Here is a 922,746-nt window from a genome sequence, read left to right as displayed (position 1 = left end):
GCCATCTCGGCGATCCCGCCGGGAGAAAAGGCGAGAACAGATGTAATCATGGAGATGCCCGTTAATTTAGAAACCGCAACCGCGCTCAGAATCATGGCGGCGATTAATCCGACGGAAGAAATAAACCCGACGGTCAGCACTCTCGTCACGCCGGTGAACATGCTTTTGTACATTTTTGATCCGATTGTGGCGCCGAGAAAAATTTGTGACAGCTGGTTCGCTTCCGGCGGCCACCAGGCCAGCATGTCTTTGCCCGCCAAGGCGGACACGCCGATTTCCGCAGCAGCAACGCCGATCATGCTGCCGAGCAGCCAAGGGGCGGGAAATTTCAGCCGTTTTGCGCCTTTGCTTGCAAGCCAGGCAGCCAAAATAAATCCGGCCGTTAACAAGACGGGAATAAGGCCCGGATGTGAAGCTCCTGCTGAAACGGCTCCGGCTGATGTCTGAGCCGCACCGTTTTGTTTGGTAAATAAGAAAATAACGAGAAACGGTATTGTCATGACGACCAAAAGGACGCGCGTCAGCTGAATAAGGCTTACAATCGCGGTGTTTGCGCCGACTTCCTGGGCGATACCGGGCATGGCGGATAAACCGCCCGGCGCCGTGCCTACAAAGCTTGTCATCATGTCCGTCCGGCTGAACCGAAAGAGCACATATCCGGAAACAAGCGCCATCACGATAGAGAAAATCAGCATGAAGCCTACCGGAAGCCAATGCTCCCGTAAAACCGACAGAACGGACAGGTTCAGTTTCTGGCCGAGTTCGATGCCGAGGATCATTTGTCCCGCCGCAAGCCATCTGCGGTGAATCCCTCTTCTGTCAGGCGCCATGAACAGCCAGCGGGGCCTCGTCATGGATAGGATGCAGCCGGCGGCAAGCGTTCCGAGCATCCAGGCGATCGACATCCCTGTAAGCGAAAGAAGAAACCCCCCTGCCGCACTGATGAGAATAAACCAGATATCTGTAAGGAGATGTTTGTCTTTCTTCAATGAAAACCCTTCTTCCTGAAACATTCATATTAAATTGTTAAGCTCGTTAACCTTACTATTACTATAGTATAGATTTTGAGATAAATAAATAATGAATTATTTCTCATAATCCATTCATTTTTCTTATCGAAAACACAAAAAAAGCTCCGGAGATGGGTGAGTGCACCCTACTCCGAAACCTCGCCCGCTTTTCCTTTCCACACAAGCGTCAATCCCAGACCGAGAAATAAAACCACACCTGCGAACAGAAATGGGAAGTGAATATTCATATCAAATAAAATACCGCCCAGAGCCGGGCCGAAAATGGTGCCCAAACTCGTGTATGTTGAGTTCATACCGGCAACAAACCCCTGCTGATTTCCTGCGATCTTCGATAGATAAGTAGTCAGTGCCGGGCGCAGTAAATCAAACGCAAGGAAAATGATGCAGGTGACAGCGAGCACGGGCAAAAACCCTGACATCACCGTAGAAACGAAAGCCAGCACAGCGCCGATGATCAGACAAAGCTGAATGACTTTTTTCTCCCCGAGGAAGTTGACAAGTCTGCCGAACGCGAGCACTTGAATGAGGACTGCCACAATGGAGCTGAACGTAATAATAATGGCGATATCCTTTGGCGTGAAGCCGAATTTATGGTTTGTAAATAAGCTGAATACCGTTTCGTACGCCGACAGCCCGAATGCCAAAACAAAAACGATGATAAAGGCGATCAAGTAGCTTGGATGAATCGACTTTTTCAAATCTTTTAAGAAGGTTGATTCTTTGGCGCTTTCCATCTGCTTTGCGCGTTCTTCTTTAGTTAACGGCTCTTTCAGCATAAAGACAGAGGAAATCACTGCGATAAATGCAATTCCCGCCGCAAAGAAAAACGGCATACGAACGCCGTGATCGGCAATAAATCCTCCTATGCCGGGCCCGATGATAAACCCTGTGCTGATGGCGGCAGATACATAGCCCATCGCCTTCGATCTTTCCTGCACTGTCGTAATATCTGCGACATACGCTGTAACGGCGGGCATGATAAAAGCGGCACTGATGCCCCCCAGCACCCTTGCGAAATATAAAATGGAGACATGTGTGCCCAACCCGAAGGTCAGTTCGGATAATGCGAATAAAAACAGTCCGGCGAGAATCATGATTTTTCTGCCGAAGCGGTCAACCCATCTTCCCGCAATGGGGGATGCAATTAATTGCGCGACGGCGAAGGCAGCGACAAGGTATCCCATTGTGCTGCCCGTCAAGTGCATCACATTCATAAACAGCGGCATAACGGGAATGATCAATCCGATGCCTAAAAACGCAATAAATATGTTGCTTAATAAGATGATGAGTACAGCCTTTTGTTCTCTGATCGGTTTTTGCATGTTGTTTCTCCTTTGTCAGCTGTCATTCTGTTTATCAGCGTTGATCGACCCGTGAATAAACACGGAGATGGCTTCTTTTTGCAATTCGATTCTTTGCTGAATGGTATCGTTTTTATATAACACATCTAAACCGTAGAAGACGGATAGCAGGATTTTTACTTTTGATTCGACATGAGGAATGGACCAGCTGCCGTCTTGATTTCCCTCTTCTAAGATCTCTCTCATCACATCGTCATATTCAATATCAATTTTGTTGAGCCGCTTTACGACCTCCTCTGACGTAAACGCACTCGCATAAAACTCTTCACTTGCTCTCATAAGCGGGTAATTGATGCTCATCCGGCTCAGCAGCTCCGCAAAGCCCGTCAGCTTTTCGGCAGCATCTTTCAGATCGGCTTCCATTTCCCTCCACGTCTCGATCATCACGCGGTGATCCTCTTCCATGATATGAAGAAACAGAAACTCTTTTCCTTTAAAATGGTGATATAGATTGCCTTTGCTGATCTCGGCCGCCTCTAAAATATCCCGAATCGATGTTTCTGAATATCCTTTTTTTGCAAATAAGTCACGCGAAGCGGATACGAGCCTGTTCTTCGTCTTTTCGCTCTTTCCGGCACCGCCTTTTGTATTTGTCACTTCACACAGATCCTTTCCGCCAAATGAGGTTCGGCTCCTTAGAAACCGACCGGTTGGTTTATTTTATTATAAAGGGTTTTTGCTGATTATACAATGAAGAAGTTATCCATTGTTTAGAGGGAGTATATAAACGGCTCGAAAAGTAAACCCCATTCTCTCATGTTGAAAGAACGGGGTTTGTCTGCGGTCTGAAGACTCCCGGCGGGGGAGCGTGATCTGCCTGAACGTTTATTTTCCGGTATTTACCTCGGTGTAGCTTGTGTTCGGCGCGTTTGATACCGTTCCCCCTGTATGGTGGAAAGGAGAGTGGGCCATATCGTATAAAAACCAGACGGCATGACGCTGCTCGTCAAATGCCGTGCGGGCAAATAACCGCTTCGCTTCCGGATGCACCGCTCTATCGGATGCCTGCAAATAAAAATCATTCGTTTTCTGCTCATCATAAAACGCCGCCCTCAGTCCTTCTCTGTATGTGTGCGGACAATGCTCCGTCTGTTTCGGCGTCAACTGTTTTCCGGTAATTGACGTATACAGTGAAGAGAAAGCGTGCATGTGGCGCACTTCTTCCTCTCTGATATGTTCGATTCGTCTTCTGATTTCTGCGGTCGGCGCTTTTTCGGCTAATATTGAGTAGCAAATCACAGCGCTGTATTCACCGTTTATGGATTTTACCAGATCCTTTATAAGCACAGAATCGTCACTGCAGATGGCTGTATAATGAAAAAAATTCTCGTGCATTGGACTCACCCCCGGATGTTTATAGGGTATTATACGGCGGCAGCCCGTGACATGTGCGGATGTCATTTTTATTCTTGATCCAGCGGCGATGTAATATGGTCGTCGTATGTGTCGACAAAAAGCCGGCCGTTGCTTCCGCGCACAGCGTATACGACGTCTTCCGGTTTGAGGTTTCTCTTATCCAATTCTTCTCTCAGCCATTTTTCCGATACGTGATTTTCTTCCAGATTTTTCATCACCAGCCGACCGTCCATAATCAGCTCAACGGCAAAGTTCTTTTCATGTCCGGCAAAGATGCCGAGATCCTGTCTTGTAACGGGCGCAAATTCCGGTTTGACCTCCACTGACATGCTGCCGTTTGTTTCAATGATGGCAGTCTGAACCTGAGAAATGTCAAATACATCATTTTCACGAAGCTGCTGGTTCAAGTAGTCGAGGGTATAACGCATCTTTTTCATATTATGCTCAAGTATTTTTCCGTTTTGAATGATAATGGTCGGTTTGCCCGCAAAGAAACCCCTGGCAGTTCTGTTTTTCATAGAAAGATATGCGACAAGATAAATGATAACCACAAAAATCGTGTAAGCACTGACAGTAAAATGAATCGGCAGTTTTGTATTAAACGACAGATTGGCTGTGATGGCGCCGAGCGAGATGGCCGCAATGAAATCAAAAAGCGTCATCTGTGAAATGGTTTGTTTTCCGAGTATACGGGCGCCGATAAACAGAATGCTGAACGACAGAGCCGTCCGTACAATTACTTCGGGATATTCTGACATCATCATTAGTCCTTTTTTCTTTATTTTGGTCAAAAACGAAATTTTTTAAAACAGTCATCCCGTTTTTACCAGCAGATGAGATTGGTCATTTTCGTCAACTTTCGATAAAATGTAGAAAGATAAAAAGAGAGGGGTCTTTTAATTTGGGTGTTGAGTTTTTAGTAGGCAGATCGGGGAGTGGGAAAACGAGGCTGATTATCGACAGCATTCAAGATGAACTGCGCCGGGAGCCGTTCGGGAAACCGATCATTTTTCTAGTCCCGGATCAAATGACGTTTTTAATGGAATATGAGCTTGCTAAAACGCCGGATATCGGCGGCATGATACGCGCTCAAGTGTTCAGTTTTTCGCGTTTGGCGTGGCGCGTGCTTCAGCATACCGGGGGCATGAACCGCCCGTTTGTGACGACGACGGGTGTGCAGATGCTTTTAAGGAAACTGATTGAAGAATATAAGCACGAGTTTAAAGTGTATCAAAAAGCGAGTGACAAAACCGGGTTCACTGAGCAGGTGGAACGGATGCTGACAGAGTTTAAGCGGTACTGTATTGAGCCTGAAGACGTCCGCCGCATGGCGGAAAGCGGAACGGCGTCAGAATATCGCGGAGAGCGGATGCTGTCTGAAAAACTTCATGATTTAGGCATTTTATATCAGCAGATGGAAAGAAGCCTCGCCGGACACTATTTGCATTCAGAGGACTATTTGACGCTGCTCGCTCAGCAGATTCCTTTGGCGGACGTTGTAAAAGGCGCCCGTGTTTACGTCGACGGATTCTATCAATTTACGCCGCAGGAATTAAGGGTGCTGGAGCAGCTGATCATGCATGCTGAACATGTCACATTCTCGCTGACGGCGGACAGCCCTTCGGCGGAACAGGCACCTGATGAGCTCGATCTGTTCAGAATGACGGGAAGCACATACTATAAGCTTTATCAGACGGCAAAGGAATTGAATGCTGATATTTCCTGCAAGGAACTGCATGGCACGAAGCGGCATCAGCATGCACCGGAGCTTGCCTGTATAGAGTCACAGTACGATGTGCGTCCCGCCGCGGCGTATACCGGCGGACAGGAAGCTTTTACCGTCATGCAGGCGCAAAACAGAAGAGCTGAGCTTGAAGGTATTGCCCGGGAAATTCAATCGCTTGTCCGGGACGGAGGATACCGGTACAAAGATATGGCGATTCTCATCCGTCAGCCGGAAGATTATAAAGATTTGCTGAAGGAAGTGTTTGCCGATTACGGGCTTCCTTATTTTATTGACGGAAAAGCTTCTATGCAGCATCACCCGCTTATTGAATTCATCCGTTCAAGCCTCGATGTCGTGAAGGGGAACTGGAGATATGAAGCAGTGTTCCGCTGTGCGAAAACCGAACTGTTATTCCCGCTTGATCAGCCGGAGCAGAAAATAAGAGAGCAGGTTGATCAGCTTGAAAATTACTGTATTGCCTACGGCATTAAAGGGGAGCGCTGGACAAGCGGCGAGCGGTTTGTATACAGGCGCTTCGTATCGCTTGATGAGGATTTCGCGCAGACGGATCAGGAAATAGAGATGGAACACATGCTGAATGAGACGAGAGAGTGGATAGCCGCGCCCCTCGTCCGGCTTCAAAACCGGATGAAAAAAGCGAAAACGGTTCAAAGCATGGCGGAGGCTCTTTATCTCTTTTTGGAAGATACCGATGTTCCACTGAAGCTGGACCGGAAAAGGCAGCGGGCCGAAGAGGCCGGAAACATGATCGAAGCGCAGCAGCACGGCCAGGCGTGGGATGCCGTTATCCAGCTTCTCGAGGAGTTTGCCGGCATGATGGGTGAAGATGAAATATCATTGGCGCTGTTCCAGCAAATGCTTGAAACGGGAACGGAATCGCTTCATTTTTCTTTAATTCCGCCTGCTCTTGACCAAGTATTTGTAGGGAATATGGATCTCTCAAGAATGTACGGCACGTCCTGCACATTCGTCATCGGGGCTAATGACGGCGTTCTTCCGGCGCGCCCGGATGAGAACGGCGTGCTGTCTGATGATGACCGGGAGTGGCTGAAAGCGGTCGGAGTGGAGCTGTCTTCCGCGGGGCGTGAGCGGCTGCTTGATGAGCATTTTCTCATCTATATGGCGCTGTCGAGTCCGTCTGACCGTCTTTATGTGTCATACCCGATTGCCGATGCGGAAGGAAAAACGCTCCTGCCGTCAATCGTTGTAAACAGGCTTGGCGAGCTGTTTCCCGATCATCAGGAAAAGCTGTCAGCGGCTGATCCCGAGCAGGTAAGCGAAGAAGAGCAGCTTCAGTATCTCGTCAATAAACAGGTGGCTCAGACATATACGGCAAGTCAGCTCAGGCTGTGGACAAGAGAGTACGAGATCAGTGACGTATGGTGGAGCGCATACAATGTGCTGATGAAAGAGTCTGATCACCGGCGTGCGAAAAAGCTGTTTTCAAGCCTGTTTTTCCGCAATGAGGCGAAGCGTCTTGAACGGCCTGTTTCGCGCCAGCTTTACGGCGAGCATATTAAAGGAAGCGTCTCACGGATGGAGGCGTTTAATGCCTGCCAGTTCTCTCATTTTGCATCTCACGGGCTTCAATTAAAAGAGCGGCAGTTTTTCAAGCTGGACGCGCCGGATATCGGCCAGCTGTTTCACTCCAGCCTGAAGCTGATTTCAGACCGGCTTCGTGAGCAGAAGCTGGAATGGCGAGATCTGACGAAAGATCAGTGCCGGAATTTCTCCTATGAAGCGGTGGAACGGCTTGCGCCAAAGCTGCAAAAAGAGATTCTGCTCAGCTCAAACAGACACTTTTATGTGAAGGAAAAACTGCAGAAGATCGTCACGCGTGTTTCAGGCATATTAAGCGAGCATGCGAAGGCGAGCGGTTTCGTCCCGGTCGGTCTTGAACTCGGTTTCGGCGGAAGCGGGCCGCTGCCCCCGCTCACTTTCACGCTGAAAAACGGCTGTACAATGGAACTCGTCGGACGGATCGACCGCGTGGATAAAGCGGAAAGCTCAAAAGGCCTGCTGCTGAGAATCGTTGATTATAAATCAAGCGACAGAGGGCTTGATCTGGCTGAGGTGTATTACGGGCTCGCTCTGCAAATGCTCACATACCTTGACTTATCGATTACACATTCCGAAGATTGGCTCGGTATGAAAGCGACACCGGCAGGCGTTTTGTATTTCCATATCCATGATCCGATGATTCAGGCCAGTCTGCCGATGGGGCTTGATGAAATCGAGCAGGAAATTTTTAAGAAATTTAAAATGAAAGGCCTTCTCCTCGGTGACCGGGAGGCGATCAGTCTGATGGACACGACTTTGGAGGAAGGGCGTTCAAATATCGTCAATGCCGGTTTGAAAAAGGACGGGTCTTTAAGATCCGACTCAGCCGCGGTCAGCGAACAGGACTTTCATCTGCTGACAGACCATGTGCGGCGGACATTTGAACAGGCTGGCGAAGCGATAACGGACGGGCTTGTGTCCATTACCCCGTATAAGCTGAAAGATAAGACGCCTTGTACGTACTGTGCGTTTAAGTCGGTATGCCAGTTTGATGAGTCGCTTAAGGAAAATGAATACCGCAGCCTGAAAGCGGAAAAAGACGGCACCATACTGGATTGGCTGAAAAAGGAGGCGGATGATGATGCAAATTCCTAAACCGAAAGACAGCATATGGACGGATGACCAATGGAGCGCCATCGTTTCTTCCGGCCGCGATATTCTGGTCGCTGCCGCAGCCGGATCAGGTAAAACGGCCGTGCTTGTGGAACGGATGATCAGAAAGATAACTGCGGAAGAAGATCCGGTTGATGTTGACAGGCTCCTTGTGGTGACCTTTACAAACGCCTCAGCAGCGGAGATGAAGCATCGGATCGCGGAAGCATTAGAAAAAGAGCTCGCCAAAAATCCGGGATCTCTGCATATCAGACGGCAGCTCTCTCTATTAAATCGGGCGAGCATTTCGACGCTTCACTCTTTCTGTCTGCAAGTGCTTAAAAAATATTATTATATGATTGATCTTGACCCCGGTTTTCGGATGGCTGACCAGACGGAAGGCGAATTGCTCGGAGACGAAGTGCTTGATGAGCTGTTTGAAGATGAATACGCAAAAGGGAATCAGGCGTTTTTTGAGCTTGCGGACAGATATACGACAGACAGGCATGATCTGGATCTTCAAGACCTTGTCAAACGGGTGTACGAGTATTCCCGGTCGCATCCTGACCCGGAAGCGTGGCTGCAAAGCTTTGTCCGCCTGTATGACGTGACGGAAGAAAGCAAAATGGAAGAGCTTGCGTTTTACCAATATGTGAGAGAAGATGCTGAAATGGCGCTCTTCGGGGCAAAACAAAAGCTTGAAAAGGCGCTTGAACTGACAAAAGCGCCCGGCGGGCCGGCCCCGCGCGCTGATAATTTTCTGGATGACCTTCAGCAGATAGAAGAGCTGATCAGCTGCCGGCATGACTTCGATGCGCTGTATGAACGGGTTCCCGCAGTCTCATTTAAGCGGGCGAAGGCGGTAAAGGGTGATGAATTTGACAAAGCGCTTTTGGACGAAGCGACCGATTTGCGAAACGGCGCGAAGAAACTGATCGAAAAGGTAAAGACAGATTACTTTACAAGAAGTCCGCAAGATCACTTAAAGAGTTTAGCAGATATGAAGCCTGTCATCGAAACGCTCGTTCAGCTCGTGATATCGTACGGAAAACGATTTGAAGCGGCGAAACAAGAAAAATCAATTATTGATTTCTCAGATTTGGAACATTACTGCCTGGCGATTTTAACTGCGGTTGATGAAGAAGGCCGGCGGGTGCCGAGCGAAGCGGCCGTTTATTATCAAGACCAGTTCCATGAAGTTCTGGTTGATGAATATCAAGATACGAACCTTGTGCAGGAGTCTATCCTGCAGCTTGTTAAAAGCGGGAATGAAGAGACGGGAAATCTGTTTATGGTAGGCGACGTCAAACAATCGATCTACCGTTTCAGACTTGCTGAGCCGCTGCTGTTTCTCGGGAAATATAAAAGGTTTACAGAGAGCGGGGAAGGCGCGGGGCAGAAAATTGATCTGAACCAAAATTTCCGCAGCCGCTCCGATATTTTGGACAGTACGAATTTCTTGTTTAAGCAGCTGATGGGCGGAAAAATCGGCGAAGTGGACTACGATGAACAGGCGGCATTGAAGCTCGGCGCATCGTATCCGCCGAATGAAGCGGCAAAAACGGAACTGCTGCTGATTGACAGCGCTGATGGCGCAGACAGCTCCGAGGATGCCGAAGACTTTGAAACCGTGCACTGGGAAGCGAAAGCGATAGCCGGGGAGATCCGAAAGCTTGTCTCATCTCCGTTTAAGGTCTATGACGGCAAAACAAAAACACACCGGAATATCCAGTACCGGGATATCGTAATTTTGCTGCGCTCCATGCCGTGGGCGCCGCAATTAATGGAAGAGCTGAAAAACCAGGGCATTCCGGTTTACGCCAATTTGACGTCGGGTTACTTTGAAGCCGTGGAGGTGGCTGCGGCGCTTTCAGTCTTGAAGGTGATTGATAATCCGTATCAGGATATTCCGCTTGCTTCCGTGCTGCGCTCGCCCATCGTCGGATGTGACGAAAATGAACTTGCGCTGATACGCCTTGAAAAGAAAAAAGCGCCGTTTTATGAAGCGCTGAAAGCATATATAGCGAACGCTGACAGGCATGATGAACTGTATCAAAAACTGAGAACCTTTTATGACAGTCTGCAAAAGTGGCGGTCATTTTCGACGAATCATTCGGTGTCTGAGCTGATTTGGGAAGTATACCGCGATACCGGATATTTTGACTATGCAGGCGGCATGCCTGGCGGAAAGCAGCGCCAGGCCAATCTGCGCGTCTTGTATGACCGGGCGCGCTCGTACGAAGCGACGGCGTTCCGCGGGTTATTCCGCTTTTTGCGGTTCATTGAACGGATGCAGGAGCGCGGCGATGATCTGGGGACGGCCCGGGCGCTCAGCGAGCAGGAGGATGTCGTTCGGCTGATGACGATCCACAGCAGCAAAGGACTTGAATTTCCCGTCGTTTTCACCGCCGGACTCGGCAGAAGTTTTAATATGATGGATCTCAACAAATCATACCTGCTTGATAAAGAGCTCGGTTTCGGCACGAAGTACATTCATCCGGAACTCAGAATCAGCTATCCGACTCTTCCGCTTGTGGCGATGAAGAAAAAGATGCGCAGAGAGCTCTTATCCGAAGAATTGCGTGTATTGTATGTGGCGCTGACCAGAGCGAAGGAAAAGCTGTTTCTCGTCGGCTCCTGCAAAAACCGGGAAAAACAGCTGGCCAAATGGCAGGCGCAAGCAGACCGGGCTGATTGGCTTCTTTCTGAATTCGACCGCTATCAGGCGTCATCTTATTTGGACTTTATCGGGCCGGCGCTCATCCGTCACCGTGACATGGAAGCGCACAGGACGCCGGGGCTTTCATCGCCTGAGGATATCGCGCGCGATCCGTCGCGTTTTCACATCCGGATGCTGCAGCAAAGTGAATTGCTGGAAGAGAATCCAAAAGAACGTGCTGAAGAAAAGAGCAAACGTCTCAAAGCGATTCAGCAGGGCGAGCCGATTCCTGATTCGTTTTCATTTGATGATCAGGCGCGCCGTCTGCTTGAATGGGAATATCCGTACCGAGAGCTGACGGCTATCAGAACGAAGCAGTCAGTTTCTGAGCTGAAGAGAAAGCAAGAATACGAGGATGAATACAGCGGCCGCTCTCTCATCAAACCATCAGGAGACACGCTTTTATACAGGCGTCCCGGTTTTATGATGAAAAAAGGGCTGACAGCCGCCGAAAAAGGAACGGCGATGCATACGGTGATGCAGCACATACCGCTGACGCACGTTCCGACTGCCGAAGAAGCGGAGCGGACGGTCCGGATGCTTTACGAAAAAGAGCTGCTGACAGAAGAGCAGCAGGAAGCCATTGATATAGAAGAAATTGTTCAGTTTTTCGAAACTGAAATCGGGAAAGACCTTCTCGGGGCGCTGCGGATTGATCGGGAAGTGCCGTTCAGTATGGCGCTTCCGGCGGGTGAGGTGTACAAGGATGCCGAAACGGCCGGTGAACCGCTGCTCGTGCAAGGGATTATTGACTGCCTCTACGAAACTGCGGACGGTCTCTATTTGCTGGACTATAAAACAGATCGGATAGAGGGGAAATTCCGGAACGGATTTGAAGGCGCGGCTCCGATTCTGCAAAAAAGGTATGAAACACAAATCGAATTGTATACAAAAGCGGTTGAACAAATTACAAAAACGAAAGTGAAAGGGCGTGCGCTCTATTTCTTCGATGGAGGTCACGTTCTTACACTGTAACAAGATCCGAAGCTCCTTTTTGGAGCGGATCTTTTTTTCTATCAAAAAGTGAGGTGAATGCGGTATGCGCATTTTACATACAGCTGACTGGCACCTCGGCAAAACGCTGGAAGGCAGAAGCCGGCTGAGCGAGCAGGCCGAGGTATTGGAAGAGCTGAATACCATTGTCAAGGAAGAAAATATTGATGCGGTCATTATGGCGGGGGATGTATTTGATACGGTCAACCCGCCTGCGCTCGCTGAACAATTGTATTACGAAAGTCTTTCCGCGCTTTCTGACGGCGGAAAGCGGCCGGTTGTCGTCATTGCCGGAAACCATGACAATCCCGACAGGCTGGCGGCGGCTTCTCCGTTAACAAATGAGCGCGGCATTCATTTAATCGGCTATCCGCGGACAGAACCCGTGCATATCGAGGTGCCGTCGGCGGACGAGCTGTTAGCCGTAGCTGCGCTTGCCTATCCGTCAGAAGCGAGATTAAACGAAGTGCTGTCTGATACGTTTGAGGAAAAGCTTCTTCGCGATCATTACGATGTGAAAATCAGAGAGGCGTTTGCCCGCATGTGCGGACTGTGCCGGGATGATGCCGTGAAAGTCGCGGCGAGCCATATTTATGTCGCAGGAGGAAATCAAACCGATTCAGAGCGTCCGATTGAAGTCGGGGGCGCTTACACGGTCGCCGCTGACAGCCTGCCGGCTGATGCGGCTTACGTGGCTCTCGGCCATCTCCACCGTCCGCAAACGATCAAGCGCGCCAAGACGGCTGCCCGTTATTCAGGCTCTCCGCTCGCATACAGCTTTTCAGAAGCCGGTTATGCCAAATCGGTGACGGTGGTAGAAGCGAAGCCCGGCGGAGAAGCGAAGTGGGAAGAGATTTTCCTGTCTTCCGGTAAACCGCTCGTCAAATGGAAAGCGCAGGGGCTGAGCGAAGTTCACGGCTGGCTCGATGAAGGGCGTGACCGGAATGCCTGGATCGATCTTGATATCCATTTGACGGATCAGCTTTCTCTCGAGGAAATTCATCGGCTGAGAAAGGCGCATCCCGGCTTTATCCATATCAGGCCGGTTTTTGAAGAAAAAGAGACCGGAAATGACCGGATTGAAGTGAAACACACATCAATTGAGGATCGATTTAAGAAGTTTTATGAAAAACAAACGGGCGGCGGCGTGCCGGATGAGGAGATGGTCAAGCTGTTTTTAGAGCTTGCGTCAGCAGATGATGAGGAGGATGCGACATGAAGCCGATTCTGTTAACGATAAAAGGGCTCCACAGCTTCAGGGAGGAACAGACCATTGATTTTGCCGGACTGTCAGGAGCCGGGGTGTTCGGGATTTTCGGGCCGACCGGAAGCGGAAAATCGTCGATCCTTGATGCCATGACACTCGCTTTATACGGAAAAGTGGAGCGCGCCGCAAATAATACGCACGGCATCCTGAATCATGCCGAAGATCAGCTCGCCGTCTCATTTACATTCGCGCTTCAATCCGGCCACCGGGTTTCCTACAAGGTCGAGCGCGTTTTTAAGAGAACGGATGAAACGAAAGTAAAAACCGCCCTCTGCCGCCTGATTGAAATCAAAGATGAACAAACGGTGCTGGCCGATAAAGCGAATGAAGTGAACAAAAAGGTAGAGGAGCTTCTTGGCCTGACCATTGACGACTTTACAAGAGCCGTCGTGCTGCCGCAAGGAAAGTTTGCCGAGTTTCTGTCGCTTAAAGGCGCGGAAAGAAGACATATGCTCCAGCGCCTGTTTAATCTGGAACAGTACGGGGACAGGCTTGTCAAAAAATTGCGGCGGCGGGCGCAGGAAGCGGCAGCGAAAAAAAATGAAATGCTGGCCGAACAATCCGGCCTCGGAGACGCAGGAGAAGATGCGCTGAAGCAGGCTGAACAGCAGTTTCACGAAGCGAACGAACGGCTTGAAGCAGCTGAGAAGAAACGGGTCCGGGCAAAAGAGCGTTTTGAGAATCACCAGGAAATTTGGAACCTGCAGACAGAAAGAGATGAATATGAGCGCCGGGAGAAAAAGCTTGAGGAAAGACGCCCGTACATCACGGATTTGACTGAGCGTCTTAAAGAGGCTGAAACAGCTCTCGCCCTTGAGCCGTACGCAGACCGCTACACAGAAGCCGTCCGCCGGAAGCAGCGCGCCGAACAGGAACACGAACTGGCCAAACGGAAATCAGAGGCGGAAACCGTTTCATTTACCCGGCAAAATGAAGCCTATGAAGCATGGCGGGCCCATAAGGCCGAACGGGAGCCGAAGCTTGTCAAGGAAGAAGAGCTGTATCAAAGACTTTCAGCCATTGAACAAAAACTGCTTGAAGCGAAAAAAGAAGCGGAAAAAACAAATGCGGAACACAGCAAAAAAGAGGAAGAATACGAAGCCGCCTCGAAACAGCTGGCCGCAGTGAAAGACCGCCTGACCCGCGGCCAAAACAGGCAGAATGAGCTGAAAGAAGAGCTGAAAGCAGTTCAAGTGACCGCCGATGAACGGAAAAAATGCCAGACCGCAGCACAGCTGGCGGCGGGCTTTCAGCAGACACAGGAACAAATCACGAAAGAACGGGCCAATCTGACAACGCAGCTGAAAAACATGGAGAAGCTGAACGGAGAAAGCGAGTCGCTCACAGCGAAAGCGAAAACGGAAGAGGAAGACATTACGCGCGCTTATCAAACGCTTCAAACCGTTTACCATATGGTCTGTGAAACGGAGCGTTCACTGAAAGCCGCAGCCGAACGGGCTGACAAAACGCAAGCCGATCTCCGCAGGCGCTCAGAGGAAGCGAGAACGGCTGCATTAACAAAAGAATTATCGGAAAAACTGATCGAAGGAAAGCCTTGTCCTGTATGCGGCTCGACGCAGCATGACCGCCCGCGTTCCGCTCATGAAACATTCTCGCCTGATACAGCTGTACAGGAACAGTTGCAGCAGGTTGAAGCGCTGCTTTCTGAGGCGGCGGCTCTTTCTCAGGAAGTGCTGACAGCCAAGGTTGCATTAGAAGAACAGTCGGGGCGTTTTACCGAAGAATGCCCGTTTCTGCAAAGCGCCCGGGTTCCGGAGCTGGAAGCCGCTTCCTCCATCAGCGGACGCCCGCTTGATGAAGCGTTCAGCGCCGTCCGCTTGGAATGGAAACAAATGAAACAGGATATGCTGTCGGTAAAAGAGAAGGTCACAAGACTGATCAGCGCGCATCAGCAGACGGTGAGACAAGCTGAGCAGCTTGCCGAACGAATCCGCTACGAGGAAAAAGAAGCCGACCGTCTCAGACATTCATTAGAAGAGCTTGAATCGCTGTCAGAAAGCCGATTGAATCAGTACAACGAAGTCTGCGGTGATATTCCGCCAAACCGGATTGACGCCTGGCAGGCTTCGATAGATGAGAAGGACAGGCAGGCAGAAGAATGTGAGAAGCGCATTGAAACAAGCATCGCATTCCTCAAGGAACATGAAGAGGAGAAAGAACGCCTGCAGGAGATGAAGCATCGGCTTGAACGGGAACGGCTCGAGCTTCACTATGCGTCTGAGCGCCTGCAGCAGGTGATTGACGGATATGAACAAGAGCTCGGAACAGCAGCTGAAGAAACATCAATTTCCGCAAAGCTTGAAGCGGTGCGGCAGGAATTACAGCTGTTAAAATCGAAAGAACAGTCCCTATTCGACGCGCTGAAGCAGGCGCAGCAATCACTGAATGACGCAAAAGGCCGGGAATCAGGGAGTCTCATGTCACTCAGGGATGCTGAGACCTCCCTTGAGAAAGCGCAAAACGACTGGCGCGTGAGGTCAAAAGACACCGGGTTTACCGACCCGGACCAAGTCAAAAAAAGTCTGCTTCCGCAAGGGCGTGCAGAGGAAATGAAAAAAGAAATTGATGAGTTCCTGGACACTTCAAAACAGCTATCGGCAAATATCAGCCGTGTTACTGATAAATTAGCCGAGCGCCGGATATCGGAGGAAGAATGGACAGCATCCGTTTCTCTGCTGAAGCAGGCAGAGGCTGAGTCAGGCGCCGCCATGGAGGAAAAAGGAGCACAGGCAAAAGCCTTCGCGGTTATGCAAAAACAGCATAAGCGCTTTAAAGAGATTGAAGCCGAACTGAAAAGCTGGCAGACACAGATTGACAGGCTTGATAAGCTCCAGTCTGTATGTAAAGGCAATACATTCGTCGAATTTTTAGCGGAAGAACAGCTGGAAAGCGTAGCTCGGGACGCCTCTGCCCGTCTCGGAGCGCTGACAAGGCAGCGGTATGCCATATTAGTCGATTCAGAAGGCGGTTTCGTCATGCGTGATGACGCGAACGGAGGCGTCAAACGGCCCGTATCAAGCCTTTCCGGCGGGGAGACGTTTCTGACATCGCTGTCGCTTGCGCTTGCCTTGTCCGCCCAGATTCAGCTGCGGGGGCAATACCCGCTGCAATTCTTTTTCTTAGATGAAGGATTCGGGACTCTTGACCAAGGGCTCTTAGACACCGTTGTCACAGCGCTCGAAAAGCTGCAATCGGACAACTTATCCGTCGGAGTGATCAGCCATGTGCAGGAGCTGAGAGCGCGTCTGCCGAAAAAATTAATCGTTCATCCGTCCGAACCGGGCGGGAAAGGCACCCGGGTCACATTGGAGATCATGTAGAAAGGAGAAGGAATTATGGCCGATTCTGCCGAGGGCACATGTGAATTATGCGGCCGCCATCATGTGCGGCTGACGGAGCACCACTTAACGCCTAAGGAAGAAGGCGGGACATTCCTTCCGACCGCAATGCTCTGCATCCCTTGTCATAAACAGGTTCACGCGCTCTATACGAATCAGGAGCTTGCGGCGAGGCTCGCGGGAATAGAAGAGCTGCGGCGTGACCCGAAACTCGTGCGGTTTGTAAAATGGATCAGAAAACAGCCGCCGGAAAAGCTTTTAAAAACAAAAAAAGCAAATGAACGAACATAACGCTGAACCAAAAGCAGCCCTCTTCTGAAAGAGCGGCTGCTTTTTAGGCGTTTCCGACCACATTTTGATCGCTGACATCGGGGTCTATATAGTTTGTCGCATTGACAACGTTGTTTAATAACAGGAAATCTCCGGTATTGCCTGCTCCCGAACCGAGCGCAGATTTAGAAGAGCTTTTTGGAGAAAGGTAAAAGGAATCACCAAAGTTTACGACTCCGCCCGATATGGAATTGATAGCTATAGGTCCGGTAATTGCTGGCATAAACGACACCCTTTATAGAAGTCTCACCGTCATTATATGTCAGGGCTGCTGTGATTGTGAGCTTGACGTGAAGATCTGCCTAATATGTTTCAGCCGCGAATCTCCCAGAACGATCGACGTCGATCCGATTTGAACCACGGACGCTGACGATACCCCTTGAACTTTCACATTCCTTACCCGAATTGAAGGGTTTTCATGGCAGAATGCGCTTTGGACTCCCGTTTCCGGTAACGGCATGACGGCCGGCTGCCGAAAGATCTGGTATTCTTTTTTGTTAAATGAGCCTTCATCATCTCTGTATACAGCAAGACTACGCTGATCGGCCAATACTTTGACCCGCATATTGATTTCATTCGTATCGCCTGCTTGAAAGACACTCGCAATCCCGACTGAATTGATTTTGGCGTTCCGGAGGCGTGAAATACGCTTTAACATTATTCCGGCGCCAGCGGCACATAAGGCCCGATAATAAGAGATTCCGGAGGCGTGTCAAAGATGGAAGACAGATAGACGGAATCGGTGTCGCCGATTAATAATAAGGAAGAACTGGACACACCGGTAGACCGGATGTCGCCGACTTCAATATTCCGGTTAATCACTGTAAAAATCATGACGGATCATCACCTTTCATTTCACCAGGTATGTGCTTAATAAAGTGCTCGACGGCCCTGACAATATCACGCTTTACATGTTCGGCAATCTGCTCGGCATATTGCGCGGGCGCCGTATTTTCTTCTTTCGGGACATGGGACAGATAATACTGAATCCGGCTGTCCATCTGCTTTCTGATATCTTCAATAATATGATATTTGTTCGTTTCGTCCAGCCTGCTCTCATACTGAGTTTCGAGCTGTTCTAAAAGCGCGGGGATTTCTTCATTCAGGTACATATCGACGTTTTGGCGGATTTGCTGCATTTGCTGGCCCGCCTGTTCCTGCTGCATCATTCCGACCTGCGGAGATGTCTGGCCGACTTCGAAGTTTTGCACGGCATTCGGATCAGTCGGATTCAATCCGATATTCAGCGTTCCTTCCAGCCGTTCAATTTTCAGCTGATCAAATTTATACTCGAGCCGATCGATTCTTGTAGAAGGCTGCTGTTTCAGCGTTGAAATTTCATTTTGGAATTCTTTCAGCTGCCGTTCGAGCTCCTGAATCTGCTGCGCCTGCTGCTGGACGAAAGAATTTAAATTCTGCAGGTAGGATGAAACGGATTGATCATACATGACATTCACCTCGCGTCTCGTTTCCTTCATTAAAACTACCGGCTTGGCGGCTGGAGCGGTACAAATGATGAGGTGCCGGGACCTCCCCCTGTTGTTACAGTCTGCTGCCCCGCGGTGACAGGCGGCGCCGGCTCAACATAACTCCCTGTATTGTACAGATTGGAAAGAGATTTAATTGAACCGGCGCTTCCGATTTGCAGTATGGAGGAATTGCTGACAGATTCTACACGCATGTAATTGATATGGATCGACTGATTGACGTAAAAATTCATACGGCGCCTCCTTTATGCGTTTCCTGCCATCGGCTGATCGATTACATCATTATCGTACACATTCGTTGAATTCCTGTAATTCGTCAGTGTGAGATTGTCTCCGGTATTGAAGCTGCCCGCTCCGGCAAATGTCTTAACCTCTGCTTTTGGAGAAATGGTGATGCAGTCGCCTATATGAACGACTCCGCTCGTACCGACGGCATTAATTTTAAACGCTCCGACAATTGCGGGCATACGAGCACATCCTTTTCGTGAAGATTTTCATGACTGCACTCCAGGAGCTTATCTGGGCTGCCTGCCTAAAATAGCTTATGACAAATGCACATTTTTGTGAGCGGAAAAAACTTTAGACGTAAAAACACCGGCGCTTTACGCATGCCGGGTCGTATACATAAATGATACAGATTTATATACATATCACGTTTATGAGAAAACCTCTTTTTTTCCTGCGGTGCGGCCGTGCTCAATTTGTGCGGCCGGGTTCAGCCCGCTGTCTTTCGTTTGTTGGATGAGCCCGCCCCGGCACCCGTTTAAAAGGCTGTCCAGCTCCTGGCTGCACCTGATGGTCTCCGTCGCATTGATTCCGAATTTTTGCGCTGTCTCGAATAAAGTTAATCTTTTTTCTTCAATTTTGTTCATCGTGTGATCTCCAATTCTCGATTATTTTGGAAAACATAGGATGATAATAGTATAACCCATTTTGTGCAAGAAGGTTTTATTTCGTCAATATGACTAAAAAAGTGACAATTTTTGATACTCTTTTACACTTATTTTCAGCCTGTTTAAAAGAGGAATTTCCCGCCCGGAGGAAGAATACATAAAGGAATGCCAGATTTAAAAATGATGGGGGATTAACATGAAATTTGCGACAGGGGAACTGAACAGCCGAACATTTGTCGGTCTGATCATTGATGATGACAAAATCTTAGATCTGCAAAAGGCTGAAAAAAAATTGTTTGAACTTGAGACGATTCCGGGTTCGCTGATCGAGTGCATTCAAAAAGGAGATAAGTTTGTCGCGCATGCCGGACAGCTTGCGGAATGGGCGAAAAAACCGAATGACGAGTCGGGTTCATTTATGTATGCGCTGTCTGACGTAAAGCTTTGCGCGCCTATTCCGAGACCTTCAAAGAACGTGATCTGCATCGGGAAAAATTATCGTGATCATGCCGTTGAAATGGGGAGTGAGGCGGATATACCGGAGCATCCCATGGTTTTTACGAAAGCCCCCGCTGCCGTTACAGGACACGGAGAAACAGTGGACAGCCACTTGGACGTAACGGAGCAGCTTGATTATGAAGGGGAGCTTGCGGTAATCATATCAAAAAGCGGATCGCACATCTCCAAAGAACATGCGCTTGATCATATATTCGGCTATACAATTGTAAATGATATAACAGCGCGCGATCTGCAGAAAAAACATAAACAGTTTTTTATCGGCAAAAGCCTCGATACGACATGCCCGATGGGCCCGGTCATTGTACATAAGTCGGCCGTCAGTGATCCGCAAAGCCTGAAAGTTGAAACGCGGGTGAACGGAGAACTGCGCCAATCAGGATCAACGGGTGACATGATTTTTCCGATAGCTGAATTAATCGAGACGCTGTCAAAAGGGATGACACTTGAAGCCGGTGACATTATAGCGACGGGAACGCCGTCCGGTGTCGGAAAAGGGTTTAAGCCGCCGAAATTTTTAAAGCCGGGGGACCGCATTGACATTACAATTGAACCGATCGGCACGCTGTCGAACCAAATCGGATAATTGTGTGTCTTTCGCACGATTGATAATGCTCCGAGCGGCTTGTTGTGGTACCATAAGTGAGGCAGATTGATCTGATAGGGGGAATTGAACATAATGACACATTGGCATATTACTTCATGGGTCGTTGCGCTTATCCTGGTGTTTGTCAGCTACGGGCTGTACGGTTCCGGAAAAGCGAAGGGCGCAAAAATTACGCATATGATTCTGCGCTTATTCTACATTATTATTATTCTGACCGGAGCTGAGCTTTTCGTCCGTTTTGCGAATTGGAACGGAGAGTACGCCGGAAAAATGCTGCTCGGCATCATTACCATCGGACTGATGGAAATGCTCGTCATCCGCAAGAAAAAAGGCAAATCAACCGGCGGACTGTGGATCGGTTTTATTATCGTACTCGTCCTGACGGTGCTGCTCGGCCTTCACTTGCCGATCGGCTTTCACGTATTTTAATCAATCGCTTGAAAAACCCGGATGCATCCGGGTTTTTTTAGTTGCGCATACATTTTGCGCAACTGTGCCGCTGAATGAGAAATACCGTGACAGGGGGATGTTGATGAGGCGAAGGAGATTTGCAGGATGCCAAAAGCGTCAATCACTCTCGTTACCGAAAAAGCTACGGCAAAAGCAAACGCCGGGCGTCAATCAGCGTGAAAAACAAAGCTAAATACATCAGGCGGCACCTATTTAAAAGGTGCGGCCTGTTTGTTACGCGGTGCCGTCTTGTCTTGCCGCTGAATACATAATAGAGCGCCGCCCGTCAGATGCCGTCCATTCAAATCTGTCGTGTTTACCCGAGCTGCCGCGGTGATGCTGCAGGGCGCATTGTGCGTCATCCGCCGAGAAGTGATAAAACGAAACGCCTTCACCGGAAAACTGCGCCTGATTGTAGGAAAATACGCAATCATATACAGACAGGCCGAACCCGTGAAGATGGCTGAGAAACAGCAGAAACGTTTCATCGTCCAGCGAATCGAGCAAGGTTAACAGCGGCCGTTTGACCGCCTTTTCATAACGGATTTCTTCCCCGCCGAGCAGGGGGATGGTGTCTGCGCCGATTTCGGCCGCGCCGCCGCAAATCCGTGCCGGCTGCCATCTGCCGCCGCGTTTCATCAATACGCCTGCGTTTCCTAGACTGTCTGCAAGCAGGATATCGCCTTCATCGTTTTCGACGAGGCAGATGCCGTCCTCTATCATCAGAGTGCCGCGCCCCCATTTGTTTTTTTCTGAGAAAAGCTGTTTTCGTTTCATAACCGTGCCGGTCTCCTTTGTTTGTTTCTTCTCTTCCGTTCTTTCCAAATCGGGCTTGTCTCATACAACTCTTAGTGGGACAAATCAACTATCTGCGTTTCTTTGCATAAACTGGGTAAAGTGCTGATAGAAACGAATTTGATACCGACAGAAACGGGATTGGAGCTGATATCACATGTGTGGAATTGCGGGTTGGGTCGATTTTCAAAAGCAGCTCGTCCAAGAGAAACATATTATGAACAATATGATAGACACTCTTTCAAAACGAGGGCCTGATGATTCAAACGTCTGGGGAGAGCCCCATGTTTTATTCGGACATAAAAGACTTTCGGTCGTTGACATTGAAGGCGGCCGCCAGCCGATGGCCTGCACGCATCAAGAGGAAACGTACACCATCATTTATAATGGCGAGCTGTATAACACGGAGGAATTGCGGAAGGAGCTTCAGGCGAGGGGCCACCGTTTTGAGAGGACCTCTGATACAGAAGTGCTGCTGCACAGCTATATTGAGTGGCGGGAGGAGTGCGTGGACCGCTTGAACGGTATTTTCGCTTTTGCCATCTGGGATGAAAAGCGCAAGCGGCTGTTCGGGGCAAGAGACCGGCTCGGCGTCAAACCGTTTTTTTATAAAGAACACGGCTCTTCCTTTCTGTTCGGGTCGGAATTGAAAGCCATCCTTGCTCATCCTGATGTGAAAGCCCGCACAGACAGCGGCGGACTTGCGGAAGTATTCGGACTCGGGCCGTCCAGAACTCCGGGCTGCGGGGTGTTTAAAGGAATTCACGAGGTGCGTCCCGCCCATGCGTTCACTTTCTCAAAGGACGGTTTGTCCATATGGCGTTATTGGAATGTAAAGAGCGAAAAGCATACAGACAGCCTCGATGAAACCGCGGCTCACATTCGGTACTTATTTCAGGATGCGGTGACACGCCAGCTCGTATCTGACGTGCCGGTTTGCACGTTTTTATCAGGGGGGCTTGATTCGAGCGCGATAACCGCGATAGCCGCCGCTCATTTTGAGAAACAAGGCAGAGATCCCCTTCATACTTATTCAATTGATTATGAGGAGAACAGCAAATTTTTTAAAGCGAGCGCCTTTCAGCCGAATGATGACGGCCCGTGGATCGATAAAATGACAAATGCATTCGGCACACAGCATCATAAGTGCGTGATTACGCAGGATCAGCTGGTTGAACATCTGGAGGAATCCGTTCTCGTCAGAGACCTGCCGGGCATGGCTGATGTTGATTCCTCGCTGTTATGGTTCTGCCGGGAAATTAAAAAAGATTTTGTCGTGAGCCTTTCCGGAGAATGTGCGGACGAAATTTTCGGCGGATATCCGTGGTTTCACACCGCGGCAGAAGAAGACGGATTTCCTTGGATGAGGTCGACTGAGGAGAGAATCACGCTCTTGGATGAAAAGTGGCAAAAACGGCTGAATCTTAGAGAATACGTGAATGCGAGATATGAAGAAACCATTGCGGAAACGCCGCTGTTAGACGGTGAGACAGGAACAGATAAAGCGAGACGGCAGCTGTTCTACTTAAATATGCTTTGGTTTATGACAAATCTGCTCGACCGCAAAGACCGCATGAGCATGGGCGCAAGTCTTGAAGTACGGGTGCCGTTCGCCGACCACAGACTTGTGGAATACGTTTGGAATATTCCTTGGGAAATGAAAATGCATGGCAGCCGGGAAAAAGGCATCTTGCGGAAAGCGCTTGAAGGACTGCTTCCTGAAGATATTTTGTACCGCAAAAAAAGCCCTTATCCGAAAACACATCACCCGAAATACACGCAGGGGGTCACAGAATGGCTGAAAACGATTTTACAACAGAAAGATTCCGTGCTTCACACCCTGCTTGACAGAAAGAAGCTGGAAATGCTGCTGGAGACAGAAGGTTCATCTTTTCAGGTTCCGTGGTTCGGCCAGCTGATGAAAGGCCCGCAGCTGATCGCCCATCTTGCCCAGATCCATACATGGTTTGAGGCGTACCGTATCGATATAGAAGAATAACAGTGCCGCGACCGGTTTCCGCTGAAGGATATCGGTCTTTTTATTGTGAAACATATGGTACACTAAAAAACAGAGGAGTGATACCATGACCGAATACGAAACATGCGCCCAGCTTGCCGAGGCGCACTTTCCTTTATATAAACGGACTTTCTCATCCCTGCCGCCAAAAAACAGGCGGGCCGCATGGGCGGTGCTTGCTTTGTTTCACGTAGCTGATCGGCTTGATGTGCAGGAACTTGGAGGATTTGAACAGGCGGCACAAGACTTTCTGAACGGGACACGCGCCGACGGCTTTTTGTGGGAGGCGCTCACCGATGTGCGGCAGCAATTTGCGCTTGAAGAAGAGCCGTTACGTGAGTTTATCGCCGGCCAAATCTCTGACAGAGAAAAAGTAACTTATCAAGAGTTTGATGACCTGCTGATGTACGCGGGCCAAACAGGCGGAGCCCTCGGCCTGCTGCTGCTGCCGGTTTGTGCGCGCCGGAACCAAGAGAAACTCCGCCATGCAGCCGTTTCATTAGGAGCAGCCATTCAGCTGACCCGGGTGCTTCTGGGGGTCCATACGGATGAGCGGGCGAAAAAGCGCCTACCGCGCCAGGTGATGATGCAATTCGGCTATACGGAAGAAGAGCTGGAGAGCCATACCGTCAACAAAGCTTTTATGAATGTATGGGAGTACATCGCATTCGAGGCCGAGGCGTATTTCGAGGAGGCGTCTGAAGAGCTGGAGCTGTTTCCGTTATACTCAAGGCCCGCCGTTACCGGTTTGCTGGCACATTACCGGTCAGAGCTCGGTGACATGAGAAAACAGCTTTCGCAAGCATAAAAAAACGCCCGGCTTCATAACGAAGCTTCGGGCGTTTATGCAATCCCTTTTTGAATCCAAATCCGTGACCGCCATCTTCTGTACATAAGAATGCCTCTGACCCATTCATCCGCGATAAATGAAATCCAGATGCCCATAAGCCCTAATCCGAAATGGATGCCGAACAGATAAGCGAGAGGCAGTCCGATACCCCACATGGAAATCATCGCCATGTAGACGGGGAATTTTGCATCTCCGGCAGCCCGCAGTGAGTTGATGATAATGACATTAAATGAACGGCCGGGCTCAAGAATGATCGTCATGGCGATCAGCATGCTCGCCGTCGCAATAATGTCAGGACTGCTTGTGAAAATTCCGATCAGCTGCTTTGAAAACAAGGTCATGATCACGGATGTCAAAGCGGCAATGCCAAGCGCCCAGTACAGACTTTTCATGCAGCGGTCATAAGCGTCGTCAAACCGTTTGGCGCCGATATATCTGCCGATCAAAATCTGTGTGCCCTGGCTGATCGCCGTTCCGAACAGCAGGATAAACATGGTGATGTTTTGTGTATAAACCTTTGTTGTAAGTGCCTGAGCGCCCATAATGGCGATAAAATAAGTGACAACCATTTGTGAAATGTTGTAAGACAGCTGTTCGCCGGCAGACGGAATCCCGATTTTCAGGAGTTTCCGCAAGTGCTCTTTATGGACGTGAAAAATCTTTTGCCATGTCAGACCGAGTCCGATGCGTTTTTTGACGATCACAATCATCGCGATCAGCCCGATGAACCGCGCAAAGGACGTTGACATCGCAACACCGGCGACGCCTAACACCGGAAGGCCGAGCGGCCCGAAAATGACAAGAAAGTTTCCAGCAATATTTAAAATATTCATCCCGATCGTAACGAACATCGTATCCTTCGTATGACCGTAGCTTTTTAAAATGGCGCTGAACGTCATAATCAAAGCCTGAATGAAGGACAGCCCGCCGACCACCTGCAAAAAGACTTTGGCATCCGGCATCAATTCATTGGAAAGACCCATCACATGAAGCAGCGGAACGGCCGCAAAAAATATGGCGGCGCTGATGGCGAGACTGATGACAAAGTTCGCTCCTATTGATACATAAGCCACTTCCTGCGCCTCTTTTTTCTGTTTAGATCCTAAAAACTGTGAAATCACAATTGTCGTACCCGTTGCGATAAAGCTGAACATCACGATAATTAAATTTAAAATCTGATTACTGACACCCACGGCCGCCACACTGTTGTCAGAGTATTGGCTAAGCATAAGAGTGTCGGCGTTTCCCATAAACATATATAATGAAACCTCAATAAATATCGGCCAAGTCAGCGCGTATAATGAGAGTTTGTGATCAGAGGATTGTTTGAATGCAGCCCGTTTTAAAATCGCTTGTTTCATTTCTTTTAACCCCTTTCCTGAAAAAATCAACGTTTAAAAGTGTACCTCCATTTTCTTATAATAAAAAGGGAGAGAAACGAAACTTCTTGCAAAAATCCGACTTAAAAAGGAGGGCCGAAAATATGTCCTTTCTCGAGTTCACAGTTCCTCCGTTCCCGGTCTTTATCGCTGCGGGAGAAGGAGTGTTCAAAAAAGGCGAAACCCATGTGAGGCGGGTCTTCCCGGTGTTTGATCTGCTGTATGTGAAAGAAGGCGTCCTCTACATTACAGAAGACGAAAACGCCTTTTCCGTTGAAGCCGGAGAATATATTCTGCTTTCTCCCGGCCTTGAACATTACGGGACAAAAGGCAGTGAAGAAACGACATCCTATTCGTGGCTTCATTTTGAAGGAGCGGATTATGAGGTGACGGAAACAACCGGGAACAACTGGTCAGAGTTGAGGCGAAAAAAAGGGAGCTTTGAAGAGCCGTCCCGCTACCGCCTGTCCCTGCCGCAAAAAGGGAAGGTGAGACGTCCGCAGTTTATGGCCGGGCAATTCAGTGTGCTGACAGATGACAGCGCCGAGAATTCCGATCTGCCGCTCAGAAAGCAGATTCTGTTTGAAGAGCTGCTGCTCCATCTTCAGAAGGAAGCGTTCCAAATCCCGTCCGCAAAGGAAAGAGTCGCATGGGAGGCCGCCCGGTACCTGCAGGAGCACTATCAGGAGAAAACAACCATCAAAGCGCTTTCATCGGCTCTTCATTACAACCAAGACTACGTGACCCGCTGCATGCAGCAGGTGCTCGGCGTCACGCCCGGCCAGTATACGAATAAAGTCAGAATGACGGAGGCGAAACGTCTTTTGTCCGCAACCAATGACAAAATGGGGACAATCGCGGATGCCATCGGTATGGAAGACCCGACCTATTTTTCCAAACTGTTTAAACAGATTGAAGGCATTTCGCCGCTTGAATACCGCAAATTCGTAAGCCGGAAAACGGACTGACCTAATACCAGAGAACAAAAAGTAGGAGGCAGTTTATCCGCGCCGAAGTGATCGGGACGGCGGGAAGCATCTTGGTCGGTACGCTGCGGAAAAGCCATGTCACCATTTTAACGGAGTCAGGCAGCAGCTGCGAAATTATTCCGGATTTTCAAGCACGTTTTAAAGACGCTTACCGTCTGGAGCTTGAGCACTTTGCCGAATGTGTGAAAAAAGGGGAAACGCCGATTGTGACAGACATCGATGCCGCGATTAACTTAGAAATCGGGATCGCCGCGACGGAATCTTTTAAAACCGGAAGGCTTGTAAAGCTCACCCCGGGCGCCTCCAGCTATGCCGGATTATGATAGATTCGAAGTAAAAAAGCAAAGGCCCGGGAGGCCTTTGCTTTTTTATGATTCGTATGAGAAAAAAATGTAGTCAGTCGGCACGCCTTTATAGCCCATTTGGTGAAGCATCGCGGTGATATTGCCGCGATGGTATGTGCCGTGATTCACAACATGCCGGATCACATCGGCATATGTCGTCTGAAGCGTTCCCATGCGCGGATGAGAAATAGAGATCGGACCTTCCGGGTTCTCCATTTCTTTTAAAAATTCGCTGTATTCTTTGTCCAGTTCAGTCATTCTATGTTCAATCGCCTCAAAATCTCCGTCAAGCTTTTCAAATTGATCAAACTGCGAGACGATTTGTTCGAAAGTTTCTCCGTAAAGCACGTGAAGCCAAATGTAATCAGCCCGGTATATATGCACAAGCACGGCGTTCACAGTCGGAAAAACACTATCCAGTTTCTGCTGTAAGCTTGCCGCGGGCAGGGTCTTCAGATGCTGAATAACTTGCTCATTTGCCCATCTGTGGTAGTGATACAGCTTTAAAATGTCTGACATTCCAATTCCCCCTCTTCCTTTCGGTACATTCAACATGGTCTGGCCGAATTCCTTTTATCGAAACAAAAGGGCCGCAAAATAAAAAGCAGCACCCCACATCACCAATGCCGAGCATTTATTCAGGATGCCGAGGAGCCGGCCTCCTGTATCCGCCGTTTGAACGAGCCGTCCCGCGAATGCCAGTCCGGCGAACCATACCCAGGAAACCGCGATACAAGCACCGGCAAACAGCCATTTATCAATTCCCGGATAGGCGGCGGAGCTTGTGCCGATGACACTGACGGTATCCAAAATCGCATGCGGGTTTAAAAAGGATACCATGGCGGCCGTGACCGCCTGTTTTTTTGCCGAGAAAACCGTTTTTTTCACCTGTTCGGCCTGCGGTTTGCTTCTCCAAGTCTGCCAGCCTAAAAAACTGAGAAACAAAAAGCCGCCTATAAGCATGACGGTCTGAAAAACGGGAATCTCTGCAATAATCATGGACACGCCTGCGACGGCCGCGCTGATGAGAATCGTATCGCATACCGCGGCGGCAATCACTGCGGGAAACGCCTGCCACACATGTTTTTGCCAGGCTCCCTGCTGAAAAATAAACACGTTTTGCGCGCCCAATGGCAAAATAAGGCCGAAAGCGAGCATCACTCCGTGAAGAATGGCATTCATTTCGTAAAACCCTCCAATCGTCAACTAAATCTCATTGTAGCCGCACTGTGTGCTGATGTCTCCGGCCATTTGGCTGGTACTTGAACCAGCCAAATGTATAATAAATAAAGAAGGAGGGATGACGTATGAACCGCTGGCGTCCGGATCGGGAGTCGCACATACCGCTTTATCTCCAGATCGAACAGCATATAAAAGAAAAAATACTTCATGGCGAATGGACCATCGGCACGAAAATTCCCTCACGAAGAAAGCTCGCCGAGGAGCTTCAGGTCAACCGAAGCACAGTGACGGCAGCAGTTGATGAGTTAATCGCCCAAGGTCTTCTGGAAGGAAAAAGAGGGGGAGGCACAAAGGTCGTCAACAATACGTGGAGCATCATGGCAGCGGCTAAGCCCCTTGATTGGAGCACGTACGTTACATCGGGGAGTCATCAGCCGAATTCATCCTTGATTCAGGCCATTAATCAAAACGAGCCGTGTCTGGATCTGATCAGGCTGGGGACGGGTGAGCTGAGTCAAGAGCTGCTGCCTGAGCAGGAGATGGCCGAACTGTTCCGTGAAGCGGGAACTAATATTTTTGCGCTCGGCTATGAAGAACCGAAGGGCAGCCCGCAGCTTCGGCAAAGCGTCGCGAAACATTTGAAAACAAAGGGGGTTCACGCGTCCCCGGCATCCATCGTAATCGTCTCAGGCGCGCTGCAGGCGCTTCAGCTTATTTCAATCGGGCTGCTAAAACCAAACTCCGTCATGCTGACTGAAAACCCGTCGTATCTCCATTCCCTGCGTGTGTTTCAATCAGCGGGCGTCAGGCTTAAGGGAGTGCCGATGGATGGGAGCGGAATCAAAACGGATCATCTTCCCGCTTACCGTCGGCAATACGAAGCAGGGCTCCTGTACACCATTCCGTCATTCCATAATCCGACCGGAACGGTAATGTCACTTAAGCGGCGGCAGGAACTCATCGCGCTCGCAAGAAATCACCGTCTGCCTGTCATTGAAGATGACGCATACGGTGATTTATGGATCGATAAAGAACCGCCGCCTCCGTTAAAATCGATGGACGGTGAGGGGAATGTACTGTATATCGGCACGCTGTCAAAAACCGTAAGCCCGGGTCTGCGCATCGGATGGGTCGTCGCCCCTGAGCCGGTTGCAGACAGGCTCGCCGATATTAAAATGCAGACGGATTACGGCTCCAGTGGTTTATCTCAATGGGCGGCATGTCAATGGCTGTCAAGCGGCCGCTATGAAGCGCGCCTTTTGCGTCTCAGAAAGGAACTCAAAATCAGGAGAGATGCGGCATTGCGTTTTCTTGAAAGATACGCGGGAGATATTGCGGAGTGGCATGTGCCGGAGGGGGGCTTTTATATTTGGGTCACCTTCCATAAAGCATTCGCCGTTCAGACGCTTTTCACCCGTGCTTTGGAGGCCGGTGTGCTGATCAATCCGGGAGCTCTCTATCTTCCCGAAGACCGGCAAAGCCTGCGTCTTTCCTATTCGTACGCATCCTTGCCGGACTTGGAAAAAGGCATTCAAACGATAGCGGACATCGCCCGCCGTTTCATTTAATAAAAGATCACGTCACAATGGCTCCGAGCGCTTCTGCGAATGTCACGGCATGAGACGGAGAGATGCGGCATCCTTTCAGCTTCTCAAGTGAGACGTGCAGGTGATCAAATGTGCACGTGCTGATATCTATATTAAAAAGAGACGTGCCGATAAAATTTGAGCCGTTCAAATCACAGGCGTCAAGATCTGTGTATTCAAGAACGGCATCATTCCACTCACTTTCTGAAAGGCCGCACGAGTCAAACCGGACATGCTTCATATTGGAATAGCTGAAGGAGCTGTAAGGTGCGAGGCAGTCTTCAAACCGTACATGACGCATGGCGGAATCCGCCAGATTCAAGCCGAGAAGTTTTGAATGCTGAAACGCCGTTCTATGGATGATGCTTCCGCTGAAATCAGCGTTTGAGACATCACATTTGTCAAACAGGACATCCGTACATTCCATATGTCTGAAAGAGACATCCGTAAAAACGGTGTTTCTGAAAATGACTTTTTCGGCGCGCAGGCCGTCCAGTTTGCCGCTTATCACGGCGTTTTCTATGACGACTTCTTTGATGAGGTCGTCCTGAAGCGCTTCTGTGAAAGAAAGCACCGGCAATTCTTTCGGGATTTTCGGTTTTTGGATCGTATTCATCTCATACTTCCTTTTCTGAATTAATAGCTGAAAACGGCAATTGACAGATATTGTTTTCTGCCTGCCATCCTTGCTGTTGTGTAATGTACAAAGGGTATTAAAAAAGCGGGAGGGCGTCAATAGTGTCGCATATAAAAGCGGACGTGACCTTCAAGGTAATGCCCTTAGAGACATGTCCCCAAAGGCTTTAGTCTGTTTCAGGCGAGTTTTTTATACATGATCACATGAGGGCCGATGCCGGGGATGTCAAAGGGGCCGCCCGTGCTTTTCCAGCCGAGCTTTTCGTAATATCCCTTTACGTGACATCTGGCGTTGCACCAGACAAGCGCCGCCCCCATATCTGCCAGTTTCCGTTCTGCATAGGCGATTAACGTGCTTCCCGCTTTTTGCGTCCGGTATTCCTCAAGCGTCGCCATGCCGCGCAGCTGGTAGGCGGGCGCTGCCTGTAAAGCCTGCTGGTTCTGCGGGTAGAAAGAAGCGATGCTGATCAATGTCCCGTCGTAAAAACCTCCGAGATGAAAGGCTCCTTTGACGCTGTCCTGATCATATTTACAATCCTCAATCGTCTGATGGGGGCGCAGCACACTGTGTCTGATCGCGTATGTGTCTTCTGCGGTGATGGGTTTTACTTCAACCATGAAAAAATCCTCCTTTGCTTGATTCTTTTTCTGTATCGTACCATGAAAAAGCCGCCTGTCATATCAGGCGGCCTCTTCCGCGTCAATGCAAATATACATCAGCCCGCTTTTCATCCTTTTGCTTAATATAAGCTGCAAGCTCTGACGTCAAATCAGAACGGAGAAACGGGGTGATTAAATAAATTCCGTTAAACAGTTCGCACGCCGTGTCGAGAAGCGATTTGGCGATGGCGAGGCCTTCGGCTTTCTGCTTTCGCTTGTCTTCGCCGGCGAGCGCCATTTTTTCGCGGATGCTGTCTGACAGCTTAATGCCCGGGATTTCATGATGAATGAACTCTGCGTTGCGGCTGCTCGTTAACGGCATGATTCCGATATACACCGGTGTTTTGAGATGCTTCGTTTCATGATGAATGTCAATGAGCTGCTGCTCCGAGTAGACAGGCTGGGACACGAAGTAGTCAGCTCCGCACTCGATTTTTTTCTCCAGCCGTTTTACTGCTTTATCAAGATGGCGGACATTCGGATTAAATGCTCCGGCTACGGAAAAGTTCGTTTTCTTGCCGAGCGGTTTCCCAGATAAAGAAATACCCTCGTTGAATTGTTTAATCAGCCTGATCAAGTCAAAGGACGTTAAATCATAGACGGAAGTAGCCCCCGGAAAGTCGCCGATTTTTGAAGGATCGCCCGTGATGGCTAAAATGTCGGTGAGCCCGAGCGTATCCAGCCCCATTAAATGTGACTGAAGGCCGATGATGTTGCGGTCTCTGCATGTAATGTGAACGAGAGAACGGATATCAAGGCGCTCTTTCAGCAATGAACCGCAGGCGGCATTGCTGATCCGCGGTGTCGCCAATGAATTGTCGGCGAGAGTCAGCGCTTCTATGCCGGTTTCTTTTAATTCAGCCGCTGCTTGCAGAAATTTTTCAAAATTCAATTTTTTCGGCGGATCGAGCTCCACGATAATTGACCGTTTTTTAGCGGCGATTTCGTTTAAACCCGGCTCGGTCCGTTCGCTGCTGACTGAGATGATTTCTTCTTCCCGTCTGATTTTCACTTCTTTATCAGTGACGGGGGAAAGTCCGCGGACCGCTTCAGCCATGGCTCTGATATGGTTGGGTGTCGTACCGCAGCAGCCGCCGATAATGCGCGCGCCCTGAGTGCGGAACTGTACGGCGCTCTCCCGGAAATAGGCATCGTCCGTATCATAAACAAGCCGGCCTTCTTCTAAAGACGGAAGGCTGCTGTTCGGATAGACCGATAAATAAGCGTCACGGAAAATCGGCACTTCGGTGAGCGCTTCAATCATGTGGTACGGGCCGAGCCGGCAATTGATTCCCGTTATGTCAGCGCCGAGATCGGCAATGGACCTGAGGGCTTCCCGAAGCGGCGTTCCGTCCTGCAGCACGCCCTGTTCGTGCATGGATACGTTCAGCATAATCGGAAGTTCCGTTTCTTTTCTCGCTATCTTCAGCACTTCGCGGGCCTCTTCTAAATCATAGTATGTTTCCAGAAGCAGGCCGTCCGGCTCTTCATGCAGCAATAAATAAAGCTGCTCCCGAAAGCTGCGTTTAATCTCCTCCAGGCTGTAGGCGTTTTTGTTAAAGGTGCGGATGCCGCCCATCGTTCCCAATACATAAGCGCCGTCTGAGGAAGCGCGCGCGATTCTGACCGCCTCCTGATTGATTTTTTTCGTTTCATCCTCAAGTCCGTATCTTGAGAGCTTAATAAAATTCGCGCCGTACGTATTTGTCTGGATGATGTCTGCCCCGGCTTCCACGTAAGCCTTATGTATCCGCTTGATTTCTTCGGGCTTTGATACGTTCAGTTCCTCAAAACATCTGTCAATGCCGTAGGAATAGAGGAGAGTGCCCATCGCGCCGTCACCGATTAAAATCCGTTCTTTTAAGTCTTGTAATAGTCCCATTGTTTGCCTCCTTCGTCACATTCAGCAAGGAAAAAAGAGAAATAAAAAAAGTCTTCTTAAGAAGAAGACTTTGTAATCATTTGTCTCTCTTCTTATCTTCCAAGCTGTTTTTAGCTTGCTGGATTTAGCACCTTGGTCATGGTTTGGGTAAACCACTACACCGGTTGCTGAAGCGTCGTCGGGCCAGTCCCTCGGCTTCTCTTGATAAGAACGTTCATGTAATTGTCATGGGTTTCCAAAACTTAACTGTGAAAATCCCTTTCTCCAAATTTACCGAAAATAGAGACAATAATCAATAGGAATCACATAATTTATCTAAAATTAATAAATTGAACGTCAATCGGCAGGTCTGCTCCGCGGACGGCTGCGATAATCTGCTGCAGATCATCTTTATTTTTTCCGGTGACGCGCACTTGGTCGTCCTGAATCTGCGACTTGACCTTCAAGCCGGAGTTTTTGATCACCGCGTTGATTTTTTTGGCGCTGTCTTTATCAATGCCCTGTACAAGCTTCGCGCGCTGGCGCACCGTGCCCCCTGAGGCATTTTCGATTTTGCCGTATTCAATGTTTTTCGTCGGCACGTCCCGTTTGATCAGCTTGCCGCTCAGCACATCTTTGAGCTGATTCAGTTTAAACTCGTCATCAGAAATCAGGACAAGTTCTTCCTTTTCTAAAGTTACATCGCTTTTCGATCCTTTAAAGTCATAGCGCGTGCCGATTTCTTTCAGCGTCATCTGAATCGCATTCTGCACTTCGGGAAATTCAACTTTCGATACAATATCAAAAGAACTTTCTTTTGCCATGAGAAAACCTCCTATAACATTTCACTTATGAGTTGATTATAGTAGAATAAAGAGAAATGTCCAACAGCATAAGGCATGAATTTATGCATATTGGAAAAAATGAGAAAAACATCAGCCTCATACGGGCGAATCAGGAAGGACGATAACATGAGACCAGGGCAGCAGCTCACGCTTAGTATAGATCACCAAACCGATTTCGGTTATTTTTTAACCGACGGCGAGGATACGGTTCTTTTACATAACAGTGAAATCACAGAGGATATCGAAGACAAAGATGAAGTGGACGTATTTATTTACGTCGATCATCAGGAAAGACTCGCGGCGACGATGAAAAAGCCGCTCATCAGCTTTTATGACTACGGATGGGTGGAAGTGACGGACGCTGTGGAAGATATGGGCGTATTCGTCGACGTCGGTCTGTCAAAAGACGCGCTCGTCGCAACGGAGCACCTGCCTCCGTACAAATCCGTCTGGCCGCAAAAAGGAGACAGACTGTATTGCATGCTGAAGGTGACAAGCCGCGGGCGCATGTTTGCCAAGCCGGCGCCTGAAGATATCATCAGTGAATTATTTACGGATGCAGGGGAAGACGTCATGAATAAAGACCTGACGGGTACGGTGTACAGACTGATCGCATCAGGCTCTTTTCTGATTACCGATGAAGGCATCCGCGCGTTTATTCACCCTTCAGAAAGAAAAGAAGAGCCGAGACTCGGCAGCCGCGTGACAGGGCGTGTCATCGAGGTGAAGGAAGACGGCTCGGTCAACATGTCTCTGCTGCCGAGAAAGCAGGATGCGCTTTCGGTTGACGCGGAAGAAATTCTGACCTATCTGAGATCAAGAAACGGCGCGATGCCATACGGAGACAAAAGCCATCCTGACGATATCCGCGAACGGTTTCATTTAAGCAAAGCCGCCTTTAAGCGGGCGCTCGGGCACCTGATGAAAAACGGCAAAGTGTATCAGGAAGACGGCTGGACATACGAAAAACAATAAATTTTCTGCAAAAACATCGGTGAACCAAAACCGATGTTTTTTATTTTCTCAAAAGCTCCTATGGCCCTCATTTGTTTATCACCCTGCCGAACATACATATTTTATTGAAATAAAATATTCTGACATCCGAACCGATATATAACTATAGAAAAAAACAAAAGGAGAGTTTCAATGAGAAAAATGGCGATATTTGCGGCTGTACTGCTGATTGCGCTCAGCACGGCGGGATGTGCCGGCAAATCTGAGGAACCGGCGGCCGACAAAACGAAAACAATCGGCATCATGCTGACAGACAACGGTCTCGGCGACCAATCATTTAATGATTCAGGCTTTCAAGGTTTGATGAAAGCGAGAGACGAGCTCGGCATCACATTTGACTATCGGGAAATAAAAGATACCGGTACATACGAAAAAGGACTGACCCAGCTTGTCCGGGAAGGCAATGATCTTGTTGTGGGGCTCGGTTACAGCATGCAGGCGGATTTAGAAAAGGTCGCCAAAAAATATCCGAAGCAGCGGTTTGTGCTGATTGATTCCGTATCAGACCTGGATAATGTCACCTCCGTCACGTTTAAAGAGGATGAAGGAAGCTACTTAGCCGGAGCGCTGGCGGCCATGACGAGCAAAACCGGCACGATCGGATTTATCGGCGGTTCAGATGCCGACGTCATTAAACGGTTTAAGAAAGGCTATCTGAAAGGGGCGAAATCAGTCAAACCGAATATCCGCGTGCTGTCGGACATCAGCGGTACGTTTGATGATGATAAGCTCGGGAAGCGCATCGCCCAAAACATGATCCGAAAAAAAGCCGATGTCCTGTTTACGGCGGCCGGCTTCACGGGTGTCGGCGCTCTGAAAGAAGCGGAGGCGCAAAAAGTATATGCCATCGGTGTTGACAGCGATCAATATTACACCGCCGAGCACGCCGTTATCTCTTCTTTAGTGAAAAACGTCGACCAAGTCATCTATGAATTGGCGAAAGATTTAAAAGACAACAAGGAGATCAAAAGCGGAGAGATCGTTTACGGACTGAAGGAAAACGGCATGGACTTAGCTAAGATCAGAGTTGTCAAAAACGCAGGCGGGCTGACGAAAAAGATCACGGATATGAAAAACAGCCTGATTGAAAAAGGAGGCGATCTGAAGTGACATTACGGACAAGGCTGCTCGTTAACGCAGCCGTTACGATGATTTGCTTCGCCGCCGTCATCGGCTTTACCATTGTAAACATGATGAAGATTCAGGCTTCAAATGAAGATGAAGTGGACGCGCTGTTAAACGTCCAGGAAGCAAAAGCTGACCTTAATACGTTAAAAGAAAGCATCACCGGCTATTCCTATACGCTCGCAGACGCCCAGAAAGAAGATGTACGAAGCTATATGAAAAGCAGCTCATACAAACTGGCGGCCCTCAAAAAAACGATGACGGACGATGCGGACAAAGCCGCTTATGACAAACTCGCCAAAAAATACGAAACATGGCAGGCGGAGGCGGACGCTGCTCTTGATTCGAAAAGCCCGGCTGAAGCGACAAGGACGGCGGCCCGCATCAACGGTCTTCTGAATGATATTTATATGCTGAATCTGAAAAGCCGGGATCACTATGAAGACATGCAGAAGCAGACGGCTGACCAGATTCAGTTTATCGTTTACAGCGCAGCCGTGCTGACCATCGTGATACTTACTGTTACCGTCATATCTTCCATCAGGCTGACGAAGAGAATCGCAGGGCCGATCCGCCGTATGGCTGAAAATGCCCGTCGTATTGCAGGAGGGAACCTTGCTGTTGAAATGCTTGATTATAAAGGGAAGGACGAACTGAAAGAGCTGAATGACTCATTCGGAATGATGGCTGAACAGCTTCGCACCTTAATTCAGGCGATCGGAGAGGTCGGCCGTGAAGTCGAGACTTTCGCGGAAGGTTTGACGAAGGAAAACCAGACGCTGAAGGACATGACCGAGCAGGTGTCCGTGTCGACGGAAGAAATGGCGCAAGGCTCCCAAACCATTTCAGAAGATCTGCAGCATGCGGTGCAATTCATTGAACAAATGGATGAACATTCAAAGGCGAACGCCGAACGTTCAAAACAAACGACGAGAAGCAGCGAAGAGACGATTGCGGCGGTGGCTGCGGGGCGCGGTGCTTTAGCCGAGACCAAGCAAGCCATTGATAAAAGCAATGAGACATCAAAAGAGATTTCCGAAGCCGCCGGTCTCTTCATAGAGCATGCGGCAGGAATCAGTATGATGGCGCAGACCGTTTCTGACATTGCGGGCCAGACCAATCTGCTGTCATTAAACGCCGCAATCGAGGCGGCCAGAGCAGGCGAGGCCGGAAAAGGATTTGCCGTCGTTGCCGAGGAGATACGGAAGCTCGCAGACGGATCAGCCAAAGCGACCGCGCAGATTTTCGATATGGTAAAGCAAATTGAAGACGGCATCACATCTATTACCGGAGCTGTCACGACCGGCGTCGCTTTAGCGGACAGACAGCAGGAACTGATGGAGAAAACGTCAGAATCATTCGCCCATATTGAACAAAAAGCCGCCCATATTAAAGCGGAGCTTACACAATTGGACGGACGGATCATCGAATCGAAACAGCTTGGTGAGCAAGTGCTGCATCATGCCGAAAGCATCAGCGCCGTCGTTCAGGAAACGGCTGCGGGAAGCGAAGAGATTTCTGCCTCCGCGCTTGAGCAGCTGTCTTCTTTTCATAAAATGGCGGAAAGCGTCAATAATCTGGTGAGCCTGACAGAGCGGTTAAACGATCAGGTCCGCCGGTTTACTTTGTAACGGGTTTTTGCCCCGCCCCTGATTTTTGCAGCCTGACATGAGTAACTTCTGAATGAAACACAAATACTGAATATACATGTGTTTATATTTATTCTTTTTCGTGAAAGGTGAAAAAAGAAGGGAGGAATCGGGATGGATGAACAAATTCCGCAGGAAAAGGGTCTTGATAATAGTCTGGCTTTATTACGCGATGGTTATGTATTTGTGAAAAACCGAGCGGAGAATTATCGCTCAGATGTGTTTCGCGCCCGTTTATTAGGGAAGACATTCATTTGTATGAGCGGAGCGGAAGCCGCAAAGCTTTTTTATGACACAGAACGATTTCAGCGGCAGCAGGCCCTCCCCAAACGGGTGCAGAAAACGTTATTCGGAACAGGGGCAATCCAGGCAATGGACGGTGAACGGCATAAGCACAGGAAGCTTCTATTTATGTCACTGATGACGCCGCCCCGGCAAAAACGGCTTGCGGAAGCGGTGGAAAAACAGTGGAAAGCATCTGCGGAAATGTGGAAGGGTTCAAACCGAATTGTCCTTTTTGATGAAGCGAAGAAAGTGCTGTGCCGGGCTGCCTGTGAGTGGGCCGGCGTCCCGCTGAAAGACTCAGAAGTGAAAGAGCGGGCGGAGGATTTCACCGATATGGTAGACGCATTCGGCGCTGTCGGACCGCGTCATTGGAAAGGCAGAAGGGCGAGGCTGAAAACGGAGAAATGGATAGAGGAGGTCATTGAGGATGTGCGGTCCGGCAAGCTGCAAACGCCGGAGGGCTCAGCCTTGTATGAAATGGCTTTTCATACAGAACTTGACGGGAACAGACTTAATTCTCATATGGCTGCTGTTGAGCTTATTAATGTTCTGCGCCCGATTGCCGCCATTTCTTACTTTATTACGTTTTCAGCTCTTGCATTGCATGATTACCCTGAATATCGGGGCAAACTGAGATCGAGAGATGATCAGGAGGCCGAAAGATTTGCACATGAAGTTCGGCGGTATTACCCGTTTGCCCCGTTTTTAGGAGCCGTTGTGAAAAAAGATTTCGTATGGAAGAACTGTGAGTTTAAAAAGGGTGCCTCCGTCATGCTTGACCTATATGGGACAAACCATGATTCCCGGCTTTGGGAGAATCCGAATGAATTTCGCCCGGAACGTTTTCAGGGGCGGGAGGAAAATAAATTTGATTTCATTCCCCAGGGCGGAGGTGATCCGGCTAACGGCCACCGCTGTCCGGGTGAGGGAATGACCGTGGAAGTCATGAAAACTTCCCTTGCGTTTCTTGCCAATGAAATAGAGTACGATGTTCCGTCCCAAGATTTGAGCTTCAGCCTGTCCAGAATGCCGGCATTGCCTGAAAGCGGATTCGTGATAAGTGATGTTAGACGCATATAGAACAAAAAACAGCCCTCTTTCTTCTAAGACAAGAGGGCTGTTTTGCTTTTACAGATGGTCCGGTTTTTTGGAATTCTGGTTTTTTCCCGCCTGCCGGTTTTTTTCGGCAAGCCGATTCTTTTTCTGATTTACGGCGTTATTGTCCAACGGTTTTTTGTCATCATCTTTCATGCGGCAAAGCCTCCCTTCTGTCCGTTAGGATGCCCGCCCGCATTGAAATTATGGCTTCAGGAAAAAAATCGCGAGCGTACCCGGCCCGGAGTGCGCGCCGATCGCAGAGCCGATTGAATGAAGAATGATCTCTTTCGGATGGAACGCTTCTTCAATCATTTCCTTCATCCGAAGCGCCGTCTCCTCGTTATCTGCGTAGCTGATCCCCACGGTTTGATCCGCCCAATCGCCGCCTTCTTCCTTCATCATTTCTATAATCCGTTTAAACAGTTTCTTTTGTCCGCGCAATTTTTCGAGCGGCACGAGTCTGCCGTCATCCACATGCAGAATCGGTTTGATGTTCAAAAGCCCCCCGACAAAAGCGGACGTTTTTGAAATTCTGCCGCCCCGCGCGAGATAAGCGACATCATCGACCGTAAATATATGTTTCATCCGTGCGCAAAAGCTCTTTACAGACGTTTCGATTTCTTGTATTGTATTCCCGTTAACACAGAGTGTTTGCGCGTGCATCACCGCGAGGCCGCAGCCCAAAGAAGCGCATTTGGAATCTACAATCCGTAAATCAAAATCGGGAAATTCCTCTTTTACTTCATTGGCGATCATTACGGCCGTCTGATAGGTGCCGGAAAGACCTGAGGAAAAGGCGATGTATATCGCCGGTTCTCCCAGTTCCGCGTATTGTAAAAATACTTTTTTTATCGTATCCGGTGATGCCTGGGATGTTTTCGGAACTTTCCCGTCCCGCATCGCTTGAAATATATGATCCGCCTGAATGGTGACCGTGTCCTCATATTCGTTTCCGTCAAGTGTTACGTGCAGCGGAATGAACCCGATCCGGTTTTCTTCAATATAAGATTTCGGCAGGTCAGAGGCGCTGTCAGCAATAAGGTGAACTGTCATCATAATTCCCTTCTTTCCGATTGGTGAGAGTGATGCCAACTATATCATATAAATGTGGCAAAATAGTGTTCAAAACTTTGTTTTAAGGGAAAAGCTAATAATGAAAATGAGCGGAGGAGCAAGCCATGGTACTAGAACAAGCAAAAAAATTAGCAATCGTCGTCATCGGCGCGTTTCTGTATGCGGCGGGACTGAATTTATTCCTGATACCGGCGAATGTATATGCCAGCGGTTTTACCGGTGTCGCCCAGCTGCTGTCAAGCGTCGTTGATCAATACGCCCCCTTTTATATTTCGACAGGAGTTCTCATGTTCCTCTTAAACATTCCCATCGGTGTGTTAGGGTGGCTGAAAGTCGGCAGATCATTCACCGTATACAGCATATTAAGCGTAGCGATGACGTCCGTCTTTATGGGAATTCTCCCGGAAATGAGACTGTCGCACGATATTCTTCTGAATACCGTATTCGGAGGAGTCATCTCAGCTATCGGCATCGGTTTAACGCTGAAATTCGGCGCTTCGACAGGCGGTCTTGATATCGTGTCGATGGTGCTGGCCAAATGGAAGGATAAGCCGGTCGGCACATATTTCTTCATTTTGAACGGGATTATCATTTTGACGGCAGGATTATTGCAAGGATGGGAGAAAGCATTATATACCCTTGTCGCTCTGTATGTCACAACAAGGGTGATTGACGCCATTCACACCCGCCACATGAAACTGACCGCCATGATCGTTACGAAAAAAGCCGATGAAATCAAAGAAGCGATTTACGGGAAAATGGTCCGCGGCATTACGACGGTGCCGGCAAAAGGCGCTTACACAAACGAACAGAAAGAAATGATGATCATCGTCATCACGCGGTACGAATTGTATGACCTTGAGAAAATCGTGAAAGAAGTCGACCCGAAAGCCTTCACAAACATCGTGCAAACGACGGGGATCTTTGGTTTCTTCAGAAAAGACTGATAGGAGCGGATAGAATGAAGTGGCTGTTTGGCCTGTTATTACCGGTCATTTTATTGATCGGGTGCAGCAGTCAATCCGGGCAGAAGGAGCCCGCTGAGGAGGTATCCGGAGAGATGAATGAACAGCAAGCGGAATTAGCCGTAAACCCTGTGCAGACGGATCAGCAGATCGAATTTCAAATGTCTTTAAAAAACAAGAGCGGCAGCCCGATCGATTTCACATTCAGCTCAGGGCAGAAATTCGAATTGACCGTACATGACCAACATCACAAAGAACTGTACCGCTATTCAAAAGACAAAATGTTTACTCAGGCGTTTCAGACCGTGACCTTAATGCCGAATGAAACGTATGACTTTTCAGATGTGTGGAAAAACGTGCCCGGTCCGGGAACATACACGGTGACGGTGACGTTTTTAGGGAAGTCCGATCAGATCGGAAAAAGACTGAAAACGGTAAAAACATTTGAAGTAAAATAAAAAAGCGGCGCCCTCGTCTAAACGGGGCGCCTTTTTTTATTGCAATTTCTCCAGCTGATCCTGAAATTGGTGCAGCTGCTGACGTTCTGCATCCGTCGAATTGGCGTACGCGGAAGATACGGCATTTTTGGCGCGTGAGACAGCTTTTTCCTGATCGCCGTCTTCGAAACCGTTAGCAATCATGACGGCCTGCTGGACAAATGACTTGGCTTGAGAAAACAGTTCGTTTCTCATTAAAAGTCAACCTGCCTTTCAGCCGAATCTTTTGCTGCATCATGCTGTGCTTCCTCTAATGTAGACCGATATGGAAATCTTGCGTCATGAAGACTGACAGAGTCCTTGCCTTGCTGAATAAACCGTTTTGATTTGTTTCGTTTACCCATTGCAATGTCCCCCTTCCATATTTAGACGAGATGAGTCGTCTGTTTTAGTATGGGCGGAAGGCTTTGTGTTATGAGCGGCAAAACCTCACAGGGAGAAATAGGATTTTAAAAATTCGGCGATTCCGTCCGCTTCATTTGATCCCGTGACGCGGTCGGCGGCCTGTTTGACTTCATCCGTGCCGTTTCCCATCGCTACGCCGCACCCGGCAAATCGGAGCATTTCAAGATCGTTGTCTTCGTCGCCGAACGCGATGATTCGTTCTCTCGGCACTTGATAATAGTCGCTGATTTTCTTCAGGCCGACCGCTTTATTCATCCCGTGTTTAATAATTTCAATCACATGCCAAGGAGCCGCCCATCTTCTGTGGTCAATGACCTCGGCGTGCACATCGGATAAATGCGCGCGTATGTCCGCGACGTCCTCTTCCTTCGCGTGAATCAATACGGACGTCACATCCTCTTGGACCGTTTCGCGCAGATCGCCGAATGTGACATTCGCCGTATTCATATGAAACGCCTCAATTAAATGCTCATCATGATAATGGAAGTACACATCATCAATGATCTCAGCGAGCACATTATGTATTTGATAGGTCTCTGTAAGTTCGGCAAGCTGTCTGACCACATCGACAGATAAAGACGTGTGGTAGCGTCCCCATGACTCGTCTTTCGGGTGGTGGACAAACGCCCCGTTAAAATTGACAATCGGCGTTGTCAGCCCGAGCTCGTCATAATACATCGAACTGGAACGGAACGGGCGGCCGGTTGAGATGCAGACATGATGACCTGCTTCTTTCAGCGTCTGAATCGTCCGTGCCGTTTCAGGGGAAATGGTTTTATCATCTTTTAATAAAGTTCCATCCAGATCTAAGGCGATGAGGTAAGGTTTTGTCTCCATAAATAACTCCTTTTGTCATATAATTTGCTGTTTTTCTCTTATGTACAGTGTAGCTTTTTACCATCTTTATTGTCTACATGTTACACTTATGATTATGGTTATCCTAAGGAGGGAGTCAACGTGATTCTTATTGATCATCAAACCGTATCAGGCATTCCGTTTTTACATATTGTAAAAGAAGAAAATCGGGACCGTCCCGCTCCCCTTGTTTTCTTTATTCACGGTTTTACAAGCGCGAAGGAGCATAATCTTCATTTCGCTTACCTGCTTGCTGAAAAGGGTTTCAGAGCCGTGCTGCCGGAAGCTCTTTACCACGGTGAACGCGCTGAACAGCTGTCAGCAGAAGAGCTCGCCGTCCATTTTTGGGACATTGTATTAAATGAAATCGAGGAGCTTGACGTGCTGAAAAAGGATTTTGAAGCGCGCGGTCTGATTGAAGACGGGCGGATCGGTCTTGCGGGCACGTCAATGGGCGGAATTACGACATTCGGCGCGATGGCCGCATATGATTGGGTCAAAGCCGGTGTCAGCCTGATGGGAAGCCCGAACTATACGGCGTTTTTTCAGCAGCAGATTGACCACATTCAAAAGCAGGACATCGACATTGACGTCACAAAAGAACAGGTCGATGAACTGTTTGCGCGGCTCAAACCGTTTGATCTCAGTCTGGAACCGGAAAAACTCCGCAGCCGCCCGCTGCTGTTCTGGCACGGCGTTCAAGACAAAGTCGTTCCGTATGCACCGACCCGCGGCTTTTATGAAACGATTAAACCTCATTACAGCAGCCGGCCTAACCATCTTCAGTTTCTGAAAGACGAACGGGCTGACCATAAAGTCCCGAGATACGCCGTTTTAGAAACCGTCGCCTGGTTCGATAAGCATTTATAAAGCACAAAGGTGTTAACAAAACCCGCTTTTACGTTATACTGAGGAAAAAGGAGTGATGGAACGTGGAAGAAGCATTAAAAGAAAACATCATGGGCGCCTTGGAGCAGGTTGTTGACCCTGAGCTCGGCGTCGATATCGTCAATCTCGGCCTTGTATACGACGTTGATATGGATGACGACGGCCTGACGCACGTTACGATGACACTGACATCAATGGGGTGCCCGCTTGCTCCGATCATCGTCGACGAGGTGAAAAAAGCGCTCACTGACATTCCGGATGTAAAAGAGACGGAGGTCCACATCGTCTGGAATCCGCCGTGGACAAGAGACAAAATGTCACGCTACGCAAAAATCGCATTAGGGATTCAGTAATAAGAAAATGCACCTCGGATTTTAGGTACATCCTAAAGTTTGGAGGTGCTTTTCTTTTGTCTGCATTTAGAAGGAAAAATCAACGCGGATAAGCGACAGGTAGGGTTTGTTTTGGATCGCAAACAAACCCTTATATATAAAATTTCATTTGAGGTTTATCTTTTTTGTAATAGGACAGTCTGTCTTGGAGTGTACCTGTGTGGAATTCAAATTTATGTCCATCGGGATCAGTAAAATAAATTGACTTTTGATCTTGCTTATCCCTAGGACGCCCATTTAATATATTTACATTTAGATTTTTTAACCTTTGATGTATTGCATCAAAATCTTTTGGGTCAATTGTAAAGGCCATATGCGTATAAGATTTATGTATTTCATTTCTTGGTATATCCACCTCTAAGTTAAGTGCAAGCCAAAGCCCGTTCAGATCAAAATATGCTGTTTTTTGCCCTTTAACCAGGAGTTGTGCATGAAATACTTTTTCATAAAATTCAATAGATTTTTCCAAATGTGAAACAGAAAAAAGAAGATGATTGATTCCTTTTATGTTTATTTTCCCCACCTCATTTAACATCTTTGTTTTAAACAATCCCTTTGGTAATACATCTGCGTATATATCGATTATATACTGACCAAAAAATCATTTTAAGGATTTCTGTGTATTTTTATGCCCGGTGTTTTCCGGCTGACCGTTTCGAGCTGTACTAAACATGATTCTGTCGGGCGCCGTTCTGTCTGCTTTGTCGCTAGAGACCGGGGTGCGGAAAGAAGGGCAAGTCACTAAAAAACCCCGAGTTTCCCGCCATTCGGGGGTTGTGCGATATCGGGTAAAAAAGGAAAAAAACGGACGTGAGGCATGATATAATAGACCGGCTGCATGCGAGGGAGGAATCCATGAAGAAAAAATTACTTCTCATTATCCTTAGCATTCTTGTTTATACGGCGCTGTTCGCTGTTTCCGCTTTTCACAAAGAGCCGGAGCAGCAGGCAGGGACAATGACGGATGTCAGCCGACTCATGCCCGTGAAAATTAAGCAGACGGTCAAAGGAAAAGAGAAAGAAACATTGGTCGAAACCATTAAGGAAGCAAAGAGAAAGCATCTGAAGATCTCAATAGCAGGCGCCCAGCACTCAATGGGCGGCCAGACGTATTATGAAGACGGGATCGTTCTCGACATGACGGGCTACAACAAAATACTCGGTCTCGACCGAAAGAAAAAAATCATCAGGGTGCAGGCGGGAGCGACGTGGAATGATATTCAGCGGTATGTCAATCCGTACGGGCTCGCGGTAAAAGTCATGCAATCGCAAAACATTTTTACGATCGGCGGCTCACTGAGCGCCAACGCCCACGGCCGGGATATCCGGTACGGTTCGCTGATTGATACAGTCAAATCGTTTCATCTTTTAAAGGCGGATGGCAAAGTCATCACCGTTACTCCGAAAGATGACCTGTTTTCAGCCGTCATCGGCGGCTACGGCCTGTTCGGCGTCATCCTTGACGCGGATATTGAGCTGACGGATGATGAGCTTTATGAAATGAAAACGAAACGCATGAACGCTGATACATACAGTCAATATTTTACGCAGCATGTTCAGCGCAACCCCGCCGTGCGCATACATCTCGCGCGGATCGCAACAGGGGATAAAGGCTTTTTGCACGATATGTATGTGACTGATTACACACTCTCAGACAATCAGAAAGAATTAAAGCGGCACAATGAACTGAAAGAAGATGAGCATCCGGCGCTGACGAAATTCGCGCTCGGCCTCTCCCGCCGGTATGACTGGGGCAGAAATTGGTTCTGGTCAACTCAGCAGTCTTATTTTCTCAGCCAAAACGGCGTGAAAGTCTCCAGGAACAATGTCATGCGGTCAGAGTCGAAATTTTTGGAATATGAAAACACGGACAACACCGACGTGCTACAAGAATACTTCGTACCCGTCGGCGAATTTGCGCCGTACATTCATGACTTACGCAAGACGCTGTCACATGAAGATCTCAATCTCGTAAATATTACGATCCGCTACGTGCAAAAAAATGAAAAAGCCGATCTGTCATACGCAAAGGAAGACATGTTTTCACTCGTTCTTTTAATCAATGAAGGGTTTTCAAAAGACAGCCAGGCGAGTGCGGCGCGGATTGTCAGAAAAATGACGGATACGGCATTGCGCCACCGCGGCAGTTATTATCTCCCGTATATGCTGTATCAAACGAAAGAGCAGATGCGCGAGGCATATCCGAAAAGCGATATGTTCTTTCAGAAAAAACACAAATATGATCCGGATGACTTGTTTATGAATTATTTTTATCAGAGGTACAAATCATGAAACACAACCATTTAAAATGGCTGATCCTGTCACAGAGCAGTGTCTTTTTTGCCGGCAGCCTGATCTTTCCGTTTTATATTTTATTTATTAAAAACATCGGTTCCAGCTACACGCAATTCGGTCTCTCATACGGCTTGTTCGGCCTGAGCGGCGCATTGATTCATCCGCTGCTCGGCCGGCTGTCGGCAAGACTGGATCCCCGCTGGTTCCTTATGGCGAATTCGTGGGGAATGGCGGTGCTTCTTCTGACGCTCCCGCACATTACCGGCGTGCACCAGGTTTATGTTGTGCAGGTGCTTTTGGGCCTGTTCGGCGCGATGCAAAAACACGGCGAGAAAATCATGATCGCCGATTACACCGACGGCGGGGAGCGGGGAAAAAAAGTCGGCAGCTATCATTTCTGGACGGCCGTATTTTCAGCTGCTGCCATTATTCTCGGCGGGTTTCTCGCTGATTTCTTTACGGTTTATATTATTTTTTACGCCAGCTCCGTGCTGTTTTTTATAAGCGGGCTGATGATGCTGAAGAAAACAGGCTGATCCGATCAGCCTGTTTTTCTTATGGAACTCCCTCGATCGAGAGGGGGTTTTTTGTCAGCGAAAACAGATGGAAAATGAATGAAAAAATATTAAATATACAATTGAATTAATTTTTATTCATGTTATAATGTTAAATAATTTCACAAAAACCAAGAAGGTGAACCCGTTGAAAATAGGTATTATAGGCGCTACTGGTTATGGAGGCGCCGAACTTGTCAGGATTCTTAACCATCACCCTTATGCAGAGGATTGTATATTATATTCATCGAGCGACGAAGGGAAAGAATATGCCGCTTCATATCCGCATTTGAGGAATATAGCGTCACAATCACTTCAGCCGCTTCATATAGAAACGATCCGAAACGAAATTGATGTCATGTTCATAGCCGCGCCGCCCGGCGTCTCCGGAGAGTGGTCGCCCAAGCTGGCGGAGGCGGGCATTCCGGTCATTGATCTATCCGGCGATCTGCGGATTCAAAACCCGGCCGTGTACGAAAAGTGGTATAAGCGGAAGGCCGCTCCGAAAGGAACGATTCAAAGCGCGGTTTACGGTTTAGCTGAATTGCAAAAAGAAGAGATTCAGACTGCAAAGCTGATTGCCAATCCGGGATGTTTTCCGACGGCTGTACTGCTCGGGCTCGCCCCGCTGGCGAAGAATAAGCTTTTACAAGATTCATTTCTGATTGTTGATGCGAAAACAGGCGTATCCGGCGCCGGCCGAAAAGCATCAATGGGCACTCATTATTCTGAGCTGAATGATAATTTCAAAATTTATAAGGTTAATGAGCATCAGCATACTCCGGAAATTGAACAGCAATTAGCGGCTTGGCAGCCCGGCATAGGCCCGATCACGTTTTCCGCTCATTTGGCGGCGATGACAAGGGGCATTATGGCGACGATGTATACGGAGGCTCCCCCGGGTATGTCTGCTGCACAGGTAAGAGAATTGTATTCCGAATTCTACAAAGATTCATATTTTGTCAGAATCAGGCCGGAAGGTGAATTTCCGGCGACGAAAGAGGTATACGGCAGCAATTTTTGTGATATCAGTGTCACCGTGGATGAAAGAACAAACCGTGCCACCATCGTTTCTGTCATAGATAATCTGATGAAAGGCGCCGCAGGGCAGGCGGTTCAAAATTTAAATATCATGAATGGCTGGCAGGAAGAAACGGGACTTACGATGACGCCAGTCTATCCATAGAACGAAAGAGGGATTCGAAAAAATGATTCAGCTGAGTGAGGAAATCACGAAAATAAAAGGCGGCGTATCCTCGCCGAAAGGGTTTGAGGCAAAGGGCGTGCACTGCGGTCTGCGCTATTCAAAAAAAGATCTCGGAGCGATTATCAGCGAAGCGCCTGCAGTCAGTGCAGCGGTATATACGCAGAGCCATTTTCAGGCAGCGCCCTTGAAAGTGACACAAGCCAGCTTGAAAAAAGAGGGTGTGCTTCAGGCGGTTATTGTCAACAGCGCGATTGCCAACGCCTGTACGGGAGACCAAGGATTAAAGGACGCCTATGAAATGCGGGACGGCTTCGCGAGCCAGCTCGGCATTGAGCCGGAGCTTGTTGCGGTTTCGTCAACCGGGGTGATCGGCGAGCTTTTAGATATGAAAAAAATTCAGGCGGGTATTGAACAGCTCGGTCAAGCGCCGTCCGTGTCCGGAGCATTTGAAGAAGCCATTTTGACGACGGATACAGTGACGAAACAGACGTGTTATGAACTGGTGATCGGCGGAGACATCATCACGATCGGCGGAGCGGCGAAAGGCTCCGGCATGATCCACCCCAACATGGCGACAATGCTCGGCTTTGTCACAACGGACGCGGCCGTGGAAGAACAGGCGCTCAAAAACGCGCTCAGAGAGATTACGGATGTTTCATTTAACCAAATTACCGTTGACGGAGAAACATCGACGAATGACATGGTGCTTGTGATGGCGAACGGCTGCGCGGGGAATGATTGCCTGGCGGAGGATCACCCTGACTGGCCGGCTTTTAAAAAGGGATTAAAGCTTGTATGCGAAGACCTTGCCAAAGATATTGCCAGAGACGGTGAAGGAGCGACGAAATTAATTGAAGCCAGAGTCGAAGGCGCGAAAAATAACCTTGAGGCGAATATTATCGCCAAAAAAATCGTCGGTTCAAGCCTTGTGAAGACCGCCGTTTACGGCACAGACGCCAATTGGGGGCGCATCATCGGCGCAATCGGGCACAGTGCGGCAAGCGTAACGGCCGAACAAGTGGAAGTTTTCCTCGGCGGCCAGTGTCTGTTTAAAAACAACGAACCTCAGCCGTTTTCGGAAACTGATGCCAAGGAGTACTTATCAGGTGATGAGATTACGATTGCAGTCCGCCTGCAGGAAGGCTCCGGCAGCGGTCGGGCATGGGGCTGTGACTTAACCTATGATTATATCAAAATCAATGCGAGCTATCGCACATAACAAAGGGGAGCGGCATGAAGAAAACCATCGTTTTTAAGTGCGGCGGAAGCGTAATCCGCGAGTTATCCGCCGATTTTTTTCAAAATGTAAAAGAGCTTATGCAATCGGGCTGGAACATTGCCGTCGTGCATGGAGGCGGCCCGGACATTTCAAGAATGCTGAAAACATTGCAGATTGAAACGGAATTTGTCGATGGACAGCGGAAAACGACTAAACCGGTGCTGGAAACAGCGGAAATGGTCTTGTCAGGGACGATCAATAAATTTTTCGTAACCGAACTCGCGAAAAACGGGCTGAAAGCCGCGGGAATATCAGGAAAGGACGGCGGTCTCCTTCAAGCATCTTACCTTAATCAAGACAAATACGGAGAAGTCGGTGAAATACAAAAAACCGATCCGTCAATCATTCACGCATTAATGAAAGAAGGCATCATTCCCGTTATCGCTCCGCTTTCCATGACAAGTGATTTCGAAACGCTGAACGTCAACGCAGACGCCGCGGCATCGGCCGTTGCTTCAGCCTTACACGCCGATAAACTTTTATTTGTCACGGATGTCGAAGGAATTATGGACGGAGAGAACAGGCTGGATACTTTGACGCCGCAAGAGATTCAGGCCCTCATAGATGACGGCGTGATTTCAGGAGGGATGATTCCGAAGGTAAACTCGGCATTATCGGCACTGAGTGAAGATGTCGAGGAAGTGATGATCGTAAGCGGAAAAGGAGCGTTTTTCACCAATCAAGCCTTCCAAGGAACAAAAATCGTCAAGGAAAAGGAGAGCGTGTCATGAGCAGCCTATTTCAAACCTACAGCCGCTGGCCTATCGATATCAAAAAAGCGAAAGGGACAATCGCAGAGGATGAAAACGGAAAAACGTATCTCGATTTTATTCAGGGCATCGCCGTTTCCAATCTCGGCCATTGTCATGATGAGGTCACAGAAGCGGTGAAAGAACAGCTTGACAGCGTATGGCACGTTTCCAATCTGTTTGAAAATGATCTTCAGGAAAAAGCCGCGGCAAAGCTTGCCGAACATAGCGCGGGGGATCTCGTTTTCTTCTGCAACAGCGGGGCCGAAGCGAATGAAGGCGCCATTAAGCTTGCCCGTAAAGCAACGGGAAAGACAAAAATCGTAACATTTCATCAATCCTTTCACGGCCGGACCTATGCGGGGATGGCCGCCACCGGACAAGACAAAATCAAGACCGGTTTCGGACCGATGCTTCAAGGCTTTCACTATCTTCCGTTCAATGATCCGTCGGCATTCAGCACGCTTTCAAAAGAGGATGATATCGCCGCCGTCATGCTTGAGACGGTGCAGGGAGAAGGGGGAGTCAATCCCGCCGATCCGGAATTCATCGAAGCCTTACAGACATTTTGCAAAGACAAACAGGCGCTGCTTATCGCAGACGAGATTCAAACCGGAATCGGCCGGACGGGCAAGGCATTCGGCTATGAGCATTTCGGCATCTCTCCGGACATCATCACTGCTGCGAAAGGGCTTGGAAACGGTTTTCCCGTCGGAGCCGTGATCGGCAAAAAGAAGCTTGGCGACGCCTTTACGCCGGGTACGCATGGTACGACTTTCGGCGGCAATAAGCTTGCCATGGCAGCTGTGAAAGCAACCTTGGACATTGTGTTTCAGCCGGACTTTCTCCAGGCGGCGGCAGACAAAGGATCATTTTTAAAAGCGCAGCTGAACCGTGAACTGACAGGGCCTTTTGTAAAAGAAATCCGCGGAAAAGGGTTATTAATCGGCATTGAATGCGCAGGTCCCGTGTCCGGCATCATCGGAGATCTGCAGGAACGCGGACTTCTCGTGCTTCCGGCCGGACAGAATGTCATCAGGCTGCTCCCGCCGCTTACGGTTTCTGAAGAAGAAATGCTGTCGGCCGTCAGTATGCTGAAAGCAGCGATCGAAACGCATTCGGCAGTGAAACGGTAATTTTTTTCCGGTATAAAAGTATAAAAATTCATATTTTTAATTAATTATTCATCAAGAGGTGGGCTTTAGATGAAAGGCTATTTAGTATTGGAAGACGGAACATCATTCGGCGGTGAACTTGAAAAAGAGGCCCGCTGTGTTGGCGAAGCTGTTTTTTTCACCGGTATGACGGGCTATCAGGAAGTGCTTACAGACCCGTCATATAAGGGCCAGATCATCGTCTTTACGTATCCGCTGATCGGAAACTACGGAATTAATGAAAAAGACCTTGAAAGTAAGATTCCTCAAGTCAAGGCTGTTGCCGTCTATGAAGCGTGTGAACATTTTTCTCACCATGAAGCAGTCTCAAGCTTGAGAGAGTATTTAAATAAATGGAACATCCCGCTCTTAACCGAAGTGGACACACGGGCCGTCGTCAAAACCATCCGCTCCGGCGGCACGATGAACGCTGCCGTGTCAACAACAGGAGAGATTCCCGCAGCATCCGTAACAGAAAACCCGGCGGAGCTGGCGCAGTCTGAAGACATCACGTCAATGGGGAACGGAGACCGGCATATTGCGCTGATTGATTTCGGTTATAAAAAATCAATCGCCTCATCACTTGTAAAGCGCGGCTGTAAAGTAACGGTCATTCCGTATCAGCAGATGAACGCTGTTTACGACATTCAGCCTGACGGAATCGTGCTCTCAAATGGCCCGGGCGACCCGAAAGCGATTGCGCCGTACATGAACCGGATTACATCATTACTCAGTGATTTCCCCGCACTCGGCATTTGCCTCGGGCATCAGCTGATTGCCCTGGCTTTCGGAGGAAATACGTATAAGCTGCCGTTCGGCCACAGGGGTGCCAACCATCCCGTCATTGACCGGAAAACGAAACGGGTGTTTATGACAAGCCAGAACCACAGCTATGTCGTTGATGAAGCATCAATTGACGAAAACGAGCTGTCCATCAGATTTTACCATGTCAATGATACATCAGTGGAAGGGCTCATTCATAAGCGCCTTCCCGTATTAAGCGTCCAGTTCCACCCTGAAGCTCACCCCGGACCGGCTGAGAGCGAGTGGATATTTGATGAATTTCTAGAGAAAGTGATACCAGCAAGGAGAGAAATCGCTCATGCCTAAAGATACAACCATTTCCAGCATATTAGTCATCGGCTCCGGCCCCATCATCATCGGCCAGGCGGCTGAATTTGATTATTCAGGAACGCAGGGCTGCATGGCTCTGAAAGAAGAAGGATACCGCGTTATTCTAGTCAACAACAACCCGGCAACGATTATGACGGATGAGGCGTTTGTCGATGAAATATATTTTGAACCGCTCACAACCGACAGCATCGAGGCTATTATTGAAAAAGAAAAACCGGACGGTCTGCTTGCCAATTTGGGCGGCCAGACGGCATTGAATTTAGCCGTTAAGCTTGAAGAAGCAGGCGTGCTGAAGAAGCATCACGTCAAGCTTTTGGGAACATCGGTGGAAACCATTCAAAAAGGCGAAGACCGGGAGCAGTTCCGCGCCCTGATGAAAGAGCTCGATCAGCCCGTTCCGGAAAGCGAAATCGTCGACAACGAAGAAGACGCCCTCCGCTTCGCTGAGTCTATCGGATTTCCGGTCATTCTGAGACCGGCGTACACGCTAGGCGGAAAGGGAGGCGGAATCGCGAAAACGAAAGAATCGTTTCAGACGCTTATTAAACAGGCGCTGTTAGCAAGCCCGATCAGCCAATGCCTCGTCGAAAAAAGCATCGCCGGTTTTAAAGAAATCGAATATGAGGTCATGCGTGACAGCAATCATACATGCATCACCGTCTGCAATATGGAAAACATCGATCCCGTCGGCGTGCATACAGGAGACTCCATCGTCGTCGCACCGTCCCAGACGTTAACGGATGAAGAATATCAGATGCTGCGTTCAGCAAGCCTGGCGATTATTTCGGCGCTGGATGTGGTCGGCGGCTGCAACATTCAATTTGCGCTGGATCCGTTCAGCAAACAGTACTATGTCATTGAAGTGAACCCGCGTGTCAGCCGCTCTTCAGCTCTCGCGTCAAAAGCGACCGGCTATCCGATTGCCAAAATGGCGGCGAAACTTGCCGTCGGCTATACGCTTGATGAACTGAAAAATCCGCTGACGGGCTCTACTTATGCAAGCTTTGAACCGGCGCTTGATTATGTCATCGTCAAATTCCCGCGCTGGCCGTTTGATAAATTTAAACATGCCGACCGCACGCTCGGAACGAAGATGAAAGCGACGGGAGAGGTCATGGCGATCGAAAGAAATATGGAAGCGGCCATTCAAAAAGCGGCGGCCTCCCTTGAGCTGAAAACGATCGGCACCCGCCTGCCTGAACTCGGCGGCTGTACGATTAATCAGCTGTGGGAATTAGCGGTAACGCCGGATGACCGGAGATTTTTCGTCGTCATGGAACTGTTAAGCCGCGGTGAAACGATAGAAGACATCCATGCCAAAACGAAAATTGACCCGTTTTTTCTCCATGTGTTCCGAAATATCATCACATTGGAAAACAAGCTGATGGAAGAAGGGGATCATCTGTCTGTCCCGCTTTTAAAGCAGGCGAAGGTAAAGGGCTTCACGGATGTCATGATCGCATCTCTCACGGGAAAAACGGAAGAAGACATCCGTGCTCTCAGAAAGAAATCAGGCATCGTCCCGTCGTTTAAAATCGTAGATACATGCGCCGCTGAATTTGATGCCAAGACGAATTATTTCTACTCCACCTACCTCGGGGAAAGCGACGGAGATATCAGCCGAAAAGAGAAAAAACGCGCCCTCATCATCGGCTCAGGCCCGATCCGCATCGGTCAGGGAGTGGAATTTGATTACAGTGCCGTCCACGGCGTTCTGACCCTGCAAAAGCTGGGTTTTGAAACGATTATGATCAATAACAATCCGGAAACAGTAAGCACGGATTATGAAATCGCCGACCGGCTTTATTTTGAACCGCTGACGACAGAACATATTTTAAACGTGGCGGAATATGAAAACATTGATTTTGCCATCGTCCAGTTTGGGGGACAGACCGCGATCAATGCCGCTGAACCGCTGGAAAAAGCGGGCATTCCGCTGCTCGGAACATCCTTTGAAATCCTTGATGCGCTGGAGGATCGGGATCTGTTTTATCAGCTGCTTGATGACCTTGACCTGAAACATGCCAAAGGCGAAACCGCTTATTCAAAAGAAGAAGCAACGGAAAAAGCAAGCCGAATCGGCTACCCCGTGCTGATCCGTCCGTCTTATGTCATCGGTGGGATGGGCATGATCATCGTTGATTCAGAAGCGCAAATGTCAGAACTGCTGGAAAATGAAGCAGGCATGCCGTATCCGATTTTGATCGATCAGTACATTACAGGAAAAGAATTGGAGATCGATCTGATTTCCGACGGACATGAAGTATTCGTGCCGACTTACACAGAGCACATTGAGCGCGCCGGCGTCCATTCGGGCGACAGTTTTGCGATTCTTCCGGGTCCGTCTGTCACACCTGATATGCAGCGGAATATAAAAGAGGCCGCCGAAAAAATCGCGGTAAAACTGGCTTTTAAAGGCATCATGAACATTCAGTTTGTCATTGATGACAAAGGGGATATTCTCGTTCTTGAAGTGAACCCGCGGGCAAGCCGCACAGTTCCTGTCGTGTCTAAGGTGATGGGGGTGCCGATGATCCCGCTTGCCGCCAAATTGCTGGCCGGCGCTTCCCTTAAAGACATCAAGCCCGAGGTTCAAAATCAGCACGGAACGGCAGTGAAATTCCCGGTTTTTTCTTCGCACGCCATTCAGGATGTGGACGTAAAGCCCGGGCCGGAAATGAAGTCGACCGGAGAAGGCATGTGTGTCGCGTTTGACGCAGAAAGCGCCCTGAAAAAAATCTACGCGCACGTCTGGGAGAAAAAAGGCAGCATCTATCTGGAAGGCTGTGATGCGGAATTGGAACGTCAGGCTCAAGAGGCGGGATTTACCGTATGCAAAGATGCGTTCCCGGCATGGGCAGAGCGAAAGGATAAAGCGGTCCATATCAATTTCAATCACTCTGAAGAAGCGCGTAAACAACGGATCGAAGCCATGACGCACGGTGTGACGGTCTTTACTGAACCGGAAACCGTAAAGGCATTTTTAGCAAGCGGCTCCGGCAAACCTCAGCCTGTATCGCTCAAAGATCTTTATCAAAAGGAAGTGGCATCATGCACACAATAAAAGCGGAACACACATTAACCCATTTGTACGGCAAAGATTTTCTTTCCTTAAAAGATGTCAGCCCGTCAGACATCAATGCGCTTCTGACAGAAGCTTCATTATTAAAACAACATCCGATACAGCCGATTTTCCAAGGGAAAACATTGGCGATGATTTTTGAAAAATCTTCAACCCGCACACGCGTGTCTTTTGAAGCGGGAATGGCCCAGCTCGGGGGAACGGGACTATTTCTTTCAAGCAGCGACCTGCAGCTTGGGCGGGGGGAGACGGTCGCGGATACGGCGAAGGTGCTGTCCGGATTCGTTGATGCCATTATGATCCGCACCTTTGAACATGAAAAAGTCGAAGAGCTTGCCGAGCATGCAGACATTCCCGTCATAAACGGGCTGACAGACCGGTATCACCCATGTCAGGCACTCGCGGATCTGTTAACGATACAAGAAATAAAAGGAGAACTGAAAGGAGTAAAGGTTGCCTATATCGGTGACGGAAATAATGTGGCGCATTCACTTATGATCGGCTGCGCAAAAATGGGCTGTGACATTGCGGTTGCTTCGCCGAAAGGCTATGAAGCAGAGGAAGAGGCGGTGAATGCCGCGAAAGAAGCGGCGGCTGTTTCCGGAGCGAAAATCACCCTTACCGAAAATCCGCAGGAAGCGGTGCGGGATGCAGACGTGATTTACTCCGACGTCTTCACGAGCATGGGGCAGGAGGAAGAGACGCAGCAGCGGCTGAATGTGTTTGCCCCGTATCAAGTCAACGCCTCACTCGTCAGTCTCGCCAAACCCGACTATACATTTTTGCATTGCCTGCCCGCGCATCGGGAGGAAGAGGTCACGTCTGAGATTATCGACGGCCCGAACTCTGCGGTATTCCAGCAGGCGGAAAACCGGCTTCACGCGCAAAAAGCGCTCCTGAAAGCTCTTCTTTACAAACAGGATGAACAAAAAAACCGCTGAATCTCATTCAGCGGTTTTTGATATTTCTCCGCATACAAGCGCATACTACATAAAAAAGAAAAAGGAGGAAATGACGTGGGACAGCAGCATCAATTCCGCCCGGGACAAAAAGCGCCGAATAACGGTGTGTACGTTGAAATCGGCGAAACGGGAAGCATGGTCAAAAATCCGCAGAAAATCAAGCTCACAGTGGGAGAAATGTTCCCTGAAACTTCAAACCACAACAGATTGTGGACGTATCAACGAAAACCGTGAACACAAAAAAACCTGCTGAATAGCAGGTTTTTTTATTTAATGCTGGTTTGCATCCTGTTTGACAGGCATGATCTCCGCAAGAACAAAGACTAGCACCGCAATAACCACGGCGATAACGGAAGATTGTTTGAAGTTGTACGCCGCGCTGTTCATGGAGGCGATCAAATAACAGGCCATATGTGTTAAAAGGAACGTCCAAATAAAACCGATAACTAACCGCACGTTTCCACCTCGTCCTTCATTTTATTCTACGTTGTATCATACCATACATAAGGCGCGGGCGGAAGGTCATTTTCTCATCAAAAGCGCGCCTGAAACTGACATGTGCCCGCCTGTCCGGCCGTCTGAAGGAAAATTCGGTTCCTGTGCTTGGGATAATAGCCAAAACATAGCAGCAAATAGGAGTTTATCCGATCCGTTTTCATTCTTCTACATATGATAGCCAATAGAGAGATTAGGAGTAAAAGGAGGCGGGCAGGCATGGGGATTACGGAAAGATTTTTCCAATTCGGATCTGAGCCGAACGTCATCCATCTGCCGTATCGGCCGAACGGCTTCTGTATCTTTATTCTGGGGGACAGAACCCACTTTGTCAGCCGGGACTCAAGCTTTTGGCTCGAACATGAAGGGAGAAAGCAGCTGTTACATGTGCTGCTTGACAGAGGGTACACCATTTTTAACAGCAATTTATACGGACGGCATTGGGGTTCGGAAAAAGCCGTCCTTTACGCCAGACAGCTGATGCATTATGTGCTGAAACAAGAAACCCTCAATCCGAAAATACACTTGCTCGCAGAAGGCATGGGCGCCCTTATCGCCGATCAATTGCTGCAGTCTTCACCGGAGCATATCCGTTCAGCCGCAATGTTAGATCCTTGTCTTGATCTTCAAGCCCATTTTGAATCAGAGAAAGAAAATAAGTTTTTTTATAAGCAGTTCCTGAGGGAAACGGCACAAAGCTTCGGTGTTTCTGAAAAAGAGGCAAGCTCACTGAGCTATCAGACCATTACCGGCTGCCGCACCCGCGTGCCGGTACATATATGGCAAAGAACGACCGGAGCGCCGTACCCGTACACCCTGCATGCGAACGCGTATAAAGAAGCCCGGGAAAAGACCGGAAGCAAGACTGATATCACGTATCACCTGCTTGAGAACCCTGCGCGCATGTACAGAGCCATCTGCCGGTTTTTCCGCAGTCATGAAAAAGACCTGTAATGAATAGAATACAACAGCCATCTCTTTTCAGAGGGCTGTTTGGCTTGTGTGCGAATGAAAAACCGGAAAGGCGGCAGATGTGATGAAGACAGCGCTGATCATTGGAGCAGATGAATTTCTCGGCCTTTCATTGTGCGAACGGTTGATGGATGAGGGTGTGCATGTCGATGTCATTTTGGCAGAACCGGAGGACAAAAAGAGGCAGCTGTATTTAGAAGAACGTTTAATGTGGCTCGCGAGAAACGGGCTTTTTCAAATAATAGATGAAATCGGTGAAAAGGAATACGATCGTATCTGCGTTCAATACGGGAGCGGGTGTCTGCCTGAAGAAAGGGCTGAGCCTTTATATTGGATTGTTTACAGTGAGGATCACGGAGACTGGGAAAAAAACGGTCAGCGGGATACGGCAAAAGCGATTATCCTTCCTCCCCTTTACGGTCCGTGGACGGAAGCAAAAGAAGATGGCGAGAGCAGGATCTTTTTAGAAGACGCAGTCTGCGGGCTGATGAATCAGCTTGAGGCTGACGGCACAGAAGACGAAAATCAGATTATTACCCTGGAAATAAAAGAAAAAACGCAAAAAACGGAAGCGGAAGAAAAAATTAAAGAATGGAAAAGACAATTTTCATCAATATTCGACATTTTTTAAGAAATACCTTCCATGTTATGTGCATTACCGCTACAATAAACGTATATCAATTATATATGTTATGAGTTTGAAAAGGGGTTGAACATGGCTTGATCACCAGGCTTGTCATGATCTTTTCTCTCCTCCTTTTATTGAGCGGATGCGCACAAACTCCGTTTAAAGGAAAAATTGAGAAGGTCGGAATGCTTTTTCCCGATACCATCAGTGACTTGGTATGGGGCACAAAAGGTTACAAAGGTTTATTAGCGATACAATCTGAATTTAACGTTGACGTTTATTATAAAGAAAATATCAGATCCGATGAAGATATTTTAAAAGCGATAGATGATTTTCATAAAAAAGGAGTCAATCTTTTATACGGGCACGGAAATGAATACGAGGAAATCTTCAATATGATCAGCAAGGATTATCCCGACATGGAATTCGTCGTCGCAAACGGAACGGCGAAAAGCGACAATGTCACAAGCGTTCACCTTATGGGAGAAGCAATGGGCTTTTTCGGGGGAATGACGGCCGCCCATATGTCAAAAACCAATGAGGTCGGCGTCATCGCCTCCTTTTTGTGGCAGCCTGAAGTAGACGGCTTTATCAAAGGGGCGAAATATGAAAAGCCTGATATCACCGTCAATACTGAATTTACGGACCACTGGGATAACGGCAATGAAGCGCTGCATCTTTACGAAAAGTTAAAAGCGGAAGGCACGGATGTTGTATATCCGGCCGGAGACGGGTATAATGTTCCTGTCATTCAGCAAATCAAAAAAGACGGGCTTTACGCCATCGGCTATGTCGCCGAGCAATCGAATCTCGGCAAAAACACGGTGCTGACAAGCACGGTGCAAAACGTAGATAAAGCCTATACATTAATTGCCGAGCAATATAATAAAGGTACGCTCAAGAGCGGAGATCACAACTTTGATTTCAGGGAAGGAGTCGTTGAAATGGGGACGTTCAGCCCTCTGGTGGACAAAGCATTTCAAGACAAAATCTCAGACCTTGTAAAAACGTATAACCGAACAAATGAACTGCCGTCAAATGAATAGAGGTGGATACACATGCAGCATGAAAAGTCTCTTGAATTTATGCAGATCGCAATGAAATACCTGCCGGAAGCAAAGGCGGAGCTTGAGAAATCCGGCATAGATCTGTCTATGGAAATGATTCAGCCGTTTATGGACCTGTTTACATCGGTCATGGCGGAAGCGTATGAGCTTGGCAGATCTGATGCCGGGGAGCTGAATAAATAAAGAGAGCCACTTTTCATGAAGTGGCTTTTCACATGATTTTTTTCTTTATAGCGGACACCATCGGCGCGAAGTCTTTAAATACGGGCTTTAATTGATCCAGAGAGTTCATGATGGACCCCAGCTGATTCATCACGTGGTTGTAATCGATCTCTTCTTCGTTTTCAGCCTGAGGCTGCTCAGGGGTTTCTTCCGTTTCTTTATCCCGGTCTCTGGAATCGCCGAACATCATTTTGGAGAAAATATCCATAGTGAAGCCTCCTTTCGTCTTCCTTTTATTCTATGAGGAGCAGCGTCCGATAGTTTAGACGAATATATTGCCAACAGAAAAAAAATAGGGTAGAATTAGTACCTGATACTAATAATTGATCATAACTAATTAGTTTTAAATTCATTATAAAAAAGGAGTCTTTTCCAATGAAAGCTGGAATTCTTGGCGTCGGCCGTTACATCCCGGAAAAAGTGCTGACAAATCATGATCTTGAACAAATGGTAGATACATCGGACGAGTGGATTCGTACGAGAACAGGTATAGAAGAAAGAAGAATCGCCGCGGAAGATATGTATTCATCCGGCATGGCCGCTGAGGCTGCGCAAAAAGCGCTTGATCAGGCCGGCATTTCCGCTGAGGAGCTTGATATGATCCTCGTGGCGACGGTTACTCCTGACCAGTCTTTCCCGACCGTTTCCTGTATGATACAAGAGAAGCTCGGGGCCAAAAAAGCGTGCGCGATGGATATCAGCGCCGCGTGTGCGGGTTTTATGTACGGTATCGTAACCGCCAAACAATTCATTGAATCGCAAACATACAAACATGTCCTCGTGGTCGGCGTGGAAAAGCTCTCAAGCATTACCGACTGGGACGACCGCAATACGGCTGTGCTGTTCGGAGACGGAGCCGGAGCGGCGGTCATCGGACCGGTCAGCGACGACAGAGGCATACTGTCATTTGAGCTCGGAGCAGACGGTACAGGCGGCCAGCACTTGTACTTAGATGAAAAAGGGCATACAATCATGCATGGAAGAGAAGTATTCAAATTCGCCGTCCGGCAAATGGGTGAATCGAGTGTAAATGTCATTGAAAAAGCCGGCCTCTCCAAAGAGGACGTAGACTTTTTGATTCCGCATCAGGCAAACATCCGCATCATGGAAGCGGCACGGGAACGTTTGGAGCTTCCGGTTGAAAAGATGTCTAAAACAGTCCATAAATATGGAAACACATCCGCAGCATCCATTCCGATTTCATTAGTAGAGGAACTGGAAGCAGGCAAAATTAAAGACGGCGACGTCATCGTCATGGTCGGTTTCGGCGGAGGATTGACATGGGGCGCCATAGCAATACGCTGGGGACGATAAAAAAAAGTGAGGTGCACACAAGATGAGTAAAAAAAGAGTAGTCGTTACAGGGCTTGGAGCCCTGTCTCCGCTTGGAAACGACGCCGAAACAAGCTGGAAAAATGCAATCGGCGGCGTATCCGGAATCGGACCGATCACACGTGTGGAATCGGACGAGTATCCGGCGAAAGTAGCTGCTGAACTGAAAGATTTCAATATTGAAAATCACATGGATAAAAAAGAAGCGCGAAAAATGGACCGCTTCACGCAATACGCTGTCGTAGCCGCGAAAATGGCCGTTCAAGATGCCGGTCTTAACATCACAGACGAGATCGCGTCGAGAGTCGGCGTTTGGGTCGGGTCCGGAATCGGCGGTCTTGAAACGCTTGAATCCCAATTCGAAATCTTCCTGACAAAAGGGCCGAGAAGGGTCAGCCCGTTCTTTGTTCCGATGATGATTCCTGATATGGCGACAGGCCAAATCTCAATCGCTCTCGGAGCAAAAGGAGTCAACTCCTGTACGGTGACGGCATGTGCGACGGGAACGAACTCTATCGGTGACGCGTTTAAAGTCATTCAGCGCGGCGATGCCGATGCGATGATTACGGGCGGAACAGAAGCGCCGCTGACAAGAATGTCATTTGCGGGCTTCAGCGCAAACAAAGCCCTTTCTACAAATCCTGATCCGAAAACGGCAAGCCGCCCGTTTGATAAAAACCGTGACGGCTTTGTCATGGGAGAAGGCGCGGGGATCATCGTGCTTGAAGAGCTTGAGCATGCCCTTGCCCGCGGTGCGAAAATCTACGGGGAAATTGTCGGCTACGGCTCAACGGGTGACGCCTACCACATTACCGCGCCTGCCCAAGACGGGGAAGGCGGTGCGAGAGCGATGCAGGAAGCAATCAAAGATGCGGGCATCAAGCCTGAAGAAATTGATTACATCAACGCTCACGGCACAAGCACGTACTACAATGATAAATACGAGACAAAAGCCATTAAGACCGTTTTCGGTGATCATGCGTACAAGCTTGCCGTCAGTTCGACAAAATCAATGACGGGTCATTTGTTAGGCGCTGCCGGAGGAATTGAAGCAATCTTCTCCGTCATGGCCATTAAAGACGGCATTATCCCGCCGACGATTAACATCGAAACACCTGATGAAGAGTGTGATTTAGATTATGTACCGGACAAAGCGCGCGAGCAGGATGTCAACGTCGTTCTCAGCAACTCGCTCGGCTTCGGCGGACATAATGCCACTTTGATCTTTAAAAAATATCAATAATACAGTTTTGACCGGCTGCCTGAAAAAGGTGGCCGGTTTTTTTGTGCGTGCATATGATAACAACAAGAGGAGGCGAACCGGTATGAGCGTCAAGCAGACATATCAATGGATGGAAAAGGCGGCATCCGTAAATGATCTGGCCCCGCATCTTTTGCCGCTTTTTTCAGGGGCCGATAAGAAAGAGTGGAAGCCGATACTCGGGATGCTGCAAAACCACGGCATGTTCCGCCATCTGAAGGACGGCGTTAGGACCAGTAAACGGCTGAAAGAAAAAGGATGCTACAGCCATATTCAAAAGGAGGAAGCCTATTTAAAGGAGAAGTGGAACGGGCCGGACGTGCCGATCGTAGTTTTGCCCGTCGATGAACGAAACCGGAAAATCCGTCAGGAATTCGGATCAAAATCCGGTCTGGCCTTTCGGGACAAAATGTTCCTCTTTCTATCGTCGGATAGTTCCAATTCAGCTGTATCCGCCCTTATGACACATGAATATAATCACGTCTGCCGGTTAGAACATGTGACAAAGGACGAAAAAGATGAGACATTTCTTGATACAATCATGATGGAGGGGCTGGCAGAATATGCTGTGTATGAGCGGTTCGGCTCAAGTCTTACGGCGGAATGGACGTCATACTATACGCCTGAGCAGCTTGATTTTCTGTTTGAAAAAAGAGTCAAGCCGAACCTCCGCTTAACGAGAGACAGCAGAATGTTTTCCCAGCTGTTATACGGAAAAGGATACTTCCCCTCAATGCTCGGCTATGCTGTCGGATTCAATATAGTAAAAAAATATTTAACCGACCATCAAAAAACAGTAAAAGAAGCATTGGCCATCCCTTCAAAAACCTTTCTGGAGGCAACGCATTAATAGATTAAAAGAATGGAAATTATTTAAGGATATTACATTTATCCTAAAAAATTCTTGCTTTTGTAATAATGATGTAATAATATACAACTATAAAATTTTTCGACTATTCTATATTTTGTGATAGCGAAACGTATGTTTCCCTCTGCTTCAGCGGAATGAGAAAGGGGCGTATCATGAGCACACTATTAGAAGTGAATAATTTAAAGACCTATTTTTTCAGAAAGAAACAGCCGATCCCCGCAGTCGACGGGGTTGATTTTCACATTAACAAAGGCGAAACCGTCGCTCTTGTAGGAGAATCCGGCTCGGGCAAAAGCATCACCTCGCTTTCTATTATGGGACTTGTCCAAGGCTCGGGCGGAAAAATTATGGACGGCTCGATTAAGCTTGAAGGCAGGGACCTGGCCTCCTTCACCGAAAACGAATATTGCAAAATCCGCGGAAATGACGTCTCTATGATCTTTCAGGAGCCCATGACTTCCCTGAATCCGGTGCTGACCATCGGCGAACAAATTACCGAAGTGCTTGAATACCATAAAAAAATGAATAAAAGAGAAGCGGCTAAAAAAGCCGTTGAGCTTCTGGAACTCGTCGGATTCTCCAGAGCGGAACAAGTGATGAAAGAATATCCGCACCGTCTTTCCGGAGGGATGAGGCAGAGGGTGATGATCGCCATCGCGCTCAGCTGCAATCCGAAGCTTCTGATCGCTGATGAGCCGACGACGGCGCTTGATGTGACGATACAAGCCCAAGTATTGGAGCTGATGAAAGACCTCTGCAAAAAATTCGATACTTCTATTCTGCTGATCACTCACGATTTAGGTGTCGTTTCCGAGGCCGCCGACAGGGTGATCGTGATGTACTGCGGACAAGTCGTAGAGAGCGCGAGTGTGGAGGACTTATTTTTAAACCCTCTTCATCCGTATACCGAAGGGCTGTTAAACTCCATACCGGTGATAGATGGAGAGATTGATACATTAAAAGCGATCAAAGGCAGTGTCCCGACACCGGATAATCTTCCGGAAGGCTGCCGATTCGCCCCGAGGTGTTCAAAAGCGATGGACAAATGCAAAACAGGGCAGCCGGAGCTGATAACGCATGAAAGCGGCCGTTCTGTAAGGTGTTTTTTATATGAGGAAGAGGGTGCCCAATCAAAATGACAGCTGCAGGCCAAGAAACGATTTTAGAGCTGAAAGACGTAAAAAAATATTTCCCGATCCGCTCCGGTTTTTTTCAAAGGAAAGTCGGAGATATAAAGGCTGTTGACGGCGTTTCTTTTTCACTGAAGCGCGGGGAGACGCTCGGCATCGTCGGGGAATCAGGGTGCGGCAAATCAACGGCGGGAAGGACGATGATCCGTTTATACAAGCCGACAGACGGCCGGATTCTTTTTAAGGGTCAGGATATCTCCGGCTTATCTGAAGAAAAGCTGAGAAAAAGCGTCCGCAAAAACATCCAGATGGTCTTCCAAGATCCCTTCGCATCCCTTAACCCGAGGAAAACGCTGCGTTCCATCATTAAAGAGCCGTTCCAGACTCACCATATGTACAGCATGAGCGAGCGGAACGAGCGAGTGGAGGAGCTGCTGGCGAAAGTCGGCCTTCATCCGAGCTTTGCAAACCGCTATCCGCACGAATTTTCCGGGGGGCAGCGCCAGCGGATCGGGATTGCGCGGGCTCTGACATTGAATCCCGAGCTGATTATTGCGGATGAACCCGTTTCCGCACTCGATGTCTCCATTCAGGCCCAGGTCATCAATCTGATGGAAGAACTGCAGGAAGAATTCAACCTGACCTATTTGTTTATTTCTCATGATTTGAGTGTTGTCCGCCATATCAGCGACAGAGTCGGCGTCATGTATCTGGGAAAAATGATGGAGCTGACCGATAAACACGAGCTGTACGGCAATCCGCTTCACCCTTATACGCAAGCGCTTTTGTCTTCAGTGCCCGTCACGAGAAAAAAAGACGCCGTCAAGCGGGAACGAATCATCCTGAAAGGAGAACTGCCAAGCCCGGCAAACCCGCCGAAAGGCTGCGTGTTCCACACGCGGTGCCCGATGGCCAAACCGATCTGCAAGGAACAAATCCCGGCATTTGAAGAAGCCGCTCCCGGCCATTACGTCGCCTGCCATTTATATGCCTGAAATGACAAGCATCGAGAGGGGGTATGCCGGATTACATAACCAGTTTGCTGCATATATATCACAAAGGGGGAATTGATATGAAATTACGTAAAAGCGCACTGATGATGCTAAGTGTTTTTATGGCGCTCGCCATCTTCCTGTCCGCCTGCTCCGGCTCAAAATCCACAAGCACCGAATCCAAACCGGCAGGAAAACCGCAAAAAGGCGGAGATTTGGTTGTCGGGTCAATCGGGGAACCCACACTTTTTAACTCTCTGTATTCTACGGATGACGCAAGTACGGATATTGAAAATATGCTGTACAGCTTTTTAACGAAAACGGATGAAAAACTGAACGTGAAATTATCACTCGCTGAAAGCATTAAAGAATTAGACGGCGGCCTTGCATATGATGTGAAAATCAAGAAAGGCGTTAAGTTTCATGACGGGAAAGAACTGACTGCAGATGACGTCGTATTTACGTACAGTGTCCCTTTAAGCAAAGATTACAAGGGAGAACGCGGATCAACATATGAAATGCTGAAATCCGTAGAGAAAAAAGGCGATTACGAAGTATTGTTCAAGCTGAAATATAAAGACGGTAATTTTTACAATAATGCGTTAGACAGCACAGCCATTCTGCCGAAGCACATTCTCGGTAATGTTCCGATTGCTGATTTAGAAGAAAATGAGTTTAACAGAAAGAAACCGATCGGTTCAGGACCATTTAAGTTTAAAGAATGGAAGCAGGGCCAATATATTAAACTCGAAGCGAATAATGATTATTTTGCAGGAAGACCGTATTTAGATACTGTAACGTATAAAGTCATTCCCGACGCAAATGCTGCCGTTGCTCAGCTGCAGGCAGGCGATATTAATTTCTTTAATGTGCCCGCGACTGACTACAAAACGGCTGAAAAATTTAATAATCTGAAAGTCGTTACTGATTTGGCATTAAGTTACGTGTACATCGGGTGGAATGAAAAAAATGAATTATTTAAAGATAAAAAGGTCCGTCAGGCGCTGACAACCGCTCTTGACCGCGAGTCAATCGTCAGCCAAGTATTAGACGGAGACGGCAAGGTAGCCTACATTCCGGAATCCCCTTTATCTTGGAACTATCCTAAAGATATAGAAGTTCCGAAATTTGCGTACAACGAGAAAAAAGCGAAACAGATGCTTGCAGAAGCCGGCTGGAAAGATACAAACGGTGACGGCATCCTGGATAAAGACGGAAAGAAATTCTCGTTTACCCTTAAAACGAACCAAGGAAACAAAGTCCGTGAAGACATCGCTGTCGTCGTCCAGGAACAGCTGAAAAAAATCGGCATTGAAGTGAAGACCCAAATCGTTGAATGGAGCGCTCTCGTTGAACAAATGAACCCTCCGAATTGGGATTTTGATGCAATGGTCATGGGATGGAGTTTATCCACATTCCCAGATCAATATGACATCTTCCATTCAAGCCAGATTAAAAAGGGCTTAAACTACGTTTGGTATAAAAATGCCGAAGCGGATAAGCTCATGAAAGATGCAAAATCAATCAGTGACAGAAAGCAATATTCAAAAGAATATGAGCAGATCTATCAAAAAATTGCGGAAGATCAGCCGTATACGTTCTTGTATTACCCTAACAATCATATGGCAATGCCGCAAAATCTTGAAGGATTCAAATATCATCCGAAACGTGAATTGTATAATATCGAAAAATGGTGGCTTGCAAAATAATTTTCCCTTAAAGGGGAGGGAGAGCGTTTTCTCCCTCTTCTGTTTTTAATAAGGAAAGTAAAGGGGGACAAGTATATGGCTGCATATATTATCAGAAGAACCTTAATGTCTATCCCGATTTTATTGGGAATTACAATTTTATCATTTGTTATTATGAAAGCCGCGCCCGGAGATCCGATGACATTAATGATGGACCCGAAAATCAGCCAGGCTGACAGAGAGCAGTTTATTGAAAAATACGGTTTGAATGATCCTCAGTACGTTCAATATTTAAAGTGGCTCGGCAACATGGTGCAGGGCGATTTCGGAACGTCTATTGTCAGAAAAGGAACGCCTGTTTCAGAATTGATTATGGCCCGAATGCCCAATACGCTGCTGCTGATGCTCGTTTCAACGATTTTGGCTCTTATGATTTCTATTCCGTTTGGTGTCCTGTCGGCAAAGCGGCCTTATTCAAAGCTCGACTATGGCATTACGTTTACCTCATTTATAGGTCTGGCCATTCCAAACTTTTGGTTTGGATTAATTTTGATTATGATTTTATCAGTAAATCTCGGCTGGTTTCCGACCGGCGGTGTCGAGACGCTGAATGCCGATTTCAATATATTTGACCGGATTCATCATTTAATTCTGCCTGCATTCGTATTAGCTACAGCTGACATGGCCGGACTGACGAGATATACGAGATCCAATATGCTTGATGTATTAAATCAGGATTATATCCGTACAGCGAGAGCGAAAGGGTTCAAGGAAAACCGTGTATTATTTAAACATGGATTGAGAAATGCATTATTACCCGTCATTACAATTTTCGGTTTGATGATTCCCTCGTTTATCGGAGGATCTGTCGTTGTCGAACAAATTTTCACATGGCCGGGGTTAGGAAAGCTGTTTGTTGATTCAGCGTTTCAGCGTGATTATCCCGTCATTATGGCGATGACCGTCATTTCAGCTGTTCTTGTGGTCATTGGCAACCTTGTCGCTGATATTTTATACGCAGTGGTTGATCCGAGAATTGAATATTAAAAGGGGGGACATCGATGGCTGAGCTGAACACATCTCCGTCACCGGAGATCGGGCTGAAAGAAAATATTGCTGAGAAACCGGAAACCATGACAAAAATCTTTTGGGAAAAGTTTTCGAAAAATAAACTGGCGGTTGCAGGTGCTGTTATTCTGTTCGTGATTATTATGTCAGCGATTTTTGCACCGGTGATTGCTCCTTATTCTCAAGAGCAGCAAAGCCTGCTTGATAAATTTAAAGCGCCGGGTCTTGAACATTTGATGGGAACGGATAAATTCGGGCGTGACATCTTCAGCCGTGTTCTATACGGCGCGCGAATCTCTTTACTAGTCGGATTTGCCTCTGTTGTCGGCTCTATTTTTATCGGGACGATTTTAGGAGCGATAGCGGGTTATTTTAAAGGTTTCGCAGATGCTGTTATTATGCGGTTGGTGGATATAGTTCTTTCCATTCCTGATATTTTCTTATTGATTACGCTTGTTACAATCTTTAAGCCAGGCGTGGATAAATTAATTTTAATTTTCTGTCTGACAGGCTGGACGACAACCGCGCGTTTGGTCAGGGGAGAATTTTTATCCCTGCGATCGAGAGAATATGTATTAGCCGCTAAAACAATCGGAACAAAAACACATAAAATTATTTTTTCACATATCCTGCCCAATGCGCTGGGACCGATTATTGTGTCAGCCACTTTAAAAGTCGGATCGGTTATTCTGGCCGAATCGGCGCTAAGTTATCTCGGTTTCGGGATTCAGCCGCCGATCGCAAGCTGGGGCAATATGCTTCAGGATGCACAGAACTTTACGATTATGATTCAGGCTTGGTGGTACCCGTTATTTCCGGGATTGTTCATCCTTCTTACTGTATTGTGCTTTAACTTTGTCGGTGACGGGCTGCGTGATGCGCTTGATCCGAAAAATGTGAAATGATCTCCCGGACGGAACGGGAGATTTTTTTGTTGCAATGCAGTCGGAAATCCAGTTCCGTAATGCGGAAATCTCATATTGAAATGGAATAATTTATCTATCCCTTGCCTATACTGTGGACAACAGTTTTTATAAAGTGAGGGGTCGAATATGTTATTTCTTCATGATGTATGGGTCAATTGGTTTGAAGGGGAAGAAAACGGCTACAATGTGTGCCATTTTCACGAATGGCGGAAGGAAGACACGGTTGAGCTTTTGGATCAGACGCCGCTGCTCAGAGTGCCGTCGGTATTATTTCATTACATAGAAAACGACTTATCAGAGCTTCCGAAAGAGCTGCTAGACCAAGTCCATCAAAAGTCATACGTGCGAAAAAATCATGAGCGGACAAAGCTGGAGTACTGTTTTGTCGTGACAGACGGGATCGGCATCATTGCCGTGGATACGATCGGATATACCATTCCGGTCAGAAAGAGCCGCCTGATTCCGAGACAGGAGCAGCTTGTTTATGAAATGGTAAAGGATGTAGAACCGGAATCGTTTCAATTTGAGCCGGCGCAATTGGAGTCTTCAAAGGAATATCACATTTTGTCATTGGCGCCGGAGCACGTCAGAGGGCTGACGAGAAAAGAGCGGCAGATCAAGCAGCTGATGTTTATGGCGCTCGACCAGCTGAAAGGGCTGAAAAACCGTGCGGAAATTGTGTATTGGTACACGGAATGGAATCCGCATATGTATGAGCAGATCAAACGGATGAGCTTTGAAGAGATCTGGGACATGCTTTACAATGAAACAATTGAAGGCTGGTCAGATAAACATCTTGCGTTCTGTGAAAATTTGATTAAAGGGCAGCCGTTTTTCGAAAAGCTTTGGGAAATGGAGCAGGAATCAAAAGTGAACTAAAAAAAGAGGCGGGAGAATCCCCGCCTCTTTTCTTTATCTTCTTTTCCGTCCGAGACCCATGGCGTTTTCCATTTTCTTCACCATTTTGCCGGCCGTTTTGTTTGCGCGCGCCGCTCCTTCGTCGAGAATGCGGTCAAGCTCGTCGCTCTCAATTAATTCACGGTAGCGCTCTTGGATCGGTGTCAATGCGCCGATAACGACTTCGGCTAAATCGCTTTTGAATTCACCGTACCCTTTGCCCTCATATTCAGCTTCTAATTCTTCAATTGATGTGTTTCCTAAAATAGAATAGATCGTCAAAAGATTAGAAACGCCCGGTTTGTTTTCTTTATCATACTTTACAATGCCTTCAGAATCAGTCACGGCGCTCTTGATTTTCTTCTCGAGCTGCTTCGGCTCATCAAGCAGCGTGATAAATGCCTTTTGGTTCGCATCTGATTTGCTCATTTTTTTGAGAGGATCAGCCAGTGACATGATGCGCGCGCCTGATTCAGGAATTTTCACCTCAGGAATCGTGAAGATGTCATTGTATTTTTTATTAAAGCGTTCCGCCAGGTTGCGGGTCAGTTCAAGATGCTGTTTTTGGTCTTCTCCGACCGGAACAAGATCCGTTCCGTACAGTAAAATATCGCCGGCCATCAGCGGCGGATAGGTTAACAGGCCTGAAACGACGGCTTCTTTGCCCTTTGACTTATCCTTAAATTGCGTCATCCGCTCAAGCTCGCCGATATATGCGACGCATTGGAGCATCCACCCCGCCTGGGCATGAGCGGGAACCTCCGACTGGATAAAGAGGGTCGCTTTCTCAGGATCAAGTCCGACGGCCACGTAAAGAGCCGCGAGATTGCGGATGTTCTTCCGCAGTTCAAGCCGATCCTGCGGAACCGTAATCGCATGCTGATCGACAATGCAGAAGTAGCCGTTGTAGTCATGCTGCAAATCGACAAATTGTTTCATTGCGCCGATGTAGTTGCCGAGGGTAACGGAACCGCTCGGCTGAATGCCTGAAAAAATCGTTTTCTTCATAGTTCTTACCTCATTTCTTAAAACATAATAAAAAAAGCCCATTCTTCCCGTAGAAAAAAGGGACGAATGAACCGTGGTGCCACCCTGATTATTCCATTACAATGGAATCGCTCGAGACGTTGGTAACGGAGGCTGCTCCGGCTGGGCCTACTAACGTTCGGTCAGCTGCTCAGAAGTCCATTCCACATTGCCCGTTACCTGCTCCCAGCACCGCAGACTCTCTTCAAACGGATGAAAATGTGTACTATTCTTCATCATCGCAATCACAACAAATGTATTTGATTGATCTATTATAAATCAATTATAGCCAAATGTCATCAGAGGAATACAAGCTTATTTCCAGTTTGCTTAAGGGATGGAAATCCTCAAAAAGAACTGAAAATGCTTAAATGATAACGTATATCAACATTTCGTATAACGAATATTATATGTAAAAAGCAATATGAACTGGAAATTGCAATAAAAAAATTTAGTTAGGTCATGCTTTAAACTATAGAAGTGTATCACCTTTTTGACAGAAAAACTGACCAAATTTAAATATTTTAAATTGAGAAAATAGTATTGCAATAAATTATTCATTTCATTATAATGAACTTGTTCACTCTATTGTTACAGCTTCTTTACATAAAATAATCAGAAAAGACGGAACACAATTAAAGTTTAGAAAAATATTAAGTTATTTTGTCTGATATTTCTGAGTATTTAGTAGTAAAGGCTGAAAAATTTGATTAGGGGGTTAGTGCATGAAAAAGCGTTGGTCTATTGTAGGTTTGATGCTTATCTTTTCGCTTGTATTAAGTGCGTGCGGCGGATTCAGCGGCGGATCAGGCGACACCAAAGGACAGACTTCACTTAATATCAATATTAAAACCGAGCCGTTCTCACTGCATCCGGGTTTAGCGAATGATTCCGTTTCAGGAGGCGTAATCCGACAGACTTTTGAAGGATTGACACGCGTAAACTCCAAAGGTGAGCCTGAAGAAGGAATGGCATCTAAAATTGAAACAAGCAAAGACGGAAAGACCTATACATTTACGATTCGTGACGGTGCGAAATGGTCTAACGGCGACCCTGTGACGGCGCAGGATTTTGAATACGCGTGGAAATGGGCGCTTGACCCGAACAACGAATCACAATACGCTTATCAGCTCTACTACATCAAAGGCGCTGAAGCTGCCAATACAGGAAAAGGCAAGATTGATGATGTAGGCGTAAAAGCCGTAAATGACAAAACATTAAAGGTTGAACTGAATAACCCGACACCTTATTTCACCCAATTAACTTCATTCTATACGTATATGCCGGTCAACAAGAAAATTGCGGAAAAACATAAAAACTGGAACACAAACGCGGGCGAGAATTATGTGTCAAACGGCCCATTCAAAATGACGGCCTGGAAACACAGCGGTTCCATCACGCTCGAAAAGAACGATCAATATTGGGATAAAGACGCTGTGAAATTGAAGAAAATCAACATGGTGATGATTAACAATAACAACACCGAACTGAAAAAATTCCAGGCCGGTGAGCTTGACTGGGCAGGAATGCCGCTCGGCCAGCTTCCGACTGAATCTCTGCCGACATTGAAAAAAGACGGATCTCTTCACGTTGAACCGATCGCAGGCGTGTATTGGTACAAATTCAACACAGAAGAGAAACCGCTGAACAATGTCAACATCCGTAAAGCCCTTGCTTATGCGATCGACCGCTCGTCCATCGTGAAAAATGTAACGCAGGGCGAACAAATCCCGGCTATGGCTGCGGTGCCGCCGTGCTTGATTTATTAATCGGCGTAATCTGGGGCAGCATTTCCGGATTCCGCGGCGGACGCACAGATGAAGTGATGATGCGCATCGCCGACATTCTGTGGGCTGTTCCTTCATTATTAATGGTTATTTTGCTGATGGTTGTCCTGCCGAAAGGATTGCTCACCATTATCGTCGCCATGACAATCACGGGCTGGATCAATATGGCGAGAATCGTCCGCGGACAGGTGCTGCAATTAAAGAATCAGGAGTATGTGCTTGCTTCACAGACACTCGGCGCCAAAACCGGCCGGCTTTTGTTTAAGCATATCGTCCCGAACGCGATGGGCTCTATCCTCGTAACGATGACACTGACGGTTCCGACGGCGATTTTTACAGAAGCGTTTTTAAGTTATTTGGGCCTCGGCGTACCTGCGCCGCTTGCGAGCTGGGGAACGATGGCCTCAGACGGATTGCCTGCATTAACCTATTACCCTTGGCGTCTGTTCTTCCCTGCCGGCTTTATCTGCCTGGCGATGTTCGGCTTTAACGTTGTCGGCGACGGGTTAAGAGACGCGCTGGATCCTAAGTTACGCAAATAAGGAGTGATATGAGTGACACGTTTGCTAGAAGTAAAAGACTTAGCCATTTCATTTAAAACATACGGCGGAGAGGTACAGGCAATCCGCGGCGTGAATTTCCATTTGAATAAAGGAGAGACGCTGGCGATCGTGGGGGAGTCGGGTTCCGGAAAAAGTGTGACCTCCCAAGCGATTATGAAGCTGATTCCGATGCCGCCGGGCTACTTTAAAAGAGGACAGATTCTTTTTGACGGACGCGATATCGTGCCGATGTCTGAAAAAGAAATGCAGGCCATCAGAGGAAAGGACATCGGAATGATTTTCCAAGACCCGATGACCTCTCTGAACCCGACGATGAGAGTCGGCAAACAAATTACGGAAGTGCTTTTCAAACATGAAAAAATCTCAAGTGAAGCGGCGAAAAAGCGCGCCATAGAGCTGCTTGATCTCGTCGGGATTCCGATGCCCGAAAAACGGATCGGCCAATTCCCCCATGAATTTTCAGGCGGGATGAGACAGCGTGTCGTCATCGCGATGGCGCTTGCGGCAAATCCGAAACTGTTAATTGCCGATGAACCGACAACAGCGCTTGATGTGACGATTCAGGCACAGATCCTTGAGCTGATGAAAGATCTGCAAAAGAAAATTGATACGTCTATCATTTTTATCACGCATGATCTTGGCGTTGTCGCCAATGTCGCCGACCGGGTCGCCGTCATGTACGCAGGTCAGGTCGTCGAATCGGGCACGGTGGATGAAATCTTTTATGATCCGCGCCATCCGTATACGTGGGGGCTGCTTGCCTCAATGCCTAGCCTGGACAGCACCGATCAGGAAAAACTGACGGCCATCCCGGGCACGCCGCCTGATCTGACGAATCCTCCGAAAGGGGATGCATTTGCGCTCCGCAGCTCATATGCGATGAAAATTGACTTTGAACAGGAACCGCCGATGTATAAAGTGTCTGATACGCATTTTGTGAAATCGTGGCTTCTGCATCCTGATGCGCCTAAGGTCGAGCCCCCTGAAGCGGTGAAGGCTAAAATCCGTCAGCTTCCGAATACGTATCAGCATCCTGTTTTAATGAAGGAAGGTGAAAAAAATGACTGAGAAACTTCTCGAAATCAAACATTTAAAACAGCATTTTTTCACGCAGAAAGGAACGGTAAAAGCCGTAGATGATTTGTCATTTGATATTTATAAAGGCGAAACGCTCGGCCTTGTCGGAGAATCGGGCTGCGGTAAATCAACGACGGGCCGCAGTATTATCCGGCTGTATGAGGCAACCGGCGGGGAAGTTCTCTTTAACGGGGAAAATGTCCACGGGAAAAAATCCCGCAAGAAGCTGCTGGAATTTAACCGGAAAATGCAGATGATTTTCCAGGATCCGTACGCATCTTTAAATCCGAGAATGACAGTCGCCGACATTATTGCCGAGGGAATAGATATTCACCGCCTGGCAAAAACGAAAAAAGAGCGGATGCAGCGGGTTCACGAACTGCTGGAAACGGTCGGTTTAAATAAAGAGCACGCCAACCGCTACCCGCATGAATTTTCGGGCGGACAGCGCCAGCGTATCGGAATCGCCAGAGCGCTGGCGGTTGATCCGGAGTTTATCATCGCGGACGAACCGATTTCGGCGCTTGATGTCTCCATTCAGGCGCAAGTCGTCAATTTAATGAAAGAATTGCAGAAAGAAAAAGGGCTCACTTACCTGTTTATCGCCCATGATTTATCAATGGTCAAATACATCAGCGACCGCATCGGCGTCATGTATTTCGGAAAATTGGTGGAGCTTGCGCCGGCGGATGAGCTTTACGAAAACCCGCTTCATCCATATACGAAATCATTGCTGTCCGCTATCCCGCTTCCTGATCCGGACTATGAAAGAAATCGCATGCGAAAGAAATACGATCCGGCAGTTCATCAGCTCCAGGAAGGAGAAAAAATGGAATTCAGAGAAGTGAAACCGGGACATTTTGTCATGTGCACAGAAGCTGAATTTAAAACCTATCTATAAAAGTATCATCCTCCAAGACTCAGTCTTGGAGGATTTTTTTGCGCACATTCAAGTTTATTAAGCCTGCTCCCGTTTTTCTATAATGGAAAAAAAGGGGGAGATCAGTATGAAAACCATTTTGTGCGCCATTTGTGCGGGACTGTTTATCAGTGCAGCCGCTTATCCGGCCCACGCCGCTGCGAAAGAGGAGCAGCCGCTTGTAAAAATAGCGCTGGCTGAAAAAGAACTGCCGAAATCAAATGCACGGTTCGCTTATCCGTCAGGGCTGCATTTTTCACATCCTGATAAGGTGCGGGGCATTTACGTCACAGGGCATTCAGCGGGAGGAAGCAAATTCGGGGAGCTGACAGACTTTGTGGACAAAACGGAACTCAATACAATGGTGATTGATGTCAAGGATGACAACGGAAACCTCACCTTTAAGCCGGACGGCCATTCTGAGTATGCCGAAATCGCCAAGCCGTACATCAAAGACCCAAAAAAGATGATGAAAAAGCTGGAGGAAAAAAAGATCTATCCGATTGCGCGTATTGTCGTATTTAAAGACAGCGAACTCGCGAACAAAAAGCCGGAGTGGTCCTTTAAAGAAAAAAACGGAAGTGTCTGGAAAAACGGCCGCGGCGAATCGTTCGTCAATCCGTTTATGAAAGAAGTATGGGATTACAATGTAAAGATTGCAAAACAAGCCGTAAAGATGGGTTTTCAAGAAATTCAGTTTGATTATGTCCGTTTTCCTGAAGGATTTGAAAAACGTGATGACGAACTGACATACGGTCACGGCGATTACGGGAAAACAGCAGACAGCAATGTGCAAAAACGCGTTCATGCCGTCACCGATTTTGTCGGTTATGCGAAGAAAAAACTCAAGCCGTACGGCGCGGATGTGTCGGTTGATATTTTCGGCTATTCAGCCACGCTGCCGGAAGCGCCTGGGATCGGCCAGAATTTCAGCAAAATTTCAGAACAGGTCGATGTCATTTCATCCATGATTTATCCGAGCCATTGGACAAGCTATTTCGGCATTGATAAACCGGATCTTGAGCCTTACAAAGTCGTCAAAGAATACGCGAAGGTGGAAAATAAAAAACTGTCTAAGCTGAAACACCCGCCTGTATCGCGTCCGTGGCTTCAGGACTTCACGGCATCATATCTCGGCAGCGGAAATTATCAAAAGTACGGGAAACGCCAGGTGGAAGACCAGGTTAAAGCGCTGCATGATGAAGGAATTGACGAATTTTTATTATGGGACGCGGCAAACCGTTATACCAAAAACGTCGATTACACACCATTTTAAAAAAATTGAAACCATGTTAAAGGATCACACGTCTTAATAGATGTAAGATTGTTTAAACAATCGGAAATGGGGTATATCTAAAAGTGTGAAGACAACGAACCCATAAGGAGCAAATGAATGAACTGGTACGAAAAGCTGAGTGAATATTTTCCGATTGAAGAAATGAAATCAAAATCGCATATGGAGGCTCTGTTAAAGGAGCAAAGCGATGTTTATCATAAAGAAGAGGGGCAGTACCACGTGCTGATGTATGCGGAATTTGACTCTTTCATCTTTATTGATTACCTGTTTGTGTCAAAGAAATCCAGAGGACAAGGCCTCGGAAGCAAGCTGATCGGCAGGCTGAAAAAGAAAAACAAGCCGATTCTGCTTGAGGTGGAGCCTGTTGACGAGGATGACACGGATACACAGAAACGCTTGCGTTTTTATCAAAGAGAGCATTTCAAGCATGCGCAGTCAATCGGGTATCGGCGCCGGTCATTGGCTACGAATGAAGTGAACAAAATGGAGATTCTGTACTGGTCACCTAAGACGGAATCAGAAGAAGAAATGTTTGAAGCAATGAAACAGACATATGAAAACATTCACACTTATAAAGATGAAAAATGGTACGGAGAATCATACGAAAAAACGGATGAAGTTCTCAAAGTCATTGATGAGAAAAAACGAAAAAACATTTTCGATCAGCTGAGCTAATTGAGAATGGGGAAACATCCGCCAGCCGTAAATTTGCCGGATTGACACATTTTTTTCTCAGGAGACTGTTCACACTTACTTTTTTATAGTATAATACCTATAAAGATTCCTTTTTTAAAGTCATTTCAATTTGAGAATACAAACATGTTCATCCTACTAATTAGAGGAGTGAAGATTAATGGTTACATTATACACATCACCTAGCTGTACGTCATGCAGAAAAGCAAGAGCTTGGCTTGAAGAGCACGAGATTCCGTTTGTAGAGAGAAACATTTTCTCCGAGCCGTTATCAATTGATGAGATCAAGCAGATTCTGCGTATGACTGAAGACGGTACGGATGAAATTATCTCTACCCGTTCTAAAGTATTCCAGAAACTGAACGTAAATGTTGAATCTATGCCGCTTCAAGACTTATATACTTTAATCAATGAGCATCCGGGACTGCTCCGCCGTCCGATCATCATTGATGAAAAACGTCTGCAAGTCGGCTATAACGAAGATGAAATCAGACGATTCCTGCCAAGAAAAGTGCGTTCTTTCCAATTAAGAGAAGCACAGCGTCTTGCCAACTGATATAAGCTTACGATAAGCATGGAAAAAGCCCAAAACCATCGCGGTTTGGGCTTTTTTTATTTTTCAGTCTGCTGGTAAATCATACTGGCGAGGATAACAAATACGACGGTCAAAATCGGCAGCATCATTTGTATAATGCCGTGTTCAGCCATGAAAAATGACAGCTTGCTGTCTCTGGCAATCATTTCACCGCCGGTAAATGCGAGAAGACCGCTCCCGGCATACATCAATAAAGGCATTTTTTCCATGGCGGCATGAACGAGCTTGCTGCCCCAAATGATAATCGGCACCGAGATGAAGAGACCGATCACTACAAGTGTCAGCTCACCGTGAGAAGCGCCGGCTACTGCGATGACGTTGTCAAGCGACATAAAGATATCAGCCAGAACGATTGTGCGGATGGCTTTCCAAAGAGAAGAACTGCTTTTCACATGCTGCGCATCTTTCTTCTCAATCAGAAGCTGATAGCCGAGATACAATAAAAATACCCCGCCTGCGCATTGCAAAAAAGGAACATTCAATAAATAGACCGCAGCGCTCGTCAGAACGATTCTCAAGATGACTGCGATAAATGTTCCGAAGATGATCGCTTGCTGTCTTTGTTTATGGGCCAGATTCCGGCTGGCCATCGCGATGACGACGGCATTGTCACCGCCGAGAATAAGGTCAATCCCGATAATAAGCAGAAGGGACAGCAGGTAATCGTGCGGCATGGTAACACCTCGCTTATAGATCGATTGCTTGTACAGCTAATATATGAAGCAGTGCGCTATTTATGATGGGAACCGGGAGAAAGCCTGTTTTTCGCTGTGAAAATGCTTTTTTATTTCTTTTATAACTGTTTTATCATAAAATAGAAATATAAAGAATTTGCGCTGTCTTCTATAAGGTTAAGATGTGGACGGAATGGGTAAAGTGTAGTAAAGTACTATTCATCGGGAGCTTAGATGTCCCTTCAACATCTTATAAAGAAGGGAAGGTTGGCAAAATGGAAATAGAAAGAATTAATGAGCATACTGTAAAATTTTATATGTCTTATGGTGATATTGAAGATCGCGGTTTTGACAGAGAAGAAATCTGGTACAATCGCGAGCGCAGTGAAGAACTGTTCTGGGAAGTCATGGATGAAGTGCATGATGAAGAGGAATTCGCTGTCGAGGGTCCTCTTTGGATTCAGGTTCAGGCATTGGACAAAGGACTGGAAATAATCGTAACAAAAGCCCAGCTTTCCAAGGACGGACAAAAACTCGAACTGCCGATCCCGGAAGATAAAAAACAAGAGCCGGCAGATGAAAATCTCGATGCTTTACTTGATGATTTCCAGAAAGAAGAGCAGGCCGAGAGCCGGGAAGATAAGGAGCAAAAGCTTCAGTTCACTTTGCGGTTCGATGATTTTGAGGATCTCATCTCGCTATCAAAATTGAATCTTAACGGAATTAAAACGACCCTGTATTCGTTTGAAGACCGATATTATTTATATGCAGATTTTTATGAGCAAACTGATGAAGAGGTTGAAAATCAGCTAAGCATCCTGTTGGAGTACGCGCACGAATCATCAGTCAGCATTCACCGTCTTGAAGAATACGGCAAATTGGTGATCGCTGATCATGCGTTATATACAATAAAGAAACACTTTGCATCATAACAAACCGATTTCTCTCAGCAGAAATCGGTTTTTTTTGTTCTGAATGACAGGATGAACGGCTGAAAACCGTATAACGGCTCTCATCCGCAAACAGGATTATATCTTCTTCCTGCTGAATACAACAAGATTCAGGAAAGGAGAAGATGCAACATGTTCAGTGCTGTGACTGCCGATGGACGGCTCATTCAGCTGGCCGGAAGCTATTCAAAGGAAAAAGCGGCGGAGCTGAGAAAGAAACGCTGGTTCTGCCCCGTTTGCAAAAGTGAGCTTGATATCAAACTGGGACGGGAGAAACTGCCGCACTTCGCTCATAAAAAAAGCAGGCTGTGTCCCGGGGAATCCGAACCTGAAAGCGAATACCATCTTGAAGGAAAAAGACAGCTTTTTCTCTGGCTAAAGACACAAGGGTGCAGTGTCAGCCTGGAACCGTATCTGACTTCCGCGGGACAGCGGCCTGACTTGACGGCAGAAAGCGGAGACGAGAGGCTGGCTTTTGAATTTCAATGTGCGAACCTTTCGGCGGACTCTTTAAAGAGCCGGACGGCAGGCCTGAAAAACGCCGGGTACCGGCCGGTCTGGATCATCGGGGCAAAACGGTTAAAACGGATGGCCGCGCAATTTTTCCGGCTTTCTGCTTTTCACTGGCAGTTCTTTGAAGTCAATTCATTTTCCTCCTTACTGTTTTACTGCCCCGACGCCCGCTCCTTTTACAGGCTGCATTCCATCACTCCATTTTACACCGGCTATTCTTATGCCGGCTTAACCACAATCCCTCTTCACAAAGCAAACCTGAAAGACATTTGTCATCCGGAAGGGCGGCACAGCGTCAGACTTCCCTCGTGGGGACGTGCCGTAGCCGGCTTCCGCAACAAAAGCGGGCGGTTTTTATCAGAAGATGCCGATCTTATCCGGCGTCTTTTTTACGAAAGACATCAGGTTGCATTTCCATTTCTCCCATCTGAAGTGTTTATTCCCGTTTCAGCGGGCTTTGTGTTTGCAAGTCCTGTTTTTGTGTGGCAGGGCCATTTATACTTACGGCTTGCGGAACTTTCTAAAAAAGGCGCGCCGATCCGATTATCCGGCATGGTTCATGATTTACGGCAAAAAATCAGGCATAAGGAGATCCGGATGCGGTATGGTTCACAAGATAGCCTTATCAGAATGGCGGTAAAACAATATGCTGATTTCTTATGCTTGCAGGATTTTTTAAGGGAAATTGAGAATGAAGTATATATGCCCTCATCTCAACGGAAGCTCCCTCAAACGGCAGAAGAGCTGCGCCGGCGGGATCTGCTCTTTTTTGGGGAATGAGAATGCTTCATTTCGTTCACCCTAACGTCAAGGTGGTGGCGAATGTGAGGGGCGTACAAGCATTTTGTTTTCGTTTTTTCACTGTATTATTGGTATGCTCGGTCTTATATGCCGCATATGATTTGACAAAAGGCAGTGAAAAGCCGGAAGATAATCACAACACAAGTTTTTGGAGAAACAATCGTTTTTTCAATTGGCTTGAAGTAAAGAAAACGAGGGGGATCACCATGACTGAGGAAAATAAAGCAGCACAGCTGCCTGACAGAAGTGATGTAAAGGCAGAGCATACATGGAGACTAGAGGATATTTTTCCTAGTGATGAGGCCTGGAATAAAGAATTTCAAGCAGTTAAAGAATTAATTCCGAATTTATCTTCTTTTAAAGGCACGCTTGCTCATTCGGCTGATAATTTATACGCTGCGCTTACGGCACAGGATGAAGTGACGAACCGCCTTGGGAAACTTTATGCATACGCGCATATGCGCTCAGACCAGGATACGGGAAATTCTTTCTACCAAGGGCTGAACGATAAAGCCGCAAGCCTGTATTCTCAGGCTGCCAGCGCGACTGCTTACATTGAACCGGAAATTCTGGCGATTCAGGAGGACAAGCTGCACCAGTTTATTCTGGAAAAAGAGGAGCTTAAGCTTTACTCCCATGCAATTGAAGAAATTACAAAACAGCGTCCGCACGTGCTGAGCGAACAAGAAGAGGCCCTGCTTGCGGAAGCCTCAGAAGCGCTGTCGTCGCCTTCCAATACATTCAGCGTTTTAAATAACGCCGATATTACGTTTCCGTCGATTAAAGATGAAAACGGCAAGGAAACTCAAATCACACACGGCAACTTTATTAATTTCCTGGAAAGCAGCAATCGTGAAGTCCGTAAAAACGCATTTGAAGCCGTATATAAAACATACGGACAGTATAAAAACACGATGGCGACTACACTCAGCGGCACTGTGAAAAAAGATAATTTTTACGCCCGTGTGAAAAAGTTTAAATCAGCACGGGAAGCGGCTTTATCCAATAACAGCATCCCTGAAGAAGTTTACGATAACCTTATTAAAACGATCAATAAACATCTTCCGTTATTACACCGTTACATTGACCTGCGGAAAAAGGTTCTCGGCCTTGATGAAGTCCATATTTATGACCTTTACACACCGCTTGTAAAAGATTCGGGAATGAAGGTCACATATGAGGAAGCGAAAGATTATATGCTCAAAGGACTTGCTCCGCTGGGCGAGGAATACGCGTCTATTTTAAAAGAAGGACTTGAAAACCGCTGGGTCGATGTATACGAAAACAAAGGAAAACGCAGCGGTGCTTATTCGTCCGGTACATACGGCACGAATCCGTACATCTTGATGAACTGGCATGATAATGTCAATAATCTGTTTACGCTCGTTCACGAGTTCGGCCATTCCGTGCACAGCTACTATACGAGAAAATATCAGCCGTATCCGTACGGTAACTACAGCATTTTTGTCGCTGAAGTCGCTTCAACGACTAATGAAGCGCTGCTCGGTGAATATATGCTGAACAGCTTAAAGGATGAAAAACAGCGTCTGTACCTGCTCAACCACATGCTTGAAGGATTCAGAGGCACAGTGTTCAGACAGACGATGTTCGCTGAATTTGAGCATCTGATTCATACGAAAGCGCAGGAAGGCGAGCCGCTAACGCCTGAACTGCTGAACGAACTTTATTATGATCTGAATAAAAAGTATTTCGGTGACAACATGGTGATTGATAAAGAAATCAGTCTGGAATGGTCAAGAATTCCGCATTTCTATTACAATTATTATGTGTATCAATATGCGACAGGCTACAGTGCGGCCCAAGCGCTGAGCAGCCAGATCTTAAAAGAAGGCAAGCCTGCGGTGGAGCGCTATACCGAATTCTTAAAAGCGGGAAGCTCGGAATATCCGATCGACATACTGAAAAAAGCGGGAGTCGATATGACATCGCCTGAACCGATCGAGGCGGCCTGCAAAATGTTTGAAGAGAAACTGAACGAAATGGAAGAGCTTCTTTCGAAAGTGAACCCTTCGTAATTCAAAAAAGCCTGTGCATAAGTTGCGCAGGCTTTTTCTAAAACCCTTTAAACGTTTTTCTGTGATTCAGCCGGTACAAGGCAAACAATATGGACAGAAACAGCAGGGGAGATGTAATGTAAATCGGCAGCATGTGCATCATGGCCAGCAGATTTAAAAAGAAGAAAAACACAATCATTCCGATGATCAATACGGTGAGGAGCATTGATTTCCCTCCTTGTTTTTCATTGATATATTCTATGAAAACAAGCAGTCAGTTATGTTTTGTGACAAAAATATGAACATTAATCTTATGGCTTGTCAAAACTCGACAAGATTTGATATGATAAGGATGTGAAATTGATCACAAACAAACATTACCCCTTTGTTTGACCGTGAAAAATTTCTCCCATCCCCTTTGTTGTCGTTAAGACATATGAAACCGCGCTTATCCCGGCGCGGTTTCTTTATTTGCACAAAAAAAGCCGGCTCCGTAAGGAATCAGCTTTTTTTAATGATCACAACAGGTGACATCCTCCTGGGTGCCGGAAAGAGACTTCCAAAACAGACCGTGCTTTGCTTCCACTCTGGCGACCTTTTTCGCGAATGCCAGTTTTTTCATTTCTTTTTCAACTTCTTCTAGACTCAAATCATAAACGAGTGCGATTTCTTTCGATGCGACAAACCGGAAATATTCAATGAAACATTCCAAAGGCGGCGTTTCAGAAGGCTTCGGTTCATCCCCGAGCATTTCGAATAAGATCTCTTCGTACACGTCATAAGAATAGTTGCCGGGAACCTTCAGCCCTTCATCATCATGCAGGCTGTTAAAGAACGTCAATGTCGGGTTGACGGTGACATCCATTTCCGCCGCGATTTTCATATCGCACTGAAGCGCTTTTACCGCGCTTTGCGAATGGAGGTCGCGCTTGAATTCTTCAACATCTAATTTCGTCTTTTCGGCAATTTCTAAAAGAACGTCTTCATCCGTAATATTCTGCTTGGAAACAAACAGGCTTTCCTGCATGCTGCGGAGAAACAGAATGCCCGCTTTTCTTCCCTGCAGTTCGGCCGCTTTTAAAGCGAGTGCGGCAAGGTAGGGCGATGAAAGAGGCTGATCTTGCTCAAGCCAAAGGCTTCCGTCACAGGGCATCCCGGAACGGTTCGCAATTTTTTCCCAAGCTTCGGCAAGAAGGTGTTTTTTCCGCTTTTGCTTATTCAGCGATGTAATGCTCGCGGAAACAATGATCCGCAGCGTAAAAAAACGTCCGTATTTGATTTTTAATTTTTTTATGGCGGGCTCCAGCGACCAGCATTCAGGACATAAAGGGTCGACAAACATGTAAATTTCGAGCGGTTTTTTTGGATGTCCGTGGCAATGGGCGAAGTATTGCTCATGCTGATAATTCGTCAATATGATCGATCCTCCGCTTCTGCCTGGTTTACCATATGCCTGGCCGTTAGTTCCAGACGCCCGTACAGAAATTCACGAATATCGCCCTCCAGCCCGACATCATCCATCGCTTTGCTCATACAGCTTAGCCACGCATCAGCCCTCTCGTCCGTAATCGGAAAGGGGAGATGCCTTGCCCTGAGCATGGGGTGTCCGTGCTCTTCAGTATAAAGAGGAGGTCCGCCCAAATACTGGGTTAAAAATTGCTTTTGTTTTCTGGCCGTTTCAGTCAAATCACTTGGAAATATCGGCTTCAGCAAGGGATGAGACGAGACACGCTCATAAAAAGTATCAACAAGTTGCGATAGAAGTTCCTCTCCAATCGCTTCATATGGTGCGTTAAACGATTGTCCCATGTTGACTACTCCTTTATATGGCTAATAGGAATCATAATTCCCATTGCGAATTTATCTTTCAGTTTTACTATCTTCAGTTACTGTATATTTTAGCAATAACATTTTATTTCTACAAACAAAGTGCCTTTCTGTCAGGCGCTTGTATTTCATATCATATCACATCGCCTTCATTCATGTGTAAGATTTCACTCCGCAAAAAAACCAGAGGGCGAAGGAAGCCTCTCTGGTTTACGCGTAATACTGTTTGGTTATGTTTTTAACATATTGCTGTGTTTCCTTAAACGGCGGAATGCCTCCGTACCGATCTACGTTGCCGGGGCCTGCGTTGTAGGCGGCTAACGCCAGAGATACATTTCCGTCGTATTTCGTGAGCATCTGCTTTAAGTACTTTGTGCCGCCCTCAGCGTTCTGGACGGGATCAAGCGGGTTTGACACCCCGAGTGATTCTGCCGTGGAAGGCATGAGCTGCATCAGTCCCATTGCCCCCGCACCGCTGACCGCTTTCGGATTAAAGCCTGATTCCTGTTTAATAACCGCGCGGATCAGCTTTTCGTCCACTCCGTATTTTTCGGCCGCTTTCTGAATAGCGCTGTCTATTGAAAAGTTTCCGGTGCTGATATCAGATGCCGCATCCGGAGACTTTATGCCCGGGGAAGCGGTCTGTGAAGCAGCCGCGGAGCCGGATGAAACGGGAATTCTCGGTGAATATGAAGCGTGAGCGGTCCGCACACCGTTTAAAATTCCTGATTCCGGCTGCTGCCGGACGGCTGTGTCCGTATACTGGCTGAGAAGCGCGCTGAAATTGGCAAGCGGGCTTTCTGAAGATTGTCCGCCTGAAGCTGTGCTTGTATGAGAGATTGATTGCAGCGCCACTGATTGCAACTGGAGAAGGGCCGCCCAATTCGTTATATTCACTGTGTCATTCCACCTTTTTTTGTTTCTGTTCATAAAAACGCTGGATTTTATTTTTCGTGATCCGCTCTGGGATGCCGAATTGCTTGAGCAATTGTTCAAACGCCCGTTTTCCTTCATCCCAGTCAGCAGCTTCGAATTCCAATTCAAAGTCTTCTTTCTCTAAATATCGGCTGTGATCTAAAATGATTAAGCCTTTTTCTGATTCTTTTTCCGCGCGTGCGGTCGACAGCGTCCCGAAATAGCAAATGTGTTCTGAATTGATTCCGAGACCTTCCAGCTGACGTTTGACGGAGCCTTCCGGAATCTTGAAGACGTCAAGATCAGGTGCCGCAAGCTCTTGGTGGGTTTCCAGCAGACCGACCGCGGCAGGCTCTTTTAACGTCAGAACGAACGCGCCGTCTTTTTCTCGGATGCGGAGTGCTGATTTTTTTTGTTTCAGGGAAAAATCTTTCGTGTCGAAATAATGATTGACCTGCTGTTTAAAATCATGTTCTTTCATGCAGAGTGCTTCACTCAGCTTCAGAAATTCTGATTTTGTCAGCAGGTTTTTGAATTCAATTTCTATTTCTTGGGTCATGACAGTCTTCCTTTCAGGACGAAAAATTGTATAATTCCCATTATCTCTTTAGAGGTTACGTTTATCAATATCGACCTTGATATGATAAAATAAATGCTGTACTTTGTTAAAAAAGGAGAACATTATGCAAAAGAGAATTGAAATCCAAAATGCATCATTAACAGAAGACGCGCTCCGCTTGAAGTGCGGAGAGGACTTAAGCGGAGCGGAACGCAAAGCCTCAGGTCAAATGCTTGTTGATTCCGATCACTTTGCTTTTGTATACATACTTGAATCAGCTGACTCTTTTGAATATGTCATTATAAAAGAACATATCTGGCCGGATCTGAAAAAAGCCTTAGACCAAAGAAAACCGGCGGTCCTTGAGGCCGGCGGAAAAATGGTTGAACTTTCAGGGCTGCATGAAGAACTCGATTATCTTCTTGAAAATATTAAAGATAATGCAAACTACGGAGATATGGAAGAAAAAGTGAAAAGCGTATTTCTTTAGAACAGGTTCGGAATTGGGGGATGTACGATGGATGACAAACAATGGGAGCAATTTCTAGCGCCATACCGCCAGGCTGTTGAAGAATTAAAGGTGAAGCTGAAAGGCGTCAGAACCCTTTATGAGTATGAAGATGACCACTCACCGATTGAGTTTGTGACAGGCCGCGTGAAGCCGGTGGCGAGCATACTTGAAAAAGCGAGACGAAAAAGCATACCGCTTCATCAGATTGAAACGATGCAGGATATCGCGGGGCTGCGTATTATGTGCCAATTTGTCGATGATATCCAGATCGTCAAAAATATGCTGTTTGCCAGAAAAGATTTTACCGTTGTCGATAAGCGGGATTACATAGCAGAGCATAAGGAAAGCGGATATCGGTCTTACCACCTTGTCGTTTTATATCCTTTACAAACAACGTCCGGAGAAAAGCACGTTCTTGTGGAAATACAGATTCGGACGCTTGCCATGAACTTTTGGGCAACCATTGAGCATTCACTGAATTACAAATACAGCGGGAACATTCCCGAAAAAGTAAAGCTGAGGCTGCAGCGGGCCTCAGAAGCCGCATCACGGCTCGATGAAGAAATGTCAGAAATCCGCGGAGAAATCCAGGAAGCCCAAGCCGCGTTCTCGCGAAAGAAAAAAGCGGGAGACCACCAGTAGGAAAGGAGGGGAATGGCATGAAATTTGCCGTTTCTTCAAAAGGAGACGAGGTTTCAGATACACTGAAAAGCAAAATACAGGCGTATTTACTCGATTTTGATATGACCTTGGATGAAAAAGAGCCGGAAATCGTTATTTCCGTCGGCGGTGACGGAACGCTTCTTTACGCATTTCACAGGTACAGCGACCGTCTTGATAAAACGGCGTTTGTCGGAGTTCACACGGGGCATTTGGGTTTTTATGCCGATTGGGTTCCGCAGGAGATAGAAAAGCTCGTTCTGGCCATTGCCAAAACGCCGTATCATACCGTGGAGTATCCCCTTCTTGAGGTGATTGTCACTTATCATGATGAAGAGCGTGAGGAGCGGTATCTGGCTTTGAACGAATGTACGATCAAAAGCATAGAAGGCAGTCTCGTCGCTGACGTGGAAATTAAAGGCCAGCTGTTTGAAACGTTCAGGGGAGACGGTTTATGTCTGTCCACACCTTCCGGAAGCACGGCTTATAATAAGGCGTTAGGCGGCGCAATCATCCACCCTTCCATCAGGGCGATTCAGCTTGCGGAAATGGCATCCATCAACAACAGAGTGTTCAGGACTGTCGGCTCGCCGCTTTTGCTTCCCGATCATCATAACTGTGTCATCAAACCGAGAAACGACGTCGACTTTCAAGTCACAATTGATCATTTAACCTTGCTGCATAAGGATGTGAAGTCCATTCTATGCCGTGTGGCAAATGAAAAAGTCAGATTTGCAAGATTCCGTCCTTTTCCGTTTTGGAAAAGGGTGCAGGATTCCTTTATCGGAAAAGGCGAATAGAAAGAGGAAACGGATTGGACAACTTTTTTATCCAAAAGAACATGACTGCCCGGGAAGCTGGCATGACGGTAAAAGAATATACGGCGCAGCTCGGCATTTCAAAGCGGCTTCTCGCTGACATTAAATTCGGCGGGGGAGACCTGCTTGTGAACGGAGAGCATGTAACCGTCCGCACCGTGTTAACGGACGGAGATGTGCTTAAGATTGAATTTCCGAAGGAGCATGTGAGTGAAACGCTTTTGCCTGAGCCGGTTCCGCTTGATATTCTTTATGAAGATGACCATGTGCTTGTGGTCAATAAACAGCCGTATGTCTCCTCAATTCCATCAAGAGAACACCCGTCGGAAAGCATCGCTAACGGAGTGATCAGCCACTACCGAAAAAGCGGCGTACAATCAACGGTTCATCTTGTCACCCGCCTTGACAGGGATACATCGGGGGCGATGCTCATCGCCAAACATCGGCTTTCCCATTCTCTTTTGTCGGCAGCGCAGAAGAAGGGGCTTGTCAGCAGGCGGTATCTCGCTGTCGTACACGGGATCATGATGCAGAAGGAAGGAACGGTGGACGCGCCCATCGGAAGAAAACACGACAGTATTATTGAGCGGATGGTAACGCCGGAGGGACAACGAGCGGTGACGCATTTTCAAACGGAAAAATCGGGACATGCGTTTACGCTTGCAGCCCTGCGGCTGGAAACGGGGCGGACGCATCAAATCCGGGTGCACATGAGCTACCTCGGCCATCCTTTAGTCGGTGATACATTGTACGGCGGAAAAAATGAGGGAATTGCGCGGCAGGCTCTTCACAGTGAGCGGCTTTCATTCGTACACCCCATGACCGGAGAAACGCTCGTTTTTCACGCTCCGGTGCCTGACGATATGAAAACATTAATTGAACACATGTAAAGCCCGAACCGTTTACCGGTTTCGGGCTTTTTTTCATGCCTCCCTGCCGTGATCCTCGCGAAATCGTGAAGCATCATAGGGCATTGAGCTTTCCACAGAGACGGTTTCATGCTCCGGAAAGCGAAAGCCTGTCAGTTGATTGCCGAAGACGCATCCTGTATCAATGTTGATTGTACGGTTGACGATCCGGGGGCGTTTTACCGGGGTATGGCCGTAAACAATCCATGCCTTGCCTTCATAAGCGGCGGCCCAGTCTCTTCTGACGGGCCTGCCGTCGGGATACGTTTCACCCGTGATATCGCCGTACAGAACAAATTCTTTTACCTTACGCGAGTATTTACCGATATCGTCAGCTTTTATGCCGGCGTGGGCGACAATGAGATCGCCATTATGTAAAATGTCATAAAGCGGTGCTGACTCATATAATCGGATAAATTGTCTGGAGACTTCCGTTCTGTCGGCGGGAGACAGCTCTTTCAGTTCGGCTGCCGTCGTTTCCAGTCCGTGCATCACTTTTACGGGGTTTCCTTTTAAGTAACGATACAGTTTGTTGCAATGATTTCCCGGGACATAACGGACGGCTCCTTTTTCATATGCTTTTGCCACAAAACGCATCACTTCTACGGATTTTGGGCCTCTGTCCGTTAAATCCCCCGCAAAGACAAGCGTCCTGCCTTCAGAATGAACGGGCGTTCCGTCTTTGACTTCATATCCGAGCTTTTGCATTAACGCGATCATTTCGTCATAACATCCGTGTATATCGCTGATGATGTCATAAGCCATTCGTGTCAGCCTCCTTATTAACGGTTTTTTATTTTTATTTATTATGGGGCTAATTCCTATACCTAATTACGGTGTTTTTGCACAAATTAAAAAAAGAATTAAAGAAATAAAGCCTTATCACTTTTTTTTCGCGTTCAGCCTTGTTAGAATATGCGTTATGTTTTTAAAAAAAAGTAAGGTTTCGCCCGCTTTAAGCGGGCTTTTATAACCCTTGTTTTAAGGAGGTATTTACGAATGGAACACACATCAGTCGCATCTTTAGTCGTCGTTCTGATCGTCGCTTTTTTGACGCCGCTCCTTTTACATCGGTTTAAGCTCAGCATCCCCGTCGTCGTCGCGGAGATCATCATGGGGCTTATTATCGGAAAAAGCGGCCTGAATCTTGTCGTTCAGGGAGATACGTGGCTGGAGACGCTGTCTGTTCTCGGCTTTATCTTTTTAATGTTTTTAAGCGGCTTGGAAATTGATTTTTCTTCATTTGAGAAAGGGAAGAAAAAACAATTCCTTCCGAATGGCAAGGAAGCGCCCAACACGTTTTCTGCCGCACTGATTATCTTTTTCGGCATCTTTATTTTATCATTGCTGCTGTCCTATGCCTTTGTATTAGCTGGTTTTATACAAAACGCATTTTTAATGACGCTTATTATTTCGACGATATCACTCGGTGTGGTGGTCCCGACTTTAAAGGAAGAACGGATCATGAACTCCAATATCGGCCAGATCATCCTGCTTGTCGCCGTTATCGCGGACTTGGCTACGATGATTCTGCTCGCTTTCTTCTCTTCTCTTTACGGAGAAGACAGCGGAAATATGTGGCTTCTGTTGATTCTCTTTGCCGCGGGGGTCGTGCTGTATTTCTTCGGCAGGATCTTTAAACACCGTTCATTTGTGCAGTCGATGTCCAAAGGCACCGTGCAGATCGGGACGAGAGCCATTTTCACACTGATTATCGTGCTTGTCGCTTTATCGGAATCTCTCGGGGCGGAAAATATTCTCGGCGCGTTTTTGGCAGGCGTTCTGGTATCGCTTCTGTCTCCGAATAAAGAAATGGTGGAACAGCTGGATTCATTCGGCTACGGGTTTTTAATTCCGATCTTTTTCGTCATGGTCGGGGTGAAATTGGACATTTGGACGCTTTTCCAAGATCCGAAAACATTAACGATGATTCCGCTGCTTCTGCTTGCGCTGTTTATCAGCAAAATGTTCCCGGTGTTTTATTTAAAGAAATGGTATGACAAAAGAACCGTGTTTGCTTCGGGCTTTTTGCTGACGTCCACGCTGTCGCTTGTTATCGCGGCGGCTACGATCGGAGAAAGGCTCCACATTATCAGCGCCAATATGTCCGGCGCGCTGACTTTAGTTGCGGTTATTGCCAGCATCATCACGCCGATCGGCTTTAAGAAATTATACAAACGGCAAAGTGCGCCGCAGGAAAAAAAGCGCATTACATTTATCGGGGCCAACCAAATGACGCTTCCGGTTACGCTGGAATTGCCTGAAGAGGAATATGAAGTACGGGTCGTCCATGTGTATCAGGAAAATGCCGGGGAAACGCTTGCGGAATCCGTTTTTTCGGTTGACACGATTTCTGATTACGAGCCCGGCACGCTTGAGTCGCACGGTATTTTCAAAACGGATATTCTTGTCGTGGCGACGGGAAATGAAGATGTGAACGCCGAAATCGCCTTAATAGCGAAAGAGAAAGGGACTGAGCGTATCATCGCAAGCGTCGGCTCGGTTGAGCATGAAACAAAACTGAAAGAAGAGGGCATCAGTATTTTTTCTATCCTTCTGTCTACAAAGACGCTCTTGCGCGCATTAATTGAGGCGCCGGGCGTGATGAGCCTCCTGACGAATGAGGAGTCTTCGTTATATCAGATCAATCTGGAAAACCCGGCGTATAACGGCATCATTCTGCGGGAATTTCCGCTGATGGGCGATGTGATTTTCGTCCGGATATTCAGAGGTGTGGACAGCATCGTTCCGCACGGAGACACGCGGCTGAAAACAGGAGACCGTCTCATCGTCACGGGCTCGCGCAACTACGTGTCGGAACTGAGAAAAATTCTTGAAGCTTGACCAAATTGCAATTCGTGATAATATAGAAGGCATAACAAATAAATCATTAATCGTATGACCACTAGGGGTGTCCTTCATAAGGGCTGAGATAAAAGTGAGACTTTTAGACCCTCATAACTTGAACAGGTTCAGACCTGCGTAGGGAAGTGGAGCGGTATTTTTTTGGGGTTCCTTTTATCCATTTAAATTCCAAACCACTTTTCCGATGCGGGAAAGTGGTTTTTTTATTTTAACAGGGGGGAAGACATGATGACATTTTCTGAAGAATGCAGACTGGCGGCTGCCGAATGGTGGGACGGAAGTTTTGTTCATCCGTTTGTAACGGGAATCGGTGACGGAAGCCTGCCGATAGACCGTTTCAGCTATTACGTGCTGCAAGATTCCTACTATTTGACGCATTTTGCAAAAGTTCAGGCGTTCGGCGCCGCATATGCCGAAGACTTGTTTACGACGGGCAGGATGGCGGGCCACGCTCAAGGGACATATGAAGCGGAAATGGCGCTGCACCGCGAGTTTACGGAGCTTTTAGGGATTACGGAAGAAGAGCGTGCGGCATTTAAACCGGCACCGACCGCCTATTCTTATACGTCTCATATGTACAGATCGGTGATGAGCGGCAATTTTGGAGAAATATTAGCTGCGCTTCTGCCCTGTTATTGGCTTTATTATGAAGTCGGCGAACACTTAAAAGAGTGCAAACCGGAGCATCCGATTTATGAAAAATGGATCGGTACATACGGCGGAGACTGGTTCAGACAGCAAGTCGAAGAACAGATCAGCCGTTTTGACGAGATTGCTGAAAACAGCACAGAGGACATCCGCGCGAAAATGAAAGAGAATTTTGTGATTTCAAGCTATTATGAATATCAATTTTGGGGAATGGCCTATCAAAAAGAAAGCTGGTCCGAGAAGGGCGGAAAAGAGGTGGAATCTTTTGGAGCTGCACGCGGTAACTGATAATCGCAAACCCGTTGCCGAGCTGGCCGAGGATATTCTTTCGATTCAGCGCGAAGTAAGCTTTATACATATCCGTGAGCGGGATAAAACAGCGGGAGAAATCATGCAGCTTTTGTCCCTTTTGAAAAAGGGCGGTGCGGATAAGGACAAATTGATCATCAATGACAGGGCGGATATCGCGCTTTTTGCCAATATACACCGTGTTCAGCTTCCGTCCCGCAGCTTTTCCGTAAAGCAGGTGCGAAGCAGATTTCCCCATCTTCATATCGGACGTTCGGTTCATTCGCTGAAAGAAGCCATCCAAGCTGAAAAGGAAGATGCGGATTATGTGGTGTTCGGCCATGTATTTGAAACCGAATGTAAACAAGGACTTGAAGCAAGAGGCATCAGCCTGCTTTCAGAGATCAAACGCACGCTTTCCATCCCCGTCATCGCAATCGGCGGAATGACACTGCAGACGATCGGACACACAAAGCAGGCGAAACCGGACGGAATTGCCGTCATGTCAGGTATTTTCTCAGCTGAAAATCCTGAGGAGGCGGCAAAACGGTATGCACGCGCGGTAAGGGAGGCCGATTATGAAGAAGCACTATGATACGGCGGTGATCGGCGGCGGAATTATCGGGTGCGCCATTTCTTATGAGCTGGCGAAGACGCAGCAGAACGTTGTCTTGCTTGAAGCCGGAGAAGTCGGCCGAAAAACGACAAGCGCTGCCGCGGGAATGCTGGGCGCTCATGCGGAATGTGAAAACCGGGATGCGTTTTTTGATTTTGCCATGCACAGTCAAAGGCTGTATGAAGCGGCGGGGCAAGAGCTTGAGGAAGCTTGCGGCATTGACATCAGGCGCCATAACGGCGGAATGCTTAAACTGGCGTATACCGAAGAAGATATCGCCCGTCTACGGAAGATGGATGATCTGCCTTCCGTCACCTGGCTTTCAGCGAAAGATGCCCTTGAAAAAGAGCCTTACGCTTCAAAAGACATTCTCGGCGCAAGTTTTATAAAAGACGATATCCATGTCGAACCGTACTATGTCTGCAAAGCGTATGCAAAAGGGGCGCGGCGCTATGGCGCTGATATATATGAGCATACACAAGTCACCTCCGTAAAACGGGTGAACGGAGAATATTGCATCACAACGTCCGGCGGGGATGTTTATGCTGACAAAGTCGCAGTTGCAAGCGGGGTATGGAGCGGCCGGTTTTTCAGCCAGCTCGGCTTGGGACAGCCTTTTTTTCCTGTGAAAGGAGAATGCCTTTCCGTGTGGAATGACGATACCACGCTGACCAAAACCCTTTACCATGATCATTGTTATGTTGTCCCGAGAAAAAGCGGCCGGCTTGTCATCGGCGCCACGATGAAACAGGGTGACTGGAGCGATACGCCTGACATCGGAGGAATTGAGGCCGTCATTGCAAAAGCGAAAACCATGCTTCCCGCCATCGAACATATGAAAATAGACCGGTTTTGGGCGGGTCTCAGGCCGGGAACAAGAGACGGAAAGCCGTTTATCGGGCGGCATCCTGAAGACAGCGGCATCATCTTCGCCGCCGGCCATTTTCGGAACGGCATCCTGTTGGCGCCGGCAACGGCTGAAATGGTGCGGGATATAATCTTGGGGCAACAAGTCAAACAGGAATGGGAAGAAGCGTTTCGAATTGATCGCAAGGAGGCTGTTCATATATGATCCTTCAGCTGAACGGAAAACAAATTGATTGGAATCGAAATGAGGGGACGGTTCAGGATTTGCTTGAATCGTACCAGCTCGATCAAAGAATCGTAGTTGTGGAGAGAAATAAAGAAATTATTGAAAAAAAGAATTATGAAAATACAAGTTTGTGTGACCGCGATGTCATAGAAATTGTCCATTTTGTAGGAGGCGGATGAGGATGTTAACAATAGGCGGAAAACAGTTTCAGTCAAGATTGCTGTTAGGAACGGGAAAATATCCGAGTTTTGAGATTCAGAAAGAGGCGGTGGCTGTCTCGGAATCAGATATTTTAACCTTTGCGGTGCGGCGGATGAACATCTTTGAAGAGTCTCAGCCTAACTTTCTCGAACAGCTTGATTTGTCTAAATACACGCTTCTGCCGAATACGGCCGGCGCCGCAACGGCTGAAGAGGCGGTCCGAATCGCAAGGCTTGCCAAAGCTTCAGGGCTTTGTGACATGATAAAAGTAGAAGTCATCGGATGCAGCCGGTCACTTTTGCCTGATCCGGTTGAAACGCTGAAAGCATCAGAACAGCTGCTCGAAGAGGGATTTATCGTGCTTCCGTATACGTCTGACGATGTCGTGCTCGCAAGACGTCTTGAGGAGCTCGGAGTGCATGCCATTATGCCGGGCGCTTCGCCGATCGGTTCCGGTCAGGGAATTTTAAATCCGCTGAATCTATCCTTTATCATTGAACAGGCGAAGGTGCCGGTCATTGTCGATGCCGGCGTCGGATCTTCAAAAGACGCCGCCTACGCGATGGAGCTCGGGGCAGACGGTGTGCTGTTAAATACCGCTGTGTCAGGCGCTGATGATCCGGTCAAAATGGCCAGGGCGATGAAGCTTGCCGTAGAAGCGGGCCGCCTTTCTTATGAAGCCGGGAGAATTCCGGTGAAAGATTACGGAACTGCAAGCAGTCCGCGAGACGGTCTTCCGGTATGACGGACAGATATTCCAGACAGGAGCTGTTTCAGCCGATCGGTCCCTCCGGCCAAGAGAAGCTCCGGTCGTCTCACGCCGTGATTATCGGCGCGGGTGCGCTTGGGACGGCAAGTGCGGAGATGCTTGTCAGAGCAGGGATCGGGAAGGTAACGATCGCTGACAGAGATTATGTGGAGTGGAGTAATCTTCAGCGCCAGCAGCTTTATACTGAAGATGATGTCAGACAGGAAATGCCGAAAGCCGCGGCGGCTGAAAAACGGCTTCGATCTATAAATAGCGATGTAGAGGTCGAGGGATTTGTCATGGATGTCACTGCGGAAAACGCACCCGGATTGATTCGTGGCGCCTCCCTCATCGTGGATGCCGCCGACAACTTTGAAACGAGGCTGATTGTGAACGATGCGGCTGTACAGAAAGGAATTCCCTTTCTGTACGGCGCCTGTGTCGGCAGCTACGGGCTCTCTTTTACCGTCATTCCTGGTGTCACGCCGTGCCTTCACTGTCTGCTTGAAACATTGCCTTTAGGCGGTATGACATGCGATACGGCGGGAATCATCAGCCCGGCTGTATTGCAGACGGCCGTTTTTCAGGCAGCAGATGCGCTGAAGCTGTTAACGGGCGGATCTATCGAGCATGTTCTCCGTTCCTTTGATTTATGGAAAAATGAACGGTCAGAAATAAACGTCGCCCGTCTTAAGTCGGCTGATTGCCCAAGCTGCGGCACAAACGAATTTCCGTTTTTATCCTATGAAAATCAGACAAAAGCGGCGGTTCTGTGCGGGCGGAACACGGTGCAGATCAGAACGGGGATCTCCGAACAGGTTGATCTGCAAAAACTTGCGGGACAGCTCAGACGGACAGGGCTTGATGTTTCAGCCAACCCGTATTTAATTTCGTTTTGCACAGACAATTTCAAGATGGTACTGTTTCGTGACGGCAGAGCATTAATACACGGCACAAGTGATATCAGCAGAGCGAAATCCTTTTATCATAAATGGATCGGATAATGCGAAAGGAGAGAAAAACATCATGAGCATATGCAAAGCATTGACGATTGCCGGATCAGATTCAGGAGGCGGCGCCGGTATACAGGCGGATCTCAAAACCTTTCAGGAGCTCGGCGTTTTCGGGATGTCAGCCATTACAGCGGTAACCGCCCAGAACACTTTGGGTGTTCACGGCATTTATCCGCTCACCCGGGAAGCGCTGGGCAGCCAGATTGACGCGGTGGCGGAAGATTTGCGGCCTGACGCTGTAAAAACGGGAATGCTGTGGAGCGCGGAAATGATTGCGGAAATTGCGGAAAAAACGGATCAGTACGGGCTTGATCATGTCATCACCGACCCCGTCATGATTGCCAAAGGAGGCGCTTCCCTGCTGCGTGAGGAATCTCAGGCCGCGTTAAAAGAGCTGTTAATTCCGCGCAGCTATGCGGTGACGCCGAATGTTCCGGAAGCTGAGGTATTGACGGGAATGGAAATCCGCACGTTTGAGGACCGGAAAAAAGCGGCCGAACGCCTTTGCAAGCTTGGTGCAAAGCATGTCATCATAAAAGGCGGACATCAGCCTGAACAGGGGAGAATCGTTGATTTATTATTTGACGGTTCGTCTTTTACCCAAATCAGCCACGCTTATATTGACACGAAACACACCCACGGAACAGGCTGCACGTTCGCAGCCGCGCTGACGGCGGAAACGGCAAAGGGGAAAAACATTCAGACCGCGTTTGAGACAGCCGTCAATTTTGTGCGGGAAGCCGTGGAACATACGCTCGGCATCGGAGCGGGACACGGCCCGACCAATCATTTTGCCTTTAAAAGGAACAGTCTGCAGACGAGATAAAAAAGAGACCGCTTCAACATCCGCGGTCTTTTTCCCATGCTTTCAATCTGGACAAGGTTATGATATGATAAAAATTAAGATCAGGTACTAAAACTATGTCTTTAAGACGATTACAGGAGGCTTTATACATATGAATTTCTCACTTGAAGGCCGCAACATCGTTGTGATGGGCGTTGCCAATAAACGCAGTATCGCATGGGGAATCGCCCGTTCGCTGCATGAAGCCGGAGCGCGCCTCATTTTCACTTACGCGGGAGAGCGCTTGGAAAAATCAGTTCATGACCTTGCGGCTACATTAGAAAGAAATGATTCCATCATCCTTCCGTGTGATGTGACAAATGACGCTGAGATCGAAACTTGCTTTGCGAGCATTAAAGAGCAGGTCGGCGTGATTCACGGCATTGCGCACTGCATCGCGTTCGCAAACAAAGAAGAGCTTGTCGGCGAATATTTAAATACGAACCGCGAAGGATTCCTGCTTGCGCATAACATCAGTTCTTACTCTCTGACAGCAGTCGCAAAAGCGGCGCGTCCGATTATGACTGAAGGCGGAAGCATCGTTACACTCACTTACCTCGGCGGAGAGCGCGTCGTTTCAAACTATAACGTAATGGGTGTGGCAAAAGCGTCTCTTGATGCGAGCGTCAGATATTTAGCCGCTGACTTAGGAAAAGAAAACATCCGCGTCAACAGCATTTCAGCAGGGCCGATCCGTACGCTGTCTGCAAAAGGAATCAGTGATTTCAACTCTATCCTGAAAGAAATTGAAGAGCGCGCGCCGCTGCGCCGCACGACAACACCTGAAGAAGTGGGCGACACGGCTGCATTCTTGTTCAGTGACCTGTCAAGAGGCATCACGGGCGAAAATCTTCACGTTGATTCAGGATTCCATATTACCGCACGTTAAATAACAAGCAGTCCCTTTCAGGGATTGCTTTTTTCTTTCTTCTGATTTTAATCATTCCGTCATATAAATAAAACATGACAGAATCGGAGGGATGAAGATGTCAAAACAAAACAGAAACGCGGAAAAAAAACCGCTCATGTATATTGTTCAGGCGGATTATTCAGACACGCAATCATCAATGCAGGACATATTAATCAAAAAAAGGAAAGCGCCTCAGCCGCCGGAAGAAGAGCCGATGTATGGAAAGCGGGAGGAAGAATGTAAAACTCAGCCTGAAGGAGCAGTGGCTGTCGAACCAGAAAAGCAAGTACCTGAACAGCACAGCCGCGCAGAAGAAGCCGTTCAAGAAGTTCCGGCGCAAGCGGAGCAGGACACTGCCAAGCCTGACGCCTCTAAAAAAGAGCCTGATGCCGTTGAAAAAGAGCCTGAAGCGGTTCACAATGCCGCCCCAGAGGAAAAGGTTCCGCCAAAGCGCGTGAAAAAGCCGATGAGCAGAATGTCCATTCTTGAAAAAATTGATTTCTTAACGAAGCTGCCGCATAATATGCCGCGGACCCTTTGTCTGATAGAAGCCAACGGGAAAACCTACAGAGGCGTAATCGTCGGCAGAAAAAATAATGCGATCTTCCTGCGGACGACAAGCAACGGAGCGCCGGCAGAACTCGCAATAGACGATATTACCTCGCTGCATCCGCTTGGATTTTAACCATACAAAAAGCTGCCTGAATTCTTTAATCCGGCAGCTTATTTTTATGCTTTTTGATTTAAGAATGTGTGCGGTTGATCAGTCTCGGGTTCAGGCAATTGATGGCGCAGAAGCTATGGAGATCGACTTCAACGCAATAGTTCGTTTTTTCTAAACGGAATACATCGCAGAGAGAGTCTTTATCTGTAAAATCAAGAATGTGCTTATGCTCGTCAAAAGCAATAAGCAGACTTAATGTGGCACAGCCGTCACAGACCCTTTCAACTCTGAAAAAAACGGTGTTAAAACACGGACCGTTATCCAGCTCGCCGACATTTCCGAATGCGGTAAACGGTGATGATTTAGAAGTGAAAAGCACAAACGGCACTGTATCGCCTAATGAAAAACCCGGCGATAAAAGGTTGGAATAGCATCCGGCCGGGCAATCTTCCTCAACCGCATTTTGCAGGTCTTCAATATTTTCTACCGCTTCACGCACACAGTATGTTGTATGCTTGCTCATAATATCCCTCCTGACTTCACGTTTTATATACCGGATTAAACGATATCGGAGAGTCAGCCGCCCGGAAGTCCGGGCGGGCTGATGATTGCATCTGTAATAGAAGGTTGGAAGGGGATTCTTCTTTAGGAAAGATGCGAATCAATGACTATCCGTGATGCTTTTTCTCTTTGTGCGGCGCAGGCCGGTCAACAAGCTCCGGTGAAAGGCATTGAATGGCGCTGAAGCAGCTCAGATCAACTTCAATGCAAAAATCTGTTTTTTCTAAACCGAAGAAATCCGGGTCACAAGGATGGCAGACGCTGAGGGTGTCGCCGTGCACATCTACGGGGCGCAATACTGAAAGCGTTGCGCAGCAATCACAAACTCTTTCTGCCCGGAAGAAAATAGACTCGAAACACTGGCTGTCATCCGCAAAGCCTCCGACGTTCCCGAATGTGGAGAACAAACCGCCTTTTTTATCAAACAAGAGAAACGGGATGGTATCTTTACCGGTAACCGTCGGGCTTAACAGATTGGTATAGCATCCAGTCGGGCATTGTTCTTCAACAGCCTCTTGTTCTGCTAAAATCTTCTCGACTGCATCGCATACACAACTTTCATCTCGGCCATGGTGTTTTCCGCAGCTCATGGATTTCAGCTCCTTCTTTTAGGGTATTTGACTTTTGTCTTTAACAACATATGTACGCGAGCCTCACTTGGTGTGGGTGAACGTCTATATATTCATCATATGCGGAGAAAATAAGAAAAAGCAGAGCATTTTTAGCTCTGCTTTTTCTTTTTAGAGGATCAGGGTGATGACTAAGATGGCAACCAGTGTATTTGTCGCTGTTGAGATCAACACTGCGATATCGGCATCTACTGTTGTCACGTTTACGCCGCGGGAGTTTTCGATGAGCAGTTTTTGACGGTTGATTTGTTTGTTAGCTGTTAGCTGCAATAAGTCTTGTGCGACCAATTCAGCAATGACTCCGTCAGCGATTGAAGTGAGAGTGGCCGTTACGACTGCTGCATTAAGAGCTGTCATGACTGAAGCGACTGCTTGAACGTCTGTTGACGTTACGTTAATATCACAAGAGTCTCTGATAATAATCGCTTCTTCAGAAACTTGTTTGTTGAGATTCGCTTGAGCCAGGTCCTGGTCGATGAAGGCATTATCTTCGCCGAATCCGTTTCCGTTACAGCAAACACTGCATCTTCTGCCTTCTTTTTCTTCTTTTTCTTCTCGCGGATGTTCGCATTCAGGATCAAGTGCAACCCAAGAGTATGGTCTGCTTTCCATATCTATTCCTCCTTTTCTTTTACTAATATTAAATGAGCCGGCCCCTTACTTTGACTCAGGCATCTATCCTGATAAAAATCACTATTTTTTAGTTATTGACCGGGATTTTGGCGTCTTTGCCGGAGCTGTTCGATTAATTGTTCTCTGCGGGTTTTTGGATTTGTCTGCTGTTCTTGCGCTTTTTCCTGCTCTTTTTTCTGTCTCTGGCTTTCAAGAAAAGCTTCTGATTTCGCCTGCATGTCTTTGACTAATGCGATCAGCATTTCTTTTTCTTCATCAGGGATATCCCGCATTTTATCCTTTGTCACGCCGTGTTTTTTGAAGACATTGCTGACAAGCACTTTTAAAAGCGGATCCACTTCTGGTAGACTTTCGAGTTCTTTTTTTAATTTTTCGTTATCTGCCATTTGTTCTCACCTCTGTTTAAATATTTGAAAAGAAAGGTTAAAGGATGTCTAGTTCAGCAAAAAGTATATTTAATAATTGAAACAAAGTTTGTACAAAGGCCATGATATCGTCTGCAGTCAGTGTGATTTTGACATTGCGGCTGTTAATGACTTGAATGAGGGTTCGCTTTTTTATTTGGCAATCATCGAGGATCAGCAGTTCGGTTGCCATTTGGTCGGCTGTGTCTTCATCTGCGATCGCGAGCTGTGTCGCAAGGATAATCGCCGTAGTAACTGAAGCTTGTATTGAAAGAGCGGCCGTTATAAGTGTTGTATCTATTGTGACATTTTCGCAATCAATCACTTCGATCTTCTGCTCGAATTCGTTGGATAATTGTTCGAATATTTGAGGTTGCAGTGTTTCGACTTTTTCTTCAAACGACATAACCTTCACTCCTTTCTCATTCATACTTTATATAATGCAAATGAAACGCCGAGCGGAATAAGAAAAACAACTAAATCGCACCTATTTTTTTACCGGACAAGGTGCGATTCATGAAGATCAGGGTTTTCGCATATGTATAAAGAGGTCAAGTTTTGAAAAGGAGTGAACAGGTGGTTATCAATTGGCTTTCATTTATTCTGTTATCGTTTGCCGTTTTCCGGCTGGCCAGGCTTTTCGTATTTGACACCATTATGGCGCCGCTTCGGAGCCTTTTTCACGAGGAAAAAACAGAAACCGCACCAGACGGCACGACAGAAACCTACATTGTCATAAAAGGAAAAGGTATCAGGGCATTTATCGGTGAACTTCTCAGCTGCTACTGGTGTACGGGCGTGTGGTGCGCGGCCTTTTTAATTGCGGCGCAGATTTTGGTACCCGAGGCTGCGCAATGGCTGATTTTGCTGTTAGCCATAGCCGGCGCGGCCGGGATCATTGAAGCTGCGGTTTCTCGTCTTCTGCAGGAATAAGGCGGTTCCACCAGCAACTTACCGTCACTTTCGGCATAAACTGGCATATATGACATAAGGAAAGGAAGGATCACCATGAATCAATCAAGCAAACCTTCCCAACATTCTCCATACAAAACAACTGTGCATCAGCCTTACGAAAAAAAAATTAAGAAAAAAGGCTGCGGCTGCGGCCAAAAGAAAAAACCGAAATAGCCGTTCTCTAAAAAACCGGAGCTTCCGGTTTTTTTGTTTTTTGCCGAACGCCGGCCTCTGTTCGGCATAGATCATAGGAGGAGGGGATGTTATGAATATATTTGAATCATTCATAAACGGTAAATACCGCCGGCACAATCAAAACCAGCGGGAGCATGACAAATATATCTTATCTATTGAAAAACAGCTGTCTGAGTTTGATGAAGCGGGATCGCGCTTTGAGGAATGGATAGATGTGTTTGCCGCCGAAACAGAAGCAAAACTGAAGAAAAATGAGCATTCTCACTAAAATGAATGAAATCCGCACCGGCCCTATGCATTTATCCAAGCCAAACAAGTCGGCTCACATAGTGTATAGAGAGTAAAGGAGGTGCTTAGATATGGGATTCGGATATGGCGGATTCGGCGGCGGCTACGGCGGTTATGGCGGCTGCGGCGGATACGGAGGCGGCTATGTCGGAGGCGGATACGGCTCAACATTTGTTCTTGTTGTCGTATTGTTCATCCTTCTGATCATTGTCGGTGCATCCTTTTTTGGCTAAACCTTAGCAAGACCTTGGATAAGCGCGGGACCGTTCAGTCCCGTGCTTCCCTGATGTATGAAGGCGTATAGAGACGGGGCACTCGGAATTTTTTCCTTGTCTTACGGGCACATGTTCCGCTCTTTATTCATACAATATCGTATTACTCCACAAAAGGAGGCACACCATGGATAATCAATTTTTCAAAAATATTGAGAAGAAAACAGGCGTCAGCATGAAGGATGTCATGAACCTTGCAGGATCATTGCAAAATGCCAATTTCAAAGATGAAAACACGGTGAGGGGCGTCATTCAGAAGGTGTCCCAGCTGGCTAACAAGCGTGTTCCGAAAGAATTGGAAGACAAAATCGTTCAATCTATTACAAGCGGTAAAGAGAAACTTGATTTTGGCACCATTTCTAAAATGCTGAACAATAAATAGGCGTCAGACGGCCTTGCTAAAAAGGCCTTTTTATGTGAGAAGAACCCGGCAGTGATCTGCCGGGTTCTTTATATCCTGAGTGCGCTCCGTCTGTCCGTCCGAAGAAGGGGCTCGAGAAATCTTGAGCTGCGCGCTGTTTTTCCCCGCCTGTACGCGGGACAAGATACATATAAATGCTGCATGGCCCTTGTCATTGCGACATACAGAAGCCGTCTTTCTTCTTCGAGCGGAGCGGGATCGCCCTGTCTCGCCGTCTCAAGCGCGAAGTCATGGGGGATCGAGCCGTCAGCCGCGCCTAAAATATAGACCGTATTGAATTCAAGACCTTTAGAGCGATGAATGGTCAGCAGTTCGACGCCGTTTTCATCGGTTTTCAGATTCTCAGCGGCGCGCATATGATCGACATGCGCAAGAAAATCGGGAATGGTTTTGAATTTTTTGGCGGCCACTTTGACATCCCTGAGATCATCAGAGCCTTTTTCCAGTTTGTTTCCCTCATTGCCCCGTTTTTTTAAATACTCGGAAAAACCCATTTTGCTTTCTGCAAAGGTGATGGCTTCAACCGGCTTCATTGTTCGGATGCTTGCGAAAAACGGAACGATCTGCTTGATCTTCCCTATTTGAAAAGGCTTCAGGTCAGGCAGTTTCGTCAGTGCCTTAATCATCGTGCAATCTTCCGTGATTGACAGCGCCTTTAACGTTTGCAGGGCGGATTGCTTTAAAAATAAGGCGGGCAGCAGGTCTTTCACCGCATCCGGATCATCTTCATTCTGACTCGCATATAAGTAGGCGAGGATCTGGCGTACGATTCTGCGGCTGTAGAACGTCTGAACGCCCCGGTCGGCATGATAAGGAATCGATGATTGATGCAGTCTTTCATAAATGGCCCGTCCGGCGCTGTTTGTCCGGTAAAGCACGGCAAAATCGTCAGGGCTCGCCCCGTTTTGAATTTTCTCTTTCATATCTGAAACAATCATGGTCGCTTCTTCTTCTTCATCGTAAGGATAAAACATCACGGGATTGTGAACGCCGTCTTTGACGGCAGAAAGTGTTTTTTCATACCGTTTTTTATTTTTCTTTACGACGGCATGAGCGCTTGAGACGATCGGATGCGGCGATCGGTAATTTGCCGTTAAGTAAATGGTCTTTGCTGCCGGATAATCCTTTTGAAAATCAAGAATGAAAGACGGGCTGCTGCCGCGGAACGCATAAATGGATTGGTCGTCATCACCCACGCAGCACAGGTTATTCTCAGGACTTGCGATCATTTGCATAATGTTGTACTGAACAGGGTTGATATCTTGAAACTCATCAATCAAGATATGAGAAAATCTGTTTTGGTACTGCGCGAGAATATCAGGCCGGCTTTGAAACAGTTCATAACAGCCTTGTGCCATGTCATCAAAATCAAATTGCCGTTTTTCCCGCTTCTGCCGTTCGTAATGTTCGTAGAGCCTGTACACTTTTTTCTCCCAGTCGTCCGCAAGCGGAATGGTCTCATGGGGGAGATACGTGTTTTTCCAGCAGCCGATAAGCTGAAGCGCCTGGTCGACGGGAAACTCTTTTTCATCCAAATTTTCTTCATAGAGCGCCTTTTTCACATATTGCTCTTTTTGCCACTCCATTTTTAAAAGCTGGCTGCCGTTCCATTTTGAAGAATCATAATGATAGAGTATTTTATAGAAAAAACTGTGGAATGTTCCGGTCACGAGACGGGAGACTTTTCCGGCTGCCAGACCGTACTCATTCGCCATCCGCTCTTTCATTTCGGCGACGGCTTTTGTCGTAAAGGTCACAAGCAGCATATTCTCAGGTGAAATGCCGAGGTGTTCAATCATATGGGCGGCGCGTGCTGTCAGCACCCTCGTTTTTCCGCTTCCCGCTCCGGCAAGCACTAATAAAGGCCCGTCCGTTTCAGTAACTGCCTTCATCTGTTCACGGTTCAGGCCGATGCCGGGAAACAAAGATGTATCAGCCGCCTCGGATGTTGGTGAAAACGGTTCGGCCGCAGGCACTTTTTTCGGGCTTTTCCATTCTGAGACGATCGGTTTCGGATTCTCTGAAATCGCTTTTCCTTTCGGCAGGCGGAACATGCCGGCTTCCTTATACTCTTCTTTTTCTTTCTCCGCTTGCGGTTCCTCGGCCGCGCATGCTTTTTCACAGGCGGTGAAGTCTCCCTTTTGCCGGTGATAAAATGCCGGCTGCTCTAAAATCGAAAGCCGCATCAAGACGGGCTGGTCACAATGTGCGCAAAAAATATTTCCTTTTTGAGCTTCTTCAAAAAGGAATTGGTAATGTTCTCTGGAATATGTATGTAAATGTATCGTTCGGTTATTCAGTCGGGCGCATTTCAAAAAGGGGTCCTCCCATTAAAAGGTGTTCATCCATTTGATAGACAAAGAATATCATAACAAAAGAACCGCGTTTCAAAAAGTAAGATTAAGGGAAATGAAAAGCGAAGGGGAGGGGTACATATGATTTATGCAGGACGGATTCAAAACCAGCAGTATTCTCAATACGCAAACCGGGCAGCGGGTTATAAGCCTGATTACGCCGGCATTACGAAAGCGGCCGCCCTCGCCAATGACAGGTTGTACAGAGAGGTGGAGCGCCGCCAGGAAAATACCGCAGCCGCAGAAAAGAAAGTACATGAGGAAAAACGTAAGCGCTCTCTTTCCCGTCTGCCGCAAATCATGGGAAAAGGCCGGCTGATAAATCAATACGTGTGAAAAAGCCCGGAAATATCCGGGCTTTTTTTGAGTCGTATATATGAAAGATACGGAAAGGAATGATTCAATTTGAGAAAGCTTTCATTATTAATTGCGGGGTTATTTCTATTCGGCCTCTTTACTGCCGGAATGAAACCGGCACACGCGGCGGAGGGCTCCGCAGCAAAAGATGTCACTCTCACACAGCTGGCGCCGCATGTCTGGATGCATACAAGCACCGGTACGGCAGACGGAAGTCCCGTCCCTGCGAACGGATTGCTTCTTGAGACTTCAAAAGGAATCGTACTGATTGATACTCCGTGGAATGACAGTCTCACAGAGCAATTAATGACACAAATAAAACAGCGGTTTCCCGGCAAAAGGATGACCGATGCCATTGTGACACACGCCCATGACGATCGTATCGGCGGTCTGAACACCCTGTACAAATACGGGGTAAAGGTGCACAGCACGAAGCTGACCGCCGACTTCGCCCGACAGCAGGGATATGACCGGCCGCTCGGAGATTTGAAAAACGTGACAAAGCTGCAGTTCGGCGATATGAAAATTGAAACGTTTTATCCGGGAAAAGGGCATACGGAAGACAATATTCCCGTCTGGCTGCCTGAGGATAAGCTCTTATTCGGCGGATGCTTAATCAAGGCTTTAGAAACAAAGGAAATCGTGCCTACTCCGGGCTTTTATCCGGATCAGTGGCCGCGCGCCGTCAGCAAAGTCATGAAAAGATATCAGGACATCAGCATTGTCGTTCCGGGCCATGGCAGTCCGGGGGATGACCGTCTGCTGCCGCATACGATAAACCTTCTGAAAGAAACGTAATAAAGAAGACCGGCGCTCCCATTACGGAGTGCCGGCTTTTTTTATCTCTTCCTGATTTTCATAAAACTGAGGAAAGCAAGTGCAAGCGCCAAAACGGTATATCCCGCTATCGGCCAAATATGCTGATGAAAGGAAGAATAATCTCCGGATATGACTTCCTGAGCCAGCTCGATCGAGTGAATAAACGGTAAGGCATAAGCGATATGTTTGAATGTGTCACCGAGCAGGCTCACCTCCATCCAAGCCCCGCCCAGAAATTGCACGAGTGTAATATAAATCGTTCCGATACCTGAAATTTGTTTGTCCGTAAACACAGCCCCTAAACATAAACCGAAGAAAACGGACATCATCGCAATCGGCAGCAAGACAGCGATACCTGCGAGAAGATTCATCCACTCGGCGGATAAACCGGCAGCCGCTGCTGCGATAAAACAAATGACGATTTGTAAAATGGCTAACGGCAGCATCGGCATTGCATAACCGATGACATAATCGGCTGTTTTTAAAGGGGAAGCAAACAAACGGGTCAAAAGGGCGGTCTGTTTGTCTTTTGCGATCAGCAATGCAGAGAACATTGTAAGGAAAGCGAAACCGAAAACAATGAGTCCGGGTGCTAAGTGCTGAATTTTAAAGGTATCAAGCGGCGCATTTTTTTCAATCGCCGTAAACAGAAACAATAGAATAACAGGCAGTGCGATTCCAAGGATAATAGACAGGGGGTCACGAAAAATTTCTTTGCGGTTGCGAATGGCGAAATCAAGCATAAAGACCCGCCTCCCCGTCACAAATCGCTAAAAAGGCATCTTCAAATGTGGCTGAATGAGTTTGCTTTTTCAGAGCCTCCGCCGTGCCCAGTGCTTTTAAAGTCCCATTTTCTAAAATGCAAATACGATCTGCCAGGGCTTCAGCCTCTTCTAAATAGTGTGTCGTTAATATAATCGTCATGTCTCCCTTTAATGCCTCAAGATTTTTCCACAACTCGCGGCGTGAACGGACGTCCAGCCCTAATGTCGGTTCATCTAAGAAATAAATATCCGGCTTGGTGATCATTCCCATTGCGATGCTGAGGCGGCGCTGCATTCCTCCTGATAATGTTTTTGTTTTTGCTCTTTCTTTCTCTTTTAATTGAAACAATTCGAGCATCTCATCTGTTCTTTTTTTTGCTTCTTTTTTCGGAATTCCGTAGACTCCGGCTATAAACTCTAAGTTTTCCCGTACGGTTAGATGAGGAGCGATGGCTGTTTCCTGCGGGGACATATTCAATTTCGGTTTTATTTTATCCAAATCAGTCAAAATACTGTGTCCAAGCACTGATGCATCACCGTCATCCGGAGAAAGGAGTCCGCAAAGCATACTGATTAATGTCGTTTTTCCGGCTCCGTTCTCACCGAGTAATGCGAAAAATTCCCCTTTCTCAATTGAGAACTCAAGACGGTCAACGGCGGCGGTTTCTTTATAATGTTTCGTTAATTGCTTCAGCTCAATCGCGTGCATTTACTCATCCTCACTATCTTCATCGATTTGCTTAGCGTTTAAAATATCTTTTGCAAATTCGAAAAAGAGTTCTTGTTTAACAAGTGCGATACCTTGCTGGTCATCCCCAAGCATAAGCAGTGAATCCCCCGGATTTATATCGAAAACATCTCTTGCTTCTTTAGGAATGACAATCTGTCCTTTTGTGCCCACTTTAACAGTCCCGAATATATGCTTTCCTTTTGGTGCCGTCATGTTTATCCCTCCGAAATATGAATTGTATTTTTTGTATGAATTGTAATACTTAGTATACTAAACATACATTAAAATTCCATAAAATTCAATAAAATTCATGAAATAGTATTATTTTCATAAAAAAAGCACTCCTGCCATATCAACAGGAGTGCTTTTGATTTTATCGTTTGTGTTTCTTTATCATTTCCAGATGGGGGATGCCCGCATCGAGAAATTCTTCGCCGGATGTGACGCGGTATCCTTGTTTTTCGTAAAACGGAACTGCCTGCGTCTGCGCATGTAAGATAAAGCTGTCGGCGCCCTTGGCTGCCGCCGCTTTTTCAAGCGCCTGCATAATGATGGCTCCGACGCCTGAAGAACGATGGCTTTTCATCACGCAGATGCGTTCTAATTTTCCATGCCCGTCTTTCATGCGCCATCTGCCGGCTCCGACCGGCTGGCCGCCGTCATATATGACTATATGCTCTGACGTGTCCTCGAATTGATCAATCTCTTCTTCTTCCGGAACGTGCTGTTCTTTAACGAAGACCTCTTTTCTGACGAAAAAAGCGTCGTTCAGCTGTTTTTCAGTTTTTGCGATGATGGATTCCAAACAGTTATTCTCCTCCGCCTAATAAAAATGTTTCGTACACAGTCCATGAGCCGTTATCCAACTGATAGAGCAAGTGAAAACGGTCGATGACTTCTTCGTGGGAAATGTCCTGCATTTTCAGCTGTCCGAGTACGTCGGAATGTTCATCTGACGACAGCTTCTGGCCGACCGTGACATGCGGAACGAAGCTGTATTCCGGCTCGCCGGATAATGCTCCTGAGTAGCATTTCTCACTCAGAGATTTTAATTCCTCCGTCGGCTCCGCTTTCATATATATCACATTATTCACAGGAGAAAACGAGCTGTATTTTGTGATTTTCAGAACGAGCGGATGCGACTCTTTCGCCGTCTGTCTCAGCTGTGATACGACCTGCTCGATTTCCTGTTCTGTCGCTTCAAACGGATCTCTTAGCGTCAGGTGCGGAGGAATGAGCGCGTAGCTCGGGTCGTAGCGTTTCCGGTACGAGTTTGCGAGATCCTGTAATTTTTTTGATGGAAATAAAACAATACCGTATTTCATGAAAGTTCCCTCCTTAAATGAATGGTTACAGCATTTTTTTCAGCGCCGGCGTGATGAGCGGCTGCCAGTAGGTCCATTTATGATCCCCGTCGAAGGTTTCATACGTGTATTCAGACTGTTTGCTTTCCAGCAGCTGTTTGAGCTCTTCGTTCGGCGCGGTGAAATCAAGAACCTGGCCGTCTGTCGTGTGAACGCCGGTTTCTTTTTCTCCGATTTGATGATAGACGGAAATCTGTTTGAGATCCTCCGACTGCCGGACGGCATCCAGCACGTGCCCGTCAACATACGGAGACTGCATGATGACGTTTCCAAACATGTTCGGATAGTCAATCGCCGTCATGAGCGAAACGGTTCCGCCGAGGGAATCCCCGATCATGGTGCGGCCGTATCCGACTTGATAAGTCGGGTATTCTTTGTCGATAAAAGGAACGAGCTCATTTGCGATAAATCGCTTATATGAGGCGAACTTAGAGCCTTCTGGATGGTATGTGTTTCTTCGCTCCCGCACATTTTTATAAGGGACGCCGATAATGATGCAGCGGTCAATTTCCCCTTTTGACATAAGCTCTTCCGCCTGCCGCCCAATTCTCCCTAATCTGAAATAATCATGGCCGTCCTGAGCGATGACCGTATGATATTTATACAGGGGGGAGAAGGTGGCGGGCAGGTAGACCAAAACGGTCATTTCCTCTTCAAGCTCATGGGAGAAAAGTTTTTTCTCATGAATGATTCCGTTTTTTGATGCCACATCGCATTCCTCCAGGCCGCTTCTTGTCTTGATGGTTTTTTCCTATTGTACCATGAATTATTAGAAATTTCTTTCTTCAGATGCACTTCTTGCGAGAGTTCAGATAAATAAAAAGTTATTGAAATTCATTTTATAGTGCGTTAATATAGAACAATCAGAAAATACAAAACAATATTCTTATCACGAGAGGTGGAGGGACTGGCCCTTTGAAACCTCAGCAACCGGTTTGCTTTGCCGCGGGAAGGCAAAGTGCCAAGGTGCTAAATCCAGCAAGCGATTCACATGCTTGGAAGATAAGAGGAAGAGAAAAGCTCCTTCTTCTTATGAAGAGGGGGCTTTTTTATTTTTGAAAAAGGATGGTGCTTACTGATGACGCAGCATGTTGATACAAAATTAGCCCAAATCGGAAATAGAAGCGAAGAAGCAACGGGAACGGTCAGTCCGCCGATTTATCTGTCCACCGCTTACCGCCATAGAGGAATAGGAGAATCTACAGGTTTTGATTACGTGCGCACGAAAAACCCGACACGCCAGCTCGTCGAAGACGCCATCGCCGTGTTGGAAAACGGTGCGAGAGGATTTGCTTTCAGCTCGGGAATGGCAGCCATTCAAACCATTATGGCTTTATTTAAAAGCGGGGATGAATTGATTGTATCCTCCGATTTATACGGAGGCACGTACCGTTTGTTTGAAAACGAATGGAGAAAATACGGCTTAAGCTTTATTTACGATGATTTCAGCGATGAAGACTGTTTACGCTCCAAAATAACGGAAAATACGAAAGCGGTATTTGTTGAAACACCGACAAACCCGTTAATGCAGGAGGCGGACATTGAAAAAATCGCCCGGATTACGAAAGAAGCCGGCCTGCTTTTAATTGTGGATAATACGTTTTATACCCCGGTGCTCCAGCGCCCGCTTGAACTGGGAGCGGACATCGTCATTCACAGCGCCACAAAATATTTAGCGGGGCACAATGATCTCCTTGCCGGTCTGGCTGTCGTTAAGGATGAAGAGCTCGGCGAGATCATGTTTAATCACCAAAATGCGATCGGCGCGGTTCTCCCGCCGTTTGATTCGTGGCTTTTAATGAGAGGGATGAAAACACTCGGACTCAGAATGCGCCGTCATGAAGAAAACGCCCGTGAACTTGCAGAATTTTTAGAACAGGAAGAAGAAATTGCCGACGTGTTATATCCCGGAAAAGGCGGGATGCTGTCTTTCCGGCTGCAAAAAGAGGAATGGGTCAATCCGTTTTTAAAGGCGCTGAAAACGATCTGTTTCGCAGAAAGTCTCGGCGGGGTGGAAAGCTTTATTACATATCCCGCGACGCAGACGCACATGGACATTCCGGAAGACATCCGTATCGCAAACGGCGTCTGCAACCGTCTGCTGAGATTTTCAGTGGGCATTGAACATGCAGAAGATTTGAAGCGGGATGTAAAGCAGGCATTACAGCAAGTAAAAGAGGGGGCCGTATCATATGAGTAATCACAATTGGACGCTGGAAACCCAGCTCGTGCACAATCCATTTAAAACAGACGGAGCCACCGGAGCCGTCAGCGTCCCGATCCAGCATGCTTCCACATTCCATCAGTCTTCATTTGAAGAATTCGGGACATATGACTACAGCCGCTCAGGCACACCGACAAGAACAGCGCTTGAAGAAACGATCGCAGGTCTTGAAGGCGGAACGAGAGGATTTGCTTTCAGCTCCGGAATGGCGGCGATTTCGACGGCGTTTCTGCTCTTATCCCAAGGCGACCATGTTCTCGTCACGGAGGATGTGTACGGCGGAACATTCCGCATGGTGACTGAGGTTCTGTCCCGTTTCGGGATCGAACATACCTTTGTCGATATGACGGATATCAACGAAGTGGCGCGGAATATCCAGCCGAACACAAAGGTCATTTATATGGAAACACCGTCAAATCCGACACTTGGAATTACTGATATTAAAGCGGTTGTCCAGCTTGCAAAAGAAAACGGCTGTCTGACCTTTCTGGATAATACATTCATGACACCTGCACTGCAGCGTCCGCTTGATCTCGGCGTTGATATTGTGCTTCACAGCGCAACAAAATTCCTGAGCGGACACAGTGATGTGCTGTCAGGCCTTGCCGCCGTAAAAGATGAAGAGCTCGGCAATCAGCTGTATAAGCTGCAAAACTCGTTCGGCGCCGTCCTTGGCGTGCAAGATTGCTGGCTCGTGCTGCGCGGCTTAAAAACATTGCAGGTCAGACTGGAAAAAGCGAGCCGGACGGCTGAGCGGCTGGCTGCCTATTTTGACGGGCATCCCGCAGTCAAAAACGTTTACTATCCCGGCCTTGCCGGACACCCGGGAGCCGATACCCATAAACGTCAAGCGAGCGGAGCGGGCGCCGTCCTGTCCTTTGAATTGGAAAGCAAAGAAGCCGTCAAAAAGCTGGTCGAAAACGTATCGCTTCCGGTATTTGCCGTCAGCCTCGGCGCCGTCGAGTCCATTCTCTCATACCCTGCAGCCATGTCGCATGCCGCCATGCCGAAAGCAGAGAGGGAGAAACGCGGCATCACAGACGGCCTTCTGCGCCTGAGCGTCGGAGTCGAAAACGCCGAAGATTTAGAACGGGACTTCGAACAGGCATTGAAAAAAATAACCCCCGCCCAAGTGAGATCATAAACGAAAAGGGCGCCGTCAATTTTGCGACGCGCCCTTTTTTTTATTTTAGATAAAAAAAGTGTTGACGAATGAGAAATCAGGAGATATAATTATAAATGTCAGAGAGACAACAACATACCCAGCAACACATACATATCATGATTCCGTAGCTCAGCTGGGAGAGCGCTACCTTGACAGGGTAGAGGTCGCTGGTTCGAGCCCAGTCGGAATCATAGCCAAAACCCTTGCGTAGCAAGGGTTTTTTATTTTTTATTGAAACAGCTCTAGAGACTTACATTATTCCAGTAAGAAGGGCAAGGAAATGGCATTGATTGCTATTATGCACTGAAAACCAAAAATTCGTCAGACCGTTCCTAATGAGTTCTCCAGATAGAACTGCGGATCGAAAACAAAGTGAAACTTGAAGCGGTATTAAGTAATAAAAAGGTCCCTTGAATTTCAAGGGACCTAAAGTTTCAATCATCACTCTTATACCTTTGGGGGATCTTGTCTCTCCAATCGAGTATAAGTTTTTTGGATTTTTCTGTCTCCATGGAGCTTCTATCGTTTTCATTTTCTGTATAAAGGTGTTCTATGACTGTTTGATCTTCTTTTATATATGCAATGGTTGTATTTAGTTGAATCTCATATTCTTCAGAAGAACCATCCAATACATCTTGAATCATTTTCAAGTATTCATCAGCTTCATCTACCGAAACAATGTCTTCTATGAAATCAGAAAAGTATTCTAACTCTGCGGGGAGAACTACTCGTAAGTATCCTAAATGGTCTCTTTTACATTCAAATGAATATTCCATAATAAAATCAATCATTCCCTTGGTTTTTTTATATAAAGGATATGCAGTAGCTATTGAGCCATCTTTATTAATGTACATCTCTACATCTAATACAGCCGATATGGTTTAGCGACTTTTTGTTCATCAGAGAGATGGGAAAAATCCCATAAAATGAGATTAGAAGAATATAAATTAAGTCCATTATTATGGTTTTTTTTTTATTACCCTCTTTTTCTGCAGTTTATACCACTTCAATTTATCTGTCATCAAAAATGCGGTCGAACGATTCAGTCCATGTTTGTTTTGAAGACATACGGCATTTACGGACTAAAAACGAAAGCGGAGCGAGAAGTGAAATTGAAATTATAAAAGAAGCCCTTCTTATAAGAGGGCTCTTTTTCTAACTATGTTGTTTTAAGGTGTTTTTTAATTTGTTCAGTGACTTGCTTAAGCCATTCTAATGGTGTTATATCATCTTCTGGAAAGTATATGCCATCCGCTGCTTCTTCTATAAATTCATTCTTATCTGCTTCAGAATAATCACTATTTACAAACTCAGTTAGTGCTATTAAATCTCTTTCTTTTAGTTTTTGTGATGCTTCATTTAAATATTCATCAAGTGCATTTTCCGGAGACTCTATATCTTGGTGGAAATGTCCACCGAGAAATCTAAATACAGGATCAGAAACTTTAATTTCAATCATTGCTTACCACCACCAAGAATCGTTATCTTCAAATATAAGAGATGGTAAGTATATTATTCTATATAACTTTCTGCTATATCAATATCATTTGTCATTTTTAGGCCAGGGTATTTTTCATCTAATTTTCTTAAACAATCAATAAGTTCTTTACTTTGCAAACTTTCAGCTAAATCTTCAAATACCTCACTGACCCAATATAAATCTGCTTTATTACAATTTTCTAGATAGCTGATTGTATTTTCTTCGTTTTCTGAGAGCACTTCAATTATTTCATCCCAACTTTTTTGAATGCCATAGTCATCATTAAGATTAAGTTTTTTTCTTTTAATTAATATATCTTTCATTTTTTTCTCTAAATTCATATTGATTCTCTTAACTAAGAAGGGCTAATATTTTCATATTGCTTTCCCTATTGTTACATCTCCATCATGGAAAAATTCAATAACATAACCAGATTCGCTGAACATGAAGGTATCTGAACCTACAGCAGTTACATCATCAATTACGTTTAAGGCGTTGTCTAAGCTGGTTTTTACAGCTGGATAATCACCGTAAGCCCAAAGGAGAATAACAGTTTTATTATCTATTTTATTCTGAACTAACCATTCATCAATATCTTCAGCGTAATCAATAGATCTGTGATAAGTTACTTCATCCCATTTAATTCTTCCCCATGATGTGAAGGGGAAACTTTCGCCAAGTTGCTCATGATATTTACGTGTCTCAGAAATAGTGAGGACTTCTTTGTTATCTCCAAGAGCTTCTAGACATTCTTCGTATAAGGTCATATTAACACTTCCTATTTATTTAAATGTTTTAAAAGGGATTTATAAGTATCTTCGTTTCCGTTAAAAGGTATATAATATTTCTTTGCCTTATCTCCTTTTCCATTTCTATAATCCTCAACATTTATATGAGGTCCCTTTTCGGGGTCATAATCTAATCTCCAAAGGACTTTATTATCTCCAGACATTCGGCCAGTAACTTTACCAAAGCCTGCGCTTTTAGACAAAGTACCTATAAAAGGTTTTGAATCTATTCCTAAATCACCAATTAGATTTAGCGCCTCATTTCTAGCTTGTTCATATGTGTCTACCTTTGGAAGCGCAACTTCTCTTGATTTTTTGGAAAGGCCTTTTTTAACTGTCTTGCTTTTTGATGACTTACCATTGATTGATTTATAGAGTACACTATCTTTAGTGGAATCGGCTACTCTTTTTAGGAGTGATGTATTCTTCACATTAATAGTATTCTCAGCATCTTGAAGGATTCCTTCTAATGCAGGAGTATACCGATTGACAGGAGATTTGTAAAACTGTTTTACAGACTTTCCGCCTTTCTTAATTGTGCCACCAGCTTTAGCAAGATCTTTCGAGCCTGTTGAGACAGAGGACTTTCCGCCTTTCAATAACAGAAGGCTTCCGCCCAAGTAAGTAACATAGTGCATCCGTGTATATGCATCCCCGTGAATCATCTTTTTATCCCAATCATCCTTCAATGTGTCAACCATACTTTGATAGACACCTAGATAATCGTATTCCAGAACAGTATCCAGAACTTTTTGAGGATCTTTGTTTAAGTTGTCAATTGTCCAACCGATATTCCGTCCGAGTTGAAGTGCTCCTTCACCGGTATCCTTGGCAAGATCGTATACACCAACAAGCAGACCTTTGGCGCCATCACCTATGATTTGCAATGCTTCTTTTCCGTTATCCATGAAAGCTTTACGCTGTTCCAGAAATGAAACAAATTCAAGCTGTTCAGGGGTGAGATTCTCATAGCCAACCTTTTTGGCGATTTCCAAATATTCATCCGGATCGGTGACACCAGCGGCCAGCTTTTTCTTCAGATCCTGGATTTCCCGCTCTTTCGCTTCTTCCTTTTTAATCGTCAAATAAGCATCCGAATGTCTTGCAATCTCGCCTTTTTTCTTATGGATGTCGCTTTCACGGTACGCCTTAGCGTTGTAGTGAAGCGGCGTGGCGCTTTTTCCTTTGCCTGTGGCGTTTTGGAGCTGCTGAAAATCGGCCTGGATGAACTGTTCGTTCGCTTCGGTTTCTGTGTATTCCTTCGTTAGATCGTGATCAAGCTTGCCGAGCTTATGTATCGTTTCGCTTCTTTTTTTGTCAGCTGAAGAAAGCTTCTGATCTGTGCTTTCGGTTGAAAATAATTCGAGCGAGATGATGTCTTCGATCTCTCCGAGGATGGACCCCATGTCCTTTTTTTGCTCTTCCATAATCGCCTTTGATTTACTGAGGGCGTGGGTAAGCTCATGCTCCAGAAATGATTCCTCCACATGCGAATTGGAAAGTCCGGCGTCTTCGACCTTACCGGGAAGGCTTGTGAGAAATGCGATTTTCATGTCGATCAGATCAAGCCAGCTGTTTGTGACGCCGGCGTGGTCCTTGAAAAAAGCTTTGATGTTGTCAGCGCCCCGGCCTGAGAAATCATTGTCACCAAGATCAGCCATGCCTTGAAACGCTTTTTTCAGGTTGACCATCTGACCGCGCAGTTCTTTATATTCACCCGCGCGCTGTTTGGCAGCGGCCAGCAGGGTGGTTGCTTCGAAAACTTTCATTACCATATCCTTTCATTCGAAATACTTTAACAAGATATTATCATGTAGGAATGAAGGGGAAGACAAATAAGTATTTTGAAAGTGCAAAATGATTAATTTGTTCTGGGTAAATTTACTTATTTTATGATCGGGAATTGGGGAAGAGTTAGCTTCAGGTTGAATCGGTTGTTGGAACATCATGTGATGCATCTCCTTTAAAAAACATACACACATATTAGAGGGCTGAAATTCACCCGTATGAATTGGGATACGGCGGCCCAAACGGCTTTTCGCATGGAACCAACATGCGGCAACTGGTCAACAGCTTTAGAAACTTCATCCTAACAGGGAAGTGCGGCAAGCATTGGGAATATAAAGGAATATAGACTTACAGCTATGAAGGATGTATGAAAATCCGTCAGACGGCGAAGGAAAGGCAAATCTCCATTTATTGTGACGGTTATAATGCGGGTGCATGGAACTTCCCGTTCATCCGGAGTTATGTCAGAGGGACGAAAAGACTTTTATGGAGGAGGAAGCGGAATGATTGAATTTACACGGCCATCGCCTATGAAGAAAACATGCACGATGCACCCGGAAAAGGAATCTGTCAGAGCAGTTTCGTTTACTGATTTTAACGGCAATTCTGTAACAGTAACCCTTTGTCAAATGTGTCTGGCTGAATTAAAAATGAAAGCCGCGACTGAATACAGGAGTATGACTGAGGAGCGGGCTAAACAGAATCGTTTCAAGATTGGTGATCATGTGTATTTAGAGCATTTGGGAGTAGTCAGCGAGATAAAAAACATGGAAGGCGTTCAAGTGGCAAACAGGACAGACACAGACGGAGTCAGAAAGGCTACCCCTAAGGAAATCGCAGAATATAAAAAGCAGGGGAAGCAATGACGGTGAAAACTATTCAGTCAATCATTCTATCAGCTGTATTACTTAGAGGAGCGGCGGCCGAATGTTTACGGATGCGCGACTTACACGGCCGGAGCCTCCACGGTGGAGAGGAGGAGAATTCAAACTAAGAATGTGAATTGATTAAACGCAGTTTCATGAATCTCCGAAGGCTTTCACCCGAAATTTTGGTGCAGTATGGAAAAATTTTATGGAAACTTGACATAATGCTGTCAGGTCCCTATTGTATGATTAAATGAATGGCTAGTAAAATGATAGGAGGCGTTCAATATGAAGTTGTTGCAAATTAGACTATTGGTTAATGATTTTAAGAAAAGCGTCGAGTTTTACAAAGATTCATTAGGACTTCCAATAAGTTGGTTAGAGAAGGAAATGGAATATGCACTTTTCGATAATGGAGAAACGAAAATAGAACTTTTATCTCGAGAAAATATGGCTGAAATAGTTGGAGAAGAAAGAAAATCTTTAGACGGAGATGCGCAATCAAGATTTTTGCTTCAGTTTAAGGTAGAAGATGTTGATAAAACGTATGACTATCTGCACAAGCAAGGGATTAAATGCGTCAATGAACCACATGATCGTCAGGAATGGCGTGCACGAGTTGCTCATTTCAGAGATCCAGATAATAATCTTATTGAAATATATAAAATGATATAATTTTTTGACTGGCGGGATTAAGGTAATGCGTTTGTTAACTTACCTTATGATTTTTATAGTCTGCAAGAGAAACGTATATAGGTCCAAGACGGAAAGCCTGCGGACACTGATCATTGCACAGCATCACTGTGCTCTGACTGTGTCCGTTTTTATTTGCACGGAGGGATAACAAATAGATGATGAACACGAAGTGGACATGCAAACATTCAGACGCGGCAAGGGCGGCGCATTTAAGCGCAAATAAGGGGAGGAATCAGAATACAAGATTTAATCATTCAAAGGAAATATATTGACTTTCATCCTGTTTGTAATGTTAATTAGAAGATGTATACAAAAACATTATAATGAGGAGGCCTGAATGTGAAAAATAAAGCGGGAATACAAGTTGGAATATGCATTGGACTTTTATGTTTAAGCTTTACCGGTTTCAATCCTTTATTCGGCTCAGCGCATGCTGAAGCGAAGTCTATAGAAAACACAAAAATGACAAGCTGTATAACGAATCAGAAATTTGTTCAGCTTGAGAAAAAATTTGATGCCAGGCTTGGGGTTTATGCGATTGATACAGGTTCAAACAAGACAATCGCCTATCGGCCGAATGAACGGTTTGCTTACGCATCAACCTATAAAGTTCTGGCCGCGGCTGCTGTTCTGAAGAAAAGCTCAAATGAAAAACTTAATGCCATCATCCGCTACAGCAAAGACGATTTAGTTACATATTCTCCAATCACAGAAAAACACCTGGATACAGGCATGAGCCTGAAAGAAATCTCAGAAGCCGCTGTCCGTTACAGCGATAATACCGCCGGGAACCTATTGCTGCAGCAGCTTGGCGGCCCTAAAGGTTTCGAAAAATCACTGAAACAGATCGGGGATCATGTAACAAAAGCTGATCGATTCGAGACGGATCTAAACTCGGCGATTCCCGGGGATCGTCGTGACACAAGCACCGCAAAAGCACTGGCAACTGACCTTAAGACTTTCGCTTTGGGTAACACTCTCACGACTGACAAGCGCACGATCTTAACGGATTGGATGCGGGGCAACGCTACCGGCGATGAACTGATTCGTGCAGGCGCTCCTGCAGGATGGGAAGTCGGCGATAAATCCGGAGCCGGAAGTTACGGGACGCGAAACGACATTGCGATCGTTTGGCCGCCTGACAGAGCCCCAATTGTTTTGGCAATCCTGTCAAACCGGTTTACGGAAGATGCCGATTATAATAATGCTCTTATCGCTGAGGCTGCAAAAGTCGCTCTTAATGCTCTTAAATAAACATTGTCGTTCATTTTTTATGGCCGGTTTTTTATATGTTGAGAACATCGGTATTTTTTTCGATAAATGTGGTAATGAAGAGCCGTAAAATGATGGGAAGAGGGGGAATTTCGATGCATTACATAACGGCATGCTTAAAAATCATCAGTGATAAAGACCTTAATGAAATAATGAAGGAATTCAAAAAACTTGAGGAAGAAACGAACAAAGAAGACGGCTGTATTCAGTTCCATGCTTATCCGCTCGAACCATCAGAACGCAAAATCATGCTTTGGGAGATTTGGGAAAACGAAGAAGCTGTTAAAGTCCATTTTACGAAAAAACATACAAAAGACGTTCAAAAACAAGAATTAACGGAAGTAGAGTGGTTAATGAAAAGCAATGTGAATGAGTAAAAGGCTTTGTCTATTGTTGGCTGACTCTGCCGGCAACAATCATCAGTTTCATTCACTAAAACCCTTGCTGTGCAAGGGTTTTTTACTTTAAAAAGTTCTTTATATCGCAGTCTTTTTATGGGTAAGGAACAGACTTGGAATGAAAATGGCCGCAAGGATGATGACGGATACTAAGAATCCGGCATGGTAGCCTTTTAAACTGTTCGGAATCGTCGGCTGCAATCCTTGTATGACAGTTGCGGTAACGGTTGCGATCACAGCTGACCCAAAGCTGGAACCGAGGTTTTCAATCATATGAATACCGACACCTGCTTCCGGAAGCTGTTTGCTGTCAAGGCCTGTATAAGCGTCACTCATTAATGGGAGCATAATTCCTCCAAAACTGGTGCCGCGGATAAATAATACGACGGAAATCCAAATCATACTTGTGTTATCGGTGATAAAAATAAGCGGAATAGATCCGATCAGCGAAAGAACAAGACTGACCGTAACCACGTATTTCGCACCGATCTTATCAATCAATTTTCCGATCAGCGGACGAGTCACGAGCATTCCGACTCCTTGAGGGATTAAAGCGAGTGCTGCTCCGACTGCCGTGAAATGACGAATGTTTTGAAAAAACAGCGGAAGTATTAACATCGGCCCCATGATGGCAACATTCGCTAAGAACAACCCGATCGAAGATGATAAGAAGCTCTTGTTTGCAAACAAATTCATAGGCAGCACGGTTTGGTTTTTCTTGATCAGATTATATACAAGATAAATGGCTGCTGAAACAAGACCGATGCCTGCCCATAAAATGGTGTCGCTATTGTTAAATGATGCATGATCCGCCGCTTTCGTAATACCGTACATCAATGCCGCGCTCATTAATGACAAATTGATAATCCCGAAAATATCGAGTTTACGATCTTTGTTGAATGGTTCAAAGTCTGGAATGGTTTTCATCATAAGCGGTGCAGCAATCAAAATGATGAACACGTTGATGTAAAAAATCCAATGCCATGAAGCGCCTTGGACGATGAAGCCTCCGATGACAGGTCCTAAGATCGGGCCGAAGATCATAGGGGTGCTGACGATTGCCATCACTTTTCCCAGGTTTTCCGGACCTGCCGTTTTAACCAAGAGTGTTGACATAAGCGGAGTCATAATACCGGCGCTGAATCCTTGAAGCAAACGGAAGAAGATGAAGCTGGAAACGTCACGGCTCATCCCCGCAAAAACAGAAATGACACCAAAGGCGATGACTGAGCCGATGAAGATTTTCTTACCGTTATATTTATTCATAAGCCAGCCGGATACGGGTACTGCAATCGCAAGTGCTAAGACATAGCCTGTAACGGACCACTGAATGGTATCCAATGTCGTGTTGAAGTCTTTGGTCAGTTTGTCGATGGCGATGTTTACCATCGTAGAGTCAAGCATTGGAGCGATTGCTCCCAGTGCAATAGCCCAGGCGGCTGTGAGAACTTCTTTTGGCACCCGAAGTTCCTTTCTTTTATGTGTTGACATAGTATGCTCCTCTCAAAATTGCTGTCTTTGTTTCCTTGTCAACAAAATGATAGAGTGATTTTGTTTCTTTGTCAACAATAAGAGGGATATAAAAAGGCAGCCCGTTTTCATGGAGAAGGGCTGCCTATGGTTTTATTCATATTTATTCCGATTTCATGTCTGCACCAAGTTTCTTTATTTCTGAATCCAAATGCCTGCTGTATGTTTCCACGAAGTTCAGCATCGTGTCAAATTGTTCATCGGTTACTTGTTCAAACACGATTTTGTCCCGTTCTTGAAACTCTTTGTGCAATTCCTCGTGAATTTTATAAATGACTTTTCCTTGCTCAGTAAGCCTGAAATAGATTTCTTTCTTGTTAAGCGGCTTCTGATAGCTTTCGATAAGGCCTTTATTGATAAGCTTCTTCGTTAATTTACTTATGGCGCCTCTTGTCATATAAAGGGACTCCGCAAGTTTAGTCACATTGGCGTCTTCAATTTTTTCGATGAATTCGATGCAATGCACTTCAGAAGGTTTATGCCCCTTAAGGCTTTCTTCCATCTTCAGCCTATTCAGCCACACCATCTTGTTAAAAAAGTCCCTGAAATCCGTGAGGAGCTGTTCTTTTTTGTCCATGGGCCGTCCTCCTGCTCAGTGGTGCTTACACAATATTATAAAATTTTTGTTTCTTTTTCAACAATCGTAAAGTTATTATTTAGGAACTGAGAGATAGTGCGCAGAAATTAAGAAGGAGGGGGATAGAAGAAGTATTCTATTTTTAACCGAAACGTGGTTTTCGGGTATTTTTCTTTCCGTATTCGTTACTTGCTCTGTTTCATAACAGGCCAACACTGCAGCCTTATAAAAAAGCAGGCTGCGCAGTGAGCCTGCTTGAGATTCGCATCAATCATTTTCCTGTTGCGGCGTCATGAAAAGCGTCGATTGCGGTTGTGTATTTCAAGACGTTTTTAGACACTTTGGCGGTTGCGCCTAATGGATACGCGTCTGACAGAACGCTGGAGTGAGCTTCGGGCTCCCAGTAAAATACGCCGGTTCCTTTGCCGTTCGGAACGGCTTTCACCAGTTTTATGGTGTCTTTTATAGTCCAGTAGGAATCTTTCGGATTATTTTCATCTCCGCCCAGTTCAACCACCATGACTTCCTTGTTGTAGCGTGAGGCGATGTCATTCAAATTAGATGATAAATGGCCGGTGAGCTCCCAGTACGGCTTACCTTCCCAATAGGGATAGAACGAAACGCCGATGATGTCGGTTTTTCCTCCGTTTTTAAAGAATTGATCAAACCACCATCTGAATAGGCTGTTGTCCGTGCCGTGTGCCAAATGGCTGATGACCTTGGTGGCCGGGCTGACGGATTTCACGGCGTCATAGCCTTTGTTCAGTAAGGCGGTCAATTTGCTGAAATCGTTCGTGCTGCCGTCGGGCAGTAAAATTCCTGAATTCATTTCATTCCCTACTTGCACCCAATCAGGGGAGATGCCGTGATTTTTAAGTTCTTTCATGACATCGTACGTATGGTTATACACGGCTGCCTGCAGCTGGCTGTTTGAATAGCCGGTCCATTTGTTCGGCTTGATCTGGTGGCCGGGATCAGCGAACACATCACTGTAATGGAAGTCAACCATTACCTTCATTCCTAACGCTTTTGCCCTTTTGGCCGCCGCAAGTACGCCCGCTTTGTCACTATAGCCGAGCATGGTCCATGTTGTGCCGTCTTTCAGCCAATAATAGCTGCTTGGCGGATTCACAAACACTCTCAGTCTCACGGCATTTATTCCGTGATCTTTAAGAATCTGCAAGGCATCTTTCTGTTTTCCGCCGTCATCCAGCCAGCGCACACCTTCGTCCTCCATTTGTTTCAGCCATCCTATATCAGCGCCATAGGCAAACGGGGCATCCGCTTTTGCTTTAGGAGACTTCTCAAAGAATGTAAAAGCAGTGAAAATGAGAGAAAGACAGATTGCGTTTACAAATACACGTTTCAATCGGTTTTTGAACATCACAATACCTCCTGATAAAAAAGATTGTTGATTGATTTCACTCTGAATGTTTCAGCTGCCATTCTCCAATAACGTCGTGAAACGCTGAAACGCCTGAATTCCTTCGGGTGTCATTTTAAAAACGCCTGCATCGGTCAGCGCGCGTAAAAATACATTCGCGGTTTCTTTTTGTATAACAGCGGCTGCATTTTCCGGTGTCACGTCTTTATCCGCTTTGATGTTTTCAGCCCACGGAAGATGAATGTCTTTGATGTCATGAGGTTCATTCAGTAAATACTTTTTCACTTCTGCCAGCTCATCTTTCAGGCGGGGAGGTAAAACGGCAAGTCCCATCACTTCAATCAGACCGATATTTTCTTTTTTGATGTGATGGACATCTTGATGCGGGTGAAAAATGCCATCCGGATAATCTTCGGAGGTGCGGTTGTTTCTGAGAGCGAGATCCATTTCGAAATCCGTTCCCCTGCGTCTGGCAATTGGAGTGACGGTATTATGGGGTTCATTTGTCTTTGCGATGATGCTGACGGTTTCGTCTGAATATTCCCGCCACTTTTCAAAAACATACGCAGCGGCATCTGTCAGCAAATCCGGATCTTTTGCGCGAAGGCGGATCACTGATACCGGCCACTTCACGGCTTCGGCCTGAACGTCTGGAAAATGACGCATATGAAAAGGGTAGAGGGAACCCGCTTTTGCCATCGGAAACTCATGGCCGCCGCCTTGATAATGATCGTGAGAAAGAATGGAGCCTCCTACGATCGGCAAGTCTGCGTTTGATCCCGCGAAATAATGCGGGAAGATTTCCGTAATGGCCAGAAGCCTTCTGAAGCTGTCACGGCTGATGTTCATCGGCTTGTGCACGCTTGAAAGAAAGATGGCATGCTCGCTGTAATACGCATAAGGAGAGTATTGAAAACCCCACTGTTCTCCCGCTAAGTCAAGCCTGATGATGCGGTGGTTTGAACGGGCAGGGTGATGCGGTGTTCCGGCATACCCCTCGTTTTCCATACAGAGCAGGCATGTCGGATAACGGTTTTCCGGGCTGTTTTTTATCGCGGCGATGTCTTTAGGATCTTTTTCGGGCTTTGATAAATTAATGGTGATGTCCAATTCTCCAAAAGGTGTTGGTGAGCGGTACACGATATTTTTTCGAATGGCCCGCGTCTTAATATAGTCGTTGTTTTGACTCAATCTATAAAAATAATCTGTTGCTTTTTTCGGACAATCTGATAACAATTTGCTGAATGCGGCATTGATCAGAGAAGGGGCCGGTGTGATCACGTCCATGATTCTGCTTCCCAGCATGTCTCTTTCAGCCGGCGTATCGTTAATGATTGACCGTTTTACCGCGTCTTTCACCATTTCGTCCAAATAGTGAAGCCTGTTTTGTTTCTTGATATGCTTCGGTTCTGCATAATCCGTCAGTCCGAGCAGATCGAGAAGTCTGTTTCTTGTATAAATCACATCCGTTTCATTTATGTCGCCTAAGACAGTGCTTTCTTTCAGAAACCCTGCCACTGATTCAAAAACTTCAATGACCGCCGCCTCCATTTCATTTGTCCTTGTATCCGTTTGGATGTTGCCGATGCCAATTCCATGCTGACGCAATGATTTCCGATATGTCCGTTTGTTTCGGATTCCAGCCCAGAATGTTCCGCGCTTTATCGCTGGAAGCGATGAGGGTGCTTGGATCACCGGGTCTTCTTGCGGCCGCTCTTACTTTTATGTCTCTTTCGGTCACTTGCCTGGCCGCTTCCGCCATTTCTGATACGGAAAACCCGCTGCTTGATCCTAAATTGAAAATGCCGCTGTCTCCGCCGTTTTGCAAATATTCCAGAGCGAGAATATGGGCATCGATTAAATCGGAAACATGGACATAATCGCGGATGCACGTGCCGTCTTTTGTATCATAGTCAGTGCCGAATATCAAAACCTCCTCGCGCTGACCGAGCGCGGTTTGTAAAAGGATAGGGATAAGGTGGGTTTCTGGATGATGATCTTCTCCGATGGAACCGTCCGTTTTCGCGCCGGCAACGTTAAAATACCGAAGCGAGACATATTTTATGCCGCAGGCGGTTTCGCACCACTTCAACATTTTTTCTGCCATGAGTTTTGATTCGCCGTATGCGCTTTCCGGCTTTTCCGGCATGTCTTCTGTGATGGGCACTTTTTCAGGTTCGCCGTATACAGCGGCGGATGAAGAAAACACAATGTGTTTCACCCCGAATTCCTGCATGACCTCCAGCGTAATTTGCGTACCGTACACATTATTATTGAAATATGAAAGAGGGTCTTTCATTGATTCGCCGACAAGGGATTGAGCGGCAAAATGGAGAACGCCTGTTACGTTCTCCTTCGCAAACACAGAGCGAAGAAACGGTTTGTCACGGATATCTCCATGGTAAAAAACTGCTTTTTCATGAACGGCTTTCCGGTGGCCTGTCTGCAGATGATCCACAGCTATCGTTTCAAATCCTTTGTTTAATAATTGATCAACCGCATGAGAACCGATATAGCCGGCTCCGCCGAGAACGAGAATCGCCATGATTTATTTTTCCCTCCATTCAGCCGCGCCATCGCTTATATCCGCGATGTAGAAAGAAGCTTCAAGACCTGTCCTGCTGCGGTAGTGAGATGAAACGGCCCGGGTAAAGCCGGCGGTTTCTTCACTTTCCACAATGGCTATGGCGCAGCCCCCGAACCCCGCGCCCGTCATCCGCGCTCCGAGCGCTCCTTCTTTCCAGGCTGCTTCAGCGAGCGCGTCTAATTCGTCACCGGTCACTTCGTAATCATCGCGTAACGAACGGTGGGACGCATTCATCAGCTCGCCGAACGTTTTCAAATCATTCGATTTGAGAGCCTCCGCGGCTGAGAGGGTCCGCTCGTTTTCGTTGACCGCGTGCCGGGCTCTTTTACGCAAAGTTTCACAGGAGAGAAGGGATTCGAGTTCGTTGAATTCTTCTGCCGTCAATTCCGCAAGTGATGCGATATTCCGATATTGCCGCAGTTCTGAAAGAGCTGCGTCGCATTCGCTGCGGCGTTCATTATATTTTGAAACCGCCAGCTCCCGGCGCTTGTTCGTATTCATAATGACGATTTTATATCCGTTAAAAGCAGCCGGAATCATTTCGTGCTCAAGCTTATCGCAGTTTAACAGAATGGCCATGTTCTTTTTGCCTTTTTGCACTGCGAATTGATCCATAATGCCTGAATTCACGCCGATAAATTCATTTTCGACTCTTTTTCCGATAAGCGCCAGTTCAGTATCGGAAACATCCAGACTGAATAACCTCCTTAAAATGGAGCCGGTTAACATTTCAATAGAAGCGGAGGAGCTTAAACCGGCTCCGTTTGGAATCGTACCGTGAAAAAGAATATCCACTCCGCTGTCTATTTGGCCGCCGGCTTCAAGAAGGTAATGGATCATCCCCTTCGGATAATTGGCCCAGCCGTCTTCTTTTTTGTATGCTGTGGCGGAAAGATCAAGACAGACAATGCCGCTGTCAGTAAAGTTTTCTGAGTATAACCGGATCTGGTGATCTCCGCGCTTTGCGCATACGGCATAAGTTCCGATCGTAATCGCGCAGGGGAGAACATGGCCGCCTATATAATCCGTATGTTCCCCGATCAGGTTGATCCGGCCGGGTGCGAAAAACAGTTCCCCGTTACTTCTCTTGAAAATGTCTTCGAATCTTGATTTCAAAAGTTTGGCATCCATGATAAACCTCCGATTCTATTTTGAGGTATGCTCCAGTATGAACTGAATGGCTTTTTGTGAATTTCTGGTGAGACTGATATATTCCGCTCCTTTCGTTGCGATGAGTTTCACATGCAGGCGGTCCGCATCTTCTTTAATGTCATCGTAATAAGAGCCGACTTGCGGAGCCAAAATGATCATATCGAAGTCTTTCATGATGTCGTAATGGGAACCGTAGGCGCCTGCTGAGGCGGTAATCGGCACGTTGTATTCTTCGGCTCCTTCTGTCAGTGCGTTCGCAAGCATGGCGCTCGTTCCCGCTCCAGCGCACAGCACTAACACATTGGTGCCGTGTTCCAAGGCGGATGAGGATTCCTGAAAATTTGTGCTGATGACGGAGGCCGCGTCTTCTGAGGCACCGGCCATGGCGGGCTGTAATGTTTGCGGCGCGCTTTCAGGCTCGGTGTGTTGGGCTTCTTTCGCCGCTAATACTTTGTCATAAGCTTTGCAGAATGGCAGGTATATCAGGAAATCGACAATGATTAATACAGCCGTCAGCACAAAAGCCGAGAGCCCCATGCCGGTTCCGAGAATCAAGCCGGCGGGCGCCGGGGTGGCCCACGGAAGAACATACATAAAACTGTTCATTCCGATGACATCCACGAAAAATTTAAACAGACAGACATTCACCATCGGCGTTACAACAAACGGAATGAAAAAATAAGGATTTAAAATGATCGGCGCAGCAAAGAGCAGAGGTTCGTTTACTGCGAAAGACACCGGAACCGCGGATGCTTTTCCGACTGCTTTCAATTGCTTGGATTTCGCGAAAAGAAGAAAGATAAACGGAACAACAAGGGTTGCGCCGGTCCCTCCCATTGTGCCGACGAAGTTCCCGAGTCCGACGGTCAGCACGTTGGACGCCTGCTCACCGGCATTATGAAGCTGAAGGTTCGCCTCTACATTTGCGTAAATAATAGCTGCGATGGCCGGCTCCACAATAGAAGGCCCGTGAACGCCGACAAACCAGAACAGCGCCATCATCCCCCAAATGACACAAATCCCCAGATAACCGTCTGCGGCGGTAAAAAACGGCGATAAGAGAGAGGAGAGAGCCTCTGCAAAAGATACGTTCAGCGTATTCCTGATCAATAAATCAATGATGACCATGGCCAGAACGGAAAAAGCGAACGGAAAAACATCTTTAAATGTTTGTGAAATGGTACCCGGTACTTCTTTAGGCATTTTAATCGTAATATTTTTCAGCACGCAGAATCTGTAAACGTTCACTGTTATAAAAGCGGATACAAAAGCGGCTAAAAGACCTTTTGTGCCGAGGTATTCCGTGGAGAATCCGCCGTCGATTTGAGTGACGCTTAAAATGAGAAACCCGACGACTGAAGCAAGCATCGCTGAAACGGGGTTGATCCCTTTGTTTTTAGGCATTTTTCGGTTCATTGATTCACTCAGGCATTTCGCACTTGTTGCCGCAACGATCAGACCGAGGGCGCCCATTGAATAGTTATAAACTTTCCAAAGCCATTCAGAAACACTTTTAGGCCAAGTGAAACCCAACACTTCCGGCACAGCGGCGGTGAGGATGAAAATGCTGGAGAATAAAATAACAGGCATGGCCGTTAAGAAGCCGTCGCGGATCGCGCCTAAATAAATGTTTCTTGAGATTTTTTCAAAAAACGGTTTTCCCTTTTCGATTTGCTTGATGATACCGTTCATTTTTCCACTCCTTATCGGCGGCTTCGGTAGAGTTCTATAAAATCCTGAATAAGATCACGGAGCAAAAGGGTTGTCATCAAGTGGTCCTGACCGTGAACGAAAATAAACCCTAATTCCATGTCCTTGCCGTCAGCTTCTTCAGCTAACATTTTCGTTTGCGCATTGTGGGCGAGGGTTAAATTTTCATCGGCGCTTTTCAATGCTGCTTCCGTGTTTTCGAAGTTTCCGGCACGGACTTCTTTCAGGACTTTCAATAAAGTGCTTCTGGCGTCACCGGCATAGGCGACAATTTCAAAACCGAGCATCTGCAATTCTTCCTTTGTCATGAAAAAACCTCCTAAAGACGGCACACATGATGAAAAGAGACTCTTTTCATCATGTATGATCGTTAAATGATTGTTTTTGTTTCACTTACAAGTTTGTACCAGTAGGCCGATTCTTTCGGATACCGTTTTTGGGTGTCGAAGTCGACGTAAAAAAGACCGTAACGTTTGTTGTAGCCGTTGGTCCATGAAAATAAATCCATTAAGGACCATAAGAAGTACCCCTTTACATTGACTCCGTCGGTAATCGCTTTACTGACGGCTTCTAAATAGACTTTTAAATAGTCGATTCTTGCCTTATCCATAATGATGCCGTCTTCAAACTCATCTTTATAGCCCATGCCGTTTTCGGTAATGTAAATTTTGTTATATTGCGGATAGTCCCGTTTGATGCGCATCAGCATGTCATACATGCCTTCAGGATAAATGAGCCAGTCCCAATCAGTCCGCTTCAGGCCTTCTTTGTAAATTCTTTCGCCGATTCCTTTTACTTTATAGACCGAAGTGCCCTTATCGCCCGTTCCGTTATGGTGAATAACGGTTTCTCCGTCGTACGCTTTGACGAAATGACATTGATAATGATTGATGCCGAGATAATCATTGTGCGTCGAAGCTTTTTTCATCACGTCAAAGTCACTGTCTGAAAACTCGTATGAAGCGCCGTTTGCCTCACAGATTTCATCCAGAGCCCGCATGGTTTCCTCAGAATAATAGCCGAGGTAGGTGGCATCGAGGAGGAATCTCACTGATAACGCGTCATCCAGAAAACAGGCGTGGCGGTCTTCTTCTGAGTCACTGGCGGGATATTTTGTTTCCAATGAGTGGACGACACCGATTTCTCCCGGATAGCCGCCGTCTTTAAAAAGATTGACGGTCATCGCATGCGCTACCATCATGTGATGGAGGCATTGAATGACTTTTGTGATATCACTTTTAACAGATGGCGGGAAAACCCCGAGTAAATACTGGTTGGTGGCTGTGGGATAAATTTCGTTAAACGTGCTCCAATATCTGATTTCGCTGAATTCTTTAAAGCAAAACTCCGCATAGCTGACAAACGCTTCTATCGCAGCGCGGTTGAGAAAATCTCCCTGATCAAATAATCCTTTCGGTGTATCGAAATGATGCAGCGTGACAAAAGGGGTGACGTTGCGTTTATGGCACTCTGAGAAAATACGATGATAGTAATCAACACCTTCCTGATTGATTTTGCCCGTGCCGTCAGGGAAAATTCTCGTCCAGGCTATAGAAAGGCGGATGCCGTTTATTCCGAATTTTTCACATAGTTTAATATCTTCCGGAAACTGGCGGTAAAAATCACTTGCCGGATCAGGGCTGAATCTTCCCTGTTTTTCAAGAAATTCATCCCAGGCCACAGGCCCTTTGCCGCCTTCTTTTGTGGCGCCTTCCGCTTGATATGCCGCAGTCGCCCCGCCGAAAATAAAGTCATGAGGTAATTTGAGCATTGCTGAATCCTCCTTCGCCAATGTGTGAATTGAAGTTTGTTAATGTTTGTAATTGTTATCTTTTGTTTAATAGTAAACGCATACATTTTTGTTGTCAATAGCTTCATAAAGAAATAAAATCTATTTTAATAGGGGTTTTATAAGTTTTTCGTTGTTTTATATGTTGATTATGTTGTTTGTTAGTGTTTGTTTTTGTTGACCGGATTGCCGCGGTGTGTTAGATTGTGTGTAAAGTTGAGGGGATGATTGAACATGTTAAAAAAAGAGCGTCTTTTAAAAATCATCGATATCGTAAACTCGCGGGGGTTTGTTACGGTGAGTGATATTATCGATGAATTGGCAGTTTCTGATATGACAGTGAGAAGAGATCTGGACGAGCTGGATAAGGCCGGAAAAATCGTACGTATTCACGGAGGCGCACAGAGCATATCTTATTCCATTGATCACGAATTATCGCATAATGAAAAACTGGGTGTTCAAATGGAGGAGAAGGAGAAGATCGCGGAACTCGCAGCTTCCTATGTAAATGACGGCGATACCGTTTTTTTAGGGCCCGGCACGACGATTGAACTTTTAGCCAAACACTTGCTGCATAAGCGAATCAGGATTATCACAAACAACTATCCCGTATTTGATATTTTAAAACATGGTGACACTGCGGATACCATCCTGATTGGCGGCGATTTCCGAAAAAACACCGGTGCCTTCGTCGGGCCCATCGTGAACGGCAATCTGCAGAAATTCAATTTTACGAAAGCCTTCATCAGCGCCAACGGCATACATAATGATGAGATTTCTTCTTACAGCATTGAAGAAGGGGAGGCTCATCAAATCGCGCTGAATAATTCGCGGACGAAATTTTTGCTGGCGGATAATAAAAAATTCAACCGGGAAGATTTTTACGTGTTCTATAACTTGCACGATATGGACTATCTGATTACGGATGATAAAGTGATGAAAGATGTTCAAATTCATTACGAGCAATATGTAGATGTCAAAATCGCAAAAAAATAAAAAAGGCGGGCGGTTCGATGAAAGGGGTTATTTTTGATTTCAACGGCACGATGTTTCAAGATTCGCATCTGCACGAAAAAGCATGGTTTTTCATGGTGAAAAAATACGCGCCGAAAACCATTTCTGATGAAGACATTTTCGTTAACATTCACGGGAGAACAAACAGTGAAATCCTGACGTATTTTATTTCCGGCGATTTAACAAATGAAGAAATCGAGAAGCTGTCTTTTGAAAAAGAAGCCTACTACAGAGAATTATGCCTTGAAAACAAAGATGAGTTAAAGCTGACGAAAGGACTGACCGGGGTATTGAACCATCTGAAAAAATCAGAAACGCCAATGACCATTGCCACGGCTACGGTAAAGGAAAATGTCGAGTTTTACTTTGACGTCTTTCAGTTGGATCGGTGGTTTGATTTTGACAAAGTCACGTTTGATGACGGGAGCTTCCCCGGAAAACCGGCGCCGGATATTTTTCTCATCGCATCGGAAAAGTTAGGCCTCAGACCTGAAGAATGCGTAGTCATTGAAGATGCCTTTTCGGGGCTCACAGCGGCGAAAAAAGCAGGTGCAGGCAAGATTATAGCCATTGACCCGCTCGGAAAAAACCGCGCGCTATTTGAAGAAAAACAGCTGGCGGCTGACGGGATACTGACAGATTTCACCTCGTTTTTTGAGGTGATTGCCGGACATTCTGTTTGAGAGATCAGCCGGTTCTTCATGCCGATATGGCTGTACAGGCTGCGGACTCCGTTCTCAACACGGGATGTTTTTGTGTTCGGCGGTGTCTGCTTCTCGTGAAGAAAGGGGTTTCGCTTTTTAATCGGAGTCACTTTTAAGACAGGGGTATCCCTGTTTTTTTTATTTCTCGTATTTACAAACAAGCGCTAAGGTGCTTATTGCTGACTGTTTATATGTTTTACGATAAAATCCTGAGCATACAAGAAAACCAGCCATCCTGTAAGTCCAAGCCCTGATGCGGCAATGAAAGACAGTGAATGGCGAAGGGAGATGCCGATAATGACCAGCATAATGACTGTGGAGGGGATGCCGGAAGCCACGCTGAATGCAAAATGACTTAATGTCTCCTTCGTTTCGCCTTGGATGTACAGCCAAACCATGCTCAGCATACTGACAATTGGTAAAGCCGCTATAATACCTCCATAACTCGGGCTTCTTCTTGATATTTCAGTGATAATCCCAATAATAGCAGCGGAGACAATGATTTTAACGATCGTAAACATCTTCAGCACGCTCCTTCATCAAACTGAATGCTTTTAAGACAAGTGTTCTTTCTTCATTATTCATGCTGTCAAAAAGAAGCTGTTTAAGCTTTTCTTCATCAAGACCGGAATGCCGGTAAAGGACATCAGCTCCCAAACTGGTAAGTTTTAAAATGACTTTCCGCTCATCCTCAACGCTTCTGGTTTTATAAACGTACTTTTTCTGCAGTAACCGCTTTATATGTTCCGAAGCGGTATTATGTGATACTTGAATCGCTTCGGCAATGTCTTTTATTCCGACTGCCTTCTCTTTTTGAATGACTTGCAGAATCCGTACACCTTGGTGAGTAATTTTTTCATGGTGCTGATAACGGAGCCGGTAGTAAATATCTGTCCAGAGGTCATTTAATCGGATTATTTCGTTTGACATCATCATCCACCTTCTATCGTTTATTAAGATTATATCTTATATTACGATATATTTTTGCGGATTGAAAGCAATTTTTGAGCATGAGGGAGCGGCATTCGTTCTGTTTTTAGAAGATTGGAAGAGACAAGCGGCCGCAGCTTCAACGAATAAACTTGTTTAATATACTCTCAATAAGTTATTTTCCTTATTTTAGAAACGTCAGCTTAATACCTTCCGCATATAAATAAGAGCACTGACAATATGATAAAGAACCAAAGTATATATTCAAATGCAGTTTTTTTCAGCTGGGCAGTCTTGTGCTGATTGAAAAAGATACGGGGGATAAAAAGCGGGTAAGAAGATAAGGAAAGGAGAGAGACGGATGGAACTTGATTTTGTGATTCGTCTGGCGGTTGCGGGTCTGCTTGGGGCTCTTATTGGATTGGAGAGAGAATTCAGGGCGAAGGAAGCCGGTTTGAGGACGCATTTTTTAGTGGCCGTCGGCAGCGCCTTGATGATGATCGTTTCTAAATACGGCTTTTTTGATTTGTTATCCAACAGCCATACGTCCTTTGATCCGAGCCGGGTGGCGGCGCAGGTCGTCAGCGGCGTCGGATTTTTAGGAGCCGGCACGATTATTTTGCAGCGGCATGTCGTGCGGGGGCTTACGACGGCCGCGGGGATTTGGGCTACGTCGGGGATCGGGCTGACGATCGGGGCAGGTATGTATGTCATTGGCATCAGCGGCACGATTTTGGCGTTAATCGGGCTTGAACTGTTAAATTTTCTGTTTAAACCGGCGGCGCATTCTTTGTCTGTCAGTTTCAGGATTGAGGAGAAAGCCGTCATGAATGATATTTTAACTTCTCTTGAGGAAAAAGGAATTCTTATTACGTCCTATGAATTGAATAAGGCGGTGCTTGAAGTGAAGGGAAGGGTGAAAAGCAAAAGCGGGAAAGCGGCGGTAATGGAAAAAGTTCAAGCCCTCCCGTATATCCTGTCGGTCAAAGTTGAATAGCAGACAGGGGAAGCCTCCTGTCTGCAGTCATTTCTATTCAAATATTAATACCAGGGATAGAACGGGATATACGGCCGCGGATAGTATGGATACGGTCTGGGGAAATAATAAGGCGGCCGCGGGTAGTATGGATATGGTCTGGGGAAATAATAAGGCGGCCGCGGATAATGATATGGCACCCGTTCGTGGCTCTCGGCTGTGTCTTCATGATAGAAAGGATCGTACAAGAGGAAAACCTCCTTTTCAAATGTTGGTTCCGTTTACCTTATTCCTGTATGCCCGGTATGGTGTACGTACAACGGGCAAAAAAAAGACGCCGGTTATCATCCGGCATCTTTTTTTACACTTTCACATCAATTGAATGGCCGGCAGTCGGGTGCTGGGACGGCAGCATTTTCACTGTTTCTTCCGCCGCAGCCTGTGCATGCTGCATGACCGTTTTTGTTAAAGCGATATTTACATTCTGCGCCAGAGATGCCTGGTGCATAGCGATTGATAACGCAGGGATATCCATAGCTTCCACCTCCTTATCCCTTCATATCGGCGGCGTGCTCCGATTATGAAGGGGACTGGCGGTTTCTTTTTACGGCCCATTCTAAAAATGCGGCAGCGCATACCCCGAGGGTATAGGCGAAAATGTCACTCCAGACAAATTGCCAGCCGAGGATCAGCCCACCGAGCGTGCTGCTTCTGATTGCGTCAATCCACGGCGCGTGATACAGCTGGCTGCATTCAATCAGACAGCAAAACGATAGGCTCAGGATAGCGGCTGTTTCCGTCCGGATGTGCCGAAATAAAAGCCCGAATCCTGTAAAAATCATTGCCGCCCACAAGGCATCTCCTAAATAAGCGTTTATGATGCCGGGCAATAGGGCGGTGATGTATGCGGTTCTGGACAGCAAACCGAGGGCGATGATAAAAACGGTACATATTCCGTATGTCAATGGATGTCTATTCACTTCACACTGTTCCCCTTTTTTTGTACTCCCATGTATTGTAAGGAACGACGGAGAAGCTGTCTATGAAAAAAACGGCCCGGGAGGCCGCTTTTTTCGCGTTATCTTGCTTTTAAGCTGACATGGTCTGCTTTTTGATCACTGCCGATGACGAAGCGGAGCTCATACTGCCCCGTATGGTAGACGTAATCTGTTTCGCCCGTTTTTGGCACTGTCAGGATTTTGTCAGCGCTGCCGATTTGTTTGATTAAGACGTCAGGTGTGACGCCGCCGAGGTTTAAGCGCCGCTCGACCCCTGTTCCGAAATAGCGTATTTCCGAGATTTTTCCGTTTTTATGATAGGAAAATCCATAACCGGGGTTTCCCATGTTCCAGCTGTATAAATCAAATGGATTGCGGCTGTCTGCTTTTTGTTCCGGCTCGCCGATTTTATCGTAAACGTCCTGTCTTGTGCTTTGGTTGATTTTCAGGCCTTTCACATGTTGCGGCATTTCCCCTTTAAACGCCGATTGGTAAAGGCTGTTCACCAGTTCTTGTGCACGCTGGTTTTCCGTTTTTGAAGCGGCTGCGGCATGGACGGGCTGTGTAACCGAAAATGCCTCTGCACCGAATGCGCATCCCGTGAGCATCACTGCCGATAATCCCGTGGCGAGTGTTTTTTTCTTCAACATATGTGAACGCCTCCTTTTTACCGCTCATACCCGTATGTTTCCTGAGATAAACGAGATGTTTTAGTGAAAGGCCGGTTGGGAATCATAGAGGATGTATAGAGGGGTACAGAAAGGGGAAAAGAAAATGGCTGATACAAAGAAGGTTACAATCAATGGGGTTGAAATGGAAGCGCCGGACGGTCAAACCGTTTTGCAGCTTTTGAATAATAGTTCAATTGACGTGCCGCACGTGTGTTATCATCCGAGTCTCGGCCCGATTGAAACGTGCGATACCTGTATCGTCAATGTTAACGGGGAACTGGTGCGTTCGTGTTCCGCGCAAATAAAGGACGGAGATGTCATCGATACGCTTTCATCTGATGTGAAAAAAGCGCAGATTATCGGCATGGACAACATTTTGCACAACCATGAATTGTACTGCACGGTCTGTGATTACAACAATGGGAGCTGCGAAGTACATAATACCGTAAAGGAAATGAAAATCAATCATCAAAGCATTCCGTTCGATCAAAAACCGTATCCTAAAGATGAATCAAATCCGTTTTACCGATATGATCCCGACCAGTGCATTTTGTGCGGACGCTGCGTCGAAGCCTGTCAGGACGTACAGGTAACCGAAACGTTAAGCATTGATTGGGAGCGGAAACGCCCGCGGGTCATTTGGGATCAGGATGTGCCGATCAATGAATCATCATGTGTTTCCTGCGGACATTGTTCAACGGTATGTCCGTGCAATGCCATGATGGAAAAAGGCATGGAAGGCGAAGCGGGGTATTTAACAGGCATTAACCAAGAGACGCTTCGGCCGATGATTGACATCACAAAAGGCGTCGAAACCGGATACGGATCGATTTTGGCCATATCGGACATGGAATCGGCCATGCGGGATGAAAGAATCAAAAAAACGAAAACCGTATGCACATACTGCGGTGTCGGCTGCAGTTTTGATATATGGACGAAAGGAAGAGACATTTTAAAGGTAGAACCTCAGGCCGAGGCGCCAGCAAATGGCATTTCGACGTGTGTGAAAGGGAAATTCGGCTGGGATTTCGTCAATAGTGAAAAACGCCTTACCAAACCGCTTATCCGGGAAGGAGACTCATTTCGGGAGGCGGAATGGGATGAAGCGCTCCAGCTGATCGCTGATAAATTTACTGATATAAAAGAACATTTCGGCCCGGACGCACTTGCCTTTATCACATCTTCCAAATGCACGAATGAAGAATCATACGTGATGCAGAAGCTTGCAAGAGCTGTCATCGGCACAAATAATGTCGACAACTGCTCACGCTACTGCCAGTCTCCCGCCACAGCCGGATTGTTCAGAACGGTCGGATACGGCGGTGATTCAGGGTCGATTACAGATATAGAAAAAGCTGAGCTCGTTCTGATTATCGGCTCAAATACGTCTGAGTCTCACCCCGTCCTGTCCACACGCATTAAACGTTCTCATAAGCTGCACGGACAGAAGCTCGTCGTCGCTGACTTGCGAAAACATGAAATGGCCGAGCGCTCTGATGTGTTTTTCCAGCCGCGTGCCGGGTCAGATATTGTCTGGCTAAATGCCGTATCGAAATATCTGCTTGATCACGATTTGGCGGATACTGCATTTCTGAAGGAGAGAGTGAACGGATTAGATGAATTTGTGAAAAGCCTTGAACCTTATACAATGGAATATGCGGAAAAACATACCGGTGTGGATAAGGATACCCTAATCAAAGTGGCCCGGATGATTCATGAAGCCGGCAGCGTGTGCGCACTGTGGGCGATGGGTGTCACCCAGCATATCGGAGGAAGTGATACGAGCACGGCCATTTCCAACATGCTTCTTGTGACCGGAAATTACGGCAAGCCCGGCGCAGGCTCATATCCGCTTCGGGGCCATAATAACGTGCAGGGCGCCAGTGATTTCGGCAGTATGCCTGACAGCTTCCCCGGCTATGAAAAAGTAACGGATGAAAAAGCCCGCAAAAAGTACGAACAGGGCTGGGGAACAGACCTTCCGAAAGAAATCGGAATGACAAATCATGAAATGATCGAAGGCATCCACTCAGGAAAACTGAAGTCCATGTATTTAAAAGGGGAAGAAATGGGGCTTGTCGACTCCAATATTAACCATGTTCATGCCGCATTTGAAAAGCTTGATTTCTTCGTTGTGCAGGATATCTTTCTTTCGCGTACGGCCGAGTTCGCCGATGTCGTGCTTCCGGCAAGCCCGAGCCTTGAAAAAGAAGGGACGTTTACGAATACGGAACGAAGGGTGCAGCGCCTTTACGAAGTGTTTGAACCGCTGGGCGATTCAAAGCCTGATTGGCAGATCATTACGGACATCGCCAACCGTCTGGGCGCTGATTGGCACTATGAACATCCGGCAGACATTATGGAAGAAGCGGCAATGCTTTCGCCGCTCTACGCAGGCGTCACTTACGAACGTCTCGAAGGCTACAATTCACTGCAATGGCCGGTTGCAGCGGACGGAACCGATTCACCGCTTTTATTTACGGATAAGTTCCCGTTTTCAGACGGCAAAGCGATTCTATATCCCGTTCAGTGGACCGAGCCGAAAGAATTTGATGAAGAATATGATATCCATGTGAATAACGGGCGGCTGCTCGAGCATTTTCACGAAGGGAATCTGACTTACCGATCAAAAGGAATATCCGAAAAAACACCGAGTGTGTTCCTTGAGGTCTCGCCCGAACTCGCCGAAGAAAGAGGGCTGGAAGACGGAACGCTTGTCCGTCTGACTTCACCGTACGGAAATGTGAAAGTCAAATGCGTCATCACAGACAGGGTAAAAGGCAAACAAGTCTATCTTCCGATGAACGATTCAAAAGACGCCGCCATTAACCTTTTGACAAGCAGCTATGCGGATAAGGATACCGATACACCGGCTTATAAAGAAACATCAGCGAAGATGGAGATTTTGAAAAAAGAAGGCGTTAATCCGCTTCCGAAAATCAATTTCCGTTATGGAAACCCGCAGCCGCAGATCGGTGTCCGGGTTGAGCGGAAATGGGCGCGTAAAGATTATGTATTTCCGGGAGACGCCGTAAAAAGGGGGAAACAGCAAAATGGCTAAAGCAATCAGCGGCATCCGAAAACAGACCGTCACAGAAGAAGACAAACGAAAAAAGGACTTGGAAGAGATCGAGACGGCTCTTTTACGAAATAAAGACGCGATTTTGGAATCTCTGCACATTCTTCAGCACATGAACGAGCGCGGCGTTTTGGCGCTTCTGCGCGGGCTCTTCGGCCAAGGAGACAAAGTGATGGATATTCTCGTGAAGAAGGCGAATACTCCGGAAACGGCCAATATGCTGAAAAATCTCCTGCTGTTAAGCGGCGTTCTCGGCATGCTCGATGTAAAACAGCTTGAGCCGTTTATCGTTAAAATCAATGCGGGCGTCACAAAGGCCGTCGAGGAAAAAGACAGCGGCAGGAAGACCGGGTATTTTGATATCGTCCGCGCTTTAAAAGACCCGGAAATCAACAAGGCCGTCACTCTGCTGTTTTCTTTCCTGAAAGGCATGGGCGCTGATACGGACGATATGGAAAGAAATACGCAGCCTCCTGAAGACCAAAAGCAGCACCAGAAACCGCAGACGAATGAGTGAACATTTCTCCCGAGCCTGGCCGAAGGCTCGGGTTTTTTGTGCGCTTCTGCTGTTTTCTTGGGAGAAATTTCACCTCCGGATTCATGACTTTTGTTGTGTTATGTTAATAGTTCAGGTTATGAATAGAAAAAAATTGAAAATATGTGCTAGGATAAAATTCAAGGTACGTCAACTATTCAAATATGAAACAATCAGGAGTGATGAAACATGAGTAAGCTGAGGAGCACGAGACAAGCCATCCAAAGAACCCTGATGAAAGGAAAAAACGGCCTGGACGTATACAACCCTTTTCCTTGGTACGAAAAAATGAGACGGGAAAGCCCTATACACTTTGATGAAGAAACGAAGGTTTGGAGTGTGTTTTTATACGATGATGTCAAAAAAGTCATCAGTGATAAAGAGACGTTCTCAAGCCTCATGACTGATGTGAAAAGCTCGATTGCAAAGTCCATGCTGAATATGGACCCGCCGAAGCATACCCAAATCAGATCTGCCGTCAATCGCGCTTTCACTCCCCGCGTCTTGAAGGAATGGGAACCGAGAATTAAAGACATTACCGATCATCTCCTGAAACAGGCAAAGAACAAAGGGCGGATTGATATCGTTAAAGATCTCTCTTACCCTTTGCCGGTCATGGTGATTTCAGAATTATTAGGCGTTCCGTCCGAACGTATGGATCAGTTTAAAAAATGGTCGGACATTCTCGTCAGCATGCCGAAAGATGCGAGTCCTGAAGCGGCGGAGAAAAATCAGCAGGAACGTGACCAATGTGAGGCAGAGCTGGCGGCATTTTTTGCGGAAATAATAGAAAGCAAACGAAAAAAGCCCGGCCAAGACATTATTTCTATTTTGATAAAAGAGGAAGAAGAGGGAGAGAAGCTCACGGCAGAAGATCTGATCCCGTTTTGCAACCTGCTTTTAGTGGCGGGAAATGAAACAACGACTAATCTCATTTCAAATGCGGTTTACAGCATATTAGAGACGCCCGGCCTTTATGAAGAATTGAGGCAGGACCCTTCTCTCATCGCGCAAACGGTGGAAGAAACGCTGCGTTTTCGCGCTCCGGCTCCGTTTGTCAGAAGGACGGTCCGGCACGACACTGAACTGCGCGGACGCCGCTTGAAAAGCGGGGAGATCGTTCTCTGCTACGTTGCATCTGCCAACCGTGATGAAAACAAATTTGAGAAGGCGGGCGTATTTGATATTCATCGCCAATCGAATCCGCACCTTTCCTTCGGATTCGGCGTACACTTCTGCTTAGGCGCACCGCTTGCCAGACTTGAAGCGGAAGTCGCGCTGAAAGGAATTGTAAAAGCCTTTTCACACCTTGAGCCCGTCCGGATTGAGCCGATCCGAAACAGTGTCATGTACGGGCTGGAGTCTTTAGAAGCGGAGATAAACGAAAATGAGGGAGAAGAAAAAAGATGAGAAAAACACACATCGCCATTATTAATGTGGCCGCTCACGGTCATGTCAATCCCACGCTGCCTGTAGCCGAGGAACTTGTCAATCGCGGGTATAAAGTGACATTCGCTGTGACTGAGGAATTTGAAGCTTCCGTTGCCAAAACGGGCGCCATTCCCGTTTTATACCGCACAAGCATAAAGGCGGACCCGGAGACGATAAAAGATCGGGTAAACAAAAATGACGCGTTTGTGATGTTTCTGGAAGAAGCGGTTGAAGTGCTTCCGCAGCTGGAAGAGCTGTACAAAGACGACCTTCCTGACATCGTCCTGTTTGATTTTTTAGCTCTTGCCGGAAAATTGTTTGCGGATAATGGCGGCATCCCGGCCGTAAAGTTCTGCCCGAGCTATGCAATGAATGAGTATTTTCAATTAGGAAGAGACGAAGAAACACTGGAAGCGGCCAAACAGGCGATAGAAGAATACCAGGAGCAGATTGAAAATGAACAATTGAAACGGATGACAATGGAAGAGTTTTTCATGCCTGAAAAATTGAATATTGTCTTTATGCCAAGGGCCTTTCAGCCGAAACAGGAAACCTTTGATGAACGATTCTGTTTTGTGGGTCCGTCTCTTGGAGAACGCACAAATACGGGAAGTCTGGAAATTGATGCAGCCGATGACCGTCCGCTTATGCTCATTTCACTGGGAACGGCGTTTAACGCCTGGCCTGAATTTTACCGGATGTGTATTGACGCGTTTCGGGACTCGGACTGGCGGGTTATTATGTCAGTCGGCACAACAATTGATCCGGAAAGTTTTTCGGATGTCCCCGATCACTTTATCATCCGCCAGCACGTTCCTCAGCTTGATGTGCTGGAGAAAGCAAAGCTGTTCGTATCTCACGGCGGGATGAACAGTACAATGGAAGCAATGAATGCGGGTGTCCCGCTCGTTGTCGTTCCGCAAATGCACGAACAAGAGGTCACCGCAAAGCGTGTGGATGAATTGGGGCTTGGCGTGCATCTGCCGCCGAAAGAAGTCACTGTGGCCCGTTTGCAAAAAGACGTTCAGAACGTATACGGCGATAAAAACATCCTCAGCCGCGTGAAAAGCATGCAGCAGAAAATAGAAGAAACCGGCGGCCCAAAACAGGCTGTTTGCGCCATTGAAGAATTTTTGAAAACGGCGGCCGTCGAAAATTGATTGAGAAACAGGCAGCGCATCGGAAGACGGCTGCCTGTTTTGTTATATGTTTTTCTTCATGCCGCATCTCCGGCATTCCCTCAAAAATTTTCCGCCCTTCACTGAGCTTTTAAACAGCGTGTAGTCGCAATTGTCACATCGGCCGCTGTGAACATCAGGATATTCATTGAACTCATAAATGACCGAAGTATCGTATCCTTTTGTCTCGAACTCTTTTTTTGTTTCCATGATTGAAAGTCCCTCCGCGAATCAAATCGTTCTGCCCGGTTAATGATACAGCAACTGCACGGGGGATTCAACGGAAGCATAGCTTGATTTTCCCGGCTGATTGCGTAACAATAATAGAAATAAATGACGGCCTGCCATAGGGCGCCCGGCATCTGAAGGGAAGAAGAAAACAGCGATGGGAAAAGGATTGAACGGGAAACGGATTGCCATCGGCGGTTCGCGGAAAACAGAAGAGATCACAAAATTAATAGAAAAGCAGGGCGGAACGGCGGTCGTCCGTTCCCTCCAAGGAACCGTATACCTGGCGGAGGATCAAATTGAACCCGACGTAAGAACATTTGCCGGGCAAAAAGCCGACTGGGTGATATTCACCACAGGCATCGGCACGGAAACGTTATTGTCGGTATCGGAAAAAATCGGTCTGAAAGAAGAATTTTTAGCGGCCGTTCATGAAGCGAAAATCGGCTGCAGAGGCTATAAAACATATGCGGCCTTAAAAAAGCTCGGCATCACGCCGCATGCCTCAGATGAAGACGGTACAACAAGAGGGCTGATCCGCTCCTTGGAACGATTTGACTTTAAAGATAAAAAAGTCATGATACAGCTTCATGGCGAAAAAGCGCCGGTCTTAACGGAGTTCCTTGAGAAAAACGGAGCGGAGGTATTCCCTGTTCTCCCGTATCAGCATATTCCGCCGGAAAGGGAGACGGTCGATAAACTGCTGGGAGAGCTGTTAAACGGAGAGGTCGATGCCGTATGTTTTACGACAGCCATTCAAGTGCGCTCTCTCTTTGATTATGCAAAAGAAAAAGGGTTCACAAAAGAATTGCAACAGGCATTCGAAAAACAAGTGCTTGCCGCCGCAGTCGGCAAAGTGACGGCTGAAGCGATCCGGGATGAAGGGATAAAGAGGGTTCTTGCTCCGGACATTGAGCGGATGGGAGCGATGATTATTGAATTATCCCGTTACTATGAATCTCTGACCTTGTCATAAATAATCATTCAGCAGGGAAAAAGCCTACGCTTCCCTGCTGAATTTTTTTAATTGCCAGTGTTCCGTGAAAAGGGAAGGATATGTCAAGGCGCTGAGTATGATACATGTAAGAAGAGCGGAGGCCATCGTTGTAAAAACGATCAGCAGCTGAAAGCGCACCGCCTGTATCGGATCAGCCCCCGCTAAAATCTGCCCCGTCATCATGCCGGGAAGCTGAACGAGACCCAATGTTTTCTGGCTTTCAAGCGTCGGGATCATACTGAGCTTCATACTGGACGTCAATATCTGCCGGACGGCCTGCTTAGGCGTTCCTCCGAGAGAGAGAATCAGCTGGATTTCTTCTTTTCGCAGGTCTGCTTCCGAACTGAGCCGGCTTAAAAACAGGCTTGAGAGCACCATGGCGTTTCCGATGACCATGCCGCTTATCGGAATGACATATCTTGAAGTGAACGGAATGATATGAAGGGTCAGTAAAAGTCCCTGCGTCACGGTTTCCGCGATCGCCAGTGTCAGAAAAACGCGCCAAAATGAGCCGATCTGCATTTTTTTCCGTTTGGCGACATTGTGCGAAGCGGCCGTGAGCATGAGAAGCACCATTAATATGATAAATATCGGGTGATCACCGCGAAAAATCAGCGACAGCACATAGCCGATGATAAGCAGCTGAATGACGGCCCTGACGGTTGCGACGATCATATCCTTTTCGACGCCGGCTTTAAAAGATTTAGACAGGAATAAAGCGATAATGACAAATATACTTGTCAATAACAGAGAAAGATCATTCATATCAGCACCCGCTCCCTTGTAAAAGCGCTCGGGCCTTTTCATGTTTCGGTTCCTTAAAGAACGTTTTCGTTTCCGCGGTTTCTAAAAGCCGTCCCTCATCCATAAACCATACTGTATCGGATAATCGTTCCGCTTGTTCAAGGTTATGGGTGATCCACAGGATCGTCAGCTGTTTTTGCCGATGGAGTTTCGTCATCAGTTTCTCAATGATGAGAACGGATGACGGGTCCAGCGCCGAGGTGATTTCATCCAGCAGCAGGATGGACGGCAGTCCGGCGAGGGTTCGCGCTAATGAGAGCTTCTGCCGCTGTCCGCCGGATAATTCTTTTGCATTCCGATCCAGAAGCCCGCGCGGAAGATCTGTAAAATCTGCGAGCTCTTCAGGCGTATAGTGCTGTGCGCCGTGGAGTTTTTCTGCGAGCAGAAGGTTGTCCCGCACCGTGCCGTCCATGACGGGAGCTGATTGAAATGCAAGGCCCGCGGTTTTTCTGAGCTCTCTGATGTCCCAGTGTCTTATTTCTTTTCCGAATACAAGCACTTCCCCTTCATCAGGTGTATTCATCAGATTGCACAGCGACAGCAATGTGCTTTTTCCCGCGCCGGAAGGCCCTATCAACGCCGTGATAGAACCTTTTTGAATATGTCCGGTTACACGGCTTAGGACATCAAAGGACGTATTGTTTTGTTCAAAGCGTTTGCCGGCTGACAGGAAAGATATTGCCGGAATTTCTTCTTTCATACAGGATGACACCTTTCGTAAAAAAATCAGGAACCGGTGAGATTGGCTGACGTTTGCTCAGCCGTTTTCTGGTCTGTCTGCCGGGAAGCGAATGTATGCATGACCATTCCCGCAATAATAATGAACAGTCCGGCAAATGAAAGAAGTGATGGAGACGCCGCGGATAAAAAGACGATTTCGCCGATCAGTGCAAAAAGAACTTCTCCGGATTGAGTCGCTTCAACAGCAGCGAGCTTCTGCGGCTCATTCCTCACCATATCGGTGGCGCGGAAAAATAATACTGTTGCGATAACGCCAGAGCTGAGTGCGACGATAAAGGATTGGAATGTCTGTCCCATTGACGGAAGCCCGTCTCTATGCCAGCCGAAAGCGGCGATCAAAAGCCAAAACGGAAGGCTTGCGAGCGTCATGCCGAGCACCCGCTGAAACGTATCGAGTTTTCCGCCGTATTGTTCCAGCATTTTGCGGTTGCCGAGCGGATAGGCAAAAGCGGCGATGACGACCGGCACAACGCTGAATAGTATCGTGCGGCCGGACAGAGAACCCGCATGCTGAAGCTGAATCAGCCCGGCTCCGATCAGGATGATGACGGAAGTAACCAACGAAATCAGCGGGATCTTTTGTCTGGCGGAAACCGGGCCCGCAGGTGAATGTTTTGTTTCGTAGAAAAACGGCGACAGAAGCACACCCGCGACAATTGTAATCTGCCACGTGCCGGCGATCAGCCAGCCCGGCCCATATGCCGCCGCAAACGTAATCGGGGCATAAAAAAGCACGAACCCGGTAAAACTCCACTTCAGCCAAAAAAACGGTTTTTTTCGGATTTCATGCCAGAGCGGCGCCCATTTTCCTTTCGCATAAACGATCAAAAATAAAAACGGAATCATAAAAAGAAAACGCAGGGAAGAGCTCCACATCCAGCTTCCGCCGGAAAGCTCCATCGCCCTGTTTAAAATAAATGTGACTGCAAAAAACAGAGATGCCAATATTCCGATCACGATGGCTTTCATTAAATCCCTCATTTTGACACATATTTTTTTATACTATACTATTCACCGGCAGGCTTCGCAATGGAATATGAGAAAATAGCGTTTTAATAAATGATGAATGGGAAACAGACATATACGGAGGTGAACACCAATGCAGAAAGAGGATATTCAAGTGCTTTATTTCGAAGATGACGGCCGCATTCCGAATAACCCGAATCTTCCGCTTGTTATTTATAAAGCGGTATTTAATGAAGAAACGGTACAGAAAGCAGAGTCCGTCCTCCGCCGGCACGATTGGTCGAACAGCTGGACGGGCGGAGTATTTCCGTATCACCATTTTCACAGCACCACGCACGAAGTTCTTGTCGCGGTAAAAGGAAACGCGGTTTTGAGGTTCGGCGGGGAACAAGGAGCGGACGCCGTTCTTCAAACGGGGGATGCAGCGGTCATTCCGGCCGGCACCGGACATAAAAAACTGTCGGGCAGTTCTGATTTTACCGTGATCGGGGCTTATCCGGGCGGCCGGCAGTACGATACAAAAACGGAGAAAAATGATAGAACTTCAGAAGAAATCAGCTGTGTCCCGCTCCCGGAATGCGACCCCTTTACGGGAAAAACGGGCCCGCTATTAAAATTGTGGGAAAAATGACAGGGGAAAAGCGGATGGTCTGTAAAAAAATAGCCTGAAAGAAACGTTATTACACCCCCGCCATATAAATAATTTCATAAACGAAACAATTCACGTTCAAATTTTGTTCAAAAAGTGTTATTATATAAGAGTAAATCAAATTTGGGTTTTTTATGTTTGCTATTTTCAGAGAGGAAAAAGAAATTTTGACTTATTCAATTGTTTTTGTTGATATAAAAATAATACTGGATATGGCAAAGTGAAAAACTGGGTAGTAAACATTTATTTTTGTAAATGATTGTGCATGAATTCACAATCTTGCTTTTTCATGCTTTTCTGCATGAAGGGGGAAAGGCTACCCTTTCCAAAAAAATCAGCATACTGCTTATAGTAAAGGAGAATCGGATATGCCAGAAACAATCGATCAAACAAATGCATCTGTCAGCCAAGGCCAACGCGATCTTATTGATCAGCTGCTAAAACCTGAAGTTCAAGAATCACTGACTGTTTTAGTGGATCAGCTTCCAAAACTGACTGAGTTAGTAAATATTTTAACGAAGTCTTATGATTTTGCACAGTCTGTAGCGACAGACGAAGTATTGAAGAGCGATACAGTGGGTGCGCTTACAGAAATTCTTGAGCCGGTGAAAGAAACAGCGAAAGAAGTTGCGGCTACTGCGATCGAAGCAAAAGACCGCGCGGATGCAAGCAATGAAACGATCGGACTTTTCGGCCTGCTGCGCATGCTGAAAGATCCTCAAGCTCAAAAGCTGTTCCGTTTTGCTAACAGCTATCTTGAAATCATGAACGAAAAACAAAAATAATCTCAGATTCAAATTGATATAAAGGACGGAGGATATACGATGTCAAAACATATTGTCATTTTAGGCGCTGGTTACGGCGGAGTTCTTTCTGCTTTAACCGTTCGCAAACATTACAGTAAAGATGAAGCACGCGTAACCGTTGTGAACAAATACCCGACTCACCAAATCATTACGGAACTGCACCGTCTTGCAGCAGGCAACGTGTCTGAACAGGCTGTTGCTATGCCGCTTGAAAAACTTCTGAAAGGAAAAGACGTCGACATTAAAATCGCAGAAGTCAATTCTTTCTCAGTTGATAAGAAAGAAGTTTCTCTTTCTGACGGTTCTAAGCTGACTTATGACGCGCTTGTTGTCGGACTTGGTTCTGTTACGGCTTATTTCGGCATTCCTGGACTCGAAGAAAACAGCATGGTGCTGAAATCTGCTGCTGATGCCAACAAAGTATACAAACACGTGGAAGACCGTGTGCGTGAATACGCTAAAACGAAAAACGAAGCTGATGCAACGATCCTTATCGGCGGCGGCGGCTTAACTGGCGTTGAGCTTGTCGGTGAGCTTGCTGACATTATGCCGAACCTTACGAAAAAATACGGCGTAGATCCGAAAGAAATCAAACTGAAATTAGTAGAAGCAGGTCCGAAAATTCTTCCTGTTCTTCCTGATGACCTTATCGAACGCGCGACAAAAAGTCTTGAAAAACGCGGCGTTGAGTTCTTAACAGGTCTTCCTGTTACAAATGTTGAAGGAAACGTTATTGATCTGAAAGACGGTTCAAAAGTCGTTGCCAACACATTTGTATGGACAGGCGGCGTACAAGGCAACCCGTTAGTCGGTGAATCCGGCCTTGAAGTGAACCGCGGCCGTGCGACGGTTAACGATTTCTTACAATCTACTTCTCACGAAGATGTATTCGTTGTCGGAGATAGCGCTGTATACTTTGCGCCGGACGGCCGTCCGTACCCGCCGACAGCGCAAATCGCTTGGCAGATGGGTGAACTTGTCGGTTACAACCTGTTCGCTTACTTAGAAGGAAAAACGCTTGAAACATTCAAGCCTGTAAACTCTGGTACGCTTGCAAGCCTCGGACGTAAAGACGCGGTTGCCATCATCGGAGCGAACTCTACTCCGCTGAAAGGTCTTCCGGCATCTTTAATGAAAGAAGCAAGTAACGTACGTTATTTAACACATATCAAAGGATTATTCAGCCTCGCTTACTAATCCTTAAGATCACACAGAAGACATTGCCGGACTTTCTCGGCAGTGTCTTTTTTTTGTATGAAAATGTTAACAGATACATTTTTCTGAAAAGTTAAATAAAAATGATTGATATGTGAGAAAGAGGAAGCTAAAATAAAAAAGAACCATTTTGTTAACGTTAACATTTTTAAGAGGGAGGATGAAAGTGTGAAAGCTTTTATGGGTGATGATTTTTTACTGGATAGTAAAACGGCCGTAAAGCTGTACCGGGATTACGCTGAAAACATGCCGATCATTGATTATCACTGTCACTTAAGCCCAAAGGAAATCTATGAAAATAAAACCTTCGCAACCATTACGAAGGCATGGCTTTACGGTGACCACTACAAGTGGCGGATTATGAGGGCTAACGGCATTGAAGAGCGCTGCATTACCGGAAACGCTTCAGATGAAGAGAAGTTTTTCGCCTGGGCAAAAACGGTGCCGATGGCGATAGGCAATCCGCTGTACAGCTGGACGCATTTAGAGCTGCAGCGCTGGTTCGGCATTTATGACATATTGAATGAAAAAACGGCCGCGGCAATTTGGAAAAAAACGAATGAGCTCCTGCAGGGAGACGGGTTTGGCGCAAGGGATCTCATTCTGAAATCAAATGTCAAAGTCATTTGCACAACCGACGATCCTGCCGATGCGCTGACATACCACGAACTGTTGAAAGAAAGTGATTTTCCGGTTCAAGTGCTGCCCGGATTTCGGCCTGACAAAGGACTGGACATCAGCAGCCCGGGTTTTGCCGATTGGGTCCGTTCGCTGGAGAGCGCTTCCGGAATGGCTGTCACCACCTACCAATCGTATTTAGATGCGTTAGAATCCCGCGTCCGCTTTTTTCACAATGCCGGGGGCAGAGTGTCGGATCATGCGTTAGATCAAATGGTTTATGCCGAGACGACCGAAGAGGAAGCGGCCCGGATTTTTGCAGCCGGATTAAGCGGAGAGCATGTGTCTTTTGAAGATGAAAAGAAATTCAAAACACGGACGCTGCAATATCTTTGCGGTCTTTACGCCGAACTGGACTGGGCGATGCAGTTCCATATTAACGCGTTAAGAAATACCAATACAAATAAGTTCAGCAGCCTCGGTCCTGATACGGGATATGACTCAATTAATGATGAACGTATCGCAAAGCCGCTTGCCCGGCTGTTAGATTCCGCCGAAAAAAAGCGGCAATTGCCTAAAACGATTTTGTATTCTTTGAATCCGAATGACAACTATATTATCGCCAGCATGATCAACAGCTTTCAGGATGGGAAAACACCGGGGAAAATTCAATTCGGCACAGCCTGGTGGTTCAATGACACGAAAGATGGAATGCTCCAGCAAATGAAAGCGTTATCAAACATGGGCCTGTTCAGCCGTTTTATCGGGATGCTGACAGATTCAAGAAGTTTCCTGTCCTATCCCCGCCATGAATACTTCAGGCGGCTTGTCTGCACGCTGATCGGCGGCTGGGCGGAACAAGGCGAAGCGCCTTACGATATGGAGCTTTTAGGAAAGATTGTCGAGGGGATTTGTTACCGGAATGCTGAGGAATATTTCCGCTTTTAAAAAATGGAATGAAAGAGGTGGCCTATGAGTAATGTGCCTGTCGTGACAGCACCTGCCGCAAAAGTGAAGGAGCATAAGCTGAGTCTGAAAGAAAAAGTATCCTATGGTTTTGGAGATTTTGGGAACGGATTTATGTTTGATCTCGGGCAGATCTATTTGCTGAAGTTTTTCACAGATGTCGCAGGCATTCCGGCAGCGTTCGCCGGCAGTATTTTTTTGGTCAGCAAGCTGTTTGCGGCTTTGACTGATCCGATTGTCGGCTCGGCCATTGACTACAGAAAAAAGATCGGACCCCGTGGGAAATTCAGGCCGTACTTATTATTCGGAAGTATTATTCTTGCGGTCATGACCGTATTGATTTTTGTGTCACCGGACGTGAGCGTCACCTGGAAGCTTGTGTACGCCTATGCTTCTTACATGCTGTGGGGGGTGGCTTATTCTTTCGTCAATATTCCGTACGGCTCCCTCGGCGCGGCCATTACACAGGATGCGGAGGACAGAACGGCGCTTTCCGCATTCCGCCAGATCGGCTCCCTCGGCGCGCTGCTCATTACCAGTGTCATCGTCATCCCGATTCTCGTTCATTTTGATAACGTTCACATCGGCTACCCGGCAGTCATGGGAATGATGGCCGTAATCGGAATCGCGGGATTTATGATCTGCTACCGAAACTGCAAAGAAAGAATTATCGTCCGTGAAGCGCCGAAAGAAAAGCTGTCCGTTATGTCGGTTTTCAAATGCTTTATCGGCAACAAACCGCTTCTGACCGTCGTTTTCATGACGATTTTCTCAATATCGGCATATAACATTAAATCCGCTATGCTTGTTTACTTCGCCCAGTACAATCTCAACAATGCGGAGCTGATGTCCTACATGAGTTTTATCATCATCGGTTCTTCATTTTTAGGTGTTTTGTTTATGCCGAAACTCGTCAAACGTTTCGGAAAAAAGCAAACGGTGATGATCGGTTTTGCCGTCAGCGCCGCGGCTGATGCGCTGAATTTCTGTCTCCCGTCAAACGTATATATCTTTACGGCGTTAGCGAGCATTGCTTTTATTGGGATCAGCATACCAAACGGCATTACATGGGCGCTTGTGTCGGACATTATTGATTACGGAGAGTGGAAGACGGGTGAACGGAAGGAGGCGACGACATATTCGCTTTTCAACTTCTCCAGAAAACTCGCCCAATCTTTATCAGGTTTTCTTTCAGGCATCGGGCTGAGTGTTATCGGCTATATCCCGAATGCATCTCAGACAAAAGGCACGCTGATCGGGATTAAAGGGCTACTGCTGCTGTACCCGGCTTTCGCTTTAGCGTGCGCCATGCTGATTATCGGTTTGATGTATAAGCTGACGGACCGGCAGCATGCCGAGCTCGTTCAGGACTTACATCATGCAAAACCTCAACTTTAGTGATTTTATGGACTGTCCGTTAATGGTACAATAGAAATAAATGACAGCATACAGAAAGAAAGGAAAAACGATGGTAACCATAAAAGATATCGCAAAACTCGCCAACGTATCCCACACAACCGTATCCCGGGCACTTAACGGCAGCCCCTACATTAAAGAGCATACAAAACAGAAAATATTAGAGCTCGCTTCACAGCTGAATTACACACCGAACGTAAATGCAAAAAGCCTTGCCATGCAAAAGTCCCATACGATCGGACTGTTTTTTACAAGCATCACAAACGGAACCTCACACAGCTTTTTTTCCGATACCATCAAAGGTGTAAACCGCACAATCAGTGAGGAATACAATTTGTTCGTCCGCGCGATTGACGACCTGAAAAGCTTTGAAACCATTACGCCCATGAGATATGACGGAATCATTTTAATGAGCCAAAGCGACAGTGATAATTCATTTATTTATCATATCCGAGAGAAAAACATCCCGCTTGTCGTGCTGAACCGGGACATTGATGACCGGAGCATCACGAATATCCTGTCAAACGATAAAGAAGGCTCCAGACAGGCGGTCGACTGCCTGATCGCAAACGGACACAGAGATATCGCGATCATTGAGGGAAAGGAAGGATTCAGGTCAACTTCTCAGCGAAAAGAAGGCTATTTGACATCTTTAATTGATCATTCTATTCCGATTAAGCATGAATACAGTGTAAAAGGCCGCTATGATATGGAAAGCGGCAGTCAGGCGATGGAAAAACTCTTGGCGCTTCAATCACCGCCTACGGCTGTTTTTTGTTCAAACGATGATATGGCGATCGGGGCGATGAATGCCATTTTCGCCAAAGGCCTGAACGTTCCGGAAGATATATCCGTTATCGGGTTTGATGACATCGGCATTTCCCAATACATGACGCCGAGGCTTTCGACAGTAAAACGCCCGGTTGAAAACATCAGCATACTCGGCGCAGAGAAGATCTTGGCGCTAATCGCCGACCCGGATACGGCGGCGGAAAAAATATACGAAAACACCGAGGTGATGATAAGAGATTCAATTAAAAAACTCACATAACGGCCCGTCTGATTATCCGGGTTTTCGTACAGAAAAATGTTAACGTGTGCATAAATGCAGAAGGAGGCGGACAGCTTGCGTCAGCTGAATAAAAAGATGTGCGGTGAATACATTCAATATCCTGAAAAAGTCCTTCAGTTCGGCGAAGGCAACTTTTTGCGGGCCTTCGCAGACTGGCAGATCGATCAAATGAATCAATTGACGGATTTTAACGGAAGCGTTGTCGCCGTACAGCCGAGAGGCTCTGAGAAAATCAAACGTTTAAACGAGCAGGACGGTTTGTTTACGCTTTTTTTGCGGGGGATAAAGGACGGAAAACCGGCTGAAGAACACATGATCGTCAAATCCATCAGCCGCGGCATTGATCTTTTTTCTGACTATGATTCCTTTAAACGGCTGGCAGCACAAGAGGAGCTTCGTTTTATCATTTCCAATACGACAGAAGCGGGAATTACGTTTGAGAAAGGCGACCGGCTTGAGGATAGACCTCAAAAAACATTCCCCGGGAAATTAGCGGCGTTCCTTTATTTCCGCTATAAGGCATTTGCGGGTGACGCCGAGAAAGGGTGCATTGTGCTTCCATGTGAACTGGTCGAAGAAAACGGACGGAAACTGAAGGCTGCCGTGCTTCAATATGCCGGGCTGTGGGAGCTGGAGCCTGATTTTACTCAATGGATTCATGACGCGAACATCTTCTGCAATACTCTCGTGGATCGGATTGTTCCCGGATTTCCTGTTGATACCACGGAAGAACTTACCGATTTTCTCGGATACGAAGACCGTCTGATTGTGGTCAGTGAGCATTATTATTTGTGGGTGATAGAAGGGCCGGAACAGCTTCAGAATGAGCTTCCTTTTGCTGAGGCCGGGCTGAACGCACTGATCACGTCTGACCTTACGCCTTACAGGACAAAAAAGGTGAGAATCTTAAACGGCGCTCACACGGCATTGGCGCCAGTGGCTTTACTATACGGACTGCAAACCGTCCGGGAAGCGGCTGAGCACGAGGTGACGGGCAGATTCATCGAAGAGCTGATCAATGAAGAAATCCTCCCTGTGCTGCAAATGGAGGGTGTCACCCAATACGCGGCAGATGTGTTACAGCGGTTTAAAAACCCTTATATCCAACATTATCTGCAAAGCATTACCCTTAACGCTGCCGCGAAATTCAAAACAAGAAACCTGCCGACGCTGAAGGCTTATATCGAACAGGAGGGCCGGCTACCTGAGAAGCTGGTATTTTCGTTCAGCGCCATGATCTATTCATACTGGAACGGACCGAACAAACCGGCTGACGGCGAGGAGGTTCTTAACCGTTTTCAAATGGCGCGGTCCCGTTGCAAAGATGATATGTTTCAAGCGGCATCTGCCATATTAGGAGAAGAGCGATTGTGGGGGAAGAATCTGAATCATCTTCCGGGGCTGACTGAACGAACGGCTTTTTTTCTGTCTGTCATTCATAAGCGGGGTATGAAGCATGCGTTACATGAATGCTGCGGCAAAAAGGGGGAAGTGAAATGAAAGAGGTCATAAAAATCCATAAAAACGATAATGTGCTTCTCGCCATGCGCCATTTTAACAAAGGGGAGCGGCTGCATACACACGGACTGACGATTGAAGTGAAGGACCCTGTAAAGCGGGGGCATAAAATCGCGCTGCAAACCATTGAAGAAAACGGCAGCATCATTAAATACGGTTTTTCGATCGGGCGTGCGACAAGGCGGATTTCGGCCGGCGAGCATATTCATACCCATAATCTGCAAACGAATTTATCCGATGTGCAAGAATACACGTATTCACCGCGCTTCGAGGACAATCCTTTTACAAATGAGAACCGGACATTTAAAGGCTACAAAAGAGAAAACGGTACATCCGGCGTCCGGAATGAACTGTGGATCGTACCTACAGTCGGCTGTGTAAACGGCGTCGCTGAGAAAATCCTGCAGCGCTTCGTAAAAGAGGCGAAAGACATTGCGCCCTTTGACAATGTGCTGGTTTTAAAGCACCAATACGGCTGCTCCCAGCTTGGCGATGATCATGAGAATACGAAACAAATGCTGATAAACGCCATCCGTCATCCAAATGCGGGCGGTGTGCTGGTTTTAGGGCTGGGCTGTGAAAATAATGAGCTGGCGGCGATTAAGGAAACGCTTTCTGAAGTGAATGGAGATCGGGTGAAATTTCTCGAATCACAGGCTGTCACAGATGAAATTGAAGCGGGGACTGCGCTACTTAAAGAGATACACCTTGCGGCAAAGGGAGATAAACGTGAGGAGATTCCGCTGTCAGAATTGAGCATCGGATTGAAGTGCGGCGGGTCGGACGGTTTTTCCGGCATCACCGCAAACCCTTTATTAGGGAGATTTTCAGATTACTTGATTGCACAGGGAGGGAGCACGGTCTTAACGGAGGTGCCTGAGATGTTCGGCGCTGAGACGATTCTCATGCAGCGTGCGGCGAGCGAAGAAGTGTTTCATAAAACAGTCCGATTGATCAATGATTTCAAGCAATATTTTATGAAGCACGAGCAGCCGATTTATGAAAACCCGTCACCAGGGAATAAGGAAGGCGGCATTTCAACTCTCGAAGACAAGTCGCTCGGCTGCACCCAAAAAGCCGGTCTTGCACCGGTTTCTGATGTGCTGACATACGGTGAAACCCTGAAAACAAAGGGATTGACACTGCTCAGTGCGCCCGGCAATGATTTAATCGCTTCTTCAGCGCTCGCAGCGGCGGGCTGTCACATCGTTTTGTTTACAACCGGAAGAGGCACGCCGTTCGGCACATTTGTCCCGACTGTGAAAGTATCAACAAATACCGATTTATTTCAATCAAAGCCTCATTGGATTGATTACAACGCGGGCAGATTGGCGGAAGACCAAACAACAGAAGATCACATTGTAAGAGATTTTATTCAATACATTATTAAAGTTGCAAGCGGAGAATGCGTCAATAACGAAAAAAACGATTTTCGGGAGCTTGCAATCTTTAAGTCCGGTGTGACGTTATAAGGGGAAAGGCGATCTGACAACAGACCGCCTTTTCGCCGTTGACTTATCGTTTTGCCCCTTGATGAATTGTGAATATCTATAAGTTATAATAATGGAATGGTGCCTTACATAAAGGAGATTTTTATAATATATATAATTATTATGGAAGGTTGATTTTCAGTCACATATTTCAGAGGGGGTCCTAATGAATAACATTTTATACATTGAAGATGACCAAGAAATTGGCCAATTTGTAAAGGGTGATTTAGAAGATCGGGGCTATATGATTATATGGCTCACTTCTTCCTATAATTACGAAACATATATAGAAAAGGCTGATCTGATCGTGCTTGATATAATGATGCCCGGTTTAGACGGATTTACAATCGGTCAAAGGATGAAAAAAACACATCCGCAGATCCCGCTCTTGCTTTTAACAGCCAGAACGGGTCTGGAAGATAAGCTGAAAGGCTTAGGATTTGCGGATGATTACGTGACAAAGCCCTTTCATCCCGATGAACTGGCTGCTCGAATCGAAGTATTATTAAGAAGATTTGACAAGACTGCCATTCATGAATTGAAGCTAAAACACTTAAGTGTTCACTTGAAAGAAAAAAGAATTTTAAATCATCAAACTCATGAGGAAATATTTTTAACTGATAAGCAGTTAAGGATTTTTTTGCTTTTACTTAGACATCCCAATCAAATATTAACAAAGGAACAAATTTATGAAAATATTTGGGAACAGCCCTATATCGAAGGGGATAAGACGTTGATGGTACATATCCGGCATTTACGGCAAAAAATCGAGATTAATCCAAATGAGCCGGAAATTCTAGAAACAATCAGAGGGATTGGATACAGGATCAAACAATGAAATTATCAACCAAATACCTTATTAATATCGTTGCCTCAATTTTGTTTTTCCCGATAGCCTTTTTAGGCGTGAATTTTCTATACTATGTCACATTAACATACTTGATTGATCACCAGGGGCAAGTACACTATGAACCAAATAAGTTGGAAAGTGATTGGAAGTCTGATGTGGAAGATTTTTCAGGGAAATCCAATCGGGAAATTACGTCTGCTTTCCCGCACATGAAGCAATATAAACACTCTGATATTGTATGGATAAATGATAAGGGAAAGGTGATGTTTTCGAACTCAGAACGGTTGGCCAAAAAGGGTGAGGTTATTCACGTTAGCGAATTGATTAAAATGATAGAACAAAACCAAAAGAAATATTTATTGCTGAGTGCTTATGTAAATGGGAGTGAAGACAGCGGATATGCATTTTTAGAAACTCCGCGCTCAATTATAGGATCTCAATGGGAGGTTATGAGAGCTAAGTATTCCTATATATGGTTTATCGCCTTGATTTTTGTCTGTTCACTTTTTGTGATTAATTCATGGATGTTTTTTGCGAAAATACAAAAAAGGTTAATTTCTTTGGGGAATCATATGAAAAAACAAGATAATGACGGCATACCGGAATTTGTAACAGTTAAACAGAAGGATGAACTGGGCCAAGTAGAATATTCATTCAACCAGATGGTTGAGGAACTAAGGAACAGCAGACAAAAAGAGCGCGAAGAAGGCGAAATCCGAAAAAACTTGATTGCTGATTTATCTCATGATTTAAGAACCCCTCTTACGGTTATAAGAGGGCATACATTTACGTTAAAGAATGAAATAAGCAGTGAAAATGGAAAGCATTCTTTAGGGATCATAAACGATAAAATAACGTTTATGGGCGAACTGATTGACAATTTGTCATCATTTTCTCTTCTTGCCGCAGGTAAATTGCCGCTTCATAAAAAGAGTTGTGACATATTAAAGATAATACGTTCTTCGTTAACAGCTTGGTATCCGATTTTTGAGAAAGAGCACTTTACAATAGATATTGATCTGAAGGAAAACATCGTATGGGAAATAGACGAGACTTGGCTGAAGAGAATTCTTGATAACATTTTTCAAAATGTTTTGCGCCATGCTCATTCAGGAAAATACGTTTCCGTACAGACAAAGCTAATTGAAAACAAACCCGCAATCATAATTGAGGATAGGGGCCCGGGAATGAATAATAAATCTGAAAGAAAAGGCGCCGGGATTGGCTTATCGATCATTAATATGATGCTTAAACAAATGGGACTTGAACATAAAATAAAGAGCAATCAAAACGGAGCGATTTTTATTATTTATCCAAACAGCAGTGAATACGTGAAGCCGTAGAGGCTTCACGTATTTTTTATGTTGAGAAATTTAAACGTAAATTAACCTTGATTATATCTTCTTTTTAACCTCGTAAGTTTATATTATAAACAGAACAAGGCGGAAAGGAATGATGAAAAGTGGGAAAGGCTGATCCAGCTTTAATATCCAAAGGTATCAATGTTTCTATAAAAAAGAAAGAAATTTTACATGATATAAATTTAACATTGGAAAAAGGTAAAATATATGGTTTGTTAGGTCCCAACGGTGCAGGAAAAACGACATTTCTTAAAGTTCTTTTAGGCATATTTCCTCCAACTTCAGGTGAAGTGATTTTTGAGGGAAATAACTTATATCGCAATCCAAATAATGATGTGATTCAGTCTATCGGAAGTATTATAGAATTTCCTGGCTTTTATGAAAATTTGACTCTTTTTGAGAATATTAAATTACATCTTAACTATTTAAAAAGATCAGCTTCTGATGAAGAGATAAATGAGATTTTAGGAAAGGTCGGACTTTTTGAACATAAAGATAAACTGTTTTCGCAAACTTCATTAGGAATGAAACAGAGGCTGGGAATTGCCAGAGCAGTTGCGCATGCTCCTGCATTGCTTTTGCTGGATGAGCCGACGAACGGTTTAGATCCATATGGTATTAAAGAAGTACGTGAAATGCTGATCCAAGAAGTAATGAAAAATGGAACCACAGTCGTTATCTCAAGTCACCTTTTAAGTGAGATTAATCTCATGGCCGATGAATTACTTATTATGAATAAGGGGCAGATTATTTTCGAGTCAGCCTTTATGAAAAATACGCAACATCTTTATTTATACAAAATTCCAGCTGAAGCGGGTATTAATTGGGCGGATATTGAGAAATTTGCGGATCATGTTATTTCAAGGAATAAACAGCAATTCGAGTTTATTTCAGTAATTCATCCGTCGGAAATGAAAGAGAAATTAAATTCTTGTGGATTTAACAAGGAATCTATTGACGGATTTAAGCTATCTTTGGAAGATCTTTATTTAAAACTGCTGGCAAAGGAGAAAGGTCATGAGTCTGTTAGTGCGTAACGAGTTTCTAAAACTTAAAAGACTGAAATCAATTTATGTTATTTTCTTTCTAAGTTTTTTGCCATTTCTCATAAACGGAATCGGTCTTTTGGCTATGAACGAAAATACAGATTGGAACAAATTTTATATGTTTGTTTTTAATCAGTATTCAATCCTTTTTCCAACTGTTATTTTTATTTTTTCAGGTTTTTATTTTTATTTAGAATTTAAAAACAGGACAATGCTGAATTGGATGTCATATCCGTATCATAAATTCAAATTGATATTATCAAAGCTAGCTGCATCTTTTCTATTTTTGTTTTTAATTTCAGCTGTTAATCATATTATTCACTTATCCACCTTGTTTTTCTTTTTTCGGGAAGATGTCTCAGCAAGCGACTTATTAAGATTAATAGCGACATCTTTTACTTCTACTACTTTGAGCCTGCTAACCATCCCGATTGCAGCTTTAATTGCTTTCTTAAGTAAAAATATAGTGGTTGTCATGATAACCGGTGTAGCTTCCTTTTTAATAATGACGATACTGTTAGCAAGTGATGTCTCAATAGTCTTTCCTTTTTCTTTTATTTATCGTTTCAGTATTCAAATTTTTGAAAGTGATATGGGATATTCCGATTCAATTCTTTTAGTTTGGGGATTACTGATCATGGGGCTGTATGTTTTGGTGTCCTTATCAGGATTATACGTATATTCGAAAAAAAACAGAATGTAAATGGAGGATGAGTATACATGGAGCAAGTTATTTTTGTGATTTCAATGCTCGCTTTAGGAGTTACACTGGTTACCTTTTTCGGAATGATTTTGAATGACGGATTAAGAGGAGTACTAAACTTTTCAAGAAAACCTGTAAAATTTATGACTGGATCATTTCTGGTATACATTGTTGCCTTTGCTGTTTATATTTTAATAAGTGTAAAGTAACTTTTTCATTTTAAGGGGATTCAAAGGGATTCCCTTATTTTCCTTAGTAAGGGGCTTGGTTACAAATGAAAGATAATTGGGTGAAGCTTAATATTGAGCAGTTTGTAAGGGCTTTTGTTTTCTCCTTATTATTGTTATTTATGCTTTTGCTTATAACAGGCAGCCAATTACAGTTTAAACAGTATAGTCTATTTTTTGTTCTAAGTATATTCGGCAGTAGTTGTTTATGCTTTACCTATGATGACAGAAATAAGACATATCTTCGCAGCCTGTTCCGTTTTTCAGAATTATGCCAAGAGGGATCCGATGCAGATCAATTGATAAAAGAACTAACCAATGAAATACAAAGTGTGTTTTCAGGAAAGCAGATTGCTCTTATAAACTATGACAAAAAAACATTAAAATTGAAAGGAAATCACATTCAGGTTCCTAACATAAACATTTCAAATCTTAAAATAGGAGAAATACGTGAAACCGCCAGCGGATCAATTCTGTTTATCGGGGAGAAGTGTGATACATTTGTTTTTATTCATTTATCACATAAAGGACACCCTATAAAGATTCGTGAAAACGAAGCAGATTGGCTGCGAATGCTGGCATTCTGCACAGCATCTGCACTTCAGAACAAATTGTTGATTCAAAAAAAAATTGATGAAATTATCATAGACGATCAACATAAATGTAAGTCAGCTGTACTTTCTAAGGTTTTATTTTCTATTTCAGAAATAGAGAGAACCAAGCTTGCACATGATATTCATGACTCTATCATTCAAGAGCTGATATTTGTATGCAGAGAATTAGAGTATCATGTTGAGAAATACAAGGATATTTATTACATAAGAGAAATTTTGCTGGACAATATCCAGTATATAAGAGAAAAATGTTTTGATTTAAGACCACCTTTTTTAATGGAGATGGGACTTCTTCGAAGCATTCAAGTCCTGATTGATAAACATAAAAGCAACTATCAGCTTGATATTGAATTCTTTGTAGATGTAAAAGATGATTCTATTTTTACAGAAGATATCACAATAAACTTTTACCGGATTGTTCAAGAACTGCTTACTAATGCTGTTAAACACTCAAAAGCCAGTTATATTGTTTTGACAATGATTCAAAAAAAAACAAGTCTTATGTTTGTTTACGAAGATAATGGAATCGGCATTGATTGGAATAAAGTAAATTCAAAAACAAACAGTTTTGGACTGACAGGGATCAAAGAGCGTATAAATTGTATGAATGGTATTCATAATATATCTTCAGGCGTAAATGAAGGATTGCTGTTAAGGTTTGAAATAAGTACGAAAAATGAATAGGGAGCGCTGACATGATAAAGATTTTATTAATTGATGATCATATTGGTGTTGCTCAAGGGACAAAAGCCATTCTTGAAAAAAGCAATAAAATGGGAGTAACAATATTGTCTTGCTGTAAAGAAGTACTTAATCACCTTAAGCATTACGAGTATGACTTACTTTTACTTGATTTATATATGCCGGAGTTAAATGGAATGGAATTGTCAAAAATGATTCTTAGAGAGAGTCCCGATCAAAAAATTATAATTTATACTGGTTTTGATATCTCTGTCCATTTCAATCTTTTGGTTGAAGTTGGTGTTTCCGGGTTCATAAGTAAGTCTTCAACAGAAGAGCATATGATAAAAGTAATCGAAAGTGTCATTGAGGGAGATACCATTATTCCTACTCATCTCTTTAAACAATTAAGAAGAACAGAAGCAAATACGTTCAACATTGATAAGCTTGAAGATAGAATAAGAGATATTACTTTAAATGAAAGAGAACAAGATATCTTAGCGGGCGTAGCGGAGGGAATGACAAACCGGGAATTATCAGCAAAGCTGTTGATCAGTCAAAGAGCGGTTGAATACATTCTTACTGGTGTGTACAACAAGCTCGGAGTAAAATCCAGAACAGAGGCGCTGATCAAAGCAAATCGATATTCATTAATTTCTATGAAAACTATATATGAGTAAGTGAATCGGGATTAACGGAACAGTTAATCCCGATTTTCTTTATAACTTATACTTCGGAAACGCGCAAAAAAAAAGCGCTTTTCCGAATATGACTTTTCGGTGCCTATAGGTAAAAGATCGTTTATCATAGATTTATAGAAATATATGGATTCAAATCCAATATATTTCAAAAACTCAAGGGGAGGAATATTAGTGAATGAGAAAATGTATCGTTTTGCCGGTGATTTAAGAGAAGAACTTGAGGAAATTTCTTTAAATGAATTCAGCGGAGGAGGAGGCGCAGAACAGCGGGGGATTTCTCAAGGAAATGATGGTAAGCTTTGTACGTTAACTTGGGAATGCGGTCTTTGCCCTACTCACACTTGCTGGTGTTAAAACAAATCCGAAAATAAGAAAATAGATTTCCAATGCTCTGGGAGATCCAGCTGTCTCCCTCTTTTTTAAAAGGAGATGAATATTAAATGAATTCGCTAACTAATATTCTATTAAGTAAAGAAAAAAAAGCTGCTGTCTCTCAATCTGATGAAAATGAGAATCTGTTTGATCGAAACTTAGAATTAATCTATAAGAATGATATTCAAATGGCCCAGGAAAGCATTAATAATGTGTTATCCATTCAATCAATTGATAAAGTGAAAAACTTATATCAAACCCCCCTACATAAATCCGCTTTTACAGTTCATGTTTTCGAAAACCTAAAAAAAGGGATCGCTCACCAAGCTATTAAAAAAGAAGACGTAAATGAAGAAATCATGTTTCACGTTTTTGCGTTAAAAGTGTCCTCTTACTTCAATGATCTACTTAAAAAATCAAAGTTTCCTTCTTATGACTATCTGCTGGAACAACCGGCTCTTTTTCATCATAGTATTTCAAATCAATTAGAAAAAATCATTTTAAAAGTATCCTATAGAACACTTGTATTGGATATGAATATGAATCGGGAAAAAGGTTTTTTGGCAGGGGAGACTCCTAAAGAAAAATATGGTTATTATAATAAAACTCTTTTGTGCAGTCCGGAGTATCTTAAAAGCTTTTTTCAACAATATCCAGTCTTATTAAGAGTGATTGGAAACGAACTAAGAAAATTTAAAAAATTCATATTGGAATTTATCTCGCGTTTTGAAAAGGACAAGCCTGAACTGCTCTCTTTATTTGGTTTTTCAGAACAAGTCAAAATAAGGGACATTGAAGTAGGAATGGGTGATTCTCATTCTGATGGGAGAAAGGTTACTAAAATAACATTAAATGAAGGCAAGCTTATTTATAAGCCGAGAAGTTTAGAAATTGATCTATTATATAAAAAGATAATTGAATTTTTGAATGAGAAAATTAGAGATCATGATATAAAATTGAGTACTCCGAATGTCCTTAGCAGAGACGGATATGGATGGACTGAATTTATATCTTTTAAAGCATGCAATTGTCTAAAAGATATTCAAAACTTTTATCAGCGTACAGGAGCTCAAATCGGTTTGTTATATGCATTGAAAGCCGTTGATTTTCATTCGGAAAATCTCATTGCCAACGGGAGCTATCCAGTTCTCATTGATTTGGAATCCTTATTTCATCCTGCATACCAGAAAAAAAAGGACGGGATGGACGCTTATGAAAAAGCTGAAACACAGCTTCATGAATCTGTCAGAGCATTAGGACTGCTTCCTTTTTTCTTTGGGGGCAAAGCCGACATCAGCGGAATAGGCCGGAAAGGGAAAGTAAAGTCGATCATTAAAGTTCCTCAGCTTATCAATTTAAAGACAGCAGAAATGTCGGTCAAACGAGACTATGTTGAAATTGATACAGCTAATAATCACCCTATGCTTGAGAATAAATTTGTATATGCAAAAGATTATGTCGAAGAACTGAAGCAAGGTTTTTCAAAAGCATATATGACTATATTAAAACATGCTTCGGAGCTGATTCGCATAATAGAAAAGAGCGAAAACAAGATATATGTTCGGTTTATATCAAAACCGACAATAAAGTATTCTGCTTTATTAGAATTAAGTTTTCATCCTAGATTTTTACACAACTCTATTGATAGAGAAATTTTCTTATCAAAAATATGGGAGAGACCAAAGCAAGAAGATGAATATCAATCTATTGTTAAATATGAGTTCAACGATTTAATTAATAATGATATACCTTATTTCAAAGTGAAATTGAATGAGAAAGACTTACTAAGCTCAAAAAATAAGAAAATTGAAAATTACTTTCCGGAAACACCAGCTCAAAGTGTAAAAGAACGAATTTCAAATTTATCAAAAGACGATTTAAAGTTTCAGCTCTATGTTATCGAACTGTCCATGCTTGCTTCGGAGGATGATCGGCAAATTGTTTTGAAAGAATTTATAACAAAAGAACCAGGACAATATGTAAATGTTTTCAGTAGTAACCAAGAAAGTATCTTAATAGAAAAAGCTGAGGAATTGGCCGCTTATATTTATAATCAATCTTACAATGCACACACAGATAAAGGAAGTTCGTATTCTTGGCTTAACGCTACTCCTATTGGAGTTGATGAAATTCAATGGAACTTATCCGTTATGGGTGATACCTTTTACGACGGGCTTTCCGGGATGGCTTTCACCTACCTGGCTTTATGGCGCGTCACGAAAAAAGAAAAGTATCTGGACATTGCCGAAAAAATTATGAAAGATGTCGTCTCTCGTTTTATTGATATTGAGGTGAAACCGGACGAAGACAGCAGTATGTCTGTAGGTGCTTTTTCCGGAGTATCTTCAATAGTATATACTTTAATGAATTTCTATATGTATACTAAGCGCGAAAAATATAAACAGGATGCAAAACAAATCGCTCAGCTTATTCCGTCTTTGCTTCCTTATGATAAAGAATTGGATATAATCGGGGGCACAGCGGGGGCTCTTATTGTAATGATACGTTCGTTTGAAATAGAGAATGATACATTCTTTTTATCATTGGCTGAACAATGCGGTTCATTTTTAATGAAACAAGCGATCTTTCTTGATGAGGATTTTGTCACTTGGGAAGGTATTGCAAATAAGCCGTTAACGGGTTTTTCCCATGGAAACGCTGGAATGATATATGCCCTTCAATTACTCGAGAAACATTCAAAACATCAAGATATAAGTATGTACATCCGAAAAGGGCTTGCTTTTGAAAATTCAAAAAAAGTAAACGGTAACTGGCTTGATCTGAGAAAAACGGTAAATGAAGCTGCAACATCTGCATGGTGCCATGGATCTCCTGGAATTCTATTAAGCAGATTAGAATTGAAAGATTCAAAACACTCTGATATTTCCGAAGTGGCCAAAAAAGATCTGAATAAAACCGTTTCTAACATTTTTTATGACGGTTTTGGCCGAGAGCAAAGCCTCTGTCACGGAGACATGGGAAATGCTTTAATACTGATCGAATATGGAAAAAGGACTGGCGAAAGTCAATTTGTAAATATCGGAAAAAACTTGATTTTGGAGAGTGTACAAGACAAAAATATAGGTTTCTACCAATGCGGAGTGGGAAGGGATGTTGAAACACCTAATTTAATGCTTGGTTTGGCGGGGATCGTATATGGAATGCTGTATGCAGCAGACGCGGAATTGCCGAATATTCTCAACCTTGAAATAGGACGTGTAGATACATTAGGAGACATTTATGAAAATTAGAAAAAGAAAGCTTCCGGTTATTCTTCAAAGAAATCAATTTGATTGCGGTATTACTTGTTTAGCCATGGTTTTGAGCAGGGCTGAGGGAATAAAAATCAATCCTAACAAATTGAAATTAAATAAAGAAATTATCGGAAGAGACGGCACTGATTTAATTGAAATGAAAAAGATTTCTGAAACATTCGATTATGATTTCAAAGCATTCCGCACAGACAATATAATGCAGCTTAAAGAGTTAAATAAAAACCATCCGCTAATTGTTCATTGGAATCATAATCATTTTGTAGTTGTCGACGCATTTGGCACAGATAACGTTAAAATTATAGACCCTTCGTCTGGCAGACTGACAATCACATTAGAAGAGTTCAAAACCTTCTATAATGGCATTTCTATTATGTTAATCAGAAAGAACGAACTTGAGAGAAAGGATAAGACTGCTTCGTCATTAAAAGATGTGTCTTCATTTAGAAAGATCGGAAAATATCTTTTGAAAGATAAAAAATTATTGGGGGTTATCATAAGTTTCACTTTTATTTTTCAAGCATTAAACTTAATGACCCCTTTTTTGACTCAATATATTATTGATTCATTTATTGACGGGAATGAGAAAATTCTTCCCATACCAATGCTTTTCATGATTGTTATTGTTTCAATCGTATTATTCTTTAGTCTGTCCTTAATCAGAATGAAATTTATTATCAAACTGCAATTAAAAATTAATAAGAGTATGACTGATAAAATAATTCATAAAATATTTAGTCTTCCATTAAAGTTTTTTGAGGCGAATACTGCCGGGGATATTTCAACTAGAATCCATAACATTGCTGTAATTCGTGAAGTCATTTCCAGGTTAGCGTCTACTTTGATATTAGATATCAGTCTTATATTTGTATTTTTCATAGTCATGTTTTTTTATTCCCCGATATTATCTTTTATAGTTTTATTGGGAGCAGCTATACAGGTGATGAGTACTAAAATTTTGCTTCCGAAAATTGAAATGTTCACAAAACAGGAAATAAATAGTCAATCAAATTTTCAGAGCCAGCTAATCGAAATTTTAAGATCCATGACGTTTATAAAAACAATAGGAGAGACAAGGAATATTGAAAGCCAATTAAATTATAACTTTAATCATCAACTAGATTATTTCTCAAAAAGAATGAATTATTCATCCTTACTGGGTGCGGTCTCCAATGCAATCAATCTATCTTTGCCATTACTTATTTTAATTGTGGGTACTTGGTCAGCAGCATCAATAGGCCTAACGCTAGGAGCAGTAATTGCTTTTTCTAACATTGCCGGACGGTTTATGTCACCGCTTGGATCAATTATCGGCAGTCTTGAGTCTATTAAATTAGTCGAAGAAATGGTAGACCGCGTTGAAGCTGTGCTGGACGAAAAAGATGAGGAAGTAAATGATAAAAGCAGTGAACTATTTAACCCGGCCGCTCATAATATCAGCTTGAAAAATATTGATTTCAGCTACAACGGAAACAATTATATTTTGAATAATATAAATTTAATGATTCGGCCGAGAGAAAAAATCACATTAATCGGAAAAACCGGATGCGGAAAGTCTACTTTGATTAAAATCATTGCCGGCCTTTATCAAAAAACAGCAGGAGAAATTTGCTACGGGGAATTCAAAATAGAGGACGTTAATATGGTTAAGCTGAGAGAAACGTTAGGTTATATTGTTCAAGATGTCAATCTGTTTAATGACACTATTATAAATAATATAAAATATTTCAATGAAAAAATAACAATGGAAGAAGTTGTACAAGCTGCAAAAGAAGCATGTATTCATGAGGATATTATAAAAATGCCCATGGGGTATCATACCATGATTGGAGAAAACGGTATTACCTTATCAGGTGGACAGCGGCAGAGAATCTCAATAGCCAGAGTATTAGCGAAAAATCCGCAAATTCTATTTATAGATGAAGGAACAAGCAATTTGGATAAGGATACAGAATTAAATATATTAAATAATATTTACAAAAAGGATATCACTGTAATTTCTATTACTCATAGAACCGAATGGCTCGAATTCTCCGAATCTGTCTACGAGATTGAAAATGGAAACTTAAAGACCATTAAGACCAAATATGAATCACAGCTGCAGCAGACTTATTAACTTGAAAGGAGGTGAAATATGGAATATGAAAAAGAACTTCAGCGCGTTGTATGAAACATCAGAACAAGAATTAAAAGAGCTTGTTGGAGGGCAAAACTCAGTATCAATAACAACATATCCAATCACAAATCATATTTGTCCAACTATCACAGTAGGCTGCGCATGTCCGCAAAGGCAAGTATAAAAAACAATCGGGGGGATTTTTAATGAAAAAAGAATTTTTAGCATTGGAAGTAATGACTGAGGAAGAATTAAAAGAATTGGCGGGGGGATCGGAAGCAACTCCAATGACCGTAACACCGACAACTATCACAATACCAATCTCTTTAGCAGGCTGTCCGACAACTAAATGTGCGTCTATTGTCAGTCCATGTAACGACTGAAATTTATAAAAACTCAAACAATAGGAGGAATTACCATGAAAAAAGATTTTCAAGCACTGACTCCAATGACTGAAGAAGAATTAAAAAACCTTGCAGGGGGATCAGATGCAACCCCGATGACCGTAACGCCGACAACCATCACAATACCAATCTCTTTAGCAGGCTGTCCGACGACAAAGTGTGCGTCTATTGTCAGTCCATGTAACGACTAAACATATCCGAAAAAGAATATGTATATGCGTACATATTCTTTTTCTTTTTTGTCAAAGACAATCAAGAATATATAAGGAAGTGATAAATGTGAACAAAACACAGAATTCGGATAACTATGTTTATGAAAACTCTATGTTAAATCTTTTTAAAGAAGAGGATTATTTCGAAGGTTTTGCGCAGTATTATATAAGTATTTTTAAAGCTCAGATTGTTAAAGAAATAGATAGAATACCATCCGAAAGTCTGCTGGATAAGGGATGTCTTGTTGAATCGATATTAATTAATTATAAGAAAAAAATATACCATTTGGCGGGGAAAACACTTATCCATGAGTTTCATCAAACTTTTGACGAGTTTGATCAAAAAAATGAATCTAAAAATTATGATATATTCTCAGAAAGGCTGAAAAACTCCGCATTTGTTGAAGAAATACTCAATAATTATCCTGTATTGCAAGATTTAATCTCCAGATCCACCTCTGATTTTATACGCTTCACTATATCTATTATTAAACATTGGGTTAATGACTATAAAAAAATCCAACAAAAATTCAATCTTTCGTTCGGAAAAATGAGAAAGATTAATATGAATGCAGGGGATGTTCATAATGGCGGTAAAAGTGTTGTTATTATTGAATTTGAAAATAACAAACTCGTTTATAAACCCCGTTCACTTGAAATTGATGTTTTTTATGAAAAGGTCATTGATTATGTCAATCAGTATTATCAAACTAATTTAAAAACACCTTTATCCTTGAATCAAGGTGAGTACGGGTGGCAAGAGTATGTACAGTCTGAACCGTGCGATAATATTGAACAGGTAAGAAATTATTATTACCAATTTGGAATGCATTTAGGATTTATTTATGCTTTTCAAGGGTCAGATTTTCATTTTGAAAATATCATAGCATGTCGTGATAAACCGGTGTTGGTTGATCTTGAGACTCTGTTTCAAAGCAGCCTCTTTTTTTCTGAGGAGAACAAGGAAAATGTTAATTTAATGGCATCAGCACAGGTAAATAAAACAATATTAAAATCTGCACTTTTTAACTATATGAGTTTTCCGGAAGATAACGGGCTGACTAATATAGGAGGCTTGATAAACACAGAAAATCAAAAAGGTGAAAAAGAAGAAGTGCTTCATATAAAAACAGATAAAATTTCTATGAGAAAGAAACAATATCTCTTCAAAAGGGGAAGGAATCTTCCTGTTTACAAAAATAAAGTAGCAGAATGCTTTGAATTTGAAAGAGAATTTATTGAAGGTTTCAAAAGAATATACTTTATTTTGAAAGAAGATTTATATATACGGAACCTTATAAGCGATTTAAATTATGCTCCTATTAGAATTATTGTCAGACCTACATATGTTTACGCTTCATTTCTTGAAACCCTCCTCCATCCTATGTATTTAAAAGATTATGGAGAAAGGATAAGGGTTTTATCTTTTATTAAGGATGCTTATACAAAATATAAAGTATTTGATTCCATCAGTCCATTTGAGATCAAGGATATGATGATCGGTGATATACCCTATTTTAATGCTCCTATTAGTGAAAAAAGGGTTTATTCAAATTCAATACATGTGGTGGATACAGGGATTATGAAACAAAGCGCTAAACAAGAAGTTTTAACTCGTTTAGCGAATATGTCGGAAGAAGACATGCATCAGCAAGTGAGCTTGATAAATATGGCCTTAAGCTCCACGGCGGCTAATTTGGATATTATTTACAAAAATCAAATTGATGATTTTGTACCTGGATATTTAAAAAATGACATACAAATCAAAGAGCTGATTCAAATAGAAACAGATTGTATATTAAAACAAGCAATCGAATCGGAGAAATATCTTCAATGGGTATCAATAGTCTCGGCTCCCAATGGCACCTTATCCGTAGGACCGCTGAGTTTTGGGCTGTACGATGGGTTAGCTGGAGTGGGGCTTTATTTTTCAGCTTATGATTTTATTTATAATGATGAAAAAGTCAAATCGGTTCTTCGTAAAATAGTGAATTCAATTAATCAAATATATGAGCATAGTATTTATAAAACAAATTTCTCTGCTTTTTACGGGTCAAGTTCTTATATCTATTTTGTTAATAAAATGAGAGGTACCGGACTTTATTCGGAAAATGAAGTGAATAGTATGTGTAAAGCATACTTAGAGAAACTTCGTCAGGAAACCGCTCAAATAACACATACTGATTTTATAGGCGGACTCGCAGGTATATTAAAGGTTGTGATTCAGCTTGGCAGGTATTATCGGACTGAATTAATGGAAGATACGGCAAGAGCAGTTTGTAAAGAAATATGCAAAAGAGCGATTCAAAATAGAAATGAAGCATATTGGAAATCCGACGCGGATGAGAATATTGTTTTAGCAGGGTTTTCTCACGGTATTACTGGGATTTGTTATGCACTATCTGAATATTATGCGCATATTGAGGCATCTGGAGAAGTACTTAGACTGATTGAATCAGCTCTCAAATACGAAGATAAATTTTTTGATATTAAAATAAATAAATGGAGAGATAACAGAAAAAATGAGTCGGATTATTCTTCCGCAATGTGGTGTCATGGGTCTTGCGGTATTCTTCTTGGAAGAAGCAGGATATACGAGAATGTAGACGGGCGTATTCACGTTGGGTATATTAATGAGTCTTTAGATGACACATTGCTGAATGGAAATTCCCACCGTCAGGGCTACTCATTATGCCATGGAACGATGGGGAATATAGATGTACTTCACGCTATTAAGGAATTATCTCTCTTTAAAAATCGCAAGCAAGAGATTGAGAATACAATTAATATATGGGTTAACCATTTTGAAGAGAATCTGTTAAAAAATGGCTGGCAAAATGGAATAAGAAATGATCATTCGGGACTTGGTATGATGTTAGGGAAAACCGGACAATTATATGCACTCTTAAGGTTAGTTAATAAAGAAATTCCCACCCCATTGGCTTTGGATTGAGGTGGATTTTCTAAATAAAAAAGCGACCCTGTAAAGGACGCTTTTTTATATTAATTTTATTCCGCTGATTAAAATAATCGCCGCCATCACAAACTGCAGCGGGCGCGGTGAGAATTTCGGCGAAAAGAAGCTGCCGAGAAGCACACCCGGCACAGAGCCGATCAACAGATTCAATACAAGCAGGTAATCGACGCTTCCGAAGCTTGCGTTTAACAGACCGGCAGCCGTTACGAGCAAAAAGGCATGTGCGATATCCGTTCCCACCACTTCTGCCGTTTTCATTCTGAATAGGTATAACATGGCGATCGCAAATAATGAGCCGGACCCAATAGATGTCAGGCCGACGATGAAGCCGAAAATGACGCCGATCAGTATCATGAGTGTCCGCTTTTCTTCAAGCGTTTTTTGCTGCCAGCGGTTCGGCCGCAGTTTTTTATCGAAAAAAAGGCGGGCGATAATGGAAATGGCGACAAGGGTCAGTACGTAGCCGAGCGCCTGTTTGATAATCTGCTCCTGATGCTGGTGAAAAGCGGGAAACAAGTGAAGAACACCGATGGCGGCTGTTGCGCTGGGAATGCTCCCGAGCGCCAAATAGCCGACAAGTTTAAATTGAACGGTGCGCTGCTTCCAATGAGAAACGACACCGAACAGTTTGGTGATGGAGTTATATAAAAGGTCAGTGCCGACGGCGATTGAGGGGTTGATCCCCAAAACGATCAGTAAAGGAGTCAAAAGCGCCGCTCCTCCCACACCCGTCAATCCGACCAGCGTTCCGACAAAGAAACCCATAAACACAATGCTTACAGTCATCTGTGTGCCTCCTGAATAATCCTACTATTTTTATCAGATTATATATGATTAAGAGGCGGTAATCAATTAAATTTTCGGAAAATTTTATACAGAACAAAAAAATCCGCCAGCCTGCTGTTATGTCGCAGACCGGCGGATGGCCGGATTATGATTTTTGCTGATAAAACGGAAGTTCCGTGTGGCCCATTTCTCTGACATACACGAAAAGATTGCCTTTATGATGAATTTCATGCTCCATGGCAAGCTGAAGGAGAGCCGCGCCGGTTACTTTTCTGCCGAAAGAGGCGGTCAGGTCAATTTCGCGGTTCAGCTGCTCTTCAGTCAGCTGTGACAGGATGTCTGTCGTTTTTTCAGTACATGCTTCCGCCAGTTTGACGAGGTCTGTTTCCGCTTCTTCTTTCGGTTTGTTCTGGATGGCTGATCCGTTTCCGTCGTTAATGACGTTTGCAAACATAAGAAAAGAATAAACGATGTGTTTTACAAGTTCCTGAGCGGACATTGATGTCTCTGCCGGTTTGTAGTCGTAATGCTCGCGGCTGATTTTTTCCGCCAGTTCAATCGTCACGTTTCGATGTGACAGAAAGTGGCTGACCAATTGATTTTGTGCTGTCATGTGAAAACCCCCATTTAATACAGAATAAAAGCTGCAAGGATATGCTATATCAACGGCACGGAAGAAACAAGCAATAAGCTTGTGACGGAGATAAATCGTTGCGGATATCCGAAATTCGACAATTGCGGTCTTTTTGCGTTCTTCTTTTTCTAGCAAATATGATAAAATATGACATATCTCGGTCATTCCAAAAGGGGGGATTTATTGAGGATGAAGCAGACTATTCCGTCCTCTTTTGTCGGGCTCAAAATTAATGAATGGTATACCCATATCCGGCAGTTTCACGTCCTTGAGGCGGAGCGCGTCAAACGTGAAGTAGAGAGAGAGATCGAGGATATGGAAGAAGATCAGGATCTGCTGCTGTATTATTCATTAATGGAATTCAGACACCGTGTCATGCTGGATTACATCAAGCCCTTAAAGGAGGACCCTTCTCAGCCTGAGTTTTCAGAATTATTGGAAGACATTGAAGGCAACCAGTATAAACTGACAGGACTGCTTGATTACTACTTTAATTTTTTTCGAGGAATGTACGAATTTAAACAGAAAATGTTCCTAAACGCCATGATGTATTACAAACGGGCTGAAAAAAACCTTGCACTCGTTTCTGATGACATCGAGAAAGCTGAGTTTGCTTTTAAAATGGCCGAGATATTTTACAACCTGAAACAAACCTACGTCTCCATGAGTTATGCCGTTCAAGCCCTTGAAACGTACCAATCGTATGAGACGTACAACGTCCGCAGAATCCAATGTGAATTCGTTATTGCAGGGAATTATGATGACATGCAGTATCCAGAAAGAGCATTGCCCCACTTAGAACTTGCTTTAGATCTTGCAAAACAAGAAGGCAATCCCCGTCTTATTAGTTCAGCCTTATATAATCTCGGAAACTGTTACGAAAAAATGGGAGACCTCTCTAAAGCAGCCGAATATTTTGAGACATCCGTTTCCATTTGCAGGTCAGAAAAGTTCGATAATCTTCCGCATTCTATTTACTCATTAACACAGGTTCTTTATAAACAGAACACTACAGCAGAAGCAGAGAAGCAATACCGCCTCGGGCTCAGTATCGCCCGCGAATACAATGATGAATTGTTTGTGAATCTGTTCCAATTTTTACATGCGTTATACGGCAAGGAAATGGATAACGCATCCGTCAGGCACACGTTTGATTTTCTGGAAGAACACATGCTGTATCCGTATGTGGAAGAATTGGCGCATGACGCTGCCAAATTTTACATGAAACACGGACAGCCTGAAAAAGCGCTCACGTTTTATGAAAAAATGGTGCACGCCCAAAAACAAATCCAGAGAGGAGATTGTCTATATGAAATCTAAACTGTTGTCAGGATTGCTGCTTGTTGCTGTCGGGTTCAGCTTTACACAGGTGATCGGCCATGAAAGCCATTTGGAAAACCAAGCGGACGGCACATTCCATATTGCCGCGCGCAACCAAACATAACATAAAGACCCTTCTTTGGAAGGGTCTTATTTTTTGCATGCGTATCCATTCCATTTTTATCCGAATGCAGAGTCTATATGCTCAAGTTATCTGTCCTACGAATGCCACCTATTGATGAAAAAGGCATAAGGAGAGATGAAGAGTGGGGATTGAAGTGAAAAAACGGCTCGTATCGGCTGATAAATATGCGTTAAAATGTCCGAATCCGATGACACCGGAGTATATTACCATTCATAACACGGCAAACGACGCATCCGCCGCTAATGAAATCAGCTATATGACGGGGAACAGCGAATCAACGAGCTATCATTTTGCGGTTGATGACAAAGAAGTGATCCAGGGAATTCCGTTGGACCGGAATGCCTGGCATTCGGGAGACGGCACGAACGGTACCGGAAACCGTAAGTCGATTGCTATAGAAATCTGTTACAGTAAGTCAGGCGGCGAACGGTACAGAGCCGCAGAAGAACTGGCGATTGCGTTTGCGGCGCAGCTTTTGAAAGAACGGGGCTGGGGGATTGACAGAATCAGAAAGCATCAGGACTGGAACGGAAAGTACTGCCCGCACCGCATTTTGTCTGAAGGCCGCTGGGATGAAGTGAAGGCGAAGATTGAAAAGAAATTAAGCGGGAGTATGCCGGCGAAAAAAGCCTCTATTTCTTATTCCGCGTCTGAATACCATGTGAAAAAAGGCGACACCTTATCGGAAATCGCCGCATCGCACGGTGTCAGCGTAAAATCGCTGCAAAGCATCAACCATATCACCGATCCGAATCACATTACAGTCGGACAAGTGATCAAGCTCGCTCAGACGGGTTCTTCTTCAAAAAGTCAGGCTGTGTCTTCCTATCCGCTTCCATCCGGTGTGATCAAAGTGACGAAACCGCTGACGAAAGGGGAGAACGTAAAACAAGTGCAAAACGCTTTATCCGCTCTTTATTTTTATCCCGATAAAGGAGCAAAAAATCATGGGGCGGACGGCGTTTACGGCCCGAAAACGGCAAATGCCGTAAAACGTTTTCAATCCGTCAGCGGATTAACGGCAGACGGAATTTACGGCCCGAAAACGAAGGCGAAAATAGAAGAAAAACTGTAATCAATAAAACGGAAGCTCCCCGGGCTTCCGTTTCTTCTTACATACAAACTGCGGCAAGGGCCTTTTGAATATCATAAATGCTTTCATCTTTTTTAAACTGCTTTGAGACAGCGGGAAGTTCCGCGCCTGAAATCCAAATTTTCAGCTCTGAATCAAGGTCAAAGCGGCCGGCGGTTTCTACGCTGAATCTGGAAATGCTCTTGTACGGAATGGATTGAATCTCCGTTTTCTTCCCCGTGAGTCCCTGTTTATCAACAAGAATAAGACGCTTATCCGTAAAGACAATGATATCTCGGACAAGCTTAAATGCGGCGTTGACATTCTCACCTTCCAGCAGAATACGGGCCAGTTCTGCTTTTGCTTCAGCCGTCGATATTGTTGACGCATTGCCCAGCAATCCATTGATGAACCCCATGATATATCCCCCCTGTTACGTATTCTATCAAATCATACTATAAAAAGGTTTCCATTCCCAGATGAGTAGAGTAAACTGGTGCTGACTGGAAAAGGAGAGCATGTTACACATGAAAGATCGATATGACAATTTCGCAGCCCTTTCAGCTGCTGAATCAGAATACAGAATTATTTATGAAGAAAAAGAGGGAAGTGAATGTATCGTCCTCGCTCCCCACGGCGGCAGGATTGAGCCGGGTGTCAGTGAGCTGGTGCGGGCATTTTCTGACCAAAGCTCAATTTACTTATTTGAAGGGACGAAGCGGTGCGATAACCGTTCTCTCCATTTGACAAGCACACGCTTTGACGAACCCCTGGCTTTAGAAAAAGTGACCGCCCATCATTACGCATTGGCTTTTCATGGGTATCATGATCTGAAAAAGGCAAATACACTCGTCGGGGGCGCGGATCTGGAAAAAGCAAGACTGATTTGTGATCTGCTGCGTGAAGCGGGGTTTGATGCCGAGCTGACAGAGAAGAATGATCGGCTGGCAGGTGTAAATCCCGGCAACATTGTCAATCGGACAAAAAGGAAAATGGGGCTGCAATTGGAAGTGAGCACGGCGCAGAGACACGCGCTGTTCAGTAATTTTGGCTGCCGGGGAGAAAAATATACGCCAACCGATCTGTTTTTTCGGTATGTAGAAGCCGTGAAGGCAGGTTTTTATGATAAATGAACAGGGGGGGCCCGTTCTTACATTCACTGGAGCTATGCGGCGCAAGAAGTGCTTGGCGGGCAGCACGGTGAGAACAGCGTCATGATGCAAAAACCTTTCCTGTGATTTAAAATGCTGACACTCTGACGGCAGAGTATCGCTAATTTTCAATAAAATACGGCGTTTTTTCCTCAGCGGCATGCAAGTGTGTCTGTCCGCTTTCATAATACACATTCGGCCGCTTGTCGGATAACAGACAAGCGAGCCGCTTCTGAAATTGAATACCTGCTTTACGCCGTTCAAACAGCTCCAGCCTTTTTTCCGCAAATGATGCCGTCACCCGGAAAGCGGCTGCGATTAAAATGACGGCGTGGCTCCTCCGCTGGGGAAGCTCCATGTTTAACAGCATAAAGGTCGGCACACAGAAGTGGTACATAAAATGGTTGGCCTGAAATTCCTGCAGTTCCCTGAACAGCTTGTTCATATGAAAATGGTTGCCGGTATGCTTCAGCACGTGGCACAGTTCGTGCGCAAAATCCTGCCATTGCTCTTCGGGTGACTTTTTTTGATTCAGGACGATGCTGTACATGCCGTCCCGCTTCAGCATCATACTGTGCGTATCTTCAAAATGAATCCAAATGTCAAGCTCCTTGGCAATCATCTGCATATCAATATGGAGAGGGGCGGTCATTCCCATGCGGCAATATAAGTTTTTGACGTATTCCTCAAGATGTGTTAAAAAATCGCCCAATTGAATACACCCTTTCGAACATATGTTCTTTTTTAAGCGAGAAAGAAAAGCCCTGATCGGACTTTGAATCAATTCCCTTTTCTTTTAAAAATAAACATTCAGCTTTTATATCGGCTGAACGTTAAGCAGTTTAAAGGAAAAGAGCGGATTATTTATGTTTCGGCCTGCGGTTTTTCTCTTTTTCTTTTAAATAATTAATGAATTCAATGGCCTGCTGCTTGCTTTCCGGGGAAAAGTCCTGCATGTCCCGATATGCGATCTGCAAGTCGGGATCGGCAAACATGTCTTCATCTGAAGGTTCTTTTCCGGTTAACAAATAATCAGTCGACACTTTGAAATAATCCGCAAGCTTTTGCAGCGTGTCGTAATCGGGTTCAGATCGGCCGTTTTCATAATGAGAATATCTGGCGCGCGAGACACCGATATGATTTGCGACTTCTTCCTGCGTTTTCTTTCCTCTGAGACTCTTTAATCTTCCGCCTATCATCCGAATGACCTCTCTTTTTTCAACACCCTAAGTTACTTATGATTATAGATACAAAATGTATCAAAATAAAGAGATGATAAAAAAAGTATCAAAAAGGTCTTGATGATACGAACTGTATCGTATATAATCAACATCATAAGGATACAAAATGTATCAATTTACGATAAGAAATCGATCAGGAGGGTGAGAGATGCAGCCGATAATCATCCGTTTCAGCAGCAATCCGGCTGATCAGAGATGTTTAGGAAAAGCAGGCGGTTCGATATCTTTTACCGCTTGCGGACTACCGGTATTCCGATTTGATAACCGATTGCAGTATGAACGCTATATAAGTCTGAAGACAAACGGAGACGTCCAATATGAATCGTAAAAGCTACCCGTTTTTCATCTATTCCGGATTATTGAATTCAGAACATTATGACAAAATAGGGTCTGCTATTTGGCTGTTTTTATGGTTCATCAGCTCAACGACAAAGGAACACGTAAAAGACGGCGTAAAGTGGGGGATCGTCCTCGGACATAAGCCCGTAAAAGCAAAAGAAATGGCCGACGTATTTGCCGTCAGCGAAAAAACCGTCAGACGGTGGCTTGAGGTTTTGGAACAGCATGAATATATCAAAACCGTCCGCGCCCCTTACGGACTCATCGTCTCAGTAAAGCACTCGAAAAGATTCACGCAGAAAAAGACATTGACCCGCCCGGAAGTCACAGACCGGACAATATCGGCGGATCACCGGGACAAAAATGTCCGGAGAGAAATAGATATAACAAAAAATCATACTGCTGAAGAAGCGATTAACGACATTGCCGCCCATTTTATCAGATTAAGGTCTGCACAGGAGAGGCGGAGCGTATACCCGTCGCCCCGGGATTATCAGGCCATCGCCCGTATTGTTTCCCTCGGTGCGTCAGCACAAGAAGCAATCAAATGGCTCGGCGAATGCTTTACCGCTTTTGAACAGCGGCGCACCTCTTCAGCTGAAACGATCAAGGCTTTCAGCTATTGCGCCAAGTATATGGAAGACCGCTTGAATGCACGAATTGCGGGAAGGACAATCACAACAAAAAAAGAGAGGAATACGATACATGACAAAACGAACGATCGAGCAGATACTGGCCGACCTGAAAAACGGAAAACGTCCATTACTGGCGGACAGACCGGAAGAATCAGGCGAAAGCCGCTTTGACTGTCCGCTCTGTAAAGATCAGGGCGGTTATCTCAAAAACCAGCTGGGAATGGATGTGTGGGTTAAGTGCCGCTGCGCCGCCGAACGAAAAGCAGAGCGCATTCTCAGCGCAAGTGAGATTACAGATGCCTTTCGGAAGCTGGATTTCAAAGGATTTATCACGCGGGGCAAGCCTCAGGCAGTCGTCGACGCATATGAGTGCGCCCTTGAATATGTTGAAAACTTCGACAAGATTAAAAACTGCCGGAAAAACAGCATTGCCCTTTTAGGGCGTCCGGGATCGGGAAAAACCCATCTTTTGACCGCTCTCAGCAATTATGTCATGAGACAGAAGCAGACACCGGTGCTGTATTTTCCTTTTGTGGAGGGCTTTACGGATTTAAAAAATGATTTTGATCTGCTTGATGAAAAGCTTGGCCGTATGAAACAGGCGGATGTGCTTTTTATTGACGATCTGTTCAAACCGCTGAACGGAAAACCCCGGGCGACCGATTGGCAGATTGAACAAATGTACGCCGTCGTGAATTACCGCTATTTAAATCATAAGCCGGTTCTTATCTCGAGCGAGCTGGCCTGTGACGGACTGGTGCAGGTTGATGAAGCCTTAGGCACAAGAATTTATGAGATGTGCAGCGATTATTTAGTCATCATTAATGGCAATTCATTTGACGTAAACCACAGATTAGAGGGGGCGAGATAATGTGTAAGCTGTGCGGGCCGAAGAAGGTCATTGTGACGGAAACGGGTTTCGGCGCTGTCTTTCACCCTTGCCCGAACTGCAAAACAGGCACTGATTTAACGCCGGTCATTAAACGTCTTGAGCGAATGGTTCAAGACGCAAAAGCGAGGCTTGATGCACGTGTATAAATATATCAAATGGCTTTTTTGCCTGCTGTTCAGGGCGAAACGGATAGAAAAGCAAATTGAAGCATGGCATGAGGCTGATGGAAAGTGAGGATAACCATTGCAAGAAAAACACAGCCCCGCTCCATGGAGGGCCGTACACAGCGGAGAAGAAAAACCCATTTACATTTATTCCGCTTACAGCGAAGCGGATAAAGAGAAGTTCCCTTATTCAAACGGAAGGCTCATCGCGGCCGTTTTTAACTTAAGTTCATACTCACAGCAGATCAACGCGGCATTGATGGCGAAAGCCCCGGAACTTTTTGAGGCGGCCGAAACGGCTCTCCGCCTGCTCCGGGGAGAAAGTTCTGAAGAAAAAGAAGCGTTCATAAATAAGCTCGAAAGCCTCATACATGAAGTAAACATCCTGAAAAAGACGGAGGACGTAAAACATGAATCCTAAAAAACTGACTGACATTGAACATACAACATTAAAAAGCCAGCTGGAAGAAGGCAAGGTTCGGGTGATTATTGTAGACGGACTGAAGAAGGAAGCATGGCTCGCCGAAGCGCCGGAGCACGGCAAAACGCTTGTCGAAACGCGAAAAGGGGATCTGGCCCGGGTCGAATATGAAATCGGCTTTAAATTGAATTAAAAACAGAATACGTCCAAGACGGAAAGCCTGCGGACACTGATCAATCGCGCACATGCTGCGCATTGGTTGGTGTCCTTTTTTTGTTCCGAAAAAGAGGAGGATCTACATGGAAGACTTACTATTTGAATATAAACGCACGCTGAAAGAGACGAAAAAGTGGTACAAGCAGCTGGAGGAAGCCGATGAAACGATGCTTACTTCAGAAGAACTGAAAGATAAAAAAATCATCAGAACGATCATTACAGATGTGGAATATGTCATCGAATGGCTTGAAAAAGGCCGGCAGCCCGGCATAAGAAGAGCGATAGACCGCAGAGACGCTTATCAGAGAATGCTGATTAAAGATCCTAGAATCATAGAAACCTATTCGCAGGCGCTGATGTTTGAACCTTCCGCAAATGTGACTGAAGAAGACAGAATCAGACTGCGGGACGCATTAGCCGTTTTAACGGATAGAGAAAAAGAAATGCTGCTGCTCCACAAAGCGGAATGCTTTTCGTATGAACGGATCGCCGCCTTGCTGAACGTAAAGAAATCAACCGTACAGACGACGGTCAAACGGGCGCTTCTAAAAATTCAAAAACAGCAGGAACAAAGAAATCAATCGCCTGCTTCATAAGTTGTCATACGTTTGCCACCTAGAAGTGAACAGACGATCACAAAAAGCGGCCCGATTAGAAGCCGCTTTTTATTATAGACAATCATGTCGGAGGTGGCGGTGATGCCGTAGCATGAAAAACGCAAAAAGAGAACAGGCATTTACAATCTATCAGTCTCATCAAGGCCGCATCACAAATCGCGCCCTTGCCGGCAAATCAGGCGTATCCGCAAGAACGATCGGCAGATGGAAAAAAGAAGGGCGCTGGGACGAGGCGCTCCATAAGAACGCGGAAAGCGGCGGAAAAAACAACCCGGGCGAAGGTGATGAGTTAAACGAACGTCAGCGGCTGTTTTGTCTTTATTATGTGAAAAGCTTTAACGCCACCCAATCTGCGATAAAAGCCGGGTATTCACCGGAAAGCGCGCATGTGACGGGAAGCAGGCTGTTGAAAAACGAAAAAGTCGCCAAAGAAATCAGCCGCATGAAAAAGGAAATGGTCAATAAAGTGTTTGTCGAAGCGATGGACGTTCTTCAAGTCTATGTGAAAATCGCTTTCGCCGACATTACTGATTATGTAACCTTCGGAAAAAAAGAGGTTCAGGCCTTCGGAAAATCAGGGCCGCTCTTTGACGAAAATGATAATCCGATTATGCAGGAAATCAGCTACGTTGATGTTAAAGATTCTCACCTTCTGGACGGAACCATCGTCACAGAAGCAAAACTCGGAAAAGAGGGCATTGCAATCAAGCTAGCCGACAAGATGAAGGCTCTTGAAAAGCTGTCCTTGTACTTTGACCTTTTCCCCGATCAATTTAAACAAAAAATCGAAAATGAAAAATTAAAGCTGGCACAGCAGAAGATGGAAAAAACAGAAGACAGCCAAAAGCCGATTGACATTGTCATTACGCGGAAAGAGGAACGGTCATGATTGAAAAAGCGGTTAACCCGCGCTTTGAAGATTATTTGTTCAATTGGAATGAAACGTACCAATTTCTCGTCGGAGGCTATGGCTCGTCAAAAAGCTATCATACCGCGCTGAAAATCATCCTGAAGCTGCTTCGTGAAAAGCGGACGGCGCTTGTCGTGCGGGAAGTTTTCGATACGCACAGAGATTCTACTTTTGCCTTGTTTGAAGATATTATCGGGGAGCTTGAGCTGGGACATGCCGTAAAGGCCGTGTCTTCGCCGATGCAGCTGAGATTTTCAAACGGAAGCCGGATTATGTTTAAAGGGATGGACAACCCGGCCAAATTGAAATCCATTCACCATATTTCACTGATTTGGATTGAAGAATGCTCTGAAGTGAAGTATGAAGGATTTAAGGAGCTGATCGGGCGTCTGCGCCATCCCGAGCTTTCGCTTCATATGATATGCACCACAAATCCCGTCGGCACCTCCAATTGGACGTACCGGCATTTTTTCCGTGATGACCAAAAAAAACGGTTCGTATTGGATGATCAGACGCTGTATGAAAAAGGCACCGTCGTTAAGGGAGATACGTATTACCACCATTCCACAGCGTGCGATAATCTGTTTTTGCCGAAAAGCTATATTAAGCAGCTGGACAGCTTACGGCATTACGATCCTGATTTGTACCGGATCGCCCGCAAAGGACAGTTCGGCGTCAATGGCATCCGCGTGTTTCCGCAGTTTCAGGTCATGGAGCACAACGAAGTAACGGAGCGGATTGCTTCCATCAGGCGCCCCCTGTTTCGGACGGGCATGGATTTCGGTTTTGAAGAGTCATACAATGCGGTCATCCGGCTTGCCGTCGATCCGGATCAAAAAGAGCTTTATATTTTCTGGGAATATTACAAAAACAAAATGACCGATGATCAGACAGCTGAGGAGCTTCAGGAATTGGCGGATCAAAAAGAGCTGATCAAAGCGGATTCGGCTGAGCCGAAAAGCATCCAATATTTTCGCAGGCAGGGTTTTTGCATGGTTGCGGCCAAAAAGTTTCCGGGCTCAAGACTTCAGTATACAAAAAAGCTGAAACGGTTCAAACATATCTATTGCTCAGACAGCTGTCAACATACGATCCGCGAATTGCAGAACTTAACGTACGCAAAAAACAAAAACGGCGTTCTGTCGGAAGATGAGTTTTCAATTGATCCCCACACACTTTCAGCCATTTGGTATGCGCTGGATGACTATGACGCGGCGGATTTGAAAGATGCATCACAAGAACGGAGACGTCCGAATCGGGAAAGGAGGAGGTAGGCGTTGCCGAACTATCAAAACGTTAGAGCCACCGTCTTTAAATCAAAAATGGCCGCGCCGCAGGCAAGGCAGATGAACGAAGATCAATTTGCCGATCTGTACGGCGAAGACATCATTTCACCGCCCTATAATCTCATTGAACTGAAAACAATCGCCGAATATTCGACGATTCTTCAGCAGTGCATTGACGCGTATCGGGTCAATATTACGGGTTTTGGGTTTGATGTGGAATATACCTTTGATGTAAATAGCCCAGATTGCTCCCCGTCAAAAAAGGCCCGGGCCGAAAAAAACTGGATGAAGCTGGAGAGCTTTTACAAATGTCTTCATTTTGATGAATCGGCCGAGACGATCCTCGGATATGCGATAGAAGACCGTGAAAAAACGGGCAACGGTTTTCTCGAAGTGCTTCGGGACGGGGCGGGAAAACCGGCGGGGATTGAATATCTGGATGTGAAACATATGCGCGTCTGCGGTGTGACTGATCCCGTTGAAGTTACATTTTCATATGAAGAAAACGGCGCATCCAAAACGATTAAAAGGCAAAAACGGTTCCGTAAATATGTTCAGATGCTGAACGGTCAGAAAGTGTTTTTTAAGGAATACGGCGATCCCCGCATGATGGACATGAGAACCGGCGAATACGTAAAGACCCTGTCTGAAGAATACCGGGCAAATGAAGCGATTCACTTAAAAATCGGCAGCGGCACTTACGGAATTCCGCGCTGGGTCGGCAATATCGTCAATCTGTACGGCGCCCGGAAAGCGGAAGAACTGAATTTTATGTATTTCAAGCAGGGCCGTCACGTGCCGGCCGCCATTACGGTTGAAAACGGCATGCTGTCAGAAACCTCGTACAAAGAGCTCCAGGATTATATGAATGACCTGGAAGGGGTGGAAAACGCCCACAAGTTTCTGCTGATTGAGGCGGAAGGTATTGCGAAGGAAAAAGACCTTCACGGAGGCGAAGACATTACGCCCGTGTCTGTGGAAATTAAATCACTTGCCGAAATTCTGCAGGATGATGCGCTGTTTCTTGAATATGACGACAAAAGCAGAAATAAACTCCGCTCCGCGTTCCGTCTCCCGCCGCTTTATACGGGCGAGGCGCAGGAATACAACAAAGCCACCGCCGATACGGCACGGAAAATAACGGAGGAGCAGGTGTTTCAGCCGGAGCGGAAAACGCTGATTAATAAGCTCAACACGTTATTTTTGCCAGAATTGGGTCTCCACGATGTACAGCTCACATTAAAAGGGCCTGATTTTCGCGATCCGCTTGAAATTGCGAAGGTGCTTACGCCATTTATTTCCGCCGGCGCGGTCTCTCCTAATGACCTCCGTGATCTGGCCGGAAGAGTGCTCGGGAAGACGCTTGAGGAGTGGCCTGAAGAGTACTACAGCCGGCCGGTGCTGAAAGGGAAAAAGGAGCAATCCTGAAAGGGGGTGAAAACATCTCGTGCCGAGAGAATTGAGAAATGCCGTCATCAGTTTTGTGAGCTATGTCGATAAGGCGGCGAACCAAACGGAATTCTTTTTTACAAAATCAGCCGGAGGCCTTCCGTCATTTGAAAAAAAGGTGCAGGTGTTTACAAAAAGCGAATCGGATGAACAGAAGCTTGTTTACGGCATCGTTTACGAGCCGGATGTCCCGGATGCCCATGGCGATTATATGACGGCTGAAGAGATTGAAAAGGCCGCTCACGGTTTTTTGGCGGATGCCCGCAACATCGATACAAATCATAATTTTGAAGGCGGGACCGGCGAGGTGGTGGAGTCGTACGTCGCCCCGGATGACTTTGAAATCGGGAATGCTGTGATCCGGAAAGGATCTTGGGTGCTTGTCACCAAAGCTTCCGATGAAGTATGGGATCAGATTAAAGCCGGTATTATTACGGGCTACAGCATGGCGGGAACCGCTGACGTTTACGAAGAGCCGGCAGAAAAGCAAGCCGGCTTATTCGGCGCGGTCAAGCAATTTCTCGACCGTGACCGCAAATCAAGAAACCGCAAGGGAGAGGACTTGAACAAGATGAGAAAAGAGGACGTAAGAGAATCGATTGAACACGCGCTGCACCCGCTTTTAAAGCGGCTTGACAGCTTGGACCAAAACACGGAAGACAAAGACGGGGCGGCTGCGCCGTCTGATGAAGAAAAGCTGAAAACGCTTGTCGAGGACATGCTCGCGCCGATTATTAAACGCATTGAAGCGCTTGAAAAAGTAAGAGGCGCATCAAAGCAGCCGGAAGAAGAGACGGGCGGCCAAGAGCCTGTTAAAAAATCCATTTGGAGCGGACTGCTTTAAGCCCAGTCAGAAGGAGGAACTGTAGAGTGAGAAATCAAGATATCATCAGAAAGGCGGAAATGTCACTTTCCGCTTTAAAAAGCGGCGGTTTAATGAACCCCGCACAAGCTTCAGCATTTATCCGCATGGTGCAGAACACGCCGACCATTTTCAGCGAATCGCGTGTGATTCAAATGGAAAATGACTCGCAGAAATTTGAAAAAATCGGTTTCGGCCAGCGTATTCTGCGTGCCGCTGAGGAAGGAAAAGCCTTAACTGACGATCAGCTGACCGTCCCGGCAACAAGTACGGTGCAGCTGAATACGAAAGAAGTCATTGCGGAAATTAATATCACCTATGACACGCTTGAAAATAATATTGAAAAAGACGGCCTGCAGCAGACGATCATGCAGATTTTGGCGGAGCGGGCGGCAGTCGATATTGAGGAGCTTGTCGTAAACGGCGATACATCTTCTTCTGATCCGTACTTGGCACAGCTTGACGGAATCCGTAAGCAGACTGTATCTCACGTCATTGACGGAAACGGGGAAGAGCTGTCCAGAGCCACATTTAAAAAAGGCTTAAAAGCCATTCCGGCAAAATATTTGCGCCTGCCTCAGGAATTCAGATTTTACACATCTCAAGGCATGGAGATTGAATGGAAAGACCGTGTAGCTGACCGTCAGACCAACCTGGGGGATCTTGCGGTGCAGGGCGGTTTGTCTTCAGCATTCGGCGTTCCGGTCAAAGGAGTGTCCAATCTGCAGCCTTACTCGGTCGGAGAAGGTGATTCCCAGTACGATGCGTCTGACATCATTCTGACTCACCCGAAAAATATCATTCTCGGTTTTTCACGAAATATCCGAATCGAAGTAGATAAAGATATTCGCAGCCGCAAATTTATTATCGTACTGACGGCTAAACTTGACAGCAAATTTGAAGAAGAAGATGCAAGCGCCAAAATCGTAAACGTTAAAGAATAAGACGGGGGTGGCAGTTATGTTAATTCAGCCGTCTGACGTTGTTTCATATTCAGTTTATGATCAAGTCAAAAACAGGCCGGAGCCGCTTCTTATACAGGACATTCTGGAGGCGGAGGCGGAAGCGGCCAGAATGGCGGGGCATTCGTTCACTGATCCTATATACTCACCGCTTCCCGAAAAGATTAAGCTTGCGTTATTAAAGCTTTCTCAATATTTTGCGCTGATCAACCAGAATGAAGCGGCCGCTTCCGCCTATCAATCTGAAAAGATAGGCGACTACTCGTATACGGTGGCAGATGAAGGCGGAATCAGAAAACCGGCGGTGCACCATCTGCTCTGTGAATATATCGCGCCGGGTTATTCCCCGGTTTCTGCACACGCAAAGGTGAGACCTTTATGAGCTACGAACGGCTGCTCACTGACAGATGCGATATTTATCATGAGACGGTGTCAGTTCCGAAGGCCGGACGCTTCGGGATTCCCGCCGAAAAGCTCCAGCCTGTCTTTTCTTATCCGGAAGTTCCGGATGCTGAAGACGTGCCGTGTCTGTTTGTTGAAAAACAGCAGCAGCTTATTCAGCTCGAGCCTGATCATAAAGTATATCAGCGGTTTCTCGTTCATTTTCCGAAAGAGGCCGTTGTGCGTGTCAATGACAAAATCATTTGGGAAGGCCAGGCGTATATTCTGGAAATGCCGAAGAAAGCAAGACAGCACCATTGGGAGGTTATCGCTGTGAGAGATGACAGACTATGAGCATAAAAAACCTTGAACAATGGAATCGGTCGCTGCAAAAGGCATCATCCGGAGAATTTGCCCGTCAGGCAGGCGAATGGCTGGAACAGTCAGGAGAGGATTTTCTCGACTTGGTACGGGAGGAGCTTATTCATTCGGGAGGGATTGATACAGAAAGCCTGCTGTCTTCTTTCCGAAAAGGAGCGCAGGATCATGTATGGATCATTGAAAACGGGGGACTGACCCTTGAAATCGGCACCAATGTAGAGTATGCCTCATTCATAAATGACGGACATTGGACCGTCTCAGATGAAAATGTCAGATGGGTGCCCGGATATTTTCAAGGCTCCCAGTTCATCTATGATCCGTCAGCTTCAACGGGAATGGTGCTCAAAAAACAGTGGATCAGCGGGAATGGGTTCTGGGACAAAGCCCTTCTTTTGTATGAAACACTCTTCGCCGAATCGCTGGACAAGCGTTTCGATCAGTGGCTTAACACGTTAGGGGGAGATATCGGATGAATCGCGAAACCGGTTCAATCGCCGCTTTTTTGTATCAGCAGTGCGGCGTGCCCGTATATGAAAATGAACTGCCTGAACAATTTCAGGTGCCGTCACTATACATTCCGCCCCCGTATGTTTTTGACGAGAATGACACAGTCTCCACCTTTAAGAAGACATACAGTCTGAATGTGAAGCTGTTCCATGCCGACTCGGTGCAGGCGCTCTATGCAGCCGACCGGATCGCCGATGCGGTGAGAGAATCAAGACAGCTGATTCCGCTGCTTACGGAATCAGGGGAGGACACCGGTGACTTCGTCCGCATCAGCCGTATCGAAACAAGAGTCGGAGACAAAGGCGAGGCAGTGATCACAATCCGCTGGACGAGCCGCTACTACTATCAGAAACAAACATCTCCCGCACTGCGGGATGTGGACATTAACAGCGGGGTGAAACAAAAGTGAAACAATATAAAAAGAAAAACGCCGCAGCGGCGGAACGAGCGGTTCTTTATGACACGGCGGATTTAACAAAGCACGCGAAGGAGCTTTTCGGCGTAAAACCTGAGATTCTCCAGGGGGCTTTATTCGGCGTGAAGCAAAAACAAATGACAAAAGCGCAAGCAAAGTCTTACATTGAAGCATTTTTAACCAAGGAGGTCATGCAATAATGAACGGCGGAACATTTACGCAAGGAAAAGAAAAAGAACGTGCCGGGATCTATTTTAACTTTAAAACAACCGCCCAGGAGCGGGTATCGATCGGTGAACGCGGGATTGTCGCCCTTCCCGTCGCATCCGGCTGGGGGGAAGCGAAAACATTCGTTTCCATTTCAAGCATTGAAGATTTGAATAAAAAAGTGGGGCTCAGTATTGAAGATCCGTCACTGATTCTGCTTCGTGAGGCGAAAAAGAAAGCAAAAACCGTTTTGATGTACCGTCTGACAGAGGGAATCAGAGCGAGCGCCGATCTTTCGCAAGGTGTTAAAGCAACCGCTTTGTACGGCGGTTCAAAAGGAAATGACATCATCATCCGCATCAGTGAAAACGTCCTTGATCAGACCGCTTTCGACGTGACCACTTACATGGATGAAGCGGAAGTTGACAAACAAACGGTGAAAAAAGCCGAAGAATTAAAAGCAAACGGCTATGTCACATTCACGGGAACGGGCGAACTGTCGGCTTCCATCCCGCTGACAGGCACTGAGGAAGAATCCGGGGAAACGTTAAACCCGCAGGCAGGCATCCGTCTTGCGGGCGGAACTGATAAAGCACCGGTCAACTCAGACTATACGGATTTTTTAGCTGCGGCTGAAACGGAGAATTTCGATGTCATCGCTCTTCCTGTCGCGGAAAACGATCAGCTGAAAGCGACATTTGCCGCATTCATTAAACGCCTTCGCGATGCGCAGGGACAGAAAGTGCAAGGGGTGACCGCCCATTACAGCGGAGATTATGAAGGTATTATCAATGTGACTGAAGGTGTGCTGCTGGAAGACGGAACGGAGATTAAAGCTGAAGATGCGACCGCCTGGGTGGCAGGCGCAAGTGCCAGCGCCGCATTTAATCAATCCTTAACATTCGTTGAATACGAAGGCGCCGTCGATGTGCTGCACCGCCTGACTCATGATGAAGTGATCGAACGTCTTTCCAAAGGTGAATTCCTTTTCTCTTATGATGCCCGTGATAAGTCAGTCAGCGTTGAAAAAGATATCAACTCATTGGTGACATTTACGGCAGAGAAAAACAAAAAGTTCGCGAAAAACAAAATCGTCCGTGTGCTTGATGCGGTGAATAACGATTTGACACGTGAACTGAAAGCCTTAATTAAATCGAAAAAAGGCACGGGCAGCGATCTTCCAGCGACAAACGACGGCCTTCAATTCGTCAAAACGATGATTATTCAATATTTGACAACGCTTCAGGATGCGGGCGGCATCGCTAACTTTGATTCAGACAAAGACATTACAATCGGCCTTAATGAAGACCGCGACGGCTTTTTAATTGATCTCGCCGTGCAGCCTGTGGATGCGGCAGAAAAATTCTACTTTAATGTGGAGGTAAACTAAGATGGCATTAAAAGCACAAAATACAATTTCAGGAAAAGAAGGCCGTTTATTTCTCGATGGAGAAGAGATGGCGCATATTAAAACCTTTGAAGCAAACGTAGAAAAAAACAAATCAGAAGTAAACATCATGGGACGCCGCATGACGGGGCATAAAACGACTGGCGCCAACGGAACGGGCACAGCGACGTTCTATAAAGTCACATCCAAATTCGCCGTGCTTATGATGGATTACGTGAAAAAAGGCAGCGACCCGTATTTTACGCTGCAAGCCGTTCTTGACGACAAATCATCAGGCCGCGGAACAGAACGCGTCACCCTGTATGACGTCAACTTTGATTCTGCAAAAATCGCCGGACTGGACGTAGACTCAGAGGCGCTAGAAGAAGAAGTGCCGTTTACCTTTGAAGATTTCGATGTGCCGGAAAAGCTTTCTGAAACGTTTTAATTAAGATCGGTATGAGTGAAACAGGCCTTTTACAGGCCTGTTTTTTATAAAAAAAAGAGTAAGGGAGTTTTCATCATGAGTGAAAAAAATGAACAAGTATTTGATCTATCATTCTTTATGCCGGGTAAAACAGTCGAGGCTGAGGAGATTCGGGTTCCGCTTTCAAAGCGTTTTGTCGATAAAAAAGGAAACATCGTGCCTTTTATTTTTAAAGCCATTACGACTGAGCGCATTGATGAACTGGAGAAGGAAAGCACGACATATAAAAATGTGAAGGGCAGAGGCCGCGTAAAAGACTTAGACAGCCAGCGCTTCTATGCGCGGATCGCGGTTGAATCTACGATTTACCCTGATTTCCGGTCTAAGGAGCTCCGCGACGCTTACAAAACGGCAGATCCGGTCGAGGTGGCAAAACGCGTGCTTTCAGTCGGCGGTGAGTATGCAAATTGGCTGAATAAAGCGATTGAGATCAATGGTTTTGAAGATGAATTAGAAGATCTGGAGCAAGAAGCAAAAAACTGATAAAAGATGGGAATAAGGAAGCCGTGTATCTCTATTACGCGATGCATGAGCTTCATTATTCTCCATCAGAACTGAAAGAGTTATATGAAGCACCGAGACATTTTAAGGCGCTGTTGTACGGTTTAATCGGTTACAAGCTGGACATTCTTGAAAAACAAGCGAAGAAAGGGGGAGCGACATCATGGCAAAGCTGACCGCCCGTTTTGAATTGGAAGATCGAGTTTCAAAGAAAATAAGGAAAATCCAAAATGGCTTCAGAGCGCTTGAGAAATATAGGAAAATGACAAAACGCCAAAGTGAAATTGATATACGCAAAGAGAGTAAATCTGTTTTAAGAACAATTGACCGCATCCAGCGCTCTATGAAAAGAAAGCTGGGCGCACAAATGATCTCTATTTCAGCTGAAGACGGAGCCAGTGCCGTCATTCAAAAGGTGCAAACCCAATTAGCGGGTCTGCCTGCGTCTTTAACCATTAAAATAGGAGCAAAAGACAGCGCGACAGCGGCATTTGAGAGATTGCGGGATCTGGCTGCCGGTTTTAAAGGATTTACCGTTTCACTGTATGCGTCAGACGAAGTGACCCCTGCCATGGAACGTATCAAACGCTACATGCAATCTGCGTTAAAGAACGGGTACTCTGTCACTATACGCGTCATAGATCACGTCATGACAACAGTCGGCCGAATTTCAGCGGGTATTGATTCGCTGACGGGAAAAAACAATGTCATTCAATTATCGTTAAACGAAAAGGTGACAGCACAGCTGGCTGCAATGCAAAAGAATATGCCGGACGTCGGAAAAGCTTCTGCATCTGCTGCTCCTGCTTCGCCGAAAAACGATTTTTCAATGCTTGACTCCATTGCAGACACCTTCATGAAAAAAGTCAATGACATCGCATCCAAATTTTATCCGGAAACAATCATAGCGGAACTGGATAAATTCGCTGCAAGCTTTATGAAGAAAGCGGACGAAATCGCGAGCAAATTCAGCCCTGCAACGATTTTGGCAGAGCTGGATAAGTTCACAACCTCATTCATGGGGAAAGTAGACGAAATCGCAAGCAAGTTCAGCCCGGCAACGATATTAGCCGAACTGGACAAGTTCACAACGTCATTCATGGGAAAAGTGGACGAGATCGCAAGCAAATTCAGCCCTGCAACGATTTTAACCGAACTGGACAAGTTCACAACGTCATTCATGGGAAAAGTGGACGAAATCGCAAGCAAATTCAGTCCTGAGACGATATTAACCGAACTGGACAAGTTCACGACCTCATTCATGGGGAAAGTAGACGAAATCGCAAGCAAATTCAGTCCTGCAACGATATTAGCCGAACTGGACAAGTTCACGACCTCATTCATGGGGAAAGTAGACGAAATCGCAAGCAAGTTCAGCCCTGCAACGATATTAGCCGAACTGGACAAGTTCACGACCTCATTCATGGGAAAAGTGGATGAAATCGCGAGCAAATTCAGCCCGGAGACGATATTAGCCGAACTGGACAAGTTCACAACGTCATTCATGGGAAAAGTAGACGAAATCGCGAGCAAATTCAGCCCTGAGACGATTTTAGCAGAGCTGGACAAGTTCACGAGCTCATTCATGGGAAAAGTAGACGAAATCGCAAGCAAATTCAGTCCTGAGACGATATTAACCGAACTGGACAAGTTCACGACCTCATTCATGGGAAAAGTGGACGAAATCGCGAGCAAATTCAGCCCTGAGGCGATATTATCAGAACTAGATAAATTCGCTGATTCGTTTATGAAAAAAGTAGACGGGGTCGTGAGTAAATTCAGTCCGGAAGCCATATTGAAAGAACTGGATAAATTCACTGATTCATTTATGAAAAAGATAGATGACGTTGTCAGCAAATTCAGTCCGGAGGCCATATTGAAAGAGCTGGATCATTTTACTGATTCGTTTATGAAGAAAGTCGACGACGTTGTCGGTAAATTCAGTCCTGATAAGCTAATCGACCGCGCCGAACAATTTGTAAATGACACGATTGACCGAATTTCTGAGAAATTCGATTTTCTCAATCCGGATAAGATCTTGGAAAAAGTGGAGCAGTTTACATCCTCACTGTTCGGAGGCATTGATAAAAAGTTCGGCAAATTCAGTCCTGATGCGATCATCGAAAAAGCCGAGGCATTTGTTGATAAAATTGTCAGCAAGATTGCAAAGAAATTTGAGAAATTCAGCCCGGACAAAATCATCGAAAAAGCCGGGGAATTAATAGAAAAAATATTTTCAGGAATCGCTGAAAAATTAGGCAAACTCAATATCGGCGGATTATTAGGAGGCGGCACGAAAAAAGAAAAGAGTAAGGGCAACAGCCCGAAGCGTCCTGATCTGACAAAGGGTCCGCAGCGCACGGTAACAGCGCCAAAATCTTCAGGAAAGTCAGCCAAAAAAACCGGCGGGGCTTTGGGGGGCTGCTGCTGCTGTACCGGAGTGACGAGGGGCAAAAGCAGTAAAGTCGAAGAGCGGAATAAATCTTCAAAACGAGGTTCATCCGCAAAGGGAAGCAAACAGGCATCCGTAAATACGCCGAAAACAAAAGGGGCAGGTAAAGGCATCGGCGCGCTTTTGAAAGGCTTGGGAGATTCAAAGGCGCTAAAAGGCGGTATGAAAGGGTTAAAAGGTGCCGCTAAAGGAATTCCCGGCATAGGTGAATTGTTATCACTCACTGATTTAGCCGGCATCAATAAAGATAATGCAGGAGAGAAGGTCGGCTCAGCAGGCGGCGGTCTTGCCGGAGCCGCGGCCGGAGCGGCAATCGGCAGCGTTGTTCCCGGAGTGGGCACATTAATCGGCGGCGCGGTAGGCGGCATCGCCGGCAGTTTAGGCGGTTCCAGCTTGGGAGAGGCCTTTGATTCAGGGGCTTTGAAGGACACGTGGAATGATATTTCCAAAGCGGCGCAAAGTGCTTGGACAACAATACAAGATACTTGGGGAAGCGTTTCATCCTGGTTCATGGAAAATGTATGGACGCCGGTTTCATCAGCTGTCGTCGGAGTGGCGACAAGCATCTGGTCAAATATCGTGAATGCGTGGACAACGATTCAAGGGATTTTCAGCACGGTGTCATCCTGGTTCATGGAGAATGTATGGACGCCGGTTTCATCGGCTGTCGTCGGAGTGGCAACCAGCATCTGGTCAAATATCGTGAATGCGTGGACGACGATTCAAGGTGTCTTCAGCACAGTATCCGGCTGGTTTATGAGCACGGTGTGGGGGCCCGTAAAATCGGCTGTCGTCGGAGTGGCGACGTCCATTTGGAGTAAAATCACAGGAGCTTGGGATAAAATTAAATCCGTTTTCAGTACGGTTTCCGGCTGGTTCATGGATACTGTCTGGAATCCGGTGAAAGACATGGTGAAAAAAGTCGGTAAAGGAATATCAGATGCTTTCCAGACTGCTTTAGATACGGTAAAGGGTATATGGAAAGGGTTAAGCAGCTGGTTTGAGAAACATATAAAAGAACCTCTTGTAAAAGTGGGAACAGCCATATCAGATGCTTTTTCTGCAGCATTCGACTGGGTGAAAAAGATTTGGGATAAAACCGGCGGCAAAATGATTTCAGGCATAATGAATTTTGTCACAGGAGGCGGCGGAGATAAAAAGAAAAAACCGGACAAAAACGCCACAGGAGGCTACATTACAAAACCGACCATTTCCTGGATTGGTGAAGCCGGTAAAGAATTTGTCATCCCCGTCGACAACAATCGCGGACGCGGAAAGATGCTGCTTTCACAAGCTGCGTCTAAGCTCGGCATGCGTGTTGTCGATGATATGGGCGCGGCTTCGGCTCAGTCTTCTGCTGTTCCGGCGGGAGCGGGCGGTGTTTCTTCTTCTGCATCTGTGTCGGCCGCAGCGTCTGTGGATTCTTCCGGATTTGCCGGGACGGCTTCATCACTCGGCAAACAGTTTACTGAAGGCTTTGACAGCGGAATCAGCAAAAAAGCGGTGGATATGGACGGCTGGAAGGAAAAAAACATCGGAACGCCGTTCAATGCCCTCATTTCGTCTTCATCCGGTTACGGAAAGCAAGTCGTTGCGGGCTATGCCAAAGGTCAAAATACTTCGCCGACGGGCACCGATTCATTTTTAAAAACAAAGGTGAAAACACCTTATCAATCGGCGGTTAACCAATCGTCATCATGGGGCGCCGCAACGGTGAAAGGATATTCGGCCGGACAGAATGCAAAAGATACGGGAACGTCGCAATACGTAAGCACACATATCAATAAACCGTTTGTGCAATCAAGAGATTCCGCGAACGGCTGGGGGTCAGGCCTGATCGGACACTTCGTATCAGGGATGACTGCAAAAGGAAGCGAAGTCAAACAGGCGGCCAAAGATATGGCCAAAAAAGTCGAGGACGCATTCAGGGAAGAGCTTGATATTCACTCTCCTTCCCGTGTCATGATGAGTCTCGGACGCTTTGCTTCAGTCGGCGTCGTCAAAGGGCTCAGCTCAGTTGACGTAAAAAAATACGCCGAAAAACAGGCAGGCTCGCTTGCAGCAGCCTTTTCCGGCATGGGTGCAGCGGGAGGAAGCGTCAAAGAGTGGCTTTTGGCCGCAATGAAAGCAACCAATACGCCGATCAGCTGGCTTCCGGGATTAATGACGATCGCACAGCATGAGTCAGGCGGCAACCCTAATTCCATTAATCTATGGGACAGCAACGCCAAAGCCGGACACCCGTCACAGGGGCTTATGCAGACGATTCCAAGCACCTTTGAAGATCACAAAGCGCCGGGCATGAATGATATCAGAAATCCAATTCACAACGCCGCTGCCGCTATCGGCTATATTAAAAGCCGATACGGCTCGATCAGCAATGTCCCCGGGATTAAAAGTATGGCTCATGGAGGCCCTTACGTCGGTTATGCCAATGGGGGTCTGATTACCAAGGAGCAGATCGCCCGTGTCGGCGAAGGGAACAAACGAGAGTGGATCATCCCTGAAGAACGGGGCATCCGCGGCCGTTATCTGCTGCAAAAAGCGGCTCAGGCGCTCGGCATGGAAGTGTCCGATCCGTCCCAGACGGAACCGGCGGCGCTCTCAGCCGGCACGGTTTCCGCAGCCGTTAAAGGCGGCGGCCAAACCGTTCAAAAAACGGGAACAAAAGAAATTAAAATCGAATTCAGCGGCGATCAGCATTTCCATAACGGACAGGACGCCGACAGCCTCGCCGCCAAAATCAAACAGGCGCTGATTGATGAACTGCAAAAAGACATTTATACCGGAGCAAAGGGGGCCGTTGCTTTTGACTAAATCTGTTTACGAATTTTGGCTGTCTCAGGGGAAGGACAAGCTCCGGCTTCCCGTTCTTCCTGAAGCGATTGATATCGCAAACAGCGTGCAGAATGATTCCGTGAAAGTCACCGGACTTGGAGAGGTTACGTTTATCGAAGAACCGGGAGCGAAAGAAATTTCGTTCTCTTCTTTTTTTCCGAAACGGTACAGCCCGATTGCCGAATATCAAAGCATCCCTTCGCCGGAAAAAGCCATTTCAGCCATTGAAGCATGGATGAAAGCGAAAAAACCCGTTCAGTTTTTGATTACAGGGACAAAAATCAATGTCACATGCAGCATTGAAAGCTTTAATTACAGCGAAGGTGACAATGAAATCGGCGACCGGAATTTTGATATCGTACTGAAAGAATATAAAACCGCTTCGCCAAGAAAAATCAAACAAAAGAAAAAAACGAAAGCGAAGCGCCCGTCCAAAGCTTCACCCAAAACATATACCGTCAAAAAAGGGGATACGCTTTGGGACATCGCCGGCAAGTTTTACGGAAAACACACGGAGTGGCGGAAAATCTGGAACGCGAATAAAACCGCCATGATTAAGCGCAGCAAACGGAATATCCGGCAGCCGGGGCATTGGATCTTCCCGGGGCAGAAGCTGAAGATACCGCAATGAAACGGGTGAAAAGATGATTGAACTATTTGTCATAAAAGAAACGGAGTGGCTCGAGCTTGTCACAGAAAGCGTAACGCTGGAAGGACACAGATATCAGGCGCCCCGCTCCATCGAAGCGACGATTGTTGTAAAGCAGGGCAGCCAGACGTATTACGGCGTATCAGAAGGGGATACGGTTTTGTTCAAATGGAACGGAAAAGAACTGTTCCGCGGCGTTGTTTTTGCAAGAACGCCCGATGAGCATACCGTCGCCTTCACCGCATACGATATGCTTCAATACCTTGTGAAAAACCAGGACGTTTACGTGTTTTCCAACAAGCGCGCCGATCAAATATTAAAAAGGATCGCCAGCGATTTTCAAATTCCCGTCACATCCATTGCTAACACAGGCCATACCATTAAATCACTCGTTTTTAAAAATGATACAAGCCTTTACGATATGATGCTAAAAGCGTTAAAGCAGACAAAAAGCCAGACGGGGCGCAATTATCAGCTCTATTCAGAAAAAGGCAGGCTCGGCTTGCGTGAATGGCCGGAGCCGTCTGACATATGGGTGCTGGAAACAGGAGTTAATATTACAGGGTATCAATACAGCACCTCAATTGATGACACCGCAACCCGTGTCGTCATGCGGCTGCAAAAAGACAATAAAACGATAAAGGCTTCCGCCGCAGACAGCGCGGGCATGAAAACATTCGGCGTTTTGCAGTATACCGAAACGGTTTCTGACGATATTAACGAAGCTCAGCTGAAACAGCGCGCAAAAGTGAAGCAGGCTGAGAAAAAAGGCGTTAAGAAAGAGCTGAAAAATATACAGGCGATCGGTATTCCTGGGTTGGAAAGCGGGTTGCCTGTCTATATTTCAATTCCGGAAATCGGGCTGAAGAAAACCTATTATGTAGATACGGACCGCCATGAATTCCAAGGAACAAAACATACCATGACGATTGACGTCACGGAGAAAAATTCACTGCCGGAGGGGACATCCTGATGAGATTAAGTGATGCCATTAAACATTTAGCCGTCGGAGCGGTTGACGCCGAAGCGCCGGTGGAGCTGATGCCGGCCGAAGTGACCTCCGTTTCCCCGCTCGAGCTGAAACTGAAAGATCACGACAAACTTTTGATTCCGTCTGATGCACTCATTGTGCCGAAGCGGCTGAGATCCGGAGAAGATGATCAGCTCCAGGCGGGAGATCGGGTGATGACCGCCGCTTTAACAGGAGGACAGTCTTTCTTTGTACTGGACAAAATTTAACCGGCATCCGGACGGAGATGCACGAGAATATCAGCCTATTAAAGCCGCTTCATCTGCCGAAGAGGGCTTTTTTACATGAACAAATCTAAAAGGAGCGGGTGCAATGGCCCTGACATCGGAAATCGAATTTGAAGATTTGGAGGATGCGAGTGAGGCCGTTGAGACTTCACAAACCTACCGAATTGATTTTGAAAACAACCGGATTACCAATGAACTGATAAACGGACTGGACGCAATCAGACAATTCGTCTATATCGCTCTTCACACAGAACGGTATTCATATTCGGTTTTCAGCCATGATATCGGAAATGAACTGCAGGAAGTGCTTTCAGATCAGAACACGACGGATGCTTATAAAAAAATGGAGATCCCAAGACTGATAGAAGAAGCCTTGCTGTATGATGACCGTATTTTGGCCGTTACCAATTTTGAGATTGAGAAAAAAGATGATGCCTTCATCGTCTCTTTTACCGTTGAAACTGATGAGGGCATGCTTGAGATAGAGGAGGTGCTGGGTGAGGATGTTTGAAGCTCAGACGTTTGACGACATTATGGACAGAATGCTGGCGCGCGTTACGGCGGATATTGATACGAGAGAAGGCAGCGTCATTTACAATGCGCTCGCGCCTGCGGCCGCTGAGCTCGCAAAGTCTTATATTTGGCTTGATACCGTGCTGGAGCTCGTGTTCTCCGATACGGCTCAGGGAGAATTTCTGGACAGGCGTGCTGCTGAAGCGGGAATTGAACGAACACCTGCCACAAAAGCGGTCAGAGCCGGAGAATTCACAGCGGGCATCACCATTCCGCCAGGCTCCCGTTTCTTCGTTGATAACCTGTATTTTCAATATACGGGGGATGGAACGCTTGAATGTGAAACAGCCGGTGAAGCTGGCAATGCCGGCATTTCAGGGCAGAACATGCTGCCGCTTGATACGATACCCGGGCTTGAGAAAGCAGTCATGCGCGATATATTAATTCCCGGCCGTGAGGAAGAAGATGACAACAGCTTAAGGGCGCGCTATTTTACCCGTGTCCGCCGGGAAGCAGTCAGCGCAAATAAACAGCACTATAAACAATGGGCCGAAGAGGTTGACGGCGTGGGCAGGGCAAAAATCTTTCCGCTTTGGAACGGAGCCGGAACGGTGAAGGTTGTCATCACAAATGCGAATTTGGAACCGGCATCAGATATTCTCATCAAAAAAGTAAAGGATTATATTGATCCGGACGAAGGGCAGGGAGAAGGACAGGCGCCGATCGGAGCGGCAGTAACGGTGGAAAGCGCCGTATGGAAGGAAATCGAAATCTCCGCTTCCGTGCTGCCTGAGCTGAACAGCTCGATTGATGACGTAAAAGCGGAGATTGAAAAAGGTGTCCTGAATTTATTTAAGAAAATGGCCTTCGAAGAAAACACCGTCCGTTTATCACAAATTAACAACATTGTTTATAACTCGGCATCCGTCAGTGACTATGCCGATATCAAAATGAACGGTGCGGCGGAAAACCTCGTGCTCAGTGATGTGGAAATTCCTAAACTCAAAGAGGTGACAATCCTTGAGCAGACTCGATGAGATGACGGCGTACCTCCCGCCGTTTTTAACCCGATTAAAGGAGATGGCACAACTGCTTGAGGCGGAAGCTCCTGAGTTTGAGCGGCAGAATAACGATATTTTCGATTTAACGGATCAGCTCTTTATCACGACGGCGACGTGGGGGCTTGACCGCTGGGAAAAAATATTAAAAATACCGCGGGAATCAGGTGACACGGAGGATATGAGACGGCTCAGGCTGATTTCGAAGATGTCGAATATTCCGCCTATCACACATCAAGCGATTGAGCAGGCGCTAAACCGTTTTTTAAAACATCCATCAGCTTACGTACGGATGTTTCCGGGGCAGTATCGTTTTTATGCCGATATCGGGCTTGATGACCTGCAGCACATGAACGAGCTGATTGAAACGCTTGAAAAAATCAAACCCGCTCATTTGGCGTTTACACTGAGAGCCGCATTAAACGAAACACTGGAAATCAAAGACCGGGTCATTCTCAACAATCGGAGATACCGAAAAGTCAGTGAACTGAAGGTCGGTTATTCCGTCACACTCAACAATAACGAGGTGGTCTTACCATGATATCAGCCGCTTACAGACAGCGTGCCGCAGCCGATCTGAAAAACAGGATCACAAAAGTGCTGTTAAACGGCAAAGAAACTCCGATTGCGGATATTTCCGTAAAAGATGCCGCAGTCACCGTTCTCACACGCAGGGAAGAAGACATCAAACACATTGAAACCGTGCAGATGCTTGACGAAACAGGAAGCGTCATCACAGAACGAAAAACAAATTTAGATCTCAGCAATAACAGAACGCTTGATTTAAGATTTACCTTTGAGGTGGTGTAACGATGGCTTACGAAGAAAAAACAGACTGGCTTCCGGACGATCCAATAAATGAAGATGACGTCAACCGCTGGGAAAAAGGCATAAAAGACGCCCACGCGGATCTGGCTTCCCATAAAAACGACATGAACAACCCGCACAAAACGACAAAGGCGCAAATCGGCCTCGGAAACGTGGACAATGTCCAGCAGGCAGCAAAAAAAGATTTTGATCAGCACAATCAAGATCTGGACCGGCATGTGACGAAGGAAGAGCGCCAGAAGTGGAATAACGGGCAATTGTCTAAAATGACAAAAGATAATGGCTCCGCTTTTATTGATATCTCTGACGGACAGGATTTTCATCAGACCGCTGCCAGCCAGAATAAGACCTTTACTTTCTCAGCAGCTGCAACTGGAGTAAATACCCCGCCTAAACCGTCAGAGGGTATATACCTTTATTCTTCAAAGAATAACGGAGAGGCGGCCGCTTTCTCAGATGACGGGGGATTTTGGAGAAAAACGCTGAAAAACGGCATCTGGACGGAATGGATGCCATTTGAAACAGCTGCCGGAGCACAAGCAAAAGTAAATGAGCATGCCGACAAAACAGATCTTCATGTAACCAAGTCTGACAAAGACAAATGGAATGCAGGGCAGTTATTCAATCTGACTGACAATGACGGGAATGCTAAAACGGTAACGGAAACAAACTTAGACAATATAAAAACGTCCGGTATCTACTATATATCGGTTCAGCATACGGAAAATAAGCCTGCGGAATACGGACAATTAATTGTAATGCAAAGAACCCGCGGAGCATCACCGACTTTTGTCCAAATGTTTATAGACACAGCGACCGCCGGAAATCCCATATACGTCCGAAGTTTCAGCACTAAAGGCGTTTGGTCGGAGTGGAGCCAAAGAGAAACAGATGCAGGCTCTCAAGCAAAAGTAGACGCTCACGCCAATAAAAAAGACATCCATGTCACACAGGCGGATAAAAATATGTGGAACGGCGCACAGCTTTCGAAAATAACAAACGATAACGGCGGCTATCTTCTTACAATTAGTGATGATGATAACTTTCTTGAAAAAATCGTTAAAAACGGCAGGGCGTTCGGCACCTTTTATTCAACCGGCAAAGCGGCAAACAGTCCGAGCAACGCTTCGACCCGCGGCATGTTTCATTTTACCTCTCTTGACAGTGAGGGAAAGGGAACGTTTGGGTATGTCATTGCCGTCGATTATAAAAATAATATGTTCACGAACTATTTGGATTTGAACTTGGGCTGGCAGGGCTGGCGGCGCCTCGTTACTGAACTTGATATTGAGAATGTACCTTGGATAAATGTTCCTTATAAAAATGGCGCTAAATCAGGAGACAGGCCGCTTCAATACCGCAAAGTGGGAAACACCCTTCACCTGAACGGACACGTTCTTACGGACAGAGAAGTGGTATTCGGGAGTGTGCCATCCTCTTGTGCGCCGGCCAAAGGCGTTGTAACGATGGTTGCAGCCAGCGGCACCACCGGTTACAGCAAATTTATTATTTATTCTAATGGAGATATGAAGCTGACGGGAATTATGGCCAATATAGAAAATAATGTGAACGGCTATTATATTGACCTTGTTTTGGCACTCACGTAAAGGAGCGAGAATATGAAATTAATATTTCCGTATGACAATGACAACATTTATACAGGCACTCCGATTGAGCTTTATCCGGATTCTGAGACAGGAGATTATTTGATGCCGGCTAACGCTGCGGACGTTCCGCCGGAAATAAACGGCGAAGGCATGTGGCGCCCATTTTTTGATGAAGAGAAACAAGAATGGGTGGAAACGGCTGACAAAGCATATAAAGACAGCTTAAAAAAAGATACGGCGCCCGATTCAAACCAGCTTGCAGGCCTCGGGGGACAGCTGGCGAATGAGAAATTGGCCAGAAAAGCAGCCGAACAGGCGCAGCAGTCACTCGGCAGGCAATTAGCGTCTTTAAAATTAGAATTATTAAACGTAAAAGGAGAATGAAAAAATGAAGAGACTTAACTTTTGGGTTTACGCTTTGTTTTATAAGTGGGCCTCAATAGAAATGGTAAAACAAGCTATGGGCTATGATGACTGCTCTGCCGAAGATCTGGCTGAAGGTGTGGCCGCGAAGTATATCATGCCTGAGGAATTTCAAGAAATAACGGGTGAAACATACGAAAACTATAAAAATGCTGTGTCATAAGCCGAACGGCTTTTTTTATTTGTCATTTTTAATAAATGAGAAAAGGAGGACGGCCGATGAAAAAGCATTCATTTGAATTTCCCGCCGATCAACTTGGCAGACCCGGCGCAGTAAAAGCTTATCGCGGTAACAAAAACGATTATGTCACACCGGTTGCTGATCTGTCCGGAATGGCAGAGCTTCTTACCAATACACCGCTAGAAGCGATTGAAGTTTACAGCCAATTCGGACAAGACCGTTTAGGAGCCGTCTTAATAGACAGAGCACAGGGGTGGGCTTATTCGGACCGCAGCGGAACTCTTTTTATCGAAGAGAGCGAGGATAACATTTCGTGGACAGCTTCACATTCTTTCGCAGTAAAAGGCGGAGTGCTGACCGCTTCGGGGTGGGTCTGCCTGACAAAACGATATTACCGGTTCCGTTTTGAAAATGGAAATCAAAAGCAGTCCGAATTTGTTTTATACCAATCTGTCGGTACGGGCGGTGATATGGCGTTTTCATATACAGACGTGATTTTTCATGAAAATGCAGCAGAGGCGGGCGAGGGAAGCATCTTCTCGGCGGGCGCTTGGAAAAAACTTCTCGTCGAAATCACCGGCACGGCTGAGTCGGGCCATGTCGCGTTTTGGGGGAGATCCATCTCGGGAAAAAACGTGCCGATCAGAGGAATCAGGTCTGAAGACGGAACATCAGCCGCCGGTACATCAGGCACAGACGAAGTGTGGTCATTTGATATTGCCGGTTTTAAGGAAATCATCATGGAAATCAAAAGCATTTCCGGCGGGAGCCTTTCTGTCAAAGGCACGGCATTTTCTTAAGAATGAAACTTCCGAAGGGAGGTGAGAACAATGTAAGAGGGGGGAGCGGAAGTGCTTCTGGATGAACAAGCGGTGCAAAAAGAATTCGCAGGCATCAAAGGTGAACAAAAGGTGCTTGAACAGCGGGTGGCCGCATTAGAGCGGGTATCCGACCGGCAGGATCAGCAAATCATGACGCTGAATGAAAAACTGAACAAAATTGACGAAAACACAACATGGATTAAGCGGACCATTACAGGAGCGATCGTGACAGCAATCTGCACGGGCGTCATTGGCGGAGCCATCGCCATCATGTACAATCTGCTGCAAAAGTAAGGGGGAAACCGATATGAAATTCGCGGACAAAGGCACGGTCGTCAGGACGGTGCTTCTTTTGCTTGCTTTATTGAATCAAACTTTGCTGATGTTCGGCAAATCGCCGCTGAATATTCAGGAGGACCAGGTCAGCCAGCTTGCAGATACGCTGTATGCCGCCGGGTCGGCCGTTTTTACAATCATAACGACTGCCGCCGCCTGGTTTAAAAACAATTACGTTACAGCAAAAGGGAAAAAACAGCAGGCTTTATTAAAAATAAACAATTTATCGAAATAGGAGAGATGAGAATATGGTAAAAATCACACAGGATTTTATCCCGGCAGGAAACAATAACCGCCCAGGCTATGCAATGACACCGATTTACATTACGGTGCACAATACAGCCAATACTGCAGTCGGAGCTAACGCCAAAAGTCACGCAAGCTATGTGAAAAATCCCGATACACCGACAAGCTGGCATTTCACAGTCGATGATACGGAAATTTATCAGCATCTTCCGCTGAATGAAAACGGCTGGCATGCCGGTGACGGAAACGGAGACGGCAACCGTAAATCCATCGGTATTGAAATTTGTGAAAACGCAGACGGCAACTTTTCACAGGCCGTGGCAAACGCCCAATGGCTCATCCGCACATTAATGACGTCGCACGGCATCCCGCTTGCAAGTGTCGTTGCGCACAAGCATTGGTCAGGAAAGCTTTGTCCGAGAAGACTGTTGGATACATGGGATGAGTTTAAAGCGGGAATCGGTTCTGAGGAAAGACAGACGTATACCGTCCAAAAAGGAGATACGCTGTCGGCGATCGCGCGGAAATTCGGCGTCAGCGTGGCCGATCTGCAGAAATGGAATAACATCGCTGACCCGAACCTGATTAAAGTCGGACAAGTACTGATCGTCAGCCCGCCGGTTGAAGCACTGTATTCTCTCCCGGACGAGGTGATTCAGCTGACAGATCCGTACACGTCCGGCGAAAAGGTATACCAGGTGCAAAACGCGCTCGCCGCGCTTTATTTCTATCCTGAAAAAGGAGCTGTCAATAACGGAATTGACGGTATCTACGGTCCGAAAACCGCAGATGCCGTGGCCCGCTTCCAATCTGTAAACGGGCTGACGTCTGACGGCGTCTACGGCCCCGCTGTAAAAGCGAAAATTCTGATGCAGCTTTAACAAAAAAGGCTGAGTCCCGTTCACATTGCGGGATTCAGCCTTTTTTCTTTTTTAACCGGTTCAATAGCCCGAGATTCCTCGCCCGCATCCTCAGCGAATAAGCGGAAAGCCCGAAGCGTCCGTAATCCACAAACTTTACGCGTCTGACAATTTTCTTCACATCATCACCTGTCGCATCTCTTTGTTGGTTTTATTATATGAAAGATAAGGAAAAAAGGAATAAGGACAAGAGCCGTGTCTCCTGTCCTTAGTGTAATCAAGCTTTTTTTTGTTTATACTTGTCAATCAGCCGCTCGTTTTCTTTGAAAATTCTGGCGGTATGAGGGCTGACCTGGTAACTTGCGATACTTGTCATTGAACGTTTTTTAAACATTTTGAACGGTTTCGCTCTTTGTTCCGGCTGCCCGTTTTGAAATGCCTGCTCCATTTAACCGTCACCTTCCTCTTCTATTGGCAGCATTAAATCATAAATGCTCGTTAGCGATGTGAAAAGCAAATAATCGAATTCCGTCAACAGGTTTTCCGACGTGAGTTTGATCACGTAATGGCGGTTCTGGACTGTAAACGGAATAAGCACAAGCCTGCCTTTTTGATCATAGTAGACGTCTTTACGGTTAAGACGGGACTGAACGTCTGCCGCATCAGGCATATGCTCCGTCAAGCGGTCCTTATCCGATTGTGCGGAATAGTCGCACAAGGAAGCCGTGACATTCATTTTTTCGGCATAAGCGGCCAGCAGTCTGCTGATGCCTTCCGCATAAGCTTCTGTACTTCCATAATATACATGGATCGGTTCATTTTTCAACAGATATTGATAGGTTTTCAGTTTTTCAAGATAGGAGTGAAGCATTTCGTTATTTTCTTCTAAAATTTCCCGCGTATCCGTCTCTAATTCATTGCCGGCGAGCTTTTTGATATACGCGCTCAAAAAGATAAACGCATCAATAAGGGCAAAGCAGACGGCAACAATCAAATATTGTCTCCATGCGGCAAAGAGCGATTCAGGATCATATGTCCAATAGACCATGGAGCCCAGTACAAATAGTAAATACCACGTTTTACGGATGGCAAACATTTTTTCTTTCACCTTTGCCTCATACCGCCAGGATGCGTACACATATAAAATGAGTGCGGCCGCCATCGTCCACACCATGATCTGAAAAAACAAAAGCATGAGCATCCCTCACAATTTGAAAAATGGTCTGCTATGTTCATTCTATGTCATGACATCATTTTCCTGTCACAAAAAAAACCGCTTCTGTAAAGAAGCGGATGTCATCAGAAAAAGAGATCTAGGATGAAAAAGGCGATGGCGCCGAGTGTACCTGCAATCGGCAGGGTGATGACCCATGTAATGAGCATCCGTTTAGCCGTTCCCCAGTTTACGCCTTTTACGCGGTGGGAAGCGCCCACACCGAGAATGGAAGACGAAATGACGTGCGTCGTGCTGACAGGGAGATGAATAAACGTGGCCCCGAAAATAATGGCTGCGCCGGTTAAGTCGGCAGATACGCCGTTTACCGGACGGATTTTCATAATTTTACCGCCGACGGTTTTAATGATTTTCCAGCCGCCGATGGATGTGCCGAGACCCATTGCCAGGGCACAGGAGAGCTGCACCCAAAAAGGAATGGCATCACTTTTATGTAAATTGGCCGTCATAAGCGCCATCGTAATGATACCCATCGCTTTTTGCGCGTCGTTTGTTCCGTGTGTATAGGACTGAATGGCAGCCGTCAAAATCTGCACTCTGCGGAAGCGTTTATTTGTTTTCGCCAGGTTGCTGTCTTTAAAAATCAGCTTCACGATCGAATATACGATAAAGCCGAGAACAAAGGCGATGATCGGTGATAAAATAAGTGCTTCGATAATTTTAATGAACCCTTTATAATTAAGCGTCGCAAAACCTGATGCTGCAATGGCCGCACCGGCGATCGCTCCGATAATCGCATGTGAAGAGCTGCTCGGAATGCCGAAATACCATGTGATCAAGTTCCAGACGATTGCGGCGAGTAAAGCAGCAAGAATGACAACCGATCCGTTGTCTAATGTATAAGGATTCACAATATCTTTCGTAATGGTTTTCGCCACACCGGTAAACGTCATCGCTCCGAGAAAGTTCATGATGGCGGCCATGATAATCGCGTGCCGCGGCTTCAGCGCTTTTGTCGAAACTGAGGTGGCGATTGCGTTGGCGGTATCGTGAAATCCGTTAATGAAGTCAAATACCAAAGCGCAAATGACAATTAATATCGTTAAAAGTAATAGAGTATCCATTTTAACCCCTCGTTACGCGTTTTTCATAATGATGGTTTCAAGATTATTGGCAACGCTTTGGCAAGAGTCAGCAATTTCTTCAAGCGTTTCGTAAATTTCACGATATTGGATCACTTTGATCGGATCTGTTTCATGGCCGAAAAGATTTTTTAATGATTTTCTGTGCAGGTTGTCACAGTTGTGCTCATACTCTTTAATTTTGATGGCGTGAGGCTGAATGTCCTTTAAGCGGTTTTCTGCCAACAGCTCAGTTGCAATTAAAATTTCTTTCGCACATTCTCTAATGTAGCCGCTGAATTTGTCGATATGCTCGTCTGATGAAGTAATTGAGAAAATCTCCATCATGGCAGAGAAATGTTCAATTCCGTCAAGCACATCATCCAGGCTGTTTGTCAGCTGAAGGATATCTTCGCGTTCAATAGGAGTGATGAATGCTTTGTTAAGCTCTTTAATCATGACATGAACATGATTGTCACCTTTTGTTTCGTATTCTTTTAACGTATCTGCAAATTCTTTAAGTGTTGTTTGGTTTGTGACTTTGAAGTTCACAAAATACTCTGCAGTTTCATCTATATTTTTTGCGATTTCTGTTAAAAGGAGTGAGAACTTATCTTTTTTTCTTTTTATCATTAAAAACCCTCCATTGTTTGAATGAGACAATGCACACATCAAATTATTATATAGCCTTTTGTCGAAAAAAAATAGATAAAGTCGAAAAAAACGCCTCTTGATTTTTTCGTAAAAACGTGTCTCATCCTGTTTTTCTTATGTTACCCACTTTGCCAAAAAAACGTAACATACTTCGAATTCAGACATCTTGCTTAAAAAGTATAACAAAAGATGTGAATTTGCTGTCAACTTTTGCACGTGATTTTGTCAGAAAAAAAACGGCTCCCGTAAAAGGAACCGTTTTTATCAGTTTTTTTTGCCGTTTTTCAGCCAAAAATAAAGCGGCAGCCCGGCAAGGCCGATCAAGAGGGACAGCGCGCAGCTCAGTGTATCTGTAATGATCGTGCTGATCAGCACAAACAGTGAACCCGCGATGGCCAAAACAGGAATGATCGGATACAAAGGCACGCTGTAGGCGCGCGGTTTTCCGCCGCTTTTTTTTCTGAGGATAAACACGGCGAAAAAGGCCATGACGTAAAAAATATAAATCATGAAAATAGAGATTTCAGACAGCTTATCGGGATTGCTGGCGATCATAAAAATAATGGCCAGCGCGATCTGAAATGACACGGCAATCCAAGGGGTGCGGAACGTCGGATGCACCCGCGAGATCTGTCCGGCAAACGGCAGCTGTTTCCGTTCCGCCATCGCAAACGAGACACGCGGAAAAGCGAGAATCTTTCCGTTTAAACAGCCGAAGATGCTGACGATGATTCCGACGCTGATCAATTTTCCACCAATGTCGCCAAACAGCATTCCGGCAGCGGTGCCGGTCGCATTTTCACCGAGTTTGACGATATCGGTCGCAGGAAGAATGTGCAGCAGCGCAAAGTTAATGAAAAGATAAATGGCGGTGACGACCAAGAGTCCGCCCGTCATCGCTCTCGGGAGCAGCTTTTCCGGATTTTTCATTTCGCCGCCGAGTGCCGCAAGCAGAATCCATCCGTCATAAGCAAACAAGGTGGCCAGTATGGCAGCGCCGAAATTCATGTCCGACATGCTGCTTGTAACGGCTGTAAAAATATGCTGATCGCCTTTCCAAAGGCCGAACACGATCATGCAGATAATCGGAATCAATTTGCCGACAGTCGTAATTCCCTGTACGATGCCGCCATATTTCGTTCCGATAATGTTAATGATGCTTAAAAACAAAACGGCTGAAATCCCGATCAATTTAGACCAGCCGGAATCCCAATTGAACAAGTGCGCCATCAAAGAGCCGAAATACAAGCCGATTGCTCCGATAATGGCGGGGCCGTAAATGATAATTTGAACCCATCCGCACAAAAAGCCCCAAAATTCGCCGTACACTTCTTCGAGATATGTATAAAGTCCGCCCGTTTTCGGAATCTGAGTGCCGATTTCCGCAACGGTCAAGCCGCCGGCAAGCGTCAAAATGCCTCCTAACAGCCACGCGATAAGCGCGGTTTTCGCATCACCGGAGTAGGCAAGCACGGCGCCTGGTTTCATAAATACGCCGGAACCGATGATGGTGCCGATAACAAGTGAGAGGGCGATGGTAAGGCCGATCTCTTTTTTAAGTCCGTTCTCTTCAATCTGCATATCCTTTCCCTCCAGATGTAAAATCGTCATGATGAAAAAACTATTTTCCATATTGTAAACCCTAATTGCTGAAACACGAATAAAATAAATTTTCTGATTTTGTTGTTTTCCCTAAAAGATAAAGGTTTCTGCTTTTGAGAAGGAAAAAATACCGTTTTAAAAGCGAACATTAATGGTTTTTTTATATCAAAGGTTCGTTATTTAGGGAGCGGCAGTCTGCAGACCGTCTGTGAAGCAGATGGGTTGACTTTACGATCCGGATAACATAAATTGTATATATAAATATCTCGAAATCGAGATAATTGACTGGAGGATAACATAATGAAAGTTAATGGAATACACCATGTATCAGCATTGACGGCTGATGCGCAGAAAAATTTAGATTTCTATCGGAACATCCTGGGACTGAAGCTTGTGAAAAAGTCCGTAAACCAAGATGAACCTACGATGTATCATTTGTTTTACGGTGATGAAACAGCCAATCCGGGATCTGAATTGACGTTTTTCGAGATTCCGCGGATTGCGCCGTTTCATGCGGGGACAAACAGTATTTCTTCAATCGGCCTGCGTGTCCCGGATGCACAAGCGCTGCAATATTGGAAAAAACGATTTGAAGAGCATCAGGTCTCTCACAGTGAGATCGTGAAAATAGCGGGCAGGGACACACTCGCTTTTCAGGATCATGAAGGACAGCGGCTTGTGCTGACAGCTGACGAAAAAGGAAAAGACATCGGTGAAGCGGTGAAGCAAAGCGGCATACCGGAAGAATATTCTTTCCGCGGTCTTGGTCCTATTGAATTGACCGTCCCGTATGCAGAACCGACGCTGCGTGTGTTAACTGATGTGCTGGGCTTCACTGAAATCGGGAAAGAAACGCATGAAGACCGGGGCACGGTTACGGTACTCGAATCAGGAAACGGAGGCGCGCGTACAGAAGTCCATCTCATTGAAAGAAACGATCTTCCGCGCGAGCGTCCTGGAAAAGGCAGCGTGCACCATGTGGCCTTCCGCGTTCAGAATGAAGAGGAGCTTGCTTTATGGCACCGCATCATTACGAAAGAAGGTTTCAGCAACTCAGGCATTGTAGAGCGTTATTATTTCAAAGCGCTGTACTTCCGGGAACCGAACGGAATTCTGTTTGAATTGTCAACGGACGGTCCGGGATTTATGGTTGATGAAAAACCTGAAGAGCTAGGCAAAACGGTTGCGCTCCCGCCTTATCTCGAACACCGCCGTTCTGAAATAGAAGCGCGGCTGAAACCGATTCAGTAAATCGGAAATCATGACAGATGCCTCCCGGCTTGACGGGGGCATCATTTTTTTGCTTTTTTACCCGTTTTGTCATTCTTTTTACCTATTTGTAAACGGCAAAATAATTGTCTTTGTTTATTAATAAATTTTTCACATTTGGTTGTTACACTTGTTCAAAGTTAAACAAAAGGAGTGAAAACACAGGTGAAAATGAAAAAACGCGAGATAGACGCAGTCTTAATTCTCATTTTACTCGCTTCCGCATTCTTGAATATGTACAACATCTGGAATGACGATACGGTGAATCCTTATTACACCGCAGCGGTAACGAGTATGCTTCAAAGCTTTCATAATTTCTTTTACGCTTCATTTGACGCAGCCGGGTTTATCACGGTAGATAAACCGCCTGTTACATACCAGATACAAACGATCAGCGCGCTGATATTCGGTATGCACGGGTGGAGCGTCATCCTGCCTCAGGCATTGGCGGGTGTAGGTTCAGTTCTATTCATGTACTTATTAATAAAGCCGACGTTCGGAAAAACGGCGGCGCGCATCGCCTCATTTGTCATGGCGTGTACACCGATCGCAGTAGCGGTCGCGCGGACGAACAATGTCGATGCTTTACTGGTCTTTTTCCTCTTGTTCGCCACATGGCTTCTCTTTAAAGCGATCAGAAAAGGCAGACTGATCTGGCTTTTGGCGGCATTTTTTGTCGTCGGAGCAGGCTTTAACACAAAAATGCTTCAGGCTTATATGATTTTGCCGGCCTTCTTGCTGTTCTATATGATTGCGGCAAACACCACGATTAAGAAAAAAATCATTTCATTGGTAAGCGCGTTAGCCGTTTTAGCAGCCGTTTCATTGTCATGGCCGCTCATTGTTGACAATATTCCTGCCAGCAAAAGGCCATATGTCGGAAGCAGCCAGACAAACTCCGTATTGGAATTGGCTTTCGGATATAACGGGATTCAGCGGCTGACAGGGCAAAGTTCCGGCGGCGGCCAGGGCGGGCCGGACGGAAACGCATCGAAAGAGATGTCTTCTTCCGGCGGTTCTTCACAAATGCAAAAACCGCCTGGCCAGTCTTCAAGCAGCAGTTCAGCAAGCGGAGACAAATCACAAAACGGCAGTATGACGGCACCTCCATCTAACGGGAAAATGCCAAGCGGCGGTCAAGGAGGCCCTCCAAGCGGCGGAGATGGCGGCGGAGGCGGTCCCGGCGGCGGAGGAAAAAGCGGTGCAGGCACCGGCTCGAAAATGCAATCAGGTTCAGGAATGTTCGGTACGGGAACCCCTGGTCCGCTGCGCCTTTTCCAAACGGAATTATCTGATCAGATCAGCTGGCTCCTGCCGTTTGCGATTTTTGGAATGGCCGGTTTATTGATCGCCGGGGCGAGAGAAAGAAGAAGATTATCAGCAGAACAGAAGGAAACGATCTTTTGGGCAGCGTGGCTTGTGCCGATTGCCGGATTCTTCAGTGTCGCAGAATTTTTCCACCATTATTATCTCATTATGCTGGCGCCTCCGATCGCGGCACTTGTCGGTGCGGGATGGGTCGCCCTCGTTCATCTGTACCGCAAGCAGGCGGGATGGAAAACTTGGCTATTGCCGGCCGCTATTCTTGTGACAACCGGATTTGAGCTGTTTATCCTCAGAAACTACAATGATCAAATCGGCGCAGGCTGGAGCATCGGAGCAGGCGTTCTCGGCGCAGTGGCAGCAATCGCCCTGTTCGTATTCAAACAGCGCCAAAAACCGCTCAGTTATTATGTTTCACTTGCAGCCCTTCTCGTCTTGATGGTCATGCCGATTTATTGGGCGAGCACACCGCTTCTGTACGGAGGCAACAGCTCATTGCCTGAAACAGGCCCTCAGCTCGCTTCAACAAGCGGAAAAGGCATGGGAATGGATAACGCATCTGTCAATACAAAACTGATCAACTATTTAGAGAAACACAACGCCGGAGCGGACTATCTATTTGCTACAACCGATTCCAACACGGCGGCGCCTTACATTATTAAAACGAAAAAAGCGGTCATGGCGATCGGCGGATTCAGCGGGTCTGACCCGGCCATTACGCTGACTCAATTTAAAAAGCTCGTAAAAGAAGGAAAAGTAAAATACTTCTTAACATCCGGAATGGGCAAAGGCGGAAATAACGATATTGTGCAGTGGGTTGAGAAAAACGGAAAGAAAGTATCTTCAGATAAATGGCAATCAAGCACAGATCAGAAAACGAAAAATCATGATGCAGCTGATACAAAAAGCAGCAAGGCCGCGGGTAAAAACAGCCGAATGAGCGGCGGGCCGGGCGGAATGAATCAGTCAGCTTCACTATACGAACTTCAATCTGATGAATAGGAGGAAAAAACATGAGCAGACATATTCAATATTCAATAGTCGTCCCGGTTTATAACGAGGAACTCGTCATTCAGACAACCTATCAGCGCCTGAAAGAAGTCATGGATCAAACAAAAGAGCATTATGAATTGATCTTTGTCAATGATGGAAGCAAAGACCGCAGTATTGAGATTTTAAGAGAGCAAAGTCTGATTGATCCGAGAGTGAAAATTATCGATTTTTCCAGAAACTTCGGACATCAGATCGCGATCACAGCGGGTATGGATTATGCAGAGGGGAATGCAATCGCCGTCATTGACGCCGATTTGCAGGACCCTCCTGAATTAATCCTTGATATGATTGAGCAGTGGAAAGAAGGCTACGATGTGGTGTACGCCGTCAGAACGAAACGAAAGGGAGAAACCTTTTTCAAGAAACAGACGGCCTCTATGTTTTACCGGCTGCTGCGGAGCGTGACTGATATTGATATTCCGCTCGACACCGGAGATTTCCGCCTGCTGGACAGAAAAGTCTGTGATGAGATGAAAAGATTAAAAGAAAAAAATCCTTTTGTCAGAGGACTCGTCAGCTGGGTCGGCTTTAAGCAGACTGCTGTAGAATATGAACGTGATGAGCGGCTTGCGGGGGAAACGAAATACCCGCTTAAAAAAATGCTGAAGCTTTCCATGGACGGAATCACAACGTTCTCTCATAAACCGCTCAAGGCGGCAAGCTATGCGGGAATGATCATGTCCGGAGCGGGTTTTCTCTATATGTTTATCGTTTTATACATGAAGCTGTTTACGAACAGCACCATTACGGGCTGGTCCTCTCTGATTGTGATACAGCTGTTATTCAGCGGCATCGTTCTATTAATGCTCGGAATGATCGGCGAATATATCGGAAGGATTTATGACGAAGCAAAAGACCGTCCGCTCTATATCGTGCAAAAAGCGTACGGCATGAAAAACGAAAAGATTTATCGGGACCAGCATATGTCTTAACCGAAACACCCTGTCCGGCCGGCGGACAGGGTGCTTTTATGTGAAATAAAAGCCGCGGGATGACAGAATGTCCCGCGGCTTTTTTATTCATCTGCGGCCGGTCTGCGTGTGCAGAGAGCGCATGATCAGTCCGGTTCCCGAAAGGTTCAGTAAAATGCTTGCGCCAAGCGTCATTCCCCAAGCAGCGTTTTGCTGAGGAAGCTGAATGCTCAGCTGCAGCAAGATCAGGCCGGTAACGACCAGCAAAAGTCCGGTTTGTTTCATGTGTATGTATCCTCCTTTGTACACTAGGTCATACGGCTGATCCAGGCCTAAAGTTTCATCTGTATATAAAAAATCCAAGGCGGCTGCCTTGGATTTTTGTTAAGAAGATGTTTCTTCTTTTTGAGTCAGTTTCATTTTTTTCGTCATTTCCTTGCCGTTTCTGATAATCTTCACGTCAACGGTGCTGCCGACTTTCGTATTCTTGTAGAGAATATTGCGAAGTTCGCTGCCCGTGTCGGTCTCTTTCCCTTTTAAGCTGATAATGATGTCTTCTGCTTTTAATCCGGCTTTGGCTGCAGGTGAGCCCTGCGCCACTTCGCGAATATAAACGCCTTTATTCAGCTGTTTGCCGAAAAGCCCGAGTGTGCCTTCCTGATAGTTTTGCGGCACTTGTTCCAAGTCGATCATGCTCACGCCGATATAAGGGCGCTCCACCTGTCCTTTCGTGAGAAGCTCTTCGGCGATCGGTTTTACATCGTTGCTCGGGATGGCAAAGCCGATGCCTTCTACATCACTTTCGCTGATTTTCATGCTGTTGATGCCGATGATTTTGCCGTCTGTATTCAAGAGCGGTCCGCCGCTGTTTCCGGGATTGATCGCGGCATCGGTTTGGATGACGTTGATACTTGACTCACCAGCTGACGTGGAAATCGAGACCGTTCTGTTTAAACCGCTCACGATGCCTTGTGTGACGGTGCGGGAAAGGTCTTTGCCGAGCGGATCACCGATGGCGATCACGGATTCGCCCGTTCTGAGAGCGGATGAACTGCCGAAGCTTGCCGTTTTTGTTACATGTTTATCACTGATTTCTAAAACGGCCAAGTCTGTCAGAGAGTCGCTGCCGACGAGTTTAGCTGTTACATCGGTGCCGTCATATAATGACACTTTAAGGGAAGAGGCGCCTTCGACCACGTGGTTATTCGTAATGATATACGCTTGGCCGTTTGCTTTCTTAAAAATAACGCCTGAACCCGATCCCGTTTCCGCATCATCACCCGATGAATTTGAGTTTGAATCTGAGCTTGATCCGAATCCGAATAAATCGGAACTGCTTTGCTGCTTCTGCAGATTGGTGATCCCGACGATCGCCGGTGAAATGTCTTCCACCATATTCGAAATGCTGCTTGAATTTGCCGATGAGCTGTTTGCCGATTTGCCGCTGCCGGAATCAGAAGATGTCTGCTTGGCGGTTACCGATGACGTTTCCTGAGCGGGAGCCGGATTGGAAGTATCTTGAGTCTGATGGTCTCCAAGCGGCGTAAATGTATAGATGCCGAGGGCGAGCCCTCCGCCGATCACTCCGCCGAGAAGCGGTCTGAACCAGCCGAAGCTTCGTTTTTTCTTGTCCTCGTCCGGCGCGGAATATCCGGCCGGCTGCGGGTTTTCTTTTACTAAAAGGACTTCCTGTTCTTTTTGGTCTGTCCGATTTTCATCACGATAGTTATCCATCATGTTCACTCCGTTTCTCTATTTCATCATAGCATGATTTGCCTATTATTACTGACTCCATCTTAAACAAAAAGTGTGGGATAATAATGAAAAGATTGTGGGAAATTGTGAAAAAGATGAAATCGGACGGAGGCGCTGTATATTGACAATTTCCATCGGATTTGAAATAATAAATGAGATATTATGTTCAATCCTTCACATGAAAAGATATGAAAAATTCTGTCAAGCTAATGGGGGAAATCTGTTAGCTTTTTCACTTTGTCAAATAGTCAGAAAGGAGCTGTCACATGAAAGAAAAACATCACTGGATCATTTCTCTGCTTGCTGTATTGGCGGTCGGGCCGGGGCTGATGTCGAATACCGCTCTTTCGGCTGTCCAAAGCCTTGTCCGGCAGACGGTCGGCGGGGAAAACTTTGACTCTTTTCATCCGATTATTATCGGTAATATGGCATTTGCCTTATTCGTGCCGGCGGGGCCGTATTTAAGAAAAAGATTCGGCTCCCGGCCTGTCTATATGATTTCGATGGCCGCGGGTGTCATCGGAGCGCTCCTTGCTGCTGTGACAAATGATATTTATCCGCTCGCCGCGGGCCGTTTTTTACAGGGAGCTGCGGCGGGTACTATGCTGATGATTATGATTCCGATGCTGGTGCTTTCGTTTCCGATTGAGCGCCGGAATTACGCATTATTTGTGTTAATCGGCGGATTTTACGGGTCCGTCATTATGGGGACCGTTTTAGGCACGGCGGCGGCAAGCGCCGGCCATTGGCATTGGCTGTTCGGCATTTTTAGCCTGCTGTCTTTTTTCGGCCTCATTTTCAGTTATATGTGGCTGCGGGATGACGCTCATAAAAATGCTGAAAAATCTCCATTTGACGGCATCGGTTTTCTGTTAGCGGGTGTATCAGCCGTGCTGACCGCCTATACATTTATTCATCTGCCGAAATGGGGCTTTTCATCATGGCAGACATTGGCGGGATTTGGAGGAAGCATCGCCATTCTTCTCATCTTGCTGATCATGCAGTACAGAAACGAACATGCGCTGATTTCGATTAAACTTATGCTGATTCCAAAGCCGATTCTGGGTGTTTTCATGATCGCTGCGGGCAGTATTTCCATAGCGGTCAGTCTTTCGGCATTTCACGGGGAGCTTCAGACCGCATATCATATGTCACAAACTCAACTGATATTCCTATATGCGAGCCTTTTGGGAGGCGTGGCCATCGCCGCTGTCATCAGTGCATTAGCATATGATAAAGTCGGTCCGGGCATGCTCGGCATAACAGGCTCTGTTATACTGGTGTTCGTGAATTTCCAATGGATGACGGCAGATCATCATATACCGCTTATTCTATTTGCGGGGCTTTTCGTGATGCTGGCGGCCGGGACAGGGCTTATTGTGGCAGCCGGACTGATGGGAGCCGCGTTGGGCGGACCGCTTCCGGAACTGGTGAAACGCATGACGGCAGTTCAGTTTTTAAGGCTGTTCATTTATATGGGCGCTCCTGTTTTAATAGGGTATTTTACGAAAAGAGATGCTTCCGGCACGCTTCGGGGCGCGCGCGGCACACAATCGCCGCATGACCTGCTGATGGGGACATACAGCGATTTGTTTCTTATTGCTTTCATCTTAAGTTTGCTTTTAGTGTGTTTATCATTTGTCATGAATGCGACCGGCATGGGGCATAAGCTGGCGCATAAACCGCATGCCGTCCGTAAGCAGGCGGCTGAAGAGCCTTCGCCGCAGGCTCCTGAACCGATCAGGCATCAGGTCATTCCCGATCATGAATACAGAAGTGCGGTCAGACAGTTTCAGCGTCATCACATAAGCAAAAACAGTATGTAACTTTTTCTATCAGCAAACCCTTTTCCCGGTGAAAAGGGTTTGTTTTTTCCTATAATGGCAGAATGGTATATTGCATGTTTCATCCTTTTTTAATATAATTTGTTAGAATATTCATAATTTAATATCGAAATTTTAAGTAAAAAAGGAGGCATTACATGAAACTGTATCTATCTGTGGATATGGAAGGGATTTCCGGACTGCCTGATGAAACATTTGTCAATTCCCGCATGCACAATTATGAGCGCGGCAGGGTTCTGATGACCGAAGAAGCGAACTGGTGCATCGCAGAAGCGTTTAATAACGGATGCACGGAAGTGACCGTGAATGACAGCCACTCAAAGATGAATAATCTGCTCGCGGAAAAACTTCACCCTGAGGCAGAGCTGATTACGGGGGATGTCAAGCCGTTTTCCATGATGCAGGGGCTTGATGAATCGTATTCGGGTGTGATGTTTATCGGCTATCATGCGAGAGCGTCGATGCCGGGCGTTATGTCGCACAGCATGATATTCGGCGTCCGCCACTTTTACATAAATGATAAGCCGGTCGGTGAACTGGGGTTAAATGCCTATCTCGCCGGATTTTACGATGTCCCGGTCATCATGGCTGCCGGAGATGATTGCGCCGCAAAAGAGGCGGAGGAGCTGATCCCGAATGTGACGACTGCCGCCGTCAAACAAACCATTTCAAGAACCGCGGTCAAATGCCTGTCCCCTCAAAAAGCCGGACGGCTCCTGACGGAAAAAACAGCCTATGCGCTCAAAAATAAAGATAAGGTCAAACCGCTGACTCCGCCTGAAAGACCTGTATTAGGCATTGAATTTGCCAACTACGGACAGGCTGAATGGGCCCATTTAATGCCGGGCACAGAAATCATCCCGGGAACAACAATCGTTCAATTTCAGGCAAAAGACATGCCGGAAGCCTATCAGGCCATGCTCGTCATGACAGAACTCGCCATGAGAACAACATTCTGTTAAAGGGGTGAACGGCATTGCTGCGGTATTTTATCAAACGTTTTATCGCCATGATTATGACCGTCCTCGTCATCACCACTCTGACATTTGTCATGATGAAAGTGATACCCGGCTCGCCTTTTAACGAAGATCGGGGCACAAACGAAGCGGTTCAGCGAAATCTCGAATCCTACTACCATCTGAACGAACCTCTTATCACTCAATACGCCATCTATCTAAAATCCATTCTTACCTTTGATTTCGGTCCTTCAATTAAAAAACCGTCAGACAGTGTAAACGCTATGCTTGAACGAGGGTTTCCGGTCTCATTTGAGCTTGGGATAACGGCGATCATCATCGCTGTTATTTCCGGGCTCGCGCTCGGCATAATGGCCGCTCTCAGGCGCGGCGGATTTCTCGATTACGCGGCTATGAGCCTTGCGGTGCTCGGGATTTCCATTCCGAATTTTATTATGGCTACGCTGCTGATTCAGCAATTTGCGGTTCATCTGAAATGGTTTCCGGCAGCTACCTGGACGAGTCCCGTTCACATGGTCCTGCCGACTGTTGCGCTTGCCGTCGGTCCCATGGCCATTATCGCGAGGCTGACAAGATCAAGCATGGCCGAAGTGCTGACTCAGGATTACATCCGCACGGCAAAAGCAAAGGGGCTTTCTCCCGTCAAAATTGTGATCAAACACGCATTGAAAAATGCTCTTATGCCTGTTGTGACAGTACTCGGGACGCTTGCCGCAAGTATTTTAACGGGCAGTTTCGTCATCGAGAAAATTTTTGCCATACCGGGAATGGGCAAATATTTCGTAGAAAGCATCAATCAGCGTGATTACCCGGTCATCATGGGAACGACCGTATTTTACAGTGTGATTCTGATCGTCCTGCTGTTTCTGGTTGATTTGGCATACGGCCTGTTAGACCCGCGCATAAAACTTCATAAGAAAGGGTGATCCTGATGAATCTCCCGCAAGAAACGGTAAAACACACAGAAGTGCCTGATGACTGGTTTCAGCCGGGCGCGGAAAGAAAGGGTGAAACCGAGTCGGTCAAGCGTCCGAGCCTGTCTTACAGTCAGGATGCGTGGCGGCGGCTTAAAAAGAACAAATTGGCGATGGCCGGGCTTGTGATATTATGCTGCCTGTTTCTATCGGCTGTGTTCGGTCCGCTGATATCACCGCACAGCGTGACAAGGCAGACGCTCGCCGAGCAGAATCTTCCGCCGTCTTTTTCACACTGGTTCGGAACCGATGAACTTGGCCGGGACGTGTTTACAAGAACATGGTACGGAGCGAGGATCTCTTTATTTGTCGGTGTGATGGCGGCGCTGATCGACTTTTTGATCGGCGTTATCTACGGAGGCGTCGCCGGCTACAAAGGGGGCCGGACAGACAGCGCCATGATGAGAATCATCGAGGTTCTCTACGGATTGCCGTATCTGCTCGTTGTCATTTTGTTAATGGTGCTGATGGGGCCGGGGTTCAGTTCCATTATCGTAGCTCTGACCGTGACGGGATGGGTCGGCATGGCGCGGATTGTCAGAGGGCAGGTGCTGAGGATGAAGCATGATGAACACGTATTGGCTTCGAAAACGTTTGGAGCGAAAACATTTCGGATTATTAAGAAAAATCTGCTGCCGAATACGATGGGAGCCATTATCGTCCAAATGACGCTTACGGTGCCGGCGGCGATTTTTGCGGAATCATTTTTAAGTTTTCTCGGACTCGGCATTCAGGCGCCGTTTGCAAGCTGGGGAGTCATGGCAAACGACGGGCTGCCGGCGATTTTATCAGGCCATTGGTGGCGGCTGTTTTTCCCCGCTTTTTTCATTTCCTTGACGATGTACGCGTTTAACGTACTTGGAGACGGCTTGCAGGACGCGTTAGACCCGAAACTGAGGAGGTAGGAAAAATGGCGCAGCAAGTTCTTTCCGTTCAAAATCTGCATGTTACTTTTTCAACATACGGAGGCACTGTAAAAGCCGTCAGAGGCGTCAGCTTCGATTTATATAAAGGTGAAACGTTTGCGATCGTCGGTGAATCGGGATGCGGAAAAAGCGTGACGTCACAAGCCGTGATGGGCCTTCTTCCGAAACATTCGGCAAAGATTGAATCCGGAAGCATACAATTTAAACAGAAAGACCTTTGCCAAATGTCGGATCGGGAAATGCGGGCAATCCGGGGGCGCAATATTTCTATGATCTTTCAGGACCCGATGACGGCGCTCAATCCGACGTTGACCATAGGGGATCAGCTCTCAGAAGCGCTGTTGGAACACCGCGCCATGACAAGAAAACAAGCTGAATCCGAAGTTCTCGCCATGCTGGATCTGGTCGGTATCCCGGACTCGAAATCCCGCCTGAAGCAGTACCCTCACCAATTAAGCGGGGGCATGCGGCAGCGGATCGTGATCGCAATGGCTCTGATCTGCGAGCCGGAAATTATGATCGCCGATGAACCGACAACGGCCCTTGATGTGACGATTCAAGCACAAATCCTTGAATTATTTAAGAAGATTCAAAGAAAAACAGGCGTGTCAATTATTCTGATCACACACGATCTCGGCGTCGTCGCTCAGACTGCTGACAGAGTCGCCGTCATGTATGCGGGGAAAATCGCCGAAATCGGCACGAGGCATGATATTTTTTACCGTCCGGCTCATCCATACACAAAGGGGCTGCTTCATTCAGTGCCGCGGCTGGATATGGAGGATAGTGAGCTTTCGCCGATTGACGGGACGCCGCCTGATTTATTCGATCCGCCGCCGGGCTGCCCGTTTGCCGCCCGCTGCCCGGACAGGATGATCGTCTGTGAAAAGGTATACCCGGCAACAACCGTGAAATCCAAAAGCCATATCGTCAACTGCTGGCTTCAGGATCACCGTGCAGAGCGGCTGAAGCAGCAGCTGACGGCAACAGAGGAAAAAGGGGGATTGAAATGAAAAAGAGATGGGCGTTCGGTGTGATTGCTGTTGTTTCGTTTGCTCTGATGGGCTGTACAGCCAATGAACAGGCGGGGACAGAACCCGGCAAAGCAAAAGAACAGGGGGGTGAAACGGTGCTGCGGCTCAATAACGAAAATGAGCCGACCTCACTTGATCCGCCGATCGGATTTAATAATGTTTCCTGGCAGCCGCTGAATAACATCATGGAAGGATTGACGAGGCTCGGAAAAGATAATAAGCCAGAACCGGCCATGGCGGAAAGCTGGAAGGTGTCCGCTGATAAGCTGACATATACCTTCAATATCCGTGATAACGCCGAATGGACAAATGGCGATCCCGTTACGGCGGAAGACTTCGTGTACGCCTGGAAACGGATGCTCGATCCGAAAACGGGCGCATCTTCCGCATTTCTCGGCTACATGATCAAAGGCGGAGAAGAATTTAACAGCGGAAAAGGCAAACAAGAAGACGTGAAAGTCACGGCAAAGGATAAAAAAACGCTTGTCGTCACATTGGCGGCGCCGCAGGATTATTTTCTGAGCGTCGTGTCCAATCCGGCGTATTTCCCGATTAATGAAAAGGTCGCCAAGGCTGATCCGAAATGGTTCACTGAAGCAAAAACATTTGTCGGCAACGGGCCGTTTAAACTGACGGAATGGAAGCATGACGACAGCATGACGATGGACAAAAACGAGACGTATTGGGATAAAAAGACGGTGAAACTGGATAAAGTCACATGGGCGATGGTCAGTGACCGGAATACCGATTATCAGATGTTCCAGTCGGGGGATTTGGATACCGCCTTTGTGCCGGCAGAGCTGAGCGAGCAGCTGATGGGAGGAAAAAATGTCCGCACGTGGGATCAGGCCGGACTCTATTTCTATCGTTTTAACGTGAAAATGGAGCCGTTTCAAAATGAAAAGATCAGAAAAGCGTTCGCGGCAGCGATTGATCAGAAAGAAATCACGGATTATGTGACCAAAAACAGTGAAAAGCCGGCACATGCCTTTGTATCCCCTGGATTTACTCAGCCTGACGGGAAAGATTTCCGCGAAGCGGGCGGCAGTTTATTAAATCCGGATGAATCAGAAGCCAAAAAACTGCTGGAAAAAGGCATGGCGGAAGAGCATTATGACAAGCTGCCCGCCGTTACCTTGACATACAGCACAAAACCGGAGCATAAGAAAATAGCGGAAGCGGTTCAGCAGAAGCTCAAAAGTGTGCTCGGTATAGACGTTAAGCTCGCCAATATGGAATGGAACGTCTTTTTAGAAGAGCAGAAAGGACTGAAGTTCCAGTTCTCTCAAAGCTCATTTTTACCGGATTACGCAGATCCGATCAGTTTTCTTGAGGCTTTCCAAACGGATAATTCCATGAACCGCACCGGCTGGGGCAGCGCGGTATACGACGGCTACATCAAGCAGGCAAAACAGGAAGCCGATGCCAAAAAACGTTTTGCGCTCATGCATAAAGCGGAAAAACTGCTCATGAACGAGGCTCCGATCATTCCGATTTACTTTTATAATCAGGTGCATCTGCAGAACAGCGGCGTGAAGGGCATTGTCCGGCACCCCGTCGGTTACATTGATCTGAAATGGGCGGAAAAGTCCTGATCTTACAGCGGAAACATATGCCGCTCTTTTGCCGTTAAAGGAGCGGCGTGTTTCACTTTTCAATCCGGAAAGGAGATTGAAAAAGTCATGAACCATAAACCGAAAGCACTGCAAAAAGGCGACACGGTCGGTGTGATTGCGCCCGCAAGCCCGCCTGAGAGCGGGACGCTGCAAACCGCGCTGCTGTTTTTAGAGAATGAGCTTGGCCTTCATGTGAAACTCGGCCGGGCGCTGAAGACCCGTCACGGCTATTTGGCGGGAGAAGACCGGGCGCGCCTCGATGATCTCCATGACATGTTTAGTGATCAGAATGTCAAAGCGGTGATATGCGCGTGCGGAGGATTCGGCACGGGCCGCATTGCCGCCGACATCGATTTTGGCTTAATCCGCCGCAATCCGAAAATTTTCTGGGGATACAGTGATATTACGTTTTTACATACCGCCATTCATCAAAATACGGGGCTCGTTACATTTCACGGCCCGATGCTGAGCACGGATGTCGGGCTTGAAAATGCTGATCCCCTGACGAAAGCGTCGTATCATCAGCTTTTTACAGAAACGGAATTCACCTATACGGAGGACATTTCTCCGCTGGAGGTGCTGACAGGCGGAAGGGCTGAGGGAGAGCTTGCAGGCGGCAACCTGTCGCTCATTACCTCCACGCTCGGCACGCCGTTTGAAATTGATACGAAAGACAAATTGCTGTTTATCGAGGATATTGAAGAGGAGCCGTATCAAATCGACAGAATGCTGAATCAATTAAAGATGGCCGGAAAACTGTCAGACGCAGCCGGAATCCTGGTCTGTGATTTTCACCAATGCGAACCGAAAAACAAAGAAAAGTCCCTTACCTTAGAGCAAGTGCTGAACGATTACATTGTCAAATCAGGGAAGCCCGCGCTTAAAGGCTTTAAAATCGGCCATTGTTCACCGAGCTTCGCCGTTCCGATCGGAGTTCGCGCGGTTATGGATACGGCGGCCAAAGCGGTAACGATTGAATCGGGGGTTTCCGGAAGGGAGTGATCAGGCGTGAGGATTACAGATATTCAAACGGGACGGATGTCCGTGCCGCTGAAAAAGCCGTTTAAGACCGCTTTACGCACAGTTTACAATGCTGAATCGGTCATTGTGAAGCTCACTTTTGACAACGGTCTGACCGGCTGGGGGGAGGCGCCGCCGACGGTTGTCATTACAGGCGACAGCGCGGCCGGTATTGAAAGCGCCGTCCACGATGTGCTGAAGCCTGCTCTCTTGGGACGGAGCCTTTCCGGCACGGAAGCTGTTCTGTATGATATCAGCCGGCTGTTGGAAAGAAATCAAAGCGCAAAAGCCGCGGTGGATATGGCTGTATATGACGGATGGGCGCAAATGCACGGACAGCCGCTTTACCGGCTTCTCGGCGGCTATCGGAATACACTGGAAACAGATTTTACCGTCAGCGTTAATTCTCCTGAGGAGATGGCGGGGGATGCAGACCGTTATGTGAACAAAGGATTTCATATTTTAAAGGTAAAAGTCGGCATAGGTGACATATCGGACGATATTGGCCGGATTCAGGCGATCAGATCACGTGTCGGCGGAAACGTCAAACTGAGATTGGACGCCAACCAAGGCTGGACGCCGAAAGAAGCCGTGATTGCGATCCGAAAGATGGAAGACGCCGGTCTCGGCATTGAGCTGGTCGAGCAGCCTGTTCATAAAGACGATATCGCCGGGCTGAAGCAGGTCACAGATGCCGTAGACACGCCGATTATGGCGGATGAGAGCGTCTTTACCCCCCGTCAGGCCTTTCACGTGCTGCAGACGAGAAGCGCCGATTTAATTAATATTAAGCTGATGAAAGCGGGCGGCATAAAGCAGGCGGAAACAATCAATGCGATGGCGGAAACGTGCGGCGTGGAATGCATGGTCGGCAGCATGATTGAGACCAAGCTCGGCATCACCGCCGCGGCCCATTTTGCCGCGGCCAAACGGAATGTGACGAGGTTTGATTTTGATGCGCCGCTTATGCTGAAAGATGATTTGATTCAAGGCGGCATTACATACAGCGGCAGTCAGATTACGATTCCCGACGAACCGGGTCTCGGCATTACCGGTGTGTCGATACAAGAGGGGGCGAAAAGATGAGAGCAGCCGTTACAGCGGCGGCAGCCAATGTATGGACGCTGCCGTCATCTCCCCGTTCGTATGATACGCCCATGCTCGAAAACCCGCCGCAGATCAGAAAATGGTTAGCGTCTATGGGATATGAAGAGCGGCTGCAATTATGCACAGACAACCTTGTCCAAACGCAAGCGCTTTTCGGGGAAGAGGTGATCATTCTTAAAGAGGAAGGGGAATGGGCTTTTGTCGCCGTTCCCAGCCAGCCTTCAAGAAAGGATGTGCGCGGATATCCGGGCTGGATGAAAAAAAGCCAGCTTTCAAAAGACGGCTTTCATACATCTTCCCCCGCCGTATGGATTACCAAACCGACAGCTATTTTATATCACACAAATGGCAAACCGGACTTGGAAGTAAGTTTCTTAACGCGTCTTCGGGCATCAGGACGTGAGAAAGGCTTTTTCCGGGTGGTGACGCCGCTCGGGGAACGGTTCGTAAATGAAGCTGACGCAGACGAGTGCCGGCATACGGAAGGACGGACGGCCGATGTCATCGAAACGGGCATGATGTTTCTCGGGCTTCCGTATTTATGGGGAGGACTGAGCGGTTTCGGGTTTGACTGTTCCGGGTTTATGTATTCGATATTTAAAGCAAACGGCTATACCCTTCCCCGTGATGCAAAGGACCAAGCAAAAGCCGGGTGCGGTGCGGCGGTAAACGATATCCGGCCGGCTGACCTTTTGTTTTTCGCCTATGAAGAAGGAAAAGGCGCGATCCACCATGTCGGTTTGGCGCTGGGAGACGGCCGAATGCTGCACTCCCCGAAAACGGGAAAAACAATCGAAGTGCTGTCTTTGGAAGGAACCGTCTATGAAAAAGAATTATGCACCGTACGCCGCTGTATAAGCGAAAAGGGGGAATAGAAAATGACGGCATCTCCGCTCCTTGAAGTCAGCGGGCTGAAAATGCATTTTGACGCAGGAAGAAAGAAAGCCGTAAAAGCAGTCGACGGTGTCAGCTTTCACATTAAAAGAGGGGAAACATTCGGACTTGTCGGAGAATCGGGATGCGGTAAATCGACGCTCGGAAGGGTTATTCTCCGTCTGTATGACCCGACGGCCGGTTCGGTATCATATGAAGGGACGGATATACACCGTGCCGCGGCAGAACAGCGGTCGGTCTTCTTCCGCAAGCTGCAGATGATTTTCCAAGACCCTTACGCCTCGTTAAATCCGCGCCTGACCGTAAGGGAAATTATTATGGAGCCGATGGAAATTCACAATCTTTACAATACAAAAAAAGCCCGTCTGATGATGGCGGATGAACTGCTTGAAGCTGTCGGGCTCCATCCGGATTTCGGCAGCCGGTATCCCCACGAATTCAGCGGCGGACAGAGGCAGAGAATCGGGATTGCCAGAGCGCTCTCTCTGCATCCCGAATTTATCGTGGCGGATGAGCCGATTTCCGCGCTGGATGTGTCGGTACAGGCTCAGGTCGTCAACCTTTTAAAAAGGCTTCAGAAAGAGAAAGGGCTGACATTTTTATTTATCGCCCACGATTTATCAATGGTCAAGCATATCAGCGACCGGATCGGCGTGATGTATTTGGGCCGCATGATGGAAATTACAGAAAGCGCTGCGCTTTACCGGGAACCGCTTCACCCTTATACGAAGGCGCTTTTATCCTCAATCCCGATTCCTGATCCGCTTCTTGAGGACAAGCGTGAACGGATTATTCTGAAAGGGGAGCTGCCGAGCCCCCTTAACCCGCCGAGCGGCTGTGTATTCAGGACGCGGTGTCCTGAAGCGATGGAGCTCTGCGGTAAGATAACGCCTGAGCTTGAAGAAGTGAAGGCGGGGCGTTTTGTCGCCTGCCATTTATACAAAAAAGAAAGCTGACAATATAAAGTCAGCTTTCTTTTTTGATTAAACCTGATGCAGAAATGACACGCAGACCGGATACGGAACCGGAATGTCAGATTGGAGAAGAGTCAATTTGCCCGTTTCCGGATCACGTTCAAACAAAACCAGATTTCCCGTTTCTTCGTTTGACGCGACAAGGAATGTCTCGGAAGGGTCAAACGCGAAATCACGCGGCCAGTTGCCTTCTGTCGGCACCCATTCAATAAGAGACAATTCACCGGAATATTGGTTGATCTTAAAGATAGCGATGCTGTCATGTCCGCGGTTGGCGGCATAAAGAAATCTGCCGTCTTTAGATATGCGGATCGCGCTGCCTTGCGATTTGTCCGTAAAGCCTTCAGGCAAAGCGGAAATGACCTGAAGCTCTCTGAATTCACCTAAGGTCGGGTTGTATTCAAGCGCGATGACTTCATTACTGATTTCCGTCATGACATAGGCGTATTTTTCCGCCGGATGGAAAACGATGTGGCGCGGCCCTGAACCCGGTGCGAAAGAGTGAGTTTTCACCTCTGTGAGCGAACCGTTTTTCATTTGGTAAGTATAAAGCGTATCCGTCCCTAAATCGACGGCTGCAATGTAGTTATGCTCAGGTGTATAGCCTGCGAAATGGGTATGCGGTTTCTCTTGTCTTTCATGAGGACCTGTTCCCGTATGAGCGGCTTCGGCAGCCGGCTCCTGCAGACTTCCGTCCTCATTGACGGGAAAGGCGTGCACTTTTCCGCTGTGGTAATTAGCGGTTAACACATATTCATGTTTATCATCAATGCTGACGTGGCATGGAGACGGGCCTTCAATCAGCTGGTGGTTCACAAAAGTTAATTCCCCGCTGTTCTGATGAATCTGATAGGCTGCGACGCCGCCTTTTCCGTCTGCCTTTTCAATGGAATACAGCATGCTGTTATCAGAATTCGGAGTGACGTATGTCGGATTGCCGAGCTTTGCTGCCAGCTTCGGCCGGCTGAGCCGTTTCGCTTCTGTATCAAGTTCAAAACAATAAATGCCTTCGCTTCCGCCTTTTGTATATGTTCCCGCGTATCCTATGTACTTAGCCATTCGGTTTCCCCCTTTAGAGTCTTGTCTTCTCTATATTAACGTATCTTGAAGGAAACTGCCTTGTAAATGTTTAAGATGTTCTGACCAGCGGCAAGGTGCAGCAGCGGAAGGAACCGCCTGATTTAATAATTTCGGAAAACTCGGTTTCAATGACCGTATAACCTCTTTTTCTGAGCTCGCGGTTCGTATGACGGTGCTGCGGCAGGCTGATAATTGTCTGATTGCCGATTGACAGGATATTCGGGCCGAGCGTGAATTGCTCTTCTTCAGGCACTTCTATCATCTCAAAACGTTCGGAGAGAAGATCAATTTCTTTCTGCCGCAAGCCATTTTTGCAGTATAGCGCTTCCGTTTCCGAGATCATATTAAATACACAGTCCAAATGTAAGAAATCCTCCTTGAGAGGGATCGGCACAACCGTCATCTCCGGCAGCGCCTCCCGCAGCTCCCGGACAGCCGCTTTATCCGTGCGCTTGCTCAGCCCGGCGTAAACGGTGCCGTCTGCGATCAAGATGTCGCCGCCTTCAATGTTCGCTTTTTTCAGTCGCGTATAGGGGATTTTCTTATTGTCAAGCAGGTCTTGAAACACTTTTTCTTCCCCCTGCCGGACTGAAGCCGCCATGTTTGAAATAAACGCCGTCTCGCCTAAGACAAATCCGATATCCCGGGTGAATACCTGCTCAGGCAATGCGGGATCGGCAGGCAGCAGGACGACTTCAATCTGATGAGATCTTAAAATGTCAATAAACTCACTATGCTGTTTGAGGGCAACGGGTATGTTAATATTTTCTTGTTTGAAATGTTTCTGCGTTCCGTTAATAATATCCTTGATGGCCATGTGTTCCGGCCGGCATAAGATGACTGTCTGCAAAGCATCAAACTCACTGCGGCAAGCCGGTTTTCGCGTGGATTTGGGAATGGATACGTTCATGTGATATCCTCCTATCGGTATTCAATGTGCGTTTATTATTCCCGGATGTGATGAATAATGAAACATTTATGAGAGAATATCTAACCAACTTAATATTTAAAATTTTAGACAAAACGGTCAAAGTATTGTTTAATAGGGTACAGATGAATGAGTCAAAACGACCAGACACCAAAGGGGAGTTTAAATAATATGAAGTTGCCAGAATCAAGATTTTGCAAAGAAACAAGGGTTGTTAAAACAAGCAGGGTTTTTCCGCTTGATACGAATAATCACAATACGCTGTTTGGCGGAAAGCTGATGAGCTACATTGATGATATCGCTTCAATTTCCGCGGCCCGCCACTGCCGGTGTGAAACAGTCACGGCCTCAATGGATTCTGTAGATTTTTTGCGCCCCATCGGCCAACAGGATTCCGTATGCCTTGAATCTTACGTCACATGGGTCGGCACATCGTCTATGGAGGTGTTTGTCAAAGTCATTAAAGAACATCTGATGACGGGCGAACGCGAGCTTGCGGCAACGTCGTTTCTGACCTTTGTCGCGCTTGATTCAAACGGGAAATCGGTACCCGTTCCGCGGATCGTGCCGGAAACCGAGGAAGAAGTCATGCTTCACAATACGGCCGTTCAGCGCGCCGGAGAACGAAAAAACCGCTTAAAACACAGCAAGGCCCTGGCCGAGGCGCTCGGAACAGATAAACCTTGGTAATCGTCAAACCGCTTTTTTAAAAAGCGGTTTTTTTATGCTGAGAAAGGACTTTTCCTGCCGGATCCATAATCTATTACAGGGAAAGGAGACGTGGCGTGCATGATGAAACATAAGTCTTCCGGCACCATCCTGACAACCGGGCGTATCCGTCTGCGGACTATGCGGGATGACGATGAAGAAAATTTGTACAGGCTGTTTACCGACAGAGAGGTCATGAAATATTATCCTTCTCTTAAAAGCAGACGGGAAACGAAGGAATGGATTGCCTGGAACAAACGATTGGCGAAAGGATACGGCGTCAGTCTTTGGATCGCAGAGGATAAAGAGACGGGCGCATTTCTCGGTCAATGCGGAATCGTTCCGCAGACGGTAAACGGGAACACTTTGATGGAAATCGGCTATATGTTTGCCCGCCGCCGCTGGGGCTGCGGCTATGCGACAGAGGCGGCGAACGCCTGTCTGGACTACGGTTTTCACACGCAGCAATACGGACGCATAGCGGCGCTGATTGATCCGGAAAACGCTGCCTCCGTCCGCGTCGCGGAAAAAATCGGCATGGTGCCCGGTGAGACCGTTACCAAATGGGAGAGGCAGCTGACGGTTTTTGACATCACATCTGACGTTGAACGTTTCGGCGAAATGTAGTATGATACGAACAGACATGTTTTCTAGGGTTCCGCATGTTCATACATGGCCTGGTCCGAGAGAAAACACATATGCGGACATATCCCGCATATGCGCACGGAGGGAAAAAAGCCCGGGAGAGTCAATCTCATGTGAGACGACTATCCGGGCTTTTTTGTATTGTCCGGATACAGAAAGGGTGAAGAACATGAAATGGGGTTTAGTGGTCATAGCGGCCGTATTTGAAGTGGTATGGGTCACCGGCCTGAAACATGCTGATTCGGCACTGGCGTGGAGCGGCACGATTACGGGAATCATCATCAGTTTTTATCTATTAATCAAGGCGACAGACAGCCTCCCCGTAGGAACGGTATATGCGGTCTTTACCGGGCTCGGAACAGCGGGCACCGTGCTCAGTGAAATCCTGCTTTTCAAAGAACAGGCCGATCCGGTGAAAATCGTGCTGATCGGCGTTTTGCTGATCGGTGTCATCGGGTTAAAGCTGGTCACACAGGATAAGCCTGAGACGAAGGAGGAGAAGGTGTAATGCATTGGATCAGCCTGATAGCCGCGGGTCTTTGTGAAATGCTCGGGGTCATTTTAATGAATCAATTTCAAAAAGAAAAGAAATTCAAGTGGATTCTCTTCATAATCGTCGGATTTGCGGCTTCTTTTTCCCTGCTTTCTTATGCGATGGAGACGATTGCGATGGGCACGGCCTATGCGATCTGGACCGGTATCGGCACAGCGGGCGGCGCACTAGCCGGCATTCTTTTCTACGGCGAGCAGAAGGATGCGAAGCGCATCTTTTTCATTGCGCTTATTTTATGCGCTGCCGTAGGGCTGAAAATTCTTTCGTAAATTGATTTTTATCAAATCTTCAGTATAATCTATTAGTAAGTTACGAATTATGAAGATACGAGGGATTAAAACAGATGAATTCATATATGACACAGCGGCTGAAAGAATACCGCCGCGGGAATGAGGAAAAAGGGCGCCTGCTCGTCAGCTGCCCTGACCAGCCGGGAATTGTATCGGCCGTGTCGGCGTTTTTGTTTGAACACGGCGCGAATATTATTGAATCAAATCAATATACGACTGACCCTGAAGGCGGACGGTTTTTTCTTAGGATCGAATTCGACTGCAAGGGCATTCGTGAGAAAAAAGAGGACTTACAGCAGGCTTTCGCCTCAATCGCCCAGACATTCGGCATGACATGGAGCCTGTCTCTGGCAAGTGAGCTGAAGCGAGTGGCGATCTTTGTATCGAAGGAGCTGCACTGCCTTCATGAACTGATTTGGGAATGGCAAAGCGGCAATATGATGGCCGAAATTGCGGTCGTCATCAGCAACCACGAAGAGGCCAAAGAAGTGGTCGAACCGCTGAATATTCCGTTCCATTACATGAAAGCTAACAAAGACATCCGCGCCGAAGTGGAGCGGCGCCAGCTTGAGCTGCTGGAGCGGTATAAGATTGATGTGATCGTTCTTGCCCGCTACATGCAGATTTTGACGTCTGATTTTGTATCTGCCCATCCGAATCGGATTATTAACATCCACCATTCATTTCTGCCGGCCTTTATCGGCGCTAATCCGTATAAACGGGCTTATGAGCGCGGAGTGAAATTAATCGGCGCGACTTCTCACTATGTGACGGACGATCTTGACGAAGGGCCGATTATTGAACAGGATATTGAACGCGTCGATCACAGAGATCACGCAGAGGATCTGAAGAATATCGGGAGAACGATTGAGCGGAGCGTGTTGGCAAGAGCCGTAAAATGGCATCTGGAAGACCGCGTCATCGTTCACGGAAACAAAACGATCGTATTTAATTAATGACGGTCCGCCGGGGAGGCGGACTGTTTTTTATGGATGAAAATGTCTTGACAAGAACCTGTTTTCTTTGCATAATATAAAAAAATCATTGAGCGTTGAAGAGGATCAGTACGCAGAACTTTCTGTGACAGAGAGCAAAATGGCCCGCTGAAACATTTTGCCGCATGAAACCTGCCGAACCTGCCTTGGAGTCCTGAGGGGAAAACTCAGGCGCGATAACCTGGCGTTACAGGAAAGCGGGACGCGTGAAAAACGCGTTCAAACAAGGTGGTACCACGGAAAGCCCATTTCGTCCTTATTTTTCAGGACGGAATGGGCTTTTTTTATTGACGAGAGCCGGTTTGGATTGATTGCCACGGAGGAGAAACGATGAAAAAACAAAGAATTGTTGTGAAAATCGGGAGCAGCTCGCTCACCAACAGTAACGGAAGTATTGATGAAGCAAAAATCAAGGAACATACGGAAGCCATTTCTTTATTAAAAGAAAACGGGCATGAAGTGATCCTCATTACCTCAGGCGCGGTGGCAGCGGGTTTTTCCGCTCTCGGCTATCCGTCGCGACCCGTTACGATAAAAGGAAAGCAGGCAGCTGCCGCAGTCGGCCAGACGCTTTTAATGCAGCAATATATGGACCATTTAAAAAGATACGGTCTGACGCCGGCACAAATTTTATTAACAAGAAATGATTTCTCAAAAAGAGAGCGGTACAGAAATGCCTATGCTACTGTAATGGAACTGTTGGAGCGCGGCGTCGTGCCGATTATTAATGAGAATGATTCCACATCAGTTGAAGAGCTGACGTTCGGTGATAACGACATGCTGTCGGCGCTTGTAAGCGGTTTGATTCATGCAGACCAATTAATGATTCTCACAGACATTAACGGGCTGTACGATGCCAATCCGAATGAAAACCCGGACGCAAAGCGGTTCGACTATCTGAATGACATCACACCAGAATTGCTCGGGTATGCCGGATCAGCAGGCTCAAAGGTCGGCACCGGAGGCATGAAGTCAAAACTTCTCGCCGCCCAGACCGCATTGTCGCTCGGGGTGAAGGTGTTTATCGGAACCGGCTCCGGACGGGAAAAACTGATGGGAATTTTAGACGGAAAAGGCGACGGCACATATATCGGCGATAAAGACCTGTCCTCAGTGAATAATACACGGCAATGGATCATGTTTCATTCTCCGATATCAGGGGAAATCATCATTGATGGGGGAGCGGAGCAGGCGATGATCCATAACGGGTCAAGTCTCCTCCCGGCCGGTGTCGCCGATGTCTGCGGCAGTTTTCCGAAAGGGGCCGTAGTGGAAGTCAGAGGACCCGGCGGCATTATCGGCAAAGGGCAGACGCAGTACTCATCCGATGAAATTTTAGAAGTCAAAGGGAAGCGGAGCGACCAGCTTTCAGGAACGAAGCAGGTGGAAGTGATTCACAGAGATGATTGGGTGAATTTATTTGACGAGGGGGAACACAAATGAGTGAAGTATTGCAAAAAGCGGCTTTGGCAAAAGAAGCGGCTGCCGAAATGGTCATGAAAACGACGGCTGAAAAAAACGAAGCGCTCCAATGTATTGCAGACGGACTCAGAAATGAACGCCGGCTGATTTTAACAGAGAATCAGAAAGATATTGAAGCGGGACGGAACAGAGGACTGACACCTGACATTATTGACAGGCTGACTCTTGATGAAAAACGCCTGCTCGATATCGCGGACGCCGTGGAACTGTTAATCGGTCTTGAAGATCCCGTCGGTGAGTCGCTGGAGACCATTCAAAAAGAGAATGGATTATCCATTGAAAAAATCCGCGTGCCCCTCGGAGTAGTGGGCATGATCTATGAGGCCAGACCGAACGTTACCGTAGACGCGGCCACACTCTGCTTAAAAACCGGAAACGCGGTTGTGCTCAGAGGAAGTTCTTCCGCCATCCACAGCAACATAGCGCTTGTCAGTGTGATGAAACGCGCACTCGGGCTGTCAAAGCTTCCGATTGATGCCGTTCAGCTCATAGAAGATACAAGCAAAGAAACCGCCAAACAGCTCTTTACATTAAATGACGGGCTGGATGTATTGATCCCGCGCGGCGGTAAAAATTTAATTGATCTTGTGGTCAGGGAATCAACCGTACCCGTTTTAGAAACCGGAGCGGGCAATTGCCACGTGTACATAGATGAGTCAGCAGATCCTCAAATGGCAAGCGAGGTCGTCATCAATGCCAAAACACAGCGTCCTTCGGTCTGCAACGCGATTGAATCTCTTTTGATTCATGAAAAATGGGCTGAAGAACACGGCCGAAAGCTGCTGAATCAGCTGACAGAAAAAGGCGTGGAGCTCCGAGGAGATCAGGTGATTTGCGGGCTGGAGCCTCAAGCGAAACAAGCAGAAGAAGCCGATTGGGGAGCGGAGTACCTGGCGCCGATTCTCAGTGTGAAAACGGTGCAGGACGTACAGGAGGCGGTCCGCCACATTCAGCAGTACGGCACAAACCATTCAGAAGCCATTCTGACGGAGAACGCCGAGCATGCAGCTTACTTCCAGACCGCCGTTGATGCCGCCGCCGTGTATCATAATGCTTCAACCCGGTTTACGGACGGTTTTGAATTCGGATACGGAGCCGAAATCGGCATCAGCACGCAAAAGCTTCACGCGAGAGGGCCGATGGGACTTCCGGCGTTAACATCTACAAAAATCATCATTAAAGGAAACGGACAAATCCGGGTATAATCTTTTAAGCTTATCCTTCAAAAAGGGTAGGCTTTTTTTATGCGGAAAGATTGACGCCCTCTATTATATTGTGTAATATTAAATTGTACACAATATAATAGAGGTGAATTTAGATGACAAAACCATTATTTACTGCAACCGTATCAGCCGCTGGCGGACGTGAAGGGAAAGTCACGTCTTCTGACGGAGTGCTGAATCTTGATGTTGCCATGCCGGGAACGCCAAGAGCGAAACGGCTCGAACATGCTACAAACCCTGAACAGCTGTTTGCCGCAGGATATTCAGCCTGCTTTGACAGCGCTCTTCAGCTCGTAGCGAGAAAAGAGCGTCTGAGTATTGAAACAGAGGTCACTGCGCATGTCAGTCTGCTGAAAGATGAAGCAGACCAAGGATATAAACTAGGCGTTACGCTTGAGGTCAAAGCATCCGGCATTGATAAACAGGAGCTTGAAGCCCTTATCCAAAAAGCGCACGGTGTCTGTCCGTATTCAAAAGCGACAGCGGGAAATATTGAAGTGAAGCTTCTGGCAGCAGAATAAAAATAAGGATGCCCATTCGGGGCATCCTTATTTTTTGCCGTGCAGCGTATTCAAAACCTCATAAAGCGACTGCTTTAACTGCTTTAATTCCTCTTTTGACCGTCCCGTCTGTTCCAGCATGGCAATGGGAATATCCGCCGCTGTTTTCTGCAAGGCCCGTCCTTCATCTGTGAGCCTGATCGTCACGGACCGCTCGTCTTCAGCCGATCGCTTTCTCATGATGATACCGTGCTGCTCCATCCGTTTCAGCATCGGTGTCAGCGTTCCGGAATCCAGGTACAAAAGCTCACCCATCCGTTTCACATTCAGTTCTTCGTGTTCCCATAATAAAAGCAGCGCCAAATACTGGGGATAAGTTACGTTGAGCTTATCAAGCAGCGGTTTGTACCGCTTCGTCATTTCCCTTGAGCTTGCGTACAGCAAAAAACAAAGCTGATTCTCCAGTTTCATATGTTCAAATTCTTTTTCTGCCATTACTTCTTTCACCAACTCTTTGTTTGTTAACGTTACCCCTATTGTAGCCGAAAAACGGCCCATTTCCTATTGCAATCATGTTTAAAAATATGAGCAGGGGCAATATATACAGTAAGTACAATGAGGAGGCTGATAATAATGGCATTATTTACTTCAAAAGCGACCGCAGTCGGCGGACGGGCAGGACATATTAAATCCGAAGACGGGGTGCTGGATTTTGACATCATCATGCCGAATGCAAAAAAAGACGGAGAAACCGGCACAAACCCTGAACAGCTCTTTGCGGCAGGATATGCTGCCTGCTTCGGGGGAGCGCTTGAGCTCGCCGCTCAAAAACAAAAAATCGACATGACCTCTGAAATTGAAGGACAGGTCAGCCTTTTAAAAGATGAGAGTGACGGAGGTTACAAAATCGGCGTAACGCTCGTCATTGATACAAAAGATCTTGACAAAGAAACGGCGGAGAAGCTTGTGCAGGCTGCTCACGAGTTCTGTCCGTATTCAAAAGCAACAAGAGGAAATGTAGACGTCAAACTTGAATTAAAATAAATCAACGAACGAATATCCCGGATTTTATATCCGGGATATTTTATTAACGAAAACATCAGTAATGATCTCTTCTCTCCCGGAATAAGAATACGATATAGCACTTTTGCATAATGACACCAAGAGAAAAGAGGGAGATATCGATGTCTCTTCCAAACATACCGAACATCACCCCCGACATTACACTCTCCAGATGTGAGACCCTGAACCTCCTTCTTTCATCCGTGGCTATGGAAGAAATCGGACTATCCCATATTCTGCAGGCGGAAGCGGAAAGGATTCAAATGTTTCTCGGCGCTTCCGGCGATCCCTCTTTGGAGGAATTGTCATCAATCAATAGAAGCACTGAACGGCTCCTGCGCACCGTCATGAAATCACAACTCCTTTTGCAGACGAAGCTTGAGGACATTATCTTCTTACAGGATTCTGAAGCCTGTATGGACCCGGACGACCCAAGCAATCCGAGTAATCCGGGCGATCCTGATGACCCGTGGAATCCGGACGACCCAAGTAATCCGAGTGATCCGGGCGACCCTGATGACCCGTGGAATCCGGACGACCCAAGTAATCCGAGTGATCCGGGCGATCCTGATGACCCGTGGAATCCAGACGATCCCAGTGATCCGGAAGATCCGTGTGACGGCCTGTTTTACGGCCGCATTGGCTGCTGTGAGTGCGGGGATTGTGAGGACTGCGGTTGGAAGAAAAAAGGCGGGGAGCGTTCATAAAAAAAGAGACGGGTGAAGCATATGCCGTATCCAAGCATTTCAAAAGCGAAACAGGCATCTTTTGAAGCCATGCATTGTCTCACGATTGCGCTGTTACATATATTATCTGTGACCGTGGATAAAAGAAGGGGTTCAAATTACAAAGAAGAAATCAGGCTGTTCTCCGCATTGTGCCGCTGGCAGATGGAAACAGGCGGCCGTCTGTTTTTAATGATCAGCCTGGAAGAAGAGCAGAAGCAGATGTATGAGCGGCACTTTCTTGAAATGAAGACAGTTACGGAACGAACGAAAAAATTCATTTTTGAAAGCCCGCGCGAATTCCGGGCGCATCCCATTACGAAGCGGGCTGTCAGGCAGCTTCAGGAATGGGATGCGGAAACTGCCGAACCTGCCGTCAGATGGGTGCGGCCTGTCATCATAACGATGAACGGCACTCCTGAACGGCCTTGGTTCAATCAACAACTCCAAAATCGGGAAAGGTGAGAAAATGAGCGGAAATGCTGAATGTAAACTGACTCTTTGCATGATTGTGAAAAACGAGGAGAGATACATCTCCCGTTGTTTATCAAGTGTACAAGACATCGTTGATGAGATCGTCATCGCAGACACCGGATCACAAGATAATACAAAAGATATATGCAAAAGCTTTCAGGCAAGAGTGTTTGATTTCGAATGGGAGAATGATTTCGCAAAGGCCAGAAATTACGCCCTGCAGCATGCCGAAGGAGATTGGATTTTAGTGCTTGACGCGGATGAAGAGCTCGATCAGGAGACGGGCCGCTTTTTAACTTCGCTGCTTCATGACGGATTACCGAGCCGGGGGCTTTTGAAAATCATCAATTATACGGGGAAGCAGCTCGATGAAAACGAAGCGTTTGAAAGCATGCAGCCGAGACTGTTCCGCAATCATAAAGGCCTTCTGTATCAAGGCAGAATTCACGAGAATATCTCGGCTCCCAATGAGGAAGAAAACCATGCTTTTTTCACGCTCCCATGTGTGATTCATCACTACGGCTACTTGGAGCAGGAAGAAAAGATCAAGCAAAAACATAAACGGAATATCAGCATTTTAAATGAAGAGCTTTCAGAGGAAAATCCTGATCCGTGGCTTGTCTATCATTTGGCAAGTGAATGCTACAGAATAAAAGACTATGAAAAAGCATTACATCTTGTCAACGGCTCAATTTTTCAATTTTTAAGCGAAAAACGAATGCCTCCGTCTCTCCTGTATTATTTGAAATATACAATATTGCTTGAGCTCAAACGGTATGAAGAAGCCGAACAAGGGATTGAAAAAGTGCTCAAGCTATATCCTGATTACAGCAATCTTCATTATTATAAAGGCCTTGTATTATATCATTTGGAAAAGTACAGAGCGGCAATCAAAGCATTTGAAAACGGAACGCAGGTTGAAGGAGAAAACGCTGATCACTTCATTTTAAAAGGTGCCGCCGATTTCAGAGCTTTTTATTATATGGCGAAATGCCATGCTGCATTAAACCATGATATGACGGCCATCGCTTACGCCAAAAAATCGGTGAAGTTCAATCCTCAATTTAAACCCGCACAAGAGCTTCTGTCTCAATTAAAAAAGGATCAGCGGACAAACGCCTGATCCTTTTTTTGCATGTTCCATTAAGATAATCGAATAATGTTTAAAGCTGCACCGGCGCTTCCTCCGAGCAATGTGGCCGCACCCAATAATCCGAACAGCTGAAGCTGGATGGTGCTGCCTGCTGGCAAAGTCACAATAAAGGAGTTATTAAAGTTTGCCAAAGACGCGACCGGGGCGATAATCGAACTTGCAGGAGGAGTGCCGTTGATTAAAATACGCGAACTTACAAGCAGGCCGGCCGTTAAATTAATATGGTAGGAGATATAGTACCGTCCCGCCGGAGCAACGGTAAATATGGTATTTGCGGCATTAGCCGTAATATCTGCAGAAAGGTTTTGTTCATTCGGTAAGGAAATGGTCGTGCCGCCGGCAATAACTGCGACAACACCGCCGCCCGTATTGCTCGCATAGCCGGAAGTTGCTGTCAGACTTGTTCCGGTGATCCCGGTCGGTCCGGTGCCGCCAGTAGCGCCGGTGCTTCCCGCCGCAGCTAAAAGTGTATAGTCAGCTGAGGCTCCAGGGGTTCCCGCCGGGCTGTTTACATTTGCGACGTAAGAGCTGCCGTTATACAAGACAACCTGTCCGGTTGTGTAAGTGGGGGCGATCAGCGGATTAAAAGCAACAATCCCTTGAAGACCCGCACCGGTGACCCCCGTCGGTCCGGTTGGCCCCGTCGCTCCGGCCGGTCCGATTGCTCCCGTAGGTCCTGCGGGCCCGCCGGCTGGTCCCGTCGGCCCCGTAGCACCAGTCGGTCCCGCCAGTGTAGGGATATTTGAGATACTGTCCAATTTTGAACCGAGAAGAAGCTCCTGTTTCATTAAGCTGTCAAGCGTATCACGGACGCTCTCATTCAGGTTAAGAATATCAGCAAGACTTGACGGGGGTCCTGTTAATCCGGGAATCGTTCCGAGCGCGTATTGGATTTTTTTCCCTTCTGCATTCAGAATATGTGCCATTTCCAGTTCTTCCATAGCAATTGACGAAAGAAGAAGGTTAATGGTATCGTCTCTGGAAAGTGTAACGACAGGGGTGATATTGGGCAAATTAGGCTGTGACACAATGTCCCTCCTTATGAGTTGGCTGAAAATCATTTTATTACGAACAAAGTTCCCCGAAATGAGCGTAAGCAGTACTGTATCATTATATTCACGGATTCTGTCCAAGTTTCTGATTCCCTTCATTAACCAATTGAGCATACAAAAATAAACCTGCAATTGAGCAGGTTATACCACAGTTTTTGATTTCATCATATATGAGTGTCATTGAAGCCTGCTTCGGAGGCATCTGGGTGGCTGGAAGCGTAATAAATTGCTTATGGTTTCACCTAATAAATGGTACCTAAACACATGGCAGGGTTCACAGCTTGTGTAAATCACGTAATCGTCAAGCTGATATGTTTGAAGCGTCCGGACCGCATCTGAATCGCGGTTACTTCAGCATGGGATGTCGGATCATTGCTTACATGTATTGAGCATGGCATTAATAAAAATTAATCAGTTAAACAACAAAAAGAATATAGATTTCTAAGAGGTTCTAAACCATGAATCTTATAGATTAGTTTATACTCACCCAAGTTTGGAGGAGGTTTATATGTAATAGTACTACTAACTTTTTAAAGAGATAGGGATATGTTTTGTTAGGAAATGTTCTTGGAATAACTCTTTAGGTTATCTTTAAAAACAAGGTATACAATGGGACGTTTTAAATCTATATGATGGAAAAACTTATTTAAATGCTTCAAATAATAGACTTAAAAGTAGGAATCCCTCTTATTTCAACGGGAATAATTTCATGGTAATATTATCATAAAACAATTTAGTGAGGGTGCTTTAATTGCTAAAATCAATTAAATTTAAAAACTTTAAGACACATGAGAATTTCTCTGTTTCATTTAATGATTTCAATATATTGGTGGGTCCTAATAATAGTGGAAAATCAACTGTAATTGATGGGTTAAAGGTGTTAGCAGGGTCATATAGATATGCTTCTAAGTATAAACTAAAGACTTTACAAAATACTAGAGGTAAAGTGGTATCTGGACTTTATATCCCAGAAACAAGTATACCAATCAATTTGAAATTTATTCATACTGACTATAGTGAGGAGCCTACTGTAATAGAGTATAGATTTTCCGGCAAAAAGACATTGATAATAGAATTTACTAAAGATAATGAACCCTTACTATACACTGAAGGAGAGACTAAGACGATAAAAAGTACAACTGCCTTTAAACAGACGTTTCCTTTAAATCTTTCAATAGTACCCACTTTGGGACCATTGGAAGAAGATGAGAAAGTAAGGGAAATAGACTACGTTAGCAGGTTCAAAAGTAGCCATCGCGCACCTCGACTATTTAGGAACATTTGGTACCACGATGAGGAGGATTTTAATGAATTTAAAGATATTTTAGAAAAAACATGGTCAGGTATGAGTATAGAACAGCCTAAAAGGACTGATCTGCTTTCAAATGATTTAACTATGTTTTGTTATGAAAACAGGATACCAAGAGAAGTTTTTTTATCAGGTAATGGTTTTCAAATTTGGTTACAATTATTGACACATTTAATTAAATCTAAGAGTGCAGACTTGATTGTAATTGATGAACCAGAGATATATTTACATCCAGATTTGCAAAGAAAGCTCATTACAATATTAAGGGATTTGCAAGTGAATGTTGTTATAGCTACACATTCAATTGAAATTATAAACGAAGTAGAACCAGATGAAGTTCTAGTTATTGAAAAAAGAAAGAAGTTTGCAAAAAGATTAACTGATCTTATAGGATTGCAAGATGTTGTTGAAATATTAGGATCTACCCAGAATATTCATTTAACACGATTGGCAAGGGGTAAACGAGTGTTGTTTGTAGAAGGTCAAGATAGTAAATACTTAGAAAAGTTCGCAAAGATATTAGGGTATCTTACGTTATTTAATAGTGGTGAGTTAACCGTTATACCTATTAATGGGGCTTCGCAATGGGAGAAAATTGGACACGCAGATTGGGCTTTTTCAGGAGTTTTACGTGAGAAAATAATGGTTTCATGCTTGTTTGATAGAGACTACAAAACTGTTGAACAAGTAAATGACCTTAAGAGAAATCTTAGTAATAAAGTTTCGTTTATTCATGTGCTAGAGAAGAAAGAGATAGAAAACTATTTATTGATACCTTCAGCAATAGGTAAAGCTATCACAGCAAAATTAAAAGCAAGAGCTAAGAGAATTCAAACAGAGGTAGTTCAAGAATTCAATACGGAAAATATTCTTTTAGAAGTTACAGATGATAAAAAAAATTATGTTATGGGACAATTAATCCATAATGAAATTGAAAGGAAAAAGAATAGCGGAATCTCAGTGGCAACCATAATTGCTAATAAAACTAATGAATTTGAGGAAAATTGGAGCGATTTATTTTACCGCTTGTCTGTTGTACCTGGAAAAGAGTTAATTTCAAGTATAAATAAATATATACAAAGCGAATGGAAAATCTCTATTTCTCCTGTACAGATACTTCAATTTATTACAAAAGATGATCTCCAAGTTGATGGGGAAATTCCAAGTTTAATTAAAAAAATTGATTTATTTGTTAAAGATGATGAAAGAGTCAAGTCTTAACACTCTAGTTTCATAACAAAGAGGCGCTTCACAATTTAACCAGCGTCAACTATTCGCTAACCTTGTTATCATCATTTTATCTTTATTTTAATGCTTTTAAATATTGTGAAACAGTTGGAGTTTTCTCAATTTGAAACATCTCTGATTGTACTGGTAGTTGGGAACACGGAAACCTCACGTTTGAGAAAAAAGAGTAGATATCCTATTCCCCCCTTGTATAATGAAAACAGCCACCCGCGATTTGCGGATGGCTGTTTTCATTATACAAGCTGAGCTTGTTTTTTTCGTGCCTGTTTCGCGGCGTCGACCATATTTTTTAATGCCGCAACGGTTTCTTCCTGCTGTCTTGTTTTCAGTCCGCAGTCCGGGTTTACCCAGAAGCGGTCAGTCGGACACACTTCAAGCGCGTCATCAATAATTTGATAGATTTCTTCAGTTGCCGGCACACGCGGGCTGTGAATGTCGTATACACCGAGTCCGAGGCCTTTCACGTAAGGATGTTCTTTCAAGTATTCTAAAAATCCTCCGTGGCTTCGGCTGTGTTCGATTGTAATGACATCCGCGTCAAGATCATTGATCGTATCTACGATATCTTCAAAGTTGCTGTAACACATATGCGTATGAATCTGCGTCTCATTTTGCACAGAAGACGTCGTTAACCGGAATGCTTCTGCGGCCCAAGTTAAATATTCATCCCAATCCTGCGTTTTTAACGGCAGTCCTTCGCGGAGCGCGGGTTCATCCACTTGGATAATCTGAATACCGGCATCTTCAAGCGCTTTTACTTCTTTTCTGAGGGCAAGCCCGATCTGGAAGGCGATTTCTTTTCTTGAAATATCCACACGCGGGAATGACCAGTTTAAGATGGTGACAGGTCCCGTCAGCATGCCTTTCATGTGTTTTTCCGTCAGCGATTGGGCGTAGACCGTATCTTTTACCGTCATCGGTTCGATAAATTCGACATCTCCGAAAATGACAGGCGGACGTACGCAGCGTGAACCGTAAGACTGCACCCATGCATATTTCGTAAAGGCGAATCCGGCCAGTTTTTCACCGAAGTATTCGACCATGTCCGTCCGCTCAAATTCTCCGTGAACGAGCACGTCTAAGCCGATTTCTTCCTGAATGTCAACCCAGCGCTTCGTTTCCGCATTAATAAAGGCTTGGTACTGTTCATCAGTCCAATCTTTTTTGCGCCATTTTTGCCGTGCGCTCCGCACCTCGGCAGATTGAGGGAAGCTTCCGATTGTCGTCGTCGGCAGAAGGGGGAGACCGAGTGATTCATTCTGCAGCGCCAATCGTTCTTCAAAGATTGCCGGACGGGAGAAATCTTTTTCCGTCAGCTGATTCAGCTCTTCTTTTTGAGCTGAGTTCGCTCCTGTTGCGAATGCTTTTAAAGCCTTAAGTGCCGCTTTTGATTCTTCGATCTGCTCACTGACGGCCGCTTTTCCGGACAGAAGCCCTTCTTTTAAGACGCCGAGTTCCGCCAGTTTTTCTTTAGCGTATGACAGGCCGTTCAGCAAATCCTTTTCAAGATGCTCGTCAGGGTGTTTCGCCACCGGCACGTGCAGAAGGCTGCTTGAAGGCTGAATCCATAACTCCTCAACATCAGCGTGGCTGAGGATATCCGAAGCCGCGTCAAGGCGTTCTTCAACATCGATTTTCCAAATGTTCCGGCCGTCGACCACACCGGCTGCCAGTACTTTATCTTTCGGGAAGCCGTGCTTTTTCAGCTGCTCAAGGTTTCTGCCTTTATCATGTACGAAGTCAAGCCCGATTCCCTGTACAGGATAAGAAACGAGTTCTTCATATGCATCAACCGAATCGAAGTATGTCTGCAGGAGGACATTCAGTCCTGAAAGCTCTTTTGTGATCGCCTCATAGAGGTCTTTGGCGGCGCGGACATCTTCAGAAGAAGCTGTCACAAGGGCAGGCTCATCAATCTGAACCCATTTGACGCCTTCTGCTTCAAGCTCTTTCAGCAGCTGCACATAAAGAGGAACAAGGCGCTTTTGAATCGCTTTCGCTTCTGATTCTTCGTATCCTTTCGCAAGTGTGACGAATGTGTACGGACCGACGATGACAGGTTTTGTTTCCGCTCCGAATTCTTCTTTGATCCGGCGGTAGTCGTCAAGCTGTTTGTTTCTCGTCAGACGGAATTCAATGCTTTCGTCATATTCAGGAACGATGTAATGGTAGTTGGTATTGAACCATTTCGTCATTTCACTGGAAACGGCGTCTTTTACACCGCGGGCAATCGCAAAGTATGTATCAACGGGATCCGTGATGCTGCGGAATCTTTCCGGAATCCAGTTAAAGCTGACGGCTGTATCAAGCACATGGTCATAATGGGTGAAATCAGAGACCGGCACGATATCGATATGTTGGTCAAGCTGTGTTTTGACAGCTGATAAGAATAAACCGTCAAGCTCTTTAAGAAACGTTTCTTTATCAGTGTTACCTTTCCAATAAGCCTCAAGCGCTTTTTTCCATTCTCTGTTCAAGCCGATTCTCGGAAAACCGAGGTTCGAAGTTTTGATTGTTGTCATTAAGTTTCCTCCTTTAAGTGAGATGTAACAAAAAAGCCTCTTTCTCATGAGAGAAAGAGGCTTTAACTTCAAAATGCAAGCCTCTCTTATCTCTCAGATCACGTCTGATGGAATTAGCACCGTGCCTTATGAGACAGTCGTCTCGGCGCAAAAATCACGCGCCCCATTTCACAATGGAATTACGGTCGGTTGCTGTTGGGGTCAAAAGGCCAATCCCTCGCCCAACTCTCGATAAGAGAAAATATTTCAATTTTTTTGAAAAGTTACATCATTTGTTGGTTATCTTATCAGCTTATTCAGATCACTGTCAATAGAAAATCTCACAATTTAAAAATTGGTGATATGACAAGCTGATTAATCATTATACGAGAAAAATATCAGAAAGACAGCAGCTGGGCCTGTTCGGCTCTTTCCATCAGCACTTCAGGCGCGTCTAAATACAGAAATCCGTTCCCGGCCAATGTTTTGGAGATGTCCAAAGGAAGGGTCCGCCGCACGAGCTGGGCGTAGACTTCAGCCTCAGAAAGCGTCCGCTGAAACGCGTCCTGTTCAAGCCCTTTTATTAAGGCAAGTGCTCCGCTCACATGCGGGGCGGCCATTGAAGTGCCCGTCAGCTTCCCGTATTTATGGTTGGGAAGGGTGGAGAGAATATTTTCTCCCGGAGCCACCAGGTCAATCTCTTTATTTGCGTTTGAAAATTCAGACGATTTACGGGCGATTGAGACTGATCCGACTGCGATCACTTCGTTGTAAGCGGCCGGATACGACAGTTCCTCTGTACGCTCGTCTCCGTCGCCTTCGTTTCCTGCTGCGCAAACGACCAGAACACCGCTTTTTACCGCATTTGTGACGGCTTCTTTCAATTCAGGCACATCGCTTGGCCCGCCGAGTGACATGGAAATGATATCGGCCTTTTGTTCAACGGCGTAGTTGATGCCGTTAATGATCCATTCGTATTTGCCGCTGCCGTTTTGACCGCCGAGAACTTTAACGATTAAAAGGCTTGCTTCCGGCGCGACACCCGAAATTCCGCCGTTTGAATCATTGGCGGCAATCGTTCCGGAAACGTGTGTCCCGTGTCCGTTATAATCGGAAATCGCGTCTTCTTTGCCTCCGTCATCATCGGTGAAGTTTTTCCCGCCGACAATCCGGTCTTTCAAATCAGGATGATTGATGTCGCAGCCTGTGTCAAGCACCGCGATTTTAATATCCTTGCCTTTAAACCCTTTTGCCCACAACTCTGGCGCCTTAATCACTTTAATCCCCTCAGGAAGCTCGTTCACATCCATGATCTGTTCATCCGTGACATAAGGAATCAAATGCATTTCACCATTCATAAAAAAGCCCTCCTTTTTTATGCTTGCGAGTGGATACAAGGGTGTTGCTACTATTTTATGGCAGAGCATGCCGGCCGGAAAGAGTCATTTGAAGCATTTTCATAAAAAAGGCGTAATCTATCGTACTAAAAAATTTCAAATATATGGATAGTTTGACAGCTTTCATTTTCATTCATGACCCGCTGACGCTATAATTGGAAATGGGAAAGGAGAAGAGATATGAAGATAAGTGAAGCATTATACAACTATTTTTCAGAACAAGTGGATCAAATTGCGAAAGAGTGGATCGAAACGATGGAAGATTCGGATCCGAATTCGATTTATTCTTTGACAAATCCTGTCATCACAGAAGAACTGACGGAGCAGGATAAAGAATTTTACCGGCATATTAATAAAATGTATATTATGCCGCAAAAAGAATTTTTAGAAGAGTTCGAGCAGTGGGTGATTGAGCTCGCGAAAGACCAGAAGCATCTGGATACACCCGTCCAGTATGTGGTCCGTGAATTTATGAGAAACCGGAGACTATACATCAGTTATTATGATGCGTTTGCCGATAAACATGAATCTTCGTTTGCACAGGGAGAAAGGAAGAAATGGGAGAATTTAATTGTACAAGTATTTGATTTTACGATTTACACGTTTGTCGATCATGCCGAGCATAACTCAAAAATGCAGCTGAACGCGCAAAGAGAAATGATTTTGGAGTTAAGCTCGCCGGTTATCACGCTGAGCAAACGGACGGCGCTGCTGCCGCTTGTCGGCGATATTGACACGGAGCGCGCCAAATTCATTCTTGAAAATACGCTGAGCACATGTGCCAAACGGCTGATTGAACATCTGTTTATTGACCTGTCGGGTGTAGTGGTTGTCGATACGATGGTGGCGCATCAGATTTTTAAATTAATTGAGGCGCTGAACCTGATCGGCGTCACGTCCACTTTATCCGGAATCAGGCCGGAAATGGCTCAAACCGCCGTACAGCTCGGCATTAATTTCTCAGATATTACGATCAAGTCCAATCTCGCTCAGGCTCTCAATTATCATCAATAACATACATAACAAAACAGGCTGCCGAATCACTCCGGCGGCCTGTTTTTATATAAACAACAATGAAATGAGCCAGCTTGCGCCGAATAACAGAAGCACGAGCAGGAAAAAGCACCAGTCGGCGCGGCGCACAGTAACAGTTCTGTAAAACGTGCGGTTTCGGCTCCCCGTAAAGCCTTTAGATTCCATCGCGATCGCCGTGCGTTCCGCCTTTCTGATTGCGCCTGCCAATAGCGGAATGGTGAAGCGCCTGACGGCGGAGAGCTTTCCTTTCAGCCCGGAATCAGACGCCGCGCCCCTGATTCTGTGCGCCTGCCGGATGATCAGGATTTCATCTTTCAGAAGAGGGAGAAACCGGAACCCCGCGATAACGCCGTATGCAAGCTTGGGCGGCAGCTTACACTGCTGAATCAGACTGAGCATGAACAGAATCGGATCGGTTGTGAAAAGAAACATCATCGACAAAGCGGAAAAACATAAAATACGAAACGCGATAGAAATCCCGAGCGCCGCGTTATCACTGTTGACGGCAATCGGCCCGAGCTTAAACAGCAGGTTGCTTCCGGTTGTCGGGATGTTTCCGAATACGGCGGCTGTCCATAAAGAACCGAAGGCCAGAATGACAAACGGAATCGTGAACAGCAGCCATTTTTTCAGCGGCACACGCCCCGCCGAGAGGACGCCTCCCGCAATGATGATATAAAATAAAGCAGGGGTGTACGGATTATAAATAAACGACAGCATAATGACGCATAACAATACAGCCGCCGCCTTTATTGACGGGTTAACAGCCTCCAGCCGCAAGTTCATTTCTCCGCCTCCTGTCGTGTTTCATCCATTCATACCGCAGCGGCAAAGCCAAATGCGCCTGCTCGGCGATCCCGGTGTTATCAGAAAACAAAGCGTCGGGAGTTCCCCGGAATACCAGTTTCGTGCCGCAGAGCACAAGGATCGTGTCGGCATAATCTGAGACGAGTTCCATATCGTGTGTCACCATTAAAACAGCCGTTCCTTCCTTTTGAATCTCACGGAGCATTTGCATACACTCCCGCGCCGTTTTGGCATCCTGTCCGAAAGTCGGTTCATCAAGCATCAAAACGTTCACATTGTGCATAAGCATCGTCGCGACGCTGAGCCTGCGTTTTTGTCCTTGGCTTAAAGAAAACGGATGCTGTGAGGCATGGCGTCTCAGGCCGAATCGGGTTAACAGCTGAAGAGCTTTCTCCTTTGCGGCTCTGCTGCTTTCAAAACCGAACATCAGCTCTTGAATGACGGAATCTGTGACAAACTGGTGTTCAGGATTTTGGAAAACATATCCGATCAGCCGCCGCAGCTCTTTTTCAGAATAGGAATCAATCGGTCTGCCGTCTATTTTGATGTCTCCGCTCAGCGGACGGATGAGCTTGGCCGCGGCAGAAAGGAGCGTGGATTTTCCTGTTCCGTTAGGGCCGGCAATCGCGGTGATTGAACCTTTTTTTACGGAAAAGCTCACATCCTGAAAAATGACGTCTGCTCCTCTTGAGAATGACAGCTCGTGAACGCTCAGCGCGTCTTCTGCCGAAAGCGCGGCGGGCCGGTGTTCGGGCAGAGATGGTGCAGGTTCGTGAAACAGCTTTTCTTTACACAATGTAAAAGGAATGCTGACGTGCTTCTGCAATGAGATCACACGCGGGATCGGAATGCCGAGCTCCTTCAGCTCTTCAATCTTTGTTTCAAAGATAATGTCCGTCTCTCCGTCCATCACCTTCTGACCCGTTTCGTCAAGGACAATCGTCCTGTCCATCCACGGCGCCCAATGATCAAGCTGATGTTCGATAACGAGAAGGCCGAAGCCTTTTTTTGCTTGAAGATCTTTGATCAGCCGCACTAATTCACGTGCGGAATATGGATCAAGCTGTGCCGTCGGTTCGTCCAAAATAATGAGTTCCGGTTCCATCGCAATGATACAGGCAAGCGCCACTTTTTGTTTTGAACCGCCTGACAGCGAAGCGATCGTTCGCGTTTTCAGATGAGTGATCTCTAATTTTTCTAAAACGTCATCGATGATTGCGTCCATATCTTCTTTTGTATATTGCAAATTTTCCAGGCCGAAGGCGATTTCGTCTTCAACCGTCAGCATGCAAAACTGCTGGTCCGGATCTTGAAACACGACGCCGATGGATCTGGCGGCGGGTTCTGTCAGATGTGAAAGAGGTGTTCCGTATAAAGAAACGGTTCCCGATTGAACCCCATCGCATGCTTCCGGGTACAGACCGTTTAAACAAAGAGCGAGCGAGCTTTTGCCGCATCCGCTCGGCCCGAGCAATAAAGCCCGCTCTCCTTTGCGGAGCTGAAAGGACACGTTTAGAAGAATCGGCTTTTCATCCTGATCATAAGAAAAGGTAAGACGGCCGGCCGATAGAAGGGGCTCAGATGCCTGCATCTTGGTTCACCTGTTTCTTTTTCTTCTTGAATTGTTTTCCGAGCGCCATGCCGTTCAGCACCCCTGTGTAAGCCAGCGCATCACTGATCGCTTTGCCGAGAAGGCCGGCAAGAAGCGCACCTGAGACCAGACGGATGAGAAGCATGACGGCTAATAAACCCGGATTCAAAACAGAGTATCCGGAAACGAACAAGTCATAAATGAAGCTCGTCACAGAAGACCCCATACCGGATAAAAGAAGCACGGGCAGGGTATAAATCCGCCAGCGTGTCGCTAAAAAGACCGCTTCCGCACCGATTCCCTGTGCGATCCCGATCAGAATCACCATCGGTCCTGACGGATTTCCGAGTAAGCACTCCACAAACGCGGCGATGATTTCAGAAACGAGAGCAGCTCCCGGTTTTTGAATAATGTACGCGGCAATCACCGAGACGATAAACCAGATACCGTAAATCGGTTCGTAGCTCATCCGGCCGAAAAATCCTGCCGCTATATTGCTTGCATGAGTTGATACTAAATAAATGACAGCAAATACAACACTGATGACGGACATGACGACAATTTCTCTCATTTTCCAATTTTTCATTGTGATCTCCTGCTTTCTTATCGGATAGTCGTATGTATGAAAGAGATGATTTTACAGGCAGTTTATATTCAGTTTCATATTGCGGTGTCCTCCCCCGTTTTTTAATGAAAAATAAAAAACTGCATATCCGAGGGAATATGCAGCAGCAGAACGAAAACGCATGGGGAAAAACCCTGCGCTCCGGTCAATCTGCACTTCCCCACGCTGGTATTATCCAGATCGGGTTATAAGGGATCAAAACACGCCTGCCGCATGTTTTATCTCAGCCGATAACAGCACCCCTAGTGCGTTTCCTATACAGTTTTTTATGATGACATCATCATAGTTGATCATGTCTGTTTTGTAAACAGCCTTTCTCCAAACAGTGTTTGGAATCGGACCGGAAGATCATTCATAAAGATAAGTAGAGCCCTTTTGATCAAAAGGAAACGGAGGACATCTATGTTTGTTCATACAGTGCAGTCTGGCGACTCGTTATTTTCCATCAGCAGAAAGTACGGATACCCTGTTGACAGCATCAGAAGCGTCAACGGGCTTGAGGAAACGAATATCGTTCCGGGGCAGGCGCTTTTAATCCCTCTTAATGAATATACGGTTCAGCCGAATGATACGTATGCCGTTATCGCAGGTAAGGCTTATGTGCCGCAGATGCAGCTGATGCAGGCAAACCCGGATATTCCGCCGAACCGGCTGCGGGCGGGTATGAAAGTGAAGATCCCTGATATCTCTAACTATCTTGCGGGGACCCTGCAATTTTATGTCATTCGGACGCCTGAAGCGGATAGAGAGTTAATTAATGATTTTGCGCCGTATTCTTCGGCGATTTCTTTGTTTGAATATCATTTTGGCCCGAATGGAGATATCATTAACGATTTAAACGACAGAACCGCAATAGAAACCACATGGCAAAACAGAGTGCGCCCGCTTGCCGTCATTACGAATCTGACAGAAGGGGGATTCAGTCCGGAATTAGCCCATCAAGTGATGCAAAATCCGACGGCAAGAACGAATCTCGTCAACAATATCGTCTCCTTAACCGTAAGAAAGGGATACGGCGGTGTAAATATCGATTTTGAACGGGTCAGAGAAGCTGACAGGGACCTCTTCACAGGATTTCTCCGGCAGTTAAAAACCCGGCTTTCAGAGCATCACCTCGCGTTAACGATATCGGTTCCGGCGAAAACAAGTGATGCAGTGCCGTGGCTGAGGGGATATGATTACGGCGGAATCGGAGCTGTCGTCGATTATATGTTCATTATGGCGTACGACTGGCACCACGCCGGCAGTGAGCCGGGACCCGTGGCGCCTTTGACAGAGGTCAGGCAAACGATCAATTTTGCTATCAACAGGGTGCCGAGAAGAAAAGTGATTCTCGGTGTTCCGCTGTACGGGTATGATTGGGTGATTCCGTACCGTCCGGGAACGATCGGATCCGCCATCTCCAATCAGCGCGCCATGGAAACGGCCATGAAGCATCAATCAGTGATCCGTTATTCCCAGCAGGAGCGTTCCCCTTACTTCCGGTATACTGATGAAAATGGAAGAACGCATGAAGTGTGGTTTGAGGATGTGCGAAGCATGAGTGAAAAAATGGTTCTCGTTCGGGAGTTCGGACTGCAGGCGATCGGCGCGTGGCAATTAACGCTCGGTTTCAAACCGGGCCCGTGGCTGCTTAGGAACTTTTTCACGATCCGAAAAATATAGCTGCATGTCCCGCTCTGCAAGTGATTTTTTTCCTATGATAACGGGTCTTCTTTTGGACAATCTAAAATTGAACAGGAGGTCTGTCATATGAAGAAAAGGGAAGAGCAGTATATCAACGAGGCTGAGTATGTACCGCATCCGACAAAAGAAGGGGAGTACGCGCTCATGCTGCATGAATCCTATCATTTCCTTTCAGAAGAGGATGAAAGCGATTTGCCGGAATAAGGGCTTTATGCCTTTATTCCGTTTATTTTATAGGCATGTGCTGAAATCACAAATTTAAGGTTGACACATTCCTTTTTTTTCTGTAATCTCAGTGTGTCAATTCAAATAAGAACTTCGTTAGGTGAGGCTCCTGTATGGAGATACGCTGCTGCCCAAAAATGTCCAAAGACGCCAATGGGTCAACAGGAATCATCGACATAAGGTGATTCTTAACGCAGCTGGATGGCTGTCCTATGCCATACAGTGCTAAAGCTCTACGATTGGAGGCCCCGCACGTTTATTTGCCGTGCTTGTTTTCGCCTTCATATCAGAAGGTTTTTTTTATGCCTCAAAACGTACACGACTGAGCATGATAAGGAGGTGCGGAGTATGGATTCTCCCCATTCGAGTATGTCAGAAGAAGTACCCATATACAGCCAGATAACCAGTGACGACATGATGAGGAGACAAACCGCCGCACTTCCCTTGACGGACGGCGCGTCTCCGTAAAGGAGGTACGAGTCCCGATGGTCCAAAACATGACCTATGACGAACTCATATTACGCATTATCATTTTATTGCGGGACGGAAAAATAAAAGAATTCCGAAACATGATAGATGAGCTTCAGCCCTATGATATGGCATTTTTGTTTAAAGAAATGCCGGAAAAGCACCGGGCCCGCTATCTGTCATATATGACGGTTGATGACATCACCGACATGATCGGAGAGCTGGAGCGGGAATTTCAGCTTGCCGTTTTGCATAAAGTCGGTAAAACGAAAGCCACTCTCGCAATGAATAAAATGGATAACGACGATCTCGCCGCATTGCTGGAAGAGATGGATGAAGAACTGAAAGAACAGCTTTTATCCAGCATGGAAGCTGAGGAATCAAAGGCCGTACAGCTTTTGATGAATTATCCGCAAGAATCGGCGGGCCGGATGATGACGAACCGCTTCGTCTGGATTCCGCAGCATTATACAGTAAAAGATGCGGTTGTGAAGCTGAAAAGCTTTGCAGAAATCGCAGAATCAATAAATTATTTGTACGTGATTAATGACAGCAAGCAGCTTGTCGGAGTGCTCTCATACAGAGATTTAATTCTCGGCGAGCCTGAGGATAAAGTGCAGGATCTCATGTTTACGCGTGTCATCTCGGCCGGGGTGCTCCAAGACCAGGAAGAAGTCGCCCGGCTGATCCAGCGGTATGACTTTTTAGCCATTCCCATCGTGGAAGAAAATCATGTGCTTGTCGGTATTGTCACTGTCGATGATATTATTGACGTCGTGATTAAAGAAGCCGATGAAGATTACGAAAAATTCGCAGCCTCCGGTAAGGCGATTACATTTGATACGAAAGCGTACGTTGCGGCGTACCGCCGTTTGCCGTGGCTCATTCTGCTTTTGTTTATCGGATTAATTTCCGGAAGCATTCTGAATCATTTTGAAGATACATTGCAAAAAGTAGTCGCCCTCGCATTTTTCATGCCGATGATCGCGGGAACGACGGGTAATACAGGCACACAGTCACTCGCCGTCGTCATCAGAGGACTGGCTAAAGAAGAAATGAATAAAAAAACCATCTTTAAACTGATTTTCCGTGAACTAAGAACCGGTATCTACATCGGCATCGTCTGTGCGATCGCGATTACGATTGTCGCAACCGTCTGGCAGAAAGACTTAACGCTCGGTTTTGTCGTCGGTTCATCGCTGCTTGCAACGTTGATTATCGGTACGATGGCCGGAACGATCGTCCCTATTATTCTTCATAAACTGAACATTGACCCGGCGATTGCATCAGGACCGCTGATTACGACGCTGAACGATATTTTGTCCTTATTAATTTATTTCGGCATTGCAACTGCATTTCTTCATGCTTTATAAAAAAAGTCCGTCTCACAGGAGGCGGACTTTTTTTATCAGCGGTTTTTATACTTAAAATGAGCATTAAGCTGTCCTTCCAGCATTTTTTTGCGGAGCTGCGGGTCGTTTTTGAGAGCCTGTTCTTTTTTTCGCATGTCTTTTAAAATCTCAGCCGTCTGCACGCCGTCTTCCCGCTTGTTGGCAATATCCATGAGCCGCTCAACGTCCGCGAAGGAATACTTTCTCGTTCCCCGTGATGAACGCTGCGGGTAGATTAATTTCCGTTCTTCATAGTATCTGATCTGTCTGACTGACAATCCGGTTAATTCGCTTACAATGCCGATCGAGATTACTTTTTTATCTTTGTAAGATTGTTCGTCTGTCGTCATTTTTCCACCCCTGGATGTCTTTTACTCATATTATATAAGAAAAAAAGAGAAAAAACCTGACGCTTGTCAGGTTTTCTGACGCGAAATAGAAAATTTTAGAAAAAAAGCGGCAGAAAAATTGACAAGGTTAATGCATGCTCCTGTGCCCCGTTTTATGCTTACTGTACAGACACAATGAGGAGGAAGGATAGGAATGGAGAAAGAAAAAGCGGTTTCGCTGGCAAAAGAAATCATTGAATTAGATATGAAACGCGATGAAATGCTGGAGGCGTTCATGCAGCTTGCCGGGGAACACGCTTTTCCGCTGCTCAGAGCCGTCCAGAACGGACTTTACCGAAAAACATCATAATCTACAGAAGTTTTACAATGGCTTTATACGTCTTTGATATAAAAGCGTTATTCTGATCATAGAATAACGGAAAACAAAGGAGGGCGCCATGAGTCGTTTGCTTCAAAATGCATTGGACAAAGAGAGAAACCATTATTCCAAAAAGCTTCTGCAGATCGGAGTCTATACGAAAGAAATACTCAATTCCATGACAATTACGGAGCTGAGAAAGGAATACGCGTATTTTTTTCGGAACATTCCCTATAAAGAACGGAACCCTTATACAAATTAAATGATGTATAAGGGTATTTTTTTATATAAAAAAGAAGGAATTCTGAAAAACGGCACGAATAGAATATAAAACAAAGAACGACTCTTATGAATTGTAAGGGTTTACATTATTTTTTTATAAAAATCTTAAATACGGGGTAGATATGATGAGATTATCATTTAACGAAGAAGAAGTGATGCGTTCGATGAATTTGTACAAAGTTTTTGCAAGGGCTTTCAAGAGTGTGTCTGAACACAGCATCCGAGACAGTAAAGAACACGGTTTTAATCCGACTGAATTTGCCGTTTTGGAGCTGCTCTATACGAGAGGACCGCAAAAGCTTCAGCAAATCGGGTCGCGTCTTTTGCTTGTCAGCGGGAATGTCACCTATGTCATCGACAAGCTTGAAAGAAACGGGTTTTTGGTCAGAGAACAAGACCCGAAGGACAAACGTTCTGTTTACGCCCATTTAACTGATAAAGGAAACGAGTATTTGGATAAAATTTATCCGATTCATTCATTGAGAATTGCGAGAGCGTTTTCAGGACTTATGCCTGAGGAACAGGAACAGCTGATAGCCCTACTGAAAAAAGCGGGAATTCACAGCCAGCATTTGCTTTTCCGTTAAAAGAAAGCGGATACAGACACTCTTCTTCACGAAGAGTGTTTTTTTTTTCTGTTCCGGACAGTAGAGCCTGAAGCGGTTTTTGCATAAGCTGATACAGGTCGGCATCATTATTTACCAATCATAATGTGACATGCCCCATGCCAAAATATGAGGGTGCTTTGAATATAAAGAAGGTGAACATGTGAGAAGCTGTCTGCTGTCTATATGGTACTTACTTGATCCGCTTTATTTCTTCTTTACCCGGCTGACGCTGATTGATAAACGGCAATCGAATGTATTCCGCGTCCGTTTGACTAGATATAAAGGAAAAGAAGTCATCCTGAGCGACGGAACCAGAATTAAAAAAAACGACGTGTTAGTTAAGATTCATCTTCATAATGTCAAACTCCTGAAAGAGCTGCAGCCTATTGAAAGCGCGGTCAGAAGGGGGATTATGCTATATCAGAAGGTATATCAATCCATGCCTCATTTAGCGGATTATATTAACCAGCATAAACGGAAAGACGAGATTAAGGGAGTCGTCGGCATTACAATGCTTCATAAAGGAGCGGCGAGACTCGGTTTTGATGTGATAAAACCGTCCAGCGGCTGCTACAGGCTGTTTAAGAAAGCGGCCCATATTCCCATTTTATACTTTACTGCAAAACAGCTCACCCTCAAAAACATTCCTTACTCCTGCTATTTATTTATTTCCAAAGAAAAATTGATGTGCACGTATCAGACTGAAAAGAGCTGACAAAAAGCGTCAGCTCTTTCTCTTGATTTGCTCAAGCACGATTGAAAGCGGGCCGTCCTGCGGATTCCGGTAAAAATCATAAAACGGATCTCCCTCTGTCCTGACGCGGTTCACTACTGTATCGATCGTATAATCATCAGGTGTTAAAGAGGAGTTGACTTCGCTCCAATAAAGGGGAGCCGCAACCGTTCCCAATTCGTTGCCCCGGGTCGAATAGGGGGCGATAATGGTTTTCCCTTCGGCATGCTGCAAATAATCTAGGTAGAGCCTGCCGTTTCGGTTTTTGATAAACCGCTCTGTCGTAAAAAGATCCGGCCGCGTCCTGACGCAATAATCGGCGATGAGCATTGTGAACGCACGGGTTTCTTCATAGGTGAATGCTTCCGGTGAAAGCGGGATGTAAAGCTGGATGCCCTTATTTCCGGAGAGCTTCGGGAATGACGTAATGCTGAATGAGTCAAACAGCTGTTTCAGCACATGCGCAGCCTCCACAGCCATAGGGAAATCATTCCTTGACGGGGGATCAAGGTCAATGACAATCTCTGCGGGCCTTTCGGAATGCACTGTCTGAAACGGAACGTGAAATTCAAGCGCCAGCTGATTAGCCAGCCATAAAAGTGACGGTATGCTGCTGCATACGATGTGCTCATGGCTCCCGTCAAACACGCTTGAGACAAAGTCCGGCGTGTAGTCCGGTTTGTTTTTTTGAAAAAAAGATTCGCCGGGCGCGCCGTGCGGATAACGGATCACCGTGACGGCCCGATCTTTAAGAAAGGGCATAAGAAAATCGCTCATTTTCACCATATAACTAAGGAAATCTGCTTTCGTTTTTTCACGTTTTTTAAAAACAATCTTATCCAGGCTTGTGAACTGCAGCTTCGGCGGCAGCGTTTTAGAGTGAAGGATAAGCTGCTGATACGTGCATTCCGTCCAATCCATTTCAAACTGAAAAGACACAAAAGATACTTCACGCAGCGTGTCCTGCAATATGGTTAAATACTGCACGGTCATGCAGATAGAAGGCTCAAGTGTATACTCGCCGCTTTTTTGTTTTTTTCCGTGGGTCTCCATAATGGTTCTGACGGCGTTTTTTTCTTCCGCCTGCATGCCGTGGGAAACGGAAGCGATCGGGACGGCGGTGCCGTCTTTTAAAACAGAGGCCGTTACATACCCGTTCTTCGGGTTAAACCCGGTTAATAGCACATGTGCCGTTTTCATATGTTTATACTTCTGCCAGTCGGGAGAGCGTTTATTTTCCGCCCAGCCGCTGGAAGCCCTTTTTGCTACGATACCTTCTCCGTCATGGCGGACGACCTTGTCCCAAAGCGCATCAAAGTCAGTGTGTTCCGGAATGTATTGAATCGCTTCTTCCGCTAAGTGATGAGGGCAGGCGGGAAGATTTGCTTCTTTAAGCAGTTTGGAAAGGGCGCGTTTCCGTTTCACATACGGTAATGAGACGGTGCCGGCGCCTTCCAGAACGAGGAGATCAAATGCCAGAAAGCGGCACGGCCGTCTATCAGCGGTGCTTTCAATTGCTTCCTTCCGTTTTAAACGTCCGCGGATTTGAAGATGCTCAAAGTCCGCTCTGTACGGATTGATTAAATAGACAAGCTCTCCGTCAAGCGTAATGGGGAACCTGTCTTTCATGTGCTGAAAACACCGGGCCGCAAAAGCCGTGATTTCCGGAAATTGATTCGTCAGCGTCTGTCCGTTTCTGCTGGTTAATGTAACGCCGCTTTCGTCTATGCGGAGAAGACAGCGGAATCCGTCATACTTTACCTCATAGCGCCACTCACTGCCTTCAGGCGGTACAGAGGTCAAAATCGGCTGCATCGTCAGCACCATGATTAAGACGTTCCGGCTTTTTGTCTGGTCGTCTTCTGCTTTTTGCCTCCGCCGCCTGCTGACGCGGCGTCTTTTGTCCGCGCCGGTGCAGCCTGTTCGCGATCCGGCCGCTTCGTCCGGTCAATGCTTGCCTGAAGCGCGCTGACAAGATCGATGACATCTTCGCGCGGGCCGGCAGCAGCCGGTGTCACGCCCGCTTCTTCATGTTCGAGCTTATCGTTAATTTTAGCGAGAAGGGCTTTCCGGTATGTGTCTTCGTATTGTTCCGGGTCAAACTCGGTTGTCAGCTCATTAATTAACGTAATCGCCGTCTGCAGCTCTTTTTCATTAACGGCTGTCTGCTCGGGAACGCCCGGCACATGTCCGGCATTTCTGACTTCATCCGGATAATGAATGGATTCCATCACGATGCAGTTGTCATACACGCGAAGAATCGCAAGCTGCTGTTTAGAGCGGATCGTAATGGAGGCAATCCCGATTTTACCCGTCGTTCTCAGCGCTTCCCGCAGAAGTGTATAGGCTTTTGTGCCGTTATCTCCCGGCCCGACATAATACGACCGGTTAAAATAAATCGGATCAATTTCCTGCAGCTGGACAAAGTCAACAATCTCAACCGCTTTTTCTTCATGTTCCTGTTTTACGTCTTTCAAGTCTTCGTCTGTCATAATGACGTATTTCCCTTTTACATACTCATAGCCTTTCACGATTTCATCAGGTTCCAGACTTTTTTCACATCCGGTGCAGATTTTTTCGTATTTAATCGGCGCATGGTCTTCTTTATGAAGACTGCGGAATTTTATATCTTTATCTTCAGTGGCCGCAAAGAGCTTGACCGGGATATTGACGAGACCGAAACTGATCGAACCCTTCCACATCGTGTGCATGAATAAAAACTCCTTTTTGTCTTTATTGTGGATAAACGGGTCCGTTCCATGTGTAGCAACTTATGGGTGATGCGGCGCTTCATGGAGCGGCTGTTCCATTTCCTCAGGCGACAATGGTCATCGCATTCTTATTCATCGTTTTTTCGCGTCGCATTCTCTATTTACAATCAGTGAATCGATAAATTCTTTAAAGCGCTGAAGTCCCTGAAAATCATCAGCGGTAATCAAAAAGATTATCCAAAATCATTCCCCGGGAAATGCCCCGCATTCCCATGTAGTGACTGAGAAAATTTCCCGCTCCCATATGAACTGAATCCGCGGTCAGCCGCCGCTTATCGCGAGGGGTGATTTTTCCGGAGAACTTCAGTGATATAACCGCCGCCAGACAAGCAATCAGGAGACAGGCGGGACGTTGTATTGCGCTTGTCATTCCCTCCCGCTTTACCGATCTGAAACGACTCACATTTATAACGGGCATGTCTTAAAGATATTTCAGACTCAAGGTTTTGTGTTAAAATCATTCTTAAGTTTCGGAATATAGACGTAAGCCGGGAGTGATAGATCATCGAAGATTTCATCATATCAATAATAGAGGCGTTTAAAAGCTTATCTTACGCCGGGATTTTTTTGGCGCTCAGTATAGAATTCATCCCGGCGGAAATTGTTCTTCCGCTTGCGGGCTATTGGGTCTCAAAAGGGGATATGACGCTTGCCGGGACCGTGTTTGCCGGTTCGCTCGGCGGTGTTTCAGGTCCGCTTGTCTTATATGGAATCGGCAGGCTGGGCGGTCGGCCGTTTTTGCTGAAATATGGAAAGTATATATGGATAAAACCCGAATCCCTGCAGAAATCAGATGATTTCTTTCAGAAGCACGGAGGTTTGGTCGCGTTCAGCGGCCGTTTTATACCGGGGGTCAGGACGCTGATTTCTTTGCCGTGCGGCATTGCGAAGATGAATGTCTGGGTGTTCTCTCTATATACATATGCAGCGATGCTGCCGATTACATTTGCTTACGTATACCTCGGAATGAAACTCGGGGAAAATTGGAAAAGCGTCGGTTCCATTCTCGATCAATATATGCTGCCGCTCGGTATATTCATTGTGTTGCTTCTCATTCTTTGGATGTTTTTAAAGAGAAGAAAACAGCGGGCCAAAACAGAAAAAATTTCTCAATTTGTTAAAAAAGTTAAGCGTTGACAAATGATGAAACAGGCTTTATCATGAGCGTATAAACAAATATTTCTTGAAATCCCAAAGGGGAGTAGCGTCCGGATATTCCGGAAACAAAGTCGTCAATTCATGGATCATATCCATCGGCTTTGTTGGCATGCCAATCATTCATGTCTAGCAAGACCTTTGCCTTATATCGGCAAAGGTCTTTTTTGCGTAAAAAACCGCCGGTATAAGCTCGGATGATAGAAAAAAGAAACGGAGGGAATGGATTGGACTTTGCATTATTATTGGAGTACGGATGGGTTCTTCTCGTTTTAATCGGGCTGGAAGGGATTTTGGCGGCGGATAACGCGCTGGTGATGGCTGTGATGGTGAAGCATCTTCCTGAAAAACAAAGGAAGAAGGCTTTATTTTACGGATTGGCGGGCGCATTTATTTTGCGTTTCGGGTCGCTGTTCGCCATTTCTTTTCTGGTGAATGTTTGGCAGGTCCAGGCCGTCGGCGCTTTATATCTGTTTTACATTGCGGTCAGCCATTTGCTGAAGCGGTATGTATTTAAAGATAACAACGGTCAGAAAACGCAGAAAGAAAGCGGGTTTTGGCAGACTGTCTTGAAAGTGGAGCTCGCGGACATCGCTTTTGCCGTTGACTCCATTTTAGCGGCGGTCGCGCTTGCCGTAACGCTCCCGGGAACACAGCTTCCTGCCATCGGCGGCTTGGACGGCGGTCAGTTTCTCGTTATTTTAGCCGGCGGCGTAATCGGTTTAATCATTATGCGTTTTGCGGCATCAATGTTCGTATCCTTACTGAAAACAAGGCCGGGCCTTGAAACGGCGGCATTTGTAATTGTCGGATGGGTAGGCGTGAAGCTCGCTCTTTATACATTGGCCCATGAGGAACTCGGTATCATTCCGGCAGATGTCATCCATTCGGCGGCCTGGAAAATCATTTTCTGGGCGGTTCTGGCTGCCATTGCGGTTTGCGGATGGTTTATGTCAGGAGCAAAACAAATAGAGTCTGGCGCGGAATCGGAAAAAAGAGAACACGCGTAAAATGATCAAAAAGGGAGTCTGGCTTTTTAAAAAGCAGGTTCCCTTTTTTGTTTGAAACGCTTACATTTAAGACATATGATAACAATTTTATAACAGCATTGTTACAAAAAACACAGAGAAAACCCCCTTAATTCTGCATGGGGGCACGAAATCATGTATAGTACGTCTTATTGGCTTGTCATAATTGAGACAAATGAAATCGATTTCTCTTTTTCTTCCTTTGCGAATCCCTACTAAATTAGCTATGATTATGAGTAGTTATAGGGAGGAACTGAGGTGAAACCAGTGCTTAGCCTTTTGTTTAAATTGGGAAAAAAGAAGCAAACGCTTGAAACATCTGTTGAAAAAATACAAAAAGGCGACAAAGATCTGCAGAACGATTTAATACAGCAATATAAGCCTTTTATCGCGAAGACGGTTTCATCCGTTTGTAAACGATATATAGATGAAAAAGACGACGAATTCAGCATCGGGCTGATCGCTTTTAACGAAGCCATTGAAAAGTATTCGGCTGAAAAAGGTAATTCGCTGCTTGCATTTGCAGAGCTGATTATAAAAAGAAAAGTGATAGACTATATCAGAAAAGAAGCAAGAACCGCTCAGCATATCAATATGGATGTGCAGGAAGGCGACGACCAGGAATCTTCGCAGAGCCTTATCGAAGCGGAGCTTTCCATTGATGAATACCGCAAACAGATAGAACAGGAACAGCGCCGGGAAGAAATTCTTTTTTTTCAGAAGCAGCTGAAAGAATACGGCCTGTCTTTTAAAGAGCTGCTGGAACAATCGCCGAAGCATACAGATGCGAGGCAGAATGCGATTAAGGTAGCCTACACGCTTGTTGAAAATGAAGAGCTGGCGTCCATTTTGCACCAGAAAAAACAGCTTCCTGTCAAACAGTTGGAGCAGCTCGTGTCGGTCAGCAGAAAAACGATCGAACGGAACCGAAAATATATCATCGCCATGAGTATTATTATTACCGGTGATTATATTTATTTAAAAGATTATCTTAAAGGGGTGTTGCACTCATGAGAAGAGGGATCATAGTAGAGAAAAATAAAAAATTCGTCACGTTGCTAACCCCTGACGGACAATTTTTAAAAACAAAAAATGATCACCGCACTTGTGAAATCGGAGAGGAAATTACGTTCGAAGGCGAAACGCGTATGGGAAGAAGGGCCAGCTTTTTTGATTTTCTGAAACTGCGCCCTTTTAAATTGGGAGTGTTTACGATGACTGCTATTATTTTGTTTATTTTAATTTTGCTCCCGGTTTTTTCTGATAACAAAGCTTACGCGTATATGACGCTTGACATTAATCCCAGCATTGAAATGGCTTTAAACAGCAAATATGAAGTCATTGAACTGACACCGCTGAACCATGACGCCAAACAGGTCATCAGTGACATTGGAGATTGGAAAAGCAGCGATTTTAAGGAAGTCATCAGTAATATTATTACCGATTGCAGCAAGCATGGATATGTAAAGGAATCAAAAGAGATTTTAATTTCCACGGTTTATGAAAATACAGATGACAATACATATAAAAAAGGCGTTAAAAAACAGCTGGCCGACATGACTGAAAAATATAAGGGCACCTACCAGGTCCAATCGCTTGAATCTGATATGGAAACAAGAGAAAAAGCAAAACAGGAAGGGATGTCAACAGGCAGCTACATAAGAAGAAACGAAAAGAAAACAGAAGAAAAACAGCCTGAAAAGCAAACCGACGGCAATGAAACAGATCAAAAAGATACCGAAACAGACGCTGATCAAAGCGAGCAGCCGGACACAGACAAGCCGGCGGCTGATGAAAAGACAGCTCCTGATGAAGAAAAGGCAGCAGAGAAGCCGGGAAACAATGAAACAACGCCCGGTACGGAAGAAGCGAAGCCGGACAGTCAGGACGGCAATCAGCAAACCGAAAAAAATGCAGCTTCCGGATCAGAGGAAAACACACAGAAGGAACAAGATGGGGAAACAGAGCAGCCCCCAACACAAAATCCTCAGGAAAACGGAAATGACAAAGAGCCTAAGCAAAAGTATTACAATCATTACTGGAATCATGATCGCAATGAACATTGGGAATCCTATCGGCATCATGAAGATTCGTCAGACCGGAGGAATCCGAACGGCTACCGGCACGGAAAGGAGAATGCCGATAAATATCAAAATTCGCCGAGAAGTCCCGGCGAATAAGCTGCATTATTGATTTTTCCCGTTTAATTGTGATTGAGCCTGCTGTACAAGACGTTTTGTCATTTCCCCGCCTACAGAGCCGTTTGCGCGTGCTGCTGTATCAGAGCTAAGGTTCACGCCGAATTCTTGAGCCACTTCGTATTTAAATTGGTCAAGAGCCTGCTCAGCCCCTGGAACTAAGAGTTTATTTCTGCTCGCCATCTTTTTCATCTCCTTTTCTCTGGCAAGATGTGTTTTCGCATTTTAGTTTCAAACGGAACGGTATTGATTATGCTGGCAATTGTTGTACAGCAAAAAAACCCGGCGCAGACACCGGGGCGAAGAAGCGTTATGAATTATAATAAATGGCTGATCATTTTGTAGGCTGAGGCTTGAATATGGAAAGTCAAAACGGAGAGCACCGTGACGGCGATTATGGATCTGATATCGTTCCATTGTCCGTTTCCGAGTTCTTTAAAGCAGCCTTTGAGCTTGTCCGTCTGCTCTTCGACGAGCTCCTGCAGGCTCGTTTCCTTCATCGGCGGGTTTGCCTTATGATGAAGATAATCAATCACTTGGGCGCAGCTTTCATAGTAGCTGATCGGGCTGATGACGTCATCTGATCTGTCTGTTATCGTGTTAAAAGCGATTTTTAATATGCCGCGTATATGTTCGAAGTCATAAATTGATTTTAAATCACGTACAATGAGAAGGATGACAGCTTGTTCAATTGTATATTTTTTGCCGAGTAAGGGGTGGCCGATTAAATCTTTAATATCGCGCTTCACCCAGTTTTGGACGGCGGTTGATTTTAAAGACGTCAGCTCGCACAGATTTCCCAGCTCGACAATCTCGTTAGTTGAAAGCCCGTATTCCTTTTTCTCTTTTTTTCGTTCGAATCTCGTCAGAAATTCAGGGATATGCAGACGGCTTTCCGCTTCATCCAAGGTCATATCCGCTGATTGCAATAAGATTTGGAGAGGGGTTGCGTCTCCTTGGCCTTTTAACGCGTAAAGAAGCCGGACCATATCAGTTCGGGTCAGTTTAAACGTGTTCATGGTTCACCTCTGATTGATTACGTGTTACTTTCTAATATCAATGAGAATTACATTAACATCATACGTCGAAATTGTTGCATTTTCAAACAGATCATTTATAATTTAAGTAAATAAGTTCTTTTGATCTTAAAAAAGACGGAGGTAATTATGGCGAAAAGAATATTTCTGTTTATTTTAACGAACCTTTTGGTCATTACGACAATCGGAATTGTGCTTACGATTATTACAAGCGTTACCGGTGTCGGCTCATATATTCAAAATGGGCGCATTGATCTGATGGCATTGCTCGTGTTCAGTCTTGTCGTCGGTTTTGTCGGTTCTTTTATTTCTCTCGGAATGTCCAGATGGATGGCCAAAACGATGATGGGCGTCCGGGTGTTAAATCCGAAGAAACAGTCGCTCAGCTATGAAGAACAGCAATTGGTTGACCGTGTGCACAGATTGTCCCGTGCCGCAGGGATGACGAAAATGCCTGAAGTCGGCATTTATCATTCCCCGGAGGTCAATGCTTTTGCGACCGGGCCTTCTAAGCGCCGTTCGCTTGTCGCGGTTTCTTCAGGTTTATTGCAACAGATGGATGATGCTGCGGTGGAAGGGGTTCTTGCCCATGAAGTCGCACACATCACAAACGGTGATATGGTCACGATGACGCTGCTGCAGGGAATCGTCAATACGTTCGTCGTATTCCTTTCCCGAATCGCGGCATGGGTTGCAAGCCGCTTTGTCAAAGAAGACCTCGCGCCGGTCGTTCACTTTATCGCGATGATCGTGTTTCAGATTATCTTTTCCATTCTCGGCAGTCTTGTCGTCTTCGCCTACTCGCGTCATAGAGAATTTCACGCTGACCGCGGCGGTGCAGACCTTGCCGGCAAGGATAAAATGATTCACGCCCTGCGTACGCTGAAGTCTTATACAGGACATGTGAATGAAGAGGACCAGACGGCGGTGCAGACGTTAAAAATTAACGGCAAAAAGCATTCGTCACTGTTCTCCACACACCCTGATCTCGATGAGCGCATCCGCAGGCTGGAAGCAAAATAATCAACAAAACCTCTGACAATCGTTTCAGAGGTTTTTTGTTTAAAGATCGGCAAATTACATAAGGTAATGAAAAATCTTTCTAAAAAGACCTTTAAAAATTCTCCCAATATCATTAGAATAATTACGTACTACATTTGAGAGGCAGAAGGAACTATCTTATGAAATTAAAACTGAAGAAATTCATACAGATCTTGTCGCCTGCACAGCTGATTGCATTATATTATTTTCTTGCTGTAACGGTGGCATTTATTTTGCTAAGTCTGCCGGCCGCCCACAAACAAGGGGCCAGCTGGTCGTTTATAGACGCGCTGTTTACGGCTGTCAGCTCAGTCAGTGTCACCGGTTTAACGGTCGTCAACACGGCTGATACATTCAGCACGGCCGGGATTGTCATTTTGGCTTTCGTGCTTCAATTCGGCGGAATCGGCATCATGACGCTCGGAACATTCGTCTGGCTCATTATGGGCAAACGGATCGGTCTGCGGGAACGGAAGCTCATCATGGTGGATCAGAATCAATCGCAGTTTTCCGGTATCGTCAACCTGATGAAGCAAGTGCTGTTTTTGATTTTATTAATCGAGTTTTTAGGCGGCATCATCTTAGGAACATATTTTTTAACGTATTATGATTCGTTTGAACAGGCGTACTTGCACGGATTCTTTGCGAGCGTCAGCGCCACGACAAACGGCGGTTTTGATATTACGGGAAATTCACTCGTCCCGTTCAGACATGACTATTTCGTGCAGTTTATTACGATGCTTCTGATTATTTTCGGTGCGATCGGTTTTCCGGTGCTCGTAGAAGTAAAAGACTTTTTGTTTTCAAAACAGCGCAGATACTCATTCACGCTGTTTACGAAAATTACGACCGTTACGTTCGGAATGCTCGTTTTGTTCGGAGCCGTGGGCATTTACGCGCTTGAAGCAAGCCATGTCATGAAGGGGAAAAGCTGGCATGATGTTTTATTTTTATGTCTCTTTCAATCAACCGCTACGCGAAGCGGCGGGCTTGCGACAATTGATATCAGCCAGCTGTCGGCGCCGACATTATTTTTCATCTGTGCCCTCATGTTTATCGGCGCATCACCGAGCTCGGTCGGCGGCGGAATCCGTACGACGACATTTGCGCTTAACCTGCTTGCCCTGTTTCATTTTGCCCGGGGGAATAAAGCGGTCAAGGTCTTTAAACGCGAGCTTCATCAGGCTGATGTCATGAAGTCGCTGGTCGTCACGATGATGGCGATTTTGCTCGTGTTCGGATCGACGCTGATTCTGTCCGTGACGGAGAAAAATCAGACGCTCCTCGGACTGCTTTTTGAAGTGTGTTCCGCATTTGGAACGACCGGCCTGTCGCTTGGGATTACTCCGCATTTAAGCGACATCGGAAAATGCGTGATCATGATTGTGATGTTTATCGGCCGGATCGGCATTTTGACGTTCCTTTATTTGATCGGCCGAAAAGAAATCGAAGCAAATTATCACTATCCGAAGGAAAGAATGATTATCGGCTGACACCGCTTTTCAGAAAGCGGTGTTTTTTATTGCCGTAAAATGGATGTGTGGAAACAGTTTTTTTGGAGATTCTACTTGTAAAGAGGTGACGTCATTGTTTGCCGTATTTTGGAAGTCGGTAATTATGATAGCGGTCGGTACCTTTTTATTGCGGATTGCCGGACGGAAATCAATCAGCCAGCTGTCGGTGACCCAGACAGTCATCATGATTTCGATCGGCTCGATTATTATTCAGCCGTTTATTGAACATAATTTATGGGAAACCATTTTCGCGGCGGCGATTTTTATTGCGGTATTAATCCTGATGGAATATTTAGAAATCAAATCAAGTTTTTTTGAGTTTTTATTTTCAGGAAAAACCGTCGCCGTTGTCAGAAACGGAAAAATCATCCCGGAAAACTTAAAAAAAATGCGTTTTACCGAAGCTCAGCTGTCAATGAGGATCAGGCAGGAAGGCCTCGGAGACATTCAAGATTTTAAATATGTGCTGCTTGAGCCGAACGGACAGATCGGCTATGAACTCATTGATGAGGCCAAAAACGTGACAGTGCGCGACTTGAAAGAAATGCTTGATGAATTCAAAACAGATTTGCTGACAGAAGGAGGAAATCAAATGAAACGCAAAGCAGCAAAGAATGAAGCTTTGACCAACAACAACACACCGACTGAGAGCATGGACAAAGATGCATACAAAACACAATATGACGGTGATCCCGGACTGAGAGGCGCAAACCGCAAATCAAAACACGGCAAACAAGGAGGCGAGTAACATGACGAAAAAAAACCGCCACAGCAAAGACATGCAAAACCATAAAAAGCCGATGGACCCTAAATTGCTTGAAGAAGAGTTTGCAAGCGAGCTCGGTGATTATAACGCCGGAAAATGGATTGAAACGCTTGAACAGACGAAGCCAAAGAAAAAAGAAGACGGCAAACAATAAAAAATACCTCTTAGGCGGCAACGCTTAAGAGGTATTTGCATTATTTCAAATAAGCACCGTTTCTTGTTCCTTTCACCGCTTCAAGCAAACCGGTTATCCGCAGCTCAATAAACGGCTGTGCGGCCGTTTTCACCGCATTGCTGGAGAGAATGGACGTAAGAGCGGCCGTTAAAATTAAGAGCATGACTAAATTCTGATAATCAGACAAGTGATCTTCAAGCCCGATCTGCCGCAGCGTTTTTATAATGAATCCATGCAGCAGATACACGTAAAACGTTCTCGTACCCCATTTCGTAAAGAAATAACGCCTTTGCGGAACGAGCGCTAAAAAGCTGAAAGTGGCGGCAAAGGCCAAAACATACCAGCCGATGCGCGACAGACCGCTCAACAGCGACACTGTGCCGAATGTAGAATAAGGCTCCGATCCGAACAGCCACGAGTAATCAAAATCAATACACCAGCATAAGAGGAAAACAATCCCCAGTACGCCCGCGGCAATCTGCCTGCCTCTTTTAGCCCGAAGCAAATCAAAGTGCTGTTTCTTTAAATAAAACCCGACGAGAAACATCGGAAGAAAGACAAACGTCCGTGAAAGACTCAGTGTGCTGCTGATAAAATCAAGATACCCGATCATGACGGCAAGCCCGCAGCTCGCCCCAAGCGCCCACATTTTCGGCAGCTTCGTAAAGGGATAAAGTAGCAGATTCCAAAAGAATAAGCTGACTAAAAACCAGAGAGACCACTGCGGATCAATCGGATTGACGCTTGCCATGCTTTCATCCTGAATCAAATAGTAAAAAACTGAGTAAATGCCCTGAAAAATCAAGTACGGAATAATCAGCTTCACAGCCAGCTTCTTCACATAACCTTTCCGCTTAAAGTTTTTTGCGAAATAGCCGGAAACCAGGATAAAGGCCGGCATATGAAAAGTATAAATGAATTTGTAGAGATGGAGCATAAACTCATTTCCGTTAATAAATGACCGGAGGATATGGCCGAACACCACCAGAAAAATCAAGATAAACTTGGCGTTGTCAAAGTAACTGTCTCGCGATTTTGTCATAGCATCACCTTCTCTTCAAAAATCATCCACTGCATGATTATTTCCTGTTGTTGTTCATTTTAAAATAAAAAATAAAAAATTGAAGGAGGACAAAAGGGATTGTTAGGATGATGTAATGGGGAGGTAAGGATCGTAGAAAAAGACTTTAACTTGTCATATCATTGAAATTTTCTGAAATGTATAGGGCGAATGAAGGAAGATGAGGTATTTTGTAGAAATATTGAAGGATAGGTTTTTGAAGAAGGAGTGTACTGAATGGCTGAAACTCTGGATTTGCAAACAAAAGAGTCGCTGAAAGAGCAGCTGAAGCGGATGAAAGAGGAAAATGACCGCCTGAAGAGTGATTTGAACCGGTATCACGTGATTATGAATAACACGCTTGATGCCATTTTTATATGCCGTAAGGAAATGAAAATCGTCCAGGCGAACGAGGCTGCGGCCCGGATGATGCAGATTGAGGCAGAGAGCCTCATTAACCGCTCCGTCCTGGATTTTTTATATTCCGTGCCTCAGGAAGAACTGAATAAGGCCGTGAAAAAGTTTTTAAAAAAAGGCCATCTGTGGAAAGAGGTGCCGATTAAGCTTGACAGCGGCGCGACGAAATACATTGAATTCCTCGCCAGAGACGGAATTGGGGAGGATTATTTTTTTGTGGTGATGAGGGATATCTCCTCTAAAAAAATATTAGAGCGCGAATTCTCCATGAACGAGCAGCTGTTTAAAGATTTGTTTGACAGGGCTGTCGACGGCATCGTGCTGTTTGATAAGGACGGCGGGTTTATTGATGCGAACCTCTCTTTTTGCAAAAGCTTTGAGATCGGCCAGAATGAATTGTCCCATCTGTCGCTCCGCCATTTTACCGACGGAGAAAACAAAAAGCATCTGAAAGAAATCTGGGAAACCCTCCGCAGAAAAGGAAACGCCAAAGGAGAACTGCCTGTCAAGCTTCGGTCCGGCGAAGAGAAGCTGTTTGAATTTACGATTACGTCCAACTTAATCAGCGGGTTCTACATGTCTATTATGAGAGACATAACAGAGAAACGGTTGATGGAATTGAAACTCTTTAAAAGCGAAGAGCGATTCCGCGAAATTTTTGAAAACGCCATGGACGCGATTGTCATTTGGTCTGATGACGGAAAGATTGCCAAAGCAAACGAATCGGCGTGCCGCATTTTCGAACTGCCGATGGATAAGCTGGTGGAGCGGAATTTATGTACGTTTATCGTTGATCCGCAGAAAAAATACAAGCAGATTAAGAAGAAATATGAAAAATACGGAGAAATCCGTGAAGAAATGCTGTTTCAGATGGCAAACGGCCAATTTAAAGAGCTTGAGTTCACATCAAAACGAACCATACTTGAAGGTCAGCATTTAACCATTTTAAGAAATGTCAGTGATCGTAAGCGGATGGAAAAAGAATTGCGGGAAAGCGAGCTGAAATTCAGAAAAGTATTCAACGGCTCAATGGACGGCAAGGTCTTATTTGACAACCAATTCCGCATTATTGACGCGAATCCTCTCGCAAGCCGTATACTCGGTATGCCGGATGAGGAGCTGAGAGCGTACACCGTTCCGGATATTCTTTCTTTATTTGATATTGAAAACGCGGGTGTTCCCGCCAGAAAGATTGATTTAGAAGGAATGGATAATGAAATCCCCTTCCTGTTAAGCAGCAGCGACAGCCGCAAACTGGAATTCTCCTTCAAAAGAAATATCATTCAAAATATGAATCTGGCCATCTTTAAAGATGTCACAGAGGCCAAAGAGCTTGAAGAGAGGCTGCGGAAATCCGACACTCTTCATGTTGTAGGGGAGCTGGCGGCGGGTATCGCCCACGAAATCAGAAACCCGATGACGGCGCTGAAAGGGTTCATTCAGCTTCTTCAAGGAAGCATTGAAGGTGAATATTCTCTGTACTTTAACGTCATTACCTCAGAATTAAAACGCATCGAGTCTATCATCACTGAATTTTTAATTTTAGCGAAACCTCAGGCGATATTATATGAAGAAAAAGACGTGACGCAGATTATGAAAGACACGGCTGATCTTTTGAATGCCCAGGCCAATCTTGTTAATGTGCAGATCCATCTGAACCTGACCGGAAACATCCCGCCGATTTACTGTGAACCGAATCAATTAAAACAGGTGTTTATCAATATTTTAAAAAACGCAATTGAAGTCATGCCGGGCGGCGGCAATATCTACGTGACCATTCAGTCTTCTGATCAAGACCACATTTTGATTTCTATTCAAGATGAAGGAACAGGCATTTCCGAAGACAAATTAAAACGTCTGGGTGAACCATTTTACACGACAAAAGACAGGGGAACGGGCCTCGGCCTCATGGTCAGTTATAAAATCATCGAAGAGCATCAGGGCCGCATTCATGTGGAAAGTGAAGAAGGGAAGGGCACGGTTTTTCATTTGACGCTTCCGGTCCGGCAGAATACGGAAGAAAGAAGGAGCGGGGAATGATCTGTTTTACAAGTGTGAAAGCGCCGTTTGGAACCGTCATCGTAACAGAGGAAGAGAGCTTTATTACCGGCCTGTTTCTCACCGGGGAAGAGTTTGAGAAATGGCGGAAAGGCGCGCCCGGCGTAAAGCCGTGCGAAACCGCTTTGCTGTCGGAGGCGAAACAGCAGCTGACAGCATATTTTTCAGGAGAAAGAAAGCAATTCTCTCTGCCTCTGAGACAAAAAGGCACACCCTTTCAGGAAAGGGTATGGAACGCGCTGACGATGATTCCTTACGGGGAATCCCGAAGCTACGGCGATATGGCTGAAGCGATCGGAAAACCGAAAGCGGTGCGCGCCATCGGACAAGCCAATAAACGAAACCGGCTGCCGATTTTGATCCCGTGCCATCGGGTAATCGGCAAAAACAGCGCCTTAACGGGATACGCTGGCACGAAGACGGATGTAAAAGCGGTGCTGCTGAACATCGAACAAATATCCTATAAAGAAAAATAAAGCGTATGGCACGTTCCGTTTTTTCACGTCCGACATATCATTTTATTAAGTGAAAAAAGTTGGTCTGATGAAAAAGGAGGACGAAGCCTGATGAAAATGAGCCGTCCGCAAAAGATAGCCGGTTATGCAGAGCTGTTTTTTAAAATGCATCTCATTACAGCCGTCCAAAAAGATGAAGTGATTACATTGTGCAGACAAAAAAACCGCTGACATTGCCTGAGGCAACATCATCAGCGGTTTTTCAGCTCAGCTGGCAGTCAGCGAATAATTGTTCAATTTCTTCCGTGTAAGAACCGGTCACAATTCCTTTCTCGGTTATAATGCCGGAAATCAGGCTGCCCGGTGTGATGTCAAAGGCCGGATTGAAGACCGGCACATCCTCGGGAGCGGTGCGTATGCCGGAGATCTGTCTGACTTCATCCGGATCTCTTTCTTCAATCGGAATCTGATCGCCGTTTTCAATCTGCAAGTCAAATGTCGAAAGCGGTGCGGCCACAAAAAACGGAATTTGAAAGGCGTTTGCCAAAATAGCGAGGCCGTACGTTCCGATTTTGTTGGCCGTATCACCGTTTTTTGCAATTCTGTCAGCGCCGACAATGACCGCAGAAATATGTTTTTCCTTCATTGTATGGGCGGCCATGCTGTCGGTAATGAGCGTGACATCAATTCCGCCCTGCATCAGCTCCCACGCCGTCAGCCGTGATCCTTGGAGAACGGGTCTTGTTTCACATGCGTAGATATGAAGGCCGAGGTCTTTTTGTTTTGCTAAGTAAAAGGGAGCAAGCGCCGTACCGTACCGGCTTGTGGCGATCGAGCCCGCATTGCAGATGGTCATGATCTGGTCGCCTTTTTTAAAAAGGTGCAGCGCATTTTGGCCGATCATACGGCATGTTTCTTCATCCTCAATCTGAATTTGAATGGCTTCATGGACGAGCGTTGTCTTCGCTTCATTGATTGAGATCGCATCCCTGATGGAATCCGTCAGTCTGTCAAGCGCCCACGCGAGGTTGACGGCAGTGGGCCTTGAACTGTTTAAATACGCTTTGACGTCGGCGAACTGACGTCGAAAATCTGAAAGGTCGCGGGCTTCAAACGACTTGGCGGAGAGCGCGAGCCCGAACGCCGCGGTTATACCGATGGCCGGGGCGCCCCTTACTTTCAGCGTGACAATCGCGTCGAATACATCTTCCTTTGTTTCAAGTTCCGCATATTCAGTGACGTCGGGAAGCTTTTGCTGATTTAAAATGCGAATGTAGGTTTCTTTCCATTCTACAGAACGGGGGATGGCAAATTCATTGGTCATGCTGCATCATTCCTTTACACGGAGCTTAAATTGGTCCAGAACCTCGGTGATATGCTTCAGTTTTTTTCTGTTTTCGATATAATAGGCGCCGATGTCAAGCGCCAGCTTCTTCCGTTCGATTCGTTTGTCAAACGGAGTGATTTCATCTAAGTCAGCCACGTGGGCGAGTCCGATCGTGCGCCGGATCAATTCGCATCCCGCAAAACCGACCGCTTCCTCAAACGCGTTTTTCAGTGTGTCTTCCAGCAGGTGTCTGCGGGAAGGCAGGCAGTCTTTCTCCCATGCTTCACTGAATGTTTTCACAAATGTATCCCATACGGCGGCAGTATGGTCATATAACGGCTGTCTGTCGTCACCGTCGCGGCTGAGGGCGTTTAAGAGCAGATTGGCGATAAATTGGCCGATGTCAAACCCGATCGGTCCGAAGAAAGCAAACTCGGGATCAATCACCTTTGTTTCATGTTCATCTGCGAAGATGCTTCCCGTGTGCAGATCGCCGTGAACCAATGTTTCCGCGGAATTCAGAAAGATGGCTTTCAATTCGTCAGCGCCTTCTTTCAGCCGGGAATTGTTCCAAACTTTTTCTGCGTATGGGCGCAGCTCCTCTTCAAAATCGTTTGTCTCATGGTCGAGAAACGGTTCTGTAAACACAAGCCTTTCTGTAATATTGCAAAGCTCAGGATTTGTAAACTGCTTTGCGAGCTGCTGCTTTACTTTCGCATCAAGCGCATAATCGGATGAGTAAAAAAGCGTTTTCCCTAAAAATTCACCGATATGAACCGATAAGTTCGGATAATGCTGCCCTTCCAGCAGCCCTTTTCTTGAAATCCGCAAATGGGAGAGGTCTTCCATTACCGTGACGGCCATCTCAGTATCGGAATAGTAAACGGCCGGAACGAGGTGCGGCACGTGTTCGCCCTGGCGGATGAGGGCGCTGCTTTCGATTCTCGCCCGGTCAATGGTAAGCGGCCAGCTTTCACCGACGACTTTCGCGTAAGGGATTGCCTGTTTAATAATCAGTCCTTTTTTGTTTTCTTTATCGTAAACATGAAAGACGTAATTTAAATTGCCGTCGCCGATTTCACGGCATGTCAGAGTGCTTTTGCTTTGGAATAAGCCGAGCTTGACGGCTAACGCGGCGGCGGAGCTTTCTGTTAATTGTTCATAAAGACTTGTTTTAGTTGCTGACATGGATTTACCCTCCAATTATGTAGTGGCAGTAAGAGATCGTGACGGAGAATACGCCCGAAAAAAAGCCTCCTTCTCTGAAAGAGAAGGAGGCTGAAACAGTGCAGTCCGCCTCTTATCTCTCAGATAACATCTGATGGAATTAGCACCGTGCCTTATGAGACAATCGTCTCGGCGCAAAAATCACGCGCCCCATTTCACAATGGAATTACGGTCGGTTGCTGTTGGGGTCAAAAGGCCAATCCCTCGCCCAACTCTCGATAAGAGAAAAATATATTGATTTGTATCACAATTCGGATTAATCAGTTGATGAAAATATTAGCAGGTGCCGGATATTCTTGTCAACATTTTTTTGGAAATTAATATAAATCACGCCGCAAGTCTTGGAAAACCGGAATAGTTCCCCGCACGTCCGCGCTTTCTGACACATCGATTTCCGCCCGGACTGCGCCTTCCGTCCGGTCTCCTTCGGCTAAAATCCGGCCCCACGGGTCAATAATCAGGCTGTGGCCGGCAAATTCATTATCGGGATTGGACCCCGTGCAGTTAGAGGCTGCGACAAAACATTGGTTTTCAATTGCTCTGGCGATAAGCAGGCTTCGCCAATGATCAAGGCGGGGCAGAGGCCATTCCGCAGAGATAAACAGGACATTCGCGCCCTGGGACGTATGCTTTCTGATCCATTCGGGGAAACGGATATCATAGCAGATCAGCCCGGCGCACTTGACACCGTCAAGCTCAAAGGAACCGTCGCTGTTTCCTGCTGCCAAGTAAAGGTGTTCATCCATCAGCTGAAACAGATGGGCTTTCTGATACCGCTTCACGATCTGTCCGCTGTTATCGGCGATGTACATGGTGTTATAGACATTTTCGCCTTCTTTAACCGCAAAAGATCCGGCAACGAGGTGTACGTTGTATGTTTTTGCCGTTTCTTTAAGCCATTGTTCCGAAACTTTGCCGTTTTCATCCGCCAGCTGGTCTAGCCGTGTGAGATCATAGCCGGTCGTCCACAACTCAGGAAGCACGATTACATCCGCATGGCGGCTTTCTTGCTTAATCAAAGATTCTGCTTTTTTAAAGTTTTCTGAAGGATTTCCGTATGAAATATCAAATTGCAAACAGGAAACGGTCCATTTCATTTTTTAACACCTCAAGTTTCTCTTTACTTTTTTTATTTAACCATATATGATGATGGACTATCATTTCAAGACATTTTTAGAAGGTGAAAATATGAACTTTGAAATCTCAGATGTACTCAAACAGCTGCCGGAACAATTTTTCGCATCATTGGTGCAAAAAGTGAATCAAAAGCTGAAAGAAGGCAGAGATGTCATCAATTTAGGGCAGGGAAACCCTGATCAGCCGACGCCTCAGCATATCGTTGAAGAAATGAAGCGCGCCGTCGAAAGGCCGGAAAATCATAAATACTCATCATTCCGGGGCGCTTACAGCTTCAAAAAAGCAGCCGCTGCATTTTATGAAAGGGAGTACGGGGTCACGCTTGATCCGGAAACGGAAGTCGCCGTGCTGTTCGGAGGCAAGGCGGGACTTGTTGAGCTTCCGCAATGTCTTTTAAACCCGGGAGATACCATTCTGGTGCCTGATCCCGGATATCCTGATTACTGGTCAGGCGTCGCCCTTGCGAAAGCGAAAATGGAAATGATGCCGCTGACAGAAGAAAGAGGGTTTCTCCCTGATTACAGCGTAATTCCTGAAAAGGTGCGGAGCGAGGCGAAGCTGCTGTATCTCAATTATCCGAATAATCCGACCGGCGCTGTGGCAACAGAGGCGTTTTTCGAGGAGACGGTCGGTTTTGCGGAACAAAACGGCATTTGTGTCGTTCATGATTTCGCGTACGGAGCCGTCGGCTTTGACGGGCATAAACCGCTGAGCTTTTTGCAGACCGAAGGCGCAAAAGAGACGGGAATCGAAATCTATACCTTGTCCAAAACGTATAATATGGCGGGCTGGCGGGTCGGATTTGCCGTCGGAAACGCTTCTGTCATCGAAGCGATCAACCTTTATCAGGATCATATGTTTGTCAGCCTGTTTCCCGCGGCGCAGCAGGCGGCGGCAGCCGCTCTTTTAGCGGATCAGGCATGCGTCGCAGCGCAAAATGACAGATATGAATCGAGACGTAATGCATGGATTGAAGCCTGCCGCGATATCGGCTGGGATGTGACGGCTCCGGCGGGCTCCTTTTTTGCATGGCTCCCTGTGCCTGACGGTTATACGTCACAGTCGTTTTCAGACCTGCTGCTCGAGAAAGCGGATGTCGCGGTCGCTGCGGGAAACGGGTTCGGAAAATGGGGGGAAGGCTATATAAGAGTCGGTCTTCTGACAAGTGAAGAAAGACTTAAAGAAGCTGCGGAACGGATCGGGAAACTGAATCTTTTCACCCGAAAAAGCATTGACATATCAGGATAACAATGCGATAATTCAAAATACTTTATAAAATCATTATTCTTATCAAGAGCAGGCAGAGGGACGAGCCCGATGAAGCCCGGCAACCGACTGATAAAGCACGGTGCTAATTCTTGCAGCAGGAGCTGAGAGATAAGATTCGGACATAACACGAAGCCTCTTTCTGCTCATACGGAAGAGGTTTTTTTATGTTTTGCGAAAGAAAGAGAGGCGTTCACGCATGAGCGAAGTATTGGCAACATATCTTCTGACAGACACAACGGACAGTGAAAAGCGGGCGGAACAGATTGCGGCGGGGCTGACGGTAGGCTCCTGGACTGAACTGCCCCTGGTGAAGCAGGAACAGCTCAGAAAACATAAAGGGCGGGTCGTAAAAGTTGAGGAGAAAGAAGGAACCTCAGAAAACGAAACACAATCCGTCATCACCATCGCCTATCCCGAGGCGAACTTTTCAAGAGATATCCCGGCCGTCCTGACGACGGTATTCGGAAAGCTGTCACTGGACGGAAAAATAAAATTGACTGATCTTGAATTTTCCGAAGGGTTTAAACGCTCCCTTCCCGGGCCGAAATTCGGTATATACGGCATCCGCAAACTGCTGGGCGAATTTGAAAGACCGCTTCTGATGAGCATATTTAAAGGCGTGATCGGACGGGATCTCGCCGACATTAAAGATCAGCTCAGACAGCAGGCGCTCGGCGGCGTGGATCTGATTAAAGATGACGAAATTTTCTTTGAAAATGAACTGGCTCCGTTTGAAACCCGCATTATCGAAGGAAAACAAGTCCTGAAGGAAACCCGGGAGGAGACGGGGCATAAAACGCTGTATGCCGTAAACCTTACGGGAAGGACCGCTGAATTGCGGGATAAAGCGAGGCGCGCGGCAGAACTCGGGGCGGACGCGCTTTTATTGAATGTGTTCGCTTACGGTTTAGATGTGATGCAGAGCCTTGCTGAAGACAGGGAAATCCCGCTTCCGATCATGGCGCATCCGGCAGTCAGCGGCGCGTTCACATCATCTCCCGTTTACGGCTTGTCGCATGCGCTTTTGCTCGGCAAGCTGAACCGCTATTGCGGCGCTGATTTCAGTTTATTTCCGTCACCTTACGGATCCGTTGCTCTTCCGAAGGAGTCCGCACTTGCAATCCATGATGAATGTGTAAAAGACGATGTCTTTCATCCGTCGTTTGCCGTCCCGTCAGCAGGCATTCACCCCGGTATGGTGCCATTATTGATGCGCGATTTCGGCATCGATTACATCATCAATGCCGGCGGAGGCATTCACGGCCATCCGAAAGGAGCCGAGGGCGGCGGAAAAGCGTTCCGCGCCGTCATTGATGCGGTGCTTGAAGCACAGCCGATTGAAGAAAAAGCCGCGTCGTGCAAAGATCTTCAGCTCGCGTTAGACAAATGGGGAAGGGTGGAAGCCGTATGACCCGCACACCGCTGATTATTTGTGATTTCGACGGAACGGTCACCATGAACGACAACATTGTCAGCATGATGAAAGAATTCGCGCCTCCTGAGTGGCTTGAAATAAAAGACGGTGTTCTGTCTAAAAGCATATCAATCCAAGAAGGAGTCGGACGGATGTTCGGACTGCTGCCGAGCAGCTTAAAAGAAGAACTGACCGGTTTTATCCTGAAGGATGCGAAAATACGGGACGGCTTTTTGGATTTTGTCTCGTTTGTCCGGTCAAACGGCCTCCCGTTTTATATCGTAAGCGGGGGAATGGACTTTTTTGTGCATCCGCTTTTGGAAGGGATCGTAGAAAAGGAGCGGATTTTCTGCAATCATGCATCCTTTGACAATGAATATATTCATATAGACTGGCCGCACGCCTGTGACGGAGAATGTACCAATCAATGCGGCTGCTGCAAACCGTCAGTCATCCGTAAGCTATCCGATCAGCAGAAATTTCTCGTTATGATCGGTGATTCGGTCACGGATGTCGAGGCTGCAAAGTTATCGGATATGTGCTTTGCGAGAGATTATCTTTTGACTGAATGCAAAGAACTCGGCCTCCGGCATCTGCCTTTTCAAGATTTTCATGAGGTGAAAACAGGCATTGAAAACATCGGGGAGGTGCAGGCATGGCTGCAAAAGAAGAACGCTGGCGCGAACTTGCCGAGGTAAAACGCGAACTGGCCGAAAGAGACTGGTTCCCGGCAACGAGCGGGAATCTTTCCATCAAAGTATCCGACGGGCCGCTGACTTTTCTCGTTACGGCGAGCGGAAAAGACAAACGAAAAGAAACAGACGAAGATTTTCTCTTAATCGATAAGAACGGGAAGCCCGCTGAGACCGGCCATTCTTTAAAACCCTCAGCGGAAACGCTTCTCCATACTTACTTATACCAAAAGACAGACGCCGGCTGCTGTCTGCATGTCCATACCGTCAATAATAATGTCATCTCAGAGCTTTACGGGGATGAAAAACAAATCACTTTTCAGGGGCAGGAGATGATTAAGGCGCTCGGATTATGGGAGGAAAACGCGTCCGTGACCGTTCCGATCATTGACAATCCGGCGCACATCCCGGCATTGGCCGAAAACTTCGCACACCATGCGGACGCCGGCGCAGGCGCGGTGTTAATCCGCAATCACGGCATTACGGCATGGGGGCGGACCGCATTTGAAGCGAAAAGGGTGCTGGAAGCCTATGAATTTTTATTCAGCTGTCACCTCAAGCTTCTGTCACTTCGTCCGCAGCTGGTAAAATAAAAGGAGGAATAGAAAATGGCGACCATCAGAATTCATGACGAAAAGAATACGCTCATTGAAAAACAGGAAGAAGTAGCGCGCTTCTTAGACGAACAAGAGGTGATCTATGAGCAGTGGAACATTGAAAAACTTCCGTCTGGGCTTTCGGAAAAATTCGATCTAACCGAAGATGAAAAAGAACGGATTCTCGCGGCGTTTGACACGGAGATTCAGGACATTTCAGCCCGGCGCGGATATCAGTCTCAGGATGTCATTTCTTTATCAGATACCACGCCGAATCTTGATGAATTATTAAAAAATTTCCAAAGAGAACATCACCACACGGATGATGAAGTCCGCTTTATCGTCAGCGGACACGGCATCTTCGTCATTCAAGGCAAAGACGGCACATTTTTCGACGTTCGTTTAAATCCGGGAGATTTGATTTCAGTTCCGGAGAACATCCGCCACTACTTTACGCTTCAGGAAGACCGCCGGGTCGTCGCAATCCGAATCTTCGTGACGACTGAGGGCTGGGTGCCGATTTACGAGAATGAAAGTGTGCAAAACTGATAGACGTCCGAACCTCTCATGCCCCCGCCGGCATGAGAGGTTTTTTATTGTAATGTAAAGTCAGCTGTGGCTGTTTTTTAAATCTTGAATATGCCGCATTCTGTTTATATCATTACCCGAATGGGTATTATTCTCGTATTCATGCAAAGATTCCAATACGAAATGAAAAAATAAGTTATTTAGTAAAAAAATGTTTACAAATAAAGTATAATCTGTAATAATGCTCAATAACCCAATCAAACTTGTTTCCTATTCTTTTAGCGGTGAGGGGTGAAGTGAATGGGCAGTTATTCTGAACAAGAAAAATTGCTTGTATCTATTGATAAAAAAAGAAAAATGATGATAGATGCGGCTAACAGGCAAGGGTTTACAGGATATGACACGATCAGGCACAGCCAGGAACTGGACTGTCTGATGAATGCGTATCAGCAGCTGGTAAACCGTGATCGCACACATCACCAAGGAATACAGGGCCTTGTGAAGAAAATAGGCTTGTTCTCCCGCGGTGACGTCATGCCTGCATATGAAGCAAACAAATGATTGATGATAAAACAGATAACGAAGACTGAATGCGCTTCCTGATCAAGCGCCGCATCCGAAAGATGACCGCGTACAGTCAGCACATTTTTCCGCTGGCACGGCTCACGAAGCGCCTCGTACTATCTGCCGGCCATGATGCCGTTCCTCTGGTATATCCTCTTACACATATTCTTCTTTAAATGAAAAACACCCCGATCCAGGGTGTTTTTTTCATCGAGAAGCGGCAGGGAGGGTAATGGTGACCTCTGTGCCCTTATCGACTTCGCTTTGAATGTCAATTGAACCGCCGTACATCAGCATGATTCGTTTACATACGACAAGGCCGAGGCCGGTGCCTTTTTCCTTTGACGTTACAAACGGAAGAAAAATGTGTTCAAGCATATCTTCAGAAATGCCCATTCCGTTGTCGGCCACCTTAATGACTGCTTTATGATCGCGGGCTTCTAAATAGATGGACAGCCGGCCGCCTTCCTGCATGGATTCCAAAGCGTTTTTCGCGACATTTAAAATCACCTGTTTAATATGGTCTTTCGTGCAGTTGACCTTGAGCGGCCGATTGACGAGAATCTCCACATTCACTTCCACATTATACAGATTCCCTTCAGAATAAATAATCGGCATAATCTCATCAAGAATATCCTGCAGCGAGTTCACTTCCAACCGTTCAGCAGTGGGTTTTCCAAGCACTAAAAACTCACTGACAATCTGATTGATCCGTTTAATCTCCTGCTCAATAATTGAGAAATACAGCTGATCTTCCTCCGATTTGTATTTTTTCTGCAAAAGCTGAATGAAGCCGCTGATCCCTGTAAGCGGGTTGCGGATTTCATGGGCGGTGCTGGCGGCAAGCGTTCCGATCAGCTCCAATTTCTGCGCTTCATTTTGAGCGCGCTCCAGCTGGGTCTTGCGCTTAAGCAGATAATATTGAACGAGAATGAACAGAATATTCAGCAGCACGGCAATACTGGACATCGGCAGCAGCACGCTTTTGGTCAGCTCATTCAGCTCAACCGGTTTCGGATAAACATTGATATTCCAATTAATATCATCCAGATAGCCGCTGACCGGTTTCACACCTTCTGATTGATCAGCCCGTCCGCTGGCAAATATCACTTTATTCTGATTGGTTGCCTTGACATAAACGTCAGGGCTCAGCATATTGATCATATTTCTCAAATAATCGACTTGTATGGCGGCTACTAAATAATCCGTGACTTCCCGTTTTGCGTCTAACACCGGCACGCAGATCGTGAAGATGCGCTGGCCTGTAATTCTGCTGGAGTAGTCATTTGTGATGACCGTTTTTTTCGTCTTTTTCGCCTTCGTAAAATACGGTCTGTCGGCCAAATTCACCTTTGATTTCAGATCAGTCGTGCTTGCGATGACATCACCTTTGGAATTCAGCATATACAGTCCGCTGAATCTGGGTTCATCCTCAAAAGCCTGATCGAGAATGTCAATGATCTTTTCTTCATTGACAGGCTTATCGACAGCGATCGCAAGTGTTGTCATCCGGGCTTTTGTTTCACCGATTAAATAATTGAGCTTATTGCGGTGAAGGTTGAGCATCATACTGGCTTCCTGTATGTGTTTATCGGCTATTTTCTGCTTTTCTTTTTCATAAATGAAAAAGCTGATAATAAGTGCCGGGATGATCACCAATATGAGATAAAGCTTGATCTTTCCCCGGGCACCTTTAAATGTATTCACTCTGCATCGCTCCAACATTACACTTGAATAGAGGTATTATATCATCTTTATACTTCTTTAATAAGAAAAAATAACCAAAATGATAGAAAAACAAATTATTTTATTAAGGTCAGACAAAAAGAAGAGAAATTTTGGAAACATTTTTGTTGACATTTTTCATTTTGTTTATTAATGTTTCTCTGTAACGGTTTCTTTTGTAAAAGGATGATTGAATGTATGACGGATAAAACAGAAAACTCATTGAAATTATTTATTGTACTGTCACGTGCGTACCGATCTATTAACGACCATATGAATAAACATATTCATAAGCACGGTCTGAACCCGACGGAATTTGCGGTGCTTGAGCTGCTGTACCACAAAGGCAACCAGCCGCTTCAGCAGATCGGCGACAAAATTTTATTAGCGAGCGGAAGTATTACATACGTTGTTGACAAATTAGAGAAAAAAGAACTTCTCATCAGAAAAGCCTCGCCGACTGACAGAAGAGTGACTTTCGCACAGATTTCTGAAAAGGGAATCCGTCTTTTGGACGATATTTTCCCTGATCATGCTGAAGAAATTAAGGAAATGATCAGTGTGCTGAGTGATGAAGAGATAGAAATGTGTACGGAAATGCTGAAAAGAGTGGGGTTAAACGCAAAACATTTTCATCAGAAATAAAAAAGGAAGCCATTTGAAAGGCTTCCTTTTTTATATTACTGATTTTGGTCAGTCGCGGCGTTTCTAGGCTGTATCAATACCTCGACGCGCCTGTTTTTGCTGCGCCCTTCAGCGGTTTTGTTCGACACGGCCGGTTTATACTCTCCGAAACCTTTGGCGCTGAATACTTTTGCGTCAAGTTTCGGGTTTTCCGTGAGAATAGCCATGAAGTTGACGGCCCGCATGACGCTTAAATGCCAGTTAGATTGATATTGTGAGTTTTTAATCGGCACATTGTCCGTATGTCCGCTGATGATAATGTTCCTCGGCGGATTCAGCACAAGGAGATTCGAGATTTCCTTGGCAAGCGGAATATCTTCCTGACGGATATCCGCCCGTCCGGAATCAAAAAAGATACTGTCTTTAATGGTAATTAAGAGTCCTTCTTTAGTCAGCTTTGTTTCCAGCTGAGTTTCAAGCTTTTTATTTTTTATAAATTGATTGACTTGCTTTTGCACGCCTTCAAGTTCTTCGCGGTCGGCTGCTTCTCTTTCTTTCTTTTTCTGTTCTTTATCTTTTTCCTTGTCTTTTTTTAACTGATCAACGCCGTCTTTTTCGTTTTCAGGAGGAGTGACGCTTGAATATTCAAGAACACCCGTGCCTCCGGTAAACACGGCGTTAAATGATTTAGACAGCATTTGGAATTTCGCCGCATCGACCGAGCTCATGGCGAACAATACAATGAACAGAGCCAAAAGAAGGGTGAGCAAATCCGCGTACGGGATCAGCCAAGACTCATCCACATGCTCGTCATCATGCTTCTTCTTCTTTTTTCTCGCCATTGTTTGCCTCTCCTTCTTGTTCAGCGACTTTTGCGCGTTCATTCGCAGGAAGATACATGAGAAGTTTTTGTTCGATCACTTTCGGGGCCTGTCCTTCAAGCACTGACAGAACGCCTTCGATCATGATTTCACGCAGTTTGACTTCCTGCTTTGATTTGCGTTTCAGTTTGTTGGCGAAGGGATGCCATAGTACATATCCTGTGAAAATCCCGAGAAGGGTGGCGACAAACGCCGCACTGATGGCATGTCCGAGCGCCTCGGTATTGTTCATGTTGGAAAGAGCGGCGATAAGGCCGATGACCGCACCCAAAACGCCGAGTGTCGGCGCATATGTGCCGGCTTGTGTAAAGATGGCTGCGCCGGCCTGGTGTCTGTCTTCCATCGCTTCAACTTCCTCAGTCATAATATCTCTGATAAATTCTGCGCTTTGTCCGTCAACCGCCATGCTCAGGCCGTTTTTCAAAAATGCGTCATCCACGTCTTCAATGCTTGCTTCCAATGCGAGCAGACCTTCACGTCTGGCGATTTGCGCCCATTGAGAGAACATAGGAATTAATTGCGCAATTGTCAGCTGTTTGTTTTCTTTAAACAGCACTTTAAAAAGGGCAGGCACTTTTTTGATTTCTTTTCCGGGGAATGCGATGATCACCGCAGAAATCGTACCGAACAAAATAATCAGAATAGCTGCCGGGTTAGCGAGTGCGCTTAAGCTGACCCCTTTCAGCACCATGCCCACGCTTAAAGCAATCAAGGCGAGGATGATACCGATAATCGATGTTTTATCCATAGTTTTCACCAAATCCTTTATACTAGCTTTCTATGGTTAATATCGGTGGCAGTGCATGGAACTTTAGGGTGATTGAGAAATTGTTCCCGAATTCTTCACAGTTTCTCCCTTCCGGCATGGAGATAGAAACAAAAAAGCGGCTCCCCGCGAGAAGGGAACCGCTTTTTTGTTATTGTGCCCGGACTTTGATGCCGTCCTCTTCCATTACGACATGGAAGGCTTTTATTTCGTTGTCATCCAATAAGAGATCTGTCATTTCGTCCTCGATCAATTCTTGGATGGTTCTTCTGAGCGGGCGTGCTCCGAAAGCTGGGTGGTAGCCGATTTCAGCGATTTTTTCTTTCGCATCATCGGTGACGTTCAGGCTGATGCCGCGCTCTTTTAATGTGTCTTCAAGCTCTGTGAGAAGCAGGCTGACGATTTTCACGAGATGTTCTTTTTTCAGGGATTGGAATTCAATAATGCTGTCAAACCGGTTTAAAAACTCCGGTTTGAAGAACGCGCTCAGTGAATCAATCAGCGTTTGTTCTTCCAGGACGCTCTCTTCAGATTGGAATCCCACTTTCACCTGTTTTTCGCCGGTTCCAGCGTTGCTTGTCATAATCAAAACGGTATCTTTGAAGCTGACCGTTCTGCCCTGGCTGTCTGTCAGACGGCCGTCCTCCATAATCTGCAGAAACATATGCTGGACATCAGGGTGGGCTTTTTCAATCTCATCGAGCAGCACGATGCTGTACGGATTGCGGCGCACTTTTTCCGTTAATTGCCCGGCTTCATCGTGTCCGACATATCCCGGCGGTGAACCGATAATTTTTGATACGGCGTGTTTTTCCATGTATTCACTCATATCGAGACGGATAATGGAATCTTTTGTACCGAACAGTTCATCTGCGAGTGTCTTTGATAACTCGGTTTTTCCGACTCCGGTCGGTCCGACAAAGAGGAAGGAGCCGACAGGTCTGTTTTTGGATTTTAAGCCGGCGCGGCTTCGTCTGACCGCTTTCGCCACTTTTTTCACGGCTTTTTCCTGACCGATGACGCGCTGATGAAGATGCTCTTCAAGTTCCTTCATTTTGACTTGTTCATCAGCCTGGAGTTTTCCGACCGGAATGCCTGTTTTCTGTTCAATGATGGCTTGAATATGCTCCGCCCCGATTTCAGGTGAAGAGGCCGGTGTTTCATGCGCCAGCTGCTTTTCCAACGCCGCTTCTTCATCACGCAGTTTCGCGGCAAGCTCATAATTTTCTTCATGAAGCGCTTTTGTTTTCTCCGCGTCAATTGCTTTGAGTCTCTCAGCCGCATCTTCTTCATTTACGGTATCAAGCTCCAGGTTCGCCTTAGAGCCGGCTTCATCTAATAAGTCGATCGCTTTATCCGGCAGGTGGCGGTCCTGAATGTAACGGGATGAAAGCGTAACACAGGCGTTTATCGCTTCATTGCTGAATGTGACGCCGTGGTATTTCTCGTATTTATCTTTAATGCCTTCCAGAATGCTGATGGCTTGTTCTATTGTAGGCTCGTGAACCATGACAGGCTGGAAGCGTCTTTCAAGCGCCGCATCTTTTTCAATCTGGCGGTACTCTTTCAGCGTTGTCGCCCCGATGACCTGCAGCTCGCCTCTGGCAAGCGCCGGTTTCAGGATGTTCCCGGCATCCATTGATCCCTCGGCAGAGCCGGCGCCTACAAGAAGGTGAATCTCATCAATGAACAAGATAACGTTTTTCCGTTCTTTTAATTCGTTCATTAATTGTTTCATTCTTTCTTCAAACTGGCCTCTGATCCCTGTATTGGCGACGAGAGAAGCGACGTCAAGCAGGTAAAGCTCTTTGTTTTTCAATTTGTTCGGCACATCGCCCTCAGCGATTTTAAGCGCGAGGCCTTCTGCAATAGCCGTTTTACCGACGCCCGGCTCACCGATCAGCACCGGATTGTTTTTATTCCGGCGGTTCAAAATTTCAATTACGCGCGCCACTTCATTATCGCGGCCGATCACAGGGTCAATCAGACCTGCTTTTGCGCCGTTTGTGACGTTTTGAGCGAGCTCGTCGAGCAGGCCTTTTTCAGGGCCGGCCTGCTGTTTATTTTGATTGGGAGCGAAACCTTGCTCAAACGGGAATCCGAATGATTGCGGCCCCATGCTCATAGACGGTTTTCGGGTTAATTCTGTATAACATGTTTCACATAAAACGAATTGTTTTTGAATGGAATTGACTTGCATGTTCAGGCGAATCGTCGCCTCGTTTTTCTGACAATGTTGACAACGCATTTGCCAAAACCTCCTCGAAAAATGTTTGATCATCTTTGACCAAACGGATTAGAAAATAAGGTCTTAACTTTGACCTTCTTTGATTAATAGTATAATCTGACCTTCTTTGACTTTCAAGTGTTTTGTTTTAAACCCCGAAAACAAATGTTTACAGCATGATAAGTGATATTTATAAGGTTTGATTATTTTTGACCAATATAGTCAGAAAGGAAATGAAATGCTTTGACCTTTCTTGATGAAGAGTATACGCAGGCCCTTTTTTTCTTTCAATATTTTTGCTTAGAGGAGAGAGCTGAATCTGTTTTCTTCGGGGAAGGACGATTTGTTCGTCTTTTCGGGCGACTTGTCTCATAAGCATATATAAAGGCCTGGACAAATCTGCGCTTAGCCGGAGGGTGAAATGGGACAAACAAAAGGTTCTGCGAGTCAGCTTGCATTTGTATACGTAGGAACGGTTGTAGGAGCCGGTTTTGCCACGGGACGGGAAATCGTTGAGTTTTTTCTGAAGTTTGGCTGGATCGGTCTGTTGGGTATCGTGTTAAGCGGTCTGATGTTTACATATTTAGGCGCCAAAATCATGATCATTTCCAAACGGATTCACGCAGCATCTTATCAGGAATTGAACACATATTTATTCGGCCAGTCCATCGGCCGCGCCGTAAACATGTTTATGATGTTTATATTGCTGGGAGTGACCTCTGTCATGCTGTCCGGAGCGGGAGCGCTGTTTCATGAACAGCTTGGCTGGCCCGCACAAGCGGGGATCCTTCTGACGATCGTACTGAGCTTTGCCGTCATGACAAGCGGCGTTAAAGGTGTGTTCGGCGTCAATATATTGGTTGTGCCGCTTTTAATTTCTTTCTCTTTTATCGTGACAGCTGATTCATTTGTATTTACAAGCACGAGAAACGCGGACGAATGGGTATGGCCTGACAAGTGGAATTGGCTTTTGTCCGCCGTCTCTTACGGCGCGTTAAATTTATCGCTCGCCCAAGCCGTCCTTGTGCCGCTTGCGAACGAAATGTCTTCAGAGAAGGTGATCAGAAGGGGGGCTTATATAGGCGGCGTTCTGTTGACACTGGTGCTTGCCGCGAGCTTTTTATCATTATCGGTGCTGCCGGATGTGCTGGAGTTTGACATTCCGATGGCTCAAGTTGTCTATTCGTATTCGCGTTCGCTTCATATCATTTATTTGTTTATTATTTTCGGGGAAGTGTTTACGTCGGTCATCGGCAATTTATACGGATTGGAAAAACAATTAAACAGTTTTCTTCATATAAGAAGTACATATATTTACGGCGGCATTTTGGCGTTTGCTTTCATTATCAGCCAAATCGGCTACGGACAGCTGATTTCCACCGTTTATCCGGTGTTTGGATATGTGAGCCTCGCTTTCATCGGCGCATTGATTTGCAAAAAAATCCCGAAAGAAAAATAAGGATATAAGGAAAATGTCTGTATTTTTTGGGAATTCCCCTTCTTTTTTCCTGACATTTCTGTATAATGAATTGGGAAATGATGGGGAGGAGTAAGAGATGAAAGCTCGACGTGTATTATTGGGATTTATTTTTATTTGTATCGGCATTGCGTTTTTTTTGCAGAAGGCGGGAGTTATACATATATCCGCAGGTTCGGCGTGGCCGTTTCTTTTCATTATAATGTCCGCAGGGTTTCACGCCGGATTTATTTTTGCGAAAAAAACGCCTGACCAGGCGGGACTGCTCGTTCCGGGCGGTATGTTTCTTGTGCTGGGCTGCCTCTTTTGTTTTGAGACCGCAACAGGATGGACGTATTCAGGCGTGACGTGGCCTGTTTATATATGGGCGCCTGCTCTCGGTCTGTTTGAGCTGTGGTATTTCGGCGGGAGGAAGTTAGGTGTATTGATTCCTGCTTTCATCCTGACAGCCGTGGGAGCTCTATGCTTTGCCGGTATGCTGATGACGGGGCTGTGGCCGCTTTTGATCATCGCCGCCGCGCTTTTGTTTCACGCCGCTGCCTTTATGCAGCCGAAAAAAAGATCGGGCCTTCTTATTCCGGGCGGCATTTTGCTTGTGACGGGCGGGTTGTTATGGTTTGAAACGCTGACGGATTGGACATACGCAAATGTGACATCGCCTGTCTACCTCTTTGCCGTTGCGTTCGGCCTGTTTGAAGCCTGGCTGTTCGGCAGAAGGCAAAGAGGGCTTTTGACTGCTGCTGCGGTTCTGTGCGCCGCGGGCATTTTCGGCATATTCACCAATGCAAATGAAGTCATCAGCGAACGCGGCTGGCCCGCTCTCATTCTTTTGCTGGGCGCCGCTTTTCACATTCCGATTTTCGGCCCGAAACCTGTCAAAAACGCGGGACTTCTCGTACCGGGCGGCATCTTATTGATTACGGGGATCTTGTTTGTCTTTGAAACGGCAACCAATTGGTCCTACTCCGGTGTGACATGGCCTGTTTATCTGCTTGCAACGGCATTCGGTTTATTTGAGCTGTGGCTGTTCGGCGGGAAAGAGAAGGCGCTGCTCATCCCGGTTGCGGTGCTGACCTTGACAGCACTTTCTTTTATGATGACGAATCAGCCGATCATTCCGGTTTCTGTTTTCTGGCCTGCTTTATTTGTTCTGATCGGGATTGCGCTGATGGTATTTCCCGGGAAAAAACGCGGGGCTTAATCCCGCTTTTGCAGCCTGACACAGGGTTCAGGCTGTTTTTTTATTGTCACGGGAAACAACATTATGGTATGATAGCAAAAGTGAAAAAAGAAGAAAATCCGTATTGATGCGGGAGAGGTTCTAGCTACACCCTCTATAAAAAACTAAGGACGAGCTGTATCCTTGGATACGGTTTTTTTATGTTTTTTAGGGCGCCTTCTCCGAAAAAGGCGCTTTTTTTATGGAATGATAGATAAGGGAGAGAAAGACATGAAAAAAGAAAAAGCAGTTGTGGTGTTCAGCGGAGGCCAAGACAGCACGACTTGTTTATTATGGGCTTTGCAAAACTTTGAAGAAGTGGAAACCGTTACATTCCATTATAATCAGCGTCACCAAGAAGAAATCGATGTGGCAAAATCGATTGCTGAAAAGCTCGGTGTCAAAAATCACTTGCTTGATATGTCTCTTTTAAATCAGCTCGCGCCGAATGCGCTGACAAGAGATGATATCGAAATTGAAGCGAAGGACGGGGAACTGCCGACAACCTTTGTACCGGGACGCAACCTTGTATTTTTATCCTTTGCATCGATTCTTGCATATCAAATCGGCGCGCGCCACATTATCACCGGTGTTTGCGAGACTGATTTCAGCGGCTACCCGGACTGCCGTGACGAGTTTGTCAAATCCTGCAACGTCACCGTCAACCTGGCGATGGAAAAGCCGTTCGTCATTCATACGCCGCTTATGTGGCTGAACAAAGCAGAAACGTGGAAACTTGCGGATGAGCTCGGCGCGCTTGATTTTGTAAAGAATAACACACTGACTTGCTATAACGGCATCATTGCAGACGGATGCGGCGAATGCCCGGCATGCCTGCTCCGCAATAAAGGATATGATGAATATATGAAAATGAAAGGAGAGCGGAACTAATTGCTTTCTCAAATTTACCCGCAGGTTCAGCATCCTTATTCGTTTGAGTTGAATAAGGATATGCACATTTCAGCCGCGCACTTTATTCCCCGCGAAAGCGCCGGAGCGTGCAGCAGAGTCCACGGGCACACGTATACAGTAAATATTACAGTTGCGGGGGATGAACTGGACGATTCAGGCTTTCTCGTGAATTTCAGCGTGCTGAAGAAATTGGTGCACGGCGCTTACGATCATACATTGCTGAATGACCATGACGAATTTTCTGAAGATGACAGATATTCACTGCCGACGACCGAGGTCGTGGCCAAAACGATTTACGATAAGGTGCAGTCCTACCTTGAAACACTGGAGAATCAGCCGGTCTGCGTGCAGATTTTTGTCAGGGAAACCCCGACAAGCTATTGCGTATACCGCCCGAAAAAAGGTGATAGGAATGGCTAAAGGAATTCCGGTATTAGAAATTTTCGGACCGACGATACAAGGGGAGGGCATGGTTATCGGCCAGAAAACCATGTTCGTCCGCACGGCGGGCTGCGACTACTCCTGCAGCTGGTGCGACTCCGCTTTTACATGGGACGGCTCAGCCAAAAAAGATATCCGCTGGATGACGGCGGAAGACATTTACCGCGAGCTGAGAGAAATCGGCGGAGACGCCTTTTCCCATGTCACCATCTCAGGAGGAAACCCGGCGCTGTTAAAGCAGCTTGACGCGCTGATTCTGCTGCTGAAAGAGCACGGGGTGCGCGCCGCTTTAGAAACGCAGGGAACGGTCTATCAGGATTGGTTCACAATGATTAACGACCTGACGATTTCACCGAAGCCGCCAAGTTCGGGGATGACAACCGATTTTGCAAAGCTCGATCACATTGTGTCTTCGCTTGATGCGGCAGAAAGGCTTAACGCGGTCAGCTTAAAGGTCGTCATTTTTAATGATGAAGATCTGCAATTCGCGAAAACCGTGCACAAGCGGTATCCGAATATCCCGTTTTATCTTCAGGTCGGAAACGATAACGTCCATACGACGGACGACCGGGCATTGATCGCACATCTGCTCGGAAAATACGAAACACTCGTTGATAAGGTTTCAGCCGATTCGGATCTGAATCTCGTCAGAGTCCTGCCTCAGCTGCATACATTGCTTTGGGGCAATAAACGGGGAGTTTAATAGAAAGGGAGATTTATATGACAAGAAAAGAATCAGAATTAGAAGGAGTTACGCTCCTGGGGAATCAAGGGACAAACTATTTATTTGAATATGCGCCGGAGGTTTTGGAATCATTTCCGAATAAACACGTGAACCGTGATTATTTCGTTAAATTCAACTGCCCGGAATTTACGTCGCTTTGCCCCAAAACGGGACAGCCGGACTTTGCAACCATCTACATCAGCTATATTCCGGACGAAAAAATGGTGGAAAGCAAATCGCTGAAGCTGTATCTTTTCAGCTTCCGCAACCACGGAGATTTCCACGAGGACTGCATGAACATCATCATGAATGATTTGATCGAATTAATGGACCCCCGCTACATTGAAGTATGGGGCAAATTCACGCCAAGAGGCGGAATCTCGATAGACCCGTATACAAACTACGGCAGACCGGGAACAAAATATGAAAAAATGGCCGAACATCGGATGATGAATCATGATATGTACCCGGAGACGATTGATAATCGGTAATTATTCCGTTGTGTGATACGGAGTGTGAAAACGAAGTGGAGTCACAGTAAAATCCGAACATTCAGTGCTGATTTTCAGCGGAATTGTGACCGAGTCACAGCGAAGTGTGACCCGCACTAAGCTCAATAAAAGTGTGACCTGGTGCAACCTGAACTGTGACTTTTATGAGTGAAAAATTGATAGTACAGAGGCAGATTAAGGCGTACAATTTGTACGTCTTTTCTTTTTTATCCGAAAGAAAAATGCCTATTTAGAGATCACAGGCATTAAATATGATTATCAATATCTTCATTTATTTTTTGGCTAAGTTTCTGAACCTTCTCTTTAACATTTGAAACAGCTCTTTTTTGAATTTCATCAAAGTTCTCCTGAATATAGTCCATGACACTTCTTATTAGAACTTCACTTTCAAAATTGAATATCTCATTTATTTCTGACTGTTCTTCATCTGTTAGGCGATGGTATTGAAGTTGTTTAGCATTTACTCCAGCAGCTACATCAATCCTAACGTACAATTTCATATTCACCTTCTGCATACTCTTGCTCCGCATAATGGCTTCCCCATTGACAGAGCTCCTGCAAGATAGGTTTAAGAGATTCTCCAAGTTCAGTGGATGAATATTCAACCTTCGGCGGTACTTGATTATACATCTTTCTGCTCACAAGTCCACTGGCTTCAAGCTCTCTAAGTGTTTGAATCAGCATTTTCTGAGTTATATTTGGAATAATGCGCTTTAATTCACTCGTTCTCTTTGGTCCATTCATTAAAAAGTATAATACAAGACCTTTCCATTTTCCGCCAATCACTTCCTTTGTCACTTCAAACCCACAGCTAAATTTTTTCATGTCTAAAGCTCTCCATTCCACATTTATTACTTTTTAGTTACTATATCACAAAAAAGTGGGTACTTCCGATAGTGTGCTTACTGAAGGATACTATATCTTGTAAGTTGTTCTTCAAGTACTTAAAGGTACTAGACGTAAAATAAAATGAATTCTAAAGGAGTGTTAAGTATGGGTAAATTTGAAGGTAAAATAGCGCTTGTAACGGGTGGAACAAGTGGGATTGGTCTTGCTGCAGCACAAAAATTTGTAAACGAAGGTGCATATGTTTATATCACGGGACGCAGACAAAACGAACTTGATAAAGCTGTTAACCAAATTGGCAAGAACGTAACCGGTGTTCAAGGTGATATTTCTAAGCTTGAAGACTTAGACAAACTATATGACATGATAAAGCAGGAAAAAGGTAAGTTGGACATTCTTTTTGCTAATGCAGGCATCGGCAACTTCCTTCCATTAGGTGAAATTACTGAAGAGCAGGTTGATAGAACGTTCGACATTAACGTTAAAGGAACCATCTTTACTGTTCAAAAAGCGTTATCACTATTCCCGGACAAAGCAGGTTCTATTATTGTAACGGGCTCTACTGCTGGATCAATTGGCAACCCAGCGTTTAGTGTATATGGAGCGTCTAAAGCAGCATTAAGAGCACTAGTTCGCAACTGGATTCTTGACCTAAAAGATACTGAAATCCGTGTAAATGTGGTTAGTCCAGGAGCTATTCTTACACCTGCATATGATGAGCTTTTTGGTGATGCACTTGAAGGAGCAATGGAAAATGCCAGAAATACTGTTCCAGCTGGAAAAGTTGGGACACCTGAAGAAGTAGCAAACGCTGTATCTTTCCTTGCTTCAGACGAAAGCAGTTACTTGACGGGTGTTGAATTGTTCGTAGATGGCGGGCTGGCACAGGTATAATTTCACTGCGCAGAGATTACAAATAGTCCCCAAAAAAGGTTAAAATCAATCGTTTGGTAAGGTGTAAAATTGGTGTGACTTCATGCTTAATGTCTAGAGCAAGTACTTATGGGACAAGACTTTGACCTGCCTTTTCTTCCACGAGGACTGCATGAACATCATCATGAATGATTTGATCGAATTAATGGACCCCCGCTGCATTGAAGTATGGGGCAAATTCACACCTAGAGGCGGAATCTCCATTGACCCGTATACAAACTACGGCAGACCGGGAACAAAATATGAAAAAATGGCCGAACATCGGATGATGAATCATGATATGTACCCGGAGACGATTGACAACCGTTAATTTTCAGACGGAGTACAGTCTCGGAATATAACCTAAATACCCCCGCCTTTTAAGCGGGGGTATTTTTCGTCTGTGCCGCGCAGCCAAAAAGGTGCATGATATTTGCACAGAACTTCTATAAGGAAAAGAGAGATCATTTGGAGAAAAGAAAAAGACGAGTAAACCCGGGGGGAGTGTACTCGCCGCTTCAATACGTGACGGGTGCTGGATGGCAGCTCGTCTGTTTCATTATAAAATAGGGAACATACGTTTGTAAAGGCCTGCGCTGTTTTTTCTCATTCGGAGCGGATCAATTGTAAAGGAATGGTCAGCATGATAGCATGTCCTGTAAAAAGAAGGAGTGTTCGTTATGGAGCCGTTAGAGTTAAACGGTGTAAGGCTGAAAATGTATGATTGTAAAGAAAGTGCGGGCAAAAACGGCCGCATGATTTCATTTGTATTGAAGGTGACCTCTGAAACGTATCATGATATTGCCGTTCTTTTGTATGAAAAAACATTTGACATCAAGGCGCCCGAGCGCGGGCTTGAATTCCGCGGTAAAATAACCAACTACCATACATCCGTCACAAATCTTTACAATAAAGATCAGACCGGTGATTTTTTTGTAGAAATGACGGAGATCTGAGTTCATTTGAAAAAGCTGCCGGGCGGCAGCTTTTGTGCGGGATATGTAAATGGTTCGGATTGTTCGAGGGGGTTTAATAGGAGTCTCTGATGATTTTATAATTCTTATGGTTGACGACAGTGAGGGAATCTAATTCAAGATCACGATAATTATCCATGATGGTTACATCAACGATGACGGAATTTTCATTTACTTTTTCAACAATACCGGTTAATCCGTTTTTAAATTCAATGACGTTTCCAACCTTAGCAATTTTCACGAGCTTCCTCTCCTTTATCATAAATCCTGTTTGAAAATATTTTGCAGTATTTTCTTTAAGAAGTAAAGCGATATGGGTATCAGCCCGCTCAATCATTGTCCCGGCGGGGGAAAGATGGTATATTGATTTTCGGGAAAAAGCCGAGAAAAGGAGGCTGTGTTCGTTGCTGCCTGAGGAAATTTCAGAACGTATCAACCAAATGCGCACCGGTGAAATCAAAGAATTCAGGGTGCAGAAAGAACATTTTCTTGCATTTCGAGCAGTTTTATCGAAGCAGGAAGATTTTAAGCATTTCCGCGGTATTGCCCAGCAGGGCGGGGATGTTATATTCCAGTATTTAGAACAGCCAAGAAGCTGACGGCTCCTCGCACTTGAGGAGTCTTTTTTTTGTTTTTTAGTTTCTCATTTCATCTGGCTGTAACAGATGTAAACAAAATGTAAAATCCCTCCGATGGATACTTTTACTGCTATTTGGTTAATGTTGTGAAAATGATGGCTGTTTTCCTGCCAATAACAAGGCTGTTAACGAACTTCTTCCATCATAAAAGCTGATTGGGAGCACTGGAAAATCTTTAACCGTGAATTTGCGCACAGCTCTTGTTAAGGTAGTGAAGTATTTAAGGAGGAAATCGTATGACGACAAAATTTGCTGCCTTGGCTGTCTTTTTTCTATGTTTTATGCCTGCATCAAAAATTGAACATACAGAAGCTCTGTTTACTTTTGCGAAGAAGCCAAAGCAAGAACCCAGCACACTGGTTGCTGATTTAAATAAAAAAAGCTCGGTTCCGAAGCTTTCAAAAACGGATCATAAGCATTCTATCCAACCGATAAAGCTGTCATCTCACCAAGAGAAGGAAGCCAAACCGGAGGAGACGGCTTATCAGCCGCCGAAAAAAACGTATTCCCGCGCTGACAGACAGCTTCTGGCACGTCTCGTTCACGCAGAAGCGAAAGGTGAATCTTATAAAGGGAAGGTTGCGGTAGCCAGCGTAGTGCTGAACCGCACTGAAAAAAACGGCTTCCCGGATACCATTCGGGGTGTGATCTATCAAAGGAGCGCATTTGAACCGGTAGCAAACGGAAGCATTAATCAAAAGCCGGATAAGGATTCCATCGCTGCCGCAAATGAGGCGCTTGACCATCCGGGCAGAGAAACGAACGCGTTGTTTTTCTACAATCCGAAAACGGCATCTGACCACTGGATCCGTTCCCGAAAAATTATCGAACGGATCGGCAGACACGTATTTGCGATGTAAGCATAGCGGGATTAAAAATATCCCGGCTATGCTTTTTTCAATTTTGAGAAATCGAAAATATTTTCAGAACTTGTCTCATATGATGATGGAAGAACGAGAGACAAGGAGAGACACCATGAATCGATTTGTGAAAGGGATCATTCTTTTATCCATCGCCGCCTTTTTCGCGGAATGTCTGGAATTTGTCGTGAATATGATACTGGCGCGGGAGCTTGGCGAGCATGGGATGGGACTTTACATGAGCATTCTGCCCACCATTTTTTTAATTATCGTCATCGCCAGTCTGGAGCTTCCGATCTCCATTTCAAAATTCATCGCGGAATCCAATCAGAAGCTGCATGAAAGCATGCTCCGGCATGCCTTCAGAATGACCGCCGTTTTTACCGCGTTTTCAACCGCGGCCGCAAGCATCGCGCTGCCGTTCATTCCTGTATTCGATACGTATCACCCGTTTATTAAAGGGATTGTCATCGGGCTGATTCCAGTCGTCGCTTTTACATCCATCGCCAGAGGTTATTTTATGGGTGTGCAGCAAATGGGAAAAATCGCGGTTGCGAATGTCATGAAAAAAATCATTCAAGTGCTTTGTCTGTTTATCTTTTTTCAATGGTACTCTTTTGAAATTGATATGGCCGTGCTCATTTCATTATTTGTGCTGGTCGCAAGCGATGTCGTGGTGTTCGTTTACTTGTATACGCAGTTTATTTTGGCGCGGAGGGCGCTTTCCGGCCATCAGCACATTCATCTTCGCGGGAAAGACGTGCGGAAACGCCTCCTGGCCGTATCCATCCCGACAACGGGACTTCGTATATTTCATGCGGTGACAAACGCAATTGAACCCTTCTTGGTTAAAGGAGCGCTGCTGGCGTCCGGGGCAGCCGGGACAGCCGCGATTGATCAATACGGCATGCTTGCCGGTGTAGCGATGACAATCGGTTCGTTTCCCGCATTTATCGCCCATTCGCTGATGGTCGTCATGATTCCCAGCATTTCAGAAGCATATGCGCTGTCCCAATATGATATTGTGCTGAAACGGCTGAGACAAGCGATTTTTATTACATTCGGCTACGGCATTCCGGCAGTCTGGGTCATGTTTCAGTTCGCGGGCCCGCTGACCCATTTGTTTTTTCAGTCTCCGGAAGCGCAGTATTATTTGCAGCTTTTGTGGCCGTTTTTTCTTTTTCATCTGTTTGTGATGCCGCTTCAGGCCTGTCTGATCGGTATCGGCCATGTGAAAACGGCGTTTTATCATAACGTATGGAGCAGCATTGTGGGGCTTTCGATGATGTATGTGCTCGGTTCTATGCCTGAATTGCAAATGCTCGGCATTATACTCGGCATGAATACCGGCATGATTCTTCTGACAAGTTTACATTACGCGACGATCTGCAAAGACCTCGGTGTCTCCGTGTTTTTGACGGGCGGCGGAAGAACAGCGCCCCGGATCGAAAGCTGAAAAGGCTGATACATTTCAATAAGCAAGGGCAAGCTATCCGAAACGCGTGAAAGGAAGATCATATGCATAAAAACCGCCTAATTGTATGTGCAGTCCTTTTGATAGCTGCCGCCGTCTGGATGCCTGAAGCAAAAGCCTCATCAGAAAAACAGGCAGTTCCCGCCGTGTTTCTGATGAAGACGATTGAAGGAGACGAGATATCGATTCCGAATAAAGGGCAGAAAACGATTTTGCATTTTTGGACATCGTGGTGTCCGCCGTGCAAAAAAGAACTGCCGCAGTTCCAAACGTATTTTGAACAGCATCAGTCCGATGATGTAAGCCTTGTAACGGTAAATTTGATGAATGCCGAGCGGAACAAAAATACCGTTCAAAACTTTGTCAGTCAGCATCATCTCACATTCCCGATTGTTCTTGACACGAAAGGCGAGCTTATGAAGGAATACGATGTCATGACGATTCCCACGTCATTTCTGCTGAATGAAAAAGGAGAAATCGAAAAAAAGATCGTCGGTCCGATGACCGCCTCACAATTAAAAGAATGGTCAGAGAAATAAAAAGGTGCGGGAGGAATTCCTCCCGCACCTTTTTTGCATATAATGAACAGCTGAAGAAACACTATTGATAATTATTATCAAAAAGAAATTAAAACAATTATAATTGAAATCTTCCGTCGGCATGCTATAATAAAGAAAACACTGCGATAACACTGTGAAAATGCTGCCTGTCAGGCGGCTGTTTTGCTTTTATCGGGGAATTGAAGATGATTTGCGTTCTCAATTAGAGAGGAGAATTCATAATGAATGAACAAGTGATGACACAAACCCATTCACAACAGCACATACAAGAAGAGCGGGCCGGAAAAAAGTGGCTCCAGCATGCAGAACTCATTGCGGCGCTCGTATCCGGCGTCCTTATTCTTGCGGCCTGGTTTTTTACCGAAACAAAAGGCCTGTCCGTCACTTTGTATACCCTTGCCTTCCTGATCGGGGGATTTGCAAAAGCGAAAGAGGGAATCGAGGATACCATTGAGACGAAGGCGTTAAATGTGGAACTGCTGATGATTTTTGCGGCGGTCGGCTCCGCCCTGATCGGTTATTGGGCTGAAGGCGCTGTTCTTATCTTTATTTTTTCATTAAGCGGCGCGCTCGAAACATATACGATGAATAAAAGCAGCCGTGATTTAACCTCTTTGATGAAACTGGAACCGGAGGAAGCGACCCTGCTTGCGGACGGACAGGAAAAGCGGGTGCCGGCTGCTGAACTTAAGATCGGTGACATGATCGTCATTAAGCCGGGCGAACGCGTAGCAGCAGACGGGATCATTGAGTCTGGCGTGACGAGCCTCGATGAATCGGCGCTTACGGGTGAAGCGATGCCGGCGGAAAAAACAGCCGGAGATTCTGTGTTTACAGGAACGGTAAACGGAAACGGCTCCTTAACGGTCCGTGTGACGAAAACAAATGAACAGTCTTTATTCAGAAAAATCATCCGGCTGGTGGAATCAGCCCAAAACAGCGTGTCACCGGCTCAGGCATTTATTGAACGATTCGAAAGTGTCTATGTAAAAGGCGTGCTGTTAGCCGTGGCTTTGCTTTTATTCATTCCTCATTTCGCTTTAGGCTGGAGCTGGAGTGAAACCTTTTACAGGGCGATGGTGTTTATGGTGGTCGCCTCCCCGTGCGCGCTTGTCGCTTCTATTATGCCCGCTGCGCTTTCCCTTATCTCAAATGGGGCCCGCAACGGATTATTGGTTAAAGGAAGTGTGTTTTTAGAGCAGCTGGGAAGCGTCCGGATGATCGCTTTTGACAAAACCGGCACGGTAACAAAGGGACAGCCGGCAGTCGCGGCGTTTCAAGCTGCCGAAAATGTGAGTGAAGATGAGATCATGCAAGCGGTGTATGCGATGGAAAAGCAATCAAGCCACCCGCTTGCAAAAGCGATAGCTGAATTTGCCGAAAGCCGGGGCGCCGCGCCCGCAGGACATCTATCGATTGACGAGACGTCCGGATTCGGTGTTCAGGCTGAAATAGAAGGCGTCAAATGGATGGTCGGAAAAGCGGGGTTTGCAGGTGAAGATGCGGCAGATGCTTTTTTGCAGACATCGGGAAAAGAATTAAAGGATAAAGGTTTTACACTGGTCTTTGTTAAAAAAGATGACCGGATTGCGGGCTGCTTTGCCTTAAAGGATCAAATCCGACCTGAAGCCAAAGCCGTGATGGCTGAGCTTGAATCAATGGGCATTCAAACAGCCATGCTCACCGGCGATCAGTCTGAAACTGCGGCTGCCATTGCAAAAGAGGCGGGCATGACGACGGTTGTTGCCGATTGTCTGCCGGACCAAAAGGCAAAAGAAGTGAAGAAGCTGAAAGAAACGTACGGCACAATCGCCATGGTGGGAGACGGCATTAATGACGCGCCCGCTCTGAAAACCGCTGACGTCGGTATTGCGATGGGCGGGGGAACGGACGTGGCCCTTGAAACGGCTGACTTAGTCCTTATGAAAAATGATCTTCACAAGCTTGTGAAAATGTGCAGACTCTCAAGGAAAATGAACCGGATTATTAAGCAGAATATTGTTTTCTCGCTCTCGGTCATCTGCCTTTTGATCTGCGCTAACTTTCTGCAGGTGATGGAACTGCCGTTTGGTGTGATCGGGCATGAGGGGAGCACGATTCTGGTCATATTGAACGGACTGAGATTATTAAAATAAACATGACAGCCGCACATCGGGCGGCTGTTTTTTTAATGTTCGTTCACAGCATAAACGCCGGAAAACTGATAGAATGAATAAAGAGTCACTTTGGTAAGGAGGAAAAGCAAAAAATGAACAGATTAGAACGTGTTTCATCTTGGCTGAAAAAAGAAGGACATGATGCGGCATTTATACATACAAAGGAAAACGTATTTTATTTAACTGATTTTTACACGGATCCGCATGAGCGGTTAATGGGATTGTTCCTGTTTCAGGAACAGGAGCCGTTTTTCGTTTGTCCGGGAATGGAAGCCGGACAAGCCCGCAGCGCCGGGTGGGAGCATGGTATTATCGGCTACGGCGATCACGAAGATCCGTGGGAGCTGATCAAAGCCGAGCTCACAAAACGAAATGTGCGGCTTGATTCCATCGCGGTTGAAAAGGATTCGATCTCTCTTTCCCGTTCAGAACAGCTCAAACAAGCTTCAGGGGGCGCGGCATTTGTTTCGGCAGAAGAAACGCTCAACCAATTCCGTCTCGTGAAAGATGAGAAGGAAATCAGCATTCTCAGGGAAGCGGCAAAACTCGCGGATTACGGAGTTGAAGTCGGTGTCGCGGCGCTTAAAGAGGGTGTGAGTGAAACGGAAGTACTTGCGCAGATTGAGTTTGAGCTGAAGAAAAAAGGTGTGCAGGGCATGTCATTTTCAACGATGGTGCTGTTCGGAGAAAAATCAGGTCAGCCCCATGGGAATCCGGGTGCAGACCGGTTGAAAAAAGGCGATTTCGTTCTGTTTGATCTGGGCGTTATTCTTGACGGCTACTGTTCAGACATTACGAGAACATTCGCATACCAATCAATCAGCCCGAAGCAGGAAGAGATTTACGAAACGGTGCTTAAAGCTGAACAGGCGGCGCTTCAATTAAGCAAACCGGGTGTCAGAATCGGCGACCTTGATTTAAAAGCCCGCGGCATTATTGAAAAAGCCGGATACGGAGACTATTTCCCGCACCGCCTCGGCCACGGACTCGGGATTTCGGTTCACGAATATCCATCAATGAGCAGCGCGAACAACACACTCCTCAAAGAAGGCATGGTCTACACGATAGAACCGGGGATTTACGTGCCGGATGTCGGCGGCGTGCGCATTGAAGACGATGTGTTCGTCACAAAAGACGGCGCCGAAGCATTAACGCAGTATCCGAAAGAATTAACGATTCTGAAATAGAAAGCTTTGTGATAAAAAAGGACGGTTCTGGAAGGCAGCGTCCTTTTTTATCACCTTTTAAATGAAAAAATCATCAAAATGCTGAAATGGTTTGATGTCATGCTTTTCATTCAGGGGCCGCATGGCAAGGTAACTGCCGCCGACTATGGCCAGACACAAACCGATTAAGCAAAGAATCCCCATCGCTGTTCTTCTCCTTTCAAACGAATAGGATGTATCTGTTTCTAGCTTACTGTATGAAACGCATTCCAGATCAAGGGAAAAAAAGAAAGGGGGGACGCCATGGCTACGATCAGAGACATTGCCGGCGCTGCCGGGGTTTCCGTTACAACGGTATCAAGAGTGTTAAACGATCATCCTTATGTAAGTAAGGACAAAAGAGAAAGAGTGAAAAAAGCGATGCAATCGCTCGGATATACGCGCAACATTCATGCTGTGCATTTATCCAAAGGTTTTTCCGATATGATCGGCGTTGTGCTTCCGTCGGTGAATCTTCCGTATTTTGCAGACCTTGTTGCAGGTATTGCCGAGGCTGCCGAAGCGTCAGGCGTGCATCTTTCTTTATACCAGACAGATTATCAGCAGCAAAAAGAACGTTTTGCTTTATCACAATTACAGGAGCGCCAAGTGGACGGCCTGATTATCTGCTCCAAAGCAATTCCTGATGAGCATCTGCTTACCGTGAAAGAACCGCTCATCCTCTGCCAGTACACTGATGCGGCAGGGCTTTCCTCCATCAGTAATCCGCATCGGGAAGCATTTCGGCACGGTCTGGATTATCTGATAGAAAAGGGACACCGGAAAATAGCGATCAGCCTGGCCAGAAAAAAGGGAAAAAACAGTCAAGTCCGCATCGCCGCGTACAAAGAGGCGCTCAAGAAGATCGGACAGCCTTACAGGGAAGAGCTGGTTGTGGAAAAGGCGCTGACGCTGCTTGACGGGAAAGCCCTTTTTCATAGATGGAAGAGCTGGGATGACAAACCGACTGCGCTGTTTGCGGCGAATGATCAAGTATCCGCAGGTCTTTACCTTGAAGCCAAGGCAAATGGGACACGCATCCCGGAAGAGCTTGCGATTTTGAGCATCGACAATCATGATATCAGCAAGATGTTAGGTATTTCTACAATAGATATACAAACAAAAGAAATGGGAAAGCAGGCTTTTCACATGCTTGAGAACCGGATCAGCGGCGGGCCTCCGGCAAGGAAAGTTCTTGATTACCGCCTTATTGAACGATCAACCGTCTAAAAAAAGAATTGACGCGCTTTCCGTTCGTTTTGTACGATATGATGTATTGAATGACAAAGGAGCTGAGGATCATGAAGGGGTCCTTTACAGTTGAAAAGGTATTAAATAACAATGTGCTCATCGCAACACATGATAGATACAATGAGGTCGTCTTAATCGGAAAAGGGATCGGCTTTGGAAAAAAACAAGCGGATGTCATTGAAGATAAAGGGTATGACAAGATGTTCATCTTAAAGGATGAAAAAGAACAAAAACAATTTAAAAAGCTCCTCGGTTATGTGGACGAGACACTTGTCGACATCTCCAATGACGTCATTTATCATATCAAGAAGCGGACAAGCCAACCGTTAAATGAGCACATCCATATTGCGCTGACTGACCATATCGCCTTTGCGGTAAAGCGGCTGCAGCAGGGTTTTGACATTAAAAACCCGTTTCTCATGGAAACCGAAACGCTTTATCCGGAAGAATTCCAAATTGCCCGTGAAGTCGTCGGCATGATTAATGAAAAGACGGGAATCTGCCTTCCGGAAGGAGAGATCGGCTTTATCGCTCTGCATATCCACTCCGCCTTGAGTAATCGGCCCCTTTCAGAGGTCAATCAGCATTCACAGCTGATGTCCCGGCTCGTTCAGGTGATTGAGGAATCTTTCCAGATGAAAGTGAATAAAGAAAGCGTCCACTATTTGCGGCTGATCCGGCATATCAGATTTACCATAGACAGGATTAATCGGGAAGAGCAGACAAAAGAACCAGAAAAGTTAATGTTATTATTGAAAAATGAATACCCGCTATGCTACAATACTGCTTGGAAACTGATAAAAATCTTGCAGCAAATACTGAAAAAACCAGTTCATGAGGCGGAAGCGGTTTATCTCACGCTTCATTTGTACCGATTAACCAATAAAATTTCATAATTTCAGTTGAAACCTTAAAAACGTGTCACTGATTCGATCAGGCATGAGTGATTGAGGGTAAAAAACGGGAAGAACGATCCCGTTATTTTGCACACCCTTTTTACTCATGCCTTTTTTGTTGTGTAAAAGGGCAAATGTAAACGGTTAAACTGAAGACTTGCGCCAGTGAATTCGTTGTCATGAATTTTCGCTGTAAGGTCACACTAGCTAACAGAGGAGGTACATCTTTTATGTTTAAAGCATTATTCGGCGTTCTCCAGAAAATCGGCCGTGCTCTTATGCTTCCGGTTGCGATTTTACCGGCTGCGGGGATCTTGCTTGCGTTAGGGAATGCCATGCAGAACAAAGATATGATTCAAGTCATGCATTTCTTAAGCAATGATAACGTTCAGCTTGTGGCGAACGTCATGGAAAGCGCCGGCCAAATCGTATTTGACAACCTGCCGCTTCTTTTTGCAGTAGGGGTTGCGATCGGTCTTGCCAACGGAGACGGTGTTGCCGGAATCGCGGCTATTATCGGATACTTGGTCATGAACGTATCCATGAGCGCCGTGCTTATGGCAAACGGCAGTATTCCGTCTGACAAAATTGAACGGGCAAAGTTTTTTGCGGAAAACCATCCGGCCTATATTAACATGCTGGGGATACCCACTTTGGCGACGGGCGTGTTCGGCGGTATTATCGTCGGGGTTCTGGCCGCGTTATTGTTTAACAAGTTTTATAAAATTGAACTTCCGCAGTACCTCGGATTCTTTGCGGGTAAGCGGTTCGTCCCGATTATCACATCAATTTCCGCATTAATTCTCGGTCTTATTATGTTAGTGATCTGGCCTCCGATCCAGCACGGTCTGAATTCCTTCTCCACGGGTCTTGTGGAAGCGAATCCAACCTTGGCGGCCTTTATTTTCGGGATGATTGAGCGGTCATTGATTCCGTTCGGTCTTCATCACATTTTCTACTCGCCGTTCTGGTATGAATTTTTCAGTTATAAAGATGCCGCAGGAGACATCATCCGCGGAGATCAGCGGATTTTCATGGCTCAGATCAAAGACGGCGTACAGCTGACGGCGGGAACATTTATGACGGGGAAATATCCGTTTATGATGTTCGGTCTTCCGGCGGCAGCGCTTGCAATCTATCATGAAGCGAAGCCTGAAAAGAAAAAACTTGTAGCCGGAATCATGGGTTCTGCCGCTCTGACAAGTTTCTTAACGGGAATTACCGAGCCGCTTGAATTCTCATTCTTGTTTGTGGCTCCTATCCTGTTTGCGATTCACTGCGTATTCGCGGGACTTTCCTTTATGGTCATGCAGCTGCTGCATGTAAAAATCGGTATGACGTTCTCAGGCGGTCTGATTGACTACTTCCTGTTCGGAATTCTGCCTAACCGGACGGCTTGGTGGCTTGTCATTCCGGTCGGCTTAGGATTAGCCGTCATTTACTACTTCGGTTTCCGGTTTGCGATCAGAAAGTTCAATCTGAAAACGCCGGGCCGTGAAGAAGAGGCTGCGGATGAAGGTGCGGGCGCCTCAGGCGAAGCCGGCGACCTTCCTTATGAAATCCTGCAGGCAATGGGTGATCAGGAAAACATTAAGCACCTTGACGCTTGTATCACGAGACTCCGCGTTACGGTCAACGACCAGAAGAAAGTGGATAAGACTCGTTTGAAACAGCTTGGCGCCTCAGGCGTTCTTGAAGTCGGAAACAACATTCAGGCCATTTTCGGCCCGCGTTCTGACGGTTTAAAAACACAGATGCAGGATATTATCGCCGGACGCACGCCGCGACCTGAACCGAAAGTATCCGCGCAAGAAGAAGTCAGCCAGCAGGTTGAAGAGGTTATCGCAGATCCGCTCCGAAACGAGCAGGGTGAAGAAGTGTTCGCTTCTCCGATCACCGGCGAAATCCATCCGATTACCGATGTGCCTGACCAGGTGTTCTCAGGAAAAATGATGGGTGACGGTTTTGCGATTCTTCCTGAAGAAGGAATCGTCGTATCGCCTGTCCGCGGAAAAGTGCTGAATGTTTTCCCGACAAAACATGCGATCGGCCTTCAGTCTGACGGCGGAAGAGAGATCCTGATTCATTTCGGAATCGACACAGTCAGCCTGAAAGGCGAAGGATTCACTTCTTTTGTTTCTGAGGGTGACCGGGTTGAACCGGGGCAAAAGCTGCTTGAAGTTGATCTTGAAGCGGTTAAACCTCATGTTCCTTCATTAATGACACCGATTGTCTTTACAAATCTTGCCGAGGGTGAAGCGATTTCCCTTTCGGCCGAAGGTACCGTAAAACGGGAACAAAAAGATATTGTGAAAATCGGAAAATAAGCATATAAATACGCCGTGCTTGTCAGATGACAAGTACGGCTGTATGATATAATATTGTGTAGTAAAATAGCTTTAATTTAAAGGAGAATGATAATCATGGCACAAAAAACATTTAAAGTAACAGCAGATTCCGGAATCCACGCTCGTCCTGCGACAGTTCTTGTACAGACTGCAAGCAAATACGATGCTGACGTAAACTTAGAATATAACGGCAAAACAGTAAACCTTAAGTCAATCATGGGCGTTATGTCTCTAGGTATTGCTAAAGGCGCTGAAATCACAATTTCCGCTTCAGGCGCTGACGAAAACGATGCTCTTAACGCTTTAGAAGAAACAATGAAAAGCGAAGGACTCGGCGAGTAATGCAAGAATTAAAAGGAATAGGCGCTTCAGCCGGAATTGCGATTGCGAAAGCATACCGGCTTGAAGAGCCGGACTTAACGGTTGAAAAGAAAAACATTGCTGATGCTGCGGCTGAAGTAAGCCGTTTTGATGAAGCGATTGTACGTTCTAAAGAAGAGCTTGAAAAAATTAAAGAGCATGCTTTAAAAGAACTGGGACAAGACAAAGCTGACATTTTCTCCGCGCACCTTTTAGTTCTGAGTGATCCTGAGCTGTTGAACCCGGTAAAGGAGAAAATCAGCGCAGATTCAGTCAATGCTGAATTCGCTTTGAAAGAAACAGCTTCCATGTTCGTTACTATGTTTGAATCAATGGATAACGAATACATGAAAGAGCGTGCGGCGGATATCCGTGACGTAACAAAACGTGTGACGGGGCACCTGCTGGGCGTGGAAATTCCGAACCCGAGCATGATCTCAGAAGAGGTTGTTATCGTGGCTGAAGATTTGACACCGTCTGATACGGCGCAATTAAACCGCCAGTTTGTAAAAGGTTTTACAACTGATATCGGCGGACGCACTTCACACTCCGCGATCATGGCCCGTTCGCTTGAAATTCCGGCTGTCGTCGGCACAAAAGCGGCTACAGGGACAATTGAAAACGGTGTTACGGTAATCGTAGACGGCATCGATGGTGATGTAATCATCGATCCTTCCAGTGAAACGTTAAAGAAATATGAAGAAAAGCACAGTGCTTACCTGGCGCAAAAAGCTGAGTGGGCGAAGCTCGTCAATGAACCGACTGTTTCAAAAGACGGCCATCATGTAGAGCTTGCCGCAAACATCGGCACCCCGGATGATGTAAAAGGCGTTCTTGAAAACGGAGGAGAAGCTGTAGGGCTTTACCGTACGGAATTCCTTTACATGGGACGCGACCAGCTTCCGACGGAAGACGAGCAGTTTGACGCTTATAAAACGGTTCTTGAGCGTATGGAAGGAAAATCAGTTGTCGTTCGGACATTGGATATCGGCGGCGACAAAGAGCTTCCTTACCTGCAGCTCCCTAAAGAAATGAACCCGTTCTTAGGCTACAGAGCCATCCGCCTTTGCCTTGAAGAGCAAGAAATCTTCAGAACTCAGCTTCGTGCGCTGCTTCGTGCAAGTACATACGGAAACTTAAAAATCATGTTCCCGATGATTGCGACAGTAAACGAGTTTAAACAGGCGAAAGCGATTCTTCTCGAAGAAAAAGAAAAACTCGTCGAAGCCGGCGTAGCGGTTTCTGACGATATTGAAGTCGGTATGATGGTAGAGATTCCGTCTACAGCCGTTATCGCAGATCAGTTTGCCGCAGAAGTTGACTTCTTCAGTATCGGAACAAATGACTTGATCCAATACACGATGGCTGCTGACCGCATGAACGAGCGCGTAGCTTATCTGTATCAGCCATACAATCCGGCGATTCTCCGTCTGATCACCCTTGTTATTGAAGCCGCTCACAAAGAGGGCAAATGGGTCGGCATGTGCGGAGAAATGGCGGGAGACGAAATTGCGATTCCGATTCTTCTCGGCTTAGGCTTAGATGAGTTCTCGATGAGCGCTACATCCATCCTTCCGGCAAGAACGCAGATCAGCAAGCTTTCTAAAAAAGAAGCTGAATCATTCAAAGAAACAATCTTGTCTATGAGCACGACAGAAGAGGTTGTCGCATTCGTTAAAGAAACATTCAATAAGTAATACAACAGCCAGACGGTGTAAGCCGTCTGGTTTTTTTCATATTCGGAAAAAAGGGGGGAACAATAACTTTCAACAGGAGGGATTATCATGACAAAATCATTTGCAGCGGGGGATACGGTCTATGTGATTTACCGCAATCCGCATGCCGCCAATGTTGCCCATATTAAAGAGGCGGAGATCGTCCATCACCCGTATCATGAGGGAGAACTGTCTCTGTTTTTATACGAAACCTATCATCCGCTGGCCGAAGATGACGCGGTCTTTTCGACATATGAGGAAGCGGAAGCGCTTTACAGCGAGCTTTTTGAAGAAGACCGGTATCATTGATCAAAGGAAATGTTTACAACGCATATTCACTCTCTTTTAAACGGAAAGTAACAACATGAGAATATGTAAAGGGAGTGTCTGTCTATGCTGAAGCCGTTTGTGCCCCAGCTTGTTTATATTGAACCGAGAGCGCTCGAATACCCGTTAGGACAAGAGCTGAAGAATAAGTTTGAAAACATGGGGCTTGAGATCAGAGAAACGACATCGCATAATCAAGTCCGGAATATTCCGGGGAAAAATCACTTGCAGCAATACCGGAACGCGAAATCAACATTGGTAATCGGCGTCCGGAAAACACTGAAATTCGATTCTTCAAAGCCGTCCGCCGAATATGCCATTCCGTTTGCGACGGGCTGTATGGGGCATTGCCACTATTGCTACCTGCAGACGACGATGGGGTCAAAGCCTTACATCCGGACATATGTCAATGTGGAAGAGATTCTGGATCAGGCTGATGAGTATATGAAAGAACGGGCGCCGGAATTTACAAGATTTGAAGCCTCTTGTACATCTGATATCGTCGGAATTGATCATCTGACACATACATTAAAAAGAGCCATTGAACATTTCGGACAAAGCGAATTGGGACAGCTCAGATTCGTGACTAAATTTCACCACGTCGATCATTTGCTTGACGCAAAACATAACGGAAAGACAAGGTTCAGATTCAGCATCAATGCGGACTATGTCATTAAAAACTTTGAACCGGGAACTTCTCCGCTCGACAAACGGATAGAAGCCGCCGTCAAAGTCGCTAAAGCGGGCTATCCGCTCGGTTTCATCGTGGCGCCGATTTATATTCACGATGGCTGGGAGGAAGGCTATAAGGAACTGTTTGAGAAACTTGACGCGGCGCTTGATGAAGACGTTCGGCATGACATCACATTTGAACTGATCCAGCACCGTTTTACAAAACCGGCCAAACGGGTGATTGAGAAGAACTATCCGAAAACAAAGCTTGAGCTTGATGAAGAGAAGCGCAGATACAAATGGGGACGCTACGGAATCGGCAAGTATATATACCAAAAAGACGAAGAACATGACTTAAGGGAAACACTCGAATCTTATATCGAAACCTATTTTCCGAAAGCGAAAATCGAATATTTTACGTAAGGCGGAGCTGTCGACATGACGGCTCTTTTTTTTTGCTGCGCCAAAGGACGGAAATGTTTGATATTTATTTCAAGGTTTATTCATTTTCTTGGCCGAAAGACCGATATAACTCTCAGGAGGGGATGGTTATGTTTAAAAAAATGCACATCAAAATTGCTGTGTTTGTATCGGCGATGCTTATCGTAACGGTTGTTTTTTTAACGGTTTCTTCATATTTGACATTAAAGCCGATGATGACGGAGGAAGCAAAACGTACGACAGAGAATGTCACCAATTCACTCGGTCAGAACATTGAGCTTCAGCTGAAAAATGATGAGACCGTATTATTGAGATTAGCAGGCGGTGAATTGTCCCGGTCTTTTTTATCAGATGGGAAGAAAGAAACCGCGCTGCTTTTTAACGATGAGTTAAAGCAGATCGGACAGAATGACAAATATGTCGCGCTTGCGTATGTCGGAACCGCAAACAAACAAATGTTTACATATCCAAAGGCCGATTTTGCCAAAGACTATGATCCGACAAATAGAACGTGGTATAAGATGGCGGCTGAAAAACCCGATAAGGTTGTCTGGACTGACCCTTATAAAGATGCAGTGACGGGAGACATGATCGTGACGGCGTCAAAAGCCATTCAAAACAGCGGAACCGTCGTCGGAGTGGCGAGCTTAGATCTGAAGCTGTCCTCCATTCAGAGCATGGTCAACGAGCAAAAGGTCCCGTATGAAGGATTTGCCTTTTTAGCGGATGAAAACGGTTCTCTACTGGCGCATCCGGAAAAACAGGGGAAAAATATTTCGGAAGATCAGACGTTAAAAGACATCACTGCGGATAAAGAAGGTGTCAAAGAGCTGCAGGGGAACATGGTCGTCTACCAAACGGTAAAAGAAACAGGGTGGAAAGTCGGAACGCAGTTTGAAAAAGATCAGCTGATGGGAGTAGCCGATAAAATGAACACGGTGAGCATTTTTATGTCACTGATCGCCCTTGTGATTACGATCGGACTCAGTTATTTCCTAGCAAAAACGATAACCGGGCCGATTCAGCAGCTGATCGCCAAAACAAATTCAGTCTCAGCGGGAGATTTAACCGTCCGCGCCCAGACGAAATCAAAAGATGAAGTAGGCGAGTTAACAAAAGACTTTAACCAAATGGTTGAAAATATGAAAGAGATGGTCGAACAGGTCAAGACCTCTTCGGAAAATGTGTCCGATACATCTGACCAATTAACCGTCATTTCACAAGAAACAAATGAAACGAGCGGACAAATCGCAAAAGCGATAGAGGAAGTCGCCGCCGGAGCGACAGAGCAAGCGTCAGAGGTTGAGACGATCAACGAAAAATCAGAAAATCTCTCGGTCAAAATAAAAGGAATCGCAGATCGCGCAGGCAGCATAAAACAACTCTCAAAATCTTCAGAGGATGCCAGCTACAAAGGATTGGACGCGCTCGGGCAGCTGCTGATGAAGTCAAACGAAGCCAATTCAGAAACGAAAAAAGTAGAGGCAATGCTGAATGACCTGGAAGAACAAACGAAAAACATAGAAGAAGTCGTGACGGCAATATCCGCCATTTCAGACCAGACGAACCTCTTGGCGCTGAATGCGAGCATTGAAGCCGCAAGAGCGGGAGAAAGCGGCCGGGGCTTTGCCGTCGTCGCTGAAGAAGTCCGCAAGCTTGCTGAGCAATCAGCTCTTTCTTCCGGCCATATCAGTGAAACGGTCCGTCTGATTCAATCTGAGACAAAAGAAGCGTCACACGCGATGATTGAGGCAAGCAGAATGAATGATGAACAAAACAGCGCCATTCATGAAACGGGTGAGGTTCTCAATCTGATTACGACGGAAATGCAGTCTCTCGTTCAAGGTATAGATCATATTTACAATGACATTCAAAAAATGAGTGAAGAACAAGCCGCAATTCAAGAAGCGATTCAAAGCATCTCCGCCATTTCTCAAGAATCTGCGGCAGCGGCGGAAGAAGTGAATGCTTCTACTGATGAACAGCTCGTTACGCTTGAAAAAGTGAAGCAATCGACTGATATGTTAAAGAGCGCGAGCGAAGATCTGATCAGCGCCATTTCTAAATTCACTTTGTAATGCGGTCTCTATCAGCCTATAATATGGTAATATAGACATGAAAGAATAAATACTATGAATCGCATCAGGGGAGGAAAGCGCAGTGAACAAAACGGTCGGATTTATCGGTTTGGGCGTCATGGGAAACAGTATGGCATCGCACATTTTAGAAGCGGGCTATCCTGTTTTAGTCTACACGCGGACGAAACAAAAAGCGGAAGAGATTCTGAATAAGGGAGCGGTCTGGCAGGAGACGGTCAAAGACCTTTCAGAGAAAGCTGACATTATTATTACCATGGTCGGCTACCCGAGTGATGTCGAGGAAATCTATCTCGGCGAAAACGGCATTCTCCGCCACGCAAAAGAAGGGGCGTTTGTCATTGACATGACGACATCAAAACCGTCTCTGGCGAAGAAGATAGCGGAGAAAGCCAAAGAAAAGTCCATTCACGCCTTGGATGCACCCGTTTCCGGCGGAGACATCGGCGCGAGGAACGGAACGCTTGCCATTATGGCCGGAGGAGAAAAAGAAGCGTTTGAAGCATGCCTGCCGCTTTTCTCCGTTATGGGGGAAAACATTCAGTATCAAGGGCCGGCTGGCAGCGGCCAGCATACGAAAATGTGCAATCAGATCGCGATTGCAACGGGAATGGTCGGAGTGGCTGAAGCGATGGCTTATGCTGAAAAATCCGGTCTGAACCCGGAACAAGTGCTGAAAAGCATTACAACCGGAGCGGCTGGCAGCTGGTCATTGTCAAATCTCGCCCCCCGTATGCTGAAAGGCGATTTTGCGCCGGGATTCTACGTGAAACACTTTATTAAAGACATGGGCATCGCCCTAGAAGAAGCGGAGCTCATGGGAGAAGAGATGCCCGGATTGGCGCTTGCCAAATCATTATACGACAAGCTTTCCGCGCAAGGTGAAGAAAACAGCGGAACTCAAAGTATTTATAAGCTTTGGGTGAAATAAAAAAGATTGCCCGCAGGGGCAATCTTTTTTATTATTTATTTTCCGATGAATTGCTGTGTCCAGATGTTTCCTGATTCTACGTAACCGACACCGATTTGAGTGAACTCAGGATTCATGATGTTCTTTCTGTGGCCTTCACTGTTCATCCAAGCTTTAACGACAGCTTCAGGAGTCGGCTGTCCTTTGGCGATATTTTCACCGGCAGTTTTATAAGTGATTCCGAAAGACTTCATCATATCGAAAGGTGAGCCGTAAGTAGGGCTTTGGTGATCGAAATAGTTTTTGTCTTTCATATCTTGTGATTTTGCGTGAGCTGATTTGCTTAATTTTTCATCAATCTGCAGAGGTTTTAAGCCTTGCTTTTGTCTCTCTGCATTTGTTAATTCAACGACTTTCTTTTCGTACGCACTGACTGATGAAGGAGTTTTCTCGCTGCTGTTGTTTGTGTTATCTGTCTGCTTTGCATTGTCAGCCGTCTGGTTTTGATCGGCTTTCGGTTTTTCGGCAGCTGTCGGAGCCGTTTTTGCCGGTGTTTCTTTTTGAACATTTTTAACTGTCATGTCAGAATGCTTTGCGTGTTTTTGCAGCAGCTGAGTCAGTTCTTTCTCATTTTTAACGTTCAGCTTTTTCACGCTCGTTTTCATATGTAGTTTTTCAACAGCCTCTTGAAGAGTCAGATGCTGTACGGTGTTTCCTTTTTTCACAGTAACGACGTGCTGGCATGACAGCTCTTTTGCAGATGCCTGCTGAATGCCTCCGAATGTAATCAAACTGACTGCCGCGGCGGCAGATAAGAGAAATGCTTTTTTCATAAGATAATAGCCTCCCAGAGAAGTTTTTTTCTACATGAAAAATCTTATCACAGCTTTTTTGTCATAATGCAGGCAGCCATTTCCTTTGACAACAAACTCTTGTCATAATTGTAATTGAGCGCAGAAAAATGGCTCTATACCGGGAAAAACGATCTGTATTTATTTTTTAAAATCCGTTACATCTCTTCAAATTATTTGAAGTGTTAGATATATTTTAAGATAATTTGATCTTGACAGTTTTTTTTACCCGTTTTCGCTGTAACAACTTTTACAAAAATGTTACAATTAAAATCTGTTTATGTAAATATATTCAATGATTTGAGAGGTGTAACAGAAAGTGGCTGAAGTTGCGCGCGAACCAAAGAAAAAAACGAAACGTTACAGAGCGCTGAGAATGAATCTCTATTTTTTGATTGTTTTTCTTCTCTTTACGGCACTGATTTTTAAACTCGGCATCGTCCAGATTGTCGAAGGGGATAAACACCGCCAGGATGCGGAGAAGGCAAATGCAAAAACCGCCTATTATCCGACACCGCGGGGAAAAATGTATGACAAGCGGAACAGAGTGGCGGTTGATAACCAGGCTGTGCCTGAAATTGTATACGTTTCTACCTCAAAAACCTCGGCAAAGGACAAATTGAAAACGGCAAAAAATCTCGCCGCACTGATTCATATTGATACTGAATTTATGAAGGATCGAAATATCATTGATTACTGGCTTGCCGCACATCCAAAGAAGGCGGAAAAGCTTATGAAGGACTCAGAAAACAGCCTGAAGCCGCAAGAAGTGTACAAACGCCAGATTGAACGCGTCCCGAAGCAGGAGATTGATGCGATCAAACAAAATAAAAAAGAGCTGGAAATCGCGGCGATTTATACGCGTTTTTCAAGCGGCAACGCCTATCAGCCGCAAGTCGTCAAATCAATGGACCCGAATAAGCTGAACGGAAACGGAAACAGCGGTTCACTGCTTGACGAGCATGACAACAACAAGCAAAAACCAAAAAGCGACCTGACATATGAAGAAGTTTCCGTCGTATCCGAGCACCTGAAAGAGCTCCCCGGCATTGACGTGATCAATGACTGGACGCGAAAATATCCATACGACAAAACGCTGTACTCTCTGTTCGGCGGTGTGACGACACCGGAACAGGGATTGTTGGGCGAACGGAAAGATTACTATGTCACAAGAGGCTACTCACTGAATGACCGGGTGGGAAAAAGCTACATCGAATATCAGTATGAGGACTATTTAAACGCGCATAAAGAAAAAGTAGAGTATGTGGAAAACAGCAAAGGTGAGGTCGTCAGCCAAAAGCCCGTCGATGAAGGCAGCAGAGGCTACGATCTGCAACTCTCGCTCGATATGGAATTACAGTCGAAAGTCGAAAAAGTCATTGAAAAAGAGCTGAGAAGAAGCCGCGCCGCAGGCAACTATATGGTTGACAGAGGATTTGCCGTCATGATGGACCCGAACAACGGGGATATTCTCTCAATGGCGGGGAAACGCATCGATCTCGAAACAAATAAAACACAGGATTTTGCGATCGGAGCATTTACGACCCAATATGAGATGGGCTCTTCTGTTAAAGGAGCGACTGTTCTCGCAGGTTACCAAAGCGGCCTCCCGCATTATAAAACGTTTGTCGATGCACCGCTTGTATTTAAAGGCGACACGAAAAAAAAATCGTGGACACAAATGGGAGCCATTACTGAGCTGACCGCGCTGCAAAGAAGTTCAAACGTATATATGTTTCATGTGGCCATGAATATCGCGGGCATTACCTACGTCCCGCACGGCACGCTGCCGGCCGGATTAGACGATATTAAAAAAATGCGCAACTACTACGCTCAATTCGGCCTGGGTGTGAAAACCGGGATTGATCTTCCCCAGGAATCAGCAGGCATGCAGTCGAATCCGCAAATGGTCGGGGGATTGCTGCTGGACTTTGCGATCGGACAGTTTGATACGTATACGCCGCTTCAAATGGCTCAATATATTTCAGCCATCGCAAACGGCGGGTATCGCGTCCAGCCGCGGATCGTCACAAGCATTCATGAACCGGACAGCAAAAACAAGATTGGAAAAGCGATTGAACAGCGAGATAGTAAAATTTTGAACAAAGTAAATAACAGCCCGAGCGATTTTGACCAAGTTCATAAAGGGATGAAATTGGTTACAAGCTCACCTCAAGGAACGGCTTATTCAACATTCCAGGGGTCCGGCGCTGATGTTTCCGGAAAAACGGGAACCGCGCAGACGCGCTATTACGGCACGAACAAAAACTGGTGGGGGAAAGACACTTATAACCTGACCTTTGTCGGTTACTATCCGTCAGAACATCCACGAGTGGCATTCAGCGTCGTCGTACCGACTGTTCAAGATGATCACGATCATGTCAGCAAAAACATTGCCAAAGGAGCAATTGACGCTTACAAAGAACTTGAAAAGAAATACAATAAAAAATAACAAATGAAAGGGCGGCCGAACATCTCGTGCGCCCTTTCTTTCATTCAGGAAAATTGACGTTCACAATAAGAATAGAAGGAGAATGCTCATTTTTTAGCGAATCAATCTAGTGGAATTTCTTTTTATATCAGTCCGTGTCCAGCCTGCAGTGCGAGTATAATGCAAAGGAGGGATTCTGTGGAACAGGATACTCAGCATGTCAAACAGTTTCAATCGAAAACCGATCTTCATGCCGTTTTGACGTCTAACGGGCGTATTATGTATATTTCTGCAAACTGCAAATCGTACTTCAGTTATTCTCAGGAAGAGATGATCGGGTCATTTCTCAAAACGTTCCTGCATGAAGAAGATCAATTTTTGGTTGAAAGTTACTTCTATAATGAGCATCATTTGATGCCTTGCACCTTTCGTCTTATTAAAAAAGATCATACCATCGTATGGCTTGAAGCGGGTGTGGAAATTGTCACACCGCAAATGGAGGGGACGGATCGGGAAATCATCCTCAAAATCAAGGTGCTTGAGGAGAAGACGCCCCGCCGGCCTTATATGTATGAACAAAAGAAGCAAAAGGCAGAACAACAGTCGGAAGATGCGGCTGGAAACGGCGAATTCGAGCGTCTTGTCGAAATGCTGCCGAATCCTTTATATGTCAGCATCAACGGCACAATCGCCTACGCCAACAACGCGATGCTTGCCATGCTGGGAGCCGAAAGCAAAGACGAGGTAATCGGCAGGCGCTCTTATGAGTTTATTGAAGAAGAGTATCACGACATTGTGAAAAACCGAATTGTGCGGATGCAAAAAGGAATGGAAGTCGGAATGATCGAACAGACGTGGAGAAGGCTCGACGGCACGCCCGTTCATTTAGAAGTAAAGGCGGCACCGACGACATATAAAAATCAGCGGGCGGAATTGCTGCTTCTGATTGATATTTCTTCACGGAAAAAATTCCAAACGATTCTGCAAAAAAGCAGAGAACGTTATCAGCTCCTCATTCAGAATTCAATTGACACGATCGCCGTGATTCACAATGATAAATGGGTATTCATGAATGAGTCGGGCATTTCGCTGTTTGAGGCTGAAACATATGAAGATTTAATTGGGAAAAACGTCTATGATCAGCTTCATCCCTGTGATCATGACGGCGTGAAACAGCGGATCCAAAATATTATCAACCGAAAGACCGAGTCAGAAATTATTAAGCAATCGTGGTTTACCTTTAAAAACCGGCTGATCTACACGGAAATGGTCTGCATTCCGACGACGTTTTTCGGAGAAACGGCCATGCAGGTCATTCTGCGTGATATTTCTGAGCGGAAGCAGACGGAGGAATTAATGCTGAAGTCGGAGAAGCTGTCTATCGCAGGGCAGCTGGCGGCGGGAATCGCTCACGAAATCCGCAATCCGCTGACGGCGATCAAAGGATTTTTACAGCTCATGAAGCCGACGATGGGGGAAAACGAACATTACTTTGAAATTGTGTTTTCTGAACTGAGCAGAATCGAATTAATTTTAAGTGAGCTTTTAATGCTTGCCAAACCTCAGCAAAACGCCGTGAAAGAGCGTGTAAACTTAAAGAAAATTATAAGTGAAGTGACCGCTCTTTTAGAGACGCAGGCAAATCTTAAAGGGATTTTTATCAAAACGGATTATGAACATGACAGCATGTATATTAACGGTGATCAAAATCAGCTGAAACAGGTGTTTATCAATCTGATTAAAAATGCCGTTGAGTCGATGCCGGATGGGGGAACGGTTCACATTCTTATGACAGAAGATGAGTATTCCGTTAATGTGACGGTGAAAGACGAGGGTGACGGGATACCGGAAAACGTGCTGAAACGAATAGGCGAACCGTTTTTGACAACGAAAGAAAAAGGAACCGGCCTGGGGCTGATGGTCACATTCAACCTTATTAAAAACCATCAGGGAGCCATCCAAGTAGACAGCAAACCGGATAGAGGCACGGCCTTTCATATTACATTCCCGAAACAATAAAAAACAACGGCGTTATGCCGTTGTTTAAATAGTCTGCATGGATTCTCTCGTTTTTAAAATAAATGCTTCCAGCCGGTCCAAGCCTTCTCTCAATGTATCCAGTGAATATGCGAATGACAGCCTCACATACCCTTCACCCAACTTTGAAAACGAGCTGCCGGGCACAAGAGCCACACCTGCATCCTCTAAAAGAGCCATACTAAAATCAAACGATGACATTCCGAATGACTTAATGGAAGGGAAGATATAAAATGCGCCTGACGGCTTTACGACGTCAAGCCCCATTGAAACTAGACGGTCATATACATAGTCAAGCCGCTTTTTATACTGTTCTCTCATAATAAGCGCATCATCAACACCGTTTGTCACCGCTTCAAGAGCCGCTTTCTGAGAGATTGAAGACGCGCATGTCACACTGTATTGGTGAACTTTTAAGATGTGCTTGGCAATTTCTTTCGGTGCGAAAATGAAACCGATTCTCCAGCCCGTCATGCTGTGTGATTTTGACAGGCCGTTGATGACGATCGTCTGGTCTCTCAAATAAGACGCGATCGAATAATGCGGTCTGTCATAGGTTAATTCGCTGTAAATCTCATCAGACAGGACAAAAACATTTCTGCCCTTCATGACGGCTGCGATGTTTTGCAGCTCTTCCTCAGACAATGTCACTCCGGTCGGGTTTGACGGATAAGGAAGAATGACGCATTTTGTTTTTGGTGTCAGCGATTCTTCAATGAGCCGCGCCGTCAGCTTAAATCCGTGTGTCGTCGTATCCACATGGACCGGAACGGCGCCCGACATGCGGATGATCGGTTCGTAGCCCGGATATATCGGTCCGGGGAGAATAACTTCATCGCCTGGAGATAAAATCGTCCGCAAAGACGCGTCAATCGCTTGGCTTGCCCCGGTTGTGACGATGATTTCAGTTTCAGCTTCATAATTCAAGTCAGCTTTTTTCTTCATATAAAGCTGTACGGCCTGTCTCAGCTCAAGTCCGCCCGCGTTCGGAGTATACGCCGTTGCGTTCTCGTCGATTGCCTTTTTGGCAGCCGCTTTGACATGGTGCGGCGTGAAGAAATCCGGCTGACCGATCGTAAGCGAAATGACATTGTCGTGCTGAGCTACAAGATTTGAGAATTTGCGAATTCCTGAAATTTCAATTTCTTTTACATTCGGATTAAGCAAATGTTCCATAATTCATCACCTTATACTATATATTGAGTTTATCCTATTTTACCACTAGCTGAGCATTTGTCATCTTTTTATTGAACTATCCCGAGTATATGTCCGATATGTGAAAACATACCTTCTTTCAGAAAAAAATAAGACAACCAGCTGAAATGATTGTCTTCATTGTATCATGATCTATCTATTGTGATATGTGGCGAATGTCATTAATACCCGTATTCAAAGCTGACGTCTTCCCGCCATAAGATGTATGGAGCGGGCTTGTCGGGACGCTCTTTCGCCTCTTTTTTCATTTGCAGGTAAGCCGTTTTGCTGATATCTTCTAACACTGTCATTTGATCTTGGTCGAATATGACTACTGTACCCATTTATTACACCCTTCTTCCTGAAAAATCCTTGACTATTTTACCACTCGATGTCAAAAAGTCAATGGGATATCAGAAAAAAGCATTTTTTTATAAAGAGTTCATGGCCAGTTGGACCGAATACATTCACTTTTTCCGTTTCCAGCCGATATATACAGTACAATACTGAATGCGGATAGCGAGGGATTGAATTGTCTTTACAACAATACGATATTTTATTGGATTCAGGCACAAACGAATTAGAAATCGTCAAATTTGAAGTAGGCGTCAATACATTTGGCATAAATGTGATGAAAGTCCGGGAAATCATTCAGCCGGTAGATGTTACATCTGTGCCTCAGTCTCATAAAGACGTAGAAGGGATGATTAAGCTGAGAGGCGAAATTCTTCCCGTCATCAGTCTGTATTCCTTTTTCGGCGTTGATGCCGAAGGAGCAAAAGACGATAAATATATCGTAACGGAATTCAACAAACGGAAAATCGTCTTTCACGTCGGTTCCGTTTCACAAATCCACAGGGTGTCCTGGGAGGCGATTGAAAAGCCGACTTCCCTGAACCAGGGCATGGAGCGGCATTTAACGGGAATCATCAAACTGGAAGACACGATGATCTTTCTGCCTGATTATGAAAAGATCATTTACGATATTGAATCGGCATCCGGAGTTGAGACTTATCATGTCCATCAGGAAGGATTTGATGAAAGACGGGCGGGTAAAAAACTGATCATCGTTGAAGATTCGCCGCTTCTGATGCGTCTTTTGACGGATGAGCTGACTGAGGCGGGGTACAGTGAAATCGTTACGTTTGAAAACGGAAAAGAAGCGTATGATTACGTCGTGGAACTGACGGATAACGGAGAAAACCTGTCAGACCATATTGACATGATTATCAGTGACATTGAGATGCCGAAAATGGACGGGCATCGTTTGACGAAGCTCCTTAAGGATAACCCGCAAAGCTCTGATGTGCCGATTATGATTTTCTCGTCCCTGATTACGGACGACCTGCGCCACCGGGGCGAAGTAGTCGGAGCGGATGAACAGATCAGCAAGCCTGAAATCAGCGAGCTCATTAAAAAAGTGGATACGTACGTGATTGAATAGAAAAAAGCCGATGCATGACGCATCGGCTTTTTTGCGGCGGAATTAAAAATAACTCTCACCAAGTTTTTTAAATACGGGTTTATGATAAGCGGGCTGCTGCCTGTTGGCGGCAAGCGGTTTTTCCTTTAAGCCCACATATTTTTGCAATACATTTTTCGCTTTTGTCAAAGACATTTGTGCTTTAGGATTGCGGTACGATTGATTTAACGTACCTAAATGCGGAAGATGCTGGAAGTCTTCTTTTGTTGGAGGCATGTGAAAATAGTAGTCTCCGATAGAGATAAGTACGTCTGACTGCTGTTGGCTAAACCTGGGATTATTTGAAAAGTGAAGCCCTATTTTTTTCCCTTTGCCTTCTTTCACAAGCTTTTGTAATGCCCGTTTTTTCAGCAGATAAAGGTATTTAGGGTTGGGGGCGGTTTTTGCATGGCGGTTCACAGTATAAACAGCTTTTGAAAGATTCTCGATGGTTGGCTGCAGCTCTTTCGAATAAGCGTGGTCGTCCATTATTTCTCTCCTTTGCATTGATCAAGTTCATATATAGATTATACTTTTTTAGCGTTGAAATGCAAATATTGATTATAAAAATACGCCTTTTTCTGATGAAAAGGGCGCATCTTTTTCCTTTATTAGACAGGATTCGCATGTTTTTCGGAATCAGCCTTTAATGATTGCTGCACATCGACCTCTGCTGCCTCGGCGCTGTATTTCGGAAGAGCGATAAAATAGAACACAAATACCGCTAAAATCACGATTCCCATGCCGTAATAAAGGTAATCAATATTGGTAACGAATTTCGGAAATAACAGGGCGACCAGTCCGAGTGTAATCGATTGGGCAAACATCATAAAAGGATCCTGCCAGCCGCTGACCCGGCCCATTATTTTCGGATGAACGATTTTCGGCATCCAGCCGCCGATGGCGATATTGACAGGACCGATGCACATGCCGAGGACGAAAGCCGCCGCATAATAAATCCACAGCTTATCCGTATAGCCGAGGACAAAAATGAGCAGTCCGGCTGCCAAAATAGGAATCGACATCAAATGATGCGGTTTGACTTTTTTTGCGATCATCGTTCCGATTACACTTCCTGCAAGCAGGCCGAAGCCGAGTGCGACGGTGAAGATGGAAGTATGTGATTCGTAATGATCAGGCGCAAGTCCGTATTTCATCGTAAACATCGGCAGTACGGCAAAGCCGCCGTTGACAAAACCAAAGATAAAAAAGCCGAAAATAAGGGAAGCAAGCAATTTGTTTTTAACAATATATACGATCCCTTCCTTAAAATCAGCGACCGAGTCTTTCAGAAACGAATCTCCCCATTTAAAAGGGCCATTCGGCTGACGGGCTTCTTTCGGAATGCGGCAGGCGCGGATCAGAAAGCCTGATACAATAAAGCTGACAAAATCAAGGATAATGGCTCCGTGAATACCGATCGTTTTATACATAAACGCGCCTATACCGACGCCGAATACCATGAAGATGCTGAACAGGATCTGGTTAAGTCCCGCCGCTTTCGCGTAATGCTCCTTAGGCAGAATAGCTTGTACAAGGCTGGCTTCCGCCGGGAAAAAGAACTTGGTCACGGCGCTTCTGATGAACAAAATACAGAACACGAGAGGGATGCTCCCGGTGTATAATGCGGCAAACAATACGATCGTCAGTCCGGCTCTGATCCAGTCACAATTCTCTGCGACCTTTTTCCTGTCAAGCCGGTCAGCTGCGACACCGACAATCAGAAATACGAAAACTGTCGGCAGTGAATACATCAGCTCAGCCAAAGTCGTGTATGCCGGCTGGTTTGAAAAATGGTCCAGCAAGTAAAAAGCAAAAGCCATATTACCTACAGTCGTTCCCATTTGAGAAGCGAGTGCTGCGAAAAAGAGACGGACAAAATTGCGATTTTTAAATATATCCATAAACACGCTCCTTACCCTAAAGGTCCCACTGTAATATATTATCATCAGCTCGTTCCATTAACAAATAAGATCTTTCTATCTTATAATAGTCACCCTTGTTCCATTAGGAACGGTAGCGGCAAGTTCAGTGACGTCCTGATTATACATCCGGATGCATCCTTTTGATACCGCTTTGCCGATGGAGGAAGGATTATTTGTTCCGTGAATGCCGTAATGAATTTTAGAGAGGCTGAGCCAATAAGCGCCGAACGGGCCGCCGGGCTTAGGCTGGCGGTTCACGATGTAAAATTCTCCGGTCGGCGTGGTCGTCAATATTTTTCCGACTGCGATGGGGTACGTACGGATGAGCCTGCCAAGGCGGTATAACTCCAGTTTCTTCGCTCCGATATACACGATGATGGAGTAGGGAATGGTGGATGGATCGGGAAGATTCGGTATGATAATATGCTGTCCCGCGTATATGGCCGATTGGATTGAGGGATTTGCCTGAAGGAGAGCAGCAGTGCTTATTCTGAAGTCTTGCGCAATGCTTGAGATGGTTTCTCCTTGTTTCACTTGATATGTCAGCAGTTTCATCACCCTCCTTTTTGCTCTTTTCCATATACATATTACGGAGGGGGTGTCTGTGCATCAGGATAAAAGTCTTATTTTTGCTCGGTTTTCAATGTGAACAGCGTGATTTCCGGTCTGGCTAAAAATCGATACGGCAGTCTTGTCGTACCGAGCCCGCGATTGACGTAAACGGCTGTGTCATGCAACGTATACATGCCGTCGGTATACGTTTTTCCGTAAGGAGGCGTAATGAGAGGGCCGAAAAACGGGAGCTGGACCTGGCCGCCGTGAGTATGTCCCGACAGCTGGAGGTTTACGGGATATCCGCCTATCTTGAGAGCGGCATCAGGCTCGTGGACGATTAAAATGGAAAACGCATCTTCGGAAAGGCGAGACAGGGTGGCTTCATAATCGGGTTTTCCAAGCATTACATCATCCAAAAACGCGAGTTCAATCCGGCTTCCGTCTGTCAGCTGCACCTGACGATAGCCGTTTCGAAACACTTGAAAATCAGCCGCTTTCATCAGAGCCTTGTACGTGTTCGTACCGTAGCCTCCGTGGTCATGGTTTCCGTAAACACAAAGTTTGCCGAAGGGAGCTTCAAGATTTTTCAGCACGGCGAGTGCACGCTGGTGATCATTAAATAAATGCGGCTTATCAATTAAATCTCCCGTAAAGATGAGCAGATCGGGTTTCAGCTGATTGATCTTTTCCGCTGCTTTATTCAAGTCACCGGATGTAAACACATCACTAAGATGCGTATCGCTGAATTGAACGATTTTAAAATTGTCAAAGCCGCGGGGGATCAGGCGGTTGGTGATTGTATGCCGGGTGACCTCAATCATGCGCGGTTCAATATACCGGGCATAGCCGTAACCTCCGCAAGCCATTGCGAGAGCTGCACCCAAAATGCCGAATCCTCTTTTTAAAAATGTTCTTCTGGTCATTTTCTCCATATGTAAAACCAACCTTTGTCAGAGTTGTTCTATTATATCATCAGCCGGGCTGAAAAATCCCTTCTCAGCATGTAATGACGCGGAAAGACATCTGTGATAAAATTATGAATGATTATTCATTCAATAAAAGGGGTGGGTTTGTTATGGATAAGAAAGCGGTAATCATTACAGGCGGTTCAAGCGGTATGGGAAAAGCAATAGCGAAAAAACAGGCTGAATTAGGATGGCACGTCATGGTGACAGGGAGGAACCATGAAGCACTTGAGGAAACAAAAAAAGAAATTGAGACCTTTGAGGGGCAGGTCGCCTGTTTTCAAATGGATGTCCGTTCTGATTCCGCCGCTTCAGACATGATTACAGAAGCGAAAAAAGTCTTTGGCCGGCTTGATGCGCTGATTAACAATGCGGCCGGCAACTTTATTTGCCCGGCAGAGAAGCTGACGCCCAATGGATGGAAAGCTGTTATTGAGATTGTTTTAAACGGCACATTTTTCTGCAGCCAAGCCGCGGCAAGGCATTGGATCGAGCAGGAGCAGAAGGGCGTCATCTTAAATATGGCCGCTACATACGCATGGGGAGCGGGAGCGGGTGTCGTTCATTCCGCTGCAGCCAAAGCGGGGGTATTGTCACTGACAAGAACGCTGGCCGTTGAATGGGGGAGCAAATACGGCATCCGCACAAACGCGATAGCCCCCGGCCCGATTGAACGGACAGGCGGTGCGGAGAAGCTGTTTGAATCGGAAAAAGCGGTGTCCCGCACTATGAACAGTGTGCCGCTCGGCCGGCTGGGCACACCGGAAGAAATCGCCGCGTTGGCAGCGTTTTTACTATCTGATGAAGCGTCCTACATAAACGGGGACTGTATCACAATGGACGGGGGGCAATGGCTGAATCCTTATCCGTTTTAATTTTTCATATATTGATTATTTTGCAAAACAAGCGAACGTTAAAGCCGCCGTTCGCTTGTTTTATTTTCTATTCAAAATTATGATATAATTTTGAAAGATTAAGGGGCGGTTAATTGAAGAAATTATTAAAATGGTTCGTTGTACTATTTGTAAGCAGTTTCGTTATCATCTTTAATATTTGGTACTTTATCATTTGCGCTTTTACTCCGGAGTATTATCAAAATACCAATCTTACATCTGATGAAATAATCAGATTTGAAAAGCTATATCACATAGATTTTCCTGATGAAACGAAATTTATTAAAGCCAGGGAGTATTTGAGTGGGCTCGGAGGCGATACATCGGCTGTATTATATGTGTCTCTGCCAACTAAGCTGGCGGAAACAATTTTATCTGATTATACGTATATGCCAATAAATCATACTGATCATGCCGGTTCAATGTATGGAGTTGACGTTTCCAAGAGTGTTGGCGGGTTAACAACTCTTACATTTGGCACTTTAGATAAAAAAGGAACTTTCTTTCAGTTGGAACATGAGGATGATTGGATATTTAACAGCACTGATTGGAGCCATTATTTTTGGACAGCTGCCGGTTATAATGCTCTTATATTTATCCTTTTATTTGTGATTGTGAAACAAATGAATAACGTCCTTAATTAACCGGTCTGAAGAGTGATCTTAAAAATATCCCCCTTTTATTTTAAGCTGCTGCCATACTGCCTCCTTTTCCCCTAATCTAAACATTTGTGGTGCTGATATAATTGTGTATAATCAGACAAAGATAGAGAAGCAGGTGATAACATGTTGGACCCACTTGATATACTGACGAATATTGATGATGTCATTCCGTATTACCAAGCGATTTTTAACGCTGAAGAACAAAGAGTCGTAGGCTATGAGGTGCTTGGGCGTATTTTGGCAGATGCGGAGATTGAGAGCCTCGGGTCGTTTTTCTTAGATTCCGGCATTCCGGAAGAATATAAGCTTGAGGTCGATGACAGAGTCATCAGGCAGGCGCTGGAGCGGTTTAAAGAAGCTGATCGTGATCTGTTGATTTTTATCAATCAGGATGCGAATGTATTGATGCTTGACCACGGCGAAAGCTTTCTTGAGCTTTTGAAAGAATACGAAGAGCAGGGCATCGAATTGAACCGTATTGTGCTTGAGATCACCGAGCACAATTTCGAAGGCGACATTGAACAGCTGTACCATATGCTTGCCTACTATCGTACATACGGCATTAAAATCGCGGTGGACAATATAGGTAAGGAGAGCAGCAACCTGGACAGAATCGCGCTCCTTTCACCGGACCTTCTGAAAATAGATTTGCAGGCGCTGAAGGTATCTCAGCCGTCACCATCATATGAGCATGTGCTGTACAGCATTTCATTGCTGGCGAGAAAAATCGGCGCCGCGCTGCTGTATGAAGATATAGAAGCTGATTTCCAGCTCCAGTACGCATGGAGAAACGGAGGCCGATTTTTTCAAGGCTATTATCTGCAGGCGCCGAGCGGGGATTTTATAGACCGGAGCCTGTTAAAAGCACGCTTGAAAACGGAGTTTCAGCAATTTATCACGAGAGAAAAAAAGAAGCTGGAAACGGTATATGAACACTCTGAGAATTTTTATAAGCGGGTCAATCAGGCAGTTTCCGAGCTGAAGAAAACCCATCAGGCGGACGATGAGTTTATTAAAAAACTGGCGGAAAACCTGACCGACTGCTGCTTCAGAATTTATATGTGTGATGAAGAAGGCTATCAGCTGACGGGAAATGTGTTCAAGCAGTCCGGCGAATGGCTTTATCAGCCTGAATACATGGAGAAAAACTGGAGCTGGCGTCCGTACTTTTTAGAAAACATCATGAAGATGCGGAATTCAAGAAAAGGCTTTTTCAGTGACCTGTACAGTGATATTGAGACGGGTGAGATGATCAGAACCTTTTCATACCCGATGGATGACAATATGTATTTATTTATCGATCTGCCTTACTCTTATTTATATGAACAGGACGGATTACTTTAAAGCGGCTGCTGTATGCCGCTTTTTTTGTTCATTTGAAAAAAGTTTTAAAAAACGTTTGACAATGATACTGATAATCATTATCATTTAGTTATAGAGAGAAGTTACTCTCTGTTCCCCAACCCCTCTATCAGATCAAGATCCGAAAAAACTTGGCGCTACCCCCGCCAAGTTTTTTTATGCTGTTTCCTCATAAAAGGGCTTCTCCTCACATACATCTGACAATGGCGGCTCAAAAAGCGAAAAATTATTTTTGAAAGGTGTATGACATTCCGAAAAAAGCTTCAAACTATTCGAAAACACGGTTTTCCCGTTTATTTCTTTTTGAAAATCCAGCGGGAAAATGCCATCCCGGTCTACTTTATGGTATGATGCTCTGTAGAACTTGTATTATAATAAATACTTGTTGATTTGAAGTTGTTTTTTGAAAGGAGTCTTTTTTTAGAATGTCACAATTAATGGGTATCATCACGCGGCTGCAAAGTCTGCAAGAAACAGCGGAAGCGGCTAACGAGCCGATGCAGCGTTATTTTGAAGTTAACGGCGAAAAAATTTGCAGTGTTAAATATTTCGAAAAAAATCAAACGTTTGAACTGACGGTTTTCCAAAAAGGTGAAAAACCTAACACATATCCGTTTGATAACATTGACATGATTTCTATTGAAATTTTTGAGCTCCTTCAGTAATTTGATTTGATTTTTCAGGCTGACCAAGCTTCCGGTCTTCCGCAAGCGGAGCTTTATTAAATTATGCAAAGGAACGTGCTTGTTCGTTTGGTTGTAGACTCTGGAAAGAGGAGTGTCCGTACATGGCTGATTCTTTTCTGTTTTATAATCTTTCTGAGGCACAGATGACCTTTCAAGACGTGACGGAGCGGCTGAAACGCTTTGTCAATAAAGACCCCCGTTCAGCATATGTGCTGTCTGTAGGGACTGATTCACAAGTTTACCGCGACTTCACAAAGTTTATTACGGCTATACACTTGCACCGTACAGGCAAGGGAGCTTGGGGCTGTTTGAAAAATCACGATCTTGCAAGACCGATACATAGCCTTCGCGAAAAAATTTCGCTGGAAACCGCGTTCAGCCAGGAGATGGCAGCGCATATCCTCGACGGCCGTCTTATGGAACTAACAGATTTGCTCTTGCCTTTTACGGATGAAGGGGCGGATCTTTCATTTGAAGTGCATCTGGATATCGGTCAAAAAGGGCTGACAAAAGAATTGATACAAGAAATGACCGGCCGCATTACCTCGATGGGCATTGAAGCGAAAATCAAGCCTGATTCCTGCACAGCATTCAGTTATGCCAATCGTTACACAAAATAATATTTCATACAGAATCCGCAAAATGTCGAATTATGCGGTTGACGATTTTTTTCTGTTTACTTATTCTAGCGGTAGAGCTGAAAGCAAATTTCACATTGCTTTCAGAGGTATTCAGTTAAAAATAGGGGGCCTGATTACGTATGAGTCTTATCAGTGAACGATTTACGGAAGAAGAACAGAAACTTCTGCTGAATATCCTGATCAATCAAGAATATGCCATTGAGCTTTTGACCAGCGAAATCAACGATATAGAAGCAGGGTCAAAAAGCGTTGATGGAACCACTTATAAAAAACTCGTAACGCTCTATGACCGTTTTCGGAACGAAAATTAATCAGCGGCCTATAAATTGATACTCGATTGCAAAGAGTATCTTTTTTATTGACGGAAACTTTTCGACAAAAAATGATAATGTTTATATTATTGCAATATAGGGAATACATGCTTTGATGAAAAATGTAAAGGGGTCGAAGTGACATGATTAGCTTACAATCAGATCAGCTTCTTGATGCAACAGTCGGACAATTTATGATCGAGGCGGATAAAGTGGCGCACGTTCAAGTCGGAAACAACCTTGAGCATGCTCTATTAGTGCTGACGAAAACCGGCTATACCGCCATTCCCGTCCTTGACGCTTCGTACCGTCTGCACGGTTTGATCGGGACAAATATGATTATGAACAGCATTTTCGGACTTGAACGGATCGAGTTTGAGAAGCTGGATCAAATTACGGTTGAGGAAGTCATGCTGAAAGACATTCCCCGTCTCCACATCAATGATCCGATTATCAAAGGGTTCAGCATGGTCATTAATAACGGCTTTGTCTGCGTTGAAAATGATGAAGGCGTCTTTGAAGGCATTTTCACGAGAAGAGTCGTGTTAAAGCAGTTGAGCAGCCATATCAGGTCATTGAATAAGTAGGCTCGCACGATCAGCCTATTTGTTCTTTTGCATGCCGGAAAAAGAAAACGCATACATATGAGTGGCGCTTGCCTCGGCAGCCTTTATTTTATTAGAATGGTAGATAAGAAATACGAAAGGCATTGAAAAGGAGGACGACATGCAGCTTCAAGAGCTTCATATGCTCGTAGTTTTAGCTGAGGAATTAAACATGAGGAAGGCTGCCGAACGGTTATTCGTGTCACAGCCGGCTCTGTCCCAGCGATTGCAGACCATTGAAAAAGCCTGGGGAACAAAGATCTTTCTAAGATCTCAAAAAGGACTTACGGTAACGCCGGCAGGAGAAAAAATCATACAATTTGCAAATGACGTCACGGATCGGCAAGAAAGAATCAGAGAAAATATTGATGAACTTGAGGGTGAGATTCACGGCACATTAAAGCTTGCCGTCGCCTCCATTATCGGGCAGCACTGGCTTCCGAAAGTGTTAAAAACATATGTGGAGCGTTATCCGAATGCAAAGGTCTCTCTCATTACAGGGTGGAGCAGCGAAATGCTGAAAAGTCTGTATGAAGATCAGGTACATATCGGCATTATCCGGGGAAATCCGGAATGGAAAGGCCGGAAAGATTATTTAATGACCGATCATTTATATTTGGTTGATACGGAAATTTCCTGTATTGATGATATAGCCCATACCGATCGGCCGTTTATCCAATTCAAAAGTGACAGTACATATTTTCAGGAAATTCAGCATTGGTGGCATCAAAAATTCAAAACCTCGCCGAAACAGACCATCCTCGTCGATCAGATTGAAACGTGCAAGCAGATGGCGCTGCACGGGATCGGTTATGCCATTCTGCCGTCAGTCACTTTAGAAGAGGAAGATAAAGTAAATAAAATGCCCCTGCTTGATACAAAGGATCATCCGATCGGCCGTGACACATGGCTGCTCGGATATGAGCCGGCATTTGAATTAAAACAGGTGCAGGCTTTTGTTTCTGTCATTAAAGATATGCTGAAGCAGGAACGCCCATTTTAGAAAGACAGCAATCATGCTGTCTTTTTTTATTTTTTATTGACAATGAAAATCATTATCATTTAAAGTGTTATATATGTTAATGAAAATCATTATCAATTACGAGGTGATCATATGCAGAAAGCATTAATGATATATGCAAGCATGTCGGGGAATACAGAGGATATTGCCGGCATTATAAAAGAAACACTGAGCGGGCATCAGATAGCAGTTGACTGTCTCGACATGGACGAAGCAGGTGCGGATTCTCTCGAAGCATATGATTATGTTTTTGTCGGCACGTACACATGGGGGGACGGTGATCTTCCTTACGAAGCGGAAGATTTTTACGAAGATATTCTGCACAGCCAGCTCAACGGACTGAAAACGGCCTGTTTCGGTTCAGGCGATCACGCCTACCCGAAGTTTTGCGAAGCGGTCACGCTGTTTTACGATGCGTTTGAACAGGCCGGAGCCAATTTATATCCGGAAACGCTGAAAATCGAGCTGGCGCCCGAGACGGCTGAAGATCAAGAATGCTGCAAAGAATTTGTCCGCGGTTTTCTTGCATGGGCCGCTCACCACGGAGACCGGTGCCATGTTTCATAAAGGCGCGACGGCTGTCATGGCATCAGTGACTTCAGGATATTTTGTCGCAGTGAAAGACGAAGGTATTTTTCATTTTTCCGCGGAAGAAGGCTGGAAAAGACTATTCCGAGTGAAAAGCAGGGTTCATGTGCTGACTTACATAGGGCCTTACATATTCGCCGCTGGAGAAAAAGGCGCCGTCCTCAGATCAGCCGATCAGGGAAAGACTTGGACGGCCTCCCGATTTCCGACCAGCGCCTCCGTATGGGCCGTTGCCGGGCGGAATGACGGGTTTGTCTGTGCGCATGGCACATATTGCCTCTACTTATCTGATGATTTCGGCGTCACTTGGCATGTGGCTAAGCCCTTTTCACAATTAAAGGAGCCGCCTGTCATCCGTTCGCTTTGTTTACACGGTCAGACGATTTATATAGGCACCCGGATTCATATGAATCATGGCGGCATTTGGGCGTATGAACTGACGGAAGACCGCATCCGGCGTATAAGCCGCGAAAGGCAGCGCATGACGGCTTCAATGATGATGTATCAGAATGAATGGCTCATTGCAGCAAAGGGCGCGGCAAAAGGAGAACGGGGCGAGATTGCCGTCCGAAACGTACGGACGCAAGAGGAGTTTGCCATTACAGCCGGGCCCGCCGTACGGGAAAAATCATTTCTCGACGTTTCTGAGGATAACGGGATTATTTATGTCACATCGTCACAGGACGAAAATGGATTTTCGCGTATTTATCAAGCTGATCTCGCCGCCGGTGAATTAAAGTGGTTTGATACGATCCGCGGTCACGGATGGCGGGTGGCCAACCGGGAAGAAAACTTTTTTTGCGCGGGCCTTTACGAAAGTAAGTTTGTCAGACCGTATGAGGCGGTACGGCTCGCACATTAGTTTTTATGCATAAAGGAGAGACGAAGATGGGGAATGTATTGCTTGTTTACGCTACAATGTCAGGAAACACCGAGGCGATGGCGGATTTAATTGAAAAAGGGCTGATCGAAGCACAAGCATCCGTAGACAGATATGAAGCGATGGATATTCATGCCGAACTTTTTAATGATTACGAGTATATTTTATTAGGCACATATACGTGGGGAGACGGGGATCTTCCTGATGAAATGCTCGATATTGCTGAAGATATGGAAAACCTGGAGTTTACGGGAAAAACATTTGCTTTGTTCGGTTCCGGAGATACGTCCTATGAGTTTTTTTGCGGAGCGCTTGACGAATTGGAAAAAGTAATCACGGCCCGCGGCGGGCGGGTAGTGCTGCCGTCGGTCAAAATTGAAAACAACCCTGAGGGCAGTGAGGAAGAAGAGCTCCGGGAATTCGGAAGACAGTTTGCCGCGCTGTGCAGCCAGCCGGCAGAATAAAGGCTTGTTCCTTTTTTTCTTGTCTTTGTATCCTTCCTTTGTTACAGTAATGAGGTAGAAAATCAGAGGAGGACAATACATATGAAAATGATGGATGCAAATGAAATTATTTCATTTATTCAAAATAGTACAAAATCAACGCCTGTAAAAGTGTATGTAAAAGGCGATCTTGAAGGAATCAGCTTTGGCGATTCCGCTAAAACATTCCTGAACGGCCAATCCGGCGTCGTTTTTGGCGAGTGGGCTGAAATTAAAAGCGCAATCGAAGAAAACAAAGACAAAATTGAGGATTACGTCATTGAAAATGACCGCCGCAACTCTGCGATCCCGATGCTTGATTTAAAAGATGTTAAAGCGAGAATCGAGCCCGGCGCTATTATCCGCGACCAAGTCGAAATCGGCGACAATGCCGTTATCATGATGGGTGCATCTATTAATATCGGTTCAGTCATCGGCGAAGGTACGATGATTGATATGAACGTTGTTCTCGGTGGACGCGCGACTGTCGGCAAAAACTGCCACATCGGAGCGGGTTCTGTATTAGCGGGCGTTATTGAGCCGCCTAGCGCTAAGCCTGTTGTCGTGGAAGACGACGTTGTGATCGGCGCAAATGCGGTTGTGCTTGAAGGCGTAACAATCGGTAAAGGCGCGGTTGTCGCTGCCGGAGCCATCGTTGTAAATGACGTCGAGCCATATACCGTTGTAGCGGGAACACCTGCGAAAAAAATCAAAGATATCGATGAAAAAACAAAAGGCAAAACAGAAATCAAACAGGAATTACGCCAGCTGTAAGGAATGGTTTGATAGAATGGGCGTGGATGATAAAATCCACGCCTTATTCTTATCTCAAGGAGGAATACATATGGAAAAAGAGCGGCTCATTGCCATCCGAAGAGATCTGCACCGCATTCCGGAGATCGGCTTTCAGGAATATAAAACCCAACAGTACCTGCTGAATCTATTGAACCAATATCCGGAGGAAAGAATTGAAATCGAAACTTGGAGAACCGGCATCTTTGTCAAAGTCAACGGCACGGCTCCGGAAAAAATGCTCGCCTACAGAGCGGATATAGACGCTCTGTCGATTGAAGAGCAGACGGGGCTTCCGTTTGCATCTGAACACCCCGGTTTTATGCACGCATGCGGCCACGATATGCACATGACCATCGCGCTCGGCATTATTGATCATTTTGTCCATCATCCCGTCAAACATGATCTGCTCTTTTTATTCCAGCCGGCTGAAGAAGGACCGGGCGGAGCGGAACCGATGCTTGAAAGCGATGTGCTGAAAAAATGGACACCGGATTTGATTACCGCTCTCCATATAGCACCTGAGCTTCCTGTAGGCACAATCTCCACCAAAAGCGGATTGCTGTTTGCCAATACGAGCGAACTCGTCATCGATCTCGAGGGGAAAGGCGGGCATGCGGCATATCCGCATACAGCAGACGACATGGTCGTCGCCGCGAGCACGCTTGTCACGCAGCTGCAGACAGTCATATCCAGAAATACGGATCCGCTTGACAGCGCTGTGATCACTGTCGGAACGATTACCGGGGGCACGGCGCAAAATATCATCGCAGAGCATGCTCATCTGGAGGGAACCATCCGGACGCTTTCCGAGGAATCAATGCGTATGGTGAAAAAGCGGGTTGAAGAGCTTGTCAAAGGAATTGAAATCGGCTTCCGATGCAAAGGAAAAGTCACATATCCGTCCGTTTATCATCAAGTTTATAATACAAGCGGCCTGACCGAAGAATTTATGCAATTTGTCAGCGATCATCAGCTTGCTGACGTGAGAACGGCGAAAGAAGCGATGACCGGAGAAGATTTCGGATATATGCTGAAAAAATATCCCGGCTTTATGTTCTGGCTGGGGGCCGATTCATCCCACGGGCTTCATCACGCAAAGCTGAACCCGGATGAAGAAGCGATGGAAACCGGGGTCAATGTCATGGTCGGATATTTTTCGAAGTATGCCAATTAAATCCGAAAAGAAGAATAATCTAACAAAAATTGAGCATTCTACATAACGGAGGTGTTCAATATGACGAAAAAAATTGGAATTGAACAATCTTTATCGGATGTAGAACAGGCGTTAAAACAAAAAGGATATGACGTAGTGATGATGAAGACTCCTGAGGATGCGAAGAATTGTGACTGCTGTGTCGTAACCGGACTTGACAGCAATGTCCAAGGAATTGCCGATACGTCAACTCAGGCTCCCGTCATTACGGCTTCCGGAATGACCGCCGACGAAATCTGCAGCGAAGTGGAAAAAAAATTTCATTAAAAAAGAAAAAACCGAAGCTTACGCTTCGGTTTTTCTATTCGGCGGATGCGGCGTTTTTAAAACGGTCGAGCGCGATTTTTATTTCTCTCCGCAGTACGCGTTCAACCCGCCATTGCTCCATATTTTCAGTTTTGGCAATGATTCTGATCACCATTTCTGACGAGCTTAAATCCTGAACCCCGATGACGTCCGGCCCTTCCTTAATCTGCGGGAGCTCAGCGGCTGCTTTGTCACACGCGGTTTGCAGGATTTGAATGGTTTCATCAAGATTTTTTTCAAGCGGCACTTTAATATCGACAAGCGCCTGCATCGTTCCGCGGGAATGGTTGCTCACATTCGTAATGCCCCGGTTGGGAAGATAGTGAAGCGTGCCGTCAAAGCTCCGGATTTGCGTCGTACGGAGACCGACCTGCTCGACAATGCCGCTGTAGCCGGCAACCGTAATATAATCGCCGACGTCGATCTGTTTTTCCAAAAGGATAAAAAATCCGGTGACGATGTCACTGACGAGCCCCTGAGCCCCGAAGCCGACTGCGAGACCGACCACGCCGGCGCCGGCAATGAGAGCGCTCGGATTGTAGTGAAATAAATCTAAAATCATTACGATAAAAACGAAAATCAGGATGTATCCATATACATTAAGCGCGAGGCTTCGCAAAGTATAAGCGCGGCCTTTGGAGAGGTTGTTTTGTTGCTCGAATTTCTGAAACAGATGCTTGATCAGCTTTTTTCCTGCCGTCCGGAAAATAAAGTACGCTAAAATAATGAGAGCCAGCTTTATGATGAAAATCCCGGCAGATGTGAGAAGCCCGGCCCAATCAAAGTGTTTTAAATCAATCATAGTGATGTCTTCCTTTCAAGTCTATTGCAGAAAAAGCTAAAAGTGATATACCCGTTTTTAAAATAAAATAAACCTTTTAATAGAAATCAGTTATTTCATTTAAGATTTGTTCATATTGCCCGGTTTCAATATCATCATTTTTGTGAAGATATGAACTAAGAAATCGCCACACTCATTTTAACATGGTGATTCAGCCAAATCATTTCCTTTGGAGGGAAAACAGGAGAACGTTGCCCGGCGAAACTGAAAGCCCCGGCAAAAAACCTTTTTCATAAGGAGGGTAATAAGATGAAATTACGTCAGCAAATGCCTGAATTGACAGGCGCTAAAGCATGGATTAACAGAGAAGTCACGAAGGAACAGCTGGTCGGCGGAAAACCGGCACTGATTCACTTCTGGTCCGCCAGCTGCCGCATGTGTAAAGAAGCGATGCCTGAGATGAACGAATTTCGTGATAAATATAAAGATCAGCTGAATGTGGTGGCCGTTCACATGCCCCGTTCCGAAGATGATCTTGACCTTGAGAAAATCAAGGAAACAGCGGCTGAACACGATATCTCTCAGCCGATTTACGTCGACAGCGATCATACGCTGACTGAAGCATTTGAAAATGAATATGTGCCGGCTTATTACGTTTTTGATAAAAGCGGACAGCTCCGCCATTTTCAAGCGGGAGGAAGCGGGATGAAAATGCTTGAAAAACGCGTCAGCCGAGTACTTTCAGAATCGGAGCAGGCTTCTGAGTAATCGGGACAATCTCCGTCGGACTATTGTCTCGGTTCCGCAAACCCTTTGCCGTTTAGGTAACAGGGTTTTTTTGTGCCTATTGGATAAAAAATTCCAATATGCCATGTGTGGCTTAAAAAATAAGAGAAACAGCCGTAAACACGCTGTACCGCTTGTTTTATCCATATCATAATCTTTTACATATTATAGTCGAAAATTGTAGATATTACGCTAATTTTCATTAAACAAGTAATTTCAAGTTATATTTTGAAATGGTTGAATAAATTGGAACTTTGTCCAGAATCCCCTATATGATAAGGGATTTTTGTATATAAAGTACCATTTTCAGAAAATAAGCAATTTTTCATAGAGTAAATAAAATAGTAAAATGATAAAATAATAGTTGATAAAATTACTTTTGTAATCTAATATCTTAATAAAAGCGTTTAAATTTTTGACAGGGGGTTTTACACATGTTTAATGAAAGAGAAGCGCTGCGCTTACGTTTAGAACAATTGAACGAAGCAGAGGTAAAAGTCATTCGTGAATATCAAATAGAACGTGATAAAATATATGCAAAACTGAGAGAATTAGACAATACAGGCAGCCTGTCCGATACAAAAAAAGAGTTTCGTCCGGAGAAAAAAAGTGACTCTCTCCCGGTGCTTGCAGAGCTTGCAGCACAGGAAATGAGAAGCTATCAAAAGCCGCAGACACAGCCTCAATCCTCCCAGCCGCAGATGCAGTCTATTACGTCTCTTCCCGCCGGCATTCCAGACGGTTCTACAAGAAGAAGAAGAGGGACGGCGAGACCGGGATCAAAAGCGGCAAAACTGCGCGAAGCAGCGATTAAAACATTGAAACGCCACAATGCAGCGATCAAAAGTTCCGAACTGCAAAAGGAAATTGAAAAGGAAAGCGGCCTTGAAATTCCTAATATGACAACATTTATGCAAAGCTTAATTAAAATGTATCCGGAAGTGAAAAAACCATACCGCGGCCAATATATTCTTGAGGGAGAAATTTCTCAGGAAACAGCAGAAACGGCAAATGATACGGCTGCTGAATAATAAAACAGTAAAAACTGCTTGCGTTACTCAAGCAGTTTTTTTGCGTTTTCCCGCTTATTCTGCGGAAGTGACGCATCTTTTCCCGGCTTTTTTTCAAGCTTGACGACATATTTTTGGAAAGGCTTTTCGCCGTCAGCACGTTCTTTCAACGCATCCAGTTTTTCATCAAACGACTGATCGCGGGACTCTGATTGTACAAATTGTTTTTGCAGGGAGATGACTTGTTCGGTAACGGCTTTAAGCAAGTCTTCTGCCTGAACAGTCTCTTTGGAAACAGAAGGGATTTCCAGAGCTCGTTCCGCCGGTTCCGCCGTGCGGCTGTCAATATCAGCAAAATGGCCGGCAATCCAAGCATCACTTTCGTCCAGCTGCCGTTTATACGAAAGAATGGTTTCTTGAAATAACTTTTCTTTCGTTTTTTCTATTTCTACAAGCCGTTCTTTTGTTTCTAGTATTCGATCTCTCATATGATTAATTTCTATTTTAATATGTTTGAGTTGGTATTCTTTTTCTATCATTTGTGTTTGGAGCCGGGTATTTTCGTCTGCAGCGGCATGATAACGCTGTTTCATATCTTCGTGAGAAGTCCGTTCAGTCTGAATGGCGGTCTCAAGTGAGCGGATGCGGGTATGTAAGTTTTTATTTTCTTCTTCAAATTTTACATTTGTAAGATGCAGACGGTGCTTTTCTTCCATCTCATTTTTCCGCCGAAACGTTTCCTGCTGAAGCAGTTCTTGCAGAATGACGATTTTATCGAGCAGCCCGGCTCTGATTTCATGCAAAGAACGTTCCGTGTCACTTGTCTGTTTGTGTTTTTGAACCATGGCTTTCAATTCGTCAGAAAGCTTGTGAAGCCGCTCTTTAATATTGGCGTTTTCCTCCTGAAGCTTATTATTTTTTTGATGGAAGTAGCTTGTTTCAAATTCTGAAATTAATTTTCTGCATCTGGAAAGTTCGGATTTCAAGTAAAGGTTCTCTTGAGAAGTGTCGTGGAAAAACGGACCGGATATTTTCATAAGAACCATCTCCCTCATGATGTTAACACTACAATATGGGAAAGGATCAACGGCTATTCCTCTTAATTAAACAGACAAGCACCGTAATATTGTATTTCGGCTGAGGCGTTTGCTATGCTTTTATATAGAATGGGAGAGAGATGACATGAAACGGGTGAATGTAATATTAGCGGGGGGAGCTTCCCGAAGATTCGGAGAACCGAAAGCTTTTGCAAAGTGGAAGGGCGGCATGTTTTATGAACAGGTGAAAAAAGCCTTCGGCGGCGGAGAAACGGTAATTATCAGCCGCCCTGAACATATAAAAAAGTTCTTATCAAACAGGGAGCGGCATGTTTTGGCCGATGAGCCGCGGTTTCGGGGAATGGGCCCGCTTGCCGGCATCTATACGGCAATGAAACAAACGGAAGGCGAAATATATACGGTCATATCCTGTGACACGCCGCTCGTAACAAGAAAAACGATGGCGGCGCTTGAAATGAAGCTGACCGGAAACCTGGACGCTGTCATACCGGTTTGTGAAAACAGAGAGCAGCCCCTCTTGGCGGTTTACCATAAGCGGGTGCAGGATGTGCTTTTTGATCAGCTGACACAAAACAAACTGAAAATGACAGACACGCTGAAACAGCTGTCTGTCTGTTATGTGCAGGCTGAAGACATCGGCGCCGGGCCGGAGGAGTTCGCTAATATCAACACACAGGACGATTACACCAGACTTTTGGCGCATGTCGAGTCTTCAAATCAAGACTGATCGGGAAGAAACATGGTATGATGGAAATAAAAATGCAAGGGGACAACACAGATGGAAGAGCGCTATTCGCGGCAGACAAGATTTAAGCCGATAGGGGAAAAAGGGCAGCAGGCGCTGGCTGACAGCAGTGTCCTGATTGTCGGAGCCGGAGCCCTCGGAACAGCAGCAGCAGAGGGTTTGGCAAGAGCCGGAGCGGGCCGTATGGCGATTATTGACCGGGATTATGTGGAATGGAGCAATTTACAAAGACAGCAGCTGTATACAGAAGAAGACGCGAGACAGCGCCTGCCGAAAGCAATGGCGGCCAAGGCGCGTCTTTTGGCGGTAAACAGTGATATACATATCGATGCTTACGCGGCGGAAGGTACGGCGGAAACGCTCGAACCGCTGATCGAACAAGCGGATTGCATCGTGGATGCGACAGATAATTTTGAAACGAGAATGGTCATCAATGATCTGGCGCTGAAAACGAAAACACCTTGGATTTACGGTGCCTGTGTCAGCAGTCAGGGAATGTGCATGACGATTATTCCGGGGGTTACGCCGTGTTTATCCTGCCTGTTTGAGCAAATGCCCGTGGGCGGAGCGACATGTGATACAGCGGGCATCATACCTCCGGCGGTTCATATCGTCTCCGCTTATCAGCAGGCTGAGGCGCTGAAATTGCTGACAGGAAATCATGCGGCGGTAAATCGGCGCTTTTTCACGTTTGACGTGTGGAATAACACCAATATGAGCATAAATGTGGATCAGATCAAACGGAATCATTGCCCTTCCTGCGGCGCGGAGCCCGTATATCCGTATCTGCAGCCTGAAAACAGGCCGAAAGCAAGCGTGCTGTGCGGAAGAGACACCGTTCAAATCAGATCGGAAGCCTTAAAGAGGCTGGATAAAGAAGAGCTTGTCAAACGTCTGAAGCAGATCGGTAAAGTGGAAGCAAATGAATTTCTGCTGCACATGGCGTATGAGCGCTTCAGAATCGTTATTTTTCAGGACGGACGGGCTCTGATTCACGGTACAAACGATATAAAAGAAGCAAATTCAGTTCTGGCCAGGGTGATCGGACTGTAGGAAGGGGAGATATTGCTATGCTTGAAAAAAGAACGCCGATTCAGGTGGACGAAGCAGTCCGCCGGGTGAGCCGGTATAAAAAACAGGGGGATACCGAATGGGTGGCGCTTGAGGACAGTCTCCACCGCTATTTGGCGGAGGATGTTAAGGCGGATCATGATGTGCCGGCCTTTAACCGTTCCCCATATGACGGGTTTGCCATCAGGGCGAGTGATTCAAAAACGGCTTCCCGTGACAATGCAGTCACCTTTGAAGTAATTGACCATATCGGGGCCGGCGCCGTGTCAGAAAAAGAACTCGGGCCTTATGAAGCGGTCCGCATTATGACGGGGGCGCAGATTCCAAAAGGTGCGGATGCCGTAGTGATGCTTGAGCTGACAAAAACGTTTTCTGAAAACGGGACGAATTACATGTCAGTGAAACGCCCTTTTCATGCGGGTGATAATATTTCATATCAAGGAGAAGACGCGAAAAAAGGCAGCCCGCTATTAAAAAAAGGGACGAAAATTACGCCGGGCGTAACCGCTCTTTTAGCAACCTTCGGCTATGCTTCTGTTCCAGTGGTCAGAAAGCCGGTTGTCGGCATTATCGCAACGGGAACCGAGCTTCTTCATGTCAGCGATCCGCTTGAGCCGGGGAAAATCCGCAACAGCAACGCTGCTATGGTGTATGCCCAGGTCATTGAAGCGGGCGCGGTACCGCTGAACTTAGGGAAAATTTCCGATGATTTTGATGACAGCTATGATGCGGTGAAGGAAGCTATGAAAAAAGTTGATTTTCTGATCACGACCGGCGGCGTGTCAGTCGGCGATTTTGATTTTCTTCCAGACATTTATAATAAGCTCGGAGCGGAAGTTCTTTTTAACAAAGTGGCAATGCGCCCGGGGAGCGTGACAACTGTCGCCCGGGCCGATGACATGCTGCTGTTCGGCCTTTCAGGCAATCCGTCCGCATGTTATGTCGGATTCACCCTGTTTGTCAAACCGATGATTCAGACGTGGCTTCTGAATGAAAAACCTCATTCCGGATGGACGGAAGCCGTGTTAACAAACGACTTTCCGAAACCGAATCCGTTTACGAGATTTGTGAGGGCATTTGTTTATCATAAGGACGGAAAGATGATGGCGTCACCGGTCGGTCTCGACAAATCAAGCTCAGTCACATCTCTTGCCGAAGCAAACGCGTTTATCCTTCTGCCGGGAGGAACGAGGGGGTATGAAGCGGGCCGGACGGTTCACGCGCTCCTCATCCGTGATGAGAATGGAAGTGAATGGCCGTGGTCAATTCTTTCCCGATCGTCCAGATCGTAGGTTTTCAAAACAGCGGTAAAACAACGTTTATTGAACGTGTGCTGAAAGCTGCGCCGAAAGAGTGCGATATTGGATGTTTAAAACATCACGGACATGGAGGAGAACCGGAGCCTTTTTCTGACGGAAAAGACTCGGAGCGTTTTTCAAAGGCCGGAGCCGCGGTTACGGCAGTAGAAGGGGACGGCGTCCTGCAGCTTACGGCGCGAAAAAAATGGGATTTGGCGGGCTTGATCAGTCTGTATGAATGTCTGGGAATTGACGGTCTTCTCATAGAGGGATTTAAACATGCGCCGCATCCGAAAATCATTATGATCAAAGACAGCGAAGATTGGCAAAAGCTGAAGCATTTGGAGCGCGTGATCGCAGTTGTCAGCAGAAATACGGAGCATATGCCGGCAGATGCAGGCATGCCCGTATTCCATGCGGACGATCCGGCTGCCATGATGTTTGTGCTTTCGCAGCTGAAAGGGGAATCTGCTTAAATGGAACGTTTTCAAATTACAAGGGAACCTATCATTGCGGAAAATATCGTAAAAAAAGTTGAAAAGCGTGAAGCCGGCGCCATCACAACGTTTATCGGCACGGTCAGAGAGTGGACTGCCGGGCGGCGGACGGTACGGCTCGAATATGAAGCGTATGAACCGATGGCTGTTCAAATGCTTTCTCAAATCGGCGATGAAATCAGCGCGAAATGGGAAGGAGCCGAAGCTGCAATCACTCACCGTGTCGGCGTCCTTGATATCGGAGAAGCAGCGGTCGTAATCGCCGTGTCTTCACCGCACAGAAAGGCGGCATATGAGGCGAATGAATATGCAATTGAACGGATAAAACAGATTGTGCCGATATGGAAAAAAGAAATCTGGGAAGACGGCGAAGAATGGATAGGCGATCAGCTGGAAACAACGCCCTATCCGAACGGAAAACCGGATTTGGATAAAGGGGAATCGCGATGATTAAAGTATTATTGTTTGCCGGGCTTGCGGAGCAGGCGGGAACACCGGTCATTGAACTTGACGAAAAAGAGACGGCGGCGTCTGCTGTAAAAACGCTGCTAAAGGAACGGTACGGCCTTCAGACGATTGACAATGCCATGATCGCAATCAATGAAACATATGTAAAAGACAACAGCATCGTAACAGAAGGTGATACCATTGCCTTTATCCCTCCTGTAAGCGGAGGGTGAAAAAAGAGCCGGATGTGCATCATTGCCATCCGGCTTTTTTGTATATAGGCGCTGAATTCCAGAGAATATCCAAATGGGATTTAAAGGAATTTTTGATTGAGGCGGTTTTGATTAGATGAATAGGCTGAAGACAGTGCCTTCACAAGGCTTTGAGCCTCCCGTCATACCGGTCTGACAATACTTTTTTTTACATAATTATGGAACGTAAAGCTGAGAATTTGTGTTACAATTTAGCATAAATACGCAAACGGCAAAAAAATTGAAACTTCTCTCAGCCTAAAGCGTACGTATAAACAGAATAATACATAGGAGGCATCAGCAATATGGAACCAAACCTGGAAAAAAGCAATACGGCAGTAACGGAAAAGCCGTCAATTTTCGGCGTCATTACAAGTCCTGTTGTGCAGTTTAAAAGATTAAAAGAGAAGCCGGTCATCGGCATTCCTCTCCTGATTGTCATCATTCTCATCGCGGCCGGCAGTATTTTGCGCGGATTGGGGATGAATTATGAAGAAGTGCTGAACAGCTCATCTCTTGACGGATTGTCGGATGATCAGATTGAAATGACCAAAACCATTGCTAAATTCGGCTCGATGTTCGGAGGAATCTTCGGGGGCATTATCGCTCTGTTTATCGTTCCGCTCATTTACTGGCTGTGCGTCAAAATTTCAGGCGGCGTGACAACTTACAAAAAAATGCTCTCACTCAGCCTGTTTACGGCATTTATTACCAATATCGGCTTAGCTATTAACGGTCTTGTTACTTATTTTACCGGTGCGGGCTCACTGTACGCCGTTACATCTTTGGCGAGTGTCATACCGGCCGGAGACGGCGTCGCGGTCTTTTTAAGCGCGTTTGACATTTTCAGCATCTGGAGCTATATTCTGCTCGCTTTGGGACTTCGCTATACAGGCGGCATTTCAAAAAAAGCGGCCTGGACTTCCGCGATTGTCCTGTTTGTTATTATGCTTTTGGTTTCGGCAGTCGGAGGACTGTTAAGTTCAGTGACAGCAGGTGTATAACATGAAAAAAATTTGGATCGGAATCGGCATCGCCGTAATTGTTGCAGTATTCGTCGGTATCAATATTTATAAGTCTGCCGCTCCCGCGGGCGGCAGCGCCGGGAAAAAAATCGAAACCGGAACCATGGAAAACAGAGAAATCTCCTCTACGGTTATGGTTCCGGGAACACTTAAATTCTCTAAAGAACAGTATGTTTTTTATGAAGCGGATAAAGGAACTCTTGATAAAGTGAAAGTAAAAGAAGGCGACAAAGTAAAAAAAGGGTCGTCGTTAGTCACGTATACAAATGAGCAGCTCAATCTTGATAAAGAACAAAATGAGTTGACAGAACAATCAAAACGTATGCAAATCGAACAAGTTGAAGAAAAACTCAGAGCATTAAACAGCAAGGAACAAGATCTGGCAAAACAAGTGGGAGAAGCGGAAGCCAAAAAACAAATTGAATCCGAACGGACTGATCTGCAGCTTCAGCAAAAAACGGCTGAAATCGAATTAAAGCAATCTGATTTGCAAAAGCAGTCTCTTGAAAATCAAGTGGCGAATCTCAATGTTAAGAGTGAGATGGACGGGACGGTTATCTCGGTAAATCAAGAAGCGGCTTCTAAAAAATCGGATATTCAAGAACCGGTTATACATATAGGAGACCCGGAACACCTGATCGTTGCCGGCAATTTGTCCGAATACGACACGCTGAAAGTGAAAAAGGGACAAAGCGTTACAATTACCTCAGACGCTATTCCAGGTAAAACGTGGAAAGGGAGAGTGGCGGCTGTCGGCCTCGTTCCTGATCAAAAGTCAAGCGCTGCTTCCGGGGAAAGTACGGAACAGGCCGTGCAGTATCCGTTCCAGGTTAAGCTGATCGGAAACCTTCCGGAGGGCAAGCCGGGGTTTAAATTAATTATGAACATTGAAACCGACAAACGGAAAGCCGATACACTGCCGTCCTCCGCAGTCAAAAAAGACGGAGATGAGCACTGGGTCTTTACTGTAAAAGACGGGAAGGCCAAACGCGTGAAAGTTAAAGTCGGCGATACCGCAAATCAGCTTACGGAGATAAAAGAGGGGCTTTCAAAGGATGATAAAGTCATTCTGAATCCGGCTGACGATTTGACTGACGGAACGGATGTGAAAGCATAGATGATTCAGCTTTCAAAGGTGAAAAAAAGCTATCAGATCGGCAAGGAGACGTTTGATGTTCTTCGTTCAATCGACTTGACGATTGAAGAAGGAGAATATGTGTCAATTATGGGACCGTCGGGATCGGGGAAATCTACGATCATGAATATCATCGGCTGTCTGGACAGACCGACGTCCGGCAGTTACAGGCTTGCGGGCGAAGATGTTTCTTCATGCACTGAAAAAGAGCTTGCGGCGGTCCGGAACAAATCAATCGGATTTGTCTTTCAGCAGTTTCAGCTGCTGCCGCGATTGAATGCAAGAAAAAATGTCGAACTCCCCATGATCTACGCCGGTATCGGCAAAAAAGAGCGTGAGGAACGGGCTGAGTATGCACTGGAAAAAGTCGGTTTGGCGGATCGGATGCGTCACATGCCGAATGAGCTGTCAGGCGGCCAGAAGCAGCGTGTCGCGATTGCAAGAGCCATCGTGAACGAACCGAAGCTCATTTTAGCTGATGAACCGACCGGCGCACTGGATACGAAAACAAGCATTTCCATTATGGAGCAGTTCACAGAGCTTAATGCAGAGGGCGTGACCGTGGTGCTTGTGACTCATGAGCCTGAAGTGGCGGACTGTACAAACAGAGTGATTTTCGTCCGTGACGGCATGATCGTTTCCCGCGATGCTGAGCAGAGGAGAGTGGGGGAATGAGCCTGTCAGAAAATCTCCGGATGGCCCTCAGTTCCGTAAGAGCTCACAAGCTGAGATCGATTCTGACAATGCTCGGAATCATTATCGGCGTCGGTTCAGTAATCGTTGTTGTGGCTGTCGGCCAGGGCGGAGAGCAAATGCTGAAGCAATCCATCAGCGGGCCGGGCAATACGATTGAATTGTTTTACATGCCCAGTGATGAAGAATTAACAGCCAATCCGAACGCCTTACAGGAAGCGAGTTTTACAGAAGAAGATATTAATGGATTAAAAGGAGTGGACGGCGTAAAGCAGGTTGTCGCTTCCGCTGTAAAATCCATGACGGCCCGTTACCATGAAGAAGACACGGATATTACGCTGAACGGCATTAACAGCGGCTACATGGACGTAAAAAAGCTGGACGTTCAAGATGGACGGACATTTACGGACAATGATTTTCTTTCCGGGAAAAGAGCGGGAATCATCTCGAAAAAAATGGCTGAAAAGCTGTTCGGGAAAACGTCTCCGCTCGGAAAAATCGTCTGGGCCGGCGGACAGCCCGTTGAAGTAATCGGCGTACTGAAAGAAGAGAGCGGTTTTTTATCGTTAGGACTCAGTGAAATGTATGTGCCGTTCAACATGCTGAAAACGTCTTTCGGTACTAACGACTACAGCAACGTTTCCGTTCAGACGGAGTCCGCTGATCAAATCAAATCAACAGGAAAAGAAGCGGCTCGTCTCTTAAATGACAATCACGGTACAAAAGAGGCCTATCAAGTTATGAATATGGAAGAAATCGCGGCGGGAATCGGTCAGGTCACGACCGTCATGACGACGATCATCGGTTCGATCGCCGGTATTTCTCTCATTGTCGGCGGGATCGGGGTCATGAATATTATGCTCGTATCAGTGACGGAACGGACAAGAGAAATCGGCATCCGCAAATCGCTCGGTGCCACGAGAGGACAGATTCTGACACAATTCTTAATTGAATCTGTTGTGCTTACATTAATCGGCGGCTTAATCGGAATCGGTCTCGGCTACGGGGGAGCATCACTCGTTTCCCTTATCGCAGGCTGGCCGTCGCTCGTTTCTTGGCAGGTGGTTTGTATCGGCGTACTGTTCAGTATGCTGATCGGTGTCATTTTCGGCATGCTGCCCGCCAACAAAGCATCACGCTTAGATCCGATTGAAGCGTTACGGTATGAATAACCCGTACCCCATGCAGTCTGCATGGGGTTTTTTTGTGTTTTAATGATTGAATGAATATAATAGACTTTTTTCATTTATGATAAAAAGAAAATGTCATACAATTGTCCCCCTTTTTGTCGAATTTACAGTTTACAAACCCTATGTACATACGTTAATATGAACAAATGTGAAAGATTTTGATAGTTATTGAATGAATTTGAGTGATTTTAGTTGCTAGAAGTAAAAAAAGCGTTTACAATTATCTTGCAGCCGAAATGAATACGTTTCCAAAGGAGGCGGAATATGCTCACTCCTGAAAGGTATCAGCTGATTATTGATCAGATTGAAAAGCGTGATGTGGTGAAGATTCAAGAGCTGATAAGCATGACAAATGCTTCTGAATCAACGATCAGAAGAGATTTATCAACACTCGAAGAGCGCGGATTTTTAAAGCGCGTTCACGGCGGGGCGTCTAAACTTTCCAACAGCAGGCAAGAACCCGATATGCTTGAAAAATCCTCCAAAAACCTTCAAGATAAACTGAAGATCGCAGAAGAAGCGGCATCTTTATTAGAAGAAGGTGACTGTATTTATCTTGATGCGGGAACAACTACATTGCATATGATTGATTTTATAGATCATACAAAGGACATTGTGGTTGTCACAAACGGAGTTATGCATATCGACGCTTTAATAAGGAAAGGGATTCCTTTTTATCTTCTCGGAGGATATGTGAAGCATAGAACAGGTGCGATGATCGGCGGCGCCTCATTAACGGCGGTCAGCCAGTACCGTTTTGACAAAAGCTTCCTCGGGGTGAACGGCGTGCACATTGAAGCCGGTTTTACAACACCCGATCCGGATGAGGCTCTTCTGAAGACAAAGGCTGTGAGACAGGCGAAAAACGCGTATGTTTTAGCCGATCCTTCTAAATTCGGCGAGATTTCTTTCGCAGCGTTCGCCGCCTTGGGCGATGCAGCTATCATTACCACTGAAGCTGAAGAACTTGCATTCGATAATTACCAAGAAAAAACTGTCGTAAAGGTAGTGAAACCATGATTTACACTGTAACCCTCAATCCGTCTGTTGACTATATCGTTCACGTTGAAGATTTTGCCGTAGGCGGTTTAAACCGTTCCAGCTATGACACGAAGTATCCCGGCGGAAAAGGCATCAACGTTTCAAGATTACTGAAAAGACACCATGTGCCGTCAAAAGCATTGGGGTTTGTCGGCGGATTTACCGGAAATTATATCACGTCATTTTTGCAGCAGGAAGGTCTGGAAACGGCTTTTTCTGAGGTAGATGAAGACACGCGTATAAATGTAAAACTGAAAACGGGCGATGAAACGGAAATTAACGGACAGGGCCCGACGATTTCAGACAAAGTGTTCAATACCTTTTTAGAACAGTTCTCCGCTCTGGAAGAGGGAGACATCGTCGTTTTAGCGGGAAGCATTCCTTCTTCCCTGCCGCATAACACGTATGAAAAAATTGCTGAGGCATGCAGAAAGCAGAATGCCCGGGTAGTCGTGGACATCTCCGGTGAAGCGCTGATGAAAGCGACAGAAATGAAACCGTTTTTGATGAAGCCGAATCATCATGAGCTTGGGGAAATGTTCAATACGGTCATTGATTCAGCCGAAGCTGCCGTTCCTTACGGTAAAAAATTGATTGAACAAGGCGCTGAACACGCGATTGTTTCGATGGCTGGCGACGGTGCGCTTTTATTTACGAAAGAGGCGGTTTTCCTCGCCAATGTTCCTAAAGGAAAGCTTGTCAATTCGGTAGGCGCGGGTGATTCCGTCGTCGCGGGATTCCTTGCGGGAATTTCAAAACAGCTGCCTTTGGAAGATGCGTTCCGTTTAGGAGTTGCTTCCGGAAGCGCGACGGCATTTTCTGAAGAACTCGGAACTGAAGAGTTTGTACAGCAGCTTCTTCCTGAAGTTAAAGTCACACGTCTATAGAGGAGGAAAGAAAAGTGAAGATAACTGAGCTGTTAACAAGAGATACAATTCATCTCAATATAGAAAGCAAAGAGAAAGAAAACGTTATCGATGAAATGGTGACAGTGCTTGACAAAGCCGGCAGATTAAATGACAGAGAGGCTTACAAAGCAGCCATTTTAAATCGTGAAAGCCAAAGCTCAACGGGAATCGGCGAAGGCATTGCCATTCCTCATGCGAAGACGGCGAGCGTCATTAACCCGGCCATCGCATTCGGACGTTCAAAAGATGGTGTGGATTATGAATCATTAGACGGTCAGCCGGCACACCTGGTCTTTATGATTGCGGCAACCGAAGGAGCAAACAATACGCACCTTGAAGCATTATCAAGACTTTCAACGCTTCTTATGCGTGAGGAAATCCGCAAACAGCTTCTTGAAGCTGAATCAGAAGATGCGATCATTGACATCATCAATCAGCATGACAAAGATGACGATGAGGAAGAAGAAGAGCAGGAAGAACAGGCAGCGCCGTCAGGAAAAGGCAAAATCCTTGCCGTTACGGCATGTCCGACAGGTATCGCCCATACGTTCATGGCAGCTGACGCACTGAAGGAAAAGGCGAAAGAGCTCGGCGTTGACATTAAAGTAGAGACAAACGGCTCAAGCGGAATCAAACATAAGCTGACGGCTCAAGAAATTGAAGACGCGCCTGCGATCATCGTGGCGGCTGATAAACAGGTTGAAATGGAGCGCTTTAAAGGCAAACATGTTCTTCAAGTGCCTGTGACGGCCGGTATCAGACGTCCTCAGGAACTGATTGAAAAAGCCGTTAACCAAGATGCGCCGATTTACGAGGGCAGCGGCGGAGGATCTTCCGCTTCAGATGAAGACGGCTCGAAACAGAAATCAGGCACAAGCATCGGAAGTACTTTCTATAAACACTTAATGAGCGGTGTCAGCAACATGCTGCCATTTGTCGTCGGCGGCGGAATTCTCGTTGCGATTTCATTCTTCTGGGGAATTCATTCAGCTGATCCGAAAGACCCAACATACAACACGTTTGCCGCAGCGCTGAACTTTATCGGCGGCGATAATGCGTTAAAGCTGATTGTTGCAGTTCTTGCCGGATTTATCGCAATGAGTATTGCGGACCGTCCGGGATTTGCGCCGGGTATGGTCGGCGGATTTATGGCTACGCAGGCGAATGCCGGATTCTTGGGCGGACTGATTGCCGGATTCTTAGCCGGTTATGTCGTAGTCCTGCTGAAAAAGCTGTTTGTCTTTATTCCTCAGACTCTTGACGGATTAAAACCTGTACTGATTTATCCGCTGCTCGGTATTTTTATCACCGGTGTCCTGATGCAGTTTGTCATAAACACACCTGTCGCAGCGTTTATGAATTTCTTAACAAATTGGCTTGAAAGCCTTGGAACTGGAAACCTTGTCTTAATGGGTATTATTTTAGGCGGTATGATGGCTATCGACATGGGCGGCCCGCTCAATAAAGCGGCGTTCACTTTCGGTATCGCGATGATCGGGGCCGGAAACTATGCGCCGCATGCGGCCATCATGGCGGGCGGAATGGCTCCGCCGCTTGGAATCGCACTGGCGACAACATTCTTTAAACATAAATTCTCTAAACGTGACCGTGAAGCCGGTATTACGTGCTACTTCATGGGAGCAGCTTTCGTTACAGAAGGCGCCATCCCGTTTGCAGCGGCTGATCCGCTTCGCGTCATCCCTGCAGCCGTTGTCGGTTCTGCGGTAGCGGGCGGGTTGACAGAGTTTTTCCGGGTAACGCTTCCTGCACCGCACGGAGGAATATTCGTTGCATTCATTACGAACCATCCGCTGCTTTACTTAATGAGCATCGTGATCGGAGCGGTTGTAACGGCGGTTATCTTGGGAATCGTCAAAAAACCGGTTGTAGAGAAATAAGCAAAAAGCGTCCTTTACGGGCGCTTTTTTCAATCATGTGCGCATAGAAGCGTTATGTATTTGGTGATGAGTTGTGATAAAGTAAAGATAGTACATGAAACCGTAACAGTGATCGTCTAGGAGGAACCACGTTGACTGAAGAACAAAAACCTACTTCTGAAAAATCGGTAAAAAGAAAATCCAACACGTATTGGGAATGGGGAAAGGCCATCATTATAGCGGTCGCTCTTGCGCTTTTAATCCGCCATTTCCTGTTTGAACCGTACTTAGTGGAAGGATCATCAATGTACCCGACATTACATGACGGTGAAAGGCTGTTTGTCAACAAAAGCGTCAATTATATCGGAGAAATCGAGCGGGGGGACATCGTCATTATTAACGGCGATACGTCGAAAGTCCATTATGTAAAGCGGCTCATCGGAAAACCGGGAGAAACGGTGGAAATGAAAAATGACACGCTTTATATAAACGGCAAAAAAATCGCAGAACCGTACCTCGCGAGCAATAAAAAAGAAGCGAAAAAACTGGGAGTCAACCTGACGGGAGATTTCGGCCCCGTAAAGGTTCCGAAAGGCAAATACTTCGTCATGGGCGACAATCGGCTGAACTCAATGGACAGCCGGAACGGACTCGGTTTAATTGCCGAAAACCGGATCGTCGGCACCTCGAAGTTTGTGTTCTTCCCGTTTCATGATATGCGTCAGACAAAATAAAAACGCCGCGCTGCCCGATTTGGACAGCAGGCGTTTTTTATTTGGCAAACGAGGCGGCGACGGCGATGAACAATACCGTGGCCAGCACTGATCCGACAATGGCCAGAACGCTGAAAAAAAGATTCACCTGCTGCTTCTCTTTGCCGCGTTTTTCAAGCATCCGTTTTGAAAAGAGATGCGAAAACGTATAAATGAGGGCGATACCGACGTACAAGCCGATGTCACGGGCCGTAAAGCCTGTGACGGCCAGAAAAACCCCGGTGAAGAAAATCATAAGACAGTATTCTGTGAGTGTTAAAAGCTTCAACTTGTTCCTCCGTGATGAATATGTATATATATCTATTGTATCACAGCGCTCCGGGTTTGACGCCTGCATCTTTCAAACCCGTATATTCGCAGGGAAACATTTCTCTTCCCCTTTATTCATGGTATACTTTTAATGATGATAGACACGATGGAGGATTCTAAATGATTGCTGTAAATAATGTGAGCTTGCGTTTTGCGGATCGCAAGTTATTTGAAGATGTCAATATTAAATTTACGCCGGGCAACTGCTACGGATTAATAGGCGCAAACGGTGCCGGAAAATCAACATTTTTGAAAATTTTATCCGGTGAGCTGGAGCCGCAGACCGGCGATGTCCATATGAGCCCGGGGGAACGTCTTGCCATTCTGAAGCAGAACCACTTTGAATATGAAGAGTTCGAAGTGCTGAAAGTCGTCATTATGGGACATAAACGTTTATACGAAGTCATGCAGGAAAAAGACGCGATTTATATGAAGCCTGATTTTTCAGATGAAGACGGCATCCGCGCCGCTGAGCTTGAAGGAGAGTTTGCGGAATTAAACGGATGGGAAGCTGAAAGTGAAGCCGCTATTTTGTTAAAGGGTCTGGGCATCTCTGAAGACCTGCATACGAAGAAAATGGCGGACTTAGGCGGTTCAGAAAAGGTGAAAGTGCTTTTGGCACAGGCGCTGTTCGGCAAGCCGGACGTTCTGCTGCTTGATGAACCGACCAACCACTTGGATCTGAAAGCGATTCAGTGGCTGGAAGAGTTTTTAATCAACTTTGAGAACACAGTCATCGTCGTATCCCATGACCGTCACTTTTTAAATAAAGTGTGCACGCACATCGCCGATCTTGATTTTAATAAAATTCAAGTGTACGTCGGCAACTATGATTTCTGGTATGAATCCAGCCAGCTTGCTTTAAAGCTTTCTCAGGAAGCCAACAAGAAAAAAGAAGAGCAGATTAAACAGCTTCAGGAGTTCGTGGCCAGATTCAGCGCCAACGCCTCTAAATCAAAGCAGGCGACATCAAGAAAGAAACTCCTTGATAAAATCACGCTTGATGATATCAAACCGTCATCACGCCGTTATCCTTATGTCAATTTCACGCCGGAACGTGAGATCGGAAATGACGTGCTGCGGGTTGAAGGCTTAACAAAAACGATTGACGGGGTTAAGGTGCTTGATAACGTCAGCTTTATTATGAACAGAGAAGATAAAATCGCATTTACGGGCCGCAACGAACTTGCCGTTACGACATTGTTTAAAATCATTTCCGGGGAAATGGAAGCAGACAGCGGCACATTTAAATGGGGCGTGACCACTTCTCAGGCGTACTTCCCTAAAGACAACAGCGAATACTTTGACGGCAGCGATGCGAACCTTGTTGACTGGCTCCGCCAATACTCGCCGCATGACCAAAGTGAAAGCTTTCTTCGCGGTTTCTTAGGGCGCATGCTGTTCTCAGGAGAAGAAGTCAACAAAAAATCAAACGTCCTTTCCGGAGGAGAAAAAGTGCGCTGCATGCTTTCAAAAGCGATGCTTTCCGGCGCGAATATCTTAATTCTGGATGAACCGACCAACCACTTAGATTTGGAATCCATTACGGCGCTTAACAACGGCTTAATCAGCTTTAAAGGCGCTATGCTGTTTTCATCTCATGACCATCAGTTTGTACAGACAATTGCCAACCGCATTATTGAATTAACGCCTAAAGGCATTGTTGACAAACAAATGTCTTATGACGAATTTCTTGAAAACGCGGATGTGCAGAAAAAGCTTGAAGAGCTATACGCGTAATAAAGAAGCAGGGGAGACTCTGCTTTTTTATTTATGAAAAAAGTTTTCAATCTTCTGACTTCCCGTTACAATAAATGAATACATAACTTGAAAAGAGACGGAGGAATGCATCATGAAGTTTTTAATTGTCGGAGCTGGAGGAGTGGGCGGATATATCGGCGCGCGTCTTGCAGAAAAGGGAAATGACGTTACGTTTCTCGTCCGCAAGAAACGGGCGGAACAATTACAAGAAACGGGTTTGACCGTCAAAAGTGCAAAAGGTGATGTTTCAATCAAGCCGAAATTAATGATGGCGGGCGAAGAAGGAGCATTTGACGCGGTTATCATCGCTTCAAAAGCGTATTCTTTGCAGGACGTCATTCGGGATGTCAAACCGTTTGTCAAACCTTCGTCGGTCATTATTCCTTTTTTAAACGGATACAGGCACTATAACCAGCTGTTTGAAGCTTTTTCAAAACGGCAGGTGCTGGGCGGCCTCTGCTTTATTGAGAGCGCCCTTAACGACAAAGGGGACATTCTTCATACGAGCGCTGCCCACCGCTTTGTTTTCGGTGAATGGAACGGGGAACGCACGGAACGTATGAATGAGCTGGAAAACGCATTTGCAGGTGTGAAAGCAGATGTCATCATCAGCCGGGATATTGAAAAGGACATTTGGAAAAAATATATGTTTATTGCCGCGCAGGCGGGAGTGACCACTCTGTTTCAACAGCCGGTCGGACCGATTTTAGAAACAGAAGGCGGCCGCAAAACGGCAAAGCGCCTCTTTGCTGAAATCGGAGCCATTTTCAAGGCTGCCGGCATCCCGAAAGATCCTGGTCTGGAAGAAGAAAGTTATCGCACATTGACAAGCATGTCTTACCATATGAAATCGTCGATGCTGAGAGATATGGAAAAGGGCAGGGTGACGGAAGGTGATCATTTACACGGATTTTTGCTTGAGAAAGCGAAAGGCTTGTCAGTTGATACACCTGTTTTGGAAACCGTCTGCGCCAACTTGCAAATGTATGAAGCGAAATAAAAAGGAGGCCTGATCGCCTCCTGTTTTTATTAAAATGCCCAGTTTCCGTTTCTGAAGATCGGTTCTCTTTTGCCGTCCGCTGTAATGCCGTCGATATTCATATCTTTGGAACCGACCATAAAATCTACGTGTGTAATGCTTTCATTTAAGCCCTCTTTGACAAGCTCTTCCCGTGTCATTTGTTTGCCGCCCTCAATATTAAAGGCATACGCACTGCCGATCGCCAAGTGGTTAGAGGCGTTTTCATCGTACAGTGTGTTGTAAAATAAAATATTTGATTGTGAAATCGGTGAATCGTACGGCACTAAGGCCACTTCTCCGAGATAGTGTGAGCCTTCATCGGTTTCGACGATGCCTTTTAAAATCTCCTCGCCTTTTTCAGCTTTCACATCGACAATGCGGCCGTTTTCAAAGGTAAGAGTGAAGTTATCAATAATGTTGCCGCCGTAGCTCAGCGGTTTCGTGCTGGAAACCGTGCCGTTCACCCCGTCACGCTGCGGAAGGGTGAAAACCTCTTCTGTCGGCATGTTGGCCATGAATTCGTGCCCGCTTTCATTCACGCTTCCCGCGCCTGCCCATACATGTTTTTTCGGCAGTTCAATGGTTAAGTCTGTTCCTTCAGCCTGATAATGCAGGGCGCTGTAATGTTTTTTGTTTAAGTGTTCCACTTTTTCATGAAGGTTTTGATCATGTTTTTTCCATGCTTCCACAGGGTTTTCTTCATTTACGCGGGTCGTTTTGAAAATTTCTTCCCATAAAAGCTGAACGGCTGTTTCTTCCGGCTGATCCGGGAACACTTTTTTCGCCCAGCCTGTTGAAGCGGCTCCGATCACCGTCCAGCTGACCTTATCTGATTGAATATATTGTCTGTATGTATGCAATGCTTTTCCGGCGGCTTTTTGGAACGCTGCAATCCGTTTGCCGTCAGTGCCTTTTAACAGGTCGGGGTCGGATGAGACGACAGAAATAAACGCAGCCCCTTTTTTCGCGAGCTCTTCTTTGCCTTTTGCTTCCCATTCAGGATACTCTTCAAACGCTTCAAAAGGTGCCATCTCGTATTTTAATCTGGACAGTTCATCGTCCTGCCAATTTACGGTGACGTTTTTTGCGCCTTTTTCATAAGAATGTTTGGCAAGCAGTCTGACAAGTTCCCGGACATCAGTTGAGGCATTGATTACGACATGCTGTCCTTTTTGGACATTGACGCCGACTTCTACCGCCAGCTGAGCATATGTATGTAACTTTTCAGTAAACGAACTCATCGTTCATTCCTCCTCATCGGTTTTTCTCATCATATCAAATATCGCCTCATAAAGGAAAGAAAGGAGCACAAACGAAAAAGACACAGCTTTTGCTGCGTCTTTACGGGTGATTCAGTTTTACGGCACCGCCGGCCGGAGAATGGGGCATATTGGCCAGTGAAATGCTCATACCCCCCAAAATAATTCCGCTTAAAATGACGGCTACTGCTACGCGTCTTCCCACATCTCTAAGCATATGCTTCCTCCTTAATGTTTCTCCAGTTCTCACAATATGAGCCGGCTGGAGAAAAAAGAAGCACAATCTTATTATTTAATTGCTTTTTGCAGCTTGTCGATGACGTCTAATGAACGTCCCGTGCCGATAGCCACTGATTCAAGCGGATTTGCCGCCAAATGAACGGGAACGACGATTTCATCTGTCAGCCATTCTTTCATCCCGTTTAAAAGGGAGCCTCCGCCGGTTAACACGACGCCGCGGTCAACGATATCACCGCTGAGCTCCGGCGGACAATCTTCAAGTGTCGCTCTGATCGCTTCAAGAATATGCAGGAGCGATTCACGCATCGCCTGCTGAATTTCATTAGACTGCAGTCTGATTGTCTTCGGCAGACCGGTTACAAGGTCACGCCCGCGGATTTCCATCGTTTCCGGCACATGTTCGATCAATGCAAATCCGATTTCCATTTTCACTTGTTCTGCCGTACGTTCCCCGATCAGCAAGTTGTATTTTTTTCTGACGAACGAGGCGATATCTTCATCAAGCTGGTCGCCGCCGATTCTGATCGAATGGCAGGATACGACGCCCCCGAATGAGATGATTGCGACTTCAGTCGTACCGCCGCCGATATCTACGACGACGTTTGCGACCGGCTCGTCAACAGGGAGGTCGGCCCCGATTGCAGCGGCTACGGGTTCTTCAATCAAGTGGACGTTTTTCGCTCCGCAGTTTTTGACAGCGTCACTGATGGCGCGGCGTTCAACGGCTGTTGAGCCTGAAGGCGTGCAGACGACGACATTCGGTTTGCGGAAGGTCATTCCGATTTTTTTTCCGGCTTTTTTCATAATGTGTTTTAATAAGTCAGTTGTCATATCATAATCAGCAATGACACCGTCTTTCATCGGCCGTACGGCGACGATTTTCCCCGGCGTCTTTCCGATCATGCTTTTGGCATCCGTTCCGATGGCAAGCACCGCTTTCGTTGTTGTATCTACAGCGACAACGGAAGGCTCGTTTAAAATAATTCCTTTATTTTTACTGTAAACAAGTATATTAGCGGTTCCTAAGTCGATTCCGATCTCAGTTGATTGAAACATGTTTTCACCCAATCCCTATCCTGATTTAATTGATTCTACATTTAAAGTTTCTGAGAAAAAACACGATTTTTGGGGGTTTCCGCCGGGAATGAAATGTTTTTGTAAAAAAGGAGGGAAAGTCTGTATCCCATATTTCAAAAGGATTTTCTTTTTGTAAAAAAACATTCAGTTCCGGATACTGAGAAACTTTTGCTCTGTTCCTTTCGTCTACGTTTATGAAGGATTTTCCTTGGACATAAAGAAGAGACATTAAAGGAAGTAGGGGATTTCTATGAAATCAATTGGTGTAGTAAGAAAAGTAGACGAACTCGGGCGTATTGTCATGCCGATTGAATTGAGAAGAGCATTGGATATCGCTATTAAAGATAGTATTGAATTTTTCGTTGACGGAGACAAAATTGTCTTGAAAAAATACAAGCCGCACGGCATTTGCTTAATGACGGGGGAAATTACTCCCGAAAATCAGGAGTACGGCAACGGCAAAATTATTTTAAGTCCTGAAGGAGCGAAAATGCTGCTTGAGGAAATCGAGGAAGCGTTAAAAGATAGATCATAATCAGCAAAAAGGGCGGAGCATCATTCCGTCCTTTTATTATGAACTTGTGCAAAAACTCACGGGAAAAGTAAGCGAACCTGCTCAATTAATTGGGAATAGTTATCATTTTTTAGTCAATAATGCAGTCAACAATGTTACAATATATGTAGAAATGCTAGCGGCAGGTGGGACTATGGGAAAATATCAAGCGCGTATCATTTCCTTAATCTTGGCAATGATTTTTATTATGTTTTGGGATTATTTATTTTATATGATTGAACGGAATCCGATTAACTGGCCCGTTGACATCACCTTTACCGCCGTCACATTAATCAGCGTCTGGCTGCTGGCTTATTATGTGGATAATAAAAAGCAGCTGCTGGCGGAGCTGAAGGACAGCGAGCAGAAAGCAAAGGCGCTTTCAGATGAGAAAAACCGGATCATGGACAATCTGCAGGAAATCGTTTTTCAGACGGATGCACAAGGGAATATTACATATTTGAATCAGGCCTGGACGGCGATTACGGGCCACTCCATCAGCGAATGTATGGGCACGATGTATAATGATTATTTTATAAAAGAAAAACATATCATTGATTATATTATCTCCCAAATCAAGCAGCAGTCCCCGTCAGGAATGTTTACGGCCAAATATATTAAAAGAGACGGCACGATCTTTTGGGGAGAAGTCCATTATAAGCTGTATTATGACCGCAGACAGAAATTTGTCGGAAGCCTGGGGACGATGTCTGATATCAGTGAACGGAAAAAAGCGGTCGACGAGCTTCTGGAAACGAACGAACGCCTTGCCATGCAATCTCAAAAGCTGGCCATTGCCGGGGAGCTTGCGGCAGGAATCGCCCATGAAGTAAGAAATCCTTTAACGTCAGTCAGCGGCTTTCTCCAGCTGATGAAAGCCCAGTATCCGGAAAGAACGGATTATTTTGATATTATTTTTTCGGAGATTAAAAGGATTGATCTCGTGCTGGGGGAGCTGCTTCTGCTCGCCAAGCCGCAGACCGTGACGTTTACCGCTCATCATCTCAACCATATTTTAAGGCAGGTGGCGACGCTTCTTGACACGAACGCGGTGCTGTCGAACACTGTGATTGAGAAGGATTTCAGGCAGACTGAGTCCTGTATGGTCAACGGTGACGAAAACCAGCTGAAACAGGTATTTATCAATATTATTAAAAATGCAATTGAAGCGATGCCTGACGGCGGGAATATTCATATTTATACAAAACGGGATGAAGAATACGCGGTGATCAGCATACAGGATGAAGGAAACGGCATGTCGAAAGAAAAGCTTGAAAACATCGGGAAACCGTTTTTCTCAACAAAAGATCAGGGAACGGGTCTCGGTCTTCCGATTTGTTTACGAATTCTGAAGGAGCATAATGGTAAACTTAACATTAAGAGCAAAAATGGAGAAGGCAGTACGTTTCAGGTGATTCTGCCGTTAGAAGCGGCTGCTGTCCAAAAGGAGGAAAAATAACTTGCTTCTTTTTGTATACGGTTTGTTACGGAAGCGTGAAGAAAATCATGAACTGCTGAAGGGCGCTCCGTGTGTGTGCGAGCAGGCTGCGATAAACGGCGTGCTGTACGAAACGGATAAAGGTCAGCCTGCGGCGTCTTTAGCAGAAACAGCTTTTGTGTACGGGGAATTGTATGAAACAGATCATCAGATGATCCGTAAGCTGGATGCGTATTATGCTGATTTTGATCGGAAAGAGGTTGCCGTGACGACGGATGCCGGGAATAAAACCGCCTTCGCATATGTCGTAAAGCCCGACCAGTGTGCCTCATTCAGCCGTATCAAAAGCGGAGACTGGAAAGAATACCGTTTTATGAAACGGGAGGATGACAGTCCGGTTTATTATTTCGCATACGGCTCCTGTATGGACAATGCCCGGTTTAAACAGGCGGGGGTCGATCACTTTTTTGCCGAGCCGGTCGGAGGGGCGGTTGTTGAAGGGTATTCGACGAGATTCACGTTAAGGCGTCCTGACGGTTCCAGAGCCGATCTTGTTGAAGATGGGGGACGAACTGAAGGCGTGCTGTACAAGCTTCCGTTTGAAGCGGCAACCTATCTGTACAAAAGAGAAGGTGTTGATAACCACACATACCGTCCCGCGTTCATAGAAGTGTGTGCCGGCGGCCGTGTATACAGAGGCGTCCTGACGTTTCTTGTGCTTGATAAAGCTGAGGAAATTGCGCCTCCGGGTCACTACCAGGAAGAAATCGAACGAGGAGCGGACCTGTATTTATCGCCCGCCTTTTCAGAAAAGCTTAAACGCTATATGAACTCATTGCCGAAAATGTGATACTATCCCTATTAGAGATATTGTTTAAAGGAGTACTGTTATGAGAAAAGAGTTTGCCGTTATCGGTCTCGGACGCTTCGGCGGAAGTATTTGCAAAGCATTAAGTGAAGAAGGCCTTGAGGTCATGGCGATGGATATTGATGAAGATAAAGTAAATGAATACGCCAAAATCGCATCACACGCGGTCATCGGCGATTCAACCGATGAATCAGTGCTGAAAAACTTAGGGCTGCGCAACTTTGACCACGTCATTGTGGCAATCGGCGAAAATATACAGGCGAGCATTTTAACGACGCTGATCTTAAAGGAACTCGGCGTGAACACGATCACGGTTAAAGCGCAGAACGATTATCATGAGAAAGTGCTTGCGAAAATCGGGGCCGACCACATCGTCCACCCTGAACGTGACATGGCAAAACGCATCGCCCACAACATCGTATCAAATAATGTGCTTGATTATTTGGAGCTGTCCGACGAACACAGCATTGTGGAGATCGTGGCCAACAGCAGGCTTGCGGGCAACACACTGCTTGATCTGGACATCCGGGCGAAGTACGGCATTAATATCGTGGCCATCAAGAGAGAAAAAGAAGTGATCGTATCTCCCCTGGCGACTGAAATGATCCAAAAAGAAGATATTCTCATCGTTATCGGCTCTCTTACGGACATTTCCCGATTTGAAAAAAGAGTGCTTCACACAAAGTGAAAAGCCGTCCGTAAAAGGACGGTCTTTTATTATGTCAGAATAGAAAGACATTTATCATGTAAGCGGTATTTTCTGCAATTTTTATTGACTATGATCAGGCGATCCGATAGCATATTGTACCATATAAAGAAAAAGAGGAGGCCTCATTTTGAACAAAGAAACACTGGCTGAACGGCTGAACGCATCAGCCGGCAGACAAAAAGCCGATACCGTCATTAAAAACGGAAAAATCATGGATGTATTTAACCAGGAATGGATTTCTGCAGATATCGCCATTACGGGCGGAGTGATCGTCGGCCTGGGCGAATATGAAGGGGAAGAAGTCATTGATGCAGAAGGTCAAATGATCGTTCCGGGCTTTATTGACGGACATGTTCATATCGAGTCCTCTATGGTTACTCCGATTGAATTTGCTAAAGCCGTCCTCCCACACGGAGTGACTACTGTCATTACTGATCCTCATGAAATTGCGAACGTTTCCGGAGCAAAAGGCATTTCATTTATGATAGAGCAGGCAAAAAAGGCGCCGCTGAACATCCGTTTCATGCTTCCTTCCTGTGTTCCCGCCGCTAGCTTTGAACGCTCAGGAGCCGTATTAAAAGCCGAGGATTTAAAGCCTTTTTATCAGGAGAAAGAGGTGCTCGGACTTGCGGAAGTAATGGATTATGTGTCTGTTGCGGAAGGTGAAGAGGATATGCTTCAGAAACTGCTTGATGCCAAGCGTCACGGAAAACGGATCGACGGGCATTTAGCCGGACTGTCTTCAGAGATCATCAATATATACAGAACCGCACTGGTGTCAAATGATCATGAAGTGACGACAAAAGAAGAAGCGCTGGACAGAATCAGACGGGGAATGTATGTCATGCTGCGCGAAGGATCGGTGGCGAAAAATACGCTCAATGTGCTGCCGGCGGTGAATGAAAAAAACGCGCGGCGCTTTTTCTTTTGCACGGATGATAAGCATGTAGATGATCTGCTTTCAGAAGGAAGTGTGAACCACCAAGTCAAAATGGCGATAAAGGCCGGACTTGATCCATTCCTTGCGTATCAGCTCGCCAGCTTAAATGCGGCTGAGTGCTACGGCCTTGAAACAAAAGGGGCGGTAGCGCCGGGTTTTGACGCAGATCTGCTGTTCATTTCAGATGTACGGGAGGCTGCCGTCACGAAGACCATGGTCGCCGGCCGGACCGTCGCCGAGAACGGACGCACGGTTTATGAACAGTCTGCCGGTTCCTATTCGCCGGACCAGGCGCTGTTGGATACAGTGCGGCTGAAAGCGCCGCTGACTGAATCGGATTTTCATATACCGATTCAAGAAGGCAAGAAAATGAATGTAATCAAAATGATACCGAATCATTTGGAGACGAGAAAAAAAGAAGTGCCTGCACCGTCTGCTGACGCGTTTCGTCCTGATACAGAAAATGATTTATTAAAAATCGCCGTCGCAGAGCGGCACAGCGGCGAAAAAATGTTAGGACTCGGGATTGTACAAGGGTTCGGGTTAAAAGAAGGCGCCATCGCCACAACCATTTCTCACGATTCCCATAATATCATCGCCGTCGGTACAAACGATGCCGATTTGGCAAAAGCAATCAACAGGCTCCGTGACACCGGAGGAGGATTAACAGCCGTGAAAAACGGAGAATTGCTTCATTCCGTTCCGCTTCCGATCGCCGGGCTTTTGTCTGATAAGTCGGCGGAATGGGTCAATGACAGCTTGGGCGTGCTTCATGAGAAGCTTCCTCTGCTCGGATTCACCGGTGATTTCAATCCGTTTCTCACATTATCGTTTTTAGCGCTTCCGGTGATTCCGGATATTAAAATGACAGCAGCCGGTCTGTTTGATGTCAAAGCCTTTCAGCATATTCCGCTGCAATAAAAAAACTGCACTCGTAATGAGTGCAGTTTTTTTTAGACCTCCATAATGATCGGAAGGATCATCGGGCGGCGTTTTGTTTTTTCGTATAGGAACGGAGCAAGCGTATCGGTAATTTCGTTTTTAATTTCGGACCACTGCGTTGTTTTCCGATCCATTACTTTCTCCAGATGGTTCGAAATGAGCTGCTGCGCGTCATTGATCAAATCACCGGATTCTCTCATGTATACAAAACCTCTTGAGATTAAATCAGGCCCCGCCGAAACCTTAAAGTCGTCCATATTGATGCTGACAACAACGATAACAAGGCCTTCTTCTGAAAGAATGCGGCGGTCGCGGAGCACGATATTGCCGATATCACCGATTCCGCTTCCGTCAATGTAAACGGAGCCGGACGGAATTTTGCCTGCCACAGCGGCTTCTTCGCCTTTGAGGGCCAGCACTTCGCCATTATCCATGATAAAGCAGTTTTCTTCAGGTATACCGCAATCAGTCGCGAGTTTGACGTGCATTTTCTGCATTCTGTACTCACCGTGAATCGGCATAAAGAACTTCGGTTTGATCAGGCGGAGCATTAATTTCTGCTCTTCCTGTCCGCCGTGTCCGGATGTATGAATGTCATTCAATGAACCGTGAATGACTTCTGCGCCCGCACGGTACAGCTGGTTGATGGTGCGGCTTACGCTGATTGTGTTTCCGGGAATCGGAGAGGAAGAAAAGACGACCGTATCTCCGGGATTAATGGAAATCTGCCGGTGCGTCCCGTTAGCGATGCGTGATAACGCCGCCATCGGTTCACCTTGGCTTCCCGTACATAAAATTGTTACTTTATTGGCAGGCAAACGATTGATTTCGTTATGCTCAATAAACGTATTTTTAGGACAGGTAATGTAGCCGAGATTTTGTCCGATTTCAATAGCCGATTCCATACTGCGTCCGAATACGGCAACTTTTCTGCCTTTTAAAACGGCTGCTTCAATCACCTGCTGAAGACGGTGTATATTCGAAGCGAATGTCGCAAATATAATTCTGCCGTCCACTTTTCGGAAAATATCGTGAATGCTTTCGCCTACGCGGCGTTCTGACATGGTGAAATCAGGAACCTCACTGTTTGTACTGTCAGAAAGCAGGCACAGAACGCCTTCTTTCCCGATTTCAGCCATCTTTGTCAAGTTTGCCGGTTCGCCTACCGGTGTGAAATCGAACTTAAAGTCCCCGGTATGTACGATATTGCCCGGTGGTGTTTTGACGACGATTCCGTATGAATCCGGAATGCTGTGTGTCGTTCTGAAGAAGGATACAGATGTCTTGCGGAACTTCACGATGTCGTCTTCACCGATGATGTTTAATTTGGTCTGTCTTAACAGCCCGTGCTCTTCAAGTTTATTCCGAAGTAAGCCGATCGCGAGTTTACCGCCGTAAACGGGAATATTTACTTGTCTGAGCAGGTACGGAATACCGCCGATATGGTCTTCGTGACCGTGGGTGATAAACAGACCTTTAATTTTATCTTCATTTTTTACTAAATACGTGTAATCGGGGATTACGTAATCAATGCCGAGAAGTTCATCTTCCGGGAACTTGATTCCCGCATCAATCAGTACAATTTCATCCTGAAACTGCACTCCGTACGTATTTTTTCCGATCTCGCCCAATCCGCCGAGGGCGAAAACGGCAGTCTGGTCATTTTTTACAAATTTCATTCCGCTCATAACTCCAATACTTTAAAATTTTCGCTCTGCTTCTCATATTCTAAAAAAGCACCGTCCACAGGCTGAACAAATTCAATGTTGTATTTCTGATCTTTCAGTTTCGTTCTGACGTCCCGTTCTGAAACGCCCTCAATGTAAAGTGAATCTGTTTTTTCCCGAACAGGTACTTCGTCAGCCTTCTCTTGATAAAATACCTTATAAATCATCCAAATCTCTCCTTAAATGCCGTATGTTAGACTCGCTTATTCTATTATATTCGAAAACGGATTATAAGGAAAGTCTCGAGCAAAAAAGGGACTTTCAAAAAACGAAAGATCCCTTCTACGCGATGACTTTTTTCCGGAGCATTCCGCCCCACTGTCTTCTGAGTTTCTTCCGTAATCGGCGCAGCATCGTATACCTCCTTTAAAGCCCTTTATAGAAGTAGTATGCGGAAAAAATGAATTTGTTTTCGTGGGTAAAACTGGAATTTCATCAAGGCGGTTTTCCGGAAGAAAAACTTTCTGTATGATGATATTGAAAAAGACACGACTGATAAACGGGAAAAAGGAGAAATTGACATGAATCCAAAACTGATCTTTTTTGATATTGACGGCACGATCTATGACCATGATAAACATATTCCCGATAGCGCAAGAAACGCCGTGAAGGCGCTTAAAGAGGCTGGCCATCACGTTTTTATCGCCAGCGGAAGGTCCCCGTTTATGGTAAAACCGATTCTGGAAGAGCTTGAGATTGAATCATTTATTTCATACAACGGCCAGTATGTCGTATTTGAAGGTGAGGTCATTTATAAAAATCCGCTTCCTGAAGATGCGGTTGCGCGTTTATTAAAGCAGGCGGCAGAAGGGGAGCACCCCGTCGTATTTATGGCGGAAGACACGATGAAAACGACCGTCCCCGGACATCCGCACGTCTCGGAAGGAATCGGCAGTCTGAAAGCGCCTTATCCCGAAGTTGATGAAACTTTTTATAAAGGAAAAGAAATTTATCAGCTGCTTTTATTCTGCCGCGGACACGAAGAAAAAGCATATGCCGCTTTTCCGGAGTTTGATTACGTCCGCTGGCACGAATTGTCAACGGATGTGCTTCCGAAAGGCGGTTCAAAAGCGGAAGGCATTAAAAGAGTGCTTGAGCGGCTTCCGTACGGCGTAAGTGACACTTATGCATTCGGCGACGGATTAAATGACCTTGAGATGATCCGTTTTGTCGGCACCGGGGTGGCGATGGGAAATGCGGTTCCGGAATTAAAAGGTGCCGCCGATTTCGTCACAAAGCCGGTGGATGAAGAGGGAATCAGCTGGGCCGTCAAAGAACTGGACCTTTTGAAATAAAGAAAACCGGCACTTTGGGAAGTGCCGGTTATTTTTAACGGTCAATGGCAATGGCGTTTTCAGGTTCTTTGAACGGATTTTCTTTATCGATATGGTCGTAAAACATCACGCCGTTCAGATGATCGATTTCGTGCTGAAACACGATGGCCGGAAAACCTTTGAGGCGGATGTCAATCTGTTCTCCTTCAAGCGTCACCGCCTTTACGCGGATGCGGGCGTAGCGCGGCACATAGCCGGGAATGGGTTCGTCTACCGACAGGCAGCCTTCTCCGCTCGTCAAGTAGCTTTTTTCCACTGAGTGGCTGACGATCTTAGGGTTAAAAAGAGCATAGCTGTATAAAGTGCCTTTCGCATCTTCTGCATGAACGGCGATCATCCGTTTTTTTACGTCTGTTTGGGGAGCGGCAAGACCGACGCCCGGACGAAGCTTGTATTTCTCGGCTAATTCAGGATTTTGGCTGTTTTTCACAAACTCAATCATATCAGCAAGATGCTGTTTTTCTTCGTCAGAAGCGGGAAGCTGAACTTCTTCAGCGATCTCTCTGAGCGCGGGATGTCCGTCGCGTACAATATTTTCCATAGTAATCAAGAAACTTCACTCCTAAAGCTTAATATGTAAATTATAGCGAATTTCTTTATCGCGGCGCAACGAAACAATTGGCCGGCCATAGCAGGCCGGCCGATGTTCATGTTGTATAGGGTCAGCAGCCGCAGCCTAAATAAGCGGCACCGACGATGATTAATAAGATAAACAATACGACGATTAATGCGAATGTGCGGCCGTAACCGCCGCCGCAGCCGTAACCGTAACCGCCGCCATAACCATATCCGCCGCCGCAGCAACCGCCGCCAAATCCGCCGCCAAATCCATATCCGTACATAAAAAAACCTCCTCTTTTAATTACGCTGACCCTCTGTCAGCAGGGCCGGCGTCTACTATAAACTATGTAAAAGCCAAAAAGATGTATGGTCATCCGCCCTGTTTTCTCAATTTTTTATGCAAGTATTCTTTGACAGCACCGTAAGCGTCTTTTTACCCGGTCATGTCAATTACAGCTCAGCTATTGTCAAAAAGCGTTCGGGCTTCTATAGTGGAAATTGTCAAGATTGGGGGATTTTAAGTGAATATGATTCAAAAAAAGGTATTAGCAGGAATCGGAGCGCTCGGCGCCGCAAGTATGCTGCTTGCCGGCTGCGGGGGAAAAGATCCGGTTGAATCGCTTCATGACTCGATGGAAAAAGCCGTTCAAGCGGAAAAACCGTTTCAAAAAGAGCAGAAAACATTAGAAAAATTGGAGAAAAAAGAGCATCAGCTATACGACAGCGCGGTTAAACTGAATATGGATGATTACCAGAAAATTGTCACACTGTCTGATCAGGCTCTGAGCAATGCAAATCAGCGAAAAAAACATCTGAAAGCAGAAAAAGACAGTATTGATGATTCAAAAAAAGCGTTTGAATCCGCCAAAAAAACTTCTCAAGAAATAAAGGATAAGAAAGTAAAAGAAAAAGCCGGGCATGCTGTCGCTTTAATGGGGAAAAGGTATGCATCTTATGATCTTTTGTACAAAAAGTACGAAAAAGCCATTTCACTTGATAAGGACCTTTATAAACTGATTAAAGATAAAAAGCTCACATTAGCGCAGCTGGAAGAGCAAATCAGCAAAGTAAACTCAGTTTACGAAAAGGTGCATAAACAAGCAGATGAGTTCAATCAATTTACTAAAGACTACAACAAAGAGAAAGAACTATTATTCCGCAAATAGTATAGTGAAGGCATATCGGCATGGGCTGATGAACTGATAACAACCGAGTTCAGCCGCCTGTAAAAAGGCGGCTGAAGAATTGGTATATACGTGTGTTTCCCATTGACAACAAGTAAATCATGGTATAGTATTTATTTAGGGAAATATTCACATAAAACCAATCGTTGTTTCGGCACGTTGGAATGTTTTTATTATATTGATATATATAAAACAGAATGAAAATGTGATTTTAATTATCAGAAAATTCTATCTATTTATATTTACGGCAATATGATATTTGTACATGCTTTTTGCTTTTAAACCTTTATCCGGCATAAAGGTTTTTTTATTTTGCTTAGTAATGCTTATTAAGTAAGTGTGCTGAGAGTAAACGACAATTTTAAAATTGAAGTGAAAAACGTTAATCAAATCGGAACGAAAAGAAACGGCAGAAATACGGAACAGGAGGAAAACAAATGCTTGCTTACGTCTTTCCCGGACAGGGAGCGCAGTTTAAAGGAATGGGCAGAGACTTATTCGATGAATTCAGTGAGCTCATTAAAAAGGCAGATTATATTTTAGGATATTCCATAAAGGATTTATGCCTTTCAGATGAAAAAGAGAGGCTGACTGATACGAAGTATACACAACCTGCAATTTATACAGTGAGCGCACTGCAATATTTAAAGGGTTTAAAAGAAGGTCATACACGCCCTGATGCTGTTGCAGGACATAGTCTGGGTGAATATACTGCGCTTTTTGCGGCCGGCGTTTTTAATTTTGAGACAGGTCTCCGGCTGGTTGCTAAAAGAGGCGAGTTAATGAGTGAGGCTTCCGAGGGCGGAATGGCTGCCGTGATCGGACTGGATGAGCACCACATAAAAAAAATACTTCAGAAGTATGAATTCGGCCAAATAGATATCGCCAATTACAATACATCTTCACAAATTGTGATAGCAGGGGCTGCAGATGAGATAAAGCGGGCAGCCTCTTTTTTTGAAAAAGAAGGGGCGAAAGCTTATATCGTATTGCAAGTCGGCGGAGCTTTTCATTCTCGTTTCATGGAAAGTGCACAGCGTGAATTTGCGGAATTCATCGAGGAGTTTCATTTTTCTGAATTGAATTTCCCGGTCATCTCTAACTATACGGCAAGACCTTATAAACAAGAAGATATCAAACGGAATTTAATTGAACAAATAACAAACTCGGTGAAATGGACTGAAAGCATCAGGTATCTAATGGGACAAGGCGTAACTGTGTTTGAAGAGATCGGTCCCGGCAACATTCTGACTAAATTAATTCACACCATACAAAGAGATGAGGAACCGCTTACTATCAGTGCGCCGGAAGACAGTCTCTTTTTTTCTGAAGGGAACGAGGACAATTCGGAAAGCGGGAAAGAGCATAGCCTCTTGGCCGAAAATATAGAGAGCGGTGCAGCTTCACCGGTGTCCCGATTGGGTGATCAATCTTTCAAAGAAGATTACGGTTTGACATACGCGTATTTGGCAGGTGCGATGCATAGAGGGATCTCTTCCGCTGAAATGCTGATCCGCCTCGGGAAGAAAGGAATGCTGGGGTTCTTTGGCACAGCGGGTTTACCTATAAGGGAAATTGAACAGGCCCTTATTTCTATTAAGGAGACACTCAAAAATGGCCAGCCCTACGGAATGAATCTGCGATTTGAGCCGGATCATCAAGATAGAGAAAAGGAATTGATAGATTTATATATCAAGCATGACGTACGAGTAATAGAAGCGTCTTCGTATCTTTCCGTCAGCGCACCATTAATTTATTACAAGGCGCATCAGTTGAAGATAGACAAAAGCGGCAGGGTTATACCTCATAATCGGATCATTGCCAAAGTTTCACGGCCGGAAGTTGCGGCCGCATTTCTGAGTCCGCCTCCTCAAAGTATCGTAAAGAGAATGTGTCAGCACGGTATGCTGACGGAAGAGCAGGCGGAGTGGCTCAGCCGTATTCCGGCAGCAGACGATATCATTATTGAAGCAGATTGCGGTAGTAATACTGAACAGGGCTCATTGACGGCGATGCTGCCGTTTTTTGTTAACCTGCGGGATGAAATGATGGAAACACACAAATACGCAAGGAAGATAAGGATCGGGGCTGCGGGAGGAATCGGGACTCCCGAGTCTGCGGCGTCTGCTTTTTTAATGGGCGCTGATTTTATTATGACGGGATCCATTAATCAATGTACAGTTGAAGCCGAAACAAGCGGTTTTATTAAAGAAATGCTGAGTGAGACAGGAATATGCGATACTGCTTATGCGCCTTCGGAGACTCTGTTTGAGTTCGGAACAAAGGTTCAGGTGCTGAAAAAGGGCACGCTGTTTCCGGTCAGGGCAAATAAATTATTTCAAATCTACCAACAATACGAGTCTTTGAGTGAGATAGATGAAAAGACAAAGATTCAGCTCGAAAATGATTATTTTAACAAGACTTTTGATGAAATCTACGAAATCATAATAGATAAACAGCCGAACCTGGCCCAAAAAGCTGAGCGCAATCAAAAATATAAGATGCTGTTACTATTTAAGTGGTATTTGCAAAGAGGATGTCTGCTTGCTTTGGAAGGGCAGGAAGAACAAAAGGTGAATTTCCAAGTTCACTGCGGCCCGTCTTTAGGCGCTTTTAATCATTGGGTAAAGGGCACGGATTTGGAATCATGGAGAAACAGACATGTCGATGACATTGGTGAAAAATTGATGAATGAGACCGAAAGTCTGCTAAGGCACAGATTGGATACGTTATTTCTACACTAAAGAAGGAGCGGGTGGAGGCCAATGGTTCATTTGAATAAACAGAATGCGGATATCGCGATAATCGGGGTTGCTTGCAGATTCCCCGATGCAGATCATTATCAAGAATTCTGGGAAAACATAAATAGCGGCAAAGATTCCATCCGGGAAGTGCCGATTGAACGGTGGGATCCCGAACTTTATTATTCAGCTGATATCAGTGTACCGAACAAAACAATCAGCAAGTGGGGAGGTTTTATTCATAAAGCTGACCATTTCGACCATAAGTTTTTTAATATCTCTCCCCGGGAAGCGAAAAACATGGATCCTGAGCAAAGAATCCTTTTAGAAGAAACTTGGCGGTGCATCGAAGATTCCGGGGTTTCTTTGCAGGATCTCCAGCGTAAAACCACTTCTGTTTTTGCAGGTATTATGAATTCTGACTACCGGCAGACAGGTAAAGCTGAATCGGAAATCGACAGTTATGCCTGTTTAGGAAGTTTCGAAGCTATGCTTTCCAACCGGCTTTCATACACATTCGGTTTGACCGGAAAAAGTATGTCTGTAAATGCCGCTTGTGCATCGTCGCTTGTTGCTTTACATGAAGCGGTTAAGTCATTGCGGACAAAAGAAAGTGATTATGCAATCGCATCGGGGGTAAACTTGAATTTCCAACCCGGAAAATATATTTCTTTTTCTAAAGCCAGAATGCTGAGTCCTGACGGCAAATGTAAAACCTTTGACGCAGCGGCGAATGGGTACGTTCCCGGAGAAGGGGCAGGCGTTGTATTGCTGCAGCGCCTTGGTGATGCAGTAAAAGCCGGTCACCATATATACGGGATCATAAAAGGGACAGCTGTTAATCATGGCGGTAAAACCCGTTCCATAACCGCTCCCAGAGCAGAAGCGCAGTGCCGGGTCATCTCAGAAGCTTTACACAACGCTGCTGTCGATGCTGCGACGGTTTCTTATGTAGAAGCACATGGCACAGGTACATCTCTGGGCGATCCGATAGAAATAGAAGCATTGACAAAAGCGTATCGGCAATATACTGAGAATACTCAATATTGCAGGATCGGAAGTGTGAAAACAAATATCGGTCATACAGAAGCAGCGGCGGGAATGGCCGGATTGATAAAAGTTCTAATGATGATGAAACACCGGAGGGTGCCGAAAAGCCTGAATGTACATACGGTAAATCCAATTATACAGTTTGAAAAAACACCGTTTAGGCCGGCGCTTGATTCAAGTGATTGGAAGGCGGCAGACGGGGCTCCGCTCAGGGCGGGAATCAGCTCCTTCGGTTTTGGGGGTGTTAACTCTCACGTCATCATCGAAGAATTTATACATACAAAAGACGAATCTGACAGAAAAGGAAGGGTACCCTTCCTTTTTTCCGCTAAAAGTGAAGAAAGCATGAAACAAATGATACATCATTGGAGAACCTTTGCTGACGATTCTGAGGAATTTTGCAAAATATCAAATGAAGTGATCAGCAGCACCCTTTTAACGGGGAGGACATCGTTTGATTACAGGGCTGGTTTATTGGCAGGCAGCAAGGAGGAATTTAAAAATCAGCTTAAAGAGGGATTAAGTTTTCGGAGGAAACAAGATTCTGAATGGGCGCTTGCCATCGGTGACTTCAAATGGGAAAGTTATAAACAATTTGCCGTTTTGAAACGGGTGTTCCCTGATTTAGAAAAGAACGTAAGGCCGGTTCTGAAGGGTATACCAACATTGCACAGTTCATTTAAAAGAAAATGGACACCTGAGAAAATCCGCTTGTATTCTTTAGTTATCAATACGGAAATCATAAAAAGTATCCTGGCATCCGGTTTTAAGCCAAGCCTCATTACAGGCGCCGGAGACGGATATTACGTCGCTCTTGCAGCAGCGGATATCATCAAAATTGAAAAGGCCATTTCTGTAATCACAGGCGCTGAAAAACCTTCGCACATATCCTGTAAGCCGCCGTCCATTCCATTTGTCAATCCGTACACTTCAAAAACGTACCCGCCGGTTCGATTAAATGAAGATTATGTAAGGATGCTGCTGAACGGTCTGAGCTTCCCGGCTGATTTTACAGACCGCCTGTACGGGAAAACACGGCTGCTTCTTGAGCACCAATATACGTTTAAAGGGTTTTTAGAAGAGTGGGATAAAGCGGGGAAGACTCAGGAAATCGAGATTTTATCTTATATTGTGAATCGCACGGCGGTTAAAAGAAATGCATTGCCGGCTGATGAGGAAGCAGCGGTCATGGCTATCCTTGCCTCTATGAGAAGACTGTATAAGAGATGGGATTTAACAGATCATGATGGATTCTTTAATAATGATTATGTTCTGGAAATATTAAATTTACTTGATGAAGGAATCTTGTCTAAAGAACTTTTTCTAAGCATGTTATTGAAAAAGCAAGACGGAATTAAACAGGCTGTTGCTTGTATTAATGAGCAGCCGGCAGGTTTTTATGATAAAACTCGTTTTCCGTTGATGACAGAATACAATCAAATGGATGCCGTGTCTCAGGAGATAGCTGATCATATGCCGCTTCACACGGAAGAAAAGGGAACGGAGCCGGATGTGGATGTTTCTGATTTTTCAGTTTTTCAATTCGGATCGCTCCCTCCATCAGCAAAACTAAACAAAGCGGCTGCTTTTGAAGCGGACAAACCAGCTGATGAGGCTCTTTATCATTCATTTATGCAAATGTGGCTTTCAGGAGAAGAGATTGAATGGGCGAAACTAGGTGACTATCATAAAAGAAAAGCCCCGCTTCCGCCTTATCCGTTTGAGCGCTCTCAATTTTCTTTAAACCCTCAGCAGGTAAAATCAGACGCGGCTTTTTCAGAAAAGAAGAATCAGGCACTTTATACGCCGGTATGGAAAGAAACCGCACTTGAGAATGAAGCGGACAGCGGACAAGCCTGTACTATTTTGTTGTTCTCCGGTAACAAAGACTATTTTGAAGAGCTGAAAAAAAGAGAGAATACGTCCGCATATCTTATTATGCCCGGTGACCGTTTAGAGCAGATAAGCGACAGTGTTTTCACGATCAACAGGCAGCGTCCCGATGATTATCAAAGTGTCATTCGTCTGTTAAAAGAAAAAGGCGCAGCGCCTGATGCAATTTTGCATACGTGGTCTGAAAAACAGCCTGAACTGGAAGAAACACTCGAATCAGGAATTTATTCCGTGTTTTATCTGACTAAGGCTTTAATCAGCGAGAACCTTATAAACAAAGTAACGTTCATTTATACATTCAGCGCAGATCAAAAAGAAAAATTGCCGTATTTTGAAGGTGTGAACGGTTTTTTAAAATCGGTAAAACAAGAATATCCGCAGCTGCATTGTAAGACGGTTTGCTTTGAACATGATTCTGCATCCGTTTCATTTTCAGAGAAGGCTGCTATTCTTTATAAAGAAATAAACACAGCGCCTGATCGGCATATTCATATCACTTACAGAGGCTGCGTAAGATATGCACGGATGTTAGAGAAGCAGAGAGAAACATACACAAAGACCATTCAATACCCTGAAAAAGATAAAGTATATTTAATTACAGGGGGATTGGGGGGGATTGGCAGTAAAGTCGCTGAATATTGCGCGAAAACTGAAAGATCCACCATTATTCTATCGGGGCGATCTGCTTTAAACGGAGATAAGCAGAAACATTTAGAATACCTGAACAGCTTTAAAGCAAAGGTTTATTATATACAGGCGAATATATCCGATAAAGAAGCGGTAAAAAAAATGATTGACGGTATTACCGATCAGCATGCAGGTCTTCATGGCGTCATTCATTGTGCAGGAGTTATCAGAGACTCGCTGCTTTTTCGAAAAACAAAGCAGGAACTTTCAGAGGTGATTGCTCCAAAAGTTCATGGCGCATTGAATCTTGATCATGCAACGAAGTCGCTGGAATTGGATTTTTTCGCCGTTTTTTCTTCAGTCGTCTCTATTGCAGGGAATGAAGGCCAGGGTGATTATGCATATGCAAACGGCTTTTTAGATCATTTTGCCGAATATCGGGAACAGAAACGGCAAAATTCTCTGCGCAGCGGCCGCACGCTGACAATCAATTGGCCTTTATGGCAAGACATCGGAATGGGGGCGAACCTGTCAGGTCAAGGGCGGACGTCTCTTTTTCATGGTTCAGGGCTCGAAGAACTTCCTGCTGAAGACGGAACGCAATGGTTTTCGCGGATTGTAACTTCGGGTCAGCTGCATAATATTGCAGTCTGCGGTGATCATGAACGCTTTGAACAATTTATGCAGCAGAGATTTTTGACGGACGAAACAGAGACAGGCAGTGCCGTTCCTTTGGCTCAAGGCGATATTTTGGATCAGACAGTTTTGTTTTTAACCAATATCATCTCCTGTGAGGTCGGTGCAGAACGGGAAGAGATCGATCAAGATGTGCATCTGGCTGAATATGGAATGGATTCCGTTATGATTCATCAATGCAACACAAAGCTGGAGCAGTCACTGGGAGCAATTTCGAAAACGCTTTTATTTGAATTTCATACAATCAGAGATTTAGCAGATCATCTTGTAAAGGAATACCCGGATCGGCTGGGACGTTTATTTTCACGGGAGGAAAAAGGAAAACAGATTCAGAGCATTACCCCCGCCAGGCCGGAACAAAACACCACTGCATCTGCGGCGGAGGAAAAAGAACATCTTGACGGGATAGCGGTAATCGGTATCAGCGGCCGTTATCCCGGGGCTGAAAATATCGAAGAATTGTGGGATCTTCTATCAAAAGAGAGAACCGCAATCACAGAAATTCCGAAAGAACGATGGAATTATGAGACCTACTATGATCCAGATCCCGCTAAAGCGCATGAGGGGAAAATTTATTGCAAATGGGGCGGATTTTTAAAGAATGCTGAATCATTTGATTCTTTGTTTTTCCAAATATCGCCGAGAGAAGCAGAAGCGATGGATCCTCAGGAACGAATATTTCTCGAAACCGTATGGAAAGCATTTGAAGATTCGGGATATACCATTGAAGGGTTGAGAAAGCAGACTGAAAAACATGTCGGTGTATTTGCGGGAGTTACAACCAATTCTTACAAGCTGCTCGGCGAAAGAATACCGACGGACAAAAACGATGTACTTCCAAATTCGTTCCCATGGTCTCTCGCGAACAGAGTGTCTTACACATTTGACTTTACAGGTCCCAGTGTCCCTGTAGATACGGCTTGCTCTTCATCCTTAACGGCAATTCACATGGCTTGCCAAAGTTTAAAAAAAGGTGAGTGCTCGGTTGCGGTTGCGGGAGGAGTAAATTTGTATCTTCATCCTTCTGACTATTTATACCGATGTCAGATGGGGATGCTTTCAAAATCGGGAAAATGCAGAAGTTTTGGAGAAGGCGGCGACGGTTTCGTACCCGGGGAAGGTGTCGGGGCCGTAATTCTTAAACCGCTTAAAGATGCCATACGTGATAATGATACTGTGTACGCCGTCATTAAAGGAACGGCTATTAATCACGGCGGAAAGACGAATGGCTATACGGTGCCTAATCCTGCCGCACAGGCGGATTTAATTCAAGGAGCTCTTAAAGCGGCCGGTTGGAGCGCCAGAAGTGTCAGCTTTATTGAAGCCCACGGCACGGGGACGCCGCTGGGTGACCCGATTGAAGTCCGAGGCCTGACCAAGGCGTTTAGAGCTTATACCGAAGATGTTTCATATTGCTCTCTCGGATCGATTAAATCTAACATCGGTCATCTCGAAGCGGCTGCGGGTATTGCCGGCCTGACAAAGATTATCTTACAAATGAAGTATAAAAAAATAGCCGCAACACTGCATGCTGAACGGGTGCATCCGGATCTTTATCTGGAAGAGACACCTTTTTGTCTTCAGCAGGAAACCGCCGACTGGATAAAACCCGCGAATGAAAAACATTCTGACAGCAAATATCCGCGGCGCGCGGGATTAAGTTCTTTCGGAGCGGGCGGGGCAAATGCTCATATTCTTGTGGAAGAGTATGAGTCTGCTGCTGACTGTCATACGGATTGTGAGGAAAGTGAGGAACTTATCGTACTCTCAGCCAAGCATTCACTGAGTTTACGGGAATCGGCAAAACAGCTGGAGGAATATCTTCAAAAGGCCCGTCATAAGCAGGACGAGTTTTTGCAGCAAGCGGGAACAAACAAGCCGCTTCACCTTTCTGATATTGCGTATACCCTTCTTGAAGGGCGCGAAGCCATGCCGGAAAGGCTTGCTGTCATTTCAAATAATATCGATGATCTGATGTTGAAATTAAATCACTTTTATAATGGAATTGACGATCACGAAATATTTAGAGGGAAAAAACCGAATCATAAACGCAGACAGCAGCAATCGGATTCTCCGCTCAAATTCGGCAGAACCACATTAGCCGAAATGGCTGAATTCTGGGTATCAGGAGGGAATTTAAGCTGGGAAGATTTCCGCACCGGCAGAAAACCGGCGAAAATTGCGCTGCCGACTTACCCTTTCTTAAAAAACAGACTGTGGGTGTCAAATAAGGCGCAAACAAAATCAGCAGCCGGTACAGCTCCTTTATTTGATTTTTCTGCAGGTGAGTGCCGATTTTATAAAACGCTTTCTGATTCTGAATATTATTTAAAAGATCATGTTGTGCATGGGAATATGGTTCTGCCCGGAGCGGCAATCATCGAAGCGGCCAGAGAAGCGGGAGAGAGGCTGTACGGAAAATCAGTCATAAAACTGAGTCAGGTTGTATGGCCGGTTCCAATAATCGTTGAAAAAGAAAAGACGATAATGATAGATCTGCTGCCGAATCAAAAAGACAGCAAATTTGTGGTGAAAACCGATCTGCAACCTGAAGCGGCAGTTCATTGCCAAGGAAACATTATCACATGCGGAGATAAAGATGCCTCTCATACAGAGCATTTTCAATTGGACAGCTGGTTAACCGGACAGAAAAGATTAATCAGCGGCGCTGAGTGTTATAGGACCTTCCGGCAGAGCGGTTTGGACTATGGAGCCAGTTTTCAGGTAATAAAACAGCTGTTTATCCATGAAAATGCTGTTCTTGCACGAATATCACTTCCTGAGAGCATTCATAAAAAATCCGGCACGCTGCTGGAACCGTGTTTATTGGATGGCATTTTTCAATCCACAACCGGGTTTATGTCCGGTCAAGAAGGGGATCACACCGCATATTTGCCTTTTGAATTAGGTGAGCTGGAGATTCTTCACGCACCTTCGGCAAACGGCTATGCTTACATTACAGCTGCCGATGAAAGACAACATGATGATGTCAAAAGGTTTCATATACTATTTATGGATGAAAACGGATCTGTAAGTCTTAAAATAAAAAACTTAGCGTTGAAGGCATTAAAGGCTGCACCGCAGACTCAAGATGAGCGGCATTCAGTTAAATATTACACTGATATGTGGAAGCGGGCCCCTCTGCTTCATCAGCCTGAAGCCGGCGGTTTAAACAGCTGCCTTGTGATTTCACTCCGTCGGGATATATCAGAACCGCTGATCCGCCAGGCATATAAAGATATCGGCTTGAACATGATCTTTGTCCGCCATGGCGGCAGTTTTCAAGAAAAAGAAGCTGATTCCTTTGAATTGAACAGCGTCAAACTTGACGGCTATCAGAAATTGTTGGCGATTCTTAAAGAAAGACAAGTGACAATTGACCGCGTCATTTTAATCGGGATGAGCCCTGAAACGGGAATTGAGCATAACATTCGTGAAAAGCTGGAAGAGGCTGTTTTGCCGGTTTTCAATGTAACGAAAGCTCTGCTAGCAACAATCCCAAGACATAAAATCCTGATATCACATGTATTTTTCACAAGGGAAAATCAAATCTTACCTTATCAAATGGCAATCAGCGGCTTTTTTAGGTCGCTTCATTTAGAACATCCAATGTTGTCCGGTAAAAATATTGAAATACACAGCGACGAAATTCAGTTGCAGCTGAATACCGGTCTGCCTGAATTAAAAAACCTTGTGAAAGAAACAATCATCAGCGATGATACTTCAGAAATCAGATACAGAGATGGAATCAGGCAGGTGAAACACTCTGCAGAAATTGAAAGTGCAGAGCCCCCCAAAAAGATGGAGGTAAAAGAAGGGGGAGTTTACCTCATTACAGGAGGAACAGGCGGTCTGGGACTGATTTTCGCCAGACATCTTGTGCGAAAAGGGAGAATAAAACTTGTCCTTATCGGCAGGTCAGAGCTTTCTGAGGAAGCCGTAAGCAATGTAAAAGAGCTCGAAAAAAACGGATCAGAAGTTTTTTATATAAGAACCGATATTTCTGATAAGGAAAATGTCGACAACCTGATAAAACTCGTCAAAAACAAATTAGGTCCTGTTAAAGGAATTATTCACAGCGCCGGTGTGATAAAAGATTCATTACTCATCAATAAGCGTGAAGAGGATCTCGATTCAGTCTTGGCCAGCAAGGTTTACGGAACGATATGGCTTGACCGGTATACAGACAGAGAACCTCTGGACTTTTTTGTTATGTTTTCATCTATCAGCGCAATAATAGGGAACGCGGGACAAACCGATTATGCTTATGCAAACCGGTTTATGGATTATTTTGCGGAAATGAGAGCGGCGGAAAATAAACCTGGACAAACAGTCTCGATTAATTGGCCTTTATGGAAGGAAGGCGGTATGCAAATTGATATTCATTCAGAGAAGTTCCTTTATGACCGTTTCGGAATGCTGCCTCTGGAAAAACGGGAAGGCCTTGCAGCATTTGATCAAGCAATGACAGGGTGTGAACATCAAATAATGGTATTTAGCGGTAATGAATTAAAGCTGGAACGAATGATAACGATTGACAGCGGAAAAAGTGACCCGGCAATCGCCGACGAAAATCACGAACCGAAAGAGCTGTCAATAACTGAATCTTTAAAAAGCACTTTGACGCGCATCATCACCGGCGTATTAAAAATTGAAGAACGGGAATTTGATTTTGAACTGCCGATAAGTGAATACGGATTTGATTCAATTATGTTTACAATGCTGGGCAACGAATTAAACGAAACATTAGGAATATCAATGATGCCGTCAGATTTTTTCGGTCTTACTGATTTTAATGAACTTCTTGAGTTTTTAAAGAGTGAGTATTCCGAAGAGCTTCATCTCTGCGGTTCTTTTTCTTCAGATGAATCTGCGGCGAAAGACAGGAGAGAAAATCTGATTGAGGGCATCGCAAAGATGATGTCAAGTATTTTAAAGATTGACAGAAAGGAAATAGAAGAAGAGACTTCATTCGGCGAGTACGGATTTGATTCTATTACGTTTACCAGACTCGGAAATGAAATCAATCAACAATATGGTACGGAATTGTTACCGTCCATTTTCTTTGAATGCAATTCACTGGCTGAACTGACTGATTATGTAATCGAGCAATACGGAGAAATCCTTTTTGCTGAGACAGAATCTTTTTCTGCAGCTGACGAAAAAACATTGTACAGCACGCCTCCGCCGGAATCCTATGAACATTCCCCTGAGCCTGAAAACAAAACTTGGCAAGAGGAAAGACATATGAATGAGCCGGTTGCAATAGTGGGAATAAGCGGCCGTTTCCCCCAAACAGATTCGCTGGAAGACTTTTGGGAAGGAATTGAAAAAGGGCGGGATATGATTACAGACATTCCTGAAGACCGTTGGGACTGGAAAGAGTTTGACGGCGATCCGATCAGGGACGTCAATAGAACAAAAATAAAAAAAGGCGGATTTATCAAAGGCGCGGACAGTTTTGATCCGTTGTTTTTCGGGATTTCTCCCGCCGAAGCAGAATTAATGGATCCCCAGCAAAGAATTTTTATGGAGACTGTATGGAAAACAATAGAAGATGCGGGCTATAAGCCATCTGATTTGGCAGGGACGAAAACCGCGGTGTTTGCAGGGGTCGCCACAACGGATTATGCTGAACGTCTGAATGAAAATGGCGTCTCTGTTCAGGCGCAGACTGCAACCGGTTTAAATCATTGTATATTGGCAAATCGTATTTCTTATCAGCTGAATCTGACGGGTCCGAGCGAACCGATTGACACTGCCTGTTCAAGTTCGTTAGTTGCGCTTCATCGTGCGGCTGAGGGGATTCAAAGAGGCGATTTTGAAATGGCGATTGCAGGCGGTGTGCATATTATGACAAGCCCTACTCTGTTTATAGCTTTTGATAAAGCAGGTATGCTTTCCAAAGACGGAAAGTGCAAAACGTTTGATAAAAGCGCTGACGGCTATGTAAGGAGTGAAGGGGCGGCTGCAGTATTGCTTAAGCCGCTCAGCAAAGCACAGGCAGACGGTGATCATATATATGGTTTGATTAAAGGGTCAGCTGTAAATCACGGCGGCCGCGCCAATTCTTTGACAGCTCCGAATCCGAACGCACAGGCGGACTTATTAACCGAAGCTTGGCGGAAGGCGGGGGTCAGCCCTGCCACTGCGGGATATATAGAAGCGCATGGCACAGGGACAAGCCTTGGCGATCCGATTGAAGTAAACAGCATCATAAAGGCATTTAAAACGTTATATCAAGAATGGGACATTCCTTTTGCGAAACAGAAATGCTGCGGAATCGGGTCTGTGAAAACAAACATCGGCCATCTCGAAACCGCTGCCGGAATAGCCGGAGTGATGAAAGTGTTACTGGCTTTTAAATATCGCAAACTTCCGGGACTCGCCCATTTTTCAGAACTCAATCCATACATCAAACTGGAAAATACACCATTTTATATCACAGAAACCGCTCAAAAGTGGAATCCGATAAAAGATGAAGAGAACAACGATCTGCCGAGGAGAGCAGGTGTCAGCTCATTCGGATTCGGCGGTGTGAACGCGCATATTGTTTTAGAGGAATATAGGGAACCTCAAAAAGAAGTGCCGGAAAACAACGGTAACACACATATTTTTGTTTTATCTGCGAAAACCAAAGATCAATTACTTGAGTATATCCGGCTTATGCTTCAGTACTTGGATCGCGTGATTGCCGGTGAAATGACCGTTAATGCCAGTGACATGGAATTTACATTGCAAAACGGCCGGGAAGCAATGAACGAAAGAATTGCCGTATGTGCAGCGAGTCTGACTGAGCTGAGAGATAAATACGTCAGCTTTCTTGATGACAGCAAGGTGCAAAAAGGCGTATTTATAAGCGAAAACACAGAAGAGCGCACAGCTGTTTCTGAATATATGATTGAGGAGGCTCTTCAAAGCGGAAAAGAGGAGCTGCTCGCACAATGGTGGGCCAATGGAGCCGAGTTTGAATGGAAGACAATCGGCAATAAGAAATTGAATAGAGTGCCGCTGCCAACTTATCCGTTTGCAAAAGAGAGTTATTGGTTTACTCCGAAAAAGAACAAAAGCGAGGTTAATAGCAAAAGTCTTCACCCATTAATCAGCGAGAATGTCTCAACATTAAAGAAACAAGCATTTAAAACTGTTATTTCCGGAACTGAATTTTTCGTCACTGATCACCTTGTTTCAGGAGACTATGTGCTGCCAGGAGCCGCTTCGCTTGAAATGGCTCTTGTTTGTGCGGAAATAAGCGGAGAAAGTAAAGTATATAAAATAAAAGACGTGATGTGGAACAGACCTATATTATATAAAGGAAAAACGCTGCACATTTATACCGACTTGGACATGAAACAAGATAAGTTGAACGTAACGATATGTAAAGAGGGTCCGGATGGCGTGCAGCAAATCTGCACACAAAGTGAAACAGTATTCGGAGACATAAACAGCAATCCTGAGTATGTCGATATTGATAAGTTCAAACGCAGCAGTAAGGCTGCCATAACCCGGGAAGAGTGTTATCACCGCTTCAGTCGTATGGGCCTGACATATCATAGCAGTTTTCAAACGTTGAAAGCCGTATACAGCAGTGATATGGAGTTAATGGCAGAATTGGAGCTTCCGGCTCATTTAGCGAACGGGTTTTCACATTTTACACTCCATCCTTCATTAATTGACGGCGGTTTTCAAGCGGCTGCATTTTTGTTAAGAGATAATGAGAAAGAGGGCTTATTTGTTCCTTATTCACTTAGAGAGCTTCACATTAAGAGAGCGCTTACTGCCCGATGCCATGTTTCGGTGAGAGAAACCGGTTTTTATACGTATAACATTGATTTTATTAACGAGAGCGGCGAAATAGCCGTGAGCATGAAAGACTTTTCTGTCAGAAAAGTGACCGAGGGAGAATTAACCGCAGGACGTAAAAATGAAGATCAGGAAATTCTCTTCTTATTAGAACAATTGAAAAACGGTGAACTTTCTGCTGACCAAGTTTATCAGCTGCTGGAGGGAAAATAGTGCAGATCAAACAAATACTTTCCTTAATTGAAGAACAGCAAATGTCTCCTGATGCAGGACTGGAGCTAATTCGCACTTACAGAAAAGAACAAATGGAAAAAAAGGCGGAGCCGGAATCACAAGCTCCGTCCCCAACCATTTTTTTCAAGAACGATTGGGTAAGGAAAAATAACATTGATATGCCGAATCAGCAGGCACCGGGAAATATGCTGATTTTTGATCAGGATAACCGTCTTTTTCAGCATGCCGAGATGATGAATGGAGATCATAACCGTGTCATTCTCGTAACGCCCGATTCTGATTATAGAATTGAACGGAATAGATGCACAATCAATCCTTCTGATGAAAGTCATGTCGAAATGCTGATGTCTGATTTGGCTGAAAACGGATTTACACCTGATGTCGTGCTTTATTTATGGAACGGAGAAATCAGAGAATACACTGAAGAATCCGTTAATGAAACTCTTTGCAGAGGGATAAACTCGCTCTTTTTATTATCAAAAGCTTTAATGCGGAGAAACGAACCTGTTACGTTATTGCATATTTATTGGACAAGGGGTCTGAATCAGCCGTTTCATGAAGCTGTCGGAGGTTTCATGAAAACGGTAAACATGGAAAGCTCCAAGCTTAAAGCGAAAACCATACAGATTCGCCATGAGTATTCTGACATAAATCCTCCGGTTTCCGAGATATGGGATGCTGCGATCAGTGAAATACAGCGCTTTCAAACCGATGAATGTGAGATTTTAATAGACTCACATACCTGTTATGTGAAAGGGCTGCAGCCTATTGATATTCCGGAACACGATCACGGATCTGTAACGTATCAAAAAGGCGGCATATATATCATTACCGGAGGAGCCGGAAAACTCGGGCTGCTGTTTGCGGAACACATCGCTAAAGAAAACCAAGCCGTGATTATACTTACAGGCCGTTCTGTTTTAACAGCTGATCAAAAAGAACGGATCAGTAAGCTTAATGAGAGCGGCTCTATTGTTGAATATCAGCGGACGGACATAACAGATCGAACAGAGGCAGAGCGATTCATTTTCGGCGTTAAACAGCGGTACGGCAGCATAAACGGGATCATTCATGCTGCCGGCATCCTTCGTGACTCATTTCTTGTAAATAAAAGTCTCAGTGATTTTACGGACGTACTGAAACCGAAAGTTTACGGGACAATCTGGCTGGATGAGCTGACAAAAGACGAAGATCTTGATTTTTTTGTTCTCTTTTCTTCTTTTTCCGCTTACGGAAATGCCGGCCAAAGTGACTATGCGTATGCAAATCATTTTATGGACAGTTTTGCAATGCTTCGATCTCAGCTCTCCCGGAATGGAAAAACACTATCAATCAATTGGCCGTTATTGAAAGATGGCGGGATGAGTCTCGACAGCAATGGAATCAACCAAATAAAAGAAAAATACGGAATGACGCCGATGCGAACTTCCTCTGTTTTGGAAGCGTTTCTGAAAATGCTGCGGTCTTCATTTACCAGCTTAATGCCTGCAGAAGGAGAGCGGGATAAAATGATAAAAGCGCTTTCGATTCAAAGAAATACAGCTGCAGCAGATCAAGATACACTTACGGCGGAACACGATGAAGAAGAGGAATATGCTGCGAAAGAAAAAGTCAATGACTATTTAATCAAGATCATCAGCGGTGTCTTGAAAATCCAAGCTCATAAAATAAATGCGAAAGACTCTTTTGAGAAATTCGGAATCAACTCACTTATGATCATGTCACTTATTTCAAAGCTTGAAGATACTTTCGGGGATCTTCCAAAAACAATCTTTTTTGAATATCAGAACATTGAAGAGCTTTCAAACTTCTTCCTAACATCTTTTAAAGAAAAAGTGCTTAAGGCCGCAGGGGCAGCTCCGGTAACAAGAGTGCCGAAGAAAAAAGAAAATCTGAGTAAAAAACAGCACCGGCAGCAGAGAGTTGCAGCTGCACCGAGCATGGTTCAGCCGGGTGAGGATATTGCCATTATCGGTGTGAGCGGAAGATATCCGAATTCCGATACTCTTGAGGAGTTCTGGGAAAACATTGCCGGAGGGAAAAACTGTATTATTGAAATCCCCGAGGAACGTTGGGATTTCAGATCGACTTACAGTCCCGACAGAATGGAGAAGGGGAAAATCAACAGTAAGTGGGGCGGTTTTATCAGCGGTGTTGATCAATTCGATCCGCTGTTTTTCCACATTTCTCATAAAGAAGCTGAGCTGATGGACCCTCAGGAGCGAATTTTTCTCGAAACCTCCTGGCATACGTTTGAAGATTCAGGATATACAAAAGAGAAGCTTGACGGTATGAAAGCCGGTGTGTTTGTCGGAGCCATGTACGGACAATATCAATTATTCGGCGCAGAAGAAACTGCGCGGGGCAATCCGATCGCGCTCAGTTCCTTCTTTTCATCTATTGCGAACAGGGTTTCATACTTTTTTAATCTCTCCGGCCCAAGCATTGCACTGGATACGATGTGTTCATCGTCGCTGACGGCCATTCACTTGGCATGTGAGAGCATTAAAAGAGGGGAAAGTGAAATTGCGCTTGCGGGCGGCGTTAATGTATCCATACACCCCAGCAAATACCTTTGGCTGAGTCAAGGTAATTTTGTTTCCACCGAAGGATTGTGCAGAAGTTTCGGAGAGGGCGGAGACGGCTATGTGCCGGGAGAAGGTTCGGGAGCCGTCCTGTTGAAACCTCTGGAAAAAGCAATTGCTGATCAGGATCATATATACGGAGTGATTAAAGGAACATCTGTAAATCATGGCGGAAAAACCAATGGATTTACGGTTCCGAATCCGAATGCACAAGCTGAGCTGATTGCTAAAAATTTCAAGAAATCGGGCATCAGTCCGCGATCCGTCAGCTACTTGGAAGCACACGGAACGGGTACCTCGCTCGGAGATCCGATTGAGATCGCAGGATTGACAAAAGCGTTTGAGAAATTTACGGACGATAAACAATTTTGTGCCATAGGTTCAGTGAAGTCTAATATCGGACATTTGGAGTCTGCTGCAGGTATAGCAGCCCTTACAAAAGTTCTTTTACAATTTAAGCACCAGAAATTGGCGCCATCCATTCACTCGGAACAGCTGAACCAAAATATCCGATTTGAAAAGACGCCTTTTTACGTTCAGCAGAAAGAAGAAGAGTGGCGGAAAGAATCAGGCGCCTCCAACAGGAGAGCAGCAATCAGTTCGTTCGGAGCGGGAGGAGCAAATGCCCATGTCATTGTGGAAGAATATCAAAACCATGCTGACACACAAACAATAAGCGGTCCGTTTGCCGCAGTTCTCTCTGCCAAAAATGAAGACAGACTGAAAGAATACGCTCTGCGCCTTCTGCAATTCACAGAGCGGGAGACAAAGGCCTCGGCAGCTGATATCGCTTTTACATTGCAGACATGCAGGGAACCGATGGAAGACAGACTTGCTGTTGTAGCTTCCGATTTGCCGGAACTTAAGGAGAAACTGAGAACTTTCTGTACTGAAGGAACAATTGGAGAGGGCGTATACAAAGGCAATGTTACGAAAGATTTTGATAAAGTCTTTATCTTTCATGATCAAAAGATGAAAGATAAATTCCTCGAGGCGATGATGGAGACAAAGGACTTGAATCTTCTTGCAAAATTATGGTCTTTCGGGGCTGATATTCAATGGAGAGAGTTATATGAAGAATATACCCCGCAGAAGGTCAAGCTTCCTTTATATCCATTTGCTGAGGAGTCTTACTGGGTGCCTGGAAGCCAAAGTGCAGTATTTCCGGAAATATTGCCGCAGCAGTCTTCACTGCACCCGCTTCTGGATTCGAATGAATCTACTCTGGAACAGCAGTTTTTTAAAACGACATTAAGAGACAAAGAGATTTGGTTAAAAGACCACATTGTAAAAAACAAGAGCATTCTCCCGGCAGCTGCTTTTCTTGAAATGGCATGCGCAGCGGGAACGCGGTCATATCGAAAGAAAAAGGTCACTCGTTTAAAAAACGTGATATTTGCCAGACCGGCCATGCTTTTGCAAGAGAGCCTGACCATTTACACTCACATTTCCGTAAAAGACGGCAGCATATTATTTAACATGTCACCTGACGAGGATGCTGCTGTAAGGACTGGATTTGTGACGGGGGAATTAGATTATGATCATCATTACAGTGATGATATAGAGAACATCGACAGACAAGAGATGATAAACAGAAGTGCTTTTGTCCGTGAACAAGATGAATGTTACGAGTATTTTCGGGAAAACGGGTTCCAGTATGGGCGCGCTTTTCAGCCGATTCAACGTTTATGGGGCGGCGGAACGGAAGCGGTTGCACACTTATTGCTGCCAAAAGAAGCCGCATATGCTCTTGAAAATTATACATTGCATCCGTCTCTAATTGATGGGGCTCTGCAATCTTTGTTCGGCATTACGGACGGAAGAGAAGAGGCATCTGTTTATGTTCCTTTTTCAATAGGAGAGATTACGATTCGGAAAAAAGTTTCAGCAGAATGCTGGGCTTATGCGCGTAAAACAGGCCAAAAAGGTCACTCCGAGCTTATTTACGATATTCAGCTGCTTAATGAACACGGAGAGAGACTTGCAGGTTTAAAGGATGTAACCATTCGTAAAAAAGAAACGTTTTCCGCGGAGGCACAGAATCATGCAACAGCGGATTCCAATGGAAAGAACGAGAGAGTAAAAGAGCTCCTCAGACAATTAAAAGCGGGCGAACTGACTGCGGAGGAAGCAGATTATGCGCTGGAGCGTATGCAGGATTAGTTTATCATTTTGCGGCAGTGCCATTTGTAAAGGGGATGAAGGTTTTTATGAAAGAAGCCCGTCATATTAGAAAAAAAGTACTTTCTGACATAGAAAGCGGCATCATTTCTTTGGAAGAAGGAGTAAAGCGGATACAGCAGCTTGGTTCTCATTCCGCAGGGGTTAACGGACAGTCGATATATTATCAGACGGTCTGGCAGCGGACAGATCTCAGCATTCATGTAAAAGGCGGCCGACGTGAGGGCAGCCTTTTATTATTTGATAAAAGTGAAGATGTGAGTAAAGAACTTGCTGCATTGCATGATACAAGGGTTATTTTGGTTAAGCCGGGGAAGGAGTTTCGAAAAACCGGGGACGGTGTATTTGAAATCGACCCCCGCTCTGAAAGAGATTACATAAACCTGTTAGGATGGCTTATAGAAGAAGAGAAGTCAGATATACGGGAAGCGGTGCATTTGTGGTCAGACATGCCGTTTGAAAAGACAGAGAGAGCGATTCGTGAACAATGCGACAGCGGAGTCTATTCTTTGTTTTTACTGCAACAGGCGCTCTTCAAAAATAACTGCCGCAAACCGATCAAGCTGTTATATGGATATTTTTCGCATCTTTCTGGAGAACAGCCTCTTTACGCGGCGGCAAGCGGATTTTTGCGGACATTGCAGCTGGAAAATCCGTTAATCTCAGCAAAAAGCATTGAAATGGAGCAGTCAATAGCAGCCGTTCACGCAGCTGATATCATACGCAATGAGCTGAGTGATTTCCAGCCTTCAGATGTAGAGATCCGTTATAAAGACATGCAGCGTTATGTCAAACAGCTCAAAACGTATGAACCCGAAAAAAATTCCGGAAGCGGAGATGTGCCGCTGAGAGAAAATGGAGTATATATTATCGCAGGAGGCGCGGGCGGATTAGGATTTACCTTTGCAGAATATTTGGCTTTTCAAACAAAATGCTGCCTTGTTTTAACGGGGAGATCTCCGCTTTCAGATCATATAAGAAAACAGCTGAGACGATTGGAGGATGCGGGTTCTTCAGCTGTTTATGTTCAGGCTGATATTACCAATAAGGAAGAAGCCGATTATCTAGTCAAAAAAGCCAAAACTTCTTATGGAAAAGTAAACGGGGTCATTCAGGGCGCGGGAATCATCCGTGACTCTTTCCTTCTTAACAAGTCACGAGAGGAATTCGATCAGGTAATCAGACCGAAAGTATTGGGTACGATGTGGCTGAATGATGCTGTTGAGAAAGAAAATCCTGACTTTTTCATTTGCTTCTCCTCTACTTCCGCAGTGTTGGGAAATGTCGGGCAATCTGATTACGCGTTTGGAAACAGTTATATGGATCATTTCATGAATATGCGTTCTGCCCAGCATTCTGATACGATTTCTCTCTCTCTGAACTGGCCGCTGTGGAAAGAAGTCGGCATGCAAGTGGATGAGCGAACGGTAGAGACAATGAAAAAGGCGGGTTTTTATCCTTTAGAAAAAGAAGAAGGTAAAGAAGCGTTTGCAGTCGCATTGTCCTCCGGTTTTTCGCAATTTACTGTATTTTACGGAGATGAGCAAATTGACAATCATGTTCAGCAATTATATGAACGAAAAGAAAGCATTCAGGCAGATGAAGGAACAGGGAGAAATATCGAATCATTTGATTCAGAGAAACTGACAGCTGAAACATCTGATTTCATCATAAAAATGATTGCTGCAGAATTCAGGATGCCTGCGGACAAAATAGATGCAGAAGAGGCATTGGAAAAATACGGACTTGATTCCGTTATGATTATCAATATGACGAATGAGCTTGAAAAACATTTCGGCGCGCTCTCAAAAACGCTGTTATTCGAATATCAGACTGCGGCAGAATTGTCACAGTATTTCGTTGAGGAGCACAGGGATACTCTTCTTCATAAACTCCGGTTAGGAGAAAACGGGAGCAGCACCCCATCTCAGAAGAAAAAAGATCATAAACAGACAGCCGATGTTAACGGGAAACAGAAAATCCAGATGAAAAATCAGGTGCAGCAGGAGAAGTATCATGATAATGATATCGCGATTATCGGTATCAGCGGACGTTACCCGATGGCAAATGATCTTGATACTCTGTGGGAAAACTTATTGAACGGTAAAGACTGTATAACTGAGATACCTAAGGATCGGTGGGATTCGGGGCTGCACTATCAGCCCGCAGCGGGCAATGAAGTAAAAAACCAAAGCAAATGGGGGGGATTTATTGACGATGTGTATCATTTTGATCCGTTGTTCTTTAATATTTCTCCTGCCGAAGCTGAATTAATTGATCCGCAGGAGAGACTGTTTTTAGAGACGGTTTGGCACACCATAGAAGATGCGGGGTACGCAAAGAAAACGCTTGAAAGAAAAAACGTCGGTGTTTTTGCAGGGGTTATGTACGGCCAATATCAGCTGTACAGCGTTGGTCACGAAGCGGCCGTTTCTTCCTCATATGCATCAATCGCAAACCGGGTATCGTACTTTTTTAATTTCAGCGGGCCAAGTATTGCTTTGGACACGATGTGTTCCTCATCATTAACGGCTGTTCATTTTGCCTGTGAAAGTTTAATCAGGAATGAATGTGAAATTGCAATTGCAGGAGGCGTCAATTTATCCATTCATCCTCATAAATATGAACTCCTGACTCAAGGCGGATTTTTATCCAGTGATGGCCGGTGCAGAAGCTTCGGTTCAGGAGGAGACGGCTATGTGCCGGGAGAAGGGACAGGTGCCGTGCTGCTGAAACCTGTAAAAAAGGCAATTGCGGACGGTGATCAGATTTATTCAGTTATTAAGGCAACAGCCATCAACCACGGTGCTAAGACGAATGGATATACCGTGCCGAATCCCAAAGCTCAAAGTGAGGTCATTACGAGAGCCTTAAAAAAAGGGTTTATTGATCCAAAAAGCATCAGCTATATAGAAGCTCACGGAACAGGCACCGCGTTAGGAGATCCGATTGAAATCACCGGTCTGACCAGAGCATTTTCAGATGCCGAACGCGATAAGAAAACATGCGCGATCGGATCGATTAAATCAAATATCGGACATCTTGAGGCTGCTGCAGGCATAGCGGGCATTACGAAAGTTATTCTTCAAATGAAACATAAAACGATTGTTCCGTCACTGACTCATTCTGCTGAATTGAATGAAAATATACCGTTTCAAAAAACACCTTTTTATGTACCGGACAGTGCCGAAAAATGGGAGTCATCCGTTCCCAGGCGTGCCGGAATCAGTTCTTTCGGGGCAGGAGGAGCTAATGCCCATGTTATTTTAGAAGAATTTGCGGATGAAGCTATCTCTTCTCTCGCTGCTGAAGAACCTGAACAGCTTTTATTTGTTTTTTCTGCAAAAAATGCCGACAGGCTGGCAGAGTATGCAAAACGCGCAAAAGAACATATAGCAGCCAGAGATTATCCATTAGAAACACTTAGAAATACAGCATTTACTTTGCAAACCGGCAGAGAAGAAATGCCGCACAGATTGGCTGTTATCGCCTCTACAAAAGATGAATTGCTTAAAGGACTGACAGATTATACTCTCGGAAACGCGATGGATCATATTTTTACAAGCGGCAAAGACACAACAGAAGCTCAAAGGATGAACAAAGCTGAGATTGAAGAAGCAGCCGCAAACAGGGATCTTGTGAAGATTGCTGAATACTGGGTTGGCGGTAACGGAGTAGATTGGCCGTCACTTTATAAAGATGCCACTCTGAGACGGGTATCAGCACCCGGATATCCATTTGCCAAAGAGCTATGCAGAATAGATGCGCAAAATACGGGAAGCCGCCGGATGAACGTAAATAACGATCTGCATCCTTACATTTCATGCAATATATCTGATTTTAAAGCACAGAAGTTTCTTATCAATGTAAGCGATACCGATTTGTATATAAAAACAAAGTATCAAGACAAGGAAATGTTTCCGTTTCTCAGCCAGATTGAAATGGCGAGAGCTGCCGGAGCGATGGCTTCAGGGAATCCGATTATTAAATTAACAGAGCTCTCCTTTAGAGAACCGATATTACAAAGCGGAAGCAATGAGCAGATCCGGATTGTATTAACCCCGGATAATCAGGGTGCATCGTATTCTATAGAAAAACAGAGCGACTCATCCATTTATTCATCAGGGCGGCTTGAATTAGAAGGCGGAGTGTACGAGAACGGAAATATTCATCTTGAGCCGTTCCTGTCTCAGCATGCAGACCGCATACCGTACGAAGCGTTTTATCAGCGGCTTGCCGAATTCGGATACAGCTGCAGTGACAGTCTGAAAGCGGCAGAGCATTGCGTCAGCAGGAACGGACAGGTGCTTTTAAAGATAAAAGCAAAGGCCGGTCCGAAAGGGTGCATAATCAAACCGGAAGTTATTGAGAGCGTATATCAAGCCGTCATATACCTTGCGGGGGAAAATGCCGGAGAGCTCCCGGAAAACATTAAAGAATGTATGATTTTTGATCATGAGACTGAACCCGTTTATGTATATGCAGAACAAACTGGAGAAAGCGATTCGGCTTATGATGTGTATGTATTAGACAATGCCGGCGGGATTTTGATGGAACTGAGCGGGCTGGTTTTTGGCGAAAAGCCTAATAAAAATGTACGTTTTTATGAGCATAAGTGGGATCAAAAAAACCCTCTGATTGAAATCAAAGATAGGGAGCCAAAAACAATTCTGGTCTTTGCAAAAGATGAAGCATTAGCTGAAGCTCTGAAAAATCAATCAGACAGCCGTGTCATTCTCGTCACGCCGGATCAGCGGCAGACCGATCAAAATCTGCTGACATTCTGTGTAAACCCGGAAGTGACGTCAGATTACATTCGTTTATTTGAAGAATTGGAGAAAAAGGGATGTTCTCCTGATGTCATCTTGCACACGGGAGAAACATTTTACGCGGGTGACCACCTTCTCAGCGGCCTGGAATCAATTTTTTATTTATTAAAAGCCCTGAGCGCCCGCAGTGACGCCTTTCTTTATCTTCATTCTTTGCTTCTTGTTCACTCTTTTAAAGAAGGCGTGAATGATCCGTATACGGGCGCTCTTGCAGGCTGTTTAAAAACGGCAAATATGTTGGTGCCATCCGCAGAGAATGTGAAGTCAATCGGCTTTTCAGAACGTATATCAATTGAAAAAATGGCTGAGTTTTGCCTTAACGAAATGGTTTCAGGCATGGAACGGCAGGCGGAAGAAGTTAAATATATAAAGAACAAGAGGTATATTAAGACATTAAAGGAGTATGTGTTCAATCATACAGAGCACTCTCATCTGCTGAAACAGAAAGGGGTTTACCTCATAACGGGCGGTTTGGGCGGTCTGGGCCTGATTTTTGCAAAATATTTAGCCTCTCAGTATCAAGCAAAATTAGTATTGACGGGAAGGTCACCGTTAACAGCTGATAAACGCCATAACATTGACCGGCTGCAGGCACTTGGAGGAGATGCGGTATATTATCAAGCTGATGCCGCAGATCAAAAGACGATGGGACGGGTCATAGAAGAAACGAAACGGACTTGGGGCTCCATTCAAGGTGTTATTCATTCAGCTGGTCATGCCGATGATCGGTTATTTACAGAGATGAATCTGACTGATTTTTCAGAAGGCATGACTGCTAAAATTGAAGGAACGGTATGTTTAGATGAATTAACGAAAGATGAGCCGCTTGATTTCTTTATCGTATTTTCTTCTATTTCTTCGGTCTTCGGAGATTTTGGACAGGTTAATTATGCGTTGGGCAATTATTTTCAAGATCAATATATAAATTGGAGATTCGAACAGAGCCGCCGGCAAGAGAGACAAGGCAAGAGCATTTCGATTAACTGGCCGTTGTGGCGTAAAGGCGGAATGCATTTAAACAAAGAAGCTGAAGAAGCATATCTTTCTGCATCCGGGTTTGATTATTTGGAAACGGAAGAAGGGATAGCGGCTTTTGAGACGATTTTGGCAAGTGACTGCCCGCAAATTTCGGTTGTTACCGGGGATGCCGGAACAACACCAGCAAAAAAAGATCTGCCGCATCAAAAAGTAAATACGCTTCCGGTTCGTCAAGAGGAAATTTCTTATACAGCACCGGTGTCTGCAGACAATGTCCTGGAAGAACTGAAGCAAATGGTATCGGAATTATTGAAAATTAACATTGAACAGCTGGATACGGCAGAGAATTTCGGTAATCTCGGCTTTGATTCTATCAGTTTGAAAACATTAGCTGTCCGACTGAATAAAAAATACAAGCTTAAGCTGACACCTGCCGTTTTCTTTACTTACAGCCATATTAAGTCTCTTTCAGAATTTCTAAACAGTGAACTGCGTACTGTTGCAAAAGGGAATACAGATGCAGAAAAAAACATTTCTGAAAAAAGGAAAGTAGTGCACGCTGGGAAAACCACCGGGAAAACCGTGAAGCCGCCGCGAAGTTTTCCGTTTGAAAAAAAGACAACAAGACAGGCTGACCATCATCCAGAGAAGCAGCCAGTTGCCATTATCGGGATGAGTTGTGTTTTTCCGGGAGCAAAAAATGCAGATGAGTTTTGGATCAATTTAATCAATGAAAAAGATTTGATTCAGGAAATTCCCCCGGATCGCTGGGATTGGAAAAAATACGCCGAAGGCAAAGGAAGCAGCGAAGTACATTCGAAATGGGGCGGCTTTATCACAGATGCCGATAAATTCGATGAGGCGTTTTTCAATATTAATCCGCGGGAAGCAGAACTCATGGATCCTCAGCACAGAATTTATTTGCAGGAAACCTGGAAAGCGATAGAAGATGCGGGTTACAAAGCTTCAAAGCTGTCTGGCAAAAATATCGGGGTGTTTACGGGCATTCAATTTAATGATTACCGCCAGCTGCTGATGAGGCATTCGGACGGGGCGCATGCGTTTGCGGGAACCGGAAACAGCCAGGCGCTCATCAGCAATCGTGTATCCCATTATTTTAATTTCAGAGGTCCGAGTGAGTCCATTGATACAGCCTGCTCAAGCAGTCTTGTAGCAATCCACAGAGCTGTGCGCTCGATTCAAAATGGTGAAAGTGAGCTGGCGGTAGCAGGCGGGGTTTCGCTGCTCTTAGATCCAGTCACGCATATGTATACTGATAAACTCGGTATTTTGTCTAGGGACGGCCGGTGTAAGACGTTTGATAAACTTGCCGACGGTTATGTCCGCGGTGAAGGTGCAGCTGTTCTGTTATTGAAACCATTGCAAGCGGCAATGAATGACAGAGACAATATTTACGGAGTTCTGAGAGGAACCGGAGAAAATCACGGAGGAAGATCTGCTTCATTGACCGCTCCGAACCCGGAAGCTCAGGCAGAACTGTTAACGTCTGTTTACAAAAATGCCGATATTCCTGTTGATACGATATCTTATATTGAAGCACACGGAACCGGGACAGAACTGGGAGATCCGATTGAGATTGAAGGCTTGAAAAAAGCGTTTGGATCTTTTGAGCCGCATTCAGGAAAGAATCATGATCAATATTGCGGCATCGGTTCAGTAAAAACGAATATCGGTCATTTAGAGCCCGCCTCTGGAATGCCGGGGCTGATTAAAGTATTACTATCCATGAAGTATAAAACACTGCCTGCCACACTACATGTCAAGGAACTGAACCCTTACATTCAATTAAGCGGAACACCGTTTCGTATTGTCAATAAAACTATGAAGTGGGCCAGGTTAAAAGATCGAAAAGGAAATGAAGTTCCGCGCCGTGCCGGAGTCAGTTCCTTTGGATTCGGCGGGGCAAATGCTCATGTCATCGTGGAAGAATTTGAATACGGCCAAGATAAAGCAGTAACTGCCGAGCGGGAACAAATCATTGTTCTATCGGCCAAAACAAAGGAAAGGCTGATGGTTAAAGCCAAAGAGTTAACAACGTTTTTACATGAAGAACTATCAGTTCAATTCAGTCAGCAAGAGGTGCAGGAACGTGATTTGCAAGAGGCGGTTCGGGAAGCGGCAGCGGGTATCCTGCGTTTAGATACCGCAGATATAGATGCAAAGACACCTCTTTCTGAATTCGGATTTGATCCGTTGGCTTATTCCGAATTAATCTCTTATATAAACCAAATGTACGGCACAGAAATATCACTAGACATATTTCAGGAATTAATGACCCTGAGCGAGCTGTGCCGCTATATCAGCAGCATCCGGAATCGATCAGCTGATAAACCGCATAACGGCAATTTTAGAGAAAAGTCCGGAATCAGTCTTGAAGAAATAGCATATACGCTGCAAACCGGAAGGGAACCATTTGAATGCCGCCTTGCGATCACTTGCTCGAATACCGGAGATCTTCTTGAAAAATTAAACGGTTACATTCAGGGGAGCAGGCTGCAAGGTGTTTATGAAGGAAATGTAACGGATTTTGATAGTCTGTACGCTCCTTTATTCGGCGGCCCCGAAGGTCATGCATATGTTCAATCACTGATTCAGCAAAACAAGCCGGCCAAACTGGCTCAGTTGTGGACGATCGGTTGTGAAATCAGCTGGGAAGACTTGTATGAGGAGGAACTCAAACCGGTTAAACTGTCTCTTCCTCTCTATCCTTTCAGCAAGAACAGACATTGGATTCATTTAAATAAAGATGAAGCGCAGAAGGCTGAGGCTTTCTCGGGTACTGAGCTTCACAACTCAAATAAAGATACAGCAGATGGAGAAATCATGTCGCTTCTTGAAAAAGCACAAACAGGTGAGATGAATACGAAAGAGACGTCAGAGCTGATAGAGGAGTTGCTTTTCCATGAATGAAAAAACGATGCAAATTGAGCAAATCGTGAAAAAGGTGAAAGAATGCAGCCTGACGCCTGAAGAAGGGCTGGAATTAATTAAGAGCTTGGGGAAAACCCATCTATATGAAATGGTATGGGATAGACATGAATTTAAAGGCATTGAAAAATTCCCGCATACGAAAGAGCCAATTTTATTTTTTTGCGAAGACGACAGCATGTATACCGTAATGAAGAGGCAGCTTGAAGGCTATGAGGCACCTTTCATTTACGTGACTTCCGGCGAGCGTTTCGAAGATTGCCGGAACGGTCGTTTTACAATGAACTTTGAAAAAGATGAGGATTATGATGCGTTATGCGGGGTTCTGCGTTCTCAAAATATAAGACCCCGTCATATTATTCATTTTTTGGCTGCCGGGCTCTTCAAAAATACAGAAGATGCAATGAGAAAGCAGCTCAATAAAAGTCTGTTTTCCTTGTTTCACATGTTTCAGGCCTTCATGGCGAACAAACTTTGTCCGAAAGCAGAAATTTTGTACCTGTATGAAAATACCGAGGGCGAGGTTCAGCCGATTTATAACGCGGTTGAAAGTTTTCTTAAGACCGTACAGACCGAAAATCCGAATTTCACATGTAAGGCTGCAGAGCTGAAATCAATGTTTGACGAGCCGTTTACAAAGCAGCATGTTGCAGATGTCATCTCTTTTGAATGGAACAATCAATGTAAGAAGGACCACTTTACCTGTTATGAGCCGAGGCATTATTATAAAAGGCAGCTTCAAAGAGTAAAAAAAGAAGATGGGGAGAAACATAGTTTCAGTGTAAAAAAGAACGGTGTGTATTTAATTACGGGAGGAGCCGGCGGTCTCGGGTATCTGTTTGCGGAATATCTGGCGAAACAGGCAGAAGTCAAGCTGGTATTAACCGGCCGTTCCCCGGCCTCCCGTGAAACGGCGCAAAAATTGAGCGCTCTTGAAAATCTTGGCGCTGAAGCCTTATATGTCCCGGCAGATATTTCAAAGGAAAAAGAGACGGACGCTTTGATTAAGCACATTAAGCAGACATTCGGAGAATTAAACGGAATTTTGCACAGCGCCGGACTTGTTAAAGATGCATTTATCATAAAAAAAACGAAAGAAAGCATAGAAGAAGTTATAGCGCCTAAATTATTCGGAACCGTTTGGCTGGATAAAGCAGCTGAAGAAGAGCCTCTTGATTTCTTCGTTATGTTTTCGTCCCTTTCGGCCGTTCTGCCTAATGCGGGTCAAAGCGACTACGCCTTCGCTAACGGATGTATGGACGGATTCACCCAGTATCGAAGCATTAAGGGACGTTCCGGGAAAACACTTTCTATTAATTGGCCGTTATGGGATGCGGGGAATATGACAGTCGGGCCGGGAGAGCTGCAAGCTTTAAGACATGCAGGGCTGGAACTTTTATCCGCCCAAGCCGGGCTTGCCGCTTTTCAGGACAGTATGAGCCGCTCTGCTTCTCAGCTGGCTGTTATCAGCGGAGACAAAGATAGAATAAGTGAATTACTCTCAACGGATCATAAAGAAATAGAGACTGTGCCTGAAAACAACAGTAATCTGCCGCAATTAAATGAAAAAGATCTGAAAAAGCAAACGGTTCGTCTTTTGACAGAGATCGTCGGTGCGGAAACGGGAAGACCGGCGGACAGTATTTTACCCGAGGATACGTTTGACCGTTACGGAATTGATTCTCTAACGATTTTAGGTCTTAACTCCCGTCTGGAAAAATATTTTGGAAGAGTGTCTAAGACTCTTTTCTTTGAATACAGCAGTGTTGAAGAGCTGTCAGAGTATTTTCTTGAACACTATCATCATGAGTTGAAGAAGGCGTTTTTACCGGCAGCCGAACAGCGAATTGATCATTCGGCGCCGGCGAAACGGGAGAAGCTTTCCGTTTCCCGCACACCATCCGCACCTTCCGAGGAAGATATTGCAATTATCGGTATAGCCGGCCGCTACCCGATGGCGAAGGATGTGGAACAGTTTTGGGAAAATATTTCTTCCGGAAAAGATTGTATAACGGAAATACCGAAAGAGCGTTGGGATTTTCGGAAATATTATCACACAGGTGACAATGCCCGTCATGACAGCAAATGGGGGGGTTTTATAAAAGACGCTGATAAATTCGATCCGCTGTTCTTCTCAATTTCGCCCCGTGATGCCGAGTTAATTGATCCTCAGGAACGGTTATTTTTAGAGACAGCGTGGCACACGTTTGAAGATGCGGGTTACACAAAGAAAAAGTTGAAACGGCATAAGACAGGTGTATTTGTCGGTGTCACCTACAGCCACTATCAGTTATTTGCAGCCGGTGCTTCAGATGATGAGGAACGTCAGGCGCTCCTGTCTTCTTATTCGTCTATCGCAAACCGGGTGTCATATTTCTTTGATCTGCACGGACCCAGCCTTGCAATTGATACAATGTGTTCTTCTTCACTTTCTGCTGTTCATTTTGCATGTGAAAGTTTAAAAAGGGGAGAATCCACCCTCGCTATAGCCGGAGGAGTGAATTTATCCTTACACCCGGATAAATATACTTTACTTTCACAAAACCATTTTGTTTCAAGCGATGGGCGCTGCAGAAGCTTTGGAGCGGGAGGAGACGGATATGTGCCGGGAGAAGGAGTCGGGGCCGTTCTTTTGAAACCGCTTTCTGCCGCAAAGGCTGACGGGGACAGGATTTACGGTGTGATTAAGGGAACATCTGTAAATCACGGCGGAAAAACAAACGGATACACTGTGCCAAATCCGGGCGAGCAGGCAAACGTCATCAGTGAAACTCTTGATAAGGCGGGGATTGATGCAGACAGCATAAGTTATATTGAAGCGCATGGCACCGGGACATCTTTGGGAGACCCGATTGAAATTTCAGGTTTAACCAAAGCTTTGCACAGCTCGAAAAGCGATTATCGTTGTGCAATTGGTTCGGTTAAGTCAAATATCGGACACCTAGAGGCTGCGGCGGGAATTGCTTCTATCACAAAAGTGCTGATGCAAATGAAATATAAACAGCTTGCTCCTTCCCTTCATTCCGATAACTTAAATCCTAATATTGATTTTGGGGAAACTCCGTTTTACGTGCAGTCTGAACTGACCGATTGGGAGACGCCGCAAAATCAAGCCAGAAGGTCAGGCATCAGTTCTTTCGGCGCTGGAGGATCTAATGCTCACATTATCATCGAAGAGTATAAGAATGAAGAAAAGATGGAAACGGTACAGAGCAACAAGACGCAAATTATTCTGCTTTCTGCCAAAAATGAAGAACGGCTCAGACTCTTGATTGATGCATATATAAAAGAACTGGAGCCAAACACGTCACTAGCCGATGCTGCGTACACTTCGCAGACCGGGAGAAACGCTATGGAAGAGCGGCTCGCTGTTGAGGTTAGCAGCATTGACGATCTTCGCAATAAGCTGACGATGTATTTGCGGTCAGATCAGAAGGTAAACGGTTTATATAGGGGAAAGGCCCGCCGAGGCGCTGGTCAAAAGGGTGCCCTGTCAGCCGCTCACTTTGAAAATGCAAGAGATATGGCCATTCACTGGGTGAACGGAGGAGACGTTGAATGGGAAGAGATGTACACTGCGGAATTACCGAAGCTTATCTCTCTTCCTGTATATCCTTTTGAACGGAACAGATATTGGGTGCCTGCCGCAAAAGCAGCACAGGAACAGAAAAAAACAGGTGTACCGCAAAGTCTGCCCCATACACCGATTGACTTATCATTTGATGTATTAAAAAAATCGTGGAAAAAACAAAAGGCTGCGCCTTCCGCTTTTACGAAAGGACAGGTGATGATCCTGGCTAATAGTGAAAGTGAGCGGCTTGCATTCGAATTGTTTGATTCAGATCCTCTGATTGAACCCGCTGTCATTTGCGCAGATAACTGGGATCATTCAAATGGAGAAGCCAAAAAAACGGTTCTAGCAGTCATAGAAGAAAATCCGGAAATCATCGGCATGATTGACCTGTCAGATTTGCGGAGTGATCAAAACGGGGCACACACCGGCACAATCGGGAAGCTGACACTGCTGCAGGAAATCATAAACACACGTAAACAGCTTTTCGTTTTACATGTGACCAGAGGGCTGCAGACATTTCTGAATGACAAGCCGTCGTTAGCCGGAGCCGAAACAGCCGGACTATATAAAATGCTGAGTGCGGAGTATCAAAAGATAAAATCAAAAACAATAGATGTAGACGGGCATGTCGGGACTGCGGCGGAATTGAGACAGGTAATCACAGATGAAGCTTGCGCTGACGGGCTGTATAGTGAAATCTGCTACCGGAACGGTGAACGTTATATTCCATACGTCGAGAAATTACATGCAGCGGAAATAAACCGGAAACGATCCGGCCTGCCGGTATGCCGTAAGGATCAAACCCTGGTTATTACAGGGGGAACAAGAGGGATCGGAGCAGAACTTGCCAGACATTATGCCGGCAAGGGAGTCAAAAAACTTGTGTTGATGGGAGTAACCGACCTTCCGGAATCTGATAAAATAGCCGGCATGTTAAAAGACACCGATGAAAAGTCACCTCTTTATTCGAAATTACAACTGCTGCATGAGTTGGATCAAAAGGGAGTTCAGGTGGAAGTGTATTCCGGGCCGCTCACGGAAAAAGAAAAATTACAACGCTTCTTTTCAAAGGTGAGAATGAAGTTCGGCAAAATCGGCGGGGTGATTCATTGCGCTGGTGCAGCCAATCATTCGAATCCGGCTTTTATTCATAAATCTGATCAAGAAATAAGAGAAGTATTTGAGCCAAAGGTGCAGGGGATGCAGGTACTCCATGACATTTTTATTGATGACAAACTTGATTTCTTCATTTTGTTTTCATCTGTTGCGAGCGCCTTTCCTTTATTAGGCGCCGGAACAAGTGACTATGCCGCAGCGAACGCTTTCATGGATTACTTTGCGGCGTATCAGCATGCAGCCGGCAGAACATATTATCAATCAATTAACTGGCCGAGCTGGAGGGACATTGGGATGGGCGAGGTGACAAGTCCATCATATCAGGCACTTGGTTTACTTTCACACTCAACAGAAACAGGTATTGCCATGCTGGATGAAATGATGACGATAAACGGATACCCCTGCCTTATACCGGCAAAGACACATCCGGAGAAATTCAAGCTGGAGCAGCTGCTTCAGACAAGAATTCAAGCTGCTATAAATAAGCCGGATGCTGAAGAAAAAGAGATCTCTGGTCAGGGAGACAATGAAGCTATGATCAGGACGTTAATGGAGATTTTTTCCGCGGAGCTGAAAATACCTTACGAGAATTTAGATCAGGATACGTCTTTTGCGGATTACGGAGTTGATTCAATCTTACTGGTTCAGCTTGTCAAAAAAGCGGAAGATGCATTTCAAATAAAAATTGAACCATCAGCTTTTCTGGAGTATCCGAGTTTTTCACAACTGGGCGTCTATTTAAACGAATTATTTGCAAGTGAGGGGATCAGTCCTCAAATTGATTCAGAAAACATTGAGATTCGGAAAAAAGAGCAACATATAAATCAAAATGCTTCCGAAGTACGGGACAGCGGATCTCAAATACAACAAACCAGTCTGAACCAAATCGCTATTATCGGAATGGGCTGTGAGTTTCCGGATGCTCCGGACACAGAAACGTTCTGGAGAAATTTGAAGAAAGGACAAAATAGTGTCCGCGAAGTCCCGGCGTCGCGATGGGATATTTCTTCATACTACTCTGACACCTATGAAAAGGGAAAAAGTATCAGTAAGTGGGGCGGATTTCTTCAAGATATTGAGTCTTTCGATCCCGCGTTTTTTAATATGAACAAAAGTGAGGCATCAGAGCTTGATCCGTTAATCAAAAAATGCCTTGAGGTCAGCGTCCAGACATTGAGAGACGGCGGCTATACAAAAGAAGAAGTATCAAACAAAGAAGTCGGCGTCTTCATCGGTTCGCGGACCGGGACGTTTATGTCCAAAATAGGTTCTCCTTCAAAAAATACGATCGTGGGTATAGGACAAAATTTCATAGGTGCGCATATCTCACACTTTTTTAATCTGAAAGGACCAAATCTGGTTGTAGACACGGCTTGTTCTTCCTCATTGGTCAGCGTCCATCTCGCTTGTCAAAGCCTGATGTCAAAAGAGTCAGATATGGCGATTGCGGGCGGAGTTGACATTTTGCTGGATCAAAAACCTTACGTCATGCTGAGTGAGGCGCGTGCGCTTTCACCTGAAGGAAAGTGTCATACATTTGATGAGAAGGCAGATGGATTTGTACCGGGAGAGGGATGCGGCGCAGTCCTTTTGAAAAGACTTGATGACGCCCTTGCCGAAGGTGACAGAATTTACGCGGTAATTGACTCATCCGCGGTTAATAATGACGGACAGACAATGGGAATGACAACACCTAATCCGAAAGCGCAAAGCGCAGTGATAAAAAAAGCCCTGAAAAAAGGCGGAATTGATGCAGATACTCTCAGTTATGTCGAGACGCATGGCACCGGTACGATGATAGGAGATCCGATTGAATTAAAAGCGCTGACAGAAGTGTTCCGGGAGGTTACGGAAGAAACGCAATTTTGCGGAGTGGGCAGCGTAAAAACGAATTTCGGACATTTAATGAGTGCAGCGGGGATAGCGAGTATTATAAAGGTTGCCTTATCTATAAAAAATCAGATGCTCCCGCCGACATTACATTGTAAAACGCCAAATCCGCGTTTTAAATTTGATCAGTCGCCATTCTTTCCGAACACGTCTTTAAAAGAATGGCGTCCCAGAAAAGGGGTTTTGAGAGCCGGAATCAGTTCTTTTGGATTCGGGGGCACGAACGCACATATGATATTGAGCGACAGCCATCTCACATTAGGATATGGAGAGACAAAAAGACACCCGCTTTCTCCGATTATATTCAATAAGGAACAATGCTGGATCGACAATGGAGAAACTCCAGAAAAGGAAGAGTCAGAATTGCTGATTCCTTTACTTGATTTCAAAGAATTATAAAGAAAAGAAAAGGAATGAGACAGGTGGCCAGTAATCAAAACTATCAGTTCACATTAACAATTAAACATACGGACTATATTGTCAGGGATCACCGGGTGCATGGCACCCGGATTATACCCGGTGTCACATTTTTAGATATGATATACCGTATGGCGCTGAGCAAAGGTTTGCCTATTGAAGAACTCGAGTGTCAGAATATTTTGTATTTGGAACCTGTAGCAACATCGGATACCTTTGACAGAGAAATCCGCATCCGTTTTCAGGGATTGGAACAGGGATGGGAAATTCAGGCGAAGAGCAGAAAGGTAAAAGATGACCGCATTCTGGATGAAAGCTGGGATGAGAATATGAACTGCAGGCTCATGCCGAAAATCCCGGAAAGCATGAGTTCAATCAATATTGATGAAATTAAACATGCCTCCGCCCGTGAAGCTGATATGGAGATATGTTATGACTATTTAAAAAAGGTTGATATAGAGCATTTTGAATTTATGAAGAGTCTGGGGAAGGTTTATGCGTCTGACCATTCTGTACTTGCAGAGTTGACGCTCAGCCAAATTGCCAATCAATATACCGGCTATTTTCAATTGCATCCCACTTTTCTTGACGCGTCTACCATCATATCGATCCTTTATCAGGCATGTCCCGAATATTTTACACAAGGATCTCCGGCAAGCCGGATGAAAACGTATATTCCCATTCATATTGAATCTTTCCGTATGACGAAGCGCCTGGAAGACAGGTGTTATGTGTACATAGAGAAGCAAGACCAAAATCATGATTCAGCAGGGGATGTCATCCAAGTAAGTTACGGTTTGTACGATGCACACGGGGAGATGATCGCTTATTTTACGCGGCTGTCTGTGAAACATATTCGCTCAAAAGATTTAATTGAAAACCTGAAGCAGACTCGTTTGGAAACTGAAGCGGCTTCTCAGCCAAAAGACAGCCTGATCAGAAAAGATTCAATCATAAATCGAAGCGAAAGCATCGAGACACATCTTAAAGAATTAATATCCGGGGTTTCAAATATAGATCTGCGTGACATAAGGACAGACATTGGTTTTTATGAACAGGGCCTGGATTCAGCTTCTTTGCTTGCCATTGTCAAAGAACTTGAAAACAAAACAGGGGAACAGCTGTATCCTACACTCCTGTTTGAGCAGAAAACGATCCGGGAACTCGCCGCGTATATTAAAGAAAATCAAAAAATGTCCAGTTATTTCTTAACGCAAAATCAACCGGCTGAAAAGCCTGACATGAAAGAAAGTAAGAACGAAAATCTTTCCGCTCTTATAACAGAAGGAGACATTCAGCAGCTGATCGCAGATATCAAAGGGACTGCCCCTGAAACACTCTCTGTCGTAAAAGGTTTTTATGAACAAGGCCTCGATTCCGTAACACTTATGCAAGCCGTAAAGGCATTGGAAGAGAAAACAGGCAGGGAACTGTACCCTACTTTATTGTTTGAGTATCCGACGATTCAAAAACTTGCAAACTATTTTGCAGAGAGCGGCGAAAAAACTTCCGTTGAAAAAGACCTCCCTCTTCATCATGGAGAGAATCATACGGCTCTGACCTATTTAACGCCGCATTGGAGACAAAAGGCTGCCGCTTGGGACCCGCATTGCGGAAATAAAAAGAAAAGAACATACCTGCTGTTTCAATATGACAGAGAGCTTTTTCATTTTATGCGGGAAAATGCTGAAAATGGATTCGGAAATACACAGATCATTCTCGTTTTATCAGGGAATCGTTTCTCCTATCACGGAGACGGTGTTTATGAGATAGATCACAGGGAGGAAGCTCACTTTGACAGGCTTGCAGCTGATCTGAAAAAAAGGGGGCAAATGCCCGACACCGTGGTTTACGGGTGGCCGGAAGGGTCATTTGCCGGCCCGGAAAAAATAAATGAACAGCTTTCTAAAGGGGCTTACCCGCTATTCTTTTTCAGCCGGGCATTGATGCGCAGCAAGGCGGAAAAAAAGGTTGTATCGCTTTTCCTTTATCCGGCGGACCATAAAAATGATCAGCCGCTTTACGCTTCAGTCCATGGCGCAGGGCAGTCTATTTTGCTTGAGAACCCGAAACTGGTCCTTAAGACAATCGGGATATCAGTTTCAGACAAGTCATCGTTGCCGGATCTCACAGCTGAAATCATCAGATGCGAATCAACTGAAGCGCATCCGGGAGAAACCGATCTTTATTATGAAGGAAATGTGCGCTGGGTCCGTGCCTTACGGGAAGCGGAACCGGTTCAAAACTCAGGTTTCTCCTTTAAAGAAAACGGAGTATACATGATTACAGGAGGGGCCGGCGGCTTAGGCTTTATATTTGCAGAACATATCGCAGCCCAAACGAAAGCCAATATTATTTTAGCGGGCCGTTCTGAACTTACGGAAGACAAAAAGAACAAAATCAGCCGAATGAAAGCAGGCGGTTCTTCGGTTCAATATATAAGAGGTGATTTTTCAGATAGCCGCGATGCAGAGCGAATCATAAAAACCATTAAAAGGCAATTCGGAGAAATCAACGGTGTGATACACAGTGCCGGTGTGACGCACGACGCTTTATTGATTCAAAAATCAAAAGATGAAATCCAGGAAGTGATCGCTCCGAAAATAAATGGGGCGGTCTTATTGGACAGCTTGCTGCAAACCGAACCTTTGGACTTCTTTGTGATGTTTTCATCAAGCACCTCGATGTACGGGAATATCGGACAGACGGATTACGCATTGGCCAACCGGTTCATCGATCTTTTCGCTGAGTGGCGTGAAGGAATGAGGCGGAAAAAAGAACGCTCCGGCGTCTCAGTAGCCATCGGCTGGCCGCTATGGGAAGACGGCGGCATGAAAGTGGATAAACAAACTGAAAAATGGATGAAACAAAAAATCGGTATGGTTCCTCTTAGTAAAACCAATGGGATCAAAGCTTTTCAAGATTCACTCTCTCTGAACGCATCACAGCTGATCGTGTTTGAAGGTGACAAAGAAAAATTGAAATCTGCACTTCAAGATACCTTCATGGAGGATGAAAGCCGTGAGATCCAAATAAATGAAACAGCTGATACAAGGCATGAGGACATTGCCATTATCGGATTAAGCGGGAAGTATCCGATGGCTGAAGACTTACCTGAATTTTGGGAGAATTTAAAGAACGGAAAAGATTGTATTACAGAAATCCCGCCTGACCGCTGGAATATGGATGATTTCTTCAGCGAAGACAGAGATATGAAAGGGAAGTCTTACAGCAAGTGGGGAGGTTTTATCAGCGGAGCCGATCAATTTGATCCGCTTTTCTTTCATATTTCCCCAAGGGAAGCAGAACTTATGGATCCCCAGGAAAGGCTCTTTTTAGAAACGGCCAAAAATTGTTTTGAAGACTCAGGGTACCCGAGAAACATGCTGGAAAAGATCAAAGTCGGTGTATTTGTCGGTGCAATGTGGGGCCAATATCAACTATTTGAAGGAGAAGAAAATGGAGTGGCTTTCTCGCCGGCATCCGTCTATTCTTCAATTGCCAATCGGGTGTCTTATTATTTTCATTTAAAAGGTCCGAGTTTGGCTCTGGATACAATGTGCTCTTCATCACTGACCTCTATTCATTATGCATGCCAAAGCATACATTGCGGAGAGAGCGATATGGCATTAGCCGGCGGAGTGAATTTGTCAATACATCCGAATAAATATAAGTTCCTCAGCATGGGACAGTTTCTATCAAGTGACGGCAGATGCCGGAGTTTTGGAAAAGACGGAAGCGGTTATGTTCCCGGTGAGGGAGTCGGAGCCGTATTGTTAAAACCATTGAAAAAAGCAATAGAAGATCAAGATCAAATATACGGTGTGATTAAGGGAAGCGCCGTTAATCACGGAGGAAAGACGAGCGGGTATTCCATACCGAATCCGGATGCGCAGGCGGAGGTCATTTCAGAAGCGCTTCGTAAAGCTGACATTGATCCGAATACCGTCAATTATATTGAAGCGCATGGAACGGGTACGTCATTAGGCGATCCGATTGAAATTCAAGGACTGAAAGATTCCTATCAACTGAATCATCCTTGCGCCATCGGTTCGGTGAAATCAAATATCGGACATTTAGAATCTGCGGCAGGAATCGCTGCGGTAACGAAAGTGCTTCTCCAAATGAAGAATAAGCAGCTTGTTCCTTCTCTGCATTCCGATATTGTTAATCCGTTTATAGATTTTGAGCAGGTTCCTTTTCAAGTGCAGCGGAAAGCGGCTGAATGGAATATTCCGCAAAACAGCAATGCTGTTCATCCTTTGAGAGCCGGGGTAAGCGCTTTTGGAGCAGGAGGGACAAACGCGCATCTTATATTGGAAGCGTATGAGCCGCCAAACGCTTTTGATCATCAAAGCGGCCGAGTGATCTTTGTTTTATCGGCTCAAGACAAACAACGGCTGATAAAATATGCGAAGGTTATGGCTGATTTTCTATCAGAAAATGAATCGAAGGATAACAATCATAAACTGCGTCTTCAGGATATTGCCTATACACTTCAGACGGGACGCGATCATATGGAAGAACGGCTGGCGATAGTGGCAGATTCCGGGCAGGTCATTGCTGAAGAGCTCTCAGCTTATATCAGGGGTGAAAAAAGCAGCTTGAGCCATACCGGTAATACATTCGAATCAGAAGTTCACAATGAAATGCCTCACGTTTGTTCAGATTACGCCGAAGCAGCATCCAAATGGGTAAATGGAAGAAAGATAGATTGGGAGACTTTTGAGGTGAATCGGAATGCTCGCAGGATTTCTATTCCGGGACAACCGCTGATCAAACAGCGGTATTGGATAGCGGAAAAAGGGGACGCACTTGTTTCAGCGGATGTGAGTAAGCCGGGTCACCCTTTCTTGGGGAGTAACACGTCCGATTTTAATCAGTTCAGTTTCACGAAAAAAATCAGCCGTAATCATCCGTTTGCACTAAGTCTATCTGAAGGAAACGTGTCCTTTTTCCCTTATGCATCTTTGGCTGAAATGGCTATCGTCAATGCAGCGGAGGCATTTGGACAACCAGTTCATACATTGACTGATTTATTGTGGACCGAAAGCATGAACGGAATGACTGATATACGGGAACTGATGATTACGCTGACGCCTGAGCGCGGCTTTGCGCGATTTGACATATATGCAAACACAAAAAGTGAGAATAAAGTACGTCTTGCCAAGGGAAATGCGCATATTGTTAAGCCTGAAAGCGGTATGCTTCCTGAAGCGCTTGATATTGCTGAAGTCAAATCAGAAATGACTGAACATCCTGCTGAATCGCCTTTTGTCATTGAATCAGCGAAAAACAGTGACGGAATGCTGTCGCTTCATTCATTGCCGGATGAGCTTTATGCAAAAAGAGAGAATTTTATGATCTCTCCTGAAGCGCTTGAGTCCGCAATTCATGCCAGTGCGTTTTTTGTCAGCGGAGAAACCTTCCCGGAATTGATCGGAATGGGAGCGGCGGATGTCTATCAGCCTCTCGCTCAAAATTTTTATGTCTATACTCAAAAAGAGAACCGGCAGAACAGCCGTGATGTAACGTGTCGTATGACATTTACAGATGAAAACGGAAGCATTCTGGCAGAGTGCAGAGATGTGAGATTCAGATATGGTCATAAAAAAGGCACTGTTCAGACGGACGACGAACTCATTCGTCTCCTGCGTCAATTGGAAACCAATGATATTGATCAGAAGGCTGTATTGAAACAATTAATGGGGGAAGAATGATGAACGGAAAACGTGAACAAATCAGCGATATTCTTGATCTGATTCAATCAGGACAGATATCGGCTGACGAAGGCTATGCCCGTGTGACATCCATTCAGAATCAAAAATCACGGGCATCGAACCATCCGCTTTTTTATTACAAGCCGGAATGGACAGAATCGTTCATTCCGAATAAGAAGAGCGCACCCTTGACGGGGTTGCTCCTGATTTTTGCAGAAAATGAACGGCAAATACAAGAATTGAGCGGTTTGTTTAAGGACTGTACTCTCTTGTTTGTTATCCGCGGAAAAGAATTTGCTGTTTTACATGATGATACGATTTGTATGAACCACGTGAAAAAAGACGATTATCTAAAGCTGTTCCGATACATCCATGATCATTATCAGCTGCTCGAAAAGATTCTTCACTTGTGGTCTGATTCTCAGGCTGACATGAGTAAGGGAGGTATACAGAAACAATTGGAAAACGGATTGTTTTCTCTTCTGTATATTACACAGGCGCTGATTGAACTAAAATGGAAAAAGATAATAAAGCTGACGCATATTTTTCAAACTGAGAATAAAGAACAACTGCCGCTGCATCATGCTCTCGGCGGATTGGTGAAAACCGTTCACCAGGAACATCCCAATTTTCACTATCAGATTATCAATATCACGCAATCAGAGGGTGCGGGAGCCGCTCTTCCAGCAATAGCGGATATATATCAGAGAGAGTGTGACGAAAAACGGGATATCCATTTTGAAGTGCGCTATGAAAACGGCAGACGTTTTACGAAAAGCTATAATAAAGCCGGCTCATTCGATTTAACCCAGCCGCTGAAACATCATGGGAATTATCTGATTACAGGAGGCCTGGGCGGTCTCGGTTATATATTGGCAAAACATCTGTCGGAAAAATGGAAAGCGAATCTCATATTGACGGGGCGCTCTGATTTAACTGAAGAGCAGGAGAAAAAGATCGAATATTTAAGAAGTTCAGGTTCAACAGTTGAATATATCCGATCTGATGTTTCAAAACAAAGTGATGCTGAACGGATGTTTGCTTTTGCAAAAGAGCAGTTCGGCACCTTACATGGAGTATTTCACAGTGCCGGCGTACTCCGTGACTCTTTTATCTTAAGAAAGACAAAAGAAGAAATTGATCAAGTCACAGGTTCGAAAGTTTATGGCACGTTGTGGCTGGCGGAAGAAATCAGAAAAATGAAAGTTGAATTACTTGTCTTGTTTTCATCCACATCGGCAGTCTTCGGCTCAGCCGGCCAATGTGACTATGCTTTCGCCAATGCCTGTTTGGATCAGTATGCAGCAGTTATGACGGCAAAAGAGTCTGCCGGAAGGGTAGTGTCAGTCAATTGGCCGCTATGGACTTCCGGCGGGATGAATATTGACGATGAAGGAATATCCTACATGAAACAGGAACTCGGTCTTGACCCGTTAGATGACGGTGACGGAATACAGGCCCTGGAGAACAGCTTGTGTCAACCATCTGAACAGCTGATTGCCCTGAAAGGCCGAAAAGAAAAGATTGAGGATGTGCTGAAGCGTGCCGGCATAATCAGCTTTCATTCAGACCAGCAGGAAGATGCCGATTTGAAAAACGATGAATTAAGACAAAATATCATCAGTTATCTGAAAAATATAATGTCCGAAGAATTGAAATTACCTGCCTCACTCATAGATGAAAAACAATACCTGGAGAAATACGGCATTGATTCAGTGATGATCATGCGTCTGACCAAAAAGCTGGAGCAAAGTATCGGCAGATTGTCGAAAACATTGTTTTTTGAATATCATTCAATATCGCAGTTAGCCGAATATTTCCTGAGTCATCACAGCGAACGAATGATGAAACTGCTGAACCCGGCCGGCACACCTGAACTTGTCTCAGATCAAAAAAAGCAAAAAAGAAAACCAGTGGAAACAAAAGCGCCGGTACGCTCTGAAGAAGAAGATTCAAAAGAGCACATTGCGGCCGATCCCCTTTCTGCTGATATAGCCATTATCGGTGTCAGCGGCAGATACCCGGGTGCGGAAAACATCAGGGAGTTCCAAAATGTGCTGATGAATGGACAGGATTGCGTAAGCGAAATTCCTGATGACCGGAAGGAAATGCTGGAGGGAAGCTGCTATAAGTGGGGAGGTTTTCTGAAAAATCCAGATCGGTTTGATCCTTTATTTTTCCGGATATCACCGAAAGAAGCGGCTTTTCTTGATCCTCAGGAACGTCTCTATTTAGAGACAGTGTACAATACCATAGAGGATGCGGGTTATAAACCTTCAGATCTGACCCGCAAAAAGGTCGGAGTTTTTGCAGGCGTCACATATGGAAGCTATCAATTTTTCGGCGTTGAAGAATCACTTAAAGGAAATGAACTGGCCGTCGGGTCTCCATTTTCTGCAATAGCAAACAGAATATCATATTTCTTTAACTTTAAGGGGCCGAGTATGGCGGTTGATACAATGTGTTCATCCTCTCTTAACGCCATTCACTTAGCCTGTGAAAGTATACGAAGAGGAGAAAGCACACTTGCTGTTGCGGGCGGGGTCAATCTTACGCTTCATCCGAATAAATATACATTATTAAATCAAAGCCGCTTCTTTGCAAGTGATGGCCGATGCCGTACATTCGGCGAGGGCGGTGACGGTTATGTACCGGGAGAAGGAGTGGGATCCGTACTTTTAAAGCCGGCGGCGGAAGCGGTAAGGGACGGAGATCATATTTATGCGCTGATTAAAGCGACAGCGGTCAATCACGGAGGGAGAACAAACGGTTTTACGGTTCCTAATCCGAATGGTCAGTCTGAACTGATACAGGACGCGCTTCAGAAAGCTTGTATTGATCCTCGTACAATTAGTTATATTGAAGCTCACGGAACGGGAACTTCTCTGGGAGACCCGATTGAGATCACCGGGTTAACAAAAGCGTTTCGGGAATTTACGGAGCACGCTCAATATTGTTCAATCGGTTCTGTCAAATCAAATATCGGCCATCTTGAGGCCGCAGCGGGAATTGCCGGTTTGACAAAGGTTCTTTTGCAAATGAAACTGAAAAAACTGTTTCCTTCCATACATGCGGAGACGTTGAATCCAAATATTGATTTTAAAGCATCTCCCTTTTATGTACAGCGGTCATTGCAAGACTGGAAGAAACCGAAACTGCAGGAAAACGGAAAAACAGTAACTGTTCCGAGAAGAGCGGGGATCAGCTCATTCGGAGCGGGAGGAACGAATGTTCATATCATTATAGAAGAATATGAAGAAACAAACGTCACAACAGAACATGTTGAGAATGAACCGCATATTGTCCTGTTATCTGCCAAAGACAATGAACGTCTTCTTGAGTATGCCGAAAACATGAGAGATTTTATCCAACGTTCACTAAGTTCTGAAGTAAAGGATAAACAGCCTGATATGAAAGAAAAGGTGAATGAAGTACTCAAACCGTTTGTTTCGGAATTGCTTCATATCCATCCGGAAGAAATTAATATTGCTGATCACCTGAGTGAATTTGGCGTAGGGCCTTTGGAATTAAGCCGGATGGCGGATTTTATTAACGAAATGTTTCATATTGAACTCACGATGTATGAATTAACTGATTGCCCCTCCATTCAAGCGGTTACTGAATACTTATTGAAGGAATATGCCGGAGCGATAAGAAACATGTTCCCGAATGAAGTGATGGAAGCCGGCCAATCGGAAAGCGTCGTTTTACGGGATCTGGCATACACTACACAATCGGGCAGAGAAGCGATGGAGGCCAGAGCAGCGATTACCGGTACCTCTCTTAAAGAAATGAAAGATAAATTATTTGAGTTTTGCCGCGGTGACAAGCAAGTTCCAGGCGTATATGTTAATCAGCAATCAGCAGATGCATTTGCTGAAAAAATGAAGGCGTTAACGGAAGGCAGAGCAGGTGAATTGTTTGTAAAGACCATTATTGAGAACGGTGAAGCGGAAAAGCTGGCTCAATTATGGGTTTGGGGGGCGGATATCGACTGGAAATCCGTTCATCAACATTTACAGCAGCCGGGTAAACGGATCTCAATTCCGACTTATCCGTTTGCGAAAGAACGTTATTGGGTTCCGTCCAGGACTGAGAAGGCAGAGATCCCTCAGCATTCTTTTCAACATTACTTGCAAAAAAAATGGAGGGAGAATCCGTTTGTAAATCCATCCGAAACAAAAGAGTACGGACTGACAGTAGCATTTGTAAATCAAGACACAGAATCAATTGCCCGCACCATTTGTTCGGATATAGATCAGGAGAATCTGATTGTCATAAAACATCACTCTTCATTTATAAAACACTCTGATCAAATGTTTGAGTGTTCTTTATTAGATGAAAACCACGCATACGACGTTATCCGTGAGATCTTCTCGGGCGGTGAGCGGCAGGTCGAAAATATATTTGATTTCTCAGATATCGGAAACCAGAGTGAAAATCAGAACGGCATCCCATATGGTAAATTCTTATTTATACAAGAAATAATTAAGAGGAGTAAAAAGGAAACACCATTATCCATTTTACAAATCACCAATGGCTTGCAGGTATTTAAAGCGGAAAAACCAAAGCTGACGGGGGCAGAATCAGCGGCTTTTCTGAAAGCCCTTTCTGCGGAATACGGCTTTGTTCATGTGAAAACAATAGATATAGACAGCATGAAAGAAAAAGAAACGCATGAGCTGAAACAAATCTTTGAGAATGAAAGGGCGCAATGTACCGGAGAGAATGAAGTATGCTACCGCAGCGGCGTCAGATATGTTCCGTATTTTGAAGAAGAAAGAATCCATACTGGCGAGCCTGTTTCATTTCCTGCGGATAAAGCCATCGTGATTACCGGCGGGACAGGGGGCATTGGCAAAGCAATAGCTGAAGATTTGGTGAAACGGGGAGTGAAAAAACTCGTGCTGACGGGTACGCGTCCATTACCTTTGCGAAGTGAATGGGATCATTTGCTGAAAGAGGGCAGACAGGACGAAAAGACAGTCAGCAATATAAAACTGTTTCAAAGTTTTGAAGAGAAAGGTGTCAACTATCTGTATTACAGCGGTTCTCTCACAAATGAAGAGAAGCTGCGTTCATTCTTTCACCAAGTAAGCCTTGAATTTAAAGATATAAGCGGTGTCATACACTGTGCCGGACTGCACAGCGGCGGAAATCCGGCCTTTATTCATAAAAGAATGAGTGAATTTAAGACGGTGTACGGGCCGAAAGTCACTGGACTTCAGAATTTGGAGCGGATTTTTAATAATAGGCCGCTGGATTTCTTTATTCTATTTTCATCAATTGCTGCACAGTCACCCAAACTGTCGAAAGGAATGACTGATTACGCGTCTGCAAACGCATATATGGACTATTTTGCGGCTTATCATTTTCAAAAGGGGAGAACGTATTTCACGTCCATCAATTGGCCGAGCTGGAAAGAAGTCGGAATGGGTACTGTGACGAGTCCTTTATATGATGAATTGGGATTGGACTCTCTTTCCACACGGGAAGGACTGGCGATTTTGTATCATGCACTGGAGAGAAAATCGGCCAATATCATTCCTATCGTGAAAAAAGGAACAGTGTTTCATGCAGACAGTCTCCTGAACATCAATAAAACCGGCGGAGCTTCGGTTCCAGTCCGAAGACAGGAGACGCCCGACACTTTTGATCGTTCAGAAGGGCTTGTCAGTGAACTTTCTGCCGTATTTGCCGAGGAATTGAGCATTCCCCTTGAAAAGCTTAACCCAAATACGGATTTTCAGGAATACGGTGTGGATTCTATACTTCTTGTCAGCATTATACATCGTATAGAAGCAATGATTCAGAAAAAAATTGACCCTACTGTGCTTCTTGAACACAACACGATTCATGGTCTTGCGGAATATATCGGTAAGACGGCGCCGCCGTTGAAAAAACAAATCGAACAGACTGATTCTCAAAGCAGCAATCAGCAAGATATGCAGTCTGTGACGAGCCGAAATACAGAACCGCAGATGGCTTCCTCTGCAAAGATAGCTGTTATCGGAATCGGATGTAAGTTCCCTGGAGCGGCTGATAAAGAGGAATTTTGGGACAATCTGAGAAAAGGGAAGAATCATATTAAAGAAGTACCTGATTCCCGGTGGAATATAGAAGAAAATTACTCTCCGGTGCAGCAAAAGGGAAAAAGCATCAGCAAATGGGGAGGGTTTATCAATGGAATCGGCAGCTTCGATCCGGAGTATTTCCGCATGGAAGAGGAGAAAGCCATCCAAACGGACCCGCTGATAAGACATTTCTTAGAAACGAGTGTACAGACTGTACGGGATGCCGGTTATGAAGAAACGGAATTATCGGGAAAAAAAGTCGGCGTATTTGTCGGTTCCAGAATGGGCGGCTACGGTCACAAACTGCCGAAAGAAAGCAGCAGCCACATCGTCGGGCTTAGTCAAAACTTTATTGCTTCACATGTGTCGCATTTCTTTAATTTTCACGGTCCAAGCATGGTTTCTGATACCGCTTGTTCTTCTTCATTAGTCAGCATTCATTTAGCCTGCCAAAGCATAAAAAACGGTGATTCAGAGATGGCGCTGGCAGGAGGGGCGGATCTGCTTTTGGATGAAATTCCTTACCTGATGTTAACAGAAGGAGGAGCCCTTTCGCCGGACGGTCAGTGTTTTACTTTTGATGAAAGGGCAAACGGCTTTGTACCCGGAGAGGGTTTTGGCGCTGTTCTGTTAAAACCGCTGGAGAAAGCGAAAGCTGACGGAGATCGGATATACGGTATCATTGAAGCATCAGCTATTAATAACGACGGTGCGACAATGGGAATTACGACCCCGAATCCTAAGCTTCAAGAGCAGGTTATTCAAGATGCATTTGAAAAAGCCGATATCACTCCCGGATCAGTCAGCTACGTCGAAACTCACGGCACAGGCACGATGATTGGAGATCCGATTGAGCTTCAGGCTCTGACAAAAGTATTCCGAAGAGACACAAACAAAACGCAATTTTGCGGAGTAGGAAGTGTAAAAACCAATATCGGACACTTATTAAGCGCTGCCGGAGCGGCAAGTTTCATTAAAGTGATTTTATCAATATGGCATAAGGAAATTCCGCCTACATTGAATTGTGAAACGCCAAATCCCCGCTTTGAATTTGAAAAGTCGCCTTTTTATCCGAATACAGAGCTGAGAAGCTGGAAGGATGGAAAACGGAGGGCGGGCATCAGCGCTTTCGGTTTTGGCGGAACAAACGCCCACCTTTTGGTAAGCGGCCTGGATGATTCATATCATTCCGTCAGAACTCCGCTGCCGCCTGCCGAGTTTGTCAGAAAAGAGTACTGGCCGGATTCAAATCGGAAAAAACAAATCAAACAAAATAAAAAACGGCTTCTTGAAATTATTGATGAAACAGAGTAGCACCTGCTCTGTTTCTTTACTTTGTAAAAGAAGAAAGGTTGTCGAGTTGCATGAGGTTCAGCGTATTAGTCAAACATGACGATTATATTGTTTCAGACCATGTCCTTCATCAAGTGCGTACGATACCCGGCGTAACGTATCTGGATTTAATAACACGATTTTTAGCTGAGAAAGGGATATCGCCCCGAAGTTTTGAAATCAAACATGTTTTATTCCGTGAACCTGTTGCGACGTCAGTCCATTTTGATAAAAAAGTCAGCTTCCAGTTTACGGAACAAGAAAACGGCTGGCTTGTTGAAACAACAAGCAGGAAATGGGTCGCTGAAAAGGCGGAAGGTGAAGCGTCAGTCAACTTGCAGGCGGAAATCATAAGAAAAAATGCGATAAACGAAAAGACAATTTCAATCGAAGAATTAAAGAAAGGGGCCGTCCGGACTACGGATGCTGAATCCGCCTATCGTAATTTGCGCAGGGGCGGCCTGATTCATAAAGATTTTATGAAATTGGAAGGTACAGTATATGAAGGTGAAAATTATATTCTGGGAGAGGTCAGTTTAAGCGGACTTTCAAAAGAATATACAGATGACTTTTACATGCATCCCGCATTTTTGGATGGGTCTCTCAGCTTGTTGGGAATCCTTACATCAGACTTGCCAGCTGAAGGAACAAATGCGTTTATCCCTATATATATTGAGACGTTCCGGGCACTGCATAAAACAACTGGGTCTTGTTTTGTGTATATTGATAAAAACAGTATAATGCAGCCGCCTTCTAAAGACATTTTATATGCGGACATAGAAGTATACAGACCTGATGGGGTGCTTGCTTTTTATTATGAGCGATTCGGTGTGAAAAGAGTCAGAAATGAAAAATCAATACAAAGGCTGGAGCATTCCCAAAAAGCTAAAGAGGTCGGCAGCGCAACGAACAGTAAAGAAATGATCAGAAATAATTTGATCCAAGAGATAGCCGGCATGATTGAAAAACCTGCTGAAACAGTGAAGAATGATATTTCCTTTTACGAGATGGGCTTGGATTCTAAACAATTATTAGACTTATCCAAAAAATTAGAACTGATGTTAGATACAAAGCTGTACCCGACTTTATTATTTGATTACTCCACAATCGGTGAATTGACGGAATATCTGCAGGAGAAATACGGAGCCGACATTACAGACTCTATCTCTGTTACAGTTTTGCACCAAGAAAGTCATAAAACATTAACAGATGAGCTGTCATCCATTATTGGAGAGGTTACAAACACACCGCCAAATAAAGCGGACAAACACCAATCTTTTTACGAACTGGGTCTTGACTCAAAACAGCTGCTGCATATATCGAAAATTCTCGAGGAAAGATTGGATACACAATTGTATCCGACATTGCTTTTTGATTATAACAATATTCATGATTTAGCGGCTTATTTAGAAGAAAAATATGATGTGCGTAATACGCCGGCCGCAGCTTTTAAAGAAAAAACGCAAACGAAAGAGCCGTCTGAAAAGCCGATGCTTGAATCTTTGTATTTACAAAAAGAATGGATAGAATCGCCATTAAAGTCCGGAGAAGTCCCTAAGGAAAATACATTGATTTTCGATTTCGACAGTTCATTGAGTGATGAAATCCGAAAGTACATCGGCAGTGAAAATGTTATTTATGCGGAAGCCGCCGATGAATATGAAATGGTAAATGAAAAGCATTATAAATTTAATCCGGAGCAGTCTGCTCATTACACCAGACTGTTAGAAGATATGAAAAAGTCCGGAGCGTTTTCGTCGTCAATCATTCATTACCTGTCAAAAAAAGCTTATACTGAAGCAGCGTTAGATCTGACTCACAGCTTTTATTCAATTCTTTATTTGAGCAAAGCTTTGATCCATCAAAAAGTAAAAGAAAACATCAACATTCTGTATGTACATGACAAGGGTCAATATACAAATCCGGTTTACGCCGCGATTGGAGGCTTTTTTAAAACGCTGAATGCGGAGCAGCCGAATATAAAGTGTAAACCGGTTGAGATTTCTTCAAGACAAGCCATTGAAAAAGCACCTTTGCTTCTCAATGAATTAAGTGCCGGACATCATCAGGCTGTGAAATATGACGGCGATCAAAAAAGGTGGGTGACAGCATATAAAGACGCTTCGCTGCAACCAGGGCAAAAGGCCGCAAAGTTTGCAAAAAACGGGGTGTATCTCATCATCGGAGGGTTAAGCGGCATCGGCTGGATTATTTCAGCGTTTCTTTATGCAAATCACAGAGCCAGCGTTATCATTGCCGGACGATCGAAAATGACAGCAGACATGGAAGAAAAATTAGACAGCATCCGATATGACGGGGCAAGCATTTCTTATATTCAGGCTGACATGTCAGATAAGCAGCAGGTCATCAAGTTAGCGGAAAAAATTCATGCTGATTATTCCGAAATCAACGGGGTCATTTACAGTGCAGGCGTGTTAAAAGACTCTCTCATTATGAATAAAACAGACGCGGAAGCTCAAGCGGTGCTGCAATCAAAGGTCAATGGTGTGATTCATTTGGATGAAGCGCTCAGAGATATGCCTTTAGACTTTTTTGTTTTGTTTTCTTCCATCTCCTCAGAAATCGGAAGTCTGGGTCAAGCCGATTACGCCTACGCCAATCGTTTTCTGGAGCATTTTGCCGAGTGGAGGGAATGTATGAGAAAGGCGGGGGGAAGATCAGGAAAAACCATCGCTGTAAATTGGCCTTTCTGGAAAGACGGAGGCATGTCAGTTGATCCCGGCATTCAAGATATTATGAAAATGGAGTACGGGCTTCACCCATTGGAAAATACTGCCGGAATCAAAGCGTTTGAACACTCGCTTCTCGGCCAAGGCCACCAGCTGATCGTGTTATACGGAGAAAAAGAAAAAATACAAAACGATTTCAAGCCGTTATCCGCCCGTTCAGCACCGCCTCTAGTAAGAGATTCAGCGCTTGCAGCCGATTTTGATGCTTCGTCAATCGTTACGGAAAAAGCTGAAAGTCCTTTCCGAATACTCGGCACGGCTTCCAATCGTCATCTCGACGATTATTTGCATTATTGGAGCAGACTGAAGAAAGGAGCCCTTCAGCACGATCAAAGCGATGCCGCAAAAAAACTCATCGCTTTTTACCAGACAGAAGAAACGGAAACCGTTCATTTTCTGGCAAACACAGAAAATGCCCGGCATATGGAAATATTGATGAGCGGTAAGGGCGAAACAATTTTACTGATTTGCGGTTTTGCTACCACTGCTTACATGTGGAAAGAACAAATGAAGGAATGGGCAGATCAATTTAATGTCATTGTCATACACACACCGGGTTACGGGCTGAGTGAGGGGAGCGCCGATTTTACACTGAGCGGGCTGGCTCAGACTTTTATCGAAGTGCTGAACGAGATAGGGGTTGCTTGGCCGATCCACATTGCGGCAGCTTCTTGGGGAGGCATGATAGGGCAGAGGATAGCCTATGAATACCCTGAAAAAGTAAAAACACTCATTCTTTCCGGAAGTTACACCGAATACGAAGAAGACCCTGAAAGCAGTGTCGAGGAAAAACTGAAAAATGATTTTATAGCTATAGGAAAATCGCATGAATATGAAAGTTTATACAGTAATCAATTCTTAAATGCTTCTATTGAACGTTTTATGAAGATACATCAACAAGAAGGCTATTCTACGATCGGCTTTTTAAAAGACATTCATACAAGAACGCTTATCCTTACAGGTGAGAAGGAAAGCGTAGTTGATCAGAAAGAAACAAAAAGGCTGCGGAAACTGCTGAGCAATGCAGAATTAAAGAAAATTAAGGGAGCGGGGCATCTTCCGAACCTCACACATCCGGAAGAATTTAATAAAGCGGTGTCAGAATTCATCAAGAAATCGGTAAGTAAAGGATGAAAACGATACATACAGTACAGGGGGAGAAAACAATGAAACAAACAATAAGCAATCCGGCATTTGATATGAAACAAATTAACGCTCTTAACAGCCATTATCAGACGATGATAGACAATGGAGTTCTGCAATGTGCGAGTTATATGATGTCAAGAGGAGGTGAGGTTTTTGCAGCTGAGTCGTTAGGGGAATTTACCGGCGGACAAAAAGAAAAGCAAACATTTCAGCTTGATACAATCAGAGAAATCGGTTCTTTGACAAAAGTGTTTACCGCTGTAGCCGTCATGCAGCTCGTCGAAAAAGGTTTGCTCGATCTGAAAATGCCGGTCAAGCTCATTTTGCCTGCGTTTGATAAACCGGGTTTCGAAGAAATTAAAATTTTGCACCTTTTGACTCATACGGCGGGACTAAGTTTTGAGCTGGATATTCAAAAGGCTGAAGGCATTGACTTAACGAATGAGGAAGAATGGATAAACTATCTCGTCAGTACGCCTTTGGAGTACGGAGCGGATGAAGCGTGGAACTATTCCAGAACCGGTTTTGTTATACTTGGCATCATTATTTCAAAAGTAACAGGCGTATCCTACGAACAGTATGTAACAAAGCATATTATTGAAACGCTAGGATTAGAAAGAACGTATTTTTATGTGCCTGATGCTTTAAAAGAAGAAGTTTGTGTGATCAATGAGCACGAGTGCGTACAGCTGGAAAAAAGTCATCACCCGTATTTTCCGAATAAAGCGACAAGCGGTCTGTACTCTTCGTTGCGAGATATTTGGAAGTTAGCTGAAATGTTTAGAAATAAAGGCAGATTGAAAGATAAGAAGCTGCTTGGAAGAAAAACAGTCGAGGCGATGCTGAGAAATCAAATAAAGCCCGGTCTTCCTTTTTACTTCTTCGGAGCGCCCAGAGAGGAAGGCGGCTTTGGTTTAGGCATTAATTTGTGGCCGGCCGGTGACCATTATTTCATGACAGAAGGAACCTTCTCACATCTTGGAATGGGTTGGTGCGGCATGTTTTCTGATCCAGCCGAAGATTTTACGTATGTATTTTTCACTCCGATTTCCGAGTTTCATCCTCATGCCGTGCTGACGCCGCTGAATATCGTGTGGGCAGGTATTGAATAATTAGACAAAAGCATCGTCCCGTCTGTTCGGCAGGCGGGACGATTGCTAACTGCCCGTTTTTATCCCGCGGCATCTTTTCAAAGCCCGCCCCTAAGTTAAATAACTTAATTTACTCTTTGTAATTTTTTTTAATTATAGTACAGTAGAGCATTTTTATAATACAGTTCAAAGTCTTTTATAGTACAGTTTGGCGCAATATGATCTTAAGTTTTATAAGCGGTTTCAAAATGAGGTTATAAATGATTGACGGCTTTGTTTAATTACTGTAAACTATGGTTGTTGATCATATTGTACTAATAAAAAATCTTTTTTTATTAGTACAGTTTAAACGTCATTATCTTTGCTTAAGCGCTATGTGAATTTCTGAATGATTAATTTTAGAATTGCAGAGCATGATAAGACTGTTTTTAATACGGATGGCTAAACGGTATCCTAACCCTGTTAAATCAAAAGAAGAGGTGGTTTAAAAAATGGCTGCAAAGACAAAAACTTCAATTGTTGATAGCAAAAAACAATTTGATGCTATTCATAAGCAGTTTGAAACGTTCCAAATTTTAAATGCTGAAGGTGAAGTCGTAAATAAAGACGCAATGCCTGATCTTTCAGATGATCAGTTAAAGGAATTAATGAGAAGAATGGTGTATATCCGCATTTTAGACCAGCGTTCAATTTCTCTTTCCCGTCAAGGACGTTTAGGTTTCTATGCACCGACAGCGGGCCAGGAAGCTTCTCAAATTGCATCACACTTCGCGCTTGAACAGGACGATTTTATCCTTCCGGGTTATCGTGACGTTCCTCAGCTGATTTGGCACGGTCTTCCTTTACATCAGGCATTCCTGTTCTCAAGAGGCCATTTTAAAGGTAATCAGATGCCTGAGGGAGTAAATGCTTTATCACCTCAAATTATTATTGGTGCTCAAATTATTCAAACCGCAGGTGTAGCTTTAGGGCTTAAAAAGCGCGGTAAAAAAGCGGTAGCTATTACTTACACTGGTGACGGCGGAGCTTCTCAAGGTGACTTCTATGAAGGAATGAACTTTGCCGGAGCATTTAAAGCGCCAGCGATCTTCGTTGTTCAGAATAACCGCTATGCGATTTCAACTCCTGTAGAAAAGCAATCATCTGCACAGACAATTGCCCAAAAAGCAGTTGCCGTCGGTATTACAGGTGTTCAAGTAGACGGAATGGATGCACTAGCCGTTTATGCTGCAACCGCAGAAGCACGCCAGCGCGCAATTAACGGTGAAGGTCCGACTCTGATTGAAACTCTTACATTCCGTTACGGACCTCATACAATGTCCGGTGACGATCCGACTAAATATCGTACGAAAGAAATAGAAAATGAATGGGAGCAAAAAGACCCGCTCGTACGTTTCCGCAAGTTCTTGGAAAACAAAGGACTATGGTCTGAAGAAGAAGAGAACAAAGTGATTGAACAGGCCAAAGAAGAAATCAAACAAGCTATCAAAAAGGCTGACGGCGAATCAAAACCGAAAGTAACAGAGCTGATTGAGAATATGTTTGAAGAGCCGACGTTCAACTTGAAAGAACAACTTGAAATTTACAAAGCGAAGGAGTCGAAGTAAGCCATGGCGCAAATGACAATGATTCAAGCAATCACTGATGCGTTACGCACAGAACTGAAAAACAATGAAAACGTTCTGCTTTTCGGGGAAGATGTAGGCGTTGCCGGAGGCGTATTCCGTGCAACTGAAGGCCTTCAAAAAGAATTCGGTGAGGACCGCGTATTTGACACGCCGCTTGCTGAATCCGGTATCGGCGGTCTCGCTCTCGGTTTAGGCCTGCAAGATTACCGTCCTGTTATGGAAATCCAATTCTTCGGATTCGTATATGAAGTAATGGATTCAATCTCAGGACAAATGGCTCGTCTCCGCTACCGTTCCGGCGGACGCTGGACTTCTCCGGTGACAATCCGTTCTCCATTCGGCGGAGGGGTTCATACACCTGAACTTCACGCTGACAGTTTGGAAGGCCTTATCGCTCAGCAGCCGGGTATTAAAGTTGTTATCCCTTCCACTCCTTACGATGCAAAAGGACTGCTGATTGCCTCTATCAGAGACAATGATCCGGTTGTTTTCTTAGAGCATATGAAACTTTACCGTTCTTTCCGTCAGGAAGTTCCTGAGGAGGAATACACAATCGAGCTTGGCAAAGCTGATGTGAAACGCGAAGGTACTGACCTTTCTATCATCACATACGGCGCGATGGTTCATGAGTCGCTTAAGGCTGCTGAGGAGCTTGAAAAAGAAGGCGTTTCTGCTGAAGTTATCGACCTTCGCACTGTAAGTCCGCTTGATATTGATACGATTATTGCTTCTGTTGAAAAAACAGGCCGCGCAATTGTCGTGCAAGAAGCTCAAAAACAAGCCGGCATCGCTGCCAACGTTGTAGCTGAAATCAATGACCGCGCGATTCTGAGCCTGGAAGCTCCGGTTCTGCGTGTTGCGGCGCCTGATACAGTATTTCCTTTCTCGCTTGCTGAGAGCGTATGGCTTCCAAACCATAAAGACGTTCTTGAAACTGCGAAAAAAGTTCTTGAATTTTAATCAGGCATCATAAAAGACGGTAAAGAGAGTCCTTTTCTCTTATTATGAAGGAGTCTGTTTACTAGGTTCAATGCTTGCGTATGCATAACTAAAATTTGCTTAATCAACTAGGAGGTCGAAAACTGTGGCATTTGAATTTAAACTTCCGGATATCGGGGAAGGTATCCACGAAGGCGAAATCGTAAAATGGTTTGTTAAGCCGAACGACGAGGTAGAAGAAGACGATGTTCTGGCTGAAGTGCAAAATGATAAAGCAGTGGTAGAAATTCCTTCACCTGTTAAAGGAAAAGTATTAGAATTAAAAGTTGAAGAGGGAACAGTTGCAACTGTTGGACAAACGATTATTACGTTTGACGCACCTGGTTACGAAGATCTTCAATTTAAAGGAAGCCATGATTCAGGAGATGCGAAAACTGAAGCTCAAGTTCAGTCGTCTGCTGAAGCAGGGCAGGATATCTCTAAAGAAGAGACTCCTAAAGAGCCTGCAAAAGAAACCGGCGCAGGACAGCAGGACCAAGCGGAAGCTGATCCGAACAAACGCGTGATCGCGATGCCTTCCGTACGCAAATATGCCCGTGAAAAAGGCGTGGATATCCGTAAAGTAACAGGTTCAGGCAATAACGGACGTGTTGTAAAAGAAGATATCGACAGCTTTGCAAATGGAGGAGCGGCTCAAGAAGCGGCACCGCAAGAAACAGCTGCACCTCAGGAAACAGCTAAACCTGCAGCGGCTCAGGCTCCTGAAGGCGAATTCCCTGAAACACGCGAAAAAATGAGCGGTATCCGTAAAGCGATCGCGAAAGCAATGGTGAACTCTAAGCATACTGCACCGCACGTAACTCTTATGGATGAAGTTGACGTAACAAATCTTGTTGCTCACCGCAAACAGTTCAAACAAGTTGCTGCTGATCAAGGCATCAAGCTGACTTATCTGCCTTACGTCGTCAAAGCATTAACATCCGCTTTGAAAAAATTCCCTGTTTTAAACACATCTATTGATGATAAAACAGATGAAGTGATCCAAAAACATTACTTCAACATCGGAATTGCAGCGGATACCGAAAAAGGCCTGCTTGTGCCGGTAGTGAAAAATGCCGACCGTAAAGCCGTTTTCGAAATCTCTGATGAAATCAACAGCCTTGCTACAAAAGCGCGTGAAGGCAAGCTTGCACCTGCGGAAATGAAAGGCGCTTCTTGCACGATCACAAATATCGGTTCTGCCGGAGGCCAATGGTTCACACCGGTTATCAACCACCCAGAGGTTGCGATTCTCGGTATCGGCCGTATTGCTGAAAAAGCGATCGTCCGTGACGGTGAAATTGTAGCTGCTCCTGTCTTAGCTCTTTCTCTCAGCTTTGACCACCGTATGATTGACGGAGCAACTGCACAAAATGCGTTAAACCACATCAAGCGTTTACTGAACGATCCACAACTTATTTTAATGGAGGCGTAATGTTATGGTAGTAGGAGATTTCCCTATTGAAACAGATACTCTTGTGATTGGTGCGGGACCCGGCGGCTATGTAGCTGCCATCCGCGCTGCTCAGCTTGGACAAAAAGTAACAGTCGTTGAAAAAGCAACTCTTGGAGGCGTTTGTCTGAACGTCGGCTGTATTCCTTCAAAAGCGCTCATCAATGCAGGCCATCGTTACGAGAATGCAAAACATTCAGATGACATGGGAATCACTGCTGAGAACGTAACGGTTGACTTTACAAAAGTCCAAGAATGGAAAGCTTCTGTTGTAAATAAGCTTACCGGCGGTGTTGCAGGTCTTTTAAAAGGAAATAAAGTGGACGTTATAAAAGGGGAAGCTTATTTCGTAGACAGCAACTCTGTCCGTGTAATGGATGAGAACTCTGCGCAAACATACACATTTAAAAACGCAATCATTGCTACCGGTTCTCGCCCTATCGAATTGCCAAACTTCAAATATAGCGAACGCGTTCTGAACTCTACAGGCGCACTTGCGCTTAAAGAAATTCCGAAAAAGCTCGTTGTTATCGGCGGCGGATATATCGGTACTGAGCTTGGAACAGCGTATGCGAACTTCGGAACTGAATTGGTTATTTTAGAAGGCGGAGATGAAATTCTTCCTGGCTTCGAAAAACAAATGAGTTCTCTCGTTACCCGCAGACTGAAGAAAAAAGGCAACGTTGAAATCCATACAAGCGCCATGGCTAAAGGCGTTGAGGAAAGACCTGACGGCGTAACAGTTACATTCGAAGTAAAAGGCGAAGAAAAAACGGTTGATGCTGATTACGTATTAATCACTGTCGGACGCCGTCCGAACACTGATGAGCTCGGCCTTGAGCAAGTCGGTATCGAAATGACTGACCGCGGTGTCATTAAAACAGACAAGCAGTGCCGCACAAACGTACCGAACATTTACGCAATCGGTGACATCATTGACGGACCTCCATTGGCTCACAAAGCGTCTTACGAAGGTAAAATCGCTGCGGAAGCTATTTCAGGAGAGCCGGCTGAAATCGATTACCTCGGTATTCCGGCGGTTGTATTCTCTGAGCCTGAACTGGCTTCTGTCGGTTACACTGAAGCACAGGCGAAAGAAGAAGGCATTGAAGTCGTTGCAGCTAAGTTCCCGTTTGCAGCGAACGGACGTGCGCTGTCTCTTAACGAAACTGACGGCTTCATGAAGCTGATCACTCGTAAAGAAGACGGTCTTGTAATCGGTGCGCAAATTGCCGGCGCAAGCGCTTCTGACATGATTTCTGAATTGAGTCTGGCGATCGAAGGCGGAATGACTGCTGAAGATATCGCAATGACAATTCACGCTCACCCGACATTGGGCGAAATCACTATGGAAGCTGCCGAAGTAGCAATCGGAAGCCCGATCCATATCGTAAAATAATAATGTAACAAAGAAACAGCCCCCGTTTGTAAAAGCGGGGGCTGTTTTTATTGTGCAAGCACATGCTGCATAGGTTTGATGATATCCTCTTTTTTCTTTACGGATCCCTCAATCTTCATGACCACATGCCGATGATTGATCACCATCAGCGCAGGGAACGTGTTGATTTCCTCTTCCCATCCCTTTCTGTTGTCATAAACCTTCATTTGATCAACATGATGGGGATATTTCTTTTCTAAATCAAGGATCGCATCGTAATAAGGCACTTCTTTATCTATATGATTTTCATCGGAAAAAAACAAGATTTGAGTGTGATGAATGCTGTCGATCCGGTTTTTTGTGAATGGACTGACAGTAGAAACCGAACAGCTTGACAGAACGAACAGCATCAAAAAAAAGGGAATCACCGTACGGTAGCGCATCTATCTTACTCCTCTGTTTTATATAATATATTGGTTCATCCATTTATAAGGACTATATCAAGTGTATCACGAGAGGTGAAAAACCTAAGGCTTGTTACTGAATTGTTATATAATTGAAACCGTTTTTAATGAAGAAATAATACGTGTGACAACTTGCGCAGCCGATGTGTAAAAAAGGCACATTGTTTTTCGTGAGAGCGCTGTTTTTTCGTTATACTGGGGGCAAAACCATATCAGGAGGGATTGTCATGTATAAAGCCGTTGCAGCCGTCATATGTATGTGCTTACTCGCCGGCTGCCAATCAAACGAAAAGATGCAAACAAACAAACCCCATTCTCAAGCCGCGGCCAATCACGCCAAACGGGAAAACCATCATACAAAAGAGGAAAAACAGAAAAAACAAAAGGCGGAGCCCCGTTACTATATCAATCCGAAAAGTTTTTCTGTGGAAAAAATGGATGAACAGAAAGAGAAAAAACCGATCGCATTGGTAACGATCGATGACGCGCCTGATCAGCATGCCGCTGAGATTGCGGACAAACTGCACGATCTCAATGCATCAGCGATCTTTTTTGTGAACGGACATTTTTTGAAAAAAGATGAAAATAAGAAAGCGCTTAAGCATATTCATGAGTTAGGTTTTATGATCGGAAATCATACAATGACTCATCAAAACTTAAAAGATCTTTCCGAACAAAAACAACGGGAAGAAATCATTGGCGTCAATAAAGCGGTTGAAAAGGTAATAGGAGAGAAACCCGCATTTTTCAGGGCGCCTTTCGGAAGCAATACGGACTACAGTGACAGACTTATAAAAAAAGAAGGTATGGTGAAAATGAACTGGACCTTCGGGTATGATTGGGATCAGAAATATCAATCCAAAAAAGCGCTTACCGATATCACACTGAACAGTCCTTATCTGCGGGACGGGGCCAACATATTGATGCATGACCGGAAATGGACGGCAGAAGCCATGCCGGACATTGTAAAAGGATTGCGTCATAAAGGATATACTGTGATTGACCCTCGAGCTATAAAAAGACCGTAAAAAATAAATGTGTTATACAATTTATCAGTTGACATATTAAATGTGACATAATAATATAATAACAACAAGTAAAAATTAAGCGTTTTCAAATTCTGAGAAATGGGGAATGACAGATGGGTACAATTGTTTGCCAAGACTGTAACGAAGCGATTCATTACTTTGAGGATGAGAAGGTCACGACGTTATACGGAACATGCTGCGGACAATGCCAGTGTCATCTTGAAGAAGAGTAAAAAGCGTAAAAAGGCCCGAAACGATTTCGTTTCGGGCTTCTTTATGTTTATTGGATGGCTTTTTGCTCTTTGATCACTCTGATCATTTCAAGCGTTGCATCTTCGGGACCCTGCACAGGAAGGCCGGCGTCCAAGTTTTTAAAAATGTAGCTGATATTTTCTTCAGTAATGATCTCACCCGGAATAAAGATCGGAATTCCCGGCGGGTACACCATGACAAACTCTGCGATGATCCGTCCCGCGGATTCTTTTAACGGAATGACTTCCGTATTTGCGTAAAACGCGTCTCTTGGCGTCATCGCTAACAGAGGAATTTCAGGAAGCAGAACTTCGGTTTGCTGATGAGCATAGTCATTGTCGGAAGCCTGCTTTGAAATGTCTGTAAGCGCGCTTACAAGACGGTCGGCATCTCCCGCTCTGTCTCCGGGGGTGAAAATACATAAAATATTATACAAATCGGACAGCTCGACTTCGATATTATATGATTCGCGGAGCCATTTTTCAACGTCATGGCCCGTCAGGCCGAGGTTTTTGACCGAAATGATTAATTTAGTCGGATCATAACTGAATGCAGCTTTAGACCCTGTGATTTCTTCGCCGACACAGCGGATGCCTTCAATTTGATTGAGGCGTTCCCGTGTCTGATCCGCCAGCAGAATCGTATCTTCAAGAAGATCGCGGCCTTCTGTAGCGAGGCGCTTTCTTGCGACATCCAGTGAAGCGAGAAGCAGATAGGATGTTGACGTTGTCGTCAGCATGCTTAAAATCGACTGTACTCTTTCTTTGGAAACAAGACCTTCTCTCACATTTAAAATGGAGCTCTGCGTCAGGGAGCCTCCCAATTTGTGCACGCTTGTGGCTGCCATATCAGCGCCCGCCTGCATGGCGGACAGAGGAAGCTTATCATGAAAATGAATATGAACGCCGTGCGCTTCATCGACAAGCACAGGCACATTGAAAGAATGCGCGAGCTTTACAATGCTGCTCAAGTCCGCTGCCACACCGAAGTACGTCGGATTTATGACAAGCAGGCCTTTTGCGTCAGGGTGCTCCGTCAAAGCCCGCTCTGCGGACTCAAGCGTAATGCCGTGAGAAATTCCGAGCTCATCGTCAATTTCCGGGTGTATAAAAATCGGCACCGCTCCGGAAAATACAATGGCCGACATAATGGATTTATGAACGTTTCTCGGGATGATGATTTTATCTCCGGGTCCGCATACGGCCATGACCATCGTCATAATGGCGCCGCTCGTCCCTTGTACGGAAAAAAAGGTATGGTCTGCGCCGAATGCTTCCGCGGCCAGATCCTGAGCTTCTTTAATGATGCCCTTTGGCGCATGTAAATCATCCAGGGGTTCGATATTAATTAAATCTATACTTAACGCGTTTTCTCCGATAAATTGTCTGAATTCCGGATCCATTCCCGCGCCTTTTTTATGGCCCGGAATGTGGAATTGGACAGGCTGTCTGTCCGCGTGCTTTTTCAGTCCGCTGTACAGGGGTGTTTCATGTTGCGGCAATTGTTTTCCCACCTTTATCATAATACCTACGGATTAGTTTGTATTACATTCAGTTTTATTACCCGTTTTTTAAACGTAAAACAAATGAATTATATTATGAACTTGAAAGAAAGTAAAGAACAATTTATGATCTATGGAAGATGCTTTTTTTGAGCATGATTATAAAGGAGTGAAGACATTTGGAATATCAATATCCGATGAATGAGGACTGGACGACAGAGGAGGCCGTGGATGTCATTGCTTTTTTTCAGCAGGTGGAAAACGCCTATGAAAAAGGGGCTGACCGAGACAGACTTCTGAATACGTACCGCCGCTTTAAAGAAATCGTTCCCGGGAAAGCGGAAGAAAAGAAAATCTGCAGCCAATTTGAAGCTGACAGCACCTATTCCCCGTATCGGACTGTGAAACAGGCGAAACAATCAGATCAAGCGATTATCAAAATGTAGACAAAGCGAGCCGGCAATCGGCCCGCTTTTTATGTTATGAGACTTTCTGAGTCAGTGTGTATAAAAAGGAAAGCTTCCTAAAAGCATCTTCAATGGTTTGCAGGAATTCATTGTTGTTCATGTTGATCACGTCTTCTTTTTGCAGCTGAATGCCGCACAAAAGCTCTGCTTTTTTCACTGTCTGCAGGCGTTCAAATAATGTTTTCAGCTGCTCCTGATCCATGTCGGACTGCTTGTACGCCCCTGGCTTCGTATGATCCGGGGACCATACAAAATGACCGGGAATCTGTTTTGTGATGTCCTCCTGCTTCGCTTCCAGCAATCTGCCGTATTCCTCTTTTATCGGAGATTCATAAATGATGGCAAACCATACAAACATATGGGTGTCCCATAAACCGATCTGAAAGTGAGGGAGTTTTTTATACCCGCGTTTGCTGTTGGCAAAGGCAACCCAGCTGTCAGCCGGCGGGTTGACAGATCTTCTCGCGTGCTTGGCGACATGCGGGAACATTTCATCTCCTGTCAATGCTGACAATGTCGGTGCGAAATGCTCTCCTAACAAGGTCAGCTTCGGACGGACTTGTTCTTTTAACACCTCCATGCGCGGATCTAAACCTTCTATTGTAAATGTATCGAAGTCTTCTTTTGTAAAACGCATCTGAGTCATCTTTTTCCTCCTTATCGTAAGTATTCATATTTTACCACAGCCGCCGCCGGCCGCAAAAACATTGAGAACGTTTGAGCCGAGAGGATTGGTGGTAAAAAACGAATAGGTAAACACACAATTTTAAGAATGTTGTTACAGCCGAATATAAGTTTCCATACGATATAAGAAGTATCATTAATAAATTGGAAAAATGGGATGCTTTTTTAACAAATGATCTCTGGAAGGGGCGAAAGACAATGAGGCAAGTGGTGAAGGAAGGATTCAGGGAGGAAAAAAATAACCGTGTAGCTGTCTGGAGACTAGAGGTTGATTATGAATTGGCAACCCTGTATGAGGCCATGCAAAAAGAGAATGCAGATCAAATCGATCTCAGCAAAAGAAAACTGGAACGTCTCAGAAAAGAATGGATTCGGCTTAACGGATAAAGAATAGTAAAAACGAACCGCAGGAAATGGTTCGTTTTTACGTGAGAAGGCATTTTTTTCATTTTCCTTGCTTTTTCATCGCCTTTATCAGTATGCTATAGAATAAGCTATACATAGAAAAGAGGTACACGGTATGACAAATTGGACGGAAATTGATGATATCGCAAAAAAGTGGGTAAAAGAAGCCGGAACGAGAATCAGACAATCCATGCAGAAAAGCTTGACGATTGAAACAAAATCAAATCCGAATGATTTAGTCACAAATATTGATAAAGAGACGGAGCGCTTTTTCATTGACCGTATACAGGGAACTTTTCCCGGACACCGGATTCTCGGAGAAGAAGGGCAGGGGGATAAACTCCGCTCCCTTGACGGAATCGTCTGGATCATTGATCCGATCGACGGGACGATGAATTTTGTCCATCAAAAGCGGCATTTCGCGATCTCCATCGGCATCTTTGAAGACGGAAAAGGCAAAATCGGCTTAATTTATGATGTGATGCAGGACGAGCTGTATCACGCATTCAGCGGAAAAGGAGCTTATCTGAACAATACGCCGCTTGCTCCTTTAAAAGAAGCTTCCATTGAAGAAGCCATTATTGCAATCAATGCCACATGGGTGACGGAAAACAGAAGGATTGACCCGAGTATTTTGGCGCCGCTCGTAAAACGGGTCAGAGGAACGCGTTCCTATGGTTCGGCGGCACTTGAGCTGGCCAGTGTTGCCGCCGGCCGCATTGACGCATACATTACGATGAGGCTCGCGCCGTGGGATTACGCTGCCGGCTGCGTGCTGCTGAACGAAGTCGGGGGCATTTACACGACCACAGACGGCGAACCGTTTACGTTTTTAGACAACCACAGCGTGCTTGCGGGCAATCCGGCAATACATAAAATTATCTTTGACGACTATTTACATGCTGACAGGTAGAGATTTTGAAGAGAAAGATCTCGGTTTTCTGGAGCAGCTGGCGGCATCACACCCGGTGTGGAAAAACGAAGAGTTCGGAACAAAAAATGCGGCGGAGTTTATGCTTGCATACTCCATGTACAATGGAACGTGGCTCGTATGGGAGATTGACGGCGCTCCTGCCGCCGTCAGTTTTCATTTGGAATGGGCCCCTTCAAACGGAAAACCGTGGCTCGGAACCGTGGCCGTCGCTCCGGAGGCAAAAGAGAAAGGAATCGGACGCGCGGTCATTGAAGAGATTGCGGGCCGGCTGAGAGGAGAGCATAAAGCGATGTTTTCAGCCGTTCCCCTGGACAGGCAGGAATGGGTTTTGTTTTTAAGCCAATGCGGCTTTGAACAGCTCAAGCTTGAAAAAGACGATCGGGAAAAGACATATATGATCATGGTGAAGCCATTGTGAAATGTTTCAGATATAAAAAAGAGACCGGATTTCTCCGGTCTCTTTTCTTGTTTACAAGCCGACCGCATTCCAGGCCGCTTCTACGCTTGCAGCGTCTTGAGAGCCGTAAAGGTCCCGCGCTGATTGAATCAAAGCTGCTTTTGCATCTTTAAAGTTTGATGACGGAGTGAGATATACCGTCAGTGCGCGATAGTAAATCTGCTCCGCTTTTTTCACGCCGATTTTTGTAATCGTGTTGTAAGCGGCTTTGTTCGGAATTCCGCTGTTTGTATGCACGCCGCCGTAGTCGCCGGCATCAGTGTTCGGAAGGTTTCGATAATTTTTGTAATGGTCGGGCTGTCCGTATTTTGTCGGAGTGGATAAACTGCGGAGAGCCGGCTGGCTGACCGTAATATCTTCACCGATATCCCAGTCCTCAGTATCGTTGAAGTATCCGAATACATCAGAGAAGGATTCGTTTAAAGCGCCCGGCTGATTTTCATAGTTCAGGTTGGCTGTTTCCTGTGTAACACCATGTGTCATTTCATGGGCCGTTACGTCCATTGAACCGGAAAGAGGCGAGAAGAATGAGCCGTCACCGTCACCGTAAATCATTTGGTCGCCGATCCAGGCCGCGTTATTGTATTTGCTGCCGTAATGAACGGAAGATACGATTTTGCCGCCTTTATTGTCGTAGCTGTTGCGTTTAAACGTCTGATAGAAATAATCGTACACTTTGCCGAGATTGTAATGCGCATCAACGGCAGCGCGCTGAGAAGAAGTTGTGAACTGGTTCGTAGTGCTTGATACGAGCGTGCCCGGCAGGTTATATTGTCGGTTTTGAAGATCGTACGTAATAATTTGCGTTCCGGTAGGTTTAGAAAGATCACGCATTACATATTTGCCGCTTTCAGAAGAAATATTTAATGAGACCGTTTTTCCTTTAAGAGTCGTACCTGTTCCGGTTGCAGCGGCATGCTCCACTTTGTTTTGCTTTTTCAGGACTTTCCCTGTTTCCGCATCAACGGTTACTTCCCAGTTAGCTGGTTCCGGTTCGATGTAGCGGATGGTTACATCATAGGCGAGGCGGTATTTACCGTCTTTTGTGGCCGCTGCTTTCAGCTCGGCTTTGTTTTTGTTTGCAACGTTGCCGTTAGAGACGGCTTCAGGTGATTTGCCGATTGCTTTAAAAGCATGATCCAGCGCCTGATTTGCAGATAATTTTTTGCTGTTTGCCGTTTTGGCAGAAGCATCGTTGTTTAATTCACCGTTAATCGCATAGACATTGTTGGATTTATCGACGTGAATAATGACTTGTGAGTCTTTCACAGGCACACCGTTAACGACAGGCACATAACGGAAATGCTTGTAGCCGAGATCATCAGTCGTGTGGTCAATCAGCTTCAGTCTCTCAGAAGGGTTGCCTTTGAAGACTTTGCCGTTTTGTTTCAAGTATTGCTTGATTGCTTTGTCACTGACTGAAGGCAATTCAGATTGCACCAAAGAATGCTTCGGCACAAAGTTCGTCAGGTTTTCTTTAAGCTGAGGATTCTCAGCGGCCTGAACACCCGGAAGACTGATGGTTAAACTCATAAAGGAAGCGGCGACAGCAACAGACAATTTCTTACCTAAACCCACAATAAATCCCCCTTTTTGAAAATAATGAAAACTTATATTGTTATAATAAACCAGCATTCTCTCATTCTGCAATATAAAACTAGACTCCGCTGATGAATTGATAGAATCGTCCCGGAAAGGCTTCCGGCGGCCAGCATCGGGGGATAAGCCGAGAGGCACGTGTTGAATCAGACATGAGTCGAATGATGCGATTTATTCTGAAAAAAATGACAAATGAAGTCGGGAAAAATGATAGGGGAAAAATGTTCCGATCTGTAAAACTTTTTTTATAGCCGTTTGTCTAAACGGGTGAGGCCTTAATAAACGAAAAGGATTGTTTCAGATGTCAGAGATTTTTAGTCATTTTATTCAGCATTTCGACAGGTATTTCAAGAGCTGTCTTACGAAGAGATTGCAGATGTTTTGGACTGGAGTCTTTCGAAGGTGAAGAGCACCCTGTACAGGGCAAGAATGCAGCTGAAACAGCACTTGGCGGAAAAAAGGAAGGACGGACAGATATGACTTGCTGTTTAGTGAGAGATTTACTCCCTTTATATATTGAAGGCGATTGTGAAACAGAAACGGAGCGGTTTATTTCCCGTCATCTTGAATCATGCGGTAAGTGCGGGAGTTTATATCATATGATGAAGGAGCCGCTTGACCTCGGCAGCCCTAAGATGAAGGCGCCAGCTTGTTATGCAGAAGAAGAAAGGCGGTTTAAGGAACGGTATTACGGGAAACTGCTGATAAAAGCAGCCTGTATGTTCGGTGCTGTTTTCTTTATCATGCTGATCCTTAAACTGCTGATTTAAAAAAACGCCCGGCTGAATGACCGGGCGTTTTAATCCGTTTACTCAGCCGGATGAAAGGCTGTATAAATGCCTTCAAGCAATTCCTGGGGCAGTGAATTAAAGAATCCGGCACACAGCTTTGCTTCTTTTTTTCCTGCTCCCGCTTTTTCAGCAAGGTCCTGATCAAACGTATACACACCGTCTTCTTCAATCAGCGCAGATTGAAGGATATGAAGACTTTGGGAAAAAGCGGTGAACAGCTGATCAACGATAAGGGCCTCTTTTTCCGTAAAGCCGAGCTCCACCGCTTTTTCTTTATTAAATGTATATTCGCCGTCCGTTTTCTCAATACATTGGGAAAGAACGGTTAAAAATTCGGTTGAACTGTCCCACAGCTTTTGAATGATCTGGGCTTGTTCTTGATCTAATCCCAATTCAACCGCTTTTTCACCGTCAAAATAATAGACACCGTCTTTTTCGTAAATCGATTGGCTGATGATGTCAATGAGTTTTGCCGCGTCTTCCGGTGTTTTCTCTGCGGAAGCCTGCAGGGCATGCGGCTCATTTGCCTGGATCGTTTTTGCGCCGGCAGAATCAAGCGGACTGAATGCAAGCAAGGCGGCTGAGGCGGTTGCGGCGGCAGTTACAGCGGTTTTCTTCAAAAAAGATGTTTTCATTTTGTTCTCTCCTTGTCATGTGTATTTGCTTACAGCCACAAGTATAAAAAGACAATGATGGAATTGATATAGGAGGTATGGTATTTTCTGCATAACGATGCCGGACTATTTCAGACTGCATTTTCTGAGGGAATCTGCTGATGTAACTAGAGTGGGGGCCGTCATTTCCGGCTTCCTGACTAGGCGGCGGGGGAGATAAGCCTTACATCTAAAGCCTGTTTTGAGAATGTAAAAAAGCCTGAGTCTTTGATTCAGGCTTCATTAGATATTGTGCTTTTCATGTTTACGGAATTTTGCAAAGGGTCATGCTTTTAATCAAGCAGTCCCTGTTCGCGCATTTTTTTCTTTACGGTGAAACCGCTTCCCATCATGGCGATAACGAGAACAATGCTTCCGATGATGCCCCATGCGCTTTTCTCAGCGATTGATACGCCGATCAGCATCATGCTGAAGACTGCTGCGAATGCAAATAATAATAAGAGCCAATTCAATTTTTTCATATTTCCATCCCCTTTAACGTCATACTTTCAGTTTACAGAAAAACGTAACGCTTTTAAAGAGGATGTGTGGTATAATATGAAAGTTATCTAATTTTTTTAGGAGATGAAAATGTGAAACTTCGAAACGATCTTCGCAACATCGCGATTATTGCCCACGTTGACCATGGGAAAACGACTTTGGTAGACCAATTGCTTCACCAAGCCGGAACATTCCGTGCCAACGAAAATATTGCCGAACGCGCAATGGATTCAAACGATCTTGAACGTGAACGCGGTATTACAATTCTTGCGAAAAATACTGCGATTAACTATAAAGATACACGCATTAATATTTTGGACACTCCGGGACACGCCGACTTCGGCGGAGAGGTAGAACGGATTATGAAAATGGTTGACGGCGTTCTGTTAGTCGTTGACGCATATGAAGGCTGCATGCCGCAAACCCGTTTCGTACTGAAAAAAGCCCTTGAGCAGAACTTAAATCCGGTTGTCGTCGTAAACAAAATCGACCGTGATTTCGCCCGCCCGGAAGAAGTCATTGATGAAGTGCTTGATTTGTTCATCGAGCTTGACGCAAACGAACAACAGCTTGAGTTCCCTGTCGTCTACGCTTCTGCGATTAACGGAACGGCAAGTCTGGATCCGAAAAAGCAGGACGAAAATATGGAATCACTGTATGAAACGATTCTTGAACATGTCCCTGCCCCGGTAGATAACGCCGAAGAGCCTCTTCAATTCCAAGTGGCGCTGCTTGATTACAATGATTATGTCGGCCGTATCGGTATCGGACGCGTTTTCCGCGGCACGATGAAAGTGGGTCAGCAGGTTTCATTGATGAAACTTGATGGAACGGTAAAATCATTCCGCGTAACGAAAATCTTCGGTTTCCAAGGATTGAAACGCGTGGAAATTGAAGAAGCGAGAGCGGGAGACCTCGTTGCCGTTTCGGGCATGGAAGACATCAACGTCGGTGAAACGGTTTGTCCGGCTGACCACCATGAGCCGCTGCCGGTTCTGCGCATTGATGAGCCTACGCTTCAAATGACATTTGTTGTAAACAACAGCCCGTTTGCAGGCCGTGAAGGCAAATATGTCACAGCCCGCAAAATTGAAGAGCGTCTGAACGCGCAGCTTCAAACAGACGTCAGTCTTCGTGTCGAACCGACTGCATCACCTGACGCATGGGTTGTTTCAGGACGCGGTGAGCTTCACCTGTCCATTTTAATTGAAAACATGCGCCGTGAAGGCTATGAGCTTCAAGTGTCTAAACCTGAAGTTATCATTAAGGAAATCGAAGGCGTAAGCTGCGAGCCTGTTGAGCGCGTACAGATTGACGTGCCTGAAGAGCATACCGGTTCTGTTATGGAATCAATGGGTGCGAGAAAAGGCGAAATGCTTGATATGATTAATAACGGAAACGGCCAGGTCCGCCTGATCTTTACCGTACCTTCACGCGGACTCATCGGCTATTCTACTGAGTTTCTGTCACTGACACGCGGGTTCGGTATCCTGAACCACACGTTTGACAGCTATCAGCCGATGCAAAAAGGCCAAGTCGGAGGCCGACGTCAGGGTGTGCTCGTTTCCATGGAAAACGGAAAAGCGACATCTTACGGAATTCAAGGTATTGAAGACCGCGGCGTCATCTTCGTTGAGCCTGGAACAGAAGTATATGAAGGCATGATTGTCGGCGAACATAACCGTGACAATGACCTTGTCGTCAATGTCAGCAAAATGAAACAGCAGACAAACGTCCGTTCCGCTACGAAGGATCAAACGACTACAATTAAGAAAGCGCGCATTATGTCGCTTGAAGAATCACTCGAGTACTTAAACGAAGATGAATACTGTGAAGTAACGCCGGAATCCATCCGTTTAAGAAAGAAAATCCTGAATAAAAACGAACGTGAAAAAGCGGCGAAAAAGAAAAAAACAGCAGGAATGTCTTAATCACTTGCAGAATTTGAAGAGGTAGAACCCGAACGGAAAAGGGGAGGGGGATCCTTTTGAATGAAGTAAGTGAACGGCTGTCGTTCTTTGCGGCTCTTTACCAAGTGGATGAGCATCCGCTGACGGGAATGTGGCTGTTATACGGAACAATCGTCGTGCTTTCAGTGATTGTATTTAAACTCGGCTTTGCCAAACGGCTGCCGGTGTTGAAGGCTGCGGCAGTTTATCTCTTTCTCGTGCTCGGCTGCACCGTACTGACTTTTTTCGGTGTGTTTCTGCCGGTCGGAGAAGGGCTTGTTGTCGCCGCTTTGATTTTGATCGTTTACAAAATCCGTCTGCACCAGTCCAAAAAAAGCCAGTCAGCTAAACCGCAATAAAAAAATGACCTTGCCTTCCGGCGGGTCATTTTTTTATTGCGGTTTATTTTTTCAGTTTATCTTTTTTCGCTTTTTGTCCGGGATGAAAGGAAAAGTGTCCGGTATTCAGCCGTGCCTCCGTTTTGACTTTGATTCGGTCATGGCATTCCCGGCACATATATGTATGAATCGGACGATTGCGGAGGCGTTTGGCTGTCAGTGTTTCATCATCAATTTGTTCGATTTTGTCGCAAATGGAACATTTTACTCTCATTGATTTTTCACCTCTTTCACTATGACAAGCATTATAACATGGATGCCCCTCCTGCCAAAGGGAAAGAAAGCAGCGCCCTTCCTTTGGAGCGGGCGCTGCTTTTTACCGGCGGTTTTTCATATGATGATCCGATTGATCGTTCTGTTCGTTCTGCAGCTTGTTCTGGTCTCTTTGGTTCAGCTGATCATCATTCGATTGAGTCGGTGATTCTTTTTCATTGTCGGTCACATCATTCGGGACTTCCGGCATGACACGACCGACGATGGCGGCAAGTTCGTCCAAAATGCCTGAAACGGGGCGGCCGGCCTTAATGTCGCTGCCCATGCCTCTCAGACGGGAAACCGTATCAGGATCAGCCACGACAACGGCATTGGCGCCGTAAGGATCGTTTTTTAACGCCTGGGCAACCGTGTATTTAATGCTCTCCACTTTGCTTCTTTCTAAATTGTCATCCACATCGATACCGACAACGGAGTATCTTCCGAGTACAACCGCGGTGGCGTCTGAAATGCCGGGGATTTTTTCGGTTACCTCGACGAGATGCTTAGCGATGTCTGTCCGGCCGGGATTTTCAGCTGTCTCAGGAGCCGTATTTTTCACATGGATCGGTTTTGCATCGCGCTGATCGGCTGATTCGTTCTGAATATTGCGGCCGCGGCCGTCCTGTACAGCAGTGCAGCCGGTAAGGATAAACAAGGCTTGTATGATAATGAAAAGAATTCGCACGTCAGATTTCCTCCTTGAATGCTTTCATTTATTTTATTGTTGAATTAACCTTCTATCTTTATTCACAAAATCATATATTTTAGCAGGCATCCCCGTTATTCGCGGAAAGAGAAGCACACGATGGGCTTTGATCCTTATTTCAGGAGGCTGAGACTTGAGTAAAATTTATGTGTTAGATACGAATGTACTTTTGCAGGATCCTAACGCCATTTTTTCCTTTGAAGAAAACGAAGTTGTCATCCCCGCCGTCGTGCTGGAAGAGGTCGATTCAAAAAAGCGGTATATGGACGAGGTCGGGAGAAATGCGAGGCACGTATCTAAGCTGATAGACGGGCTCAGGGAGAAAGGAAGGCTGCACGAGAAAGTTCCGCTTGAAAGCGGAGGAACGCTCAGAATTGAACTGAACCACCGGTCATTTCACCAGCTCCAAGAAATTTTTATCGAAAAAACGAATGATAACCGCATTTTGGCGGTGGCAAAAAATTTAAGCCTTGAGGAGGAAACGAAAGAAAACGGCCGCCTCGTCATCCTGGTCAGCAAAGATGTGCTTGTCAGGGTAAAGGCGGATGCCATCGGGCTTTTGGCGGAGGACTTTTTAAACGACAGAGTCGTTGACCATGATGAAATATATAGCGGGTACAAAGATATATTTATGAATAAAGAGCGGTTTGCCTCGTTTTATAAAAACAAACAAATTTCAGTCAAGGAGCTTCAGCAGCATCAGGTTTATCCGAATCAATTTGTGCTGATGAAAGATGAATTAGGAGGATCTTCGTCTGCGGTCGGCATGACAGATAAGAAAGGCGAGACTGTAAAAAGACTCGTTTTCGATGATGAGCACGTATGGGGCATCAGGCCGAAGAACGTCCAGCAGACAATGGCGCTTGAACTCCTGCTGAGGGAAGATATCCCGCTTGTCACCCTGATCGGAAAAGCGGGGACGGGAAAAACCTTGCTTGCTCTCGCGGCAGGGCTTCTGCAGACGGAGGATCTCGGGATTTATAAAAAGCTGATCGTCGCGCGTCCCATCGTCCCGGTGGGAAAGGATATCGGATATTTGCCGGGCGAAAAAGAGGAAAAGCTCAAGCCGTGGATGCAGCCGATCTTTGATAATCTTGAATTTTTATTCAATGCGAAAAAGCCGGGTGAACTTGAAGCGATTTTGGCAGGAATCGGATCGATTCAGGTGGAGGCGCTGACATACATTCGGGGAAGAAGCATTCCGGATCAGTTTATTATTATTGATGAGGCTCAGAATTTGACGAGGCACGAGGTCAAAACGCTTTTGACTCGGGTGGGAGAGGGCAGCAAAATTGTCCTGATGGGCGATCCGGAGCAAATAGATCACCCATACTTAGACAGTTTAAACAACGGACTTGCTTATGTTGTAGAACGGTTTAAAGAACAAACCGTCTCCGGCAGCGTGAAGCTTGTGAAAGGTGAGAGATCCGGCCTTGCACAGCTTGCCGCCGATTTGTTATAAAACTTCGATTTCTGTGACGCCCGTTATCGGTTTTTCAAAGTCTCCGTCCACGTAAAAATGGACCGGGCCGCCGTCTTGAAGGGGTTTCCCCGCATCACTGAAATGCGCGACTGCGTCCATCGCCTTTTCGAGCGGCACTTCGGTTCTTTCTGATTTTGAAATAAATGCGCACAGGACAGCGCTTTCTTTCGGCTCGGCATTTGCTAAAACAGCGCCGAGCTTCATGGCGAAGCTGCCGTTCATCAGTCTTTCTTTTTCATAACGTTTTTCGCTTTTTAAAGTCGGCGGCGAAATGCGCCCTTCTCTGATCACCCGTTCCGGATCAAGCGTATGCTCCTGGGTTTCTGCAGAGCCGTCCGGATGAACGGGCTGATTTTTTTCAAACGGAAACTTGCGGTCATCGAAAATCCAGACACTCGGATCAATTGTAATCGGGTATGTAACATTGCCTTTTACTTGAATAACGCTCATGGTGAAGCCCCCCTTTACTTAAAGTATAAAAGTTTTCGCATGAATTGTCACTTTGCGTCGCAAATTAGATGTATACAACGGCAGCGAAGTGAGGATGATCGACATGGTATGCCGGCATTACCAAGAGCTGGACGCATTAGTTCAGGAAGCCAAAAAAAGAACCGAAGAAGGCAAAGTGGCAGACTATATTCCGGCTCTGGCTGAATCTGAACAAGACAGCCTTTCGGTCACGATTTATCATGCGGAAAATACATGTCTGACGGCAGGAGACGCCGACCGGACATTTACGCTGCAGAGCATTTCGAAAGTGCTTTCTCTGGCGCTCGTACTGATGGATTACGGAAAGGAAAAGGTGTTCAGCTGCGTGGGTCAGGAGCCGACCGGCGACCCGTTTAATTCCATGATTAAGCTTGAAACAATGAATCCGGGCAAGCCTTTAAATCCGATGATTAATGCAGGGGCTCTCGTCGTTACGGGCTTAATTAAAGGGCATTCGCCGAAAGACCGCCTGGATTACCTGCTCGGATTCATCAGAAGACTTGCGAATAATCAGGACATTACATATTGCAGCCATGTCGCGGAATCGGAATTCAGTTCATCCATGATTAATCGGGCCATGTGTTATTACATGAAGCAGTATGACATTTTTAAAGGCGATGTTGAAGAGGTCATGGATTTGTATACAAAACAGTGCGCGATTAAGATGAGCAGTCTGGATTTAGCCAAAATCGGCTGTGTATTCGCCCTTGACGGCAAGCATCCGGAAACCGGGGAGCAGGTCATTAAAAAAGATGTGGCGAGAATCTGCAAGACGTTTATGGTGACATGCGGCATGTACAATGCGAGCGGAGAATTCGCGATTAAAGTCGGCATTCCCGCTAAAAGCGGCGTTTCGGGAGGAATCATGGGCATTTCGCCGTACAACTTCGGAATCGGTATATTCGGCCCGGCGCTTGATGAAAAAGGCAACAGCATCGCGGGTGTGAAGCTTTTGGAAATCATGTCTGAGAAATACAGGCTGAGTATTTTTTGAAACATTTTTTTATCATAACATCTGCTTAAATCCTCTTGCAATTTCACCTGATACCCTTTATGATAAATAGAAGAATTAGGTACTCGCCTGGGGAACGGAGGGATACTTTTGGCTTCAGAGATTATAGTTGACCATCAGCAGAAAGCATTCGAGCTGTTGAAGTTAGATGCTGAGAAGATTTTGAAGCTGATCCGAGTACAAATGGATAACTTAACGATGCCTCAATGTCCTCTGTATGAAGAGGTCTTGGATACTCAGATGTTCGGACTGTCGAGGGAAATCGATTTTGCTGTCCGCCTGGGATTAGTTGACGAAAACGACGGCAAAGAGCTGCTGGACAGACTTGAAAGAGAACTGTCTGCTTTGCATGACGCGTTTACAGGAAAATAAATGATCAAACTCAAACTATTCAACGGTTTGGGTTTTTTTATAACCGTAAACCGTTTTTTTGCATCTTCTTTTCGTAAGACGGTCTCTTAATCTGCATTTCATCCGAAAAACTATAAAGAAACTGCGTAAATTGTTTATGAATTATAGTAAAATATAATACGCTATAGGTATTAAACGTAAGCTTTAAGCAGGAAAGAGGATGTTATGTTTAAAAGAATGTTAAAATCTTACGATTATTCATTGATATGCGCTATCATTCTGCTGTGCTGTTTCGGATTGGTAATGGTATACAGCTCAAGCATGATTACCGCCGTTATGCGTTACGGCGTGAGCAGCGACTATTTCTTTAAACGGCAGCTGTTCGCCGTCATCGCGGGGTTTGTGCTGTTTATCATCGCGGCCGTTTTTCCGTACAAAGTGTTCGCCCATCAAAAGATTCAGAAATTCATACTGCTTGCGTCAGTGGCTGCGCTTTGCGCGCTGTTTGTTTTCGGACATGTTGCCGGAAACGCGCAAAGCTGGTTTAAAATCGGCGGAATGGCCATTCAGCCGGGGGAATTTGTCAAGCTGACCCTGATACTGTACCTTGCCGCGGTATACGCAAAGAAACAAAGCTACATCGATCAGCTTTTGACGGGGGTTGCTCCGCCGGTGATCGTCACCGTAGTTATTTGTGCGCTTATCGCCATTCAGCCCGACTTCGGAACGGCAATGATTATCGGTCTGATCGCGTTTTGCGTCATTATGTGTTCGGGATTCAGCGGAAGGACCCTGCTCAGGCTGGTTCTCATGGCGGGAATCGTATTGCTCCTTGTCAGCCCGATCATCTATCTGAAATGGGACGATATTTTGACACCCGGTCGTATGAGCCGGTTTGAAAGCCTTGAAAATCCATTTAAATACGCCAGCACATCAGGCCTGCAGATTATAAATTCGTATTATGCGATCGGCTCAGGCGGTTTTTTCGGTCTCGGTCTTGGAGAAGGCATTCAAAAATACGGTTATCTGCCTGAATCGCATACAGACTTTATTATGGCGGTTATTTCAGAGGAGCTCGGCATTTTCGGAGTCCTGTTTGTCATTGTACTGCTGGCTTTTGTCGTGTTAAAAGGTTTTTATATTGCGAGAAAATGTGAAGATCCGTTCGGGAGCCTTTTGGCAATCGGGATATCCAGCATGATTGCGATTCAGACTTTTATCAATCTCGGCGGTGTCAGCGGCTTAATTCCGATTACAGGTGTTCCGCTGCCGTTTATCAGCTACGGGGGCTCATCAATGTTGTTGTTATTAATGAGCGCCGGTATATTGGTGAATGTCAGCATGCATGTCAAGTACTCAGAAAAGAAGAAAAAGAGGGAGCCCGTTCCGTCTAAGGGGGTAAAAAGACGGCAGACGGAAAAATCTGTGTATCTCTAAAAAACAAGTGTATACACAGGACGGATATTCCTTTATTATAAACTACATATTTATTAGGCCAAGGGGGAGAAAAGTTTGTCACAACAATCCATCCAAAAAGTGTTAGTAGCAAACAGGGGAGAAATTGCGATCCGGATTTTCCGGGCGTGCACAGAATTGAACATCAGAACGGTAGCCGTTTATTCAAAAGAAGATTCGGGCTCCTATCATCGCTATAAAGCGGATGAAGCTTATCTTGTGGGAGAAGGCAAAAAACCGATTGACGCGTATCTTGATATTGAAGGGATTATTGAGATCGCAAAAAGAAACGGTGTTGATGCCATTCATCCGGGCTACGGATTTCTCTCTGAAAATATCCAATTTGCGAGACGCTGTGAAGAAGAGGGCATCGTATTTATCGGACCGACGTCAGCGCATTTGGATATGTTCGGAGATAAGGTAAAGGCGAGGGAGCAGGCAGAAAAAGCCGGCATCCCCGTTATTCCGGGGAGTGACGGACCGGCTGAAACATTAAAAGATGTCGAACAATTCGCAAAAGTCCACGGATTTCCGTTTATTATTAAAGCATCGCTCGGAGGCGGAGGCCGCGGAATGAGAATCGTCCGAAGTGAAAGCGAATTGAAAGAATCGTTTGAGCGGGCCAAATCAGAAGCGAAAGCCGCATTCGGAAACGATGAAGTGTATGTTGAAAAACTGATCGAAAATCCTAAGCATATTGAAGTTCAGGTGATCGGAGATAAAGAAGGCAATGTCGTCCATCTGTATGAGCGGGACTGTTCCGTTCAGAGACGCCATCAAAAGGTCATTGAGGTGGCGCCGAGTGTATCTTTGCAGCCTGAATTAAGGGACGAAATCTGTGAAGCGGCTGTGGCGCTTGCGAAAAATGTCGGCTATATCAACGCGGGGACCGTGGAATTTCTCGTAGCGGGCGGTGAATTTTACTTTATTGAAGTGAACCCGCGCGTGCAAGTGGAGCATACGATTACGGAAATGATAACGGGGGTTGATATCGTTCAGACGCAAATCCTCGTCGCGCAGGGCTACGGACTCCACAGCCGTGCCGTCAATATCCCTGAGCAGAAAGACATTTTTACAAACGGGTATGCGATACAATCACGTGTGACCACTGAAGATCCGCTGAATGACTTTATGCCTGACACGGGTAAAATTATGGCTTACCGCTCAGGCGGCGGCTTCGGCGTCCGCCTTGATACGGGAAACAGCTTCCAGGGCGCCGTCATTACGCCTTACTATGATTCACTGCTCGTCAAGCTGTCGACATGGGCGCTGACGTTTGAACAGGCATCAGCAAAAATGGTCCGCAACCTGCAGGAATTCCGGATCAGAGGCATTAAGACCAATATTCCGTTTCTTGAAAACGTGGCAAAGCATGAAAAATTCCTGACGGGCCAATACGACACATCGTTTATCGACACAACGCCTGAGCTGTTTGTTTTCCCAAAACAGAAGGACCGCGGAACAAAAATGCTTTCCTATATCGGCAATGTCACGGTGAACGGTTTTCCGGGAATCGGGAAAAAAGAAAAACCTGCATTTGATAAGCCTCAGACCGTTACGTTAGGTATCGAAGAAAAGCCGGCAAGCGGTACGAAACAGATCCTTGACGAAAGAGGCGCTGAGGGGCTTGCAGACTGGGTGAAAGAGCAAAAATCCGTGCTCCTGACCGATACAACGTTCAGGGATGCCCATCAGTCTCTGCTTGCAACCCGGATCAGATCCAATGATTTGAAAAAAATCGCGAATCCTACGGCTGCCCTGTGGCCTGAACTGTTCAGCCTTGAAATGTGGGGAGGCGCGACATTTGATGTAGCGTACCGTTTCTTAAAAGAAGACCCTTGGAAACGCCTTGAAGATCTTCGCAAAGAAGTGCCGAACACATTGTTCCAGATGCTCCTTCGTTCATCAAATGCCGTCGGTTATACAAACTATCCGGACAATGTCATCCAAAAATTTGTCCGGCAGTCAGCGGAGTCAGGTATTGACGTATTCCGGATCTTTGACAGCCTGAACTGGGTAAAAGGGATGACGCTGGCCATCGATGCCGTCCGTGAAACCGGAAAAGTGGCGGAGGCTGCGATTTGTTACACGGGAGATATTCTTGATAAGACCCGGACGAAATATGATTTGAAATATTATCTTTCTATGGCGAAAGAGCTTGAGGCGTCTGGTGCGCACATTCTCGGGATTAAAGACATGGCCGGTCTTTTGAAACCTCAAGCCGCATACGAACTTATCTCAGCGCTGAAGGAAACGATTGATATTCCCGTTCATCTTCACACGCATGATACGAGCGGCAATGGCGTCTTTCTCTATGCCAAAGCTGTTGAAGCGGGTGTGGACATCGTGGATGTCGCCGTCAGCTCAATGGCGGGTCTGACTTCACAGCCGAGCGCAAGCGGATTTTATCATGCCCTTGAAGGGAACAGCCGCCGTCCTGAAATGGATGTCCGGCAGGTGGAAAGACTGTCGCAATACTGGGAATCCGTTCGTCAGTATTACAGTGAATTTGAAAGCGGGATGAAGTCTCCGCATACTGAGATTTATAATCATGAAATGCCGGGCGGCCAGTACAGTAATCTGCAGCAGCAGGCAAAAGGAGTCGGCCTCGGTGATCGCTGGAATGAGGTGAAAGACATGTACAGCGTCGTCAACCGCATGTTCGGCGACGTCGTGAAAGTAACACCTTCTTCCAAAGTCGTCGGAGATATGGCGCTTTACATGGTGCAAAACAATTTAACAGAACAAGATGTTTATGATAAAGGCGAAACGCTTGATTTTCCGGATTCAGTCGTTGAGCTCTTTAAAGGGCAGATCGGCCAGCCGCATGGCGGATTTCCGGAAAAACTGCAAAAGCTCGTTCTGAAAGGACAGACACCGATCACGGTAAGACCGGGTGAGCTGCTTGAACCGGTATCTTTTGAAGGCATTAAAGAAGAATGGAAAGAAACACATCAGATGGAATTGAGTGATCAGGACGCAATCGCGTATGCTCTTTATCCGAAGGTGTTTACTGAATATGTTAAAACGGCAGAACGCTTCGGTGATATTTCCGTATTAGACACACCGACTTTCTTCTATGGCATGACACTCGGTGAAGAAATCGAAGTGGAAATCGAGCGCGGAAAAACGCTGATCGTGAAGCTTGTATCTATCGGTGAACCGCAGCCAGATGCAACACGTGTCGTTTATTTCGAATTGAACGGCCAGCCGCGCGAGGTGGTCATTAAAGATGAAAGCATTAAATCGTCCGTACAGGAAAAATTAAAAGCAGATCGGACAAACCCAAGCCACATTGCGGCATCCATGCCGGGAACCGTCATTAAATTGTTAACGGAAACCGGGGCAAAGGTGAATAAAGGCGATCATCTGATGATTAATGAAGCGATGAAGATGGAGACGACGGTACAGGCGCCGTTCTCCGGGACGATACAGCAGATTCATGTGAAAAACGGTGAACCGATTCAGACAGGCGATTTACTGATCGAAATTGAAAAAGCGTAAAATGAATATAAAAAACCTGATCCGCCCCCGTGTGCGATCAGGTTTTTTATATGTAAAAAGGCCGAAGCTCTAATGCTTCGGCCTTTTCATGTGCCTCAGATGTTCCGCTGTTTTGATTCATATCGGAAGCGGGCGATTAATAATAAGAAATAGCATAAGACGCCGAACAGGCCGGCAATAAAGAGCGAATGGGCAAGTGCAAAGCCGGTGGCCATTTCTGAATAAACAACCATGATTCCGGAGAGCGCCTGTAATACAACAAAGGCAAGAGCCGCTATCCAGCCCCCAAGAATCTGTTTTTGATCTTTGTAGGAGCGCACCGCATGCGCAAAAGCGACAAGAATCCATACGAACAGAAGCAGCGCTGCCGTTCTGTGGCCCATCTGCACCCATTCCTGAAAATGAGACGGAAGCCCGTGGTTCAGCCTGCTGCAAAGCGGAACGTCAGGGCAGGCAAGGCTTGATTTCGTATGGCGCACATAAGCTCCCGTATAAACGACGATATACGTGTAAATCGAAAGGCCGATCATATGAAACTGCATTTTCCTGCCGATTCTCAGCGGCTTGACAAGCTTTTTGTCTGATTTATCAGCTTCGAATATGAGCAGCGTCAAAATCAGAACAGAAGCGAAAGAAATCAGCGATATGCCGAAATGAAGCGCCATAACGAGCGCATTTGATCCGAAAACAACCGCTAATGCGCCGAGAAGCGCCTGTAAAAATAAAAAGATAATGGACATAATGGCGAGAAAGGTTGTTTCACGGAAAACAGGCGTGACTTTTCTCCATGCCCAAAAAGCGAGACTCAGCACGAGAACGATTGAGACACCGCTTGCGAGTCTGTGGCTCCATTCAATGATAGAAGCGGCGTTAAGCTCCGGGAAAAACCGGCCGTGGCAAAGCGGCCACTGCCGTCCGCATCCGAGACCCGATCCTGTCTTTGTGACAAGAGCGCCGCCGATCAGCACGACGAGCATGACGAATGTCGTCAGCACGCCGAGCGCTTTCAAAGCTTTATTCATTTTACATTCACCTTCTTAACAAACTGGACAAAATGATATACGTACCAAGTGTAAGCGAATATGTGTTTTGTGGCAATTCTCAATTCTGTTTGTTCACAAAAATATAATAGAATCAGGACTTCTTAGATAATGGGGTTGATTATTCCAGATGGGTCTGATAGAAATAAAGTAACCGCTTTATTATGAAACCGGCGGATTTGGTAAAATTCATAAAAAGTTCACAAATAAATTCCTGTTTCTCGTTTAATATTTAAGAGGATGTTTTTTTACAGGTCATTATCTTGTATGATAGAGTTGCAGGTCTTAAAAAACCTGCTTTAGGTTTGTAAGGGAGGTTTACGTTATGGCTAATTCCAGAATTTTAAACGATACAGCTATAGACGGACAGATTGAAGAGACGACGGCATGGAAGGATTTCCTTTCGCTTATCAAAATAGGAATCGTCAATTCGAATTTAATTACGACTTTTACCGGCATGTGGCTTGCGTTACATATATCCGGTCTGAGTTTTTTAGGCAATTTAAACACCGTGCTTCTTACATTAATAGGATCATCTTTGATCATCGCCGGTTCTTGTGCGGTTAACAACTATTATGACCGTGATATTGATCATTTAATGGAACGCACGAAAGTAAGGCCGACGGTAACCGGAAAGATTCAGCCGAATCAAGCGCTGTGGTCAGGAATTTTACTCATTGCTTTAGGACTTATCATGCTTTTGATGACCACCGTGATGGCAGCAGTCATCGGTTTTATCGGCGTGTTTACGTACGTTGTTCTTTATACAATGTGGACGAAACGCCGTTATACGATTAATACGGTTGTCGGAAGTGTATCAGGCGCCGTGCCGCCGTTAATCGGCTGGACAGCGGTTGAAGGGCACATCGGTGTTGTCGCGTGGGTTTTATTCATGATTTTATTCATCTGGCAGATTCCGCACTTTTTAGCGCTTGCGATTAAAAAGACGGAAGATTACAGAGCAGCGAATATTCCGATGCTTCCGGTAGTGCACGGCTTTGAAGTGACGAAAAGACAGATTATCGTCTGGGTCGCATGCCTGCTGCCGCTTCCGTTTTTCCTCGGCAGTCTCGGTCTTCCGATCGTCATTCTCGGCACTTTGCTGAATGTCGGATGGCTTGTTCTCGGACTGATGGGATTCCGCATGAAAAACATCATGAAGTGGGCAACTCTTATGTTTGTCTATTCGCTTAATTACATGACCATTTATTTTGTAGCGATGGTGGTCTTCACGCTGTTTTAATTGAATAATGAGCTTGTTTGATCGCCAAAACAAACAATGACAACTAGTAAACGCCGCCTTGACCTTTTGTTTAATCAGGCGGCTTTGCTTTTATACATAGATGGAATTTTAAGTAAAAAATCTCATATTTTAAGAAATGAGGAAAAGAAGTATTTCGGCTGGAAGCAGTTTTACTGTTTGTGCATCTCGTACTGATTCAAAAAAGGGGTTGGGTGAAATGTTAAAGCGTTGGCGTCTTTTATCATTATTAGCCTTAGTGCCGCTTTTATTGAGCGGCTGTGGAAAACCGTTTCTGTCCACACTCAAGCCTGCCGGCGAAGTGGCTGATAAACAATATGATCTGACGGTGCTCAGCACACTTATCATGGTTGTCGTCGTTGCGGTCGTAGCAGTTATTTTCTTTTACGTCATTGTGAGATTCAGACGGTCGCGTATAGGGGAAGACACGATACCGAAACAGGTGGAGGGGAACCGTTTTTTAGAAATCACTTGGACCGTTATTCCGATCCTGCTTCTGATTATTCTTGTCATTCCGGTTGTCATCGATACATTGGCGCTGGCGGATACGTCGCCGATGGATAAGAAAAACCGTAAAGCAGAGGATGCGCTCGTGATTAATGTAAGGGCGAATTTATACTGGTGGGAATTCGAGTATCCTGATTACGGGTTTGTGACAAGTCAGGAGCTGATCGTTCCCACAGATGAACGCGTTTATTTCAAGCTGAAGTCCTCAGATGTGAAACACTCTTTCTGGATTCCGTCAGCCGGGGGAAAAATCGATACGAATACGGATAATGACAATACTTTCTTTCTGACCTTCGATTCTAAACGAAGCAAAGAAGCGGGAGAATATTTCTTCGGGAAATGCGCAGAGCTGTGCGGACCTTCACATGCGCTGATGGATTTCAAAGTGAAACCGCTGCCGTCAAAAGAATTTAAACAATGGACGAAAGCGATGAAAAATTATAAGCATACAACAGATTCCGGTTTAGCCGCGCAAGGAGAAGAGCTGTTTAAGGAAAAAAACTGCCTGAGCTGTCATGCGGTTGAGCCCAATGATAAACGGGCTGAAGCGGCAAGAACGGCTCCGAACCTCGCTACCTTCGGTGAACGGGTCAAAGTGGCCGGCATTAAGGATGCGAATAAAGAGAATATAAAAGCCTGGCTGAAAAATCCGGACAGCATTAAACCGGGCAATAAAATGACAGGCACTTATCCGAAGCTCTCGGACGCTGAAACGGATGCGCTGTATGAATATTTAAAAGGGCTGAAAGCGGAGAACAAGTGAGGACAGGGAGATATCAGGGGGGAGGTCGTAAATGATGAATACGCTTACAGTACAGCAAAGAAAAAGCTCTTTGCTTTGGGATTATTTGACGACGGTTGACCATAAGAAAATCGCGATTTTATATATGATCGCCGGGGGATTTTTCTTCGTCGTCGGCGGACTTGAGGCCATGCTTATCAGGATTCAGCTCTTGAGGCCGGGGAACGATTTTATGGGTGCGCAGCAGTTTAATGAAATTATGACGATGCACGGCACGACAATGATCTTCCTGGCGGCGATGCCGCTGTTATTCGGGCTGATGAACGCGGTTGTGCCGCTGCAGATCGGGGCGCGTGACGTTTCATTCCCATTTTTGAATGCGCTCGGATTTTGGCTGTTTTTCTTCGGAGGCATCTTTTTGAATCTGAGCTGGTTTTTAGGAGGCGCTCCTGATGCAGGCTGGACGTCGTACGCGTCGCTTGCGCTGAATTCGAAAGGGCACGGCATAGACTTTTTCGTGCTCGGCCTGCAAATATCAGGCTTAGGTACGCTCATTGCGGGGATCAATTTTCTCGCCACGATTATTAATATGAGGGCGCCGGGTTTGACGTATATGAGACTGCCGCTGTTTACGTGGACGACATTTGTGGCGTCGGCACTCATTTTATTCGCATTTCCTCCGCTCACCGTCGGTTTGGCGCTGATGATGCTGGATCGTTTGTTCGGAACGAATTTCTTTAATCCTGAATTGGGCGGCAATACGATAATCTGGGAGCATCTGTTTTGGATTTTCGGGCATCCGGAAGTATACATTTTAATTCTTCCCGCCTTTGGGATTTTTTCAGAAATCATTCCCGTTTTTGCGAGGAAACGTCTGTTCGGTTATTCGTCTATGGTCTTTGCGATCGTGCTGATCGGCTTTCTCGGGTTCATGGTTTGGGTTCACCACATGTTTACGACGGGACTCGGACCGATCGCTAATGCGATATTTGCGGTTGCGACGATGGCGATCGCGGTGCCTACGGGCATTAAAATTTTCAACTGGCTTTTGACCATCTGGGGAGGTAACGTCAAATTCACGACGCCTATGCTGTATGCCGTCGCCTTTATTCCTTCTTTCGTACTCGGGGGAGTCACGGGTGTCATGCTGGCGGCCGCAGCGGCAGATTATCAGTTCCATGATACGTATTTTGTCGTAGCGCATTTCCACTACGTCATTATCGGCGGCGTTGTGTTCGGCATCCTGGCGGGCGTGCATTTCTGGTGGCCGAAAATGTTCGGGAAGGTGCTTCATGAAACGATGGGGAAAATTTCGTTCGTCTTATTTTTTATCGGGTTTCATCTTACCTTCTTTATTCAGCATTTCCTCGGTTTGATGGGAATGCCGCGGCGCGTTTACACATATCTGCCCGGCCAGGGGCTTGATACCGGCAACCTGATCAGTTCAATCGGCGCGTTTTTCATGGCGGGCGCGGCTGCTTTACTCGTCGTCAATATTATTTATACCTCAATAAAGGGGAAATACGTCGGGAACGACCCGTGGCTGGACGGTCGTACGCTTGAATGGGCGGTCTCTTCGCCGCCGCCGGAATATAATTTTAAACAGCTTCCGTTTGTCCGGGGACTTGACCCGCTGTGGATTGAAAAGCAGGCCGGAAATGAAGGGATGGCGCCTGCAGAGCCTGTAGAGGACATTCATATGCCGAACGGATCCATCATGCCGTTTATCATATCTTTCGGGCTGTTTGTCGCAGCGTTTGGGTTTTTATACCACTCCGATTATTCATGGGGGCTTCCGGTTATCTTCATAGGGCTCGGCATCACATTCTTTACCATGCTGCTTCGCTCTGTGGTCGATGATTACGGCTATCATATTCACAAAGAAGATCTGCCGAATGATGATAAAGGGGTGAAGGCATAATGCAGCTGCAGGAAAAAATGACGGCTGAAACCTTTCCGGCTTCTCCTGAAAAAGCAACGCTGGAAGGGAAAAATAAGTTTTTGGGATTTTGGCTGTTTCTCGGCGGGGAAACGGTTCTGTTCGCCTCGCTATTTGCAACATTCCTTGCTTTGCGGGAATCTAAAGCCGGAGGGCCGTCAACGGCTGAGATGTTTGAGCTGCCGATCGTATTTATCGCGACGATGCTTCTTTTAACGAGCAGCTTAACGAGTGTGTATGCGATGTATCATATGAAGAATTTCTCCTTTAAAAAAATGCAGGTGTGGCTTTTGGTTACCGTTTTATTGGGAGCAGGATTTTTAGGGGTGGAAATCTATGAATTTATGCATTACACTCACGAATTCGGCTTTACCATTACAAGCTCTGCGCTCGGCTCAGCGTTTTACACGCTCGTCGGCACACACGGAGCACACGTGGCGTTCGGGCTGTTGTGGATCAGCGCGCTGATGATCCGGAATGCGAAAAGAGGGCTCAGCCTTTATAATGCGCCGAAATATTATGTGGCCAGCTTATATTGGCATTTTATCGATGTCGTGTGGGTCTTTATCTTTACCGTTGTATATTTGATGGGGATGGTGGGATAACGATGGACGATAACAAAAACAGAGGGACTGTCAGTACGGATCTCGAATATCGGAAAAAGAAAAATGCCGAGGAGATGAAATATCAGGTCATATCCTTCGGTTTGATGATCGGCCTTACGCTTGTCGCGTTTTTGACGGTGGCTGCTGACGGCATTGCCGGATGGTTTACGATGCCGTTTCTGATCCTGCTTGCGGTCATCCAGGTCATCTTTCAGCTGTTCTACTTTATGCATATGAGCCAGAAGGGGCATGAAGCGCCGTCATTATTTCTGTATTCGGGAATATTTGTCGCGTTTATCACCGTGCTTGCATTTGTCACGATTATTTGGTGGTAATCGGGACGGCGGGGAGTGAGAGATTTGATTAATTTGGAAATGTTCGGGTTTCGCGCAATGTGGAGCCCGTATCTGTTTTGTATAACTGCCGTGATAACAGGTGTTTACTTTTACTGGTGCAGCCGGCATAAAGGACGTGTGGCCGCTAAGGAGAAGGTGCTGTTTGTGCTTTCCGCGCTATTTTTTTACACGGCTGCGGGAAGTCCGGTTGATTTATTGGGCCATGTGATGTTCAGTGCTCATATGGCGCAGATGGCGGTTCTGTTTTTAGTGGTACCGCCGCTGTTGATTTCCGGAATTCCCGGCTGGGCATGGAAAAAACTGATCTTCCGTCCTGTCGTAAAGCCGCTGTTTTCGTTCTTTTCAATGCCGCTTATCGCATTAGTGCTGTTTAACGGTATTTTTTCACTGTATCACATCCCGTTTATATTTGATTTCGTCAAAACGGATTCGCTGTATCACACGCTGATGAACGGACTCATCTTTGTAACGGCGTTTTTTATGTGGTGGCCGCTTGTGCATAAGGTGGACGGTCTGCCCCGTCTCAGCGGTTTAATGAAGCTGGGGTATATTATGGCAGACGGGATTCTGTTAACGCCCGCCTGCGCGCTCATTATGTTCAGCGGGGCGCCCATGTATGCCACGTATACAGATCCGGCGGCTTGGGCCGAAGCAATGAAGCTTTGCGTTCCTTTAGATTTGCTGGAGGAGATCCCTTTATCCGGACCGGAGATGTTCAACACGCTGCCTCCTCTGGAAGATCAGCAGCTTGGGGCAGTACTGATGAAAATCATTCAAGAGGCGGTCTACGGAACATATTTGGCTGTCATCTTTTTTCAGTGGGTCAGAACGGAACGGGAAAAAGATACGCCGTCAGAGCCGCCGTATATCGAGCATACCGTCTCATGAAAAAAAGTACAGCAGAATATGCTGTACTTTTTTATTACATTTGCACTGTTTTTAATGACTCTTCCAATTCAAGCAGTAAAGCTTTGCTTTCAGCGACGACATGTTCCGGAAATTCTTCAGCGCTGCCGTATTCTACGCCGTGCGGATAATAATGCTTTCCTAAAAGAGGGGCCTTCAGCTGAATCACGGCCCGGCTGCCGCCGACATCGCCCTCTTTTGCCGTTCCTTGAATCCGCAGATAAAATGTCCCCTCAGGTACTGAAAACTTTTTGTCGTAAGTCACTCTTTCATAATCCCATTGTCCAGCCAGAATGAGCCCTTTACCTTCCATCAGATCATTCAAGCGGCTGAGCTCCGCTGTTACCCCTTCAAGACCGCTGTTTTCAAACTTCAAACCTTCCCCCTCCTTTTAAAAATGCCCTTTCCTGACAATCATAGTATGAAAGCGTTACACTTTCAATGATTCATACGGTGAAAGTATGCAAAAAGAAAAATTTGACGACAATAGTAGCAGAAAAAAGGAGGAATTCCGCAATGACAAAGATCAATAAGCTCATGACGTCAGACTTGCAATATTGTACAGTATTAGATAATGTATATGAAGCTGCGGTGAAGATGAAAGACGCGGATGTCGGCGCCATTCCGATAGTGGATGAAGACGGCGCCACCCTTGTCGGGATCGTGACAGACAGAGATCTCGTATTACGGGGAATTGCTTCAAAAAAGCCGAACTCTCAAAAAATAACCGACGCAATGACAGAGCGGGTTATCAGTGCAGAAGAAGACGCCTCTGTGGAGGAGGTGCTCCATTTGATGGCTGAACATCAGCTCAGAAGAATTCCCGTCACAAAGGATAAAAAACTGGTCGGCATTGTTACGCTCGGCGATCTTTCGTTGGCCGAGCAATCAAATGAGCAAGCAGGCCGGGCGCTGTCTGACATTTCTGAAGACGGCGGTCCGGAGGGGTTTATCCATTAAACATAAATCACGGACGATGCAAATAGGCTGTACTGTATAAGAGTAAACAAAAACAGAACGGTTTGAACATATGGGGGTGAGAGGTTGAAAAATATCGCAAGGGCTCTCGTTATCCTTTTGCTTATTTACGGAGCGTATGTTCTGTTTATACAATATGGATCGGCTCCTCAGAAAAAGACGGATCAGGAGGAGCCTCAGGTTTCCAATGATGAAGAGAGCGGAAAACGGCTGAAAATGCCGTCATCCGGACTGCTTTCTCTCATGGGGAAATCTGCCGCCGATGTGAAAAAGAAACTTGGGGAACCGTCCCGGAAAGATCCTTCTGCCTACGATTACGAGTGGTGGGTGTACAACCAGGGGAAAGACCAATACGTACAAGTCGGTATTTTGAATGATAAAGCCGTGACTTTATACGCTTCGGGAAGCGGCATCAACGCAAAACCGTTTAAGATCGGCGAATCAACGGGCGAAGTTTTTAAAACGACGCAGGTTTCTCCTTTTGTCAATGTGACTGACAAGGGAAACACGTATCGGTTCGAGTTTTCTGAAGAAGATATCAATACCCGTCCCACCGTCAAGATAGGCGGAATGTATGTTCAGCTGTACATGGACAAATTTGACGGGAATCTGTCAAGCATCAGGGCATTTGATGCGGAAACACTTGTGAAACAAAGGCCGTATGAAGTCATGTACAGAGGAAAGCTGACAGAACCCGAGCCAGTTTCTGATAAAAAATGGAACGACATTGAACGAGCGAGTGAGCAGCAGATTCTCGATATTACAAATGTCATCCGCGTGAAACACGGACTTGCAAGGCTGAAATGGGACGAAGGCGCCGCAAAAGTGGCATTCGGCCACAGCAAGGACATGAAGGATAACAAGTATTTCTCTCACGTCTCAAAAAAATACGGGACTCTGAAGGATCGCTTGGAAAAAGGCGATGTGAAATACCGGGAGGCCGGTGAAAATATTGCCTACAACTATGTGGACGGTCCTGCAGCCGTGGAGGGCTGGCTGAACAGCGAAGGCCACAGAAAGGCGCTGTTAAGCCCGGATTATACGCACCTCGGTGTCGGCGTGGACCGGAAGTATTATACGCAAAACTTCATTAAGCCTTGGCAGTAAAAAACCGCAGAGGGGCGCGTCCCCCGCGGTTTTTTTATGTTTTTTCGCGAGCGGCGCTCCTGCTGAAAAAAATATACCTGCTTTTTTTCGCAATTTAGGCGAACATTAAGGCGCATGAACCGATACATTATAGCAGGCAAAACTTTTCGGAGGGGGTGAGAATTGTGGCGAATCAGCAATCACGGCAATCAATCGATGATTTTAAACAATTCGTAAAAAAGCATCCCAAACTGATCCAAAATGTTCGCAAGGAACAAAGAAGCTGGCAGGAAGTCTATGAAAATTGGGTGCTTCTGGGCGAGGATGATCCGATATGGAACCCTTTTAAAGACGAGGCCGTTCAGCCTTCTTCCGACGCGGAAACCAAACAGGAACCAGCTGAAAAAAACGATTTCGTTTCAAAAATGGTCACTGCCGTCAAAAAAATGGATATCAACCAAATGAATGAGCAGATCAATAAAATGAGCCAATCCATTTCATCATTGCAAAGCCTTTTAAGCCAATTTTCGGGGAGCAGCACGAAGCAGCCCCGGCAAGGCTCCGGACAACATCCTTTTTCGTTCAGGAAGGATTAAAGAAGGGGATCGTGTATGCGAAAAGAGGTTCAGGAATTCATATCCGCAGATGAGGAACGGAAACGGTTTATACGGCAGCGTCCCGTCTGGTACCGCAGACTTGCGAGAAAACCGGACGATCTCAATTCCTTTCAGCTTGACATGATGAATTTTTATGAAAAGACGATACCGCATCGGGTAAGCCAATTCTCAAACGGGATTCAAATGGCGCAGATGATGATGCAGATGGTTCACGCCATGCGTTCACAGGATTAAAAAGCGTTTAAACGCCGCATTTTCCAATTGGGTGGTTTCATGGTAAACTAGCAACTGGAGGTGCGTATTTATGTATGCAACAATTGAGTCCGTCAAGCTTCAAAGGGAAGCGGAGCAGCTTGCCGGCATGATTCTGCAGTCTGAGACGGCTGAAAATTACCGCGATTGTTACAAGCGTCTCCGTGAAGATGAAGAGGCAGGGCGGATCATTCGTTCTTTTATGAGCGTTAAAGAGCAGTATGAGGATGTGCAGCGCTTTGGCAAATACCATCCTGATTATAGAGAGATTTCCCGCAAAATGAGAGAAATGAAGCGGGAACTGGATTTAAACGATAAGGTGGCCGAATTTAAAAAAGCGGAGACTGAGCTTCAGTCGCTGCTTGACGAGATCAGCATTGAACTCGGAACGGCCGTCTCGGAGCATGTAAAAGTGCCGACGGGGAATCCTTATTTTGACGGCCTGTCATCCTGCGGCGGCGGCTGCGGTTCCGGCGGCGGCTGCGGATGCAAAGTTTCCTGACGAGACGGCCGTCTCGTCTTTTACATAAAATGAACAGAAAGTCAGGCGGGTGATCATGATGGAAAATAAGCGCCAAGGCATAATCGTATATCTGCATTCCTTAAAACACAGCAAAATGCTGAGAAAATTCGGCAACGTTCATTATGTTTCAAAGCGGCTGAAATACGTTGTGCTGTATTGCGATATGGACCTAATCGAAAAAACAATGGAAAAGATTTCTTCTTATTCTTATGTGAAGAAGGTAGAGCCTTCTTATAAACCTTTTTTAAAGCTGGAATTTGAATCAAAGCTTGATAAAGCGAAAGAGTACGATTATAAAATCGGCATATAAAAAAATCCCCGCAGATACCTGCGGGGTCCTTCTATTCCTTAACAAGTTAAGGAGAAGGAAAAGGGAGAGGAGAAACCGGAGGAAGAACTTATGGGGAAACGTAAGTCTTCTCCGCGGTTGGCAACAACATCATTCATTGATGCTGTTACACGTAGTCTTGACAGGAATGTGAATATGTATACACGATTTCACGTTCATTGTTTGAAAGAATGCTTTATGATAAGATAGGGATTGTTTTTATACATAACGGCTCAGCCGATGAGAAACATCAAAGTTTTCAGAAAAAGTGGTGTGAATAATGAGAGTAATTTCCGGTTCAAGAAAAGGACGAGCCTTAAAGGCTGTGCCGGGCACATCAACAAGGCCGACGACGGATAAAGTAAAAGAGTCTATTTTTAATATGATCGGCCCGTATTTTGACGGAGGAACGGGGCTGGATTTATTTGCGGGGAGCGGCGGTCTCGGGATTGAAGCGCTGTCGCGCGGATTTGACCGCTGTATCTTTGTGGATCGTGATTTCAAAGCCATCCAAACGGTAAAAGCGAATATCAAAGCGCTTGATCTGCTGTCTTCAGCGGAAGTATACCGCAATGATGCAGAGCGGGCCCTCTATGCCGCGGCGAAACGGGAAAAAGGTTTTGACGGAATTTTCTTAGATCCTCCGTATAAGGAACAAAAGCTGAAAGCGCTTATCGAAATGATTGATGAGCAGAACATGCTGAATGAAGACGGTTTTGTCGTAGCCGAGCATGATAAAGCCGTTGCGCTTCCTGAAGCCGTCGGCGCGCTTTCTGTAACAAGAAGGGAAATTTACGGGCTTACAGGAGTGACGATATACCGAAATAGGGGGTAATGATGTGGCAAGTATAGCTGTATGTCCCGGAAGTTTTGATCCCGTTACCTACGGACATCTGGACATTATCAGACGGGGGGCAAACGTGTTTGAGCAGGTGTACGTATGCGTGCTCAATAATTCTTCTAAGCAGCCGCTGTTTACAGTTGAGGAACGATGTGAGCTGTTAAGAGAAGTGACAAAAGACATACCGAATGTTACGGTCGAGACGTCACAGGGACTGTTAATCGACTATGCGAAAAAAAAGCGGGCGAAGGCGATTATCAGGGGGCTCAGAGCCGTTTCTGACTTCGAATATGAGATGCAGGGGACTTCCGTCAACCGCGTGCTCGACGAATCAATAGAAACTTTTTTTATGATGACGAACAATCAGTACTCTTTTTTAAGTTCAAGCATCGTAAAAGAAGTCGCAAAATATAACGGGCCTGTTTCAGAGTTTGTTCCTCCGGAAGTTGAACAGGCGCTGAAGCAGAAATTTAAAGGATGAGAAGCGCTGATTGGCGTCTCATCCTTTTTTTGTCCGTGCTGACAGCCTGTAACAATAAATCAATGCGTATACGGCGAGAGCTGTCAGCGTGATAGCGGGCCCGGTTTCAACAAGCGTATTCCAACCGCTGACGGCAGCAGATACCGCTTCATGATCGCGGAAAGGGAGGAATACGGACTGGTAAGGTTCGTCCAACGCATGGTAAAGCGGCTTCCACAGTAAGAGAATAAAGAGTGCGGCATAAATGCCCTGAAGGATACGCGCCGCGAAAAACGGTTTAAAGCGGATATCTGTTTCCGATAAAATGCCGGCTACCTGGGCCTGTACGGAAAGGCCGCTGAACCCGAGAATAAAACTCACAATCATGGCTTTCGGCAGCAAGGCGGCATCAGCTTCACTGACCAGCTTGCTCCCAAGTGTAATTTCAAACATCCCGCTGATAAGAGGGATGTCCAGATTTGCCGGAAGATGAAAAAGCGAAAGCAGCGCGTTTGTAAATACAGAAAGCACATCCATGACTTGTACGATTGATAATAACCGGCTGAAAACCGAAAACAATATAATAAAACCGCCCACCATCAGCAAGGTTTGTACAGAAGAGGTGACGGCGTCGCCCAAAATTTTTCCGAGCGGCCGCTTTTCCGAAAGCCGCGCCTTGTGGAGGGCCAGAAATGCTTCCTTCAGAGAAGGGAGAGCGATCGTCTTTTTACCGGTATACGCCGCTTCTTCTTTCCGTCCGTATGAACGCATCGTCAGGCCGACAGCGATGTTTCCGAGATAGTGAGCCGATGCCAGCAGAATGCCGAGAGACGCGTTATGAAAAAAGCCGACTGCCACAGCAGCGAATATAAATAACGGATTGGATGAATTGGTAAAAGAGACGAGGCGTTCAGCCTCTACTCTGGAGATTTGTTTATCCTGGCGCAGCCGTGCAGTCAGCTTCGCGCCGGCCGGATTGCCTGAAGCCATGCCCATAGCCAGTACAAATCCGCCGACCCCCGGCACTCTGAAAATGGGACGCATAAAGGGTTCGAGTAAAAGGCCGACAAACTTGACAATGCCGAATCCGATTAAAAGCTCAGATAGAATAAAAAACGGAAGCAATGAAGGAAAAACTACCTCCCACCACATGGAAAGACCGGTTTTGGAGGCTTCGAATGAGGCCTGAGGGTGTGAAATAACCGTCGCCGTCAAAAAAATGAAAAACAATGAAATCAAAAATGTATGAAACTTAGACAAATTCATTCTTACCTCCCCGATGCTAAAATTGCACACTGACATTTATATCATGATAAAATATAGAACAGACCTTAAAGGCGGCCCGGCAAGTACCTATTTGTCATCCTGTACTAATATACGAGCATAGGGGTTCAATTTAGACCATAGAATTCATGTATAGGATGTATATTAGGGGGTTCGTCGCGTTGGCCAAACCTACAATCGGGTTAGCGTTAGGTTCGGGAGGGGCAAGAGGCATCGCTCATCTCGGAGTGTTATCCAGTTTACATAAGCATCAGATTCCAATTGATATGATTGCCGGCAGCAGCATGGGAGCATTAGTCGGAAGCTTTTATGCGGCCGGGCATGACGTGGCCACGATGAAAAAAGTCGCCAAAGCATTTAAGCGGCGGCTGTACGCGGATTATACGATGCCGAGGCTCGGATTTTTAAAAGGGGACCGCATCAGGCAGCTCGTTCATGCCTATACGTACGGCAAGCCGATAGAAGAACTGCGGATCCCGCTCGGCATCGTGGCCTGCGACCTTCAGACCGGCGAAAAGCTTGTTTTTACGAAAGGTTCAGTATCCGAAGCCGTCCGCGCGAGCATCAGCATACCGGGCGTTTTCGTCCCGCAAAAAATGAACGGACGTATGTTAGTCGACGGCGCGGTGGTCGACAGAATCCCGGTTTCCGCCGTAAAAGATATGGGTGCTGATATCGTCATCGCCTCTGACGTATCCCGGGTGAAAAAAACGGAAAAGGCGGCACATATTTTTGATGTAATCATGCAAAGTATGGATATACTGCAAAATGAATTGGTCCGTCACCAGACCATTGCCGCAGACGTCATGATCCGCCCTTCTCTTGAATCATTCAGCTCAAGTTCTTTTGCCAACATTGATCATATGATCACAGCGGGCGAAGAAGCCGCAGACCGGATGATCGGCCGGATTAAACAAGAAATAGAGAACTGGGAGGGCTAACTCATATGAAAGCAAAACATTTTCGCTGGGTGTTTATCATCCTGATCTTATTAATCGCTGTTACATTTATTAAGCTTCCGTATTACATCACACAGCCGGGAGAAGCATCAGAGCTGAGACCGCTGATTAAGGTGGACGGAGGTTATCCTGAAAAAGGAAGCCTTTCCTTGATGACTGTCAAAGTAGGCCCCGCCAATCCGTATACATATCTTTGGGCGAAAGTGCATCCTTACGATGAAATCGTCTCTGATGAAAGCATAAAAGAAGAGGGCGAATCGGACTCGGATTATATGAAGCGCCAGCTGCAAATGATGAAAAGCTCCCAAGAAAACGCGGTCATTGCCGCTTATCAAAAAGCCGGGAAACAGGTGAAATACTCATTTAACGGCATTTATGCCAGTTCAGTCGTCTCTGACATGCCGGCAAAAGGAAAAATAGAGGTCGGTGATAAAATCATCAGCGCGGACGGGAAAACATACGAATCCGCTGAAAAGCTGATTGATTATATCAGCAGCAAAAAAGCGGGGGAAAAAGTAACGTTTCACATTGAACGGGACACGAAAGAAAAGACCGTTGACATTGTGCTGAAATCATTCCCGGACGACCCGAAAAGAGCGGGAATCGGCGTCGCATTATATACGGACCGGAACGTGAAAGTGAAGCCGGATCTTCATTTCAGCATTGAAAACATCGGCGGGCCTTCTGCGGGTCTCATGATGTCTTTAGAAATTTACAACCAGCTGACAAAACCTGACGAAACAAAAGGCTATAATATAGCCGGAACGGGGACAATCGACGTGGACGGCAAAGTCGGACCGATCGGCGGAATCGATCAGAAAGTCGTCGCCGCAGACAAAGCGGGAAAAGATATTTTCTTTGCGCCGAATCAAAACGGAGCTGAAAATTCTGATTACAAAAATGCGGTAAAAACGGCGAAAGCAATCAAGTCCGATATGAAGATCGTCCCTGTCGACACCATGCAGGACGCACTTGACTATTTGGATCAGCTGAAAGTAAAAAGCACCTGATACAGACAGGTGCTTTTTTTACGCATTCAAAAAACGATTTTCATCTTCATCATAGCGGATCGGCGCTTGTGAAAATTCCTGTTTCTCAAACAATGTGCGTTCAGGTTCGTTTATCGGCAGGCTGTAAACCCGTCCCGCCAGTATGTCCAGATCCAGAGCGGGATGAGAGAAAGAAGAGAGCTTGCTGACGAGAGGTGCGGTAAGCTCTTTTTTCTTTGCCGACAGGTACGCCTGTCCTTTTTTCGTCATTCCGAGAAGACGGATATAAGGAGCGCTTGAAGGCTGTAAGAGCCGATGCATGTCTTCCTTTTTCGTCCGTGTCAGAATGTGCGTATTCATCCGCTGCAGCCTCGTCCACGTGTATCGTTTTGTTTTCAATCGTTCCATCATTTCGCGATAGGATCGGGCTTGTCTGATGGTGCGCAGAATCCTGTGCTCAAGGCCTTCTTCCACTTCATAGATTCGGCTCAATTCTTCAGCGGAAAGAGTGCTGAGGCTGTATTTTACATATGAAAAATAGTCTTCCGTGCTGTGCCATATTCCGTATGAATTTCTGTATGCCTCCAGCTCACGCGCAGACGCTTCCGGGAGAAAGCTCCTTGCGGCCGCCGTTCCTTTTTCTATCAGCGCTTTCCGGATGCTTGTTGCGCTGGCTATCCGGCTGTTATCTGCGGGGAGCTCGGCGTCATGATACTGGGAAGCGATTCTGGCTGTCGTATAAGGCTTCATAGCGGAACCGGAGGTGTGTATCGCTCTAACGTAGTGAAAACCGAGAATATTGTTCGGCTTGGACAAATCGAGCATGTCCCGCCCTTTGAATATGTGTGAAAAAGCTTTTGAGGCGGCGGCCGGATAGCTGAGACCCTTTTTCAGCTCCTCTTTCAGAATCAGGCTGCAGTCATCTTCCTTTCGGCTGAACGCTTCAGACGCTTCAATAAAAGGTTCGATCCGCCCGTTTTCGCTGCCGAAAAACAAGCTGCTGCATCCTAAATGATGAAGAAGCGAAACGCTGCCGCGCGCGAATAATTCCGCTTTTTGTACGGCATATATATAAGGGAGCTCAATGACGATATCCACGCCGTTTTCCAGCGCCATTTTTGTCCGGGCCCACTTTGAGACGGCGGCCGGTTCCCCGCGCTGCAAAAAAGGGCCGCTCATCACCGCCGCCGCGACGCTGCTGTCCGTTTTGATTTTTGCTTGTTCCGCATGATAGCGGTGTCCGTTATGAAAGGGATTATATTCAACAACCAGGCCGACTGCTTTCATATTTGTCCCGCCTTTCTTGCTATGTTTTGCTTCGTGTGGTACATTTGCAAATGAAGTGCATATTTTAGTCCGTTTCGTTTAGTGTATGCATAGCCTATCCGGCTGTCAACGATTGCATGACGGCGGCATTATGCTGTAAAGAAAAAATATTGACAAAAACATTCTGAAAAGCTATAATCATGTTTGTTGCTTTCCTGAGGTGATACAAATGAAATGGACGATTTATCAGCTTCATCAAATGGCAAAAAAGAGCTTTGAATTTGATGAAACAGTTGAGTTAAATGAGCTGACAAAATTGAATTCTGACATCCGCCGCATTTCTCCTGTCCGGGTGAAGGGCCGCGCGGAGATTGAATCCAAGCAAGTTTCGTTTGACTTTACGATTTCAGGCGAAATGGTTTTGCCGTGCTCAAGAACTTTAGTTGATGTGCCGTATCCATTTACAATCGCGACAAAAGAACTGTTTAGATTTCATAAGTCGGATGATATAGAAGATGAGGACGTTCATATTGCTGAAGACGATATCGTCGACTTAACTCCGATCATAAAAGAAGAGATTCTTTTAGAAATTCCTATGCAAGTCTTTTGTGAAACTGAACAAAAAGAAGGAGCCGCTCCCCAAGTGGGGAAGGATTGGCAAGTGATTTCTGAGGAAGACAAGAAAAATCAAATCGACCCCAGACTTGCGGATCTGAAAAAGCTCTTAACACAAGATGATGAATCTTAACTCTTTAAGGAGGTGGGAATAATGGCTGTACCTTTTAGAAGAACTTCTAAAATGAAAAAAAGATTGCGCCGTACACATTTCAAACTAAATGTACCTGGTATGACAGAATGCCCGTCATGCGGAGAGATGAAATTGTCTCACCGTGTATGTAAAGCATGCGGATCATACAACGGCAAAGACATAAATGTTAAAAGCAATTAATGTATGAAGAAAAGCGCGGGAATCTCGGTTCCTGCGCTTTTCTTTTTTTCTCCCTCCGGCCTGCTTCCGCCGAAAAAATTGTGAGCGCCAATAGTCTATCTAATCTATCAGCGGCATATGTATGAGGTAAATGAGCAAATATGGAGGGAGATACGATTGACGATAACGAGACAAGACGCGTGGACGCAAGATGAAGATTTGCTGCTGGCCGAAGTGGTGCTCAGGCATATTCGGGAAGGCGGGACCCAGCTTTCCGCTTTTGAAGAAGTCGGCAGAGCGCTGACGAGAACGGCTGCCGCCTGCGGGTTCAGATGGAATTCTTATGTCAGAAAACAATATCAGTCAGGGATAGAACTGGCGAAAAAACAGCGGAAGGAATTAAGAAAGCAGATCGGGGTGCATTCCGCCAATCTGCCGGGAACCGTCAAACAGCCTCCGATCCGCAGGGCGGAAGGAGAAAAAGAGCTGTCCATTGATGATGTCATTTTGTTTCTGCAGCAATTTAAAGAGTCGCCGGCCACAGCGGATGTGCGTCATGAAAAAGAAAAACTCACAGAACAGCTGACCGCGCTGCAAAAAGAAGTCGAGGATCTGCGTGAGGAAAATGAAAGCTTGAGAAACAAGCTGGAGATGACGGAAGAAGATTATAAAGCGTTAATTGACATTATGGACAGAGCGAGAAGGATGGTCAATTCAAAAGAAGACGACAGAAAATCGGCGCAGAGCCTGTAAAATGAACCGGCCTGGGGGCGGCGCCCGGCCGGTTTTTTATTATGCCGTTTCTCCGGATGTCATTTCACCGTCCATATCGGGATGCCAGATATAAGGATTTTCTCCTTTATCACGCGCCATATCATATTTAACGGGCTCAAAATTCATCTTATCCCAGAAATCTGCTGATTTCATGCGTGAATTTGTCCTGATCGGCATTCTGAAGGATTTTGCAAAATCAACAAGCGCTTTTCCGTATCCGTTGTTTTGATAGCCCGGAAGAACCTCAAGCTTCCAAAGTTCCAAAAAGTCCTGACGCTGATCAAAATACGGATTCGCACCTCCGTTTACCTGATATAAACTCATTCTCGCCACTAGTTTATCCCCGAAGTAAATCCCGTAAAAAGGCGAGGTGCTGTCATTTTCAATGATGTTATCCTGAAGATCTTCAAGCATCGACAGCTCCTGCATCCCGTATTCCTTAAACCTTTTAAATTCTTCGAGTGTCTTAAAGTTGATGAGCAGTCGCTCTATTTTCAACACAAACTCCCCCTTTGTTGTGTTCTACCATTATTGTAAACGCTTTAATTGAAAATTCCAACTATAATATGCTTGCCAGTCTTTTTGCTCAAAACGAAATTGAAGTAATTTGCGTCGGCTTCTGCTATGATAATATGGAAAAATGCAGATATAGGGTGTGACAGTGTGAAAATCGGAATTATCGGCGGCGGAGCGGTAGGCCTTTTATGTGCTTACTACTTATCGTCCCGCCATCAGGTAACGGTCATTACGCGGCGGACGGAGCAGGCTGATGCGATTAACTCAGGCGGTATACGGCTTTTGAAAGACGGAATAGAATGTACGGCGGCATGCAGAGCGCAAACAGGCATCACTTCCGGATTCGACCTCTTAATCGCAGCCGTTAAACAGCACCAGCTAAGTGCGGTGTTGCGGGATCTTGAGATGATAAAAGGGACGAATGTGCTGTTTTTGCAAAACGGCATGGGACACATACACGACATTAAAGATTGGCATACGGATCATTCGCTTTATGCCGGCACTGTTGAGCACGGAGCAAAAAAGATTTCAGATCATGCCGTTGAACATACGGGATCGGGGGCCGTAAGATGGAGTGTATTCAGCGCTTCCCGGCCGGAAACGCTCAAAAGCATCTTTTCCGGCATGCACCGGGATTTTCCCGTATATGATGAAAACGACTGGTATCGGCTGTTAACGGGAAAACTGATCGTAAATGTATGCATTAACCCGTTAACTGCATTGCTGCGCGTGAAAAACGGAGAGCTGGTAACAAATGACGCTTACAAAAAATATATGAGAAACGTGTTTGAAGAAGCGGAGACAATACTTGGCCTCGCCGATAGAGAAGAAGCGTGGAACAAGGTTTGCGAAGTTTGCAGACTGACGGAAAAAAATCATTCTTCCATGCTCGTCGATATCATGGCAGGCAGGCGGACAGAGGCCGATGCGATTATCGGCTACCTTGTAAAAGAAGCGGAAAGCCGCGGATTGCCGGCCGTTCATCTCACGTTTTTACACCGCAGCATAAAAGCGTTAGAAAGAAACTGAAACAAAGTCTTTTGAGGTTTTCCGGTAACATGCTATACTCATTTCGGAAACCTAACTATTTATTGGAGAAAGGAAGTTCCAGACAGATGCAGCTAACTGAACTTTCCATCAAAAGTCAAAATAAGTTTGTGCAGCACTATATAGATGGAGAAAACATGTCTTCATTTTTTGATTATGATATTCATTCAGAGGACGTATGGCAAAAGCGGCTTCATGACTTGTCTTCGCGGCCGTTTGCCAGAGAGGAATTAGCGGATTATTTATCCTCCTATCACGAAAAATTTCACTCCGCCGCCATGCAGGCCTCCATCGAAAAACTGAGAGATCCAAAAAGCGCAGCGGTTGTAGGCGGCCAGCAGGCCGGTCTTTTAACGGGGCCTCTTTACACCATACATAAAATTATCTCCATTATCGTACTTGCCAGACAGCAGGAAGAGGTGTTACAGATTCCTGTCGTTCCGATTTTCTGGGTGGCGGGTGAAGATCACGATCTGGAAGAAATCAATTTTGTGCATACGTCAGCAGAGAATAAAGGTCCGGTGAAACAGAAACTGCCGCAGTCGTACTGGAAAAAAACATCAGCGGCTAAAACCGAGCTTGATCAGGAAAAATGCGCGGCTTGGATTGATGAAGTGTTCGTTGCTTTTGAGGAAACGGATCACACAAACACACTCCTTCAAAACGTGAAGCGATGTTTACGCTCATCAGAGACATTCACGGACTTTTTTGAGCTGTTGATCGCCGACTTGTTTCAAGAAGAAGGCCTTATTCTGATGAATTCGGGAGATCCGGGGATTAAAAAGCTGGAAACGGGTATGTTTCAGCAGATTTTAAAACACAATCATGAGCTTGCCAAAGCCGTGTCAGACCAGCAGAGTCTTATGCGGGAAGCCGGTTATCACCCGATTATTGAATCGGACAAAGATCAGGCCAATCTGTTTTACGAACACGAGGGAGAGCGTTTCTTAATTGAAAAAGACAACGGCGTTTTTGTCATTAAGGAGCTTGACCTGAAGTGGACGAACGACGAGCTTCATACCCATATGGAAGAAAAACCGGAATGTTTCAGCAATAACGTTGTGACAAGGCCGCTTATGCAGGAGTTTCTCATTCCGACTCTGGCGTTTATCGCGGGGCCGGGGGAGATCAATTATTGGGGTGAGCTGAAGCAGGCTTTCTCATTAATGGGCCTTCGCATGACGCCGGTAGTGCCGAGACTGAACATTACGATTCTTGAGCGCCATATTGAAAAGAAGCTTTCAGAACGGAATATCCCGCTTCAGGAAGCGATCGAACACGGCACCGGACACCTGAAAGACACTTATTTTGAAGAGCAGATTCCGGAAGAGTTTTCTTCTGTAATGGAACAGGCGAAGTCGCAGATTGAAGCTGTCCATAAACGCGCAAGGGACGAAGCGCTGAAGGTCGATTCAAGCCTTGAGCCGCTCTTACAGAAGAATGCCGCCTTCATTCAAGATCAGCTCTTGTTTTTAGAACGGACGGTAACGAAAAGAATTGAAGAAAAAGAAGGCTTTGTGCTGCGTGACTATGAAAGAATCCAAAACAGCGTCAGACCGCTCGGCGCTCCGCAGGAACGGATTTGGAATGTGATGTATTATCTGAACCGCTACGGTCCAAAATTCTTCACAACCTTCAAACATCTGCCATTTTCTTTTCAAAACCAACATCAGATTGTCAAACTTTGAAATAAAGTTTTAAAGAACCCTGAATAGTTCAGGGTTTTTTTTTATGTGTAAACAGTGTAAAATGAGGTTGTGGAGAGAAGTGGCGGATAGTGGTGAGTTTAGGGGAGAAAGTGGGGGTCCTTATCATGTTTATGGGTGAATACCGGCATACTGTTGATGCAAAGGGCCGCATGATCGTACCCGCAAAATTCAGAGATGGCCTCGGTGAGCAGTTCGTGCTGACCAGAGGACTGGACCAATGCCTTTTCGGCTATCCGATGAATGAATGGAAGCTGATTGAAGAAAAGCTGAAGGCTCTGCCGCTCACCAAAAAAGACGCCCGCGCATTTACCCGATTCTTTTTTTCCGGTGCGACCGAATGCGAACTGGACAAGCAGGGAAGGGTTAATATTGCGTCATCTCTTCTGAATTACGCAAAACTGGAAAAAGAATGTGTTGTCATCGGGGTTTCCAATCGAATTGAATTGTGGAGTAAGGTAATATGGGAACAATACACAGAAGAGCAAGAAGATTCATTCGCTGAAATTGCTGAAAACATGATTGGATTTGATATATAATGGATCTTCGTGCATCACAACAACAACTGACAATTCAATTCATTCCTTATAAAGGTGGGACCGACACAAATGTTTCAGCATAAGACAGTACTTCTTCGTGAAACCGTCGACGGTTTAAATATCAAACCGGACGGAACCTATGTGGACTGCACCCTTGGCGGCGCCGGGCACAGTACATATTTATTGCAGCAATTATCGGAAAAAGGACGCTTGATCGCCTTTGACCAAGATGACACAGCACTTGAAAACGCAAAGAAAACATTGTCCGAATACAAAGGACAGCTTATTCTGGTGAAAAGCAACTTTCGTTATTTAAAAGAGTGTTTACATGAACACGGCATTACGAGTGTCGACGGAATTTTATTTGATTTAGGAGTATCCTCTCCGCAGCTTGATACACCGGAACGGGGATTCAGCTATCATCATGACGCACCGCTGGACATGAGGATGGACCAGTCGGCCGCCCTTACGGCGAAAGAAGTCGTAAATGAATGGCGGTATGAGGACCTTGTGAGGATTTTCTTTAGATACGGAGAAGAAAAATTCAGCAAGCAGATCGCCCGAAAAATTGAAGAGGCTAGAGAAAAATCGCCTATTCAAACAACCGGCCAACTGGTCGATCTAATAAAGGACGCGATACCGGCTCCGGCGAGAAGAAGCGGAGGTCATCCGGCCAAACGTGTATTCCAAGCCATTCGAATCGCCGTAAACGACGAGCTTCAAGTATTTGAAGAGGCCCTCTTGCAAGCGATAGAGGTGCTGAAGCCGGGCGGAAGGGTGTCTGTGATCACTTTTCACTCGCTGGAAGACAGAATGTGCAAGACGACATTCAAGGAAAAATCATCACTTCCCGAACTGCCTCCGGGTCTTCCCGTGATACCGGAAGAATTTGAACCGGAATTAAAACTGATTACGAGAAAGCCCATTACGGCATCAAAAGAGGAGCTTGAAGAAAATAACCGCGCCCGGTCAGCGAAGCTCCGCATTGCGGAGAAACGAAAATAACGGGCAGCAAATGACAACATTAAAGGAGGTCATCAGCCTATGAGCAACTTAGCTTACCAGCAGGAAAAACAACAACGGCCAGTGATAAGTCCCGAAAAAAAGGTGATTGTCAAAAAGAGGGCTTCCATTACACTCGGGGAAAAGGTGCTGCTCGTCCTGTTTGCCATTGCCGTTCTCTCCACATCAATGTTTATCGTATCAAAGGCATACGCGGCGTACCAATCCAATATTGAGGTGCAAAAACTGGAGGAGAAAGTATCTGAGAAGAATAAGCAGATCGGTGATCTCGAAAAGACGGCTGCTGACTTAAGCCAGCCGCAGCGCCTGATGGATATCGCTAAAAAGCACGGTTTGAATCTGAAAGATAAAAAAGTGAAAAACATACAGGAATGATAACCCATGCCGAAAAAAAATAAGTTTATGAACAGAGGAGCAGCGATACTCAGTATTTGTTTCGCTCTCTTTTTCTTTGTCATTCTCGGGAGAATGGCGTACATTCAATTAACCGGTAAAGCAAACGGTGTAGAACTTGCAACAAAAGCGACTGAGCAGCACGAAAAAAAGCGGACGATAGAAGCGAGCCGCGGCTCTATTCTTGACCGGAACGGCAAAGTGCTTGCAGAGGACACGGCGACATATAAGCTCATTGCCGTGCTTGATAAAAAAATGACGAGTGATCCGAAGCATCCTCAGCATGTCAAAGACAAAGAGAAAACGGCGGAAAAACTGGCGACCGTTATCAATCTTGATAAAAGCGAGATTCTGGACATCTTAAACAGGGATGGCGCGAAGCAGGTGGAATTCGGTTCAGCCGGCCGCGATATCTCTTATGCGAAAAAACAAAAGATCGAAAAAATGAATCTTCCGGGTATTTCTTTCTTAAGAGATACGAAGCGCTACTATCCGAACGGTGTATTTTTGTCAAATGTTCTCGGCTATGCCGATGTGAATGAAAAAACAAACGAGATACAAGGCTCTTTAGGGCTTGAAAAAATACTGAATAACTATCTGACGGAACGCGACGGATCCGTCACTTACGAAAGTGATAAATCCGGCTGGAAACTTCCGAACAGCAAAGAAAAAATCACCGCACCTAAAAACGGTGACAATGTATATTTAACCATTGATCAGAAAATTCAAACCTTTTTAGAAGACAGCATGACGAAAGTAGCGGAAAAATATAAACCGAAAAAAATTATGGCGGCTGTCGTAGAACCGAAAACAGGCAAGGTGCTTGCGATGGGGCAGCGTCCGAGTTTCGACCCGAATATCAGAAACGTCACCAATTATTACAACGACTTAGTGTCGTACGCGTATGAACCGGGATCGACGATGAAGATCTTTACGCTTGCCGCGGCGATTCAGGAAAATGTGTTTTCCGCAAACGAGAAATATAAATCAGGAACATATAAAGTGGGAGGCAAACCTGTTAAAGATTGGAACGACGGCGCCGGATGGGGTATGACAAGCTTCCGTGACGGCCTCATGAGGTCATCCAATGTTGCTTTCGCCAAACTGGCCAACGAAAAACTGGGGTTTGACCGGTTTAATGAGTACCTGCACAAATTCGGGCTCTATCAAAAAACAGGGATTGATCTGCCCGGTGAAGTATCAAGTAAAATTAACTACAAATATGATTTTGACAAAGCGTCTACGGCTTACGGCCAAGCATCGGCGATAACGCCGATCCAGCAGCTGCAGGCGGTCACGGCGATTGCCAATAACGGCAAAATGATGAAACCTTACGTCATTGATCATATTGTCGACCCCGATACGAAAAAAGTCGTCAAGCAGACAAAACCAGAGCAAGCAGGCACGCCGATTTCAGCCGATACGGCGAAAAAAGTCCGGAATCTGCTCGGAGAAGTCGTGACGTCAGACATCGGAACGGGAAAACCTTATAAAATTGAAGGATTTGACGTCGCGGGTAAAACGGGAACCGCACAAATTGCCGGGACGGGCGGATATTTAAGGGGAACGAGCAACTATGTGTTTTCATTCATGGGCATGGCGCCGAAAAATGATCCTAAGCTCGTCATCTATGTAGCCGTGCAGCAGCCGCAATTAAAAGCGGGTCAAAGCAGCTCTGATCCTGTCGCGGAAATCTTTAACCCGACGATGAAAAACAGCCTCCACTACATGAATATCGAACCGACGGAAAAAACAGATTCCGGTCAGGAAGAAACGAAAAGCCAAAAAATGCCTGACCTGACAGATAAGACGGTCAAGAGCGCTGAGAAGGAAGCGAAAAATGAACATCTCACACCGATTGTCATCGGCAGCGATGTTGCCGTAAAAGAGCAGTATCCGACAGCCGGAGAAGATGTGATCACCAATCAGAAAATCTTCTTAAAAACAGACGGAAAGATGACGATGCCGGATATGTCCGGATGGTCGAGACGGGAAGTGCTTCAATTCAGCAAAGTATCAGGCATTCACATTGATGTGAGCGGTGAAGGTTACGCTTCAAGCCAAAGTGTGAAAAAAGGCAAAGAACTGAAAGAAAATACCGTGATCAAGGTGAAATTTAAAAATCCTGATTAACGGGACAGAGAAGTCCGCGGATGCCCGCGGGCTTCTTTTTTATGCGCCGCCGTTCTATGTGTCCAAGCTGAGGCATAAATTGAAACAAGCCTAAATAAGGAGTGGACGGTCCCTTGCGCGTTTCAAATGTAACGGTTCGAAAACGTTTATTACTGGTTTTGCTTTTTGGCGTAATCATTTTTTTGATCATTGACAGCAGATTAGGCTATGTCCAATTTGTGATGGGAGAAAAGCTGACTTCACTGGCTAAGGATTCCTGGAGCCGGAATTTGCCGTTTGAGCCTGAGCGGGGAGAGATCCTTGACCGAAACGGCGTGAAGCTGGCTACTAATAAAAGCGCGCCGACCGTCTTTGTCGTACCGCGCCAGATCCAAAATCCCATAAAAACGGGCAAGCTTCTCGCGTCAGTTTTAAATATGTCGGAAGAGAAGGTCTACAAACACATTACTAAGAAAACCTCCATAGAAAAAATCTCACCCGAGGGGCGGAAAATTTCCAATAAAAAAGCGAAAGAAATCAAAGCGCTCGACTTAAAAGGGGTTTATGTGGCTGAAGACAGCATCCGCCATTATCCGTACGGAAGCTTTTTGTCCCATGTTCTCGGTTTTGCCGGTATTGATAACCAGGGCCTTCTCGGATTGGAGGCTTATTATGATGATGACTTAAAAGGTGTAAAGGGATCTGTGAAATTTTATACGGATGCCAAGGGGAAGAAAATGCCTGATGAAGCGGATGATTACACCCCTCCGAAAGACGGACTTGATATGAAATTGACGATTGACGCCAAGGTTCAGACGATTATAGAAAGGGAGCTCGACAATGCAGCGGCGAAATATAACCCGGACGGAATGATTGCGGTCGCAATGAATCCGAAAAACGGGGAAGTGCTCGGCATGTCAAGCCGTCCTGATTTTGATCCGGCTGACTATCAATCGGTGGATCCGTCCGTTTACAACCGAAACCTGCCGGTATGGAGCACATATGAACCGGGTTCGACCTTTAAGATTATTACGCTTGCGGCGGCGCTCCAAGAGCAAAAAGTAAACTTGCAAAGAGACCACTTTTATGACAAAGGATTTGCCGAGGTTGACGGCGCCCGCCTCCGATGCTGGAAAAAGGGCGGCCACGGTTCGCAATCTTATCTTGAAGTCGTTCAAAATTCCTGCAACCCTGGGTTTGTACAGCTGGGGGAACGGCTCGGAAAACAAAAGCTGTTTCAATATATTAAGGACTTCGGCTTTGGAAAGAAAACAGGCATTGATCTGCAAGGGGAAGGAACGGGGATCTTATTCCCGCTTGACAGAGTCGGACCGGTCGAACAGGCGACAACCGCTTTCGGACAAGGGGTTTCCGTCACGCCGATTCAGCAGGTGGCAGCCGTTTCCGCAGCAATAAACGGCGGAACGCTTTATACTCCGTTTATCGCCAAAGAGTGGGTTGATCCCGTTACGAAAAAAACTGTTAAGAAACAATCACCGATTGCGAAAAGGCAAGTTATTTCCCAGGAAACGTCAAAGCAGATCAGATATGCTTTAGAAAGCGTCGTCGCTCAGGGAACGGGGCGGAACGCCTTTGTGGAAGGGTATCGCGTCGGCGGAAAAACAGGTACCGCACAAAAGGTCAAAGACGGCAAATATCTCGAAAACAACCATATCGTCTCCTTTATCGGTTTTGCGCCGGCTGATGACCCGAGCCTTGTCGTGTATGTCGCGGTTGATAATCCGAAAGGCACGATTCAATTCGGGGGAACCGTCGCCGCGCCGATTGTCGGAAATATGATGAGAGACAGTCTGCCTGAGCTCGGCGTGAAACCGCGAAAAAATCAAATCGAGAAAAAATATCAATGGAACGACACAAAAACAATAGAGGTTCCGAATGTTGTAGGGATGTCTGTCTCTGATCTTGAGTCGCTGCTTGTCAATTTGAATATTGACTCCTCAGGAAAAGGAAGCAAAATTGTGAAACAATCACCTGCAGCCGGAACGAAAGTAAAAGAAGGCTCAAAGATCCGTGTTTACTTGAGTGAAGAATGAGTCTTTTTGAGGCAGCCGATTGTTTTCGGCTGCCTCTTATCGTAAAGAGAAAAAAAGAAGATAACTTTTAAGATTAACTGGATGTATCCTTTTATTTACGCTAAAATATGAACTGTATGTTTAAAAGCCATTCTGACTTTTATAAACGGTTATCATGATAAAAGAATGAATAGAATTTCTGAGAGGTTTGATACAATGAAACTTACAAAGCTGCTTACATATTTAATGGCCGAACCTGTTCAAAATGACTTTCATGACCCTGACATAACTTCAATTGAGATGGACTCCAGGGAAGTGAGAAAAGGGAGTCTTTTTGTGTGTATAAAAGGGTATACGGTAGACGGACATGATTTCGCCCAAAAAGCCGCAGAAAACGGCGCGGCGGCCATCGTTGCCGAGAAAGAGCTTGACGTCGATGTTCCTGTCATTATCGTCCGCCGGTCACAGCGGGCGCTCAGCGTTCTTTCTGACGCGTTTTACGGGCAGCCGACAAAGCAGCTTCAGCTTATCGGCATCACCGGCACAAACGGCAAAACATCAACGACGCACATGGTTGATGAGATTTTTAAAAAAGCGGGAAGACAGACCGGTTTAATCGGAACGATGTACATTAAAATCGGGGATGAGACATTCCCGGTCAAAAATACAACGCCCGAAAGCGTCACACTGCAAAAAACGTTCAAGAAAATGAATGATGAGCACGTTGACACAGCTATTATGGAAGTGTCTTCTCACGCTCTGTCACTCGGCAGGGTTCACGGCTGCGATTATGATATCGCCGTATTCACGAACCTGACGCAGGACCATTTAGATTATCATAAGACGATGGAAGACTACAGACAGGCTAAAAGCCTCCTGTTTTCCCAGCTGGGCGGCTCCTTTAACCATGAAAAGCCGAAGCGGGCCGTTTTAAACGCAGATGACAAAGCCAGTGCTTATTTTGAAAAAGTGACGGCGGCGCACATCCTTACATACGGAATCGAGAATGATGCCGATGTCATGGCGAAACAAATCGAGATCTCTGCGCAAGGCACAAGCTTTGAACTTGTTACGCCAAAAGGAACAAAGCAGATCACGGTTTCACTCGTCGGCCGCTTCAACGTGTATAACGTACTGGCTGCAGCGGCGACAGCGATCGCAGCGGGTCTGCCGTTTGATACGATCACAAGCGCTCTTGAAGAGCTGCAAGGTGTCAGAGGCCGGTTTGAACTGGTGAATCACAATCAGCCGTTTCCTGTGGTCGTCGATTATGCGCACACGCCTGACAGTCTGGAAAACGTTCTGAATACATGCAAAGACATGACAGAGGGCAAGCTTTTCGTCGTCGTCGGATGCGGCGGAGACCGGGACAAAACGAAACGCCCGAAAATGGCGGAAATTGCGGTGCGGATTGCCGACGAACCGATTTTCACTTCAGATAACCCGAGAAGCGAGGACCCGCTGGCCATATTAAGAGATATGGAAAGAGGGGTAGAAGGCACCTACTATCACAGTATCGCAAACCGCGAGCAGGCTATCTTTTTTGCCATTGCCAACGCGAAAAAGGGAGATGTGGTTCTGATTGCCGGGAAAGGGCATGAAACCTATCAGCAGATCGGCAATGAAACATTCGACTTTGATGACGCCGAAGTAGCGGGAAGAGCTATTGTTGAGCTGAATAAAAAGTAAAACAGGAAAGAGTGTTAGAATGAGGGAAATGAATAGAATTACGGGGACACAATGTGAATATGATAAATACGTATGTCGTTTGAACGAAACGGGAGGAGAAAAGAGCAATGCTTGAGCAAGTGATTTTATTTACAATAATAATGGGATTTTTAATCAGTGTTCTGATATCTCCGATTCTTATCCCGTTTTTAAGACGTTTAAAATTCGGCCAAAGTATCAGGGAAGAGGGGCCGAAATCACATATGAAAAAATCAGGGACGCCGACGATGGGCGGGGTCATGATTATTGTATCCATCGCCATTACGGCGATTGTCATGACGCAGAAATTTTCGCATCTGAGCGCGGAAATGTTTCTTCTGCTGTTTGTCACGATCGGATACGGTCTGCTCGGCTTTCTGGATGACTATATTAAAGTAGTAATGAAACGGAATCTCGGATTGACGTCGAAGCAGAAATTGATCGGCCAGATCATTATTGCCATTGTATTTTACGGAGTATATCATTATTGCCATTTTTCAACCGGCATCAGGGTGCCGGGCACACATCTGTCAATCGATCTCGGCTGGGGATACTTTATCCTCGTTCTCTTTATGCTTGTCGGAGGTTCAAATGCCGTCAATCTGACAGACGGTCTGGACGGTCTCTTGTCCGGTACCGCGGCTATCGCATTCGGCGCTTTCGCCATCCTTGCGTGGAACCAGTCACAATATGACGTTGCGATTTTCTCGGTTGCCGTTGTCGGCGCCGTTCTCGGTTTTCTTGTATTCAACGCCCATCCCGCCAAGGTATTTATGGGGGATACCGGTTCGCTTGCGCTCGGAGGAGCGATCGTGACCGTTGCCATTTTGACGAAGCTTGAAATTCTGCTCGTCATTATCGGCGGAGTATTTGTTATTGAGACCTTATCTGTTATCTTACAAGTCATCAGCTTTAAAACGACAGGAAAACGAATCTTTAAGATGAGTCCGCTTCACCACCATTACGAATTGGTCGGATGGTCTGAATGGAGAGTTGTCGTCACATTCTGGACTGCGGGACTGCTGCTTGCCGTTTTAGGAATTTACATCGAGGTGTGGTTATAAGTGGAAAACGAACTTTTTTTGCAAAAACAAAACTTTCTGGTCCTCGGACTGGCGAAAAGCGGATATGCGGCTGCGTCGATTCTTCATGAAAAAGGCATTAACGTCGTCGTGAATGATCAAAAAGCCTTTGAAGAGAACGAACCTGCCCAAAGGCTTGCAGAAAGAGGAATTGAAGTCATCTGCGGTGAGCATCCGACGTCACTTTTTGATCAGCATCACATTACCATTCTGATCAAAAATCCCGGAATCCCGTATGAAAATATCATGGTGGAGGAAGCGCAAAGAAGAGGCATCCCGGTCTGGACGGAAATCGAGCTTGCGTATTATATCACCAATGCAAAATTCATCGGCATTACAGGTTCAAACGGGAAAACAACAACGACGACCCTGATTTATGAAATGCTGAAAGCTGATTCGATAAAGACGCTGATCGCAGGGAATATCGGCACTGTCGCCAGTGAAGTGGCTTATCATGCTGACGGTGATGAATGGATCGTCACAGAGCTTTCTTCGTTCCAGCTTATGGGGACTCATGCGTTCAGACCTGAAATCGGCCTGATTTTAAATGTGTTCGACGCTCATTTGGATTACCATCACAGCCGTGAAAACTATGAAAAAGCCAAGCAGAACGTGTATCTTCATCAGCTTGAGAGTGATACGGCCATCGTGAATCAAAGCGATGAAACAGTCGTGCGGCTTGCCGAAAGCGGAAAAGCCGGCATCGTTCCGTTTTCAGTTCATCAGGAACTGTCAAGCGGCGCATTCATTAAAGACGGAATGCTGATGTTCGGCGATGAAGCGATTCTGCCTGTTGATGACATCGTACTGCCGGGCGCGCACAATCTAGAAAATATATTAGCCGCTGTAGCCGCAGCCAAAACGGCGGGCGCGTCTAATAAAGCGATTCAGAAGGTGCTGACAAGCTTTACCGGTGTCAAACACCGTCTGCAGTATGTAACAGCGATCCAGAATCGTAAATTTTATAATGACAGCAAAGCGACGAATATTTTGGCCACAAGCAAAGCGCTCTCCGCGTTCAAAGCTCCGGTTATTCTGCTTGCAGGCGGACTGGACCGCGGCAACGGTTTTGACGACCTGAAACCGTATATGGACAATGTCAAAGCGGTCCTGACGTTCGGACAGACAGCGCCGAAGATAGAAAAACTGGGCAATGAGCTGGGAATACAACATGTCAAACGTGTCGATAATGTTGAACAAGCAGTATCTGCGGCGTTTGCGCTCTCAAATGAAGGAGACGTCATCCTCTTGTCACCCGCGTGTGCAAGCTGGGATCAGTTCAAAACATTTGAAGAACGCGGTGACATGTTTATAGATGCCGTGCATATGCTTAAGTAAGGGCTTGTCTCTGTTCATCGGCAGCCCTAAATGACTTATGCTTGGGGTGTCGATTGCTTTGACTACTAAAAAAACAGCGCCTGATTTGTTATTAGTTATCATTACGTTATTGCTTTTAACAATAGGATTAATTATGGTCTACAGTGCAAGTGCGGTATGGGCGGATTATAAATTTGACGACTCGTTTTTCTTCGCGAAACGGCAGCTGCTGTTTGCGGGGATCGGCGTCATTGCCATGTTTTTCATTATGAATGTGGATTATTGGACATGGCGCACATGGTCGAAGCTGCTTCTGATCATTTGTTTTTTTCTGCTTGTGCTTGTGCTGATTCCGGGAGTCGGAATGGTGCGGAACGGTTCAAGAAGCTGGATCGGAGTGGGAGCGTTCAGCATTCAGCCTTCGGAGTTTATGAAACTCGCGATGATTGCGTTTCTGGCTAAATTTCTTTCTGAAAAACAGAAGAATATTACGTCATTCAGACGCGGATTCGTTCCCGCGCTCGGAATCGTGTTTTCTGCATTTATTATTATTATGTGCCAGCCGGATCTGGGAACGGGGACGGTAATGGTGGGCACGTGCATCGTGATGATTTTTGTTTCCGGTGCGCGAATCGCTCATTTTGCGTTTCTCGGACTCATCGGTTTAAGCGGATTTGCGGCACTAGTTCTGTCCGCTCCTTATCGGATTAAACGGATTACCTCTTACTTAAACCCGTGGGAGGATCCGCTTGGAAGCGGATTTCAGATCATTCAGTCGCTCTATGCCGTAGGTCCGGGCGGACTGTTCGGGATGGGGCTGGGTCAAAGCCGGCAAAAGTTTTTTTACCTGCCGGAGCCGCAAACCGATTTCATTTTTGCTATTTTATCTGAGGAACTCGGCTTTATCGGCGGTTCGCTCATATTGCTGCTGTTCAGTATTTTATTATGGCGGGGCGTCAGGATTGCCCTCGGCGCGCCGGATTTATACGGAAGCTTTGTCGCCATCGGTATTATTTCTATGATAGCTATTCAAGTCATGATTAATATCGGCGTTGTGACGGGGCTGATCCCGGTAACAGGAATTACGCTGCCGTTTTTAAGCTACGGAGGCTCATCACTGACGCTGATGCTCGCAGCGGTCGGCGTGCTTTTAAATGTCAGCCGGTACTCGAGGTATTGATCTGTATCTTGCCTCATCACTCATGATTTATTCGTTATCTATAAAAAAACAGACAACATCAATAACCCTGTCCTAAAAAACAGGGTTATCGCTATGTGATTAAGGGGGACATACGAATGCGTATTGCAGTAAGCGGAGGCGGAACCGGAGGACATATTTATCCGGCCCTGGCCTTTATTAAAGAAGTTCAGCGCCGGCATCCGGATGTGGAATTTTTGTATATCGGAACAGAGAACGGTCTTGAGAAAAAAATTGTTGAACGGGAAAATATTCCGTTTCGCGCCATTGAAATTACAGGTTTCAAACGAAAACTTTCTTTTGAAAATGTAAAAACCGTCATGCGTTTCTTAAAAGGCGTGACGAAAAGCAAATCATATTTAAAAGAGTTTAAACCGGATGCCGTTATCGGTACAGGCGGCTATGTATGCGGTCCGGTCGTATACGCGGCGGCAAAGATGGGAATTCCGACGATCATTCATGAGCAAAACAGCCTGCCCGGCATCACAAATAAGTTTCTCTCGAAATATGTTAATAAGGTGGCAATTTGCTTTGAAGAGGCAAAATCGCATTTTCCTGCTGAAAAAGTTGTGTTTACGGGAAACCCGAGAGCCTCTGAAGTCGTCTCTATTAAGACAGGCCGCTCATTAACTGAGTTCGGGCTGAAAGACAATCAAAAAACGGTGCTCATTTTCGGCGGAAGCAGAGGCGCGGCTCCCATTAACCGTGCCGTTATAGATATGCAGGAAGAATTGAAAACGAGACCTTACCAAGTCCTTTATATTACCGGGGAAGTGCATTACGAGAAGGTAACGGCTGAGCTGAAAGGCGGAAAAGCCGCTGATAATATGGTGACAAAACCGTTTTTGCACCAAATGCCGGAGTACTTACAATCAATTGATGTCATTGTGGCAAGAGCCGGAGCGACGACGATTGCGGAGATCACCGCTCTCGGCATTCCGAGCGTGCTTATTCCGAGCCCGTATGTAACAGCCAATCACCAGGAAGTCAATGCGAAGGCGCTCAGCCAGCATGATGCTGCAATCGTACTGAAGGAAACCGAGCTCAGCGGAGAAAAACTGATCGCTGCGCTGGACAAAATCGTCATGAATGAAGAAACCTTAAAAGACATGAGTGAGCGGACAAAATCACTCGGTGTTCCGGATGCGGCAGCCAGACTGTACAGTATCATGGAAGACATAAAAAAATAGAGCAAATGGAATGCGGAGGTTTATGATGGAGAACGTAATTCAGGAATTAAGAGACCGCGAAGTCGGCAAAGTGCTGGAACAAGAACCGCTCGCGAACCATACAACGATGAAAATCGGCGGTCCGGCGGACATTTTAATCATCCCCAACCGTGTGGAAGCGGTCAAAGATATTATGGAAATTGTGAAAAAACATGATCTGCCATGGACGGTTATCGGCCGCGGTTCAAATCTGCTCGTGCTTGATGAAGGCATAAGAGGAGTTGTCATCAAACTGGGCGCGGGTCTGGATCATTTGGAGATTGACGGTGATCAGGTGACGGTCGGAGGCGGCTATTCGGTCGTCCGGCTTGCGACTTCCATGAGTAAAAAAGGAATGTCCGGTCTCGAATTTGCAGCGGGCATTCCCGGATCAATCGGCGGAGCCGTCTATATGAATGCCGGGGCGCACGGATCTGATATGAGTGAGATTCTTGTGAAAGCCCGTATCTTATTTGAAGACGGCACAATCGAATGGCTGACAAACGAAGAGATGGATTTCAGCTACAGAACGTCTGTTTTGCAGAAAAAACGTCCCGGCGTCTGTATCGAGGCAGTTCTTCAGCTTGAGCAAAAGGAACGGGAAGCCATTACGGCGCAAATGCAGCAGAACAAAGATTACAGAAAAAATACGCAGCCGTATTCGAGCCCATGCGCCGGAAGCATATTCAGAAATCCGCTGCCGAATCATGCCGGAAACCTCGTTGAAAAAGCGGGATTAAAAGGACATCAGATCGGCGGAGCGAAAGTGTCCGAAATGCACGGGAATTTTATCGTCAATGCCGGCGGAGCGACTGCCAAGGACGTTCTTGACCTGATTGAATATGTGAAAAAGACAATCCGTGAGCAGTATGATGTTGACATGCATACAGAAGTTGAAATCATCGGAGGGAATCGTTAAAAGGTTCTCTGATTACATGAGCTCATGTGATATACTTTTAACAAATGTCAAACGGCATCACAGCATGCCGTTTGTTTTTCAATCAGACGAATGTCAAGCTGTTTCATTCTTAGTGAGGTGGACAGGCAGTGAACCCAAATCATGAAAGAGAAAAAATCGTAAATATTGAAGAGCGGATTCCGAAAATCAAAGAGCAGCGGAAACAAAAAGCAAACCGCCGGCTGATTTCATTCATTGTGCTCTTTTTTATGATGGTGCTGATCATCGTGTACTTGCAGATGCCGATCAGCAAAGTGTCTTCTGTCACCGTTTCCGGAAATGAAAACGTGTCTGTAAAAGAGATCAACGCGCTTTCTGATATACATAACGGACAAACCGAGTTCTGGAGTCTGAACAAGAAACAAACAGAAGAAAAGATTGAGCAGAATAAGCTGGTGAAAAAGGCGGAACTTTCAAAAGTATTTCCTAACAAAGTCAGCATTCACATTGAAGAATACAAGACGATCGCGTATCTGCAGCGACATGATGTGTATTATGAAGTGCTCGAAAACGGCACTGTGCTGCCGAACGAAGTCACGCCGGATGACGCGGGCCCGATTTTGGTTGACTGGACAAACGCGAAAAAGCGGGTCAAAATGGCGGAGCAGCTTGATAAGCTTTCCGGTTCGCTTAAGCAGTCGATTTCTGAAATCTATTATACACCGGTAAAAATGGATCAGGACCGGATCAAGCTGTATATGAACGACGGGTATGTAGTTACCGCTTCTATTAAAACGTTTGCCGGCCGGATGAAGACCTATCCTTCTATCGTTTCCCAGCTGGACGGCGGGAAAAAGGGGATTATCCACTTAGAAGTCGCTACGTATTTTGAAGAATTTAACAAAGGTAAATCCGGCAAGAAAAAAGAAAATGATTAATAGTTCTAAAGAACTAATTTAAAGGTGATTCAAAAGAATCTATTACAATCAGCGGGGCAGCCGATATAACCGATAGCGGAATCATTATGACTATGTTTGTTTTTGCCCGGGATATGGCTGCCGGACAAGCGGAAAATTCTCAATGCAATGGGCGTGTCTTCTGCAGTGAGCACTGCATTTGGAATTTTCCTCCTGTTTCTTCTTTTTTCGGATGTTTCTGGCAATATCTATAGCTTTTCTGGAGGTTCATCTTAGTGTAGACTAAGGGAAAGCGGATATATTTGCATCTGGATTGCACAGTATGACACCGTGACAAGAAATCTTACGGTAAGGTGGGCCGTCTCTAAAAAAAATAAAAAAAATGCGATATAAAAGAGGATATACATAGAATATAACGAATAGTTTCATTAAACATAAATTGTGAGAAATCAGATAAGAATTTGTTGATGCTGTTGTTTTTGTTACACACTTGTAAAGCCACATTCATTGTATTGTTGTTCCGCAAATAATAGAATAGAATTTGATCGAAATGTGAGGAGGTGCCATAGAATGAACAACAATGAACTTTACGTCAGTCTTGACATCGGTACGTCCAATACAAAAGTGATCGTCGGAGAAATGACAGATGATTCCCTTAACATTATCGGAGTGGGAAATGTGCCGTCTGAAGGGTTGAAAAAAGGCTCAATCGTTGATATAGATGAAACCGTTCATTCTATAAGAAAAGCGTTTGACCAAGCTGAAAGAATGGTAGGTTTTCCGCTGAAAAAAGCCATTGTCGGCGTTAATGGAAATTATATTCATATTCAAGATACGAACGGCGTTGTCGCTGTTTCCAGTGAAAACAAAGAAATTCACGTTGAAGACGTCCGCAGGGTAATGGAAGCGGCACAGGTCGTGTCAGTTCCGCATGAGCAGCTGATCGTTGACGTCGTTCCGAAACAGTTTATCGTTGACGGAAGAGACGAAATTACCGATCCGAAAAAAATGCTCGGCGTGCGCTTGGAAGTAGAAGGCACGCTGATTACCGGCTCCAAAACGATCTTACATAATTTACTTCGCTGTGTGGAGAGAGCGGGCGTTGAAATTACTGATATCTGCCTGCAGCCGCTTGCGGCCGGTTCGGCGGCTTTGTCAAAAGACGAAAAAAACCTCGGAGTCGCCATGATTGATATCGGCGGCGGCTCGACGACGGTGGCGGTATTTGAACAGGGGCACCTGAAGGAGACAGCCGTCATTCCGCTCGGAGGCGAAAACATCACGAAAGATGTATCGATCGGATTGCGCACTTCCACCGAAGAGGCTGAAAGAGTAAAAAAACAATTCGGACATGCATTCTACGATGAGGCTTCAGAAGATGAAGTATTTGAAGTCACCGTCATAGGAACGAATCAAAAGCAATCTTTTACACAGCAGGAAATTGCCAATATTATTGAAGCAAGAGTGGAAGAGATTCTTGAGATTGCCGCAGCCGAAATTGAGCATATGGGAATTACAGATCTGCCCGGCGGCTTTGTGCTGACCGGCGGACAGGCCGCAATGCCCGGAGTGCTTTCATTGGCACAGGAAGTGCTGAGGCACAATGTAAGGGTCGCAAGCCCGAATTACATCGGTGTAAGAGACCCTCAGTATATGACGGGTGTTGGCTTGATACAATTTGCCTGCCGAAATGCCAGAATTCAGGGAAGAAAAATAGGCTTTCATATGCCGGAAGAAGCCGTGCAGGAAATCGCGGTCTCTCACGAAGAAGAACATCATCAGCGGCCAGAGGCGCAGCAGCGTCCAAAAGCAAAACAAAAAACACAAGCCGAACACAACAAACCGAGCAAAATGAAAAAACTATTAAGCATGTTTTGGGAATAGATTGATAGTCATTCGGCAGATTAGGAGGATTTAGCATGTTGGATTTCGAAACAAACATAGACGGCTTAGCATCAATTAAAGTAATCGGAGTAGGAGGCGGCGGTAATAACGCGGTCAACCGAATGATTGAAAATGAAGTGCAGGGTGTAGAGTACATTGCGGTAAACACGGACGCGCAAGCTCTTAACCTGTCAAAAGCGGAAGTGAAAATGCAGATCGGGGAAAAGCTGACCCGCGGTCTCGGAGCGGGAGCGAATCCGGAAGTCGGCAAAAAAGCCGCTGAAGAAAGTAAGGAACAAATCGAAGAAGCGCTAAAAGGCGCTGATATGGTGTTCGTTACAGCCGGAATGGGAGGCGGTACCGGAACGGGAGCCGCACCGGTTATCGCGCAAATCGCAAAGGACTTAGGCGCTTTGACTGTCGGTGTCGTAACAAGACCGTTTACATTTGAAGGAAGAAAACGCCAGCTGCAGGCTGCAGGCGGTATCACGGCAATGAAAGAAGCCGTTGACACACTGATCGTTATTCCGAATGACCGCATTCTTGAAATTGTCGATAAAAACACACCGATGCTTGAAGCATTCCGTGAAGCTGATAACGTGCTTCGCCAAGGGGTGCAAGGTATCTCTGACCTCATCGCGACGCCTGGTTTAATCAACTTGGACTTTGCCGATGTCAAAACCATCATGTCCAACAAAGGTTCAGCATTGATGGGTATCGGGATCGCTACGGGCGAAAGCCGTGCTGCTGAAGCCGCCAAAAAGGCGATCTCCAGTCCGTTACTGGAAGCGGCAATCGACGGAGCGCAAGGTGTTTTGATGAACATTACGGGAGGTACAAACCTGAGCCTCTACGAAGTGCAGGAAGCAGCCGACATCGTCGCTTCTGCATCTGACCCTGATGTCAACATGATTTTCGGTTCAGTTATCAATGAAAATCTGAAAGATGAAATCGTCGTCACCGTTATTGCGACCGGTTTTATCGAACAGGAAAAAGATGACTCAAAACCGCAGCGACCGACTTTAAACCAAGGATTGAAGTCTCAAAGCCAAAACGCTGCGAAACGGGAGCCGAAACGAGAAGAAACACAGCATCAAAACACGGTGAACCGCCATACATCACAGCCGGCGGATGATGCCCTCGACATTCCTACATTTTTAAGAAACCGCAACAAACGCGGCTGATGTAAAAAAGGACAAGACCACATGGTTTTGTCCTTTTTCTTTTGTGCACAGTCTTCCTTCCTATTCCCGTAATCTATACAGTGAAAAAAGCAACTTTATACCTATGACGAATTGATTGTTTTTTAGTTTCATACGGTTTTCTACAGAATGTGACAATATCTGGATGTAAGATTGTCTACATTTAACGTACAGCATCGAAAATGACAAACGATTCCAATCTGAAGGAGGGATACACATTTTATAGGGCGTTACCAAATAAGGGGGGATACGATTGAAGAAAAAAACGAGAAACAGATGGACAGGCTCCGTTTTAAGCGCGATTGTCGTCAGTTCCCTGTTGTTTCCGGGTGCAGCCGGAGCGAACAGCACACCGGGAGCAGTTTCTTTCACCAAAGATCTTTCTTCCTCTAAGAGCATTCAGCATAAGATTTCCGATTCAGTCAAGAAGCGTTTTGAAAAAAATGATAAAATCACGTTTCTTATCAAATTTAAAGAGAAAGCCAATACGAAAAAAGCGGTCAAAGAAGCAGAAAAAAACGCCAAGTCTCAATCGCTTTCCGCAGCAAAAACCGAATATCAAAAGCGGTCAGCCGTCGTTTCTTCTTTAAAACTGGCGGCTCATGATGCGCAGCAGAATCTGAAAACATATTTGGAAAAACAAAAAAAGAAAGGCAAGGCTGATCACATCCATTCCTATTATATTGTCAACGGAATGGCAGTCACTGCTTCGAAAGAGGTAATGGAAAAAGCCGCCTCATTTCCTGAAGTAGAAAAAGTTCTTCCGAATGAAAAACGTCAGCTTACTCAACGACAATCAAAAGCTCCTTTTCAAATGAAGAAAAAACAAAAAGAGATCAAAGCAAAGGAAGGCATCGAATGGAATATCAGCCAAATTGATGCGCCGCAGGCCTGGGCCTCAGGATACGACGGAACCGGCACGGTTGTCGCCTCCATTGATACGGGAGTTCAGTGGGATCATCCGGCGCTTAAGGAAAAATACCGGGGTTACGATCCTGAAAATCCCGCAGCGCCGAATCATGAAATGAACTGGTATGATGCCGTGTCCCATAAAGACGCTCCCTACGATGATCTTGAACACGGCACTCATGTAACAGGGACCATGACGGGTTCAGAACCTGACGGCTCAAATCAAATCGGTGTGGCTCCGGGGGCGAAATGGATCGCAGTAAAAGCATTTTCAGATGACGGAGGAACCGATGCCGATATTTTGGATGCCGGTGAATGGGTGCTCGCGCCTAAAGATAAAAACGGCACGCCGCATCCCGAGATGGCGCCGGATGTTGTTAATAATTCCTGGGCAGGCGGTTCGGGAATGGACGAGTGGTACCGCGATATGGTGAATGCGTGGAGAGCGGCAGGGATTTTTCCGGAATTCTCTGCGGGAAATGAAGACTTATTTACACCGGGAGGACCGGGTTCAATCGCAAATCCGGCCAATTATCCTGAAGCATTTGCGACAGGTGCGACTGACATCGACAAGAAACTCGCTGATTTCTCACTTCAAGGCCCCTCACCGTATCATGAAACAAAACCGGACATTTCGGCTCCGGGAGTGAATATCCGTTCTTCGATTCCTGGAGGAACATACGAAGGCGGCTGGGACGGAACTTCAATGGCCGGGCCGCATGTGGCGGCGACGGCGGCTTTGTTAAGGCAGGCGAACGCCTCTATTACGGTCGATGAAATGGAAGACGTTTTGACGCGCACCGCGGAAAAACTGACAGATTCCGTTTTTCCGGAATCACCGAATAACGGTTACGGCCACGGTCTCGTTAACGCTTTTGATGCCGTTTCTGCCGTAACGGACGGAATCGGGAGCGTAGAAGGCAAGGTCTCTTCTGCGGGCGAAGATCACAATCCGCCCAGCTTTCACCATGAACCGGTCTCAGTGGCTTACAAAGGGGCAAACCTTCCGTTGACGGTTACAGCAGAAGACGATGTAAGCGTAACTGAAGTCATCCTTTCCTATCAGGTTGATGAAGGAGAGTGGAAAACGACAGCCGCCGTTCAAAAAAGCGGTGATGAAAAAAAGGGAACATACCAGGCGGAAATTCCGGATGTAACGGGAAGCAAGATAAGTTATAAATGGACCATAAAAGATTTCGGAGGTCATTCTGTAGAATCTGATACGTACCGGGCTGACGTGAAACCGAGCATTACGGCGGGATACAAAGAGGATTTTGAATCACAGCCGGCGGGCTGGTCCAGTTACAGGACACATGACCAATGGGAATGGGGGATCCCGGGTTCAGGGCCCGGCGCCGCATTTTCCGGAGATAAAGTGTATGCGACGAATCTGTCCGGCCCTTATGCCGATTCAGCCAACATGAATTTGGTGATGCCTCCGATTCAAGTTCCGGAAACAGGACGGCTGTTTTTGCAATTTAAAAGCTGGCACAAGCTCGAAGAATTTTTTGATTACGGGTATGTGTTCGTTCTTCCGGAAGGAAAATCAAATTGGGAGCAGGCGGCCGTTTACAATGGTGACTCCGCAGGATGGAACGATGAAGAGGCAGATTTATCTGCGTATAAAGGCCAAAACATAAAGCTCATGTTTAATATGCAGTCAGACGAAGTACTGAATGAAGACGGATGGTATATCGATGATGTCCGGCTTTCAAGCAGCTCTCTCGGCAAGGCGGCTAAAAAAAGTAAGCACAATAGGCAAACACCTCCCGGCCACCTGAAGAAAAAAGCTGTCAGTCCGAAACAGGCCAAACCGGCAGTGAAATCACCCGGAAAAAGAGTGAAACGTGAAACAAACCTCCTGCCTCTCAGAGCGCAAATCAGTGTCGCCGAGACGGGGAAATCCGTATATTCCGACCCTGCAAGCGGAAGCTACAGCCTGTCGCATAAGGCGGGAAGCTATACGCTGAAAGCAGAGGCTTACGGATTTAAGTCCGCTTCGAAACAAGTTTCTATTCAATCAGACAAAACCGCACAGGCAGACTTTACACTGGAGCAAATGCCGTCCGGCACGCTAAAAGGAACCATCACCAATCAGTCAACAGGCAAACCGGTAAAAGGGGCTGCGCTTTATGTGGTCGAGGATGCCGCAATTGAACCGGCGGTGACAAACGATAAAGGGGAATATTCGCTTAAGGCGTACGAAGGCTCCTACACAATCAAAGTAGCGGCAAAAGGCTATTACAATAGCGAATTTTCTGTTGACATCAAAGGGGATGCTGAAAAAAACGTCAAGCTTAAGCCGTATATCGGTTATGAAGGGGAAATTGCCTATGATAACGGGACAGAAGAAGCCGCGCTGTCATATTTTAAAGCCGGCAGCAAATCTGCCGTTAAGATGACGCTTAAAGATGGAAAAGGACACGGTATGCTGACGGGAGGCCTTTTTAAATTTTGGGGCGCAGACTGGCCTGATCCGGGAGGTACCGAATTTCAAGCGGAAGTATATGATGCATCCGGCCCTGATGGAGCTCCGGGCAGCAAAATTGCCGGCCCGTTCCAAGCTGAAGCGCTTCGAAACGGAGAATGGACCAAAGTGGATCTCAGCTCAAAAGGAATCGCGGTCGGAAAGGATTTTTATCTTGTGTTCCGCCAGACGAAACCTGACCCTTATACACCTGCCCTGTCATCTGATGACGGCAGTCCGTACTCGAACAGAAACTGGCAATACCTTGACGGCCGCTGGTCTAAAACCGATAAATCAGACGGAAACTTTATGATCAGGGCTTTGGTCGACTACGAAGCTTCTGTGCCTGACATAACGTCGCCTGAAGACCGGTCATTTACAAACAAGAAGTCAATCACGGTGAAAGGAACGGCTTCACCAAAAACCGCTGTCCGTCTTACCAATAACGGTAAAACCGCCGCAGAAACGAAAGCAGATGCAGACGGCAATTTCCAGGCCGGCGTCACACTCACTAAAGATGCCAATCGGCTGACGGCAGCATCTGTGACAGTCAGCGGGTCAACCGATGAGTCACGCCCTGTCACGGTCATACTGGATGAGGATAAGCCGGATGTGACGATTGACAGTCCGGCAAACGGTGATAAAACAAATAAAGAAACAGTGACCGTAAAAGGAAAAGTGCACGACGCCCATTTAAAATGGGTAAAGGTGAACGGAAAAAAAGCTGAAGTAAATAACGGTTCTTATCAAGCGAGAACCCTCCTGGAAAACGGCAGCAATGAGATCAAGGTCACGGCCTCAGATGAAGCGGGTAACAAAACAACGAAAAAGACGGTGATCGATGTCAATTACAATGCTCCCGTCATTTCCGGATTGGTTCCCGGAGCGGATAAGGAATTAAAAGCCGGAGAATCAGTGAAAATCGCTTTTTCAAGCGGAAAGAAATTAGACGCTTCCTTCGTTATCCGTCTGCCTCTGACAAACGCCCGGGCAGGGAACCAAAACGCAACAGAGCTTCCGCTGAGAGAAATTTCTCCGGGACGATATGAGGGTTACTGGACGGCGACTTCTTCCGTCAAAGCAAGCGGAGCAAAAATTGACGTTATCGCTAGAGATGACTACGGAAATGAAACGAGACAGACGGCTAAAGGAAAACTTTATATCAATGAGTAAAAACAGAGCGCTGCCAGATCACGGCAGCGCTTTTTTAGTTGAAGCGGACAATAGGAAAGCAACCCTTTCGGCCCTCGACAAATAAAACGGTTATCCCTTAAAAATTGTACTTTACCCTCAACATTAATTGACAGACTTTCCCACAGAGCTTGCTTTATACTTATGAAACAAGAGAGAGAAACAGATATGTAAGACAAAAGAGGAAAGGGGTCAGATGTGAAAATCTATCTGGATGTCATTTGGCTGTTGAACTTTTGTTTTGATTCTCTTTTGCTTTTATTGACCGCCTTTATTTTAAAACGCCAGGTGAAAAAAAGAAGAGTGGCCGCCGGCGGTTTCATCGGGTCAGCCATTGTGCTTCTGATGTTTACGCCTGTTTCTCCCTTTGTGGAGCATCCGGCGGGAAAAATGGCGTTTTCAGTAGTCATCGTGCTTGCGGCTTTTGGCTTTAAACGGTTCCGATACTTTTTTCAAAATTTGTTCGCCTTTTATTTCGCGACTTTTCTCGTCGGCGGGGGAATGATCGGCGTACATTCCCTGCTGCAGACAGAATCAATTGTGCAGCAAGGCGTAATGGTCACAAGCCAGACCGGATTCGGCGACCCGATCAGCTGGATGTTTGTAGTTATCGGATTTCCAGCCATATGGTTTTTTTCGAAAAAGAGAATTGAAGACATCGAGACGAAGTCCATTCAGTACGATGAACTTGTCATGGTGCAGGCGGAATTCAGCGGACAGACAATCCGCGCGAAAGGATTGGTGGATTCCGGGAATCAGCTGTATGATCCGCTGACGAAAACGCCGGTCATGATCCTTTGCATTGACAAATTCGCTCCGATTCTCAGTGAAAAGGAAACGGACCTCATCAAATCCGCCAGTCCGCTTGAAGTGATAGAGCGGCTTGATGATTCGTTCCGCCATGCGGATAAGCTGAGGCTGATTCCATACAGGGGCGTCGGCCAGGACAATCAATTTTTACTCTGTTTAAAGCCGGATTACGTCACGATTTTAACAAAAGACGAAATGATCGCTTGTGAAAAATGCCTGATCGGCATCAGCACGAAACCATTATCCGCGGACGGTGAATTTGACGGAATCGTTCATCCGAAGATGCTGACAGGGAAGGCTGTAAAACATGTTTCCTGACGAAAAGTCTGTTATTCATCATACTCAAAACGCGTTGTATTTAGAAGGGGGAGGAAGATGAAAAAACTTAAGCTGCGTCTGACATATTTGTGGTATAAATGGCTGATGAAACTCGGACTGAAAAGCGATGAAGTGTATTACATAGGAGGAAGCGAGGCGCTGCCGCCGCCTTTGTCTAAAGAAGAGGAGCAGGTGCTCTTATTAAAGCTGCCGAGCGGGGATCAGGCGGCGCGGGCCATTCTGATTGAGAGAAACTTACGTCTTGTCGTTTACATTGCCCGCAAATTCGAAAATACCGGCATCAATATCGAGGACTTAATCAGCATCGGCACCATCGGTTTGATCAAAGCGGTAAACACTTTTAATCCGGAAAAGAAAATCAAACTCGCCACCTACGCGTCGCGATGTATCGAAAACGAAATTTTAATGTACTTGCGCCGAAACAACAAAATCCGTTCAGAGGTGTCCTTTGATGAACCGCTGAATATTGATTGGGACGGAAACGAGCTGCTGCTTTCGGATGTGCTCGGCACAGATGATGATATTATTACAAAAGACATTGAAGCCAATGTGGATAAAAAACTTTTGAAAAAAGCGCTTGAGCAATTAAACGAAAGAGAAAAGCAGATTATGGAACTGCGTTTCGGGCTTGTCGGAGAAGAAGAAAAAACACAAAAAGATGTAGCCGACATGATGGGGATTTCACAATCTTATATCTCCCGGCTCGAAAAGCGGATTATCAAAAGACTGAGAAAAGAGTTTAACAAAATGGTGTAAAATTTTTTCCATCTGACAGCCCTTACTGCTGCAAGGATTGCCGCAGCCGGATGTTTATTTCTGTAAAATGGCGGTGCATATTTTTCCCACCCGAGGAGATACTTAACGTTGTACAGCAGCTCCTAGTGGGAGGGAAAAACGTGTCAAGAAATAAAGTCGAAATTTGCGGGGTGGATACCTCCAAATTACCGGTGCTCAAGAATGAAGAGATGAGAAAGCTGTTTAGGCAATTACAGGATGAGGGCGATGATTCAGCGAGGGAAAAGCTTGTAAACGGCAATCTGCGCCTTGTCTTAAGCGTCATTCAGAGGTTTAACAACAGAGGAGAGTATGTTGATGACTTATTTCAGGTCGGCTGCATCGGACTAATGAAATCCATTGATAATTTTGACCTAAGCCATAATGTTAAGTTTTCAACATACGCTGTACCGATGATCATCGGAGAAATCCGCAGATATTTGCGGGATAACAATCCGATCCGCGTCTCGAGGTCGCTTCGCGATATCGCATATAAAGCGCTTCAAGTAAGAGAGCGGCTAATCAGTGAGACAAGCAGGGAGCCGACAGCAGAGGAAATCGCCAAAGTTCTTGAAGTGCCCCATGAAGAAATTGTGTTTGCCCTTGACGCCATCCAGGATCCGGTTTCACTGTTTGAGCCGATTTATAATGACGGCGGCGATCCGATTTACGTGATGGACCAGATCAGCGATGAGCGCAACAAGGATACACAATGGATTGAGGAGCTGGCTCTGAAAGAAGGCATGAGAAGACTGAACGAACGGGAAAAAATGATTTTGCGAAAGCGCTTTTTCCAAGGGAAAACTCAAATGGAAGTCGCTGAAGAAATCGGCATATCCCAAGCTCAGGTCTCAAGGCTTGAAAAGGCAGCCATTAAACAAATGAATAAGAATATCCATCAATAACGGAAAAAGCCTTTAAACCTTGTTTAAAGGCTTTTTTCATGCGATGGTTTACGTTTGCAAAAAAGTAATGTATTCTAATGTGTAAAAGTTTTTAGAAAATTTAAATAAAGTAAACGGGGGAAACGGCAATGATTTTACAGCTGGACAGTGTGTCATTAAAAAGAAACGGGAAATGGATTTTGAAAGATATTAACTGGCGCGTCGAGAAAAACGAAAATTGGGTGCTGTACGGATTAAACGGAGCCGGAAAAACGGCTTTGCTGAATATGTTATGCTCTTATTACTTCCCCACTTCAGGAGAGATGCAGGTGCTCGGCCATCAATTCGGCAAAACAGAGCTCGGTGACAGGCTCAGAAGGAAAATCGGCCTTGTTTCGGCAGGTCTTCAGCACAAATTATATGCCGCGGACTCCGCTTTTGAAATCGCCCTCAGCGGCGCGTACGCCTCAATCGGGCTGTACGAAACTCCGAGTGAGCAGGTAAGGGAAAAAGCGATCGGTCTTCTGAAGGATTTGGGCGCCATCGGTTACGCCGACAGGCGGTATGAAACATTATCACAAGGGGAAAGACAAAGAGCGCTGATTGCGCGGGCGCTTATGGCTGATCCCAAACTGCTGATTTTGGACGAGCCCGTGACGGGTCTTGATTTTATGGCAAGGGAGCAGCTGCTGGACACGATTACGTCGATCGCCGAAAAAGAAAATGCGCCGTCCATCCTTTATGTCACCCATCACGCTGAAGAAATTCTGCCGGTATTTGATCAGGCGCTGCTTTTAAAACAGGGCGAGGTGTTCGCCTCCGGGAAAATCAGGGACATGCTTTCTGACGAGCGGCTTACAGCGTTTTTCGATATGCCTGTCAATGTCTTATGGAACAATGGCCGCCCGTTTTTAACACGTGCAAAAGAGGCATCATCCGTAAAATAACATAAATTCACCCTGGGGGTGCTGCCATGCGGCTGAGAGAGACGTTTGTCTCAACCCTTAACGGACCTGATCCGGATCATGCCGGCGGAGGGAAGCGGTGAAAAAAGCGGAGGAAGATCCGTTTTTTACCCGTTTCATTTCATGAATGAAACGGGTTTTTTGATACAGCCAAAGGGGAGATTTCCAATGCATCAGATTGATATGCTGTTACATCAGGCGGAGAAACGGCGGCAAGACTTCATACTTATTGCTGAAAGACTGATAGCCTTTCCCACTCCGGCCCCGCCGGCAAGAAATACGGCAGAAGCCCAAAAGTGGGTGGCCGGCTTTTTAAAAGAAACCGGCTGCTCGGTCGATATGTGGGATGTGTATCCGGAAGACCCGAATGTAGTCGGTGTTTTAAAAGGGACAGATTCAAGCAGGCATCAAAGCCTGATTTTAAACGGACACATTGATGTGGCAGAAGCCGGGGGCGAAGACTGGCACTCTGACCCGTTTCAGCCGCTCGTAAAAGACGGCATGCTGATCGGAAGGGGCGCCGCTGATATGAAAGGGGGGTTGGCGTGTGTTCTTTTCTCTCTGAAGCTGATCCATGATGCCGGCATTAAGCTTCCGGGCGACCTCATTGTACAGTCTGTAATCGGAGAAGAAGTCGGTGAGGCGGGGACGCTGGAATGCTGCAAACGCGGCTATCACGCGGATTTTGCGGTTGTCGCGGATACGAGCAGTCTGCATATTCAAGGGCAGGGCGGTGTCATCACCGGCTGGATAGAATTGAAAAGCAAACAAACATTTCATGACGGCATGAGGCGCAATATGATTCACGCGGGCGGAGGCACATTCGGAGCGAGCGCCATCGAAAAAATGGCGAAAATCATCGCTGCCTTGGGAGAGCTGGAGCGCCACTGGGCGGTAACGAAAAGCTATCCCGGCTTTGCGCCCGGCACCAATACGATCAACCCCGCCGTCATTGAAGGCGGAAGACACGCAGCGTTTGTCGCCGATGAGTGCCGGTTATGGATCACCGTCCACTTTTATCCGAACGAAACGCACGAACAAGCAGCCGCAGAAATCGAAGACTATATTAATCGTGTCGCTGACAGTGATCTGTGGCTCAAAGAAAACAGGCCGGTGTTCAAATGGGGCGGATCTTCGATGATTGAAGACAGAGGAGAGGTGTTCCCGGCGCTGGAAATCGACCCGGACCATCCGGCAGTTTCTGTCTTGGCTGCATCACACTCAGCCGTCAAAAAACAGGAGCCCGTCATTAATGTTTCCCAAACCGTAACTGACGGAGGGTGGCTTTATCATGCCGGGATTCCGAGCGTCATATACGGTCCCGGCGATTTAAAAAACGCCCACTCCGTAAACGAGGAAGTGTCTGTTGATGAGCTTATGGACTATACGAAAATCATGCTGAGATTTATCCTCGGCTGGTGCAGCCGCAAAAAAGATTGCCCGATGTGACAAGGTTCAGCCCGGCCGTTCATATAATAGGAAAAAGAACGGGCAAAGGGCGTGATACGGATGATCAGCATATCTGAATTTCAAATAAAAGATGTGGTAAACGTGTCGAACGGAAAAAAACTCGGAAGCATCGGTGATATTGATATTAACGTGACAACGGGAAAAATTCAGGCGATTATTTTAGGCGGCAGCGGAAAAGTTCTCGGTTTTTTCGGAAAAGAAGAGGAAATGATCATTCCTTGGCGAAATATAGTTAAAATTGGGGAAGATGTCATCTTAGTGCGTGTAAACGAACCAAAGGGGGGAGCGTAATCCTCCCTTTACTTGTAAAATGCCGGAAATCTCAATGTTTCCGGCACATTTATTTATCTCATTTTTCAATCAGCCGCTAAACGTATGCTCAAAATTGTGTTAAAATGAGTTGGAAATTACGCTTTTTTAATGTTTGTCGAAAGGTTGGATCTCCATGAATACATATCACCCGTTTAGTCTTACCACCCCCTCGGCACTCATGATAGAAGACTGGAACTGTGTGAATCAGCTTAACACAAAGGTCATCGCCGGATTCACAACGAAAAACGGCGGGGTCAGCAATCCTCCGTATGAGTCATTAAATACCGGATTGCACGTCCGGGACGAAGCTCATGATGTTGTGACAAACCGTGAAGTCATAGCGTCCTTATGCGGTACTGATCTGGATTCCTGGGTGTTCGCCGACCAGACACATGAAAACCGCGTCCGGCGCGTGACAGCCGGGGATAAAGGAAAAGGAGCGAGAGACTATTCTTCCGCATTCCGCGGGACGGACGGGCTCTACACGAAAGATGCGAATCTTTTTTTGGCCCTTTGTTTTGCGGACTGTGTGCCCTTGTATTTTTATGACCCGGTAAAATCCATTATCGGCGCTGCCCATGCCGGATGGAAAGGGACGGTCAAACAAATCGGACGCATCATGACGGAACGCTGGGTAAACGAAGAAGGCTCCCGTTTAACAGATATTCAGGCTGTCATCGGTCCGTCCATCAGCGCGGGAAGCTATACAGTCGACGATCGCGTCATCAATGAAGTGCGGGCGCTGCCTTTTACGGCTGAATCCGCTATATGCGAAACGGAAAAAGGCCAGTATCAGCTTGATTTAAAAGAGGTCAACCGCCTTCTTCTGATACATTGCGGTATTCCGGAAGAAAACATTTCAGTCAGCGGTTTATGCACCGAACGAGAGCGTGAACTATTCTTTTCACACCGCCGCGACAAAGGGAAAACGGGACGCATGATGTCCTTTATCGGAATGAAGGAGGCGTAAGATCTTGCGTGTTGCTGATCAATTACGACATATAAACGAAAGAATAAACGAAGCATGTAACAGATCGGGCCGAAGCCCCGAAGATGTTACCGTCATCGCGGTTACAAAATACGTATCAGCCGAAAGGGCTCAAGAGGCCGTTGATGCCGGTATTACAAGTCTGGGAGAAAACCGGGATGCCGAGCTTATCCATAAGCAGGAAGTCATCAAAGGTAGCCCGGAGTGGCACTTTATCGGCAGTCTTCAGTCCAGAAAGGTGAAGGCCGTCGTTGACCGTGTATCTTATATTCATTCCTTAGACAGACTGTCATTGGCAAAAGAGATTGAAAAACGGGCGCAGCATACGGTTCGCTGTTTTGTGCAGGTGAATACTTCGCTTGAGCCGTCTAAGCACGGTTTGAAAACAGAGGAGGTCATCCCCTTTATCAGAGAGCTTTCTGAGTTTAGAAACATTTCTGTAGAGGGCCTGATGACGATGGCTCCCCTGACAGACGATACAGAAACGATCAGAGCCTGCTTCCGGCAATTGCGTGATCTGAGGGATCAGGTGCAAAAACTGAATCAGACAAACGCACCGTGCCGGGAACTGTCAATGGGCATGTCAAATGATTATGAAATCGCTGTTGAAGAGGGCGCAACTTTTATCAGAATCGGCTCTTCATTAGTCGGAAATGAACCGGGGGGTGTAAACAAATGAGCATGAAAAATAAACTGAAAAACTTTTTCTCAATGGATGAGGAGGAGTACGAGTACGAATACATTGAAACAGAGCAGGATCATCAGGAAGAGCATGAACAGCAGAAAGATAAACAGCCTGCTTACGCTCAGAAGCCGCAGGGCAAGCAGAACGTAGTAAGCTTGCAAAGTGTTCAGAAATCCTCTAAAGTGGTCTTGAGTGAACCGCGTGTATATGCGGAAGCGCAGGAAATCGCCGATCATTTAAAGAACAGGCGGGCGGTTGTCGTCAATCTGCAGCGCATCCAGCATGATCAGGCGAAAAGAATCGTCGACTTTTTAAGCGGCACCGTCTACGCCATCGGCGGCGACATTCAGAGAATCGGTTCAGATATTTTTCTGTGCACGCCTGATAATGTCGACGTTTCCGGCACGATTTCGGAGCTTATAAATGAAGACGAACATCAGAGGTGGTAAAGCAGGATGATTCTTTATCAAATTTTTTCCGTTCTGAGTTATTTAATTTACATCTACTCGTTTGCCCTGATCATCTATATCTTTATGTCATGGGTGCCGAGTACGAGAGAAACGGCGGTCGGACGGTTTCTCGCAGCGATTTGCGAACCGTATTTAGAGCCGTTCAGAAGGATCATTCCGCCCATTGCCATGCTGGATATATCCCCGATTGTAGCGATTATCGTGCTTCGGTTTGCCACGACGGGACTTTGGGGCCTATACCGCATGATCGCAATGTATACTTGAATGCGACAGTTTGATACGGGCTTGGCACCAGCCAAGCCTCTTTACATAGAAAGGAAAGAACATGAGCGATATTTACCAGCACTTCAGACAAGACGAGCGGCCTTTTATTGATCAGGCGCTTGAATGGAAACAGATTGTCCTGGACCAGTATCGGATGAAGCTGACTGATTTCTTAGATCCCAGAGAACAGGTCATTGTAAAGGCCGTTATCGGCGACGCCTGCGGTCTTGCGTTTTTCGGAGGATATGACAGAGCCGAGCGCAAACGCGCGATTTTATACCCTGAATATATGGAACCTGAACAGGATGATTTTGAGCTTCGGGCTTTTGACGTTCAATACGCTGAAAAATTCGTCAGCATTGACCACCGCTCTCTTCTCGGATCATTAATGGGGATCGGCTTAAAGCGGCAGAAATACGGCGATCTGATTTTCTCAGAGGAAGCCGTGCAGCTGATCGTCTCCGGTGAAATCGCCGATTTTGTCAGCACTCAGCTGACCAAGGCGGGCAAAGCGCCGGTAAAGCTTGAGAAAATCGAGCTTTCCGCTCTTCACATTCCCGCTTCAGATGTCGAAATAAGGGATGACACGGTTTCTTCATTGCGTCTCGACGCCGTCTGCGCTTCAATGAGCAGGCAATCCCGTCAGAAAGCGCAGGCGCTTGTGAAAAACGGGCTCGTTAAGGTGAATTGGAAAGCCATTGAAGATCCGTCTTATCAGGTTGCTGAAGGGGACATGCTCTCGATTCGCGGCTTCGGACGATGCAGTTTGGCAAAAGTTGACGGAAAAACGAAAAAAGACAAATGGAAAGTTACATTTGAACGGCAAAAATGAGTCGTTTTTTCAGTTTTTTTCTCCATCTGTGCCGTATTTGTTTTATAATGTGAACTAGATAACCGTACTGAAATGTAAAAATGGAGGTGGCAATATGCCATTAACGCCGAATGATATCCATAACAAAACGTTTACAAAAGGTTTTCGCGGATATGATGAAGATGAAGTAAATGAATTTTTAATGCAGGTTAGAAAAGATTACGAAATCGCACTCCGTAAAAAAACGGAGCTTGAGGCGAAAGTGAACGAGCTGGACGAAAAAATCGGCCACTTTGCCAATATCGAAGAAACGCTGAATAAATCAATTCTCGTAGCCCAGGAAGCCGCAGAAGACGTAAAGCGCAACTCGCAGAAAGAAGCGAAGCTGATCGTCCGTGAAGCAGAAAAAAATGCTGATCGCATCATCAATGAGTCGCTTTCCAAATCAAGAAAAATCGCAATGGAAATTGAAGAGCTGAAAAAACAGTCTAAAGTCTTCAGAACACGTTTCCAAATGCTGATTGAGGCGCAGCTCGACCTGCTGAAGAACGATGATTGGGATCATCTGCTGGAATACGAAGTCGACGCGGTTTTTGAGGAAAAAGAATAATTTTCTGATTTTCTTGACATTCTCCGGCCCGTTCGAATATAATACGTTCATAAATTCAGATGAAAAGACGATTGAAAGGGACCGGCATGACTCAAAACAGGCTATAAAGCGACCCGGGGAAGGTGAAAGCCCGGGATGGCCGGAATCATGCAGATCAGCCCTTTAGTTTCCTTTCTGAACCGAGAGTAGGATAGGACGTTCCATCACGTTACGATGTTCGAGAGGAAAAGACGGATGATCCGTTTTTTCTAAAAGGGTGGTACCGCGAGATAAGCTTTCTCGTCCCTTATGGGATGAGAGGGCTTTTTTTATTTTCTGAAAAATGTTGTGGAGGAATGAAAATGGATTACAAAGATACGCTGTTAATGCCGAAAACAGATTTTCCGATGCGCGGAAATCTGCCGAATCGTGAGCCGGACATGCAAAAAGACTGGGAGGAGCAGGACATTTACCGTCTTGTTCAAGAACGGACGAAAGACCGCCCGAAATTCGTGCTGCATGACGGACCTCCTTATGCAAACGGAGACATCCACATGGGCCATGCCCTGAACAAAATCCTGAAAGACTTCATCGTCCGCTATAAATCAATGAGCGGCTACAACGCACCGTACGTGCCGGGCTGGGATACGCACGGACTGCCGATTGAAACGGCGCTGACGAAAAACAAAAAAGTAAACCGGAAAGAAATGTCCGTCGCTGATTTCCGCAAGCTTTGCGAAGATTATGCATGGCAGCAGATCGAAAGACAGCGCGAACAATTCAAGCGTCTCGGCGTCAGAGGCGATTGGGAAAACCCGTATGTTACGCTTCAGCCTGAATTTGAAGCGCAGCAGATCCGCGTTTTCGGCGAGATGGCGAAAAGAGGCTATATTTATAAAGGTCTGAAGCCGGTCAACTGGTCGCCTTCAAGTGAATCTGCCTTAGCGGAAGCGGAAATTGAATATCAGGACAAACGTTCCGCGTCTATTTATGTTGCGTTTAAGGTGAAAGACGGTAAAGGCGTTCTGGAAAACGGAGAAAGCTTCATCATCTGGACGACGACGCCGTGGACGATGCCTGCCAACCTCGGAATTTCCGTTCATCCTGATCTTGAATACAATGTCATCAAGGTTGGAGACAAACGTTATGTAGTGGCTGCTGAACTGATCGAAAACGTAGCGGAGGCATGCGGTTTTGAAAATCCTGAAGTTGTCGCATCATATAAAGGCAGAGAATTAGAATACATCACTGCAGAACATCCGCTGTACGGCAGAGATTCACTCGTCATGCTCGGTGACCACGTCACAACCGATGCCGGAACAGGCTGTGTTCATACTGCTCCGGGCCACGGGGAAGATGACTTTATCGTCGGCCAAAAGTACGGCTTAGAAGTACTGTGCCCTGTTGATGAAAAAGGAAACATGACCGACGAAGCGCCGGGCTTTGAAGGAATGTTTTACGATAAAGCCAATAAACCGATCACGGAGAAGCTTGAAGAAAACGGCGCGCTCTTGAAACTCGAGTTTATTACACACTCCTATCCGCATGACTGGAGAACGAAAAAACCGACCATCTTCAGAGCGACAGCGCAATGGTTTGCGTCAATTAAAGATTTCAGATCCGATCTGCTTGATGCCATCAAACAAACGAAGTGGGTGCCGGAGTGGGGCGAACAGCGCCTTTACAACATGGTGCGCGACCGCGGTGACTGGTGTATCTCAAGACAGCGCGTCTGGGGCGTTCCGATCCCGGTATTTTATGCAGAAAACGGTGAGCCGGTCATCACTGACGAAACGATTGAACACGTGTCTGAGCTGTTCAAACAGCACGGCTCAAACGTCTGGTTTGAAAGAGAGGCAAAAGACCTTCTGCCGGAAGGATTTACACATCCGGGAAGCCCGAACGGAATCTTCACGAAAGAGCAAGACATTATGGATGTATGGTTTGATTCAGGTTCTTCCCATCAGGCTGTTCTTGAAGAACGTGATGATCTTGTCCGTCCGGCTGATTTATACCTTGAAGGCTCTGACCAATACCGCGGCTGGTTTAACTCATCTCTTTCCACCGCTGTTGCAGTCACCGGCAAAGCGCCGTATAAAGGCGTATTAAGCCACGGATTTACACTTGATGCAAACGGCCGTAAAATGAGTAAATCACTCGGCAATACGATTGACCCGACAAAAATCGCAAAACAGCTTGGAGCTGAAATTCTGCGTTTATGGGTATCTTCCGTAAACTATCAGGCCGATCACCCGGTTTCTGAAGATATTCTGAAGCAGGTCGCGGAAGTATACCGGAAAGTCCGCAACACGTTCCGCTTCCTTCACGGCAACCTGTTCGATTTCAATCCAAGCGTCAATGCCGTGGATGTAAAAGATCTCCGCGAAGTGGATCAATATATGCTGATCAAGCTGAATAAGCTGATCGATAAGGTGAAAAAAGCGTACGATGAATACGAATTTGCGGTTGTTTATCACAGCATTCACAATTTCTGTACGATCGAGCTCAGCTCATTCTATCTTGATTTTGCAAAAGATGTTGTGTACATCGAGCATGCGGATCATCCGGACCGCCGCAGCATGCAGACCGTCTTCTATGAAACGCTGCTGGCGTTAGTGAAACTGACGGCGCCGATTCTCCCGCATACGGCGGATGAAATGTGGTCTCACTTATCATTTGTTGAAGAAGCGAGCGTGCAGCTGACAGATATGCCGGAAACCATTGCTGTTCCGGACAGTCAGGCGACAGAAGAAAAATTCGACCGCTTCATGGAGCTTCGAAACGACGTGCTGAAAGCTTTGGAAACAGCCCGTAACGAAAAAATTATCGGAAGATCATTGGAAGCGAGCCTGACTTTGTATCCGAACAAAGAAAACCGCGACCTCTTGTCATCCATTAAAGAAAACATCGCGCAGCTGTTTATCGTCTCAGAACTGACAGTAAAAGACGAAAGTGAAGCGCCGGAAAACGCGCAAAGCTTCACAACAGGAAAAATGACCGTAGAAAAAGCGGAAGGCCAGATGTGTGAACGTTCCCGCGTAATTTCTAAAGATGTCGGAGCCAATCCGAAATATCCGACATTATCACTGCGCAATGCGGAAATCGTTGAAAAATATTATCAAAAATAATAAATGAGAAAGCGTCCGGTGTCAGCCGGGCGCTTTTTTACATGCCAGCAATGTCATCGATTAGAACGACAGGAAAAATCTTATGGGCTTCAAATGACGCTCTGAGGGCAACAATAAAGCTATAACATCAAGAGCAGGAGTTGTGATGAATGAATGATCAACTGACCGCAATCCACACGGAGCTTCTCATGATGAAAGAAGAACTTCAATCAAGATTATTCGAATATTCTTGCTTTCAAATGTCAGCATCTGTTGAACCTTCAATGAACGACCAAGAAGCAACTCTGATCTATCATATAAAAGAAGAACTTCAGGATGTTCTTCTTGCCCTGTCTAAGTTTGAAAACAATACGTACGGTTATTGTGAAAAAACAGGCGCCCCCATTCCGATTGAAAAACTTGCGGTGCTGCCGACGGCCAGAACCGCTGATGATTTTTATTATCCCGCTCAATTTGAAAAGAAAACCCTTCCATACTGGGTAACCGGAGATTATGCATATGATCAGGCGCTGTATGAGTGACAGCGTCTGTTTGCATACGCTTATGATCTGCCTTTACTCCGGCATCTTTTACTGATAAAATTCATAAAGGATAAAAGTAACTGTATACTGGAGGAACGTGTGTGCTTTATTATCTTATCGCTCTTTTTATTATTATTGCCGACCAATTGACCAAATGGCTTGTCGTCAGCCATATGGAATTGGGACAAAGCATACCTGTCATCGACCAGGTGCTTTATATCACATCTCATCGCAACACGGGAGCGGCGTGGGGGATTTTAGCCGGCCAAATGTGGTTTTTCTACGTCATTACCATCGCCGTGATTATCGGAATCGTTTATTACATACAGCGTTATGCAAAAGGGCAGATGTTACTCGGAATTTCTCTCGGCTTAATGCTGGGCGGTGCGGCCGGAAACTTTATTGACCGGGCGGCGCGCCAGGAAGTGGTGGATTTTATTCATGTCATCATCGTGAATTATCACTATCCGATTTTTAATATCGCGGACTCCTCACTGTGCGTCGGTGTAATACTTTTATTTATTCATATGCTGTTTGACAGCGGGAAAAAGAAGGAGCAATAACATGAATCAATTTGAGATAACCGTTCAGCCTGAACAAAAGAGCGAACGGATTGATAAATTTTTGGCTTCAACGGGAGAAAACTGGTCACGCACTCAAGTGCAGCAATGGGTAAAAGAGGGACTGGTATCCGTTAATGGCAAATCCGTAAAAGCGAATTATAAAATGCAGCCCGGCGATCAGGTAAACGTCACCATTCCTGAACCGGAAGAATTGGACGTGCTTGCAGAGCCGATGGATTTGGACATTTACTATGAAGACCAGGATGTCTTGGTTGTGAACAAACCGCGCGGCATGGTTGTACACCCGGCGCCCGGCCATGTGACAGGGACGCTTGTAAACGGACTGATGGCTCACTGCAACGACCTTTCCGGCATTAACGGCGTCATGCGCCCGGGAATCGTCCACCGGATTGATAAAGATACTTCCGGTCTGTTAATGGTCGCTAAAAACGATATGGCGCATGAATCACTCGTTAATCAGCTCGTCAATAAAACCGTGACCAGAAAGTACACAGCGGTTGTCCACGGGGTGATTTCACATGATGACGGAACAATTGACGCTCCGATCGGGAGAGATAAAAAAGACCGTCAAAGCATGACCGTAACAAGAGAAAGCAGCAAAAACGCCGTCACGCATTTCCACGTGCTTGAGCGTTTTCAAGATTTCACGCTCGTAGAGTGCCGGCTTGAGACAGGAAGAACGCATCAGATCCGTGTTCATATGAAATATATCGGGTTTCCTTTGGCGGGCGATCCGAAGTACGGACCGAGAAAAACCATTGATTTCAATGGTCAGGCGCTTCATGCTGGAATATTAGGTTTTGATCATCCGCGGACGGGCGAATACATTGAGTTTGAAGCGCCCCTTCCTGAAGATATGAAAAAACTCATTGAAGATTTAAGAAATAGCCATTGACAGCGCCTTTCTTTTCTGAAATAATAAAAACAAGCTGAATAGATTCTTTAACACAGTCCAGAGAGGCTGAGAAGGATAACGGATAGGACAGAAGAGATACGCATGTGTCTTCGTCCTGGAAAGGAACCCCTCTATGCTCTGGCAGGAGGGGTTTTTTCTTCTTATATACGAATGGAGAGGTGTCACGAGTGAATCAAAAAGCTGTTATTCTCGACGAACAGGCGATCAGGCGGGCGCTGACAAGGATAGCTCATGAAATGATCGAACGGAATAAAGGAATGAATGACTGCATTCTTGTAGGGATTAAAACAAGAGGCATTTATTTAGCGAAGCGGCTGGCCGAGCGGATCGAACAGATTGAAGGAAATCCGGTCACCGTCGGGGAAATCGATATCACCCTTTACCGTGACGACCTCACGAAAAAAACGAGCAATGAAGAGCCGCTTGTAAAAGGCGCGGACATTCCGGCCGATATCACAGACCAAAAGGTCATTGTGGTTGATGATGTGCTTTATACCGGCCGGACGGTAAGAGCTGCGATGGATGCCCTCGTTGATGTCGGGCGGCCGTCATCGATACAGCTTGCCGTGCTTGTCGACAGAGGGCACCGGGAGCTGCCGATCAGAGCGGACTATATCGGGAAAAACATTCCGACCTCAAAAGCTGAAAAAGTGATGGTTCAGCTGAGCGAAGTTGATCACACTGATATGGTCGCCATTTACGAAAATGAATAATCACCCTTTTTAAATGCATTCCAGAGAGTTTGCAAAGAGGATTTTAAAACACAAAGCCGGGCGGATCGACGCGGCCGGGTTTTGTATGCCTCTTTGCGCAAAAAGCAAAGAGGTTTTTTTATACCATTTGAAAGTCAACCGGGAGGAAAACGCCATGAGTAAGAAAAAAGTAAACCTGGGAGTCAGGGACGTCCCCAATCCATTGTCCTGGCTGTCATTCAGCCTGCAGCATTTATTCGCCATGTTCGGTTCAACCATACTCGTGCCGAAACTGGTCGGAATGAGCCCGGCAGTGGCGCTTGTCACGAGCGGAATCGGGACACTCGCCTATCTCTTGGTGACAAAAGGCCAGATTCCCGCTTATCTCGGCTCATCATTCGCCTTTATATCACCGATTATCTTGGTGAAGGCGACGGGAGGGCCGGGGGCTGCCATGGTCGGCGCTTTTCTGTCGGGAATTGTGTACGGCCTGATCGCACTTCTCATCAGGCAGCTTGGAACGGGGTGGCTGATGAAGCTGCTGCCCCCGGTGGTCGTCGGGCCGGTCATCATCGTCATCGGCCTCGGACTGGCAAGCACAGCCGTCAATATGGCAATGTATGCTGATCCGAATGCGAAGGAACTCGTCTACAGCTTGAAACATTTCAGTGTAGCCGGCGTCACTTTGGCCATCACCATTATCTGCGCCATCTTTTTACGGGGATTTTTAAGCCTGATTCCGGTATTGATCGGCATTATAGGCGGATATCTGTTTGCGCTGACACAGGGCATCGTCAATTTTCAGCCGGTCATTGATGCAAAATGGTTCGCCGTTCCTGAATTTATCATCCCTTTCAAAGACTATACGCCGTCAGTGACATTGGGCATTGCGGCTGCGATGGTGCCGGTCGCTTTCGTGACGATGTCAGAACATATCGGCCACCAAATGGTGCTGAGTAAAGTCGTCGGACAGGATTTCATTAAAAAGCCGGGACTGCACCGCTCCATAATGGGGGACAGCGTAGCGACGATTATCGCTTCGTTAATCGGAGGCCCGCCGACGACAACATACGGCGAAAACATCGGTGTACTGGCAATTACGAGAGTTTTCAGCGTCTTTGTCATCGGCGGCGCGGGAGTGATTGCGCTGTGCTTCGGATTTATCGGAAAAGTATCAGCGCTGATCAGCTCTGTTCCGTCCGCAGTTATGGGAGGCGTTTCCTTCCTGCTCTTCGGAATTATCGCCTCCAGCGGCTTAAGAATGCTGATTGACAACAACATTGATTATGAAAACAAGAGAAATTTAATTATCACATCCGTCATCCTCGTGATCGGCGTCGGAGGGGCTTTTATTCAAGTATCAAAAGGCGGGTTCCAAATATCCGGCATGGCGCTTGCGGCAATTGTCGGAGTCATCCTGAACCTTATCCTGCCGCATGCAAATGAAGAAGACGCGATGGCATCAGAAAAACAAAATCATATGTAAAACCTTTTAAAGAAAGTCCAGAGAGGCTTGGAAGGGTTATAACGGGAAGAAGCTGTACGCTGCTTCTCTCTTTAACCGCACCCCGAGTCTATAGACCGGGGTGTTTTTTTACGGCCTTCAAGCGGAAACGGAGGAGAAAAACATGAATCATTTAACGGCGATGTCTGAACTGAGCACTGCTGAAATTACAGAACTGCTGCGTGAGGCAAAAGCGATAAAAGAGGGTACAGTCCGTCCCGATCTCGCGGGAAAATTCGTTGCGAATCTGTTTTTTGAACCGAGCACGAGGACGCGGTTCAGCTTTGAAGTGGCGGAAAAGAAACTCGGGATGAACGTGCTCAGCTTAGACGGCACGAGCACAAGCGTTCAAAAAGGCGAGTCCTTATACGACACGGTCAAAACACTGGAATCAATCGGAGCGGACGCCTGCGTCATCCGGCACAGCACGGATGAATATTACAAAGATCTGACCGGCAGAGTCAATATTCCGATCTTAAACGCCGGCGACGGCTGCGGCCAGCACCCGACCCAGTCGTTGCTTGATTTAATGACGATTCAAGAGGAATTTGAGACCTTTCAGGGCCTGACGGTTTCCATTCATGGCGATATCAAACACAGCAGGGTGGCAAGGTCGAATGCCGAAGTGCTGACAAGGCTCGGCGCACGTGTACTGTTTTCTGGTCCGCCGCAATGGCAGGATGAGAAAAACGCCTTCGGCACCTGTGTTCAGACGGATGAAGCCATACAAGCTTCAGATGTCGTCATGCTGCTCCGCATCCAAAATGAAAGGCATCAGACAGAAGCCGACCAAAAAGGCTACCTGGAAGCATACGGGCTGACCGCAAAGCGGGCGGAGAGCATGAAGCGGCATGCCATCATCATGCATCCCGCACCGGTGAACAGAGGAGTCGAAATTGACACAACATTAGTTGAATGCGGAAAATCAAGAATCTTTAAACAAATGGAAAATGGTGTGTATATCAGAATGGCAGTCTTAAAAAGAGCACTGCAAACCAATGTGAAAAGGGGAGAAGCGGCTTATGTCTTATCTCATTAAAAACGGCTGGATGTTAAATGAACAAGGAGAAAAAGTGGCACAAGATATCCGGGTAACGGGTGAATTTATTTCGGAAACCGGGCTTCTGACAGCGAAAGACGGAGAAACGGTGATCGACGCTGGGGGACTGTTCGTTTCACCGGGACTCGTAGACCTTCATGTCCACTTCAGAGAACCGGGCGGCGAGAAAAAAGAAACCATTGAGACGGGCTCTAAAGCCGCGGCGCGGGGCGGCTTTACCACAGTCGCAGCCATGCCGAATACAAGACCGGTGCCGGATACGAAAGAGCAGATGGAATGGCTGCAAAACCGGATCAAAGAAACCTCATCTGTCAGGGTTCTTCCTTACGCATCCATTACGATCAGACAAACCGGCGAAGAAATGACAGATTTTGAGGCGCTTCATGAAGCCGGCGCATTCGCCTTCACCGATGACGGCGTCGGCGTTCAGACGGCCGGAATGATGTATGAAGCCATGAAACGGGCGGCTTCAATAAATAAAGCGATTGTCGCTCATTGTGAGGATAACTCACTGATTTACGGAGGAAGCGTGCATGAAGGTTCTTTTTCAAAAGCGAACGGCCTGAACGGCATACCTTCCATTTGTGAAGCGGTACATATCGCCCGTGACGTCCTGCTGGCGGAAGCGGCGGGCTGCCATTACCATGTGTGTCATATCAGCACGAAAGAATCCGTCAGAGCCGTAAGAGACGCAAAAAAAGCGGGAATCCGCGTGACGGCGGAAGTATCGCCTCACCATCTGCTGCTTTGTGACGACGATATCCCGGGACTTGATACCAATTTTAAAATGAATCCGCCCCTTCGCAGCAAAGAGGACAGAGAGGCGCTGATTGAAGGGCTTTTAGACGGCACGATTGATTTCATCGCCACTGACCATGCGCCGCATACAGAAGAAGAGAAAAACACGGACATGAAGCTTGCGCCTTTCGGTATCGTCGGTTTAGAAACAGCCTTTCCGCTTCTGTACACACATTTTGTGAAAAACGGGGCGTGGACGCTGAAGCAGCTGGTTGATTTCATGACGGTGAAACCTTGCGAGGCATTTGATCTTCCGTACGGAACGCTTGCACCGGGGGCGCCGGCTGACATCACCCTGATTGATCTGGAAAAAGAAGCAGCCATTGACAAAGATACATTTTTATCTAAAGGAAAAAATACGCCATTCAACAAGATGAAGTGCTTCGGCTGGCCTGTTGCAACGATGGCTGCCGGTAAGCTTGCATACGAAGAAGGGAGACTCGTCAAATGAAAAGAAGACTAGTGCTGGAAAATGGAGCGGTATTTGAGGGTGAAGCATTCGGGAGCCTGGAACATACAGCGGGTGAAGTCGTATTCAACACGGGAATGACCGGTTATCAGGAAATTTTATCAGACCCTTCTTACTGCGGGCAGATCGTGACGCTGACGTATCCTCTGATCGGCAACTACGGAATTAACAGAGATGACTTTGAATCCATCACTCCTTTTGTAAAAGGGCTGATCGTAAAAGAACTGTGCGAGCTGCCTTCCAACTGGCGTTCGGCTTACACGCTTGACGAGTATTTGAAAATGAAAAATATCCCCGGCTTACAAGGGATTGACACGAGAAAGCTCACAAGAATGATCCGCACAGCCGGCGCATTAAAAGGAACGTTTGCTTCAAGTGAGGAGAATGTCGGAGAGGTTCTTGCAAGGCTGAAAGAAACGGAACTGCCGAGAAATCAAGTCGCTCAAGTATCTGCGAAAACGGCATATCCGAGTCCGGGCCGCGGCAAACGCATCGTACTCGTCGATTTCGGTATGAAGCACGGCATTTTAAGAGAGTTAAACAAAAGAAAATGCGATGTCATCGTTGTGCCGTACAATGTAACGGCGGAAGAAGTGCTTCAGCTCAAGCCGGACGGCATCATGCTTTCTAACGGACCCGGAGATCCGAAAGATGTGCCGGAAGCCATTGAAATGATAAAAGGCATACTCGGGAAGGTGCCGTTATTCGGAATCTGCCTCGGCCACCAATTATTTGCGCTGGCATCCGGAGCGGAAACGGAAAAAATGAAATTCGGACACAGGGGTTCCAATCATCCGGTTAAAGAGCTTGCGACAGGGAAAGTCGCTTTAACCGCCCAAAACCACGGATATACAGTTTCTTCAATAGATGATACAGAGCTTGAAGTGACGCACATTGCGATCAATGATCAAACGATCGAAGGACTCAAGCATAAAACATTGCCGGCATTTACGGTTCAGTACCACCCTGAAGCTTCACCGGGGCCGGAAGACGCCAATCATTTATTTGACAGATTCATTGACTTGATCGAAACAACTGAGAAAGAAGGGGAAGCGGTATGCCAAAACGCGTAGATATTAAAAAGATTTTAGTGATCGGATCAGGCCCGATTATTATCGGACAGGCGGCGGAATTTGATTATGCGGGCACACAGGCGTGTCTCGCTTTAAAGGAAGAAGGCTATGAAGTCATTCTCGTCAACTCGAATCCGGCAACGATTATGACGGATACGGAAATGGCTGATCGGGTATACATAGAACCGCTGACGCCGGAGTTTCTCACGCGTATTATCAGAAAAGAACGGCCGGACGCCATCCTGCCGACTCTGGGAGGACAGACCGGACTGAATCTTGCCGTCGAGCTGTCTGAACTCGGGGTTCTTGAGGAATGCGGAGTGGAAGTGCTCGGCACAAAGCTGTCCGCCATCCAGCAGGCGGAAGACCGCGACTTATTCCGTACGCTGATGAATGAGCTGAATGAACCGGTGCCGGAAAGTGAGATCATCCGCACTTTACAGGAAGCCGAGGAATTTGTCGGCCGGATCGGGTTTCCGGTTATCGTGCGCCCTGCTTACACATTAGGCGGAACGGGCGGCGGCATCTGCTCGAATGAAGCGGAACTGAAAGAGATCGTCGAAAACGGATTAAAGCTCAGCCCCGTTCATCAGTGCCTTCTGGAAAAAAGCATTGCCGGTTACAAAGAGATCGAATATGAAGTCATGAGAGACAGCAGAGATCACGCGATCGTCGTCTGCAACATGGAAAATATCGATCCGGTCGGCATCCATACGGGCGACAGCATCGTCGTTGCCCCGAGCCAGACTTTGAGCGACCGGGAATATCAGCTTTTGCGCAATGTTTCATTAAAGCTGATCCGCGCGCTCGGCATTGAAGGCGGCTGTAATGTTCAGCTCGCGCTCGATCCCGACAGCTTCCAATATTACATTATCGAAGTGAATCCGCGGGTGAGCCGCTCATCTGCCCTCGCCTCAAAAGCGACGGGTTACCCGATCGCAAAGCTTGCGGCGAAAATCGCAGTCGGGCTTTCTCTTGATGAAATGATGAATCCCGTAACGGGAAAAACATATGCGGCTTTTGAGCCCGCGCTTGACTATGTCGTTTCTAAAATCCCGCGCTGGCCGTTCGACAAATTTGAGTCGGCAAACCGCAGGCTCGGGACGCAAATGAAAGCTACCGGAGAGGTCATGGCTATCGGACGCACCCTTGAAGAATCGCTGTTAAAGGCGGTCCGCTCACTTGAAGCCGATGTCTATCACCTGGAACTGAAGGATGCGGAAGAGATTTCTGACGGACTTTTGGAAAAACGGATCAGAAAAGCCGGGGATGAACGCCTGTTTTATCTTGCTGAAGCGTTCAGAAGAGGCTATACAGTGGAGCAGCTTCATGAGTTTTCCGCAATTGACGTATTCTTTTTGCACAAGCTCTGTAAGCTGGTCGCTTTTGAAACAGAGCTGAAAGCGGAAAAAGGCAGCCTCGCCGTCCTTCAGACAGCGAAGGAACTCGGTTTCTCCGACAAATATATCAGCCGGGAATGGAATATGCCGGAACAAGAGCTGTATCAAATGCGAAAAGAAGCAGACATCAAGCCTGTATATAAAATGGTGGATACATGCGCGGCGGAATTCGAATCAGAAACCCCGTACTTCTACAGCACATATGAGGAAGAGAACGAGTCTGAGGTTACTTCGAGAAAAAGCGTCGTCGTCCTCGGTTCCGGCCCGATCCGTATCGGACAGGGCGTCGAATTTGACTATGCGACCGTTCATTCTGTCTGGGCAATCAAGCAGGCAGGCTATGAAGCGATTATTATCAACAACAATCCTGAGACGGTGTCTACTGATTTCAGCATATCAGACAAACTGTATTTTGAACCGCTGACGGTTGAAGATGTCATGCACATCATCGATTTGGAACAGCCGGAAGGCGTTGTTGTCCAATTCGGCGGCCAGACGGCGATCAACCTTGCGGAAGAATTGAGCGCCCGCGGCGTCAAAATTCTCGGCACATCACTTGAAGATTTAGACCGTGCGGAAGACCGGGATAAGTTCGAGCAGGCGCTTGAGGCGCTGAATGTGCCGCAGCCGCTCGGAAAAACCGCCGTGTCGGTGAACGAAGCGGTCAAAATCGCCGCATCCATCGGCTATCCGGTACTTGTCCGCCCTTCGTATGTGCTCGGCGGCCGGGCGATGGAAATCGTCTATCACGAAGAAGAGCTGCTTCACTATATGAAAAACGCGGTCAAAATCAACCCGCAGCATCCGGTGTTAATCGACCGTTATCTGACGGGGAAAGAAATCGAAGTCGATGCCGTATCTGACGGCGAAACAGTCGTTATTCCGGGGATTATGGAGCATATCGAGCGGGCCGGCGTCCATTCAGGGGATTCAATCGCCGTCTATCCGCCTCAGTCTTTAAGCGAAGACATTAAGAAAAAAATCGAACAATACACTGTAGCCTTGGCAAAAGGCCTTAACATCATCGGGTTGCTGAACATCCAGTTCGTACTGTCGCAAGGTGAGGTGTATGTGCTTGAGGTAAATCCGCGGTCAAGCAGAACCGTGCCGTTCTTAAGCAAAATCACAAAAATCCCAATGGCGAACCTGGCGACAAAGGTCATTCTCGGCCAAAAGCTTGCTGATTTCGGCTATCAAGAGGGGCTGCAGCCTGAACAGCAGGGGGTATTCGTGAAAGCGCCTGTCTTCTCATTCGCGAAGCTGAGAAGAGTGGATATCACGTTAGGCCCTGAAATGAAGTCGACGGGAGAGGTCATGGGCAAAGATTCAACCCTGGAAAAAGCGCTCTATAAAGCGCTGATTGCCTCTGGCATTCAAATCCCGAACTACGGCTCAGTGCTGTTGACCGTTGCCGATAAAGATAAAGAAGAAGGACTGCTGATCGCTAAGCGGTTCCACGCCATCGGCTATAAAATCTTGGCGACGGAAGGAACGGCGGCTTATTTGAAAGACGCTCAGATTCCGGCTCAAGTCGTCGGAAAAATCGGCGAAGAAGGGAAAAATCTGCTCGATGTCATCAGAAACGGCGAAGCGCAATTTGTCATCAATACGCTGACAAAGGGCAAACAGCCGGCCAGAGACGGCTTCAGAATCCGCCGCGAATCCGTTGAAAACGGAGTCGCCTGCCTGACATCTTTAGATACGGCCGAAGCCATTTTGCGGGTGTTGGAAAGCATGACATTCCGGGCGGATCATATGCCTGCATCCGAAACCAATCAAAAGGCGGCAGTCACGATATGAAGAAAGCGCATTTGACTGTTCAATCCAACTTAGAAATTGCCGACCGGGTTTATAAGATGGTGCTGAAAGGAGAGCTTGTCCGGCACCTTACCGAGCCGGGTCAATTTCTTCATCTGAAGGTGAGTGACGCGGTCACGCCGCTATTAAGAAGACCGCTCAGCATTGCGGACGTCAATTTCGCTGCGAATGAAGTATCCGTTATCTACAGAGCTGACGGTGAGGGAACGCGTCTTTTGTCCGAGAAAAAAGAGGGCGGCAGGATAGACGTTCTCGGCCCTCTCGGCAACGGGTTCCCCGTCCGGCGGATTGAACCCGGCAAAACCGCGCTGTTAGTCGGAGGCGGAGTCGGGGTTCCGCCTTTGCAGGAACTGTCAAAGCGCCTGACGGAAAAAGGCGTAAACGTCATTCATGTGCTTGGATTTCAATCAGCAAAGGGTGTTTTTTACGAACAGGAATGTCGTGCGTACGGAGACACCTATGTGGCGACGGCTGACGGAACATATGGAGAGAAAGGGTTTGTCACCGATGTCATCCGTGAACAGCAGCTCGAATTCGATGTCCTGCTAAGCTGCGGACCGACACCGATGCTGAAAGCTCTGAAGCAGCAGTACGGCCATAAAGAGGTTTATCTTTCGATGGAAGAGCGGATGGGCTGCGGCATCGGTGCCTGCTTCGCCTGCGTGTGCCGCACGGGTGAAAGCGATACATCCTATGTAAAGGTCTGCCTTGACGGGCCGGTATTTAAAGCTGAGGAGGTGGCGCTGTAATGTTAGAGGTGAATCTGCCGGGTCTCCAATTGAAAAATCCGATCATCCCCGCTTCCGGATGTTTCGGATTCGGGAAAGAATATGCCGGATTTTACGATTTATCATGTCTCGGAGGCATTATGATTAAAGCAACGACGAATGAAGCCCGCTTCGGAAATCCGACGCCGAGAGTGGCGGAGACAAGCGCGGGAATGCTGAATGCCATCGGACTGCAAAATCCCGGCCTTGAGCATGTGCTCAATCATGAGCTACCTTGGCTCGAACAATTTGACACGCCGATTATCGCAAATGTCGCCGGTTCTCAGGTGGACGACTATAAAGAAGTGGCCGAGCACATCAGCCAAGCGCCGAATGTGCATGCGCTTGAGCTTAACATTTCATGTCCGAATGTCAAAACGGGGGGGATTGCTTTTGGTACTGATCCCGTCATGGCGGCCGAACTGACAAAAGCGGTGAAAGAAGTTTCCGCAGTGCCTGTGTATGTGAAGCTTTCGCCTAATGTCGCAAACATAACCGAAATTGCCAAAGCGATTGAAGCGGCCGGTGCTGACGGTCTGACGATGATTAATACTCTCATCGGGATGAGGCTCGATCTCAAGACGGGCCGGCCGATCTTAGCAAATAAAACGGGCGGACTGTCAGGCCCGGCGATCAAACCGGTCGCCATCCGGATGGTATACGAAGTCAGCCAGGCCGTTCAAATTCCGATTATCGGGATGGGCGGCGTTCAGACCGCAGAGGATGCATTAGAATTTCTTCTTGCGGGAGCAAGTGCGGTTGCCGTCGGCACGGCAAACTTCGTCAATCCGTTCGTCTGCCCGGAAATCATAGAACAGCTTCCCCGTGTGCTGCGCCAACACGGCTTTCAATCTGTAAGTGAATGCATCGGAAGGAGCTGGAAACATGAAAAACAACCTGCCCATCATCGCGCTTGATTTTGCATCAGGGGAAGAGACTTTAACGTTTTTAGACTTGTTTGAAAAGGAAAGGCTTTTTGTCAAAACGGGGATGGAACTTTTTTATCAGGAAGGCCCCGCCATCATTCACCAATTAAAAGAACGGAACTGTGATATATTTTTAGATTTAAAGCTTCATGATATCCCGACTACGGTCAATAAAGCGATGAAGCGGCTGGCCGGCCTCGGCGTTGATCTCGTCAATGTGCATGCAGCAGGGGGCGCACGCATGATGCGCGCGGCCCTTGAGGGGCTTGAAGAAGGCACGCCGGCAGGCAGAAAACGCCCGTCTTTAATCGCGGTGACGCAGCTGACCAGCACTTCAGAGCAGGTGGCGAAGGAAGAGCTTCTGCTGCATAAGCCGCTGTTAGAAACGGTTGTGCATTACGGCAAAATGGCGGAAGAGTGCGGGCTGGACGGAGTGGTATGTTCGGTACATGAAACAAAAGCCATTTATGAAGCGGTCCGGCCTTCATTTCTGACAGTCACGCCGGGCATCCGCACGGCCAGTGACGCAGCTGACGATCAAGTCCGGACGGCGACTCCGTCATTTGCGAAAGAAAACGGTTCGTCAGCGATCGTCGTGGGCCGCTCAATTACAAAAGCGGAAAACCCCGTTGAAGCATATGAAGCAATTAAACTGGAATGGGAGGGCGTTCGCCGATGAAACAGGCTATCGCAAAACATCTATTACACATTGAAGCTGTCTTTTTACGCCCGAATGAGCCGTTTACGTGGGCGAGCGGCATTTTATCACCGATCTATTGTGACAACCGTCTGACATTGTCGTATCCAAAAGTGAGAAATGATGTGGCGGACGGGCTCGGCAAACTGCTGAAAGAGCATTTCCCCGAGGCGGAGATGATCGCGGGCACTGCAACGGCGGGCATTCCGCATGCTGCGCTTCTAGCAGACCGTACAGGCGCGCCGATGTGCTACGTCAGAAGCAAACCGAAAGCGCACGGCAAAGGAAATCAAATAGAAGGCGCCATTAAGAAAGGACAAAAAACAGTCGTGATTGAAGACTTGATTTCTACCGGGGGCAGCGTGCTTGAAGCTGCGGCGGCCCTTCAAAGAGAGGGCGCGGAAGTCCTCGGCGTCATTTCCATTTTTACATACGGACTGCCGAAAGCAAAAGAAGCCTTTAAAAAAGCGGGTCTTCCTTATTACTCGTTAACGGATTATGACACGCTGATTGAAGTCGCGCTTGCAAACGGAACGATACATTCAGATGACATTGAAAAACTGAAATCATGGAAACAGAATCCCGAGTCAAAAGATTGGTTTAAAAAATAATGACAATAAAAACAGGCCTCAGGGCCTGTTTTATTATTCCTATCAAAAAACTCGGGTTGACTTCTGTTAGAATTGTGCTAAAATTTAGTACAAATCTAAAAAGCTTATCAAGAGCGGCTGAGGGACTGGACCGATGACGCCCGGCAACCTGCGTGTCATGCAAGGTGCCGCATCCAGAAAAATGCACAGCATTTTGAAGATAAGGGCTATACCGGGTCACTGTCTTTCATTCCGCTGGATTGAAAGTTTTTTATATGAAAAAAAGATTGAGGGATAAGACAACCGGCAGAAAGCAACAGCTGTTTGATTGTCTCCGGGAGGAGGAAAGGAAAAATGCTAACGTATGACACATGGGAAGAGCCGGCGATTACATTTCCGGAAGACGATTCCTATAAAGGCGCGCTGTCCGTTTTAAAATGGGCATACGGCCACTACGGAGACCAGCTTGTTTACGCGTGCAGCTTCGGGATTGAAGGCATCGTCCTGATCGATTTAATTTCTAAAGTAAAGAAAGACGCGGAAATCGTGTTTCTCGATACGGGTCTTCACTTTAAAGAAACATATGAAACGATCGAAAAAGTGAAAGAACGTTATCCGGGGCTGAACATTATCCTGAAAAAGCCAAGCCTTACTCTTGAAGAACAAGCCGAGGCTCACGGAGATAAACTGTGGGAAAGAGAACCGAACCAGTGCTGCTACATCAGAAAAATTCTGCCGTTAAGAGAAGCGCTCGCGGGGCATCCGGCATGGCTGTCCGGTCTTCGCCGGGATCAAGGGCCGAGCCGGGCGAATACGAATTTCCTGAATAAAGACGACAAGTTTCAATCGATTAAAGTATGCCCGCTGATCCATTGGACATGGAAAGACATCTGGAGATATACTTCCAAGCATGAGCTGGATTACAATATCCTCCATGATCAGGGGTATCCGAGCATCGGCTGTGAACCGTGCACTTCACCTGCGTTTACCGCGGAAGATTTGCGGAGCGGCAGATGGAACGGCATGGCGAAAACAGAATGCGGACTGCATGAATAAAGGAGCTGCACGATGGAATTAGCCGCTATTTTATTCTGCCTGTTTTTTGCCATGAATATCGGAGCCAGCGGAGCCGCGGCTTCAATGGGAGTCGCTTACGGGTCCGGCGCCGTTAAAAAGAAAACGTATGCGCTGATCATCTGCGCGGCCGGAGTCCTGTCAGGGGCGGTTATCGGCGGCGGTGAAGTCGTTAAGACGATCAGCGGCGGAATCATTCCCGAACAAACCATTACGCTCACCATTGTCTGCATTATTATCGGATCGGCGGCGCTATCGTTATTCACGGCGAATGTGCTGGGCATTCCGCTGTCGACGAGTGAGGTCACTGTCGGGGCGATTGTCGGTGTCGGCGTCGCGTACAAAGTATTGTTTTTACAGCATCTTTTGGTCATCGTGAGTTTTTGGGTGCTCGTACCGTTTGTCGCGTTCTGTTTCACGTTTCTCGTCTCGAAGGTATTCAGTTCTCTGAATATTCGAGTCATTTCGAATCGGAAACAGAAGATTTTAGGGATTGTGCTGCTGATTGCGGGGTTTTGGGAAGCTTTTTCAGCCGGAATGAACAATGTCGCAAATGCGGTGGGCCCTCTGGTTGCGGCGGGCGTGCTCAGCGTGTCCAAAGGAACGCTATACGGAGGCATCTTTGTCGCTTTCGGCGCTCTGCTTTTAGGACGTAAAGTGCTTGAAACCAACGGGAAAAAGATTACGAGATTTTCAGCCGGAGAAGGCATACTGCTTTCAGGAACCGGCGCGGGGCTTGTCATTATCAGTTCCGTCTTCGGTCTGCCGGTCCCATTGGCGCAAGTCACATCATCATCAATTATCGGTATCGGAATGGCCAAAAACGGGCCGAACGTTTTTCATAAAGAAGTCGTGAAAACGATGCTCAAAGTATGGGTCGTTTCGCCGTTTTTGTCACTGTCGATTTCGTATCTGCTTGTCTCCCTGCTGTTAAAAGGAGATTACTATTCCATCTTTATGATGGCCAGCGTGCTTTTGGCAGCTGGCGGAGCCGCCAGTCTGATGAAAGCCATCCGAAAAGAGAAACGCTCTGTCCATGAACAAGGCGGAGGCATTTAACTATTAATCTGAGTTTATTTATCTGTTAACTGGGAGGAATCATGTATTATGAGTTTAGCACCGCACGGAGGAACATTAATTAATCGGGTGAATGAGCAGTATGATCTTACATCCGTCCAAAAAGAAATTGAGCTTGATTTGATTTCGTTCGCTGATTTAGAGCTGATCGGGATCGGGGGGTACAGCCCGATTGAAGGATTTTTCACAGAAAAAGATTACGTGTCAGTCGTTGAAAATATGCGTCTGGCATCCGGGGCTGTCTGGTCCCTGCCGATCACGCTTCCGGTCGATTCAGAAAAAGCGGCTGAGCTTGCCGTCGGCGACACGGTGAAATTGACTTACGGCGGAGAAACATACGGCGTAGTCGACATCGAAGATATTTATACGCCGGATAAACAAAAAGAAGCCGTTCACGTGTATAAAACCGATGATGCCGCGCATCCGGGCGTGAAAAAATTATTTTCACGCGGCGATACGTATGTCGGCGGGCCGATCACATTAATTAAAAAAGCGTCAAAGCAGTTTCCCGAGTTTACATTTGAACCTGCCGATACAAGACGAAGCTTCGAAGAAAAGGGCTGGAAAACCATTGTCGGTTTCCAAACGAGAAATCCGGTCCACCGCGCCCACGAATATATCCAAAAAACCGCGCTTGAGACGGTAGACGGTCTGTTTTTGAACCCGCTCGTCGGTGAAACAAAATCAGATGATATTCCGGCGGATGTCAGAATGGAAAGCTACCAGGTGCTGCTCGATCATTATTATCCGAAAGACCGCGTTTTCCTCGGCGTATTTTTGGCGGCTATGCGGTATGCGGGGCCGAGAGAAGCCATTTTCCACGCGCTTGTCCGCAAAAACTACGGCTGCACGCATTTCATCGTCGGCCGCGATCATGCCGGCGTCGGTGATTACTACGGCACATATGAAGCGCAAGAGCTGTTTGATCAATTTACAGCGGATGAACTCGGGATTACACCGATGAAATTCGAGCACAGCTTCTTCTGCCGGAAATGCGGTAACATGGGAACGGCCAAAACATGCCCGCATGAAAGAGAAGACCACGTCATTCTGTCAGGAACAAAGGTCAGAGAGATGCTGCGAAGCGGCGTCATGCCGCCGGCGGAATTCAGCCGTCCTGAAGTTGTCGAGGTGTTGATTAAAGGGCTGAAAACGAAAGAAGAAGCAGGCGTTTCTTAAGGAGGAAAATAGAGTGACAAATCGTGATATCGTGTGGCATGAAGCCTCAATAACGAAAGAAGAATACCAGCAGAAAAACAAGCATAAAAGCTCTATCCTCTGGCTGACGGGCTTAAGCGGTTCAGGGAAATCCACGATTGCAAACGCCGCAGCGCGCGAGCTGTTTGAACAAGGCTATCAAGTCATCGTGCTTGATGGTGATAACATCCGCCACGGCTTAAACAAGGACTTAGGTTTTTCCGATGATGACCGCAAGGAAAATATACGCCGCATCGGGGAAGTGGCGAAGCTTTTCGTTCAGCAGGGAACCATCGTCATCACGGCTTTTATTTCTCCGTTCCGTGAGGACAGAGATCAAGTGAGAGAGCTTGTGGCAGAGGGCGAATTTAATGAAATCTATGTTAAATGCGACCTCGATATATGTGAAAAGCGCGATCCGAAAGGTTTATATAAAAAAGCAAGAAATGGTGAAATTCCGTTCTTTACGGGGATCGACTCACCGTATGAAGAGCCGAAAGCGCCTGAGCTCGTACTTGATTCAGGCAAATGTGAACGCGAAGAATGCACCGGAAGACTGGTTGACTTTGTGAAAAACAGCTTAGCATAATAGGTCCAAAAAGGCCGCGCAATCAGCCGGATATCCCCCGCAATGGCGGGATATGGTAAAATAGCTGAAGTGCGGCCTCGCGGCTGTTCTGGGAAGAGTTCAAAACGGATCGGGGAGACATGCTATGGGGAAAGTATTTATCGTTGGAGCCGGTCCGGGAGATCCGGACTTATTAACGGTGAAGGCAATGAAAGCCATACAGAAAGCGGACGTTATATTATATGACAGATTGGTAAGCAAAGAGATTTTACAGTATGCCGGAGAAGAGGCGGATCTGATTTACTGCGGCAAGCTCCCGGATTTTCACATTATGAAACAGGATACGATCAACCGTTTCCTTGTGAAGTATGCGAAAAAAGGAAAAACCGTTGTAAGGCTCAAGGGAGGCGACCCGTTTGTTTTCGGCCGCGGAGGCGAAGAAGCGGAGGCTCTCGCGCAAAACGCCATTCCGTTTGAGATCGTTCCCGGCATTACATCAGGAATCGCGGCTGCTGCTTATGCCGGCATTCCCGTGACGCATAGAGAGGCGAGCTCCAATGTCGCATTCGTTACGGGACATTATAAACAAGAAGACGACTTTGAAGAAAAATGGAAAGCGCTGGCGACGGGCATTGATACGCTGGTGATTTATATGGGAATTAAAAATATCCGGCAGATTGAAAGAATGCTGCTGGAAAACGGCAGAGACGCCGGCACCCCGGCAGCCTTTATTCATTGGGGAACGACGGACAGGCAAAAAACAGTCGTCTGCACCGTCGGCACGCTTTCAGACACCGTGATAAAAGAAGAAATCAAAAACCCGAGCTTAATTGTTATCGGTGATGTCGTCAATTATCACTGCAAACTGGACTGGTATGCATCTGATCAGAAAAATCTGGATTTGAGCGAGGCGTTGTAAATGAAGCAGGCGATTTTATACATCGGGCACGGAAGCAGGCTGAAAAAAGCGCAGACAGAGTCGGCGGCGTTTTTAAAAGGGTGCATGCCGCACGCTGACGCTCCCATTCAGGAAATTTGTTTTTTAGAACTGCAGGAACCGTCTATTGAAGCGGGATTTGAAGCATGTGTCAGACAAGGCGCCACTCATATTGCGGCCGTGCCTTTGCTGCTGTTGACCGCTGCCCACGCAAAACATGACATTCCGGCTGAAATCGCCCGTGCGGCGGCCCTGCATCCCGATATAAAAGTGACATATGGTGTTCCGATCGGAGTGGACGATGAAGTCGTAAAAGCGGTGCATCATCGCATTGAAGATACCGGAGTGCCCATTGAGCAGGCGAAAGTGGTGCTGATCGGAAGAGGAAGCGCAGATCCGGCAGTTAAAAACGCAGTCAGTGAGATTGCCGGAAAACTTGAGGCGATTACACCTGTTAAAGAAGTCATCCCTTGTTTTTTAACAGCATGTGACCCGCATTATAAAGAAGTGTTTGCCGGCCTTGAAGAGGATGACGGAGCACCCGTTTTTATCGTTCCATATCTTCTGTTTACCGGGCTTTTAATGACTGAGATTGAACGGGAAGTTCAAAAGCTTCAAACGATCAATCAAAATGTTCATCTCGCTTCATACTTAGGTTTTCACCCTCATATTAAGCAGGCGTTTTTGAACCGTGTGTCAGAAGCTGTTCGAAACCCCGGCGGTCAGTTTGATTTTAAGGGGGGACAGTATGCTGCCTCTGCACATTAATTTAAGCGGAAAAAGAATTATCATCGCGGGCGGAGGCAATGTTGCCTTAAGAAGGCTCAAAACGGTGCTTCCGGAAGGCGCGGATATTACTGTAATCAGTCCCGATGCCCTGCCTGAAATTAAACAGCTGGCAGATGAAGGACGTATCCGCTGGGTTTCCCGTAAAATTGAAATGAAGGATCTCGCGCCCGCTTTTTTCATCATTGCCGCGACAAATGACCGCAGCGTGAATCAGGAGATAGCCGCGAGCGCTTCTGAAACGCAGCTGGTCAATTGTGTAAGCGATGCTGAACAGGGCAGCGTGTATATGCCGAAGATCATTCGCAAAGGGCGCATTCAAGTATCCGTATCAACAAGCGGCGCAAGCCCGGCACATACGAAAAGACTGGCTGAGGACATAGAGCCTCTCATTACTGCTGATTTGGCTGAAGAAGTGGATCGATTATTTGAGAAAAGAAGAAGACCATAAAAAACACCTTGTCTGTCATCAGGCAGGGTGTTTTTTATACTGTCCTCACAGTCCCCGAATGTGAACAATTCAAAACGAAAGCGGGCAGTTTGAATGGTATATGCCGACAAGCGGTCAGGGTTGCGAAGTGATGCGGAATATATATCTGATCCCAATGCCGCCTGGATTCCGCCCGCATACAAAGGAAAGGTCAGAGACCCGCCCGTATGTGCTCAGGTGCGGCGAGGGAAGGTGACAGTGTCCGCCGCCAAATCAAGGTGTGACCGCTTTAATCACAGACGGCCCCCGGCGGATCAGGCAGACATGACGGGAAACTGATCAGATACTGTAAAGATCGGTTCTGACGGCTGGGAGAGTTTCGTCTCCGTTTATACGTAATAAAAAACACCTCCAAGCTGAGTGCGGATTTCAGCTTGGAGGTGCGTTTATTTTTTCAGCCGTATGACAAGGTCGGCATCAGGTGTGACAAATACGGTATGCTGGCTGTCATAGGTGACAAATCCGGGCTTTGCTCCGTTTGGCTTTTTCACGTGTCTGATTTTTGTATAATCAACGGGAACGGAGCCGGAATCTTTCGCTTTGGAAAAATAAGCGGCGATCGCAGCCGCCTCCAGTATGGATTGTTCATCCGGATCGCTGCTTTTAATCACAACGTGGGAACCCGGGATGTCTTTCGTGTGGAACCATAAATCATCCCTTGCGGCAGCTTTTGTCGTTAAGTACTCATTTTGTTTATTGTTTTTGCCGACAAGAATCGTCAATCCCCGTGAAGATTCATATTGCTCCAAAACAGGAACGTGCTGCTTCTGTTTTTTCTGTCCCCGCTGCTGTTTCGGTCGCAGATATTTGCCTTCCACAAGCTCTTCCCTTATTTCGTGAATATCCTTTGTGGAGGCGGAGGAGAGCTGCTGGATCAGCTGATCGAAATAAGCGATTTCCTCCTCGGCCAGACGGATCTGTTCTTTTACCACCTCGACGGAATTCTTCGCCTTTTGATACTTTGTAAAATACATCTGCGCGTTTTCTGACGGTGTTTTGTTCGGATTTAAAGGGATGGTCACTGTCTTACTTTCTTCATCATAATAATTGATGACTTCCGCTTCTTTGTCACCTTTTTTCAGCATATACAAATTCGCCGTCAGCAGTTCGCCGTATAGCTGGAATTCCTTCGCATTCTCTGAGTAGTCGAGCGTCTTTTCCAGTTTTTTTATCTTATTGGCGTTCTTTTTCCGTTCATTTGCGACAAACCGCTCGAGATCCTGAGCCTGCTGTTTGACGCGGTCGCGTTCCGCCTTGCCGAAATAAAACCGGTCCAACAGCTCACTCAGAGAGTGAAAGGTGCGCTCCTCTCCGTTTACATGTGTGAGAGACAGGAGATAAAAGTATTCCTTTCCGCCGGCTGTTGTAATGTTCGGTGTAAACCTGCAATCTTTCACGGCATGGAACATTTCAATCAGCGTCTTCGGCAGCGTTATTTTGTTAGCGAGACCCGCTCTGTGCACGGCTTCTTTTGCAAACAGCGGAGAAACACCGGAGAAGTGTCTGACGATCTGCTGGTCAAGCCGTCCTTCCTGAAAACTGAGATAACGCAAAACGTCCTCTTCATCCGCGGCAAGCGGCGAAATTTTTTCCTGAGCGGGAGGAAGCTTGTAATCATAGCCCGGCAGAACGGTCCGGTAGCTGTTCATCGACGGAGATAAATGCTTCAGCCCGTCGATGATGGCTCCTTCTCCGTCAGTCAGAATAATATTGCTGTGCCGCCCCATAATTTCAACATACAGCGTTCTGACGGTTTCGTCGCCGATTTCATTTCTGCTTTTTATGCGGAATATCATAATCCGGTCTAATCCGGCCTGTTCTATTTTCTCAATAAATCCGCCTTCTATATGCTTTCTGAGCAGCATACAAAACATCGGCGGCTCGCTCGGATTTTCATAGGCCTGGTTTGTCATGTGCACCCGTGAATAGCTCGGATGCGCCGATAATAATAATTTATGGTTTTTTCCGTTAGCGCGGATATGGAATATCACATCGTGCTTAAAAGGCTGATGGACTCTCGTGATCCGGCCTCCGGCGATCCGGCTGTTTAATTCATGTGTCATTCCGTATGTAAACATGCCATCAAAAGACATATAAAACACCCTTTCCTTCTTCCTGCATTCGATAATTATAGCATGAAAAGGGACGAGTCAGAATAAGCTTGTTTACAGAGTGACATCTCTAAAGCGAGGCAGGGGAGTGGACGAGAAGAATGAAGTTTCATGAAATGGGACAAACCGATTTGCTGAAAGCAACAAATACGTCCATTAAACAGGGGTTGACCGAAAAAGAGGTGAAAAAACGCCTTGAAAAGCACGGACCGAACGAGCTTCAGGAGGGCAAGAGGACACCGGCGATCGCCGTGTTTTTCGCCCAATTTAAAGATTTTATGGTGCTCGTGCTGCTGGCGGCAACCTTAATATCCGGGTTTTTAGGCGAATATGTAGATGCCGTAGCGATTATGGCGATTGTATTTGTCAATGGGGTTCTCGGTTTTTTTCAAGAGCGGCGTGCGGAAAAGTCTTTACACGCATTAAAAGAGCTGTCAACGCCGTATGTGTCAGCGTTACGGGACGGGAGCTGGAAGAAAATTCAGTCCAAGGAGCTCGTTCCCGGCGATATCATGAAATTTTCAAGCGGCGACCGGATTGGTGCGGATGTTCGGATCGTTGAAGCGAAAAGCCTTGAAATTGAGGAATCGGCGCTGACCGGGGAATCAATTCCGGTGGTTAAACAAGCTGATAAACTGAGAAAGCCGGATGTTTCGTTAGGCGACATCAGCAATATGGCGTTTATGGGTACGATCGTAACGCGCGGCAGCGGTGTCGGCGTCGTCGTCGGTACAGGAATGAATACGGCAATGGGGAAAATCGCCGATATGCTGGAATCCGCCGGCAGCCTTTCAACACCGCTGCAGCGAAGACTTGAAGAGCTCGGCAAAATTTTAATTATCGTCGCGCTCCTTTTAACGGTATTGGTCGTTGCAGTCGGCGTCTTACAGGGACATGAGCTTTACAGCATGTTTTTGGCCGGGGTGTCATTGGCCGTCGCTGCGATTCCGGAAGGGCTCCCCGCCATTGTTACGGTGGCATTATCAATCGGCGTCCAGCGCATGATCAAACAAAAATCAATTGTCAGAAAGCTCCCGGCGGTTGAAACATTGGGCTGCGCCTCTGTCATTTGTTCTGATAAAACCGGCACGCTGACACAAAACAAAATGACCGTCACCCATATGTGGTCAGGGGGAAAAACATTTAAAGTGTCAGGCATCGGTTATGAGCCGGAGGGCGTTTTCACCCGAGGTGAGCGGGAAATCAAGCCGAAAGATGAAAAGATTCTTGAACAGATGCTGGTTTTCGGCGCGTTGTGCAATACATCCGAAATCGCACTGAAAGACGGCCATTATGTACTCGACGGCGATCCGACAGAAGGAGCGCTGCTGACGGCTGCAAGAAAGGGCGGCTATTCAAACGATTGGCTCAGCGGGCAATACCGCGTGGTTGCCGAGTTTCCGTTTGACTCCGTCCGCAAAATGATGACCGTCATTGTAGAGGATAAGGAAAAAAAGCAGTTCGTCATCACTAAAGGAGCGCCCGATGTGCTGATTGACCGCTCGTCACATCTGATGTACGACGCAAGAAGCGCGCCATTTTCAGGAGAAAAGAAAGCAGAAACGGAAGCGGTTCTGAAAGAGCTGGCGTCGCAAGCTTTGCGTACGATCGCGATTGCTTATAAACCGCTTAAGCTCGGAGAAAAGCCGACAATGGAGCAGGCGGAAAAAAATCTGACGATGCTCGGCTTGTCAGGCATAATTGATCCGCCCCGTCCGGAGGTCAGACAGGCGATTAAAGAATGCCGTGAAGCCGGCATTAAAACGGTTATGATCACAGGGGATCACGTCGAAACGGCAAAGGCCATTGCGAAAGATTTGCGTCTTCTTCCGAAAAAGGGGCGTGTGATGGACGGGAAGACGCTGAATGAGCTTACGGAGAAAGAACTTATCGAAACGGTCGATGATGTCTACGTCTTCGCACGCGTGTCGCCTGAACATAAATTGAAAATCGTCAAAGCGTTCCAGGAAAACGGACACGTCGTCGCCATGACGGGAGACGGGGTTAATGACGCGCCGGCCATAAAGCAGGCAGATATCGGTGTTGCCATGGGCGTGACGGGAACGGATGTGGCAAAGGAAGCCTCTTCTCTCATTCTGGTAGATGATAACTTTGCTACGATTAAATCAGCCATAAAAGAGGGACGGAATATCTATGAAAATATAAGAAAATTCGTCCGGTATTTGCTCGCCTCCAACGTCGGTGAAATTTTAGTGATGCTGTTTGCGATGCTTCTCGCTCTGCCGCTGCCGCTCGTTCCGATTCAGATATTGTGGGTGAACTTAGTCACTGACGGGCTGCCGGCGATGGCCCTCGGTATGGATCAGCCGGAAGGAGATCTGATGAGGCGGAAGCCGCGGCATCCGAAAGAAGGAGTGTTTGCGAGAAAACTGGGCTGGAAAGTCGTATCAAGAGGGTTTTTAATCGGAGCCGCAACCATTTTAGCGTTTATCATCGTCTATCACCGCAATCCTGAAAATCTGCCCTACGCACAGACCGTTGCATTCGCGACTCTTGTCCTGGCTCAGCTTATACACGTGTTTGACTGCCGGAGCGAAACGTCTGTTTTCTCCCGGAATCCGTTTGAAAATATCTATCTGCTCGGCGCCATCATTTCTTCTATCTTCCTGATGGTCATCGTCATCTATTATCCGCCGCTGCAGCCGATTTTCAAAACAGTGCCGATTACGCCGGGCGATTGGATGCTGATTATCGGTATGTCGGGCATACCTACTTTTTTGCTGGCGGGTTCACTTTTGACAAGAAAAAAATAATTCCATATGATATAATCTTAGGGGTAATAGCATGTCTATTGCCCTTTTATTTTGATAACGGGAAAGAATTGGGTGTTTCATATGATACGGAGTATGACAGGCTTCGGCAGCGCAAGCAGCACAAAAGGCGATCTCTCGGCAACCGTTGAATTGAAATCCGTCAATTACCGGTTCAAAGAAGTGAACGCCCGCCTGCCACGGCCTTTGCTATATGTAGAGGATAAGCTGAAACAAACGATATTGCAGCATATACAGCGCGGAAGAGTAGAGCTGTTTCTCACTGTAAACAGTGACGCGCTCATAAAAAGAAGCCTGAACATCGATTGGGAGCTCCTTGATGAATATGTGAGCGCCGCACGCGTCATGAAAGAGCGCTACAGCCTGGCCGCAGAACCCGATGCAATGGATTTCTTTAAATTTGAACATATTGCGCAGATACACGAAGAACAGATGCGTGATGACAAGCTTGAAGAAGTCATCAGGGAAGCCGCTGAGCTGGCTGTAAAGGAACTTTGTGACATGAGGGAAAAAGAAGGCCGGCTTTTGGCGGAAGACTGCTTTCTGCACATTGAGCGGCTTGAGACGCTGTCCGAACAGGTAAAAGAGCGCGCTTCGGCCGTTGTTATTCAATACCGCGAGCGTCTTTACGCCCGAATGAAGGAATGGACGGAGGACGCGCTCGACGAAAGCAGGCTGATCACGGAATGCGCCATTTTCGCCGACCGTTCTGATATCACGGAAGAAATTACCAGATTGAAGAGCCATTTTGTTCAATTCCGTGATATATTAAAAGAAGGCGGGGCAGTCGGCCGCAAACTTGATTTCCTTGTTCAGGAGCTTAACCGGGAAGCGAACACGATCGGCTCAAAAGCCAATGATCATCAAATCACAAAGCTTGTCGTTGAAATGAAAAGTTCTATTGAAAAATTGAAGGAACAAGTGCAAAATATAGAATAGCGACTGTGCGTATTGTTTACAGACGGTCTCTTCAGGTTACACTAGAGACGTCTATTTTACAGGGGGAACGTAGAAGATGACGATTAAACTGATTAATATCGGATTTGGCAATATCATCTCCGCCAATCGGATGATTTCGATTGTCAGCCCGGAGTCTGCGCCAATAAAGCGAATGATCCAGGATGCAAGAGACCGCGGAATGCTAATAGACGCTACATACGGACGAAGAACCCGTGCAGTTGTCGTCATGGATAGTGATCACATTATCTTATCTGCCGTCCAGCCTGAGACAGTTGCACACAGACTTTCTGTGAAAGAAGAAATTATGGATGAAGGGCAGGGGTAATTGCCGCATGAAAGAAAGAGGGTTATTAATCGTTCTCTCAGGTCCCTCCGGAGTTGGAAAAGGAACGGTTCGGCAAGCAATATTTTCACAACAGGACACGAAATTTGAATACTCAATTTCAGTTACGACGAGAAACCCGAGAGAGGGCGAGGTCGACGGCGTCGATTATTTCTTTAAATCTAGAGATGAATTCGAACGCATGATTGAAAACAACAAACTGCTTGAGTGGGCGGAATATGTCGGCAACTATTACGGAACGCCCGTTGATTATGTCGAACAGACGCTTCAAGAAGGAAAAGACGTCTTCTTAGAGATTGAAGTGCAGGGCGCGCTCCAAGTGCGGAATGCATTTCCGGAAGGCCTGTTTATCTTCTTAGCGCCGCCGAGTCTTTCTGAGCTGAAAAACAGAATCGTAACAAGAGGGACTGAAACCGACGATTTAATCGAAAACAGAATGAATGCCGCAAAAGCTGAAATCGAAATGATGGACGCGTATGATTATGTCGTTGAAAACGACGATATCCAAACGGCTTGTGATAAGATTAACGCAATCGTTCTCGCCGAGCACTTAAAACGTGAACGCGTCGCTCCGAGATATAAGAAAATGCTGGAGGTAGAATAACTTATGTTAGATCCGTCAATTGACTCTTTAATGAATAAATTAGATTCTAAATATACGCTGGTGACCGTGTCTGCAAGACGCGCGCGTGAAATGCAGATCAAAAAAGACCAGCAGATTGAACATACCATTTCTCACAAATATGTAGGCAAAGCTTTAGAAGAAATTGACGCGGGCCTGCTTTCGTTTGAAAGAGAAGACAGCGAATAACAAGCACACGTAGCAACCTATCTCTACATAGGTTGTTATTTTTTTCCGTTTGGGATTTGTCCAATGCTTTCATAAAGGGGAGAAGACTTCATGAAAAACCGAAACATTTTGCTATGCGTAAGCGGAGGAATTGCCGTTTATAAAGCTTCCGCACTCACGAGCAAGCTGGTTCAGGCCGGCGCAAACGTCAAAGTGATTATGACTGATTCCGCGCGTGAGTTTGTTTCTCCGCTGACATTTCAGGCGCTGAGCCGGAATGAAGTGTATACAGATACATTTAATGAACAAAATCCGAAGGTGATTTCTCATATTGATGCCGCTGACTGGGCGGATTTAATTATTGTCGCGCCCGCTACGGCAAATATCATCGGAAAGCTTGCCAACGGAATTGCTGACGATATGCTCACAACGACGGTGCTGGCGGCTGAGGCCCCGGTTTGGGTGGCGCCTGCGATGAATGTCCATATGTATGATCATCCGGCGGTGAAACGGAACATCTCTGTGCTTTATCAGGACGGGGTCCGCTTTATCGAGCCGAGTGAAGGCTATTTGGCATGCGGATATGTCGGCAAAGGAAGGCTGGAGGAGCCGGAGCTTATTGTTGAGCGTGTCAGAGAGCATTTTAAGGAGCCTGAAGACGAAGCGCCGCTGAAAGGAAAACATATTGTCATTACGGCCGGTCCGACGCGCGAAGCCGTGGACCCTGTCCGCTTCTTCACAAATAAATCCACCGGCAAAATGGGCTACGCCGCTGCTGAAGCCGCCGTCCGTCTCGGGGCGCGGGTGACGCTGATTTCAGGCCCGGTGTCAATAGAGCCGCCAGTCGGGCTGTATCAGTTTCTTCCTGTGCAATCGGCAGCCGATATGAGAGAAGCTGTGCTTTCTGTGTTTGATTCATGCGACATGGTGATTAAGACGGCGGCCGTGGCCGATTTTACGCCGGCGGCTGTTTCTGATCACAAAATGAAGAAGAAAGACGGTTCGCTCGTGATCGAATTCAACCGTACGGCAGACATACTGAAAGAACTCGGCGAACGGAAAACACACCAGCTGCTGGTCGGATTTGCGGCTGAAACGCAAGACGTCGAACACTATGCGCGCAGAAAACTCGAACAGAAAAACCTTGATATGATCGTTGCGAATGATGTGAAAGCAGAAGGAGCCGGATTTGGCACAGATACGAATGTCGTCACCTTCTATTTCCGGGACGGAAGAAAACGGGAGCTTGCGCTTATGTCTAAACTTGACGTTTCCTTTGAAATGCTGAAGGAAATGACCGCTTTGAAAGCCGAGGACCGAAAACCCGTATGAATGTAGCAGAAGTCATTGTCGATGTCAGCTCCAAAAACATTGACAGACCCTTTGATTACAAAATTCCCGATCATTTAAAAGGGATGATCGAAGTCGGCATGCGGGTGATTGTCCCGTTTGGCCCGCGCAAGCTTCAAGGATTTGTGACCGGTTTGAAAGATTCGTCTGAATTAAACGGCGGCTCAATGAAGGAAGTCGAGAAGCTTCTTGATTTGACGCCCGTTCTGACTGAGGAACTGATGCAGCTGTCTTCATGGCTTTCTGACAAAACGCTGTCGTTTAAAATCACGGCGCTTCAGGCAATGCTGCCCGCCGCACTGAAGGCGAAGTACGAGAAAGAGCTGAAAGTCGTTGACGAAGAAGCGCTGACACCGGACATCAAACAGCTTTTCAGGAATCACAAAAGTCTTCTGTACTCGGATATTACCGATGAAAGCATTCTTTCGTCACTTCAGAAATTCGTGCGCAAAGGAAGCATTGATGTCACATATAAAGTCGCCCAAAAAACGAATAAAAAAATGATCCGCATGATCGAAGCGGGGGCAGACAAAGAAGAACTCGCCCGGCACGCAGATTCATTGACAAAGCAGGCTTCTAAACAGCTCGCCGTGCTTACTTATTTTATCGGCGGGGGAGCAAAGATTTCCGCGGCCGAACTTTGCAAAAAGACCGATTCCAGTTCAGCGACGCTGAAAACGCTTCTTAAAAAGGGGCTTCTTACGGAAAGCTTTGAGGAGGTTTACCGCGATCCTTATCAGGACAGAATGTTCAAAAAAACAGAGCCGCTCTCTCTTACAGAAGAGCAGCGGGCCGCTTTTGAGCCGATTAAACAAGCTGTAGCCGACCATGTCCATCACGTCTTTCTGCTTCACGGCGTCACGGGAAGCGGCAAAACGGAAATTTACCTGCAATCCATTGAAAAAGTGCTGGCAAAAGGACAAGAAGCCATCGTGCTCGTTCCGGAAATCTCGTTGACACCGCAAATGGTCAACCGTTTTAAAGGCCGCTTCGGCTCACAGGTTGCGGTCATGCACAGCGGATTATCCACAGGTGAAAAATACGATGAATGGCGGAAGATTCAGCGCAAGGAAGTCCGGCTTGTCGTCGGAGCCAGATCGGCCATCTTTGCCCCGTTTGAAAATCTCGGCATGATCATTATTGATGAAGAGCACGAATCTTCCTATAAGCAGGAGGAAATGCCGCGGTATCATGCAAAGGACGTAGCCATCCGCCGGGCCGAGCATCACAGTTGTCCGGTCGTCCTCGGGAGCGCCACGCCGACATTGGAATCATTTGCGCGGGCGAAAAAAGGCGTTTATGAGCTGCTTCCGTTAAAACATCGCGTAAATCGCCAGCTCATGCCTGACGTTTCTCTCGTTGATATGAGAGAAGAACTGAGAAACGGCAACAGATCAATGTTTTCAAGAGAGCTGATGGAACAGCTGGAAGAGAAGCTTGCAAAAAAAGAGCAGGCCGTCCTTTTTCTGAATAAACGGGGGTATTCCTCGTTTGTGATGTGCCGGGACTGCGGTTATGTGCCGCAATGTCCGCATTGCGACATTTCAATGACTTATCACCGCTACGGACAAAGGCTGAAATGCCATTATTGCGGCCATGAGGAACCTGTCCCGGGAACATGCCCGGAATGCGGCAGCGAACATATCCGCTTTTTCGGCACGGGCACACAGCGTGTGGAGGAGGAGCTTACCAAAGTGCTGCCTCAGGCGCGCGTGATCAGGATGGATGTGGACACCACTTCAAGAAAAGGCGCCCATGAAAAACTGTTGTCAGCGTTCGGTGAAGGGAAGGCGGATATCCTGCTCGGTACGCAAATGATCGCAAAAGGGCTTGATTTTCCGAACGTGACGCTCGTCGGAGTATTAAGCGCAGATACGACGCTTCACATCCCTGATTTCAGGGCCGCGGAGAAGACATTCCAGCTGCTGACACAGGTAAGCGGACGGGCCGGGCGGCATGAAAAGCCGGGAACGGTGGTCATTCAAACGTATACACCGTCTCATTACAGCATTCAGCTGACGAAAACGCACGACTATGAAACTTTTTTTCAGCAGGAAATGGCGCACAGACGGGCCCAGTCATACCCGCCTTATTATTACGTGGCGCTGGTGACTGTTTCTCATGAAGAAGCGCCAAAAGCCGCGGTCACCGCAGAAAAGATTACAAACTATTTAAGAGCGGGATGCGGGCCTGATACGAAAATTCTCGGGCCGGCGGCTTCCCCGATCGCCAGGATCAAAGATAGATATCGCTATCAATGCGTGATAAAATACAGACAGGAAAACGAGTTGCAGATTCAGTTGAAAAAGATACTGGAGCACTATAAACGCGACATTGCGCAAAAGCATGTAATGATTTCAATCGATATGAATCCGTACATGCTGATGTAACATTAGTTTTTGGAGGGCAAAATTTTGGCTGTGAAAAAAATCGTCACACACCCGGCGGAAGTTCTGGAAACACCTGCCGATGAAGTGACAGTGTTTGATAAAAAATTAAAAAAACTGCTTGACGATATGTACGATACGATGCTTGAAATGGATGGCGTCGGCCTTGCCGCGCCGCAAATCGGCATTTTAAAAAGAGCGGCCGTCGTGGACATCGGTGAAGAAAGCGGCCGGATCGACCTTGTAAATCCGGTTATTCTTGAAAAGAGCGGTGAACAGACCGGAGTCGAGGGCTGCTTAAGCTTTCCAGGGGTTTACGGCGATGTCACCCGCCCGGATTACGTAAAGGTAAAAGCCCACGATCGTAAAGGAAAACCGTTTATTTTAGAAGCGGAGGGTTTTTTGGCCAGAGCCGTTCAGCATGAAATGGATCATTTAGACGGCATTTTATTCACATCAAAAATTACGGCTTACTACACTGAAGAAGAACTGGCAGAAATGGAAGGATGATTGGATGACAAGGATCGTTTTTATGGGAACGCCCGACTTTTCAGTTCCCGTCCTGCGCACGCTTATTGAAGACGGGTATGAAGTGGTTGGTGTCGTTACGCAGCCTGACCGCCCGAAAGGCAGAAAAAAAATCATGACGCCCCCTCCTGTAAAGGCTGAAGCTGAACGTCACGGCATTCCCGTGCTTCAGCCCGAAAAAGTAAGGCTCGAAGAAGAAATAGAAAAAGTGCTCAGCCTGAAGCCGGACCTGATTGTTACGGCGGCATTCGGACAGATCCTGCCCAAGCAGCTGCTGGACGGCCCGAAATACGGCTGTATCAACGTACACGCGTCACTATTGCCTGAATTAAGAGGCGGAGCGCCGATACATTATTCGATTCTCCAAGGCAAGAAGAAAACGGGCGTGACGATCATGTATATGGTTGAAAAGCTTGATGCGGGCGATATGATTTCTAAAATCGAAGTGGAAATTGATGAAGCGGATAACGTCGGCACGCTACACGACAAATTAAGCATAGCGGGGGCAAAGCTTTTGTCAGAGACCGTCCCGAACGTCATTTCCGGAAATATTAAACCGATCAAACAGGACGAATCAAAAGCGACTTACGCGCCTAACATTAAGCGTGAGCAGGAGCGGATTGATTGGGCAAAGCCCGGAGAAGAGATTTACAACCAGATCAGAGGTTTAAACCCTTGGCCTGTCGCCTATACAACTTTGAACGGTCAAAATATTAAAGTATGGGCTTCTGAAAAAGTTGCGGCAAAAACTGAAGCTGCGCCCGGAACAGTCATCCGCACGGAGCACAACGGCATTGTCGTCGCAGCAGGAAACAGCACCGCCCTTTTAATCACAGAGCTGCAGCCGGCGGGAAAAAAACGGATGAAGGGCGAAGATTTTGTAAGGGGCAAAAATGTGCAGCCCGGTGACGTGTTAGGAGAAGCAAATGAAGAAAATTAATGTCCGGGAGCTCGCTCTTGAAGCGCTTGAGAAGCTTGAGCAAAATCAGGCATACAGCAACCTGCTTCTTACATCGGTTATCAAAACGAACACGCTCAGCGATCAGGACAGAGGACTCCTGACAGAGCTTGTCTACGGAACGCTGCAAAATAAAATCGCCTTAGACTATATGCTGAAGCCTTTTATCCGCAAGCCGAATAAGGTGAAGCCGTGGGTGATTCAGCTGCTTCGTCTGTCCGCATATCAAATGGAGTATTTAGAAAAAATACCGGATCGCGCCGCCATTCATGAAGCGGTTGAGATCGCCAAAAAACGCGGGCATAAGGGCATTGCGTCCTTTGTCAACGGCATCCTCCGCTCCCTGCAGCGTGAAGGGGCGCCGTCATTCGCTGAAATTGAAGACCCGGTTCTCCGTCTTTCTACAGAGACAAGCCATCCCGAATGGCTCGTAAAAGAGTGGGTCGAGGCGTACGGCTTTGAGGCGGCTGAAAAGATCTGCCGGATTCATCTCATTCCGCCGAAGCAGACGCTCCGTGTCAATCACATAAAGAGCGACAGGGAAACGGTGCTGAATGAGATGGAGAATGCCGGTCTGGAAGCGGAAGCCGGAGACCTTTCTCCTGATGCGATTAAGCTTTTAAAAGGAAGCATCGCGAACACGGCATTTTTCCAAAACGGCCGGGTATCCATACAGGATGAAAGCTCAATGCTTGTCGCGCGGGCGCTGGACCCGAAGCCGGGCGAAACCGTTTTAGACGCATGCGCCGCACCGGGCGGAAAGTCGGCTCACATTGCGGAACTGATGGAGAACGAGGGGAGCCTCACATCGCTTGATCTTCACCGCCATAAAGTGAAGCTGATTAAAGAAGGCGCAGAACGGCTCGGGCTTACGATCATCGACGCGCAAACGATGGATGCGCGAAAAGCGGGAGAGGCCTTTGGCGCAGAACGGTTTGACCGTATTCTCGTTGATGCCCCTTGCTCAGGTTTCGGCGTCATCAGAAGAAAACCCGATATGAAATATACGAAGACGCCGGAGGACAGCAGACGGCTGTCAGAAATCCAGCTCGGCATTTTAAGGGAAATCGCCCCATTAGTAAAAAAAGGTGGCACACTCGTATACAGTACGTGTACAATGGACCGGACAGAAAATGAAGAAGTTATGCATGCGTTTATACAAGAACACCCTGAGTTTGAACCCGATTTGTCTCTTGAAAAGCGGCTGCCTGAAAAGGCGAGACCCTTTGTTCAGGATGGAAGCCTTCAAATTCTTCCGCATTATTTCGGAACAGACGGTTTCTTTATTAGCAGCATGAGAAAGAAGGGATAAAAAATGACACAATTAAAAAAGACAAGCGTACGGAAAGAGCTGCGGACTGAGCAGCCGTCCATTTACTCTTTTGAATTAGATGAAATCAAACAATGGCTGACTGAGAATGGCGAAAAGCCGTTCCGCGCGGCACAGATTTTTGAATGGCTCTATGAAAAGCGGGTTTCTTCATTTGATGAAATGACAAACCTCTCAAAAAGCCTGCGTGAAAAACTCGAGAGCAATTTTGTGCTGACAACGCTGAAAACGGCTGTAAAACAGACATCTCAAGACGGCACGATGAAATTTTTATTTGAGCTTCATGACGGTTATACGATCGAAACGGTTTTAATGAGACACGAGTATGGTAATTCTGTATGTGTAACGACACAGGTCGGCTGCCGGATCGGCTGCACATTTTGCGCGTCAACGCTCGGCGGACTGAAACGGAATCTTGAAGCGGGAGAAATCGTCGCTCAAGTCGTGAAAGTACAAAAGGCGCTTGATGAAACGGATGAACGCGTCAGCTCAGTCGTCATCATGGGAATCGGAGAGCCGTTTGATAATTTCAATGAAATGCTCGCTTTCTTAAAAATCATTAACCACGATAAAGGCCTGAACATCGGAGCGCGTCATATCACAGTTTCCACCAGCGGAATCATTCCGAAGATTTACGATTTCGCCGATCAAAAAATGCAGATCAATTTCGCGATTTCTCTGCATGCTCCGAATACGGAAATCAGAAGCCGTCTGATGCCGATTAACAAAGCCTATAAGCTTCCTGACCTTATGGAGGCTGTCAAATATTACATCGAGAAAACAGGCAGACGGATCAGCTTTGAATACGGGCTGTTCGGCGGCGTAAATGATCAGGTCGAACATGCAGAAGAGCTTGCAGAACTGTTAAAAGACGTGAAATGCCATGTCAATTTAATTCCGGTAAACTATGTGCCTGAACGGGATTATGTCCGCACACCGAGAGATCAGATTTTCGCATTTGAAAAAACGTTAAAATCCCGCGGTGTAAATGTCACGATCAGAAGAGAGCAAGGCCATGACATTGACGCGGCCTGCGGTCAGCTTCGCGCGAAGGAGCGTCAAGACGAGACGAGGTGAAGAGGTTGATTACAGCCTTGAAAACAGATACAGGTAAAGTCCGCCGGCATAATGAAGATGCGGCGGGCATTTTCACAAAAGAAGACGCGGTGCTTGCGGTTGTCGCCGACGGCATGGGCGGTCATCTTGCCGGAGATGTAGCGAGCAGGATGGCGGTTGCGGCGATGGAAGAGCAGTGGAACCGGACCGAAACGGTTCCTTCTCTGCCGTCTGCTTGCGAGGATTGGCTGAAAGACCGGATTCATGAGGCGAATCTCAAAGTACATGACCACGCTAAAGCGAATGAAGAATGCCGGGGAATGGGCACCACTGTTGTTTGCGCCTTATTCACCGGGAAGTTTGTCACTGTGGCTCATATCGGAGACAGCCGGTGCTACCTGCTTCAAGAGGGGGATTTCACTCAGCTGACTGAAGACCATTCGCTTGTGAATGAGCTGGTCAAGACGGGAGAAATTTCGAAAGAGGACGCCGAGCACCATCCGCGGAAAAATGTATTGACGAGAGCGCTGGGGACAGATGAAACCATCAGTCCCGACGCCCGTTCTTTTGAACTGTCTGACGGCGATCAGCTGCTTTTATGCTCTGACGGACTGTCAAATAAAATAGAAGATCACGAGATCAAACAAATGCTTCAAGCCGAATCTGATCCTCAGGAAAAAGTCGACCTTCTCATCAGCAAAGCGAATCAAAACGGCGGCGAAGATAACATCACGGCTGTGTTGATTGAGTTTTCCGCAGATGCAAAAGAGGGTGAAGACAAGTGCTAACCGGCAAGCGGATCAGCGGGCGTTATCATATCCTCCGGCCCATTGGCGGCGGCGGAATGGCAAACGTTTTTTTAGCTGAGGACATCATTCTCGAACGTGAAGTCGCAATTAAAATTCTGCGGTTTGACTTTGTGAATGACATTGATTTTATCAGGCGTTTCAGAAGAGAAGCACAGTCGGCATCAAGCCTCGATCATCCGAATATCGTCAGTATTTACGATATCGGGGAGGAAGGCGATATTTATTACATTGTCATGGAATATGTGGAAGGCATGACATTAAAGGAATACATAAACGCACACGGGCCGCTCCATCCGAAAGAAGCGCTGTCCATTATGGAGCAGATCGTCTCGGCCATCGCCCATGCCCATCAAAACCATATCGTGCACCGGGATATTAAACCGCACAATATATTGATAGATCATTTAGGGCATATCAAGGTGACGGATTTCGGCATCGCCACAGCGCTTACGTCTACGACAATCACACATACGAATTCTGTGCTGGGCTCGGTTCATTATTTGTCTCCGGAGCAGGCGAGAGGCGGTCTGGCAACGAAAAAATCAGATATTTACGCGCTCGGCATCGTGCTGTTTGAGCTTTTAACAGGTAAAATTCCTTTTGACGGAGAATCAGCCGTCAGCATAGCGCTAAAGCATCTGCAAACAGAAACGCCTTCCGCCAGAAAGTGGAACCCCTCCATTCCGCAGAGCGTTGAAAACATTATTTTAAAGGCAACCGCTAAAGACCCGTTTCACCGCTATGAAAGCGCCGAGGACATGGAAGCGGACATCAGAACGGCTTTTGACGCCGGCAGGCTGAATGAACAAAAATTTTCCGTGCAGGATGATGAGGAAATGACAAAAGCCATTCCCGTTATTACTGACGGCGCAAAAGCCGCGCCTCAGGCGGAAACGCCGGGGGAGACGGACGATAAGGAACAGCAGCCCGCCAAAAAGAAAAAACGGAAATGGCCGTGGGTTTTGCTGGCCGTCTGTTTCATTTTCATTATGGCGGCTGTTCTTGCGGTCACCGTGTTTCCGTCTTTATTTATGCCTAAAGATGTAAGCGTCCCCGACGTACGGGGCATGAAGTACGAAAAAGCGGAAGCCCTGCTTGAAAAGAATGGGCTCCGGGCGGATCCTGATATAACGGACATTGAAGATGAAAAAATAGAAGAGGAATTAATGGTCAAAACGGACCCAAAAGCGGGGTCTACCGTTAAAGAAGGCTCTTCTGTAAAACTGTACAAAAGCATCGGAAAACCGAAAACCCAGCTGATTGACGTGAAAGGGCGGCAGATCGGCGACGCAAAAAAAGCGCTGAAGGAAAAAGGCTTCAAACATGTCAATGTCAAAGAAGAGAACGATGACAGCGAGGCCGGCACCGTAATTGATCAGAACCCGTCAGCCGGCACCGACATGGTCGCAAGCGACGATGAAGTCAATCTAACGGTCAGCCTTGGCCCGGCGGACGTTACGCTGAGGGACTTAAAGACTTACAGCAAAGAAGCGGCTTCAGGGTATCTTGAAGATAACGGCCTGCAGCTTGTTGAAAAACAAGCCCATTCAGATGACGTACCGGAAGGACAAGTCATGAAACAAGAGCCGTCAGCCGGTACTGCGGTTAAGCCGGGAAGTAATGTTGAAGTGACGTTCTCGCTCGGACCTGAAGAAAAACCGGCGAAAACGGTAAAAGAAAAAATCAGCATTCCTTACGAACCCGAACATGAAGGGGACGAGCTTGAAGTGCAAATCGCCATTGATGATAAGGACCACAGCATCTCTGATACGTATGACTCATTTAAAATAAAAGAGCCGACTGAAAAAACAATTGAACTGAAAATTGATCAGGGACAGAAGGGGTATTATCAAGTGATGGTCGATCATAAAGTCGTCAGCTACAAAACGATTGAATACCCGAAAGATAATGACTGACAAGGAGGGACCCTATGCCTGAGGGCAAAATTATAAAAGCGTTAAGCGGATTCTATTATGTCTTAGATGAATCACAGGACAAGATCATTCAATGCAGGGGCCGGGGCATTTTCAGAAAAAATAAAATAACGCCCCTGGTCGGCGATTATGCCGTTTATCAGGCTGAAAATGATAAAGAAGGCTACCTGCTGGAAATCAAAGAACGAACAAACGAGCTGATCAGGCCGCCGATTTCAAATGTCGATCAGGCCGTTCTTGTCTTTTCTGCCGTTCAGCCGGCGTTCAGCACGTCTTTATTGGACCGTTTTCTCGTCCTTGTGGAAGCCAACGGCATTCACCCGATCATCTGCATAACCAAAATGGACTTAGCTGCAGACGGGGAATCGAAAGAGGCGATACTTTCTTACGTGAAAGACTATCAGGCAATCGGTTATGACGTATATGTGACGTCATCAAAAGAAAACAGCGGTTTAACAGGCATTGTGAAACACTTCGAGAACAAAACAACGGTGTTTGCCGGTCAGTCGGGAGTCGGAAAATCTTCGCTTTTAAATGCGATCAGCCCGGAGCTTGAGCTGAAAACAAACGAGATTTCCGCACATTTGGGACGCGGAAAACATACGACGCGCCATGTGGAGCTCATTCATACATCAGGCGGTCTGGTGGCGGATACTCCGGGGTTCAGTTCGCTTGAATTTACCGGCATTGAGGAAGAAGAGCTGGGCAGCACGTTCCCTGAGATCAGAGAAATAAGCGCCTCTTGCAAATTCAGAGGCTGTCTGCATCTTAAGGAGCCGAAATGCGCGGTAAAGCAAGCGGTGGAAGAAGGAGAGATTCAGCCGTACCGCTATGAGCATTACAAAGAATTTATGCAGGAAATAAAAGAGAGAAAGCCGAGGTATTAATATGATTAAGGTTGCGCCATCAATTCTTTCCGCCGATTTTGCTTCACTGGGCGAGGAAATTAAAGACGTGGAAAAAGGAGGGGCGGACTATATCCATATTGATGTCATGGATGGCCATTTCGTTCCTAACATTACAATCGGGCCGCTTATCGTTGAAGCCGTCCGTCCGGTGACTGATCTGCCGCTGGATGTCCATCTTATGATTGAAAATCCGGACCGCTACATCCCGGCATTCGCAAAAGCCGGTGCGGACATCCTTTCCGTTCATGCTGAAGCGTGTCCGCATCTTCACCGGACCATTCAATTGATAAAAGAGCAGGGGGTAAAAGCGGGAGTTGTGCTCAATCCGCATACGCCCGTCCACATGATTGAACATGTGATCGAGGAGCTTGACCTTGTGCTGTTAATGACGGTTAACCCCGGTTTTGGCGGACAGCGCTTCATTCATTCGGTTCTGCCGAAAATCCGTCAGGTCAAACAGCTGGCTGAGGAGAAAGGCCTGTCTGAGCTTTTAATCGAGGTGGACGGAGGCGTTAATAAAGAAACAGCCCCTTTATGCGCTGAAGCGGGCGCTAATCTGCTTGTTGCCGGATCTGCCGTATATAATCAGCCGGATCGGAAAAAAGCCATCGCTGACATCCGAAACGCGTAATAAACATGCTGAAAAAGAGCCCGGTGAAAGCCGCCGGCTCTTTTCGCGTCTAAGAGAGAGGAAAACATATGAAGACAATCAATATTGTTGCGGGCGGCCCGCGGGAGCTTATTCCCGATCTATCCGAATACACAGACGGAGATACGACATGGGTCGGAGTCGATAAAGGGACGGTTGCTCTTTTGGAGGCCGGAATCATTCCGCAGGAAGCTTTCGGTGATTTTGACAGCATTACGGAAGAGGAGCTCATGCAGATTCAAAAAGCGGCGCCGGCCCTCCATGTATATCAGGCGGAAAAAGATTATACCGATCTTGAACTCGCCCTTGACTGGGCTTTGCAACTAGAACCGAAGACCATTCGGATATTCGGTGTGACGGGCGGAAGAGCCGATCACTTTTTAGGGAACATCCAGCTGCTGTATAAAGCTTTACATAAGAATACCGATGTCGAGCTGATCGACCGGCAGAATGACATTCAGATGTTCGGGCCCGGCCGTTATACAATTGAAGAAAAAGCAAGCAGACGCTATATTTCTTTCATTCCGTTTACGGAAGCGGCAGACGGCCTGACGCTCGACGGTTTTAAATATCCCCTTGATAATTGTCATATTCCTCTGGGTTCCACACTATGTATTAGTAACGAACTCATTCATTCACGAGGTACTTTTTCGTTTGCAAAAGGCATATTAATAATGGTAAGGAGCGCGGATTAGAAAAGCGGCTTCTGCCATATGCGGAAAAAACCATGAATCCTAAAGTGATGAACGCAGCGGATACGGGACTTATAGGAGGGGACAAAATGAAATTTTATACCATTAAATTGCCGAAGTTTTTAGGAGGAATTGTCCGGGCGATGCTGGGCTCATTTAGAAAAGAGTAAGCCCAAGAAGCTGAAATTGCCCTCTTTGAACGCATAAAAAACGCCTGCCGCATAAAAGGGCAGGCGTTCATTTTTGCTTATACACGCTCAACTTTACCGGATTTTAAAGCCCGGGCAGATACATACACTTTTTTAGGTTTGCCGTCAACGAGGATGCGGACCTTTTGAAGGTTGGCGCCCCAAGTACGCTTAGAAGCGTTCATTGCGTGAGAACGGTTGTTTCCGGCTTTTGTTTTTTTACCTGTAATAAAACATTTACGTGCCATTTGTTTCCCTCCTAACTGCGCGAAACATCTTTTTAAACATAGTGTCTCAGATGCTTTCGTTATACAATACTTTAAATAATTTACCACAGCTAAAAACCGTTTGCAACTATTGTTTCCCTTACTTTCAAGAAAAATCACTTGACATGTAAAACCAATCACATTTCCGCGCTGAAGGCCGCTGTCTGTATCTTTTCTTTTCATAATGGGATACATATAGTAGAATAATGATAACTCTATGCACCTGAAGGAGGAACCTGTGTGTCCATTGAAATGAAGACAAAATACGGACAGATTGATATATCCAACGAAGTCATCGCAATGGTTGCCGGAGGCGCTGCCATTGATTGTTACGGAATAGTGGGGATGGCCTCAAAAAACCAGATTAAAGACGGTTTGTCTGAAATCCTCCGGAGAGAGAACTTCGCAAAAGGCGTACATGTCCGTCAGGAAGCCGAACAAATACATATCGACATGTACATTATTGTCAGCTACGGCACTAAAATATCCGAAGTAGCCCACAATGTTCAGACGAAGGTAAAATACACAGTAAATCAAACAATCGGACTTGCAGTTGATTCTGTAAATATTTATGTCCAAGGCGTACGAGTAACGAACCCGTAGTGAGGAGGATGAGTATTGTCTAGACGAAACTTAGATGGGAGAGCTTTTGCGACAATGATTCTGGCGGGGGCTGAGACATTGTCTCAAAACGCATCCGCGGTGGATGCGCTGAACGTGTTTCCCGTGCCTGACGGCGATACCGGAACAAATATGAATTTATCGATGTCATCCGGTGCAAGAGAGGTAGAGCACATTGACTCACCCGACATCGGCAAAGTCGGCATCGCCCTGTCAAAAGGCCTGCTTATGGGGGCGAGAGGAAACTCAGGGGTGATCTTGTCCCAATTGTTCAGAGGTTTCACAAAGAGCATTGAAAACAAAAACCAAATAGACGCCCAAGAATTTGCCGCAGCACTCCAAGCGGGAGTGGATATGGCATATAAGGCGGTCATGAAACCGGTTGAAGGAACGATTTTAACCGTGGCCAAGGATGCGGCTAAAAAAGCGGTCGCCTCGGCTAAAGAAGAAACCGATATCATTGCTCTCATGGAGGCCGTTATTGAAGAAGCGGAAGCGTCGCTGAACCGCACGCCGGATCTGCTTCCTGTTTTAAAGGACGTCGGTGTCGTTGACAGCGGCGGAAAAGGTCTGCTTTGTGTATATGAAGGCTTTTTGTCTGCTTTAAAAGGAGAGGCCGTACCGAAAAAAGCGGTTCTTCCGGCACTCGATGATATGGTGAATGCCGAGCATCATAAAAGTGCGCAGAGCATGCTGAGTACAGAAGATATTGAATTCGGATTTTGTACGGAAGTGATGGTAAGGCTGGATCAAGATAAACGGACGTTCAAGGAAGAGACGTTCAGAAACGAACTGAGCCGTTTCGGCGATTCATTGCTGGTCGTGGCTGATGATACGCTGGCGAAAGTCCATATTCATGCCGAAGAACCAGGGAACGTACTCAATCTCGCACAGCGTTACGGCGATTTGATTAAAATTAAAATTGAAAACATGAGGGAACAGCATACTTCAATCATCAGCCAAGAACATGATGAAAAAAAGCCGGCCGGCGTTATGAAAGAAGCCCGGAAGCCTTTTGGCATCGTGACTGTGGCAATGGGAGAGGGCATTTCTGAATTGTTTACGAGCATCGGCGCTTCACACGTAATCGAAGGCGGCCAGACAATGAATCCGAGCACGGAAGATATTGTTGAAGCCGTTCAGTCTGTCAATGCGGAGACGGTTTTCATTCTTCCGAACAATTCCAATATTGTGATGGCTGCCAATCAGGCGGCGAGCGTGGCTGAAGAAAATGTCATTGTCATTCCGGCAAAAACGGTCCCTCAAGGCATGACCGCCCTGCTTGCGTTTAACCCTGACCAGCCGGCTGATGTAAATGAAGCCAATATGCTTGAGGCCATCCGGAATGTGAAAAGCGGACAGGTGACATATTCAGTCAGAGACACCCATATTGACGGCAAAGATATTAAAAAAGGTGATTTTATCGGCATTTTAAACAGTTCAATTATCGGCAGCGCCGAAGATCGGATGAGTGCGGCGAAATTGCTGCTGGATGAAATGATCGGGGAAGAAGATGAAATCGTCACCATCCTGTACGGAGAGGACGCGCCGGAAGAAGAAGCTGAGAAACTTGCTGAGTATATTGCAAGCGTCTGTGAAGATATCGAGGTTGAAATCCATAACGGCAGACAGCCTCTGTATCCATATATATTTGCGGCAGAATAGAAGGGCTTATCAGGCCCTTCTATTCTTATGCCTTTATTTACCTGCGGCAGTGCGGCAGTGTGCCTGCTTGCCAATTGAGAAATGTTCAATTAGTCTAAAGAAAAGCGCTGAATAGAGTGATGTTAAGGAGGAACAAACCAGCATGAAGTATAGAAGCGTTTTTGATATTATCGGCCCGGTAATGATCGGTCCGTCCAGTTCACATACCGCAGGCGCCGCCCGGATCGGCAGAGTGGCCAGAAGCCTATTCAGGCGGGAGCCCCGCCGGATCGTTGTGTCTTTTTACGGATCATTTGCGGAGACGTATAAAGGCCACGGCACTGATGTCGCGATTATCGGCGGCCTGCTTGATTTTGATACATTTGATGAACGGATTAAAACAGCGATTCAAATTGCGGAAGAGAAGGGCATATATGTAGAGTTCCGTACAGAGGATGCCGTGCCCGTTCATCCGAATACGGCGCGTATCGTCATTTCTGATGATGAGGGAGAGCTTGCCCTTACCGGTATTTCCATCGGCGGCGGAAAAATAGAAATCACGGAGCTCAACGGCTTTGAGCTGCGTCTTTCCGGAAACCATCCGGCTATTTTAGTCGTTCACAATGATAAATTCGGCACGATTGCAGGCGTTGCCAATGTGCTTGCGAAATTCTCCATCAACGTCGGACATATGGAAGTGGCGCGTAAGGACGTCGGCCAGCTTGCGCTGATGACGATTGAGGTCGATCAGAATATTGAAGAAGAAGTGCTTGACGAGCTTTCAACACTTCCTAATATTATACAGGTTACTAAGATAGCTGACTAAAAAGTCAGGAGGAAAATGACATGTTTCGTAATGTGAAAGAATTAATAGAAATCACTCAAGAAAAACAAATTCCGATTTCGGAAGTGATGATCACCCAAGAGATGGAAGTAACGCAAAAAACGCGGGAAGAAATCTTTCAAGGAATGGAGCGCAATCTCTCCGTCATGGAAGCAGCTGTTGAAAAAGGGCTGAAGGGCGTCACGAGTCAGACCGGTTTAACAGGCGGAGATGCCGTGAAACTTCAGGCATACATCCAATCGGGAAGAAGCCTGTCAGGCAATCTGATTTTAGACGCCGTTTCTAAAGCTGTCGCGACAAATGAAGTCAATGCGGCCATGGGAACGATCTGCGCTACACCGACCGCCGGCTCTGCCGGGGTTGTGCCGGGAACGTTATTCGCCGTAAAGCATAAGCTGAACCCTACGACAGAACAAATGATCCGTTTTCTGTTTACAGCCGGCGCGTTCGGTTTTGTCGTAGCAAACAATGCGAGTATTTCAGGAGCGGCAGGAGGCTGTCAGGCGGAAGTCGGGTCAGCATCAGGCATGGCAGCGGCTGCGATTGTGGAAATGGCGGGCGGAACGCCTCAGCAATCAGCGGAAGCAATGGCGATTACACTGAAAAATATGCTCGGTCTCGTATGTGACCCGGTCGCCGGATTGGTAGAAGTGCCGTGTGTCAAACGAAATGCAATGGGAGCATCAAACGCAATGATCGCGGCGGATATGGCGCTGGCCGGGATTACAAGCCGCATTCCTTGCGATGAGGTGATTGACGCGATGTACAAAATCGGCCAGACAATGCCGACAGCACTGCGTGAAACGGGACGAGGCGGTTTAGCCGCGACACCGACGGGAAGAGAATTAGAGAAAAAAATTTTCGGAGGAGCGCTGAAATCAAGTGACACACCATCAGCAAACTAGTATAGCGGAGATTAAGGGCATTGGGCCGGAAACAGAAAAGACATTGCACGAACTTGGTATCTATGACATTTCTGATCTTCTGAATTATTTCCCTTACCGTTATGACGACTATGAGCTGAGGGACTTAGAAGAAGTAAAACATGAAGAAAGAGTGACGGTAGAAGGGAAGGTTCATTCAGAACCTTCTCTTACCTATTACGGCAAAAAACGAAACAGGCTGACATTCAGGGTGCTTGTCGGCAATTATTTAATTACCGCGGTCTGCTTTAACCGTCCCTACTTAAAAAAGAAACTGACGTTAGGTTCTGTCGTCACGATATCCGGGAAATGGGATAAACACAGACAGACCGTTTCCGTGCAGGAATTAAAAAACGGTCCTCATCAAGAAGATAAAAGCATTGAGCCTGTTTATTCCGTTAAAGAAAACGTCACCGTAAAAATGATGAGACGGTTTATTAAGGAAGCGCTGGAGCATCATTTGGACAGTGCGGCCGATCCGCTTCCTGAAAAATTGAGAATCCGCTACAAGCTGCCTGATTACAAACATGCCCTGCAGACGATGCATCAGCCTGAAACGAGGGAATCGTTACAGCAGGCAAGACGCCGGTTTGTTTACGAGGAATTCTTATTATTTCAGCTGAAAATGCAGGCGTTCCGTAAAGCGGAAAGGGAACAGTCAAAAGGCATCAGCCATGTGTTTCCTGCTGAAAAGCTCGCCGCTTTCACAGACAGCCTGCCGTTTTCGCTCACAACCGCACAGACGCGCGTGCTTCGGGAAATTACCGCTGATATGACATCTCCTTACCGAATGAACCGTCTGCTGCAAGGTGATGTCGGTTCAGGGAAAACGGCCGTCGCCGCCATCGCTTTGTACGCTGCGATTCTGTCGGGGTATCAGGGGGCATTAATGGTGCCGACTGAAATTCTGGCCGAACAGCATGCAGATTCTCTCGTATCGTTGTTTGCAAATGAAGATGTAAATATCGCGCTTTTGACGAGTTCTGTAAAAGGAAAGCGGCGCAGGGAGCTTTTGGAGCGGCTTGCTCTCGGAGAGATTGATATTTTAGTAGGTACCCATGCTTTAATCCAGGACGAAGTGGAATTTAAAGCGCTGAGCCTTGTCATTACGGACGAGCAGCACAGGTTCGGAGTCGAACAGCGCAAAAAACTCAAAAATAAAGGCCAGGATCCGGATGTGCTGTTTATGACAGCCACCCCGATTCCGAGAACGTTGGCCATTACCGTCTTCGGAGAAATGGATGTTTCCGTGATAGATGAAATGCCCGCGGGGCGAAAACAAATCGAAACGTATTGGGTGAAACACGACATGCTGGAGCGGATTTTGGCTTTTATAGAAAAAGAGCTGAAACAGGGAAGGCAAGCCTATATTATCTGCCCGCTCATTGAAGAGTCGGATAAACTGGATGTACAGAATGCGATTGATGTATATAACATGCTGTCTGACGTCTACCGCGGGAAATGGAATGTCGGCCTGATGCACGGGAAGCTCCATTCTGATGAAAAAGATCAGGTGATGAGAGAATTCAGCGCCAATCAATGTCAGGTACTTGTGTCAACAACCGTCGTAGAAGTCGGGGTGAACGTGCCGAATGCGACGATTATGGTCATCTATGACGCCGACCGTTTCGGATTATCTCAGCTCCACCAGCTCCGCGGCCGGGTCGGGCGGGGAGACCACCAATCTTTCTGCATCTTGATGGCAGATCCGAAATCCGAAACCGGGAAGGAACGGATGAGAATCATGTCGGAGACAAACGACGGCTTCGAGCTGTCTGAAAAGGACCTTGAACTGCGCGGCCCCGGGGATTTCTTCGGAAAAAAACAGAGCGGTATGCCCGAGTTCAAGGTGGCGGATATGGTTCATGACTACAGAGCTTTGGAGACGGCCCGCCAGGATGCGGCCAATCTGGTGTCTTCAGAGGCTTTTTGGAAAGATGACGAATACCGCATGCTGCGCGGTCAATTACTTTCAAGCGGCGTCCTGGAAGGGGAGAAATTAAGCTGATTCTGTAAAATTCGGCGGCTTTCAAAAAACAATCATTGCATTCCAATCTATGAGATTATATACTACTATTAGTACCTAGTCTTAATTGTCCGGATGGTGTTTACAGATGAGAAGAAGCAAAAAAGAACGCCAAAAATTATTGCAGCAGACGATCAAATCGACACCCTTCATCACAGATGAAGAATTAGCGGGGAAATTCGGCGTCAGCATTCAGACGATCCGTTTAGACCGCTTAGAGCTCTCAATACCGGAGCTGAGGGAAAGAATTAAAAACGTGGCAGAACAAACGCTTGATGATGAAGTGAAATCACTGTCTTTAGACGAAGTGATCGGTGAAATTATTGATCTGGAGCTTGACGGCCAGGCCATTTCCATATTAGAAGTAAGACGCGAACATGTCTTCAGCCGCAATCAAATTGCGCGGGGGCATCATTTGTTTGCGCAGGCGAACTCACTCGCCGTAGCCGTCATTGATGATGAGCTGGCGCTGACCGCAAGCGCAAATATCCGCTTTACAAGACAGGTGAAAGAAGGCGAGCGCGTCGTTGCGAAAGCCAAAGTGACGGCAGTCGAAAAAGAAAAAGGCAGAACGGTAGTTGAAGTCAACAGCTATGTGGGAGAAGAAGTCGTGTTCTCCGGCAGCTTTGACATGTACCGTTCAAAACAATCATAAAGGTGGAGCATGCATGAGAATAGCTGTAGATGCAATGGGAGGCGACAACGCACCCAAAGCTGTTATTGACGGAGTAATGAAGAGTATTGAGGCATTTGACGATCTCCATATTACGCTGGTCGGTGACAAGACAACGATAGAATCACACTTGCCAACAACATCAGACCGCATCACTGTGTTGCACGCCGATGAAGTGATTGAACCGACGGATGAACCGGTCCGCGCCGTACGCAGAAAGAAAAACTCTTCTATGGTGCTGATGGCGCAGGAAGTGGCTGAAAACAGAGCGGACGCCTGCATCTCAGCGGGGAATACGGGCGCACTCATGACAGCGGGACTGTTTATCGTCGGCAGAATTAAAGGAATCGACCGGCCTGCGCTTGCGCCGACGCTTCCGACCGTTTCAGGCGACGGTTTCCTTCTTTTGGACGTGGGAGCCAATGTCGATGCCAAACCGGAGCATCTCGTCCAGTACGGAATTATGGGATCTGTATATGCCCGGCAGGTTCTCGGAATCAGCTCGCCCCGCGTCGGCTTGTTAAATGTCGGCACGGAAGAAAAGAAGGGAAACGACCTGACAAAAAAGACGTTTGAATTATTAAAAGAAACAAACGTGAATTTTGTCGGAAACGTAGAGGCGAGAGACTTGCTCGAAGGCGCTGCTGACGTTATCGTCACAGACGGCTTTACGGGCAACGTCACGTTGAAAACATTGGAAGGTTCAGCGTTATCGATTTTCAAAATGCTGAAAGATACACTGACTTCAAGTTTTGTTTCTAAGCTCGCAGCGGGAGTGCTGAAGCCGAAGCTGATGGAAATGAAATTGAAAATGGACTATTCTGAGTACGGCGGGGCGAGTCTTTTCGGTTTGAAAGCGCCCGTCGTTAAAGCGCACGGCTCTTCTGACGCACGCGCTGTTTACCATGCGCTGCGCCAGGCGAGAGAAATGGTCAGCCAAAACGTGGCCGCATTTATAGAAGAAGAAGTAAAAGAAGAAAAAACAGATGAGTAGTCTGGAGGTTACCGCATCATGAGTAAGATTGCATTTTTATTTCCCGGACAGGGATCACAATATATCGGTATGGGAAAAGACCTGTACGAACGCGAAGAAGCGTCAAAACGTATTTTTGATGAAGCGGATGAAACGCTTGAAACAAAGCTGAGCTCACTCATTTTTGAAGGTGACGCCGAAGAATTGACCCTTACATACAATGCGCAGCCCGCGCTGTTGACAACAAGCATCGCCGTATTGGAAAAGTTTAAAGAATCCGGCATCACCCCTGATTTCACCGCTGGCCACAGCCTCGGAGAATATTCGGCGCTTGTTGCGGCGGGAGCGATGACATTTAAAGATGCCGTTTACACGGTAAGAAAACGGGGAGAATTTATGAATGAAGCCGTGCCGGCCGGAGAAGGCGCCATGGCAGCTATTCTCGGAATGGATGCGGAGTCCTTGAAAAAGGTGACGGATCAAGTGACGGAAAACGGTCATCTCGTACAGCTTGCAAACCTGAACTGCCCCGGCCAGATCGTCATTTCCGGAACGGCAAAAGGCGTGGAGCTGGCTTCAGAAGAAGCGAAAAACAACGGAGCCAAACGGGCAATCCCATTAGAAGTAAGCGGACCGTTCCATTCTGAATTAATGAAGCCGGCAGCGCAAAAACTCGAGGAGGTGCTCAGCGCCTGTGAGTTAAAAAATGCGGCTGTTCCCGTGATTTCAAACGTTTCGGCTGACGTTATGACAGAAAAAGACGATATCAAGAAAAAATTGATCGAACAGCTGTACTCACCTGTGCGCTTTGAAGAAACCATTAACAAACTGATTGACGAAGGTGTCACGACGTTTGTTGAAATCGGGCCCGGAAAAGTGCTTTCAGGCCTTGTGAAAAAAGTGAACCGCCGCCTTAAAACAATCTCGGTTTCTGACCATGAAACCATCGAACTGGCGATTCAAACGCTGAAGGAGGAGAATCAGGATGCTTAATGAAAAAACAGCAGTGGTAACGGGAGCGTCCCGCGGAATCGGGCGGGCGATCGCGCTTGATCTTGCGAAAAACGGCTGTAACGTAGTAGTCAACTACTCCGGGAATGAAGCGAAAGCGAACGAAGTCGTAGATGAAATCAAATCTTTGGGCCAAAACGCGATCGCGGTAAAAGCCGATGTATCAAATTCCGAAGAAGTACAAAACATGATGAAAGAGGCTGTCGCTGCATTTTCTTCAATCGACATTCTCGTGAACAATGCGGGGATTACAAAAGACAATCTTCTGATGAGAATGAAAGAAAATGAATGGGATGATGTCATTAACATTAACCTGAAAGGTGTATTCAACTGCACGAAAGCCGTGACAAGACAGATGATGAAACAGCGCTCCGGCCGGATTATCAACGTATCATCAATCGTCGGCGTCAGCGGAAACCCTGGGCAGGCGAACTATGTGGCGGCAAAAGCCGGTGTAATCGGCTTAACGAAGTCATCAGCCAAAGAGCTTGCGAGCCGAAATATTACGGTCAATGCCATTGCTCCGGGCTTTATTTCTACAGATATGACGGACAAGCTTTCTAAAGAAGTCCAAGATGAAATGCTGAAGCAGATTCCGCTCGCGCGTTTCGGTGATCCTTCCGATATCAGCAGCGTTGTTACGTTCCTTGCTTCTGAAGGATCGCGTTATATGACGGGCCAAACCCTTCATATTGACGGCGGAATGGTGATGTAAAGATTTGTTTTTAAAATTTCATCCTAGTTTCTCTAGTTTTTTAAAAACGAATCCTCTATAATACTTGAGGGGAGGTGAATTGCTATGGCAGATACATTAGAGCGTGTAACGAAAATCATCGTAGACCGCCTTGGCGTTGATGAAGCTGACGTCAAACTTGAAGCTTCTTTCAAGGAAGACTTAGGTGCTGATTCCCTAGATGTAGTTGAGCTTGTTATGGAACTTGAAGACGAGTTTGATATGGAGATTTCTGACGAAGATGCTGAAAAGATTGCAACAGTCGGCGACGCTGTGAACTACATACAAAACCAGCAATAAGCTGATGCTAAAAGTCCCGCCTGACAGCGGGGCTTTAGCCCTTTAATCGTTCGGTTACCGGCGTCTGACGCTGTACGCGCTGCCGATTCCGTTTACGGCGGGGAGCGCGGTGAACCTGATGTGCCTATGGAGGTTACTATGTCAAAACACTCACATTTTAAAGATAAAAAAAAGTTCTATAAAAAAATAGAGCAATTTAAAGAGTTCCAAGAACGGATTTCGGTTCATTTTCAAAACGAGAAACTTTTGTATCAAGCATTTACACATTCATCTTATGTGAATGAGCATCGGAAAAAGCCGTATGAAGACAATGAAAGGCTTGAATTTTTAGGTGACGCTGTTTTGGAACTGACGATCTCCCAATTCTTATTTGCCAAATATCCGGCCATGAGTGAAGGAGATTTGACGAAGCTGAGAGCCGCTATCGTATGCGAGCCGTCACTCGTCTCACTTGCCCATGAATTGTCATTCGGCGATCTTGTTCTCTTGGGAAAAGGAGAAGAAATGACGGGCGGCAGAAAGCGTCCTGCGCTTTTAGCGGATGTGTTTGAAGCGTTTATCGGCGCACTGTATCTGGATCAGGGCCTTGAGCCGGTTCAGCAATTCCTGAAAGTGTACGTGTTCCCTAAAATAAACGATGGTGCTTTTTCTCATGTGATGGATTTCAAAAGCCAGCTTCAAGAATTTGTACAGCGGGACGGAAAAGGATCGCTTGAGTACAAAATTCTCAATGAAAAAGGGCCTGCCCACAACCGGGAATTCGAGGCGCTTGTCTCTCTTAAAGGTGAGGCGCTCGGTATCGGGAACGGACGTTCCAAAAAAGAAGCCGAGCAGCATGCGGCACAGGAAGCTCTTGCAAAAATGCAAAAACATCATACGAAACAATAAAATCCCCCTGTTTCCCTAGGGGGATTTCAGTATGTCTGCGCCTGATATAAGCGGGTGATTATGATAATATTGAGATACTTATACGATAAGGAGGATCTGGGATGTTCCTCAAACGTTTAGACGTTATAGGATTTAAATCATTTGCAGAACGGATATCCGTTGACTTTGTAAAAGGCGTCACGGCCGTTGTCGGTCCGAACGGCAGCGGAAAGAGCAACATTACCGAAGCCATCCGCTGGGTGCTCGGCGAACAATCAGCCCGCTCGCTTCGGGGCGGAAAAATGGAAGATATCATTTTTGCGGGAAGTGATTCGCGCAAGCGGCTGAACCTTGCCGAAGTCACGTTAACGCTTGATAATGAAGATCATTTTCTCCCGATCGATTACCACGAAGTCAGCGTGACGAGACGGGTGTATCGTTCCGGAGAAAGTGAATTTCTCATCAACAATCAGCAGTGCCGCCTGAAAGATATCATTGACTTATTTATGGACTCCGGGCTCGGGAAAGAAGCATTCTCTATTATCAGCCAGGGGAAAGTCGAAGAGATTCTCAGCAGCAAAGCGGAAGACCGCCGCAGTATTTTTGAAGAAGCGGCCGGCGTGCTGAAATATAAAACAAGAAAGAAAAAAGCGGAAAACAAACTGTTTGAGACGCAGGATAACTTAAACAGGGTGGAAGATATTCTCCACGAGCTTGAAGATCAGGTCGAACCGCTGAAAATCCAGGCATCAATCGCCAAAGACTACTTAGAAAAAAAGAAAGAGCTTGAGCATGTCGAAATCGCCCTTACCGCCTTTGACATCGAAGAACTGCACGGCAGATGGTCGGGTTTAAAAGACAAGGTGCAGGCTGCTAAAGAAGAAGAATTGGCGGAATCATCGGCTCTATCCGCAAAAGAAGCGATGATAGAAGAGACGAGAGATAAAATCCACGCGCTTGATGAATCCGTCAACGAACTGCAGCAGGTTCTGCTCGTGACAAGTGAAGAGCTGGAAAAGCTGGAAGGCCGGAAAGAAGTGCTGAAAGAGCGCAAAAAAAACGCCGCGCAAAACCGGGAACAGCTTGAGGAATCCGTTACACATTACACGAACAAAGAAGCCGAACTGAAAGCGGACATTGAAAAACAGTCTGCCGTCTATGATAAGCTGCGTGCGGAAGTGAAGCAGTTAAACGCCCAGGTGAAAGAAAAGCAGCAGGCTCTCAGTCTGCATAATGAAAATGTAGAAGACAAAATTGAACAATTAAAAAGCGATTACTTTGAATTGTTAAACAGCCAGGCGTCGATTCGCAACGAGCTGCAGCTTTTAGATGACCAGATGTCCCAATCTGCGGTCCAGCAGGCGAGACTGACCGCAAACAACGAAAAATATCTTGAAGAACGTAACGATATTGCAGTCCGCAAAGCGGCGTGCGAAGAAGAATTGGCCGCCGTTGAAGAGGATATTCACAATCAGGTCGTCCGCTTTCGCGAAGTCCAGACAGCATATGAACAGAAAAAACGCCAATATGAAAAGAAAGAATCTGCGCTGTATCAGGCGTATCAATTCGTCCAGCAGGCCAGATCCAAAAAAGATATGCTTGAAACGATGCAAGGCGATTTTTCAGGATTTTACCAAGGCGTAAAAGAAGTGCTGAAGCAGAAAGAGCAGCTTGGCGGCATCCGCGGCGCCGTTCTCGAACTGATTGCCACCGAACAAAAATATGAAACGGCGATCGAGATTGCACTCGGCGCAGCGGCGCAGCACGTTGTCACAGACGACGAGCAGGCGGCGCGGAAAGCGATTCAATATTTAAAACAGAATTCATTCGGCCGCGCGACGTTCCTGCCGCTTACGGTTATGAAACCGCGCCAGCTCCAAACCCGTGATGAACAGACGGCTTCAAAGCATCCATCTTTCCTCGGCACAGCGAGCGGGCTTGTCACATATGATGCCGCGTATCGGAATGTCATTCAAAACCTTCTCGGCACCGTGCTGATCACTGAAGATTTAAAAGGCGCGAATGAACTGGCCAAGCTTCTCGGGCACCGCTACCGCATCGTGACGCTTGAGGGTGATGTCGTCAATCCAGGCGGATCAATGACAGGCGGCGCGGTCAAAAAGAAAAACAATTCTCTGCTCGGCAGAAGCCGTGAGCTTGAGACGGTGACTGCGCGGCTTGCCGAAATGGAAGAAAAAACAGCTCTGCTTGAAAAAGAGGTCAAAACGCTGAAGCAGGCCATTCAAGAGCTTGAACATACGCTGAGCGGTCTCCGTGAAGACGGTGAAGCTTTCAGAACAAAGCAGCAGGATGTAAAAGGCAGGCTGTATGAACTCGAAGTCGCTGAAAAGAACATCAATACCCATCTGGAGCTTTACGATCAGGAGAAAGCATCGCTGACGGAAAGCAGCCGGGAAAAAGAGACGCGCAAATCAGCTCTGGAAGAACAGCTGAGTGAGGCATCCGGCCAGCTGAAAGAGCTTGAGGAAGAGATGGAAAGGCTGACAAAACAAAAGCAGACCCTATCCTCAACGAAAGAAACGCTCTCTCATGAACTGACGGAATGTAAAGTGGCCGCTGCGAAAAAAGAACAGGCGTGCTCGAGTGAGGAAGACAACCTCAAAAGACTGAAAAAAGAGCTTGAAGAAACGCAGCTCGCTCTGAAAGAAACACGGGAAGATTTAAGCCTCCTGACCTCAGAGATGACGTCCAGCACAAGCGGTGAGGAGCAGCTTGAAGAAGCAGCCCATCACAAGCTTCACGATAAAACGAGAACGATCGAATTGATCGCCAGCCGGCGCGACCAGCGTGTGAAGCTTCAGAGGGCGCTTGATACGAACGAGCTTGAGCTGAAAGAGATGAAGCGTCTGTACAAGCAAAAAACGGACATTCTGAAAGATGAAGAGGTAAAACTCGGCCGGATGGAAGTCGAGCTTGATAATCTCTTGCAGTATTTACGCGAGGAGTACAGCTTATCCTTTGAAGGGGCAAAAGAACAATATCAGCTCGAACTCGAGCCTGAAGAGGCGAGAAAACGGGTCAAACTGATCAAGCTTTCAATTGAAGAGCTCGGAACGGTCAATCTCGGCAGCATCGATGAATTTGAAAGAGTAAACGAACGGTATCAGTTTTTAACAGAGCAGAAAAATGACCTGACGGAAGCGAAAAACACACTGTTTCAAGTCATTGAAGAAATGGATTCTGAAATGACGAAGCGATTCCATGAAACGTTTGTCCAGATCCGTTCTCAATTCAACGACGTGTTCCGTTCTTTATTCGGAGGAGGACGGGCTGAACTGAAGCTGACTGATCCGAATGATCTTCTTAATTCCGGGGTGGACATTATCGCGCAGCCTCCGGGCAAAAAACTGCAAAACTTAAATCTTTTGTCAGGGGGAGAACGGGCGCTGACTGCCATTGCCCTTTTATTCTCCATTCTGAAAGTAAGGCCCGTGCCGTTCTGCGTCCTTGATGAAGTGGAAGCTGCGCTTGATGAAGCCAATGTATTCAGGTTTGCGCAATATTTAAAAAAATACAGCGGCGACAGCCAGTTTATCGTCATCACCCACAGAAAAGGCACTATGGAAGAAGCGGATGTCCTCTACGGTGTTACGATGCAGGAATCCGGCGTTTCCCGAATGGTTTCGGTCAAACTGGAAGAAACAAAAGAATTCGTTCAGTAACGAGGAAAGAGGTTGAAAGATGAGCTTTTTTAAAAAATTAAAAGAGAAAATCACGAAACAGACAGACTCCGTCTCTGAAAAATTTAAAGATGGTCTTGAAAAAACAAGAAATTCCTTCTCAAATAAAGTGAACGAACTCGTCTCCCGCTACCGGAAAGTCGACGAGGATTTCTTCGAAGAGCTTGAGGAAGTGCTGATTGGCGCTGACGTAGGTTTTACAACCGTTATGGAGCTGATTGATGAGCTCAAAAAAGAAGTGAAGCTGAAAAACATCCAGGATCCTCAGGAAGTGCAGTCCGTCATTTCTGAAAAGCTTGTCGACATTTATAATAGCGGCGACGAACAGATTTCTGAATTAAATATTCAGGACGGGCGCCTGAACGTTATTCTGCTTGTCGGGGTAAACGGCGTCGGAAAAACGACAACGATCGGAAAACTTGCCCATAAGCTGAAAAATGAAGGCAAATCCGTTGTGCTCGCTGCCGGAGACACCTTCAGAGCCGGGGCGATTGAACAGCTTGAAGTGTGGGGGGAGCGTACAGGCGTGCCTGTCATTAAACAGGCTGCCGGAAGCGACCCTGCTGCGGTTATTTATGATGCCGTACACGCGGCTAAAGCAAGAGGAGCGGATGTGCTGATTTGTGATACGGCCGGCCGCCTTCAGAATAAAGTAAACTTAATGAAAGAGCTTGAAAAAGTCAAACGTGTCATCGAACGCGAAGTGCCTGAGGCTCCGCATGAGGTTCTCCTTGCGCTTGACGCGACGACAGGCCAAAATGCGATGGCGCAGGCGAAAGAATTCTCCAAAGCGACGAATGTGACGGGTATCGCGTTAACGAAGCTTGACGGCACCGCAAAAGGCGGTATCGTCCTGGCGATCCGCAATGAGCTTCATATCCCCGTGAAACTGGTCGGCCTCGGAGAAAAGGTTGACGATCTCCAGCGGTTTGATGCAGAATCTTACGTATACGGTCTCTTTTCTGATTTAGTTGAAAAAGCCGAGGATTAATGAATAAAAAACGAGTATAAAATGGACGGTTTTATACTCGTTTTTTTATACGCATTGATAGATCGGAATGGAGGGGGCAATTGTTGGACAAATGGCTGAAAGCTGAATTGGAAAGTAAGATCGGCGCGATAAACCATATGTCGCTGTTGGATGAACAGGGAGGCACTTCAACCGTTCGAAAAATAGTGACCGGCCAAGACGCATTTCTGCTGAAAAGTTCTTTTCAACAGAAGTATCGGGAATGGTTAATGAGAGAAGCCTTCGTTTTACAAAAACTGACGGAAACTCGTCGTCTGCCTGTTCCTATTTATTATGGGATGATACAGGAACAGCATGCCAGCCATATCCTAATGTCATTTGAGGATGGAATCACCCTGACTTCGGCTTTAAGAAAAGCAAAAGGGGATACTGAAAAGAAAAAGCTGATCAAAAGTTTCGGCCAGTTTCTGCAACGGCTGCATGAAACCGAAATGGTCTCTGGTTTACAGCCGGAAACAGACTGGCTCGATCTGCAAATCAAACGAGCCGGGGAATATGTCAAAAAAGGACAGGCTGAAGGAAGTGCAGAGCTTTTGAAGGAATTGGACAGGTGCAGGCCTGTTCCTGTTCAGCAGACAATGATTCACGGTGACTGCACGACTGATAATGTGCTGGTGAAAGACGGAGAGGTCTATCTGTTTATCGATGCTGCGGGAATATCGGCGGGAGATCCGCGATATGATGAATCATTAGCAATCAGTCATTTTGTCACAAATGAAGCATGCCTCAATGCTTTTTACGAAGGCTATTGCCGCTATCGTGTATCAAAACAAGAATTCGAGTATTTTAACGACGGTCTATATGAATTTTTTTAAAAAAACTTATTATGTAAAAAGAGCATCATGCTTTGACAAGATAAAAACTTGACACACGCTCTGAAACCATGTAAACTAAGTTTTTGTAAAGGGATTTGACTTAACAAAGGGGAGAGCTCAAATGTCGCTCGAAAAAACGACGAGAATGAACTATTTATTTGACTTCTATCAGTCGTTGCTGACGTCAAAACAAAAGAGCTATATGTCGCTTTATTATCTGGACGATTTCTCCCTTGGTGAAATAGCCGAAGAGTATGACGTTTCAAGGCAAGCCGTTTACGATAACATCAAACGGACTGAAGCGATGCTTGAACAATATGAAGAAAAACTGCTCCTTTTTAAAAAGTTTCAGGAGCGTAAAGAAATGTTTACAAAGCTGAAAGAGCTTGCTTCCGGGTTGCAGGAAGAGGGAAAAATGACGGCTCTGATTGAAGCGCTTGAGAAATTAGATTAGGAGGCGGCAAACAATGGCATTTGAAGGATTAGCCGACCGACTGCAAAAGACGATTTCAAAAATCCGTGGAAAAGGAAAAGTCAGCGAACAAGACGTAAAAGAGATGATGCGTGAAGTTCGTCTTGCGCTTCTTGAGGCTGACGTTAACTTTAAAGTCGTAAAGGATTTTGTGAAAAAAGTAAGTGAACGGGCTGTCGGACAGGACGTTATGCAGAGTCTGACACCCGGTCAGCAGGTTATTAAAGTCGTAAAAGAAGAGCTTACCGAGCTGATGGGCGGCGAAGAAAGCAAAATTGCCGTCGCCAAACGCCCCCCGACCGTTATTATGATGGTCGGGCTCCAAGGTGCCGGTAAAACGACAACCACGGGGAAGCTTGCCAACCTGCTGCGCAAAAAACATAACCGCAAACCGCTGCTCGTGGCTGCGGATATTTACCGCCCCGCCGCGATTAAACAGCTGGAAACACTGGGAAAACAGCTTGATATGCCGGTCTTTTCGCTTGGCGATCAGGTCAGCCCGGTGGAAATTGCCAGACAGGCGATTGAAAAAGCGAAGGAAGAGCATCATGATTATGTGATTTTAGATACCGCCGGACGGCTGCACATCGATCATGAACTGATGGATGAGCTCTCCGGCGTAAAGGAAGTCGCAAATCCTGAGGAAATTTTCCTTGTCGTCGACTCAATGACCGGTCAGGATGCGGTAAACGTCGCCAAAAGCTTTAATGACCAGCTCGGTTTAACGGGTGTCATTTTAACAAAGCTTGACGGGGATACCCGCGGAGGTGCGGCGCTTTCTATCCGCGCGGTCACCGAAACGCCGATTAAATTCGCCGGAATGGGAGAAAAGCTCGATGCTCTTGAAGCGTTCCATCCTGAACGGATGGCATCCCGGATTCTCGGAATGGGTGACGTGCTGACGCTGATTGAAAAAGCTCAGGCGACCGTTGATGAAGACAAAGCCAAAGAGCTTGAGCAGAAAATGAGAACGATGAGCTTCACATTGGATGATTTTCTGGAGCAGCTCGGCCAGGTCCGAAACATGGGGCCTCTTGACGAACTGCTGCAAATGATGCCAGGCGCAGGCAAAATGAAAGGCTTAAAAAACATCCAAGTCGATGAAAAACAGCTGAATCATGTGGAAGCGATCATTAAATCAATGACTGTTCTTGAAAAAGAACAGCCGGATATCATTAACGCCAGCCGGCGGAAGCGGATTGCCAAAGGAAGCGGAACATCCGTTCAGGAAGTCAACCGTCTTTTAAAGCAGTTTGAGGAAATGAAAAAAATGATGAAGCAGATGACCAACATGACAAAAGGGAAGAAAAAAGGCTTTAAATTACCTTTTATGTAATCGGTTATACATGATAAAACCGTTGTTAAGAAAAAACACTTTACAAACACTTTTATCATTGTTAATATACTATCTTGTTGAAATATTTTCGGAGGTGCTAGTAAAATGGCAGTAAAAATTCGTTTAAAACGTATGGGAGCAAAAAAATCTCCTTTCTATCGTATTGTTGTAGCAGATTCTCGTTCACCGCGTGACGGCCGTTTCATCGAAACAGTCGGCACATACAACCCGGTTGCAAAGCCGGCTGAAGTGAAAATCAACGAAGAGCTTGCTCTTAAATGGCTTCAAACAGGAGCTAAACCTTCTGATACAGTCCGCAACTTGTTCTCAAGCCAAGGAATTATGGAAAAATTCCACAACGCTAAACAAGGCAAGTAATGACTGATCAGAACTTGGAAGATTTGATTGTCAGCATTGTGGCTCCGCTTGTCGACCATCCGGAAGACATAACGGTCACAAAGGAAGAGACTGATCAAAAGATTGCGCTGCGCTTATCTGTCAATAAGTCAGATACCGGTAAGATTATCGGAAAGCAAGGCCGGACTGCAAGAGCGATTCGAACCGTCGTTTTTGCAGCTGGCGCACAGTCTTCTAAGAAAGTTCAATTTGAAATATTTGACTGAAAAAGGGAGAGGGCCGGCACCTCCCCTTTTTTTACACGTAAAAAAGGCAAATGAACAGAAATATGTTGGAAGAGTGGGGAGTCTGGTCCTATGCAGATTATTCACAGGGTAACCGTTATGCAGGTTCTGACCGAGCAAAGCAAGGAAAAGCTTTTGGCCTCTTTTGCAGAAAAAAAGCAAACGCTTGAACGAGAATGCAGCCAGCTCTATTTTCAGCTTAGAAAACATGAAAAAGATCAGCAGAATCCCGATGTAGCGGAATCTTTTAAAAAAGCCATTGAAAAAAGACAAGACAAAATCAAAATGATCGATTTCCAAATAAGCCAGACAGAGTCGCTCCCGCTTGGAAGCGAAGTGAAGGAAAAGGAGATCGATGCGCTGCTTTCAATCAATGTCGGTGATAACTGGCATGAAAAAACAGCGGCAAATACCATCGTCATAAAAGACGGGGTAGTAATTGAAATCCGCCCGAGGTGATAATATGACAAACAGATGGTTTAATGTAGGCAAAATTGTAAATACCCACGGCATTAAAGGCGAAGTGAGGGTCATTTCTAAAACGGACTTTGCCGAAGAACGGTACAAGCCCGGCAATACGCTTTATTTGTTTGCGGAAGGGGCTGCGGAGCCAATCAAAGTAACGGTCAGCGCCCACAGGCTTCACAAGCAGTTTCACCTGCTGCAATTCAAAGAAATGCCGAGTCTCAATGAAGTCGAGCACCTAAGAAACATGGTGATCAAAGTCCCTGAAGAAGACTTGGGAGAGCTTGAAGAAGATGAATTTTATTTTCATGAAATCATCGGCTGCGAGGTTGTGTCAGAAGACGGGGAACTGATCGGCACAGTGAAGGAAATCTTGACGCCCGGGGCTAATGACGTATGGGTGGTTGCAAGAAAAGGCAAAAAAGATGCGCTCATTCCGTATATTGCTTCTGTGGTAAAGGATATTAATATAAATGAGAAGAAAATTAAGATTCATGTAATGGAAGGGTTAATAGACGAATGAAAATCGACTTTTTAACACTGTTTCCCGAAATGTTTCAAGGGGTGCTCGGCTCATCCATTCTGCAAAAAGCACAGGAAAAAGAGGCTGTCCGTTTTGACGTCATCAATTTCCGGGCTTTTTCGGATAATAAACACCAAACGGTTGATGATTACCCGTACGGCGGGGGAGCCGGGATGGTGTTAAAGCCGCAGCCTGTATTTGATGCGGTTGAAAAGCTGACAGCCGGTACGGACGCCAAGCCGCGCATTATTCTCGTCTGCCCGCAAGGTGAGCGTTATACGCAGAAGAAAGCCGAGGAGCTGGCGGAAGAGGAACATCTCATGTTTATTTGCGGACATTATGAAGGGTATGATGAACGGATCCGGGAACATCTTGTCACCGATGAAATCTCCATCGGGGATTTTGTGCTGACCGGGGGAGAGCTCCCTGCCATGATGATTGCCGACAGCGTTGTCAGGCTTTTGCCGGGCGTCCTCGGGAAAGAAGCATCCCACGTGGAGGATTCCTTCAGCACGGGGCTTTTAGAGCATCCGCACTATACGAGGCCTGCAGATTATAAAGGCTTAAAAGTGCCTGAGACCCTTCTGTCCGGCAACCATGCAAAAATACAAGAATGGCGCAATAAAGAATCAATCAGAAGAACCTTTTTAAGACGTCCGGATCTTCTTGAAAACTATCCTCTCACTGATGAGCAAAGAAAATGGATTTCCGAGTGGGAAAACGAATAGATTCTATTGCGCAGGCGATGAAGATATGATAAGATACTACTTGTGGCTTAAGGAGGCTTATCCTTCAGAAGCTTGAAAACGATGTTCCGCTGTGCCTTGCAGTTGTGGCCAAGAGCATCTGTTGGAAGGAGTTGAAAACGATGCAAAAACTAATTCAAGATATCACAAAAGAACAGCTTCGCACTGATCTTCCTGCGTTCCGTCCTGGTGACACTTTACGTGTACACGTAAAAGTTGTTGAGGGTAACCGTGAGCGTATCCAGATCTTCGAAGGTGTTGTGATTAAGCGTCGTGGTGGTGGAATCAGCGAAACGTTCACAGTTCGTAAGATTTCTTACGGTGTTGGCGTTGAACGTACATTCCCTGTACACACACCAAAAATCGCGAAAATCGAAGTTGTACGTTACGGTAAAGTACGTCGCGCTAAGCTTTACTACCTGCGTGAACTTCGCGGAAAAGCGGCTCGTATTAAAGAAATCAGACGATAATGATAACGAACGAAAAGAGCTTGTTACCCGTAACAGGCTCTTTTTTTATATGAAATTTGTAAAAGCTGAACAAGCAACGTAAAATACATAAGAGATCATCGGAACATCCGGTTCCGGCAAATAAGGCAGGTGTCGAAGTCACATGACTATTCAATGGTTCCCAGGCCATATGGCTAAAGCGAGACGGGAAGTAACAGAAAAACTGAAATTAATTGATATCGTATACGAATTGGTGGATGCGAGAATCCCGATGTCATCGAGAAATCCGATGATTGAGGAGATTTTAAAAAATAAGCCGCGCATTATGCTTTTAAATAAAGCCGATAAGGCGGATGCGGCTGTGACTGCCCAGTGGAAGGACCACTTTCAGGAACAGGGCATTCCCTCTCTTTCAATAAACTCCGTTAACGGGCAGGGACTGCATCAAATCGTGCCGTCCTCAAAAGAGCTGCTGAAAGATAAGTTCGATAAAATGAAAGCAAAAGGCATTAGGCCAAGAGCAATCCGCGCATTAATCATCGGCATTCCGAATGTCGGCAAGTCTACTCTCATTAACCGGCTGGCCAAGAAAAACATTGCCAAGACGGGAGACAGGCCCGGCATTACCACTTCACAGCAGTGGGTAAAGGTAGGCAAGGAATTAGAGCTGCTCGATACACCGGGAATTTTATGGCCTAAATTTGAAGATGAGCTTGTCGGCTTGCGCCTGGCGATCACCGGGGCGATTAAAGATACGATTATCAACCTGCAGGATGTGGCCGTCTTCGGGCTGCGCTTTCTGGAAGAGCATTATCCCGACCGCTTGAAGGAGCGCTACGGACTTCAGGAAATCCCTGAGGATATCGCCGCTCTTTTCGACGCGATCGGTGAAAAACGCGGCTGTTTGATGGGCGGCGGAATGGTTGACTATGATAAAACAACGGAAGTCATCATTCGGGACATCCGGACGGAAAAATTCGGCAGGCTTTCATTTGAAACACCATCAGAATAAAGACGCGCAGCGATGCGGGTCTTTATTTTTTCCGCAGAATACCGATATACATAATGTAAGGGAGAAGAGAACGTGAATACATTAACCGTAAAAAGCGTAAAAGAACGCCTGCAAGAGGTCAGGGACGAAAGTGACCCCTTCCTTTCCCAATGTGAGAAAGACCCGAGAAAAAGCGTACAGACGCTTTTAGAGCAATGGCTGAAAAAGCACGCGAAGGAAAAAGCTCTTAAAGAGCAATGGCTGAACATGACGGCATACGAAAGACTGTCATCCAAAAAGGGCTTCCGCCTGATTGCGGGTGTTGACGAAGCCGGAAGAGGGCCGCTTGCCGGACCGGTTGTCGCCGGCGCCGTCATTTTGCCGGCAGAATGCGAGATTCTCGGTCTCACGGACTCGAAGAAATTGTCGGAAAAGAAGCTCGAGGAGTATTACAGCCGGATCACGGAAGAAGCGGCGGCTGTAGGAGTCGGCATTGTCCATGCGGACGTCATTGACCGGATCAACATATATGAGGCCGCGAGACTGGCGATGGTAAAAGCCGTCAATGCTTTAACGGAAACACCTGATTATCTGCTTGTTGATGCCATGACCCTTCCGCTTGACATTCCGCAGTCATCAGTTATAAAAGGGGATGCCAAAAGCGTGTCAATTGCCGCCGGAGCCTGCATAGCAAAAGTAACGCGGGACCGTCTCATGGCTGAGTACGCCAAAACCTACCCCATGTACGGCTTTGAAAAAAATAAAGGCTACGGAACGAAAGAACATCTTGAAGCTCTTCAGGCATACGGACCGACAACTATTCACCGAAAAACGTTCGCTCCCGTTCAATCTTATTGTTAGAAAAGAGGCTTAAGACATGAACATAAGCGGCGAAATCCAAGCGGCTTTCAGACAGCTGACGGCGGAAATCCCTCCGGACCGGCAAGATGGCGGTAAAGACAGCGGCGCTCAAAGGCTGCTGTTAGGGAAGGTTCTCCGTTTGCTGGACGATCAAAGCGCTCTTATCCAAATCGGCGGCCGGACGATGCAGGGAAAACTTGAAACCGCCCTTCGTCCGCAGGCGTATTACTGGTTTTCTTATGACAAACAGCCGGCGGAAAAAACGGGCCGGCTTCATGTCATCGACCAATTCGAAGGAAGCCCGAAAACCGTTCAGGAAGCGGCGGGAAGACTGTTAAACGCTCTTTCCGTCAAACCAGGTCCTGTGTCTCTGCAGATTGCCGAAACATTTATGCAGCAGAAGCTGCCGATGACGGAAAACAGCCTCAAAGCCTGTATCCGCTGGGCTGAATCGCTTCCGGCCGCCGAATTGAAAAAAGCGGCGGAAACAATCGTATTTGCGCTGAAACGGGAACTGCCCGCACATCCGGAAGTCTTGTCAGCCATTCATGCCGTTAAATATCCGGTTCCGACCCGGCGCCTCCTCTCAGGACTGCTTCAGGCAATCAATCAGGCTCCGCAATCGGCAAAAGAGCTGTCTGTGCTCAAAGAGGCGGTTTCTGACGTGTTAAACGCGGAAACGGATCTACATGCAGAACGTCTCTTGAAGAAGCTTGCCGAGGCTGCACGCATGCCGATCTCAGAAACCGGGCTGATGGATGAAGGAGAACGGACGGAATCAAAACAATCACCATTTGTCCGAGAGACTCGTGAAAACGGAAAGGCAGTCTCAAGCCAACCTTCTCCTCCGAGTGCACGGACAGATACGGAACTGCCTGAAAAAACGGCAAAACAGATTATAGAGAAATTAATGACATCGGCAGAAAAAACTGAAAACCGTCCCGTAAAAGTAACGGCGGAGATCATGAAGACTTTCATTTCTCAAGAAAAAACATTGAAAACAACGCCTGTTCTTCAAAACGCACATCTGACAGAACAGGAGGCGGCTGTTTTCGAAAAAGCCGTTCAGCTCACCGAATTGAAATATGCGGAAAAACATGATGTATTAAGCCTTTTGCAGAAAATCAAAAAAGGACTGGGCACGCGTGATGAATTATCATTCATTACAGCGCTTGAAAAAGGCGTGTCTCCGCAGCCGGAGAAACAAGCGCTGAAAACAGCCCTCCAAGCCGTCCGGACGCTTCAAGAAGCGCCCCAATCCGTTAAACAAGAGGCGGAACCGCTTATTCATAAATTAAACGGCCAGCTGTTTATTGAGCAGCATAACCCTTCTTTTACGCAGATGGTGCTGTCATTTCCGCTGGGAGCGTCCGCGTATGAGAATGACATCACAGTTCTCTTTAAAGGACGGAAGAAGCCGGACGGAAAACTCGATCCGTCACATTGCAGGCTCCTGTTTTTGCTGCATCTTGAAACACTGCAAGAAACCGTTGTGGATTGCATGATTCAGCAAAATGTAATGACCATTACGGTTGAGACTGATTTTGAGCTTCAGGCGGCCATCGACCCTCTCGTACCGGCTTTAAAAGAAGCCGTAAAAGAAACGGGCTTCAGCCTGTCAGGCGTCACGTCTAAAAAACGGCGCCCGAAAGACCAGAGCGCTCTTGTGGAAGAGTTTATAGAAAAAGACGGCGGAAGAAAAGTGGATGTGAAAATATGAAAGAGCAAACGCCGTTAAGAAGAGCTGTCGCCCTGCATTACGACCGGCAGAAAGACCAAGCCCCGAAGGTTGTCGCAACAGGCAGGGGGCACGTGGCGGAAAATATTATAAAAGAAGCTGAGAAGGCTGGGGTTCCCATTCAGGAAGACAGAACCCTTGTCGAATTAATGCGCCATTTGACGGTTGACGATCAGATACCGGAGGCGCTTTATGAAACCGTTGCCGAAATTTTTTCATTTGTTTACAGACTGGACGAAACCCTGAAAAACGAAAAATAAGGACCATTCATTTCCCGGACTCCGTTTAAATTTATATTTTCAATAAAATAAAAGTTAGAATGTTTGGAAGGATATAAAGATTTTGTTTTGAACCCTAGACAATTCTTCCAGTATTATATAGAATGAAAGCGCAGTCTATTTTTAGTTTTGCTACATAAGTTAGGAGGATGGGAAATGAATATCCATGAGTACCAGGGAAAAGAAGTCCTCAGAAAATACGGGGTGTCTGTTCCTGAAGGTAAAGTGGCTTTTACAGCAGAGGAAGCAGTTGAAAAAGCAGAGAGCCTGTCAAGCTCGGTTTATGTCGTAAAGGCGCAAATCCATGCTGGCGGCCGCGGCAAAGCTGGTGGGGTAAAGATTGCAAAAACAAAAGATGAAGTGAAAGAGTATGCCGAAGAACTGTTAGGCAAGACGCTCGTCACACATCAAACGGGTCCGGACGGACAAGTAATAAAACGCTTACTTATTGAAGAAGGCTGCGATATTAAAAAGGAATACTATGTCGGGCTTGTACTTGACCGCGCTACTTCAAGAATCGTTTTAATGGCGTCTGAAGAAGGCGGAACGGAGATTGAAGAAGTAGCGGAAAAAACACCTGAAAAAATTAAAAAAGCGGTAATTGATCCGGCTGTCGGCCTTCAGGGCTATCAGGCAAGGGAAATTGCATTCGCAATTAACATCCCGAAAGAGCTTGTCGGCAAAGCCGCTAAATTTATGCTCGGCTTATATAAAGCATTTGTTGAGAAGGACTGCTCCATCGCCGAGATCAACCCTCTCGTCGTTACGGGGGACGGAAACGTCATGGCGCTGGATGCTAAGCTGAACTTCGACAGCAATGCGTTATACAGACAAAAAGACATTATGGAATACAGAGATTTAGATGAAGAAGATCCGAAAGAAATCGAAGCGTCAAAATACGATTTAAGCTACATTTCCCTTGATGGAAATATCGGCTGCATGGTAAACGGCGCGGGTCTTGCAATGTCTACAATGGATATCATTAAACACTACGGCGGAGAACCTGCAAACTTCCTTGATGTCGGGGGCGGCGCAACCGCAGAAAAAGTTACGGAAGCTTTTAAAATCATTCTTTCCGATCAAAACGTAAAAGGAATTTTCGTTAATATTTTCGGAGGCATCATGAAGTGTGATGTCATCGCCGAGGGCGTTGTTGAAGCGACGAGACAAGTCGGATTGACATTGCCGCTGGTCGTGCGCCTTGAAGGGACAAACGTAGATTTAGGAAAGAAAATCCTGAATGAATCAGGCTTAAACATCACATCTGCGGAATCAATGGCAGACGGCGCACAGAAAATCGTATCCTTAGTTTAGGAAAGAATGAAAGGCAGGGGACCAGATAATGAGTGTTTTTATCAATAAAGATACAAGAGTTATTGTACAGGGGATTACAGGTTCTACCGCTTTATTTCATACAAAGCAGATGCTGGAATACGGCACGAATATCGTTGGCGGTGTAACACCTGGAAAAGGCGGAACGGAAGCGGAAGGCGTACCGGTATTCAATACGGTCGCAGAAGCGGTTCATACAACGGGCGCTGATGCGTCAGTTATTTACGTGCCGGCTCCGTTTGCGGCGGACGCAATTATGGAAGCGGTTGACGCGGAAATTGATCTTGTCATTTGTATCACTGAGCACATTCCGGTTTTGGACATGGTGAAAGTGAAGCGCTTTATGGAAGGCAAGAAAACGAGATTAATAGGGCCGAACTGCCCGGGTGTTATTACACCTGAAGAATGCAAGATCGGCATTATGCCGGGATACATTCATAAAAAGGGTCATGTAGGCGTTGTATCCCGTTCAGGAACATTGACATACGAGGCCGTCCATCAGCTTTCAGAAGCCGGCGTAGGCCAATCTACCGCTGTAGGGATCGGCGGCGATCCGGTCAACGGCACGAACTTTATTGACGTGTTAAAAGCGTTCAATGAAGATCCAGAAACACATGCCGTCATCATGATCGGAGAAATCGGCGGCACAGCTGAAGAAGAAGCGGCTGAGTGGGTGAAAGCGAACATGACGAAGCCTGTTGTCGGCTTTATCGGCGGTAAAACCGCGCCTCCAGGAAAACGCATGGGCCATGCGGGCGCCATCATCTCCGGAGGAAAAGGCACGGCAGAAGAAAAAGTCAAAACGATGAACGCCTGCGGAATTGAAGTCGCGGAAACCCCTTCTGTAATGGGTGAAACGCTGATTAAGGTGTTAAAAGAAAAAGGCTTATTTGAAACGTGCAAAACGCACTGATCGAAGCAGGGGCAGCCGTAACGGCTGTTCCTGTTTTTGCTGAAAAAAAGAGGAGGTTGCCAGATTTGGATCAAGCATCGCGCTGTTTAATGGTCTGCAGTATTAATCAAATCATTTCCCCGTCTCTTCTATTAAAATGGTGGAAAGCTGATCACTCTCTGTCTTTTTTACCGGATCCGCATCCATTAACTGTTTTATCAGAAGGGAAAACAGCCCCGGAAGCAATTTTTCGGGAAATAGAGCGCAAGAATTCGGAACTTGATGAAGTTCTGTCCGATTACCGCCGCGAAGGCATTACTGTCATTCCGATTTCGTCAAGCCGCTATCCAACATGGCTTAAAGCGATTTATGATCCGCCGGCTGTCTTGTATGCAAAAGGGAACACGCTGCTTCTTGAAAAAGGCAGAAAAATCGGGATTGTAGGAACGCGGAAACCGACGGAAGACGGAATAAAAGCGGTTGGGCATCTTTCCGCCGAACTCTCAAAAAAAGGCTGGGTCATTGTAAGCGGGCTTGCATCCGGTATAGACGGATTGTCTCATAAGGCGAGCATCAGGGCAAAAGGGCTTACGATCGGCGTGATAGCCGGCGGATTCCATCACATCTATCCCCGGGAAAATCTCCTGTTAGCAGAATACATGGCTGAACACCATCTCCTACTCTCAGAACATCCTCCTGAAACAAAGCCGAAAAAATGGCACTTTCCGATGAGAAACCGCATAATCAGCGGACTAAGTGAAGGAATTGTGGTCGTGCAGGGAAAAGAAAAAAGCGGTTCATTAATCACAGCTTACCAGGCTCTCGATCAAGGCAGAGAGGTATTTGCCGTTCCGGGTTCCATATTTAATCCATATTCCGGAGGACCTATAAAACTCATTCAAGAAGGGGCGAAAGCTGTATTATGCGCAGAGGATATTGACGGAGAGCTGACCGCCCGATGCGTTCAGTATACGGAACCCTTTTGAAATATCGTTTGACAAACGGTATTGTAATATTTAATAATAGTGAGGATTTAAAGTTGCACATTATTTTCATGTATAAAATGACGTTCATCATAAAGAATGGAATGTTGAAAGCCATAAAAAGGCAGCTCTAAAATAAATTGATACTTGAAAAGAGAGAGAACACCTCTTGAGGGGGATGAAAATGTCTGATTATCTAGTCATCGTGGAATCGCCGGCAAAGGCGAAAACGATTGAACGTTATTTAGGGAAGAAATATAAAGTCAAAGCTTCAATGGGACATGTCCGGGATCTTCCGAAAAGTCAAATGGGAGTTGACATCGAACAGAACTTTGAACCGAAATATATTACGATCCGCGGAAAAGGCCCTGTTTTAAAAGAATTAAAAACAGCGGCAAAGAAAGCAAAAAAAGTCTATCTCGCGGCCGACCCCGACAGAGAAGGGGAAGCGATTGCATGGCATCTCGCACACAGTCTTGATCTGGATCTCAGCTCGGACTGCCGGGTCGTCTTTAATGAAATAACGAAAGACGCCATTAAAGAATCATTTAAACATCCGCGCATGATTAATATGGATCTTGTCGATGCGCAGCAGGCGCGCCGCATACTAGACAGACTCGTCGGATACAAAATCAGCCCGATTCTTTGGAAAAAAGTAAAAAAAGGCCTCAGTGCGGGCCGTGTGCAATCCGTTGCGCTCCGGCTGATCATCGACCGGGAAAAGGAAATCAACGACTTTAAACCTGAAGAGTACTGGACGATTACCGGCTCATTTTTAAAGGGAAAAGAGACGTTTGAAGCCGGATTTTTCGGAAAAAACGGCAAAAAGCTTCCTTTAAAAAACGAAGAAGACGTAAAAGCCATCCTTGCCCAGCTGAAAGGCAATAAGTATACAGTTGACAAGGTTACGAAAAAAGAGCGCAAACGAAATCCCGCTCTGCCGTTTACAACGTCCACTCTGCAGCAGGAGGCTGCAAGAAAGCTGAATTTCAGAGCGAAGAAAACGATGATGATCGCTCAGCAATTATATGAAGGAATTGATCTCGGCAAAGAAGGGACAGTCGGGCTCATCACGTATATGAGAACGGACTCAACGCGGATTTCCAACACAGCCGTTGAAGAAGCGTCAGCTTTTATTGATCAGGCGTACGGAAAAGAGTACTTAGCGGGAAAACGGAAACCGGCAAAGAAAAATGAAAACGCTCAAGATGCCCACGAAGCGATCCGCCCGACTTCGGTGCTCAGAAAACCTGCCGACTTAAAAGCGGTGCTTGGAAGAGACCAGCTCAGATTATACAAGCTGATTTGGGAGCGCTTTGTTGCAAGCCAGATGGCGCCTGCCGTCCTTGATACGATGAGCGTCGATCTCAGCAATAACGGATTGACATTCCGGGCAAACGGAAGTAAAGTCAAATTCGCCGGCTTCATGAAAGTCTATGTAGAGGGTAAAGACGATCAGCTGGAAGAAAAAGACCGCATGCTTCCGGACCTTAAAGAGGGAGACACGGTTTTATCGAAAGATATTGAGCCTGAGCAGCACTTTACTCAGCCGCCTCCGCGTTATACAGAGGCGCGCCTGGTTAAAACGCTTGAAGAACTGGGGATCGGCCGTCCTTCGACATATGCGCCGACTCTTGACACCATCCAGCGCCGCGGTTACGTGGGATTAGACAATAAACGGTTTGTGCCGACTGAGCTTGGGCAGATCGTGCTGGATCTTATCATGGAGTTTTTCCCGGAAATCATTAACGTTGAATTCACGGCTAAAATGGAAAGAGACCTTGACCATGTTGAAGATGGCCAGACAGAATGGGTTCAAATCATTGACAGCTTCTATACTGATTTCGAAAAACGCGTGAAAAAAGCGGAAGCCGAAATGAAAGAAGTGGAAATTGAACCTGAATACGCCGATGAAGATTGTGAGTTATGCGGCTCCCGGATGGTTTATAAAATGGGCCGGTACGGCAAATTTATGGCGTGCTCCAACTTCCCTGACTGCCGGAATACAAAACCGATTGTCAAACAAATCGGCGTAAAATGCCCTAAGTGCCATGAAGGAAACATTGTCGAACGAAAATCAAAAAAGAAACGCATCTTTTACGGCTGTGACCGTTATCCTGAATGCGACTTCGTATCTTGGGACAAACCGATTGAACGAAAATGCCCGAAATGTGAAAATATGCTCGTAGAGAAAAAGCTTAAAAAAGGCATACAAGTACAATGCGTCGAATGCGATTATAAGGAAGAACCACAGAAGTAGCGGTGAGCAGAGCCTTGCTCACCTTCTTTGTGTGGAAGGGACAAACAACAGGAGATGAAAAGAAATGAACCAGCAAACAGTTAATGTAATCGGAGCAGGCCTTGCCGGAAGTGAAGCGGCATGGCAGCTTGCAAAACGAGGAATTCAAGTGAAACTATATGAAATGCGGCCCGTCAGGCAGACGGCAGCCCATCATACTGATAAATTCGCCGAACTGGTATGCAGCAACTCCCTCCGTTCAAATACACTCGCCAATGCGGTAGGCGTATTAAAGGAAGAAATGCGGGCGCTTGACTCGGCAATCATTCAATCTGCTGATAAATGTTCGGTTCCGGCCGGGGGAGCGCTTGCCGTTGACCGTCATGAATTTGCGCAAAGCGTGACGGATCTCGTGAAAAACCATCCGAACGTAACGGTTCTTACTGAGGAAGTAACAGAGATTCCGGAAGGCCCGACTGTTATCGCGACCGGACCGCTTACGTCAGAATCGCTTTCACAGCAGCTGAAAGAGCTCACGGGAGAAGAGTATCTGTATTTTTATGACGCGGCGGCGCCGATTGTCGAAAAAGACAGCCTTGATATGGAGAAAGTGTACTTAAAATCCCGTTATGACAAGGGAGAAGCGGCGTACTTAAACTGCCCGATGACAGAGGAAGAGTTCGACCGTTTCTATGAAGCATTGACGACGGCTGAGACGGTACCTTTAAAAGAATTCGAAAAAGAAATCTTCTTTGAAGGCTGCATGCCGATTGAAGTCATGGCGAAAAGAGGCAAGAAAACGATGCTGTTCGGACCGATGAAACCGGTCGGACTGGAAGATCCGAAAACAGGCAAGCGCCCTTATGCAGTCGTTCAGCTCAGACAGGATGATGCGGCGGGAACGCTTTATAATATTGTAGGTTTTCAGACACATTTAAAATGGGGAGACCAAAAAGAAGTGCTTAAACTGATCCCCGGTCTTGAAAATGTTGATATCGTCAGATACGGCGTCATGCACAGAAACACATTTATCAACTCGCCGAGCCTTTTGAACCCGACATATCAATTTAAACAGCGGAACGATCTGTTTTTCGCGGGCCAAATGACCGGCGTAGAGGGTTATGTTGAATCTGCCGCTTCAGGTCTTGTAGCGGGAATCAATGCCGCCAAACTTGTGCTCGGTCAGGATCTTGTGACATTCCCGCAGGAGACGGCGATCGGAAGCATGGCTCACTACATTACGACGACGAATCAGAAGAACTTCCAGCCGATGAATGCAAACTTCGGCCTCTTAAAAGAATTGCCTGTAAAAATTAAAAACAAAAAAGAACGAAATGAAGAATACGCTAAACGCGCAATTGAAACTATTCAAACTATTTCGAAAACGATATAGCTTTTCATTGCAACTTCGATGCATTATATGATACCATTTAAAAGCCCTTCGGAGAGGGAGGTCTTCATAATGACTGAGAATGTTAACTTTTTTTTAAAGTTATTCGTTGAATATTTACAAATTGAAAAAAATTATTCACAATATACTATTGTGAATTATGTTAATTCGATTGAAGAATTTGGGATGTTTCTGCATGCTCAAAATATAAATGGAATGAAAGAAGCTGCATATCATGATGTGAGAATATTTTTGACAGAGGCTTATGAAAAAGGCCTGTCAAGAAAAACAATCAGCAAGAAAATTTCAGCTTTGAGAAGCTTCTATAAATTTTTAATGAGGGAAAAGCTTGTTGAAGAGAATCCGTTTCAGCTTGTTCATCTGCCGAAACAAGAGAAACGGATTCCGAAGTTTCTTTATGAAAAAGAACTTGAGGAACTATTCGCTGTTTCAGACAGAAGTCAGCCGTCAGGGATGCGCGATCAGGCCCTGCTTGAGCTTCTTTATGCGACCGGAATGAGGGTCAGTGAGTGCTGTACGCTCACTGTCGGCGATCTTGACCTGTTCATGGATACGGTGCTCGTTCACGGGAAAGGCAAGAAGCAGCGCTATATCCCGTTCGGCTCATATGCCCGTGATGCGCTGGAGCTGTATATCAACAGCGGAAGGCAGTGCCTGCTTGAAAAAGCAAAAGAGCCTCATGATGTGCTGTTTGTCAATCAAAGAGGCGGCCCGCTGACCGCCAGAGGAATCCGGTATATTTTAAGCGGGCTTGTAAAAAAAGCATCCGGCACTTTACATATACACCCGCATATGCTTCGGCACACGTTTGCGACTCATCTGCTGAATGAAGGGGCTGATTTAAGAAGCGTCCAGGAGCTTTTGGGCCATTCCAATCTGTCTTCTACGCAGATATACACGCATGTATCGAAGGAAATGCTGAGAAACACATATATGTCCCACCACCCGAGAGCTTTTAAAGAAAATTAAAAGGAGGCCCTTCTCATGTCATCTTTTCATGCGACAACGATTTTTGCCGTCCAGCATAACGGGAAAAGCGCTATGTCAGGAGACGGCCAGGTCACATTCGGTCAGGCTGTAGTCATGAAACATACCGCGAGAAAAGTGAGAAAGCTGTTTAACGGAAAGGTTCTGGCCGGATTTGCAGGATCTGTTGCAGACGCTTTCACACTTTTTGAAATGTTTGAGGCGAAGCTTGAAGAATACAACGGCAATTTAAAACGTGCGTCGGTTGAGCTTGCGAAAGAATGGCGCAGCGATAAAGTGCTGCGCAAGCTGGAAGCCATGCTGATTGTCATGAACCAGGATACCTTGCTTCTCGTATCGGGAACAGGTGAAGTGATTGAGCCGGATGACGGCATTTTGGCAATCGGCTCCGGCGGAAACTACGCCCTGTCAGCAGGAAGAGCGCTGAAAACCTATGCCGGAGAGAATCTGTCCGCCAAAGATATTGCAAAAGCCGCTTTGAAAATCGCGGGCGAGATTTGTGTGTACACAAACGATCAGATCATTTTGGAAGAACTTGAATAGAAAGGACTTGAGGCGCATGGAAAACAAACCGTTAACACCGAGACAAATCGTAGATCGGTTGGATCAATACATTGTAGGACAGCAGGATGCGAAAAAAGCTGTCGCCGTGGCATTAAGAAACCGCTATCGCAGAAGTCTTCTTGATGAAAAACTGAGAGACGAGATCGTTCCCAAAAACATCCTGATGATGGGCCCGACCGGGGTGGGGAAAACAGAGATCGCCAGACGGATCGCCAAGCTTACCGGTGCGCCATTTATAAAAATTGAAGCGACAAAATTTACAGAAGTCGGCTATGTAGGCAGAGATGTCGAATCAATGGTCAGAGACCTCGTTGAGACATCCGTGCGGCTCATTAAAGAAGAAAAAATCAGCGAAGTGAAAGAACAGGCTGAAGAAAATGCAAACAAACGTATAGTGCGGCTTCTCGTTCCGGGAAAGAAAAAACAAGCGGGTGTGAAAAATCCGTTTGAAATGCTTTTCGGAGGAAGCCAGGCGGCAAATGATGATGAAGCCGACCAGCAGGAAGAAGCAAGCCTTGAAGAGAAAAGAAAGCGCATGGCGCATCAGCTCGCATTGGGAGAGCTCGAAGACCATTACGTCTCCGTAGAGGTGGAAGAGCAGCAGCCGTCGATGTTTGACATGCTGCAAGGCTCCGGGATGGAGCAGATGGGCATGAATATGCAGGATGCGCTGAGCAATCTGGTGCCAAAAAAGAAAAAACGCCGCAAAATGACGGTCAGAGAAGCAAGGAAGGTTCTGACCAATGAAGAGGCAGGCAAATTAATCGATATGGATGAAGTCGGCCAAGAGGCCGTGTTAAGAGCTGAAGAGGGCGGCATTATCTTTATTGACGAAATAGATAAAATCGCAAAAAACGGAGGGGCTTCTTCCTCAGCAGATGTATCGAGAGAAGGCGTTCAAAGAGATATCCTTCCGATTGTCGAAGGATCTACCGTCGTCACGAAATACGGCTCCGTCAAAACAGATCACGTGCTGTTTATCGCAGCCGGGGCATTCCATATGGCCAAACCGTCTGATCTGATTCCGGAGCTGCAGGGCCGCTTTCCGATTCGTGTAGAATTGAGCAAGCTGACAGTAGATGATTTTGTGAAGATTCTCGTCGAACCTGATAACGCCCTGTTAAAACAATATCAGGCTTTATTGCAGACAGAAGGTATATCTCTTGAATTTTCTGACGAAGCTATTCGTAAGATCGCCGAAGTAGCTTATCATGTGAATCAGGATACGGACAACATCGGAGCGAGAAGGCTTCACACGATATTGGAACGTCTCTTGGAAGACCTGTCGTTTGAAGCGCCGGACGTGACGATGGAAAAAGTCGCTATCACGCCGCAATACGTTGAAGAAAAGCTCGGAACGATTGCAAACAACAAAGATCTAAGTCAATTTATATTGTGAAAATTTAATAAGAGGAATTCTAGGAGGATTATTTATCATGGCTTTACTACAAAAAACACGAATTATTAACAGCATGCTGCAGGCTGCGGCAGGCAAACCCGTAAACTTTAAAGAAATGGCTGAAACGCTTCGTGACGTCATTGATTCTAATATTTTCGTCGTCAGCCGCAGAGGAAAGCTTTTGGGCTACTCTATTAATCAGCAGATTGAAAATGACCGCATGAAAAAAATGCTTGAAGACCGCCAGTTCCCGGAAGAGTACACGAGAAATCTGTTCAATGTTCCGGAGACGTCTTCAAACCTTGATATCAACAGCGAATACACGGCGTTTCCTGTAGAAAACAGAGACCTGTTCCAAGCGGGCTTAACAACGATCGTGCCGATCATCGGCGGAGGAGAGAGACTGGGCACGCTCATTCTGTCCCGTCTGCAGGATCAATTTGAAGATGATGATCTCATTCTTGCTGAATACGGAGCAACCGTTGTAGGAATGGAGATTTTAAGAGAAAAAGCGGAAGAAATCGAAGAAGAGGCGCGAAGCAAAGCGGTTGTTCAAATGGCGATCAGTTCTCTGTCTTACAGTGAACTTGAAGCGATTGAGCATATCTTTGAAGAGCTTGACGGAAACGAAGGCTTGCTTGTGGCAAGTAAGATTGCGGACCGTGTCGGCATTACGCGTTCAGTAATCGTTAACGCGCTGAGAAAGCTGGAAAGCGCAGGCGTCATTGAATCCAGATCACTGGGAATGAAGGGGACGTACATTAAAGTTCTGAACAACAAATTCCTTATTGAATTGGAAAACCTTAAATCTCATTAAGACAAAAGCAGGATCCCTAAAAATGGGCGTCCTGCTTTTTTTATGGACAATAGGTGAAAAGTTGCAGTTTAAAGTTGCTTATTGGAATCTGATCTGAGATAATCCATCTTGCTGTGTGAAAAAAGGAGGAAGATACAGAAATTCTGCTATTTTCAGTCTAATATTAAACAAATCCTTGTAGTACAAATATTCTAGGACTTAATACCTACATACAAAATAGATATAATTGAGCACTTTTTTTTAGCCTAACTTCATAGACTTTAAGCCTGTTATTTCTTACAATAAGCATATGGTTTTACAATTCTCGACAAGGATTTTTAGGAGAAAAATATCTGAAATGGAGGTAAGTGGATTTGGACTTATTTTCTGGAACTATACAAAATCTTGAGAATGCCTTGGGGAGAGCGGACATTAAGCAAAAAGTCTTAACTAATAATATCGCCAATATAGATACACCGAACTACAAGGCAAAAAAAGTCTCTTTCCGAAATTTGTTAGATCAGGAAACATCCAATCTTGAGGCTGTAAAAACCGACTATCGGCACGTTGACTTTACGGGTTCGGGGGACGATTATTCTATCGTGTCCAGCAGTGATACATCGTACCAGCAAAACGGAAACAATGTCGATATCGACAAAGAAATGACAGATTTAGCCGAAAACCAAATTAATTATCAGGCTTTGGTTGAAAGAATGAGCGGCAAATTCAATTCTCTGAAAACCGTCTTGACAGGAGGAAAATAATGAGTGGCTTTCAAAGCTTAAATATTTCGGGTTCCGCTTTAACTGCACAGCGTGTCCGGATGGATGTCGTATCGTCCAACCTGGCCAATATGGATACAACGAGAGCGAAGCAGGTAAATGGCGAATGGGTGCCTTACAGAAGAAAGCTGGTATCTCTCCAATCCGGAGGCGAATCATTTTCGTCCCTTTTACATTCCAAGATGAACGGAACAGGGAGCGCGGGAAGTGGCGTAAAGGTATCTGGTGTTACGGAAGACCCGTCCGCTTTTAATCTCGTTTATGATCCGGAGAATCCTGATGCGAATAAAGACGGATATGTACAAAAACCAAATGTAGATCCATTAAAGGAAATGGTGGATCTTGTCAGCAGCTCGAGATCATATGAAGCAAACGTAACTGCATTAAACGCCTCCAAAGGCATGCTTTTGAAGGCTTTAGAAATCGGAAAGTAAGGTGATGTAAGTGGTTAACGCTATTACTCCTTTTCAGCTTCAACAAACCCAAAACACTCAAAACGTAACGAATCAATTAAACCAAACTCAAAAAACTGATTCTTCAAACCAAACAAGCTTTTCGGAGCTTTTAAAAAACTCTATTGATTCGTTAAATGAGTCACAAGTAAAATCTGACCAAATAACGAACGAACTGGCTGCAGGAAAGGATGTAAACCTTGACGAGGTCATGATCGCTGCCCAAAAAGCAAATATTTCTCTGACGGCCGCTACCGAATTCCGCAATAAAGCCGTGGAAGCCTATCAGGAAATCATGAGAATGCAGATGTAGTGGTCAGATTGAAGAGAATGACTGGAATGACCGGGGGTTAACATGAATCGTACTCTAATGCAAATGAAAACCAAAACGGCAGCGTTTTGGAACAACAGATCAAAAACACAGAAGATACTCATGGTAAGCGGCTTGGCCGCATTCATTATTTTACTCATCGTCGTTATTATTTTTACTTCGTCTGAAAAGATGGTGCCTCTTTATAAAGATTTGTCCGCGGAAGAAGCGGGGAAGATTAAAGAAGAGCTCGATACGAAAAAGGTGTCTTCTGAACTTGCTGACGGCGGCACGGTCATTAAGGTTCCTGAGAGCCAAGTGGATTCGCTTAAAGTCCAGCTTGCCGCAGAAGGCCTGCCGAAAACGGGATCAATTGATTATTCGTTCTTCGGACAAAATGCGGGCTTCGGCCTGACAGATAATGAGTTTGACGTTTTAAAGGTTGAGGCGACTCAGACCGAATTGTCAAACCTGATAAATGAAATGGACGGTATCAAAAGCTCGAAGGTCATGATCAATATGCCGAAAGAAGCCGTGTTCGTCGGTGAAGATCAGCCGGCAGCATCCGCTTCAATCGTTTTGCAGATTAAACCGGGCTACTCGCTTGATCAAAACCAGATCAACGGGCTGTACCATCTCGTTTCTAAAAGTGTTCCGAACTTAAAAGAAGATAATATCGTCATAATGGATCAAAATTCTACATATTATGACAAAAGTGACGGCGGTGCAGGGTCCGTTTCTGACAGTTATGCTTCTCAGCAAGGTATTAAGTCGCAGGTCGAAAAGGACGTTCAAAAACATGTTCAGTCACTGCTCGGCACAATGATGGGGCAGGATAAGGTCGTGGTTTCCGTAACGGCGGATATTGACTTCACGAAGGAAAAACGCACTGAAGACACTGTCGAACCTGTCGATAAAGATAACATGGAAGGCATAGCGGTAAGCGCCGAAAAAGTTGCGGAAACGTACAAAGGCGACGGCGCGGCCAACGGCGGCACGGCCGGAACGGGAAGCAATGACACCGCGAACTATGCCGAGACAAACGGCGGTTCAAACAGCGGGGACTACGAAAAAAGCAGCAATAAAATCAACTATGAAGTCAACCGCATCCATAAAGAAATCGCTGAAAGCCCGTATAAAGTGCGTGATTTAGGCATTCAGGTCATGGTGGAGCCGCCTAATCCGAAAAATGCCGCTTCCTTATCAGCACAGAGACAGGCTGATATACAGAAGATTTTAGGAACGGTCGTCAGAACGTCTCTTGATAAAAACGAAACGCAAAATCAAAACCTGACAGACAATGATATCAACAATAAAATCGTTGTATCCGTTCAGCCGTTTGACGGAAAAACAAGCCTGAACACAGATTCGGCACAATCTTCAGGTCTTCCGATCTGGGTATACATTACAGGCGGCGTACTGCTTGCGGCCATTATTCTGCTTATTATTCTCCTCATCAGAAAGAAACGCTCACAAGAGGATGAATACGAAGAATATGAATATGAAACACCGCCGGAGCCGGTTCGATTGCCTGATATCAACGAAGAGAAAATTGAAACGGAAGAAACAGTCAGACGAAAACAGCTTGAAAAAATGGCTAAAGAAAAACCGGAAGACTTTGCTAAATTGCTTCGAAGCTGGCTGGACGAGGATTAGGGGGAATGGAAAATGGCGAAACGTGATCAGAACAAGCTTACAGGAAAACAAAAAGCAGCCATCCTCATGATTTCCTTAGGCCTTGATGTATCAGCTTCTGTATACAAGCATTTGTCTGAAGAAGAAATTGAAAGATTGACACTCGAGATTTCGGGAGTCAGAAGCGTCGATCATCAAAGAAAAGATGAAATCATTGAAGAATTTCATAATATCGCAATCGCTCAGGACTATATTTCACAAGGCGGTTTAAATTACGCCCGTCAAGTGCTTGAAAAAGCGCTCGGAGAAGACAAAGCGGTAAGCATTTTAAACAGGCTCACCTCTTCTTTGCAGGTAAAGCCGTTTGACTTCGCAAGAAAAGCGGAACCCGAACAGATTTTAAATTTCATTCAGCAGGAACATCCGCAAACGATGGCGCTGATTTTATCCTACCTTGACCCGGTGCAGGCCGGACAGATTTTGTCTGAGCTGAACCCGGACGTTCAGGCTGAGGTGGCAAGAAGGATTGCGGTTATGGACAGAACGTCTCCTGAAATCATAAATGAAGTGGAGCGGGTCCTTGAACAAAAGCTGTCCTCCTCCTTTACGCAGGATTATACGCAGACCGGCGGCATAGAAGCCGTTGTTGAAGTGTTAAACGGCGTAGACAGAGGAACGGAAAAAACGATCCTTGATTCATTAGAAATCCAAGATCCTGAGTTGGCGGATGAAATCAAAAAACGGATGTTTGTCTTTGAAGATATTGTCACCCTTGATAACCGTGCGATTCAGCGCGTGATCAGAGACGTTGAAAACGACGACCTCCTGCTTTCATTGAAGGTTGCGAGCGAGGAAGTCAAAGAAATCGTCTTCAGCAATATGTCACAGCGTATGGTTGAAACGTTTAAAGAGGAAATGGAAATTATGGGGCCTGTGCGTTTGCGTGATGTGGAAGAGGCGCAATCAAGAATCGTGGGCGTCGTCCGCAAGCTGGAAGAAGCCGGTGAAATTGTAATCGCGCGAGGCGGAGGAGACGATATTATTGTCTAATATCATTAAACAGCAATCATCATTTTCTCCTGAACAAAAACGGCGCAAGCTTTCCTTGCAGGAAGTCAGGAAAACACATTCCCAGCCAGATCGGGAGGAACCCGAAAATCCAGAGGCTCTCATGGCTTTTGCCAAAGCAGAAGCCGACAGGGTGTCTGAAGAAGCGAAAAATCAATTTGAGCACACTCTTCGGCAGATTGAAGAAGAGAAAAACCGCTGGGTGGAAGAAAAACAAAGATTGATAGAAGAAGCAAAGGCAGAAGGATATGAAGAGGGCATGGCATTGGGAAAAGCCGAGGCTCAAGCTGAATACGCTAATCTCATCAGCCGGGCCAATGCCGTTATGGAAATGGCGAGACAGTCAGTCGAGGAAAAACTGGAAAGCGCTGAGGAAGAAATTATTGAGCTTTCAGTTGCGCTCGCTAAAAAAGTATGGCGGCAAAAAAGTGATGATAAAGAGGCTTTCCTTCTGCTGGTCAAGCAGGTAGTAGCCGAAGTAAAAGATTATGATGACATCTCCATCTATGTGGACCCTGAATATTATGAGACGGTTCATCAGCATATGGACGAAATTCAGCAGCTGTTATACAAAGAATGCAGATTAAGCTTATATGCCGATGAAAAAGCCGCGAAGGGAACGTGCTCGATAGAAACTCCGTTCGGACGTGTCGATGCAGGCATAGACACCCAGCTGATGCAATTAAAGCAAAAACTTTTAACGGCGCTTGAGGCGGGAGCGGAGCAATGAAGACACAGTATTTAATAGACTCAATTGAAACAGCGGATCCGTACAAGCGCTACGGCAAGGTTAAACGGGTCATCGGGCTGATGATTGAATCAAAAGGGCCCGAAAGCTCGATCGGAGATGTTTGTCTCATTTATCCGAAAGGCCATGCGAAAAAAGCGATTAAAGCTGAGGTTGTAGGCTTCCAGGATGAAAACATTCTGCTAATGCCTTATCTGGAAGCGGCCAGCATCGCGCCGGGCAGCATTGTTGAGGCCACTGGCGAGTCGCTCCGCATCAAAGTAGGCGCGGGTTTAATCGGACAGGTTGTCGACGCGTTCGGCGAACCTCTTGACGGCCGGGCGCTTCCGAAAGGATTGTCCCCCGTTTCGACGGAGCAGCCGCCGCCAAACCCGATGAAACGCCCGCCGATACGGGAAAAGATGGGTGTCGGCGTCAGATCGATTGACAGTCTGCTGACGGTAGGAAAAGGGCAGAGAATCGGGATTTTTGCCGGAAGCGGAGTCGGAAAAAGCACCCTGATGGGAATGATCGCGAAGCAGACTGAAGCTGATTTAAACATTATCGCACTCGTCGGTGAACGGGGGCGCGAGGTGCGTGAATTCATCGAGAAGGATTTAGGCGAAGAAGGCCTGAAACGCTCGATAGTCGTAGTCGCGACCTCTGATCAGCCTGCCTTAATGCGTTTGAAAGCGGCGTATACGGCCACCGCCATTGCAGAGTACTTCCGCGATAAAGGCCGGAATGTGATGTTCATGATGGACTCTGTCACTAGGGTCGCGATGGCTCAGCGGGAAATCGGCCTGGCAGCGGGAGAACCGCCGACAACAAAAGGATATACACCTTCTGTGTTCGCTATTTTGCCCCGTTTGCTGGAAAGAACGGGCGCGAATGAACAAGGAACGATAACCGCTTTTTATACGGTTCTCGTTGACGGAGATGACATGAACGAACCGATTGCCGATACGGTGCGCGGAATATTAGACGGCCATATCGTTCTCGATCGGGCGCTTGCCAACAAAGGGCAGTTCCCGGCCGTGAACATCCTGAAAAGCATCAGCAGGGTCATGTCTAATATTTCAGACACATCGCATATAGAGGCGGCCAACAAATTCCGCGATCTTCTGTCAACTTATCAAAACTCTGAAGATCTCATTAATATCGGAGCTTACAAAAGAGGATCATCAAGAGAAATTGATGAAGCGATTCAGTTTTATCCGCAGCTTATTCAATTTTTAAAACAAGGAACGGAAGAACCTGCTCAATTGGAAGACAGCATTGCGGCATTGACGAGTCTGACAGGAAAAGAGGAATAAACATCGTGGCATACCAATTCAGATTTCAAAAGCTGCTGGAATTAAAAGAAAATGAAAAAGACCAAACATTGACTGAATACAGACAATCGGTTTCTGAATTTGAGACAGTGGCTGAAAAACTATATGAAAATATGAGCAAAAAAGAATTGCTCGAAAAAGACAAAGAATCAAAGCTGAAATGCGGGATGAGCGTTCAGGAAATGAGACATTATCAGCACTTCGTTTCCAATCTTGAGAACACCATCTATCATTATCAAAAGCTTGTCATCATGAAACGAAATGAAATGAATGAGAAGCAGGAACAGCTCACCGAAAAAAACATTGAAGTAAAGAAATTTGAAAAAATGCGGGAAAAACAATTTAATATGTTCGCACTTGAAGACAAAGCTGCAGAGATGAGGGAAATGGACGACATTTCAATCAAGCAGTTTATGATTCAGGGGCATTAGGAGCGAATGAAATGGCCGATAAAGAAAAGAGATCTGGAAAGTTCGGTTCAATCCTGCTTTTTATCATGATCCCGCTGATTTTTCTGATCATCGTCGCAAGCATCATCCTTTGGGCTGCCGGCGTTGATGTGATGAAGCCGATTCAGGAAACAGCCGCTAAAACGCCTGTTTTAAAAGAATTGGTTCCCGAAACGAAAGAAATGAAAAGCGCGGCGGAAAAGCAGAAAGAAGACAGAACGGCTTCTCTTGAAAAGACCATAAAGGAACAAAAAAGTGAAATTAACATTTTGAATAAAGATTTAGACACAAGCAAGTCCGAAATCGATAATCTGAATCAGAAAATCCGTTCACTGAAACAGGAAGCTGAACAGCAGCAGAAAACGAAGACGGATGAAACGAAAAAAGACGCTTCGGATTCAGCCGGAAAAGATAAAATGATCAACATCTATAAAAGTATGGACAGCGGTAAAGCGGCAAGCATTATCGTAAAGCTGAAAGAAAAAGAAGCCCTCGATATTTTAAACGGATTAAGTAAAAAGCAGCTTGCTGAAATCTTGACGAAAATGACTCCTGAACAAGCGGCTAAATATACAGAAAAACTATCCGCTGACGGAAATAAGGAGTGATGTAAGTTGAAGCTGCTTGAATTAACGGGTAATCGTACGCAGACTGCGCAAAACAGCAATGTGAAGATGAATGTGAACAGCTTAGGTCTATTTCAGAACTGGCTCCTGTCGGAAATCACTTCTCCCCGGCAGCCCGGAGATGAAACAAAAACAAGTGACGCAGAGCTGAATGATGCCCTATCGAAAATCGGTGATTGGCTGAAAGCCGGCCCGGAAGAAAAAGAATTGCAGCTAAAACAGCTGCTTGAGGCGGTAAAAGCTCTTGAAGGAAAGCAGACGGCTGAAACGGCTCTTCCTTTATTGAAACAGCTTGCCGAATCTGTTGAAGACATGTTAGCGGGAAAACAGCATGGGGCGAAGCCTGAAACGGATGAGCCGGATTCTTCCGCAAAAGACGGGGATTCCGTCAAGGATGCGCTTGAGAAGGGGCTGCTTTTCATTCAAGAAGCCGTATCTCAGCTCTTCACATCTCAGCAGGAACTGCCTGACAGCGCGAAGGCAAAGGCGGTTTACCAGGAAGGCGCCCGTTTATTAGAGGCATTGAAAAAACAAGGCGTTCCGGACCGCGTGATTCAAGACCTGCGGCAGACATTTTTTCCGAAAAACGAATCTGCATCTAAACTTTACTCCATGACAGCCGCTGAGCTGAAGAGCTTTCAAAGCGTCGCGGAGCAGCTTGCGGGCCTTTCTCAAAAGGGAACAAAGGAATGGGATATGGCTGAAACTGAGCTGAAAGCTTTTGTGTTATCTCAATCATCTGAATCATCCCAAGAGTCAGCCGGGAAAACAGAACAGCAAAACGGCGGCACGGTTTCTCACGCAAAGGCGCCTGACAGCAAATTGTCTGCACATATACTGTTTTCGGGAGCGAGAAGCCTTGCCGGCATTCAGCAAACGTCCGCAGGAGCTGAACAGCAGCCGGCAGAAAATAAACCGTTAACGGATCAGGTCATCAGCGGCTGGAAACAGATGAAATACACGCCTTTCGGGAAAACAACCGGAAGCTTTACGATTCGTCTTAATCCCGAGAACCTCGGATTTGTCACAATTAAGGTGACAAACGAAAACGGGATGTTTCAAAGCAAAATAATCGCATCCAGCCAGTCCGCGAAAGAGCTGCTGGAACAGCATCTTCCTCAGCTGAAACAGTCGCTTCCGAATATGTCGGTCCAAGTCGACCGTTTTACAGTCCCGCTTCAAAGCGGGGATCAGCAGCCTGTTTACGGGCAGACGGCCGATCACAATAAACAGCAGCATCAGGGACAGAGAGAGCAGAAGAACCAGCAGCAGTCAGGCGATTTCGGAGATATGCTGGAGGAGCTTTCTCTCAATGAAATGGAGGAAGAATAGTTGACATCAGTAAACTCGGATTATGCCGCGGCGGGCGCTTCAACCACTTCAAGCGCGAAGAGCACCTCCGCAGTAAACAGCAGCACGAATTTAGGGAAAGACGAATTTCTGAAGATCTTAATGACACAGGTTCAAAACCAGGACCCGCTCAATCCGGTTGATGACAAAGAATTCATAAGCCAGATGGCGACATTTTCTTCATTGGAGCAAATGATGAATATGAATACGACGATGACTAAATTTGTAGAAAATCAAGATCCGTTTACGATGTATGTGAACTGGATCGGTAAAAATGTCACATTCAGCGACAGCGACGGGAAGGACCAGACAAGCCCGGTCAATTCAGTCAAGCATTCAAACGGCAATTACGTGCTCGTGCTTGAAAATGGCAAAGAGGTCAGTCCGTGGAATGTGACGGCCGTCAGCGAAACATCTAAATAAAAAGAAACCCAGGGGGAATTTAACATGTTACGTTCATTATATTCCGGTATCAGCGGCATGAAAAACTTTCAGACAAAACTAGATGTAATCGGCAATAACATCGCCAACGTCAACACAGTGGGATTTAAGAAAAGCCGCGTTACATTTAAAGATATGATCAGCCAGACAGTCGCCGGCGGTTCAAACGTGACCAATTCAAAACAAATCGGCTTAGGTGCCGCGACTTCTTCCATTGATGTTGTTCATTCAACCGGCGCCCCGCAGGCTACACAGAATAAAACCGACCTAGCCATTGACGGAGACGGCTACTTTCAGATTAATACAGGCGCGGGAATTGTTTACACACGTGCGGGGAATTTCGGAAAGGACAATCAAGGGAACCTTGTTACGACTGACGGGTACTATCTTGAAAAAATCGGCGGCGGCAAAATCAATATTCCGACTGATGCGAAAGATTACAGCATCGGTGCAGACGGAACCGTTACATACACTGATGCAGGGGATGAGGTTCATGATGCCGGACAAATCGGTCTGGTCACGTTCCCTAACAGCGCCGGTCTGGAAAAAATCGGAGGCAACCTTTACAGAGAATCATTAAGTTCAGGAGCTGCGAGCGCAGTCACCACTCCGGGCGAAAACGGAACGGGTAAGCTTTTGGCAGGCTATCTTGAAATGTCAAACGTAGATCTGACAGATGAATTTACCGAAATGATCGTTGCTCAGCGCGGTTTCCAATCAAACTCAAAAATCATTACGACTTCAGATGAAATCCTTCAGGAGCTGGTTAATCTGAAACGGTAAGGAGGGAGGAGAGGCGGTTAGGCCGCTTCTCCGGATTGCATGATTCAAGTCACCCGTTTAAACGGCCAGCCTTTTACGCTGAACGCGCTGTTTATCGAACAGATTGAGTGCTTCCCCGACACGACGATTACACTGTCCAACGGCAAAAAATTCGTAGTGAAAGAACCGGAAGAAGCAGTTCTCAAAAAAGTCATATCGTTTTACCATAGCATACAAATATTTTCACTGGATCAGGGAATAGAGGAAGAAGAATGAAGAAAAAATTAGTCATCATTTTGCTGATTATTTTAATTGTCATCGCCGGCCTCGGAACGGCAGCATATTTTGTCGTCAGCGGAAATTCCGGCAAAGGCAAAAAGCCGACAATTGACGAAGTCGTTGCAGCCACTGTGTCTGTCGACGATATTACGACAAACTTAAAGTCTGACAGCATCATCCGTATCGGCATCAAGCTTGAAACCGACTCGGCTAAAGCGAAGGAAGAACTTGAAAAACGCGATTTTCAGGTGAAAGACAACATCATTTCCATTTTAGCCGACACAAGCGCCGGAGAGATTGAGGGAGATAAAGGAAGAGAAGCGTTTAAACAATCATTAAAAGAGAAAGTAAACAGCTATCTCCAAGAAGGAAAAGTTCAGAAAGTGTACATTACCTCCTTTAATCTGCAATAAAAACAAATTTGACAGAATACGGAGGTGAAGAAAATGTCAGGAGAAGTTCTCTCCCAAAATGAAATAGACGCACTGCTTTCCGCCATTTCCACGGGTGAGGCGGATGCGGAAGAGCTGAAAAAAGAAGTTAAAGAGAAAAAAGTAAAGGTATATGATTTTAAACGGGCTCTCAGATTCTCGAAAGATCAAATACGCAGTTTAACCCGGATACATGATAACTTTGCGAGGCTTCTCACAACACACTTTTCCGCCAAGCTCAGAACGTATATTCATATATCCGTCAGCTCAGTTGACCAGGTGCCGTATGAAGAATTTATCCGTTCCATACCGAACATGACGATTTTAAATTTATTCGATGTTCATCCGATGGAAGGCAGAATCATGATGGAGGTTAATCCCACCATCGCATACGCAATGCTTGACCGCGTCATGGGAGGCATCGGCATCACTCATAACAAAGCTGACAGCCTTACGGAAATTGAAACGAATATTATTTCTAACTTATTTGAAAATGCACTGGGCAACTACAAAGAAGCTTGGCAATCGATTGCTGATATTGACCCTGAAATGACTGAATTTGAAGTGAATCCTCAGTTTGTACAGATGGTTTCCCCAAATGAAACAGTCGTTGTTATTTCTCTCAATACGCAGATAGGTGAAATCAGCGGTGTCATTAATCTTTGTATTCCCCATGTCGTACTTGAGCCGATTATCCCTAAGCTTTCCGTACATTATTGGATGCAATCAGACCGGAATGAAGCGAAGCCCGAAGAAACGAAGTTGCTTGAAAAGCGCATCATGACGGCTCAAATTCCCGTTGTGGCTCTCTTGGGCGCTTCTGAACTGACAATAGAAGAATTTTTAAGTTTGGAAGTCGGGGACTGTATAACTCTGGACAAATCAGTGACTGATCCTCTTACTGTATTGGTCGGAAACAAACCGAAGTTTTTAGGGCAGGCCGGCCGGGTGAATCGAAGACAGGCAGTGCAAATTTTAGATCACGACATAAGAGGTGAACAAGATGAACAATAGATTATCTCAAGATGAAATCGATGCTCTTCTTAACGGCACAAACAGTCAATCAGAGGATACAGAACAGCCTCAAGGGGCGAACTTGTCTGAACTTGAGCGCGATGCGATCGGAGAAATCGGGAATATTTCGTTCGGCAGCTCGGCTACGGCGCTGTCCACTCTTTTAAATCAAAAAGTGGACATTACGACCCCGAGTGTGACCGTCATTTCAAAAAGCAAAATCAGTGATGAATTTCCTCATCCGTATGTTGCCATTGAAGTGAACTACACAGAAGGCTTTGACGGCAGCAATTTGCTCGTCGTCGAACAAAGCGACGCGGCCATCATCGCGGATTTGATGATCGGCGGTGACGGCCGGGGCGCCGATCCGTCACTCGGTGAAATCCACCTGAGCGCCGTGCAGGAAGCAATGAATCAAATGATGGGCTCGGCTGCTACGTCAATGTCGACCGTGTTCAGTAAAAAGATTGACATTTCTCCGCCAAGGGTTGAACTTCTGGATGTGACGGAAGAAAAAGGGACCGACAGAATACCTGAGGATGACCTGCTCGTAAAAGTGTCATTCCGTCTGAAAGTCGGCGAATTAATCGATTCGAGCATCATGCAGCTTTATCCGATTACGTTTGCGAAAGATCTGATCGCAGACCTGATGACTGCAGACCAGCATGAGTCAGAGGCCGCAGAAACCGTATCAGAACCTCAGCAAACATACGAAACGCCGCAGCCGGAGCCTGCCATGCAGCCGGAGCCTGCCATGCAGCCGGAGCCGCAGGCAAAACCCGAGCTTCCGAAGAGACAGGGAACCGCAAAAAAAGCTGCTCCTGTTCAAGTCGCTCCGGTAGAATTCCAGGCGTTTGATCATAACGAAGCGGCGCAAGGATCAAGGAATAACCTTGATATGCTGATGGATATTCCGCTTTCCGTTACGGTTGAGCTCGGCAGAACGAAGAGAAGTGTCAAAGAAATCCTTGAACTTTCTGCGGGAAGCATTATTGAGCTTGACAAGCTGGCTGGTGAACCTGTTGACATCCTGGTCAACCAGCGGATCGTGGCAAAGGGCGAGGTCGTTGTCATAGAAGAAAACTTCGGCGTGAGAGTCACTGATATTTTAAGTCAGGCAGACCGCCTTAACAATTTAAAATAAGCGAACATAGAGGAGAGAAACAGATTATGGCACACAGAATTTTAATTGTAGACGATGCAGCATTTATGAGAATGATGATCAAAGATATTTTAGTGAAGAACGGTTTTGACGTTGTAGCTGAAGCTTCAGACGGAGCGCAGGCAGTCGAAAAATTCAAAGAGCATTCCCCCGACCTAGTGACAATGGATATTACAATGCCTGAAATGGATGGGATTACAGCTTTAAAGGAAATTAAACAAATCGATCCGCAGGCGAAAATCATCATGTGTTCGGCTATGGGTCAGCAGTCAATGGTTATTGACGCGATTCAAGCCGGCGCAAAAGACTTTATCGTGAAACCGTTCCAAGCGGACCGCGTGCTTGAAGCTATTAATAAAACATTAAGCTAAAGGGTGTACGACTGTTGAAAAAGAGTCATGGTTTACTAGCTTTGATTTGTTGTTTCGTTTTACTCAATGTACATCCGTTCCCTGCTTTTGCGGCGGAGTCTGACAATTCCACCGTCAACGAATGGTTTGACAAACAATCAACAAACAAAACAGAGAAAAAAAGCGATACATCGAAACAAACGGCTGATCAAGAGATAGGGGATGCTTCTGCATCTTCTGTCTCCGCTTTTGATTTTGTAAAGATGATTGGGGCGTTATTATTCGTTATTCTGCTGATCTATGGATTTGTCAAACTGATGAATAGAAGAAACCGTCTGCTGAAGCCGTTTCAATATGTAGAAAATATCGGCGGAACGTCAGTCGGCCAAAACCGTTCCGTGCAGCTGATTAAAGTGGGAAACAGCGTTCTCGTAGTCGGTGTGGGCGAAACGATACAGCTTTTAAAAGAAATTGAAGATGAAAAAGAGCGCGAGGCGATTCTGAGCCAATACGAAGAGTCGATGTCTTCAAAAGTGGAATGGACCAAGCTCGTAAATCCGCGTAAGGATGGAGAAAAAAAGCCGCAAACGATGCTTCCGTCGTTTTCGAAAGCGCTGAAAGAACAGCTGAACGAGCTGAAACAAAGCCGTTCTGAAGGAAAGAAGAAAGGCCCTTATCATCATGAATGAATTTATTAATCTTTTTAATTCAAACAGTCCGACCGAAGTCAGCTCCACTGTTAAATTACTGCTGCTATTGACTGTCTTTTCAGTGGCGCCGGGGATTCTGATTTTGATGACCTGCTTTACGAGAATCGTCATCGTTCTGTCTTTTGTAAGAACCTCACTGGCGACGCAGAACATGCCTCCCAACCAGGTTTTAATCGGCCTTGCGCTGTTCTTGACGTTTTTTATTATGGCGCCGACTTTTTCAGAGATTAATAAGGAAGCCTTAACGCCGCTGATGGACAACAAAATCAGTCTCGATGAAGCATATACAAAAGCCGAGAAGCCGATTAAAGAGTATATGAGCAAGCATACAAGGCAGAAGGATCTGGCGCTGTTTATGAACTATGCCAAAATGAAAAAACCTGAATCGATTCAGGATATTCCTTTGACGACGATGGTGCCCGCTTATGCGATATCAGAACTCAAAACCGCTTTTCAAATGGGCTTTATGATTTTTATTCCGTTTTTAATTATCGATATGGTCGTGGCGAGCGTCTTAATGTCAATGGGAATGATGATGCTACCGCCGGTTATGATCTCTCTGCCCTTTAAAATATTGCTTTTCGTTTTGGTCGATGGATGGTATTTAATCGTGAAATCTTTGCTTGACAGCTTTTAGGGTAGGTGCTAATTGTGAGTTCAGAATTTGTAATTTCCATGGCGGAAAAAGCCGTATATGTAACACTAATGATCAGCGGGCCGCTGCTTGCGATCGCGCTGATCGTCGGTTTGCTCGTCAGTATCTTTCAAGCGACAACTCAAATCCAGGAACAGACGCTTGCGTTCATTCCGAAAATCGTGGCGGTGATGCTTGGACTGATCTTTTTCGGTCCTTGGATGCTGTCGACGATTCTTTCGTTCACAACTGATCTGTTCTCTCATCTGAACCGATTTGCAGGGTAGAATCAAATGAATTCCATCATTGATTTATTTCCCGCTTTTTTATTGGTCTTTATCAGAATCTCTGCTTTTTTTGTAACGGTGCCGGTGTTCGGACATCGGAATCTGCCGGCGGTTCACAGAATCGGCTTTGCTTTTTTTCTTTCGGTGATCTGCTTCAGCACGCTGAAACATGCGCCGGAAATAGAAGTAGGGGAACAGTATATGCTGCTTGTCATAAAAGAGGCCGTTGTGGGCTTGAGCCTCGGGCTGATTGCTTTCATGATGATGACAGCCATTCAGATAGCGGGTTCCTTTATTGATTTTCAGATGGGCTTTTCCATCGCCAATGTCATTGATCCGCAATCAGGAACGCAAAGCCCGCTGATCGGACAATTCGTTTATACGCTGGCGCTGTTATTTATGCTCAGCGTAAACGCCCATTATCTTTTATTGGACGGGATTTATTACAGCTTTCAGTATATCCCGCTTGATCAGGCATTTCCGTCGTTTGGAAATGATCACTTTGGACTTTTTATCGCAAAAAGCTTCAATGCCATGTTTATTATCGCTTTTCAAATGTCTGCGCCGGTTGTGGCCAGTCTGTTTTTAGTTGATTTGGCGCTCGGCATTGTGGCGAGAACGGTGCCGCAGCTGAATGTTTTCGTTGTCGGGCTTCCTCTGAAAATAGCCGTGAGCTTTATTATGCTGATCGTTTGTATGTCGGTGATGTTTGTCGTCGTCCGCAACATCTTCAGCCTTACCGTTGAAACCATGCGGAATCTATTGGCATTGGTCGGTGTGACATGATGAGACTCAGACTGAATCTGCAATTCTTTGCCGGTGAAAAAACGGAGAAAGCCACTCCGAAAAAACGGAAGGATACAAGAAAGAAAGGACAGGTCGCGAAAAGTACGGATGTGAATACAGCCGTTTCTTTACTGATTATCTTTCTTTCGCTGATCGCGCTCGGTCCTTATATGCGGGACAGGCTGCTGTCCTTTATTAAAACGTTTTATACGAAATCGATATCATTACATCTGTCAGCATCTGCCGTGCATGAACTGTTCGTGGATACGGTGAAAGATATCAGCCTCATCCTCGCGCCGATTATGCTGGTCGCGCTTGTGGCAGGTGTCGTGAGCAATTACATGCAGGTGGGTTTTCTGTTTTCTGCGGAAGTGCTCAAGCCTGACTTGAATAAGCTCAGCCCGCTGAAAGGATTTAAGCGGATTTACAGCATGAGGGCGATTGTTGAACTGGTCAAATCCATTTTGAAGATTACCGTGGTCGGTTTTGCCGCCTTTATGGTGCTCTGGCTTCATTATGGCGATATTCTCCGCCTTCCGCTTTTAACGCCTGCGGAAGTGCTCACTTTCGTTTCCAAGCTCACGCTTTGGATGGGGCTTGCGGGATCAGGGGCTTTAATGCTGCTGGCCGGGCTTGATTATTTATATCAGCGTTTTGACTATGAGAAAAATATCAGAATGTCAAAGCAGGATATAAAAGATGAATACAAAAAATCGGAGGGTGATCCGATTATCAAGTCCAAAATTAAGCAGAAGCAGCGGGAAATGGCGATGAGGCGGATGATGCAGGAAGTGCCGAAAGCGGATGTCATCATTACCAACCCGACCCATTATGCGATAGCTTTAAAATATGATGAAAAGAAAATGGACGCCCCTTACATTGTTGCCAAAGGGGTCGACCATCTCGCATTAAAAATCAGGCAGATCGCCAAAGAACACGATGTCATGACGATTGAAAACAGACCGCTCGCGCGTGCGTTATATGATCAGGTTGACATTGACCAGGCTGTGCCGGAAGAGTTTTTTAAAGTCATTGCGGAAATTTTGGCTTATGTATATAAAACGAAACAAAAAGTATAGTGAATTTCAGATTCAAAAGGAGAGAAAAACAGCATGTCAACAAGAGATTTATCGGTTTTAATAAGTGTTGTCCTCATTGTGGCAATGCTGGTGATTCCATTCCCTCCATGGTTGTTAAGTATTTTGATCATCATTAATATCTCTCTTGCGTTGATCGTGCTTCTCACCACAATGAATATGCAAGAACCGCTGCAATTCTCGATATTCCCGTCATTGCTGCTGTTATTGACGCTGTTTCGGCTTTCGCTCAATGTGTCGACGACACGTTCGATTCTTTCTCACGGAGAAGGGGGAAAGGTTGTTGAGACATTCGGGAATTTCGTTGTCGGCGGAAATGTGCTGGTAGGGCTTGTTGTCTTCATTATCTTGATTATTATTCAGTTTATCGTCATTACAAAAGGCGCCGAGCGGGTATCGGAAGTGGCGGCGAGATTTACGCTCGATGCGATGCCCGGAAAGCAAATGAGTATTGACGCGGATTTAAATGCCGGCATGATTACGGAGCAGGATGCAAAGCACAGACGTGAAAAAGTCGGCCGGGAAGCGGATTTTTACGGCGCCATGGACGGTGCGAGCAAATTCGTCAAAGGGGATGCCATCGCGGGTATCATCATCGTGATGATCAATATTATTTTCGGAATCGTAATCGGCATGCTGCAGCAGGGGATGAGCATACAAGAAGCCGCTTCTCACTTTACAATGCTGACGGTCGGTGACGGTATCGTTTCTCAAATGCCGGCCTTGCTCATTTCAACGGCTACAGGGATTGTCGTGACGAGAGCGGCATCTGAAGGAAACCTCGGTCATGATATTACAGGCCAGCTGTTTGCTTATCCGAAGCTCTTATATGTAGCCGCGGGAACTGTACTTTTGCTCGGTCTTCTTACACCGATCGGCATTCTGCTGACGGGGCCGATCGCCGGTCTGCTTGCATTCGGCGCTTATACGCTGTCCAAAACGGATAAGCCGAGCGAAGAAGAGGAAGAAATTCTTGAAGAAGAGGCTCAGGCGGATGAACTGAAAAGCCCGGAAAGCGTTGTGCAGCTTTTACATATTGATCCGATTGAATTTGAGTTCGGATACGGACTCGTGCCGCTTGCAGACGCGGGGCAGGGCGGTGATCTTCTTGACCGCATCGTCATGATCAGACGTCAGCTTGCGCTTGAATTGGGACTTGTTATTCCGGTTGTGCGCATCAGGGATAACATCGCGCTCCAGCCGAATGAATACAGATTGAAAATTAAAGGCAATGAAGTCGCTAAAGGAGAGCTCCTGCTGGATCATTACTTAGCGATGTCACCGACGCCTGAAGATGACGTCATTGAAGGAATTGAAACGATTGAACCGTCGTTCGGACTTCCCGCAAAATGGATCAGCGAAGCTGCAAAAGATGAAGCGGACATGCTGGGGTATACAGTTGTTGATCCGGCGTCAGTCGTATCTACGCATATTACAGAAAAAATTAAGCAGCATGCCCATGAACTGGTCGGCAGACAGGAAACAAAGCAGCTGATCGATCATCTGAAGGAAAATTATCCTGTGCTTGTTGAGGAAGTCACGCCAAACCCTCTTTCTGTCGGCGATATTCAAAAGGTGCTTGCCAAATTGCTGAGAGAAAAAGTTTCAATCAGAAACTTGGTGACCATTTTTGAAACTCTTGCCGATTACGGGAGATTAACGACAGATTCAGATCTTTTGACAGAATACGCGAGACAGTCGCTTGCCAAACAAATCACGGCACAATATGCGAGAGAGCATGAAACGCTGAAGGTCATCACATGCTCAGGCCGGGTGGAAAAAGCGATTGCAGACGGGGTTCAGCAGACTGAACAGGGCAATTACCTGTCACTCGACCCTGAGGTTTCAGACAGCATCATCCGTTCTGTCGCTAAAGAAGCCGAGCAGCTTTCCATCCGTCAGGAGTCGGCGATTCTTCTTTGCTCGCCTGCTGTCAGAATGTATGTAAAACAGCTGTTAGAACGGTATTTCCCTGATCTTCCGGTTCTTTCTTATAATGAGCTGGAAGCAAATGTTGAAGTACAGAGCATTGGAGTGGTGGATATTTAATGAAAATAAAGAAATTTACAGCCGCTTCAATGCAGGATGCCGCGAAGCAAATCAAAAAGGAACTCGGCAATGATGCCGTTATTTTACATTCCAAACAAGTAAAGAAACGAAAATGGCTGGGGCTGCGGTCGCAGCAGGCCGTCGAAGTGATAGCGGTTTTAGATCGTGACGTCAGGGAAGCGAGAAAAACGCCGCCGGCTGCCGCTGAAGAAATGAAAAAGACGGAAACAGCGGAGAAAGCTGAGCCTGTTCAGCCGCCGCGTCTTCCGGATCAAAGCATTTCCGGCGAACTGGCGCATTTTAAAGAAGTGCTCCCTGAACCATTAAAAAAAGCCGAGAGACTATTGAAGCAAGCCGGGCTTCCTGATCATACGCAAAACGCCGTACTCAGTGAATTGCTCCGTTCTTCAATTGTTTCCGGAGATTTAACTGAAGATAATGTCAGCTCAAAACTGCAGGATTTGTTAGTGAAAAAACTCCCTTCGGCAGACAGGTGGCAGGAAGGGATTCAATCAAAATACGTCGTGCTTTTCGGTTCAACCGGGGCCGGCAAAACGACTACACTTGCGAAACTCGCGGCCTCATCAATGCTGACAGAGCATAAAAAAATTGCCTTTATGACGACGGATACTTACCGGATTGCCGCGGTCGAGCAGCTGAAGACATATGCGGAGCTGCTTCAGGCTCCTCTTGAAGTATGCTATTCAAAGGAAGAATGTCTGAAGGCACTGGAAAAATTCGCTGAATATGACCATGTTTTCATTGATACAGCCGGTAGAAACTTTAAAGAAGAGCAGTATATTACGGAATTACAAGAGATGATTCCGTTTGAATCAGGCTTACAATCCTTTCTCGTATTATCGGCATCTGCAAAATATGAAGATATGAAACAGGTGCTGAAACAGTTTTCAGGTGTGCCGGTCAATCAATTCATTTTCACGAAAACGGATGAAACCGCCTCACTCGGCTCCGTGTTTCAAGTGCTGTCGGAATCAAGAATCGGCGCCGCCTATTTGACAAATGGACAGGATGTGCCTGAAGACATCCTATCGGCTTCACCAAAAGAGTTTGTAAGGATGCTTTTGACATGAAACCCGATCAGGCAGAGTCATTAAGAAAGAAAATGAGAGAGCGGCAAATGATCAAGCCGGAGCTTTATGTGAAAAAAGCGAAGACATTAGCCGTCATCAGCGGTAAAGGCGGCGTCGGAAAATCTAATTTAACATTAAACATGGCAGTTGCCCTGCAGGAAAAAGGAAAAAAAGCACTCATCATTGATCTTGACATCGGAATGGGCAACATTGATGTGCTGATCGGCGCTGCTTCTTCCCGCACCATTATTGATGTGATGGAGAATCGGCACGCGTTGGCTCAATCACTTTCCTCCGGTCCGAAAGGCCTTCGCTACATATCCGGCGGAACGGGGCTTGAGGCGATCTATCAAGCAGACGGAGAGAAGTGGACGGCTTTTATGAATGGTCTTTCCGCTGTATTAAGCGATTTTGATTACGTTCTGTTTGATATGGGAGCGGGACTTTCAAAAGAACAGCTGCCGTTTATTTTATCGGCGGAAGACATTCTCGCCGTGACAACGCCTGAGCCGACGGCCATTATGGATGCCTACAGCGCGATCAAACATCTTTTGCTCGCGGATGAACGGCTGACCGTAAACATTGCCGTCAATCGCGCCCGCGCCCAAAAACAGGCGCTGGACACGTACAACCGCCTTTCTCATGCGATTCACACGTTTTTAGGCGCAGGGGTGCGTTTCGCCGGCTCCATACCCGATGACCCGCTAGTAAGTCAAGCCGTCATTGACCAGGTGCCTTTTTTAATAAAAAGTCCTCAAGCAAAAGCCAGCAGGTCCGTCCGTCTTCTGACGGATGTCTTGTTTCAAACGGAAGAAAACAAACCAAGAGAAGAGAAACCGGCATTTATTGAGAGATTATCTTCTTTTTTATTGAGGAGGACTTTACAGTGATTCGTGTGCTTGTCGTTGATGACTCAGCTTTTATGAGAAAAATGATTACCGATTTTCTGGCTGCGGAAGTGCAGATAGAAGTCATCGGGACAGCCAGAAACGGGGAAGAGGCGCTGAAGAAAATAGAGCTTCTTAAACCGGATGTTGTCACGCTTGATATTGAAATGCCGGTCATGAACGGAACGGATACATTGCGGAAGATCATCAGCATATATAAACTTCCCGTAATCATGGTATCGAGCCAGACACAGCAAGGGAAGGACCGAACGATCAACTGTCTGGAAATGGGCGCTTTTGATTTTATCACCAAGCCTTCCGGAGCGATTTCACTTGATCTTTATAAAATTAAAGAGCAACTGATTGAGAGGGTGATTGCAGCCGGGCTGTCCCGCGCACAAAAACCTGAGGCGGCAGTGAAAGAGTCTTCTATCCCGGAACGTCCGGCTTTGGCGGGATTTGAAAGACCGAAAGCAAAATCCGCCAAGCAGGCCGTATTCATCGCGACCTCTACAGGCGGACCGCGGGCTCTGCAAAAGGTGATTCCGAAACTGCCGAAGGATTTAAAGGCGCCTGTATTTGTCGTTCAGCACATGCCTGAAGGCTTCACCGCTTCACTTGCAGACAGACTCAACCATTTGTCAGATATTCAGGTCAAAGAAGCGGAAAACGGTGAAGAAGCGAAAGACGGATGGGTGTACATCGCGCCCGGCGGAAAAAATATGACGGTTGCAGAGGAAGGCGGAAGGCTCCGTATCATTCTTGACGTTCATGATACGGAAAGCCGGCATAAACCGTCAGCCGATTATTTGTTTCGGTCGGCAAGCCGCTTATCCGATTACGAAAAGGTAGCCGTCATTATGACAGGCATGGGCAGCGACGGAACCGAGGGCTTAAAAGAAATGCTCAGAACAGGCGGCGTTAAAACGATTGCGGAATCGGACGAATCCTGTGTTGTGTTCGGAATGCCGAAGTCAGCGATAAAGGCGGGCCTCATTCATGAGATTAAACATGTGGAAGATATCGCGGCATCCATCACCGGATGTGTGAAAAAAGAGAGGGTGTGAATCAATTGGATATGAATCAATATTTAGATGTCTTTATTGATGAAAGTAAAGAGCACTTACAGACATGTAACGAAAAGCTGCTGCTGTTGGAAAAAGATCCGGCAGACCTTCAGCTTGTGCATGACATCTTCAGAGCTGCCCATACGCTGAAAGGCATGAGCGCAACGATGGGATATACAGATCTGGCGCATTTAACCCACCTGATGGAAAATGTGCTGGACGCTATCCGCAATGGAGAAATGCCAGTTACATCGGATTGGCTGGACGTGCTGTTTGAAGCGCTTGATCATCTTGAAGAGATGGTGCAGTCCATTATTGACGGTGGAGACGGCAAACGTGATATTTCTGAAGTGAGTGCGAAGCTCGACGTAAATGCGGTGCATGAGACTGCGGCTTCAGCCGAAACAGCAGAACCGCCGGCTTCAAAACAACAGGCTTCAACTGAATGGAATTATGATGAGTTCGAACGGACTGTTATTGAAGAGGCGGAAGAGCAAGGATTCAGCCGCTATGAAATAACGGTTTCCCTGAATGAAAGCTGCATGCTCAAAGCCGTGCGCGTGTACATGATATTTGAAAAGCTGAATGAAGCCGGGGAAGTCGCAAAAACGATACCCGCCGCGGAAGTGCTTGAGACGGAAGATTTCGGAACGGATTTTCAGGTGTGTTTCTTGACAAAGCAGCCTGCTGAAGAAATTAAAGAACTCATCAGCGGCATTTCAGAAGTGGAGAATGTCGAAATTTCTGCCGGGGCGCCGTTAAAAACGGCCGAAAAACCGCAAGCGGCTGAACCGTTGAAGGAAGCTCCGGTTAAAAAGGCTGAGAAACAGCCTAAGCCGCAAGCGAAAACGGAAGAACAGCCGAAGCATCACAGCGGCTCGAAAACGATTCGCGTCAACATTGAAAGACTGGATTCTTCAATGAACCTTTTTGAAGAACTTGTCATCGACCGCGGACGTCTTGAGCAGATCGCCAAGGAGCTTGACCACAATGAGCTGACTGAAACCGTTGAACGCCTGACCAGAATCTCGGGCGACCTTCAGTCTATTATTCTTAATATGAGGATGGTGCCGGTAGAAACTGTCTTTAACCGTTTCCCGAGAATGATCCGCCAGCTTCAAAAGGAATTAAACAAGAAGATCGAATTGTCCATCATCGGAGCTGAAACGGAGCTGGACCGTACGGTGATTGATGAAATCGGCGATCCGCTTGTCCATTTAATCAGAAACAGCATCGATCACGGCATTGAATCGCCTGAAGTGCGGGTGAATAAAGGAAAACCGGAATCTGGCCATGTCGTGCTTAAGGCATATCACAGCGGCAACCACGTCTTTATCGAGGTTGAAGATGACGGGGCCGGCCTGAACAGAAAGAAAATTCTTGAAAAAGCGCTCGAGCGGAGTGTAATCACCGAACGCGATGCTGAAACGCTTGAAGATAATGAGATTTACGAGCTTATTTTTGCTCCGGGCTTCTCGACTGCCGATCAAATTTCTGACATTTCAGGGCGGGGCGTCGGCCTGGATGTCGTAAAAAATAAACTCGAATCACTCGGCGGCTCTGTCAGTGTCAAATCCGCGGAAGGCCAAGGTTCTCTTTTCAGTATCCAGCTTCCGCTGACACTTTCAATTATATCCGTTCTTCTCATTAAACTGGAAGAAGAGACGTTTGCGATACCGATTTCTTCTATTATAGAGACGGCTGTTATTGATAAGAAAGATATCCTGCAGACGCATGACAGAGAAGTGATTGATTTCAGAGGCCAAATCGTTCCGATCGTCTATCTGAAAAAAGAATTCGGCATTACGGATTCAAAACAGGATGCCGATCAGTTCCATGTAATCGTTGTGAAAAAGGGCGATAAATCCACTGCTTTTGTCGTGGACTCTTTTATCGGACAGCAGGAAGTCGTACTGAAATCACTCGGCGACTATTTAACGAACGTTTTTGCGATTTCCGGCGCTACGATTCTCGGAAACGGAGAAGTGGCGCTGATTATTGATTGCAATGCGCTGATCTACTAAAACGACACGAGGAGGTGCCCGCATGACTGCTGAAATCAAAACAGGTGAAAAAATGATTGTGTTTATGATAAACGGGAAAGAATACGCTATCTCAGTTTCCCAGGTGAAATCAATTGAAAAGTGGCAAAAACCGACGAGGATCCCGGGTGTGGAATCTTATATCCGCGGCGTTATCAATCTGCGCGGAGTGATTACCCCGGTTCTTGATTTAAGAAAACGTCTGAATCAGCCTGAACAGGACATCACAGAAGAGACTCGGATTATCATCATTTCTTACCGTGACGCTGATGTCGGATGGGTCGTGGATGAGGCCAATGACGTCATCACCGTGCATGAAAATGAAATCGAATCAGCGCCTGAAAGCCAGACAAAGGAAACGGATGTGTGGATTAAACAGATCGTCAAGCAAGATAACAGGCTCCTCAATATTATCGATGCGCATGCGGTGCTGGATAAAGGTGCTTCGGCATCTGCGTCCGGAGAGCCTAATGCTTAAAGGGGAAAAGACAACATGAGTAAGTTTGAAGCGATCAAAGAAGAGCAGATGGATATTTTGCGGGAAGTCGGAAATATCGGGGCGGGTCACTCGGCTTCTGCAATGGCTCAGCTGCTGAACAGAAAGATAGACATGGAAGTGCCGTTTGCGACTTTATTGACATTTGATGAGCTCGCTGATTTTTTCGGCGGGGCTGAAACGCCGGTCGCCAGTATCTTTTTAAGAATGGAAGGCGACATGACCGGCTCTATCTTTCTCATCATGCCTTTCCATCAGGCGGAACAGTTTATCAGAGAGCTGATCGGGAATCCGGATTTTGATATTGACCAGTTGGGCGAAGATCATTTGAGTTCTTCTGCTTTACATGAGTTCGGCAATATTTTAGCAGGTTCCTATTTAACGGCATTGGCTGATTTGACGAAGCTTGAGATTTACCCGAGCGTGCCGGAAATCTCACTTGATATGTTCGGCGCGGTTATCAGTGAAGGGCTGATGGAGCTCAGCCAAGTCGGAGAGCATGCCATTGTCGTGGATACTTCTATTTTTGACCAGGGCAGCCGGCAGGAGCTCAAAGCTCACATGTTTATGCTCCCGGACTATGATTCTTTTGAAAAGCTCTTCGTCTCATTGGGTGCGGCTTTATGAGCCGTGCGGAAGCCGCAGTCGTTAAAGTGGGGATTGCGGATGTTCAAGTCGCGCGTTACCCGGATAAAATCCGGACCTCGGGACTCGGTTCATGCGTGGGGCTGGTTTTATACGATAAAGACAAACAAACGGCAGGACTCGTTCACGTCATGCTGCCGGACTCCGGTTTATCAAAAACAGCGGAGCTCAACCGTGCAAAATACGCGGACACCGCCGTTAAGATGACGATTGATATGCTTTTGAAAGCCGGCTGCCGCAAGTTTGCCCTGAAGGCAAAACTCGCCGGGGGAGCGGAGATGTTTAAGTTTAAAATGACGAACGACCTGATGAAAATCGGTCCGAGGAATGTAGCGGCCATCAAAGAGCAGCTTTCATTGTATAACATTCCGGTCATCAGTGAAGATACGGGCGGCTCAAGCGGCCGGACGATTGAATTTGAGCCAAAGTCCTGCATGCTGCACATTCGAACTGTTAAACAAGGTGAAACAACGATTTAATAAAGGTATGAGGTAGGGGGATAACAATGCAATCCTTGAATTATGAAGATCAGGTGCTTTGGTCGCGCTGGAAAGAGTGGAAAGATCCTAAAGCCGGTGATGATTTAATGCGCCGTTACATGCCGCTGGTCACATATCATGTCGGCAGAATTTCCGTCGGACTGCCGAAATCGGTGCATAAAGACGATCTAATGAGCCTTGGTATGCTTGGTTTATATGATGCCCTGGAAAAATTTGACCCCGGCCGGGATTTAAAATTTGATACCTATGCCTCGTTTAGAATTCGCGGTGCAATCATCGACGGGCTGCGTAAAGAAGATTGGCTGCCCAGAACTTCACGGGAGAAGACAAAAAAAGTCGAAGCTGCAATCGAAAAACTTGAACAGCGCTACCTTCGGAATGTGACGCCTTCAGAGATCGCAGAAGAGCTGGGGATGACGGAGCAGGACGTAGTATCAACGATGAATGAAGGGTTTTTTGCCAATCTCTTATCCATTGATGAAAAGCTTCACGACCAGGATGACGGTGAGAATATTCAAGTGATGATCAGAGATGACAAAAATGTGCCGCCGGAAGAAAAAATCATGAAGGACGAGCTGATCGCTCAGCTTGCGGGCAAAATTCACGAGCTCTCTGAAAAAGAGCAGCTTGTCGTCAGTTTATTCTATAAAGAAGAACTGACTTTGACCGAAATCGGACAAGTCCTGAACCTTTCGACGTCGCGGATTTCACAGATTCATTCAAAGGCGCTGTTTAAATTAAAGCACCTGCTTGAAAAAGTAATTCAATAATGAACTCATGGTTAGCGAGTGAAAAACATGTCAACACTATTATGGCTTTTAAGCTTTGTGCTTCACGGCGTACTGCTTTATGCCGTCATTATTCTGTACACGAGGTTTTCAGCCCTCAAGGAGACGGAGCGCCAGCAGAAGAAGATTCTTGAAGAGACGGAAAACACCCTTGCAGCGTTTCTGCTTGAGCTGAAAGAAGAAAATGAAAGACTCGAAGACGCAAAAAGCCGTCAAGCGCCGGACGCAGAAGACGCCGAACCCCGGCCGGAACCGAAAGAAGAGCCTGATATTCCGGACCACATGGAAAAGCTTATCAGTGCAACGGAACGGGCTGAAAGTGACGAAAACAGGGGCGCGCATTCGTTTGAAGAACGTGTTTCAGAATTATATGAACAAGGGCTCACCCCCGCGGAAATCGCCAAACGGATGCAGAGCGGAAAGACAGAAATCGAGCTGTTTTTAAAATTTCGCGGCAAAGCTGTAAAGGATTCTTGATTGTCGCATAAAGCTGTGTTATATTATGTCTTGGTGTTAAATACACACGCTTAACGATTTATGCAGAGGGTGCTGCAAACGGCAGTTCTGCACAAAAATGACCTAAGCGGAGGAAAAAAACCATTTTATTAGGAGGAAATCACATGTCAGTTATTTCTATGAAACAATTGCTTGAAGCTGGTGTTCACTTCGGCCACCAAACACGCCGCTGGAACCCAAAAATGAAGCGTTACATTTTCACGGAGCGTAACGGAATCTACATCATTGACCTTCAAAAAACAGTGAAAAAAGTAGAGGAAGCTTACAACTTCACGAAAAACCTTGCTGCTGAAGGCGGAAAAATCCTTTTCGTCGGCACAAAAAAACAAGCTCAGGATTCTGTTAAAGAAGAAGCTGTACGCTCTGGCATGTACTATGTCAACCAACGCTGGTTGGGCGGTACACTGACAAACTTCGAAACAATCCAAAAACGCATTAAGCGTCTGAAAGACATCGAGAAAATGCAAGAAAACGGTACATTTGAAGTACTTCCGAAAAAAGAAGTTGTTCAATTGAAAAAAGAATTAGAGCGTCTTGAAAAATTCCTCGGCGGAATTAAAGACATGAAGGATCTTCCTGATGCATTATTCATCATCGATCCTCGCAAAGAGCGCATCGCTGTTGCGGAAGCTCACAAATTGAACATTCCTATCATCGGAATCGTAGATACAAACTGTGATCCTGATGAAATTGATGTCGTAATCCCTGCAAACGATGACGCAATCCGCGCTGTCAAACTTCTTACTTCTAAAATGGCAGATGCTATTCTTGAAGCGAAGCAAGGCGAAGAAGAAGCGGAAGCTGCTGAAGAGACTGCACCTGAAACAGAAACGACAACTGCGTAACCTAATCAAAAGGTGATAAGAGGGACTGCCTTTTATCACCTTTTTTCAAGAAAAATGTATCTATACATATCTTGTTTACACATATAAGGAGGAATTCAAATGGCTATTACTGCACAGCAGGTAAAAGAACTGCGTCAAAAAACAGGCGCTGGTATGATGGACTGTAAAAAAGCATTGACTGAAACTGACGGAGATATGGACAAAGCAATCGACCTTCTGAGAGAAAAAGGAATTGCGAAAGCGGCTAAAAAAGCTGACCGTATCGCTGCTGAAGGTTCTACTCTTATTAAAACTGACGGCAACAAAGGCGTTATCTTAGAAGTAAACTCTGAAACTGATTTCGTTGCGAAAAACGAAGGCTTCAAAGAGCTTCTGAACACGCTTGCTGACCACCTTCTTGCAAACGCTCCTGCTGATCTTGAAGAAGCGATGGGTCAAAAGATGGAAAACGGTTCTACTGTTGAAGAATACATCACAAGCAACGTTGCTAAAATCGGAGAGAAAATCACTCTTCGCCGTTTTGCTGTTATTTCAAAAGAAGACAGCGAAGCGTTCGGTGCTTACCTTCACATGGGAGGCCGCATCGGCGTATTATCCGTTCTTAGCGGAACAACTGACGAAGATCTTGCAAAAGACATCGCGATGCATGTTGCAGCGGTAAACCCTCGTTACATTTCCCGCGACCAAGTGTCTGAAGAAGAAGCAAACCATGAGCGTCAGATTCTGACTCAGCAAGCTCTTCAAGAAGGCAAACCGGAAAACATCGTAGCTAAAATGGTTGAAGGCCGTCTGAATAAATTCTTCGAAGAAATTTGCTTATTAGACCAAGCTTTCGTTAAAAACCCAGACGAAAAAGTGAAACAAGTTGTGGCTGCGAAAAACGCATCTGTTAAAACTTACGTCCGCTACGAAGTTGGAGAAGGTATTGAAAAACGCCAAGAAAACTTTGCTGAAGAAGTTATGAACCAAGTGAAAAAATAATGGCGGAAAGCCTTGGCGAATCTTTCGCGGCTTTTCAGGCAGTATAGGGGACACTACTTGTGTTCCCTATTTTTAAAACTATATTTACAAACCTTTTTTTCTCTTGCATAATAGGAAACGGCAATGTTTACACTTGGAGGTTATTATGGAAAAACCAAAATACAATCGTATCGTTTTAAAGCTTAGCGGAGAAGCATTGGCAGGAGAGCAGGGAAACGGCATTAATCCGACTGTCATCCAATCCATCGCTAAACAAGTAAAAGAAATCGCTGAGCTTGACGTCGAAGTGGCCGTAGTCGTAGGCGGCGGCAACTTATGGCGCGGAAAAACGGGCAGTGACTTAGGAATGGACCGTGCGACGGCCGATTATATGGGCATGCTTGCTACTGTCATGAACTCACTTGCCCTGCAGGACAGCCTGGAAACGCTCGGAATTCAGTCCAGAGTGCAGACATCAATTGAAATGCGTCAGGTCGCTGAGCCTTACATCAGAAGAAAAGCCATCCGCCACCTGGAGAAAAAACGCGTTGTTATTTTTGCCGCGGGAACAGGAAACCCTTATTTCTCTACGGACACAACCGCAGCGCTGCGTGCCGCTGAAATCGAAGCGGACGTGATCTTAATGGCGAAAAATAATGTCGACGGTGTGTATAATGCTGATCCGAGAAAAGATGAGTCAGCCGTTAAATACGAAAAATTATCTTATCTCGATGTGTTAAAAGACGGGCTGGAAGTCATGGATTCTACGGCTTCTTCACTATGTATGGATAATGATATTCCGCTGATCGTCTTTTCTATTATGGAAGAAGGAAATATTAAGCGTGCCGTAATCGGCGAATCAATCGGAACGATCGTAAGGGGGAAATAACGTTGTCAAACGAAGTATTAACACAAACAAAAGAACGCATGGAAAAAGCGGTTGCCGCTTATTCACGCGAATTGGCGTCAGTCCGCGCAGGACGTGCCAACCCATCTCTATTGGATAAAGTGACAGTAGAATACTACGGTGCCCAAACACCTTTAAACCAGCTGTCTTCCATCAATGTGCCTGAAGCGCGTATGCTTGTTGTCACACCGTATGACAAAACGGCAATCGGCGATATTGAAAAAGCGATCCTGAAAGCTGATCTTGGCGTAACGCCGACAAGTGACGGCACAATTATCCGCATCGCGATCCCGGCTCTGACGGAAGAAAGACGTAAAGAACTTGTCAAAGTCGTGAAAAAATACGCGGAAGAAGCGAAAGTAGCAGTCCGTAATGTCCGCCGTGACAGCAACGATGACCTCAAAAAACTTGAGAAAAACGGAGACATTACAGAAGACGAGCTTCGTGCTTCCAGTGAAGACGTTCAAAAGCTGACAGATGAATATGTGTCAAAAATTGACAGTGTCACAAAGGACAAAGAAAAAGAAATCATGGAAGTTTAATGAAAAACTATGTACAATAGATAATGTGAAAAGACCCTCTCATGTTTACAGGGGGTTTTTTTGTTAATACTGTTGATTACATTGATCATCAGCAACGCAACCTTTTTGGGTGACGGAGGAATCTCATGCTCAACATACTCAAAAATTGGAAGAATCAGCAGAATGCGGCTTCCAACTTAGAACGGTATACAAAAGAAGACATACTGAAGGGTGAAATTCCCGCACACATTGCCATTATTATGGACGGAAACGGACGCTGGGCGAAGAAGCGCTCACTCCCTCGGATTGCAGGACATCATGAAGGAATGAAAGTGGTAAAAAGGGTGACAAAGCTCGCAAGTCAGCTCGGCGTTAAAGTTCTGACTCTTTATGCGTTTTCAACGGAGAACTGGAAGCGCCCGAAGATGGAAGTCGACTTTTTGATGAAGCTTCCGGAAGAGTTCCTGAATACGTATCTTCCTGAATTAATAGAGGAAAATGTACAGGTGAAAATTATCGGAGATGAATCCGCGCTCCCTTCTCATACGTACAGGGCGATTGAGAAGGCCGTAAAAGATACAGAACAAAATGACGGGCTGATTCTCAATTTCGCTTTGAACTACGGCGGACGCACGGAAATCGTCAATGCGGCAAAAGCCCTGGCTGAACAGGTGAAAAGCGGCACGCTGAATATCGAAGACATTGATGAAGCGCTCTTTTCCGGGCATTTAATGACAGAATCACTCCAGGACCCGGAGCTGCTCATCAGAACGAGCGGAGAAATCAGATTGAGCAACTTTATGCTTTGGCAGGTGGCTTACAGTGAATTTGTTTTTACAGATGTCCTGTGGCCCGATTTTAAAGAAGATCACTTTCTGCAGGCAGTGGGAGAATTTCAGCAGCGGGGCCGGAGGTTTGGCGGAATTTAGAGGATGGTGGAAATGAAACAAAGATTGTTAACAGGTGTTCTGGCAGCGGCACTATTTTTATTTTTGGTTATTTTCGGAGGATTGCCGTTCACCGTATTTGTTTACGTGATGGGAAGTATAGCGCTTTTTGAGCTTTTGCGGATGAAAAAGCTCAGATTTTTTTCTTTTCCGGGTCTGATCAGCCTCTTGTTGTTATGGCTGTATATGATGCCGGACAAGTATCATTTTTTCGATGCGAAAATGGAAGTAACGATTTTCGCCGTATTGATTCTGCTCAGCTATACGGTGCTCGTGAAAAACACCTTTACGTTTGACGAAGTCGGGTTTATCGTTCTCGCGACGGTATATATCGGACTGTGTTTTCATTATTTTATTGAAATCAGAAACATTGAAACAAACGGGCTTTTGTATATCTTTTATGCCTGCGTTGTCATATGGTCAACGGACTCAGGCGCATATTTCGTCGGAAAGTCGCTCGGGAAGCGGAAGCTGTGGCCCGAAATCAGTCCCAACAAAACAGTCGAAGGGTTTCTCGGCGGTATTGTCATCGCCCTTATTTTCACGGCTGTTTTTCAGCTGTTTGCGCACCTTCCGATTTCATACCCGGTTCTTTTGGTCATCACGCTTGTTCTGTCTGTGTTCGGACAGATCGGGGATTTGGTTGAATCAGCGCTTAAGCGGCACTATGATGTGAAGGATTCGGGAAAAATCCTTCCCGGGCACGGCGGCATTTTAGATCGATTTGACAGCTTTTTGTTTGTCATGCCGTTCTTATACTTTCTGCTTGCGCTTTTTTCATGAGAAAGGCTAATATGAAAATAAGACTGATCTGGACGCATAGAATGGGAGTGGCATTTTGAAGAATATTTGTCTTTTAGGAGCAACAGGATCAATAGGGGAGCAGACGTTAGACGTATTGCGCATGCATCAAGATCAGTTCCGTCTCGTCTCGATGACTTTCGGTAAAAACGCCGAGAAAGCGATCCCGTTGATCAGAACGTTTCAGCCGAAATATGTAGCAGTCGGCGACATGGATACATACCAAAAAGTGAAAGAAGTGTCTTTTTCTCATGACTGTCAAATCGGCATCGGAGAAGAAGGCCTGATTGAAGCGGCAGTCATGGACGAAGTGGATATCGTGGTCAATGCGCTGCTTGGAAGCGTCGGTTTAATCCCGACTTTGAAAGCGATTGAACAGAAAAAAACAATTGCGCTTGCAAATAAGGAAACTCTCGTCACTGCCGGGCATATAGTGAAAGGACACGCAAAACGATACGGTGTTCCTCTTCTTCCGGTCGACAGCGAACATTCCGCTATTTTTCAGGCGCTGCAAGGCGAACAGAGCAAAAATATCGAGCGCCTGATCATTACGGCATCCGGCGGCAGTTTCAGAGATAAAACGCGGCAGGAGCTTGAGTCTGTAACGATTGCCGACGCCCTTAACCACCCGAACTGGTCGATGGGCGCAAAAATTACAATTGATTCGGCTACAATGATGAATAAAGGACTTGAAGTCATTGAGGCGCATTGGCTGTTTGACATTCCGTATGAACAGATTGACGTTGTATTACATAAGGAGAGCATCATTCATTCGATGGTTGAATTTCACGACAGAAGCGTCATCGCCCAGCTCGGAAATCCGGACATGAGGGTGCCGATTCAATATGCGCTGACATATCCGGACCGGCTGCCTCTGCCTGAAACAAAAAGGCTTGAATTATGGGAGATCGGAAGCCTCCATTTTGCGAAAGCTGACTTTGAAAGGTTCCGCTGCTTACAATTTGCCTTTGAATCAGGTAAAATAGGGGGAACAATGCCGACGGTTTTAAATGCGGCCAACGAAGAAGCCGTTGCCGCTTTTCTTGCCGGACGGATTTCATTCTTATCGATTGAGGACCTGATTGAAAAAGCATTGGACCGCCACAGCGTAATTCAGGATCCGAGTCTTGCGGATATCCAAGAAGTGGACAAAGACACCCGGGGATACGTTAATTCAATACTCACATAAGGTGGTATGTTCGTGAATACAGTTATCGCGTTTATTATTATTTTCGGAACGCTCGTTTTTTTCCATGAGCTGGGGCATTTATTGCTCGCCCAAAGAGCGGGAATCCTTTGCCGTGAATTTGCGATCGGCTTCGGCCCTAAAATCTTTTCATTTAAAAAGAATGAAACCGTGTATACGATCAGACTCCTTCCGGTCGGCGGGTTCGTCCGCATGGCCGGTGAAGACCCGGAGATGATCGAGGTCAAACCCGGTTATACTGTCGGGCTTCTTTTTAATAAAGATGACGAAGTGGAAAAAGTCATCATTAATCAAAAGGAAAAATATCCCGACGCTTTAATTATCGAGGTGGAGACGGCTGATCTTGAGCACGAAATGAAGATTACCGGGTACGAGCAGGGGAAAGAAGATGAACTGGCGGGCTTTACTGTCAGTCAGACCTCCTTTTTTATCGTAGACGGAGAAGAAGTGCAGATTGCGCCTTACAATCGACAATTCGGGTCTAAACCCGTATGGAAGCGGATTAAAGCGATTGCTGCCGGTCCGATAATGAACTTCATCTTAGCGTATGTCATTCTCGTCATGCTTGGATTCATTCAAGGCGTGCCTTCGAATCAGCCTGAGCTCGGGAAGCTGACAGACAATGGACGCGCAGCGGCTGCCGGTTTAAAAGAAGGCGACTATATCCAGAGCATTAACGGTGAAAAAATGAGGTCATGGACAGACATCGTGACAGCGGTAAAAGAAAATCCCGGAAAAAAAATCGATGTCGCCGTCAAACGGGACGGCAAATCGTTTCATATCTCGGTTACACCTGAAGCTGTAAAAGATGAAAATAAAAAAACAATCGGCCGCTTCGGCTCTTATGCGCCGACTGAAAAAGGCGCGCTTGCAGCGATCGCCTACGGCGCGACATCTACCGTTGATGTCACAAAAGCGATTCTGACCAATCTGAGCAAACTTGTGACAGGCCAGTTTAAGCTTGATATGCTTTCGGGTCCTGTCGGCATTTATGATATGACGGATCAAGTTGCAAAAACCGGTATTATCAACCTATTCCAGTTTGCGGCGTTTTTAAGCATCAACCTGGGAATTGTCAACCTGCTGCCGATACCGGCGCTTGACGGCGGGCGGCTGCTGTTTTTATTCATTGAAGCAATCCGCGGCAAGCCGATAAACCGTGACAAGGAAGCATTTGTTGTATTTATCGGCGTAGCTTTCTTAATGCTTCTTATGCTGGTTGTCACATGGAACGATATCCAGCGTTTATTCTTATAATTGACTAGTAAAAAATCAGAGGTGCGAAGACATGAGACAAAGTTTGACGCTTATTCCGACCCTGAGAGAAGTGCCGGCTGATGCTGAAGCAAAAAGCCATAAGCTTCTGCTGAGAGCGGGATTTATCAGACAAAATACGAGCGGGGTTTACAGCTACATGCCCCTGGCTTACAGGGTCATTCAAAACATTCAGAAGATCGTGCGTGAAGAAATGGAAAAAATCAACGCGGTGGAAATGCTGATGCCGGCCCTTCAGCAGGCTGAAACATGGCAGGAATCAGGCAGGTGGTATACGTACGGGCCTGAATTAATGCGTCTGAAAGACCGCCACGGCCGTGAATTTGCTTTAGGCGCGACACATGAAGAAGTCATTACTTCTCTCGTGCGCGATGAGGTGAAATCTTATAAGCGTCTGCCGCTCACTCTTTACCAGATCCAGTCTAAATTCAGAGATGAAAAACGCCCGCGTTTCGGGTTATTACGCGGACGCGAATTCATCATGAAAGATGCGTATTCTTTCCATGCTTCTGAAGAAAGTCTGGAGGAAACATACCAAAACATGTACGGCGCATACAGCAGCATTTTCGCACGCTGTGAATTAAATGTCCGTCCCGTTATTGCCGACTCGGGCGCGATGGGCGGAAAAGACACGCATGAATTTATGGCTCTTTCTGAAATAGGGGAAGATACCATCGCTTATTCCGATGGATCCTCTTACGCAGCCAATACGGAAATGGCGGAAGTTGTCATGAACAGCGAGCCGTCAGATGAAACACCCGAGGCATTGGAGAAAATTGATACGCCGAATGTCAAAAGCATTGAAGAGCTCGCTTCGTTCTTGCAGATCGAGCCGAGCGCCTGCATCAAATCAATGCTGTTTAAAGCGGATGACCGATTTGTTCTCGTGTTAGTAAGAGGCGATCATGAGGTCAATGACGTGAAAGTGAAAAACCTTCTGAACGCGGAAGTGGTTGAGCTTGCGTCTCATGAAGAAGTAGCAGAGAAACTTGGCACGGAGCCGGGATTTGCGGGGCCGATCGGCGCTGCCGGCGACATTGAGATTTATGCCGACCAAGCCGTAAAAGTAATGGTAAACGCCGTTAGCGGCGCGAATGAAAAAGACCGTCATTACCGAAACGTAAACATCGAACGTGACGCGTCAGTAAAAGCATATGCCGATCTTCGAATCATTCAGGAAGGCGATCCGTCACCTGACGGAAAAGGCACGATCCGTTTCGCTGAAGGGATTGAGGTCGGACAAGTCTTTAAACTCGGCACGCGTTACTCTGAAGCGATGAATGCGACATACCTTGATGAGAACGGGCGTGCGCAGCCGATGCTGATGGGATGTTACGGAATCGGCGTGTCCAGAACGCTTTCAGCCATCGCTGAACAGCATCACGACGAAAAAGGCTTGATCTGGCCGAAAAGCGTTGCTCCGTATGATCTTCATATTTTGGCGCTGAATATGAAAAACGAAGCGCAAAAAGAGCTTGCTGAACAGCTTTACGGCAAATTCCAGGCGGAAGGTTATGAGGTATTATACGATGACCGCGCTGAACGCGCAGGCGTGAAGTTTGCTGATTCTGATCTGATCGGCCTTCCGATCCGCATCACTGTCGGAAAACGTGCCGATGAAGGCATCGTAGAAGTGAAAATCCGCAAAACCGGTGAATCTGCCGAAGTTTCAGTGGATGAGCTTTCTGAATTTATCAAGACGAAGTAATCACCATAACGAATCATACAAAATCATGTTAAAATAGAGAAAAAAGAAGGTACCTCATCACCTGCGGAGGTACCTTCACTTATGATGTTTTAAGGGAGGGATACTGTCTGAATGGAACAGTTATCAGTAAACAGAAGACAGTTTCAGATTCTTCTGCAGCAGCTTAATATGACAGATGATACCTTCATGACATACTTTGAAGACGGAGAGATTGATAAACTGACAATCCATAAAGCAGAAAAGGCCTGGCATTTCCAATTTCGCTTTAAGGCTCTTCTGCCGTATCAAATATATGATTCATTCATGATGAGGTTAACACAATCGTTTGCTCACATCGCCCGTGTCACATCGTCTGTTCAGGTCATCGACCCTACAGTGACAGAGGAGCTTGTACAGGATTATTGGACACGCTGTATTGAAGAGCTTGAAGGAACCTCGCCGCCGATGGTGGCTCTTTTGAATCAGCAGAAGCCGAAGCTCAAGGGAAACAAACTGATCGTGAAAACAAAAACAGATACAGAAGCATCTGCGCTCAAAAATAAATACAGCGCGCTGATTCAGCACAGCTACCGCCAATTCGGCTTTCCGGAACTGCAGCTGGATACCGAAATTTTCGTATCTGACCAAGAAGTCCAGAAATTCCGCGAGCAAAAGCTTGCTGAAGATCAGGAGCGGGCGATGCAGGCGCTTATCGAGATGGAGAAGAAGGAAAAAGAGGGCGATGAGGATCAGGCACCGTCCGGACCGCTTGTCATCGGCTATCAAATTAAAGAGAACGAAGAAATCCGGACGCTTGACAGCATCATGGATGAAGAAAGAAGAATTACGGTGCAGGGGTTTGTGTTTGATGCTGAAACACGCGAGCTGAAAAGCGGACGCACGCTCTGCATTTTCAAAATCACGGACTATACAAACAGCATTTTAGTAAAAATGTTCGCCAGAGAAAAAGAAGACGCCGCTTTGATGAAAACGCTGAAAAAAGGCATGTGGGTGAAGGCGCGGGGAAGCATTCAAAACGATACATTCGTCAGAGACCTCGTCATGATTGCAAATGACGTGAATGAAATAAAAGCCAAAACCCGTGAAGACACCGCTCCTGAAGGCGAAAAACGGGTTGAGCTTCATCTGCATTCTCCGATGAGCCAAATGGATGCTGTAACGGGCATCGGAAAGCTTGTCGAACAGGCGAAAAAATGGGGACATGAAGCGATTGCCTTAACTGATCATGCCGTTGTGCAGTCTTTCCCGGATGCCTATTCCGCCGCGAAAAAACACGGCATTAAAATGATTTACGGAATGGAAGCCAATATCGTAGATGACGGCGTTCCGATCGCATACAATCCAGCTCACCGTCTACTGGAAGAAGACACATACGTCGTCTTTGACGTTGAAACGACAGGTCTGTCCGCAGTGTATGACACCATCATTGAGCTTGCCGCAGTCAAAATAAGAGGCGGAGAAATCATCGATAAATTCGAAGCGTTCGCCAATCCGCACCATCCGCTGTCAGCAACGACGATAGAGCTTACCGGGATTACGGACGACATGGTCCGCGACGCTCCCGATGTCGTTGACGTCGTACGGGATTTTAAAGAATGGATCGGCGATGACGTGCTTGTGGCTCATAACGCCAGCTTTGATATGGGATTTTTAAATGTGGCGTACAAGCGTCTTTTGAAAACGGAAAAAGCGAAAAATCCGGTCATTGATACGCTGGAACTCGCGCGTTTCCTGTATCCTGAGTTTAAAAATCACCGCTTAAATACGTTATGTAAGAAGTTTGATATCGAATTAACCCAGCATCACCGAGCGGTCTTTGACGCTGAAGCAACGGGCTACCTGCTGTTGAAAATGCTCAAAGATGCCGCTGAAAAAGACATTTTTTATCATGATCAGCTGAATGAGAATATGGGACAATCCAATGCTTATCAGAGATCAAGACCTTATCACGCTACATTGCTTGCCGTGAATGAGACCGGCCTTAAAAATCTGTTTAAGCTCGTGTCCATTTCTCATATTCAATATTTCTACAGAGTGCCGCGCATTCCGAGGTCGCAGCTTAATAAATACAGAGAAGGTCTGTTAATCGGCTCTGCCTGTGACAGGGGTGAGGTCTTTGAAGGCATGATGCAAAAATCTCCTGAAGAGGTTGAAGATATCGCATCCTTCTATGATTATCTTGAAGTGCAGCCGCCGGAAGTATACAGACACCTTCTGCAGCTTGAGCTCGTCCGAGATGAAAAAGCGCTGAAAGAAATCATCGCCAACATTACGAAGCTCGGAGAAAAATTGAATAAGCCGGTCGTGGCTACGGGAAATGTCCACTATTTAAACGATGAGGATAAAATTTACCGGAAGATCTTAATATCTTCCCAAGGCGGCGCCAACCCGTTAAACAGACACGAACTGCCTAAAGTGCACTTCAGAACGACAGATGAAATGCTGGAGGCTTTCTCCTTCCTCGGTGCGGAAAAAGCGAAAGAAATCGTGGTTGACAATACGCAGAAAGTCGCTTCGATGATTGATGAGATCAAACCGATCAAAGACGATCTGTACACGCCGAAAATTGACGGGGCTGATGAAGAAATCCGTGAAATGAGCTATCAGCGCGCCAGAAGCATTTACGGTGAAGAGCTTCCCGAAATTGTGGAAGCGAGAATAGAAAAAGAATTAAAAAGTATCATCGGTCATGGATTCGCCGTTATTTATCTCATCTCTCATAAGCTTGTAAAACGGTCTCTGGATGACGGTTATCTCGTCGGCTCCCGGGGGTCCGTCGGTTCATCGCTTGTGGCGACCTTAACGGAAATCACTGAAGTGAACCCGCTCGCTCCGCACTACGTGTGCCCGAGCTGCCGATATTCCGAATTCTTTAATGACGGATCAGTCGGTTCCGGTTTTGACCTTCCGGATAAAAGCTGCCCGTCTTGCGGCACCCCTTTGAAAAAGGACGGACATGATATCCCGTTTGAAACGTTCTTAGGCTTTAAAGGTGACAAAGTACCCGATATCGACTTGAACTTCTCAGGTGAGTACCAGCCCCATGCCCATAACTACACGAAAGTATTGTTCGGTGAAGATAACGTGTATCGCGCGGGAACGATTGGCACCGTCGCGGAAAAGACGGCTTACGGATATGTGAAAGGCTATGCGGGCGATCACAACCTACACATGCGCGGCGCGGAGATCGACCGTCTGGTGCAAGGCTGCACCGGCGTTAAGAGAACGACCGGCCAGCACCCGGGGGGGATTATCGTTGTCCCGGATTACATGGATATTTACGATTTTTCCCCGATACAATTCCCGGCAGATGCGACGGGGTCTGAATGGAAAACGACTCATTTTGACTTCCACTCCATTCATGACAACCTGCTGAAGCTTGATATATTGGGGCACGATGATCCGACAGTCATCCGGATGCTTCAGGATTTAAGCGGGATTGATCCGAAGACGATTCCGACAGATGATCCGGAAGTTATGAAGATTTTCCAAGGCACAGAATCGCTCGGTGTTACTGAAGAGCAGATCGGCTGTAAAACGGGGACGCTCGGCATTCCTGAATTCGGGACGCGATTTGTGCGGCAGATGCTTGAGGATACGAAGCCGACGACGTTCTCCGAGCTTGTCCAGATTTCCGGGCTTTCTCACGGAACGGACGTATGGCTCGGCAATGCGCAGGAACTGATACACAACAATACGTGTGAACTGAGCGAAGTGATCGGCTGCCGTGATGACATTATGGTTTACTTGATCTATCAGGGCCTTGAGCCTTCACTGGCCTTCAAAATCATGGAATTCGTCCGTAAAGGCAAAGGCCTGACGCCGGAATGGGAAGAAGAAATGAAAAAGAACAATGTGCCGAACTGGTATATTGATTCATGCAAAAAAATCAAATACATGTTCCCGAAAGCCCACGCCGCCGCATACGTGCTGATGGCGGTGCGGATTGCCTATTTTAAAGTGCATCACGCGCTTTTATATTATGCTGCGTATTTTACCGTCCGCGCAGATGACTTTGACATTGATACAATGATTAAAGGCTCGACCGCCATTAGAGCGGTGATGGATGATATCAGCTCTAAAGGGCTTGATGCTTCGCCGAAGGAGAAAAACCTTCTTACCGTGTTAGAGCTTGCGCTTGAAATGTGTGAGCGCGGCTATTCCTTCCAGAAGGTCGATCTATACCGTTCGAGCGCTTCGGAATTTATCATTGACGGCAACAGTCTCATCCCGCCGTTCAACTCAATTCCGGGACTCGGAACCAACGCCGCTCTCAATATTGTGAAAGCGCGGAAAGAAGGGGAGTTCCTTTCAAAAGAGGATCTTCAAAAACGCGGAAAAGTGTCAAAAACCATTTTAGAGTATTTAGACCGTCACGGCTGTCTTGAGTCGCTTCCGGACCAAAATCAGCTGTCTCTGTTTTAAGCTTTGTGCACAGCCTCCGAGCGGAGTTTGATTTGCATTAAATATATGGTTATGGTATAGTTTTATTGGAAATGCTAACGATTACCGAGGCAAAGAGTGGGGAAACCCGCTCTTTTGTATTGAACAGGCAATTTTGCCTCGACATGTCCATCGTTTTCTCAATGCCCCTGCTCTTTAGAAGCAGGGTTTTTATGCAGAGGAACGGCTGATATGATATCGACAGCACAAGGAGGAAAAACATGAGCAAAAAAGTGACTGATACCGTTCAAGTAATGGCTCAGCCCATACTGGATGACCTTCAGCTTGAACTCGTAGACATTGAATTTGTCAAAGAGGGTCAAAACTGGTTCCTTCGCGTGTTTATTGATTCCGAGAACGGTGTTGATATTGAGGAGTGCGCCAAAGTCAGCGAAGCATTAAGCGAAAAGCTGGATGAGGCCGATCCGATCACCCAGAACTACTTTCTTGAAGTATCTTCTCCTGGAGCCGAGCGTCCATTAAAGAAAAAAGCCGACTTCGAAAAATCACTGGGCAAAAATGTGTACATGAAAACGTACGAACCGATTGACGGTTTAAAAGTGTTTGAAGGCAAATTGGCTGAATTCGATGGACAAACTGTTACAATAGAGATGACGGTCAAAACAAGAAAGAAACGGGTCAATATTCCGTATGAAAAAATAGCTAACGCAAGATTAGCTGTAACATTTTAATGAATGAAGTATTAGTGTTTAAGGGGGGAGACCGCTAACATGAGCAGTGAACTATTAGATGCTCTCACTATTCTTGAAAAAGAAAAAGGCATCAGTAAAGACATTATCATCGAAGCAATTGAAGCTGCCTTAATTTCCGCGTACAAGCGAAATTTTAACCAGGCGCAAAACGTACGGGTCGATCTGAACCGTGAGACGGGCACGATCCGCGTGTTCGCAAGAAAGGATGTCGTAGACGAGGTATACGATTCAAGACTTGAAATCTCGCTTGACGACGCCCAGCACATCCATCCGAACTACCTTGTCGGAGATGTCGTTGAAATAGAAGTAACGCCGAAAGACTTCGGCCGCATTGCTGCGCAGACGGCGAAACAAGTGGTGACGCAGCGTGTCCGTGAAGCTGAGCGCGGCGTGATTTACTCAGAATTTATCGATCGTGAAGAAGACATCATGACGGGAATTGTACAGCGCTTAGACAGCAAGTTTATTTACGTGTCTCTCGGCAAGATTGAAGCGCTGCTGCCCGTCAATGAACAAATGCCGAATGAGAGCTATAAACCGCACGATCGGATTAAAGTATTTATCACAAAAGTCGAAAAAACGACAAAAGGGCCGCAGATCTATGTATCAAGAACGCATCCTGGTCTGTTGAAGCGTCTTTTTGAAATCGAAGTGCCGGAAATTTATGACGGAACGGTCGAACTGAAATCCGTTGCCAGAGAAGCGGGCGACCGCTCTAAAATCTCCGTCCGCACTGATGACCCTGACGTTGATCCGGTCGGTTCATGCGTCGGTCCTAAAGGCCAGCGCGTGCAGGCGATCGTCAATGAACTGAAAGGCGAAAAAATTGATATCGTCAACTGGTCTGATGATCCGGTTGAATTTGTTGCCAATGCGCTCAGCCCGTCTAAAGTGCTGGATGTCATCGTCAGCGAAGAAGAAAAAGCCACGACTGTCATCGTTCCTGATTACCAGCTTTCTCTGGCAATCGGAAAAAGAGGGCAAAACGCCCGCTTAGCCGCGAAACTGACAGGCTGGAAAATCGATATCAAAAGTGAAACGGATGCAAGAGACCTTGGCATCTATCCGAGAGAGCATGAAGAAGATGACGATTTAGAGCCGCTCTTTATGGAGCCTGAAACAGCCGAATCGGATGAATAAGAGGTGATTTTAGGTGAATAAGCGAAAAAAAATTCCTCTGCGCAAATGCGTGGTAACGGGGGAAATGAAGCCTAAAAAGGAACTGATCCGAATTGTCCGTTCTAAAGAAGGAGAGATTTCAGTCGATCCGACCGGAAAGAAGAACGGGCGGGGTGCCTATATCACCCTTGAGAAAGAATGCATCTTAGCTGCGAAAAAGAAAAACACATTGCAAAATCAATTTCAATCACAAATCGATGACCAGATTTTCGAAGAATTGCTGGAACTGGCGGAAAAGGTGAAAAAATAACATGTCTGGAATGGAATGGTTTCCCTTGCTGGGTCTGGCCAATCGAGCTCGTAAGGTCGTGTCGGGCGAGGACTTGGTTATAAAAGAAATTAGAAATGCGCGTGCAAAACTTGTTCTGCTGACAGAAGATGCATCTGCGAATACTGCAAAAAAAGTATCCGATAAATGCAATTATTATAAAGTGCCTTATAAAAAAGTCGAAAGCCGCGCGGATCTCGGCCGCTCTATCGGCAAGGAATCACGTGTCGTTGTCGCCGTCACTGACCAAGGTTTTGCGAATAAGCTGATCAGCTTGCTCGATTAATATTTTTGGGGGTGAACGAATGGCTAAAATGAGAGTTTACGAATATGCAAAAGCCATCAATGTTTCAAGCAAGGAAATTTTGACTGCGCTGAAAAACATGGATATAGTAGTAAATAACCATATGGCAATGCTTGAAGAAAAGACCATTAAGCAGCTTGATGCGAAATTTAAAAAAGGCGGCGCCGGCGTTACATCTCAGAAGCCTGCGGAAACGAACAAAAACAAGCCGCAAGGGATTAATCAGCAGCCTGCTGGGAATCAACCAAACAAAATTCGAGACGGAAAGAAGAATGACGTGCAGAATAATCAATTTAACAAAAACAAGAAGAACAACAACAACAACAAAAACAAAAACAAACGCAATCATAACAACAAAAATCAGTATCAGCAAAAACCGCTGAAGCCGAAAAAAGAGCTTCCTGAGAAAATTACGTTTTCCGGCTCTTTAACAGTCGGAGCTTTAGCCGAGGAACTGGGCAAAGAGCCGTCTGAACTCATTAAAAAACTGATGCTTCTGGGCGTAATGGCTACGATTAACCAGGAGCTTGACAAAGACACAATCGAACTGATCGCATCTGAATACGGTGTGGAAACAGAAGAAGTGATTGTGCTTGAAGAAACTGAGCTTGAAAAATATGAAGAGGCTGACAAAGAAGAAGATCTTCAAATCCGTCCGCCTGTCGTGACGATCATGGGCCACGTTGACCACGGGAAAACGACCCTCCTTGACAGCATCAGAAAAACAAAAGTTGTTGAAGGTGAAGCCGGCGGAATCACCCAGCATATCGGGGCTTACCAGATCGAAGAAAACGGCAAAAAAATCACGTTCCTAGATACTCCAGGACACGCGGCGTTCACAACAATGCGTGCGCGCGGTGCGGAAGTAACTGATATTACCATTTTAGTCGTAGCGGCTGATGACGGCGTTATGCCGCAAACAGTCGAAGCCATCAACCATGCGAAAGCGGCTGAGGTTCCGATTATCGTTGCCGTGAATAAAGTGGATAAAGAAAGCGCGAACCCTGACCGTGTCATGCAGGAGCTGACTGAATACGGACTCGTTCCTGAAGCATGGGGAGGAGAAACGATTTTCGTTCCTCTGTCCGCTCTTACAGGCAAGGGAATTGACGAGCTTGTCGAAATGATTCTGCTTGTCAGTGAAGTGGAAGAGCTGAAAGCCAATCCGAACCGTCAGGCAAAAGGAACGGTTATTGAAGCTGAGCTCGATAAAGGAAGAGGATCTGTCGCGACACTTCTCGTTCAAACGGGAACATTGAATGTCGGAGATCCGATCGTTGTCGGAAATACATTCGGCCGCGTGCGGGCCATGGTCAATGATCTCGGCCGCCGCGTGAAAACAGCCGGACCGTCCACACCTGTAGAAATTACGGGCTTAAACGACGTACCGCAGGCTGGCGATCAATTCCTCGTCTTTAAAGACGAAAAAACAGCCCGTTCTGTCGGTGAAGCACGCGCTTCCAAGCAACTGGAAGAACAGCGCAGCGACAAAGCGAAGCTGAGCCTCGATGATCTGTTTGAACAAATTAAACAAGGCGATGTCAAAGACATCAATTTAATCGTAAAAGCTGACGTTCAAGGTTCAGCCGAAGCGTTAACAGCCGCTCTTCAAAAAATTGAAGTAGAAGGCGTAAAAGTGAAAATCATTCACACAGGCGTCGGTGCGATTACGGAATCAGACATCATTCTCGCATCTGCTTCAAATGCAATCGTTATCGGGTTTAATGTGCGCCCAGACGGAAATGCTAAGAGCACGGCTGAAGCTGAAAATGTAGATATCCGTCTTCACCGTATCATTTACAAAGTCATCGAAGAAATTGAAGCGGCGATGAAAGGAATGCTTGATCCTGAATACGAAGAAAAAGTCATCGGTCAGGTTGAAGTGCGCCAAACATTCAAAGTGTCGAAAATCGGCACGATTGCCGGCGGATATGTAACAGACGGCCACATTACACGTGACAGCGGACTCCGCCTGATCCGTGACGGCGTGGTCATCTTCGAAGGGGAAGTAGACGTTCTGAAACGCTTCAAAGATGATGTGAAAGAAGTTTCACAAGGATATGAATGTGGTATTACAATTAAGAAATACAATGACATTCGCGAAGGCGACATCATTGAAGCGTATGTCATGCAGGAAATCGAAAGAAAGTGATCGGATTTGCGGAATGTGAATGCATCATTTATGATGCGGGATCATTAAAGGAGAAACGAGCCGTTCTGAAGCGGATTATAACGAGGGTTCAGAATAAGTTCAACGTGTCGGCTGCAGAAATCGGCTATCAGGACACTTGGCAGCGGACCAGCTTCGGAATCGCCGTCGTCTCCTCCTCTCACGTTCAGGCGGAAAAGGAGATCCAGCGTGTACTCGCGTTTATTGACTCCTTTCCCGAAATAGAACGGACGATCACTAGAACAGAGTGGTTTTAACTTAGAGGTGATTGAATTGAGTATGAGAGCAAACCGTGTCGGCGAGCAGATGAAAAAAGAGCTCGGGGATATTATCAGCCGAAAGCTGAAAGACCCGAGAATCGGATTTCTCACTGTAACAGACGTACGTGTTTCAGGTGATTTACAAATAGCGAAGGTGTATATCTCCGTTCTCGGCGGAGAGAAAAAGAAAGAGGAGGCGCTGAAAGGGCTTGAGAAAGCGAAAGGATTTATCCGTTCCGAAATCGGCAGCCGAATCAGACTCCGTAAAACGCCTGAGCTTGAATTTGAATTTGATGAATCAATTGAGTACGGCAACCGTATTGAAACATTGATTCACGAACTGCATTCAGATAAACCGTCTGAATAACAAGGAAAGAGGATGGGCGAGTGTCGTCTGTCCTCTTTTCTGCGTTTTACGGGATACAATTGATAACAAAGGAGCGAAAGACAGATGGTTAACGGAGTTCTCCTTTTACATAAACCGGTCGGCATGACTTCTCACGACTGTGTAATGAAAATAAGAAAACTGTTAAAAACAAAGAAAGTCGGACATACGGGAACGCTTGATCCGGAAGTGTCAGGCGTACTGCCGATCTGTGTCGGACGGGCCACAAAGATTGTTGAGTACGTCACCGACAAGTCAAAAACGTACGATGCTGAGATCACTCTCGGCTTCTCCACATCGACCGAAGACCAGACTGGAGAAACGGTCAGCGTAAAACCTGTCAAGGAGCCGCTGAAAGAAGCGGATATCAAAGCCGTTTTAGACGAACTGAAGGGACCGCAGGAGCAAGTGCCGCCGATGTATTCCGCTGTAAAGGTCAACGGGAAAAAGCTCTATGAATACGCCAGGGCGGGTATTGAAGTGGAGCGGCCGAAGCGGAATATCACGATTGAAGATATCGCGCTCACTTCCCCTGTCACTTATAAAGAAGACACAGCATCATTCCGCTTTACAGTCACGTGCTCAAAGGGCACTTACGTCAGAACATTGGCGGTGACAATCGGTGAAAAACTCGGCTATCCCGCGCATATGTCGCATCTCATCCGCACCGCTTCCGGCGATTTCAGCCTTGATGAGTGTTTCACGTTTGAGGAACTTGAACAGCAGGTTTCAGACGGCATGGTTGCAGAGCATGCCGTGCCGATTGAAAGAGCGCTCAATCATTTGCCGAAATGGGTCATAAGTGATACATTAGCTAAGAAAGCTGAAAACGGGTCAGTGTTTGACATCCCGGCGGAATTTTCTGCAATGACAGCTGACGCCCGTATAGCGGTCTGTACTGAAGACGGAGAATGTGTGGCCATTTATATGCCGCATCCTTCAAAAAAAGGACTGCTGAAACCGGCTAAAGTGCTCATGCAAAAAAGCGAACAATAAGAAAAAAGGTGACCGTTCTGTGAAGACGATACATATTTCTCATCCGCATCATTTACAAAAAGAAGAGCAGCCGGCGTCTGTCATGGCGCTCGGCTACTTTGACGGCGTTCATTTGGGACACCGGAAAGTAATCGGAACAGCCAGACAAATTGCCGAAGAAAAAGGCCTGTCGCTGGCCGTTATGACGTTTCATCCCCACCCTTCCCATGTGTTGGGCAGGGACAAAGAGCCAAAGGATCTGATTACGCCGCTTGAAGATAAAATCAGCCAGATCGGACGTTTAGGCGCTGATGTGCTGTATGTCGTAAAGTTTGATGAAGCGTTTGCGTCTCTGTCTCCAAAACAGTTTGCCGAGGAGTATATTTTAGGGTTAAACGCGCGGCACGCTGTGGGAGGCTTCGATTTTACGTACGGAAAATACGGAAAAGGCACGATGGAGACGCTGCCGGACGATTTAAACGGCAAGGCCGGGTGCACGACTGTCGAGAAACAGACCGAGCAGGACAGAAAGATCAGCTCTACTTATATCCGGTCAGCGCTGCAGGATGGTGACGTTGAACTTGCGCACACTCTTCTCGGCCAGCCGTATTTTATCCGGGGCACTGTGATTCACGGAGACAAAAGAGGCCGAACCATCGGTTTTCCTACCGCGAATGTCGGTCTGCACAACAGTTATATCGTGCCGCCGACAGGCGTGTATGCAGTGAAAGCCGAAATAAAAGGCGAGGTGTATGAAGGCGTCTGCAACATCGGCTACAAACCGACCTTTTATGAAAAGCGTCCCGATCAGCCGTCAATTGAAGTCCATTTGTTTAATTTTCAACAGGATGTATACGGAGAAGACGTTAAAATCGAGTGGTACAAACGAATCCGAAGCGAACGGAAGTTTAACGGCATCGATGAACTGACGGCTCAGATCGGGAAAGACAAACAAGAAGCGATCCGTTTTTTCAGCAAATAACGGAAAAAACATCAAAAGTACACAAATTTTCTTCTAAAAGATTTGCATATGGGCGCGATTTTTAGTATCATATGTTTCGTAGTCTTAAAACCATTGCTTGGCAATCCGAAGTCACCGACGGTTGCTAGGTAACTGGGGCTAATTATGATATGGAGGTGAAACAGGATGGCAATTACTCAAGAGCGTAAAAATCAACTCATCAGTGAGTTCAAAACACACGAATCTGATACTGGATCTCCAGAAGTTCAGATCGCTATCCTAACAGACTCAATTAACAACTTGAACGAGCATTTGCGTACTCACAAGAAAGATCACCACTCACGTCGCGGTCTTCTTAAAATGGTAGGTAAACGTCGTAATCTTCTTACGTATCTGCGTAATAAAGACGTAACTCGTTACCGTGAGTTAATTAACAAACTAGGCTTACGTCGATAATCGTAAAAAGCGGGAGGATTCCCGCTTTTTTATCGTATTAAAGCGAAAAAAATAATGATAAAAAAACAATGAAATCCTTTTACATACTACTTTGACATTGATATGTTCAATTCATTTCGTTCATAATAGGAGTAATTGATTATTTCACACATTAAGAGAGGAGCTCGTAATCGAATGGGACAAGAGAAACATGTCTTTACCATAGATTGGGCCGGCAGACAGCTTACAGTAGAAGCCGGCCAGCTTGCCAAACAGGCAAACGGCGCTGTCATGGTTCGCTACGGCGATACTGCAGTGCTCAGCACAGCAACCGCATCAAAAGAACCGAAACCGCTAGATTTTTTCCCGCTTACCGTTAACTATGAAGAAAGATTATACGCAGTAGGTAAAATTCCGGGCGGTTTTATTAAAAGAGAAGGCCGTCCAAGTGAAAAGGCCGTTTTAGCCAGCCGTCTGATCGACCGTCCGATCCGCCCGCTTTTCGCAGACGGATTCCGTAACGAAGTACAGGTCATCAGCATTGTCATGAGTGTTGATCAGGACTGCTCATCTGAAATGGCTGCAATGTTTGGTTCATCACTCGCTCTTTGCGTTTCCGATATCCCGTTTGAAGGCCCGATCGCGGGTGTGACGGTAGGCCGCATTGACGGTAAATTCGTCATCAATCCGACGGTTGACCAGCTTGAAAAAAGTGATATCAACCTCATCGTTGCAGGCACAAAAGACGCCATCAACATGGTGGAAGCCGGAGCGGATGAAGTTCCTGAAGAAATCATGCTTGAGGCGATTATGTTCGGTCACGAAGAAATTAAGCGCCTGATCGCATTCCAAGAAGAAATCGTCGCAGCAGTCGGCAAAGAGAAAACAGAGATCGAACTGTATGAAATTGACGAAGAGCTCAGCGAAAAAGTAAAAAGCCTTGCGGAGCCGGATCTTCTCAGCGCCATTCAGGTTCACGAAAAACATGCTCGCGAAGCCGCGATCAATGAAGTGAAAAATGCAGTTGTCGCGAAATTCGAAGAAGAAGAGCATGATGAAGATACGATTAAAAAAGTGAAACAGACACTGTCTAAACTCGTGAAAAACGAAGTGCGCCGTTTGATCACAGAAGAAAAAGTCCGTCCGGACGGCCGCGGCGTTGATCAGATCCGCCCGCTTTCTTCAGAAGTCGGCCTTCTGCCGAGAACACACGGCTCCGGGCTGTTTACGAGAGGACAGACGCAGGCGCTCAGCGTATGTACATTAGGCGCCCTTGGGGACGTTCAGATTCTTGACGGTTTAGGCGTGGAAGAATCAAAACGCTTTATGCACCATTATAACTTCCCGCAGTTCAGCGTAGGGGAGACAGGCCCGATGCGCGGACCGGGACGCCGTGAGATCGGTCACGGTGCTCTTGGAGAGCGTGCGCTTGAGCCGGTCATTCCGAATGAAAAAGACTTCCCGTATACGGTCCGCCTCGTATCCGAAGTGCTTGAATCAAACGGTTCCACTTCACAGGCCAGCATTTGCGCGAGCACGCTTGCCATGATGGACGCAGGTGTTCCGATTAAAGCCCCTGTTGCGGGTATTGCGATGGGACTTGTGAAATCAGGCGAGTACTATACGGTATTAACGGATATTCAAGGGATGGAAGACGCCCTCGGTGACATGGACTTTAAAGTAGCCGGCACGGAAAAAGGCGTGACAGCGCTGCAAATGGACATTAAAATTGAAGGCCTTTCAAGAGAAATTCTTGAAGAAGCGCTTCAGCAGGCGAAAAAAGGAAGAATGGAAATCTTGAACAGCATGCTCAGCACGCTTGGTGAATCAAGAAAAGAACTTTCTCAATATGCGCCGAAAATTTTAACGATGAACATTAATCCGGATAAAATCCGTGACGTTATCGGACCGAGCGGTAAACAAATCAACAAAATCATTGAAGATACCGGTGTTAAAATTGACATTGAACAAGACGGCACCATCTTTATTTCTTCTACTGATGAAAGCAGCAACCATAAAGCGAAAAAAATCATCGAAGATCTTGTCAGAGAAGTCGAAGTCGGCCAGCTTTACCTCGGTAAAGTCAAACGGATTGAGAAATTCGGCGCTTTCGTTGAAATCTTCAGCGGAAAAGACGGTCTCGTTCACATCTCTGAACTAGCGCTCGAACGGGTCGGCAAGGTTGAGGATGTTGTGAAAATCGGTGACGAAATCCTTGTGAAGGTAACTGAAATTGACAAACAGGGACGAGTGAATCTGTCGCGTAAAGCAGTGCTGCGCGAAGAGAAAGAAAAAGAACAGGAACAACAACAATCTTAAATGAAAACCTAACAAGGAGCCTGGGAGACCCGGCTTCTTTATTTTGAGAAAGACAACAGACGGGTTCTACCTTGTCCTCCTCATACATAATGTGTGATGAGGGGGGAAGGACATGTTGAAAAAATTCGTGCCGTTTGCCGTTTTTTTATTTCTTTTTTTTGTTTCGTTTGAAATGTTAAAAAACCCGTATACAGTTGATTACATAGACGCAATGAAAAAAGACGCTGTAACTGTGTCAGCATCAAAAGATCCGCTCTATGAAGAATTACTGCAAAAAGCGCCAGAGTATGAAGTGAAGCCGCAAGACGCGCGGATTGATAAAATATGGAAGAGTATACCGGGATATAACGGTTTAAAAGTCAATGTGGAAAAATCCTATAAGCAAATGAAAAAGGACGGAGAATTTCACGAAGACGGCCTTGTCTATGAGCAGGTAAAACCGAAAGTCCATCTTGAATCTCTCGCGCCCGAACCCATTTATAAAGGAAATCCCGACAAACCGATGGTCGCTTTCCTGATAAATGTCGCCTGGGGAAATGAATATGTGGAGCAAATGCTGCCTATTCTGAAGCAGCACCAGGTCAAAGCAACTTTCTTTCTTGAAGGGAAATGGCTGAAAAACAATCAGGAACTGGGGAAAAAAATAGCGGCAGACGGACATGAAATCGGAAATCATTCATACAATCACCCTGATATGAGCAAACTGACTTCAGGAAGCATTTCCGAACAGCTTGACAAAACCAATGCACAAATCAGCGAGACGCTCGGCATAAAGCCGAAATGGTTTGCGCCGCCAAGCGGCAGCTTCAGAAAAGCTGTGGTCGACCTTGCGGCGGAAAAAGGAATGGGCACCATCATGTGGACGGTGGACACCATTGACTGGCAAAAACCGTCTCCGGCTGTTTTACAAACAAGGGTATTGAGCAAAATACATAACGGAGCCATGATTTTAATGCATCCGACTGATCCGACTGCGAAAAGCCTGGATACACTGATTGCAAAAATCAAAGAAAAAGGCTACGCGCTCGGCTCGGTGTCTGACTTAATGGATGAAAACAGGCTGATGAAGTAGCAGGCGGCAGTTGCCTGTCTTGAATAGGAGGAACAGACTTGATAAAACGCTATACATGCCAAAACGGTGTAAGAGTTGTGCTTGAGAATAATCCAACGGTGCGGTCTGTGGCAATCGGCGTCTGGATCGGGACGGGATCACGTCATGAAACGCCGGAGACAAACGGTATTTCGCACTTTCTTGAGCATATGTTTTTTAAAGGAACAAATACCAGGTCCGCACGGGAAATCGCAGAGTCCTTCGATCGGATAGGCGGCCAAGTGAATGCCTTCACTTCAAAAGAATATACGTGCTATTACGCCAAAGTGCTGGATGAGCATGCAAACTACGCACTTGATGTGCTGGCTGATATGTTCTTTCATTCTGCTTTTGACGAAGATGAGCTCAAAAAAGAAAAGAACGTCGTATATGAAGAAATCAAAATGTATGAAGACGCGCCGGATGACATTGTCCACGATCTGCTGAGCAAAGCGACATACGGCAATCATTCGCTCGGCTACCCGATTCTCGGGACGGAGGAAACGCTTTCGTCATTTAACGGCGATTCTCTCAGACAGCATATGGATGACTTTTACACGCCGGACCGCGTCGTCATTTCTGTCGCCGGAAATGTAACGGAACAATTCATTAAAAACGTGGAGAAATGGTTCGGTACATACGAAGCGAAGGGCAAAGCAAGCGGCATCAGCGAGCCTGAGTTTCATTATGAAAAGCTGACCAGAAAAAAAGACACCGAACAGGCGCATCTCTGTCTCGGTTTCAAAGGCCTGAAAGTCGGAGATCCGGACATTTACGATTTGATCGTCTTAAACAACGTGCTGGGCGGAAGCATGAGCAGCCGTCTTTTCCAGGATGTGCGCGAAGATAAAGGACTGGCCTATTCTGTATACAGCTATCACAGTTCCTATGAAGACAGCGGTATGCTGACGATTTACGGAGGCACCGGCGCGAATCAGCTCGGACTTCTGTCTGAAACCATTCAGGAAACGTTATCGGTTCTAAAACGTGACGGTATCACCCCGAAAGAGCTGGAAAACAGCAAAGAGCAAATGAAGGGGAGCTTAATGCTCAGCTTAGAGAGCACAAACAGCAAAATGAGCCGGAACGGGAAAAACGAACTCCTGCTCGGAAAGCATAAGACCATGGATGAAATTATCACTGAATTAAATGCGGTCAGCCTGGAAAGCGTCAACGGCCTCAGCCGCCGCTTATTTACGGATGATTACGCACTATCGCTCATCAGCCCGACCGGCAATATGCCGGCCTCGTCTTAATCGGCAAAGCAGTCTGCCTCTTTACGGGGCAGGCATTTTTTTTTGCTCCGGGTCATATAGTACAAGGGGGTGGCTATCATGAGGCTCAGTGAACTGTCAGGTAAAGAAATTGTGGACATTAAACGGGCAGAGCGGCTCGGCGTGCTCGGCCAGACCGATTTGGAAATTAATGAACAGGACGGACAAATTACCGCGCTGTTGATTCCGACGGTAAAATGGTTCGGATTGCGAAAACAAGGCCACGACATCCGCGTCCCCTGGAACCATATCCAAAAAATCGGGTCAGACATGATCATTTTAGACGTTCCGGGGGAGATCACGCCTCCCGAAGAGTAGATCTTATTCATTTTTTTGCAAGCACCGGCTCATACAGCCGGTGCTTTTTTTATGAAAAAGACGCTGTACATTCACCGCCCTTTCTCTTTGCACATACGATGAAGAGGAGGATGACACTTAAAAGATCCAGTAACTGTAAAGAAGGTGAACGTTTCAGATGTTAACCGGATTGACAATTGCGATTATTGGCGGTGACGCAAGACAGCTTGAGATTATAAGAAAGCTGACAGAACAGCATGCCGATATTTTTCTTGCAGGATTTGACCAATTGGATGACGGTTTTACAGGTACCGTCAAATGCAAAATTGATGAGATTCCCTTTCAAAAAATAGACAGTATCATCCTGCCCGTATCGGCAACGACCGGAGAAGGCATTGTTTCCACGGTTTTTTCAAATGAAGAAGTGGTATTAAAGCAGAGCTATCTTGAGCAGACACCGGAGCATTGCGTCATTTATTCAGGCATCTCCAACGCGTATCTTGAGGGGATCGCCAGCGAAGCCGGCCGCAAGCTTGTGAAATTATTTGAACGGGACGACATCGCGATATTCAACTCGATTCCCACTGTTGAAGGAACAATCATGATGGCGATTCAGCATACGGATTATACCATTCACGGATCAAATGTCGCTGTTCTCGGCATGGGGCGCACCGGTATGACGATCGCCCGGACGTTTGCGGCGTTAGGGGCGAAGGTAAAAGTGGGCGCGCGGAGTTCGGCTCATTTGGCCCGTATAATGGAAATGGGGCTTTCTCCTTTTCAGCTTGAAGAGCTTACTGAACATGTAAATGATATTGATATCTGCATTAACACCGTACCGAGCTTGATTCTGAATCAAAGCGTTTTATCGCGCATGACGCCGAAGACCTTGATTTTGGATTTAGCATCCCGTCCGGGCGGAACGGATTTCAAATATGCTGAAAAACAAGGCATTAAAGCGCTGCTTGCTCCGGGTCTTCCGGGAATTGTGGCCCCGAAAACAGCCGGACAGATTATTGCGAACGTATTGAGCAAGCTTTTGGCAGACTTAAAGAAAGAGGGGAAATAACCATGTCTCTGAAAGGGAAAAGAATCGGATTCGGATTAACCGGCTCGCATTGCACATATGAGGAAGTTTTTCCGCAAATAGAGGCGCTTATCAGTGAAGGAGCTGAAGTCCGGCCGGTCGTGACGTCAACCGTTCAATCGACCGATACCCGCTTTGGGGAGGGGGGAGATTGGGTCAGAAAAATTGAAGAAGCAACAGGCTTTGAGGCGATTGATTCCATCGTAAAAGCGGAGCCTCTCGGGCCGAAACTTCCGCTCGACTGCATGGTCATCGCCCCCTTAACCGGAAATTCAATGAGCAAACTCGCAAATGCGATGACTGACAGCCCCGTCCTTATGGCTGCGAAAGCCACGATCCGCAACGGCCGCCCGGTCGTGCTCGGAATTTCGACAAACGACGGACTCGGTTTAAACGGAACGAATTTAATGAGGCTGATGTCCGCAAAAAACATATATTTCATCCCGTTCGGCCAGGACGACCACGTGAAAAAACCGACATCGCTCGTCGCCAGAATGGATCTCCTTCCGATTACGGTAGAAAAAGCTCTTTTGCACCAGCAGGTTCAGCCGGTGCTCGTACACCATCATGAATAAAATATCATGATGACAGAAAATCATTCCGGAATAAAAAAATTCGGTCAATCCGTGACTATTCTATGGTAAAATAAAACGTAAAATGCAAAGTCAATTCAACAAATGATGCTTAATTGGCGGAAGGAGTTTTACAGATGGGAAGAGGATTACACGTAGCAGTTGTCGGAGCGACGGGAGCCGTAGGACAGCAAATGCTGAAAACACTGGAAGACAGAAACTTTGAAATCGAAACACTCACACTACTATCCTCAAAGCGTTCTGCTGGTACGAAAGTAACGTTTAAAGGCGAAGAATATACAGTGCAGGAAGCTGTTCCGGAAAGCTTCGAAGGCGTTCATATCGCGTTATTCAGCGCCGGCGGAAGCGTATCACAAAGCTTGGCGCCTGAGGCTGTAAAACGGGGAGCCATCGTGATTGACAATACCAGCGCATTCCGGATGGACGAAAATACACCGCTCGTCGTGCCTGAGGTGAACGAAGGTGATCTGCACAAACATAACGGCATTATCGCCAACCCTAACTGTTCAACGATTCAGATGGTGGCTGCGCTTGAACCGATCCGCAAAGCGTACGGTTTGAAAAAAGTCATTGTATCTACTTACCAAGCTGTGTCCGGGGCCGGCAATGAAGCGGCGAAGGAATTGTACAGCCAGACAAAGGCGATTTTAAACAATGAACCCGCAGAACCGTCCATTATGCCGGTTAAAGGCGACAAAAAGCATTATCAAATCGCATTTAACGCCATTCCGCAAATTGATAAATTCCAAGACAACGGCTATACGTTTGAGGAAATGAAAATGATTAATGAAACGAAAAAAATCATGCATATGCCGAATCTGGAAGTGGCTGCGACATGTGTCAGACTGCCGATTGAAACAGGACATTCAGAATCTGTTTACATTGAGCTTGACCGTGATGACGCAACCGTTGAAGATATGAAACAGCTTTTAAAAGAAGCTCCGGGTATTACGCTTCAGGATGATCCGGCGGAGCAGCTCTACCCGATGCCTGCTGATTGCGTCGGCAAACGCGATGTATTTGTAGGAAGAATCCGTAAAGATTTGGACAGAGCAAACGGTTTTCATTTGTGGGTTGTTTCTGATAACCTGTTAAAAGGCGCCGCTTGGAACTCAGTCCAAATCGCGGAAAGCCTGCAAAAACTGAACCTCGTATAAAACAAACGTATTTTCTATAGGCGAACAGAAGAGAGTAAGGCTCTGCCTGCTCTCTTCTGTTACGTCAGACTAATTTGGAGTGAAAATAGTGAAGATCATTGTTCAAAAATTCGGCGGAACATCCGTAAAAGATGACAAAGGCCGCAAGCTTGCGCTAGCACACATTAAAGATGCCATCAGTGAAGGTTATAAAGTTGTCGTTGTCGTATCGGCGATGGGAAGAAAAGGAGACCCGTACGCGACAGATTCTTTAATCGGGCTCCTTTACGGCAGCCAGTCCGACATTTCTCCGAGAGAGCAGGATATGCTTCTGTCTTGCGGAGAAACGATTTCGTCCGTTGTTTTTTCCAGCATGCTGAAGGAAAACGGCATAAAAGCCGCAGCTTTAACAGGAGCCCAGGCCGGCTTTTTAACCAATGCCCAGCATACTGACGCCAAAATTATAGAAATGAAAACAGAGCGGCTTTTCGCTGCACTCGCCAGCCATGACGCTGTCGTTGTCGCGGGATTTCAGGGAGCGACTGAAAAAGGCGACACGACGACGATCGGCAGAGGAGGAAGCGATACTTCAGCAGCGGCGCTCGGAGCGGCGGTTGATGCTGAGTTTATCGACATTTTTACGGACGTGGAAGGCGTTATGACAGCCGATCCGAGAATCGTGGAAAATGCTAAGCCGCTTCCGAACGTCACATATACGGAAATCTGCAACCTTGCCTATCAAGGCGCGAAAGTCATTCATCCGCGCGCGGTGGAAATTGCCATGCAGGCAAAGGTGCCCATTCGCGTGCGCTCCACTTATTCAAAAGACAAAGGCACTTTGGTGACGTCCCATCATTCGTCTAACATCGGCAGCGATGTATTCGAACGGCTGATTACAGGGATCGCCCATGTGAAAGATGTGACGCAATTTAAGGTTCCCGCCAAAATGGGGCAATACAACGTTCAGACTGAAGTCTTTAAAGCAATGGCAAATGCCGGAATCAGCGTAGATTTCTTTAACATTACGCCGAGTGAAATCGTATATACCGTAGCCGGCAGTAAAACGGAAGCCGCGCGCAGCATTTTGGCTGAATTAGGATATGAGCCGACAGTGACGGAGAGCTGTGCGAAAGTGTCAGCGGTCGGCGCCGGGATAATGGGTGTTCCGGGTGTCACGTCAAAAATCGTCTCCGCACTTTCTGATAAAGGCATTCCGATTCTGCAATCTGCGGACAGCCATACGACGATCTGGGTGCTCGTTCATGAAAAAGATATGGTAACGGCCGTAAATGCGCTGCATGAAGTGTTTGAACTTTCAAAGTAAATGTGATTGAATCATGATGAGGTGAAAAAAATGAATGTCGGAAATATATCTACAGCGATGATTACCCCCTTTGACAGTAAAGGGAATGTAGACTTTCAAAAACTGTCTACATTAATCGACTATTTGTTGAAAAACGGCACGGATTCTTTAGTCGTCGCAGGTACGACCGGCGAATCTCCGACACTTTCAACGGAAGAAAAAATTGCACTCTTTGAATTTACAGTCAAAGAAGTGAACGGACGCGTGCCTGTTATTGCGGGTACGGGAAGCAACAATACGAAAGACTCCATTAAACTGACAAAAAAAGCTGAAGAAGCCGGCGTCGATTGCGTTATGCTTGTCACGCCGTATTATAATAAGCCTTCCCAAGAGGGGATGTACCGTCATTTTAAAGCCATTGCGGAAGAAACGTCTCTTCCTGTGATGCTTTACAACGTGCCGGGCAGAACGGTCGCTTCGCTTGCGCCGGAAACGGCCATCAGACTTGCGGAGATTCCGAATATCTCTGCGATTAAAGAAGCGAGCGGCGATCTTGATGCCATTACGAAAATCATTGCCGAAACACCGGAAGATTTTTACGTCTATTCAGGTGATGACGGGTTAACGCTTCCTATTCTCGCAGTCGGCGGAAGAGGAGTCGTGTCAGTGGCCAGCCATATCGTAGGTTCTGACATGCAGCAGATGATTAAAAACTATACAAACGGGCAGACGGCAACCGCGGCACTGATTCATCAGAAGCTTCTGCCGATCATGAAGGAGCTCTTTAAAGCGCCTAATCCGGCTCCGGTCAAAACGGCGCTACAGCTGAAAGGCCTTGATGTCGGATCTGTGCGTCTTCCTCTTATCCCGCTGAATGAAGATGAACGTCTGAGCCTGAGCAGCGTCATCAGCGAACTGTAAGAAAAAATTTATACAGTTAAAATACGCGGTCATTCTCATTTTTATCGTGAGTTTGACCGTTTTGTATACATATTGGTTTTCCCTAAACCTTCCGCTTCTTCTTGTTTTCTAAAATTGATATCAGTTATAATAGGAACAAGTGATGATGGACGGGTATGAGACTAGGAGGATACAGATTTTGAAAAAGAAAAATACAGAAAACGTCAGAATTATCGCCCTTGGCGGCGTTGGAGAAATTGGGAAGAACCTATATGTCATTGAAATTGACTCAGACATATTTGTAGTGGATGCAGGGCTGATGCACCCTGAAAATGAAATGCTCGGTATTGATGTCGTCATTCCGGATATTTCCTACTTAGTAGAACGGGCTGACCGCGTGAAGGCCATCTTTCTGACACACGGGCACGATGAAAACATCGGGGGCGTCTTTTATTTATTGAACAAGCTGTCGGTGCCGGTATACGGAACGAAGCTTACGCTTGCATTACTGAGAGAAAAACTCAAGCAGTACGGGCATAATCGAAAAGCTGATTTGCGTGAAGTTCATTCTAAATCAGTCATTACATTTGAAACAACGAAAGTATCGTTCTTTAAAACGATTCACAGTATTCCGGATTCAGTGGGAGTCAGCTTCAAAACATCACTTGGCTCTATTGTATGCACGGGAGACTTCAAATTTGACCAGACGCCTGCTTATCACCAATCATGTGATATTGGCGAAATTGCCAAAATCGGAAACAGCGGCGTGCTCGCCCTGCTTTCTGACAGCGCCAATGCGGAGCGCCCGGGATATACTCCGTCAGAAGCATATGTAAGCGGTGAAATTGCCGATGCGATGAACAATTCAGAAAACCGTGTCATCATTGCTGTATTCGCGTCTAATATCAACCGGATCCAGCAAGTGATACAGGCTGCCGTCCAGAACGGCCGCAAACTTGCAATCGCCGGAAAAAATCTGCAAAACGTGCTTCAGCTGGGGCGCAAGCTCGGCTATATTGAAGCCGAAGATGAAATGTTTATTCCTGTACAGGATGTGAAAAAATATCCGAAGCGGGAAGTGGCAATTGTTACAGCCGGAAGCCATGGTGAGCCGCTGGCCGCTCTTACGCGGATGGCTAAGCAGGCGCACAAGCAGCTTAACATTGAAGAAGGAGACACCGTTGTCATTGCATCAACACCGATTCCGGGGCATGAATTGATATATTCCAAAACCGTCAACCTGCTTGCCCGCGCCGGCGCTCAAGTCATTTTCGCCCAAAAACGCGTGCATGTGTCCGGTCACGGTTCGCAGGAAGAATTGAAACTCATGCTTAATTTGCTGAAACCGAAATATTTAATTCCGGTTAACGGTGAATTCAGAATGCAAAAAGCGCATTCCAAAATCGCAGAAGAGATCGGCATGAAACGCAGCGACATTTTCTTGATTGAAAAAGGTGACGTCGTTGAATTCCGCGGACAGAATGTAAAAATCGGGGATAAAGTCACGTACGGAAACGTTCTGATTGACGGCCTCGGTGTCGGCGACATCGGCAACATCGTGCTGAGAGACCGCCGCTTATTGTCACAAGACGGCATTCTCATCGTCGTGATTTCACTCGATAAGCAGAAAAAGAACCTCGTATCAGGTCCTGAGATCATTACGCGCGGTTTCGTGTATGTCAGAGAATCAGAAGGTTTAATTGTACAAGCTACTGAGCTCGTCCGCTCTATCGTGACTGAAGCGACAGAAACATCTGCCGTAGAATGGTCCACGCTGAAACAGGCAATGCGTGATGCGCTGAATCAATTCCTTTATGAAAAAACAAAACGCAAGCCGATGATCATTCCGATCATTATGGAAGTATAATGTATACACAGCCGGAGCGCATGATGCTCCGGCTGTGTTTTTGTTCATGTCCCGGATGGAAATCATCATCTTTGTTCATAATACAAAGAGACATTCGGAAAGGGTGAAAGATAAAATGGATCATCGTATGGAAAACACCGAAGAACAGCAGCCCGAAAAATCAGATGCGAAAGACAGCATTATGAGCAAAATTCAGCAGCTGGGAGAGACATCTCTGCCGCAAATGTCCCAAGATACCAATATTCACTGCCTGACGATCATCGGCCAAATTGAGGGGCATGTCCAGCTCCCGCCGCAAAATAAAACAACCAAATATGAACACGTCATTCCGCAAATCGTCGCGATTGAGCAAAATCCGAAAATCGAAGGACTTCTGATCATCTTAAACACCGTCGGAGGCGATGTGGAAGCGGGGCTTGCGATTGCGGAAATGCTCGCATCCTTATCAAAACCGACCGTTTCAATCGTACTCGGCGGGGGCCACTCGATAGGTGTGCCGATCGCCGTGTCATGTGATCATAGTTTTATCGCGGAAACAGCGACTATGACCATACACCCCGTTCGGCTTACAGGTCTGGTTATCGGGGTTCCGCAAACATTTGAATACCTGGATAAAATGCAGGAGCGGGTCGTCAACTTTGTGACCCATCATTCAAATATTTCTGAAGAAAAATTCAAAGAGCTGATGTTTTCAAAAGGAAACTTAACCAGGGACATCGGAACGAACGTAGTCGGCAAAGATGCGGCTGATTACGGATTAATTGATGCCGTGGGCGGCGTCGGACAGGCGATAAAAAAGCTGAATCAGCTGATTGAGGAACGAAAGGGCGAGGAAGGAAGGATGATTCAATGATCCTTTATACCGTCATGCCCCAAGAAGTCATTTACGGTCAGGATATAGAGCAAAGCGTGCATGAACAGGTAGATTACGCCGGCGTGCCGCTGTTAGTTGAGATGAAGGGAAATGAAGCTGAAGTCGTACAGATTTTAAGTACGAACCCGATGGATTTTCTGAATCCGGACATCGCTCCGGGACAAAAAATCAAGCTGAAAATCTAACCGGCATTCAGTCCGTTTCTCGGGGGCAAAATATGCTATAATAGGGGAATCCTACAGAAAAATGCAGCCGGCAAAAGGCTGCTTTTCTTCATGATGTATGATTTTACATTTTTTAACGCAGTAAGGTGATGAGTGTGGCAAAGAAAAAACGGAAATCTAAAAAGAAACAAGAGAGTAAGCTCAATCTAAAATACGAACTAAGCGGACTGCTCTGTGTTGCAATCTCAATTATTGCTGTTTTGCAGCTCGGCGTTGTGGGACAGACATTTGTGTACTTGTTCCGTTTTTTTGCCGGAGAGTGGTTTATTTTATGCTTAATTGCGCTCTTCCTTCTCGGAATTTCGCTGTTTTGGAAAAAGAAGAGTCCAAGCCTTTTAACGAGAAGAAAGGCAGGGTTGTACTGTATTATCGCAAGTATATTGCTGCTGTCTCACGTGCAGCTCTTTAAAAATCTGTCTCATCACGGGTCGATTCGGTCGGCAAGTGTCATCGGCAACACGTGGGAGCTGTTTATGATTGACATGAAACAGCAGGCTGCTTCCCCTGATTTGGGCGGCGGCATGATCGGCGCGGTACTGTTTGCAGCTTCCCACTTTTTATTTGCATCAACGGGTTCACAAATCATGGCGATCGTGCTGATCTTAATGGGGCTGATTCTTGTAACAGGGCGTTCACTGCAGGAAACGCTCAAAAAGTGGACGAGCCCCGTCGGCCGGTTTATCCGCGGCCAGTGGCAGGCATTTCTTGAGGATATGAAGACGGTCAGAACGAATATGTCTTCGCCGAAAACAAAAACAAAATCGGGCAAAAAACAAAAACGGGTTCAAAAGAAAAAAGAAGAGCCTGAACCGGAGGAAGAGGATGAGGAAATTATTTCGCCGATCATCCATTCAGAGCCGATTATTTCAAGCTTTTCAGACCGTCAGGAAGAGCCCGCCGAACCGCTGATTCCGGAAAAAACGCAGGAGACGGCACAAGCGGCAAAATATGAGCCTTCCGGCGGCGCTCAAGACAGTGGCGAAACGGCTGCGGCTCCGCCGATGACGTTTACAGAGCTTGAAAATAAAGATTATCAAATGCCTTCATTGGACATACTGGCTGACCCGAAACATACCGGCCAGCAGACCGATAAGAAAAACATTTACGAGAATGCAAGAAAACTCGAAAGGACTTTTCAAAGCTTCGGCGTAAAGGCGAAAGTGACCCAGGTTCATCTCGGTCCGGCGGTCACAAAATATGAAGTGTATCCGGACGTCGGGGTCAAAGTCAGTAAAATCGTGAATCTGAGCGATGACCTCGCGCTCGCGCTTGCCGCGAAGGATATCCGGATAGAAGCGCCGATTCCGGGTAAATCAGCAATCGGCATCGAGGTGCCCAATGCTGAAGTTGCGATGGTTTCGTTAAAAGAAGTGCTTGAATCCAAGCTCAATGACAAGCCGGACGCGAAGCTTCTGATCGGCTTGGGACGAAATATTTCCGGGGAAGCCGTGCTTGCCGAACTGAACAAAATGCCCCACCTGCTTGTAGCCGGGGCAACGGGAAGCGGAAAAAGCGTCTGTGTCAACGGTATTATTACGAGCATTCTGATGAGGGCCAAACCGCATGAAGTGAAGATGATGATGATTGACCCGAAAATGGTTGAGCTGAATGTGTATAACGGCATTCCTCATCTGCTTGCGCCGGTCGTGACAGATCCGAAAAAGGCCTCGCAGGCTTTGAAAAAGGTCGTCAATGAGATGGAGCGCCGCTATGAGCTGTTCTCCCATACGGGTACGAGAAATATAGAAGGCTATAACGACCATATCAAGCGGTCAAATGCCGAAGAAGAAGTCAAGCAGCCTGAGCTCCCGTACATCGTCGTCATCGTTGACGAGCTTGCTGATCTGATGATGGTCGCTTCTTCCGACGTGGAAGATTCAATTACGAGACTTTCACAGATGGCGCGGGCGGCGGGAATTCATTTGATTATCGCGACACAGAGGCCTTCAGTTGACGTTATTACCGGTGTTATTAAAGCCAACATTCCATCAAGAATTGCCTTCAGTGTCTCATCTCAGACCGATTCACGGACAATTTTAGACATGGGCGGCGCTGAAAAGCTTCTGGGGCGCGGAGACATGCTGTTTCTGCCTGTAGGCGCAAATAAGCCGGTGCGTGTGCAAGGGGCATTCTTATCCGATGAAGAGGTTGAGCATGTCGTCGATCATGTCATTACGCAGCAAAAAGCGCAGTATCAAGAAGAGATGATTCCGGAAGAAGTTTCGGAAACACACAGTGAAGTAACGGATGATCTCTATGACGAAGCGGTCGATTTGATTATCGGCATGCAGACGGCATCAGTCTCCATGCTTCAAAGGCGGTTCAGAATCGGATATACGAGAGCTGCCCGTCTGATTGACGCAATGGAGGAACGGGGCGTCGTCGGGCCGTATGAAGGAAGCAAACCGAGGGAAGTACTATTATCTAAGGAACAATATGATGAGCTCTCTTCTTAAAAAGGAGAGAGTTTTCACTGAAAATGATATCACCAAAATCATTCCTATTTATTTTTTTATTAAAACATGATATAGTTGTCCCAATTGTTCAATAATTTATGAAAGTGGTTTACGGAGGGGAAACATGTCTACAAAAGCTGACAATCGTCACTTGTATCTAAAAGTGATTGAGCGAATCAAAGAGGATATACAAAACGGAATTTACACCGAAAAGGAAAAGCTTCCTTCTGAATTTGAGCTTTCAAAATCAATGGGTGTCAGCCGGGCAACTCTGCGTGAAGCTTTGCGTATCCTTGAAGAGGAGCATGTGATTATCAGAAGGCACGGTGTGGGCACTTTCGTCCATACAAAACCGCTGTTTCTTTCAGGTATTGAACAGCTCAACAGCGTGACGAAAACGATTCAGCAGGCGAACATGGTGCCGGGTACGATTTTTTTGTCGTCTCAGGTCATCACGCCGTCTGATGAAGATATCGCTAGATTCCGGCTTGAGCCTGAGCAGGAGCTTTTTTATTTGGAACGCGTGAGAACGGCAAGCGGCACTCCGGTCGTTTATTGTTTAGATACGATTCCGATGCACATTCTGCCGAATTCTTTCTGTCATGAACAGGAGTCTATTTTCGATCTTTTGGAAAAAAACTCCGGGTCTGTGATCAGCTATGCCGTTGCTGATATCGAACCGATCGGATATCACGATACGATTTCACCGGTTTTGGAATGTGAGCCGGAGACGGCGCTTTTATTGCTGAAGCAAACCCACTATAATCAGAATGATGAACCTGTGCTGTATTCATTAAATTATTTCCGGGCTGATAAGTTCAGTTTTCATGTTGTAAGAAAACGTTTTTAAGACAGACGCGTCATGTGTCTGTTTTTTTATTTGCCGTTTCAGTACATACTTTGTTTTCTGCAAGGCACAATAAAACAGGAAACAACCAAGTATAGTGAATGGGTGAATAAGTTGAGTAAGAAGAAAAATGGAACGAAAAATATCATTGCTCTGGCTTCTGTACCGCTCGTGATGACACTCGGGAATTCCATGCTGATTCCTGTGCTTCCGATGATTGAAAAGAAGCTGTCCATATCGTCTTTTCAAGTATCGTTAATTATAACGGTCTATTCGATTGTGGCGATTATTTGTATTCCGATTGCCGGATATTTGTCCGATAAATTCGGAAGAAAAAAGGTTCTTCTGCCTTGTCTTCTCATAGCCGGTGCGGGCGGAGCGCTTGCCGCGATAGCTTCCACCGCGTTCAAGCATCCTTATCCCATTATCTTGGCGGGACGGGTGCTGCAGGGAATCGGTTCGGCAGGGGCGGCTCCTGTAGTGATGCCGTTTATCGGTGATTTATTCAAAGGGGATGATGAGCGGATTACCGCGGGGCTCGGCGACATTGAGACGTCTAACACTGCCGGGAAAGTAATAAGCCCGATTCTCGGGTCGCTCTTGGCTGCATGGTTTTGGTTTATGCCGTTTTGGTTCATTCCGTTTTTTTCGCTCATCAGTTTTTTTCTCGTATTGTTTTTGGTGGCAAAGCCGGAGGAACAAAAAGAAGCGCCTTCTATTTCCGAATTTGTGAAAAATGTCGGCCGCATATTTAAGCGTGACGGACGCTGGCTCTTTACGGTTTTTATCATCGGCTGCGTGATTATGTTTTTGCTGTTCGGGGTTCTTTTTTATTTATCAGACTCACTGGAGAAGAAATACGGAATTGACGGTGTGGCTAAAGGAGCGCTTTTGGCAATCCCGCTTTTATTTCTATCCGTCAGTTCATATATATCAGGCAGAAAAATCGGAAAAGACCAAGGCAAAATGAAGTTTTGCATCGTTTTCGGAATGAGTGCCGTGACACTGTCGTTTATCGGCCTATGGTGGAATCACAGTTTTTATTTATTATTTATCTTTTTGTGTGTCAGCGGTATCGGTATCGGAATGGCATTGCCGGCTTTAGACGCTGTCATCACAGAAGGCGTAGACAACGAGGAATCGGGAACCATCACCTCATTTTATAACAGCATGCGGTTTATCGGAGTAGCGGCGGGACCGCCGATCTTTGCTGCCCTGATGTCAAATGCAGGCTGGCTGATTTTTATTTTATCCGCTTTTTGCGGCATTGTGTCTGTATTTTTAGCGCTGTTAAATATCTCATCACAAGCAAAAGAAAAAAAGGAATCATTAAAGACGGTGTAATCTGCACTGTCTTTTTTTATTTTATTTTGAAGATTGACATGATACCGTCAAGTCGTTATTCTTTTTAATAGTTAAACATATTAACTATCGGAAGGAGGGGGAAAAGGTGCATGAAGAAAAAGTAAAGCAGCTGATTCAGCGTTATTCCGATGTATACCTGCACGTCTTAAAAAAAATTGACAGCATTATCGCTGAAAAAGTGAACAAAGAGCTGACATTGGATCAATATTACATCCTCCGCTATATTATGCTCAATCCGGATTGCAAATCAATTGAACTGGCCGCGGTGTGCCACGTCAATAAAAGCGCCATTACATCGATGACGAACCGCCTGTATGAAAAAGGCTACATCAATAGAGAACGCAGCCAAAGCGACCGCCGGAGCATACTTTTAAATGTCACGGAAAAGGGGACGGAAGTATTTCACCGTGTGGAGCGGCGGATTGAGGAACTCGTCCGTTCATATATTATGTATTTTGATGAAGACGAGGCGGAGATGTTCGTTAATACATATGAAAAATTATATCGATTGATGATGACAGAGGAGGATCAGCAGACATAATGAAAAACATTATCCGAGCCCGCTGGATCATCGCCGCGGTATGGGTCGCCGCAACGGTGATATTTATGCTTACAGCGCCTGGTATGGCTGAATTGACACGGGAGAAAGGGCAGATTTCCGTACCGGACGGGTATTCCTCTTCTTACGCCCATGAATTGCTTGATGAAATGTCTGATTCAGATGCACCGTCTTCTTCTGCCGTCATCGTATTTCACGAAAAAGGCTTAATGACAGACAAAAAAGATCGTCTGGAAGAAGCCGTCAGCACTTTGTCTGAACAGAAAAAAGCGCTTCAGATTAAAACGGTGACTTCATACTTCGGGGAGAAAAATGACGACATCAAAAAACAGCTGCTGTCAAAAGACAGACAAACGATGCTCGTTCAGCTGCAGCTTGATACATCCAAAAACGATATCCTCGAAATAAAAAATAAAATTGATAAAGAGCTGAAACCGTACGGCGTATCATACGGCATTACAGGCCAGTCGCTGATCGACGAAGATGTGTTAAAAAGCTCGCAGGACGGCTTAAAAAAGACTGAATATATAACGGTTGCCTTTATCCTGATCGTGCTGATTCTTGTATTTCGGTCAGTGGTCGCTCCGTTTGTACCGCTTTTATCAGTATTGATATCTTATTTAGTCAGCCAGTCGATTGTCGCATTTTTAGTCGATCAACTGAATTTTCCGCTCTCAACTTTTACTCAGATTTTTATGGTTGCGATTATGTTTGGAATCGGTACAGACTACTGCATTCTGCTTCTCAGCCGGTTTAAAGAAGAACTGTCGCATGGCGCTGATATAAGAGAAGCGATCGTCGTCACCTACAAAACGGCCGGAAAGACGGTTTTGTACAGCGGCGGTGCAGTGCTGATCGGATTTGCCTGCATCGGATTTGCGACATTTAAGCTGTATCAGTCGGCAGCCGCCGTTGCGGTCGGTGTCGCGGTGCTGCTGCTTGCGCTCATGACGATCGTGCCGTTTTTTATGGCTGTTTTAGGAAAAAGACTGTTTTGGCCTGTGAAGGGCGATATTTCCCATCCTCAAAGCAAAGCATGGGAAACGTCAGGGCGGTTTTCATTTAAAAGGCCGCTCATCAGTCTTGCAATCGTTGCGGCATTCACTGTCCCGCCTATCCTTCTTTACAAAGGGGCGCTATCTTACAACAGTCTTGACGAAATCGGGGATAAATATGAATCCGTCCGCGCGTTTAATACGATTTCAGACGCCTTCGGCCCGGGAGAACTTCTTCCGGCCACAGTCGTCATCAAAAATGATGCGACTTTAAATACCGAAAAACACCTGATTGATATCGAAAAAATCAGCAGAGAACTTGAAAAAACAGAGGGTGTAAAAACGGTCAGAAGCGCCACGCGCCCTGCTGGAAACGGATTGAATCAATTATTTGTCACAAATCAGGCAAAGCAGCTTCAAGAAGGACTTGATAAGGGCAATACGGGACTTGAAAAAATCACGGACGGATTAGGGCATGCCGCACAGTCGTTAGCTGATTCACAGCCGCAGATCGAAGAGTCGGGGAAAAGCGTCAATCAGCTTATTGACGGAACATTGTCTCTGAAATCCGGGCTTTCTGATATAGGAGAAAACCTGAATAAACTGCAGGCTGGCGTGAACGAGAATAAAGCCGGCGTCGCCCAGATGAGAAAGCAGATTGAAGAGCAAAAACAAATGCTGACTTCACAGCTCAAACAAAACAGCGGTCTCGCTTCAGAAACGCAAAACGCTTTAAAATTGGTAAAAACCGTCCTGCCGATGAAAGATGAAGCCAGCAGACAGCTTGCCGATTTGAACAAGCAGCTTGCCCGGCTGCCGTTTGCAAAATTGGAAGCGTCAATACCGTCAGTCAAAACCGATCCCTCTTACCAAGAAATCAAATCGGCCTTTACGGGTGTACAGTCAGCCGTTTCCAAGGCAAACGCGGATGCAGAAGCTTTTTCTAAACAGGTCGACAGTCAAAAGGCTCATCTGCAGCAAGCGGAAAAACAATTTGCCCGGCTGGCAGCCGCTCAGAAGAAGATTGACACTCAAATTAACGCAATGATCAACGGTCTGACCAGTATTGAAAACGGTCTGCAGCAAGTGTCAGACGGACAGGGGGCTCTCGCAGGACAAATGCCGCGCCTTGAATCGGCGGCAGGACAGCTCGCGGAGGGCCAGAAAAAAATGAAGAGCGGTCTCGGTGATTTTTCTTCCCGGCTCAGCGATCTTTCTTCCGGCCTTAACGACAGTGTAAAAGGGCTTAAGAAAGTATCAAGCGGCATGATGGGGGCGAATGATTACCTGGGTGAGCTTCACAAGGCGTCAGACAAAGAAATGACAGGCTGGTTTGTGCCGAAAGACGCGTTGACAAACAGTGATTTCACAAGCGTGTTTAATACGTACATGTCAGATGACAGAAAAACGACAGAATTGACCGTCGTTCTTGATAATAATCCTTACTCAAATACGGCCGTTCAAGATATTCAAGCGATCAAAGCGAGCGTAAAAAGGGCCATTCCGAACACGGATCTGAAGAATGCTTCCTTCGGCGTTTCGGGAGTCTCCAGCATGAATGCCGATCTGAAGGAAGTATCGGATTCAGACTTCAAACGGACGGCAATGTTTATGCTGGCGGGAATTTTTCTGATTCTCATCGTGATGCTGCGCTCCCTCATTATGCCTGTTTATTTAGTGGCGTCGCTCGTACTGACGTATTTCGCATCCATCGGCGTGACGGAATACATCTTTACACACTTCTTCGGGTATCCGGGCGTAAACTGGGCCGTGCCGTTCTTCGGCTTTGTCATTTTGATGGCTCTAGGCGTGGATTATTCCATCTTTTTAATGGACCGTTTTAATGAGCTTAAAAAAGAAGGAACGGAACCCGCAATGATCAGCAGTATGAAAAATATGGGTTCCGTCATCATTTCTGCGGCGATTATTTTAGCGGGAACCTTTGCGGCCATGCTGCCGTCAGGCGTTCTTTCCTTATTACAGATTGCAACCGTGGTATTAACAGGCCTTCTCATGTACGCAATTGTGGTCCTTCCGTTTTTTGTACCGGTCATGGTGAAAATATTCGGAAGAGCCAACTGGTGGCCTTTCAATTTGAAAAAATAACGTTCAATATCTCTGCCTGTTTTCGGGCAGAGGTTTTTTGTTTCCTTATAAATCCTCCAGTTGATATAATTACATCTGCGTACTCTTTTTTGCGAATGCTGAAATTTGGTCATAATACATACTATGAAAGAATGAACGAAGGAGGTTTCACATGACTTACGTAAATGAAATGAAGTCAAAGCACGGCGGGATCACCGCCCACATCGTAAAGACCGAGAAATTTAAAACCGTTTCGCTGACGTTTAAAATGCTGGCTCCTTTAACGAAAGAGCTCGTAACAAAAAGAGCGCTGTTTCCGCATGTGCTTCTGCGCGGAACAGAAAGCCGCCCGAAAACCGCTGATCTGCGGTCTTATTTTGATGAGCTGTACGGCACATCCGTTTCAGCTGATCTGACAAAAAAGGGAGAACGTCATGTCATTACGTTCAGGCTTGAGATTCCTAATGAAAAGTATCTGAAGGACCGCACACCGTTATTGGAAAAAGGCCTTCAGCTTTTATCAGAGCTTGTCTTTTCGCCCGCTTTGGAAAACGGCGCCTTCCTGCCCCTTTATGTCACGCAGGAAAAACGGACGCTGAAACAGCGGATTCAAGCCGTATATGATGATAAGATGAGATATTCTAATCTGCGTCTCGTTCAGGAAATGTGCAAAAGCGAACCGTATGCCCTTCACGTCAACGGCGAGTTCGATGATGTTGAACACATTACACCGCAAGATTTGTATGAAGCCTATCAAAAAGCCATACGCGAAGATCAGCTGGACCTGTACGTCATCGGCGATGTTGATACAGATCAGGTGAAAACGGCCGTTGATACGTACTTTAAAACGGAAGAACGGGAGCTGCAGCCTTTTGAAAGAAGCGCGGCGAATGAACAGCCCGATCCGAAGGAAGTCATTGATGAAGAGGACGTCAAGCAGGGCAAGCTGAATATCGGATTTCGGACCAATACGACATATACAGATCCGGATTATCCTGCATTGCAGGTGTTTAACGGGCTGTTCGGAGGTTTCTCTCATTCAAAGCTGTTTATAAATGTCCGTGAAAAAGCGAGCCTCGCCTATTATGCAGCCTCAAGGGTGGAAAGCTTCAAAGGGCTTTTGATGGTCATGTCGGGCATTGAGGTGAAAAATTACAAGCAGGCCGTCACCATCATTGAAGAACAGTTTCAGGCTATGCAAAACGGTGACTTTTCAGAAGATGATATCGCCCAAACGAAAGCCGTTATTAAAAACCAAGTATTAGAAACCATTGATACGGCATACGGTTTAGCGGAATTTCTGTATCAGCAGGCCTCAGCCCAAGTAGAGATACCGATCGAAAGATTCCTTGACAATATCGAGAAAGTGACAAAAGAGGACATTATCAATGTCGGAAAGAACATTAAGCTGGATACGACTTATTTCTTAAAAGGGACGGGGGGAGCATCTTGACTAAACCGATAAACTTCGAACAGCTTCAGGAAACGCTGTATCATGAAAAAATGGCAAACGGCCTTGATGTCTATGTGCTGCCGAAACAGGGCTTTAATAAAACATACGCCGTGTTTACGACAAAGTACGGTTCCATTGACAATCAATTCGTTCCTTTAAATAAGGAAGAAATGGTACACGTCCCTGACGGAATCGCGCATTTTCTGGAGCATAAACTGTTTGAAAAAGCGGACGGCGACGTGTTTCAGGACTTCAGTAAGCAGGGGGCGTCGGCAAATGCCTTTACATCATTTACACGAACCGCTTATCTGTTCTCCAGCACTTCTAATGTGGAGAAAAACCTGGAAACACTCGTGGATTTTGTTCAGGACCCGTATTTCACGGAAAAATCAGTTGAAAAAGAAAAAGGCATCATCGGCCAGGAAATCAATATGTATGATGATAATCCGGATTGGCGGCTGTTTTTCGGCCTTATCGAAAATATGTATAAAGACCACCCCGTGAAAATTGACATTGCCGGAACGGTGGAGAGCATCTCACATATTACGAAAGATCTGCTGTATGAGTGCTACGAAACGTTTTATCACCCGAGCAATATGCTGCTCTTTATCGTCGGTCCCGTAGATCCTGAAGCGGTCATCAGCCAGGTGCGGAAAAACCAGGAGAAAAAGCCGTTTACAGACCAGCCTGAAATCAAACGTGAAGAAGTTCAGGAGCAGGAAGCGGTCTTCCGCCGGGAGCAGGAGTTAAAAATGAACGTGCAAGGCTCAAAATGTCTTGTCGGCTTAAAGGCGAAAGACCCTTATAAAACGGGGCAGGAGCTGTTGAAGCACGAGCTCAGCATGAACCTCATGCTTGAATGTCTTTTCGGAAAAAGCTCACCGCATTACGGCGACTTGTACGACAAAGGCTACATTGATGAAACCTTCAGCTTTGATTACACGGCTGAATACGGATTCGGTTTTGCCTCTGTCGGAGGAGATACACCGGAGCCGGATAAGCTCGCTGACGAATTAAAACACATGCTGCTTGATGCGGAATCAGCCGTGACTGCGGAAAAACTTGACCTTGCGAGAAAAAAGAAGATCGGGTCATTCTTAAAAGCGCTCAATTCGCCTGAATATATCGCCAACCAATTCACACGCTACGCCTTTTTAGATATGAGTCTGTTTGATGTCGTAACCGTACTGGAGCAGATTACGCTGGAAGACGTAAAGCGGGTTATTAAAGAAGAAATATCAGAAGAAAGGCTGACAGTCTGCAAAGTCGTGCCAAAATCATAACAAAAACATCCCTCACGCCCTGAGGGATGTTTTTCTGGGGAAAGAAGGAGTATGGATTGATGAAACAGACAGCGCTCGTAACCGGAGCAAGCGGCGGAATCGGACAAAGTATAAGTGAAGTCCTCGCAAAAAACGGATATGACGTCCTTTTGCATTATCATTCTAATAAGGAAGCCGCACACAGGCTTGCGGAAAGGCTGAGCGCATCATTCGGCGTAAAAGCCTCCGTTATTCAGGCGGATCTGTCCTCACCGGATGGCGCGGAGACACTCAGCCGTTCCGTTAAGCAGCCTGTGGACGCTCTGATATTAAACAGCGGCAAAAGTCACTTCGGCCTGATTACGGACGTTACGGATGACACGGCGCGGGAGATGGTGCAGCTGCATGTGACGAGTCCGTTTCTTTTGGCGCGTAATCTGGTGCCCGGCATGATTCGGAAAAAAAGCGGGGGCATCGTCGCGATCGGTTCCGTCTGGGGAGAAACGGGCGCATCGTGCGAGGTATTATACAGCATGGTCAAGGGAGCGCAGCATTCGTTCGTTAAAGCGCTTGCCAAAGAGCTTGCTCCGAGCGGCGTCCGAGTGAATGCAGTCTCGCCGGGTGCCGTTGATACAAATATGCTTGATCAGTTCACGTCTGATGAAAAAGAAGCGTTGGCAGAGGAAATTCCCGCGGGCCGGCTGGCAAAGCCGGAGGAAATCGCCGAAGCGGCGGCCTTTTTATTATCGGAAAAGGCTTCCTATATTACGGGGCATATATTATCCGTAAACGGCGGCTGGCACTGCTGAAAAAAATGTGTGTATAGTTTGCATCTGTACGGACAAAATAATTTTGTAACAACAGATGAAATGGAGGAACCCAACATGTCAGTATTAGAAAACTGGGATAATTGGAAGAATTTCCTTGGCGACAGATTGAACTATGCGCAGGAAAAAGGGATGAGTGATGAAACGATCACTGACCTCGCTACAGAAATCGGCGGTTACCTTGCGAACGAAGTCGACTCGAAAAACCATCAGGAAAAAGTGCTTGCTGATCTTTGGAGCGTTGCTTCTGAAGATGAACAGCGCGCCATCGCAAATATGATGGTGAAGCTTGTTGAAAATAACAGCACTCATTAAGAGGGGGGATTTCTCCTCTCTTTTTTTATGTTTTCCTCTATAGAGCAACATTCTTCTTTCTAATTAGAGAAAAATGTTTTATGATAAAGGAAGGTAAAAATTTGCCACAATGGAGGGGGTATATCATTTGGCAAAGCTCGAATGGTATTTTGAATATGAAATTCAAGTGAACCGCCCCGGCCTGCTCGGGGATATTTCATCTCTTCTCGGGATGCTGTCAATTAATATTGTCACAATTAACGGTGTCGACCTTTCCAGAAGGGGAATGCTGCTCAGATGCCGGCATATAGATCAAATTAAACGATTGGAATCAATTTTAAAAACAATGGAGACCATTAAAGTAACGAAGCTGAGAGAACCGAGGCTTCGCGACCGTCTCGCAGTCCGCCACGGAAGATACATTCAGCGTGATGCCGATGACAAAAAAACCTTCCGTTTTGAAAGGGACGAGCTCGGTCTTCTGGTTGACTTTATGGCCGAGCTGTTTAAAAAAGAAGGACACAAACTGATCGGAATCCGGGGAATGCCGAGGGTCGGAAAAACGGAGTCCATTGTTGCGTCAAGCGTTTGTGCCAGCAAAAGATGGCTTTTCGTATCATCAACGCTGCTAAAACAAACGATCCGGAGCCAGCTGGTTGCCGATGAATACAGCACGGAAAACGTGTTTATCCTCGACGGCATCGTTTCGACAAGACGGGGATCTGAGCGCCATCTTCAGCTCGTCAGTGAAATTATGCGGCTTCCGGCGACAAAGGTCGTGGAGCACCCCGATATTTTTGTTCAAAATTCGGAGTATACGCTCGATGATTTCGATTATATTATCGAACTCAGAAATGATCCTGACGAAGTCATTACATATGAACATGCAGAAGAACCGCAAATGTTTGATCAGACCGGTTTTTCAAGCTTTGATTTTTAATATTGGAAGGTGTTTGTTGTGACAGAATTAGCAATCCGGCTTAAAGAAGCCAGAGAGGAAAAAGGGATGTCGTTGGATGAACTCCAGGCGGCGACGAAAATTCAGAAAAGATACTTAACCGCTCTGGAAGAAGGCAATTATGACGTCATTCCCGGCAATTTTTATGTGCGGGCGTTTATCAAGCAATACGCTGAAGCTGTCGGGCTTGATTCAGATCAGTTATTTGAAGAATATAAAAAAGACATCCCTAACACGTACCATGACGATGTGTCGGAAAAAATCTCCGGTCTTGCCATGCAAAGGGAGCTTCCTAAGTCCGCTTCAAAGGCGGCGGAATGGCTTCCGACCGTCCTTGTCGTCATCGGTGTCATTATCGTCATCGCGATCATTTATGCGATTATTCAGCTCGGAATGAGCAAATCCGGGCAGACAGACGGAGATAAAGCCGTCACCCAAAGTGAGAGCAAGTATGAGATTCCTAAGGATTCTGCGCTGAAAAACGACGGCAATACAAATGACGAAGCGCAATCTGACAGCAAAAAAGACAAAAAGGACACAAAAGCGTCAGAGCAGAAAAAGAAAGAAAAAAGCAGTGAAAAGACGGAGATCAAAGCGGCCGGAACGGAAGGCTCGGCTTCTTCATACAACGTCTCCGGGGCAGATAAGTATAAGCTTGAACTGATTGCTTCTGACAGCGCATGGATCCGCGTCCGTGATGACAGCGGCGGTTCTTTAAAAGAAGGAACGCTGCAAAAAGGCGAAACCTTTAAAAAAGACGTCACGGATCAAAAGCAGATTGAAATCCGCACGGGCTATGCCCCTAACCTGAAAATTAAAATCAACGGAGAGGTTCTGTCCTATGAACTCAATCCGCATGATGTGATGGCGCAGACCATCACAATCAAGATGAAAAAATAAAAGGGGAAAAAGTCATCTGAACGATTAAGATGACTTTTTCTTCACGTCCGAGTACATATTATTGGAGGGGCTTTATGTTTAACTTACCGAATAAAATCACACTGGCAAGAATCGCTTTAATTCCTGTATTTATGATTATCATGCTTGTTCCTTTTCAGTGGGGCAGCGTTCATATAGGGGATGAATCGATTCCGGTCGCGCATCTTACGGGAGCTGTTTTATTCATTATCGCATCAACGACTGACTGGGTGGATGGCTACTACGCCAGAAAACTGAACCTCGTGACAAACTTCGGGAAATTTTTAGATCCGCTGGCTGACAAACTGCTGGTATCCGCGGCATTAATTACGCTTGTGCAGTTTGACCTTGCGCCGGCGTGGATGGTCATCATCATCATCAGCCGCGAATTTGCCGTAACGGGATTAAGACTTGTACTGGCGGGAACGGGGGAAGTTGTAGCCGCCAATATGCTGGGGAAAATTAAAACATGGGCTCAGATCATCGCTGTTGCCGCGCTTTTGCTGCATAATCTTCCGTTTGAGCTCGTTTCTTTCCCGTTCGGCGATATCGCTTTATGGGTGGCCGTGCTCTTCACAGTCATTTCCGGCTGGGAGTATTTTGCGAAGAACTGGGATGCGTTAAAAACATCTAACTAAGAAAGAAGGACTTAAAGATGGAAATAGCAAAAAAAGCAGAAATCATTGCAGTCGGCTCGGAGCTTCTGCTAGGCCAGATCGCCAATACGAACGCGCAGTTTATCAGTAAAGAGCTGGCGGAAATCGGTGTAAACGTGTTTTATCATACCGCTGTCGGTGACAATCCTGAGCGGCTTAAGCAAGTCATCCGCATTGCCGAAGAGCGCTCAGACCTGATTATTTTTTCAGGCGGCCTCGGACCGACCAAGGACGATTTGACGAAAGAAACCATTGCAAACACACTGGGGCGCCCGCTCGTTCTGAATGACGAAGCGTTCCGGTCGATCGAAGAATATTTCGCGAAAACAAAACGGACCATGTCGCCGAATAACCGCAAACAGGCGCTCGTCATTGAGGGCTCAGACGTTTTGGCGAATCATTTCGGCATGGCGCCGGGAATGCTTGCAGAGCACGGCTCAAGGCTTTATATGCTGCTTCCCGGGCCGCCGAGCGAGCTGCGTCCGATGTTTGAAAATGAAGCGAAGCCGCTGCTTCTTAAAAAGCTCGGTTCTAATGAGAAAATCGTTTCAACCGTGCTGCGTTTTTTCGGAATCGGTGAATCCCAGCTTGAAGCTGATTTAGAAGATATTATTGATGCGCAGACGAACCCGACGATTGCGCCGCTCGCTGCTGACGGAGAGGTCACGCTGCGTTTAACGGCGAAACATGCTGACGAAAAAGAAACAGAACGGCTTTTAAAAGAAACGGAAGCCGCCATTTTAGAACGTGTCGGTGAATTTTTCTACGGATATGATGATACGTCTCTGGTGAAGGAGCTTTCAAAAGCATGCAGACAAAACAAAATCACGATTTCTTCTGCCGAAAGCTTTACAGGCGGCCTGTTTTCAGAGTGGGTGACTGATTTAAGCGGTGCGTCTCAACTATTTGCAGGGGGTGTTGTCTGTTATTCCGACAGCGTGAAACAGCATGTGCTCGGCGTGAAAGCTGAGACGCTCGCAGAAAGCGGAGCGGTCAGCAAAGAGTGTGCGAAAGAGCTTGCAGCCGGTGTGAGAAAGCTGACCGGAAGCGATATCGGCATCAGCTTTACCGGGGTTGCGGGTCCCGACCCGCAGGAAGGGCATGCGCCGGGCCGCGTCTTTATCGGCATTTCGGCGGAAGGAAAAGAAGAGGTGCACGAATTTAACTTTGCCGGCTCAAGAACCGGAATCAGAAAGCGCGCCGCTAAATACGGCTGCCATCTCATTTTGAAAATGCTGGATCAAAAATAAAGTTTTAAAGAGGCGATTTCTCTGATTTTTAAGTTTTACAAGGGAAATTATGCTCTTTTGCAGAAAAGCGAACGCGGAAAAAATCCGAATATGCGTTCGCTTTTTTCTTGGCAAATGCCAGTAAACAAGGTATAGTATATGTAGTGGCAAGATAAAGGAGGAAAAAATAAATGAGTGATCGTCAGGCAGCCTTAGATATGGCTCTTAAGCAAATAGAAAAACAATTCGGCAAAGGTTCCATCATGAAGCTCGGAGAAAAAACAGATACAAGAATTTCAACGGTGCCAAGCGGTTCCCTTGCACTTGATACCGCTCTCGGAATAGGCGGATACCCGCGCGGACGGATTATTGAAGTATACGGACCTGAAAGCTCAGGTAAAACGACTGTAGCGCTTCACGCAATCGCTGAGGTTCAGGAAAAAGGCGGACAGGCAGCATTTATTGATGCTGAGCATGCTCTTGATCCTGTTTACGCGCAAAAGCTCGGTGTCAATATCGAAGAGCTTCTGCTTTCTCAGCCGGATACGGGAGAGCAGGCGCTTGAGATTGCTGAAGCGCTGGTGCGAAGCGGAGCTGTTGATATCGTAGTCGTTGACTCTGTTGCGGCGCTTGTTCCAAAAGCTGAAATTGAAGGTGACATGGGTGATTCACACGTCGGTTTACAGGCGCGTCTCATGTCTCAGGCGCTCCGTAAGCTTTCCGGCGCCATCAATAAATCTAAAACAATTGCAATCTTTATTAACCAGATTCGTGAAAAAGTCGGCGTTATGTTCGGAAATCCGGAGACGACACCGGGCGGCCGCGCGCTGAAATTCTATTCTTCCGTGCGCCTTGAAGTGCGCCGTGCCGAGCAATTAAAGCAGGGCAACGACGTCATGGGGAATAAAACGAGAATTAAAGTCGTAAAAAACAAAGTCGCTCCTCCGTTCCGTACGGCTGAAGTGGACATTATGTACGGTGAAGGAATCTCCAAAGAAGGGGAAATCATCGACCTTGGAACTGAACTGGATATCGTGCAAAAAAGCGGTTCGTGGTATTCTTATGAAGAAGAACGCCTCGGTCAGGGCCGTGAAAACGCCAAGCAGTTCTTAAAAGAAAATAAAGACATCATGCTGATGATTCAGGAACAAATCCGTGAATATTACGGTTTAGACAATAACGGTGTAACGGACAAAGCGGAAGAAGTTCAGGAAGAGATGGAATTAGAAGAATAAAAACACGATCAAAAGAGCGGAATAAGCAATTTCCGCTCTTTTTTTTGTGTGTTTCAAAAAACACTGGCTGTTTCGGAAAATTTTATCTGGAATGTTACAACTTTTTTCACACTTCACTCGTCTAACATCATGGCGAAAGTTGAAATTATATCTGAGGAGGAAAAAAGATGACGAGCCCCCGCCGCACAAGAATAAATAAAAAAAGAAAGAAGAAGCTGATGAAAACGGGAGGGCTGTTTCTTTTTCTGCTGCTTGTTACTGTTTTTATTATGATCTGGACCGTCACAGCGCATCACCGGGAGAAGGAATCCGTTAAAAGCGCTCCCGCCGCTCAATCTGATACTTCAAAAGACCAGACTCAACAGAAAAAAGAAAAGACGCAAAAAGAGAAAACACCTAAATCAATCGATCACAATAAACAGATCAGCAATTACTTGCAACAAATCGGGTTCAGCGGCACAGCAATGATCGTAAAAGATGGAAAAGTTGTGCTGAAAAAAGGCTTTGGCTATGCGGACCGAAAACAAAAAATGAAAAACAATCCGGAGACATCATATTATATCGGTTCTTCCCAAAAAGCGTTAATCGCGACGGCTGTCCTGCAGCTTGAAGAAAAAGGGCTGCTGCAGACGAGTGACCCCGTCAGTACATACTTGCCGAATTTTCCTAACGGCACGCGCATTACATTGAAAAATCTGCTCAATCATACGTCCGGCATAAACGGGCATATTGAGGGTCAGGGACCGATTGCTCCAATTGATTTAATCAAGGATATAGAATACCGCGGAATTAAACGGCAGCCCGGGGTTTGGGATTACAGGGATTCCAACTATTCAGTGCTTGCTTATATCGTATCTCAAGTCAGCGGGGAGTCTTATGAACAATATATAAAAGAACACGTGTTCAAACCGGCCGGAATGAAGCATGCCGGATTTTACAAAACATTTGCCAAAGCCAAATATCCTGCCGTCGGCTACAAAGTCGATGAGAGCGGCAGTCTTGTAACGCCGCACCTTTTGGACTTATCGCAGCTGTACGGGGCGGGCGACATGTATATGAGCGCTGAAGATCTCTATAAATTTGATAAATCGATCGTAAACAACACGCTCCTTTCAAAAGAAAGCTTCACAAAAATGTTTACAGCAGGAAGCAGTGCCGCTTACGGCATGGGGTTTTACATTGATCCGGGAAGCTATTCCAATCACGGTGTTATGCCCGGTTACAACATTTTGAACAGCTTCAGCCATTCAGCAAGCAAATATGTCATATTACTGTCAAACATTCAGAATAACGCCAAATTAGGACAGGTAAACAATAGAATTTACCAATTGCTTAACCAGGCGGACTAACAGAGCCGTCATTCACGAAAAGCGGATGAAGGTATGGTATGATATATACATGGGCGAAGATCCGAGCTGAAGGCGAATCGTTAAGCTGGCAAGCTTGACAAGTATTTCCGACACAATTACAATGAAGTTGTAACATTTGTTTTTTTAACATGATTGTTAAACCATTTAAACTTGACAAGGGCATGAGAGACTCATTCCCTGTGAAGGTTCTGTATGTTGAGAAAATCAGACAATGTACATGCCGGCACTTATTTAAGCAAAAACCAAGTTCATAGCAAGAGGAGGTGAAAGTATGACCCCAATGACGGTTCTCATCTCCATTTTGCTGACTCTGCTCGGTTTAGTTGTTGGCTACTATGTTCGTAAAACCATTGCCGAAGCAAAGATTGCGGGCGCACGCGGTGCTGCCGAGCAAATCCTTGAAGATGCAAAGCGTGATGCTGAAGCACTGAAAAAAGAAGCTCTGCTTGAAGCAAAGGACGAAATCCATACACTTCGAATAGATGCTGAACAGGAAGTTCGTGAAAGACGAAATGAGCTTCAAAAACAAGAAAACCGTTTACTTCAAAAAGAAGAAAATCTTGACCGTAAACATGAAGGAATTGATAAACGGGAAGCGATGTTGGAGAAGAAAGATCATTCTCTGAATGAACGACAACAACATATTGAAGAGATGGAAAGCAAAGTGGATGAGATGATTCGTATGCAGCAGTCAGAACTCGAACGCATTTCGAGCCTGACACGGGATGAAGCGAAGCAAATCATTCTTGACCGGGTTGAAAATGAGCTTTCACATGACATCGCCATCATGACAAAAGAAACCGAAAACCGTGCGAAAGAAGAGGCAGATAAAAAGGCGAAAAACATTCTGTCGCTTGCTTTGCAGCGCTGTGCAGCAGATCATGTTGCCGAAACGACGGTATCGGTCGTCAATCTTCCGAATGATGAGATGAAAGGACGTATCATCGGCCGTGAAGGGCGTAACATTCGTACGCTTGAAACGCTTACAGGTATTGACCTGATTATTGATGACACACCTGAAGCAGTCATTCTTTCCGGATTTGATCCGATCAGACGGGAGACGGCAAGAATCGCTCTTGATAAACTCGTTCAGGATGGCCGTATTCACCCGGCGCGCATTGAAGAAATGGTTGAAAAATCCCGCCGTGAGGTTGATGACTATATCCGGGAAATGGGTGAGCAGACGACGTTTGAAGTCGGCGTTCACGGACTCCACCCGGATCTGATCAAGATCCTCGGCCGGTTGAAATTCCGTACAAGCTACGGGCAGAACGTACTGAAACATTCTATGGAAGTTGCGTTTTTAGCCGGTTTAATGGCTTCCGAGCTTGGAGAAGATGCAAAGCTTGCCAAGCGGGCCGGTCTTCTGCATGACATCGGAAAAGCAATTGACCATGAAGTGGAAGGAAGCCACGTGGAAATCGGAGTGGAGCTTGCGACCAAATATAAAGAGCATCCAGTCGTCATTAACAGTATTGCGTCACACCACGGAGACGAAGAGCCGACTTCCATTATCGCCGTTCTGGTCGCTGCCGCTGATGCATTATCAGCCGCAAGACCGGGCGCGAGAAGTGAAACGCTCGAAAACTATATCCGCAGACTTGAAAAGCTTGAAGAAATCTCCGAGTCTTACGAAGGTGTTGAAAAATCATTTGCGATTCAGGCCGGCCGTGAAGTTCGCATCATGGTCAAGCCGGACTCCATTAATGATTTAGAAGCCCATCGTTTGGCACGTGATATCCGTAAACGAATTGAGGACGAGCTTGATTATCCGGGCCACATTAAAGTGACCGTAATCAGAGAAACTCGAGCCGTAGAGTATGCAAAATAAAGTGATGCTTAGCGCATCACTTTATTTTTTTGAGTCCCTGAAAAGGAAGGAATGGAATGTATGAGAATTTTATTTATCGGAGATGTTGTCGGTTCCCCGGGCCGCGACATGGTAAAAGAATATGTCCCGAAACTGAAAGCGAAACATAAACCGCATTTTACAATTATTAACGGAGAAAATGCAGCACACGGAAAAGGACTGACGGAAAAGATCTACCACAGCCTGATGGAAGCGGGAGCAGATGCCATTACAATGGGAAATCATACGTGGGATAAAAGAGAGATCTTCGACTTTATTGATGATGTGCCGCATCTTGTCCGGCCGGCGAATTTCCCGGAAGGTACGCCGGGCAAAGGCATTACCTATATTAAATCGAACGGAAAAGAGCTTGCCGTCATTAACTTACAGGGGCGGACGTTTCTTCCGCCGCTTGATGATCCGTTTGCTAAAGCGGATGAATTAATAGAAGAAGCGAAAAAGCGCACGCCGTACATTTTTATTGATTTTCACGCCGAAGCGACAAGCGAAAAAATTGCGATCGGCTGGTACACAGACGGAAGAGCCTCTGCCGTGGTAGGCACCCATACACACGTGCAAACGGCAGATAACCGCATTTTGCCGAAAGGAACGGCATATATTACTGATGTAGGCATGACGGGTCCGTACGACGGAATTCTCGGTATGGACAGAGAAACGGTCATCAAGCGGTTTAAAACCAATCTTCCTGTCCGGTTTACGGTGGCGGAAGGTAAAACTACGCTGAGCGGAGTGCTCATTGACATCGACGATCAAACGAAAAAGGCCGTAAATATCGAACGGATATTAATCAATGATGACCATATGTTCTTTGAATAGGTGATCATGTGTTTATTTTATAAAAATATTAAAAGGAAAAGCAGGAATATAGCAACTTCTTAGTGAATATAGTAAAAATGGAAGGTAGCCCGCTATTTTTGAAAAGCATTGTGGGGATGGCTTTTTGGATAGCAACATCTAATAATGATTGTTCTAATGAACACTCACTTATCCATTGTAAAACTAAGGGGGAGCAGAAATGGAAATCTTAAAAGTTTCAGCAAAATCAAGTCCAAATTCAGTAGCAGGCGCGCTTGCCGGTGTATTGAGGGAACGCGGAGCCGCCGAAATTCAAGCAATTGGGGCGGGTGCCTTAAATCAGGCTGTTAAAGCGGTTGCGATTGCCAGAGGCTTTGTCGCGCCAAGCGGCGTAGATTTGATTTGTATTCCGGCTTTTACAGATATACAGATTGACGGAGAAGAAAGAACGGCGATTAAGTTAATCGTCGAACCCCGTTAAAAACAAAAACATGACATTCTCAACCTGCTTGCGTAAGGCGAGCGGGTTGTTTTTATTGTTGTCATATTTTCTCACAATATTATATTGATAGTACGAAGAGATGATAAATGGCTTTATTCATATAATATTCAAAAAAAATCATGCCCATTTTTCCGGACGGAAGCAGTTGTTTTCTTGGAGTGGACACTGGTATTTACCTCCTTTTTATATCATGTTACAATCCAGTTATTACAGTGTTTTTTCGAGGAGGAGTGTACATGTTGGGAGGAAAGATGAAAGCTATCGTCAAAAATGAAAACGCTTTCGGAGCAACTCTGAAAGAAATTCCCATACCTTCCATAAATGAGAATGAAGTTCTCGTTAAAGTACAGGCCGCATCTATATGCGGTACAGATGTGCATATTTATAATTGGGATCAATGGGCGCAGAAACGAATCAAAACACCTCAAGTATTCGGACATGAATTCAGCGGTATCGTAGCGGAAACGGGCAAGCACGTCACAAATGTCAAAATAGGTGACTACGTTTCGGCTGAAACCCACTTCGTCTGCGGTACTTGTGTCCCTTGTTTAACAGGAAAACATCATGTGTGCACCCATACAAAGATCCTCGGCGTAGATACAGCCGGTTCCTTCGCTGAATATGTCAAAGTGCCGGCTCGAAATGTTTGGAAAAATCCCGCTGATATGGACCCCGCCGTCGCTTCTGTTCAAGAGCCGCTTGGCAACGCGGTGCATACGGTGCTGGAAAGCAGCCGGCTTGCGGGCGGTTCCGCTGCAATTATCGGCTGCGGGCCGATCGGGCTGATGGCGGTGGCAGTGGCTAAAGCGGCCGGTGCATCCCGTATTGCGGCCATTGATAAAAATGATTACAGGCTGGCTCTTGCGAAGAAATTGGGAGCCGCGATCACCATTTCAGCTGATAAGGAAGATCCGCTTGAGGTGATCGACACCTTAACAGGCGGAGAAGGGATCGACCTTGTCTGCGAAATGTCAGGCCACCCGGCAGCTATAGCACAGGGACTAAAGATGGCGGCCAACGGGGGAAGGTTCCATATGCTGAGTCTGCCGGAACGTCCGGTGACGGTTGACCTGACAAATGACGTGGTGTTTAAAGGACTTACCGTCCAAGGCATCACAGGCAGAAAAATGTTTGAAACATGGCGGCAGGTATCGCACCTGCTTGAATCCGGCCTTGTTGATCTGACGCCGGTGATCACGCATCAGTTTCCGCTTGAAGACTTTGAAAAAGGGTTTGACCTGATGAGAAAGGGCCAGTGCGGCAAAGTCATTTTGATTCCATAAGGGGAGGGTTCTATAATGAAAGAATTTGAATTTCTAAAAGCAGAGCTTGATAAAATGAAAGAAAATAAAACGTGGCAGCAAATGAAACAAATTGAAACGAAGCAGGGTCCGTCGGTGGAAGTCAAAGGGGAAAACGTGATACAGCTTTCATCGAACAATTATCTCGGTTTGACGTCGCATCCAAGACTTGTCGAAGCGGCCAAACGCGCCGCGGAAGAATTCGGAGCGGGTACCGGGTCCGTCCGGACAATCGCCGGAACATTCACAATGCACAATGAGCTTGAGAAGAAATTGGCAAACTTTAAAAAAACAGAAGCGGCACTTGTTTTTCAATCGGGGTTCACAACGAATCAGGGCGTCTTATCAAGCATTCTTACAAAAGAGGATATCGTGATCTCTGACGAACTGAACCATGCTTCCATTATTGACGGGATCAGGCTGACGAAAGCAGATAAAAAGGTGTACCGCCATGTTGATATGGACGATTTGGAAAGGGTGCTGAAAAAATCAATGAATTACCGCATGCGCCTGATCGTCACCGACGGCGTATTCTCAATGGACGGCAACATCGCTCCTTTGCCTGACATCGTCAAACTTGCAGAGGCGTACGATGCCTTTGTGATGGTCGACGACGCGCATGCTTCCGGCGTACTCGGAAAAAACGGAAGGGGAACGGTTAATCACTTCGGGCTTGACGGAAGAGTCCACATTCAGGTGGGCACATTAAGCAAAGCCATCGGAGTGCTTGGCGGTTACGCCGCGGGATCGCAGGTTCTGATCGATTACCTGCGCCATAAAGGGCGTCCTTTCTTATTCAGCACTTCTCATCCGCCTGCGGTAACGGCCGCATGCATAGAAGCCATTGACGTCCTGCTGGAAGAGCCGGAGCATATGGAAAAGCTATGGGAGAACACGGCGTATTTCAAAGACAAACTGGTTCAAATGGGGCTGACCCTCACAAAAAGCGAAACACCGATCGTGCCGATATTAATAGGGGAGGAAGAAAAAGCCCAGGCATTATCAGACCTTTTATTGACCCGCGGCGTCTTTGCACAAAGCATCGTGTATCCGACGGTCGCCCAAGGAAAAGCGAGAATCCGCACCATTATTACGGCAGAGCATACAAAAGAGGAGCTTGACCGGGCCCTGGAAGTAATCTGTTCAGCCGCAAAAGAGCTTCAGCTTGTGTAAGGGGGAAATGATTCCCTCTTTTTTATTTCTTATTGATTCTTATTCTCAATAAGGTGTACAATAATAGGCTGGCGGTTGTGCCAAACGCTTTTAACCAGTATACTTGAAGGTGGAAGTTTCGGTTGAAAGGAGACATTCGAACATGAATGAAAAGCAAAAGCAGGAAAGCGGACAAGTGAATCCGGCGGACAAAAAATCCGAAAAGGATTACAGCAAGTATTTTGAAGCCGTATATATTCCGCCTTCTTTAAAAGATGCGAAAAAACGGGGCAAAGAATCCGTTCAATATCATAACGATTTTAAAATCTCAGAAGAATTTAAAGGCCTCGGTGAAGGCAGGAAATTTTATATTCGCACGTACGGATGCCAAATGAACGAGCATGATACGGAAGTCATGGCGGGTATTTTTATGGCGCTCGGTTATGAAGCGACAAATTCGGTTGATGACGCGAACGTTATTTTATTAAACACTTGCGCTATCCGGGAAAATGCTGAAAACAAAGTGTTCGGAGAGCTCGGCCATTTAAAGGCGCTCAAAAAAAATAACCCGGACCTGATTCTCGGCGTCTGCGGCTGCATGTCACAGGAAGAATCAGTCGTAAACCGCATCCTTAAGAAGCACCCGTTTGTCGATATGATTTTCGGCACGCACAACATTCACCGTCTGCCGGAACTGTTATCAGAGGCATATTTATCAAAAGAGATGGTTATTGAAGTGTGGTCGAAGGAAGGGGATGTCATTGAAAACCTTCCGAAAGTCCGCAACGGAAAAATTAAAGGCTGGGTCAACATTATGTACGGCTGTGACAAGTTCTGCACATACTGCATCGTACCGTATACCCGCGGAAAAGAACGAAGCCGCCGTCCTGAGGAAATTATCCAGGAAGTCAGAAGACTTGCAAGTGAAGGCTATAAAGAAATCACGCTGCTCGGTCAAAACGTGAATGCGTACGGAAAAGATTTTGAGGATATGACGTACGGTCTCGGTGATTTAATGGACGAACTGCGTAAAATTGATATTCCGAGAATCCGATTCACGACGAGTCATCCGCGTGACTTTGATGATCATCTGATCGAGGTGCTCGCCAAAGGCGGCAACCTTCTTGACCATATCCATCTTCCGGTTCAATCAGGAAGCTCAGCGATGTTAAAAATGATGGCGCGCAAATATGATAGAGAACGCTATCTGGAGCTTGTCGGAAAAATTAAAGCGGCGATGCCGAACGCTTCACTGACGACCGATATTATTGTCGGTTTTCCGAATGAAACCGATGAACAATTTGAAGAAACGCTCTCGTTATATCGCGAAGTGGAATTTGACAGCGCATATACGTTTATTTACTCTCCTCGTGAAGGCACGCCGGCAGCGAAGATGAAAGACAATGTTCCGATGAGGGTCAAGAAAGAACGTCTTCAGCGCCTCAATGATTTGGTGAAAGAAATTTCAGCCAAAAAAATGAAGGAATATGAAGGCAGGACTGTCGAAGTATTAGTTGAGGGAGAAAGCAAAAATAACCCTGACATTCTTGCCGGCTATACGGAAAAAAGCAAGCTCGTCAACTTCAAAGGGCCGAAAGACGCCATCGGCAAGATTGTACGCGTCAAAATCGAACAGGCGAAAACATGGTCGCTTGACGGTGTGATGGCAGGAGAAGCAATCGAGGTGAAATAATAATGACGCTTTACTCTAAGAAAGACATTGTACAGCAGGCTAGGAACCTTGCGAAAATGATTTCTGAAACAGAAGAAGTTGATTTTTTTAAACGCGCCGAGGCGCAGATTAACGAAAATGAAAAAGTCTCTGCGATTATTAATCAGATTAAAACCCTGCAAAAGCAAGCCGTTAACCTGAAGCACTACGAAAAGCTTGAAGCGCTGAAACAAGTGGAAAGTAAAATTGACGCCCTGCAGGAAGAGCTTGAAGGGATTCCGATCATTCAGGAATTCAGAGATTCCCAGATTGAGGTCAATGACCTTCTTCAGCTTGTCGCACATACGATCTCAAATCAGGTGACAAACGAAATCATTACATCTACCGGAGGCAACCTGCTGACGGGAGAAACCGGTTCAAAAGTAAAACATTCGAATAACAGCTGTTCTATTTAAACACGGGGCCTTCATCGGCCCGTGTTTTTTTGCTGTTTGAGAACTAATTGTGATATGTACTAAATTTTCATCAGGTCACCGTTTTGTCCCATTTTACTGGAAAGTTTTATCATACTTAAAAGTAAAGTTTCTGGGCAGGGCTGCATACAATGAAACAGAAACTTTGTATTTTTATATTTTTATTATAAAAATGCACATGAGACAAATGCCCAGCATAAGATAACACGAAGAAGAACAAGGAGGCCTGCCGGAATGTCTGAATACAGGGAAATTATTACGAAAGCGGTAGTTGCGAAAGGAAGAAAATTCACCCAATGCACCAACACGATCTCACCTGGAGAAAAACCGTCAAGTATATTGGGCGGCTGGATTATCAACCACAAGTACGATGCCGAAAAGATCGGGAAGACTGTAGAAATTGAAGGGTATTATGATATAAACGTCTGGTACTCTTACGCCGATAATACAAAAACGGAAGTTGTAACCGAGAGAGTAAAGTATGTCGATGTGATTAAACTCAGATACAGAGACACAAATTACTTAGATGACGAACACGAAGTCATTGCCAAAGTGCTGCAGCAGCCGAATTGTCTTGAAGTCACCATTTCTCCTAACGGAAATAAAATCGTGGTTCAGGCAGAGAGAGAATTTTTAGCAGAAGTGGTCGGTGAAACGAAAGTCGTCGTCGAAGTAAATCCTGACTGGGAAGAAGACGATGATGATGATTGGGAAGACGATCTTGATGAAGAATTAGAGGACATTAACCCTGAATTTTTAGTCGGAGATCCTGAAGAATAAGTTGAGGCTAGGGGAGTTTAACACCCCAAGTCTCTTTTTTATATATAAAGATATCACTCTTTTGTTTATGTTATAATGGGATTCGGATAAGAGAAGATACATAGTGAGGGATTAAATGATGGCTAGTTACACGCCTATGATACAGCAATACTTGAAGATAAAGGCAGAGCACCAAGATGCCTTTTTATTTTTTCGGCTTGGTGACTTTTATGAAATGTTTTTTGAAGATGCAAAAAAAGCGTCACAAGAGCTTGAAATTACACTGACAAGCAGAGACGGAGGTTCGGCTGATAAAATTCCGATGTGCGGCGTGCCGTATCATTCCGCGGCGGCTTATATTGAACAGCTGATTAAAAAGGGCTATAAAGTGGCGATCTGTGAGCAGACGGAAGATCCGAAGGCGGCTAAAGGCGTTGTGAAAAGAGAAGTCGTCCAGCTGATCACACCGGGAACCGTGATGGATGGAAAAGGCATTCATGAATCGGAAAACAACTTTATCGCTTCCGTTTCCGAATTCCGTGACGGATACGGCCTCGCTTTATCGGACTTAACGACCGGAGAAAACCTGGCCGTATTTATTGAGCGGATTGAAGATGTCATGTCAGAAATTTACTCAGTCGGCGCAAAGGAAATTGTCGTATCAAGCAAGTTTAACGAACATACAGCTGCTCAGCTGAAAGAACGGTGCGGCGCCACGATTTCTATCGAAGACGGGGAAATAACAGAACGCATTGAAATCGCAAAGCACTTGCCGGGCGAAGAGCTGACAGAGACGTTTATGCGTTTATATACGTATTTGCAGAAAACGCAAAAACGGAGCCTGGATCACCTGCAGCCGGTTCAAGTATATGAATTGGAAGAAGCGATGAAAATTGACCTGTATTCAAAACGGAATCTTGAGCTGACGGAAACGATCCGTTCGAAAAGCAAAAAAGGGTCATTGCTTTGGCTTTTAGACGAGACGAAAACAGCGATGGGCGGCCGGCTTCTCAAACAATGGATTGACCGCCCGCTGATCAGGGCATCCCAAATCGAAGAACGCCAGGAAATGGTCGAGACGCTGATCAATCATCTGTTTGAGCGTGAAGATCTGCGAGAGCGCCTGAAGGAAGTATACGATTTAGAACGTCTGGCGGGCCGGGTCGCATTCGGAAACGTCAACGCAAGAGATTTAATCCAGCTGAAAGAATCTTTAAAACAAGTGCCGAGCATCAAAGAGCTTGTAGGGTCTCTTAACCATAAAAAAGCAAAAGAACGCGCCGGCTTGATTGATCCGTGCGGAGATTTGCTTGACCTGTTAGAAGAAGCCCTTCATGAAAACCCGCCGTTATCGTTAAAAGAAGGCAATTTAATTAAAGACGGCTATCATCAGAAGCTCGATGAGTACCGTGACGCCAGCAAAAACGGTAAAGACTGGATTGCCAGACTGGAGCAGCAGGAACGCGCTTATACGGGCATCCGTTCATTAAAGGTCGGTTTCAATAAAGTGTTCGGCTATTATATTGAAGTCACAAAAGCAAACCTTCATCTTCTTGAGGACGGACGGTATGAGCGGAAGCAGACCCTCACAAACGCCGAACGGTACATTACGCCGGAATTGAAGGAAAAAGAAGCGCTTATTTTAGAAGCGGAAAACAACATCTGCGAGCTGGAATATGAGCTTTTTGCCGGACTGCGTGAAAAGGTGAAAGAATTTATTCCGCGTCTGCAGCGTCTTGCCAAACAAATGAGTGAACTGGACGCACTGCAATGCTTTGCGACGATCAGTGAAAACAGGCATTACACAAAGCCCGTCTTTTCTGATAATGAAGTAAAAGTCATTGAAGGGAGACACCCCGTCGTTGAAAAGGTGATGGACAGTCAAGAATACGTGCCGAACAACTGCCTGATGGGCGATTCGCGGGAAATGCTCCTGATTACGGGTCCGAATATGTCAGGTAAAAGCACGTATATGAGACAGATCGCACTTCTATCGATCATGGCCCAGATCGGCTGTTTTGTGCCCGCAAAAGAAGCGGTTCTGCCGATTTTTGATCAAATCTTCACGAGAATCGGGGCAGCGGATGATTTGATTTCCGGACAAAGCACCTTTATGGTGGAAATGCTGGAAGCGAAAAACGCGATTGTGAACGCCACAAAAGACAGCCTGATCCTGTTTGATGAAATCGGCCGCGGGACATCAACGTACGACGGAATGGCGCTGGCACAGGCGATTATTGAATATGTCCATGATCATATCGGCGCTAAAACACTGTTCAGCACGCATTATCATGAGCTGACGGTGCTTGAAGATAAGCTTCCTCAGCTGAAAAACGTTCATGTGCGCGCAGAGGAATATAACGGAACGGTCGTGTTTCTCCATCAAATCAAAGAAGGAGCCGCAGATAAAAGTTACGGCATTCATGTCGCCCAGCTTGCCGAGCTCCCGGACGATCTGATCATCCGCGCGCAGGAGATTTTGAAACAGCTTGAGCAGACGGGAGATAAACCGGAGCTTCCGGCGGCACCTGAGAAAAAGCCCGCCGTCAAAGAAGAACCGGCACAGCTGTCCTTTTTTGCTGATGGTGAAAAAGAACAGAAGGCACCGGCTGTTTCTAATAAAGAAAAACAAGTGCTTGAAGCCTTTAAGTCAATCAATATTCTCGATATGACGCCGCTTGAAGCGATGAATGAAATGTACAAGCTGCAAAAAAAAATAAAATAGAAAGAGGTGACGGACTTGGCAAAAGTCATCCAGCTGTCAGATGAACTTTCAAATAAAATAGCGGCCGGCGAGGTGGTCGAACGGCCTGCCTCAGTCGTTAAAGAATTGGTGGAAAACGCCATCGACGCAAACAGCAAAGTCATTGAAATCGACATAGAGGAAGCGGGGCTTTCGTCGATTCGGGTGCTCGATAACGGCGAAGGGATGGAAACCGATGATTGCAAGCGGGCTTTCCGCCGCCACGCGACCAGTAAAATCAAAGATGAAAACGACCTGTTCCGGGTGAGAACCCTCGGTTTCCGCGGAGAAGCTTTGCCAAGTATCGCGTCTGTTTCTCATCTGGAAATCAAAACGAGCATCGGCGAGGGAGCGGGAACCCATCTCATTCTTCAGGGCGGGAATATCATTTCTGAACAGAAATCCTCCAGCAGAAAAGGAACGGAGATTATCGTTACCAACCTGTTTTTCAATACACCCGCCAGGTTGAAATATATGAAAACCGTGCATACGGAGCTCGGCAATATTACGGATGTTGTCAACCGGATCGCTCTTGCGCATCCGGAAGTATCGATCCGTCTCCGTCATCAGGGGAAAAATCTGCTGCAGACAAACGGTAACGGGGACGTGCGCCATGTGCTGGCCGCAATTTACGGGACGGCGGTTGCGAAAAAAATGATACCGCTCCATGTCAGCTCGCTTGATTTTGAAGTCAAGGGCTACATTGCGCTTCCGGAAATCACGCGTGCATCCAGAAACTACATGTCATCTGTCATTAACGGAAGATACATTAAGAATTTCCCGCTTGTAAAAGCGGTGCATGAGGGCTATCACACACTTCTGCCGATCGGCCGCCATCCGATTACGTTTATCGAAATTACGATGGACCCGATTTTGGTTGATGTCAATGTCCATCCGTCGAAGCTTGAAGTCCGCCTCAGCAAAGAGACGGAGCTGCATGAGCTGATCCGTGACGGGATAAAGGAAGTGTTTCAAAAGCAGCGGCTTATTCCGAGCGCCCAGCTCCCGAAAAAATCAGCGCCGGCACCGGCCAAAAACGAACAGCAATTTATGACATTTGAGGAAAGCGCGCCTGAGCGGAAACTTCCTGAAAAAACGCCGGAGCCGTCTTACTCACCAATGAAGCTGAGTTCGGTCGTAAAAGAGCCTGAGCCGCTAATAATAGAAGAAGAAATCCTCCCGAATGAAGCGGATCACGGAGTGCCGCCGGAGCTCGGTATGCCCGAAACGGCAGCGCCTGTTTCAGATATTCCGGAACCGGAAGCTGTCTCTGAAGAAATACGGGAAGAAAGAGTTCCGGTGATGTATCCGATCGGCCAAATGCACGGGACATATATTTTAGCCCAAAACGAAAACGGCTTGTATATCATTGACCAGCATGCGGCACAAGAACGGATTAAATACGAATATTTCCGGGAGAAAGTCGGGCAGGTCGAGCCTGAAGTGCAGGATATGATCGTGCCGCTCACCTTTCATTACGCGGCAAATGAAGCGCTGATCATTGACCAGCATCAGCATGAGCTTGAAAGCGTCGGAGTATTTTTAGAAGCATTCGGCACGAACAGCTACATCGTCCGCTGCCATCCTGCCTGGTTTCCAAAAGGGGAAGAAGCTGAACTGATTGAAGAAATCATTCAGCAGGTGCTTGACGCCAAACAGATCGATATTAAAAAACTGCGGGAGGAAGCGGCCATTATGATGAGCTGCAAAGGCTCAATCAAAGCGAACCGGCATTTGCGCAACGACGAAATCAAAGCGCTCTTGGACGACCTGCGCCGAACGACAGACCCGTTCACATGCCCGCACGGCCGGCCGATCATTATCCACCACAGCACGTATGAGATGGAGAAGATGTTTAAGCGTGTGATGTAATAACAACGTTTATGTGAGACTAAACCGTTATTTGCCCACAAGCAGCCTTACTAGTTTGAATGACCCAGCCTTTCAGAGATAACTTTTGAGTTTTTTAATTTCTGGCATAATTGGTGCATTGGTATGCCGTCAATCATGATGATTTGTTTAACATCCAGCTGCTTTTCTGTCATATAAAAATTGTTTTTGGAGAGTATTTGGGGTTGGCGATGTAGTATCCTGTGTTTGGTGTAACCGTCTATATCGTCAATTGACTGCATTAATAGTAAAATAATTGGAGAAAACGGTTCCTGAAAAATCTCATGTTATTTGTGAAGAATTTAAATAAAATTGGAATTTGGCGGGTTATACTATCCGCAAGTTAGTCAAGGGGGACTAGTAATTAGCCCCCCTTACATTTAGTTCTTCCTGCGGTATTTTCTATTTTTGATCAAACTGAAAACCACTAAGAGAACCACACCGATAGCAACAATATAAAATGAAATTTCTGCTGCTGCGGTATTAATATTCTTAAGAACAAGGATAAGCCCTATTAAAACTATAGGAATGATGTAAGTTAGAATTCTTATAGCTTTTGGGCTCGGTTCAGCATTACTTTTATCTTCCATAGTTACCTCCGATCTTAACACGTTAGAAAATAATCACTTTAAAACTTAACACAGGATAAATTTGTTAAACACCAACAATAGTCCCGTTTAAATGAAAAGCCTAAGAGTTTTAGTAATCCACCAAGCGGCTGTTGGGTTGCCAGTTCTTTTAGAGCACCCGCATAGCACGCATCTTCCACTGCACCAGTAAAATTGTCGATCGTATTAAGAATTATTTCAAAACGCCGATTCTACCCATAGGCAGCTTTAGCAGGTATTGCATCCCAGGGCAATTTACCTTGAGCGGTAAACTCCGACCCATATAACATAGTCTGTTTGTCTAATGTTTAATATTTACTTTTTACACTTAATGATTTTATGTTAGTTTTGTTTGCACAGTAAAAAGCTGCGCGGCACTTTCGTGAATTGTTGCAGCTAGGGCTGATTTGAAAAGAGTGTAAATTACGCCGTACTTTTCTAAGTTCAATTATGTTAATGTCCATATAACGTTGAATTCGGTGTAAGAACTAAGGTATTCTGATATATTTCGAGAGCCCGTGTGGTTTAGTTATCTTGAAGAAAAGGATTAAAATAATAATCTTGATTGCGGATCATTTCTAAAAACTGATTATCCCCTTCGGTCGCTTCGGCAATTGCTTTTCAAAACAAAAGCTCAATTTGTTTTCTTTTTATCTGAAACCCATATTCATCCTTCATTTTCTGAATAAAATTCCCTAAAGAATTCATCTAAATTAATATTCTAATTTCCTTATATATCAGCATAGCAATTTGTAAAAAAGGTCCAGACTGGTGCTTTTGGCGGGAGCAGAAAGTTTTTTTAACTTTACCGGAAAATCCATGGAAAAACGTGGTGTCATCTGGTAAAGTGGTTACAGTCGGCTGGGCGGCGGCAGCAGTCTGCCCGGATCTTTTAAATGGGAATGGTGACAATGGATCATACATATGAAGTGCATCAAATTAAAACTTATCACCAGATGTGGTCCAACTATTGTTATATTATCGCAGACCGCTCGAAAAAATCTGCGATAGCGGTGGACCCGTCCTGGGAAATCGATAAAATAACCGATAAACTGCATGAATTGGATGTTGATTTATCAGCTATTTTATTAACACATTCGCATTATGACCATGTAAACTTGGCGGAGCCGCTTCAGCAAATCTATCATTCTGATATATACATGTCGTCAGCGGAAATCGATTTCTATCAATTCCGGTGCAGAAACTTAATAGCGCTTGAAGACGGCCAAACCTTTGCGGCCGGAGGGTTTATCATCAAAAGTATATTGACCCCGGGACATACGGCCGGGGGAATGTGTTATTTGCTATCTGATCATCTTTTTACCGGTGACACCGTGTTTACAGAAGGGTGCGGTATATGTGAGGACAGGGGCAGCTCAGCTGAAGATATGTTTCACAGTATACAGAGGATCAAAGCCTCCATTCCGCCGCATGTGCGTGTGTATCCGGGGCACTCCTTCGGGGAGAAGCCGGGTCAAAAAATGGAGAGTCTTTTGAAAAACAATATTTACTTTCAGATTGAAAAAAAAGAACATTTTGTGAATTTCCGCAACAGAAAAAATCAAAAAGGGCTGTTTCATTTTAAGTAATGCGTAATTTAGTTCTATCTAACTAGCTTTTCTTTTGAGGCAAGGAACTTCTGAAATGGAATGGAAGTTATTACTAGATTTCTGGTGATGAATGGCTGAGTAACGGGAGTTTGCGGAAGAGAACGCCGGGCAGGCCGGATGGGACATTCTGCTTACGCCTGTTCCGAAAGCCCTGAGTCCGCCTTCCGACAGGGAAAAATAGGTATTATTCAGGAGTTCGCATAGGATAAATTAACTTGACATGGTATTTTTGTGAAGTTACTATCAACTTGAACATGCTTCTTATCTGAATCCGAGAAAGGATGGCTGAGAAAATGATCACATACTTATTCCCCGGACAAGGTTCTCAAAAGCAGGGAATGGGGAGCTCATTGTTTGATGAATTTAAAGACTTAACGGAGCAGGCTGATGAAACACTCGGATATTCTATGAAACGGCTTTGTCTTGAGAATCCGTATTCCAACCTTCACAAGACGCAGTTCACCCAGCCTGCTTTATATGTTGTAAACGCGTTAAGCTATTTGAAAAAAATCCAAGACAATGACATAAAGCCGGATTATGTGGCCGGCCACAGTTTGGGAGAATATAATGCGCTGTTTGCAGCAGGTGCTTTTGATTTTATTACCGGTCTGCAGCTTGTCCGTAAAAGAGGCGAATTAATGAGTATGGCCACTGACGGAAAAATGGCCGCTGTTATGGGGTTAACTGCAGATCAAGTGTCAGACGCCCTTCAAACGCACGGATTACATACGATTGATATTGCCAATATGAATTCTCCTCACCAAGTTGTCATATCCGGACGCAAAGAAGACATTGAAAGAGCCAAAAGCGTATTCGAAGGATTAAAAGACGTTACGATGTTTCATCCGTTAAACGTAAGCGGCGCTTTTCACTCGAGATATATGAGTGAAGCGAAACAAGAGTTCGAAAAATTTTTACAGTCATTTCATTTTTCTGCTATATCAATTCCTGTCATTTCTAATGTGCATGCCAGACCTTATGAGCAAGACGGAATCCACTCCGTTCTGGCCGATCAGATCGACCATTCAGTGCGATGGAACGACAGCATCCGCTTTCTGCTGGACAAAGGGCGGATGGAATTTGAAGAAGTCGGCCCGGGCCATGTGCTGACAGGACTTATTCACCGCATCAAAAAAGAAACTGAAGCTTCACCCGCCATGTAGCGGAACGCAAGTTAAAATTCTTATCTCACACAATAGTGCCAGCCATACAACATCACGACCACTTCACCTGCACACGACATCACGAAACACTCACAAATCAATATTTTAAAAAAATAAGCAGCAAAAAGGAGAACAAATGAACCAGCCAATTGTTTTCATGTTTTCTGGACAGGGTTCCCAATACTATCAAATGGGGAAAGAGCTGTTTGCACATAACGCCGCTTTTCGGCAGAAAATGCTTGACTTGGACGATTTTGCAGTCAGCCGTTTCGGTTACTCTGTCCTAAAAGAGATGTATCATACAGGCAATCGTCTGTCTGATCCATTTGACCGCCTTCTTTTCAGCCATCCTGCCATTTTCATGGCTGAGTACGCACTTGCATATGCTTTGGAGCAAAGAGGCATACGTCCCGATTATGTGATCGGAGCAAGCCTCGGAGAGTATGCAGCGGCCGCTGTGTCGGGCGTGCTGAGCGCCGAGGATGCTTTAGATTGCGTGCTGGAACAGGCCCGAATCGTTACGGAAACTTGCCGTAACGGCAGTATGCTTGCGATACTGGGTGATCCGGCTTTATATCAAGATGATCCGCTGCTCGGCGAACATAGTGAATTGGCATCTGTAAACTATCATTCTCACTTTGTCATCTCGGGAGAGCGGGAACATATCAAAAAGATCATGGACAATCTGAGAGAAAAGCAGATTCCTCATCAGCTATTGCCGGTATCTTACGGGTTTCACTCAGCGCTGGTTGATCAGGCGGAACAGCCGTACAAGCGCTTTTTAGCTCAGAAATCAATCCGGACTCCGTTTATACCGTACATCTCCAGTGCTACCGGAGAGGCTGAGACCGATATACAAGCGGACTTTTTCTGGGATATCGTAAGAAAGCCGATTCGATTCCGCGAAGCGCTTCAATTCGCAGACAGCCGCCAAAAAGGATTGTATATTGATGCCGGGCCTTCCGGAACATTGGCCGCATTTGCCAAACAGATTCTTCCTGCAGGATCGGCTGAACGCATCCGTGCCATTATGACGCCGTTTCATAAAGAACAAACACATTTGCAGCAAATAGAAGACAGCATTTTATCACCGCCCGGAAGGAGACTGTAAGATGATCAGCTTTGTTTTTCCAGGCCAAGGCTCGCAAAAAGTAGGGATGGGGGAGAACCTGTTCGGCCGCTATCCTGAATTAACCGCAAAGGCCGATCACATTCTCGGATATTCCATTCAGGAGCTGTGCCGGGACGGAGAACGTCTCAATCAGACTCAATTCACTCAGCCGGCGCTCTATGTCGTCAATGCCCTCAGTTATTTGAAAAAAACAGAAGAGACCGGCTTGAAACCGGATTTTACCGCCGGACACAGTTTGGGCGAATATAACGCGTTATACGCTTCGGGCGCCTTTGATTTTGAAGAAGGCTTACAGCTGGTCAAAAAAAGGGGCGAACTGATGAGCCGCGCAAAAGGAGGCGGCATGGCAGCGGTGATCGGCCTGACTCATGAGCAGGTGACGGATGTTTTAAGAGAAAATCACTTGGATATGATTGATATCGCCAACATGAACACACCGCAGCAAATTGTCATTTCCGGATATAAAGAAGATATTGAAAAAGCCGCATCTGTTTTTGAAGCCGTAAACGGCGTAAAAATGGTTCACCGCTTAAATGTCAGCGGCGCCTTTCATTCCAGATACATGCTGGAAGCGAAGGAAGAGTTTTCACGCTTTATTGAATCTTTCCATTTTAAGCCGCTGTCCATCCCGGTCATTTCAAATGTGACGGCAAGACCATATGAGCAGAGAGAGCTGAAAGAGACACTCACCGGACAAATAACGGGATCGGTGAACTGGACAGACAGCATCCGTCTCTTAATGGGAAGAAAGAACATGAGCTTTGAGGAAATCGGTCCCGGAAAAGTGCTGACGGGGCTGATTCAAAGAATTACGGCTGAAGCGGAGCCGATAACAGATGAAATCAAAGTCCCGGCCGAGGCTGGAAAAAGCTCAATTACGGCGGCGTCTTTAGGAAATGAAGAGTTTAAGCGCGATTATCAATTGAAATACGCCTACTTGGCCGGCGGCATGTACCGCGGAATTTCTTCGAAGGAAATGGTCGTCAAACTGGCCGAAAAAGGAATGATGGGCTTTTTCGGAACAGGCGGTTTGAACATCACGCACGTTGAGGACGCCATTTTGTCAATTCAGCATGAGCTTCGTGACGGCGGTTCCTTCGGCATAAATGTTGTACATAATATGAAGCATACAGATTCAGAAGAAAAAATGATTGATCTTTTATTGAAGCATGGGATTCAGAACTTGGAAGCATCAGCGTTTTTAACGGTTACTCCCGCTTTAGTAAGGTTTCGCGCTAAGGGGTTAAAACGCGGTGCCGGCGGACAAATAATAGCGCGTCAGCGGATTATCGCCAAGCTTTCCCGTCCGGAAGTAGCGGAAGCGTTTCTCAGCCCGGCGCCTGATCACATTCTGCAGAAACTTGCAGCCGAAAACAAAATTACCGCTGAAGAAGCAAGTCTGATGAGAGAAATACCCGTTGCGCATGACATCTGCGTAGAGGCTGATTCAGGCGGCCACACTGACGGCGGAGTTGCTTACAGCCTCATGCCGGCGATCATCCGTTTACGAGATGACATGATGAAAAAATACCGATACGGCAAAACCGTCCGCATCGGAGCCGCAGGGGGAATCGGAACGCCCGAGGCTGCCATGGCCGCATTTATGCTCGGCGCTGATTTTATTGTGACCGGATCTATTAACCAATGCACCGTTGAAGCAGCGACGAGCGGCCTCGTAAAGGACCTCCTGCAGCAGATGAATGTACAGGACACGGCCTACGCGCCGGCCGGCGATATGTTTGAATCAGGCAGCAAGGTGCAGGTATTAAAGAAAGGGCTGTTCTTTCCGACCCGCGCCTCTAAGCTGCATGAACTGTATCAGCGTCACCGCTCAATTGAAGAAATTGATGAAAAGACACTCAGACAAATAGAAGAGAAGTATTTTAAGGCAAGTGTAAGCAGTATTTATGACAAAGTGAAGGCTCATTATTCGAATGAAGACATTTCAAAAGCCGAACGGAATCCGAAACAGAAAATGGCGCTCATATTCAAATGGTATTTCAGGCAAAGTTCTGCTTCGGCGATTAAAGGAGACCCGGATGCCAAGGTAGACTTCCAGATTCATTGCGGCCCGGCATTAGGCGCCTTCAATCAATGGGTGAAAGGTACGGAGCTGGAGTCCTGGAAAAACCGCCATGCCGATGGTATCGGCCTGCGGCTTATGGAAGAGACGGCCTCGCTTTTGAATCAGAAGTTAGGTTCATTTTTGCAAACGTGTTGACAAGACGAAATGATAGATTGAAAACATGGAATATTCATAAAAGATGAAACAGGGAGGAACTGACAATGAGTAAAGAAAGAATCTTTGAATTGCTGCAGAACACAATCTACGAGGTTTTGCCTGATTTAGAAGGCGAACAGCTTTCACAGGAAGACCGGTTAGTTGATCTGGGGGCGGACTCAGTAGACCGCGCCGAAATTATCACGATGATGCTTGAAGAATTATCACTGCAGATCCCGCGTGTTGAGCTGACGGGAGTGTCAAACATCGGCGAATTGGCGGAAAAGCTTTATGAAAAGGTGCAGGCTGTCTGATAAAGCGGTGAAACAATCGGAAACTCAAAATTCATATTGGAGGCGAAGTTCATGGCGGCTGCCGGAATAGAAGCGATAAATGTGTTTGGCGGGACAGCATACCTTGATGTCATGCAGCTGGCGGAGTACAGAAACTTAGACCCTGCCAGATTTGAGAATTTACTGATGAAAGAAAAAGCGGTGGCGCTTCCGTACGAAGACCCCGTTACATTCGGCGTTAACGCGGCAAAGCCGATTATCGACCGATTGACAGAGGCTGAAAAAGACAGAATCGAGCTGCTGATTACCTGCTCGGAGTCCGGCATCGACTTCGGAAAATCACTCAGTACATATATTCATGATCACTTAGGCCTCAACCGGAACTGCCGTTTATTTGAACTGAAGCAAGCCTGTTATTCAGGAACGGCGGGCTTGCAGATGGCCCTTAATTTTATTTTGTCGCAGACATCCCCCGGAGCGAAGGCGCTTGTCGTCGCGACGGATATTTCCCGGTTTTTAATTGCCGAAGGCGGTGATGCGTTAAGCGAGGATTGGTCTTACGCAGAACCGAGCGCCGGAGCGGGTGCCGTCGCCTTATTGATCGGTGAAAATCCGATTGTATTTCAGGCGGATGCGGGCGCCAACGGCTATTACGGCTATGAGGTGATGGATACATGCCGTCCGATCCCGGACAGTGAAGCCGGTGATGCCGATTTGTCATTGATGTCATACCTCGATTGCTGTGAACAGACATTTCGCGAGTACAAAAACCGTGTGCCGGGCGCTGACTATAAAGAGACGTTTCACTATCTAGCCTTCCATACACCGTTTGGCGGCATGGTAAAAGGAGCCCACCGGACGATGATGCGCAAGCTTGCAAAAGCGAAAAACGCTGAAATCGAACAGGATTTTCAAGCCAGAGTAGAGCCGGGGCTCCGCTACTGCCAAAGAGTCGGAAACATTATGGGGGCAGCCTCTTTACTGGCTCTTGCAAGCACGATTGACCAAGGGGCATTCGACACTTCTAAGCGGATCGGCTGTTTTTCGTACGGCTCCGGGTGCTGTTCAGAATTTTACAGCGGCGTTGTGACGCCTGAAGGACAAACGCGGCAGCATTCTTTCAAAATAGAAGAGCACCTGAACAACAGGTACAGGCTGTCCATGGAAGAATATGAAGAACTGTTTAAAGGCAGCGGTTTGGTGAAGTTTGGAACCCGGAATGTCAAATTGGATGTGAATATGATTCCGAACATTTTAGACCATCATACCGGAAGCCCTCGTTTGTATTTGGAAGAAATCACGGAATTTCATCGGAAATACAGGTGGATCCCGTGACCTATGAAACGATAAACGTCCGTTTTCAGCAAAATGTCTGCTTCATCACCTTTGATCGGCCTGAAGCCAACAATACGATTAATGAGTGTTTAGTGGAGGAATGCCTGCACGTTCTTTCTGAATGTGAAGACTCCGTGACCTCCGTAGTGCTTGAAGGGCAGCCGGAGGTATTTTGTTTCGGGGCGGATTTTGATGAGATGTACCGGAAAATGAGGCAGGGAATGCAGCATGCGGAATCGCAGGAGCCGCTTTACCGTTTGTGGCTGGCATTAAAATCCGGGCCGTACATCACAATCGCCCGCGTCCGCGGAAAAGTAAATGCGGGAGGTGTCGGTTTTGCCGCCGCCTGCGATATCGTCATTGCAGAGGAGAGTGCTTCGTTCAGTTTATCTGAACTGTTATTCGGACTTTATCCAGCCTGCGTTCTGCCGTTTTTAATTCAAAGAATCGGATTTCAAAAGGCGCATTATATGACGATCATGACAAAGCCCGTGCCGGCACGCCAGGCGCTTGAATGGGGACTTTGTGACGTATGCGTCCCGGACTCAGCAACAGAGCTGAGAAAGCATTTGCTGCGCCTCCGCCCGCTATCGAAAAAAGCAGTCATCCGCTATAAAAAATACATGGATTCCTTAAACGACCTTGTTCATCGTTCGAAATCCATTGCTTTAGCCGAAAATCAAGCGATGTTTTCAGATCCGGATAACCAATCAGCCATCTTCCGTTATGCAGAAACGGGGCGGCTTCCTTGGGAAACGGAGAACAGTTAGGAGGATATCATGCCGAACGCCGCAGTTGAACTGCTCGAAATTGAACCGGATATTATCCAAGTGACAATGCAGGATAAAGCCCATAAAAACGCCTTCTCCAAAGAACTGACGGATGGATTGATGGAAGCATTCACCCGTATAAAAAAATCGTCAGTCTATAAAGCTGTGATTTTAACAGGATACGGCCATTACTTTGCTTCCGGAGGCACACAGGAAGGCCTGCTCAGGATTCAGCAGGGCATCACGAAGTTTACGGAAGACCGCATGTACTCTTTGGCGCTGGAATGTGATATCCCCGTCATTTCCGCCATGCAGGGCCACGGTATCGGAGGCGGGTTTGTCATGGGGCTTTTCAGTGATTTTGTCATTTTAAGCAAAGAAAGCGTGTATACCGCAAACTTTATGAAATACGGTTTCACCCCTGGAATGGGCGCTACCTTTATCGTTCCGGAGAAGCTTGGGGCAAGCCTCGGCCATGAAATGCTGTTAAACGGCGGCCACTACCGCGGCGGTGACCTGGAGAAAAGAGGGGTGCCTTTTCCGGTGCTTCCTCGGCAGGAAGTATTAGACTATGCGCAGGAATTGGCCCGTGAGCTTGCGGAAAAACCGAGAAACTCTTTAATTACATTGAAAAGGCACTTGGTGACGCCGTTTCGCGAGCAGCTTCCGGCCGTCATTGAGAAGGAGTTAATCATGCACGATGAGACGTTTCATGATGATGAAGTGAAAAAACGAATCACGACGATGTACGGAGTATAAGACATACATCTTACATACAGATGAAATGGAGGCAGCTCTATGAAAAGTGATATGAAGGCAAGCGGGTTACTCAAGCCATCTGTCAGCTATGGAAAATCATTGCGGCTTTCAGCGGATCAGCCGATGACGATTCCTGAAGTCCTGCACAAAACCGCCGCGGCAGCGGGAGATCAAAAGGGCATCACATATATACAGCCTGACGGCACCAAAGTGTACCAGACTTACAGCGGCCTGAAAAAGATCGCTCTTTCAATTGTGAAAGGGCTCCGCCGATCAGGAGTGAAGGCTCAGGATGAAGTCATATTACAGCTAAGTGACAATTCCCAGCTGATTCCTGCTTTTTGGGGCTGTGTTTTTTTAGGAGCGATCCCGGTTCCGCTTGCGGCCGCTCCGGCTTATACAGAAATGAACAGCGGGACGCAAAAACTGAAAGACGCCTGGATGCTGTTGAATCGGCCGTATGTCATCACAAGCCGCGACGTGCTGCCGGAGATGACTGAATGGGCGGAGGAGCAGGAGCTTTCCGGGTTTTGCGCTTTGGCGGCAGAAGATCTCAGTGCGCACGAAATGGATACGGACTGTCATCATCCCCGTCCGGAAGATTTGGCGATGCTGCTTTTGACCTCGGGAAGCACGGGCACGCCGAAAGCCGTGATGCTCAGCCATGAAAACATCGTCTGCATGGTCAAAGGAAATATTCAGATGCAGGGCTATACAAGTGAGGATGTCACGTTTAACTGGATGCCTTTTGACCATGTCGGCGGCATCGGAATGCTTCATCTGCGTGATGTTTATCTCGGATGTGAGGAAATCAACATACCGAGCGAATCCATTTTGATGGACCCTTTAAAATGGCTCGACCTGATTGATCATTACCGCGCTTCGGTTACGTGGGCTCCCAATTTTGCCTTTGGACTGCTTGCCGATTTTGCAGAAGAGATTCAAACGCGGAAATGGGACTTATCTTCCATGCGTTACATGCTGAACGGCGGGGAGGCCGCGGTTGCAAAAGTCGGACGCAGAATTATGGAGCTTTTAGAGCCGTACGGTCTGCCGGCTAATGCCATCCGACCCGCATGGGGAATGTCCGAAACGTCTTCAGGCGTTATTTTCTCAGATGAGTTTACACTGGAAAACACGAGTGACGACGATCGTTTCGTCGAGATCGGTCTGCCGATCCCGGGATTTAATATGAGAATTACGGATGACCGCAATCAAGTGGTGGAAGAAGGAGAAATCGGCCGCTTCCAAGTGTCGGGTCTGACTGTAACGAGCGGATATTATGAGCGCCCGGACTTAAATAAGAGTGTCTTTACAGAAGACGGCTGGTTTGAAACGGGAGATCTCGGATTTCTGCGTGAAGGCCGCCTGACGATAACGGGGCGCACGAAAGATGCCATCATTATTAACGGTGTGAATTATTACAGCCATGCCATTGAATCAGCCGTTGAGGAATTGCCGGAAATTGAAACGTCTTATACAGCGGCATGCGCCGTCCGGCCGAATCAAAGCACGACAGATGAGCTGGCGATTTTCTTTGTGACATCTGTTCCGTTGGATGAGAACCGCATGACGAAGCTTCTTCATCACATTCACCAGCACGTGACACAGAGAATCGGCGTTACCCCTGATTATCTGCTTCCGGTCGCAAAAGAAGACATTCCTAAGACGGCGATCGGGAAAATCCAGCGCACTCAGCTGAAACATTCATTTGAACAAGGGCAATTTGATTCTTTACATAATAACAGACAAGAAGGCGGCAATTCAGACACGGCTTCTGCAGAGAAAGATATTGAACGGGATTTTATCCGTTTTCTGAAAGAGGAACTTTCCATCGCGGATGAGCTCGTTGATCCAAATACGCCGTTTCAAAGTCTTGGCGTCAATTCCATCAAGATGATGAAACTCGCCAGATCAATTGAAAAAACGTATCACATCCGGCTGACGGCAAGAGAGCTGCACAAAAACCCGACGATTGGCGCTTTAGCGGCTTATACTGCTGAAAAAGCGGCAAACATGTCAGCGGAGCATCATCCCCAAAAAGCCGAACCGCCGGCAGAACGGGAGAGACGGCAAACGGCGCCAGCGCTTTCAGAAGTCCAAAAAGGACTGTGGACATTGCAGAAAATGTCGCCTGAAACGACTGCATACCATGTCCCGCTCTGTTTCCGATTCACATCCGGAATCGACAAAGAGAAACTGAAACAGGCGTTTCAGCTCGTATTAAAGCAGCATCCGATGCTCAAAAGCGCCGTGAATGAAACAGACGGCGGGTTATATTTCATAGAATCGGCAGATCCTTTTGTATTCTCGGAAGAAGATATATCTGACGTCAATGAATCACAAATACCTGCTCTGATACGGAAAAAAGTGAAAGAGCCGTTTGTCAAAGAAGGCGGACCTTTGCTGCGCGTGCAGCTGCTTTCAAAATCCGCCGAGGAACATTATCTTTTGACGGTCATTCACCACATCGTGTTTGACGGCATTTCATCCATTACATTTATTCACAGTCTGCTGGATCATTATCAGGCGCTGCTGGAGGGAAAAGAAGAGTTTATGGCCGCCGCTCCCGGCATTCATCCCGATTTCGCGGCTTGGGAAAAGCGGTATTTGGCGGGTGAAGAAAGCAAAGCTGCCCGCGCTTACTGGATGAAACAGCTCGGGGGCGATCTGCCTGACCTTCAGCTTCCGCCGACGCGCACGGACAGCAGTGTTCCGGAGTTTACAGAAGATACGCTGACACGCCGTCTTCCCGAACGGCTGCTGAATAATATAACGGCGTTTGCCGCATCCCGTTCGATTCATTTGTCTACCGTCATGCTGAGCTGTTACATGGTGCTTTTAAGCAAATATACGGATAAGGAAGATATTGTGACAGGCATGCCTGCAATGGTCAGACCCGAAGAACGCTTTGACGGAGTGGTCGGGCATTTCCTCAACATGCTTCCCATACGGAGCAGAGCCGGACGAAAAGAAACATTTGCTGACTTTGTTCAAAAGGTGCAGGATGCCGTTCTGGACGGACTGGATCACTCCTTTTATCCGTTTCCGAAAATGGTGCGTGATGTGCATGCGAACCCCCGGCAGAACGGTTCGCCTGTTTTCAGCAATGCCTTTTTCTATCAGAACTTTCTGCAGCATTCAAGCTATCAATCGATGCTTGATGAATACAAGGAATTCTCCTGTGAGTTTGTAAAAGACATTCATCAGGAGGGGGAATATGATCTTGTATTTGAAATGTGGGAAGAAGCATCAGGCATGGATCTTACGATTAAATACAGCACCGAATTATTCGACGAAGCGGGGGCGGCCAGACTTTTCAGCCAATTTGTACAGGCCGCTGAAGCTTTGACGGCGAATCCGGATATGCCGCTTGAGAACGTTTCTCTCATGACAAAAAGAGAGGAGCACATGATTCTTAAGACTTGGAATGAGACAAGCCGTGAATATCCGGATGCCTGCTTCCATGAATTATTCGAACGTCAGGCGGCAGAAACGCCGGACGCTTGTGCGGTCGTGTATGAACAGCAAAAGCTGACGTACCGTGAGCTTGATGAAAAAAGCACGAAGCTGGCGCTCTATTTGCAGGCGCACGGTGCAGGCCCTGATGATCTCATCGGCATTTATACAGACCGATCATTGCATATGGCTGTCGGCCTTCTCGGCATTTTAAAAGCCGGGGGAGCGTATGTGCCGCTTGATCCTTCTTATCCCGCTGACAGATTGGAATATATGATCGCCGACAGCAGGATTTCAATGTGTCTGACGACAGCTGATTTAGAGCACTCTTTGAACTGGGGAGGCGTGCAGACAACTGCCATTGACCGCGATTGGTCTTGTATTGAAAGCACAGCCGCGGAAAGAACGTCGCTGAAGCGGTTAGTGACACCTGACGATCTGGCGTATGTCATTTACACGTCGGGCAGCACGGGCAAACCGAAAGGCGTGATGATTCCGCACCGGGCCCTGACCAATTTCTTAATCTCGATGGCATATGAACCGGGGCTTTCGTCCGAAGACAAACTGCTTGCCGTCACGACATATTGCTTTGATATCGCGGCACTGGAGCTTTACCTTCCTTTAATCAAAGGAGCAGAGTGCAACATCTGTAAGACAGAAGTCACAAAAGACGCACGGAAGCTGAAAGAGCTGATTCAAGAGTACAAACCGACGATCATGCAGGCGACGCCGTTTACGTGGAAAATGCTCTTTCATTCCGGATGGTCAAATGAAGAAAAAGTGAAAATCCTTTGCGGCGGAGAGGCGCTCAGCGAACAATTGAAGCAGCAGTTTCTCGATACGAAAAGTGAGGCTTGGAATATGTTCGGGCCGACAGAGACGACAATCTGGTCCGCGGTGCAGCGTATAACGGAAAATGAGAGCGCGCTTACGATCGGGCGCCCGATCGCCAATACCCGTGTGTATATTATGGATTCCGGTCTCAACCCTGTTTTAGAAGGGGTGCCGGGAGAACTTTGTATTGCGGGAGACGGATTGGCAAGAGGATATTTCAACAAGCCTGAGCTGACAGATAAAGCTTTCGTCAGCCACCGGCTCGAACTGGGATCAAAGCTTTATAAAACAGGCGATATGGCGCGTTTTCTTCCCGGCGGCCGCATTGAATACATGGGACGGATGGATACCCAAGTCAAAATCCGCGGATACCGCATTGAACCCGGAGATATTGAGAGCCGGCTGAATGCCCATCCGGCCGTACAGGAAAGTGTAGTTGTTGTGAACAATCACTCCGGAAATGAAAAGCTTTGCGCGTTTTATATCCGGAAAAACGGAGAGCCGCTTCCGTCTGCAAAGGAATTGCGCAATCATTTGAAACAAGCGCTGCCGGCCTATATGACGCCAGCTTCGTTTATCCGTCTTGAAGAGCTGCCGCTCACGCCGAACGGAAAAGTGGACCGCAAGCTTCTTGCTGCCCGCGATCTGACCGAAAAACAGCCGGAAACAAAAACATTTTCATCATCTCATATCCAGCAGGCGGTGCTGGCGATATGGCAGGATGTATTGAAAAGCAAAGATATAGAGCTTGATGACCGCTTTTTTGATGCGGGGGGAGATTCGCTTCTTGCCGTGACTGTCACTGACCGGATGACGCAGGAACTGGATTGTGAATTCAGTGTAACGGAGCTGTTTGAATACGCGACGGTAAAAGACATCAGCCGGTATATCGCTGAACAAAAACCGAAAGAAGCCGTTTGGGCTCCTGTGCCGCAAAAGAAAGTGAATGCAGAAGACCGGGAACATCCGGCGGGAGAATTTCCCGATTATTACGAGGACAGCCTTGCGGTTATCGGTATATCCTGTGAGTTTCCGGGAGCGAAAGATCATTATGAATTTTGGAATAACATCAAAGAAGGCAAAGAAAGCATCACCTTCTTTTCAAAAGAGGAGCTCCGCCGATCCGGTATTTCTGAAGAACTGGCTGATCATCCCGGCTTCGTTCCGGCTAAATCAGTTTTAGAAGGGAAAGAAATGTTTGATCCCGGTTTCTTCGGCTTTTCACCGAAAGATGCGGAATATATGGATCCTCAGCTGAGAATGCTTTTGCTCCATTCATGGAAGGCAATCGAGGATGCGGGGTATATCTCCAAAGAAATTCCGGAAACAAGCGTGTATATGTCTGCCAGCACGAACTCTTACCGCAGCCTGCAGCCGGAGGAGACGACAGCACAGCTGGAAACGCCGGATGGCTACGTGTCATGGGTGCTTGCCCAAAGCGGTACGATTCCGACGATGATTTCTCATAAACTCGGGTTGAAAGGGCCGAGCTATTTTGTCCATGCCAACTGCTCATCTTCGTTAATCGGCCTGCATTCGGCTTTTCAAAGCCTGCAGTCCGGCGAAGCCAAGTACGCCCTTGTCGGCGGTGCGACCCTTCATACGGAAACAAGCGCCGGGTATGTTCATCAGCCGGGGCTGAATTTTTCGAGCGACGGGCATATTAAAGCGTTTGACGCGGATGCTGACGGAATGATCGGCGGTGAGGGAGCCGGCGCCGTGCTCTTAAAAAAAGCGTCTGATGCCGTTAAGGACGGCGACCATATTTATGCACTGCTGCGCGGAATCGGCGTCAATAATGACGGAGCGGATAAGGTCGGATTTTATGCGCCGAGCGTCAAAGGACAAGCTGAGGTCATTCAGAAGGTCATTGATCAGACGGGCATCCATCCCGAAACGATCGCGTACGTCGAAGCTCACGGCACGGGAACAAAACTCGGCGATCCGATCGAACTGTCCGCGCTTCAATCGGTGTACGGCCAATATACAGATAAAAAACAATACTGCGGCATCGGTTCAGTCAAAACAAATCTCGGGCATTTGGATACAGCGGCCGGAATGGCGGGCTGCATCAAGGTTGTCATGAGCTTATATCATCAGGAAATCGCGCCGAGCATCAATTACAAAGAGCCGAACCCGAATCTTCATTTAGAAGACTCTCCGTTTTACGTAGCGGAAGAAAAGAAAGAGTTAACCCGTGAGAACAGAGCGCACCGCATGGCTTTAAGCTCTTTCGGTCTTGGCGGAACAAACACACACGCGATTTTTGAACAATATCCGGATGCATCTAAAGCAGCAGACGCTGCCGGTCCGTTCATCATTCCGTTGTCTGCCAGAAAAAAAGATCGTCTGAAGGAGTACGCAAAACAGCTGCTGGCTTTTCTGGAAAGAAAAACGGACGCCGGCCTCGCTGATCTTGCCTACACGTTCCAAGTCGGAAGGGAAGCGATGGAAGAGCGCGCGGCCTTTATCACAAGCGGCACTGCGGAGCTCAAGCGGCAGCTTGCCGATTTTATCAATGATAAGCCGGCTGTAACAGGCTGCTTCAGAGGAGAAAAACAGCAGGCGAAAGATATTGCCTGGCTTTCTGATGATGATGACAGTGCTGAACTCATTGAGAAATGGCTTGCGAAAGGAAAAGGAACGAAGCTCTGTGAAATGTGGAGTAAAGGTGTCGCCATCAATTGGCACAAGCTTTACAAAGACAAGCATCCGAAACGGATCAGCGTGCCGGTCTACCCATTTGCAAAGGAGCCGTACTGGCCGAAAAAAGCAGAAAAGAAAACATCTGCCGCACACACCGGAATCTCAGTTTTACACCCGCTCGTGCAGCAAAACACGTCAGATTTGGCCGTTCAGCGGTTCAGCTCACGGTTTACAGGCTCAGAATTTTTCCTGAAGGATCATGTGGTCAGGGAAAAAGCGGTGCTTCCGGGAGCGGCATATTTGGAAATGTCTTATGAAGCGGTAAAACGGGCGCTTGGCGGCTTATTAAAAGACCAAGACAGAATAACGCTCCATCATACCGTCTGGATGAAACCGATCGTCGTTCACGAACAAGAGCGCCAGGTCCATATTGCACTGTTCCCTGAAGAGGACGGCATCATCTCATATGACATTTACAGCGTAAACGCTGACGATGAAGAAGTGCTGCACAGCCAAGGACGGGCCGAAATCATAAAGGCTGAACGAGAGCCAGAGACCGACCTTTCTGCCATACAAAACAGATGCACAGCGGACATTCTTGATCCGGCGGCCTTTTATCGGGAAGGCCGGAGCAGGGGGATGTTCCACGGAAAAGCCTTCCAAGGCATTAAGTCCGCCTTTATCGGCGAGAAAGAAGTGCTTTCGGACATACAGCTTCCGGATTCTGTTTCTCATACGAACGGACAATTTACGCTTCATCCGAGCATCATTGATTCGGCTATTCAGACGGCGACGATCTGCATTATGCAGGAGTTTTCCGGACAAAAGCTGATTCTGCCGTTTGCGCTGGAATATCTTGAAGTCATCAAAGCATGCACGCCGACTATGCGGGCGCATGCGCGCTTCAGTGAAGGATATCAAACCGGTGATTCCGTGCAGAAAGCCGACATTGACCTGTTCGACGAAACAGGAGCGCTTTGCGTGAAGGTGAGAGGATTCTCTACGAGAGTGCTTGAAGGCGATGCAGAATCGGCTCAGCGGCCATCAGGCTCGGAAAAGGTCTTGTTTGCACCGGTTTGGAAAGAAGCCGCCGCATCCGAAGAAGCTTCTGTCCAAGCTGATGAGCATTTGATCATACTTTGTGAAGATGCCTGCCGTATAAAAGATAAAGCGGCATCCGGCCTGAAAGACGCCGAACTGCTGATTGCAGAAGGTGAGGGTGAAACAGCCGCTGAACGCTTCCAAAGCTTTGCGCAGACAATCGCTGAACACATCCGGCGGATCATCAGCGAAAAAAGGCAGGGCCGCATTCTGATTCAGACTGTTATTTCAGCAGACGGCAGCCAGCAATTGTTTGCGGGGTTAACAGGTTTGTTAAAAACAGCCGAGCTGGAATACGGAAAACTTGACTGTCAGCTCATCGAAATGGAATCAATCGGCGAAATGCCGGCTGTCGCTCAAAAACTGAAAAACGACAGTCATCGGCCGCATGATAAACATATCCGTTATAAAGGAGAAAAACGGTATGTGAAGGCTTGGGAAGAAATGCATCCCTCAGGGGGCGGCATCGTCTGGAAGGACGAAGGCGTATATCTGATTACCGGAGGGGCAGGAAGCCTGGGGTTGATGTTCGCAAAAGAAATCGCAGGTCGCGTAAAACACCCGAAAATCATTCTGACCGGCCGCTCAAATCTGTCAGAAGCCAAACAGCGTGAGCTTGCTATGCTTCAGCACTCAGGCGCAAATGTCGTCTACAAAAAGCTGAATGCGGCAGACCGGCGGGAAAATGAAGCGCTGATAAAAGAGATTACGGCGGAATTCGGAAAGCTTAACGGAATTATTCACGCTGCGGGAGTGATACAAGACCGCTTCCTGCTGCAAAAAACGAAGGAAGAGTTCAGGGAAGTGCTTGATCCGAAAGTCATCGGAACCGCTTATTTAGATGAAGCCAGCAAAGACTGCAATCTTGACTTTTTCGTATTGTTCTCCAGTGTTTCCGGCGTTCTCGGCAATGTCGGGCAGGCTGATTATGCCGCCGGCAACGCGTTTATGGATGCATACGCCGCTTACAGGCAATCCCTTACGGAGAATGGCCTTCGGCACGGAAAAACGGTCGCCTTTAACTGGACGCTGTGGAAAGATGGCGGTATGCAGGCGGGAGACGAGACGGAGAGAATGATGAAAAAAGCTTTCGGCATGGTTCCGCTTCAAAAGGCGTCAGGCCTGGCTGCATTTTATGAAGGAATGGCTCAGGAAAAGCCGCAGCTTTTAGCAGCTGAAGGACACGCTGCAAAATTAAAACAGTCGTTCCTATCCGTTTCTGAAACTGAAAAGCCGCAGGTGGAGAAAATTGAGCCTGTATCCGCCGTTTCGGGAGACAAATGGCACGGTGCGCTTATCCGATTGGTCAGTTCAATTTTAAAAGTCGGCCAAGACGAGATCGATATTGATACGGAACTGAGTGAATACGGTTTTGATTCCGTATCGTTTACCGTCTTTACGAATCAATTAAATGAAGCGTATCAGCTGGAGCTGGCGCCGACGATCTTCTTCGAACACGGGACGATCCGCAGTTTAGCAGAGTATTTGACGGATGAGGCAGAAGCCGGCCTTCCTTCTCAGCCGGAAGAAAAACACGATGCAGAAGAATCTCTTCAAACGCTTCACACCGCTTTGACAGCCATGGTAAGCGGCATTTTAAAAGTTGACCGTGAGGACGTTGAGACAGATACGGAATTGAGTGAATACGGTTTTGATTCCGTATCGTTTACTGTCTTTACGAATCAATTAAATGAAGCGTATCAGCTGGAGCTGGCGCCGACGATTTTCTTTGAGTACGGAACGATCAGCGGTCTCGCCGGATATTTGGCAAAAGAGCATCCGGGCCGTTTCGGCGAAAAGAAGAAAGAGTCTCCGGAAAAAGCGCAGCCAAAAGCCCAAAAACCGAAAATGCAGCGGAAAAAGCGCTTCGCAACGGTAATGAACGCTGCGGCAGCGACACAAGAGCCGCGCGGCAATGACCCGGTTGCCATTGTCGGAATCAGCGGCCGATTCCCGGGTGCAAAGGATATAGAGGAATTTTGGCGCAATTTGAAAGAAGGAAAGGATTCGATCACAACCATTCCGAAAGAACGCTGGGATTGGCAAGCGTTTGATGGCGACCCGAATCTTGAAGGGAATAAAACGAATATCAAGTGGGGCGGCTTTATCGACGGAATAGCTGAATTTGATCCGCTGTTCTTTGGGATTTCACCGCGGGAAGCCCAATATTTAGATCCGCAGCAGCGGCTGTTATTGACTTATGCATGGCGGGCGATAGAAGATGCGGGCTGTAAGCCGGAAAGCCTTTCCGGCACAAATACGGGCGTCTTTATCGGCACCGGAAATACCGGTTATAAAGATTTGTTCACAAGGGCAGGTCTAGCGCCGGAAGGACATGCGGCGACAGGCAGCATGATTCCTTCCATAGGTCCGAACCGTTTGAGCTATTTGTTAAATCTTCACGGGCCGAGCGAGCCGATTGAAACGGCATGTTCAAGCTCGCTTGTGGCAATTCACCGGGCGGTATCCGCTATAGAAAACGGAGAATGCGACATGGCGATTGCCGGGGGAATCAATACGATTCTGACGGAAGAAGCGCATATCAGCTACAGCAAAGCAGGCATGCTCAGCAAAGACGGAAAATGCAAAACCTTCTCCAAAGATGCCAACGGGTATGTCAGAGGAGAAGGCGCGGGAATTCTGATGCTGAAGAAACTGACAGATGCAGAACGTGACGGCAGTCCGATTTACGGCGTGATTCGCGGTACGGCTGAAAACCACGGCGGCCGGGCGAATACGTTAACCTCGCCGAATCCGAAACTGCAGGCTGATTTATTGGTGAAAGCATACCGGAAAGCGGGAGTGGACCCGAGCACCGTCACGTATATTGAAGCGCACGGTACAGGAACGGAATTGGGCGACCCGATTGAAATAAACGGTTTGAAAGCGGCGTTTCACGAGCTGGCGAAAACAAATCAAGAGCCTGAAGTCTCCGGTCACCGCTGCGGCATCGGTTCGGTCAAAAGCAATATCGGCCATTTAGAGCTTGCCGCGGGAGTATCAGGCGTGATGAAAGTGCTTTTGCAAATGAAACATAAAACGCTGGTGAAAAGCCTGCATTGCGAGACGATCAATCCGTACATTCAGCTCGATGACAGTCCTTTCTACATCGTGCGGGAAAATCAGGAATGGACGGCAGGAAAAGATAGCAACGGAAATGCCATTCCGCGCCGGGCCGGGGTCAGCTCATTTGGCATCGGCGGGGTCAACGCCCATATCGTCATTGAAGAGTATGTCCCGAAAGCAGCCGCTCAGCCTGAGCACAGCCCGGAAAATCCGGCAATCATCCTTTTGTCCGCCAAATCAAAAGAAAAACTGTTTGAACAGGCGCAGCAGCTGCAAAAAGCGATCCGTCAAACGCCGTATACAGATCAAGACTTGGCGGGCGTCGCTTATACGCTGCAAACCGGAAGGGACGAAATGGAAGAGCGCTTGGCCATTCTTGCAGCGACGATGGCGGAATTGGAAACAAAGCTGGAAGCATTTACGAAAAATGAGAAAAACATCGCCGGGCTGTATACCGGCCAGTCTCACCGAAATAAAGATACGTTTGCCTTGTTCACGGCAGATGAAGATATGGACATCGTCATTGACGCCTGGATCAGAAAAGGAAAATTCGCCAAGCTGGCAGAGGTATGGGTGAAAGGCGGCGTATTGAATTGGAACCGGCTGTATGAAAAGGGTACGCCGCGTTTACTCAGTCTTCCGTCTTATCCGTTCGCAAAAGACACGTATTGGGTGCCTGAGAATCCTGACAAAAATAAGGTCCATACAGAGGAACGGATGAAACGTATTCTGACGAAACAATGGGAACTGAGCCCGCTCGAACTGCGTGAACCGTGCGCACGTTCAGTTGCGATTTTGACAGGCGGGGACACGATTAATCTCGCAGAAGAGATCGCAGCGCACATGCCGAATCACCGTATCATCACAGCATCAGACCTTACCGGTGAATATGACTGGCAGGCGTTTGACGGAGTCATCGACCTCCTCGGCGCAGCGAAAGAAGATTCTCAAGACATGGCCGGAATCAAATGGCTTCAGCAATTGATTGAGCATGGGCATAAAGAAGGGATGACACTGCTTTGTGTCACGAAAGACCTTGAGTCATTAAATAAAGAGGCCAATCAAACAACAGGAGCAAAACGGGCCGGTCTGTACAGAATGCTGGCATGCGAATACGGTCATCTGTCTTCAAGGCATCTCGACCTTGAAGGAGCGCTTTCGGATGACAAACTGGCGAAGCAGATTGCCGATGAGTTTCATGCCCGTACTGATGACGCGGAAGTTTGCCGGAGGGACGGCTTGCGCTACCGCGCCGTATTGAGCGGATCAGAAAATATAAATATGCAAGGCGAGAGAATTGATTTTCCCGACAACCATGTGCTTCTGATCACCGGAGGGACGAGGGGGATCGGCCTTTTATGCGCACGCCATTTTGCCGAACATTACGGAGTGAAAAAACTGGTGCTTACAGGCCGTGAGACCCTTCCGCCGCGAAGTGAGTGGACGGGCGGACTGAATGGGGTGACGGCTTCTGTAAAAGCGAAAATTGAAGCTGTTCTCGACTTGGAATCCAAAGGTGTACAAGTGAAGGTTTTGTCAGTCCCGTTAGCTGATGAAGCCGGGCTGAGACAGGAACTGAGCCAGATAAAACAGACGCTCGGAAATATCGGCGGCGTGATTCACTGCGCGGGTGTGACCGATAAAGAGACGCTCGCATTCATCAGAAAAACCGATGAAGACATACAGCGCGTGCTCGAGCCGAAAGTAGACGGGCTTCAGGCGTTATACAGTGTGCTCAGCGAAGAGCCGCTGAAGTTTTTCGTCTTGTTCTCTTCCGTGTCAGCTGCGATACCGGCGCTTTCGGCAGGACAGGCCGACTATGCCATGGCCAATGCGTATATGGACTATTTTGCAAACTCATACAAAGAGCAGCTGCCGATCGTAAGCATTCAGTGGCCGAACTGGAAAGAAACCGGAATGGGCGAAGTAACAAACAAAGCTTATATAGAGAGCGGGCTATATAGCATCACGAATGCAGAAGGATTACAGCTCCTTGACGGCATACTTCTTGAATCAGCAAGGGGCCCAGTGCTGCCGGCCGTTCTGAATCCTAAGCTGTGGAAGCCGGAGCGATTCCTGCGGCGGAGCAGGCAGGATCAGCCAATGAGTCCGGCTATGGTAAAACCGGCGGAAAAAACCGCTTATGCTGCCGCAGACAACGCTCAATTAACAAGGAAAACAGAAGAATGGCTGAAAGAATTATTTTCTGAAGAGCTGCGGATTGACCAGGATCAGCTTGAGACAGACGTATTATTCCAAGATTACGGAGTGGATTCCATTATTCTTGCTCAGCTTCTGCAGCGGATCAATCGGAATCTCTCGGCATCGCTTGACCCGTCCATTCTGTATGAATATCCGACGATTCAATCTTTCGCAAATTGGCTTCTCGAAGGATATACAGAAGTTTTGTCGGAACTGTTTGATTTGGCGGCGGAGCCTGTTAAGAAGAAGCCGGCTGAGCCGGTGATTGAAACACAAGCCGTTAAGGTGCAAGAAGAGCCGGCCGGAAAACAGATTCACCGGGAAGATATCGCGGTCGTCGGCATGTCCTGCCGGTTTCCGGGAGCGGCTTCCTTAGAGGCGTACTGGTCGCTTTTGGCTGAAGGCCGTTCGGCTATCGGTCCTGTTCCGGCTGAGCGATGGGGGTTGAAGACGCCTTATTACGCGGGAATGCTTGATGGAATTCATCAATTTGATCCGGACTTCTTTTTACTGGCAGAAGAAGATGTAAAGGCAATGGACCCTCAAGCTTTGGCCGCTCTGGAAGAATGCCTTAACCTGTGGTATCACGCTGGCTATACGCCGGATGAGATAAAGGGAGAAGCAATAGGTGTGTATCTCGGCGGACGCAGCCGTCACAGACCGGGTGAAGAGAAACTGCTGGATGCGAAAAACCCGATCGTCGCGCTGGGTCAGAATTATTTGGCCGCAAATCTCTCTCAATATTTTGATATGCGCGGCCCGAGCGTTGTCCTCGATACGGCTTGTTCTTCTGCTTTAGTCGGAATGAATATGGCCGTGCAGGCTCTTGTAACAGGAGAAATAAAAGCGGCCGTCGTCGGCGGGGTGAGCCTGTTTGAATCAGAAGAAACCCATAAATTATTTGAACAGCGCGGCATATTAAGTAAAGCGCAGTCGTTCCATGTATTTGACGAACGCGCCGATGGAGTCGTGCTGGGCGAGGGTGTCGGAATGGTTCTTTTAAAAACCGTGTCGCAGGCGATTGAAGACGGAGATTCTATTTATGCCGTAGTGAAGGCGGCATCCGTCAATAATGACGGAAGAACGGCAGGCCCGGCTACGCCGAGTCTGGAAGCGCAAAAATCCGTCATGAAGACGGCTCTTGAAAAAAGCGGAAAACAGCCGGAAGACATCACTCATATTGAAGCGAACGGTTCAGGCACGGTCGTGACAGATCTGTTAGAACTGAAGGCCATTCAATCCGTCTACCGTTCAAAAGACGCCGGCCCGCTCGGAATCGGATCTGTGAAACCGAACATCGGGCACCCGCTTTGCGCGGAAGGAATTGCAAGTTTCATAAAAGTTGTTCTCATGCTGAAAGAAAAGAGCTTTATCCCGTTTTTATCAGGCGAGCATGAAAACACACATTTTGATAGAGAAAAGGCCAATATTCAGTTCAGCCGCACTCTGGCAGACTGGCCGTCACCAATGCCGGCGGCAGGAATTAACTGCTTTGCCGACGGCGGAACAAACGCCCACGTCATTGTGGAAGCGTGGCAGGAAGACGAAGGGCGCCGAATCAAGCGCCATCCTTTAACACCGCCTGCATTAAATAAGCGGCTGATTTCGCCGGACAGCAAAGAAGAAACGAACGAAAAAGCTGCGGCAAACATCTGGGATACCTATGAAGTGGAGGTTTAACGTGAAGAACTTCAATAAGCAAATCACTTTATCGCTGAAAAATCCGTTTATTTTACATCATGACGTTTACGGACAAAAAGTCCTTCCGGGATTGGCTTATATTGATATGTTTTATCAGATTTTCAAAGAGCGCGGCTATTCATACGACGGGCTTCAGCTGCGCCATTTATCCATATATCAGCCGCTTATTGCGAAAGAAGACAGCGCCGTCAAGCTTACGGTTGAATGTACAAAGGTAAAAGAAGGGCGCTGGAAACTTACCGCAAAAGGGGCTGAGGTCAGCGGCGGACGAGTCCAGCCGAAAGAACGCATTTACGTCAAAGCGGAAATGCACGAGACGGCACCCGCAGTTTTCAGTGACACGCTTGATCTTGACTCTGTCAAACGCGAGGCGGAACGCACCATCAATTTAAATGAGCTGTATGCACAATGCAGAAGCCAGGAATTGGTTCACAGCGGATATATGAAAGCAGAAGGAGAAGTTTTTGAGGAGTGGGACGGCGTCACCTTTGATGTATCGCTCGGAAAAGACGCGATGGGACAGGCCGGAGGGTTTTTGTTCCATCCGACTCTTCTTGACGGAAGCGGCGTCGGCGCAAACCTATTGATCTCATCGTTGTTAAATGGGGAAAAGAGGCTGTTTCTGCCTCTTTTCTACGAATCTTTTACAGCTTCTGAACCTTTGCAGGCCGGCTGCATCACGAGAATCAAACGTTCGTCGCTTCGGCAGGAAAAGGAGCTTATTTACATTACACTGGAGTTTTTTAACGCATCCGGCCGGAAAGTAGCCGAGCTGAAAGATTTCACAAGCAAGCTCGTGCGGGATGCCGAGCTGATCAATACAGACTGTAAGCCTGCTGAGAAGTCTCCTGAAAAAGCCGGTTTACCGGAAGTTGCGGCATCGCTTGAAGGCGGACACCCGCATGAGGAAGCAGAGCGGTATGTCATGAATCTGATGGCGGAAAAAATCGGCAAGCCGCTTGAACAGATTGATTCTCAAGTCGGCTACTATGAAATGGGCCTGACATCGTCCGGACTGCTTGACGTCGTCGAAACGATCAGCGAAAAAATCGGAGAAACCCTTTCTCCGACTTTGCTGTTTGAATATACGACGGCAGCAGAGCTGGCGGCTTTCCTGACTGAGCAGTACGGGAGCCATTTCAGCGCGTCTCCGGCAAAAATGGAGAAGCCGGTTGAGACGCAAACAGAAAAAAGGCGGAAAAGCAGTGTGCCGCAAGATGAAGATATCGCCATTATCGGCATGGCCGGCCGCTATCCGCAGGCCGAAAATATTCATGAATTCTGGGAAAACCTGAAAGAAGGAAAAAACTGTGTCACCGAAATTCCGGAGTCTCGCTGGGACTGGCGCCGGTTTGAAAATGTAAAGTCGCCTTCCGGAAAGAGCATTTCAAAATGGGGCGGATTTATCGATGATCCGGATTGCTTTGATCCCCAATTTTTCCGGATTACGCCGCGGGAAGCTGAAACAATGGACCCTCAGGAACGGCTGTTTTTACAAACATGCTGGGAAACGATTGAGGATGCCGGATATACGCCGAAGTCGCTCGCAGAGGCGCGCGGACGGAATAAGAGACAGCGCGTCGGCGTCTTCGCAGGGGTGATGCATAAGGATTATACGTTGGTCGGGGCTGAAGCTTCTTCTGAAGATCATGTATTCCCGCTTTCTCTTAATTATGCGCAAATCGCAAACAGAGTTTCATATTTTTGCAATTTTCACGGGCCGAGCATGGCGGTCGATACGGTCTGTTCATCTTCGCTGACTGCGGTTCATCTTGCTGCGGAAAGCATTCGGCGCGGGGAATGTGAATCGGCGGTTGCCGGAGGCGTCAACTTGTCGCTGCATCCGAATAAATATCTGACATACGGTTTATGGGACATGTTTTCAACAGACGGGGTTTGTCATACATTCGGGAAAGACGGAGACGGCTATGTACCGGCTGAAGGAATCGGTGCCGTTTTATTAAAACCGCTGCGGGAGGCGGTAAAAGACGGAGACCGGATTTATGCGGTGATAAAGGGCAGTGCCGTCAACCATGTGGGGACAGTGAGCGGAATTTCCGTGCCGAGCCCTGTCGCGCAGGCCGATTTGATTGAAGAATGCCTGGACAAAGCGGGCATCGATCCGCGCACGGTCAGTTATATTGAGGCGCACGGGACGGGAACTTCTCTCGGCGATCCGATTGAGGTTCAAGGCCTTGTCAAGGCGTTCCGCCAGTACACACAGGACAAACAGTTCTGTTCGATCGGATCAGTGAAGTCCAATATCGGCCATGCGGAATCGGCGGCGGGCATCAGCGGCTTAAGCAAAGTTGCCCTGCAGCTTCACCATAAAACTTTGGTGCCGTCTCTTCATTCCGAGGAGCTGAATCCGTATTTAGATTTTGAACAATCACCGTTTTACGTCCAGCATCTTACCGAAGAGTGGCAGCAGCCCTCAGTGACGGAAAACGGAAATGAGACCGTATATCCCCGGCGTGCAGGGATCAGTTCTTTCGGGGCGACAGGTTCAAATGTGCATCTCATTCTGGAGGAATTTATCCCTGAAGAATCACACGGAACAGCGTATGAACCGGCAGGAGAACAGACATTCATTTTTCCGGTTTCAGCCCGGAATGAAGAACGGCTAAAAGAGTACGTTGCGAAGCTGTCTGCATTTATTCATCCCGGCCTGCCGCTTGAGGATGCGGCGTATACACTTCAGATCGGCCGTGAACAGATGGAGGAGCGGGTTGCGTTCACCGCTCAGAATATGACACAGCTCAAAGAGCGGCTGGAAGGCTTTCTGGCAGGTAAAACGGTCAGCGGGTGCTGGCGGAACCGAGCTGATAAAAGCAAACAGGCAGAGCTTGCTCCGGACTTGATACATAAATGGCTTTCTTCCGGAAGTCTGGAGATGATTGCTGAGAAGTGGGCCGGCGGAGGAACAATGGATTGGAATCTCTTATACGGTGAAAACAAACCGAATCGGGTCAGCCTGCCGACATATCCGTTTGAAAAAACACGGTATTGGGTGCCGAAGGCGGAGAAAAAAGATTCGTTCCCGCAAAAAAATGCAGGCATGCTGCACCCGCTCCTGCATGAAAATGTATCAAACATGTCAGGCGTCCGTTTCCGCTCTGCGTTTAGCGGCGGAGAATTTTTCCTGAAAGATCACGTCGTCAAAAACGAGCGGACGTTACCGGGCGCGGCTTATCTGGAAATGGTTCGGGCGGCCGTTGAACACGTTGCAGAAACGAAGGAAGAAGGAACAGTCCGTCTGAAACATGTCGTATGGATACGTCCGTTTACAGCGGCGGATGAGTCCGCAGAACTGTATCTCCGTCTTTATGACGAAGAAAATGGGGACATGGGATTTACGGTTTACAGTGAATCGGCTTCCTCGGAACAAGAGTCCGTTCTCTATGCGCAAGGAAGCGCGGCGTTTGTGCGAGCGGGCGAACCGGCCAAAATCGAGATTGACAAATTAAGAGAGTCACGCCGTCTGATCACACCTGACGCTTGCTATCAGGCATACAAACAGATGGGGATTGAATACGGGGATGCTCACAAAGCGGTCACGGAAATCTATGCAAAAGACAGCAAAGTGCTCGCGAAGCTCTCACTTCCGTCATCTATTTCTCATACAAAAGATCAGTTTGTCCTCCATCCGAGCCTTTTGGATGCGGCCTTCCACGCGACAATCGGGTTAATGCTTGACAGAGACGGGACTGACATACGCCCGATGCTGCCGTTTGCTCTCGAACAGATTGATGTGTTGAAAAGCTGTAAAAGCGATATGTGGGTATCCATTGCGTACAGCGGCGAAAGCAAGCCTGAAGATGCCGTGCAGAAGCTGGATATTGATGTATGTGACGAACAAGGCAATGTATGTGTGAAAATAACTGGTTATTCCGCACGGGAAATTGAAACGGATAAAACAGATACACTATATTTTGAACACGTATGGGAAGAGAAGGCCGCTGTACATGAAAAAGCGCCGATCCATTTCAAAGCCCGTCACGTGATGATATCTGACCGGTTTACGGATCAAATGAACAGCATACAGACAGACTTCAGCTGTCATATGCTCCGTGATCAGCAAAAGAGTGAAGACGAACGGTTTGAAGCTTGTGCGCTTCAGGCGTTCGAAGAAGTGAAGAAAATCCTCGCTTCAAATTCCGGCGGGCGCGAGCTCATTCAGATTGTCGTGCCTCAAGAAGCGGATACGCAGCTCCTTTGCGGCTTAACGGGGCTTTTGAAAACAGCGGCGCTTGAAAACCCGAACCTGACCGGCCAGCTGATTGAATTGGAGCCGGACGTCAAGGCAGACACGCTGTCACGATATGTAAAAGAATGCAGCGCTCATCCTGATGACAAGCATATTCGCTATGAAAATGGCAGGCGCTATACGGCGCAATGGCAGGAAACAGGGCTTGAACAGTTCGGCGCCGAAAAGCCGTGGAAGGATAAAGGTGTTTATCTGATCACAGGCGGTGCAGGCGGTCTCGGATTTTTGTTCGCCAAAGAAATCGCCCGGCATGCAAAAGACGCCGTTCTTATTTTAACGGGGCGTTCTCTGTTGGATAACCGTAAAAAAGCCCAGCTTCAAGAACTGTCCGATCTCGGCGCGCAAGCCGTGTACAAACAAACGGACATGACGGAAAAACAAGAAGTTCAATCGCTCACAGCCGACATCTGCCGGCAGTACGGCGGATTAAACGGTATCATACACAGCGCCGGAATGATAAAAGACAACTATATTCTGAAAAAGCACAAAGATGAAATCCGTGATGTACTGGCGCCGAAAGTCTCCGGACTGGTTCATCTGGATGAAGCGGCAAAGGACATTGAGCTGGATTTTCTGATTCTTTTCTCTTCCGGAGCCGGAAGCGCCGGAAGCGCGGGTCAGGCTGATTATGCGATGGCCAATGCGTTTATGAACGCCTTCAGTGAAAAAAGAAACCGTAAAAAAGCCCGAAATGAACGCTATGGACACACCCTTTCAATCTGCTGGCCGCTTTGGAAAGACGGCGGCATGACGGTTGATGCTGAAACGGAAGCCATGCTGACAAAAGAAAGCGGCATGGTCCCTATGCAAACAGAAAACGGCATTCAGGCTTTGTACCGCGGGTGGGCGGCAAACACATCCCAAGTCATGGTGACGGAAGGCTACGCCGCAAAAATCCGGGCGTTTCTGAAAAAATCAGCGGATGATCAGCCGGATAAGGGCAGCGAAACGGAAGAAACGGCAGGTCTTACAGCTGGTGGAGAGAACATGCTTGCAGAAAAAACGGAGCATTTCTTGAAACAAGTGCTTTCGGAAGTGACCAAACTTCCTGTCGGCAAAATTGACGCCAAGGCGCCTATGGAAGATTACGGTATTGATTCGATTATGATTATGCATTTGACGGGCCGGCTGGAAAAGAGCTTCGGTTCATTATCAAAAACTTTGTTTTTCGAATATCAGAATATCGAATCGCTGGCGCAGTATTTTATGAAAGCACACCGGGACACGCTGCTGGAAGTGACCGGGATGAAAACAGAAGAAACCCCTGCAGCCAAACCGGTGCTGTCTGAGAAAGCCGAAATAAAGCCTGTTTCCAAACGGAATGAAGGCAAAAAAGGCTTTGCGCAAGTCCGTCCAGACACGCGGGAAAATCAGCAGCTGACGGAGCGTGAAGATATCGCGATTATCGGTATATCAGGACGATATCCGCAGGCCGAAAATCTTCAGGAATTTTGGAAGAATTTGAGTGAAGGCACTGACTGCATAACCGAAATTCCAAACGATCGCTGGGATCACAGTCTTTATTACGACGCTGATAAAGATAAAGAAGGCAAGACGTACGGAAAATGGGGAGGATTTTTGAAAGACGTGGACAAATTTGATCCGCAATTCTTCTCTATTTCGCCCCGGGATGCAAAATTGATGGACCCGCAGGAGCGGTTATTCCTGCAATGTGTCTACGAAACGATGGAAGATGCCGGTTACACGCGCAAAAAGCTCACGGGAAAATCGGGTGATTTGCTTGGCGCCAATGTCGGTGTTTACGTCGGCGTCATGTATGAGGAATATCAGCTTTACGGAGCAGAAGAACAGGCGCGCGGAAAATCGCTTGCGCTGACCGGAAATCCGTCATCAATTGCGAACAGGGCTTCCTATGTATTCGGTTTTAACGGCCCGAGCATGGCTCTGGATACGATGTGCTCTTCTTCTTTAACAGCCATTCATCTGGCATGCCAAAGCTTGCGGAACGGGGAATGCGAAGCAGCATTTGCCGGGGGCGTCAATGTATCCGTTCATCCGAATAAATATTTGATGCTCGGCCAGAACAGATTTTTATCAAGCAAAGGCAGATGTGAAAGTTTCGGAGAAGGCGGAGACGGTTATGTGCCCGGTGAAGGAGTGGGCGCCGTACTCCTTAAGCCGCTTTCTAAAGCAAAAGCGGACGGTGATCATATTTACGGCCTGATCAAAGGAACGGCCGTGAACCATGATGGAAAAACAAACGGGTATTCCGTACCGAATCCGAACGCCCAAGCCGCGGTGATCAAACAGGCGTTAAAAGACGCGGGAACCGATCCGAGGGCGGTCAGCTACATCGAAGCCCACGGCACCGGGACTTCACTCGGCGATCCGATTGAAATCACGGGTCTGACAAAAGTCTTCTCAGAACAAACACAAGATAAACAGTTTTGCTCTATCGGCTCAGCGAAATCCAATATCGGGCACTGTGAAAGCGCGGCGGGCATCGCGGGGCTGACGAAGGTGCTGCTGCAAATGAAAAACAAGAAGCTTGCGCCGTCACTGCATTCCCGGACGCTTAACCCGAATATTGATTTTCCGAGTACGCCGTTTAAAGTGCAGCAGACGCTTGAAGAGTGGAAAAGACCGGTCATAAATGATAAGGAATTGCCGAGAACCGCGGGACTTTCCTCATTCGGAGCCGGCGGCGTCAACGCTCATATCGTCATCGAAGAATATTCCGCTGATGAGGATAAGGAGACGGCTTTTGCCGCGCCTCATCCGTCGATGATCGTCCTTTCCGCGAAAAATGAGCAACGGCTTCAAAAACGGGCGGAACGTCTTCTTGATGCGCTGCGGAGCGGGCGTTACCGGGAAGTGGATCTGAGCCGGATCGCATATACGCTTCAAATCGGCCGTGAACCGATGGAAGAGCGTCTCGGAATGATTGTCAGCAATTTGCGCGAGCTTGAAGAGAAGCTTGACGAATTTACGGGCGGCAAGGAGTCAATTGACCAGCTCTACCGCGGACAAGTCAAACAGAATAAAGACACGATGGCGCTGTTTGCGGCTGATGAGGACATGGAAAAAACCATTGAGGCATGGCTTGAAAAAGGCAAAGCCGCAAAGGTATTAGAGCTTTGGGTGAAGGGTCTTCCGCTGAATTGGGATAAGCTGTATCAAATGGGCAGACCGCAAAAAATCAGTCTCCCGGCCTACCCGTTTGCAAAAGACCGTTATTGGATCGACATATCAGCAGATGCAGCTGTCAAAAAACCGGCCGACACACAGTCTGCGCCGATCGCACCGGCGGCCGTCCCGGAACCGGTCATTGAAGTAACAACTCTTCACGAGGAGACTGCCAAAGAAAAACCGTCAAACATTTCATTGCAGCCTTTGAGCGGCGCGAAACCGAAAAGAACCGTACAGTCTGTTTCCCGTCCGGCGGTTTCCGCTGAAAAAGTAAGTGCCGTATTGACCGAAAGTTTGGCAGACGTTTTATATATGGATGCCAACGATATCGACGCAGACGACACATTTATTGATATCGGCATGGATTCAATTACCGGTCTTGAATGGATAAAGGCCGTTAATAAAACGTACGGCACGTCTCTTACGGTGACGAAAGTATATGATTATCCGACAATCCGCCAGTTTGCGGCCTTCTTGCAAAAAGAGCTCGGAACAGAACCGATCCTTGAGGAAGCAACCGAACCGCAGAAAACAGAGGCCGTGAAAAAACCGTCAAACATCATGCTGCAGCCTTTAAACACTTATAAACAGCAGGTAATCCAAGCAGAAGCGGATATTCTGGAGGCGATGTCTGAAACGGCAGCTTCCGCCGAACCGGAAGAACCGATTGAAGCGGTGCATGACGAGTTATCAAAAGCACTGGCTGATGTATTGTACATGGAGCGGCATGAAGTAGATATTGATGAGGCCTTTATTGACTTGGGTATGGATTCGATTACCGGTCTTGAATGGATAAAGGCCGTCAATAAACGGTACGGCACGGACTGTAACGTAACGAAAGTGTATGATTATCCGACAATCCGCCAATTTGCCGATTTTCTGCGTACGCAGCCGTCCGTCCGCGGCAGAAAAAAACAGGCGGTTCCCGTACGTCCAAAGCCGCTTACGCAGCAACATGCCCTGCAGGAGAAAACACCTGCCGAGCCTGAGAGATTAACGGTTCAAAAGGAACCTGAACCGGTGCAGGCCAAACGGGAGCCTAAAGATGAGATAGCGGACGCGATAGCCATCGTCGGCATGTCGGGCAAGTACCCGGATGCGCCGGACCTAAAGACGTATTGGGACAACTTAGCCCGTGCGAAAAACGCCATTCGCGACATCCCGCTTTCCCGCTGGGATGTAAACAAATACTATGATCCGGCCTTAAACAAGAAGGGCAAAGTATACTGCAGATCAATCGGTATGCTTGACGGCATTGAAGAGTTTGATCCGCTGTTCTTTAATATATCTCCGTCTGAAGCGGAACTTATGGACCCGCAGCACCGGATATTTTTACAGGAAGGTTTTAAAGCCTTTGAAGATGCGGGTTACAGCTCAAAAGAATTGAACGGGAAAAATTGCGGCGTTTATTTGGGGATTATGAACAATGAATACGGCATGATGTTAAACAAACATCAGACAGGAGGAAGCGCGACGGGCAACAGTTTCAGCATCGCGGCGGCCCGCCTGCCTTATTATCTCAATTTGAAAGGGCCGGCCATTCCGATTGATACGGCATGTTCTTCATCTCTCGTCGGGACTCATTTGGCGCGTCAGGCGCTGTTGAATCATGAAATTGACATGGCGCTTGTCGGCGGTGTCACCTTGTATTTAACGCCTGAATCATACATCAGCATGTGTGAAGCCGGAATGCTGTCTCCTGACGGCCAATGTAAAGCATTTGATAACAGTGCGAACGGATTTGTGCCTGGCGAAGGCGCGGGGGCGCTCGTTTTGAAGAGGCTGAAAGATGCGGAAGCCGATCAAGACCATATTTACGGAGTCATTATCGGATCTGGAATTAACCAGGACGGAAAAACCAACGGCATTACCGCACCAAGCGCGAAAAGCCAAATGGATTTAGAGCGCCAAGTGTATGAAGCGCACAACATCCACCCTGAGAGCATCACCTATGCGGAAATGCACGGCACCGGCACAAAACAGGGGGATCCGATTGAATTAGAAGCCCTGTCTTCTGTATTTAAGGAAAAAACGGACCGCAAACAATTTTGCGCCATCGGTTCGGTTAAATCGAATATTGGGCATACGTCGGCAGCGGCAGGTGTAGCAAGCGTCCAGAAGGTTCTGCTGTCGATGAAGCATCAGCAGCTTGTGCCGACCCTTCATTTCAGCACGCCGAATGAACATTTTGATTTCGATGACTCGCCTTTATTTGTCAATACCGAACTCAAACCTTGGGAAACAGGCGGAGCACCGCGGCGGGCCTGTGTCAGCTCATTCGGCTACAGCGGCACAAACGCTCATCTCGTTATCGAAGAGTATCAGCCGAAAGACCGGGGAAGCCGTAAGCCTGATGAGACAAACATTTTTGTGCTGTCGGCGAAAAAAACGCCTCAGGTAAAAACCTATGCCGAGTCTGTGATCGAATTTGCAAAAGCCAATCAGAATATCAATCTTTCAGATATGGCGTACACGCTTCAAACCGGGCGTGATGCGATGGATTACCGTCTTGCGGTTACAGCCGGTTCGAGAGAAGAACTGATCAGCCGTTTAACCGATTTTGTAAACGGAAATACGGGTGAAGGGATATATGAAGCCCATATCAAAACGGCTAAAAAAGAAATCAAAGCATTTGAAACGGACGATGACCTGAAGCAGCTCGTAAGGTCATGGTTCGATAAGAAAAAATACGCCAAAATAGCGGAATTGTGGGCCAAAGGGCTTCAGATGGACTGGGACAGACTCTATCAAGGCGAAAAACCCCGCAGAATCAGTCTCCCGGCTTACCCATTTGCGAAGGAGCCGTACTGGCTGCCTGAGCCGAAAGCCGTACCGCAGGAAACAGAAGACCGGCGCGAGGCTGTGTTTCTAGAAAAGCAATGGGTTCAGTGTGAGATCGATTCGGCCGGTGAGAAAAGCGGCAGGACGGTCATGATTCTGGCTGATGCAAGGACAGCTGAGCTAGCCGAAGAGACTGCGAAGCATTTCGCTGACTCATTCATTCTCCCGGTCGATTCCGCTGACACTGCAGCTAGCAATTGGAATCACATAGATGGCGCAATCGATCTGACGGGATGCGGAGACGAAGACCCTTCACTGGAAGAGCTCAGCCGGCTCCAGACTCTGATTGATACAAGCCGCCGGCAAGCGCGGCCGCTGACGCTGCTATATGTAACAAAAGGCTTGGAGCCATTTCAGCAGAAAACGATTCATCTTGCAGGAGCGGCAAAAAGCGGCCTGTACAGAATGCTTCAAAATGAGTATCAAAACGTGACGTCCAGACACATGGATGCCGATACAGATACGGATCAGCAGACGCTTGCCAAACAGATTGCAGATGAATTTTCGGCGGACAGCACAGAACCGGAAATCTGCCGCCGAAACGGACAGAGATACCGCGCTTTATTCACGGAGATTCCAAGCAGGAAGCGAGCAGAACATAAGCCCGCACCGTTTCCTGAAGACCATGTGCTTTTCATTACCGGAGGCACAAGGGGACTGGGTCTCTTATGCGCCCGCCATTTCACAGAAAAACACGGGGTGAAAAAAGTAGTGCTGACAGGCAGGGAGCCGATTCCTCCCCGTCATGAACGGTCAGCCGTTAATACGAGGCTGAAAGAGAAGATCCGGGCGATTGAAGAGCTCGAAGCAAAAGGAGTGCAAGTGGCGGTGATCAGTCTGAAATTGTCTGATCATGATGCGGCGGCAGCGGAAATTGAAACAATCCGGCGCACGATGGGACCGATCGGCGGTGTCATTCACTGTGCGGGATCGGTTAATTCAGTAAATCCGGCGTTTATCAGAAAGACTGCCGACGACATACAAGAAGTGCTTGAACCGAAAGTCGCCGGGCTTCAAACATTAAGCAGCCTTTTCACAAATGATCCTTTGCAATTTTTTGTCTTATTTTCTTCAGTATCTGCAGTCGTTCCGGCGCTCGCAGCGGGACAATCGGATTATGCGATGGCAAATGCGTACATGGATTATTTCGCGGCGGCTCATCAGCATCAATATCCGCTGGTCAGCATTCAATGGCCGAACTGGAAGGAAACCGGATTAGGTGAAGTCCGCACAGAAAGCCTGAAGCAGACCGGGCTGCTGGGACTGTCCAACGCGGAAGGACTTGACTTGCTGGACCGCATTTTATCTGAAAACATCCGCCCGTCCGTTCTGCCGGCTATCGTTGATCGGAGCGAATGGCATCCTGACAGGCTGCTCTGTCAAGAGAAAACACAAAAAGAGACTGAAGCCGTAATAAACGGCAAAGCCGCGGAAAAACATTCAGACAGAGACCTGCTTCTTGATACGAAGGCGTGGCTTGTGAAACTGTTTTCCGATGAGCTGAAAATCGCTCCGGAAGAACTGGAAACAGACGAACCGTTTCAGGATTACGGGGTTGATTCGATCATTTTAGCGCAGCTTTTACAGCAAATGAATCAAGCGCTCAAAGAGGACTTAGACCCATCTGTTTTATATGAACATCCGACAATCGACGCGTTTGCCGAATGGCTTGTATCCAATGGGCAGCCGCTGCTTACAGAAAGGGAGGAACCTGATACAGAAATGTTGGTTCCGGCTGCCGTACAAACGGTTCACACTGAACAAAAGCGTGATGCCGTAACTGAAGACATTGCTGTCGTCGGAATGAGCTGCCGTTTTCCGGGAGCGGAATCGTTAGACCAATATTGGGACTTGCTGAGAAGCGGCAGGTCCGCAATCGGCTCCGTCCCGGCGGAACGTTTCGGATATGAAAATCAATACGTTGCGGGATTGATTGACAATATGGATCACTTTGATTCCGAATTCTTTTTCATTCCGGAAAACGACGCGAAAGCGATGGACCCTCAGGCGTTGGCGGTGTTGGAAGAGAGCTTGAAACTTTGGTGCCATGCCGGCTATACCCGTGAAGAAATCAAGGGCATAGAAGCCGGTGTGTATATCGGAGGCCGCAGCCAGCATCAGCCTGATCCTGAAAGTCTTGCGAATACCCGCAACCCGATCGTTGCGGGCGGGCAGAATTATTTAGCGGCAAACGTTTCGCAATTTTTTGATCTGCGCGGGCCGAGCATCGTGCTTGATACGGCTTGTTCATCGGCTTTGACAGGAATGAACATGGCCGTTCAGGCACTGAGAAGCGGCGATATCAAAGCGGCGGTAGTTGGCGGCGTCAGCCTGCTGAACACGGATGCGGCGCACCGGATGTTCCAAGAGCGCGGGCTGTTAAACGAAAAACCGGCATTTCACGTATTTGACAAGCGTTCAGGCGGAGTTGTCCTCGGTGAAGGCATCGGCATGGTGCTGTTAAAAACAGTAAGACAGGCGCAAAAAGACGGCGACACGATACACGCGGTCATTAAGGCCGCCGCCATGAACAATGACGGCAGAACGGCAGGCCCGTCAGCTCCTAATATGCAGGCGCAAAAAGACGTCATGCAAAGCGCGCTTTTCAAAAGCGGCAAAAAGCCGGAAGACATCACTTATATCGAAGCAAACGGATCGGGTTCCGCGGTGACTGATTTGCTTGAGCTGAAGGCGATTCAATCCGTATACCGCTCAGGTCAGCATGTTCCGCTCGGCATCGGGTCAATCAAGCCGAACATCGGGCATCCGCTTTGCGCAGAAGGCATCGCAAGCTTCATTAAAGTCGTATTAATGCTGAAGCATAAACAAACGGTTCCGTTTCTCTCAGGAGACGAACCGATGCCGCATTTTGATATAACAAAGACAGATTTTCACTTTCATAAAACAGCCGGCGAATGGGATGCAGCCCCGTCAGCAGCCATCAACTGCTTTGCTGACGGCGGAACGAACGCCCACGTCATTCTGGAAGCTTGGGAAGAAAAAGATACCCGAATGAAAAGAAAGCCGCTGCCGGTACCGTCATTAAGACGTAAGGCTCTGGTAAAAGAGCCTGATGCACCGGCGGAGAAACAAGAGCTTCCTGCGAAAAAAATGTTCTGGAAAGCATTTAAATGAGAGAGGAGTGGGAAGGAATGATATCCGAAAAAATCAATATCTCACTGGACCATCCCATCATGAAGGGCCATAGGGTCTTTGGTGAAGCGGTATTGCCCGGTCTTGCTTATATCGATTTGATTTATCAGGTTTTTCAGGAACACGGTTATGTATACAATGAGCTCGAATTGAAGCACGTTACGATTTATCAGCCTTTAACCGTCAGTGAAACGGCTGCAATCATTCTGACCATTCAATGTTCTGATAGCGGAGATGGAAAGTGGCTCATCTCCCTTTCGGGGCAGAAACAGCAGGGTGACGAGCTGTCAGACGATATACAATATGCGACGGCTGAAATGGTGAAAAGAGATGCTGTGACATTTGACGAAACCATTGATTTCAGCGATGTGAAGCAGTCAGTCAGATCTCTGAATCTTGATGACATGTATAACCGCTGCCTGGATCATGACTTGGTTCATTCCGGCATGATGAAATCGAACGGACGATTGTACGAAACAGAAGGCGGCATGCTGGCTGAGCTTTCTTGTGAAGAAGGAAAGGATTTCTTTTTATTCCATCCGGCCCTTTTGGATGCGAGCGGAATCGGGGCGAGCGGTTTGCTTTCTGATACAAACCGGCTTCATCTGCCTTTATATTATGAATCGTTCACGGCCGCCGACAGGCTGCAATCAGAGTGCACGGCGCGTATCGCCGCTTCCGGCGTCCGTCAGGAAAAAGAACTCACAACGATGACAATCGAGTACTTCAGCCGATCCGGACAAAAGGTGGCGGAGCTTAAAAACATTACGGGAAAAGCGGTTCGGCTCGAAGAAGACGAGAATACAGCCGAACAGAATCAACAGGCTGCAGCTGAGCCGGAAAGCGCAGATGAAAAAGACATCATTCTGTTTTTAAAGAAGCTTTTGGCTGATAAGCTTGGTCAGCCCTGGGAGACGCTGGACGTTCTAGCCGGCTACTACGAGCTTGGGCTGGATTCATCTTCTTTGCTTGAGATTGTACAAGATATCAGTAAAAAGACGGGTGCGGACCTCGCGCCCACTCTTCTCTTTGAATATACAAATATAAAAGAACTCGCAGCCTATCTGAAAAAGACCGTTTCATTTGAATGTGAGGAACGTACAGCCGAACCGACACGGCCTGAAGCTGAAGCGCCGGACGCGCCAGAATATCATAAAAACACCGGAGACATCGCGATTATCGGAATGGCCGGCCGCTATCCGAAAGCGAAAAGTGTGGCGGAGTTTTGGGATAACCTGAAGGCAGGCGCGGATTGCATCACTGAAGTTCCGAAGTCCCGCTGGGATTGGAAAACATATCACAACGTAACGTCCCCGTCAGGAAAAACAGTATCAAAATGGGGCGGTTTCATTGACGATGCCGACTGCTTCGATCCGCAGTTTTTCAGAATCTCACCGCGTGAGGCGGAAACGATGGACCCGCAGGAGCGCCTGTTTTTAGAAACATGCTGGGAAACGATTGAAGATGCGGGGTATACGCCTGAAACGCTGGGAAATAAAGGTGAGAAACAGCATCCGATCGGCGTATTTGCAGGGGTGATGCATAAAGATTATTCCTTAATCGGCGCAGAACAATTATCTGAAACTGATCCTTTTCCGGTTTCACTGAATTATGCGCAGATCGCCAACAGAGTGTCCTATTATTGTGACTTCCACGGGCCGAGCATCGCGGTGGATACCGTTTGTTCCTCATCATTGACCGCCGTTCATCTGGCCATTGAAAGCATCCGCCGCGGCGAATGTGAAGCCGCGCTTGCGGGAGGGGTGAACTTGTCGCTGCACCCGGCGAAATATCTCAGCTACGGAAGCGTGGGCATGCACTCAAGTGACGGCCGCTGCCGCACATTCGGCGAGGGCGGGGACGGCTACGTTTCCGGAGAAGGAGTCGGTGCGGTCTTGCTCAAGCCGCTGGAAAAAGCCGAACAAGACGGCGACCGCATTTACGCGGTCATTAAAGGAAGCGCCGTTAACCACGTCGGGAAAGTAAGCGGAATTACCGTCCCGAGTCCTGCTGCACAGGCAGAAGTCATTAAGGCCTGTCTGAAAAAAGCAGGTATCAGCCCGCGGACCGTCAGTTATGTGGAAGCCCATGGCACGGGTACTTCGTTAGGAGACCCGATTGAAATTGAAGGTCTGTCAAAAGCGTTCAGCCAAGGGACGCAGGATAAGCAATTTTGTTCCATCGGTTCGGTCAAATCAAATATCGGCCACGCAGAATCAGCGGCGGGGATCAGCGGGTTAACAAAAGCAGCGCTGCAGCTTCATCACAAAACGCTTGTCAAATCACTGCATTCTGCGGAATTAAATCCTTACCTGAAATTTGAGGGATCTCCTTTTTACGTACAGCAGCAGACTGCTCCGTGGAAGCAGCCGGCAGCTGAAGAAAACGGTAAAGTCACACATTATCCGCGCCGGGCCGGACTCAGTTCCTTCGGTGCATCAGGTTCGAACGCCCATATCATTTTAGAAGAATACATTCAGCCTGAACAAAAAGCGCCTGTACCTGAGAACGATGCAGCAAAACTCATCCCGCTGTCAGCAAGAAATAAAGACAGGCTTCTCGCCTATGCGGAAAAATTAGCCCGGTCGCTTTCAGAAAAGACGGTGCTGTCTGAACTGGCTTATACACTTCAGACAGGACGTGAAGCAATGGAGGAGAGAGCTGTCTTCCTTGTAAATGACACCCGCGACTTGATAGAAAAGCTGAATGATTTTGTAAAAGGAAACGAAAACATCTCCGGTTTTTGGCGCGGACAAGCTGAGCTGCCGGAACTGAGCGAAGCCGCTCCTGAGACGGACGATCCGAAACGGCTTGCGGCGTTATGGGCAGAAGGGAAAACAGTAGATTGGAATAAGCTGTACGGTTCGGATAAACCGCGTAAAACAAGCGTTCCGACTTATCCATTTGCAAAAGAACGCTATTGGATTCCGCAGCAGAAAAAACAGGAGAAAAGCCTTTCAGGCACAGTGCTGCACCCGCTTTTACAAGAAAATACGTCAGATTTTTCGCAGCAGCGCTTCACGTCTCTTTTTACGGGAGATGAATTTTTCCTATCTGACCATGTCGTCAACGGACAAAAAATACTGCCGGGCGTCGCCTATTTGGAAATGGCCGCAGAGGCGGTCAAAAAGGCCGCTGCCGTGACGGAAAAAGACCACAGCGTCACACTCAGACAGGTTGTTTGGGTCCGGCCGGTCATGATTGAAGACAAACCGAAGGAAATACATATTGCCCTTTATCCGGAAGATAATGGTGAGATTACCTATGAAATATACAGTGAAGCAGAAAACGGCGAAGATCCGGTCATTCACAGCCAGGGTGAAGCGGTCATTACCGAACCGGGAAGCGCCCAGATTGATATCGAGTCTGTCAAAACTTCCTGCAATTTAGGAATCGTGACTGCGGAAGAATGTTACGGTGCTTTTAAGAAGATCGGTCTGGATTACGGAGAGGCATACAGGGGCGTACAGCAATTGCTGCTCGGAGAAGACCGATTATTGGCCCGTATTTCACTCCCAGCAGCCGTACATGACAAAAAAGAACAGTATACGCTTCACCCGAGTATGATGGACGCCGCTTTTCACGCATCCGTCGGTCTGCTTGTCCGTTCGATACATGACGATGCAGACAGCCACGAGCTTTCTTTGCCGTTTGCGATGCAGGAAGTGGAAGCGTTCGGCCCGTGCCCTGAACATATCTGGTCATATATCCGGTACACAGAAGGCAGCAAAGCAGATGACAACGTAAGAAAATTTGACATTGATATGTGCGATGATGCCGGTACGGTTTATGTCAGGATGAAAGGCGCGTCCGTCCGGGCGCTTGACACAAGCCAAACAGCGGGCGGAGAAACCACGGAGGCGCCTGTCGGCCATACGATGCTGATTCCGGCTTGGGAGCCTGTTGCGCTTGAAAAAGCCGGGGAAGCAGCGGTGGATAAGCAGACGGCAGTATTCGGCGGAACGGATTCGAGACATACGCACATAAAAGAACATCTGCCGAACGCTTCCTATTATCCGATCAGAGGTACGGATGATATCACATCTCTTACGCACATGCTTGAAGGACAAAAAGAACTGGAGCAAATCATTTGGCTTGCTCCGCAGGCTGAGAGTGCTGACAGCCTCAAGGAACAGGATAGGAACGTTCTTCATGTGTTCAAGCTGATGAAAGCATTACTTGCCTTAGGGTACGGAGAAAAACGTTTGGACTGGTGCATCGTCACAGCAAATGCCCAGCCGTTTTCGGATCAAGGCAGCGCCGACCCGTCACAAGCCGCAGTCAGCGGACTTGCCGGAACAATGGCGAAAGAATATCCGCATTGGCATATCCGCATGATTGACACAGAAACGGACGGCAGCTGGCCGATCGAAGAGGCGCTCAGTCTTTCTGCCGGGAAAAACGGTCAAATTTGGGCGTACCGCAATCAGCAGCTGTTAGAGCGGCAGCTGATACCGCTTGACAATATGCCGAAAAACGGCACGCTGTACCAAACAGGCGGGGTTTATGCCGTGATCGGAGGCGCCGGATATCTTGGCGAGGCATGGAGTGAATACATGATCCGCCGCTACAAAGCACGCATCATTTGGATCGGAAGAAGCACACTGAATGATTCCATACAAGCGAAACTCGACCGGCTCAGCGCATTCGGCCCGGCCCCTGAATATGTTTCCGCCGATGCCGCTGACAGGTCTTCCTTAGAGCGGGCTTATCAGTTCATAAAAGAGCGCCACACAAAAATGAACGGAATCATCCACTCGGCAATGGATCTGTCTGAGCAAAGCTTAAATAATATGAAGACAGAAGAGTTCAAATCGGTGCTGCGGGCAAAAGCCGATGTAAGTGTGTCCATGGCGGAGGTATTTGGACGGGAGCCGCTTGACTTTGCGCTCTTCTTCTCCTCGCTTGTGGCATTTATTCATAACGTGAAACAAAGCCATTATGCCGCGGGATGCGCTTTCAGTGACGCATTTGCGAAAGAACTTGATCAGACATGGAATTGTCCGGTCAAAGTGATGAATTGGGGCTATTGGGGTAACAGCGAAGCGGCTGAAGACGGCGATTTTATTCAGCTGATGGATCAGATCGGATTGGGATTGATCGAACCGGACGCTGCAATGGAGGCGCTTGAAACCCTTATGACGCTGCCGGTTAATCAAGCAGCCTTCATTCATACGACCAAACCGGTCGCAGTCGAAGGGATGAGTGAAAGAGAAAAGATTTCTGTTTATCCGCCTCAGCCGATTGTCTTTTCACAACAGCCGAAGGTCGCTCCGCCCGGCGCACGTCTTGTAAGAGAGGCTGAACATCAGGAGCTCGATGATTTTCTGTATCAGCTTTTGATCGCCCAGCTTAAAGAAGCGGACTTGCTGACGCCGCAAAGCCTAAAAGTGTATGAGCCCGAGCATGAATACTTTAAAAAATGGCTCAAGCAAACGATCGCCTTCCTTCTGGAACATGGCTATCTGGAAGGGAATGCGGATTCATTTACACTGTCGGCACGCGCCGAAAACACAACCGCCGCGCTATGGCAAAAATGGGAGCGGGAAAAGGCGGAATGGCTCAATAACGCCGATACGAAAGCGATGACTGTTTTAGCCGAGACGATGCTTAAAGCACTGCCGGACATTCTGCGCGAAGACGTGCCGGCGACAGACATCATGTTCCCGCACTCTTCTATGGAACTTGTTGAAGGAATTTATAAGCACAATCAAGTCGCGGATTACTTTAACAGCGCCCTGTCAGATACATTAACGGCATATGTGAAAGAAAACATCAGCAAACATTCAAAAGCCGAGATCCGCATACTGGAAATCGGGGCGGGCACAGGCGGCACAAGCGCAGGCATATTTGAAAAGCTCAGGCCGTATCAAAACCATATAAAAGAATACTGTTACACCGATGTATCGAAAGCTTTTCTCGTGCATGCGGAGACGGAATACGGCAAACGGAACCCTTATCTGACGTATAAGCTTTTTAACGCAGAAGCGCCGCTTGCCGGCCAGGACATAGAGCCGGGCGCATACGACATCGTCGTTGCGGCCAATGTGCTCCACGCGACGAAAGACATCCGCCAGACGCTGAGAAACGCAAAAGCCGTTTTAAAAGACAACGGTTTGCTGCTCTTAAATGAAATGGCGGGAAACAGCCTGTTCCCGCATATTACTTTCGGACTGCTTGAAGGCTGGTGGCTGCATGAAGATTCCGCCCTTCGTATTCCGGGGTGCCCGGGCTTGTATCCGGAAAGCTGGAAGCGCGTGTTAGAAAGTGAAGGCTGGCATTCTGTCTTCTTCCCGGCAGAAGCGGCACATGAATTAAGCCATCAGATTATAGCGGCAAAAAGCAACGGCATTGTTCGCCAAAAAACGCTTCAAGCAAAGGCCGGAAAACGGACCGCTCCGCCAAAAGCAGTACATGCGCCGGAACTTCAGGCGCAAACAACGGTGCAAAAAGGCGACACGTCTTTAACAGAAAAAAGCACCGAGTACTTGAAAACGTTAATCGGAGAAACATTAAAAATTCCGCCGGCTCAAATTGATCCGAAAGCGCCGCTTGAAAAATACGGAATTGATTCTATCGTCGTCGTACAGCTGACAAACGCGTTACGAAATGTATTGGACCAAGTCAGCAGCACTTTATTTTTTGAATATCAGACGATTGAGGCGCTCGTCGCTCACTTAATCAAAACGAAAAAAGACGCGATGATCAAACTGACGGGACAAACGCCTGTTCAGGAAGAACGGAAGGCATCACCAGAACCGCAGGCTGTACAGCCGGCTAAGCCGCTTCGCACTGACTGGCGGCGGAGGGAAAAACGGGCAGCCAAAGAGACCGTCCGGCAAAGTTCGGTTCGCGACGTGGCCATCATCGGTGTTTCAGGACGCTACCCGCAGGCAAAAACAGCGGCTGAGCTTTGGGCAAATATTAAAAAAGGAAAAAACTGCATAGAAGAAATCCCGCGGGAACGCTGGAACTGGCAGGATTACTACGATGAAGAGAAAGGTAAAGAAGGCTCTATTTATACGAAATGGGGCGGCTTCATTGAGGATATGGACAAGTTTGATCCGCTGTTCTTTCAGATTTCTCCTTTGGAAGCAGAGCGAATGGACCCGCAGGAGCGATTATTTTTAGAAACGGCGTATGCGAGTATCGAGGATGCCGGCTATACGCCTGACAACCTGTGCCAAAGCAGAAAAATCGGTGTTTTTGCCGGCGCGATGAACAAAAACTACCCGACAGGCTACGGCTATTGGTCCATTGCCAACAGGGTATCTTACCTTTTTGATTTCCAAGGGCCGAGCATTGCTGTTGATACAGCCTGCTCCTCTTCTTTGACGGCCATTCATCTGGCGCTTGAGAGCATATACAGCGGTTCAAGCGAATGCGCGATTGCCGGTGGCGTAAACATAGTGACCGACCCGATCCATTATATGAATCTGTCAGTCATGAACATGCTTTCCGCAGGCGACACGTGCAAATCGTTCGGAGACCGCGCGGATGGTTTTGTAGACGGAGAAGGGGTAGGCGCGGTCGTATTAAAGCCGTTAGACCGAGCGATTGCCGATAACGATCACATTTACGGTGTAATTAAAGGAAGCACCATTAACAGCGGAGGCAAAACGAACGGATACACCGTTCCGAATCCGAATGCGCAGGCCGCCTTAATAAAAGAAGCTTTCCAAAGGGCAAACGTCCCGGCGCGCACCGTCAGTTATATTGAAGCCCACGGTACGGGCACCGCATTAGGAGACCCGATTGAAATCGCCGGATTAACGAAAGCATTTGAAGAGGATACAACAGACAAACAGTTTTGCGCCATCGGCTCCGCAAAATCAAATATCGGTCATTGTGAAAGCGCCGCGGGCATTGCGGGTCTGACAAAAATACTATTCCAGCTCAAAGACCGCCAAATTGCGCCGTCCCTGCACGCGGAACAGCTGAATCCGAATATTGATTTCGCGTATACGCCGTTTGCCGTTCAGCAGGAGCTCGGTGAGTGGAAACGTCCCGTCATCGGCGGCAGAGAGCTTCCGAGAAGGGCGGGGTTAAGCAGCTTCGGCGCGGGAGGAGCAAACGCCCACCTCGTCATAGAAGAATATACGGCAGATAAAGAGCCTGATGAGACGCCGGCAGATCAGCCCGCCATCATCGTCCTGTCCGCGAAAAACAGCGAACGGCTCACTGAAAAAGCAATACAGCTCAGAGACGCCATCCGTGAAAAAAGATACAGCGGCAGCGATCTAATGAGCATAGCCTTTACTCTCCAGACGGGCCGGGTGCCGATGGAAGAGCGTCTCGGTTTTATCGTCCATTCACTTCATGAACTTGAGGAAAAACTGAATGGATTTATCGCCGGACAAAACAGCGCCGGACTGCACCGTGACGGCACGGAAGAAAACAAACGGATGCTTGCCGTATTTTCGGCGGATGATGATATGGAAACAATCATAGACGCTTGGATCAGCAAACGGAAATATTCTAAGCTGCTTGAGCTTTGGGTAAAAGGATTGGACATCGATTGGGCGAAATTATACGGAGACCGTCCTCCGGCCCGCATCAGCCTGCCTGCTTATCCGTTTGCGAAAGAACGCTTCTGGCATCAGCAGCCTGTACAAAGCAAGGCCGCGCCCGTTAACGCGCCGTCTGATGAAAGTGATCCGGCGGAACAATTTGAAGTAATGGCTTTTAGAGAAGTTCTTAAAGAACAGGTTCTGCCGGCTGCCGGAGAAAAGAAAATCAAAACGGTGATTTCTTTCTTATCTGATCAGAAGAAGCAGCAGGAAGCCGTCTCTGTGATCAAATCGTATGACAATGACATTGACGTTATTTTTATCGCTCAGGGAGACCGATATGAGGCTCTGTCCGCCGGCCGCTGCCAAGTGGTGCGGGAAGATCCGCAATCATATGTGAACGCTTTTGCGGATATTCAAAAAGAGTACGGTGAAGCTTCTGCCATTTTGTATTTATGGGCGCTTGAAGATAAAAGCTGCATCGAAGATTATTCATGTATCGTCCATATTCTCAAAGCAATGGCTGAGACCGGTCTGCAGCCGGAAAGGCTGTTATTGGCGGGGGGATATGCATCCGGTCTGGAAAGGTGCTACTTGGAATCATGGATCGGCTTTGAGCGTTCGCTCGGCATTGTTCTCCCGAAAACAAGTGTTACCGGCCACTTCAGAAAAGCCGGTGCGGCCATAACGGACTGGATGAGAACCATTTGGGACGAGCTGAAAGCTGAAACAGACCAAACCGTTTTCTTGGAAGAGGGAAAACGATACGTCTATCACACCGAACCAACCGGACTTACGAAAGAAAACAGCAGAATCAGAACCGGCGGAACATATCTCATTACAGGCGGATTAGGAGGGCTCGGCTACTTATTTGCCCGCCATCTCGCCCGGAACTACCAGGCAAATGTCATTCTCACGGGGCGGTCGCCGATCAATGAAGAAAAGAAAGAAAAAATGAAAGACCTGGAAAATCTCGGCGCGGGTGTTCTTTACGCCGAAGCCGATGTTTGTGATCCGATCGGAATGGGCGACTGCATCAAGCGCGCGAAAGAACGATTCGGAGCCATTCACGGCGTCATTCATGCGGCGGGCATCGAAAGCAGAACATCCGTCTTTGAGAATGAAATCGGGAATTTCCGCAGTACGCTTGAACCGAAAATAAACGGAAGCCTGCTTCTTGACGAGTGGCTGAAAAACGAAACGCCGGATTTCATCTGCTACTTTTCATCCACATCGGCTGTTTTAGGGGATTTCGGCTGCTGTGATTACGCGGTCGCGAACAGGTTCCAAATGGCGTATGCCCACTATAAAAACGAACAATCAGAAAGCGGAAACGCTTTTGTCATAAACTGGCCGGTCTGGAAAAACGGCGGAATGGCCGTCGGCGGTGAAGAGACGACGGGCATGTACCTGAAATCAAGCGGCCAGCGCCTGTTAGAAACAGATGAAGGCATTGAGCTTTTTGAGCGCATCATTTCTCAAGACAACACCCAGTGCCTTGTCATTGCCGGCGAAAGAAGCCGTGCTGAACGATTTTTAGGCATACAGCGGGACGATTCATCAAAACCGGATGCGCTTTTGGAAACCGTGAGCCGCCGCATCCCGGAAGAAAGCACGGAAAAACGGCTCGAAGCGGATTTGAAAGAGCAGATACACAGTCTGCTGAAAATATCCAAAGATAAACTCGTCCTGCATAAAAACTGGGCGGAATTCGGATTTGATTCCATCTATTTAGCCAAATTTGCCGCTCTTTTGACGAGTCATTACGGCATTGAAGTCACTCCGGCACTATTTTACAGCTATGCCACGCTCGGAGACGTCATGAGCTATTACCTGACAGAACATAAAGAAACGATCGAAACGTTTTACCGAACGGAAGAAACCGAAACAGAAGCCGCCGCTCCGGAAAGCAAGGAGTATACGGATCAGGAGATCATCGCCATGATGAAACAGGTCTCTGAGGGGACATTAGATTTTAAAAGAGTGCAAGACATCATAGAAGGGAGTAAGACCTATGAATCATAAAGAACTTCTCGATGCCTACAGATCAGGAACGCTCACCATCGCTGAAGTAGAACAAAAACTTCAGGCTTCTAAGCGGACAACTGCAAAACGTCCGCTTTCAGAAGGCCAGAAAGGTTTGTGGATGCTTCAGAAAATGTTTCCGGAGATGAGCGCATATAACATTCCGTTATGCTTTCGTTTTCAAAAGCTGGATATCGAGACATTCAAAAACGCTCTTTTGTCCGTGCAGCGCCAGCACCCTATTTTGACCAGTGTGATAAAAGAGGAAAACGGCCTTCCGTATCAGATAGAAGATACGGATCGGCATTTTCCGATTGAAGAAATGGATCTTTCTGAATTAAGCGGGCGTGATGCGCTTACGTTTATTAAAGAAAAAGCAAAAGAACCGTTCTCGCTTGAAACCGGGCCGCTCCTGCGTGTTCAAGTATTCCGGCGGGCGAAGCGGGAGCCGATTGTGTTAATCACCATTCACCATATCATTTTTGACGGCGTCTCTCTTATGACGTTTATGTCGGCGCTGCTGGACGCTTATGTAAAAGCAAGTGAAGGCAAAGAACCTGTCATGCTTCAGCAGGCCGCAGATTATCATGACTTTGTGAAATGGGAAAAAGAGCTGCTGGAAAGCGAAGCGGGAAAAACACATCTCTCTTATTGGAAAAAGCAGCTGGAAGGACCGCTGCCGGTGCTTGAGCTTCCGTCGGATTACCCGAGATCATCGGTTCAAACGTGCAGGGGGCAGGCGTATCAACGCTTGCTTCCTGATGAACTGAACCGGCAGATTAAAGTGTGCGCCCAAAAAAATAACGTCAATGAATCCGTTGTGTATCTCGCTATTTTCAAAGGACTGCTCTATCAATATACGAATCAGGAAGATGTCATCGTCGGCATGCCGACGATGGGGCGTTCTGAGGCTCAATTTGAGTCTGTCATCGGCTACTTTATTAATATGATCGCGGTCAGAAGCAGGGAGACGGGCGCCAAATCTTTTACGTCGTTTTTGAAGGAGCTGCAGCTGACACTGGCAGAAGGGCTGGACCATGCCGCATATCCGTTTCCCGCGCTTGTAAAAGAATTGAAGACGGAACGCTCGCCTGCGGTGTCGCCTGTTTTTCAAACCGCGTTTTTCTATCAAAACTTCTTCCGGACGGAAGGAGCGGAAAAGCTGGCGGAACTATATCAATCACTCGGCATTGAAATGATAGAAGACATTCATCAGGAAGGCGAATTTGAGCTTGCGCTTGAAGTCTATAAAAAAGAAACGGGAACCGTCCTGCAATTTCTGTACAACCCGGATGTCTACAGTCCTTCTTTCATCGAACGGCTGGCGGAGCATTATATGAAACTGGCGGAAAAGGTGCTTTCTGATCCGGAGATCGCTTTTGAAGCCTGTTCCGGCCTGCTCAATCAAAAACGGGATGAAAGCCGTTCATCCCATCAGCCGAATGAGCGCTGCATTCATGAAGTGTTTGCGGAAAAAGCCGGACGCCACCCTGACAGAGAAGCCGTCACATTCGGTGAAAACAGCCTTACATATCGCGAATTAGATGAACGAAGCACGGCGCTCGCTGTGTACCTGCAAGAAAAGGGCGTCACACCGGAATGCCCGGTCGGCATTTGTACGGAGCGTTCTTTTGAGATGGTCATCGGCATCCTCGCCATTTTAAAAGCGGGAGGCGCGTATGTGCCGCTGGACCCGGCTTTTCCAAATGAACGGATGGCCCACGTGTTGACTGACAGCGGCGTGTCAATCGTATTAACGCAGGAAAAGACGCGCGGCATGATTGAACAGTTGGCCATCGGCGGTGTGAGCACGGTGGAAATTGAAAACAGCGGACGTTCTGTCAGCGGGGCAAAACTGACGCCGCGTTCAAAACCGCATCATCTCGCTTATATTCTATATACGTCCGGAAGCACGGGAAAACCGAAAGGCGTCATGGTTGAGCACAGGGCCATCATGAATACGCTGCAGTTTTTGGAAGCTGAGTATCCGGTCGCTCAAGAGGATGCCTATCTGTTAAAAACGAATTACGTATTTGACGTTTCGATTTCTGAATTATTCGGCTGGTTTATCGGAAACGGACGGCTAGTCATTTTGCCGCCTGGCGCAGAAAAAAATCCGCAGCTTTGCATGGAATATATTCAAACCCACCAGGTCACGCATCTGAATTTTGCGCCCGCCGTGTTTAATGTATTTCTGGAAACGGTAAAGCGGCATACGGCATTTACAGAAGACGGCCCTGTGAAGTATGTGATGGTGGCCGGTGAGGCGTTTCCGAAAGATTTAGTCAAAAAGTCAGTTTCCATCTTCAAACATGCCAGAATTGAAAACATATACGGCCCGACGGAAACATCCATTTATGCCGCTTACTACAGCTGCGGCCAAAAGGAAATCACAAGCAGGAATACGCCGATCGGGAAACCGATTCACAATACGCGGCTTTATATCGTCGATGAAAAGCTCAGCCCCGTCCCTGACGGTGTGGCCGGGGAGCTTTGCGTGGCCGGCGCCGGTCTGGCCAGAGGCTATTACAATCAGCCTGAGCTGACGGCGGCATCATTTATTGATAATCCGTTTAGTGAAGGAGAAAAACTTTATAAGACAGGTGATTTGGCCAGATGGCTGCCTGACGGAAATATAGAATATGCCGGCCGGATTGACAGTCAGGTGAAAATTCGCGGCTTCCGCATCGAATTGGGAGCAATTGAAACGAAATTGAGCGAACATCCGGATATCCTTGACCAGGCGGTTGTGGTTCAGGAAAAGAACGGACATAAAAAGCTGATTGCTTATTATACGGCCCGCGCCGGTCATACGGCAGATGAAAAAGCGCTCCGCAACCATCTTTTATCAGGCCTGCCGGATTATATGGCGCCTGCCCATTTTATCCGTCTGGATGCGCTGCCGTTAACACCGAGCGGAAAAGTGAACCGCAAAGACCTAAAACAGCGCAAGGTAATCGTTCACCGGTCTGAAAAGACGGGCAGACTGCCGTTATCAGAAGCGGAAGCGAAAGTGACCGCAATATGGGAAGACCTGCTGAATACGGCGGGCATCAAAATCGAAGACGGCTTTTTCGATGTGGGAGGCGACTCGCTTCTGGCTGTTGCGGCAGCAGAACGCATTAAACAGGAGCTGGAATGCGATTTTACCGTCACGGATTTATTCGAACACTCTACCATTCAGGCGATCAGCCGATTTATTGTTGAAACAAAACAGGCGGCTGAATCAGAGGCGCCCGGCCAAGATGAGAGAGAAAGAGAACAAACACCGCAAAACGGGGTGCCGTCTTACTTTGATGACAGTGTGGCGATAGTGGGGATCTCCTGCCAGTTCCCCGGCGCGAAAAATCATCATGAGTTTTGGAAGCAGTTAAGAGAAGGAAAGGAAAGCGTCCGGTTCTACTCGGAAGAAGAACTTCGGGAAGCCGGCGTGCCTGAAGATTTGATCGAAAATCCCGACTATGTGCCGGCATTATCGACGATAGAAGGAAAAGATCTCTTTGACCCTGAGTTCTTTCACATTTCTCCGAAAGACGCAGAATTTATGGATCCTCAGCTTCGGCTTCTGCTGCTTCATTCTTGGAAAGCCGTCGAGGACGCGGGATATGTATCGAAAGAGATTCCGAAGACAAGCGTATATATGTCGGCAAGCAATAATTCGTATCGGTCGCTTTTGCCGGAAAAAACGACAGAAGGCCATGAATCTCCCGACGGCTATGTGTCATGGGTGTTAGCGCAGAGCGGCACGATTCCGACGATGGTTTCCCATAAGCTCGGATTAAAAGGGCCAAGCTATTTCGTTCATTCCAATTGCTCATCATCATTAGTCGGTCTTTATTCAGCCTACAAAAGCATAGCGAGCGGAGAATCGGAATACGCGCTCGTCGGCGGAGCAACTCTGCATGCAGCGACCGGCATCGGCTATGTGCACCAAAACGGATTGAATTTTTCAAGCGACGGGCATGTCAAGGCATTTGACGCTTCAGCCGACGGTATGGCGGGCGGAGAAGGAGCGGCCGTCATTCTGCTGAAAAAGGCGTCACAAGCCGTTCAGGACGGAGATCACATATACGCCATGCTCAGAGGCATCGGTCTGAACAATGATGGAGCAGATAAAGTCGGTTTTTACGCACCGAGTGTAAAAGGTCAGACTGACGTCATCCAGCATGTTTTAGACAGCACGAATATTCACCCGGAGACGATTTCCTATATCGAAGCGCACGGCACTGGAACGACATTGGGTGATCCGATTGAAATGTCCGCGCTTCAGCAAGTGTATAAACGTTACACGGACCGGGAGCAGTATTGCGGGATCGGCTCCGTAAAAACGAATATCGGACATTTGGATACAGCAGCAGGTCTGGCCGGGTGCATCAAAGTCGCCATGAGTTTATATCATCGGGAGCTGGCGCCTACCATTAATTACACGTCACCGAATCCGAATATCAAATTCAGCGGTTCGCCGTTTTATGTGGCGGATAAGAGAAAACCGCTTCCGGAGAGAGAGACGCCGCACCGCGCAGCGTTAAGCTCATTCGGACTCGGAGGAACAAACGCACACGCCATTTTTGAACAGTATGAAAACAAAACGATCAGCGGATCAAAGGACGGACAGCCGCCTTATATCGTTCCGCTGTCAGCGAGAAATAAGCAGCGTCTTACTGCCTATGCATCCTGTTTATCCGGCTTTCTGGATGAAGCCGAAAACGATGTTTCCTTGCATGATCTGGCATTTACGTATCAGACCGGACGTGAAGCGATGGAAGAGAGAGCCGTTTTTATCAGTCATGATCGTCACGATTTGAAGCGTCAGCTGCAGGATTTCATCAATGGCAATGACCAAAACATCTTACGGGGCGAAAAAGTGAGAAGCAGAGAAGTGTCAGCTCAGGAGATGGAAGAGCTTGCGGCATGTCAGACACGGGATGAAAAGCTGAAAGCACTGGCGGCACTCTGGGTTGAAGGAGCGCGTGTCGATTGGGGCTTATTGTATCAGGATTCCCCGCCGCAAAGAATCAGTGCGCCGACCTACCCGTTCGCAGAGGAGTGCTTCTGGCCGGAAGAAACGGTGAAGCAAACGGATACCAAACTTTTGCATCCGCTGGTACATCAGAATACATCCGTCTTGCAGGAGCAGCGGTTCAGTTCGGAATTCACGGGAAAAGAGTATTTTATTGCCGAGCATATCATTAAAGGAATGGCGATCGTGCCGGCTGCCGTTACCCTTGAGATGGCACGGGCCGCGGCGGAGAAAAGCATCGGCGGGGCAACAGAGGATTCTCTGGGCCTGCGCTTAAAGAATATTGTATGGGTCCGCCCGGTGATAGCCGATCAGGAGGCTGTCCGTGTCCATATCGGACTTTATGAAGAAGAGGACGGACAGATTCAATACAGAATGTACGGGGGTAACGATTCTATCGGTGAAGAAGCTCCTCTTTATAATCAGGGCATCGCTGAAATCATTCGGAAGGAACCGGAGGAAGCGGCGGATATTGAGCAGCTGAAGCGCCGGTGCACACAGGGAACAATCGAATCTCAAGCGTTTTACAAAGGAATGATCGGTGCTGATTACGGGCCCGGATACAAAGGGGTGCAGCTTGTATACAAAGGCGAAGACCGGCTGCTTGCTAAATTGAAGCTTCCTGAATCCGTCTCTCATACAAAAGCTGATTATATCCTTCATCCGAGTATGATGGACGGTGCGCTTCAGGCCGCCGAATATTTGCAAAACGTGACGAGAGCGCTGCTTGCAGAAAGTGGGGAACCATTCAAAGCCGCATTGCCGTTTGCTTTAGAGGAGCTGGACGTTCTGAATCCGTGCGCTGATGATATGTGGGTGCACGTCACATTCAGTGCGAACAATAAAGCCGGCGATCCTATCCAAAAAGCCGATATTGATCTATATGACAATAACGGCGGGCTTTGTGTGCGGATGAGAGGTTTCTCAACGCGGATCATGGAAGAAAACGCGGGTGCCGGCGTTTCCGTCAGCCGTACGGACACATTGCTCGCTGAACCGATCTGGAAAGAGCAGCCGGAACCGGCGGACCACGAGCCAACGTATGAAGAGCATATCATTTTCCTTTGTGAGTACGATGAAGCCGTAAAACAAGCTGTCGAAGCAAAGCTTGAACATGCAAGCGTCATTATCTTGGACGATCGTCCCGCATCTATTGCAGAGCGGTATCATTCTTATGCGGGCCAGCTGTTTGACCATATCAAAACCATAATGAAAAGCAAGCCGAAGGGCCGCGTTCTATTTCAAGCTGTTACGCGGTCAGCAGGCTTACAGCAGGTGTTCTCAGGCATTACCGGCCTCTTCAAAACCGCATGCCTTGAACAATCCAAGCTGATCTGTCAAATGATCGAAGCCGAAGAGAAAGAAAGTGCTGAAGGCATAGCGGAAAAAGCGTCCGAAAACCGTATGCATGCCGGAAGCGTCCATGTGAAATATGAAAACGGCAAGCGCTTTGCCGCTGATTGGGAAGAGATGGATATTTCTCAAGCGGAGCCGGACATTCCGTGGAAAGACGAAGGCGTTTATCTCATTACAGGAGGTGCCGGAGGTTTAGGTCTGATCTTTGCAAAAGAGATCGCAAACCGTACAAAAGACGCCGTCATCTTACTAACCGGCCGGTCCGCTCTCAGAGAAAAGCAGAAAGACATGCTGGAAACAGTACGTGCTGCCGGCGCTTCTGTTTTCTACGAGCAGACCGATGTCACGGATGAAGCAGAAGTATACCGATTGATCCGCAATATACGCAAACGGCACGGCAAGCTGGACGGGATTGTTCACAGTGCCGGCATTATAAAAGACAACTACATGGTGAAGAAGACGGCAGAGGAATACCAACACGTTCTCGCTCCGAAAGTGAAGGGTCTTGTGTATCTTGATGAAGCGTCACAACATGAGAAATTAGATGTCTTTATTGTCTTTTCATCCTTATCAGGTGTGCTTGGAAGCGTCGGCCAGGCTGATTATGCGTCTGCAAATGTCTTTATGGAGATGTATGCCGAGTACCGCCGTTCTTTACAAGCCGCAGGACAAAGATACGGAAAGACGCTTTCTGTCAGCTGGCCGTTATGGAAAGAAGGCGGAATGCAGGCAGGAAAGCAGACGGAAGATATGCTGATGCAGGAGGCGGGAATCGCACCGCTCGGCACAGATGCCGGCATCAAGGCTTTATATCAAGGCTTGATGAGCGGGACAGCCCGGATGACGGTTCTTGAAGGAGATGTGAAACACATGAAAGCAAAACTGTTCCGCAAAGAGAATGATCGTCCGGAAGCAGAGACCACTGTAGTTCATGACATTGATACTGACAGCCTGCTTGAAAAAGTGAAGCATTTGTTAAAACAGCAGACGGCCTCACTGTTAAAAGTAAACATTGACAAAATTGATCCTCATGAAGAAATGACAAAATACGGGCTGGATTCTATCTCGATGACTGAGTTTACGAACCAGTTAAACAAAACGTACCGGCTTACGTTAACGCCGACGATTTTCTTTGATCATCCGACAATCCATGAATTTGCCGTTCATTTAATCAGTGAATACGAAGAGGAATTTGCCGGACGGTTTGCGGTAAATACAAAAACGGTTCAATCGGCAAGACCGGTAAAAGAGACTCAAATCACGCGCCCGGCCGTTAAGCGACGCCGCACTCTGCCTGAGACACTTCCGCAGACAGTGCAGCGGGACCAAGGGCCGGAACCGATCGCAATCGTAGGCATCAGCGGGATTTTCCCGATGGCAGAAGACATTGAATCTTTCTGGCAGAACCTGAAAGAAGGCAAAGACTGCATGACCGAGATTCCGAAAGACCGCTGGGACTGGCGGGACTATTACGGGGATCCCGCAAAAGAAGCCAATAAAACAAACGTCAACCAAGGCGGGTTTATTGACGGAATTGCTGAATTTGATCCGTTATTTTTCGGAATTTCACCCCGGGAAGCGGAGCAAATGGACCCTCAGCAGCGCCTCTTGCTGACGCACGCGTGGAAAGCGATCGAAGATGCCGGATATGCGTCAAAGAGTCTCTCAGGCACAAAAACAGGTGTGTTTATCGGGACCGGAAATACCGGCTACGGTTCTCTTTTAGCCAATGCCGATGCGGAGATTGAAGGGTCATCCGCGGCGAATACAAGTCCGTCTGTCGGACCGAACCGTGTCAGCTATACGCTCAATCTGCACGGGCCGAGCGAGCCGATTGATACCGCCTGCTCAAGCTCGCTCGTTGCCATACACCATGCCGTTTCTTCAATTGAAGAAGGGACGTGCGACATGGCTTTGGCGGGAGGAATCAATACGATTGTTCTTCCGGATGTGTATATCAGTTTTGACAAAGCGGGCGCGCTGAGTAAAGAAGGAAGATGCAAAACGTTCTCTGATCAGGCTGACGGTTTTGCCCATGGTGAAGGAGCAGGGCTCTTTTTCCTCAAAAAGCTGAAAGCCGCTGAGGCGGATGGGGACCATATTTACGGCGTCATTAAAGGAAGCGCGGTGAATCACGGCGGCCGCGCGGCATCTTTAACAACGCCTAACCCGAAACAACAGGCGGAAGTCATTAAAGCCGCATACAAAAAAGCGGGCATTGATCCGAAAACAGTCTCTTATATCGAAGCCCACGGCACCGGAACAGAACTGGGAGATCCGGTTGAAATTAACGGCCTGAAACAAGCGTTCAGCTCGTTTGCAGACGGAAAAGAGAAAGCGGCCGGCTATTGCGGCTTAGGCTCGGTCAAAACGAATATCGGCCATTTATCCCTTGCCGCGGGAGCAGCGGGCATTATTAAAATTTTGCTGCAGATGAAGCATCGGACATTAGTAAAAAGTCTCCACTGTGAGACGGTAAATCCGTACATTCAGCTTGAAAACAGCCCGTTTTATCTGGTGCGGGAGACGATGGAATGGAAGACGCAGACGGACGAACGCGGAAACGAACAGCCGCGCCGCGCGGGGATCAGCTCATTCGGCATCGGAGGCGTAAATGCCCACGTCGTCATCGAAGAATACATCCCAGAAGACAGAGAGGAAGCAGATGATTCTCATATCGACCCATGTCTTTTCGTTCTGTCCGCCAAAAATGAAAAACGCCTGAAAGAGCAGGCAAAACAGCTGAAACGTGCGCTTACAGAAAAGCGGTACGATCAATGCAGCCTCGTTTCTATGGCGTATACCCTCCAAATCGGAAGGGACGCCATGGAAGAACGCCTGGCGGTTATTGCCGGATCCGCAGAAGAACTGCAGGAAAAACTGTCACAGTTTATCACTGGAGATAAGCACGCGGATTTGTACAGAGGAAGAATAGACAAAGGCACCCTGCAAATGCTGACGGAAGATGAAGAAATTCAAGAAGCCGTTGAAAAATGGATGGCACGCGGCAAATACGCGAAGCTGCTTGAATTATGGGTCAAAGGGCTGAACGTCGATTGGGCGAAGCTGTATGGAGACCGGCCGCCTAAACGCATGAGCCTGCCGTCGTATCCTTTTGCAAAAGACCGCTATTGGGCGGCAAAAAGCACCGGAAAACACGAAAAAACAAGCACTGTGTCTGCCGGAAAACAAGACGCGCTTCATCCGCTTCTGCACAGAAATACTTCAAACCTTGCAGAACAGCGGTTCAGCTCAATCTATACAGGAGAAGAATTTTACCTTGCGGACCATGTTGTAAAAGGCGTGCCGATTTTACCGGGAGTGGCACATCTTGAAATGGCGCGCGCAGCAATGGAACAGGCATCTGAAGTTCCGGCCGGACAAGGAAGCGTCAAGCTTAAGAATACGGTTTGGGTGCGGCCGATCACCATTGAAGACGAGCCGGTTCATGTCAACATCCGTCTCATTCCTGAAACGGCAAATGACGTTCAATTCGACATTTACAGCGGCCTTGAAACAGATCAGCCGTCCGTTTACAGCCAAGGGGCAGTATCAGTCCGCCCTGACGCCGAGGCTCCGGTCATTGATCTCCAAAAGCTGAGATCACAATCCGCCGAGACACCGTTTTCTGCAGATGAAGTATACGATATGTACCGCAAAATCGGTTTTGATTACGGCCCGGCTTTCCGGGGTGTCAAAGCGATTTATACAGGTGATGATTTCGTATTGGGCAGACTGTCACTTGATGCGGCTAGTGCGGACACGGTACAGGAGTATGTCATGCATCCGGGCTTAATGGACTCTGCATTGCAGGCATCAAGCATATTAACCGGAACAAATGATGAAAAACTGATGCTTCCGTTTGCGGTTCAGGAGCTTGAAGTATTCAGCGCCTGCGCTGCCGAGATGTGGGTTTACGCCAGACTTTCTGAAGACCACAAAGCCGGCCAGATTGAAAAACGTGATCTTGATATTTGTGATGAAAACGGCAAGGTTTGCGTAAGGCTGAAAGGTTTGTCATTCAGAACGGCTGAAAAAGAACCTGAGAAAAAAGAAAAAGCTCCGGGAACGCTCATGCTTGAGCCGGTATGGACCCGAAGCGATGAAACTGCTGCTCAAACGGAACCGGTTTTTGCCCGGCATATCGTAATACTTTGTGACACAGACGCCGGATCAAAACAAGCCGTTGAAGCCGCGGGAGCTGAATGTATTGAAATGACCTCCCGGCACGGGAAAGCGGCGGCGCGCTTCCGTGATTATACAGGACGGATATTGGAGACGCTGCAAAAACTGCTGAAGGAAGAGACGGAAGACGTCCTTATCCAGACGGTTCTCTCTAAAACAGATAAGCATCAGCTGCTCTCAGGCATTTCAGCTCTGTTAAAAACAGCCGGCCTGGAACATAAAAAACTGAAAACCCAGCTGATTGAAATAGAACCGGCGGAAAACGGCAGAATCACAGACATCATCAGAGAAAATAAAACACGGGCTGATGACAGCCATATCAAATATGAAAACGGCATCCGATACAGCGCAGATGTCAAAGAAACGGCCGTGTCCGGCGGCAAAATACGCATTCCGTGGAACGACGGAGGCATTTATCTCATTACCGGAGGAGCCGGGGGCTTAGGCTTTATTTTCGCGAAAGAAATCGCCCGGAAAGTCAAAGAGCCGACACTGGTTTTGACAGGCCGTTCCGCTTTAAGCGAGAATCAGCGGATGCAGCTGCAATCGCTTGAATCACTCGGAGCAAAAGCGGAATACAAGCAGGCTGACGTAACAAACGCTCAAACTGCGGCAGACCTGGTCAAAACAATTGAGACGGAATATGGCGGCCTTCACGGCATCATTCATAGCGCGGGTGTGATGAAAGATCAGTATATTGCAAAGAAAACAACCGAAGAGTTTTACAGTGTATTGGCTCCTAAAACGGACGGATTTGTCAACCTTGATGAAGCAACCGAGCATTTAGCGCTGGACTTTTTCATCGTTTTCTCATCCATTTCCGGCGTCACCGGGAATGCGGGACAGGCGGATTATGCGGCGGCAAACGCATTTATGGACAGCTATGCGGCATACCGAAACGCACTGGTTACCGCAATGTACCGCCACGGTCACACATTGTCAATCAATTGGCCGCTTTGGAAAGACGGCGGAATGCAAGTCAATGAAGAAATGGCGAAGCTCACCGAAAAAAGAACCGGCGTAACGCCGATGCGCACTGAAACCGGAATAGAAGCTCTTTACAAAGCATGGAGCACGGGGAAAACAAGCGTGCTCGTCATGGAAGGAAACGGCGCCGTAATGCGGGAAAAGCTGCTTCAAAAGACTCCTGCAGCCGCTTTTGCACCGGTTAAGAAAACGGAGGAAACGCCTGCGCCGAAAGACCTGACGGCAAAACTTCAGGAATTGCTGGCAAAAGAGGTTTCCGGGCTTCTGAAAATAAACATTGAAGAAATCGATATCGAATTGGAGTTCAATCAATACGGATTTGATTCCATTACGCTGACGGAATTCGCCAACAAGCTGAATGACACTTATCAGCTTGATCTGACACCGACCGTATTTTTTGAATATGCGACGATTCAAGCCTTGGCGCATCATTTAGCAGAAGACTATCAAACACAATTTACCGGCAGCACACAGCCGAAAGAAGAAAAACAAAGCGGTGTGACTGATGATGGCGGCATCAGACTGGCAGGGAACAAACGATTTGCAAAAACTGCCGTACAGCCTGTTCAGACTGCGGCTGAACATAAACCGGAACCGATCGCCATTGTCGGCATGAGCGGGGTGTTTCCGAAGGCCGCAAATATTGATGAGTATTGGCGCAACTTAGAAGAAGGAAAAGACTGTATAACAGAGGTGCCGGCGGATCGCTGGGACTGGCGGGAGTATTACGGTGACCCGCTTAATGAAGCCAATAAAACAAATGTAAAGTGGGGCGGGTTTATTGACGGAGTTGCGGATTTTGATCCGCTGTTCTTCGGAATTTCACCGCTGGAAGCCGAACAGATGGATCCCCAGCAGCGCTTGTTAATGATGTATGCGTGGAAAGCGATAGAAGATGCGGGATATTCCGCTAAAAGCCTTTCCGGCACGAAAACAGGCCTGTATATCGGCACGGGGAATACCGGATACGGCTCACTGTTTTCCGACCTTGATATCGGCGGTGCGTCAGCCGCAAATATGAGTCCGTCAGCGGGGCCGAACCGTGTCAGCTATATGCTCAATCTGCACGGGCCGAGTGAACCGATCGACACGGCTTGTTCCAGCTCGCTGGTCGCGATTCATCACGCCGTATGCGCCATTGAAAACGGGAACTGCGATATGGCGATCGCCGGCGGCGTGAATACCGTCGTCACACCGCAAGGCCACATCGCTTATGACAAAGCGGGTGCGCTGAGCAAAGAAGGGAAATGTAAAACATTCTCCGACAGGGCGGACGGATTTGCCGTCAGTGAAGGTGCCGGAATTCTGTTTTTGAAAAAGCTGTCAGAAGCGGAAAAAGCGGGCGATCATATTTACGGCGTCATTAAAGGCAGCGCGGTCAACCACGGCGGACGCGCGAACTCCTTGACGACACCGAACCCGAAAGCCCAGGCGGAAGTCGTCAGAACGGCTTATGACAAAGCAGGCATTGATCCGAGAACCGTCACTTATATAGAAGCGCACGGAACCGGAACGGAGCTTGGCGATCCGGTCGAAATCAACGGCCTGAAATCCGCCTTTCAAAAGCTGTACGAAAAAACAGGCGATTCCGCCGTTTACGCGAGTCACTGCGGTCTGGGTTCGGCCAAAACCAATATCGGCCACCTGTCACTGGCAGCCGGTGTCGCGGGTGTGATCAAAGTGCTGATGCAGATGAAGCATAAAACACTTGCAAAAAGCCTCCACAGCGAGGTCATCAACCCGTATATCAAGCTGAAAGACAGTCCGTTTTACATCGTACAGGAAAAAAGAGAATGGACGGCATTGAAAGACGAAAACGGCAATCATCTGCCGCGCCGTGCGGGAATCAGTTCTTTCGGCATCGGCGGCGTAAACGCCCATGTCGTCATTGAAGAATATATCCCGAAGGTAGAAAGAAAAACAGCTGTTTTCACACACCCTCAAATCTTTGTGCTGTCGGCCAAAGAAGAAGAGCGTCTGCAGGAACAGGCGCAGCAGCTGGCGCAAGCTTCTTTTACGGATGCGGATCTTGCCGATGTTGCTTACACGCTTCAGCAGGGACGTGATGCGATGGAAGAAAGAGCGGCCATTATCGCTTCCTCGGCCGAAGAACTTCGGGACAAGCTAAAGAGCTGTGCGAAAGGACGTTATGATATAGCGGGCATTTATAAAGGAAAAGCGGGTAAAACCTCCCTGAAATCCATTCTGGCAGGCGCAAACGGCGAAGCGGATATCGAAGAGCTGATAAGCCGCCGAGAGAATGACAAGCTTGCGGAATTATGGGTGCAGGGCGCGGATATCAAGTGGGACGGCTTATATTCTGATATCAAGCCCCAACGGATGAGTCTTCCTGCTTACCCGTTTGCGAAAGAGCGGTACTGGATCACGGACAACCGGCCGAAAGCAGAGAAACCGCAAGCTGTGCCGACGTCGCGGGTACTGCACCCGCTGCTTCACGAAAATGTATCAGATTTAACAGAGCAGCGGTACCGATCCGAATTTACGGGACAAGAGACGATTTTCATCGATCATCTCATTAAAGGCAAGCCGGTTATGCCAGGCGTTGCCTACTTGGAAATGGCTAGGGCGGCGGTTGCTCAGGCAGTCAAAGGGCAAAAGGAACGTCCGTCTGTCATTCGTCTGAAAAACATCGTTTGGGTTCGGCCGATCGAAGCGGGAACCCGCCCGATTGAAGCACAAATCAGCCTGAACCCGAGGGAAAACGGTGAAATCGTGTATGACATTTACACGGACTCACAAACAGAAGCAAGCGGCAGGCAGATACACTGTCAGGGGGCTGCCGGCATTCTCAGCGCCGGGGAGGCTCCGCACCGTGATATAGGCGCACTGAAAGCTCAATGCGGCCTCAGTATACTGACTTCTGAACAGTGTTACAGCTTATTCAGCAAAATCGGCATTGACTACGGTCCAGGACAACAAGGAATTCAGCAGATTCATATCGGAAGCAATCAAGCATTAGCTGAGCTCCGGCTGCCTTCCTTCCTCGAAGAAACGGCAGATCAATACGTTCTTCACCCGTGTATGCTTGATTCAGCTTTGCAAGCGACAATCGGACTGAAGCTGCATGCAGATGATAACCAGCTGTCACTGCCGTTCGCCCTTGAAGAACTGGACATTTTCAGCCCGTGCACGACAAGCATGTGGGCGTATGTCAGCTCCCGGGGAACGGATGAAAAAATACAGCGTATGGACATTGACTTATGCGATGAGACAGGACGGGTCTGTGTCAGAATTAAAGGGATTTCTTCCAGAATGATGGAAGGCTCCGCGCCGGAAACATCATTAAATGGAGCAAACCTTCTGGCTCCGGTGTGGGATCTCGCGGAATTCCGTGATCAAAGCCCGGCATATAAGACGGAAGAGGTTGTCTTTATCGCGGGGGATGAGGAAAGCGCGGCTTTTCAATTGCATCATCCTTCTGCGAAACGGCTTCATATCAACCCGGAGGATGAAATAGAGGCTGTTGCGGCTGAACTGAAAGCAACAGGGTCTTTCGGGCATATCGTATGGATCGCTCCTTTTCACCGCGCTCATGACATGGTGAAAGCTCAAGATGCAGGCGTCATCCAGATGTACAGAGTGATCAAGGCAATGCTTGCTTTAGGATATGGAGGCAAGCGAATCAGCTTGACTGCAGTCACAATAAAAACACAGTCCGTACAGCCGGCGGACATTATTGATCCGGCTCATGCAGGCATTCACGGTTTGGTCGGCTCGCTCACAAAAGAGTATCCGAACTGGCAAACAAGGCTGATTGATGCCGGATGTCCGGAAGATGTTTCAAAGGCGGAGCTGTTCTCAGCGCCGTTTGATGAGCAAGGCAATACATGGGCGTACCGGAACAATCACTGGTACAAACAGCGCCTTATTCCTGTACAGCAGCCGGTGTCAAGCCGGCCCGCTTACCAAAAAGGCGGCGTTTATGTCGTCATCGGCGGCGCGGGGGGCATCGGCGAGGCATGGAGCGAATATGCCGTGAAAACATATCAGGCGCGAGTCGTTTGGATCGGCAGACGAAAACATAACAGCGCTATCCAGGAAAAAATTGACAGAATCAGCCAATTCGGCCCGGCGCCGATTTATATTGAAGCTGACGCGGCAAATCCGAATGAGCTCACACGGGCGTATGAAACGATCAAACGCACGCACCCGCAAATTAACGGAATCATCCATTCCGCAATTGTTTTAGAGGATCAGAGCCTGGCAAATATGCCGGAAAGCCGTTTTAAAAGCGTGCTCGCTGCAAAAGTCAATGTCAGCGTAAATATGGCCCGCGTGTTCCGAAATGAGCCGCTGGACTTTGCTTTGTTCTTCTCATCTGTTCAATCATTTGCACGAGCGGCCGGACAAAGCAATTATGCTGCCGGATGCAGTTTCAAAGATGCCTTTGCCGCTCATTTGGCTAAAACGCGGCCGTATTCGGCGGCAGTGATGAATTGGAGCTACTGGGGCAGTGTCGGAATCGTATCATCTGCCGACTATCAAGAACGGATGAAACAGGCGGGAGTCGGATCAATTGAAGCGCCGGAAGCAATGGCGGCGCTTGAACGATTGCTCGGCGGCCCGTTGAATCAGTTCGTCATGATGAAACAGGCGGAAGAGCCGGAGGAAAAACCGGAAGAAATGATAGAAGTATACCCTGAACATCACGGCTCGGCGATGCAAAAACTGCGAAGCTATCAGCCTAAAGTAACAAGACATGTACAACAATTGAGTTAAGGAGGGGACGGCTTTGCAAAACACTGAAGATCTTCTTTACAAACTATTGGCAGGCCAGCTGAAATCTGTCGGATTTTTTACGGAAAACGAAACGCAGCCTGTCATGCAGGGGTTTTACGGCAGGTGGCTGGAAGAAAGCATCTCCATCTTGGTGCAAAAAGGCTTTTTGAAACAGTCAGGCAGTACGTATGTGTTAACGGGTCCGATAGAGCGTGCGGACGTGCTGTGGCAAGAATGGGATGAAAAGAAAGCTCCTTTACTCAAGGACAGCAGCAAAGAGGCGATGATCACCTTAGTGGAGACCGCTCTCAGAGCTTTGCCGGATATTTTATCCGGCAGAGTTTCTGCCACTGATGTTCTGTTTCCTGATTCCTCAATGGAATTGGTGGAAGGAATCTATAAAAACAATGAAACGGCAGACTACTTTAATGAGGTGCTCGCTGACACATTGACGGCTTTCATTGAAGAACGCCTGAAAGAAGACCCGAACGCGGAAATCCGGATATTAGAGATCGGAGCGGGGACGGGCGGGACGAGCGCGGCCGTTTTCAAAAGATTAAAAGAGTACAAACATCATGTGAAAGAATATTGCTACACCGATCTGTCAAAGGCCTTTTTCATGCATGCTGAAAAAGAATACGGTCCCGACAATCCGTATTTGACTTATAAGCGGTTTAATGTGGAAGAGCCCCCGGCTTTGCAGGGTATAGAGGCGGGCGCATATGACGCGGTAATTGCGGCAAATGTGCTTCACGCGACAAAAAATATTCGGCGGACACTTCGCAATGCCAAAGCGGTGCTTAAAAAGAATGGGATTTTGCTATTAAATGAGATCAGCAGCCATTCGGTTTATTCTCACCTGACATTCGGCCTTTTGGAAGGCTGGTGGCTGTATGAAGACGCCAAACTGCGCATTCCCGGATGCCCGGGGCTGTATCCTGAAGCGTGGCAGTCTGCGCTGGAAAGCGAGGGATATCGGTACGTTACATTTATGGCGGAATCGTCACATCACTTCGGCCAGCAGATCGTGGCGGCAGAAAGCGACGGCGTTATCAGGCAAAAGCAGCCGGACGCGCAGGCGGTTGAAGAAACTGCGGCTTCCAAAGAGCCGGCTGATTTCACAGAACCGCCTTTCTCAGTCACAGACCGGACTGTGCAATTCATAAAAGAAACGTTAGCCAAGTCCATAAAGCTTGCTCCCGAGCGCATTCAGCCGGAAACCAGCTTTGAAAAATACGGCATCGACTCCATTTTGCAGGTGAATTTTATCCGCGAACTGGAAACATTGACGGGCGAGCTGCCAAAAACGGTCTTATTTGAACACACGAATACGAAAGAACTTGCCGAGTATTTGCTGGAAAATTACTCGGATAAGCTGCAACAGGCATTCGGAGCCGAACAAGCGCCTCCTGAAACGGAGCATCCGGAACCTGCAATGAATGAACCGGTGCCGCTTGTCACGGAAACGCGGCGATTTATCACTGAACAAAAAGAGCCAAAAGCGCCAAAGCCGGAAACAGAAACCGTCACCGTTAATCATTCTGATCGTGACGACATTGCCATTATCGGCATCAGCGGCCGCTATCCCGAGTCTGAAACGCTCGATGAGCTGTGGGAACATTTAAAAGCCGGAGACAGCTGTATTACGGAAGCCCCGGAAAACAGATGGAAGTCCGGTCTTCTGAAAACAATGGCAAAAGAAACACGAAAAGAAGAACGCAAAACACGGTACGGCGGATTTCTGCAGCATATTGACGCTTTTGACCATCACTTGTTTGACATCCGGGAAGACCATGTGATGGAGATGACGCCTGAGCTCCGTCTAAGCTTAGAAACCGTATGGGAAACATTTGAAAACGGCGGTTACTCGTTAGAAAGAGTAAACGAATGGCAGGAATCAGACAGCGGCATCGGTGTATTTATGGGCAGTATGTACAATCAATATTTCTGGAATATCCCGTCATTGGAAAAAGCCGCGCTCAGCTCTAACGGAGGGGATTGGCATATCGCCAACCGCATTTCCCACTTTTTCAATTTAACGGGTCCGAGCATGGGCGTTACGACCGCATGCTCCAGCTCACTGAGCGCCATTCATCTCGCCTGTGAAAGCCTGAAGCTTAACAGCTGTTCCATGGCGATTGCCGGAGGGGTCAATCTCACGCTTGAACCGTCTAAATATGATGCGCTCGAACGGGCTAATTTGCTTGAACAGGGAAGTGAGAGCAAAAGCTTCGGAACCGGCACGGGCCTGATGCCGGGAGAAGGAGTCGGGGCGGTGCTCTTGAAGCCGCTCTCCAAAGCGGTTGCTGACAAAGACCATATTTACGGGGTCATTAAAAGCAGCGCGTTGTGCCATAGCGGCGGAAGGCAGATGTACACGGCTCCGGATCCGAAACAGCAGGCGAAGCTCATGGCGGCTTCCATCGACAAGGCCGGAATCAATCCGGAAACAATCAGTTATGTTGAATCAGCGGCAAACGGGTCTGTATTGGGAGATCCGATTGAGGTCATTGCCCTGACAAACGCGTTCGCGCAATATACTGATAAAAAACGTTTTTGCGCGCTTGGATCCGTCAAGTCAAATCTCGGCCATTTAGAGGCGGCTTCCGGCATGTCCCAGCTCGCGAAAGTGCTGCTGCAAATGGAGCGGGAAACATTAGTCCCGACGATTAACGCAAAACCGCAAAATCCGAATATCGCGCTTGAACAAACGGCTTTTTACCTGCAGGAAAAAACCGAGTATTGGGAACGTCTGAAGGATGCCGAAACGGGGGACATCATACCGCGGAGAAGTATGATCAATTCCTTCGGGGCAGGCGGGGCATATGCAAATCTCATCGTAGAAGAATATATCAGCCCGAATTCCGATCAGGCCCGTCACGGCGATGAGGAATATATTTTCCCTGTGTCAGCGAAAACAAAATGGAGTTTTGAAGCCTATCTTGAGAGACTGGCGGCTTTTTTAGAAAAGACGCCATCTCTTCATCCGGCCGCCATCGCATCCGCGCTGCAAAAAAGAACGCATCATTTGGAGTATCGGGCGGCATTTACGGCTGCTTCCGTTCAGGAACTGCTGGAAAAGCTGTCCGCTTACCGCATGGATCAGCGGAATCTCAATTTCTCCGATTCTGATATTGGCCGGCGTGCGCGGCAATGGGAAAAAGGAGAGAATATCGCGTTTGATCAGTTGCAGCAAGAGCACGCCGTTCATCTGCCGGCCTACGCTTTTGACCACGGGACTTCTTTTCAATTCGGTGAATCAGAAAACGCTGCCGGCGTTCAGTCGGTATACAGTGATGACGACCCATACGTGAAAGGGCATCAATTCAGCGGAGAACCGGTACTCGTCGGCGCTACGTATAACAGTCTGGCAGTCGATCATTTTTGTGAAATTTTTCCTGAAGCGGAAGGAGGACAAATTAAAAAACTGAATTACACGAGCCCCATTACCGTAAAAAAAGGCGATCGCATCGAGCTGAAAACAGAATCGAAACAAAACGGGGATGGATTTGAACTGAGCATAATGCACCGCAGCCGCACGTCTCCTGATTGGAGCATAGCGGCGTATGCCGAGTGCAGCCCGTATCCGTTTCAAAAGCAGCACGCGGATCTGACGGCCATTCAGCGCTCTTACCGGGAAGTGGGCCGGATAGATGAGTTATACGGAGACGGAACGGGAACCGTCGTGTGGGGAGAAGAATTTAAAACGATCACCCGCCTGTACAAAAGCTCTGATGGCGTTTTAGCGAAAGTGAACCTGAACAATAGCGACTCACAACAAGCGCATCATTATGCCGTAAATCCGTTAATCGCCAACAGTGCTTACTTGGCCTCACTTTCTTTATTGGACCAAACGGAGGCGGAAAGCTATCTGCCGTTCGGCATTAATTCCGTCACCTTCAGCAGCCCGGAAGATCTTACCGATTGCTGGCTGCACATCAAGCTGGCCAAACAAACGGGGGAAATGATTCTGATTAACGCAGATGTCATCAGCAGGCGATCGGAAGTGGTGATGCGTTTTGAAGGCTATGCCCTGAAACGGTTCCGCCCGAAAACCGAACAGATAAATCAGCCGGCCCGAACGGCTGTTAAGAATGCGGGAGCACCGATTTCTGCCGGCAGTCTGACAGATGATATCCGCAGCTACGTCCTTGGCAAGCTCGCCAAGATGATGGATGAACCCACGCCATCTCTTCATTCTGACGCAAATATCATGGAATTGGGACTTGATTCAGCGAGCCTGATCGGGCTGACAAAAGAGATCGGCCAAGAGGCGGACATCGATGTGAATCCAACATTGTTTTTCGAGTATCCGACCGCGGAGGAGCTGACCCGCCACTTCGCGTCAGCATATGAGAGCAAGTTTTCTCAATTGCTTGCCGATCATAAGCATTCAGAAGAGGCCAGGGTCACGGAAACAGAAGAGCGCACTTTACCGAAGAAACAGCATAAGCCTTGTGATAACGCCGATATCAAGCAAGGAATCGCGATTATCGGTATGTCAGCTCAGTTTCCGCAATCCCCGGATATCCAGTCTTTTTGGGAGCACATCGTAAACGGGGATCACTGTATTACCGAAATTCCGGCGGACCGCTGGGACTGGCGCCGTTACGCCGGTGATGAGAATGACACGAGTCTCAGATGGGGCGGTTTTATTGACGGTGTCGGCGAATTTGACCCGCTCTTTTTCGGAATTTCTCCTAAAGAGGCATCACAAATGGGGCCGGAGCAATTTCTGCTTTTGATGCATACATGGAAGGCAATGGAGGATGCGGGCCTTACAAATAAGGCATTATCAAGCAGACCGACAGGCGTTTTCATTGCCGCGAGCAACAGCGATCCGAACAATGGAACAGCCATTCCGTCCATCATTCCGAACAGAATTTCATATGCCTTGAATTTACAAGGACCGAGTGAATATTACGAGGCTGCCTGCACGTCAACGCTGGTGGCATTGCACAGGGCAGTTCAATCAATCCGCCATAACGAATGTGAGCAGGCTGTCGTGGGAGCCGCCAATATTCTGCAATCGCCGAAGGGCTTTATCGGTTTTGACTCAATGGGATATTTAAGCAAAAACGGCCGGGCGAAATCGTTCCAAAAAGATGCCGATGGCTTTGTCAGAAGCGAAGGGGCGGGCGTGATCATCATCAAACCGCTTGAGGCGGCAATTGATGACGGCGATCATATTCACATGGTCATTAAAGGAACAGGAGTGTCTCACGGCGGTAAAGGCATGTCGCTTCACGCACCGAATCCGGCGGGAATGAAGGCCGCGATGAAAAAAGCGTACGAAGACACCGAAGTTGATCCGCAAACCGTCACTTATATTGAAGCGCACGGCATTGCCTCCGAAATGGCAGATGCGCTGGAGTTTAATGCAATCAAAGCGGGTTACGGAGAGTCTGCAAATCAAGAGGAAAGCGCGCCTTGTTATATCAGCACCGTGAAACCTTGCATCGGGCACGGCGAACTCGCTTCCGGACTGGCTGCCCTTATAAAAGTGGCGATGGCCATGAAGCATCATACCATCCCGGGTATTCCCGGATTTACAGCTGCAAATGAGCAAATGGCCATTCAGAAAAGCCGCTTCCGTTTCACCGAAGACAATCAGGAATGGACACAGTTCACCGACCATACGGGCAGACCGATCCCGCGCCGGGCCGCAATTAACAGCTATGGCTTCGGCGGCATGAATGCGCATGTCGTCTTGGAACAGTACAGCCCGAGCCATAAAGACAAAGAATCTGCGCATGAACCGCAGCTTATCGTGCTTTCTGCTAAGAGCGAAGGGCGCCTAAAGGCGGCCGCAGGTCAGCTGGCTGATTTTGTGCAAACTGGAGATACTCCGTCATTGCGGGATATTGCTTATACGCTTCAGACCGGCCGTGAGGCGATGAACTGGCGCCTGGCACTCGTTGCCCGCAATCAAGATGAATTGCTGGAAAAACTGAAAGAGTACAGAGCATTTTCCGAAGAAAGCAATGGAATGAAAAGCTTCTTTACAGGCAGTCAGCAGACTGGATCAGGAGATATCGGCGTTTTACTGGAAGGGACTCTCGGTACAGTCGTCACAGAGACGCTGTTGGCTGAAAATAATCTGGAAAAGCTTGCATTTTGCTGGGTGAAAGGTGCGGATATACCGTGGGACAGACTCCACCAAGGCAAATCTGTTCAAAGAGTGCCGCTTCCGACATATCCTTTTGAAAACCATAAGTATTGGAACGGCGGTCAGCCAGAAGACATCAGCCTTGCATTGGTTTCACAGGAGCCTCAGCTCTGCCGCGGGAGCGCGGCTGACATTGTGGCAGACATTTTGGGGATGGAGCCAGCGGAAATGGATCAAAATAAGCCGCTGACTGAATACGGCTTCGATTCAATCTCCTCTATTCAGCTGCTGAAAAAACTTGAGGGCGGAGACAGCCGCATCAGTCTGGAGGCTCTTCAGAAATGCAGCACTGTTCAGGAGATTAGCATGCTGTTAAAAACGAACCAATCGCAGGAGGCGGGCCGGAATTTTCCCGAACTCGTCAAGCTGAATGATAGAGAAAAAGGCCGTCCTGTTTTTTGGTTTCACGGCGGAACGGGAGGCGTGGAAGCATACCAGCCATTCGCCAAAAAGAGTCAGCGGCCTTTTTACGGCATCCAGGCAAGAGGTTTGACAGGGAAAGAGCCGCTGCAAGGAATCGAAGAGACTGCCGTTTCTTATATGAGAATCATCCAAGCGGTACAGCCGAAAGGCCCTTATGACCTCGGCGGATATTCCTTGGGCGGAATGCTTGCATACGAAACCGCGCGCCTCTTGCAGGAGGAAGGTCATACGGTAAAAAGCGCCGTCATGATCGACACCCCGTACAGTGAAAAATGGAAAGAAAGAAAACCATCTGTTAAGTCAGTCATGCTGCAAACGATCAATACGATGCTTGCAGCATATCTTAAGCCTGAAAACCTTGAAGAGGCATTAATCAGCAGAGAAGACATTACCGTCCAGGCTGAGGAAGAAGAGATATTGAAAGAATTGATCGGCCTTGCCAAAAAGCGCGGTCTGCCAAAATCCGAAGAAGCGATCCGGATGCAGCTGGAGCAAATGATGAAGACGCAGCTCGCTTACGGAATGGAAGAGTATGACATGAAGCCGCTGCCTCATCCGGAAGCGCTGCAATGCTACTACTTCCGTAATAAAAGCGGTTTGTTCCTCGGAGATCTTGAACGTTATCTGACAGCAGAGGAAGAACAAATTCCGTTAGACCAAGATGCGTATTGGAAAGAATGGGAACGCCAGATGAAACAGTTTCACCTGCTGGACGTTCACTCTTCCAATCATGTCACAATGCTGTCGGAACCAAAGCCGCAAAACGCCATTAAAGCATTCTGCGAAAAACTGTACGCAAACAAAGGAACGATAAGCGCAAATTTCCTTAAATCTTTCAGAAAAAAGCTGGACGAAACAAATGAGCTGGTAAAACGGTAATAGAGAACGGCCGGAGCAATCCGGCCGCTTTTTTATTTATATAGAACTAAATTTACTATGTACTAAATTTTCATTGTTATATTGATTTCTGTTTATAAGACATTAAAAAAACCCCCGATAAACCGGGGGCGATATTAAAATCTGACAGGCAATGTTTCAAGCCCTCTCAAAAACACATTTTTTCTCCATGTTACATCCTCGGGCGCGCCTTTCAGCTCTATATTCGGAAACCGTTTTAAAAGCGCGGTAAAGGCAATGGATGCTTCCATCCGGGCGAGCGGAGCCCCGAGACAAAAATGAATGCCGAATCCAAAAGAAATATGACGGTTCGGTGTTCTCGCTATATTTAATGTATCAGGATCATCAAAATATTCCGGGTCCCGATTGGCTGAACCGATGCCGATAAATATCATTTCACCTTTTTTAATAGAAACATCTTTATAAGTGAAATCTTCAATCGCCCATCGATTCGCCATCATGATGACGGGAGAGGTATAACGCAAAAGCTCTTCAACCGCCATCTGGATATTTTCCGGCTGCCGCTTTATCTTCTCCATCTGGTCTTTGTGCAGAAGAAGCGCCAGAGTGCCGGAGCCAAGAAGGTTAACCGTTGTTTCAAGCCCGGCAACGACTAACAAAAACAGCATGGAATACAGCTCTGATTCACTCAGCTTTTGGCCGTCCTCTTCAGCGTAAATAAGCTTGCTCGTCAAGTCTTCACCCGGATGTTTTCTTTTTTCTTCGATCAGTGTTTTCATATATTGTTTAAATTCTTTGAGAGCCTGGTTGGTCGCATCTTGTCCGCTTTCTGACGTGTCGACCATTGCGTTTGTCCACACTTGAAATTTGGCGCGGTCTTCTTTCGGAATTCCGAGCAGCTCGGAAATGACGATAAACGGAAGCGGTGCGGCGAAATCTCTCATGATATCAGGGTCTGCTTTTGTTTCCATTTTATCCAGCAGCTCTTCTGTGATCTGCTCTATCCCGGTGCGAAGCTGCTCAATCATCCGGGGAGTGAACCCCTGATGCACCAAAGATCGAAGACGTGAATGATCCGGGGGGTCTTTTGCCAGCATATGCTCTGAGACAAAATCGATATCTTCACTGACATTCAGCTTCGCGATCAGCTCCTTCGGCATGACCCGTTTTACATCTCTCGTAATTCTGCCGTCTTTTAAAAACGCCATACAATCATCATAACGCGTGATGAGCCAAGCCGGAAAGGTGCCTCCGAAACGCTGCAGTTCGAATTTATGTATGGGGTCCTTCTCTCTGAATCTGCTTAAAACCGCAAAAGGGTTTTCGTGAAACTCGGGTGAGTGTGGGTGAAACATTGTTTTTTCCATCTGGATTTCCCCGCCTTCATGTTTTTGAAAAGACATAACAAACAGCCGGTGCCTGCCGACCGGACGGCATTCCTCCTTTTATCTGCCGAAGACACTGATCACAACGGCTCATAAGTATGTCTAAAATATATAAGGAAACAGAAGCCGGTTCAATAGACAAATCGTAAAGCTGCCATTTTCGTTGATTATCAACAAAACAGCAAACTTTTTTTGCCATTTCATCATGTGTGTTAAATCCGGCTAATATACATATTTACGCTTCATATCAACTTCTTAAGGAGGATGTGAATGAATGCGTTTATGAAATGGGCGGCAAGTCTGCTTTTGGTGATCTCTCTTCAGTTCGGCCTTACGGGCGCCGGCATCCATTCGGACAGTGCTGCTCGTGCCGCATCCCGATACGATCAGGTGCTGTATTTCCCGCTGTCAAAATATCCGGAGACGGGAAATCATATAAAAGACGCCATTTCGGCAGGTCATTCTGAGATTTGTACAATTGATAGGGGCGGAGCGGAGAATAGAAGGAAAGAATCATTGAAAGGAATTCCGACAAAGCCCGGGTTTGACCGTGATGAATGGCCCATGGCAGTCTGCACAGAAGGCGGGGCGGGGGCTGATATCAGATATGTAACCCCGTCGGATAACCGCGGGGCCGGTTCATGGGTTGGAAATCAAATGAGCGGATATTCCGACGGCACGAGAGTATTATTTATCGTTCAGTAACTTCTCCGGTTCGCCGGAGTTTTTTTATGCTCTGAAAAAGCGGCACGCCGGCTGGACATATGAAATGGCAAAGAGTAAACTTATATGTTGGAATCAGCATGAGAAAGGATTGGATCACATTGACAGTGACTACATACCGAAATATTGCACTTTTACTTCTTTGTTTAACAGCGGGAATTGTGGATGTGATCGGTTATTTAAGCCTGGGACATATCTTTACCGCCAATATGACGGGGAACATCGTTCTGTTCGGCCTGGCGGTCGGCAACTCATGGCACCTTGCCGTACTCAAATCGTTAACCTCGTTAATCGGATTTATTGCCGGCGTTATTGCCGCGGCCCTGCTTGTGGGCAATAAAAAGAAATCATTCTGGCCCCCTGCGGTAACTGCCGCTTTAGCTATTGAAGGAGCTGTTTTGCTGCTGTTTGCTTTGTTCTCTTGCTTTTTTGCAGATGCCATTTCTGTTTATGTGCTGATTATGCTGCTCAGCTTCGCAATGGGAATGCAGACGACAGCCGCGAGAAAACTTGGTGTAGCGGGGATTTCCACGACCGTATTAACAGGAACGCTCGCTAATTTTTTTGAAGATCTCACCGCAAGGTTTTACAAAGCGGACAAGCGGAAGCAGTTTACGAGAGATGCTGTTTTGCGCGCGCTTGCCTTGGTGCTGTATTGTTTTGGGGCGGTCATAGGCGCTTTTGCCGAACCGGATTATAAGTTTGCCGTGATCTGGCTTCCGATTATCATTATTTTAGGCATTATGCTTTGCGCATTCACGATGTTCCACGGATATTCTGAAGAAAAAAACCAATAAAAAAACGCCGCTGATTCAGGGCGTTTTTTCTTTTTATTGCTCTTTCCGGGTCCCGATTGTATAAACGGCCCGATCTGTATGTACCTTTAATCCGTCTTGCTCCTTTTGGATGGTAATGTCGCCGAGCAAAGGGATTTCATACGCATCTTGAGGGAGCGGGACATTTCCTTCCTCCGTATAGGTTGTGCCGTGTCCTTTTAGGACGAGCTCTTCGTCAGCTACATAGTCATCGGGATGATTTGTCCGGCGGACGAGAACATCATCAAGGTGAAGCATGATCTGGTCCATATCAGAAATCTCGTTTCGGCTGTCTGTCAGCTCTCCTTTTCTGATATCAAGCGTTTGTCCGATCTGTTTTTGCAGCCATTCAGACAATTCGGTGTTTGTAAGTGCCATTGTGATTCCTCCTTTTATCTACACCATACTTATTCCCTATTTTTTTAGAAATACACTGCCTTGCATTGATCTTTTTTTCTGACAGCCGGTTCTAAAGCATTCCGAGTTCCTTCATTATAAATGTTTCATCTGTTCACCTGAAAAACGGAGTCATCTGCCGGTGCAGACGACCCCGTTCTCATGATAAAAAGGTTACTCTTTCGGCACGGCGTTTTCGGCGTTCACTGCGCCCGCTCCGTAAATGTTCGGATCTTCATTTGTCCATTGATCCGGACTTTGTTTGATCAGTGTTTTCACTTCGTCAGGCGAAAGCTGCGGGTTCTGCTGAAGAATTAAGGCGGCAATGCCCGCACAGATCGGAGTGGCCATGGACGTGCCCGACAGACTGAAATACAAGGAGCCTACACGGTTTGATTTCTGTAATTTGTCAAGGTATGAACGCGGAGAACGGAGAGATACGATATCGACCCCGGGCGCAAGAATGTCAGGCTTCTCTTTTCCGTACACAGTCGGGCCGCGGCTTGAGAATGAAGCGACCGTATCGTCCTCATTGCCGGCCGTATCATTGTCATCATAGGCGCCTACCGTGATGACCTTCTCGCTGACACCGGGGCTTGAAATCGTTTGAGCTTCCGGACCGGAGTTGCCCGCGGCGACGCAGACGACGATTCCTTTATTCCATGCCTCTTCAACGGCCTTGACGAGCGGGTCGTCCGTTTCTTTATCATATCTGAGCGCATCTCCGCCCAGTGACATGCTGATGATTTTGATCGGATTCTTTGTGTGTTCTTTATTATATTGTATGCACCATTCCACACCTTCAATGATATCAGCCAAGGTTCCTGATCCTGATTTGTTTAAAACCTTGACTCCGATCAGATCGGCTTCCGGCGCCGGCCCCTGATATTTACCCGAAGATGAAGCGCCGCTGCTTGCGATATCACCGGCGCAATGGGTGCCGTGCCCGTTGTCGTCATACGGTTCTGTCTTTTGGTTGACAAAGTCCGCAAATCCGATAACTCTGCCTTCTAAATCGGGATGCTGATAGATTCCGGTATCAATAACGGCAACGATTACGCCTTTTCCTGTTAATACGGTGCCGTTACGGGTCACTTCTTTTGCATGAGACGATTCAGCTGCCGTATCAAGGAGCGCTTTTACTTCACGGTTTAAATAGATTTTACGGATATCCCGGCATTGCGAAAGAAGCATGTGAAGGGCGGACGGAGTGACTTCGGCGCTGCAGCAATTGATTGTTTGAAACTGCTTTTTTATGGTGCAGCGTTTTTCTTTTGATAAGACCTGTCCTGTGCTGTGAAAACCGGATTCATGGCAGCCCTCTTCAAATTCAATGATGACTGACATTTTCTTTCTGTTTTTCACCTTTTTTTCGAAAAACTTGTGCAAAAAGCAAGGTGTCCATTTGAAAGGTTTATATAACTGTAATACGTTTTCTCTGAGCGGCCAGTCCAGCTTATGAGCATTTGACCGCACCATTTGTACCATTGAGTAACCAAACATATATACTTTTCCTCCCATTCTGGCGATTCTCTCTATACCATATGAACAGGCCGTATGTTCGGTCAGTTTGTTTGTCCTTCAGGAGCGCTGGTTACTTGCGGCTTTTTCAGGAGAAGAAATCGAGTTGGAAGAGAACGTTCGTTCGGTTATGATGAAGCCGGCGGAAGGAGGTATATACATGAACATAATATTGAGACATTCCTTGGAAAAACAGCTTCCGATTGATATTATATATATGAAAAAAGACGGCTCCATTTCAAAACGGACCATTATGATAAAAAAAGGGGATGAGCGGGCTGTAACGGCATTTTGCTGTACAAAAAGGCAGGTGAGAACTTTTTTGACGGGCTCCATTCTGTCCTGTGCATTTGCTTCGGGAGGCGGATATTCATTTTTAAAAGCGTATTCTTGATGCCGTCCGTTTCCGGCTGTGAATCTCCCGCCCCTGAAAATTCGGGCGTTCCTCCCTTTTTTTTTGCCCTCTCTCAACCTTTTTTCACTGATGCCCGGCATTTGAGCGCTTGAACCGTGACAATCCATTGATTTTTCGAAACCGGGAAGTTTTTCACTGATGATAATGTTAATAGAATGTTAAGATAAGACCTATTGACAAAAATCCATATAATGAACATGTCATTTTTCAGAAAGGAGCAAAGAAGGAGAGCTGATGAAAAGAATTTTACTTAATGTCATCATTATCGTAGCAATGGTCTTACTAATAAGATGTGCTCATTATGCGTCAGATCCTGATCCCTCGAATTCTTCTGATACATACACAGATTTTAAAGATTTGGCTGAACATGAAGACCCCGATGATTATCATATATCGTACAATAAGCGAAAGGGGAGCCCCGTATTGATCATGTCGCCGCACGGAGGGAGAATTGAGGGCGGGGTGAGCGAGATCGTCCGCTCTTTCAGCGATGATTATTCAACCTATCTGTTTGAGGGATTAAAAACGCATGATAACCAGACTCTTCATATTACGAGCACCAAGTTCGATGAGCCTTCAGCAGTCGAAAGCATTAAGCAGCACCATTATGTTATCGCAGTGCACGGTTATAAAGGCGACGAGAAAAATACTCTTGTCGGAGGAAGCGATCGGAAGCGGGCGAAAAAATTGGTGAGAGCTCTCGAACGAAACGGATTTTCTGCAGAATTGGCAACCTCAAAAACCGGTCTGGCCGGGGTTAACACCGAAAATATCAATAACCAGGCGCAAACCGGGCTGAGCATACAGCTTGAGATCAGCAGAGAACAGCGGGAAGCGCTTTTTGATAATTTTGATTATCGCGAAAGGGAATTCACAAAAACGGAGGAATTTTACCGGTTTGTCCGTACGATAAAAAGAGTGATCAATCAAGAGTATTCGTGAGCTTAAAAAAAGACAAATCAGTGAATGATGAGTAAACTGAAAAAAAAGGAGGTTTGTCCCTTGGCAACACATCACTTTTATTTAAAAGCAAATTGGCCCGGAAATCGCAATGACGTCGGCGATATTAAAAGCGGCCGGCTGGAAACGGCTGTGTCCATTCCTAAGGAAATGGACGGACCCGGAGAAGGCACAAATCCTGATGAAATGCTGCTTGGAGCGGCCGCGACCTGTTATATTATAACGCTTGCGGCGATGATGGAAAGAAGCGGCCTGGATAAAGAAGATCTACATATGGAATCTGAAGGAATTGTAGACGTCACGAACGGTGTGTTCACGTACCAGAAAATCATTCACCGTCCGTTTATATTATTAAAGCCGGATGCAGCCGAAACGGACTTTACGCTCGCCAGGAAGTTAGCGCAGAAAGCGGAGTCCTCGTGTATGATTTCACGAGCGGTCCGAGGAAACGTGGAGATGGGGCTTGAGGTTGAAGTAAAAGCTGCCGGCGCTTGACGAGTTCAAACGGTCAGCTCCGGGCCGTTTGATTTTTTTTAGCTTTTTGAGACTTGGAACGGTTCAGCAGGATGACGCCCGTGATGACCAAAACAAGCCCGATCATCATTTTGATCGTTATGGCTTCCTTAAAAACAATAAAGCCGACAATTGCCGTTAAAGCGGTGCCGACACCTGACCATGTCGCGTATGCGGCGGATAAATCAAGGCTTTTCAATGAGAAGCTCAAAAACATAAAAGAGGCTCCGATTCCGGCAATGACGCCGAGAGCGGGCCACAGGTGCGTAAAACCGTCCGACAGCTTCAGCATCGTGCTCCCGAACACTTCTGATACAATGGCTAATGCCAAGCAAAGTAATCCTTTCATCAGCATGCCTCTCCTTTCTACCAATTCATCAAAATGACACCGGCCAATAAGAAAAAGAGCCCGATGACGGCCTGCTTGTCCAGTTTTTCATGAAACCATTTCGCTCCGATAATGGATGCGAGCACCGTTCCGGCTCCGCTCCATGTTGCATAGGATAAGCTGAGCGGAATGAGATTCAGTGTCAGTGAAAGCATATAAAAGGCCAATGAATAGCCTGCCACTACAAGCGCGCTCGGCAAAAACCGCGTAAATCCGCGGGAGACCTTCAGCATGGCCGCGCCGATTGACTCTGATAAAATAGCAATTGTGAGGAAGATATAACCCAGAATCATATCAAATCCCCCTCTCATCATAATCCTTATGCCTTTTGTTTAAGGCAGTAAAATAAAATAATATCCGAACTTTGCCCGCCAAGTCAAGACATTAGGCCTATACAAAAAGGCCCCCGTGGAGGAGCCTTTTTGATTCGTCAATAGTAATACGGATAGCCGTAGCCGTAACCCCCGTACAAGTACGGATTGAATAAAGCGCTTCCGACAAGCCCCCCGACAAGCCCTCCGAAAAACGGTCCGCCGTAAAAACCAAACGGCCGTCCGAATCCATAACCAAACCAAGGCCGGCCAAATCCAAAACCCGGCCGTCCGAATCCAAATCCGAATCCGGGCCGCCCGAAGCCGAATCCCGGCCGTCCAAACCCAAATCCGGGACGTCCGAACCCAAATCCAGGCCGCCCAAACTGTCTCATATCACTATCTACTGCGTATGTGTATTCTTCATTCATAATTAAGGTACCTCCAAGAATAAATTTGAGATGATAACAGAGTATTCAGCCCACCAATTTTTGATTGGGCGTTTATCAAAAAAATAAAGGAGTGAGCTTTTGTGGGCCTGTATCAGTCCGATTGGTCAAAAAAACCTCCGCACACACACGCATACCGGGCGGTTACGGATGTAGTGCAGGGGCATTACCATTTGATTGAAGGCTTTTCGCAGCCGGAGAACGGCAGCAATACAGATGAGCATACACATTTCTATACGGGCATCACCTCGTTTGAAAACGGCCATTTTCATAGGTATTACGGCATTTCCGGCCCTGCCATCCCGAGGGTTGACGGAACACATTACCATGAGCTTTCAGAGACCACCTTTGCCGCCTACAATGAGCCGATTCAGATCCAGCACGGCGGCGTCGTTTACGATCCGCGGGAGGAAGGACGGAAAACGCACCGCCATACACTCAAAGGAAAAACGAGAGAGGTTGTCGGAAACGAGCCGATCGGGTGGTAGTGGACGTTTAGCGCTCAGGAAAAAGGGCAAAATGGATAGGTGCCTGAAGAAATGAATGCTATAATTAGGGGGAGATTTATAAAAGAGAGTGATACATATTGAAAAATAAAAAACAGCCTGTCGTCATACTTGTCGGACCGACGGCAGTCGGAAAAACAAAACTAAGCATCGGACTCGCGAAAATGCTGAATGCGGAAATCATCAGCGGAGATTCCATGCAGGTATATAAAGGGATGGACATCGGAACGGCCAAAGTCACCGAAGAAGAGACAGAAGGCGTGCCGCATCACCTGATTGATATTTTGGAGCCGTCCGACACTTTTTCAACGGCGGATTATCAGAAAATGGTAAGGGGAAAAATCACCGAGATTGCCGATAGAGGAAAGCTGCCGATGATTGTCGGGGGAACGGGTCTGTACATTCAGTCCGTGCTGTATGACTATACGTTCACGGAAAACTCCGGTGACCCTGTATTCCGGGAGCGCATGGAGAAACTGGCGGCTGAAGAAGGGGCGGAAGCGCTTCATGCCAAGCTTGCGGCAACCGACCCGGAAGCGGCGACAGCCATTCATCAAAACAATACGCGAAGAGTCATCCGCGCGCTCGAAATTCTGCATGTATCGGGAAAAACAATGTCAGAGCATCTTAAAACCCAAAAACGGGAGCTGCTTTACAATGCGGTTCTTATCGGTCTTACAATGGACAGAGAAGTGCTGTACGACCGGATTAACGAGCGCGTTGACCTGATGCTGGAAACCGGCCTTCTTGACGAAGTAAAGCGGCTGTATGATATGAATATCCGGGACAGCCAATCGATTCAGGCGATCGGCTATAAAGAGCTGTATGAATATCTTGATGGAAAAGTGCCGCTTCCTCAGGCTGTGGAGCAATTAAAACAAAATTCTAGGCGATATGCGAAACGCCAGCTGACCTGGTTTCGCAATAAAATGCCCGTTTCATGGACAGATATGACGCCGCCTGTTGATATTGAGCAGAAAAAAAAGGAAATTTTCGAGTGCATAGCAGGAAAACTGGAAATTTAATCGAAACAGTATTGTATTGAGAACCAAGGAGGACGAAACATGAAACCGATTAATATTCAAGATCAGTTTTTGAATCAAATCCGAAAAGACAATACGTTCGTCACGGTGTTTTTACTCAACGGCTTCCAGCTTCGCGGCCAGGTAAAAGGCTTTGACAACTTTACCGTTTTGCTCGAAACGGAGGGGAAGCAGCAGCTTATTTATAAACATGCCATCTCCACGTTCGCCCCGCAAAAAAACGTCCAGCTTGAGCTTGAATAGACTTTTTGAAAAAGACCATGAACAATGGTCTTTTTCTATGCGCATCTGTATATTGCAGGCTGTATATCGGATACATAAAAGGGGGTTCGGAAAATCGTGTTCGAAAGTGAAAATGAACTGAGAAGAATCAGGATTACGCTCGTTTGGATCGCTGTTTTTTTGCTGTTTGGAGCTTGCAGCAATCATGAGACGGTGGTGACGGATGATGACGGCGGCTTGGCGGATACCGAACCGCAGACAGAAGGCATGGTGCAGCTGGAACATAATCGTTTCGGCATCGTTGAGGACGGTTACTTAAAAATATACCGCTATGATGAAAAAACGAATAGAATCGAACTGAAAAAAGAAACGGCGCTGGATGAGCTTGAATAAATTTCACAAGCGTTCGAATTTACAAAGCGGGCCGCACAAGCTACACTAAGTACTGACATTGATCATGCAGAGGGTGAGACGATTGAAACACAAGGTGATAATCAACCATTGGGAAGAAACTTGTGAAGATGATTCCTGCTATGAATATGGAACCAGCATCATCGTTGACGGCAAAGAACTGATCAGAGAGGCTTCCATCACAAGCGCTCTGAAAGCCGTACTGAAAGAAATCGGTGCTGATGTGGAGATTGAAGAAACCGTTGAAAGCGAAAAAAAATGTGATTCTTACAAAAAATAAGAATAAAAGTCTAGACTACTAAGCAGTTTTTTTTCATGTTATGATAGACATCGGCTTACACATGACACCTTGAGTAGGATGAGAGATGATTCTCGTTCTGCTCTCTTTTTTGGGCGTTAATCGGGCTAGAGCCAAAGTCCGCTCTTTCAAAAATATGAATTTTTTATAAATCGATCTCAATATGTTGTGTTTTTCTGAGAGGTTAGTATACTATATATAGTGTTAAGAGATTCATTATTTTTGATAGGTCGTGATAAGGATGGTTCAAATCATATTTGATTCAAAGACAGGGAATGTTCAGCGTTTTGTGAATAAAACAGACTTCCAGCTGATCCGCAAGGTGGACGAAACGGACCACGTGGACACTCCGTTTGTTTTGGTCACCTACACGACAAACTTCGGCCAGGTACCGGCATCAACACAATCATTTCTCGAAAAATACGCCCATCTCTTATTAGGAGTCGCTGCGAGCGGCAACAAAGTATGGGGCGATAACTTTGCAAAAAGCGCCGATACCATTTCAAGACAATATCAGGTGCCGATCTTGCACAAATTTGAACTCAGCGGCACATCTAAAGACGTTGAATTGTTTACTCAGGAGGTAGAAAGAGTTGTCACAAAATCAAGTGCCAAAATGGATCCAGTTAAATAACGAAATCATGATCCAACAAGATGGAAAATTCCAGTTTGATAAAGATAAAGAGGCTGTACATAGCTATTTTGTTGACTATATCAATCAAAACACAGTTTACTTTCACGATTTAAAAGAGAAGCTGGATTATTTGATTGAAAACCAATACTACGAAGAGGAATTCTTAAGCCTTTACTCTTTTGAAGACATTAAAGAAGTGTTTAAGACAGCTTACGCAAAGAAGTTTCGTTTTCCTTCCTTCATGAGTGCGTTTAAATTCTATAATGACTATGCTTTGAAAACGAATGACAAGAAAAGAATCCTCGAGCGTTATGAGGACCGAATCTCAATTGTTGCGCTGTTCTTCGCAAACGGCGACACTGAGAAAGCAAAAGAATATGTGAATCTGATGATCAATCAGGAATATCAGCCGAGTACACCGACATTTTTGAATGCCGGCAGAAAACGCCGCGGAGAACTGGTGAGCTGCTTCTTGCTCGAAGTCAACGATTCCTTAAACGATATTTCACGGGCGATCGATATTTCCATGCAGCTGTCTAAATTGGGCGGCGGGGTTTCTCTTAATCTGTCGAAGCTTCGCGCGAAAGGCGAAGCGATTAAAGATGTTGAAAACGCCACAAAAGGTGTTGTAGGCGTCATGAAGCTTCTTGATAATGCGTTCCGTTACGCTGACCAAATGGGCCAAAGACAAGGCTCAGGCGCGGCGTATTTAAATATTTTCCACCGCGATATCAATGATTTTCTTGATACGAAAAAGATTTCTGCGGATGAAGATGTGCGCGTCAAGACGCTTTCTATCGGTGTCGTCATTCCGGATAAGTTCGTTGAGCTTGCACGTGAGGATAAAGCGGCTTATGTATTCTATCCGCATACGATTTATAAAGAATACGGCCAGCATATGGACGAAATGGACATGACGGCGATGTATGAGGAGCTTGTCGACAACCCTCGTGTCAAAAAAGAAAAAGTGAATGCGCGCAAATTGCTTGAAAAGCTTGCCGTTCTCCGTTCTGAGTCAGGTTATCCGTACATTATGTTCCAGGATAACGTAAACAAAGAGCACGCGAATAACCACGTATCAAAAGTGAAATTCTCGAACCTTTGCTCTGAAGTGCTTCAGGCGTCACAGGTTTCAGCTTACACAGATTATGACGAGGAAGATGAAATCGGCTTGGACATTTCCTGCAACCTTGGTTCATTAAATATACTGAATGTCATGAAACATAAATCGATTGAGCGCACGGTGAAACTCGCGACGGATTCCCTGACTCATGTATCTGAGACGACGGATATCCGCAACGCGCCGGCAGTCAGACGCGCGAACAAAGCGATGAAGTCCATCGGTTTAGGCGCTATGAACCTTCACGGTTACCTGGCCCAAAACGGCATCGCGTATGAAAGCCCGGAAGCAAGAGATTTCGCGAATACGTTCTTTATGATGGTGAACTTTTATTCCATTCAGCGTTCAGCTGAGCTTGCGAAAGAAAAAGGCGAAACGTTTGAGCATTATGAAGGCTCCACTTATGCAACGGGAGAATATTTCAATAAATACATCGAAAAAGAGTTCTCACCGGCATACGAAAAAATCGCTGCGCTCTTTGAAGGCATGCACATTCCGACAATCGAAGACTGGAAAGAGCTGAAGGCGTTTGTCGCTGAAAACGGCATGTACCACAGCTACAGACTGTGCATCGCGCCGACAGGCTCCATTTCCTACGTCCAATCCAGCACGGCGTCCGTTATGCCGATCATGGAACGGATCGAAGAAAGAACATACGGAAATTCAAAAACGTATTACCCGATGCCGGGGTTAGCGTCTAATAACTGGTTCTTCTACAAAGAAGCTTATGATATGGACATGTTCAAAGTGGTGGATATGATCGCGACAATCCAGCAGCATATCGATCAGGGAATCAGCTTTACCCTGTTTTTGAAAGATACGATGACAACTCGTGATCTGAATCGTATTGATCTGTATGCCCACCATAGAGGCATCAAAACCATTTACTATGCAAGAACGAAAGATACCGGGCAGGACAGCTGTCTTTCTTGTGTCGTTTGATTAAAGGAGAGTTTACAGTGACAAAAATTTATGACGCAGCAAACTGGTCAAAGCATGAAGATGATTTCACCCAAATGTTTTACAACCAAAACGTAAAGCAGTTTTGGCTTCCGGAAGAGATCGCATTAAACGGCGATCTTCTCACTTGGAAGTATTTGGGTAAAAATGAGCAGGATACGTACATGAAGGTGCTCGCCGGCCTGACACTGCTTGATACAGAGCAGGGGAACACGGGCATGCCGATTGTGGCCGAGCACGTCGAAGGTCATCAGCGAAAAGCGGTTCTTAATTTCATGGCGATGATGGAAAACGCGGTGCACGCAAAATCATATTCAAATATTTTTATGACGCTTGCTCCGACTGAAACGATTAATGAAGTATTTGAATGGGTTAAACAAAATAAATATTTGCAGAAAAAAGCGCAAATGATTGTCGGGCTTTACAAAGCCATTCAAAAAGACGATGAAATTTCACTGTTCAAAGCGATGGTTGCTTCCGTCTATCTGGAAAGCTTCCTTTTCTACAGCGGTTTCTATTATCCGTTATATTTCTACGGACAAGGAAAACTGATGCAAAGCGGTGAGATCATTAACCTGATCCTTCGTGACGAAGCGATTCACGGCGTGTATGTCGGTCTCCTTGCTCAGGAAATTTATAATAAACAGACAGAAGAGAAAAAAGCAGAGCTTCGTGAATTTGCGATTGACCTTCTGAATCAGTTATATGAAAATGAGCTTGAATATACAGAGGACTTGTACGATCAAGTCGGACTCTCACACGATGTAAAGAAATTCATCCGCTATAACGCCAATAAAGCTTTGATGAACTTAGGGTTCGATCCTTACTTTGAAGAAGAGGATATTAATCCGATCGTATTAAACGGATTAAACACCAAAACAAAATCACATGATTTCTTCTCCATGAAAGGGAACGGCTACAAAAAGGCGACGGTAGAACCGATTAAGGACGAAGATTTTTATTTTGGCCAAGATGAAGAGCAGATATAATATCTGCTCTTTTGGCTTGAGTGGAGAGGTAAGACAGGAGGAACGGGCATGAATAAAATGGATGAAATCATCTTGGCTGCACCGCGGAGTGACGTTTTTCAAAACGAAATGCTGACATTTCAGGGAGTCAACAGCGAGGATGAACGTATCGTAAAAATTATGGCTCAAATTGAGGCGCATTTTTTTGAAATCAGAAGAGGCGACGCGGAAGAGGACCCGCGATTTAAACAGCCGATTCCGTATGTCGTCATCCGCCGCGATGATGAGGTGTTTGTGTATGAACGGCTCGCGGGCGGAGGGGAATCACGCCTCCATAATAAGCTTTCTCTCGGCTTCGGCGGACACATGAACCCTATGGAAGGGGCGGCTTCATTTTCGGAAGTGCTGAAACAGAATACCGACCGGGAGCTGGCGGAAGAACTGTACATTCGCGAGGAGGACAAACAAAACATTGTCACACTCGGCCTGATTAATGATGATGAAAACGATGTAGGGAAGGTGCATATCGGCATCCTTTCTGCGCTCCAGTTAGCGTCTGCGGCACAAGTCGAAGTGAAAGAAAAAGATCAAATCGCCGGGCGCTGGATGAAACTGAGCGAACTGAAAGAGGAAAATGTGTATCAGCGTCTTGAAGCTTGGTCTCAGTTTGTCGCCGATATACTTCAATAACAAAAAACCCCTGTTCGTCCCAAAAAAGGGAGAGCAGGGGTTTTTTCATTTAGTCTTGCACAATGAAGGCATCAAATCCGGCTTTTTCGGCCCGCGCTGCCAACGCTTCAGCATAATCTCTGGAAGAGAATGCGCCGATCTGCACTTTAAATAAGCCGCCTTTTGGAAGCACAATCGCGTCAAAACCTTTAGACTCCGCATCGGCGGCAAGCGCATCAGCATTTGCTTTCACTTTGAATGCACCGATTTGCACTTTATATAAGTCAGCCTTTTTTTTTAGACCGAAAGCTTGCTCCAAGCCCTTGGCATGTCCTCTTGCAAGGCTTTCAATAAAACTGACTGTTTTCAGTTTGTTTGCATCAGCTGACGTATCAACAAAACCATTCTCCGTCAAAATCGCCGGCATACTTGTCTCCCGCAGCACATGGAAGTTGGCTGTTTTTTTTCCTCGGTCATTAAAACCCGATGCTTGAATCACTTGCGTGTGGACGGCTGATTGGTAAGTCGAGGTCGGCGCTCCGACACCGGGGTAAATATAGCTTTCGAATCCGGTTCCGCCTCCTGAGTTAATATGAATGGATAAAAAATAATCTGCGCCCCAGCTGTTGGCGGCATCCGTTCTTTCCGTCAGGCTGACCGTCTTATCGCTTGTCCTGCTCATTGTGACAGAAACTCCTTCATACTCATTCGTCAGAATCGTGCGCAAAGCCAGCGCGATCTCCAGCGTGACCGCTTTTTCCTGAAGTCCGTTTCCGGTTGCGCCTGAATCAGTTCCGCCATGACCGGGGTCTATAAAAATTTTAACCATTCTCCATCACCTCATTACAGCATATGATGATATTCAAAAGGTGCTTGTACGGCTGTCATTCATGAAAAAAATGAGAAATACACCCAACATTTCCCGGAAAATAAAAATAAATGGTTTGTCCTCCCGTTTTTGTTGAATACAATAAGAAATGAAAAATATTTCTCGGGAAAGCGCAGGATTCAACATTATTCCCGAAGAGAACGGAAAAAGTGACAGATAAAAAGGAAAACGGGTCTCATGATGATAGGCGGATGTCACGGAACCGCTTCATCATGAGTAAGATAAAGAGAGAACAGAGAGGTGAGCATGTTGGAGCGCGCTGTAACCTATAAAAATAACGGACAAATTAACATCATTCTTAACGGCCAAAAGCAAGTGCTGACAAATGCGGAAGCTGAGGCGGAATATCAGGCCGCCCTGCAAAAAAATGAAGCCAAACACAGCATTCTGAAAGAAATTGAAAAAGAAATGAACACATTAGTGGGTATGGAAGAAATGAAACGCAATATTAAAGAAATTTACGCGTGGATATTCGTCAACCAAAAACGGGCCGAACAAGGGCTGAAAGTCGGAAAACAAGCTCTTCATATGATGTTCAAAGGGAACCCCGGCACCGGGAAAACCACCGTCGCGAGACTGATCGGCAAGCTTTTCTTCGAAATGAACGTGCTTTCCAAAGGACATCTGATCGAAGCGGAACGTGCCGATCTGGTCGGTGAATACATCGGACACACGGCGCAAAAAACGAGAGATCTGATTAAAAAATCGCTCGGCGGCATTTTATTCATTGATGAGGCATACTCACTTGCAAGAGGCGGAGAAAAGGATTTCGGTAAAGAGGCGATTGATACGCTTGTCAAGCATATGGAAGACAAACAGCATGAATTTATTCTGATTCTGGCAGGGTACTCGAGAGAAATGACACATTTCCTGTCATTAAATCCCGGCCTGCAATCGCGTTTCCCTATCAGCATCGACTTTCCGGATTACTCTGTCACTCAGCTGATGGACATCGCAAAGCGCATGATAGCAGAGCGTGAGTATCAATTAAGCCAGGAAGCCGAGTGGAAGTTAAAAGATTACTTAATGACAGTGAAAAGCACGACAAGCCCCATTAAATTCAGCAACGGGCGCTTTGTCAGAAACGTGATTGAAAAATCGATCCGCGCTCAGGCCATGAGACTTTTAATGGGAGACCAATATTTAAAAAACGATTTAATGACGATCAAGAGCCAGGATTTACTTATAAAAGATGAGGCGGCAGCTCACGAATAGACCTCTCAGCCGGTCTGAGGGGTCTATTTTTTATTTCTCTCTTTAAAACCCGCCGGATGTGTGGTATACGCCCTGCGGGTTTGGTATGATAGTACTACTGCCCAATACGACACAGAAAGGAACATCCATTTGAACGAACAGGAAGGAAAAAAAGAAACGGTCATTTTGGTCGGCTGCCAGCTTCCGCACATGACAGATGAGCACTTTGAACATTCCATGGAAGAGCTTGCTTCATTGACAAAAACGGCTGACGGAACGGTGCTGACCCGGATTACGCAAAAACGGAACAGAGCGGATGCCGCTACATATATAGGCAAGGGGAAAGTAGACGAGCTGAAGGCGCTGTGTGAAGAGCTTGAAGCGGATCTGGTCATTTTTAATGATGAACTGTCACCGAGTCAGCTTAAATCACTCGCCACTGCAATTGAAGCGAAGATCATCGACCGCACGCAGCTTATTTTGGATATTTTCGCAAAAAGGGCGAAGACGAGAGAAGGAAAGCTTCAGATCGAATTGGCCCAGCTTCAATACGCGCTGCCGCGTCTGAGCGGACAAGGAATCAATCTCTCAAGACAAGGCGGCGGAATCGGGACGAGAGGGCCCGGTGAGACAAAGCTTGAAACAGACCGGCGCCACATTAGAAACCGCATACACGAAATTAACGTGCAGCTTTCAACGGTTATCCGCCACAGAAGCCGTTATCGGGAGAGACGAAAAAAGAACGGCGTGCTTCAGGCTGCGCTCGTCGGGTATACCAATGCCGGAAAATCAACATGGTTCAATCAATTAACGAGCTCAGACAGCTATGAAGAAGATCTGCTGTTTGCAACACTTGATCCGATGACGAGAAAGATGGCGCTCCCAAGCGGCTACAGCGTCCTTTTGTCTGATACGGTCGGCTTCATTCAGGATCTGCCGACGACGCTGATTGCCGCTTTCCGCTCAACGCTTGAGGAAGTGAAGGAAGCAGACTTGATCATTCATGTCATTGATTCATCCAATGAAGATTATGCCGGACATGAACAGACGGTCCTCGGTCTGTTAAAAGAGCTTGAGGCAGATGATATTCCGGTGCTGACCGCTTATAACAAACGTGATGAGACACTTCCTGACTTCATCCCGACAGCGGGAGAAGGCCACATCATGATCAGCGCCAGAATCGCCGGGGATGAAGCAAAACTAAAAGCGGAAATCGAAGCTTATTTGCGACGGGAGCTGATGACGCCGTATGAAGTTCATGTGCCTGCCGCCGAAGGCAAATTGATGTCGCGCATCAAATCAGAGACCATGATCGACAGCCTTTATTTTAATGAAGAAAATGAACGCTACGAAGTCTCAGGTTATGTACAGGAAGAACAAAGCATACTCGGAGAACTGAAGAAATTCATGTAAGGAAGGTATACACAACATGTTTGACACACTGACCCACGGCGCTCTTTTACAAAAAACCGCCGAAGAAACAGAAGCGGAAATCTCCGCCGTTCATAAAAGAATAGAAGAAATCAGTGAACGGAATGAATGGAGAGTCCTGCAAAGCTACAGAAAACATAAAGTAAGCGATACGCATTTTACGCCTTCAACCGGATACGGTTATGATGATATCGGACGAGATACACTGGAGAAGATCTATGCTGATGTGTTCGGAGGAGAGGCGGGACTCGTGCGGCCGCAAATCATTTCCGGAACGCATGCGATTTCAATCGCGCTCTTCGGTGTGCTGAGACCCGGGGACGAATTGCTTTATATAACAGGCAAGCCTTACGATACACTCGAGGAAATCGTCGGAGTAAGAGGCGGGGAGTATTCAGGCTCGCTAAAGGAATTTCAAATCGGATATAATGCAGTCGATTTAACATCAGAAGGCAGAGTGGACTTTGAAGCGGTCCGGGCTGCAATCCAGCCGAATACAAAAGTGATCGGCATCCAGCGTTCAAAAGGATATGCGAATCGTCCGTCTTTCAGAATAAATGAAATTGAAGAGATGATTCGTTTCGTAAAGGAAATCAAAGAAGATGTCATTGTTTTTGTGGACAATTGCTACGGAGAATTTGCAGAAGAGCGGGAACCCTGCCACGTCGGAGCGGATCTTATGGCCGGCTCCCTGATCAAAAACCCGGGCGGCGGCCTTGCTAAAACGGGCGGCTACCTTGTAGGGAAAGCCAAGTGGATTGAGGCCTGCTCTTACCGGATGACCTCCCCGGGAATCGGAAGTGAAGCCGGGGCTTCGCTTTATTCGCTGCAGGAAATGTATCAAGGTTTCTTTCTCGCTCCGCATGTAGTGGCGCAAAGCTTGAAGGGAGCGGTATTTACCGCCCGTTTTCTTGAAAAGCTCGGCTTTACGTCAAACCCTGCATGGAATGCGCCGAGAACGGATCTGATTCAATCAGTTGAGTTTCAGGACCCTGATAAGATGATCGCTTTTTGCCAGGCGATACAATATGCTTCACCGATTAATGCGCATGTGACGCCTTATCCGAGCTATATGCCGGGATATGAAGACGATGTCATTATGGCAGCGGGCACTTTCGTACAGGGAGCAAGCATTGAATTATCAGCAGATGGACCTATCAGACCGCCTTATGTCGCGTATGTCCAAGGAGGATTAACCTACGCGCACGTGAAAAATGCGATTTGCAGCGCCGTAAATGCTTTAATGGAAAAAGAGCTGATCTAGGTCGTTTGCAATTTTCAAAGAATTCGATGTTAAGATTCCTTACATTGTATTGACACAAAATATAACATCACCTATAATGAGACTAAGATAAGAAAAGGAGGAAATTGAGATGAGTGATAACATTCGCCGCTCAATGCCTTTATTTCCAATTGGGATTGTCATGCAGTTAACAGAACTTTCTGCCCGGCAAATTCGATATTATGAGGAAAATGGATTGATATTTCCAGCGAGAAGCGAAGGAAATAGACGATTATTTTCATTCCATGATGTAGATAAACTGTTAGAAATCAAAAATCTGATTGAACAAGGCGTCAATATGGCGGGGATCAAACAAATTCTGGATAAGGCATCTGCCGAACCGGAAGAAAAATCCGAAAAAACCGCCAAACCGATGAAGCACGATCTGTCTGATGACGAACTCAGAAAGCTTCTGAAAAACGAACTGATGCAGGCAGGCCGTTTCCAACGGGGAAATACTTTCCGCCAAGGTGACATGTCCCGATTCTTTCATTAATCCGTTAGCAACTGTTTTGCTATATACATTTACCTTTTAGAGGAGGAGTTTTACGAAATGGCAAAGTACACAAGAGAAGACATCGTAAAATTAGTAAATGAGGAAAACGTAAAGTATATCCGCCTTCAATTCACAGACATTCTCGGAACGATTAAAAACGTGGAAATTCCTGTGAGCCAGCTTGAAAAAGCACTTGATAATAAATGCATGTTCGACGGTTCTTCCATCGAAGGTTTCGTCCGTATCGAAGAGTCTGATATGTACTTATATCCTGATCTGAACACATTTGTAATCTTCCCATGGACGGCTGAAAAAGGTAAAGTAGCACGCTTCATCTGTGACATTTACAATCCGGACGGCACGCCGTTCGAAGGTGACCCGCGTAACAACCTCAAACGGATTCTGAAAGAAATGAAAGAACTCGGTTTCAGCGATTTCAATCTTGGACCTGAGCCTGAATTCTTCCTGTTTAAATTAGATGAAAAAGGCGAACCGACGCTTGAATTGAACGATAAAGGCGGGTACTTCGACCTGGCTCCGACTGACTTGGGAGAAAACTGCCGCCGCGATATCGTGCTTGAGCTTGAAGAAATGGGCTTTGAAATCGAAGCATCTCACCATGAAGTTGCTCCGGGCCAGCACGAAATCGATTTTAAATATGCCGGTGCCATCCGTTCTTGTGACGACATCCAAACTTTCAAATTGGTTGTCAAAACGATCGCCCGCAAACACGGTCTGCATGCGACATTCATGCCAAAACCGCTGTTCGGCGTAAACGGTTCCGGTATGCACTGCAACCTATCACTCTTTAAAGATAGCGTTAACGCATTCTTTGATAAAGACGCTGATCTTCAGCTGAGTGAAACAGCAAAACATTTCATTGCCGGTATCGTAAAACACGCGACAAGCTTTACGGCTGTCACAAACCCGACAGTGAACTCTTACAAACGCCTTGTTCCGGGCTATGAAGCACCTTGCTACGTGGCATGGAGCGCGCAAAACAGAAGCCCGCTGATCCGTATCCCGGCTTCCCGCGGCATCAGTACGCGTGTTGAAGTCCGCAGCGTAGACCCGGCGGCAAACCCGTACCTGGCGTTAAGCGTATTGCTTGCAGCAGGCCTTGACGGAATCAAAAACAAACTTGAAGCACCGGCTCCGATTGACCGCAACATCTACGTCATGAGCAAAGAAGAGCGCATGGAAAACGGCATCGTAGACCTTCCGGCGACACTGGCGGAAGCTCTCGACGAATTCAAATCAAACGAAGTCATGGTTGCAGCGCTCGGCGAGCACCTGTTCGAACACTTCATCGAAGCAAAAGAAATCGAATGGGATATGTTCCGCACACAGGTTCATCCGTGGGAGCGCGAACAATACATGTCTCAGTATTAATCTCTCAATCCCTTGGCACTATTGGTGTCAGGGGATTTTTTGGTTTCTTAACAAGTTTAATATCTTAATATAAATCAAGTATCACCCACAAAACACCCACAAAAAAATTACTCCATAATTGTGGAGATATAATCCTCATTCATATGCTACACGTAAAAAAAGGTATGTCATCGCTATTGATAAACTCCATATTGTATTCTCGTTTTTTATTTGTTTTGATGATCCATTCGTTTATCTTTTTCAGCTACAGCCAATTGAACCTCTTTTTTGTGGAAAAACCACGTTTAGACTTTTCTTTAAATTTTTGAAGGAATCGGTTGACGCTGGTATCAGCCCGTTTCCTTCAATCAGAGATTCTTTCATATTAAATGAACTGAAGGTTAAGCAGATGGAAAGGGCGTTAGAAAACAGCCTGGACGATGAAGAACGCATGATCCTTGAGAAAAAATACTTAGCAGCCAGCCAAACGAAAGACATTCATATTTATATGGAACTCGGCATGAAGAAGGGCACCTGTTATGAAATAAAACAGCGTGCCATTGTTCGCATTGCTACAGCACTCGGAATAATCTGAGTGTCTTTTTGTAGTAAGCAGTTGTGTAGATGGGATTTCCTATTTTAACGTTATATGGTGTATTTTTCATTATGACTATGTTAGTCTCCTTAAAGGAAGGATAATAATTTGAAAACAAAAATAGTAAGCTTGCTTCTTGTATTGAGTTTAGTCTGCGGATTTGCACTTCCTTCTTATGCTAAGACATCGATGAAAGGTAAAAACCAATGTTTCTGGAATGAATGTTATAAGTCAGTCTGAAGGTGAAGCATCTTATACAATCGAATATGGCGGAAAACAGTATTTTATTGATCAAAAAACTCTAGATAAAGGAACCTCTAAAGAGTCGATTAAAGTTGATCAATATTTGTTAACTGATGGCCATCGAACACTAGTCGATTCTGCTACAGTTAATATTTCTGATGAATCAAGTGAGATGTCAACTCTAGCAAAATGTAGAGGGAAACAAGGTGTTTCGGTAGCAATTCCTATAGTCAAGGTGAGCATGAATTCGTGTGTAATTAAAAAATTCTTAGATATTGTTGAGGATGCTGACGGTATAGCAGGGGCTATCGCCGGGATAGCAGCATTGATAAAAAAAATACCTGGGATTTCAGTATATGCTGGAGCAATTGCAGGGGCAATGTTTGCTGGTAAGTATGCCATAAAAAAAGTATCCGATAATGGAAAGTACGGAATTTCTTATAATTGGATAATTGGTACCCCTGTTGTTGTACCTTGGAGAAATGGTTAATTATTAAGGCGGTAATGTCAAATGAATCGTATATTAGTCTCAATAGCTATTATTATATTCCTGATTGAATATATTGTAGCTCCACTCACAGATATAGATACCGGAAAATACGGCACGTTTATAGGCTTAATATTATTGAGTATTACGGTTCTAAGGCTATCTGATAATGACAAATCATAAACTTTTGAAGGGAGCAGACTTCGGTCTGCTCTTTTTTATTTATTTTATTGGGTGTAAAACGAAAACTAAGTGACAAATTCCCGACAAAACAGGGGACATTTTAGGGGACAAAAAGGGGGATTATTTATGTTTGAAATCTCGATAAACTTAACCTATCGACGAAATGCGATAAATAAAACTTATCGAAATATACGATTAAAGCGTCTTTCTCTTATCAAGACGAATTCGGATACGGAACAAAGGTGTTGAGGAATGAAGCCAAAACGAGAGGAGCATTCTGAACCTGGATAGCAGCTAGTCTGAGGCGTCCGTATCGGGAGAATAGTGATATCGTGTTTCATTGTGCGATCTTGCTATACTTGGCTTCCTCTCGGAGTATGGGTGAGATCAATCTTTAAAAAGTGATTAACATAAGGGCGTAAAAGATTAGATTGCCTAAACTTTTTTAGACAAATTCTGCATACTATTCCATTGTCCTTTCCTTTCATTGATAATAAGGTAGGAGGGGATTAACTTGGATCAGTTTTCATTTGTACAAGATGCCGTAAGTAAAGGAAATGATTTATCTAGTGACTTGTTCGCTGTTTATATGGATATTGCATCGACATTTCAGAATTACGAAACAACCTTTAAGTATTTTTATGAAAAAACAAAAGAAGATGTTGAGGCTAGAAACAATTCAAACGGTGAACATTTATTAATAGAGCCGATTATAATTCCTTCTGTTTCCAGTGCGTTATTTACTGGAATATATGGTGATTTTGAATACTTTCTTAATTTAATTTGCAATGCTTATAAAACAAAACATGGTTATAAGATCGATCTAAAAGATATATCAGGAAATGGTATTGAAAGAGCTGTTTTGTATTTAACTAAGGTTGTTCAAGTTAGAGACTTAAAAAATACACCTGAATGGAATAAAATAAGGCACTGGAATAGAATTAGAAATATTATTGTGCACAATAATCGGGTTATTAGAAATAAAGAAGATAAAGATTCAATTATTTTTTTGAACCTTAATATTAATAAAAAGCAAAATAGAGTGTATCTTTTAATAGATGATTGCAAAAGGTTTCACGGTCTTATATTGAATTTTCTTAGGATATGTATTTGAGTAGTTTTTCGTTCGACAAATTCTGCAAATAGCTCCTTTGTCACGATCCTTAACCGATAATAAGGTGGGAGGTGAGGAAATTGAAACATCAAGAGAAGTATAGACTTTCAAAAATAATACAAAAATTAATTGATGAGGACATTGCTTTAAGAAAAGTAACCAATACTGTATCAGAAGAATTTGAAAAAGAAAGAACCGAAGAATTACAAGGGATAATTGAACATCTAGAAAAAAGCTCAAACCATTTAAAAGAATCTATTAAAGAAATTGAACAAATAACCTTGAAGTAATAGTCACCAAAGAATTAGAGTATTTGGAGCTGAATAATTTGAACCAAATTAATTTACTTCTAAGATTTTTGCTTGAAGTTGCTGCACTAATCTTTATCGGGTTATTTGCTTGGAGTCATTTCAATGGTTTTTTAAGATATGTTTTAACTTTAGTATTACCGATATTAGCAATGCTAATTTGGACTGTATTTGCAGTACCTAACGATCCAAGCCGAAGTGGTCAAACTGTAATAGCCGTAAATGGAGTTATAAGATTGATTATTGAATTACTGATCTTCGCAATAGCTGTTGCGGCGATTTACTTTAGTGATTTAAAAACAGTTAGTATTATCTTTTTTTGTTTAATAATACTACACTACATAGCTTCAGTTGAACGTATAAAATGGCTTCTAAATCAATAAAGCATCATTATAGATTCAGCACCCTTTATAGGGTGCTTTTTCATGTTCTCTGTAAACTGATTCCGGTAAATCTCAGGATAGACTATTGGCGGTTAACGGCTTGAGTGCGGTGGCAGTTTAGAAAGAATAAATATGTGATTTAAAGGGAATCGTTCGACAAATTTCGCGATTGGTTTCTTTTTGATATGCTTAACCGATAATATATAAGAATGAAAAATTTTGTAGGAGAGTTATGAATGAAGGATTGGAAACGATACTTATATCAACCAAAACCAGCTTCTGAGTTGCTAAAAGATGCGACAATTGTAATTGATACTAACGTTTTACTAGCCGCTTATCAGTGGAGAGAAGTAACAGTTAATAAAGTTTTAACAACTTTACAGCGATTAAAAGGTGAAGATAGACTTAGAATTCCTTTACAAGTTATAAAGGAATTTTCTAAGAATAGAACAAAAGAAATTAAACAACGAATGAATGATATAGACCAGGTCATATCTAAGTTACAAAGAGACAAAAATCCAATAAGAGAACGTGTTCCCATGCTTGAAGGAAAAGATATCCTTAAGAATATTGAGACTCTACAAGAGAATCATCATAGTGCCCTTAAAGAATATAAGGATGGATTAGTTGAGCTAAGAGACCATCTAAAAAAACTTTTTTATGAAGACCATTTCTTGGATAGTATTCTGGAAATTGCACAAGAGACGATTATTTTCCCACCGGATGGAAAAACCGATGAGGATCTGATGAAAGAGGCTGAAAAACGTTTTAAAAATAAAATTCCGCCGGGATATAAAGATAATCCTAAAGAGGAAAATAGTTCAGGAGATTTTATTATATGGTCTTCAATTCTTCAACTGGACACTGATGTGGTTTTTGTTAGTGGGGATAAAAAAAGTGATTGGGTCTATAAGGATAATAATGAAAACCCCATAGTTGCAAGGCGTGAATTAATTGAAGAATTCTTTATACAAACTGGTAAGGATTTTGCACATATTACCCCAAAAGATTTTATAACGTCTTTAAATTCAGATGTAAGTGAAGATGTAAGAGAAGACTTATCCAACTACAAAACAAAATTTAAAGTAGAGGACTCAGATGAATTAACTGTCATAGAACCAGTTAATTCTCAGGAGAAGTTAGATAAAATTACCCGAAGAATATTTGAACTCGTCGAAGATCTTTGTCAAAAAGAAGAGCTTAAACTAGAAGGCGATATATATAAAGCACTAAACTCCTTAGTTGCAAATAATATAATTAGTAGAAAAACTCGTGAAGAAATAGAAACAATCATAACAATTAATAGAGATATTGATCTTGGTTTATTAGGTGTGAATGATTTCAGTGTTGGTTGGGCTATTTCAAAAGGAACGCATTGTATAAACAATATAACAAAATATCTACAAAATTAATGCTCTTTAAAAAGAGCATTTTTTTAGCAATTAAAGAGGTGATATTATTGCCACGTAAATCTCTAAGAATATGCGCAGCCCCTGGATGCCCCAGCTTCTCCCGTGACCGATACTGTGATGCACACAAGACACAGCAACAGAAAGAAACAAAACAATAACAATTTTTTATAAATCAATAGATTGGAAACGAACAAGACAACTTGCATTGATACGAGACAATTATCTTTGTCAGCATTGTTTGAAAGATCATTGCTTTACTCATACGAAAGGGCCATTACAGGGTGAAAATATTGTCCGATGTTTGTTTGCAAGCGGTGTGCGGCGAACACTATAAGTAGACCTGAACTCATATATCAAATCAGCGTCATTCTCTTTCTAAGGCGGTGTAAAACGCGAAAAAAATATTCGCATTCATGCTGCTGCTTTTGTTAAATGATTTTCTTTTTATCACAGGTGCAGCATTAGTTCACCCTTGGGAGCGCGAACAATACATGTCTCAGTATTAATCTCTCAATCCCTTGGCACTATTGGTGTCAGGGGATTTTTTGGTTTTGTCATAAGATTAAGAGGTCGATATTTTAGTCCTTGACCAAAATATGACCAAAAAAAATTGAAGTTATGAATCTAACTCCATAATTGAGGCCACGTATTTATTGTAATCCCTTATTCGGTTTAGGATGAAGGCTAAATGAAGCCAATTATGCTCTAAAATGGAACCGGCCATTTTTATTTTCAAAAAGCAGGAGCTTCATCAATTTTGATACGAAGTAAACTATAAGGTTTCTGTCGTAAGTCTTTTCCATAATGAAATCTAGCCTGCCGATGTAATTGGTTCACGATGACGTATAAGTATCCATCCGGACCAATCGAAAAAGTATCCGGCCATAAAATTCTCGGATCATGTGCGATGGTTTGCATTGTGCCATTCGGCAGTATTTTTCGAATACTATTGTTCTCGTAATCTCCGGCATAAATGGCTCCTTTTGCATCTGTAATCATTCCATCAGACGCACCTTTTTCTCCCCAATACGCCACATGATAAAGTAAATCCATGTCCGGTATATTTCTATCTCTCAGGGCTTCTGTTGAGATCGAGAACAAATGGCGGCTGGTCAGTGGACAAAAAAATAATACCTTTCCGTCAGGAGAAATCGCAATACCGTCGGATGCCAGCCTAAATGGGGAAGTTGAACCATCCCTGTTACGATTCATCAAAATTTTGCCTTCTACTTTCGGTATAAAATAGGAATCCGGTGAAGTTGGATTTGTTCCATTTAACCGTCTGCATGCATTTCCGGTTTCCAAATCAACGACGATAATCGCTCCTGGTCCTTTGGAAGAAGAATCCGTTATATAGGCATAACCTGCAGTTCCAACACGAAAATCAAATCGGACATCATTCAGGTATGTTGTTGGAAGGACAACATCTTCTGTAAAGGTATAAACTCTTCTGATTGTATTCGTTTTTAAATCAACAGCGACTAATTTTGCCCCGCCTTTAATTGGTTCAGAAAAATTGGGTGCTGCTGTATCTAGTACCCAAAGCGTTCCTCTTCCATCAGTAACTACACTTTGGACACTGATGAAAGTCATTTTGATATTCTCAGGGTTAACCAAATTGGTTTGTAAATCAGGATAAGGCTGCAATTTCTCCCCAATTATCTCCGCCACCGTAAATTTAACATCGTCTCCCCATTTCGGAAAACAAATGAAAATACGACCAGTTTCTGAAACAGTAACACCGGTAGGCATAGCTCCATAAAATGTATAAACCAGTTCTAAATCCCCAAAATATTTTTCAAAAGGCAGCATAGGTTTCATCATATCCTCCTCAACCAATTAAACGGGATATCACTTATATATGATTCGCATTTTTTCTAGTGCATGTTTCTTAATAAGTTTTTCTAAACAAAAGATGATGGAAGTGCTTATCATTTAATAAGTCAGTCAGGTGACACAGAGGGTTTTTACTTAACGTCTGTCGAAGCAGTCGGCAATTACAACATGGTATGTCCTTTGATCGGTTTTAAATTCTCTGAAAAAAGAGTTGAAAAAGCAGAAAAGATTTTATAATATGAAATCAAGTTAGTTTGTTCGGTCAACAAACTAATAAAACCACTTTAATTGTCCATCATGTAAAGGTCTTAAATGGGAGGGGATAAGAGGCTCGATTTAATTGGAGGTGTATAGAAAGCGAAAGCCAAGCTTTTATCCTGTTCACTGCTATCTGATCACCATTTGGATGATGAAAATGCTCTGTGAAAGTAAACCGCTGTCATTTTTTGAAAGCGCTTTTATATGCCGCTCACTGGCCGATAATTTTAAAGAAATGTTATACCATTCATCATGTTCCTTATGTAAAGGATCGAAAAGGGGAGAAATCATGCTCAGTGAAAACGTAAAGAAGATCAGCATGGTTGAAAAAGTTGGATATGCGTCTGGAGATTTTGCTTGTAATTTAATTTATGCAACAGTGTCTACGTATCTTTTGTTCTTCTATACAGATGTTTTTGGTTTATCGGCAGCAACAGCCGGTACGATGTTTTTAGTGGTTAGAATCATCGACGCTCTCGCTGATCCTTTTATTGGAACAATAGTTGACAGAACAAATAGCAGGTTTGGCCGCTTTAGACCGTATCTTTTATTCGGAGCTTTTCCCTTTGTCATATTGGCAATACTCTGTTTTACAACCCCGGATTTTTCGGATATGGGGAAATTAATATATGCCTATATCACCTATGTCGGCTTATCGCTTACATACACCATGATAAACGTGCCATATGGCGCGTTAACATCTGCAATGACCAGAAATAATCAAGAAGTTGTTAGTATAACGTCTGTCCGTATGTTATTTGCGAATCTTGGGGGACTTGTCGTTGCATTTTTTGTTCCCTTACTGGCTGCTTATTTAAGCGATAATTCCGGCAGCGAATCTCTTGGCTGGCAGCTAACCATGGGTATTATGGGAGTTATAGGCGGGTGCCTTTTAATCTTTTGTTTTAAAAGCACAAAAGAGCGTGTAACGCTTCAAAAATCCGAAGAAAAAATTAAATTTTCGGATATATTTGAGCAGTTTCGTGTTAATCGGCCTCTAGTTGTATTAAGTATTTTCTTTATTATTATTTTTGGAGTGAATTCAATCAGTAATTCGGTTGGCATCTATTACGTAACGTATAATTTAGAAAGAGCGGATTTAGTGAAGTGGTACGGTTTGTTGGGAAGTTTGCCTGCTTTGGTCATTTTACCGTTTATTCCAAAGCTTCATCAATTATTGGGGAAGAAGAAATTACTAAACTATGCATTATTACTGAATATGATCGGCCTCTTAGCTTTACTGTTTGTTCCGCCAAGTAATGTATACCTCATACTTGTCTGTCGATTAATCGCCGCTGCCGGAAGTCTCACTGCCGGGGGATATATGTGGGCGCTTATTCCTGAAACAATAGAATATGGAGAGTATAAGACCGGGAAAAGAATGGGCGGTCTCATATACGCTATTATCGGATTTTTCTTTAAATTCGGCATGGCCTTGGGAGGGGTTGTACCGGGTTTGGTTTTAGATCAGTTTGGATATGTGGCAAATCAGGTGCAAACGCCGGAGGCATTGACGGGAATTTTAATTACAACAACCATTATTCCCGTGTTCTTACTGGTTCTGGCTATGATTGATATTAATTTCTATAACTTAGATGAGAAAAAATATAAAAGCATGGTTCGAGAATTAGAGAATAGAGACAAAGTTTATTTGGATCATATTGACGATTTCAAAGCTTAAAACGTGATGAGTCAACAGAAAATAGCTGAGGAGGAGTTCAAAATGAAGATTATCAATCCAGTACTTAAAGGATTCAATCCCGATCCGAGTATTTGCAGGGTTGGAGAGGATTATTATATCGCTGTATCTACATTTGAGTGGTTTCCGGGAGTCCAGATACACCACTCAAAAGATTTAGTCAATTGGCAGTTGGTTGCACATCCATTACAGAGAGTATCGCAATTAGACATGAAAGGAAATCCTAATTCAGGCGGGGTCTGGGCGCCATGTTTAAGTTACAGTGACGGAAAGTTTTGGCTGATTTATACGGATGTTAAGGTCGTAGATGGCGCCTGGAAAGATTGTCACAATTATTTAGTGACTTGTGACACGATTAATGGTGATTGGGGGGAGCCGATCACATTAAACAGCTCGGGATTTGATGCTTCTTTGTTCCATGATACGGATGGGAAAAAATATTTATTAAATATGTTATGGGATCAGCGTATTGATCGGCACTCCTTTGGAGGAATTGTCATGCAGGAATATTCTGATAAGGAGCAAAAACTAATCGGCAAACCGAAAGTGATATTTAAAGGAACCGAAAGAAAGCTGACAGAAGCGCCGCACCTTTACCATATCGGGAACTATTATTATTTATTAACCGCAGAAGGAGGAACGCGGTTCGAACACGCTGCTACAATTGCCCGTTCTGCAAATATTGAGGGTCCATATGAAGTTCATCCTGATAATCCTATCTTAACGTCATGGCATGTGCCGGAAAATCCGCTGCAAAAATGCGGACATGCATCCATTGTACAAACATATACAGGCGAGTGGTATTTAGCTCATTTAACGGGACGTCCCATTCATCCGGACGATGATTCAATTTTTCAGCAGAGAGGATATTGTCCTCTGGGCAGAGAAACAGCTATTCAAAAGCTCTATTGGAAAGATGGCTGGCCTTATGTAGAAGGCGGAAAAGAAGGGAGCTTGGAAGTGGATGCGCCTTCTATACCAGAAACAATGTTTGAAGACACGTATCCGGAAGTTGATGAATTTGACGATGCAACATTAAATATTAATTTTCAAACGTTAAGAATTCCGTTTACGGAGAAATTAGGATCATTAACTCAAGTGCCAAATCATTTACGATTATACGGCCATGAATCCTTAACTTCGACATTTACTCAGGCATTTGTAGCCAGACGCTGGCAAAGTCTCCATTTTGAAGCGGAAACGGCTGTTGCGTTTTATCCGGAAAATTTTCAGCAAGCCGCTGGTTTGGTGAACTATTACAATACAGAGAACTGGACGGCTCTTCAAGTCACGTATGATGAAGAACTTGGCCGTATTCTTGAATTAACGATATGTGATAACTTTTCTTTTTCACAGCCATTAAAAAATAAAATTGTGATTCCTCGTGAAGTCAAGTATGTCTATTTAAAAGTGAATATTGAAAACGAAAAATATTATTATTTGTATTCATTTAACAAAGAAGATTGGCACAAAATCGACATTGCATTGGAATCGAAAAAATTATCAGATGATTACATCCGCGGCGGGGGATTCTTTACAGGAGCTTTTGTAGGGATGCAATGCCAAGATACGAGCGGTCATCATATTTCGGCCGACTTCAGATATTTTCGTTATAAAGAAAAATAATTAGCACATGAAAAAGGAGATTTCTATTTTAGAACTCCTTTTTCATATTAGAAAGTGCCTATGTCAGTATTGATTCAGAAATACGCCTAGAATAAAAAAACCCATCTTTAAAGATGAGCGTAAAACATAGAAGTATGTACATTTCAGTTATGAACCATGTCGAGAAAATGATCAATAACAATGGAGGACATTCCTAGAGCAGGGGCATTTTTTCCTAAGATAGATGGTAATAATTCATAGCTATTGTCTAGTTGGGAATAAACCCTGGATGACACTTCACTTTTAATTGAATGTAAAACCATAGGATGCGATTCAATGATGCTGTTTCTTAAAATGATGGCTTGCGGATTAAATGTATTTAAAATATTGGTCAGGCCTATTCCTAAATAGAAACCAAAATTCTGTAATGCCTGTAAAGTTCCAACATCATTCAGATGGGCGAGGTCTATGATATCTTGGCTGGACACTTTTTTCTCTTTCGTCTGAAGAGATGTTACTAAAGCCTTCTCTGAAGCATACAATTCCCAGCAGCCTCGGTTTCCGCAGCTGCATTTAGGACCCTTAAAGTCTATTGTCATATGTCCCATTTCTCCAGAGAATCCGCCAACCCCTCTATATAAATGATTGTTGATCATAACGCCGATCCCTATCCCTGTACCGATACTTGCATAAATAATGTTATCGTGATTTTTTGCAGCACCAAATACTTTTTCTCCATATGCGCCGGCATTTGCCTCATTTTCAATAAAAACGGGCACATTGAACTTTTCTTGGATGAAAGATTTTAAGTCAATATCTCTCCAGTTGGAGTTCGGAGCGAAAACAATTTTTTGATTTTTGTCAATCAGCCCGGGCGCGCATATCCCTATACCAATAAGACCGTATGGAGATTGCGGCATATTTGCAATAAAGTGATGAATCATCTCAATTAAAATATCTTTAGTGATTTCTGGAGAATTGCATTCCAAATGATGGTGTTGATCAAGGACGATCGTCCCTTCAAGATCTGTTAAAATGCCATTAACATAATCCACGCCAACATCTATTCCTACGGAGTATCCTGCTTTTTTATTAAAAACAAGCATGACGGGTCTTCTGCCGCCGCTTGATTGTCCCTGACCTATTTCAAATACGAGGTTTTCTTTCATTAATGTGTTTACCTGTGACGAAACAGTTGATTTATTTAATCCGGTCATTTCGGATAATTTTGCTCTTGAAATAGGAGAATTCTTAAGTATTTCATTTAGTAATAACTTTTGGTTAACTTTCTTGACAAAGGCTTGATCAGCGATATCCACTTCATCCACTCCATTTGTATAATCTTTAAATTAAGTTGAACGTTCTGTGTTATCGTGCAAAACGCAGTACATAGCGAATCCAACCTTTATTATATCTAATGTGTTCGTAAAAAACTAAAAAAAATATTGAAAATACTGATGAGGTTATATAAGATGAAAATAAGTTAGTTTGTTTGGGCAACAAACTAATGTGCAACATGACATAAAAGCATCTGTATTTGAATGATCATGTTTAGAATTTATTTTTAAGGGGGAAATCACACATGGCTCACTCTCATTCCGGTTCAGTCAACTATTTTGAAAGCGCAAACAAAGTGATTTACGAAGGGAAAGAATCCACGAATCCTTTAGCATTTAAATACTATAATTCTCAAGAAGTAATTGGCGGAAAAACGATGAAAGAGCATTTGCGATTTTCTATTGCCTATTGGCATACATTTACCGCTGACGGCACAGACATTTTTGGCGCAGCTACGATGCAGAGACCGTGGGATCACTATAAAGGCATGGATCTGGCGAGAGCGAGGGTAGATGCAGCGTTTGAGCTGTTTGAAAAACTGGATGCGCCATTTTTTGCTTTTCATGACCGGGATATCGCACCGGAAGGAAGTACGTTAAAAGAGACAAATCAAAATCTGGATATAATCGTGGACATGATAAAAGACTACATGAGAACCAGCGGCGTTAAGTTATTATGGAATACTGCAAACATGTTTACGAATCCCCGTTTCGTCCATGGTGCGGCGACTTCTTGTAACGCAGATGTATTTGCGTATGCCGCAGCCCAAGTAAAAAAAGGATTAGAAACAGCAAAAGAGCTTGGCGCCGAGAACTATGTATTTTGGGGCGGACGTGAAGGGTATGAAACTTTGTTAAATACCGATTTAAAATTTGAGCTTGATAATATGGCCAGATTTATGCATATGGCAGTGGATTATGCGAAGGAAATCGGGTATACAGGGCAGTTTTTGATTGAACCAAAACCAAAAGAGCCGACCACCCATCAATATGATACGGACGCAGCAACAACCATTGCCTTTTTAAAGCAATATGGCTTAGACAATCATTTTAAATTAAATCTCGAAGCCAATCATGCCACATTAGCCGGGCATACATTCGAACATGAATTACGCATGGCGAGAGTGCATGGCCTTCTTGGCTCTGTTGACGCGAATCAGGGTGATCCGCTTTTAGGCTGGGACACAGATGAATTTCCGACAGATTTATATTCTGCGACATTAGCAATGTACGAAATTCTGCAAAATGGCGGTCTTGGAAGCGGAGGATTAAACTTTGACGCAAAGGTCAGGAGATCTTCTTTTGAGCCTGATGATTTACTATATGCCCATGTTGCAGGGATGGATACATTTGCAAGAGGGTTGAAAGCCGCCCACAAATTAATCGAAGATCGTGTGTTTGAAGATGTGATTCAACACCGTTACCGCAGCTTTACTGAAGGGATTGGTCTTGAAATTGCAGAAGGAAGAGCTGATTTTAAGACACTTGAGCAATATGCGCTGAACAATCAGCCAATTAAAAACGAATCAGGGAGACAGGAGCGGTTAAAAGCGATATTAAACCAATACATTTTACAGGTATAATGAAAAAAGAAGCTCCAGATCCCGCTGTAAAAAGATGCAGGCAGCCAAGTTCCCGGAATTGCCCGTCATGAAGTTACTGTTAATGGCGGGCCATTCCAATGGGGATCTATTTAGAGAGGAAGGAGTGAAAAAATGAAGTATGTCATTGGAATAGATCTTGGAACGAGTGCCGTTAAAACCATTTTAGTCAATCAAAACGGCAAGGTTTGTGCAGAAACGTCCAAAAGTTACCCGCTCATCCAAGAGAAGGCGGGATATAGTGAGCAAAATCCTGAAGACTGGGTGCAGCAAACAATTGAAGCATTGGCTGAATTGATTTCGATATCCAACGTTCAAGCCGGGGATATTGAGGGGATTAGCTATTCGGGACAAATGCATGGGTTAGTACTGCTTGACCAAGATCGGCGGGTGCTGCGTCATGCGATTCTTTGGAATGATACCAGAACGACGCCTCAATGTAGCAGGATTACCGAGACATTTGGCGATCATCTGCTTGATATCACAAAAAACCGTGTCCTTGAAGGGTTTACATTACCTAAAATGTTATGGGTGAAGGAACATGAGCCTGAACTTTTTCACAAAACCGCTGTTTTTTTGCTTCCGAAAGACTACGTGAGATTCCGCATGACTGGCGCCATTCACACCGAATACTCCGATGCGGCGGGAACGTTACTTTTACATATGACCCGCAAAGAGTGGAGCGATGAGATTTGCAATCAATTTGGTATTTCAGCGGAAATTTGTCCTCCGCTTGTTGAATCCCATGACTGTGTAGGATCGCTGCTTCCGAGCGTTGCGGCGGAGACTGGGCTGTTGGAAAAAACAAAAGTGTACGCCGGGGGAGCAGACAATGCTTGCGGTGCTGTCGGAGCCGGTATTCTTTCTTCCGGAAAAACATTATGCAGTATCGGGACGTCAGGAGTCATACTTTCCTGTGAAGAAGACAAAGAAAGGGACTTTAAAGGGAAAGTGCACTTTTTTAATCATGGAAAGAAGGATTCTTTTTATACGATGGGAGTCACGCTCGCTGCAGGGTACAGCTTGGACTGGTTTAAAAGAACGTTTGCGCCGAACGAATCGTTTGAACAATTATTGCGGGGAGTGGAATCTGTTCCGATAGGAGCAAATGGACTGCTGTACACTCCTTACTTAGTCGGTGAAAGAACGCCGCATGCTGATTCATCTATTCGGGGAAGCTTGATCGGAATGGACGGAGCCCATAAAAGAGAGCACTTTTTGAGGGCGATAATGGAAGGCATCACATTCTCTTTATATGAATCAATTGAGCTATTCCGTGAAGCGGGAAAATCAGTTGATACGGTTGTCTCTATTGGCGGGGGAGCTAAAAATGAAACGTGGCTTCAAATGCAGGCTGATATTTTCAATACGAGGGTGGTTAAGTTAGAGAATGAACAAGGTCCCGCCATGGGGGCTGCGATGTTAGCTGCCTTCGGAAGCGGGTGGTTTGACTCTCTTGAAGAATGTGCAGAGCAGTTCATTCATGAAGCAGCTGCATTTTATCCAAAAGAACAAAACGTTCAAAAATATAAAACACTATTCGAGTTGTATAAGAACATTTACGTTCACACAAAAGATCTCAACACAGCTTTAAAGAGCTTTAGACAAAAATGAAGAAAGAACCTCGCCAAATTGGCCAGGTTCTTTTTATATTGCACAAAAACAGACACGGTGATATAATCAGAACACGCGCGCTTTCTGTGTGAAAAGTCATAGTTATCCATCTTATATTATGATTATATCATGCTGAAAAGCTCTTGTCAAATTTTTTTGAAGGGGAGATATAGAATGAGTTCTTTGGTTCTCGGCATTCACGAAATTGAAAAAACACAGCCTTTGCTCGTTGGAGGAAAAGGGTTACATTTAGGGGAATTATCAAAAATTCAAGGAATACAAGTACCGGAAGGATTTTGTGTCACAACCGCAGGATATCAAAAAGCCATTGAACAAAACGAAACGTTACAAGCGCTGTTGGATCAACTGACCATGCTGAAAGCGGAGAATCGGGATCAAATTGGTGAAGTCAGCAAAAAAATCCGGCAAACCATTATGGAAGCAGAAATTCCTTCAGATGTAGTCAAAGCAGTTGCTTGCCATCTCTCCCGGTTCGGCGAAGAACATGCCTATGCCGTACGTTCCAGTGCGACAGCTGAGGATTTACCGCATGCCTCTTTTGCCGGTCAACAAGACACCTATTTAAATATTACCGGCGTCGATGCGATCTTGCAGCATATTAGTAAATGTTGGGCGTCCCTATTTACGGATCGCGCGGTCATTTACCGTATGCAAAATGGGTTTGATCACAGCCAAGTTTATTTATCCGTTATCATCCAAAGGATGGTGTTCCCTCAGGCTTCGGGAATTTTATTTACCGCTGATCCGATGACCGGAAACCGAAAGCTGCTGTCCATCGATGCCGGTTTTGGACTTGGTGAAGCACTGGTCTCCGGCTTAGTCTCTGCCGATTGTTATAAAGTACAGGACGGGCAAATCGTCGATAAGAGAATAGAACCAAAAAAATTGGCTATCTATGGACGAAAAGAAGGCGGAACGGAAACACAGGAGATCGCTCTTGATCAGCAAAAGATTCAAACACTGACTGATGAACAAATTTTACAGCTGGCACGTATCGGGAGACAGATCGAAGCTCATTTCGGCCAGCCGCAAGATATCGAATGGTGTTTGGACCGCGATACTTTTTATATTGTCCAAAGTCGTCCGATCACAACGTTATACCCCGTTCCTGAAGCGAACGATCAAGAAAATCACGTCTATATCTCTGTTGGTCATCAGCAAATGATGACGGATCCCATAAAACCCCTTGGGTTGTCTTTTTTTCTGTTGACGACTGCTGCACCCATGCGTAAAGCCGGCGGAAGGCTATTCGTTGATGTCACACATCAACTGGCATCTCCTACTGTCAGAGAAGTTTTCTTAAAAGGCATGGGGCAGCACGATCCGCTCTTAAAAGACGCACTTATGACCATAATAGAGCGAGATGATTTCATTAAGCCGATACCTGATAAAACGGCACAGATTCCCGGCAAAGGCAATGCAGATATGCCGGATCAAGCTGAAAACGATCCGGCCATTGTTTCTGATTTGATTAAGAGCAGTCAAGCATCGATAGAAGAGTTAAAACAAAATATCCAGACGAAATCAGGATCTGATTTATTTCGTTTTATTTTGGAAGATATCGAGGAATTAAAGAAGATTCTATTTAACCCAAAAAGTTCGGTGTTGATTCGAACTGCAATGGATGCTTCATCATGGATTAACGAAAAAATGAACGAGTGGTTAGGTGAAAAAAACGCAGCAGATACGCTTTCTCAATCTGTACCCCATAATATTACCTCGGAAATGGGGCTTGCGCTATTGGACGTCGCCGATGTGATCCGCCCTTATCCAGAAGTAATTGCCTATTTAGAGAATGTAAAAGATGATCACTTTTTGGATGGGCTGGTGACCTGTGAAGGCGGGCGGGAAACCCGTGACGCGATCTATGCTTATCTCAACAAGTACGGAATGCGATGTGCCGGAGAAATTGATATGACAAGAACTCGATGGAGCGAAAAACCAACTGCACTTGTCCCTATGATTCTTAATAATCTCAAAAACTTTGAGCCAAATGCCAGTCAGCGGAAATTTGAGCAAGGGCGGCAGGAGGCGTTGAAGAAAGAACAAGAGTTATTAGACCGATTGAAGCAATTACCGGATGGTGAACAAAAAGCCAAAGAAACCAAACGAATGATCCGCATCATCCGGAACTTCAGCGGCTTCAGAGAATATCCAAAATACGGCATGATCAGCCGCTACTTCGTTTATAAGCAGGCTTTACTGAAAGAAGCCGAACAACTCGCAGAAGCGGGCGTTATTCATGAAAAAGAGGACATATACTATCTCACTTTTGAAGAACTTCAGGAAGTCGTACGCACACATAAATTGGACTACCAAATCATCAGCACACGAAAAGGCGAGTACCAAGTATATGAAAAACTATCTCCGCCGCGTGTTATCACATCTGACGGTGAAATCGTTACAGGCGAGTACAAACGAGAAAATCTCCCGGCTGGAGCGATTGCAGGGCTGCCCGTTTCCTCGGGAGTCATAGAGGGGCGGGCACGGGTTATTTTAAACATGGAAGATGCCGATTTGGAAGATGGGGATATATTAGTTACTCCCTATACTGATCCCAGCTGGACACCATTGTTTGTATCCATAAAAGGCCTGGTCACTGAAGTTGGCGGACTGATGACCCATGGAGCGGTTATCGCGCGTGAATACGGCTTACCTGCAGTTGTCGGAGTTGAAAATGCAACCCAATTGATAAAAGATGGGCAGCGAATACGCGTTCATGGAACAGAAGGCTCTATTGAAATATTATAATAGCGGGGGTGTGCAGCACGTCACCAGATATTTCCCGCATTTTAACTAAAAAAGACCGGAACCTCTTAAAGGAGGAATCCGGTTTTTTTTATGTGAAAATGACTTAGTATTTTGTAGGCGGACCCTTTTTAAATAAGTGTGGAAGGCCGCTAAGATACCAAACAAATAAGATTCAGTGACTAAATCTAACGAATGACAATTTTATAAAGGGGGTGAGTAATATCCTTTTTAAGTTCACAACATCTGTAATCCTGATGAATTAAAAACGCCTTAGTTTTTTAACAACTATTTAGAAGTTTTGTTCATGAACAAGTTTTTATTCCGAATTGGATTGTTCGCCTTATTCTTCATAGCGGCAATATTGGCGCAGGCAGGGGAGGAAACTCTCCCGCTTACCAGAGTAAAAATAAAAAATGGTTATCTTAGATTGATTTTTTAAAAGTAAAAACGCCATAAAACTTCTTATGGCGTCTGTCCGAACTAAGGGATGCAATGTTTGGGAGACGAATATAAATCGTCAATGTGCTAGAAAAGGAATGCAGCACCTACAATGATTAACAAAATGAACAGCACAACGATCAATACGAAAGAACTTCCACCGTAATTTCCACCGTAGTTCCCCATATTATTGCCACCTCCTGTTGTTAGGATAGTACATAATATGCCGGACGATAAATTTCGACATAGATTTAAGTCTAAATAAGAAAAAATGGATGTTATGTCTAAAATGAAGAGCTTAGAAGAATATAAAATAATGGGAAGTTAACTGAAAGAGAGAAATGGATTGGACGGTTTGCTGTTTAAAGAGGAGGGATATGGCTAAACATGCAATAAAACTGTGTATGAAAGTGGTGAGCCATGAAGTTACTTCATCATGCAGAGCCACATACGAAGAGGTACAGGGGAATTATAGTTAACGAAAATATTCATCATTTCCCGGGCAAGCGCAGTATACGACAAATCAAAACAAATCACAAAGGGACGGAAGGTACGATACAAGGAGGCTGCTTGCGGGTATGTGGTGCAGATAAAGTTTCCGTTTCAAAAAGGTCATATGTTTATTCCAAACTTTACGTTTATTCCTGCAGAATGCTTGTAAAAGAAAGTCGGCAAAACTGCCGACTTTCCTAACGGAATTTAAATCTCAACAGTCTAAAGAAACCATCGACACTATCACCGGTGCCGCTATCATATTTCAGGATGTATTCTCCTTTTTGGTTAACGCTGAATTCTTGAATGAACGTTTTCCCTGCATTTAATGTCGTAGAGGATAAGAGTGTATTTCCATTAGGATAATTAATGGTGAATTTGAAAGATTTGCTGCCGTCATTCGCAACAAAAACTCTGATTTTTCCTGGAGAGCTGCCTTGATAGTTGAATGAAAACTTACCGGTACCGCCAGAAAAAGGCTGACACGCAATATACGGAGCGTCACATGACCAACCAGCAGGTTTCATAACTTTATCTGGGTTTTGCAAAGGTTTTGCAGAAACATCTGCAGTCCCCATTAGTGGAATTAACCCAAAAGCAAGAGCGCCGGCAATAATTTTCTTTTTCATTCGTATTCCTCCTCTTAATAGTGAATGTGATACAGCTATAAATTTACAATATTTATAAAATAATTCCTTTTTTCAAGTTGAGAGAAGAAGAAAAAATTAAAAGAGGACAAATAAATGTCACAAATTAACAAGCCATACACTGCAGTAAACTGGTCAAAGCATGAAGATGATTTCACTTAAAATGAAAAAGCGGCCTATTGGGTGGGGTATATTTGTAGGCAACGATGACCGGGGCGGCTGAGGATCAACTGAAACGAAGTATATTCTATATTCCCAGGCAAGGAGTATTTCTTTAACCTGAAACTTTTATAAAGCATTAACGTATTACTTTATAAAGGTAAATAAGGAGGCTTCTGAATGGGATTGAAAAATTTCTTTAATATTGAGTTAAAATGCTCTATCTGCGGAAAAACATTAAAATCAGGGGATGAGATAACAGCTTATCTTACACTTCCGAGTGAGAAGAAGATGCCTGTGGGGAGAATGGATAAAGTGTTAAGCAAACACTCTGATAAGGTCTGCTGTAAAAAGTGCAGTGAGTAGGTTTTTAGTGTTATGAGGAACCTCTGGCGGGTTTCCTCATAACAAATATCAACCAATTAAATTAGAAAAAAGCGAAATTGTGATGATTAAAGTAGATAAAGAACTGAGGGATACCAAAGGGATCATTTTTCGTTTACTTTGTTTTTTTGAAGGTTTGTTTAGCTCGTGGATCACTGCACCCCATAAAAGCATGGATGCTAAAATGATAAGACTCATATGTAACAACACTCCCTTGTTTTTATGAATTTTACCATATTTATCACAAGAATGTCGATAGAACGAACATCTCTATAAAAAGAAGATTTTTATCTGAAATTGTTGAGAGATTCAGTGAACTATTATGTAGATTAAATTAGAGAAGTTCGAAAAAGGCCTCAAATTACTCAGTGAAGATGAATATGAAGAGGTTCACAGTTCATATCCTACAATTGCTCAAACGTTCAGTCACATCTGCGCGGTGGATGTTATGTGGCTTCAAGTGCTTAAAGGGATAGACATGCAGGAAGCATTGGAAGGTTCTATGGCTTATGCGGAAAGGGCTCATTTATATTCTGCAGATGAATTTGCGGCGTCTTATGAAGAACTGGCTTCACAGTTTGAAGAATGGATGAATAGCCAAACAGATTTAGAACAAAAAATGAACTTAAATAATCCTTGGTTAGGTTACAGAGAAACTGCTTACTCAGAAATTTTATTCCATGTTGCCAATCACGGAACTTATCATCGGGGCAGCATAACAACTATGTTAAGACAGCAGGGCTACGCTTCGGCAATGAATGACCTTGCATTATATTGGTATCAGGGTTAGTTCAGAGAGTACTTGCAAAATGAATAACCGCTGAATGGTCTGTAGAGCTTTTTTTCTGAACTAAATGACAAAGTCTCATTCAGTCTGAGTGGGGCGCTGAGCAAGAATAGAGCTCAAAGGCTGCCGTATCATTCCCGGCAGCCTTAATGATTAGGAAGTAAAATCGATAACCATACGGCCGGTCACTTTCCCTTGCTCCATTTCTTCAAATATATCATTCACGTCTTCAATCGGGCGTTTTGTCACTTTAGGTACAACTTTACCGTCTGCAGCAAATTGAAAAGCTTCCTTCAGGTCTTCTCTGGTACCCACTAATGAACCTACTACCTGAATTCCATCTAACACGAGACGGGGAATATCTAAATCCATTTTGTCCACCGGTAAACCGACGGCGACTACGCGAGCTCCTGCTTTTACAACATCAATCGCTTGATTGAAAGGGGTTTTAGAGACAGCCGTGATGACCACTGCATCAAGCCCTAAATCGTTAGTCACTTCTTTTGCTTTAGCGACGGGGTCTTCGTTTAAACTGTTTACAACCGCATCAGCGCCTAAGCTCTTAGCAAAATTCAATTTTTCATCGCTAATGTCGAAAGCAATTACTTTAGCGTTAAAGACATTTTTTGCATATTGAACAGCCAAGTTGCCTAAACCGCCGACTCCGAATACACCGATCCATTGACCTGGCTTAATTTCACTGACTTTAACGGCTTTATAAGTTGTTACACCTGCACAAGTAATGCTGCTTGCTGCTGCAGGGTCTAAATGTTCCGGCACCTTTATTGCATAATCAACCGCTACGATTGCTTCTTCAGCCATTGCGCCGTCAACTGTATAGCCGGCATTTTTCACATCACGGCACAAGGTTTCGCGGCCAGTTAAGCAATATTCGCAGCGGCCGCAGCTCTCAAACATCCAGGCAATAGAGACGCGGTCTCCCTTTTTTAAATTTGTTACACCTTCACCAATCTCAGTTACAATGCCTATTCCCTCATGACCTAAAGTGATGCCTGTAACATCCCCGAAATCAGCATTTTTAACATGCAAGTCAGTATGACATACACCGCAGAATTCCATCTTAACTTTAGCTTCACCATGTCGCAAAGGACGTAATTCTTTTTGTACAATCGCTATACTTTTGTCTTTTGTTGCTACTACTGCTTTCAAATCATACACCCCTTTCAGATATTAGCAGAAAATTTTTACTTATCTTACAATCTAGCACACTGATCTTATTTTGAAAACCCTTACATTTTCTTGCGGACAAGTGTTTCTGCAAAAATTGAGGGAGCCATGCAGGAAAGATCCTTTGGATGATTTGTCATCCGAATGGTGTTTAAATGGGGGGATTGTCGTCTCCAAATGCACAGAATTTACATAGTATACATCAATAGACACGTTTTCAAAGGAGGTCTTTTTTTGAGCGATAGAAAGCTGACGGAAGATAAATTCGATAATCGGCTCACTAAGTTTGCGCCCTTTATCAGCCCTAACCCTGTTACATCATTTAATCCGGTTCAAAGATATCCTAAAATCGATAAAACGTCGTTCATAAGTCCGTTTTCCAGCGTGATAGGAGACGTGAGAATAAAGGACAATGTTTATGTAGCGCCAAATGCTGCTATTCGTGCAGATGAAGGAACACCCTTTTATATTGGTTCAAATACAAATCTTCAAGACGGTGTCATTTTACATGGTTTGTTAAAGCAATTTGTCACAGTCAAAGATAAGGCATATTCCATTTATATCGGAAACAATGTAAGTGTCGGGCATGACGCTCCCATTCATGGCCCTTGTTATCTTGGAAATCACACGTTCATCGGTTTTAAGGCAATCGTGTACAATGCAATTATAGGAAAAGGATCATTTGTTTCATACAATGCTGTTATCACAAATGGTGTACGGATTGCACCGAATCGGTTCGTTCCTCCCGGTGCCGACATAGATACACAAGAAAAAGCTGACAGACTCAGAAGAGTGACAGAAGAGGAACGTGAATTTGCACGGGAAGTGCCGCGCGTAAATCAAGAATTTCCCGCTTCTTATAAAGCGTTATTCAGCTAACGAAAAGCAAAATGCGAATATCCTAAATTAAATTAATGCATGAGAATTGGCGTCCCACGATGCAAGGTCAGATAAGTTTTGAGAGTCAGATTTCGGTTAGGAATTCGCAAAGGGAAGAGTTAAAAGCTGTTCATCGGATATTTGTGGGGAAGCTGCAAGAAGGGTCGAAGGTGAGCAGGGCGGCGGATTAAAACTGACCTTCCCTCAAATTTTATCCCAATAGGATTGACAGGAGGATACAATCATAAAAATAAAATGATGCTTCGCGAATGAGCCTAAAAGCGGCTCTTTTATAATCCGTCTTTTACGCTTTAACGTAGAAGTTCAGCACTCATGGTTCTGCTGGATAAGACAACTTTTCTTATACAATTAGCATAGTGAAGTTACTTATTTTTACATAACTGTTGGAAATGGTCTTTCCATCTGAGATAATAAAATTCATCTTGATTGATATATGGGGGAGTAAGGGTGGGCTGTTTTTATCAAGCGGCACGCAAACCATTTTACAAACAAATTCCTCAAGCGGTTTTTATAACCGAAGAAATTAGTGCTTTGGATAAACGCTGTAAGAAAAACTCTCTGTTTAAATAAACGAGGTGAAAATCAATGAATGGTATAGAATTCTTAGAATCTGTGTCGCGACTTGGACAACTCATTTTGGTGTTTTCCTGCTACGCCGTTTATTGGAAATTGGGTAAAACGAAAAGGGAGCGAAGACTTACAAAATTCGAAGCTTTTCTTAGGTTCTTTGTAATGTTTGGTCTATCTGCATGGGGACTGTCGTTTCTTGCTTTGAATTTGTGGTCGTAATCTTTCTGTCGATATTTGACTTGATGGGCTGTTACACCACTTTACACTTTCGGGAAACTCACTAGATATTATCTTCTGATACTGTCTTTAGTGATTCAATAAACGATGTAATATTGTATTTAAAATATTATGTGCGAACATCCATCATGAGAATCGGACGTATTCCGAGCGTATTTATGGGTAAATTGACTTTTTTATGATGATGTGTTAATATTATGCAGTAAAAATATTGAACTATTATATGATTATTAGATTACGGAGGTACATATGAATAGAAAAAGTAGTATGTTAATGAAAATAGTTTCCTCAGTTTCTATCTTGGGCTGTGTAGGTTTTGTAACTGAGTCAGGTTCACAAACTTCTTTTATGAATAACGTAGCTTCTGCTGCGGAAGCAGGCATTCTTCCTAGTGAAAATGCTTCATTATTATCTGAGTCGGGAGATATAAGTCATTATCATTTTGTTAATTCTAGTTCTGTTTTTAATTATGCTGATAACAAATGGGTTTATAAATCATCTACAACACCAATTAAAGATGTTAAATCATTTGATGGCAAAAACCTATATGCTACTGCGGACGATGGTTATTATGCAAAAATACTGAAATGGAATAATAGTTTAAAAGTATGGGATCAACTTGCGAGTTTTAGAGGCGGGCCAATTTTTGATTTAATCAAAACAAGTGATAATAAATTTGCTGCCGGTGGAGGAGAATCACGCAGATATGGGATCAGTTCAACAATTTTCACATCAATTGGCGGTGATGCGAGCTGGTCACAGAAAGTCAGTGGTTATAAATCCAAAGAGTCAAGTTACACCACGGGTGGCTACTTAGGTGTCGTGTACACTGGAGTTGCAATTGATGATAAGATTCTTATGTTCGGTAACTCATATGCTACAAACTATATAAGTGAGTCTTCAGATGGTATTAAATTTACCAGAAAAGGAAGTTTTGATGGTGAATATTTTGATGCTATTTACAATGGAGATAAGGTGGTGGCCGTAGGACAACAAGCAGGAGGGACATTTAGCGATTATGGTTTAGTTGCTGTTTCATCTGATAAAGGCGAAAGTTTTCAAACGACGGTACTGGGGTATAATGCTCCTCTGAATTCTGTTACTTATAAAGATGGAGTATACATTACTGTAGGAGATCTTGGATCAATTTATTATTCTGAGGATGCGCACAATTGGACTAAAGCATCTTCTCCTACAGCCAACAAACTAAATGATGTTGAATGGGATTACGTAAATAAACGTTTTGTTGCAGTTGGGGATTCCGGCACTGTTTTATTCTCCTTAGACGGAAAACGATGGATTTCAGTAAACAGTGGAATAAAAAATAATATTACCAATGTTGTTATGATGGAAAACTCATAATGACAAATAAAAAAAGCAATACCTTTTTAGGTATTGCTTTTTTTATATTTTTGCCTACCGTATGCCGACTAAGCTGGGATACAGGTTCACCATCTACAATGCTGATGGATGTACATTAAATATCAAACTGCAGAGAATTACACTGGCAGGATATGATTTTACCCTTAGTGAAAAGAATTTCACGGATAATCATTTGAACTTGAGCGCGGCTGATAAGGTGAATGGTGATGCAAACAGAAATCATTACTTATTGATCACAAAAGGAGCCGGCTGCGGAGATGTGTGGATTAAAGGCTTTTACGGATTCGAACACGATGAGCCGGATGCAGATTGGTGAGCGATACACAGTCAAGGTATTTCCTTGACCTTTTTTAATGGCAATAAAATTTCTGGATATTAAGATAGTGAATTGATGATCTGCCAAAAAACATAGATCTTTTAAAGTGATGGATATATACTGATTTTAAACAATAAAAAAATGGAAATTTTATTTTTATAAAAAGCAGGTGAACTATATGGAAGCGGCGACTTGGAGCAAAAGTCAAAGCTATACTTACACATTGGCTTTTCCAAGTTTGTCGTATGGTTTGATCTTCGGGCTATATATGTTTGTATACTCGGGTTTTGTGCCATTTGTATTGGTTACTGTGATTATCATTGCTTTTATGCATTTATTACTTACTTTTTGTTTGCTGTTCCTGTGCAACTATGGCTAAGAAAGAAGCCTAAAAAGTTTAGTTTGGTTCATCTTTTCATTTATACAGCAGTCGCTTTTTTAGCCGTGTTCTTGTTCTGGCACATAGGCAATCCGTCAATTGATTTCACAGTTTTCAGAAGTTTCATTTATTACATAATGTGCTTTGTTGCTGCGTTCCTATATTGGTTCTGGAACTCTATATTTCTGAGAAATTACAATGTTCACTGCAAGTAAAGCTGATGTTCCCAAAAGAAAGCGGGTGAGGAAAAATGGAATACATTGAGTTGACTAGGGACAATATTGATGACAATCATATTTGCTGTGCATTAGGTACGAAACAATATGAGGATGCGGTAAATGAAAAGAAGAGCTGGCTCAAAGATCGAATGATTGATGGCTTGGTGTTCTATCGCCTAAACGAACGGGCAAAAGTTTTTATTGAATATTTACCTGCAGAAGAAGCGTGGGTTCCGGTAAGCGCACCTCATTTTATGTTTATTAATTGTCTTTGGGTCTCAGGTAAATATAAGAATAACGGACATGCGAAACACTTGTTAGAAAAATGTGTGTCAGATGCAAAATCCCGCGGTATGGATGGGATAGTTCATATAGTGGGGAAGAAAAAACTCCCTTATTTAAGTGATAAGCATTTCTTTGAACATATGTGATTTGCTGTGCAAGATGAAGCAGAACCCTATTTTCAGTTGGTGTCACTGACGTGGAATGAACATGCACATCCTCCTGTATTTAAAAAACAGGTGAAAAGTAATTCCGTTAATGATGAGGGAATCACAATATTTTATACAGCTCAATGCCCGTTTGCAGTCGGATTGTTAAAGGACTTAAAGGAACTGACTGAAAAGAAAGGACTTCATTTTCAGGCCCGGCGAATAACGTCAAAAGATATGGCGCAAAAATCCCCGGCAGTTTGGACGACTTTCAGCGTGTTTTATAAAGGGACATTTCTCACTCATGAGATGATGAGCGTGAATAAGTTTGAAAAAATACTCAATAAGCTTTTAATGGCTTAACTTTGTTTAATTACCATTGCTCGTTTCTATATTCGATACTGAGGGTTTTTCACGAAAATTGTTCAGTACTTTACATCGCGGGCGGCAAATGAATGATTACTGTTTTTGACAAAGATGATAACGTCTATCATTATAGTAAAAATAGATTGAGATAAGTTCTTCAACAAACGAAGAAGTTCTTTTCAAAGATCGATAACAATGAAACAGGAGACTGCAAATGCAAAAAATTGAAACCCATCGCTTAATTTTAAGAAATTTCACCGAAAGAGATGCGCAAGGTCTGTTGGAATATTCGGCACATCCGAGAGTGAATTGCTTTCTTGATGACAGAATATCTACGTTAGAAGAAGCTGCCGTAAACGTTCAAAAAAGAAGCCGAGATGACTCTTATATTGCAGTTTGTTTAAAAGACAGTAATGATCTAGTCGGAGAACTATTTTATTTAAAAGAAGAGCCAGATACCTATTCTGTTTGCTGGAATTTCAATGCCCGTTTTGAAGGGAAGGGATACGCAAGTGAAAGTGCGAAGGCTTTCTTTGAGTATCTCTTTATGCAAAAAGAAGCAAGAAGGCTTTATGCATATGTTGAAGATGATAACTACAGGTCACAAAAACTATGTGAAAGATTAGGAATGCGTAAAGAAGGTTATTTTCTTGAATTTATTTCATTTACTGCACACGAGGATGGAACACCTAAATATGAAAACACTTACCAATACGCATTGCTAAAGAAAGAATGGTTAAAACAAAAACATAGTTAATAGAATTTGTGGGGAGATAACCTCTCCTTTACCGAAAAAACCTTGCTAGAAGCAGGTTTTTTTGTATTTAAGTTAAATACTTCATTAGGTTACCTAGTAACGAACAAAAAGATTCAGCTTGAAGGTTGGGAAAAACATGAAAATCATTATAGCAATGTTGTAAAATTAGAGAGAGGATGATTGTGATGGACATTTTGCAGTTTAGCGACAGAAGGTGCAGGAAGTAATTCGAATCAGCAATGTTCAATTCATTTTGATGAATTTAAAGAAGCGCTTGAGAATGGAAAAGTGGTTGATAATCAAAATGTTAAAAGCTGTTCAGAGTCAAGACCTATTTTACGGTGAGACTGAAAATATGCTCTTAATCTTCTGATGTTATTCAAAGCTGACACCTCTTGAAGCTTATGTATAAGAAAATAATACCATTGAAATATATGTGATATCAATGAATAAGGTTGGAAACGGAGGGGTTCAAAGTTGGGGCGATCTTGTGTAAAAGAAAGGATCAGGATGAATGTGAGCAGCATCCACCCTGATCAATGGGGTTCACAGTGTTCTATTTCATTGTATTCCAATCGGAATAATATAACAAGGGTGAAAAAGAAATAAGCGGAATGTTTTCGGCTTCTTCTGCTTCTGGAGCGGGAAAAGGAAAGTGAGATGTTTGAATGAAAATAAATGATTATCTGAAGGAAAGGTTTCCGACTTTTAAAATTAGTGCCCGGCATTTTTCATCAATGGGACGTGGGAATTCATTTTTCTCTCGGCGGCAATATGTATCAATTTAATGAAAGCGGTGCTTTGAATCTTGAGTATTTTCAGCTTGTTCATCATCAAACCGCCGCACTTTTCAATGAGCTGTTTGAACATAGCGATGACACGTTCCTTGTTGCCAACGTGTATAAGCACAAATCTCAAGGTAATCATGCGAGAAAATTAAAGGTTTATCAGCCGTTTCTGAAGTGTAAGGATGATTTATATCGGATTCAAGTGAAGACCTGTCCATGCCCGGTCGAAGAAGAATATGAAATGCAGCAGTTTTCTTTATTATGTAAACGGAAAGATCTGCGTATTCCCCAATTACTTAAGGCAGCCGTCCACGAAGATTTTCCGCTGAAGCCATGGTTCGGGGGCTGTTCCGTTGGGTATCCTGATGTTTTCTTTGTGAATATGACAAAAGATATTATTTTCTTTCTGTATGATGACAGAGGGTGTGAAGTCATTGCTCTTGATGCCGGAAGAATACGAAAGCTTTATGATCAATATCACGATTGGATTGAATTGGACTGAATATGCACACATGAATTCGAATCCGTTTGTGGCGGCTTTGTTCTTGCCTAGTCGGGCTGCATGAGTGTAATGGGCAGAATTGAAGGGCGCCAGAAACTTTTTTCCCTCTCATCCCGACCTTCTGCATGTTAAGCTTCTGTATTTATTTTGAACGAATTCCTATTTGTAAAACGGCTGAATAGAATAACATAAAAGCTTTTTTACACAGTGCAGGAGGAGAGAAATGTGAGGGCTGATCACCGTGATTGTATGGAAATTGGAATTTATTCATTTGCAGAATTATATCCCGATCCTCTGACAGGGAAAACAGTCAGCGCAAAGCAGCGGATAGATGAATTGATGAAGCTGGCGAAACTGGCTGACGACGCAGGACTTGATGTATTCGGTGTAGGCGAGCATCATCGTCTTGATTATGCGGTATCTTCGCCGCCGGCCATCTTATCAGCGATTTCACAGATCACTGAAAATATTAAGCTGACCAGTGCCACGACTGTATTATCCACAGCAGATCCCGTCCGTTTATTTGAGGATTTTGCAACGCTTGACCTTATTTCAGACGGCCGGGCGGAAATCATTGCGGGACGGGGCGCATTTTTAGACTCGTTTCCTCTTTTCGGTTATGACGTAGGCCATTATAAAGAACTGTTTGAAGAACACATTGACCTCTTTTTAAAATTAAATTCCGGGGAAGAATCGGTTACCTGGAAAGGACGTTACCGGCCGCCGCTGCGCGAGGCAGAAATTTCTCCGCGGCCTTTTCGCGGAAGCATTCCGCTATGGTTAGGTGTTTCGGGGACTCCGGAAAGCGCAGAACGGGCCGGGCGTGCAGGCGCGGGTTTGGCATTAGCTGTACTGAGCGGTGATCCGATGTCATCTAAGCCGCTTGTTGACAAATACCGGGAAGCGGCTTCTAAAGCCGGTCATCCTCCGGAACATGTGAAGGTTGCCGTAACCGGACATATGTTCATTTCAAAAACAAATGAACAGGCAATACAAGAATTTTATCCGTATCATTCAAATTACTGGTCTCACGTTCATTCATATCACGGGATCGATGAGCCTTTAACGAAGGAAGATTTTGAGCGGGCGTCCGGAAAAGAAACAGCTTTATTTGTGGGAAGCTCACAGCAGATCATTGAAAAAATCATGCATCAATACGAGTTATTCGGACATCAGCGATTTCTCGCGCAAATCGATATAGGAGGTATGCCGTTTAAAAAAGCCGCGGAAAACATCGAACGATTAGCAGCGGAAGTAGCACCGGTTATCCGAAAAGAAACCGGCAAATCCAGCGAATGAAGTTCTGAGCAAAAGGGGCGGGCCGGTCAATCGCGGATTCGACAACAGAATCGGCCCTGCTTTTTCTTTATGATTATAAAAAACAAAGGGGAAAGCGCGAACCTCATTGCTTTTTCCTATCAAGAAAAGGAAGGTCATTTCATCCTCCATCGTGAAGTGTATATACCGAAAGGTTTTTATTAATAAAAGAGGGAGGATGATGCAGTAATGAAGGGTTTAGTCAAAGCTGCAGTTTTAACTGTTACTCTTGGGATTGGAGGCGCTTTCTACACAAGTGATGCATCTGCGCACGGGTATATAAAAGAGCCCGTCAGCAGAGCGTACATGGGAGCATTAGAGAAACAAACATTGGGCTGGACGGCCGCTGCGCAGAAATATGGCTCCGTCATTGATAATCCTCAGTCTGTAGAAGGGCCGAAAGGATTTCCGGCTGCAGGTCCGCCAGATGGAAGAATTGCGTCTGCAAATGGAGGATCGGGACAAATTGACTTCGGTTTAGACAAGCAGACTGCAGATTATTGGGTAAAACAAAACATCCGCGGCGGTTTTAACACCTTTACTTGGTACTACACGGCCCCTCATGCGACATCAAAGTGGCACTATTATATCACCAAGAAAAACTGGAATCCGAATAAACCTTTGTCAAGAGATGAATTCGAATTAATCGGAACGGTAAACCACGACGGTTCCAAGGCAGATACGAATCTGACTCATAAGATTTTTGTGCCGACTGATCGAAGCGGGTATCATGTCATTTTAGGGGTATGGGACGTTGCGGATACTTCCAATGCCTTCTATAACGTCATCGATGTAAACCTTACACAATAATCTATGAATTACTGATCGGCTGCATGTTGATACATCGGCCGATCTTTTTAGTTTTAATGTGTGAATGAAAAGGGGAAAAACAGCAGAGCGCCATAAACATTTCATTTATGGCGCCGTACGATCATGGAGGTGGTGCTGACATGGATGCGGAGGTAAGAGGATTCTTAATAACCGCCGAGGAAAGAAGCCCCAACGATGATTAATAAAATGAATAGCACCACGATTAACGCAAAGGAGCTACCATAACCACCTGAGAATCCCATATAATCTCACCTCCTAAAGAGGATTAATACATATTATGCCGAAATGTAAAGTTTGATAGGGATGCTAGTTTACTTTTTGAAAAAAGGTTTTTTAGTCTATATTTCCTTTACATGACCATCCGTTAAAATGAGTAAAAGGAGGCATCGTACTGCTTCCTGTAATAGAGACGGGTAGGCTCATACATTGAGAAGTTGCGAAGAGAATGCGCAGGTGGCTTGTTTTTTAAAAAATGAAAAGTAACAAGCTATTAGGATTGGAACCTTTTGATTCAACGGAACAGGCTGAAGAAATGATTGGTTGATTTCAAGAGCAGCAGCATGAAAAAAGGGAATGCGAGAAGGAATAGAGAAAAAGATGCGAAGGGCATAATCGGAACCATGTATCAAAACGGACTGCCTGATGATATACGCGTATACTCCATTCTGAATGGGAACGTTAACGATCTAAATAGAAGAAATTCAAGTGTTCTGCGGTAAATAAAAAAGCCGATGAAGGCTTAACATTGATTAGAAGCCATAAAGCATTCTTTCCGCTGCGCTTTCTGCAGACGGAGTTTGATTGTAAGAAACGATTCCGATAATCACTAACAAGAGGATGAACACCAATATGCTCCACAACATTATTTTTAAAGACTTTGACATGGCTTACCCTCACTTTGAAAGACTTTACCGGGGATGCGATCGGAGCCCGCACTTCAAGTATAGTCGTTATAACGGTGAAAAATGTGCAGTCCAGTTAAAAAAACTTGCGGGCGCTGCCGCAAGTTTTCTCCGTATTAAGGTCTGTGGAATTCAATATGCTGATTATCACGATCGAACCACCCTCTGAAAGCCCAATTGATCCAGCCCCCGTCTCCTTTGTTATCGAAGGACCCGTCTTCGAAGACCCAGATTCTGTAAGTAATACCGTCATAAACGGCTGATCCGTAAAATTGAACGCCGTTAAAGCGGTCTTCATATTCTTGATTTAAATTGAACACCATGACGTTGTACTTCTGTCCTGATGCGTAAAATGTTGTTTCCATAACATTTTTTACCCAGCCGGTTCGGTTTTGATCTGACTTAACCGCTTCAGCAATGCGATCTGAGATTCCGAGAACATCTACGTTTACGTTCAGCCCGGCATCAACACCTGCTGCTTTTACGTTTGGTCTGCTGTTTGGGATAATTTACTTTCTAGCGGATTTGCAACGGGTGAAACGTGAGGCGCGTTTGCGTGTTCAGACTGACTGGCTGCTGAGGCACTGGCTGTGAAAGGAATTGTTAGAGATAAAGCTAAGCATGATCCGACTACCGTTCTGCGATTTTCATGGCTATGACCTCCTAAGGAAATTTTTAAAAATTGTTGCGAATTCATGGTATCGCAGAAAAATTGACCAAGCAAAGAGTAGATTTTCTCAAAAGTCATGTCATTCTATTTGTGTTGTTTTCTGTAAATGAAATACTTTTAATTAGGCAAAAAGGGAAGAAAATAATAGAGTCTTTTTATGTATTGTGATAGGATGACCGGATTTTGGGTGAAAATAGCCCGGAGAAACGCCATAATAAGAAAAACACCCGGAGTTTACCGGGTGTAAAAAGTGTTGATATGTCAAGTTAGCAGCATTTTTTACATTTTTTGCATTTTCTTTTATAAACAACGATGTAATCATAATCAAGATGCTTTTTATCTTGTTTCTTCTTTTTTTGTTTAGGTTGCTTTGGGTGGTGATCATAATGTCCGTTCATATCCATATCCATGTCCATATCCATACCCATATCCATACTCATATTCCTCCTTTTTTCATCTGACGGTAGTATTCTATGACAGAAAGTATGGATGGCTTGGACAAATGAAACGGTATGCTGAAAAAGAGGCATCTCATTCGGTATAAAAAACAGGATCATACCCGCCCGATAGAAAAGAGAGGAGATGATCCTGATATTGAGACCCTATTTGATAACCGCAATTGCAATGCCGTACCCTTTTTCAGAACTGTATAAGGCCGTCAGTTTCAATACCTTCCAGCCTTCCGCGGCTTTAGTCCCGATTCCGTTATGGGCCGTGATATAATCTCCCGGGCTGACCGTACCGTCGACCCGTACGTAATGCCGGCCGTTGAGTCCGACAATGTGCCATTCGTCTCTGGCCGCGCGTGCTTCATAGTCAGCTTCAAGAGCCGGACTGCAGTCCGGGTTTTGTTTCGGCACGCGTACCGTTTCTCCTGTTTCTTCGTCAGTCACATTTTCGTATATGAAACCGCCGAACTCATTTGTCAAAAAGCGGCTTTGCCATCCGAAGCTTGCGGCTCCTGAGATAAAAGCGGCTGTTTCTGAAATGACGCCGAGCATGTAATCACCGACGTGAGCCGGTTCAATTTTTTCGCCTTTTACTGTGACGATCGTCCCGGCGGGAATTGTCTGACCGGTTACACTTTCAAAATATTCTCCGTACCCTGACAAGGAAGAGGTGACAGCTCCGGCGAACGTACCGTGGCCGCCCGCTGAATCCAGTTTCCATTTGATGGACTGATGCCCTCCGGCAACCGTGTATGGTTCTTCCAATGTAATGCTTTCTGATGACAGAATCGTTCTGGAGACTTTGCTGCCCGTAATATGGACATTGTTTGAAGCGGCGATAAATGCCCTTGAACCTTCAGAACTTGAACCTCCGGAAGAGCTGATGATCGCATTTCTGTCACCTCTGGCCGTAATATCGCCTGTTCCCGCAATAACGGCGCTTGTCGGGTTGAATGCAAAACCGGAGCTGGTCGCGAGCTGTGCGCCTCCCTTTAAATTGACGGGGATCTGCTCATAAGTCTGTCCTTTTATAGATGCGGCCGCGCTGTAACCTTCCGCTTGCACCCCGAGAATGACGGCCTGACTGTTAGGGGACGTAATTCCGACGGAACCGCCGTCTCCGATCATCGTACCGTTCATAATATTTACGTTATATTGGCCTCCGCCGATTGAGATGCCTTTAGGAGAAGACTTGTATATATCAAAATTTAAAATTTTAACATAATCGGTTTTATTTGATCCGCCGGATATATTGATGTCAACACCTGCTTGTGTAAAGCCGCGTATTTTAATGCCGTTGATCGTAATATTTTGACTGCGGTATTGAAGAGCCACGACTGGATTCCCGCCATAGTCGTATGAGGGATCACCAATAGCTGTGAATCCGTTTACATTAACGTTTTTATAGGCAGAGATGACCAGCGCCCTCGGGGTCACACCGTCATAGAGAGCATTAAACACCGGTTCAATCGCGGTGCAATCGGTTAAAGTAACATCATAAGCCGTCGTGCTTTCGGGGTCTGAGGCCTGATGATGGCCGATATGACGAATATCAAATGAACGTACATCACGATACGAAACATGCCCGATAATATGAACATTTTGAGAAGCCGGCCACAGGCTGTGCGCCTTTACCTCAATCCCGCGGATATTTCCGCTCGTATAGTTATTTAAAAGCCATACATGTTTAGAGCCGTCGTCAATTTCAATGCCGTTCGAGTTTGCGCTGCCCTCAGCATGCTCTGTGCCGCGGGGGTTTCCGGAATGGCAGTTGGAAATGAAAATATACTCGCTGTAATGGGTGGTAATGCCGTCGTCTCCGGCGCCGTATGCCACACAGTTATCAATCCATATATATCGGCACCCGTCTTTCGTCCATTCTGTTTCAGGCAAATGATCGTAAGTCGGAGATGTAATATCAATACCATGGAGACCCGCGTTAACCGTTTCAACATTCTTAATCCAGCCGTATTGCACATTAGCAAACGTTAAACAGCTGGAAAACTGTCCTCCGGGGTTCCTGACCCCGCATTGACGATCAGGATTCCAGTCTAAAGTCATGTTCTGGACAAAAATATTACGGTTTCCATTATCGTAATCATCGTTAGTAATGACCCATTCGTATGCGGGAGTGTCCTCATGAAGCTTTAGCACGGTAATCCCTTGTCCCTCACCGGAAATGGTAGTCCATGAGGGGAGTTTTATCCCTTGAACCAAAAATTCTCCTGCGGGAACATTTACTTTGACCCGGCCGTTCCCGATCGCTCTCCGAAAGGCTTCCGTATTGTCCCGGCCGTCAGGGATCGCTCCGTAGTCCTCCACATTCACTTCCCGGGTGATTTTATTCTTAAGCATTTCGTATTCTGTATCAAGCCGTTCTTTTAAAAGTGAGGTGACCATTCCTTCCGCCGTCACCCGGGCATCTGCGATCTCAAGATTATCATCCGTTGCGGAATGCTTAATAAAATTCTGCATCCTTGCTTTGAGATGCTCCAATTCAGAGGGCTGTGCAGGGCGAGACTGCAATGGGGCGTTTAAAGACGGATCAGGAAAGTTTTTAAATTGAACCATTCTAAAGACACCTCTTTCTTTTGATATAAGCGCCTGAGGCAGGGGACAGAAAAGAGTCGCGCGCCCTTTAAGCGCTTATTCTTCAAATTCTTTATTCAGAACGAAATTCCTTTTGAAACCAAGGTGAAATTTTAAAAAAGCTCTGGTGAAAGAACGGATATAAAGCTTTGCATTATTGTAATTGAAGCTGTCATGTGAAAATGGAGGAAAAAACTGATAGGAGGGGCCCTCATTTTAGGTTTATTCTCATTGACTTCGCAGTGCTTCCTCTTCGGCTGCATATACACCAAAATCAACATTCTTAACAGTTAAATGGTATAATGGGGCACGGATTGGTCATCAATACGACTGAAATAGGGAAGCAAAAGGAGCAGCGAAAATGACTTTACAAATCAAAATTAAATATTCAGATGATACGCAAACGAGAATCAGTAAAATTGAACAGGGCGATTGGATTGATCTGCGGGCAGCTGAAGATATAACAATCAAAAAAGGTGAATTCAAACTTATCCCGCTTGGAGTTGCGATGGAACTGCCGGAAGGATATGAGGCCCATGTCGTTCCGCGTTCAAGTACATATAAGCATTTCGGTATCATTCAGACAAATTCAATGGGTGTCATTGATGAATCTTATAAAGGCGACAATGACTTCTGGTTTTTTCCTGCATTCGCGCTTCGGGATACCGACATTTCCAAGGGGGAGCGGATCTGCCAATTCAGAATCATGAAGAAAATGCCTGAAGTGAAGCTGATCGAAGTAGACAAGCTCGGGAACAATGACCGCGGCGGACTGGGATCAACAGGCACGAAATAAAACGAAAAAAGGCTGCTTAACAGCAGTCTTTTTTTTATGGAAACAGCAGTTACATTCAATTTGTTTCGATGATTCTTGAATTGGGAAATCATACGTCACGTTCGAATTTGACTTCGAAATAAGCGGCCGCTCCGTAATCGTTTATGCCGGGAGCAAATATTTGAGCCGGACGCCAGCCCAGCTCAGCATATTGATAAAATGATTTCCCTGCAGTCCTCACTCTCTTCCAAAACTAATGAGAAGGGTTTCATTTTTATCATTTAAGTTTTTGTATCTTTGACAGAAAGACTTTTTTAGGTTAAAGGATAGAGGTTGTTTTGATGTTTTTATTCTCCAAGATGAACGGAGGTTTTGTCCAACGTATATAATATTGTGACAAAAGTGTAAACAAAAGAAAGGATGATGTTATGGCAAAAAGGGTTAGAAGAGTAGAGCGTAAAGCAGCTGGCAAAGAGGCAGAGCAGAAGAAACCGTCCAAAGTCACCCTGTTCTGCCGTTCGCTTCAAAGGCTGAAGCATTTGTATTGTAACATAAACATACAAATGCCATCAATAACCAAAAAAGGAATTTTAGTTTTAATTTTACCGTTTTTGCTCCTGCCGTTCTTTCAGGCTAATGCCGCTTCAGATATTTACGGCGGTTTCGAGGAATTAAAGCTGAATGAAGATCCTTCCGATTTTTCCATTTCAACGCGAGAGCATGACCCTTCTGTCCTCATATTAGCTATACACGGCGGAGGCATAGAGCCGGGTACCAGTGAGTTATCTAGAGAAATTGCCGAAAACCGGAGTTTATATTTATTTGAAGGGTTAAAATCAGCCGGTAATGCGGCTCTGCATTTGACAAGTTCGCATTTCGATGAACCGAAGGCCGTGCAAATGGTGAAAGAGCACTCTAATGTCATTTCATTGCACGGTTACGGCAGTGACGATAAAAAGATAAAAATCGGCGGTACAGACAGAGAGCGGGCCGAACTTTTGACCGATGTGCTGAAACGGCACGGGTATCCTGCCGTTCTTCTTGGCATAAATGATAAATATGCAGGCGTCAGTCCGAACAACCTTGCCAATCAATCTTCATCCGGACTGAGTATTCAAATCGAAATGAGCACCGGCTTCAGAAAATCACTATTTGACACTTTTACGCTGAAAAGCAGAGCATCCACACAAAATGGAACCTTTTATCAATTCACAAAAACGATTTCTGATTTTATCAGTGACAATTATTAATAAGCACGCCTATTTTGCCGGCGGGGCTTTTTCTTTTGAAATTTATGAAACTTTAAGTTCTTAAGATCGTATACATAATTGACAGGATGAAAGAAAAGAGGTGGGCAAATGAAAGTGATGATCGGGTCTATCATTCTTCTTGTCATCATCGGATTCGGTTTATGGCTGATGCTTAGTCCAATCTTTAAACAAGTGGGAAGCGGAGCCAAAAAATTCAAAAAGTCATGGGAGGAAGAAGATCAGCATGAGCGAAAATAAGCGCGGAAACACAAAAAAAATTCTCGGCGGTGTGATTATAGGTGCAGCCCTTTTAATTGCGGGCGTTACAGCGTCACTATTCATTGAAAAAATACCGAACGGTTATGTCGGGGTTGTATACTCACCGAATGGCGGGGTAAAATCCGACACATTGGACCAAGGCTGGCACTTAGTCGGATTATTTAATAAAGTAACGGAATATCCGGTGCGTATGCAGACAGTGAATAATGAAAATATAAAAGTGGCAACCTCAGACGGTAAAAATATAGAAATGGATATCGCTTACAACTATGTCGTGCAGCCTGATAAAGTAGTCGATCTGTTTAACAAATTCGGCGCGGTAGACGTTGAAACGATTGAAAATACATATTTAAAAACAAGGCTGTGGGATGCGGCGCGAAAATCAATCAGCAAATACTCGGTTATTGACACATACGGGCAAAAATCTGCAGAAGCCGCTGCTGATGTCCAAAAACGGTTTGCTGATGATATGAAGAGTCTTGGATTTTTAATTGACGATCTGACGCTTGGCGTACCGAAGCCGGATAAAGCCACACAGGAAGCTATCGATGCAAGGGTGAAGTCTTCACAGGAACTTGAACGGACACAAACTGAAATTAAAATAGCCGAAGCCGAAGCGAAAAAGAAAAAAATTGAAGCGGAAGGGATCGCTGATTACAACCAAATCATAAAGAAATCAATGTCAGATGAAATGATCAAATATAAATGGATTGAAAAATGGGACGGAAAAACGCCGAAAGCGACAGGCACAGACTCACTGCTGCAGCTGCCGCTGGACGATCAGAAGCAAAAATAAAAAGAGAAGGAGGCGAATGCCTCCTTTTTATGTTTTTTCCTGAGGGTCTTTTTCCGGCACTAATTCTTCAGACGCCTCGGTTTGATAGCTCCATAGCGTGCTATCCGTCTCTGTTGTGTCCTGATAATCTTCGGGAAGTACATATTGCTGCAAATACCGGTGAAAAAATGCCTCAAAAACAGAAATGCAAAGTGCAGAGATAACCGATGCCGCGGCAGGCGAGACATTAAATCCGCCAATATTCATAAGGAATATCCATAATATAATGAATGAAATTCCGAAATCAGCTGCAACGGCTGTGAAATTGCTTGTTCTCGGCAGAATCATGCAATCACCCGCAAAATAAGTGATTAAACTTAAGATCACTGTAATAAACAGAACGTTTAAAAAGGTTACTTGGTACATAAGATCCAGAACAATGTACAGTAAAGCAAGTGTGAGCGCCGTTTTAGAAGCGAAAGCAATTACGTGTTTCATTTGAACCACCTTCGTTATTTCGTTTAGTCTTCATTGTAAGCAATCCGCAAATTTTTAAACTGGTATATAGTGGTTATAAAGTATACGTTTTAATAAAATGTGAATAGACATCACAGGATTCGCAAGTTAAAATATGTAAAAAGGGGGATGCAAATGAAAAAATACTGGATATGTATTGCTGTTTTTTTATTATGTTTTAGCGGAATACACTCAGCTAAAGCGGCTACCACTGAATTTGGATCAAAAACAAGCTTCACTTTGGAGGGAAATGCAAAAGAGTTTCATATTGAAAATCCGGGGGCTGTAGCTGCCGACGATTACTTTTTAGGATATAAGTTCACCATAATGAACAACTCTTCGTGCGGTTTAAGCATGAAACTCCAGCGGATGGCGCTGAACGGAAATTTTTATACATTAAGCTCTAAAACCTACAGCGGCAGCTGGTTAAACCTCAGTGCCCAGGATAAAAAATCAATTGATCCGTATCACAAATACAGGATTCTGGTTGAAAGTTCTTCAAACGTCTGTGGCCCCGTCTATATTAAAGGGTTATACGGTGTAGAATATTATCATTTTGATTGAAAATAGATACTCGCTAAAGGCAGCGGGTTTTTTTATATTTAAATATAACTTATCGTACTATGTACTAAATATTCATATATAAATTTTGATGCACCCGCCCAAAAAAAAGATAAACAAAAGCAAATTCATCACGCACTAATATACAAAGTTGAAAAATGGATGAAAAGTTTCTCAAGGGAAACATTATTAGTTGACTTCAAAAGTGTGATGTCGGATAATAAGAATGTAAGTTTTTCCTCCTTAGCAGATTCGTTTCTTAAGCCAGGGCGAATCTGCTTTTTTTATGCAAAAAAACCCCTTACAGAGGGGTTTTTTACGATAAATGAAGTTTAATAGAATTAATGTACGGCTCTGAATACGCCGATAACTTTCCCCAAAATGCTTACGTTTTGCAGGATAATCGGCTCCATCGTCGGATTTTCCGGCTGCAGCCGCACATAATTGTCTTCTTTATAGAAGCGCTTGACCGTCGCTTCATCATCTTCGGTCATAGCTACGACGATTTCTCCGTTATTGGCCGTGTTCTGCTGTTTGACGATGACGTAATCTTTGTCAAAAATGCCGGCGTCGATCATACTTTCTCCCATGATTTCTAACATAAAGACATGTTCGCCCGGAGGAACCATCCGGTCAGGAAGCGGAAAATACTCGTCGATATTTTCAACAGCCGTAATCGGAATACCCGCCGTCACTTTCCCGATGACCGGAACGTTTACGACCTGGCTTTTCGGAATTTGGACTTCTTCTTCATCCAATACCTCAATCGCCCTCGGTTTAGTAGGGTCCCGTCTGATCAGGCCTTTTGTCTCCAGCCGCGCCAAATGGCCGTGCACGGTTGAACTGGAAGCCAGTCCTACTGCTTCTCCTATCTCTCTTACAGAAGGCGGATATCCTTTCGTTTTTACCTCTTCTTTAATAAAACGCAGGATATCAAGCTGCCTTTTTGATAGCTTCGTCATATTTCGCACCTCAAAACGTCGATTTTAAGTAGATTATAGCATGATTTTCCTGACAGTACAAACATAGGTTCGAAAAAAACGATTGACAGAAACGTTTGTTCGTATATACTGAAAGGTATAAAAAGCGAACAAACATTCTTATCGGAGGTTGTTTACATGGCGAAAGAATCTATTATATTTGTCGGGCTGTTTACTGCAATTTTAAGTGCCGCTATTTTACTTGTCTCATGTGCGGGGAATGATCAGTCCCTCAGCCAATATGTTAAAATAAAGGTTCAGGACGGCGATACACTCTGGTCACTTGCGGATCATGTAGCAGAAAAGAAACACATTAATAAAGAAGATTTCATTGAGTGGGTGACGGAGAATAATCATCTCCAAACTGCTGATATAAAGCCCGGAGACGAGCTTATTCTTCCGGTTAAGAAAAAGCATCCGGCCGTATATCAGCTGGCCATTGTCAATTAGAGAGGAAAGAGAGAAATGAAGGCGCTCATTTATGCCCGCGTAAGCACAAACAAAGAACAGCAGCAAACATCATTAAAAAGACAGGAAGAGGAGCTCAGTGAGATCGCTGCTGCAAACGGCATGGAAGTCGTGAAAGTCATTTCTGAGAAAGCCAGCGGTTACGAAATGGACCGCGACGGAGTATTTGAAATGCTTGATGAAATTAAAAAATCACATATTGACGCGATATTGGTGCAGGACGAAACGAGATTGGGAAGAGGAAACGCCAAGATTGCGCTTTTGCATTGTATTTACAGGGAGAATGTGAAAATATATACGACGGCTCATAAAGGTGAACTGGAGCTTTCTGAAGCTGATTCGATGGTACTCGAAATCGTCAGTATTGTTGAGGAATATCAAAGGAAAATTCACAATATGAAAATCCGGCGGGGAATGAAAAGAGCCGTAAAAAACGGCTACAAACCTGAACGGAATCTGAAAAACAGGCATGAAAACAGCGGAAAAGAAAAAAAAGAGGTTCCGGTTTCGGAAATTATCAGGCTGAGAGCCAACAAGCTTACCTTTGCAGAAATCGCAGCGACCTTAAGGGGATTCGGCTATGACGTGTCCAAAGCCACGGTTCACCGGCGGTTTCAGGAATATACCGCAGACACAGAAGGCAGCTGACGCGCATCAGTTGTAAAAAAGACTGCGTTTTAGTAGTATATAATCAACACGCACCAAAGGAGCTTATTATGATTTCTAAAGAAAAAATCGCAAGAATTAACGAATTGGCTCAAAAAGCTAAATCAAACACGATAACGGATGAGGAAAAAGCTGAACAGCAAAAGCTTCGCCAGGAGTATTTGAAAGGATTCCGCTCCTCAATGAAAAATACGTTAAAGAGCGTAAAAGTGATTGATCCGGAAGGCAACGATGTCACCCCTGAAAAATTAAAAAGAGAACAACAGAAAAATAATCTTCATTAAACAGAAAGAATACGGCAATACGTATTCTTTTTTCGTATATACTAATATCAGGATGTGTTTACGACAATTTTCAACAAGTTTATCTCAAATTTAAGCTGAAAGAGTTGAGAAAAAGTCAGCATCGCTTTATGATGAAAAGGTACAACAATATGGAAGGGGATTATAATGGATACAATTGAAAAGAAATCAGTTGCCACCATTCGTACACTATCTATAGACGCAATTGAAAAAGCGAATTCCGGACATCCGGGCATGCCGATGGGAGCTGCTCCGATGGCATACACGCTGTGGACGAAATTTATGAATGTAAATCCGCAGAATCCGGGCTGGTTTAACCGCGACCGCTTTGTTTTATCAGCAGGCCACGGTTCAATGCTTTTATACAGCATGCTGCATTTAAGCGGATATGACCTCAGCATTGAAGACTTGAAACAGTTCCGTCAATGGGGAAGCAAAACACCGGGACATCCGGAGTTCGGACACACAGCCGGAGTAGACGCAACGACCGGGCCGCTTGGACAGGGTATTGCAATGGCAGTGGGAATGGCAATTGCAGAACGCCATCTGGCTGAGACATATAACCGTGATTCTTTCAACGTAGTTGATCATTATACATACAGTATTTGCGGAGACGGTGATTTAATGGAAGGCATTTCTTCCGAAGCCGCTTCTCTTGCAGGCCATCTTGAATTAGGCCGCCTGATCGTATTATACGATTCTAATGACATTTCTTTAGACGGCGATTTAGACCGTTCTTTCTCTGAAAATGTAAAGCAGCGTTTTGAAGCAATGAACTGGGAAGTTCTTTATGTTGAGGACGGAAACAACATCGCTGAATTGACGGCTGCAATTGAAAAAGCGCGCCAGAATGATAAAAAACCGACTTTGATTGAAGTGAAAACCACGATCGGTTTCGGTTCTCCAAACCGCGCGGGCACATCCGGCGTTCACGGCGCTCCGTTAGGACTAGAAGAGAGCAAGCTGACAAAAGAAGCGTATGCTTGGACGTTTGAAGAAGATTTTTATGTTCCGGAAGAAGTATACGGGCATTTCAATAAAGCGGTAAAAGAAGCCGGCTCGAAAAAAGAACAGGAATGGAATGAACTGTTCGCGGCTTATAAAGAAAAATATCCTGAGCTTGCTGAACAGCTGTCACTCGGCATGAAAGGCGAGCTTCCTAAAGACTGGGATCAGGAAGTTCCCGTTTATGAAAAAGGCAGCAGCCTTGCTTCCCGCGCATCTTCAGGTGAGGTGCTGAACGGGATCGCTAAGAAAATTCCTTTCTTTGTCGGGGGATCTGCTGACCTTGCGGGTTCAAATAAAACGACAATCAAAAATGGAGGAGACTTCACGGCCAAAGACTACGCCGGGAAAAACTTCTGGTTCGGTGTCCGTGAATTTGCGATGGGCGCTGCATTAAACGGAATGGCGCTTCACGGCGGCCTTCGCGTATTCGGCGGCACATTCTTTGTGTTCTCTGATTATTTAAGACCTGCCATTCGTCTGGCGTCATTGATGGGTCTTCCCGTCACTTATGTATTCACACATGACAGTATTGCCGTAGGAGAGGACGGGCCGACTCACGAACCGATTGAGCAGCTTGCTTCTTTACGCGCACTTCCTAACCTTTCTGTGATCAGACCTGCTGACGGAAATGAAACCGCAGCTGCATGGAAGGTTGCCGTTCAAAGCCAAGATCATCCGACAGCTCTTGTATTGACACGCCAAAACCTGCCGACGATTGATCAGCAGGCTGAAGAAGCGTATGCGGGCGTGGAAAAAGGGGCTTATATCGTTTCCAAAGCCCAAACGGAATCACCAGCCGCTCTTCTTTTAGCGACAGGTTCTGAAGTCGGACTTGCGATCGAAGCTCAAGCGAAACTGGCTGAAGAAAACATTCACGTATCTGTAGTCAGCATGCCGAGCTGGGACCGCTTTGAAAAACAATCGGCCGAGTACAAAAACAGCGTGCTTCCTCCGAATGTGACGAAACGTCTTGCGATCGAAATGGGTTCAAGCTTCGGATGGGGCAAATTTACCGGTCTTGAAGGAGACGTTCTCGCAATTGACCGTTTCGGTGCTTCAGCTCCGGGAGAAACAATTATGAAAGAATACGGGTTTACTGCAGAAAACGTGGTTGACCGCGTGAAAAAACTTTTAAACAAATAACGAGACAAAAGAGGATGAGTCAAATCATCCTCTTTTTCCTGATTATGCGACAAAAATAGAAGGGGCGGCATAACAGTAATAGACAATTCTTTTTTTTCTCCTTTTGTATAATAGAAAGCAATAACGAAGCGCTGTAAAAGGGGATGAGGAAATGGAACGTCATTACTATACGCACCTGATAAAGGATGAGTTTGCGAACCACTACTTCGGGCGGGAAACGGCTATGTTTGAGTTGTTTCGAGACTATCATTGGACAGACCTGACACCCCAGGAATATCAAATGACAGAAAAGCAAGTTCAATATATAACGGAACCGATTCCGGTGATACATATGCATCAGCGTCTCCAGCTGCATTTAAACCGAATGAGTTACAGCCGTTTGGATTCCATTTACCGGCTTACACTGCCCGGAGAAAAGGGCCGCGCCACCTTCATGATGAAAGACAGTTTAATTGAGATTGCAGCTTCGGGAGATTATGAGGCGGAAACGATTTTCTTTGAGATTCTGCGTAAAATCAGCCCCTGTTTTCTTGCAATGGATTTCAAGACACGGCGCTACGGGTGGTTAAATCCGGTCAGAGAAAGAAATTTTGTCTAAAAACGAGGAAAAAGAGATGTAAATGTTGTATAATAGCCTTTGGTTTAGTACACTTTAAACTAGACAACATGAAGGAGGAAATAAAATGACTTTATGGGTTGGCATCCTAGTGGGCGTTGTCGCATTGCTCATAGGTGTTGCACTCGGGTTTTTTATTGCTCGTAAATATATGATGAGCTATTTGAAAAAGAATCCGCCTATTAATGAACAAATGTTACGCATGATGATGATGCAAATGGGAATGAAACCTTCTCAAAAGAAAATTAATCAAATGATGAAAGCCATGAATAATCAAGCGAAATAATACGTACAGATTATGATATAGAGATACATGGTTATAAAAATAAAAAACCCGGAGAGGGTTTTTTATTTTGGCGTCATGTTTCACCCCAACTGCCGGTGTGCAGTTCTTTTTGGTATTGTATGAGAAGGTGGTCAAGCTCCTGGCTGAGTTCTATCGTAATGTTTGATGTCATTCCGTTTGTCATGACGATTTTAAGCAGCTCTGCCCGTTTTTTTTCAATTTCATTTAATAGATGCTCTCTAATCACAGGGATATATCCTTTCATACATAAATCTTTCACCTGAGTCGCTATTATTATATCCACATTTATACTGTTTTTCAAATAAGAAGGAGTATAATATCTCGATGTCAAATTAAATTATATAAGCTTTTTCTATAAAAAGTAATCCTTCTCGGGAAAGTGTTAAAAAAATGAAATGATTTTGTCATAACTCGAAGGGAGTGTGTCATCGTGAGTTTTAATTACTTTCTGACGTTTGGGGCCGGATTTCTGTCTTTCATTTCTCCATGCTGCCTGCCGTTGTATCCCGCTTTTTTGTCTTACATAACTGGTGTCAGTATGGACGAGGTGAAAACAGAAAAGGTGATGCTGCAAAAGCGCGGCCTCGTGCATACACTTTGTTTTTTGCTTGGTTTCTCCGTGATTTTTATCGCATTGGGATATGGAACTTCGTTTATCGGCAGTTTTTTTACCCAATATCATGAAGCGATCCGCCAGTTTGGCGCTATCATGCTGATTCTTTTCGGGCTGGTTACTGCCGGTGTGTTTCAGCCGAAATTCATGATGAAAGAGCGGCGCATTCACTTTAAGCGCCGTCCGGAGGGGTTTATCGGTTCGGTTCTGATCGGTCTTGCGTTTGCAGCCGGCTGGTCGCCGTGCAGCGGGCCTATTTTAGGAGCCGTGTTTTCGCTGGCCAATACAAATCCTTCTTCAGCAGTGCCGTATATGTTTTTATATGTTCTCGGATTTGCGATTCCTTTTCTTGTTCTTTCATTTTTTATTACCAGAATGAATTGGATTCGCAAGCATCAGCTGCTTATCATGAAAATCGGCGGCATTCTTATGATTCTGATCGGAGTTATGCTGTTTTTTAACTGGATGAGCTACATTCTGATCGTTCTGTCAAATCTTTTCGGAGGATTTACGGGTCTGTAACGGATTAATAACTTTTGAACTATTATATACCCTTTTGTTTTTGGTACAATAAGACTAGTTAATGTTAAATATGTGGAGGGGAATATGACACGAGTTTTAGTTGTAGATGACGCCAAGTTCATGAGGGTGAAAATCAGAGAGATTCTGGAATCGGCGAATTTCACAGTGGCCGGGGAAGCGGCTGACGGTGAGGAAGCTCTGGCAGTATATCAAAAAATCCGTCCCGACCTGGTGACTATGGATATTACCATGCCGGTCAAAAACGGTATACAGGCGCTGCAGGATATTTTAGCTTTTGACCCGAAAGCCCGGATCATCATGTGCACCGCCATGCGGCAGCAGCGGATCGTTCTGGAAGCGATTGAATTAGGCGCTAAAGACTTTATCGTTAAACCGTTTGAAGCATCTAAAGTGCTGGAGGCCGTAGGCCGGGTAACGGGAACGTAAACGTGTTCTCTTTTCAAATTGGTTTTTTTTATGTTTTTGGAGTATAGTATATAGTATCAAACTCCGTGCAAGCAAAGGAATGATAAAGATGATGATTATAATTTCATCCGTTATTGCAGCGGCCATGGCAATTTCCGTGATGATCGTCAGGATTAAATCCTCCGACAAGCCCGCTTCACCTAAAAAAATAATTCTCCCGCCGATTTTCATGAGTACGGGAGCGCTTATGTTCCTTTTTCCGATTTTCAGAGTGACGGGCGAAGAATTTTTGGAGGCCATTACGCTGGGCGTGATCTTCTCTATTTTTCTGATTAAAACATCTAAATTTGAGATTAAAAATAATGAAATCTATTTAAAACGGTCAAAAGCGTTTGTGTTTATCCTGATTGGTTTGCTGGTTATCAGAATCGCTATGAAATCCATTTTGAGCACGACGATTGATTACGGAGCTTTAAGCGGAATGTTTTGGATTCTTGCTTTCGGAATGATTGTCCCGTGGCGCATCGCGATGTTTTTGTCTTACCGCAAACTTTCGAATGAACTGAAGACCGCTGATATTCAGATGAATTAAAACCTTTCCGTCCGCCGGAAAGGTTTTTTATTTGAGCAGGGCTTGATAAGGAGTAAGATCAATCTGTTTTTCACGGAGATGCTTTTTTAAAAATTGATGATCCCGCTTAGGAGTGGCCAGTATGTAACCCCTGATGATTAAATCACGGTTTATTTGTTCAGCTTCCTCCGCTAAGGAAAGTTCACCGATTTTTCCGGCGATTTTCGCTTTGGCTACATCCCGAAAGAGCTCCGGCACGGGGGCGACCAATTCATCCAAAAACGCCTTGTCACCCTCATTCCATAAGTGCCTGCTTTTTTCAATATAATAGTCCTGCCAATCCAGTTCTGACCGGCCGTCTTCTTTCGGTAAGCGTTTTAAAAATTTTCGAAACATAAAAAACCCGCCGATAGACAGCAATCCGATCATCACGATGACCCAAAATAAAATAAACCACATAAACCAGCCTTCCAGCATTGTTCTATCACCTCCTTACTTTAACCATATTGTAAACGAAGACAGAATAGAAGAACACATGAAAAAAAGAATAGAAAAAATGATAGATGTCCAGTCATTCCGGTTGCTAGAACATATTCTATCGTATAGTGATTCTGCTATTTGGCCATGGGAGATTCACTTTGAGGGTATATGACTGATATGACCGGACAAAAAAGCCGCTTCCATTGAGGGATGAAAGCGGCTTTTTTATGTTATAGAGGAAATTGAAAGGAAAAAGAGGCAGGAGTCTCATTTGGCTCCTTGTTCATGGAGACGGTCAGAATATGGTTGGTGAAATCAGTGAAAATATGTTTGTCATTCAGATAAAAAGGAAGCATCATTTGTTTGTTTAACGTCCGTTCAAGCGTTTTAACAGAGAGCATAAACTCATTTCCCGAAAGAGTGACGGTTATCGCTTGCACCTGTTTCAGCGCCGTCAGGTCGGCTTCAATGATATATTGACGGCTTGTTTCATATAGATCGATCGGCAGCGTCTCGTCATACCAAGCATACGGGTCCTCGTAAAACTGCCGCAGCCATTCTTCCGTATCATCAAATTCTTCAGCGTTTTTTGAGTGATTCATGGAAGCATCCCTCCATATTAAAAAGCCTTGCTATAACGTATGCAGAAGCTTTGAATGGGTGAATGGCACAAAAAAAACAGACACCGTGGTCTGTTTTACATATCGTGGCTTGTATTATGTTTTTGTCTTGTATGGTTGCGGTTTTTCACTTTTTTGCTTCCGCTCAGCGGTTCCGGCTGGCCGGGGTTATGGCCCTTCGGAGCATTTTTATGCATATCTTTACTCGTATTTTTATTTGTCAAGTTAAAGCCTCCTTTTTTAAGGTGTTCCGGCTATTGGTTTGTTTTTCTTTTTTTATTGTTCTGCCGTTCTTCTTCCGTCAGGACGAGCTGGTCATTTTCTATATAGCCCGCGCCTTTGCCTTGGCTTTTCGCATCATTCATGCCGTTCATTACATGATTGGCTTTCCGTTTTACCATGATCATCACCTCAACATTAATATGGCTCTTTACAGCCCGTTGTATGAGGCGGAAAATCGGACAAAATTTACCGACAATCATGCTGATAAGACGATCTTATTGTATTTAATAAAAACATTGATATTTACTTATGTATGATTTTATACTAAGATGAAATTGTGAGAAAATTGTGATGGAATGTGAACATTCATCTAAAGAACGATCTTGATCATTGAAGGGGGATTTTGGAGAATGACAAATCAGCAAAAAGTCGCAACACAAGACGTTTTCCAAGCAAGAAAAACATTTTCTTCAAATGGAAAAACATACAACTACTATTCATTAAAAGCATTGGAAGACGCAGGGGTCGGCAATGTTTCAAAACTTCCTTATTCTATTAAGGTTCTTTTGGAATCCGTTTTGCGTCAGGTAGACGGACGCGTCATTACAAAAGAACATGTTGAAAATTTAGCAAGATGGGGTACTGCTGAATTAAAAGATATCGATGTGCCGTTTAAACCGTCACGGGTTATTCTACAGGACTTTACCGGTGTTCCGGCCGTAGTTGACCTGGCATCTTTAAGAAAAGCCATGGCCTCTGTCGGCGGAGACCCTGATAAAATCAATCCTGAAATTCCGGTTGACCTGGTCATTGACCACTCCGTACAAGTCGACAAAGCCGGTACGGAAGACGCGTTAGCCATTAATATGGACTTAGAATTCGAAAGAAATGCAGAACGTTATAAATTTTTAAGCTGGGCAAAGAAAGCGTTTAACAATTATCAGGCGGTTCCGCCTGCAACAGGTATCGTTCACCAGGTAAACCTTGAGTTTTTGGCAAGTGTCGTTCATACGAAAGAGGAAGACGGAGAACTTGTGACATATCCTGATACTCTGGTGGGAACAGATTCCCATACAACAATGATTAACGGAATCGGCGTCCTCGGCTGGGGTGTCGGCGGTATTGAGGCGGAAGCGGGAATGCTCGGCCAGCCTTCATATTTCCCTGTTCCTGAGGTCATCGGCGCGAAACTTGTCGGAAAATTGCCTAACGGAACGACGGCGACTGACTTGGCGCTCAAAGTCACTCAAGTGCTGCGCGAAAAAGGCGTAGTCAATAAATTTGTTGAATTCTTCGGACCTGGTGTTGCTGAGCTTCCGCTTGCGGATCGTGCGACTATTGCCAATATGGCGCCGGAATACGGAGCGACTTGCGGATTCTTCCCGGTTGACGAGGAAGCACTTTCTTACCTGCGTCTGACCGGCCGTGAAGAAGAGCAGATCGATATTGTGGAAGCATACTGCCGCAACAACGGTTTATTCTATACGCCTGACGCGGAAGAGCCGATTTTTACAGACGTTGTGGAAATTGATCTGTCAAAAATCGAAGCGAACCTTTCAGGACCGAAACGTCCGCAGGATTTAATCCCGCTTTCCGTTATGCAGGAAACGTTTAAAAAACATCTTGTCAGCCCGGCCGGCAACCAAGGATTCGGAGCGGATGCTGCTGAAGAGAACAAAGAAATTTCATTTAAACTTAACAGCGGTGAAGATGCGGTTATGAAAACAGGGGCGATTGCAATCGCCGCTATTACAAGCTGTACGAATACATCAAACCCTTTTGTATTAATCGGTGCCGGATTGGTAGCCAAAAAAGCGGTAGAATTAGGCTTGAAAGTGCCGAATTATGTTAAAACATCACTTGCACCGGGGTCTAAGGTTGTTACTGGATACTTAGTCAACTCAGGCCTGCTTCCTTACATGAAGGAGCTCGGCTTTAACCTCGTAGGGTATGGCTGTACGACATGTATCGGGAACTCCGGCCCGCTTTCTCCAGAGATTGAAGAAGCGGTTGCTAAAAATGATCTCTTGATCACTTCTGTCTTGTCGGGTAACAGAAACTTTGAAGGACGGATCCATCCGCTTGTCAAAGGAAACTACCTTGCGTCACCTCCGCTTGTTGTTGCATACGCATTAGCGGGCACTGTCAATATCAACCTGAAAACGGATCCGATCGGTGTCGGAAATGACGGACAAAATGTTTATTTCGATGACATCTGGCCGTCCATGGATGAAATCAATTCTCTCGTCAAACAGACTGTTACGCCGGAATTATTCCGCAAAGAGTATGAAACGGTATTTGACGACAACCAGCGCTGGAACGAAATCGAAACGACGGATGAAGCGCTGTACAAGTGGGATCAGGATTCCACTTACATTCAAAACCCGCCGTTCTTTGAGGAAATGTCTGTAGAGCCGGGAAAAGTTGAGCCTTTAAGAGGACTTCGCGTTGTCGGCAAATTCGGCGATTCCGTGACGACTGACCACATTTCTCCGGCCGGAGCGATCGGAAAAGACACACCGGCGGGCAAATACCTGCAGGAAAAAGGCGTTTCTCCTCGTGACTTTAACTCTTACGGCTCACGCCGCGGAAACCATGAAGTCATGATGAGAGGAACATTCGCCAATATCCGCATTAAAAACCAAATCGCACCGGGTACAGAAGGCGGATACACAACACATTGGCCTACCGGGAAAGTGACATCTATTTATGATGCCTGCATGCGGTATAAAGAAGATAAAACGGGCCTTGTCGTCCTGGCCGGAAAAGATTACGGAATGGGCTCTTCACGTGACTGGGCTGCAAAAGGAACAAACCTGCTCGGCATCAGAACAGTCATTGCCGAAAGCTTTGAAAGAATTCACAGAAGCAACCTCGTCTTTATGGGTGTGCTGCCGCTCCAGTTCAAACAGGGTGAAAACGCGGATACACTCGGCTTAACCGGTAAGGAAGTCATCGAGGTGGATGTTGATGAATCTGTACGTCCGCGTGACTTGCTGACTGTCAGAGCAATCAGTGAAGATGGTACGGTAAAAACATTTGAAGTCGTTGTCCGTTTTGACAGTGAAGTGGAAATTGATTACTATCGCCACGGCGGCATTTTACAAATGGTGCTTCGCGATAAAATGAAACAGTAGCAGAATGAACAAAGGAGAGAAAGCAGTCTGCTTTCTCTCTTTTTATGCGGGAGGCCTTAAGATGCTTGCGAAATGGCTGGGCGGAATATTACTAATCGGGTTGTTAGTGTATGCGGGCTGGAACATTTATTCTGTACAAAAAAGTCCGAAAGAAGGGACAGAAGAAGGGATGAAAGCCCCTGACTTTACACTTGATACATTGTCAGGAAAAAGCATCTCCCTTTCTGATTATAAAGGAAAAAAAGTGCTCCTCAATTTCTGGGCGACGTGGTGCAAGCCGTGCCGAATGGAAATGCCCGATATGCAGGAGCTGCAGAAAGAATATCCTGATATTGCGGTAGCAGCCGTTAATTTTACATCATCTGAAAAAAATATACAGGCTGTTAAATCATTTGCTGATCATTATCAGCTGACCTTTCCTATTCTGATTGACAAAAGCGGAATTAACGGAGATTTCAACGTGCTTTCTTATCCGACAACATACATATTAGACGAAAAAGGAACCATTTTGCACATTCGCGTAGGCACGATGACAAAAAAAGAAATGAAAGAAAAACTGGATCTCAAATAGAGGTTCAGTTTTTTTATTGTGAAGGGCTTAGGTTTTGAAAAATTGGAAAAAATGAATGAAAACACGGAGGTGAGAAGATTGAAAAAAATGCGAAAACGTTCTTTTCATGAATTGGTTATGGAAAATAAACGTGAGCTGATGACCAATACGGAATATTTGAATCAGCTTGAAGAAAAGCTGGAGCAGCGGTTCAAACAAAAATAACCTTTAATTTGCAGTCATGTTTGCACCTCCTTTTGCAAAATATACTCTTAAGGAGGGATGAACATGGGCATAAACAAGAAAGACGGCCAGCCGCAATACGCTCCGAGCCACTTAGGGACAAAACCCGTTAAATATAAACGCAACAAAGGGGAAAAGTTTCATGACAAGTCAAACGGACATCCGATTGTCATGCAGACGAAAGGCGAATAACATCATCAAAGGAGAGCAGACATTATGACAAACAATTATCAAAAACCGAATCCGGATGACCGCTCCGATAACGTTGAAAAGCTGCAGGATATGGTCCAGAATACAATTGAAAATATAGAAGAAGCCAAAGAATCAATGGAATTTGCGACAGATGAGGAAAAACAGCGCATTCAAGAGAAGAATGCCAGACGCAATGAAAGCATTGAATCGTTCCGCAGTGAAATCCAGGATGAATCGGCTTCAAGAGAAAACGGCTATCAATCATAATAAAAACCAGGGAAACCTGGTTTTTTTCTCTTTCCGGCTCGTTGTGATAAAATGGGGCTAATCTGATAATAAGGGAGCAGAGAACGTTGCATGTGTCAAAAAAAGAAATAGAAGTGCGTTATGCGGAAACAGATCAAATGGGCATCGTCTATCATGCCAATTACTTAGTCTGGATGGAGGTCGGCAGAACGGCGCTGATTAAGGAACTCGGATTCCTTTACAAGGATATGGAAGATAGAGGAGTGCTGTCCCCTGTATTGGATATCAGCATTTCTTATAAAAAGCCGCTCCGCTACGGAGAAACGGCTGTCGTACATACTTGGATTGAAGAATATAACGGATTTAAAACCGTTTACGGCTACCACATCTATAATCCGGATCAAGAACTTGCCATCAAAGCGACATCCTCCCATATATGCGTTGATAAAGAGAGCTTCAAACCGATTCAGTTTCGCAAAGCTTTTCCTGATTGGCATGCCGCTTACGAAAAGGCAAAAAAATAAGGAGCGGCTGCAGTTATGGCATTTGGAATTACGCGTAAGGAACTGGAAAGGTGGAAGCGGGATGTATCGGAAGGGAAAATCGCTTTTTTAACGCATTACTGGCTGGACGACCGCTTTCCGGAGGCTAAGACCGTGACGAAGGCCGGTTCAAGCGATCTCAATAAGCTGATCAGATGGGGAGCGGAGTATGGGCTGAAGCCGGAGTGGATTCACCATAAAAATGAATTTCCCCACTTTGACCTGCTCGGTGATACGCAAAGAAGCATATTAGAAAAAGAACGTCTGACTGATCATCTCAAAAGGTTCAGGCTGTAAAAAAAAGAACGCATCCGCTGCGTTCTTTTTTTTACACGTAATCAAATACCGGCTCTTCCGCCTGATCTGAATATGTGACTGACAAATCATGATTATCAAAGTACCATAAGTCGCTTTCTTCAATAAAAAAGGTAATGCCTTCAACTTCCGTGCTGGTGCCGATGTTCATCGGCCGGTCTTTTAAAATGCCGAGAGAAAAGCCTTTCTGAACGTTGCTGCATCCCCCGTAACGGACAAAGAAACGGACATGGTCGCCTGTTTCCAGATCGAGCTCTTCTTTGTACCAATCCAGCGCGCCTTTCGTTACTTTCATGTTCATCCGGAACACTCCCTTTTTGTTTCTCATATAAAGAAATTATCTCTATTATAAACGCATATGGCATTTTGATGTCAAAATTGAAGTTTCATCAAAACCATTTGATCTTCGGTTCTGTTTTGTTTATAATCCGTTTGATGTTTGCCCTGTGTCTGTAGATAACAAACGCGGTCAAAAGCGTCACTACGATTAATAAATAAGGGTCTTTTACAAACAGACAGTAAATAATCGTATAAATCCCTGTTAACATTGAAGACAGAGAAACAAATTTCGTAAGGAATAAAAATACGAAAAATACTGCAACCATCGTAACGAATAACAGCGGAGCATAAAACAGCAGGACGCCCCCTGATGTGGCTACGGCTTTGCCTCCTTTAAACTTTGCGAACACGGGGAATACATGGCCGATCACTGCTGCCACCCCTGCGAGAAGAGGATGAATGGGGATGTGCAGTAAATATGGGAGCGCCGCGGCCAGGGTGCCTTTTAAAATATCGGCTGCGACGACGACAGATCCCGCTTTAACGCCAAGCGTGCGAAAAGCATTTGTAGCGCCCAAATTGCCGCTTCCGTGTTCTCTAATATCGATCCCTTTCGCAAGTTTGCCTACGATTAAACCTGACGGGATGCTGCCTATTACATAGGCCAAAATAATCAATAAAGCAATCAACATCTACATTTCTCCTTTTCAATGTCCCTTCACTCTATTTTAACACGAGTTGTTACCGTCTGATGACAAGTTTTTTTGAGAATTAAGCTGACAAAGCGCTTTTTTTGATTCCGGCAAAGCGGTCATGTACAATATATCAAAAGGAGATGGTAAAGATGCAAAATCCTTCAAAATCAGAGATTAAAGAAATTCTGGACCGGAGCAAACGGATCGCAGTCGTCGGGCTGTCAGACCGTCCCGACCGGACTTCTTACATGGTTTCCAAAGCGATGCAGGATGAAGGGTATGAAATTATTCCCGTCAATCCAACGATTGATGAGGCGCTTGGCGTTAAAGCCGTCGCTTCATTAAAAGACGTGGAAGGACCGATTGATATCGTGAATGTATTCAGACGCTCTGAGCAGCTTCCCGGCGTCGCTGAAGAATTTTTACAGACGGACGCTCCCGTTTTTTGGGCGCAGCAGGGTCTTGCAAATGAAGAAGCGTATCGCATGATTACAGACAAAGGACGGACGGCTGTTATGGATTTATGTATAAAAGTCGCCCGCGCTGTTATAAAATAGGAACAAAAAAGGCAAAAATCCTTGGCAAATCAGGGGTTTTTGCTTTTTTATTGAAAGAATACTCTTTGCGTATGATGATGAAACAGATACAATAAAGCATGAACAGCTTTTTTAGAAACCCCTTTATACAGGGGTTTACAGTCTGTTTGCGATGGCCCGCATAAAGCTATATAATAGAAAGCGAACTCATGTTCTTATCCGCCGAAAAGGGCACCAAAAAGATGAAAAGCCGTTCGAATGTATGTCTTGCGGCCTAAAAAACGAGCCATTCGCTTAAATATGTTGCGAAATCAAGCATATTGGTTATAATTGTGAGTCCGAGGAGAATTGGACCGAAGCTTGCGCATACTGAAAAACAAAGACATGAAAACATTTAAAAAAGAGAATGATTAAGAGCAGGTTTTTTGAAAGGGGTTTGTACGTTTGGCTAGAAAACAGCAATTTGATTACAACGAAGATGCCATACAGGTGCTTGAAGGCCTGGAAGCCGTCAGAAAACGACCGGGAATGTACATCGGTTCGACGGACGCACGCGGCCTGCACCATCTGGTATATGAGATCGTCGACAATTCCGTCGATGAAGTTCTTGCCGGCTACGGAGATCATATTATCGTAACGATACATAAGGACAACAGCATCTCTGTACAGGACAGAGGACGCGGAATGCCGACCGGGATGCATAAGCTCGGAAAGCCGACGCCGGAAGTTATTTTCACCGTGCTGCATGCCGGGGGGAAATTCGGACAGGGCGGCTATAAAACAAGCGGCGGTCTGCATGGTGTCGGCGCATCTGTCGTAAACGCATTATCGGAGTGGCTGACAGTTACTATTGAGCGTGACGGATATGTTTATAAACAGCGGTTTGAAAACGGCGGCAAGCCCGTGACTTCACTTGAAAAAATCGGAACGACCAAAAAAACGGGAACGCTTACCCATTTTAAACCTGATCCGTCAATGTTCAGCGCAACGGTTTATAATTTTGACACGCTGTCAGAACGTCTGCGCGAATCGGCTTTCTTGTTAAAAGGTTTGAAAATAGAATTAATTGATGAACGGAACGGCGTAAAAGAAGTATTTTATTATGAGAACGGAATTGAAGCATTTGTCGCTTATTTAAACGAGGAAAAAGACGCTTTATGCGAAGTGGTTTCCTTTGAAGGCGAGCATCATGACATTGAAGTCGATTTCGCGTTTCAGTTTAATGACGGGTATTCAGAAAATATGCTGTCATTCGTTAATAACGTCAGAACAAAGGACGGCGGCACCCACGAATCAGGAGCCAAAACGGCAATGACAAGAGCGTTTAACGAGTATGCGCGAAAGGTCGCCCTTTTAAAAGAGAAAGACAAGAACCTTGAAGGCTCCGATATCAGGGAAGGTTTGTCCGCAATTATTTCCGTGCGTATCCCGGAGGAACTGCTGCAATTTGAAGGCCAGACGAAAGGGAAGCTTGGCACAAGTGAGGCGAGATCCGCCGCGGACGCCGTCATTTCCGAGAATCTTGCTTATTTCTTGGAAGAAAACCGCGATACGGCAACCCTGCTTGTCAAAAAAGCGATTAAAGCCAGCCAGGCCCGTGAAGCAGCCCGTAAAGCGAGAGAAGAAGCGAGAAGCGGCAAAAAGCGCAAAAAATCAGAAGCGACGCTGAGCGGAAAACTCACACCGGCCGGTTCCAGAAATCCGGCGAAGAATGAATTGTATCTTGTGGAAGGAGACTCTGCGGGAGGTTCTGCAAAACAGGGAAGAGACCGGAAATTCCAAGCCGTGCTGCCCCTTCGCGGAAAGGTCATCAACACAGAGAAAGCAAAGCTTGCAGACATCTTCAAAAATGAAGAAATCAATACGATTATTCATGCGATCGGAGGCGGTGTCGGCGCAGATTTTGAGATAGACGACATCAACTATGACAAGATCATTATCATGACGGACGCGGATACCGACGGCGCGCACATTCAAGTCTTGCTGTTAACGTTTTTCTACCGCTATATGAAACCTTTAATCGAGCACGGAAAAGTCTTTATCGCCCTTCCGCCTCTTTACAAAGTGAGCAAAGGAAGCGGTAAGAAAGAGATTATTGAATATGCTTGGTCCGACGAAGAAATGGACGGCGTTTTAAAGAAAGTCGGCAAAGGGTATACCATCCAGCGCTATAAAGGTCTGGGAGAAATGAACGCAGACCAGCTCTGGGAAACGACGATGAATCCCGAATCGCGAACGCTCGTCAGAGTCAAGATCGACGATGCGGCACGGGTAGAGCGCCGCGTAACGACATTAATGGGAGACAAAGTAGAACCGAGAAGAAAATGGATTGAAAAGAATGTTGCCTTCGGATTAGATGAGGAAAGCAATATTTTAGAAAATGAAAACTTGTCGGTCGCTGAGGAGGTTTAATAGTGGCACAGCCAGAATTATTTCATGATTTACCGTTAGAAGAAGTAATCGGCGACCGTTTCGGACGCTACAGTAAATACATTATTCAAGACAGGGCGCTGCCCGACGCCCGTGACGGTTTAAAGCCGGTGCAGCGGAGAATTTTATACGCCATGCACGCAGACGGAAATACATTCGATAAAAATTTCCGTAAAGCGGCAAAAACGGTCGGAAACGTTATCGGTAATTATCATCCGCACGGTGATAGTTCCGTTTATGAAGCGATGGTGCGGATGAGCCAGGATTGGAAAGTGCGGAATGTGCTGATTGAGATGCACGGCAACAACGGAAGCATTGACGGTGATCCGCCGGCTGCCATGCGTTATACGGAAGCGAGATTATCTTCTATCGCGTCAGAGCTTTTGCGTGATATTGATAAAAATACGGTTGAATTCGTTCCGAACTTTGATGACACTAGTAAAGAACCGGTTGTTTTGCCCGCCATGTTCCCTAACTTGCTTGTCAACGGATCAACCGGGATTTCAGCGGGCTATGCGACTGATATTCCCCCTCATCATCTGGGTGAGGTCATTGATGCCGTCATTAAACGGATTGAATCTCCGGATTGCACCGTCGATGACTTGATGCAGGTGATTAAAGGGCCTGACTTTCCGACAGGAGGCATTATTCAAGGAGTCGACGGCATTCGGAAGGCTTATGAAACCGGTAAAGGCAAAATTATTATCCGCGGCAAGGCTGAAGTGGAATCCGTAAGAGGCGGACGGGAGCAGATCGTCATTACAGAAATTCCGTTTGAAGTAAACAAAGCCAATCTCGTAAAGAAAATGGACGAATACCGCATAGACAAAAAAGTCGAAGGCATTTCTGAAGTCCGGGATGAAACTGACCGCACGGGGCTTCGGGTGGTCGTTGAGTTAAAGAAAGAAGCCGATGCAAAAGGCATTTTGAACTTCTTATATAAAAACACTGATCTGCAGACAACATATAACTTTAATATGGTCGCCATACATAACCGCCGGCCGATGCTGATGAGTCTTACGGCCATCCTGGATGCGTATATTTCCCATCAGAAGGAAGTGGTGACAAACCGCTCCGTCTTTGAATTGCAAAAAGCAAAAGAGCGGCACCACATCGTTGAAGGATTGATGAAGGCACTGTCTGTGTTAGATGAGGTCATAGCCGTCATCCGGGCAAGCAGCGACAAGAAAGATGCGAAGCAAAACTTAATGTCTAAATTCGCATTTACGGAGCCGCAGGCCGAAGCTATCGTATCCTTGCAGCTGTATCGTCTGACAAACACGGATATTACGGCGTTAAAAGAGGAAGCGGAAGAGCTCAGCAAGAAAATTCAGGAGCTCGAAGCCATTTTAAGTCATGATAAAAAGCTGTTAAAAGTCATTACAAGCAGCCTGAAAAAATTGAAAAAGACCTATGCTGACAGCAGACGGTCTGTCATTGAAGAAAAGATTGAGGAAATTAAAATCAATCTTGAAGTCATGGTTGCCTCTGAGGACGTATATGTGACAGTCACAAAAGACGGCTATGTAAAACGAACAAGCCAGCGGTCATTTGCCGCTTCTAACGGCCAGGATTTCGGTATGAAGGATACTGACAGGCTGATTCACCAATTTGAAATGAATACAACGGATGTTCTCCTGCTCTTTACCAATAAGGGAAGCTATGTTTATTGTCCGGTTCACCAGCTTCCTGATATCAGGTGGAAAGACATGGGGCAGCACGTAACGAACATCATCACGATTGACCGTGATGAAACCATCGTGAAAGCTATACCGGTAAAAGAATTTGATCCATCTTCATATTTATTATTTATGACGAAAAACGGCATGGTGAAAAGAACTGAAATGACGCATTACAAAGCGCAGCGTTACTCGAAAGCGCTTGTTGCCCTTAACCTTAAAGGGGACGACGAGCTGATTGATGTTCATGTCACAGACGGCGGCAGCCAGCTGTTTATCGCCACCCGCCTCGGGTACGGTTTATGGTTCGGTGAAGATGAAGTAAATGTAGTCGGTGCCCGTGCGGCCGGCGTAAAGGGCATAAATTTAAAAGACGGTGATACCGTCGTATCAGGGCAAATCCTGCATGAGACAGATTCGCTTATCCTCGTCACACAGCGGGGAGCAATCAAGCGGATGAACCTATCTGAATTCGAAAAAACATCCAGAGCGAAGCGCGGTGTCATCATGCTGCGTGAACTTAAAAAGAACCCGCATCGTGTTGTCGGCGTATTCGCGTGCGCTTTGGCCGACATGATCGCTGCGGAAACAGAAAAAGGCGAGAGAATCGAAATCGCCGTGAAGTCCTTGCGGGCGAATGACCGATACAGCAACGGTTCCTTCTTTACCGATGAAGATGAGACAGGGCCGGTAACAGATGTATGGCGTATACCCGCGTCTGATGTTTAAAAGTAAAAATAAAATAAAAAAAACCTCCGCTCATTGAGCGGAGGTTTTATTATTTAGCTTTCATGGTTGCCGAATAAGTCAGTGATAGCGTGAATGACTTCGATTCCCTGCCATACAAATAAATTCAATGCGGTGAATGAAAACAACCCTAAAATCACCATTCGTAAGATAAACAACATGTTTAACAACCTCCTCATTTTATGTTACATAGATAGGCGATGTTGAACATGAAGCTCATCGAAATACGAGGACTGATAAAATTTAGCGATTAAAAAGCTTTTCTTTCGCTGTCTTCTCCGGGAAGCGGGGCGTCTCCTGTCTGATATCACGATCAGTGAGACAGAAGCGGCAAAAAGCGCCGTCAAGATATATGAGCCCGTCAGCGATTTTTTCTCATCATCAGCATTTTGGCCGGCCTTCATTTCGTGCATTTCCTGCTGGTCGGCTACCGCTTTAAAATGATGAGCAGTATCAAACGCATGGGGAATGGAGAGCAAATGAAAGCTTGCAATCGCTAAAAATAAAATAGAAGCTTTTAAAAACAAGATTTTTTTCAAATGTTCTCCCCCCTTCATAAGTCTGAATATTTTTATTATAATACCCTAATTTAAATGTAAAGTAAACATATTTATTAAATTTAAAAAATTATTATCCTGGTTAAGTATATACCATTCCATCCATCTTTTCATCTCTTTTTTCTTAAAGACCTATTTGTTATGATATGCACGCATTCCTTATGACGTGACAACATTTTTCGGGCTGTAAGATAAAAAACGGGGCATGACAGCAAAAGACGTGATGAAGAAACCGAAACATTTTCTTAAAAAAACTTCTCAACCACTGTTGTTGTGATATAATAATACTCGTTGTGTTAAAAGATCTAACATATGCAGCAAAAATGACAGTAAAAGATATGTAAAAGGGAGGTTAAACATGGAGGCTTTCATCAGTGAAATCATAAATGTTCCAAATGATTTTATTTGGAAGTATCTTGTTTATATTTTAGTCGGGATCGGATTGTACTTTACGTTCCGTTTTCGCTTTATTCAATTCCAATACTTTATTGAAATGTTCAGAATCGTCGGGGAGAAGCCGCAAGGAAATAAAGGAGTATCTTCAATGCAGGCATTCTTTATCTCAGCCGCTTCTCGTGTCGGAACCGGAAACTTGACCGGCGTCGCGCTGGCGATTGCAACAGGCGGTCCCGGCGCAGTATTTTGGATGTGGATCGTAGCGATTGTCGGTATGGCTTCCAGCTTTGTGGAAAGCACCTTGGCGCAGCTGTATAAAGTGCGTTCCGGTGACGAATTCCGCGGCGGTCCGGCATATTACATGGCAAAGGGACTGGGCGCCCGCTGGCTCGGTATTTTATTTGCCGTATTGATTACCGTTTCTTTCGGACTTATCTTTAACGCCGTGCAGTCAAATACGATTTCTGTCGCGTTTGACGAAGCATTCCATGTGAATAAAACAGTTATCGCAATCATTTTAGCTGTATTAACGGCTTTCATTATATTCGGCGGTCTGAAACGTGTTGTTTCCGTTTCGCAATTAATCGTTCCGGTCATGGCGGGTATGTATATTCTGATCGCGCTGTATGTCGTGATTGTAAATATTACAGCGGTACCTGAGCTGTTTGTTACGATTGTGAAAAATGCGTTCGGTCTTGAACAGATCGTCGGCGGAAGCTTAGGAAGCATCATTATTATCGGAGCGCAGCGCGGCCTGTTTTCTAACGAAGCGGGTATGGGAAGCGCGCCGAATGCCGCAGCGGCTGCACATGTGTCGCATCCGGCTAAGCAGGGATTAATTCAGACGCTCGGCGTATTTTTTGATACATTTATCGTTTGTACATCGACTGCTTTTATCATTTTATTGTACAGCTTTACGCCTAAAGGCGACGGCATCCAAGTGACACAAGCCGCACTGCAGCACCACCTCGGCGGCTGGGCCCCGACATTTATTGCGATTGCGATGTTTTTATTCGCATTCAGTTCAGTTGTCGGCAACTATTACTATGGTGAAACGAATATTGAATTTATTAAAACAAGCAAAACATGGCTTAATATTTACCGCGTATTCGTGGTAGTGATGGTGGTATACGGATGTTTGGCTGACTTCCAGATCGTCTGGGACATGGCAAACTTGTTTATGGGACTCTTGGCTCTCATTAACTTAGTGGCAATCTTACTGCTGAGTAATGTAGCCTACAAGATCTATAAGGATTATGCCGCTCAGCGCAAAAAAGGTCTTGATCCTGTATTCAAAGCCGAGAATACGCCGGAGCTCAAGCATATTGAAACATGGGCGGAAGAAGAAGGTACAAGCCCTGAACGTAAGACTGCTAACTAAGGAAACGTGCATACAATTTTCAAAAAACCCCTTACATTTTGTTGTGAGGGGTTTTTTCATGTGAAAAACCGGGTTATTTTTACCGAAAATAGATTTTTTTGAATTTACTGTATTTTTCTCTTGTGTGTGTAAGGGTTTTCATATAAAGTTTTACTAAACCGGTTTATCAAACCGATTTAGTCTTAAAAGAAAGGAGTATTGATGTGGCTTCTGATTATGGCATTTTTACGATCGGTGATGCGATGATCACCTTAAATCCCGCAAGCACAGGGCCTTTGCGTTTTGTTACCCATTTTGAACGAAAAGCAGGAGGAGCTGAACTGAATTTTGCGATTGCATGCGCCAGGTTGAATCTGCACTCAAAGTGGGTCAGCAGACTGGGGAAGGATGAGTTCGGCAGAGTGATTTATCAGTTTGCCAGAGGAGAAGGAATTGATGTGACTGACGTCTCCTATGTTGAAGGCTTTCCTACATCTTTAAATGTCAAAGAGATCAGAAATGACGGTTCAGGCAAGACGTTTTATTACCGTTTCAATTCACCAATTCTGACTCTTGCACCGGAAGATATAACAGAGAATATGTTTGACGGCATTCACATCGTTCATCTTACCGGTGTGTTCCTCGCGCTTGATAAGAAAAACCTTGAAATTGCTGAAAGGGTGCTTTCCATCGCCAAAGCAAGAAAGATTCCCGTATCTTTTGATCCGAATATCAGGCTGAAGCTGTGGACGATTGAGGAGGCGCGTGCGGCATTTCATCAAATCTTTCCGCATACTGATATTCTTCTGGCGGGCCGGGACGAAATGAAACAGCTGACAGGTATAGGGGAAAATGAAGCATTAGCCCGGTTTGCAGAGACCTATTCAATCAGTCAGCTCGTCATAAAAGACGGTGAAGCAGGTTCTGCGCTGTATCATGATCATAAGTGGGTTCACAAAGAGGCTTTCCCGGTTGCGCCTGTTGACACGGTAGGAGCGGGTGACGGCTTTAATGCCGGCTACCTGTACAGTTATCTGCATGGTTTTGAACCGGAAAAACGCCTGGAGTTTGCCAATGCGGTCGGTGCGCTCGTCACCACAGTTTCCGGTGACAATGAAGGGCTTCCCTATCTAGAAGAGGTTCTGTCATTTGTAAACAAAGAGACTGTGATTGAACGGTAGCAAGCACAACTTAAAAAGCGGGTGAGAAAATGAAAGCGGTTCTAGTACGGAAAGCATTTGATCTGGTAGTGACGGAATGTGAGAAACCGTCTGTTGTCCATGCGGATGATGTTCTTGTCAAGGTGAAGCGGGTCGGAATTTGCGGATCAGATTTGCATATTTATCATGGGACAAATCCGTTAGCGTCCCTGCCGAGAGTAATCGGACATGAAGTCACAGGGGAAGTCGCAAAGACCGGTTCTCATGTCCGGCGTTTCAAGCCGGGTGACCGGGTAGTGGTTGAACCGATATCTTATTGCGGAACATGCTATGCCTGCCGGAAAGGACGTCCGAACGTCTGCAAAGCGCTTTCGGTGTTCGGCGTTCATGAAGATGGCGGGATGCGGGAATATATCGTGGTTCCGGAAAAGCAGCTGCATGCCGTTTCGCCCGATCTGCCCTGGGAGGAAGCGGTCATGGCAGAACCATATACGATCGGCGCCCAGGCCGTTTGGAGAGGCCGTGTCGAGAAGGAAGATACCGTTTTGGTTCAGGGAGCGGGACCGATCGGAATCTGCATATTAAAAATGGCAAAGTTCAAAGGCGCTTCCGTCATGATAACCGACTTGAATGAGGAACGCTTGGCATTCGCTGAAAAAAACGGTGCGGACGTTACCGTCAACGCGCAAAAAGAAGATCCCGTTTTGCGGGTGAACGAATGGACAGAAAATGAAGGCGCCAATGTTGTCATTGATGCCGTCTGTCTCCCCTCAACGTTTGAAACGTCCATTGACGCGGTTTCTCCGGCCGGTCATGTGGTTGTGCTTGGTTTTGATGAGAGGACTGCCGGCATTTCTCAGCTTCCGATCACAAAAAAGGAAGTCACGATAACCGGTTCAAGATTGCAGACGAATCAGTTTCCGTACATTACAGACTTACTGAATAAAGGCCTGTTAACGCACGGCGGTCTTATTACACATACATTTTCAGCAGATGACGTCCATCAAGCATTTCAGTTGATCGAACAGCACCCGGGCAAGGTGGGAAAAGCAATCATTACGTTTGATTAAAGGAGGAGCGAGAATGCTGCCTAAGTACGCTATTTACGAAAAACTTCTGCATGCACAAGTGGTGGCTGTCATAAGGGGACAAAACAGCCAAGAGGCGCTTGAAGTTTCAAGAGCGGCCATTTCAGGAGGTATCAGCGCCATTGAGCTTACATACACAACTCCTGAAGTGGAAGATGTCTTTAAGGAACTCCGGCATCAAGATATTCTTCTTGGAGCCGGCTCTGTAATGGATACAGAAACGGCGAGACACGCCATTTTATCAGGCGCCTCATTTATCGTCAGCTCTCATTTTGTAAAAGAGATAGCATCTCTATGCAACCAGTACAGCGTACCGTATCTTCCGGGATGCATGAGCGTGTCTGATATGGCTTTGGCGCTCGAAGCCGGATGTGATGTGGTAAAGCTGTTCCCCGCTAATTCGTTTGACCCTTCATTTATCAAGTCGGTCAACGGTCCTCTGCCGAATGTCCGCATTATGCCGACCGGGGGCATCTCATTAAACAGCATGAATGACTGGCTCTCTGCCGGAGCGGTCGCGGTCGGTGTGGGAAGCGACTTGACAAAAGCATATCAAAAGGGCGGCTATGAAGCTGCCGTATCCCTCAGCAAAGAATACGTCTGCCGAAAAAACGAATATACGGGGGTGTAACATGAATATCACGTTTCGCTGGTATGGCCAAGGTAATGATACGGTGACTCTTGAACATGTCAGACAAATTCCCGGGGTCAAAGGCATCGTCTGGGCTCTTCACCAGAAGCCCGCGGGCGAAGTATGGGAAAAGGAGGACATTGAAGCGGAAGTCAGAGTCATTCAATCCTATGGGTTTCATGCAGAGGTCGTGGAAAGCGTGAATGTTCATGAAGCCATTAAACTTGGTCATGAAGAACGCGGACAATATATTGAACACTATAAACAGACCATTCGCAATCTGTCCGAATTCGGCGTGAAAGTCATCTGTTACAATTTCATGCCGATATTTGACTGGACGCGTACCGATATGTTCCGCGCGCTGGAGGATGGGTCAACCGCACTGTTTTTTGAAAAAGCGAAAGTGGAAAGTCTCCCTCCGGAGGAACTCATCCGCACGGTTGAAGAATCTTCTGATTTGACGCTTCCCGGGTGGGAGCCGGAGAAAATGGCCCGGATCAAGGAACTGTTTGAGGCCTATCAAACGGTCGGTGAAAAACAGCTTTGGGCCAATCTTGAGTTCTTTTTACACGAAATTCTTCCTGTAGCGGAGGAACACGGCATTCAAATGGCCATTCATCCGGATGATCCGCCCTGGTCAATTTTTGGCCTGCCCCGTATTATCACCGGTGAGAAAAGTTATGAAAAGCTGCGAGAGATTTCAGATTCACCCGCCAATTGTATTACGTTATGCACGGGTTCGATGGGAGCGGATCCCGCCAATGATATGGTGAAGATCGCCAAACACTATGCGGGAGCTGCGCCGTTTGCCCATATACGAAATGTGAAAATCTGCGATAACGGTGATTTTACGGAAACTTCGCATCTTACCAGTGATGGGTCCATTGATATTACCGCTGTGGTAAAAGAATTGCACGGCCAAGACTATAAAGGATATGTACGGCCTGATCACGGCCGTCATATCTGGGGCGAACAATGCCGGCCGGGTTATGGTTTATATGATCGTGCCTTAGGAATTATGTACTTGAACGGACTGTGGGATGCGTTCTCGTCTCATGAGAAAGGGGTGAAGAGATGAAACCGATTCATGAACGTTTATCAGGAAGAACCGCTGTCATAACAGGCGGGAGCGGTGTTCTCTGTTCAGCAATGGCAAAGGAGCTTTCACGGCAGGGGATGAAAATTGCGATCGTCAGCCGGAATGCTGATAAAGCAGAGCGTGCGGCGGGCGAGATTGCTGACGCTGGAGGAACCGCGGTTTCTGTACCGGCTGATGTTTCAGCCCGTGATTCGCTCGAAAAGGCAAAAGACGAGATTATCAGCCGGTTCGGTTCTGTCAATCTTTTAATTAACGGAGCCGGGGGAAACCACCCTAATGCGATCACTGCCAGCGAGACGTATGAAGAGGATGAGCAGGGCACATCCTTTTTTGATATGGACGAAACGGGGGTTTCCAGCGTATTTTCAACCAACTTTACCGGTGCATTTCTGGCATCGCAAGTGTTTGGAAAAGACCTTTTGAAGGCGGAATGTCCCACGATTATTAATATTTCTTCTATGAGTGCGTATACACCGATGACAAAGGTGCCTGCCTACAGCGCGGCCAAGGCGGCGATTCAGAATTTTACGATGTGGATGGCTGTTCATTTCGCAAAAAAAGGGATGCGGGTGAATGCCATCGCTCCGGGTTTCTTTTTGACAGCGCAAAACCGTGAGTTGTTATTACAGGAAGATGGAAGTCTGACAGACCGATCCAATAAGATTATGGCACATACACCGATGAAACGTTTCGGGAAACCGGAAGACCTTCTGGGAACGCTCCTGTGGCTTTCGGATGATTCATGCTCAGGCTTTGTCACAGGGGTCACCGTTCCCGTCGACGGAGGTTTTATGGCTTATTCCGGAGTGTGACAGAACCCATGTCCCAGTCAGATTGTAAACTATTTACTTCTGACTTATACTAGTGAAAAATGAAGACAGACGGGGATGAGTCTATGAAAACCATTACAATTTCTGATGTGGCGAAATATGCAAACGTATCTAAAAGCACCGTATCTCAATTTTTAAATCAGCGCTATGACTATATGAGCGAGAAAACGAAACAAAAAATAGAAGCGGCCATTCAAGAGCTGAACTATCAGCCGAATTTCGTCGCCCGCAGCTTAAAACAGAAATCAACATTTACAGTAGGTGTGGTGGTGGCTAATATTCTTCACACCTTTTCCACTCAGGTCATCAGGGCGGTGGAAGACTATTTTCATGAACAAGGATTTCATATTATTGTCTGCAATGCGGATGATGAACCGGAAAAAGAAAAGAAATATATTGAAATGCTGCGGGCCAAGCAGGTGGACGGAATTATTATTTTTCCGACGGGCGAAAATCTCTCTTTATATGAAAAGATGAAACGCGATACGTTTCCGGTCGTGTTTATGGACAGAACCATTGAAGAACTCGGGATTCCGACAGTGATGCTTGATAATCATCATGCAGCCGGTCTTGCCGTTGACCGGTTTATCGAAAGCGGCATTAAGAGAATCGCGATTATTACGACGTCCATTATTCGGGAAATCAGTCCGAGGGTAGAAAGGATTGAAGGGTATAAGAAGGCGCTTGACCGCCACGGAATGATGGTGCGGAACGAATATATCAAAACAGCCGATGCGGCTGATATTTCCAATGTTTTGTCAGAGCTATTCTCACTTCAGGAGCCTCCGAAAGCGATATTGGCGGCAAACGATATCGTTCTTGTTGAGGTGCTGAAGTATATGAAGGAGCATGATATGACAATTCCGGATAAGGCAGCCGTCATCGGAATTGATGAAGTTCCTTTTGCGGGTTTTTTTACTCCTCCGATTACGACGATCGTCCAGCCTGCGGCAGAAATGGCGCGAAAAGCGGGAAGCCTTCTTCTTCGCCAGATACAAGAAAAAGATGGCGGTGAAAAACGGATTCACCGCTATAAACCGGCGCTGCTCGCAAGGCAATCCGGATAACCGGTTTCATTGCATAAACCGGTTTACTCCGGCAATTTAAATGTCTGAATATTATGAAATGATGAGAGGGGGATTTTATGTTCTCAAAGGATAGATTCCCTATTATTCTTCTATTATTTTCTGCCGGGGTGATTAACTATTTAGACCGCTCAGCGCTGTCTATTGCAGCGCCGTTCATACAGCAGGATCTCACATTGTCGGCAACCCAAATGGGGCTGATTTTCAGCAGTTTTTCTGTCGGATACGCTGTGTTTAACTTTCTCGGCGGTGTTGCATCTGACCGGTACGGGGCTAAATTGACATTGTGTACGGCGATGATCGTTTGGTCTCTTTTCAGCGGAGCGGTTGCGCTTGCTTTCGGATTTGTAAGTCTTTTGATTATCCGTGTTTTATTCGGTATGGGGGAGGGGCCGCTGTCGGCTGCCATAAGCAAAATGGTCAACAATTGGTTTCCTCCGTCTCAGCGCGCCACGGTCATCGGCCTGACAAACAGCGGAACGCCGCTCGGCGGAGCGATCTCCGGCCCGATTGTCGGGATGATTGCTGTGGCGTTCAGCTGGAAGGTTTCCTTTGTCCTGATCATGATCATCGGTTTAGTCTGGGCGGTCATCTGGTTTAAATTTGTCAAAGAACGGCCGGCGCCGACGGAAGACGCTCCGGCAATGAAAGCGGAGATTCAGTCGCATGAGCAGCATATCCCGATGACCTTTTATTTGAAACAAAAAACGATTCTCTTCACGGCTTTTGCCTTTTTCGCCTACAACTACATTTTATTTTTCTTCTTAACATGGTTTCCGAGCTATCTGGTGAAAGAACGCGGTTTAAGTGTTGAATTTATGAGCGTGGTGACTGTTATTCCTTGGATTCTTGGATTTATCGGTTTGGCGGCAGGCGGAATGATTTCTGATTATGTATTCAAAAAAACCGCCGGAAAAGGGGTTTTGTTCTCACGGAAAGTCATTCTTGTCACTTGTCTGTTCGCTTCCGCTGTACTGATCGGATTTGCCGGACTTGTTACCACTACCGTAAGTGCCGTTATTCTCGTTGCTTTATCAGTTTTCTTTTTATATATAACGGGCTCTATCTATTGGGCGGTGATTCATGATGTGGTTGATCAAAGGAATGTCGGGTCAGTCGGCGGCTTTATGCATTTTCTTGCAAACACGGCCGGTATTATCGGGCCTGCTTTAACCGGCTTTATCGCGGACAAAAGCGGATCATTCTCCGGGGCGTTTTTGCTTGCAGGCGGATTAGCCGTTTTGGCCTCGGCTGCGGTAATCTGTTTCGTGCGTCCGATTATCATTCAACCCGCTTCTAAAGATAAAAAAGACACGATACCTTATTCATAAGTCATCAAAGCCACTGAGGCTGTCCTGCCGATAACGGGATGGCCTTTTCGTTCTGCCGCTTGATCTGTTCCTATGATAATATAGGAATTGTTTACAAAAGAAGGGGAGAGGAGGGGGCATGAAACAGAAGCCGATATATGTCGAAATCAATATTGCATCTGATATAGAAACGCTTTGGGAATATACGCAAAACCCGCATCTTCATAAGGAATGGGATCTGCGTTTTTCTGACATTACATATCTTCATAGGCTGCCAGATGAACCGCAGAGGTTTCTATATGAAACACGAATCGGTTTTGGGCTGAAGGTATCCGGCACGGGCGAATCAATAGGTGACATAAGGCCTCGCTCGTCAGAAAGAGTGTCTTCGCTCGCTTTTGCCTCTGATCATCCGCTGGCACTTATAAAAGAAGGCAGGGGCTACTGGAAGTATATAGAGCGGGATAACGGCCAAATCGCATTTTTGACTCAATATCAATATGAAACGGCCCGCGGTCTGCCGGGAAGTTGGATAGACCGGTTTTTATTTCGTCCTCTGCTAAGCTGGGCTACCGCATGGAGTTTTGATGCGTTGCGGCTTTGGATAGAACAAAACAGACATCCGAAGATATCAGTCCGTTCCGGGTTTGTCTATGTCTTTATGTGTCTCGTATTCAGTCTGTATTGGTTTTTTCAAGGATTTCATGATGGCTGTGCCGATGCAGAGATCGTGAGGGGAGCGCTGGAGACAGGGTTAGGGGTATTATGGCTGCTTCCCATGCGGAGAAAGTGGCTGATTCACGCCGGGCAGTCAGTCTTCTTTTGTGTAACGGCACTGTTATATTCCGGCGGCGGATTCGTGATCTCATTAGGAGTGCTTACGATAGCCGGCATGATTCTTAAGCTCAAGCTGCCGAGCGCCTGGCATACAAAACGAAAGAGAGAAGTGAAATGACGGATTCAATGTATGAAAAAGCGATTACTCATTATCAATCACTGCACCCGATGCTGCAGAAACGGTACAGATTTGACGAATCACGCACGTTTTGCGGAGAAGGCGTTATGTCAGAAATAAAGGGAGGTTCTTTTCTTGTCAGAATGCTTTTAAAGACAGGTGTTTTTTTCAGATGTTTTTTCTCAGAGAGGGGAAACGATATCCCTTTCACTATCGAAAACAAAAACAGGCAAAGTGGCGTGGAATGGAATCGTACCTTTTTCTTTAAAAGCAAAACGCGTTTTTTTGATGCAGTCATGGAATATGATGAGCGGGAAAACAGAATTCTTGATTACTTCGGAAAACCCCGCATCCTACTGTCTGAACTGCATTTAGAAGCGTCTTCAGACGGAGGGCTTGTTATTACATCCGGAAGGCAGTGGCTCCTGATAGGCGGAAAGAAAATCCCGCTTCCGGCATGGCTGTGCGGCAGTTCAACCGTTTATGAGGCTTATGATGAGGAAATGAATTGCTTCAAAATAAAGGTTCATGTGAAAAATCGGATACTCGGCACGCTTTTCTCTTACCGGGGGACTTTCCGGGAAACAGAGGGAGAAACATGCTGAAGCGTTATCTCATGGTAAGCGTGATTTGCTTTTTGGGATTTGCGGCGGCTGAAGCTCCGCATATATCAGCTGCTGAGACGTTTGTTTTATTTTCCGTACTTTTTTTCGTTCCTGCTGTATTCGATTTTGCTTTTCGGCCGTCAAAGACCTTAGAGAATGTGTTGTTACGGAGTTATCCTGTTGCCGCTATATGTGCGGCGCTTGCGCTTGTCACAGGCTTCAGTTTTTTTGCCTTTGTGTGGCTCATTTATACGCTTGGGCTGGCACTGTATGCTGTCCGGCGGCTGACGAAAACAAATATTCACAGAACAGAAGAGATATCTGTTATGGCGGGTTTCATTTATTTGGCCGGGGGCGGATTCTGGTTCTTCGCATATGTCCTTGAGATTCCCGTCATGAATTTCGGCCCGCTTATCGTTCTGCTGACGGCGGTGCACTTTCACTATTCCGCTTTCCTCATTCCGATCTTTAACGGATTGCTCGGCAGGATCATACGGGAGAAACGCGAACTTTACCAGTGGAGCACGGTCATTATTTTGATTTCGCCGATCCTTATTGCCTTGGGGATTACATTTTCAAAGACACTTGATGTGATTGCTGTCGCCCTGTATCTGGCGGGTCTGTATGTAAATGCATATCTCGTCTTTACGGGGCCGTTTGTTACGAAAACAGGAAGGGTCTTGATCAGGAGTTCTTCGGCTGTGTTAATGATCACAATTGCTTTTTCTTTGATATATTCGTACGGTGTCTACCGCGAGGAGGCAACGCTCACGATCAGCCAGATGATTTGGATTCACGGGGCCGTCAATGCATTCGGCGTTATCCTGCCGGCTTTGGCGGGGTGGAGGTTGGAAAATCCGAGACCGTTTGATGAGGGCAGTGAAAGAACGTTCAGCCGTATTTACGGGAAGAGAACGATAGGCAAAGAATTTTTGACTGATATTCATGCAGCAAATGACATCCATTATACCGGCCTTCTGGATCAGCTGAGAGAACTGCATTCTGAAGACTTTTCAACTGAAAAACTGGCGCCGGCCGTTATTTCCTTTTATGAAGAGACAATTGATTATGACATCATGGCAAAAGTGACGTGGAGCAGATGGTTTCGTCCATTCGCGCGCATGTACGAGCCGTTCAGCAGAAGAGCGGGGCAGATTCACCTGTCCATGAATCCGGATTGGTATATCATGCACAGTGATATTATAGGAGTTGACTCTGACAAAGATGGCAGAAAAAATGTCCGTGCGTGGATCAGAACAAATGAAAAGCAGGAAACCGTTTTTACTGCGCTGTATTCAGCGTACAGGTCAAAAGGGGAAGGATACATGAATATCTCTCTTCCGCTGCCGTACGGCCAAATGACGGGCATTTTAAAACCTTATGCGCGTAAGCAGAATCTTATTTTGACAAGCAGACGGCGAAAAAGCGGAGCGGGTGATGAAGGGATTTATCTGCAGACGAAATGGGGGGCGTGTCATCTTCCGCTGGCAGAGACATTTCTTATTTCAGCCCAGAGCGAAACCAGCCTGAAGGCCGTTCATCATATGTGGCTGTTCGGACTGAAATTTTTAACTGTGCATTATCGGATCACTCACGCTTCCGCAGGTAACCGAAGCAAGTAACAAGCTGCAGAGCCGTCTGATCATCAGGCGGATTTTTCTCATCTACATGGGTTATATTCACCATTTTATTTGCGAGCTATTTTGCGGCGGATGACACGAAAGGAGTCATCCGCTGGATCTCATTTATTCTCGTGTTAGCTCAGCTGTCCGGGATGACATGAGCGGTTATGTTGTCAGTGAATGAGGATAGGACGCAGCCTCGGTCTTGCCAGTCTTTGCCTGTCTTTCATGATTCGCGAAATGAAAACGACCGCAAAGATACCTGTTACATTGAGCGGTATGGTGAAGGCAGCCGGGCATATGTCCTTGCTGAAAATCTCGTTTTTATCCATTTTAGCCCGTGACATGATTTTTACGAAAATGTTTGGCTTCACAACGGCATATGCGCTGCGTATAGGTGTCAGTGAGAAAGAAATCAGCTTGTTGTCTTTTCGTTTATGACTCCCCCCGCACTGGCTCCGCTAGTGATAGGAACGTTAGTTCGCAGGTGCGGAAACTGGGTAACATTAAAGCTGTTTTATTTACTCGCAGCCGTTTTTATTTTTATCATTCCTTTTACCATCAGCCCGATGGCGCTTTATGTGGTTCAGATTTTAATAGGTTTTTCACTCACATTATCTTTCCTTTGCTGCTTGGAATGTCGATTGAGTCTGTTCCGGCAGACATGAGAGCAACATCGATGGGGGCGTACCAGGCGCTTTATGCACTCGGTATTTTCGGAGGACCTTTGGTCGAGGGATTTTTTAACGATTGGCTGGGGCTCAGGGCCGGATTTTATTTCGCGGCAGTGCTCGGGCTGGCGGCTGTCATACTTGCTCAGCTCATATGTGAGGAGCCGATGCGAAAAAATCGTCGGAGTATTACCAGACATGATTTTATTTTTGTGTACGCTTTCAAAAAAGAAGAGATCTTATTCGGATAAAATTCATGACAATATATGTATTTTTAGTGAAAATAAGTATCTGATCTACAAAATATGACAAATTCCCTTTGTACAAGATGGTAAAATCAGATTACCTGCTAAGTGAGAAAGCAGCAGGCAATAAATCACAAGGGGGCAATATTAATGTTAAAAAGTAAAATTAAAAAAATAGCCGGTGCGGCTGTAATTGCTGGAGCATTATTGGTTTCTGTGTCGCCAGCAAAAGCAGAAACTCTTCCGGGATTGATCTGGGTCATGGACAAATATACTGACGCTTTTAAATTCGACATGTTTATTAAAAACGGAAATGAAAAATGGGTTTATGTTTACACAAGATTATCCGATGGCAAAGTTGATGTGGAAGAAGTAAAGTGTGAAACAATTTATAAAGATCGATGCTATGTAAAGCAGTAAGAAATAAATACAAATCGTAATACATCCTATTTTTTTAATTCTGTCTCATCAACTAAGTATACTTAAGATAACGAGACAGAATTTTCATCAAAGATTTAACTTCCTAGAATATATATTATGTAAACTAGAAATTGTGAAGAGAATATAAAAGTGGATTCATATTATAAGAGCGTCCCCTTTTTGTAAGGTAATATTAAAAAACCTCCACGTCCTTAATAAATTAAATTGGTCATAAAGGTTTTTCAGTTTGAGTATTTTAATCGGTTATGTCACTTGTTGCTGGTCTTCTTGATCAAGTCCACGCCATCGTATGCCAGACTTTCCACACTTGCAGCCTTCTGCAGTATATAATGATCAAAAAAGTTCTTCGTATAGTCTGTAACAAGATTTCGCATCTCCATGGCATCCCGTTCGCCTCTAAGTTCCTCATTCACACTGGTAAACACGATGTCGCAGTAATCTAAATGCGCAGCACGATCAACAGAGAAATAATAGGTATCCATGCTATTGTTAGCGCCAATGATCGCATTCATGTTATAGTTCGGTTCAGAAAACAGCAGCAAAAAGGGTTTCTTAAGGTCGCTGCCCTGAAGGCCGAACGCTCCGCTATCTAAGCCAATCCCGCAGGCGAACCGGTCGTCGTCCCGGCAAACAATCGCCGTCGTAGCCCCTCCATAAGAATGTCCGACTATGCCCATACCGATGTCAAGCAACAATCTGCCCTTAAAGATGGAATTCAGCTCTCCAGAGTCCAATTTGACAAGATAATCGGCTGCATACCTTACATCTTCTGCCTGTAATTCACTATACTCTGTTAACTTGTCAAGTATCGGCAGTGTAAGCACGTTTTGGCACATCTCAATGGCAGTTTCATCGTCAGGACGCATCTCCATCTTACCAGCCAACGCCATCATCTCCGGATCTTCAGAAAACGCCATAATAATTTCCGAAAAATCCTTTGATATATTAAACAGGCGCCCATCTTTACGCTTATACATCGTGCTATTCTGATGGCCGATGCTTACCACAACATATCCCATGCTTGCCAAGTCTGTACAGATCACTGTACCCCATTCTGGAGAACAGCCCCCGCCGCAAACATAAAATAACACCGGATAGCGTTTTTCCATCCCGGAGAGAGCAAGGCCATCGTAACATTGGGTCTTGATATCTATAGTGTAAGCATCCTTCAACGCAGTGAGAAGCGGCTGCTCATCAAGCATTTCGCAGACTTCAGGAAACATGTACGCTGATGTAGTCTTCCCTTCGCTGCTGTCGGACGGATAGTACACAAACGCCGTCAGTTCTCTTTTTGTATGATCTGGTGCCGTGTACTCAAAATCCATCTGGCTTCGGCCGACAGTATAGCCGCCAATTGGCTCTGGAAACGCGTCATACCTTTTCATTCTCTTGTTCCCCCTTAAGTAATAAAAGTGGCGGATGTGAAATACATACATTGCGCTACAAACGTTTTTCATTACATCATATGTTCAGTGAATCATAGCTACTCCTTGGCTTTCTTGAGATTGCTAACAACATTTGTACAGGCCCATATACTGTTTCAGAGTTTCATCCGCCACGTAAACCTCCATGTATTGCTGTTTAAGATGATAAAAGCGGACATCGTTGCTGATGTCCGCCTAAAGCTTACTAATTGGGTTCTGTTCCCCAAATCAGTTTTCCTTGATGATATAATGTGATTTTTTTCGTTGTTTTAAACGTATTTGATTGGAAAAAGGAATAATCGCCGCTTTGTGCATAATTGCTCCAGTCATCGTTGTGAAGACGAAGCTGAATATTCCCTGTGCTTGCTCCCGGTGACAGTGTTCCTTTTTTAAACCCCAGTTCCAGATAGGTATCTGCGCCTTGCTTAGGTTTATGCAGCGTCACAAACTTGTGGGTCAGATTGCTGCATCCAATCTGCGCGTAGTCACAGTCAAAGTTTTGGCCTTTGTTTTTCGCGTTATACCAGTAACGGGCAGTGACATCTTTTAAATCAACCGTCGTATTCCCGTTATTTTTTATGTGAAGCTGCGGGCGGATTTGGTTGCTGTTCACACTCCCATCCCCTGCTTTGTATTGTACAGAAACGCCTTTTTCCTGTGTGGGATTATCTTGTGCTGGCGTTTCAGGGGCGTCCTTCGTTGAATCTTTGTTGCTGCGAATGTTTTCTCTTACGAAGGTTCCTGAAGCAGTTAAATCTGACAGCGGCCAGCCGCCTGTTTTAGATGCTCCAGGCTTTAACGCTGAGGATGATTCCTGCTTATCAGAAAGATTCCAGTTCACCCAGCTGATTTTCTTGCTGTCGAGATAATTCAGCCATTCCCGCGACTGGTCAAGGAATACACCGCCATTTCCAGACGCGTCGCTTGTTCCCCATTCCGTCACGAAAATAGGCGCTCCTTTACTGAGTGCATAGTTTGCTTTATCCCGTAAAGATTGGCCGTGTGTGCCGGCATAAAAATGAAGCGCGTACATGACGTTTGCATCTTTTAGCTGGTCATCGGCAGCATCATTCACATCCTGGCTCCATGTACCGGTTCCGACAATGATGGGATTGTCGGGGTCATTTTTGCGGATAACGGAAATCACTTCTTCCGCATACGGTTTAATATCACGCTTCCAGTTCACGTCACCGTTTGGTTCATTTGCAATTTCATAAATGACGTTTGGCGTGTTTCCGTAAAGACTTGACATTTCCTTGAAAAATTCTTTCGCCTTCTCTTTATTTTGGTTTGGGTTGCCGTCATTTAAGATATGCCAGTCAATGATGACATATATCCCAAGTTCTTTTGCCGCTTCAACCGCTTCTTTTACTTTATTTTTCACGGACGGGTTGTCAATATAACCGCCGTCTGCCGTATACATTGCCGCGCGGAAAACGGTGATGCCCCAATCGTCTCTCAGCCATTTTAAGCTGTCTTTATTGACGAAATCGCCATACCATTGCAATCCATGTGAACTGATCCCTTTCAGTTGTACCGCTTTGCCGTCTTGGTTTACAAGTTGTGTACCTTTTATGCTAAGCTGACCATTCTTGGCTACTGGCGTTTTTGTCCCTGCTGCTGATGCCGGCGAAGGCAGCAAGCCGCCCATTGTCAATACCGCAATCAATAAACACGTAATAAAAATAGAAATTGACCGTTTCATATCTGATCTTTTCCTCCTTCGCATCATTTTGGCTCTTTCTTATGAGCTCGAACTCATTGTAAAAATCTTTCTCATGATTGTCTATCAACCTAATTTCTTGTTTTTTGGGAGGTGTAAAAGCCTGTCAATTTGCTCTATCTCTATTGAATAAGACACACCTGACACATATAGTACAAAGAAAACCGGACTGAATCGGGACTTTACACGTCATTTTTCAATCGAATCGAAAAATTAAATGTATTTCCAACGTAGACACGCTGAATGTGATGAGTCTCAATATGGCATTGAATCTTATGTTTGCTGTAAGAAGACGAGCCCTTGCCCGTCCTTGTTAATTTAAGGTTGATGTAAGGTTCGGATTAATACGGGTTAAGGTTGGAGTTGTACAATAAGATTGTACTTCAGTGAGGGATTCAGCCAGAAGAATTCCCCCTTCAATAAATCATAGAGGTGAAAAGGTTTGAGAGAAAATAGAATTTTGTCTTCATTATGTTACTTCAGTATATTTTTTGCGCCATTTCTGTTTCCGATTATCGTCTATTTCTTAGGTCAGGACGATGTGAAATATCATGCGAAAAAATCTTTATGGACGCATCTGATTCCTTATTTGATTTTTGTAATTGGCATCATCGCTTCAGGTTTACTTGGTATGAATGACATCAGGCACGCCGGGCCTTTCCTGCTTGCGACGTATGCTGTTACATTCCTTGTGGCGATCTACTTTTTCATTTGGAACATTGTCAAAGGAATCAAAGTGTTTTCGGAGCAATAGGAAAAAAAGGTTCTGTTATTGATCACAGAACCTTTTTTGTATAGCCATTATGATAATTGTATATCTATCGTTGTCCCTTCTCCCGCGGTGCTTTGAATGGTGATGTCCCCTCCGTGCTTTTGGATAATATCCTTTGCTATGGCCATTCCAAGACCAGAGCCTGCATGCGTCGTTCCTGTATTTGTGCCCCTGTAATAGCGATCAAACACTTTCTCCAGCTCCTCTTCTTCTATCCCTTTGCCGTTGTCCTTAATTGTCACATGAGTTCGTTCTTTTTGTTCAAGCTGTACAACGATCTTCACATCGGGATCATTGTGAACGAGGGCATTTAAAATGAGATTCGTGACCGCTCTCCGAATCAATATCGCATCAAGGTTCAGCATCAGCTTTTCCAGGTTCGTTTGAAGTTCAATGGACTTATCCGCATATCTAGAATCGTTTAACATATCAATTAACGTTTCCCGCAGCAGCGATACAAGGTTTACCCGTTCTGTATGTAACATCACATCGTTGTTTTTCAGCCTTGTCGTTAAATTTAAATCTTCCATCACATCTTTCATATAGAGGGATTTACTCTCAATGATCTGGGCGTACTCTCTGATCTGTTCGACTGTGAGATGGTAATTTGGATCTTGGATGATTTCTGCATAGCCTTGAATAGATGCTAATGGTGTTTTAATGTCATGAGAAATATGACTGATCCACTCTTCACGCATTTGCTCTAATTTATCTTTTTCTTTTTTGCTTGAAGATAGTTGTTCCGATAAATGATTGACATTATAGAAGACATCTTTATAAATGCCTTTGGATTTTATTTTGATCGTATAATCTCCATTAGCTAACCGCTGGATTCCTTGAATGACACGGCCGAGCGGTTTTGTGAGCTGCCGGCTGAATAGATAGCCAATGAGTAACGCGATCAATGCATCTATTGATAATAATATGATGGTCCCTGCATTGAACTTCGTCACAAATTCCTTGGTATCATATGAGAGGACATATTTTCCGAGAGAGGGATTTTTAAACCCTATAAAGTAACTGTACTCCTTGCCGTTTACTTTTTTTCCGCCGGCGTAAATGGTTGATAATAATCGTTCATCCTTATATTTATGTAAATTTACAATTTCAATAGGCGTATATTTTTCCTTCAGTCCTTTAGGTTCTCTATCATGATAAACATCCTGTCCGTTTTCATCTAATATTTGAATCCATGCATTCTGCTCTTTTAAAGCTTTTTGGCCCTCTTTGTTTACTGTGATACCATTGTTCGATAACGTGACATATTGTCGGAATGATCTTGTGAAAGTTTCCGGTGTGCTTTCTTCGTCATGTTGGCTGTTCGCCTGGAAAACGAGCAAAAACATAAAAATAAATAAATTAATGAAGACTGTAATGATGGTCACGATAATGACAGAGACCATATACCTGCCTGTTAATCGCCAATTCATCCTTACGCATCCTTTACAGCAAATTTGTAGCCTAACCCTTTCACAGTGACGAGAAAGTCTGGTTTTGATGGGATGTTTTCTATTTTCTCACGGAGCCTGCGTATATGAACCATCACCGTGTTGTCAGAACCGAAGAAATCTTCTCCCCATACAGCTTGATAGAGTGTTTCTTTACTGATCACCCGATTGGGATGCTGCAGAAAATAGGTCATAAGCATAAGTTCTTTAGGTGTTAACTCAATAGCCGCTCCATTTTTGGTGAGCTCGGCTTGTTGTTGGTTTAATTCAAATGGCCCTTTTTTTATCACGGTTCCGGTTTGAGAAGGCTGTAAGTAAGAGACCCGTCTCAGCTGCGCTTTGACCCGATATGCAACTTCCTTAGGGCTGAAGGGTTTTGTAATGTAGTCGTCCCCGCCGATGGCAAGTCCTACAATTTTATCCGTTTCCTCCCCCTTTGCAGACAAAAAGATAATCGGAACGTGTGAAATGTCTCTTATTTGCTTGCAGATATCATAGCCTTCACCGTCTGGCAGCATGATATCCAATATCACAAGATCGGGATTTTCTTGATGAAATTGAGCCAATCCGTCACGGGCAGTCGAAGCGGTGATCACGCGATCAATGCCTTCTCTTATTAATACGGTTTTGATCAGTTCCAAAATTTCTTTTTCGTCGTCTATGATTAATACTTTGCTGTGAAGCCGTGACATATATTGATCACTCCTTGAAGTCATTGTCATTATTATACCCAATGTCTGTGCATCGTTAAAAAAATCAACACTTCTATCCCACAGAAAATAAGCCAATTTTCTTTTTCAAGTAAGAAAATTGGCTTATTGCGATGCTGATGCCTTTAACGCTTTACAACAAATGTTGTCACGCTTTGAGCCGGAAGATGGGCCCAAAAATGATTGTCTGTTACTTTGAGATCCGTTCCAGGTTGAAGATTGCTGCTGCTGCTCGTGGTCCATCTGGATACTTGCGAAGCAGTTCCATTCTGCAACACAAAGTTTTGGTTGACTCCTGTGTTATTTTTATTAATGGCAACAATCACGACTTTATTGTCTCCTTTATAGGCTGACACGTAAACATTCGGTTCAGGATTTTTCGTTGCATCAATCCTTACATAGCCAGGGCGCACAAATTTTGAGAAATGAGCCATATTGTATCCGCGTTTGCTGATCATTCCATCTTCTTTCATAGGGCCGTATGATCTGCGGATGTACCACCACACATAAGCTTGAAAATCTCCCTCTACCATTGAATGGTGAATATGCTCTGAAACACCTAAAGCCTCAGGCCAGCGATCCGCTGAATTGTTGTCACTATTCGGATAGTATACCTCCGTCATCCATAGCTCTTTCCCTCCTCCTTTTTGTTTGAAAAGAGGATAAGGAAACTGACTGACCTGAGTGCCGTACAGGTGGGTTCCGAGGATATCCATATTCCTAAGCGCCTGCGGATCGTTCAAAATGGGGTCCGATATATTTTTCAGGTATTGAAATGATTCCGGCGCAATCACGCGGGCATTAATGGAACCGGCATTCTCTCTCATGAAACGCAGGATTTCTTGGGGCGTCCACCATGTCCATTCGTGAGCGTAATCAGGCTCGTTTTGCATAGAAATCGCATACAGATTCACACCATTACTCTTCATGAAATTAACGAAATCGTTAAGATGCTGCGCGTATGCGGCGTACTTATCGTATCTCAGCCGCTTAGCTGATGTGTCACCATTATGATTGAAAGTCTCAACCATATCGTTTGGCGGATTCCAAGGGGAAGCAAAGACGATTGCTCCATGTTTGATCGCACTCTTTGCAGTCTCCACTTCCTTGTACCAATTGTTTCTATTTTCATCTACATGAATTCTTAAGACCGAAAAACCTAACTGATTCTGTCCATTGCCAAAAGCGGTCTCCCGTTGGGCTGCAGTCAAGTCTCCAATCCAAGCCGGGTGGTTCATTCCTCCAAAACCGCGAATCACTTGTCTATCTGCAGATATATTAACTGTTGCATCACTTGCTGCTGAAACTTCAGTAACTCCCGGTCCTAAGAGCATGACGGACATCATTGTGAAACATACCAATAATACACAAATTGATTTTTTTACGCTCGACATCATTTTTTCCTCTCTTTCATATGTCTTTTATGGACTTAGAAAACGTATCTTTGCTTATCTTTGTGTAAACTGCCAGTAATCAACGTTAAACAAGTTTCCTGTATCAGTTCCCGTAAATACAAAGAATACGTTGTGAACACCTGTTGCGCCGCTTATCGCAGTTTCTATTTCTCTCCAGGATTGCGTTCCGCCTGTGGAAGGGACATTCAAGGTTCCGACAAGCTTACCGTTTGCACTGTCTAGCCGCACTTCTATTTTCCCGCCAAGAGCGGACGCTACATTTGCTTTAAACGTCCTGGCGCCGCCTGAGCCGAAGTCTGCATTTCCAACAGCAATCCAGTCTCCGTTATGAATGTTTGTGACATGTTGATTATTGACCGGCCCGCCGGGCGCTGAGGATGCCTCTGTCAAAATCCGTCCGTTCCAGGCAAACGTTTCCGCTTCTACCCGGTTATATGGATTCAAGTTGGATAGCTGTTTGACACCTGCAAAATTTGCCGCTACCTCTTGCAGGGAGCCATCTGGATTATGCACAAGCTTATTAATATGGGGAGAACGGTATCCTTTGCCGGCTCCGTAAAGAGCGGAGCTGACAGTTTGAGTATGATACACCACATACCACTCGTTTTTAAAATTGAAAACAGCATGGTGATTGTTCCCGCCGCCTCCGAAAAATGCTCCCGGATTTTTCAGAAAGTGCCCTCTATACGAAAAGAAACCCATGGGACTTGAGCTGGTCATATAGCCGATCTCACCTGGAGGTTTATCGGCGGGGTGCGCGCCCCCGAAATTGATACAATAGGAATAGTAATATTTTCCGTTATACTTATGCATCCCTGAGTCTTCAAACATAAAAGGCGCATCAATGGTCGATGCACTTCCAGCAACACTGGTCATATCAGGACCTAATTTCATGACTCTTGCTGTTTTAGGATTGGCCCATTGCCCCTGCGATGGATTTGAACCGCCCGGAACGCCTCCGCCGGCATATAGGTAACCGGTACCGTCATCATCTACGAATACTGCAGGATCAAAAAGCCATACAACACCGGACATTCCTGGCGTATTTGGCGTTACAAGCGGTTTTCCGATCGGATCTGTCCATGGGCCGGTCGGGCTGTCTGCGGTGAGAACCCCGATACCTCCGCCGCCGTTTGCGAAATAAAGGAAAAATTTATCCTTACCATTGATCTTTTTCACCGCGGCTGACGGGGCCCATGATGCTCCTGCCCATTTGGCAATCCCCCGGCCGCCATTCGCCCCATTGGCACCCGCTGCGGGAATCGCTCCGTGATCTGTCCAGTTCACCATATCCGCTGAAGATATGACGGATATTTTATTCAAATTGGCAAATGAATTATCCTTAATCGTTCCGTCGCTATTATATTCATAGTCATCGCTTGACATATAGATGTAGACTCTTCCGTTATAGGTCAGCGCAAACGGATCTGCTCCCAAATGATGGTCTATAAGCGGATTTGAATTCCCAACATGTTTTGCAATTGGAGTGCTGGCAGCATACGCAGACTTCCCAGTGAAGCAACTCAATAATAAAGCAAGGACCCATAGGCATACCCAACATTTTTTATACATAACTTAACGCTCCTCCTTTTTCTTTAAATTTAGGGAACTTTTACCATTTGAGAACAAATTGCAGTACCGGCAGTAAAAAGCAGACTCCGCAGTTAAGCGACTCAATAATAGAGCTAGTACCTATAAACATACGCTACACTTTTTTCTAATAACTTGACATCCTCCTTTTTCCTTAAAATGTATGATGATTTTTTTACCATTTGATGACAACTGGTCATGGAGAACGGCTCTGGAGTAAGCCTTGCGAACACAGGAGTATGACTCTCGCCTTTTTAATAAAAACGCCGCTGAGTGCCAGGCCAGCGGCGTTTTACACTTGATCATTTACATTTTGTCAAACTTTGCGTCTCCCGCAAACGATCCCATTGACAGTTGTTCTTCAAGAACAAGTCCGTGATGATGCCGTTCTTCAATCCTTTTGATAATAGATCGAATTGTATCCGTATTTTCTTCAATATTGTGAGGGTCAAAGATCGTCACATGGTCTCCTTTTAATTTGTACTCAAGGTAATGCTGGGCGGTTGATTGCTTCCATCCTCTATCGGTCAACTCGCCGCATAGAAAATGATGAATGTTGGCGTTCACCGCGCCGGAATTGATCAGTTTATTGTGATATGTGAGATAGCTTCTGATTTTATCCTTAATGGAAGGAATGGTTAATAATTCTCTATAATAATCCGGAATGATATCCAGATTCCGATGAATGATCTCTTCGGTTTCCTCTTCCGAAAAATAATTCACCGAAACGGCTCTTTTAGAATCAAGCATCATAATGTCCGATACGATGCGTCCGCGCTTCTCCAAGGCTTTGGCAACCTCAAAAGCCAAATTCGACCCCGAGGAGTAACCAAGTAAAACAAAGGGCCCTTGTTCCTGAATGCCTATCATGCTTTCTGCATACCGGTCAACGATCTCTTGCTCGTAAGACGGCTCTTCTAGGAAATCAGCGGCATAGACGGTGCAGCGGCCGTCAAGTCTTTTCGCCATTTCATTATAGACCAGCCCGTATCCGATTAAAGGCGGGAAACAGAACACAGGGATTGAACCGTTCTGATTCATCTTGACGAATACGTTATCCGTCTTGGACTCGAAAACTGCCGCTTGAATGGCGCGTGCCATTGTTTCGATGGTAGGAAAATCGTATACGGCTTGATAATGCATTTTGATTCCCATACGGTCGTTGATTTGATGAATAACTTGCAATACTTTGAGCGAATGGCCGCCAACATCAAAGAAGTTATCTTTAATTCCCGGGTCGCTGAGAGCTAAAATGTTCTTCCAAATCTCGGCCAGCTGCTTTTCAATTAACGTTCCGGGCGCTTCGTATTCGGTTCCGGTAAGCCTATTTCCCTCAGGAGTCGGCAAAGCTTTTCGATCGATTTTTCCATTTGCGGTTATCGGCATCTTCTCCATTTGGACAAAGTAAGCCGGTATCATATAAGCGGGCAGTTTGTTCAGTAAATGACGCTTCAGCTGCGCCGTATTTACTGACCCGTCACCTGACAAGTAGGCGCACAGCTGCTTTGAGCCCTCTTCTTCAATCGCGATAACGACCGCTTCTTTGACTGCATCGAGTTGTAATAAAGATGCTTCGATCTCGCCGAGTTCTATCCGGTAGCCTCGGATTTTCACTTGATGATCGATTCGTCCCAAATACTCGATATTACCATCGGGCAGCCATCTTGCCAAGTCGCCTGTCCGGTACATCCGCTTCCCTGCTTCAAATGGGTGAGCCGCAAACTTCTCAGCCGTCAGCTCCGGGCGGTTCAAATAGCCCCGTGCGAGCCCGTCTCCGGCGATACACAGCTCTCCTGCCACACCGAGCGGTTGAAAATATTCCGATTGGGGGTGTACGATATACAATTGAATGTTGGAAATCGGTTTACCTATCGGAACTGAGTTAAGCGTTTCTCCCGCTTCGCATTCAAAATACGATACATCGATCGTCGCTTCGGTCGGCCCGTATAAATTGATGATTTGAGCCTCACCCGCCGGTGTGATCAAGCGATGAAACCCGGCAACGTGCGCAGGCGTCAAAGCCTCGCCGCTTGCAAATACATATTTTAATGATGCCAGCTTTCTCTTTAATTCCTCGTCGGATTTCTGCTCCATGGACTCAAGAAAAGCATGCAGCATCGCAGGCACAAAATGCATAACGGTGACATTTTTCTGCGCAATCGTATCTAAGATGACGTCAGGGTTCTTTTCCCCTCCGTTTGGAAGCAATACCGCTTTAGAACCAGTCATCGACCACCAGAACAACTCCCACACCGATACATCAAAGGTGATTGGGGTTTTTTGCAGAATGACATCCTGCTTATCCAGCGGGTAATGTTCCTGCATCCAAACGAGACGGTTGATTACGGATCGGTGTTCCACCATAACCCCTTTCGGTCGGCCTGTTGATCCCGAAGTATAGATAACATAAGCTAAGTGATTCGGTCCGGCCGTCTGTTTCAAGTTTGAACCATCTTCCCAAGAGAATCGCGGATCTTCCAGGTCAAGCACTTTTCCCGTAAAAGGCACGCTTTTCCTCAAGTGACTCTGTACTAACAACAGCTTCGTATCCGAATCCTCCAATATATAGTGAATCCGTTCTTCCGGATAGCTCGGATCGATTGGCACATACGCGCCGCCGGCTTTTAAGATTCCGAAGAGTCCTACGATCATTTCCAAGGAACGTTCGGCCATAATCCCGACCGGCTGATCCGGCTGCACGCCTTCTGATTGCAATGTCCGGGCAAGTTGATTGGCTCTTTCATTCAGTTCCTGGTATGTCAGCTGGCTTTCCCCGTATACGACAGCCGTTTGATCAGGCGTACGCTGTGCTTGTTCCTCAAGCAATTTATGAAGCGTCTTTTCCTTTGGATAATCTGCTTCCGTATCATTAAATGCCTCTATAAGGAGCGAACGTTCATCCCCCGTAAGTATATCCAAGTCTTGGACGCGAATCGCCTGACTGTTCACCATCTGCTTAATGATTTGTATAAAATGCTCTTCCATCCGCTTGACACTTGCATGATCATAGACGTTGCTATTGTATACAAAATGAATGTCGATTTCTCCCGCGGGCATGACAATGAAATTGAAATCATAATGGGTATGCTCTTCCATATGGAAATTGATAATGTCCAGCGCGTCACGATTCGGTTTCATATGCTCCATTTGTTTCTCGACCGGATAATTTTCAAATACCATGATATGACTGATCAGCTGCTGCTTTTGTTCGGTTTGAGCCTGAATTTCATACAACGGAAATGTATCATACGCCTGAGAAGCCAATGCCTGCTCCTGGCTCATTTTCAACACTTGTTCCACAGTCATTTCAGGCTGAGCGGTAATACGTACGGGAATGGTGTTGATAAATAAACCGACCATGGATTCAATACCCGGAATTTCTGCCGGGCGGCCGGATACAACCGACCCGAAAACGACATCCTGACTGTTGTTGTATCTTTGCAGCAATAGTCCCCACGCACTTTGAATGAATGTATTCACGGTGACGTGATGCTTGCTTGCAGTCTGTCTGATTTCTTCTGACAGCTGTTTTCCGAGCCGGCTTGCAAGCCTTTGTTTTTGATATCCTTTGCCTTGGTTTGAATCGGTTTTTTTCAGCAAAGCGGTTTGTCCTTCATAACCATCCAAATATTTCTGCCAATAGGCTGAAGCGTGCTTATGATCCTGGTTTTCCAGCCATTCGATATATCGGCTGTACGGAGTGACGGCTTCCCGCTCCGCTTTTCTTCTATCAAGAATCGCATAATAGGTTTCAAATACTTCATTCGTAATAAGAGGCAGACACCAGCCATCCATTAAAATATGATGGAAGCTCCATATCAACCGGACTTGGTCATCCTCTGTACGAAGGATTGATACGCGCATTAACGCATCTTGGGTAAGGTCGAATCCTCTTGCCTTATCTTTTTGTACAAAGCCGGCAATGAACTCGTTTCGTTGTTTATTCTTCATGCTTCGAATATCTTCAACAGTTATTTCGATCGGTTTTTTTCGGAATACGATCTGCAAAGGCTGATCTTTCCATTCCGTATAAAAATGAGTCCGGAGAATCTCATGTCTTTCCGCCAGCTGCGACAAACTCATTGTAAATGCCTCGATATCCAAGTCGCCTTTGAGATCAAAAGCGGCTTGTTCAAAGTAAGCTCTGGAAGCCGAATCGATTAAACTATGGAACAGCATACCTTTCTGCATGGGAGTTAAAGGATATATATTTTCAATGTCGCCGATATGCTGTGTTTGCTGAACAAATTGATCTAATTCCTCGATTGTTATGTCCTTCAGCGAGATATCGCTTGGCGTCAGGTGAATGTCTTCTTGAGCTGCGCAATGTTCGATGACTTCTTTTAGGCTGTTCTTTAAGAGAGCTGCGCATGTTTCCATTGTTTCTCTTCGATATTGTTTACCGCTGTAACTGATGGCCAATGACAGCCGGCCGTCTGAGATCATGCCGTTAATGTCAAGCGTATAGGCAATGGGATGTCTGTCACTTGCAATTTTCCCTCCGGAGTAAGGAGATACCTCGATTCCTCCATTTTCGAAATCTTGATCAAATTGTCCTAGGTAATTGAAGCTGATTTCCGGATGTCCGGTCCATTCTGATGCCTTCGGGTGATCGGACAAATATTTCATCAGTCCATATCCTATTCCTTTTTGGGGAATCTGACGCAGCTGTTCTTTCACCGTCCTAATCCGCTGGGAGATGTCCCGGTCCGCCTGGATTTGAAGAGAAACCGGGTATTGGGTTGTGAACCAGCCCACCGTACGTGAAATATCAACGTCTTGAAAAATAGATTCCCTGCCGTGTCCTTCCAGATGAACATGAATTTCTTCATGCTCCGTCCAGCGATGAACAGCCATTCCGAGTCCGGTCAGCAATAAATCATTAATGTCAGTCGTATAGGCCCGGTTCGATTTTTTTAATAAACGCTCGGTTTCTTCCTCTGTCCATTGGACGATGATCGTTTCCCGGTCTTCGGCCAGACCGGTCTCCTGCTCATTGTCCTTTGGCAATTTGTGTTGCGAGATATGTTTCTGCTCAAGCCAATATTGATTTTCCGCTTCAAATTCCGGACTTTCTGCATAACGTTTCAATCGTTCAGCCCATAACAGATAGGAATCCGTCTTCTTAGGGAGCGTGATCGCTTCTCCGTTTTGGAGCTGCTCATAAGCTGACATTATATCCTCAAGTAAAATCCTCCACGATACGCCATCTACAACCAGATGATGAATCGCAATCAGCAAATGATCGCCATCTTGACATTGAAACAATCCCAGTCTCATGAGCGGACCATCGGCTAGATGGATGGATTGCTGAATGTCATTGGCTATCGTTTCAATCGTTTCGGCTGGGTTGTTTTCTTCGAGTAAAGAGAACACGTCGAGGCTGAATAATTCTCCTTCACTGATCCCGCGGGTTCTGGCTTCGTATTCATGATCTCCTTGAACATAGACCATGCGCAAAGCATCGTGATGCTCGGCCATCTTCTTCATGACTTTCTGAAGCTTCGATTCGTCCAACCCCTCTTTAAAATAAAGCGTGACAGATTGATTATAATGGTGCGGATCAGGGTATTGCCGGGCGAAAAACCAATGCTGAATCGGCGTCAATAAGGTACGGCCTTTGATTTCCCCTTGTTCTGCGATTCGGGTAACGGGCTCAATAAAAGGAGCAAGCCCGGAGATCGTCGGGTGTTTGAACAAGTGTTTGATGTCAAGCTTATACCCGGCTTGATATAAGCTTGAGGTCACCTGAATCGACTTAATCGAATCTCCTCCCAGCTCAAAGAAATGATCATCGATTCCGACCTGTTCTGCGCCTAATACCGATTCCCACACCCTGGCCAGTATCTTTTCCAATTCTGTCCGCGGAGCTGTATAGGGATTGCCAGTGAGATTTCCCGTTGGAGCAGGCAGCGCCTGGCGATCTATTTTTCCGTTGGAAGTAAGCGGCATCGCTTCCAGCTGTACAAAATAAGCAGGGATCATATAGGACGGAAGCTGCCGGGACAGGTGCTCCTGAATTTCGCCTGCGGTTAAAGAATGCTGTGCGGTATAATAGGCGCACAAGGATGTTTCCCCGTTGGTTTCTTGTGCCATAACGAGAGCTTCTTGAATCGGCGGTATTTGGAAAAATGCGGATTCGACTTCCCCGATTTCAATGCGGTAACCGCGGATTTTCACCTGGTGGTCGATCCGGCCTAAATATTCGATATTTCCGTCCGGGAGTCGCCTTGCTAAATCTCCCGTCCGGTACATTTTCACCTCTGGCACAAAGGGGTGCTGCAAAAATCTTTCCGCTGTTAATTCCGCTCTGTTCAAGTATCCTCTGGCGATGCCGTCCCCGCTGATATAGATTTCTCCCGGGACGCCGGCCGGCACCGGCTTCATGCTCTTATCCAGCACGAAAATGTTCATGTTGTCTGCGGCGGTTCCGATCGGCACTGATTCCCGTCTGTCGTTTTGCGGATCAAAGGAATAAATCATACAGCCGACGACTGTCTCTGTAGGCCCGTATTCGTTAAAAATTTTGATTTTTCCGCCGAATTTCCCGCTGATGCTTCGGGCGAGCCGCGTGCTTAAATTGTCACCGCCGACAATGAATTTCCGAATGGTGCACTCAGCAGGGATATTCATCTCTTTCAATAACTGCAGGTGCGCCGGGGTCAGCTTGATAATATCCGTCCTTGAATCCTGAATAATGCAATCAAGCAAGGCAGCACTGTTTTCTCCTCCGTAGACAATAATGGAATTTCCTGTAACAAGCGGAGTGAAAACAGACGTTATCGTCAGATCAAAAGCGATGGACGAATATAGGGGAAAGTTGGTTTTTTCCCCTTTGACATAGACCCGGCGGGCCCACCAAATATAATTGGTTAAGCCCTGGTGCTCAATTGCCACTCCTTTAGGCTTGCCTGTGGAGCCTGACGTATAAATGACATAAGCCAAATCCTTCGTACTGCTGATCGGTTCCAGGTCAGAGCCGTCTTCGTGGTAAGAGTTTTCTTGATCGAGGAAAACCATTGTGCCCGCAAGTTCCAACTGTTTTTGAAGATGGCTCTGCGTCAGGATGATATCAGCTTGGGAGTCTTCTACTATATACTGTATGCGATGCTTCGGGTAATCCGGATCAATTGGCACATAGGCCCCTCCCGCTTTTAAAACGGCCAGTATTCCCACGACCAATTCGATCTCATGTTCGCAAATAATCGCAGTGAGCCGGTCCGTCTTTACCCCCTTTTTCCTTAACGTTCGGGCTAATTGATTGGCACGTTCATTGAGCTGGCGATATGTGAATTGCTTTTCTCCGCAAATAACGGCTGCTTGATCCGGTGTTCGTTTCATCTGTTCTTCGAATAACTGATAAACCGTCTTATCCCGCGGATATTCAGTTTTCGCAGTTTGATTGTCAACGAGAAGTGTATGTGTCTCCGATTCTGGCAAAATATTCACTTGGCCGAGGGGGAGGTCAGGCTGAAATAATATGACAGAAAATATCCGGTTTAAATGTCCGAGCACCTGCATCATATACTGACGGTCATAGACTTGTTCATTAAAACATAACTTTAGGTCAATCAAGTCTTCACCCATAGCAAACTGAAATAAAGCATCTGCAGCAGCCGTTTCTATGAAACCATCAGAATGAATTTGCTCTAGTGAAACGACTGTATGGATGATCGGCAAATGATTTGCATTGTAGTTCAGCCTCAGCTGTCCGGCCATTTTATCAAAGGGAACGTCCTGATATAAGATCGCTTCGTCCAGCGTATGTTTCAATTCATGGAAAATTGATTTAAACGTACTGCCGGAATTGATATGCTGTTTGATTAACATGAGCTGGTCTGAACGAAGATCTTCATCAGTTTCGTCTTCAAAGGTTGGAACCCCTGTAATCACGCCCTCTTCCCCCGTGTATTTGTATAAAAGGGATTCAATTCCGATCAGGAGAACCAGATAGACGGCCATTGGCGTTTGGTTCGTCATCGTCAGGATGCGCTGTGATACATCCGCACTCAATGAACTGTGAATACAGTCAGATCCGCTTGTTATATCACGCTTTACTGTTGAGTCGGACACTTGAAACGAAGGGAATGCACTGGGACGGTCTTCCGTGTGAAACATTCGGCCCCAGAACAACTCCTGTTGTTTGAATTCTGACATTCATATCCCTCCAGTTGGTTTCATTCCTGTTTTCAGGCGGCTGGCGGCAGCCGCGGCATTCATGCCGGGACAGCCGCTGCCCCTGTGATTAGAAATCCAATTTGATTGTGCTTGCGAGATGTTTACTTTTGTTTACTTTTTCGCTTAATTGAATGTCTTTTAAAGGAATGGATGGGTTTCTCATAATCGCCGAAAGGATCATGACGTAATCCTTGTCCAATACAGCAATGGTTTTCTTTTTAAATAGTTTTGTACAGTAATCAAAACTGCCCTGAATCTCATCTTGATCTATTAAGAAGTTCAGCTGTAAATCAAACTTGGCTGCCGTCTCCGTTTGTTCATAAGGTCTGACTGCGAGAGAGTCCACTTCAATATCCGTTTGTTCGGTATTTTGCAGGACAAACATCGTATCAAACAATGGATTGCGGCTTAAGTCCCGTTTCACACCCAGTTTTTCAACTAATTCTTCAAAAGGATACTCTTGATGTTCAAAAGCCTTCAGCATGGTTTCTTTCGTTTCCGTTATATAATCCAAAAATGTCCTTTCTGCCATCGGAGCGGTGCGGATGGCTAATGTATTGACAAACATTCCGATAATGGGTTCCAAATCCGCATGCGGTCTCCCCGCAATAGGGGTGCCGACGACGATATCATCCTGACCGCTGTATTTTGCCAGCAGTATGGAATAGGCCGAGAACAAAATCATGTAAGCGGTCGTTCCAGTCAATTCTTCCAGCTGCTTTATCCCTTGGGTGACAGTCTTATCGAGCGTAAAATTGTGCCTTTTCCCATCAAAGCTTCTAACCGGCGGTCTCGCAAAATCTTTCGGAAGCTCGAATGACGGGAGCTCTTCATGAAATACACCAAGCCAATACTCTTCCTGCTTCTTGATTCGTTCTCTTTGCTCTTTTTGATGTTTCCATTCCGTAAAGTCTTTGTACTGAATACGGAGCGGAGCTAACTCTTTTTCGTCATACATTTGAATCAGTTCTTCGACAAAAATATTCATGGAGGCGCCGTCCGTGATGATGTGGTGCATGTCAAACATAAAAATATTCAGGTCTTGTTCTAACTCGATGAGTCCGGCCCTAAGTAATGGAGCCTGGCTGAGATCGAACGGCCGCACGAAGGTGCGGAAACATTCCTCAACCTCGTCAGCTGTTGCCTTGTATCTTTCCATCGAAAACTCCACTTGCGGTTTGATCACCTGCACCGGTTCTCCGCGGACCATTTCAAAACCGGTACGCAGCGATTCATGACGCTGGATCAGTTTTTGGAAAGCGGTTTGCAGGCGATTCATGTCGAGTTTTCCTTCTAATGTAAGGATTCCCGGCATATTGTAGCTAAGTTCTCCGCCTTCTATTTGTGTTGACAGGTAAACCATCTTCTGCACGGAAGATACAGGATAGACATCTTTTGCTTTGGCTTTCGGAATGTAATCCGGCCCGTTGGTTTCAGCTCCTGCAATTACCTTTGCCATTTCCTCAACTGTCGGACATTGAAAGACTTCTCTTAATGAAATGTTTTTGCTGAATTGCTTATGAATTTTGGCGATGAGCGTCATCCCCCGCAACGAGTGGCCGCCCAAATCGAAAAAGTTATCTTTTACACCTATTTCTTTTACCTTTAAAACGTCTTGCCAGATGCATATCAGCTGCTCTTCCATATTCGTCCGCGGAGCAACGTAGTCGGTTCCCGTTTGCAAACCAGCTTCAGGCATCGGTAATGCTCTTCGATTTACTTTTCCATTGCCGGTTAGCGGCAGTTTCTCCAGCTGGATGAAGTATGAAGGGATCATGTATCCCGGTATTTGACCAGCAAGTTTTTCTTTCAGCTGACTGATCGAGAGTGATTGCTCCGCTGTAAAATAGGCATATAAATCACTTTGGCCATCGGTATTTTCTTTTGCTAGGACAACTGCTTCCTGTACGTGCTTGAGAAGAGCGGCCTCCACCTCACCGAGTTCAACCCGGTAACCGCGGATTTTGACCTGATGGTCCCTCCTTCCCGCATATTCAATGTTTCCGTCAGGAAGGTAACGGGCCAGATCGCCTGTTTTATACATCCGCTGATTCGAGTCATATGGGTGCGGAACAAAAGTTTCGAGCGTCAAAGACTCCCTGTTATGATAGCCTCTGGCCAGGCTCACTCCTGAAATACAAAGTTCACCGACGACTCCGACAGGCTGAAGCGTTCCGGCTTCATTCAAAATGAACATCTCCGTATTTGAAATCGGTTTGCCGATCGGCTGAAGCTCCTGATCTGTATTCGGATCAACGGTATACATGGTCACGACATGCGTCTCCGACGGACCGTAATGATTATGCAATGTGACTTGCTGGCGCGCCAGCATGTCACGCAGCATACTTGTTACGATGAGCTGTTCCCCCGCAGCGATGATGTGATCTACGCACTCGGCAAATGGTTCGAAATAGTGTTTCTCCGAGGCAAGAAGCTTAAGGAACGCTGTCGGAAGAAATGCTGTTTGTATCCCGTGCGTTCTGACAAAATCATTGAGCTGACGTATGTCACGTTTTGCCTCATTGCCGATGATAAAGAGTGTTCCTCCGCTTGAAAGCGCGGAGAACATTTCTTGATAGCAGACATCAAAGCTCATTGCGGCAAATTGCAGCACTCTGTCAAACTGCAGCTGCGTATGATCCTGCTCATAAGCGAGCAGATTCGTCATGGTCTTGTGCTCCAGCTGAACGCCTTTCGGCTGCCCCGTTGTGCCTGACGTGTAAATAACATACATTAAATCATTTTCCGAGCAGGAAAGATTAAGATTGTCTGCTCTGCCTTGATATATCATCGGATCATCAAGCAGAAGCACTTCTCCTTCAAAGAGCGGCGGAATAGCGGGACCTGCACAAGTCAAAAGCACGTCGGCACCGCTGTCTTTCAGCATAAAAGCCCGCCGTTTTTCGGGAAGCTCCGGATCGATAGGGAGAAATGCTGCGCCGGCCTTTAATATGGCTAAAATGCCGATGATCATATTTGCTGAGCGATCCGTGAGAACGGCAACCACCTGATCAGTGCCAACACCTTTATCTTGAAGGACGCGCGCCAGCTGATTAGAACGCTCATTCAGCTGACGATAAGTCAGCGTCTGATTTCCAAACATGATGGCTTCATGGTCCGGATTAAGCACAGCCTGCTGCTCAAAAAGCTGATGAACCGTAGTCGGAATACGTGTTTCTGCTGCAGTATCGTTAAAGAGCTGATGAATGTCTCTTTCCTCTTCCTGGGTCATTATATTCAGACGAGCCAGCTCGGCATCAGGCTGTTTAATAATCGAATCAATCAGCTTCACAAAATGCCCCATCATACGTTCGATCGTTTCCGGTTTAAACAGGGCCGTCAAGTATTCCATCGTGAACTGAATACCCGCCTCTTCTTCCACGGCAGTTAAAGTTAGATCAAATTTCGCCATCGTATGTCCGTTTGGATATGGTTTGAAAGTGACGTCACTTATCTCTAATTGTTCCTGCTCCGTGTTTTGAAGCACAAACATGGTGTCAAACAACGGATTACGGCTCAAGTCTCTGGCGATATTCAGTTGATCGATCAGCGCTTCGAACGGATAATCTTGATGTTCATAAGCTTTTAATGCATTCTCCTTCACCTCGGACAGATACTGAGAGAACGTCTTCCCTTTTTCAGGGTAATTTCTCATGGCCAATGTATTGACAAACATTCCGATAATCGGTTCCAAATCGGCGTGCGGTCTTCCCGCTATAGGACTGCCGACAATAATGTCTTCCTGGCCGCTGTATTTTGAAAGCAATAATGTATAAGACGCAAGGAGCACCATATATAAAGTCGATTCAGTTTGGGATGCCAGCTGCTTTAACCCATCGCTTTTTTGCTTATCAAGCGTAAACTGCATTGTGGCTCCCGCAAAATCCCGTGCCGACGGCCGGATATAATCGGTCGGCAGATGAAGGACAGGAACGTCGCCGCTGTACAGCTCTAACCAATAGGCTTCTTGTTTTTGAATCTGTTGTAATCTCGCTTCGCCGGTCTGCCATACCGCGTAGTCCTTGTACTGGATGCGCAGGGGCGGTAATGTCTCTCCTTCATAAATGCGGATAAATTCTTTGATCAATACGCTCATGGACGTTCCGTCAGAAATAATGTGGTGCATATCAAACATCAGAATTCCGCGGTCAGGTTGAAGTTCAATCAGCCCCACGCGAAGCAGCGGCGGCTCATCCAGGTGAAAAGGACGAATAAATTGGCGGATATAAAGGTGAGCACCATCTTCTTCCCCTTGGTACCACTCTGTTTCAAACGCTGCATGATCCAAGACATACTGAACGGGTTCTCCGTCAGCCATTTTAAAACCGGTGCGCAAAGATTCATGGCGCAAAATCAGCGTGCGGAAGGCTTGCTGCAGTTTGTCACGGTCAAGCTTGCCTTCGACAGCCATCAGTCCCAGCATGTTGTAACTGAGTTCTCCGCCTTCCAAGTGATTCAGGATGTACAACCGTTTTTGTGCTGAGGATACCGGATAATAAGGTCTTTTTTCAATTGCAGGAATCGCAGCATATCCGGTCAGCTCCGTCTTCGTGATCGTCTGTGCGAGCTGTTCAATGGTTGGGAAACGGAAGACGTCCCGCAAAGGAATTTGGACATGCAATTGCTTTTGTATTTTTGCAATCAGCGCCGTTGCCCGCAGGGAGTGTCCGCCGATCTCAAAAAAGTGATCTCTGATCCCCACCTGCTCTAATCCGAGGACATCCTCCCAAATTGCTGTCAGCTGGATTTCTGCCGAAGTTTGCGGCGGGACGTACTCTATGCCGCTGTCACGCTTTTTGACCGGAGCCGGCAATAACTGGCGATTCAACTTCCCGTTTGGAGTCAGCGGCATCTTATCCAGCTGAACAAAATGAGCCGGGATCATATATCCCGGTAAATGCCGGGCCATTCTTTCGCGAAGTTCACTGATCTGTATTGTCTTATCCGCAGCAAAGTATCCGCACAAGTAATATTCATCATCTGCATCTTTAAGGGCAGCTGCGGCGGCTTCTTGAATATCAGGAACGTTCAGCATCACCGATTCGATTTCACCGAGTTCAATCCGAAAACCTTGAATTTTCACCTGATGATCAATCCGGCCGATATATTCAATATTTCCATCCGGCAGAAGGCAGGCCAGATCACCGGTTCTGTACATTCGGTCCTCCGGTACAAACTGATCGGCAACAAATTTTTCGTCCGTCAGTTCCGGCAGGTTCAAGTAACCCCGCCCGACACCGTCCCCTGCAATATACAGCTCGCCTTGGACGCCCGCCGGCTGCAGCCGTTTTTTTGAATCAAGAATGTACATGCGGTTTCTGCCTAACGGCTTGCCTATAGGGACATAGTTTTGGCTGCGTGCCCACGCATCGGAAGAACATTCAATGTTGAACAGAGACGCGTCTACGCAAGTCTCCGTAGGCCCATATACATTGGTAATCCCAGGCGCAGCGCCATGATCGCCGAATAATTGCATGAGCTTATTTACCGTCGTTTTGGAAAGAGCCTCTCCTCCGATTAAAAGATGCCGAAGCGTGACTCCCTGCAAATCACCCGCAGCTATCAAAAGCTTTAAGTGGGCAGGTGTTCCGTCGGTGATGTCAATCGAATGCTGCCGGTAGTAACGGCATAAGGCAGCACCGTCTGACACAATCTCTTTCGGAACAATAAACAAGGTATGTCCTGACAGCAAGGAAGCATACATTTGCTGAACAGAAGCATCGAAATAATATGGAGCGAGCATGGCTACATTCAGCTCCGCCTCATAGGCAGAGTAAATTTGGCGTCGAAGTCCTTCAATCAGGTGAATGACCTGGCGATGTTCAATTAACGTGCCTTTAGGCTTGCCTGTCGTACCGGAAGTATAAATGGCATAGGCCAGTTGACTGGACTGATAAGAGAGTGCAAGACTGCTGTCTTTTTCGTGATAGAAATGTTCCTCCATGAGTTCGATACATGTTCCTGAGAAGCCGATGTCATCCTGCAGCTTCCCGCGGTAAAGCAATACGCTGAGACTTGAATCACTCAAAATATAACGGATGCGTTCAGACGGAGAATCAGGATCTATCGGCAAATATGCGCCGCCCGCTTTTAAAACTCCCAAGATGCCTACAATCATCTCAAGCGAGCGTTCAGTCATAATACCGACAAGCTGATCGTTCCGCACACCTTTTGCCTGCAAGGTTCGCGCAAGCTGATTGGCACGCCGATTCAGTTCTCCGTAGGTGAGTTGTTTATCCTCGAATACAACCGCTGTATTGTCCGGAGTACGTTGCGCCTGTTCCTCGAACAACTCATGAATCGTTTTTTCACGCGGGTATTGCATGTCATTAGACTGAAAGCGGCTGAGCAGATGTTCTTTTTCTTGTTGAGAGAGAAGCTCCAATTCTTCTATTTTGACAGACGGCTGCTGTAATACTTGCTGCATGAGCTGTTCAAAATGTCCGCAGAGCCGTTCCGCTTCTGATTTTTCATATTCATTTTCATTAAAACCGAAATGAACGGCCAGCTGTTCGCCAGGAATAACAACCACATTCAAATCATAGTGGGAGTGTTCCTGCATATGAAAATTCGTAATGTTCAGCTCCGTACCATGATGTCCCGTCTCTTCGACCTGCTGCCCGATCGGATAGTTTTCAAAAATCATGATATGGTCAATCAGGTTCTGCTTTTGTTCCGTTTGGGCCTGAATTTCGTATAAAGGATAGGTATCGTACGATTGGGAAGCCAGCGCGTTTTGTTGAACCATTTGCATCGTATCAGCAAAAGTGCTGTCCTCCTCGCAGCGGATGCGAACCGGAATGGTATTGATGAACAGGCCGATCATCTGTTCCACATCAGGAATTTCCGCCGGCCTTCCCGACACGACACTGCCGAAGACAACATCTGCGGACCCGCTGTATTTCTGTAATAAAATTCCCCATAACGTTTGGATCAACGTATTTAATGTAACCTGATGCTGATTTGCGATCTGCTGTAATTGTTTTGTCTGTTCGTGATCAAATCGGCAGATCACATTGGCATAGGCGTATTCTTTTTGTTCATGCTGCGCTATTTTATGAAGAAGCGTGGTTTCACCTTTATATCCTTCAAGATACCTGCTCCAGTACCGCTTTGCCGCTCCCTGATCTTGGCGGCCAAGCCACTCGATATAGTCGCTGTAAGGAGCTGCCGATGGCGGTTCTGGTTCCCTGCCTTCCTGTAAGGCGCTATAATGATCAAACACTTCCTTCGTGATAAGAGACAGGCACCAGCCATCCATCACAATATGATGGAAGCTCCAAATCAAATGATATTTGCGGTCTTCCATACGGAAAATCGCAATGCGCATCAACGGATCCCGAGCCAAGTCAAATCCTTTTGCCTTGTCTTCTCTTTGATAGGCTGCGATTGCATCCTCTCGCAGGTGCTCCTCTATGTCACGCAAATCTGTAAAATGAATTTGCGGTGTTTGCGTTTTATAGACAATTTGTAAAGGAGTATCGTTCCAGCCGCTGTAAAAACGGGTTCTGAGCACGGCGTATGTTTCAAATAATCGTTCAAGGCTTGCTTTAAACCAATCAATCTTTAACTCTCCCTGCAAATCGAACGATGCTTGTTCAAAATAAGAACTTGAGGCCTCGTCCAGCAGGCTGTGGAAGAGCATTCCTTTCTGCATCGGAGTGAGCGGATACACGTTTTCAACCTCACCTGCATGCGGCAGTTGAATGAGGAGCTGATCCAATTCATCAATGGACATGCCCTTTAACAAAATATCGCTTGGCGTCAGTTCCGATTGTTCTTTATGAACGCAATGCGTAATGATGGACCGCAGGCGGCTTTGAATCGTTTCCGATAACCGCATGATCGTTTCTTTTGCGTACTGTTTGCTGCTGTAGCTGATCGTAAGCCTCAGCCGGCCCTCGGTGATCATTCCGTTTATATTCAATACATACGGTCTTTCTTGATTTTCGCTTGAGTCTGAACCGCAAGAATAAGAAGATAATTGAACCCCATGCTGCTGTAAATCTTGGTCAAACTGTCCCAGGTAGTTAAAGCTGATCTCAGGATTGAGTTTCGATGGCATTCCGCCGCTTAAGTACCTTGCTATTCCATATCCGATCCCTTTATGCGGAATTTGGCGCAATCCTTCTTTGGTCGTCTTGATATAATCAGAGATTTCTTTGCCCGGCTGCGCGTGCAGCACAACCGGATACAGACTTGTAAACCACCCGACCGTGCGGGAGATATCTATATCTTGTATAATCTGTTCTCTGCCGTGTCCCTCTAAATGAATCGGAATTTGTTCCAGTCCTGACCAATGCGATATGGAAAGACCCAGAGAAGTTAAAAGCAAATCGTTTATTTCCGTGTTATAAGCGCGATTCGCTTGTTTTAATAGCAGATCCGTTTCCTCTTTCGTCCATTCCACAGTTGCTGTTTCACTGTCTTTTGCAGTTGTATGGGTTTCATGAAAATCTTTAGGCAGCGGTTTGACATCGGTTTGTTCGATCTTTGTCCAATATTCCTGTTCTTGTTTTATGGTTTCACTTTGCGCGTATTCTGAAAGTCTCTTAGCCCATAATTGGAAAGAGTCTGTTTTTTGCGGCAATTGAATCACTCGCCCGTTCTCGGCTTGCTTGTAGCCGCTAACGATATCTTCCAGTAAGATGCGCCATGAAATCCCGTCTATAATCAAATGATGGATGGCAATGAGCAGATGATCTCCATTTGCGCATTGAAACAACACGGCTTTCATTAACGGCCCATCACTTAAACGCATACTGCTTTGTATCTCATCAGCCTTGGCTTCAATTGTCCGTCCCGGATCGGAATCTTCTTTCAGATTCAGGACTTCTAAGCGGTACAGTCCGCTTTGGGCGATTTCTTCATTCTGCGCCTCGCAGCCATTTTCCGTAGTCCGGAACGTCATGCGGAGCGCATCGTGATGTTCAGCAAGCTTTTGCAGGGTTTGACGAAGCTGCGTTTCCTGAAAACCTTCCGGCGCATGCAGCATGACGGCTTGATTATAATAATGCTGATCTGTTGTTGTTTGTTCGAAAAACCAATGCTGAATAGGAGTCAGGCTGACTTTTCCTTTGACCTCATCTTGATCGGCTATACGCAGATTCTGCTTGATATGCGGACTCAATTCAGCAATTGTTGCATATTGAAACAAGTCCTTGATTTCCATTTTGTATCCTTGCTGATTTAATCTGGAGGATACTTGAATGGATTTAATGGAATCTCCGCCAAGGTCAAAGAAATTATCAAGAATACTGACGTTTTCAGCGCCTAATACCGATTCCCAGGCAGAAACTAATATTTCTTCAGCTTTTGTTCGGGGAGCTTTATACTCTGCTCTGTCCTGCAGTTCGAAATCCGGAGCCGGCAGCCCTTTTCTGTTTATTTTTCCGTTAGAAGTTAAAGGCATTTCATCAAGCTCGATAAAATAAGCCGGAACCATATAACTTGCAAGGGTTTGAGACAATTGTTTCCGGAGCCGGGCTGCCGTTGTTTGCCCGCCGCTCACGTAATATGCACACAATTGTTTAAACCCGTGGACGTCCTCTCTGGCTGTAACGACAGCTTCCTTGATCGCTTCTTCTTGAAGCAGTGCCGCCTCGATCTCGCCTAATTCGATACGATAGCCTCTGATTTTCACTTGTTCATCTATTCTGCCCGCATATTCAATGTTTCCGTCCGCCAGCCACTTCGCCAAATCTCCGGTCTTATACATCTTCGCTCCGGGTTCAAACGGGTCAACGACAAATTTCTCTGCTGTTAATTCGGGACGGTTTAAATATCCTCTAGCCACACCGGCGCCGCTGATATAGATCTCTCCCGGCACTCCGATCGGTGCGGGTTTCATATTCTCATCAAGAACGTAAATGCTCGTGTTTGCCGCAGCGGTTCCGATCGGTACCGATTCCCGTCTGTCCTTTGCGGCATCGTAACGGTAAATCATGCAGCCGACAACGGTTTCCGTCGGTCCGTACTCATTGCATATTTCAATCCGGCCTTCGAACTGTTCATGAATGCTGCGGGCTAACCGGGTGCTTAAGTTTTCCCCGCCCACAATCATTCTTCTGACAGCCGTTTGATCGGCAATGTTCATTTCTTTCAAAACCTGCAAATGGGCCGGGGTCAATTTAATGATATCCACCCTCGGGTCCCGCACAATCGATTCAAGCAGAGCTGTTTTATCCTCTCCGTCATAGACGATGATTGCATTGCCTGTGACAAGCGGCGTGAAAATAGAAGTCACCGTCAGATCAAAAGAAATGGACGAATACAATGGGAAGTTGGCTTTCTCGCCTTTTACATAAACCTCTTTCGCCCACCAAATATAATTGGTCAAGCCTCCGTGCTCGATTAGTACGCCTTTTGGCCGGCCTGTGGAACCTGACGTATAAATGACATATGCCAAATGGCTCACATCATTTATCGGAGCAAGGTCAGAGTCATCTTGGTGATAAGAACTTTCATCATCAAGTAAAACCGTGGCGCCTTCATAGGCAAGCTGTTTCCTGACATCCCGCTGCATTAAAACGATTCCGGCTTGGGAGTCATCCAGCATATACCGGATGCGGTCTTGCGGATATTCCGGATCTATAGGGACATAGGCTCCGCCTGATTTTAAAACGGCAAGGATTCCGACCACCGATTCGATGCTGTTTCTTGTGATGATGGCTACAGGCTGATCCGTCTGCACTCCTTTCGCTCTTAACGTTCGCGCCAGTCGGTTGGCCCGCTTATTGAGCTCTCCGTACGTGAGCTGCCTGTCCTTATCAATGACGGCTGCTTGATCGGGCGTACGCTGCGATTGCTCTTCAAATAGTTGATGAACCGGCGTCTGCGGGAACGGCGCGGCCGTGTCGTTCAGCGTCTGCAGAAGGGTTCTTCTTTCGCCTTCCGTTAACAATTCCGCTTGATCCACCCGGATATCCGCATCTGTCACGACTTGATGCAGGATTTGCATGAAATGTTCCCGAACACGCTCTATGCTTGCCTGATCATACACATTTGCATTGTATTCAAAAGAGATGTTCATCTCGTCGCCCGGTATAACGGTCAAATTAAAATCGTAGTTGGTCTGTTCTTCCATTTGTACGTTGGAAATTTTGATGGATGTTTCGTTCTGGCTGCCTATACTTTCCATATACTGATCAACCGGATAATTTTCGAATATCATTAAATGTGTAATTAAATCTTGCTTTTGCGTTGTACGCGCTTGAATATCGTACAGCGGGTGTGTCTCAAATTGTTGAGACGCTACAGCCCTTTCCTGCGCCTCTTTCATAAGCTCAGCAAACGTTGTCCCGGCTTCACATCGGAACCGGACGGGAATGGTGTTAATGAATAAGCCGATCATGGTTTCCACGTTTGGAATTCCAGCAGGTCTTCCGGATACAACACTTCCAAACACAACGTCCCGGCTACGGTTATATTTCTGCAGCAAAACCGCCCATGCCGTCTGCAGCAGCGTGTTCAGCGTGACATGATGCTTGCCTGCCGTCCGCTTCATTTTCGAAGTGAGATCGGAGCTTATGTCACACGTCACTTTTTCAGGAACGTATCGTCCGTCTTCCGCTGCATGGTGATCCTTAGGAAGGCCGGTTTGCTCCTCATATCCCTCCAAGTACTGATCCCAATAAGCCGCGGCCTCTTTCGCATCTTGCCGGCCGAGCCATTCAATATATTGACTGTACGGAGTAATTGATGATTGTTCAGGCTGCTTTTGCTGAAGCAAGGCAAAGTAATTCTCGAATATTTCTTTTGTAATCAGCGGCAGGCACCAGCCGTCCATCAAAATATGGTGGAAACTCCAGATAAAACGGTATGTCTTTTCATCCGTACGAAGGATGAATAACCGCATTAACGCGCCTTTTTCTAAGTCGAACCCCCGCATCTTATCTTCTCTGGCATATTCCTGAATCATCGCTTCTTTTTGTGATTCCTTCATCTCTCGTAAGTCATTGAATTGAAAACCGATTTTTTTCGTTTTGAATATGATTTGGAGCGGCTGATCTTTCCAGCCTCTGTAAAAATTCGTGCGGAAAATGTCATATTTTTGCGATAAGCCGTCCAAGCTTTTTGAAAATGAATCAATCTCCAGATCTCCATGCAGATCAAACATCGTTTGCTGAAAATAAGCACCTGAATTCGGATCAAATAAGCTGTGAAACAGCATGCCCTTCTGCATCGGCGTTAATGGATAAATATTTTCCGCTTCGCCTAATTCACGCGTCTGCTCCAAAAGCTGTTCCAGTTCATCGATTGAGATGTCTTTTAACAGGATGTCACTTGGTGTGAGAGAAGTCTGCTGCCGGCTCACGCAATGCGCAATGACTTCTTGCAGACTTTCTTTCAGCCCCCGGGCAAATTGCGCCATAGTAGATCTTTCGTATTGTTTGCTGCTGTAGCTCAGTGTCAGTGATAATGTCCCTTCGGCAATCATGCCGTTCAAATCAAGCACGGCCGTTCTCTCTTGGTTTTCGTTCATTGATAACCCTGTGGAAAAAGGCGAGATGCGTAAAGCCTGGTGCTTCAGGTCTTGGTCAAATTGTCCCAAATAGTTAAACGATATCTCCGGATTCAGCTGCAGGCTGTCGGCTTCCGGATGCCCGGATATATATTTGATGATGCTGTAATTCATTCCTTTGTCAGGGATGCGGCGCAGCCCTTCTTTTACGATCTTTATCCGCTGCGACAGGTTTTTTCCGGCTTCCATCCTCAGGACGACAGGGTACTGGCTTGTGAACCATCCTATCGTGCGGGAAATGTCAGCATCCGGAATAATCGGTTCTCTCCCATGGCCTTCCAAATTTACGACAATGTCTTCCGTGCCTGTCCACTTGTGAACAGCCAGCCCTAACGAAGTCAGCAGCAGATCGTTGATATCCGTGTTGTAGGCGCGGTTCGCATGTTTTAATAATTGCTCCGTTTCCTCTTTTGTCCATTGAATCGTCACTTCTTCGCTGTCTCTTAATAACGATCCTTCGCTGATAGTGTCCTTAGGCAATGGCTGAGGCTTTATACTTGAAAGCTCAGTCCAATACGCAATCTCCTCTTCCATATCGGTTTCCGCCGCATATTTGGACAATTGATCGGCCCAGAATGGAAACGAGTCTGTTTTTTGCGGGAGCTGGATTGTTTGTCCGCGTTCTGCCTGCTCATATCCGCTTGCAAAATCTTCGAGTAAAATACGCCAGGATACTCCGTCAATCAGCAAATGATGAATTGCAATCAGCAAATGATCCCCGTCCGGACATTGGAACAAACCGAGCTTCATCAATGGCCCTTTGTCTAATACCATGCTGCTTTGAATCTCATTCGCTTTATCGGCAATCGCTTGAGCCGGATCGGTTTCCCCTTTATAATTCATCACTTCCAGATGGTATAGTTTACTTTCATCTGTTCCTGTAATTCGCGGAGCATATCCATCCGGCGTTTTTTCAAAAATCATCCTCAAGGCATCGTGATGCGACGCGATCCGTTCCATCGTCCGGCGAAGCGGAGCCTCTTTAAAGCCTTCCGCCGAATATAACATGACGGCCTGATTGTAATGGTGTGCATGCGGCATTTTTTGCTCAAAAAACCAATGCTGTATCGGGGTCAGCTTGGTTCCGCCATTCACTTCTCCTTGATCAGCCACCCTGCTGACCGGCGCTACAAACTGACTAAGTTCAGCAATCGAGGGGTGTTTAAACAAATGCTTCATATCAACCTTGTATCCGGCTTGATACAATCTGGATGACACCTGAATTGATTTAATCGAATCTCCGCCAAAATCAAAGAAATTATCCGAAATTCCTATACGTTCTGCCCCTAATACTTCTTGCCAGATGGACACCAGCAGTTCTTCTATTGTGTTCCGCGGGGCTATGTATTCGTATTCCGCCCGCGTATTTTCGTCAGCAGCAGGCAAAGCTTTCAGATCAATCTTCCCATTTGAAGTGAGCGGAATGCGTTCCAAAGGGATAAAGCGGGAGGGAATCATATAATTCGGCAGTTCTCGGGATAAGTCTTCTCTGAACTGCGCAGCGGTCAAAGAAGGCTCGCCGACATAATAGGCATACAATTGTTTGGCCCCGTCTGCGTCTTCCCGCGCGACGACTGCGGCTTCACGAACGTTTTCCAGATTGAACATGGCTGCCTCTACCTCGCCGATCTCAATCCGGTAGCCGCGAATTTTCACTTGATGATCAATCCGCCCTAAATATTCGATTCTTCCATCCGGCAGCCATCTGGCGAGATCCCCCGTTTTATACATCTTTTGACCAGGGACATGCAGATGCTCCACAAATTTTTCCTCCGTCAATTCAGCCCGATTGAGGTAGCCGCGGGCCACTCCCGCTCCTCCGACATACAGCTCTCCCGGTACGCCGATCGGCTGGATTTGATGGTGCGCTCCTAAAATATAAGCTTGATGGTTGGCCACCGGGCTGCCGATTGTGATCTGTTCATCAGCGGACTGAACAGGGTGAAATGTAGATACCACGCTGTTTTCTGTCGGTCCGTATTCATTATTGATCCGAATGCGAGGCTGCAGAGAATGCAGCTTCTCAACTGTATCTGTTTCCAGCTGCTCACCGCCTACAACAACATGCTGAACATGGATGAAATCCTCTGCGTTCATCTGTTCAATCATCGTTTTCAGAAGACGGGGAGAAGTTGAAAAATGAGTAATTCTCTCTTGTTTTATGGCATTTTGAATGGCGAAAGTTTCTTTATTCTCTTCATTAGGCAAAAGGTGCAAAGTTGCTCCTGAGATGAGCGGGCCGAAGAAGTTTAAAATGAACGCATCAAAAACATACGGGTACAAGACAAGCACGCGATCCGCCGGAGAATGCTTGAAAAACGCCTTCTTCCATTGGAGCGAATTCACAATGCCGCCGTGTTCAACCATGACCCCTTTCGGCTTTCCTGTTGTACCCGACGTATAAATGACATAGGCTAAATGGCTGTGTTCCGCTATTGGTGATAACAATGAGCAATCGGCATGGTATGATGTTTCATCATTCAAATCAATCACCCGGCCGTCAAAGGCGAGGCTGTTTTTTAAATGTTGCTGAACAAGGAGAACGTCTGCATCCGCATCATGAAGCAAATATTGAAGCCGCTCTTTTGGATATTCAGGATCCAGGGGCACATAAGCGCCCCCTGCCTTCCAAACGGCTATAATGGATACGATCATTTCTAATGAACGATCAGCGAGAATGGCGACTAACGTATCGGGTTGAACCCCGCAATTACGCAATGTTCTTGCCAAACGGTTCGCCTTCTCATTCAGTTCCCTGTACGTCAAATGGTCGTTTTTAAACTTGACGGCCGTATGCTCAGGCGTTCTTTCTGCTTGCTCTTCAAATAATTGATAGACTGTTCTGCTCCCGGAGAAATCTGTGCCGGTGTCGTTAAAATCAAACAATAGCTTCTGTTTTTCCGCTTCCGGTAAGATCTCTGCCGTATGGATCGCGGCTTGAGGCTGAAACAGAATCACAGACAGCAGCTGATCCAAATGGGATACAATTTGATTAATATAGCGCTCATCGTACAGATTGCCGTTATAAAAAAGCTTCAAATGAATCCCGTTGTTCTCCAAGTCAAAGTGAAACAGCGTATCGGTTGCAGTATCTTCTTTAAATTGCAAGGAATGAATTTCGTTAAGCGAAACGACGGTATGAATCAAAGGCATATGCTCGTCATTGTATTGCACGCTTAAATGCCGGACCATTTTTCTAAACGGCAGGTTTTGATTTTTCAGAGAATCATTAACGGCTTCTTTCAGCTGCCCGAATACGGTTTTAAATGTGCTCTCGTTTGAAAGCGTATTTTTTAAGAGAACAATGTTGTTAACGGCTGACTGACCGGCTTTTTGCTTCGATACCGTTGGAATGCCAAGAATCAGGCTCGTTCGATCCGTATATTTATACAACAAGCATTCAATACCCGCCAATAAAATCAGATAGGCCGCCATATCGGAATGATTCGCCATTGTCATGATTCTTTGAGATACTTCCGGAGATAAGGAACGGCAGATGCATTTTTCCTGGTAGCCGGTACGGGCCAACGACGCTTTATCCGCTGCTTTAAAGTAAGGGAATGCGCTTAGGCCGTCTTCTTCATCAAACAGGTTTTCCCAGTACGTTTCTTGAGTTTTAAATACCGACATTGGAGCACCTCATTTTATATATTTTAAAGAAATAATGCTTTTCCCTAAAAGTTCAATTGAATAGAATCAAGCGCGTTCTCTTCTTCCTCATTGCTGCCGCTCAATCCGATATGTTCGATTAGAATGCTTGGCTGTTCCAAAATCGCCGATAGGATGTGTAAGTAGTCGTTTGATAAAACCTCGATTCTGCTTTTCTTAAACAGTTTTTTCGAATATTCAAACAGTCCGTGATAGTTGTCGCGGTCCGCCTGAATCGACAAGGTCAAATCGAATTTGGCAACCGGATGATGAAATGGATACGGCTTGAGTTGAAGGGAATCGAAAGTCAATTCAGCATGATCAAGATTTTGCAGCACAAACATCGTATCGAATAAAGGATTGCGGCTTGAATCTTTTGGAAGATGCAGATGCTGAATTAATTCTTCCAATGGATAGTCTTGATTTTTATAAGCGTTCAGCATGTTTTCTTTTACTTCATTTAAGTAGGCATCAAATGTTTTACGGCCCGCCGGGTGATTGCGAATGACTAACGTATTGACGAACATTCCCACGACCGGCTCTACATCTAAATGAGTCCGCCCGGCAGACGGCGTTCCTACGATAATATCTTCTTGTCCGCTGTATTTGGATAAAAGAATCGTATAGGCTGCCAATAAAATCATATACAGTGTTGCTCCTGTGTCTTCTTCCATTTGGCTTAAACGCTGTTTTAAGTGTTCGGGTATAAGAAATTCAAATGATTCGCCTTCGTAATCGCGTATGGCAGGTCTCTCATAATCCGCGGGAATATCCAGTACAGGAATATCACCGTGAAACTGATCCAGCCAATACGCTTCCTGGTTCTTGATGTTCCGTTTCTGAATGTCCGATTGCTGCCAAACTGCAAAGTCTTTATATTGAATAGAGAGCGGGTCCGGTTCGTTCCCCTCGTAGATTCGGCTTAAATCTTTCATCAGAATATTGACGGACACGCCGTCAGAAATGATATGATGCATATCAACCACAAGCACGTGCCGCGCAGGTTCAATTTCAATCAGTCCGGCCCGCATCAGCGGCGGTTTGGCTAAGTCAAACGCTTTGATGAAATCAAGCACACGGTCTTCCGCCTCTTCTTTGCTAGCTTGAATTCGTTCTATCGTAAAGTCGACGTGATGATGAATACGCTGTGCCGGCTCGCCTTCATATAAATCAAAGCTGGTCCGCAGCGCTTCATGACGCGCGATTAATTTTCGGAAAGCGGCGTTTAACCGTTCGGGATCGATCGTCCCTTCCACATTCATGGCACCCGTCATATTGTAAGTCAGCTCGCCGCCTTCTGTGTGACTTAACAAATACATCCGCCTCTGAGCTGAAGAAACCGGATAATATGGCATTTCCTTTGCAGCCGGAATCGGTACATATCGATTTTTGTCCATGTGTAACGCCTTGTCAGCCAATTGTTCAATGGTAGGAAACTTGAATATGTCTTTGAGAGACAGATTCACATTCAGCTCTTTGTGAATTCTGGCGGCTAAGGCAGCCGCTCGGATGGAGTTGCCTCCGAGATCAAAGAAATTATGTTTGATCCCCGCATGGCTTATTCCGAGCACTTCCTTCCATAAATCTGTCAGTTTGGACTCCGTCTCATTACCCGGCGGAACATATTCAGCTGTCTGCTGCAGACTCGCTTCCGGTGCAGGCAGTGCCTTACGGTTTATTTTCCCGTTGGATGTTAACGGCATATGCTCCAGATGGACAAAATAGGTCGGAACCATGTAGTCCGGAAGCTGCGATGACAATTGTTCCCTAAGCTGCGCAGCCGCTATAGGCTTGTCGCTTACGTAATACGCGCATAATTGTTTTAAGCCGTCTTCTTCTTCTTTCACTGTAACCGCGGCTTTTTGCACCGCTTCCGCGTTATGCATTGCTGCTTCAATTTCACCAAGCTCGATTCGGTGTCCCCTGATTTTGACTTGTTCATCAACGCGCCCAATATATACGAGATTTCCGTCCTTCAATCGCTTAGCCAAATCCCCTGATTTGTACATCTTCGCTCCCGGTACATACGGGTTTTCAACAAATTTCTCTGCCGTTAAATCCGGGCGGTTCCAATACCCTCTGGCAACACCCGGTCCGCTGATATATATTTCGCCGATTACCCCGATCGGAACCAGGTTTCTGCTTGCATCGGCCACATAAATATCCGTGTTGGCAGCCGGAGTGCCGATCGGTACAAATTCCCGCTTGTCCCGTTCTGCGTCGAAGTGATAAATCATACATCCGACGACAGCTTCCGTCGGTCCGTATTCATTGAAAATGTCCAGCCGGCCTTTAAACTGTTCGCTGACACTTTTGGCCAGACGGGTGCTTAAATTTTCTCCGCCGACAATCATTTTCCGTATTGCGGTGCCGCCAGCGATATTCATCTCCTTGATGACGTGCAGATGTGCCGGGGTCAATTTGATCATGTCTATTCTTGAGTCCCGCATAATCTCAGAAAGCACAGCGCTTTTGTCTTCGCCGTCAAAGACAATGATGGTATTTCCCGTAACCAGCGGTGTAAATATCGAGGTCACAGTCAGATCGAAAGAGATGGAAGAGTATAATGGGAAGTTGGTTTTCTCACCTCTTACATAAACCTCTTTCGCCCACCAAATATAATCAGCCAGCCCCTGATGCTCAATGAGTACACCTTTTGGATTTCCCGTGGAACCTGACGTATAGATCATGTAGGCCAAATCATGCGCATCGCTGTCCGATTCAAGATTCGAGTGATCTTCATGGTATGAGTTTTCCTCATCCAAAAGCACAATGTCACCATCATACGGTAATTGATCCAGCAGGCTGCGCTGTGTCAACACAACCTCCGCTCTTGAATCTCTCAGCATATATTGAATCCGATCTTCCGGATATTCAGGATCAATGGGCACGTATGCGCCGCCGGCTTTCAGAACAGCCAAAATTCCGACAATCAGCTCGATCCGATGCGGGCTGATGATGGCAACGAATTGATCCGCTTGTACGCCTTTTGTCCGTAACGTCCGCGCCAATCGGTTCGCCCGTTCATTGAGCTGTCTGTACGTATAACGCTCATTGCCAAAAATAACGGCTTCATGATCGGGACTCTGTTCCGCCTGCATTTCAAACCACCGATATACCGTTTCCTTATGCGGATACGGCGTCTTTGTGCCATTACACTCCGTCAGCAGTTGATGACGTTCGGTTTCAGACAGCATAGGAACAGAAGACAATGTCATCTCCGGCTGCTCAGCAAGGCTGTTTAAAATGGCGGTATAGTGTCTGGTGATCTGTTCAATGGTGTCTTTTGTGAATCGTCCCGGTCTATAATCAAAATGCATCTCTATCTGTTGACCGGCATCTTCGATCGTGAGCATCAAATCATATAAAGAGACCCCTGGATTTCGTTCTTTCACTTTAAATGTACATTCATTGTGCCGGATTTCATGAAATTCAATGTTTTGAAACACAAACATCGTGTTAAACAGAGACTTTCCGGTTGTTTCCCGCTGTACATTTAATTTCTCCACAAGCCGGTCGAATGGATAGTCTTGGTTTTCGAAAGCGTCAAGCGTCTGCCGCTTTACTTCTTCCAGATAATCCGTAAACGTTCTATTGGCGTGCGGCTTCGTCCGGATTCCAATGGTTTGTATGAAAATACCGATGATCTTTTCGATATCCGGATGATTTCTTCCTGAAGCAGGCGTGCCAACGACAATGTCTTCTTGTCCCGTATATTTATGAAGCAGCACATTATAGGCGGCCAGAAGCACCGTATAGAGAGTCGTTTCCGCCTTTTGTGCCAAGTCTTGAAGCGAACGGATGACATCCGGCTGTAAGGAGCATGTCACACGCTGTCCCTCAGAAGACCGTTCTGCCGCTTTTGAACCGTCTGTCGGCAGGTCAAGGATGGGAATTTCGTCTTGAAATTGTTCCAGCCAATATGTCTCCTGCCGCTTCATGGCATCGTCATTCATCCGTTGGTTTTGCCATTCTGCGAAATCTTTATATTCAAATTCAATGTCCGGTAATGGTTTCTGATGATATAAAGCCAGCAATTCATTTGTAAGGATGTTGACGGAATAACCGTCCGAAATGATATGATGCATATCGATGAGCAGTTCGGCCTGCTCGTTTTCAATCTTGATCAGCTCCGCACGAACTAACGGAGCTTGGTCCAGGCGGAACGGTTTTACAAACCGGTCTGAATAGGCATCAAATTCATCCCGGCTCATTGTCCGGACATGAACGTTAAAATCAACTTCGTTTTCAAGTTTCTGAACGATATCGCCATCTATAATGTCGAAATACGTGCGAAACGCTTCGTGCCGCTGCATCACTTGTTGAAGAGATGAGATCAGGGCTTGCTCATCGTACTTCCCTGTTATTGATATGTGGCCGAACATATTTTGCGCCAGCTGATCCGGTTCCAGTTGGTGCAGGAAATATACTCTTTGCTGCGCCGGCGATGTCGGGTAATACGCTTTTTTCTCGGCAGCCTTCATCGGGAGGTGCACGACTTTCGTTTCGTTCTGAATGAAACGTGCTAATTCCTTAACAGTCTGGTGATTGAAAAATTGTCCGATGGAAACCTTTTGATGAAATGTCTTCTGAACTTTGGAAAGCATAAGCGTCGCCTGGAGTGAGTTTCCTCCCAGAGCCAGGAAGCGGTCTGATCTGCCGACCCGTTCAAGGCCGAAAAGTTCCTCCCAAATCCGCGCCAGCTGCCGCTCCGTTTCATTTACCGGCGCCTCGTAGGCTTCAGTAAAATTTGCCGTATTGCTTCCTATTGAAGCGATCCGCTTCTGGTGTTCGGCGTAAAGTGCTTGTAAATCATGCTGTTCTTCATCGGAAAACATCATCATGGCGTCAAGAGGGATTGAATCTCCCTCAACCATTTTTTGCAGCAATTTTGTAAAACCCGCTCCCCACTTTTTCATGATTTCCGGACTGACGACGTTCGTATTAAAGTCGAAATCAAGAACATATTCTTGATGCGCGTCTGTTATGTTAAGAAATAAATCGTACAGGGTGCGTTTTACCGGGTATGCAACAGGCTCCGCCTCCGCCTTTCCGAAATACAGCTTTCGAAAAGGTCTGTCTAAATTAAAGATAATACGCATATCCGGCATTTGATCGTGCGGAAGCTCTCTGGCCACCAGTGTCATCGGGACGGCTTGGTGCTGCATTGCAAGATTCACGCTTTCTTTCATGCTGCCAAGATAACCGGATAAAGTGCTTTCTGAAGAAGACGTGTTCTTCACCGGAATCATATTGACGCAATTTCCAATCAGATCATGCTGTTTCATATGCGATTGACCTGCAGCGGGGATCCCGATCGCAAGGCCTGACTGTTTGGTAAGCCGGTGCAGAAAAAGATGAAATGCGCCCAGCATCGTCACAAATACGCTATTTTTCATCTGAATGCTTAATGATCTTAAAGCCTCGCTCAATGGCCGTCCAAGCCTGACGGTACACCGGTCTCCCTCATACCCGTTCGGATAACGGACAGAATCTGCGGTTGGCAGAATTGGCTGCTGTATCGGTTCAGAGAAATGACGCCGCCAATAACGGACCCCTTCTTCATACTGGCCGCTGTCGATCTGTGCCTGCTGCCAGTCTAAGTATTGGCGAAACGAAACATCTGCCTCTTTCGGTGAAATCGATTTTCCTTGTACTATTGCCGCGTAGTTGCTCTCCAGTTCTTGAACAAAAACGGCGATTGACCATCCATCGGCAATGATATGATGGAACGTGAGCACAATCAGATGTTCATTGTGAGCCGATGTAAGCACATGGATTCTAAACAAAGGCTTTTGTTCATGGAAATGAAACTGCCGCTTGGAATCTTCTGTCAGCCATTTTTGGATTTCCGGCTCCCGATGTTCATGCGGGAGACCGGTAAAATCAATGACAGGTATTTCTATATTCATCCGTTCCTGCACTTGCTGTACCTCGTCATCGGGATGAATCACCGTACGTAAAGCTTCATGACGGTCAACGATATGCCGGACGGCTTGTTTTAATGATGTATACTGCAGTTCGCCCTTCACTTTCAGCATAATGGACTGGTTTAAAGCGGCGGAAGCTTCATTCCCGTAATGGGATGCCATAACCAACTGCTTTTGTTCAGGTGAAAGCTCGCGCGTCCCGGACTTTTTACGGCCTCCGCCATCAGGGGAATCCGGGCCTTCCGGAATAAATCCGCCTCGGCGAAGATCCTCCACCGTGTCTTTCACCGCTTGAATAATATTTTCGATATCATCCGCGGTATGCGCCGCAGACAAGAAGCAGTTGCGTCCCTCCCATACATAGACCCCTTTATAGTTGAGATGGTAAAAGAACAAGTCATTATCAAGCGATGAGACAAACCGGAATAAAGAACCGAATCGAACCATGCGGATAGGCACTTGCGCTTGTTCGAAGCAGCGATTCAGCTCATCGACCAGGTAGGCTGTTTTTTGATTAAGCTGCTCATACAGATGTTCTCCCTCGGTTTGTAAATGGCGAAGGACGGCTAATGACATCCTCATGGTAAGCGGGTGAGTATTGAAGGTGCCGGCCACAAACGTGCGTTTCGCCTCGTCTTGCGGGTAGGAATCGTCCCCATACTGCCAGGTACCCCCGTCGATCGCATTCATGAACTCAGCTTTTCCGGCAACTACCCCTAACGGCTGTCCGCCGCCGATGATTTTTCCGTAGGTCACTAAATCAGCCTGAATGCCGAACCATTCCTGTGCGCCGCCAAGACCGATCCGAAATCCGGTAATAATTTCATCCATAATCAGAGCTGTTCCGGATTGCTGCGTGATCGCCCGCAATTCTTTCAAAAATGCCTGCGGCTGCAAATCCGGTCTGCGGCTTTGTACCGGTTCCACCAGTACGGCTGCCAATTCATCACCAAGACTGCGGATCACATCCAGCGAATCGGGATTGTTGTAATGTAAAATAATCAAATCATCCATAAAGCTCTGCAATATGCCCGGAGCCAGCGGATTCGCAGACGCAGCCCCGCCTTTTGTGCCGGCAACCCCTAATACGCCGTCAAACGTCCCGTGATAAGATCCTGAGAACGCCACGACTTTCTTTCTTCCTGTTGCCGCCCGCGCCAAACGCAGGGCAACCATGACGGCCTCTGTTCCGGAATTATAGAAAGCGACCCTTTCCACTCCGGTACATGTGCGGATCCGGTCGGCAACTTCACCGGCGACATCTGACATCGGGCCGAGCGGAGGCAATGATGAACGGGTTGAATCATCGATAACCTGTGTAATAAAGGAAGGATGATGCCCGAAAAGGTTAACCCCGAATCCCATGGTGATATCGATATATTCATTTCCGTCAATATCCCACATTTTAGAACCGTCAGAACGTTCGGCGATAATCGGGTATACGATTTCCTTCCAATACGAACGGAAGCTGGACAAATTGCGGTTGTTTGCATGAGCAAATCGGGTGTTGTCCGTATATTGTTTGGAACCTTTCGTTTTATCTGCGTATTTCTTGATGAAATCTTCTAAGTATTGTTTTTGCCGTGCGGTATAGTGTCCCTGATCATTCAGGTTCTGAGGCTGGAAAGGAACATAGGGTTTCGCTTCTTGAGCCGCTTTCTGTTCTGCAGTGACGGTCGGAGGCCCCTGCTTGACAGAAGGAATTGATTTCTCTTGCGCTTTAGCGTATTCTTTCTCATCGGAATGATGTCCGCTGTTTCTCAGCAAATTAAAGCTATTTAATTGAGCTTGCAAGGCATCCTGAATTAATTGATTTTGAGATGCGATTATTTTTTCGAGCGTATGCTCTTGATGACCATCTCTGCGATCCGATTCAGGCTGCGCTTCTGAAATGACCTGTTTTTCCTGCGCCGGAACATTCTCTTGAGGCGGAGCGGATGCAATGGACGATGGAACGATATCAGCCAAGTAATCTATGACACTTTGAAGGTTGGTCAACGTATCAAAAAAACGATCCATCGGGATATCTACCCCAAATTCGTCCGCGATGGCTTTTTTGATCTGTGACAGCATGATAGAATCCATTCCGAGCCCGATAAAATGAGCATTCAGATCGAGTTCCTCTCCCCTGATCCCCGAAGCATTGCTGATTACAGTTTTCAGGAAGGATTCAATATGCGCCTTCGATTGATTGATATTCAATGCCGCTTCTCCTCTCTTTTCGCCCTCGTTTAAGCGCAACTGGTCAGCTTCAGCCCAGCATCGGCTCCGTTCAAACGGATACAGGGGCAATGGCGTCTTTTGTACAGTTTCACCGGAATAAAGCGCGCGCCAATCGATAACGGCTCCTTGCACAAATAATTCGGCTGCGCGATGCAGCCATGTGATCCGTTCATCTTGCGTACGTAAACGCTGCTTAATCAGAGCGGCTGCTTGTTGATTCAGCTCTTCTTTATGAGCAGGCAGCATTTCCTTCATATTCTTGTAACCGATGTATACACCGGGAAGGTTTCTGTCTCCCTGAATCAGGCGGGACAGCTTATCCGATAATTCTTGCTTACCGGATACAATCATGGCAATGCCATGATCCAAATGAGCCCTGCCCGTACTGGCTGTATAGCAAATGGACTTTAATGAAGCTTGGCTGTCATCCGATACATATTGCCGGTACTGCTGTGCGAGTTCATAGAGTGACTTTTCAGTATGAGCGGATAAAACAAATAGGTGCGGCCCATGTTCATCCTCGGGTGCATACTCACTTTGAGAAATATATTCTTCCAATACCACATGAGCGTTCGTTCCGCTAAAGCCAAATGAGCTGACTCCGCCTCGCAGCGGCTCATCACCCGATGTGAACTCCGAAACTTCCTGATTCACATAAAATGGTGATGAGTGAAAATGAATGAGCGGATTAGGTTCATTAAAGTGCGCTAACGGCGGATTTTTCTTGTGATTCAGCATGAGGACAGATTTGATCAGCCCGACGATGCCTGCCGCTTCAAACAAATGGCCGATGTTCGATTTAACAGAACCAATCGCACAAAATTGTTTTTTTGCCGTATACTTTTCAAACGCTTTACAAAGCCCGTTAAATTCAACCGGATCGCCGAGCTTCGTTCCGGTGCCATGCGCTTCGATGAAAGACAGTGTTTCAGGAGCAATGCCCGCGTCTTTCCAGGCCGTCTCAATGACCTCAGTCTGAGCTGCCGGATTCGGTGCTGTAATCCCGGCGGTTGTTCCGTCTTGATTCAGCGCGCTTCCCTTGATTACGCCGTAAATATGGTCTCCGTCGCGAACAGCATCCTGCAAAGGTTTTAGCAGGACTGCGGCCGCGCCTTCACCTGTGCCCGTGCCGTCTGAATCTTTGCTGAACGTTTTCGTGTACCCGTCCGAAGATTCCATATCAAGTCCGATACAGATCGGCAAGAGCGATGTCCGGATACCGCCGGCAAGAGCCATTTCACAATCGCCGGACATTAAAGATTTACATGCCATATGAACGGCGGCAAGCGATGAGGAGCATGCCGTATCCACTGTGACCGCCGGCCCTTTTAAATTTAAGAAATAAGCGATTCGGCTGGCTAGCACGGAAGGGAGATTGCCCACGATATATTGATGAAGTTCATCCGGATAATTCGCAGAAAGGAGACGTTCATAATCGTAGCCCACCTTCGAGTACCCCGCATATACCCCGACACGGCTCCCGTTCATGCTGCCGCCGGCATAGCCCGCATCTTCAATCGCATGCCATGCAGACTGCAAAAACAGTCTTTGGTTAGGGTCCATAAACTGAGCCGCTTTAGGAGCTAAACTGAAGAACGAATAGTCAAAGCGGTCGATTTCATCTAAATAGCCGCCCTTCACAAACTGACTCTCATTGAACTCGCTTTGGATGGACTTTAAATAATCCGCCGCATCTTTCAGCCGGGATTCGGGGTATTCTCGAATGCTGTGCTCACCTTTTTCAAGCAGATTCCAAAAATCACTTTTCGTTGACGCTCCCGGGACATTGAGCGACATCCCGATAATGGCGATATCTTTCGGTGTCACATGGCTTGGTTTCGCTGCCGCGTCCTGCTTGATTTCAGCCCGGCTTTCAGACAGATATGCCGCTAAATCAGTGATAGAAGGATACGTAAAGAGATCTGAAACGGCAAGCTTGCGTCCGAATTTCTGTTCTATGCGCTCGGCAATCTGCGATAACTGTAATGAATTTGCTCCCATATCAAAATAACTGTCAGCGAGGTGAACCTTTTTTCCATCGAGCACTTCGGAAAAGATAGACAGCAATTCCGTTTCTATCTCATGAATGGGTGTCTGTCCGGATGTTTCCGTGCTGCTCTCCAAACATTCATTGATGGCGGCAGACTCTGTTGAAAAATTCCCTGCCTCATACTGTCTGGCAAGTTCGTAGCGTTTAACCTTTCCGCTGGTTGTTTTAGGGAGTTTTCGGATCGGAAGGACTTCTTTTATGCTCCAGCCGCCCCGCTTGTACAAATGTTTTTTTATCTCTTTGACAAGCGGTGCAAATTTTTCAGGTGATTTTTTGTAAACAACAAAGAGCACGATTTCTCCGCTTTGCGTCTTTTGATCATATACACCGCAGGCGGCAACCCTTCCTAAGTCAACCTCTTCCATTTCAATCGCGACCCGTTCAATATCGTGCGGGTAGATATTTTTTCCGTTCACGAAAATAATGTCCTTTTCTCTTCCGGTTACGACTAAGTTACCACTTTCACTAATGAATCCGAGGTCTCCCGTTTTTACCCAGCCGTCAGAAGTCAGCGCTTTTTCCGTACTCTCTGGGTTGTTATAATACCCTTGCGTCACATTGTCTCCTTTGATGTGGATATGGCCGATGATTCCGTCTTCTACTCTTTCATTTGTTTCATCGGAGATCCGAAGCTGACAATAGTCAATAGGTTGTCCCACTTCAACGAATGAAGCGCAATTTTGGTCCTCTTTGCTGACTTTTACAGCTCTTTCACCAAGATTTAAATAGTCACGATGCAAATAAACGGGAACGAATTCTTTACCTATTTTAGAGAACGCTGCGCCAACCGAAGCTTCCGCTAAACCGTAAACATTCAAAATAGCGGATCTTTTCAGATTGAATGCTGCGCATCTTTTCAAAAATTCGTCACACAGCTCCGGCAATATCGGTTCTGCACCGTTTGCGATGACCTTGATGTGTGATAAATCCCAGTCTGGTTCGTTTTTCAGAAATTTAAGGAAGTAGTTGTACCCGAAATTAGGAGATGATAGAATACTGGCTTTGTGTTCATGAGCTTTTTTCATCCAAAGAATAGGTCTTCGAATAAATAACTCTGTAGGCATTAGATTTTGATTGATTCCGGTTATGAAGGGAACAAGGTGGCAGGCGATGAGCCCCATATCATGCGTTAAAGGCATCCATGATAAGAAAGAGTCTTTCGAATGAACGTGTAGGGCAGTCCCAATGGCGCACGTGTTATGTATTAAGTTGTGATGCGTTAACATGACTCCTTTTGGATCTCCTGTTGATCCAGAAGAAAATTGGATAAAGGCGAGTTCATCCGCATCAGGTTCATAAAATGAAGCGGGGTAATCGTAGGTTTGATCTTGAATGATGTCAGATTTTTCGTTTAATTGATGATGGAAATCCTGTAAATCGTGTTCTGCAGCGTATTTCTTTATTTTGTCCAATACTTTTTCAGAGGCAATCAGAAACGGATGATTTAATATATTCCAAATGCGCCAGACCTTCAGCTTATGGTCATCATCTTCTCCGATACTGACCGGCACCGGGATCATTCCTCCTAATATACAAGCCCAAAAAGCAACGACAAATGATTTATTTTCTCGGATTTGAAATACAATTTCCTGCTTCGGCTTAATGCCGAGATGCTGTAAATAGCCAAGATACCCTTGCGCCTCTTCAAACAATTGGCGATAAGAGACAACCGTCTCGTTTTTATCGGATTCGATAAAACGGATCCCGCGATCAGAGATATTGCTTCTTTCCCGAATGACATCTACTAAGGTTTGGAATTGACTGGTATACATAGGTCCCCTCCTGGGCGCTTTATTTTAAAATCCGCAATTCTTCCCAAGCCGGAAGCTGTTTAGCTTCACAAATTAATTTGCATAAATGGATCGAATGTTCGAGTTCTTGTTCTGAAAGCACATCTTCATGCCTTTTCATTCTCTCTTTCAGCTCTTGGATTTGCGTAAATAATGGCGTCGTCATATTGGAATAAGCCGCTGAATCCTTGTTGTAATTTCGCGCAATGACGGATTGAATCATCAATTTATTTAGTTGTTTTTTGCGTAAATGGACAATATGTTTCTTTCTTTCCGCTGAATTGGAAAGCGGGGGAACATCAGATGTCTGTCCTAAGGGATAAGGTACAATGTGATTCGTTGTTTTTCTCAGCAGACCGGCTAAGACATTGTTCGGACCCATTTCGATGACTTCTGTGACTCCATGTAAAAGCAAGTAATGCATCGATTCTGTCCATCTAACCGGCATCGTCATGTGCTGCTTGAGATGTTCGCGGATCGAATTTCCGCTGCTGTAAGGGCGTGCGGTGACATTTGAAATGATCGGCCATGCGGCATCCCGGAAGGAATACCGGTGTAATACAGTCTGGAATTGTTCAGATGCTGATCGTACCATCTGACTGTGAAAAGGCGCACTGACATTCAAATAAGTGTATGCCGCACCCTTTTCCTCCGCCATCTTGATGACACGTTCCACAGCTTGCCGGTGTCCGGAAATCACATGCTGCTGTTCTGAATTCATGCAGGCTACACCTGCCGGAAAGTCTTCCGTCGACACTTTCGAACATATTTCTTGCAAGGTTTGAAGAGAGAGGTGAGTCACGGCGGCCATCGCCCCCTGCTGCTGAGGATCCGCATTTTGCATAAGAATTCCCCGCTCCCTTACAAGTGTAACGGCATCCTGAAAAGAAAGGGCGCCGGCACAGACAAGCGCTGAATATTCGCCTAAGCTATGGCCTGCCAGGAAGCGTGGCTTCACCCCTATTTCCTGCATATACACTTGAAAAGCAATGACACTGACCGTTAAAATAGCGGGCTGCGCGTTCATTGTCTTTGTCAATTCATTCATATCTCCGTTAAAACACAGTTTTTTTACATCCAAGGAGATCGCATCGCTCGCTTCTTCAAACAATCTCTTTGCGAGCACAAAATCATTCCAAAATTGTTTGCCCATTCCTACAAATTGAGACCCTTGTCCAGGAAATAAAAAGGCAAGATTGTTCATGAGATTCCTCCGATCATATTGAACAAGGGATACAATATCCTACAAAATATCCCTTTATATAACATCCTAGCATGATTATAACAAATGTGTATAGAATACTTTCGGAGGAGTTATTGTTCGTTTTCACAAACGAATTAGATATATTTATTCATAAAATAAAACATGGGGGTTTCACCGAAAATCAGTCTTAAAGAGAGATGATGAAAGCCGGAGTGGAGCCTGTTACCGGCTCTTCTTCACTTAGAACGCGCTCTTCATGTTTCATATGTTTTAGGGCTATTGGCATTATTGTGTCAGAAATTACATATTTTCTGTTTATTGTAAAAATTCATTTGTATATCTGTGAAGGATTGTAAACTGATTGCGCTTGATTATAAATGCGGCGCAAGAGATGGATCTGGATGGGGAAAATCCGCAAGGGCGAAATACGCCGCAGAACATGGAAATGACCCTGCCCGGATACCGATTGACGCAGTAATCGGCCTATTGAGTGAACAAGGTTTTCAGGCATAAAAAACAGCCGTTCAGAGCGGCTGTTTTTTAAAAAAGTATTAGAACTATTGAGCGGTATACCCGCCATCCATGACTACGGCCTGACCTGTGACCCCTTTTGCTTTGTCGCTGGACAAAAATACGGCGTAATCAGCGATTTCCTTCACTGACAGCAGCCGTTTTTGGGGAACGAGCGGAAAGATGACGTCCTCAAGCACCCGCTCGTACGGTACATTCCTTGTTGCGGAAATGTCCTTTAACTGATTGCGGACAAGCTGAGTGTCCACATATCCCGGACAAAGCGCATTGACGGTAATGCCGTCAGCCGCGCCTTCAAGTGCGCCGACTTTCGTTAAACCGATGACGCCGTGCTTGGCGCTGTTATATGCCGCTTTCCCGTGAAAACCGATCAGTCCGTTGACAGACGCCATATTAATGATTCGACCGAATTGCTGTTTTTTCATCATGGGAAATGCATGCTTCATTGCGATAAATGGCGCGGTCAGCATGAGACGAATGAGCCGTTCAAACTGTTCGGTGGGAAATTCCTCGATGGGCGCGACATGCTGAATGCCGGCATTATTCACAAGGATATCGAGACGTCCGTATTGTTTCTCGACCGTCTGCAGCATGTCGGCCACTTGCTTTTCATTTGTTACATCGCATGTGATGCTGACTGCTTCACAGCCTTCATCTGTCAGTCTTGCCGCCGCTTCTTTCCCCGCTTGTTCGTTTACATCAGAGATGATGACGGCTGCTCCTTCACGGGCGAATTCTTTTGCGATTTCAAGCCCGATTCCTCCGGCTGCTCCTGTTACAACGGCTGTTTTTTCAATAAGCAATGAATGCATGACGGCGCCTCCTCATTTTGGTCTGACTCCGTTTTTTAACGACTGGCTGACAGTAAAATGACCTTCTGTTTTCTCAAAGACCTCCTCCATAGTTACACCTTCCTGCAGTTCGGTGAGCGTCATACGGCCATCATGAAAATCGAATACAGCCAAATCTGTGATCAGCCGATCGACCACCTGCCTGCCGGTTAAAGGCAGCGTACATTCCGTTCTCACTTTAGATTCCCCATATTTATTAACGTGCTCCATAATGACAATAATCCGTTTTGCTCCGTGGACTAGGTCCATTGCGCCGCCCATTCCTTTGATCATTTTTCCTGGGATCATCCAGTTCGCCAAATCTCCCCGTTCGGACACTTCCATCCCGCCGAGGATCGCTACATCAATGTGGCCGCCGCGAATCATGGCAAAGGATTCGGCACTGTCAAAATACGAGGCTCCCTTTACCTCGGTAATGGTTTCTTTTCCCGCATTGATCAGATCGGGGTCCTCCGTTCCTTCCGCCGGATAAGGCCCGATCCCGAGCAAGCCGTTTTCAGACTGAAGCAGGACGTTATAATCATTCGGTATCTCATTGGCTACAAGCGTCGGCCTCCCTATCCCCAAGTTCACATTCATTCCGTCCTTAATTTCCTTTACAGCCCGTTTGATCATTCGTTTTCTGCTATCTCTCATTCTGTCAGCCTCCTTTATCATGCTTGCCGGACGGTGCGGCGTTCAATCCGTTTTTCATGAATCCCGCCGAGCAGCACGTGCTGCACAAAAATACCCGGCGTATGAATTTGATCCGGATCAAGCTCTCCGGCATCGACGATTTCTTCAGCCTCTGCAATCGTCACTTTGCCTGCCATTGCAGCGAGCGGATTGAAATTTCTTGCCGTCTTTCTGAACATCAGGTTGCCCAGAGGATCGGCTTTCCAGGCCTTTACGATGGCGGCGTTCCCTGTAATCCCTTTCTCCAGAAGATAGGTGCGCCCGTCAAATGTCTTATGTTCTTTTCCCTCGGCTACTGATGTTCCGACGCCCGCAGGTGTATAAAACGCCGGAATGCCCGCCCCTCCCGCGCGAATTCTTTCTGCGAGCGTTCCTTGGGGCACCAATTCGACTTCCAGCTCCCCGCTTAAAAACTGCCGTTCAAAGGTTTTGTTTTCTCCCACATAGGATGCGACCATTTTTTTGATCTGCCGGTTTGCAAGCAAGAGGCCTAAACCCCAATCATCAACACCGCAGTTATTACTGACAACGGTCAAGTTTTTTACGCCGCTGTCCCTGATCGCGAGAATTAATTGTTCCGGAATACCGCACAGGCCGAAGCCTCCTGCGATGAGGGTGTCTCCGTCCTTGATCAGTGCAGCAGCATCTTGATAAGAGTCCATCACTTTTCCTATTCCCATATTCGTTTCCCCTTTCTGTTTTGGCTACACAAGGCCCGTCAGACTGTAAATGGCGATGATGACAAACACAGCGGCTGTTTTAATGACGGTAATGGCAAAGATATCCCTGTAGGATTGGCGGTGGGTCAACCCGGTGACCGCGAGCAGCGTAATGACGGCGCCATTATGCGGAAGAGTGTCCATCCCGCCGGAGGCCATCGAGATCACCCGGTGCATGACCTCCGGCGGGATGTGGAATGTATTGATTGCTTCTGTATACGCTGCTGACATCGTGCTTAAAGCGATGCCCATTCCTCCTGATGCCGATCCTGTAATCCCGGCAAGCGCAGTGGTCGTCACCGCTCCGTTGACGAGCGGATCAGTAAACGTCTGCGATATGCCGCTGCTGACCATTTTAAAGCCGGGAAGCGCCGCAATGATGCCGCCAAATCCGTATTCGGCTCCTGTATTCATCGACGCCAGCAAGGCGCCCCCGATGCCCTCATTCAGTCCTTCTTTCAAATTGAAGAGGACTTTTTTCCAATCGAACAAAATCGTTGTCATGATTCCGATGAACAGTGCGAGTTCTACTGACCAGATCGCAGTGACGGAGGAAAGGTCAATTTTCCCGAACGCTTCTAAGCCGAGCGGCGCAAAATCAAATCCGTCAGGGTACCAATGCGGGAGCCACATCGTGAAGCATTTGTTCATGACCCCCACAAGGATAAGCGGAACAAAGGCGAGCACTTGCCGCGCGGGGCTGGGTTCTGCCTCCTGCGGTAAAACAGGCGTATGTTTTTCATTAGCCAGACCCGAGGATTCCTCTGCAGCGGAAACTTCAGATTGAAATCCAGCATAGCCTTCTCCGGCATTGGCCGCTTTTTTGCGCCGGGATTCTAAATAAATCATTCCGGCCGTAAGCACAAATGCTGCACCAATCAGTCCGAGCCAGGGAGCGGCATAAATGTTTGTTTTAAAAAAAGCGGTCGGAATGACATTTTGAATTTGCGGTGTGCCGGGAAGCGCATCCATTGTAAATGTAAAGGCGCCTAATGCAATCGTACCGGGTATCAGACGCTTGGGAATATCAGCTTTGATAAATAGGTTTTTAGCAAACGGATAGATGGCAAACACCGCTACGAAGAGACTGACGCCGCTGTACGTTAAAATCGCACCCATTAAGACGATGGCGAGAATGGCTCTTTTTGCTCCCACAAGCTTGACGATTGTTTTTGCAATCGACTCAGCGAGCCCCGAGATTTCAACAACCTTGCCAAAAACGGCCCCTAAAAGAAATACGGGAAAATACAGCTTAATAAATCCTACCATCTTCTCCATAAATATATTCGAGAAGAAAGGAAGCACGAAGCTTGGATCTGTCAGGAGCACGGCAAACAGCGCGCAAATCGGGGCGAATAAAATGACTGAAAAGCCCCGGTAAGCCGCAAACATCAGCATGCCTAATGCCAATAAAATAATAACAATGTCCACAAATCCCCCTCTTTTCTGCTCAATGTTAGTAAGCGCTTACAAAAATCGAGAAAATAAAGCAAAAACATGCCGGTTTTGCACAGTTTTTGAGGCTGAAAAAATGTGCATTATGGTGAATTCTCCGTTTTGGCGAAAGAAAAGGAGACCCTTGCTGCATTATATTGATTGGCTGAGCAGTGAGTTTTTTTAGGGATAGTGAGATGGATCAGAGAGGATTTTTGCTTTATAAATATGTATTCTTTTTTCTTTCATTTATTTCCTGCAAGAGGAACCGATAAAATCCGGCCCTCCTGCATGGTCCATTCAGCCAATAACAACCGGAAGCTCTTTGAGCGACCTAAAACCAATGAGCTTGCGGTATTCAAGGCGGTGTGCGGCCAGCCGAAGTTTAGGCATCCGCTCAAACAGTGTGAGAATTGCAATTTGTGCTTCGATGCGCGCTAATGAGGAGCCTATGCAAAAATGGGCGTTCTTTCCGAATGCAAGATGCGGATTCGGTTTTCTTTGGATATCCATTTTGTGAGGCTGATCGAATATGCTTGGATCGCGATTGGCTGCACCTAAAAGGATATATACCTGCTCTCCTTTTTTTATGGTCTTCCCATTTATTTCGCAGTCTTCTGAGGCGGTGCGTGCCGTCAGCTGCGCGGGGCTGTCGTAGCGCAAACATTCCTCAACTGCAGTTTCAATAAGCGAGGGGTTTTCTCTCAGTGCGCTAAGCTGTTCAGGGTGTTTCAATAAAGTAAACACACCGTTGCTTATGAGGTTTACCGTCGTCTCGTGTCCGGCTATGACAAGTAAGATACATGTCGCGAGCACTTCCTCTTTTGAAAGCTGTTCCTCCATAATAAACCTGCTGATCAAGTCTTGCTGAGGGTGAGCTTTCCGCTTGTGAATCAAATCTCTGAAATATGACGTGAGCCTGCCTGCGGTGTCGCTTGCTCTGACTAACGTCTTTCTTGATCGGGTAAGATCAATGGCCTGAATGACGTCTGCCGTCCATTGTCTGAATTGATATCTCTCCTCTTTCGGCACTCCGAGTATCTCCGCAATGATAAGGCTTGCCAATGGAAAGGCAAACTCTGAAACAAGGTCAGCGTTTTTTTTGATTTGGACTTGATCCAACAAGTCATGAACCGTTTCGTTTATACAGGGGCGAAGTGATTCCGCCGTCTTTGCGGTAAATTCTTTACCGATAAGCATCCGCATCCGTTTATGGTCTGATTGATTTTTAAATAACAGCATATCGTGCTGGATATGCGATAGATTTTGATATTTCGTTGAAGCTTCCGGAAGAGGAATGCGGTTTTTAAACCGGGTGTCTTTCAGAATCGCTGCCGCTTCTTTGTACCCGGTGACATACCAGCCCGGATATTTTAATACGGTTCCTTTATAAACAGGATCAATGGATCGCAGTTTGTCATAAAATGGGTAAGGGTCATTCCAAAAATCCGAATCCGCATGGAGAGACGGATGTGCAATCGATAGGCCTGCCGTCATCTCATACCTCCGTATTGCAGGCGGATTGCAGGCCGGCTTTCATTTCTTCAACGGATTCGACTTCAAAACCTAAATCATGAAGCATTTGATGATCCTCTGTTTCATGCTGCCCTGCTGTCGTTAAGTAATCTCCGACGAAAATCGAATTTGCGGCATAAAGTCCCAGCGGCTGCAGCGAACGAAGGTTGACTTCCCGGCCTCCTGAGATACGGATTTCTTTTGACGGATTGATAAAACGGAACAAGGCGAGCACTTTCAGGCAATACACCGGATGTAATTCGCTTACCCCTTCTAACGGAGTTCCGTCAATCGCATGCAGAAAATTAACCGGGATGCTGTCGGCGTCAAGCGCTTTTAAGCTGTTCGCCATATCAATGACGTCCTGTTTCGTCTCTTTCATGCCGACGATGACACCAGAACAAGGTGACATCCCCGATTGTTTCGCCGTTTCCACTGTATTGACCCTGTCGTCATACGTGTGGGAGGTCGTAATGTTTGAGTGATTCCTTTGTGATGTATTGATGTTATGATTGTACCGGTCTACTCCTGCCTGTTTCAGCCGCTCTGCCTGTTCCGGCTTCAGCAGACCGAGGCATGCGCAGATTTTTAAACCGTACGTTTCTTTAATTTCTTTGACAGCATCAACAACTTGATCTACTTCTCTGTTTGACGGTCCCCGCCCGCTGGCGACGATGCAGTATGTCCCTATATTCAGGTCGTGGGCGCGTTTTGCCCCCTTTAGCAATATATGCTTATCCACCATCCGATAAGACTCGATCGGCGCTTTTGATATTGAAGATTGTGAACAGTACCCGCAATTTTCCGGACACAGGCCTGATTTTGCATTCATAATCATATTCAGCTTTACTTTTTTTCCGTAAAATCGTTTTCTGATATGAAAAGCGGCATGCATCAGCAATAAAAGATCCTCATCAGGACAATTTAAAATGGCCAGCGCTTCTTGATTCGTTACTTCCGCCCCGTCCAGCACTCTCTCTGCAAGATCCATCCATTGATTCATGTTTATCTCCCCATTTGTGTCAGATTCATGAAAGAGGTAACATCTATATGTTTCTCAATCATGTGTTGAATGTTTTCCGGTGAAACGTGATCCAGCTTCGGTGTGATTCCCAAAATCGGAACTTTGCATAATGTTTCAATCATGCTCGGGTTCGTCTTTTCGTCCAGCCCCGGCCGGCTCTTTACGCCGTTGATAATAATGCCGAGAACCTCTATCCCCATGTTTTTCGCATATTCAATGGTTAAATATGTGTGGTTGATGGTTCCGAGATCAGGCCTGGTGACAATCACTGCCGGCAATTCCATGGCTTTTATCAGATCACTGACTAAGTAATTTTCACCAAGCGGGACGGAAATGCCGCCTGCCCCCTCAACGATGAAACACTCATGACGATTTTTGATCTTACTCCAGTGGGCCATGACATCCGCCATGCTCACGGATTTCCCCTCAAGCATGGCGGCCGTGTATGGCGCAAGCGGCTCTTTCCATTCAAATGGCGTAATTTCTTCATGAGACAGTGCGGTTTGTGACATGTCTTTCAAGAGCGAGGTGTCACTTTCCGGATGAGTCCGCGGCACGCCGCTTAAAAACGGCTTAAACACTCCGATATCCGCCTGTTTCTGCCGGAATGCCGCGGCAAGTCCGCAAGAAACGATGGTTTTTCCGACGCCGGTATCTGTTCCTGTAACAAAAAAACTTCTCATTTGTTTAAATTCAGCTCTTTTCTAATGGAATCAAATGCTTCTGTCAGCTCGTCTATGTCCTGTAAGCTGCGATCCGCCGTAACGGTCAGCCTGATTCTGCTTTCGCCTTCCGGAACGGCGGGCGGGCGGATGGCCGGGGCGCAGATTCCCTTTTTCTCCAGCAGCGCAGCGGCTGAAACCGCTGTTTTTGCATCACCGATGATAACGGGGATAATCGGTGTATCTCCGCCTCTTACGGTAAAGCCCATATCGGCCAGACGCGTTTTTATCGTTTTGACAGACGATTGCAGCTCACGGCGCGTATCGTGCATATCTGATATGATGTCAAATGCCGTATGTGAAGCCGCACAAATTGACGGCGGGAGGGCCGTCTGAAAAATAAACGTCCGCGCCTGATTCAGCAAAAAATCAATGAAAATGTTTGATCCCGCGGCAAAACCGCCTTCCGTTCCTACAGCTTTGCTTAATGTGCCGATGACAACATCCGGACAAACACCGAAATAGTCACTGGTTCCCCCGCCGTTTTCCCCGAGTACACCGGTTGCATGCGCGTCATCTGCTATCACAAATGCCTGGTACTGCTTTGCAAGCGCCATTATGCGGTCAAGAGGCGCGATGGTGCCGTCCATGCTGAAGACGCCGTCTGTGACGATGAAGCGGCGGTTCCGAGCCTGGACGGAAGCAAGTTTTTTCTCAAGATCAGCCATATCAATATGGCGGTACACGATGGTTTCCGCTTTTGATAAACGGCAGCCGTCAACAATGCTCGCATGGTTCAGTTGATCGCTTAAAATGACATCGCCTTTTTGAGGCAGTGAGGCAAGCACGCCGATATTCGCCAAGTAACCGCTTGAAAACAATAAAGCCGCTTCCGTCTGTTTAAAGTCCGCGATTGTTTGTTCAAGTTTTTCGTGCCACACAGTATTTCCTGTTGTTAACCTTGAGCCGCCGCTTCCCGCTCCGAACCGGCTCAGCGCCGTTTGCGTGGCTGTGATAAGCCGCTCATCTTTTGACAGGCCTAAATAGTCATTGGACGCCCAGGTCTGCCGCTTTTGCCCTTTGGTTTTGAGAGCGGTTTCCTGTGTTCGCAGCGTCCGATACAGCCCGTCTCTTTTCACCGCATCGAGCCTTCCGAGGAGCCATCCGTCAAAATCCACGGCCGGTCACCTCGGCTATCGCTTCTTTCATAATGGAGATCATGGCTTGTAACTGATCGGTTGTGCTGGCAAGCGGCGGCAGAAAGGCGATGACGTCTCCGAGCGGCCGTGTCAGCATACCAAGCTCTCTCATTTTCAAGGACACCTTGTATCCCATCCGCTTTTCAGGCAGATAAGGCTGTCTTGTCCCCTTATCCTGCACAAGCTCTATGCCGCACATGAAACCGAGCTGGCGGACATCGCCGACATGAGGAAGCTGCTTCAGATTATGAAGAAATTCCGCTGCCGTTTTTGATTTTTCGGCGACTTGTTCAACGATGCGCTCTGATTCGAATAAACGCAGATTTTCAATTGCTGCGGCACAGCCAAGCTGATTTCCTGTATAGGAATGGCCGTGGAAAAATGTTTTCATTTTGTCGTAGTCATCGTAGAAGGCTTCATAAATGGCTTCTGTGGCAAACGTCACAGCGATCGGCAAATAGCCTCCCGTAATGCCTTTCCCTGCCGCCATCAAGTCCGGCTGGACATTTTCATGCTCACAGGCAAACATTTTTCCGGTGCGGCCAAACCCCGTCGCCACTTCGTCAACGATCATTAACACATCATATGCCGTACACAGCTTTCGTACGCCTGCCAGAAAGCCTTCAGGCATGACGATCATCCCGGATGCGCCTTGCACCATCGATTCAATCGTAAGTGCGGCAATCTCTTCGTGGTGCTTTGCAAGCAGCTGTTCGAGCGCGTGAAGGCATTTATCCCGGCACTGTACGGGGTCGCCGCTTTCAGATCTGTATACATACGGAATCGGAGCTTTGTAGCTTTCAAACATCAGCGGGCCGTACACATGGTGGAAGAGTTCAATGGAGCCGACGCTGACAGCTCCGATCGTATCGCCGTGATAGCCGTTCTGCATAGAAATAAACGTCTGTTTCTCGGGTCTCCCTATGTTTTTCCAGTATTGAAAGGCCATTTTCAGAGCGATTTCCATTGCTTCCGCTCCGCTGTCGGAGTAAAAAACGCGTGTCAGCTTTTCCGGTGTGATGCCTGTCAGCATCTCGGCAAGTTCTGTTGCGGGAACGTTCGTCATACCCAGCAAGGTCGAATGAGCGATTTTTTCAAGCTGTTTTTGAATCGCTTCATCCATTTCTTTTTTTCGGTGGCCGTGTACATTGAGCCATACTGAAGAAAAGCCGTCATAATATTCTTTGCCGCTGATGTCTTTCAGCATGATCCCGTTTCCGCTTTCAATGATTAACGGATCTTCATCGTAATCTTTCATTTGTGTGAAAGGCAGCCAAAGATGCTTTTTGCTTTTTTCAATCATTGATTGTTTCATCATTTCTCCTCCCGCTGAATGAATACAGGCTGCTTCTCTAAAAAATGGATACAGCTCTCCGTATCTATGGAGCCATCTGTAAAGAAAATCCGGCAGCCGCATTCATCTCCGGCATTTTTCATCTTGGCAATCCGCTGATATCCCAGCTTCTTTGCGGCAACGTAGCCTGTTATGTAATCAGGGTCATCCGACCAGCACAATTCAGCAATAATCCCCGGATATGCGCAAACTTTTGCCGCGATGGCATGTGCTTCTTTTATTCGTGAATTTTCCGGCATGTTGTGCGTAAAAGCCCATTTTTGAAAATCATGTGACGGCCAATCCACTCGGGATACCCGCACACCTCTATTTCCTCTGCCGTCAATGCGTTTTCCTGCCCGTATATCGAACAGGACCGCTCCTCTTGCTTCTGCATATTCCGCAATGTTTTCATACGCTTTCTCTATCATGTGCGGGGGAATCCCCGCCTTTTGCAGAAGCTTGCGGGCGATTGCTTGTCCTTTTTCCGGCGTGTCTGTTTGATGGAAAGCAACCGGCAGAGGGCGGATCGTTTCGATCGGTTCATTAATGCTTTCAAGCTGAATCTGCATAAAATCAGGTATCCCTCTTGAGTGCGAGAAGCCTTTATGTAATAAGCCATCTACCGCTTCCTGTAAACCGCCGTAAGTGATGAGCCGTTCTCCGCCGGAAATGTGTTTTCCGCCCTGCTCATGGGGGGCGTTTTGGGAAGCTCTCATTCTGACGCTGTAATAGGTCTCTTCCTGCATATATTCCCCTCCTTTCTCTTACTTTGAAAATTAATGTTAACCAAATTAATAAAAGGTTAACACTTATACAGAATATTAGTGCCCTCTACGGAATATGTCAACCTAAACTATCAAACTGTTAACTTAATGAGTTTTGCAAAGCCTCATTACGTTTTCATGTTTTGTTCATATTTTAGTAATTGTTTATTCAACACTGTCCGCTAAAGTAGTCCATATTAACGAATATGACAGCCATCTGATTCTTTTATGAAGGGAGGTCAAAACCGGATGCCGTTATGCTGAAAGAAAAAGTAAAGACAGCAGGCCGTTTTTGCACTGTAGGCGTCGGCAATACGCTGATCGATTTTGGTGTCTTCTTTCTTCTCGCCGCTTGTCATGTCCCCTATCTTCCGGCGCAGATCTGCTCCTATTCGGCAGGGATCATCAACAGCTATGTATGGAACCGGAAGTGGACGTTTCGTGTAAAACGCAAGGCTGACGGGAAAGAGATCATGCGATTTCTCATGATTAATCTTGCCGCGTCGGGAATCACCTTTTTGCTGCTTTACGCGTTTCAAAAAGGCGGCTGTTCGCTATTGGTGAGTAAGTTCGCTGCCACTATCGGCGGAATGATGATGAATTTTATCGGAAACCGAATCTGGGTATTTGGAGATTCGCTGAAAAACATACAGGATCAGGAGTGAAGATGAATGAAAAAAAGAGTGAGAAAAGCGGTCATTCCCGCAGCAGGTTTAGGAACGAGATTTCTGCCGGCGACAAAGGCGCAGCCTAAAGAAATGCTGCCGATTGTCGACAAACCGGCCATCCAATATATTGTCGAAGAGGCCGCAGCGTCAGGAATTGAAGATATATTGATTATTACAGGGAGAAACAAACGCTCGATTGAAGATCATTTTGACCGGTCGGCGGAATTGGAATTCAATCTTGAGGAAAAAGGCAAGACGGAGACGCTGAAGGAAATGCAGCGGATTGCCGATTTGGCCAATATTCATTACATTCGTCAGAAAGAACCGCTCGGATTAGGACATGCGGTGCTGTGTGCGGAGCATTTTATCGGAGATGAGCCTTTTGCCGTTCTCTTAGGTGATGATATTATGGTATCTGACACTCCCGCTCTTTCACAGCTCATAGACATCTATAACCAACACGGTACAGAAACGGTCGGCGTACAGCCCGTCGATCCTGCTGATGTCAGCAAATATGGTATTATACAGACGGGGCGGCAGAGCGGTCTTGTGTACCAGATTGAGGATCTGATTGAGAAACCGGCTGTTGAAAAGGCGCCCTCTCATATTGCCGTGATGGGCCGCTACATATTAACCCCCTGCTATTTTTAAAACGCTGAAGACGATCGGAAGAGGCGCGGGCAACGAAATCCAATTGACAGACGCGCTGCGCGAAGTGTGCCGCACCCGAAGCATTTACGCGCGGGAGCTTGAAGGAAGCCGGTTTGATATAGGAGATAAGTTCGGCTGTTTTAAGGCCGGCACGGAGATCGGGCTTCTGCGGGAAGAAATGAGACCGAAACTTTTAGCTTATTTAGAAGAGGTGTTAAAAAGAGAATCTGAAGAAATCGTGCGTTAAAAAATAATTTGTAACCATTTTGCTTGTCAATCAGTCATATAATTGGGTAAAAAGATAAAGAGGTTGTGAACAGTGTGGGCAATTTTATTAGTGAAATATTATCCTGGCTGACAAGTATGGGCTATTTAGGGATTGCGCTCGGATTAATGATCGAAATCATTCCGAGTGAAATCGTTCTGGCTTACGGAGGCTATATGGTGTCAGAAGGCACGATCAGCTTTATCGGCGCCATTGTCGCCGGTGTGATCGGGGGAACGATCGCGCAGTGCTTTATTTACTGGATCGCCCGTTATGGGGGACGGCCGTTTTTGGACAAGTACGGCAAGTACTTACTTCTGAAAAAGCATCATGTTGATGTTGCGGAAAACTGGTTTCGCCGTTACGGCGCCGGTGTTGTGTTCTCGGCGCGGTTTATCCCGGTCGTCAGACATGCGATCTCCATCCCCGCCGGCCTTGCGAAAATGCCTCTTTCCAAGTTTGTCATATTGACGACACTCGCCATTATTCCGTGGTCTGTCATTTTCGTTTATCTCGGGTATCAGCTCGGGGGACAGTGGAAAGACGTAGACAGCTATGCCGGAATGTATACAACTCCGATCATTATATTGGCTCTCGTATTTATTGTTGTTTATTTCGTTGTGAAGAAAATGAGATCAAGACTGTGAAAAAAGACTGCATAAGAACGGCTGTGAGCCGGATCTATGCAGTCTTTTTTATTTATACCGGGTATACGGGGTGTTTCCGGTGTGTGAATGTCAGTTGTTTGGACATGTAAGCAGTGAGGCGTTTATTGAGTTCTTCCCGCAAGGAATCAGCAGGAACAATGCCGTCAATCACCATTTCAGAGGCAAGCCGGTAAAGGTTAATGTCTTCCTTATATTCATCACGCTTTTCTTGAATAAAAGCCGGCCTTTCTTCAGGGGCTAGCTCGCTGATTTTGTTTGCGTAGACCGCATTCACCGCTGCTTCAGGACCCATTACGGCAATTTGCGCAGTCGGAAGCGCTAAACAGCAGTCCGGTTCAAAAGCAGGCCCCGCCATCGCGTATAATCCGGCACCGTAGGCTTTTCTGACGATAACAGAAAGCTTCGGAACAGTCGCTTCCGCCATTGCGGAGATCATTTTTGCGCCATGTCTGATGATGCCCGCCTGCTCAACCTTCGTTCCGATCATGAATCCGGGAATGTCTGCTAAAAACAGAAGCGGAATATGGAATGCGTCGCACAAAGCGATAAATTTTGCGGCTTTATCCGCCGAATCGAGAAATAAAACCCCCCCTTTGACACGCGGCTGATTGGCGATAATGCCGACCGGCTGTCCGTGAATCCGCGCAAGCCCCGTTATTAATTCCTGTGCAAATAACGGTTTAATCTCAAAAAATGAGTCTTCATCAATGACACGTTCAATTAAATCCATCATGTTGAACGGTGCGTTTTGATGTGCCGGGATGACATCTGAGAGCGGTTTTTCAAAAGCTTTCGGGTTCTTAGATTTGTTGACGGGCGCTTTTTCAGTATAATTTGACGGAAAATAGCTGAGATATGTCTGCGCCATCATGATTGCTTCTTGTTCCGTCGGGGCGAGGAGATCACCGCAGCCTGATACGGAACAATGCATACGGGCGCCGCCCATTTCTTCAAGCGATACTTTCTCGCCAATCACCATTTCCGCCATACGCGGGGAGCCTAAGTACATGGATGCATTGCCTTCGACCATAATGACAATGTCGCAAAAGGCCGGAATGTAAGCGCCGCCCGCAGCGGAAGGGCCGAACAATAAACAGATTTGCGGAATGCGGCCCGACAGCTTTACTTGATTATAAAAGATGCGGCCGGCTCCCCTTCTGCCCGGGAACATGTCGACCTGATCCGTAATTCTCGCACCTGCGGAATCGACTAAGTACAAGAGCGGACACTGAAGCTTTTCCGCCGTCTCCTGAATGCGGATGATTTTTTCCACCGTTTTCGCGCCCCACGAGCCCGCCTTTACGGTTGAGTCGTTTGCCATCACACAAACGGTTCTGCCGCCGATGGTTCCGATCCCGGTAACGACCCCGTCAGCCGGCAGTCCGTCTGACATGCACTCGGCGAAAAAAGCGTCTTCAACGGATATGCCGTCATCGAATAAAAGCTTCAGCCTGTCTCTTACAAAAAGTTTTCCCTTCTTTTCGTTGCTTGCGTGATATTTCGCGGCTCCTCCCTTTTCAATCGTTTTGCTGCGTGTCTGCCGTTCTTTTTCGTAATCCATCCGAGTCCCTCCATGTTTTATTTTCCTTTGTATTCAGGGGGTCTTTTTTCTTTAAAAGCGCGCAGGCCCTCTTCCCTGTCAAGTGTGGGGATGACTTGTTCATATGCTTTTCGTTCGATTTCGAGCCCTGTATTGAGATCTGTCTCCAGACCCTTGTTTATCGCGGATTTTGCTTGTCTGACGGCGATCGGCCCATTAGCGGCGATGCGGCCGGCCAGTGCTTTTGCTTTTTCCATAAGTTCATCGGCTTCACAAACATGCTCGATCAGCTTCATGTCTTTTCCCTCTTCTGCAGAAAGTCTTCGGCCGGTATAGATCAATTCTTTTGCCGCGCCAGGGCCAATAAGCCGGGGCAGTCTCTGCGTTCCGCCCGCTCCGGGAATGATCGCAAGCCCTGTTTCAGGAAGGCCGAGGCCCGCCCGGCTGACGGCGATTCTGATATCGCAGGCGAGAGCGAGTTCAAGGCCTCCTCCGACAGCGGTTCCGTTCAGCGCTGCAATGACCGGCTGCGGGAGAGCTTCAATGGATGCGGCCGTGTCACCGATACGCCTGACGCTTTGTCTGACTTGTTCATGATTCATCCCCGCTCTTTCTTTTAAATCAGCACCGGCGCAAAATGTGTTCCCGTTGCCGGTGAGAATGACACAACGAATGGATGGCGAGTTTTTGATGTCTTCAATCACACGCTGTAAATGATCAATCATTTCTGAAGACAGCGAGTTGGCCGCATGCGGGCGGTTCAGCGTGATCAGACCGATCGTTTCTTGACAGACGGAATACAAGACGCAATCTTCCATGGCTTCTCCTTTCTCATTTCGTTCTGAATGCCTGCAGGTTTCTGCTTGGCAGGTCTTTGCCTATTTTATCCGCGATCCAGCCGGCGGCATAAAGAAGTTTATTCATGTCCGTCCCGGTATCAATCCCCATTTGTTCGAGCATATAAATGACGTCTTCTGTGGCAGCGTTGCCTGCTGATCCAGGGGCGTACGGGCAGCCGCCAAGCCCGCCTGAGGAAGTATCAAAGGATGTGATGCCCATATCAAGAGCGGGAATGATATTCGCTAGAGCCGTTCCTCTTGTATCATGGAAATGGAGTGCGATTTTTGAGGCGGGAATTCTCGGCAAAAGGGCTTCAAGCACGGCTATGACCTGCAAGGGGTTTGCCGCGCCGATCGTGTCGCCGAGCGATATTTCATCAACACCCATTTCGAGCAGGATGTCTGACAGGCGGATGACTTGTTCGACCGGCACGTTCTGTTCGTACGGACAGCCGAACACAGTAGACAGATAAGCTCTCGTCGCCATTTTTTCAGCTTTTGCTTCAGTAATAACCCGCCTGAGCTCTTGAACGGTCTGGTCAATCGGTTTGTTTACGTTTTTTTGGTTATGGGTTTCGCTTGCAGATAAAAATACACATGCCTGATCGATTCCGCCTTCTGCCGCATGCTCCAGTCCGATGAGGTTCGGAACGAGAGCCGCGTAGACCGTATGTTCAGATCTGGCAATGCCTTTTGCGACGTCCAGGCTGTCACGAAGAGCCGGAATCCATCTCGGATGCACGAATGATGTCACTTCGATATAGGGAAGGCCTGTTTTTGACAGCATATTGATCCACTCAATCTTATCTTCTGTATCCACCCACGCTGATTCATTCTGCAAGCCGTCACGCGGTCCTACTTCATTGATGCGGACATGTTTCGGACAGTTCATGCTGCACCTCCTTTTTTATTGAAGTTCAATCAGGACCTCTCCTTCATCAGTGAAATCACCTTCTGATTTTTTCACTTCTTTCACCGTACCCGCTGCATCAGCGATAATCGGAATTTCCATTTTCATAGATTCCAAGATGGCCACTTCCTGTCCTTCTTCAATGACATCGCCCGGCTTCACATGAATTTTCCACAGATTTCCCGCCATCTGAATTTTTATGACGCTCATTTTGACGCCCCCTCGTTCATTCTTTGTAAAAAACCGGTTGTTGCCTCGCCCTTTTCAAATACTTCTGAAAGGGCAATTTTTGTCAGCAGCGGAATGTTGGTTTTAATCCCTTCTACATGATATTCGCCAAGGGCGGTTTTCAGTTGTTCAATGGCTTGTTTTCTCGTATTCGCCGTGACGATCATTTTGGCAATCATCGGATCGTAAAACGGAGAAATGACGCTTCCCTTTTCGACGGCGCATTCGTGTCGCACTGACGGGTGTCTTAAAACGGAAAAAGACGAGATGGTACCGGGTGACGGGTAAAAGGTGACCGGATCTTCCGCATAGATCCGCACTTCAATCGCGTGACCGCGGTGGTTGATATCTTTCTGCGAGAAAGTCAGCGCCTGCCCAGCGGCAATTTTCAGCTGTTCTTCCACAAGATCCAGTCCTGTAATTTCTTCTGTCACCGGATGCTCCACCTGCAGTCTTGTGTTCATCTCTAAAAAATAGATTTGTTTCTTTTGGTCGACGAGAAATTCTATTGTGCCTGCATTTTGGTAGCCGATCGATTTAGCGGCTTTAACGGCGGTTTCACCGAGTCTTTGTCTTAATTCATCGTCAACAAACGGCGACGGCGCTTCTTCTATCACTTTTTGGTGGCGCCTTTGGACTGAACAGTCACGTTCAAACAGATGAACGGTGTTGCCGAAAGAATCTGCGAGTATCTGAATTTCAATATGACGGGCATTTTCAATGACCTTTTCCATGTACATTGCGCCGTCTCCAAAAAAGGACGCGGCCCGCTTTTGATTGCCTTCAAACGCTTTGGCCAGCTCTTCTTCTGAATGTACGATCTGCATGCCGATTCCGCCTCCTCCTGCAGACGCTTTCAGCATGACCGGAAAGCCGATGGCACGGGCTTCTGCTAAGGCGGAGTGAACATCGGGCAATGGCTCTGAAACACCGGGAACGATCGGGACCTTTGCTTTTTGCATCGTTTTTCGGGCTTCTATCTTGCTGCCCATCTTTGCGATGATATCACCGGGCGGACCGATAAATGTGATTTGTTCCTTCCGGCAGCGTTCGGCGAACAGGCTGTTTTCTGACAGAAGCCCGTAGCCCGGATGAATGGCGTCCGCTCCGGCGGATTTGGCGGCTTCTATGATTCTGTCGATATGTAAATAGCTTTCATTTACTCTCGATTTTCCGATCGGATAGGCCTCATCAGCCGCTTTTACGTGCAGCGCGTCCCGGTCGGCTTCTGAATAGACAGCTGCCGAGGGGATGCCGAGACGTTTGCAGGTGCGGATAATTCTTAAGGCGATTTCTCCTCTGTTGGCAATTAGGACTTTTTTAAACAAATGTGAAGCACTCCTTTTTCATTAAGTTAACTTGAGCTCTTCAATCGTTTTTTCCCGCAGCTTGAATTTCTGAATTTTTCCTGAGGCTGTCATTGGATATTCATCTGTAAACAAAACGTACCTGGGGACTTTATAGCGGGCGATATGTTCTTTGCAAAAGGTTCTGATGTCTTCTGCGGAAGCGGTTTGTCCGTCTTTGAGCCTGACCCATGCCGCGGCCTCTTCTCCGTATTTCGGATCAGGCACGCCGACGACCTGAACGTCTGCTACCGCGGGATGCCGATATAACATTTCCTCAATCTCGCGCGGATAGATATTTTCGCCGCCCCTGATCAGCATATCTTTCAGACGGCCCGTGATTTTGCAGTACCCGTCCTCGTCCATGACCGCCAAATCACCGGTATGCAGCCAGCCGTCTTTGTCTATCGCTTCTTCGGTCGCTTCTTGATTTTTATAATAGCCTTTCATGACATGATATCCGCGGGTGCAGAGCTCTCCTTGTTCGCCCCGCGCGGCTTCTTGGGATGTTCCGGGCCGAACGATTCTGACTTCGATATGGGGAAGCGCGCGCCCCGCTGTTTCCACTCTTCTTTCAAATGAATCATCCGTTCTTGTCTGCGTAATGACAGGTGATGCTTCGGTCTGTCCGTAGGCAATTGTAATGTCAGTCATCCCCATTTTGCCGATCACTTCTCTCATGACTTCCGCCGGGCATGGCGAGCCTGCCATAATACCGGTTCGGACGTGGGAAAGATCATATTCAGAAAAACGGCTGTCATGAAGGAGGGCGATAAACATCGTCGGTACACCGTGCAGAGCCGTGCAGGCTTCTTGCTCCACCGTTTTCAGAACGGCCGGCGGAGAAAACTGTTCGATCGGAATCATCGCCGCACCCGCGGAAACACATGCCAGCACGCCGAGCACACACCCGAAGCAGTGGAAAAACGGCACGGGAATACATAAACGGTCACTTGGAGTAAGCTTCATGCATTCTGCGATATTTGCCGCGTTATTTACGATATTAAAATGTGAGAGCATGACGCCTTTCGGAAATCCGGTCGTACCTGATGTATATTGCATATGAATGCAATCATCCTTTTTCAGGCTGTCCATCCTTCCGTCAAGCTCTGCATCCGTTACAGATTCAGCATCCTTCAGCAAAGAATCCCAACGGTGCATCCCGGGCGGGCTTTTATCACCGATATATAACACCGTCCGTAAAAAGGGATAACGTTTCGAACGCAGCCTGCCGCGCTCACACGTTTTCAGCTCCGGAATCAGCTTATTCACGATTTCAACATAAGATGTCTGCCGGTAGGAATCCATGATTATCAGGGCCGAGACATCTGAATGTGCCAGCAGATAATCAAGCTCTGCGATTTGAAAATTGGTATTAATGGTGACCAGAACGGCGCCGATTTTCGCCGTTGCAAATTGCGCCGCGAGCCATTCCGGAATGTTGGATGCCCATATGGCCACATGATCTCCTTTTTCAACTCCCAGCTTCATCAGCCCTTTTGCGGTTTGCCGGCATAACCGGTCAAACTCGGCATACGTATAACGAAGGCCGCGCTCAGGGTAAACAACCGCTTCACGATCCGGAAAAAGCTCCGCGGTCCGCTCAAGCAGCTTTCCGGCTGTTAAATGGATAAGTTCAGCCATATGACCTGCCCCTTTCCATCCCTGTCTTAGTAAACGTTTTCATTTTACTTCAAAAGCTGTCTTGCGATGACCATTCTTTGAATTTCTGACGTTCCTTCGCCAATCTCCATCAGCTTTGCGTCACGAAGCATACGTTCGACACCGCATTCCTTCATATAACCGGAACCGCCATGAATTTGGATGGCCTGAAGGCATGCTCTGACGGCCATTTCTGAAGCATAAAGCTTGGCGAATGCCGCTTCTTTCGTAAATGGCAGGTTTTGATCCTTCAGCCATGCCGCTTTAAGCACCATCTGTCTGGCAAGGTCAATTTCCATCGCCATATCGGCCAGCTTAAATTGAATGGCTTGAAATGACGATATCGGACTGCCGAACTGCTTGCGTTCCTTCGCATATGACAGCGACGCCTCCAGTGCGCCTTGAGCGATACCGACAGCCAGTGCCGCAATCGAGATCCGCCCGCCGTCTAATGTATATAAAAATTGTTTAAAACCTTTTTCAGGATCACCGAGCAGGTTATCGGCAGGCACCCTGACATCCTCCAGCACAAGCTCGGCCGTATCCGACCCTCTCACACCCATCTTGTCGTACGGATTTGTGATCGTAAATCCCGGTGTGTCTGTCGGGACGATGAGAGCTGAAATGATCGGTTTTCCGTCGGAGTTCTTTCCTGTAACGGCGGTGACAATGACAGTGCGGGCGTAATTTGCGTTTGTGATCCAGCATTTCTCTCCGTTTATCACATAGTCATCGCCCTTTTTCTCGGCTTTTGTCTGGGTACCGCCGGCATCGGAACCTGCATTCGGCTCTGTCAGCCCGAATGATCCGAGCGCTTTTCCCGAAGCAAGCGGAATAAGATGTTCTTGCTTTTGCTGTTCAGTACCGAAATAGTATAATGGGCTTGCGCCGAGTGACACGGCTGCCGCGTAGCTCAGCCCAGTGCTGCCGCAGGCTTTTCCGATTTCTTCGACCGCTGCTGCATATGAAATGGTATCACCGCCCGCCCCGCCGTATTCTTCCGGAAACGGAATTCCGAGCAGCCCGAGTTCGCCTATTTTTTTAAATGTGTCTATCGGGAAGACGGCTGATTGATCAACCTCATGGGCTTTCGGGGCAATTTCATTTTTGGCGAAATCTCTGACCATTTCGCGCACCATCTGCTGTTCTTTTGTCAGTTGAAAATTCATTAACCTTCCTCCTTCTGCTGCTTTCTACATTTTATTAATGGGGGTCTTTATTCATTCCATCCAAATGAAGTCTGAACATTCGGACTCATCCGCTGCAAAAAAACTGACAGCGCCGCAACTGTCAGTTTTATTAATAATGCTATTTAACCATCTGTTTTGCGGAGGGACGGCTCTCATGGTGAAGCCTGTCAACGGAAGTAACGATATAGGTGCAGGCTCCTTTCGCCCGAGTATCAGTATCTGAAAATGTCTGCGTCCGTGACGATGTTTTTCTGACTGTATCCACTAAATAAGGCTGCTTTCCCTTTTCTGCGCGGTAAATGGCGTAATAAGCCGTTTTTTTACCGTTGGATTTCGCATCTTCAATATAGAGTGTATGGCCTGAAGCATTCTTCTCCGCCCGTTTGACAGACGGTTTTTTTAAAGCGGAATGTCCGAGCCAAGGCATCTCGGGAATTAATGCGGGCCGGCTGTACATGTCTTTGATCAAACGGTTTTTCACATCGAGCGGATTACGGTTTAAATCCTTTAAACTGAAATGCATGCTTCCTTTAATCCAAGCTGATCCCCTGTTTAGAGTAATCTGTCTTCCGTATTCCCCCGGGTCGGCCCAGGCCGGATCAGCATTGTTGTTGATTTTATAAGCTGCTTGCCCGATATATAAATGCACCGGCCGATTGTTCACTTCTTTTCCCCACCAATCCGCTAAGACGTCATATGCCGCCGCTTTAAATCCGATGCTCCAGTAAATTTGCGGCGCGATGTAATCAATGTATCCTTTTTGGATCCATTCTCTCGTATCAGCGTATAAATCATCGTAGTTCCGCACCCCTGCGGCCGTTTCGGAGCCTGTCGGGTCATCTGCGGCATTTCTCCATACGCCGAACGGGCTGATTCCGAATTTGACATAAGGTTTTTCTCGTTTGATGGTTTGGTTGATTTCTTTTACAAGCCGGTTGACGTTATCCCTGCGCCAGTCATCAATTGATGCAAAGTGAGCCTTTCCGTACCGTTCGTATTCCGCCTGATCGGGGAATTCCTGTCCGGCAATTTTATAAGGATAAAAATAATCATCCATATGAACCGCATCAATGTCATAACGGCTGACCACTTCTTTGATTCCATCCGTTATAAATTGTCTTACTTCCGGAATGCCCGGATTATAGTACAGCTGTTTTCCGTATGCAGCGACCCAGTCCGGATGGGAACGCGCGGGATGATCATCTGAAAGCGCATTCAAATTTGTGTGATTCATCGTGATCCGGTAAGGATTGAACCAAGCGTGAAATTCAAGATTCCGTTTATGTGTCTCTTCAACTAAAAAAGCAAGCGGATCGTAGCCGGGATTTTTGCCTTGTGTTCCTGTCAGATACTCTGACCAAGGCCCGTAATCTGATGGATAAAAAGCATCAGCCGCAGGCTTAATTTGGACGATAACGGCGTTCATTCCCATCTCCTGAACGTCATCCAGCAGCTTGCTGTATTCACTTTTTTGCTCTTCCGGCGACAGCCCTTTTTTAGAGGGCCAGTCGATATTGGTTACAGACGCGATCCATACGGCTCTCATTTCTCTCTCCGGCTGAGTGCCGCTTGCTTGTGCGGATGCTGAGAATGTAAAGATACCGGCTGTCAGTACAACGGTCAAAAACCATATCATGCTAAAACGGCAGCTTTTCATGTTTTTCCCCCTCTCTGCTTTACGGTATTCCGAAGCATTCCGGGCGGTGAATCAGAAAGCCTGCTTTGCTCCTCTCAGCCTAAAAGGGAAAGAAAAAAGTCCTAAAGCGAATAAAACGCTTCAGGACTTTTTATGTTTTATGGCGGCGAGCACGTCAATGATCTTCGTTCCGACGCCGACACATGTTTCAAGAATGGCCTGCGCTCCGGCGATGGACAAAATGAATATAACCGGATGTGCATAGCGGGGCCAGACCAAGTAGCAGATGCCGATCAATATGGCGCACCAGACACCCGCACACCAATAACATTGCAGCATATAACCGAATGCGGAGGAAGGGACTTTTTTTTGGACGGCGCGCCCGTTTTGATCGACGGTTTTTTCTTGCTTGATAAAGGGTTTTCTTATGAATTCCGTAATCTTATCAAATACGATCAAATGGGTCAGCCGGTAGCTGGCAAGAATGATCATTACATACGTAAGCCAAGATAGGTTCGTCATCTCAAAGCCTCCAAAAAAACTGAGTTTGATTCCCCTATCTTGCCCCTTGTCTTCTTCAGCCATTCTGCCGGATGTTACAGATTCCGCGCCAAGCGTCTTCCGCTGTTTGCAATGATGTCCAGTATGACCTCAGCATTTTGCTGTGCAAAGGCGGGTTCAAACATATCTTTATGGGCGCCCCCGCCTTGATATTCCTGATAGAGTCCCGTTGTGGCGCCTTCCCACTTCATCGGCTCGGTCTTATCACTGTGCTCTTCCTTTATGCCGGCTTCGATAAAATGGAGGTTTGCAGCGATTTGGCCGTCATTTATCAGTTCCGCCCAGTACGTTTGATAGCGCTCTGTCTTTTTGATGACTGCTTCTCTGACGGCTTCCGGGACGTTGTCGGCTGTTGCGTTTGTTGGCTGCGGCGGCAGTGCGTCAAGCTTTCTGTACGCGTCTGCGATAATGACGTCGCTGATTTCTAAGCCGCGCTTTTCCATCGCTTTTGCCGCCTCGAATGCCGTATTGCCGCCCGCTGAATATCCGAAGAGGATATAAGGGCCTTCCGGCTGGATTTCCAGCATTTTATCAATGTATTGTTCCATTCTGCTGTCTTCTTCAATAAAGTTAAAGCCGTACACAGCAGCCCGTCCGTTTAATGCCGCCGCAAGATCTTTAAAGAAAATGCCGAAACCTGAGATAGGCGGAAAACAGAATAGGTTGCGGCCTTTCGGCTGATTCAGTCTGCTGATATGCTGCTCTGCAGCTTCTGACAGTGTGTTTGAATACAGCTTTTCGGCCAATTGTTCAATTGTCGGATATTCAAATATCATTTCAATCGGCACATCCATCTGCTGCCTGGTCTTCAGTTGATGAATCACTTGCAATGCTTTCAAAGAATGGCCGCCCAGCTCAAAGAAGTCATCCTGTATGCCCAGCTCCCCGCAGCCGAGGATCGGCGTCCAAATGTCGATCAGCTCACGCTCTACCCAATTTCGTGGCGGAACGGCTTTTGATGACGTTTTTTTCCGTTCCGGCGCAGGCAGCCCGCGGCGGTCCACTTTGCCGTTTGCGGTAAGCGGCATACGGTCAAGCTTAATCACATACTGCGGAATCATATAGTCGGGAAGCGACCTGGCCAACAGGGATCGAATGGCTCTTTCTTCAGCATATGCGCCTGTATAATACGCACAAAGGATTGCTTCTTGTCCTTCTTTTGCTGCGATGACTGCCGATTCCCTGATTCCATCTATTTCAGTCAAGCGTGCTTCAATTTCGGCCGGCTCAATCCGCTTCCCGCGAATCTTGAATTGGCGGTCGATACGGCTGATGTATCCGATGCTTCCATCAGGCAGCCAGTGTGCCAAGTCGCCTGTTTTGTAGATCTTTTCTTCAGGATGAACCGGGTGGCTGACAAATGCTTCACTTGTTAAGTCAGGCCTGTTTAAATAGCCTTTGGCAACCCCGTCACCGCCGACACAAAGCTCACCGGGCACGCCGATCGGCGCAAGTCCGCCGTTTTTATCAATGATATACGCGGTTGAATTGCTGATCGGTTTTCCGATTGGGATCGGCTGAGAAAAATCGTGCCTGATTTCGTAAAAGGTAGAAAATGTCGTATTTTCCGTCGGTCCGTATATGTTATAAAGGCTGAGATTCGGACAGCGGTGTCTGACCTTATTGATGAGCGCCGGGGACAATGCTTCTCCGCCGACATATAAGGTGTGCAACCCAGAAAACATCTCCGGATCTGTCTGGGCAAACTGGTTAAAGAGCGCCGTCGTCAAAAACAGAATCGTAATCCGGTTGGAAGAAAGATAATTGCCGAACCTCTCAGGGGCAAGCATTGTCGAGCGGTCAACCACATGAAGACATGCTCCGTTCAAAAGCGCTCCGAAGATTTCAAATGTCACTGCGTCAAAACCGATGGACCCTGTCAGAATGAGACGATCCGTCACACCGGCCGACGTGTAATTGCTGTTTGACACGAGCGATACGACGTTTCGGTTGGAAATCATCACGCCCTTCGGTTTTCCTGTTGAACCGGATGTATACATAATATAGGCAAGGTCATCAGGTGCTGTATCGGTATTCAGCTTTCCCGCATCAGCTGTTTGTTTTTCAGCTGCAGCCGGGATAGAGATGATGTGAGAAAAGTCAATATCAGTCTCAATCCCTTTTTGTACCGTTAACAGCTGTGCTCCGCTCTCAGTGAGCATATCGGCGATCCTGTCGGATGGCAGTTCTGCATCAAGGGGAAGGTACGTCCCTCCCGCTTTCAATACAGCGAGAACAGCGATGATAAATTCCGGTGAGCGTTCGGCCAGAATCCCGGCAATTCCCTTTGGCGCCAAACCGTTTTCCAGCAGGATGCGGGCGAATGCAGTTGACCGTTCATCGAGCTCCCGGTACGTCAACGTCAGCCCGCCGACGTGAAGCGCTTGATGATCCGGGGTTTTCTTCACCTGTCGGCTGAACAGGCTGATGATGCTTTCGTCTCTTTCATAAGTTGTTTTCGTGTCATTAAATTCGCCGATTATTCTTGATTTTTCCTTTTGTCCGAGCATCGGAAGCCGATCAGCGGGAACATCGGGATTGAAGGCGGCGCCGCGCAGAGCTTCTTCCAAATGTCCTTTTACGCTCTCTATCCATACTTCGTCATAAACGTTCGCATTGTAGCTGAATTTGATGAGCAGCTCATCTCCAGGCGCTATGATGAGGTTAAAATCGTAGCCCGATTGTTCCGAAACGTTGACATACCCGATCCGGAACGGTGCATCCGATTCCTTTTCCGCGTCTTTCATCTGCTGCTGGATCGGATAATTTTCAAACACGATAATATGGTCGATTAAATCCTGTTTCAGCTCAGTCTGAGATTGGATGTCAGCAAGCGGATGATAACTGAACGCCTCTGAGTCAAGCATTTCTTTCTGCAAGCGCCCCAGCAGTTCTCTAAAGCTTTCGTCACCCGTTTTAATGCGTACCGGCACGGTATTGATAAACAGCCCGATCATGCTTTCCACCCCGTCAATGACGGAAGGCCGCCCTGATACGACGGCACCGAATACGGCATCGTCCGTCCGGTTGTAGCGCTGCAGCATCAGGCCCCATACAGTCTGCATAAGAACCGCGAGCGTAGCCCCCTCTTCTTTGGCGATGGTTTTCAGCCTGTCTGTCAGGTTTTGATCTAAAGAAAACAGGAGCTCTTTCTTACGGTAGCCTTTTTCCTGGGGACGGGCCGATATTTTCGGGAGTCCTGTGGGTGTCTCGCAGCCTGCTAAATATCCTTTCCAATATTCAGAAGCCGCGTCTTTGTCCTGATCAGTCAGCCATGTAATATAAGTGCTGTAAGGCTTTGCGGGCGCCAGTGTGACGGGTGAGCCTGATTCAATCGCCCGGTACATATGCATGAATTCCTGAAGGACGATGCCGAGGCACCAGCCGTCCATAAGAATGTGATGGTGGCTCCAGACGCATACATATTTTTCGTCACCCGTTTTAAACAAAGAAACACGCATCAGCATATCCTTTTGCAAGTCAAAGCCTTTTAAGCGGTCACGTTCCTTAAATCGCTGTAAATAGATGCTCTGTTCCGCTTCGTCCAAATGTGTAAGATCTTCGCGGTGCAGCCGGAATTCCCGCTCACGCAGCACAACTTGGCGGGGGCCGTTCAGCTGAGCGACATGAGGTAAAAAAACCGTTCTGAAAATATCGTGGCGGCTGATGACAGACTGTACGCTTTGCTCAAACAATTCCGGACGAAGCCGGCCTTTTATGGTGAAGACGGATTGCTCGATATATGCAGCCCCCTCCTTTTGCAGAAAGGAATGAAAAAGCATTCCTTCCTGCATTCGGCTGAGGGGATAAATGTTTTGGATATTTTTCGTTTTGTCCATGTGTTCCTCCCGCTCGATTTTAGTGGAAGCTGAGTAAGTCGGCAATATCCTGCAAGGCTTCCTCAGTCAGCTCCCGATCATCAAAGTCACTGACGGTCTTCTCCGTATCGGTTTTGCTGAGGCAGTGTTCCGACAGTTTCAGGAGATAATACCGGCAGCTTTCGGACAGCCGTTCGATCGTATCTCGCCGGAAGCGCTCCGTTTCATAGGAAATGCTGACGGTCATCCGGCCTTTTGCCGCAATCGCGCTGATTTCAAGTGACTGCTCCCGTTTCCATGTATCTGTCACATCATCTCCGCCTCCCAAAGGAGAAAACTGAAACGCGTCTGGCTGTTCCGTTTCTGCCGGATTCCCGCCGGGCGCATCGAATTGTCCGAGATAGTTAAAGCTGATCTCCGGTGCTTTCCCGAAAGTCATCCCGGCAAGCTTCGGCGGTGTTAAATATTTGAGGACGCCGTATCCGTTCCCTTTATCCGGAATGCGCCGCAATGTGTCTTTGACGGTTTTCAATGTGCGAATTTCATATTCTTCATGAGGTTCATAAGCTCCGCTCCGGAAAAGCACCGGGTAAATGGAAGTGAACCACCCCACTGTCCTGCTGATGTCCGCACCTGCCTGCTCCGATTGGCGTCCGTGCCCTTCAAGGGCGATTTTCAAAGCGTGCCGCGGCGACCACTTCTGAATGGCAAGCACGGCGGAAGTCAAAAGCACATCTTGTGTATCCGTATTGTAGGCGCTGTGCACATCTTTCAACAGGGCGTCCGTTTCACTTTCTGTCAGAGTGAAGGATACTGTGTTCCGTTTTTTTGCAGGAGTTTGAGATAAATCTGCCTGCTCGTAAGGAAGACTTTCTGTTTCATAGTGTTCAATCTCCCGCCAATACTCCGCCTGCTGAAGCAGCTGTTTACTTTCGGCATAATCGGCCAGCTGCTCCGTATATGTTTTGAATGACATGGTTTTCGGAGGGAGTTTGATTTCCTGTCCAGAGACGGCCTGCTCATAAGCAGAAGCCAAGTCTTCCAATAAAATCCGCCATGATATCCCGTCGACAGCGAGATGATGGACCGTCAGAAACAAGTAATCTTCTGCTTCAGAGCGGAACAGCCCCGCCTGTACAAGCGGCCCGTTCTCCAAATCCATGTTTCTCTGAAGCTCGGCGACGCGGCGTTTTACAAAACGTTCCTTCTCATGCTCATCGCCTTCCGTTTCTAAAATGGTCAGGCTGTAAAGCTGCTCATCTGGGAGGTCAGCCGGTCTGTTGAAAAGGAGAAGACCTTTCTCTTCGTCTTTTTTGCAGACAAGGCGCAAGGCATCATGATGAACGGTAATGGCTTTTAACGTTTTCCTCAGGATCTCTTCATCTATTGAATTTGTTCTCGTCAGCATGACGGACTGGTTAAAATGATTTGCTTCCTTCATGTCTTGTGTGAAGAACCATTTGTGAACCGGCGACCACTTCACTTCTCCTTCTGCAGGAGCTTGGCTGACCGGCTGCCGCTCTGTACGGACATAAGGCGCCAGCTCCCTAATTGTCGGCCGGCTGAAAATATCTTTTACGGCGATCTGTTTTCCAGCCTGATGTAATCGGGCTGATACTTGCAGGGCTTTGATGGAATCGCCGCCCAGTTCAAAAAATGATTGATCCGCGGCAATGTTTTCAGTTCCGAGCACTTCGCTCCAAATCGCGGACAGCTCTTTTTCCATGTCGCTTTCAGGCTCGGTAAATGCCCGTCCGGTGTGCGCTTTTTTCCGCGGCTCAGGAAGCGCGCGGCGGTCAAGCTTCCCGTTCGGTGTGACAGGCAGGGCTTCAAGTGTTTCAAAGAACGCCGGCACCATATAAGCGGGCATTTCATTTCTGAGTGCCTGCTGCACGGTTTCACTTTCTGTTCCTTCTTCTGTCACGATATAAGCGCATAGTTCCGTTTGGCCTGCTGATGCGGTATGAGCGGTGACGGCTGCTTCTTTGACACCTTTTATGCCTGTTAAGGCGGATTCAATTTCTTTCAGTTCCACCCGGTAGCCTCTGATTTTGACTTGCTCGTCCATTCGGCCGATATATTGCAGTGTGCCGTCCGGCAGCCATTTTGCCAGGTCGCCCGTGCGGTACATGCGCCGGTTCTTCCGGAACGGGTCTTGGACAAAGGCTTGAGCCGTTTGCTTATGAAGATTGCGGTACCCTCTTGCAAGGCCGGAACCCGAGATGCAAAGTTCTCCCGTTACACCGATCGGCTGCGGGTGATCCCCGTTTAAAATATAAACGTGTGAATGCTCAATCGGACGGCCGATCGTGATGTTCTCACTTTGTTCTATATGTCTTGCCGCTGTAGTGGCGACGCTGTTTTCCGTCGGTCCGTACTCATTGGCAAGCTCCGTGTGTGGACAAACTGATAAACTGCGGCTGATAATGTTTTGGTCGACAGCTTCTCCGGCTAATGTGACAATTCTGAGAGACTCGGCATCCCCCGGCTCCAGTACGTCAAGCAGTGTACGGTACAGTACGGGAACAATGATCATGTGAGTGATGCGGTAAGATGCAAGATAGTGTTTAATAGCAAGAATATCTCTTGCTTCATCTTCGGCTAAAACGGCCGCCTTCGCACCTGAAATCAGCGGTGTGAACATACTTGTTACAAAACCGTCAAAGGAAAATGAAAAGAGCTGAAGAACCGTATCTTTCTCATTCAGATCATAAAATCCGCTCCGCCATTGAAGGGTTTGGCTGACGGATCGATGTTCGACCATAACCCCTTTCGGCCTGCCTGTCGTTCCCGATGTATAAATGATGTAAGCCAAATTTTCCGGTGCTGATAATGACTGGACCGGCGAAGCATCCTGTTCTTGGATATCCTCCAGTGCGAGCACTTCACCGTTAAAACGATCAGGCACTTGTTCTATCGCACCATGTGCGGTAAGGAGAAGCGCTGTGCCGCTGTCTGAGATGATATATTGCTTGCGTTCCTCCGGATATTCAGGATCTATCGGGACGTAGGCTCCTCCGGCTTTCCAAACCCCGAAGACTGCCGCTACTTGTTCCGGCGATCTTGGTATCACAATGCCGACGGCTGCATTAGGTCCGATCTGCCGTTTTTGCAGAGCTCTGGCGATTTTATTCGACCAGTCATCTAATTCTTTGTATGTGATCAATGTTTCCCCGCTGATAAGGGCCGCGGCATCAGGTGTTTTTCGCGCCTGGGTGATGAACAGTTCATGAACTGTTTTTTCAGGCAGCTGTTGATCCGTCAAGCCGTTAAAGTCCGAAAGAATCCGGTTCCGTTCCGGAGCAGTCAGCATGCTGATCGCTTGTAAAGAAGTTTCCGGTTCACGGACAATGTGTTCAAGCATCGTCATAAAGTGGGAAGCCCAGCGCTGCATTGTTTCTCTCCGGAATAAAGACGCCGCATATTCAAACAGAAAATGAATCTGTCCCCCGCCTTCAGAAGCCTGTAAAGTGACATCAAATTTGGAAACCGGACGGGACACATCCGCAGGCTGAATATGCAAACCGTCCAACAGCAGTTCCTCATGCTCTATATTCTGGACGACAAGCATGGCGTCAAACAGCGGATTGCGGCTTGTGTCCCGCTGCACGCCGAGCCGTTCCACAAGCTCTTCAAACGGATAGTCTTGATGCTCATACGCCTCAAGCGCCGCCTGGCGGACTTCCGCCAAGTAATCGGTAAACCGTTTGTCTCCTTTCGGCTCCGTTCTGATGGCCAGCGTGTTGACGAACATGCCGAGAATCGGTTCAAGGTCTTTGTGCGGACGCCCGGCAATCGGTGAGCCGACGATGATGTCTTCCTGCCCGCTCAATCTCGCGAGTAACGTATTGTACGTGGCAAGAAGCACCATATACAAAGTGGAGCCGTGATCCCGGGCGATGCGGTGAAGGCCGGATGCCGTTTCAGCGTCAAGCGTGCACGATACGCTGCCGCCCGCAAAGCTTCTGACAGCCGGACGGGGCTTGTCAGCCGGAAGCTCAAGCACCGGAAGCTCTCCTTCTAGCCGCTTCAGCCAATACGCTTCCTGTTTCTGGTACCCTTCTTTCTCCTGAAACGACCGCTGCCAGACGGCATAGTCTTTATATTGAAGGCGCATCGGCGCAAGCGAACGGCCTGCGTACAGCTCGCCGAATTCTTTTATCAAGGTGTTGACGGACACACCGTCAGAAATAATATGATGCATATCCGTTAATAAAAGATGATGTTCGTCGGATTCTTTCACGAGAGCCGCACGGAAGAGCGGCGCTTCCTCCAGACAAAACGGCCGGACGAATGCGTCAGCTGACTCGGCCTCATCCAGCTGAAACGGTACGCTGTCATGGATGCGCTGCACCGGTTCACCGTCAGGCCCCGTTTCAAAGGACGTTCTGAGCGACTCATGCCGCTCCACAAGCTGCCGGAACGTCTCCTCCAGCCGGCTGCGGTCAAGCGGGCCCGTCAGTTCCAGCACAGCCGGCATATTGTAGCCGACACCGCCGTCTTCAAGCTGTTGGAGCACATACATCCGTTTCTGCGCCGAAGACACCGGATAGGTGTCCTGTTTTTGCGCAGGCTGAATCGCTTCATACGGGCTCTCTTCCAAGTCCTGAATAACCGAAGCGAGTTCTTCCACCGTCGGCCGGGCGAAGATGTCCTGTAACGGCACCTGAACACCGAACTCTTTGGCGATGCGGGAAACGAGAGCCGTCGCTTTTAACGAATGGCCGCCCCGCTCAAAAAAGTGATCCCGGATGCCGACAGGGCCGTTTTTCAGCACCTCTTCCCAAAGGGCGCAAAGCTTCATTTCCGTGACGTTCCGCGGGGCGGTGTACGCCTGTCTGTCTGCCGCTCCGCCGGGAGCCGGCAGCGCGCGGCGGTCAAGCTTTCCGCTCGGCGTGACCGGCCATTCGGTCATCTCTATAAACTGAGCCGGCATCATGTAGGCCGGAAGGCGTGCCGCAAGCTCCGCCCGCACGTCATCGCTTTCCCGTCCTTCGATATAGGCGTAAAGCGCGGTATCTCCGTGTTCGGTCCGGGCAGTGACCGCCGCCTCACGAATGCCGTCGATGCGCCGGATCGCCGCTTCGATCTCTCCCGGTTCGATCCGGTAGCCGCGGACTTTCACCTGTCCGTCTGAACGGCCGAGCCATTCGATAAGGCCATCTTCTGTCCAGCGTGCGATATCACCCGTCTGATACATGCGTTCTCCCGGATAAAACGGATCATTGAGAAAGCGCTCCTCCGTCAGCTCAGGCCGGTTCAGATAGCCCCGGGCCACCCCTGTCCCCGCGATGTACAGCTCTCCGATACAGCCCGGCGGCAGAAGCTGTTTCTTTTGATTTAAAATATACAGCCGCATGTTATGCCCGGAAATGCCGATCGGAACATTGTGAAATTCTTTTCCTTGCGGCAAATCAAAGTACGCCGCTTCTACCGTCGCTTCCGTCGGACCGTAGGAATTTGTCAATTCCGTTCCAGGCAGAAGGTCATAAAAACGGGAAACCAAGTGCGGGCCCAATTGTTCACCGCCGGCAAAAACCCTTTTTAAGCAGATCTTTTTGATCGGCTGTTTTCTGGAATTTATATATTCCAAGAAAGCATGAAGCATGGATGGCACAAAATGGGCCGCCGTTATGCGGTTATTCTCCAATGCGTTCAGTATCATTTCAGGGTCTTTCTCGCCGCCTTGCGGAAGGAGGAAAACAGAAGCTCCCGCGATCGGCCACCAAAACAGCTCCCAAATCGAAGCGTCGAAAGAGTATGATGTTTTATGCAAAATGATGTCAGAATCACTTAATCCATAACGCGTTTGCAGTGAGTATAAAAAGTTTACGGCTGACCGATGTTCAACCTGCACGCCTTTTGGGCGTCCCGTAGAACCGGATGTATAGATGATATAAGCCAATGAATCAGGTTTTACCGGAACGTTAGGGTTGGCCGCAGCTTCAGGGTTTCCTGTTTGTCCGCTTTTCAGAGAGATCATTTCTCCCTCAAAAAGATCTGGTGCGAAAAGTTCTGGTTCTGCCAGTAAGAATTTCACGCCGCTGTCTTTCAGTAAAAAGCGAATCCGCTCTTCCGGGTAATCCGGATCAATCGGCAGATATGCACCGCCTGCTTTTAAGACAGCGTAAATGCCGATCAGCATGTCAGGAGAACGCCGGCCCATAATGGAAGTTTTATCCTCCAGCCTTATGCCGCGCTTGATCAGCTGATGCGCAAGCTCGTTTGCCCTTTCGTTCAGTTCCTGATACGTAATCGAAATGTCATCAGTTAAAATCGCAGGACGGTCCGGCGTTTTTTCCGCCTGCTGTTCCAGCAGATCATGAAGAGACTGATGAAGCGGAAACGCTGTTTTCTGCACGGGGCTGAAATCTTGAAGCAGAGACGCTTCTTCTTTTTCTGTCAAAACAGAAATATCGTCTAATTCCAAGCCCGGATCACCCGCGGCGTTTTCGGCAAGTGTCGTAAAAAATCCCGCCCATTTTTGAATCGTTTTTCTCTCAAACAAATCGGTGCTGTATTCAAACTGGCAGTACAATTCACCGGCGTTTTCAGAGATGTACAGTGATAAGTCAAATTTAGAAATCGGCAGGCTGACGTCTGCCGGCTGCAGTTCAAGTCCGGCTGCCCTAAGCTTCTGCTGTTCCATATTTTGCAGCGCAAATGTTGTGTCAAACAGCGGATTTCGGGACATGTCCCGCGGCACACCGAGCTTATCGACGAGCTCTTCTAACGGGTAATCCTGATGTTCGTAAGCCTCAAGCGCTGTTTGGCGAATTTCCTTTAAATATTCTTTGAATGTCATGCTTCCGTCGGGACGCGTCCTGAAAGCAAGCGTATTGACAAACATGCCCAGAACGGCGTCAAGGTCGGCATGAGGCCTTCCTGCAATCGGAGACCCGACAATCATATCTTCCTGTCCGCTTAAACGGGCTAACAGAACCGTGTACACACCAAGCAGCGTCATATACAGTGTGCATTTGTTTTCTTTCGCCAGCTTTTTCAACTGAGCTGTATGTTTTTCATTGATGACAAATGACACCCGGTCTCCGGAAAAACTCCGCACCGGGGGACGCGGCTTATCAGCCGGCAATTCAAGCACGGGAATCTCACCGGCAAGCCGGTTCAGCCAGTACTCCTCTTGTTTCCGATATGCGGCGCCCGCCATAAATGATTGCTGCCAGACGGCATAATCTTTGTATTGAATCCGTAACGGCGGCAGGCTTCTCTCAGCATACAGCTCACTGAATTCACGTATCAAAAGATTGACGGATACGCCGTCTGAAATAATATGATGCATGTCAGCTAAAAGCAGATGCCGGTCTTTTTCTATTTGGACAAATCCCGCCCGGAAAAGGGGCGCTTTGCCGAGATCGAACGGCCGGATAAACGCTTCGGCTGATTGTTCTTTTGTAAATGCAAACGGCACGTCGTCATGAATCCTCTGCACGGGCAGGCCGTTTTTTTCTTCAAAGGACGTTCTGAGCGGTTCATGCCGCCCGATCAATTCCTTGAACACGGCTTCCATCCTATCTCGGTCAAACGGCCCCCTCACCTCTAAAACGGCTGGAATGTTATAGCTGACACCGCCATTTTCAAGCTGGTGAAGGACGTACATCCGTTTTTGGGCGGATGAGACAGGATATGTTTCTTTCATTTCTGTCTTTTCTATGGATGCGAACGGGTTCTCTTCTGCTTCACTGATGATTTTGGCGAGTTCTTCTACAGTCGGATGGCTGAAGACATCGCTCAGCGGGATTTGCACACTGCACTCTTTAGCTATTTTTGCAACGAGTGCCGTCGCCTTTAATGAATGGCCGCCAAGCTCGAAAAAGTGATCGTGAACGCCGATCGGGCCGGTTTGAAGCACTTCTTCCCATATGCGGGTAAGCTTCAGCTCGGTCACATTCCGGGGAGCTGTATATCGACGGCCTGTGGCGTATGCCGAAGCTTCCGGAAGGGCCCGCTGATCGACTTTTCCGTTCGCAGTGAGCGGAATTGAGTCAATAAAAGCCCATTTGACCGGAATCATATACTCAGGCACCTCTTTAGCCAAATCTCTCCGCAGCTGAGAAGGATCAGTCGCTTGTGAGACGCTGCAGTAAGCGCATAATTCATTTTCGCCCGACTCATTCGTTTGAATCAGAACGGCAGCTTCTTTTACGGCGTGATGATTTGCCAGGACGGTTTCAATTTCCTTCGGTTCAATCCGGTACCCTCTGATCTTCACTTGATCATCTGTCCGGCCGATGTATTCGATTTGGCCGTCCGCACGCAGTCTTGCCAAATCTCCGGTCCGGTACATGACGGCGTCCGTTCTGAACGGATCCGGCAAAAATTTCTCTTTGGTCAGCGCCGGATTGTTCACATAGCCTCTTCCTGTATTCGCTCCGGAAATATACAATTCTCCCGCAATTCCGAGAGGCTGAAGATGCCGGTTTTTGCTGAGAATATACATCTTGTTATGATGGATCGGTTTCCCGATCGGCGGATGTTCAGGTATGTCATCTCCCGCAGAAATCGTATACGTTGAAACCACATGAGTTTCTGACGGGCCGTAATGATTATGCAGATGCATACCGTGTAAACGGAGCGTCTGCCTGAACAAACGCGAAACGGTCAGCTGCTCCCCGGCCGTAATGACATGCTTCACACAGCGGGGAAAAGACTGTGCATAACCTTCTTCATTGAAAAGCATTTTGACAAACGCAGTCGGGAAAAACACAACTTCCGTGTTGTGCTGATCAATAAACGAAAACAGCTGAGAAACATCCCGTTTGATTGATTCGGGTACGATACAGAGGGTGCCGCCGCTCA

The 922,746-nt window shown here is 46.1% G+C and carries 792 protein-coding genes, 1 tRNA gene, 13 pseudogenes, 12 riboswitches and 2 other annotated features (2 of these 820 cut by a window edge); of the genes and pseudogenes, 601 read left to right on the top strand and 205 right to left on the bottom strand.

Annotated elements, in window-relative coordinates:
- The 5 genes from ACWHAR_RS09020 to ACWHAR_RS09000 form a co-directional block, all read right to left on the bottom strand.
- Positions 1 to 989: the 5' portion of an AbrB family transcriptional regulator gene (locus tag ACWHAR_RS09020; RefSeq protein ID WP_014304750.1), read on the bottom strand. Its footprint begins 169 nt before the window's first position; 989 of the gene's 1,158 nt are visible here — the first part of the coding sequence; the start codon lies at positions 987 to 989; its stop codon lies beyond the left edge, outside the window.
- A gap of 167 nt (positions 990 to 1,156) precedes the next feature.
- A complete protein-coding gene (locus ACWHAR_RS09015; protein ID WP_003155154.1) occupies positions 1,157 to 2,353 on the bottom strand; it encodes an MFS transporter in 1,197 nt (398 codons plus the stop codon).
- Between the two features lie 15 nt (positions 2,354 to 2,368).
- Positions 2,369 to 2,989 carry a TetR/AcrR family transcriptional regulator gene (locus ACWHAR_RS09010; protein WP_003155153.1) on the bottom strand — a complete coding sequence of 207 codons (621 nt, stop codon included), beginning with the start codon at positions 2,987 to 2,989 and terminating at the stop codon, positions 2,369 to 2,371.
- Between the two features lie 228 nt (positions 2,990 to 3,217).
- Positions 3,218 to 3,727 carry a ferritin-like domain-containing protein gene (locus ACWHAR_RS09005; protein ID WP_014304752.1) on the bottom strand — a complete coding sequence of 170 codons (510 nt, stop codon included), beginning with the start codon at positions 3,725 to 3,727 and terminating at the stop codon, positions 3,218 to 3,220.
- Between the two features lie 68 nt (positions 3,728 to 3,795).
- Complete coding sequence (locus tag ACWHAR_RS09000; RefSeq protein WP_079891127.1) at positions 3,796 to 4,509, bottom strand: DUF421 domain-containing protein; 714 nt, start codon at positions 4,507 to 4,509, stop codon at positions 3,796 to 3,798.
- A gap of 140 nt (positions 4,510 to 4,649) precedes the next feature.
- Here ACWHAR_RS09000 and addB point away from each other — a divergent pair, with 140 nt between their 5' ends.
- The 5 genes from addB to ACWHAR_RS08975 all read left to right on the top strand — a co-directional run bounded on the left by addB (position 4,650) and on the right by ACWHAR_RS08975 (position 16,776).
- The gene (addB, locus tag ACWHAR_RS08995) at positions 4,650 to 8,150 is read left to right on the top strand and encodes a helicase-exonuclease AddAB subunit AddB (RefSeq protein WP_032874392.1); all 3,501 of its coding nucleotides are present in this window, start codon (positions 4,650 to 4,652) and stop codon (positions 8,148 to 8,150) included.
- Entirely contained in the window at positions 8,137 to 11,841 is a 3,705-nt protein-coding gene (gene addA / locus ACWHAR_RS08990; RefSeq protein ID WP_032875181.1) for a helicase-exonuclease AddAB subunit AddA, read from the top strand. The genes addB and addA overlap by 14 nt, the downstream gene beginning before the upstream one ends.
- Positions 11,842 to 11,905: 64 nt before the next feature.
- Positions 11,906 to 13,078, top strand: coding sequence for an exonuclease subunit SbcD (gene sbcD / locus ACWHAR_RS08985; RefSeq protein ID WP_032874394.1), 1,173 nt, complete (start codon positions 11,906 to 11,908; stop codon positions 13,076 to 13,078).
- Entirely contained in the window at positions 13,075 to 16,467 is a 3,393-nt protein-coding gene (gene sbcC / locus ACWHAR_RS08980; RefSeq protein WP_032874396.1) for an exonuclease subunit SbcC, read from the top strand. The genes sbcD and sbcC overlap by 4 nt, the downstream gene beginning before the upstream one ends.
- Positions 16,468 to 16,482: 15 nt before the next feature.
- A complete protein-coding gene (locus ACWHAR_RS08975; RefSeq protein ID WP_032874399.1) occupies positions 16,483 to 16,776 on the top strand; it encodes a hypothetical protein in 294 nt (97 codons plus the stop codon).
- 43 nt (positions 16,777 to 16,819) lie between these two features.
- On the opposite strand, the gene ACWHAR_RS08970 is transcribed toward ACWHAR_RS08975, so the two are convergent.
- The 7 genes from ACWHAR_RS08970 to ACWHAR_RS08940 all read right to left on the bottom strand — a co-directional run bounded on the left by ACWHAR_RS08970 (position 16,820) and on the right by ACWHAR_RS08940 (position 19,174).
- Positions 16,820 to 17,038: a spore germination protein gene (locus ACWHAR_RS08970; RefSeq protein ID WP_003155143.1), complete on the bottom strand. Its 219-nt coding sequence runs from the start codon at positions 17,036 to 17,038 to the stop codon at positions 16,820 to 16,822.
- A 39-nt stretch (positions 17,039 to 17,077) separates the two neighbouring features.
- Positions 17,078 to 17,473 carry a spore germination protein GerPE gene (locus ACWHAR_RS08965; protein WP_014417372.1) on the bottom strand — a complete coding sequence of 132 codons (396 nt, stop codon included), beginning with the start codon at positions 17,471 to 17,473 and terminating at the stop codon, positions 17,078 to 17,080.
- Positions 17,473 to 17,649 carry a hypothetical protein gene (locus tag ACWHAR_RS08960; protein ID WP_003155141.1) on the bottom strand — a complete coding sequence of 59 codons (177 nt, stop codon included), beginning with the start codon at positions 17,647 to 17,649 and terminating at the stop codon, positions 17,473 to 17,475. Before ACWHAR_RS08960 ends, ACWHAR_RS08965 begins: the two co-directional genes overlap by 1 nt.
- Positions 17,646 to 18,263 carry a spore germination protein GerPC gene (gene gerPC / locus ACWHAR_RS08955; protein ID WP_003155139.1) on the bottom strand — a complete coding sequence of 206 codons (618 nt, stop codon included), beginning with the start codon at positions 18,261 to 18,263 and terminating at the stop codon, positions 17,646 to 17,648. Before gerPC ends, ACWHAR_RS08960 begins: the two co-directional genes overlap by 4 nt.
- Before the next feature lie 35 nt (positions 18,264 to 18,298).
- Positions 18,299 to 18,535 carry a spore germination protein GerPB gene (locus ACWHAR_RS08950; RefSeq protein WP_007409164.1) on the bottom strand — a complete coding sequence of 79 codons (237 nt, stop codon included), beginning with the start codon at positions 18,533 to 18,535 and terminating at the stop codon, positions 18,299 to 18,301.
- A gap of 12 nt (positions 18,536 to 18,547) precedes the next feature.
- The gene (locus ACWHAR_RS08945; protein ID WP_003155135.1) at positions 18,548 to 18,769 is read right to left on the bottom strand and encodes a spore germination protein; all 222 of its coding nucleotides are present in this window, start codon (positions 18,767 to 18,769) and stop codon (positions 18,548 to 18,550) included.
- Between the two features lie 189 nt (positions 18,770 to 18,958).
- On the bottom strand, positions 18,959 to 19,174 hold the full coding sequence (locus tag ACWHAR_RS08940; protein ID WP_032874401.1) for an aspartyl-phosphate phosphatase Spo0E family protein: 216 nt from the start codon (positions 19,172 to 19,174) through the stop codon (positions 18,959 to 18,961).
- 217 nt (positions 19,175 to 19,391) lie between these two features.
- Between ACWHAR_RS08940 and ACWHAR_RS08935 the strand changes: the two genes are divergently transcribed.
- Both ACWHAR_RS08935 and ACWHAR_RS08930 read left to right on the top strand, forming a co-directional pair.
- Positions 19,392 to 20,297 carry a fumarylacetoacetate hydrolase family protein gene (locus ACWHAR_RS08935; RefSeq protein WP_031378473.1) on the top strand — a complete coding sequence of 302 codons (906 nt, stop codon included), beginning with the start codon at positions 19,392 to 19,394 and terminating at the stop codon, positions 20,295 to 20,297.
- A gap of 93 nt (positions 20,298 to 20,390) precedes the next feature.
- Entirely contained in the window at positions 20,391 to 20,747 is a 357-nt protein-coding gene (locus ACWHAR_RS08930; RefSeq protein WP_007409161.1) for a YisL family protein, read from the top strand.
- A gap of 255 nt (positions 20,748 to 21,002) precedes the next feature.
- On the opposite strand, the gene ACWHAR_RS08925 is transcribed toward ACWHAR_RS08930, so the two are convergent.
- Positions 21,003 to 21,545 (bottom strand): DUF2777 family protein, encoded by a 543-nt coding sequence (locus ACWHAR_RS08925; RefSeq protein ID WP_032875184.1) that lies wholly within the window; start codon positions 21,543 to 21,545, stop codon positions 21,003 to 21,005.
- Positions 21,546 to 21,720: 175 nt separating this feature from the next.
- Here ACWHAR_RS08925 and asnB point away from each other — a divergent pair, with 175 nt between their 5' ends.
- Positions 21,721 to 23,562, top strand: a complete 1,842-nt coding sequence (gene asnB, locus ACWHAR_RS08920) for an asparagine synthase (glutamine-hydrolyzing) (protein WP_012117256.1) — start codon at positions 21,721 to 21,723, stop codon at positions 23,560 to 23,562.
- An 85-nt stretch (positions 23,563 to 23,647) separates the two neighbouring features.
- On the top strand, positions 23,648 to 24,388 hold the full coding sequence (locus ACWHAR_RS08915) for a squalene/phytoene synthase family protein (RefSeq protein ID WP_032874403.1): 741 nt from the start codon (positions 23,648 to 23,650) through the stop codon (positions 24,386 to 24,388).
- A 35-nt stretch (positions 24,389 to 24,423) separates the two neighbouring features.
- Here the strand turns inward: ACWHAR_RS08915 and ACWHAR_RS08910 are convergent, their stop codons facing one another.
- Positions 24,424 to 25,791: an MATE family efflux transporter gene (locus ACWHAR_RS08910; protein ID WP_032875187.1), complete on the bottom strand. Its 1,368-nt coding sequence runs from the start codon at positions 25,789 to 25,791 to the stop codon at positions 24,424 to 24,426.
- Between the two features lie 122 nt (positions 25,792 to 25,913).
- Between ACWHAR_RS08910 and ACWHAR_RS08905 the strand changes: the two genes are divergently transcribed.
- Positions 25,914 to 26,777, top strand: coding sequence for an AraC family transcriptional regulator (locus ACWHAR_RS08905; RefSeq protein ID WP_032874405.1), 864 nt, complete (start codon positions 25,914 to 25,916; stop codon positions 26,775 to 26,777).
- A gap of 35 nt (positions 26,778 to 26,812) precedes the next feature.
- Positions 26,813 to 27,121 (top strand): annotated as a pseudogene (locus ACWHAR_RS08900) (Gfo/Idh/MocA family oxidoreductase); the annotation flags it as partial.
- Between the two features lie 45 nt (positions 27,122 to 27,166).
- Here ACWHAR_RS08900 and ACWHAR_RS08895 read toward each other — a convergent pair.
- Both ACWHAR_RS08895 and ACWHAR_RS08890 read right to left on the bottom strand, forming a co-directional pair.
- Positions 27,167 to 27,661: a DinB family protein gene (locus ACWHAR_RS08895; protein ID WP_032874410.1), complete on the bottom strand. Its 495-nt coding sequence runs from the start codon at positions 27,659 to 27,661 to the stop codon at positions 27,167 to 27,169.
- Positions 27,662 to 27,715: 54 nt separating this feature from the next.
- Positions 27,716 to 28,324, bottom strand: coding sequence for a LysE/ArgO family amino acid transporter (locus ACWHAR_RS08890; RefSeq protein WP_032874412.1), 609 nt, complete (start codon positions 28,322 to 28,324; stop codon positions 27,716 to 27,718).
- 125 nt (positions 28,325 to 28,449) lie between these two features.
- On the opposite strand from ACWHAR_RS08890, the gene pdxR reads away from it, so the two are divergent.
- A complete protein-coding gene (gene pdxR, locus ACWHAR_RS08885; protein WP_032874414.1) occupies positions 28,450 to 29,892 on the top strand; it encodes a MocR-like pyridoxine biosynthesis transcription factor PdxR in 1,443 nt (480 codons plus the stop codon).
- Between the two features lie 7 nt (positions 29,893 to 29,899).
- Here the strand turns inward: pdxR and ACWHAR_RS08880 are convergent, their stop codons facing one another.
- The 4 genes from ACWHAR_RS08880 to ACWHAR_RS08865 form a co-directional block, all read right to left on the bottom strand.
- Positions 29,900 to 30,526, bottom strand: coding sequence for a pentapeptide repeat-containing protein (locus tag ACWHAR_RS08880; RefSeq protein ID WP_032874416.1), 627 nt, complete (start codon positions 30,524 to 30,526; stop codon positions 29,900 to 29,902).
- Between the two features lie 197 nt (positions 30,527 to 30,723).
- Positions 30,724 to 31,164 carry a GNAT family N-acetyltransferase gene (locus ACWHAR_RS08875; RefSeq protein ID WP_032874418.1) on the bottom strand — a complete coding sequence of 147 codons (441 nt, stop codon included), beginning with the start codon at positions 31,162 to 31,164 and terminating at the stop codon, positions 30,724 to 30,726.
- 82 nt (positions 31,165 to 31,246) lie between these two features.
- Positions 31,247 to 33,088 (bottom strand): bifunctional homocysteine S-methyltransferase/methylenetetrahydrofolate reductase, encoded by a 1,842-nt coding sequence (locus tag ACWHAR_RS08870; protein ID WP_032874420.1) that lies wholly within the window; start codon positions 33,086 to 33,088, stop codon positions 31,247 to 31,249.
- A gap of 89 nt (positions 33,089 to 33,177) precedes the next feature.
- A riboswitch (SAM riboswitch) is annotated at positions 33,178 to 33,299 on the bottom strand.
- A gap of 100 nt (positions 33,300 to 33,399) precedes the next feature.
- A complete protein-coding gene (locus ACWHAR_RS08865) occupies positions 33,400 to 33,891 on the bottom strand; it encodes a YajQ family cyclic di-GMP-binding protein (RefSeq protein WP_003155112.1) in 492 nt (163 codons plus the stop codon).
- 99 nt (positions 33,892 to 33,990) lie between these two features.
- Between ACWHAR_RS08865 and ACWHAR_RS08860 the strand changes: the two genes are divergently transcribed.
- From ACWHAR_RS08860 to ACWHAR_RS08845, 4 genes are all read left to right on the top strand, one after another.
- Entirely contained in the window at positions 33,991 to 34,887 is an 897-nt protein-coding gene (locus ACWHAR_RS08860) for a CvfB family protein (RefSeq protein ID WP_171006743.1), read from the top strand.
- A 171-nt stretch (positions 34,888 to 35,058) separates the two neighbouring features.
- Complete coding sequence (locus tag ACWHAR_RS08855) at positions 35,059 to 36,036, top strand: BMP family lipoprotein (protein WP_032874424.1); 978 nt, start codon at positions 35,059 to 35,061, stop codon at positions 36,034 to 36,036.
- Positions 36,033 to 37,682: a methyl-accepting chemotaxis protein gene (locus tag ACWHAR_RS08850; protein WP_032874426.1), complete on the top strand. Its 1,650-nt coding sequence runs from the start codon at positions 36,033 to 36,035 to the stop codon at positions 37,680 to 37,682. Before ACWHAR_RS08855 ends, ACWHAR_RS08850 begins: the two co-directional genes overlap by 4 nt.
- 132 nt (positions 37,683 to 37,814) lie before the next feature.
- Positions 37,815 to 39,065, top strand: coding sequence for a cytochrome P450 (locus ACWHAR_RS08845; protein ID WP_032874428.1), 1,251 nt, complete (start codon positions 37,815 to 37,817; stop codon positions 39,063 to 39,065).
- 48 nt (positions 39,066 to 39,113) lie between these two features.
- Here the strand turns inward: ACWHAR_RS08845 and ACWHAR_RS08840 are convergent, their stop codons facing one another.
- Together ACWHAR_RS08840 and ACWHAR_RS08835 are read right to left on the bottom strand one after the other, a co-directional pair.
- Complete coding sequence (locus ACWHAR_RS08840; RefSeq protein WP_003155105.1) at positions 39,114 to 39,236, bottom strand: hypothetical protein; 123 nt, start codon at positions 39,234 to 39,236, stop codon at positions 39,114 to 39,116.
- 48 nt (positions 39,237 to 39,284) lie between these two features.
- A complete protein-coding gene (locus ACWHAR_RS08835; RefSeq protein WP_029325952.1) occupies positions 39,285 to 40,136 on the bottom strand; it encodes a DegV family protein in 852 nt (283 codons plus the stop codon).
- A 125-nt stretch (positions 40,137 to 40,261) separates the two neighbouring features.
- Between ACWHAR_RS08835 and ACWHAR_RS08830 the strand changes: the two genes are divergently transcribed.
- Complete coding sequence (locus tag ACWHAR_RS08830) at positions 40,262 to 41,104, top strand: YitT family protein (protein WP_007610547.1); 843 nt, start codon at positions 40,262 to 40,264, stop codon at positions 41,102 to 41,104.
- A gap of 14 nt (positions 41,105 to 41,118) precedes the next feature.
- On the top strand, positions 41,119 to 41,580 hold the full coding sequence (locus ACWHAR_RS08825) for a BsuPI-related putative proteinase inhibitor (protein ID WP_007409142.1): 462 nt from the start codon (positions 41,119 to 41,121) through the stop codon (positions 41,578 to 41,580).
- A gap of 36 nt (positions 41,581 to 41,616) precedes the next feature.
- Here the strand turns inward: ACWHAR_RS08825 and ACWHAR_RS08820 are convergent, their stop codons facing one another.
- The 3 genes from ACWHAR_RS08820 to ACWHAR_RS08810 all read right to left on the bottom strand — a co-directional run bounded on the left by ACWHAR_RS08820 (position 41,617) and on the right by ACWHAR_RS08810 (position 42,861).
- Entirely contained in the window at positions 41,617 to 41,814 is a 198-nt protein-coding gene (locus ACWHAR_RS08820) for a DUF3813 domain-containing protein (RefSeq protein ID WP_003155097.1), read from the bottom strand.
- Entirely contained in the window at positions 41,814 to 41,963 is a 150-nt protein-coding gene (locus tag ACWHAR_RS08815) for a hypothetical protein (protein WP_003155094.1), read from the bottom strand. The genes ACWHAR_RS08820 and ACWHAR_RS08815 overlap by 1 nt, the downstream gene beginning before the upstream one ends.
- A gap of 85 nt (positions 41,964 to 42,048) precedes the next feature.
- Positions 42,049 to 42,861 (bottom strand): Cof-type HAD-IIB family hydrolase, encoded by an 813-nt coding sequence (locus ACWHAR_RS08810; protein WP_007610550.1) that lies wholly within the window; start codon positions 42,859 to 42,861, stop codon positions 42,049 to 42,051.
- A 120-nt stretch (positions 42,862 to 42,981) separates the two neighbouring features.
- Between ACWHAR_RS08810 and ACWHAR_RS08805 the strand changes: the two genes are divergently transcribed.
- Together ACWHAR_RS08805 and ACWHAR_RS08800 are read left to right on the top strand one after the other, a co-directional pair.
- Positions 42,982 to 43,749, top strand: coding sequence for a prolyl oligopeptidase family serine peptidase (locus ACWHAR_RS08805; RefSeq protein ID WP_032874430.1), 768 nt, complete (start codon positions 42,982 to 42,984; stop codon positions 43,747 to 43,749).
- Positions 43,750 to 43,811: 62 nt separating this feature from the next.
- Positions 43,812 to 44,120, top strand: coding sequence for a metal-sulfur cluster assembly factor (locus ACWHAR_RS08800; protein ID WP_032874432.1), 309 nt, complete (start codon positions 43,812 to 43,814; stop codon positions 44,118 to 44,120).
- Between the two features lie 130 nt (positions 44,121 to 44,250).
- Here the strand turns inward: ACWHAR_RS08800 and fosB are convergent, their stop codons facing one another.
- A complete protein-coding gene (gene fosB, locus ACWHAR_RS08795; protein WP_032874434.1) occupies positions 44,251 to 44,694 on the bottom strand; it encodes a metallothiol transferase FosB in 444 nt (147 codons plus the stop codon).
- Positions 44,695 to 45,014: 320 nt separating this feature from the next.
- On the opposite strand from fosB, the gene ACWHAR_RS08790 reads away from it, so the two are divergent.
- From ACWHAR_RS08790 to ACWHAR_RS08745, 10 genes are all read left to right on the top strand, one after another.
- Complete coding sequence (locus ACWHAR_RS08790) at positions 45,015 to 46,451, top strand: FAD-binding oxidoreductase (RefSeq protein ID WP_032874436.1); 1,437 nt, start codon at positions 45,015 to 45,017, stop codon at positions 46,449 to 46,451.
- Positions 46,448 to 46,990: an MFS transporter gene (locus ACWHAR_RS08785; RefSeq protein ID WP_003155082.1), complete on the top strand. Its 543-nt coding sequence runs from the start codon at positions 46,448 to 46,450 to the stop codon at positions 46,988 to 46,990. The genes ACWHAR_RS08790 and ACWHAR_RS08785 overlap by 4 nt, the downstream gene beginning before the upstream one ends.
- A 166-nt stretch (positions 46,991 to 47,156) precedes the next feature.
- The gene (gene argC, locus ACWHAR_RS08780; protein ID WP_032874438.1) at positions 47,157 to 48,194 is read left to right on the top strand and encodes an N-acetyl-gamma-glutamyl-phosphate reductase; all 1,038 of its coding nucleotides are present in this window, start codon (positions 47,157 to 47,159) and stop codon (positions 48,192 to 48,194) included.
- 22 nt (positions 48,195 to 48,216) lie between these two features.
- On the top strand, positions 48,217 to 49,434 hold the full coding sequence (argJ, locus tag ACWHAR_RS08775) for a bifunctional ornithine acetyltransferase/N-acetylglutamate synthase (protein ID WP_032874440.1): 1,218 nt from the start codon (positions 48,217 to 48,219) through the stop codon (positions 49,432 to 49,434).
- Between the two features lie 14 nt (positions 49,435 to 49,448).
- Positions 49,449 to 50,225 (top strand): acetylglutamate kinase, encoded by a 777-nt coding sequence (gene argB, locus ACWHAR_RS08770; protein ID WP_032874442.1) that lies wholly within the window; start codon positions 49,449 to 49,451, stop codon positions 50,223 to 50,225.
- On the top strand, positions 50,222 to 51,379 hold the full coding sequence (locus ACWHAR_RS08765; RefSeq protein WP_032874443.1) for an acetylornithine transaminase: 1,158 nt from the start codon (positions 50,222 to 50,224) through the stop codon (positions 51,377 to 51,379). The genes argB and ACWHAR_RS08765 overlap by 4 nt, the downstream gene beginning before the upstream one ends.
- A gap of 69 nt (positions 51,380 to 51,448) precedes the next feature.
- Positions 51,449 to 52,507, top strand: coding sequence for a carbamoyl phosphate synthase small subunit (locus ACWHAR_RS08760; RefSeq protein WP_032874444.1), 1,059 nt, complete (start codon positions 51,449 to 51,451; stop codon positions 52,505 to 52,507).
- Positions 52,500 to 55,595 (top strand): carbamoyl phosphate synthase large subunit, encoded by a 3,096-nt coding sequence (locus tag ACWHAR_RS08755; RefSeq protein WP_032874445.1) that lies wholly within the window; start codon positions 52,500 to 52,502, stop codon positions 55,593 to 55,595. The genes ACWHAR_RS08760 and ACWHAR_RS08755 overlap by 8 nt, the downstream gene beginning before the upstream one ends.
- Positions 55,583 to 56,554, top strand: a complete 972-nt coding sequence (gene argF / locus ACWHAR_RS08750; RefSeq protein ID WP_032874446.1) for an ornithine carbamoyltransferase — start codon at positions 55,583 to 55,585, stop codon at positions 56,552 to 56,554. The genes ACWHAR_RS08755 and argF overlap by 13 nt, the downstream gene beginning before the upstream one ends.
- Before the next feature lie 75 nt (positions 56,555 to 56,629).
- Positions 56,630 to 56,809 carry a YjzC family protein gene (locus ACWHAR_RS08745; RefSeq protein WP_003155070.1) on the top strand — a complete coding sequence of 60 codons (180 nt, stop codon included), beginning with the start codon at positions 56,630 to 56,632 and terminating at the stop codon, positions 56,807 to 56,809.
- 36 nt (positions 56,810 to 56,845) lie between these two features.
- On the opposite strand, the gene ACWHAR_RS08740 is transcribed toward ACWHAR_RS08745, so the two are convergent.
- On the bottom strand, positions 56,846 to 57,031 hold the full coding sequence (locus ACWHAR_RS08740; RefSeq protein ID WP_032874447.1) for a YjzD family protein: 186 nt from the start codon (positions 57,029 to 57,031) through the stop codon (positions 56,846 to 56,848).
- A 258-nt stretch (positions 57,032 to 57,289) separates the two neighbouring features.
- Between ACWHAR_RS08740 and ACWHAR_RS08735 the strand changes: the two genes are divergently transcribed.
- The 4 genes from ACWHAR_RS08735 (at position 57,290) to ACWHAR_RS08720 (ending at position 59,920) form a co-directional block, all read left to right on the top strand.
- Complete coding sequence (locus tag ACWHAR_RS08735; protein WP_032874448.1) at positions 57,290 to 58,024, top strand: lipase family protein; 735 nt, start codon at positions 57,290 to 57,292, stop codon at positions 58,022 to 58,024.
- 82 nt (positions 58,025 to 58,106) lie between these two features.
- Entirely contained in the window at positions 58,107 to 58,673 is a 567-nt protein-coding gene (locus ACWHAR_RS08730) for a hypothetical protein (protein ID WP_032874449.1), read from the top strand.
- An 89-nt stretch (positions 58,674 to 58,762) separates the two neighbouring features.
- On the top strand, positions 58,763 to 59,716 hold the full coding sequence (locus ACWHAR_RS08725) for a BMP family ABC transporter substrate-binding protein (protein ID WP_007610578.1): 954 nt from the start codon (positions 58,763 to 58,765) through the stop codon (positions 59,714 to 59,716).
- A 12-nt stretch (positions 59,717 to 59,728) separates the two neighbouring features.
- Positions 59,729 to 59,920: a ComZ family protein gene (locus tag ACWHAR_RS08720; RefSeq protein WP_003155061.1), complete on the top strand. Its 192-nt coding sequence runs from the start codon at positions 59,729 to 59,731 to the stop codon at positions 59,918 to 59,920.
- 28 nt (positions 59,921 to 59,948) lie between these two features.
- Here the strand turns inward: ACWHAR_RS08720 and ACWHAR_RS08715 are convergent, their stop codons facing one another.
- The gene (locus tag ACWHAR_RS08715; protein ID WP_032874450.1) at positions 59,949 to 60,167 is read right to left on the bottom strand and encodes a hypothetical protein; all 219 of its coding nucleotides are present in this window, start codon (positions 60,165 to 60,167) and stop codon (positions 59,949 to 59,951) included.
- 167 nt (positions 60,168 to 60,334) lie between these two features.
- On the opposite strand from ACWHAR_RS08715, the gene ACWHAR_RS08710 reads away from it, so the two are divergent.
- The 9 genes from ACWHAR_RS08710 to ACWHAR_RS08670 all read left to right on the top strand — a co-directional run bounded on the left by ACWHAR_RS08710 (position 60,335) and on the right by ACWHAR_RS08670 (position 70,106).
- A complete protein-coding gene (locus tag ACWHAR_RS08710; RefSeq protein WP_007409122.1) occupies positions 60,335 to 61,273 on the top strand; it encodes a beta-ketoacyl-ACP synthase III in 939 nt (312 codons plus the stop codon).
- Positions 61,274 to 61,295: 22 nt separating this feature from the next.
- On the top strand, positions 61,296 to 62,534 hold the full coding sequence (fabF, locus tag ACWHAR_RS08705) for a beta-ketoacyl-ACP synthase II (RefSeq protein ID WP_032874451.1): 1,239 nt from the start codon (positions 61,296 to 61,298) through the stop codon (positions 62,532 to 62,534).
- 82 nt (positions 62,535 to 62,616) lie between these two features.
- Positions 62,617 to 63,402, top strand: a complete 786-nt coding sequence (locus tag ACWHAR_RS08700; protein WP_029325951.1) for a DUF2268 domain-containing protein — start codon at positions 62,617 to 62,619, stop codon at positions 63,400 to 63,402.
- A 173-nt stretch (positions 63,403 to 63,575) separates the two neighbouring features.
- Entirely contained in the window at positions 63,576 to 64,562 is a 987-nt protein-coding gene (locus tag ACWHAR_RS08695; protein ID WP_029325950.1) for an ABC transporter ATP-binding protein, read from the top strand.
- Positions 64,559 to 65,548, top strand: a complete 990-nt coding sequence (locus ACWHAR_RS08690) for an ABC transporter ATP-binding protein (protein WP_007610590.1) — start codon at positions 64,559 to 64,561, stop codon at positions 65,546 to 65,548. Before ACWHAR_RS08695 ends, ACWHAR_RS08690 begins: the two co-directional genes overlap by 4 nt.
- A 77-nt stretch (positions 65,549 to 65,625) precedes the next feature.
- Positions 65,626 to 67,254 (top strand): peptide-binding protein, encoded by a 1,629-nt coding sequence (locus tag ACWHAR_RS08685; protein WP_032874452.1) that lies wholly within the window; start codon positions 65,626 to 65,628, stop codon positions 67,252 to 67,254.
- Positions 67,255 to 67,329: 75 nt separating this feature from the next.
- Positions 67,330 to 68,280, top strand: a complete 951-nt coding sequence (gene appB, locus ACWHAR_RS08680) for an oligopeptide ABC transporter permease AppB (protein ID WP_007610596.1) — start codon at positions 67,330 to 67,332, stop codon at positions 68,278 to 68,280.
- A 14-nt stretch (positions 68,281 to 68,294) separates the two neighbouring features.
- Positions 68,295 to 69,206, top strand: a complete 912-nt coding sequence (opp4C, locus tag ACWHAR_RS08675) for an oligopeptide ABC transporter permease (RefSeq protein ID WP_007610598.1) — start codon at positions 68,295 to 68,297, stop codon at positions 69,204 to 69,206.
- 147 nt (positions 69,207 to 69,353) lie between these two features.
- Positions 69,354 to 70,106, top strand: a complete 753-nt coding sequence (locus ACWHAR_RS08670) for a YjbA family protein (RefSeq protein WP_007409116.1) — start codon at positions 69,354 to 69,356, stop codon at positions 70,104 to 70,106.
- A gap of 33 nt (positions 70,107 to 70,139) precedes the next feature.
- On the opposite strand, the gene trpS is transcribed toward ACWHAR_RS08670, so the two are convergent.
- Positions 70,140 to 71,132, bottom strand: coding sequence for a tryptophan--tRNA ligase (gene trpS / locus ACWHAR_RS08665; RefSeq protein ID WP_032874453.1), 993 nt, complete (start codon positions 71,130 to 71,132; stop codon positions 70,140 to 70,142).
- Positions 71,133 to 71,187: 55 nt separating this feature from the next.
- Positions 71,188 to 71,399, bottom strand: a binding site (T-box leader).
- Between the two features lie 476 nt (positions 71,400 to 71,875).
- On the opposite strand from trpS, the pseudogene ACWHAR_RS08660 reads away from it, so the two are divergent.
- The 7 genes and pseudogenes from ACWHAR_RS08660 to spx form a co-directional block, all read left to right on the top strand.
- A pseudogene (locus tag ACWHAR_RS08660) lies at positions 71,876 to 72,910 on the top strand (peptide ABC transporter substrate-binding protein); the annotation flags it as partial.
- Positions 72,889 to 73,479, top strand: a pseudogene (locus tag ACWHAR_RS08655) (ABC transporter permease); the annotation flags it as partial. The pseudogenes ACWHAR_RS08660 and ACWHAR_RS08655, both read left to right, overlap by 22 nt.
- Positions 73,480 to 73,491: 12 nt before the next feature.
- Positions 73,492 to 74,568, top strand: coding sequence for an ABC transporter ATP-binding protein (locus tag ACWHAR_RS08650; RefSeq protein WP_003155039.1), 1,077 nt, complete (start codon positions 73,492 to 73,494; stop codon positions 74,566 to 74,568).
- Positions 74,561 to 75,478 (top strand): oligopeptide ABC transporter ATP-binding protein OppF, encoded by a 918-nt coding sequence (oppF, locus tag ACWHAR_RS08645; protein ID WP_017417453.1) that lies wholly within the window; start codon positions 74,561 to 74,563, stop codon positions 75,476 to 75,478. Before ACWHAR_RS08650 ends, oppF begins: the two co-directional genes overlap by 8 nt.
- Before the next feature lie 106 nt (positions 75,479 to 75,584).
- Positions 75,585 to 76,772: a putative glycoside hydrolase gene (locus tag ACWHAR_RS08640; RefSeq protein ID WP_079891125.1), complete on the top strand. Its 1,188-nt coding sequence runs from the start codon at positions 75,585 to 75,587 to the stop codon at positions 76,770 to 76,772.
- A gap of 117 nt (positions 76,773 to 76,889) precedes the next feature.
- Positions 76,890 to 77,468: a GNAT family N-acetyltransferase gene (locus tag ACWHAR_RS08635; RefSeq protein ID WP_032874457.1), complete on the top strand. Its 579-nt coding sequence runs from the start codon at positions 76,890 to 76,892 to the stop codon at positions 77,466 to 77,468.
- A 178-nt stretch (positions 77,469 to 77,646) separates the two neighbouring features.
- Entirely contained in the window at positions 77,647 to 78,042 is a 396-nt protein-coding gene (spx, locus tag ACWHAR_RS08630) for a transcriptional regulator Spx (protein ID WP_003155034.1), read from the top strand.
- Positions 78,043 to 78,098: 56 nt separating this feature from the next.
- Here the strand turns inward: spx and ACWHAR_RS08625 are convergent, their stop codons facing one another.
- Positions 78,099 to 78,755: a TerC family protein gene (locus ACWHAR_RS08625; RefSeq protein WP_032874459.1), complete on the bottom strand. Its 657-nt coding sequence runs from the start codon at positions 78,753 to 78,755 to the stop codon at positions 78,099 to 78,101.
- A 275-nt stretch (positions 78,756 to 79,030) separates the two neighbouring features.
- Between ACWHAR_RS08625 and mecA the strand changes: the two genes are divergently transcribed.
- The 3 genes from mecA to pepF all read left to right on the top strand — a co-directional run bounded on the left by mecA (position 79,031) and on the right by pepF (position 83,055).
- The gene (gene mecA / locus ACWHAR_RS08620) at positions 79,031 to 79,687 is read left to right on the top strand and encodes an adaptor protein MecA (protein ID WP_003155032.1); all 657 of its coding nucleotides are present in this window, start codon (positions 79,031 to 79,033) and stop codon (positions 79,685 to 79,687) included.
- A 150-nt stretch (positions 79,688 to 79,837) separates the two neighbouring features.
- Positions 79,838 to 80,998: a competence protein CoiA family protein gene (locus tag ACWHAR_RS08615; protein WP_032874460.1), complete on the top strand. Its 1,161-nt coding sequence runs from the start codon at positions 79,838 to 79,840 to the stop codon at positions 80,996 to 80,998.
- Positions 80,999 to 81,225: 227 nt separating this feature from the next.
- The gene (pepF, locus tag ACWHAR_RS08610; protein ID WP_087920792.1) at positions 81,226 to 83,055 is read left to right on the top strand and encodes an oligoendopeptidase F; all 1,830 of its coding nucleotides are present in this window, start codon (positions 81,226 to 81,228) and stop codon (positions 83,053 to 83,055) included.
- Between the two features lie 37 nt (positions 83,056 to 83,092).
- Here the strand turns inward: pepF and ACWHAR_RS08605 are convergent, their stop codons facing one another.
- The 5 genes from ACWHAR_RS08605 to ACWHAR_RS08585 all read right to left on the bottom strand — a co-directional run bounded on the left by ACWHAR_RS08605 (position 83,093) and on the right by ACWHAR_RS08585 (position 86,335).
- Complete coding sequence (locus ACWHAR_RS08605) at positions 83,093 to 83,260, bottom strand: hypothetical protein (protein WP_032874462.1); 168 nt, start codon at positions 83,258 to 83,260, stop codon at positions 83,093 to 83,095.
- A gap of 285 nt (positions 83,261 to 83,545) precedes the next feature.
- Positions 83,546 to 84,448 (bottom strand): protease adaptor protein SpxH, encoded by a 903-nt coding sequence (spxH, locus tag ACWHAR_RS08600; RefSeq protein WP_032874464.1) that lies wholly within the window; start codon positions 84,446 to 84,448, stop codon positions 83,546 to 83,548.
- On the bottom strand, positions 84,445 to 84,843 hold the full coding sequence (locus ACWHAR_RS08595) for a globin domain-containing protein (RefSeq protein ID WP_032874466.1): 399 nt from the start codon (positions 84,841 to 84,843) through the stop codon (positions 84,445 to 84,447). The genes spxH and ACWHAR_RS08595 overlap by 4 nt, the downstream gene beginning before the upstream one ends.
- 228 nt (positions 84,844 to 85,071) lie before the next feature.
- Positions 85,072 to 85,758: a lytic transglycosylase domain-containing protein gene (locus ACWHAR_RS08590; protein ID WP_032874468.1), complete on the bottom strand. Its 687-nt coding sequence runs from the start codon at positions 85,756 to 85,758 to the stop codon at positions 85,072 to 85,074.
- A 4-nt stretch (positions 85,759 to 85,762) separates the two neighbouring features.
- Complete coding sequence (locus ACWHAR_RS08585) at positions 85,763 to 86,335, bottom strand: CYTH domain-containing protein (RefSeq protein ID WP_032874470.1); 573 nt, start codon at positions 86,333 to 86,335, stop codon at positions 85,763 to 85,765.
- Positions 86,336 to 86,459: 124 nt separating this feature from the next.
- Here ACWHAR_RS08585 and ACWHAR_RS08580 point away from each other — a divergent pair, with 124 nt between their 5' ends.
- Genes ACWHAR_RS08580 through ACWHAR_RS08565 form a run of 4 tightly spaced genes read left to right on the top strand, consistent with a single transcriptional unit; the run spans position 86,460 to position 89,214 of the window.
- Positions 86,460 to 86,825 (top strand): UPF0738 family protein, encoded by a 366-nt coding sequence (locus tag ACWHAR_RS08580; protein WP_032874472.1) that lies wholly within the window; start codon positions 86,460 to 86,462, stop codon positions 86,823 to 86,825.
- A gap of 27 nt (positions 86,826 to 86,852) precedes the next feature.
- On the top strand, positions 86,853 to 87,488 hold the full coding sequence (gene yjbM / locus ACWHAR_RS08575) for a GTP diphosphokinase (protein ID WP_007610625.1): 636 nt from the start codon (positions 86,853 to 86,855) through the stop codon (positions 87,486 to 87,488).
- 17 nt (positions 87,489 to 87,505) lie between these two features.
- Positions 87,506 to 88,306, top strand: a complete 801-nt coding sequence (locus tag ACWHAR_RS08570) for an NAD kinase (RefSeq protein ID WP_003155018.1) — start codon at positions 87,506 to 87,508, stop codon at positions 88,304 to 88,306.
- A 14-nt stretch (positions 88,307 to 88,320) separates the two neighbouring features.
- Positions 88,321 to 89,214, top strand: a complete 894-nt coding sequence (locus ACWHAR_RS08565; protein ID WP_032874474.1) for an RluA family pseudouridine synthase — start codon at positions 88,321 to 88,323, stop codon at positions 89,212 to 89,214.
- 33 nt (positions 89,215 to 89,247) lie between these two features.
- Here ACWHAR_RS08565 and prpE read toward each other — a convergent pair whose 3' ends face one another.
- Positions 89,248 to 89,997: a bis(5'-nucleosyl)-tetraphosphatase PrpE gene (gene prpE, locus ACWHAR_RS08560; protein WP_007610630.1), complete on the bottom strand. Its 750-nt coding sequence runs from the start codon at positions 89,995 to 89,997 to the stop codon at positions 89,248 to 89,250.
- A gap of 234 nt (positions 89,998 to 90,231) precedes the next feature.
- On the opposite strand from prpE, the gene ACWHAR_RS08555 reads away from it, so the two are divergent.
- The 10 genes from ACWHAR_RS08555 (at position 90,232) to ACWHAR_RS08510 (ending at position 99,143) form a co-directional block, all read left to right on the top strand.
- Positions 90,232 to 92,076 carry a monovalent cation:proton antiporter family protein gene (locus ACWHAR_RS08555; RefSeq protein WP_007610641.1) on the top strand — a complete coding sequence of 615 codons (1,845 nt, stop codon included), beginning with the start codon at positions 90,232 to 90,234 and terminating at the stop codon, positions 92,074 to 92,076.
- A 53-nt stretch (positions 92,077 to 92,129) separates the two neighbouring features.
- Positions 92,130 to 92,238, top strand: a riboswitch (TPP riboswitch).
- An 87-nt stretch (positions 92,239 to 92,325) separates the two neighbouring features.
- Positions 92,326 to 93,033 carry a thiaminase II gene (tenA, locus tag ACWHAR_RS08550; RefSeq protein WP_032875194.1) on the top strand — a complete coding sequence of 236 codons (708 nt, stop codon included), beginning with the start codon at positions 92,326 to 92,328 and terminating at the stop codon, positions 93,031 to 93,033.
- Complete coding sequence (gene tenI, locus ACWHAR_RS08545) at positions 93,011 to 93,628, top strand: thiazole tautomerase TenI (RefSeq protein WP_012117296.1); 618 nt, start codon at positions 93,011 to 93,013, stop codon at positions 93,626 to 93,628. The genes tenA and tenI overlap by 23 nt, the downstream gene beginning before the upstream one ends.
- Positions 93,612 to 94,721 carry a glycine oxidase ThiO gene (thiO, locus tag ACWHAR_RS08540; protein ID WP_032874476.1) on the top strand — a complete coding sequence of 370 codons (1,110 nt, stop codon included), beginning with the start codon at positions 93,612 to 93,614 and terminating at the stop codon, positions 94,719 to 94,721. The genes tenI and thiO overlap by 17 nt, the downstream gene beginning before the upstream one ends.
- Positions 94,718 to 94,921 carry a sulfur carrier protein ThiS gene (gene thiS, locus ACWHAR_RS08535; protein ID WP_007409096.1) on the top strand — a complete coding sequence of 68 codons (204 nt, stop codon included), beginning with the start codon at positions 94,718 to 94,720 and terminating at the stop codon, positions 94,919 to 94,921. The genes thiO and thiS overlap by 4 nt, the downstream gene beginning before the upstream one ends.
- Complete coding sequence (gene thiG, locus ACWHAR_RS08530) at positions 94,918 to 95,688, top strand: thiazole synthase (RefSeq protein ID WP_007610655.1); 771 nt, start codon at positions 94,918 to 94,920, stop codon at positions 95,686 to 95,688. Before thiS ends, thiG begins: the two co-directional genes overlap by 4 nt.
- A complete protein-coding gene (thiF, locus tag ACWHAR_RS08525) occupies positions 95,685 to 96,695 on the top strand; it encodes a thiazole biosynthesis adenylyltransferase ThiF (RefSeq protein WP_032874478.1) in 1,011 nt (336 codons plus the stop codon). Before thiG ends, thiF begins: the two co-directional genes overlap by 4 nt.
- A gap of 22 nt (positions 96,696 to 96,717) precedes the next feature.
- A complete protein-coding gene (gene thiD, locus ACWHAR_RS08520) occupies positions 96,718 to 97,530 on the top strand; it encodes a bifunctional hydroxymethylpyrimidine kinase/phosphomethylpyrimidine kinase (protein ID WP_007610664.1) in 813 nt (270 codons plus the stop codon).
- A gap of 130 nt (positions 97,531 to 97,660) precedes the next feature.
- A complete protein-coding gene (fabI, locus tag ACWHAR_RS08515; protein WP_003155001.1) occupies positions 97,661 to 98,437 on the top strand; it encodes an enoyl-ACP reductase FabI in 777 nt (258 codons plus the stop codon).
- A gap of 97 nt (positions 98,438 to 98,534) precedes the next feature.
- Positions 98,535 to 99,143 (top strand): CotO family spore coat protein, encoded by a 609-nt coding sequence (locus tag ACWHAR_RS08510; protein ID WP_032874479.1) that lies wholly within the window; start codon positions 98,535 to 98,537, stop codon positions 99,141 to 99,143.
- 58 nt (positions 99,144 to 99,201) lie between these two features.
- Here ACWHAR_RS08510 and cotZ read toward each other — a convergent pair whose 3' ends face one another.
- From cotZ to ACWHAR_RS08485, 5 genes are all read right to left on the bottom strand, one after another.
- Positions 99,202 to 99,645: a spore coat protein CotZ gene (gene cotZ / locus ACWHAR_RS08505; RefSeq protein WP_003154997.1), complete on the bottom strand. Its 444-nt coding sequence runs from the start codon at positions 99,643 to 99,645 to the stop codon at positions 99,202 to 99,204.
- A 145-nt stretch (positions 99,646 to 99,790) separates the two neighbouring features.
- A complete protein-coding gene (locus tag ACWHAR_RS08500) occupies positions 99,791 to 100,273 on the bottom strand; it encodes a CotY/CotZ family spore coat protein (RefSeq protein WP_029973132.1) in 483 nt (160 codons plus the stop codon).
- 150 nt (positions 100,274 to 100,423) lie between these two features.
- The gene (gene cotX, locus ACWHAR_RS08495) at positions 100,424 to 100,924 is read right to left on the bottom strand and encodes a spore coat protein CotX (protein WP_014417434.1); all 501 of its coding nucleotides are present in this window, start codon (positions 100,922 to 100,924) and stop codon (positions 100,424 to 100,426) included.
- 92 nt (positions 100,925 to 101,016) lie between these two features.
- On the bottom strand, positions 101,017 to 101,331 hold the full coding sequence (locus ACWHAR_RS08490; RefSeq protein ID WP_032874481.1) for a hypothetical protein: 315 nt from the start codon (positions 101,329 to 101,331) through the stop codon (positions 101,017 to 101,019).
- Between the two features lie 37 nt (positions 101,332 to 101,368).
- Entirely contained in the window at positions 101,369 to 101,755 is a 387-nt protein-coding gene (locus tag ACWHAR_RS08485; RefSeq protein WP_014417436.1) for a spore coat protein, read from the bottom strand.
- A gap of 170 nt (positions 101,756 to 101,925) precedes the next feature.
- Here ACWHAR_RS08485 and ACWHAR_RS08480 point away from each other — a divergent pair, with 170 nt between their 5' ends.
- The 4 genes from ACWHAR_RS08480 (at position 101,926) to ACWHAR_RS08465 (ending at position 103,440) form a co-directional block, all read left to right on the top strand.
- A complete protein-coding gene (locus ACWHAR_RS08480; RefSeq protein WP_032875197.1) occupies positions 101,926 to 102,282 on the top strand; it encodes a DUF1360 domain-containing protein in 357 nt (118 codons plus the stop codon).
- Positions 102,283 to 102,568: 286 nt separating this feature from the next.
- Complete coding sequence (locus tag ACWHAR_RS08475; protein WP_012117306.1) at positions 102,569 to 102,766, top strand: hypothetical protein; 198 nt, start codon at positions 102,569 to 102,571, stop codon at positions 102,764 to 102,766.
- Positions 102,767 to 102,857: 91 nt separating this feature from the next.
- On the top strand, positions 102,858 to 103,019 hold the full coding sequence (locus ACWHAR_RS08470; RefSeq protein WP_007610678.1) for a YjcZ family sporulation protein: 162 nt from the start codon (positions 102,858 to 102,860) through the stop codon (positions 103,017 to 103,019).
- Positions 103,020 to 103,185: 166 nt separating this feature from the next.
- Entirely contained in the window at positions 103,186 to 103,440 is a 255-nt protein-coding gene (locus ACWHAR_RS08465) for a stage VI sporulation protein F (RefSeq protein WP_003154986.1), read from the top strand.
- 68 nt (positions 103,441 to 103,508) lie between these two features.
- Here the strand turns inward: ACWHAR_RS08465 and ACWHAR_RS08460 are convergent, their stop codons facing one another.
- Complete coding sequence (locus tag ACWHAR_RS08460; protein ID WP_032874483.1) at positions 103,509 to 105,794, bottom strand: ATP-dependent helicase; 2,286 nt, start codon at positions 105,792 to 105,794, stop codon at positions 103,509 to 103,511.
- Positions 105,795 to 105,914: 120 nt separating this feature from the next.
- Between ACWHAR_RS08460 and ACWHAR_RS08455 the strand changes: the two genes are divergently transcribed.
- Positions 105,915 to 106,169, top strand: coding sequence for a hypothetical protein (locus ACWHAR_RS08455; RefSeq protein WP_032874485.1), 255 nt, complete (start codon positions 105,915 to 105,917; stop codon positions 106,167 to 106,169).
- A gap of 69 nt (positions 106,170 to 106,238) precedes the next feature.
- Entirely contained in the window at positions 106,239 to 106,988 is a 750-nt protein-coding gene (bla, locus tag ACWHAR_RS08450) for a subclass B1 metallo-beta-lactamase (RefSeq protein WP_032874487.1), read from the top strand.
- Positions 106,989 to 107,029: 41 nt separating this feature from the next.
- On the opposite strand, the gene ACWHAR_RS08445 is transcribed toward bla (ACWHAR_RS08450), so the two are convergent.
- From ACWHAR_RS08445 to ACWHAR_RS08420, 6 genes are all read right to left on the bottom strand, one after another.
- Positions 107,030 to 107,752, bottom strand: a complete 723-nt coding sequence (locus tag ACWHAR_RS08445) for an ABC transporter permease (protein ID WP_032874488.1) — start codon at positions 107,750 to 107,752, stop codon at positions 107,030 to 107,032.
- Positions 107,745 to 108,482, bottom strand: a complete 738-nt coding sequence (locus ACWHAR_RS08440) for an ABC transporter ATP-binding protein (RefSeq protein ID WP_032874490.1) — start codon at positions 108,480 to 108,482, stop codon at positions 107,745 to 107,747. Before ACWHAR_RS08440 ends, ACWHAR_RS08445 begins: the two co-directional genes overlap by 8 nt.
- A complete protein-coding gene (locus ACWHAR_RS08435; RefSeq protein ID WP_007409078.1) occupies positions 108,483 to 108,716 on the bottom strand; it encodes an AbrB/MazE/SpoVT family DNA-binding domain-containing protein in 234 nt (77 codons plus the stop codon).
- A 160-nt stretch (positions 108,717 to 108,876) separates the two neighbouring features.
- Positions 108,877 to 109,308 (bottom strand): GNAT family N-acetyltransferase, encoded by a 432-nt coding sequence (locus tag ACWHAR_RS08430; RefSeq protein ID WP_007610689.1) that lies wholly within the window; start codon positions 109,306 to 109,308, stop codon positions 108,877 to 108,879.
- A 4-nt stretch (positions 109,309 to 109,312) separates the two neighbouring features.
- A complete protein-coding gene (locus ACWHAR_RS08425) occupies positions 109,313 to 109,828 on the bottom strand; it encodes a YjcG family protein (RefSeq protein ID WP_007610690.1) in 516 nt (171 codons plus the stop codon).
- Positions 109,829 to 109,853: 25 nt separating this feature from the next.
- A complete protein-coding gene (locus tag ACWHAR_RS08420) occupies positions 109,854 to 110,576 on the bottom strand; it encodes an esterase family protein (protein WP_007409075.1) in 723 nt (240 codons plus the stop codon).
- 174 nt (positions 110,577 to 110,750) lie between these two features.
- Positions 110,751 to 110,876: riboswitch (SAM riboswitch) on the top strand.
- A gap of 69 nt (positions 110,877 to 110,945) precedes the next feature.
- Between ACWHAR_RS08420 and ACWHAR_RS08415 the strand changes: the two genes are divergently transcribed.
- The 3 genes from ACWHAR_RS08415 (at position 110,946) to ACWHAR_RS08405 (ending at position 113,447) form a co-directional block, all read left to right on the top strand.
- Complete coding sequence (locus ACWHAR_RS08415) at positions 110,946 to 112,067, top strand: methionine biosynthesis PLP-dependent protein (RefSeq protein WP_007610693.1); 1,122 nt, start codon at positions 110,946 to 110,948, stop codon at positions 112,065 to 112,067.
- Positions 112,060 to 113,235 (top strand): cystathionine beta-lyase, encoded by a 1,176-nt coding sequence (gene metC / locus ACWHAR_RS08410; protein ID WP_021495001.1) that lies wholly within the window; start codon positions 112,060 to 112,062, stop codon positions 113,233 to 113,235. Before ACWHAR_RS08415 ends, metC begins: the two co-directional genes overlap by 8 nt.
- A 139-nt stretch (positions 113,236 to 113,374) precedes the next feature.
- Positions 113,375 to 113,447 (top strand) — tRNA-Val (locus ACWHAR_RS08405).
- 243 nt (positions 113,448 to 113,690) lie between these two features.
- Here the strand turns inward: ACWHAR_RS08405 and ACWHAR_RS08400 are convergent.
- The 5 genes from ACWHAR_RS08400 to ACWHAR_RS08380 form a co-directional block, all read right to left on the bottom strand.
- Positions 113,691 to 114,047, bottom strand: a complete 357-nt coding sequence (locus ACWHAR_RS08400) for a hypothetical protein (protein ID WP_049589355.1) — start codon at positions 114,045 to 114,047, stop codon at positions 113,691 to 113,693.
- Positions 114,048 to 114,415: 368 nt separating this feature from the next.
- Positions 114,416 to 114,715 carry a contact-dependent growth inhibition system immunity protein gene (locus ACWHAR_RS08395; protein WP_032874492.1) on the bottom strand — a complete coding sequence of 100 codons (300 nt, stop codon included), beginning with the start codon at positions 114,713 to 114,715 and terminating at the stop codon, positions 114,416 to 114,418.
- Positions 114,716 to 114,768: 53 nt separating this feature from the next.
- Positions 114,769 to 115,077 carry a hypothetical protein gene (locus ACWHAR_RS08390; protein WP_032874494.1) on the bottom strand — a complete coding sequence of 103 codons (309 nt, stop codon included), beginning with the start codon at positions 115,075 to 115,077 and terminating at the stop codon, positions 114,769 to 114,771.
- Between the two features lie 33 nt (positions 115,078 to 115,110).
- Positions 115,111 to 115,503 (bottom strand): CDI toxin immunity protein, encoded by a 393-nt coding sequence (locus ACWHAR_RS08385; protein WP_032874496.1) that lies wholly within the window; start codon positions 115,501 to 115,503, stop codon positions 115,111 to 115,113.
- 11 nt (positions 115,504 to 115,514) lie between these two features.
- Positions 115,515 to 117,293, bottom strand: a complete 1,779-nt coding sequence (locus ACWHAR_RS08380) for a T7SS effector LXG polymorphic toxin (protein WP_032874498.1) — start codon at positions 117,291 to 117,293, stop codon at positions 115,515 to 115,517.
- Between the two features lie 522 nt (positions 117,294 to 117,815).
- Between ACWHAR_RS08380 and ACWHAR_RS08375 the strand changes: the two genes are divergently transcribed.
- The 4 genes from ACWHAR_RS08375 (at position 117,816) to ACWHAR_RS08360 (ending at position 120,523) form a co-directional block, all read left to right on the top strand.
- Positions 117,816 to 118,178, top strand: coding sequence for a hypothetical protein (locus ACWHAR_RS08375; protein WP_032874500.1), 363 nt, complete (start codon positions 117,816 to 117,818; stop codon positions 118,176 to 118,178).
- 288 nt (positions 118,179 to 118,466) lie between these two features.
- A complete protein-coding gene (locus ACWHAR_RS08370; RefSeq protein WP_007407334.1) occupies positions 118,467 to 118,853 on the top strand; it encodes a VOC family protein in 387 nt (128 codons plus the stop codon).
- 354 nt (positions 118,854 to 119,207) lie between these two features.
- On the top strand, positions 119,208 to 120,128 hold the full coding sequence (bla, locus tag ACWHAR_RS08365) for a class A beta-lactamase (protein ID WP_087920758.1): 921 nt from the start codon (positions 119,208 to 119,210) through the stop codon (positions 120,126 to 120,128).
- 74 nt (positions 120,129 to 120,202) lie between these two features.
- Positions 120,203 to 120,523, top strand: coding sequence for a putative quinol monooxygenase (locus ACWHAR_RS08360; protein ID WP_087920793.1), 321 nt, complete (start codon positions 120,203 to 120,205; stop codon positions 120,521 to 120,523).
- 99 nt (positions 120,524 to 120,622) lie between these two features.
- Here ACWHAR_RS08360 and ACWHAR_RS08355 read toward each other — a convergent pair whose 3' ends face one another.
- From ACWHAR_RS08355 to lacG, 9 genes are all read right to left on the bottom strand, one after another.
- A complete protein-coding gene (locus ACWHAR_RS08355; protein WP_032874506.1) occupies positions 120,623 to 122,035 on the bottom strand; it encodes an MDR family MFS transporter in 1,413 nt (470 codons plus the stop codon).
- Between the two features lie 142 nt (positions 122,036 to 122,177).
- Positions 122,178 to 122,651: a MarR family transcriptional regulator gene (locus ACWHAR_RS08350; RefSeq protein WP_007407329.1), complete on the bottom strand. Its 474-nt coding sequence runs from the start codon at positions 122,649 to 122,651 to the stop codon at positions 122,178 to 122,180.
- A gap of 271 nt (positions 122,652 to 122,922) precedes the next feature.
- On the bottom strand, positions 122,923 to 124,035 hold the full coding sequence (locus ACWHAR_RS08345) for a glycoside hydrolase family 53 protein (protein WP_015239650.1): 1,113 nt from the start codon (positions 124,033 to 124,035) through the stop codon (positions 122,923 to 122,925).
- A 51-nt stretch (positions 124,036 to 124,086) separates the two neighbouring features.
- Positions 124,087 to 125,586: a UDP-glucose--hexose-1-phosphate uridylyltransferase gene (gene galT, locus ACWHAR_RS08340; protein ID WP_032874508.1), complete on the bottom strand. Its 1,500-nt coding sequence runs from the start codon at positions 125,584 to 125,586 to the stop codon at positions 124,087 to 124,089.
- Position 125,587: 1 nt separating this feature from the next.
- Positions 125,588 to 126,580 (bottom strand): UDP-glucose 4-epimerase GalE, encoded by a 993-nt coding sequence (gene galE / locus ACWHAR_RS08335; RefSeq protein WP_032874510.1) that lies wholly within the window; start codon positions 126,578 to 126,580, stop codon positions 125,588 to 125,590.
- A gap of 3 nt (positions 126,581 to 126,583) precedes the next feature.
- On the bottom strand, positions 126,584 to 127,753 hold the full coding sequence (locus ACWHAR_RS08330) for a galactokinase (protein ID WP_032874512.1): 1,170 nt from the start codon (positions 127,751 to 127,753) through the stop codon (positions 126,584 to 126,586).
- Between the two features lie 15 nt (positions 127,754 to 127,768).
- Positions 127,769 to 129,466, bottom strand: coding sequence for a PTS lactose transporter subunit IIBC (locus tag ACWHAR_RS08325; RefSeq protein ID WP_032874514.1), 1,698 nt, complete (start codon positions 129,464 to 129,466; stop codon positions 127,769 to 127,771).
- Between the two features lie 11 nt (positions 129,467 to 129,477).
- Positions 129,478 to 129,792 carry a PTS lactose/cellobiose transporter subunit IIA gene (locus ACWHAR_RS08320; protein WP_007407323.1) on the bottom strand — a complete coding sequence of 105 codons (315 nt, stop codon included), beginning with the start codon at positions 129,790 to 129,792 and terminating at the stop codon, positions 129,478 to 129,480.
- Positions 129,793 to 129,854: 62 nt separating this feature from the next.
- Positions 129,855 to 131,255 (bottom strand): 6-phospho-beta-galactosidase, encoded by a 1,401-nt coding sequence (lacG, locus tag ACWHAR_RS08315; protein ID WP_032874516.1) that lies wholly within the window; start codon positions 131,253 to 131,255, stop codon positions 129,855 to 129,857.
- Between the two features lie 252 nt (positions 131,256 to 131,507).
- On the opposite strand from lacG, the gene ACWHAR_RS08310 reads away from it, so the two are divergent.
- On the top strand, positions 131,508 to 132,269 hold the full coding sequence (locus ACWHAR_RS08310; protein ID WP_032874518.1) for a DeoR/GlpR family DNA-binding transcription regulator: 762 nt from the start codon (positions 131,508 to 131,510) through the stop codon (positions 132,267 to 132,269).
- A 17-nt stretch (positions 132,270 to 132,286) separates the two neighbouring features.
- Positions 132,287 to 132,970: an HAD family hydrolase gene (locus tag ACWHAR_RS08305; protein ID WP_032874520.1), complete on the top strand. Its 684-nt coding sequence runs from the start codon at positions 132,287 to 132,289 to the stop codon at positions 132,968 to 132,970.
- A 194-nt stretch (positions 132,971 to 133,164) separates the two neighbouring features.
- Here ACWHAR_RS08305 and ACWHAR_RS08300 read toward each other — a convergent pair whose 3' ends face one another.
- Both ACWHAR_RS08300 and ACWHAR_RS08295 read right to left on the bottom strand, forming a co-directional pair.
- Complete coding sequence (locus ACWHAR_RS08300) at positions 133,165 to 133,512, bottom strand: DUF3147 family protein (RefSeq protein WP_032874522.1); 348 nt, start codon at positions 133,510 to 133,512, stop codon at positions 133,165 to 133,167.
- A complete protein-coding gene (locus tag ACWHAR_RS08295) occupies positions 133,496 to 133,921 on the bottom strand; it encodes a MarR family winged helix-turn-helix transcriptional regulator (RefSeq protein ID WP_032875203.1) in 426 nt (141 codons plus the stop codon). Before ACWHAR_RS08295 ends, ACWHAR_RS08300 begins: the two co-directional genes overlap by 17 nt.
- A gap of 361 nt (positions 133,922 to 134,282) precedes the next feature.
- Here ACWHAR_RS08295 and ACWHAR_RS08290 point away from each other — a divergent pair.
- A pseudogene (locus ACWHAR_RS08290) lies at positions 134,283 to 134,679 on the top strand (MgtC/SapB family protein); the annotation flags it as partial.
- A gap of 283 nt (positions 134,680 to 134,962) precedes the next feature.
- Here ACWHAR_RS08290 and ACWHAR_RS08285 read toward each other — a convergent pair.
- The 4 genes from ACWHAR_RS08285 to ACWHAR_RS08270 all read right to left on the bottom strand — a co-directional run bounded on the left by ACWHAR_RS08285 (position 134,963) and on the right by ACWHAR_RS08270 (position 136,545).
- Entirely contained in the window at positions 134,963 to 135,145 is a 183-nt protein-coding gene (locus ACWHAR_RS08285; RefSeq protein WP_074534190.1) for a hypothetical protein, read from the bottom strand.
- Positions 135,146 to 135,258: 113 nt separating this feature from the next.
- Positions 135,259 to 135,432 carry a YjfB family protein gene (locus ACWHAR_RS08280; RefSeq protein ID WP_012117340.1) on the bottom strand — a complete coding sequence of 58 codons (174 nt, stop codon included), beginning with the start codon at positions 135,430 to 135,432 and terminating at the stop codon, positions 135,259 to 135,261.
- A 43-nt stretch (positions 135,433 to 135,475) separates the two neighbouring features.
- Complete coding sequence (locus ACWHAR_RS08275) at positions 135,476 to 135,877, bottom strand: ribosomal maturation YjgA family protein (protein WP_029325856.1); 402 nt, start codon at positions 135,875 to 135,877, stop codon at positions 135,476 to 135,478.
- A gap of 98 nt (positions 135,878 to 135,975) precedes the next feature.
- Positions 135,976 to 136,545 (bottom strand): YjgB family protein, encoded by a 570-nt coding sequence (locus ACWHAR_RS08270; protein ID WP_032874528.1) that lies wholly within the window; start codon positions 136,543 to 136,545, stop codon positions 135,976 to 135,978.
- Positions 136,546 to 136,669: 124 nt separating this feature from the next.
- Between ACWHAR_RS08270 and fdhF the strand changes: the two genes are divergently transcribed.
- The 4 genes from fdhF (at position 136,670) to ACWHAR_RS08250 (ending at position 142,771) form a co-directional block, all read left to right on the top strand.
- A complete protein-coding gene (fdhF, locus tag ACWHAR_RS08265) occupies positions 136,670 to 139,627 on the top strand; it encodes a formate dehydrogenase subunit alpha (RefSeq protein WP_032874530.1) in 2,958 nt (985 codons plus the stop codon).
- Positions 139,620 to 140,162: a DUF1641 domain-containing protein gene (locus tag ACWHAR_RS08260; RefSeq protein WP_012117344.1), complete on the top strand. Its 543-nt coding sequence runs from the start codon at positions 139,620 to 139,622 to the stop codon at positions 140,160 to 140,162. Before fdhF ends, ACWHAR_RS08260 begins: the two co-directional genes overlap by 8 nt.
- A gap of 207 nt (positions 140,163 to 140,369) precedes the next feature.
- Positions 140,370 to 141,590: a cytochrome P450 gene (locus tag ACWHAR_RS08255; protein WP_032874532.1), complete on the top strand. Its 1,221-nt coding sequence runs from the start codon at positions 140,370 to 140,372 to the stop codon at positions 141,588 to 141,590.
- Positions 141,587 to 142,771: a macrolide family glycosyltransferase gene (locus ACWHAR_RS08250; protein WP_032874534.1), complete on the top strand. Its 1,185-nt coding sequence runs from the start codon at positions 141,587 to 141,589 to the stop codon at positions 142,769 to 142,771. Before ACWHAR_RS08255 ends, ACWHAR_RS08250 begins: the two co-directional genes overlap by 4 nt.
- Before the next feature lie 42 nt (positions 142,772 to 142,813).
- On the opposite strand, the gene ACWHAR_RS08245 is transcribed toward ACWHAR_RS08250, so the two are convergent.
- On the bottom strand, positions 142,814 to 142,999 hold the full coding sequence (locus ACWHAR_RS08245; RefSeq protein WP_003154919.1) for a hypothetical protein: 186 nt from the start codon (positions 142,997 to 142,999) through the stop codon (positions 142,814 to 142,816).
- 175 nt (positions 143,000 to 143,174) lie between these two features.
- On the opposite strand from ACWHAR_RS08245, the gene ACWHAR_RS08240 reads away from it, so the two are divergent.
- Positions 143,175 to 143,993 (top strand): uroporphyrinogen-III synthase, encoded by an 819-nt coding sequence (locus tag ACWHAR_RS08240; RefSeq protein WP_032874536.1) that lies wholly within the window; start codon positions 143,175 to 143,177, stop codon positions 143,991 to 143,993.
- Positions 143,994 to 144,017: 24 nt separating this feature from the next.
- Here ACWHAR_RS08240 and ACWHAR_RS08235 read toward each other — a convergent pair whose 3' ends face one another.
- Genes ACWHAR_RS08235 through ACWHAR_RS08225 form a run of 3 tightly spaced genes read right to left on the bottom strand, consistent with a single transcriptional unit; the run spans position 144,018 to position 146,528 of the window.
- Positions 144,018 to 144,779, bottom strand: a complete 762-nt coding sequence (locus ACWHAR_RS08235) for an ABC transporter permease (protein WP_032874538.1) — start codon at positions 144,777 to 144,779, stop codon at positions 144,018 to 144,020.
- A 1-nt stretch (position 144,780) separates the two neighbouring features.
- Positions 144,781 to 145,518 carry an ABC transporter ATP-binding protein gene (locus ACWHAR_RS08230; protein WP_032874540.1) on the bottom strand — a complete coding sequence of 246 codons (738 nt, stop codon included), beginning with the start codon at positions 145,516 to 145,518 and terminating at the stop codon, positions 144,781 to 144,783.
- 26 nt (positions 145,519 to 145,544) lie between these two features.
- Complete coding sequence (locus ACWHAR_RS08225) at positions 145,545 to 146,528, bottom strand: DMT family transporter (RefSeq protein ID WP_032874542.1); 984 nt, start codon at positions 146,526 to 146,528, stop codon at positions 145,545 to 145,547.
- A gap of 130 nt (positions 146,529 to 146,658) precedes the next feature.
- Here ACWHAR_RS08225 and ACWHAR_RS08220 point away from each other — a divergent pair, with 130 nt between their 5' ends.
- The 21 genes from ACWHAR_RS08220 (at position 146,659) to ACWHAR_RS08120 (ending at position 171,787) form a co-directional block, all read left to right on the top strand.
- Positions 146,659 to 147,156 carry a cupin domain-containing protein gene (locus ACWHAR_RS08220; protein WP_032874544.1) on the top strand — a complete coding sequence of 166 codons (498 nt, stop codon included), beginning with the start codon at positions 146,659 to 146,661 and terminating at the stop codon, positions 147,154 to 147,156.
- Between the two features lie 386 nt (positions 147,157 to 147,542).
- Positions 147,543 to 147,959 carry a DUF1641 domain-containing protein gene (locus ACWHAR_RS08215; RefSeq protein WP_003154908.1) on the top strand — a complete coding sequence of 139 codons (417 nt, stop codon included), beginning with the start codon at positions 147,543 to 147,545 and terminating at the stop codon, positions 147,957 to 147,959.
- Positions 147,960 to 147,998: 39 nt separating this feature from the next.
- On the top strand, positions 147,999 to 149,177 hold the full coding sequence (locus ACWHAR_RS08210) for an NAD(P)/FAD-dependent oxidoreductase (protein WP_032874546.1): 1,179 nt from the start codon (positions 147,999 to 148,001) through the stop codon (positions 149,175 to 149,177).
- Positions 149,178 to 149,363: 186 nt separating this feature from the next.
- Positions 149,364 to 150,761: a glucuronate isomerase gene (gene uxaC / locus ACWHAR_RS08205; protein WP_087920759.1), complete on the top strand. Its 1,398-nt coding sequence runs from the start codon at positions 149,364 to 149,366 to the stop codon at positions 150,759 to 150,761.
- A gap of 24 nt (positions 150,762 to 150,785) precedes the next feature.
- On the top strand, positions 150,786 to 152,177 hold the full coding sequence (locus ACWHAR_RS08200; protein WP_049589350.1) for an MFS transporter: 1,392 nt from the start codon (positions 150,786 to 150,788) through the stop codon (positions 152,175 to 152,177).
- 70 nt (positions 152,178 to 152,247) lie between these two features.
- A complete protein-coding gene (locus ACWHAR_RS08195) occupies positions 152,248 to 153,246 on the top strand; it encodes a LacI family DNA-binding transcriptional regulator (RefSeq protein WP_007407297.1) in 999 nt (332 codons plus the stop codon).
- A gap of 75 nt (positions 153,247 to 153,321) precedes the next feature.
- Complete coding sequence (locus ACWHAR_RS08190) at positions 153,322 to 154,767, top strand: tagaturonate reductase (RefSeq protein ID WP_032874548.1); 1,446 nt, start codon at positions 153,322 to 153,324, stop codon at positions 154,765 to 154,767.
- A complete protein-coding gene (locus ACWHAR_RS08185) occupies positions 154,764 to 156,257 on the top strand; it encodes a UxaA family hydrolase (protein ID WP_021494038.1) in 1,494 nt (497 codons plus the stop codon). Before ACWHAR_RS08190 ends, ACWHAR_RS08185 begins: the two co-directional genes overlap by 4 nt.
- 184 nt (positions 156,258 to 156,441) lie before the next feature.
- A complete protein-coding gene (locus ACWHAR_RS08180) occupies positions 156,442 to 157,113 on the top strand; it encodes a response regulator transcription factor (protein ID WP_032874550.1) in 672 nt (223 codons plus the stop codon).
- Complete coding sequence (locus ACWHAR_RS08175) at positions 157,110 to 158,468, top strand: sensor histidine kinase (protein ID WP_032874552.1); 1,359 nt, start codon at positions 157,110 to 157,112, stop codon at positions 158,466 to 158,468. The genes ACWHAR_RS08180 and ACWHAR_RS08175 overlap by 4 nt, the downstream gene beginning before the upstream one ends.
- A 119-nt stretch (positions 158,469 to 158,587) precedes the next feature.
- Entirely contained in the window at positions 158,588 to 159,523 is a 936-nt protein-coding gene (locus tag ACWHAR_RS08170) for an ABC transporter ATP-binding protein (protein WP_065465011.1), read from the top strand.
- Positions 159,504 to 160,235: an ABC transporter permease gene (locus ACWHAR_RS08165; protein WP_032874554.1), complete on the top strand. Its 732-nt coding sequence runs from the start codon at positions 159,504 to 159,506 to the stop codon at positions 160,233 to 160,235. The genes ACWHAR_RS08170 and ACWHAR_RS08165 overlap by 20 nt, the downstream gene beginning before the upstream one ends.
- A 17-nt stretch (positions 160,236 to 160,252) precedes the next feature.
- A complete protein-coding gene (locus ACWHAR_RS08160) occupies positions 160,253 to 160,444 on the top strand; it encodes a hypothetical protein (RefSeq protein ID WP_003154894.1) in 192 nt (63 codons plus the stop codon).
- A gap of 65 nt (positions 160,445 to 160,509) precedes the next feature.
- Complete coding sequence (locus tag ACWHAR_RS08155; RefSeq protein ID WP_032874556.1) at positions 160,510 to 161,760, top strand: sensor histidine kinase; 1,251 nt, start codon at positions 160,510 to 160,512, stop codon at positions 161,758 to 161,760.
- Between the two features lie 11 nt (positions 161,761 to 161,771).
- Positions 161,772 to 162,437, top strand: coding sequence for a response regulator (locus tag ACWHAR_RS08150; protein WP_032871259.1), 666 nt, complete (start codon positions 161,772 to 161,774; stop codon positions 162,435 to 162,437).
- A 192-nt stretch (positions 162,438 to 162,629) separates the two neighbouring features.
- Positions 162,630 to 162,812 carry a plantaricin C family lantibiotic gene (locus ACWHAR_RS08145; protein ID WP_032874558.1) on the top strand — a complete coding sequence of 61 codons (183 nt, stop codon included), beginning with the start codon at positions 162,630 to 162,632 and terminating at the stop codon, positions 162,810 to 162,812.
- An 86-nt stretch (positions 162,813 to 162,898) separates the two neighbouring features.
- Positions 162,899 to 166,081 (top strand): type 2 lanthipeptide synthetase LanM family protein, encoded by a 3,183-nt coding sequence (locus ACWHAR_RS08140; protein ID WP_032874560.1) that lies wholly within the window; start codon positions 162,899 to 162,901, stop codon positions 166,079 to 166,081.
- Positions 166,071 to 168,218 carry a peptidase domain-containing ABC transporter gene (locus ACWHAR_RS08135; RefSeq protein WP_032874562.1) on the top strand — a complete coding sequence of 716 codons (2,148 nt, stop codon included), beginning with the start codon at positions 166,071 to 166,073 and terminating at the stop codon, positions 168,216 to 168,218. Before ACWHAR_RS08140 ends, ACWHAR_RS08135 begins: the two co-directional genes overlap by 11 nt.
- Positions 168,219 to 168,424: 206 nt before the next feature.
- Positions 168,425 to 168,601 carry a class II lanthipeptide, LchA2/BrtA2 family gene (locus ACWHAR_RS08130; RefSeq protein WP_162859400.1) on the top strand — a complete coding sequence of 59 codons (177 nt, stop codon included), beginning with the start codon at positions 168,425 to 168,427 and terminating at the stop codon, positions 168,599 to 168,601.
- Between the two features lie 35 nt (positions 168,602 to 168,636).
- On the top strand, positions 168,637 to 168,813 hold the full coding sequence (locus ACWHAR_RS08125; protein WP_017417596.1) for a class II lanthipeptide, LchA2/BrtA2 family: 177 nt from the start codon (positions 168,637 to 168,639) through the stop codon (positions 168,811 to 168,813).
- An 88-nt stretch (positions 168,814 to 168,901) separates the two neighbouring features.
- Positions 168,902 to 171,787 carry a type 2 lanthipeptide synthetase LanM family protein gene (locus ACWHAR_RS08120; RefSeq protein WP_032874564.1) on the top strand — a complete coding sequence of 962 codons (2,886 nt, stop codon included), beginning with the start codon at positions 168,902 to 168,904 and terminating at the stop codon, positions 171,785 to 171,787.
- Between the two features lie 45 nt (positions 171,788 to 171,832).
- Here the strand turns inward: ACWHAR_RS08120 and ACWHAR_RS08115 are convergent, their stop codons facing one another.
- Together ACWHAR_RS08115 and ACWHAR_RS08110 are read right to left on the bottom strand one after the other, a co-directional pair.
- Positions 171,833 to 172,597: a sulfite exporter TauE/SafE family protein gene (locus ACWHAR_RS08115; protein ID WP_007610763.1), complete on the bottom strand. Its 765-nt coding sequence runs from the start codon at positions 172,595 to 172,597 to the stop codon at positions 171,833 to 171,835.
- Positions 172,598 to 172,742: 145 nt separating this feature from the next.
- Positions 172,743 to 173,210 (bottom strand): DinB family protein, encoded by a 468-nt coding sequence (locus ACWHAR_RS08110; RefSeq protein WP_021494037.1) that lies wholly within the window; start codon positions 173,208 to 173,210, stop codon positions 172,743 to 172,745.
- Between the two features lie 204 nt (positions 173,211 to 173,414).
- On the opposite strand from ACWHAR_RS08110, the gene ACWHAR_RS08105 reads away from it, so the two are divergent.
- The 3 genes from ACWHAR_RS08105 to ACWHAR_RS08095 all read left to right on the top strand — a co-directional run bounded on the left by ACWHAR_RS08105 (position 173,415) and on the right by ACWHAR_RS08095 (position 175,771).
- Positions 173,415 to 174,551: a Rap family tetratricopeptide repeat protein gene (locus tag ACWHAR_RS08105; protein ID WP_087920760.1), complete on the top strand. Its 1,137-nt coding sequence runs from the start codon at positions 173,415 to 173,417 to the stop codon at positions 174,549 to 174,551.
- Entirely contained in the window at positions 174,541 to 174,675 is a 135-nt protein-coding gene (locus ACWHAR_RS08100; RefSeq protein ID WP_003154881.1) for a PhrA family phosphatase inhibitor, read from the top strand. Before ACWHAR_RS08105 ends, ACWHAR_RS08100 begins: the two co-directional genes overlap by 11 nt.
- A gap of 142 nt (positions 174,676 to 174,817) precedes the next feature.
- Positions 174,818 to 175,771, top strand: a complete 954-nt coding sequence (locus tag ACWHAR_RS08095; protein ID WP_032874566.1) for an N-acetylmuramoyl-L-alanine amidase — start codon at positions 174,818 to 174,820, stop codon at positions 175,769 to 175,771.
- 37 nt (positions 175,772 to 175,808) lie between these two features.
- Here the strand turns inward: ACWHAR_RS08095 and ACWHAR_RS08090 are convergent, their stop codons facing one another.
- On the bottom strand, positions 175,809 to 176,186 hold the full coding sequence (locus tag ACWHAR_RS08090) for a PH domain-containing protein (RefSeq protein ID WP_007610770.1): 378 nt from the start codon (positions 176,184 to 176,186) through the stop codon (positions 175,809 to 175,811).
- A gap of 109 nt (positions 176,187 to 176,295) precedes the next feature.
- Between ACWHAR_RS08090 and ACWHAR_RS08085 the strand changes: the two genes are divergently transcribed.
- On the top strand, positions 176,296 to 176,901 hold the full coding sequence (locus ACWHAR_RS08085; RefSeq protein WP_032874569.1) for a poly-gamma-glutamate hydrolase family protein: 606 nt from the start codon (positions 176,296 to 176,298) through the stop codon (positions 176,899 to 176,901).
- Between the two features lie 139 nt (positions 176,902 to 177,040).
- Here the strand turns inward: ACWHAR_RS08085 and ACWHAR_RS08080 are convergent, their stop codons facing one another.
- Both ACWHAR_RS08080 and xre read right to left on the bottom strand, forming a co-directional pair.
- The gene (locus ACWHAR_RS08080) at positions 177,041 to 177,631 is read right to left on the bottom strand and encodes an ImmA/IrrE family metallo-endopeptidase (RefSeq protein ID WP_007610775.1); all 591 of its coding nucleotides are present in this window, start codon (positions 177,629 to 177,631) and stop codon (positions 177,041 to 177,043) included.
- Positions 177,632 to 177,779: 148 nt separating this feature from the next.
- Positions 177,780 to 178,118 carry an HTH-type transcriptional regulator Xre gene (gene xre / locus ACWHAR_RS08075; protein ID WP_003154871.1) on the bottom strand — a complete coding sequence of 113 codons (339 nt, stop codon included), beginning with the start codon at positions 178,116 to 178,118 and terminating at the stop codon, positions 177,780 to 177,782.
- Positions 178,119 to 178,308: 190 nt separating this feature from the next.
- On the opposite strand from xre, the gene ACWHAR_RS08070 reads away from it, so the two are divergent.
- From ACWHAR_RS08070 to ACWHAR_RS07895, 36 genes are all read left to right on the top strand, one after another.
- On the top strand, positions 178,309 to 178,488 hold the full coding sequence (locus ACWHAR_RS08070; protein ID WP_029325864.1) for a hypothetical protein: 180 nt from the start codon (positions 178,309 to 178,311) through the stop codon (positions 178,486 to 178,488).
- Entirely contained in the window at positions 178,478 to 179,305 is an 828-nt protein-coding gene (locus ACWHAR_RS08065) for a phage portal protein (RefSeq protein WP_032874571.1), read from the top strand. Before ACWHAR_RS08070 ends, ACWHAR_RS08065 begins: the two co-directional genes overlap by 11 nt.
- Positions 179,205 to 180,005, top strand: a complete 801-nt coding sequence (locus ACWHAR_RS08060; RefSeq protein WP_032874573.1) for an ATP-binding protein — start codon at positions 179,205 to 179,207, stop codon at positions 180,003 to 180,005. The genes ACWHAR_RS08065 and ACWHAR_RS08060 overlap by 101 nt, the downstream gene beginning before the upstream one ends.
- Positions 180,005 to 180,172 (top strand): hypothetical protein, encoded by a 168-nt coding sequence (locus ACWHAR_RS08055; RefSeq protein ID WP_003154863.1) that lies wholly within the window; start codon positions 180,005 to 180,007, stop codon positions 180,170 to 180,172. Before ACWHAR_RS08060 ends, ACWHAR_RS08055 begins: the two co-directional genes overlap by 1 nt.
- 97 nt (positions 180,173 to 180,269) lie before the next feature.
- Positions 180,270 to 180,611, top strand: coding sequence for a hypothetical protein (locus tag ACWHAR_RS08050; RefSeq protein WP_032874575.1), 342 nt, complete (start codon positions 180,270 to 180,272; stop codon positions 180,609 to 180,611).
- On the top strand, positions 180,601 to 180,804 hold the full coding sequence (locus ACWHAR_RS08045) for an XtrA/YqaO family protein (protein WP_003154859.1): 204 nt from the start codon (positions 180,601 to 180,603) through the stop codon (positions 180,802 to 180,804). The genes ACWHAR_RS08050 and ACWHAR_RS08045 overlap by 11 nt, the downstream gene beginning before the upstream one ends.
- Before the next feature lie 106 nt (positions 180,805 to 180,910).
- The gene (locus ACWHAR_RS08040; protein ID WP_032874577.1) at positions 180,911 to 181,423 is read left to right on the top strand and encodes a sigma-70 family RNA polymerase sigma factor; all 513 of its coding nucleotides are present in this window, start codon (positions 180,911 to 180,913) and stop codon (positions 181,421 to 181,423) included.
- A gap of 112 nt (positions 181,424 to 181,535) precedes the next feature.
- Positions 181,536 to 182,333, top strand: a complete 798-nt coding sequence (locus ACWHAR_RS08035; protein ID WP_032874579.1) for a terminase small subunit — start codon at positions 181,536 to 181,538, stop codon at positions 182,331 to 182,333.
- Positions 182,330 to 183,628, top strand: coding sequence for a PBSX family phage terminase large subunit (locus tag ACWHAR_RS08030; RefSeq protein WP_032874581.1), 1,299 nt, complete (start codon positions 182,330 to 182,332; stop codon positions 183,626 to 183,628). The genes ACWHAR_RS08035 and ACWHAR_RS08030 overlap by 4 nt, the downstream gene beginning before the upstream one ends.
- A 48-nt stretch (positions 183,629 to 183,676) precedes the next feature.
- Positions 183,677 to 185,068: a phage portal protein gene (locus ACWHAR_RS08025; RefSeq protein ID WP_087920794.1), complete on the top strand. Its 1,392-nt coding sequence runs from the start codon at positions 183,677 to 183,679 to the stop codon at positions 185,066 to 185,068.
- Between the two features lie 19 nt (positions 185,069 to 185,087).
- Positions 185,088 to 185,933, top strand: a complete 846-nt coding sequence (locus ACWHAR_RS08020) for an XkdF-like putative serine protease domain-containing protein (protein WP_007407275.1) — start codon at positions 185,088 to 185,090, stop codon at positions 185,931 to 185,933.
- Between the two features lie 26 nt (positions 185,934 to 185,959).
- Positions 185,960 to 186,895 (top strand): phage major capsid protein, encoded by a 936-nt coding sequence (locus ACWHAR_RS08015; protein ID WP_007407274.1) that lies wholly within the window; start codon positions 185,960 to 185,962, stop codon positions 186,893 to 186,895.
- Positions 186,896 to 186,911: 16 nt separating this feature from the next.
- Positions 186,912 to 187,295: a protein YqbG gene (gene yqbG / locus ACWHAR_RS08010; protein ID WP_032874585.1), complete on the top strand. Its 384-nt coding sequence runs from the start codon at positions 186,912 to 186,914 to the stop codon at positions 187,293 to 187,295.
- Positions 187,292 to 187,648 carry a DUF3599 family protein gene (locus ACWHAR_RS08005; protein WP_007610806.1) on the top strand — a complete coding sequence of 119 codons (357 nt, stop codon included), beginning with the start codon at positions 187,292 to 187,294 and terminating at the stop codon, positions 187,646 to 187,648. The genes yqbG and ACWHAR_RS08005 overlap by 4 nt, the downstream gene beginning before the upstream one ends.
- Positions 187,645 to 188,148: an HK97 gp10 family phage protein gene (locus tag ACWHAR_RS08000; RefSeq protein WP_032874587.1), complete on the top strand. Its 504-nt coding sequence runs from the start codon at positions 187,645 to 187,647 to the stop codon at positions 188,146 to 188,148. The genes ACWHAR_RS08005 and ACWHAR_RS08000 overlap by 4 nt, the downstream gene beginning before the upstream one ends.
- Complete coding sequence (locus tag ACWHAR_RS07995; RefSeq protein WP_032874589.1) at positions 188,145 to 188,591, top strand: hypothetical protein; 447 nt, start codon at positions 188,145 to 188,147, stop codon at positions 188,589 to 188,591. Before ACWHAR_RS08000 ends, ACWHAR_RS07995 begins: the two co-directional genes overlap by 4 nt.
- A complete protein-coding gene (locus ACWHAR_RS07990; RefSeq protein WP_007407269.1) occupies positions 188,588 to 188,797 on the top strand; it encodes a hypothetical protein in 210 nt (69 codons plus the stop codon). The genes ACWHAR_RS07995 and ACWHAR_RS07990 overlap by 4 nt, the downstream gene beginning before the upstream one ends.
- Positions 188,797 to 190,194: a phage tail sheath family protein gene (locus tag ACWHAR_RS07985; RefSeq protein ID WP_007610810.1), complete on the top strand. Its 1,398-nt coding sequence runs from the start codon at positions 188,797 to 188,799 to the stop codon at positions 190,192 to 190,194. The genes ACWHAR_RS07990 and ACWHAR_RS07985 overlap by 1 nt, the downstream gene beginning before the upstream one ends.
- Position 190,195: 1 nt before the next feature.
- Entirely contained in the window at positions 190,196 to 190,639 is a 444-nt protein-coding gene (locus ACWHAR_RS07980) for a phage tail tube protein (RefSeq protein WP_003154837.1), read from the top strand.
- Positions 190,640 to 190,714: 75 nt separating this feature from the next.
- On the top strand, positions 190,715 to 191,161 hold the full coding sequence (locus tag ACWHAR_RS07975) for a phage tail assembly chaperone (protein ID WP_032874591.1): 447 nt from the start codon (positions 190,715 to 190,717) through the stop codon (positions 191,159 to 191,161).
- Between the two features lie 41 nt (positions 191,162 to 191,202).
- Positions 191,203 to 191,355, top strand: a complete 153-nt coding sequence (locus ACWHAR_RS07970) for a hypothetical protein (RefSeq protein WP_015239684.1) — start codon at positions 191,203 to 191,205, stop codon at positions 191,353 to 191,355.
- A complete protein-coding gene (locus tag ACWHAR_RS07965) occupies positions 191,343 to 196,448 on the top strand; it encodes a transglycosylase SLT domain-containing protein (protein WP_032874593.1) in 5,106 nt (1,701 codons plus the stop codon). Before ACWHAR_RS07970 ends, ACWHAR_RS07965 begins: the two co-directional genes overlap by 13 nt.
- Positions 196,441 to 197,100 carry a LysM peptidoglycan-binding domain-containing protein gene (locus ACWHAR_RS07960; protein WP_007610816.1) on the top strand — a complete coding sequence of 220 codons (660 nt, stop codon included), beginning with the start codon at positions 196,441 to 196,443 and terminating at the stop codon, positions 197,098 to 197,100. The genes ACWHAR_RS07965 and ACWHAR_RS07960 overlap by 8 nt, the downstream gene beginning before the upstream one ends.
- 13 nt (positions 197,101 to 197,113) lie before the next feature.
- Positions 197,114 to 198,091 (top strand): XkdQ/YqbQ family protein, encoded by a 978-nt coding sequence (locus ACWHAR_RS07955; protein ID WP_032874595.1) that lies wholly within the window; start codon positions 197,114 to 197,116, stop codon positions 198,089 to 198,091.
- The gene (locus ACWHAR_RS07950) at positions 198,091 to 198,357 is read left to right on the top strand and encodes a DUF2577 family protein (protein ID WP_007610818.1); all 267 of its coding nucleotides are present in this window, start codon (positions 198,091 to 198,093) and stop codon (positions 198,355 to 198,357) included. Before ACWHAR_RS07955 ends, ACWHAR_RS07950 begins: the two co-directional genes overlap by 1 nt.
- Before the next feature lie 103 nt (positions 198,358 to 198,460).
- Positions 198,461 to 198,886: a DUF2634 domain-containing protein gene (locus ACWHAR_RS07945; protein ID WP_032874597.1), complete on the top strand. Its 426-nt coding sequence runs from the start codon at positions 198,461 to 198,463 to the stop codon at positions 198,884 to 198,886.
- On the top strand, positions 198,879 to 199,925 hold the full coding sequence (locus ACWHAR_RS07940) for a baseplate J/gp47 family protein (RefSeq protein ID WP_007610819.1): 1,047 nt from the start codon (positions 198,879 to 198,881) through the stop codon (positions 199,923 to 199,925). The genes ACWHAR_RS07945 and ACWHAR_RS07940 overlap by 8 nt, the downstream gene beginning before the upstream one ends.
- Positions 199,909 to 200,487, top strand: coding sequence for a YmfQ family protein (locus ACWHAR_RS07935; protein WP_032874599.1), 579 nt, complete (start codon positions 199,909 to 199,911; stop codon positions 200,485 to 200,487). The genes ACWHAR_RS07940 and ACWHAR_RS07935 overlap by 17 nt, the downstream gene beginning before the upstream one ends.
- Complete coding sequence (locus ACWHAR_RS07930) at positions 200,484 to 200,756, top strand: hypothetical protein (protein ID WP_015239690.1); 273 nt, start codon at positions 200,484 to 200,486, stop codon at positions 200,754 to 200,756. The genes ACWHAR_RS07935 and ACWHAR_RS07930 overlap by 4 nt, the downstream gene beginning before the upstream one ends.
- 2 nt (positions 200,757 to 200,758) lie before the next feature.
- On the top strand, positions 200,759 to 202,381 hold the full coding sequence (locus ACWHAR_RS07925) for a pyocin knob domain-containing protein (protein ID WP_032874601.1): 1,623 nt from the start codon (positions 200,759 to 200,761) through the stop codon (positions 202,379 to 202,381).
- A 12-nt stretch (positions 202,382 to 202,393) separates the two neighbouring features.
- Positions 202,394 to 202,765, top strand: a complete 372-nt coding sequence (locus tag ACWHAR_RS07920) for an XkdW family protein (protein ID WP_032874603.1) — start codon at positions 202,394 to 202,396, stop codon at positions 202,763 to 202,765.
- Between the two features lie 4 nt (positions 202,766 to 202,769).
- Positions 202,770 to 202,967: an XkdX family protein gene (locus ACWHAR_RS07915; RefSeq protein ID WP_032874605.1), complete on the top strand. Its 198-nt coding sequence runs from the start codon at positions 202,770 to 202,772 to the stop codon at positions 202,965 to 202,967.
- Between the two features lie 56 nt (positions 202,968 to 203,023).
- Positions 203,024 to 203,785, top strand: coding sequence for a hypothetical protein (locus tag ACWHAR_RS07910; protein WP_032874607.1), 762 nt, complete (start codon positions 203,024 to 203,026; stop codon positions 203,783 to 203,785).
- Between the two features lie 51 nt (positions 203,786 to 203,836).
- Positions 203,837 to 204,100 carry a hemolysin XhlA family protein gene (locus tag ACWHAR_RS07905; RefSeq protein ID WP_003154815.1) on the top strand — a complete coding sequence of 88 codons (264 nt, stop codon included), beginning with the start codon at positions 203,837 to 203,839 and terminating at the stop codon, positions 204,098 to 204,100.
- 13 nt (positions 204,101 to 204,113) lie between these two features.
- A complete protein-coding gene (locus tag ACWHAR_RS07900) occupies positions 204,114 to 204,377 on the top strand; it encodes a phage holin (protein ID WP_003154813.1) in 264 nt (87 codons plus the stop codon).
- Between the two features lie 13 nt (positions 204,378 to 204,390).
- Complete coding sequence (locus ACWHAR_RS07895; protein ID WP_032874609.1) at positions 204,391 to 205,269, top strand: N-acetylmuramoyl-L-alanine amidase; 879 nt, start codon at positions 204,391 to 204,393, stop codon at positions 205,267 to 205,269.
- Between the two features lie 34 nt (positions 205,270 to 205,303).
- Here ACWHAR_RS07895 and ACWHAR_RS07890 read toward each other — a convergent pair whose 3' ends face one another.
- The 6 genes from ACWHAR_RS07890 to ACWHAR_RS07865 form a co-directional block, all read right to left on the bottom strand.
- Positions 205,304 to 205,429, bottom strand: a complete 126-nt coding sequence (locus ACWHAR_RS07890; RefSeq protein WP_003154809.1) for a hypothetical protein — start codon at positions 205,427 to 205,429, stop codon at positions 205,304 to 205,306.
- Between the two features lie 96 nt (positions 205,430 to 205,525).
- Positions 205,526 to 205,696: a type II toxin-antitoxin system SpoIISB family antitoxin gene (locus ACWHAR_RS07885; RefSeq protein WP_003154807.1), complete on the bottom strand. Its 171-nt coding sequence runs from the start codon at positions 205,694 to 205,696 to the stop codon at positions 205,526 to 205,528.
- On the bottom strand, positions 205,697 to 206,443 hold the full coding sequence (locus tag ACWHAR_RS07880) for a type II toxin-antitoxin system SpoIISA family toxin (protein WP_007407256.1): 747 nt from the start codon (positions 206,441 to 206,443) through the stop codon (positions 205,697 to 205,699).
- Between the two features lie 104 nt (positions 206,444 to 206,547).
- Positions 206,548 to 207,546, bottom strand: coding sequence for an inorganic phosphate transporter (locus ACWHAR_RS07875; RefSeq protein WP_032874611.1), 999 nt, complete (start codon positions 207,544 to 207,546; stop codon positions 206,548 to 206,550).
- Between the two features lie 12 nt (positions 207,547 to 207,558).
- On the bottom strand, positions 207,559 to 208,176 hold the full coding sequence (locus ACWHAR_RS07870) for a DUF47 domain-containing protein (RefSeq protein ID WP_032874614.1): 618 nt from the start codon (positions 208,174 to 208,176) through the stop codon (positions 207,559 to 207,561).
- A 285-nt stretch (positions 208,177 to 208,461) separates the two neighbouring features.
- The gene (locus ACWHAR_RS07865) at positions 208,462 to 209,778 is read right to left on the bottom strand and encodes an APC family permease (protein ID WP_032874616.1); all 1,317 of its coding nucleotides are present in this window, start codon (positions 209,776 to 209,778) and stop codon (positions 208,462 to 208,464) included.
- Between the two features lie 321 nt (positions 209,779 to 210,099).
- On the opposite strand from ACWHAR_RS07865, the gene ACWHAR_RS07860 reads away from it, so the two are divergent.
- The 3 genes from ACWHAR_RS07860 to ACWHAR_RS07850 all read left to right on the top strand — a co-directional run bounded on the left by ACWHAR_RS07860 (position 210,100) and on the right by ACWHAR_RS07850 (position 214,376).
- The gene (locus ACWHAR_RS07860) at positions 210,100 to 211,050 is read left to right on the top strand and encodes a ring-cleaving dioxygenase (protein WP_032874618.1); all 951 of its coding nucleotides are present in this window, start codon (positions 210,100 to 210,102) and stop codon (positions 211,048 to 211,050) included.
- 183 nt (positions 211,051 to 211,233) lie between these two features.
- Positions 211,234 to 213,393 (top strand): ArnT family glycosyltransferase, encoded by a 2,160-nt coding sequence (locus ACWHAR_RS07855; RefSeq protein WP_032874620.1) that lies wholly within the window; start codon positions 211,234 to 211,236, stop codon positions 213,391 to 213,393.
- A gap of 11 nt (positions 213,394 to 213,404) precedes the next feature.
- Entirely contained in the window at positions 213,405 to 214,376 is a 972-nt protein-coding gene (locus ACWHAR_RS07850; RefSeq protein WP_007610846.1) for a glycosyltransferase family 2 protein, read from the top strand.
- 87 nt (positions 214,377 to 214,463) lie between these two features.
- Here ACWHAR_RS07850 and ACWHAR_RS07845 read toward each other — a convergent pair whose 3' ends face one another.
- Positions 214,464 to 214,640 (bottom strand): hypothetical protein, encoded by a 177-nt coding sequence (locus ACWHAR_RS07845; RefSeq protein WP_014417532.1) that lies wholly within the window; start codon positions 214,638 to 214,640, stop codon positions 214,464 to 214,466.
- 99 nt (positions 214,641 to 214,739) lie between these two features.
- Positions 214,740 to 216,089: a serine protease HtrA gene (gene htrA, locus ACWHAR_RS07840; RefSeq protein WP_149917160.1), complete on the bottom strand. Its 1,350-nt coding sequence runs from the start codon at positions 216,087 to 216,089 to the stop codon at positions 214,740 to 214,742.
- A 287-nt stretch (positions 216,090 to 216,376) separates the two neighbouring features.
- On the opposite strand from htrA, the gene ACWHAR_RS07835 reads away from it, so the two are divergent.
- The 10 genes from ACWHAR_RS07835 to ACWHAR_RS07790 all read left to right on the top strand — a co-directional run bounded on the left by ACWHAR_RS07835 (position 216,377) and on the right by ACWHAR_RS07790 (position 227,458).
- Positions 216,377 to 217,936 (top strand): MFS transporter, encoded by a 1,560-nt coding sequence (locus ACWHAR_RS07835; protein WP_032874624.1) that lies wholly within the window; start codon positions 216,377 to 216,379, stop codon positions 217,934 to 217,936.
- A gap of 155 nt (positions 217,937 to 218,091) precedes the next feature.
- Positions 218,092 to 218,916: a M55 family metallopeptidase gene (locus ACWHAR_RS07830; RefSeq protein WP_007407248.1), complete on the top strand. Its 825-nt coding sequence runs from the start codon at positions 218,092 to 218,094 to the stop codon at positions 218,914 to 218,916.
- 14 nt (positions 218,917 to 218,930) lie between these two features.
- Complete coding sequence (locus tag ACWHAR_RS07825) at positions 218,931 to 219,857, top strand: ABC transporter permease (RefSeq protein WP_032874626.1); 927 nt, start codon at positions 218,931 to 218,933, stop codon at positions 219,855 to 219,857.
- Between the two features lie 5 nt (positions 219,858 to 219,862).
- The gene (locus ACWHAR_RS07820) at positions 219,863 to 220,810 is read left to right on the top strand and encodes an ABC transporter permease (RefSeq protein WP_032874628.1); all 948 of its coding nucleotides are present in this window, start codon (positions 219,863 to 219,865) and stop codon (positions 220,808 to 220,810) included.
- Positions 220,811 to 220,815: 5 nt separating this feature from the next.
- Positions 220,816 to 221,844, top strand: coding sequence for an ABC transporter ATP-binding protein (locus ACWHAR_RS07815; RefSeq protein WP_032874630.1), 1,029 nt, complete (start codon positions 220,816 to 220,818; stop codon positions 221,842 to 221,844).
- The gene (locus tag ACWHAR_RS07810; protein WP_032874632.1) at positions 221,841 to 223,460 is read left to right on the top strand and encodes a peptide ABC transporter substrate-binding protein; all 1,620 of its coding nucleotides are present in this window, start codon (positions 221,841 to 221,843) and stop codon (positions 223,458 to 223,460) included. The genes ACWHAR_RS07815 and ACWHAR_RS07810 overlap by 4 nt, the downstream gene beginning before the upstream one ends.
- Before the next feature lie 87 nt (positions 223,461 to 223,547).
- Positions 223,548 to 224,483 (top strand): S66 peptidase family protein, encoded by a 936-nt coding sequence (locus ACWHAR_RS07805; protein WP_032874634.1) that lies wholly within the window; start codon positions 223,548 to 223,550, stop codon positions 224,481 to 224,483.
- Positions 224,484 to 224,519: 36 nt separating this feature from the next.
- Positions 224,520 to 225,587 carry a dipeptide epimerase gene (locus tag ACWHAR_RS07800; RefSeq protein WP_228549683.1) on the top strand — a complete coding sequence of 356 codons (1,068 nt, stop codon included), beginning with the start codon at positions 224,520 to 224,522 and terminating at the stop codon, positions 225,585 to 225,587.
- On the top strand, positions 225,584 to 226,483 hold the full coding sequence (locus tag ACWHAR_RS07795; protein ID WP_032874638.1) for a C40 family peptidase: 900 nt from the start codon (positions 225,584 to 225,586) through the stop codon (positions 226,481 to 226,483). Before ACWHAR_RS07800 ends, ACWHAR_RS07795 begins: the two co-directional genes overlap by 4 nt.
- Positions 226,484 to 226,486: 3 nt before the next feature.
- Complete coding sequence (locus ACWHAR_RS07790; RefSeq protein WP_032874640.1) at positions 226,487 to 227,458, top strand: ABC transporter ATP-binding protein; 972 nt, start codon at positions 226,487 to 226,489, stop codon at positions 227,456 to 227,458.
- A 27-nt stretch (positions 227,459 to 227,485) separates the two neighbouring features.
- Here ACWHAR_RS07790 and ACWHAR_RS07785 read toward each other — a convergent pair whose 3' ends face one another.
- Both ACWHAR_RS07785 and ACWHAR_RS07780 read right to left on the bottom strand, forming a co-directional pair.
- Positions 227,486 to 228,535, bottom strand: coding sequence for a lactonase family protein (locus ACWHAR_RS07785; RefSeq protein WP_024085204.1), 1,050 nt, complete (start codon positions 228,533 to 228,535; stop codon positions 227,486 to 227,488).
- Between the two features lie 70 nt (positions 228,536 to 228,605).
- Positions 228,606 to 229,466: a dimethylarginine dimethylaminohydrolase family protein gene (locus ACWHAR_RS07780; protein WP_032874643.1), complete on the bottom strand. Its 861-nt coding sequence runs from the start codon at positions 229,464 to 229,466 to the stop codon at positions 228,606 to 228,608.
- Between the two features lie 189 nt (positions 229,467 to 229,655).
- On the opposite strand from ACWHAR_RS07780, the gene ACWHAR_RS07775 reads away from it, so the two are divergent.
- The 8 genes from ACWHAR_RS07775 (at position 229,656) to ACWHAR_RS07740 (ending at position 235,901) form a co-directional block, all read left to right on the top strand.
- Positions 229,656 to 230,174 carry an acyl-CoA thioesterase gene (locus ACWHAR_RS07775; protein ID WP_021493808.1) on the top strand — a complete coding sequence of 173 codons (519 nt, stop codon included), beginning with the start codon at positions 229,656 to 229,658 and terminating at the stop codon, positions 230,172 to 230,174.
- A gap of 99 nt (positions 230,175 to 230,273) precedes the next feature.
- Positions 230,274 to 230,819 (top strand): GNAT family N-acetyltransferase, encoded by a 546-nt coding sequence (locus ACWHAR_RS07770; RefSeq protein WP_032874645.1) that lies wholly within the window; start codon positions 230,274 to 230,276, stop codon positions 230,817 to 230,819.
- Between the two features lie 12 nt (positions 230,820 to 230,831).
- Positions 230,832 to 230,940, top strand: a riboswitch (guanidine-I (ykkC/yxkD leader).
- A gap of 66 nt (positions 230,941 to 231,006) precedes the next feature.
- Entirely contained in the window at positions 231,007 to 231,345 is a 339-nt protein-coding gene (locus tag ACWHAR_RS07765; RefSeq protein ID WP_032874647.1) for a DMT family transporter, read from the top strand.
- Positions 231,345 to 231,659 (top strand): DMT family transporter, encoded by a 315-nt coding sequence (locus tag ACWHAR_RS07760; protein ID WP_032874649.1) that lies wholly within the window; start codon positions 231,345 to 231,347, stop codon positions 231,657 to 231,659. The genes ACWHAR_RS07765 and ACWHAR_RS07760 overlap by 1 nt, the downstream gene beginning before the upstream one ends.
- 74 nt (positions 231,660 to 231,733) lie before the next feature.
- Positions 231,734 to 232,636 (top strand): formyltetrahydrofolate deformylase, encoded by a 903-nt coding sequence (purU, locus tag ACWHAR_RS07755; RefSeq protein ID WP_007407234.1) that lies wholly within the window; start codon positions 231,734 to 231,736, stop codon positions 232,634 to 232,636.
- 86 nt (positions 232,637 to 232,722) lie between these two features.
- Positions 232,723 to 232,936 (top strand) — a binding site (T-box leader).
- A 69-nt stretch (positions 232,937 to 233,005) separates the two neighbouring features.
- The gene (proB, locus tag ACWHAR_RS07750) at positions 233,006 to 234,118 is read left to right on the top strand and encodes a glutamate 5-kinase (protein ID WP_032874651.1); all 1,113 of its coding nucleotides are present in this window, start codon (positions 233,006 to 233,008) and stop codon (positions 234,116 to 234,118) included.
- Positions 234,115 to 235,362 (top strand): glutamate-5-semialdehyde dehydrogenase, encoded by a 1,248-nt coding sequence (gene proA / locus ACWHAR_RS07745; RefSeq protein ID WP_015417313.1) that lies wholly within the window; start codon positions 234,115 to 234,117, stop codon positions 235,360 to 235,362. The genes proB and proA overlap by 4 nt, the downstream gene beginning before the upstream one ends.
- A gap of 113 nt (positions 235,363 to 235,475) precedes the next feature.
- Positions 235,476 to 235,901 (top strand): organic hydroperoxide resistance protein, encoded by a 426-nt coding sequence (locus ACWHAR_RS07740; RefSeq protein ID WP_007407231.1) that lies wholly within the window; start codon positions 235,476 to 235,478, stop codon positions 235,899 to 235,901.
- Positions 235,902 to 235,928: 27 nt separating this feature from the next.
- Here ACWHAR_RS07740 and ACWHAR_RS07735 read toward each other — a convergent pair whose 3' ends face one another.
- Positions 235,929 to 236,438 (bottom strand): MarR family winged helix-turn-helix transcriptional regulator, encoded by a 510-nt coding sequence (locus ACWHAR_RS07735; RefSeq protein ID WP_032874653.1) that lies wholly within the window; start codon positions 236,436 to 236,438, stop codon positions 235,929 to 235,931.
- A gap of 75 nt (positions 236,439 to 236,513) precedes the next feature.
- On the opposite strand from ACWHAR_RS07735, the gene ACWHAR_RS07730 reads away from it, so the two are divergent.
- The 4 genes from ACWHAR_RS07730 to ACWHAR_RS07715 all read left to right on the top strand — a co-directional run bounded on the left by ACWHAR_RS07730 (position 236,514) and on the right by ACWHAR_RS07715 (position 239,264).
- Positions 236,514 to 236,924, top strand: a complete 411-nt coding sequence (locus ACWHAR_RS07730) for an organic hydroperoxide resistance protein (RefSeq protein ID WP_029325869.1) — start codon at positions 236,514 to 236,516, stop codon at positions 236,922 to 236,924.
- A gap of 140 nt (positions 236,925 to 237,064) precedes the next feature.
- Positions 237,065 to 237,649 carry a hypothetical protein gene (locus tag ACWHAR_RS07725; protein WP_029325870.1) on the top strand — a complete coding sequence of 195 codons (585 nt, stop codon included), beginning with the start codon at positions 237,065 to 237,067 and terminating at the stop codon, positions 237,647 to 237,649.
- A gap of 21 nt (positions 237,650 to 237,670) precedes the next feature.
- Positions 237,671 to 238,132, top strand: a complete 462-nt coding sequence (locus tag ACWHAR_RS07720; protein WP_032874655.1) for a hypothetical protein — start codon at positions 237,671 to 237,673, stop codon at positions 238,130 to 238,132.
- A gap of 4 nt (positions 238,133 to 238,136) precedes the next feature.
- Positions 238,137 to 239,264 carry a glycosyltransferase gene (locus ACWHAR_RS07715; protein ID WP_032874657.1) on the top strand — a complete coding sequence of 376 codons (1,128 nt, stop codon included), beginning with the start codon at positions 238,137 to 238,139 and terminating at the stop codon, positions 239,262 to 239,264.
- Between the two features lie 20 nt (positions 239,265 to 239,284).
- Here the strand turns inward: ACWHAR_RS07715 and ACWHAR_RS07710 are convergent, their stop codons facing one another.
- Positions 239,285 to 240,322 (bottom strand): BclA C-terminal domain-containing protein, encoded by a 1,038-nt coding sequence (locus tag ACWHAR_RS07710; protein WP_032874659.1) that lies wholly within the window; start codon positions 240,320 to 240,322, stop codon positions 239,285 to 239,287.
- Between the two features lie 775 nt (positions 240,323 to 241,097).
- Between ACWHAR_RS07710 and ACWHAR_RS07705 the strand changes: the two genes are divergently transcribed.
- On the top strand, positions 241,098 to 242,876 hold the full coding sequence (locus ACWHAR_RS07705; protein ID WP_032874661.1) for an AAA family ATPase: 1,779 nt from the start codon (positions 241,098 to 241,100) through the stop codon (positions 242,874 to 242,876).
- A 260-nt stretch (positions 242,877 to 243,136) separates the two neighbouring features.
- Here ACWHAR_RS07705 and metE read toward each other — a convergent pair whose 3' ends face one another.
- Positions 243,137 to 245,425 carry a 5-methyltetrahydropteroyltriglutamate--homocysteine S-methyltransferase gene (gene metE, locus ACWHAR_RS07700; RefSeq protein WP_032874663.1) on the bottom strand — a complete coding sequence of 763 codons (2,289 nt, stop codon included), beginning with the start codon at positions 245,423 to 245,425 and terminating at the stop codon, positions 243,137 to 243,139.
- 83 nt (positions 245,426 to 245,508) lie between these two features.
- Positions 245,509 to 245,663, bottom strand: a riboswitch (SAM riboswitch).
- Between the two features lie 139 nt (positions 245,664 to 245,802).
- Positions 245,803 to 246,762, bottom strand: a complete 960-nt coding sequence (locus tag ACWHAR_RS07695) for a S8 family peptidase (RefSeq protein ID WP_032874666.1) — start codon at positions 246,760 to 246,762, stop codon at positions 245,803 to 245,805.
- A 219-nt stretch (positions 246,763 to 246,981) separates the two neighbouring features.
- On the opposite strand from ACWHAR_RS07695, the gene ACWHAR_RS07690 reads away from it, so the two are divergent.
- Positions 246,982 to 247,815, top strand: a complete 834-nt coding sequence (locus tag ACWHAR_RS07690; RefSeq protein ID WP_032874668.1) for an STAS domain-containing protein — start codon at positions 246,982 to 246,984, stop codon at positions 247,813 to 247,815.
- Between the two features lie 45 nt (positions 247,816 to 247,860).
- On the opposite strand, the gene ACWHAR_RS07685 is transcribed toward ACWHAR_RS07690, so the two are convergent.
- Genes ACWHAR_RS07685 through ACWHAR_RS07675 form a run of 3 tightly spaced genes read right to left on the bottom strand, consistent with a single transcriptional unit; the run spans position 247,861 to position 250,820 of the window.
- On the bottom strand, positions 247,861 to 248,622 hold the full coding sequence (locus ACWHAR_RS07685; protein ID WP_032874670.1) for an energy-coupling factor transporter transmembrane component T family protein: 762 nt from the start codon (positions 248,620 to 248,622) through the stop codon (positions 247,861 to 247,863).
- Positions 248,597 to 250,234 (bottom strand): ABC transporter ATP-binding protein, encoded by a 1,638-nt coding sequence (locus ACWHAR_RS07680; RefSeq protein WP_032874672.1) that lies wholly within the window; start codon positions 250,232 to 250,234, stop codon positions 248,597 to 248,599. The genes ACWHAR_RS07685 and ACWHAR_RS07680 overlap by 26 nt, the downstream gene beginning before the upstream one ends.
- Positions 250,221 to 250,820 carry an ECF transporter S component gene (locus ACWHAR_RS07675; RefSeq protein WP_032874674.1) on the bottom strand — a complete coding sequence of 200 codons (600 nt, stop codon included), beginning with the start codon at positions 250,818 to 250,820 and terminating at the stop codon, positions 250,221 to 250,223. The genes ACWHAR_RS07680 and ACWHAR_RS07675 overlap by 14 nt, the downstream gene beginning before the upstream one ends.
- 179 nt (positions 250,821 to 250,999) lie before the next feature.
- Positions 251,000 to 251,113: riboswitch (TPP riboswitch) on the bottom strand.
- A gap of 148 nt (positions 251,114 to 251,261) precedes the next feature.
- On the opposite strand from ACWHAR_RS07675, the gene ACWHAR_RS07670 reads away from it, so the two are divergent.
- From ACWHAR_RS07670 to mgtE, 3 genes are all read left to right on the top strand, one after another.
- Positions 251,262 to 252,524, top strand: coding sequence for a glycoside hydrolase family 18 protein (locus ACWHAR_RS07670; RefSeq protein WP_032874678.1), 1,263 nt, complete (start codon positions 251,262 to 251,264; stop codon positions 252,522 to 252,524).
- Positions 252,525 to 252,611: 87 nt separating this feature from the next.
- On the top strand, positions 252,612 to 252,749 hold the full coding sequence (locus tag ACWHAR_RS07665; RefSeq protein WP_003154740.1) for a transcriptional regulator SplA domain-containing protein: 138 nt from the start codon (positions 252,612 to 252,614) through the stop codon (positions 252,747 to 252,749).
- A gap of 106 nt (positions 252,750 to 252,855) precedes the next feature.
- Positions 252,856 to 253,021, top strand: a riboswitch (M-box (ykoK) riboswitch).
- Positions 253,022 to 253,255: 234 nt separating this feature from the next.
- On the top strand, positions 253,256 to 254,611 hold the full coding sequence (gene mgtE, locus ACWHAR_RS07660; RefSeq protein WP_032874679.1) for a magnesium transporter: 1,356 nt from the start codon (positions 253,256 to 253,258) through the stop codon (positions 254,609 to 254,611).
- A 35-nt stretch (positions 254,612 to 254,646) separates the two neighbouring features.
- Here the strand turns inward: mgtE and tnrA are convergent, their stop codons facing one another.
- Positions 254,647 to 254,979, bottom strand: a complete 333-nt coding sequence (gene tnrA / locus ACWHAR_RS07655) for a MerR family transcriptional regulator TnrA (RefSeq protein ID WP_003154734.1) — start codon at positions 254,977 to 254,979, stop codon at positions 254,647 to 254,649.
- Between the two features lie 193 nt (positions 254,980 to 255,172).
- Here tnrA and ACWHAR_RS07650 point away from each other — a divergent pair, with 193 nt between their 5' ends.
- From ACWHAR_RS07650 to ACWHAR_RS07635, 4 genes are all read left to right on the top strand, one after another.
- Positions 255,173 to 255,328: a hypothetical protein gene (locus tag ACWHAR_RS07650; RefSeq protein ID WP_003154733.1), complete on the top strand. Its 156-nt coding sequence runs from the start codon at positions 255,173 to 255,175 to the stop codon at positions 255,326 to 255,328.
- Positions 255,329 to 255,416: 88 nt separating this feature from the next.
- The gene (locus ACWHAR_RS07645) at positions 255,417 to 255,599 is read left to right on the top strand and encodes a Fur-regulated basic protein FbpA (protein ID WP_003154731.1); all 183 of its coding nucleotides are present in this window, start codon (positions 255,417 to 255,419) and stop codon (positions 255,597 to 255,599) included.
- A 142-nt stretch (positions 255,600 to 255,741) separates the two neighbouring features.
- Entirely contained in the window at positions 255,742 to 256,206 is a 465-nt protein-coding gene (locus ACWHAR_RS07640) for a MarR family winged helix-turn-helix transcriptional regulator (RefSeq protein WP_007610911.1), read from the top strand.
- 181 nt (positions 256,207 to 256,387) lie between these two features.
- Positions 256,388 to 256,942, top strand: a complete 555-nt coding sequence (locus ACWHAR_RS07635) for a YkoP family protein (protein ID WP_007407215.1) — start codon at positions 256,388 to 256,390, stop codon at positions 256,940 to 256,942.
- A 9-nt stretch (positions 256,943 to 256,951) separates the two neighbouring features.
- Here the strand turns inward: ACWHAR_RS07635 and ACWHAR_RS07630 are convergent, their stop codons facing one another.
- The 3 genes from ACWHAR_RS07630 to ACWHAR_RS07620 all read right to left on the bottom strand — a co-directional run bounded on the left by ACWHAR_RS07630 (position 256,952) and on the right by ACWHAR_RS07620 (position 260,101).
- Positions 256,952 to 258,787, bottom strand: coding sequence for a DNA ligase D (locus tag ACWHAR_RS07630; protein ID WP_032874681.1), 1,836 nt, complete (start codon positions 258,785 to 258,787; stop codon positions 256,952 to 256,954).
- Between the two features lie 2 nt (positions 258,788 to 258,789).
- The gene (gene ku, locus ACWHAR_RS07625) at positions 258,790 to 259,671 is read right to left on the bottom strand and encodes a non-homologous end joining protein Ku (protein WP_007610913.1); all 882 of its coding nucleotides are present in this window, start codon (positions 259,669 to 259,671) and stop codon (positions 258,790 to 258,792) included.
- Positions 259,672 to 259,885: 214 nt separating this feature from the next.
- Positions 259,886 to 260,101: a hypothetical protein gene (locus ACWHAR_RS07620; RefSeq protein ID WP_032874683.1), complete on the bottom strand. Its 216-nt coding sequence runs from the start codon at positions 260,099 to 260,101 to the stop codon at positions 259,886 to 259,888.
- 131 nt (positions 260,102 to 260,232) lie between these two features.
- On the opposite strand from ACWHAR_RS07620, the gene ACWHAR_RS07615 reads away from it, so the two are divergent.
- From ACWHAR_RS07615 to ACWHAR_RS07600, 4 genes are all read left to right on the top strand, one after another.
- Positions 260,233 to 260,868, top strand: coding sequence for a DedA family protein (locus ACWHAR_RS07615; RefSeq protein ID WP_369878818.1), 636 nt, complete (start codon positions 260,233 to 260,235; stop codon positions 260,866 to 260,868).
- A gap of 245 nt (positions 260,869 to 261,113) precedes the next feature.
- Positions 261,114 to 261,896, top strand: a complete 783-nt coding sequence (locus tag ACWHAR_RS07610) for a TerC family protein (RefSeq protein WP_032874684.1) — start codon at positions 261,114 to 261,116, stop codon at positions 261,894 to 261,896.
- A gap of 276 nt (positions 261,897 to 262,172) precedes the next feature.
- A complete protein-coding gene (gene sigI, locus ACWHAR_RS07605) occupies positions 262,173 to 262,928 on the top strand; it encodes an RNA polymerase sigma factor SigI (RefSeq protein WP_003154719.1) in 756 nt (251 codons plus the stop codon).
- Complete coding sequence (locus ACWHAR_RS07600) at positions 262,925 to 264,094, top strand: anti-sigma factor domain-containing protein (protein ID WP_014417566.1); 1,170 nt, start codon at positions 262,925 to 262,927, stop codon at positions 264,092 to 264,094. The genes sigI and ACWHAR_RS07600 overlap by 4 nt, the downstream gene beginning before the upstream one ends.
- A gap of 6 nt (positions 264,095 to 264,100) precedes the next feature.
- Here ACWHAR_RS07600 and ACWHAR_RS07595 read toward each other — a convergent pair whose 3' ends face one another.
- Both ACWHAR_RS07595 and ACWHAR_RS07590 read right to left on the bottom strand, forming a co-directional pair.
- Positions 264,101 to 264,295: an alpha/beta-type small acid-soluble spore protein gene (locus tag ACWHAR_RS07595; protein ID WP_003154717.1), complete on the bottom strand. Its 195-nt coding sequence runs from the start codon at positions 264,293 to 264,295 to the stop codon at positions 264,101 to 264,103.
- Between the two features lie 134 nt (positions 264,296 to 264,429).
- A complete protein-coding gene (locus ACWHAR_RS07590; RefSeq protein ID WP_032874687.1) occupies positions 264,430 to 265,131 on the bottom strand; it encodes a DUF1836 domain-containing protein in 702 nt (233 codons plus the stop codon).
- 147 nt (positions 265,132 to 265,278) lie between these two features.
- Here ACWHAR_RS07590 and htpX point away from each other — a divergent pair, with 147 nt between their 5' ends.
- The 4 genes from htpX to ACWHAR_RS07570 all read left to right on the top strand — a co-directional run bounded on the left by htpX (position 265,279) and on the right by ACWHAR_RS07570 (position 268,624).
- Entirely contained in the window at positions 265,279 to 266,172 is an 894-nt protein-coding gene (gene htpX / locus ACWHAR_RS07585; protein WP_007407207.1) for a protease HtpX, read from the top strand.
- Between the two features lie 158 nt (positions 266,173 to 266,330).
- A complete protein-coding gene (locus tag ACWHAR_RS07580) occupies positions 266,331 to 267,683 on the top strand; it encodes a TrkH family potassium uptake protein (protein WP_007610933.1) in 1,353 nt (450 codons plus the stop codon).
- 94 nt (positions 267,684 to 267,777) lie between these two features.
- Positions 267,778 to 268,452: a DUF421 domain-containing protein gene (locus ACWHAR_RS07575; RefSeq protein WP_032874689.1), complete on the top strand. Its 675-nt coding sequence runs from the start codon at positions 267,778 to 267,780 to the stop codon at positions 268,450 to 268,452.
- 1 nt (position 268,453) lies between these two features.
- Positions 268,454 to 268,624, top strand: coding sequence for a hypothetical protein (locus ACWHAR_RS07570; RefSeq protein WP_007610936.1), 171 nt, complete (start codon positions 268,454 to 268,456; stop codon positions 268,622 to 268,624).
- Positions 268,625 to 268,664: 40 nt separating this feature from the next.
- Here the strand turns inward: ACWHAR_RS07570 and ACWHAR_RS07565 are convergent, their stop codons facing one another.
- Positions 268,665 to 269,687, bottom strand: a complete 1,023-nt coding sequence (locus ACWHAR_RS07565) for an acyltransferase family protein (protein ID WP_032874691.1) — start codon at positions 269,685 to 269,687, stop codon at positions 268,665 to 268,667.
- A 255-nt stretch (positions 269,688 to 269,942) separates the two neighbouring features.
- Here ACWHAR_RS07565 and ACWHAR_RS07560 point away from each other — a divergent pair, with 255 nt between their 5' ends.
- Positions 269,943 to 272,162, top strand: a complete 2,220-nt coding sequence (locus ACWHAR_RS07560) for a PAS domain-containing sensor histidine kinase (protein WP_032874693.1) — start codon at positions 269,943 to 269,945, stop codon at positions 272,160 to 272,162.
- The gene (locus ACWHAR_RS07555; RefSeq protein WP_032874695.1) at positions 272,159 to 272,656 is read left to right on the top strand and encodes a methylated-DNA--[protein]-cysteine S-methyltransferase; all 498 of its coding nucleotides are present in this window, start codon (positions 272,159 to 272,161) and stop codon (positions 272,654 to 272,656) included. The genes ACWHAR_RS07560 and ACWHAR_RS07555 overlap by 4 nt, the downstream gene beginning before the upstream one ends.
- Before the next feature lie 241 nt (positions 272,657 to 272,897).
- Here ACWHAR_RS07555 and mtnA read toward each other — a convergent pair whose 3' ends face one another.
- The 3 genes from mtnA to ACWHAR_RS07540 all read right to left on the bottom strand — a co-directional run bounded on the left by mtnA (position 272,898) and on the right by ACWHAR_RS07540 (position 276,286).
- Positions 272,898 to 273,959, bottom strand: coding sequence for an S-methyl-5-thioribose-1-phosphate isomerase (gene mtnA / locus ACWHAR_RS07550; protein ID WP_007610944.1), 1,062 nt, complete (start codon positions 273,957 to 273,959; stop codon positions 272,898 to 272,900).
- Positions 273,960 to 273,965: 6 nt separating this feature from the next.
- A complete protein-coding gene (mtnK, locus tag ACWHAR_RS07545; RefSeq protein WP_014417574.1) occupies positions 273,966 to 275,150 on the bottom strand; it encodes an S-methyl-5-thioribose kinase in 1,185 nt (394 codons plus the stop codon).
- Between the two features lie 109 nt (positions 275,151 to 275,259).
- A riboswitch (SAM riboswitch) is annotated at positions 275,260 to 275,414 on the bottom strand.
- Positions 275,415 to 275,506: 92 nt separating this feature from the next.
- Positions 275,507 to 276,286, bottom strand: coding sequence for a carbon-nitrogen family hydrolase (locus ACWHAR_RS07540; RefSeq protein WP_032874697.1), 780 nt, complete (start codon positions 276,284 to 276,286; stop codon positions 275,507 to 275,509).
- A 91-nt stretch (positions 276,287 to 276,377) separates the two neighbouring features.
- Here ACWHAR_RS07540 and ACWHAR_RS07535 point away from each other — a divergent pair, with 91 nt between their 5' ends.
- The 6 genes from ACWHAR_RS07535 to ACWHAR_RS07510 all read left to right on the top strand — a co-directional run bounded on the left by ACWHAR_RS07535 (position 276,378) and on the right by ACWHAR_RS07510 (position 281,386).
- Positions 276,378 to 277,574, top strand: coding sequence for a pyridoxal phosphate-dependent aminotransferase (locus ACWHAR_RS07535; protein ID WP_014417575.1), 1,197 nt, complete (start codon positions 276,378 to 276,380; stop codon positions 277,572 to 277,574).
- Positions 277,575 to 277,610: 36 nt separating this feature from the next.
- A riboswitch (SAM riboswitch) is annotated at positions 277,611 to 277,710 on the top strand.
- Positions 277,711 to 277,791: 81 nt separating this feature from the next.
- Positions 277,792 to 279,006, top strand: a complete 1,215-nt coding sequence (mtnW, locus tag ACWHAR_RS07530; RefSeq protein WP_032874699.1) for a 2,3-diketo-5-methylthiopentyl-1-phosphate enolase — start codon at positions 277,792 to 277,794, stop codon at positions 279,004 to 279,006.
- Positions 279,003 to 279,707, top strand: a complete 705-nt coding sequence (gene mtnX / locus ACWHAR_RS07525) for a 2-hydroxy-3-keto-5-methylthiopentenyl-1-phosphate phosphatase (protein ID WP_032874701.1) — start codon at positions 279,003 to 279,005, stop codon at positions 279,705 to 279,707. The genes mtnW and mtnX overlap by 4 nt, the downstream gene beginning before the upstream one ends.
- Positions 279,665 to 280,294, top strand: coding sequence for a methylthioribulose 1-phosphate dehydratase (locus tag ACWHAR_RS07520; RefSeq protein ID WP_032874703.1), 630 nt, complete (start codon positions 279,665 to 279,667; stop codon positions 280,292 to 280,294). The genes mtnX and ACWHAR_RS07520 overlap by 43 nt, the downstream gene beginning before the upstream one ends.
- Positions 280,295 to 280,309: 15 nt before the next feature.
- Positions 280,310 to 280,846, top strand: a complete 537-nt coding sequence (locus ACWHAR_RS07515) for a 1,2-dihydroxy-3-keto-5-methylthiopentene dioxygenase (protein ID WP_032874705.1) — start codon at positions 280,310 to 280,312, stop codon at positions 280,844 to 280,846.
- A gap of 279 nt (positions 280,847 to 281,125) precedes the next feature.
- Positions 281,126 to 281,386, top strand: a complete 261-nt coding sequence (locus tag ACWHAR_RS07510; protein WP_003154690.1) for an aspartyl-phosphate phosphatase Spo0E family protein — start codon at positions 281,126 to 281,128, stop codon at positions 281,384 to 281,386.
- A gap of 210 nt (positions 281,387 to 281,596) precedes the next feature.
- Here ACWHAR_RS07510 and ACWHAR_RS07505 read toward each other — a convergent pair whose 3' ends face one another.
- Entirely contained in the window at positions 281,597 to 283,114 is a 1,518-nt protein-coding gene (locus ACWHAR_RS07505) for an ATP-binding protein (protein ID WP_046559543.1), read from the bottom strand.
- A 198-nt stretch (positions 283,115 to 283,312) separates the two neighbouring features.
- On the opposite strand from ACWHAR_RS07505, the gene ACWHAR_RS07500 reads away from it, so the two are divergent.
- The gene (locus tag ACWHAR_RS07500; RefSeq protein ID WP_003154686.1) at positions 283,313 to 283,759 is read left to right on the top strand and encodes a MarR family winged helix-turn-helix transcriptional regulator; all 447 of its coding nucleotides are present in this window, start codon (positions 283,313 to 283,315) and stop codon (positions 283,757 to 283,759) included.
- 35 nt (positions 283,760 to 283,794) lie between these two features.
- On the opposite strand, the gene motB is transcribed toward ACWHAR_RS07500, so the two are convergent.
- The 3 genes from motB to clpE all read right to left on the bottom strand — a co-directional run bounded on the left by motB (position 283,795) and on the right by clpE (position 287,633).
- Entirely contained in the window at positions 283,795 to 284,580 is a 786-nt protein-coding gene (gene motB / locus ACWHAR_RS07495; protein ID WP_003154685.1) for a flagellar motor protein MotB, read from the bottom strand.
- Positions 284,552 to 285,367: a flagellar motor stator protein MotA gene (motA, locus tag ACWHAR_RS07490; protein ID WP_007408461.1), complete on the bottom strand. Its 816-nt coding sequence runs from the start codon at positions 285,365 to 285,367 to the stop codon at positions 284,552 to 284,554. The genes motB and motA overlap by 29 nt, the downstream gene beginning before the upstream one ends.
- 169 nt (positions 285,368 to 285,536) lie before the next feature.
- A complete protein-coding gene (gene clpE, locus ACWHAR_RS07485; RefSeq protein WP_032874707.1) occupies positions 285,537 to 287,633 on the bottom strand; it encodes an ATP-dependent protease ATP-binding subunit ClpE in 2,097 nt (698 codons plus the stop codon).
- 400 nt (positions 287,634 to 288,033) lie between these two features.
- On the opposite strand from clpE, the gene ACWHAR_RS07480 reads away from it, so the two are divergent.
- The 6 genes from ACWHAR_RS07480 to queF all read left to right on the top strand — a co-directional run bounded on the left by ACWHAR_RS07480 (position 288,034) and on the right by queF (position 292,876).
- On the top strand, positions 288,034 to 289,071 hold the full coding sequence (locus ACWHAR_RS07480; RefSeq protein ID WP_032874708.1) for a YkvI family membrane protein: 1,038 nt from the start codon (positions 288,034 to 288,036) through the stop codon (positions 289,069 to 289,071).
- Positions 289,072 to 289,168: 97 nt separating this feature from the next.
- Positions 289,169 to 290,290, top strand: coding sequence for a hypothetical protein (locus ACWHAR_RS07475; RefSeq protein ID WP_032874709.1), 1,122 nt, complete (start codon positions 289,169 to 289,171; stop codon positions 290,288 to 290,290).
- Positions 290,291 to 290,398: 108 nt separating this feature from the next.
- Positions 290,399 to 290,443: riboswitch (PreQ1 riboswitch) on the top strand.
- A 96-nt stretch (positions 290,444 to 290,539) separates the two neighbouring features.
- On the top strand, positions 290,540 to 291,199 hold the full coding sequence (queC, locus tag ACWHAR_RS07470; RefSeq protein ID WP_003154679.1) for a 7-cyano-7-deazaguanine synthase QueC: 660 nt from the start codon (positions 290,540 to 290,542) through the stop codon (positions 291,197 to 291,199).
- Entirely contained in the window at positions 291,200 to 291,640 is a 441-nt protein-coding gene (gene queD, locus ACWHAR_RS07465) for a 6-carboxytetrahydropterin synthase QueD (protein WP_007611020.1), read from the top strand.
- Entirely contained in the window at positions 291,633 to 292,364 is a 732-nt protein-coding gene (gene queE, locus ACWHAR_RS07460) for a 7-carboxy-7-deazaguanine synthase QueE (RefSeq protein WP_003154676.1), read from the top strand. The genes queD and queE overlap by 8 nt, the downstream gene beginning before the upstream one ends.
- 17 nt (positions 292,365 to 292,381) lie before the next feature.
- Positions 292,382 to 292,876 (top strand): preQ(1) synthase, encoded by a 495-nt coding sequence (gene queF, locus ACWHAR_RS07455; protein ID WP_003154673.1) that lies wholly within the window; start codon positions 292,382 to 292,384, stop codon positions 292,874 to 292,876.
- Positions 292,877 to 293,142: 266 nt separating this feature from the next.
- On the opposite strand, the gene ACWHAR_RS07450 is transcribed toward queF, so the two are convergent.
- The gene (locus tag ACWHAR_RS07450; RefSeq protein ID WP_032874710.1) at positions 293,143 to 293,397 is read right to left on the bottom strand and encodes a hypothetical protein; all 255 of its coding nucleotides are present in this window, start codon (positions 293,395 to 293,397) and stop codon (positions 293,143 to 293,145) included.
- On the bottom strand, positions 293,381 to 293,722 hold the full coding sequence (locus ACWHAR_RS07445; RefSeq protein ID WP_007611023.1) for a winged helix-turn-helix transcriptional regulator: 342 nt from the start codon (positions 293,720 to 293,722) through the stop codon (positions 293,381 to 293,383). Before ACWHAR_RS07445 ends, ACWHAR_RS07450 begins: the two co-directional genes overlap by 17 nt.
- A gap of 168 nt (positions 293,723 to 293,890) precedes the next feature.
- On the opposite strand from ACWHAR_RS07445, the gene ACWHAR_RS07440 reads away from it, so the two are divergent.
- From ACWHAR_RS07440 to ACWHAR_RS07430, 3 genes and pseudogenes are all read left to right on the top strand, one after another.
- Positions 293,891 to 294,637: an SDR family NAD(P)-dependent oxidoreductase gene (locus ACWHAR_RS07440; RefSeq protein ID WP_032874711.1), complete on the top strand. Its 747-nt coding sequence runs from the start codon at positions 293,891 to 293,893 to the stop codon at positions 294,635 to 294,637.
- Between the two features lie 136 nt (positions 294,638 to 294,773).
- Positions 294,774 to 294,986 (top strand): annotated as a pseudogene (locus tag ACWHAR_RS07435) (7-cyano-7-deazaguanine reductase); the annotation flags it as partial.
- Positions 294,987 to 295,335: 349 nt separating this feature from the next.
- Positions 295,336 to 295,611 carry a DUF3219 family protein gene (locus ACWHAR_RS07430; protein ID WP_032874712.1) on the top strand — a complete coding sequence of 92 codons (276 nt, stop codon included), beginning with the start codon at positions 295,336 to 295,338 and terminating at the stop codon, positions 295,609 to 295,611.
- 73 nt (positions 295,612 to 295,684) lie between these two features.
- On the opposite strand, the gene ACWHAR_RS07425 is transcribed toward ACWHAR_RS07430, so the two are convergent.
- Positions 295,685 to 295,870: a YkvS family protein gene (locus ACWHAR_RS07425; RefSeq protein ID WP_003154669.1), complete on the bottom strand. Its 186-nt coding sequence runs from the start codon at positions 295,868 to 295,870 to the stop codon at positions 295,685 to 295,687.
- A gap of 163 nt (positions 295,871 to 296,033) precedes the next feature.
- On the opposite strand from ACWHAR_RS07425, the gene ACWHAR_RS07420 reads away from it, so the two are divergent.
- From ACWHAR_RS07420 to ACWHAR_RS07395, 6 genes are all read left to right on the top strand, one after another.
- Positions 296,034 to 296,228 carry a hypothetical protein gene (locus ACWHAR_RS07420; RefSeq protein ID WP_014304905.1) on the top strand — a complete coding sequence of 65 codons (195 nt, stop codon included), beginning with the start codon at positions 296,034 to 296,036 and terminating at the stop codon, positions 296,226 to 296,228.
- A gap of 275 nt (positions 296,229 to 296,503) precedes the next feature.
- Positions 296,504 to 297,127 carry a cell wall hydrolase gene (locus ACWHAR_RS07415; protein WP_032874713.1) on the top strand — a complete coding sequence of 208 codons (624 nt, stop codon included), beginning with the start codon at positions 296,504 to 296,506 and terminating at the stop codon, positions 297,125 to 297,127.
- Between the two features lie 115 nt (positions 297,128 to 297,242).
- Positions 297,243 to 298,583 (top strand): polysaccharide biosynthesis protein, encoded by a 1,341-nt coding sequence (locus tag ACWHAR_RS07410; protein ID WP_007409593.1) that lies wholly within the window; start codon positions 297,243 to 297,245, stop codon positions 298,581 to 298,583.
- A 62-nt stretch (positions 298,584 to 298,645) separates the two neighbouring features.
- Entirely contained in the window at positions 298,646 to 299,140 is a 495-nt protein-coding gene (stoA, locus tag ACWHAR_RS07405; RefSeq protein ID WP_007611032.1) for an endospore biogenesis thiol-disulfide oxidoreductase StoA, read from the top strand.
- Between the two features lie 242 nt (positions 299,141 to 299,382).
- Positions 299,383 to 301,296 carry a heavy metal translocating P-type ATPase gene (locus ACWHAR_RS07400; RefSeq protein ID WP_032874714.1) on the top strand — a complete coding sequence of 638 codons (1,914 nt, stop codon included), beginning with the start codon at positions 299,383 to 299,385 and terminating at the stop codon, positions 301,294 to 301,296.
- 113 nt (positions 301,297 to 301,409) lie between these two features.
- Complete coding sequence (locus ACWHAR_RS07395) at positions 301,410 to 302,504, top strand: M24 family metallopeptidase (protein ID WP_017417665.1); 1,095 nt, start codon at positions 301,410 to 301,412, stop codon at positions 302,502 to 302,504.
- Between the two features lie 57 nt (positions 302,505 to 302,561).
- On the opposite strand, the gene ACWHAR_RS07390 is transcribed toward ACWHAR_RS07395, so the two are convergent.
- Positions 302,562 to 302,687 carry a hypothetical protein gene (locus ACWHAR_RS07390; protein WP_014721086.1) on the bottom strand — a complete coding sequence of 42 codons (126 nt, stop codon included), beginning with the start codon at positions 302,685 to 302,687 and terminating at the stop codon, positions 302,562 to 302,564.
- A gap of 99 nt (positions 302,688 to 302,786) precedes the next feature.
- On the opposite strand from ACWHAR_RS07390, the gene ACWHAR_RS07385 reads away from it, so the two are divergent.
- From ACWHAR_RS07385 to ACWHAR_RS07345, 9 genes are all read left to right on the top strand, one after another.
- The gene (locus ACWHAR_RS07385; protein ID WP_015417354.1) at positions 302,787 to 303,752 is read left to right on the top strand and encodes a LacI family DNA-binding transcriptional regulator; all 966 of its coding nucleotides are present in this window, start codon (positions 302,787 to 302,789) and stop codon (positions 303,750 to 303,752) included.
- A 50-nt stretch (positions 303,753 to 303,802) separates the two neighbouring features.
- Positions 303,803 to 304,669, top strand: coding sequence for a glucose PTS transporter transcription antiterminator GlcT (glcT, locus tag ACWHAR_RS07380; protein ID WP_007611051.1), 867 nt, complete (start codon positions 303,803 to 303,805; stop codon positions 304,667 to 304,669).
- A gap of 230 nt (positions 304,670 to 304,899) precedes the next feature.
- Entirely contained in the window at positions 304,900 to 306,996 is a 2,097-nt protein-coding gene (gene ptsG / locus ACWHAR_RS07375; protein ID WP_003154656.1) for a glucose-specific PTS transporter subunit IIBC, read from the top strand.
- Between the two features lie 96 nt (positions 306,997 to 307,092).
- Positions 307,093 to 307,359 carry a phosphocarrier protein HPr gene (locus ACWHAR_RS07370; protein ID WP_003154654.1) on the top strand — a complete coding sequence of 89 codons (267 nt, stop codon included), beginning with the start codon at positions 307,093 to 307,095 and terminating at the stop codon, positions 307,357 to 307,359.
- Positions 307,359 to 309,074, top strand: a complete 1,716-nt coding sequence (ptsP, locus tag ACWHAR_RS07365; RefSeq protein ID WP_007611069.1) for a phosphoenolpyruvate--protein phosphotransferase — start codon at positions 307,359 to 307,361, stop codon at positions 309,072 to 309,074. Before ACWHAR_RS07370 ends, ptsP begins: the two co-directional genes overlap by 1 nt.
- An 87-nt stretch (positions 309,075 to 309,161) precedes the next feature.
- Positions 309,162 to 309,401 carry a transcriptional regulator SplA domain-containing protein gene (locus ACWHAR_RS07360; RefSeq protein ID WP_003154646.1) on the top strand — a complete coding sequence of 80 codons (240 nt, stop codon included), beginning with the start codon at positions 309,162 to 309,164 and terminating at the stop codon, positions 309,399 to 309,401.
- An 84-nt stretch (positions 309,402 to 309,485) separates the two neighbouring features.
- Positions 309,486 to 310,514 (top strand): spore photoproduct lyase, encoded by a 1,029-nt coding sequence (gene splB / locus ACWHAR_RS07355; protein ID WP_007611071.1) that lies wholly within the window; start codon positions 309,486 to 309,488, stop codon positions 310,512 to 310,514.
- A gap of 128 nt (positions 310,515 to 310,642) precedes the next feature.
- Entirely contained in the window at positions 310,643 to 312,610 is a 1,968-nt protein-coding gene (locus ACWHAR_RS07350) for a methyl-accepting chemotaxis protein (RefSeq protein WP_032874715.1), read from the top strand.
- Positions 312,611 to 312,692: 82 nt separating this feature from the next.
- Positions 312,693 to 313,559, top strand: a complete 867-nt coding sequence (locus ACWHAR_RS07345) for an NAD(P)-dependent oxidoreductase (protein WP_032874716.1) — start codon at positions 312,693 to 312,695, stop codon at positions 313,557 to 313,559.
- A 35-nt stretch (positions 313,560 to 313,594) separates the two neighbouring features.
- On the opposite strand, the gene ACWHAR_RS07340 is transcribed toward ACWHAR_RS07345, so the two are convergent.
- Positions 313,595 to 314,371: a CAP domain-containing protein gene (locus ACWHAR_RS07340; RefSeq protein WP_032874718.1), complete on the bottom strand. Its 777-nt coding sequence runs from the start codon at positions 314,369 to 314,371 to the stop codon at positions 313,595 to 313,597.
- A 337-nt stretch (positions 314,372 to 314,708) separates the two neighbouring features.
- On the opposite strand from ACWHAR_RS07340, the gene ACWHAR_RS07335 reads away from it, so the two are divergent.
- Together ACWHAR_RS07335 and ACWHAR_RS07330 are read left to right on the top strand one after the other, a co-directional pair.
- Positions 314,709 to 316,841, top strand: a complete 2,133-nt coding sequence (locus ACWHAR_RS07335) for a peptidoglycan D,D-transpeptidase FtsI family protein (protein ID WP_032874720.1) — start codon at positions 314,709 to 314,711, stop codon at positions 316,839 to 316,841.
- A gap of 177 nt (positions 316,842 to 317,018) precedes the next feature.
- Positions 317,019 to 318,839 carry a PAS domain-containing protein gene (locus tag ACWHAR_RS07330; protein ID WP_032874722.1) on the top strand — a complete coding sequence of 607 codons (1,821 nt, stop codon included), beginning with the start codon at positions 317,019 to 317,021 and terminating at the stop codon, positions 318,837 to 318,839.
- Here the strand turns inward: ACWHAR_RS07330 and ACWHAR_RS07325 are convergent.
- Together ACWHAR_RS07325 and ACWHAR_RS07320 are read right to left on the bottom strand one after the other, a co-directional pair.
- Positions 318,820 to 320,033: pseudogene (locus tag ACWHAR_RS07325) on the bottom strand (aminotransferase A). The gene ACWHAR_RS07330 and the pseudogene ACWHAR_RS07325 sit on opposite strands and share 20 nt — an antisense overlap.
- Positions 320,034 to 320,233: 200 nt before the next feature.
- Positions 320,234 to 320,395 carry a hypothetical protein gene (locus tag ACWHAR_RS07320; RefSeq protein ID WP_007409608.1) on the bottom strand — a complete coding sequence of 54 codons (162 nt, stop codon included), beginning with the start codon at positions 320,393 to 320,395 and terminating at the stop codon, positions 320,234 to 320,236.
- A 188-nt stretch (positions 320,396 to 320,583) separates the two neighbouring features.
- Here ACWHAR_RS07320 and cheV point away from each other — a divergent pair, with 188 nt between their 5' ends.
- The gene (gene cheV, locus ACWHAR_RS07315) at positions 320,584 to 321,495 is read left to right on the top strand and encodes a chemotaxis protein CheV (RefSeq protein WP_014417604.1); all 912 of its coding nucleotides are present in this window, start codon (positions 320,584 to 320,586) and stop codon (positions 321,493 to 321,495) included.
- A gap of 42 nt (positions 321,496 to 321,537) precedes the next feature.
- Here the strand turns inward: cheV and ACWHAR_RS07310 are convergent, their stop codons facing one another.
- The 4 genes from ACWHAR_RS07310 to ACWHAR_RS07295 form a co-directional block, all read right to left on the bottom strand.
- Positions 321,538 to 322,002, bottom strand: coding sequence for a YkyB family protein (locus ACWHAR_RS07310; RefSeq protein WP_003154622.1), 465 nt, complete (start codon positions 322,000 to 322,002; stop codon positions 321,538 to 321,540).
- A 122-nt stretch (positions 322,003 to 322,124) separates the two neighbouring features.
- Positions 322,125 to 323,417 carry an MFS transporter gene (locus ACWHAR_RS07305; RefSeq protein WP_007611093.1) on the bottom strand — a complete coding sequence of 431 codons (1,293 nt, stop codon included), beginning with the start codon at positions 323,415 to 323,417 and terminating at the stop codon, positions 322,125 to 322,127.
- 75 nt (positions 323,418 to 323,492) lie between these two features.
- Complete coding sequence (locus tag ACWHAR_RS07300) at positions 323,493 to 323,987, bottom strand: L,D-transpeptidase family protein (protein ID WP_087920795.1); 495 nt, start codon at positions 323,985 to 323,987, stop codon at positions 323,493 to 323,495.
- Between the two features lie 74 nt (positions 323,988 to 324,061).
- Positions 324,062 to 324,925 (bottom strand): metallophosphoesterase, encoded by an 864-nt coding sequence (locus ACWHAR_RS07295; RefSeq protein ID WP_032874726.1) that lies wholly within the window; start codon positions 324,923 to 324,925, stop codon positions 324,062 to 324,064.
- A 143-nt stretch (positions 324,926 to 325,068) separates the two neighbouring features.
- Between ACWHAR_RS07295 and fadH the strand changes: the two genes are divergently transcribed.
- From fadH to ACWHAR_RS07225, 14 genes are all read left to right on the top strand, one after another.
- Positions 325,069 to 325,833: a 2,4-dienoyl-CoA reductase gene (gene fadH / locus ACWHAR_RS07290; RefSeq protein ID WP_032874727.1), complete on the top strand. Its 765-nt coding sequence runs from the start codon at positions 325,069 to 325,071 to the stop codon at positions 325,831 to 325,833.
- Positions 325,834 to 325,946: 113 nt separating this feature from the next.
- On the top strand, positions 325,947 to 326,495 hold the full coding sequence (locus ACWHAR_RS07285; RefSeq protein WP_032874729.1) for a hypothetical protein: 549 nt from the start codon (positions 325,947 to 325,949) through the stop codon (positions 326,493 to 326,495).
- 141 nt (positions 326,496 to 326,636) lie between these two features.
- The gene (locus ACWHAR_RS07280) at positions 326,637 to 327,857 is read left to right on the top strand and encodes an EAL domain-containing protein (RefSeq protein WP_014417611.1); all 1,221 of its coding nucleotides are present in this window, start codon (positions 326,637 to 326,639) and stop codon (positions 327,855 to 327,857) included.
- Positions 327,858 to 328,300: 443 nt separating this feature from the next.
- Positions 328,301 to 328,540 (top strand): YkuJ family protein, encoded by a 240-nt coding sequence (locus tag ACWHAR_RS07275; RefSeq protein ID WP_003154613.1) that lies wholly within the window; start codon positions 328,301 to 328,303, stop codon positions 328,538 to 328,540.
- Between the two features lie 122 nt (positions 328,541 to 328,662).
- The gene (locus tag ACWHAR_RS07270) at positions 328,663 to 329,181 is read left to right on the top strand and encodes a ribonuclease H-like YkuK family protein (protein ID WP_007409617.1); all 519 of its coding nucleotides are present in this window, start codon (positions 328,663 to 328,665) and stop codon (positions 329,179 to 329,181) included.
- A 140-nt stretch (positions 329,182 to 329,321) separates the two neighbouring features.
- Positions 329,322 to 329,513 (top strand): antirepressor AbbA, encoded by a 192-nt coding sequence (abbA, locus tag ACWHAR_RS07265; RefSeq protein ID WP_003154609.1) that lies wholly within the window; start codon positions 329,322 to 329,324, stop codon positions 329,511 to 329,513.
- 143 nt (positions 329,514 to 329,656) lie between these two features.
- Positions 329,657 to 330,100, top strand: coding sequence for a cyclic-di-AMP-binding protein CbpB (gene cbpB, locus ACWHAR_RS07260; protein ID WP_003154608.1), 444 nt, complete (start codon positions 329,657 to 329,659; stop codon positions 330,098 to 330,100).
- A gap of 139 nt (positions 330,101 to 330,239) precedes the next feature.
- Positions 330,240 to 331,121, top strand: a complete 882-nt coding sequence (gene ccpC, locus ACWHAR_RS07255) for a transcriptional regulator CcpC (RefSeq protein WP_007611101.1) — start codon at positions 330,240 to 330,242, stop codon at positions 331,119 to 331,121.
- A gap of 111 nt (positions 331,122 to 331,232) precedes the next feature.
- Positions 331,233 to 331,706: a flavodoxin gene (locus tag ACWHAR_RS07250; protein WP_032874731.1), complete on the top strand. Its 474-nt coding sequence runs from the start codon at positions 331,233 to 331,235 to the stop codon at positions 331,704 to 331,706.
- Positions 331,696 to 332,589, top strand: coding sequence for a WD40/YVTN/BNR-like repeat-containing protein (locus tag ACWHAR_RS07245; RefSeq protein ID WP_032874733.1), 894 nt, complete (start codon positions 331,696 to 331,698; stop codon positions 332,587 to 332,589). The genes ACWHAR_RS07250 and ACWHAR_RS07245 overlap by 11 nt, the downstream gene beginning before the upstream one ends.
- A 26-nt stretch (positions 332,590 to 332,615) precedes the next feature.
- Positions 332,616 to 333,071: a flavodoxin gene (locus ACWHAR_RS07240; RefSeq protein ID WP_032874735.1), complete on the top strand. Its 456-nt coding sequence runs from the start codon at positions 332,616 to 332,618 to the stop codon at positions 333,069 to 333,071.
- A gap of 81 nt (positions 333,072 to 333,152) precedes the next feature.
- Positions 333,153 to 333,863, top strand: a complete 711-nt coding sequence (gene dapD, locus ACWHAR_RS07235) for a 2,3,4,5-tetrahydropyridine-2,6-dicarboxylate N-acetyltransferase (RefSeq protein WP_007409623.1) — start codon at positions 333,153 to 333,155, stop codon at positions 333,861 to 333,863.
- A 70-nt stretch (positions 333,864 to 333,933) separates the two neighbouring features.
- Positions 333,934 to 335,058: an N-acetyldiaminopimelate deacetylase gene (locus ACWHAR_RS07230; protein ID WP_032874737.1), complete on the top strand. Its 1,125-nt coding sequence runs from the start codon at positions 333,934 to 333,936 to the stop codon at positions 335,056 to 335,058.
- A gap of 60 nt (positions 335,059 to 335,118) precedes the next feature.
- A complete protein-coding gene (locus ACWHAR_RS07225; protein WP_003154596.1) occupies positions 335,119 to 335,364 on the top strand; it encodes a YkuS family protein in 246 nt (81 codons plus the stop codon).
- A gap of 34 nt (positions 335,365 to 335,398) precedes the next feature.
- On the opposite strand, the gene ACWHAR_RS07220 is transcribed toward ACWHAR_RS07225, so the two are convergent.
- Complete coding sequence (locus ACWHAR_RS07220) at positions 335,399 to 336,205, bottom strand: mechanosensitive ion channel family protein (protein ID WP_032874739.1); 807 nt, start codon at positions 336,203 to 336,205, stop codon at positions 335,399 to 335,401.
- Positions 336,206 to 336,493: 288 nt separating this feature from the next.
- Between ACWHAR_RS07220 and ACWHAR_RS07215 the strand changes: the two genes are divergently transcribed.
- Entirely contained in the window at positions 336,494 to 336,952 is a 459-nt protein-coding gene (locus tag ACWHAR_RS07215) for a TlpA disulfide reductase family protein (RefSeq protein ID WP_032874741.1), read from the top strand.
- A 452-nt stretch (positions 336,953 to 337,404) separates the two neighbouring features.
- Complete coding sequence (gene rok / locus ACWHAR_RS07210; RefSeq protein ID WP_003154591.1) at positions 337,405 to 338,001, top strand: transcriptional regulator Rok; 597 nt, start codon at positions 337,405 to 337,407, stop codon at positions 337,999 to 338,001.
- Positions 338,002 to 338,024: 23 nt separating this feature from the next.
- Here the strand turns inward: rok and ACWHAR_RS07205 are convergent, their stop codons facing one another.
- The gene (locus ACWHAR_RS07205; RefSeq protein WP_032874743.1) at positions 338,025 to 339,017 is read right to left on the bottom strand and encodes a coiled-coil domain-containing protein; all 993 of its coding nucleotides are present in this window, start codon (positions 339,015 to 339,017) and stop codon (positions 338,025 to 338,027) included.
- 145 nt (positions 339,018 to 339,162) lie between these two features.
- Here ACWHAR_RS07205 and ACWHAR_RS07200 point away from each other — a divergent pair, with 145 nt between their 5' ends.
- The 14 genes from ACWHAR_RS07200 (at position 339,163) to sipT (ending at position 351,950) form a co-directional block, all read left to right on the top strand.
- On the top strand, positions 339,163 to 339,765 hold the full coding sequence (locus ACWHAR_RS07200; RefSeq protein ID WP_032874745.1) for a molybdenum cofactor guanylyltransferase: 603 nt from the start codon (positions 339,163 to 339,165) through the stop codon (positions 339,763 to 339,765).
- Positions 339,766 to 339,816: 51 nt separating this feature from the next.
- Entirely contained in the window at positions 339,817 to 340,836 is a 1,020-nt protein-coding gene (locus ACWHAR_RS07195; RefSeq protein WP_032874747.1) for a molybdopterin-synthase adenylyltransferase MoeB, read from the top strand.
- A 17-nt stretch (positions 340,837 to 340,853) separates the two neighbouring features.
- Positions 340,854 to 342,146, top strand: a complete 1,293-nt coding sequence (locus ACWHAR_RS07190) for a molybdopterin molybdotransferase MoeA (protein WP_032874748.1) — start codon at positions 340,854 to 340,856, stop codon at positions 342,144 to 342,146.
- Positions 342,107 to 342,628 carry a molybdopterin-guanine dinucleotide biosynthesis protein B gene (gene mobB / locus ACWHAR_RS07185; protein ID WP_007409631.1) on the top strand — a complete coding sequence of 174 codons (522 nt, stop codon included), beginning with the start codon at positions 342,107 to 342,109 and terminating at the stop codon, positions 342,626 to 342,628. The genes ACWHAR_RS07190 and mobB overlap by 40 nt, the downstream gene beginning before the upstream one ends.
- Complete coding sequence (locus ACWHAR_RS07180; protein ID WP_007611116.1) at positions 342,629 to 343,099, top strand: molybdenum cofactor biosynthesis protein MoaE; 471 nt, start codon at positions 342,629 to 342,631, stop codon at positions 343,097 to 343,099.
- Positions 343,096 to 343,329 carry a molybdopterin converting factor subunit 1 gene (moaD, locus tag ACWHAR_RS07175; RefSeq protein WP_007409633.1) on the top strand — a complete coding sequence of 78 codons (234 nt, stop codon included), beginning with the start codon at positions 343,096 to 343,098 and terminating at the stop codon, positions 343,327 to 343,329. Before ACWHAR_RS07180 ends, moaD begins: the two co-directional genes overlap by 4 nt.
- Positions 343,330 to 343,652: 323 nt before the next feature.
- Positions 343,653 to 344,351: a Yip1 family protein gene (locus ACWHAR_RS07170; RefSeq protein WP_032874750.1), complete on the top strand. Its 699-nt coding sequence runs from the start codon at positions 343,653 to 343,655 to the stop codon at positions 344,349 to 344,351.
- Between the two features lies 1 nt (position 344,352).
- The gene (locus ACWHAR_RS07165) at positions 344,353 to 345,489 is read left to right on the top strand and encodes an efflux RND transporter periplasmic adaptor subunit (protein WP_032874752.1); all 1,137 of its coding nucleotides are present in this window, start codon (positions 344,353 to 344,355) and stop codon (positions 345,487 to 345,489) included.
- Positions 345,490 to 346,182: an ABC transporter ATP-binding protein gene (locus ACWHAR_RS07160; protein ID WP_007611126.1), complete on the top strand. Its 693-nt coding sequence runs from the start codon at positions 345,490 to 345,492 to the stop codon at positions 346,180 to 346,182.
- Complete coding sequence (locus ACWHAR_RS07155; protein ID WP_032874755.1) at positions 346,179 to 347,372, top strand: ABC transporter permease; 1,194 nt, start codon at positions 346,179 to 346,181, stop codon at positions 347,370 to 347,372. The genes ACWHAR_RS07160 and ACWHAR_RS07155 overlap by 4 nt, the downstream gene beginning before the upstream one ends.
- A 282-nt stretch (positions 347,373 to 347,654) precedes the next feature.
- On the top strand, positions 347,655 to 348,410 hold the full coding sequence (locus ACWHAR_RS07150) for a DeoR/GlpR family DNA-binding transcription regulator (protein WP_007611128.1): 756 nt from the start codon (positions 347,655 to 347,657) through the stop codon (positions 348,408 to 348,410).
- Complete coding sequence (gene pfkB / locus ACWHAR_RS07145; protein ID WP_032874756.1) at positions 348,407 to 349,318, top strand: 1-phosphofructokinase; 912 nt, start codon at positions 348,407 to 348,409, stop codon at positions 349,316 to 349,318. The genes ACWHAR_RS07150 and pfkB overlap by 4 nt, the downstream gene beginning before the upstream one ends.
- 14 nt (positions 349,319 to 349,332) lie before the next feature.
- Positions 349,333 to 351,237 carry a PTS fructose transporter subunit IIABC gene (locus ACWHAR_RS07140; RefSeq protein ID WP_032874758.1) on the top strand — a complete coding sequence of 635 codons (1,905 nt, stop codon included), beginning with the start codon at positions 349,333 to 349,335 and terminating at the stop codon, positions 351,235 to 351,237.
- Between the two features lie 131 nt (positions 351,238 to 351,368).
- Positions 351,369 to 351,950, top strand: coding sequence for a signal peptidase I sipT (gene sipT / locus ACWHAR_RS07135; RefSeq protein WP_003154568.1), 582 nt, complete (start codon positions 351,369 to 351,371; stop codon positions 351,948 to 351,950).
- Between the two features lie 37 nt (positions 351,951 to 351,987).
- On the opposite strand, the gene ACWHAR_RS07130 is transcribed toward sipT, so the two are convergent.
- The gene (locus ACWHAR_RS07130) at positions 351,988 to 352,257 is read right to left on the bottom strand and encodes a hypothetical protein (protein WP_020955755.1); all 270 of its coding nucleotides are present in this window, start codon (positions 352,255 to 352,257) and stop codon (positions 351,988 to 351,990) included.
- A gap of 161 nt (positions 352,258 to 352,418) precedes the next feature.
- Between ACWHAR_RS07130 and ACWHAR_RS07125 the strand changes: the two genes are divergently transcribed.
- Complete coding sequence (locus ACWHAR_RS07125; protein ID WP_007611134.1) at positions 352,419 to 354,038, top strand: ABC-F family ATP-binding cassette domain-containing protein; 1,620 nt, start codon at positions 352,419 to 352,421, stop codon at positions 354,036 to 354,038.
- Between the two features lie 112 nt (positions 354,039 to 354,150).
- The gene (locus ACWHAR_RS07120) at positions 354,151 to 355,059 is read left to right on the top strand and encodes a ketopantoate reductase family protein (protein WP_032874760.1); all 909 of its coding nucleotides are present in this window, start codon (positions 354,151 to 354,153) and stop codon (positions 355,057 to 355,059) included.
- A 29-nt stretch (positions 355,060 to 355,088) separates the two neighbouring features.
- On the opposite strand, the gene ACWHAR_RS07115 is transcribed toward ACWHAR_RS07120, so the two are convergent.
- The 3 genes from ACWHAR_RS07115 to mreBH form a co-directional block, all read right to left on the bottom strand.
- The gene (locus ACWHAR_RS07115; RefSeq protein ID WP_007409644.1) at positions 355,089 to 356,321 is read right to left on the bottom strand and encodes an aminopeptidase; all 1,233 of its coding nucleotides are present in this window, start codon (positions 356,319 to 356,321) and stop codon (positions 355,089 to 355,091) included.
- Between the two features lie 100 nt (positions 356,322 to 356,421).
- Complete coding sequence (locus ACWHAR_RS07110; protein ID WP_003154559.1) at positions 356,422 to 356,556, bottom strand: protein YkpC; 135 nt, start codon at positions 356,554 to 356,556, stop codon at positions 356,422 to 356,424.
- A gap of 71 nt (positions 356,557 to 356,627) precedes the next feature.
- Entirely contained in the window at positions 356,628 to 357,635 is a 1,008-nt protein-coding gene (mreBH, locus tag ACWHAR_RS07105) for a cell shape-determining protein MreBH (protein ID WP_032875216.1), read from the bottom strand.
- Between the two features lie 271 nt (positions 357,636 to 357,906).
- Between mreBH and ACWHAR_RS07100 the strand changes: the two genes are divergently transcribed.
- From ACWHAR_RS07100 to ade, 5 genes are all read left to right on the top strand, one after another.
- The gene (locus ACWHAR_RS07100) at positions 357,907 to 358,191 is read left to right on the top strand and encodes an AbrB/MazE/SpoVT family DNA-binding domain-containing protein (RefSeq protein WP_003154557.1); all 285 of its coding nucleotides are present in this window, start codon (positions 357,907 to 357,909) and stop codon (positions 358,189 to 358,191) included.
- A gap of 172 nt (positions 358,192 to 358,363) precedes the next feature.
- A complete protein-coding gene (locus tag ACWHAR_RS07095; RefSeq protein ID WP_032874761.1) occupies positions 358,364 to 359,668 on the top strand; it encodes an ATP-binding protein in 1,305 nt (434 codons plus the stop codon).
- A 1-nt stretch (position 359,669) separates the two neighbouring features.
- A complete protein-coding gene (locus ACWHAR_RS07090; protein WP_015239773.1) occupies positions 359,670 to 360,497 on the top strand; it encodes a gamma-glutamylcyclotransferase in 828 nt (275 codons plus the stop codon).
- A gap of 40 nt (positions 360,498 to 360,537) precedes the next feature.
- Positions 360,538 to 361,203 (top strand): Ktr system potassium transporter KtrC, encoded by a 666-nt coding sequence (ktrC, locus tag ACWHAR_RS07085; RefSeq protein WP_003154554.1) that lies wholly within the window; start codon positions 360,538 to 360,540, stop codon positions 361,201 to 361,203.
- A gap of 148 nt (positions 361,204 to 361,351) precedes the next feature.
- Positions 361,352 to 363,085 (top strand): adenine deaminase, encoded by a 1,734-nt coding sequence (ade, locus tag ACWHAR_RS07080; RefSeq protein WP_032874763.1) that lies wholly within the window; start codon positions 361,352 to 361,354, stop codon positions 363,083 to 363,085.
- A 32-nt stretch (positions 363,086 to 363,117) separates the two neighbouring features.
- Here ade and rnjA read toward each other — a convergent pair whose 3' ends face one another.
- Together rnjA and ACWHAR_RS07070 are read right to left on the bottom strand one after the other, a co-directional pair.
- Positions 363,118 to 364,785, bottom strand: a complete 1,668-nt coding sequence (gene rnjA, locus ACWHAR_RS07075) for a ribonuclease J1 (protein WP_007611151.1) — start codon at positions 364,783 to 364,785, stop codon at positions 363,118 to 363,120.
- Between the two features lie 5 nt (positions 364,786 to 364,790).
- On the bottom strand, positions 364,791 to 365,000 hold the full coding sequence (locus ACWHAR_RS07070; RefSeq protein WP_003154548.1) for a DNA-dependent RNA polymerase subunit epsilon: 210 nt from the start codon (positions 364,998 to 365,000) through the stop codon (positions 364,791 to 364,793).
- A 354-nt stretch (positions 365,001 to 365,354) separates the two neighbouring features.
- On the opposite strand from ACWHAR_RS07070, the gene ACWHAR_RS07065 reads away from it, so the two are divergent.
- Positions 365,355 to 366,128, top strand: a complete 774-nt coding sequence (locus ACWHAR_RS07065; RefSeq protein ID WP_032874765.1) for a Cof-type HAD-IIB family hydrolase — start codon at positions 365,355 to 365,357, stop codon at positions 366,126 to 366,128.
- Positions 366,129 to 366,162: 34 nt separating this feature from the next.
- On the opposite strand, the gene def (ACWHAR_RS07060) is transcribed toward ACWHAR_RS07065, so the two are convergent.
- Together def (ACWHAR_RS07060) and ACWHAR_RS07055 are read right to left on the bottom strand one after the other, a co-directional pair.
- Positions 366,163 to 366,717 carry a peptide deformylase gene (def, locus tag ACWHAR_RS07060; RefSeq protein WP_003154544.1) on the bottom strand — a complete coding sequence of 185 codons (555 nt, stop codon included), beginning with the start codon at positions 366,715 to 366,717 and terminating at the stop codon, positions 366,163 to 366,165.
- Between the two features lie 112 nt (positions 366,718 to 366,829).
- A complete protein-coding gene (locus ACWHAR_RS07055) occupies positions 366,830 to 367,009 on the bottom strand; it encodes a YjcZ family sporulation protein (protein WP_007409651.1) in 180 nt (59 codons plus the stop codon).
- A gap of 246 nt (positions 367,010 to 367,255) precedes the next feature.
- Between ACWHAR_RS07055 and ACWHAR_RS07050 the strand changes: the two genes are divergently transcribed.
- The 14 genes from ACWHAR_RS07050 (at position 367,256) to lpdA (ending at position 427,046) form a co-directional block, all read left to right on the top strand.
- Complete coding sequence (locus ACWHAR_RS07050; protein WP_032864631.1) at positions 367,256 to 367,894, top strand: YkyA family protein; 639 nt, start codon at positions 367,256 to 367,258, stop codon at positions 367,892 to 367,894.
- A gap of 455 nt (positions 367,895 to 368,349) precedes the next feature.
- A complete protein-coding gene (fabD, locus tag ACWHAR_RS07045; protein WP_032874767.1) occupies positions 368,350 to 370,656 on the top strand; it encodes an ACP S-malonyltransferase in 2,307 nt (768 codons plus the stop codon).
- Positions 370,657 to 370,677: 21 nt separating this feature from the next.
- Positions 370,678 to 382,935 carry an SDR family NAD(P)-dependent oxidoreductase gene (locus tag ACWHAR_RS07040; RefSeq protein WP_032874769.1) on the top strand — a complete coding sequence of 4,086 codons (12,258 nt, stop codon included), beginning with the start codon at positions 370,678 to 370,680 and terminating at the stop codon, positions 382,933 to 382,935.
- Complete coding sequence (locus ACWHAR_RS07035) at positions 382,935 to 387,704, top strand: type I polyketide synthase (RefSeq protein WP_032874771.1); 4,770 nt, start codon at positions 382,935 to 382,937, stop codon at positions 387,702 to 387,704. Before ACWHAR_RS07040 ends, ACWHAR_RS07035 begins: the two co-directional genes overlap by 1 nt.
- 47 nt (positions 387,705 to 387,751) lie before the next feature.
- Entirely contained in the window at positions 387,752 to 396,460 is an 8,709-nt protein-coding gene (locus tag ACWHAR_RS07030; protein WP_032874773.1) for a type I polyketide synthase, read from the top strand.
- Positions 396,453 to 403,457 carry an SDR family NAD(P)-dependent oxidoreductase gene (locus ACWHAR_RS07025; RefSeq protein ID WP_032874775.1) on the top strand — a complete coding sequence of 2,335 codons (7,005 nt, stop codon included), beginning with the start codon at positions 396,453 to 396,455 and terminating at the stop codon, positions 403,455 to 403,457. Before ACWHAR_RS07030 ends, ACWHAR_RS07025 begins: the two co-directional genes overlap by 8 nt.
- Before the next feature lie 23 nt (positions 403,458 to 403,480).
- Complete coding sequence (locus ACWHAR_RS07020) at positions 403,481 to 409,195, top strand: type I polyketide synthase (protein WP_032874777.1); 5,715 nt, start codon at positions 403,481 to 403,483, stop codon at positions 409,193 to 409,195.
- A complete protein-coding gene (locus ACWHAR_RS07015) occupies positions 409,195 to 416,583 on the top strand; it encodes a type I polyketide synthase (protein WP_032874779.1) in 7,389 nt (2,462 codons plus the stop codon). Before ACWHAR_RS07020 ends, ACWHAR_RS07015 begins: the two co-directional genes overlap by 1 nt.
- A 50-nt stretch (positions 416,584 to 416,633) precedes the next feature.
- The gene (locus ACWHAR_RS07010; RefSeq protein ID WP_032874781.1) at positions 416,634 to 420,485 is read left to right on the top strand and encodes an alpha/beta fold hydrolase; all 3,852 of its coding nucleotides are present in this window, start codon (positions 416,634 to 416,636) and stop codon (positions 420,483 to 420,485) included.
- 32 nt (positions 420,486 to 420,517) lie between these two features.
- The gene (locus tag ACWHAR_RS07005) at positions 420,518 to 421,609 is read left to right on the top strand and encodes a serine hydrolase domain-containing protein (protein ID WP_032874783.1); all 1,092 of its coding nucleotides are present in this window, start codon (positions 420,518 to 420,520) and stop codon (positions 421,607 to 421,609) included.
- 470 nt (positions 421,610 to 422,079) lie between these two features.
- A complete protein-coding gene (gene pdhA, locus ACWHAR_RS07000) occupies positions 422,080 to 423,195 on the top strand; it encodes a pyruvate dehydrogenase (acetyl-transferring) E1 component subunit alpha (protein WP_007611171.1) in 1,116 nt (371 codons plus the stop codon).
- Positions 423,196 to 423,198: 3 nt separating this feature from the next.
- Positions 423,199 to 424,176, top strand: coding sequence for a pyruvate dehydrogenase complex E1 component subunit beta (gene pdhB / locus ACWHAR_RS06995; RefSeq protein ID WP_003154528.1), 978 nt, complete (start codon positions 423,199 to 423,201; stop codon positions 424,174 to 424,176).
- 124 nt (positions 424,177 to 424,300) lie between these two features.
- Entirely contained in the window at positions 424,301 to 425,629 is a 1,329-nt protein-coding gene (gene pdhC, locus ACWHAR_RS06990; RefSeq protein WP_007611173.1) for a pyruvate dehydrogenase complex dihydrolipoyllysine-residue acetyltransferase, read from the top strand.
- A gap of 4 nt (positions 425,630 to 425,633) precedes the next feature.
- Positions 425,634 to 427,046, top strand: a complete 1,413-nt coding sequence (gene lpdA, locus ACWHAR_RS06985) for a dihydrolipoyl dehydrogenase (protein WP_007409663.1) — start codon at positions 425,634 to 425,636, stop codon at positions 427,044 to 427,046.
- A 47-nt stretch (positions 427,047 to 427,093) separates the two neighbouring features.
- Here lpdA and ACWHAR_RS06980 read toward each other — a convergent pair whose 3' ends face one another.
- Entirely contained in the window at positions 427,094 to 427,468 is a 375-nt protein-coding gene (locus ACWHAR_RS06980) for a hypothetical protein (protein WP_007409664.1), read from the bottom strand.
- 248 nt (positions 427,469 to 427,716) lie between these two features.
- Between ACWHAR_RS06980 and ACWHAR_RS06975 the strand changes: the two genes are divergently transcribed.
- Both ACWHAR_RS06975 and ACWHAR_RS06970 read left to right on the top strand, forming a co-directional pair.
- The gene (locus ACWHAR_RS06975; protein WP_032874785.1) at positions 427,717 to 428,517 is read left to right on the top strand and encodes a polysaccharide deacetylase family protein; all 801 of its coding nucleotides are present in this window, start codon (positions 427,717 to 427,719) and stop codon (positions 428,515 to 428,517) included.
- A gap of 113 nt (positions 428,518 to 428,630) precedes the next feature.
- Complete coding sequence (locus ACWHAR_RS06970) at positions 428,631 to 428,750, top strand: GapA-binding peptide SR1P (RefSeq protein ID WP_003154518.1); 120 nt, start codon at positions 428,631 to 428,633, stop codon at positions 428,748 to 428,750.
- Between the two features lie 47 nt (positions 428,751 to 428,797).
- Here ACWHAR_RS06970 and ACWHAR_RS06965 read toward each other — a convergent pair whose 3' ends face one another.
- Positions 428,798 to 430,270, bottom strand: a complete 1,473-nt coding sequence (locus ACWHAR_RS06965) for an aminotransferase class I/II-fold pyridoxal phosphate-dependent enzyme (RefSeq protein ID WP_032874787.1) — start codon at positions 430,268 to 430,270, stop codon at positions 428,798 to 428,800.
- Positions 430,271 to 430,449: 179 nt separating this feature from the next.
- Between ACWHAR_RS06965 and ACWHAR_RS06960 the strand changes: the two genes are divergently transcribed.
- Positions 430,450 to 430,716 (top strand): UPF0223 family protein, encoded by a 267-nt coding sequence (locus tag ACWHAR_RS06960; protein WP_032874789.1) that lies wholly within the window; start codon positions 430,450 to 430,452, stop codon positions 430,714 to 430,716.
- 34 nt (positions 430,717 to 430,750) lie between these two features.
- Here ACWHAR_RS06960 and ACWHAR_RS06955 read toward each other — a convergent pair whose 3' ends face one another.
- Positions 430,751 to 431,383, bottom strand: a complete 633-nt coding sequence (locus ACWHAR_RS06955; protein WP_007409668.1) for a DUF1054 domain-containing protein — start codon at positions 431,381 to 431,383, stop codon at positions 430,751 to 430,753.
- A gap of 236 nt (positions 431,384 to 431,619) precedes the next feature.
- Here ACWHAR_RS06955 and ACWHAR_RS06950 point away from each other — a divergent pair, with 236 nt between their 5' ends.
- The 3 genes from ACWHAR_RS06950 to ACWHAR_RS06940 all read left to right on the top strand — a co-directional run bounded on the left by ACWHAR_RS06950 (position 431,620) and on the right by ACWHAR_RS06940 (position 433,178).
- The gene (locus tag ACWHAR_RS06950; RefSeq protein ID WP_007409669.1) at positions 431,620 to 431,808 is read left to right on the top strand and encodes a hypothetical protein; all 189 of its coding nucleotides are present in this window, start codon (positions 431,620 to 431,622) and stop codon (positions 431,806 to 431,808) included.
- A 133-nt stretch (positions 431,809 to 431,941) separates the two neighbouring features.
- Complete coding sequence (suhB, locus tag ACWHAR_RS06945) at positions 431,942 to 432,739, top strand: inositol-1-monophosphatase (RefSeq protein ID WP_032874791.1); 798 nt, start codon at positions 431,942 to 431,944, stop codon at positions 432,737 to 432,739.
- A complete protein-coding gene (locus ACWHAR_RS06940) occupies positions 432,726 to 433,178 on the top strand; it encodes a GNAT family N-acetyltransferase (protein WP_032874793.1) in 453 nt (150 codons plus the stop codon). Before suhB ends, ACWHAR_RS06940 begins: the two co-directional genes overlap by 14 nt.
- Before the next feature lie 51 nt (positions 433,179 to 433,229).
- Here the strand turns inward: ACWHAR_RS06940 and ACWHAR_RS06935 are convergent, their stop codons facing one another.
- Positions 433,230 to 434,795 carry a M4 family metallopeptidase gene (locus tag ACWHAR_RS06935; protein ID WP_032874795.1) on the bottom strand — a complete coding sequence of 522 codons (1,566 nt, stop codon included), beginning with the start codon at positions 434,793 to 434,795 and terminating at the stop codon, positions 433,230 to 433,232.
- 366 nt (positions 434,796 to 435,161) lie between these two features.
- Here ACWHAR_RS06935 and ACWHAR_RS06930 point away from each other — a divergent pair.
- Together ACWHAR_RS06930 and ACWHAR_RS06925 are read left to right on the top strand one after the other, a co-directional pair.
- Positions 435,162 to 435,296, top strand: a pseudogene (locus ACWHAR_RS06930) (RNA polymerase sigma factor); the annotation flags it as partial.
- Positions 435,293 to 435,586, top strand: coding sequence for an anti-sigma factor family protein (locus ACWHAR_RS06925; protein ID WP_032874797.1), 294 nt, complete (start codon positions 435,293 to 435,295; stop codon positions 435,584 to 435,586). The pseudogene ACWHAR_RS06930 and the gene ACWHAR_RS06925, both read left to right, overlap by 4 nt.
- A gap of 38 nt (positions 435,587 to 435,624) precedes the next feature.
- On the opposite strand, the gene ACWHAR_RS06920 is transcribed toward ACWHAR_RS06925, so the two are convergent.
- Positions 435,625 to 436,242 carry a hypothetical protein gene (locus tag ACWHAR_RS06920; protein WP_032874799.1) on the bottom strand — a complete coding sequence of 206 codons (618 nt, stop codon included), beginning with the start codon at positions 436,240 to 436,242 and terminating at the stop codon, positions 435,625 to 435,627.
- A gap of 311 nt (positions 436,243 to 436,553) precedes the next feature.
- Positions 436,554 to 436,742, bottom strand: a complete 189-nt coding sequence (locus tag ACWHAR_RS06915) for a YlaF family protein (protein ID WP_003154504.1) — start codon at positions 436,740 to 436,742, stop codon at positions 436,554 to 436,556.
- A gap of 111 nt (positions 436,743 to 436,853) precedes the next feature.
- On the opposite strand from ACWHAR_RS06915, the gene typA reads away from it, so the two are divergent.
- The gene (gene typA, locus ACWHAR_RS06910) at positions 436,854 to 438,692 is read left to right on the top strand and encodes a translational GTPase TypA (protein WP_032874801.1); all 1,839 of its coding nucleotides are present in this window, start codon (positions 436,854 to 436,856) and stop codon (positions 438,690 to 438,692) included.
- Between the two features lie 56 nt (positions 438,693 to 438,748).
- Entirely contained in the window at positions 438,749 to 439,069 is a 321-nt protein-coding gene (locus ACWHAR_RS06905) for a YlaH-like family protein (RefSeq protein WP_007611192.1), read from the top strand.
- Positions 439,070 to 439,112: 43 nt separating this feature from the next.
- Here the strand turns inward: ACWHAR_RS06905 and ACWHAR_RS06900 are convergent, their stop codons facing one another.
- A complete protein-coding gene (locus ACWHAR_RS06900; protein WP_007409677.1) occupies positions 439,113 to 439,322 on the bottom strand; it encodes a YlaI family protein in 210 nt (69 codons plus the stop codon).
- Positions 439,323 to 439,424: 102 nt separating this feature from the next.
- Positions 439,425 to 440,048: a YhcN/YlaJ family sporulation lipoprotein gene (locus tag ACWHAR_RS06895; RefSeq protein ID WP_012117484.1), complete on the bottom strand. Its 624-nt coding sequence runs from the start codon at positions 440,046 to 440,048 to the stop codon at positions 439,425 to 439,427.
- A 154-nt stretch (positions 440,049 to 440,202) separates the two neighbouring features.
- Between ACWHAR_RS06895 and ACWHAR_RS06890 the strand changes: the two genes are divergently transcribed.
- Positions 440,203 to 441,531, top strand: coding sequence for a PhoH family protein (locus ACWHAR_RS06890; protein ID WP_007409679.1), 1,329 nt, complete (start codon positions 440,203 to 440,205; stop codon positions 441,529 to 441,531).
- Here the strand turns inward: ACWHAR_RS06890 and ACWHAR_RS06885 are convergent.
- Positions 441,526 to 442,002, bottom strand: coding sequence for a hypothetical protein (locus ACWHAR_RS06885; RefSeq protein ID WP_032874803.1), 477 nt, complete (start codon positions 442,000 to 442,002; stop codon positions 441,526 to 441,528). The genes ACWHAR_RS06890 and ACWHAR_RS06885 overlap by 6 nt on opposite strands.
- A gap of 103 nt (positions 442,003 to 442,105) precedes the next feature.
- Here ACWHAR_RS06885 and glsA point away from each other — a divergent pair, with 103 nt between their 5' ends.
- The 4 genes from glsA to pyc all read left to right on the top strand — a co-directional run bounded on the left by glsA (position 442,106) and on the right by pyc (position 448,363).
- Positions 442,106 to 443,035 (top strand): glutaminase A, encoded by a 930-nt coding sequence (glsA, locus tag ACWHAR_RS06880; protein WP_029325894.1) that lies wholly within the window; start codon positions 442,106 to 442,108, stop codon positions 443,033 to 443,035.
- 108 nt (positions 443,036 to 443,143) lie between these two features.
- Positions 443,144 to 443,425: a YlaN family protein gene (locus ACWHAR_RS06875; RefSeq protein ID WP_003154494.1), complete on the top strand. Its 282-nt coding sequence runs from the start codon at positions 443,144 to 443,146 to the stop codon at positions 443,423 to 443,425.
- Between the two features lie 204 nt (positions 443,426 to 443,629).
- Positions 443,630 to 444,841, top strand: coding sequence for an FtsW/RodA/SpoVE family cell cycle protein (locus ACWHAR_RS06870; RefSeq protein ID WP_015239798.1), 1,212 nt, complete (start codon positions 443,630 to 443,632; stop codon positions 444,839 to 444,841).
- A 75-nt stretch (positions 444,842 to 444,916) separates the two neighbouring features.
- Positions 444,917 to 448,363, top strand: a complete 3,447-nt coding sequence (gene pyc / locus ACWHAR_RS06865) for a pyruvate carboxylase (RefSeq protein WP_032874805.1) — start codon at positions 444,917 to 444,919, stop codon at positions 448,361 to 448,363.
- A 95-nt stretch (positions 448,364 to 448,458) separates the two neighbouring features.
- On the opposite strand, the gene ctaA is transcribed toward pyc, so the two are convergent.
- Positions 448,459 to 449,385 carry a heme A synthase CtaA gene (ctaA, locus tag ACWHAR_RS06860; protein WP_007611205.1) on the bottom strand — a complete coding sequence of 309 codons (927 nt, stop codon included), beginning with the start codon at positions 449,383 to 449,385 and terminating at the stop codon, positions 448,459 to 448,461.
- Between the two features lie 343 nt (positions 449,386 to 449,728).
- Here ctaA and cyoE point away from each other — a divergent pair, with 343 nt between their 5' ends.
- The 6 genes from cyoE to ctaG all read left to right on the top strand — a co-directional run bounded on the left by cyoE (position 449,729) and on the right by ctaG (position 455,701).
- Positions 449,729 to 450,646 carry a heme o synthase gene (gene cyoE / locus ACWHAR_RS06855; RefSeq protein ID WP_003154486.1) on the top strand — a complete coding sequence of 306 codons (918 nt, stop codon included), beginning with the start codon at positions 449,729 to 449,731 and terminating at the stop codon, positions 450,644 to 450,646.
- 217 nt (positions 450,647 to 450,863) lie between these two features.
- Positions 450,864 to 451,934: a cytochrome c oxidase subunit II gene (gene coxB / locus ACWHAR_RS06850; RefSeq protein ID WP_003154484.1), complete on the top strand. Its 1,071-nt coding sequence runs from the start codon at positions 450,864 to 450,866 to the stop codon at positions 451,932 to 451,934.
- 31 nt (positions 451,935 to 451,965) lie between these two features.
- Positions 451,966 to 453,834: a cytochrome c oxidase subunit I gene (gene ctaD, locus ACWHAR_RS06845; protein WP_032874807.1), complete on the top strand. Its 1,869-nt coding sequence runs from the start codon at positions 451,966 to 451,968 to the stop codon at positions 453,832 to 453,834.
- Complete coding sequence (gene ctaE, locus ACWHAR_RS06840) at positions 453,834 to 454,457, top strand: cytochrome c oxidase subunit III (protein WP_003154482.1); 624 nt, start codon at positions 453,834 to 453,836, stop codon at positions 454,455 to 454,457. The genes ctaD and ctaE overlap by 1 nt, the downstream gene beginning before the upstream one ends.
- Before the next feature lie 2 nt (positions 454,458 to 454,459).
- Positions 454,460 to 454,792 (top strand): cytochrome c oxidase subunit IVB, encoded by a 333-nt coding sequence (gene ctaF, locus ACWHAR_RS06835; RefSeq protein ID WP_007409686.1) that lies wholly within the window; start codon positions 454,460 to 454,462, stop codon positions 454,790 to 454,792.
- A gap of 24 nt (positions 454,793 to 454,816) precedes the next feature.
- A complete protein-coding gene (ctaG, locus tag ACWHAR_RS06830) occupies positions 454,817 to 455,701 on the top strand; it encodes a cytochrome c oxidase assembly factor CtaG (RefSeq protein ID WP_087920763.1) in 885 nt (294 codons plus the stop codon).
- 34 nt (positions 455,702 to 455,735) lie between these two features.
- Here the strand turns inward: ctaG and ACWHAR_RS06825 are convergent, their stop codons facing one another.
- Positions 455,736 to 456,095: a YugN family protein gene (locus ACWHAR_RS06825; protein ID WP_007409688.1), complete on the bottom strand. Its 360-nt coding sequence runs from the start codon at positions 456,093 to 456,095 to the stop codon at positions 455,736 to 455,738.
- A 140-nt stretch (positions 456,096 to 456,235) separates the two neighbouring features.
- On the opposite strand from ACWHAR_RS06825, the gene ACWHAR_RS06820 reads away from it, so the two are divergent.
- From ACWHAR_RS06820 to coaD, 8 genes are all read left to right on the top strand, one after another.
- Positions 456,236 to 456,679 carry a CBS domain-containing protein gene (locus ACWHAR_RS06820; RefSeq protein ID WP_014417702.1) on the top strand — a complete coding sequence of 148 codons (444 nt, stop codon included), beginning with the start codon at positions 456,236 to 456,238 and terminating at the stop codon, positions 456,677 to 456,679.
- Between the two features lie 84 nt (positions 456,680 to 456,763).
- On the top strand, positions 456,764 to 457,804 hold the full coding sequence (locus ACWHAR_RS06815) for a CAP domain-containing protein (RefSeq protein ID WP_032874809.1): 1,041 nt from the start codon (positions 456,764 to 456,766) through the stop codon (positions 457,802 to 457,804).
- A 164-nt stretch (positions 457,805 to 457,968) separates the two neighbouring features.
- On the top strand, positions 457,969 to 458,379 hold the full coding sequence (locus ACWHAR_RS06810) for a YlbD family protein (protein ID WP_025284691.1): 411 nt from the start codon (positions 457,969 to 457,971) through the stop codon (positions 458,377 to 458,379).
- A gap of 15 nt (positions 458,380 to 458,394) precedes the next feature.
- Entirely contained in the window at positions 458,395 to 458,634 is a 240-nt protein-coding gene (locus ACWHAR_RS06805) for a YlbE-like family protein (RefSeq protein WP_003154475.1), read from the top strand.
- Positions 458,635 to 458,704: 70 nt separating this feature from the next.
- The gene (locus tag ACWHAR_RS06800; RefSeq protein ID WP_032874811.1) at positions 458,705 to 459,154 is read left to right on the top strand and encodes a YlbF family regulator; all 450 of its coding nucleotides are present in this window, start codon (positions 458,705 to 458,707) and stop codon (positions 459,152 to 459,154) included.
- A gap of 58 nt (positions 459,155 to 459,212) precedes the next feature.
- Positions 459,213 to 459,485: a YlbG family protein gene (locus ACWHAR_RS06795; protein WP_014417705.1), complete on the top strand. Its 273-nt coding sequence runs from the start codon at positions 459,213 to 459,215 to the stop codon at positions 459,483 to 459,485.
- 298 nt (positions 459,486 to 459,783) lie between these two features.
- Positions 459,784 to 460,338: a 16S rRNA (guanine(966)-N(2))-methyltransferase RsmD gene (gene rsmD / locus ACWHAR_RS06790; protein WP_007409693.1), complete on the top strand. Its 555-nt coding sequence runs from the start codon at positions 459,784 to 459,786 to the stop codon at positions 460,336 to 460,338.
- Between the two features lie 4 nt (positions 460,339 to 460,342).
- A complete protein-coding gene (gene coaD / locus ACWHAR_RS06785; protein ID WP_014417707.1) occupies positions 460,343 to 460,825 on the top strand; it encodes a pantetheine-phosphate adenylyltransferase in 483 nt (160 codons plus the stop codon).
- 18 nt (positions 460,826 to 460,843) lie between these two features.
- On the opposite strand, the gene ylbJ is transcribed toward coaD, so the two are convergent.
- Positions 460,844 to 462,070 (bottom strand): sporulation integral membrane protein YlbJ, encoded by a 1,227-nt coding sequence (ylbJ, locus tag ACWHAR_RS06780; protein ID WP_032874813.1) that lies wholly within the window; start codon positions 462,068 to 462,070, stop codon positions 460,844 to 460,846.
- Between the two features lie 179 nt (positions 462,071 to 462,249).
- Between ylbJ and ACWHAR_RS06775 the strand changes: the two genes are divergently transcribed.
- Both ACWHAR_RS06775 and ACWHAR_RS06770 read left to right on the top strand, forming a co-directional pair.
- Positions 462,250 to 463,029 (top strand): patatin family protein, encoded by a 780-nt coding sequence (locus ACWHAR_RS06775; protein ID WP_014304961.1) that lies wholly within the window; start codon positions 462,250 to 462,252, stop codon positions 463,027 to 463,029.
- A 5-nt stretch (positions 463,030 to 463,034) separates the two neighbouring features.
- Positions 463,035 to 464,057 (top strand): SepM family pheromone-processing serine protease, encoded by a 1,023-nt coding sequence (locus ACWHAR_RS06770; RefSeq protein ID WP_007611255.1) that lies wholly within the window; start codon positions 463,035 to 463,037, stop codon positions 464,055 to 464,057.
- A gap of 18 nt (positions 464,058 to 464,075) precedes the next feature.
- Here ACWHAR_RS06770 and ACWHAR_RS06765 read toward each other — a convergent pair whose 3' ends face one another.
- Positions 464,076 to 465,323 (bottom strand): nucleotidyltransferase, encoded by a 1,248-nt coding sequence (locus ACWHAR_RS06765; RefSeq protein ID WP_032874815.1) that lies wholly within the window; start codon positions 465,321 to 465,323, stop codon positions 464,076 to 464,078.
- A 208-nt stretch (positions 465,324 to 465,531) separates the two neighbouring features.
- On the opposite strand from ACWHAR_RS06765, the gene ACWHAR_RS06760 reads away from it, so the two are divergent.
- The 3 genes from ACWHAR_RS06760 to gerR all read left to right on the top strand — a co-directional run bounded on the left by ACWHAR_RS06760 (position 465,532) and on the right by gerR (position 466,983).
- Positions 465,532 to 466,050: a YceD family protein gene (locus ACWHAR_RS06760; protein WP_007611260.1), complete on the top strand. Its 519-nt coding sequence runs from the start codon at positions 465,532 to 465,534 to the stop codon at positions 466,048 to 466,050.
- A gap of 21 nt (positions 466,051 to 466,071) precedes the next feature.
- Complete coding sequence (gene rpmF / locus ACWHAR_RS06755) at positions 466,072 to 466,251, top strand: 50S ribosomal protein L32 (protein WP_003154457.1); 180 nt, start codon at positions 466,072 to 466,074, stop codon at positions 466,249 to 466,251.
- Positions 466,252 to 466,407: 156 nt separating this feature from the next.
- A complete protein-coding gene (gerR, locus tag ACWHAR_RS06750) occupies positions 466,408 to 466,983 on the top strand; it encodes a sporulation-specific transcriptional regulator GerR (protein WP_032874817.1) in 576 nt (191 codons plus the stop codon).
- 39 nt (positions 466,984 to 467,022) lie between these two features.
- On the opposite strand, the gene ACWHAR_RS06745 is transcribed toward gerR, so the two are convergent.
- Positions 467,023 to 467,505 carry an N-acetyltransferase gene (locus ACWHAR_RS06745; protein ID WP_007611262.1) on the bottom strand — a complete coding sequence of 161 codons (483 nt, stop codon included), beginning with the start codon at positions 467,503 to 467,505 and terminating at the stop codon, positions 467,023 to 467,025.
- Between the two features lie 162 nt (positions 467,506 to 467,667).
- Between ACWHAR_RS06745 and ACWHAR_RS06740 the strand changes: the two genes are divergently transcribed.
- The 50 genes from ACWHAR_RS06740 (at position 467,668) to ACWHAR_RS06495 (ending at position 524,747) form a co-directional block, all read left to right on the top strand.
- Positions 467,668 to 468,549: a 2-dehydropantoate 2-reductase gene (locus ACWHAR_RS06740; RefSeq protein ID WP_032874819.1), complete on the top strand. Its 882-nt coding sequence runs from the start codon at positions 467,668 to 467,670 to the stop codon at positions 468,547 to 468,549.
- Positions 468,550 to 468,635: 86 nt separating this feature from the next.
- Positions 468,636 to 470,255 (top strand): bacillithiol biosynthesis cysteine-adding enzyme BshC, encoded by a 1,620-nt coding sequence (gene bshC / locus ACWHAR_RS06735; protein WP_032874821.1) that lies wholly within the window; start codon positions 468,636 to 468,638, stop codon positions 470,253 to 470,255.
- Positions 470,256 to 470,380: 125 nt separating this feature from the next.
- Entirely contained in the window at positions 470,381 to 470,812 is a 432-nt protein-coding gene (mraZ, locus tag ACWHAR_RS06730; RefSeq protein ID WP_032874823.1) for a division/cell wall cluster transcriptional repressor MraZ, read from the top strand.
- Between the two features lie 69 nt (positions 470,813 to 470,881).
- On the top strand, positions 470,882 to 471,817 hold the full coding sequence (rsmH, locus tag ACWHAR_RS06725; RefSeq protein ID WP_007611275.1) for a 16S rRNA (cytosine(1402)-N(4))-methyltransferase RsmH: 936 nt from the start codon (positions 470,882 to 470,884) through the stop codon (positions 471,815 to 471,817).
- Between the two features lie 39 nt (positions 471,818 to 471,856).
- Positions 471,857 to 472,210: a cell division protein FtsL gene (gene ftsL, locus ACWHAR_RS06720; RefSeq protein WP_003154442.1), complete on the top strand. Its 354-nt coding sequence runs from the start codon at positions 471,857 to 471,859 to the stop codon at positions 472,208 to 472,210.
- A 6-nt stretch (positions 472,211 to 472,216) separates the two neighbouring features.
- Positions 472,217 to 474,361 (top strand): penicillin-binding protein 2B, encoded by a 2,145-nt coding sequence (gene pbpB, locus ACWHAR_RS06715; protein ID WP_032874825.1) that lies wholly within the window; start codon positions 472,217 to 472,219, stop codon positions 474,359 to 474,361.
- Positions 474,362 to 474,474: 113 nt separating this feature from the next.
- Entirely contained in the window at positions 474,475 to 476,394 is a 1,920-nt protein-coding gene (locus ACWHAR_RS06710) for a stage V sporulation protein D (protein ID WP_003154438.1), read from the top strand.
- A gap of 195 nt (positions 476,395 to 476,589) precedes the next feature.
- Positions 476,590 to 478,062, top strand: a complete 1,473-nt coding sequence (locus tag ACWHAR_RS06705) for a UDP-N-acetylmuramoyl-L-alanyl-D-glutamate--2,6-diaminopimelate ligase (protein ID WP_003154436.1) — start codon at positions 476,590 to 476,592, stop codon at positions 478,060 to 478,062.
- 107 nt (positions 478,063 to 478,169) lie between these two features.
- Complete coding sequence (gene mraY, locus ACWHAR_RS06700; RefSeq protein ID WP_007409707.1) at positions 478,170 to 479,144, top strand: phospho-N-acetylmuramoyl-pentapeptide-transferase; 975 nt, start codon at positions 478,170 to 478,172, stop codon at positions 479,142 to 479,144.
- The gene (gene murD / locus ACWHAR_RS06695) at positions 479,145 to 480,500 is read left to right on the top strand and encodes a UDP-N-acetylmuramoyl-L-alanine--D-glutamate ligase (protein WP_032874827.1); all 1,356 of its coding nucleotides are present in this window, start codon (positions 479,145 to 479,147) and stop codon (positions 480,498 to 480,500) included.
- A gap of 58 nt (positions 480,501 to 480,558) precedes the next feature.
- A complete protein-coding gene (spoVE, locus tag ACWHAR_RS06690) occupies positions 480,559 to 481,659 on the top strand; it encodes a stage V sporulation protein E (RefSeq protein ID WP_003154430.1) in 1,101 nt (366 codons plus the stop codon).
- Positions 481,660 to 481,775: 116 nt separating this feature from the next.
- A complete protein-coding gene (gene murG, locus ACWHAR_RS06685; RefSeq protein ID WP_014417719.1) occupies positions 481,776 to 482,867 on the top strand; it encodes an undecaprenyldiphospho-muramoylpentapeptide beta-N-acetylglucosaminyltransferase in 1,092 nt (363 codons plus the stop codon).
- Between the two features lie 25 nt (positions 482,868 to 482,892).
- Positions 482,893 to 483,804 carry a UDP-N-acetylmuramate dehydrogenase gene (gene murB / locus ACWHAR_RS06680; RefSeq protein ID WP_032874829.1) on the top strand — a complete coding sequence of 304 codons (912 nt, stop codon included), beginning with the start codon at positions 482,893 to 482,895 and terminating at the stop codon, positions 483,802 to 483,804.
- 128 nt (positions 483,805 to 483,932) lie between these two features.
- Positions 483,933 to 484,721 (top strand): cell division protein FtsQ/DivIB, encoded by a 789-nt coding sequence (locus tag ACWHAR_RS06675; RefSeq protein ID WP_007409710.1) that lies wholly within the window; start codon positions 483,933 to 483,935, stop codon positions 484,719 to 484,721.
- A gap of 549 nt (positions 484,722 to 485,270) precedes the next feature.
- Positions 485,271 to 486,584: a cell division protein FtsA gene (gene ftsA / locus ACWHAR_RS06670; protein WP_003154425.1), complete on the top strand. Its 1,314-nt coding sequence runs from the start codon at positions 485,271 to 485,273 to the stop codon at positions 486,582 to 486,584.
- 35 nt (positions 486,585 to 486,619) lie between these two features.
- Positions 486,620 to 487,768: a cell division protein FtsZ gene (gene ftsZ / locus ACWHAR_RS06665; RefSeq protein ID WP_003154424.1), complete on the top strand. Its 1,149-nt coding sequence runs from the start codon at positions 486,620 to 486,622 to the stop codon at positions 487,766 to 487,768.
- A gap of 271 nt (positions 487,769 to 488,039) precedes the next feature.
- Positions 488,040 to 492,335 carry a S8 family peptidase gene (locus ACWHAR_RS06660; RefSeq protein WP_032874831.1) on the top strand — a complete coding sequence of 1,432 codons (4,296 nt, stop codon included), beginning with the start codon at positions 488,040 to 488,042 and terminating at the stop codon, positions 492,333 to 492,335.
- 216 nt (positions 492,336 to 492,551) lie between these two features.
- Positions 492,552 to 493,481: a sigma-E processing peptidase SpoIIGA gene (gene spoIIGA, locus ACWHAR_RS06655; protein WP_032874833.1), complete on the top strand. Its 930-nt coding sequence runs from the start codon at positions 492,552 to 492,554 to the stop codon at positions 493,479 to 493,481.
- A gap of 57 nt (positions 493,482 to 493,538) precedes the next feature.
- Positions 493,539 to 494,258, top strand: coding sequence for an RNA polymerase sporulation sigma factor SigE (sigE, locus tag ACWHAR_RS06650; RefSeq protein WP_007409714.1), 720 nt, complete (start codon positions 493,539 to 493,541; stop codon positions 494,256 to 494,258).
- 140 nt (positions 494,259 to 494,398) lie between these two features.
- Positions 494,399 to 495,181, top strand: a complete 783-nt coding sequence (gene sigG, locus ACWHAR_RS06645) for an RNA polymerase sporulation sigma factor SigG (RefSeq protein WP_003154420.1) — start codon at positions 494,399 to 494,401, stop codon at positions 495,179 to 495,181.
- A gap of 128 nt (positions 495,182 to 495,309) precedes the next feature.
- Entirely contained in the window at positions 495,310 to 496,107 is a 798-nt protein-coding gene (locus ACWHAR_RS06640) for an ABC transporter ATP-binding protein (protein WP_032874835.1), read from the top strand.
- 4 nt (positions 496,108 to 496,111) lie between these two features.
- A riboswitch (TPP riboswitch) is annotated at positions 496,112 to 496,217 on the top strand.
- 76 nt (positions 496,218 to 496,293) lie between these two features.
- Complete coding sequence (locus ACWHAR_RS06635) at positions 496,294 to 497,574, top strand: acetylornithine deacetylase (RefSeq protein ID WP_032875223.1); 1,281 nt, start codon at positions 496,294 to 496,296, stop codon at positions 497,572 to 497,574.
- A gap of 60 nt (positions 497,575 to 497,634) precedes the next feature.
- Positions 497,635 to 497,886, top strand: a complete 252-nt coding sequence (locus ACWHAR_RS06630; protein WP_003154415.1) for a YlmC/YmxH family sporulation protein — start codon at positions 497,635 to 497,637, stop codon at positions 497,884 to 497,886.
- A gap of 154 nt (positions 497,887 to 498,040) precedes the next feature.
- Positions 498,041 to 498,877 (top strand): peptidoglycan editing factor PgeF, encoded by an 837-nt coding sequence (pgeF, locus tag ACWHAR_RS06625; protein WP_014304972.1) that lies wholly within the window; start codon positions 498,041 to 498,043, stop codon positions 498,875 to 498,877.
- A gap of 4 nt (positions 498,878 to 498,881) precedes the next feature.
- On the top strand, positions 498,882 to 499,574 hold the full coding sequence (locus tag ACWHAR_RS06620; RefSeq protein WP_014417725.1) for a YggS family pyridoxal phosphate-dependent enzyme: 693 nt from the start codon (positions 498,882 to 498,884) through the stop codon (positions 499,572 to 499,574).
- A complete protein-coding gene (gene sepF / locus ACWHAR_RS06615) occupies positions 499,571 to 500,029 on the top strand; it encodes a cell division protein SepF (RefSeq protein ID WP_003154410.1) in 459 nt (152 codons plus the stop codon). Before ACWHAR_RS06620 ends, sepF begins: the two co-directional genes overlap by 4 nt.
- Before the next feature lie 6 nt (positions 500,030 to 500,035).
- Complete coding sequence (locus ACWHAR_RS06610; RefSeq protein ID WP_003154408.1) at positions 500,036 to 500,314, top strand: YggT family protein; 279 nt, start codon at positions 500,036 to 500,038, stop codon at positions 500,312 to 500,314.
- 61 nt (positions 500,315 to 500,375) lie between these two features.
- A complete protein-coding gene (locus ACWHAR_RS06605; RefSeq protein WP_007409722.1) occupies positions 500,376 to 501,146 on the top strand; it encodes a YlmH family RNA-binding protein in 771 nt (256 codons plus the stop codon).
- Positions 501,147 to 501,240: 94 nt separating this feature from the next.
- On the top strand, positions 501,241 to 501,735 hold the full coding sequence (gene divIVA / locus ACWHAR_RS06600; protein ID WP_003154406.1) for a septum site-determining protein DivIVA: 495 nt from the start codon (positions 501,241 to 501,243) through the stop codon (positions 501,733 to 501,735).
- A 341-nt stretch (positions 501,736 to 502,076) separates the two neighbouring features.
- Positions 502,077 to 504,842 (top strand): isoleucine--tRNA ligase, encoded by a 2,766-nt coding sequence (gene ileS, locus ACWHAR_RS06595; protein ID WP_032874837.1) that lies wholly within the window; start codon positions 502,077 to 502,079, stop codon positions 504,840 to 504,842.
- A 149-nt stretch (positions 504,843 to 504,991) separates the two neighbouring features.
- A complete protein-coding gene (locus tag ACWHAR_RS06590) occupies positions 504,992 to 505,363 on the top strand; it encodes a TraR/DksA family transcriptional regulator (protein WP_014304976.1) in 372 nt (123 codons plus the stop codon).
- A gap of 101 nt (positions 505,364 to 505,464) precedes the next feature.
- Positions 505,465 to 505,926 (top strand): signal peptidase II, encoded by a 462-nt coding sequence (gene lspA, locus ACWHAR_RS06585; RefSeq protein ID WP_016936189.1) that lies wholly within the window; start codon positions 505,465 to 505,467, stop codon positions 505,924 to 505,926.
- A 1-nt stretch (position 505,927) separates the two neighbouring features.
- Entirely contained in the window at positions 505,928 to 506,842 is a 915-nt protein-coding gene (locus ACWHAR_RS06580; RefSeq protein WP_007611300.1) for an RluA family pseudouridine synthase, read from the top strand.
- Positions 506,843 to 507,030: 188 nt separating this feature from the next.
- Entirely contained in the window at positions 507,031 to 507,576 is a 546-nt protein-coding gene (pyrR, locus tag ACWHAR_RS06575; protein ID WP_032874839.1) for a bifunctional pyr operon transcriptional regulator/uracil phosphoribosyltransferase PyrR, read from the top strand.
- 154 nt (positions 507,577 to 507,730) lie between these two features.
- On the top strand, positions 507,731 to 509,041 hold the full coding sequence (gene pyrP / locus ACWHAR_RS06570; RefSeq protein ID WP_032875227.1) for a uracil permease PyrP: 1,311 nt from the start codon (positions 507,731 to 507,733) through the stop codon (positions 509,039 to 509,041).
- A 142-nt stretch (positions 509,042 to 509,183) separates the two neighbouring features.
- Positions 509,184 to 510,098 (top strand): aspartate carbamoyltransferase catalytic subunit, encoded by a 915-nt coding sequence (locus tag ACWHAR_RS06565; RefSeq protein WP_029325902.1) that lies wholly within the window; start codon positions 509,184 to 509,186, stop codon positions 510,096 to 510,098.
- Positions 510,082 to 511,368, top strand: coding sequence for a dihydroorotase (locus tag ACWHAR_RS06560; RefSeq protein ID WP_032874841.1), 1,287 nt, complete (start codon positions 510,082 to 510,084; stop codon positions 511,366 to 511,368). Before ACWHAR_RS06565 ends, ACWHAR_RS06560 begins: the two co-directional genes overlap by 17 nt.
- Complete coding sequence (locus ACWHAR_RS06555) at positions 511,365 to 512,459, top strand: carbamoyl phosphate synthase small subunit (RefSeq protein ID WP_032874843.1); 1,095 nt, start codon at positions 511,365 to 511,367, stop codon at positions 512,457 to 512,459. Before ACWHAR_RS06560 ends, ACWHAR_RS06555 begins: the two co-directional genes overlap by 4 nt.
- Positions 512,444 to 515,659, top strand: coding sequence for a carbamoyl-phosphate synthase (glutamine-hydrolyzing) large subunit (gene carB, locus ACWHAR_RS06550; RefSeq protein WP_020955795.1), 3,216 nt, complete (start codon positions 512,444 to 512,446; stop codon positions 515,657 to 515,659). The genes ACWHAR_RS06555 and carB overlap by 16 nt, the downstream gene beginning before the upstream one ends.
- Positions 515,656 to 516,426 carry a dihydroorotate dehydrogenase electron transfer subunit gene (locus ACWHAR_RS06545; RefSeq protein WP_032874846.1) on the top strand — a complete coding sequence of 257 codons (771 nt, stop codon included), beginning with the start codon at positions 515,656 to 515,658 and terminating at the stop codon, positions 516,424 to 516,426. Before carB ends, ACWHAR_RS06545 begins: the two co-directional genes overlap by 4 nt.
- Positions 516,426 to 517,361, top strand: a complete 936-nt coding sequence (locus tag ACWHAR_RS06540; RefSeq protein WP_003154377.1) for a dihydroorotate dehydrogenase — start codon at positions 516,426 to 516,428, stop codon at positions 517,359 to 517,361. The genes ACWHAR_RS06545 and ACWHAR_RS06540 overlap by 1 nt, the downstream gene beginning before the upstream one ends.
- Positions 517,330 to 518,049: an orotidine-5'-phosphate decarboxylase gene (pyrF, locus tag ACWHAR_RS06535; RefSeq protein ID WP_023356886.1), complete on the top strand. Its 720-nt coding sequence runs from the start codon at positions 517,330 to 517,332 to the stop codon at positions 518,047 to 518,049. The genes ACWHAR_RS06540 and pyrF overlap by 32 nt, the downstream gene beginning before the upstream one ends.
- Positions 518,046 to 518,678: an orotate phosphoribosyltransferase gene (gene pyrE / locus ACWHAR_RS06530; RefSeq protein ID WP_032874848.1), complete on the top strand. Its 633-nt coding sequence runs from the start codon at positions 518,046 to 518,048 to the stop codon at positions 518,676 to 518,678. The genes pyrF and pyrE overlap by 4 nt, the downstream gene beginning before the upstream one ends.
- 101 nt (positions 518,679 to 518,779) lie before the next feature.
- Positions 518,780 to 518,884: riboswitch (SAM riboswitch) on the top strand.
- A 127-nt stretch (positions 518,885 to 519,011) separates the two neighbouring features.
- Entirely contained in the window at positions 519,012 to 519,713 is a 702-nt protein-coding gene (locus ACWHAR_RS06525) for a phosphoadenylyl-sulfate reductase (protein ID WP_003154369.1), read from the top strand.
- 12 nt (positions 519,714 to 519,725) lie between these two features.
- The gene (locus ACWHAR_RS06520) at positions 519,726 to 520,790 is read left to right on the top strand and encodes an inorganic phosphate transporter (protein WP_032874850.1); all 1,065 of its coding nucleotides are present in this window, start codon (positions 519,726 to 519,728) and stop codon (positions 520,788 to 520,790) included.
- A gap of 48 nt (positions 520,791 to 520,838) precedes the next feature.
- The gene (gene sat / locus ACWHAR_RS06515; RefSeq protein ID WP_032874852.1) at positions 520,839 to 521,987 is read left to right on the top strand and encodes a sulfate adenylyltransferase; all 1,149 of its coding nucleotides are present in this window, start codon (positions 520,839 to 520,841) and stop codon (positions 521,985 to 521,987) included.
- Positions 521,988 to 522,000: 13 nt separating this feature from the next.
- Positions 522,001 to 522,594, top strand: coding sequence for an adenylyl-sulfate kinase (gene cysC, locus ACWHAR_RS06510; protein WP_007611313.1), 594 nt, complete (start codon positions 522,001 to 522,003; stop codon positions 522,592 to 522,594).
- Between the two features lie 124 nt (positions 522,595 to 522,718).
- Positions 522,719 to 523,492, top strand: coding sequence for a uroporphyrinogen-III C-methyltransferase (gene cobA / locus ACWHAR_RS06505; RefSeq protein ID WP_015417441.1), 774 nt, complete (start codon positions 522,719 to 522,721; stop codon positions 523,490 to 523,492).
- Positions 523,493 to 524,278, top strand: coding sequence for a sirohydrochlorin chelatase (locus tag ACWHAR_RS06500; RefSeq protein WP_032874854.1), 786 nt, complete (start codon positions 523,493 to 523,495; stop codon positions 524,276 to 524,278).
- A complete protein-coding gene (locus ACWHAR_RS06495) occupies positions 524,259 to 524,747 on the top strand; it encodes a precorrin-2 dehydrogenase/sirohydrochlorin ferrochelatase family protein (RefSeq protein ID WP_015239834.1) in 489 nt (162 codons plus the stop codon). The genes ACWHAR_RS06500 and ACWHAR_RS06495 overlap by 20 nt, the downstream gene beginning before the upstream one ends.
- A 425-nt stretch (positions 524,748 to 525,172) precedes the next feature.
- Here ACWHAR_RS06495 and ACWHAR_RS06490 read toward each other — a convergent pair whose 3' ends face one another.
- A complete protein-coding gene (locus ACWHAR_RS06490) occupies positions 525,173 to 526,879 on the bottom strand; it encodes an Rqc2 family fibronectin-binding protein (RefSeq protein ID WP_031378752.1) in 1,707 nt (568 codons plus the stop codon).
- A 119-nt stretch (positions 526,880 to 526,998) separates the two neighbouring features.
- On the opposite strand from ACWHAR_RS06490, the gene ACWHAR_RS06485 reads away from it, so the two are divergent.
- The 17 genes from ACWHAR_RS06485 (at position 526,999) to spoVM (ending at position 544,553) form a co-directional block, all read left to right on the top strand.
- Positions 526,999 to 529,671, top strand: coding sequence for a calcium-translocating P-type ATPase, SERCA-type (locus tag ACWHAR_RS06485; protein ID WP_032874856.1), 2,673 nt, complete (start codon positions 526,999 to 527,001; stop codon positions 529,669 to 529,671).
- A gap of 81 nt (positions 529,672 to 529,752) precedes the next feature.
- The gene (locus ACWHAR_RS06480) at positions 529,753 to 530,628 is read left to right on the top strand and encodes a YicC/YloC family endoribonuclease (protein WP_014417740.1); all 876 of its coding nucleotides are present in this window, start codon (positions 529,753 to 529,755) and stop codon (positions 530,626 to 530,628) included.
- A 76-nt stretch (positions 530,629 to 530,704) separates the two neighbouring features.
- The gene (remA, locus tag ACWHAR_RS06475) at positions 530,705 to 530,974 is read left to right on the top strand and encodes an extracellular matrix/biofilm regulator RemA (RefSeq protein WP_003154355.1); all 270 of its coding nucleotides are present in this window, start codon (positions 530,705 to 530,707) and stop codon (positions 530,972 to 530,974) included.
- Between the two features lie 7 nt (positions 530,975 to 530,981).
- Positions 530,982 to 531,596, top strand: coding sequence for a guanylate kinase (gene gmk / locus ACWHAR_RS06470; protein ID WP_003154347.1), 615 nt, complete (start codon positions 530,982 to 530,984; stop codon positions 531,594 to 531,596).
- A 3-nt stretch (positions 531,597 to 531,599) separates the two neighbouring features.
- On the top strand, positions 531,600 to 531,803 hold the full coding sequence (rpoZ, locus tag ACWHAR_RS06465; RefSeq protein WP_003154346.1) for a DNA-directed RNA polymerase subunit omega: 204 nt from the start codon (positions 531,600 to 531,602) through the stop codon (positions 531,801 to 531,803).
- A gap of 90 nt (positions 531,804 to 531,893) precedes the next feature.
- Entirely contained in the window at positions 531,894 to 533,114 is a 1,221-nt protein-coding gene (gene coaBC, locus ACWHAR_RS06460; RefSeq protein WP_032874857.1) for a bifunctional phosphopantothenoylcysteine decarboxylase/phosphopantothenate--cysteine ligase CoaBC, read from the top strand.
- Positions 533,111 to 535,522 carry a primosomal protein N' gene (gene priA, locus ACWHAR_RS06455; RefSeq protein ID WP_032874859.1) on the top strand — a complete coding sequence of 804 codons (2,412 nt, stop codon included), beginning with the start codon at positions 533,111 to 533,113 and terminating at the stop codon, positions 535,520 to 535,522. The genes coaBC and priA overlap by 4 nt, the downstream gene beginning before the upstream one ends.
- Before the next feature lie 24 nt (positions 535,523 to 535,546).
- Complete coding sequence (gene def / locus ACWHAR_RS06450; protein ID WP_029325903.1) at positions 535,547 to 536,029, top strand: peptide deformylase; 483 nt, start codon at positions 535,547 to 535,549, stop codon at positions 536,027 to 536,029.
- Positions 536,030 to 536,033: 4 nt separating this feature from the next.
- Entirely contained in the window at positions 536,034 to 536,987 is a 954-nt protein-coding gene (gene fmt / locus ACWHAR_RS06445) for a methionyl-tRNA formyltransferase (RefSeq protein WP_032874861.1), read from the top strand.
- A complete protein-coding gene (gene rsmB, locus ACWHAR_RS06440; protein ID WP_003154341.1) occupies positions 536,974 to 538,317 on the top strand; it encodes a 16S rRNA (cytosine(967)-C(5))-methyltransferase RsmB in 1,344 nt (447 codons plus the stop codon). Before fmt ends, rsmB begins: the two co-directional genes overlap by 14 nt.
- Positions 538,318 to 538,320: 3 nt before the next feature.
- Complete coding sequence (gene rlmN / locus ACWHAR_RS06435) at positions 538,321 to 539,412, top strand: 23S rRNA (adenine(2503)-C(2))-methyltransferase RlmN (protein ID WP_003154339.1); 1,092 nt, start codon at positions 538,321 to 538,323, stop codon at positions 539,410 to 539,412.
- Between the two features lie 5 nt (positions 539,413 to 539,417).
- On the top strand, positions 539,418 to 540,179 hold the full coding sequence (locus ACWHAR_RS06430; RefSeq protein WP_032874862.1) for a Stp1/IreP family PP2C-type Ser/Thr phosphatase: 762 nt from the start codon (positions 539,418 to 539,420) through the stop codon (positions 540,177 to 540,179).
- Entirely contained in the window at positions 540,173 to 542,116 is a 1,944-nt protein-coding gene (pknB, locus tag ACWHAR_RS06425) for a Stk1 family PASTA domain-containing Ser/Thr kinase (protein WP_007611349.1), read from the top strand. Before ACWHAR_RS06430 ends, pknB begins: the two co-directional genes overlap by 7 nt.
- Positions 542,117 to 542,130: 14 nt before the next feature.
- The gene (gene rsgA, locus ACWHAR_RS06420; RefSeq protein WP_007409752.1) at positions 542,131 to 543,021 is read left to right on the top strand and encodes a ribosome small subunit-dependent GTPase A; all 891 of its coding nucleotides are present in this window, start codon (positions 542,131 to 542,133) and stop codon (positions 543,019 to 543,021) included.
- A 1-nt stretch (position 543,022) separates the two neighbouring features.
- The gene (rpe, locus tag ACWHAR_RS06415; RefSeq protein ID WP_032874864.1) at positions 543,023 to 543,673 is read left to right on the top strand and encodes a ribulose-phosphate 3-epimerase; all 651 of its coding nucleotides are present in this window, start codon (positions 543,023 to 543,025) and stop codon (positions 543,671 to 543,673) included.
- A 68-nt stretch (positions 543,674 to 543,741) separates the two neighbouring features.
- The gene (locus tag ACWHAR_RS06410; RefSeq protein WP_032874867.1) at positions 543,742 to 544,386 is read left to right on the top strand and encodes a thiamine diphosphokinase; all 645 of its coding nucleotides are present in this window, start codon (positions 543,742 to 543,744) and stop codon (positions 544,384 to 544,386) included.
- An 86-nt stretch (positions 544,387 to 544,472) separates the two neighbouring features.
- The gene (spoVM, locus tag ACWHAR_RS06405; protein ID WP_003154329.1) at positions 544,473 to 544,553 is read left to right on the top strand and encodes a stage V sporulation protein SpoVM; all 81 of its coding nucleotides are present in this window, start codon (positions 544,473 to 544,475) and stop codon (positions 544,551 to 544,553) included.
- 77 nt (positions 544,554 to 544,630) lie between these two features.
- On the opposite strand, the gene rpmB is transcribed toward spoVM, so the two are convergent.
- Positions 544,631 to 544,819, bottom strand: a complete 189-nt coding sequence (gene rpmB, locus ACWHAR_RS06400; RefSeq protein WP_003154328.1) for a 50S ribosomal protein L28 — start codon at positions 544,817 to 544,819, stop codon at positions 544,631 to 544,633.
- 258 nt (positions 544,820 to 545,077) lie between these two features.
- Between rpmB and ACWHAR_RS06395 the strand changes: the two genes are divergently transcribed.
- The 124 genes from ACWHAR_RS06395 (at position 545,078) to mutL (ending at position 672,744) form a co-directional block, all read left to right on the top strand.
- Complete coding sequence (locus tag ACWHAR_RS06395; RefSeq protein ID WP_003154327.1) at positions 545,078 to 545,440, top strand: Asp23/Gls24 family envelope stress response protein; 363 nt, start codon at positions 545,078 to 545,080, stop codon at positions 545,438 to 545,440.
- Between the two features lie 15 nt (positions 545,441 to 545,455).
- Positions 545,456 to 547,123, top strand: a complete 1,668-nt coding sequence (locus ACWHAR_RS06390; RefSeq protein WP_032874869.1) for a DAK2 domain-containing protein — start codon at positions 545,456 to 545,458, stop codon at positions 547,121 to 547,123.
- A 142-nt stretch (positions 547,124 to 547,265) separates the two neighbouring features.
- Complete coding sequence (sdaAB, locus tag ACWHAR_RS06385) at positions 547,266 to 547,928, top strand: L-serine ammonia-lyase, iron-sulfur-dependent subunit beta (protein WP_003154325.1); 663 nt, start codon at positions 547,266 to 547,268, stop codon at positions 547,926 to 547,928.
- Positions 547,929 to 547,948: 20 nt separating this feature from the next.
- Complete coding sequence (gene sdaAA / locus ACWHAR_RS06380; RefSeq protein WP_032874871.1) at positions 547,949 to 548,851, top strand: L-serine ammonia-lyase, iron-sulfur-dependent, subunit alpha; 903 nt, start codon at positions 547,949 to 547,951, stop codon at positions 548,849 to 548,851.
- Entirely contained in the window at positions 548,829 to 550,877 is a 2,049-nt protein-coding gene (recG, locus tag ACWHAR_RS06375) for an ATP-dependent DNA helicase RecG (protein WP_032874873.1), read from the top strand. The genes sdaAA and recG overlap by 23 nt, the downstream gene beginning before the upstream one ends.
- Before the next feature lie 106 nt (positions 550,878 to 550,983).
- Complete coding sequence (gene fapR, locus ACWHAR_RS06370) at positions 550,984 to 551,550, top strand: transcription factor FapR (protein WP_003154320.1); 567 nt, start codon at positions 550,984 to 550,986, stop codon at positions 551,548 to 551,550.
- Positions 551,551 to 551,563: 13 nt separating this feature from the next.
- On the top strand, positions 551,564 to 552,562 hold the full coding sequence (gene plsX / locus ACWHAR_RS06365) for a phosphate acyltransferase PlsX (RefSeq protein WP_007409758.1): 999 nt from the start codon (positions 551,564 to 551,566) through the stop codon (positions 552,560 to 552,562).
- 18 nt (positions 552,563 to 552,580) lie between these two features.
- On the top strand, positions 552,581 to 553,534 hold the full coding sequence (gene fabD, locus ACWHAR_RS06360) for an ACP S-malonyltransferase (protein WP_003154316.1): 954 nt from the start codon (positions 552,581 to 552,583) through the stop codon (positions 553,532 to 553,534).
- Positions 553,527 to 554,267, top strand: a complete 741-nt coding sequence (fabG, locus tag ACWHAR_RS06355) for a 3-oxoacyl-[acyl-carrier-protein] reductase (protein ID WP_032874875.1) — start codon at positions 553,527 to 553,529, stop codon at positions 554,265 to 554,267. The genes fabD (ACWHAR_RS06360) and fabG overlap by 8 nt, the downstream gene beginning before the upstream one ends.
- A gap of 84 nt (positions 554,268 to 554,351) precedes the next feature.
- Positions 554,352 to 554,585, top strand: coding sequence for an acyl carrier protein (gene acpP, locus ACWHAR_RS06350; RefSeq protein ID WP_003154310.1), 234 nt, complete (start codon positions 554,352 to 554,354; stop codon positions 554,583 to 554,585).
- Between the two features lie 138 nt (positions 554,586 to 554,723).
- Positions 554,724 to 555,473 carry a ribonuclease III gene (rncS, locus tag ACWHAR_RS06345; protein ID WP_014417754.1) on the top strand — a complete coding sequence of 250 codons (750 nt, stop codon included), beginning with the start codon at positions 554,724 to 554,726 and terminating at the stop codon, positions 555,471 to 555,473.
- Positions 555,474 to 555,574: 101 nt separating this feature from the next.
- On the top strand, positions 555,575 to 559,135 hold the full coding sequence (gene smc, locus ACWHAR_RS06340; RefSeq protein ID WP_032874877.1) for a chromosome segregation protein SMC: 3,561 nt from the start codon (positions 555,575 to 555,577) through the stop codon (positions 559,133 to 559,135).
- 19 nt (positions 559,136 to 559,154) lie between these two features.
- The gene (ftsY, locus tag ACWHAR_RS06335; protein WP_003154301.1) at positions 559,155 to 560,144 is read left to right on the top strand and encodes a signal recognition particle-docking protein FtsY; all 990 of its coding nucleotides are present in this window, start codon (positions 559,155 to 559,157) and stop codon (positions 560,142 to 560,144) included.
- 83 nt (positions 560,145 to 560,227) lie between these two features.
- Positions 560,228 to 560,998 carry a phosphotransferase family protein gene (locus ACWHAR_RS06330; RefSeq protein WP_032874879.1) on the top strand — a complete coding sequence of 257 codons (771 nt, stop codon included), beginning with the start codon at positions 560,228 to 560,230 and terminating at the stop codon, positions 560,996 to 560,998.
- A gap of 121 nt (positions 560,999 to 561,119) precedes the next feature.
- The gene (locus ACWHAR_RS06325; protein WP_032874881.1) at positions 561,120 to 561,452 is read left to right on the top strand and encodes a putative DNA-binding protein; all 333 of its coding nucleotides are present in this window, start codon (positions 561,120 to 561,122) and stop codon (positions 561,450 to 561,452) included.
- A gap of 13 nt (positions 561,453 to 561,465) precedes the next feature.
- Entirely contained in the window at positions 561,466 to 562,806 is a 1,341-nt protein-coding gene (gene ffh, locus ACWHAR_RS06320; protein WP_007409763.1) for a signal recognition particle protein, read from the top strand.
- 105 nt (positions 562,807 to 562,911) lie between these two features.
- The gene (gene rpsP / locus ACWHAR_RS06315; RefSeq protein ID WP_003154296.1) at positions 562,912 to 563,184 is read left to right on the top strand and encodes a 30S ribosomal protein S16; all 273 of its coding nucleotides are present in this window, start codon (positions 562,912 to 562,914) and stop codon (positions 563,182 to 563,184) included.
- Positions 563,184 to 563,429, top strand: a complete 246-nt coding sequence (locus ACWHAR_RS06310) for a KH domain-containing protein (protein ID WP_007611392.1) — start codon at positions 563,184 to 563,186, stop codon at positions 563,427 to 563,429. Before rpsP ends, ACWHAR_RS06310 begins: the two co-directional genes overlap by 1 nt.
- Positions 563,430 to 563,519: 90 nt before the next feature.
- The gene (locus ACWHAR_RS06305) at positions 563,520 to 563,906 is read left to right on the top strand and encodes a YlqD family protein (protein WP_003154291.1); all 387 of its coding nucleotides are present in this window, start codon (positions 563,520 to 563,522) and stop codon (positions 563,904 to 563,906) included.
- A 4-nt stretch (positions 563,907 to 563,910) separates the two neighbouring features.
- Positions 563,911 to 564,435: a ribosome maturation factor RimM gene (gene rimM, locus ACWHAR_RS06300; RefSeq protein WP_003154290.1), complete on the top strand. Its 525-nt coding sequence runs from the start codon at positions 563,911 to 563,913 to the stop codon at positions 564,433 to 564,435.
- Entirely contained in the window at positions 564,432 to 565,163 is a 732-nt protein-coding gene (gene trmD / locus ACWHAR_RS06295) for a tRNA (guanosine(37)-N1)-methyltransferase TrmD (RefSeq protein WP_003154289.1), read from the top strand. Before rimM ends, trmD begins: the two co-directional genes overlap by 4 nt.
- 140 nt (positions 565,164 to 565,303) lie before the next feature.
- Positions 565,304 to 565,651 (top strand): 50S ribosomal protein L19, encoded by a 348-nt coding sequence (gene rplS, locus ACWHAR_RS06290; protein ID WP_003154288.1) that lies wholly within the window; start codon positions 565,304 to 565,306, stop codon positions 565,649 to 565,651.
- Between the two features lie 142 nt (positions 565,652 to 565,793).
- Positions 565,794 to 566,642, top strand: coding sequence for a ribosome biogenesis GTPase YlqF (gene ylqF, locus ACWHAR_RS06285; protein ID WP_007611396.1), 849 nt, complete (start codon positions 565,794 to 565,796; stop codon positions 566,640 to 566,642).
- Between the two features lie 72 nt (positions 566,643 to 566,714).
- Positions 566,715 to 567,482 carry a ribonuclease HII gene (locus ACWHAR_RS06280; RefSeq protein WP_032874883.1) on the top strand — a complete coding sequence of 256 codons (768 nt, stop codon included), beginning with the start codon at positions 566,715 to 566,717 and terminating at the stop codon, positions 567,480 to 567,482.
- 16 nt (positions 567,483 to 567,498) lie between these two features.
- Entirely contained in the window at positions 567,499 to 569,202 is a 1,704-nt protein-coding gene (locus tag ACWHAR_RS06275; protein WP_032874885.1) for a hypothetical protein, read from the top strand.
- A complete protein-coding gene (locus ACWHAR_RS06270; protein WP_007409769.1) occupies positions 569,199 to 569,480 on the top strand; it encodes a FlhB-like flagellar biosynthesis protein in 282 nt (93 codons plus the stop codon). The genes ACWHAR_RS06275 and ACWHAR_RS06270 overlap by 4 nt, the downstream gene beginning before the upstream one ends.
- A 174-nt stretch (positions 569,481 to 569,654) precedes the next feature.
- Complete coding sequence (gene sucC / locus ACWHAR_RS06265; RefSeq protein WP_003154283.1) at positions 569,655 to 570,812, top strand: ADP-forming succinate--CoA ligase subunit beta; 1,158 nt, start codon at positions 569,655 to 569,657, stop codon at positions 570,810 to 570,812.
- 28 nt (positions 570,813 to 570,840) lie between these two features.
- On the top strand, positions 570,841 to 571,743 hold the full coding sequence (gene sucD, locus ACWHAR_RS06260; protein ID WP_003154281.1) for a succinate--CoA ligase subunit alpha: 903 nt from the start codon (positions 570,841 to 570,843) through the stop codon (positions 571,741 to 571,743).
- A 65-nt stretch (positions 571,744 to 571,808) separates the two neighbouring features.
- Entirely contained in the window at positions 571,809 to 572,708 is a 900-nt protein-coding gene (dprA, locus tag ACWHAR_RS06255; RefSeq protein WP_032874887.1) for a DNA-processing protein DprA, read from the top strand.
- Between the two features lie 181 nt (positions 572,709 to 572,889).
- Positions 572,890 to 574,965: a type I DNA topoisomerase gene (gene topA, locus ACWHAR_RS06250; protein ID WP_029325907.1), complete on the top strand. Its 2,076-nt coding sequence runs from the start codon at positions 572,890 to 572,892 to the stop codon at positions 574,963 to 574,965.
- A 64-nt stretch (positions 574,966 to 575,029) separates the two neighbouring features.
- Positions 575,030 to 576,337: an FADH(2)-oxidizing methylenetetrahydrofolate--tRNA-(uracil(54)-C(5))-methyltransferase TrmFO gene (trmFO, locus tag ACWHAR_RS06245; protein WP_012117550.1), complete on the top strand. Its 1,308-nt coding sequence runs from the start codon at positions 575,030 to 575,032 to the stop codon at positions 576,335 to 576,337.
- 69 nt (positions 576,338 to 576,406) lie between these two features.
- Positions 576,407 to 577,324: a tyrosine recombinase XerC gene (xerC, locus tag ACWHAR_RS06240; RefSeq protein WP_007409774.1), complete on the top strand. Its 918-nt coding sequence runs from the start codon at positions 576,407 to 576,409 to the stop codon at positions 577,322 to 577,324.
- A 15-nt stretch (positions 577,325 to 577,339) separates the two neighbouring features.
- Positions 577,340 to 577,885: an ATP-dependent protease subunit HslV gene (hslV, locus tag ACWHAR_RS06235; RefSeq protein ID WP_003154267.1), complete on the top strand. Its 546-nt coding sequence runs from the start codon at positions 577,340 to 577,342 to the stop codon at positions 577,883 to 577,885.
- Positions 577,886 to 577,901: 16 nt separating this feature from the next.
- Positions 577,902 to 579,305: an HslU--HslV peptidase ATPase subunit gene (gene hslU / locus ACWHAR_RS06230; RefSeq protein WP_007611413.1), complete on the top strand. Its 1,404-nt coding sequence runs from the start codon at positions 577,902 to 577,904 to the stop codon at positions 579,303 to 579,305.
- Between the two features lie 37 nt (positions 579,306 to 579,342).
- The gene (codY, locus tag ACWHAR_RS06225) at positions 579,343 to 580,122 is read left to right on the top strand and encodes a GTP-sensing pleiotropic transcriptional regulator CodY (protein WP_003154263.1); all 780 of its coding nucleotides are present in this window, start codon (positions 579,343 to 579,345) and stop codon (positions 580,120 to 580,122) included.
- Positions 580,123 to 580,475: 353 nt separating this feature from the next.
- Complete coding sequence (gene flgB, locus ACWHAR_RS06220; protein ID WP_003154260.1) at positions 580,476 to 580,865, top strand: flagellar basal body rod protein FlgB; 390 nt, start codon at positions 580,476 to 580,478, stop codon at positions 580,863 to 580,865.
- Positions 580,865 to 581,317, top strand: coding sequence for a flagellar basal body rod protein FlgC (gene flgC / locus ACWHAR_RS06215; protein WP_007409776.1), 453 nt, complete (start codon positions 580,865 to 580,867; stop codon positions 581,315 to 581,317). Before flgB ends, flgC begins: the two co-directional genes overlap by 1 nt.
- A 10-nt stretch (positions 581,318 to 581,327) precedes the next feature.
- Positions 581,328 to 581,648, top strand: a complete 321-nt coding sequence (gene fliE, locus ACWHAR_RS06210; RefSeq protein ID WP_007409777.1) for a flagellar hook-basal body complex protein FliE — start codon at positions 581,328 to 581,330, stop codon at positions 581,646 to 581,648.
- Between the two features lie 42 nt (positions 581,649 to 581,690).
- The gene (gene fliF, locus ACWHAR_RS06205; protein ID WP_032874889.1) at positions 581,691 to 583,301 is read left to right on the top strand and encodes a flagellar basal-body MS-ring/collar protein FliF; all 1,611 of its coding nucleotides are present in this window, start codon (positions 581,691 to 581,693) and stop codon (positions 583,299 to 583,301) included.
- Between the two features lie 12 nt (positions 583,302 to 583,313).
- Positions 583,314 to 584,330, top strand: a complete 1,017-nt coding sequence (gene fliG / locus ACWHAR_RS06200) for a flagellar motor switch protein FliG (protein ID WP_003154256.1) — start codon at positions 583,314 to 583,316, stop codon at positions 584,328 to 584,330.
- Entirely contained in the window at positions 584,323 to 585,078 is a 756-nt protein-coding gene (gene fliH, locus ACWHAR_RS06195; RefSeq protein ID WP_032874891.1) for a flagellar assembly protein FliH, read from the top strand. The genes fliG and fliH overlap by 8 nt, the downstream gene beginning before the upstream one ends.
- Positions 585,075 to 586,391 (top strand): flagellar protein export ATPase FliI, encoded by a 1,317-nt coding sequence (gene fliI / locus ACWHAR_RS06190; RefSeq protein WP_007611430.1) that lies wholly within the window; start codon positions 585,075 to 585,077, stop codon positions 586,389 to 586,391. The genes fliH and fliI overlap by 4 nt, the downstream gene beginning before the upstream one ends.
- 5 nt (positions 586,392 to 586,396) lie before the next feature.
- The gene (gene fliJ, locus ACWHAR_RS06185) at positions 586,397 to 586,840 is read left to right on the top strand and encodes a flagellar export protein FliJ (RefSeq protein ID WP_032874893.1); all 444 of its coding nucleotides are present in this window, start codon (positions 586,397 to 586,399) and stop codon (positions 586,838 to 586,840) included.
- Between the two features lie 11 nt (positions 586,841 to 586,851).
- Positions 586,852 to 587,466 (top strand): MotE family protein, encoded by a 615-nt coding sequence (locus ACWHAR_RS06180; protein WP_015388236.1) that lies wholly within the window; start codon positions 586,852 to 586,854, stop codon positions 587,464 to 587,466.
- A 6-nt stretch (positions 587,467 to 587,472) separates the two neighbouring features.
- Positions 587,473 to 588,816, top strand: coding sequence for a flagellar hook-length control protein FliK (locus ACWHAR_RS06175; protein WP_032874895.1), 1,344 nt, complete (start codon positions 587,473 to 587,475; stop codon positions 588,814 to 588,816).
- Positions 588,817 to 589,257 carry a flagellar hook assembly protein FlgD gene (gene flgD, locus ACWHAR_RS06170; RefSeq protein ID WP_007409782.1) on the top strand — a complete coding sequence of 147 codons (441 nt, stop codon included), beginning with the start codon at positions 588,817 to 588,819 and terminating at the stop codon, positions 589,255 to 589,257. It begins immediately after the preceding gene.
- A 24-nt stretch (positions 589,258 to 589,281) separates the two neighbouring features.
- Positions 589,282 to 590,058 (top strand): flagellar basal body rod protein FlgG, encoded by a 777-nt coding sequence (gene flgG / locus ACWHAR_RS06165; protein ID WP_007409783.1) that lies wholly within the window; start codon positions 589,282 to 589,284, stop codon positions 590,056 to 590,058.
- A 39-nt stretch (positions 590,059 to 590,097) separates the two neighbouring features.
- A complete protein-coding gene (locus ACWHAR_RS06160) occupies positions 590,098 to 590,313 on the top strand; it encodes a flagellar FlbD family protein (RefSeq protein ID WP_003154243.1) in 216 nt (71 codons plus the stop codon).
- Positions 590,310 to 590,729 carry a flagellar basal body-associated protein FliL gene (gene fliL, locus ACWHAR_RS06155; RefSeq protein WP_032874897.1) on the top strand — a complete coding sequence of 140 codons (420 nt, stop codon included), beginning with the start codon at positions 590,310 to 590,312 and terminating at the stop codon, positions 590,727 to 590,729. Before ACWHAR_RS06160 ends, fliL begins: the two co-directional genes overlap by 4 nt.
- Before the next feature lie 33 nt (positions 590,730 to 590,762).
- Positions 590,763 to 591,761, top strand: coding sequence for a flagellar motor switch protein FliM (gene fliM, locus ACWHAR_RS06150; RefSeq protein WP_003154240.1), 999 nt, complete (start codon positions 590,763 to 590,765; stop codon positions 591,759 to 591,761).
- On the top strand, positions 591,751 to 592,905 hold the full coding sequence (gene fliY, locus ACWHAR_RS06145; RefSeq protein ID WP_032874899.1) for a flagellar motor switch phosphatase FliY: 1,155 nt from the start codon (positions 591,751 to 591,753) through the stop codon (positions 592,903 to 592,905). The genes fliM and fliY overlap by 11 nt, the downstream gene beginning before the upstream one ends.
- A gap of 26 nt (positions 592,906 to 592,931) precedes the next feature.
- A complete protein-coding gene (gene cheY, locus ACWHAR_RS06140) occupies positions 592,932 to 593,294 on the top strand; it encodes a chemotaxis protein CheY (RefSeq protein WP_003154238.1) in 363 nt (120 codons plus the stop codon).
- Positions 593,295 to 593,308: 14 nt separating this feature from the next.
- A complete protein-coding gene (gene fliZ, locus ACWHAR_RS06135; protein WP_003154237.1) occupies positions 593,309 to 593,962 on the top strand; it encodes a flagella biosynthesis regulatory protein FliZ in 654 nt (217 codons plus the stop codon).
- Positions 593,955 to 594,620, top strand: coding sequence for a flagellar type III secretion system pore protein FliP (gene fliP / locus ACWHAR_RS06130; RefSeq protein WP_012117556.1), 666 nt, complete (start codon positions 593,955 to 593,957; stop codon positions 594,618 to 594,620). Before fliZ ends, fliP begins: the two co-directional genes overlap by 8 nt.
- Before the next feature lie 14 nt (positions 594,621 to 594,634).
- Positions 594,635 to 594,904, top strand: coding sequence for a flagellar biosynthesis protein FliQ (fliQ, locus tag ACWHAR_RS06125; protein WP_003154234.1), 270 nt, complete (start codon positions 594,635 to 594,637; stop codon positions 594,902 to 594,904).
- A gap of 6 nt (positions 594,905 to 594,910) precedes the next feature.
- The gene (fliR, locus tag ACWHAR_RS06120) at positions 594,911 to 595,690 is read left to right on the top strand and encodes a flagellar biosynthetic protein FliR (protein WP_032874901.1); all 780 of its coding nucleotides are present in this window, start codon (positions 594,911 to 594,913) and stop codon (positions 595,688 to 595,690) included.
- On the top strand, positions 595,690 to 596,769 hold the full coding sequence (gene flhB, locus ACWHAR_RS06115) for a flagellar biosynthesis protein FlhB (RefSeq protein WP_007409787.1): 1,080 nt from the start codon (positions 595,690 to 595,692) through the stop codon (positions 596,767 to 596,769). The genes fliR and flhB overlap by 1 nt, the downstream gene beginning before the upstream one ends.
- Before the next feature lie 33 nt (positions 596,770 to 596,802).
- The gene (gene flhA / locus ACWHAR_RS06110) at positions 596,803 to 598,836 is read left to right on the top strand and encodes a flagellar biosynthesis protein FlhA (RefSeq protein WP_032874903.1); all 2,034 of its coding nucleotides are present in this window, start codon (positions 596,803 to 596,805) and stop codon (positions 598,834 to 598,836) included.
- Positions 598,836 to 599,927, top strand: a complete 1,092-nt coding sequence (gene flhF / locus ACWHAR_RS06105; RefSeq protein WP_032874912.1) for a flagellar biosynthesis protein FlhF — start codon at positions 598,836 to 598,838, stop codon at positions 599,925 to 599,927. The genes flhA and flhF overlap by 1 nt, the downstream gene beginning before the upstream one ends.
- Positions 599,924 to 600,817 (top strand): MinD/ParA family protein, encoded by an 894-nt coding sequence (locus ACWHAR_RS06100; protein ID WP_032874914.1) that lies wholly within the window; start codon positions 599,924 to 599,926, stop codon positions 600,815 to 600,817. Before flhF ends, ACWHAR_RS06100 begins: the two co-directional genes overlap by 4 nt.
- Complete coding sequence (locus tag ACWHAR_RS06095; protein ID WP_032874916.1) at positions 600,814 to 601,881, top strand: protein-glutamate methylesterase/protein-glutamine glutaminase; 1,068 nt, start codon at positions 600,814 to 600,816, stop codon at positions 601,879 to 601,881. Before ACWHAR_RS06100 ends, ACWHAR_RS06095 begins: the two co-directional genes overlap by 4 nt.
- A 5-nt stretch (positions 601,882 to 601,886) precedes the next feature.
- On the top strand, positions 601,887 to 603,905 hold the full coding sequence (gene cheA / locus ACWHAR_RS06090; protein ID WP_032874918.1) for a chemotaxis protein CheA: 2,019 nt from the start codon (positions 601,887 to 601,889) through the stop codon (positions 603,903 to 603,905).
- Between the two features lie 22 nt (positions 603,906 to 603,927).
- Positions 603,928 to 604,401 (top strand): chemotaxis protein CheW, encoded by a 474-nt coding sequence (cheW, locus tag ACWHAR_RS06085; protein WP_032874920.1) that lies wholly within the window; start codon positions 603,928 to 603,930, stop codon positions 604,399 to 604,401.
- 15 nt (positions 604,402 to 604,416) lie between these two features.
- Positions 604,417 to 605,046, top strand: a complete 630-nt coding sequence (gene cheC / locus ACWHAR_RS06080) for a CheY-P phosphatase CheC (protein ID WP_003154222.1) — start codon at positions 604,417 to 604,419, stop codon at positions 605,044 to 605,046.
- Entirely contained in the window at positions 605,043 to 605,543 is a 501-nt protein-coding gene (gene cheD / locus ACWHAR_RS06075; RefSeq protein ID WP_003154219.1) for a chemoreceptor glutamine deamidase CheD, read from the top strand. Before cheC ends, cheD begins: the two co-directional genes overlap by 4 nt.
- Before the next feature lie 26 nt (positions 605,544 to 605,569).
- A complete protein-coding gene (gene sigD / locus ACWHAR_RS06070; protein ID WP_003154217.1) occupies positions 605,570 to 606,334 on the top strand; it encodes an RNA polymerase sigma-28 factor SigD in 765 nt (254 codons plus the stop codon).
- Positions 606,335 to 606,361: 27 nt separating this feature from the next.
- Positions 606,362 to 606,829, top strand: a complete 468-nt coding sequence (locus ACWHAR_RS06065; RefSeq protein ID WP_007611451.1) for a DUF6115 domain-containing protein — start codon at positions 606,362 to 606,364, stop codon at positions 606,827 to 606,829.
- A 143-nt stretch (positions 606,830 to 606,972) separates the two neighbouring features.
- Positions 606,973 to 607,713, top strand: coding sequence for a 30S ribosomal protein S2 (rpsB, locus tag ACWHAR_RS06060; RefSeq protein WP_007611453.1), 741 nt, complete (start codon positions 606,973 to 606,975; stop codon positions 607,711 to 607,713).
- A gap of 99 nt (positions 607,714 to 607,812) precedes the next feature.
- On the top strand, positions 607,813 to 608,694 hold the full coding sequence (tsf, locus tag ACWHAR_RS06055; RefSeq protein WP_007611455.1) for a translation elongation factor Ts: 882 nt from the start codon (positions 607,813 to 607,815) through the stop codon (positions 608,692 to 608,694).
- A gap of 145 nt (positions 608,695 to 608,839) precedes the next feature.
- The gene (pyrH, locus tag ACWHAR_RS06050) at positions 608,840 to 609,562 is read left to right on the top strand and encodes a UMP kinase (RefSeq protein ID WP_003154213.1); all 723 of its coding nucleotides are present in this window, start codon (positions 608,840 to 608,842) and stop codon (positions 609,560 to 609,562) included.
- Positions 609,563 to 609,564: 2 nt separating this feature from the next.
- A complete protein-coding gene (gene frr / locus ACWHAR_RS06045; protein WP_003154212.1) occupies positions 609,565 to 610,122 on the top strand; it encodes a ribosome recycling factor in 558 nt (185 codons plus the stop codon).
- Positions 610,123 to 610,247: 125 nt separating this feature from the next.
- Positions 610,248 to 611,030, top strand: coding sequence for an isoprenyl transferase (locus ACWHAR_RS06040; protein WP_007409795.1), 783 nt, complete (start codon positions 610,248 to 610,250; stop codon positions 611,028 to 611,030).
- Positions 611,031 to 611,033: 3 nt separating this feature from the next.
- Entirely contained in the window at positions 611,034 to 611,831 is a 798-nt protein-coding gene (locus ACWHAR_RS06035; RefSeq protein ID WP_007409796.1) for a phosphatidate cytidylyltransferase, read from the top strand.
- A 55-nt stretch (positions 611,832 to 611,886) separates the two neighbouring features.
- Positions 611,887 to 613,038 carry a 1-deoxy-D-xylulose-5-phosphate reductoisomerase gene (gene dxr, locus ACWHAR_RS06030; protein ID WP_032874922.1) on the top strand — a complete coding sequence of 384 codons (1,152 nt, stop codon included), beginning with the start codon at positions 611,887 to 611,889 and terminating at the stop codon, positions 613,036 to 613,038.
- A gap of 6 nt (positions 613,039 to 613,044) precedes the next feature.
- Entirely contained in the window at positions 613,045 to 614,313 is a 1,269-nt protein-coding gene (rseP, locus tag ACWHAR_RS06025) for an RIP metalloprotease RseP (RefSeq protein ID WP_007611459.1), read from the top strand.
- Between the two features lie 31 nt (positions 614,314 to 614,344).
- Positions 614,345 to 616,039, top strand: a complete 1,695-nt coding sequence (gene proS, locus ACWHAR_RS06020) for a proline--tRNA ligase (RefSeq protein WP_007611460.1) — start codon at positions 614,345 to 614,347, stop codon at positions 616,037 to 616,039.
- A gap of 111 nt (positions 616,040 to 616,150) precedes the next feature.
- The gene (locus ACWHAR_RS06015) at positions 616,151 to 620,464 is read left to right on the top strand and encodes a PolC-type DNA polymerase III (RefSeq protein ID WP_012117566.1); all 4,314 of its coding nucleotides are present in this window, start codon (positions 616,151 to 616,153) and stop codon (positions 620,462 to 620,464) included.
- Between the two features lie 239 nt (positions 620,465 to 620,703).
- Complete coding sequence (gene rimP / locus ACWHAR_RS06010; protein ID WP_032874923.1) at positions 620,704 to 621,174, top strand: ribosome maturation factor RimP; 471 nt, start codon at positions 620,704 to 620,706, stop codon at positions 621,172 to 621,174.
- Positions 621,175 to 621,213: 39 nt separating this feature from the next.
- Positions 621,214 to 622,335 carry a transcription termination factor NusA gene (gene nusA / locus ACWHAR_RS06005; protein WP_003154195.1) on the top strand — a complete coding sequence of 374 codons (1,122 nt, stop codon included), beginning with the start codon at positions 621,214 to 621,216 and terminating at the stop codon, positions 622,333 to 622,335.
- A 13-nt stretch (positions 622,336 to 622,348) separates the two neighbouring features.
- On the top strand, positions 622,349 to 622,624 hold the full coding sequence (gene rulR, locus ACWHAR_RS06000; RefSeq protein WP_003154193.1) for a glucose-induced regulator RulR: 276 nt from the start codon (positions 622,349 to 622,351) through the stop codon (positions 622,622 to 622,624).
- A 1-nt stretch (position 622,625) separates the two neighbouring features.
- On the top strand, positions 622,626 to 622,928 hold the full coding sequence (locus ACWHAR_RS05995) for a YlxQ family RNA-binding protein (RefSeq protein ID WP_003154192.1): 303 nt from the start codon (positions 622,626 to 622,628) through the stop codon (positions 622,926 to 622,928).
- 19 nt (positions 622,929 to 622,947) lie between these two features.
- Positions 622,948 to 625,098, top strand: a complete 2,151-nt coding sequence (gene infB / locus ACWHAR_RS05990) for a translation initiation factor IF-2 (RefSeq protein ID WP_007611462.1) — start codon at positions 622,948 to 622,950, stop codon at positions 625,096 to 625,098.
- On the top strand, positions 625,095 to 625,373 hold the full coding sequence (locus ACWHAR_RS05985; protein ID WP_003154188.1) for a DUF503 domain-containing protein: 279 nt from the start codon (positions 625,095 to 625,097) through the stop codon (positions 625,371 to 625,373). The genes infB and ACWHAR_RS05985 overlap by 4 nt, the downstream gene beginning before the upstream one ends.
- Before the next feature lie 16 nt (positions 625,374 to 625,389).
- The gene (rbfA, locus tag ACWHAR_RS05980; RefSeq protein WP_003154185.1) at positions 625,390 to 625,743 is read left to right on the top strand and encodes a 30S ribosome-binding factor RbfA; all 354 of its coding nucleotides are present in this window, start codon (positions 625,390 to 625,392) and stop codon (positions 625,741 to 625,743) included.
- 84 nt (positions 625,744 to 625,827) lie between these two features.
- The gene (truB, locus tag ACWHAR_RS05975; protein ID WP_032874924.1) at positions 625,828 to 626,757 is read left to right on the top strand and encodes a tRNA pseudouridine(55) synthase TruB; all 930 of its coding nucleotides are present in this window, start codon (positions 625,828 to 625,830) and stop codon (positions 626,755 to 626,757) included.
- A 19-nt stretch (positions 626,758 to 626,776) separates the two neighbouring features.
- Positions 626,777 to 627,718: a bifunctional riboflavin kinase/FAD synthetase gene (gene ribF / locus ACWHAR_RS05970; RefSeq protein WP_007611467.1), complete on the top strand. Its 942-nt coding sequence runs from the start codon at positions 626,777 to 626,779 to the stop codon at positions 627,716 to 627,718.
- Positions 627,719 to 627,883: 165 nt separating this feature from the next.
- Positions 627,884 to 628,153 (top strand): 30S ribosomal protein S15, encoded by a 270-nt coding sequence (gene rpsO / locus ACWHAR_RS05965; protein ID WP_003154182.1) that lies wholly within the window; start codon positions 627,884 to 627,886, stop codon positions 628,151 to 628,153.
- Between the two features lie 174 nt (positions 628,154 to 628,327).
- Complete coding sequence (gene pnp / locus ACWHAR_RS05960) at positions 628,328 to 630,451, top strand: polyribonucleotide nucleotidyltransferase (RefSeq protein WP_032874925.1); 2,124 nt, start codon at positions 628,328 to 628,330, stop codon at positions 630,449 to 630,451.
- A gap of 112 nt (positions 630,452 to 630,563) precedes the next feature.
- On the top strand, positions 630,564 to 631,523 hold the full coding sequence (locus ACWHAR_RS05955; RefSeq protein ID WP_032874926.1) for a polysaccharide deacetylase family protein: 960 nt from the start codon (positions 630,564 to 630,566) through the stop codon (positions 631,521 to 631,523).
- Between the two features lie 38 nt (positions 631,524 to 631,561).
- Positions 631,562 to 632,797 carry a M16 family metallopeptidase gene (locus ACWHAR_RS05950; RefSeq protein ID WP_032874927.1) on the top strand — a complete coding sequence of 412 codons (1,236 nt, stop codon included), beginning with the start codon at positions 631,562 to 631,564 and terminating at the stop codon, positions 632,795 to 632,797.
- Between the two features lie 78 nt (positions 632,798 to 632,875).
- Complete coding sequence (locus ACWHAR_RS05945; RefSeq protein ID WP_003154176.1) at positions 632,876 to 633,133, top strand: YlmC/YmxH family sporulation protein; 258 nt, start codon at positions 632,876 to 632,878, stop codon at positions 633,131 to 633,133.
- A gap of 157 nt (positions 633,134 to 633,290) precedes the next feature.
- Positions 633,291 to 634,181, top strand: coding sequence for a dipicolinic acid synthetase subunit A (dpaA, locus tag ACWHAR_RS05940; RefSeq protein ID WP_032874928.1), 891 nt, complete (start codon positions 633,291 to 633,293; stop codon positions 634,179 to 634,181).
- Positions 634,182 to 634,183: 2 nt separating this feature from the next.
- Positions 634,184 to 634,774 carry a dipicolinate synthase subunit B gene (gene dpaB, locus ACWHAR_RS05935; protein ID WP_032874929.1) on the top strand — a complete coding sequence of 197 codons (591 nt, stop codon included), beginning with the start codon at positions 634,184 to 634,186 and terminating at the stop codon, positions 634,772 to 634,774.
- A 134-nt stretch (positions 634,775 to 634,908) separates the two neighbouring features.
- Positions 634,909 to 635,949 carry an aspartate-semialdehyde dehydrogenase gene (gene asd / locus ACWHAR_RS05930; protein WP_032874931.1) on the top strand — a complete coding sequence of 347 codons (1,041 nt, stop codon included), beginning with the start codon at positions 634,909 to 634,911 and terminating at the stop codon, positions 635,947 to 635,949.
- An 88-nt stretch (positions 635,950 to 636,037) separates the two neighbouring features.
- Positions 636,038 to 637,252 carry an aspartate kinase gene (dapG, locus tag ACWHAR_RS05925; RefSeq protein ID WP_003154168.1) on the top strand — a complete coding sequence of 405 codons (1,215 nt, stop codon included), beginning with the start codon at positions 636,038 to 636,040 and terminating at the stop codon, positions 637,250 to 637,252.
- A 30-nt stretch (positions 637,253 to 637,282) separates the two neighbouring features.
- Positions 637,283 to 638,152, top strand: coding sequence for a 4-hydroxy-tetrahydrodipicolinate synthase (gene dapA / locus ACWHAR_RS05920; protein WP_003154166.1), 870 nt, complete (start codon positions 637,283 to 637,285; stop codon positions 638,150 to 638,152).
- Between the two features lie 178 nt (positions 638,153 to 638,330).
- Positions 638,331 to 639,998 carry a ribonuclease J2 gene (gene rnjB, locus ACWHAR_RS05915; protein WP_032874933.1) on the top strand — a complete coding sequence of 556 codons (1,668 nt, stop codon included), beginning with the start codon at positions 638,331 to 638,333 and terminating at the stop codon, positions 639,996 to 639,998.
- 115 nt (positions 639,999 to 640,113) lie between these two features.
- Complete coding sequence (locus ACWHAR_RS05910; RefSeq protein WP_003154162.1) at positions 640,114 to 640,851, top strand: ClpP family protease; 738 nt, start codon at positions 640,114 to 640,116, stop codon at positions 640,849 to 640,851.
- Positions 640,848 to 641,057: a YlzJ-like family protein gene (locus ACWHAR_RS05905; protein ID WP_032874935.1), complete on the top strand. Its 210-nt coding sequence runs from the start codon at positions 640,848 to 640,850 to the stop codon at positions 641,055 to 641,057. The genes ACWHAR_RS05910 and ACWHAR_RS05905 overlap by 4 nt, the downstream gene beginning before the upstream one ends.
- Positions 641,058 to 641,191: 134 nt before the next feature.
- Positions 641,192 to 643,552 carry an FtsK/SpoIIIE family DNA translocase gene (locus ACWHAR_RS05900; RefSeq protein WP_032874937.1) on the top strand — a complete coding sequence of 787 codons (2,361 nt, stop codon included), beginning with the start codon at positions 641,192 to 641,194 and terminating at the stop codon, positions 643,550 to 643,552.
- A gap of 124 nt (positions 643,553 to 643,676) precedes the next feature.
- Complete coding sequence (locus ACWHAR_RS05895; protein ID WP_007409813.1) at positions 643,677 to 644,402, top strand: GntR family transcriptional regulator; 726 nt, start codon at positions 643,677 to 643,679, stop codon at positions 644,400 to 644,402.
- Positions 644,403 to 644,513: 111 nt separating this feature from the next.
- Positions 644,514 to 645,743 carry an MFS transporter gene (locus ACWHAR_RS05890; protein ID WP_017417794.1) on the top strand — a complete coding sequence of 410 codons (1,230 nt, stop codon included), beginning with the start codon at positions 644,514 to 644,516 and terminating at the stop codon, positions 645,741 to 645,743.
- Between the two features lie 106 nt (positions 645,744 to 645,849).
- On the top strand, positions 645,850 to 646,305 hold the full coding sequence (locus tag ACWHAR_RS05885; protein WP_003154157.1) for a MarR family winged helix-turn-helix transcriptional regulator: 456 nt from the start codon (positions 645,850 to 645,852) through the stop codon (positions 646,303 to 646,305).
- Positions 646,305 to 649,424 (top strand): MMPL family transporter, encoded by a 3,120-nt coding sequence (locus ACWHAR_RS05880; protein ID WP_032874939.1) that lies wholly within the window; start codon positions 646,305 to 646,307, stop codon positions 649,422 to 649,424. Before ACWHAR_RS05885 ends, ACWHAR_RS05880 begins: the two co-directional genes overlap by 1 nt.
- Before the next feature lie 151 nt (positions 649,425 to 649,575).
- Positions 649,576 to 650,856 carry an EF-P 5-aminopentanol modification-associated protein YfmF gene (gene yfmF, locus ACWHAR_RS05875; protein ID WP_012117578.1) on the top strand — a complete coding sequence of 427 codons (1,281 nt, stop codon included), beginning with the start codon at positions 649,576 to 649,578 and terminating at the stop codon, positions 650,854 to 650,856.
- A complete protein-coding gene (gene yfmH, locus ACWHAR_RS05870; RefSeq protein WP_032874941.1) occupies positions 650,853 to 652,139 on the top strand; it encodes an EF-P 5-aminopentanol modification-associated protein YfmH in 1,287 nt (428 codons plus the stop codon). The genes yfmF and yfmH overlap by 4 nt, the downstream gene beginning before the upstream one ends.
- A 59-nt stretch (positions 652,140 to 652,198) precedes the next feature.
- A complete protein-coding gene (ymfI, locus tag ACWHAR_RS05865) occupies positions 652,199 to 652,927 on the top strand; it encodes an elongation factor P 5-aminopentanone reductase (protein ID WP_032874943.1) in 729 nt (242 codons plus the stop codon).
- 75 nt (positions 652,928 to 653,002) lie between these two features.
- Positions 653,003 to 653,260 carry a DUF3243 domain-containing protein gene (locus tag ACWHAR_RS05860; RefSeq protein ID WP_003154150.1) on the top strand — a complete coding sequence of 86 codons (258 nt, stop codon included), beginning with the start codon at positions 653,003 to 653,005 and terminating at the stop codon, positions 653,258 to 653,260.
- Positions 653,261 to 653,387: 127 nt separating this feature from the next.
- Complete coding sequence (locus ACWHAR_RS05855; RefSeq protein ID WP_003154149.1) at positions 653,388 to 654,179, top strand: DUF3388 domain-containing protein; 792 nt, start codon at positions 653,388 to 653,390, stop codon at positions 654,177 to 654,179.
- Between the two features lie 18 nt (positions 654,180 to 654,197).
- Positions 654,198 to 655,097: a helix-turn-helix domain-containing protein gene (locus tag ACWHAR_RS05850; RefSeq protein ID WP_014417801.1), complete on the top strand. Its 900-nt coding sequence runs from the start codon at positions 654,198 to 654,200 to the stop codon at positions 655,095 to 655,097.
- A gap of 74 nt (positions 655,098 to 655,171) precedes the next feature.
- On the top strand, positions 655,172 to 655,753 hold the full coding sequence (gene pgsA / locus ACWHAR_RS05845; protein ID WP_007611521.1) for a CDP-diacylglycerol--glycerol-3-phosphate 3-phosphatidyltransferase: 582 nt from the start codon (positions 655,172 to 655,174) through the stop codon (positions 655,751 to 655,753).
- Positions 655,754 to 655,770: 17 nt separating this feature from the next.
- Entirely contained in the window at positions 655,771 to 657,021 is a 1,251-nt protein-coding gene (locus ACWHAR_RS05840) for a competence/damage-inducible protein A (RefSeq protein WP_032874945.1), read from the top strand.
- Positions 657,022 to 657,191: 170 nt separating this feature from the next.
- A complete protein-coding gene (gene recA / locus ACWHAR_RS05835) occupies positions 657,192 to 658,235 on the top strand; it encodes a recombinase RecA (RefSeq protein WP_003154145.1) in 1,044 nt (347 codons plus the stop codon).
- 167 nt (positions 658,236 to 658,402) lie between these two features.
- Entirely contained in the window at positions 658,403 to 659,584 is a 1,182-nt protein-coding gene (locus ACWHAR_RS05830; RefSeq protein WP_032874947.1) for a serine hydrolase domain-containing protein, read from the top strand.
- A gap of 292 nt (positions 659,585 to 659,876) precedes the next feature.
- Complete coding sequence (rny, locus tag ACWHAR_RS05825) at positions 659,877 to 661,436, top strand: ribonuclease Y (RefSeq protein WP_003154140.1); 1,560 nt, start codon at positions 659,877 to 659,879, stop codon at positions 661,434 to 661,436.
- Positions 661,437 to 661,496: 60 nt separating this feature from the next.
- A complete protein-coding gene (locus ACWHAR_RS05820; RefSeq protein ID WP_003154137.1) occupies positions 661,497 to 662,291 on the top strand; it encodes a TIGR00282 family metallophosphoesterase in 795 nt (264 codons plus the stop codon).
- 199 nt (positions 662,292 to 662,490) lie between these two features.
- Positions 662,491 to 662,751, top strand: coding sequence for a stage V sporulation protein SpoVS (spoVS, locus tag ACWHAR_RS05815; RefSeq protein ID WP_003154135.1), 261 nt, complete (start codon positions 662,491 to 662,493; stop codon positions 662,749 to 662,751).
- Between the two features lie 257 nt (positions 662,752 to 663,008).
- Positions 663,009 to 664,055 (top strand): L-threonine 3-dehydrogenase, encoded by a 1,047-nt coding sequence (gene tdh / locus ACWHAR_RS05810; RefSeq protein ID WP_032874949.1) that lies wholly within the window; start codon positions 663,009 to 663,011, stop codon positions 664,053 to 664,055.
- Between the two features lie 12 nt (positions 664,056 to 664,067).
- Positions 664,068 to 665,246 carry a glycine C-acetyltransferase gene (locus ACWHAR_RS05805; protein WP_087920765.1) on the top strand — a complete coding sequence of 393 codons (1,179 nt, stop codon included), beginning with the start codon at positions 664,068 to 664,070 and terminating at the stop codon, positions 665,244 to 665,246.
- 142 nt (positions 665,247 to 665,388) lie between these two features.
- Positions 665,389 to 666,918, top strand: a complete 1,530-nt coding sequence (gene miaB / locus ACWHAR_RS05800; protein ID WP_003154116.1) for a tRNA (N6-isopentenyl adenosine(37)-C2)-methylthiotransferase MiaB — start codon at positions 665,389 to 665,391, stop codon at positions 666,916 to 666,918.
- 2 nt (positions 666,919 to 666,920) lie between these two features.
- The gene (locus tag ACWHAR_RS05795; RefSeq protein WP_003154113.1) at positions 666,921 to 667,352 is read left to right on the top strand and encodes a RicAFT regulatory complex protein RicA family protein; all 432 of its coding nucleotides are present in this window, start codon (positions 666,921 to 666,923) and stop codon (positions 667,350 to 667,352) included.
- A 252-nt stretch (positions 667,353 to 667,604) separates the two neighbouring features.
- On the top strand, positions 667,605 to 668,150 hold the full coding sequence (cotE, locus tag ACWHAR_RS05790) for an outer spore coat protein CotE (RefSeq protein ID WP_003154111.1): 546 nt from the start codon (positions 667,605 to 667,607) through the stop codon (positions 668,148 to 668,150).
- Between the two features lie 118 nt (positions 668,151 to 668,268).
- Positions 668,269 to 670,854 carry a DNA mismatch repair protein MutS gene (gene mutS, locus ACWHAR_RS05785; RefSeq protein ID WP_032875230.1) on the top strand — a complete coding sequence of 862 codons (2,586 nt, stop codon included), beginning with the start codon at positions 668,269 to 668,271 and terminating at the stop codon, positions 670,852 to 670,854.
- Between the two features lie 15 nt (positions 670,855 to 670,869).
- Entirely contained in the window at positions 670,870 to 672,744 is a 1,875-nt protein-coding gene (mutL, locus tag ACWHAR_RS05780) for a DNA mismatch repair endonuclease MutL (RefSeq protein ID WP_032874953.1), read from the top strand.
- 398 nt (positions 672,745 to 673,142) lie between these two features.
- Here mutL and ACWHAR_RS05775 read toward each other — a convergent pair whose 3' ends face one another.
- Positions 673,143 to 673,352 carry a hypothetical protein gene (locus ACWHAR_RS05775; RefSeq protein ID WP_032874955.1) on the bottom strand — a complete coding sequence of 70 codons (210 nt, stop codon included), beginning with the start codon at positions 673,350 to 673,352 and terminating at the stop codon, positions 673,143 to 673,145.
- A gap of 929 nt (positions 673,353 to 674,281) precedes the next feature.
- On the opposite strand from ACWHAR_RS05775, the gene ACWHAR_RS05770 reads away from it, so the two are divergent.
- The 13 genes from ACWHAR_RS05770 to ACWHAR_RS05710 all read left to right on the top strand — a co-directional run bounded on the left by ACWHAR_RS05770 (position 674,282) and on the right by ACWHAR_RS05710 (position 745,367).
- Entirely contained in the window at positions 674,282 to 674,959 is a 678-nt protein-coding gene (locus ACWHAR_RS05770) for an MBL fold metallo-hydrolase (RefSeq protein WP_032874957.1), read from the top strand.
- 314 nt (positions 674,960 to 675,273) lie between these two features.
- The gene (gene fabD, locus ACWHAR_RS05765) at positions 675,274 to 676,143 is read left to right on the top strand and encodes an ACP S-malonyltransferase (RefSeq protein ID WP_032874959.1); all 870 of its coding nucleotides are present in this window, start codon (positions 675,274 to 675,276) and stop codon (positions 676,141 to 676,143) included.
- Between the two features lie 136 nt (positions 676,144 to 676,279).
- Positions 676,280 to 677,254: an acyltransferase domain-containing protein gene (locus ACWHAR_RS05760; protein ID WP_032874961.1), complete on the top strand. Its 975-nt coding sequence runs from the start codon at positions 676,280 to 676,282 to the stop codon at positions 677,252 to 677,254.
- A 1-nt stretch (position 677,255) separates the two neighbouring features.
- A complete protein-coding gene (gene fabD, locus ACWHAR_RS05755; RefSeq protein WP_032874963.1) occupies positions 677,256 to 679,496 on the top strand; it encodes an ACP S-malonyltransferase in 2,241 nt (746 codons plus the stop codon).
- Positions 679,497 to 679,561: 65 nt separating this feature from the next.
- Entirely contained in the window at positions 679,562 to 679,810 is a 249-nt protein-coding gene (locus ACWHAR_RS05750) for an acyl carrier protein (protein WP_012117592.1), read from the top strand.
- Between the two features lie 51 nt (positions 679,811 to 679,861).
- Positions 679,862 to 681,124 (top strand): hydroxymethylglutaryl-CoA synthase family protein, encoded by a 1,263-nt coding sequence (locus tag ACWHAR_RS05745; RefSeq protein WP_032874965.1) that lies wholly within the window; start codon positions 679,862 to 679,864, stop codon positions 681,122 to 681,124.
- A complete protein-coding gene (locus tag ACWHAR_RS05740) occupies positions 681,121 to 681,894 on the top strand; it encodes an enoyl-CoA hydratase/isomerase (RefSeq protein ID WP_032874967.1) in 774 nt (257 codons plus the stop codon). Before ACWHAR_RS05745 ends, ACWHAR_RS05740 begins: the two co-directional genes overlap by 4 nt.
- 9 nt (positions 681,895 to 681,903) lie before the next feature.
- The gene (locus ACWHAR_RS05735) at positions 681,904 to 682,653 is read left to right on the top strand and encodes a polyketide synthase (RefSeq protein WP_003154094.1); all 750 of its coding nucleotides are present in this window, start codon (positions 681,904 to 681,906) and stop codon (positions 682,651 to 682,653) included.
- 39 nt (positions 682,654 to 682,692) lie between these two features.
- Positions 682,693 to 697,641, top strand: coding sequence for a non-ribosomal peptide synthetase (locus ACWHAR_RS05730; RefSeq protein WP_032874969.1), 14,949 nt, complete (start codon positions 682,693 to 682,695; stop codon positions 697,639 to 697,641).
- A 1-nt stretch (position 697,642) separates the two neighbouring features.
- Positions 697,643 to 711,055 (top strand): type I polyketide synthase, encoded by a 13,413-nt coding sequence (locus ACWHAR_RS05725; RefSeq protein ID WP_032874971.1) that lies wholly within the window; start codon positions 697,643 to 697,645, stop codon positions 711,053 to 711,055.
- Positions 711,056 to 711,072: 17 nt separating this feature from the next.
- Positions 711,073 to 721,608 (top strand): type I polyketide synthase, encoded by a 10,536-nt coding sequence (locus ACWHAR_RS05720; RefSeq protein WP_032874973.1) that lies wholly within the window; start codon positions 711,073 to 711,075, stop codon positions 721,606 to 721,608.
- Entirely contained in the window at positions 721,598 to 737,896 is a 16,299-nt protein-coding gene (locus ACWHAR_RS05715) for a non-ribosomal peptide synthetase (protein WP_032874975.1), read from the top strand. The genes ACWHAR_RS05720 and ACWHAR_RS05715 overlap by 11 nt, the downstream gene beginning before the upstream one ends.
- A 13-nt stretch (positions 737,897 to 737,909) precedes the next feature.
- Positions 737,910 to 745,367, top strand: coding sequence for a beta-ketoacyl synthase N-terminal-like domain-containing protein (locus tag ACWHAR_RS05710; RefSeq protein ID WP_032874977.1), 7,458 nt, complete (start codon positions 737,910 to 737,912; stop codon positions 745,365 to 745,367).
- A 134-nt stretch (positions 745,368 to 745,501) separates the two neighbouring features.
- On the opposite strand, the gene ACWHAR_RS05705 is transcribed toward ACWHAR_RS05710, so the two are convergent.
- Entirely contained in the window at positions 745,502 to 746,713 is a 1,212-nt protein-coding gene (locus tag ACWHAR_RS05705) for a cytochrome P450 family protein (protein ID WP_032875233.1), read from the bottom strand.
- A gap of 288 nt (positions 746,714 to 747,001) precedes the next feature.
- On the opposite strand from ACWHAR_RS05705, the gene ACWHAR_RS05700 reads away from it, so the two are divergent.
- Entirely contained in the window at positions 747,002 to 747,436 is a 435-nt protein-coding gene (locus ACWHAR_RS05700; RefSeq protein ID WP_007611576.1) for a NucA/NucB deoxyribonuclease domain-containing protein, read from the top strand.
- Between the two features lie 59 nt (positions 747,437 to 747,495).
- Positions 747,496 to 748,251: a YoaK family protein gene (locus ACWHAR_RS05695; protein ID WP_032874979.1), complete on the top strand. Its 756-nt coding sequence runs from the start codon at positions 747,496 to 747,498 to the stop codon at positions 748,249 to 748,251.
- Between the two features lie 33 nt (positions 748,252 to 748,284).
- On the opposite strand, the gene ACWHAR_RS05690 is transcribed toward ACWHAR_RS05695, so the two are convergent.
- Positions 748,285 to 748,647: a hypothetical protein gene (locus ACWHAR_RS05690; RefSeq protein WP_007410383.1), complete on the bottom strand. Its 363-nt coding sequence runs from the start codon at positions 748,645 to 748,647 to the stop codon at positions 748,285 to 748,287.
- 192 nt (positions 748,648 to 748,839) lie between these two features.
- On the bottom strand, positions 748,840 to 750,168 hold the full coding sequence (locus tag ACWHAR_RS05685; RefSeq protein ID WP_032874981.1) for a S8 family peptidase: 1,329 nt from the start codon (positions 750,166 to 750,168) through the stop codon (positions 748,840 to 748,842).
- Between the two features lie 178 nt (positions 750,169 to 750,346).
- On the opposite strand from ACWHAR_RS05685, the gene ACWHAR_RS05680 reads away from it, so the two are divergent.
- The 3 genes from ACWHAR_RS05680 to ACWHAR_RS05670 all read left to right on the top strand — a co-directional run bounded on the left by ACWHAR_RS05680 (position 750,347) and on the right by ACWHAR_RS05670 (position 752,056).
- Positions 750,347 to 750,580, top strand: coding sequence for a hypothetical protein (locus ACWHAR_RS05680; RefSeq protein ID WP_032875236.1), 234 nt, complete (start codon positions 750,347 to 750,349; stop codon positions 750,578 to 750,580).
- A gap of 255 nt (positions 750,581 to 750,835) precedes the next feature.
- Positions 750,836 to 751,543, top strand: a complete 708-nt coding sequence (locus tag ACWHAR_RS05675; RefSeq protein ID WP_032874983.1) for a poly-gamma-glutamate hydrolase family protein — start codon at positions 750,836 to 750,838, stop codon at positions 751,541 to 751,543.
- 60 nt (positions 751,544 to 751,603) lie between these two features.
- Positions 751,604 to 752,056 carry an OsmC family protein gene (locus ACWHAR_RS05670; RefSeq protein WP_032874985.1) on the top strand — a complete coding sequence of 151 codons (453 nt, stop codon included), beginning with the start codon at positions 751,604 to 751,606 and terminating at the stop codon, positions 752,054 to 752,056.
- A 13-nt stretch (positions 752,057 to 752,069) separates the two neighbouring features.
- On the opposite strand, the gene erbB is transcribed toward ACWHAR_RS05670, so the two are convergent.
- The 3 genes from erbB to ACWHAR_RS05655 form a co-directional block, all read right to left on the bottom strand.
- Positions 752,070 to 752,423 carry an SMR family multidrug efflux transporter EbrB gene (erbB, locus tag ACWHAR_RS05665; protein ID WP_032874987.1) on the bottom strand — a complete coding sequence of 118 codons (354 nt, stop codon included), beginning with the start codon at positions 752,421 to 752,423 and terminating at the stop codon, positions 752,070 to 752,072.
- Between the two features lie 17 nt (positions 752,424 to 752,440).
- A complete protein-coding gene (gene erbA, locus ACWHAR_RS05660) occupies positions 752,441 to 752,755 on the bottom strand; it encodes an SMR family multidrug efflux transporter EbrA (protein ID WP_007410378.1) in 315 nt (104 codons plus the stop codon).
- Positions 752,756 to 752,892: 137 nt separating this feature from the next.
- The gene (locus tag ACWHAR_RS05655) at positions 752,893 to 753,168 is read right to left on the bottom strand and encodes a hypothetical protein (RefSeq protein WP_373681458.1); all 276 of its coding nucleotides are present in this window, start codon (positions 753,166 to 753,168) and stop codon (positions 752,893 to 752,895) included.
- 137 nt (positions 753,169 to 753,305) lie between these two features.
- Between ACWHAR_RS05655 and ACWHAR_RS05650 the strand changes: the two genes are divergently transcribed.
- From ACWHAR_RS05650 to ACWHAR_RS05610, 9 genes are all read left to right on the top strand, one after another.
- A complete protein-coding gene (locus ACWHAR_RS05650) occupies positions 753,306 to 753,710 on the top strand; it encodes a YmaF family protein (RefSeq protein WP_014417831.1) in 405 nt (134 codons plus the stop codon).
- Between the two features lie 98 nt (positions 753,711 to 753,808).
- The gene (gene miaA / locus ACWHAR_RS05645) at positions 753,809 to 754,753 is read left to right on the top strand and encodes a tRNA (adenosine(37)-N6)-dimethylallyltransferase MiaA (RefSeq protein WP_032874989.1); all 945 of its coding nucleotides are present in this window, start codon (positions 753,809 to 753,811) and stop codon (positions 754,751 to 754,753) included.
- 39 nt (positions 754,754 to 754,792) lie between these two features.
- On the top strand, positions 754,793 to 755,014 hold the full coding sequence (gene hfq, locus ACWHAR_RS05640) for an RNA chaperone Hfq (RefSeq protein WP_003154064.1): 222 nt from the start codon (positions 754,793 to 754,795) through the stop codon (positions 755,012 to 755,014).
- Between the two features lie 96 nt (positions 755,015 to 755,110).
- On the top strand, positions 755,111 to 755,386 hold the full coding sequence (locus ACWHAR_RS05635; protein WP_032874991.1) for a YmzC family protein: 276 nt from the start codon (positions 755,111 to 755,113) through the stop codon (positions 755,384 to 755,386).
- 82 nt (positions 755,387 to 755,468) lie between these two features.
- The gene (locus ACWHAR_RS05630) at positions 755,469 to 755,684 is read left to right on the top strand and encodes a hypothetical protein (RefSeq protein ID WP_003154062.1); all 216 of its coding nucleotides are present in this window, start codon (positions 755,469 to 755,471) and stop codon (positions 755,682 to 755,684) included.
- A gap of 259 nt (positions 755,685 to 755,943) precedes the next feature.
- A complete protein-coding gene (gene nrdI / locus ACWHAR_RS05625; protein WP_003154061.1) occupies positions 755,944 to 756,336 on the top strand; it encodes a class Ib ribonucleoside-diphosphate reductase assembly flavoprotein NrdI in 393 nt (130 codons plus the stop codon).
- Entirely contained in the window at positions 756,296 to 758,398 is a 2,103-nt protein-coding gene (nrdE, locus tag ACWHAR_RS05620) for a class 1b ribonucleoside-diphosphate reductase subunit alpha (RefSeq protein WP_007611605.1), read from the top strand. Before nrdI ends, nrdE begins: the two co-directional genes overlap by 41 nt.
- 17 nt (positions 758,399 to 758,415) lie before the next feature.
- A complete protein-coding gene (nrdF, locus tag ACWHAR_RS05615) occupies positions 758,416 to 759,405 on the top strand; it encodes a class 1b ribonucleoside-diphosphate reductase subunit beta (protein WP_012117608.1) in 990 nt (329 codons plus the stop codon).
- 48 nt (positions 759,406 to 759,453) lie between these two features.
- Positions 759,454 to 760,074, top strand: a complete 621-nt coding sequence (locus tag ACWHAR_RS05610; RefSeq protein ID WP_032874993.1) for a hypothetical protein — start codon at positions 759,454 to 759,456, stop codon at positions 760,072 to 760,074.
- Between the two features lie 49 nt (positions 760,075 to 760,123).
- Here the strand turns inward: ACWHAR_RS05610 and ACWHAR_RS05605 are convergent, their stop codons facing one another.
- On the bottom strand, positions 760,124 to 760,882 hold the full coding sequence (locus ACWHAR_RS05605) for an N-acetylmuramoyl-L-alanine amidase (protein WP_032874995.1): 759 nt from the start codon (positions 760,880 to 760,882) through the stop codon (positions 760,124 to 760,126).
- A 306-nt stretch (positions 760,883 to 761,188) separates the two neighbouring features.
- Between ACWHAR_RS05605 and spoVK the strand changes: the two genes are divergently transcribed.
- The 12 genes and pseudogenes from spoVK to ACWHAR_RS05545 form a co-directional block, all read left to right on the top strand.
- Positions 761,189 to 762,157, top strand: a complete 969-nt coding sequence (gene spoVK / locus ACWHAR_RS05600; RefSeq protein WP_015417523.1) for a stage V sporulation protein K — start codon at positions 761,189 to 761,191, stop codon at positions 762,155 to 762,157.
- A 129-nt stretch (positions 762,158 to 762,286) separates the two neighbouring features.
- Entirely contained in the window at positions 762,287 to 763,549 is a 1,263-nt protein-coding gene (hflX, locus tag ACWHAR_RS05595; RefSeq protein ID WP_015239904.1) for a GTPase HflX, read from the top strand.
- 16 nt (positions 763,550 to 763,565) lie between these two features.
- Positions 763,566 to 764,831 (top strand): methionine gamma-lyase family protein, encoded by a 1,266-nt coding sequence (locus tag ACWHAR_RS05590; RefSeq protein ID WP_012117612.1) that lies wholly within the window; start codon positions 763,566 to 763,568, stop codon positions 764,829 to 764,831.
- A 109-nt stretch (positions 764,832 to 764,940) separates the two neighbouring features.
- Positions 764,941 to 765,345, top strand: coding sequence for a transcriptional repressor GlnR (glnR, locus tag ACWHAR_RS05585; RefSeq protein ID WP_007611631.1), 405 nt, complete (start codon positions 764,941 to 764,943; stop codon positions 765,343 to 765,345).
- 57 nt (positions 765,346 to 765,402) lie between these two features.
- Positions 765,403 to 766,737, top strand: coding sequence for a type I glutamate--ammonia ligase (gene glnA, locus ACWHAR_RS05580; RefSeq protein ID WP_007410365.1), 1,335 nt, complete (start codon positions 765,403 to 765,405; stop codon positions 766,735 to 766,737).
- Positions 766,738 to 766,990: 253 nt separating this feature from the next.
- Positions 766,991 to 767,311: an ArpU family phage packaging/lysis transcriptional regulator gene (locus ACWHAR_RS05575; RefSeq protein WP_045555048.1), complete on the top strand. Its 321-nt coding sequence runs from the start codon at positions 766,991 to 766,993 to the stop codon at positions 767,309 to 767,311.
- A 217-nt stretch (positions 767,312 to 767,528) separates the two neighbouring features.
- Entirely contained in the window at positions 767,529 to 768,044 is a 516-nt protein-coding gene (locus ACWHAR_RS05570) for a hypothetical protein (protein WP_032874999.1), read from the top strand.
- A gap of 694 nt (positions 768,045 to 768,738) precedes the next feature.
- Positions 768,739 to 769,338 carry a hypothetical protein gene (locus tag ACWHAR_RS05565; protein ID WP_032875001.1) on the top strand — a complete coding sequence of 200 codons (600 nt, stop codon included), beginning with the start codon at positions 768,739 to 768,741 and terminating at the stop codon, positions 769,336 to 769,338.
- Positions 769,339 to 769,418: 80 nt separating this feature from the next.
- Positions 769,419 to 769,628, top strand: coding sequence for a hypothetical protein (locus ACWHAR_RS05560; RefSeq protein WP_025851137.1), 210 nt, complete (start codon positions 769,419 to 769,421; stop codon positions 769,626 to 769,628).
- A gap of 29 nt (positions 769,629 to 769,657) precedes the next feature.
- The gene (locus ACWHAR_RS05555) at positions 769,658 to 770,029 is read left to right on the top strand and encodes a YrdB family protein (protein ID WP_032875241.1); all 372 of its coding nucleotides are present in this window, start codon (positions 769,658 to 769,660) and stop codon (positions 770,027 to 770,029) included.
- Positions 770,030 to 770,265: 236 nt separating this feature from the next.
- Complete coding sequence (locus ACWHAR_RS05550) at positions 770,266 to 771,441, top strand: PIN-like domain-containing protein (protein WP_032875003.1); 1,176 nt, start codon at positions 770,266 to 770,268, stop codon at positions 771,439 to 771,441.
- A 47-nt stretch (positions 771,442 to 771,488) separates the two neighbouring features.
- Positions 771,489 to 771,700, top strand: a pseudogene (locus ACWHAR_RS05545) (HNH endonuclease); the annotation flags it as partial.
- Positions 771,701 to 772,173: 473 nt separating this feature from the next.
- On the opposite strand, the gene ACWHAR_RS05540 reads toward ACWHAR_RS05545, so the two are convergent.
- Entirely contained in the window at positions 772,174 to 773,262 is a 1,089-nt protein-coding gene (locus tag ACWHAR_RS05540) for an L-dopachrome tautomerase-related protein (protein ID WP_032875005.1), read from the bottom strand.
- Between the two features lie 562 nt (positions 773,263 to 773,824).
- Between ACWHAR_RS05540 and ACWHAR_RS05535 the strand changes: the two genes are divergently transcribed.
- Complete coding sequence (locus ACWHAR_RS05535; protein ID WP_032875007.1) at positions 773,825 to 775,216, top strand: MFS transporter; 1,392 nt, start codon at positions 773,825 to 773,827, stop codon at positions 775,214 to 775,216.
- 42 nt (positions 775,217 to 775,258) lie between these two features.
- Entirely contained in the window at positions 775,259 to 776,860 is a 1,602-nt protein-coding gene (gene xynB, locus ACWHAR_RS05530; RefSeq protein ID WP_032875008.1) for a xylan 1,4-beta-xylosidase, read from the top strand.
- Between the two features lie 143 nt (positions 776,861 to 777,003).
- Here xynB and xylR read toward each other — a convergent pair whose 3' ends face one another.
- Complete coding sequence (xylR, locus tag ACWHAR_RS05525; protein ID WP_032875010.1) at positions 777,004 to 778,158, bottom strand: transcriptional repressor XylR; 1,155 nt, start codon at positions 778,156 to 778,158, stop codon at positions 777,004 to 777,006.
- A gap of 263 nt (positions 778,159 to 778,421) precedes the next feature.
- Between xylR and xylA the strand changes: the two genes are divergently transcribed.
- The 3 genes from xylA to ppsA all read left to right on the top strand — a co-directional run bounded on the left by xylA (position 778,422) and on the right by ppsA (position 784,163).
- A complete protein-coding gene (gene xylA, locus ACWHAR_RS05520; protein WP_021493439.1) occupies positions 778,422 to 779,759 on the top strand; it encodes a xylose isomerase in 1,338 nt (445 codons plus the stop codon).
- Between the two features lie 132 nt (positions 779,760 to 779,891).
- The gene (xylB, locus tag ACWHAR_RS05515) at positions 779,892 to 781,391 is read left to right on the top strand and encodes a xylulokinase (protein ID WP_032875013.1); all 1,500 of its coding nucleotides are present in this window, start codon (positions 779,892 to 779,894) and stop codon (positions 781,389 to 781,391) included.
- A gap of 174 nt (positions 781,392 to 781,565) precedes the next feature.
- Positions 781,566 to 784,163, top strand: coding sequence for a phosphoenolpyruvate synthase (gene ppsA / locus ACWHAR_RS05510; protein WP_032875015.1), 2,598 nt, complete (start codon positions 781,566 to 781,568; stop codon positions 784,161 to 784,163).
- 525 nt (positions 784,164 to 784,688) lie between these two features.
- Here the strand turns inward: ppsA and ACWHAR_RS05505 are convergent.
- On the bottom strand, positions 784,689 to 784,787 hold the full coding sequence (locus tag ACWHAR_RS05505; protein ID WP_003154037.1) for a YjcZ family sporulation protein: 99 nt from the start codon (positions 784,785 to 784,787) through the stop codon (positions 784,689 to 784,691).
- Positions 784,788 to 785,290: 503 nt separating this feature from the next.
- Positions 785,291 to 785,722: a hypothetical protein gene (locus ACWHAR_RS05500; protein WP_032875017.1), complete on the bottom strand. Its 432-nt coding sequence runs from the start codon at positions 785,720 to 785,722 to the stop codon at positions 785,291 to 785,293.
- 357 nt (positions 785,723 to 786,079) lie between these two features.
- Here ACWHAR_RS05500 and ACWHAR_RS05495 point away from each other — a divergent pair, with 357 nt between their 5' ends.
- A complete protein-coding gene (locus tag ACWHAR_RS05495) occupies positions 786,080 to 786,265 on the top strand; it encodes a hypothetical protein (RefSeq protein ID WP_032875019.1) in 186 nt (61 codons plus the stop codon).
- 346 nt (positions 786,266 to 786,611) lie between these two features.
- Complete coding sequence (locus tag ACWHAR_RS05490; protein WP_044801468.1) at positions 786,612 to 787,073, top strand: DinB family protein; 462 nt, start codon at positions 786,612 to 786,614, stop codon at positions 787,071 to 787,073.
- Between the two features lie 150 nt (positions 787,074 to 787,223).
- Here the strand turns inward: ACWHAR_RS05490 and adhP are convergent, their stop codons facing one another.
- Complete coding sequence (adhP, locus tag ACWHAR_RS05485; RefSeq protein ID WP_032875021.1) at positions 787,224 to 788,240, bottom strand: alcohol dehydrogenase AdhP; 1,017 nt, start codon at positions 788,238 to 788,240, stop codon at positions 787,224 to 787,226.
- 252 nt (positions 788,241 to 788,492) lie between these two features.
- On the opposite strand from adhP, the gene ACWHAR_RS05480 reads away from it, so the two are divergent.
- The 9 genes and pseudogenes from ACWHAR_RS05480 (at position 788,493) to ACWHAR_RS05440 (ending at position 797,232) form a co-directional block, all read left to right on the top strand.
- Complete coding sequence (locus ACWHAR_RS05480; RefSeq protein ID WP_032875023.1) at positions 788,493 to 789,137, top strand: LbetaH domain-containing protein; 645 nt, start codon at positions 788,493 to 788,495, stop codon at positions 789,135 to 789,137.
- A 606-nt stretch (positions 789,138 to 789,743) separates the two neighbouring features.
- A complete protein-coding gene (locus ACWHAR_RS05475) occupies positions 789,744 to 789,947 on the top strand; it encodes a hypothetical protein (protein ID WP_032875025.1) in 204 nt (67 codons plus the stop codon).
- Between the two features lie 267 nt (positions 789,948 to 790,214).
- On the top strand, positions 790,215 to 791,327 hold the full coding sequence (locus ACWHAR_RS05470) for a WD40/YVTN/BNR-like repeat-containing protein (RefSeq protein ID WP_032875027.1): 1,113 nt from the start codon (positions 790,215 to 790,217) through the stop codon (positions 791,325 to 791,327).
- Positions 791,328 to 791,842: 515 nt separating this feature from the next.
- A pseudogene (locus ACWHAR_RS05465) lies at positions 791,843 to 792,219 on the top strand (UPF0715 family protein); the annotation flags it as partial.
- A gap of 74 nt (positions 792,220 to 792,293) precedes the next feature.
- Positions 792,294 to 793,055: pseudogene (locus ACWHAR_RS05460) on the top strand (GNAT family N-acetyltransferase).
- 217 nt (positions 793,056 to 793,272) lie between these two features.
- Complete coding sequence (locus ACWHAR_RS05455) at positions 793,273 to 793,815, top strand: GNAT family N-acetyltransferase (RefSeq protein WP_032875029.1); 543 nt, start codon at positions 793,273 to 793,275, stop codon at positions 793,813 to 793,815.
- Positions 793,816 to 794,483: 668 nt separating this feature from the next.
- A pseudogene (locus ACWHAR_RS05450) lies at positions 794,484 to 795,105 on the top strand (DUF3885 domain-containing protein).
- A 225-nt stretch (positions 795,106 to 795,330) separates the two neighbouring features.
- Positions 795,331 to 796,404, top strand: coding sequence for an LLM class flavin-dependent oxidoreductase (locus ACWHAR_RS05445; protein WP_032875031.1), 1,074 nt, complete (start codon positions 795,331 to 795,333; stop codon positions 796,402 to 796,404).
- A gap of 207 nt (positions 796,405 to 796,611) precedes the next feature.
- Positions 796,612 to 797,232 (top strand): lytic polysaccharide monooxygenase auxiliary activity family 9 protein, encoded by a 621-nt coding sequence (locus ACWHAR_RS05440; RefSeq protein ID WP_032875033.1) that lies wholly within the window; start codon positions 796,612 to 796,614, stop codon positions 797,230 to 797,232.
- A gap of 164 nt (positions 797,233 to 797,396) precedes the next feature.
- Here the strand turns inward: ACWHAR_RS05440 and ACWHAR_RS05435 are convergent, their stop codons facing one another.
- From ACWHAR_RS05435 to ACWHAR_RS05420, 4 genes are all read right to left on the bottom strand, one after another.
- Positions 797,397 to 797,495 carry a YjcZ family sporulation protein gene (locus ACWHAR_RS05435; protein ID WP_003154022.1) on the bottom strand — a complete coding sequence of 33 codons (99 nt, stop codon included), beginning with the start codon at positions 797,493 to 797,495 and terminating at the stop codon, positions 797,397 to 797,399.
- 776 nt (positions 797,496 to 798,271) lie between these two features.
- Positions 798,272 to 798,664 carry a hypothetical protein gene (locus ACWHAR_RS05430; RefSeq protein WP_050497024.1) on the bottom strand — a complete coding sequence of 131 codons (393 nt, stop codon included), beginning with the start codon at positions 798,662 to 798,664 and terminating at the stop codon, positions 798,272 to 798,274.
- A 427-nt stretch (positions 798,665 to 799,091) separates the two neighbouring features.
- Positions 799,092 to 799,259 carry a hypothetical protein gene (locus tag ACWHAR_RS05425; RefSeq protein WP_154018669.1) on the bottom strand — a complete coding sequence of 56 codons (168 nt, stop codon included), beginning with the start codon at positions 799,257 to 799,259 and terminating at the stop codon, positions 799,092 to 799,094.
- 168 nt (positions 799,260 to 799,427) lie between these two features.
- The gene (locus ACWHAR_RS05420) at positions 799,428 to 801,845 is read right to left on the bottom strand and encodes a peptidase G2 autoproteolytic cleavage domain-containing protein (protein WP_032875035.1); all 2,418 of its coding nucleotides are present in this window, start codon (positions 801,843 to 801,845) and stop codon (positions 799,428 to 799,430) included.
- A gap of 379 nt (positions 801,846 to 802,224) precedes the next feature.
- Here ACWHAR_RS05420 and ACWHAR_RS05415 point away from each other — a divergent pair, with 379 nt between their 5' ends.
- Entirely contained in the window at positions 802,225 to 802,659 is a 435-nt protein-coding gene (locus ACWHAR_RS05415; protein WP_032875037.1) for a dUTP diphosphatase, read from the top strand.
- Between the two features lie 88 nt (positions 802,660 to 802,747).
- Here the strand turns inward: ACWHAR_RS05415 and ACWHAR_RS05410 are convergent.
- A pseudogene (locus ACWHAR_RS05410) lies at positions 802,748 to 802,855 on the bottom strand (DUF4177 domain-containing protein); the annotation flags it as partial.
- A gap of 211 nt (positions 802,856 to 803,066) precedes the next feature.
- Here ACWHAR_RS05410 and ACWHAR_RS05405 point away from each other — a divergent pair.
- From ACWHAR_RS05405 to ACWHAR_RS05395, 3 genes are all read left to right on the top strand, one after another.
- Complete coding sequence (locus ACWHAR_RS05405) at positions 803,067 to 803,888, top strand: poly-gamma-glutamate hydrolase family protein (RefSeq protein ID WP_032875039.1); 822 nt, start codon at positions 803,067 to 803,069, stop codon at positions 803,886 to 803,888.
- A 108-nt stretch (positions 803,889 to 803,996) separates the two neighbouring features.
- Complete coding sequence (locus ACWHAR_RS05400) at positions 803,997 to 804,146, top strand: hypothetical protein (protein ID WP_007410334.1); 150 nt, start codon at positions 803,997 to 803,999, stop codon at positions 804,144 to 804,146.
- The gene (locus ACWHAR_RS05395) at positions 804,133 to 804,963 is read left to right on the top strand and encodes a prohibitin family protein (protein ID WP_007611716.1); all 831 of its coding nucleotides are present in this window, start codon (positions 804,133 to 804,135) and stop codon (positions 804,961 to 804,963) included. Before ACWHAR_RS05400 ends, ACWHAR_RS05395 begins: the two co-directional genes overlap by 14 nt.
- Before the next feature lie 27 nt (positions 804,964 to 804,990).
- Here the strand turns inward: ACWHAR_RS05395 and ACWHAR_RS05390 are convergent, their stop codons facing one another.
- Positions 804,991 to 805,440 carry a YndM family protein gene (locus ACWHAR_RS05390; RefSeq protein WP_003154009.1) on the bottom strand — a complete coding sequence of 150 codons (450 nt, stop codon included), beginning with the start codon at positions 805,438 to 805,440 and terminating at the stop codon, positions 804,991 to 804,993.
- A 153-nt stretch (positions 805,441 to 805,593) separates the two neighbouring features.
- Here ACWHAR_RS05390 and ACWHAR_RS05385 point away from each other — a divergent pair, with 153 nt between their 5' ends.
- The gene (locus tag ACWHAR_RS05385; RefSeq protein ID WP_032875041.1) at positions 805,594 to 806,022 is read left to right on the top strand and encodes a hypothetical protein; all 429 of its coding nucleotides are present in this window, start codon (positions 805,594 to 805,596) and stop codon (positions 806,020 to 806,022) included.
- Between the two features lie 338 nt (positions 806,023 to 806,360).
- Here the strand turns inward: ACWHAR_RS05385 and lexA are convergent, their stop codons facing one another.
- Entirely contained in the window at positions 806,361 to 806,981 is a 621-nt protein-coding gene (lexA, locus tag ACWHAR_RS05380; protein WP_007611720.1) for a transcriptional repressor LexA, read from the bottom strand.
- Between the two features lie 156 nt (positions 806,982 to 807,137).
- On the opposite strand from lexA, the gene yneA reads away from it, so the two are divergent.
- The 6 genes from yneA (at position 807,138) to ACWHAR_RS05350 (ending at position 811,488) form a co-directional block, all read left to right on the top strand.
- Positions 807,138 to 807,449, top strand: a complete 312-nt coding sequence (yneA, locus tag ACWHAR_RS05375) for a cell division suppressor protein YneA (protein WP_003154001.1) — start codon at positions 807,138 to 807,140, stop codon at positions 807,447 to 807,449.
- A gap of 15 nt (positions 807,450 to 807,464) precedes the next feature.
- The gene (locus ACWHAR_RS05370) at positions 807,465 to 808,115 is read left to right on the top strand and encodes a YneB family resolvase-like protein (RefSeq protein ID WP_003153998.1); all 651 of its coding nucleotides are present in this window, start codon (positions 807,465 to 807,467) and stop codon (positions 808,113 to 808,115) included.
- A 68-nt stretch (positions 808,116 to 808,183) separates the two neighbouring features.
- Positions 808,184 to 808,417: a DUF896 domain-containing protein gene (locus tag ACWHAR_RS05365; protein WP_003153997.1), complete on the top strand. Its 234-nt coding sequence runs from the start codon at positions 808,184 to 808,186 to the stop codon at positions 808,415 to 808,417.
- Positions 808,418 to 808,582: 165 nt separating this feature from the next.
- Positions 808,583 to 810,586, top strand: a complete 2,004-nt coding sequence (tkt, locus tag ACWHAR_RS05360; RefSeq protein ID WP_032875043.1) for a transketolase — start codon at positions 808,583 to 808,585, stop codon at positions 810,584 to 810,586.
- 151 nt (positions 810,587 to 810,737) lie between these two features.
- Positions 810,738 to 811,184 carry a sporulation inhibitor of replication protein SirA gene (gene sirA, locus ACWHAR_RS05355; protein ID WP_003153995.1) on the top strand — a complete coding sequence of 149 codons (447 nt, stop codon included), beginning with the start codon at positions 810,738 to 810,740 and terminating at the stop codon, positions 811,182 to 811,184.
- An 85-nt stretch (positions 811,185 to 811,269) separates the two neighbouring features.
- Complete coding sequence (locus ACWHAR_RS05350; protein WP_003153994.1) at positions 811,270 to 811,488, top strand: YneF family protein; 219 nt, start codon at positions 811,270 to 811,272, stop codon at positions 811,486 to 811,488.
- 73 nt (positions 811,489 to 811,561) lie between these two features.
- Here the strand turns inward: ACWHAR_RS05350 and ACWHAR_RS05345 are convergent, their stop codons facing one another.
- Positions 811,562 to 811,735 carry an aspartyl-phosphate phosphatase Spo0E family protein gene (locus tag ACWHAR_RS05345; RefSeq protein WP_012117647.1) on the bottom strand — a complete coding sequence of 58 codons (174 nt, stop codon included), beginning with the start codon at positions 811,733 to 811,735 and terminating at the stop codon, positions 811,562 to 811,564.
- Positions 811,736 to 811,936: 201 nt separating this feature from the next.
- Between ACWHAR_RS05345 and ACWHAR_RS05340 the strand changes: the two genes are divergently transcribed.
- The 3 genes from ACWHAR_RS05340 (at position 811,937) to ACWHAR_RS05330 (ending at position 813,662) form a co-directional block, all read left to right on the top strand.
- Positions 811,937 to 812,644 carry a cytochrome c biogenesis protein CcdA gene (locus tag ACWHAR_RS05340; RefSeq protein ID WP_087920767.1) on the top strand — a complete coding sequence of 236 codons (708 nt, stop codon included), beginning with the start codon at positions 811,937 to 811,939 and terminating at the stop codon, positions 812,642 to 812,644.
- 84 nt (positions 812,645 to 812,728) lie between these two features.
- Positions 812,729 to 813,091, top strand: a complete 363-nt coding sequence (locus ACWHAR_RS05335; protein ID WP_032875045.1) for a response regulator — start codon at positions 812,729 to 812,731, stop codon at positions 813,089 to 813,091.
- A gap of 79 nt (positions 813,092 to 813,170) precedes the next feature.
- Positions 813,171 to 813,662, top strand: coding sequence for a CcdC family protein (locus ACWHAR_RS05330; protein ID WP_007611735.1), 492 nt, complete (start codon positions 813,171 to 813,173; stop codon positions 813,660 to 813,662).
- A 27-nt stretch (positions 813,663 to 813,689) separates the two neighbouring features.
- Here the strand turns inward: ACWHAR_RS05330 and ACWHAR_RS05325 are convergent, their stop codons facing one another.
- From ACWHAR_RS05325 to sspO, 4 genes are all read right to left on the bottom strand, one after another.
- Positions 813,690 to 814,118, bottom strand: a complete 429-nt coding sequence (locus ACWHAR_RS05325) for a DUF2621 domain-containing protein (RefSeq protein ID WP_007410325.1) — start codon at positions 814,116 to 814,118, stop codon at positions 813,690 to 813,692.
- A gap of 233 nt (positions 814,119 to 814,351) precedes the next feature.
- Positions 814,352 to 814,723 carry an Hsp20/alpha crystallin family protein gene (locus ACWHAR_RS05320; protein WP_007410324.1) on the bottom strand — a complete coding sequence of 124 codons (372 nt, stop codon included), beginning with the start codon at positions 814,721 to 814,723 and terminating at the stop codon, positions 814,352 to 814,354.
- A 95-nt stretch (positions 814,724 to 814,818) separates the two neighbouring features.
- On the bottom strand, positions 814,819 to 814,965 hold the full coding sequence (locus ACWHAR_RS05315; RefSeq protein WP_003153984.1) for a small acid-soluble spore protein P: 147 nt from the start codon (positions 814,963 to 814,965) through the stop codon (positions 814,819 to 814,821).
- A 30-nt stretch (positions 814,966 to 814,995) separates the two neighbouring features.
- On the bottom strand, positions 814,996 to 815,142 hold the full coding sequence (gene sspO / locus ACWHAR_RS05310; RefSeq protein ID WP_032875047.1) for an acid-soluble spore protein SspO: 147 nt from the start codon (positions 815,140 to 815,142) through the stop codon (positions 814,996 to 814,998).
- A gap of 231 nt (positions 815,143 to 815,373) precedes the next feature.
- Here sspO and acnA point away from each other — a divergent pair, with 231 nt between their 5' ends.
- From acnA to ACWHAR_RS05275, 7 genes are all read left to right on the top strand, one after another.
- Complete coding sequence (acnA, locus tag ACWHAR_RS05305; protein ID WP_032875049.1) at positions 815,374 to 818,100, top strand: aconitate hydratase AcnA; 2,727 nt, start codon at positions 815,374 to 815,376, stop codon at positions 818,098 to 818,100.
- Between the two features lie 61 nt (positions 818,101 to 818,161).
- Positions 818,162 to 818,671: a TlpA family protein disulfide reductase gene (locus tag ACWHAR_RS05300; RefSeq protein ID WP_032875051.1), complete on the top strand. Its 510-nt coding sequence runs from the start codon at positions 818,162 to 818,164 to the stop codon at positions 818,669 to 818,671.
- 78 nt (positions 818,672 to 818,749) lie between these two features.
- Positions 818,750 to 818,875 (top strand): FbpB family small basic protein, encoded by a 126-nt coding sequence (locus ACWHAR_RS05295; protein ID WP_012117651.1) that lies wholly within the window; start codon positions 818,750 to 818,752, stop codon positions 818,873 to 818,875.
- A gap of 63 nt (positions 818,876 to 818,938) precedes the next feature.
- Complete coding sequence (locus ACWHAR_RS05290; RefSeq protein WP_003153977.1) at positions 818,939 to 819,085, top strand: acid-soluble spore protein N; 147 nt, start codon at positions 818,939 to 818,941, stop codon at positions 819,083 to 819,085.
- A 24-nt stretch (positions 819,086 to 819,109) separates the two neighbouring features.
- The gene (gene tlp / locus ACWHAR_RS05285; RefSeq protein ID WP_032875053.1) at positions 819,110 to 819,352 is read left to right on the top strand and encodes a small acid-soluble spore protein Tlp; all 243 of its coding nucleotides are present in this window, start codon (positions 819,110 to 819,112) and stop codon (positions 819,350 to 819,352) included.
- Positions 819,353 to 819,438: 86 nt separating this feature from the next.
- Positions 819,439 to 819,855 (top strand): YbgC/FadM family acyl-CoA thioesterase, encoded by a 417-nt coding sequence (locus ACWHAR_RS05280; RefSeq protein WP_003153973.1) that lies wholly within the window; start codon positions 819,439 to 819,441, stop codon positions 819,853 to 819,855.
- 15 nt (positions 819,856 to 819,870) lie between these two features.
- Positions 819,871 to 820,170, top strand: coding sequence for a hypothetical protein (locus ACWHAR_RS05275; protein ID WP_007611759.1), 300 nt, complete (start codon positions 819,871 to 819,873; stop codon positions 820,168 to 820,170).
- Between the two features lie 31 nt (positions 820,171 to 820,201).
- On the opposite strand, the gene ACWHAR_RS05270 is transcribed toward ACWHAR_RS05275, so the two are convergent.
- Positions 820,202 to 820,489, bottom strand: coding sequence for a HesB/YadR/YfhF family protein (locus ACWHAR_RS05270; protein ID WP_007410318.1), 288 nt, complete (start codon positions 820,487 to 820,489; stop codon positions 820,202 to 820,204).
- A gap of 88 nt (positions 820,490 to 820,577) precedes the next feature.
- The gene (plsY, locus tag ACWHAR_RS05265; RefSeq protein ID WP_032875054.1) at positions 820,578 to 821,159 is read right to left on the bottom strand and encodes a glycerol-3-phosphate 1-O-acyltransferase PlsY; all 582 of its coding nucleotides are present in this window, start codon (positions 821,157 to 821,159) and stop codon (positions 820,578 to 820,580) included.
- Between the two features lie 152 nt (positions 821,160 to 821,311).
- Between plsY and ACWHAR_RS05260 the strand changes: the two genes are divergently transcribed.
- From ACWHAR_RS05260 to parC, 3 genes are all read left to right on the top strand, one after another.
- Positions 821,312 to 821,719: a CoA-binding protein gene (locus ACWHAR_RS05260; protein WP_007410316.1), complete on the top strand. Its 408-nt coding sequence runs from the start codon at positions 821,312 to 821,314 to the stop codon at positions 821,717 to 821,719.
- Between the two features lie 423 nt (positions 821,720 to 822,142).
- Positions 822,143 to 824,110 (top strand): DNA topoisomerase IV subunit B, encoded by a 1,968-nt coding sequence (parE, locus tag ACWHAR_RS05255; RefSeq protein ID WP_032875055.1) that lies wholly within the window; start codon positions 822,143 to 822,145, stop codon positions 824,108 to 824,110.
- A gap of 2 nt (positions 824,111 to 824,112) precedes the next feature.
- Positions 824,113 to 826,536, top strand: a complete 2,424-nt coding sequence (gene parC / locus ACWHAR_RS05250) for a DNA topoisomerase IV subunit A (protein ID WP_032875056.1) — start codon at positions 824,113 to 824,115, stop codon at positions 826,534 to 826,536.
- Between the two features lie 53 nt (positions 826,537 to 826,589).
- Here the strand turns inward: parC and ACWHAR_RS05245 are convergent, their stop codons facing one another.
- Complete coding sequence (locus ACWHAR_RS05245) at positions 826,590 to 826,715, bottom strand: hypothetical protein (protein WP_007410313.1); 126 nt, start codon at positions 826,713 to 826,715, stop codon at positions 826,590 to 826,592.
- Positions 826,716 to 826,739: 24 nt separating this feature from the next.
- Positions 826,740 to 827,093 carry a hypothetical protein gene (locus tag ACWHAR_RS05240; RefSeq protein WP_003153956.1) on the bottom strand — a complete coding sequence of 118 codons (354 nt, stop codon included), beginning with the start codon at positions 827,091 to 827,093 and terminating at the stop codon, positions 826,740 to 826,742.
- A 376-nt stretch (positions 827,094 to 827,469) separates the two neighbouring features.
- Between ACWHAR_RS05240 and ACWHAR_RS05235 the strand changes: the two genes are divergently transcribed.
- The 14 genes from ACWHAR_RS05235 (at position 827,470) to ACWHAR_RS05170 (ending at position 840,588) form a co-directional block, all read left to right on the top strand.
- Complete coding sequence (locus ACWHAR_RS05235) at positions 827,470 to 828,888, top strand: alanine/glycine:cation symporter family protein (RefSeq protein WP_007410311.1); 1,419 nt, start codon at positions 827,470 to 827,472, stop codon at positions 828,886 to 828,888.
- Between the two features lie 203 nt (positions 828,889 to 829,091).
- A complete protein-coding gene (locus ACWHAR_RS05230; RefSeq protein WP_032875057.1) occupies positions 829,092 to 830,048 on the top strand; it encodes a sugar kinase in 957 nt (318 codons plus the stop codon).
- A 29-nt stretch (positions 830,049 to 830,077) separates the two neighbouring features.
- Complete coding sequence (locus ACWHAR_RS05225; RefSeq protein WP_032875058.1) at positions 830,078 to 831,097, top strand: zinc-binding alcohol dehydrogenase family protein; 1,020 nt, start codon at positions 830,078 to 830,080, stop codon at positions 831,095 to 831,097.
- A 13-nt stretch (positions 831,098 to 831,110) separates the two neighbouring features.
- Complete coding sequence (locus tag ACWHAR_RS05220; protein WP_014418028.1) at positions 831,111 to 831,746, top strand: bifunctional 2-keto-4-hydroxyglutarate aldolase/2-keto-3-deoxy-6-phosphogluconate aldolase; 636 nt, start codon at positions 831,111 to 831,113, stop codon at positions 831,744 to 831,746.
- Position 831,747: 1 nt separating this feature from the next.
- Entirely contained in the window at positions 831,748 to 832,824 is a 1,077-nt protein-coding gene (gene uxuA / locus ACWHAR_RS05215; RefSeq protein ID WP_032875059.1) for a mannonate dehydratase, read from the top strand.
- Positions 832,821 to 833,657 (top strand): SDR family oxidoreductase, encoded by an 837-nt coding sequence (locus ACWHAR_RS05210; protein ID WP_032875060.1) that lies wholly within the window; start codon positions 832,821 to 832,823, stop codon positions 833,655 to 833,657. The genes uxuA and ACWHAR_RS05210 overlap by 4 nt, the downstream gene beginning before the upstream one ends.
- 83 nt (positions 833,658 to 833,740) lie before the next feature.
- Positions 833,741 to 834,742, top strand: coding sequence for a substrate-binding domain-containing protein (locus ACWHAR_RS05205; RefSeq protein ID WP_032875062.1), 1,002 nt, complete (start codon positions 833,741 to 833,743; stop codon positions 834,740 to 834,742).
- 77 nt (positions 834,743 to 834,819) lie between these two features.
- Complete coding sequence (locus ACWHAR_RS05200; protein ID WP_029325933.1) at positions 834,820 to 836,091, top strand: MFS transporter; 1,272 nt, start codon at positions 834,820 to 834,822, stop codon at positions 836,089 to 836,091.
- 118 nt (positions 836,092 to 836,209) lie between these two features.
- Positions 836,210 to 837,025 (top strand): hypothetical protein, encoded by an 816-nt coding sequence (locus ACWHAR_RS05195; RefSeq protein ID WP_032875064.1) that lies wholly within the window; start codon positions 836,210 to 836,212, stop codon positions 837,023 to 837,025.
- Positions 837,022 to 837,630: a DUF4166 domain-containing protein gene (locus ACWHAR_RS05190; protein ID WP_032875066.1), complete on the top strand. Its 609-nt coding sequence runs from the start codon at positions 837,022 to 837,024 to the stop codon at positions 837,628 to 837,630. Before ACWHAR_RS05195 ends, ACWHAR_RS05190 begins: the two co-directional genes overlap by 4 nt.
- Positions 837,624 to 839,252, top strand: coding sequence for a YndJ family protein (locus tag ACWHAR_RS05185; protein ID WP_032875068.1), 1,629 nt, complete (start codon positions 837,624 to 837,626; stop codon positions 839,250 to 839,252). Before ACWHAR_RS05190 ends, ACWHAR_RS05185 begins: the two co-directional genes overlap by 7 nt.
- A gap of 180 nt (positions 839,253 to 839,432) precedes the next feature.
- Entirely contained in the window at positions 839,433 to 839,693 is a 261-nt protein-coding gene (locus ACWHAR_RS05180; RefSeq protein WP_032875070.1) for an MFS transporter, read from the top strand.
- Positions 839,694 to 839,889: 196 nt separating this feature from the next.
- The gene (locus ACWHAR_RS05175) at positions 839,890 to 840,174 is read left to right on the top strand and encodes an MFS transporter (RefSeq protein ID WP_087920768.1); all 285 of its coding nucleotides are present in this window, start codon (positions 839,890 to 839,892) and stop codon (positions 840,172 to 840,174) included.
- A 144-nt stretch (positions 840,175 to 840,318) separates the two neighbouring features.
- Entirely contained in the window at positions 840,319 to 840,588 is a 270-nt protein-coding gene (locus ACWHAR_RS05170; RefSeq protein ID WP_014418037.1) for a hypothetical protein, read from the top strand.
- Positions 840,589 to 840,857: 269 nt separating this feature from the next.
- Here ACWHAR_RS05170 and ACWHAR_RS05165 read toward each other — a convergent pair whose 3' ends face one another.
- On the bottom strand, positions 840,858 to 841,994 hold the full coding sequence (locus ACWHAR_RS05165) for an alpha/beta hydrolase (protein WP_032875073.1): 1,137 nt from the start codon (positions 841,992 to 841,994) through the stop codon (positions 840,858 to 840,860).
- 244 nt (positions 841,995 to 842,238) lie between these two features.
- The gene (locus tag ACWHAR_RS05160) at positions 842,239 to 843,738 is read right to left on the bottom strand and encodes a cellulase family glycosylhydrolase (protein WP_032875077.1); all 1,500 of its coding nucleotides are present in this window, start codon (positions 843,736 to 843,738) and stop codon (positions 842,239 to 842,241) included.
- A gap of 460 nt (positions 843,739 to 844,198) precedes the next feature.
- Here ACWHAR_RS05160 and ACWHAR_RS05155 point away from each other — a divergent pair, with 460 nt between their 5' ends.
- Positions 844,199 to 844,510 carry a DUF4870 domain-containing protein gene (locus ACWHAR_RS05155; RefSeq protein ID WP_032875078.1) on the top strand — a complete coding sequence of 104 codons (312 nt, stop codon included), beginning with the start codon at positions 844,199 to 844,201 and terminating at the stop codon, positions 844,508 to 844,510.
- A gap of 47 nt (positions 844,511 to 844,557) precedes the next feature.
- Here ACWHAR_RS05155 and ACWHAR_RS05150 read toward each other — a convergent pair whose 3' ends face one another.
- The 18 genes from ACWHAR_RS05150 to ACWHAR_RS05065 all read right to left on the bottom strand — a co-directional run bounded on the left by ACWHAR_RS05150 (position 844,558) and on the right by ACWHAR_RS05065 (position 897,929).
- Complete coding sequence (locus ACWHAR_RS05150) at positions 844,558 to 845,958, bottom strand: sensor histidine kinase (RefSeq protein WP_032875079.1); 1,401 nt, start codon at positions 845,956 to 845,958, stop codon at positions 844,558 to 844,560.
- A gap of 2 nt (positions 845,959 to 845,960) precedes the next feature.
- Entirely contained in the window at positions 845,961 to 846,668 is a 708-nt protein-coding gene (locus ACWHAR_RS05145; RefSeq protein WP_032875080.1) for a response regulator transcription factor, read from the bottom strand.
- 143 nt (positions 846,669 to 846,811) lie between these two features.
- Positions 846,812 to 848,083, bottom strand: coding sequence for a glycoside hydrolase (locus tag ACWHAR_RS05140; RefSeq protein ID WP_032875082.1), 1,272 nt, complete (start codon positions 848,081 to 848,083; stop codon positions 846,812 to 846,814).
- 51 nt (positions 848,084 to 848,134) lie between these two features.
- The gene (locus ACWHAR_RS05135) at positions 848,135 to 849,673 is read right to left on the bottom strand and encodes a glycoside hydrolase family 43 protein (protein WP_032875084.1); all 1,539 of its coding nucleotides are present in this window, start codon (positions 849,671 to 849,673) and stop codon (positions 848,135 to 848,137) included.
- A gap of 324 nt (positions 849,674 to 849,997) precedes the next feature.
- Positions 849,998 to 857,848 (bottom strand): non-ribosomal peptide synthetase, encoded by a 7,851-nt coding sequence (locus ACWHAR_RS05130; RefSeq protein ID WP_032875086.1) that lies wholly within the window; start codon positions 857,846 to 857,848, stop codon positions 849,998 to 850,000.
- 88 nt (positions 857,849 to 857,936) lie between these two features.
- The gene (locus ACWHAR_RS05125) at positions 857,937 to 874,022 is read right to left on the bottom strand and encodes a non-ribosomal peptide synthase/polyketide synthase (protein ID WP_032875088.1); all 16,086 of its coding nucleotides are present in this window, start codon (positions 874,020 to 874,022) and stop codon (positions 857,937 to 857,939) included.
- A gap of 44 nt (positions 874,023 to 874,066) precedes the next feature.
- A complete protein-coding gene (bamA, locus tag ACWHAR_RS05120) occupies positions 874,067 to 886,015 on the bottom strand; it encodes a bacillomycin D hybrid PKS/NRPS BamA (RefSeq protein ID WP_032875092.1) in 11,949 nt (3,982 codons plus the stop codon).
- 19 nt (positions 886,016 to 886,034) lie between these two features.
- Positions 886,035 to 887,237 (bottom strand): bacillomycin D biosynthesis malonyl-CoA transacylase BamD, encoded by a 1,203-nt coding sequence (gene bamD, locus ACWHAR_RS05115; protein ID WP_032875094.1) that lies wholly within the window; start codon positions 887,235 to 887,237, stop codon positions 886,035 to 886,037.
- Positions 887,238 to 887,794: 557 nt separating this feature from the next.
- Complete coding sequence (locus tag ACWHAR_RS05110) at positions 887,795 to 888,580, bottom strand: 3-hydroxybutyrate dehydrogenase (RefSeq protein ID WP_032875097.1); 786 nt, start codon at positions 888,578 to 888,580, stop codon at positions 887,795 to 887,797.
- Between the two features lie 12 nt (positions 888,581 to 888,592).
- Positions 888,593 to 889,255, bottom strand: a complete 663-nt coding sequence (locus tag ACWHAR_RS05105; protein ID WP_032875100.1) for a CoA transferase subunit B — start codon at positions 889,253 to 889,255, stop codon at positions 888,593 to 888,595.
- A gap of 17 nt (positions 889,256 to 889,272) precedes the next feature.
- A complete protein-coding gene (locus tag ACWHAR_RS05100) occupies positions 889,273 to 889,968 on the bottom strand; it encodes a CoA transferase subunit A (protein ID WP_047935773.1) in 696 nt (231 codons plus the stop codon).
- A 30-nt stretch (positions 889,969 to 889,998) separates the two neighbouring features.
- Positions 889,999 to 891,444 carry a GntP family permease gene (locus ACWHAR_RS05095; protein WP_032875106.1) on the bottom strand — a complete coding sequence of 482 codons (1,446 nt, stop codon included), beginning with the start codon at positions 891,442 to 891,444 and terminating at the stop codon, positions 889,999 to 890,001.
- A 303-nt stretch (positions 891,445 to 891,747) separates the two neighbouring features.
- The gene (locus ACWHAR_RS05090) at positions 891,748 to 892,944 is read right to left on the bottom strand and encodes a cytochrome P450 (RefSeq protein ID WP_032875109.1); all 1,197 of its coding nucleotides are present in this window, start codon (positions 892,942 to 892,944) and stop codon (positions 891,748 to 891,750) included.
- 1 nt (position 892,945) lies between these two features.
- The gene (gene bioB / locus ACWHAR_RS05085) at positions 892,946 to 893,965 is read right to left on the bottom strand and encodes a biotin synthase BioB (RefSeq protein ID WP_003153914.1); all 1,020 of its coding nucleotides are present in this window, start codon (positions 893,963 to 893,965) and stop codon (positions 892,946 to 892,948) included.
- Between the two features lie 2 nt (positions 893,966 to 893,967).
- Entirely contained in the window at positions 893,968 to 894,669 is a 702-nt protein-coding gene (gene bioD / locus ACWHAR_RS05080; protein WP_032875112.1) for a dethiobiotin synthase, read from the bottom strand.
- The gene (gene bioF, locus ACWHAR_RS05075) at positions 894,666 to 895,826 is read right to left on the bottom strand and encodes an 8-amino-7-oxononanoate synthase (protein WP_032875115.1); all 1,161 of its coding nucleotides are present in this window, start codon (positions 895,824 to 895,826) and stop codon (positions 894,666 to 894,668) included. The genes bioD and bioF overlap by 4 nt, the downstream gene beginning before the upstream one ends.
- Positions 895,816 to 897,162, bottom strand: a complete 1,347-nt coding sequence (bioA, locus tag ACWHAR_RS05070; RefSeq protein ID WP_032875117.1) for an adenosylmethionine--8-amino-7-oxononanoate transaminase — start codon at positions 897,160 to 897,162, stop codon at positions 895,816 to 895,818. The genes bioF and bioA overlap by 11 nt, the downstream gene beginning before the upstream one ends.
- Entirely contained in the window at positions 897,162 to 897,929 is a 768-nt protein-coding gene (locus ACWHAR_RS05065) for a 6-carboxyhexanoate--CoA ligase (protein WP_032875120.1), read from the bottom strand. The genes bioA and ACWHAR_RS05065 overlap by 1 nt, the downstream gene beginning before the upstream one ends.
- A gap of 275 nt (positions 897,930 to 898,204) precedes the next feature.
- On the opposite strand from ACWHAR_RS05065, the gene ACWHAR_RS05060 reads away from it, so the two are divergent.
- The 3 genes and pseudogenes from ACWHAR_RS05060 to ACWHAR_RS05050 all read left to right on the top strand — a co-directional run bounded on the left by ACWHAR_RS05060 (position 898,205) and on the right by ACWHAR_RS05050 (position 900,178).
- Entirely contained in the window at positions 898,205 to 898,612 is a 408-nt protein-coding gene (locus tag ACWHAR_RS05060) for a GtrA family protein (RefSeq protein ID WP_014418060.1), read from the top strand.
- 6 nt (positions 898,613 to 898,618) lie between these two features.
- Positions 898,619 to 899,513, top strand: a pseudogene (gene galU, locus ACWHAR_RS05055) (UTP--glucose-1-phosphate uridylyltransferase GalU).
- Between the two features lie 74 nt (positions 899,514 to 899,587).
- Entirely contained in the window at positions 899,588 to 900,178 is a 591-nt protein-coding gene (locus ACWHAR_RS05050; protein ID WP_007410125.1) for a DedA family protein, read from the top strand.
- A gap of 52 nt (positions 900,179 to 900,230) precedes the next feature.
- On the opposite strand, the gene ACWHAR_RS05045 is transcribed toward ACWHAR_RS05050, so the two are convergent.
- The 11 genes from ACWHAR_RS05045 to ACWHAR_RS04995 all read right to left on the bottom strand — a co-directional run.
- Positions 900,231 to 901,760, bottom strand: a complete 1,530-nt coding sequence (locus tag ACWHAR_RS05045) for an acyl-CoA carboxylase subunit beta (RefSeq protein WP_012117691.1) — start codon at positions 901,758 to 901,760, stop codon at positions 900,231 to 900,233.
- A 17-nt stretch (positions 901,761 to 901,777) separates the two neighbouring features.
- On the bottom strand, positions 901,778 to 902,557 hold the full coding sequence (locus ACWHAR_RS05040) for an enoyl-CoA hydratase (RefSeq protein ID WP_032875123.1): 780 nt from the start codon (positions 902,555 to 902,557) through the stop codon (positions 901,778 to 901,780).
- A gap of 13 nt (positions 902,558 to 902,570) precedes the next feature.
- On the bottom strand, positions 902,571 to 903,470 hold the full coding sequence (locus tag ACWHAR_RS05035) for a hydroxymethylglutaryl-CoA lyase (protein ID WP_032875126.1): 900 nt from the start codon (positions 903,468 to 903,470) through the stop codon (positions 902,571 to 902,573).
- Between the two features lie 15 nt (positions 903,471 to 903,485).
- A complete protein-coding gene (locus ACWHAR_RS05030; RefSeq protein ID WP_007410121.1) occupies positions 903,486 to 903,698 on the bottom strand; it encodes an acetyl-CoA carboxylase biotin carboxyl carrier protein subunit in 213 nt (70 codons plus the stop codon).
- Positions 903,695 to 905,044, bottom strand: a complete 1,350-nt coding sequence (locus ACWHAR_RS05025; RefSeq protein ID WP_032875129.1) for an acetyl-CoA carboxylase biotin carboxylase subunit — start codon at positions 905,042 to 905,044, stop codon at positions 903,695 to 903,697. Before ACWHAR_RS05025 ends, ACWHAR_RS05030 begins: the two co-directional genes overlap by 4 nt.
- A 21-nt stretch (positions 905,045 to 905,065) precedes the next feature.
- Entirely contained in the window at positions 905,066 to 906,706 is a 1,641-nt protein-coding gene (locus tag ACWHAR_RS05020; RefSeq protein WP_032875132.1) for an AMP-binding protein, read from the bottom strand.
- 44 nt (positions 906,707 to 906,750) lie between these two features.
- Positions 906,751 to 907,893: an acyl-CoA dehydrogenase family protein gene (locus ACWHAR_RS05015; RefSeq protein ID WP_032875135.1), complete on the bottom strand. Its 1,143-nt coding sequence runs from the start codon at positions 907,891 to 907,893 to the stop codon at positions 906,751 to 906,753.
- Positions 907,894 to 908,032: 139 nt separating this feature from the next.
- A complete protein-coding gene (locus ACWHAR_RS05010; RefSeq protein ID WP_032875138.1) occupies positions 908,033 to 909,571 on the bottom strand; it encodes a glycoside hydrolase family 10 protein in 1,539 nt (512 codons plus the stop codon).
- A 120-nt stretch (positions 909,572 to 909,691) separates the two neighbouring features.
- Complete coding sequence (locus ACWHAR_RS05005; protein ID WP_032875141.1) at positions 909,692 to 910,072, bottom strand: DUF1360 domain-containing protein; 381 nt, start codon at positions 910,070 to 910,072, stop codon at positions 909,692 to 909,694.
- Positions 910,073 to 910,146: 74 nt separating this feature from the next.
- Positions 910,147 to 913,950: a non-ribosomal peptide synthetase gene (locus tag ACWHAR_RS05000; RefSeq protein WP_032875144.1), complete on the bottom strand. Its 3,804-nt coding sequence runs from the start codon at positions 913,948 to 913,950 to the stop codon at positions 910,147 to 910,149.
- 19 nt (positions 913,951 to 913,969) lie between these two features.
- On the bottom strand, positions 913,970 to 922,746 hold the 3' portion of the coding sequence (locus ACWHAR_RS04995; protein ID WP_057766235.1) for a non-ribosomal peptide synthetase. Its footprint extends 1,999 nt past the window's final position; the window shows 8,777 of its 10,776 coding nt (coding positions 2,000-10,776); the start codon falls outside the window, past its right edge — the gene reads right to left on this strand; its stop codon occupies positions 913,970 to 913,972.

This window comes from Bacillus sp. LR--39 (assembly GCF_053613335.1).
The sequence above is the reverse complement of the archived record's forward strand: the minus strand, read 5'-3'. Positions and strand labels throughout refer to the sequence as shown.

What these genes read in the sequence shown, in the direction of transcription:
- ACWHAR_RS09015 (WP_003155154.1), bottom strand. Translation starts at nt 2,353, where the DNA reads ATGCAAAAACCGATCAGAGAACAAAAGGCTGTACTCATCATCTTATTA.
- ACWHAR_RS09005 (WP_014304752.1), bottom strand. Translation starts at nt 3,727, where the DNA reads ATGCACGAGAATTTTTTTCATTATACAGCCATCTGCAGTGACGATTCT.
- ACWHAR_RS09000 (WP_079891127.1), bottom strand. Translation starts at nt 4,509, where the DNA reads ATGATGTCAGAATATCCCGAAGTAATTGTACGGACGGCTCTGTCGTTC.
- addA (WP_032875181.1), top strand. Translation starts at nt 8,137, where the DNA reads ATGCAAATTCCTAAACCGAAAGACAGCATATGGACGGATGACCAATGG.
- sbcD (WP_032874394.1), top strand. Translation starts at nt 11,906, where the DNA reads ATGCGCATTTTACATACAGCTGACTGGCACCTCGGCAAAACGCTGGAA.
- sbcC (WP_032874396.1), top strand. Translation starts at nt 13,075, where the DNA reads ATGAAGCCGATTCTGTTAACGATAAAAGGGCTCCACAGCTTCAGGGAG.
- ACWHAR_RS08975 (WP_032874399.1), top strand. Translation starts at nt 16,483, where the DNA reads ATGGCCGATTCTGCCGAGGGCACATGTGAATTATGCGGCCGCCATCAT.
- ACWHAR_RS08970 (WP_003155143.1), bottom strand. Translation starts at nt 17,038, where the DNA reads ATGCCAGCAATTACCGGACCTATAGCTATCAATTCCATATCGGGCGGA.
- ACWHAR_RS08965 (WP_014417372.1), bottom strand. Translation starts at nt 17,473, where the DNA reads ATGTTAAAGCGTATTTCACGCCTCCGGAACGCCAAAATCAATTCAGTC.
- ACWHAR_RS08960 (WP_003155141.1), bottom strand. Translation starts at nt 17,649, where the DNA reads ATGATTTTTACAGTGATTAACCGGAATATTGAAGTCGGCGACATCCGG.
- gerPC (WP_003155139.1), bottom strand. Translation starts at nt 18,263, where the DNA reads ATGTATGATCAATCCGTTTCATCCTACCTGCAGAATTTAAATTCTTTC.
- ACWHAR_RS08950 (WP_007409164.1), bottom strand. Translation starts at nt 18,535, where the DNA reads ATGAATTTTTACGTCAATCAGTCGATCCATATCAATTACATGCGTGTA.
- ACWHAR_RS08945 (WP_003155135.1), bottom strand. Translation starts at nt 18,769, where the DNA reads ATGCCCGCAATTGTCGGAGCGTTTAAAATTAATGCCGTCGGTACGAGC.
- ACWHAR_RS08940 (WP_032874401.1), bottom strand. Translation starts at nt 19,174, where the DNA reads ATGAACAAAATTGAAGAAAAAAGATTAACTTTATTCGAGACAGCGCAA.
- ACWHAR_RS08935 (WP_031378473.1), top strand. Translation starts at nt 19,392, where the DNA reads ATGAAATTTGCGACAGGGGAACTGAACAGCCGAACATTTGTCGGTCTG.
- ACWHAR_RS08930 (WP_007409161.1), top strand. Translation starts at nt 20,391, where the DNA reads ATGACACATTGGCATATTACTTCATGGGTCGTTGCGCTTATCCTGGTG.
- ACWHAR_RS08925 (WP_032875184.1), bottom strand. Translation starts at nt 21,545, where the DNA reads ATGAAACGAAAACAGCTTTTCTCAGAAAAAAACAAATGGGGGCGCGGC.
- asnB (WP_012117256.1), top strand. Translation starts at nt 21,721, where the DNA reads ATGTGTGGAATTGCGGGTTGGGTCGATTTTCAAAAGCAGCTCGTCCAA.
- ACWHAR_RS08915 (WP_032874403.1), top strand. Translation starts at nt 23,648, where the DNA reads ATGACCGAATACGAAACATGCGCCCAGCTTGCCGAGGCGCACTTTCCT.
- ACWHAR_RS08910 (WP_032875187.1), bottom strand. Translation starts at nt 25,791, where the DNA reads ATGAAACAAGCGATTTTAAAACGGGCTGCATTCAAACAATCCTCTGAT.
- ACWHAR_RS08905 (WP_032874405.1), top strand. Translation starts at nt 25,914, where the DNA reads ATGTCCTTTCTCGAGTTCACAGTTCCTCCGTTCCCGGTCTTTATCGCT.
- ACWHAR_RS08895 (WP_032874410.1), bottom strand. Translation starts at nt 27,661, where the DNA reads ATGTCAGACATTTTAAAGCTGTATCACTACCACAGATGGGCAAATGAG.
- ACWHAR_RS08890 (WP_032874412.1), bottom strand. Translation starts at nt 28,324, where the DNA reads ATGAATGCCATTCTTCACGGAGTGATGCTCGCTTTCGGCCTTATTTTG.
- pdxR (WP_032874414.1), top strand. Translation starts at nt 28,450, where the DNA reads ATGAACCGCTGGCGTCCGGATCGGGAGTCGCACATACCGCTTTATCTC.
- ACWHAR_RS08880 (WP_032874416.1), bottom strand. Translation starts at nt 30,526, where the DNA reads ATGAATACGATCCAAAAACCGAAAATCCCGAAAGAATTGCCGGTGCTT.
- ACWHAR_RS08875 (WP_032874418.1), bottom strand. Translation starts at nt 31,164, where the DNA reads ATGGTTGAAGTAAAACCCATCACCGCAGAAGACACATACGCGATCAGA.
- ACWHAR_RS08870 (WP_032874420.1), bottom strand. Translation starts at nt 33,088, where the DNA reads ATGGGACTATTACAAGACTTAAAAGAACGGATTTTAATCGGTGACGGC.
- ACWHAR_RS08865 (WP_003155112.1), bottom strand. Translation starts at nt 33,891, where the DNA reads ATGGCAAAAGAAAGTTCTTTTGATATTGTATCGAAAGTTGAATTTCCC.
- ACWHAR_RS08860 (WP_171006743.1), top strand. Translation starts at nt 33,991, where the DNA reads ATGAGAAAAACATCAGCCTCATACGGGCGAATCAGGAAGGACGATAAC.
- ACWHAR_RS08855 (WP_032874424.1), top strand. Translation starts at nt 35,059, where the DNA reads ATGAGAAAAATGGCGATATTTGCGGCTGTACTGCTGATTGCGCTCAGC.
- ACWHAR_RS08845 (WP_032874428.1), top strand. Translation starts at nt 37,815, where the DNA reads ATGGATGAACAAATTCCGCAGGAAAAGGGTCTTGATAATAGTCTGGCT.
- ACWHAR_RS08840 (WP_003155105.1), bottom strand. Translation starts at nt 39,236, where the DNA reads ATGAAAGATGATGACAAAAAACCGTTGGACAATAACGCCGTAAATCAG.
- ACWHAR_RS08835 (WP_029325952.1), bottom strand. Translation starts at nt 40,136, where the DNA reads ATGACAGTTCACCTTATTGCTGACAGCGCCTCTGACCTGCCGAAATCT.
- ACWHAR_RS08830 (WP_007610547.1), top strand. Translation starts at nt 40,262, where the DNA reads ATGGTACTAGAACAAGCAAAAAAATTAGCAATCGTCGTCATCGGCGCG.
- ACWHAR_RS08825 (WP_007409142.1), top strand. Translation starts at nt 41,119, where the DNA reads ATGAAGTGGCTGTTTGGCCTGTTATTACCGGTCATTTTATTGATCGGG.
- ACWHAR_RS08820 (WP_003155097.1), bottom strand. Translation starts at nt 41,814, where the DNA reads ATGAGAAACGAACTGTTTTCTCAAGCCAAGTCATTTGTCCAGCAGGCC.
- ACWHAR_RS08815 (WP_003155094.1), bottom strand. Translation starts at nt 41,963, where the DNA reads ATGGGTAAACGAAACAAATCAAAACGGTTTATTCAGCAAGGCAAGGAC.
- ACWHAR_RS08810 (WP_007610550.1), bottom strand. Translation starts at nt 42,861, where the DNA reads ATGGAGACAAAACCTTACCTCATCGCCTTAGATCTGGATGGAACTTTA.
- fosB (WP_032874434.1), bottom strand. Translation starts at nt 44,694, where the DNA reads ATGTTAAATGAGGTGGGGAAAATAAACATAAAAGGAATCAATCATCTT.
- ACWHAR_RS08790 (WP_032874436.1), top strand. Translation starts at nt 45,015, where the DNA reads ATGAAGAAAAAATTACTTCTCATTATCCTTAGCATTCTTGTTTATACG.
- ACWHAR_RS08785 (WP_003155082.1), top strand. Translation starts at nt 46,448, where the DNA reads ATGAAACACAACCATTTAAAATGGCTGATCCTGTCACAGAGCAGTGTC.
- argJ (WP_032874440.1), top strand. Translation starts at nt 48,217, where the DNA reads ATGATTCAGCTGAGTGAGGAAATCACGAAAATAAAAGGCGGCGTATCC.
- argB (WP_032874442.1), top strand. Translation starts at nt 49,449, where the DNA reads ATGAAGAAAACCATCGTTTTTAAGTGCGGCGGAAGCGTAATCCGCGAG.
- ACWHAR_RS08765 (WP_032874443.1), top strand. Translation starts at nt 50,222, where the DNA reads ATGAGCAGCCTATTTCAAACCTACAGCCGCTGGCCTATCGATATCAAA.
- ACWHAR_RS08760 (WP_032874444.1), top strand. Translation starts at nt 51,449, where the DNA reads ATGAAAGGCTATTTAGTATTGGAAGACGGAACATCATTCGGCGGTGAA.
- ACWHAR_RS08755 (WP_032874445.1), top strand. Translation starts at nt 52,500, where the DNA reads ATGCCTAAAGATACAACCATTTCCAGCATATTAGTCATCGGCTCCGGC.
- argF (WP_032874446.1), top strand. Translation starts at nt 55,583, where the DNA reads ATGCACACAATAAAAGCGGAACACACATTAACCCATTTGTACGGCAAA.
- ACWHAR_RS08735 (WP_032874448.1), top strand. Translation starts at nt 57,290, where the DNA reads ATGGGGATTACGGAAAGATTTTTCCAATTCGGATCTGAGCCGAACGTC.
- ACWHAR_RS08730 (WP_032874449.1), top strand. Translation starts at nt 58,107, where the DNA reads ATGAAGACAGCGCTGATCATTGGAGCAGATGAATTTCTCGGCCTTTCA.
- ACWHAR_RS08720 (WP_003155061.1), top strand. Translation starts at nt 59,729, where the DNA reads ATGCAGCATGAAAAGTCTCTTGAATTTATGCAGATCGCAATGAAATAC.
- ACWHAR_RS08715 (WP_032874450.1), bottom strand. Translation starts at nt 60,167, where the DNA reads ATGGATATTTTCTCCAAAATGATGTTCGGCGATTCCAGAGACCGGGAT.
- ACWHAR_RS08710 (WP_007409122.1), top strand. Translation starts at nt 60,335, where the DNA reads ATGAAAGCTGGAATTCTTGGCGTCGGCCGTTACATCCCGGAAAAAGTG.
- fabF (WP_032874451.1), top strand. Translation starts at nt 61,296, where the DNA reads ATGAGTAAAAAAAGAGTAGTCGTTACAGGGCTTGGAGCCCTGTCTCCG.
- ACWHAR_RS08700 (WP_029325951.1), top strand. Translation starts at nt 62,617, where the DNA reads ATGAGCGTCAAGCAGACATATCAATGGATGGAAAAGGCGGCATCCGTA.
- ACWHAR_RS08695 (WP_029325950.1), top strand. Translation starts at nt 63,576, where the DNA reads ATGAGCACACTATTAGAAGTGAATAATTTAAAGACCTATTTTTTCAGA.
- ACWHAR_RS08690 (WP_007610590.1), top strand. Translation starts at nt 64,559, where the DNA reads ATGACAGCTGCAGGCCAAGAAACGATTTTAGAGCTGAAAGACGTAAAA.
- ACWHAR_RS08685 (WP_032874452.1), top strand. Translation starts at nt 65,626, where the DNA reads ATGAAATTACGTAAAAGCGCACTGATGATGCTAAGTGTTTTTATGGCG.
- appB (WP_007610596.1), top strand. Translation starts at nt 67,330, where the DNA reads ATGGCTGCATATATTATCAGAAGAACCTTAATGTCTATCCCGATTTTA.
- opp4C (WP_007610598.1), top strand. Translation starts at nt 68,295, where the DNA reads ATGGCTGAGCTGAACACATCTCCGTCACCGGAGATCGGGCTGAAAGAA.
- ACWHAR_RS08670 (WP_007409116.1), top strand. Translation starts at nt 69,354, where the DNA reads ATGTTATTTCTTCATGATGTATGGGTCAATTGGTTTGAAGGGGAAGAA.
- trpS (WP_032874453.1), bottom strand. Translation starts at nt 71,132, where the DNA reads ATGAAGAAAACGATTTTTTCAGGCATTCAGCCGAGCGGTTCCGTTACC.
- oppF (WP_017417453.1), top strand. Translation starts at nt 74,561, where the DNA reads ATGACTGAGAAACTTCTCGAAATCAAACATTTAAAACAGCATTTTTTC.
- ACWHAR_RS08640 (WP_079891125.1), top strand. Translation starts at nt 75,585, where the DNA reads ATGAAAACCATTTTGTGCGCCATTTGTGCGGGACTGTTTATCAGTGCA.
- ACWHAR_RS08635 (WP_032874457.1), top strand. Translation starts at nt 76,890, where the DNA reads ATGAACTGGTACGAAAAGCTGAGTGAATATTTTCCGATTGAAGAAATG.
- spx (WP_003155034.1), top strand. Translation starts at nt 77,647, where the DNA reads ATGGTTACATTATACACATCACCTAGCTGTACGTCATGCAGAAAAGCA.
- ACWHAR_RS08625 (WP_032874459.1), bottom strand. Translation starts at nt 78,755, where the DNA reads ATGCCGCACGATTACCTGCTGTCCCTTCTGCTTATTATCGGGATTGAC.
- mecA (WP_003155032.1), top strand. Translation starts at nt 79,031, where the DNA reads ATGGAAATAGAAAGAATTAATGAGCATACTGTAAAATTTTATATGTCT.
- ACWHAR_RS08615 (WP_032874460.1), top strand. Translation starts at nt 79,838, where the DNA reads ATGTTCAGTGCTGTGACTGCCGATGGACGGCTCATTCAGCTGGCCGGA.
- pepF (WP_087920792.1), top strand. Translation starts at nt 81,226, where the DNA reads ATGACTGAGGAAAATAAAGCAGCACAGCTGCCTGACAGAAGTGATGTA.
- ACWHAR_RS08605 (WP_032874462.1), bottom strand. Translation starts at nt 83,260, where the DNA reads ATGCTCCTCACCGTATTGATCATCGGAATGATTGTGTTTTTCTTCTTT.
- ACWHAR_RS08595 (WP_032874466.1), bottom strand. Translation starts at nt 84,843, where the DNA reads ATGGGACAATCGTTTAACGCACCATATGAAGCGATTGGAGAGGAACTT.
- ACWHAR_RS08585 (WP_032874470.1), bottom strand. Translation starts at nt 86,335, where the DNA reads ATGACCCAAGAAATAGAAATTGAATTCAAAAACCTGCTGACAAAATCA.
- ACWHAR_RS08580 (WP_032874472.1), top strand. Translation starts at nt 86,460, where the DNA reads ATGCAAAAGAGAATTGAAATCCAAAATGCATCATTAACAGAAGACGCG.
- yjbM (WP_007610625.1), top strand. Translation starts at nt 86,853, where the DNA reads ATGGATGACAAACAATGGGAGCAATTTCTAGCGCCATACCGCCAGGCT.
- ACWHAR_RS08570 (WP_003155018.1), top strand. Translation starts at nt 87,506, where the DNA reads ATGAAATTTGCCGTTTCTTCAAAAGGAGACGAGGTTTCAGATACACTG.
- prpE (WP_007610630.1), bottom strand. Translation starts at nt 89,997, where the DNA reads ATGGCTTATGACATCATCAGCGATATACACGGATGTTATGACGAAATG.
- ACWHAR_RS08555 (WP_007610641.1), top strand. Translation starts at nt 90,232, where the DNA reads ATGGAACACACATCAGTCGCATCTTTAGTCGTCGTTCTGATCGTCGCT.
- tenA (WP_032875194.1), top strand. Translation starts at nt 92,326, where the DNA reads ATGACATTTTCTGAAGAATGCAGACTGGCGGCTGCCGAATGGTGGGAC.
- thiO (WP_032874476.1), top strand. Translation starts at nt 93,612, where the DNA reads ATGAAGAAGCACTATGATACGGCGGTGATCGGCGGCGGAATTATCGGG.
- thiS (WP_007409096.1), top strand. Translation starts at nt 94,718, where the DNA reads ATGATCCTTCAGCTGAACGGAAAACAAATTGATTGGAATCGAAATGAG.
- thiG (WP_007610655.1), top strand. Translation starts at nt 94,918, where the DNA reads ATGAGGATGTTAACAATAGGCGGAAAACAGTTTCAGTCAAGATTGCTG.
- thiF (WP_032874478.1), top strand. Translation starts at nt 95,685, where the DNA reads ATGACGGACAGATATTCCAGACAGGAGCTGTTTCAGCCGATCGGTCCC.
- thiD (WP_007610664.1), top strand. Translation starts at nt 96,718, where the DNA reads ATGAGCATATGCAAAGCATTGACGATTGCCGGATCAGATTCAGGAGGC.
- fabI (WP_003155001.1), top strand. Translation starts at nt 97,661, where the DNA reads ATGAATTTCTCACTTGAAGGCCGCAACATCGTTGTGATGGGCGTTGCC.
- ACWHAR_RS08510 (WP_032874479.1), top strand. Translation starts at nt 98,535, where the DNA reads ATGTCAAAACAAAACAGAAACGCGGAAAAAAAACCGCTCATGTATATT.
- cotZ (WP_003154997.1), bottom strand. Translation starts at nt 99,645, where the DNA reads ATGAGCAAGCATACAACATACTGTGTGCGTGAAGCGGTAGAAAATATT.
- ACWHAR_RS08500 (WP_029973132.1), bottom strand. Translation starts at nt 100,273, where the DNA reads ATGAGCTGCGGAAAACACCATGGCCGAGATGAAAGTTGTGTATGCGAT.
- cotX (WP_014417434.1), bottom strand. Translation starts at nt 100,924, where the DNA reads ATGGAAAGCAGACCATACTCTTGGGTTGCACTTGATCCTGAATGCGAA.
- ACWHAR_RS08490 (WP_032874481.1), bottom strand. Translation starts at nt 101,331, where the DNA reads ATGGCAGATAACGAAAAATTAAAAAAAGAACTCGAAAGTCTACCAGAA.
- ACWHAR_RS08485 (WP_014417436.1), bottom strand. Translation starts at nt 101,755, where the DNA reads ATGTCGTTTGAAGAAAAAGTCGAAACACTGCAACCTCAAATATTCGAA.
- ACWHAR_RS08475 (WP_012117306.1), top strand. Translation starts at nt 102,569, where the DNA reads ATGAATATATTTGAATCATTCATAAACGGTAAATACCGCCGGCACAAT.
- ACWHAR_RS08470 (WP_007610678.1), top strand. Translation starts at nt 102,858, where the DNA reads ATGGGATTCGGATATGGCGGATTCGGCGGCGGCTACGGCGGTTATGGC.
- ACWHAR_RS08465 (WP_003154986.1), top strand. Translation starts at nt 103,186, where the DNA reads ATGGATAATCAATTTTTCAAAAATATTGAGAAGAAAACAGGCGTCAGC.
- ACWHAR_RS08455 (WP_032874485.1), top strand. Translation starts at nt 105,915, where the DNA reads ATGATTTATGCAGGACGGATTCAAAACCAGCAGTATTCTCAATACGCA.
- ACWHAR_RS08445 (WP_032874488.1), bottom strand. Translation starts at nt 107,752, where the DNA reads ATGCTTGATTTCGCCATTCGCAACCGCAAAGAAATTTTTCGTGACCCC.
- ACWHAR_RS08440 (WP_032874490.1), bottom strand. Translation starts at nt 108,482, where the DNA reads ATGCACGCGATTGAGCTGAAGCAATTAACGAAACATTATAAAGAAACC.
- ACWHAR_RS08435 (WP_007409078.1), bottom strand. Translation starts at nt 108,716, where the DNA reads ATGACGGCACCAAAAGGAAAGCATATATTCGGGACTGTTAAAGTGGGC.
- ACWHAR_RS08425 (WP_007610690.1), bottom strand. Translation starts at nt 109,828, where the DNA reads ATGAAATACGGTATTGTTTTATTTCCATCAAAAAAATTACAGGATCTC.
- ACWHAR_RS08415 (WP_007610693.1), top strand. Translation starts at nt 110,946, where the DNA reads ATGACGCAGCATGTTGATACAAAATTAGCCCAAATCGGAAATAGAAGC.
- metC (WP_021495001.1), top strand. Translation starts at nt 112,060, where the DNA reads ATGAGTAATCACAATTGGACGCTGGAAACCCAGCTCGTGCACAATCCA.
- ACWHAR_RS08400 (WP_049589355.1), bottom strand. Translation starts at nt 114,047, where the DNA reads ATGATTGATTTTATTATGGAATATTCATTTGAATGTAAAAGAGACCAT.
- ACWHAR_RS08395 (WP_032874492.1), bottom strand. Translation starts at nt 114,715, where the DNA reads ATGATTGAAATTAAAGTTTCTGATCCTGTATTTAGATTTCTCGGTGGA.
- ACWHAR_RS08390 (WP_032874494.1), bottom strand. Translation starts at nt 115,077, where the DNA reads ATGAATTTAGAGAAAAAAATGAAAGATATATTAATTAAAAGAAAAAAA.
- ACWHAR_RS08385 (WP_032874496.1), bottom strand. Translation starts at nt 115,503, where the DNA reads ATGACCTTATACGAAGAATGTCTAGAAGCTCTTGGAGATAACAAAGAA.
- ACWHAR_RS08380 (WP_032874498.1), bottom strand. Translation starts at nt 117,293, where the DNA reads ATGAAAGTTTTCGAAGCAACCACCCTGCTGGCCGCTGCCAAACAGCGC.
- ACWHAR_RS08375 (WP_032874500.1), top strand. Translation starts at nt 117,816, where the DNA reads ATGATTGAATTTACACGGCCATCGCCTATGAAGAAAACATGCACGATG.
- ACWHAR_RS08370 (WP_007407334.1), top strand. Translation starts at nt 118,467, where the DNA reads ATGAAGTTGTTGCAAATTAGACTATTGGTTAATGATTTTAAGAAAAGC.
- ACWHAR_RS08360 (WP_087920793.1), top strand. Translation starts at nt 120,203, where the DNA reads ATGAAGAGCCGTAAAATGATGGGAAGAGGGGGAATTTCGATGCATTAC.
- ACWHAR_RS08355 (WP_032874506.1), bottom strand. Translation starts at nt 122,035, where the DNA reads ATGTCAACACATAAAAGAAAGGAACTTCGGGTGCCAAAAGAAGTTCTC.
- ACWHAR_RS08350 (WP_007407329.1), bottom strand. Translation starts at nt 122,651, where the DNA reads ATGGACAAAAAAGAACAGCTCCTCACGGATTTCAGGGACTTTTTTAAC.
- ACWHAR_RS08345 (WP_015239650.1), bottom strand. Translation starts at nt 124,035, where the DNA reads ATGTTCAAAAACCGATTGAAACGTGTATTTGTAAACGCAATCTGTCTT.
- galT (WP_032874508.1), bottom strand. Translation starts at nt 125,586, where the DNA reads ATGGAGGCGGCGGTCATTGAAGTTTTTGAATCAGTGGCAGGGTTTCTG.
- galE (WP_032874510.1), bottom strand. Translation starts at nt 126,580, where the DNA reads ATGGCGATTCTCGTTCTCGGCGGAGCCGGCTATATCGGTTCTCATGCG.
- ACWHAR_RS08330 (WP_032874512.1), bottom strand. Translation starts at nt 127,753, where the DNA reads ATGGATGCCAAACTTTTGAAATCAAGATTCGAAGACATTTTCAAGAGA.
- ACWHAR_RS08325 (WP_032874514.1), bottom strand. Translation starts at nt 129,466, where the DNA reads ATGAACGGTATCATCAAGCAAATCGAAAAGGGAAAACCGTTTTTTGAA.
- ACWHAR_RS08320 (WP_007407323.1), bottom strand. Translation starts at nt 129,792, where the DNA reads ATGACAAAGGAAGAATTGCAGATGCTCGGTTTTGAAATTGTCGCCTAT.
- lacG (WP_032874516.1), bottom strand. Translation starts at nt 131,255, where the DNA reads ATGCTCAAATTACCTCATGACTTTATTTTCGGCGGGGCGACTGCGGCA.
- ACWHAR_RS08310 (WP_032874518.1), top strand. Translation starts at nt 131,508, where the DNA reads ATGTTAAAAAAAGAGCGTCTTTTAAAAATCATCGATATCGTAAACTCG.
- ACWHAR_RS08305 (WP_032874520.1), top strand. Translation starts at nt 132,287, where the DNA reads ATGAAAGGGGTTATTTTTGATTTCAACGGCACGATGTTTCAAGATTCG.
- ACWHAR_RS08300 (WP_032874522.1), bottom strand. Translation starts at nt 133,512, where the DNA reads ATGTTTACGATCGTTAAAATCATTGTCTCCGCTGCTATTATTGGGATT.
- ACWHAR_RS08295 (WP_032875203.1), bottom strand. Translation starts at nt 133,921, where the DNA reads ATGTCAAACGAAATAATCCGATTAAATGACCTCTGGACAGATATTTAC.
- ACWHAR_RS08280 (WP_012117340.1), bottom strand. Translation starts at nt 135,432, where the DNA reads ATGGATATCCCTGCGTTATCAATCGCTATGCACCAGGCATCTCTGGCG.
- ACWHAR_RS08270 (WP_032874528.1), bottom strand. Translation starts at nt 136,545, where the DNA reads ATGTTGAAGAAAAAAACACTCGCCACGGGATTATCGGCAGTGATGCTC.
- fdhF (WP_032874530.1), top strand. Translation starts at nt 136,670, where the DNA reads ATGGCTGATACAAAGAAGGTTACAATCAATGGGGTTGAAATGGAAGCG.
- ACWHAR_RS08260 (WP_012117344.1), top strand. Translation starts at nt 139,620, where the DNA reads ATGGCTAAAGCAATCAGCGGCATCCGAAAACAGACCGTCACAGAAGAA.
- ACWHAR_RS08255 (WP_032874532.1), top strand. Translation starts at nt 140,370, where the DNA reads ATGAGTAAGCTGAGGAGCACGAGACAAGCCATCCAAAGAACCCTGATG.
- ACWHAR_RS08250 (WP_032874534.1), top strand. Translation starts at nt 141,587, where the DNA reads ATGAGAAAAACACACATCGCCATTATTAATGTGGCCGCTCACGGTCAT.
- ACWHAR_RS08245 (WP_003154919.1), bottom strand. Translation starts at nt 142,999, where the DNA reads ATGGAAACAAAAAAAGAGTTCGAGACAAAAGGATACGATACTTCGGTC.
- ACWHAR_RS08240 (WP_032874536.1), top strand. Translation starts at nt 143,175, where the DNA reads ATGGGAAAAGGATTGAACGGGAAACGGATTGCCATCGGCGGTTCGCGG.
- ACWHAR_RS08235 (WP_032874538.1), bottom strand. Translation starts at nt 144,779, where the DNA reads ATGAATGATCTTTCTCTGTTATTGACAAGTATATTTGTCATTATCGCT.
- ACWHAR_RS08230 (WP_032874540.1), bottom strand. Translation starts at nt 145,518, where the DNA reads ATGAAAGAAGAAATTCCGGCAATATCTTTCCTGTCAGCCGGCAAACGC.
- ACWHAR_RS08225 (WP_032874542.1), bottom strand. Translation starts at nt 146,528, where the DNA reads ATGAAAGCCATCGTGATCGGAATATTGGCATCTCTGTTTTTTGCAGTC.
- ACWHAR_RS08220 (WP_032874544.1), top strand. Translation starts at nt 146,659, where the DNA reads ATGCAGAAAGAGGATATTCAAGTGCTTTATTTCGAAGATGACGGCCGC.
- ACWHAR_RS08215 (WP_003154908.1), top strand. Translation starts at nt 147,543, where the DNA reads ATGCCAGAAACAATCGATCAAACAAATGCATCTGTCAGCCAAGGCCAA.
- ACWHAR_RS08210 (WP_032874546.1), top strand. Translation starts at nt 147,999, where the DNA reads ATGTCAAAACATATTGTCATTTTAGGCGCTGGTTACGGCGGAGTTCTT.
- ACWHAR_RS08200 (WP_049589350.1), top strand. Translation starts at nt 150,786, where the DNA reads ATGAGTAATGTGCCTGTCGTGACAGCACCTGCCGCAAAAGTGAAGGAG.
- ACWHAR_RS08195 (WP_007407297.1), top strand. Translation starts at nt 152,248, where the DNA reads ATGGTAACCATAAAAGATATCGCAAAACTCGCCAACGTATCCCACACA.
- ACWHAR_RS08185 (WP_021494038.1), top strand. Translation starts at nt 154,764, where the DNA reads ATGAAAGAGGTCATAAAAATCCATAAAAACGATAATGTGCTTCTCGCC.
- ACWHAR_RS08180 (WP_032874550.1), top strand. Translation starts at nt 156,442, where the DNA reads ATGAATAACATTTTATACATTGAAGATGACCAAGAAATTGGCCAATTT.
- ACWHAR_RS08175 (WP_032874552.1), top strand. Translation starts at nt 157,110, where the DNA reads ATGAAATTATCAACCAAATACCTTATTAATATCGTTGCCTCAATTTTG.
- ACWHAR_RS08165 (WP_032874554.1), top strand. Translation starts at nt 159,504, where the DNA reads ATGAGTCTGTTAGTGCGTAACGAGTTTCTAAAACTTAAAAGACTGAAA.
- ACWHAR_RS08160 (WP_003154894.1), top strand. Translation starts at nt 160,253, where the DNA reads ATGGAGCAAGTTATTTTTGTGATTTCAATGCTCGCTTTAGGAGTTACA.
- ACWHAR_RS08155 (WP_032874556.1), top strand. Translation starts at nt 160,510, where the DNA reads ATGAAAGATAATTGGGTGAAGCTTAATATTGAGCAGTTTGTAAGGGCT.
- ACWHAR_RS08150 (WP_032871259.1), top strand. Translation starts at nt 161,772, where the DNA reads ATGATAAAGATTTTATTAATTGATGATCATATTGGTGTTGCTCAAGGG.
- ACWHAR_RS08140 (WP_032874560.1), top strand. Translation starts at nt 162,899, where the DNA reads ATGAATTCGCTAACTAATATTCTATTAAGTAAAGAAAAAAAAGCTGCT.
- ACWHAR_RS08135 (WP_032874562.1), top strand. Translation starts at nt 166,071, where the DNA reads ATGAAAATTAGAAAAAGAAAGCTTCCGGTTATTCTTCAAAGAAATCAA.
- ACWHAR_RS08130 (WP_162859400.1), top strand. Translation starts at nt 168,425, where the DNA reads ATGAAAAAAGAATTTTTAGCATTGGAAGTAATGACTGAGGAAGAATTA.
- ACWHAR_RS08125 (WP_017417596.1), top strand. Translation starts at nt 168,637, where the DNA reads ATGAAAAAAGATTTTCAAGCACTGACTCCAATGACTGAAGAAGAATTA.
- ACWHAR_RS08115 (WP_007610763.1), bottom strand. Translation starts at nt 172,597, where the DNA reads ATGACTGTAAGCATTGTGTTTATGGGTTTCTTTGTCGGAACGCTGGTC.
- ACWHAR_RS08110 (WP_021494037.1), bottom strand. Translation starts at nt 173,210, where the DNA reads ATGACAGCACAAAATCAATTGGTCAGCCACTTTCTGTCACATCGAAAC.
- ACWHAR_RS08100 (WP_003154881.1), top strand. Translation starts at nt 174,541, where the DNA reads ATGAAATCTAAACTGTTGTCAGGATTGCTGCTTGTTGCTGTCGGGTTC.
- ACWHAR_RS08090 (WP_007610770.1), bottom strand. Translation starts at nt 176,186, where the DNA reads ATGGGGTTCATCAATGGATTGCTGGGCAATGCGTCAACAATATCGACG.
- ACWHAR_RS08085 (WP_032874569.1), top strand. Translation starts at nt 176,296, where the DNA reads ATGAAAGATCGATATGACAATTTCGCAGCCCTTTCAGCTGCTGAATCA.
- xre (WP_003154871.1), bottom strand. Translation starts at nt 178,118, where the DNA reads ATGATAGGCGGAAGATTAAAGAGTCTCAGAGGAAAGAAAACGCAGGAA.
- ACWHAR_RS08070 (WP_029325864.1), top strand. Translation starts at nt 178,309, where the DNA reads ATGCAGCCGATAATCATCCGTTTCAGCAGCAATCCGGCTGATCAGAGA.
- ACWHAR_RS08065 (WP_032874571.1), top strand. Translation starts at nt 178,478, where the DNA reads ATGAATCGTAAAAGCTACCCGTTTTTCATCTATTCCGGATTATTGAAT.
- ACWHAR_RS08060 (WP_032874573.1), top strand. Translation starts at nt 179,205, where the DNA reads ATGACAAAACGAACGATCGAGCAGATACTGGCCGACCTGAAAAACGGA.
- ACWHAR_RS08055 (WP_003154863.1), top strand. Translation starts at nt 180,005, where the DNA reads ATGTGTAAGCTGTGCGGGCCGAAGAAGGTCATTGTGACGGAAACGGGT.
- ACWHAR_RS08045 (WP_003154859.1), top strand. Translation starts at nt 180,601, where the DNA reads ATGAATCCTAAAAAACTGACTGACATTGAACATACAACATTAAAAAGC.
- ACWHAR_RS08040 (WP_032874577.1), top strand. Translation starts at nt 180,911, where the DNA reads ATGGAAGACTTACTATTTGAATATAAACGCACGCTGAAAGAGACGAAA.
- ACWHAR_RS08035 (WP_032874579.1), top strand. Translation starts at nt 181,536, where the DNA reads ATGAAAAACGCAAAAAGAGAACAGGCATTTACAATCTATCAGTCTCAT.
- ACWHAR_RS08030 (WP_032874581.1), top strand. Translation starts at nt 182,330, where the DNA reads ATGATTGAAAAAGCGGTTAACCCGCGCTTTGAAGATTATTTGTTCAAT.
- ACWHAR_RS08025 (WP_087920794.1), top strand. Translation starts at nt 183,677, where the DNA reads ATGGCCGCGCCGCAGGCAAGGCAGATGAACGAAGATCAATTTGCCGAT.
- yqbG (WP_032874585.1), top strand. Translation starts at nt 186,912, where the DNA reads ATGTTAATTCAGCCGTCTGACGTTGTTTCATATTCAGTTTATGATCAA.
- ACWHAR_RS08005 (WP_007610806.1), top strand. Translation starts at nt 187,292, where the DNA reads ATGAGCTACGAACGGCTGCTCACTGACAGATGCGATATTTATCATGAG.
- ACWHAR_RS08000 (WP_032874587.1), top strand. Translation starts at nt 187,645, where the DNA reads ATGAGCATAAAAAACCTTGAACAATGGAATCGGTCGCTGCAAAAGGCA.
- ACWHAR_RS07995 (WP_032874589.1), top strand. Translation starts at nt 188,145, where the DNA reads ATGAATCGCGAAACCGGTTCAATCGCCGCTTTTTTGTATCAGCAGTGC.
- ACWHAR_RS07985 (WP_007610810.1), top strand. Translation starts at nt 188,797, where the DNA reads ATGAACGGCGGAACATTTACGCAAGGAAAAGAAAAAGAACGTGCCGGG.
- ACWHAR_RS07980 (WP_003154837.1), top strand. Translation starts at nt 190,196, where the DNA reads ATGGCATTAAAAGCACAAAATACAATTTCAGGAAAAGAAGGCCGTTTA.
- ACWHAR_RS07975 (WP_032874591.1), top strand. Translation starts at nt 190,715, where the DNA reads ATGAGTGAAAAAAATGAACAAGTATTTGATCTATCATTCTTTATGCCG.
- ACWHAR_RS07970 (WP_015239684.1), top strand. Translation starts at nt 191,203, where the DNA reads ATGCATGAGCTTCATTATTCTCCATCAGAACTGAAAGAGTTATATGAA.
- ACWHAR_RS07965 (WP_032874593.1), top strand. Translation starts at nt 191,343, where the DNA reads ATGGCAAAGCTGACCGCCCGTTTTGAATTGGAAGATCGAGTTTCAAAG.
- ACWHAR_RS07955 (WP_032874595.1), top strand. Translation starts at nt 197,114, where the DNA reads ATGATTGAACTATTTGTCATAAAAGAAACGGAGTGGCTCGAGCTTGTC.
- ACWHAR_RS07950 (WP_007610818.1), top strand. Translation starts at nt 198,091, where the DNA reads ATGAGATTAAGTGATGCCATTAAACATTTAGCCGTCGGAGCGGTTGAC.
- ACWHAR_RS07945 (WP_032874597.1), top strand. Translation starts at nt 198,461, where the DNA reads ATGGCCCTGACATCGGAAATCGAATTTGAAGATTTGGAGGATGCGAGT.
- ACWHAR_RS07940 (WP_007610819.1), top strand. Translation starts at nt 198,879, where the DNA reads ATGTTTGAAGCTCAGACGTTTGACGACATTATGGACAGAATGCTGGCG.
- ACWHAR_RS07930 (WP_015239690.1), top strand. Translation starts at nt 200,484, where the DNA reads ATGATATCAGCCGCTTACAGACAGCGTGCCGCAGCCGATCTGAAAAAC.
- ACWHAR_RS07925 (WP_032874601.1), top strand. Translation starts at nt 200,759, where the DNA reads ATGGCTTACGAAGAAAAAACAGACTGGCTTCCGGACGATCCAATAAAT.
- ACWHAR_RS07920 (WP_032874603.1), top strand. Translation starts at nt 202,394, where the DNA reads ATGAAATTAATATTTCCGTATGACAATGACAACATTTATACAGGCACT.
- ACWHAR_RS07915 (WP_032874605.1), top strand. Translation starts at nt 202,770, where the DNA reads ATGAAGAGACTTAACTTTTGGGTTTACGCTTTGTTTTATAAGTGGGCC.
- ACWHAR_RS07910 (WP_032874607.1), top strand. Translation starts at nt 203,024, where the DNA reads ATGAAAAAGCATTCATTTGAATTTCCCGCCGATCAACTTGGCAGACCC.
- ACWHAR_RS07900 (WP_003154813.1), top strand. Translation starts at nt 204,114, where the DNA reads ATGAAATTCGCGGACAAAGGCACGGTCGTCAGGACGGTGCTTCTTTTG.
- ACWHAR_RS07895 (WP_032874609.1), top strand. Translation starts at nt 204,391, where the DNA reads ATGGTAAAAATCACACAGGATTTTATCCCGGCAGGAAACAATAACCGC.
- ACWHAR_RS07885 (WP_003154807.1), bottom strand. Translation starts at nt 205,696, where the DNA reads ATGGAGCAGGCATTTCAAAACGGGCAGCCGGAACAAAGAGCGAAACCG.
- ACWHAR_RS07880 (WP_007407256.1), bottom strand. Translation starts at nt 206,443, where the DNA reads ATGCTTTTGTTTTTTCAGATCATGGTGTGGACGATGGCGGCCGCACTC.
- ACWHAR_RS07875 (WP_032874611.1), bottom strand. Translation starts at nt 207,546, where the DNA reads ATGGATACTCTATTACTTTTAACGATATTAATTGTCATTTGCGCTTTG.
- ACWHAR_RS07870 (WP_032874614.1), bottom strand. Translation starts at nt 208,176, where the DNA reads ATGATAAAAAGAAAAAAAGATAAGTTCTCACTCCTTTTAACAGAAATC.
- ACWHAR_RS07865 (WP_032874616.1), bottom strand. Translation starts at nt 209,778, where the DNA reads ATGCAGATTGAAGAGAACGGACTTAAAAAAGAGATCGGCCTTACCATC.
- ACWHAR_RS07860 (WP_032874618.1), top strand. Translation starts at nt 210,100, where the DNA reads ATGAAAGTTAATGGAATACACCATGTATCAGCATTGACGGCTGATGCG.
- ACWHAR_RS07850 (WP_007610846.1), top strand. Translation starts at nt 213,405, where the DNA reads ATGAGCAGACATATTCAATATTCAATAGTCGTCCCGGTTTATAACGAG.
- ACWHAR_RS07845 (WP_014417532.1), bottom strand. Translation starts at nt 214,640, where the DNA reads ATGAAACAAACCGGACTTTTGCTGGTCGTTACCGGCCTGATCTTGCTG.
- htrA (WP_149917160.1), bottom strand. Translation starts at nt 216,089, where the DNA reads ATGGATAACTATCGTGATGAAAATCGGACAGACCAAAAAGAACAGGAA.
- ACWHAR_RS07835 (WP_032874624.1), top strand. Translation starts at nt 216,377, where the DNA reads ATGAAAGAAAAACATCACTGGATCATTTCTCTGCTTGCTGTATTGGCG.
- ACWHAR_RS07830 (WP_007407248.1), top strand. Translation starts at nt 218,092, where the DNA reads ATGAAACTGTATCTATCTGTGGATATGGAAGGGATTTCCGGACTGCCT.
- ACWHAR_RS07820 (WP_032874628.1), top strand. Translation starts at nt 219,863, where the DNA reads ATGAATCTCCCGCAAGAAACGGTAAAACACACAGAAGTGCCTGATGAC.
- ACWHAR_RS07815 (WP_032874630.1), top strand. Translation starts at nt 220,816, where the DNA reads ATGGCGCAGCAAGTTCTTTCCGTTCAAAATCTGCATGTTACTTTTTCA.
- ACWHAR_RS07810 (WP_032874632.1), top strand. Translation starts at nt 221,841, where the DNA reads ATGAAAAAGAGATGGGCGTTCGGTGTGATTGCTGTTGTTTCGTTTGCT.
- ACWHAR_RS07805 (WP_032874634.1), top strand. Translation starts at nt 223,548, where the DNA reads ATGAACCATAAACCGAAAGCACTGCAAAAAGGCGACACGGTCGGTGTG.
- ACWHAR_RS07800 (WP_228549683.1), top strand. Translation starts at nt 224,520, where the DNA reads ATGTCCGTGCCGCTGAAAAAGCCGTTTAAGACCGCTTTACGCACAGTT.
- ACWHAR_RS07795 (WP_032874638.1), top strand. Translation starts at nt 225,584, where the DNA reads ATGAGAGCAGCCGTTACAGCGGCGGCAGCCAATGTATGGACGCTGCCG.
- ACWHAR_RS07790 (WP_032874640.1), top strand. Translation starts at nt 226,487, where the DNA reads ATGACGGCATCTCCGCTCCTTGAAGTCAGCGGGCTGAAAATGCATTTT.
- ACWHAR_RS07785 (WP_024085204.1), bottom strand. Translation starts at nt 228,535, where the DNA reads ATGGCTAAGTACATAGGATACGCGGGAACATATACAAAAGGCGGAAGC.
- ACWHAR_RS07780 (WP_032874643.1), bottom strand. Translation starts at nt 229,466, where the DNA reads ATGAACGTATCCATTCCCAAATCCACGCGAAAACCGGCTTGCCGCAGT.
- ACWHAR_RS07775 (WP_021493808.1), top strand. Translation starts at nt 229,656, where the DNA reads ATGAAGTTGCCAGAATCAAGATTTTGCAAAGAAACAAGGGTTGTTAAA.
- ACWHAR_RS07770 (WP_032874645.1), top strand. Translation starts at nt 230,274, where the DNA reads ATGATGAAACATAAGTCTTCCGGCACCATCCTGACAACCGGGCGTATC.
- ACWHAR_RS07765 (WP_032874647.1), top strand. Translation starts at nt 231,007, where the DNA reads ATGAAATGGGGTTTAGTGGTCATAGCGGCCGTATTTGAAGTGGTATGG.
- ACWHAR_RS07760 (WP_032874649.1), top strand. Translation starts at nt 231,345, where the DNA reads ATGCATTGGATCAGCCTGATAGCCGCGGGTCTTTGTGAAATGCTCGGG.
- purU (WP_007407234.1), top strand. Translation starts at nt 231,734, where the DNA reads ATGAATTCATATATGACACAGCGGCTGAAAGAATACCGCCGCGGGAAT.
- proB (WP_032874651.1), top strand. Translation starts at nt 233,006, where the DNA reads ATGAAAAAACAAAGAATTGTTGTGAAAATCGGGAGCAGCTCGCTCACC.
- proA (WP_015417313.1), top strand. Translation starts at nt 234,115, where the DNA reads ATGAGTGAAGTATTGCAAAAAGCGGCTTTGGCAAAAGAAGCGGCTGCC.
- ACWHAR_RS07740 (WP_007407231.1), top strand. Translation starts at nt 235,476, where the DNA reads ATGACAAAACCATTATTTACTGCAACCGTATCAGCCGCTGGCGGACGT.
- ACWHAR_RS07735 (WP_032874653.1), bottom strand. Translation starts at nt 236,438, where the DNA reads ATGGGCCGTTTTTCGGCTACAATAGGGGTAACGTTAACAAACAAAGAG.
- ACWHAR_RS07730 (WP_029325869.1), top strand. Translation starts at nt 236,514, where the DNA reads ATGGCATTATTTACTTCAAAAGCGACCGCAGTCGGCGGACGGGCAGGA.
- ACWHAR_RS07725 (WP_029325870.1), top strand. Translation starts at nt 237,065, where the DNA reads ATGTCTCTTCCAAACATACCGAACATCACCCCCGACATTACACTCTCC.
- ACWHAR_RS07720 (WP_032874655.1), top strand. Translation starts at nt 237,671, where the DNA reads ATGCCGTATCCAAGCATTTCAAAAGCGAAACAGGCATCTTTTGAAGCC.
- ACWHAR_RS07715 (WP_032874657.1), top strand. Translation starts at nt 238,137, where the DNA reads ATGAGCGGAAATGCTGAATGTAAACTGACTCTTTGCATGATTGTGAAA.
- metE (WP_032874663.1), bottom strand. Translation starts at nt 245,425, where the DNA reads ATGACAACAATCAAAACTTCGAACCTCGGTTTTCCGAGAATCGGCTTG.
- ACWHAR_RS07695 (WP_032874666.1), bottom strand. Translation starts at nt 246,762, where the DNA reads ATGAATGGTGAAATGCATTTGATTCCTTATGTCACGGATGAACAGATC.
- ACWHAR_RS07690 (WP_032874668.1), top strand. Translation starts at nt 246,982, where the DNA reads ATGAAGATAAGTGAAGCATTATACAACTATTTTTCAGAACAAGTGGAT.
- ACWHAR_RS07685 (WP_032874670.1), bottom strand. Translation starts at nt 248,622, where the DNA reads ATGAACTTGCGGCTGGAGGCTGTTAACCCGTCAATAAAGGCGGCGGCT.
- ACWHAR_RS07680 (WP_032874672.1), bottom strand. Translation starts at nt 250,234, where the DNA reads ATGCAGGCATCTGAGCCCCTTCTATCGGCCGGCCGTCTTACCTTTTCT.
- ACWHAR_RS07675 (WP_032874674.1), bottom strand. Translation starts at nt 250,820, where the DNA reads ATGAAAAATTGGAAAATGAGAGAAATTGTCGTCATGTCCGTCATCAGT.
- ACWHAR_RS07670 (WP_032874678.1), top strand. Translation starts at nt 251,262, where the DNA reads ATGTTTGTTCATACAGTGCAGTCTGGCGACTCGTTATTTTCCATCAGC.
- ACWHAR_RS07665 (WP_003154740.1), top strand. Translation starts at nt 252,612, where the DNA reads ATGAAGAAAAGGGAAGAGCAGTATATCAACGAGGCTGAGTATGTACCG.
- mgtE (WP_032874679.1), top strand. Translation starts at nt 253,256, where the DNA reads ATGGTCCAAAACATGACCTATGACGAACTCATATTACGCATTATCATT.
- tnrA (WP_003154734.1), bottom strand. Translation starts at nt 254,979, where the DNA reads ATGACGACAGACGAACAATCTTACAAAGATAAAAAAGTAATCTCGATC.
- ACWHAR_RS07650 (WP_003154733.1), top strand. Translation starts at nt 255,173, where the DNA reads ATGGAGAAAGAAAAAGCGGTTTCGCTGGCAAAAGAAATCATTGAATTA.
- ACWHAR_RS07645 (WP_003154731.1), top strand. Translation starts at nt 255,417, where the DNA reads ATGAGTCGTTTGCTTCAAAATGCATTGGACAAAGAGAGAAACCATTAT.
- ACWHAR_RS07640 (WP_007610911.1), top strand. Translation starts at nt 255,742, where the DNA reads ATGATGAGATTATCATTTAACGAAGAAGAAGTGATGCGTTCGATGAAT.
- ACWHAR_RS07630 (WP_032874681.1), bottom strand. Translation starts at nt 258,787, where the DNA reads ATGGTGCTGACGATGCAGCCGATTTTGACCTCTGTACCGCCTGAAGGC.
- ku (WP_007610913.1), bottom strand. Translation starts at nt 259,671, where the DNA reads ATGCACACGATGTGGAAGGGTTCGATCAGTTTCGGTCTCGTCAATATC.
- ACWHAR_RS07620 (WP_032874683.1), bottom strand. Translation starts at nt 260,101, where the DNA reads ATGACAAGCGCAATACAACGTCCCGCCTGTCTCCTGATTGCTTGTCTG.
- ACWHAR_RS07600 (WP_014417566.1), top strand. Translation starts at nt 262,925, where the DNA reads ATGAGAAGAGGGATCATAGTAGAGAAAAATAAAAAATTCGTCACGTTG.
- ACWHAR_RS07595 (WP_003154717.1), bottom strand. Translation starts at nt 264,295, where the DNA reads ATGGCGAGCAGAAATAAACTCTTAGTTCCAGGGGCTGAGCAGGCTCTT.
- ACWHAR_RS07590 (WP_032874687.1), bottom strand. Translation starts at nt 265,131, where the DNA reads ATGAACACGTTTAAACTGACCCGAACTGATATGGTCCGGCTTCTTTAC.
- htpX (WP_007407207.1), top strand. Translation starts at nt 265,279, where the DNA reads ATGGCGAAAAGAATATTTCTGTTTATTTTAACGAACCTTTTGGTCATT.
- ACWHAR_RS07580 (WP_007610933.1), top strand. Translation starts at nt 266,331, where the DNA reads ATGAAATTAAAACTGAAGAAATTCATACAGATCTTGTCGCCTGCACAG.
- ACWHAR_RS07570 (WP_007610936.1), top strand. Translation starts at nt 268,454, where the DNA reads ATGACGAAAAAAAACCGCCACAGCAAAGACATGCAAAACCATAAAAAG.
- ACWHAR_RS07565 (WP_032874691.1), bottom strand. Translation starts at nt 269,687, where the DNA reads ATGACAAAATCGCGAGACAGTTACTTTGACAACGCCAAGTTTATCTTG.
- ACWHAR_RS07560 (WP_032874693.1), top strand. Translation starts at nt 269,943, where the DNA reads ATGGCTGAAACTCTGGATTTGCAAACAAAAGAGTCGCTGAAAGAGCAG.
- ACWHAR_RS07555 (WP_032874695.1), top strand. Translation starts at nt 272,159, where the DNA reads ATGATCTGTTTTACAAGTGTGAAAGCGCCGTTTGGAACCGTCATCGTA.
- mtnA (WP_007610944.1), bottom strand. Translation starts at nt 273,959, where the DNA reads ATGACCAATGAATTTGCCATCCCCCGTTCTGTAGAATGGAAAGAAACC.
- mtnK (WP_014417574.1), bottom strand. Translation starts at nt 275,150, where the DNA reads ATGTCAGCAACTAAAACAAGTCTTTATGAACAATTAACAGAAAGCTCC.
- ACWHAR_RS07540 (WP_032874697.1), bottom strand. Translation starts at nt 276,286, where the DNA reads ATGAAATGGACCGTTTCCTGTTTGCAATTTGATATTTCATACGGAAAT.
- ACWHAR_RS07535 (WP_014417575.1), top strand. Translation starts at nt 276,378, where the DNA reads ATGAACTTTGAAATCTCAGATGTACTCAAACAGCTGCCGGAACAATTT.
- mtnW (WP_032874699.1), top strand. Translation starts at nt 277,792, where the DNA reads ATGAGCGAAGTATTGGCAACATATCTTCTGACAGACACAACGGACAGT.
- mtnX (WP_032874701.1), top strand. Translation starts at nt 279,003, where the DNA reads ATGACCCGCACACCGCTGATTATTTGTGATTTCGACGGAACGGTCACC.
- ACWHAR_RS07520 (WP_032874703.1), top strand. Translation starts at nt 279,665, where the DNA reads ATGGCTGCAAAAGAAGAACGCTGGCGCGAACTTGCCGAGGTAAAACGC.
- ACWHAR_RS07515 (WP_032874705.1), top strand. Translation starts at nt 280,310, where the DNA reads ATGGCGACCATCAGAATTCATGACGAAAAGAATACGCTCATTGAAAAA.
- ACWHAR_RS07510 (WP_003154690.1), top strand. Translation starts at nt 281,126, where the DNA reads ATGGGCAGTTATTCTGAACAAGAAAAATTGCTTGTATCTATTGATAAA.
- ACWHAR_RS07505 (WP_046559543.1), bottom strand. Translation starts at nt 283,114, where the DNA reads ATGTTGGAGCGATGCAGAGTGAATACATTTAAAGGTGCCCGGGGAAAG.
- ACWHAR_RS07500 (WP_003154686.1), top strand. Translation starts at nt 283,313, where the DNA reads ATGACGGATAAAACAGAAAACTCATTGAAATTATTTATTGTACTGTCA.
- motB (WP_003154685.1), bottom strand. Translation starts at nt 284,580, where the DNA reads ATGGCGAGAAAAAAGAAGAAGAAGCATGATGACGAGCATGTGGATGAG.
- motA (WP_007408461.1), bottom strand. Translation starts at nt 285,367, where the DNA reads ATGGATAAAACATCGATTATCGGTATCATCCTCGCCTTGATTGCTTTA.
- clpE (WP_032874707.1), bottom strand. Translation starts at nt 287,633, where the DNA reads ATGCGTTGTCAACATTGTCAGAAAAACGAGGCGACGATTCGCCTGAAC.
- ACWHAR_RS07480 (WP_032874708.1), top strand. Translation starts at nt 288,034, where the DNA reads ATGGGACAAACAAAAGGTTCTGCGAGTCAGCTTGCATTTGTATACGTA.
- ACWHAR_RS07475 (WP_032874709.1), top strand. Translation starts at nt 289,169, where the DNA reads ATGAAAGCTCGACGTGTATTATTGGGATTTATTTTTATTTGTATCGGC.
- queC (WP_003154679.1), top strand. Translation starts at nt 290,540, where the DNA reads ATGAAAAAAGAAAAAGCAGTTGTGGTGTTCAGCGGAGGCCAAGACAGC.
- queE (WP_003154676.1), top strand. Translation starts at nt 291,633, where the DNA reads ATGGCTAAAGGAATTCCGGTATTAGAAATTTTCGGACCGACGATACAA.
- queF (WP_003154673.1), top strand. Translation starts at nt 292,382, where the DNA reads ATGACAAGAAAAGAATCAGAATTAGAAGGAGTTACGCTCCTGGGGAAT.
- ACWHAR_RS07450 (WP_032874710.1), bottom strand. Translation starts at nt 293,397, where the DNA reads ATGAAATTGTACGTTAGGATTGATGTAGCTGCTGGAGTAAATGCTAAA.
- ACWHAR_RS07445 (WP_007611023.1), bottom strand. Translation starts at nt 293,722, where the DNA reads ATGAAAAAATTTAGCTGTGGGTTTGAAGTGACAAAGGAAGTGATTGGC.
- ACWHAR_RS07440 (WP_032874711.1), top strand. Translation starts at nt 293,891, where the DNA reads ATGGGTAAATTTGAAGGTAAAATAGCGCTTGTAACGGGTGGAACAAGT.
- ACWHAR_RS07430 (WP_032874712.1), top strand. Translation starts at nt 295,336, where the DNA reads ATGGAGCCGTTAGAGTTAAACGGTGTAAGGCTGAAAATGTATGATTGT.
- ACWHAR_RS07415 (WP_032874713.1), top strand. Translation starts at nt 296,504, where the DNA reads ATGACGACAAAATTTGCTGCCTTGGCTGTCTTTTTTCTATGTTTTATG.
- ACWHAR_RS07410 (WP_007409593.1), top strand. Translation starts at nt 297,243, where the DNA reads ATGAATCGATTTGTGAAAGGGATCATTCTTTTATCCATCGCCGCCTTT.
- stoA (WP_007611032.1), top strand. Translation starts at nt 298,646, where the DNA reads ATGCATAAAAACCGCCTAATTGTATGTGCAGTCCTTTTGATAGCTGCC.
- ACWHAR_RS07400 (WP_032874714.1), top strand. Translation starts at nt 299,383, where the DNA reads ATGAATGAACAAGTGATGACACAAACCCATTCACAACAGCACATACAA.
- ACWHAR_RS07395 (WP_017417665.1), top strand. Translation starts at nt 301,410, where the DNA reads ATGAACAGATTAGAACGTGTTTCATCTTGGCTGAAAAAAGAAGGACAT.
- ACWHAR_RS07390 (WP_014721086.1), bottom strand. Translation starts at nt 302,687, where the DNA reads ATGGGGATTCTTTGCTTAATCGGTTTGTGTCTGGCCATAGTCGGCGGC.
- ACWHAR_RS07385 (WP_015417354.1), top strand. Translation starts at nt 302,787, where the DNA reads ATGGCTACGATCAGAGACATTGCCGGCGCTGCCGGGGTTTCCGTTACA.
- glcT (WP_007611051.1), top strand. Translation starts at nt 303,803, where the DNA reads ATGACAAAGGAGCTGAGGATCATGAAGGGGTCCTTTACAGTTGAAAAG.
- ptsG (WP_003154656.1), top strand. Translation starts at nt 304,900, where the DNA reads ATGTTTAAAGCATTATTCGGCGTTCTCCAGAAAATCGGCCGTGCTCTT.
- ACWHAR_RS07370 (WP_003154654.1), top strand. Translation starts at nt 307,093, where the DNA reads ATGGCACAAAAAACATTTAAAGTAACAGCAGATTCCGGAATCCACGCT.
- ptsP (WP_007611069.1), top strand. Translation starts at nt 307,359, where the DNA reads ATGCAAGAATTAAAAGGAATAGGCGCTTCAGCCGGAATTGCGATTGCG.
- ACWHAR_RS07360 (WP_003154646.1), top strand. Translation starts at nt 309,162, where the DNA reads ATGACAAAATCATTTGCAGCGGGGGATACGGTCTATGTGATTTACCGC.
- splB (WP_007611071.1), top strand. Translation starts at nt 309,486, where the DNA reads ATGCTGAAGCCGTTTGTGCCCCAGCTTGTTTATATTGAACCGAGAGCG.
- ACWHAR_RS07350 (WP_032874715.1), top strand. Translation starts at nt 310,643, where the DNA reads ATGTTTAAAAAAATGCACATCAAAATTGCTGTGTTTGTATCGGCGATG.
- ACWHAR_RS07340 (WP_032874718.1), bottom strand. Translation starts at nt 314,371, where the DNA reads ATGAAAAAAGCATTTCTCTTATCTGCCGCCGCGGCAGTCAGTTTGATT.
- ACWHAR_RS07320 (WP_007409608.1), bottom strand. Translation starts at nt 320,395, where the DNA reads ATGGGTACAGTAGTCATATTCGACCAAGATCAAATGACAGTGTTAGAA.
- ACWHAR_RS07310 (WP_003154622.1), bottom strand. Translation starts at nt 322,002, where the DNA reads ATGGACGACCACGCTTATTCGAAAGAGCTGCAGCCAACCATCGAGAAT.
- ACWHAR_RS07305 (WP_007611093.1), bottom strand. Translation starts at nt 323,417, where the DNA reads ATGGATATATTTAAAAATCGCAATTTTGTCCGTCTCTTTTTCGCAGCA.
- ACWHAR_RS07295 (WP_032874726.1), bottom strand. Translation starts at nt 324,925, where the DNA reads ATGGAGAAAATGACCAGAAGAACATTTTTAAAAAGAGGATTCGGCATT.
- fadH (WP_032874727.1), top strand. Translation starts at nt 325,069, where the DNA reads ATGGATAAGAAAGCGGTAATCATTACAGGCGGTTCAAGCGGTATGGGA.
- ACWHAR_RS07280 (WP_014417611.1), top strand. Translation starts at nt 326,637, where the DNA reads ATGTTGGACCCACTTGATATACTGACGAATATTGATGATGTCATTCCG.
- ACWHAR_RS07275 (WP_003154613.1), top strand. Translation starts at nt 328,301, where the DNA reads ATGTCACAATTAATGGGTATCATCACGCGGCTGCAAAGTCTGCAAGAA.
- ACWHAR_RS07270 (WP_007409617.1), top strand. Translation starts at nt 328,663, where the DNA reads ATGGCTGATTCTTTTCTGTTTTATAATCTTTCTGAGGCACAGATGACC.
- abbA (WP_003154609.1), top strand. Translation starts at nt 329,322, where the DNA reads ATGAGTCTTATCAGTGAACGATTTACGGAAGAAGAACAGAAACTTCTG.
- cbpB (WP_003154608.1), top strand. Translation starts at nt 329,657, where the DNA reads ATGATTAGCTTACAATCAGATCAGCTTCTTGATGCAACAGTCGGACAA.
- ccpC (WP_007611101.1), top strand. Translation starts at nt 330,240, where the DNA reads ATGCAGCTTCAAGAGCTTCATATGCTCGTAGTTTTAGCTGAGGAATTA.
- ACWHAR_RS07250 (WP_032874731.1), top strand. Translation starts at nt 331,233, where the DNA reads ATGCAGAAAGCATTAATGATATATGCAAGCATGTCGGGGAATACAGAG.
- ACWHAR_RS07245 (WP_032874733.1), top strand. Translation starts at nt 331,696, where the DNA reads ATGTTTCATAAAGGCGCGACGGCTGTCATGGCATCAGTGACTTCAGGA.
- ACWHAR_RS07240 (WP_032874735.1), top strand. Translation starts at nt 332,616, where the DNA reads ATGGGGAATGTATTGCTTGTTTACGCTACAATGTCAGGAAACACCGAG.
- dapD (WP_007409623.1), top strand. Translation starts at nt 333,153, where the DNA reads ATGAAAATGATGGATGCAAATGAAATTATTTCATTTATTCAAAATAGT.
- ACWHAR_RS07230 (WP_032874737.1), top strand. Translation starts at nt 333,934, where the DNA reads ATGGAAAAAGAGCGGCTCATTGCCATCCGAAGAGATCTGCACCGCATT.
- ACWHAR_RS07225 (WP_003154596.1), top strand. Translation starts at nt 335,119, where the DNA reads ATGACGAAAAAAATTGGAATTGAACAATCTTTATCGGATGTAGAACAG.
- ACWHAR_RS07220 (WP_032874739.1), bottom strand. Translation starts at nt 336,205, where the DNA reads ATGATTGATTTAAAACACTTTGATTGGGCCGGGCTTCTCACATCTGCC.
- ACWHAR_RS07215 (WP_032874741.1), top strand. Translation starts at nt 336,494, where the DNA reads ATGAAATTACGTCAGCAAATGCCTGAATTGACAGGCGCTAAAGCATGG.
- rok (WP_003154591.1), top strand. Translation starts at nt 337,405, where the DNA reads ATGTTTAATGAAAGAGAAGCGCTGCGCTTACGTTTAGAACAATTGAAC.
- ACWHAR_RS07205 (WP_032874743.1), bottom strand. Translation starts at nt 339,017, where the DNA reads ATGAAAATATCCGGTCCGTTTTTCCACGACACTTCTCAAGAGAACCTT.
- ACWHAR_RS07200 (WP_032874745.1), top strand. Translation starts at nt 339,163, where the DNA reads ATGAAACGGGTGAATGTAATATTAGCGGGGGGAGCTTCCCGAAGATTC.
- ACWHAR_RS07195 (WP_032874747.1), top strand. Translation starts at nt 339,817, where the DNA reads ATGGAAGAGCGCTATTCGCGGCAGACAAGATTTAAGCCGATAGGGGAA.
- ACWHAR_RS07190 (WP_032874748.1), top strand. Translation starts at nt 340,854, where the DNA reads ATGCTTGAAAAAAGAACGCCGATTCAGGTGGACGAAGCAGTCCGCCGG.
- mobB (WP_007409631.1), top strand. Translation starts at nt 342,107, where the DNA reads ATGGCCGTGGTCAATTCTTTCCCGATCGTCCAGATCGTAGGTTTTCAA.
- ACWHAR_RS07180 (WP_007611116.1), top strand. Translation starts at nt 342,629, where the DNA reads ATGGAACGTTTTCAAATTACAAGGGAACCTATCATTGCGGAAAATATC.
- moaD (WP_007409633.1), top strand. Translation starts at nt 343,096, where the DNA reads ATGATTAAAGTATTATTGTTTGCCGGGCTTGCGGAGCAGGCGGGAACA.
- ACWHAR_RS07170 (WP_032874750.1), top strand. Translation starts at nt 343,653, where the DNA reads ATGGAACCAAACCTGGAAAAAAGCAATACGGCAGTAACGGAAAAGCCG.
- ACWHAR_RS07165 (WP_032874752.1), top strand. Translation starts at nt 344,353, where the DNA reads ATGAAAAAAATTTGGATCGGAATCGGCATCGCCGTAATTGTTGCAGTA.
- ACWHAR_RS07160 (WP_007611126.1), top strand. Translation starts at nt 345,490, where the DNA reads ATGATTCAGCTTTCAAAGGTGAAAAAAAGCTATCAGATCGGCAAGGAG.
- ACWHAR_RS07155 (WP_032874755.1), top strand. Translation starts at nt 346,179, where the DNA reads ATGAGCCTGTCAGAAAATCTCCGGATGGCCCTCAGTTCCGTAAGAGCT.
- ACWHAR_RS07150 (WP_007611128.1), top strand. Translation starts at nt 347,655, where the DNA reads ATGCTCACTCCTGAAAGGTATCAGCTGATTATTGATCAGATTGAAAAG.
- pfkB (WP_032874756.1), top strand. Translation starts at nt 348,407, where the DNA reads ATGATTTACACTGTAACCCTCAATCCGTCTGTTGACTATATCGTTCAC.
- ACWHAR_RS07125 (WP_007611134.1), top strand. Translation starts at nt 352,419, where the DNA reads ATGATTGCTGTAAATAATGTGAGCTTGCGTTTTGCGGATCGCAAGTTA.
- ACWHAR_RS07120 (WP_032874760.1), top strand. Translation starts at nt 354,151, where the DNA reads ATGAAGTTTTTAATTGTCGGAGCTGGAGGAGTGGGCGGATATATCGGC.
- ACWHAR_RS07115 (WP_007409644.1), bottom strand. Translation starts at nt 356,321, where the DNA reads ATGAGTTCGTTTACTGAAAAGTTACATACATATGCTCAGCTGGCGGTA.
- ACWHAR_RS07110 (WP_003154559.1), bottom strand. Translation starts at nt 356,556, where the DNA reads ATGCTTAGAGATGTGGGAAGACGCGTAGCAGTAGCCGTCATTTTAAGC.
- mreBH (WP_032875216.1), bottom strand. Translation starts at nt 357,635, where the DNA reads ATGTTTCAATCAACTGAGATCGGAATCGACTTAGGAACCGCTAATATA.
- ACWHAR_RS07100 (WP_003154557.1), top strand. Translation starts at nt 357,907, where the DNA reads ATGAAATCAATTGGTGTAGTAAGAAAAGTAGACGAACTCGGGCGTATT.
- ACWHAR_RS07095 (WP_032874761.1), top strand. Translation starts at nt 358,364, where the DNA reads ATGGGAAAATATCAAGCGCGTATCATTTCCTTAATCTTGGCAATGATT.
- ktrC (WP_003154554.1), top strand. Translation starts at nt 360,538, where the DNA reads ATGAGAAAAGAGTTTGCCGTTATCGGTCTCGGACGCTTCGGCGGAAGT.
- rnjA (WP_007611151.1), bottom strand. Translation starts at nt 364,785, where the DNA reads ATGAAATTTGTAAAAAATGACCAGACTGCCGTTTTCGCCCTCGGCGGA.
- ACWHAR_RS07070 (WP_003154548.1), bottom strand. Translation starts at nt 365,000, where the DNA reads ATGATTTATAAGGTATTTTATCAAGAGAAGGCTGACGAAGTACCTGTT.
- ACWHAR_RS07065 (WP_032874765.1), top strand. Translation starts at nt 365,355, where the DNA reads ATGAATCCAAAACTGATCTTTTTTGATATTGACGGCACGATCTATGAC.
- ACWHAR_RS07055 (WP_007409651.1), bottom strand. Translation starts at nt 367,009, where the DNA reads ATGTACGGATATGGATTTGGCGGCGGATTTGGCGGCGGTTGCTGCGGC.
- ACWHAR_RS07050 (WP_032864631.1), top strand. Translation starts at nt 367,256, where the DNA reads ATGATTCAAAAAAAGGTATTAGCAGGAATCGGAGCGCTCGGCGCCGCA.
- fabD (WP_032874767.1), top strand. Translation starts at nt 368,350, where the DNA reads ATGCTTGCTTACGTCTTTCCCGGACAGGGAGCGCAGTTTAAAGGAATG.
- ACWHAR_RS07040 (WP_032874769.1), top strand. Translation starts at nt 370,678, where the DNA reads ATGGTTCATTTGAATAAACAGAATGCGGATATCGCGATAATCGGGGTT.
- ACWHAR_RS07030 (WP_032874773.1), top strand. Translation starts at nt 387,752, where the DNA reads ATGAAAGAAGCCCGTCATATTAGAAAAAAAGTACTTTCTGACATAGAA.
- ACWHAR_RS07025 (WP_032874775.1), top strand. Translation starts at nt 396,453, where the DNA reads ATGAATGAAAAAACGATGCAAATTGAGCAAATCGTGAAAAAGGTGAAA.
- ACWHAR_RS07015 (WP_032874779.1), top strand. Translation starts at nt 409,195, where the DNA reads ATGAACGGAAAACGTGAACAAATCAGCGATATTCTTGATCTGATTCAA.
- ACWHAR_RS07010 (WP_032874781.1), top strand. Translation starts at nt 416,634, where the DNA reads ATGAGGTTCAGCGTATTAGTCAAACATGACGATTATATTGTTTCAGAC.
- ACWHAR_RS07005 (WP_032874783.1), top strand. Translation starts at nt 420,518, where the DNA reads ATGAAACAAACAATAAGCAATCCGGCATTTGATATGAAACAAATTAAC.
- pdhA (WP_007611171.1), top strand. Translation starts at nt 422,080, where the DNA reads ATGGCTGCAAAGACAAAAACTTCAATTGTTGATAGCAAAAAACAATTT.
- pdhB (WP_003154528.1), top strand. Translation starts at nt 423,199, where the DNA reads ATGGCGCAAATGACAATGATTCAAGCAATCACTGATGCGTTACGCACA.
- lpdA (WP_007409663.1), top strand. Translation starts at nt 425,634, where the DNA reads ATGGTAGTAGGAGATTTCCCTATTGAAACAGATACTCTTGTGATTGGT.
- ACWHAR_RS06980 (WP_007409664.1), bottom strand. Translation starts at nt 427,468, where the DNA reads ATGCGCTACCGTACGGTGATTCCCTTTTTTTTGATGCTGTTCGTTCTG.
- ACWHAR_RS06975 (WP_032874785.1), top strand. Translation starts at nt 427,717, where the DNA reads ATGTATAAAGCCGTTGCAGCCGTCATATGTATGTGCTTACTCGCCGGC.
- ACWHAR_RS06970 (WP_003154518.1), top strand. Translation starts at nt 428,631, where the DNA reads ATGGGTACAATTGTTTGCCAAGACTGTAACGAAGCGATTCATTACTTT.
- ACWHAR_RS06955 (WP_007409668.1), bottom strand. Translation starts at nt 431,383, where the DNA reads ATGACTCAGATGCGTTTTACAAAAGAAGACTTCGATACATTTACAATA.
- ACWHAR_RS06950 (WP_007409669.1), top strand. Translation starts at nt 431,620, where the DNA reads ATGAGGCAAGTGGTGAAGGAAGGATTCAGGGAGGAAAAAAATAACCGT.
- suhB (WP_032874791.1), top strand. Translation starts at nt 431,942, where the DNA reads ATGACAAATTGGACGGAAATTGATGATATCGCAAAAAAGTGGGTAAAA.
- ACWHAR_RS06940 (WP_032874793.1), top strand. Translation starts at nt 432,726, where the DNA reads ATGCTGACAGGTAGAGATTTTGAAGAGAAAGATCTCGGTTTTCTGGAG.
- ACWHAR_RS06925 (WP_032874797.1), top strand. Translation starts at nt 435,293, where the DNA reads ATGACTTGCTGTTTAGTGAGAGATTTACTCCCTTTATATATTGAAGGC.
- ACWHAR_RS06920 (WP_032874799.1), bottom strand. Translation starts at nt 436,242, where the DNA reads ATGAAAACATCTTTTTTGAAGAAAACCGCTGTAACTGCCGCCGCAACC.
- ACWHAR_RS06915 (WP_003154504.1), bottom strand. Translation starts at nt 436,742, where the DNA reads ATGAAAAAATTGAATTGGCTCTTATTATTATTTGCATTCGCAGCAGTC.
- ACWHAR_RS06900 (WP_007409677.1), bottom strand. Translation starts at nt 439,322, where the DNA reads ATGAGAGTAAAATGTTCCATTTGCGACAAAATCGAACAAATTGATGAT.
- ACWHAR_RS06885 (WP_032874803.1), bottom strand. Translation starts at nt 442,002, where the DNA reads ATGAGCGTTATTCAAGTAAAAGGCAATGTTACATACCCGATTACAATT.
- glsA (WP_029325894.1), top strand. Translation starts at nt 442,106, where the DNA reads ATGGTATGCCGGCATTACCAAGAGCTGGACGCATTAGTTCAGGAAGCC.
- ACWHAR_RS06870 (WP_015239798.1), top strand. Translation starts at nt 443,630, where the DNA reads ATGTTTAAAAGAATGTTAAAATCTTACGATTATTCATTGATATGCGCT.
- ctaA (WP_007611205.1), bottom strand. Translation starts at nt 449,385, where the DNA reads ATGAATAAAGCTTTGAAAGCGCTCGGCGTGCTGACGACATTCGTCATG.
- cyoE (WP_003154486.1), top strand. Translation starts at nt 449,729, where the DNA reads ATGGCTAATTCCAGAATTTTAAACGATACAGCTATAGACGGACAGATT.
- coxB (WP_003154484.1), top strand. Translation starts at nt 450,864, where the DNA reads ATGTTAAAGCGTTGGCGTCTTTTATCATTATTAGCCTTAGTGCCGCTT.
- ctaD (WP_032874807.1), top strand. Translation starts at nt 451,966, where the DNA reads ATGATGAATACGCTTACAGTACAGCAAAGAAAAAGCTCTTTGCTTTGG.
- ctaE (WP_003154482.1), top strand. Translation starts at nt 453,834, where the DNA reads ATGCAGCTGCAGGAAAAAATGACGGCTGAAACCTTTCCGGCTTCTCCT.
- ctaF (WP_007409686.1), top strand. Translation starts at nt 454,460, where the DNA reads ATGGACGATAACAAAAACAGAGGGACTGTCAGTACGGATCTCGAATAT.
- ACWHAR_RS06820 (WP_014417702.1), top strand. Translation starts at nt 456,236, where the DNA reads ATGACAAAGATCAATAAGCTCATGACGTCAGACTTGCAATATTGTACA.
- ACWHAR_RS06805 (WP_003154475.1), top strand. Translation starts at nt 458,395, where the DNA reads ATGCGAAAAGAGGTTCAGGAATTCATATCCGCAGATGAGGAACGGAAA.
- ACWHAR_RS06800 (WP_032874811.1), top strand. Translation starts at nt 458,705, where the DNA reads ATGTATGCAACAATTGAGTCCGTCAAGCTTCAAAGGGAAGCGGAGCAG.
- ACWHAR_RS06795 (WP_014417705.1), top strand. Translation starts at nt 459,213, where the DNA reads ATGGAAAATAAGCGCCAAGGCATAATCGTATATCTGCATTCCTTAAAA.
- rsmD (WP_007409693.1), top strand. Translation starts at nt 459,784, where the DNA reads ATGAGAGTAATTTCCGGTTCAAGAAAAGGACGAGCCTTAAAGGCTGTG.
- ylbJ (WP_032874813.1), bottom strand. Translation starts at nt 462,070, where the DNA reads ATGAATTTGTCTAAGTTTCATACATTTTTGATTTCATTGTTTTTCATT.
- ACWHAR_RS06770 (WP_007611255.1), top strand. Translation starts at nt 463,035, where the DNA reads ATGAAAGCAAAACATTTTCGCTGGGTGTTTATCATCCTGATCTTATTA.
- ACWHAR_RS06765 (WP_032874815.1), bottom strand. Translation starts at nt 465,323, where the DNA reads ATGAAAGCAGTCGGCCTGGTTGTTGAATATAATCCCTTTCATAACGGA.
- ACWHAR_RS06760 (WP_007611260.1), top strand. Translation starts at nt 465,532, where the DNA reads ATGAAATGGACGATTTATCAGCTTCATCAAATGGCAAAAAAGAGCTTT.
- rpmF (WP_003154457.1), top strand. Translation starts at nt 466,072, where the DNA reads ATGGCTGTACCTTTTAGAAGAACTTCTAAAATGAAAAAAAGATTGCGC.
- bshC (WP_032874821.1), top strand. Translation starts at nt 468,636, where the DNA reads ATGCAGCTAACTGAACTTTCCATCAAAAGTCAAAATAAGTTTGTGCAG.
- mraZ (WP_032874823.1), top strand. Translation starts at nt 470,381, where the DNA reads ATGTTTATGGGTGAATACCGGCATACTGTTGATGCAAAGGGCCGCATG.
- rsmH (WP_007611275.1), top strand. Translation starts at nt 470,882, where the DNA reads ATGTTTCAGCATAAGACAGTACTTCTTCGTGAAACCGTCGACGGTTTA.
- ftsL (WP_003154442.1), top strand. Translation starts at nt 471,857, where the DNA reads ATGAGCAACTTAGCTTACCAGCAGGAAAAACAACAACGGCCAGTGATA.
- pbpB (WP_032874825.1), top strand. Translation starts at nt 472,217, where the DNA reads ATGCCGAAAAAAAATAAGTTTATGAACAGAGGAGCAGCGATACTCAGT.
- ACWHAR_RS06705 (WP_003154436.1), top strand. Translation starts at nt 476,590, where the DNA reads ATGAAACTTACAAAGCTGCTTACATATTTAATGGCCGAACCTGTTCAA.
- mraY (WP_007409707.1), top strand. Translation starts at nt 478,170, where the DNA reads ATGCTTGAGCAAGTGATTTTATTTACAATAATAATGGGATTTTTAATC.
- murG (WP_014417719.1), top strand. Translation starts at nt 481,776, where the DNA reads ATGCGTATTGCAGTAAGCGGAGGCGGAACCGGAGGACATATTTATCCG.
- murB (WP_032874829.1), top strand. Translation starts at nt 482,893, where the DNA reads ATGGAGAACGTAATTCAGGAATTAAGAGACCGCGAAGTCGGCAAAGTG.
- ftsA (WP_003154425.1), top strand. Translation starts at nt 485,271, where the DNA reads ATGAACAACAATGAACTTTACGTCAGTCTTGACATCGGTACGTCCAAT.
- ftsZ (WP_003154424.1), top strand. Translation starts at nt 486,620, where the DNA reads ATGTTGGATTTCGAAACAAACATAGACGGCTTAGCATCAATTAAAGTA.
- sigE (WP_007409714.1), top strand. Translation starts at nt 493,539, where the DNA reads ATGAAAAAACTTAAGCTGCGTCTGACATATTTGTGGTATAAATGGCTG.
- ACWHAR_RS06640 (WP_032874835.1), top strand. Translation starts at nt 495,310, where the DNA reads ATGATTTTACAGCTGGACAGTGTGTCATTAAAAAGAAACGGGAAATGG.
- ACWHAR_RS06635 (WP_032875223.1), top strand. Translation starts at nt 496,294, where the DNA reads ATGCATCAGATTGATATGCTGTTACATCAGGCGGAGAAACGGCGGCAA.
- ACWHAR_RS06630 (WP_003154415.1), top strand. Translation starts at nt 497,635, where the DNA reads ATGATCAGCATATCTGAATTTCAAATAAAAGATGTGGTAAACGTGTCG.
- pgeF (WP_014304972.1), top strand. Translation starts at nt 498,041, where the DNA reads ATGAATACATATCACCCGTTTAGTCTTACCACCCCCTCGGCACTCATG.
- sepF (WP_003154410.1), top strand. Translation starts at nt 499,571, where the DNA reads ATGAGCATGAAAAATAAACTGAAAAACTTTTTCTCAATGGATGAGGAG.
- ACWHAR_RS06610 (WP_003154408.1), top strand. Translation starts at nt 500,036, where the DNA reads ATGATTCTTTATCAAATTTTTTCCGTTCTGAGTTATTTAATTTACATC.
- ACWHAR_RS06605 (WP_007409722.1), top strand. Translation starts at nt 500,376, where the DNA reads ATGAGCGATATTTACCAGCACTTCAGACAAGACGAGCGGCCTTTTATT.
- divIVA (WP_003154406.1), top strand. Translation starts at nt 501,241, where the DNA reads ATGCCATTAACGCCGAATGATATCCATAACAAAACGTTTACAAAAGGT.
- ileS (WP_032874837.1), top strand. Translation starts at nt 502,077, where the DNA reads ATGGATTACAAAGATACGCTGTTAATGCCGAAAACAGATTTTCCGATG.
- ACWHAR_RS06590 (WP_014304976.1), top strand. Translation starts at nt 504,992, where the DNA reads ATGAATGATCAACTGACCGCAATCCACACGGAGCTTCTCATGATGAAA.
- ACWHAR_RS06580 (WP_007611300.1), top strand. Translation starts at nt 505,928, where the DNA reads ATGAATCAATTTGAGATAACCGTTCAGCCTGAACAAAAGAGCGAACGG.
- pyrP (WP_032875227.1), top strand. Translation starts at nt 507,731, where the DNA reads ATGAGTAAGAAAAAAGTAAACCTGGGAGTCAGGGACGTCCCCAATCCA.
- ACWHAR_RS06565 (WP_029325902.1), top strand. Translation starts at nt 509,184, where the DNA reads ATGAATCATTTAACGGCGATGTCTGAACTGAGCACTGCTGAAATTACA.
- ACWHAR_RS06560 (WP_032874841.1), top strand. Translation starts at nt 510,082, where the DNA reads ATGTCTTATCTCATTAAAAACGGCTGGATGTTAAATGAACAAGGAGAA.
- ACWHAR_RS06555 (WP_032874843.1), top strand. Translation starts at nt 511,365, where the DNA reads ATGAAAAGAAGACTAGTGCTGGAAAATGGAGCGGTATTTGAGGGTGAA.
- carB (WP_020955795.1), top strand. Translation starts at nt 512,444, where the DNA reads ATGCCAAAACGCGTAGATATTAAAAAGATTTTAGTGATCGGATCAGGC.
- ACWHAR_RS06545 (WP_032874846.1), top strand. Translation starts at nt 515,656, where the DNA reads ATGAAGAAAGCGCATTTGACTGTTCAATCCAACTTAGAAATTGCCGAC.
- ACWHAR_RS06540 (WP_003154377.1), top strand. Translation starts at nt 516,426, where the DNA reads ATGTTAGAGGTGAATCTGCCGGGTCTCCAATTGAAAAATCCGATCATC.
- pyrF (WP_023356886.1), top strand. Translation starts at nt 517,330, where the DNA reads ATGAAAAACAACCTGCCCATCATCGCGCTTGATTTTGCATCAGGGGAA.
- pyrE (WP_032874848.1), top strand. Translation starts at nt 518,046, where the DNA reads ATGAAACAGGCTATCGCAAAACATCTATTACACATTGAAGCTGTCTTT.
- ACWHAR_RS06525 (WP_003154369.1), top strand. Translation starts at nt 519,012, where the DNA reads ATGCTAACGTATGACACATGGGAAGAGCCGGCGATTACATTTCCGGAA.
- ACWHAR_RS06520 (WP_032874850.1), top strand. Translation starts at nt 519,726, where the DNA reads ATGGAATTAGCCGCTATTTTATTCTGCCTGTTTTTTGCCATGAATATC.
- sat (WP_032874852.1), top strand. Translation starts at nt 520,839, where the DNA reads ATGAGTTTAGCACCGCACGGAGGAACATTAATTAATCGGGTGAATGAG.
- cobA (WP_015417441.1), top strand. Translation starts at nt 522,719, where the DNA reads ATGGGGAAAGTATTTATCGTTGGAGCCGGTCCGGGAGATCCGGACTTA.
- ACWHAR_RS06500 (WP_032874854.1), top strand. Translation starts at nt 523,493, where the DNA reads ATGAAGCAGGCGATTTTATACATCGGGCACGGAAGCAGGCTGAAAAAA.
- ACWHAR_RS06495 (WP_015239834.1), top strand. Translation starts at nt 524,259, where the DNA reads ATGCTGCCTCTGCACATTAATTTAAGCGGAAAAAGAATTATCATCGCG.
- ACWHAR_RS06490 (WP_031378752.1), bottom strand. Translation starts at nt 526,879, where the DNA reads ATGTCTTTTGATGGCATGTTTACATACGGAATGACACATGAATTAAAC.
- ACWHAR_RS06485 (WP_032874856.1), top strand. Translation starts at nt 526,999, where the DNA reads ATGAAGTTTCATGAAATGGGACAAACCGATTTGCTGAAAGCAACAAAT.
- ACWHAR_RS06480 (WP_014417740.1), top strand. Translation starts at nt 529,753, where the DNA reads ATGATACGGAGTATGACAGGCTTCGGCAGCGCAAGCAGCACAAAAGGC.
- remA (WP_003154355.1), top strand. Translation starts at nt 530,705, where the DNA reads ATGACGATTAAACTGATTAATATCGGATTTGGCAATATCATCTCCGCC.
- gmk (WP_003154347.1), top strand. Translation starts at nt 530,982, where the DNA reads ATGAAAGAAAGAGGGTTATTAATCGTTCTCTCAGGTCCCTCCGGAGTT.
- rpoZ (WP_003154346.1), top strand. Translation starts at nt 531,600, where the DNA reads ATGTTAGATCCGTCAATTGACTCTTTAATGAATAAATTAGATTCTAAA.
- coaBC (WP_032874857.1), top strand. Translation starts at nt 531,894, where the DNA reads ATGAAAAACCGAAACATTTTGCTATGCGTAAGCGGAGGAATTGCCGTT.
- priA (WP_032874859.1), top strand. Translation starts at nt 533,111, where the DNA reads ATGAATGTAGCAGAAGTCATTGTCGATGTCAGCTCCAAAAACATTGAC.
- fmt (WP_032874861.1), top strand. Translation starts at nt 536,034, where the DNA reads ATGACAAGGATCGTTTTTATGGGAACGCCCGACTTTTCAGTTCCCGTC.
- rsmB (WP_003154341.1), top strand. Translation starts at nt 536,974, where the DNA reads ATGAAGAAAATTAATGTCCGGGAGCTCGCTCTTGAAGCGCTTGAGAAG.
- rlmN (WP_003154339.1), top strand. Translation starts at nt 538,321, where the DNA reads ATGACACAATTAAAAAAGACAAGCGTACGGAAAGAGCTGCGGACTGAG.
- rsgA (WP_007409752.1), top strand. Translation starts at nt 542,131, where the DNA reads ATGCCTGAGGGCAAAATTATAAAAGCGTTAAGCGGATTCTATTATGTC.
- rpe (WP_032874864.1), top strand. Translation starts at nt 543,023, where the DNA reads ATGATTAAGGTTGCGCCATCAATTCTTTCCGCCGATTTTGCTTCACTG.
- ACWHAR_RS06410 (WP_032874867.1), top strand. Translation starts at nt 543,742, where the DNA reads ATGAAGACAATCAATATTGTTGCGGGCGGCCCGCGGGAGCTTATTCCC.
- spoVM (WP_003154329.1), top strand. Translation starts at nt 544,473, where the DNA reads ATGAAATTTTATACCATTAAATTGCCGAAGTTTTTAGGAGGAATTGTC.
- rpmB (WP_003154328.1), bottom strand. Translation starts at nt 544,819, where the DNA reads ATGGCACGTAAATGTTTTATTACAGGTAAAAAAACAAAAGCCGGAAAC.
- sdaAB (WP_003154325.1), top strand. Translation starts at nt 547,266, where the DNA reads ATGAAGTATAGAAGCGTTTTTGATATTATCGGCCCGGTAATGATCGGT.
- sdaAA (WP_032874871.1), top strand. Translation starts at nt 547,949, where the DNA reads ATGTTTCGTAATGTGAAAGAATTAATAGAAATCACTCAAGAAAAACAA.
- fapR (WP_003154320.1), top strand. Translation starts at nt 550,984, where the DNA reads ATGAGAAGAAGCAAAAAAGAACGCCAAAAATTATTGCAGCAGACGATC.
- plsX (WP_007409758.1), top strand. Translation starts at nt 551,564, where the DNA reads ATGAGAATAGCTGTAGATGCAATGGGAGGCGACAACGCACCCAAAGCT.
- fabD (WP_003154316.1), top strand. Translation starts at nt 552,581, where the DNA reads ATGAGTAAGATTGCATTTTTATTTCCCGGACAGGGATCACAATATATC.
- fabG (WP_032874875.1), top strand. Translation starts at nt 553,527, where the DNA reads ATGCTTAATGAAAAAACAGCAGTGGTAACGGGAGCGTCCCGCGGAATC.
- acpP (WP_003154310.1), top strand. Translation starts at nt 554,352, where the DNA reads ATGGCAGATACATTAGAGCGTGTAACGAAAATCATCGTAGACCGCCTT.
- rncS (WP_014417754.1), top strand. Translation starts at nt 554,724, where the DNA reads ATGTCAAAACACTCACATTTTAAAGATAAAAAAAAGTTCTATAAAAAA.
- smc (WP_032874877.1), top strand. Translation starts at nt 555,575, where the DNA reads ATGTTCCTCAAACGTTTAGACGTTATAGGATTTAAATCATTTGCAGAA.
- ftsY (WP_003154301.1), top strand. Translation starts at nt 559,155, where the DNA reads ATGAGCTTTTTTAAAAAATTAAAAGAGAAAATCACGAAACAGACAGAC.
- ACWHAR_RS06325 (WP_032874881.1), top strand. Translation starts at nt 561,120, where the DNA reads ATGTCGCTCGAAAAAACGACGAGAATGAACTATTTATTTGACTTCTAT.
- ffh (WP_007409763.1), top strand. Translation starts at nt 561,466, where the DNA reads ATGGCATTTGAAGGATTAGCCGACCGACTGCAAAAGACGATTTCAAAA.
- rpsP (WP_003154296.1), top strand. Translation starts at nt 562,912, where the DNA reads ATGGCAGTAAAAATTCGTTTAAAACGTATGGGAGCAAAAAAATCTCCT.
- ACWHAR_RS06310 (WP_007611392.1), top strand. Translation starts at nt 563,184, where the DNA reads ATGACTGATCAGAACTTGGAAGATTTGATTGTCAGCATTGTGGCTCCG.
- ACWHAR_RS06305 (WP_003154291.1), top strand. Translation starts at nt 563,520, where the DNA reads ATGCAGATTATTCACAGGGTAACCGTTATGCAGGTTCTGACCGAGCAA.
- rimM (WP_003154290.1), top strand. Translation starts at nt 563,911, where the DNA reads ATGACAAACAGATGGTTTAATGTAGGCAAAATTGTAAATACCCACGGC.
- trmD (WP_003154289.1), top strand. Translation starts at nt 564,432, where the DNA reads ATGAAAATCGACTTTTTAACACTGTTTCCCGAAATGTTTCAAGGGGTG.
- rplS (WP_003154288.1), top strand. Translation starts at nt 565,304, where the DNA reads ATGCAAAAACTAATTCAAGATATCACAAAAGAACAGCTTCGCACTGAT.
- ylqF (WP_007611396.1), top strand. Translation starts at nt 565,794, where the DNA reads ATGACTATTCAATGGTTCCCAGGCCATATGGCTAAAGCGAGACGGGAA.
- ACWHAR_RS06275 (WP_032874885.1), top strand. Translation starts at nt 567,499, where the DNA reads ATGAACATAAGCGGCGAAATCCAAGCGGCTTTCAGACAGCTGACGGCG.
- ACWHAR_RS06270 (WP_007409769.1), top strand. Translation starts at nt 569,199, where the DNA reads ATGAAAGAGCAAACGCCGTTAAGAAGAGCTGTCGCCCTGCATTACGAC.
- sucC (WP_003154283.1), top strand. Translation starts at nt 569,655, where the DNA reads ATGAATATCCATGAGTACCAGGGAAAAGAAGTCCTCAGAAAATACGGG.
- sucD (WP_003154281.1), top strand. Translation starts at nt 570,841, where the DNA reads ATGAGTGTTTTTATCAATAAAGATACAAGAGTTATTGTACAGGGGATT.
- topA (WP_029325907.1), top strand. Translation starts at nt 572,890, where the DNA reads ATGTCTGATTATCTAGTCATCGTGGAATCGCCGGCAAAGGCGAAAACG.
- trmFO (WP_012117550.1), top strand. Translation starts at nt 575,030, where the DNA reads ATGAACCAGCAAACAGTTAATGTAATCGGAGCAGGCCTTGCCGGAAGT.
- xerC (WP_007409774.1), top strand. Translation starts at nt 576,407, where the DNA reads ATGACTGAGAATGTTAACTTTTTTTTAAAGTTATTCGTTGAATATTTA.
- hslV (WP_003154267.1), top strand. Translation starts at nt 577,340, where the DNA reads ATGTCATCTTTTCATGCGACAACGATTTTTGCCGTCCAGCATAACGGG.
- hslU (WP_007611413.1), top strand. Translation starts at nt 577,902, where the DNA reads ATGGAAAACAAACCGTTAACACCGAGACAAATCGTAGATCGGTTGGAT.
- codY (WP_003154263.1), top strand. Translation starts at nt 579,343, where the DNA reads ATGGCTTTACTACAAAAAACACGAATTATTAACAGCATGCTGCAGGCT.
- flgC (WP_007409776.1), top strand. Translation starts at nt 580,865, where the DNA reads ATGAGTGGCTTTCAAAGCTTAAATATTTCGGGTTCCGCTTTAACTGCA.
- fliF (WP_032874889.1), top strand. Translation starts at nt 581,691, where the DNA reads ATGAATCGTACTCTAATGCAAATGAAAACCAAAACGGCAGCGTTTTGG.
- fliG (WP_003154256.1), top strand. Translation starts at nt 583,314, where the DNA reads ATGGCGAAACGTGATCAGAACAAGCTTACAGGAAAACAAAAAGCAGCC.
- fliI (WP_007611430.1), top strand. Translation starts at nt 585,075, where the DNA reads ATGAAGACACAGTATTTAATAGACTCAATTGAAACAGCGGATCCGTAC.
- ACWHAR_RS06180 (WP_015388236.1), top strand. Translation starts at nt 586,852, where the DNA reads ATGGCCGATAAAGAAAAGAGATCTGGAAAGTTCGGTTCAATCCTGCTT.
- flgG (WP_007409783.1), top strand. Translation starts at nt 589,282, where the DNA reads ATGTTACGTTCATTATATTCCGGTATCAGCGGCATGAAAAACTTTCAG.
- ACWHAR_RS06160 (WP_003154243.1), top strand. Translation starts at nt 590,098, where the DNA reads ATGATTCAAGTCACCCGTTTAAACGGCCAGCCTTTTACGCTGAACGCG.
- fliL (WP_032874897.1), top strand. Translation starts at nt 590,310, where the DNA reads ATGAAGAAAAAATTAGTCATCATTTTGCTGATTATTTTAATTGTCATC.
- fliM (WP_003154240.1), top strand. Translation starts at nt 590,763, where the DNA reads ATGTCAGGAGAAGTTCTCTCCCAAAATGAAATAGACGCACTGCTTTCC.
- fliY (WP_032874899.1), top strand. Translation starts at nt 591,751, where the DNA reads ATGAACAATAGATTATCTCAAGATGAAATCGATGCTCTTCTTAACGGC.
- cheY (WP_003154238.1), top strand. Translation starts at nt 592,932, where the DNA reads ATGGCACACAGAATTTTAATTGTAGACGATGCAGCATTTATGAGAATG.
- fliP (WP_012117556.1), top strand. Translation starts at nt 593,955, where the DNA reads ATGAATGAATTTATTAATCTTTTTAATTCAAACAGTCCGACCGAAGTC.
- fliR (WP_032874901.1), top strand. Translation starts at nt 594,911, where the DNA reads ATGAATTCCATCATTGATTTATTTCCCGCTTTTTTATTGGTCTTTATC.
- flhB (WP_007409787.1), top strand. Translation starts at nt 595,690, where the DNA reads ATGAGACTCAGACTGAATCTGCAATTCTTTGCCGGTGAAAAAACGGAG.
- flhA (WP_032874903.1), top strand. Translation starts at nt 596,803, where the DNA reads ATGTCAACAAGAGATTTATCGGTTTTAATAAGTGTTGTCCTCATTGTG.
- flhF (WP_032874912.1), top strand. Translation starts at nt 598,836, where the DNA reads ATGAAAATAAAGAAATTTACAGCCGCTTCAATGCAGGATGCCGCGAAG.
- ACWHAR_RS06100 (WP_032874914.1), top strand. Translation starts at nt 599,924, where the DNA reads ATGAAACCCGATCAGGCAGAGTCATTAAGAAAGAAAATGAGAGAGCGG.
- cheW (WP_032874920.1), top strand. Translation starts at nt 603,928, where the DNA reads ATGACTGCTGAAATCAAAACAGGTGAAAAAATGATTGTGTTTATGATA.
- cheC (WP_003154222.1), top strand. Translation starts at nt 604,417, where the DNA reads ATGAGTAAGTTTGAAGCGATCAAAGAAGAGCAGATGGATATTTTGCGG.
- cheD (WP_003154219.1), top strand. Translation starts at nt 605,043, where the DNA reads ATGAGCCGTGCGGAAGCCGCAGTCGTTAAAGTGGGGATTGCGGATGTT.
- sigD (WP_003154217.1), top strand. Translation starts at nt 605,570, where the DNA reads ATGCAATCCTTGAATTATGAAGATCAGGTGCTTTGGTCGCGCTGGAAA.
- ACWHAR_RS06065 (WP_007611451.1), top strand. Translation starts at nt 606,362, where the DNA reads ATGTCAACACTATTATGGCTTTTAAGCTTTGTGCTTCACGGCGTACTG.
- rpsB (WP_007611453.1), top strand. Translation starts at nt 606,973, where the DNA reads ATGTCAGTTATTTCTATGAAACAATTGCTTGAAGCTGGTGTTCACTTC.
- tsf (WP_007611455.1), top strand. Translation starts at nt 607,813, where the DNA reads ATGGCTATTACTGCACAGCAGGTAAAAGAACTGCGTCAAAAAACAGGC.
- pyrH (WP_003154213.1), top strand. Translation starts at nt 608,840, where the DNA reads ATGGAAAAACCAAAATACAATCGTATCGTTTTAAAGCTTAGCGGAGAA.
- ACWHAR_RS06040 (WP_007409795.1), top strand. Translation starts at nt 610,248, where the DNA reads ATGCTCAACATACTCAAAAATTGGAAGAATCAGCAGAATGCGGCTTCC.
- ACWHAR_RS06035 (WP_007409796.1), top strand. Translation starts at nt 611,034, where the DNA reads ATGGTGGAAATGAAACAAAGATTGTTAACAGGTGTTCTGGCAGCGGCA.
- rseP (WP_007611459.1), top strand. Translation starts at nt 613,045, where the DNA reads ATGTTCGTGAATACAGTTATCGCGTTTATTATTATTTTCGGAACGCTC.
- proS (WP_007611460.1), top strand. Translation starts at nt 614,345, where the DNA reads ATGAGACAAAGTTTGACGCTTATTCCGACCCTGAGAGAAGTGCCGGCT.
- ACWHAR_RS06015 (WP_012117566.1), top strand. Translation starts at nt 616,151, where the DNA reads ATGGAACAGTTATCAGTAAACAGAAGACAGTTTCAGATTCTTCTGCAG.
- rimP (WP_032874923.1), top strand. Translation starts at nt 620,704, where the DNA reads ATGAGCAAAAAAGTGACTGATACCGTTCAAGTAATGGCTCAGCCCATA.
- nusA (WP_003154195.1), top strand. Translation starts at nt 621,214, where the DNA reads ATGAGCAGTGAACTATTAGATGCTCTCACTATTCTTGAAAAAGAAAAA.
- ACWHAR_RS05995 (WP_003154192.1), top strand. Translation starts at nt 622,626, where the DNA reads ATGTCTGGAATGGAATGGTTTCCCTTGCTGGGTCTGGCCAATCGAGCT.
- infB (WP_007611462.1), top strand. Translation starts at nt 622,948, where the DNA reads ATGGCTAAAATGAGAGTTTACGAATATGCAAAAGCCATCAATGTTTCA.
- truB (WP_032874924.1), top strand. Translation starts at nt 625,828, where the DNA reads ATGGTTAACGGAGTTCTCCTTTTACATAAACCGGTCGGCATGACTTCT.
- rpsO (WP_003154182.1), top strand. Translation starts at nt 627,884, where the DNA reads ATGGCAATTACTCAAGAGCGTAAAAATCAACTCATCAGTGAGTTCAAA.
- pnp (WP_032874925.1), top strand. Translation starts at nt 628,328, where the DNA reads ATGGGACAAGAGAAACATGTCTTTACCATAGATTGGGCCGGCAGACAG.
- ACWHAR_RS05955 (WP_032874926.1), top strand. Translation starts at nt 630,564, where the DNA reads ATGTTGAAAAAATTCGTGCCGTTTGCCGTTTTTTTATTTCTTTTTTTT.
- ACWHAR_RS05945 (WP_003154176.1), top strand. Translation starts at nt 632,876, where the DNA reads ATGAGGCTCAGTGAACTGTCAGGTAAAGAAATTGTGGACATTAAACGG.
- dpaA (WP_032874928.1), top strand. Translation starts at nt 633,291, where the DNA reads ATGTTAACCGGATTGACAATTGCGATTATTGGCGGTGACGCAAGACAG.
- dpaB (WP_032874929.1), top strand. Translation starts at nt 634,184, where the DNA reads ATGTCTCTGAAAGGGAAAAGAATCGGATTCGGATTAACCGGCTCGCAT.
- asd (WP_032874931.1), top strand. Translation starts at nt 634,909, where the DNA reads ATGGGAAGAGGATTACACGTAGCAGTTGTCGGAGCGACGGGAGCCGTA.
- dapA (WP_003154166.1), top strand. Translation starts at nt 637,283, where the DNA reads ATGAATGTCGGAAATATATCTACAGCGATGATTACCCCCTTTGACAGT.
- ACWHAR_RS05910 (WP_003154162.1), top strand. Translation starts at nt 640,114, where the DNA reads ATGGATCATCGTATGGAAAACACCGAAGAACAGCAGCCCGAAAAATCA.
- ACWHAR_RS05905 (WP_032874935.1), top strand. Translation starts at nt 640,848, where the DNA reads ATGATCCTTTATACCGTCATGCCCCAAGAAGTCATTTACGGTCAGGAT.
- ACWHAR_RS05895 (WP_007409813.1), top strand. Translation starts at nt 643,677, where the DNA reads ATGTCTACAAAAGCTGACAATCGTCACTTGTATCTAAAAGTGATTGAG.
- ACWHAR_RS05880 (WP_032874939.1), top strand. Translation starts at nt 646,305, where the DNA reads ATGAAAAACATTATCCGAGCCCGCTGGATCATCGCCGCGGTATGGGTC.
- yfmF (WP_012117578.1), top strand. Translation starts at nt 649,576, where the DNA reads ATGACTTACGTAAATGAAATGAAGTCAAAGCACGGCGGGATCACCGCC.
- ymfI (WP_032874943.1), top strand. Translation starts at nt 652,199, where the DNA reads ATGAAACAGACAGCGCTCGTAACCGGAGCAAGCGGCGGAATCGGACAA.
- ACWHAR_RS05860 (WP_003154150.1), top strand. Translation starts at nt 653,003, where the DNA reads ATGTCAGTATTAGAAAACTGGGATAATTGGAAGAATTTCCTTGGCGAC.
- pgsA (WP_007611521.1), top strand. Translation starts at nt 655,172, where the DNA reads ATGTTTAACTTACCGAATAAAATCACACTGGCAAGAATCGCTTTAATT.
- ACWHAR_RS05840 (WP_032874945.1), top strand. Translation starts at nt 655,771, where the DNA reads ATGGAAATAGCAAAAAAAGCAGAAATCATTGCAGTCGGCTCGGAGCTT.
- recA (WP_003154145.1), top strand. Translation starts at nt 657,192, where the DNA reads ATGAGTGATCGTCAGGCAGCCTTAGATATGGCTCTTAAGCAAATAGAA.
- ACWHAR_RS05830 (WP_032874947.1), top strand. Translation starts at nt 658,403, where the DNA reads ATGACGAGCCCCCGCCGCACAAGAATAAATAAAAAAAGAAAGAAGAAG.
- rny (WP_003154140.1), top strand. Translation starts at nt 659,877, where the DNA reads ATGACCCCAATGACGGTTCTCATCTCCATTTTGCTGACTCTGCTCGGT.
- ACWHAR_RS05820 (WP_003154137.1), top strand. Translation starts at nt 661,497, where the DNA reads ATGAGAATTTTATTTATCGGAGATGTTGTCGGTTCCCCGGGCCGCGAC.
- spoVS (WP_003154135.1), top strand. Translation starts at nt 662,491, where the DNA reads ATGGAAATCTTAAAAGTTTCAGCAAAATCAAGTCCAAATTCAGTAGCA.
- tdh (WP_032874949.1), top strand. Translation starts at nt 663,009, where the DNA reads ATGTTGGGAGGAAAGATGAAAGCTATCGTCAAAAATGAAAACGCTTTC.
- miaB (WP_003154116.1), top strand. Translation starts at nt 665,389, where the DNA reads ATGAATGAAAAGCAAAAGCAGGAAAGCGGACAAGTGAATCCGGCGGAC.
- ACWHAR_RS05795 (WP_003154113.1), top strand. Translation starts at nt 666,921, where the DNA reads ATGACGCTTTACTCTAAGAAAGACATTGTACAGCAGGCTAGGAACCTT.
- cotE (WP_003154111.1), top strand. Translation starts at nt 667,605, where the DNA reads ATGTCTGAATACAGGGAAATTATTACGAAAGCGGTAGTTGCGAAAGGA.
- mutS (WP_032875230.1), top strand. Translation starts at nt 668,269, where the DNA reads ATGGCTAGTTACACGCCTATGATACAGCAATACTTGAAGATAAAGGCA.
- ACWHAR_RS05775 (WP_032874955.1), bottom strand. Translation starts at nt 673,352, where the DNA reads ATGGAAGATAAAAGTAATGCTGAACCGAGCCCAAAAGCTATAAGAATT.
- ACWHAR_RS05770 (WP_032874957.1), top strand. Translation starts at nt 674,282, where the DNA reads ATGGATCATACATATGAAGTGCATCAAATTAAAACTTATCACCAGATG.
- fabD (WP_032874959.1), top strand. Translation starts at nt 675,274, where the DNA reads ATGATCACATACTTATTCCCCGGACAAGGTTCTCAAAAGCAGGGAATG.
- ACWHAR_RS05760 (WP_032874961.1), top strand. Translation starts at nt 676,280, where the DNA reads ATGAACCAGCCAATTGTTTTCATGTTTTCTGGACAGGGTTCCCAATAC.
- fabD (WP_032874963.1), top strand. Translation starts at nt 677,256, where the DNA reads ATGATCAGCTTTGTTTTTCCAGGCCAAGGCTCGCAAAAAGTAGGGATG.
- ACWHAR_RS05750 (WP_012117592.1), top strand. Translation starts at nt 679,562, where the DNA reads ATGAGTAAAGAAAGAATCTTTGAATTGCTGCAGAACACAATCTACGAG.
- ACWHAR_RS05745 (WP_032874965.1), top strand. Translation starts at nt 679,862, where the DNA reads ATGGCGGCTGCCGGAATAGAAGCGATAAATGTGTTTGGCGGGACAGCA.
- ACWHAR_RS05735 (WP_003154094.1), top strand. Translation starts at nt 681,904, where the DNA reads ATGCCGAACGCCGCAGTTGAACTGCTCGAAATTGAACCGGATATTATC.
- ACWHAR_RS05730 (WP_032874969.1), top strand. Translation starts at nt 682,693, where the DNA reads ATGAAAAGTGATATGAAGGCAAGCGGGTTACTCAAGCCATCTGTCAGC.
- ACWHAR_RS05720 (WP_032874973.1), top strand. Translation starts at nt 711,073, where the DNA reads ATGATATCCGAAAAAATCAATATCTCACTGGACCATCCCATCATGAAG.
- ACWHAR_RS05715 (WP_032874975.1), top strand. Translation starts at nt 721,598, where the DNA reads ATGAATCATAAAGAACTTCTCGATGCCTACAGATCAGGAACGCTCACC.
- ACWHAR_RS05705 (WP_032875233.1), bottom strand. Translation starts at nt 746,713, where the DNA reads ATGGAAAAAACAATGTTTCACCCACACTCACCCGAGTTTCACGAAAAC.
- ACWHAR_RS05700 (WP_007611576.1), top strand. Translation starts at nt 747,002, where the DNA reads ATGAATGCGTTTATGAAATGGGCGGCAAGTCTGCTTTTGGTGATCTCT.
- ACWHAR_RS05695 (WP_032874979.1), top strand. Translation starts at nt 747,496, where the DNA reads ATGAAATGGCAAAGAGTAAACTTATATGTTGGAATCAGCATGAGAAAG.
- ACWHAR_RS05690 (WP_007410383.1), bottom strand. Translation starts at nt 748,647, where the DNA reads ATGGCACTTACAAACACCGAATTGTCTGAATGGCTGCAAAAACAGATC.
- ACWHAR_RS05685 (WP_032874981.1), bottom strand. Translation starts at nt 750,168, where the DNA reads ATGTTTGGTTACTCAATGGTACAAATGGTGCGGTCAAATGCTCATAAG.
- ACWHAR_RS05680 (WP_032875236.1), top strand. Translation starts at nt 750,347, where the DNA reads ATGAACATAATATTGAGACATTCCTTGGAAAAACAGCTTCCGATTGAT.
- ACWHAR_RS05675 (WP_032874983.1), top strand. Translation starts at nt 750,836, where the DNA reads ATGAAAAGAATTTTACTTAATGTCATCATTATCGTAGCAATGGTCTTA.
- erbB (WP_032874987.1), bottom strand. Translation starts at nt 752,423, where the DNA reads ATGAAAGGATTACTTTGCTTGGCATTAGCCATTGTATCAGAAGTGTTC.
- erbA (WP_007410378.1), bottom strand. Translation starts at nt 752,755, where the DNA reads ATGATTCTGGGTTATATCTTCCTCACAATTGCTATTTTATCAGAGTCA.
- ACWHAR_RS05655 (WP_373681458.1), bottom strand. Translation starts at nt 753,168, where the DNA reads ATGAGACAGTTTGGGCGGCCTGGATTTGGGTTCGGACGTCCCGGATTT.
- hfq (WP_003154064.1), top strand. Translation starts at nt 754,793, where the DNA reads ATGAAACCGATTAATATTCAAGATCAGTTTTTGAATCAAATCCGAAAA.
- nrdI (WP_003154061.1), top strand. Translation starts at nt 755,944, where the DNA reads ATGGTTCAAATCATATTTGATTCAAAGACAGGGAATGTTCAGCGTTTT.
- ACWHAR_RS05610 (WP_032874993.1), top strand. Translation starts at nt 759,454, where the DNA reads ATGAATAAAATGGATGAAATCATCTTGGCTGCACCGCGGAGTGACGTT.
- ACWHAR_RS05605 (WP_032874995.1), bottom strand. Translation starts at nt 760,882, where the DNA reads ATGGTTAAAATTTTTATAGACCCCGGTCATGGCGGAACTGATTCAGGC.
- spoVK (WP_015417523.1), top strand. Translation starts at nt 761,189, where the DNA reads ATGTTGGAGCGCGCTGTAACCTATAAAAATAACGGACAAATTAACATC.
- ACWHAR_RS05590 (WP_012117612.1), top strand. Translation starts at nt 763,566, where the DNA reads ATGTTTGACACACTGACCCACGGCGCTCTTTTACAAAAAACCGCCGAA.
- glnR (WP_007611631.1), top strand. Translation starts at nt 764,941, where the DNA reads ATGAGTGATAACATTCGCCGCTCAATGCCTTTATTTCCAATTGGGATT.
- glnA (WP_007410365.1), top strand. Translation starts at nt 765,403, where the DNA reads ATGGCAAAGTACACAAGAGAAGACATCGTAAAATTAGTAAATGAGGAA.
- ACWHAR_RS05570 (WP_032874999.1), top strand. Translation starts at nt 767,529, where the DNA reads ATGAATGTTATAAGTCAGTCTGAAGGTGAAGCATCTTATACAATCGAA.
- ACWHAR_RS05550 (WP_032875003.1), top strand. Translation starts at nt 770,266, where the DNA reads ATGAAGGATTGGAAACGATACTTATATCAACCAAAACCAGCTTCTGAG.
- ACWHAR_RS05540 (WP_032875005.1), bottom strand. Translation starts at nt 773,262, where the DNA reads ATGAAACCTATGCTGCCTTTTGAAAAATATTTTGGGGATTTAGAACTG.
- ACWHAR_RS05535 (WP_032875007.1), top strand. Translation starts at nt 773,825, where the DNA reads ATGCTCAGTGAAAACGTAAAGAAGATCAGCATGGTTGAAAAAGTTGGA.
- xynB (WP_032875008.1), top strand. Translation starts at nt 775,259, where the DNA reads ATGAAGATTATCAATCCAGTACTTAAAGGATTCAATCCCGATCCGAGT.
- xylA (WP_021493439.1), top strand. Translation starts at nt 778,422, where the DNA reads ATGGCTCACTCTCATTCCGGTTCAGTCAACTATTTTGAAAGCGCAAAC.
- xylB (WP_032875013.1), top strand. Translation starts at nt 779,892, where the DNA reads ATGAAGTATGTCATTGGAATAGATCTTGGAACGAGTGCCGTTAAAACC.
- ppsA (WP_032875015.1), top strand. Translation starts at nt 781,566, where the DNA reads ATGAGTTCTTTGGTTCTCGGCATTCACGAAATTGAAAAAACACAGCCT.
- ACWHAR_RS05505 (WP_003154037.1), bottom strand. Translation starts at nt 784,787, where the DNA reads ATGGGGAACTACGGTGGAAATTACGGTGGAAGTTCTTTCGTATTGATC.
- ACWHAR_RS05500 (WP_032875017.1), bottom strand. Translation starts at nt 785,722, where the DNA reads ATGAAAAAGAAAATTATTGCCGGCGCTCTTGCTTTTGGGTTAATTCCA.
- ACWHAR_RS05495 (WP_032875019.1), top strand. Translation starts at nt 786,080, where the DNA reads ATGGGATTGAAAAATTTCTTTAATATTGAGTTAAAATGCTCTATCTGC.
- ACWHAR_RS05475 (WP_032875025.1), top strand. Translation starts at nt 789,744, where the DNA reads ATGAATGGTATAGAATTCTTAGAATCTGTGTCGCGACTTGGACAACTC.
- ACWHAR_RS05470 (WP_032875027.1), top strand. Translation starts at nt 790,215, where the DNA reads ATGAATAGAAAAAGTAGTATGTTAATGAAAATAGTTTCCTCAGTTTCT.
- ACWHAR_RS05455 (WP_032875029.1), top strand. Translation starts at nt 793,273, where the DNA reads ATGCAAAAAATTGAAACCCATCGCTTAATTTTAAGAAATTTCACCGAA.
- ACWHAR_RS05440 (WP_032875033.1), top strand. Translation starts at nt 796,612, where the DNA reads ATGAAGGGTTTAGTCAAAGCTGCAGTTTTAACTGTTACTCTTGGGATT.
- ACWHAR_RS05435 (WP_003154022.1), bottom strand. Translation starts at nt 797,495, where the DNA reads ATGGGATTCTCAGGTGGTTATGGTAGCTCCTTTGCGTTAATCGTGGTG.
- ACWHAR_RS05425 (WP_154018669.1), bottom strand. Translation starts at nt 799,259, where the DNA reads ATGGATATGGGTATGGATATGGACATGGATATGGATATGAACGGACAT.
- ACWHAR_RS05420 (WP_032875035.1), bottom strand. Translation starts at nt 801,845, where the DNA reads ATGGTTCAATTTAAAAACTTTCCTGATCCGTCTTTAAACGCCCCATTG.
- ACWHAR_RS05415 (WP_032875037.1), top strand. Translation starts at nt 802,225, where the DNA reads ATGACTTTACAAATCAAAATTAAATATTCAGATGATACGCAAACGAGA.
- ACWHAR_RS05405 (WP_032875039.1), top strand. Translation starts at nt 803,067, where the DNA reads ATGGCAAAAAGGGTTAGAAGAGTAGAGCGTAAAGCAGCTGGCAAAGAG.
- ACWHAR_RS05400 (WP_007410334.1), top strand. Translation starts at nt 803,997, where the DNA reads ATGAAAGTGATGATCGGGTCTATCATTCTTCTTGTCATCATCGGATTC.
- ACWHAR_RS05395 (WP_007611716.1), top strand. Translation starts at nt 804,133, where the DNA reads ATGAGCGAAAATAAGCGCGGAAACACAAAAAAAATTCTCGGCGGTGTG.
- ACWHAR_RS05390 (WP_003154009.1), bottom strand. Translation starts at nt 805,440, where the DNA reads ATGAAACACGTAATTGCTTTCGCTTCTAAAACGGCGCTCACACTTGCT.
- ACWHAR_RS05385 (WP_032875041.1), top strand. Translation starts at nt 805,594, where the DNA reads ATGAAAAAATACTGGATATGTATTGCTGTTTTTTTATTATGTTTTAGC.
- lexA (WP_007611720.1), bottom strand. Translation starts at nt 806,981, where the DNA reads ATGACGAAGCTATCAAAAAGGCAGCTTGATATCCTGCGTTTTATTAAA.
- yneA (WP_003154001.1), top strand. Translation starts at nt 807,138, where the DNA reads ATGGCGAAAGAATCTATTATATTTGTCGGGCTGTTTACTGCAATTTTA.
- ACWHAR_RS05370 (WP_003153998.1), top strand. Translation starts at nt 807,465, where the DNA reads ATGAAGGCGCTCATTTATGCCCGCGTAAGCACAAACAAAGAACAGCAG.
- ACWHAR_RS05365 (WP_003153997.1), top strand. Translation starts at nt 808,184, where the DNA reads ATGATTTCTAAAGAAAAAATCGCAAGAATTAACGAATTGGCTCAAAAA.
- tkt (WP_032875043.1), top strand. Translation starts at nt 808,583, where the DNA reads ATGGATACAATTGAAAAGAAATCAGTTGCCACCATTCGTACACTATCT.
- sirA (WP_003153995.1), top strand. Translation starts at nt 810,738, where the DNA reads ATGGAACGTCATTACTATACGCACCTGATAAAGGATGAGTTTGCGAAC.
- ACWHAR_RS05350 (WP_003153994.1), top strand. Translation starts at nt 811,270, where the DNA reads ATGACTTTATGGGTTGGCATCCTAGTGGGCGTTGTCGCATTGCTCATA.
- ACWHAR_RS05335 (WP_032875045.1), top strand. Translation starts at nt 812,729, where the DNA reads ATGACACGAGTTTTAGTTGTAGATGACGCCAAGTTCATGAGGGTGAAA.
- ACWHAR_RS05330 (WP_007611735.1), top strand. Translation starts at nt 813,171, where the DNA reads ATGATAAAGATGATGATTATAATTTCATCCGTTATTGCAGCGGCCATG.
- ACWHAR_RS05325 (WP_007410325.1), bottom strand. Translation starts at nt 814,118, where the DNA reads ATGCTGGAAGGCTGGTTTATGTGGTTTATTTTATTTTGGGTCATCGTG.
- ACWHAR_RS05320 (WP_007410324.1), bottom strand. Translation starts at nt 814,723, where the DNA reads ATGAATCACTCAAAAAACGCTGAAGAATTTGATGATACGGAAGAATGG.
- sspO (WP_032875047.1), bottom strand. Translation starts at nt 815,142, where the DNA reads ATGGTAAAACGGAAAGCCAATCATGTAATGAACGGCATGAATGATGCG.
- acnA (WP_032875049.1), top strand. Translation starts at nt 815,374, where the DNA reads ATGACAAATCAGCAAAAAGTCGCAACACAAGACGTTTTCCAAGCAAGA.
- ACWHAR_RS05300 (WP_032875051.1), top strand. Translation starts at nt 818,162, where the DNA reads ATGCTTGCGAAATGGCTGGGCGGAATATTACTAATCGGGTTGTTAGTG.
- ACWHAR_RS05290 (WP_003153977.1), top strand. Translation starts at nt 818,939, where the DNA reads ATGGGCATAAACAAGAAAGACGGCCAGCCGCAATACGCTCCGAGCCAC.
- tlp (WP_032875053.1), top strand. Translation starts at nt 819,110, where the DNA reads ATGACAAACAATTATCAAAAACCGAATCCGGATGACCGCTCCGATAAC.
- ACWHAR_RS05275 (WP_007611759.1), top strand. Translation starts at nt 819,871, where the DNA reads ATGGCATTTGGAATTACGCGTAAGGAACTGGAAAGGTGGAAGCGGGAT.
- ACWHAR_RS05270 (WP_007410318.1), bottom strand. Translation starts at nt 820,489, where the DNA reads ATGAACATGAAAGTAACGAAAGGCGCGCTGGATTGGTACAAAGAAGAG.
- plsY (WP_032875054.1), bottom strand. Translation starts at nt 821,159, where the DNA reads ATGTTGATTGCTTTATTGATTATTTTGGCCTATGTAATAGGCAGCATC.
- ACWHAR_RS05260 (WP_007410316.1), top strand. Translation starts at nt 821,312, where the DNA reads ATGCAAAATCCTTCAAAATCAGAGATTAAAGAAATTCTGGACCGGAGC.
- ACWHAR_RS05245 (WP_007410313.1), bottom strand. Translation starts at nt 826,715, where the DNA reads ATGTTGTTTATCTTACGAATGGTGATTTTAGGGTTGTTTTCATTCACC.
- ACWHAR_RS05235 (WP_007410311.1), top strand. Translation starts at nt 827,470, where the DNA reads ATGGAGGCTTTCATCAGTGAAATCATAAATGTTCCAAATGATTTTATT.
- ACWHAR_RS05225 (WP_032875058.1), top strand. Translation starts at nt 830,078, where the DNA reads ATGAAAGCGGTTCTAGTACGGAAAGCATTTGATCTGGTAGTGACGGAA.
- ACWHAR_RS05220 (WP_014418028.1), top strand. Translation starts at nt 831,111, where the DNA reads ATGCTGCCTAAGTACGCTATTTACGAAAAACTTCTGCATGCACAAGTG.
- uxuA (WP_032875059.1), top strand. Translation starts at nt 831,748, where the DNA reads ATGAATATCACGTTTCGCTGGTATGGCCAAGGTAATGATACGGTGACT.
- ACWHAR_RS05210 (WP_032875060.1), top strand. Translation starts at nt 832,821, where the DNA reads ATGAAACCGATTCATGAACGTTTATCAGGAAGAACCGCTGTCATAACA.
- ACWHAR_RS05205 (WP_032875062.1), top strand. Translation starts at nt 833,741, where the DNA reads ATGAAAACCATTACAATTTCTGATGTGGCGAAATATGCAAACGTATCT.
- ACWHAR_RS05200 (WP_029325933.1), top strand. Translation starts at nt 834,820, where the DNA reads ATGTTCTCAAAGGATAGATTCCCTATTATTCTTCTATTATTTTCTGCC.
- ACWHAR_RS05195 (WP_032875064.1), top strand. Translation starts at nt 836,210, where the DNA reads ATGAAACAGAAGCCGATATATGTCGAAATCAATATTGCATCTGATATA.
- ACWHAR_RS05190 (WP_032875066.1), top strand. Translation starts at nt 837,022, where the DNA reads ATGACGGATTCAATGTATGAAAAAGCGATTACTCATTATCAATCACTG.
- ACWHAR_RS05185 (WP_032875068.1), top strand. Translation starts at nt 837,624, where the DNA reads ATGCTGAAGCGTTATCTCATGGTAAGCGTGATTTGCTTTTTGGGATTT.
- ACWHAR_RS05180 (WP_032875070.1), top strand. Translation starts at nt 839,433, where the DNA reads ATGAGGATAGGACGCAGCCTCGGTCTTGCCAGTCTTTGCCTGTCTTTC.
- ACWHAR_RS05175 (WP_087920768.1), top strand. Translation starts at nt 839,890, where the DNA reads ATGTCGATTGAGTCTGTTCCGGCAGACATGAGAGCAACATCGATGGGG.
- ACWHAR_RS05170 (WP_014418037.1), top strand. Translation starts at nt 840,319, where the DNA reads ATGTTAAAAAGTAAAATTAAAAAAATAGCCGGTGCGGCTGTAATTGCT.
- ACWHAR_RS05165 (WP_032875073.1), bottom strand. Translation starts at nt 841,994, where the DNA reads ATGAAAAGGTATGACGCGTTTCCAGAGCCAATTGGCGGCTATACTGTC.
- ACWHAR_RS05160 (WP_032875077.1), bottom strand. Translation starts at nt 843,738, where the DNA reads ATGAAACGGTCAATTTCTATTTTTATTACGTGTTTATTGATTGCGGTA.
- ACWHAR_RS05150 (WP_032875079.1), bottom strand. Translation starts at nt 845,958, where the DNA reads ATGAATTGGCGATTAACAGGCAGGTATATGGTCTCTGTCATTATCGTG.
- ACWHAR_RS05145 (WP_032875080.1), bottom strand. Translation starts at nt 846,668, where the DNA reads ATGTCACGGCTTCACAGCAAAGTATTAATCATAGACGACGAAAAAGAA.
- ACWHAR_RS05140 (WP_032875082.1), bottom strand. Translation starts at nt 848,083, where the DNA reads ATGATGTCGAGCGTAAAAAAATCAATTTGTGTATTATTGGTATGTTTC.
- ACWHAR_RS05135 (WP_032875084.1), bottom strand. Translation starts at nt 849,673, where the DNA reads ATGTATAAAAAATGTTGGGTATGCCTATGGGTCCTTGCTTTATTATTG.
- ACWHAR_RS05130 (WP_032875086.1), bottom strand. Translation starts at nt 857,848, where the DNA reads ATGTCAGAATTCAAACAACAGGAGTTGTTCTGGGGCCGAATGTTTCAC.
- ACWHAR_RS05125 (WP_032875088.1), bottom strand. Translation starts at nt 874,022, where the DNA reads ATGTCGGTATTTAAAACTCAAGAAACGTACTGGGAAAACCTGTTTGAT.
- bamA (WP_032875092.1), bottom strand. Translation starts at nt 886,015, where the DNA reads ATGTATACCAGTCAATTCCAAACCTTAGTAGATGTCATTCGGGAAAGA.
- bamD (WP_032875094.1), bottom strand. Translation starts at nt 887,237, where the DNA reads ATGAACAATCTTGCCTTTTTATTTCCTGGACAAGGGTCTCAATTTGTA.
- ACWHAR_RS05110 (WP_032875097.1), bottom strand. Translation starts at nt 888,580, where the DNA reads ATGCATTCATTGCTTATTGAAAAAACAGCCGTTGTAACAGGAGCAGCC.
- ACWHAR_RS05105 (WP_032875100.1), bottom strand. Translation starts at nt 889,255, where the DNA reads ATGAGAGATAGCAGAAAACGAATGATCAAACGGGCTGTAAAGGAAATT.
- ACWHAR_RS05090 (WP_032875109.1), bottom strand. Translation starts at nt 892,944, where the DNA reads ATGACGGCAGGCCTATCGATTGCACATCCGTCTCTCCATGCGGATTCG.
- bioB (WP_003153914.1), bottom strand. Translation starts at nt 893,965, where the DNA reads ATGAATCAATGGATGGATCTTGCAGAGAGAGTGCTGGACGGGGCGGAA.
- bioD (WP_032875112.1), bottom strand. Translation starts at nt 894,669, where the DNA reads ATGAGAAGTTTTTTTGTTACAGGAACAGATACCGGCGTCGGAAAAACC.
- bioA (WP_032875117.1), bottom strand. Translation starts at nt 897,162, where the DNA reads ATGAAACAATCAATGATTGAAAAAAGCAAAAAGCATCTTTGGCTGCCT.
- ACWHAR_RS05065 (WP_032875120.1), bottom strand. Translation starts at nt 897,929, where the DNA reads ATGCAGGAAGAGACCTATTACAGCGTCAGAATGAGAGCTTCCCAAAAC.
- ACWHAR_RS05060 (WP_014418060.1), top strand. Translation starts at nt 898,205, where the DNA reads ATGCTGAAAGAAAAAGTAAAGACAGCAGGCCGTTTTTGCACTGTAGGC.
- ACWHAR_RS05045 (WP_012117691.1), bottom strand. Translation starts at nt 901,760, where the DNA reads ATGGATTACGAAAAAGAACGGCAGACACGCAGCAAAACGATTGAAAAG.
- ACWHAR_RS05040 (WP_032875123.1), bottom strand. Translation starts at nt 902,557, where the DNA reads ATGGAAGATTGCGTCTTGTATTCCGTCTGTCAAGAAACGATCGGTCTG.
- ACWHAR_RS05035 (WP_032875126.1), bottom strand. Translation starts at nt 903,470, where the DNA reads ATGAACTGTCCGAAACATGTCCGCATCAATGAAGTAGGACCGCGTGAC.
- ACWHAR_RS05030 (WP_007410121.1), bottom strand. Translation starts at nt 903,698, where the DNA reads ATGAGCGTCATAAAAATTCAGATGGCGGGAAATCTGTGGAAAATTCAT.
- ACWHAR_RS05020 (WP_032875132.1), bottom strand. Translation starts at nt 906,706, where the DNA reads ATGGCTGAACTTATCCATTTAACAGCCGGAAAGCTGCTTGAGCGGACC.
- ACWHAR_RS05015 (WP_032875135.1), bottom strand. Translation starts at nt 907,893, where the DNA reads ATGAATTTTCAACTGACAAAAGAACAGCAGATGGTGCGCGAAATGGTC.
- ACWHAR_RS05010 (WP_032875138.1), bottom strand. Translation starts at nt 909,571, where the DNA reads ATGAAAAGCTGCCGTTTTAGCATGATATGGTTTTTGACCGTTGTACTG.
- ACWHAR_RS05005 (WP_032875141.1), bottom strand. Translation starts at nt 910,072, where the DNA reads ATGACGAACCTATCTTGGCTTACGTATGTAATGATCATTCTTGCCAGC.
- ACWHAR_RS05000 (WP_032875144.1), bottom strand. Translation starts at nt 913,950, where the DNA reads ATGGACAAAACGAAAAATATCCAAAACATTTATCCCCTCAGCCGAATG.